This window comes from Tabrizicola sp. T46 (assembly GCF_057219895.1).
In genome coordinates this window covers 715,312-1,490,145 of the sequence record NZ_JBXVVV010000001.1, presented here as the reverse complement: position 1 = coordinate 1,490,145, position 774,834 = coordinate 715,312, and the positions used below count along the sequence as shown (strand labels likewise).

The window sequence follows — 774,834 nt, the reverse complement described above, 5'->3', positions numbered from 1 at the left end:
TCGTTCTCGCGAACAACGTGACCCACAAGTAGTGAAGCTGACACTCACATCATCGGGTTTCCCCTAGTGAGCCGATATGCAAACATCCAGACGCCGATGCGCCCAAACCGCCCGCATATCCCTTCTCTTCCAAACCTGTCAAAGAGCGATCTTCAGACAAAAAACGTGCGATCCGCCAACTTCCTGGCGTATCCCCTCGCGCCTTGTCTTCAGATTTTCCGAAACTTTCCTTTGACTTTCGCCTAGGGCCCGCTTCGTCACCGTCGCGTCTCCGCTTCGGTGAAGGGGTATTTACGGACCCGACGCAGCACCTGCAAGAGGGAAAAGAACGTTCTTTGCAAAAATTTTGCTCGGATCAGAAACTGCCGCAAAATCTGGGGGTTGGCGCAAGAAATGGCACAAGTCAGCGTTGCGGGCAGCAATAATCTTGCCGCCTTTCGGCGTCCAAAGGGAGTTCAGGCGGCCACCGGCCTGCGTCGTCCGGACTTTGGCAGAAGCCGGACTGCCAGAAGGGCCATGGCAAGGCCCGCATAGACCAAGACTTCCGTCGTCCAGACCTTGGAGAGAAGGACAAAGTGCAGGATCCCGGCCAGAATCGCCACATAGGCCAACTTGTGCAGCCTTCCCCAGGCCTGCGGGCCCATCCGTCGGATCGCAGCATTCGTCGAGGTCAGGGCCAGCGGCAACAGTGCTGCGAAGCCGACCATTCCCGCGATGATGTAGGGCCGTTTCCAGAGGTCGGCCGCCATCTCTGACCAGCGGAGGCCCATGTCCAGCCAGACCCAAGCCACAAGGTGCAAGGCGACATAGGCAAAGGCGAGAAGGCCAAGCGCCCTGCGAAAGCGGATCAGGTTCAGGCCCAGACGCCGAAGCGGCGTGATCGCCAGCGACGCGAGAAGGAACTGAAGCCCGAGGATGCCCAACTGATGCTCGATCGCCTTGACCGGATCGGCACCGAGTTCATTGCTGACCGCCCCCCACACCAGGAGGGCCAGCGGGACCGCGCCAAGGGTGTAGATCACCCAGGTGGGCACCCGCCGGGCGAAGGCGTTCAGGCGATCCATCAGTAATCGACCGACAGGTCCTGCCCGGTGTAAAGCGAGGCGACCTCTTCTTCATAGCCGTTGAACATCAGCGTATCGATCCGTCCGCCGAAAAGACCCGAACCGACGCGCCGTTCGGAGGCCTGGCTCCAGCGCGGGTGATCCACGTTCGGGTTTACGTTCGAATAGAACCCGTACTCCTGCGGCTGCAGCATGTTCCAGGTCGTGGGGGGCATCGTGTCGGTAAGGCTGATCCGCACGATCGACTTGATCGACTTGAAGCCGTATTTCCACGGCACGACAAGACGGATCGGCGCGCCATTCTGGTTTGGCATCGGCTCGCCATAGAGCCCGTTGGCGAGAATCGTCAGCGGGTGCATCGCCTCGTCCAGCCGCAGCCCCTCGCGGTAGGGCCACTCGATGAAGGGCGAGGACACGCCTGGCATCTCCTCGGGGCGGACCAGCGTTTCGAAGGCCACGAACTTCGCCCCCGGCTGCACGCCGACACGGTCAAGCAGGCCGGCAAGCTCGAACCCGATCCAGGGAATGACCATCGACCAGGCCTCGACACAGCGGAAGCGGTAGATGCGTTCCTCCAGCGGCTGGTTGCGCATCACGTCGGCGAGGTCATAGGTGCCGGGCTTGTCCACCAGCCCGTCGATCACGATCGACCATGGGTCGGTCGTCAGCGCGCCCGCGTAGCGCGCGGGGTCCTCCTTGCCCGTCCCGAACTCGTAGAAATTGTTGTAGCTGGTGATGTCCTCAAGACTCGTCGGCGGCTCGTCGGTCGAAAACCGGCTGGCCGGAGCCTGCGCGTGGACGGGTCCCGGCACTGCCGAAGCGGCCGCCAAAGCCGCGCCGCCGGTGATGATCTCGCGCCGGTTCAGCCAAAGGGACTTCGGCGTCACGTCCGACCAGGAGAGTTTGCGCATCGTTTCCTCCGTGTTCATCCCCCCAAACCTGCGCTTGTGTCGCCGAAAGGCAAAGCAAGCCGCCTCACATCTTGGGCAAGGATTGAAACATGCTGACCATTCGTCGGCTTGGCTGAAACATTACATCACCGTCGCTGAACTTTCTTCACATCGATTTGACTTGATCAGCGGAACCCCGCGGGCTTAGCGCGCGACATTTGGCGGTCAAGCGCAACTCACGGATTTGTTTGGGTGATCCGATGCCGCAGGTGCACCATATACCGCCCTGCCAATCACGGCACACCGATCAAACGGGAGTGACACCAAATGATCCGCAGAACCTTTCTGGCGCTGAGCGCCGCCACCGCCTTCGCGATGCCCGCCTTCGCGCAGGATGCCGACATCGTCGACACCGCTGTCGCCGCTGGCTCGTTCACCACGCTGGCCGCTGCCCTCGAAGCCGCTGGCCTGGTCGAGACGCTGAAGGGCGAAGGCCCGTTCACCGTCTTCGCGCCGACCGACGCCGCCTTCGCAGCCCTGCCGGCCGGCACCGTCGAGGACCTGCTGAAGCCCGAGAACAAGGACCAGCTCGTTGCCGTCCTGACCTATCACGTCGTTCCGGGCAAGGTCATGTCGACCGACCTCAGCGAAGGTCTGAAGGCTGCCACCGTTCAGGGCAGCGAAGTGACCATCACCCTCGAAGGTGGCCCGAAAGTGAACGGCGCGGTCATCTCGACCCCGGACGTCGCTGCCTCGAACGGCGTGATCCACGTCATCGACAGCGTCATCCTGCCGCCCGGCTGATCCGGTTGTTCCGGTCAGGAAAGGGGCGGGATTTCCCGCCCCTTTTCTTTTGGCGGCCGATTGATGAAGCTGGTTGCCATGCGCTTCGCATCCTGAAAGGGACGCCCAGAATGACAGACCGGCTTATCAAGGCGCTTGCGCTGATCGACGCAGCCAATGCCGCGGACCCGACGCAGGAAGACGGCCAGCCGGCAGCCCTGCTTTATGGCCATCGCATGACGGCCGAACTTGACCGTCTGTTCCCCGCCGCTTCAGAGGTCCTGCAGATCGCTGCGCGCGGCCAGCACGTCGAACGCTGGCTGCTGCCGCGCAGCGACTACCCGTCCGGCAAGGCGGGATATCTTGACTGGCGCCGGGAACAGGCCCGCCGTCACGCCTCACGCGTGGGTGGCATGATGGCCGAAGCGGGCTACCCCCCGGCCGAATGTGACCGCGTGGGCATCCTTCTGCGGAAAGAGGGGCTGAAACGCGATCCCGAGGTCCAGGCGCTGGAGGATGTGATCTGCTTCACCTTCCTGCGCTGGTACTTCCAGGCCTTCGCCGCGACGCGCGACCCGGCAGAAGTGGCCGATATCGTGGTCAAGACCGCGCGGAAGATGTCAGCCGACGGCCGCGCCCGCGTTCTGGACGAGTTCCCACTACCCGCACCGTTGGCCGCCGCCTTCCGCGCCTGAGGCGACGGACCGGAAAGAAAAAGGGCCGCCAATGGCAGCCCTTTTCAGTTTCAGTGCACCACCGCTTCCGGCGGCCGCTCGCGGCGGCTTGGCACCACCCGGTCGCCGATGATCAGGCCCTCGGGACCCGAAGTCACCGATACGACCGATCCGTCCAGCACATCGCCAGCCAGCAGCATCTCGGCCAAGGGGTCCTGCAGCTGGCGTTGGATCACCCGCTTCAGGGGCCGCGCACCGAAGACAGGGTCATAGCCCTCGTCGGCCAGCCACGCTTTCGCTGCATCGTCCAGCTCCAGCGTGATCTTCCGCGCCGCAAGCCGCGCCTCCAGCCGCTTGAGCTGGATCTCGACGATGCCAGACATATCCGCCCGGTTCAGCCGGTCGAAGATGATCTGCTCGTCCAGCCGGTTCAGGAACTCGGGCCGGAAATGCTGGCGCACCGCCTCCATCACCTCGGCCTTCGCACGCGAGGCATCCGCGCCCTCCGGCAACTCGCTCAACGCCCGCGCCCCAAGATTCGAGGTCAGGATGATCAGCGTCTGCTTGAAGTCGACCACGCGGCCCTGGCCATCGGTCAGCCGGCCATCGTCCAGGACCTGCAGCAGCACGTTGAAGACGTCGGGATGCGCCTTTTCGACCTCGTCGAAAAGGATGACCTGATAGGGCCTGCGGCGGACCGCTTCGGTCAGAACCCCGCCCTCGTCATAGCCGACATAGCCGGGCGGCGCGCCGATCAGGCGGCTGACCGAATGCTTCTCCATGAACTCGCTCATGTCGATCCGGACCATCGCGCTGTCGTCATCGAACAGATACTCGGCCAGCGCCTTGGTCAGCTCGGTCTTGCCGACGCCGGTCGGGCCAAGGAACAGGAAGCTGCCCAGCGGCCGGTTCTCGTCCGAGAGCCCCGCGCGCGACCGCCGCACGGCGCGGCTGACGGCTTCCACCGCTGCCCGCTGGCCGACCACGCGCTTGCCCAGCTCCTCCTCCATCTTGAGGAGCTTCTCCTTCTCGCCTTCCAGCATCTTGGTCGTGGGAATGCCGGTCCAGCGTTCCACCACCTCGGCAATCTGCTCGGGCCGCACGGCTTCAGCGACCAGTGCCTCGCCCTCGCGTCCCTCGGCTTCGCCCAGCTTCTTCTCAAGCTCCGGGATACGGCCATATTGCAGCTCACCGGCCTTGGCGAAGTTGCCCTCGCGCTTGGCCTGCTCCAGCTCCGCACGCGCCACGTCCAGCTGTTCCTTCAGGCCGCGCGCCGTCTCAAGGCTGTCGCGCTCGGCCTGCCACTTGGCCGTCAGTTCCGACGACTTCTGCTGCAGGTCGGCAAGCTCCTTCTCCAGCTTCTCCAGCCGGTCCTTCGACGCCGCGTCGTCTTCCTTCTTCAGGGCCTCGGCCTCGATCTGGAACTGCAGGATCTGCCGGTCCAGCGCATCCAGCTCTTCGGGCTTCGAATCCACCTCCATCCGCAGGCGGCTGGCGGCTTCGTCCACAAGGTCGATCGCCTTGTCCGGCAGGAACCGGTCGGTGATGTAGCGATGGCTCAGCGTCGCCGCCGCGACCAGCGCTGCGTCGGCGATCTTCACCCCGTGGTGAAGCTCGTACTTCTCCTTGATCCCACGCAGGATCGAAATCGTATCCTCGACCGTGGGTTCGTTCACGAAGACCGGCTGGAAGCGACGGGCCAGGGCCGCGTCCTTCTCCACATGCTTGCGGTACTCATCCAGCGTGGTCGCTCCGATGCAGTGGAGCTCACCACGTGCCAGCGCCGGCTTGATCAGGTTGGCCGCATCCATTGCGCCTTCCGATTTGCCCGCGCCGACCAGGGTGTGCATCTCGTCGATGAAGAGGATGACCTCGCCCGCCGCAGCCTCGATCTCTTTCAGGATCGCCTTCAGGCGCTCCTCGAATTCACCACGGTATTTGGCCCCCGCGATCAGCGCACCCATGTCCAGCGCCATCAGCTTCTTGTTGCGCAGGGATTCCGGAACGTCACCATTGACGATGCGCAGCGCAAGGCCCTCGGCGATCGCCGTCTTGCCGACACCGGGTTCACCGATCAGGACAGGGTTGTTCTTTGTCCGGCGGGACAGGACCTGCATCGCGCGGCGGATTTCCTCGTCGCGCCCGATGATCGGGTCGATCTTGCCGTCGCGTGCCTGTTCCGTCAGGTCGCGGGCATATTTCTTCAGGGCCTCCATCGTGTCTTCGCTCGAGGCACTGTCAGCCGTCCGACCCTTGCGCACCTCGTTGATGGCCGCGTTCAGACCCTGGGCCGTCACCGCCCCCGCCGTCAGCGCATCCTTCGCGCGTGTGTTTACCAGTGCCAGCGCCGTCAGCAGACGCTCGACGGGAACGAAACTGTCACCGGCCTTCTTCGCGACCGTCTCCGCCTCGTCCAGCACCCGCACAAGGCTTGGGTCGATGTAGGTCTGACCGTCGCCGCCCGAAACCTTCGGCAGCTTCGCGATCGAGGCATTGATCGCCGCATTGACCTGTTCCGGCGCACCACCCGCCTTGCGGATCAGGTTCGCGGCCAAGCCCTGGTCGTCATCCATAAGCGCCTTCAGCAGGTGATCGGGCAGCACGCGCTGGTGGCTTTCCCGCATCGCGATGGTCTGTGCGGCCTGAAGGAAACCACGTGACCGTTCCGTGAATTTCTCCAAATTCATCGGGCATTCTCCTCTTGTGAAGCACCCCCGAAAGCGCCGCCCGGAATTCCAGCACGGTCGCAAGGGGCCTTGCCCAAGATTTGGGCGTGCTGCCCCGTCTTTGCAATCCCTTCCCGGGACAGATTCCGCATCGGCGCGATCCCGCCCGCCGATGCGCGTGACCCTTTCTCCGCCGACCCGGCCCGCCGGCATCGGCGGCGGAAGGCACCAGCCCCGGCCCTCGCCCCATTCAGGCTTGCCATGACCTGCCCGACGTTCCCAAGTCGAAAGACCGCCAAGGATATCCGCCTAATGACCGACACGAAGCTTCCCCTGATCCACAAGGCCCCGGTCGAAGGGCTGACCCTGCATGTCGCCCGCGCGCGGCTTGCGATCGGGGAACACGCATGGCTGGAGCGGCTGAGCGACGGCAAGATCGGCGTCTTCGCCACGGTCCGCCAGCTTGTCCTTGGGTTCGTTCCGCGCTGGCGCCCCGCCCTTCTCGGCCATCTCGGCCCCGTGGCCGAAGAGATCGTCGCCCCCTCGCTGGCCCATGGCGATCCGCTGCGCGTCAGGATCATCGACCTCGTGCCCGAGCATCTCTCGAACGGCTACCCGCCCGAGGTCTACATCTCGGTCTGGGGCGATCCCCGCCACATCACGCCGGTTCTCGAAGCCGCCGGTCTTCTTCCCGAGGTCGAACCGAAGCCGCCAAAGCGCCCCGGTCCCCTTCGCACCATTCAGGGCTCGTAGCGCACATAGGCAAAGGCGCTGCTGTCCGGGGCCCAGCTTGGCACGTTGATCGTCCCCTGCCCGCCAGTGAACTCCCGCACGCGCCGCCGATCCTGCCCCTCCGGGTCGCACAAGACCAGCGCCACCTCCAGGTCCGCCGGATGCCCTTCCGTCCCCGGAGGATAGGCAAGGTAGACCAGGTGCCTCCCGTCAGGCGACGGATGCGGGAACCAGTTCACGAAGCCATCCTCGAAAAGCTGCCGCTGCCCCGACCCGTCCGCCGCCATCACCCAGATCTGCGCATGCCCGCCCCGGTCGCAATTGTAGTAGATCCGCGCGCCGTCCGGCGAAAACTCCGGCCCGTCGCAATGCCCCTCGCCCCAGGTCAACCGCTTCTCAGCCTCGCCCGGCACCAGCGTGTAGACGTCGATCACCCGGCTACCGCCCCGCGCCGCGACGTAAGTCAGCACCTTCCCGTCCGGCGACACCCCGTGCCACCAGCTTGGTGCAGCGGTCGACACCTTAACCAGCTGGCCACCCGAGAGCGGCATAAGATAGACCTGCGACCCCTCCCCCTCATGATGCGACGAGAGGAAGATCGTCCCCCCATCCGGACTTATCCCGTGGTCATTGTTGCAGCGGATCGCCGGTCCGGTATCAACCTCCAGCAAGGCCGGCTTCTCCAGCGGCACCCGGAAAAGCCGCCCCTCGCCGTTCACCAGCAGCCAGTCGCCGGAAGGTGCCCAGTTCGGCGCCTCGATCCGCCCGTCAACCGCCAGCACCTCGCGCACCCGGCCCGTCGCCACCTCATAGGTCTCGATGATGCTCCGCATGCCCGCTACTCCCGCGCCTTGGGCACAAGCAGCTTCTTCGGACGCATCGCCTCGGCCGCCTTGAACAGGCTGAACGTCTGGTTGACGTAATTCACCACCCCCGACAGCTTCTCAAGATAGGCGGTCAACTCCGCCGTCTTCTCCGCCTCGACCAGCTGCACCGGGCGGGCCGGGTCCATCCCCTCGAACTGCAGGTAGAACAGGGGATCGCCCCGCCGCAGCACCAGGTCCTTCCCCGTGTCATGCCATTCGAAGGCCCACATGATGGGCCGCGGCCAGACCGAAACCGGGAACCGCCCGCCGAAGATCGTCCCGGGCAGAGGCACCGGCCGGTAATGCGCGAAGGCGTCAAGCTGGCTCATGTAGACCGGCTCGTCGGCGATGAAGCAGTAGGGCAGGTGCAGCTGCACCGTCGGGCGGTCGGGAAACCGCCACTCGGCCTCGTTCACCAGCGTCAGAACCTCGTTCAGCTTGTTCGAACGGATCGGGCTTGCCGCCCCCGCGCGGTTCACCAGAACGGGCTTCCCTTTCTCGTCACGCTGAAAACCGATGGTCAGGTCGAAGGGGCACTTCACCACGAAGTACCGGCTTTCCAGCTGGATCACCGCCGGGCAGCGGCTGGCCGACTTGGCATGCGCCTTGTTCGGGGGGCGGATCGCCACCCGCTCAGGCGGATCGTAAAGGACCGCGCCCTTGTCACTGGCCAGGAACCAGCCCACTGACAGCGGCCCCGATCCCGGCCCCTCCTCGGGGCGGTCAAACGTGACGTTGATCTCCAACCGCATCCTCCATCGCCTGCCTGACGGCCCGGACCGTCGCTGCATCGGTCTGCCGGACCGCCGCCGGCCCGAACCCCAGCGCCACTTCTGGCCCATCAGCATGAACAGTTACTGAACATGATCCATGCAACTCGCGCGTGCCAAGCCCCAGAAGCCGCGCCGCATTCCCGGCACTGACCCCGGCCCCCGGCATGATCACGATCCTCCCGGTCGCCTGCCGGGTCAGTTCCGCGATCCGTGCGGCCCCCGCCTCGGCCGTCTCCGCCCCGCCCGAGGTCAGGATGCGTCGGAACCCCAGCCCTACCGACTGTTCCAGCGCCGCCCCCATGTCCGGAACCAGGTCAAAGCATCGGTGCAGCGTCAGGTCCATGCCCTGCGACGCCGCGACCAGCCGTTCAAGCACGGGCACATCCAGCCGTCCGTCCGGCAGACTGGCCCCAAGGACAACACCCGCAAGCCCCACCTCGCGCGCGGCGGCGATATCCGCCTCCATCACCGCGACCTCCGCCTCCGACCAGACGAAATCCCCCGCCCGGGGCCGGATCATCGCCATGACCGGCAGACCGCAAGCCGCCGCTTCCGCCATAAAGCCGGCCGAAGGCGTCAGCCCGCCCAGCGCCAGCGCCGAACACAGCTCGATCCGGTCCGCGCCGCCCGCAACGGCGGCGTCCAGCCCCGCCACCGTGTCGACACAGACCTCAAGGATCAGCCCCACGCCGCCTGCCCCGCCATCGCCGCGCCCAGAAGCCCCGCGTCCGGCCCGCATTCCGCAGGCACCAGCAGGGGTGCCACCGTCCGCCGCAGGATGCGGACCCGCACGGCCTCGTCCAGGTAACGGACAAGGCCCGGCGCCCGGCTCAGGCCGCCGCCCACCGGCAGGACATCCGCCCCGACCACGTTGACCACCATCGCCAGCGGCCCCGCCACCAGATCACGCCATAGCGCCATGGTTTCGCCCGCCGCTGCCTCGCCGGCCATCCAGGCCGCGACGATCTCTTCCGCCGTGGCCGCCTCTCCGGTCCGGGTGCGGTGCAGCCGTTCCAGTCCCCGTGCCCCGCCCACGGTATCGACGCAGCCGACCTGTCCGCAACCGCAGGGAAAAGCGAAGTCTCCCCGGATCACAGGGCCGTGCCCCCATTCCCCGGCATAGCCACCCGCGCCGGTCACGACATTGCCGTGGATCACCAGCCCGCCGCCCACGCCTGTCCCAAGGATCACGCCGAAGACCGTTCCATGCCCGCGCCCGGCACCATGGCTCGCCTCGGCCAGCGCAAAGCAATCGGCATCGTTCACCACCATGACCGGCAAGCCCGTCACCCGTTCCAGCTCCGGCCCCAGTGCCAGCCCGTCGATCGCCGGGATGTTCGCCACCTTGCCGACCCCGGTGGCCGGGTCCACCACCCCGGCGATCGAGATCGCGATGCCCTTGACGTTCCGGACCGCGAAGCCGCGGATCGCCTCGGCAAAGCTGCGCAGATCGCCCACAGGTGTCGCCACTTCGCCAAGGGCGTGCAGCCCCGCCCCGCCCCATACCGCAGCGCGGATACGGCTGCCGCCGATGTCGAATGCCAGGATCATCGCGCCTCCCTTGCCCGCAGTCTTGACAGGCCCGCCCGCCCCCGTCAAACCGCCGCGACGCCCGCCGCCGGAGGCTCCATGCCCGCAGATGACCGCCTGATCGTCGCCCTTGATGTCCCGAACGTGGTGCAAGGCCTCGACCTCGTCGCCCGGATCGGCGATGCCGCCAGTTTCTACAAGATCGGCCTCGGCATGCTGACGGGCGGGGGGCTTGCCCTGGCGAACGAGCTCAAGCACGAGCAAGGCAAGCGCGTCTTTCTCGACATGAAGCTCTTCGACATCGGCGCCACGATCGAGGCCGCCGTGCGGGGCCTTGCTCAGTACGACCTCGATTTCCTCACCGTCCATGGCGACCCGCAGGTCGTCGCCGCCGCCGCCACCGGCAAGGGCGGCAGCGGCCTGAAGATCCTCGCAGTAACGATCCTGACGTCCCTCGACCGCGACGACCTCGACGCAAACCTGATCCGTCCCGGCGACATTCACGAGATTACACTTGAACGCGCCGCCCGCGCGCTCCGGGCAGGGGCGGACGGGGTCATCGCCTCGCCGCAAGAGGCCGCGATGATCCGCGCCCTGCCCGAAGCTGCCGGCAAGCTGATCGTCACCCCCGGCGTGCGGCCTGCGGGGGCGGCGACGGGCGACCAGAAGCGCATCGCAACGCCGCATCAGGCGATCCTGGATGGCGCGGATCACATCGTCGTCGGTCGTCCGATCTGGCAGGCAATTGACCCCGCTGCCGCCGCCCGCGCCGTCACGGGCGAGCTGCCTGCACGGTAAGCCATAGATTTTCCGCAGAAGAATCGTTTCCTTGTGAAGCGGCGATTCCCAACAAAAAGAATCGGTCTTTACAAGGCCGACTGAATTTGTCAGACATTTGGAAATCCTGACTGAAAAGGTTTCCGATGCGTCGCTTCGCTGCACTGGCCCTCTCGACAGCCCTCGCCGCCCCCGCCCTCGCCGCCACGCCCGAAGAGGTGACCCGGACCTACGCCGACCTCGCCCTCGCGACCTACCAGGACAGCCTGACCACCGCCCAGGGGCTGCAGGCGGCCGTCGCTACCCTGATCGCCACCCCGTCCGAGGCAACCCTGCAGGCCGCCCGCCAGGCCTGGCTCTCCGCCCGCGTCCCCTATCAGCAGACCGAGGCCTTCCGCTTCGGCAACCCCATCGTCGATGACTGGGAAGGCCGGGTGAACGCCTGGCCCCTCGATGAGGGGCTCATCGACTACACCGCCGCCGACTACGGGAACGAGGAAAACGCGCTGGCCAGCCTGAACGTGATCGCCACGCCCACCTTCACTCTCTCGGGGACCGAGATCGACGCCAGAACCATCACCCCCGCCCTGATCCGCGACGCCCTGCACGAGGCCGACGGGATCGAGGCGAACGTTGCCTCAGGCTACCACGCCATCGAATTCCTTCTTTGGGGTCAGGATCTTAACGGCACCGGCCCCGGGGCCGGCGCGCGGCCGTGGACCGACTTCGCCACCGGGGAGGCTTGCACCGGCGGCAACTGCGATCGCCGCGCGGCCTATCTTCAGGCCGCGACCGACCTTCTGGTGACGGATCTGGAAGAGATGCTCGCCAACTGGTCCGAAACCGGCCCCGCCCGCGCGGCGGTCACCACCGACCCGCAGTCCGGGCTTCTGGCCATGCTCACCGGGATGGGCAGCCTTTCCTACGGCGAGCTTGCCGGGGAACGGATGAAGCTGGGCCTGATGCTGAACGACCCCGAGGAAGAGCATGACTGCTTCTCCGACAACACCCACAACAGCCACTACTACGACGGGCTCGGCATCCGGAATGTCTACCTTGGCTCCTACACCCGCGTCGATGGATCCGTCCTCGAAGGCCCCTCGCTGTCCGACCTCGTCGCCGCCGCGGACCCGGCCGTTGACAGCCAACTCAAGGCGGAACTCGACGCCTCGGTTGCCGCCCTTGGCGCAGTGAAGACCGCGGCAGAGGCAGGCTTTGCGTACGACCAGATGCTCGCCCCCGGCGATGCGCAGGGTGAGGCGCTGATCATGGCGGCCGTCGACGCGCTGGTGACCCAGACCGCATCGATCGAGCGGGCGGTCACCGTGCTCAACCTCTCGCAGGTCACCTTCGAAGGCTCGGACAGCCTCGACAACCCCAACGCCGTCTTCCAGTGATGCCCTGAGATGATCGTCTGCCACTGCCAGTCCATCACCGACCACGACATCCGAGCCGCGGTCACCTGGATGCGCGCCTCTGACCCCGACACGGTCATCACCTCGGGCCGGATCTACCGGGCACTTGGCAAGCGGGCTGACTGCGGGGGGTGCATGCCGCTCTTTCTCGAGACCATGCGCACCACTGCGGCCTTCCGCGTTCCCGACGCTTCCCAGCCCCCGATCCTGCGCACGAGTATTCCCGCCGAGTAACCTAAACCCAGCCCGGGCTGGACAGGAGGCAGGCAAGTCCTACCGTTCCTGAAAGCCCCATCAGCACGGAAGGACCCGCCATGAAAGGCGACGCCAAGGTCATCGAATATCTCAATGCAGCGCTCCGGTCGGAACTGACCGCCGTCAGCCAGTACTGGCTGCATTACCGCCTGCAGGAGGACTGGGGGTTCGGCCATCTAGCCGACAAATCCCGCGCGGAATCGATCGAAGAGATGCATCACGCCGACAAACTGATCGCCCGGATCATCTTTCTGGAAGGCCACCCGAACCTGCAGAAGCTGGATCCCCTTCGCATCGGCCAGTCGATCCGGGAGACGCTGGAGGCCGACCTTGCCGCCGAGCATGAGGCCCGCACCCTTTATATCGAGGCGCGCCGGCACTGCGACGCCGTGGGGGACTACGTCACCCGGTCCCTTTTCGATGAGCTGATCGCGGACGAAGAGGGGCACATCGATTTCCTTGAAACCCAGATCGGCCTTTACGAGAAGCTCGGCCCCGAGAAATACGGTCTTCTGAACGCAAAACCGGCCAGCAAGGCCGAGTAGGCCAGAGACTGACCACAGTGGTCAAAATTGGATTTCCTTGCTTTTTCAAGGATATGCTTGTGGACGTTAGGGATTTGGCAAGGATCTCCCGAGGGCCTTTCGGGGAGTCTGGCTGATGCCCGACCTGCGGGGTGTTGCAGGGCAGGTGACCGCAACCAAGCGGCACCTGCCATTTTCCGATTGAAATAGTCAACATCCTGGGAGTATGCCATCGGCAAAGGAGGCCGCCATGCGCCTTGCCCTTGCACTCCTGACCCTGACGACCCCCGCCCTTGCGCAAAGCCTGGACGACCGGCACCTGCCGGTGATCCCGCGCACGGCCGAGGAAGCGGCAAAGATCGCCGCCGTTCTGGCACCCCCGACTGACTTTTCGAAGCCCGAGCCCTTCGAAGCGAAATCGGCGGGGGCGGCAACCGTGCGTGCCACCATGACCGCCGATGCCTTCAGCCTGCATTCCGGCAACATGCCCTTCGAGCGCGAGATGGATTTCAAGCTTGGGAATGCGCTTTTCCGCAAGCTTTGGGTCGCGGCACCGGCCTCGACCAAGGCCTCGGACGGATTGGGGCCGCTTTACAACGCGCGGGCCTGTCAGGACTGCCACCTGAAGGACGGGCGCGGGCATCCCCCCGAAGACGGGGAGGACAGCCGCGTGTCGATGTTCTTGCGCCTGTCGATGCCGGGCGGGCCGGTGCCGGAGGGGATTGAAGGCTGGATCGCTACCCAGCCCGACCCGACCTATGGCGGACAGTTGCAGGACCTTGCCGCCCCAGGCCATGCCGCCGAAGGGCAGATGGAGATCACCTGGACGGAAACGCCGGTGACGCTGGCGGACGGCACGGTGGTTTCCCTGCGGGCACCCGCATATGCCTTCGCTGACCCGGCCTATGGCCCGCCCGGCGAAGGGCTGATGCTGTCACCGCGCGTCGCGCCGCAGATGATAGGCCTTGGGCTTCTGGAGGCGATCCCGGCGGCGGATATCCTGGCGCGGGTTGACGAGGATGACGCGGACGGCGACGGCATATCCGGCCGGGCGCAGATCGTGCCGTCAGTGGAATTCGGCGTGCCGATGCTGGGGCGGTTCGGGCTGAAGGCCGGGGCGCCGACGGTGAAGGAGCAGTCGGCGGGCGCCTTCGCGGGCGACATGGGGCTGTCGACGCCCCTGCATCCCGACCCTGCAGGTGATTGCACGGCCGGGCAAGCCGAGTGCCGGGCCGCGCCTGCGGGGCAGGAAGACGGCGTGCGCGACGGGCTGGAGGTGGACGGCGAAAGCCTGGACCTTGTGACCTTCTACAGCCGGAACCTTGGCGTGCCCGAGCGGCGGGACGTGGACGACCCGACCGTGCTGCGCGGCAAGGAGATATTCCACGACCTGAACTGCACGGGCTGCCACACGCCGAAACACGTGACCCACCGGCTCGACGGGCAGCCCGAGCAGAGTTTCCAGCTGATCTGGCCCTATACCGACCTCCTCCTCCACGACATGGGGCCGGGTCTGGCGGATGGCCGGCCCGAGGGTCGGGCGTCGGGTACGGAATGGCGGACGCCGCCGCTGTGGGGGCTGGGGCTGACCGAGACTGTTTCGGGCCATACGCAGCTTCTGCATGACGGGCGGGCGCGGTCGGTGCTGGAAGCCATTCTCTGGCATGGCGGCGAAGCGCAGGCCCAGCGCGATGCGGTGGTGGCGATGTCGGCTGAGGACCGCGCGGCACTGCTGGCCTTCCTGGGGAGTCTGTGATGCGGGTGTTTCTTCTGTCGTTGGCCCTTGCCGCCCCGGCTGCCGCCGACACAAGCGAGGTGGTGCGCGACCATATCCGCCCAGGATTTACAGCTTTTGCCGGCGCCGCCGAGGCTTTGGCCGCGGTCGAGAGTTGTGACCCGGAGGTGCTGCGCCCGGCGTTCCAGTCGGCCTGGGATGCCTGGATGGGGGTGGCGCATCTGGCGCTTGGACCTGCCGAGGAAGAAGGGCGGGGGCTGGCGGTCCTTTACTGGCCCGACCCTAAGGCCTTGGGGTGGAAGGCGCAGAAGGCGCTTATGTCCGCCGATGCGACGGCGCTGGAGCCCGGTGTCTTTGCCCAGCAATCCGTGGCCGCGCGTGGCCTTCCGGCACTGGAGCGGCTGCTTTACCCGGCGGAGGCTTTGCCCGCCGACCCCTGCCCGCTGATCCATGCCACCGCCGACGACATGGCGCGCACGGCGGCCACGCTGGAGGCCGGTTGGGGGCCCTATGGTGAGCTTCTCCTGACCCCCGGCCAGCCGAGCAACACGGCCTACCTTTCCGAAGCCGAAGCGCGGCAGGCGCTTTTCACCCAGCTTGCGACCGGGCTGGAAGGGCTGGCCGACAAGCGCCTGGGCCGCCCGCTGGGCACCTTCGAGAAGCCGAGGCCGGAGTTGGCGGAAGCCCGCGCCTCAGCCCGGTCGTTGCGGAACGTGATCCTGTCCTTGCAGGCCCTGCGCGGGCTGACGGACGCGCTGGAGCCGGGGGCAGTGGAGACTCTGGCCGCCTTCGACCATGCGCTTGGACTGGCCGAGGGGCTGGACGATCCAGTCTTCGCCGGGGTGGCAGAGCCGCAGGGGCGGCTGAAGGTGGAGATCCTGCAGCAGGCGACCCGCAGCATCCGCGAGACGGCAATTGCCGAGATGGCGCCTGCGCTGGGGGTGACGGTCGGCTTCAACTCCGCGGACGGGGACTGAAGATGCAGCGCCGCGCATTCCTCGCCACTCTGGCAGCAGCCTGTGCCCCGAGGCTTACCTGGGCCGAGGTGGGCAGCCCCGCCTTCCTTGCCGCCGGGAAGGCGGGCGAGGGATTCGTGCTGCACGGGCTGACCGCAGAAGGCCGGTCGCTCTTCGGACTCGCGCTGCCGGGGCGGGGCCATGCGGCGGCGGCGCATCCGGTGCGGGCCGAGGCGGTGGCCTTCGCACGGCGACCGGGGACCTTTGCGCTGGTGATCGACTGCGGGACGGGAGCCGTCCGCGCGCGGCTGACCCCGCCCGAGGGGATGCAGTTCAACGGGCATGGTGCGTTCTCGGCCGACGGGTCGGTGCTGATGACGTCGGAGGTGGTGGCCGAGACGTCGGAGGGGCGGATCGGGTTGTGGGAGACGGGCGGATATACGCGGCTGGGGGACTGGCCCAGCCACGGGATCGGGCCGCATGAGATCAGGCTTTTGCCGGACGGGCGGCTGGCGGTGGCGAATGGCGGGATCCGGACTGATCCGGTGGACCGCACGAAGCTGAACATTCCCGAGATGCGGCCGAACCTTGCGCTTCTGGATAAAGGGGGCGCGCTGCTGGAGATGGTGGAACTGCCGGAGCTGCGGCAGAACTCCATCCGCCACCTGGCGCTGTGTGGGGAAGCGATTGCCTTTGCGATGCAGTGGGAGGGTGAGCCGGCCGAGGCGGTGCCGCAGCTGGGGCTGTGGGTGCCGGGGCAGGCGCCGGTGCTGTGCGAGGCGCCGGAGGGGGATGCCTTTGCGATGCAGGGCTATGCCGGGTCGGTGGCGGCGACGGGGGAGAGGGTGATCGTGACCTCGCCCAAGGGGGGTGTCGCGATGATCTTTGTGGCGGATGGTGCTCATGTCGCGACGCACCGCCGGGCGGACCTTTGCGGCGCGGCGGTGGCGGCGGGCGGGTTTGTCGTGACCGACGGCCTGGGCGCGGTCTGGGCAGCGGATGACGCGGGGCTTTCGCCTTTGTCGCAGGGCGGCGTGCAGTGGGACAATCACCTCGTCGCGCTGGGGGCTTAAGGTCGGGGGCCGAGGTCGGCCCAGGCGAGGCCCGTCCGGCGCTGCATTTCCGGGACGGCGGCGGGATGGGCGATGAACTCCGCGATGTCCATGAGGCGCCAGTCCTGCCCTTCGTCGCCGAAGCGGACCTGGGAGACCTCCTGCTCCGAGAGCCAGCCACCGAAGAAGACCGAAGCTTCGGAGGTCCGGGTGATCGAGGGCAGGACGCTGCGCCAGATAAGGCGCGACGGGGGAAGGCAGAGGCCGAATTCCTCGTCAAGTTCGCGGAGGAGGCAATCCTCGGGCGTCTCATCGCCTTCGCGGCCGCCTCCGGGGATGTCCCAGAGACCCGGCCAGGGCAGGCCGGGGTGGGTGTCGCGCAGGTAGGTCAGGACCTGCCCGCCGCAGAAGAGGGCCGCCTTCGCGCCGACGAAGGTCACGCTACTTGGTGTCGTTGATGTCGCGGTCCCAGATCTTCACCTGCCCCTCGCGCACCCCCATGGTCCGGCGCAGCGCCAGCCAGGCGACGACCGACAGGACGGCGAAGACGAGGATCAGGAAGGTCAGGCCCGCCGGCGCGAGGCCCGTGCCGACGAGGATGCCGGTCAGGACCGCGCCGATCGCGAAGCCGAGGAAGATGTAGCCCGGCGCGAGGATTTCCAGCACGCCCAGCGCAAAGCCGAGCACGATCCACGTCCACCAAGTATCCGCCAGTGATTGCAGCATCCTAGACCCGCCCTTTCAGCATCTTGAAGGCATCCCCGAAGGCTTCGGCAAGGTTCGCGGGCAGGATAATCGTCTGCTTGCCCTGGCCGGTGGCGATCAACTGCATCGCCTCGACCTGCTTCAGCGCGACCTGATACTGCGCGGCCTCGAGCCCGCTTTCCTTGATCGTGCCGGCGATGACGCCGGTGGCATAGGCCTCGGCATCCGCGGTCACCCGCTTGGCCTTGGCGGCCTGTTCTGCGGCGTAGAGGTCGGCGTCGGCGGCGAGTTCCACCGCGCGCTTCTTGCCTTCGGCCTCCATCACCTGCGCGCGCCGCGCCCGTTCGGCGTTCAGCTGCTGAAGCATAGCGGCGCGTGTCGCCTCATCAAGGTTGACGTCAAGGATCTCGGCCCTCGTCACCTCGACCCCCCATTCGTCGACCATTGCCGTCACCTGCTCGCGCACACGTTCGATGAGCTGGGCGCGGTTGGATTGGACCTGGTCAAGCTCGATCTTGCCGATCTCGCTGCGGACGATACCCGCCACGGTCGTAGCGATGGCACCGTCGATGTCGCGGATCCGGTAGACTGTCTTTTCCGGCTCGGTCACGCGGTAGAAGACCGAAGTCTCGACCTTCACCAGCACGTTGTCGGCGGTGATTGCATCCTGATGGGCGTTTGGCAGCTGGCGTTCCAGAACCGAGACCCGGTGCGCAATCCGGTCAAGGAAAGGCACGACGAAGTTGATCCCCGGCCCAAGGACCGAACGCAGGCGACCGAAGCGTTCGACGACATGCTTTTCCGACTGCGGAACGATCCGCACGCCGAGAAAGATGCTGAGGATAATGAAGACGGCAATCGCAAGGTAGACGCCGTTCCAGCCAAGAAAATCCTCGATGGTCATCAAATGCTCTCCTGTTCGATCGCCGCGCGGGCGGCTTTGCCGGTGAATGTGGCCCGTCATGCCCCCTTACGCAAGGTCCGGCCACAAGAACCCGGCCTTTCCCCCGAAAGGGAACGGTTGTAGGTTGCCCCCGTCACGAAACCAAGCACCGGAATGCCATGCCACAGCGCCTGCATCTTGTCTTTGGCGGCGAGCTTGTCTCGCCCGACAAGACCATCTTCAAGGACCCCTCGCAAATCCATGTCGTCGGCATGTTTCCGGACTATGCCAGCGCCCATGCCGCCTGGAAGGCCGAAGCGCAACGCACGGTCGACAACGCGCATATGCGTTATTTCATCGCCCATATTCACCGCCTGCGCGATGAGGCAGAGGCTGCATCGCCGACCGAGGAGCTTGGCAGCTAGACCATGGCTTCGCCACTGGGTCTGAAGCTTTACAACCTCGGGAACCGGCGCGAGGGACCGGCGAAGATCGGTGAGCGCCCGCCCCGGCCGCAGGGGTCGCTTATTTGGCTGCATGCACCGAATGCGGGACAGACAAGCCCGATGCTGGCGCTGGCCCGCAGGCTGATCGAGGAGGACGGGATGGCAGTGGTCCTGACCAGCCCGGTCGATCTGCCGCCGCGGGCCGGGACGATCCCGCAGCCACCGCCGGATGACACGCCGCTGGACGTGCGCGAGTTTTTGGATCACTGGCGGCCGGAGCTTGCCGTCTTTGCCGAAGGGGAATTGCGCCCGGCTGCCCTGCACGAATGCGGTGACCGGCGTATCCCGATGATCCTTGCCAACGGACGGGCGCCAGCTTTCCTGCGCGAGCGCGACAGCTGGTATCCTGGCCTGATGCGGTCGGCGCTTGGCCGGATCGCGACAGTCTATGCGGTGGACGAAGCCGCCGCCCGGGCCTTCCGCAAGGCGGGGGCGGCTCTGACCAGCGTGGCGGTGATCGGGCGGATGGAGGAGGAAAGCGTCGTCCTGCCCTGCCTTGAGGCGGAGCGTTCGGCTCTGGCCAAGCTTCTGGCCGCGCGGCCCGTCTGGTTTGCCGCCGGCCTGACCGAGGCCGAGGAAGACGCCGTCTTGCACGCCCACCGGGTGGCAGCACAGCAGTCGCACCGTCTGCTTCTGATCCTTCTGCCCGAGACGGTGGAACGCACTGAGGCCTTGGCCGCGAAGCTGGAGGAGGAGGGCTTGTCTGTCGCCCGGCGCCAGCAGGAAGAGGAGCCGGACCAGGGGGTCGAGGTCTTCGTCGTCGACAACCCTGCGGAATACGGGCTTTGGTACCGGCTGGCGCCGATCACATTCCTTGGTGGCAGCCTGAACGGGCGCGGTCCGACCCGAAACCCGATGGAGGCGGCGGCGCTTGGCTCGGCAATCATTCACGGGCCGCGGGTTGACCCCTATGGCCCGATCTTCAGCCGCCTCGCTGCGGCACGGGCGGCGCGCGCCGTCGCTTCGGCCGGCGATCTGGCGGATGCGCTGGGGGACCTTCTCTTTCCCGACCGGGCCGCGCGGCTGGCGCAGGCCGCCTGGGCCGTGGCCAGCGACGGGGCCGAGGTCACCGACCGGCTGTTGCACCGGATCCGCGCGCTGATCGACGGTGAAGGCTGATGCAGGCGCCGCGCCACTGGTTCCTGCCGCCGGACCGTCCCGGCCTTCTGGCCAGGCTGCTGGCGCCCCTGGGCTGGCTTTATGCCGCCGGGACGGCACGGCGGCTGCGCGCGCCTAGCTATGCGCCGAAGGTGCCGGTGATCTGCGTCGGGAACCTCGTGGCCGGTGGCGCGGGCAAGACGCCGACGACGCTGGCTTTGGCCCAGCGGCTGACGGCTCGGGGTCGCGCGGTCCATATCGTCAGCCGGGGTCATGGCGGGAGGCTGCAAGGGCCGGTCAGGGTGGATGAGAGGGCGCATGCGGCCGGAGACGTCGGGGACGAGCCCCTTCTGCTGTCGGCCTTCGCGCCGGTCTGGGTGGCGAAGGACCGCGCCGCCGGGGTCCGGGCGGCCGAGGCGGCGGGGGCCGACGTGATCCTGATGGACGACGGCTTCCAGAGCCCTGCCGTCAAGGCCTCGCTGGCGTTGGTCGTGGTGGATGCGGGGCGGGGCTTCGGCAACGGGCGTTGCATCCCGGCGGGTCCGTTGCGTGAGCCGGTGGCGGTGGGGTTGAAGCGCTCCGATCTGGTCCTGTCGATCGGGGACGATGCCGCGCAGGAAAGGTTCGGCGAAACCTGGGGGGCGATGATCCCGGTGCCCCGGCTGGTGGGTCGGCTTGCTCCGCTTGCGATGGGCATGGATTGGCAGGGTGCCCCTGTGATTGCCTTCGCAGGGATCGCCGACCCGGAGCGCTTCTTCGGCACGTTGCGCGCGCTTGGGGCCAAGGTAGTGCGGGGTGAGGCGCTTGCCGACCATGCCCCGCTGTCGGACACGCTGCTGCGTCGGCTGGAAGCCGAGGCTGATGCTGCGGGCGCCCAGCTTGTCACGACGGAAAAGGACGCGGCCCGACTGTCGCCGGACTGGCGGACAAAGGTGCTGACGCTGGTGGTGCGGCTGGAGGTGGAGGACTGGGGGCCGCTGGACGCTGCTTTCATCCGGCTGGGCGTCTAAGATTTTTCGTCTAAAATCTTAGGCTTGGCTTTTCCCAAGCACTTCGTCCTGGTGCTGCCCCAGGCGCGGGGCTGGCCGGTCGAGCGCAAGTTCGGCGCCCGAGAAGGTCATCGGGCTGCGGACGCCGGGCAGGCCCTCGGGCGCGATCTGGAGCTTGCGGGCGATGACCTGGGGGTCGGCGAAGACCTCGGCCATGTTGTTGATCGGGCCGGCGGGGACGCCTTCCGCCTCACATGCGGCGAGGAGGTCGGCCTTGGTCCAGCGCTTCGTCGCCTCGGTCAGGCGGAGGGTCAGCGCGGCGCGGTTCGTCACGCGGTCGGCGTTGGTCAGGTATTCGGGCGCGGTCGCCATGTCCTGCAGCCCGAGGATGCCGCAGAGCCGCTGGTACTGCCCGTCGTTGCCAGTGGCGAGGATCAGCCAGCCATCCGCGCAGTCGAAGACCGCGTAGGGGGCGAGGTTCGGGTGCGCGTTACCCATCAGGCCCGGCGCCTTGCCCGAGGCGAGGTAGTTCATCGCCTGGTTCGCCATGATCGAGGTCGCCACGTCGAGAAGCGCCATGTCGATGTGCTGCCCCTCGCCCGTCCGCCCGCGCTGGACGATGGCGGCAAGGATCGCCGTCGCGGCATAGACGCCGGTGAAGACATCGGTCACGGCAACCCCCACCTTCTGCGGCTGGCCGTCGGCAGGTCCGGTCACGCTCATCAGCCCGGACATGCCCTGGATGATGAAGTCATAGCCGGCGCGGTGGGCATAGGGGCCGTCCTGGCCGAAGCCGGTGATCGAGCAGTAGACGAGGCGCGGGTTGAGCTTGCGGAGGGAGTCGTAGTCCAGCCCGTATTTCACGAGGCCGCCGACCTTGAAGTTCTCGATCACCACGTCGGCATCGGCGACAAGGCGGCGGACGACCTCCTGCCCCTCTGCAGTGCGGAAGTCGCAGGTGATGGACCGCTTGCCCCGGTTCGTCGCGTGGAAGTAGGCGGCCGAGGTCTCACCCCCCGCCTCGATGAACGGGGGCCCCCAGCGGCGGGTATCGTCGCCTTCGGGCGCCTCGACCTTGATGACGTCGGCCCCAAGGTCGGCCAGCATCTGGCCTGCCCAGGGCCCGGCGAGGATCCGCGCCAGTTCGATGACGCGGATGCCCTCCAAGGGTGCGGTCACGTCAGCCTGCCAGCTTGGCGTCGATCAGCGCCTTGAGGTCGGCCCAGGCCATGTTCGAATGCATCTCGCCATTGATGAAGATCGTCGGCGTGCCCTTGACCCCGTCGGCGGCCATGTTCGCCTCGAACTGCTTGATCAGCGCCTCGGCCTTGGCCTGGTCATTCAGGCAGGCGTCGAGCGATGCCTGGTCCAGCCCGGCGGCAAGACCGATAGCCTTGAGGTTGTTCACGACTTCCATCGGGTCCTGCGAGGCGGCCCATTCCTTCTGCTTGTCGAACAGCATGTCGTGGATGCCGAAATACCGCATCTCGCCGCCGCAGCGCGCGACCATCGCGGCCCAGAGACCATAGCGATCGAAGTAGACCTCGCGCAGGGTGAAGTGGACCTTGCCGGTGTCGATGTATTCGGCCTTCAGGTTCTTGAAGACGTTCGCGTGGAAGTCCGCGCAATGCGGGCAGGTGTAGCTTGCGTATTCGACGATCTTCACCGGCGCATCGGGCGAGCCCAGCGAGAAGTCGCCCGGACCTTCGCCCGTGGTGGTGGCCTCTTGTGCCAGCGCGGGCGTCATCGCGGCGGTGGCCGCAGCGGCAAGGGCGATCATCGCGCGGCGGTTCAGTTTCAGCATCGTCAGTTGTCCTTTTTCATGCGCGGGCGAGTTAAGATGTTTTGCGCCAGTTGTTCAAGCGCGGTTCTGAGAGCCGGGTCGGCGACAGCGCTTGCTGCCTTCGCTGCCTTGGCCTGCACCGCAGGATCGGGTTCGGGGGCGGCTTTCGGGGCCGGCGTGAATTCGGCCTGGCCTTCGGCAAAGCCAAGGGGTGCGGTCTGGGTCAGGTGGATATGGCTGATCGCGGCATAGCCGTAAACGGCGTTGACCCGTTCCTTCAGCACCGGCAGCGCCATCTGCACCATCGGCGCTTCGGCGGCCTTCACGAGCAGGGTCAGGGTGGCCCCCATGCCGCCCTTGCCATAGCCGATCTTCACCGGGCGGGTCTTCTGCGCCATCTCCGCCCCCGCAACCTCGGCCCAGTGGGTCAGGAGGCGCGCCACGGCAAAGCCGCGCGATTCACCGGCAACGCGCACCGCATCCTTCATCAGCCCGAACGCCGGTTCAAAGCCACGGCGGCGGTGTTCGGGATTCGGAGTGGAAAGGCCCTTGGGTGCCATGGCGCCATTCTATCGCAGGCGTGCGGCGTCGCCAGTACCGTTGCGTTTCAGGGCCATAAAGATTGCGTGACGCTGGATCGCGCTGAAATGACTTGCCTGCGACCTATGGCAGTCTTTGGGTCAGCCGCTATCTTCGCCCGGATGCAAGAGGCCGACATCCTGAACCGCCAGCTTCTCGACTGGTACGACCGCCACGCCCGCGTGATGCCCTGGCGCGTCCCGCCGGCCGACCGCGCCGCCGGAGTGCGACCGGACCCCTACCGTGTCTGGCTGTCCGAGGTGATGCTGCAACAGACCACGGTGGCCGCGGTGAAGGACTACTTTCACCGCTTCACGACCCGATGGCCGACCGTTACGGCGCTGGCCGCCGCCGAGGATGCGGCGGTCATGGGGGAATGGGCGGGGCTTGGGTACTATGCCCGAGCGCGAAACCTTCTGAAATGCGCGCGCGCGGTGGTGGCTGACCACGGGGGGCGGTTCCCGGAAACGCGGGAAGCGCTTCTGTCGCTGCCGGGGATCGGGCCCTATACCGCCAGCGCCATCGCTGCGATTGCCTATGACGAACCTGCGACCGTGGTCGACGGCAATGTCGAACGGGTGATGTCGCGGCTTTTCCACGTGGAAACCCCGCTTCCGGCGGCCAAGGCGGAACTGACCGCCCTTGCCGCACGGCTGACCCCGATATTGCGGGCGGGTGACTACGCGCAGGCGGTGATGGACCTGGGGGCCACGATCTGCACCCCAAGGTCACCGGCCTGCGGCATCTGCCCCTGGGTCAATGCCTGCGCGGCGCGGGAGGCGGGAGTGCAGGGGGACCTTCCAAGAAAGCTCGCCAAGGCGGGTAAGCCCCTGCGCCGGGGGACGGTCTGGCTGGGCCACCGCGACGGTGCGATCCTGCTGGAGCGTCGCCCGGAGAGGGGCCTTCTGGGCGGGATGCTGGGCCTGCCCGGCGACGCATGGGACGGCGTGGGCGGCCCTGCCCCGGCCGAGGCTGACTGGCAGGAGGTGGGCGAGGTGCGCCATACCTTCACCCATTTCCACCTGATCCTGCGGGTCATGGTGGCGAAAGTTTCCGGCCCTGCCACGCGAGGCGAATGGCTGGACCGCGCGGCGTTCCGCCCCGCCGACTTGCCAACGGTGATGCGCAAGGCCTGGGACCTCGGACGGGGCAACTTGCCGGGATAGGTTCGCGTTTTCGCAGAAAACTCATGTTGTCGTTGCGTCGGCGGCGTTTCGTCCCCTTTTCCCCGCCGCTGTCACGCCATAGCTTCAACGCATGAGCAAGCTTCCGAACGCGCTTCCCTTCTGGCTCTCGATGGCCCTGCCCCCGATTGCGATCCTGGGCATGGTGCAAGGGGGATGGACCATCGCCCTCCTGCCGCTGGCGACCTGGGGGCTTTTCTCGCTGCTGGATGCACTGACGGGGCTGAACACCGACAACCCCGACCCGCAGACGCCTGACTCGGCGATGTCCTGGCATCGGGCGGTAACGCTGGTCTGGTTCCCGGTGCAGTTCGCGCTGCTTGTCGTGATGCTGTGGTACGTGCCCCGGGCCGCGCATCTGGATACTGGCGAGCGTATCGGGCTCTTTTTCGGGATGGGCGTCCTCGCCGGGACGATCGGGATCAACTACAGCCATGAGCTCATGCACCAGAAATCGAAGCTGGAGCGGTGGCTGGCGGACCTTTTGCTCGCCTCGGTCCTGTATTCGCATTTCCGGTCGGAACACCTGCGGGTCCACCACATCCATGTCGGCACCCCGCGCGACCCGGTGACGGCGCGCTACAACGAGGGATTCCACCGCTTCTTCCCCCGCGTGCTGCGGCAATGCCCGCCCTCAGCCTGGAAAGCTGAAGTTGCGATGCTGAAGCGGAAGGACCTGCCGTGGCACCACCGGTCGAACCCGTTCTGGCGTTACGCCTTGCTGCAGGCAGGGTTCCTGTCGCTCGCGGTCGTACTGGGCGGGTGGAGCGGGCTGGGGTTGTTCCTGGTGCAGGCCGCCACCGCGATCTGGCAGCTGGAGCTGGTGAACTACATCGAACACTACGGGCTGACCCGGCGGCATCTGGGGAACGGGCGGTATGAGCATGTCCTGCCCCGCCACAGCTGGAACGCCGAGCATCGGGCGTCGAACTGGCTGCTCATCAACCTCCAACGGCATTCGGACCACCATTACAAGCCGGACCGCCGGTTTCCGGTCTTGCAGACCTATCCGAAGGGGCAGGCGCCGCAGCTGCCCTATGGCTATCCGGTGATGTCGATGGCCGCGCTGGTCCCGCCGATCTGGCGACGGATGATGAACAAGCGGGTGAAGGCCTGGCGCAAGCGGCACTACCCGGACATCACCGACTGGCACCCCTACAACAAGGCGCTGAACCCGGTGGCGGGATGATCGGGCCGCTCCTCGTCGCATTCCTTGCGCTCGTCGCTGGAACCACCCCGGCGAGGAGAAACGAAGTGCACGACGAGCGGTCCGTCAGCAGACCACCTCGATCAGCCTTGGCCCGCGCTGCTCCATCGCGTCTGCGAACGCCGCATTGAAGCCTGCCATATCGGTGACGCGGACGCCTTCGACACCGTGACCCTTGGCGAGGGCGACCCAGTCCAGTTCCGGCCCCTCGACGTCGAACATGCGGGTGATGTTGCGCCCGACCTCGCGCACGCCCACCGCAGCCAGTTCGTCGCGCAGGATCTGGTAGCCGCGGTTGGCGAAGATCACGACGGTGACGTCCAGCCCTTCGCGCGCCATCGTCCACAGGGATTGCAGCGTGTACATCCCCGACCCGTCGCCTTCCAGCACCACGACCTTGCGGTCCGGGCAGGCCACCGCCGCGCCCACGGCATTCGGCAGGCCAAAGCCGATCGAGCCGCCGGTGATGGTAAGAGCGTCATGCCCGCGCGCCCGTTTCAGGCCGGGCGCGAGGAAGTACGAGGCGGAGATGCCTTCGTCGACCACCACCGCATTGTCGGGCATGAGGTTCCCGATTGCCTCGCCCACCTTGGTCACGGTCAGCGGGCCCTCGGGCAGGGCGGGAGGGTCGAGGGGCACGAAATCCTCGGGGCCAAGCGGGGCCTCGCCGATCTCGTCGGCGAGGGCGCGCAGGGTCCAGGCGATGTCCATGTCGCGGCTGCAAAGCTCGATCAGCCGGGTTTCGGGATCGTCGGGGGTGGAAGGGAGGCCCGGATAGGCGAAGAACCCGGCAGGGCGGGTGGTGCCGCAGAGGACAAGGGCGGGCGCGCCTTTCAGAAGCTGGAGGTTGTCCTCGATCCGGTAGGCCATCCGTTCGATCTTCACGGCCCCCGCCCCGCGCCGGAAACGGCTGACGAAGAAGGGCTGCATCAGGCGGGCACCGGCGGCCTTGGTCAGGCGCTTCGCCAGGTGGCCAAGGTCGGACCAGAGGGCGGGGCCATCGACCAGAAGCACCGCGCCGGGCTGGCGAAGGGCGCGGGCGGCGGCCCTCACCTCATCCACCGAGGGGCGGCGGAGCGGGGGCGGGGCCGGGGCCACGGCATGACCTTCAGCCGGGTCCCAGGCCATGTTCGCGGGCAGGATCAGGGTGGCCACCTGGCCATTCTTCGCCCGGGCGGCCTGGATAGCATCGGCTGCATCGGTGGCGACCCGGCCGGGTTCGGATGTCACGCGCGTCCAGTGCGAGACCGATTGGGACACGCCAGTGACATCGCCCTTGAGCGGCGCCTCGAAGCGCAGGTGATAATCGGCGTGGTCACCAACGATGTTCAGGACCCCGCTTTGCGCCTTCCGCGCATTGTGGAGGTTGGCAAAGGCATTGCCGAAGCCCGGGGCAAGGTGAAGGAGCGTCGCCGCCACCTCGCCCGACATGCGGAAGTAGCCGTCGGCGGCACCCGAGACCCCGCCTTCGAACAAGGACAGTATGCAGCGCATGTCGGGGTGGCGATCGAGGGCCGCGACGAAGTGCATTTCGGAGGTACCGGGATTGGCGAAGCAGACCCGCACCCCGCTTGCCAGGAGGGTCCGCACCAGGGTTTCTGCGCCGTTCATTCGTTCCATCCCTGATCAGGTTTCCTGCCATAAGGCGATGGATCGAAGGGAAAGGCAAACCGGTCTTGCAATTGCCTGCCAGCTGGCTTGCACGTCGAATTTCTTTCAATCACCTCCGACCTGCCATATTTTTGCCGTCCGGGAAACGCTCCACTGGCGTAGAACAGGATCGGGCAACAGGGCGCCACAATGAATAGCACAGCCGAGATCGTGCAGTTTGACCTGAACCAGAGTGACGCGATGCGCCTGCCCCGGATCACGCTGATCATCCCGGTCCTGAACGAAGAGGACAGCATCGGCATCTTCCTGGACCGGGCGACCGAGATGATGCGGGCAAATGCCGACCGGGCGACCTTTGACATTCTTTTCGTGAACGACGGCAGCACTGACCGGACCGAGCGGGTGATCCTTGCCGCGGCCGAGGGGCGGGACGACATCTCGCTGATCAACCTGTCGCGGAACTTCGGCAAGGAGGCGGCGCTGATTGCTGGCATGGCGCACGCGACCGGCGACGCGGTGATCCCGCTCGACGTCGACCTGCAGGACCCACCGGAAGTGATCACCGAAATGATTGCCAAGTGGCAGGCCGGTGCGCGGATCGTGAACGCCCGCCGGGTGAAGCGGGACAGCGACAGCTGGTTGAAGGCGCGGTCTGCGGCGGCTTTCTACAAGCTGTTCAACGCGCTGTCGGAACAGCCGATTCCGCGCGACGTGGGCGATTTCCGCCTGATGGACCGCGAGGTCGTGTGGATCATCACCCAGCTGGGCGAACGGTCGCGGTGCAACAAGTCGCTCTTTTCCTGGGTGGGCTTCGAGACGGACGAGGTCACCTACGAACGCCCGCCGCGCGCCGTGGGGGAAAGCCGCTGGAACTACTGGAAGCTGACGAAGCTGGCCCTGGACGCGATCTTTTCGTCCTCGACGGTGCCGCTGCGGATCTGGACCTATTTCGGGATCGGGATGGCGGTCCTGTCACTGGTCTATTCGGCCGTCCTCTTCGTGCGCACCCTTGCCTTCGGGATCGACGTGCCCGGCTATGCCTCGACCGTGATCCTGATCCTTGTCTTCGGCGGGCTGAACATGTTCGCGCTGGGGATCATCGGCGAATACATCGGGCGGATCTATACCGAGGTGCGCCAAAGACCGCTGTACATCGTGCGGTCGCATCATGCCTCGGAAAAGTCCGGGGGCTGAGGTGGCGCAAAGCCAGGATCTGGACCGCCGGGGGGCCGACCCCTTGCGAATGGGTGGCAGGGACAGGCCCGGTCCGCCCAGAGTCGCGGTCCGGTGGGCGTGGTTCATCCCGGCGATCGCGACGGGCGTTGCCCTGATCGTGCTGGTCCTGTTCTGGGATCGGCCGATCACCGACGATGTCGCCTGGTATCTGATGGGCACGCGTGACTGGCTGAACGGCGCGGTGCTTTACGAGATGGTGGTCGAGGTCAATCCGCCGCTGAACTTCTACTTCACCGTGCCCGCCATCCTGATCGCGGACAACCTTGGCGTCAGCGATACCAACGGCCAGTACATCCTGACCGCGCTGATGCTCTTCTGCTCGCTTCTCTGGTGCGGCACGATCATCCGGAACGAGTTCGGACTTTCCCCCTCACGGCAGGCGCTTCTGCTTATCGGGATCGGGGCGGCCATGGTCATCCCGGCGCTGGACAGCATCGGCCAGCGTGAGCAAAGCCTGGTGATCCTGATGATGCCCTGGCTTCTGGGGCAGGTTACAGGCACGCAGCCAAGTGCCCGCGTGGATGTGCCGCGCGCCATGGTGGCGGCGCTGGGCGTCTGTCTGAAGCCGCATTTCGTGCTTTATCCCATCGCGGTCACGCTGGTCTGGATCGTGCGGACGCGGTCCTTGAGGCCGATCCTGTCGCCCGCGAACCTGGTCTTCCTAGGCGTTGGGCTGGCCTATGTCGCTTACGTGGCGGTCGTCCATCCGGCCTATCTTTTCGACATCGTCCCGATGGCCAGCCAGGTCTATGGCGCATACAAGACGGACGCCGGAATGCTGGTTGCGGCGGTTTATCCGCGGGTGCTCCTCTTGCTTTTCCCGGTTCTCTTTGCGCTCCGGGACCGGGAGGTCTGGGTGGCCCCGGGGCCGGCGGTCTTTGGGGCGGTGACCCTTGCGGCGCTGGCCAGCTTCTGGGTGCAGGGGACGGCCTTTCCCTATCACCTGATCCCGGTGTCGGTCTTCGGGATGGTGGCTTGCGCGATCGTGCTGGCGAAGGCGAGGAGCTTTGCGCCGGTCTATGCGGCCGTGGCGATTGCCTTTGTCGGGCTGGCGACGCTGGGCCTGCGGCAGGGATTTCCCAAGCATCCGGTGATCAACCACCTTGATGCCGTGGCCGATCAGGTAGGTGAGTTCGACAGTTTCATCTCGCTTTCAAGCTCGCTCTTCGCAGGCCCGCCCGTCCATATGGCGACCGGCGCGGAATGGGTCAGCCGATATCCTGCGAACTGGCTGGTGCCGGGCGCGGTTGAAGAGCTGGGCAAGACCGACTGCGTGGCCGACCCCGACCGGTGTGCTGCCCTACGTGCGATCGGTGCGAAGAACCGGAGCGACAATATCGCGGACATGATGCGGACCGAACCGGACCTCTTGATCGTCGAGCTTGACCCAGGGTTCTTCCCCGAGCCGCGGTTCGACTGGCTGGCCTATATGGCAGAGGATCCGGCCTGGGCAGAAGTATTCCAAAACTACAAGGAAGTGGCCCGGACGGCGGGGTTCCGGTTCTTCAAGCGGGACGGATGATAAAAAAAACCCCGCCGTGACATCACGGCGGGGAAGGTGTCCCCCAGGCGGACCAGGGGACAGGCGTGTTCCGGTTCGCAGGACGGGCAGCAATGCCCGTCCTACCTATTCAATGCGCGGGGCGATCCTCAGCCTCCATTTCAGCGCGGATCTGCTGGCGCAGGATATCGATCGGGACCATCTTTCCGTCCCGCTTGAAGTGCCAGTAAGTCCAGCCGTTGCAGCTTGGCGCACCTTCGAGGGCGGCGCCGACCTGGTGGATGGACCCCTTGACGTCGTTTCCGATCAGCGTGCCGTCGGCACGGACCTTGGCCTTGTGACGGTTGCCGAGGCTGAAGAGTTCCTCGCCCGGCCGCAGCATGCCGCGTTCGACCACCTGGCCGAACGGCACACGGGGTTCGGCGCGTTTCGAGCCGGTGATCTCCATAGCCGAGGCATCGAAACGGCGGACGCGGTCGATGCGGGCCTGGGCTGCCTTGCGATAGGCCTCCTCGCGCTCGATGCCGATGAAATCGCGGCCGAGCATCTTGGCGACAGCACCGGTGGTTCCGGTGCCGAAGAAAGGATCAAGGATCACGTCGCCGGGGTTCGTGGTGGCCACGATCACGCGGTGCAAGAGCGCCTCGGGCTTCTGGGTCGGGTGGGCCTTGTCGCCCTTGTCGTCCTTCAGCCGTTCGTGCCCGGTGCAAAGCGGGATGACCCAGTCGGACCGCATCTGGATGCCGTCGTTCAGCGCCTTCAGCGCCTCGTAGTTGAAGGTGTACTTCGCTGCCTCGTCCCGGCTGGCCCAGATCAGCGTCTCATGCGCGTTGGTCAGTCGCTTGCCGCGGAAGTTCGGCATCGGGTTCGACTTGCGCCAGATGACATCGTTCAGAAGCCAGAAGCCCTGATCCTGTAGGATCGCGCCCAGGCGGAAGATGTTGTGATAGCTGCCGATCACCCAGATCGCGCCGTTCGGCTTCAGGAGCCGTCGGGCGGCAGCAAGCCAGTCACGGGTGAAAGTGTCATAGGCGGCGAAGCTGGAGAACTGGTCCCAGTGGTCGTCCACCGCGTCGACAAGGCTGTTGTCCGGGCGGTGGAGATCGCCGCGAAGCTGGAGGTTGTAGGGCGGGTCGGCGAAGATCAGGTCGACGGACCCGGCAGGCAGCCGGTTCATCACGTCGATGCAGTCCCCTGCAAGGATCTGGTTCAGCGGCAGCAAGCCATTTGCCGCGGTATTCCTGGTCGTCATCTCTGCCTCTGCCCCGGCATCTTCTGTGTGCCGATGTTGTGCAAAGCATGATTCAGAGGCGATTCGTCGTCAAATTCTTTATTGAATCAAGAGGTTACAGAAAACTCTTGATACAATATGTTGTGGACCGGCTGGAACGAACGTCTATGCCAAGGGGTAACACCAAGGTTTTGCAACGCAGCCAGATGTGCCTTCGTCGGGTATCCGGCATTTGTCTCCCAGCCGTAGCCGGGGTGCTGTTGCGCCAAATCCACCATGATCCTGTCCCGCGTGACCTTGGCCACGATCGAGGCGGCGGCGATCGAAAGGCTGAGGGCGTCCCCACCGACGATGGCGGTGGCGTTGCAGGTCAGGCCGCGGGGAAGGAGGTTGCCGTCGATCAGCGCGTGGTCGGCGGAAAGGGCCGCGAGGGCGCGTTCCATGGCAAGGTGGCTGGCCCGCAGGATGTTCAGGGCATCGATTTCCTCGACCGTGGCATGGGCGATGCTGACTTCGGCGACGTCCATGATCTGGACGAAAAGCTCTTCGCGCCGGGCCGCGGTGAGGGTCTTTGAGTCGTTGAGGCCTTCAGGGATGCGCGCGGGGTCGAGGACAACGGCGCAGGCGGTGACGGGGCCGGCAAGGGGGCCGCGCCCGACCTCATCCACCCCCGCCACGCGCAGCGCGCCGAGCGAACGGACCCGGGTCTCGTGCGTGAAATTGGGAGCGGTGCATGCCATTCCATCCGAGTAGCGCGGAACGGCGATCCACGGAAGAGCGAAGAAGGCGGGGTGGAGGCTGCTCACCCCTCCACCCCTCAGGAGCGGGCGGGGTCAAAGGGCACCCCCGCCCGACAGCGCGTCTCTCCTCATCGGCCGGAGACGCGGAACCCGGCATCGCGCAGGCATTGCGCGGAATATACCTTGTCATCGCGCCCGAAGACGCTGGCCTGGTTGGCACAGCTGCGCGGCAGACGGCGGTCAAAGCCTTCGCGGCGGAGGCAGCTTTCGGGGTAAAGCGTCACCGACTGCTGCGCCCCGTCGATGGTGATCGCGCAGACGGCGGGAACGCGGTTCGTCCGCACCGGTTCGGGCGGCACGACGACCGGTGCCGGCGGTGTGGGCTTCGGCCTGTCGTTCAGCTCGTTCACGATGACGCCGACGACCAGCGCACCGAGAAGCGCCTTCGCGAGATCGTCCTTCCTGTCGGCCTTCGCCGGCAGGGCCGTCCCCAGCGCGATTGCAAGGGCGACGGCACCGGCGGTCACCATGCCGGCAAGCCTGCGTCCTGACATCGTGGTCTCGGCGATCCCCCGCGAGGCGATGTGGCGGGGCTTTTTCCTGAGTTCGAGGCTCATGCGGTCCTCCTGACCTTGTGCGCTTTTCCGTTGCGGACCCGTGAACCGGCGAGGTCAGGCCCGTGATGAGAAAAGGCTGGGGGTGGACGGCCGGTGTAAGCAATAACGCCGGGTTGCTATGGGATAGCAGGGCGGGGATCCGGGTAGGCATTGCCCCAACAGACGCCTCCCTTGCGCTGTGATATTGAATATCAGCGCGGCCTTGCCCATTCTTGCCCCGATACGAGGGCACGGCCCTTCCGGAGCGACATCATGAAACGACTCATCCTTGCAGCACTTCTTGGGCTGGCCTTTGCTGCCCCGGCTGCGGCGGAGTGTTATGCCGACTACAAGGTCAAACGTGACGATCCCCTGACGCTGCGCTACGGTGTGTCGCAGGTGTCGGACGCGAACTGTTCGCCCGACGCGGCGGCAGGCGAATTGGCGCCACGACTGGCAGGCGACGGCTGGACGCTTCTGAACGTTCTGTCCACATTCGGGCCAGAAGGTCTGGAAGAAAGGAAAGCGAGTGCCGGAGAATTCTTCCTCCGTTACTGAAAGCCTGAAGGCCGGCAACCGCGTGGTTGCCTTTGGAATTGCCGCCATCGTCCTGATCCTTCTGGCGGCGGCGCTGTTCCTGTTCCTGAACCTGCCGGACGCGAACGCCTTCAACGCCAAGGTCACGCAGATCTTCGTGGAAAACGACGACCTGACGACCGGGGCGGAGATCAAGCTCTTGGAGATCCTCGCCCAGTCGGGAACCGCGTTCTCCGAGGTGCTGGTCAGCTACCGGAGCGTGATCTTCGTGCTGCTGGTCTTTTCGACCGCGATGCTGATCGCAGCGCTGGTCTTCCTGGTGATGATCATCGCGCTGAACCGGAGGATCTCGGCGATCCAGCGGTCGGGGATCCAGGTATCGAGCCTGATGATCAGCCGCGAGGCGCGGGCGGTCTACATCAACGATCTGGAATTCGCCCTGACCGAAGCGGCGCTGGAGACTCTGTCCGTGCTGGCCGAAGCGCGGATGGACGACGAGGTGCTGACCGGCGCGCAGATCGAGGCGGTGATCTCTGGCCGGAACGAGGCGGACTGCGACGAGGCGGCTGGCGCGACGCGGGTCAAGCGGTTGCGCGATGCCTTGGGCAACCAGCTGGTCAGCGAACTTCTGGTCAAGACGGTCGCCCGGCGCGGCTACATGCTGGCGGTGGGCAAGGACACGATCCGCATGATCTGAGATTTCGCCAGAAAGCCTGGCAGCGCTTTGCAACAAATGTTGCAATCGCAATGCCTCAGCGTGTTAGCCTGCTCCGGAGTAAGTGATCCTGACCAGAAGGTGAGTGGACCCGCCATGCTGACAAAGCGATTCCTTCCGATTGCCGTCGCCCTGCTTGTTGGCCTTCCTGCCGCAGCACAGGACGTGGCGGACCGCATCTTCATCGGCGGCCCGGTCCTGACGATGAACGATGCCCAGCCCCGCGCCGAGGCAGTGGCGGTCAGGGATGGCGAGATCATCGCGGTCGGCACGGTCGAGGAGATCATGGCGCTGAAGGGCGAGGGCACGGAAGTGACCGAGCTTGAAGGTCGCGCGCTGATCCCGGGGTTCGTCGATGCGCACGGACATATTTTTGCGGGCGGCGTTCAGGCGATTTCGGCGAACCTCCTGGCCCCGCCGGACGGCGAGGTCACCGACATCGCCAGCCTGCAAAAGACCCTGCGCGACTGGATCGCCGAGAACGGAGCGGTGATCGAGAAGGCCGGCATCATCATCGGTTTCGGTTATGACAATTCGCAGCTTGCCGAACTGCGTCATCCGACCCGGCAGGAGCTTGACGCGATCTCGACCGACATCCCGATCTACATCGTGCACCAGTCGGCCCACCTTGGCACCGCGAACACCAAGGCGCTGGAAGTTGCCGGGATCACCGCCGACACGCCGAACCCCCCGGGCGGGGTCATCGTGCGCGATGCCAATGGCGATGCGACGGGCGTGATGGAAGAGAACGCGCATTACGCTGTCCTGATCAAGCTCCTGGGCTCGATCGACACGGAAAGTATGAAGACGATCATGAAGGCCGGGTCCGAGCTTTGGGCGCGCTACGGCTATACCACGGCAACCGAAGGCCGATCGACCAAGGGAACGGCCGAGATCATGAAGGCCGTCGCCGCGGAAGGCGGGTTCAGGATCGATGTCATCTCGCACATGGAGGTGATGGACGACCGCGACTACATCATCGCCAATGTTTCGCGCGAGTATGTCAACCGCTACCGGCTGGGCGGGGCGAAGCTTTCCATCGACGGCTCGCCGCAGGGGTTCACCGCGCTGCGGGACCGGCCCTATCACGACCCGGTGGGGAACTACCCGCCCGGCTATCTTGGCTATGCCGCGCAGCCAATGGAGAAGGTCACCGATGCCATCGACTGGGCCTATGCCAACAACATCCAGCTTCTGACCCATTCGAACGGCGAGGGCGCATCGGACATGCTGATCGCGGCCTCGGCGGCGGCTGAGGCGAAGCATGGCCCGGCCGACCGGCGCCCGGTGCTGATCCACGGGCAGTTCCTGCGCGAGGACCAGATCGACCCGATCCGCCGCCTTAGCATCTTCCCGTCCCTGTTCCCGATGCACACCTTCTACTGGGGCGACTGGCACCGCGACCATACCGTCGGGCCAGTCGTGTCGAACGACATCTCGCCCACCGGCTGGATGGTCGAGCGCGGGATGATGTTCTCATCGCACCACGACGCTCCGGTCGCCTTCCCCGATTCGCTTCGGGTCCTCGATGCGACCGTGACCCGCCGGTCGCGGTCGGGCGATATCATCGGGCCGGACCAGCGGGTGGATGTGATCACCGCGCTGAAGTCGATGACACTCTGGCCTGCCTATCAGTACTTCGAGGAGGACCGGAAAGGCTCGATCGAGGTGGGCAAACTGGCTGACCTCGTGATCCTGTCAGGCGATCCGACCGCCATCGACCCTGAAACGCTGGACAGCCTGACCATTGCCCAGACGATCAAGGAGGGCGTGACGGTCTATGAGGCCGGGCAGAAGGAAGGCCGGCTGCAATACCGCCCGCCGGCGGACGGATCCAACCCCTATGGCGACTTCCTGCGGCAGGCAACGCTGCGCTTCGAGGGGGCAGGCGCGCTGACGGGTCGTGGGATCGCTCTGTCGGACCGGATGGCGGCGCAACACTCCGGGGCCTGCGTGTCGCGGTTCATGACCTCGGTGATCGGTGCGGACATTGCCGCCTCGGAAGTGAACTGAAGGACCCCGCGGACCGGGAAATCACAAAGGCCCGGACCTTGCGGTCCGGGCCTTTGCTTGTGAGTGGTGAGCCGGACAGGATTCGAACCTGTGACCCGCTGATTAAAAGTCAGCTGCTCTACCAACTGAGCTACCGGCCCCACGAAGCGGCTGATTAGGCATGGCGGCCTTGGGGGTCAAGGGCAAAAACGAAGCGTGTCTTTCAAAAGCGGGCGGGCGGGCGTATATGCCGGGGCATGAAGGATTTCAGCCGCCAGACCGGCCTGCCGTTCATGAAGATGCATGGCGCGGGCAACGACTTTGTGGTGATCGACCGGCGTAGGGGTGGGCCGGCGATGACGGCTGCGCTGGCGCGGGCGATCGGCGACCGGAATCGCGGTGTGGGATTTGACCAGCTGGCCGAGATCACGGCCTCGGACAGCGCGGACTTCAGATTGGTCTTCTGGAACAGCGACGGCAGCCAGGCCGGGGCCTGCGGCAATGCCACGCGCTGCGTGTCGGATTTCATGATGCAGGAGCTGGGCACCGACCGGGTGACCCTGACCACTGCGCGGGGTGAACTGGTCGCCCAGCGTGCCGAGGATGGCCGGGTCTGGGTGAACATGGGGCAGCCGCAGCTTGACTGGCGGCAGGTTCCGCTTGCGCGCGAGGTGGACCACCTGCACCTTCCCCTTCCCGGAGACCCGGTGGCGGTCGGCATGGGCAACCCGCATGCCGTGCATTTCGTCGAGGACGCCGGGGCCGTGGACCTTGCGGGCATTGGTCCGCAGATCGAGCATGACCCGCTTTTCCCGCAGCGAACGAACGTGGAGTTCGCCAGCCTGATCTCGCCCTGTCGCCTGCGGTTGCGGGTGTGGGAGCGGGGGACGGGCATCACGCTCGCCTGCGGCTCGGGTGCCTGCGCCACGGCGGTGGCCGCCCATCTGCGGGGCATGATCGGGCCGCGGGTTGTGCTTGAGGTAGATGGCGGCATGCTGGAGGTCGACTGGCGCGACGATGGCGTCTGGCTGACCGGGCCGGTGGCGCGCGTCTTCGACGGGGTGCTGTCGCCCGACTACATCGCTGCGCACGCATGAACGCCCCGCAGCGCCCTCCGGTCTTTGCGACCCTTGGTTGCCGCCTGAACGCCTATGAGACCGAGGCGATGCGCGAGCTTGCCGCCGCCGCCGGCGTTGAGGGTGCAGTGGTGGTGAACACCTGTGCCGTGACGGCCGAGGCGGTCAGGAAGGCAAAGCAGGAGATCCGTCGGCTTGCCCGGGAAAACCCCGGCGCTCCGGTCATCGTCACCGGCTGTGCCGCGCAGACCGAACCCGCGACCTTTGCGGCCATGCCCGAAGTCACGCGCGTCGTCGGCAACCACGAGAAGATGCAGGCCGAGACCTGGGCCGGCCTTGCCGCGCCGGACCTGATCGGCACGACCGAACGGGTGCAGGTCGACGACATCATGTCGGTGCGCGAGACCGCAGGCCACCTGATCGACGGGTTCGGGCGGCACCGCGCCTATGTGCAGGTGCAGAACGGCTGCGATCACCGGTGCACGTTCTGCATTATTCCCTATGGCCGCGGCAACTCGCGGTCTGTCCCTGCCGGGGTGGTGGTGGACCAGATCAGCCGGCTGGTCGACAAGGGCTTCAACGAGGTGGTGCTGACCGGGGTGGACCTGACCTCCTGGGGTGCGGACCTGCCAGCCACCCCTCGTCTCGGTGACCTGGTGCGGCGCATCCTGAAGCTGACCTCGGTGCCGCGCCTGCGGATCAGTTCCATCGACAGCATCGAGGCCGACCCCGCGCTGATCGAGGCCATCGCGACCGAGCCGCGCCTGATGCCGCATCTGCACCTCAGCCTGCAGGCCGGGGACGACATGATCCTGAAGCGGATGAAGCGGCGGCACCTTCGGGACGACGCGATCCGCTTCTGCCATGAGGTTCGGGCGCTTCGCCCGGACATGATCTTCGGGGCAGACATCATCGCGGGCTTTCCGACCGAGACGGAGGCGATGTTCCGGCAATCGCTGGCGCTGGTCGAGGATTGCGGGCTGACCTTTCTGCACGTCTTTCCGTTCAGCCCGCGCAAGGGCACCCCGGCGGCGCGGATGCCACAGGTGAAGGGGCCGGAGATCAAGGAGCGCGCCGCCCGGCTGCGCGCCCTGGGCGATCAGGCCCTTGCCCGGCATCTGGAGGCTCAGGTCGGACGCACCCACCGCGTTCTGACCGAAGGCCCGCGTCTTGGCCGGACCGAGCAGTTCACCGAGGTCGCTTTCACCGCCGACCAGCCCGAGGGAACGATTCTTGAGGTGGTGATCAAGGGCCGGGACAGCAGCAGCCTGCTGGTCTGACGTCCAGGCTGTCCGGCATATCCGGCACAGCTTCTCATGCAAATCTATCCTCAGCTTTCAATCTAATGACCTGAGTCAAGGCATTCTGACGCGGTGAAGCGTAAAGTTTCAGCGTTGAAACACTTCAATAGGAGTATTGAAGATGAGATCGACTTACCTGCTGATGACTGCACTTTTCTCTGGCCTGACAGCAACCGGCGTCGCCTTGGCGCAAGAGGCTGATCCCGGGCAGATGCTCTACATGGACTACTGTGCAGCCTGCCACGGTGCATCGGGGATGGGTGACGGCGACATGGCCAACGTCGTGAACATCCCGTCACCAAACCTCAAGCTTCTGGCCAAGAACAACGGCGGCGTCTTTCCGATGCTGAACGTGCTGCAAGTGATCGATGGCCGTTCCGGTGTCCGGGCGCATGGAGGCGTGATGCCGCTCTGGGGGCAGGTCTTCTCTGACGAGATTGGCGACTCGGAAGGCGCCTATGGCAGCGTTCTGGAGGTCAGGGGGCGTGTGCTTTCGCTGGCCAAGTACCTGGAATCGATCCAGGAGCAATAGAAGCAGCGCCTGTCGGATGTTCGCGTCCGGCAGGCACCTTTCTTCATGGAAGTTTCGCTTGCGGGACTAGGGCTTCGTGCGATCCTCTCCCACCAGTTGCGGGCGAATCCCCCGCACCCAAACACCCGGAGGAGGAACCCCATGGCCAACGCAAGCCAGCATCTCGACGTTGCCTCAGCAGAGAAATACCTCATGCGCTACCTCGCCATCGACGGCGTCACCGGCGAGGAAGAGGCGATCGCCAACGCGATCCGCGATGACCTGATCGCGATTGGCGTTCCCGCCAGTGCCATCCGGTTCGACAACGTTGCCGCAAAGATCCCGCTGCCGACCCAGACGGGGAACCTGATCGTCGACCTGCCGGGTACAAGGCCCGGCCCGCGCCTTCTGTTCTCCACCCACCTCGACACGGTGCCGCTCTGTGCCGGGGCAAAACCGCGAATCGAAGGCGACCGGATCGTCGGCGACGGCACGACCGCGCTTGGTGGCGACAACCGCACCGGCTGCGCGCTTCTCGTCGTGCTGGTCGAGACCCTTCTGAAGCACAACCTCCCGCACCCGCCGATCACGCTTCTCTTCACCGTGCGCGAGGAAAGCGGGCTACACGGCGCGCGTGAACTGGATCCCAAGGACCTGAACGGCGCGGTCATGTGCTTCAACGTGGATGGCAAGCTTGCCTCCGAACTCATCATCGGCGCGGTAGGGCAGGAGAACTGGGAGGTCGCGATCACCGGCAAGGCGTCCCATGCAGGCGTGGCGCCGGACAAGGGCATTTCGGCCACGATGGTTGGCGCCCTCGGCCTGGCCGAGACAAAGGCGGCCGGCTGGTTCGGCAAGATCGTGAAGCCTGACGGGCACGGGACCTCGAACGTCGGCATCTTCGGCGGCAAGGACATGAAGGCGGCGGGCGATGCCACGAACGTGGTCACCGACTACGCCTGGCTGCGCGGCGAGGCGCGGAGCCCGAAGGAAGAATTCACAGCCGCGATCACCGCCGGCATCCGCGCTGCCTTCGAGAAAGCCCGCACCCAGGTGACAGATACCGAGGGCGAGATGGCGGGGATGGAGTTCACGAACGTCAAGGCCTACCCGCCCTTCAACCTGGGCGAGGATGCCCCGGTGGTCCGCCATGCGGTGAAGGCGGTGGAGGCCCTCGGCATGAAGCCGGTCTACATCTTCTCGAACGGCGGCCTTGACGCCAACTGGCTGGACAAGGCCGGGGTGCCCACCGTCACCATCGGCGCGGGGCAGTACGAGATCCACACGATCAAGGAATACGTCCACCTGCCGGAATACGCCCAAGGCTGCCGGCTGGCGGTGGAACTGGCGACGCTGTGATGGGGGCCGGGGTAAGGGCCAAGCCTTCACCCCGGCACGTTCCTTCGCTAGCCTGCCCCCCAAGACAAGGGGGACTGCATGGCCTGGGAATTCTGGATCGACCGTGGCGGCACCTTCACCGATATCGTCGGGCGCAGCCCTGATGGTCGGCTGGTGACGGCAAAGCTTCTGTCCGAGAACCCCGAACGCTACCCCGACGCCGCCGTGCAGGGCATCCGCGACTGCCTGAGCCTTGCGCCGGGTGAGCTGATCCCCGAAAGAGCCATCTCTGCGGTCAAGATGGGCACCACGGTCGCCACCAACGCCCTTCTGGAGCGGAAGGGAGAGCGGGTTCTTCTCCTGATCACCGAGGGCTTTGCCGACCTCCTCTGCATTGGCACCCAGGCCCGCCCGCAGCTTTTCGAACTGAACATCCGCCGCCCGGATCTGCTTTACGAAACCGTGGCCGAGGTCCCCGGCCGCCTTGACGCCGAGGGGCGCGAGGTGCGCCCGCTGGACGAGGACGCCGTCCGCGCGGCACTGGCCAAGGCGCAGGCCGAGGGCATCACCGCCGTCGCCGTCGCCCTGATGCACGGACACGTCAACCCCGATCACGAGGCGCGCGTCGGTCGCCTTGCCGAAGAGGCCGGGTTCACCCAGGTGTCGCTCTCGCACCGCGTCTCTCGGCTGGCCAAGTTGGTGCCGCGCGGGGACACGACGGTGGTCGATGCCTACCTCTCCCCCCTCCTCCGCCGTTACGTGGCGCAGGTCGAAGGGGCGCTGGACATGGGCCGCGCGACCGGGCGGCTTCTCTTCATGCAGTCGAGTGGCGGGCTGACCGAGGCAGGGCGCTTCCAGGGCAAGGATGCGGTCCTGTCCGGCCCGGCGGGTGGCATCGTCGGCATGGCGCGGACGGCCGTGGCTGCAGGGTTCGACCGGCTTATCGGCTTTGACATGGGCGGGACCTCGACCGATGTCAGCCACTTCGCGGGGGATTATGAACGGTCGTTCGAGACGGAGGTCGCTGGCGTCCGGATGCGCGCGCCGATGATGGACATCCACACGGTCGCAGCCGGCGGCGGGTCGATCTGTTCCTTCCGCGACGGGCGCTTTCAGGTCGGCCCGGAAAGTGCCGGGGCGAATCCCGGTCCTGCCAGCTATCGCCGGGGCGGGCCGCTGACGATCACCGACTGTAACGTGATGCTGGGGCGGCTGTCGCCGGATCATTTCCCCGCCGTCTTTGGCCCGAATGGCGACGAACGGCTGGACCCGGGCATCGTGCGCGTAAAGTTCATGGCCCTGGCGCAGGAGATTGCGGCGGTCACCGGACGGCTGCACCCACCCGAGGTGGTGGCCGAGGGATTCCTGCGCATCGCCATCGACAACATGGCCAATGCGATCAAGAAGATATCCGTCCAGCGCGGGCATGACGTGACGGGCTACACGCTGCAGTGCTTTGGCGGGGCGGGCGGGCAGCATGCCTGCGGGGTCGCCGATACCTTGGGCATGCGGCGGGTGTTCCTGCATCCCTTCGCCGGGGTGCTTTCGGCCTTCGGGATGGGCCTTGCCGACCTGCGGAGCTTGCGTGAGGCGCAGTTCGACGCACCCCTGTCGGCCTTGACGAAGGCTGAAACCCGGATCGCGGCGCTGGCTGGTGAGGCGGTGGCCGAACTTTGGGCGCAGGGCATTCCGTCACCCCAGACCACACTGACCGCGCATTTGCGCTATGACGGGTCTCACCAGTCGCTTCCGGTGCCCTTCGGCACCGAGGCGGCGATGCGCGAGGCCTTCGCCGCCGCCCATCAGGCCCGCTTCGGCTTTACCTCGCCCGAACGCGCGGTACTCTTCGAGATGCTTGCCGCAGAGGCCGCCGGCGGTGGATCCGCGCCGCCTCCAATCGACCCCGGAGCGCAGGCGGGCCCCCCGGCTGCGACCCTGACCCTCTGGGCGGAGGGGCGCTGGCAGGATGTGCCGCTTTACCGGCGCGAGGATTGCGGGACAGCTACCCGGATCGACGGGCCAGCCGTCATTGCCGAGGCGACTGGGACGGTGATTGTCGAGCCCGGGTGGACCGCGCGGGTCGACGCGCAGGCGAACCTGATCCTGACCCGAGAGACTGCCATCACCCGGCTTGCGGCCGCAGGCACCAAGGCCGACCCGGTCCTTCTGGAGGTCTTCAACAACCTCTTCATGTCGATCGCCGACCAGATGGGTGCGACGCTGGCGAACACGGCATGGTCGGTTAACATCAAGGAACGGTTGGATTTTTCCTGCGCGATCTTCGATGCGGCGGGCGATCTCGTGGCCAATGCTCCGCATGTGCCGGTGCACCTCGGTTCCATGTCACACGCGGTGAAGACGGTGATCGCGGCGGTGGGGGCAACGGCGCGCGAAGGTGATGCCTGGATGCTGAACTCACCCTGGAACGGCGGGACGCACTTGCCGGACGTGACTGTCATCACGCCGGTCTTCGTGGACGGAAAGCCCGCCTTCTGGCTGAGTTCACGCGGGCACCATGCCGACATAGGCGGCCGTACCCCGGGGTCCGGGCCACCGGACAGCACCCGGATCGAGGAAGAGGGCGTCGTGATCGACCTCTTTTTGCTCGTCGCCGAGGGCCGCCTGCGTGAGGCCGAGACGCGGGCGCTTCTCGCCTCTGGCCCTTGGCCCTGCCGGTCGCCGGACCAGAACCTCGCCGATCTCAAGGCGCAGATCGCCGCAAATGAAACGGGGCGACGGGAACTCCTTCGCATCGTCTCGCTCCACGGCGCTCGGGTGGTGGCCGCCTACATGGGCCATGTGCAGCGGAATGCCGAGGAATGCGTGCGTGCAGTGATCGACCGGCTGCAGGACGGGGCCTTCAGCTATCCGATGGATATCGGAACGACCATTCAGGTGCGGGTGACGGTGGACCGGCCCGGCCGCAGGGCCACCATCGACTTCACCGGCACCAGCCCGCAGCATTCCGGCAACTACAACGCCCCGCAGGCGGTGACGCGGGCGGTGGTCCTCTACGTGTTCCGCACGCTGGTGGGAAAGCCGATCCCGCTGAACGAAGGGTGCCTCGCCCCCCTGACCATCATCGTGCCGGAGGGGACGTTGTTGAACCCGCGCGCGCCTGCGGCGGTGATCGCGGGGAATACCGAGGTCAGCCAGTCCGCCTGCAATGCTCTGTACGGCGCACTTGGAGTAGTCGCGGCAGCGCAGGGCACGATGAACAACTTCATCTGGGGCAACGAGGCCTTCCAGAATTACGAGACTATCTGCGGCGGCACCGGGGCCGGGCCGGGGTTCGATGGCTGCAGCGCGGTGCAAAGCCACATGACCAACACAAGGATGACCGATCCCGAGGTGCTGGAGAAGCGCTTCCCCGTGCGGCTGGAGGAACTGTCGATCCGCCACGGCTCGGGCGGGGAAGGCCGCTGGCGGGGTGGCGACGGTGCCGTGCGACGGTTGCGCTTCCTTGCCCCAGTCACGGTGACCACGCTCTGCGGCAGCCGCAAAGTCGCGCCCTTCGGCGCTGCGGGTGGCAAGCCCGGAGCGGTCGGCGAGAACCGTGTTCACTGGCCGGACGGCCGGGTGCAGGCGCTTGCCGGCAACGACGAATGCGACCTGCCACCCGGCGCCGTATTCGAGATGCGTACCCCCGGGGGCGGGGGATGGGGGTGAAAACTGTCATTGCAGGGTGATCCCGGCATGGCCATATCTGCGGGACAAGAACAGGAGGTCACGATGCTGAACGCGAAATCCCTTCTCGACAGCCTGATCGGCGGGCTGAACCAGGCGACCGGCGGCCAGGGCGCGAAGGGCCTTGCCGAAAAGGCGAAAGGGGCCTGGGACAGCCAGTCCACCATGGGCAAGGGCGCGATTGCCGGCGGGCTTCTGGCTGTGCTGATGACGCAAGGCGGGCGGCGGATGCTGGGCACCGGTGTCAAGGTCGGCGGCATGGCCGCAATCGGCGCGCTGGCCTTCAAGGCCTATGAGGACTGGAAGGCCGGACAAGGCGGCAGCGATCCCACCGCCCTGCCCCCGCCGGGATCAGGATTTCAGCCAGAAGGCGCGGATGCCGACCGGCTGGCCACCAGCCTGCTCCGTGCGATGATCGCGGCGGCCAAAGCCGATGGCCATGTGACCTCCGACGAGCGCGCCCGGATCGACGGGCAGCTGGCGAACCTCGGGCTTGAGGATGAGGCGGCAGAATTGATCGCCGCCGAGCTTGACACGCCGCTGGACGTCGACCGGATCGCCGCGCTGGCGGGGTCCGACGCCGAGGCAACGCAGATTTACGCCGTGTCGCTCCTGGCGATCGACCCCGACAACGCCGAGGAAAAGGCCTATCTCGCCGCGCTGGCCCGCCGTCTGAATCTTGACCCGGCGCTGGTCGACAGCCTGCACGCCCAGGCCGCCAAGCTGGCCTGACGGAACCCCTCATCAAGCCTGACGGCCTTCTTCGGTTGCGTCCCGCCAGCGAAGAGAGCCGGATGGCTCGATGAGCGTCCCTTCAGGGCCTGACCCCACCCGTCGCTTCGGTCACGCGATCAGCGGCGGCGCGGACGAGCGCCCCGATCCGGGCGGCGTCCGACAACCCCACGCGGAACGCAGGGCCCGAGACCGACAATCCCGCCACCGGCTCGGCATAGGCATTGAAGATCGGGGCCGCGATGCAGCGCATCCCCTCGGCCCGTTCCTGATCGTCAATGGCAAAGCCACGCTCGCGGGTTCGGGAGAGGTCACGCATCAGCGCCGTGTCGCTGGTGATCGTCAGTGAGGTGAACTTCTCCAGCCCCTGCCGCGCGATGATCCCGGCCACCCTCTCCTCCGGGTACCAGGCCAGAAGTGCCTTCCCGATCCCGCTGGAATGCATCGGCCCCTTGGTCCCCGGCGGAAAGAAGGCGCGGATCGCCTCGCTCGTCTCGACCTGAGCCAGGAACAGCACCTCGCCCCGCACTTCCACCCCAAGGTTCGCCGTCTCGCCCGTGTCGCGCATCAACTGATCCATCGGCTGCCGCGCCCGCTCCACCACCTTGGTCCGGCGCAGGAAGGCCGTCCCGATCCGGAACGCCCCGGCCCCGATGTGCCAAAGCTGTCCCGGTTCCTCCACCTCCACCATCCCATGCGCCTGCAGGGTCTGAAGCGCCCGGAAGGTCGTGGCGACGGCCTGTCCCGTCTCTTCCGCCAGCTCCGAAAGCGTGCGCCCCGGCCCTTGCGCCAGATGCTCCAGAAGGTGCAGCGCCCGGTCCAGGGCCTGAACCGTGTTCTGGTCGGTCTTGTCATGAAACGCCTTCGGCCGCCCGCGCGGTTTCTGTGCCATCGTGACGCTCCCCTTCAGCCTGAAAAAGCGCAAGCCCTTGTTCAAATGGCAGAATAGCATCCCTCATACGAAATGAAAAATCTTTTCGAAAAAATTGTGCCACGGGTGCACCGGGCCTAGATTGATCCCATCGCTCCAGGGAGGATTCGCGATGTCGTTCCAGAACCCCGTCTTCATTCCCGGCCCCACAAACATCCCAGAGAGCGTGCGCAAGGCCTGTGACATGCCCACGCTCGACCACCGCAGCCCCGCCTTCGCGCGGATCTTCAAGCCGGCGGTCGACGGCGTGCGGCGCGTCCTGAAGATGGACGCGGGCGAGGTCATCCTCCTCCCCTCCACCGGCACCGGCGGGTGGGAAGCGGCGGTCTCCAACACCCTCTCCCCAGGCGACACCGTCCTTGCCGCCCGCTTCGGCATGTTCAGCCACCGCTGGATCGACCTTTGCCAGCGCCATGGTCTGAACGTCCGGATCATCGAGACCCCCTGGGGCCAGGGCGCGCCCCTCGGCCAGATCGAGGCCGCACTGAAGGCCGACAGGACCGGCACGATCAAGGCCGTCCTCGCCACCCATAACGAAACCGCCACCGGCGTGAAATCCGACATCGCCGGCATCCGCCGCGCGATGGATGCGGCCGGGCACAAGGCGATGCTTTTCGTCGACGGCGTCTCCTCCATCGGCTCCATGCCGTTCGAGTTCACCGCCTGGGGCGTCGACATCGCCGTGGCCGGCAGCCAGAAGGGCTTCATGCTGCCTGCGGGCCTCGCGATCCTCGGCGTCTCGCCCAAGGCCATCGCCGCGATGGAGACGGCCACCCTGCCCCGCACCTTCTTCGACTTTCGTGACATGCTGACAAGTTATGCCCGCGGCGGCTTTCCCTATACGCCCCCGGTCGGCCTGATCGCGGGCCTTGCCCATGCCATCGACCTGCTTGAAACTGAGGGGCTGGAGAATGTCTACGCCCGTCATCACCGCCTTGCCGAAGGTGTGCGCCGGGCGATCAGCGCCTGGGGCATGACGCCCTATGCGGCCAGCCCTGACCTTTACTCCGACACCGTGACGGCGGTGAAGGTCCCGCCCGGCTGCGACGGCACCGCGCTCGTCCAGCTTGCCGCAAGCAAATACGGCGTCGCCTTTGGCGTCGGCCTCGGTGAAGTCGCCGGGAAGGTCTTCCGCATCGGCCACCTTGGCATGCTGACCGACGTGATGGTCCTCTCCGGCCTCGCCACGGCCGAGATGTGCATGGCCGACCTCGGCTGGCCGATCAAGCTCGGCTCAGGGGTCGCAGCGGCGCAGGATTACTATCGCGGCACAGTGCCCGCAATGGCGCTGGCAGCGGAGTGAGACGATGAAGGACATGAACGGACTGATGATCCCCACCTATGACGACATGCTGGCCGCGCATGACCGCATCCGCCCGCATATCCGCCAGACCCCGGTCCGCACCTCGGACTATCTGAACGAACTCGCCGGCTGCGAGCTTTTCTTCAAATGCGAGAACTTCCAGGAACCCGGCGCCTTCAAGGTGCGGGGGGCCACGAACGCGGTCTTCGGCCTCAGCGATGACCAGGCAAGGCTCGGCGTCGCCACCCATTCCAGCGGCAACCACGCCTCTTGCCTCTCCTACGCCGCCATGTTGCGCGGCATCCCCTGCAACGTGGTCATGCCCCGCACCGCGCCGCAGGCGAAGAAGGACACCGTCCGCCGCTACGGCGGCGTCATCACAGAATGCGAACCCTCGACCACCAGCCGGGAGGCGACCTTTGCCGAAGTGCAGGCCTGCACCGGGGGCGACTTTGTCCACCCCTACAACGACCCCCGCGTGATCGCAGGCCAAGGCACCTGCTCGCGTGAGTTCATGGAACAGACCGGCGGCCTTGACATGGTGGTCGCGCCCATCGGCGGGGGCGGCATGATCTCGGGCACCTGCCTGACGCTTTCCACGCTGGCACCGGAAACGAAGATCATCGCGGCGGAACCCGAACAGGCCGACGATGCCTACCGCAGCTTCAAGGCCGGGCACATCATCGCCGATGACGCGCCGAAGACCATCGCCGACGGCCTCCTCGTCCCGCTGAAGGACCTGACCTGGCACTTCGTGTCGAACCACGTCTCCGAAATCTACACCGCGTCGGAACAAGAGATCATCGATGCGATGAAGCTCACCTGGAAGCACCTGCGCGTGGTCATGGAACCCTCCAGCGCCGTTCCGCTGGCCGTGGTCCTGAAGAACCGCGCGGCCTTCATGGCCAAGCGCGTCGGCATCATCATCACCGGCGGCAACGTCGATCTGGACAAACTCCCCTGGATGAAAGGGTAACACCATGAACAAGCACGCAGATTTCAAGAGCTATGATGTCGGCTACGACATCCCCGCCCTCCCCGGCATGACCGAGGCCGAGATCCAGACGCCCTGCCTGGTCCTCGACCTCGACGCGCTGGAGCGGAACATCATCAAGATGGGCGACTACGCCAAGGCCCACGGCATGCGCCACCGCGTGCATGGCAAGATGCACAAGTCGGTGGATGTGGCAAAGCTTCAGGAACGCCTTGGCGGGGCCTGCGGCGTCTGCTGCCAGAAGGTCTCCGAAGCCGAGGTCTTCGCCCGCGGCGGCATCAAGGACGTGCTGGTGTCGAACCAGGTCCGCGACCCGGCGAAGATCGACCGCCTGGCGCGCCTGCCGAAACTCGGCGCGCGGACGATTGTCTGCGTCGACATGCTCGACAACGTGGCCGACCTTTCGGCGGCGGCGGTGAAACATGGCACGACCATCGAATGCCTCGTGGAAATCGACTGCGGTGCCGGGCGCTGTGGGGTGAAGACCACGTCCGAAGTGGTGGCACTGGCCAAGGCCATCGACGCAGCACCTGGGATGAAGTTCGCGGGGATCCAGGCCTATCAGGGCGCGATGCAGCACATGGACAGTTACGCCGACCGCAAGGCCAAGATCGACGTGGCCGTCGCCATGGTGAAGGATGCGGTGGATACCTTGAAGGCCGAAGGGCTGGACTGCGACATCGTCGGCGGCGGCGGCACCGGCAGCTACTACTTTGAGTCCACCTCAGGCGTCTACAACGAGCTTCAGTGCGGCTCTTACGCCTTCATGGATGCCGACTATGGCCGCATCCTCGACCAGGACGGCAAGCGGATCGACCAGGGCGAATGGGAGAATGCGCTCTTCATCCTGACGAGCGTTATGTCCCACGCGAAGGCCGACAAGGCCATCGTCGACGCGGGCCTGAAGGCGCAGTCGGTGGATAGCGGCCTGCCCGTGGTCTACGGCCGGACCGACGTGAAATACGTCAAATGCAGCGACGAACATGGCGTGGTCGAAGACCCGCAGGGCGTGCTCAAGGTCAACGACAAGCTGAAGCTCGTCCCCGGCCACTGCGACCCGACCTGCAACGTGCATGACTGGTATGTCGGGGTGCGGAACGGCGTCGTCGAATCCGTCTGGCCGGTCTCGGCCCGGGGCAAGGCTTATTAGGCCTCATTCTTCGTCCACAAATATCCCACGGGGGTCCGGGGGTGTGAAACCCCCGGTCCTCGGCCCGTCCCAAAGGACCGACCCATGCTCATCATCCCCGAAAGCCTGATCGCCGGGCTCGTCTCGCCCGAAGACGCCTTCACCGCGGTCGAGGCCACCTTCTCTGCCATGGCGCGGGGTGAGGCCTACAACTTCCCCGTCGTCCGTGAGGCGCTGGGGGAAGGCCGGCAGTACGGCTTCAAGTCGGGGCTCGACCGCGCCGGGGGTATGCTGGGGGTGAAGGCGGGCGGGTACTTCCCCGGCAACGCAGCCAGGGGGATCATCAACCACCAGTCCACCGTTTTCCTCTTCGACCCCGATACCGGGCGACCCACCGCGATGGTCGGCGGGGGGCTTCTGACCGCGCTTCGGACAGCGGCGGCCTCGGCGATTTCCATCGACCGGCTGGCCAGCAAGGATGCCAAGGTGCTGGGCATGGTCGGGGCCGGGCATCAGGCGGGGTTCCAGTTGCGCGCCGCGGCGCGGGTGCGGCGGTTCGAAAGGGTCATCGCCTGGAACCTCCACCCCGAGATGCTGCCGAAGCTGGGCGAAGTCGCCGCCGAACTGGGCCTGCCCTTCGAAGCCGTGACGCTGGAGCGGCTGGTCGAGGCGGACGTGATCATCACCATCACCTCCTCGCCTGCCGCCAGCCTGATGTCGGCCCATGTCAAGGATGGCACGCATCTCGCCTGCATGGGCACCGACACCAAGGGTAAGCAGGAGGTGGAACCCGCCCTCCTTGGCCGGGCCTCGGTCTTTGCCGATGAACTGGCCCAGTCCGTCACCATCGGCGAGGCCCAGCATGCGGTGGCGGCGGGGCTTCTGGACGCGACCGCGATCACGCCCATCGGCGATGTCCTGATCGGGCGACATCCCGGTCGGCGGACGGCATCGGAGGTCACGCTCTTCGACGGCACCGGCGTCGGGCTGCAGGACCTTGCCGTCGCGGCAGTCGCGGTGCTGCGCGCGCGGGAGCGGGGGATGGGGACCGAGGTCGAGGTCTGAGACCAGTATTGTGACGGGCACAAGAACCCCCGTTGAAGCCGCGCCCCGCCCGTGCTGAGACTGCGGCGTCGCTTCGGGGAGGGCGGGATGCGGGTCTTCATCAACGGGTTCGGTCGGATTGGGCGGTCGGTTCTGCGGGCGTATCTGCAGGCACCGGACCGCTGGCCGGGCCTCACGATCGCCGGGATCAACGACATCGCCACCCCCGAGATGTGCGCCTACCTTTTCGAATATGACTCGGTCTTCGGACCCTGGCGCGGCATGGTCGCGCTGGAGAACGGCGCGCTGGTCGTGGACGGGCGGGCCATTCCGCTACACCGGACGGCGGACCTTTCCACCCTCAACCTCACCGGCGTCGACCTTGTCATGGAATGCACCGGGCGGGCCGAGACGCGCGAGGTGGCCGAACGGGGGCTGAAAGCGGGGGCGGCGCGGGTGTTGATCTCGGGGCCGTCCACGGCGGCGGAAGTGACGGTGGTCCTTGGGGCCAATGATGACCGGTTGGGGGATCAGCGGATCGTCTCGAACGCGTCCTGCACGACGAATTCCCTGGCCCCGCTGGCGCGGCTGATCCACCGGAACTGGGGGATCGTGACCGGGTCGATGACGACGGTCCACTGCTATACCGGCAGCCAGCCAACGGTGGATGCCCCCGCTGCCGACTACCCCCGCAGCCGGGCGGCGGCGCTGTCGATGGTGCCGACCACGACCTCGGCTGCCCGCCTTCTGGACGGGGTGCTGCCCGACCTTGCCGGGCGGATCACGGCGCAGGCGGTGCGGGTTCCGGTTGCCAGCGTCTCATGCGTCGACTTTCATCTGGTGACCGAAAAGCGGCCTTCGGTCGAAGAGGTCAACGCAGCCTTCCGGGCGGAAACCGGGGTCATCGGCGCGACGGACCGGCCCCTTGTTTCGACCGACCTTCGGGCCGACCCACGGTCTGTCGTGATGGCCTGCCCGGAGACGAAGGTGACCGCGGGGGGCATGCTGCGGGTCTTCGGCTGGTACGACAACGAATGGGGCTTTTCCAACCGGATGCTGGACATGGCCCTTCGAATGGCGTGAGTGACCACAGTGGTCAAATTGGCTTCGTCTTTCTAATTCAATGACTTGCTTGTGGGCATTAGGGATTTGGAAAGGTTTGCCCACACCCTTTCACATGGACCATGCTGCCACCTAGGGCCAGACCGGCGTCGCGTTCGCAGGCTGTCCGGCGGCGGTGAAGAGCGGCGTGAGGTTCTTCGGCGCATAGGCCTGCCGCTTGCGGGTGGTGATCTTGTCCTGCGGCGAGATCAGGGCATCGCGGCCATAACGCGCAACCACGCTGGGGTGGACCATTTCGTTGATTGTCCTGAGGGTCTTGCCGGCCCGGTCGCGCGGACGGTAGAGCTTTTCAAAGAGTTCGACCGGGACGTTCTGTTCGCAGACCGAGCGGATCGTGGGCGTCAGGCGATCCTTGACCGACCAGCCCTGTCGGGAGTCATGCGTCGGGCCAAGCACGTTCAGCGCACCCGGATCGGGCAAGAGGCCCGGCGTCGTCTCATCGACCTGAAGGCCTGCCGCCTTGGCGCGGTCGATCATCCAGAGGAGGGGGATGTCGGCCAGTTCCCGGTCGGCGTAGCCGCCGCCGACATCGGAATGGCTGCCTGCGAACCAGACCTGCTCGATGGTCGAGCCGGGGGGCGCCTTGCCGGTCCAGAGGGTCGGCACGAATTCGTCGCGCTGTTCGTCGATGGCCAATGCCTGCACGCCGTGCCGCACGATGCGCGAGGGCGTGGTGTCGTGAAACCCGTGAACCTCATCCGAGATCGCGCCGAGAATTCCGACCGGGATGCCCAGCGCGCCGACGGTATCCCAGACACCGAGGAAGTCGATCATCACATCGGCATGGGTTTCGATCCCTTTCCGGGCATTGCGGTCAAGGAAATCCGCCGGCGAGCGGGTCTTGAAGGTGCGGTAGTATTTCCAGGCGGCATGCAGATGCGGCAGGCTTTGCCGCTTGAGAAGCCCGACCGATCCCATCAGCCCCGAGAGCGAGCGCGCGGCGAAGGCCCCGCGTGAGAAACCGAAAAGGAAGATCTCGTCGGCGGGGACGTCCTTGCCATCCGGCCCCTTGTGGGCGGGCACGTAATTCTGGGCAAGGAACATGTAGCCGGAACGGATGATGTCTTCGGTCCCTGCCCCGGTCGCGCCGGCCACCAGCCGGTCCAGGGCCGTGCCGCTGGTCCCCACCCCGCGCATGTAGAGGCAGAACTGCGGTACCCCGTCGCTGCCGGAATTGGCGCGGATGGCGCGGGACAGACGGGCGACATTGGTTTCGGATCGTTCGCTATCGGCGGCATTCCAGGTGCCATCAAAGCAGACGACAAGGCGCTTGTGCATGGCGGAGCAATCCTTCTGCAGAAAATGAAGCCCGAAGGGGCCGGATCAAATGTCAGGCCGGAATCTGGCCGAAATGCTGCAGCCGGCAACCGGCGGTTGTCAATCCACCCCGTCGTCCGGGATGTTCAGGATCGTGCCGCAGGCCTTGCAATGGACGGCGTCATGGTCATGCCGGCGAAGGCCGCAGGTCGGGCAGGGGAAATGCGCCTTGGCCGGGCGCAGGATCACCTGCACCAAGCGCAGGAAGAGGCTGATCCCGACGATCATGATCGCGACCGACAGAAGCTTTCCCGAGGTACCTTCCAGCGTGATGTCGCCGAAGCCGGTCGTCGTCAGTGTGGCGACGGTGAAGTAAAGCGCGTCAGCGTAGTTCGTGATCTTGTCATTGACGCCGGCCTGCGTCTGGTAGACCAGCGCGGTCGTCCCGAAGAGGAAGATCAGAAGATTCCATGCGGCGCGAAGCGGCATTTCGTGCCGGCGAAAGCCGGGAATGTCGTCGCGCAGTTGCACCAGCGTCCGGGGCGAATGGAAGACGCGGTAAAGGCGCAGGACGCGCAGAAAGGCAAGTCCCTCGCCCCAGATCGGGACGAGAAGCGAGAAGATCACCAAGAGGTCGGCAACACCGTAGAGGCTGAAGAGTTCATCCCGCGCGCGGCGGGCGATCCAGAGCCGGACGAGGAGATCGGCGAGAAAGACGAGGCCGATTGCGATGTCGATCCAGACATGCTGCGGCCCGCGCGGCAGGAAGGACGAGGCGACAAGCCAGGCGACCGTCATGAGGTCGAAGGCAAGGAGCGCGTAGCGGAACCGGTCCGAGGCCGGTGTGGAGCCTTCGTAAAGCTCGCGAAGGCGGGAACGGAGGGTCGCGTCGGCCATGCCCCGACTGTCGGGTCTGCGGGCCGGCTGCGTCAAGAGGGGCGCTGTACTGTGCGTAGGGTGGGTGAAACCCACCGCTGGCCCGATTGGCAATGCTGCGGTGGGTTTCACCCACCCTACGCGTTGAAGACCCGGCTGGGGTGCAACTCGCCGCCCTGGTAAATGCCGATGGCGATGGCTTTTCCGCCGAGGCTGGCCCAGCCCTCGGTGCCCCAGTCGGCATGGGCGATGACCTGGCCGGGGTTACCGTTCTTCAGGCGCGTGGCACCTTCGGGGGTGGCGGGGAATTCGGGCAGGTCCCGGAGCGCCACTTCGAGGGGCAGGAGGCGGGCGTCGAGGGCATCGGTCCCTGCTTCGGCATCGATCTGCTCAAGCGTCACGCCCCGGTCGGCGCGGAAGGGGCCGGACCATTCGCGGCGAAGCCATGCGACATGGCCAAGGCAGCCAAGGGCCGCCCCAAGGTCACGCGCGATGGAGCGGACATAGCCGCCCTTGCCGCAGACCATTTCCAGGTCGAGATGGTCGGCATCCGGGCGGCCGATGACGGTGATGCTTTCCACCCAGAGCGGGCGGGGGGCGAGGTCCATCGCCTCGCCTTCGCGGGCAAGGTCGTAGGCACGTTCGCCATCGACCTTGACGGCGGAGTATTGCGGGGGGACCTGCATGATCTGGCCACGGAAGGCGGGAAGGGCGGCCTCGATCTCCAGATCGGTGGGGCGCCGGGTGCTGGTGGCGATCACGGCGCCAGAGGCGTCGTCAGTATCGGTCGCAGCACCGAAGGTCACGCGGAAGCGGTAGCACTTCAGCGCGTCTGAGATGAAGGGAATGGTCTTCGTCGCCTCGCCCAGCGCCACGGCAAGGACGCCGGTAGCGTCGGGGTCAAGCGTGCCGGCATGGCCCGCCTTCTGCGCGGAAAGCGCCCATTTCACCTTGTTGACCACGGCGGTCGAGGTCAGGCCCGCGGGCTTGTCGACCACCAGCCAGCCGGTGACGGGGCGGCCCTTCTTGGTACGTCCCATCGGTCAGCCCTGCGGGATCACGGTGCCGACGATCGGGCCCATCGGGAAACCGGCATCGTGGCGCGAAAGCTCGGGCGCGTAGAGGCGCGAGATGTTGCCGTCGAAGTAAAGCGCGTTCGGCAGGCCGAGGTCGTCGCGGAAGAGGCGGGCGAAGGCGTGGAAGTTCACCGGGTCGTTCGAGATGGCGAAGACCGCCCGGGTGCCGTCGGCGCTGACGCCCACACCGTTGCGGATATAGGTGCTGTCGCTTGCGGGCAGGAACCTGGGGTGGAGTTCACCGTCGATCACCAGCATCGGGCCGGACTGGGTGGCAAAGCGGCAGGCGGGCCCTTCGGCCTTGAAGGCGCGGCTTTCGATGACGCGGAAGCTGTCGCCCCAGCAGAAGACCCCGTTCGGCAGGAGGCCGAAGTTGCCAGGACCGTCGCGGGTGACGAGGCCGGCGGTTTCGACGCCGTTCTCGATGTACAGGCCAACCGGGTCAAGGTCGCGATGGTACATGCCGGCGTTCATCGCAAAGCCAAGCGCCTTGCCTTCGGCGGTCAGGGCGGTGTTCAGGGCGCGAAAGCTGCCATAGGCGCCGTCGGGGCCGGAGTGGAAGAGGCGGAGGTCGTCCGCCAGCGTCACTTCGCAGAGGGTGTAGGAGACCCCGTCGAAGGTCGTGTCCCGGCAGGTGGCGGCGGTGGCGGCAACGGGCAGAAGCGTCAGCGCAAGAGCAAGACGGATCATGCGTCGTCGTCCGAAGTGTCGATGTCGCGGCGGACGGCGGGGTCGGAAAAGAGGCGGCGCGTCTCGTCCAGACGGTCGAAGGTCTCGTCGGGGCGGAAGCGCAGGTCGGGGGCGTATTTCAGCGTCATGTCCTGCGCGACGCGGTGGCGCAGTTCGGCCTTGTTGCGCGCAAGGGCGGCAATCGCGGCTTCAACCGGGACGGAGCCCATCAGCGGCATGACATAGACCGTGGCGACCTTGAGGTCGGGGGAACAGGAGACCTCGCCCACCGTGATCGACATGGCGTTGAGGTCGGGATCATGGATCTCGTGCCGGTTCAGCACGTCGGAAAGGGTGCGGCGGATCAGTTCGCCGACGCGCAGCTGGCGCTGCGACGGGCCAGAGCCGGAAGGGGAGCGTTTGGACATTGCGCCCGTTTAGGCCGTTTCGGGTTCCGCTGCAACGCCGGGCTTCTCACGCTTGCGGGAAGCGGCTAGGGAGGGGGGCAAAGCGGGGGCATGAGATGAGCGATCTTCCGGGGCTGGTGGTCACAGGCGCATCGGGGCGGATGGGGCAGACGCTGATCCGTCTGGCCGGGGTGTCCGAGAAGCTGCGGCTGGTCGGCTGCGTGGAGCGTGCGGGCCACCCCTGGATCGGCCAGGACGTAGGCGAGGCGATGGGCGGACCGGCGGTCGGGGTGCGGGTGACGGATGATCCGCTGGAGGCCTTCGCGAAGGCGCAGGCGGTGGTGGACTTCACCGCTCCGGCGGCTACGGTTGAGTTCGCCGCACTCGCCGCGCAGGCGCGGGCGGTGCATGTGATCGGGACGACGGGGCTGGAGCCGGCGCATCTGGAGAAGATCGCCGCGGCTGCGCGGCATGCGGTGATCGTCAGGGCGGGGAACATGTCGCTGGGCGTCAACCTTCTGGTGCGGCTGACCCAGAAGGTCGCCGCGGCGCTGGACGCCGACTGGGATGTCGAGATCGTCGAGGCGCATCACCGGATGAAGGTGGATGCCCCTTCAGGCACCGCGCTGATGCTGGGCGCTGCTGCGGCGGCGGGGCGGGGCGTCCATCTTGAAGAGACCAGGGTCAGCGGCCGCGACGGGATCACCGGGGCGCGCGAGCGGGGCACGATCGGGTTCAGCGCCATCCGGGGCGGCGACGTGGTGGGCGAGCATGACGTGATCTTCGCGGGTGACGGTGAGCGGATCGTCCTGCGCCATCTTGCGACGGATCGGGCGATCTTTGCGCGCGGCGCATTGCGGGCGGCGGTCTGGGGGCAAGGGCGGAAACCCGGGGAATACGACATGATGGACGTCCTCGGGATTTGAGCGACTCATCCGAATCGTGGCATGACGCGTAACGTATGCGTCTGTCCCCGGAGGGGTGTCATGTTGCGCGCTTTTGTGACCGTTCTTCTCATGTCGACGCCAGTGCTTGCGGCGGCCAACGACTTTCAGCCGGTCAAGGACAAGGATGCGTTCCTGTCCCTGGTCAAGGACCGCGAACTGCGGATCACGCTTTACAACCTGTCGCTCAATGTCCTGCCCGACGGCCGGATCAAGGGCAGTGCCCTGGGCTGGGACATCACCGGGAAGTGGTCCTGGCAGGATGGCTATTTCTGCCGCGAGATGGACTGGAGCGGCATGCCCATCGACTTCAACTGCCAGCTCGTCGAAGCAAACGGCGCCGAGCGCCTGCGCTTTACCGTCGACCGGGGCGCGGGAGATTCGGCGACCTTCCGGCTGCGCTAGGGCTTGCGCGCCCGCTCGTCGACGACTTCGTCACTCCTCGCTCTGTCAGCGCCCGACGAGAAGACGAAGTCGCACGAGGCGGTGTGGTCAGAAGTCGACCGCCAGCCCCTTCTTTTCCCAATCGCCATAGCGCACGGGTTCCGGGCCGTCGCGCCCGCCGAGTTCGGGGGGCAGCGGGGCCTTGGCTGCGGCGGCCTTGCGGCGTTCTTCCGCCTCGGCCAGCGCGCGGCGGGCGGCGGGGGGAAGATCGGGGCGGTCGTCGCTGTCGGCCATGATGGGTTTCCTCTGCGTCCCCTTTGATATACGGCGCGGGAAGGCGGCAGCAAGGGGACAGGCATGGCCGAAGGGGTGGTCGCGCGGGCGACGGCGGTGGCGATCCTTGACGGGGTGCTGGGCGAAGGGCGGATGCTGTCCGACTTCGACGGCACCGGGCTTGCGCCTGCCGACCGCGCGCGGGCGCTGCGGCTGGCCGGGGCGGTGCTGCGGCATCTGGAACCCGCCGACCGCGTGCTTGATCGGCATCTCCGGAAGACCCCGCCCCTGACCGCGCGGAACGTGCTGCGGCTTGCGGTGGTCGAGCGGGCGCAAGGTGCGCCGGCGCATGGCGTGGTCAATGCAGCGGTCGAGATTCTGCGGAAGGGCAAGCGGACGGAGCATCTGGCGGGGCTGGCGAATGCGGTGCTGCGCGCTTTGCCGGAGGGCGATCTCTTTGCCGGGCTGCCGCCGCAGCGGATGCCCCGCTGGCTGCGCCAGCCGATGGTGCATGCTTATGGGCGGGACGCCGTGACCGCGATCGAGGCGGTGCAAGCGGCCGAACCTCCCTTGGACCTGACGCTTCGAGCGGGCTTTCCTCTACCAGAGGGCGAGGCGTTGCCGACCGGCAGCCTGCGCCTGCGGTCTTTCGGGCAGGTCTCGGCCCTGCCGGGCTATGCCGAGGGGGGCTGGTGGGTACAAGACGCCGCCGCCGCCTTGCCCGCGCGGCTTCTGGACCCGCGCCCGGGTGAGCGTATGCTGGACCTGTGCGCGGCACCGGGCGGCAAGACGCTGCAACTGGCCGCCGCTGGGGCAGAGGTGACGGCACTCGACATCTCGGCCCCCCGCATGGCGCGGGTCGCGGCGAACCTGGCGCGCACGGGACTGACGGCGCGGACGGTCGTGGCCGACGCGCTGGAGTGGGAGCCGGAGGTGGCGTTCGACGCGATCCTTCTCGATGCGCCCTGTTCGGCGACCGGGACGATCCGGCGGCATCCCGACCTGCCCTTCGTGAAGGACGGGTCAGAGGTTCCGGGGCTGGTTGCCTTGCAGGCCCGGCTTCTGGACCGGGCGCTCGGCTGGCTGAAGCCCGGCGGGCGGTTGGTCTTTGCGACCTGCTCGGTACTGCCGGAGGAAGGCGAGGCGCAGTTGGCCGGGGCGCTTGCGCGCCATCCGGGTCTGGCGGTGGAGCGAATTGAGGTCGCGGGGGTGGAGCCCGGCTGGTTGACCGACGGCGGGGGCATGCGTCTGCGGCCGGACTACTGGGCCGACCGGGGCGGGATGGACGGGTTTTTCATGGTACGACTGCGGGTGCCGGGCTGAAGCGGCCTGCGCGTCACTTCGGCGGGAACATCCGGTAGTAGAGCCAATCCGGCAGGAACTGCCCGCCGCGAAAGAGCCAGCTGAAAAGCGTCGGGAAGCTGATCTTGAAGCGGTCCGATTGCATGTGGCGGTACATGATCTCCGCTGCCTGTTCGGGCTCCATGATGAAGGGCATGGAGAAATCGTTCTTCGCGGTCAGCCTGGTGCGGATGAAGCCGGGATTGGCCAGCTGCACCGCGATGCCGGTTTTGCGGAGGTCGGCGTAAAGGCTTTCAGCCAGCACCATCGTCCCGGCCTTGGAGGCGGCGTAACCGATGGCTCCGGGCAGGCCGCGGAAGCCCGAGAGGGAACCTGTGATCACGACATGCCCCCTGCCCCGGGCCACCATGCCGGGCAGAACCGCCCCCACGGCGCGGACGCAGCCGGTGAAGTTGATGTCGGCCATCGCCTCGGCGCCCTTCGCGTCCCAGTCCTGGGCCCGCATCGGCCAGTAGACGCCGGCCAGGAAGACCATCCCGTCGACCTCGCCCAGCTGCGCGGCGGCGGCATTTACGCTGTCGGAGGATCCGACATCGACCGGGAGCGCGGTGGCCTTGCCGGGGAGCGAGGCGACGGCGGCAGCCAGCGTCTCGGGGTTCCGGGCCGAGAGGATCAGCTCGGCCCCCGCAGCCGAAAGCTTCTGCGCGAGTGCGAGGCCAAGCCCTTCGGACGCGCCGACGAGCCAGTAGCGTTTACCCTGGAAGGATCTCATTCGGCGGCCATGTCTGACCTGAGCTCGCCCGACTGGGCGGCCGGAGCCGGGCGCATCGTGGCGACAAGTTCAGCCACCTTGAAGCCGAACTTGCGGAACTCGGACCGGTTCATGATGGTGCCGTTGTCCATCAGGTACATCCAGTCGGTCACGTTCAGCACATGGCCTCCGGCCTCGGGCGTCAGGCGGATGCGGTAGCGCAGAAGGACGCCCGACCCCTCGACCCGGCCCGACCCTTCGCCCACCACGTCGGGGGCTGTGGCGACGATGCGGCCGCCGTCATGGAGCGCAAGCGTCCAGGCGCGGTGCTGGATGGAGCCGCTGTCGTAGTGGAAGACCTCGGCCAGGGTGCCGGTGGTGCCGTCCCATGTGCCTTCCATCCGCGCGACGAAGCGCGAGGCGACGCGGCCGGTGGGGCCGAAGATCACGCCTTCGCACTGGATCGGGCCCGCAAGGTGACGGCGGATGTCGAAGGCGGGGCCCTTCCCAGCATAGTCCGCCGGCGTCTGGGCGCGGAACGATGCATAGCGGCTGCGCAGCCAGACAAGCGCCAGCACGGCAAGCGCGCCCAGAAGGGCGGAAAGAATGGGGCTCACGTCGTGGCCTCCTTGGTCGGGCCCGGCAGGCGGGTCATGGCAAGCAGCAGGATTGCTATGACCTTCAATACGCAAGGCAGGGCCGCATAGATCAATGTCAGCGTCCAGAGCGCCTCTGGCGTGTTCCCGGAGCCGCTTTCAAAGCCCGCGGCATCAAGGGCGGGGAGGATGAAGAGGGCCGCCAGCGCCAGCGACAGCTTCGAGACGAAGGACCAGAGGCCGAAGGCGGCGGGTTCCGAGGTGCCAAGCCGGGAAAGGTGCTGCGCGAAGATCGCGGGGAGAAGGGTGAGGTCCGCGCCGAGGGCCGCGCCGGATGCAAGGCAGATCAGGGCAAAGGCGATGCCGTCGCCCGCCCCGAGCGTCAGGGTCCAGAGGAAGGCGAGGATGGCCAGCGTCATCGCCCAAAGCAGCACCGGGCGTGGCCCATGGCGGCGGGCGAGAAGGGTCCAGACCGGGGTGGAGGCGGCAGCGGCGAGGAAGAAGAGGAGGAGGAGCGGGCCTTCCCAGCCCGGGAGCATCAGGCGGCTTTCGACGAAGAAGAGAAAGAGGGTCGAGGTGACCGCGACGGGGGCCGCGTTAAGGAGCGCGATGAGGAGAAGGCGACGGGCCAAGGGATCCGCAAGGATCGGGCGGAAGATGGCGGCAAGGCCGGGCGTCGGCGCGGCGGCGCGGCCCTGCCACTGGCTCTTCATCGCCAGCGTCGCGGCGACGGCGAGGATGGCAAATAGGACCGCGAAAAGCGTGAAGGGCTGGTCAGTCAGCGGGGCAAGGGCGACCGGGGCCACCGCCGCAAGGCAGACGCCAAGAAGCGAGCCCGCCTCGCGCCAGCCGGCAAGGCGGATGTGCCCCTCCGGACCCAGAGTCTCGGCCTTTCCCACCCCTTCGGCGTAAAAGCAGATGGTCAGGAAGGAAAAGCCGCTGAAAAGCGCGGTGAGACACAGCGCGAACCACCAGATCGGCGCGACGGGCGGGGTGACGGCGAAAAGGGCAGCCAGCGCGATCACCATGACCAGCACCGCCAGCGCCACGCCAAGACGGCGGCGCGGGCGCGTCGCCTCGGCCAGCCAGCCAAGGGCAGGGTCTTGTACCACGTCGATCAGCCGCAGCGCGGCCAGCATGAACCCCATCGACGCAAGGCTGACGCCGTAGGTGTCGACGTAGAACTTCGGCGCGTGGATGTAGATCGGCAGGCCGGCCGTCGCGATCAGCGCCGCGAACAGCGACCATGCGGGGAGACGGTGAGTCATCGCAGGCACTGACCGGCGAGGAAGGGCGCTCCCCTCCTTATGCGTGGAGTCTTGCGGGGTGCCATCAGGACACGTCGTTGGCAGGCGGCAGCGGCCGGTTGTTGAAGCGGACCTTTTTCAGCCAAAGCTTCAGCGCCTGCCAGTGGATCAGCGCCAGCACGCGCCGCGATCCGAAGGGGCGGCGAAAGGCCGAGGCCAAGATACCACCGCTGGTCAGGGCCTCGCGTGGGCCGATCAGGTTGGTGAAAAGACCGCCGCCGGGTGTGGTGTAGTCGATCCAGATGCCGATCCGGTCGGGGCGGATGTCGAAGCGGAAGTCATAGCGCCCCTCGACCGGCTGGAACGGCGAGACATGGAAGATCTTCTGCGCCGTGATCGTATCCTCGCGCGAGATCGGCGCGCGGTCAGGCCGGTGGCAAAGGTAGGAATGCCGGTCGCCATAGGTATTGGTCACCTCGGCGATCACGGCACGGAGGTGGCCAAGATGGTCATAGGCCAGCCAGAAGGCGACCGGGTTGAAGACATGGCCCAGAAGGCGCGGCTGGGCCAGCAGAAGCACCCGGTCCGGCGGCAGTGCGTGCGCCTCCAGCACCTCGCGCGCCCAAAGGACACCGCTGCCCTGCCCCGGCGCGCCGCCATGGTCGGCATCGTGAAGCGACATCAGGCCAGCCCGGTTGCGGCCGAAAAGGCGCGGCGCCTCGACATGATCGGGGTCGAGAAGGATGTAGTCCACCGTATAGCGGAAGGCGTTCTTCACCGGGCCCTTGCGGCCGTGGAAGGTCTCGGCCCGGATCCGCTGGACCTGCATCAGGCAGCCAGGCGAAGGCTGTGGCGTTCGGCCATGGCCTGCACGACATCAACCGCCGAGGCGAAGCCGTCTTCGTGAAAGCCGTTGCGCATCCAGGCACCGCAGAACCAGGTGTTCATCGTGCCGTTCATCAGCCGGATCCGGTCCTGCGCGGCGAAGGCGGCCACGTCGAACACCGGATGATGGAAAGTCGTGACGTCATGGATCAGCTCGTCCCGGATCGGGCGCGAGCTGTTCAGCGTGACGAAGAGGGGGTCATCCTCCGGGATCGGCTGGAGCGAGTTCATCCAGTAAGTCAGGTCGATCCGCGTACCGGGGCCGGTCTTCGGCTCGACATAGGACCAGGACGACCAGACCTTGCGCGACTTCGGCATCAGCGAGGCGTCGGCATGCAGCACAGCCTCGTTCGGCTGGTAGCGGATGGCTGAAAGGGACTGGGTTTCGTGCGCGGACGCGTCGGACAGAAGGCGGAGCGCCTGGTCGGAATGGCAGGCAAAGACCACGTCGTCGAAAAGCTCTGCCTCCGCCTCCTCAGCCCGGATCAGGACACCGCCCGCAACGCGGCTGACGCCGGCGATGGGGCTGCCGGTCCGGATGTCCACGCCCTGCGCGGTCATCGCCGCTTCAAGCCGCCGGACATATTCGATGGAACCCCCCTGGACCGTGTACCACTGGTGCTGGCCTTCGTAGTTGAGCAGGGCATGATTGCGGAAGAAGCGCACCAGCGCCTGCGCGGGAAACTCAAGGATGCCAGAGGTCGGCGTCGACCAGATCGCCCCCGAGAAGGGCGTGATGTAATGATCGCGGAACCACGCCCCGGTGCGGAGGCGGCGCAGAAGTTCGGCAATCGTCATCGCCGGATCGGTCGCGACCGCCTCGGCGTTGCGGTTGAAGTGGACGATGTCGGACAGCATCCTCAGGAAGCGCGGGTCGAGGGCGTTCTTCCGCTGGGCAAAGATGGCATCGACCGACGCAAGGCCATATTCCAGCCGTCCGCCCTTGATCGAGGCACCAAAGCTCATGTTGCTCGGCGTGGTCGGAACCCCGAGACGCTCGAACAGGTTGACGAGGTTGGGGTAGTTCACACGGTTGAAGACGATGAACCCGGTATCGACCGGCTGGTCCTTGCGCTTGCCCGCGATGATGGTCCGGGCGTGGCCGCCAAGGCGTGGCTCGGCCTCGTAAAGGACGACGGAGTTGGACTTTGCCAGCATATGCGCTGCCGCCATCCCCGATATCCCCCCCCCGATGACAGCGATGCGGCGGGGGGTGTAGCCCGGGGTCTCGAACGGCATAAAGTGACTTCCCTTGTCTGCTTTTCTGAGTTTACGCAGGCCTCAATCTGCCGGATCACCCTGACAGTCAGAATTCCAACATGTCAAATGATGTTGACACATCGCCCTTGACAGTTTGCCAGTGTGATCCAGTTGGTTCCGGGAAAGTGATCCGTCCGGCATGAGGGTGCGTAAAAGTGCCATGATGCTAGACGCTTCAAGACCCGGTATGACGGAGCAATCCGGTCCGCCGCGCACTGCGGACCGGTCGGGATTGCCCCGGCAGAAGGAACGGGTCTTGGGCCAGGCGACGGACGGAACGGATTGGGCGGGCCTGATGATCCAGGTGCGCGACCGTCAGGACAGGGCGGCCTTTGCGGCGCTCTTTCGCCATTTCGCCCCCCGGGTGAAGGCGTTCCTGATGAAGTCGGGCGCGGGTGCCAGTCTTGCCGAGGAATGCGCGCAGGAGGTCATGGCGACGCTGTGGCAGAAAGCGCATCTATTCGACCCCGCGCGGGCATCGGTGGCGACCTGGGTCTTCACCATCGCGCGGAACAAGCGGATCGACGCGTTGCGGAAAGCACGCCGCGCCGAACCGGAGGAACTGGATTGGGGACCGGAGCCCGAGCCTGACCAGGCCGAGGCGATGGAAACCCAGGAAGAGACGGACCGTCTGGGACGCGCCTTGGCGGCCCTGCCGGAGAAACAGCGTGCCTTGATCGAAAGGGCCTTCTACGGCGACCTCTCGCACAGCGAGATTGCTGCCGAAACCGGCCTTCCCCTGGGGACAATCAAGTCGCGGATACGGTTGGCGCTGGACAAGCTGCGCCACCACATGACGTGAAGGACAAGACGGCTATGACGATACGCCACCACCTTTCGGACCAGCTGCTGATGGCCTACTCGGCCGGTCAGCTGCCCGAGGCGTTCAACCTGATCGTGGCGACCCATGTGTCGATGTGCGACGAGTGCCGTGCCCGGCTTGGCAGCTATGACGCGCTCGGCGGGGCCGTGATCGAGGATATCGAAGAGGTCGCGATGGGCGAAGCGGCGCTGGAAGCCGCGCTGGCCCGAATCGACAGTCTGCCGCAGGCAACCCAGCGCGCACCGCTGAAGGCTGCCGGCATCCTGCCCGCACCGCTGGCCGATTATGTCGGCGGCGATCTTTCCGCCGTGCGCTGGAAGCGGGTCGGCGGCGGGGTCAAGCAGGCGATCCTGCCCACCGGACGGGACGCCTCGGCGCGGCTTCTCTACATTCCGGCCGGGGTGGCGGTTCCCGACCACGGGCACAAGGGCACCGAACTGACGCTGGTCCTGCAAGGCGCCTTCGCCGACGAGAATGACCGTTTCGGCCCGGGCGACATCGAGATCGCCGACGAGGAGGTGGAACACACCCCTGTTGCGTTGGCGGGAGAGGATTGCATCTGCCTAGCCGTCACCGATGCACCCCTGCGCTTCCGCGGCGTGATCCCGCGCCTCGCCCAGCCGCTTTTCCGCATCTGATCCGGCGTCCTCAGGAATTTTCGTCGAAAATTCTTGAGGTCGCATCCGGCGGCAGGCCCGCCAGCCGCACCGCGATCACCGGCCAGTCGCCGGACAGCGTGACCTCGTCCTCGGTCAACACCAGATCGTCCCGGTCAACGCCATGCCCGTTCACCCGGCACGGCCCAAGCGCATAAAGCGCCAGCAGCCCGCCGGCCGGCAGATGATCGTTCTGCGCCACCAGAACCTCGGGCTGGGGCAGCGCCCGCGCGGTCATCACGTTGAAATCGTCGGACTGCATGCCCAGCGTTTCTGTCGCGGTCAGGGCCACGTCGCCCGGAAAGGCCACGGGCACCAGGGGCTCGCAGCGGAAATCGTAGCCTTCTCCTGACAGCCGGAAGCCCGGGCCGGAGAGGACCGTCAGGTTGCGCTCGATACCGGGAAAGACCGAGAACGGCCCGTCTTCCACCACCGCGGCCCGGCTCAGCCGCACCAGAAGCTGGCCGTCCCGCTCCAGCCGCCAAAGCTCGGTTGTGGTGCCGCGCCCGTTCTTCCAGGGCTGGCGGGTATAGTCGGCGGGAGTGAGGTGGATCATTCGGCAGCCGTGGGTCCGATGACGCGGGCCGGCGAGTCCGGTGCCAGTTCCTCAAAGTCGAAATTGTCCAGCCGCCGCGCGCGCTTCGTCGCCTTGTCGGACGAAATCTTGATCTCTTCGATATCCTTTGCCGCCTGGCCGAAGTGGCGGTCAAGGTTTTCCACCCGCGCGCCAAGGCGTTCGACGTCGGTGTAGAGGAGCGAAAGCTCACGGCGGATCGCCCCGGCCTGTTCGCGCATCCGTGCGTCCTTCAGCACCGCGCGCATCGTGTTCAGCGTGGCCATGCAGGTGGTCGGCGACACGATCCAGACCTTCGCCGCAAAGCCTTCGCGCACGAGGTCGGGGAAGTTTGCGTGAAGTTCGGCATAGACGGCTTCGGACGGCAGGAACATCAGCGCGCCATCCGCCGTCTCGCCCTCGAGGATGTACTTCTCGCTTATCGCCCGGATATGCGCGCGGACGGCACCGCGCATCAGTTGCGCGGCCTCTTGCTGCAGGCGCGGGCTGTCGGCCCGGCGCAGCGCCTCATAAGCCTCAAGCGGGAACTTCGCGTCGATGACGATGGGTCCGGGCGGGTTCGGCAGGTGGATCAGGCAGTCCGCGCGCCGCCCGTTCGAAAGCGTGGCCTGCATCGAATAGGCGTCCTTGGGCAGCGCCTTCTGCACGATGTCATTAAGCTGGATTTCCCCGAAAGCGCCCCGCGTCTGCTTGTTCGACAGGATGTCCTGCAGGGACAGGACATTGCCCGAAAGCTTCTCGATATTCGCCTGCGCCTTGTCGATCGTCTCGAGCCGCTGCTGAAGCTCTCCCAACGACCGCGCGGTGCGGGTGGAGGTGCCGTGCAAGGCCTCGGTCATCTGTCGCTGTACCTCCGCCAGCCGCTGTTCCATCACCTGCAGCATCGCCGTCTGGCTGACAGCCTGCGCTTCGGACACATGGTGCAGCCCGCCCGCAAGACGCTCCTGCCCGTCGCCAAGCTGCTGAAGGCGCGAGGCAAGCCACGAAACCTCGCGCATCAGGGGCTCTGCCGTCGCTGCCGACCGGCCCGCTGCCCGCAGGATCAGGACGAGGAAGCCGAGGAGCACGGCGACGAGGCCGCCGAGGACCAGAACCTCGGGGTCGTTCCACGCATAGGTCTGACCGAAAAGCGTGATCATCGGCGCCCGAAAAGCCGTTCGATGTCGTGAAGGCTAAGCTCCACGTAAGTGGGCCGCCCGTGATTGCACTGGCCGGACAGCGGCGTCGCCTCCATCTCGCGCAGAAGCGCGTTCATTTCCTCGGGCCGCATCTGGCGGCCGGAGCGGACCGAACCGTGGCAGGCCATGCGCGACAGGATCGCGTCGACCTTCGCACGAAGAAGCTGGCTGTCGCCGCTGTCGGCGAGTTCGTCGAGGATGTCGCGCAGCAGCGCGGCGCCGTTGACCGGGCCAAGGACGGCGGGCATTTCGCGGATGGCGACCGCTGACCCGCCGAAGGGTTCAATGGTCAGGCCCACCTCGGCCAAGGCCGGGGCCGCGTCCAGGATGCGGGCGGCATCCGCAGGCGAAAGGTCGACGATCTCGGGAATGAGGAGCGCCTGCGCTCGGACGCCGGTCTCGGCCAGTTGCCGCTTCAGCCGCTCGTAGACCAGCCGTTCGTGCGCGGCATGCTGGTCGACGATCACGATGCCGGTCGCCGTCTGGGCGACGATGTAGTTTTCATGCAGCTGCGCGCGGGCCGCACCCAGTGGGTGCTCCTCGTGCGCCTCCGCCTTCTCGTCGCCGGGTGACGTAAAAGCGGGGGCCATTGGCGCTTCGGCAAAGCCGGGGGATTGGAAGGCGAAGGCGCGGGCGATGGCCGGCTGGCTTGGCCTGTCCATCTGGTAGACGCGCGCCGGTTCGGGGCGGAAGGCCTCCAGCGTCGCCGTCCCGACGGTTGACGAGGCGCGGTGCCCTGCCCCGGTCAGCGCGGATTTGAGCGCAGTGATGATCAGGGACCGGGCGGCATCGGGCTCCCGAAAGCGCACCTCGGCCTTGGCGGGGTGCACGTTCACATCCACCCGCTGCGGATCGGCGATCAGATTCAGGACCGCGGCAGGGTGCCGGTCGCGCGAAAGGACGTCAAAATAGGCCGCGCGGAGGGCACCATGGAGCATCCGGTCAAGGACCGGGCGGCCGTTCACGAAGAGGTATTGCTGGGCCGAGGAGCCGCGCGAATAGGTGGGAAGGGCGGCATAGCCCTGCAGCCGCAGCCCCTCGCGTTCGGCGTCTATCCGAAGGGCGTTTTCGGTGAAGTCGCGGCCGATGACCGTGGCAAGGCGCGCTTGCAGCGCATCGAAAAGGTCGCCGCTCGCCGGGTCGGCGCGAAAGAGAGTGCGCGCCTCGCCCCCCGACACGTCGCGCAAGGTGAAGCCCACCAGCGGCTCGGCCATCGCAAGGCGGCGGATGACTTCGGTCACCGCCTGCATCTCGGCCCGGTCCGAGCGGAGGAATTTCAGGCGGGCGGGGGTGGCGAAGAAAAGGTCCTTCAGTTCCACCACCGTGCCGCGCGTCAGGGCGGCGGGGCGGACGGGCGACAGGCGGCTTCCTTCGCAGGTGATCTGCGCCGCCTCGCCCATCGCGCGCGAGGTGATGGTAAGGCGGCCGACCGCGCCAAGGCTGGGCAAAGCTTCTCCGCGAAAGCCGAAGCTGCGGATATCCAGCAGGTCCGACCCGTCGATCTTCGAGGTGGCATGCCGCGAAAGGGCCAGCGGCAGGTCCTCCGCCGTCATGCCGCAGCCGTCATCGGTCACCCGGATCAGCGTCTTGCCGCCGTCCGCGATATCCACCTGGATGCGGCCGGCGCCCGCGTCGAGCGCGTTTTCGACCAGCTCCTTCACAGCGCTGGCCGGACGTTCCACCACCTCGCCCGCGGCGATTCGGTTGACCGCGGCCTCATCCAGTTGGCGGATCACCGGACGCCCTTCGGCGCCCGTTATCTTGGGGGTGTGCACGGTCATGCCGCTATCTGTAGCAGTCACCCGTGAGTCGGGAAAGAACGAAACAGGACCCGCGCGGTTTCGGCTTGCCCTTTTCGGGGGGTGCGTCATATCGGGCCAAAACGGGGCCTCGGCCCGGCGACAAAGGGGACAGTGATGCAGGACATGCTGGCGCTGGCGGGCGCCAATTTGCTGACGCCGATGATCCTCTGCTTTGCCCTGGGTCTCTTCGCGGCCCTGGCCCGCAGTGAGCTGACGATCCCCGAGGCGGTGGCGAAGGGGATGTCGATCTACCTTCTGTTCTCGATCGGCTTCAAGGGCGGGGTCTCGGTCGCCGATCATGGCCTCGACGGGCGGCTGGTCGCGGCGCTGCTGGCGGGGGTGGTGCTGTCCTTCGTCATCCCCTTCGCGGCCTTTGCCCTGCTGAAAGTGATGACCCGGCTTTCTGCCACCGATGCCGCCGCCGTGGCCGCGCATTACGGGTCGATCTCGATCGTGACCTTCGTGACCGGGACATCGGTCGTCCAGGGCGCCGGGTTGACCCCCGAGGGCTACATGGTCGCCGTTGCAGCGGCGATGGAGGCGCCGGCGATCATCTCGGCGCTCTACCTCGCCTCGCGCGGCGGCGCGCGGGCAGAGAAGATGGATGCCGACCTCTGGCGCGAGATCCTCTTGAACGGGTCCATCGTCCTTCTGGTCGGGTCGTTCCTGATCGGGATGGTGACCGGGCAGGGCGGGATGGCGCGGATCGAGGCCTTCATCGTGGCGCCCTTCCAGGGGGTGCTTTGCCTGTTCCTCCTCGACATGGGGCTGGTCGCGGGGCGGGGGATGCGGAATGCAAAGGGGGTGCTGACGGGGGGTGTGCTGGCCTTTGGCCTTGTCATGCCGGTCGTCGGGGCCGCGTTCGGGCTGGCGGCGGGGCTGCTTCTGGGCCTGTCGACCGGGGGGGTCGCGCTGATGATGGTGCTGGCCGGGTCGGCATCCTATATCGCTGTCCCCGCCGCAATGCGGGTGGCCTTGCCGGACGCCAACCCGTCGGTCTACCTGACGCTGTCGTTGGGGGTGACCTTTCCGTTCAATCTGGTGATCGGTATTCCGGCCTGGGTGGCCGTGGCGACGGCTGTGGGGGGCTGAGGCGATGCAGACATACAAGGCGAAGCGGGTGGAGATCATCATCGAGGCGCCGATGGAGGGGCGGCTGACCTCGGCCCTCGAAAAGGCGGGGGTGACGGGGTTCACGGTGCTGCCGGTCCTTGGCGGCTCGGGCCGGTCGGGACGGTGGACGCGGGAGGGGCAGGTCGGGCGGGCCGGGATGGTCTCGGTCGTCTGCCTCGTCCGGCCGGAGCGGCTGGATACGCTCCTCGAGGCGGCCTTCACGGTGGTGGAGCGGCATATCGGGGTGATCGGGGTCACCGATGCCGAGGTCCTGCGGGCGGAGCGGTTCTGAGGGGCTGACCACAGTGGTCAAAATGGGATTTTTGTTTATTATCAATATTATGATCGTGGGCGTTAGGGGTTTGTTAAGAGGTTGATTTCCGGCAGCCCCCACCCCATCCCCTTCCCACGAGGCGGACGGGAGACGACCGGCTGTCACCCCGCGCGAAAGGTCTGGCGGTGCGCTGCGCTGTAGCGCACCCTACGGGGCGTCAGAGGGGCGGGGGGTGCCGGGCTGAAGCCCGGCCTACGGGGGTTATGGAAACGGCGATGACGGGTGAGGTTCTGCTGCTGGGTGCGACGGGGACCATCGGGCGGGCCACGGCGGGGGCTTTGCGGGAGGCGGGGTTCGACGTGGTGGCGCTGGTGCGTCCGGGGAGTGCCGTGCCGCCCGGGTGCCGGGCGGTCGAAGGGCGGGTGACCAAGCCTGCGGATGTGGCGGCGGTGATGCGGGCGGTGCTGCCTGCGGCGGTCCTCTCTTGCCTGGCCAGCCGGACGGGGGCACCTGCGGATGCCTGGGCGGTGGATCATGCGGCGCATTCGCTGGTGCTGCGCGAGGCGGTGGCGACCGGTGTGGGACGGTTCGTCCTTTTGTCGGCGATCTGCGTGCAGAAGCCGGTGCTCGAGTTCCAGAAGGCGAAGCTGGCCTTCGAGGCGGAACTGACGGCGAGCGGCCTGACGTGGTCGATCGTGCGGCCGACGGCTTACTTCAAGTCGCTATCGGGTCAGGTGAAGCGGGTGCAAGAGGGGCGGTCTTTCCTGGTCTTCGGCGACGGGCGGATGACGGCCTGCAAGCCGATTTCGGACCGGGACCTCGGGCGGTATCTGGCCCTCTGCCTTACCGACGCGGACAAGGCCAACCGCATCCTGCCCATCGGGGGGCCGGGGCCTGCGATCACCAACCTGGATCAGGCTGCGATGCTGGAGCGGCTTCTGGAGCGGACGGTGCCGATCCGGCGGGTGCCGGTGGCGATGATGGATGCGATCATCGGCGGGCTGTCGCTGGCGGGGAAGGTGTCACCCAAACTGGCGGCGAAGGCGCAGCTTGCGCGGATCGGGCGATACTATGCGACCGAGTCGATGCTGGTCTGGGATGGAACGCGCTACAGCGCCGAGGCGACGCCGGAGTTCGGGAACGACCGGCTGGAGGATCATTACGCCGCGATGCTGCGGGGCGAGGTGGGCGACGACCTTGGCGCGCATTCGATGTTCTGACGCGCCGGTCGACGAATTTTCTGCGAAAATTCGGGGGTTCGAGTTTTCGCAGAAAACTCGTGGGGCGGGCGGGTCAGAGACCTGTAGGCTGACCCACGACCACGAAATGCAGCGCGTCCGGCTGGTAGAGGCGTTTCGCCACGCGGCGGATATCCTCCATCGTGACCGCCTCGATCTTCGCGTTGCGCGTGACCGGATAGTCGATCGGCAGGTCGTCCATCTGCATGCCGACGAGGATGCTCGCGATGTTCGCGTTGCTGTCGAAGCGCAGGGGGTAGGAGCCGGTGAGGTAGGTCTTGGTCGTCGCCAATTCTTCCTCGGTCAGCCCTTCGGCGGCGATCTTCGCCCATTCGGCCCGCAGGACCGCAATCGCCTCGGCCACCTTGTCGTTCGAGGCGGAGAACTGGCCAAGATACATCTCGGCATGGTCGAGGGTGACAAGGTAGCTGCCGATGCCGTAGGTGAGGCCCCGCTTTTCGCGGATCTCCGACATCAGCCGCGCGGTGAAGCGGCCTCCGCCCAGGGCTTCGTTCAGGATGAAGGCGGCGAAGAAATCCGGGTCGTCGCGCGCGATGCCGACATGACCGAAGAGGACCGTGGATTGCGGCGTCGGGAAGTCGATGACATTGACGCCGGGTTCCAAGGCCCAGGGCGCACGGTCCGGCATCGGCGTGCCGGTGGCGGGGAGGTCGCCGAAAAGCTGGTCGAGAAGGGTGCCGAGGTCCTCGGCGGTGATGTCCCCGGCGGCGGCGACATAGATCCGGTCGCGGGCGAGAGCGCCTTCATGGGCGGCGATGATGTCGTCGCGGGTGAGCGCGGTGACAGTCTCGATCGTGCCGTCGCCGGTGGAGCCATAGGGGTGATCCCCGAAGGCGAGCTGGTAGAACGAGCGCGACGCGAGCGTGTCGGGGTCCTTTTCATCGGACCGCAGGTTCGAGAGCACCTGTTCGCGCACCCGGTCGATGGCGGACTGGTCAAAGCGGGGGTTGACCAGCGCCTCACGCAGGAGGGTGATGGCCTGATCGCGGTTTTCGGTCAGGAAACGGGCGGAGACGCTGACGGCATCGGCATTGGCATCAAAGCCGAACTCGGCAGCCAGCCCGTCGCGCGCCTCGGCGAAGGCGCGGCTGTCCATGTCGCCGGCCCCCTCCTCGATCAGCGCGGTCATCAGGTTGACCGCGCCACGCTTGCCCGGGGCATCAAGCGCGGTGCCGCCGCGGAAGCGGATTTCAAGGGCGGTGAAGGGGATGTTGTGATCCTCGACCAGCCAGGCGGTGATGCCGCCGGGCGAGGTGACTTCCTTGATCTGCATGTCGGCATTGGCCGGCAGCGCCAGGGAGATTGTGGCGAAGAAGGTGATGAAAAGGGCGCGGAGCATCAGTTGCCTTCTTCCTGAAGCGCAGGTTCGACGGTGGCGGCGGGATCGGCGGCAGAGGCTGCAACGGGTTCGGCATCGGGGCGCACCAGCCAGCCGGTCACGGCATTGCGGCGGTCGAAGACCATTTTGGCGGCGGCCATCACATCAGCCTCGGTCACGGCGGCAAGCGCCTCGTCCCAGCTTTCGATGTCTTCCAGCGTCAGGCCGATGGAGAGGCCTTCGCCGTAGCGGCGGGCGAGGGCGTTCACGTCGTCGCGGGAATAGATATCGCCGGCGCGGACCTGGGTGCGGATGCGTTCCAGCGCGGCCGGGTCGGGGCCGGTTTCAAGGAATTCGGCGATGACGCGGTCCATCTCGGCCTCGGCGGTTTCGAGGGAGACGCCGGGCGAGGGGACGACGATCAGGCCGAAGGTTGCGTCGTCGATCGAGGTCCCGTCGTAGAAGGCGGCCGAGTAGACGGCGGTCTGGCTGTCGAACTGAAGCGCGCGGGGCAGGACAGAGGTCTGGCCCGAACCGCCCAGAAGTTCGGCCAGCACAGTCAGGGCAGCCGCGTCCTTCTGGTTGCCGGGATCACGTTCGGGGGCAAGGTAGGTGCGGAAGATATAGGGCTCCGAGACGCGTTCGTCGGCCAGCGTGATGCGGCGTTCGGCGAGCTGCGGGGGTTCCTGGGGCCGTTCGCGGGGGACGATGCCTTCGGAGGGTTCGATCTGGCCATAGTGTTCCTGAGCGAGCGCCTTCACCTCTTCGGGGTCGACATCGCCGGCGATGACCAGCGTGGCGTTGTTCGGGGCGTAGAAGCGTTCGTAGTATTCCAGCGCGTCTTCTCGGCTGAGCTGTTCCATCTCGTGCCGCCAGCCGATGATCGGGATGCCGTAGGGATGGTTCTGGAACTGGGCGGCGCGCATCTGTTCGCTGAGGAGCGCGCCGGGGTTGGAATCGGTGCGCTGATAGCGTTCCTCGATGATGACCTGGCGTTCGGTGTCCACGTCATCCTGCAGGAGGCGCAGGTTGCGCATCCGGTCGGCCTCCATCTCCATCACCAGCGGCAAGCGGTCGGCGGCGACGCGCTGGAAATAGGCGGTGTAGTCCCAGGAGGTGAAGGCGTTATCATCGCCGCCCTGCGCCTCGACGATGGCGGAGAACTGGTTCGGGCCGATGGTGTCGGTGCCCTTGAACATCAGGTGTTCGAGGAAATGCGCGATGCCGGAATGGCCGGGGGGTTCATCGGCGGCGCCGACGCGGTACCAGATCATCTGGACGACCACGGGCGCGCGGTTGTCTTCGATCACCACGACCTCAAGGCCGTTGTCGAGGGTGAAGCTGGTCACCGGCTCGGCGGCGGCGGGCAGGGCGGCGGTCAGGGCCAGCGCGAAGACGGCGCCGGGGCCGAAATGTCCGGACATCGGGATCTCCCAGGTTTCTCGGGGATAAGTGCAGAGCCCGGCGCCGCATTCAAGCGGGGGCCACGGGGATGTTACTCTTCGCCTTCCTGGCGCGGCGGGGCGGAAGGGGTGCGAAGGCCAGCGGCGCGCCAGCGGGCGAGTTCGGACTGCTGGTCAAGGCGCTGGTCGGCGTAGGCCTTGTAGTAGACGTTCACGTTGAACCAGCGTTCGAGGACGCGGCCGTTGTTGTCGCGGCGCCACTGAAGGTCTTCGGCGGCGAGGGTGCTGCGGATGCCCTGGTCGACGCCGTAGCGGGCGGCATGGGCGTAAAGCGCGGAATCGCCCGAGGGGATGCCGTTCGAGGCCCCGGGCTTGCCGCCGAGCGCGAGAATGGCGTCGGCCTCGGGGTTGGGGTCCGCGAGGTTCACGCCGCCGGGCGTCGGCTGGGGAAGCTCGGCCAGGTTTTCCGGCATGGCGAGCGGCTTCGGCGGGACGATGCCGAATTCGTCCGGGCCTTCGCCGGAGGAGAGGTTCATCAGCTCGGGCTCGCCGCTGGCGCAGGCGGACAGCACAAGCATCGCCGCAAACGCGATGACTGCCGTGCCCTTAGCCGATTGCATGCCTACCTCCGAAGCCGTCTTTCGCCCCCTCTTAGCCTAAAGCGCCCCGGTCGTCACGGGTATTCAACGCCGCGGCGGGGTGGGTTTTCCGGTCTTCGGCGGGTTTCCCGCAAAGAGCACCAGACCGACCGCGCCGATGAAGATCGAGATGTCCGCGACGTTGAAAGCATAGGGATTTTCGATCCCGCAGCAGGACATGTTGAGGAAATCCGCCACCGCGCCATAGACGATCCGGTCGATCACGTTTCCGAGTGCGCCGCCGACCAGAAGTCCGCCCGAAACCTCGGCCTTCCAGTTGCCGCGTTCGCTGCGCATCCACCAGACGACCCAGGCCGAGATGACAAGCGCGATCGTGATCAGGACCCAGCGGGTGATGTCGCTGTCGCCGGAGAATAGGCCGAAGTTGATGCCCCGGTTCCATGCCATGCGGAAGACGAGGAACGGGGGAAAGACGTCGATCTCACCCTTTTCGATCAGGTTCAGGGCATGGACCACGACGAATTTCAGCGCCTGGTCCAGGACGAAGATGATGGCTGCGGTGATCCAGAAGCGGCGCATGGGGATCAGTGCCGGAAATGGCGCATGCCGGTGAAGAGCATCGCAAGGCCCCGTTCGTCGGCGGCGGCGATCACCTCGTCGTCCCGCATCGAGCCGCCGGGCTGGATGATCGCGGTCGCCCCGGCCGCGGCCGCGGCGATCAGGCCGTCGGCGAAGGGAAAGAAGGCGTCGGAGGCCACGACCGACCCTTGGGTCAGGGGGGCAGGCAGGCCCAGCGCCTCGGCCATGTCCTGCGCCTTGCGGGCGGCGATGCGGGTACTGTCGATGCGGCTCATCTGGCCGGCACCCACCCCGACCGTCGCGCCGTCCTTCGCATAGATGATGGCGTTCGACTTCACGTGCTTGGCGACCGTCCATGCAAAGCGGAGGTCGTGGAGCTCCGCCTCGGACGGTGCGCGTTTGGTGACGACCTTGAGGTCGGTGGGCGAGATCTGGCCGGAATCGCGGTCCTGCACGAGGAAGCCGCCCGCCACCTGCCGGAAGGCAAGTCCCCGGGCGCGCGAGTCCGGGAGCGCGCCTGTGGTCAGGAGACGGAGGTTCTTTTTCGCCGCAAAGATCGCCTTCGCCTCATCGGTCGCGTCGGGGGCGATCACGACCTCGGTGAAGATCTTCACGATCTCTTCCGCCGTCGCGGCATCAAGGGTCTGGTTCAGGGCGACAATCCCGCCGAAGGCCGAGGTCTGGTCGCAGTTGTAGGCGCGGACATAGGCCTCGGTCAGCGAGGCGGCGCTGGCCACGCCGCAGGGGTTGGCATGCTTGATGATCGCGCAGGCGGGGCCGTGGCCGAGTTCGGCGACCAACTCGAAGGCGGCGTCGGTGTCGTTGATGTTGTTGTAGCTGAGCTCCTTGCCCTGCCATTGCCGTGCGGTCGCGACCCCGGGGCGGCGGCTGCCGTCGGTGTAAAAGGCTGCGGACTGGTGGGGGTTCTCGCCATAGCGCAGGGGCTGCATGAGCTTGCCGGCGAAACTGCGGTAGCGGGGGGTCGCTTCGCCGATCTCGCCTGCAAGCCAGGTGCTGACGGCGGTGTCATAGGCGGCGGTGCGGGAATAGGCGGTCAGCGCAAGGCTTTGGCGGAAGGCAAGCGTGGTCGCCCCGTCATGGGCGCGCATCTGGTCCAAAAGGGCGGCATAGTCGACGGGATCGGTGACCACGGTGACGAAGCGGTGGTTCTTCGAGGCTGCCCGGATCATCGCGGGGCCGCCGATGTCGATATTCTCGATGCAGGTGGCGTGGTCGGCGCCTTTCGCGACCGTCTCTTCAAACGGGTAGAGGTTCACGATCAGCAGGTCGATCGGCTGGATGCCGTGGGCGGCCATGGCCAGCAGGTGTTCGTCATCATCGCGCAGCGCCAGCAGCCCGCCATGCACATTGGGGTGCAGGGTCTTGACGCGGCCGTCCATCATCTCGGGGAACCCCGTCACATCCGACACGTCGCGGACGGCAAGGCCCGCCGCGCGCAGCATTCCGCTCGTGCCGCCGGTCGAGATCAGTTCCACCCCATAGCCGGCCAGGGCGCGGGCAAGGTCCAGAAGGCCGGTCTTGTCCGAGACCGAGATCAGCGCGCGGCCGATGGGAACGAGGTTGGTCATGGGGCGGGTCCTGTCGCTTCGGGCCTGACGTTCCGGGACCGGTCACTCGTCGGCATCCATGCCTTTAAGGTCCCGGATGGCCAGCGGAGTATCCTTTGCCTTCGCCAAGGTCCAGCCTATCCGGGTTTCGGGGCCACGCGCTTCGCCCTTGAGCACAATCTGCAGGCAGGGGCGCGGGTTCGGGCGGCCCTTTTCCAGGTAGGCAGAGGGTTCGAGGGACAGCGTCGCCGGGCCGCTGAAGCGCAAGACCCAGATTTCACCGCTGCGCAGTACCATCGATACGGCGGTTTCGGCCATGTCCAGGGTTGCGTCGACCTCGGGGTGCAGATGGAAGCGGATCGAGAAGGCCGCCCCTTCCATCCGGGTGAGGGTCATCATGTCATCGAACCGGCGGCGTGCGTCGGTGGTGAGGGCGGTCAGCGTCTCGACCCCGGAAAGGCGCCGACCGTCGTGGGACAGGGTCAGACTGCGCCCGGCGGTAAGGCCGTGGCTGACCTCCCAGCCGTCGTGGGCCAGGTAAAGGTCGGTGCCCTCGCTTCCGGGGACCAGCCGCGTCGCGGTTACCCTGGCCCGATGCTCGAGCGCCTCGCCCTGCTGCCCGAGGCGGGAGGAGGAGGCGGAATCAAGCGTGAGCACCGAATGCGAGGGCGTCGCGCGGGCGGCGCGGTGCCAGTTCGGCCCGAAGGTCGCGCCCGAGCCGCAGCTGACGATCAGCTCGCGGCGGCCCGAGGTCAGTTCGAAGGCGGCAGTCGAGGCATGGGCGGTCAGCGCCGCCGGGCCGCCGGGCGGGGGCGATGAATCCACGATGACACTGGTGCGCCGGCCGGAGAGGCGGACATATCCCATCGCCACGGATTGGGGCAGGCCGGGCCGCGACCCGGCAGCGGCGAGGGCCTGGTCCAGCCGCCCGTCCAATCCCTTGCCGCCGCCATGGAAGCGCGCAAGTTCGCCATCGGCATGGCGGAGGGTGCGCAAAGCCGGGGCGATCCGGGTGATGGCCGAGGATAGTGTTGCGGGAACTGCATGGCCGCCCTCGGCAAGGCATTGGGCCGACCACGCCAGCAGGGTCAGCACGTCGAGAAGTTCTTCGGGGTTTCGGCTTGGGATCCCGCCCTCGGGGTCAATATCGGTGTCGCAGGCCTGGGCAAGACCCGTGACGGCCGGAGCGACCAGACGCTCCAGCCCGATCAGCGAGGTGCCGGCGTAGATCACGCCGGTCAGCGCCTCGAACCGCGGGAGGCCCGGTGCCGCGGCCTTCCAGCGGCGTGACAGGTAGACCGCCTGCCGGGTGAGGGCGCGGTAGAAGGCCTCGGACAGGGCGCGGTCCCGGGACGACAGCAGGAGCGTGGCGTGATGGATCCAGCGGATGATGCGGCGGCCGGTCAGGTCGGGTGTCCAGCCGGGACCGGTGCCCATGCCGTGCCGCGCGATCCAGTCCCAGGTCCAGTCCTGTGCCAGCCGGATCGCTTGGGGCGTGCCGTAGGCGGCAAGGTCATCCAGCCAGGCGAAGCCATGGGCCTCGGTGACGAAGCCACCGTCCTCGGTGAGGTCCCAGAGCGAAACCCCGGGCGCTTCGGCAAGGTGTCCGGCCAGAAGGATGTTCCCGGCGGTCAGCTGCTTGCCCCGGGCGTAAAGTCCGATCGACCGGGGTTCAGGCTGCGACCGGAAGCCGGTCGCGGGCTTGGCGCGGCCTGCAGCAATGGCCGCATAGCGGTCGGCCAGCTGCCCGGTTCCTATCGGTGGAATACGCCTGCCCGCCACGCCCTGCCCTTCTGCCCGACCGCGTCCGGTTCGCCCGGCTCATCCGCGAATCATAGCGTCAGGTGTGCCACGCTGTCACGACAAAGGCGTCCCCTCCGGCGGCGGCCGGCCATGTCAGCCGAGGTGGTCGATCCGGTTGAGGTATTGCGCGAGATGGCCGACCTCGTCCAGCCAGCGGTTGAGGAGACGCGGATCGTGCGGTGCGCCGTGGACGCCGGCCGGGATCTCGCGGCTGAGGACGGCCTCGATCGCCAGCGAGACCGGGACCGACACCAGCCGCCCCATCGCCGTGCCGCGCACGTCGCCCCAGGCGTCCATCGCCCAGGTTTCGTGGAACACGGGTTTGCCGTCACGCTCGGCCTTGAGTGAGACGAAAAGGACCACGCGGTCAGGCTCGCCCTCGGCGTAGGAGTTGTCCTTCAGAAGGGCGGCGGCACGGGCCTCGAGGGCGGCGTTGATTTCCTCGATGGGCTTGCCTTCCAGGCTTTCGATCTCGCGGAAGATCGGGGCCCAGGCGTCGGCCCAGCCGTTGAGACGGATCGTTCCACGCACGAAGTCGCGCACCTTCCAGTGCGGCTCGAAGCGGTATTCCTCCATGAAGGGATAGCTGTCGCGGTTGGGATAGACCTCGAAGCTTTCCGGCTGCGGCAGGGGCGCGTCATAGCGGCTGATCGCATCCCATGGTCGCGCGATGCGGAGTTCGGTGAAGTGGCGAAGGCTGCGCGAGGGTGAGCGGAGCGCCTTCAAGACGCCGGCCGGGGCCCAGCTGAACTTGTAGCGGAAAGCGTTGGCGTGCTTCGGCACCCCGCCGCAGTAGGAGGTAAACGAAAGGACGTTGTCGTTGTGGTAGGCTTTCGAGGCGCGGTAGCGGGCCACGAGGTCATGCGCCATCAGGTGGTCGATGCCAGGGTCAAGGCCGACCTCGTTGATCGAGACGAGCCCCGCCTCGCGGAAGCCGTCGTCGAGCGCGCGCATCTCGGGCGCGATGTAGGAGGAGGAACAGAAGTTCGCCCCTTTCGCGAGGCAGAGTTTCGCGATTCCGACATGCTGGTCGGCGGGCAGCATCGACACGGCGATGTCACCGGGTTTCAGCGCCTCGCCCAGAGCCTCAAGGCTGTAGGGGCGGATGTCCTGCGTCAGGTCGCCGACCTCGGCCCGTGCCTTCTCGACCGTGCGGTTCCAGACGGTGACGGGATGGCCCGCCTCGATCAGCCGCCGCAGCCCAGGTATCGACGACAGCCCCGTGCCGCACCAGTGGATGGTCATGTTTTCTCTCCCGTTTCCCCAGGACCCAAAAATCTTGAGCAAGATTTTTGACAGATTCCTTCCTCAAGGAATTTGGGTCCTCGATTAACCCTTTGCTCACACGCCGGCGACGTGCCGGTCGAATTCGGCCTTTGCCCGGCCCCAGACACCTGCATCGAGCGCGTTCAGCGTCAGAAGCGACGGCAGCAACTGCGCCGCATAGTCCTGCGAGGATTCCACCGGCATCAGGCTGGGCAGGTTGTCGATGGCGGTCACGTCAAGGGGTGGATTGTCATGCACGCGCAGGGCCGGGGCGTCCCAGTCGGTGGCGCGGTCATAGACCTTGATCGGCGAAAAGTCCGAGGTCGGGTCGCAGGCGATATCGCCGATCACGGTCAGCTTGCGGGGGTCAGTCTTCGCGCTGGCGGGGACAAAGACCGGGCAGCCGGGTCGGGCGAGGATGCAGTTGAGGAAGATCTCGTGCTGCAAAACCTGGGGGAAAGGTCCGCCGCTGGCGGTTTCGGCTATGTCCCATTTCGTGACGGCGACGCCCATCGCGGTGCAAAGGTCGGCCGCACCCGTGCCGACGCGGCCCAAGGCACCGATGATGATGGCGCGGGGGCGCGTCAGGCCCGCAAGTTCGGATGCCAGTTTTGCAAGTAGCGCATCCTTCGATGCCACTTTCCTCACCGGCCCGGCGATGCTGCCACGCTGTTGCGCCGCCCAGCACTTCAACGAAACGGCTGCCCCGGCATAGCCGGCCCAATAGCCGAAAGCGGCGACGCGGCGGCCGTCTTCGTTCACCAGGTATTCAAGATCGTACAGCGTCCCGCCCCCGGCCTTGAAGCGTTGCAGAAGCACGCGGCCAGCCGGCTGGCCTTTGTAGGCATGGCCGAACATGATGTGGCGGTGGGTCAGGGGGGTGCCGTCCTCGGGCAGTTCCTTCAGGCCGAAGATGATCGCATCGGCGGGGGCCCTCGGCCAGAGGTTCTCGGCCGCGATCTCGCAGCCTGCGGCGCGGTAGCCGTCGATCGGGATGGCGCGGACGGACGAGGCCTCGACCGTCACGCGGATGCCCGCCCTGACCAGCGCTGCGGCGCCTTCGGGCGTGATTCCGACACGTTCCTCATGTGGCCGCTGTTCGGCCCGCACCCAGAGATGGGTCATCGGTCGTCTCCCCCCGCTTTGGCGCAGGAATAGCAGAACCGGGGCGAAGGAACAGGGGGCGCTGTTCCGTGCGATTCGGCACAATGGGCGTGCACGATGCCGGGGTTCTTATTTCTGCGCACAACCCCATCTTGCGTGGCAAGCGGCGCGCCCTGATGCGCCCGAGTGCCTTATGGAGGAAACCATGACCACCCGTATCCCCGGCCTGCACCACGTGACCGCGATTTCAGGTCCCGCGCAGGCGAATGTCGCCTTCTACACCGGCCCCCTGAAACAGCGGCTGGTCAAGAAGACGGTGAACTTCGACGATCCCGGCACCTATCACCTGTATTACGGTGATCCGAAGGGCAGCCCCGGCACGATCCTGACCTTCTTCCCCTTTGCCGATGCAGGCCCCGGGCGGGCCGGCCCCGGCATGGCCAGTGCCTATGCCTATGCCGTGCCGAAGGCCGGGTTCGACGCCACCATCGACCGGCTGACGGAAGCCGGGATCACCGTGCCGCGCCTGACCGAGCGCTTCGGCGCCCGGGTGGCGACTGTGCGCGATCCGGACGGTGCGCCGGTCGAGATGATCGAGGATGCGGGGGCGACCGATGCGCACGGGTTCCATTCGGTAACGCTGTGGGAGCGCGACCCGGACCGCACCGCGCGGCTGATCACCGATGTCTTTGGCTATGAGGCCCTGGGCACCGAGACCACGGGCGGCGTCGAACGGCTGCGGCTGAAAGCGCCGGGCGATGCTCGGGCGAACATCATCGACATCATCCGTTCGGATGCGGAAACCACGGCGCGGCCGGGGGCGGGGACGATCCACCACATCGCCTTCCGCGCCCGGTCGCAGGATGAGCAGGACGGCTGGATCGAGACGCTGACCCGGGCCGGGCACCGGACGACCCCGGTGATCGACCGGCAGTATTTCAACGCGATCTACTTCCGCGAGCCCGGTGGGGTGCTGTTCGAAATCGCCACGGACCCGCCGGGCTTTGCCGTCGATGAACCGGTGGAGACGATGGGACAGAAGCTGATGCTCCCGCCGCGCTATGAGGCGATGCGTGAGCGGATCGAAAGCGTGCTGCCGCCGCTGAAGGTGGCATCATGAAGCGCGCGGGTCCGTTGACGGGTGCCCGGACAGGGATCGTCCTGGCACATGGGCGGGGCAGTAGTTCCGAGGATATCCTCGGGCTTCTGCCCCATGCCGGGTTGCCGGACGTGGCGGCGATTGCGCCTGAGGCAGCGGGGGCAAGCTGGTGGCCGACCTCGTTCCTTGCGCCCACGGCGGTGGTCGGCCCCCATGCCGAGCGCGCCGTGGCGGCAATGGCCGAGGCGGTCGCCCGGCTTGAGGCCGAGGGCATCCCGCGCGGGGCGATCTGGCTCGGCGGCTTCAGCCAGGGCGCGGTGCTGGCGCTGGAGACCTTTGCCCGGGAGGGCGAGGGGTTGGCCGGGGTGTTCGCGCTGTCGGGTGGGCTGATCGGCACCGGCGACGCCGGGGGTCCAGCCGATGACGCGCTTTACGGCCATGCGCCGAAGCGGTTCGACTATCCGGGCCGTCGTGACGGGGCGAAGGTCTGGATCTCGGTCCACGAACGCGATCCGCATATTCCGCTGGCGCGCGTGCGCGAGAGTGCGACGGTGCTGACCGCGATGGGGGCAGAGGTGGTCACGCAGATCTATCCCGGAGCAGGCCATGCGGTGCTTCGCGACGACATCGAAGGGCTGCGGATGTGGCTGAACCGCTGATTCGACAGGAAAGGGCTGGGACGCCGGGCGATCCTGCGCTAAGGCAATGCGGCGAAGTGATTTTATCGGTGCCTTATGCAGATCGAACCGACCGCCCTTCATGGAGTGCTGATCCTGACCCCGCGCCGTTTCGGCGATGCGCGGGGCTGGTTCATGGAGACCTGGAACGCCTCGCGCATGGCCGAGGCCGGACTTGATCTTCCTTTCGTGCAGGACAACCACTCCTTCTCGGCGGCGAAGGGCACGTTGCGGGGCCTGCATTTCCAAAGGCCGCCGCGCGCGCAGGACAAGCTGGTGCGCTGTTCGCGCGGTGCGATCCTGGACGTGGCGGTGGATATCCGCGCGGGCTCGCCCACCTGGGGCAAGTGGGTGGGGGTGGAGCTTTCCGCCGAGAACGGGCGGCAGCTTCTGGTGCCGAAGGGGTTCCTGCATGGCTTCGTCACCCTGACCGACGACTGCGAGGTGCAGTACAAGTGCACCGACCTCTACAGCCCTGACCATGACGGCGCGGTGCGCTGGGACGATCCGGCGATCGGGATCGACTGGGGTGTGGCGGCGCCCATCCTGTCGGACAAGGACGCGAAGGCCCCGCTTCTGGCCGAGATTGGCCAGCCGTTCCCGATGGAGGGTCGCGCATGAAGATTCTGGTGACCGGGGGCGCCGGGTTCATCGGCAGTGCCGTGGTGCGGGCGGCGGTGGCGCGCGGGCACATGGTGGTGAACGTCGACGCGCTGACCTATGCGTCCAGCCTCGACAGTCTTGCCCCGGTGGCAGGATCGAACCACTACAGCTTTGAGCACGCCGATATCCGCGACCGTGAGGCGCTGGACCGGGTCTTTGCGACGCATAAACCGGACGCGGTGATGCATCTGGCCGCCGAAAGCCATGTCGACCGGTCGATCGACGGGCCGGGCGATTTCATCCAGACGAACATCACCGGCACCTTCAACATGCTGGAGGCGACGCGCGCCTTCTGGACCGCGCAAGGCAGGCCGGAAGGGTTCCGCTTCCACCATATCTCGACCGATGAGGTCTTCGGTGCCTTGGGGCCGGAGGGGATGTTCGACGAGGACACGCCCTACGACCCGCGCAGCCCCTATTCCGCCTCGAAGGCCGCGTCCGACCATCTGGTCCGGGCCTGGCATGAGACCTATGGTTTGCCGGTTCTGGTCACCAACTGCTCGAACAACTACGGGCCCTATCACTTCCCCGAAAAGCTGATCCCGGTGGTGATCCTGAACGCGCTCCATGGCCGGCCGATTCCGGTCTATGGCGCGGGCGAGAATGTGCGCGACTGGCTTTATGTCGAGGATCACGCCGAGGCGCTGCTCACCGTGGTCGAACGCGGCACGGTGGGGAGGACCTATTGCATCGGCGGGCGGGCCGAGGCGAAGAACATCGACATCGTGCGGGCGATCTGCGCGCTGATGGACGAGATGCACCCCGCTGGCGCGCCGCATGACCGGCTGATCACCTTCGTTGCCGACCGTCCCGGCCATGACGCGCGCTATGCCATCGACCCCAGCCGCATCCATGCGGAACTGGGCTGGGCCCCGTCGCTTACGCTGGAGGATGGGCTGCGCCGCACGGTGCGCTGGTTCCTCGACAATGAGGCCTGGTGGAGGCCGCTTCTGTCCCGCAAGGGCGTGGGCGAGAGGCTGGGGAAGGCATGAGGCTTCTTGTCTTCGGCAAGACCGGCCAGGTCGCGCGGGAACTTCAGCGGATCGCGCCCGAAGCCCGCTATCTGGGGCGCGAGGAGGCAGACCTGATGGACCCCGCCGCCTGCGCGGCGGCGGTGGCGGCGAGCGACGCAGAAGCGATTATCAACGCCGCCGCATGGACGGCCGTGGACAAGGCCGAGGCGGAAGAGGCCGCCGCGACCGTGGTGAACGGCGACGCGCCTGCCGCGATGGCCCGGGCTGCTGCAGCGAAAGGCATTCCCTTCCTGCATGTCTCGACCGACTATGTCTTTGACGGTGCTGGTGACCAGCCCTTCACGCCGGATCATCCGACCGCCCCGCTGGGGGCCTATGGCCGGTCCAAGCTGAAAGGCGAGGCCGGTGTCCGCGCGGCGGGCGGGACGCATGTGATCCTGCGGACGTCGTGGGTCGTGTCGGCGCATGGGTCGAACTTCGTCAAGACCATGCTGCGGCTGGCGGAAACGCGCGAGACGATCAACGTCGTCGCCGACCAGATCGGTGGGCCGACCCCTGCCGCTGCCATTGCCGCCGCGCTTGTCGACACGGCAGGCCAACTGGTTGCTGACCCGGCGAGGTCCGACACCTACCATTTCTCGGGCGCGCCCGATACAAGCTGGGCCGGTTTCGCGCGCGAAATCTTCAGGCAGGCCGGGATTGCGACGCGGGTGGAGGATATCCCCACCACTGCCTACCCCACCCCGGCCCGCCGCCCGCTCAATTCGCGCCTTGACTGCACCGCATTGCAAGACCGCTTCGGCATCGCCCGCCCCGACTGGCGGCAGGGCCTGGCCGACATCCTGAAGGAGCTTCGCCCATGACCCGCAAAGGCATTCTTCTGGCCGGGGGCACCGGATCGCGGCTCTGGCCGATCACGCTGGGCACCTCGAAGCAGCTTCTGCCGATCTATGACAAGCCGATGATCTATTATCCGCTGTCGGTCCTGATGCTGGCCGGGATCCGCGAGATTGCGATCATCACCACGCCGGAGGACCAGCCGCAGTTCCAGCGCCTGCTCGGCGACGGCAGCCAGTGGGGGCTGAGCTTTACCTGGATCATCCAGATGAAGCCCGAGGGTCTGGCGCAGGCCTATCTTCTGACCCGCGACTTCCTGGCCGGGGCGCCGTCGGCCATGGTGCTGGGCGACAACATCTTCTTCGGCCACGGCCTGCCGCAGATCCTGGCCCGCGCCGGCGCACAGGACGAAGGCGGCACCGTTTTCGGCTACCACGTCTCGGACCCGGAACGCTATGGCGTGGCGGCCTTCGATGCCGATGGCAGGGTGACCGCGATCATCGAGAAACCGAAGGATCCGCCGTCGAGCTTTGCGATCACCGGGCTGTATTTTCTGGATGGCAAGGCCCCCGAGCGGGCCGCGGGCATCCGCCCGAGTGCGCGGGGGGAGCTTGAGATCGTCGACCTTCTGGAGATCTATCGCGCCGAAGGGTCGCTTCAGGTCGAACGGATGGGCCGTGGCTTTGCCTGGCTGGACACCGGCACGCCGGGCAGCCTGCTGGATGCGGGGAACTTCGTCCGCACGCTGGAGGACCGGCAGGGGATGCAGGTCGGCTCGCCCGACGAGATCGCCTTCCAGCAAGGCTGGATCGACCGCAAGGGCCTGGCCGCAAGGGCGGCGGTCTTTGCGAAAAGCAGCTACGGCGCGCATCTGAAGGGCATGCTGGACGACTGAGCGGCGAGGGCCCGTCTTGCGGGCCGGGCTGATCCGCGCCAAGCTTTGGCTGTCATGCCCAACGCACAAACCCAAGGGTCCGAACCCCGGCTGATCCCGCTGGATGCTGCCCGCACGGCAGCGCTGGTGGCGATGGTGATCTTCCATTTCACCTTCGACCTCGCACTCTTCGGCCATATCCCCGGCGAGACGATGTTCCAGCCGTTCTGGTACTATTTCGCCCGCATGATCGCCGGGAGTTTCCTGTTCCTGGCCGGGGTCAGCCTGTGGCTGGCGCATGGGCAGGGCATCTACTGGCCGGCCTTCTGGAAGCGCTTCGCCAAGATCGCGGCCGCCGCCGTGCTGGTCACGCTCGCCAGCATCTGGTTCGTGCCGGGCGGGACGATCCTCTTCGGCATCCTGCATGCCATCGCCGCGATGAGCCTGGTCGGCCTTCTGTTCCTGCGCCTGCCCTGGCCGGTGACGCTGGCCATCGCCGCCGTGATCTTCGCCGCCGCATGGGGCCCGCGCAGCCCGGTGTTCGACCCGCTGTGGCTGGTCTGGACCGGGCTGGCCGAGACGCGGCCGAACATGGGCGACTACACCCCCCTGATCCCCTGGGCCGCCCCGGCGCTGGCGGGGATCGCCTTTGCCAAGGCGCTGAAGGTCGAGACCTGGGAGAGGACCACCCCGTCCCGTGCCGTGGACATCCTGACCTTTCCCGGCCGCCACAGCCTGGTGATCTACCTGGTCCACCAGCCGATCCTGATCGGGCTCTTCAACCTGCATCTCTGGGCGACGTCGGGCTGAGGCCGCTTCCCCTTGCCCGCCCTTTGCGCTAATCCCCATCCCGCACCGAACTGGGACGCTGACCGATGAAATTCACCCTTGCCTGGCTGAAAGACCACCTTGAGACCACGGCCACCGTCGACGCCATCACCGAGGCGCTGACCGACCTTGGGCTGGAGGTGGAGGGGGTCGAGGATCCTTCCGCCGCGCTGGGGGCCTTCCGCATCGCCCGGGTGATCGAGGCGGTGCAGCACCCGAATGCCGACCGCCTGCGCGTCTGCCGGGTAGAGACCTATCCCGACGGTCCGGGCGGCCGCATGGAAGAGGTGCAGGTCGTCTGCGGTGCCCCGAATGCGAAGACCGGGCTGGTGGGCGTCTTCGCGCCCCCCGGTACGCATGTTCCGGGAACGGGCGTCGACCTGAAACCCGGCGTGATCCGGGGGGTCGAATCGAACGGGATGCTCTGTTCCGAACGGGAGCTGATGCTGTCCGAGGATCATGACGGCATCATCGAACTGCCCGCCGATGCGCCCCTGGGCGCGCGCTACGTCGACTGGCGCGGCGCGAATGATCCGGTGATCGAGATCAAGGTCACCCCGAACCGTCCCGACGCGCTGGGGGTGCATGGCATCGCCCGCGATCTGGCCGCCCGGGGCCTCGGCAGGCTGAAGCCGGTGGTGGCCACCCCGGTCGCGGGCACGTTCCCGACGCCGATCAAGGTGACCATCGATGCCGGCCTCAAGGCCAAGGGCTGCCCGCATTTCGCCGGTCGCCTGATCCGTGGCGTGAAGAACGGCCCCTCGCCCGACTGGCTGGCCGCGCGGCTGAAGGCCATCGGCCTCCGGCCCATCTCGGCGCTGGTCGATATCACGAACTACTTCACCTTCGGGCTGAACCGCCCATTGCACGTCTTCGACGCGGCGAAGGTGAAGGGTGATCTTGTCATCCGCCCCGCGCGTGAGGGCGAGACGCTGCTGGCGCTGGACGGCAAGACCTATGCGCTGGCCGCTGGTCAGATGGTCATTGCGGACGATCACGGCCCGGAGTCGCTGGCCGGGATCATGGGTGGCGAGGCTTCGGGCTGCACGCCCGAGACGACCGATGTGTTCCTCGAAAGCGCCTTCTGGGACCCGATCACCATCGCCGCGACGGGCCGTGCGCTGAAGATCAACTCGGACGCCCGATACCGCTTTGAACGCGGGGTGGACCCGGCCTTCACCCTGCCGGGGTTGGAGCTTGCGACGCAGATGATCCTTGACCTCTGCGGTGGCGAGGCGGGGACGGTGGTGCAGGACGGCGCGCCGATCGACACCACCCGCCACTACCAGCTGAACCCCGCCCGCGTGGTCAGCCTGGTGGGGATGGAGATCCCCGAGGCCACCCAGCGCGCGACGCTGGAGGCCCTGGGCTTCACCCTGAACGGTAATGCGGTGACGCCGCCCAGCTGGCGACCGGATATCCTGGGCGACGCCGACCTTGTGGAAGAAGTCGCCCGGATCGCGAGCCTGACGAAGCTTCAGGGCGCGCCGATGGCCCGCACGCAGCCCGGTGTGCCGCGCCCTGTGCTGACGCCCCTGCAGGTCCGCGAACGCATCGCCCGGCGGACGCTGGCGGCGCTTGGCTACAACGAGGCGGTGACCTACAGCTTCATCGACGCGAAGGCGGCGGCGCTCTTCGGTGGAGGCACGGATGCGGTGCGGGTGGAGAACCCGATCTCCTCCGAGATGACGCACCTGCGCCCGGACCTTCTGCCGGGTCTGCTCGCGGCCGCCGCCCGGAACCAGGCGCGCGGGTTCATGGACCTTGCCCTTTTCGAGATCGGCCCCGCTTTCCACGGCGGTGAGCCCGGGGACCAGCACCTGCAGGCCGCAGGCCTTCTGGTCGGCGCAGCGGCGGCGCGCGATCCGCACGGGAGCCGCCGGATGGTCGACGTCTTCGACGCCAAGGCCGATGCCGAGGCCGTGCTGGCGACCCTTGGCGCGCCGGCGCGGATGCAGATCACCCGCAAGGTCGCCGGCTGGTGGCACCCCGGGCGGTCCGGCGTGATCGGTCTGGGGCCGACCGTGCTTGCCACCTTCGGCGAGGTTCACCCGCGCGTGCTGCAGGCGATGGACGTGAAGGGCCCTGCGGTGGCCTTCACCATCCTGGTCGCGAACGTCCCCGCACCTAAGGTCAAGACGCCAACCCGTCCGGCGCAGGCGATCAGTGACCTGCAAGCGGTGGAACGCGACTTCGCCTTCGTCGTCGACGCGCAGGTCGAGGCGTTGACCGCGGTCAACGCCGCTCAAGGCGCGGACAAGGCGCTGATCGACAGCGTCCGCGTCTTCGACCAGTTCACCGGCGCAAAGGCCGAGGCGCAGATGGGCGCGGGCAAGAAGTCGATCGCCCTGACCGTCCGGCTGCAACCGACCGCCGCGACCCTGACCGAGGCCGAGATCGAGGCGGTTTCGGCGAAGATCATCGAGAAGGTCACGAAGGCGACCGGCGGGACCCTGCGGGCCTGAGGCTGGTCGCCTGCCTGACGTCCGGGGCGCACCCCATCGTGACTGGAAAGCCGAGCCGGGGTTGCTATCTTCCCCGGCACGCCCTGCGAAGGATGCTACCATGACCACGCTCTCTCGCCGCCAGTTCATCGCCGTCACTGCGGCCCTTGCCGCCGCCGGGCCGCTTCGGGCCGAGACGCTGCCGAAAGTGCATGTGGTCAAGGACCCCGGCTGCGGCTGCTGCAATGACTGGATCGGCCATATCCGCGATGCGGGCTTTCCCGTCAGCTTCGAGGATATGGAGCCTGGCGCGCTGGCCGACCTCAAGGCCTCGCTGGGGCTGCAGGCCGGTCAGGTCTCATGCCACACGGCGCAGGTCGAAGGTTACGTAATCGAGGGGCACGTGCCGGCCTCGGACGTGAAGCGCCTACTGGCCGAAAGGCCGGATGCGATCGGCCTTGCCGTGCCCGGCATGCCTTTCGGGTCGCCCGGCATGGGCCCGGAAAGCGAACGCGAGCCCTATGACGTGCTTCTGATTGCGCGGGACGGCACGGCCAGCATCTTTGCCCGCTACGAATAGACGGCCAGCGCGTACCAGCCGCTCATCGCTCGCCTTCGGCGCTCTTCGCTAGCGCAGGGACGCGAGAAGGCCTTCGTACCACTCGGCGTGGCTGCCGGTATTGTTGGCCATCCCGGGTTTCGTCAGGCAGCCCTTAGGCGCGATGTAGCTGGAAATCCGTCGCGCGGGCTCTTCGCGCCAGGTGATGTTGAAGGCCGCCCGGTTGGGGAAGAAGTAAAGTGCCGAATAGTGCAGGTGGTCGTGGATCCACCAGGCCAGCGCGCGCCAGTCCGTCCCTTTCTCGTAAAGGTCCGCGAAGGACGGCACCACGATGCAGGCGGTCGCCCCCATTCTGCCTTCGGCGTCGCGGCGGTCCCAGATGTGGCCGGCATGATTGGCCTCGTTTGAAGCACAGTTGTATCCGGCCTTGCCCGCCTTCTGCTGGGCATTGCCGAAGCCGTTCACCGCCGGGCTGCGATAGGCGGAGCGGATCGCGATCCGGCCGAACACGTCCTGCAACGGCTCGAGCAGCTCGGAGCAAAGGCGCGTTCCGGCCGCGATGGCAAGGTCCGGGTCGTCGGGGATGTTCGGGATGCCGTGGAGGTTCGCGATCTCGCTGTAGAGGAACTCGCGTACGAAGAAGGATTTCGACAGGCGGATGCGGCCGAAGTCATCCAGGGCTGCAACCGATGCCGGTGCCTTCATGCTGTCCCGCCCGAACTGCTCATCGCTTGCCTTCGGCGCTCTTCGCTGCGGGCTGGCCGCAGCGAGGAGCGGCGATCACTTCTTCGCCCGCCAGGTGTTCAGCCAGGCCCCAATCCGCCCGAAAAATCCGCGCGCCTCCTTCTTCGCGGCTTCCACCCGCTGGCCGGCGGCATCGAAGCTCTCGCCCACCTCGACCAGCGCCGGATCAACCATCCGCTCGCGGAACTGCAGCCACATCTTGCGGACCATGAAGATCAGGAAGGCCAGAGTCGTCAGGATGATGATGTTGACCCACGGGATCAGCGTCACGTCCGGCCCTTCAACCGGCCGGATGCTGACCGCGTTCGGAAAGGCCGAAAAGATCGGCAGCCGCCAGCCGTAATGCGTGATCGCCACCCATTGTCCGGGTTGCCGCGAGGCATTCGTCGCCTCGGCCTGCAGGGTGCTGGAGTTCCACTTGAAGTAGGGCGGCCATAGCCAGCCCGTATCCTCGTTGCGGTAGGTGATGGTGCCCCCGCCGTCAAAGACTGCCTCGATAAACCGAATATCGCGCGAGGTCGTCGTGGTCTCGGCCCCGGTCCCGGTGTCCTCGATCGCATAGAACATCCAGTTGCCGCCGATCTGGGTGACACGGTTATAGGTTCCGATCACTTGTACGATGTCACGCTGCGGCAGGGTGTAGTGCAGGAACAGGGCCGCAGTCACCACGGCCAGGATCGCGAGGCCCCACTTGATCTTCTTCCACATGGCCTCAGCTCCAGTTGATGAAATAGACCGTGGCGGCAAAGCCGATGGTCGGGATCACATAGATAAGCCAGAGAAGCCGCCGTTTCAGCCCCTTTTCATAGGCCTGCATGCCTGCCTCGATGAAGACCTCGCGCTGCGTAGCGGGCAGGCCCTCCTTGGCAGGGTCGGTGTCCCATTCCTTTTCCAGCTTCTCGCGCCGGACCGACCGGGAATAGAGCGAGGTGAAAAAGTAGATGATCGTCAGCACGACGTACATCATGAAGGCAAGTCGCAACCATCCCATCAGCGTCTTCCTCCCCACGGGCCGACGACCGGCCTGTCCAGCGTCCGGCGCACCGGTTTCGGCCCCTCCACCATCTGCGGCCGCTGCAACTCATCCATCCCTGGCTCGGGCCCGAAAAGGGTGGTCCGTGCCCCTTCCTTGTCCACCTGATACTCCCGCGCGAGGAAATCGGCGACATAGGTCTTCTTCCGCTCCGACCACGTCGCATACTGCGCGTAGAAAAGCTCCTTGTGGACGATGAACATCTGCCGCACGTCCATCGGTGCCAGTTCCGACAGAAGCATGTTCACAAGGTCCCGGTCGCGCCCCGCCTTGGCCCGCAGCGTGTAGAAATAGGCCGGGTGCTCGGATGTGATCTTCGGCCAGGGCCCACCCGCCTCGACCCAGCGGAGAAGGGCGGCAAGGCCCATGAACTCGTCGGGAAGCGCGGTGCCGATCCGGTAGGCGATCTTGCGAAGCTCGGTCCGCCGCGCATCGCCGATCTCGATCCCCAGCCGGTCGGCGGCATCGACGAGGATGAAGTCCATCTTCTGCCGCAGGATCGCCGCCCCGTCGGTGCCGCGCGCCTGTACGATGGGCTCGACCAGGTTGTTCCGCTCCATCCAGTCGGCGATCTGGTTCCTGTGCGTCAGGTCCATCACCTGCGCCACCGGCACCTCGCCCAGGGACCGCCAGTCGAGGGAAGAGATAGCGGCGGGAAACCGCACGTCGCGGAAGATGTAGACCCCGCCGAAATGGCTGGTCCAGAAGTTCTGCTGCTCGAAGGTCATCGCGGGGAGGTGGATCGGCACCCGCGTCACGTCGCCCGTCTTCTTGGCGAGGGTGATCATCTCGGCCACCAGCACGTCATCGCGCCAGCCATCGGGTTCCTGCCGGAACCGCTCGATCAGCTTGGCAAGCTTCCCCGCATCCGCCACATGCCCGCCGATGGTATCCGCCTCGATGGTCACCTGCCTGATGTCGAAGAGCTTCGCCGGGCTATCGAAGGCGTAGACCGAGTTCTGCAGCTCCCCCGCCACCGCATCCCGCGCGGTCAGGGCAAAAAGCTGCGCCTCGTTCTTCTCGATGAACTGCGTCAGGATCCCCCGGCTGGTGGAGAACTTGATGTTCAGAAGCGGCGCATCCTTCTGCGCCGTGGTGAGGAGGATGAACTGCCGGTTCGCCCCGTTGGGGTTGAGGTAGAGGTCGTCGCCCAGCTCATCGCCGATCTCCGGGGAGTAGCCGGACAGGTCAATGTGGAAATCGTCGAGCTTCGTCGTCTTGCCGGTCAGATGTTTGAGCGCGCGGTTGTAGCGTTCGACAAGGGCGGGGGAGGAGACCTCGATCAGGTTCCCGAACATGAGACCGCGTTGAATGAGGCGTTTCATGACTTATCCCTCTTGCCGTCCTCATCATCCACCATCTTCATCCCAATACGGCGGTTCATTTCTTGAGATTTCACGACCCAGACATAAGCCAGCAGCGGTCCCCAAAGCATGGCCATCAGTGCCGAACGGCTGAGGAAATAGTTGGCTCGCTCAATCGGATCCAACACAAACTGCCTGTAAACGCCCTCGTTGATTGCTCCATAAAGCAAGGCCATGATCACTGCCCCGACCGCATAGGCCACGACCGCAGTCTTGAATACCGCCCAGCCAAGGGCGCGGTGCGACTCGTTCTCTTTCCCGGCAAACCATCCGGGCAAGATAGCCACAAGAAGGCACATGCAAACGATCGGCAGAAGAAAGTTCCAGATGTCTGCGTGCAGCCCCTCGCTCACCCCTTCCCCTCCAGATACCGCCGCTTCGCCTCTTCCGTCCGCCCGAAATCCCGCACCATCGCTTCGATGGCCACCTCGTCCGACTTGTCGGCATAGCGGAACTCGCTGTCGGCGTAGCGGTTGATCTCCTGGATCACCATGTCCACCGTGATCGGCGTCATCAGCCCCCGGATCATCGCCAGCTTCTCGTCATAGGGCTTGAAGAGGAAGAGGTCCGGCTCGGCCATCCATTCGTCCGGCAGTTCAAAGTCCATCGCCCGGACCTTCACCGCATCGGTGATGTTCTTGATCGCGCGGCCCGTGAACCGCTCATCCGCCTGCTGGATGGCCTTCAGATAGGCCCCCATCTTGGCGAGGGTATCGAGCTTGCCGATCTCACCCGAGACCCGGTCCCAGACCTTCAAGAGCCCCTCCTCATGCGGCTTCGAATGGCCCTCGAAGCTGGCCGCCACGGCCTTCCTGATCTCCTGCGCCGCAAAGAGGTCATGCTCGCCCACCGGGATCGCATGGTTCTTCCCCAGCAAGAGCGAGAGGATGTCGATGTAATCCTCCTTTGTCTGCGGCCCATCCACCAGGAACCGCGCGCCCGCCCTTTGCCGCAAGGCGTCGTCCACATTCTCCGGGAAGTTACTGAACATCCCGAAGGTGCAGTTTCCCCGCACCACCGTTCCCGCCCCGGCGAAGGCCTGCATGAAGACCGCCGTCACCTCTTGCTGGCCCGCGCTTGACTGCCGGTCGCCCCGTTTCCCCGCCACCTGGTCGATGTCGTCGATGGTGCCGAAGCCGATCACCGAAGGGTCCAACACGGCATCGATGAAGGCCTTGGCGTTCTGGCCTGACTTCCCCTGATAGCTGTCGATCTGGTCGATACTGAAGTTCTGATAGCGGAACGGATACCCCGCCACCTTGCAGTAATCGTTCAGAAGTCCCGCCATCATCTGGATCAGCGTGGTCTTGCCCGTCCCCGGCTTCCCATCCCCCATGAAGGTGAAGATGAATCCTCCCAGTTCCGCAAACGGGTTCAGCCGCCGCTCGAAATCATAGGCCATCAGCATCTTTGCTAGACGCAGGGACTGGTACTTGGCGATGTGGTTCCCCACCACCTCATGCGGCTTCTTGAAGGCCATGGCGATCATGCCGCCCTTCGCCGCCTTGGCCGGTTTGAACCCCGCGATGGTCAGCCCGTCCGCCTCCACCTTCCACGAGGCCCCCGTGAACACGGACACCCGCGCGGCCCCAGAACTACCGGCTTCCGCCCGGATCTGCACCTTCTTCATCAAGGCCTCGGCAAAGGCCGAGACCACCGCGACCAGCTTCACATCATCCGTGGCCAGCGCGCCGATGTCCTGGTCCAGCTCCCAAAGCGCCCCCTGCAACGCGAGTGGAGCATTGTCGGTCAGCACTTCCTCCACCTCGCCCAACTCGACGGTCGAAGGCCCCACATGCGGCGCGATCAGGTAGGCGAGCGCATTGGCAAAGGTGAACAAGACCACCATCGCCTCGCCCTGCAAGAGCTCGCCGAACTCCGCCCGCTTCGGCTCGGGTACCCGCCCCTCAAGGTTCGCCTTCTTCAACTCGGCAAGCCCGGACTGCGCCGAAAACGTCTCGCCCATCGCAAGCGCAATCGCGAGCGACCGCCGCAGCGCATTCAGCACCGCCGCCTGCACCGGGGTCACCAAGCCGTCGCCCAACCCCTCCACCCGCTCCGCCAGCCTTACGCCTCCCGGCCGAGCCGTCGACCGCGTCGCCATCCCCGGCACTGTTGAGCGAAACGTTGGCCGCGCCCCGATCCCCGGCGACCGTTCCGCCACCGGGGCCGCGACCAGAGGCTTCGCCAGCCGCGGCGCATGATCGAAGCCAAGGACCATGCCCAGCGCCGCCTCGTACTGCGCCCGGATCGTCTCTTCCTTCAGCTCCATCGTGTCGCGCGTACTCATGGAAAAGGCCCTCTCATTCTTCGTCCACAAATATCCCGGGGCCCGGGGCAGCGCCCCGGAGGCATCCACAATTCACAACGTCGGAATAAGCCGCCCTCCGGCCCCCACGACGAACTTCCGGTAGCCGCGCAGTCCTGCCGGGTTCTGCTCGACCAGCACCTGATAAGGGCGCTCCGGAAGGATGATCATCCGGTCCTGCCGCGTCGCCCCGATATCCGCCCCCGCCACCGGATCAAGCTTGTAGACCTGCCGGATCGCGCTGGAGAACCAGCCGTCCTTAACCTCTTCCTCGCGGTCCGCGACCAGGTCTTCCACCGTCCAGACCAATGCCCAGTCTTCGCCCTCCGGCGCCTTCGCGCCCTCCAGCACCTTGGAAATCGGCCCCGATTGCAGGGTGAAGCTGGCCGAATACATCGGCCCCAGGATGATCCGCCGCAGGCGTTTGGGGTGCAGGTCCTCGAAATCCTTGTCGAATCCGGTGGCGATGGTCAGAAGCTTCAGCCCGCCTACCGACTGCGCCATCAGCGCCGCCTGCGCCTGCGGCCAGCGCGCGGCGTCGGTCGGCAGGGGCTTCTTGCCGCTGTCCTCCAGGTCCATCAGGTAGACCACCGGCAGGTTCGCTTGCGTGTCCCAGACCGCCCAGTGCACCAGGAAATGCCGCCGGTTTCCCAGATCCTGGATCCACTGCGCGTCCGGATCATTCCGCGCCCAGAAGATGCCGCCGGCCATCAGCGCCTCGTAGTAGTACCGCTGCGACAGCGCGAATTGCAGCGCGGTCGGGATCATCAGGTCCCCCACGATCTGCCGCACCATCCGGTCCTTCAGCTCGGCTTCCGAGGGCATCCCGGCCAGATGCTTCTCCGCCTGGCTCGCATCCACGGCCATGGTCATCAGCTCCTGGGCCACCGGAAACCCGCTCTCATGCCGGTCGATGGTCAGGCGTGGAGCCGCCTCTCCCCGCCCGGTCATCAGGTACTTGTTCGATAGCGCCCGGAACGTCCCCGCCACGGCCGTCAGATAGCGCCCCAGAATCCGCGCCTCGGTCCGGCTCAGCTTTCCCTCCGCCTCCACCTCGGCCGCCACCCGGCCAAGATGCCCGGTGATCCGGACGAACTTGGCAAAGTAGCGCCGGGCGACAAGCGTGTCGTAAAGTTCGGCGTGGTCTGAGGTGAGGGCGTCCTTGACGGTCGGGTCAGGCATCGCGATCCTTGCCGTTCCGGTCTACCCAGAAGTACCAACGGTTGATCGGACCCACAGTTGCAGTGGGATGCACCACGCCTTTCCCTTGCGCACTCAATTGCCCACGCTTTGAAACCGCTCTGAACAACGTCTGGATCAGCAGGTACAGGCCCCCGATCACTAGCGCCCAGGAAATGGTGATAAACCAGCTATCGCTCGCTACGCCGGTGGCCTGCGAACCCATCCAAACCACCATGCCCAAGCCGAATGCCCCCCAGCCAACCAGGGCCATCCATGCGATCTGGTCCCTAAACCTCATTCCCCATACGCGTTCTTGTCGTGCTTCTCGACAATCGCCGCGAACCGCCGGGCGAACCGTTCATCCGCCTTCGCCTTCTGCTCCAGGATCTGGCGGGCAAAGACCATGTGCCCCTCATGCGCTTCCAGCATGTCGGCCATCTTGTCGTTGGTCGCCGCCCCGATCGCCGCCATCGCGGTCTGGGCCTCCTGGTCGGTCTTCACCCCGATCTCGTTGATCCGGTGCGCCACGTCTTGCTGCTGGGCGGTCTTCAACGACGAAGTCAGCGCATCATAAAGCACGACCCGCTGCTTCGTGTCCGTCTGCAGCTTGTTGATCAGCACCAGCTGCGTCGCCGCCTGGTTCTGAAGGGAGTCGACCCAGGTCTTGCCCTTCTCGATATAGCGCTCCAGCGTCTGGGACTTCGCAAGTTTCACCTGCTCGTCCTGCACCAGCGCGTTGTGCTGGGCGTTCAGCGTCGCCAGTTCCGTCTCCAGCTTCGTCCGCGCCGCCGCGTCGGTCTCGACCGCAATCTTGTTCTCCAACTCGATCAGCCGGGGGTCGAGCGCCGCAACCTCGGCCCGCACCGCCTCCAGCGCCGCCACCGTTTCCTCGCGCTCGGTCAGGGTCGAGGCAAGGTTCCCCTCCACCCGCGTCTTCTGCGTGTTCAGAAGGTCCAGCTGCCCCTGCAACAGCTTCACGATCACGTCCGACTTGGAAATCAGGTCCTGCAGCTTGTCGTCGATGGTCGCCGCCCGCATCCGCTCCTGCCGCATCGATTCGGCCTTGGCCGAGGAGAAGATGCCGATGAACGACTCCATCCCGGTCTTCGTCCGCATCTCGTTGAACTCGGCCGAGAAGCCGGCGGTCACATCGTCCAGCCCCATGATAAGTTCCGCGATGTTCGCGTTCATCAGGTCGGTGTGCTTCGACACATCCTCAAGCGTGGCGTTCTCCACGTCCAGTTGCACGCCCTGATCCAGCTTTGACCGCGCCTCCTCGATCCGGCTGGTGATGGCGGAAATCTTCGCCTGCGCCTCGGCGACCTGCGCCTGGCTTTCCTTGATCTGCGTCTCGAAATCGGCCATCCGACCCTCCGTTGAACCTTGTTTGCATCACATAGTGATGTAACAGCGAATTACATCGGCCCGGCGAGTGGAAATCGGACGTCGGGACCCGGCAAAGCTTGCCGCAACTCCCGCCACCCGCCAAGAGCCGAATCCCGTATCTTCCTTTCTGCTGAAATATCCTGGGGGTTTGGGGGTGAAACCCCCATCAACCGAGGAGAAGCGCGCAAGCGCGCCGACGAGACAAAAGTCTTGCGCGTCAGCGCTCAATTCGAAAACCGCCCATCAAACCGGGATGTTGTCGATCAGCCGCACCCCGTCGATCCAGGCCGCCGCCAGCATCCGGCGCGGGCGGCGGGGGTCGTCGGACGGCATCAGGGTTTCGGCATCGCGAAGCTCGATATACTCCACCCGCTCGAAGCCGGCCTTGCGCATGGTTTCCGCCGCCTCGCGGATCGCCATCCGGTCGGCGTGGCCCGCGCGGATGTCATCCGCCGCACGGGTGATCGCCGCATAAAGGATCGGCGCCTTGGCCCGCCCCTCAACCGTCAGCCGCACGTTGCGTGAGGACATCGCCAGCCCGTCCGCCTCACGAATCGTCTCGCAGCCCACCACCTCGACCGGAATGTTCAGGTCGCGCACCAGCCTCAGCACCACCTGCAACTGCTGCCAGTCCTTCTGGCCAAAATAGCCCCGGTCGGCGAGCGTCATGCCGAAAAGCTTGGTCACCACCGTCGCCACACCGTCGAAATGGCCAGGGCGCATGTAACCCTCCAGCGGCTGAGCGACCCCCTGCATCGTCACGTTGGTGATGAAGCCCTCGGGATAGACCTCCTCGACCGGCGGGGCGAAGATCGCGTCGACCGGGACCGTGGCCAGAAGCGCCGCATCCGCCTCTTCGCTGCGGGGGTATTTCTTCAGGTCCTCGGGGTTGTTGAACTGCTTTGGGTTCACGAAGATGGTGGTGATCACCCGGTCGCATTCCGCCCGTGCCCGCCGCGCCAGTGACAGATGCCCGTCATGCAGCGCGCCCATCGTCGGGACCACACCCACCGCGTCGCCCTTCACCTTCCAGCCACGCGCCAGCGCACGCAGGTCGGCCACGGTCCGGACAATCGGGATCATTTCTTCACCGGCAGCTCGTCAGGGAAACTGTGGTCGGCTGCAGGGAAAGTGCCTGCACGCACCTCGGCGGCATAGGCGGCGATCGCCTCATCCGCCGCCTTCCCCAGTTCGGCATAGCGCTTGACGAACTTCGGTCGGAAGTCGGTGAAAAGACCCAGCATGTCATCGACCACCAGCACCTGCCCGTCGCAGTCCACCCCTGCCCCGATCCCGATGGTCGGGATCGACAGTGCCGCCGTGATCCGGCCCGCCAGCCCCATCGGCACCTTCTCCACCACCACCGAGAAGGCCCCTGCCGCCTCGATGGCCTTGGCGTCGGCCATCACCTTCTCGGCTTCCTCGGCCCTGCCCACGACCTTGTAGCCGCCCAGCGTGTTCACCGCCTGCGGGGTCAGGCCGACATGGGCCATCACCGGCACGCCGCGGGCGGTCAGAAAGGCGATCGTCTCGGCCATGTGAACGCCGCCCTCCAGCTTCACCGCCGGGGCGCCGGTCTCGGCCATCAGGCGACTTGCATTGCGGAACGCTTGCTGCGGGGATTCCTCGTACGACCCGAAGGGCATGTCGATCACCGGCATCGCCTTCTGACACCCCCGCACGACAGCGCGACCGTGCAGGATCATCATCTCCAGCGTCACGCCAAGGGTCGAGGGCAGGCCGTGGATCACCATGCCCACGCTGTCGCCCACCAGCGCGATGTCGCAATGCGCATCGACCAGTCGCGCCACCGGCGTCGAATAGGCGGTCAGCACCACCAGCGGCGCACCGCCCTTGCGGGCGCGGATGTCGGGGGGAAGCACCGGCCTGACGGGGGACGTCGCACTCATCAAGGGCCTCGCCAAGCGGTTCGCATACTGCCTGACATATGGGCACAAGCGCCAAGCCGTCGCAACAGCTTTGCGCCGCAGCGCAGCGCAGTTGCCCGCCCATGCCGCCCGGCCGGGGTTGACCCTTCCCGCCGTCTGGCCTTTCCTCTGCCGCAACGAAGGAGCGACCCATGAGCCTGATCCAGCGCGTCACCCGCATCGGCACCCAGCCGGAAGTCACCCGCCCCGACGCCGCCAAGGTCATCAGTGGCGACCCGGTCCACACGACCTGGAGCCTGGAAGAGACCGACGGCCTTTATGCCGGCCTCTGGCAGAGCACCCCCGGAAAGTGGCGCGTCAGCTATTCGGAATGGGAATACCTCCGTATCCTCAGCGGCTATTCGATCCTGACCGGCGATGACGGCAGCGTCACCCAACTCCACGCGGGTGACAGCCTGATCCTGCGGCCCGGCTTTACCGGAGTCTGGGAGGCGGTCGAGACCACCCTCAAGGACTACGTGATCAGAACGTAGACGTCTCCGACGTCCCCACCGTCACGACCGAGGCGGGAAGTTCGGGACGCGGGCAATCGTCCGGCTCGATCCCGCGGCGTTCGCAGGCGGCAAGGCGCTTGGTCTCGGCCTTCTCGGCGGCGGCACGATCCTTCTCGGCCTGTTTCTCGATCGCGATCAGGTCCTTTTCCTTCTGCGCGATGTTCTCGGGCGTTGCCGGAACGATGCGACCAAAGGCATCGCTCATCTGCGGGCCTTCCAGCGCCAGGCTTTCTGCCTCGGTCCGAACTTTCACGCGGGTGCCGTTCGGCACGCGGTTGTAAAGATCGATGATGTCCTGGTTGAACAGGCGGATGCAGCCTGCGCTGGTCGCGTGGCCGATGGATGCGGAATCGGCGGTGCCGTGGATGCGGAACATCGAATCCTTGCCGCCCCGGTAGAGATACAGCGCCCGCGCGCCCAGGGGGTTCTCAAGACCACCGGGAAGACCGGCGGCATAGGCCGCGTAAAGGTCGGGCCGGGTGCGGACCATGTTTGCGGTCGGCTGCCAGTAGGGCCATTCCGCCTTGCGCCCGATCACGCCCGAACCGCGGAACGACAGCCCCTCACGGCCGACGGCAATGGGATAACGCGTGGCCATCCCGCCCTCTTCCACAAGGTAAAGCTTCCGCGTGTGGGTATCGACGACGATTGTCCCGGGCGCCTCGTCCCCCGCGTAGGCCACGACCTCTCGCCGGTTGCCGTCGTAAAGATACTGGGCCGGCACCGGCTGGATGAAGAACTCGCCGTCCTGGATGCCTTCATAGCCCGGCACCACCGGAGGCTCCTTGGTCGTGGGCGACCCGCCACAGGCGGCAAGCAAAGGAAGGGCAAGGACCGCAACGATCCGGGCAAGGGAATACGACACTTGGCAGACTCAAGGTTAGGGCAGCTTTGCCAAGCTTCGGCCACGCGCCCCGAGTCGCGTCAAGCGAAAAGTTCAAGGAAAATCCGAATCTTCGCGGGCAAAGTTGCCCCGGAACCCGATTCAGGTCCGATTCCGGGGCAGATGTTCGCTTATGTCAGGTCCAAGCCTCAGTTCACCGCGCCGATCGACCAGAAGAGGGTCTCGCCGCTGCTGTCGTTGGTCCCGTCATTGTCGGTGACCAGCCAGCCGGTCCCGGCAGCATCGACGGCAAAGCCCTCGATCTTCTCGGCCGCGAAGCCGCCAGTGACGCCGAGGTCCGGCAGAAGGTCACGCACCAGTTCCTTGGTCACGACCGGAAGGGCACCGCCAAGTTCCGCCGGTTGAAGGCCGGACAGGGCCACGCGGTTCAGTTTCTTGACTGCGGCATTGCCGGCGATCTGGTTGTCGCGCTCGATGAGGTAGAGGTGGTCGCCATGCGCCGTGATCTCGGACAGGCCGACCCAGGCCCCTTCGGCCCCCGAGGCGGCGTCCAGCGGGTAATGCACCGCGCCCCAGGTCTCTTCCGCCGTATTGTAGGCCAGAAGCTTCACCATCCCGGCCGGATCGTCCTGCCATTCGCGCTGGACGGCCAGCCAGAGCACATCGCCAACCTTGGTGATGCCTTCGAAGCCGAAGCGGATTTCGTTGTCGAGAAGCGCCTCGGGCAGCGGGATCTCCTTCACGATCGCGCCCTCGGCGTCGACGTGAAGGATCGCATGCGGGACCAGCCGGTCGCTTCGGCCTTCGCTGGCCAGCCAGAACCCGCCTTCGCCATCGCCGACGATGCCTTCAAGGTCCAGCTTCTGCGCGGCATCTCCGCCGCGCGTCACCGTCAGCGCCGCCGTGATCTTCGCCGGGGCCTGCGTGGTGTCGATGGTGTAGATCGTCGGTGCCGCAGAGAGGACCGAGTCGCTGACGGCATAAAGCGTGCCTTCCGGCCCGGCCGTCAGGCCCGACAGCGCCGCCCAGCCGATCAGCGGGTCGCTCCCGGCGCTGGTGATCATCGGATAGGCCGGGGTGCCCTCGGCACGCTCGTAGACCATGACATGCGCGGGGGCGAGGCCATCACCGCGCAGGTCCACCTCGTTCGCCGTCGCGAACAGGTTCCGCGCCGGGATCGCCACCATGCCTTCCGGGCTGATGCCCGATGGCAGGATCTGCTTCAGCACCGGGGCAGCCGGGTTCGTCAGGTCATAGACCGCGACCAGCGAGGCGCGTTCCGAGGCAACGAAGAGGTGCGGCACGCCGTCGAAGGATGCGACCTCGACCGATTCCAGTTCCACGCCCTTGGAGCTGCGGTGGTCCGGGTAATGCCCCATCGCCACCATCTCGCGCTCAAGGCTCGCGCCGCTTTCGAACACGACCGTCCCGTCGCGCTTGAACATGGTGAACCCGCGCGACCCGCCTTCGTAGTCGCCCTCGTTCGCCACCACGAAATGGTCCGCGTCGACCCATTTCACCGCATCCGGCTCGCGCAGCGCAGTCTTCTCGCCGGTGAAATCCATCCGGCCGTCACGCTTGGTGTCGATGCCGGTCAGCGCGACCTCACCGGCGCTGAAGTGGCTGCTGACAGCCCCATCGGCACCGATCACCGCGATATGGTTGTTCTCCTGCAGCGTCACGACGATCTCGCCCGCTGCGTTGATGTCGAGGAATTCCGGCTCGGGGTCATCCCCCGCCACCGCCGCCAGCCCGGTCAGCTCGATCCGCTGCAGCCCGCCGCAGTCGACCGCACCATCCACGATCGGCAGCTTGACGACGAAGCCCGCCGGCATCTGCGGGATCGCGCCGTCGTTCACATCCTCATCGCGCTCGTTCTCGATGGCGATCGCCAGGAACGACCCGTCCGGCGCCTTGGCCACCGCATCCGGCTGCCCGCCGATGTCACATTCCGCGACCACCGCCTTCGTCGCCGGATCGACCGTCACCAGCTTGCCCGAGGGTGCGGTAAAGCTTTCCGAGGTGTTCACCCCGGCGAAGATCAGGTTGCCGACATAGACCGCCGTCGTCGGCTCGCCGCCCACTTCAATGTTGCCCAGCGGCTTCGGCGCCCTGGGGTCGGTGATGTCGACCAGCCCGATCACGCCAAGCGGGCTGTCGGTGTAGACCAGCGTATTGCCGTCCTCGCTTGCCGAGATGATCTCGGCACTCGTCTCGCGCGCCGTGTCCTCGCCCGCCGCCATGTTCGAGGGCGTCGCGAAGGGCGACACGCGATTGAACACCATCTCCGCGCTCGCGGGCAGCGCGGTGGCAAGGGCAAGGGCCGAAGTCAGGCAGAGTCTGGAAGGCATCATCGGGGCGGTCCTTTCGCTGAAAAGTCTCGCCCCGAGTGGCTGCCTTCGATTTCATCCCGATGACGAGATCATGACAGTTCGGTTACGCCACCACGTTGAACGCCGGGCCGTAGGGGTAATGCGTGATGTCCTCCGGCTCATCGTCGGTGACGACGAAGATGTCATGCTCGCGGTAGCCTCCCGCCCCCGGCATCCCTTCCGGGATCGTCAGCATCGGTTCCATGCTGATCACCATCCCCGGTTCCAGCACCGTGTCGATATCCTCTCGCAGCTCCAGCGCGGCCTCGCGGCCGTAGTAGTGGCTGAGGATGCCGAAGGAATGGCCATAGCCGAAGGTCCGGTATTGCAGCATCTGCCGCTCGGCCAGGAACTCGTTGATCTTCATGGTGATCTCGGCACAGCTTGCCCCGGGCTTAAGCAGTTTCATCCCGTATTCATGGCTGTCGATGTTGGTCTGCCAGACCTTCATGCTGGCATCATCCACCTCGCCCACGAAGAGCGTCCGCTCCAGCGCGGTGTAGTAGCCGCTGATCATCGGGAAGCAGTTGAGCGACAGGATATCCCCGTGCTTGAGCTTGCGGTTGGTCACCGGGTTATGCGCGCCGTCGGTGTTGATGCCGGACTGGAACCAGACCCAGGTGTCGCGATACTCGGCATCCGGGAAGCGCTTCGCGATCTCGCGCTCCATCGCATCCCGCCCGGCGATGGAGATCTCAAGCTCCGTCGCACCGACCTTGATCGCCTCACGGATCGCATAGCCGCCCACGTCGGCGACGTTCGCGCCATGCTTGATCAGTGCGATCTCCGCCGCCGATTTCCGCATCCGCTGCTGCATCGTGGCCGGGGCGATATCCACCCCCCGCTTGGGCTTCAGGAAGGTGTTGAACTTCTCGGCCCGCTCCATCGTCAGATGGTCGGCCTCGCAGCCCACGGCCTTCCCCGCCCCTACGACCGAGGCCACCGCCCGCCACATGTTGTCGCGCGCCCAGTCGGTGTAGGTGATGTTGTCGCCGATACTGCGCCGCCACGGCTGGCCCGCATCGATCCCGGCGCTGATCGTGACACATTCGGCATGCGTCACAACGCAGGCGTAAGGCCGCCCGAAACTGCAATAGAGGAAGCCCGAGTAATAGGCCACGTTGTGCATGCTCGTCAGCACCACGGCATCAAGCTGATGCATCTCCATGATGTCGCGAAGGCCGGCCAGCCGGTCGTGATACTCCTGATCGGCAAAGGGCAAGGTGTCTTTCTTGCCGCCATTGTGAAAGCGGTACATCTCGGGGCGGTTCAGGGACATGTCAGACCTCCGTCACGGGGTGCGCTATGGGACCCCGAAAGGTCCCGGCGTACAGGACGGACGCAAGCCTCTGGCCTGCAAGCGGCGGGGGAACCCCTGCGGCGACGCCATCGCCACGGCTCACCCTTTCTTTGAGGTCTCGCGACAATTCGCGCAAGTGTCTTTGCGACCCTTGCAGGCCGCATTTGCGACCCCATGTAACGCGGGACCTGAAAGATGGAGACTGCGATGCGCTGCCCGGTGGACAACGAAACCCTTGTGATGGCCGATCGTGGCGGGGTCGAGATCGACTATTGCCCTAAATGCCGCGGCGTCTGGCTGGACCGGGGCGAGTTGGACAAGATCATCGAACGCTCGATGGGCAGTGCCCCCGCGCCTGCCGCCGCACCCGTTGCTCCCCCGCCCCCGCCGCAGCAGCACGCCGCCCCGGTCTATCAGCCGGAACCCCGCGCCCCGCAGGGCTACCGCGAGGATGACCGCCGCCGCTACCGCGACGATGACAACGACGATTACAAGTACGGCTACAAGAAGAAGCGGAAGGAAAGCTTCCTGAAGGATATCTTCGACTTCTGACCCCCGCTCCTCGTCGGCTTCGTCGCTCGTCGCCTTGCCGCGAGGAGAAGACGAAGTCGCACGACGAGCAGCCCGTCAGACCGACCGGGTGATCCCCCCATCCACCCGCAGGTTCTGCCCGGTGATGTAGCCCGCGCCGTCCGAGACAAGGAAGGCGACCGTCGCCGCAATCTCCTCGACCCTGCCATAGCGCCCCATCGGGATGCGGGCGCGGAAGGCCTCTTTCTCCGGCAGGCTGTCGATGAAGCCCGGCAGTACGTTGTTGATCCGGATCCCCTTCGACGCATAGGCGTCGGCGTAAAGCTTGACGAAGGCCGCGAGCCCCGCCCGTGCGACGCCGCTGGTCGGGAATGCCGGGTCAGGCTCGAAGGTGGCGAAGGTGGTGATGTTCACGATCGCGCCCCCGCCTTGCGCTTCCATGATCGGCGTCACCGCACGGATCGGGCGGACGGCGGAGAGGAAGTAGATGTCGATTCCCTGGTGCCAGCCTTCATCCGTGATCTCGATCAGCGGCGCGCGCGGGCCGTGGCCGGCGGAGTTCACCAGAACGTCGATCCGCCCCCACTTCACCATCACCGCATCGACCAGCTGCTGCACGTCGTCGTTGGACTGGTTCGACCCGGTCACGCCCACGCCGCCCAAAGCCTCGGCCAGCGCCTGACCCTTGCCGGACGAGGAGAGGATGCCCACCGCATAGCCCTCGGCCGCCAGCTTCCGCGCCACGCCCGCGCCCATGCCGGAGCCACCAGCCGTGATGACTGCCACCTTCTGCATCGCTTTTCCTTTCCAGCCAGTTCAGCGAAACTCGCATCATGCTCCCAATACCGCAAGGAAAGCCGATGACGCCGATAAACCTCAGCCAGAAGCTCTCGACCTTTACCCAGCACTGGTCGCCCCGGATCGTCGGTTCCTTCAACGGCCATGACCTCATGGTCGTCAAGGTGTTGGGGGAGTTCGTTTGGCATGACCACCCCGAGACCGATGACTTCTTCCTTGTCCTGCAGGGCGAGCTCACCATCGACCTTCCCGACGGCGCGGTGGTGCTCGGACCGGGCGAGGTCTTCGTCGTCCCGAAAGGCGTGCAACACCGACCGCGCGCCACGGTGGAAACCCATGTCCTCCTGATCGAGCCCGCGGGCACCCCAAACACGGGGGACCCGGCCACCGCGGCCACCAAGGTCCGCATCTGATGCGCCCCGGACCGCTGAACCTCATCACCGATGTCACGGGCCTGCGGGTCGGGAACGCGGATGACGGTGCCTTGCGCTCCGGCGTCACCGTCCTGACCGCAGACAGCCCCTTCACCGCCGCCGTCCATGTGATGGGCGGCGCGCCCGGGACCCGCGAGACGGACCTCCTCGCCCCGGACAAGCTGGTGCAGGAGGTGGACGCCCTCTTCCTCTCCGGCGGCTCGGCCTTCGGCCTTGATGCCGGAACCGGGGTGATGGCGGGCCTCCGCGCCATGGGCCGGGGTTTCCCGGTCGGCCCGGTACGGGTCCCGATCGTGCCGGGGGCGATCCTCTTCGACCTCCTGAACGGCGGAGAGAAAGCCTGGGACGAAAGCCCCTATCCGGCCCTTGGCCGTGCCGCGCTCGAAAGCGCAGGACCGGACTTTGCCCTCGGCACCGCCGGGGCGGGGTTCGGCGCGCTGACGGGCACGCTGAAGGGTGGCCTTGGCTCGGCCTCGGCCGTCCTGCCCTCGGGCATCACCGTGGGCGCCTTGGTTGCCGTCAACGCGCTCGGCTCCGCCACCGTGGGCGGGACGCCCCATTTCTGGGCCGCCCCATGGGAGGAAGAGTCCGAGTTCGGCGGCCTCGGGCCTGCACCAATGGTCCCGCAGGACGCACCGCTGCCACGCAAGCGCATGGGCGAGGCGACGACCATCGCCATCGTCGCGACCGATGCGGCGCTGACCAAACCGCAGGCCCAGCGCATGGCGGTGGCGGCGCATGACGGCATGGCCCGGGCGCTGGTGCCGTCGCATACGCCGCTGGACGGTGATCTCGTGTTCGGTGTCGCGACCGGGGCGCGGACCTTGCAGGACCCGCTGACCGACGCCTTTCAGATCGGACACGCCGCCGCGACCTGCCTTGCCCGCGCCATCGCACGGGCGGTTTTTCAGGCGCAGGCGATGCCCGGGGACCTTCAGCCAAGCTGGCAGTCGCGCTTCGGGCCAGGGATTAAGAAACGGTAAACGCCCGCAGACAAATCATTGAAAAATATGATTTTTCAGAAGTTGACCACTGTGGTCACCTACCAGCGTTTCAGGGCGTCCTCGTCCGCTTCCTTCGCCGCCACCCAGGTTTCACCCCCATCCCGGCTTTCCTTCTTCCAGAACGGCGCGCGGGATTTGAGGTAGTCCATCAGGAACTCCGCCGCCGCAAAGGCGTCCCCCCGGTGGGGGGCGGCGGTGGCGACCATCATGATCGCCTCCCCCGGTTTCAGGGGCCCGTAGCGGTGGATCACGAGCGCGTCGGCCAGTGTCCAGCGGGTGACAGCCTCTTCCACGATGCCCCGGATCGCCTTTTCGGTCATGCCCGGGTAATGCTCGATCTCCATCCCCGTCAGCCCGCCATCCGGCCGCACGATCCCGGTGAAGGTCACCACCGCCCCGGCCCCGGCCACCCCGGCAGTGAAGGCCGCGACCTCGGCCCCGAGGTCGAAGGGGGCGGGCTGGACGAGGACCCGCATCGGGGTCAGCCCCCGGTCATCGGCGGGAAGAAGGCCACCTCGCGGACGCCTTTCAGTGGCGCGTCGAAGCCGGTCAGTTCCTGATCGAGCGCCACCCGGAGCGAGGAAACATCGGCGAAAGCGGCTGCATAGCGTTCTTCCCGCGCACGCAGTTCATCCACCAGCTCCGCCACCGTCGCAGCCTTCGTCTCCAGCCGTTCCTTCGGCAGGCCGATCCGTTCGCGGACCCAGGCGAAATATAGGACGTCGATCATTTCTCGTCCCTTAAGTAGGGGAGCGATTTCGAGAAGTACTCCCAGCCGGTGATCAGCGTCAAAAGCGCCGCCACCCACAACAAGCCGATCCCCACAAGGTTCGCGTAAGAGGCGCAGTCGCGGTTGCCGCAGGTGCGGATCGCTTCGGCCTGGCCCGCTGCGACGGCGGCCTGGTGCTGTTCGGGGGTCATGCCTTCAAGGGCGAGGGCGTTCAGGTAATCAAGCCCGGTGCCAAGGAAAAGCACTGCGATCGCAATCATTTGCGCGGTCGTCTTCCATTTCGCGAGCTTAGTGACCTTGAGAAGACCAGCCTTTGCCCCAAGGAATTCCCGCAGGCCGGAAACGAAGACCTCGCGGAACAGGATGATCGTAGCGGGCAGGATCAGCCAAGGGTTCATCCCGTTGTAGCCGGTGATGACCATGAGCGCGATCACGACCATCGCCTTGTCGGCGATCGGGTCCATCATCGCGCCGAATTTTGACTCTTGTTTCCAAAGCCTTGCGAGGTAGCCGTCGAACCAGTCGGTCAGCGCCGCGCTGACGAAGAGGGCCAGCGCGAACCAGTCGGCCCAGGGGCGGTGGAAGTAGAGGAACATGACCGCCACGCCGGGGGCCGCAAAGAGGCGGAGGACGGTGAGGGTGTTCGGAAGGTTCCACTGCATGGGGGAATTGGTAGACGATGGGGCGGTGCGGCGGAAGGGGGATCGTCGGGGGCGGACCGGCGGGTTCCGGATGGAGAATGGGGTCGATGACGGAAAAATCGGTGCAACGCCGGGGTGCGCGGGAGATCGGTGTGTTGGAACAAGGGGTTGTTGGGTAGTCGGGTGTCTTCTTTCCGTCTTTCCCGCGTCTTCCTTCCGTCTCTACGCGCGGTGGGGTTCGGGGGCGTTAACCATGCGGGCGAATCGGTGGAGGCCGGGTGCCCCCCACCCCCGGCCCCTCCCCACGGAGGAGGAGGGGGGCGCTTGGGGCTTCTGGTGTGCTGGGTTTGTGGGAGGAGCGCCTGGGGTGGGCGTTGGGTGCTCCGGCGGGGATATTTGGGGACATGAAATGGGGAGAGGTTTTGGCGCATGCGCGTGTATGCGGTGTGGTAGCGTAAGGCGGTGACCTTTCGGACGGGTGGAGCGGGATGAGGGCGGTTTGGGTTGTCGGGGTGATTGCGCTGGTCGCGTTCCTGTCGCTCCGGGGGTGTTTCGGCGGATGGACCACAAGCTGGAACCAGCGGCTGACGCTGGTGATCGAAACGCCGCAGGGCGAAGTGCGAGGGGCGGCGGTGACGCGGGTCACCAAGACGGAGACGAGCGGGTCGCTTGTTCTGCCGGAGGCGCGAGGGGTGCGGTCGAAGGTTCAGGGCGAGGCGGTGGTTGTCGAAGTCGCGCCCGGGAAATTCCTGTTTGCGCTCTTGAGTGGGTCCGGTGAAGAGAAGCGTGACGCCAGTCATTGGGTCTATCCGGCCTATGATCTTGGCTCAGCAGTTGGGGTTGACAGCAGGCCGAGCTATGGAGCGGCAATGATGAAGCTGCGGGCGCAGCCTTACGACACGCCGGTTCTGATGCCGCCTGAAGCATGGCCGATGCTGGTGACGTTTGATGACATCACCAGGCCCGAGACGGTGCGACGGGTAAACCCGGAGGACCTTGCGGCGGTGTTTGGCGAGGGGGTGCGGTTGAAGACGGTGACGCTGGAAATCACGCGGGAGGCGGTGACGGAGGGGCAGGTTGAGGGGGTGTTGGAGTGGTGGTGCAAGAACCGAACCGCAGGTTCATTGAACGACCATCCGAAGTACTTTGGAGTGAATGCCCTGTTTCGAAACATTTCGCCCGGAGATTTTCGAATTGGGGAGTGCGAGTGATCTTGTCACTCCCGCGAAAGCGGGGCTCACAGGCCAAACGCATGGATCCCCGCCTTCGCGGGGATGACAGGTGCGGGGGGTCGGGGTAAACCCCGACCTACGGGTCACCCCTTCGCCGAGAAGTAATCCGCGATGGTTTTGGCCATGGCCTGGGAAATGCCGTCGACGGCTTGCAGGTCTTCGACCCCCGCCCGGGCCACGGCCTTGGCTGACCCGAAATGCTGGAGGAGGGCGCGTTTGCGGGTGGCTCCGATGCCGGGGATGTCGTCGAGGGGGGTCAGGCTCACGGCCTTCGCCCTCTTCGCCCGGTGGGCGCCGATGGCCCAGCGGTGGGCCTCGTCGCGGAGGCGCTGGATGAAGTAGAGGACGGGGTCGTTCCGTTGGAGCGCGAAGGGGCGTTCGCCGGGGCGGTGGAATTCCTCTTTCCCGGCGTCGCGGTCGATGCCCTTGGCGACGCCGACCATCGCGATGTCCTCCACCCCCAGTTCGGACATGATCTCGGCCACGGCTGAGACCTGCCCTGCCCCTCCGTCGATCAGGAGGAGGTCGGGCCACATGTCGGTCTTGCGGTCGGGGTCTTCCTTCAGGAGGCGCTCGAACCGGCGGGTCAGGACTTCCTTCATCATGCCGAAGTCGTCGGAGTTGGCCCCGGCTGCGGTGCGGATGTTGAACTTGCGGTATTGCGATTTCAAGAAGCCTTCGGGCCCGGCGACGATCATGCCGCCGACGGCGTTGGTGCCCTGGATGTGCGAGTTGTCGTAGACCTCGATCCGTTTGGGCGGAGCGTCGAGGTCGAAGGCCTCGGCGAGGCCGGTGAGGAGCTTGTTCTGCGTGGTCGCCTCGGCCATGCGGCGGGCGAGGCTTTCGCGGGCGTTCCGGACCGCGTTTTCCACCAGCTCGGCCTTTTCGCCGCGCTGGGGGACTGTCAGTTCGACCTTTCGGCCGGCGCGGGCGGAGAGCGCCTCGGTCACCAGGTCGGGGTTGTCGACGGGGTGCGACAGGAGGATCAGGCGGGGCGGGTCCTTGTCGTCGTAGAACTGGGTGAGGAAGGCCTCCATGATCTCGGGCTCTTCCGCCCCGGCGCCGGTCTTGGGGTAGAAGTCGCGGTTGCCCCAGCTTTGGTTGGCGCGGATGAAGAAGACCTGCACGCAGGCCTGGCCATGTTCGAGGTGGAGGGCGACGATGTCAGCCTCGGTCACGCCCTGCGGGTTGATGCCCTGGCTTTGCTGGACCTGGGTCAGGGCCTTGATCCGGTCGCGAAGGGCGGCGGCGCGTTCGAACTCCATCGCTTCGGAGGCGGCGGCCATGTCACGGGCGAGGTCGGCCTGGACCGAGGTTGTCTTGCCTTCGAGGAAACGCTTGGCGTCATCGACAAGGCCCGCGTAGCCTTCGGCACTGATCTTGCCGACGCAGGGGGCCGAGCAGCGCTTGATCTGGTATTGCAGGCAGGGGCGGGTGCGGCTGTCGAACATCGCATCCGAGCAGTTCCGCAGAAGAAAGACCTTCTGGAGCTGGTTGAGCGTGCGGTTGACCGCGCCGGCAGAGGCGAAGGGGCCGAAGTAGGCGCCCTTTTCCGACTTCTTGCCGCGGTGCTTCTTGATCTGCGGGAAGGGGTGTTCGGCCGAGATCAGGATGTTCGGGAAGGACTTGTCGTCACGCAGAAGGACGTTGTAGCGCGGCTTCAGCTGCTTGATGAGGTTCTGTTCAAGCAGCAGCGCCTCGAGTTCCGTCCGCGTGGTCAGGAACATCATTGATGCCGTTTCGTGGATCATCCGGGCGATACGACCGGAATGTCCCGAAGGACGCGCATAATTGGAAACGCGGGCCTTCAGGTTCCGCGCCTTGCCGACATAGAGCACCTCGGACGCCGCGTTCAGCATCCGGTAGACGCCGGGCGAGCCGTCCAGCGTGCGGAGGTAATCCTGGATCACCTCATGTCCGGTGCGGGGTTTTTCGTCCATGGGTGTCGATCGGTCGATTCTTGGTCAGGGCTGCACCGAAGTGAGGACGGAGGCAAGGGGAAAGCTGTCCACGGTTTCTGGGGATAACTCTGCGGAGAAGATTTCGGGAAGGCAGAATTTCCGTGGAATCCTGCCAGTTTCGTGAGGTTGCACAAAATTTGGGCGATTTATCAACCTATTGAATTCAAAAGAAAGATTCTCTTGACCGCGGCAAATCCCTGAAATTGCAGATGTTTTATGACGGGTTCGTGACGGGGATGCCGGAAGTGGACAACTTCAAGAGAGCGACGCACCAGGGCTATTCCACGCCGAGGACATCGGGCGTCTGCCAGGCCAGGTGCTGGCCGCCGTCGATGGCGAGGAACTGGCCCGTCACGGCGGGGCTGTCGAGGAAGAACCCAAGCGCGGCGGTGATGTCGGAAGGTCCTGCGCCGCGGCCGAGGACCGTGGCTGCGCGCTGGCGGGCGAAGTGCTGGGCTGACTGGCGCGCGCCCTGAAGGGTGGGGCCAGGTCCGATCGCGTTGACGCGGACATGGGGGGCCAGCCCCTGGGCGGCGGTGCGGGTCAGCGCCCAGAGGCCCATCTTGGCGATGGTGTAGGTCGAGAATTCGGGGGTCAGCTTCAGGATGCGCTGGTCGATCATGTTGACGACAAGGCCCTGGGCGAGGGGCTCTCCGGCTTCGTCGGTCAGGGCCGGGGGGCATTGACGGGCAAAGGCCTGGGTCAGGACGTAAGGCGCGCGGAGGTTGGATTCGATGTGGCGGTCCCAGCTCTCACGGGTGGAAGTGTCGATCCGGTCGTATTCGAAGATCGAGGCACTGTTGACGAGGACGGTGAGCGGGCCCATTGCCGCGGTGACGGCGGGGATCAGGGCCTGCGTCTCGGCCTCGACCAGAAGGTCGGCGCGGAAGGCCTGGGCGCGGCGGCCCATGGCGCGGATCTCGGCCACCACACCCTCGGCCTCATCAGTGGAAGAGGCGTAGTGGACCGCGACGTCGTGGCCCCTCTGCGCTAGGTAAAGCGCCATGGCGCGCCCCAGCCGCTTGCCTGCCCCGGTCACCAGTGCCGTCATTTCCGCTTGCCCCCGCAGTCGCATGTCGAACGACCGATCAGGTAGCGCCCGCATTTGGCGCAGACAGGGGGGGATGCCTTCTTTCGCAGCACCTTGGGCATCGCGCCCGGGAAGAGTGCGCGGCCGATGAGGGCGATCAGCACCATCGCACCGAGGAAGACGATGATGGTCTTCAGAAGCATGTCAGAGGCCGTAGCGCGCCCAGAGCGCCCGATCCTCGACCGCGCCGAGGGTTTCATCGACGAGGGAAAGGCCGAGGCGCTGGAAAAGGCTGCGCCGGCGGCCGAGGGGGACGAGCTTAACCTTCTCGCCGTAAACCGACTTCAGCTGGGGCACCAGATGCGCCACTCCGTCGGCAAGGCCGAGGTCGACCGCCTGCTGGCCGACCCAGATGTCGGCGTTGAAGAGATCGGCGTCTTCCTTCAGCCGCTTGCCGCGGGCGTGTTTCACATGGTCGATGAAGGCCTGATGGATCGGGGTCTGCAGGGCCTTGAGACGTTCCACGTCCTCCGGCTTTTGCGGCAGGAAGGGGTCGGCAAAGCTTTTCGACCGGCCGGCGGTGACGACGCGGCGTTCGACACCCTGGCGGGCCATGAGTTCGGGGAAACCGAAGGAGGCGAAGATCACGCCGATCGACCCGACGATGCTGCTCTGGTCCACCCAGATGTCATCCGCCGCGCAGGCAAGCCAGTAGCCGCCGGAGGCCGCGACATCCTCGACAAACGCGTGGACGGGCACCTTCTTTTCATCCGCCAGCCGCCGGATGCGGGCGGCGATGAGCGAGGATTGCACCGCTGACCCGCCGGGAGAGTTGATCTGAAGCGCCACGGCGGCGGGCTTCAGCTTGAACGCCTTTTCAATGAGGGGTGCCAGCGCCTCATCATTCAGGGAGCGGGTGCCGGTGCCGATGGTGCCGCCAAGGCGGATCACGGGGACCAGGGGGGGCTTGGGCAGGAAGGGGAGGAAGCGTCGCATTGCGAAGAGGTAAGGCGTGCGGGGCTTGCGGGCAAGGGCGGGGCGCGGCAGGCTGCGGTAATGATCGACAAGCTGGAAATGTTCATCGCGCTGGCGAAGGAACGGCATTTCGGCCGGGCGGCCGAGGTTTGCGGGGTGACGCAGCCTTCGCTATCCAGCGCGATCCGGCAGCTGGAGGATCAGCTGGGCGTGCAGCTGGTGTTCCGGGGCAGCCGGTTCCAGGGGCTGACGCCGGAGGGTCAGAGGGTGCTTGACCGGGCCTTGGGCATCGTGGGCGACGTCCGCGCGCTGAAGGACGAGATGCGGGTGGTCCGCTCAGGCCTGTCGGGCAACCTGCGGCTGGGGGTGATCCCAACGGCGCTGCCGATGGTGGCCGACCTGACGGGGCCTTTCACACAGCGCCACCCGAATGTGCGGGTGTCGATCCTTTCGCGGACGAGTGTGGAGATCCTGACCGGGATCGAGGCGCTGGATCTGGAGGCGGGGATCACCTACCTGGACAACGAACCGCTGGGCCGGGTGGCGCAGGTGCCGCTTTATACCGAGTTCTACCGGCTTCTGATCGCGCCGGGCTCGGAACTGGCGGGGCGGCGGCAGGTGAGTTGGGGGGAACTGGCCAGCGTGCCCCTGTGCCTTCTGACCTCGGACATGCAGAACCGGCGGATCGTGAACCAGCACCTGGGCGAGGCCGGTGTTTCTGCCGCGCCGATGATCGAGTCGAACTCGACCATGGCGCTGGTGGCGCATGTGCTGACCGGGCGGTGGGCCAGCGTGGTGCCAAAAAAGCTGGCCGACATGTTCGTTGCGGACGGGCGGCTGCATTCTATCCCCATCGTCGAGCCGGAGGCGGAGCATACGGTCGGCCTGATCGCGGCGCGGCGCGACCCGCAGACTCCGGTCTTGCAGGCGCTGGTGGATGAGGCGGTGCGGCTGTTTCGATAGATGGTGTCTATCGTCTGACGATATATCGACATTGATCCGTCTATCAATCGGCGTATACCAAGGCATGCCAGCCAGAGGTTGCCCGCATGCTCGATTCCCATACCCAATCCGACCGGATCGCCGAGATCCTTGAAGCCCATCAGGGGCTGGAGGGTCCGCTGCTGCCGATCCTGCATGCGGTGCAGCACGCCTTCGGATACATCCCGCAAGAGGCCATCCCGCAGATCGCCAAGGCGCTGATGCTGTCGAAGGCCGAAGTGCATGGGGTAGTCAGCTTCTACCACGACTTCCGCGAAAAGCCCGCGGGGCGGCATGTGCTGAAGCTATGCCGGGCCGAGGCCTGCCAGACGATGGGCGGCGACCGGGTGGCCGATGCGGTGAAGGCGGCGCTGGGGATCGACTGGCACGAGACGACGCCGGATGGCCGCGTGACGCTGGAGCCGGTGTTCTGCCTGGGGCTGTGCGCCTGCGGACCGGCGGCGATGGTCGACGGGCGGCTTGTGGGTCGCTGCGATGCCTCGGTGGTGGCGGAGGTGGCGAAATGAAGGTTTTCGTTCCGCTGGATTCGGTTGCTGTTGCGCTTGGGGCTGACGGGCTGGTTGCGGCCATTCAGGCCGAGGCGTCGCGCCGCGGTGTTGCGGTTGAGGTCGTGCGGAATGGGTCGCGCGGGATGGTCTGGCTGGAGCCGCTGGTCGAGGTGGTGACGGACGCGGGCCGGGTGGGGTTCGGGCCGATGACCATGGCCGATGTGCCGGGGCTGTTCGGTGACCTCGTGTCGCATCCCAAGGCGCTGGGGCTGGTCGAGGAACTGCCCTGGATGAAGGGGCAGACGCGGCTGACCTTCGCCCGCGTCGGGGTGATCGATCCCCTGTCGCTGGAGGATTACCGCGCGCATGGCGGCCTGGTCGGGCTGGAGCGGGCCAAGGGCATGTCAAAAGCCGAGATCGTGGCCGAGGTGACCGAGTCCGGGCTACGCGGCCGTGGCGGCGCGGGCTTTCCGACGGGCATCAAGTGGAAGACCGTCTCGGAAGCGCCGGGCGAGCAGAAGTACATCGTCTGCAACGCGGACGAGGGCGACAGCGCCACCTTTGCCGACCGGATGCTGATGGAGGGCGATCCCTTCACGCTGATCGAAGGCATGGCGATTGCCGGTTTGGCCTGCGGGGCGACCAAGGGGTATGTGTATATCCGTTCGGAATACCCTGTGGCGATCCGGGTGATGGACACCGCTGTGCGGATTGCGCGGGAAGCGGGCGTGCTGGGGCCGCAGTTCGACATGGAAATCCGCGTTGGTGCGGGGGCCTATGTCTGCGGCGAAGAGACGTCGCTGCTGAACAGCCTGGAAGGCAAACGCGGCGTGGTGCGTGCCAAGCCGCCGCTGCCCGCGCTGCAGGGGTTCATGGGCCGGCCGACGGTGGTGAACAACGTGATCTCGCTGGCCTCGGTGCCGGTGATCATGGCCAGGGGCGCGGCGTTCTATAAGGACTTCGGGCTGGGGCGGTCTCGCGGGACGATCCCGCTGCAGATCGCCGGGAACGTGAAGTACGGCGGGCTTTACGAGGTGGCCTTCGGGCTGACGCTGGGCCAGATCGTGAATGAAATCGGCGGGGGCACCGCCTCGGGCCGGCCGGTGAAGGCGGTGCAGGTGGGGGGGCCGCTGGGGGCCTGGTTCCCGCCGTCGCTGTTCGATACGCCCTTCGGGTATGAGGAGTTCGGCGCGAAAGAGGGCCTGATCGGCCACGCCGGCCTGACCATTGCCGACGACACGGTGGACATGCTGCAGATGGCCCGCTTCGCGATGGAGTTCTGTGCGATCGAGTCCTGCGGGAAGTGCACGCCCTGCCGGATCGGCTCCACCCGTGGGGTTGAGACCATCGACCGGCTGGCGCGGGGCGATGCTTCTGCGATGCCGATCCTGACCGACCTCTGCAACACGATGAAATTCGGCTCGCTCTGCGCGCTGGGCGGGTTCACGCCCTATCCGGTGATGTCGGCGATCACCCATTTCCCGGATGACTTCGCCCGCGCGAAGGAGGCTGCGGAATGACCGACGTCAAAGGCCCGGCTTCATACTTCCCGTCCATCGAGAAGAAATACGGTCAGCCGATGAGCCATTGGTTCGACCAGATCAGGGACAAACTTGACCTGCCGCACATGCAGATCGTCGCTTTCCTGAAAGACACCCACGCGATGGGCCATGGCCACGCCAACGCCATCGTCGCCCACCAGCTTGCCGCCAAGAAAGGGAACTAGGATGAAGGACTTCAAGGATTTCATCATCCCCGACCGCGACTTCGGCACCCCGGCCGCAAAGTCGAAGACGATGGTCACGCTGACCATCGACGGTTTCGATGTGACGGTTCCGGAAGGGACCAGCATCATGCGGGCGGCGGCGGAGATCGGGATTTCGGTGCCGAAGCTTTGCGCGACCGACAGCGTGGATGCCTTCGGGTCCTGCCGCCTCTGCCTGGTGGAGATCGAGGGGCGGAACGGGACGCCTGCAAGCTGCACCACGCCGGTCGCGCCGGGGATCAAGGTTCACACCCAGAACGCCAAGCTGAAGCAGCTGCGGCGCGGGGTGATGGAGCTTTACATCTCGGACCATCCGCTGGACTGCCTGACCTGTTCTGCGAACGGCGACTGTGAGTTGCAGGACATGGCGGGGGCCGTGGGGCTGCGCGATGTGCGGTATGAGGCAGTGGAGACCCATTTCAAGCCGCGCAACACTTCCGGCGAGGCGAACCCGCTTTACATCCCGCGCGACGATTCCAACCCGTACTTCAGCTATGACCCGCAGAAATGCATCGTCTGCTCGCGCTGCGTGCGGGCCTGCGAGGAAGTGCAGGGGACCTTCGCGCTGACCATCGAGGGGCGCGGGTTTGACAGCCGGGTGTCGTTCGGGGCGAAGACGGACAATGCGCTGGCCTCGGACTGCGTCAGCTGCGGTGCCTGCGTGCAGGCCTGCCCGACGGCGACGCTGCAGGAGAAGTCGGTGATCGAGATCGGGACTCCAGACCGCAGCATCATCACCACCTGCGCCTATTGCGGGGTGGGCTGTTCGTTCAAAGCGGAAATGCGCGGCGATGAGCTGGTGCGGATGACGCCCTACAAGCACGGCAAGGCCAACCGGGGCCATTCCTGCGTCAAGGGCCGCTTCGCCTATGGCTACGCGACGCACCAGGACCGCATCCTGAAGCCGATGATCCGCGAGACGATTTCGGAGCCGTGGCGGGAAGTGTCTTGGGCCGAGGCGATGGAGTTCGCCGCCGCCAAGATGAAGGGCATCCAGGCCAAGTACGGGCGGAATTCGGTGGGGGTCATCACCTCGTCGCGCTGCACGAACGAAGAGGCCTACCTTGTCCAGAAGCTGACCCGTGCGGTGTTCATGAACAACAACACCGACACCTGCGCGCGGGTGTGCCATTCGCCCACCGGCTATGGGCTGGGGCAGACCTTTGGCACCAGTGCCGGGACGCAGGACTTCGATTCGGTCGAAGAAGCCGACGTCATCATGGTGATCGGCGCTAACCCACATGCGGGGCACCCGGTGTTCGCCTCCCGCATGAAGAAGCGGCTGCGCAAGGGGGCGAAGCTGATCGTCGTCGACCCGCGTCGCACGGAAACCGTGGAAGGCCCGCACTACAAGGCCGCGCATCACCTGGCGCTGACACCGGGGACGAACGTGGCGGTGGTTTCGGCCATCGCGCATGTGATCGTGACCGAGAAGCTGTACAACGAAGAGTTCATCCGCAGCCGCTGCGACTGGGACGAGTTCCAGGACTATGCGGAGTTCATCAGCGCGCCCAACCACTCGCCCGAAGCGGTGGAACTGGTGACGGGCGTCCCGGCCGAGGAAATCCGTCAGGCGGCGCGGCTGTACGCGACCGGCGGCAATGCGGCGATCTACTATGGGCTGGGCGTGACCGAGCATTCGCAGGGGTCCACCACCGTCATCGGCATCGCCAACCTTGCGATGCTGACCGGCAACATCGGGCGGCGCGGCGTAGGGGTGAACCCGCTGCGGGGGCAGAACAACGTGCAGGGGTCCTGCGACATGGGGTCCTTCCCGCATGAGCTGCCGGGCTACCGCCACGTGAAGAACCCCGAGGTCCGCGCGATCTATGAAAAGGCCTGGGGCGTCACGCTGGACCCGGAGCCGGGCCTGCGCATCCCGAACATGCTGGACGCGGCGGTCGAAGGCACCTTCAAGGGCCTTTACTGCCAGGGTGAGGACATCCTGCAATCCGACCCCGACACCCACCACGTCGCGGCGGGTCTGGCGGCGATGGAATGCGTGATCGTCCACGACCTCTTCCTGAACGAAACCGCGAACTACGCCCACGTGTTCTTCCCAGGCTCCAGCTTCCTGGAGAAGGACGGCACCTTCACCAACGCCGAGCGTCGGATCAACATGGTCCGCAAGGTGATGGCACCGAAGCAGGGTTACGCCGACTGGGAAGTGACCCAGATGTTCGCCAACGCGATGGGCGCGAACTGGGGCTACACCCACCCCAGCCAGATCATGGACGAGATCGCGATGACCACCCCGTCCTTCGCGGGCGTGACCTATGAGAAGATCGAGACGATGGGCTCAATCCAGTGGCCCTGCAACGAGAAGGCGCCGGAAGGCACGCCGCTGATGCACATCGACGGCTTCGTGCGCGGCAAGGGCAAGTTCATCCGCACCGAATATGTGGCGACGGATGAGAAGACCGGGCCGCGCTTCCCGCTGCTGCTGACCACTGGGCGCATCCTGAGCCAGTACAACGTCGGCGCGCAGACGCGGCGGACGGCGAACGTGGTCTGGCATGACGAGGACGTGCTGGAGATCCACCCGCATGATGCCGAGAACCGGGGCATCCGGGAAGGTGACTATGTGCGGCTGGCCAGCCGGTCGGGGGAAACGACGTTGCGGGCGACGATCACCGACAAGGTCAGCCCCGGCGTGGTCTACACGACCTTCCACTTCCCAGGGACGCAGGCGAACGTCATCACGACGGACTTCAGCGACTGGGCGACGAACTGCCCGGAGTACAAGGTGACGGCGGTGCAGGTCAGCCCGTCCAACGGGCCGACCGAGTGGCAGAAGGAATACGAGGCCCAGGCCGCCCTGTCGCGCCGGATCCTGGCCGCGGAATGAAAGGCGCGCGGCCAACCCCTCGGCTGGTGTTCGGGTCTTCGGTTGCCGCCGGAGAACGGGTGCTGCCCGAGGAAGTGGCCATCGCGCTGTCGTTCAACGGGACGACGCAGGCGGTGATGATGGCAACACCGGCGGACCTGGAGGATTTCGGGGTCGGCTTTGCTCTGACCGAGGGGATCGCCCGGCCGGATGAGATCCTGTCGGTCGAGGTGGTCGAGGTCCCCCGGGGCCGCGACGTGCAGGTCTGGCTGACGCCAGAGGCCGAGGCGAGGCTGGCCGCGCGGCGGCGGGTGATGGCGGGGCCGGTGGGTTGCGGCCTCTGCGGGATCGATTCCATCGATCAGGCGCTGCGCGACGTGCCGGCGGTTGCGCCCAACGGCTTTCGGATGACGCCGTCGCAGGTCCTGCAGGCGGTGGCAGAGCTTCCCGGAGAGCAGCGGCTGCATGATGCGACCCGGGCGGTGCATGGCGCGGCGTTCTGGAATGGCCACGTGCTTCTGGCACGCGAGGATGTGGGGCGGCACAACGCGCTCGACAAGCTGGTCGGGGCGATGGCGCTCGCAGGCAATCGGCCGGTCGGGGCCGTGGTGCTGACCTCTCGCGTTTCGACCGACATGGTGCAGAAGGTCGCCATGCTGGGGGCGCCGATGATCATTGCCGTTTCGGCCCCGACCGTGGCGGCGGTGGAACTGGCCGAGGCGGCGGGGATCACCCTGGTCGCCCTGGCGAAGGGCGAGAGGTTCGAAGTCTTCTCGCATACGGATCGGATCGTGACGGAGGTGGCCCATGTCGGCTGAAAAGATCACGCGCATGGCGAACGACATCGCGAAGTTCATGGAATCGAAACCCCATGACGAGGGCGTTACGCTGTTCGCCGCCCATATCAACGACTTCTGGGACCCGCGGATGCGGCGGCAGCTGTTCGAGATCGTCGATGCCGGGGGTGCGGGCCTGCGGCCGCTGGTCTTGGACGCAGCCGCAAGCATCCGCCGGCCCGTTGCGGCCTGATACCGTACCGGACTTGATCCGGGACCTCTCTGGGCGGGCAGAGGCCCCGGATCAGGTCCGGGGCGCACATCCCAGCCGCTTCAGAACAGCTGCAAGAGACGCTTGAGGTAGTCGAGTTCCTCGCTGGGCCGGGCCAGTTCGCCCGAGCGGCGGCGGATTTCGTCCAGAAGCTCCTGCGCGCGCAGGTTCGGATCGTTCTGGACCATGTTCTCGTCTGACCCGATCCGCGCCGCATCCCCCGGCTCACGCCCCAGGGGATCGCGGCCGTTCGGGTCGGCACTGCCAAATTCCTGATTGCCCTGCCCGTCGCGGTTTTCGCGCTGTTCTTGGGCCAAGGCCTCGCCGAAGTCCTGCAGACCGTCGCGCATCGCCTCCATCGCCTCGGCCTGGCGGTCGAGCGCACCGTCAAGGTCACCCCGGCGCAGCGCCTCTTCGGCCTCTTCCATCGCGCGGCCGGCGCGGTCGAGGTTGCGGCGGCCTTCCTCGCCCTGCTCGGTACCGTCGCCGGGAAGCTGGCCCCGCTGGAGGTCATCCAGCCGCTCGCGCAGGTCGCGCTGCCGATCGGTCAGGCTGCCTTGCTCCTGCCCGCCCTGCCCTTCCTGATCGCCCTCCTGGCCCTGGCCCGGCTGGTCCTGGCCCGGTTCCTGGCCGTTCTCGCCGAATTCCTCACCCGGCTGACCGCCGCCCTGCTGCATCTCGCGGAAGGAATCGTCGGAAAGCTCCTGCTGGTCACGCAGGGCATCGCCCAGCTGGCGCATGCCTTCCTGGCCGGGGCTGCCCTGTCCCTGGCCCTGGCCTTGGCCCTGACCCTGGACGATCTCCATGTTCTCCATCAGCTGGCGAAGCTGTTCCATCAGCTCGGCAGCTTCGGCTGTGCGGCCCTCTTCCATCAGGCGCTGAAGTTCGTCCAGCATCTGCTGCAACTGGTCGCCCGACATCATCTGGCCCTGCATCTGGCCTTGCTGCTGCTGGTCGCCGGGGTTGCGCTGCGCTTCTTCGGCAAGCTCGCGCATGTATTCGTTCAGCGCCTGCTGCATCTCGCGCATTAGCTCTTCGATCTCTTCCGGCGAGGCGCCGTTGCGGATCGCCTCGTCCAGCCGGTCCTGGGCGCGTTGCAGGCGTTCGAAGGCGTCCTGGAGGTTCCCCTCCTCGACCATCAGGGCGATGTTCCACAGGTCTTCGGCCAGCCGGTCGCGGTCTTCGACGGAAAGGCTGGCCTCTTTCGCCTCAAGGTCACGGATGACCACGCGCAGGTACATGAAGGCGCGTTCGTGGCGGATGAAGCCGTCAGGCCGGTGGGTCATCGCTTTCAGAAGCTGGACGGCGCGCGGGGCGTTCACCCGGTTCCACAGGATATCGCGCCGCATCTCGATCAGCGCAGCGGCGAAGGGATCGAAGAAGCGCTTGCCCGGCAGGGTGACGGCATGGGGGGCCGAAGTCGCCTCCTGCCCTGCGGCGTCGACGGCGGCGAAGACCATGGTCACGGGCAGGTTGGCGAAGACATGCTTCGACAGGTCGTCGACCAGCGTCTCTTCGACCTCGGTCCGGTCGCCGGAAAGGGGCATCGGCAGGTCGAGCACCACGGGCTCCACCGGCTCGGGGTCGACGGTCAGGCCGTGGCGGCGGGTGACGGCCGCGAGGTCGAGGGTGATCGTCACCCGGCCCGCGACGACGCCGTAATCATCGGTGGCGCTGAAGGGCTGCTTGAAGCGGCCATCGGCCTCGCGCCCCATCTCACCGGTGACGCTGATCGAAGGGGCAAGGTCGGGCACCGCGGCGATGTTCCATTCACGTCCGCCGCGACCTTCGATCGAAAGTTGCCCGGAGCGCATCACCGTCAGGTCATGGACCCCGGGGATGGCGGCCGGGACAGCGGCGGCGGGGGTCGTCCCCGGCACGGTCGCCGGGTCCGCCGGCGCGGCGGTGACGGGTGGCAGGTCGGCAATCGTCTGGGCAACGGTCAGCTCGCCCTCGGGGCCATAGAGGCGGATCTGCACACGGGTTCCCGTGGGCAGTTCCAGCGTGCCGGCGGTGATCTCGTTGAGGTAAAGTGAGGGCTTCCCGGTATAGGCGGGCGGCTGGGCCCAGCCTTCCCAAGTCGGACCGCCCGGCATCGCCTCGGCCGCGCCGGGGGCGAGGCCCGAGACGGTGGCCACGCGCCAGAAAGACCCGAAGATCATCGCCATCACGAAGGCGGTCAGCGCGACATAGCGGAGCGAGAACGGATCGCGCGACGAAAGCCGCAGGTCCGGGGCCACGGGCTGGGCCTGGGCGGCGCGGGCGGCCATGCGGTCCTGATGCGCCTGCCAGACGGCAAGCGAGGCGGGATCATCGGTGCCGATCGCCTGGGTGTCGCGGAGGGCGGCGATGGGACGACCGGGCATGGCCGAATCAAGCCGGTTCAGCGCGTCATCCAGCGTGGGTTTGCGGAACCGCCGGTAGCCAAGGACGAAAAGGCCCAGCGCTGCCAGGGCCGCAGCCACACCGCCCCATTGCGCCCAGGCCAGGGGGCCAAGGTCCTGCAGGCCGAAAGCCAGGGCGGCAAGCACTGCAAGGATCAGCGACCAGAGCGGCCAGAACGCGCGGGCCAGTCGTTCCGCCCAAAGCCCGACGAACGTCAGCCGCATGGGCCAGACGAGCGATTTCAGCGGCGCTTCTGCGGGTTTCCCGGTCATCTCACCTGCCACCGGCCGGACGGGACGTCACAGCCACGCAGGGATGGTATCGCGGTTCAGGATTTCGTCAAAGGTCGGCCTTGCCCGTATGACGGCGAAGTGATCCCCGTGGACCAGCACCTCGGGGATCAGCGGCCGGGTGTTGTATTCCGAGGCCATCACCGCGCCATAGGCACCTGCACTGCGGAAGGCGACAAGGTCCCCTTCGGCCACCAGCGGCAGGTCGCGGCCCTTGGCGAAGGTGTCGCCGGTTTCGCAGACCGGGCCGACCACGTCGAACTCCTGCGTCGGTGCGGCGACCGGGGGTTCGGCCACCGGGACGATGTCGTGATGCGCGCCGTACATCGAGGGGCGGACGAGGTCATTCATTGCGGCGTCGAGGATCAGGAAGTCCCGCCCCTCGCCGTTCTTCACATAGATCACCTTCGCCACGAGAATGCCGGCGTTGCCGGAAATCAGCCGGCCCGGCTCGATCTCGATCTCGCAGCCGAGGTCGCCGACAGTGCGCTTGATAAGTGCGCCGTAGTCGGTGGGCAGGGGCGGCGCCTCGTTCGACCGGGTGTAGGGGATGCCAAGGCCCCCGCCGAGGTCGAGGCGAGTGATCGTATGGCCTTCTGACCGCAGGCGGCGGGTCAGGTCGGCGACCTTGAGATAGGCCTGCTCGAACGGCTCCAGCTCGGTCAGCTGGCTGCCGATGTGGACGTCGATCCCGATGACCTGAAGCCCCGGCAGGCGGGCGGCCTCGGCATAGACCTCGGAGGCGCGGGCGATGGGGATGCCGAACTTGTTTTCCTTCTTGCCGGTGGCGATCTTCTCATGCGTCCGGGCGTCGACGTCGGGGTTCACGCGAACGGTGATCGGGGCGGTCAGCCCGAGACTTGTGGCAACATCAGAGAGGGCCCGCATCTCGGGCTCGCTTTCCACGTTGAACTGCCGGATGCCGCCGGTCAGGGCAAGCCGCATCTCCTCGCGCGTCTTGCCGACTCCGGAAAAGACGATCCGGTCGCCCGGCACGCCCGCCGCCTTGGCCCGCAGGTATTCCCCGCCCGAAACCACGTCCATCCCGGCCCCAAGATTGCCGAGCGTCTTCAGGACCGCCACGTTGGAGAGGGACTTGATCGCAAAGCAGACAAGGTGGGGCAGTGGCGACAGCGCCTCGGTGAACAGGCGGTAGTGCCGGGTCAGCGTGGCGGTCGAATAGACGTAGAACGGCGTTCCGACCGCGGCGGCGATATCGGGGATCGCCACGTCCTCGGCGTGAAGCGTGCCGTTCTTGTAAAGGAAATGGTCCAATCGTCGCCCCCGGTCTGACGGTGCCGTCATAGCGAAGCGCCGCACGGGTGCAAAGCGCCGATTTCTTCGAAGAAATCGAAACGGAAATCGCGGATTTCCGGTGCGGAGTTTTCGAAAACTCTGCGCCCCGGCTGGTCAAGCGGCGGTGGCAGGCTAGGATGGCGCGAAAGAGGGGGACCGCCATGTCACGCACCGTCATCATCGAGGCCACCGGCGGCCCGGAGGTCCTGAAACTGGTCGACCGCCCGGTGGGGGACCCCGGACCGGGCGAGATCAGGATCGCGCAGCGGGCCTGCGGGCTGAACTTCATTGACGTCTATCAGCGGTCCGGGCTCTATCCCCTGCCCTTGCCGGCCGCACTTGGGATGGAGGCGTCCGGCGTGGTCGAGGCGGTGGGGGACGGCGTCACCCATCTGAAACCGGGCGACAGGGTCGCCTATGCCGCGAACCCGCCAGGAGCCTATGCGGAAGCGCGCGTGATGCCCGCCGCGCAGGTCTGCCCCCTGCCCGACGCGATCGGTTTCGACGAAGGCGCGGCGATGATGCTGAAGGGGATGACTGTCCAGTACCTTTTCCGCCGCACGACGCCGCTCAAGGCCGGGGACACGGTGCTCTTCCACGCCGCCGCCGGGGGTGTCGGCCTGATCGCCTGCCAATGGGCGCGGGCCGAGGGCATCCGCCTGATTGCCACGGCCGGGTCGGACGAGAAGTGCCGCCTTGCGCTCGACCACGGCGCAGAGGCAGCGATCAACTACCGGACCGAGGATTTCACCGCCCGCGTCAGGGAACTAACGGGGGGCAAGGGTGTGGACGTGGTGATGGATTCGGTCGGCAAGGACACGTTCGAAGGGTCGCTCAACTGCCTGAAACCCTTCGGGATGATGATTTCCTTCGGCAACGCCAGCGGCAAGGTGCCGCCCTTCGACATCCTGACACTTGGCGCCAAGGGATCGCTCAAGATCACCCGGCAGACGCTCTTCACCCATATCGCCGACCATGCCACCTGCCAGCAAATGGCGCGCGAGCTATTCGGGATGGTCACTTCGGGCAAGGTGAAGATCCGGATCGACCAGCGCTTCCCGCTGGAGGCCGTGGCCGAGGCCAACCGCGCGCTCGAGGCGCGGGCCACGACCGGCCAGACGATCCTGACGCTCTGATCAGGCCGTCTGGCGCCCCGAGCGCAGGAAAAGGTAGAGCGGCAGACCGCAGCTGACGCCGATGCAGAAGGTCGCGGGGATCGCGACAAGGTGCCACCATGCGCGGCGGCTGATCGCCTCGGCCAGGATCCAGACGGTCAGGGCGATGGCGGCGATCGTCAGATCCCAGGTCAGGCCGGTGGTCGAGGCGTTGACGTACCAGGCGTCGATCAGGCCGCCAAGGCCGGTTCCGGTCTCGCGCATGTACTTCAGGAACCAGTACATCGGATGCACCGCGCCCCAGATGGCAAGCGCCAAGAAGGCAAGGCGCAGCGGCGTCATTCCGAGACGACCCCGATCTGCGCGTCACCCGAGATGGTGATCCCCGGCTTGGCGGGGGGCTGCGGCGCGCCGTCGGCTCCGCAGGCGGCAAGGAGGGCAAGCGCGGGAAGGGCAAGAAGGCGGGTCATCGGGTCCTCGTGTCTGCGGTGCGGGGAGCTTTCCGCCTTTCGGGCTTACGAATAGCCCGGCCAGGCGGATCATCAGGGAAGTCTTTGCAAGGGGTCGGTTATGGTGATGCCAAGAACCGGTTCCTTGGCGCGAAGGTCGGTACCCAAAGTCGTGCGCTCACCCACAGGGACGGTCAAGTCCGGCAGGCGGGTGTCCTTGCACGCGGCAAGCGCAGGAAGGGCGATGAGGATCAAGCCCACCGCGGGAAACCCCGCGCGCTCTGGGAATGATCCGGTGGCGACGGCGGTCATCCCTCAGCCCATCCGCGCTTTCCAGGCGGCGATCTGGGCCCGCACCTGATCGGGCGCGGTGCCGCCATAGGACGTGCGGCTGCGGACCGAGTTTTCCACGCCGAGCACGGCAAACACCGCCGCCGTGATGCCGGGATGCACCGACTGCATGTCGGCGAGCGTCAGGTCCGGCAGGTCAACGCCCCGCTGTTCGGCCATGGCAACCAGCGTGCCGGTCACGTGATGCGCCTCGCGGAAAGGCAGGCCGAGTTCGCGCACCAGCCAGTCGGCAAGGTCGGTCGCAGTGGAGAAACCGCTTGCCGCCGCCGCCGCCAGCGCCGCGCGGTTAGCGGTCATGTCGCCGACCATGCCGGTCATCGCGGCAAGTCCCAGCATCAGGCTGTCGGCGGCGTCGAAGACCTGTTCCTTGTCTTCCTGCATGTCCTTGGAATAGGTCAGCGCCAGGCCCTTCATCACGGTGAAAAGCGCCACCGTTGCCCCAAGGATGCGGCCCAGCTTGGCCCGCAGAAGCTCGGCCGCGTCGGGGTTCTTCTTCTGCGGCATGATCGAGGACCCGGTGGTCCAACGGTCCGACAGGCGGACAAAGCGGAACTGGGCCGAGGACCAGATCACCAGCTCTTCGGCAAAGCGCGAAAGGTGCATGGCACAGATCGACGCAGCGGACAGGAACTCCAGCGCAAAGTCGCGGTCGCTGACGGAATCGAGGCTGTTCGCCGTCGGCCGGTCGAACCCCAGCGCCTTCGCGGTCATGTGCCGGTCGATGGGAAAGCTGGTTCCCGCCAGTGCCGCCGCGCCCAGCGGGCATTCGTTCATCCTGCGGCGGGCGTCTTCGAACCGCGAGCGGTCGCGGGCGAACATCTCGACATAGGCCATCATGTGGTGGCCCCAAGTCACCGGCTGGGCAGTCTGAAGATGGGTAAAGCCGGGCATGATCCAGTCGGCCCCGGCCTCGGCCTGCGCAAGGAAGGCCGCGATCAGCCCGGTCAGCCCGGCGATGGCCTGGTCGCACTGGTCGCGGACCCAAAGCCGGAAGTCGACCGCCACCTGGTCGTTCCGGCTGCGGGCGGTGTGCAGGCGCTTGCCGGCCTCGCCCACGATCTCGGTCAGCCGGGCCTCGACGTTGAGGTGGATGTCCTCAAGCTCGACCCGGAAAGGGAACTTTCCCCCTTCGATCTCTGACAAGACCGTGAGAAGCCCTTCCCCGATAGCCTTGGCGTCATTATCACTCAGGATGCCTGTCGCTGCCAGCATGGCGGCATGGGCCCGGCTGCCCGCGATATCCTGCGCGTAGAGCCGCTGGTCGAACCCGATCGAGGCGTTGATCGCCTGCATGATCGCGTCCGGCCCGGTGGCAAAGCGCCCGCCCCACATCTGGTTGGCGGCAGGGGATTTCGGGGAAACGGTCATGGGGAACGGCCTTGCGAGGGGTGATGCTGCGGAAAACTCTCACGGTCGTTTATACGGCCTTCCTGCTTGGTGCAAACGCGGCTCTGGCGGACGTCGCGGCGCTGCGTGACGGCGACATGAAGAAGCTTGCCCTGCACGAGGCGCCCGCGCCGGTGCCCGAGGTCGGGCTGGTCGATGCCGATGACGCCCCCCGATCGCTGGCCGAGTATCGCGGCAAGTGGGTGGTGCTGAACTTCTGGGCCACTTGGTGCGCGCCCTGCCGGCACGAAATGCCCTCGCTCGATCGGCTGCAGGCTTCGATGCCCGAGATTGCCGTGGTTCCGGTGGCGACGGGGCGGAACTCGGTCACCGGGATAGAGAAGTTCTTTGCCGAAGAATCGATCGTCAACCTGCCCATCCTGCGCGACCCGACGTCCGAACTGGCGCGCGGGATGAGCGTGATGGGCCTGCCGGTCACGGTGATCCTGAACCCCGAGGGGCAGGAGGTTGCCCGCCTCATCGGCGATGCCGAATGGGACAGCGACAGCGCCAAGGCGATCATGTCGGCCTTCGTCGCCGGGCAGTAACGGCTCCTCGTGCGCCTTCGTCTTCTCGTCGCTGTCGCGCGGATCGCCTAAAGATCGAACGTCGCGAAAACCGGCACATGGTCTGACGGCTGCTCCCAGCCGCGCACGGCGCGGGGGATGCGGCTGCTGTGCGCTGCGCCGACGATATCGGGCGTCGCCCAGACATGGTCCAGACGGCGGCCCTTGTCGGCTGCGTCCCAGTCGGCCGAGCGGTAGCTCCACCAGCTGTAAAGCCGCCCGTCGGGAATGTCCTTGCGGGTCACGTCCTGCCATTTCCCGGCATCCATGACCTCTGCGAAATGCTCCACCTCCACCGGCGTGTGGCTGACGATCTTCAGCAGTGCCTTGTGGTTCCAGACGTCGTCCTCACGCGGGGCGATGTTGAGGTCGCCCACCAGGATCGCGCGGTCGGGGCAGTCCTGGTGGAAATGGTCGCGCATCTCGGTCAGGAAATCGAGCTTCTGGCCGAACTTCACGTTCTCTTCGCGGTCCGGGATATCGCCGCCTGCCGGGACATAGCAGTTGTGGATCGTCACCCCGTTTTCCAGCCGCGCCGCAACGTGGCGCGCATGACCAAGCTGGGCGAAATCCCGGTCGCCGGCATCGGTGATCGGCAGCTTCGACAGGATCGCCACACCGTTGTAGCCCTTCTGCCCGCGCGCGACGAGGTAGCGGTAGCCAAGCGCCTGGAACTGGGCCAGGGGAATGTTTTCCACCGGGCTTTTGCATTCCTGCAGGCAGAGGATGTCCGGGGAATCCTCAGCCAGCAGCCGGGCGACCAGCCCCTCGCGCAGGCGGACCGAGTTGATGTTCCAGGTGGCAAGGGTGAAGGGCATGGGTCCTCAGCGTGTCATGTCGGCCAGGGCTGCGATCAGTGCGGCCTGAAACGCGGCCGGCGCCTCGATCAGGGGTATATGGCCCACATCGGGCAGAATGGAAAGCGGCGCGCCGGTCAGGTTGGCAAGGGCTTGGGCTTCTTCCAGCGGCGTGGCGCTGTCCCGGTCGCCGCAGATCAGGGCCAGCGGCAGGGTAAGCTTGGCCCATGCCTCAGCGCTGGTCGACAGTGCCCCGGCGGGCGCGATGATCTGGCTTGGCATCCATGCGGCCAGGGCCGCGGTCGTTCCCGCGCGCCGATTGGGTCGGTTCAGCATTTCGATCAGCGCAGGGGTCGCGGCGTCCTGCTGATGCAGGAAGCGCCGGACGATCGCGCCGGTGGCAATGGGATTGGTCAGCGTTGCCGAGATCACCAGTTCGCGCATCACCGGATACCCTAGCGGCCAGGGCGGGGTCTGGCCCGTCCCGTCGCGGCCAAGGCCGATCTGTCCCGAAACCACGACCAGCCCGGCAATCGCCTCGGGCTCCATCATCGCCGCCTCTGCCGCCGGGCCCGCGCCGATGGAATGGGCGACGAGGATCGGCCTGACCCCAAGGGCTTCGACCAGCGCCAGAAGGCGCCTCGCTTGCGCCTGTCGGCTGTAATCGCCGCCAGGATCGCGGAAGGACCAGCCCATCGGCGGCATGTCGAAGGCGATGGCGCGATAACCCGCGGCCGCCAGCGCCTCAACCGTCGGGCGCCAGATCCGCGACCAGCCGATCGAGCCGTGCACCAGAAGAACCGGCGTGCCGGCTTCAGGGCCAAGCTCTTCGACATAGATCGGGCCAAGCGCCGTTTCGACCATCCGCCCCTCTTCCGGGATGCGGACGGGAAGGACGCCAACCTCGCGAATCATCGACGCAAGACGCAGCCCGCCCAGAAGGATTGCAGCCAGACTGACCAGAATGACCAACAGGGCGACAAGCGTGCGCATCGCCCTCGGCTAGCAGCCTTGGCCCCTTCCTGCAATCACGACAAAAAAAGGCCGGGCAAACGGCCCGGCCAGGTCCAACAGGGAGGATGCCGCGCCATAACCCCGACGCGACCAGGGGAACTTGCTGCACAACCGGTGCATGCGAGAAAGGTAGCAAGCAATTCCGGCAACAATAAGCCCTGATGCGCAAGATTTCGGGGCTGTTGCAAGGCAGACGCAGCACAGAGTTGCCGCGCCGCCACAGTACTGCCGCTACGTCAGGCCACCAGCCGGTAACCCCCGCTTTCGGTCACCAGAAGGCGCGCGTTCGAGGGATCGGGCTCGATCTTCTGGCGCAGGCGGTAGATGTGGGTTTCCAGCGTATGGGTGGTGACCCCGGCGTTGTACCCCCAGACCTCGTGCAGAAGGACATCCCGTGCCACCACGCCGGACTGCGCGCGGTAGAGGTATTTCAGGATATTCGTCTCTTTCTCGGTCAGACGGATCTTCTTTTCCTTCTCGTCCAGCAGCATCTTCTGCGCCGGCTTGAAGGTGTAGGGGCCCATCTGGAAGACCGCATCCTCGGATTGTTCATGCGTGCGAAGCTGCGCGCGGATGCGGGCCAGAAGCACCGGGAACTTGAAGGGCTTCGTCACATAGTCATTTGCCCCGGCATCAAGGCCTAGGATCGTGTCGCTGTCGGTATCATGGCCGGTCAGCATCAGGATCGGGCATTTGACGCCCTGCTTGCGCATCCGGCGGCAGAGCTCGCGCCCGTCGGTGTCGGGCAGGCCGACATCCAGGATCACGAGGTCGAAAAGGCCGGCCTTGACCTTCTCCATCCCCTCGGCGCCGGTACCGGCTTCGAAGACGTCGAAGTCTTCGGTCATCACCAGCTGCTCGCTCAGCGCCTCACGCAGGTCTTCGTCGTCATCAACCAGCAGGATTTTCCGCAGTTGGGCCATCTGGTGCGTCCTTCGCCTGTTCAGGAGCCTTTCGGGGTGAAATGCGTGCCGTTCACGGACCCTGCAAGATATGCGACGAAAACCTCACGCGGTCGTGTGAGCAGGCCGCGCAATGTTTCAATTTCACAGGCCGGACGGTATGGAGGGACGCATGAGCCTGACGCTTTCCCCGACCGAACGCTTGAGCCGCGCCAAGGGTGACCTTCGCATGGGGGTTCCCGTCCTTCTGGCGGGACCGTCGGGGGCTGCGCTGGTGGCGGCGGTGGAGGCGCTGGACACGGCCCGGCTGGCAGAGCTTCGCGCAATGGGGCCGCTGGAGCTGGCGATCACCGCACGGCGGGCCGAGACGCTGAAGGCGCGGGCCTATGACGGTGACCTGGCGCGGATCCGGCCGCCGGCGGATGCCGGGCTTGACTGGCTGCGGTCGCTGGCCGATCCGGCGGATGACATGCGGACGCCGATGAAAGGGCCGCTCGTCACGCTGCGCGAGGGGTCGGCCGATCTGCACCGCGCGGCCCTTTCGCTGGCCAAGGCCGCGCATCTTCTGCCGGCCGCCCTTGTCGTGCCGGTCACTGACGCGCTGATGCTTGCCGGGCGGCATGGCCTGACGCTTCTGACGCTGGACGAGATTGCCCCCGCCCTTGCGGCGATGCCCCCCTTGGCCGAGGTCGTCTCGGCCCGGGTGCCGCTGGTCGCGAGCGAGGCGGGGCGTGTCCATGTCTTCCGCCCCGACGAAGGCGGGGACGAACACTACGCGATCGAGATCGGCCGCCCTGACCGGTCGAAGCCGGTGCTGGCCCGCGTCCATTCGGCCTGCTTCACCGGCGATGTGCTGGGCAGCCTGAAATGCGACTGCGGCCCCCAGCTTCGCGCCGCGCTGGCGCAGATGGGGGCGGAAGGGGCCGGGGTGCTCCTGTACCTCAACCAGGAAGGCCGCGGGATCGGCCTTGCCAACAAGATGCGCGCCTATTCCCTGCAGGATCAGGGGTTCGACACGGTCGAGGCGAACCACCGGCTCGGGTTCGAGGATGACGAGCGCGACTTCCGCATCGGCGCGCAGATCCTGCGGAAGCTGGGCTTCTCGGCCGTGCGGCTGATGACAAACAACCCCAGGAAACTGGCGATGATGGAATCCTGCGGCCTGGCGGTGACCGAACGCGTGCCGCTGCATGTCGGCCAGACGGTCGAGAACCGGGGCTACCTTGCGACGAAGGCGGCAAAGTCGGGCCACCTGCCGTGACGCCGGAAGACCTTGTCGTCACCCCGATGAGCCTGCGCTTTCTGGGGCGGCGGTTCCCCTGTGCCCTCGGCCGGGGTGGGATCGTCCCGCCGGGGGCGAAACGCGAAGGGGATGGCGCGACGCCGGCGGGGGTTCATCGGCTTGTGGGGATGCTCTACCGCCCGGATCGCCTGCCCCGCCCTGCGGACTGGGCGCTGCCGATCGGGCCCTCCGACCTTTGGTCCGACGATCCACGGGACGAGGATTACAACCTGATGGTCCGCGCGCCGCACGGGTTCAGCCATGAACGCCTGCGCCGGGCCGACCCGATGTATGACCTGGTGATCCTGACCGACTGGAACTGGCCCCATGCCGAACCCGGGCGCGGGTCGGCGATCTTCATCCACCAGTGGCGCCGCCCCGGCGCGCCCACGGCAGGCTGCGTCGCCCTGCCCCGCCGCGCCCTGCACTGGATCGCCCCGAGGATCACCTACCAGACGCGCCTGATTGTCCGTCCTCGGACCTGAACCGGCGCTCATCCCTTCCTTCGGTCGGTCTTCGCCTGACGCTTGACGAAGACCGACCGAAGGGGAGGGATGAGTGGGCCGAAGACCTCTTCCCAAACCGCTTTGGATTTCCTAGTCTCCCGCGCCAAAGGGGAGGACCGACATGGCCAGAACGCCGTCCGGCACGGATGACGACATCTTCGACTTGCGGCTGGCCCGCTCCGCACCCGATCTCTTCCCGATGCTCGAGGCGCTTTACGGCGCGCGAGGGGATTATCCGGACTTCCGCGACAGGCTGGTCAAGGCGCTGCGCAAGGGCTGGAAGGACCGCCCGACGGACCTGAAGCGGCTGGACCTGGCCCGCGACCTTGAACCCGACTGGTTCCAGCGGCCCGGTATGGCGGGCTATGTCTTCTACATCGACCGCTTCGCGGGCAACCTTCAGGGGGTGCTGGAGAAGCTCGACTACCTGCAGGACCTCGGGATCACCTACGTCCACCTGATGCCCTGCCTGAAGCCCCGTCCGGGTGACAGCGACGGCGGCTATTCGGTGATGGACTACCGTCAGATCAACCCCGCCTTCGGGACGATGGCCGACTTCGAGGCCGTCAGCGCCGCCCTGCGGGAACGGGGGATGTCGCTCTGTGTCGACCTTGTCCTGAACCACACGGCGAAGGAACATGCCTGGGCGAAAAAGGCGGCGAAGGGCGACCCGGTCTATCAGGACTACTACCTGATGTTCGACAGCCCCGACCTGCCGGACCAGTACGAACGCACGCTGGTCGAGGTCTTTCCCGACAACGCGCCCGGCAACTTCACCCATTACCCCGAGATCGGGAAATGGGTCTGGACCACCTTCAATGAACACCAGTGGGACCTGAACTGGGCCAATCCGGCGGTGTTCCTTGAGATCGTCGAGGTGATGCTGTTCCTGGCGAACAAGGGCGTCGATGTCCTGCGCCTGGATGCCGTGGCCTTCATGTGGAAGCGGATGGGCACCCGCTGCCAGTCCGAGCCCGAGGTTCACATGCTTCTTCAGGCGCTGCGGGCCTGTTCCCGGATCGCGAGCGCGGCGGTGATTCACCTGGAAGAGGCGATCGTCGCACCGGCGGAGATGCTGCCCTATCTTGGCCGGGGCAAGCATGACGGGAGGGAGGGGAACCTCGCCTACCACAACTCGCTGATGGTGCAGTTCTGGTCGGCGCTGGCCACGCGGGACACCCGTTTGATGACGCATGTCCTGGCCACCCATTTCCCCGACCGGCTGACCAACGCCACCTACGCGACCTATATCCGCTGCCACGACGACATCGGCTGGGCGGTGACGGATGAGGATGCGGCGGCCGTGGGGCTGTCGGGGCAGGGGCACCGCAGCTTTCTGTCGGACTTCTACGAGGGCAGCTTTCCCGGCACCTTCGCGAAGGGTGCCCTCTTCCAGGTCAACGAGGCGACGGGGGACAAGCGGATCTCGGGGTCGTTCGCCAGCCTTGCGGGACTGGAGCGGGCGGAGGCCGATGGCGACCTTGCCGGGATCGAGATGGCGGTGCAGCGCGTCCTGATGGGGCACGCCCTGATCGCGGCCTGGGGCGGCATCCCGCTGATCTACATGGGCGACGAGCTGGCGCTGAAGAACGACTACGGCTACCTTGACGATCCCCACCACGCCCATGACAGCCGGTGGGTCCACCGTCCCCGGATGGACTGGGGGCTGGCCGGGGCGCGGCATTCGGGCGATACCCCGGCGGCGCGGGTGTTCTGGGGGACGAAGACGATCCTTGCCCGCCGCGCGGCGACCCCGGCGCTGCATGGGGCGGTGCCGGTCCGGGTCGTGTCGGCCGGGAACGATGCCGTGCTGGCCTTCCAGCGGCTGGCCCCGACGGGCACCCTTCTGGGCCTTTTCAACTTCACCGAGGCCTGGCAGGAGGTGGGCGAGGCGCAGGTTCGGGCCCTGGGGGTCGTGGGCATGCATGACGCCCTGTCGGACCAGCGGGTCGAGACGCATGGCGGCAAGGTCGTCCTGCCGCCCTATGCGCGGGTCTGGCTGACCTGACCACAGCCTGACCACAGTGGTCAAATTGCGATTATGTCTTGATTACAGTGATTTACGCGTGGGCGTTAGGGGATTCTTAACCCGTGGCCCGAGGGCCGGAACCGGGGTCGGTGCGCTGTAGCGCACCCTACGCCGTGTAGGAGCGCGCGCCGAAGATCGCGCTGCCGACGCGGACATAGGTGGCGCCGTGGGCGATGGCGGCTTCGAAATCGCTGCTCATCCCCATCGAGAGGCCGGAAAGCCCGTGGTCGGCGGCCATGCGGGCCAGCATCGCGAAATGCGGGGTGCTGTCCTGATCCTCGGGCGGGATGCACATGAGGCCGACCGGGGCAAGGTCGAGCGACCGGCAATCGCGCAGGAAGGCGGGCAGATCGGCGGGCAGGACGCCGGCCTTCTGCGGCTCTTCGCCGGTGTTCACCTGCACGAAAAGCTGCGGCAAGCTTCCCCGTGCCTGCTGGAGACCCGCCAGCTTCTGCGCCAGCGACGGCCGGTCAAGGGTGTGGATGGCATCGAAAAGCTCTACCGCGACCTTTGCCTTGTTCGATTGCAGGGGGCCGATCATGTGGAGTTCCAAGGGACCGAAGCGATCCCGCCAGGCGGGCCATTTCGCCGCCGCCTCCTGCACGTAATTCTCGCCGAAGACGCGGTGCCCGGCCTGAAGCACGGCTTCGACCCGTTCGGGCGGCTGCACCTTGGAGACGGCGATCAGCCGGACCGCGCCTTCGGGGCGTCCGGCGGCACGTTCAGCGGCGTGGATGCGTTGGGTGATCTGGTCGAGCGACATGGTTTCCCCCGTTTGCGCCATACCTAGCGCGAGGGGGCAAGAAAGGAAAACCCGTCCCGGACGGCCCCCCACCCTCTCCCACGGGGGGAGGGAAGCGCCTGAAGACCCAAGCGTGGAAACCGGACCCGGCGGCGCAAAAGGAAAGGGCGGGCCCGAAGGCCCGCCCCCTGTCTGTTTCCAATCCCGAGGGATTAGAACGAGAAGCTAACACCGAAGTCGAAGGCGGTGTCGGAGACCGAAGCGTCCGAACCGTCCGTCAGCTCGGAGTCGACGATACCGCCGACAACCTTGGCGCCGCCGCCGAGGTCGTAGGACGCGCCGAGGCCCAGCGATTCACGCGACAGGACGTTCGCGCCGGTTGCCGAGTCTTCGAACGCCTTGTCAGCGTAGAAGCCGGTGACCGAGATCGCGTCCATCGCGTAGGTGCCCGAGATCGACCACTGGTCGAAATCGATGTCGCCCGAGTTGGCAGGGTCAGAGCCGGTAACCGAAAGATCAGCCGTGCCCCAACGCACTTTACCGGTGAAGGCACCGAAGGTGGCGTCCGCGCCGAGGTAGAGGTGGTCGCCGGAGATGTTGCCCGGGCCAGAAGCCGCGTCAACGTCCAGGTCTTCGTAGCCGATACCGAACATGTAGGCGTCAGTCTTGTAGTTCGCACCGAGCGACCATGCAACGCCATCGGTGGTTTCGGTGCCGTCGGTTGCGACAGAGCCATCCAGGTTGAAGTCGTAGGACGACTCAAAGCCCGGGTTGGTGACGCCGACGAAGAGGCCGATGTTGCCGGTGGTGTATTCGTACAGAACCGACGGGTCGCCGGTCAGGCCGAAGGTGGACGCGTTGGTCGAGAGCGAGTCAAGGTCGGTCAGGTCGTCATCCGAGAGACCGCCGTTGCCGAGGAAGGCCGATTCGTTCAGGTCCGACAGGCCGGTGAGGCCGACGCCATCAACGTGGCCGACAGCAGCGACGGCAGCGCCGTCAACGTCGCCCATCGAGATCTTGCCGAAAGCGCCCGACAGGAAGACCGAGCCGGCCTTGCCGTTGGCAGCGTTCGACGAGTTGTCAGCGCGGAAGCCGGCGCCGAACGAGAGGCCGCCATCGGTTTCGCCCGAGAAGGTGAAGGCGACGCGGGCACGGCTGGTGAAGCCGATATCATCATCAGCGTCAGCGTCGTAAACGAAGTCGTCCAGGAAGCCCATGCGGGCGTCGCCCGACAGGGTGATCTCAGCGGCGGCAAGACCGGCGGTGCCCGCCAGGATGCTCGTCGCAAGAAGAAGCTTTTTCATGTTTTTCCCTCTTTCTTCAAGGTAAGCCCTCCGCAGGGGAATCCGCAGCGGGAATGGAGTGTTTTTCAACCGACCCGCCCCGATTTGCAACGCCAAGCGGCGGCCCCGCGAAAAACGGCGCAAAGCTGGTGCAGCAAAGCCACAGGTCCGGGAGGGGCCGATCAGCGCGGGCGGGCGGCGGCCTGCGCATGGCGCGCGGGCGGCTTGAAAGGCCTTGGAAAGGCTGGGGCGCTAAGCTAGACAGCGGGACATGAGGTTTCGGGGTATCCGGATGCAGTCTTACAACGTCACGCGCCTTGTCCTGGCCCTGGGCCTGACAGCGGCCCTGTCCGGCTGCGGCGGGGGCGGATGGTTCGGCGGGCCTGCAGTGGATGCGACCGGGGCGCAGCTGACGCAGAAGCAGCGGGCCGACGCCCAGCGCGCGCGGATCGAGGAAGTCAGCAACGCGGACGACGAGTTCGACCTGAACGAGGGCGATTCCAGTGTCTTCGACCTTTTCGACGGCGGGGACGATCCGAACACCACGGTCGAGGTGAACAAGTACATCTGGCAGGCGAGCCTCGAGGTGCTGAACTTCCTGCCCATCGAATCGGTGGACCCGTTCACCGGGGTGATCGTCACCGGCTATGGCCGCCCCCCCGGCGGCGGGCGGGCCTATCGCGCGACGGTCTATGTGCAGGACCCCGCGCTGGATGCCCGCAGCCTGAAGATCGCGATGCAGGCCCAGGGCGGCGGCACCGTCAGCCAGGACACGGTGCGCGCGGTCGAGGATGCGATCCTGACCCGGGCGCGGCAGCTGCGGGTGCGCGACAGCAATCTCTAGGGCTGGCCGCGGGGGGTGGACCTTTCCTGCCGCGCATGTGTAATTCCGCCCCGAAATTCGCCCGGAATTCCGCATGAGGCCCGAAGATGTCGCGCTATGACCCCGCCCTGATCGAACCCAAGTGGCAGAAGGCCTGGGACGAGGCCGGGGCCTTCCTAGCGCGGCGGGACCCCGCGAAGCCCAAATACTATGTGCTGGAGATGTTCCCCTACCCCTCGGGGCGCATCCACATGGGGCATGTGCGCAACTACACGATGGGCGACGTGGTGGCGCGGTTCAAATCCGCCTGCGGTTTCAGCGTGCTGCACCCGATGGGCTGGGACGCCTTCGGGATGCCGGCCGAGAATGCGGCGATGGAGCGGGGCGGTCATCCGAAGGACTGGACCTACGGCAACATCGCCGACATGAAGGCGCAGATGAAACCCCTGGGCCTGTCGATCGATTGGTCGCGCGAGCTTGCGACCTGCGATCCGGAGTATTACGGCCAGCAGCAGGCGATGTTCATCGACATGATGGAGGCGGGCCTCGTCTACCGGAAGGCTGCGGTGGTGAACTGGGACCCGGTGGACATGACGGTTCTGGCCAACGAGCAGGTGATCGACGGAAAGGGCTGGCGGTCGGGCGCGGCGGTGGAGCGGCGTGAGCTGACGCAGTGGTTCTTCAAGATTTCGGATTACTCGGAAGAGCTGCTGAGCGCGCTGGACGGGCTGACGAACTGGCCGGAAAAGGTGCGCCTGATGCAGGCGAACTGGATCGGGAAGTCTCGTGGCTTGCAGTTTGCGTTCGAGACGGTGGGGGCTCCGGCGGGGTTCGAGACGCTGGAGGTCTACACGACCCGGCCGGACACGCTGATGGGGGCTTCGTTTGCGGCGATCTCCCCGGATCATCCGCTGGCCAAGGCGCTGGAGGCGGACCCGGAGGTGGCAGCGTTCGTGGCGGAATGCCGGAAGGGCGGGACCTCTGCCGAAGAGATCGAGACGGCCGAGAAGATCGGCTATGACACCGGGATCAGGGTGAAGCATCCCCTTGATCCGGCGTGGGAATTGCCGGTCTGGATCGCCAATTTCATCCTGATGGATTACGGCACCGGGGCGATCTTCGGCTGCCCGGCGCATGACCAGCGCGACTTCGACTTTGCGACGAAGTACGGCTTGCCGATCAAGGCGGTGTTCACGGCGGACGGCAGCGATGCGGCGCTGGCCGAAGCCTTCGTGCCGATGAAGTCCGAGAAGGTGCATTACATCCGCGGCTTCGCCGGGGAGGCGGTGCAGACCGGCGACGAGGGGGTGGCAACGGCCATCGCCCATGCGGAATCGAACGGCTATGGCAAGGGCGTGACCAAGTTCCGCCTGCGCGACTGGGGGGTTTCGCGGCAACGCTATTGGGGCTGTCCGATCCCGGTCATCCATTGCGCGACCTGCGGCGTGGTGCCGGAGGACAAGAAGAACCTGCCGATCGAACTTCCCTACGACGTCAGCTTCGACATTCCCGGCAACCCGCTCGACCGCCACCCCACCTGGCGCGACTGCACCTGCCCGAAATGCGGGGCCAAGGCACGGCGCGAGACGGACACGATGGACACTTTCGTGGATTCGTCCTGGTACTTCGCCCGTTTCACCGCCCCGCGCGCGACGACGCCGACGGTGCTGGAGGATGCGGAATACTGGATGAACGTCGACCAGTATATCGGGGGGATCGAACACGCGATCCTGCACCTCCTTTACTCGCGCTTCTTCGCCCGGGCGATGCAGAAGACCGGTCACCTGCCGGCAAAAGCGATCGAGCCCTTCAATGCGCTTTTCACCCAAGGCATGGTGACGCACGAGATCTACAAGACGACTGATGCAGCCGGCCGCCCGGTCTATCATCTGCCCGAGGACGTGATCCGCACCGAAGGCGGAGCCACGCTCAAAGATGGGACGAAGGTCGAGGTCATCCCTTCGGCCAAGATGTCGAAGTCGAAGAAGAACGTCGTCGATCCGATGAACATCATCGCCTCTTTCGGAGCGGACACGGCGCGGTGGTTCGTGATGTCGGACTCTCCACCCGAGCGCGACGTGGAATGGACCAGCGCCGGGGCCGAGGCGGCGTTCAAGCACCTTTCCCGCGTCTGGGCGCTGTGCGACCGGATCGGCCAGATGCCCGCGGATCACAAGGGCGAGGGCGACGGGGACTTGGCAAAGGCCACCGCCAAAGCAATCGACGAAGTGACCAAGGGCATCGAGGGCTTTGCCTTCAACAAGGCCATCGCCAGCCTTTACGCCTTTACCAACACCATCGCCAAGGCCAATGCCTCGACCCCCGTGATGAAAGAGGCGATCCGGACGCTGGCGAAGCTCATGTCGCCGATGACGCCGCATATCGCGGAATCGATCTGGGCCTATCAGGGCGGCGCGGGACTTTGTGCGCAGGCGGCGTGGCCCAAGGCGGACCCGGCGCTTCTGGTCGACGACACGGTGACCCTGCCGATCCAGATCAACGGCAAGCGGCGGGCGGAAATCAGCGTGCCGAAGGAGATGGCGGCGGGCGAGGTTGAAAAGATCGCGCTGGCGAACGAGGATGTGGTCAGGTTCCTTGCCGGGCAGCCGGTGAAGAAGATCATCGTCGTCCCGGGGCGCATCATCAATGTGGTCATCTAGGCGAAGCGTCCCTCACCCCGTCCTTCTCCCTCGGGGGGAGAGCGACCCTGTTTCTCCCTCTGCATATCCTGACGCCCCGGCAGCGCGCCGGGATGAGGGGACCATGCCCCGCCGCTTGGTGCTGCTGCTGCCTCTTGCCCTTGCTGCCTGCGGGTTCACGCCGGCCTATGCGCCGGGCGGCGCGGCGACGGCGCTTGTCGGTGCCGTCCGGGTGCAGGACCCGTCCGACAAGAACGGCTTCGACCTTGTCGAGCGGCTGGAAGAGCGGCTCGGGCGGCCCGAGGCGGAGCGCTATGACCTGAGCTTCACAATCATCACCGAATCTGTCGGTGTCGGCATCACGACCGCGAGTGAGGTCAGCCGTTTCAACCTGAAGGGCGTAGTGGACTATACCCTGACCGAGCGGGCCACCGGGGCGCGGGTCACCGGCGGCAGGGTGCAAAGCTTCACCGCCTATTTCACCACCGGGTCGACCGTGGCCGTGCTCGCAGCCGAAGAAGACGCGGCGACCCGGCTGATGCGTATCCTTGCCGACCAGATCGTCGCGCGGCTGGTGGCGGCGACGGCCGCCAAGCCATGATCCTGAAAGGCGCCGAAGCCGCCCGCTACTGCGCCCGGCCCGATCCGGCACGCGCGGGCCTTCTGATCTTCGGCGCGGATCCGATGCGCGTGGCGCTGAAGCGGCAGGAGGCGATTGCCGCCCTTGTCGGTCCGGATGGCGAGGCCGAGATGCGGCTGACGCGCATGTCCGGGGGCGATCTGCGGAAGGATGCGAGCCTGCTTCTGGATGCGATCAAGGCGGTCGGGTTCTTCCCCGGTCCGCGCGTGGCCTTTGTCGAGGACGCGACCGACACGCTGGCGGAAACGATTTCCACGGCGCTGCAGGAATGGAAGCCGGGGGATGCGGTGATCGTGGTCACGGCAGGCGGGCTGACGGGGAAATCGGCGCTGAAGGTGCTGTTCGAGAAGCACCCGAGCGCCGTCTCGATCGGGCTTTACGACGACCCACCGGGGCGGGAAGAGATCGAGGCGGCGCTGAAGGCGGCGGGGCTGGCCGACATCGACCGTGAGGCGATGGCCGACCTGACCTCGCTGGCCCGGGCGCTGGACCCCGGCGACTTCCGCCAGACGCTGGAGAAGATCGCGCTGTACAAGTTCGGCGATCCCTCGCCCCTGACCCCGGCGGATGTGGCGGTGATGGCCCCGGCGACCATCGAGGCCGAGGTTGACGACCTGATCGACGCGGTAGCCGAGGCGCGCGCCCCGGCGATCGGCCCCCTTGTCCGGCGGCTGGAGGGCCAGGGCGTGCTGCCGGTGACGATCTGCATCGGGGCGCTGCGACACTTCCGCATCCTGCATGCGGCAGCGACCGACCCTGCCGGGCCGGGCGTGGGCATCCAGAAGGCGCGGGTCAACTTCAAGCAGAAGGACGCGATGGGCCGGCAGGCCGGGCAATGGGGCGTGCGGATGCTTGAGCAGGCGATCTCGGTCCTCCTCGAAACCGACCTAACCCTGCGCTCGACCAGCAAGGCGCCCGGCATGGCGCTGATGGAACGCGCGCTGATCCGGATCGCGATGACGCGGCGCTAGGCGCGCCGGATCGTTCCGGTCATCGGCACCGCCCCTGCCAGCGTGTTGGAAATCGTTCCGTATTTCAGGATGTTGCGGTGCAGAAGGTCCAGCCGCTGATCGCTTTCATCGGTGGTCACAACAATCTCGTAGCGGATCGAGACGAGCTTTGGCGGGGCATCCTGACGGATCGCTTCGAGCCGAAGGTCGATGCCATCAAGCTGGAACTTCAAGGCGGGGGAAACCCGCTGCACCCCCTTGATCATGCAGGCCGCAAGGGCCGAGAGAAGAAGCTCGACCGGGTTCATTGCGTCCGCCCCCCCGGCCAGGTCGGTTCCAAGCGCAACTTCCGCTCCATGGGCAATCGCAAGACTTCGGGTTTCATCCAGCCGACGCGCTGTAACCGCGTATTCCATGACCCCTCCGGATTGACAGTCACCGCCGCAAACGGACAATGCCCTGATCAAAGGAGTCCCGCCTTGACCCAGCGCAAGCCCGAGCCGAGCCCAATCGAGGCCTTCCTGGCCCCGCTGGCGCTGATCACCCGAAGGCATCCGGGAATCGAGGGCATGGTCTTCTGGGGCGGGCCCGGGGGCTGGGACACGGCCCCGACCGAGGCACTGGAGGCCGAGGAGATCGCCTTCTACGCCGAAGGGCTGCTCCTGGACGGGTTCCGGATGCGCTGGTGGCTGCTGGCGCTGGCCGCCGAACCGGGCGTGCCGGACCATCTTCGCCTAGCCTTCTGGCAGGACGACAGCCCCGTGCCCGAAGCGCCTCCCGGTTGGCTCGTGCTGGACGAGGGCCTCTGGACCGGCGCCTGAGCCCCTTGCCCGGCGCGCCCTGCCGCACCTAGGGTGCGCGCGACCTGCCGCAGGATCCCGACCATGCATGTGCTTTACGACCCCGCCCCCCGTTCCACCGACGAAATCTTCGCACCCGACGCACTGGCCGAGTTTCGGCGCCGCCACCACGTGACGGAATGGCAGGGTGAGGACCGCGATGCGTTCTATTCCCGGGAACTGCCACGCACCGACATCCTGATCTCGCAGCAGCCGATGGGCGAGGACCGGCTGGCGCTGGCGCCCGGGCTGAAGGCGATCTTCAACGTCGAGACGAACTTCCTGCCGAACATCGATTACGAGGAATGCTTCCGGCGCGGCATCCACGTCCTGGCCCCCGCGCAGGTCTTTGCCGCGCCGGTCGCCGAGATGGCGCTGGGCATGGCGCTTTCGCTGGCGCGCAACATCCACGGCGAGCACGCGGCCTTCCTGCACGGCACCGAGCGCTGGCTGTTCGAGGGCAACCGCGAGGCGGAACTCCTTGCGGGATCGACCGTCGGCATCATCGGCTTCGGCGATCTTGGCCGGGCGCTCTACCGGCTGCTTGCGCCCTTCGGCTGCCGGGTGCAGGTCTTCGACCCCTGGCTTCCGGACGGCCACCTGCGGCGTCTGGGGGTGGAGCCGGCGGGGTTCGACGCGCTGATGGCGGGAAACCGCTTCGTCTTCTTGATGGCGGCGATCACCACCGCGAACCGGGGGATGATCGACGCGCGGGCGCTGGGCCTGATGCAGCCGGGAGCGATGCTGCTTTTGATGTCGCGCGCGGCGGCGGCGGACTTTCCGGCGCTGGTGGCGGCGGCAGCCTCGGGCCGGGTGCGCGTGGCGACGGACGTGTTCCCGGTCGAGCCGGTGCCGCCGGACGACCCGGTGCGCGCGGTGCCGAACATGCTGTTCTCGCCGCACCGGGCCGGGGCGCTAACCCTTGCGCTGCGCGAGATCGGGACGCGGGTCCTGGAGGACATGGACCTTATTGCCCGCGGCTTGCCGCCGGTCGCCTGTCGCAGGGCGGAACGCGAGACGGTGGCGATGCTGCGGTCGAAGCCGGTCGACCGGTCCTGACACGCCGCTTGCGCCGGCCGGGCAAATCAGCAGACTTCCGGACATGGCCTTCACCCTGCGCCAGCTTCAGTTCTTTGTCGCCGCGGCCGAGGCTGGATCGGTCTCGGGCGCGGCGCGGGCGCTGTCGATCAGCCAGTCTTCGGTCACCGAGGCGATCCTTAGCCTTGAGGGCGACCTGGGCGTTGCCCTTTTCGACCGGCAGGCGCGGGGACTGCTGATCACCCACAAGGGCTCGGCCTTCCTGCGCCATGCACGGAAGATCCTCGCCGATGTCGCCACCGCCCGCTCGGCGTTTCAAAGCGAGGCCGAGGCTGCCACGGGCCGGCTGTCGCTGGGGGTGACGAGCCTGGTTGCGGGCTATGTGCTGTCAGACATCCTGGCCCGCTACCGCCGCGCCTTTCCGCAGATCGAGCTGAACGTGGTCGAGGATAATGGTGATTATCTTCAACACCTTCTGATCGGGGGCGAGCTGGACGTGGCGGTGCTGCTGACCTCGTCGGTCAGGGACCGCCTGGCACTGAACGTCGAGACGCTGCTGGTCTCGCCCTACCGGCTGTGGATGCCGCTGGGCCATCCCCTGGCGCAGCAGGAGACGATCACGCTGGAGGAACTGGCGGGGCAGCCCCTGATCCAGCTCATGGTCGACGAGATCGAGGGCGAGACGCGGCGGCTGACGGCGGCGATGCCGGTCAAGCCGGAGATGGCCTTCCGCACCCGCAGCGTCGAGGCGGTGCGGTCGCTGGTGGCCACGGGGGCGGGCCTTGCGATCCTGCCAAGCCTCGTCTACCGGCCCTGGTCGCTGGAAGGCGACCGGATCGAGACCCGGGACGTGTCCGGCGACCTGCCTTCGGTGCAGGTGGGCCTTGCCTGGCGCAAGGGGGCGCCGCTTTCCGCCCCGGCGCACAACTTCGTCCGCTCGGCGCAGACCGCGATCACCGCGCTCTGACCCATCGGTTTATCCGATAGTGTGCATCAAGTTTTTGCATTTGCGATTTCTTTGAACTTGCCTAGGGTCGAGGACATGACCGGAAGACCGGCGTTCCGCAGTGTTTTGCGGCCCAAACAACAGGGAGAGTGTTATGAAGACATTGAAACTGACGGCGACCACGGCCCTTGCGCTTTTGACGGGGCTGAGCCCGGCACTTGCCCAGATCACCGAGATCGGCGCGCCGGAGGGGCAAGTGAACATCGTCGCATGGGCCGGTTACATCGAGCGCGGCGAAACGATGAAGGAATTCGACTGGGTCACCAAGTTCGAGGCCGCGACCGGCTGCAAGGTGAACGTCAAGACCGCCAACACCTCGGACGAGATGGTGGCCCTGATGAACGAAGGCGGGTTCGACCTTGTGACGGCGTCGGGTGACGCCAGCCTGCGCCTGATCGCCGGCGACCGGGTCCAGCCGATCAACATCGACCTGATCCCGTCGTGGTCGACCGTGGACGAGCGCCTGAAGAACGCGCCCTGGCACACGGTTGACGGCGTTCACTACGGCGTCCCCTACATGTGGGGCCCGAACGTCCTGATGTACAACACCGAGGCCTTCAAGGACGCCCCTCCGACCTCGTGGAACGTGGTGTTCGAAGAGATGACTCTGCCCGACGGCCAGTCGAACAAGGGCCGCGTGCAGGCCTATGACGGCCCGATCCACATCGCCGACGCCGCGCAATACCTGATGTTCCACAAGCCGGAACTCGGGATCACCAGCCCGTACGAGCTGAACGAGGACCAGTACAAGGCCGCGCTGGACCTACTGCGCCAGCAGCGCGATCTCGTCAGCCGCTACTGGCACGACGCCTTCATCCAGATCGACGACTTCAAGAACGAAGGCGTGGTCGCATCGGGCTCGTGGCCCTTCCAGCGCAACCTTCTGCAGTCCGAAGGCCTGCCGATCTCCAGCGTCATCCCGCAAGAGGGTGCGACGGGCTGGGCCGACACGACGATGATGCATGTCGATTCGGCCAACCCGAACTGCAGCTATCTCTGGATGGAGCATTCGCTGGCCTCCAACCTGCAGGCCGACCTTGCGGTCTGGTTCGGCGCGAACCCGGCGGTTCCGGCGGCCTGCACCGACGGGCGCGGCATGTCGACCGCCGAAAGCTGCAAGGCGAATGGGATGGACGATTTCGAGAAGATCCGCTTCTGGACCACTCCGGTCGCCAACTGCAGCCAGGGCGAGGGCATGTGCGTGCCCTACTATCGCTGGGTCAGCGACTACATCGGCGTGATCGGCGGGCGCTGATCGCAACACCTGAGGTGCGCCTCCGGGCGCACCTTCCTTCAGCATGTGGTGCGCAACGGATGCGCACCCTACGGATATCCCATGACCGTTGCCGTCGAATTCCAGAACGTGTCCCGCCATTTCGGGTCGGCCTCCAGCCTTGTGCGGGCTGTCGACGGCGTCGACCTGACCATTGCCGAGGGGTCGTTCTTCGCCATGCTCGGGCCGTCAGGGTCCGGCAAGACCACCTGCCTGCGGCTGATCTCGGGGTTCGAGAAGCCGACGGCGGGGCATATCCGCATTTTCGGCGAGGACGTGTCGAACACGCCGCCGCATCTGCGCAACGTGAACACTGTCTTTCAGGATTATGCCCTCTTCCCGCATCTGAACGTGCGCGACAACGTGGCCTACGGGCTGATGGTCAAGGGCGTGGGCAAGACCCAGCGCCATGCAGAAGCCGAAGAGATGCTGGCGCTGGTCAAGCTGGAGGGCTACGGCGACCGCAAACCCGCGCAGCTTTCGGGCGGCCAGCGGCAGCGCGTGGCGCTGGCCCGGGCGCTGGTGAACAAGCCGCGGGTCCTGCTTCTGGACGAACCGCTTGGCGCCCTTGACCTGAAGCTGCGCGAGGCGATGCAGGACGAGCTGAAGGCGCTGCAGCACCGGCTGGGGCTGACCTTCGTCTTCGTGACCCATGACCAGCACGAGGCGCTGTCGATGGCCGATAGCCTTGCCGTCTTCAATGAAGGCAAGATCGCCCAGATCGGCACTCCGCAGGACATCTACGACCGCCCCGCCACCCGTTTCGTCGCGGATTTCGTCGGGTCGTCGAACGTGCTTCCGCCGGCGCTGACCCGCGCCCTGGGCGGGCCGGAAAGCTGGGCCTCGCTTCGCCCCGAAGCCACCCGCCTTGCCGCCACCGGTCCGGTCCAGGGCCGGGTGACCGCCCTGCGCTACTTGGGATCGGGAACCCGCGTTGTCATCGACGCGAACGGCACCGAACTTGCGGCCCTTGTCCCCGCCGGCCAACCCGTCCCGGCCGAACGCGAGGTGACGGCGATCACCTTTGATCCGTCTGCGCTGCACCTGATGGGGCCGGGCTGATGCAGACCTCCCCCGCGATCCTTCCCGAAAGAGGGCCCGCCGACCGGGTGACCGGCCTTCTGTGGCGGCGGCCGAAGCTGCTGCTTCTCTTACTCCTGACCCCGCCGCTGCTGTGGCTGGGCGTCGTTTATCTGGGTTCGCTTTTCGCGCTTCTTCTTCAGTCCTTCTACTCGATCGACGAATTCTCGGGCGTGGTGAATGAAGAATTCACGCTGAAGACCTATGCCGAGCTCTTCCGGGCGCAGAACCTGGACATCATCCTACGGACCGTGGTGATGGCGACGCTGGTCACGCTGGCCTGTGCGATCCTTGCTTTCCCGATCGCCTACTATGCCGCGAGATACGCCAGGGGCCACTGGAAGGCGGCCTTCTACCTGGGCGTGATGCTGCCCCTCTGGTCGTCCTACCTGGTGAAAGTCTACGCTTGGAAGCTGATCCTTGCGAAGGAAGGCATCATCGGCTGGGCGGCGGAAGGGACCGGCACCAGCTTCCTGATCGACGGCCTCCTGTCGATCCCCGGGCTTGAGGGATCGTCGCTTTCGACCTCGCCCTTCGGGACCTTCCTTGTCTTCGTCTACATCTGGCTTCCCTACATGATCCTGCCGATGCAGGCGGCGCTGGAGCGGGTGCCGAATTCGATGCTGGAGGCCTCGGCCGACCTTGGGGCCACGCGCAGTCAGACCTTCCGCACGGTGATCCTGCCCCTGGCGCTGCCGGGAGTGATCGCCGGGTCGATCTTCACCTTCTCGCTGACCCTGGGCGACTACATCATCCCGCAGATCATCGGCGACAGTTCGCGCTTCATCGGCCTGACGGTCTACCAGTTGCAGGGCACCGCCGGGAACACGCCGCTGGCCGCCGCGTTTGCCGTGGTGCCGATCGTGATCATGGTGATCTACCTGACGCTTGCCAAACGCGCGGGGGCTTTCGATGCGCTCTGAAGCCTCATGGGGTCTTAAGGCTGCGGCGCTGGGGGGGCTTCTCTTCCTGCACCTGCCGATTCTCCTCATCTTCCTTTACGCCTTCACCACCGAAGAGCGGACCTACCAGTTCCCGCCGCCGGGCCTGACCCTGGAATGGTTCGGCGTCGCCTGGAACCGCGAGGATATCTGGCCGCCACTCTATCTGTCGCTGAAGGTCGCGGCGATCTCGACTGCGCTGGCGATGATCCTGGGCACGCTGGTGGCTGCCGCGATGGCGCGGGCAAGCTTTTTCGGACGTGACCAGATCAGCCTCCTGATCCTGCTGCCCATCGCGCTGCCCGGTGTGATTACCGGCATGTCGCTGCGGTCGGCGTTCGGGATCATGGACATCCCGTTTTCCACATGGACCATCGTGCTGGGTCACGCGACCTTCTGCATCGTCATTGTCTACAACAACGCCGTCGCCCGGATGCGCCGCCTGTCGGGCGGGATCATGGAGGCCTCGGCCGACCTTGGCGCGAACAGCTTCCAGACCTTCCGCTATGTGCTTTTGCCGAACCTGGGCTCGGCGCTGCTGGCGGGCGGGATGCTGGCCTTTGCGCTCTCGTTCGACGAGGTCATCGTCACCACCTTCACTGCCGGGCAGCAGAGCACCCTGCCGATCTGGATGCTGAACGAACTGGTGCGTCCGCGCCAGCGCCCGGTCACCAACGTTGTCGCCATCGTGGTCTTCGCGGCCACGTTCTTCCCCATCCTCATCGCCTATTACCTCACCCGCGGCGGGTCCGAGACCGCCGGCATGGGCAAATAAGGAGTTCCGCCATGGACACCCTCACCACCATCGACACAGCTCTTCTGATCGGCTCCGCCTTCGAGACCGGGCAGGAGGCGAAGGAGCAGATCCTGAACCCGCGCACCGGCGGGCTGATCCTCGAGGTGCCGGAGGCCTCGACCGCGCAGGTCGACCGGGCCGTCGCCGCGGCGCGCAAGGCCTTTGACAGCTGGTCGCGCACCACCCCTGCCGAACGGTCAGCCGCCCTTCTGCGCATCGCCGACCGGATCGAGGCCGAGGCCGACAGTTTTGCCGCACTCGAGGCGCTGAACTGCGGCAAGCCGATCAACGCCGCCCGGAATGACGAGATTCCCGCGATCGTCGATTGCTACCGCTACTTCGCCGGCGCTGTGCGCTGCATGCACGGAACCGTGGCGGGCGAATACCTTTCCGGCCATACCAGCATGATCCGCCGCGATCCGGTGGGGGTCGTGGCGTCGATTGCGCCCTGGAACTATCCGCTGATGATGATGGCCTGGAAGCTGGGGCCGGCCATCGGCGGCGGCAATACCGTGGTCTTCAAGCCCAGCGAACAGACGCCGCTCACCGCGCTGAAGATGGCCCGGATCCTTGCCGACGAATTGCCCGAGGGCGTGGTCAGCATCGTCACCGGGCGCGGGCAGACGGTTGGAAACTACCTGATCAACCATCCGGAAGTGGACATGATCAGCCTGACGGGCGATGTGGCCACCGGCAAGAAGATGCTGGATGCTGCCGCGAAGACCGTGAAGCGCACCCACCTTGAACTCGGGGGCAAGGCGCCGGTCATCGTGTTTGACGACGCCGACATCGCCTCGGTCGTCGAAGGCCTGCGCGCCTTCAGCTTCTACAACGCCGGGCAGGACTGCACCGCTGCCTGCCGCGTCTACGCCGGGAAGAAGGTCTATGACAACCTGGTGGCCGAACTGACCCAGGCCGCGGCCTCGATCACCCTTGGGGCCGAGGATGACACGACGAACGAGATCGGCCCCCTGATCAGTCAGCGCCAGCGCGACCGGGTGGCAAGCTTCGTCAACCGCGCGCGCGAGCTGAACCATGTCGAGGTGACGACAGGCGGCGAGGCGATGGCGGACGGCTTCTACTACCGCCCGACCGTCGTCGCCGGTGCCAAGCAGGATGACGAGATCGTCCGGCGCGAGGTCTTTGGCCCGGTGGTGTCGGTCACCCCGTTCTCGGACGTGGATGACGCGGTGGCCTGGGCCAATGACAGCGACTACGGCCTTGCCTCATCGGTCTGGACCCGCGACGTGGGCCGGGCGATGGCAACGGCGGCGCGCCTGCGCTATGGCTGCACCTGGATCAATACCCACTTCATGCTGACGAACGAGATGCCGCACGGCGGGCTGAAGCAGTCCGGATACGGCAAGGACATGTCGGCTTACGCGCTGGAGGACTACACGGTCGTGCGGCACGTGATGGTGAAGCACGGATAGGTCAGCGGGCGCGGATAACGTGGTGTAGCAGCACACGGATTGTCCGGCGCTGACCGGATGTCCGGGCCGGTTTCGGTCTGACATCCCCGCCCTCTCTGGGGAAGAGGGCGACGGTGGGGAGCGGCTGTAGCAGCCTGCGCCCCACCTGTCATTTCAAGGGATGTCTCGCAAAGAAAAACCCCGGTCGCAGCGACCGGGGTTCATATCCAATGGCCGTAGGCCAGCCTTAGCGACGGCGGCCCTTTTCATCTTCCTCGTCGTCTTCTTCGTCATGCCCGCCTGCCGGCAGGTTGAAGAAGCTGTCCGCATCCGAGAAATCGCCGGCGGCTTCCTTTTCCTCGTCACCGAAGACTTCCAGCCCCGTCAGTCCACCGGGCATCTTCGGCGCCGGGTCCATGCCCAGGGACTGCTCGGTTGAGACAAGCTTGCGCCGCTCGTCGTCCGACATCACCACGCCCTCGGCGGCCTTCTTGCGGGCGGCGGCCTGCACGGCGGCGTCAAGTTCCGACTGCTTGCAGAGGCCAAGGGCAACCGGGTCGATCGGCTGGATCTGGCTGATGTTCCAGTGCGTGCGTTCACGGATCGACTGGATCGTGGGCTTCGTAGTCCCGACCAACTTTCCGATGGCGCCATCCGAAAGCTCGGGGTGGAACTTCACCAGCCAGTAGATCGCTGCCGGGCGGTCCTGGCGCTTGGAGAGTGGGGTATAGCGCGGGCCGCGCCGCTTTTCCTCGCCCACCGCGGCGGCGTTGAACTTGAGCTTCATCCGGTACAGGGGATCAGCCTGGGCGCGGTCGATCTCGACCGGGTCAAGCTGGTTGTTGGCGATGGGATCGAAGCCCTTCACCCCGCCGGCCACGTCGCCGTCGGCGATGCCCTGAACCTCAAGCTCGTGCATCCCGCAGAAATCGGCGATCTGGGCAAAGCTCAGCGTCGTGTTGTCCACCAGCCAGACGGCGGTCGCCTTGGCCATCAACGGTTTCGACATCGGATCTCTCCTTTACAAACCTGTCCCGTGCCGGGAAAACGGCTGCGGGCGGGGCCCGCGAGTTCCACGATTTCGGGGAATTCAGGCGTCCATATAGGCCCGAATTGTCGGAAGGGGAAGCGGAAATGCGCCACCTTATCGCGGTGATCGCAGCTTTGTGCTGGGCCGGGGCCGCGCGCGCCGAGGGCGAGCGGGCGGGCGATTTCGACTACTATGTCATGTCGCTGTCCTGGTCCGCCGCCTGGTGCGCGCTGGAAGGGGATGCCCGCGACGATCCGCAATGCGATGCGGGGCGGGGGCTGACCTTCATCCTGCACGGTCTCTGGCCGCAGTACGAGGACGGCTGGCCGTCCTTCTGCCGGACGGGTGAGCGTGACCCCTCGCGCTCCCAGACGGCGGCTATGGACGATATCATGGGTGGCGCGGGGCTTGCCTTCTACCAGTGGAAGAAGCACGGGCGCTGCTCGGGCCTTTCGGCCGACGGCTATTTCCGGACGGCGCGCGAGGCCTTCGGCAGCATCGCGATCCCGGAACTTTTCGCCGGCGTCGACCGCCCCCTGACCCTTCCGGCAAGCGTCATCGAAGAGGCGTTCCTAGAAGCCAACCCCGGCCTTGCGCGGGATCAGATCACCATCACCTGCAAGGACGGGCTGATCCAGGAAGCCCGCATCTGCCTGACCCGCGACCTTGCCCCGCGTCGCTGCGGACAGGACGTGATCCGCGACTGCCGGCTGACGGATGCCGTCCTGGAACCGGTGCGCTAGCGAAGGTGGGATGGGGTGGCGGGATCGGATACTTGAAAAGGTCGTTCTCTGGGGAAGCTAAAGAAATTCTTACAAAATACCTGTTGCCCGTGTGGCGACTGGGGATAACGCCGGGGGCCAATGTCTGGATCGAAACTTTCCGATCCCGCCTGAAGTGTGTCTAACAAAGGCCCATACCGGGTGCGCGTGAAAGAACCGTCAATTCGTTAACGTAACGTCAATTCGGATCAGTCCCCGACCTTCAGGACGATCTTTCCGACATGTGCCCCGGATTCCAGCCGCCAGTGCGCGGCGGCGGCCTCGGCCAGCGGGAACTCGCTGTCCATCACGACCTTCACCGCCCCGCGCGCGATCATCGGCCAGACATGCGCCTCGACCTCCCGGGCGATCCGGGCCTTGGAAAGGTCGGATTGCGGGCGCAGCGTCGATCCGGTCAGCGTCAGCCGGCGCATCATCAGCTCGGCAAAGTTCAACGTGACCTTCGGGCCTTGGAGGAACGCGATCTGCACCAGCCGGCCATCGTCGGCGAGCGACTTGATGTTCCGTTCGATGTAGGGGCCGCCGACCATGTCGAGGATCAGGTTCGCGCCGCCGACCGCGCGGAGGGCGGCGACGAAGTCCTCGGTCCGGTGGTTGATCGCCTGCTCGGCACCAAGGTCGCGGCAGACGCGGGCTTTCTCGTCACTGCCGGCGGTAGCGAAGACCCGGGCGCCCAGCGCGCTGGCGATCTGGATGGCCGTTGTCCCGATTCCACTGGTTCCGCCGTGGACAAGAAAGCGTTCGCCAGCCTTGAGGCCCCCGCGCATGACCACGTTCGACCAGACCGTAAAGCAGGTCTCCGGCAGGCAGGCGGCCTCACGCAGGGTCATCCCAGGGGGAATCGGCAAGGCATGGGCTTCATGTGTGGCGGCATATTCGGCATAGCCCCCGCCGGGCAGAAGCGCGCAGACCTTATCGCCGATCTGCCAGCGGGTCACGCCCGGCCCGACCTCGACCACCGTGCCGGAACATTCCAGCCCCGGCAGCGGCGAGGCCGAGGGGGGCGGCGCATAGGCCCCCGTGCGCTGCAGCGCGTCGGGGCGGTTCACACCGGCAAAGGCTACGCGGATGATGATCTGCCCGTGCCCCGGCACAGGAACCGGCACCGACGCGGGGTGCAGGACATCGGGCCCGCCGGGGGCCGAGATCTCGACGGCGAGCATGCTGTGCGACAGGGTCATCATCTTGTCTTTCAGATCAGGTCAGCGCGGGAAGCGTCCGGGCAGGTTATCCGGCAGCTTAGGCGCCCGAAAGGTTGAGAATACCTTGCCAGGACCGGCCATCACCGCCTTGCCAAGCGGATTTTCCCGCATGGTCGCCTTCAGCTTTTCGACCTGCATCACGTTGTCGATGCGGCGGTCAAGGAATTCCCAGGTTGCCTGATGGTCGGGCGAGGTGTCGCCCAGCCAGTAGAGCACCGTCGCGCCATAGACCGCCGACAGCGTCGCGCGCTTGGTGTACCAGTTCAGGTCCTGCGAAGTGTCGCCCAGCGCGGTCCATATCCTATCTGCCGTGCCCCAGATCGCCCGGGCCCCGTCGGCGGAATGCATCGGGAGGGAAAAGAGCGTGCTGCCACGGCGGACAAGTTCCTGATCCGCGTCCTCAAGCCGGGCACGGACGGCGGCGGCGATCCGGTCGCGGAAGCGCATGGCGGAGAGGTCCATGTCCTTCAGCCGCGCGGCCATCCGGTCATCCCCGCGCGCGTGATAGGCCAGCGCGAGATCGACCCCGCCGCGCGGAAAAAGGGCGCGGACCAGCCCGGGATCGACGCCGGCATCAGCCGTCGCTGCGCGCAAGGTGCGGTCGGACCAGCCATCGAAGGGCACATGCACCAGCGCTGCCTCAAGCACCCGGTCTTTCGTGTCGTCAGTCATCATCGCCCCCTTCAGCCGCCGGTGGACAAGCCACCCGCCCTTTGTTATAGGGCGCGGGCCTGCACAAGTCAGTGCAACTTTAACCTAGGAAGGTGGTGACAACCACATGCAGGTCAGCGTCCGCGACAACAACGTCGAACAGGCTCTCCGTGCCCTGAAGAAGAAACTTCAGCGCGAAGGGGTGTTTCGGGAAATGAAGCTCAAGCAGCATTTCGAGAAGCCCTCGGTCAAGAAGGCACGCGAACAGGCCGAAGCCGTGCGCCGCGCAAGGAAACTTGCCCGCAAGAAGCTTCAGCGTGAAGGCGGTCTGTAATACACCGCGAAAGCTGGGGTAGCGATACCCGCCCGATCAACCCCCGTCCGTCAGGCCGGGGGTTTTTCATTGGTCGCTTGACTTATCCGGGCCGGATGCGAAGGGAAGAGGATGCGCACCGTCCTGATCACCGGAACCGCGGGGTTCATCGGCTTTCACCTCGCCCGGCTGCTACTGGCCGAAGGGTTCCGGGTGGTTGGCTACGACGGGATGACGCCCTACTACGACCTTTCCCTCAAGCGGGCGCGCCACCAGATCCTGCTGCAATCGCCCGGCTTCACCTGCGAAGAGGGGATGCTGGAGGACATGCCTCGTCTTAAGGCGCTGTGCGACAGGGAACGGCCCGAGATCATCGTCCACCTCGCCGCGCAGGCGGGCGTGCGGTATTCGCTGGAAAACCCGCGCGCCTATGTCGAGGCGAACCTTGTGGGCGCCTTCAACGTGCTGGAATGCGCGCGCGAATTGCGGGTGGCGCATCTTCTGATGGCCTCGACCTCATCCGCCTATGGCGCGAACACCGAAATGCCCTTTACCGAGACGCAAAGGACCGCCCATCCCCTGACGCTTTATGCCGCGACCAAGCAGGCGAACGAGGCGATGGCGCATTCCTATGCCCATCTGTGGAAGATCCCCACGACGCTGTTCCGCTTCTTCACCGTCTACGGGCCCTGGGGAAGGCCCGACATGGCGCCGATGCTCTTCGTCAAGGCGGCGCTGGAGGGCGAGGCGATCAGGATCTACAACCACGGCCAGATGGCGCGGGATTTCACCTATGTGACCGATCTGGTGCGCGGCATCCGGCTTCTGATCGATACGCCGCCGGTCGAACCCGCTACGCCAGACGAGATCGCGCCCGGCGACAGCCTGAGCCCGGCGGCCCCTTGGCGGATCGTCAACATCGGCAACAGCACGAAGGTGCCGCTGATGGACTTTGTCTTCGAGATTGAGCATGCGCTGGGGGTCGAGGTCAGGAAGACGTTCCTCGAGATGCAGAAGGGCGATGTGCCCGAAACTTGGGCCGATTGCAGCCTGCTGATGCGGCTGACCGGCTATCGGCCAGAGACGGACCTTCGTGAGGGCGTGACCGAGTTCGTCGCGTGGTATCGCGATTTCTACCAGGTCTAGAGCACGAGTTTTCTGCGAAAACTCGATTCCACCAGAATTTTCGCAGAAAATTCGTGGTTAGACCGACAGCGCCGTCGTGCGCACCACCGTCCGCAAGGCAAAGGACGACTGCATCTGCCGCACGCCCGGCAGGCGGGACAGGTGCTGGCGGTGGATGCGGGCGAAATCCTCGGTATCCTCGGCCATGATCTTCAAGAGGTAATCCGCCGTTCCTGCCATGAGGTGACATTCCAATAGGTCCGGCACCCGGGCCACTTCGCGCTCGAAGGCATCAAGAAGATCGTCGGCCTGGCTTTGCAGGGTGATCTCGACGAAGACGGTGGTCATCCGCCCCATCTTGCGCGCGTCAAGAAGGGCGACATAGGCGGCGATGTAGCCCTCCTCCTCCAGCCTTTGCACGCGGCGGTGACATGCGGAGGGAGACAGGTTCACGATCTCGGAAAGCTCGGCGTTGGTGATCCGGCCCTGTTTCTGCAGCACCGTCAGGATGCGGCGGTCTGTGGCGTCGAGGTCCATGTTTGCGCAAGATCCTTCGGTCAGTGGGCCCTATCGCGCAGAATTCTACTGAGACAGGCGGCCTGCGTCATCCAGAATTCAAAGCATTGCCGTCGGAATGGGCAAAAACTGATGCCGGAAAGAGGCCGGACCAGGCCCGACAGGGAGAAAGACATGAAAATCGGTTGCCCGAAGGAAATCAAGCCGCAGGAATTCCGCGTCGGCATGACGCCGGATGCAGCGCGCGAGGCCGTGGCGCATGGCCACAAGGTCATGGTCGAGACCGGCGCGGGACTTGGCGCGGGCTTTTCCGACGCCGACTACAAGGCGGCGGGTGCCAAGATCCTCGATACCGCCGACGAGGTGTTCGAGAAGGCCGACATGATCGTCAAGGTGAAGGAGCCGCAGGCGGTCGAGCGCAAGCGACTGCGCGAGGGGCAGGTGCTTTTCACCTACCTGCACCTTGCGCCCGATCCGGCACAGACGAAGGACCTTCTGAAATCGGGGGCGACCTGCATCGCCTATGAGACGGTGACGGACGACCGGGGCGGCCTGCCCCTGCTCGCGCCGATGTCCGAGGTGGCCGGGCGGCTGGCCCCGCAGGTTGGCGCCTGGACGCTGCAGAAGGCCAATGGCGGGCGCGGCGTCCTTCTGGGCGGCGTGCCGGGCGTGTCGCCGGCCAAGGTGCTGGTGATCGGCGGCGGCGTCGTCGGCACCCATGCGGCCAAGGTCGCGGCGGGGATGGGCGCGGATGTGACCGTCCTTGACCGTTCGATCAACCGGCTGCGTTACCTGGACGACGTCTTTGGCGGGCAGTTCAAGAACGCCTATGCCAGCGCCGGCAACACCATTGCGCTGGCGCGTGAGGCTGACCTCATCATTGGCGCGGTGCTGATCCCGGGGGCGGCGGCGCCGAAGTTGATCTCGAAGGCGCAGCTCAAGGAACTGAAGCCAGGGGCGGCGCTGGTGGACGTGGCGATCGACCAGGGCGGATGCTTCGAGACCAGCCGGGCCACCACCCACCAGGACCCGATCTACGAGGTGGACGGGATCATGCATTATTGCGTAGCGAACATGCCGGGGGCAGTCGCCCGCACCTCGACCCAGGCGCTTGGCAATGCGACGATGCCCTTCATGCTGGCGCTTGCGGACAAGGGCTGGAAGAAGGCCTGCGCCGAGGACAAGCACCTGTTGAATGGCCTCAACGTGCACGCCGGCAAGCTGACATATGAGGCTGTAGGTGTCGCCCTGGGCCTGCCGACGATCACGGCCGCCGAGGCGCTGAACATCTGATCTGGATCACGACGGAAACCTGAATGTCGTGCGTTTATGGGGCACCTAGTCAAAGGTGCCCCATGACATTTCTCGGCCAGAAGCCGTCGACCCTGATCCTCTGGATCGTTCTTTCCCTTCCCGCCCTGCCAATGATCGGCCCCCTTTTCGGGGATGATGCGCAGGCCTTTCACCGTCTTCTTCACCCGACCGGCGAATGGGCGGCGCGGTTCATGATCGTGGGCATGATGGCATCCGGCCTGATGCTCCTATTCAAGGGCCAAAGCTGGCCGCGCTGGCTGGTGCATCACCGGCGCGACATCGAGGTGGCGGCCTTCGTCTATGCCGCCCTGCACACGGTGATCTATGTCATCGACCGCGGCACGCTGGACCGGATCATCGCGGCGCTGCCGCATACCGAGATCTGGACCGGCTGGCTGGCGATGCTGATCTTCGTACCGCTGGCGATCACCTCGAACAACGCGTCGCAACGCTGGCTGCATGCGGGGTGGAAGACCGTGCAGCGGGCGGCCTATCCGGCGGCGGTGCTGGTGCTGATCCACTGGGCCGCCCTGCACAACTGGGGCAGCTGGCCGCCCGCAGCCGTGCATTTCGGCCCGCTCATCGCCCTTTGGGCCTATCGCCTGTGGTACTGGAACCTGCGGCCAAGGCCGACCGCTGCAACCTGACCCGGGTGCCTGCGGACGGGTGCCGCAGGCGCCGTTATCCCTCAAGGGGCAGAACGCTGCTGCTTCAGCTCGGCGAGGATTTCCTTCAGAAGGTCATTGTCCGACGGACCGGCCGGAGGCGCCTCTTCCTTCTTCGGCATCACCTTGTTCACCGCCTTGACGATCAGGAACACCACCCAGGCGATGATCAGAAACTTGATGACCGCGTTGATGAAAGTTCCAATGGCGAAGCGGGCATCGCCGACCGAGAAGCCCCAGGCGGAAAAGTCGATGCCGCCGACGATCATGCCGATCAAGGGGTTGATGAGGCTTTCGACCAGCGAGGTCACGATGGCGGTGAAAGCCGCCCCGATCACCACACCTACGGCAAGGTCAAGCACGTTGCCGCGTGCGATGAAGGTCTTGAATTCATTAAGCATTCGACGGTTCCCTCTTGCTGCCCGTCCTTCTGGCGGGCAATTCGTGGTTGCAAGGGCGCACAGGCCCGGGGAAACTATCGCACAGCTTGACAGGGTTCCGCACTGTCAATTTGCGCCTATGTTGGCGCTATCAGGCATGAAGGAGCCCATCCGTGGCACAACTTGGCGATTTTCCGATCACGCACCGCTGGCCCCCGCGCAACGCGGGCGCGATCCAGGTTTACTCGCTGCCCACCCCGAACGGGGTGAAGGTCTCGATCGCGCTGGAAGAACTGGGCCTGCCCTATGACGCGCATCTGGTGGACTTCGCGAAGAATGACCAGACGAGCCCGGAATTCCTTAGCCTGAACCCCAACAACAAGATTCCCGCGATCATCGACCCAAAGGGGCCGGGGGGCGAGGCGCTGGCGCTTTTCGAAAGCGGGGCGATCCTTCTGTACCTTGCCGACAAGACCGGCGGGCTGATCCCGGCGGGCAAGCGCTGGGAGGTGACGCAGTGGCTGATGTTCCAGATGGGCGGCATCGGGCCGATGTTCGGGCAGTTGGGCTATTTCCACACCTTCGCGGGCAAGGAGATCGAGGATCCGCGTCCCAAGGAACGCTACCGCGCCGAGGTGGAGCGCCTGTTGAAGGTGCTTGATGGTGCGCTGGCCGGGAAGGACTGGATCGCGGGCGAATACTCGCTGGCCGACATCGCGATCTGCCCCTGGCTGCGGACGCTGCGTGATTTCTACAAGGCCGCCGACCTGGTGGGCTGGCACCAGCTGAAACATGTCCCGGCCTATCTGGACCGCTTCCTTGCCCGGCCTGCCGTGCAGCGCGGGCTGGTGCAGCCGCCGCGCGGCTAGGGACGGGGGGCCGCCGCCCGGCGCAGGCGGTCGTTGATCGCGCGGCCAAGGCCTGCCTCGGGCACCGGGGCAAAGGCGATGCCGCCACCGGGGCCGGCCAGACGGTCGGCCTCGCGCAGGATGTGGAAGAGCCGCGCCGCAGCTTCGACCAGATCGCCGCTGTCGGACAGCGTCAGCGCCCCCTTGACCGGACCGAAGCCGACAAGCACCTCGCCCGACCCCACCGTGGTCGCATCCAGCCGGACCCGCGCGGCGGGCGCGTAATGTGAGGCAAGCTGGCCCGGAGCGGTCGGCTTCGTGCCGTCAACTCCCGTCGCCAGCGGCCGGCCCAAGGCTGCCTCCAGCGCCTCGGCCGGAAGGCCGCCGGGTCGGAGCATCACGGGATCCGGATCGGCGATGACGATCGTCGATTCGAGCCCGACGGCGCAGGGGCCGCCGTCCAGAACGGCGGCGATGCGCCCGGTCAGTCCCTCAAGCACATGATCGGCCCGCGTCGGCGAGACCCGGCCCGAGGGGTTGGCCGAAGGGGCCGCGACCGGCCCCCCGAACGCCCGTAGCAGCGCCTGCGCCAACGGGTGCGCCGGCACCCGAACGGCAACTGTCGGCAATCCGGCCGTCACCAAGGGCGAGACGGCCCCGTCGATCACCGGCAGCACCAGCGTCAGGGGGCCGGGCCAGAAGGCACGGGCAAGATCTCGCGCCTTTGGCCCGACATGTGCCACCCGCTCCACCGCCGCAAGATCCGGCAGGTGCACGATCAGCGGGTTGAAGCTGGGCCGCCCCTTCGCCTCGAAGATCCGGGCCACGGCGGCATCCGAACGGGCATCACCGCCAAGGCCATAGACCGTCTCGGTCGGGAAGGCGACAAGCTCTCCCGTTGCCAGAAGCCGCGCGGCTTCGGCGATCCCGGCATCATCGGCGGCAAGGGTGCGGGTCATCTGACGTAGCGTCCGGCTTGAAGGGCGGCGTGAAAGGAATAGCCTTCGCCCGGTGCCGTCCATAGGGCAGGCACCGTGCCTTGCCAAGTCGTCGAAGGAAGCCGTGTCATGCCGTATCGTGCCCCGGTCAGGGATATCCGCTTCATCCTTGATCATGTTGCGGGCTTTCCTGCGCTGGCCGCCACCCCGCGTTTTGCCGATGCCACCCCCGACATGGCCGAGGCGATCCTGACCGAAGCGGGCCGTATCGCGACCGACATCCTTGCCCCCCTGAACCGGGCGGGCGACCTGCACCCGGCCCGGCTGGAGAATGGCGCGGTGGTCGCCTCCCCCGGCTTTGCCGAAGGGTATCGCGCGCTGACGGCGGGTGGCTGGATCGGGATGGCGGCACATCCTGACAATGGTGGAATGGGCCTGCCGATGGCGCTGGCCACGGCGGTGGACGACATGGTCTCGGGCGCCTGCCTGTCGCTGCAGATCAAGATGGTGCTGACCAAGGGCCAGATCGAGGCGCTGGAGCATCATGCCTCGGACGCGATCAAGGCGATCTACCTGCCACGGCTCACCTCGGGTGAATGGTCCGGCACGATGAACCTGACCGAACCGCAGGCCGGGTCGGACGTGGGCGCCCTGCGGACGACGGCCAAGCCGAACGGCGACGGGACCTATGCGGTCACCGGGCAGAAGATTTACATCTCGTGGGGCGACAGCGACATCGTGTCGAATGTCTGCCACCTGGTCCTTGCCCGGCTGCCGGGTGCCGCCGAAGGGACGAAGGGCATCAGCCTTTTCATGGTGCCGAAGTTCATTCCCGACGCGGATGGCAACCTTGGCGCGCGGAACAGCCTGCGTGTGATCAGCCTTGAACACAAGCTGGGCATCCACGGCAGCCCGACCTGCGTGATGCAGTATGACGGCGCGACCGGCTGGCTGGTGGGCGAGCCGCACAAGGGCATGGCGGCGATGTTCACCATGATGAACAATGCCCGGCTGTCGGTCGCGGTGCAGGGTGTGGGCGTAGCCGAAGCGGCACTTCAGCACGCGCTGGCCTATGCCGCAGACCGCCGGCAGGGCGCGACGCCCCTGTCGTCGGATGGCGCGATCATCGAACATGCCGATGTGCGGCGGATGCTGGCGACGATGCGGGCCGAGGTCTTTGCCGCCCGGTCGATCGCTCTGTCCTGCGCTGTCGCCATGGACATGGCCACTGCGACCGGCAGCGACGACTGGCACGCCCGTGCCGCACTGCTGACCCCGATCGCAAAGGCCTATGGCACCGATACCGGCTGCGACGTGGCAAGCCTTGGCGTCCAGATCCACGGCGGGATGGGCTTTGTCGAGGAAACGGGTGCCGCCCAGTTCCTGCGCGACGTGCGGATCACCACGATCTACGAAGGCACCAACGGCATCCAGGCGATGGACCTTGTGGGCCGCAAGCTTGCCGACGGCGGCGAGGCCGCCTTCCGCCTGATCGACGAGGTCCAGCGCGCGGCCGAGGCGGCGCGGGCCAGCCTGCCCGACCTTGCGGGTGAGGTCTGGCAGGCCTCCGAGGCCCTGCGCGAGACGACCGAGGTTCTGCTTGCACGGCCGCTGAACGACCGTTTTGCCGGGGCCGTGCCCTACCTGCGCGGGTTTGCCCGGGTGCTTGGCGGGCATGCCCACCTTGCTGCCGCGCTTGCCGATCCGGGGCGCCTGCCGCTGGCCCGCGTGATGATCCGCCGATTGCTTCCCGAGCACCTGTCGCTGTTCGCCACTGCGCGCGAAGGGGTGGACGGGCTTTACGCCGTGACGCCGGAAGACCTTGCCGCGTGAGCGACGGGGTCAGGCATCCCTTCGAAACGCCCCCGCCCGAAGGCGGGGTGACCGAGGTCGCGCCGGGGATCTTCTGGCTGCGTCTGCCGCTGCCGATGGCGCTGGACCATGTGAACATCTACGCGCTGGATGACGGTGACGGCTGGACCATCGTGGACGCGGGCCTGTCCTCGCGCCGGTCGAAGGCGATCTGGGACGGGTTGCTTGCCGGCCCCCTTGGCGGCAGGCCCGTGACGCGGGTGATCCTGACCCATCACCATCCCGACCACGTGGGCCTTGTCGGCTGGTTCCAGGCGCGCGGGGCCGAGCTTCTGGCCACCCGCACGGCCTGGCTTTACGCCCGGATGCTGACCCTTGACGTGCAGGACCGGCCTACAGCCGAGGCCCTGGCTACCTACCGCCGCGCCGGGGTGACCGGGGCCGAGCTTGATCGCCGCGCGGCCGAGCGTCCCTTCAACTTTGCCGATATCGTCGACCCGATGCCGCTTGGCTTTACCCGGCTGACCGAGGGCGGGCGGCTGCGCGCGGCGGGCCGGGACTGGACCGTCCGGCTGGGCCAGGGCCATGCCCCCGACCACGCGACGCTTTGGTCCGATGACGGGATCGTCCTGGGCGGAGACCAGCTTCTGCCCGGCATCTCGGCCAATATCGGCGTCTACCCGACCGAGCCCGAGGCCGACCCGCTGACGGAATGGCTGGAAAGCTGCCGCGCCTTCCTGCCGCTGGCCCAAGATGACCTGCTGATCCTACCCGGTCACAAGCTGCCGTTCACCGGCCTGCCCTTCCGGCTGGGCCAGATGATCGAAAACCACGAATCCGCGCTGGCCCGCCTGCTGGACCATCTTGCCCAACCCCGCGTCGCCACGGGGTGTTTCCTTCCCCTATTCAAGCGCGAGATCGGGTCCGCCGAATTCGGCCTGGCGCTGGTCGAGGCGGTGGCGCATCTGAACTGCCTCTTGCAGCGGGGCCTCGTTTCCCGTTCCCTTGGTCAGGACGGTGCCTGGGAATGGGAACGGCTGGGATGACGAAATCGCCGACGAAGACAGCCGAAAAGCCGAAAAGCCCGGCCGAATGGGCGCATGACCGGCTGGTGATGTACATCCAGAACTTCGAAAAGCAGCTGGACGCGGCGCAAGAGATTGCCATGGGCTTTGCCGGCGACGAGACCGGCGTCCTGCGGATCGAAGGGATCGGCTATTTCGACCCCGACATCATCACCTTCTACGGCCGCGACGACAGCGGGGCCCGGACGCAGCTGATCCAGCATGTCAGCCAGCTTTCCGTCACGCTGCGCGCCGTGCCCAAGGAAGGCGACAGCGATCCCCCGCGCCGGATCGGGTTCCAGCTGACCTCGGGCTGGATGGGCGGCGATTCGGGCGACGCTTCGGCCTGACCACCTTCCCCCTGCGACGCCTCACCCCGTGACAGGACCGGGCGAATAGGCTATTGGGCGGGGAAACGGCCAACGACAAGGACATGGGAACCATGGCGGACCACCACCAGAACGAACACAAGCACGGCACGATGGACATCCGCGAGCACGAAAAGACCTTTGCCGGCTTCATCCGCATGTCGATCTGGGTGGTCATCGCCTCGATTGCCGTTCTGGTCATCGCGGCCCTTCTCAACGCCTGAGCGACTGGCTGAAAGGGTTTCGGGATGCGGTTCCGTTCGCTTGCCATCGTGGCGCTGATGGGCCTTTCGGCCTGTGCCCAGCCGACCTGGGCCCCGCAGGAGGACGTGGACGCCGCGCGGTTCGTGGCCGGCCCGCCGACCTCGGTCACGCTCTACACCGTGGTGAACAAGCGGTCCGGGTCAGGCGCGCATTCCGCGCTTCTGGTCAACGCCTCGGAACGGGTGATCTTCGACCCGGCGGGTACCTGGCGGCATCCCCGGGTGCCGGAACGCAACGACGTGCATTTCGGGATGACCGACAAGGCGGTGGCCTTCTACATCGACTACCACGCCCGCGAAACCTATGACGTGGTCGAACAGACGGTCGAGGTTTCGCCGGAAGTGGCCGAACTCCTGCTGGAGAAGGTCAAGGCCAATGGGGCGGTGGGCAATGCGCTGTGCACCTCGGCCACCTCGTCGATCCTGAAATCGACGCCCGGGTTCGAATCGGTTCCCCAGACGCTCTTCCCGAACCAGTTGTCCAAGGGCTTTGCCGAGATACCGGGCGCAACCAAGCGTGTCATCACCGACGACGATGACGACAGCAACCACGGCGTCCTCCTTGTGCAGTGGAACGGCGATCCGGTCGAAGGCTGACCGCCAGGGCTTGCACCAAAGCCGCGTTTGACTACCGTCCTGCCGCCGGGACCATGGAAAGGCCATCGCTTGCGCATCTTCGGGGTCATCCTTGCCGGGGGGCAGGGGCGCCGCATGGGTGGCGCTGACAAGGCCTTCCTGCCGCTGGGGGGCAAGCCGCTGATCTGCCATGTCCTTGACCGCCTGCGCCCGCAGGTCGAGTCCGTGATCATTTCAGCCAACGGCGATCCGTCGCGCTTTGCCGGTCTTGGCTGCATGGTCATAGCCGACGATGTGCCGCAGGGCCCACTCTCAGGTATTCTCGCTGCCCTGCGCCAAGCCGGGGCGATAGGGGCCAGCCACCTTGTCTCCACCCCCGTCGACACGCCCTTCCTGCCGCTGGACCTTGTCACCCGCCTGGCGGACGCGGCCTCCCATGCGCCGGAAGGCCTCGCCTGTGCCCGCACCGCTGAGGGCTACCACCCCGCCACCGCGCTGTGGCCCGTGGCCCTCGCCCCAGCCCTCGCCGCCTATCTGGCCGCAGGCGGCGCCAAGGTCACCGCCTTCGCCGACACCCATCATGCCGCCCGGGCCGTTTTCCCGCACGAGGCGGCGTTCCAGAATCTGAACACCCCCGAAGACCTTGCCGCGGCCGAAGCCCGCCTGGGACGAAAACCATGAACATCTACGGCGTCATCGGCTGGAAGAATTCGGGCAAGACCAGCCTGATGGAGCGCCTGGTGGCCGAGATCACCGGGCGCGGGTTCAGCGTCTCGACCGTCAAGCATGTCCACCACGCCGTGGACCTTGACCAGCCTGGCAAGGACACCTTCCGCCACCGCGCCGCCGGCGCGCGCGAGGTCGTGCTCGCCTCGGCCGACCGCTTCGCGCTGATGGTGGAACACCGGGGGCCGGAGCCGGACCTGAAGGCGGTCCTTGCGCGCCTTGCCCCGGTCGATCTTGTGCTCGTTGAAGGCTACAAGCGCGACGCCCACCCGAAGGTCGAGGTCTGGCGGGCCGAAACCGGCCATCCCCTGATCCAGCCCGGCGACCCGCTTGTCCGCGCCGTGGCGACCGATGCCAGCCTCTCCTTGCCCGTGCCGGTCTTGGACCTGAACGACACCGGCGCCGTCGCCGATTTTATCCTGCGCGAGACCGGCCTTGCGGTTTGACCGCGTCATCGTGGTCGACTGGTCGGGGCGGGGTGCGCCCAGTCCGGCGCGCGAAAGCAAGGATGCGATCTGGATCGGCACCTGCGACGGCGCGGGGGAAACCCAGACCTACCACCGCACCCGGCACGCGGCGATGGAGCGGGTCCACGCGCTTCTCTCCGAGGGTGGCCGGCAACTGGCGGGCTTCGACTTTCCGATGGGCTATCCCGCAGGTCTTGCCCACAGGCTGACGGGCCGTAATGACGCGCGGACGCTGCATGACTGGCTCGCCGACCGGGTGACCGACGCCCCGGACAACTCCAACAACCGGTTCGAGATTGCCGCCGGGATCAACCGTCTTCTCGGCGGACAGGGCCCATTCTGGGGCTGCCCGAAGCAGAGGCCAAGACCCGGCCTCCCCTCGCTCAAGACCGTCGACTACGCTGCCCTTGGCCTTGAGGAAAAGCGCCGGGTCGAGCGTGAGAACCCCCCGGCCAAGCCCGTCTGGCAATTGCTTGGCGCGGGCTCCGTCGGCTCGCAGGCCCTGCTTGGTATTCCGGCCGTCCACCGCCTTGCCGCACTGACGGGTGCGGCGGTCTGGCCGTTCGAACCGCCCCGCAACCTGACCCTCGCCGAGGTCTACCCCTCCCTCCTTGCCAGGGCCGTGACCGCCGCGGGCGACCCGATCCCCGACCGCGCGCAGGTCCGGCTTCTGGCCCGAGCGCTTTACAACCTTTCCCGGCACGACCGACTTGCCCCACTATTCGACACCCCCCCGGATGCGCTAGAAGAAGGCTGGATCCTGGGTGCCGGTCATGGTGCCCGTCTTGCCGAGGCGCTGGCATGGGCGTGACGATCTTTTCGGGCCTGCATGCCCATCTCCTTCCCGACGCCGCGCGCCTTTACTGGGAGGCGTTTGGCGGCAAACTGGGCCGGGTTCTTGGCCCCGACCCAAAGGCGCTTGCCTTCTTCGAACGGGTGATCCGCACCGACCACTGCCTTGCCGCGCTGGACGAAACAGGCAGGCTCGTCGGCGTAGCCGGGTTCAAGACGCCATCCGGCAGCTTCGCCGGCGGCAGCTGGGACGACCTGATCGCCATCTACGGACATATCGGCGGGCGCTGGCGGGGGTGCATCCTCTGGGCGCTGAACCGCGAGACCGACAATGACCGCTTCCTCGTCGATGGAATCTGCGTCGCACGCAACCAGCGCGGCCAGGGAATCGGCAGCCTTCTCCTCTCTGGGCTGTATGACGAGGCGGCACGGCGTGGCTATCGCTCGATCCGGCTGGATGTGATCGACGCGAACTGGCGGGCGCGGGCGCTTTACGAACGGCAGGGGTTCACCGCCACGCGCACCGAAAGCCTTGGCCCGCTGCGGCATGTCTTCGGTTTTGCCAGTGCAACCACGATGGTCCGGCCCCTTGCCGCGCAAAAGAAGGGATGACCCTTGCCCCGGCGGCCCGGGCCTGTCAGAATATGATCAAATTCCTCAGGGAGGGTTCCTCGATGATCACCAAGCGCGAATTCTACATCAACGGGGCATGGGTCGCACCTCTGGTTGCCCGCGATTGCCCGGTCATCGACCCCTCGACCGAGGATGTCTGCGCGGTGATCTCGCTGGGCAGCGAGGCTGACACCGATGCCGCCGTCGCTGCCGCCAAGGCCGCTTTCCCGGCCTGGGCCGCCACGTCGCCGGCCGAACGTCGCAAAGTTGTCGAGGGCATCCTGGAGCAGTATTACCTCCGCAAGGAAGAAATGGCCCATGCGATCAGCCTGGAAATGGGCGCGCCCATCGACATGAGCCGCGGCGACCAGGCCGAATGCCTGCCCTGGCACCTGAAGAACTTCCTCAAGGCCTTCGACCATATCGAATGGATCAGGCCGCTTGGCCCCCATGCGCCGGACACCCGCATCGCGCTGGAACCGATCGGCGTCGTGGGCCTGATCACGCCGTGGAACTGGCCGATGAACCAGGTCACGCTGAAGGTGATCCCTGCCCTTCTGGCCGGCTGCACCTGCGTGCTGAAACCGTCCGAAGAGTCGCCCCTGTCCTCGATGCTCTTCGCCGAGTTCTGCCATGACGCGGGCGTTCCGCCGGGCGTCTTCAACCTGGTAAACGGCGACGGTGCCGGGGTCGGCACCCGGCTTTCCAGCCACCCGGATGTCGAGATGATCAGCTTCACGGGCTCGACCCGCGCCGGTCGTGCGATCTCGAAGGCCGCTGCCGAGACGCTGAAGCGTGTGACGCTGGAACTGGGCGGCAAGGGCGCGAACCTCGTCTTCGCCGATGCCGATGCCAAGGCGGTAGAGCGTGGCGTGCGCCACATGATGAACAACTCGGGCCAGTCCTGCAACGCGCCCAGCCGGATGCTGGTGGAGCGCAGCTACTATGACCGCGCGGTGGAAATCGCCGCCGAAGTGGCAAGCTCGATCAAGGTCGGCCCCGCCAGCGAGCCGGGGCCGCATATCGGCCCGGTGGTGAACAAGCGGCAGTGGGACCAGATCCAGGGCTACATCCAGAAGGGCATCGACGAAGGTGCGCGCCTTGTCGCGGGCGGCCTTGGCTTGCCGGAAGGGATGAACAAGGGCTTCTACGTCCGTCCGACGATCTTTGCCGACGTGAAGCCCGGCATGACCATCGAGCGCGAGGAAATCTTCGGCCCGGTCATGTGCATGATCCCCTTCGACACCGAGGCCGAGGCTGTCCATATCGCCAACGACACGCCCTATGGCCTGACGAACTACGTCCAGTCACAGGACGGCGCGCGGCGCAATCGCCTTGCCCGGGTCCTGAAGGCGGGGATGGTCGAAATGAATGGCCGCTCGCGCGGGGCCGGTTCGCCCTTTGGCGGGGTCAAAGCCTCGGGCCGTGCGCGTGAAGGTGGTATCTGGGGGATCGAGGAATTCCTCGAGGTCAAGGCGATCTCGGGCTGGGACGTCAGCCAGGACATGGCCGCCGAATAGGCATCTTCGCCAAGGATCCGGAGCCGGAGCCGTCAATGGCTCCGGCCTCTGCATTGCGACGGGTCGGCGATGACCGCTGGCCAGTAACGACTGACCACACTCGACCTCAGGCTCGGCTGACCAGAGCAAGTTGACAAAGTCGTAATCCGAAAATGCAAGTATATGATTTAGCTTATATTTTGCATTTTGACCACTGTGGTCAAGGTCAGCCGTCGAGGCAGGTTCGAAGCCTTTCAAAGCTCGCTTCCGGGCCTCCCGGCGGGGCGGGCTCGGCAAGATAGGCGTCCAGCGCGGGCCAAAGCAGGATCGCACGGTCGACAACGGGGTCAGAGCCTGCCGCATAAAGCCCGGCCTGGATCATCAGTTCGGCCCGGTCATAGGCCCCGAGCAGCCGCCGCGCCTCGGCGATCAGCGCGTTCTCGGCCTCGCTGGCCGCCTCGGGCAGGGACCGGCTGACCGACCGCAGAAGGTCGATCGCCGGAAACCGCCCCCGCTCCGCGATCCGGCGGTCCATCACCACATGGCCGTCAAGCACCCCCCGCAGGATATCGGCCACCGGCTCGTCCATGTCGGACCCCGCGACCAGCACCGAAAAGACCGCCGTGATGTCGCCCATCCCCTCAGGCCCCGGACCGGCCCGCTCGGCCAGCCCCATGATCACCTGCGACAACGAGGGCGGGTAGCCGCGAAGGCTCGCCTCCTCCCCCCCGGCCAGGGCGACCTCGCGATGGGCCTCGGCAAAGCGGGTGATGGAGTCGACCAGAAGCAGAACATGCTGCCCCTGGTCGCGGAAGTGCTCGGCCACCGCCATGGCCGTCGGCACGCACATCCGCCGCAACAGAGGGGACTGGTCCGACGTTGCCGTCACCACCACGCTGCGCGCCAGGCCCCGGGGACCAAGGACGCGCTCGGTGAACTCCCGCAGCTCCCGCCCCCGTTCCCCCACGAGGGCGATCACGACGACATCCGCCTCGACCCCCTGGGCGAAACGGGCGAGGAGCGATGATTTCCCGACGCCCGAGCCTGCGAAAAGACCGATCCGCTGGCCACGGACCAGCGGAAGGAGCGTGTCGAATACCGCAACCCCGGTCGACAGCCTCTGACCCAGTCGGCGACGGGTCGCTGCGGCAGGGGCCGGGGCGCGCAGGGCGCGAGGGAGCGGCCCGCGGAGCAGCGGACGACCGTCCAGCGGGCGGCCCGTCGGGTCAATGATCCGGCCGACCCAGCTGTTCGCGGGGGCAATCTCGGCCCGGCCAAGGAGTTCGACCCGATCGCCGATCGCCATCCCGTCGCCCGGAGAATCGGGCAGGACGAAGGACAGCCCCGGCGTCAGGCGCAGCACCTCTCCCTCCGCCGCCGAGTCGCGGCTTTGGATCAGCACACGGTCCCCGATCGCCGCCGAGGTCAGACCTGCCACCTGCACAAGGCCGCGGCGCGTTTCGACCACCCGACCCATGCGGCGGACCGGGGTACTTCCAGCGATCTCGGCCAGCAGCCCATCGAAGAGACCGGTCACGGGATTCTCCCTTTGTTCGCCCTCAACCGTTTCTAAAGGAATCACCCTTAAGCCTTGGTGAAGCGGTCGAGGGAGAAGCCCACGATGTTCGAGAAGCTGGAATTGACACGGATGGCGCAGGCCCTGGCGGCCCATTCCGGGGCGCGCATGGCGGTGATCGCGCAGAACGTCGCGCATGCCGACACGCCCGGCTACAAGGCGCAGGACGTGCCTGACTTCGAGAGTGTTTTCGCGGCCGAAAGCGGCGAAATGCGGGCCACGCGGCCGGGTCACCTCGGCGGGTCGTCGGGCGGCCCCGACCTCGTCGCCGAGCGCGCGCCGGGGCGGGAAGCGCCGAACGGCAACACCGTCTCGCTGGAGGGCGAGATGGTGAAATCGGTCGAGGCGCGGCAGGCGCATGAGATGGCGCTCGCGATCTACCGGGCAACGTCGGATGTCGTCCGCGCCAGCCTTGGCCGGTCGCGGTAGGGGGCGTGAATGGGCAACGACCTGACCACCTCGCTTTCCTTTGCCGCCGCCGGAATGGAGACGCAGGCCATGCGCCTGCGCCATGTGTCGGAGAACATCGCCAACGCCGACACCCCCGGCTACCACCGCAAGGTCATGACCTTCGCCGAGGCGATGGACACGGGACTGGTCGAGCCGGGCAAGGTCCGGCTGGACCGGTCAGATCTTGTGAAGGTCTACGATCCCGGCCACCCGCTGGCCGATGAAACCGGTCACTACGACGGCTCGAATGTCGATCTGGTGATTGAAATCGCTGACGCGCGCGAAGCGCAGCGCAGCTATGAGGCGAACCTCAGGATGTTCGACCAGACGCGTCAGATGACGCAAAGCCTGTTCGACCTTCTGCGCCGATAGGGGGATCCATAATGGATGTGAAAGCCTCTTTCGTTTCCCAGGCCTACGCGAATGCCCGCAGCGCAGCCGCTCCGCAACCCGCGGGTGGAGGGGTGGGCGAAGGCTTTGCCCGCCTTGCCGGGAACTTCATGGAAAGCCTGCAGGAGCACGAAACTGTGGCCCGCTCCGCCATGACCGGTGGGGCCGACCCGCATGCCCTGGTTGAGGCACTTGCCTCGTCCAGGATGGCAGTCGAGACGGTGGCAACGGTGCGCGACCGGGTGGTCGAGGCCTACCAGGAGATCCTGAGGATGCCGGTATGAGCGAAGAGCTTATCTACGACATCCTTCGGCAGGGCCTTTGGGTTTCGGTCCTGATCTCGGCACCGCTGCTGACCGTTGCACTCGTCGCGGGCGTTGTGGTCGGCCTGTTCCAGGCCCTGACCTCGATCCAGGAGATGACGCTGACTTTCGTGCCGAAGGCCGCGATCATGGTGGCGGTCTTCTGGGCCTCGATGAGCTTCATGACCACAACGCTGGTTGCCTTCTTCCAGGGCACGATCATCCCCCAGATCGCAGGGGGCTGAGATGGACGCCGCCGGATATGCCACGCTGAACCGCCAGTCGGGCCTGATGCGCGAGATGGCCGTTGTCGCGAACAACATCGCCAACATCTCCACCGCCGGATTCCGGCGTGAGGGCGTGGTGTTCTCGGAATACGTCGCCGGGATGGACGAGGATCCGTCGCTCTCGATGGCCCATGCCAGCGGCCGGATGGTCGACCTCACCCAGGCGACCGTGACACAGACCGGCGGCAGTTTCGACTTTGCCATTCAGGGCGACGGCTTCTTCCTGATCGAGACACCGGAGGGTGAGCGGCTGACGCGGGCCGGGGCCTTTACCCCAAATGCCGAGGGCGAGTTGGTGACGCCGGACGGTTACCGCCTCTTGGACGCGGGCGGCGCGCCGGTCTTTGTGCCGCCGGATGCAAAGGCCGTCGGGCTTTCGCAGGACGGCACGCTGTCCGTCCAGGGGCAGCCTGTTGCCCAGATCGGGCTTTGGCGGCCTGCCGATCCGCTGGCGCTGCGCCATCAGGCCGGCACGCTGTTCGACGGGGGCGAGATCGAGCCGGTCGAGAACGGCACGGTGCTGCAGGGGATGCTGGAAGAGAGCAACGTCCAGCCGGTGTCCGAGATCGCCCGGATGATCGAGGTCCAGCGCGCCTATGAGCTGGGCCAGAAGTTCCTTGACGCCGAGGATGACCGCGTGCGCGGCGTCATCCAGGCACTTGGCCGATAGGGGGCTCTCGATGAAGGCTTTGCACATTGCCGCAACCGGCATGGCTGCCCAGCAGATGAAGGTCGACGTGGTTTCGAACAACCTCGCGAACATGTCGACCACCGGCTACAACCCCCGCCGCGCCGACTTTGCCGACCTTCACTACCAGCAGATGGCGCGACCGGGCAGCATCTCGGCGGCAGACGGATCGATGCTGCCGACGGGCATCCAGATCGGCCTTGGCGTTCGCCCTGCCGCCGTGTCGGTGGTGCTTGGGCAGGGGTCGCTTGATGCCACCGGAGGTGACCTCGACCTTGCGATCGAGGGCAATGGCTATATCGAGGTGCAGATGCCTTCGGGGCAGACCGGATATACCCGCGACGGCGCGCTGAAGCGGTCGGCGGACGGGTTGATCGTCACCTCGGACGGGTTTCCGGTGGTGCCGGGGATCACCATCCCCAGCGATGCGCGCGGCCTGACGATCAGCCCTTCGGGAGAGGTCTGGGCCGACTTTGCCGACCGAGTCGAGCCTGAGCTTCTGGGCCAACTGACGCTATCGAGCTTTCCGAACGAAAAGGGGCTGGAGGCGATCGGGTCGAACCTTTTCCTTGAAAGCCCGGCCTCGGGCCAGGCCTTCTCGGGCCCCCCGGGTGAGGATGGGCTTGGAACGCTGCGGCAGGGGTATCTGGAGTCGAGCTCGGTCGACGCAGTGCGCGAGGTGACCGAGCTGATCAAGGCCCAGCGCGGCTATGAGCTGAACGCCAAGGTCATCACCGCCGCCGACCAGATGCTTGGCGCAACGACACAGGTGCGCTGATGCGGGTGCTGGCGCTATGGCTTTTGCTGACCGGACCGGCCCCTGCCGAGAACGTGGTGGCGACGCGCACGATCCCCGCCGGGTCGATCATCGGGCCCGAGGATGTGACGCTGGTCGAGGCCGTCCTTCCCGGTGCGCTCGCGGACCTTTCGCTCGCCCTGGGGCAGGAGACGCGGACGGCGATCTATGCCGGTCGCCCCGTGCGCGCATCGGACCTTGGCCCGCCGACGCTGGTGCAGCGCAACCAGCTGGTCCCGCTGATCTATCGTTCGGGCGGCCTTGCCATAACGACCGAGGGGCGCGCCCTTGCGCGCGGGTCGGTGGGCGAGGTGATCCGGATCATGAACCTTGGCTCTCGCACCACTGTCAGCGGCCGGATCGGCGCGGACGGGGCGGTCTACGTTGGATGGGAAGACTGACATGAAGCTGCCTTTCGCACTTCTCGGGGCGCTGGCCCTGTCCGGCTGCGGCAAGCTGGGCGACGTCGGCCGGGCGCCGGATTTCACCGGGCTCGAGGGGAGCGGCCAGCACTATGCCATGTATTCCGCGACGCTGCCCGAGGATCTGGCCGCAGCCACGCCGTCGGATGCCTCTTCGCTCTGGACGGCCGGGACGGATTCGCTGTTCGGGGATCGGCGCGCCGCCCAGCGCGGCGATATCCTGACCGTGGTGATCGAGATCGACGACAGCGCGTCGATCTCGAACTCATCCGACCGCGACCGGAGCGGGTCGCAGGAAGGGGGCCTGCCCCAGATGTTCGGCATTCCGCAGCGGCTGGACGAAAAGCTGCCGCCGGGGGCAAGCATGGCGGATGCCTTCGAGATGGAGTCCTCGTCGACCTTCAGCGGCTCGGGCAGCGTGAGGCGGCAGGAAGAGCTGACCCTGCGCATCGCGGCCACGGTGGTCGAGGAACTGCCGAACGGCGTTCTGCGGATCGAAGGGCAGCAGGAGGTGAGGGTGAACTATGAACTGCGCGAGCTGATCGTGACCGGCTTCGTCCGCCCGATCGACATCAGCCGGCAGAACGAGATCACCTATGACAAGATCGCGGGGGCGCGGGTCTCCTATGGCGGACGGGGCCAGATCTCGGATTTCCAGCAGCCCACCTACGGCCAGCAGGTCGCCGACATCGTGCTGCCGTTCTGATGCGCCGGCTGCTTCTTCCCCTGTTCCTCGCCCTTGGCGGACTTGGTGCCGGGGTGAGCGCCGGGCTCTTCCTCCGGCCGGAAGAGGTGGCGGAAGGGCATGCGACCGGCGAAGATGCGGCAACCGATGACCATGGGGCTGCGGCCCCCTCGGGCGAGGAAGCCGAGGCGCAGGAAGACGGCGCCGGGCCGGAATATGTCAAGCTGAACAACCAGTTCGTGGTGCCGGTCGTGCAGGAGGGGCGGGTCGCGGCGATGGTGGTCCTGTCGCTTTCGCTTGAGGTTGAACCCGGAAACACCGAAGCCGTCTACCAGCGCGAACCGAAGCTGCGTGACGTGTTCCTGCAGGTGTTGTTCGATCACGCCAATGTCGGCGGCTTCAGCGGGTCGTTCACCGATGGGTCCAACCTTGTGGTCCTGCGCACAAGCCTGAGGGAGGCGGCGGCGCTGGTCCTTGGCACGACGGTGCGGGATGTCCTGATCACCGATATTGCCCGTCAGGACAGCTGAACACTCAGTCTCGCCCCTTCATGCGACCAGCAATGCCGCGTAGGGCCTCGGCCCGGCCGAAAGCGTGACGGGCGTCTTCGCGGGCGGCCAGCCATTCCACAGTCTGCCGGGCGAGGACTGTGTTCAGCTCACTCCGTCGGACGTCCGCCCAATACTGATAGCGCAAGGACACCTGCGCCGATGGGGCAAGCCCCAGCCCGTCTGGCTCTGCCCGCCGGTCCAGCGCAGCGATCTGCATGCGGCTTTGGTCGCACCGGTCGGCTGCCTGGCGAAGCTGCGACAGCCGGTGGTCCAGAAGCATCCGGGCCAATCCCTGCAGGGCTGCGAGATCACGGGGCCGCGTCATCCTTTCCGAGCCTTCCGCCGCATCGCATCGGCAAAGCGGATCGCGGCGGCGACCGCCCGGTAGTGTTCGGCCCGGACTTCCTGGCCAAGCTCGACCGTCGCATAGAGCGTCCGGGCTGTCGGCGGGTCGCTGTGGATCGGGACTCCGTGTTCGGCGGCGCGTTCGCGGATCACCCTGGCGATCTCGTCCACACCTTTGGCCACGCAGATCGGCGCGCCGCCCTTGCCACGCTCCCAGCGCAGGGCAACTGCGTAGTGCGTCGGGTTCACTACCACCACATCGGCCCGGGCAACATCCGCCAGCATCCGGTTCGTCGCCACCTCTTGTGCGCGCTGGCGGCGGGCTGCCCGGAAATGCGGATCCCCCTCGCTTTCCTTGAATTCATCCATCATTTCCTTGCGCGACATCCGGTTGCGCTGCCGGTGTAGGTGGACCTGCCAGAGGTAATCGACCCCGCCGAGCGCGATGCCGGCAAGAAGGACCAGAAGCAGGAAATCGATCGTCAGCCGCGCCAGAAGTGCGGTCGACATCGCCGGGGTCAGGTAGACGGCGGCCATCACCTCTTCGAACCGGGCGGCAAGAAACGCGTAGAGGATCGCCGAGACCAACGCGAGCTTCACCGCGCTCTTGGCGAACTCGACGAGCCCTTCGGCACCGAACTTGTGTTTTGCTGTGGCAACCGGCGAGACCCGCGACAGCTTCGGCTGGATCCGTTCAGGCGTGACGAGAAAACTGCGGGTCGCGATCACCAGCGCCAGCACGACAACCGGCGGCAGCAAGAGCAGGGCCAGGGGCGGCCCGGCGAAAGCGAGGATGATCCCGCCCAGCGGCGCGGGCGCGGCTTCGGTCATCAACCGGGACAGCCTGTCGGACTGATCCAGAAGTACCATTCCGGCGGTACCTGACTCTGTTACCGCCCAGCTGCCGAAGGCGAAGAGGGCCAGCACAAAACCGGCCGTGCTTGCCGCTGTCAGAAGATCAGCCGACCGCGGAATGTCACCCTTCTTCCGCGCCTCGATCAGCTTTTGCGGCGAGGCTTCGTGTTCCTTGTCTTCCTGTTCGTCGTCTTCCTCGCTCATCGCGGGGGTCCGAACGGATCGGCAAGAAAGGTCTCGAACGCCTGCAGCCAGACGGCCAGCAGGACCGGTGTGGCAATTGCCAGAAGGGCCAGTGCCCCAAGGGTCAGCGCTGGTGCCCCGACCATCGACACCATCAGCTGCGGCATCGCCCGGTTGATCGCGCCGAGGGCGAGATTGTAGATCATCGAGGCGATGACGAAGGGGGCCGCAAGCGAGAAGGCCAGGCTGAAGGTCTGGCTGACCAATCCAAGGCTCCAGTCGGCGGCAGCGGCCGCGTCCGGGATGCCACCGGCGGGCAGGATGTCATAGGACAGAAGGACAAGACCGACCGCCTGCAGGTGGAGGTCCGCAGCAAGCGCAAGGGCGATGCCGGCAATGACGAAAAGATTGCCGATCGCGGGCTGCGGGTCGGGCGTTGCCCCGGCGAAAAGCTGCGAGAGGGTGGTGGCCTGGGCCACGATCACCGCGGCAGTCTGCAGAGCCAGGAGAAAGAGCCGCATGCCGATGCCCAGGATCAGACCGGCCAGCGCCTCACCCAGAAGGGCGGTCAGCGCCGGGGGCGGCAGCTCCGGGCTGTCGGCAAGTATGGGGGCGATGACCAGCGTGAAGGCGATGACTAGGGCCAGCTTGATGCGTTGGGGGACCGCCTGTTCGCCGAAACCCGGCATCAGCGCCACCATCGCCCCGACCCGCAGAAAGACCAGGACCGCCGCCCAGGCCAGCCCTTCAGCCACGGCGAGCAGGTCAGCGAGACCGGTGATCAGAGCGTTCATGCCGGCACCTGGCCGAGGAGTGCCGGGCGCGCATCCGTCCCGATCTCTTCATAGGACAGGACCGGCATCTGCAGACCCTTGGCCTGGACGACCGTACGCAGGAAGCGGCGGCGAAGGACCGAGGTGATCAGCGCGGGATAGACCCCGGTTTCCGCCGCGCGGTTGACCCGGTCAGTCAATCCATTCGCCAGCTTCGCAAAGATCTCAGGTGGCAGGGCCACGTCACGATGGCCCCGGTCGCCGTCGATCTGGTAGGTGGTGAAGGTCCGTTCCCATTCGGGTGCAAGCTGGATCAGGGGGACCGAGCCGTCGGGACGCTTGAGTTCGGCCACGATCTGAAAGCCAAGGCGCTGGCGCACATGTTCGCAGATCGCCTCCGGCGTGCCGAGGTGCCGGCCCTCAGCGACGGCCTCAAGGATCAGGGGCAGGTTCCGGATCGAGACCTTCTCGTCCAGAAGAAGACGCAGCACGGCATGCAGAAGATCGACCGGAACCTTTTCGGGAATGAGTTCGTCAAGAAGGCGCCGGTTCGCCTCGGCGCGGGCAGGGTCGGACAGACGGACGAACTCATCCAGCAGCCGGCGCAGCCCCCGCAGGGTCAGCAACCGCGAGAGATTCGATTTCAGCATCTCCAGAAGATGGGTGGCAAGCACTTCGGTCGACGACACCACGGTCAGCCCGGCAAGCGCGGCATCTTCCTGCTGATCGCGCGGGATCCAGCGGGCGGGAGCGCCGTAGACAGGCTCTTTCACATCGATCCCGTCGGGGGCCACAACACCGTCCGTCAGAAGTACAAGGACCTTGTCGGCATAAAGGCGGTCCGACACCCGTTCGACCCCCTGCAAGCGGATGCGATACTGCCCGGGGGAAAGCGACACTTCATCGGTCATGCGAATCTCGGGAAGGATGAGACCGAATGCCGAGGCCACATGATTGCGCATGTTGGCGACGCGGCTATCCAGCCCGGTTGCCGGATCCAGCACCATGGCAACAAGGTTCGGCGCGAACTCGATGTGGATGTCATCGAAATCCAGCACGTCCCCGATGGAACGCTGGCGCGGCGGCTCGACCATTGTGGTGGGGCCGTCGCTCGTTTTCTCCGTGTCGCGCGCCTTCAGGAGCGCAAGACCGCCCAGGGTAAGCCCTGCAAGAATAAAGGGCAGGAATGGCATTCCCGGCACCAGCGCAAACAGCACCATCAGGCCGGCAACCGTGCCAAGCGCGCCGGGGTAACGACCAAGCTGGGCGAAGAAGGACACGTCGGTCGCGCCCTTCTGGCTTCCCTTGGCCAGGAGGAGGGCCGCCGCCACGGAAATGATGACCGCGGGGATCTGGCTGACCAGCCCGTCGCCGACGGTCAGGATCGTGTAGGTGCGAAAGGCGGTGGCGGCGTCAAGGTCATGCACAAATAGGCCGACGCAGAGACCGACAACGATGTTCAGAAGCGTGATCAGAAGCCCGGCGATCGCATCACCCTTCACGAACTTCGATGCCCCGTCGAGCGAGCCGAAAAAGGTGGTCTCAGCCAGTTCCTGCTCGCGCCGGCGCTTGGCCTCGGCATGGTCGATGGCACCGGCGGAAAGGTCAGCGTCGATGGCAAGCTGCCGCCCCGGCATCCCGTCCAGCGCAAAGCGGGCGCCAACCTCGGCCATCCGGCCGGCCCCCTTGGTGATGACGATGAAGTTGACGATCAGGAGGACGACGAAGATCACCAGGCCGAGGATGAGGTCTCCGCCCATGATGAATTCGGCAAAGCCCTCGATCACATGGCCCGCGGCATCGGTGCCGGTATGACCCTCGCTGATGATCAGCTTGGTCGAGGACACGTTGAGCGCCAGACGCAGCAGAAGCGAGGCCAGAAGGATCGTCGGGAAGGCCGAGAAATCCAGCGGGCGATCGATGAAGAGCGTGACCGTCAGCATCAGGATCGCCAGTGCAAAGGATACGGCGAGGCCGATGTCGAGAAGCCAGGCGGGGATCGGCAGGATCATCATCATGATGACCGCCATCAGGCCCAGCGCCAGAAGGACAGTCGGTTTCAGGAAAAGCGCGGCAACCCCGGTGGGCATCCTATGGCCCCCCGAGCAGCCGGTGACCGCTTGAAGTTGCGGGAACCAACGAGCCGTTCCGGCCTGCCGTGCCGGCAATCAGAAGCGGGAAGCCGTTGCTCCGTGGTGCCTGATCCGTGCCGAGATCGGCTGAACCGCCGCCCAGTCCGGCGAAGGTGGCGTCATACCGCGCCTTGTATCGGTCGGCGTGTTCGGGCGTGGCAGAGTGGTAGGCTGCCGCTGCGCGCGCCCAGTCGCCTGTCCGGGAGTATTGGTGTTCAAGGTACTTGGCCGCGTAAATGGCGTTCGCTTCGGGGTCGAGCATGGCTGCGAGTGACGGGAACTCCGCCGCGTGCCAGCGGTAGTTCAACTGGAAGCACCCGATGTCGATGTTCGTCCTGCCCTGATCCAGAGCCTGTTGCACGAGAGCTTCGGCCTCTGCCGGGCTATCGAGCCAGTAACCGGCGCCGCCAAGATTGACCGTCCAGGGCCAGGGCTGCATCTGGCGGCCTGTTTCCACAATCGAGATTGCAAGAAGGGTATCAAAGGGAACTCCGGTCAGGTCAGCGGCCGAGCGGGCTGCGTCGACGCAGAGCGCCGAAGGGTCGCCGCCGGAGGCCGCAGCTGACGCCGGAGACCCCAGAAGCAGCAGACAAAGCAAGGTTCTGCGGACGGCGATCCTGAAGAGCATTTCCAACTCAAACGGCGGCTTTCTGCCTTGGTGACAAAAGGCTAGAGCCCGAATCTTTCGATCCGGTTAGCGGCATCAGGGCGCAGGCACTTCCGCGAGAAGCGCCTCGATCGCCGACCTTGCCGCCGCGCTGTCCTCCAGCGCCGCGCGACCTTCGGCAAGTGGTCCAGCCGCCCCTGTCTGCGCGGGTTCGACAAGGGCGGATGCCTCAGCCCAGACCGATGGGCCTTCGGCCTTCAGGACCTCCCAGTCCCCGCCCCAGGACGCCGTTCGGGTGCCTTCCTCGGCCCGGCCGGCCCCGACAAGTGCCTGCCGTGCCGCGCCAAAGGCACCCAGTTGCAGGAATGCCTCTGCTTTCAGCGCCGCCGCTTCGGCATCCGTCAGGCCGGAAAGAAGCTGAAGCGTGGCGCGTGCGTTTCCCAGCGCCAGTTGCGACCTTGCCGCAACCATGAGCCTTTCGATTGGCGCTTTGTCCCCGACATCGCCCAGCCACAGAAGGGCCGAGTCGTGGAAACCGCTGTCGGACAGGCGTCTGGCGATCGCAAGACTTACAGTGTCTGGGACGGCAGGAACAGAGGTATCGGCAGACAGAACCGCCCGGGCAAGAAAGGCATCGTCGTCGGCACGCTTCACGACTGCCTGCCACAGGTCAGGCAGAACAGTGCTGTCGGTTCCGGCCATGCCAAAGGCCTCTTCAACCTCTCCGGACATTGCAAGGGCCAGGATCACGGCACGTTCGTGCCTGGATCGGTCCTCACCGGAGATATCGCGCAGCGCCATCAGCGATCCGGTCACCTCAGGCGAAAGGGGCTTGCCGGACTGGAAGTGCGCCTCGACGAGCGCCACCAGAGCGTCCAGCCCGGAGCCATCAGCCAGAACCGCGCTTTCGGCGTGGCCGAGGGCAGCCTGTGGGCGCGCAGCCTGCAGTTCGGCCTTCGCATCCAGCAGCGCAACAGTGCCGGGAGCGATCTCAGGCGTGCGCTCGTAGGCGTCGCGGATCATCCGGGCCGCTTCGGGATAACGCTCCAGCAACAGTCCAGCCAGCCTTGGCCCACGGTGGCGGCGCAGATGCGGCGGCAGGGCGTGGAAACTGCGAACCACCGCATCCGTGTTGACATCCGCTCCGGCCTCTGGGCCGGACTGTGCGAGGACCGCCCAAAGCGCGGCTGCCCCGTCGCAGCCCGTCATCGGCGCAAAGGCTGAAGCCGGATCTGTTTCGCCGTCGATCAGGCGGGCGAGCGAGAGAAGGGGTGACATCACCGGGTCGCTCGCGGCCCCGTCCATCAGCATCGCATACTGCGCCGCCTCGGCACCGAACCCAAGGTAGAGGTGAAGCTGAACCGCGTGGACCAGCGCCTTGGCCGACAGGACATCAAATTCCTCGAAAAGTCCGCCCCGCGCTTCGGCCAGAAGGTCAAGGGGTTCGCGGCCTTCGCCCCAACTGGCCAGATCAAGCACCTCGTCGGGAATGCAGACCTCGTTGTCGTCGACCGCCGGACCGGCGCCCTGGCCGATGTCGAGACCGGGCAACTCGCCGATCCGGATGAGGGCACCCGAAAGATCGCCCATGCCCTGCACCTCGGACGACACAGGCTTTCCCGGCAGGACCATGTCGACGATTCCATTGGCCGCACCTCTGCTCAACTGCACGAGAAGCTCTTCCCGCAAGGGGCCCAGTGAAGTGGTCCTGCCAACTGAAGAGAGGCCGAAGGGACCTTCGGACACCCCGTCCGGCATCGTTCTTCCTGGCAGACCCAGCCAATCGTAGACCGGTTTCCTGGCTGCCCGCGGCGCACGGGTGCCCGGCTGGCGGCCAAAGCCCGGATCCAGCGCAGCCTCGAAGACCGACCCGGGCGGCGCGGGGCCTTCGCGGATGTCCAGCACCACCATCCCCGGCTGATATTCGAAGGGAAAGACGTGACAATCGCAGGCCAGCGTCATCAGGAGCGCCCTGCTTTCCGGATCAACGCGCAGCCCCTGCAGGCGCGTGCGCGGAATGCGGTCCCAGACCCGCGAAAGGTCGTAACCCGGCTGAACCGGGGCCAGGGTCAGGAAGCCGTAGCCCATCGCTCTGCGCCCGACCGTCCAGTCCGCAGCTTCGGGAAGTTCGATCACCAGACGGGTGAAATCGGCATGCTCACCCGAGATCACCCGGGCGGTTTCGGCAGATGCCATGCCGGACAAGGCCGCAAGCACCATCACCAGCCAGCGGATCATGCCGCGTCCTGCCTGAGGTTTCGCATCGCCTCTTCCAGGCTGGAGAAGGCAGGACGGACGTGGTGCGGCGTGTTCTGCCGACCGACCTCGATGCAGATGTTCGGCGGATGCCGGTGCAGATTGGCCACCAGCACCTCGCGGATCAGGTGGTAGAAGTGGATGTCCTCCTCCACCACCGACTTCACCCGGGCGGCGAAAGGCCCCATCAGGCCATAGGCCAGGAACACGCCCAGGAAAGTGCCGACCAGCGCACCGCCGATCATCTTGCCCAGCACTTCCGGCGGCTGGTCGATCGAGCCCATCGTCTTGATCACACCCAGAACGGCCGCAACGATCCCCAGCGCCGGCAGCCCGTCGGCCACAGTCTGCAGCGCGTGGCTGGAGTGCATCGCATGGTGCAGCGTCGCTTCCATCCGCTTGTCCAGCACCTCTTCCACCTGATGAGGGTCGTCGTAGTTCATCGAGGCGGCGCGCAGCGTGTCGCAGATCAGCTCGATCGCCTCATGATCCGCTTGAATCCGCGGATAGCGGCTGAAGATGCCCGAGGTCTGGGGCGATTCGATGTGTTCCTCCAGCGCGACCGGATTGGCCCGGGCGAGGCGGATCAGTTCGAAGAGAAGACACAGCAGATCCCGGTAGTCGTCCGGCTTCCAGCGGGCCCCCTTGAAGACCTTGCCGATGTCCTTCAGCGTCTGCTTGACCGCCGCCATGTCGTTCGAGATCAGGAAGGCCCCGACCGCCGCCCCGCCGATCATGATCATCTCGAACGGCAGCGCCTTCAGGATGATCCCGAGCTTGCCGCCGGCCAGCATGTAGCCGCCGAAGACCATCACCAGAATGACGGCTATGCCAACAAAACCAAGCATCGGGACCCTTGAGTTGCTGGTGGCCGACTATGCGACCGCCGGGTTAAGGACTCGTCACCGGTTCATTCCGTCGGGGCGCGGGCGTTACGGCCGGCGACGATGACGCTGATCCCGTAGGCGGCCTCGGCGCTCATCCCCGAAAGGATCGCGGCGGCGGAGTCAGGGGCCATCCGGCCAAGGAACCCGGCAGCGAATTCAGGCGACATCGTCTCGAACAGGGCCGCCGCATCCTTCGGCTTCATCGCCTGATAGACGGCAGTCAGCCGCTCGATGTCCGCCTCGGCGGCCCCGTCGGCCAGGGCCAGCGTCTCGCGCAGCCGCGCCTCCATCGCCTCGAGTGCCGCCAGACGTTCGGTGATTGCCTGATCCGCAAGCGCCAATGCGGCCTGCCGGTCGTTCAGCGCCGCCTCGCGCACCAGGAGGCGGTCTTCCCGCAAGGACAGTGCCTCGGCCAGCGCGGCCGGTTGCTCGCAGGACATGGTTTGCGCCTGCGCCTCGGTCGCCGGTGCTTCTTCGGCCCGGGCAAGTGCGGTGCCGACCCCCGATCCCAGCCGCAGGGCGCCAGAGGTTGCGAAAAGCATCGCCACGATGAAAAGCGCGCCATGTCCTGCCCGGCGGCTCATTCCGCGGCCTCCAGCGTGTCCCGCGGCGCGCGGCGGCGGACGAAACGCAGGCGCCTGCTCTCGTCGGCTTCCTCCTTCTGCGGAGAGGGCGCGGGCGCAGCCTTCGGCTCGGGCAGGTCATGCAGCGATGCCACCAGCAGTTCCAGCCGGCGGGCAACCGCCTCACCCCGCGCGGTCAGGGCCTCCAGACTCTCGGCCGAGCCGTTCGCCGCACCCCGGGCCTTTTCCAGCGCCACGGTCATTTCGTCGACCTGCGCCGACAGGACGGCGATCGCCCCGCCCATGCCGCTTTCCAGGGTCGTGAACCGCTTCAGCCGGGTGGACAGGACGGAACAGTAGACCGCCGCCCCGAAGGACCCGGCGACCAGAAGGATATCGGCGATAAGCTCCATCTTCGACCTGCCTAGTTCAGCACGAATTCGGTGATGAGAAGATCGCGCACGCGGCCCTCCCCGGTGACGATCTGAACCCGCCGCAGCATCTGGGCGCGCAACCGGGCCATCGCCTGCGGGTCCTCGATCGAGGCGGTGTCGATCGCCCGCAGGTAGCTGTTCAGGACATCCAGGATCCGCGGCTTCAACAGGGTCACATCGGCGACGGCGCCCTCCACCACCTCGACCTGTGCCGTGAACCGCAGATGCTCGCTGCCCGAATCGGCGCCAAGCGAAACCACCATCGTCTCCAGCGGCACGAAGGCGATGCCCTGCAGCGCGGGCGGCGCAGCCCCCTCGTCCCCGTGACCCCTGCTGCCGAAAATCAGCCCGGACCAGGTTGCGTAGAAACCGCCGCCAGCAAGAACAAGGGCGAGAAGAACCCCGATCAGCAGAGGTTTCTTCGACCGTTTCTTCGGCTCGTCCTCCAGCGTCGCTTCAGCAGTGGCCACGTCCAACTCCCGCTTCCTGATCGGCAGAAGATAGGCCAAAGGTCACTAACTGATTGTTAAGTCGGGATCGGCAAACCTTCCGCCACGGCAGAAACGCCGGTGCGGAGATTCGACTTGCAGAACGTGATTGCCCTCTGGTCCTCGCTGGACCTGCGCCGCCGGATCATCATCATCGGCGCCACGATCGCGATGTTCGCAGCCATTCTTGCCCTCGGCCGCATTGCCGGACGCCCCGACATGGTTCTCCTCTATGCGGGGCTGGAGCCTGCTGCGGCGGGTGAGGTTGTGGCGGCGCTGGAACAGCGCGGCGTCCTGCACGAGGTGCGGGGCGATTCGATCCTGGTCGACGCCTCGCAGCGCGACAGCCTGCGCATGGCACTTGCCTCCGAAGGGCTGCCCGCGGCGGGCGGCGGCGGTTATGAACTTCTGGATACGCTTTCCGGCTTCGGCACTACGTCGCAGATGTTCGACGCCGCCTATTGGCGCGCCAAAGAGGGGGAGCTTGCCCGCACCCTTCTGGCCATGCCGCAGGTCAAGGCCGCTCGCGTCCACATTGCCAGCGCGCCGACCCGCGCCTTCCAGCAGGACGCAACGGCGACCGCCTCGGTCACCCTGACCACGACCGGCGGCAGCCTGTCGGAAGAACAGGCCCGCGCCATCCGGCATCTCGTCGCCAGCGCGGTGTCGGGGATGACCCCGGACGCCGTGCAGATCATCGATACCGTGGCCGGTCTCATCGGCGGTCCGGACGACGGCGAACGCGCGGGCACCGACGCCGCCGAACGGGCGGCGGCGATCCGCGGCAATGTCGAACGCCTGCTTGCGGCGCGGGTCGGACCCGGAAAGGCCGTGGTCGAAGTTTCAGTCGACCTGGTGCAAGACCGCGAATCGATCACCGAACGTACCTTCGACCCCCAGGGCCGCGTCGCGATCTCGTCCGAGACCGAGGAAAGGTCCGACTCCGCCACCGAGCCCGGGGGTGAGGTCACGGTCGCCTCGAACTTGCCGGAAGGCGATGCCCAGAACGGCGCGCAGGGACAAAGCCAGTCGTCCGAAACGCGGGAGCGGGTGAACTACGAGGTGTCCGAGACCCAGCGCGAGATCCTGCGCGCCCCGGGCGGGATCCGGCGGATGACCGTTGCGGTCATGGTCGATGGCGTCGTCACCGTCGCGGAGGACGGCACGCGCAGCTGGTCCCCCCGCCCGGATGAGGAACTTGCCGTCCTGAGGGAGCTTGTCGCCTCCGCCGTAGGGCTGGACGAGGCGCGGGGTGATGTCCTGACTTTGAAATCGCTGGAATTTCAGGAACTTCCCACCCCGGATGGTGAGATGGTCACAGCCGGCCTCCTGCCCGAGATGTCCAGCCTTGATGTCATGGCCCTGATCCAGACGGCGGTCCTTGCCCTGGTAGCCCTGGTTCTCGGCCTGTTCGTGATCCGCCCGATCCTGACCTCGGCCAACCGTCCCGCCCTCGCATCGCCGACGCCCGCCCTTGCCCTGCCGCCGACCACCGGCTTCGCCAACCCCCCGCTTGAGGGTGAGGTCGACGGCGCCTTTGTCTACGACGGTTACGGATCTGGCGGTGTCGCGGAAGGGGCGGCCGAGGATGACCCCGCCACGCGCCTGCGCAAGCTGATCGAAAAGCGGCAGGCGGAATCGATCGAGATTCTGCGCGGCTGGATGGAACATGAAGAGGAGCGCGCCTGATGCCTGCCCTGCGGCTTGAGGTCTTCGATACCGTCACCGCAGGCGACGGCGCGCCGCGCCCGCTGGTCGAGGCGAGCGCGCTTGACGAGGCCAAGGTCGCCTCGTTCGAACAGGGTTACTCCGCCGGGTGGGAGGATGCCGCCGCCGCTCAGGAAGGCGACCAGACCCGGATCCGGGCCGATCTGGCGCGCAACCTCCAGTCGCTTGCCTTCACCTTCCAGGACGCGCGCAGCCATGTCCTGCAGGCGATCCGCCCGCTGATCCTGGAAATGACCACCCGCCTGCTGCCCGAGGTCGCGCGCGAGGCGCTGGGACCGGCGGTGCTTCAGGCCTTGATGCCCATGGCCGAAAAGCTGGCCGACGCGCCCCTGACCCTGGTCCTGAACCCCGCCGCAAGGGACCGGGTGGAAACGCTGGTCGCCCAGGCCACCGGCCTGCCGATGGAGATCGAGGAAGAGCCGTCCCTTGGCGAAGGTCAGGTCTATATCCGCCTCGGCCCGACCGAGGCCAAGGTCGACCTGACCCAGGCCACCGAAGACATCGCGACCGCCGTCCGCGGCTTTTTCAACCAGTCCACCTGAGGGCCCCCGCCATGGATGACCTGACCGATGCCAACCCCTTCAGCCAGGTACCCATCGAGGTGACGATCTCGGTCGGCCGCGCGCGGCCCCTGGTGCGTGACCTGCTACGACTGTCCAAGGATGCAGTCCTCCAGCTGGACCGCCGGGTGGATGACCCGGTGGAGCTTTACGTCGGCGACCGGCTGATCGCACGGGGGGAACTCACCGAGCTTGAGGGCGACAATGCCGGCCAGCTGGCCGTCCGCCTGACCGAGGTCGCCAACCTGCGTGGCGGGCTGTGAGGCTGACCTCCGGCTCTACCTTCGCCTTCGCGTTGGTCCTGGGCCTTCTGGCCGGCCCGGCACTGGCGCAGGACCTGTCGATCAGCCTTGGCGGCGACCCCGGTGATGGGGGGTCGCTGTCGCTGCGGTCGGTTCAGCTTCTCCTCCTCATCACCGTCCTCAGCATCGTGCCGGGGCTGGCGGTGATGGTGACCTGCTTTCCCTTCATCGTCACCGTACTGTCGATCCTGCGGCAGGCCATCGGACTGCAGCAGGCGCCGCCGAACATGCTGATCATCAGCCTTGCGCTGTTCCTGACCTGGTACGTGATGGACCCGGTCTTCACCGAGGCCTGGGTGACCGGGATCGAACCGATGACGACCGGCGAGATGGAGGTGACCCCGGCGCTTCAGGCGGCGATCCTGCCCTTTCGCGACTTCATGGCGCTGCGGGTCGACCCCGAAACCTTCCTGTCAATGGCCGACCTGCGCCCGGCGACGGCGGGGGCGACACCGGCCACGGCCCCCCTGTCGCTGCTGGTGCCGTCCTTCCTCTTGTCGGAAATCCAGCGCGCCTTCGAGATCGGCTTCATGATCTTCCTGCCGTTCCTGATCATCGATCTGGTCGTCGCGGCGATCCTGATGTCGTTGGGGATGATGATGGTCCCCCCGGCCGTCGTTTCGATGCCGTTCAAGCTGGCGTTCTTCGTCGTGGCTGACGGCTGGGCGCTTGTGACCGGGGCCCTGGTGCGGAGCTATTTCTAGCGGGTGACCACAGTGGTCAAAATCTCTTTCTCATTACACATCAATATGTTACATATATCCATTTACCAATCATCAACACTTTGACCACGGGCTTTGCCGGCCAGCGTCAGCCGGTCAGAACCGGGGCGGCCTCGACCCACCAGCCGGGGTGTGCAAGCGTGAGAGACCTGGCCGCTGCCCTGGCCTGGGCGTCAGAAACGAAAAGCCCGAAATGCGTGCCGCCTGATCCCGACATCCGCGCCAGAAGGCAGCCGGGCACCCCTGCCAGAGCCGTGTGGACCTGTTCCAGCACCGGAGCGATCTGCCGCGCCGGGGCCGCAAGATCGTTGTGGGTGTGGGCTGATAGCCAGGCCGCCAGATCGGCAGCCAAGGCAAGGGCCGCAGCGGGCATGGGCGGGACGGGCGGATTTTCCCGCCGGGAAAGTGCCGCAAAGACCTGCGGCGTGGCCACCGGCACCCGGGGATTGACCAGGACCATCCAGAGAGGCGGCAGCGGCGGGAGCGGTTGAAGCGCCTCGCCCACCCCCTGCATCCGGACCGGGTGGCCCTGAAGGCAGACCGGCACATCGGCGCCAAGGGCCAGAACGGCAGCGGGACCGGGCAGCGCACGCCCGGTCAGGCGGGCGACCGCCCGCAAGGTCGCCGCCGCATCTGCCGACCCGCCGCCGATGCCCGAGGCAACCGGAAGCGCCTTCCAGAGGGTCAGCGCTGCGCTTGCCCCCATGAGGCGGGCCGCCCGCAGCACGAGGTTGTCGGGATCGGACGAAAGAGCGGCACCTTCCGGCCCATCAATCGCCAGCGAAAGCCCCAGCGCAGGGGTAGCGGTGACCCTGTCCCCGACCCCGGCAAACACCACGAGACTGTCCAGAAGGTGATAGCCGTCTGCCCGACGGCCGGTGACATGCAGGCAAAGATTGATCTTCGCCGGGGCGAATTCGCTGACCGGTGTCGCGCTGGCGGTCAATCGCCGGTTCCGGCGGCTTCGACCGGCGCGGCCCCGGCGGCGGCCTCTTCCTGCATGACCACGTCGAGCCCCACTTCAAGCTTGCGGCGGATGCGTTCGGCGTCCTTTTCGGTAGGCTCGAAGGACAGGGCGCGGCGCCACTGGAACCGGGCCTCGAGCTTGCGGTCGTTCATCCAGTAGACGTCGCCGAGGTGGTCGGTGACGATCGGGTCGACCGGCTCGAGCAACGAGGCGCGCTCCATCGGCTCCAGCGCCTCAGCATACCTGCCAAGCTTGAAATAGGCCCAAGCCAGGCTGTCGATGATATAGCCCTGTTTCGGGTCACCGGCGACGGCCTTCTTGATCATGCCAAGCGCCTCTTCCAGCTTTTCGCCGCGGTCGACCAGACCATAGCCGAGGTAGTTCAGCACCTGCGGCTGGGTGGGGTTCAGGTCAAGCGCGCGCCGGAAATCGGCCTCGGCGGCAGCCCAGTCCTTCGACTGTTCATGGGCGATCCCGCGGTAGAAGAAGAGCACCCAGTCGTTGTCGTTCACTTCAGGCAGAAGGTCGATCGCGGCGGTATAGGCCACTTCGGCCTCGTCAAAGCGGTCTTCCATCCGAAGCATGTCGCCCAGAGAGAACTGTACCTGGAGGATGTCGCCATGCGAACGGGCAAGGGCCTGCAGCGCCTCGATCGCCGCCTCGGGGTTGCCCTGCGCCCGCAGCGCACCGGCCCGCCCGATTTCGGCGGCGACGTAGTTCGGGTCATCGGGGCCGAAGGTCGCGTAGGTCTCGGCGGCCAGACGATGCTGATCCAGCCGCTGCAGCACATCCGCCGTCAGCAGGGTTGCGTCCGAATGGTCCGGGCGGAGGTACGAGGCGATGCGGAGATGGAGGAGCGTGTAAACCGGATCGGCCTCTTGGTTCAGGGCGGTGCCGACGGAATAGAAGACTTCGGCGATCCCGTCGCGGGCGGTTCGGACGGTTTCGAAGGGAATGGGCTCGCCCGCCTCAAGCCGGAGGCGCAGGGCATCGACCAGCGGGTCGGGTTCGGTGCCGAAGGAGCGGTCCAGAAGCTGAAGCGCGTCGGCGTTCCGTTCCAGCTGGCTGAGAATCTCGACATGGGCAAAGACACCGCGCCGCATCACGAAAATCGGGCCTGCGGCACGACCGGAGAGGATTTCATCCGCCCCCTCGAAGTCACCGACCGAGGCGAGGGCAAGGGCCTTGTGGAAATGCCCGAAGGCCTCCATCCCGTCGATCCTGGTGATCTCGTCGAAAAGGGCAAGCGCGTCGGACATCCGGCCTTCGCCAACTTCGGCCCAGGCGCCGACAAGCTTGCTGACAAGGTCACTGATCGGGGTTCCGGCCTTGATGTCGGCGAGGACTGCCGCGTAATCCTCACGCTTCGCCTGATCGGCCAGAATGGCAACGGCGGCCAGCTGGTTCTGCTCTCCGCCCAGCGCCTGAAGGCGTTCGGCGGCCTCTACCGCAAGGGCGAAGTCGCCGGTACCGAGCTCGGCGAGGATGGCCCCTTCGAGGAGCAGGGGATTACCGGAATCGGCAATGATCGCGCGGCCATACCAGGCCGTGGCCGACTGGAAGTCATTCTGTGCCTCGGCCACCCGGGCGGCGAGATAGGCGCCAGCGTCGATGTCATCCGCCCGAATCGGCGCGCCGGTTGCGGCGGCAAGCGCAAGCGCGGTCAGAAGGCGGTGGGCAAATGGCATGGTGTCACTCCGAAACCTTGGGCAAAGCTAGCGGTCCGGCGGGCCCAAGGCAATGCGGGCGGCCCCGACCGGGACCGCCCGCAGCGTCACGGCAAACACTCTTGCGTGAGGCGTCACATGTTGGGGTAGTTCGGCCCGCCGCCGCCCATCGGCGTCGTCCAGACGATGTTCTGGCTGGGGTCCTTGATGTCGCAGGTTTTGCAGTGGACGCAGTTCTGGAAGTTGATCCGGAAGGTGGCATCCGCGCCTTCGCCCAGCACTTCGTAGACACCGGCCGGGCAATAGCGCTGCGCGGGTTCGGCGTAGACCGGAAGGTTGACCTGGATCGGCACCGCCGGGTCCTTCAGGACAAGGTGGGCCGGCTGGCCCTCGTCGTGGTTGGTGAAGCTGAAGGCCACGTTGGTCAGCCGATCGAAGGACAGCTTGCCATCGGGCTTCGGGTAGTCGATCGGCTTGAAATCCTTGGCCTTTCCGGTGGCCGCAGCGTCCGACTTGCCGTGTTTCAGCGTGCCGAAGGCGGTGAGGCCCACGGTGTTCAGCCACATGTCGAGGCCACCGCCCAGAAGGCTGGCGACAAGGCCGTAGCGCGACCAGAGGGGCTTGACGTTGCGAACCTTCTTCAGGTCCTTCCCGATGGCGCCGGTGCGGACCTCGGTCTCATAGGTGGTCAATTCATCGCCCTGACGCCCAGCCTTGATCGCGGCATGGGCGGCCTCGGCTGCGGCCTTGCCGGAGAGCATCGCGTTGTGGTTGCCCTTGATGCGCGGCACGTTCACGAGGCCGGCCGAGCAGCCCAGAAGGGCGACGCCGGGTGCGACCATCTTCGGGATCGACTGCCAGCCGCCCTCGCTGATCGCGCGGGCGCCGTAAGCCACGCGTTTCCCGCCCTTCAGAAGCTCGGCCACCATCGGGTGGTGCTTGAAGCGCTGGAACTCCATGTAGGGATAGAGGTGGGGGTTTTCGTAGTTCAGATGGACCACGAAGCCCACATAGACCTGATTGTTCTCAAGGTGATAGATGAAGCTGCCGCCCCCGGCGTTGCCACCCAGCGGCCAGCCCATCGTGTGGGTTACCGTGCCCTCGCGGTGCTTCGCGGGGTCGATCTCCCAGATTTCCTTCATGCCAAGGCCGTATTTCTGCGGGCAGTGGCCTTTCGAGAGCTGGTATTTCTCGATCACCTGCTTCGACAGGCTGCCGCGCACGCCTTCCGACAGGAAGACATACTTGCCGCGGAGTTCCATGCCGGGTTCATAGGCCGGGCCGGGTTCGCGGGTCTCGGGGTCGCGGCCGAATTCGCCGGCGACGACGCCGACCACGGTATCGCCCTCGAACACCAGTTCCGAACAGGCCATGCCGGGGAAGATCTCGACGCCCAGCCCTTCCGCCACACCGGCCATCCAGCGGCAGACGTTGGCCATGCTGACGATGTAGTTGCCGTGGTTCGACATCAGGCCCGGCATCGGCCAGTTCGGGATGCGAAGCTGCCCCGCCTCGCCCAGCATGTAGAAGTTGTCCTCGCGCACCGGGACCTTGATCGGCGCGTCCATCGACCGCCAGTCGGGCAGCAGCGCGTCCAGCCCCGAAGGGTCAAGAACCGCACCCGAAAGGATATGCGCGCCGACCTCGGAGCCTTTCTCCAGCACGACGACCGACAGATCGGCATCCAGCTGCTTCAGCCGGATCGCCGCCGACAGCCCCGCGGGGCCGGCCCCGACGATCACCACGTCATAGTCCATCTTTTCGCGCTGGATCGTGGTCATGGTCTGTCCTTTCCGGGCTGAAGCGGCCCGCCGTCAAAGCCCTTGCCTGTCGCGGGTGCCCTGTTGCCGTAACGCGGCCGCAAGGTCAACCGTGACGCAACATCACGGCCAGACAGACCCGCCCCGGGGCAACTTTCTGTCGTCTGCGCGACAGCTTGCCGACCGCCTGCGGCATTCCCCTTGCATTTGCGGGGCCTATCGGGTGAGGTGCGGTGAAGACGTTGGAAGTCATGGGCCGCGACCCGGCCCGTGACTTCTTCTTTTGAAGTGGAAGGCCGATGGACAAGATCCCGATGACCCGCCGCGGTTTTGACGCGCTGGACAACGAGTTGAAGCAGCTGAAGACCGTCGATCGCCCCGCGATCATCCGAGACATCGCCGAAGCGCGCGAACATGGTGACCTGTCGGAGAATGCCGAATATCACGCGGCGCGCGAGAAACAGGGCTTCATCGAAGGTCGGATCAAGGAGCTGGAGGGTCTTCTCTCCAAAGCCGATGTCATCGACCCCAGCCGCCTCAGCGGGCCGATCAAGTTCGGCGCGACGGTCACGCTGGCCGATGAGGACAACGGCGACGAGAAGACCTACCAGATCGTTGGCGAGACCGAGGCCGATATCGAGAACGGCCTTCTGAACATCCGCTCGCCGCTCGCCCGTGCGCTGATCGGCAAGGATGACGGCGACAGCGTCGAGGTGAAGACCCCCGGCGGGACCCGGTCATACGAGATCCTGTCGGTCCGCTATGTCTGATCAGGGGATGCCCTGATGAAGCCTGCCCTGCCGCCGCAGCGGAAAGACCCCGGAACCGGCTTTGCGCCGCTGCCGCCCGCCGAAGGCACCGGGCGCGGGCTGGAAATTGCTGGCGTGGTCCTGAGCCTGCTGTGGGTCATCCTGATCCTCGCCTATGTTCTGATGGCGCCTGCCGGCAGCGATGCGCGGACATTCGGGCTTCTGCTGACGCTGCTGATGGTCTTCCTGCCACTGGCCCTGATCTGGGTCGTCGTCACCACCCTGCGGTCGGTGCGCGAGCTGCGGGCCGAGGCGGCACGCCTCCAGGCTTCGGTTGACGCGATGCGCGCAAGCTATGTCCAGACCCAGGGGCAGGCCCAGCCGGCGGCGACGCTGAAGCCATCGGTAGAACGCAAGATCGACGAGATTGCCGCCGTCTCGCGGCAGGCCGAAACGGTGCTGGCGACCTTCACCTCGCGCCGCGACGCCGCGCTGACCGTGCCTTCGGCCGACCGAAAGGCCGCCCTTGTGAAGGCCCAGCCCGAGCCTTCGGCCGAGCAACCCGCATTGGCCTTGGGTGCACCCGCTGACGAGGGCCGCCCGCCGCTGTCGGTCGCCGATTTCATCCGGGCGCTGCAATTCCCGGAATCACCCGAGGACAAGGACGGCTTCCGCGCCCTGCGCCTTGCGCTTGAGGACCGGTCGGTGGCCAAGCTGATCCGAGCGGCGCAGGACGTGCTGACCCTGCTCAGCCAGGATGGCATCTACATGGACGACCTGAAGCCGGACATGTCGCGCCCCGATCTCTGGCGCCGCTTTGCCGCCGGGGAACGGGGCCGGTCGATCGCTGGCTTGGGTGGCATCCGCGACCGCACCTCGCTGGCCCTGACCGCCGGGCGGATGAAGGCCGACCCGGTGTTCCGCGACGCGGCCCACCATTTCCTGCGCAGCTTCGACAAGACCGTTGCCGCCTTCGAGCCGAACGCGACGGATGCCGAACTGGCCGATCTGGGCGATACGCGCACGGCGCGTGCCTTCATGCTTCTGGGCCGCGTGACCGGAACCTTCGACTGAACAAGGCCACTGTCGCAGGGCATGGAAAGAGGACCGCATCGCGGTTTCACATGCCTCGTTGGAACCGTGTTCCTTTTTGACCGCAGATCATGGCAGGGGGATGAAACTTTGTTCCTGATCCAATATGTTTCAGGGTGACCAAACCATGATCAGCGAGGTTTCCATGGCCATCCGCATCAACGACATTGCCCCCGATTTCACCGCCGAAAGCACCGCCGGCACCATCCGGTTCCATGACTGGCTGGGCGACAGCTATGGCATTATTTTCAGCCATCCCCGCGACTTCACGCCGGTCTGCACGACCGAGTTTGCCGCCGTCGCGCAGCTGGCCGCCGAATGGAAGAAGCGCAACACGAAGGTGATCGGCGTCTCGGTCGATTCGGTCGAGGATCACGGCAAGTGGAAGCGCGACATCGAGGCCTTCGGCGGCGCCCCGGCCGATTTCCCGATCATCGACGACACCAGCCTGACCGTGGCCAAGGCCTATGACATGCTGCCGGCGGATTACTACCTGCCGACCGAGGGGCGGACCCCGGCCAACTCGGCCACGGTGCGGACGGTCTACATCGTCGGGCCGGACAAGAAGATCCGCCTGTCGATGACTTACCCCATGTCGATCGGCCGGAACTTCGCCGAAATCCTGCGCGCGCTGGATGCAGTGCAGAAGACCGACGGCGTGCCGCTGGCGACGCCTGCCAACTGGGTGCCGGGTCAGGACGTGATCGTGGCGCTGGCGCTGAACAACGACCAGGCCAAGGAACGGTTCGGCGAACTGGACATCAAGCTCCCCTACCTGCGCTTCGCCAAGGCCTGATCCGGATAGGACGCCCCCCAGACCCTCGCCGCTTCGCGCGCGAGGGTCTTTGCTTCGGCCCGGGCCATAAGGTCGCGTGCGGCCCTGACGCAGCCGGTTTTCCCAAGTGCCCGCTGCCAGAGGCGCAGGGCTGACGGCGCGCTCCACGGCAGGGCCGCCTCGGCCAGCCACAGCCGCAGGTCGCGCGGCAGCCGGTCATAGGCGGACATGGGGTCAGATGCGCGCCAACGCGCCCGGGGAGAGCGAAGGTTGCTCATGCCGCCTTGCGCCGCCAGCTTGGGAAGGGGTCGGAAAAACCGGTCCAGGCCTCGGGCGTGAACTTGGTCGCCGGGATCAGGGCCGCGTCAAGGCGCGCGCGGATCGCCGCTTCGTCCATCCCGTGACCGATGAACACGATCTCCTGCCGCCGGTCGCCCCAAGGCTCTTGCCATTTCGAGGCGACTTCCTTCAGGGCGTCGGGGTGGGTCGGCCAACGTTCCTTTGGCACAGAGGCCCACCATCCACCCAGCGGGCTGACGGACGAAACGGCCCCCGCCAGCGAGAACTCCGCCACCCAGTTCGGCCGGGTCGCCAGCCAGAAATGCCCCTTGGCCCGGATCACGCCCGGAAGATCGCCGTTCAGCACGGCATGGATGCGCCCGGGGTGAAACGGCGCGCGGGCGCGGTAGACGAAGGAGGCGATCCCGTATTCCTCGGTTTCCGGGGTGTGGTGGGCGAAACCATAAAGCTCCTTGGCCCAGAGCGGATGTTCGGCGGCACGGTCAAAGTCGAAGAGGCCGGTGTCGAAGATGGCTGCAGGGTCCACGCGGGAATGGTCGGTCTCGATCAGCCGGGCATCGGGGTTCAGCGCCTTGATGATCTTGCGGGCGGCATCGGCACGGTCCGGCCCGGCATCGCCGACCTTGTTCAGGATGACCACATTGGCGAATTCGATCTGGTCGGTCAGAAGGTTGACGAGCGTGCGCTCATCCCCCTCGCCAAGGCTCTCGCCACGGTCGGCCAGGAAATCGTGGCTTGAGAAGTCCTGAAGCAGGTTGATCGCGTCAACCACCGTGACCATCGTGTCCAGCCGGGCGACGTCGGACAGGCTTTCCCCCGCCTCATCCCGGAAATCGAAGGTCGCGGCGACGGGCATCGGCTCGGCAATCCCGGTGCTTTCGATCAGGAGGTGGTCGAAGCGCCCTTCGCCCGCCAGGCGGCGCACCTCGGTCAGCAGGTCCTCACGCAGGGTGCAGCAGATGCAGCCGTTGGTCATCTCGACCAGCTTTTCCTCGGCGTGGCTGAGGTTCGCCCCTTCGCGGATGAGGTCGGCGTCGATGTTGACCTCGGACATGTCGTTGACGATGACGGCGACCCGTCGGCCGTCGCGGTTGTTCAGGACATGATTCAAAAGGGTTGTCTTCCCGGCCCCGAGAAAGCCGGAAAGGACGGTGACGGGCAGGCGGGAGTCGGGCATGCTGGGCTCGCTTGATATGTTATACTATTACATTATCAGCCCAGCGATGCACCTTCAACCCTCGCCCACCGAGTGGATAAGCCCTTGCAGAAAAGAAAGCCCCACGGTTTCCCGCAGGGCCTTCGATGTCGCGATAAAGGAAGCCTCAGCCCTCGGCGGGCTCTTCCTTCTTCTCGGTGATCTCGGCGCCCGTCTCCTGGTCGACCATCTTCATGCCAAGGCGGACCTTGCCACGATCGTCGAAGCCCAGAAGCTTGACCTTGACCTCTTGCCCTTCCTTTAACAGTTCGTTCGGATGGTTCAGGCGCTTGTTGGCGATCTGGGACACATGCACCAGCCCGTCGCGCTTGCCGAAGAAGTTCACGAAGGCACCGAAATCGACCAGTTTCACCACCTTGCCGGTGTAGATCTGGCCTTCTTCCGGTTCGGCCACGATCGACCAGATCATGTCATAGGCCTTCTTGATGGCCTTCTGGTCGTTCGAGGCGATCTTGATCACGCCGTCGTCGTTGATGTCGACCTTGGCGCCAGAGGTTTCCACGATCTCGCGGATGACCTTGCCGCCCGAGCCGATCACTTCGCGGATCTTGTCGGTCGGGATCTGCATCGTCTCGATCTTCGGGGCGTATTCGCTGAAGCCCTGCGGTGCGCTGATGGCCTTGGCCATTTCGCCAAGTATATGAAGACGCCCGTCTTTTGCCTGGGCAAGCGCCTGTTTCATGATCTCGGGCGTGATGCCCGCGACCTTGATGTCCATCTGCAGCGAGGTGATGCCGGCAGCGGTTCCGGCGACCTTGAAGTCCATGTCGCCGAGGTGATCCTCGTCGCCAAGGATGTCGGTCAGGACCGCCCAGTCACCGTCTTCTTCCAGCACCAGACCCATGGCCACGCCGGCCACGGGGGCCTTCAGCGGGACGCCTGCGTCCATCATCGACAGCGAGCCACCGCAGACCGAGGCCATCGAGGACGAGCCGTTCGATTCGGTGATCTCGGACACGACGCGGATCGTGTAGGGGAAGTCGGTCGGCGCCGGGAGCACCGCCTGCAGCGCGCGCCAGGCGAGCTTGCCGTGGCCGATCTCACGACGGCCGGGCGAGCCCACGCGGCCCACTTCGCCGACCGAGTAGGGCGGGAAGTTGTAGTGCAGGAGGAAGTTCGAACGGTAGTTGCCGTTCAGCGCGTCGATGATCTGTTCATCTTCACCGGTCCCGAGGGTGGTGACGACGAGGCCCTGGGTTTCACCCCGGGTGAACAGCGCCGAGCCGTGGGCGCGCGGCAGGACGCCGGTTTCGCAGACGATCGGGCGGACGGTCTTGGTGTCGCGGCCATCGATCCGGGCGCCTTTCTTGACCACGTCACCGCGCAGAACCGCCGATTCCAGCTGCTTGATAGCCGGGTAGAGGTTCGGGTTGGCCTGGTCTTCTTCGCTCATCTTCGCCTTGATCGCGGCCACGGCAGCCTCGATCGCGGTGGTGCGTTCCTGCTTGTCGCGCAGCGCGAAAGCGGCGCGCATCAGGCTTTCGCCGGCCTTCTTCACCTTGGCATAGAGGTCCGAGAAATCGGGCGGGGTGAAGTCGAAGGGTTCCTTGGCCGAGCTTTCGGCGAAGTCGATGATCAGGTCGATCACCGGCTGCATCTGCTGATGGCCGAAGACGACGGCGCCGAGCATTTCCTCTTCGGTCAGCTCGTAAGCCTCGGATTCCACCATCATCACGGCGTCCTTGGTGCCGGCGACGACGAGGTCAAGGCGCTGTTCGGGCTTCATGCGCAGTTGCGTCATGTCGTCCATGGCCGGGTTCAGCACATACTGACCGTCGACAAAGCCGACACGCGCCGCGCCTATCGGGCCCATGAACGGGACGCCCGAGACGGTCAGCGCCGCCGAGGCCGCGATCATCGCCACGATGTCGGGGTCATTCACGAGGTCGCAGGACAGCACGGTCGCCATGACCAGCACTTCGTTGCGGAAGCCGTCGACGAACAGCGGGCGGATCGGACGGTCGATCAGGCGGGAAACCAGCGTTTCCTTTTCCGAAGGCCGCGCCTCGCGCTTGAAGAAGCCGCCGGGGATCTTGCCGGCTGCATAGTACTTTTCCTGATAGTGAACGGTCAGGGGGAAGAAGTCCTGCCCTTCCTTCGCCGATTTCGCGAAGGTCACGTTGGCCATAACCTGGGTTTCGCCCAGCGTCGCGATCACCGACCCATCGGCCTGGCGCGCAACTTTCCCCGTTTCCAGAGTGAGCGTTTCGTTGCCCCACTGGATCGATTTCTTGGTCACATTGAACATGTATCGTTTCCTCTGAGGACCCGGCCCCTGCCGGTGTCCCCGATATCTGGCGGCCCCATTGCCGCCCTTCCCCCGTATCCTTTGCATGTGCCCCGGGGGCGGGCCTCACGTCGCAGATGGCGGGGCGCATACAGGAAAAAGGGCGGGATGGAAAGCGGGAGGAGGTTGGGGCGGTCGGACCGGCCGCGGGGGGCAAGGTTGACGAAAGGTTGGGGAAGGTGCGCGGCGGATTTCGGCAGGGGCGGGACGGGACAGGCAAGTGCTTGAGCTCGCAGGGTTTACCGGTGAGGTTTCGGTGCTGGCTTACGTCTTTCTTCCGTCTTCCTGGCGTCTTCCCTGCGTCTCTACGCCCTGGGGAGTTCCGTTGCGTTAAGGACGATTGGCGAATCGGATTTCAGCCGGGAGTGGTGCGCTGTAGCGCACACTACGCGGGCGTTGGCGGCGGCAATGAAAAACCCGGCCGTGGCGGGCACGACCGGGTTTCGATGCGAAAAGGAATGGATCAGATCGCGGACTTGATCCAGGTTTCCAGCGCGGCCTTCGGGGCGGCGCCGACCTTGTTCGACACGACCTGGCCGTCCTTGAACATGAAGAGGGCCGGGATGCCGCGGACGCCAAGGACCGCCGGGCTTTCCGGGTTTTCGTCCACGTTCACCTTCACGATCTTGACCTTGCCGGCATACTGGCTGGCAAGTTCTTCCAGCGCCGGGCCGATCTGGCGGCAGGGGCCGCACCATTCGGCCCAGAAATCGACGACGACCGGTATCGGCGACTTGCGGACCTCGGCGTCGAAGGTGGCGTCCGAAACGGCGACAGTGGCTGCGCCCATGATCGTTCTCCTGATGGGAAAGGGTCGGCTAACAAAGCTAAGAACCCGGGCAGGGAACGTCAAGGGATCGTGGTTCGGGCCAGGGCTGTCCTCACGATATCGGGACCTATGGGCATGAGGCGGGGTTCCCTGGTCCAGAGGACGGCGGTTTCGATCCGGTGGTCCGGGTAGACCTGGCCCAGCACATGGGCATAGGCGCCAAGCTGGCGGAGGATGCCATCGGGAACCTCGGCCACCGTGGCGGGGACAAGGGCGTTCGACTTGTAGTCCACGACCAGCACATGGTCGGCCCCGATGACCAGCCGGTCGATGGAGCCGGTCAGACGGAGCCCGTTCCAGTCACCGCTGATGCCCACCTCGGCCAGTGTGCCGGGGGCGAAGAGGGGGGCAAGCGAAGGATCGTCTAGAACCGCCTGCGCCTCATCCAGAAGGGCGGGGGCGAGCGTAGGGTCACCGACGAGGCCTGCGGCGTGCAGGGGCCAATCGGGCCGGGGCAAGAGCGGCAGGCGTTCGAGGAGGAGATGGAGGAGGGTGCCGCGCCGTTTGGCGGTTTCGGAATCGAGCGCCGTCTCGCCCGGCAGGGCCTTGGCGCCGCCGAGATCGGAGGGGGAGAGGGCCCTTGTTGCGGGCAGCGGCACCGGGGCCGGACGCGTCAGCCAGTCTGGCAGCGCGGCACGGTTGACGGTCGCTTCCGGTCGCGTCGCCGGCATGGGCCAGTCGCCAAAGCTGTGCCGGCGGATGCCGTCGCCCGCGTCGACCGCATAGGCCGCCTCCACGCCACCCGCGATGAGCGCGTACCAGCAGTCTTCCTGCTTTACGCTGCCCGCCGCCGCCGCGATCAGCCATGAGCGCGCGCGGGTCATGGCAACGTAAAGGAGGCGCAGGTTTTCTGCCGCGGCCCGTTCCCGCCGGGCGGCGCGTTCGGCGGCGATCATGGCGGGGCTTTCGTCGTTGGCCACCTTCCAGACGGCGGTTCCTTCCGGCAGGCGGTAAAGCTCGTCCTTATCCTGCGGCCGGCGGTCGGCAGTGTCGGGCAGGATGACGATCTCGGCCTCGAGCCCCTTGGCGCCGTGGACGGTCATCACCCGGATCCGGCTTCCTTCGCCGTCAAGCTGGCGCTTCACCTCGACATCGTCGGTCTGCATCCAGACGAGAAAGCCGGTCAGGCTGGGCACCTCGGCGGCCTCATAGGCGAGGGCCTGGCCGAGAAGCTCGTCGATCCCGTCCTCTGCCTCAGGCCCCAGGCGGTCGAGAAGCTTGCGGCGGCCGTCATGGCGGGTGAGCACGCGTTCGATGAGGTCATAAGGGCGGAGGAAATCGGCGTTGTCGCGCAGGTCGGTCAGGAAGGCGCGGGTGCCCTCGTGGCCTGGATGGGTGCGCAGCGCCTCCCACAGGTAGCCTTTGCGGGGGTTGGCGAGGGCGAAGAGGTCATCCTCGGACCAGCCGCAGAGGGGCGAGCGGAGGACTGCCGCCAGCGACAGGTCATCCTCGGGCGTGTCGAGGAAAGCGAGGAGGGCGGCGAGGTCCTTTACTGCGAGTTCGCCCCCGAGCTTCAGGCGGTCGGCCCCGGCGATGGGCAGGCCCTCTGCCTTGCAGGCGCGGATGATCTCGTGAAAGAGGGCAGAGCGGCGCTGCACGAGGATCAGGAAATCGCCGTAGTGGACGGGGCGCTGGGGCGGTTTGTCCTTGCCCGCCTGCGGGATCTGCACGCCAGCGGCGACGGTGTCCCGGATCCAGCGCGCGATCCGGCCGGCGAGGACGACCTGCGGGTCTTCGGGGTGGGGCGTATCCACCGGCTGATACCAGGGGCCGGGGTCTTCGCCTTCGGCCTTTTCGACCACCGGCCAGAGATCGACCCGCCCCGGCAAGCCTTCATGAAAGGCAAGGTGCTTTGACCCGCCGCCGAGGGCTGCGTTGATCGGGCCGAGAAAGGTGTGGTCGACCACGTTCAGGATGGCCCAGGAGGACCGGAAGGAATGTTCCAGCGACCGCGGCACGAGGGGGTTGCCGCCGGCGAGTTGGGCCGAGAAATGGCCCTGCATCCGGTCGAAGGCCGCGACATCGGCACCCTGGAAGGAATAGATCGACTGCTTCTTGTCGCCGACGACGAAGAGCGTGCGCTCACGCGGGCTGGCACCGATGCCGGCGGTCAGTTCGGCGGCGAGGCTTTCGATCAGCCGCCACTGGTCGGGGCTGGTGTCCTGCGCCTCGTCGACAAGGATATGGTCGATGCCTCCATCCAGCCGATACAGCACCCAGGCGGCAAGCGAGGGGTCGGTCAGAAGCGCCCGGGCGCGGCCGATGAGGTCGTCGAAGTCAAGCTGGCCTCGCGCGGCCTTTCGGGCGTCGTAGATCGGCAGGAAGGCGGCGGCGAAGCGGTGGAGGGCCAGCGTCTTCTCGGCAGCCAGAAGGGCGCAGCGCTGCGGGCGGGCGGCTTCGACGCGGAGCATCAGGGCGTCGAGTTGGTCCATGAGCGGGGAGAGCGACAGGCGGGTGTCCTTGGTCGGGAAGTTGCCGGTCTTGGCGGCGAAGGGCGCGGCGGCGGTGGCCCCGAAGAGGAAGATATCCTCAAGCGTCGCAAGGGTGGGCAGGGTTGGCGTGGCAAGGTCCAGCACGCGGAGGCGTTCGGCGGCCCTGATGTCGGTGGACTTGCCTGTCGCCAGACCGGCCAGGAGGGTGGGCATCCATGCCGGTTCGTCGCCAAGGAAGACCGCCGACAGAAGGTCGGCCGCCGCGAAACCGGGCGGCAGGCCGAAGCAGGCCCAGACGCCCCCTTCGTCCAGCGGTGGGTCGAAGCTGGTGCGGTGGCGGGTGATCTGGTCGACGAACTGGGTGAAATCCTCGCCGCTATGGACGGCGGTCAGGCCGCGGACGGCTTCGGGGGCCAAGGTATCGGCCATCTCTTCCAGGATTTCGGCGCGGAGGAGCCGGGCCGAGCGGTCGTCCATCTCGGTGAACCCCGGGGCGACGCCAGCCTCAAGCGGGAAGCGGCGGAGAAGGGCGGCGCAGAAGCTGTGGATCGTCTGGATCCGGAGGCCCCCTGGCGTTTCGATGGCCCGGGCGAAAAGCTGGCGGGCGCGGGCGAGGCGGGGGGCGGAAAGCTCGGTCTCGCCAAGGTCGAGAAGCGCGGCACGCAGGGCGGCATCGGGCTTCATCGCCCATTCGCCGAGGCGCCGGAAAAGCCGGTTCTGCATCTCGGACGCCGCTGCCTTGGTATAGGTGAGGCACAGGACCCGCTGCGGCTCGACCCCCTGAAGAAGCAGGCGCGCCACGCGGTCGGTCAGGACGCGGGTCTTGCCCGAGCCCGCGTTGGCCGCAAGCCAGGTGTTGGCGGTAGGATCGGCGGCGGCGATCTGGGCAAGGGCGGCGGGGGTGATGGTCATGCCCCGCCCCCGGTGGTGGTCATGTCCCATTCGCCGAAGCGGGAGAGGTGGTCATAGTCCGAGACGTCGCGTTCGGACTTCAGCGCGCGGCGGGCGGTGTAGCCCTGCGCGGGCTGGGCGTAAGACGTAATCAGGCGGGCAAACTCGTCCCAGACCTGGGCGACGTCGCCGGGCTGTAGAACGGTGTCGACGATCTTCAGATCGGCCTTGAGGCCGACGAAGACAAGCCGCGCAACCTCGGCCGGTCCGAGGTCAGCGAAAGCGCCGTTTTCGGCCATGGCGGCGGTGAGGAGAAGCTGCTTGTCGAAATGTTTTTGCTCGTCCTTGGATGGCGGGTTGCCGGTCTTGTAGTCGATCAGCATGAGCCGCCCATCCTCCAGCCGGTCGATCCGGTCGGGCTTGCCCGTAAGGGTGAAGTCGAGGCCCGGCAGGGTTACCGCGCCCTTCCGTTCCATCAGGACAGGCGTACCGCCGGTTGCGGCGGAAAAGGCGATGAAGGCGTCAGCCGCCTTGGCGATCCTTGCGCGCCAGACCGCCCGCGCGAGGGGCCAAGCGACGCGGTCGGCAAGGACCGTGTCGGCGATGGCAAGGAGGTCTGCGGTTGCGGTGCCCCCTTGGCGGACGAAGCGTTCGAGGATGTCGTGCAGCACGGTGCCGCGCAGGCGGGGGTCGGCCTCGGGGCGAAGGGGGTCGAGCGGGTTCAGGCGGAGGACGTGGCGGGCGTAGATCGCGTAGGGGTCGCGGATCAGGGTCTTGATCTCGGTCACCGAAAGCCGTTTCGGACGCGCGGCGACCGGCGGGCGGGGCGAGGGGCGGGGTTCGGGCTGCGCAAGGCCCGGCGGGGTGTCGAAAGCGGCGGCCATCGCCAGCCAGCGGTCGCCCCGGTCCTTCATCGCGGCCAGGGCGGCGGGCCCCTGCCGGTCGGGCAGGCCCGCCATCAGGTTCACCAGACGGTTCAGCCAGCGTGAGGGCACAGCCTCGGCCTCGGCCCCGCGGAGGGCGCGGGAGAGGATGACGCGGGGCGCGGCCACGGCCTGCTGGTAATCATGCGCCGAAAGGCCGATCTGGCGTTCTGGCAGAAGGAGCCCCGCCGCCTTGCGCATCGCCCGGTTCAGCCAGGGGTCGGGGCTGGACGCCGCTGGCCAGATTCCGTCGTTCAGGCCGCCAAGGACCACGAGTTCCGCCCCCTGAACCCGCGCCTCGAGCGTCCCTTGGATCGCGATCAGGGGATGGACGGAGTCCGTCTCGCGCACCTCGCCGGCAAGGACCGTGCGCAGAAGGTTTACGTAGTCGATTGCGAGCACGTCGGTTCCCGCGCCCGCCTCTGCCACAAGGCCATCCACCGCTTCCTTCGCCTTGCGGCCCGCCTCTTTCTGCCAAAGCTCGCCCGTGCCGTCGGGGGCGAACCCCCGGGCAAGGCGCTCGACGGTTTGCAGGTGCCGGGCAACAGCTTGCTGCAGGGGTTGGGGGGCGGTGACGACCGGGCCGCAGAGGGCATCGGCAAGGATGGCGGCCCAGTCCCCGGCCCCCGGCAGGCGCGAGCCTGCGGCCCAGGCGGCAAGGCTTTCGGCGGTGGGAAAGACCGGGCCGTGGCGGCGGGCGTGAAGCTCGAACTCGCGCGTCAGCATAAGGTGCGCGCCACGCCCCAGCGGCCCGCCTTCGCCGGAGAAGACGAGGGGGTGCTTCAGGATCGCCAGCAGGGCGTCGACCGTGAGGCGCTGGCCGGTCAGGCTGGCGACCTGCCGGAGGAGCCGTCCGGGGGGCGACAGCGCAAGCGGCCGCCCGGCGGAATCGTCGGGGCGGATGCCCCAGCGGTCGAGCGAGGCGGTCACCCGGCGGGCAAGGTTGCGGTCCGGGGTGATCAGGGTCGCGCGGGTGCCGGTCTCCGCCGCCTCTCGCAGGATGAGGGCGATGGCCAGCGCCTCGACCCGCTCACTGGGCGCCTCGAGAAGGGTCATGCCTTCGGTGGCGGGGATCAGGTCGGGGAGGTGCTTGCCGTCTTGCAGCCACTGGTCGGTCACCGGAGCGGGGCGAAGGGAAAGCGAGATCAGCCGGTTGCGGTCAGGGGCCGGAGCAGGGGCCGCGGTCCAGGGCCGGATCGCGGTGGGGGGGCAGTCCAGAAGGTCCATCAACCGGCGGAAGCGGAACTGGGGATGGTCCTCGGCGGTCAGGGGATCATCCATCCCGTCCCAGACCGAGGGCGGCAGGTCGAAGTCGAACCCCGGCAGGACGACGGCGCAGCCGGGAAGACGCGCCACGGCCTGCATCAGAAGCGCGGTCGTGCCGCGTGACCCGGTGGAGCCTGCGACGATCACCGGATGGGCGGGTGGGGTCAGCGCCCAAGCCCGGCCCAGGGCAAGGATCGCCTCTCTCTGGCGGGCGGCGGTGTCCATCCCTTCGCCGTCCAGCCGGGTGACGATGCCGAGGAACGCCTGCGTCCGCGCCCAGTGGGCCGAGTGGTTCCCGACATCGAGGGCGGCGATCCGGTCGGGGCTGACGCCTTCGCCCTGCATCTCATCGAGAAGCGCGGCGAGGCTTTCGGCGAGGTCGTAAAGCGCGGAGCGGGGAAAAGGCGTGGAGCCGGTGCGAAGGAGGCTGTCGAGAAGGACCGAAAGCTGAAGGCGGAGGCGCAGGGGGGGCACCACCGGCGGGAGCGGCAGGGGCGAGAGCGCGGAGGCGACCTCCTCGACAAGGAGGAGCCGGGGCAGGAGCCGCGCGCCGGAGGCGGTGAGGCAGTCGTTCACCCGCGTCCGCATCCGGGAGGTGTTGAGGATCAGCGTGACGCGGGCAAGGTCTTCGGGCCGGCCGGGATGGCGTTGCAGAAGGCCCGCGACCAGTTCGGCCGGAAAGTCCGCGCCGGGCGGCAGGGCGTAAAGGTTCGGGGCCTCAGTCACGCTCGCCCTCTGCCAGCAGGCGTTCCGCCGCGAGGATGCCGTCCGGATGGCCGACGTCGCACCAGCCGCCACGGTGGACAAGGCCGAAGGCGGTGTCGGCGGCAATCATCCGGTCCCAGACCCGGTTGAGCGAGAAGGCCCGGGCGTCGATGTCGGAAAGCCGGGTGGGATCGATAATCGAGGCGCCGATGTAGACGTGGTCCTCACCCCCCTCTCCGCGCGAGATTCGGCCGCCCTCCAGCCGGAAGTCGCCTTTCGGGCCGTGGCCTTCTGCGTCCGCCGCGGGGAGGAGGAGAAGGAGGGTTTCCATCCGGCTTCTGTCCCAGGCGGCGGCAAGCTGGGCCAGGGGGTTGGCGCCAGTCCAGATCCCGTCGCTGTTCAGGATCGCGACGGGACCGGGGCCAAGAAGCGGGAGCGCGTGCCGAAGGCCGCCGCCGGTTTCGAGGATCTCGGGCGTCTCGTGGCTGATGCGGACGCCGGTGCCCGCCAGATGCGCGGCCATCTGGTCGGCCCGGTAGTGGGTATTGGCGACGATCCGCCCCGCGCCGGCCCCTTTGGCGATGTCAAGGGCGTGGTCGATCAGGGGCTTGCCCGCCACCGGGATCAAGGGCTTCGGCCGGTCGGCGGTCAGCGTCCCCATCCGCGTGCCGAAGCCGGCGGCGAAGATCATCAGCGGGAAGGGGAAGTCTGGCACTGGTGTTCAATCCGCTGAAGAGTGTCCGCTGTCGGCGGTGGCAGGATAGCGTTGCACACCCGTGCCAGATCGGCCAGTGCGGGATGCGCGAGGTTCTGCTGCAGCTGGCCCCAGACGCGGGGCATGAGGCGCAGGTAACCCGGCTTGCCCGCGACAAGGCAGAGCCGGGTAAAGACGCCGAGGATCCGCAGCGCCCGTTGTGCACCAAGGGTGGCGTAATGCGCGGCGAAGGCGTCGGGTGGCTGGCCGGTTGCGGCAGCGAAGCGGGCGATCATCGCGGCTTCGGTTTCGGGGGCGACGTCGCGGCGGGCGTCCTGGAGCAGCGACACGAGGTCGTATCCGGGCTGGCCCATCTGGCCGAGCTGGAAGTCAAGGAGGCCGACCCGTGCCAGCCCCACGCGTCCGGGCAGCCAGAGCAGGTTCTCGGCATGGAAATCGCGCAGGATCAGTACCCTTGGCCCGTCGGCATGGGCGCGCATGGCATTGGTCATGGCGTGCAGGAATTCGGCAGGGTCAGGGCGGGTGCCGGTGGCGGCGAAGGCGTACCAGTCGAGCGCAAAGCCCGCCGCAGCCGCCCAGTCCGCTGCGGAAATGTTCGGCAAGCCCGCCGGGGCGGGGCTGGCCTGAATGTGGAGCAGGCAATCAGTGGCGGCGGCGTAAAGCCCGGCTTCTCGGGCCGGGTCTGTGGCGAGAAGGCGGGCGAAGAGGTCATCGCCGAGGTCTTCGAGGAGGAGGAAGCCGTGGGCGAGGTCTTCGGCAAGGATATCCGGCGCGGAGAGGCCGAGGTGGCAGAGGTGTCGTGCCATCGCGACGAAGGCCGCCGGATCGTCGGCCCCGCCGGGAGGGTTGTCCATCAGGACTGTCGTCGTCGTGCCTAGGCGGAGGCGTTCGTAGCGCCGGTCCGAGGCATCGCCCGCGAGATGCCGCCGTTCGGCAGCGCCCCAGCCTGCGGCGGCGAGGAAGCGGGTCAAGTGGTCTTGCCGGTCAGTCATCGGCAAGGTCCTGGATAAGGCCGTCCCGCCCGCCCGAAAGCACCGCGCGCCGCCCGTCGCCAAGGGGCTCCAGCCGGATGCGAAGGGCCCCATCGGGCAGGTGCGCCCCCAGCCGGTCTGGCCATTCCACCAAAGTGATCGCCTGGGTGAAGGCGTCATCGAGGCCAAGCTCCCAGACCTCGTCAGGGTGGGTCAGGCGGTAGAGGTCGGCATGCCAGATCTCGACCCCGTCCGCGGGATAGACCTGGACAAGGGTGAAGGTGGGCGAGGGCACCTCTTCCATCCGGCCAAGCCGCGCACGGATGAAGGACCGGGCAAGGTGGCTTTTGCCGGCGCCGATCGGACCTTCCAGCAGGATGCAGTCACCCGGCCGGGCCAGTTCTGCCAGCTTTGCACCAAGCCGGGTGGTATCCGCCTCGGACGGCAGGGGGATCACCGTTTCGGCTGGGGCGTCGGGCTGGGTCATCGCCGATGAGTCTACCGGCCCGGACCGCCGCTGCAAGGGTCACGCATGCCAGGTCGGATCTTTCCGTGACGATGGAGGCGTCAGGCGCGCAGGCGGTCCCTGACCGGGTTTTCCAGCCGCAAGGGGGGTATCCTGACCACGGCGAGAGAGAAGGTGATCAGCGTCGCGCCACCGGCCAGGGGCCGGAAACGGCAGGTCACCATGCGACCGTCGAGCAGACGGATCTCTCCCTCCCACGGGGTGCGGTCACCGAAGGCCGTCACGTAGCCGATGGCATCATCCCAGAGAAGGCTGGGGGCAGAGTGTTCACGCCACCATGCGGCCAGCGTGCCAATCCCGGCGTCCGATAGAAGGACCGCGGGGTCGTGGTTCCAGAGCTGCGCATAGGCGCGGTTCGACATGACAAGCTGCCCGGCCTGCGAAAACACCGCCACCGCGTCATCGACCGCATCGATCACCGATTGCCCCAGCTCGAGGTCCGCCCGGTAACGCCGGGTGCGGGTCATCTCGGTCGAGATATCCTCGAACATGAAGGCAAGCGCGCCATTCGGATGCGGGCGGCCGATGACGCGGTAGGTCTGGCCGCCCGGCAGGCTCCAGGTTTCCTCGAAATGGCCGGAGGAGGCCTCTTCCTCCACCCGCATGATCTGCTTGCGCCAGCTGCGGTAGTCCTTGGGTTCCGGGATCATCGCCTTGGCGCGCATCGCGTCGAGCACCGCGCTGAGCGTGGGGCGCGAGATCAGGAACTCGGGCTGCAGGGCGGTAAGCTCGGCCAGGGCGGGGTTGAAGAGTTGCAGCACGCGGGACCGGTCGAAGATCGCGAGGCCAATGGGCAGATCGGCGAAGGTCTTGGTCAGCGTCTGCATGAATTCGCGCAGCGCCGTTTCCGCCGCGACGGCGGAATTGGCGGCGACGGCGTAGTTCAGCACCTCGTCCCCGACGGTCGCGCTGGAAAGGTCGAACCATTCGGCGCCCCCGCGCATGACCAGCTTGACGCGGCCGGGCCGGCGATCCGCGACGGGCGGCAGGGTGAAGAGGTGCGGCAGCGGCCAGGAAAGGTCTTCACCATCGGGCAGAAGCTCGGCCGCGCGGATGAGGTAGGCGTGATTCGCCCAGATCACCGTGCTGTCCGGCCCTTCCTTCCACATCAGGACCGGCGCGCGGGCAAGCAGGGCGCGCTGGGTCTGGAGTTCCAAAAGAAGGGCCGCATGCGCCGCGACATCGCCGCCTTCGCCATCGGCGGACCTGCGGGCGGGTTCCAGCGTCAGGCGGGTCAGGCCCTTCATCCTTTCGCCGCGCAGGACGAGGGGCGGGCGGATATCTGCGGCCGACGCGAAGCTGAGGGTGCTGCCTTCCGGAAGGTCTGCGATACCGTCGGGCAAATCGGGGAACATCGGCGCGAGCCTGCCAAGCAGCTGGGGCCAGGCCCGCCCCCTTTCGCCATCCGGCAGAAGCGCCAGCGCCTCTGCCGTGGCATCCAGAAGGCGGTCGCCGTGAAAGAGAAACGCCGTGCCGGGCCGATCCTCGGCAAGAATGGTGCCGGCACGCTGGGGTCGGCGCAGCTGCCAGGCCGCCACCAGCGCCAGTGAGGTCAGCGCCAGCAGGGCGGCGCTAAGGACCAGTCCAAGAGCCGGGATCAAGGTTGCAATCACTGCGGGCCACCAGCGTTGACATTCCGGTAACCCTAGGTCCGAACTCGTTAATCAAGCGTTAAGGAAGGAACCGGGCAGCAGGTGTCAGGTCTCGATCCTGCGGTTCTGACCCAGCGCCGTGCCGGGAGCGGCTACCAGATCGGCAAGATCCCAGACGGCTTCGACGACGGCTCCGCAGCGTTCGGGCCGGTCCTCGGGGGCAAGGAAAGGATCGGTCGCATTGGCAAAGGTCAGTTCAGCGCCCGTGCGTTCAAGGAGCGTCTTCGCAATGAAAAGGCCAAGGCCCATGCTTTCGTACTCGGGCCGCGTCGAGCCGGACTGCTCTGTGCGGTGAAAGCGGATGAAGGGATCACCGATCCGCCCGATCGAGTTAGGGGGAAAGCCCTCGCCGTCGTCGACAATGCGGACGATCAGCCGCCGGTCCGTCCATTCCCCTTCGATCCAGACGGTGGTGCGGGCGAAGTCGACGGCGTTCTGAACAAGGTTGCGCAGGCCGTGGATGATCTCGGGGCGGCGCAGGATCGTCGGCTGGCGGTCGGGGCTGCCCTCGACCGGGCCAAGGATGAATTCCACCCGCTTGCCGCGCGCCATGTGGGGCTCGGCGGCCTCGCGCAGGGCGGCGGAAAGGGGGGCTTGGCGGAGGTGGAGGTCATCCTTTCCGGCCCGGCCCATGTCGCGGAGGATGTCGCGGCAGCGGTCGGCCTGGTCGCGGATCAGCTTTGCGTCGTCCAGAAGGTCCGGCCGGTCCTCCAGTTCCTGCATCAGCTCGGCGCTGACCAGCTTGATCGTGGCAAGGGGTGTGCCCAGTTCATGCGCCGCAGCGGCGACCACGCCGCCGAGGTCGGTCAGCTTCTGCTCCCGGGCGAGGGCCATCTGCGTGGCCAGCAGCGCCCGCGACATGGCGCGCATCTCGGTGGCGACACGGCGCGAGTAGAGGCCAAGGAAGAGGATCCCGATCACGATCGACAGCCAGAAGCCGAATTCGAAGATGCGGGGGACCGAAAGCTCGCTGCCGTCGGCAAAGCGGAGCGGCATGTTCCAGAAAGCGGCAATCGAGATCAGGAAAATCGCCGCGGCCCCCAGAAGCACCGTCGACCGCAGCCGCAGCGCGCTGGCCGAGATCGTGACAGGAACGAGGACAAGAAGGGCAAACGGGTTTGTCAGCCCGCCGGTCAGGATGATCAGGAAGGAAAGCTGTGTGAGGTCGAAGAGGAGCGTGAGGAATGCCTCGCTCTCGCTCAGCCGCTTGTTCTCGGGAAAAAGCGTGACCGAGAAGATGTTGGCGACGATGGCGACGCCGACGGCCATGTAGCACAGGCCGAGGGGCACCTGCATTCCGTAGACCCGGTCGGCCACGGCGATCGCGGCCAGCTGTCCGGCGATTGCCATCCAGCGCAACAGGATCAGCGTGCGCAGGCGCAGCCAGTCGCTTTGCGACTCGCGTTCGGGAAGCATGCTGCCTGCCGTAACCATGTCGTGACCAATTGTCCCTGAAGGCGCCTTGGGCATTGTTAAGGACTGGCGGTTCTGGGATCAATGCGGCCAGATCGCATATCCGGGTGGTGGAGGGATTAGATGACGAGGCTGTATGCCGGACTTGCCGCGCTGGTGGCCGTGCTCGGCCTTGGCGTCATGGGGTGGATAGCCCTGCGTGACCGTCCCGACGATGCCTTTGCGCAGTGCCGCCAGGGGCAGGTTGCGGGGGGCGACATTGGCGGTCCCTTCACCCTTGTCAACACTGCAGGGCAGACGGTGACCGATGCCGAGGTCCTTGCCAAACCGGCGCTGGTCTATTTCGGTTACACCTTTTGCCCGGATATCTGCCCCTTTGACATGGCCCGCAATGTCGAGGCCGTCGACATTCTGACCGAACGCGGAGTGGAGGTGACGCCGGTCTTCATCTCGATCGACCCCGAGCGCGATACGCCCGAGGTGCTGGCCGATTACGCCGAGAACATGCACCCTGACCTGGTGGCGCTGACCGGATCGGCCGAACAGGTCCGGGCGGCAAGTCAGGCTTACAGGACCTTCTATCGCAAGCAGGACTCGGAAGACGAATTCTACCTCGTCGATCATTCGACCTTCACTTACTTGATGCTTCCGGGCACGGGCTTTGTGGATTTCTTCCGGCGCGAGATTACTTCCGAAGCGATGGCTGACAGCGTTGCCTGCTTCCTTGAGGCAGATGCCGCGTCCGGCTGAGAAGACCAGAGGAAGACAGGACTTGAAGAATGGCCAATGATACGGGAGCCGACCTGGGACCGGACCGCACGCTGCTGCTGGTCGATGATGACGAACCCTTTGTGAAACGCCTGGCCAAGGCGATGGAAAAGCGGGGCTTTGTGCCCGATACCGCGCAAAGCGTGGCCGAGGGCCGGGCAAAGGCGCAGGCCAATCCGCCGGCCTATGCCGTCGTCGATCTAAGGCTTGAGGACGGCAATGGACTTGACGTGATCGAAACCCTGCGCGAGCGCCGTCCGGATTGCCGGATTGTCGTGCTTACCGGTTACGGCGCAATTGCCACGGCCGTTGCAGCGGTAAAGATCGGGGCAATCGATTATCTTTCGAAACCTGCCGATGCCGATGATGTCACGAATGCCCTGCTGGCAAAGGGTGAGGTCATGCCATTGCCCCCGGAAAACCCGATGTCGGCTGACCGTGTGCGCTGGGAGCATATCCAGCGCGTATATGAGATGTGCGACCGGAATGTCAGCGAAACCGCACGACGTCTTTCGATGCACAGACGGACTCTGCAAAGAATTCTGGCCAAGCGCAGTCCGAAATAGAATTGCAATTGCCAATTCAATCTTCGGGGCCTAATGCTGTTCCACTCAGGACGGCATCGGGGGGCAATAATGAATATCGACCTGAATACTCTTTCCTTGAAAGAGCTGAAGGATCTGCAATCGCAGGTAGTCAAGGCAATTGCCGGCTATGAAGAACGCCGCAAACGCGAAGCCATTGCAGAATTGGAAGAAATCGCGCGGGCCAAGGGTTTTTCGCTGTCGGAACTGACGGGTGCGGCACCAATGCGCAAACGGTCGCCTGCGGTGCCGAAATATGCCAACCCGGCGAACAAGTCCGATACCTGGTCGGGCCGCGGACGCAAGCCGCGCTGGTTCTCGGAGGCGCTGGCCAAGGGCAAGAAGCCCGAGTCGATGGCCATCTAGGGCCTTCAGGCCTCGGTCTTCAGCCATTTCAGAAAGGCCCGGGCGGCGGCGCGCTGCGGCCCGGGCAGGGTGACGATGAAATAGGCTGGCAGCTTTTCCCGGCTTTCATGCACCACGCGCAGACGGCCGTCCTCCACATCGGATTCGATCAGCGCCAGGCTTTCCACCGCCAGACCCAGCCCCTGCCGGGCCGCCGCGATGACCAGTTCCTCACCGCTGAGATCGGTGCGGCTTAACGTCTCGGGTTCCAGCCCCAGCTGCCGCAGGTAAGCGTCCTGTTCGGGCCAGTTGCGCTGGAGGATCCAGTCCATCTCGCGCATCTCGTCGGGCGTCAGCTCTGTCCGGTCGCCCAGAAGGGACGGTGCTGCTGCGATCACCAGGCGGGCCGAGGCAAGATAGGTCGCCTCCACCCCGGGCCAGTCGCCATTGCCGTAGCGGATCCCAAGGTCCATCCGTTCCCGGTGCATGTCGACGACGCGCGCATCGGGGTGCAGCGACAGGCCGATGTCCGGGTGCTTCTCCCAGAAATCCTTGAGCCTGGGCATCAGCCACTGCGCGGCAAAGCTGGCCGTCAGGGTCACGCGCACCGGGCGGTCCGCCTCGCCCGCTCGCAGGGCCTCGACCCCCCGGATCAGGGTGGCGAAGCCTTCGATCAGCGCCTCGGCCAGCTGTTCGCCATCCGTGGTCAGGCTGACCCCGCGCCCGTCCCGCTGCACCAGCGCGCGGCCCAGCTGATCCTCCAGCGCCCGGACCTGCTGGGCCACCGCCGCCGGGGTCACGTTCAGGACCCGTGCGGCCTGAGAAAAGCTGCGCAGTTCGGCCGTCGCGGCGAAAGCGCGCAGTGCGGTCAGCGGGGGAAGTGTGCGCCATTCGGTCGGCATATGATACCTGAGCTAATAATTGGACAGGCGAAGTGAGTCGAGTGTTCGTTTGTTTTGTGGCAGTAATGGCCCATCAACTCAAGGAAAGGAGCAAGCCAGTGTTGAATATCGTGATCACCGGGCGTGGTTCGCTTTCCGCGCTTGCGCACCGGGCCGGTACCGGACTCCGCGCGTTTCGGAGAGGCCGGGCAGACCGGATCGCCCTTCGCCGCCTGATCGGCGAGGACGACCACCTGCTGAAAGACATCGGCCTCACCCGGGACGATGTAGCGGCAATGCTGGCCGGACAGACCGCCCGGCGCTGACGCATCAGACCTTCACCCTTCAGTCAAAGGAGCACCAGAATGCTTTCCATCTTCGCCGAGGCAATGCTGATCGCCGCCCGCATGGGCCGGCTGCCGGACGATGCCTATCATGACCGTCGCCGTCACGCGCGCGAGTTTCAGGACATTGACGCCCTGAAGGTTGCCGACCGCCAGCGGAACCAGGGCCGCTGATCTTGCGGGGCTGTCACCACCCTGCAACGCCGCGCACCACGCGCCAAACGACCTGATCCGCCCGCAGCATCCTGCGGGCGGACCCTTTTCCGGCACCCCGTGCCGCGGTCAGATACGCAGCACCACCCGGCCGTCGATCTGCCCCGCCTTCATCCGGTCGAAGATCGCGTTGATGTTTTCCAGACTGTCCCAGCTGAAATGCGACGCCACCTTGCCCTCGCCGGCGAAGGCCAGCGCCTCGGTCAGGTCGTTGCGGGTTCCGACGATGGACCCGCGAACGGTGATCCGCTTCAGCACGATCTCGAAGATCGGCAGGGGGAAGTCCCCAGGCGGCAGGCCGACCAGCGACATGAAGCCCCCGCGCCGCAGCATCCCCACGGCCTGGCTGAAGGCGCTGTTCGACACCGCCGTCACCAGCACGCCGTGAACGCCGCCCATCTGGCTCTGCAACTCCTTCGCCGGGTCTGTTTCGACCGCGTTGAGCGTGACATCGGCGCCAAGCTCGCGGGCGAGCTTCAGCTTATCCTCGGCCACGTCCACCGCCACGACATGCAGGCCCATAGCCTTGGCGTACTGCACCGCCATATGGCCCAGGCCCCCGATCCCGCTGATCGCGACCCATTGGCCGGGCTTCGCCTCGGTCTCCTTCAGGCCCTTGTAGACAGTCACCCCGGCACAGAGGACCGGGGCCGCCGGACCCCAGTCGAGGTTGCCGGGCAGCGCACCCACATAGTTCGCCTCGGCCGAGACATATTCGGCATAGCCCCCATCCACGGTGTAACCGGTCATCTGCTGGCTTTCGCACAGCGTCTCCCAGCCGCCCACGCAATGCGGGCAGCGGCCGCAGGCGTTGTGCAGCCAGGGAACGCCCACCCGGTCGCCTTCCTTCAGATGGGTGACGCCGGGGCCGACGGCGGCAACCTCGCCCACGCCCTCGTGGCCGGGGATGAAGGGCGGGTTCGGCTTGACCGGCCAGTCGCCCATCGCGGCGTGAAGGTCGGTATGGCAGACGCCCGAGGCGCGCACCCGGATCAGCGCCTGGCCCGGCCCGATCTTCGGCACGGCGACCTCGCGGATCTCCAGCGGCTTGCCCAGCCCGGTGACGACGGCGGCCTTCATGGTCTTCGGCAGTGACATGGCCTTCTCCCTTCGGTTGGTTCGACGGGAAGAATGCCGGGAAAGTGTAAGGCTACCTTGACATGGCGCAATGCGGGGTCAGTCGCAGGCGTCCAGCAACCGTGCAACCCGGGCCACGTAGTCGGCGCGCACCTCGGCAGGCGGGCGCAAGCGGATCTCCAGCCGGTGGATCACCTCGGGCGCGGGCCTGCCGAAAAGCTTGTCGGCCTCTTCCTCACGGAAACCGGCGATCCGCACCGCCTCGAGCCAGGCCGAGACGCGGTCGGCCGCCTTGATCGCTTTCTTCACCGGCTGGGGCAGCACGGCGGGCAGGCCGAAGCGCAAGTGGATCGCCGCCGTCAAGCGTTCGTCCAGCGCGCCATAGCCCGGCCCGACCGCCGCCTTCACCGGGCTGATCATGTCGCCGATCACGTATTCCGGCGCGTCGTGCAGGACCGCCGCCAGCCGCCAGCGCGGGGCAAGGGACGGATCCATCCGCACGAGGATGTCTTCGACGAGAAGCGAATGTTCCGCCACCGAATAGGGCCAGTCGCCCCGCGTCTGGCCATTCCATCGCGCCACGAAGGCAAGGCCATGGGCGATATCCTCGACCTCGATATCCATCGGGGTCGGGTCCAGAAGATCAAGCCGCCGCCCCGACAGCATGCGCTGCCAGGCCCGGGGTTGCTTGCTCGATGCGCGCGCCATTCGGGGTCCTCCGTTCCCCCAATGGCTAGCCAAGCGGTGGGGCCGCGACAAGCCCAGGCCTCGGCTGCAACCGATTGCCATCCGGACGGCGCATTGCCAGAGTGCAATTTGACCGCAGGCCTTGCCACGCGGTCGGGAGCAAGGATGGGCGAAGAGATCACATCGGCACGGCGTGCAGCCCCGGTGACCCTGCGCGAGGTCGCGCTGCGCGCGGGCGTCTCGACCTCTGCCGTGTCGCGCGCCTTCACGCCGGGGGCTTCGGTTTCGGCCAAGAAGCGCGCCGTGATCGAAGCGGCAGCGGCAGAGCTTGGCTATAGCCCCTCGGTCCTGGCCTCGGCGCTGACGACCGGGCGGACGCAGATGATCGGCCTCGTGTCGAACAACTTCCGCAACCCGGTGTTCCTTGAGGTCTTCGACCAGTTCACCCGCGGCCTGCAGGACCGGGGACTGCGGCCGCTTCTCGTCAACCTGTCGGGCGGCATGGCGGTGGAGGATGCCGTCCTGATGCTGCGGCGCTATTCGGTCGACGGGGTGATCCTGGCCAGTTCCACGGTGCCGACGAGTTATGCGGGCAAGTTCCTTGGGGCGGGGCTGCCGATCGTGCATTGCTTTGGCCGCTGGTCGCCCGCGCCCGAGGTCAACATCATCGGGATCGACAACCGCGCCGCCGGTCGGCTTGCCGCACGGACGCTGCTGGATCGCGGTTACCGGCGCATCGCGTTCCTGGGCGGGCCGGAAAGCGCCACCTCGACGCAGGATCGCCTGGCCGGGTTTCTGGAGGTGGCAGAGGCAGCGAGGGGCGTCACGGTTTCAACCAGCTTTGCCGCGGCCTATTCCTTTGACGCGGGACGGGCAGAGATGCAGCGCCTGGTGTCGCTGGGGCCGGTCGCAGAGGCCTATTTCTGCGGCGATGACGTCCTTTCGATCGGTGCGCTGAGCGCCCTGGCCGATGCCGGGCTGGACGTGCCGGGCGACGTTGGCATCCTGGGATTCAACGACATGGACATGGCGCGCTGGCCGAACATCAACCTGACCACGGTGCGCCAGCCGATTGCCGAGATCATCGCCGCCAGCATCGACCTTGTGGTCGCCTCGCTGAACGACCCAAACCTGCCGCCCCGGGCACGGGTTTTCGACTGCAGCATCGTCGAGCGCGGGACGCTTCGGGCGCGTTCCTGACTGTCGCTCATCCAGCCTTTCAGGCTGTCTTCGTTGGGGTCACACAAGCGAAGACAGCCCGAAGGGCATGATGAGCATGCCTTAACGGAACATCGGCGGGCGTGCTTCGACCCAGGCGCCGCCTGCCTTGGCCGAGGCGACAGCCGCGTGGATCGCAGCGATCGACCGGACCCCTGCCGAAGCGGTGGGCAATCCGTCCCGGACGGTGCCGCGGATCGTGTCGGCGAGATCGCAGTAGATGTTCGCCACCGCCAGCGGGAAGCCTTCGGGATGCGCTATCGCCACGCGGCTCAGCCGCTTCGCCTCGTCATGCAGCCCGCCTTCGCCCTTTTCCATGATCTGCGTCCGCCCGCCGACGGGGGTGTAGATCAGCTGGTTCGGCTGTTCCGAGGCCCAGCGGAAGCCGCCGGTTTCGCCGAAGACCTGGATGTCGAACCCATGCTGCCGCCCGATGGCGACGGATGAGGTCCAGAGGCGGCCCACGGTGCCGCGACCCATCCGAAAGTTCACCATCGCGTCGTCCTCAAGCATCCGGGAGGAGATGGTCGAGGCGAAGTCGGCGCTGAGGCGTTCGACCTCGTCATCGCAGATGAAGCTGGCCATGTGCAGGGCATGGATGCCGCAGTCGGCGAACTGGCCGGACACGCCCGCGAGCGCCGGGTCATACCGCCAGCGGACGCGGGGGTTATCGGCGTCGGTCGCGTCGCCGTGGTGGCCGTGGCTGAAGTTCGTCACCACAAGGCGCACCTTGCCGATCTCGCCCGCCCGCACCATCGCGCGGGCCTGACGGATCATCGGATAGGCGGAGTAGCAGTAGTTCACCGCGCAGACCTTGCCGGTCTTGGCGGCGATGCGGACAAGCTCTTCCCCCTCTTCGACCGTCACGGTCATAGGCTTTTCGCAAAGGACGTTGAACCCAGCCTCGAGAAAGGCCTTCGAGATCTCGAAATGGGTGGAATTCGGGGTGGCCACCGTCACCAGATCAACCCGGTCCGCCCGGCCCCTTTCGCCCGCCAGCATCTCCCGCCAGTCGCCATAGGCGCGGTCGGCGGCGATGCCGAGGCGTTGAGCATAGTCGCGCCCCGCCTCGGGCCGGTGGTCAAGGGCGCCCGCGACCATCTCGAAATGCCCGTCGGCAAGTGCGCCAAGGCGATGCGCCGGGCCGATCTGGCTGCCCTCGCCCCCGCCGATCATGCCCCATTTCAGCTTTGCCATGCGTCCAGTCCCTTACTTGAAGCCGATCGATTCGAGGTATTCCCGGTTCGCGCGTGCGTCGTCCATTGGCCGCACGTCCAGCGTCGGGTCGCAGTCCTGCTCGACCGTGCACCAGCCCTTGAAGCCCGCGTCCAGAAGGATCTGCCGCACCGCCGGAAAGTCCACGTCGCCCTTCCCGAGGTTGCAGAAGATGCCCTGCCCGCAGGCGTCATAGAACCCGGTCCGGTTGGCCACCGCGCGGGCCTTCACCACCGGGTCGATGTCCTTGAAGTGCATATAGCTGATGCGCCCGATGTGACGGCGCATGAAGGCCACGGGGTCGAAGCCCGCGTAGGAATGGTGCCCGGTGTCGAAGCAGATCTTCAGGATCTTCTCGTCCACCTCGTCCAGAAGCCGCTCCAGTTCCGGCTCGAAGTCGATGAAGCCTGCCGCATGGGCGTGGATGCCGACGGTCAGCCCGTATTCCTCGGCCCCCATCTTCGCCACGGTTGCGATCCGGTCACGGAACGCCGCCCATTCAGCCGGGCCCATTTGCTCGGCTTCCGACGCCCGCCCGGCGGTCGGTGCCCGGCGGGGCGAGATGGAATCGATCAGCACGAGGTGCTGCGCGCCATGGGCGACCAGCGCCCGGCAGGTGCGGATCGCGGCATCCATGACCTCGCCCCAGGCGGCGGGATCGTGGAAGGGCCGGAACACCACGCCGCCGATCAGCGTCAGGTCATGCCGCGCCAAGGCCTCTCCCAGAACGCCCGGGTCCTCGGGCATGAAGCCGATGGGGCCAAGTTCGATCCCCTTGTAGCCCGCCCCGGCGCATTCCTTCAGCACCGTCTCCCATGTCGGGTTGCGCGGGTCGCCCGCGAATTCCACGCCCCAGGAACAGGGCGCATTGCCGATGCGGATCGTCATGCCGTTACTCCTTCAACGTCTACCCAGCTTCCGCTGGCCGAGGCGCGCAATGTCGCGTCCACCACTTCCCAGACCGCCAGCCCATCGCGGAAGGTGGGCCATGCGGGTTCTCCGGAGTGGATGGCGGTCAGGAAGTCCTTCGCCTCGATGATGATCTGGTCCTGATAGCCGGTGCCATGCCCCGGACCCTGGCAGAAGGGCAGGTAATCCGGATGCGCCGGGCCGGTCAGGATGCGGCGGAAGCCCCGTTCCGCCTCGGGCCCCTCGGCGCGGTAAAGCTGAAGCGCATTCTGGTCCTCACCGTCAAAGCGGATCGCGCCTTCGGTGCCATGCACCTCGTAGGCATAGCCCATCTTACGCCCCGTCGCGACACGGCTGACGTAGATGTGGCCAAGGACGCCGTTCGCAAAGCGGCACATGATCTGGGCGTGGTCATCGTTCGTGACCGCCACCGGGCCATCCGGGCCGGGGCGCGTGGCATGGACCGTCTCGACCACTGCCGAAACCTTGGCGATCGGCCCCATGATCGCCAGCGCGCAGTTGATCGGATGGGGTGCAAGGTCGCCCATCGTTCCGGTGGCCATGCCTTCCGTCCGCCAGTTCCCCGGCAAGCCGGGGTCGGCCAGGAAATCCTCGGTATGCTCTCCCCGGAACCAGGTGACGCGGCCGATCGCGCCTTCGGCCACCAGCTTGCGGGCGAACTGCGTGGCCGGGGTGCGGACATAGTTGAAGCCGGTCATGTGGATGACACCGGCCGTTTCTGCCGCCGCAACCATGGCGCGTGCATCCTCCAGCGAGGCGCCCAGCGGCTTTTCGCAGAAGACGGGCTTGCCCAGCTTGAGCGCCGCCTCGGCAATCGGGCGGTGCAGGGCCTGCGGCGTCGCGATCACCACCGCCTCGACCTTGGGATCTGCCACCAGTTCCTGCCAGTCCCGCGCCGCGCGCTGAAAGCCATAGGCCGCCCGGTAGCGTTCTGCCGAGGCGGGGCTGCCCGCCGCGATCATCTCCAGCCGGGGACGCAGGGGGGTGTCGAAAACCGCCCCCACCGCCGACAGCGCCACTGCATGGGCCTTGCCCATGTAGCCGCCGCCGACCACGCCGATCCCGATTTCCTTCATGTGCACCCCCCGCGCAACCGATGCGTTGCAACCGGTTGCAGATTCCTATACGCCCTGATCTGTGTCCACAATCGCATTTCTTCCGGTAAAGGGGAAAGACGGGGATGCCGACGACCACAGCCAGCGCGCCTGCCGATCCGCTGCCGACCCTGTCGCGCAGTCGCTTCCTTGTCCTTGGCCGCGCCGGGATGGACCTCTACGCCGATCCGCCGGGCACAAGGATCGAAGCGGCGACGGGCTTTGCCGCGCATCTGGGTGGATCGGCTGCCAACATCGCGGTGGCGCTGGCCCGGCAGGGGGCAGAGACTGACCTCCTGACCCGGGTATCGGATGACGCCGTGGGCCGGTTCTGCCTTGCCCAGCTTGACCATTACGGCGTGGGGCGTGCCCATGTCGGCCTGACCCGAGGGGAACACCGCACCTCGCTTGCCGTGGTCGAGACGCGGGCCGAGGATTGCCAGTCGATCATTTACCGGAACGGCGCGGCGGACTTTGCGCTGAGCGAAGGCGATGTCGCCAAGGTCAACTTTGCCCGCTATGGCGCGCTGGTCATCACCGGAACGGCGCTGGCGCAGGAAGGCTCACGCGTGGCGACACTGGCGGCCCTGCGCGCGGCCATCGCGGCGGGGATCACCACCGTGATGGACATCGACTACCGGCCCTATTCCTGGCCGACCCGCGACGAGGCGAGCGTTGCCAACCTCATGGCCGCGCGCCTTTGTGACATCGTCGTCGGCAATGACGAGGAGTTCGGCCTTCTCGCCGGGCGCATCGAGGACAGGCTTGCCATGGCGCGTGAGCTGGTCGCCGACAGCCGGAAGATCGCGGTCTACAAGATGGGCGAACGCGGGGCGGTGACCCTGACCGCGACCGATGAAATCACCACCGGGATCTACCGCACCAAGGCGCTGAAGCCGACCGGCGCGGGCGACAGCTTCATGGGCGGGTTCCTTGCCGCCCTCGCCACCGGACGCCCCCTGCGTGAGGCCGTCCTGCGCGGCTCGGCCGCCGCCGCGATGGTCGTCGCCCGCGTCGGCTGTGCCCCCGCCATGCCCACGGGCGAGGAGCTTGAAGCCTTCCTCACCGCCCACCCCGATCCTGCCTGAGAGGCCCCGATGCACATTCCCCCGCATGACAACCGGAATCGCCCAATCGTGGACGTGGACCACCCGCTGGTGCCGCTGAACTATTTCAACATCGTCAAGCTGAAACGCGGGGAGGATTTCGCCTACGCCGTCCCCGGTTATGAGTCCTGCATCGTCCCCGCCACCGGCACGATCCGGGTTCAGGTCGGCGGGCAGGTCCACGACAAACTCGGCCAGCGCGAGGTGGATGTCTGGGATGGCGAACCCGAAGGCGTCTATGTCCCGACCGGGATGGAGGCGCGCTTCACCTGCCTTTCCGACAGTGCCGAGGTCTTCATCGCCGGGGCGAAGTTCGACCAGGTGCTGGAGCCCTTCGCCGTCCGTTCCGACGAGATCGACAAGGTCCAGTATGGCAGCGACGACACCAAGACCCACCGCAAGATCAAGCACATCCTCGGCACCAAGTATCACGGTCGCGTTGGCCGCCTGCTGGTCAGCGAGCTTTTTACCGTCGGCGCCGGCGGCTGGTCGGGTTTCCCCAGCCACAAGCACGACACCGACCGGCGGGATGACAAAGGTGAGCTGATCGAGACCCGCCACGACGAGACCTACAACTTTCGCTTCAAGCCGAACCATGGGTCCGGCCTGCAGATGCTGCAGCGCGTGGATAACGAACCCGGCGACGCCTATCACATCATGGATCGCTCGACCGTCGTTCTGGACAAGGGCTACCACCCGGTCTGCGTGCTGCCGGGGTATGAGATGTACTACTTCACCATCCTTGGCGGCCTTTCCCAGCGCAGCCTGAAGCAGTACTTCCAACCCACCCACGCTGATCAGCTGCACACGATCCCCGGCATCATGGACATGGTCGCCAAGTTCAAATGACCCGCGCAACGCTTGCCCAGGTCCTGCTGCCTGCCCTTCGCGACGGATATGCGGTCGCGGGCTTTGTCTGCCTGGGGTGGGAGGACGCCCGCGCCTTCACCCTGGCGGCGGAGGCAGAGGGCAAGCCCGTGATCCTGCAGGCCGGGCCGGGCTGCCGCGCGCATACGCCGCTGCCCGTCATTGGCGCGATGTTCCGCACGCTTGCCGACTCTGTCTCGGTCCCAGTTGTCCTCCACCTCGACCATGGGCGGTCGCTGGACGAGGTGCGGGCAGCCATCGGCGAAGGCTTCACCTCGGTGATGTTCGACGGCTCGGCCCTGCCGCTGGAGGAAAACATCCGCCAGACGGCAGCGGTCGCGGCCCTTGCCCATGCCAACGGCATCTCCTGCGAAGGCGAGATCGGCTTTGTCGGCTATGCCGGCGGGGCCACCTCCTCCCTGACCGACCCTGACGCCGCAGCCCGCTTTGCCCGTGAAGCGGGTGTGGATGCAGTGGCCATCGCCGTCGGTAACGTCCACCTGCAACAAGACCATGTCGACGGGATCGACGAGGCTGCGCTTGCAGCGATCGCCACGGCGACTGGCGGCACCGTCCCTCTGGTGATCCACGGCGGCTCTGGCGTCCCGCCCGACCAGCGCACGCGCCTCGCCCGCACCACCCCGATCTGCAAATTCAACATCGGCACCGAACTCCGCCAGTCCTTCGGCGCCGCCCTCCGCCAGACCCTGCGCGACCACCCCGAGGAATTCGACCGGCTGAAGATTCTGTCAGCCACCGAAGCCCCGATGACCGCCCATGCCCGCGCCATTCTGCGCAGCCTCGGCTGATTGCCGTAGCGGTCCTTCTCTGCTATCTGCCCACGCGAAACCAAGGATCAGGAGAGCGCCGCATGGCCGCCGACTACATCGTCAAGGACATCGCCCTGGCCGACTTCGGCCGCAAGGAACTGACCATCGCGGAAACCGAAATGCCGGGCCTGATGGCCTGCCGCGAGGAATTCGGGGCCTCGCAGCCCCTGAAGGGCGCGAAGATCGCGGGTTCCCTCCACATGACGATCCAGACCGGCGTCCTGATTGAGACGCTGAAGGCCCTTGGCGCCGATGTGCGCTGGGCGTCGTGCAACATCTTCTCGACCCAGGACCACGCCGCCGCCGCCATAGCGGCAAGCGGAACCCCGGTCTTCGCGATCAAAGGCGAGACGCTTGAGCAGTACTGGGACTACACCGACCGCATCTTCCAGTTCGGCGGCGAGGGCGGCACCTGCAACATGATCCTCGACGACGGCGGGGATGCGACGCTGTACATCCTCCTTGGCGCGCGGGTGGAGGCCGGTGAGACCGACCTCATCGCCGTCCCGACCAGCGATGAGGAAGTCTGCCTCTTCAACCAGATCAAGAAGCGCCTCGCTGCCTCGCCCGGCTGGTTCACCAAGCAGCGCGCCGCGATCCAGGGCGTTTCGGAAGAAACCACCACCGGCGTTCACCGCCTGTACGAACTCCACAAGAAGGGCCTCCTCCCCTTCCCGGCGATCAACGTCAACGACAGCGTCACCAAGTCGAAGTTCGACAACAAGTACGGCTGCAAGGAATCGCTCGTCGACGGTATCCGCCGCGCCACCGACACCATGATGGCCGGCAAGGTCGCCGTCGTCTGCGGTTATGGCGACGTGGGCAAGGGCTCGGCCGCGTCCCTGCGTGGCGCGGGTGCGCGCGTGAAGGTCACCGAGGTCGACCCGATCTGTGCGCTGCAGGCGGCGATGGACGGCTACGAGGTCACGCTTCTGGAAGACGAAGTCGCCACCGCCGACATCTTCATCACCACCACCGGCAACAAGGACGTCATCCGCATCGAGCATATGCGCGAGATGAAGGACATGGCCATCGTCGGCAACATCGGCCACTTCGACAACGAGATCCAGGTGGCCTCGCTGCGGAACCACAAGTGGACCAACATCAAGGACCAGGTGGACATGATCGAGATGCCCTCGGGCAACCGGATCATCCTTCTTTCCGAAGGCCGCCTTCTGAACCTTGGCAACGCAACGGGCCACCCGTCCTTCGTGATGTCGGCCTCCTTCACCAACCAGGTACTGGCGCAGATCGAGCTCTGGACCAAGGGCAAGGACTATGCTCCCGGCGTCTACATCCTGCCCAAGGCGCTGGACGAAAAGGTCGCCCGCCTGCACCTGAAGAAGATCGGCGTGAAACTGACCGAGCTTCGCAAGGATCAGGCCGACTATATCGGCGTGAAGGTGGAAGGCCCGTTCAAGTCGGACCACTACCGGTACTGACCGAACGCAAATGACAGTCGCACTGATCAGGAACAGCACGCTTCTGCGCTTCCTGATCGTCGGGGGCGCGATGACGGCGCTGTATTCCGTCCTCGCCGCCCTTGCGACGACCTACCTGCCGCTGCCACACGCCCTGTCCGCCGCCGGGGTCTGGATGCTGTGCATCCCGCTTGGCTTCTGGTGCCAGCGCCGCTTTACCTTTATCGCCAGCGCGCCGCATCGCCATGCGATCTGGCTTTACGCGGCAACGCAGGTGATGGGCATCTGCATCGCCGCCACGGCCAGCTACCTGCTGGCGCGCGGGTCCTTCTGGCCTGACCTGATCGTCCACCTTGGTGCCGCCGCACTTGCCGCAGTCCTGAGCTTTCTGATCAACCGCTGGATCATCTTTCCTGCCGACCCACGGGCCTGAGCAGAAGCGCTTGGGGGCAGCTGTGCGAAATTCTGCTTCCCCAACCGATTTTCGCCGACTACCGTCTTCCGGCACACGTTCGCCGTACCAGTCAGGGAGACATCAAGGATGGGCAAGAGGGACGAACTGATCGCGAAATATGCCGACGATCTGAAGAACAAATGCAAGGTGACGCCGGACATGGCGCTGCTCACCAAGGTCACCATCGGCTGCGGCCCGGCGATCTATGACAACGACGCCCAGACCGTCGCTGCCTCGGACAGCGCCGAGCTGGAGCGGATCAAGTCCAACTTCCTGATCAAGAAGCTTGGCCTCAAGGACGGCCCGGCGCTGATGGACGGCATCAATGCCGCCGTCGACACCTATGGCAAGTCCGAGCGCAACAAGTTCCGCGCGGTGTTCTACTATCTCCTCGTCAAGCATTTCGGCAAGGAAGCCGCCTACAAGTAGGCCGCCTGACGGCGGTCGTCCGGGCGGGGTGGCGAGGGCCGCCCCGCCCGTTGCATTTGAACAAAAGCCTCAGCATTCGCACCTTGCCGGGTGCCGGGGATTCGGGGCATCACCAGTCTGTCAGGGCAGGACGCCCGGGACCCTATCATGATCACGTGCGGTGCTTGGGGTGTGCGCGTGGGGTGGATGAGGGGTCCCACAGGGGTGCGGGGCCCCTCATTCCCGTTTTTGACAAAGAACGTTCTGAGCACCTGCCCTCATCCCGCAATGGTCCGACGAATACGCTTGCACGGTCGCCAGACTAGGCTGACGATCAGGGTCTGAAGCGACAGCACGTCCAAGATTCGCCATGGATCCGATTGTCAGGCCAGCGCGCCACGCCGACATGGAGGCCGCCTACGGGGTGTTCCGACGCTCGATCTTCGCCTATTTGCACCGTACCGGCCAGGCGACGGCGGAAGAGGCCGCCAACCCGCCCATTGAATCAGCCTGGAAGCGGCAGGCGGCATGGATCCGCCATTTCTGGGAAAGCGCCGCCGAGAACTGGGTGGCCACCGACGACGGCGGGACGGTCCTTGGCTGGGCGCTCAGCATCGAGCGTGGCGGCCATCTGGAGCTTGCGTTCTTCTTTGTCGATCCGGCAGCCAACGCACGAGGCCTGGGCACCCGGCTTCTTGACAAGGCCTTTGCCTCACGGCCCGAAACGGCGCGGACGATCATGGCAACGCAGGATCCGGCCGCACTGTCCCTTTACCTGCGGTGCGGGCTGTCCTGGGTCGCAACTTCCGTCGACATCTGCGTTCGCAGCCGAAGCCTGCCCAATGACACCGACCTTGACCTCCGGCCAATGACCCTGGATCCGTCGGACATCGCTGCGTTGGTCCGGATTGAACGCGACATCCTCGGTTTCAGCCGAGAGGCCGACCTGCGGTTCTTGGTCCGGAACCGCCCAGGATGGCTTGCCTTCCGGGACGGCGCACCCGTTGCCTATGCCTTTGGCGCCCAGCCTCAGCCCCACGGAGTGACTGACTTCCCCCCGACCGTCGGACCATTGTCAGCGTTGAACGAGGCCGACCTGCCGGTCCTGATTGATCTCGTCATCAGCGCGGCTCCTGCAGATACCGACCTCTGTTTTGGCGTCCCGCTTTGCAACGACCGCGCAGTATCCCACCTGCTTGGGATGGGGGGAAAGGTCGATCCGTTCTATCTCGCCGTCCTGTCCAACGGCGGGCCAATGCGCCTTGACCGCTACATCCATACCTCGCCCTCCTTCATCATCTGAGACGGCTCGCCATAGCGTCCAGACCACGATACTGCCAGAATGAGGCCGATCATTGGCAACGACGTGGGCCTCCTGATAGATCCGGTCCTTCCCCTTCCTTGGTCCCCACATGCACCCGAACCCCGCCTTCCGCCAGACCCCGGCCGACCGCAACATCGCCTTCGCCCGTGCCCGCGGGTTTGGCGTCCTGTCCGTCAACGGCCCCGAAGGCCCGCTTGCGGCGCATGTGCCCTTCCTTCTGGACGACGCCGCCAGCTATGCCGACCTGCACCTTGCCCGGTCGAACCCGATCGTCCGTGCTGGCCTGCCCGCGCCCGCGCTCCTCGCCGTTTCGGGACCGGACGCCTATGTCTCGCCGGACTGGTATGGCCCGCTCGACCAGGTGCCGGATCAGGTTCCGACCTGGAACTACGTCGCCGTCCATCTGCGCGGCGTGCTAGAGGCGCTGCCCGAAGATGCGCTTCGCCCGCATGTCGATGCGCTCTCGGCCGAACATGAAGGGCGGATTGCGGGCAAGCGGCCCTGGACCAGCGCAAAGATGAGCGATGGCGCGATGCCCCGGATGATGCGGATGATCCTGCCATTCCGGTTCCGGGTGGTGTCGGTAGAAGGGACTTGGAAGCTGAACCAGAACAAGCCACCGGAGGTGCGTGCCCGCGCCGCCGATGCCTTGGCGCAGGGCGATGCCGGAGCGCAGGCCATCGCCGCCTTGATGCGTGACCAATCGCTGGCGGGCCGAGATTAAGAATCCCCTAACGCCCACAAGCAAGGTGTTGAAATAAAATCAGAAACCGATTCTGACCACTGTGGTCAGCCGTCGCTCACGCCGCCTGCGGCGCCCGGCTTTCCGTCAGGATCGCGTGCAGCTTCGCCGGGTCCGAGTTCGCCCGCAGCTTCGCGACCACATTCGGGTCACGCATCGTTCGGCTGACCAGGGCCAGCGCCTTCAGGTGGTCCACCCCGGAATCCTTCGGAGCAAAAAGGCCGAAGACAAGGTCGACCGGCTGGCGGTCGACGCTGTCGTAGTCCAGGGGCTTTTCCAGCCGTACGAAGACGCCGATGATCCCCTTCAGGTCCTCAAGCCGGGCATGCGGCAGGGCGATGCCATGCCCCACTCCGGTCGGCCCCAGCGTCTCGCGTTCCTGCAGCCCGTCGATGGCCAGCGCCGAAGAGAGCCCGTAGGCCTGCGCCGCGATCTCGCCCAGTTCCTGGAACAGCCGCTTTTTCGAGGTCAGTTGACCCAGCACGCGGACGGCGTTGGGCGTCAGTAGCTTGGAAAGTTCCATGGACGGGCGTTGTTCCTGCGCCGGCATCGGTGCCGGTTACTTGCTGTTGCGGGGGTCGATCCAGCCGATGTTCCCGTCATCCCGACGATACACCACGTTCACGCCCCCATGGCCTTCGTTCCGGAACACAAGCATGCGCTGTCCTGCAAGTTCCAGCTGCATCACCGCCTCGCCTACGGTGATCGAAGGAATCTTCGTCTCCATCTCGGCAATCACGATCGGCTGGAGCGTTTCGGGCTCCGCATCCTCGACATCCTCGGACGCGGCGAGGATATACGAGGACGCCCCGCCGAATTCAACCGGGGTCGCGCGGTTCGAATGGTGGTTGCGGATCCGCCGCTTGTAGCGCCGAAGCTGCTTGTCCATCTTCTCGCGGCAGGATTCGAAGGCGGCGTAGATCTCGGGTGCGTGGCCCTTTGCCTGGGCGGTCAGGCCGGTGGACAGATGGATCGTCGCCTCGCAGACAAATTCATGCGCCATGCGGGAAAACACCACCACGCATTCGGTCGGACGCTGGGCGTATTTCTCGACCACCTCGCCCATTTCGGCCTTTACATGGGTCTGCAAAGCCTCGCCGACGTCGATCTGTTTTCCACTGATCTGGTAGCGCATGGCCTCTCCTCTTGCATGCTTGGCCTTGGGGCAGGATCAGCCTGCGCCGTCCGGCGCCTTCGAAAGACGTGGGAAGAAACGTTGCGTCACGCAAGGGCCGGCGAGGGGATTCGCCTTGGCGAAACGGGTCAGGGATGGGGCGGATGACGCACGCATTCCGGGTATTTGGCGTCAGCCCCAGCCGTCTTGTCAACCGAGTCGATTCTACCCGGCGGAAGCCCGGCCTCAGATGATGCGGAAGTTCTCGCCCAGGTAGACCCGGCGCACCGTCTCATCCCTCACGACCTCGTCCGTCGTGCCGGACATCAGGACCTTGCCATCGTGCAGGATATAGGCGCGATCGACGATCTCGAGCGTCTCGCGCACGTTGTGATCGGTGATGAGAACCCCGATGCCGCGGCTTTTCAGGTCATGCACAAGGTGCCGGATCTCGCCCACGGCAATCGGGTCGACCCCGGCAAAGGGTTCGTCGAGGAGCAGATACTTCGGATCGGCCGCCAGGCAGCGCGCGATCTCAACCCGCCGGCGCTCCCCGCCCGAAAGGGCAAGGGCGGGCGTGCGCCGCAGGTGGGTGATGGAAAACTCGCTGAGAAGCTCTTCCAGCCGCTCGCGCCGCTTGTGACGGTCGCTTTCGACGATTTCCAGCACGGCAAGGATATTGTCCTCGACACTCAGGCCCCGGAAGATCGACACTTCCTGCGGCAGATAGCCGATGCCAAGCCGTGCCCGGCGGTACATCGGCAGGGCGGTCACATCCTTGCCGTCGATCAGCACCTGCCCGCCTTCCGGCATGACGAGGCCGGCGATGGAGTAAAAGCAGGTCGTCTTGCCCGACCCGTTCGGGCCCAAAAGCGCCACCACCTCGCCCCGCCGCAGTTCCATGCTGACATCGCGGATCACCGGGCGCTTCTTGTAGCTCTTGCGCAGACTGCGGACCTGCAATCCGCCGCCGCCTTCGGTCAGGGTGAGGTCCGGCTTTTGCGCCATCAGTTGCCACCCGGCACGAAGGTCGTAGTGACCCCGCCTTCCATCAGCCCGGTGCCGTCCTTGAGGTTCACGGTCAGCTTTTGCCCCGCCATTGCCGTCGGGCCCTGGGTCAGGGCAACATCACCGGTCAGGACGATGACGCCGGTTTCGATTTCGTAGTCCGCCTCGCGTGCCTTGGCGGTATCGGCCAGGTTGACGATCGTCACCCCGCCGCTGGCCAGAAGCCGGTCAATGGCGGTGCGGTCCTGGTTGTAGACGACGCGCACCTCGGCAGCGGACAGGGTCATCTGGCCCTGCGTCACGACGACATTGCCGGTGAAAACTGCGGTTCCATCAGTATTGTCGACGGTAAGGGTCTCGGAGGTCACGTTGACGGGCTGGCTGGTGTCCTGCGCCAGGTCACCGAAGGCGATGCGCGCCTCTTGCGCCGTGGCGGGGAGGGCGAGGGTCAGAAACCCGGCCAGAAGTGCAAATGAACAAAGCCGCAAAAGCATGCGTCAAACCCCTCGGCCCCTAGCCGCCTGGCCGGTATACCAGCCGGACGCCTTGGTTGAAAACCAGAACATAGGAACCGGGGCTTTGCAGGTCTTGCGTCAGCACCATCCCGCCGGCCTCAAGATCACCCACAGGACCGGTCGCGGTCACCGCGCCCCGGCTTTCGAGGCCCGACCGGTCCAGCCGCGCCAGCACCTCGGGCGTATCCAGGCGATATCCCGTCTGGGTCGTGACCGTCACGCCGCCGGACAGGACAAGCTGTTGCGCCGCGCGGTCGATCTCGGCCGTCCGGGCACGAAGGTCGGTCCGGCTGCCGTCGGGCGTATCCAGTTCAAGAACCACCGCCGCGACCGTTGCCGGGCTTTCGGCCGTTGCGGGCCGCGCCTCGTCGGCTGTCAGAGTCAGCGAGGCCCCGTCCGTCGTGGTGCCGGCATAGGTGGGCGCGGTCATCCGAGGCTCACGCGCGCGGTCGACGACATCGACCTCGGCATAGGGCAGGGCCTCATCTGGGTTGATCTGGTCCGACAGAAGGAAGAGCGTTGCAAGGATGCCCAGCGCTAGAAGCGGCAGGGCCACCTTCAGCCAGCCCACGACCCGCGTATGCCGGTCCGCCGCCATCCGCGTCAGACCACACCGGCGCGCAGGCAGTCATGCACGTGAAGGATGCCGGTCGCCTCCCGGTCGCCTTCCGTCACGAGAAGGCAGGTGATCTTGCGGTCGTTCATCAGGGCGAGCGCCTCGCCCGCCAGCGCCTCGGGGGCGATGGTCCGGGGTGAGCGCGTCATCACGTCGCCGGCCCGGCGCGCGAGGAGGCCGTCCATGTGACGGCGCAGGTCGCCATCGGTGATGATCCCCGCCAGCCGTCCCTCTGCATCCGTGACCCCCACGACGCCAAAGCCGCTGCGCGTGATCGCAAGCAGGACCTCGGGCATCTCCAGGCCTTCACCGACGAGCGGCGGGTTCCGGTGCATCAGGTCCCGCACCTTCAGAAGCCTCGCGCCCAGCTTGCCGCCCGGGTGGAACATGCGGAAATGTTCGGGCGTGAAGGCGCGGTGTTCCATCAGCGCGATCGCCAGCGCATCGCCAAGGGCCAGCGTCATCGTGGTCGAGGTGGTCGGAACAATCCCCGTCTCGCAGGCCTCGGGCACCTCTGGCAGCAGGATCGCCACATCCGCCTGCCGCATGAGGGTGGACCCCGCCCGCCCCGCGACGCCGATCAGCGGGATGCCGAAACGTTTGGCATGGGCCAGGATGTCGGCCAGTTCCGGTGTCTCGCCCGAGTTGGACAGCACGATCAGCACATCGCCTTCGGCCACCATGCCAAGGTCGCCATGGCTCGCCTCCGCCGGATGGACGAAATGTGCGGGCGTGCCGGTCGAGGCAAAGGTCGCCGCGATCTTGCGGGCGATATGGCCGGACTTGCCCATGCCCGAGACGATCACGCGCCCCTTTGCCTCCAAAAGCAGGCCGACCGCGTCCGAAAAACTGCCGCCAAGCGCCGCGGCGAGGACGCCCAGAGCCTCCGCCTCGCGGCGGATGACGCGCTGTCCGGTGGCCACAAGATCAGTGCTGGAAGATGTCATGCGCATCGTCCCAGCCCAGAAGGTCCAACTCGGCCCGGACCGGCAGGAAGGCGAAGCACCGCTGCGCGAGGTCCATCCGGCCTTCGCGCAGAAGGCGCGCCTCAAGCTCGGCCTTCAGCCGGTGCAGGTAAAGCACATCCGAGGCCGCGTATTCCTTCTGCGCCTCGGTCAGTTCCTCCGACCCCCAGTCGCTGGTCTGCTGCTGCTTCGAGACATCGACGCCAACGAGGTCGGCGAGAAGATACTTCAGCCCGTGGCGGTCGGTGAAGGTGCGGATCAGCTTGGACGCGATCTTGGTGCACCAGACCGGCGCCGTGGTCACCCCGAAGGCCTGTTTCAGGACCGCGATGTCGAACCGCCCGAAGTGGAAAAGCTTCAGCACCGCCGGGTCCGCCAGCAGCCGCTCCAGGTTCGGTGCCCGGGTCTGCCCCTTGCCGATCTGCACCAGGTGCGCGTCGCCCGATCCGTCCGACAGCTGCACCACGCAAAGCCGGTCGCGCCGTGGGTCAAGGCCCATCGTCTCGGTGTCGATGGCGACGACGGGTCCAAGGGTCAGCCCATCAGGCAGGTCAGTCAGGTGAAGGTGGATGGCCAAGGCATGCTCGCTTTTCCGGGGTGCGATTTTCCGATTACGCCCCGCTTCCGGTCGGGTCAACTGCGCCCCGTGGCCTTGCGCGGACATGCGGCGGGGGCTGTGCCCGTTACGCTCCCTGCCGGAACGCGCGAGCGACTGTTCGCAGGCGCGCCTTGCACCTTTGGGCCCGGAGGATCACGTTCAGGGCGCACCACCGAAGGGATGCTACCATGTCGACCGCCTCTGCCCCGCTTGAGATTGCCCGCGTAGCCCTTGTCGTCCACGATCTGCCCGCGGTCGCCGCATTCTACCAGCAACTCCTCGGCCTTGGCACCCTCTCGCAAAGCGCGGATCGCGTGGCCCTTGGCGCGGGCGGCCGCACGCTTCTGGAGCTGATCGGCAACCCCGCCGCCCGCCGCGCTACTCCACTGGAGGCAGGCCTCTTCCACACCGCGTTCCTGATGCCCTCGCGCGCCGCGCTTGGCCGCTGGCTGATCCATGCCGCGAACAGCGGGGTGCAGCTGCAGGGTGCCTCGGACCACCTCGTCAGCGAGGCGATCTACCTTGCCGACCCCGAAGGCAACGGGATCGAGGTCTATGCCGACCGCCCCCGCGATGCCTGGCACGGGCCGGACGGGTCGATCCGGATGGCGACCGAGCGGCTGGACCTGAACGCCCTGGCCCGCGCGGCGGATGCGCCCTGGTCGGGGGCACCGGAAGGACTGGTCGTGGGCCATGTGCACCTGCAGGTCGGCGCGGTCCCCGAGGCCGAGGCCTTTTATGCCGGGCAACTGGGCCTTCCCGTCATGGCCCGCTATCCGGGTGCAGCCTTCTATGGGTCGGGCGGGTACCACCATCATATCGCGACGAACGTCTGGAACAGCCGGGGCGCAGGCCAGCGGCAGGGGCCCGCAACCGGGCTGGCCGAACTGGTGCTGGCGGCGGACGCAGGCGAACTGGCCGCGCTGCGGGAACGGGCCGGGTCCGATCATCTGCGCGACCCCTGGGGGACCGTGGTCACGGTGGAACCGAAGGCGGCCTGAGAATCTGCACACCGGGGCTCTTCGCATCCCTTCGGTCGCTCATCGCTTGCGAAGACCGCAGCGCAGCAAGGGATGAGCGCCCGCCGCTCAGTTCACCAGGAATTCCGCATGCAGCGCCCCGGCGGCGTTGATGCTTTTCAGGATGTCGATCATGTCATGCGGGGCCACGCCCAGCGCGTTCAGCCCGGCCACAACCTCGGCGAGGTCCGTCCCCCCGCGCACTTCGGCAAGGCCCGTCCCGGTCGTCGCGATATCCGCCCGGCTGCGGGGAACCACCACCGTCTCACCATCGCTGAAGGGGTTCGGCTGCACCACCAGCGGGCTTTCCTCGACCCGCAGCGTCAGGTTGCCCTGAGCCACCGCCACGCGACTGATCCGCACATCAGCCCCCATCACGATCGTCCCCGACCGCTGGTCCACCACCACTCGTGCCCGGGTCTGGGGTTCCACCAGGATCCCCTCGATCCGGCTGAGCACATGGGCCGGTGACCGCATCCTTGCGGCGGCGATATCGACCGATACGGTCCCCGAATCCTGCATCAGCGCGATCCCGCGCCCGAATTCGGCGTTGATCGCGCGTTCGATCCGTTCCGCCGTGGTGAAATCCGCCGCTTTCAGCGCCAGCCGCAGCACCGGCAGGCTGGCGAAATCGAACTCCACCTCGCGTTCCACCCGCGCGCCCGAAGGGATACCGCCCGAGGTTGGCACCCCCTGAACCACCCGTGCCGCATCGCCTTCGGCCGAAACGCCGCCGGCGATGATCGTGCCTTGCGCCACGGCGTAGATCTGCCCGTCCGCCCCGTTCAGCGGCGTCATGATCAGCGTGCCGCCCAGAAGGCTCGAGGCGTCGCCGATGGCCGACACGGTGACGTCGATCCGGGTGCCGGCCCGTGCAAAGGCCGGAAGCTGCGCCGTCACGAAGACAGCCGCCACGTTCTTCGGCCGGAACTCCTCGCCCGTGACATTCGCGCCGAGGCGTTCCAGGAGGTTGGCCATGATCTCTTCGGTGAAGGGCGCGTTCCGGATGCCGTCGCCGGTGCCGTTCAGCCCGACGACAAGGCCGTAGCCTACCAGATCGTTGCCGCGCACGCCGTCGAACTCCACCAGGTCCTTGATGCGGACGGGTTCGGCGGCGGCCATGCCGGCCGAAAGGACAAGCGCAAGAAGAAAGCGGATCATCGCAGGAACTCCACAAGGCTGAGGCGCGAGACGCGGGCAGTGACGAGGTAGAGCGATTCAAGCTGTGAGCGGGCGGCCTCCAGCCGCGTTGCCGCCTCATAAGGATCGACCGAGCCCATGTCGGACCGCAGGATGCCCAGCGCGGTTTCCTCGGCCCCGTTGCGGGTGCGCGCGGCCTCGACCTGCGCCTCGACCGAACCGATCCGGGCCGCCAGCGTGATCCTCGCATCCTCCGTGGTCAGTAGAACCTGGCCCGAGCGCTGCGCCAGAAGCGCGCGTTCTTCGCCGTTTCCGGCCAGCATGCCGCGGTCCATGAGCGCCCCAAGCGCAAAACCCATCAACGTGTCGCGGATCGCCGGATCCATCGCGGTGGTCTCAAGCTCGGCCCGTTCACCCGGCGCGATCTCGACCGGGGAAAGGGGCGCGCCACCCCGATAGAAGGCGCCATAACCAAGCGGGTCGGAAAACCAGCCGGACACCGCCGCAGCCACCGCTCCCGCAGTCGTGGCGGCCGTGGCTGCCGTCTCGAGCGCGGTGAGAAGCTCATCCGCCGACCCGAGCGGCGTCGCGTTCGTCATGGTGCCGGAAAAGACCGCCCGTCCCGCCGCCTGCGCGTTCAGCAGCCCGAGCGCGCTTTCCAGCCGCCTGCGCATATCGGCGGCGACCGTGCTGACCTGCGCCTGGGTCTGGAATTCGGTCACCCCGACAAGCGTGGTCGTGATCCCCCGGGCAAGATCGGACAATCCGGCCATAGCGGCCTGCTGCGCCGCCGTGTGCAATGCGGCATCCTGCGTCGTCGTGCGGAAGGCCTCGATACGCGTGAGGCTCGCGTCGATGGCGAGAAGCGGTGAGACATCGCCGCGCAGGGCTTTCGGCAGGTCGGTATGGCGACCGGTCGTCACCTCTTGCGAGGCGCGGCTGACGGTGGCGCGCAGTTCTGCCCCCTGCCGGGCAAGGATGTTGGTCAGGCTGGCGTCACCGACGGAAATCCGGGTCATCCGCCCAACCTGATCAGGATGTCGATCATCTCGTTCACAGTCTGGATCACCTTGGCATTGGCCGCATAGTTCTTTTCGATGACCAGAAGCGCTTGCATCTCCTGGTCGGTGTCGATGCCGTTCTGCGCCTCAAGGTCGGTCAGCCCGGTCAGCCTTGCGCTGGCGTAGGACTGGTCAGCCTCGGCCGAAAGGCGCAGGGCAGAGGCGTCGGACATCACGTCCCCGGCCAGCGCCGCAAGGCTGCGGGTGCCGGGGGTGAACCCGGCAGAGGACAGGGGCCGCGCCGCGCCCAGCGCCCCGCTCAGCGCCGAGAGTTGCGCCCCGTTCCCCGGCGGTGCTTCGACGGTCGCGCCAAGGCCGTCGCGCAGCCGGTAAAGCGCGCCGCCCTGCGCCGGGTCGGCAGCCGCGTTCAGCCGCAGCCGTCCGGCGAGCCCGGTCTCATCGGTAGGCAGGAAGGAGGTACCCAGGTCGGTGAACAGTCCCGGCGCGCCAGGCAGGAGGGTGGGGTCGAGGCCGGGGGCGGAGAACCGCTCCACCAGGTCGCGGGCGACGGCGTCGAGCTTGCCCTGCGCGGTGACCGCAAGCTCATCCCTGAGGGCGAAAAGCGCGCCGAGGGTCCCACCGAGGATCGGGCTTGCAGGGCCGGAGGTGGCATAGGGTTCGCCGTTGATGGTGATGCCGGAAAGGCCGCCCAGCGCCTGCGTCATCTCGGGCGTGATGGTATGGGTCGGTGTAAAGCCGAAAACCGCCGCGGAGCCTTCCAGCAGCGTGGCGCCCCCGGTGGTGAAGAGCGCGATCTGGTCGCGGTCGCGCCGCACCTCGCGCACCGGCAGGATGGTCGAGATCGTGTCCACCAGCCGCTGGCGTTCGTCCAGAAGCGCAGAGATATCCCGTCCCGTCCCCGAGAAGGACCGGAGCTCGACGTTCAGCCCCTGCAGTCGGGCAAGGGTCGTGTTCAGCGTACCCACCTCCTCGGCAATCCGGCGGTCGGCGGTGGCGCGGGCCGCCTGGATATCGTCCGTCGCGGCGGCTAGGCCGTCGGTCAGGCTGCGGGCTGTGCTGACGATGGCCTGCAACCGCGCAGGCTGCTCCGGCCGACCGGAGGCTTCCAGAAGCGCCTGGCCGAAAGCCGCGATCCGCGCGGCAAGCGAGCCCGGGCTGTCGGGCGTGCCAAGCGCCTGTTCCACCCGTGCCAGGAACCCGGCGCGGATGCCCCGGTCGCCGTCCCCCGCCGCGGCAAGGCGGCGTTCGCCCAGAAGGGCGGCATCGACATTGCGGCTGATCCCCGCAACCGCCACCCCCTGACCCGTACCGCCAAGGATCGCGGCCTGCAGGTTCACCTCGCGCCGGGCATAGCCGGGGGTGGTCGCATTGGCGACGTTCGACGACAGGATCTCGGCCTGCCGCGAGGTCGCCGACAGCCCCGTCAGCGCCGCGCCAAGGGCAGAGGTGATGCTCATGGCCTATCAGCGCTTGATGTTGGTGGTTTCCTGCAGCATCTCGTCCACGGTCTGGATGACCTTGGCATTCGACGAATAGGCCCTCTGGGTCTGGATCAGGTTCGTCAGTTCGGCCGCGACATCGGTCTTCGATCCTTCGCGGGAAAAGCCCTGCACCGATCCGACCGCCCCCGTCCCCGCATCCCAGAGGAAGAACGACCCCGACTCGGGCGATACCTGGTAGGACTGGTTCGACAGCGAGGCGAGGCCATTGGGATTGGGCACATCGACGATGGGCACCTGATAAAGCCGGCGCGTGAAGCCCGTGTCATAGGTCGCGTTGACATAGCCGGACTCGTCGATCTCCACCGTGGTCAGGTTCCCGACGGGCGAGCCGTTCTTGCTGATCGACACCGGGGCGAAGTTGTCGGAAAGCTGCGTCAGTCCGTTCGGGTCGCCCAGCCGGCCGATGCCGATGGTCAAGGGTCCGCCCGCCACGTTGACCGACACGGTACCGTCGCCCGCGTTGTAGGCACCGCCCGAGACCACGGCGACCGAGGCCAGCGTGCCACCCGCGCCGCGCGTGGCGTCGAAGGTCAGGGTGTATTCCCCAATCAGCGCATTGCCCGAGGCCGAATCGCGCAGCTGCATCGTCCACTGGTTCGATGATCCCGTGGCGGGCACGACCGGAACGAAAGTTACCTGCAGCGCCTCGGAGGTGCCAAGGTTGCCGAAATACTCCACCGACAGGGGCGGCGGCACGGCGGTCGATCCGGCGTCCGTATAGGTCGCGGGCAGGTTCACCCCCAGTGTCATCGTGGTGGTGGGGTCGGCCGCCGTCTGGTTGGGGCTGATCACCACCGGTACGAGGCCGGCGAGCGTGTCACGCGGAAAGGGGGGGATCGTGCCGTCCGCCTCCGCCGGCCAGCCCAGCAGGACCAGCCCGGATTCAGTTCGCAGGATACCGTCGGCGTCGGTGCGGAAACTGCCGGTCCGCGTCATCGTCATCGGCATGTCGGTGATCGCGTTGCCCATCGACACAAGCGGCACGACCGGAAGCATCCCCCGCCCCGCGATGGCGATGTCCAGCGCGTTGCCGGTGCCGATCAGGTCGCCCCGTTCCTCGATCAGCCGGATGGTCGAGGCCCGCACCCCGCCGGCCGAATAGGTCGCTGCGCCGCGGGTGTTGCCGACCACGACGCTGGTGAAATCGGTCAGGGCCCGCTTGTAGCCGAAGGTCGAGGAGTTCGCGATATTGTCCGAGATCGTGGCCAGTCGTGTCGCATTGGCGTTCAGGCCGGCCACACCCGCCGAAAGCGAGGAGGAAATCGTCATGGGAAAGCGCCTTTCTGCTGCTTCGGACCCTGATATGGCCCGAACCTGCACGCCGGGGCTTAACATCGGCCTAATGACTAAAATGCGATCCGGATTCCTGCGCTTTCACCGGTCGCGGCGCAGCAGAATCACCTCGATCCGGTTGTTGCGCGGCGCGGTCGGGTCGTCCGTGGCGGGCTTCCGGTCGGCAAAGCCAGCGATGCGCTGCACCCGCTCGGTCGGGGTTCCGGCGGCTTCAAGCAGGGTCCGCACGGATTGTGCCCGTTCCGCCGACAGGTCCCAGACCGGATTGTCGATCAGCGTCACCGGATAGGCGCGCAGGTGACCGTTCACCGCGATCTCGTTCGTGGTCAGGCCCAGGACTTCGGCCAGAAGGCCCGCCACGGCCCGCATCACATCTGTCGGTTCGGCGGTTTCCTCCCGGAAAAGCGGGGCATCGGGAAGATCGAAGACCTCGATCACCAGCCCTTCGTCGGTCACCTTCGTCACCACATGGCGCAAAAGCTGTTCCATCGTATTGCTTTCGCCGCCCCGTGCCAGCAGGGCCCTTTCCACATCCTCAAGCTCGGACTGCGCCTTGCCGGTCCCGGCTTCGCCCTGACCGGCCGGGTCGCCCGCCGTATCCGCAGCGCTGGGTGAGGTCTTGCGGTCCATCGCCCCGGTTCCGGTATGGGCCATCGTCTCTTGCGCAAAAACACTGTTGCCGCCAAAGGCGCCATCGCCGCCGCCCGAGATGCGGTTCACCGGGATCGTCGGATTGAAGTAGTCCGAAATCCCCTTGCGCTGCTTTTCCGTTGTCGCATTCAGAAGCCACATCAAGAGGAAGAAGGCCATCATCGCGGTCACGAAGTCGGCGTAAGCCACCTTCCAGGCCCCGCCATGGTGCCCGCCGCCCTGAACAACCTTCTTGCGCTTGATGATGACTGGAGCATTTGCCTGCCCGGCCATCCCGCACCACCCGTGTCACACCCGGGATCACCTATCGCAGATCGGCCTTTACGCCCGCTTAACCGGTTGCATTTGAACGAAAGGCCGCTGTCCTGCCGCAGTCAGGCGATCCTCTGGCCCGCCCGCCAGACCGCCCGCAGCGTTCCGTCGGCCCCAAGATGCACCATGTCCGCCGTGCGGCCCGGTTGCAGGCTGCCCAACTGATCCCTACGCCGCATACAGGCTGCGGGCCGCGATGTCGCCATGGCAAGCGCGGTTTCAATGGGCGTGCCAAGGCCGACCATCACGGCGACGGCTTGCGGCAAGGTCAGGTCGGCCCCGGCAAGGGTGCCGTCCTCCAGCCGCAGGCTTCCGTCACGGCGCAGGATGCGGCGCCCGTTCAGGGTGAACTCCGACAGGTCGCTTCCCGCTGCCGCCATCGCATCGCTGACAAGGAAGATCCGGTCGCTTGCCGCCATGGCGATGCGGATCGCCTCGGGTGCCACGTGGATCCCGTCGGCGATCAGACCCGCGTGGACCGGACCGGTCAGCGCCGCACCCACAAGCCCGGGCTCGCGGTTGCCAAGCTGGCTCATCGCGTTGAACAGATGGGTCACGCAGCCGGCACCCGCCGCCATCGCCGCCTTTGCCGCGGCAGCCGTGCAGTCGCTGTGCCCAAGGCTGACGATGACCCCGTCGGCGGCAAGCCGTCCGATCTGTTCGGGCGTCACGCTTTCTGGTGCGACCGTCAGCAAAAGCGAGGGCAGCCGCGCCGCTGCGTCCAAGAGGCGCACGAGGTCATCCTCGGTCATCGGCCGGATCAGCGCAGGGTCATGCGCGCCCTTCCGGCGCGGGTCGAGGTGCGGGCCTTCCAGGTGCAGACCCAGAAAGCCGGGGGTCTGCCGCCGCGCGGCCTCGGTCCCGGCGGCGATCACGCGGGCGGTCGCCTCAGGCGTGTCGGTGATCAGCGTCGGCAGGATGCCGGTGGCCCCCAGCCGGGCATGGATGTCGCACATCTCGGCCAGCCAGTCGGCGGTCGTGGTGCCGTCTACCATTCGCCCGCCCGCGCCGTTGACCTGAAGGTCCAGGAATCCCGGTGCCAGGATGCCGCCATCCAGCCGGACCTCCTCACCCGCGCCGGGGCCGGTCACGCGGCCATCCGCCACGCGCAGCGTCCCGCCGGGATGCAGGCGCGTCCCGTCGAAAACCGCCGCTCCGGTAAAGACCTGCGCGCTCATACCGTCTTCGTCACCTTTCGCAGATGGGGCGGGACGTCGGGGTCGAACCCCCGGCGGCGGGCCAGACCCTCGACCATGGCATAGAAGCTGACCGCGAGGACCAGCGGTGCACAGAGAGGATGGAGGTCGGGCAGCGAGGGCAGGCGGACCGCCCCCGGCACGTCGGCCCCGGTCAGGAAGACATCGGCCCCCTGCGCGGCAAGGCGTGCCGCCGTCTCTTTCAGGCGCGGCAGGGCGGCATCCTCGACCCCCAGCGCCAGCACCGGGAACTGCGCCTGCACGATCGCCGCCGGACCATGCAGCACCTCGGCGGCCGAAAAGCTTTCGGCATGCAGGCCGCAGGTCTCCTTGAACTTCAGCGCCGCCTCGTTCGCGATGGCAAAGGCCGGACCGCGTCCCAGCACATAGAGCGACTGTGCCCGGCTCAGCCGGTCCGACAGGGGCGACCAGTCCAGCGCCAGCGCACGCTGGAACGCGTCTGGCAACTCCGCAACTGCCCGGCGCAGCGCGGCATCCTCCTGCCACTCGGCCAAAAGCGCCAACCCTGCCAGCACCGAGGCGACAAAGGTCTTGGTCGCCGCCACACTTTGCTCCGGCCCCGATTGCAGCGCCAGCGTATGCGCCGACGCCCGGGCCAGCGGGCTTTCCGCATGGTTCGTCACCGCCACCGTCAGCGCCCCGCCCGCCGCCGCGCTTTGCATCATCTCCACGATGTCCGGGCTTTCCCCCGACTGCGAGATGCCCACACAGACCGCCCGCCCCAGCCGCAGGGGCCGCCGGTAGATCGACGCCACCGAAGGCCCGACGCTTGCCACCGGCACCCCGGCCATCAGCTCCACCGCATATTTTAGATAGGTCGCCGCATGGTCCGACGACCCCCGCGCCACCGTCACGACCAGCGCCGGGTCGGCCGCACGCATCGCCCGCGCCGCCTCGGCCATCGCCCCCGCCGACTGGGTCAGGAACCGCCGCGCGGCCTCCGGTATCTCGGCAACCTCCCGCGCCATGTGGCTTGTCATCCGTTCGTCCTTTCGCTGCCGGGTGTCAGGGTCAGCTCGACCGCAAAGTCATAGGCGTCGCCCCGGTAAAGCGAGCGTGTGAACTCCACGACCTTGCCGTTTGCGAGATACCCGATCCGCTCGATCCGCAGCCCCGCCGCACCGGGAGTGACACCCAGAAGCTCCGCATCCCGTGGCCCCAGGTTCGCCGCAGAAATCCGCTGCACCGCCCGCACCGGGCGCTGTCCATATGTCTCTAACAAGGCATAAAGCGAGGTTTCGACCGCCTCCGGGTCCGGCAGCACCTGCGTCGGCAGGCTGGCCCTCTCGATCGCCAGCGGCACGCCATCCGACCGGCGCACGCGCTCCAGTCGCGCCACACGGTCGCCCGCGCCAAGGCCCAGCGCCATCACCTCTTCCGGCGTCGGCGGCTGTACCGACCGGCTGATCCAGGTGGACTCCACCGACTTCCCGCGCCGCGCCATGTCCTCGGTGAAGCTTGTGAGCAGCGACAGCGCCTGCTCCAGCCGCTCGACCTTCGGCGCAACGAAAGTCCCCGACCCCCGCCGCTGCACCAGCTGCCCCTGCGCCACCAGCGCCTCAATCGCCTTCCGCACCGTCACGCGGGAAAGCCCCGTCATCGCCGCGATATCCCGTTCCGCCGGCAGGCTTGCCCCCGGCGGCAGCACGCCCCGCAGCATCGCATCCGCGATCCGCCGCTGAAGCTGAAGGTACAAAGGCCCCGCGCCGCCTGCGAACCCTTCCGGAGAGAACAGCCCCTCCATCACGCCGCCTCCCGCGCCAGCGTCAACGCCCCGTCCAGCGCCGAGCCTGCGGCCGGAATGATCGGCCACCGCCCCGCCAGCCGCGCGGCATAGGCATCCCCCAGTCCGCCGATGAAACACACCGGCAGCGACCCGTCGCCCTGCAACACTGCGATCGACGCCGTGACATCCTCGACCGCCGCCGACACCACTGCCTGCGCCGCCGGGTCGTCCGCAGACAGGATCCGTGGCGCCAGCACCGCGAAATCCGCCGGCCGCGCCGCCAGCGAAAAGGCGATCACCCCCTCGGTTCCGCCATGTTCGTCAAGAATCGTGCGCAACAGGGGCGTCATCGGCCGGAACCCGTCCACCGCTCCCAGGGCCGCCGCCAGCAGGGTCCGCCCCAGCCGCGCACCGCTGCCCTCATCCCCCAGCACCAGCCCCCAGCCACCGATCTGCCGGATCACGCCCGCCCGCTGGCTGGCAAAGACCGAGCCCGTGCCGATGGCTGCAACGATCCCGTCCCGCGCGCCCAGCGCCCCCTTCACCGCAGCGATGGCATCCGTCTCGATCCGCAGGCGCGCAAAGGGCAGCGCCCGGCGCAAAGCCTCGGACGCGCCGGCAGCATTCGCCCCGGCAAGGCCAAGACCTGCCGCGAGCCCTGACAGGTCCGCATCCGATCCCGCCGCCACAAGGGCCTCACGCGCGGCAACAAGGATGTTGTCCCGCGCCCCCATCACATCGCTTGCGATATTCGCCGGACCCGCCCGCCCCTGGCCAAGGATACGGCCAGATCCATCCGCCACCGCCGCGCGGCAGCCGGTCCCCCCACCGTCGATCCCGAGGTACAGCGGCATCCGAATCCTCCCGCCCAACACAATACCAAAACAAGACCATTTGAAAAGTGGTATCATCCGATAGCTGACAAACACCTGAAAAACGCCAGTTTCAACAAGGCTCTTTACAAGTGGTATTATTTTGGCATTGTCTTGTCACAGGGGGGGAATCAGATGGCAGACCGCTCGACCGAGGCTTTGCATCCACTGTCCGATGGGCTTCACACCCTGCCGGCCGGTCAGGTGCTGGCCCGTGCGCTTTCGGCCCAGGAACAGGCGCTTGCTGCGCTGCACCCCGCCCTACCCGCGCTGGAAAGTGCCGCCACCCTCGCCGCGCAGGCGCTGCAGTCGGGCGGCAAGCTGGCCTATGCCGGCGCCGGATCGTCCGGCCTCATGGCACTGGCCGACTGCCTTGAGCTTCTTGGCACCTTCGGCATTCCGGTCGACCGCACGCCGATGCTCTTCGCGGGTGGCGCAGATGCGCTTCTGAAGATGACCGGCGGGGTCGAGGATGACCCGTCCCTCGCCGCTGCCGATCTTGCCCGTGCGGGCCTTGGCAAGGGCGATGTGCTGATTGCCATCTCGGCCTCCGGCTCCACGCCCTACACGCTGGCTGTCTGCGACATGGCGGCAAAGGCCGGGGTCCACATCGTAGGCATTGCCAACGTAAGGGACTCCGCACTCCTTCAGGCCGCCGAGGTTCCGGTCCTCTTGGACACGGGGGCCGAGATCGTGGCCGGTTCCACCCGCCTCGGGGCCGCGACGGCGCAGAAGGTGGCGCTGAACCTCATGTCGGTAACACTTGGCGTCATGCTCGGTCATGTCCATGATGGGATGATGGTCAACGTGATCGCCGACAATGCCAAGCTTCGTGACCGCGCCGCGCGGATCGTGGCCCGTGTTGCCGGCGTTGATACCGGCGTGGCCCGCGTGGCGCTGAACCGCACGAACGGCGCGGTGAAGCCCGCAGTCCTCGTGGCGCGCGGGGCAACGCCCGAAGCCGCACTTGCCAAACTTGGCCACAGCGGCGGGCATCTGGCCGAGGCGATGAAGACCTGACGTGAACCAACCGGGCCAACGCGCCCAAACAGGGAGAAAGACATGACAAGAAACTTCAAGATCGCACTTCTGACCAGCACCCTGCTGGCCGGTCCGGCCCTGGCCGAGACCACGCTGACCATCGAAAGCTGGCGCAATGACGACCTGACCATCTGGCAGGACACGATCATCCCCGCCTTCGAGGCGCAGCACCCCGACATCAAGGTCACCTTCGCGCCGACGGCCCCGGCGGAATACAACGCCGCGCTGAACTCCAAGCTACAGGCGGGCTCGGCCGGTGACCTGATCACCTGCCGTCCGTTCGACGCCAGCCTGGAACTCTACAACCAGGGCCACCTTGCCGACCTTTCGGGCCTTGCCGCGATGGCGAACTTCTCGCCGGTCGCCAAGTCGGCCTGGCAGACCGATGACGGCGCAGCCACCTTCTGCGTGCCGATGGCCTCGGTGATCCACGGCTTCATCTACAACGCCGACGCATTCGAACAGCTTGGTCTGTCGGTCCCAACGACGCGCGACGAATTCTTCGCCGTGCTGGACGCGATCAAGGCCGATGGCACCTATATCCCGATGGCGATGGGCACCAACGACCAGTGGGAAGCCGCCACGATGGGGTACAACAACATCGGGCCGAACTACTGGAAGGGCGAAGAGGGCCGCCTCGCCCTGATCGCCGGAACCCAGAAGCTGACGGATGAGCCCTGGGTTGCCCCCTTCACCGAGCTTGCCCGCTGGAAGGACTATCTGGGCGACGGGTTCGAGGCGCAGACCTATCCTGACAGCCAGAACCTCTTCACCCTTGGCCGCGCCGCGATCTATCCCGCCGGATCGTGGGAAATCTCGGGCTTCAACGCCCAGGCCGGGTTCAAGATGGGCGCCTTCCCGCCGCCGGTCGCCGCTGCCGGGGATACCTGCTACATCTCCGACCACACCGACATCGCCATCGGCCTGAACGCGGCCTCGCCGAATGCCGAGGCGGCCAAGGTCTTCCTGGAATGGGTCGGCTCGCCCGAATTCGCGACGCTCTACGCGAACGCCCTGCCCGGCTTCTTCAGCCTGAACTCCACCCCGGTGGAAATGGCGGACCCGCTGGCGCAGGAATTCGTCTCCTGGCGCGGCAAGTGCCAGTCGACGATCCGGTCGACCTACCAGATCCTGTCGCGCGGCACGCCGAACCTGGAGAACGAGACGTGGAACGCCTCGGCCAATGTGATCCGCGGGTCCGAAACGCCCGAAGCCGCGGCCGAGCGTCTGCAGACCGGCCTCGCCTCTTGGTTCGAACCGCAGAAGTGACGGCCCTTCCGTCCTCCCGGACCTGATCCGGGACCGCGAAACGGGCCGGGGGACGCCTCCCGGCCCGCCCAGCCACGGGTTAACACCGGGTAAATGCCCACGCTCAACCTGTTGATTTCCTGTAATTTTCCGAATTTGACCACTGTGGTCAACCACCCAGAAAGGGGGAAGGACATGGCCGCCCGCAAGCCCGTCCGCTGGCACATCGCCGTCTTTCTTGCCCCTGCGGTGCTGGTCTACACCGCCCTGATGATCATCCCCCTCTTCGGCACGCTCGCCCAGTCGATGATGAATGTGACCGAGGCCGGGGAGAGGGTCTTCGTCGGCTTCCAGAACTTCGCCACCCTCTTCGGCGACGCCCTCTGGTCCGACGCCTTCTGGAACGCGCTGGGAAACAACACCTGGTTCTTCGTGATCCATATGCTGGTCCAGAACCCCATCGGCATCGCCCTCGCCGCGATCCTTTCCACCCCCCGGCTGCGGATGGCCGCCTTCTACCGGACCGCGATCTTCATCCCCACGATCCTGAGTTTCGTGATCGTCGGCTTCGTCTGGAAACTGATCCTCTCCCCCATCTGGGGCATCGCCCCCGGCATGTTGGACGCGGTGGGCCTGAAATTCCTCTTCGCCCCCTGGCTGGGGAAAGAGGAATACGCCCTCACCACCCTCGCCCTGATCTCGGTCTGGCAGTTCGTCGGCATCCCGATGATGCTGATCTACGCCGCCCTCCTGTCGATCCCCGACGAGGTGATCGAGGCCGCCGAGATGGATGGCATCACCGGCTGGTCGCAGTTCTGGAAGATCAAGCTGCCCCTGATCCTGCCGGCGATCGGGATCATCTCGATCCTGACCTTCGTCGGCAACTTCAACGCCTTCGACCTGATCTACGTGGCGCAGGGCGCGCTGGCGGGGCCTGATTTCAGTACCGACATCCTCGGCACATTCCTTTATCGCACCTTCTTCGGCTTCCAGCTGCAACTGGGCGACCCCTACATGGGGTCCGCCATCGCGGGGGCGATGTTCGGAATCATCCTGATCGGGGTCTGCATCTACCTCTGGGGGATCCAGACCCGCCTGCGGAGGTATCAGTTCTGATGGCCAGCGCCCGCATTTCCACCGGCCGGACGATCGCCGCACATGCGGTCCTCCTGACCTACACCCTGATCGCCCTGTTCCCGGTCTTCGTGATCGTCATCAACAGCTTCAAGAGCCGGAAGGCCATCTTCGCCGACCCCCTTGCCCTGCCCCTGCCCGGCAACTTCGATCTCGTGGGGTATGAAACGGTCCTGAAGCAGGGGGATTTCTTCCTGTACTTCCAGAACAGCCTGATCGTCACCGTGGCATCCCTTTTCTTCGTCCTCCTCTTCGGCGCAATGGCGGCCTTTGCCCTGTCCGAGTACCGGTTCAAGGGCAACACGCTGATGGGTCTCTACCTTGCCCTCGGCATCATGATCCCGATCCGCCTCGGCACCGTCGCGATTCTGGAGATGATGGTGGCCTCCGGCCTCGTGAACACCCTGACCGCGCTGATCCTCGTCTATACGGCACAGGGCCTGCCACTCGCGGTCTTCATCCTGGCGGAGTTCATGAAGTCCGTCTCGGACGACCTGAAGAACGCCGGGCGCATCGACGGATTGTCGGAGTACCGGATCTTCTTCTCGCTCGTCCTCCCCCTCGTCCGGCCTGCCATGGCGACCGTCGCGGTCTTCACGATGATCCCGATCTGGAATGACCTCTGGTTCCCGCTGATCCTTGCCCCGGCAGAGGAGACGAAGACCGTCACCCTGGGCGCGCAGGTCTTCATCGGGCAGTTCGTCACCAACTGGAACGCCGTCCTTGCCGCCCTTTCGCTGGCCATCGTGCCGGTCCTGATCCTTTACCTGATCTTCTCGCGCCAACTGATCCGCGGGATCACTGCTGGAGCAGTCAAATGAATAACGGGCAAACGATCCGTACTCTGGTCGCCGGCTTGGGCACTATGGGCCGGTCTCACGCGCTGGCTTATCACCGCAATCCGGCCTTCGATCTGGTCGGGCTGGTCAACCGGTCAACGCCGAAGCTGGACCCGGAGCTGGCGGGATATGCCGTCGAGCCGGACTTCAAACAGGCTCTGACACGGCTGAAACCGGACCTTGTGAACATCTCTACCTACTCCGACAGCCATGCTGACTATGCCTGCATGGCGATGGAGGCGGGGGCGCATGTGTTCGTGGAAAAGCCCCTTGCGACGACCGTTGCCGATGCCCGCCGCGTGGTGGATTGCGCGAAGGCGAACGGGAAGAAGGTCGTGATCGGTTATATCCTGCGCCACCATCCAAGCTGGATGCGGCTGATCGCAGAGGCGCGGGCGCTGGGCGGGCCATATGTCTTCCGGCTGAACCTGAACCAGCAATCCAGTGGCCCGACATGGGAGGTGCACAAGACCCTCATGCAGACGACAAGCCCCATCGTCGATTGCGGGGTCCATTACGTCGACGTCATGTGCCAGATCACCGACGCGAAGCCGGTGGAGGTCCGCGGGATGGGCGTCCGGCTGTCCGACGAGATCGCCAAGGACATGTACAACTACGGCCATTTCCAGGTGCTGTTCGCGGATGGCAGCGTCGGCTGGTACGAGGCTGGCTGGGGGCCGATGATGTCGGACACGGCATTTTTCGTGAAGGACGTGGTCAGCCCCAAGGGCGCCGTCTCGATCCGGATGCCCGAAAGCGCGAAATCCGACGATCACGACACGCATACCAAGACCAGCACCATCCGCGTCCACCGCGTGGGCCAGCCGGATGAGGACCTGTCGATGGCCGACGAGCCGGGCCATCAGGAGCTGTGCGAGCGCGAGCAGGCCTATATGGCGCGCGCGATCCTGGAAGACATCGACCTGACCCGGCACATGGAAGATGCCGTGCAGTCACTGGCCATCTGCCTTGCCGCCGACGAAAGCGTCCGGTCCGGCCAACCTGTGAGGCTGTGACATGGGCGCGCTTGAACTGAAAGGCATCACCAAGGCCTTCGGGCAGACCGAGGTGATCAAGGGCGTCGACCTGACCGTGAACGATGGCGAGTTCTGCGTTTTCGTCGGCCCATCGGGCTGCGGGAAATCCACGCTTTTGCGGATCATCGCTGGGCTGGAGGACGCGACGGGTGGCGATATCCTGCTGGACGGAAAGCGGGTGAACGACGTGGCCCCGGCGAAGCGCGAGCTGGCGATGGTGTTCCAGTCCTACGCGCTTTACCCGCACCTGACCGTGCGCGACAACATGGGGCTGGCGCTGAAACAGGCCGGCCAGCCGAAGGCCGAGATTACCGCCGCGACCGACAAGGCGGCGGCGATGCTGTCACTTGGCCCCCTGATGGAGCGCCGCCCGGCCGAGCTTTCCGGCGGCCAGCGCCAGCGTGTCGCCATCGGGCGGGCCATCGTGCGGACGCCGAAGCTGTTCCTCTTCGACGAACCGCTTTCCAACCTGGACGCCGCCTTGCGCGTGGCGACGCGGATCGAGATCGCCAAGCTGCACCGCGACCTGAAGGCGACGATGATCTATGTGACGCATGACCAGGTCGAGGCGATGACGCTGGCCGACCGGATCGTCGTCCTGCGCGCGGGCAAGGTCGAACAGGTCGGCAGCCCGATGGAGCTTTACAACAACCCGGCGAACACCTTTGTCGCGGGTTTCATCGGCAGTCCGCAGATGAACTTCCTTGATGCCGCCAGTCTAGGGCTTGCGCCCGGGCAGGCGGGGATCAGGCCCGAACACCTGTCGATCTCACGCGATGCGGGCGAGTTGCCGGCCGAAGTCAGCCATATCGAGAAGCTGGGCGGCGAAACGCTGGTCTATGCGCGCCACGACACGCATGGGCTGCTGACCGTCCGGCTGTTCGGCGAGCATGATTACAGCGTGTCGGAACGGGTTTTCCTGACCCCGCAACGCGAGCGCATGTTCCAGTTCGACCCCGAGGGGCAGCGCCGCTGATCAGCCCCGTGCGTCCGTCCAGGCCTTGATCAGCACAAGGGACGGGGTGCCTTCGAAAAGCGCGAGCAGAAGCGCGTCGCCCGACCTTGCGCAAAGAACGCCCTGACCTTCGATCAGGGCAGTTCCAAGAACTGCGCAGGCAGCCCCGCCCGGATCGCCTGTCATCAGGTCAAGCTGCCGGTGCAGCGAGTCCGTATCGTCGTCGAGGAAGCCCTGGAGGTGAGTAACCATTTCCTCGGGGCCTTCGGTTGCTCCGTCGTCGGGTCCGCCACGGAGAACCCATGCCATGAGCGTGGAGCCAAGGGACTGGGCGAAGCCGACGAGATTTCTGCCGGAGGGCTGGGCCTCGGGTTCCGGCTCGGCCGCTGGCGCGGGTGAGGCCGTGTCGTCGGGGGTTTGCCCACCAGTGGGATCGTTCAGCTCGACCAGCATGAGATCGGCCAGAAGCGCCACCGGCAGGCCGACGCTGACGCCTTCGCCCGCGACAGTGCGCGCAGAGATCGACAAGCGCAGGTCATGCCCCGGCACGGCGAGCGCCTGCACCAGCTTGATCACGTCGTCCTTGTGTTCGTCTTCCAGAACCTCGGCCGCAAGGCAGGCCTCGGCCCCCGGCAGGCCCCGCGCCTCGGTCACGCGCAGCACCCGACGTCCCGAGACCTCCAGCGTCAGGCTGACATCGCCGCCGCGGTCAAAGCGGAGAGCCCGGCCAAGGATGGTCTCGTTGAGTTCGCGCATCAGCGCGGTCGCAGGCGCCCTGCTGGTGCCGTCGGCGATCAGCCGGCCCCCGTCCGCCGCAAACACCGCCGGGGTCTGCAGGGCATTCAGGCGCGCGATGATCGGTATGGTTGCCTTGTTCAAGCCTTGTCCGTTCCTGGTTCCCGGGCAGCGGTCAGGCGCCGGAGATGCTGTCGAGCGTTTCCTGTAGCTTTTCGACGAAGCCGCCAAGATCAATGCCATGTCCGCAGATGCAGCACAACGCATCCGCTGGCTCTACCTCGGAGCGCAGGAAAACCCTGACGTCAGTCTCGCCCAGAATGACCGCCGCGCGCGGTTCGCTGAAGGCTTCGAGCGTCAGCGAGAACAGCGGATCGTCAAAGCTGCGCCGCGCTTCGCCACAGAGGTGTTCGAGGTATTCCTGGGTGACCATCTGGGTCCCCTGACTTGCAAGGATCATCTGCGACGAGAGATCGGCGAATGCGACGACACGGGCCTGCGGATAGGCCTTTACCACCGCAGCAAGGGTGTCGATCACGCCCAAGGCTTACTCCCGGTCAGTTGCTTTGCGATCGTCCGCCGGCCATCTTGTTGCCGGAGTCGAAGATCACGTCATCCGAAAAGGATACGACCGCCGGTCCGGCCTCGGCCGTTGGCCGTTCGGTCCTGAGCAATCTTTCTCCCGCAGCCACGCGGCGGGGCAGGACCTTGATCACCGGGGTGTTGCGGATCACCGTCAGGCGTTCGAATGAGCGGGCGATCAGGCTCTGGCCAACCTCGGCGGTATCGGAACTGTCGGGAGTGATCGCCGGCTGGTCCTCTTGCCCAGGTTCGGGCGCGCCTTCGTCGATCAGGCGGTGGATGATCTCGAACAGGGCATTGGTGAAAGCCTGCGCGCCGCTGTCGATCCACATCGCCTCATTGTCGCCGGCTTTCATGGCCTTGAGCAGCGACACGGGGAACACCTCGGCAAAAAGCCCGTCAACCTCTTGCGTGACGCGCTTGACGACCTTGGACTTGTCGGAATCGTTCAGGATCTTGTCGAAGCGGGTGATCAGAAGCAGGCTGTTGCGCCGCATTTCCTCGGGGAAGCTGTTCCAGACGCCGCTTTCCGACTGCCGCCAGGCCTGGGTCGCATGGGTGCACCACAGGACGCCGTCGGCCAGGTGGGCCATACGCTCCCAGACCTCGGGCGACATCGAGGGGTCAGAGATCCCGGGCATGTCGATCAGGTCGCAGTAGCGCAGGATGTCGCTTTTCATATGGATGCGGACATGTTCCGTCGTTTCCAGCGACACCTGTTCAAGATCGCGGAGGTCAAGGTCATAGGCGATGCCGTCCAGACCCATTGTGTAGGCGTCATCCGGGCCATATGACAGCCAGACAGGAGGCAACTGGGTGGCGGTAACCTTCTCCAGAAGCGGCCGAGCCCCCATCAGCACGTTGCACAGCGTGCTTTTTCCCGAACTGAACTCGCCCATGATGGCGATACGGGGTTTGCGGGTCATCGGCATAAGTTAGGTCCTTTCCTGCGCTGTCCGGGCCTATTCGGCATAGACCGCAAGTTCGTCCATGATCGACGCCAGGCATTCCTGGCGGTCTTCCCACGCGTTCACGCCGAAGAGCTCCTTCATCTCTTCCATCGAGATTTCCGAGCTGGCCAGCGCGCTCATCAGAAGCTCGCGCTGTTCCTGCAGGAAGTCGCGCAGGGTGGTTTGCGTGCGTTCGCGGAAAAGGCCGATCTGGATGGTCTTCAGGTCATTGATGATCGGGTCGGTTTCGGCCCGGATCAGCTTGTAGAAATCCTGCGCAAAGGCCTTGTAGCCGCGCCGGCGCTGCCACCAGCCCTTCCACCAGCTGACCTGGAGGTCAAGCGCGATGGTCTGGCCAAGGTTGATCGGCGGCGGGATGTAGCTGACGACCGGCGTCTCGATCTTGAAACCCTCGACCACGATCGAGAAGGTCTTGCCGTAAAGGTCGGCGATCTTGATCGCGGTCTCGTTGTTCACCTCGGCGGCGATGCCGTGCATCTTCTTCAGCACGACCTGATAGCTGGAGCTGAGAAGCATCCGCAGGCCAAGCGGGCTGTAGTGCCAGGTCGCGTCCTCACCGTTCGCCTGCAGGTGTTCGATCAGGCTGTTGGTCGCGCGTTCAAGGAAACGCTCGTAGCTTTGATCGATCCGGTTGGTGAAATCCTTGCAGACGTTGTTCGTGAGATGCGTCAGCTTTTCGACCGCGGCCGTCTCGATCTGGCGAAGTTCCGCATCCAGTTGCTGCGGCGTCATCGTCCGGTTCAGCTGGCCGTCAGATTCAAGAATACGGACCTGATCCACCACATCCAGCGACTGCGCGAGGTTCAGCGCCTGACGTGCGGACTTCTGCAGCGCCTCGTGCACCGGGCCTTCGTACATGCGCTGACCCAGCGCCTCGAGCAGCGCCGGGACGCCCGAGGCGTGCCAGACCAGCTGTTCGGCAGACCAGGCATTCATCTTGTCAGCGAAGGCGGCGCGGGTCCAGTTGATCGCCGACTCGGTCGAGTCGTCGGTCATGTCGTCGATCTTGCCTTCGAGGACGGCGTTCGCCCAATGGGCAGACCCGTAGATGATATCGATGTCCTGCGGCGCGTTGTTCTTTTCCAGCGTCTCCAGGATCGCGCGATGGATTTCGGGCACCTGGCTGGCCGGGTCGGGCAGTTCGTCGATCCGGTTGACGAAAATGATGATCTCGCGGCTTTGGCGATGCGCGATCAGGCGGATAAGCGCCATGTCCATCGTCGTCAGAGCCTGATGGGCAGAAAGCACGACGATACAGGACCGGCTGTCGCGCACGGCGTTGATCGTGATCTGCTCACGCATCATGAACGTGTCGTTCACGCCGGGCGTGTCGCGCACGCACATCATGATCGGGAAGTCCGACCGCTCGATGTAGAGGTCGGCCGACTTGGTGATATCGGTGAAGCGGCCCTGGTCGGCACCGCCAAGCTCTTCGTCGCCGACACAGACATAGCGGCGCAGAAGCGCATCATCGACCGTGCCGTAGCGGTGTTCGGTGCCGAGCAGCAGTTCGAACTTCCGGCCAAGGCGGGCTTGCGCCTTTTCGCGCATCTGCACGACCTGCAGGCGCAACTTCTCAAGCTCTTCATCCGCGCCGGCGCGGGCCGCAAGCTGGCCGATCCTGCCGCCGTTCGAGACCAGCTTGTCCCATTCGGCACTGTCAAAGAACTTGAACTTTGCGCGCACGTTCAGTTCAGGGCTGGGCGTGTTGATGTGCAGCGAGGTGACAACAGAAGTCCACGGATTCACATCCGTCGGGAGAAGACCCGGTTCGCCGATCATCGCGTTGATGAGGGACGTCTTGCCCGCCTTGATCTGCCCGATGACGGTGACCGAAGGTTCGACTTCGCGGACTTGCTGAAGGATGCGGGTCACCTTCTTCGAGGTGTCCCCATCGGACATGGTCACAAAATCGCGCAGCACGTCCTCGAACTGCTTGATCGAATCGGCAATGCGCCCGAGCCCGGGGAAGTTCCGCTTCAGCGCGGGTTCAGGAATGGACTGAACGGCCTGGCCGGTTTCGGCCGCCGGATCATCGTCCTGAATTATGGCACCAAGTCCCATGCTTACCCCTCAAAACGATGCCTCGAACCACTGTATGCCAGATACAAAGGCGCAAGTCCCCGCAATCATGACATAAGTTTGGAAAGTGGTCCGAATTGGGCAGGTTTCTGACGATTCTTCGGTCAATAATCGCATCACGCGGCGTGCAATGTTTCCAAATCACGGCGAATCTGCAAGAGCAAGGTCAGCGCATCGTCGGCGGGAGCGTGCCCCTTTTCCAACTGCATCAGCATGATGATGTCCTGAATTTCGCCAAGATCGGCAAGGATTCGCCTCAGGCCAGTTGATCTGGCAGGCCCCAGAAGGGCGATCACCTCGTCGACCGTCTCGCGGCTATGGTCCAGGATCATGTCGACCGGAACCTTTTCATCAGGATCGACTGCCTCAGCCAGACGGGCCGATCGCTCCATGATCTTCCGGATGGCGCTTTCGACAAGGTCCTGCTCAGCCGCGGATGCCGGGGCGGCGGCTTCGGCTGCAGCCGGCACGGCTGCCGGGAGAACACGCGCAATACGCGGACGCTCGCGTCGTTCGGTCCGCTGCGGTTCCCCGGCATCGTTCTGCGCCTGCGGGCGCTCGCGCTGCGGCAGGATGCGAGGCATTGCCAGTTCTTCGGGCGACGGAGACACCGGACGGGCAGGCTCCGCCGGGCGGGGGGCGGGCGCGCGGACCCGGGTAACGGGCTCGGTCGGTCGGGCGACACGCTCGGAGGTTCGCTGAGCCGGGCCTGGCGCAGGCGGCGGAACCGGCTTGCGCGATCCGAATAGTGAGGGGCGGGGTGCGCGCTCAGCACTCGCATCGGTTTCAACAGGTCTCAGCCGCTCGGCCCAGCGCGGCAAATCGTCTTCGACCGGGCCGCCGGCATCAGCCTCGGTGCCCTCTTCGGCACCCGTGTCTTCTTCCGGTTCCGGGTTGGGTTCTGGGACGTCTGCTGATGAGACGGGCTCGGGCTCGCGGCCCTCGGGTTCCGGGCTGGCAACCGATGCAAGCATGCGGGCCAGCGTTTCGTCATCTTCCTGCGGATCCGGTTCTTTTGCGACGGCCTGGCGCGGCCGCGGTTCCTGGCGACGCTCCGGCCTTGGGCTTTCGGGTTGCGGCATTTCCGGCGCTGGCGGCGCGGTCCGGGCCGCAGCCGTGTCAGCCTTGGATTTCCAGGTGGACCTCAAGGGAACGGTTGGCGCAACATCCGGCACCGGCATCTGCTTTATTCGGTCAGAGAAGCGCTTTCGTCCTTCCGCAAGTTGCGGCTCGGGATCAGGATCAGGCTGTCGGCTGAATGCGACAGAGCGAACGGGTTCCGGCTCAGGTTCTGGTTCGGGTTCTGCAGATGCCTGGGGTTCCGGCTCTGCGGCGGGCTCCGGTTCAGGTCCGGGTTCCGGGGCCGCTTCGGGCTCTGGCGTCGCCTCTATCGCGGGTGCCGCGGCTACAGGTTCAAGCGCCTCTGCGGCACCCCCCGCGGTGGTCGGCGTTTCCGGGGATGCCTCCGGCGGCGGTGTCCAGGCCGGTGCAGCCTCGGGAACATTAGGCTTGCCCTCGCCGGGTCCGGCGAACCGGCGAGCGACGATCCCGCCGGCTTCGACGTGCCGGGCGAGCAGAAGTTCAGCCATGTCCGTGTCGGCCCGGCGCGCAGCCTGCACCCGGCTCTTGATCGTGGTGATCACCGCTGCGGCACCGCTGTCACGGAAGAGGTCGCGGTTCACAGGTTCGCCCGGCGGCATCGCGGCGCGCGCCTGCTTGGCCGAAATCGCGAGAACCTGGCGGAACTCTTCCCCGGCCCGCGCCTCGACCCGTTCAAGCATTCCGTCGGCGGCTTCGCGACTGCCGAGGAGGTCAACCTTGGTCAGAAACAGGAACCCGTTGTCCTTGACGACATCGGGCATCCCTTCCCAGACCTGCTGTTCTTTCGGCAGGTAGGACGTCGAGCACCAGATCACGATGTCAGCCCGTTTGCTTGCCCAGATCGCAGCGCGGCGCTGTTCGGCCTCCATCGGTCCGGCGGACACTTCCAGGAGGCTGATCACCTTCAGTGACGGCAGATCCATTTCCACCGTCACAAGGGCGGGGTTCAGGGCGAGGACATCGTTCAGATCGCTTCCGGACACGGTCTCTGTCCGGCCATCCGGCAGAGTGCAGAGCATCCGGGGCTCGCTGCCATGCTGGACGATGATCGTCGGCAGCCGCAGCGTCTCGGGGACCACGACAGCCCCGGTCAGAAGGTTGAGGATGGCGGATTTTCCCGCCCCTGGAAGGCCAAGAAGCGCCACCCTGGCAGGCCGCTCAAGTCGCTCGATCAGTCGCTCAGCCGCCTCGGCGGGGCCGCCCGCGGGAAGCAGACCCCGGTCCAGTAGCTGGCCAAGCCGCTGCGCGACCGTCAGTTCTGCGTCCGGTTCTGCCATGGATTACTTTATGACGATCACGCGACGTGGCCGCAAGCGCGCGCGACTGAGATCCTCGACACCGGCAGTTTCCGGCGCCTGGGGCTCCTGCACGGCAACGACACGGCGGCTGGGGAGCACCGGCTCGCTGGGCGCGGCGTCTTCTGCAGCGGGTTCTTCGCGCGGTTCGGCCCAGCGATAGGGCGCGGGGCGTTCAGTCTGCTTTGCCGCGGCAGGCACCGGAACAAGAGCCGCCGGGGCCTGAAGCGGCGCCGGCGCCGGCGTGTTCATGGGGATAAGCTGCGGGTCTACGACGACGGTGGTGAGGCGCTTGGGCCGTGCGATGGCGACCGAGGGGCGGGGCGGGCGGGTTTCCTTCGGCCGCACGCTTGCGTCGTTCACCTTGATGATGGTGAAGCTGATGTTGTCCTGGTCGGGATCGTCGAGCTTCTGCAGCTCTTCCAGCAGCCGCTCGGCGATCTCGGTCGAGCGCTTCTTCGAGTAGCGCCGCACCACCCATTCGATCTCTTCGTTGGTCAGGAACTGCAGCCCGTCCGACGAGCAGATCACGATGTCACCCGCCTTCAGCTCCACCGGCTTCACCGGGCAGTCCACCTTCGGGATCCGCGTCCCCATCAAGACCGAGATCAGGCAGTTCCGGTCCGGGTGGTTCGCCCCGGTCTCGGCATCCATCAGCCCCGACTTCACCATGAAGTCGATCTGCGGCGCCATCGAATGGTCCTCGTTCAGCTGCACAAGCTTGCCGCCGCGATACAGGAACAGCGGGCTGTCCCCGACCGAAATCCACCACAGCCGGTTCTCGATCAGGCAGGGCACCACCAGCGTCGCCCCCATGCCTTCGGTCTCGGGGTGCGACCGCGTGTGCTGGCGCAGCGTGTCATTCGCCAGGTTCGCCACCCCGCGCAGGATCTCGGGCGCCTTCGTCTCGAAGGCCTCGACATCGGCAAAGTGGAACTTGAGTTCCGAATAGACCTCGGTCAGCACGATCTTCGAGGCGACATCGCCCGCCGCATGACCGCCCATCCCGTCCGCGAGCACCACGAACCCCGCCTCGGCCCCCACCGGGAAATCGGCGGTGATCGCGTCCTCCTGATAGTCCCGTGCGCCCTGGCTTATCCCCGAGGCGACATCATAGCGCGGCTCACGCGATCGCCACATCATGGCCATCCCCCCCCGCGTCTGAGGCCGACCAGTTGAACGACGGCGTGCACAGAACCTTCAGCAGAAGCGTCGTCTCGCCGATCTGGATCTCGTCCCCGTCGCGCATCACCTCGACCGACAGAAGGGGCTTGCCGTTCAGCCGCACCAGGTTCGACTTGCCGCCATGCCCGATGTGAAACTGATGCGTGCCTGCGTCATAGGCGATCGCCGCATGGTTCTGACGGCTGATCGCCATGTCGCCGAAATCCAGCGCAACCGTCTGGTCCGACCCCCGGCCAATCTGCGATACGCCCTGCGACAAAGCGAAGGCGGCACCCCGTCCGGCACCTTCCTTCACGATCAGCCAGCCAGTCGGGAACTGGACGACACTGGCCTTGTCGCCACTGTCGGCGAGCCCATCCATCCTGCCTTCGTCGAACAACGGCACGACTGCGGCAGGCTGCGGCTCGAATCCAAGGACCCGGGTCTTCGTACGGGTCGACCGACGGCGCGGACTTGCCTCGGCGCCCGGCGCAGATTGAGGCGCCGTGGCGAGAAGATCGCCGCTTGGATCCTCAAGATCCCAGATGTTCTTTGCAGGTTGCGGCCCGTCCTTGGCAACCGTGGCGCTGTTCGGCGTCTGCGTCAGAACCTCGGGCGAGCTGTCGGACAACTTCGGAAAGCGACCGGCCGCCGGCCCGTCACCCGACGCAACCGTGCTTATCGCCGCCTTGGTGGCAACGATCTTTTCTGCTTCGGACCCGCGAAACGCCGCACTCTTGCGACGTCCCTTCGGCTTTCGGCGAAAAAGCCAATCGAAGAACCGCATTCCGCCCCACTCCCTCTCCGCTCTGACCTGCGGAGCAATATCTCACGCCTTTGAGAACCGACCCACGCCTTTCGGGGCGGTTTCGGTAGTCCGACCTCAACCTGGGCCTTGTCCGGTGCACGTCCGGATCATTTATGGGCACCGGGTCCTGGCCATTCAAGCCTTCGGGTCCGGGCTGCCCTTTTCAGGTCGGCCACACTGACAACAATAGTGACAACTTTGGCTAAAACATGATGCCAATTCGGTCATTTCGCGGTCCGGACGCCTTGAATCCGTTCACAAAACGCGTTCTACCACAAAATCCACAAGTTCAAGAAGCATTTCGCGCACAGGATGCGCGGGCAGGTTGTCAAGGGCATGACGCGCCTTTCCGGCCCAGGCCAAAGACTCCTGCCGGGCAGCCGCGATTGCCTCATGTCGAGACAGAATCGCCAGCGCCTCGCCCAGATCACCCTCGCGCTGGTCACCCTTTTCGATCACGCGCTCCCAGAAGGCCCGCTCGGCCGGCGTCGCCTTTGCGACTGCCTTGATCACCGGAAGGGTCAACTTGCGTTCGCGGAAGTCGTCTCCGGTGTTCTTGCCGATCACGACATCCTGGCCGCCGTAGTCAAGGATATCGTCGACGATCTGGAAGGCGATCCCAAGCGCATCGCCATAATCGAACAGCGCACGCACCTTAGCCTCGGGCGCACCGGCAATCACGGCGCCGACTTCTGTCGCGGCCGAGAAGAGAGCGGCCGTCTTGCCGCGGATCACCTGGAGATAGACGGCCTCGGTCGTGCCCAGGTCCTGCGCCGCGGTCAGCTGCAGAACCTCTCCCTCGGCTATCGTCGCGCTGGCATTGGCCAGGATATCGAGGACCCTAAGATTGCCGGTCTCGACCATCAGCTGGAAGCTGCGGGAAAAGAGGTAGTCCCCGACAAGGACCGAGGACTTGTTGTCCCACAAGAGGTTGGCGGTCGGTCGCCCGCGCCTGCGGTGGCTTTCATCCACGACATCGTCATGCAGTAGCGTGGCTGTGTGGATGAATTCAACCGTTGCGGCAAGCTTGACGTGGTCCGACCCGCCGTAGCCCAGCATTCGTGCCGCTGCCAGCGTCAGCAGCGGACGTAGCCGCTTGCCTCCGGCCTCGACCAGGTGCGCCGTGACCTCCGGGATCCGGGGTGCATGCCGGCTGGCCATCCGCTCGCGGATCAGGGCGTTCACTTGCGCCATGTCTTCGGCCAGCCAGTCGGCCAGCCGGTCCTGCGGTGCCTTCGCCTTTGCCTCGCCTGCCCCGTCCATGTCCTGCCCTTGCCCCCGCACCATTGGCGAGGTTAACTCTTTCGGATGAAGGAACTTCTGCGAACGAACGACCCTACCTTGATCGCCTTCGCCACCCACCTTCTGACGGGCGAGGGTATACCCACCTTTCCTCTCGACGTCCACATGAGCATCCTTGACGGCAGCATCGGAATCCTCCCGCAGCGACTGATGGTCGCGGACCGTGATCATTTCCGCGCGGTCGCCATCCTGCGCGACAACGACATCCTTCCCAAAGACTGATGTTCGCCCCGGACGAGCTTTCGGATGACAAGTTCCTGTGCGGCAGGCTGCGGCTTCTTCAGCCGCTAAAGGGCTATCGGGCGGCGACCGACCCTGTCCTTCTGGCCGCCGCCTGCCCGGCCAGGCCCGGGGACAGCGTGCTTGATCTGGGCTGCGGAGCGGGTGCCGCAGCGCTGTGCCTTGGGCTTCGGGTGCCGGGCCTGGTTCTGAAAGGCCTTGAGCTGCAGCCCGCCTACGCCGAACTTGCGCGCCAGAACGCCGGCCGCAACCGGATTGCGCTTGAGGTGCACGAGGGGGACCTGACCCGGATGCCCAAGGCGTTGCGTCACGACTTCGATCACGTGATCGCCAACCCGCCCTACTATCCGGCGGGCGGCAGCCCTTCACCCGACGCGGGGCGCGCCAAGGCGATGCAGGTGCAGACCCCGCTGGCCGATTGGGTGGCCGCCGCAGCCCGCCGCTTGCGTCCCGGTGGCTGGCTGACGCTTGTCTGCCTTGCCGATGGCCTCCCGGAAGTGTTGTCGACCACGGGAAATAAGCTTGGATCGGTCGAGTTGCTGCCCCTTGCACCGCGCAGCGGCAAACCAGCGCTGCGGGTGCTGCTGCGGGCGCGAAAGGGCGGACGCGCGCCCTTCCGGCTTCTCGCCCCCCTCGTCATCCACCGCGGGGCAAGCCATGACGGCGACCGCGAGAGCTATACCCCGGAAGCCAACGCCGTGTTGCGTGACGGCGCCGACCTTCTGGCACGGTTCAGCTAATGCGATGCATTCCGTGGTCACATCACCGTAACAAGAGGTGACACGACTCGGGTTTCGTGCTGCACTCCTCCTATGGGTAGCTTTGACAGGAGGACAGCCATGACGGTCGCTTCGCATCTGGTGGAACTGCGCAAGAAGCACGAAACCCTCTCCGAACAGGTGGAACAGGCCCAGCGCAATCCAGGTTCGGATGCCCTGAAGATCGCCGAGATGAAGAAGCAGAAACTGCGGCTGAAGGAAGAGATCACCCGTCTCAGCCACTAGCGTCGTTTGCGCTGGCCCGCGCGGCCAGCGCTGCCCCGCCTGCGATCAGAACCGCCGCCAGGGCGACGTTCCATGTCGGCTGGGCCAATCCAGCCGCGATCAATGCCAGCGTCGACAATAGCGGAGCGGCGTAGGACGCGACGCCAAGCATCTGGATGTTGCCACGCTTCATCCCGATGTCCCAGGTGAAGAAGGCCGCACCGACCGGTCCGAGTCCAAGAAGGATCAGCGCAGCCCAGCCAGTGGGTGCGTCTGGCCAGACGGTTTCCTCCAGCGCCAGATGCGCCGCGAATGACAGCACCGCCGTCGCAAGGCAGAAGACTGTAACGCTCTCGGTCGGCACCGTGCCGAGCCTGCGCGACAGGACCGAATAGCCGGCCCAGACAAGCGCGCAGAGGAAGGCAAGCCCCATCCCCGCCAATGAACCGGCACCCCCATCGGCGCGCCCCAGCACGATCAGACCGGCCCCGGCAAAGGCAATCAGCGCCCCCACTACATGCGCGGGCCGCAGCCGTTCGCCTGGCAGAAACCCTGAGAAAAGCACGATGAAGAGCGGCCAGAGGTAGGCGATCAGCCCGGTCTCGGCCGTTGGCGAAAGCCGGAAGGCGCTGAAGTAAAGCACGTGATAGCCGAAAAGGCCGGCCGTGCCGAAAGCATAGACCTTCCAGCCGACGTTCCGCAGAACGCCGAGGCCAGATCTCGCGGTCCATGCCAGCCCGATCAGCCCACCGATGGCAAAGCAGACGGCATTCAGCTGCAAAGGCGGCACGGGTGCGCTGGCGATGGTCAGAAGCGCCAGCAGTGACCACATCAGCACGGCGGTGAAGCCGATCAGCGTTGCCTGCGACCGTGTCATTTCCTTCCCAAGATCGCGGCTTGCCCGAACCCCGGCGCCACTTCCATGATTCGTCCCGTTTATGGCAGGGGACACAGGTTCGGACGAGGGGTTACCGCAAGAAACCGATGCCTGACAGCGCGAAACCTTGGCAGGAACTCCTCATTCAGAACCCCGCGGGCATTGGCGATCTGGTAAGCGGAGTGTCCCGGGTTGAGATTGACCTCGTTCAGCAAAGGTCCCCGTTCCGAGATCAGGATGTCGGACCCGATGATGCCCCGGTCCCCGATCGCGCTGTGCCCCCGGATGGCCATGTCCAGGGCCTCGGCGAAATGCGGCACGGATGATCCCGCGACCATCGCACCCGTCACGGGGAACCGTTCAAGGTCCGTTCCACCAAGCTGGCGGCGATCCTGCAGGCGCAGGATGCGCCCGCTTTGGGTGTCTACCGCCGCGTACCCCCCCAAGGGGCCAGCGAAGGTGTCGACCATCGCATTCGCCGCCGGGGCTTTGGCCCCTGCATACAGCACCTCCGGCCCGTCTCCGGCATCTAGGGTCACCACGCGCAATGTCCCGATCACCGGCCCGATCAGCGCCTTGAGGGCCGGATGCGGACGCACAAGCTCTTGAAACAGGTACCCGTTGGCAAAATCCGTCCAGATCTCTTCGGCAAGATCGTTCAGCCTTACGACGGCACCGGACCCAAGCCTGATGTGATCGTCGTCCGCAAGCGCCTCGAACGAAGCTGCACCAAGGCCGGCGCGACCCCAGACAGGCTTGCCAAAGCAGGGCAGGACGTCCGCTTCGCAGAGATACGCCCTGATTGCCTCGGGACCATCGAGCCAGCGATGGCCGCCCATCGGCTGGGTGTTGGTTGCGACAGCCCGGATAACCGGTTGCGACAGGCCCGCCTCCGCACAGATGGATGCCGCCAGCAGCTTGTTGTCGGTGCGGTGTCGTTCACTGTCCGAAAGCGGCGGCGTCAGGGCCTGGTTCAGCGCAACGACGGCGGGTGTGCTGAGGAATGACAGCCGCTCGGACCAGGTCAATCCAGGCTGCCAGGCCCCCAGAAGAAAGTAGTCGTCATGGGTCAGACAGCCCTGTCCGCGTGACAGACGCAGCATCTCCAGCCCGATGCGAAGAACCGATGTCTTGCGCTTCTTGGCAACATAGCGCGCGGCACCGGATGTATCGACCCTGCGTCCCTCCGGTTCATGCGACAAGATCTTCGGCACAACCAACCTCTCTTCGGCAACCGGGCAACACACGCATCCCTATCCTGCAGCCGCTTCGCTTTGTCATGCAACCCGCCACGGAAGCGGAAACGCACGCGTCGGGCGATGACAGCCGGCCTCGGCCAAGGCCGCAGTCAGGAATGGCGCGATGTCCGGATTCCAAAGTCCGCGGGCCTGGGTCTTCTGGTAGAATGACATTCCCGGACGGCTGTTCAGCTCGACGATTGCCGGGCCGTCCCGTGCCATGCCGAAATCGCCGCCCAGGATCGGCTGGTCGGGAAATGCCTCATGCACAGCGATGGCAAGGGCCTTGACCGCTTCCCAATCCGGCACCTCCCGCCCGGGCAGCAGTGCATCGGTGACGGGGTTTCGATCAAGCGAGTGCCCGCCAAGGCGACCGGGGTCCTGCACCCGGATGACCTTTCCGGACAAGGGATCCACGCTTGCCTCGATGCTGCTAAGCGACGCCGGACCGTCAACCATAGCGCCCTTGCCCGGCCACTTCACACCGCCATAAAGCACGGAAACCCGGCTCTGCACCCGCAGCGTCACGATCCTGGCAGTGGCAAGGACCGGGCCGGTCAGCGGTACGATCAGCGGATTTGGCAACAGCATGTCCTGGAAGACATAGCCGCTGGCGTAATGGGTGAAGACGTCTTCGACGAACTTTGCAGAAGACACGTTGCGGCCGTCACCAAGGACCAGTCGTCCGACTTCCGGCCGGCCCACGATCGAGACGGCACCAAGGCTCATCGACCCGGCGAAGGGCTTGCCGAAGACCGGCAGCTCGGCTTCATGATCAAGGAACGTCTTCAGTGCCGCCTTGGTCTGAAGTACCGGGTAGGGCAGCGGTCCCCTCGGCGGACCGGCAAAGGCCTGCATCCGGGGAATCCGGAAGCCAAGGCTGCGAAGGACAAGGTCGCAAAGGACCTTGTCCAGAAAAACACCGGCAAAGCGAAGTCCCTTGGCGCCAAGCTCGGCGCTGATCTTGAAGCCCAGCTCGTCGCCGATGAACATGTCGCGTTCTGCGTTGGTCAGTTCCGCGCGATGCGCACCGTGCAGGAAGTATTCCTGCGGGGTCAGCTGCTGGCGGCCATGCTGTCGCCGCCAGAGTTCAACGCCGAGACGAAAGGTCGAAAGCCCCCGGGCGGCTGCGGCGACCTGCACGGCGCGGCGCAGGTCGAAGGACCGCTCCGGCAGTCTTGTGACCAGTACCGGTTCTTCGGCCATGCTGTGGTCAGACGAAGAACTGGCCCCCGTTGGCGCTGATGGTCGAACCGGTGATGAAGCCAGCCTCGTCGCTGGCCAGGAAGACCACGATCCGCGCGATTTCCTCGGGCTCGCCCAGGCGGCCAACGGGGATTTGCGGGATGATCCGTTCAGCCAGGACCTTTTCGTCGATGGCCTTCACCATCTCGGTCGCGATGTAGCCCGGGCAGATCGCGTTTACGGTGATCCCTGCCCGCGCGCCTTCCTGCGCCAAGGCCTTGGTAAAGCCAAGGTCGCCCGACTTGGCGGCCGAATAGTTTGCCTGGCCCGCCTGGCCCTTCTGCCCGTTGATCGAGCTGATGTTGATCACGCGGCCGAACTTGCGGTCACGCATGCCTGACCACAGCGGATGGGTCATGTTGAACAGGCCGGTGAGGTTGGTGTCGATCACCTCTTTCCACTGCTGCGGGGTCATCTTGTGGAACATGGCGTCGCGGGTGATCCCGGCGTTGTTGACCAGCACGTCGATCGGTCCGACCTCGGCCTCGACCTTTGCAATTCCGGCGGCGCAGGCGTCATATTCGGCGACCGACCACTTGTAGGTCGGGATGCCGGTCTCCTTGGTGAAGGCCGCCGCCGCCTCGTCGTTGCCGGCATAGTTCGCCGCCACCTTGTAGCCCGCCGCCTTCAGCGCAACCGAAATCGCGGCCCCGATTCCGCGCGACCCGCCAGTCACCAGTGCAACCTTCGCCATCCGTCCACTCCTCCACGTATGCAGTTGTATGCCGTTGAAATCCTGTTACCGAAAAGGCAAAGGGCGCGCAACATTATTGCGCGCCCTTTGCATGCTTTTCCAAGCGGGCCGCTCAGCCGCGTTCCAGGCACATGGCGACACCCATGCCGCCCCCGATGCACAGCGTGGCCAGGCCCTTCTTCGCGTCCCGGCGCCCCATCTCGAACAGAAGCGTGTTCAGGATGCGCGCACCGCTGGCCCCGATCGGGTGGCCGATGGCGATCGCGCCGCCGTTCACGTTCACGATCGACGGATCCCAGCCCATGTCCTTGTTCACAGCACAGGCCTGGGCGGCGAAAGCCTCGTTCGCCTCGACGAGGTCCAGGTCGCCGACCTTCCAACCCGCTTTCGCAAGGGCCTTGCGGCTGGCATGGATCGGGCCGACGCCCATGATCGACGGGTCAAGCCCCGCTGTCGCGTAGGATGCGATCCGCGCCAGCGGGGTCAGCCCCCGGCGCGCGGCTTCCTCGGCGGTCATCAGCACCACCGCTGCCGCACCGTCATTGATCCCCGACGCATTCGCCGCAGTGACCGAGCCCTCCTTGGTGAAGGCGGGCTTCAGCTTCTGCATCGCCTCCATCGTCGCGCCGTGACGGATGTACTCGTCCTGGTCCACCACGGTGTCGCCCTTCCGCGACTTCACGGTGAAGGGCACGATCTCGTCCTTGAACTTCCCGGCCTTCTGCGCGGCTTCGGCCTTGTTCTGGCTGGCCAGCGCGAATTCGTCCTGCATGTCGCGGCTGATCTGCCACTGGTTTGCAACGTTCTCGGCCGTCTGACCCATGTGGTAGCCATTGAAGGCATCCCAGAGACCGTCCTTGATCATCGAGTCGATGAAGTTCAGGTCGCCCATCTTCTGACCCGCGCGCAGATGCGCGACATGAGGGGAAAGCGACATCGATTCCTGCCCGCCCGCGACGACGATCTTCGCATCGCCCAGCTGCACATGCTGTGCGCCCAGCGCCACCGCACGCAGGCCCGAGCCGCAGACCTGGTTCAGCGACCAGGCGCTCGATTCCTTCGGCAGGCCAGCCTTGATATGCGCCTGCCGCGCCGGGTTCTGGCCCTGGCCGGCCGTCAGCACCTGGCCCAGGATGGTTTCCTCGACCTCGGCCTTGTCGATGCCCGCGCGGGCGACGACGGCCTCGATCACTGCAGCGCCAAGGTCATGTGCCGCCGTGTTCGCGAACGAGCCATTGAAGCTTCCGACAGCGGTGCGGCCCGCGGCCACGATTACGACATTGGTCATCTGGATCCTCTCTCGTTGCACCAGCGCATTCGACCGGATGGCGCAAGATGGCCCTTACGCCGAGTCATCCCTGCCCTACGCACATATCGCGACAATCGCAAGAATGTTGGCGCAAACGCTCCGCTCAAACCTGCGGCACGCGCAAGAGGTCACCCGCTGACCTAGTGGCTGGGCACGCGCAATTGACAGTTCTGCGGATTGTCTCCCCGACCGCAGCGGGGGGCTCCGCCTGCACTACCGGCCCTCAGCCCGCGCTTCCCGGCCCGTTCGGGTTCGGTCGCCCGTGCCGGAACGCGCGGAAATCCGGCGTGACGGTCGGAGGGCCGAAGTAATAGCCCTGCATGCAACCCACGCCCGCCGAGCGCAGCCAGTTCGCCTCACCCTCGGTTTCCACGGCCTCGGCCGAGACATACATGCCCAGCTCTGTCGCCAGCGCGATGGCCGCGCGCACCACGGCCTGCCCTTCGGGTGAGGTATCGACATTCCGGACCAGACCGCCATCGATCTTCGCGATCTCGAACCGCAGCTCGGCCAGAAGCCGTAGCGACATCATGCCCGATCCGAAGTCATCCAGCGCAAAGACGATGCCATGGCTGCGCATCTCGTCCATGAAGGGGCGCAGCACATCCGGCACCTGCATGGCCGACGTCTCGTTGATCTCGAGGATCAGGTTCTGCCCCAGCCCCGGCCGGTCGCGCAGCGCCTTGCGCAGGATCATCGCCCAGGGCCGGTATCCCACCGACCGGGCCGACATGTTGATCGATACCCGGATCTGCGGGTTCCGTTGCAGCGCCATCAGGCCCATCTGCAAGGCGGCACAGTCGATCTCGCGCCCGAGTTCGTGCTGTTCGACCGCGGCCATGAAGTCGCGCGCGGGGATCACCATGTCGCGCCGGTTCAGAAGCCGGATGAAGCCTTCGAAGAACCCGATGATCGAGGGATCGGCCGCGTACACCGCCGGCTGGAACGCCAGCCGCATGCGCCGTTCCTTCAGGGCCGAGGCGACCTGGGCAATGGTTTCGCGTTCCTGCGACGACACCGCGACGTCCAGCGCGCTGGCAAGGCCCGGGTCCCGGTCGAACTTCGACACCCTCTGTTCCTTCATGAAGCTCATGCGCGCACCCCGGACCGGACTTCTTTCCTGTCGACAGCCTACGCTGCCAACGGTAAACCCAAACCTAAGATTCCCATTTTGTTCTAATTCTTCGCATCTCGGCAGTCAGGCACGGAAAATGCAAGGAACCCACGGCCAAGACCGGTGTCCCTGGTGCGGGACCGACCCCCTTTACGTCGCCTACCACGACCATGAATGGGGGCGGCCAGAACGTGACCCGAAGCGGCTTTTCGAACTCCTGATCCTTGAAGGCTTCCAGGCCGGCCTTTCGTGGATCACGATCCTCCGCAAGCGTGACGCCTTCCGGTCCGCCTTTGCCGGCTTCGACCCGGACACGCTTGCCTCCTGGGGCGAACCGGACGTCCAGCGCCTGCTCGCCGACCCCGGCATCGTGCGCCATCGCGGCAAGATCGAAGGCACGCTTCGCGGCGCGCGGGCCTACCTTCGGATCGAAGCGGCGCAGGGGTTTTCGCCTTTTCTCTGGTCTTTCGTCGGCGGGCAGCCGATCGTGAACCGCCCTGTCAGCCTTGGGGACGTTCCCGCCCAGACCGCGCAATCGCAGGCCATGTCCAAGGCGCTGAAGGCGGAAGGTTTCAACTTTGTCGGCCCGACAATCACCTACGCCCTCATGCAGGCCGCCGGCATGGTGAACGACCACCTCGCCTCCTGCCCCTTCGGCCCCGACCGGCACCAGGCTGACTGACGCGGCCTCTTGGCGTTTCTCCAGGGAACGCTCATATAAGCCGCAGAGAAACCGGAAGAGGGCGCGCGAATGCTTGGACTTGGCGAAAAACCTCAGGCCGCGACCGACCTGATCAAGGATGCAACCGAAGCCACCTTCATGGCCGACGTGATCGAGGCCAGCCGCGAGGTGCCGGTCATCGTCGATTTCTGGGCCACCTGGTGCGGCCCGTGCAAGACGCTTGGCCCGATGCTCGAGGCTGCGGTGACAGCCGCCAAGGGCAAGGTCCGCATGGTCAAGGTCGATGTCGACCAGAACCAGCGCATCGCCGCGCAATTGCGGATCCAGTCGATCCCCACGGTCTACGCCTTCTACCAGGGTCAGCCGGTCGATGGCTTTCAGGGTGCGGTGCCTGCCTCTGAACTGAAGGCCTTCATCGACCGCGTCTCTGCCCTTGGCGGTGACGGCGGGCTGGCCGATGCGATCCAGGCCGCCGAAGAGATGCTTGCCGAAGGTGCTGCCGTAGATGCCGCCGAGACCTTCGCGGCCATCCTGGGCGAAGAGCCCGAGAATGCCGCCGCCTATGCCGGTCTCGTCCGCGCACACCTCGCGCTTGGCAACCTTGACCAGGCCGAAGGCTTCCTGGCTGCCGCCCCCGGTGCGATCGCGAAGTCGAAAGACCTCGACGCCGCCCGCGCGCAGCTGGAACTCGCCCGGCAGGCCGCCAACGCTGGCCCCGAGGTCGAACTGCGCGCCGCAGTCGAGGCAAACCCGAACGACCATCAGGCCCGCTTCGACCTTGCCGCCGCCCTTCTTGCCGCGGGCAACCCCGCCGAGGCGGTTGACCAGCTCTTGGAACTTTTCCGCCGCGACCGCGAATGGAATGGTGGGGCGGCCAAGACCCAGCTCTTCACGATCTTCGATGCGCTGAAACCGCAGGATCCCATTGTCCTGACCGGTCGGCGCCGCCTGTCGTCGATGATATTTGCCTGAGGCCCTCTCCGGGCTAATTCAATGCCCATGATAAGCGCCGCCGACCTGCCCGACGTCATCCCGGTCTTCCCGCTTCCGGGCGCCCTCATGCTGCCGCGCGCGCGGTTGCCGCTGCATATCTTCGAACCGCGCTACCTGGCGATGATCGAGGATTGCATGAAGACCAAGCATCGCCTGATCGGCATGATCCAGCCCCGTGAAACACCCGCTGCGGGCGGGCGGCCCGCCGAAAAGCGGCTGCAGGCCATCGGCTGTGCCGGACGCCTGACCGGGTTCTCAGAAACCGAAGACGGCCGCTACATGATCACCCTATCCGGTGCCTCGCGCTTTCGGGTCAAGGAAGAGATCCAGGGGTTCACGCCCTACCGGCGATGCGCGGTCGACTGGACGCCCTTCACACGGGACCTTGGCCCCGCCGAGGAAGACAAGGGCTTTCGCCGGGGTGAGTTTCTGGTCCTCCTCGGCCGCTACTTCGCCCAGATGAAGCTTTCCACCGACTGGGACAGTCTGAAAGAGGCCGAACCCGAGCTTCTGATCAACTCGCTTTCCATGCTTTGCCCCTTCACGCCCGAGGACAAGCAGGCGCTTCTGGAAGCCCCCACCCTCGACACCCGGCGTGAAACGCTGGTGACCCTGATCGAGTTTGCCCTGCGCGGCGGGGCGGACGAGGAAATCCTGCAATGACCGATCCCGCCGACCGCCGGATGCTCGAGGCGCTGGTCTGCCCGGTCACGCACGCCATTCTGACCTATGACGCGGAACGGCAGGAACTTGTCTCCAAGGCCGCGCACCTTGCTTTCCCGATCCGCGACGGCATCCCGGTGATGCTGGTCAGCGAAGCGCGGGAAGTGGAATAGGCCGCGCCTCCCCGGCGCTCTGCTCATCAAGCCCTTGCGGGCTTTCCTCGCTTGCCGCACAGTCGCGTCAGACCAGCGAAGAAGGCCCGCAAGGGCCTGATGAGCGGCCCCTCAATGCCACCCCGTAGGTCGGGCTTCAGCCCGACTCTTCCACAGGAAGCCAGCCATGACCGAAGAAGTCGTCAAGGGCCGTGACGTCACTATCCGCTTCGACTCCAGCCGGTGCATCCACTCGCGCACATGCGTCCTTGGTCACCCGGAGGTCTATGTCCCGAACGTAAAGGGTGAATGGATATACCCCGACGCCGCCAGCGCCGAGGTGGTGATGCACACCGCGCTCGCTTGCCCCTCCGGCGCGATCCGGGTTGCACACAATGACGGAAGCGCCACGTCTGACACGCCTCCGGTGGTGAACACGGTCCGGGTCCGCGAAAACGGCCCCCTCGCTTTCGAGGCAGAACTTCAGATCAAGGGCGAGGCGCAGGCCACCCCACGCGCCACGCTCTGCCGCTGCGGCCAATCGAAGAACAAGCCCTTCTGCGACGGCGCCCATTCTGCCGCTGGCTTCACCGCCACCGGCGAACCCGCCGGCAAGGAGTTCGCTGCCCTCGAGGTCCGCAATGGCCCCCTCAACGTCCAGCCCCTGCCGAACGGCTCGCTCATGGTCACCGGGAACCTCGAGATCGTTTCGGGGACGGGTCGCACGACCGACAAGGTCACCAAGGTCTGGCTCTGCCGCTGCGGCCATTCGAAGAACAAGCCCTACTGCGACGGCAGCCACAAGGCCGCCGGTTTCGTGGCGGACTGACCCCGTAGGTCGGGCTTCAGCCCAACGCCCCGCTGTCCGACCGCCGCCACCATTACTGCCGGTCCGACCCCGTCAAGATCCGCCCAGCTTCGGCTTTGGACGACAGTGCCCTCGGGTAAAGAAACCCTTAACGCCCACAGCCAACATATTGAAAGTAAAATGTTTTCCGATTTTGACCACTGTGGTCACGGTTTCAGATCGGCTTTCCTGCCAGCAGCTTCGGCAGCTCTCCCGTCAGCCCCGCCGCCTGCCGGATGAAGCCCCTCCGCAGGCCGGGCATGGCCGAGACGAGGCCCATCCCCAGGTCGCGCCCCAGCCGCAGGACCGGGTTGTCGGTCGAAAAGACCCGGTTCACCGCATCCATTCCCAGGGCCAGGGCCGTCGCATCGAACCGCCGCCAGCGCTGATACTCCTCCAGCGCGCCCGAGTCACCCACCTCCAGCCCTCGCCGCCGCGCAAGGATAAGAACCTCGGCCAGCGCCGCCACGTCGCGCAGGCCAAGGTTCAGCCCCTGACCGGCAATCGGATGCACCCCATGCGCCGCATCTCCCACCAGTGCGACCCGGGGTGCGACAAACCTCTCGGCCAGCGACAGCGACAGGGGGTAGGTGAACCGCGCGCCAGCCAGCGCGATCTCGCCCAGGAAATCGCCGAACCGGGGCCGGAGCACCTCAAGATAATCGGCATCCGGCAGCGCCTGGATCGCCTCGGCCACCTCGGTCCGCTCGCTCCAGACGATGCTGGAATGATGCCCGCCTTTCAGGGGCAGGATCGCCAGAGGGCCCGAGGGCATGAAGAACTGCTGCGCCACCCCGCCGTGGTCCCGCTCATGCCGGACCGCCGTGACCAGCGCGGTCTGATCGTAGCCCCAGCCGACGCGCCTGATCCCCGCCCGCGTCGCCACGCCCGATCCCCGCCCGTCGCAGCCGACCAGAAGCCCCGCCGTCAGTCTCTTCCCCGAGCCAAGGGTCACCGTCACCCCCGACCCGGCAACCTCCTGCCCCACCACCGTCTCGCCCGAGATCAGCGTGACCCCCGGCGCGGCCTGCATCGCGTCAAGGAAGGCCGCATAGAGGAAGCGGTCCTCCAGCATGTGGCCCATCGGGCCTTCCTCGATCTCCGCCGCGTCGAAATGCAGGAAGAAGGGTGCTGCCCCTTCGCCGGCGCGCCCGTCGCTCGCCTTGATCTCAAGGATCGGCTGGGCCTTGTCCCGCACCGCGCCCCAGACCCCGATCGCCGTCAGAAGCCGGACCGAGGCCACCGCCAGCGCATAGGCCCGCCCATCGAACCCGGCCTCGGCCCGGGCGGGGGCTGGCCGGGCATCCACGACCGTTACCCGGAACCCGCCCTGCGCCAGGGCCAGCGCCAGGGCCGGGCCGTTCAGGCCCCCACCCGCGATAAGAACATCGGCATCCCAAGTCATGTGCCCACAGATACCCCTCCCGTCCGGATTGTCCATGCGTCTGCAAGCCGCTACCCTTCCCGCAAATGGAGAGACGCAGATGACCGGCACCTGGGGACACATGACCGCCTGCGAGTTGGGGCGCGAGATCGAGAAGGGCCGCATCCACCCGGTCGAACTGACCGAGGCCTTCCTCGACACCATCGAATCCCATCCCCTTGCCCCACGTATCTACGCCCGGGCCACCCCCGCCCGCGCGCGGGGAGAGGCGATGGCCGCAGCTGCGCGCGCCAAGGCCGGCCTTCGCCGGGGCCTTCTGGACGGCGTGCCGATCAGCTGGAAGGACCTGTTCGACACCGCAGGCATCGCGACCGAAGCCGGGTCGGCCCTTCTGAAGCACCGCACCCCTGCCAGGGATGCGGCGGTGCTTGAGGTCGCGACCCTGGAAGGCCTGGTCTGCCTGGGGAAGACCCATATGTCCGAGCTTGCCTTTTCCGGCCTTGGCCTGAACCCGGTGACCGCGACCCCGCCCTGCCTGAATGACGAGCGTGCGGTGGCGGGGGGCTCGTCATCCGGGGCGGCGGCGTCGATTGCCTTCGGCCTTGCCCCCGCCGCCATCGGGTCCGATACCTTTGGATCGGTGCGGATTCCGTCGGCCTGGAATGACCTTGTCGGGCTCAAGACCACGGCGGGAAGCCTTCCGCTGGCAGGGACCGTTCCCCTGTGCGAGAAGTTTGACACCATCGGCCCCCTCGCCCATTCGGTCGAGGATTGCGCCCATCTTCATGCCGCACTGTCCGGCAGCCGTCCGGTTGACCTGACCGGCGCGAGCCTTGCAGGCCTTCGCCTTGCGATTCTGGAAACCGTCGCGCTGGACGATCTGCGGGAGCGGCCGGCGCAGGGGTTCGAGGATGCCGTTGCCCGGCTGGGCCGTGCCGGTGCCCGGATCGAAAGGTTAACGGCCTCCGAAGTGACCGAGGCCCTCGGCCTTGCCGCGATCCTGTCGGCCGCCGAAGCCTATGGGATCTGGCGCGAGACGATCGAAGCCGCGCCCGAAAAGATGTTTCCCCGCATTCTGGACCGCTTCCGGTCGGGCGCGCAGTTTTCGGCTACCGAATACGTGGCCGCCTGGCGCAAGCTGACCACACTCCGGGCCATCTGGGCGGATCGGGTGGCAGAGTTCGATGCGGTTCTCTTGCCGACCGCGCCCATCCTGCCGCCCGATGCGAACCGGCTTATGACGGATGACGCCTACTACGTCACCGAGAACCTGCTGGCGCTAAGAAACACCCGGATCGGCAGCCTGATGGGTGTCTGCGCCCTGACCCTGCCAACCTCTCAACCTTCTTGCGGGATCAGCCTGATGGCTGGCGCCGGCGACGAGGGGCGGCTTCTGCGGCTTGGCGCGGCTGCGGAGATTGCGCTGCGCTAGGCTGCCACCGGCCAAAGCCGAAACCCGCATAATCGCGCGCATAGGCCACCGCCGCGGCCGCTTCCACCTCGTCGTCATGGATGGCGGCCAGACCCACTGGCACTGGCTCCTCTGCTGGCGGCGCTGCGGGTGACGCACCCACCTCGGCTTCCAGATAGGCGAGGGCCTGCGGCAGCCGATCCTCCCGGATGATCAGGTCAAGCGGATGGAACCCGGCAAAGCCCTGGACGATCGCCGTCTGGCTGGCCCAGTTGGGGTCGACATTCTGTCCGGCCTGGCCCGCCACGGCCAGTTGGGCATAGCGAAGGAAGACCAGGAAGGCCGCCCGTTCCGCCTTGGCATCGGGAAACTGTTGTCCCGCCTCTGGCAGGTTCGCGCGATAGTCCCGGATCAGGACACGCCGGTGCTCCGCCTGCCTGCCCGAGACGATCTGTCCGTGAAACGCCACATAGGCCCGCACAAGCGGATGCCGGATCACGGTAAAGGCGCGATGGCCGGGGTTCTCCAGTTTCCAAATCCGGAGGGTCTTGCGTTCGAACCCCTCTATCTGCCCTCCATGACCATCAAGCCAGTTTCGGACCGCAGCATCCGGGCCAGAGCGAACGGGAAAGAAGAGAAGCGGGGCCGTGCGGGCAGCGACCACATTCGGGATCGCCGCGGACCGGCGGGGCTCGAACACCGGCGAACGGGAAAGACCAAAAAGATCGGCACGCGCCAGCGCGGGGGCCAGATCTTCGGGGTTTTCAAGCTTGGCTTCCACAGGCCCCGGGTTCTGCTTTTTCAGCGTGTCGTCGACGGCCTTCAACCGGCCGGGCACCCCAAGGAAAGCAGCAAGCCCGTTCAGGACATCGACCGAGGCGATATCGTCGTAATCCAAAAAGAACGCGGTCTGCCCGCTGACCTGCAGGGCGCTGAGAACCCGGTGGCGAAAATCCTGCGCCTGCGCCAGGTATTCCTGGAACTCGGCCTCGTCGAACCTTGCCCTGGCCGTACGAAGCCGCTTGGCGTCGGTCAGTTCCCACTGGTTGGTGGCGCGGGCGATCTTCCAGCTGACAAAGCTGTCCAGCGGATTGCGGCTGAGGACGATCTTCGCGCAGGACCGGTCCTTCATCACCAGCTCATGCACGCGTGCGTCATGGTCATGGAACAGGCGAAACCCCGCAAGCCCCTCGGTCGACGCCTTTATTCGGCGGAGCATGCGCTTCGGGTTCGCATCCCGTGCGGCAAGGTCGATCCCGAACAGCTCGGTCACGTTCTTCTTGCCGATGAACCCCGGATTGAACACTTCGCCATAACCGGTGACACCAGGAAGCGCGTTGAGGTTCGCCTCAAGAAAGTTCGACCCGGTCCGCATGCCGGCAAGGATCACGAAGCTGTCGAAGGGGCCCGCTGTCATGCCGTCACTTCACAAGCTTTGGCCGGACGAACGTCTCGTCGTTTGCGGCAAGGTCGAAATCCTTGGGGAAATCCCCCATCAGCACCGGCTGCATCCCCTGGTTCCGCAGCTCTTGCAGGAAGGCGCCGAAACCGATCATCGGCACCGGTTTCGGCAATTCGGTCGTCGGGTGCCGCCCGTGGGGGTCGAGGTCGCTCATCAGCGACAACAAGGGCTCGGCCGGGTTCTCGACGAATTCGGCAAGTGTCCAGCGATGCACGCGGGCCTTCGTTTCGGGCAGGTCCAGGAGGGCGAGAAGGTCAGCTTCGATCTTCTGCAACCGCGCCGCTTCGGGGCGGATTTCGGCAACCGGGCGACCTGACCGCCAAAGGCGCACGGCAAATGCCCCCGAGACGATGAAGATCCTTGCCTGCGGGTCATTGGCCATGAACTCGGCCACGTCCTGAACATCTCCCGGACCGAACATGAAGCACTGGGTCTCGCCCCGGGTGTTCCAGATCAGGTTGGTCAGAAAGCTGCGCGGATCATAGTCCCTGAGGGAAGCGCTGTCGGAAAGACCGCCCTTGAAGACCGCTTCACCCCCGGCAAACTGCACCCGGTCCGGTGCGAAGATGTGGCCATGCACGCGCGCATCGATCGCGCGGGCCAGCCAGGACGGGAAGTCCTCGAAAAGATCGGCAAGGCCTTCGATCACGCCATAGGGCGCGGCCGATTGCGTGCCGCCGCGATGCCTGGTCGGAAACCGGCTTTGCATGTAAAGCCCAGGGCGTCCCTTGACCCGCCGCTCGGTCGCCTTGGCGAATAGCCGGTCGATCTTGCCGGGGTTCGGCGTCGGCAGAACGGGTGGCTGGTCGGACAGGAAGGTGCGGTACAGAAGGTCAGCCTCGGGCCAGATCTTCCGTGCGACGAACGCTTCGGACTGGCGCAGGAGGTGCAGGTGATCATCGTAGAAAAGGTGCGGGCGGCCCTGGAAGTCGAACTTCGAAAGGGTCAGAGACCGGCTTTCGACCCTGGTTGAAACCTGCCGGATCAAGGTCTGGAAGTAGCTTTCGTCAGGGATCCAGACCCGGCGGAAATACCGGTCGTGCACCTGCCGGTCAGGGTGGGACAGAATCTGCTCCAGCGAGCGGCGCGTCAGGCACCACCATTGGCTGCCAAGATGAGGCACAATTCCCTTCGGTATCCGGCGCTCGAACCCGACCTTGCGCTGGAGGCGGACATATCCGTCAAAAAGCGCCCGCTGACGCTTCCACGAGAAGGGAAAGCGCAGGGTGAAGCGTTCCTTGTTCAGGCCGCCCACCGTCCAGCCGACATCGGCGGTGGTGACACTTTCAATGAAATCGGTGTCGGGATGGGCCGCGAGGAATTCCTGCAAGTGCTTGACCGGCCGGATGGGCACGCAAGAGCCGGAGGCAAGGTAGACGTGCCGGACCTCGGGAAACTCGGCGAGCATCAGGCTCGCGGCGTTGATGGTGGCCTGGACAAGGCTGAAGGTGCCCCATTCGCAGGCGACGCGGGCCGAGAACCGGACCGTCGGCAGATCCGCGAGGGCGGCGGCAAGCCCTACGCGGTCCACTTCCGCCACGCGCCGGTCCAGGTGGATGACCACGGGGCAGCCGGCCGCAGACCAGTGCCGCACGACCTGTGCCGCCCGGTCCAGCGCCGTGTGGCACAGAAGGACCACCCCCAGCTTCACGTCCAGTTTCCCTTCGACATCAGCCCCAGGATCTCCAGCTGGCGCCAGTTGATGTACTTTTCGCTCCAATTGCACCACAGATCGCGTTCCTTCGCGATGCCCTCGCGGTAGGCCCGGTATTCGTGGCTTTCGGCATAGTGCTGGCCGCGCTTCAGCTCTTCCTCGGCCTTCAGCGCGAAGGTGTCGAGGAACTTGGCGTGCAGCAGGCAGCCCGACGGCTTCTCGCCCCCCGCCGCATCGTAGACAAGGTTCAGCCCGCGCGGCAGAAGCATGTGGGTCGAACTGACATAGGCATAGGACGGGTGCCACTTCACCAGCGGAATCTTGTTCATCGCCGGGGCCTTCCGCGGCTGATCGCCGAAAAACAGCCGGGCCCGCGGTCCGCCCTGGATCCACAGGTTCTGGTAGGGCCAGTTGCGCCGGATCGTGTAGTTGCCGCTGTCGAAGTACTGGGCGATCTCGAACGGGTTCTGCCCCTCGTGGTAGGGCTGCCCGTGCATGGGTCCCTTGGGATACATGTCCAGCATCATCGCGCCGAAACTGCGCACCCCGCCGTTGTCCAGCCAGTCCGTCAGCGCGCGAAGGGGGCGGGTTTCACAGAAGGGAAAGATCAGGAACTCGTCCACATCGACCGTCAGGCACCATTTGCCGGACCCGTGCCGACGCAAGAGATGCATCAGCCAATCCATCCCGTAGCGGGCCTGCCTGTAGCCTGCGCTTGTCGTCCACAACGACACGTCCGTTTGCGCGGCAAGATACCCGTGGCTGCCGTCCTCGGAGCCGTTGTCGACGATCAGGAAGTGGTCCACCCCGAGCTTGCGGTAATAGTCGAGAAAGTAGGGCAGTCGCACCCGTTCATTGCGGACCGTGGCAAAGAGCAGGACCGGGTTCGGTCGGAGACCCCCGATCCGGAACGCCACGCGTTCAAGCTGTCCCTGTTTCCGGTAAGCGCGCAGCAGCAGCCGTTTGCGGTGCAGCATCAGCCGCGACATATGGATCAGGCGCATGATGGATCGCCGCTCATGCCCATCCGCCACGTGACATCAGACCCAGCGCCTCAAGCTGCCGCCACCCTGTGTAGCGGATGGATGCAGACGAATACAGGACCGGGTCTGCCGTCAACCGGTCATAGTAGCTGGCATACTGCTCACCGTCGGCAAAGTGTTCGCCCCGCGCTTTCTCTTCCCGGGAACGGTCGACGATGCCGGGCAGAAACTTCGTATGAAGAAGGGCACCCGAGGTCAGCATCCCCCCATCAGTCGCGTAGACGCGGTTCAGCCGGGGCGGGAGAAGCGCGTGGGTCGAGTTTGCATAGGCATAGCGCCAGTGCCACCGGACCAGAGGAATCTTGTTCAGGGTTGGTGCCTTCCGGGGGGTTCCGGAAAAGAATGCACGGGCCCGCGCGCCACCCTGGATCCAGAGGTTCTGCATCTTCGGCTGGACCCTGACCTGATAGTTCCCGGCATCGAACCAGCACAGAAGGCCAAGCGGGTCGTCTCCGGGACGATAGGTTCCCTGGGACACCGCACCTTCCGGATAAAGGTCGATCGTAAGGGCACCCATCGCCTCCTGGCCCTGACGCTCCAGCCAGTCGGTCAGCGCGGGCAGCGGCCGGGTCTGCCAGTGCGGATAGATCAGGATCTCGTCGGCATCCAGTGTCAGGCACCAGTGGCCGTGGCCGTGGCGCAGCATCAGCCAGACGAGCCAGTCCATCCCGAAGCGCGATGCCTTGTAACTTGCCCGCGTGTGCCAGAGCGAGACATCCGTCTGGCCTGCCAGGAACTCACCGCTTCCATCCGTGCTGTCGTTGTCTACGATCATGAACTGCCGGATGCCCAGCCTGCGATGGTGCTCAAGGACAAAGGGCAGACGCGCCGCCTCGTTGCGTATCGTCATCAGGCACAGGATGTCGCCGGATCGAATCCGGCTTGTACGGTCGTTGACGACGGCCAGCTCATGCCTGCGTCGGATCGCCCGCCAAAGCAGTTTGCGGCGGCGCATCCGTTGCCGGTAGGCCATGATCAGCCCTGACATGCTCCGGGCGGGCAGGTCCGGCAAGGTTCCGACCGGGTAAGCATGCGGCAGGGGACTCAAGTGTTACTGCGCGGCCTTCTGCATGGCGAAAAGTGCGTGCAGGAACGCTTCGAACTCGCCACCCAGATCGGGCCGCGACAGCCCGAAGGCCACGGTTGCCTGCAGGAAGCCGATCTTCGAGCCACAGTCATACCGCTGGCCACGGAACCGCAGGGCATGCACGCCTTCCTTGCCATCGACTTCTTCCGCGATGGCATCGGTCAACTGGATCTCACCGCCGGCGCCCTGCTTCATCCGGTTCAGGTTGGTCAGCACCTTCGGCGTCAGGATATAGCGCCCGATGACAGCAAGGTTCGACGGCGCATCCTGCGGCGCGGGCTTCTCCACGAGGCCCGAGGCACGCACAAGCGCGCCGCGGTCTTCGGCGATGTCGACGATGCCGTAGCTGCCGGTCTTCTGCGGCGCCACTTCCATCGCGGCGACCATGCAGCCACCGGTTTCCTCGTAGGCTTCGACCATCTGCTGCAGGCAGGGCCGTTCGGCCGCGATCACGTCGTCCGGCAGAAGGACGGCAAAAGGTTCGTTCCCGATCAGCCGACGCGCGCACCAGACTGCATGACCAAGCCCCATCGGGCGGTTCTGCCGGACATAGGCGATGGCGCCTGAATCCATGTTGGTGTCCTTCAGGACCTCCAGCAGATCAGTCTTGCCCTTCTTGCGCAGTTCGCTTTCCAGTTCGGGCGCCTGGTCGAAGTAATCCTCCAGCGCAGACTTGCCGCGGCTGGTGACGAAGATGAATTCCCTGATTCCGGCGGCCCGCGCCTCATCGATCGCATACTGGATCAAGGGGCGGTCGACCAAAGTCAGGATCTCTTTAGGGATTGATTTCGTTGCCGGAAGAAAGCGCGTGCCAAGCCCTGCCACGGGAAAGACGGCCTTGGTAATCTTCTTCTTGCGCATTGCTCGGTCCACTTCTGACATCGAAACCACTTCCTTGGCACGATGTCCTTCGCAGCAAATTCTGGCCATATCCGGGCACGGCCGGGGCAATCTTGGTAGTATGCACGCAAATCATCTATCTGCACTGAAAAAGTGTCAGCACCATGAACAACCATGGGTGATCCGCATCATATGCTGCGGATCATGCCTTTGAAAGCATCGCTTCGATCACCGCCACGTCCGAAGGATTGTTCAATTCCCAGAACTGCCGACCGCGGGCCTGCACCTCGACACACAGGACCATTCGGCCTTGCTCCAGAAACCGCAACTGCTCCAGCCCTTCAAGTGTTTCCAGCGGGCCCACGGGCCAGGCCGGATAGGCCGCAAGTGCCGCCGGCCGGTAGGCATAGACGCCGACGTGATGAAAGACGGGCGTCGTCTCTTCCGGGGCATAGGTGCGGCCGGTGAAGGGAATGACTTCCTTCGAGAAGTAAAGAGCCCGCCCGCCAGCCCCGAAAACGGCCGTCGTCCCGCCGACGCGCCCGGCGCGGCGGTCTGCCAGAAAGCCCTCGACCGCCCGGCCGTCGCAGCGCAGAACCGGGGTGGCGATATCGGCTGCCGGGTCGGCGACAAGACCAGCAACCAGGTCTTCGACGAACCATGCGGGCGTCAGCGGTGCGTCACCCTGCAGGTTCACCACGACGTCATAGCCGGGCAGCTGCTCCACCACCTCGGCACAACGCTCGGTGCCATTGCGGGCATTGGACGAGGTCATCACCACCTCTGCGCCAAAGCCGCGGGCGTGATCCGCGATCCGGTCATCGTCGGTCGCAACCACCACCCGGTCGATGCCCTTGACCGACGTTGCAGCCTCCCAGCTGCGGCGGATCAGGGTCTTCTCCCCATCAGGTCCACGCAGGGTGACAAGCGGCTTGCCAGGATACCGCGTGCTAGCATAGCGGGCGGGAATGGCGATCAGGGTCTTCATTTCAGCACCACGCCCGGTGCATAGGCGATGAAGAACGGGTTGTCCCAGCCGGGTTTGCCGTAGGTTAGGCTGGTATGATCGTCAAACCGGACGACAAGACCACCGGCCCCGCGCAGCACGGCATCCCCTGCCGCCGTATCCCATTCCATCGTCCGGCCTAGCCGGGGATAGAGGTCGGCCTCCCCTGTAGCGACCAGGCAGAACTTCAGGCTCGACCCGGCCGAGGTCATGTCGCGCACCGCATAGCGCGCGATGTAGTCATCCGTTGCCTGATCACGGTGCGATTTCGAGGCAACCACCATCAGGGCCGCATTGTCCGGCCGCGAAACGCGAAGTTCGCGGTAGGGGCCGGGAGTTTCCCGGTCAAGGACCCCCGTCTCCTCGACCGAGGTGCCATCCGCGAGCGTGTAGAACAGGCGGCGTTTCGCCGGGGCATAGACCACGCCGCGGCTCGGTACTCCGTCCTGGACAAAGGCGATGTTCACCGTGAAATCGCCCCTCCTCTGGACGAACTCCTTGGTCCCGTCCAGGGGGTCGACGATCAGGAACGTCCGCGCGGTCTGGGCATGGCTGGCCGCCTGCTCTTCGGTGATCAGGGGCAAGCCGGGAAACGCCGCCCGCAGCCCGGCAGAGATCACCGCATCCGCCGCCTCGTCTGCTTCGGTGACGGGACTTGCATCGCCCTTGGCGCGCACCTCGAAATCCGGGCGTCCGTAGACCGCCATGATCCGGTCACCGGCCTCCAGGGCAAGTCGGCGCATCAGGCGCACCATGTGGTCAAGATCCATCAGTCTCTCCAGCGCCGTTCCCGCGGCGATTGATCATCGGTTCGCCTGTCCTTATCCTTTTCCGCTAACGGAACGGCAAGGTTTCCCTGAGAAGAACGCCTTGCCTTCGGAGTGACCTGCGTGTTTCGCCACAAGCCGATCCAGAAGACCCCGCTTGGCACGGCGTTCGAGACGCTGGAGCTGATCTTTCACATCGCGATCCGCAACCTGCGAAAGTCGCACTCCAATGCCGCGCTCGGCCTTGTGATGACGATCCTGCAGTCGCTGCTCCTCGTCCTCATCATGTATGTGACCTTCAGCCTCCTCGGCCTCCGGCGCGTCGCTGTGCGGGGCGATTTCATGCTCTACGTCATGTCCGGCGTCTTTATGTTCATGACCCATATCAAGACGATCGGCGCCGTCGCCGCGGCCGAAGGGCCGACCTCACCGATGATGATGCATGCGCCGATGAACCCGATCATCTCGATCTGCGGCGCCGCGCTCTCGACGCTTTACCAGCAGGTCCTGTCCGCCTCGGTGATCCTGTTCGCCTACCATGCGCTCTGGAACCCGATCACCATCGATCAGCCGGTCGGAATGGTCGGCATGCTTCTGGTCGCCTGGTTCTGCGGCATCGGCATCGGCATGATTTTCATGGCCGCCACGCCATGGCAGCCGGAAACCGTCAGCATCATCCGGACGGTCTACCAGCGGGCCAATATCGTCGCCTCCGGCAAGATGCTTCTGGCCAACAACACGCGCCCCGACCTGCGGGCGCTCTTCGACTGGAACCCGCTGTTTCACGTCATCGATCAGGCGCGCGGCTTCATCTTCCTGAACTACACCCCGCGCTACACATCCATCGAATATGCCGTGGGCGTCGGCATGGCCTGCCTGATGATCGGCCTGATGGCCGAGTTCTTCACCCGCCAATACGCATCCGCCAGCTGGAGCGCCCGAAGGTGAGCCGCCCCCGTTTCGAAGATTCCGCCCTGTCGACGCATCGCAGGCGTTGCAGGCCCTGACCTGCCTGCCTATATACGGCGGGCACAGCGGCAGGCAGCCAGACCTGTCGCCTCACCCGTGGCGGGGATGCCGATTTCACCGGGTCCTCGCCGGAACATCGCCTGAAGTAAAGGGATACGCACATGGCCAAAGTCATCGGTATTGACCTCGGAACCACGAACTCCTGCGTTGCCATCATGGACGGCTCGCAGCCCCGTGTGATCGAGAACTCGGAAGGCGCGCGCACGACGCCCTCCATCGTCGGCTTCACGGAAAGCGAACGTCTGGTCGGACAGGCCGCCAAGCGGCAGGCCGTCACCAACGCCTCGAACACCATCTTCGCGGTCAAGCGCCTGATCGGGCGCCGCTATGACGATCCGGTGATCGTCAAGGACCAGAAGAACATGCCCTACAAGATCGTCAACGGCGGCAACGGCGACGCCTGGGTCGAAGCCCGGGGCGAGAAGTATTCGCCCAGCCAGGTCTCGGCATTCATCCTGCAGAAGATGAAGGAAACCGCGGAAAGCTACCTTGGCGAATCCGTCACCCAGGCCGTGATCACCGTCCCCGCCTACTTCAACGACGCCCAGCGTCAGGCGACGAAGGACGCGGGCAAGATCGCCGGCCTCGAGGTGCTGCGTATCATCAACGAACCGACGGCCGCCGCGCTTGCCTACGGCCTCGACAAGAAGGAATCGAAGACCATCGCCGTCTATGACCTTGGCGGCGGTACCTTCGACATCACTATCCTGGAAATCGACGACGGCCTCTTCGAGGTGAAGTCGACGAACGGCGACACCTTCCTTGGCGGTGAAGACTTCGACATGCGGATCGTCACCTACCTGGCGGACGAGTTCAAGAAAGAGCATGGCGTCGACCTTTCCCTCGACAAGATGGCGCTCCAGCGCCTGAAGGAAGCGGCCGAAAAGGCGAAGATCGAGCTTTCGTCGTCCCAGCAGACCGAGATCAACCAGCCGTTCATCAGCATGGACAAGAACACCGGGCAGCCGCTGCACCTGGTGGTCAAGCTGACGCGCTCGAAGCTCGAAAGCCTGGTCGAAGACCTGATCAAGAAGTCGATCAAGCCCTGCCAGGCCGCGCTGAAGGATGCCGGCGTGTCCAAGGAAGACATCGACGAGGTCGTGCTGGTCGGCGGTATGACCCGCATGCCGCGCGTGGTCGAGGAAGTGACCAAGTTCTTCGGCAAGGAGCCCCACAAGGGCGTTAACCCTGACGAAGTCGTGGCTCTGGGCGCCGCCATCCAGGCCGGCGTGCTGCAGGGCGACGTTAAGGACGTTGTGCTTCTGGACGTGACCCCGCTGTCGCTCGGGATCGAAACGCTCGGCGGCGTCTTTACCCGTCTGATCGACCGCAACACGACGATCCCGACCAAGAAGTCCCAGGTCTTCTCGACCGCCGAGGACAACCAGAATGCCGTGACCATCCGCGTCTTCCAGGGCGAACGGGAAATGGCCGCGGACAACAAGATGCTGGGCCAGTTCAACCTGGAACAGATCCCGCCCGCCCCACGTGGCGTACCCCAGATCGAGGTGACCTTCGACATCGACGCCAACGGCATCGTGTCGGTGAAAGCCAAGGACAAGGGCACCAACAAGGAACAGGCGATCACCATCCAGGCCTCGGGCGGCCTCTCGGACGACGACATCGAGAAGATGATCAAGGACGCCGAGGCGAATGCCGAGGCTGACAAGGAACGGCGCGAACTGGTCGAAACCAAGAACCAGGGCGAATCGCTCCTGCATTCGACGAAGAAGTCGCTCTCCGAACATGGCGACAAGGTGGACCCGTCCACGGTCGAGGCGATCGAACTGGCGATGAGCCCGCTCGAAGACGCGCTGAAGGGCGAGGATGCAGGCAAGATCAAGTCGGCGATCCAGAACCTGACCGAGGCCGCGATGAAGCTTGGCGAAGCGATCTACAAGGCCAGTCAGGCCGAAGGGTCGGATGGGGATGATCCGCGCCCGGTTGATGAGGACGATATCGTCGACGCCGACTTCGAGGATCTCGGCGACAACAAGAAGCGGAAGTAACACCGCTGATCGGAATTGGGGGGCGGTCTGGAAACAGGCCGCCCTTCTCCGGTCGGAATTGGGGATAGCGGCGTGGCAAAGCGTGACTATTACGAGGTCCTGGGGGCCAAGAAGGGTGCTTCGGCGGAGGAGCTGAAGAAGGCCTATCGGCAGAAGGCCAAGGAACTGCACCCGGACCGCAACTCGGACAACCCGCAGGCCGAGGCGCAGTTCAAGGAAGTGAACGAAGCCTACGAGGTCCTGAAGGACGAACAGAAGAAGGCGGCCTATGACCGCTTCGGCCATGCAGCCTTCGAAGGCGGCATGGGCGGTGGTCCGCGCCCCGGGAACGGCTATGGCCAGCAGGGCGACTTCGCCTCTGCCTTCTCGGACGTGTTCGAAGACCTCTTCGGCGACTTCATGGGTCGCGGCGGCGGGGGTGGCGGCGGCAGAAGCCGCGCCCAGCGCGGGTCAGACCTGCGCTACAACCTGCGTGTGTCGCTGGAAGAAGCCTATGCCGGGCTTCAGAAGACGATCACGGTGCCGACCTCGGTCACCTGCGACGTCTGCAACGGCTCCGGCGCCGAAGGCGGTGCCGAACCTGTGTCCTGCCCGACCTGCGGCGGCATGGGCAAGGTGCGCGCCCAGCAAGGCTTCTTCACCGTCGAACGGACCTGCCCCACCTGCAACGGCATGGGGCAGATCATCAAGAACCCCTGCCGGAACTGTTCGGGCCACGGCCGGGTACAGAAGGACCGCACGCTATCGGTCAACATCCCGCAAGGCGTCGAAACCGGCACCCGCATCCGTCTGGCGGGCGAGGGCGAGGCCGGCCTCCGCGGCGGGCCGAACGGCGATCTCTACATCTTCATCGAGGTGAAGGACCACCCGATCTTCCAGCGCGAAGGCGTTCACCTTTTCTGCCGCGTGCCGGTCTCGATGCCGACCGCCGCCTTGGGTGGCGAGGTCGAAGTGCCGACGATCGACGGCGGCAAGGCCCGGGTGAAAGTGCCCGCCGGTGCCCAGACCGGTAAGCAGATGCGGCTGCGGTCGAAGGGGATGCCCGCGCTCCGGTCTCCGAACACGGGCGACATGGTGATCGAGCTTGCCGTGGAAACCCCGGTGAACCTGACCGCCCGCCAGCGTGAGCTTCTGCGGGAATTCGAAGAACTGTCGGAAGAGAACAACCCCGAAGGGAAGTCGTTCTTTTCCAAGGTGAGGGGGTTCTGGGACGGAATGAAGGGCTGAGAGTCCTTGTCGAGCACTCTACGTCGCCAAACTAGCGAGGAGTGCACGAAGTGCTCGACGAGCCCGCCTCCTGGCGTGGGTTAACCCTTTGTAAACCAAGCCAGCGGCATTCTTTCCGCATGGCGAACTCCTTCAGCGAGCCCCTCCTGCCGCTTGATAGCGACGAGGCGACGCCGGTCACCCTGACCGGGCGCCTGCCCTCCTACATCGCCGACCACCGCCAGCGCCTGCGCGACCGGTTCATGCAGGCCGGCGGCACGGCGCTCCCAGATTACGAACTCCTCGAACTCGTCCTCTTCCGCGCCATCCCGCGCCAGGACGTGAAGCCGCTGGCGCGCCTTCTCCTCGACACCTTCGGGGATTTCAACCGCGTCATCAGCGCCGCGCCCGCCCGCCTTGCCATGGTCAAAGGCGCCGGGCCGGCCGTCATATTGGAACTGAAACTGATCGAAGCCGCCGCGCAGCGCCTGATGCGCGCCCGGGTGATCCACAAGCCCGTCCTGTCGTCCTGGGATGCGCTTCTCGACTACTGCCACACCACCATGGCGCACCGGGAAACCGAACAGTTCCGCGTCCTCTATCTTGACCGCAAGAATGTCCTCATCGCCGATGAGGAACAGGCCCGCGGCACCGTCGACCATGTCCCCGCCTACCCGCGCGAGATCGTCAAGCGCGCGCTCGAACTCAACGCCAGCGCCCTGATCCTGGTGCACAACCACCCCTCGGGCGACCCCACGCCGTCCGAGGCTGACATCCACATGACCGGCCAGGTGAAGGACGCCTGCCACGCCCTTGGCCTGACGCTGCACGACCACCTGATCATCGGCAAGGAACGCGAGCTCAGCTTCAGGGCCCAGCGCCTGCTCTGACCTCAGGGATCCTGACCTTCCACCTCTGGCTTACCGGGAAAGTCCGGCAACACCCACAGCTCCACCCGCCGGTTCAGCTGCCGCCCCACCGCCGTCTCGTCGCAGGCCATCGGCAGCGCCTCGCCAAAACCCTCGACCCTTGGCAGCACCTCCGGCGACAGGTCCGGCGCTGCGATCGCCAGTTCCTGCGCCACCCGGCTTGCCCGCTCGACCGACAGGGCACGGTTGGCCTCGGCATCGCCCGACCCGTCCGAAAACCCGGCAAGCAGCAGCTTTTCGCCCCGGAACTGGCCCGATGCAATCAGCTGGGCAAGGTCCACTAGGTTGTCGCGCGAATGCGCGTCCAGCGTCGAGGACCCGTCCTCGAACCTGAAGGTCAGAGAAAGCCGGTCCGCCCCGTCCATCAGCCCGACCAGCCCCTTGAGGTCAGCCAGCGTCACATCCTCGCCCGCGCCCTGAATGGCGTTGATCAGCCGCAACCCGTCGCTGGTCATGGGCTGGCGCGAGGCGGAACGGTCCACATACCCCGCCGCCGCGATCACCTCCTGCGCCTGCGGCGTGCGCAGGAAATCCAGGAACTCGCGCGTCATCAGCGGCAGCCGGCGCTTGGCGGAAAGGAACATCAGCGGAATCGCCAGCGGATAATCCTCGGCCTTCACCGCCAGCGGCGTCGGCAGAAGCGGAAAGCCGCAGCTGTCCGTCAGGGTCAGCCCCCGGGCCGGCTGCACCCCCGACCGCCCAGTCACCGCAATGGCCCAGGGATCGCGGGCCACAGCCATCGCGAGGCTCTGCTGGTCGCCATGGAGGACCCCAGCCGCAACCGGCGCGCCCAACCGGTCGGTCAGCGCCTGCTGCAAGTCGGTTTCCGGACGCAGCGCATGCAGAACCAGCGGCATGTCCGGCCCGCCGATCTCGGCCCAGTTGGTCACCTCGCCGGTCAGCACCCGGTTAAGGTCAGCCGTCGAGATTTCGGGCGTCGGGTTGTCCGGTGCAACGATCACCACAAGCGCGTCCAGTGCGACGCTGTGGGTCGAAAATCCCTCTTCCCGCCGAAAGCCCAGCTTCAGGTCCGCCACCCCGGTTTCCAGGGCGGCACTTGCGGTCGCCGGGGTCATCGGGCGAAAGGTGATCGACGCCAGTTCTTCGCGGCTCTCCGGCTCAAGGATCACGGCCGAAAACGCTTCGCCTTCCGTCATCTCGAAGACCAGACCGCGCTGTTCCGCAAAAGCCTGGAAGAGCCCGGGTATCAACATCGGCTCGGCATCTTGCGCACCCACAATGGTAATTTTTGCCCGGGGCGCAACCAGATCGGGGCAGGCGGGACCTTCGCAAATGACGCCCTGTCCGTCCACGGTGAGCAGACCATAGGACGTCTCGATCCGGTAGAACTCGCCATCGTATCCCTGCAGGCTGCCGGTCAGGACGATGCCGCCCTCGCGCGCGATCAGGGCCACGTCCTGCGCGATCACCGGCTGCACACAGAAGATGGCGGTCGACACCGCCGCCGCCAATGCCTTGACCTTCATACCCTGCCGTTCCGGCCCCTAGTTCGGAGCGGCGAGTGTCGGTTCCGGCAGCAGATTTTTCAACAGCAGAATGTCGCCCGAGGTGCCGCAGATTGGCAACGCAAAGGGCAGGGCCCGGTCGGTGAAACCGCCGCCCTGCGAAATCCAGGTCCCCGCAACGAAACTGCGGCTGCAGGTCTGGTCGGTTATCCTTACCTCGACCGAAAGTTCGGTAGATCCAAGGTCTATGCCGGGAAAGGTGTAGACTTGCGCCACAAGCGGTTGGGGCACGTCCTCTGACCCCAAGGTCACGATCCGCGCCGATGCGCTTTGCCCGGAAAGGCCGGACCTGCTGGCATGGATCGCATCGCCTTCCTTCGCCCGAAGCTCGAATGAAACGGGGAATGGGGCCTGGAATGCAAAGCGCGACCGCTCCGCTATATCGGGAACCGTCACCGTCGCAAATGCCGCTGACGACCCTTCAAAGTAGGCTGCGACCAGGGCTTCGCTGCTCAGAGCCGGAAAGCTCAGCGACAGGTTACCATCCAGCCCCATTCGGCTGGTGAAGGAAATGCCTGCGTGGCGTATGACGATCCGCTCGCCTGCGTTGCAGGGGGCATGAAGTGAAAGATCCACCATCGCACCTTCGGCAGCGGCAAGCGAAAGCTCAGGTGCGCAGCCATCCGCGTTGCGCTTGGTGCTTGTGGCCGTAACCGGGGTAATCCCCATCAGTTCCGGCAGCGCTTCGGTGCCAGCATGATAAAGCGACGCCGCGCTTGGCAGATGCTGGTTCTGCGCCGCAAGGGTCCCGGTCGCTGCCCCATCTGCCTCATCAGCCAGAGCAGAGGACCGCACGTTCTCGACTGTCTGTCCGGTGGCGATTGCCACCGAAAGCACAGCAATCACCCGCACGAGCCGCTTCCGGCCAACCATATCTGCCCCCCCAGGCACGAATCGTTGCTGTCAGACCTAAGTTGCAAACGAGGCGCGGACGTGGCCATTCTGCGGGCAGAGTCCATGAAATTGCCGCATTTGCCCAGGGTCCGGCTCAGGCAAACCGACCGTGGCAGTGCTTGAACTTCTCGCCCGATCCGCAGGGGCAGGGATCATTGCGCCCGGGATTGCCCCATGTCGACGGGTCAGCCTCGTCGAAACCGGCCAGGATCGGGACCCGCGCGTTCTCCGGCGCTGTAGCCGCTGCAGGCTTGGCTGGTGCCGCCACCGGCGTGGCAGCCGATGGGGCGCGTGCCGCCTGCTGCGCCAGCATCTGCCGCATCATTTCCTCTTGCTCTTCCTTGGTCACCGGACGGATACGCGACAACTGCTGGGTCACCTGCTCACGCAGCGAATTCAGCAGGCCCTCGAACAGCTGGAAAGCTTCGGTCTTGTACTCGTTCAGCGGGTCACGCTGGGCATAGCCGCGGAAGCTGACGACAGACCGCAGATGCTCCAGCCGCAACAGGTGCTCGCGCCACTTGCTGTCGATCGCCTGCAGAAGAACCTGCTTCTCGATCGTTGCCATGGTCTCGGCGCCGAAGGCCTCGGCCTTGTCGGCCATCATCTTGTCCGAAGCCGCGACGATACGTTCCATGACGCCGGCCTGGTCCACGCCCTCTTCCGCTGCCCAGTCGGCGATCGGCAGATCAAGGTTCAGCATCTCGCGGCACGAATCGCGCAGTCCGTCCGTGTCCCACTGGTCGGGGTAGGACTTCGGCGGCATGTTCAGGTCGACCAGATCCGAGATCAGCTGGTGCCGCATGTCCGCCGCAACATCCGCGACCTGATCGGCCTGCATGATCTCCATCCGCTGCCCGAAGATGGCGCGGCGCTGGTCGTTCATCACGTCGTCAAAGCGCAAGAGCTGCTTGCGGATGTCGAAGTTCCGGCCTTCCACCTTGGCCTGCGCCTTCTCCAGGCTCTTGTTGACCCAAGGGTGAACGATGGCCTCGCCTTCCTTCATCCCCAGCGTTGACAGAACCTTGTCCAGCCGCTCGGACCCGAAGATGCGCATCAGATCGTCTTCCAGGCTCAGGAAGAACGACGACCGCCCCGGGTCGCCCTGACGGCCCGACCGGCCGCGCAGCTGGTTGTCGATCCGGCGGCTTTCGTGGCGTTCGGTCGCCAGCACGTAAAGGCCCCCGGCGGCCTTCACCGCCTCTTCCTCGCCCTTGTGCTCGGCCTCAATGCGCTCGCGGATCGCGACATGGTCGCCCTCGGGATCGGCGGCAATCGCCTCCATCACCTTGAACTCGACATTGCCGCCCAGCTTGATGTCGGTGCCCCGGCCCGCCATGTTCGTCGCGATCGTCACCGCGCCCAGCTTGCCGGCATCGGCGACGATCTTCGCCTCCTGCTCATGCTGGCGGGCGTTCAGCACCGAATGCGGGATGCCTTCCTTCTTCAGAAGCGCAGACAGCTGTTCCGACTTCTCGATCGAGGTCGTCCCGACCAGGATCGGCTGGCCCTTGGCATTCGCCTCCTTGATCGAGGCGAGGATGCCATCATACTTCTCGCGCGCCGTGCGGTAGACCTGGTCATGCTCGTCCACCCGCGCCACAGGGCGGTTCGTCGGCACCTCGACCACGCCCAACCCGTAGATCTCGCGGAACTCCTCGGCCTCGGTCGAGGCGGTACCGGTCATGCCCGCCAGCTTGTCGTAAAGCCGGAAGTAGTTCTGGAACGTCACGCTCGCGTAGGTCACGTTCTCCGGCTGGATCGCCACATGCTCTTTCGCCTCGATCGCCTGGTGCAAACCGTCCGAAAGGCGGCGGCCCTTCATCATGCGACCAGTAAATTCGTCGATCAGCATCACCTCGCCGTCGCGGACGATGTACTGCTGATCCCTGTGAAAGAGCTTGTGCGCCTTAAGGGCCTGGTTCACGTGGTGGACGATCGTCGTGCTTTCCGGGGTGTAAAGGCCCTGCCCCTCCGGCAGGATCCCTGCGGCCCGCAGGATATCTTCGATCGCCTCGTTCCCCTCTTCGGTGAAGGTCACGTTGCGCGCCTTTTCGTCCACCTTGTAGTGGTCCTCGGCCAGCTGCGGGATCACCGCATCCACCGCCTGATACAGCGTACCCCGGTCCTGGCTCGGCCCCGAGATGATCAGCGGCGTCCGCGCCTCGTCGATCAGGATGCTGTCCACCTCGTCGACGATGGCAAAGTTGTGCCCGCGCTGCGCCATCTCTTCCAGCGACGCCTTCATGTTGTCGCGCAGATAGTCGAAGCCCAGCTCGTTGTTCGTCGCATAGGTCACGTCAGCCCGGTAGGCGGCCTTTTTCTCGGCGTCCGGCTGGTGGGCATAGACCACACCCGTCGTCATCCCAAGCTTGGCAAAGACCTTGCCCATCCATTCCGCGTCGCGCTTGGCCAGGTAGTCGTTCACCGTGACGACATGCACACCCTTGCCAGTCAGCGCATTCAGATAGGCCGGGAAGACCGCGACCAGCGTCTTGCCCTCGCCCGTCTTCATCTCGGCGATATTGGCGTCATGCAGGAAGATGCCGCCCATCAGCTGCACGTCGAAGGCCCGCAGGCCCAGCGCCCGCCGCGCGCCTTCGCGGCAGTTGGCAAAGGCCTCCGGCAGCACGGCGTCCAGGCTTTCGCCGCCCTCCTGCACCCGCTTCTGCAGATCGCGCGTGCGGGCGATGATCTCATCGTCGCCCAGCGCCTGGAACTCCGGCTCCAGCGCATTGATCTTCGCCACGATCGGCCGGACGGATTTCACCTTGCGGTCGTTCGGCGTGCCGAACACTTTCCGCGCTATGCTTCCCAATCCCAGCATGTTTTCTCCGTGCGACGACCGACCCATGCGGCCTATTCTGACGGCAACGTGTGGCACCCGGGCTTGTCCGCCCTCAACGCCTTCCATAGAAGAGCCAAGTAGCAGGCCGGACGGCCCCGTTTCACGCGCCCGTCACTTTCGACTGTCGCGATGTAAGGGGTAGGTCCGCCATAGTCAACGTGGCAGGGTCATCCTGCCGGATCAGGAGACGGTGAAATGATGAAACGATTTGGCCTTGCCCCGGCAGTCGCGCTGGCGCTCGCACTGGCCGCACCGGCCTGGGCCGAGGGCGAGACGGCAGACACCGTCGTCGCCACAGTGAACGGCACCCAGATCACCCTTGGCCAGATGATCGCGCTGCGCGAAACCCTGCCCGAGCAGTACCAGTCCCTGCCCGACGACGTGCTGTTCAAAGGCATCATGGACCAGCTCGTCCAGCAGGAAGTGCTCCGCCAGTCGGTCACTGACCTTTCGCCCCGCGACACCGCCGCGATCGAGAACGACCAGCGCGGCTATGTCTCTGGCGTGGCAATCCAGGCGATCATCCGCGACGCGGTGACCGACGAGGCCCTTCAGGCCGCCTACGACGCCCGCTTCAAGGACGCCGCCCCGGTGACCGAATACAACGCCGCCCATATCCTCGTCGCCACACAGGAAGAGGCCGACAAGCTCAAGGCCGATCTCGCCGCGGGTGCCGACTTCGCCGAACTGGCCAAGGCCAACTCCACCGACACCGGGTCAGGCGCGAACGGCGGCGATCTTGGCTGGTTCGGCCCCGGCATGATGGTCAAGCCTTTCGAAGACGCCGTCGTCGCCGCCACCGTCGGCGAAGTCGCCGGCCCGGTACAGACCGATTTCGGCTGGCACCTGATTCTGGTCAGGGAAACCCGCCAGGCCGCGAACCCGACGCTCGACCAAATGCGCGAAGAGCTCGCCGCCGAGATCGAGAATGCCGCGATCGAAGCGAAGATCGCCGAACTTCAGTCTGCCGCCACGATCACCCGCGAAGGTGAAGGGATCGACCCGGCTATCCTGAAGAACTCGGCACTGATCGATTAAGCCGACAAGGGGGACAGGCACATGGCAAAGACCGACTGGAAGGCCGAGGCAAAGGCACTGAAGAAGAAGGTCCGCAAGTTGAAAGACATGGCCAGCGCCGCCGCTGCCCCCGTTGCGGAAAAGGTCTCGGATGCGGTGGGCGATGCCATCGCCGCCGCGAAGAAGGCGCTGAAGCCGGTCTCGCCCCTGGCCCCCGCCAGCTTCCCGGCGCTTCCGGCCATCAAGGGGGCCGCTTTTGCAGCCGTCGAGGCCGGGGTCCGCTACCAGAACCGCAAGGACGTGATGCTCGTTCAACTCGCGCCCGGCACGGTCATGGCCGGCGCCTTCACCCGGTCTTCGACCCGTTCAGCCTGCGTGCGCGACTGCCAGGCGAAACTCGCTCTGAAGGTTCCCGCCGGGGCGGGCGCCGCGATCATCGTGAACTCCGGCAACTCCAACGCCTTTACCGGCAAGATCGGCGAAAAGGCGGTGGCTGCCGTCACCGGCGCGGTCGCTGACACGCTCGGCATCCCGGCCGACCGCGTCTTTTCCTCGTCCACCGGCGTGATCGGCGAACCCCTGCCGTTCGAGAAGATCACCGCCGCCGTCCCGGACCTCGCCGCCGCACTGACCGAAGATGCCGTCGAAATGGCCGCCCAGGCGATCATGACGACCGACACTTTCCCGAAAGGTGCCGGCGCGACCGTGCAGGGCGACGGCGGGACGATCCACATTTCCGGCATCGCCAAGGGCTCGGGGATGATCGCCCCAGACATGGCCACGATGCTGGTCTACATCTTCACCGATGCGAAGATCAGCCAGACCGCGCTGCAGAAGATGGTCTCGCGCGGGGTCGGCCCGACCTTCAACTCGATCACGGTGGACAGCGACACCTCCACCTCCGACACGCTCCTCGTCGCCGCCACCGGCCAGTCGGATGCCGCGCCCGTCGCAGGTGCCGTTGCCAAGGCCTTCGAGGCCGCACTTCACGGCGTGATGCGCGACCTTGCCCTGCAGGTCGTCCGCGACGGCGAAGGCGCCACCAAACTGGTCGAGGTGCGCGTGACCGGCGCGGCAACGGATGAAGACGCCGCAAAGGTCGCTTTCGCGATCGCGAACTCGCCTCTGGTGAAAACCGCCGTGGCCGGCCAGGACCCGAACTGGGGCCGCATCGTCGCCGCCGTCGGCAAGTCCGGGGCCGAGGCTGACCGTGATCGCCTCACCATCCGCTTCGGTGACATCCTGGTGGCCGAGAAAGGCTGGCGGAACCCCGGTTACAAGGAAGAGGATGGCGCCGCCTATATGCAGGGGGACGAGCTTCTCTTCCACGTCGACCTAGGCCTCGGGCGCGCGAAACGCAGCGTCTGGACCTGCGACCTCACCGACCGTTACGTCGAGATCAACGCCGACTACCGCTCCTGATCATTCTTCGTCTGCAAATATCCCGGGGGGTCCGGGGGGCTGGCCCCCCGGCGGTTCCCGCCAAGGTCCACGCATGAAGATCGTCCTCGTCTCCGCCGTCGCCCTCATCGACCCCGATGGCCGCGTGCTTCTGGCCCAGCGCCCCGAGGGCAAGTCTCTTGCCGGACTCTGGGAATTTCCCGGCGGCAAGGTCGAACCCGGCGAGACGCCCGAAGCCGCGCTGATCCGCGAGCTGAAGGAAGAACTCGACATCGACACCTGGGCGTCCTGCCTCGCGCCTCTGACCTTCGCCAGCCACAGCTACCCCGAATTTCACCTCCTGATGCCGCTTTTCGCCTGCCGCAAATGGCAAGGCACGGTCAGGTCGCTCGAAGGTCAGGCCCTCGCCTGGGTCGCCCCCAACCGCCTGCGCGATTACCCGATGCCCCCCGCCGACCTGCCCCTGATCCCGATCCTGCGCGACTGGCTCTGACCCGCCACTCGTCGTGGCCCTCCGGGCCCTCCTCGCTCATCAAGCGAGGAGAAGCCGAAGGCGCACGACGAGCAACCCAGGAAAAGAAAGACGCCGGACCCGAAGGTCCGGCGCAAACCTTAAGCAATCCCTAACGCCCACGCGTAAGGCACTGGAAACGCTGAATAAACCGGATCTGACCACTGTGGTCAGATCCGGCTTCCCTCAGGCCAGCGTCCGCTGGATCTCTTCCCGTTCGAAGATCTCGATGACATCGCCCTGCCGGATGTCCTCGTAATTTTCGAAGGCCATGCCGCATTCCTGGCCCGAGATGACTTCCTTCACCTCATCCTTGAACCGCTTCAGGGTCTTCAGCGTGCCTTCGTGGATCACCACGTCGTCCCGCAAGAGGCGAACCCCCGCAGACCGCCGCGCAACCCCCTCGGTGACGAGGCACCCGGCGACCTTGCCGACACCCGAAACCTTGAAGACCTCGAGGATCTTTGCATAGCCGATGAAGTTCTCGCGCACCTCGGCCTTGAGCAGGCCCGAGGCGGCCGCCTTGATGTCGTCCACCAGGTCGTAGATGATCGAGTAGTACCGGATCTCCACGCCCTTCTGGGTCGCCGAGGCCCGCGCCGTCGCGTTGGCCCGGACGTTGAAGCCGATGATCGGCGCCTTCGACGCCTCGGCCAGCGCCACGTCGGTGTCGGTGATGGCCCCGACGCCCGAATGCAGCACCCGGACGCGGACCTCGTCGTTCCCGATCTTCTCCATCGCCTGCACGATCGCCTCGGCAGAACCCTGGACGTCGGCCTTGATCAGGATCGGCAGTTCCGCGACCGACTGGTCCGCCTTGGCCTTGGCCATCAGCTGTTCCAACGTGGTGGCAGCCCCTGCGGCAGCCCGCTTGTCCTTGGCCGTCTTGATCCGGTAGTCCGCGATCTCGCGCGCCTGGGCCTCGGTCTCGACGACGTTCAGCGTGTCGCCTGCGGACGGCGTGCCCGAAAGACCCAGCACCTCGACCGCAGCCGAAGGCCCGGCCTCGGCGACGGTGTCGCCCTTGTCGTTCAGAAGCGCGCGGACCTTGCCCCACTGCTCGCCGACGACGAAGATGTCGCCTTTCCGCAGGGTCCCGTTCTGGACCAGCACGGTCGCGACCGGACCGCGGCCCACGTCAAGCTTGGCTTCGATCACGGCACCCGAGGCCGCCCGGTTCGGGTTGGCCTTCAGTTCCAGAACCTCGGCCTGCAGCGCGATGGCCTCCAGGAGGTCATCAAGCCCCAGCCCGGTCTTGGCGGAAACCTCGACATCCTGCACGTCGCCGGACATGGCTTCCACCACGACCTCGTGCTGGAGAAGGTCGGTCCGTACCTTCTGAGGGTTCGCCTCGTGCTTGTCGATCTTGTTGATCGCCACGATCATCGGCACCTTCGCCGCCTTGGCGTGGTTGATCGCCTCGACCGTCTGCGGCATCACGGCGTCATCCGCCGCGACCACCAGCACCACGATGTCCGTCACCTGCGCCCCGCGAGAGCGCATCGAGGTGAAGGCCGCGTGGCCGGGGGTGTCGAGGAAGGTTACAAGCTGCCCGTTCGGGGTCTTCACCTGATAGGCGCCGATATGCTGGGTGATCCCGCCAGCCTCGCCCGAGACGACGTTGGTGCGACGGATCGCGTCCAGAAGGCTGGTCTTGCCGTGGTCGACATGGCCCATGATCGTGACGATCGGCGGGCGGGGCAGAAGGTCGTCTGCCTTGTCCTTGACGGTGTCGATGGCCTGTTCGACATCGGCGTCGGTCACCCGCACCGCCTTGTGGCCGAATTCCTCGATCACGAGTTCCGCGGTGTCGGCGTCGATGGCCTGGTTCATCGTGACCATCATGCCCATTTTCATGAGCGACTTGACCACGTCGGCGGCACGTTCGGCCATGCGGTTGGCTAGTTCAGACACCACGATGGTTTCCGGCAGTTGCACGTCGCGCACCTGCTTTTCCGCCTTGTGGCCGAGGCCAAGCGCTTTGGCGCGGGCCTTTTCCTGCTTGCGCTTCATCGCGGCAAGGCTGCGCTGGCGACCGCTTTCATCCGAGATCGCGTCCGACAGCGTCAGCTTGCCCGAGCGGCGGCCTTCGTCGCCGCGCTTGGCGCCGCGGTCGCGCTCGGTCGCACGATCATCCTTTTCGCGGTCGGTCTTGCGCGGGGAAAGCCCGGGCTTGGCCGAAGCCGGTCCGCGCGCGTCTTCCGCAGCGGCAGGGGCCGCAGGTACGGCGCGGTCAGCCGGCTTTGCCGCGGGGGCCTGGATGGTGGAGCGGGCGCGGGTGCCCAGAACTTCGGCCCGTCGCGCCTCGGCGGCGGCGAGCTTGGCGGCAGCTTCCGCCTTGGCGGCGCGCTCTTCCTCTTCGGCTTTCAGACGCAGCGCCTCGGCGCGTTCGCGGTCTTCGCGGTCCTTTGCCTCTATCTCTTCGCGGCGGCGGGCGCGGTCTTCCTCGCGGGCGCGGTCCTCTTCGGCGCGGCGCGCGGCATCTTCGGCCTCACGGGCCTTGGCGGCACGCAGCGCCGCCATGCGACGCTCCATCTCGGCGTCGGAAATCCCGGCGGGGCGCTTGGAGGGATCGCCGAGGCTGGCCGATGGCACAGAGGTGCCAGCACCCGGAGTGCCGGGTTTCGTCACTGTAGGAACCACAACGCGCTTGCGCTTGGTTTCGACCACGACGCTTTTCGTCCGGCCGTGGCTGAAGCTTTGCTTCACCTGTCCGGAACGGGGCACGCCCCCAAGGCCAAGAGGTTTCTTGCCGTCTGTATCGCTCATGCGTCCTACGTATCCTTCATGGCGGTTGAACCGCCCATCTGCCCAGCCGCCTGCACACGCAGGCCAGCGAGCCTTGCCGCTTCCACTACAACACGGGTCCTGAGTCCACCAGCCGCAAGCGCGGCGTGTATCGCACGTTCGCGCCCGAAGGACAAACCCATTTCCCCGGCCGTCAGAACCCCGATGAATCCACCCTCACCTTCGGGTGCATGGAGTTTCGTCTTGCCGCGTTCGGACCCGTCGCTGGCCTGGATCAGCGTTGCCGCCTGCCCCTTGGCCAGCCAATCCTTAACCTTTTCGTAACCCATGACCGCATCGCCAGCCTTGCGCGCCATGCTGAGAAGGTCGACCACCCGCTGGGCGAGCAGCTGTTCCACCAGATCGGCGAGGCCGTCCGGCACCTTGACCGGGTGGCGCGCCGCCCGGGCAAATAGGCCCTTCTTCGCCGCCTTGTCGATCAGCGCCCGGTCAGCCGAGACGTAGATGCCCCGGCCCGGCAGCCGGCCCAGGATATCCGGGACGATCTGCCCATCAGGCCCGACGCAAAAGCGGACCAGTCCCGCCTTCGGCTGGCTTTCCCCGGACGCAATGCATTTGCGTTCCGGATCGTCTTGGTCCTTTTCCCGGCCGCCGCGCGTCAACGCGTGTCCCCGAGGCCTGAAATCAGGCCCCGGCCTCCTCGTCTTCGGCTGCTTCGTCAGCAGGCTGTTCCAGTTCGGCCGGGTCGACCCAGCCCAGCATGACGCGGGCGGTCATGATCAGGTTCTGCGCTTCCTCAAGCGACATATCGAACTTTTCCAGGACCCCTTCGTCCTTCTTTCGGACGCCATTCTCGGTCGTCCAGCCGCCGGCGAGTTCCCAGTCGGCGCAGGTGGCGAAGTCTTCCAGCGTCTTGATGCCGTCCTGGCCAAGCGCCTCCAGCATCTGGGGGGTCAGGCCTTCGAATTCAACCAGGCTGTCCTCGACGCCAAGGGCACGGGCGTTTTCCATCGCCTTGGCGTTGGCGGCCTCAAGGAAATCGCGCGCCCGGGCCTGAAGTTCAGCAGCGGTGTCTTCGTCGAAGCCGTCGATCGACAGAAGTTCGTCAAGGTCGACGTAGGCCACTTCTTCAAGGTTGGTGAAGCCTTCGGCGACCAGAAGCTGGGCCATCATCTCGTCCACGTCGAGCGTGTCCATGAAGAGCTTGGTCCGTTCGGCGAATTCGGCCTGACGGCGGGCCGATTCCTCGGCCTCGGTCATGATGTCGATATCAAGACCCGTCAGCTGCGATGCCAGACGCACGTTCTGGCCACGACGGCCGATGGCGAGCGAAAGCTGTTCATCCGGGACCACGACCTCGATCTTGCCGGCCTCTTCGTCGATCACGACCTTGGAGACTTCGGCCGGCTGGAGCGCGTTCACAAGGAACGTCGCCTGGTCCTGGTTCCAAGGAATGATGTCGATCTTTTCGCCCTGGAGTTCGTTCACCACGGCCTGCACGCGGCTGCCGCGCATACCGACACAGGCACCGACCGGGTCGATGGAGTTGTCGTAGCTGATCACGGCGATCTTGGCGCGCGAACCCGGGTCACGGGCGACGGCCTTGATCTCGATGATGCCGTCGTAGATTTCCGGCACTTCCATCTTGAAGAGCTCGGCCATGAACTGCGGGTCGGTGCGGCTGAGGAAGACCTGCGGCCCGCGCGGTTCGCGGCGGACGTCCTTGATGTAGCAGCGGATGCGGTCGCCGATGCGGTAGGCTTCGCGGCCGATCTTCTCGTTCCGGCGCAGGATGCCTTCGCCACGGCCGATGTCGACGATGACGTTGCCGTATTCCTCGCGTTTGACGGCGCCGTTGATGATGGTGCCCTTGCGGTCCTTGAATTCCTCGAACTGGCGGTCGCGTTCGGCCTCACGAACCTTCTGCAGGATCACCTGCTTGGCGGATTGCGCGGCGATACGGCCAAGGTCGACGGGCGGGACTTCGTCGATAACTTCATCCCCGATCTGCGGGTCGGCGAGGTAGGACTTCGCCTGCTTCACCGTGATCTGGGCGTGGTGGTTTTCGATCAGGTCATCTTCGGTGACGGTGCGGACGCGGGTGAAGGACGCGCGCCCGGTCTTGCGGTCGATCTTCACGCGGATGTCCATCTCGGCGCCGTAACGCGACTTGGCGGCGCGGGCGAGGCTGTCCTCCATAGCCTGGATCACCAGGTCCGGGTCGATCATCTTTTCGCGCGCAACGGCTTCGGCGGTCTGCAGAAGCTCCAGCTGGTTGGCAGAGGTGATTGCCATGGGTCCTACTCCCTAGTGTTTGGTTTCCGGGGTCGGGTCTTCATCCTCGTCCCCGTCAATTTCTTCGATCTCGTCGAACTGGCCTTGCGCGGGCTCGGCCACCTTCTTCTGGCGCAGCATTTCGGTGATCAGCGCGTCCGAGAGGATAAGCTTGGCATCCGAGAGCCAGTCGAACTTGAGGCCGATGGTGACCTCTTCGCCGCCTTCGTCGAGCGTGATCAGCACTTCGTCACCTTCGATCCCGGCAAGGTCGCCCTTGAAGCGGCGGCGGCCGTCGATCAGTTCGGTCGTCTCGACCCGCGCTTCCCAGCCCTTCCAGGTCTCGAAATCCTTCAGCCGGGTCAGCGGACGGTCGATCCCGGGGGAAGACACCTCAAGCACGTAGTTGTCCTCAAGCGGGTCTTCCACGTCGAGAATGGCCGAGACGGCGGTGGAAATGTCGCCGCATTCATCCACGCCGATCCCGCCATCGGGGCGGTCGGCCATAATCTGCAGGACACGCGTCTTGCCGCCCATCAGCCGCAGGCGGATGAGTTCAAAGCCCATACCTTCGATCACCGGCTGGACGATGTCCGCTAGGCGGCGGTCGATGGCGGTCTTGGCGACGAGATCGGTCATGCGTTTCCGGAAACAAAAAAGCGGACCCAGCGGCCCGCCCGTGACATTCGGTAGCTTCAGGTTTGGACCCGGAAGCAGCTGTTGCAGGTCATATACGTGCGGGGACCTGAGTCTGCAAGCCCGCTTTGCAGGTCAGGCCCGGGTGATGACGTAAAGCTTCCGGACCGTCTCGATCACCCGCCATTCGCCCGTCCAGCCCAGGGGCAGGTTGATGGCGTCGCCCGGCCCAAGCAGTTGCTGCCGCCCGTCGGCATGGGTCATCTCGACGCGACCCGCGATGAAATGGCAAAACTCGGCGCTGGTGCTGCGGTCGGCGGTGAACCGGCCCGGCGTGCATTCCCAGACCCCGATCTCGACCTTGCCGCCGGCGTGTTCGGCAAGGGTCAGCGCCGCCTCCATCTGGTTGCCTTCGATGCTGGTGGGTTTCGGCGCCATTGGGCCAAGGTCCAGTCCTGCCAGCGCGACAAAGCTTGAAAGGTCGATCATGGCGGCTCCTGGCGCTGGCTTTCGCCACAGCCTAAAGCTTCCGGAACACCATCACCAGCCCTCGGTCGTCCTTGTGCGGGTGATCGGCGCCCTCGTAGATCGGGATGTCATGCCAGGTGACAGGGGTGATCCGCCCATGTGCGACCATGCGGGCAAGCTCCGAGCCGAAGCCCGCCCCGTCCAGAACCGGGCCGATCGTGCCGCAGGCAAAGACCGCGCCGGGACGGGTGATGCGGAGAAGCTCGGGAAAGCACTCGGGCCCGACATGGCCGTGGGTGAAGGTGCCGCAGCTGACCACGGCGCCATAGCTTCCGTCAGGGATGTCCAGTGCCCCGGTCAGGTCGCCCAGGATCAGGTGGCGGTAAAGGCCCTTGGGGCGCGCGATCTCCAGCATCTCGGGGGTGATGTCCAGCGCATCTACGGTCAGGCCAAGCAGATGCTCGGCGACCAGTCCGGTGCCGGCGCCGATGTCGAGAATTTCGGCGCCTTGGGGGATTTCCGCGCGCAGGATCGCCGCGATCTCACGCGGGGCGATGTAGCCCCAGTTCAGGGCAAAGCTGGTCTCATAGGTCGGGGCCCAGTCGCCGTACATACGGCGCGCGTCGTCGGGACCGTCGATTTCATAAGCCTTGTCAAGATCATAGGATCTATCGGACATCTTTTGCCCCTCCTGCATCAGGCAGGCAGGCTGCCCTGCCGGGATCACAGTTCGATGAAGGGCTTGTGGACCTTTTTCGACGGTCAGGGGTTTCACTCTGTGGACAACACCCAGAAAGCGAGGCGGCTTGGATTGCCCCTCCTTCGGCAACCTGCAATAGTCCCATAAGGTGAGGAACAGAGGGCCCCTCGGATGCACGGCGGACACGGAAAGACCCGGTGCCTCGCGGCTGTGATCGCGGGGTTTCTGGGCACTTTCGGCGGCCCGCTGGCAGCGCTGGACCGGTTGGACATCCAGGTTCGCGGTGACGACAAGGACCTGACCCGTCTGGTGAATTCAGCCTCGCTCCTGAACTCCCTCGCCGAGCAGGGACAGACCGAACCGCAGGACCTCGTCTCGGCCGCGCGGGCCGATTACGGGCGCATCCTGGGGGCGCTTTACGCGCGCGGATACTATTCGGTGGTGATCCGGATCGGGATCGACGGGCGCGAGGCGGCTTCGATCCGGGCCCTTGAGGTGCCGTCATCCATTTCGGTCATCACGGTGGTGGTTGATCCCGGTCCAGCCTTCACGTTGCGCCAGACGCGGATCGCCCCCCTGGCCCCGGAGACTACCCTGCCGCCGGCGTTTTCCGAGGGACGCTCAGCGGAAAGCGGCGTGGTCTCGGATGCGGTGGCAGCGTCGATCCGGGCCTGGCGCGATGCCGGAAACGCGAAGGCTGCGGTTGCCCGACAGCAGGTGACGGCAGACCACAGGGCGGCAAGACTTGATGTCGATGTGGCGCTCGACCCCGGACCCAAGCTGCGCTTCGGCACCCTGGCCGTTGACGGGGCCGAGCGGATGCGCGTGGCGCGGATCATCAAGATCGCCGGGCTTCCTTCGGGCAAGGCCTTCAGCGAAACCGAACTGCGCAAGGCCGAAACGCGTCTCCGGCGGACGGGCATCTTCAGCGCGGTGACCATGGAGGAAGACGAAGAGGTCACCGCCCCGGACCTTCTGGGCATCACCGCGCGGATCGTCGAACAGAAGCCCCGCCGGTATTCGCTGGGGGCGGAGCTGTCATCGATCGACGGGGCAACGCTGACCGGGTCGTGGCTGCACCGCAACCTTCTGGGCGGAGGTGAGCGGCTGGAGTTCGAGGCCGGGGTCACCAACATCGGCTCGCAGATCAGTGGGGTCGACTACGGGTTCGGCGTCACGCTGGACCGGCCAGCGACCCTGACCCCCGACACCACGGCCGGGCTTGTGTTCAGCTTCGCCCATGCCGACGAAGTCGATTACGAGCTTGACGGTGTCGAGTTCGGGCTGACCTTCTCGCATATCTTCTCGGAGCAGCTTTCGGCGCGGGCTGGTCTGACCTATGCCTATGTCAAGGGCTCCGACCCGCAGGGCGATTTCGAATACCAAAGCATCGCGCTGCCCATAGGCGTGACCTGGGACAAGCGTGACGTCGCCGTCAACGCGACGCGGGGGTTCTTCATCGACTCGGAGGTGAAGCCCTTCCTTGGTCTGAACGATACCAAGTCGGGTGTACGGGCAACCTTCGACGGCCGTGTCTATCGTGGCTTCGGAGAGGAGTCACGCTTTGTGGTGGCCGCCCGACTACAAGGTGGTCTGGTCGCAGGGCCGGACATCTTGGACGTGCCGCGCGACCAGCTGTTTTACTCCGGCGGCGGCGGAACCGTGCGGGGTCAGCCCTACCGGTCTTTGGGCGTGCTTGTGCCGGACGGCACCGGGTCTGACTTTCTGATCGGCGGCCGGTACTTCGTGGGCGGCTCGCTGGAGCTGCGGTCCAAGATCACCGAAAAGATCGGCGTCGTCGGGTTTGTCGATGCGGGCAGCGTCGGGATCGACGGCTTCTTCGACGACACTGCCAATTCCCATTCCGGCGCCGGCCTAGGGGTGCGCTACGACACCACCATCGGCCCCATCCGGGTGGATGTGGCAACGCCGGTGGGCGGCGATACCGGGGATGGCGTCCAGTTCTATATCGGCCTGGGGCAGGCCTTCTGATGCGGCGCGCGGCAGTCCTTGCCCTTGCCCTCTCCGCGACGCCCCTTTCGGCGCAGGAGGATGACCGCGACTTCCTGACCGCGTTCCTTGAGGACAACCTGTCCGGCGCCGGACGCGAGGTGACGATCACCGGCTTTGCCGGCGCGCTATCCGCCCGCGCCACCATCGAACAGCTGACGATCGCCGATGACCAGGGCATCTGGCTGACGATCAACGGCGCCACCTTGGACTGGAGCCGTTCGGCCATCCTGTCGGGCGAGGTCCGGGTCACCGAGCTTTCGGCTGAAGAGCTCATCGTCGCGCGCCTGCCGTCGGTAGCCGAAGGCGAGGAGGACCTGCCTGATCCCGAGGCGACGGCGTTCAGCCTGCCCGAACTTCCGGTTTCGATCGATGTCGACCGCATCGCCGCCGACCGGATCGAACTGGGCGAAACGATCCTGGGCCAACCCTTCGAAGGAACGCTGTCAGCCTCGCTGTCGCTGGTCGGCGGGGATGGTGAGGCCGCGCTTGACTTTCAGCGGACCGACGACGGACCGGATGCAAGCATTTCCCTTGCCGCCAGCTACTCCAACGCGACGCGCGACCTTGTCCTGTCTCTCGACGCCGTGGAAGAGGCGGGGGGGATCGTCGTTGGCCTTCTGGGCATTCCCGGTGCGCCTTCGGCCGAATTCCGGCTGTCCGGCACGGGGCCGCTTGAGGATCACCGCGCGACGATCAGCCTTGCGACGGACGGTGAGGAGCGGCTTTCCGGCACGGTGATCCTCGGCCAGCAGACTGACGGGGGCTACCGGCTGCAGGCGGATGTCGGTGGCAACATCGCCCCGATCCTCGTGCCGGACCACGTGGATTTCTTCGGCCCCGACATCAGCCTTTCCGTTGATGCCCGGCGAACCACAGCGGGGCGCACGGTGCTTGACCGCCTCTCCGTCAAGGCAAGGTCGGTTGAGCTTGACGGAAGTGCCACCCTTGCCGCTGACGGCCTGCCCGAGGCGCTGGACATCACCGGCCGTCTGGCCGATCCCGATGGAACCCCGGTGCTTCTGCCCTTCGGGGATACGCCGACCCGCGTCGATCGGGCCGAGTTCCGGCTTACCGGTGGCTTTGCAGGGGACGAAGGCTGGCGGGGTGAGGTCTCGCTCTCCGGCCTCCAGCACGACATGATCGACATCTCAAGACTGTCGCTCTCCGGCTCCGGCCGGCTGGGGCGCGCGGATGACCGCAGCACCGTGGGCGGCACCCTTCAGTTCGAGGCCGTGGGCCTGACCCCGACCGAGCAAGCCCTTGCCGAAGCGCTTGGGGCCGACCTGCGGGGCGGTTTTCGCTTTCACTGGCTGGAAGGCAGCGGGACGCTTGATCTCAACAGCATCGAACTTGCCGGCGAAGGCCTGGCGGCAACCGGGAACCTCGAGGTCGCCGGGTTGGAAAGCGGCCTTCGGACCTTCGGCTCTGTCCGGGTGGAAACGGCCGACCTTTCGCGCTTCTCTGGCCTGGCCGGGCGTCCGCTTGATGGAAGTGCCACGATTGCGCTGCAAGGCTCCGTATCCCCGCTGTCGGGAGCGATCGACGCGGTTGCCGAGGTTCAGGGAGCCGGTCTGGCTGTCGGGGTGGCCGAGGCTGACAACCTGTTGCGGGGCCAGTCGACCGTTCGGATGTCGGTCCTCAGGGACGAAACCGGCACCAACCTGCGGTCCGTTGACCTGACCGCCGGCACCCTGACCGCAACGGCAAGCGGCAAGCTGGCAAGTTCCGGGTCCACACTGACCGCAGAGGTATCGCTGGGGGACCTGTCGGCGCTTGGCAACACCTATGGCGGCAGCGCAAGGCTTGCGGCCGAGTTTTCGGGCACGCCCGAAGATGGCAGGCTTTCGGTCGACGGAACCGGGCGGAACCTGCGTGTGGGGACACCGGCCGCGGACCGCATCCTGGCTGGCAATAGCACCCTCTCTGCCCGGATTGGCCTTCGTGAGGGGCGGATCGAGGTTGACCAGGCAAGTTTTTCGAATCCGCAGGCGTCTTTGTCCGCCTCGGGACGGCTGGAAGGCACCGTGCGCCGGTTGGCGATCGACGCCCGCCTTGCCAACCTTGGCCTCGTCCTCCCCGAAATCCAGGGGCCGCTGTCGCTGACCGGGTCGGTCGGACAGGACGCCTCCGGCTATGCAGTCGATCTTGGCTATTCCGGCCCGGTCGGGATCAACGGCAGGGTGCGGGGCACGGTGGCTCCCAACTTTTCGCGCGCCAACCTGTCGCTGAACGGGGTCGGGCGGGCGACGCTGACGAACCTCTTCATCTCGCCCCGTGCGCTGGATGGTCAGGTCGGCTACGACCTGACCCTGAACGGGCCCCTGCGTGCGTCATCGGTCGCCGGACGGGTGACACTGACAGGCGGGCGGTATTCCGACCCAAGCCTTGGCGCGTCCCTAGAGGGGATCGAGGCCATGGCCCAGGTGCAGGGCGGACAGGCCCGGGTCTCGGCGACGGCGAGGCTGTCGACGGGTGGCCTTATCCGCGTGGATGGGCCGGTCGGGCTCGACCCGCCGTTCCAGGCGCGGCTGTCGATCACCCTCGACCGGCTTCGTCTCGTTGATCCCGAACTTTACGAAGTCATCCTGGGCGGGGCGATCACCGTCGACGGGCCACTGACGGGCGGCGCGCTGATTGCCGGGGCGGTGCAAGTGGAACAGGCCGAGCTACGGGTGCCGGATTCAGGTTTCGCCAGTGCCTCGGACCTGCGGGATCTTGTCCATGTCAACGAACCGCAGCCCGTCCGGGACACAAGGGTCAAGGCCGGACTGCTGGACAGCAACGGAGAACGGTCCTCGCAAGCGGGGGCCACCCGGCCGTTCAGGCTTGATCTCACCGTAGCAGCACCCAGCCGCATCTTCGTGCGCGGGCGCGGCATCGACGCTGAACTCGGGGGCCAGATCCGCCTCGCGGGGACGACCGAGGCTGTCATCCCCTCGGGCCAGTTCGACCTGATCCGGGGCCGCCTTGATATCCTTGGCAAGCGGCTGGTCCTGACCGAGGCAAGGCTGGATCTGGCGGGCCGCCTGGTCCCGAACCTGCGTTTCGTGGCGGAGAACCAGGGGCGCGAGGTGACCAGCCGGGTCACCGTGGAAGGCCCGGCAGACGACCCGAAGGTGACCTTCTCGTCCAGCCCCGAGCTTCCCCAGGAAGAGGTGCTGGCCCAGCTTCTGTTCGGGCGCGACCTCGGGCGGCTTTCCGCACTGCAGGCGGCCCAGCTTGCCAATGCTGTCGCGGTCCTTGCAGGCCGCGGGGGGGAAGGGATCGTTTCGCGCCTGCGCCGGAACTTCGGGCTGGATGACTTTGACGTGACCACGACCGCCGATGGCGAAACTGCACTGACCGCCGGTCGCTACCTGACCGAAAACCTCTACACCGAGGTCGACATCGGCCAGAACGGCCAAAGCAGCGTCAGCCTGAACTTCGATCTCAGGGATGGGGTCACCGTCCGCGGGCGGCTGGAAGAAGATGGCGACAGCGGTATCGGGATCTTCGTCCAGCGCGATTACTGACCGCAGTGGACCTGCCGCCTGACGGTCAGAAGGTCAGTCGACCACTCGCTCGAATTCCACAAAGCCGGTCAGGGCGCTGGCCCATTGTCTGGACTTCCTGACGCTCTGTCCTTCGATCCAGAACTCATTGGTGATCTTGCCGCTTTGCGCCCGGACGCAATCCTCGGTGACATGGGTCACGTTATGGGCCCGCTCGAAGATCACGATTTCTTCGGTGCCAATGATGGTAACCGAACACTCGTAGGTGCGGCGGGTGGGCTGATCGTTCGGACCAAGGAAGAAGTACTGCCGCTGATGGGTACCCCCCGCCTGCAAAAGCTGCCCGACGGCCGGCACGTTCGACGACATGAGGTCCGGTCCGAGGCCCCTGGTCTGGATCAGGACACCATCGCGCAGCGCGAAGGTCGTGCCATCCCTTGTCTTCCACGTCACCACGTCGTCGCGGCTGTCGAGCACGGTGAGGAAGCTGTTCAGCCCCCTGCTGGCAATCGACACACGCAGAAGCGGCACGCCCGCCTCTTCCAGTTGCGCTCGCGTTGGTGCCGCAGCGGCGGCGGGGGCCGCACCCGACCGCCGGGCGCGCATCTCGGCAACCGACGAAGCCGCCATCACGCCCACCGTCGCGATCAGCGGACGCCCCTCGCGTTTCTCGCTGCCGCATCCCGCCAGAACTGCCAAGGAAAGAAGGCCAGCGGTCAGTCTTGCCGCAAGCGTCAACGCCACACCCGTCCCCATTCGGGATCAAGCGCCCCGGTGTGGTATGCGCGGATCGAGTTGTAAAGACGCCCGTCCACATCCAGCTTTGCACCACCGTCACCGGTGTTCGGACGCAGGGTGGCTGCCAGATTGCCCGTGCCTTCGTTCCCAAGAGCCCAGTTCAGCGGGATTGAGAAGCGGATGCCCTTGTCGAAGGCCCCATCCCCGAATTCTTCGGCGCTGGCGTCGGTGACGGTCGCAAAGGCACCGACCCGCCAACCGTTGACGAAGACGCGGTCGATCGACACCGTCGCACCCACATCGCCCGCCAGATACTTGCCGACGTCCAACTGCCCGACATAGCCGTTGCCGAACTCGTAATAGGCCGAGACATAGCCCGTCACGACATCGTAATCGTATTCGTCAAAGCCAAGCCCGCCATCCGTATCGCGCTGCTTGGAGTAGTTGAGCTCCAGCCCCAGGGCCAGCGGGCTGTCGACCGGCTTCCACAGCACCTCGCCCGAAACCCCGGCATGCATCCGCTCAAGATAGCCCAGCGTCAGGCGCGAATAGACCTCGGGCGCCGGCCGCGCGTACCAGGCAAGGGTCAGCGTTTCCAGGGCCGGGTCGCCAAGTTCGATGTACCGGTCGCGGTCAGACCGCACCGGCTGCAGAAGCGAGGTCGAGGGCGTGATGTCGCGGTCCGAGTTGCTTGCGATCCGCTTGAAGATCGATCCTGACACGACAAAGCCCGGACCGAAATCGTAGGAGGCACCCACCGTAAAGCCGAAGTCGCCCTTCAGAAGCTCGGACATCCGCAGCGCGGGCTGCAGCTGCCAGCGGAACTTCGGATAAAGCCCCTCGTCCCCGATCGCATTGGCCGGGACCGGCCCGGCATCGGTGATGGCCGTCCGCTCGCGCAACAGCGTGGCGTTGTCCCCCGCGAACTCAAGGTCCTCAAGGTCGCTGCGGCGGATCGTGACCTTGGACACACCCATTCCCCGCGACACCGGCACGATCTCGAACACCTCTACCGAGGCAGGCATCACATGGCTCATCGCGCGCGCGGTGCGGCCGATGGCCTGCGCCCCGGCGTCGATCCGGTTGTTCCGGATGCGGACCTGCGCCGTCGTTGCGGTCAGCGCAAGGTTCTCTATCACGATGCCGTCCATCGCCAGCCGCTTGGCCAGGTTCTCTCGCAGGATCGGGCCAGCATCCGCCTGCGACACCCAGTCGCTCTCGAAAGCATCGGGGTCGGCCGAACGCGGCGGACGCGCCTTCACCGGCGATGGCGCGGGGCCCATCACGCCCCCTGTCAGCCGGTTCTTGGGGTCAAGGATCACGTGGAACGCCAGCCCGACCTTGTCGCCATACATCGAATACATGCCATAGCGGAACAACGGCCCGCGCTGGTATTCGACGCCGAAGTTGAACGGACTGTCACGCTCGATCAGGCCGCGGCCTTCTTCCAGCACGTAGTCGTCGGTCGAGTATTCCGCCTTGAACGTCCAGCGGTCGTTGATCTGGTACTCGATCCCCGCGAAGGGCGACACGTCACCGCGGAACCACTGGTCGACGTTCGGCTTGCCCTTCTCGTCATCCGCCACCGGCGGACGGTCACCGAAGGTCGACCCGATCGACCCCGCCGTCCCCAGCCGTCCCCAGCCAAGACCCGCCGTCACCTTCAGCTTCTCGCCAAAGGTCTTCGTCGCGGCAAGGTATTCGGAGGAAAACAGCCCCTCGCCGGTAAAGTCGATCAGACCCACCGTCAGCGACGGCATATACTCGCTTTCCTGCAGTATCTGGTAGCGGATATCGATGCTGCGGTCGCGGAACGTGCCCACGTCTTCCGGGAAAAGCTCGTTCCAGTCACGCCAGGTCTGGAACCGGAACGATGCCGAGATCCGCTCGCTGAACTGGAAGGTCACCGTTCCCCGCGCCACCGACCCGATGACCGAACCGCTGAAGGTGAACTTGCCGTCGGTCTGCGCCTCGCCCGATGGCAACTCGATAAGGCCGGTCGCACCGTTGATGTTCAGGGACGGCCTGATCTCGGCGACCGAAGGGGCAGCACACAGGACGGTCGTCACCGCAAGAGATGCCAGAACCCGACGGTGCAGATAACGCATGATGATCAGTGCCCGGAACGTTTGATTACTCTATGCGTGGATCAGGAAGGCAGGGCAAGACCTATCGATTGCATCGGCGGACTATCCACAACATCTATCCCTTTGCCCGCCCAGCAACGGATTACGGAACGTCATCCTCAAGCCGCACCCGCAACTCGCGCAGCACCGACAGAAGCGACCGCACGCGGTCCGGGCCCAGCGAAGTCACGACCTCGGCGATCAGTGGAACAACCGTCGCCACGGCAGCGTCGCGCGCCGCCCGGCCGGAAGGGCTTATCGCCACGAACTTCTGCCGGGCATCCTCCCAATCGGGGCGGATGTGGATATGCCCGGCCCATTCCAGCCGCGACAGAGTATTCGTCATCGCCCCCCGCGTGACATGGAAGGCCCGGGCCAGTTGAGCCGGGGTGCGTTCCTCGCTGATCCGCGCCAGATGGTTCAGGACCGAGAAGTGCGAAAGCTCCATGCCCTTGGGCAACCTTTTCGAGATGCGGTTCCGTGCCAGCTGGTCGGCCATGAAAAGCTCGCCGAACAGGGCAACCGCGATGTCGTCGGTCTTTTCGCCCGTCATGGCCCGTCGAACGCCCTGTCGTGGCCCAGCGAGGGGACGCGGTGCCGTGCTTCGTCCACCCGCGCAAGGTCAAGCTCGACAAGCGTGACACCCGCGTCTGTACCACCATCGGCCAGCACCTCACCCCAAGGGGCCACCGCCAGGGAATACCCATGTGTCCGGCGTCCCTTGCCTTCGCGCTCGGGGTGAAAGCCCGTCTGCGCCGGGGCAAGGACAAAGCACCCGGTCTCGATCGCGCGGGCGCGCAGCAGCACCTCCCAATGCGCGGCGCCCGTGATGTGGTTGAAGGCGGCCGGAACCGTCAGGATCTGCGCCCCCGCCTGCGCCAGACGGCGATACAGGGCCGGGAACCGCAGGTCATAGCAGACGCTCATCCCGATCCTGGCAAAGGGCGTCTCGGCGAGCACGGCCCGGTCGCCCGGGCGATAGCCTTCGCTTTCGCGGTAAACCTCGGTCGCCGTCACGTTCACGTCGAACATGTGGATCTTGTCGTAGCGCGCGACGATCCCGCCATCGGGGCCGATCAGGAAGCTGCGGTTTGCGAACCGCCCGTCCGCGTCGCCTGTCAGAAGGCCCAGCGAACCCACCAGAAGCCAGATGCCCGCCGACCGCGCCTCGTCCCGTAGCTCGGCCAGCGTCGGGTCTTCGCCCTCATGCCGGAAAAGCGCACGTTGCCGGGCGCGGCTGGAGGAAAGGCCGTTCGTCAGTTCCGGCGTCAGTACAAAGCCTGCACCGCCAGCCACTGCCTTGCGGACAAGACCAATCGTCACGGGCAGGTTCTCGCCCGGGTCGTCGCTGACCGTCAGCTGGACAAGCGCGGCCCGCATCACCCGGCCAGAAGCGGGTCAAGCTTGCCCGCATGGTCAAGGGCATGAAGATCGTCCGATCCGCCGACATGGGTCTCGCCGATGAAGATCTGCGGTACCGTCCGCCGGCCGTGCGCCCGCAGGGTCATCGCAGCACGCAACTCCGGGTCGCGGCTGACGTCGATTTCGCTGTAGGCCACGCCCTTGCGGTCCAAGAGCCGCTTGGCGGCATGGCAATAGGGGCAGAACGGGGTCGTGTAGATTTCAACCGGGCGCATGAAGAACCTCGCTTCGCGCCCCAGACTATAGGGTTTCAGGCGTCTTTCGCAACGCGCGCCAGGGCCACGACGTCGACTGACCTCGCTCCTGCCGCAAAAAGCGCCTCGGTTGCCGCGGCAAAGGTCGCGCCCGAGGTCATCACGTCATCGACAAGCAGGATCTCCCGGTCCTCCACCAGCCTTGCGCGGGTTGGCGGCACTCGGAAAGCATCGGCCATGTTGGCGAACCTTCCGTCGCGTGTCCGTCCCTCCTGCGTGCCGGTCGTGCGTCGTCTGACCAGCGCGTCCGGGCAATGCTCCAGCCCCGCAAGCCCTGCCAGCGCCTTCGACAACAGGGCCGCCTGGTTGTACTTGCGCCTCAAGAGTCGGAACCAGTGCAGCGGGACCGGGACGATCAGCATCCCCGGCCGGAGAATCGGCCGCGTCGCCTGGAGCAGCCAACCCGCTGCCGGTCGGGCAAGGTCCATCCGGTCGCCGTGCTTCAGCGCCAGCACCAGGCTTCGTGCATTGTCGCGGTAGACCAGCGCAGATCGACCCTGACCCCAGGGTCGTGCAATGACCATGCAGTCGTCGCAGACGGCGATCTCTCCCGCGTCTCCGCCCGGCAAGGGGACGCCGCAGCGGTCACAGACCAGCCCGGCGATGAACGGCGTCTCGCGCCAGCAGTCGCCGCACAGCCCGAAGTCCGACGTGACCAGCGCCCCGCAGCTGATGCACTGCGGCGGGTAAAGGACATGCAGCGCGGCTTGCAATCCCACCTTGTCCTCCTAATGTCGCGGCGATGAACCCCGCCTCACCCCTGACCGACCGTACTGCCCTTGCCCTGCACCGCAAGCGGGCACGACGTCTTTCAAGCCATGACGAAGCGCTCTTCCTGCACCGCATTGCCCGCGCCGATATCGAGGAAAGACTGATCGAGGTTAACAGAACCTTTACGGCACCCGCGATCGTGACCGGCCTCCCCGATTTCTGGGCCGATCTCCGCCCCGATGCGGTGGTCGTGCCTGATGATGACCTTCTGGACCTGCAGCCCCGGGGGCATGATCTCGTCATCCACGCCATGGCTCTGCACTGGGCGAACGACCCGGTCGGGCAGCTGATCCAATCCCTCCGGGCGCTGCGGCCGGACGGTCTTTTCATCGCGGTTCTGCCCGGCGGCGAGACGCTGAGCGAGCTTCGCACCTCCCTTGCCGAGGGTGAGGTCCAGGTCTCCGGCGGGATTTCGCCGAGGGTCGTTCCAATGGCCGAGATCCGCGACCTCGGTGCCCTGATGCAGCGGGCCGGCTTTGCCCTGCCAGTCGCCGACGGTACCCGGCAGGTTGTCGAGTATCGGTCGCTCTCAGCCCTCTTCCGCGACCTCCGCGGGATGGGAGAGACGAATGCCCTTGCCGGCCGCCTTCGGCGGTTCACCTCGCGCCGCCTTTTCGACACCACCGCGGCGATCTATGCGGCCAGTTTCAAGACCGGCGAGGGGCACCTCAGGGCGACGTTCGAGCTGCAGTTCCTGACCGGCTGGGCCCCGCATGAAAGCCAGCAGACCCCCCTTCGGCCCGGCAGCGCGAAGGCCCGGCTGGCCGATGCGCTGCGGGTTCCCGAGCGGCCTTTGCCCAAGGGCGGTTGACCCTGCGCTGCAAGCGGTTATGTCCCGCAGGGTAATTCGGGAAGAATGATCCATGCTAGACTCGAAGTCCGCAGCGGACGCCATGCTTGTTGGCCCGGGCCAGGGGCGTCTGGCCCATGCCCCTGCCGACCATCCGCCGGTCCGCAAACCGAAGATCGGGGTCCTGCTGGCAAACCTCGGGACGCCGGACAACTACGACTACTGGTCGATGCGGCGGTACCTGAACGAGTTCCTGTCGGACAAGCGGGTGGTCGACTACTCCAGCTGGCTCTGGCAGCCCCTTCTTCAGCTGGTCATCCTGACCAAGCGACCGTTTTCGTCCGGGGCGAACTACAAGCTGATCTGGAACGAAGAGCTGAACGAAAGCCCGCTCCTCACGATCACCAAGGCCCAAACCGCCGCCATCGCGAAGACGGTCGCCGACCGGCACGGGGCGGAGGTGATGGTCGACTTCTGCATGCGCTATGGGAACCCTTCGACTGAAAGCCGGGTCCGGGCGATGGTCGAGGCGGGGTGCGAGAAGATCCTCTTCTTCCCGCTCTACCCCCACTATGCCGGCGCCACCTCGGCCACCGCGAACGACCAGTTCTTCCGCGCCCTGATGAAGGAAAAGCGGCAGCCGTCGGTCCGGACAGTGCCGGAATACTTCGAGCACCCCCTCTACATCGACGCCCTCGCCCGGTCGGTCGAGGCGGCCTATGCGAAGCTGGAGACGAAGCCGGACGTGCTGGTCGCCTCCTACCACGGGATGCCGAAGCGCTACCTGATGGAAGGCGACCCCTACCACTGCCAGTGCGCAAAGACTTCGCGGTTGCTGAGGGAGCGGCTGGGCTGGGAGAAGGGGGCAATCGATACCACCTTCCAGTCGGTCTTCGGGCCCGAGGAATGGCTGCGGCCCTACACGTTCGAGCATGTGGCCGAGCTGGCCAAGGCCGGGAAAAAGCGGATCGCGGTGATCGCGCCCGCTTTCAGTGCGGACTGCATCGAGACGCTGGAAGAGATCAACGGCGAGATCCGGGAGGCCTTCGAACATGCCGGGGGCGAGGAGTTCACCTACATCCCCTGCCTGAACGACGAGCCGGCCCATATCGAGGCGCTGGTTGCGGTGATCGAGGAAAATCTGGCGGGATGGCTGCCCAAGGCCTGATCTGACCACAGTGGTCAAATTCGGATTATATTGTGAAATCATTAGTTTGATCGTGGGCATTAGGGGTTTCTTAACCCCTGACCACAGCGGAAGCGCGGGGCGTTCCATTGCGATGCGGATTGCCACGTTCAACGTCAACGGCATCAACGGACGGTTGCCGGTGCTGCTGCGCTGGCTGGAGGAGACGGCCCCGGATGTCGTTTGCCTGCAGGAGCTGAAGACCGACCGGTTTCCCGCCAAGGCCATCGGGGCCGCAGGCTATGGCGCGATCTGGCAGGGGCAGAAAAGCTGGAAAGGGGTCGCGATTCTGGCGAAGGGGCGCGAGCCGGTGGAGACGTTTCGTGGACTGCCGGGGATCGTAGACGGGCAGAGCCGGTATATAGAGGCGGCGGTGGGGGGCGTGCTGGTCGGTGGGCTGTACCTGCCGAACGGCAATCCGGCGCCGGGGCCGAAGTTCGATGCGAAGCTGGAGTGGTTCCGGCGCTTCCGCGACCATGCGGCAGTACTGTTACGGCACGGAGTCCCCGTGGTGCTGGCGGGTGACTACAACGTGATGCCGACCGAGCTGGATGTCTACAAGCCGGAACGCTGGCGGAAGGATGCGCTGTTTCGGCCCGAGGTGCGGGCGGAGTTCGCAGCCCTGCTGGAGCAGGGCTGGACTGACTGTATCCGTCATCTTCACCCCGGCCTGCGCGTTTTCACGTTCTGGGACTATTTCCGCAACGCGTGGGGACGCGATGCGGGGTTGCGGCTGGACCATCTGCTGATTTCGCCTGACCTGCGACCGCGCCTGAGATCGGCAGGCGTGGACCGGCATGTGCGCGGCTGGGAAAAGGCCAGTGACCATGCCCCAGCCTGGATCGAGCTGAAGCCCGGGCGCGGGAAGTTGCCCCGCTGAATCTTTTTGCGGGCCCTGTCGAAATGACGGAAGGTCGCGGGTCACTCCTTTGCCCGGAACTGGTCCGGCTTACATATGGAGCACAGGATGACCGCCCTTCCCCTTCCCAAACCGGCAACGCGCCCGCTTTGGCTGATTGTTCCAGCGACCGCTGCGCTTGCCTGGAATGTCTTCGGCCTCTGGCAGTTCGGCGGGTTCCTGACCCAGACGAACGACAGCCTGATGGCCCAAGGCATGACCGAGGCACAGGCGCTGGCCTACAAAAGCCTGCCGGCCTGGATGACGCTGGTCTTTGCCGTTGGCGTGATCGGCGGCACGATCGGGACGGGGCTTCTGTTGATGCAGCGGCGGTCGGCGGTGCCCGCGCTGGTCGTGTCGCTGGCGGGTTACATCGCGCTTTTCGCAGGCGACTGGGCGCACGGGCTGTTCGACATCCTGCCGATGCAGCTGGCGATCCTGACGACAGTGGTGGCGATCGCGGCAGGAAGCCTGGGGCTTTCGCTTTTCGCGGCCAAACGTGACATGCTGCGCTGAGCCCGGGGGAGAGAACCGATGCAATACATGCTGATGCTGAACGAGACCGCCGCCGAGTTCGCCCGCCGGACCGACCCGGCCGAGACGGAGGCCTATTGGGGCGGGTGGAACGCCTTTATCGGCGCGATGGCGCAGGCGGGGGTGATCGTGAAGGGCGACGGGCTGCAAGGGCCGATGCTGGCGACGACCCTGCGGGTGATCGACGGCAAGCGCCACGTGCAGGACGGCCCCTTCGCCGACACGAAGGAGCAGCTGGGCGGCTATTTCGTGATCGAGGTGCCGGATCTGGATGCGGCACTTGATTGGGCCGCCAAGGCACCCTGCGCCTTGACCGGATCGGTCGAGGTTCGGCCCGTCCTGCCGCCGATGGGCTGAGACATGGGTGCGCCGTCTGCCGCCGACGTGGCCGAGCGGACGGCGCGCCTGTCCTATGGCCGGCTTCTGGCGGTCCTGGCTGCCGGGACGCGCGACCTGGCCCTGGCCGAAGAGGCGCTGGCCGAGGCCTTTGCCCGGGCGCTGGAGCTTTGGCCGCGGCAGGGGGTCCCGGAAAACCCGGAGGGCTGGCTTCTGACGGTGGCGCGGAACGGGGTGTCGAACCTTTACCGCCGTGACCGGACCCGGGCGGCGGCGACGGAAGAGCTTATCCTGCGCGCGGAAGAACGCGCGGACCACGTCGCCCAGGCGGACGAGCGGCTATCGTTGATGTTCGTCTGCGCCCATCCGGCGATCGACCCGGCGGCGCGGACGCCGCTGATGTTGCAGACCGTGCTGGGGTTGGATGCGGCGCGGATCGCGGCAGCCTTTCTGGTGCCTCCGGCAACAATGGGCCAGCGGCTGGTCCGGGCCAAGGCGCGGATCAAGGAGTTGCGCCTGCGCTTTGCCCTGCCCGAGGCCGACGATCTGCCGGGGCGGCTGGCCGACGTGCTGGAGGCGGTCTATGGCGCTTTCGGTTCCGATTGGGATGGCGCGGAAAGGTCGGGCCTGCCGGAGGAGGCGATCCATCTGGCGCGGGTCCTGTTGCTGCTGATGCCGGAGGAGCCCGAGGTAAAGGGCCTGCTGGCGCTGATGCTTTACATCCACGCGCGGCGGGCGGCGCGGGAGGGGGCGGTCTTCGTGCCCCTGTCCGAGCAGGATGCGGGCCTCTGGGACCGTGACCAGGTGATCGAGGCCGAGGGGCTGTTGACGCAGGCCTCCCGCGCCGGGCGGTTCGGGCGGTTCCAATGCGAGGCGGCGATCCAGTCGGTACATGCGCAGCGGGCGATCACCGGTCGGCTGAACCTTGAGGCGCTGGATACGCTGCACGACCTGCTGGCGCGGTATCACCCGACGGTGGGCGGAACGGTCTCCCATGCTGCGGTGCGCCGGATGACAGGTGACACGGCAGGTGCGCTGGCGATGCTGGACCTTCTGCCCGAGGGCGCCCGGGCAAGCTATCAGCCGGCGCTGGTCCTGCGGGCGCATTGCCTGCGCGATCTGGGCGATGCGGGTGCGGCCCGAGCTGCCGCCGATGCGGTGGCGGCCACGGGGGACGCCAGGGTGCGCGACCATCTGCGGCAGGTCTTCGGGCTGGTCCCGGAGACATGAAAAGGCCGCGCCCCTTGCGGTGGCGCGGCCCGGAATGATGCGAGGGACGACAGGTCAGATCAGGAGAACCTGCGTGCCGACCTTGGCGTATTCGAAGAGTTCCTCGATATGTTCGTTGTAAAGGCCGACACAGCCGTTCGACGACTTGCGTCCGATCTTGCGGGTGTCATGCGTGCCGTGGATCCGGTAGTAGGTCCAGCCGAGATAGAGCGCGCGGGTGCCGAGCGGGTTATCCTTGGCGCCGCCTTCGACCATCTCGGGCCATTCGGGGTTACGCTCACGCATGGCGGGGGTCGGGCGCCATGTCGGGTTCACCACCTTCTGGATGACATCGGTCTTGCCGCGCCGGGTCAGGTCTTCCGACAGGGGAACCGAAGTCGGGTAAAGCCGGTAGATCGACTGGTCCTCGGACCAGTAGTGCAGCGCGCGCGAGGTCAGGTCGACAAGGATCGCGCCGTTGCGGGTGTTGTCGAAGTAGTCCTGCCACTGCAGCATGCGGAAGCTGGAGATGTTGTTGCGTACGGTGGAGGAGACCGCAGGCGTGAACTCGGTCGTGCCGTCCTGTGCCAGGGCCGGAAGAGCCGCCAGGCCGGCGACGCCCGCAGCGCCCTGAAGAACCGCCCGACGGCTGATGATGCCTTTCGCCATGGCTCGCATGCTCCTTTTTTCTTGTCTTCGTTTCCCGGGCATATAGTCACCTTTGCCAAAAGCCGCAATTCAAACGCGCGTCATCGGGCGCCCATTCGGCAGAACCGGGTTTGAACCCGGCGAGAGGTTTCTATAAGAGGGCGCGACGGGCCGTGCGGACGCGGCCGGAAACCGGTGGACAGAATGAACCGACGCTTGCTTCTTCTTCAGGGTGCAGCCCTTGCACTTGCGGCCTGCGCGCCGACGGCTCCGACGCTTGGGCCGGACGGGCGGCCCTTGCCGCGGGTCTACAAGATCAAGCCTGGCGACGTGGACGAGATCAAGTTCCGGCTCCTGGATTCGGTCAACACGCTGCGGGGCGCGCAGTCGCTGCAACCGCTGAGCTTCGATGCCAGCCTGCAAGCCGCGGCGGCTACCCACGCGCGCGACATGTCGGTGCAGAACCGGCCTTGGCACTTCGGGTCGGACGGGTCTTCGCCGCTGACGCGGGTCCAGCGGGCGGGATTCAGCGGACGGCTGGTGGGCGAGCTGATCTCGGAAACCTATGAGACCGAGCTTGAGACGCTGGCAGCCTGGATGGCGCAGCCTGACACGCGGGCAGTCATCATGGACCCGACGGCGCGCTATATCGGCTTTGACTGGTTCCAGGAGCCGGCGGGCAAGATCTGGTGGACGATGGTGACGGGCGCCTGAGGCACGATTTTTCTGCGAAAAATCGGGAGCTTGCGGCCGAGGTCAGGGCAGGATGAAGATCGGCGTGCCCGGCTCGACCATTGAATAGATGACTTCCATCTCCCGGTCGGTCACGGCGACGCAGCCCCATGTCCAGTCGCGGCGCGTGACGCGTTCGTTCGGGCCGCCGTGGATGAAGATGTCGCCGCCCGGGCTTTTTCCGGCCGCCTCGGCGAAGGCGATATCGGCCTCGTTCGGGTATGAGATTCCGAGCGACAGGTGATACTTGGAGTTCGGGTTCTTGTGGCTGATGTAGTAGAGGCCCTCGGGCGTCTTGCCATCGCCTTCGAACTGCTTGTGACCTTCGGGCGCGAAGCCAAGTGCGATGTCGTAGGACTTCAGCGTCGTTCCGTTATGCAGAAGGTACATCTTGCGGGACGACTTGTGGACCTGCACCTCGGTGACCTCGGGGCCGTTGTACTTGCGGAACTTCGAGCTTCCGCAACCTGCCAGAGTGAGCGTCATCACCAAGATGACAAGTGCACCGATCAGCCGCATTCCGTTCCGCCTGCCCCTTTTTTGCAAAGCATTACAGGAAATTGCCACGCATGCCTAGCACGGCGTTCCGGCTGCGACATCACGGAACCGTCAGCGGGCGAAGGTGAGGCGGGCGACAAGCTCGATGTGGGTGGACCAGCGGAACTGGTCGACGACCTGCACCCAGTCCAGCCGGTAGCCTGCGGCAACAAGGGTCTTCGCATCGCGGGCGAAAGTCACGGGGTTGCAGGAGACGGCGGCGATCACCGGGACCTGCGCGGCGGCAAGGCGGTCGGTCTGCGCCTCGGCCCCGGCGCGCGGGGGGTCGATCACGGCAGCGGTGAAGGCCCGAAGCTCGTCGGGTTCCAGCGGGCGACGGAAGAGATCGCGGGTTTCTACGGACACGCGGTGAAGATTGGCCGCATTGCGGGCGGCAAGATCCAGCGCCTTTGTCATCGCTGCATCGCCTTCGACGGCGTGAACCTCCATCGCCTCGGCAAGGGGCAGGGTAAAGGTGCCGACGCCGGAGAAGAGGTCGACCACGCGTTTCTGCGGTCCGAGAGCCTGTTTCACCCCGGCGAGAAGGGCGGCTTCGCCTTCGGCGGTGGCTTGCAGGAAGGCCCCGGCGGGCGGAACGACGGATGCGTGGCCCATCGTCAGCGCGGGGCGATCCCGTAGGGCGACCGTCTCGCCATCCCAGGTGAGGCGCGAGAAGCCGTGGGTTTCGACCAGCCGCGCAAGGTCAAGCCGTAGGGCTGCGTCCAGAGGCTTGCCGCCGGTGACGACGACATCCGGGCCGCCACGGGTCAGGGTCACCTGCAGCGAAAGCTCGGTCGTGCGAGAGCCACCGGCCAGCACCAGCGCCTGAAGACCGGGGAAGGCGGCGAGGATGCCGGGGTGCAGAAGCTGGCAGTCGGGAATCTCGGCGATCGTGTCGGAGGCTCGGGCATGAAAGCCCATGAGCACACCGCCCTTGGTGCGGCGGGCCGAAAGGGTGGCGCGGCGGCGGGAGCGGGCGGGAGAGGTGATGAGGGGCAGGAAGGGGGCTGTCAGGCCCTGCGCGGCGAGGGCCTTTGCCACGACCTCCTGCTTCCAGTGGGCAACGAAGGGCTCGGCCGCGTGCTGGAGCTGACAGCCGCCACAGGCGCGGGCGTGGCGGCAGGGGGGTTTCACCCGGTCAACCGAGGGCGTGATGATCTTGGGATCAGCCAGCCGGTCGCCTTGGGGCGTGCCTTCCACCACTTCGCCGGGAAGGGTGCCAGGCACGTAAAGCGGGCCGCCCTCCGGGTTGGCGGCGATGCCATGGCCAAGGTGCCCCAGCCGTTCGATGGTGACGATCACTCTGCCGCTTCCGCCTGGTCTTCGATACCGATGAACCCGCCCGACTGGCGCTTCCAGTAGCGGGCGTAAAGGCCATCCTTTTCCAGAAGGGCCTCATGGCTGCCTTCTTCGACTATGCGGCCGCGGTCAAGCACGATGATCCGATCCATCGCGGCGATTGTGGACAGGCGGTGGGCGATGGCGAGAACGGTCTTGCCCTGCATCACCCGGGAGAGGGAATCCTGGATCGAGGCCTCGACCTCCGAGTCCAGGGCAGAGGTGGCTTCGTCGAGGACAAGGATCGGGGCATCCTTGAGGAAGGCGCGGGCCAGGGCGATGCGCTGGCGCTGGCCGCCCGAAAGCTTCACCCCGCGTTCGCCAAGGTAAGCGTCATAGGCCTTGCGGCCCTGATGATCGACGAGGGCGGAGATGAACTCATCCGCCTCGGCAGCTTTTGCGGCGGCGATGATCTCGGCCTCGGACGCGTCAGGGCGGCCATAGGCGATGTTGTCGCGGGCAGACCGGTTGAACATGGCCGTTTCCTGCGTGACCATGCCGATCTGACGGCGCAGGGATTCCTGCGTCACCCCGCGCAGGTCGTGGCCGTCAATGGTGATCCGGCCTTCTTCGGGGTCGTATAGCCGGAGGAGGAGCGAGACGAGCGAGGATTTCCCTGCCCCGGAGGCACCGACGATCCCCAGCTTTTCCCCGGCCTTCACGGTCAGGTCGATCCCCGAGACCCCGCCGCGTTCGCGGCCATAGGCGAAGGTGACACCGTCAAAGTGGATATCGCCCTTGATGCGCGGCAGGGCTTCGGCCCCTTCGGCATCGCTGAGCGTATGGGGGGCGGAAAGGGTGCGCATCCCATCTTCGACCTCGCCGACCGAGGTATAGATCGACATCAGCGTAAAGCTGACCCAGCCCGACATCTGCGCGATCCGCATGGCAATGGCGCCCGAGGCGGCGATGGCGCCGGCGGTGGCCTGACCCTGTTGCCAGAGAAGGACCGTGCCGCCGATCAGGAGGACGGGCAGCACCCCGGCCAGCGTCATCAGCGACAGGCGGAACCAGGTGGAGATCTCGCCGAATTCCAGGCTGCGCTCGCGGAAGACCTGCATGGATTCAAGGGCCACGCGGTCCTCGAAGGCGGCAGTGGCGAAAAGCTTGACCGTCTTGATGTTGGTGATCGCGTCCACCGTCTGGCCCGAGACCATGGCGCGGGCGGCGGCGCGGGCGGCCGAGTTCACCCGGACGCGCGGCATGAAGAAGCGAATGAGAAGAAGGTAGACCACCAGCCAGGCCGCGAGGGCGAGTGCGATCCAGACGTCGATGACCAGAAGGAAGACGATCGAGCCGATGACCGAGGCCAGCGCGAAGAAGACGGTGTTGATGATCTCGGTCGCGACATCGGTGACGGCGCGGGCGGCCTGCATCTGCTTGGCGGCGATGCGCCCGGCGAAGTCGTTCTCGAAGAAGGTGACGGACTGACCGAGGGTCCAGCGATGCAGGCGGCTGAGGACGAGGGGCAGGACGTTCGGCCCGACGATGACCGAGTTTGACGCGGATGAAAGTCCGAAGGAGAGGGGCCGCAGCACGAGATAGAAGACGAGGAACCACAGGATCAGCGTGCCGTGGTCGGCGAAGAACGTATCGGGGCTGGAGGAGACCGCCGCGTCCACCACCCAGCCGAGGATCAGGGCCGAGACCACCTCGGTCGCGCCGGCGATGCCGGACAGGATGCCTGCGACCCAGAGCATGGGCCAGGACCCCTTCAGCGCCCAGCGCATGAACGGCCAAAGCCGCTGCGGCGGCGGACCGTCGGCGGGGCGGAAGGCATCGATCAGGGAGCCGAGGCTTTGCAGGGCGCTCATGCGGGAGAGGTAGGCCTATGGGGCCGAAAGGGCAAGTCGCTCGGCGGGGGAATGCTCGTCGGCGACTTCGTCCCTCCTCGCGATGGTCCGAGGAGAAGACGAAGTTGCACGACGAGGGTTACTCGGCCGCCTCTTCCTCCAGCCCGATGAAGCCGCCGGACTGGCGCGCCCAGAAGCGGGCGTAAAGGCCGTTCCGGCGCAGGAGCTCGGCGTGGGGGCCGTCCTCGACCACCGCGCCGTCTTCCAGCACCACGATCCGGTCCATCGCGGCGATGGTGGAGAGGCGGTGGGCGATGGCGATGACCGTCTTGCCTTCCATCACCCCGTAAAGCGCGCCCTGGATGGCGGCTTCGGCCTCGGAGTCGAGGGCGCTGGTCGCTTCGTCCAGGATCAGGATCGGCGCGTCCTTCAGGATCACGCGGGCGATGGCGACGCGCTGGCGCTGGCCGCCGGACAGCTTGACGCCGCGTTCGCCGACATGGGCGTCATAGCCCCGGCGGCCCTGCGGATCCTCGAGCGTGAGGATGAAATCATGCGCCTCGGCTTTCTTCGCGGCGGCGATCATCATCTCTTCGGTCGCGTCGGGGCGGCCGTAGAGGATGTTGTCGCGGACGGAACGGTGGAGGAGCGACGAGTCCTGCTGGACCATCCCGATCTGACGGCGGAGCGATTCCTGCGTGACGTCGGCGATGTTCTGCCCGTCGATCAGGATCGCGCCGCTTTCAGTGTCGTAGAAGCGCAGCATCAGCTTCACCAGCGTGGATTTCCCCGCGCCGGAGCGGCCGACGACGCCGATCTTTTCGCCCGGTCGGATGGTCAGGGAAACGTCCCGAAGCCCGCCGAAACCGCGGCCGTAGTGGTGGCTGACGCCCTTCAGCTCGATCAGGCCCTCACGGAAGGCCAGCGCGGGTGCGCCGGGCTTGTCGACCAGGGTGACCGGCTGGGCGATCGTCTCCATCCCTTCGGCAAGGGTGCCGAGGTTCTGGACGAGGTTCGTGGAGGCCCACATGATCCAGTAGGTCATGGAATGGATGCGCAGGACGAGTGCCACGGCAGCGGCAACCACGCCGACGGTGGCGGACCCCTGCACCCAGAACAGCATGGCAAGGCCGCCGACGCCCAGGATCATGAGACCGTTCAGGAAGGTCAGCGCCATGTCCATCTTGGTGACGATGCGCATTTCGGTCTGGAAGGTCTGGCGTGATTTCTCGATCGCTTCCTTCGCGTAGTCGAGTTCGGCGTTCTGGTGCGCGAAAAGCTTGACCGAGTGGATGTTGGTGTAGCTGTCGACCACCCGGCCGGTCACGGCAGAGCGCGCCTCGGAGGAGGCCTGCGAGGCGGGGCCGGCGCGGCGGATCGTCCAGCGCATGAGCGCGAGGTAGCCGATGACCCAGAGGAGAAGCGGCACCATCAGGCGCGGGTCGGCGTCGGCCAGCATCAGAAGCGCGCCGATGAAGGTAGCGGCGGCGAAAGCGGCCATGTCGAAAACCTGGAACACCGCCTCGCCCGCCGCCGGGGGTGCCTGCATGATGCGGTTTGCGATGCGGCCAGCGAAATCGCTTTCGAACCAGCCGACGGGCTGGCGCAGGACATGCCGGTGCGCCCGCCAGCGCATCATGGTGCCGAAGTTCGTGAGGATCGTGTTGTGCAAAAGCCCGACCGAGCCGCCGGCGACCAGGGGCCGGACGACCAGAATCACGAAGGCGACGAGCAGGATCTCGGCCCAATGCGCGGCGAGGAAGTCGGCAGGGGTCTGCCCGGACATCAGGTCGACGAGGCGGCCCAGATACCAGATCATGCCGACGTCGAGGACGGCATTGCCGACCGAGAAGAGAGCCGTCCAAGCGAAGACGCCTTTGAACGGGCGGACGTAATCCTTCAGGAACGGCCAGAGCCTTGTGGGTGGCGTATCCGACTCGGCATAGGGCTGATAGGGATCGACGAGGTTTTCGAAGAAGCGGAACATTGGGGAAACCCTGAAAGGTGTCAGCGATGGCAGGCGGCGGATGAGCGACCGCCACGACGGGACCGGTCAACTCAGGTGAGTCGAGGCGAAATCCCGTTTTCCATGCTGGTCTCCTTCTTGGGTGGGCGATTGGTAGCGCAAGCGCAGGCGATTGTCACGCCTCTTTCAAAAGCGCCTCGCGGCCAAGCGTCAGGTCCGAGGCGAGCCAGCGGGCCTGCAGGGTCTTGAGATGCGCGCCCAGCGCCTCGCCCGTCAGACCGGGCATCAGGTCAGCGGCGGTGACCGGGAAGGGTGTACCGGCACCGCGACGCACCTGTGCCTGCCAGTCGGGCGGGGGCGGCGAGCCAAGGCTGGCAGCGCGGGCGAGAGTGGCATCAGCGCCAAGGTCACGGCCAAGCCGCCAGCCGAGGGCGGCGGGGGTATCGGGCGTGCCGAGGGCCGAACGGAGGGCGGCAATATCGCGCGCCTCGGCCTTTGAAAGGCGCAAGGCTTCAGTCTCACCCCCAAGGACCGCAAGGCGGCGAAGCCAGCGGGGGTCTTCGGTCGCCTCAAGGTGGACAAGCGGGGCCAGCGCCCGGGTGTCTGCGCCGGGAAGGATGTGGTGCAGGACGCCTGACTGCGCCATCGCGGCGACGGCAGGGGCGGGGTCGCGTGCCGAAAGTAGCTTTCGGAGTTCGGCGGTGATCCGTTCGCGGGAAATCGTCTCTAACCCGGCAGAAAGTGCGGCGCAGGCGGCAAGGCCATCAGGATCAAGTCCGCCTGACGGGTCGCCATAGGCCGCGTGAAAGCGGAAGAAGCGAAGGATTCGGAGATAGTCCTCACGGATGCGTGTTTCGGCATCACCGACAAAGCGGACACGGCGGGCGAGAAGATCGGGAAGGCTGTCAAGCGGGTCGATCACCTGGCCCATGCGGTCAGCATAAAGCGCGTTCATCGTGAAGTCGCGGCGCTGGGCGTCTTCCTCGATCCGGGTGGAAAAGGCCACCACCGCGCGGCGGCCATCCGTTTCAACATCGCGGCGGAAGGTCGTAACCTCATGCGGCTTGCCTTCGGCGATCACAGTGACGGTGCCATGCTCGATCCCGGTCGGTACGGGCTTGAATCCTGCGGATTCGGCAATGTCAGAGACTGTTTCGGGGCTTGCGTCGGTGGCGATGTCGATATCGCCGACGGGAACACCCAGCAGCGCATTCCGCACGCAGCCGCCGACGAAAAGCGCGCGGTGACCCGCAGCCTCCAGCGCCTGCATCAACCCTTGCGTGCCGGGATGGTCCAGCCAGTTGCCTGCGATCTTCATTGCCCCACCCGGTCCGCCAACCCCCGCAGGATACGCGCGGTGGCGCCCCAGATGTAATAGGGGCCGTAGGGCACGGTGTAATAGCGGCGCCAGACGCCCATCCAGCGCCGACGCTCGATGGCGAAGCGGGCGGGGGTAAGGACATGGGACAAGGGGACAGTGAAGACCTCTTCGACCTCTCCCGCCTCGGGAACAGGGTCGAAAGTGCCGCGGATCAGGCCGACGAAGGGCGTGACAGCGAATCCGGTGACGGTTTCATGGACCGGCAGGGTGCCGAGGATTTCGACCCTGGACGGAGGAAGCCCGATTTCCTCCTGCGCTTCCCGCAGGGCGGCGGCTTCGGCACTCGCGTCAGACGCGTCGACCTTGCCGCCGGGAAAGGCGATCTGGCCGGGATGGTGCTTGAGGTGCGAGGACCGCTTCGTCAGGATCAGCCGCGCCCCTTCGGGGCGAAGCCAGACCGGGACCAGCACCGCAGCGGGACGAAGCGGCTTGTCCGCCGGGGGCCGGATGCCTGGGTTGAGGTCGAAATCCGAGGACGGCCCGGCGGGGCGGGAAAGCGCCGCGCGCAGGGCCGCCTCGGCATCGGTCATTCGCTCCGGACCCCTTCGAAGCCGAGTGTCTTCGGATCAAGCTCGTAATGCGCGCCGCAGAACTGGCAGTCGGCGGTGACGATCCCGGCGTCGGTCGTCATCTTGGCGATGTCCTTCTGGCTGTAGATCGACATCGTGTTACGGACTTTCTCTTCCGAGCAGGAGCAGCCAAAGCGCACCGGCTGGGGATCAAAGACCCGCGGGCCTTCTTCGTGGAAAAGCCGCACCAGAAGCTCGGTCTGCGAGACGGACGGGCCGATCATTTCCAGCGTCTCGACCGTGTCGAGGAGCATGTTGGCCCGGTTCCAGTTGTCGGAGTCGGCACCGGAGAGGATGTCGGCATGGGTCAGGAGGCCGCCCTCGCCGCTGCCGCCTTCGGCCGCGACACCGCCGACCGCGGGCATGTGCTGCAGCATCACGCCGCCCGCCCGCCAATGCGCGGGGCGGCCCGGCTCCGCGCTTTGCCCGAAGGCAAGGTGGAAGCGCGTCGGTATCTGTTCGGACTGGGCGAAGTAGCTTTCGGCGCAGGCCGAGAGCGACCCGCCGGCAATGGGCGTGAAGCCCTGGTAAGGGACGGAGCCTTCGCCCTGGTCCAGCATCACGGCGAAGTAGCCTTCGCCGATCTGGCTGAAGGGGTCTGCGTTATGGTCCAGACGGTCGGCATCGTAGCTGGCATAGGCACGGACACGCGCAGGCTCACCCTCTGCCGTGGGGCCGTAGTAATCGGTCGCAATCAGCCGGGCGGGGCCCTTGCCGCGCACCTGCAACGACAGTTTCCAGCGCAGCTTGACGGTCTGGCCAATCATCGCGGTCAGAAGTGCGGTTTCGGCCACCAGCGCCTCGATCACCGGGGGGTAGGCGTGCTGCTTCAGCACCTGGTCAAGCACGCCGTCCAGCCGCGCCACGCGGCCGCGGATGCCCGAGGCGTCCAGTTGGAATGGCAGGACGGTATCGTCCCATGCGATTTGCGTACCGGTGGTCATTTGGGATTTCCTGAAACTGCCAGTGCTGGCATACCGCGCCTATATAGGCAGGGCAACGCCTGGTCCAAGGGGGGCAGTGATGATCCGACGCTACGGCGAGGCGGTGAAGGCCGGGAAGCGCTATACCCGCCGTCCCGGTGTCTATGCGGTGCTTCTGCAGGGCGACCACATCCTTGCGACGCATCAGGCCGAGCCGGTGCCGGAGTTCCAGCTGCCCGGGGGTGGGATCGATCGTGGGGAGCACCCGATCGCGGCGCTGCACCGTGAGGTTTACGAGGAAACCGGGTGGAAGATCGCCGTGACGCGCCATGTCGGGGCCTTCCGGCGCTTCACCTACATGCCGGAATACGATCTTTGGGCCGAGAAGGTGTGCACGATCTACCTGTGCCGCCCCGTCCGCCGCCTGGGGCCGCCGTCGGAGGCCGGTCACAAGGCGGTCTGGCTGCCGGCGGTGGATGCGCTGCACCTTCTGGGCAATGCCGGCGACCGGGCGATGCTTGCCTCAGTCCTTTAAGAGATCAAGGACGACGCCCGAGACATCATCCGGAAACGACGGTGTGCCTGCCGCCTGGCCAAGGTCCCAGACCAGCGCCTCAAGCAGGTCGGTTCCGGCCAGATGGGCCGAGCGGGTGATGCTGTCGACAAGTCCGTCCTCGCCGAAATCGGCGCCGGAGGGACAGGGGCATTCGGTGATTCCATCGGACACGAGCACCAGCCGGTCGCCAGGCGCGATCGGAATGGAGCAAATCTCATAGGTCGCGTCAGGCAAGAGGCCCACCGGAAGGCCGCCCTGGCCAAGCCGGATGACCCGACCTGAAGACCGGAGCAACACAGGATGGGGATGGCCTGCCTGCACGAGGCTGAGCGTCCCCGCAACCCGGTCAGCCACGGCGAAGACCATGGTGAAGTATTGTTCGGCCTGGATCTCCTCCAGCATCAGGCGGTTAAAGCGTTCGGCGACCTCATGCGGCGGAAGAAGCGCCTGGCTGCCGTCCGGCCCCTTCTGGAAGGCGAGGTTCTGGTCGGGCGAGGCGCCGGTCAGGAAGCCCGCAAGCCGGGCCGTCATCATCGCCGACGCGACGCCGTGGCCCGAGACGTCGATGGCATAAACGGCCACCCGATCCTCATCCACCCGGAAGCTGCCGACAAGATCGCCGCCGACACGACCCGAATTCCGCAATAACAGAGACGCTTTTGCCCAGCCGTAGTCACGCTGCCGATCGCGGACGAGGGTCTGCTGAAGTTTGCGCGCCTCGATCAGGTCGCGGTCGAGCGAATCGTAAAGCTCCTGCAGTTCCGCGAGCGTGCGCGCCACGATCCGGTTCTTTGCCAGAAGCTCGGCCTGCATGGCGAGCATCCGCTCCCCGGCCCGCAGGCGGGCGCGGAGTTCGCTGCCCGAGACGGGCTTGGCCAGGAAATCATCGGCCCCCGCCTCAAGCCCGTCGGCGATTTCGGTCTTTTCCGACTTGGAGGTCAGGAGGATGAAGTAGCCATAGCGTTCCCGCCCGAGGTCCCTGAATCTGCGGCAGAATTCGAGGCCAGTCAGGCCGGGCATCATCCAGTCGCTGATGATGATGTCGACATCCTGTGCAGCGCAGATCTCCAGCGCTGAAAGGGCAGATTCGCTGTCGCTGACCCGATAGCCCCAACGGCGAAGCTGCATGGTCAGCATGTGCCGCTGGGCCCGGCTGTCGTCCACGACCAGCACATGAGGTGCAGCCTGCAGGGGCGCCGCTACCGCGATTTCCATCTGCATGCTGACCAGCAACGTCAAGGTCCTCTCTCTGCCGTTCGCGACAGGGTGGCAGCGTCCGGCTTAACGGAGGGTGAAACCTAAAATTGCCAACGATTGCCCAAAGCCTGCCCGCCTTGGCCCATCAATTGTTAACGGCATTCAGGGCAGAGTGCGGGTTCGGGTGTTCAGGGGGACGCGATGCCATGATTGACTGGAAAAGGGTTGAGGAATTGCGAACAGAGATCGGCGCCGACGGCTTTGCCGAGGTGGCCGAAATGTTCCTGGAAGAGGCCGAGGCGACGGTGCAGACGCTTATCTCAGGCCCCGCGCCGGATGAGGTGGAAGGACAGCTGCATTTTCTGAAGGGCAGTGCGCTGAACCTTGGCCTCAGCGACCTTGCCGCCATCTGCCAAAGCGGCGAACGGAAGGCAGCCACGGGTTTCGCGGCCGAGGTCGACACGGCTGCTGTCGCGGCGGTCTATCGGGTCTCGCGTGCGGCGCTGTTGGACGGGCTGCTCTTGGGCCGTTTCGCGAAGGATACCGCTGCCTGAAGCGCCTAGATCAGGAATTCGGCCAGCGCCTCATCCGACGTGATGTCACGGAATGCCAACCCCGCCGCGTCCATCCTGTCGGTGAACTGGCGGAACCCGTCGGCTTGCTTGGTCTCGATCCCGATCAGCACGGACCCGAAGTTGCGCGCGGATTTCTTCAGGTATTCGAAGCGGGTGATGTCGTCGTTCGGCCCCAGAAGGTTCAGGAATTCCCGCAGCGCCCCGGGCCGCTGTGGCATGCGCAGGATGAAGTACTTCTTCAGTCCCGCATAACGCTGGGCGCGTTCCTTCACCTCGGGCAGGCGTTCGAAATCGAAGTTCCCGCCCGACGTGACGCAGACCACGGTCTTGCCCCGGATCTCGTCCGCCAGCTCCGGCAAGGCATCGACCGCGAGCGCCCCGGCGGGTTCCAGCACGATGCCTTCGACGTTCAGCATCTCCAGCATGGTCACGCAGATGCGGTCTTCCGGTGCCAGGAGCACATGGTCGCGCGGCACCCATGACAGGCGGTCATAGTTCGCGGCCCCGATCTGCGCGACAGCGGCACCGTCGACGAAACTGTTCACCCGGGGCAGGCGAACCGGGCCACCTTCACGAAGGGCCGCCGTCAGGCTGGCACCGCCGAGGGGTTCGACGAAACGGAAGCCGGTCTTTGGAGCCACCTCGCGCAGATAGCCCGTCACGCCCGAGGAAAGCCCGCCACCCCCGACCGGCAGGATCACGAGGTCCGGCGCGCGGCCAAGCTGATCGAGCATCTCGACGGCGACGCTGGCCTGACCCTCGATCACGTCGGGATCATCAAAGGGTGACAGGAAATGCGCGCCCTTTTCCGTGCAGAAGGTTTGAGCCGCGGCAAGGGTCTGGTCGAAATAGTCGCCCGTCAGTTCGATGGTGATCTGGTCCCCGCCGAACATGCGGGTCTTGTCGATCTTCTGCTGCGGCGTGGTGACGGGCATGAAGATCGTGCCATGGACGCCAAAGTGGCGGCAGGCGAAGGCCACACCCTGGGCATGGTTGCCGGCGCTGGCGCAGACGAATTCGCGCTGGTCGGGCCGCCGGGCCCGGACCTTGCGCATCGCGTTGAAGGCCCCGCGCAGCTTGTAGCTGCGGACGGGGGAAAGATCCTCGCGCTTCAGGAAGATCTCGGCGCCGTAGCGGGCCGACAGGTGATCGTTCCGCTGCAGCGGCGTTTCAGGGAAAAGCGCGCGCAGGGCAGCGGTGGTTTGGCGGGCAGCGTCAGAGAACCGTGTCATCCCTTCCAGATGCCGGAGGATGCCTTCCGTGGCAAGGAATGCCTTTGCATGCCGTGATTGTAGCGGGCACAGGGCATTGCTTGCCCTTGCGGCGGTTTCCCATTAATCGCCTGCCAAACGCCGCTGGAGACCGCCATGCTGAAGCCGAAGAAAGTCGTCCTCGCCTATTCGGGCGGTCTTGATACCTCGATCATCCTGAAATGGCTGCAGACCGAATACGGCTGCGAGGTGGTGACCTTCACCGCCGATCTCGGCCAGGGGGAAGAGCTGGAACCGGCGCGTCAGAAGGCGCTTCTGATGGGGATCAAGCCGGAGAACATCCATATCGTCGATGTCCGGGAAGAGTTCGTGCGGGACTTCGTCTTCCCGATGTTCCGGGCCAATGCGCTGTATGAGGGGCTGTATCTTCTGGGCACCTCGATCGCCCGGCCGCTGATTTCGCAGCACCTTGTCCGGATCGCGCATGAAACGGGCGCCGATGCGGTGGCGCATGGGGCGACGGGCAAGGGGAATGACCAGGTCCGGTTCGAGCTGTCGGCGGCGGCTTTGGACCCCGCAATCAAGGTGATTGCGCCCTGGCGGCTGTGGGACCTGACCAGCCGGACAAAGCTTCTGGAGTTTGCCGAGGCGAACCAGATCCCGATCGCGAAGGACAAGCGGGGCGAGGCGCCGTTCAGCGTCGATGCGAACCTGCTGCACACCTCGTCCGAGGGCCGCGTGCTGGAGAACCCGGGCGAGGAGTTCCCGGATTACGTCCTGCAGCGGGTGGTTCCGGTGGAAGAGGCCCCGGATCAGGCCGAAATGGTGGAGATCACCTTCGAGAAGGGCGATGCCGTTGCGATCAACGGTGAGCGGCTGAGCCCCGCAACGATCCTGACCCAGCTGAACGAGATCGGCGGCAAGCATGGCGTGGGCGTGCTGGACCTGGTGGAGAACCGCTTTGTCGGCATGAAGAGCCGCGGGGTCTATGAGACGCCCGGCGGGACGATCCTGATGGAGGCGCACCGGGGGATCGAGCAGATCACGCTGGACGCGGGTGCCGGGCACCTGAAGGATTCGATCATGCCGCGCTATGCGGAACTGATCTACAACGGCTTCTGGTTCAGCCCGGAGCGGGAGGCGCTGCAGGCGCTGATCGACAAGACGCAGGAGCATGTGACCGGGACGGTGCGGGTCAAGCTTTACAAGGGCCGCGCCGCCACTGTTGCACGCTGGTCGGACCACAGCCTTTACAGCGAAAAGCACGTCACCTTCGAGGAAGATGCCGGCGCCTATGACCAGAAGGATGCCGAGGGCTTCATCCGGTTGAACGCGCTGCGGCTGAAGCTGATCGCGACCCGGAACGCGCGCGTGGCCAAGCGGTAAGTCCTTACAGTTCGCTGCGCGACAGCGCCGCGGGCCGACCATCCCAATTGCCTTCTATGCTCCATGCCCCGTTGGGTATGCTCAAGCTGTAGACGATGTCACCCGAATGCCGGCCGGTGGCCTGGAGGGACAGGACCATACGGTCTGTAGAATCCCCCAGATTTCGTTCGACGCCGGTACCGCTGATGACAAGGTCGGCCCAGAGACGGCAGCCTGAGAAGGTATAGTTGGTGGAGCCGTCGTCAGCGACTTCGGCCCTTATGGTGCCGCCGAAATCGCAGCCGACGGTGAGCGGTTCAACCATATCCCAGCCGGATAGGGGGATGTTCTGGTAAAGCTCGGTATCGACTGCGCGCGCAACCTGAACCGGGTCCGCCATCTCTGAGGGATCGGTCAGCTGCAACGGGGTGTAATCGCCGAGGAAATCCTGTTCGCACTGCAATTCACGCGCTGGCGGTGAAATGCCGTCGATGATCAGGTCATAGACGAGGCCATCCGGACAATTTAGGCCGCGCCCCCAGATTACGTGAGGACCATTGATCATCGTCACCGACCAGGCGTTCCGCGCTGAATCGAAGACGGAATATGCCATCGAGGCCGGCGTGATCGGATCGGCGATCCCATTGAGCACCAGTGTCGGCCAGTCACCGCCCGCATAGGGTGCGGGGCGGCTGGACGGCCCCTGGTGCGGCCAGAATGCACAGGCCAGACGCTCGATGTAGTAGGACCGCAGGAGCCGTGGCGCTTGCGGGGCAAGGGAGCGGGCTTCGGCGATGATCGCATCCGCACGCTCGTCTGGGCTTCCGGGTCCGCTGGAATAGTCGGTGCAGGTGATGGCGTAGTACGCGGCAGCGAACCAGCCCGGGTCCTGAAGCCCGACCTCGGTTTCCGGATCAATGTACATGTTTGAATAGCCAAGGTGCAGCATCGGCACGAGATTGCCGCGGTTGGCCGCTGCCAGGCCCCGAAGAAAGCCTGCCCGGCCTTCTTGCGAATAGAGGGCGTAGAAGGCGTTCGCCTCCAGAAGCGCCAGCGTCAGTTCGCGCTCTGCGGTTGATCCGTCGGACAGCGTCAGCGCAACCGTTATCGCAGCGTCTTCAAGGCGGGCGGCCAGACGATCATAGGCAGCAGCCGCGTCTTCTCCCATGTCGGCGGCGCATTCCGCAAGTCTGTTGCAGGCGACGAACGTGTCAGCCAGCAATCGTTCGGAAGCGAGTACATAGCGGCGGTAGAAGCCCTCTGAATCGAGGTTGAGATCTACCACCCCATCAATCACGACGCCCTTCACGGCTTCGGGGTACTGGGTGGAGTAAGCCTGGACGAATTGCGTGCCGTAGCTTTCACCGTAGAGCCACACCTTGGGTCCGCCGATGGCCTGACGGAAAGCTTCAACATCACGTATCGCCTGGTCGGAATTCACGACTGGCAAGAGATCATCGCGCCCAAGCTCGGCCACACAATCGAAAGCGTAGGCCCGAGCAGCAGCCTTTGCTGCCTCGGCGTCGGCAAGATTTACTGTCAGTGTATCGAAAGCCGCCTGGGCGACCGGGCAGGCCAGTCCATGGACAGGACCGGTGCCGCGCTGATCCACGAAGACGACGTCCATGTACTGGGTGAGCCGTTCGTCAAACGAGGACAGGTAGCTTTCTGCGGAGGCGAGGCCTGAACCGCCCGGACCGCCAACGAAATAGAACAGTATCCCCTTGCTTTCGACGGTAGCGAAGGACAACGCGAAGGTTATGTCGATCGTTCTGGTCGGATCGTTCGCCTGATGGTCAAGCGGCATCGTCAAGGTAGTGCAGCTGAGCGAGGACTGTTCGCAGGGAAAGAACTCCAGTCCTGCCGTCGCATCAAAGAGCGAGGGCTGGGCCACAGCCGGTGCGGAAAGGACTACCAGGGCGAGAGCGAGATGACGCATGGGTACCGATCAGATGGCTAGGGCTGCAAGCCTGGTATAGGCCGGCCAGGCGGCCTCGACGAGGCGCTGACCGTCGGCATCAAGGGCCGGCAAGGGGCCTTCGGGATCGCCAAAGCCGGTTGAGGCATGAACGGCGTTGTACCAATGCGGTGCCCAGACCCCGTCGTAGGGTTTGGGTCCGGGCGGCCAGCCCAGCATGGCATCGGTGAAGGGGATGTTTAGGGCAGCGCAAAGCCGCGACAAAGCCCTGCGCGGATCGTGGCGGATGGATTCGGCGGACACGACGGGCGGTGCCGAACCAGTCATGTCGGCGACCTGATCGAAAAGCTCGGCCTGCTGAAGAAAGCCAAGGTCGGCCAGGGAAGGCGATTCCCGCTTTTTCGAGTAGCTTTCGACAACGCGGGCGGGGTGCCTGATCAGGAAGGCGTTCGTCAGGTGACGCAGGAACCCGCGGTCGAAGGACGGCACCATATGCATGGTCATGTGCTTTTGGTACCAGAGTGGCTTTGCGTCGGGATTGCTGCCGATGCAGTGGGCCGCGACCTTGGCGGGATCGGAAATCCCGGCCGCGATGACTTCTTCCCGCATCGGGTGGTCGATGCCGGTTTCAGCCAGATAAGCTGCGTAGAAGGGTTCATCCCAGACGGCACAGTCTGGGCGGGCGGCGAAGCTGTACATCATTGCTGTCGACAGGTTTCGGGGGCCGGACCACATGGCAATCTTCATGGCAGTCGTTTCGCTTCCTGGGCATCGAGCGCAGCGTTCAGGGCTTCCGGCGTCCAGCGTGCAGCCAGCGCCTCGTGGACCAGTGCGGCCTGGGTCTTCGGAGCAAGGCCGCCAAGCGGCGGGTCGCTGTCGAGGTTGGTGGGAAAGCTGTATCCCTCGGCCGTGGCAGCGATGGCGTTGGCACCCTGGCGGTCGCTCAGGTTCAGCGACAGGAGCGCGGGATAAAGCGCCTTGACCATGCGGGTGCGGTTGATCGATTCCATCGCCCGGCCATAGGCGGAGGAGACCTGGAAGAGGTTGACCATCCGCCTGACGTCCTTGGTGCGGTTCGTCCCGGCGGCGTGGAAAAGCGCGGGGGAGAAGAAGAGCATATCGCCCTTCTTCAGGGGCAATTGCACGGCGCGGGCGAGGAAGTAGTCACGGAAATCCGGGCGCGAGGTGGCTAGGTAGCCCGCCGGGTACTTCTGGCTATGCGGAAGAAGGAGTGTCGGCCCGGCCTCGATGCTTGCGTCGACATGGGCGACGGCGCCCTGAAGCGTGAGCATAGGCGAAAAGAGATGGATATGCCGAGGGTAGCGGGCGACCGCTTCGGCCGATTGGAAGCCGAGGTGGTAGTCGCGGTGCGGGCTTTGTGCCGCCCCCCCTGGGTTCACGACATTCAACTGCGCGGTCATCTGGTAGTAGGGGCCGAGCCAGGCCTGACTGACCAGCGCAAGGAACGGGTTCGCGTAGTAGCGGGCGAAGTTTTCCGGGTCGGCGATGCAGTGCTTTTCGAGCGAGTTCCAGAGGCGGTCATTCGCGCCGGGTTTCGCGAAATGATCACCACCCCCGGTGCCTTCGCGGTTCTGGCGGTCGATCAGGTCGCGGAAGAGGTCAGAGGCGCGGTCGATCATCGCGTGATCCGGTTCCGCACCAGAAAGGACGAGAACTCCGGGGCCATTCGCCAGAGCTTCGGCCCATTCCGCCATCAGCGTGTCCGCAAAGGCGGGGTCATCGAGACGAGGCAGAAGGGCCGGGCAGTCGTAGATCAGTACGCCCTTCTCGACCCGGTCGGCGAGTGGCCAGTCAGCGGGGTCGGTCGGCGCTTCGCACAGGGCGGCGAGATCGGAAAGATCGCAGTCCTCTGCGCGGAAAAAGGTGCTTCGCGTCAAATGAAGGGAGCGGTCAAGCTTCTGCATGGCTCAGGCCCCTACCAGCTGTTTGTAAAGTCCGCGCAGGCGTTCGGTTATGGGCCCCATCTGTCCGGTCCCGATGGTGCGCCCGTCGATGACACCAACGGGCGTCTGCGCGCCGAAGGTGCCGGTGAGGAAGGCCTCATCGGCGGAGTAGGTGTCGACGAGAGAGAAGTTGCGTTCAAAAACCTGGATGCCGTTCGTGCGGCAGAGGTCGATGACCTTCTGGCGGGTGATCCCGTTCATGCAGTAGTCACCTGTACTGGTCCATACCTGCCCCTTGCGGACGATGAAGAAGTTGCAGGCGTTGGTGGTGTTCACGAAGCCATGGACATCCAGCATCAGCGCCTCGTCCGCGCCGGCCTTTTGCGCGGCGATGCAGGCGAGGATACAGTTCAGCTTGGAGTGGCTATTGAGCTTGGGGTCCTGCGTCATCGGCAGACCGCGCAGGTGCGGGACGGTCGCCAGCGTGATCGGGCGGGGCAGGTTGGGGCGCGAGTGCTCCATGATGATCACCATGGTCGGGCCCTGCTGGCTGAGGCGCGGGTTCTGGAAGGGCCGGGTCTTGACCCCCCGCGTCACCATCAGGCGGCAATGGGCATCGGTGGTCATGCCGTTGGCCTTCTGTGTCTCTAACACGGCGGAAATGATCTGATCCTTGGTCCGCGCGATATCGAGGTCGATGGCCTTTGCCGCCTCGAACAGCCGGTCGATGTGTTCATCGATGAAAGCCCAGCGGCCGTTGTAGAGGCGGATGCCCTCCCAGACCCCATCCCCAAGCATGAAGCCTGAATCGTAGACACTGACCACCGCCTGCGCCTTGGGTTTCAACGCGCCGTCGACCCAGATCAGGATGCTGTCGTTGCGGACGTCCTCTTCCGCCTGATGCGTGGAGACGTGGTCGTTCATCGCGGGGGGCCTTTCGCTTTGACCGTCAGGCTAGGGGGATGGGTGGCGGGTGGCAACAGGCAGTTGGGCCGAAGGACGGGGCCTTCGGCGGGGATGCTTGCACGGAACGGAGGGCCTAGGCGTCGTGGAGGGCGTCCAGCCAGGGGAGCGCGCGGGTGGCGAGGAGGTCGAGCGCCAGGGCAAGCGTTTCGGGGTTCTCGAGCACATCGACGAAGGCGAGAGTTCCCGGCTCATACGGAAGATCGGCTGCAAAGTGCCAGAGTGTGAGATCTTCGTCCTTCGGCCAGTCGGGGTGGTTCGACGCGTCTCCGTCGGGCGTGACGAAGCGCAGGACTATCTGCGCGTCCCAGCCGTAGCGGCTGCGCTGGAGGTGAACGGCGGACTTCCCACCGGGGGTGGTGCGGCTGAAGGTGCTGCCCTTCAGCGCATATCCTTCGGGTTCCAGGACGCTACGGAGTGCGGAGAGGATGGCAGAGTAGGCTTCCTCGCGCCGGGCGGGAAAGGCAGGGTCGTGCGCGGCGGTGTGCTTACGGGCGGCGAGGTCTTCGTCGTGTGGATCGGACATCGCCCGGGCCCTTACGACGACAGACCGCCCGCGAGGTCCGGCACGTCCAGGGCGGAGAAGCCGTAGTGGCGCAGCCAGCGGAGATCAGCCTCGAAGAAGGCGCGCAGGTCCGGGATGCCGTATTTCAGCATGGCGATGCGGTCGATGCCCATGCCGAAGGCAAAGCCCTGCCATTGGGTCGGGTCAACGCCCGCCGCTTGCAGCACCTTGGGGTGCACCATGCCCGAGCCGAGGATTTCCATCCACTTGTCGCCTTCGCCAATCTTCAGCTGACCACCGACGTTCGAGTAGCGGATGTCGACCTCGGCAGAGGGTTCGGTGAAGGGGAAATGGCTGGCGCGGAAGCGGAGTTCGACCGAAGGCACCTCGAAGAAGGCGCGGCAGAATTCCTCGAGGCACCATTTCAGGTTGGCCATGCTGATGTTGCGGTCGATCGCCAGACCTTCGACCTGGTGGAACATCGGCGTATGGGTCTGGTCCATGTCCATCCGGTAGACCCTGCCCGGGGCGATGACGCGGATCGGCGCGCCCTGTTCCATCATCGCGCGGATCTGGACCGGGCTGGTATGGGTGCGCAGGACATGCGGCGGGCGGTTGTCGCCCGGGGCGCGGTGCATGAAGAAGGTGTCATGTTCCTGCCGGGCAGGGTGTTCCGGCGGGATGTTCAGGGCGTCGAAGTTGTACCAGTCGCTTTCGACCTGCGGGCCTTCGGCGACTGCAAAGCCCATGTCGGCGAAGATGGCCGTGAGTTCCTCCATCACCTGGGAGACGGGATGGATGGTGCCGCGCGGGCGCGGGCGGCCGGGAAGGGTAACGTCGAGCCATTCGGACTTCAGCCGTTCGTCAAGGGCGGCATCGGCGAGGCCGGCCTTGCGGGCGCGGAGGGCGGCGTCAATCTCGTCCTTAAGCGCGTTCAGGCTGGCACCGGCGGCCTTGCGCGCCTCGGGCTCCATCTTGCCGAGGGTGGCCATCAGGGCGCTGATCTCGCCCTTCTTGCCAAGCGCGGCAACGCGGACTTCTTCCAAGGCGGATTCATCGGTGGCACCGGCCACGGCGGCCAGATATTTGCCCTTGAGCGTGTCGATCCCGTCCATCACCGTCTCCTGGAAGTCGCGCGCCCGTGCTAGCGGGGAAGGAGGCGCGATGCAAGGATGCGGGCAGGGAGCGGGGATGATCAGGAAAGGTTTCACCAAGGGTGACGCGGTGTCCGAGGCGGCTTATTCCGACTGCGAACGCTATCGCTATCTCTTGACGCGGGTCTGGGCGCCGGGGCCGAAGGCGCTGTTCGTGATGCTGAACCCATCGACGGCGACCGAGGTGCAGAACGACCCAACGGTCGAGCGGTGTGAGAGGCGGGCGCGGGCGCTGGGGTTCGGGGCTTTCCGGGTGACGAACATCTTCGCCTTTCGTGCGACGGACCCGCGGGTGATGCGCGCCGCGGCTGACCCGATCGGGCCTGACAACGATGCGGCGATCCTGACCAGTGTGCCTTGGGCCGATACGGTGGTCTGCGCCTGGGGCAATCATGGGCTGTACATGGACCGGGGCGAGGCGGTGCACGAAATGCTGCGAAAGGCAGGCGCGCGGCTAACGCACCTGGGGCTTACGGGGCAGGGACAGCCGCGCCACCCGCTTTACGTGGGTTATGACCAACAGCCGGTTGCCTGGTAGGGTCAGGCGGCGCGCAGCTCGATATCCGCAAGATCGACGATGTCGCCGCGCACGGTTGCCAGGGGCGTGCCGTCGAGAAGAAGTGTGCTTTCTGCACCGTCGGGTGTGACTTCGAGCGACAGGATGGGGTCTGGGTGGACAGCGGGGTCATAGATCACGACCAGCTTGTCGAGGGCGGAGTCATAGTCTGACACATGGGCGACCCCCCCTTCACGCAGCCAGTCATGGATGATGAAATCATCCTCTCCCGCGTCGCCGAAAGCATGGTCGCCTGAACCCGGAACCAGCGTGTCATTCCCCGTTCCCCCATTCAGGAAGTCGGGGCTGGAGTCATCGGTCGTGCCGTCGATGTCGGAAAGCAAATCATCACCGGCATTGCCATCCAGCGTATCAGCACCCGCACCCCCTGAAAGACTGTCGTCTCCCTCACCGCCGGCCAGCCAATCGTCACCTTCATCGCCGGCAAGCGAGTCCTGTCCCGCGCCGCCAAGAAGGGTGTCGTTCCCCGCTTCACCGAATAACGTGTCGTCGTCCGCGTGGCCAAGGAGGTTGTCGTCACCCTCCCCCCCGACAAGAAGATCGTTCCCATCCTGACCCTGGAGGCTGTCGTCGCCCAGGCCGCCGAGGAGAGTGTCGTCACCTTCGCCGCCCCAGGCCGCGTCGTTCCCGGTATCGGCATCGACAAGGTCGTCCCCGGCGCGGCCGTCGATCAGGTCATCGCCGCCTTCGGCAAGGATGCTGTCGTTGCCGTTTTCACCCGAAAGATGCTCGGCCGTGTCGCTTCCCTTAATCCGGACATCTTCGGGTGCCGGATCGTCACTGTCGTCTGAATGGGGAAGCCCTTCCAACGGATCATGCTTCAGGAGGTCGCCGTTTGCGAAATCCTTGTCTTGGTCACCTTCGGGCGTGGGGTCATCATCCTCAGTGGAGGTATCGCGGGCCGACAGGATTGCATCTGCAGCGACGCCGGCAGCGAAGACGCCGAACAGACCTAGAAGTGCAAGCACGCCTGACCCCCTCCGGCGGACCGCCGTTAACCAAATCTTGACCTAAGTGTCTGAGCCGACAGGGAAAAGACCGCGACACCCTAGCATGATCCGACCCCATCAAGAAGCAGCCGCTGAGGCTGCGGCAGGGGAATCTGCAAAGTTGGTTAACGGTGTCTTGCGCGTCTAACGCGCCGGAGGCGTGCCGCGTTCGGCCATAACCCCTTTCCTTTTCAGGCGAATCCCCGTATGAGCCGCCATCCGCAAGAAGCGGACCACTCCAAGGGCCTTGCTGGACGACATCCCGGCCTGTGCCATGACCCTTTTGAACAGGAGATCCCGATGTCGATCACGGTTGAAGAAAAGGCGAAGCTGATCAAGGAATACGCGACCAAGGAGAACGACACCGGCTCGCCGGAAGTTCAGGTTGCGATCCTGTCTTCGCGTATCGCCACGCTGACCGAGCACTTCAAGGGCCACAAGAACGACAACCATTCGCGTCGTGGCCTGCTGATGTTGGTCGCCCAGCGCCGCAAGCTTCTGGACTACCTCAAGAAGACGGACGAAGCGCGGTATACCACGCTGATCACCCGTCTGGGCCTGCGCCGCTAATCCCGGCCAAAGGTTACCCGAACGCCCGCGCCGCAAGGCTGCGGGCGTTTTCATTTGCGGGCTTCGGACGGCGTCGCCATATAGGGGCAAACGGAGGTCCCGATGGCTGACGACAAATTCCCTGGCTGGCATGGCACAACGATCCTTGCGGTGCGCCGGGGCGGCGAGGTTGTGGTGGCAGGCGATGGGCAGGTGTCGCTGGGCCAGACGGTGATCAAGGGCACGGCGCGGAAGGTGCGGAGGCTTTCCCCGGGCGGCAAGGACGTGGTCTGCGGCTTTGCCGGGTCGACTGCGGACGCGTTCACCCTTCTGGAACGGCTGGAAAAGAAGCTGGAGGCCGCGCCGGGCCAGTTGGCGCGCGCATGTGTCGACCTCGCCAAGGACTGGCGCATGGACAAGTACTTGCGGAACCTCGAGGCGATGCTGATCGTCACCGACGGCGAGGCGCTTTTCGTCATCACCGGTGCGGGCGACGTGCTGGAGCCGGAGCATGACGTGGCCGCCATCGGGTCGGGCGGGAACTTCGCGCTGGCTGCAGCGCGCGGGTTGATGGCGACCGACCTGCCGGCGGAAGTGATCGCCCGCCGCGCGATGGCGATCGCAGCCGACATCTGTGTGTATACCAACGGCAACCTGACCGTGGAGACGATCCGGAAATGACCCCCGATGACCTTCGCGCCGCCGTTGCCGCCGGGATCGTGACAGAAGCGCAGGCGGCGTCGCTGAATGCGCTTGCCAACAGCCGTGCGGGCAAGCGCGCCGGCCTTCCGGCAGAAGACGAACCTTTCGAGTTCTTCCGCGGCTTCTCGGAAATCTTCATTTCCATCGGACTTGTCATCCTGCTGACGGGCGCCACCGCGCTGCTGACGGTCTTCGGGGGATTTGCCCTTCTGACACTGGTTCCACTGGCAACAGCGGGGATCGCCTGGTGGTGGGCCGGATACTTCACGTTGCAGCGCCGCATGACCCTTCCATCCATGGTCCTTGCCACCGCATACGGTGCGGGAATTGTGGTGTTCGCCTTCACTCTTGTCACGCGCTCCGGGCTTGACGAGCGCCTCACCCTCGTTGCGGGCTTTGGTCTGTCAGCGCTTGCGATGATCCTGTGGTATCGGCATTTCCGCCTGCCCTTTTCGGCGTTTCTTGCCGGTGCTGCGATCCTTGGTGTCATCTACTCGCTGACCGCCTCGGCCGCGACTCTTGCTCCGGCCTTCACCGGAAACTTCCAGCTTCTGTTCGACATGACCGAAAGCCCCGCCTTCGCTGGCGCCACGCTTGTTTTCGGAATCGGGGCCTTTCTTGTCGGGATGTGGTTCGATACGCGGGACCCCCATCGGCTGGGACGCCATGCTGCCACTGCCTTCTGGTGCCACCTCCTTGCTGCACCGGCGCTGGTGAATACTGTAGCCGTCACCCTGATGAATGGCGGCGGGACAGGCCTTCTGGCGATCGCCCTGGTGTTGATTACCGTTCTTGCGCTGGTGATCGATCGTCGCAGCTTCCTGACCGCTGCCATTGCCTATATCGCGATCGTCATCGCTTGGGTGATGGGCGATGGCGACGGTACGCAGTGGATTTTCATTCTGCTCCTGCTCGGCGCATTCATTACCGCCATCGGCACCTGGTGGGTGCAGCTGCGCGGCTGGCTGATGGGTGTACTCCCGAGCTTCCCAGGCAAGGACCGCCTTCCCCCGTACGGATCGACCGAATGACCGACCTTACCCCCCGCGAGATTGTCTCGGAACTTGACCGTTTCATCATTGGCCAGCGCGATGCCAAGCGGGCCGTGGCAGTGGCGCTGCGCAATCGCTGGCGGCGCAAGCGCCTGGGCGATGACCTGCGTGAGGAGGTTTATCCGAAGAACATCCTCATGATCGGGCCCACCGGCGTTGGGAAGACCGAGATCAGCCGCCGTCTGGCGAAACTGGCGAAGGCGCCATTTCTCAAGGTCGAGGCGACGAAGTTCACCGAGGTCGGCTATGTCGGGCGCGATGTCGACAGCATCATCCGTGATCTGGTGGACGTGGCGATCAACGACACCCGCGCCCGGATGCGGGAAGAGGTGCGCGACAAGGCCCGCCGCGGGGCGGAAGACCGGGTGGTCGACGCGCTGGCCGGAAAGGACGCGCGGGAACAGACGCGCGAACTGTTCCGCGGCAAACTGCGACGGGGCGAGCTTGACGACACGATGATCGAGATCGATGTCGCCGAGACCGCACCGATGCCGATGGGCTTTGGCATGCCCGGGATGGAACAGCAGATGCAGGGGCTGCAGGACCTGTTCAAAGCCTTCGGCGGCCGCACCAGCCGCAAGCGGATGACGGTGGCCCAAAGCTATGACGTGCTGATCGGGCAGGAGGCCGACAAGCTGCTTGACGATGAGGCAGTGAAGGCCGCGGCGCTGGAAGCGGTGCAGGAGAACGGGATCGTCTTTCTGGACGAGATCGACAAGATCTGCGCCCGGAGCGAGGCGCGAGGGGCCGATGTCAGCCGCGAAGGCGTGCAGCGCGACCTCTTGCCCCTGATCGAGGGCACCACGGTTTCCACCAAACATGGGCCGGTCAAGACCGACCATATCCTCTTCATCGCATCGGGGGCGTTCCACATCGCCAAACCTTCGGACCTGTTACCCGAGCTACAGGGGCGCTTGCCGATCCGGGTGGAACTCGCGCCCCTGTCGGAAGAGGATTTCGTGCGCATCCTGACTGAGACGGAGAACGCTCTGACACGGCAATATGCCGGCTTGATGGCGACAGAGGATGTCAAGGTAACCTTCACCCCGGACGGGATCACAGCCCTTGCGCGGATCGCGGCCGAGGTGAACCGTGCGGTGGAGAACATCGGGGCAAGGCGTCTGTACACGGTCATGGAACGGGTGTTCGAAGAGCTTTCCTTTAGCGCACCAGACCGAGGCGGGCAGTCGGTGACCGTGGATTCGGCCTTTGTAGAGACGAATCTGGGGGCGCTGGCGCGGTCTGCCGATATCTCGCGGTACGTGCTGTGACGGTCGTCGCGCCCCCTGCCCCACGGTTTCCGGAAGCCTGGCCGCGCTTTGGCATGGGCACGGCGTCGCTGGGCAACATCTTCGCGCTCTACTCCGAGACCGAGGCACAGGAGACTTTTGCCGCCGCATGGGCCGCCGGAGTCCGCTACTTCGACACCGCGCCCTGGTATGGCCACGGGCTGGCCGAGCATCGGCTGGGCAGTGCACTGCGCGACTGGCCGCGGGATCAGGTGGTGATCTCGACCAAGGTAGGTCGGGTCTATGACCCGGCGCCACGGGGACAGGACGGGCGCGTCAACTGGAAGGGCGGGCTGAACTTCTCTGTCCGCTACGACTATTCGGCCGAAGGATTCGCGGCGTCGCTGGCGCAAAGCCGGTTGCGGCTTGGGCAGCCGGTGGTTGACGCGCTGATCATCCATGACCTTGATCGCGACTATCACGGGGCAGCCTTTGGCGGGCACATGAATGCCTTGACCGGATCTGGCCTTGCGTGGCTTCACCGGATGAAGGCCGAAGGCGAGATTTCGGCTGTGGGCATGGGGATGAACACCCTTGCCGACTTCACGGCACTTGCGCCGTGGATCGACGTGGATTTCTTCCTGGTCGCCCTGCCCTACACGCTGGCGGATCAGGCCGCGCTGCATGGTCCGATGGCGGATTGCCTGCGGCGCGGGATCAAGGTGGTGATCGGTGCGCCCTTCGCATCGGGTCTCCTCGCCAACCCTTCGGCGCCGGGGGTGATGTATGCCTACCGACCCGCCGAGCCTGAGATGGTCGGGAAGGCGAAAGCGATTGAGGCCGCCTGCCAGCGCCATGGCGTGACGCTGGCGGCAGCGGCGCTCCAGTTTCCGCTGCTGCATCCGGCGGTGGTCTCGGTTATCCCCGGCGCGGTTTCGGCAGCACAGGTAACACAGAATGCCGCGAACATGGCGCTGCCGATTCCCGGCGCGCTGTGGCATGAGCTCAAGATGCAGGGGTTGATTGACCCCGAGGCCCCTACCGGTTGAAAGGCCCCATGTCTGCAGTGTAGGCTTCTGCCAGCCTTGGGGGACAGCCGTGACCGACGACGCCGTGACGCCGATGATGGCGCAGTATCTGGAGATCAAGGCGCAGAATCCCGGTGCGCTTCTGTTCTACCGGATGGGCGATTTCTACGAGATGTTCTTCGACGACGCGGTCGCCGCCGCCGCCGCGCTCGACATCGCGCTGACCAAGCGGGGCTTTCACCTTGGCGAGCCCATCGCGATGTGCGGCGTGCCGGTCCATGCGGCCGAAGGTTACCTCCTGACGTTAATCCGCAAGGGTTTCCGCGTCGCGATTGCCGAGCAGCTGGAGGATCCGGCCGAGGCAAAGAAACGGGGGTCGAAGTCGGTCGTCCGCCGTGACGTGGTGCGTCTGGTCACGCCAGGCACACTGACCGAGGATTCACTCCTTGAGGCACGCCGGCACAACTTCCTGGCGGCTTATGCCGAAGTGCGCGAGGCCGCGGCAATCGCCTGGGTCGACATCTCAACCGGAGAGTTTCGGGTGATGCCGTCCGGCCCCGTCCGCCTTGGCCCGGACCTTGCCCGGATTGCCCCTCGTGAACTGTTGCTGAGCGAGGCCCGGGAGTATGAAATCGTCTCTAACATTGCCGAAACCGGGGTTTCGATCACACCGCTGGCGCGTGGCAGCTTTGATTCCACCAACGCGGAAAAGCGCCTGTGCGAGATGTTCGGTGTCGCCTCACTGGACGGGTTTGGCGCCTTTGACCGCGCCGAGGTTTCGGCGATGGGGGCGCTGGTTGACTATCTGCACCTGACGCAAAGGGGCAAGCTGCCCCGCCTGTCCGCCCCGGTGCGTGAGGCGCTTGGCGGGGTCATGCAGATCGACGCAGCCACGCGGCGAAACCTGGAGCTGACGCAGGCGCTGTCGGGTGGGCGCGAGGGGTCACTTCTTGCAGCGATCGACCGCACGGTGACGGCCGGCGGGGCGCGACTGCTGGAACGGCGGTTGTCTTCGCCCTCGTTGGACCTCGCGGTGATCCATGCGCGGCAAGCGGCGTTGGGCTATCTCCTTGAGGCTCCGTCGCTGCGTGACCGGCTGCGGGATGCCTTGCGGCGGGTACCCGACATCGATCGTGCGCTGTCCCGGCTTGCCCTTGACCGCGACGGCCCGCGGGACATGGCGGCGATCCGCGCAGGGCTGGAACAGGCGGGCCGGATTGCCGAGATGCTGGAGGGGGCGCCACCGCTGCTGGCCGACGCAGGGCAGGCCCTGCTGGGTCATGGCCATCTTGTCAGTCTTCTCACAGCGGCGCTGGTGGCAGAACCGCCGCTTCTGGCACGTGACGGCGGTTACATCGCGCCAGGCTATGACCCGGAACTCGATGAGACGCGCAGTCTGCGCGACGAAGGTCGAGGGGTCATCGCCCGGATGCAGGCGGAGTATATCGAAGCGACGGGCATCCAGAGCGTGAAGATCAAGCACAACAACGTGCTGGGTTACTTCATCGAGACGACGACGACGCATGAAGACCGCATGCGGGGAATGCCGGAGCTTTTCATCCACCGACAGACCACCGCCGGACAGGTTCGCTTTACCACCCTTGCCCTGTCGGATCTGGAAACGCGGATCCTGAACTCGGCCAACCATGCGCTTGAGATCGAAAAACGTCACTATTCAAGCCTGAAAGCCCGAATTCTGGACGAATCCGCTCCCATTTCGCTGGCGGCGCGCGCCTTGGCCGAAATCGACCTTGCCGCCGCTTTTGCAGATCTTTCGGCTGAGGAAAACTGGTGCGCACCCGTGGTGGACGACAGCCGGGCATTCGAGATCACGGCTGGCCGTCACCCAGTTGTCGAACGGGCACTTCGGCGCGAGGGCCAGCCTTTCGTAGCCAACGACTGCACGCTTTCGACCAAGGATACCTCTGCCATCTGGCTTCTGACCGGCCCGAACATGGCGGGGAAATCGACATTCCTTCGCCAGAACGCACTGATTGCGCTGCTTGCGCAAACCGGGTCCCACGTCCCGGCGACCAGCGCCCGGATCGGCCTTGTCTCGCAGCTTTTCAGCCGGGTCGGTGCTTCGGACGATCTTGCACGCGGGCGGTCGACCTTCATGGTCGAAATGGTGGAGACGGCGGCGATCCTGAACCAGGCCGACGACCGCGCGCTTGTGATCCTGGACGAAATCGGGCGGGGCACCGCGACCTATGACGGGCTGTCCATCGCCTGGGCCACGCTGGAGCACCTGCACGAGGTGAACCGGTGCCGGGCCCTCTTCGCCACGCATTATCACGAGATGACGGCGCTTGCAGGAAAGCTGCCGGGGGTGAAGAACGCGACGGTTGCAGTCAAGGAATGGGACGGCGAGGTCATCTTCCTGCACGAGGTGCGCGAAGGGGCGGCGGACCGAAGCTACGGCGTGCAAGTGGCCAAGTTGGCCGGCCTGCCGCAAAGCGTCATCGAGCGGGCCAAGGTGGTGCTGGATGCGCTGGAAAAGGGGGATCGCGAAGGGGGCAAGCAGGCCACGCTGATCGATGACCTACCGCTCTTCCGCGCTGCGCCGACAGCGCCCGCCGCGGCACCGTCCCGGTCTTCTGCGGTGGAGGCACGCCTCAAGGGCGTTCACCCGGACGAGTTGACTCCGATGGAGGCACTAAGACTTGTCTACGAACTCAAGGGTTTGTCGTCAGGTGCGCTGTAGCGCACCCTACGCATTAGCCCACGGTCGATGAGACCCCCACCTGTGCCGGGCGCAGCAGGCGGTCATGCAGCAGGAAGCCTTCGGTCATCACCTGGATGATCTGCCCCGCCTTGGTGCCCGGAAGCGGAGCCTCGAACATCGCCTGGTGAAGTTGCGGGTCGAAGGCATCGCCAATGGCCGGCGAGATCGGGGTGACCCCGTGCTTGGTCATCACGTTGGACAGCTCGCGCAGGGTAAGCTCGACGCCTTCGATCAGCGCGGCGCTGGCGGCGCGGCTTTCTTCCGGGATCGCCTGGATCGCGCGGTTCAGGTTGTCGTAGACCGGCAGCAAATCGCGCGCGAGACGCGTGCCGCCGTACATTTCGGCCTCTTTACGGTCACGCTCGGCCCGCTTGCGCGAATTCTCTGCCTCGGCCAGCACGCGCATGAACTTGTCGCGAAGCTCATCGCGCTCGGCCCTCAGGACCTCAAGCTCATCGACTTCGAGGGTATCAAGCTCTTCAAGCTCCACCTGTGCGGTGGTGGTTTCTTCCTGCGACATCCACGCTTCCTTTTCAGCCCTTGCCGCGGTCACTGACCAGGCGGCCCACCAGCTGGGCGGTGTAATCGACGATCGGCACGATGCGGCCATAGTTCAGCCGGGTCGGACCGATGACGCCCACCGCGCCGATGATCTTTCGATCAGCGTTCATATAGGGAGAAACCACCAGACTTGAACCGGAAAGTGAGAAAAGCTTGTTCTCCGAGCCAATAAAAATCCGAACGCCTTCGCCCTCCTCGGTCAGGTTCAGGAACTCGGCAATATCCCGCTTGCGCTCGAGGTCATCGAAGAGCACCCGGATTCGGTCGATCTCGGCTTGATCCGCGACGCCATCAATCAGATTTGAGCGGCCGCGGACGATCAGTCGCTCTGAAGGCTCACCAGCATTTTCCCATAATGCGAGGCCGCTTTCGACCAGTTCTCCTGCCAGCGTGTCGATCTCTTGCCGCCGCTTCGCGATTTCAGACACGATGCGCGCCCGCAATTCCGACAGCGTCAGCCCTTCTGCGAGAGCATTGAGAAAATTGGCCGCTTCACGCATCGACGAGGGTGTCTGCCCCGGAGGTGGCACGAAGACCCGATTCTCCACTTGGCCGTCGGCAAAAACCAGCACCACCAGTGCACGGTCAGCACCCAGGCTTACGAATTCGATGTGCCGGATCGCCGCCTCGCGCTTTGGAGCCAGCACGACGCTAGCTCCCCGAGTAATCACCGAAAGCGCCGCGCCCACCTCATCCAGAAGCGTCGTGACGTCGTGGTCGTTAACGCCCAGAGTTGCATCGATCTTTTCCTGATCCTCGGGCGCGACCTGCCCCACTTCCAGCAAGCTGTCCACGAACATGCGCAGCCCCATCTGCGTGGGTATACGTCCCGCCGACACATGCGGGCTGTCCAGCAAACCAAGATATTCCAGGTCCTGCATGACATTCCGCACCGTTGCGGCGGAAACCTTTTCGGACAAGGTCCGTGTAAGCGTCCGGGACCCAATTGGCTCGCCTGAAGTCAGATAGCCTTCAACAACGCGACGAAACACTTCACGCGTTCGGTCGTTCATGTCGGAAAGAATTGGCTGCGGGGTTGTCATGGTAATCGGGGTTGCATCCCAAGCCAGTGGTTGCATATGTGGCCGCATTCCAGCGAAAGGTCCGGTAATGCGCCCGTCAGGCAGAAAGTTAAGCGATCTTCGGGCGGTTTCAATCGAAACCGGTGTGATGAAGCATGCTGAGGGATCGTGTCTTATCCGAATGGGCGAGACACATGTGCTGTGTTCTGCCACCATTGAGGACAAGGCCCCGCCATTCCTGAAGAACACTGGCCAGGGCTGGGTCACCGCGGAATATGGAATGCTGCCGCGCGCCACGAACTCGCGCACCCGGCGTGAGGCGGCGGCAGGAAAGCAGTCCGGGCGCACTCAGGAGATTCAAAGGCTTATCGGCCGTGCCCTGCGCGCGGGAGTGGACAGGCAGGCGCTGGGTGAGCGGCAGATCGTCATTGATTGCGACGTGATCCAGGCTGATGGTGGGACGCGCTGTGCGTCGATCACCGGCGGCTGGGTCGCGTTGCGTCTGGCAGCGAACAAGCTTCTGGCTTCGGGTTTGGTGACAAGCGACCCTATCCTTGATCATGTCTCCGCCGTGTCTTGCGGTGTTTATGCAGGTCAGCCAGTGCTGGACCTGGACTATCTTGAGGATTCGGCGGCGGGAACGGACGGAAACTTCGTGATGACTGGCGGCGGGCGGCTGATTGAGGTGCAAATGTCAGCTGAGGGCTCTGCCTTTAGCCAGGATGAACTTTTGCAGCTTCTCGACCTTGCACGCGCCGGAAATGCAGCCCTTGTCGCCGCGCAGCGCGAGGCGCTTGGCGGCTGATGCTGAAGCGCGGGGATCGCCTTCTGGTCGCGACGCACAATCGCGGCAAGCTGGAAGAGATTGCTGATCTTCTTGGCCCGTTTGACGTGGAGGTCGTCGGCGCGGCCGATCTGGGCTTGCCTGAGCCGAACGAGACGGAAACCACCTTTGTCGGCAATGCAAGGCTGAAGGCCCATGCGGCCGCGAAGGCGACCGGGCTTGTCGCGCTGGCAGACGACTCGGGGCTTGCGGTCGATGCCCTTGGCGGTGCGCCGGGCGTCTTTACTGCAGACTGGGCGACAACCTCGAAGGGTCGGGACTTCCATGTCGGGATGGAACGCGTCTGGCGTGAGCTTGAGGCGATCAAGGCACCCGAGCCTCGCCGCGCGCAGTTCTGCTGTACGCTGGTACTGGCCGCACCGGATGGTCAAGATACTGTTTTTGAAGGAAAAGTAAGCGGCCGATTGGTCTGGCCGGGGCGGGGTAGCCAGGGCCACGGCTTTGATCCGATCTTCCTGCCCGACGGGTATTCCCAGACATTTGGCGAGATGGATCGTTGGGAAAAGAACCGCCTTTCGCATCGCGCGATGGCGTTCTCCCAGATGGTGGCGGCCCTGTTCCCTGATGGATGACTGGCGGCACGCTGGCTTTGGCCTGTATCTTCACTGGCCATTCTGCCAGTCGAAATGCCCTTACTGCGACTTCAACAGCCATGTCGCGGCGAAGATCGACCAGTCCAAATGGTTGTCCGCGTTCGAGGCCGAGATCGACCGTGTCGGTGCCCTGACAGAAGGCCGAGTCCTCAACACCGTGTTCTTCGGCGGCGGAACACCTTCCTTGATGGAGGCAACCACGGTTCAGGGTATCCTGGACCGGGTGCGGGCCACGTGGACGCTGGCCAATGATGTCGAGATCACGCTGGAAGCGAACCCCGGTTCGGTTGAAGCTTTCCGGTTCGAGGGTTACGCGCGCGCCGGGGTGAACCGGGTTTCCCTTGGAATTCAATCCCTTGATGCAGGTGATTTGCGCCGCCTTGGACGGATGCATTCGGTCGAAGAGGCACGGGCGGCGATTGACATGGCCAAGTCTGTGTTCGACCGGGTTTCGTTTGACCTTATCTACGCGCGGCAGGACCAGACCCTCTCTGCCTGGCGGGACGAGTTGCGCCGGGCACTGGACCTTGGGACCTCGCACCTGTCCCTTTACCAACTGACAATCGAGGACGGCACGGTTTTCGGTCAGATGCACGCGAGAAACCTCCTCCACGGCTTGCCTGAAGAAGACCTAGCTGCCGACATGTTCGAACTGACGCAGGAAGTGACGGCTGAGGCAGGGTTGCCATCCTACGAGGTTTCGAATCACGCAAGACCGGGTGACGAATCACGGCATAACCTGATCTACTGGAGGATGGGTGACTATGCCGGGATCGGTCCTGGCGCACACGGCAGGCTGACTCTCGAATCTGTTCGATTCGCGACCGAGGCGGAGCGGACTCCGGGAAAGTGGCTGGAGCGCACCTTGTCACGACCTGGCGCAGCCGAGACGGTCGAGCGTCTTGCGGCGGGGGACCGGGCCATCGAATACCTCATGTTCGCCATGCGTCTGCGCGAGGGCGCTTCGCTTTCTCGTTTTGCCGGACTGGCAGGAGAATCGCTGTCAATTACCGCCATTACGGATCTCGTCCAGCTTGGTTTTCTGGAACACGAGAATGATCTCATCCGAGCGACCAACAGCGGTGTAATCATGCTAAACGCGATCCTGGGCAGGCTTCTTGCAGATCGCAATTGCGCTTAATCGTCATCCTTGTCTGCCAGATCAGGTAGGCGAGAAAGCAGGCGGCACAACATGTCGAGATCATCAAGTGTCGCATAGCTGATCGACAACTGTCCGCTTTCCTTTCCGGCCTCGTGGTCGATCCGGACTCCCATCCGAAGGTTGGCGGATAGATCCGCCTCCAGTGCGCGGGTGTCAGCATCCTTTTCCGCTGCCCTGGTCCTCTTCGTGACGGGCGGCCTGAGCGTAGCCGTTACTTTCACCAAGCGTTCGGTTTCGCGTACGGACAGGCCTTTTGCCACGACCTGGCGGGCGAGGTCTGCCGCATTCGTGCTTCCGATCAGTGCACGGGCATGTCCTGCCGACAGCGTTCCATTCCGGACCATATCTTGCACTTCAGTGGGCAAAGTCAGCAGGCGAAGAAGATTCGCAACATGGCTGCGACTGCGGCTGAGCGCTTCAGCCAGCTTTTCCTGCGTATGACCGAATCGCGTCATCAATTGGCGGAAGCCCAGCGCCTCTTCGATCGCATTCAGATCGGCCCGCTGAATGTTTTCGATGATTGCAACCTCCAGCACCTCCGAATCGCTGAGGTCCCGCACGATGACAGGGACTTCGTGCAATTGTGCAAGCTGCGCAGCCCGCCACCTTCGTTCGCCGGCGACAATCTCATAAACATCTCGCCCGGGTTTGCGGCGAACGATCAAGGGTTGGATCACGCCTTTCTGGCGAATCGAATCGGCCAAGCTTTCGAGGTCTGCCTTCTGGAAGTCGAGACGAGGTTGTTGCGGGTTCGGCTCAAGCCGATCCACAGGAACCTGCAGTTCCGCGCGGCGCAGCGACGGAACCTGGTCCGGCCCTGCAAGATGGACATCTGCCATCAAGGCCGACAGGCCGCGACCGAGACCCCGCTTATCGATTTTGCCGGTCATCGATCAAGCCTCTGCCGCAGCGTGGATTTTCCGCCGGTCAGCGACCTCCTTCGCAAGAGCCCGATACGCCGCTGCCCCGCGAGAGGATGGATCATATTGCAGCACGGAAAGGGCGTGCGAAGGCGCCTCGCTGATCCGCACGTTGCGCGGAATTGTCGTCTGCATCACGAGATCTCCCATATTCGCACGTGCGTCAGCTTCGACCTGGGCCGTAAGCCTGTTGCGACGATCATGCATTGTAAGGACCACGCCCTCGATCCGCAGCTGCGGGTTTGCCGATCGACGTACGTCGCGAATCGTAAGCATCAGCTGCGACAGGCCCTCAAGTGCGAAAAACTCGCACTGGAGCGGAACAAGCACCGAATCGCAAGCAACAAGTGCATTGACTGTCAACAGACTCAGGGCAGGCGGACAGTCGATGAGGATGTAATCAAAGCCGAACTCATCCACCGCCGGTTGCCGCAATGCGTCATGTAGCAGGTAACTCCGCTTTTCGTTCGACACGATATCCAGATCCGCCGAGGAAAGATCCGCATTTGCCGGGATGATCATCACCTCAGGCAGGGCGGTGTCGATCACAACATCTTGTAGGGGCGCGCCATCAACAATCAGATCGTAGCTTGTCTTCTTGCGCTCACCTGGGCGAATGCCAAGCCCCGTCGATGTGTTTCCCTGCGGATCGATGTCCACAAGAAGCACCTTGTGTCCCATCTCAGCCAGTCCGGCGGCCAGGTTGATGGCTGTGGTTGTCTTGCCCACACCGCCTTTCTGATTCGCCAGGGCGATGATGCGCGTTCTTTCAGTTGGCCTTTGCACGATTGATCTTTCTGATGATCAGGATTGCAGCTTGGGGATCGGATGCGCTGGGAAGAGTGTCGACCAAGAAAGTCCACGACCGTCTCGCCTCGGATACCTCTTCGGCATGGCGCGCACCCTTCGGAAAGATGGCGACGCCATCACTCTTGAGGTGCGGCTCCGCAAGGCCAAGCAAGTCGACAAGCGGGGCAAGCGCACGCGCCGACAAGACATCTGCCATTTGTGGAGGCAATAGCTCAGCCCGCCCAGCTAGCACACCGACCTTAAGTCCCAGCTTTCCTGCCGTCTGTGTCAGAAAAGCAGCTTTGCGCCGATCTGATTCAACAAGCGTAACGCCCAGATCCGGCTTAAGCTCCCGAGCAAGGATTGCGATCACGAGGCCCGGAAATCCGCCACCAGAACCAAGGTCAAGCCAGCGCTTGGCATTTGGGGGACAGGCCCGAAAGACCTGCGCGGAATCAATGATATGTCGCTCCCAGAAGTGATCCAGGGTATTCCGCGAAACAAGGTTCACTGTCGGAGTCCAGCGCCGCACTTCGGCTTCCAGGTCCTGCAAGGCGCAAAATGTTTCACGTGAAACACTCTGCCCGCCAACCACTTCACTCACGAGGCCCATCATCCCGCAATCGCCACCCTCGCCTTGCGAAGGTAAGCGAGGATGAGAAGCAGTGCGGCTGGCGTAACCCCCTCGATTCGTGAGGCATGAAGGATGCTTTCCGGCCGAAGCGCAATCATCTTGGCCTTCAGTTCATTCGACAGTCCCTGGATCTCGTTATAGTCAAGGTCAGGCGGAATCCTCTGTGTTTCCTGTCGCCGAAGTTCAGTCACCTCACGTGATTGACGATCTGCATACTGCGCATACGTAGAATCGATCTGCAGCTGCTCCAAGACTTGATCAGAGAGCGAATCCAGGCCGCGAATCGCAGTTCTTACTCTCTTGAGATCCACGTCTGGAAAGGAAAGAGCACTGAACAAGGAGCGTTTTCCCGCGTCGGCGCTGACGGCAATCCCGGCAGCGGAGAGTGCTTTGGGTCCGAGCAAGATGGATTCGGTCAGATCGCGACCGATGGCCAGGTCTTCCCGCTTCCGCTCGAAGGCGCGGCGCCGGATTTCACCTATACATCCACATGAAAGCCCAATCGGGGTCAGCCTGCGATCGGCGTTATCGGCACGAACCGTAAGCCGGAATTCGGCCCGCGATGTGAACATACGGTAAGGCTCGGTCACTCCCCGCGACGTCAGGTCGTCAATCATCACGCCGATGTAGCTTTCAGCGCGACTAAACAGAATGGGCGCCGTACCCCTAGATGCTGCTGCAGCGTTCAGCCCGGCAACCAAACCCTGTGCTGCTGCCTCCTCATAGCCAGTGGTGCCATTAATCTGACCGGCAAAGTAGAGACCGCGAACTGCCTTCGTCTCGAGTGTGCCAATTAGGCCACGGGGATCGAAGTAATCGTACTCGATGGCATAGCCCGGCTGCAGGATCACAGTCGATTCCAGTCCGGGAATAGAGCGGATGTAGTCGTGCTGAACCTCTTCTGGCAACGAGGTTGAGAGGCCGTTCGGGTAAACCGTATGGTTCTCGAGACCTTCCGGCTCAAGAAACACCTGGTGCGAGTCCTTCTCGGAAAACCGGACGATCTTGTCCTCGATGGACGGACAGTAGCGCGGGCCAATGCCTTCGATATGCCCACCATACATGGCGGATTTCGAAAGGTTATCCCGCACGATCTTGTGGGTCTTTTCCGTTGTATGCGTGATCGCGCACGAAATCTGGCGCGCCTCCGGCGCGCTGTTCAGGAAGGAAAACATTGACGGTTCATCATCGCCGGGCTGGCTCTCCAGGCGAGACCAATCGATCGTTCTTCCGTCAAGACGCGGCGGCGTTCCGGTTTTCAACCTCCCAACGGGCAACGCCAATTCGGCAAGCTGCGAAGCCAGCCGTTGTGACGGCGAATCGCCCATTCGCCCGCCCCGCATCCGACGGTCACCAATGTGAATCACTCCGTTGAGGAAGGTTCCGGCCGTCAGAACAACCCGAGAGCCGTTCAATACGCGGCCATCCGCAAGCTCTACGCCGCGAACAATGTCACCCCCCAGACGCAACGCGCTGACCTCGCCCTCGACAATGTAAAGGCCACATTGACGCGATAACTCTGCCTGCACGGCCTCGCGATACAGCCGACGGTCGATCTGCGCGCGCGGACCCTGGACGGCAGGCCCCTTTCGGCGGTTCAACAGGCGGAACTGAATTCCGGCTCGGTCGGCCATTCGGCCTATTACGCCATCAAGAGCATCGATTTCCCGTACGAGGTGCCCCTTGCCCAGACCGCCTATCGCGGGATTGCAGGACATGGCACCGATTGCTTCTGCGCGCAGCGTGATCAAGGCAGTTTCCGCGCCCATGCGTGCAGCTGCTGCGGCTGCTTCTGTCCCGGCGTGGCCACCCCCGATCACGATGACGTCATACTGTTTCACGTGGAACATTCCTTCAGAACATCTTTCACTTGCCGATGCAGAAGCTGGCGAAAATCTCGCCTAGCAGATCGTCCACATCCACCCGGCCGATGAGCGCATCAAGCGCGGTGACGGCCTGTCGCAGATGTTCAGCCGCCAGCTCGACGCGCGAGTCATCTCTTAGCACCTCTGCCCGTGACTCGGCCAGAGCAGCGATCGCTGCGGTCACCGCAATGCGATGCCTTTCACGCACCAAAACGCCAGGCGAACCCACCCGCGTCTGCAGCATTTCGCCGATCCGCTCCACAAGCTCCGCCACCCCGTCCCCCGTTAGGCCAGAAACTGCCAGACCTGAGAACCCAGATATTGTGTCTGACTTTCCCCTGACAACCATATCATCGGACCTGGGCTCCAGACCGCTAAACTCCTCCCCGTCCGTCAGAAACAATCGCAGGTCGGCCGCTTCGGCTCGCGCGATGGCCCGGTCGATACCGGCTTGCTCCAGAATATCGTCAGTTTTTCGCAATCCCGCGGTGTCCAGAAAGGTGACGGGAAGTCCCGCAATTTCCATACGCACCTCGATCACGTCACGGGTTGTGCCGGCGATCTCTGAGGTGATTGCCGCCTCGCGACCGGCCAGCCTGTTCAGAAGTGTGGACTTACCCGCGTTCGGGGCCCCGACAATTGCGACCTCGAAACCATCCCGGATCCGTTCTGCGGCCAAGACCCCGTCAGCCTCTCGGGCAAGATCGGCCATCAACCGGTCGATCAACCCAAGGACCTCGGGAGATACATTGACGGGTACCTCTTCGTCTGCAAAGTCGATGGTGGCTTCCAGAAGGGCGCCGGCGCGGATCAGGTCGTGGCGCCAACCCTCAACCCTTCGGCCGACCGAGCCCGACAGAACCTTCACCGCTTGCCGACGTTGAGCCTCCGTCTCGGCATCGATAAGGTCGGCGAGACCCTCGACCTGCGCGAGATCAAGAACGCCATTTTCCAATGCACGACGAGTGAATTCGCCCGGCTCAGCGAGACGCAGTCCCTGCTGTGCTGCCAAAGCGCGCAGCACCGCTCCCACAACGGCAGGGCCACCATGCAAATGGAGCTCTACAACATCCTCTCCGGTAAAGCTGGCACCCTTGGCGAAGGCAAGGACGATTGCCTCGTCCAAAATCTCGCCATCCCATCTCAGACGTCGAAGGCCCGCAGTTCGAAAAGGTGGGAGCTGGCCCGCAAGCGCCTGGCTTGCGGCAAGCGCAAGCGGTCCCGAAATCCGCAATATGGCAAGTCCCGAACGCCCCCGCGCTGTGGCGGTGGCATAAATCGTGTCCATACCCGCCCCGACGTCAGCTGTTCATCGAATCAAAGAATTCGCTGTTCGTTTTGGTCTGTTTCAGCTTGCCGATCAGGAACTCGATGGCGTCGGTGGTGCCCATCGGGTTCAGGATGCGGCGCAGGACATAGGTCTTCTGCAAATCCGCCTTGTCGACCAGAAGGTCCTCTTTCCGGGTGCCGGACTTGAGGATGTCCATCGCAGGGAAAACACGTTTGTCCGCGACCTTGCGGTCGAGCACGATTTCGCTGTTACCCGTGCCCTTGAATTCTTCAAAGATCACCTCGTCCATCCGGCTGCCGGTGTCGATCAGCGCGGTGGCGATAATGGTGAGCGACCCGCCTTCCTCGATGTTCCGGGCCGCGCCGAAGAACCGCTTCGGACGCTGCAGGGCGTTCGCGTCGACCCCGCCGGTCAGCACCTTGCCAGAGGACGGAACGACCGTGTTGAAGGCGCGGCCAAGGCGGGTGATCGAATCGAGCAGGATCACCACGTCGCGCTTGTGTTCGACCAGACGCTTTGCCTTTTCGATCACCATCTCCGCCACGGCAACGTGCCGGGTTGCCGGTTCGTCGAAGGTGGAGGACACAACCTCGCCCTTTACCGAACGCTGCATGTCGGTCACTTCCTCGGGGCGTTCGTCGATCAGAAGGACGATCAGGTAGCACTCGGGGTGGTTGGTCGCGATGGAATGCGCGATGTTCTGCAAAAGCACGGTCTTGCCGGTCCGCGGCGGTGCGACGATCAGGCCGCGCTGGCCTTTCCCGATCGGGGCAACCAAGTCGATGATCCGGGCAGAGCGGTCCTTGATCGTCGGATCCTCGACCTCCATCTTCAGCCGCTCATCCGGATAAAGCGGTGTCAGGTTGTCAAAGTGAACCTTGTGCTTGGCCTTCTCCGGGTCATCGAAGTTGATCTTCGTGGCCTTGGTCAGGCTGAAGTACCGCTCGTTCTCCGATGGGGCTTTGATCACGCCTTCAATCGTGTCGCCGGTGCGAAGGGAAAACTGGCGTATCATCTCTGGCGAGACGTAGATGTCGTCCGGGCCGGGCAGATAGTTCGCCTCGGGGCTGCGAAGGAAGCCGAAGCCATCCTGAAGGACCTCGAGCACACCATTGCCGCCAATCTCCCAGCCCTCTTCGGCATGCTCTTTCAGGATCGAGAACATCATTTCGCCCTTACGCATCGAAGGGGCGTTCTCGATCTCCCACTCTTCGGCCATCGCCAGAAGATCAGCGGGGGTCTTCGCCTTGAGGTCCCAGAGGTTCAAGCGTTCAACGGTCATGTAATACCTTCGGTCGATCGGCCCAGGTCAGGGCGGATCTTCATGCAACTGGATCGGGAAGCGCAGTGGACCGGACGGTCCCGCGACCTGCCCGATACGCCGGGCAAGGTCCAAAGTCAACCGGATCACTGACTGGAAGGTCAGAAACGGGTAATGACGGCAAAGACGACGATCACCATCAGGACCGTCGGAACCTCGTTCATCATCCGGTAGGTGCGACCGCTGCGCGTGTTCTGGCCGCTGGCAAATTCCTTGCGACGCCGGGACAGCCAGTGATGAAACCAGGTCATCGTCAGGACGCTACCAGCCTTGGCCCAGGACCAGGGGGCCGACCAGTCGACCACCCCCGGCGTGAAGACCAGCGCCAGCCCGAAAATCCAAGCGGCGATCATCGCGGGGTTCATGATCGCCCGGATCAAGCGCCGCTCCATAGTCTGAAACATCACGTCAACATGACTACCGGCCTGCACCTGCTCGGCATGGTAGACGAACAGGCGGGGAAGGTAGAAAAGGCCTGCCATCCAGGCAATGATCGAGATCACATGCAGCGCCTTGATCACCAGGTACCAATCAGACAGAAACCCCGTGATCATCGTCTTATTCCTTCACAAGCGGCCTATGCTTCTCTTCTATTAAGAAGAAAGAAAAGAAGGAATGAGGATGATGTTGGCCCTGTGCAGAACGGGATTGCGGCGCTTATCCCCAGTGCCGCGCACAACGCGGCAGCCTGTGGACAAACGGTGGAAAAAGGCGGCTACCGTTAAGGATTTCTCATGAAGTCCCACCATTTCAATATGATAGATAACCTTGTCGAACGCTGTTTTCCACAACCTACGGCTTGCGATGCTTCGGAAGAAGGGCTTACCCCAAAACACGTGACAACGTGGTGCACAGCGGGATATCTGTCGGCAGCCGGTCTTAAGACGGTGGTGAAGGGCGTGTAATGGGGCCTTGGTCGCCAACCGCCGCAAACGACCCAAGAGAACAAACCGCGGATATGCACAGGCTTTCTCCATGCCGTTCGTCCTTGCTTCGACCTCACCCATACGATTGCAGCTGCTTCACGCAGCGGGCGTGGAAGTCGAAGCCATCGCGCCCCGGGTCGATGAAGAGACGGCGCGTGTGGCACTGCTGGCTGAAGGCGCGCGGCCACGGGAGATCGCCGATACACTGGCCGAGCTGAAGGCCAGAAAGGTGGCGGACAAACGCCCCAGGGACGTTGTGATTGGCTGCGACCAGATCCTGGAGTTCGAGGGGGCTGTATTCTCCAAACCCGCCAGCCGGGACGAGGCGCGTGACCACTTGCGCCAGCTGAGAGGCAAGACGCACCGTCTTCTTTCGGCGATCGTCGCATACGAGAATGCCGAACCTGTCTGGCGCCACGTGGCCGAGGCGCGTTTGACGATGCATCAGCTCTCGGATGCCTACCTTGACGACTACCTGGCCCGGAACTGGGACAGCGTTCGCCATTCCGTCGGCGCCTACAAGATCGAGGAAGAGGGGGTCCGGCTGTTTTCCGCCGTCACCGGCGACCATTTCACCATTCTTGGCCTGCCGCTTCTGCCCCTGTTGGCTTGGATGGGAACTCGGGGCATGATCGCCCGATGACTGACCATCCCCGCATCCCCCTCGCCGGCGTCATCGGCCACCCTGTCGCCCACAGCCGCAGTCCCGCGCTGCATGGCTACTGGCTGAAACGCTATGGTCTGAAAGGGCACTACATCCCGATCGACATTGCGCCGCTGGACCTGCCGGAACTGATCCGCACCTTGCCCCGCCTGGGCTTTGTCGGGTTGAATGTGACGATTCCGCACAAGGAAGCGATTCTTCAGATCGCGGATATTGTCACTGACCGGGCGGCTCTGATCGGTGCGGCGAATACGCTGATCTTTCGTAAGGATGGGAAGATTCACGCTGACAACACCGACGGGTCCGGCTTCATCTCCAATCTCCGTCAGAATGCGCCACATTGGAACCCATCGTCCGGCCCGGCTGTCGTTCTGGGAGCTGGCGGTGCCGCACGAGCCGTCGTCGCTGCCCTGATTGAAGTGGGCGTTCCGGAAGTGCGGCTGGCCAACCGCACCCGCGCGCGGGCCGACGCCATGCGTTCAGATTTCGGTGCGAAAGTGCATGTCCACGAATGGGTTCAGGCCGGGACTATCCTTGACGACGCGGTTACAGTCGTGAACACCACCGCACTCGGCATGACAGGAAAACCTGACTTCCGGGTTCCCCTCGATAGACTGAACCCCCGGGCTCTGGTTACCGACCTTGTTTACACACCCTTGAAAACCCAACTCCTCATCGATGCAGAGGCACGCGGCTGTGTGGTTGTCGACGGGCTTGGCATGTTGCTGCACCAGGCCGCACCCGGATTTGAACGCTGGTTTGGGGTTCGCCCGGATGTGGATGAGGCCACCCGCAGGGCCGTGCTTTCCTCATGACGTTTCGACTTGGTCTCACCGGGTCGATCGGTATGGGTAAATCCACGACTGCAGCGATGTTCGCCGATGAAGGGATCCCGGTATGGGATGCAGACGCGACGGTCCACAGGCTGTACGAACCCGGACAACCGGCGGCACGGGCAATTGCAGCAATGTTTCCCTCCGTCATCGATGCCGAGGGGAGAGTGAACCGCCCAGCCCTTCGCACCATGATCGCGCAGGACCCGTCGGCTCTTGACCGATTGAACGCCACAGTCCACCCGTTGGTGCGGAAGGATCGAGCAACCTTCCTTGCTGACCACGCGGAAAGCCCGATCGTGATCCTGGATATTCCACTGCTGTATGAGTCCGGACTTTCCGATGCCTGTGACGCGGTAGTTGTTGTTTCTGCTCCAGCTGACTTGCAGCGCGAGCGCGTGCTGGCCCGCGGGATGAGTGAGGCCGAGTTCGCCCTGATCCTGTCGCGCCAGATGCCCGACGTCGAGAAGCGCGCCCGCGCTGACTATGTGATTCCGACGACCAGCCTTGAAGCTGCCCGCGCCGCGGTCAAGGATGTGCTGGCACACATTCGCCTCCGGATAGCCAAAGATGCGTGAGATCGTCCTTGACACCGAAACCACCGGCCTGGACCCGACAGAGGGTGACCGCATTGTTGAGATTGGCGCAGTCGAACTGATGAACCACTTGCCAACCGGCAGGACGTGGCACCAGTACATCAACCCGGAGCGCACAATGCCCCGTGCCGCTTTCGAAGTTCACGGTATCGGCCACGATATTCTCGAGGTGCCCGGCCCGCCGGTTCCAGGCGGTGTCACTTTGCGCGACAAGCCGGTTTTCTCACGAATAGCAAAGGCATTTCTCGACTTCATCGGCGAAGCGCAACTTGTGATTCACAACGCTGCATTCGACATGAGGTTCCTGAATGCGGAGCTGGAACGCGCGGGACACCCCAGCCTGCCTGCGACCCGGGCGACAGATACGCTTACCATCGCGCGGATGCGGTTTCCCGGTTCGCCGGCCTCCCTCGATGCGCTGTGCCGTCGTTTCGGTATCGACAATTCGATGCGCGAAAAGCACGGCGCGCTCCTTGACAGCGAAATACTGGCAGAGGTCTACCTTGAACTGATCGGCGGACGACAGCCCGACCTTGTCCTTGGCGGCAGTTCCGAGTTACCAGCCCAAGGCACCACCGAAGCGCCCTCTTGGCGTCCACGCCCCCGTGCCGTTCCCTTGCCGCCACGCATTACGCCCGCCGAAAGAGATGCCCATGCGGCGCTGATTGCGGCGATGGGTGACGCCGCAATCTGGAAACGCGCACTCTAGGCTTCAGTTCGGCTTTTCTGCAGGGACCGGCTGTTGAGCCTGTGCGCGACGTGCCAGCTCTTGGCGATACAGCGACAGGAAATCGACGGTATCGATAACCACAGGGGCAAATCCCCCCTCTCGCGTGATGTCGGCCATCAAGCGGCGCACAAACGGGAAAAGGATCCGCGGACACTCGATCAGAAGGAACGGGTGCAGCTGATCGTCAGCGATGCCCTCGATTAGGAACGATCCGGCATATTCCAGCTCCAACAGAAACAGGGTATCGCCGTTGGCCTTGTTGCGCGAAGACAGTTTGTACTTCGAGATTACTTCATACTGGTTGGGCAGCGAACGCTTGCGTGCGTCAAGACTTACCCCCAGCTGGACCTCGGGCTGGATGTCGCTTCCCGACAGGCCCTTCTGTACCGCCACGTTCTCGAAAGACATATCGCGAATGTATTGAGACAACACCTGCATCCGCATCTGTTGCGGCGCTGCGCTGGCTCCGTTCTCGGCCTGGTTTTCGTCAGCCATCTAGGACACTCCAGAAATCATCTGGGCGTGTTCCTAGCAGGTCAGGACCGCCGCCTCAATGCCGTGTCCAGCCCGACGGGGGCTGTTCACCGCCTGGGCCGGTGGCGCGGTTCCCGGCCCCAGGGGAAACCTCTGTCCAGTCACCTTCGATGGTCACGCTTGCTGTGCGCATGGCCTCGGCTTCGCGAAACCGGCGGGAAAACACCCCGACAAGGATGTTTTGCACCGGCGGGAGCAAGAGCAGGAGGCCGAGGAAGTCGGTAAAGAAACCGGGAAGGATAAGGAAGGCCGCACCCAGGATCGTCAGCGCCCGACCGGCGATGGGCGACAACGGGTCACGGAGGGCCTTGACGTCGCGGTCAAAGGAAATCGGCCCCAGTCGCGCCACCCGCTTCAGGACCAGCACCCCCAGCACAGCCGACAGCACGACCCACGCCAGCGTCGGCCAAAGGCCGATCGCTCCGCCGATCACCACGAACAAGGCAATTTCGATCAGCGGAAGTGCCAGAAATGCAAGCATAAGCCACATGTCGATTCCTCAGGGCTTTCCTGCCCCGCCTCTGGTAGACTTCACAGCAACAGCACCCTACATAAGGCCAACGGCGACGATCGCCAATCGGAACTCGAACCTTTCAGAGGCGCGCATGAACGGATCCCTGATCCAGCTCTTGGTCCTAGCCGGGATCGCCATTTTCCTTATCCTCAAGCTGAGATCCGTTCTTGGCACCCGCGAAGGTTTCGAAAAGCCGCCGATCCCGCTTGAGGACGTGCGCCCGCGCGTCCGCCGGGACTTCGAAGTGATCGAGGGTGGCCCTGATCGCGACATCACCGACCATGTGGCCGAAGGCTCGGATGCCGCCAAGGCTTTGGCCGCGATGAAACAGGCCGAACCGTCCTTCCAGGTTTCCCCTTTCCTCGAAGGTGCGCGCCAGGCCTACGAGATGATCCTCATGGCGTTCGAGAAAGGTGAACTGGACCGCATCCGCCCGTTCCTGTCCGATGAAGTTGAGGCCAGCTTCGGCGAAGCCATCGCTGCGCGCGAACGCGAAGGGCTGACGATCGAGGCCAGCTTCGTCGGAATGAAGGAACTTGCTCTGCAGGATGCGACTTTCAACAAGGAAAGCCGGATGGCAGAAATCTCCGTGCGATTCGTTGGCGAGCAAACCTACATCGTGCGCAACAAGGCCGGAGAGATCGTCGAGGGCAGCCCACGCGAGATCAAGAAGTCGCGCGACACCTGGACCTTCGCCCGAGCGATGGGCTCGGATGATCCGAACTGGCAGCTTGTCGCCACGGGCGATTGACGGCACCGTGGCATGGGCAGGGGCCTGCGCATCCTGGCGGTGGTTGCAGCGATGACGGCAGGTCCCGCCAAGGCCGAGCTGCTGGATTTCGAGGCGCTTGACGGCTGGCGTGAAGACCGCCACGCCGAGGCTCTGGTCGCATTCCTGAAGACCTGCGACCTGATCGACCAGCCCGACTGGGCTCCGCTATGCGCCGTTGCCGCCGACGTGCCGCAAGACGATGTCTCGGCCCGCAGCTTCTTTGAGCTTTTCTTCAAGCCGGTCGTTGTCGGCAAACCACCCGCCCTTTTCACCGGCTATTTCGAGCCCGAGCTTGAAGGCTCGCCGGTGCGGATCGGGCGCTTCCAATATCCGATTTACCGCCGCCCCCCCGAACTGCGCGACGGAACGCTTTACCATTCCCGCGAAGCGATCGAGAACGGCGCGATCTCAGGTCGCGGGCTGGAACTTGCCTGGCTTGATGATCCCGTGGATGTCTATTTCCTGCAGGTGCAGGGATCGGGGCGGATCAGGATGACCGACGGCACGGTGGTCCGTGTTGGCTATGCCGGGGCGAACGGGCATTCCTACCGGTCTGTCGGGCAAGAGATGGTCCGGCGCGGGACCCACAGCCTTGACCAGGTCTCGGCCCCCGAGATCGCGTCTTACGTTCGGTCCAACCCCGGAGAGGGAAGGGCCCTTCTCCACACCAACCCGTCCTATGTCTTTTTCCGAAAGATTGGGACGCTCGAGCCGAAGGATGGGCCAATCGGCGCGATGGGCCGGTCGATCACCACGATGCGCTCGGTTGCGATCGATCCGAAGTTCACGACCCTCGGCGCCCCCGTCTGGATCGAGAAAGATGGCCGCGAGCCGATCCGCAGCCTGATGATCGCCCAGGATACCGGCGGGGCGATCAAGGGCATGCAGCGGGCAGACATCTTCTTTGGTACCGGCGCCGGTGCGGGCCAAGCGGCAGGGACCATCAAGGATCCCGGGCGGATGGTGCTGCTTCTGCCCATCGACCGCGCTTTCGCCATGCTGGACGCCGACTGAGGGATGGCCCGCCGTCGTCGCCTTTCGTCAGAGGAAGAAGACCTCTGGCACGCGGTCGCCCGGACGGCGCGCGCCCTTCACCCCCCGCGCCCGCGCCCGCCGGAAGCTGACCCTCCGCCCCAGCCGCCCGCCTTTCACCACGCCAAGCCGCGGATTTCGCCTTTCATCCTAGGCGAAAAGACACGGATCGTCGAACGCAGGGACCTCGCCCCCGGACCAGCCGAGGTTCTGGGGAAGGCACCCTTGCAGATGGACGCCAAGACCCACGGAAAGATGACGCGCGGCAAGCTTCAGCCCGAGGCGCGGATCGACCTTCATGGCATGACGCTGGCCGAGGCGCACCCCGAACTGATCCGCTTCATCCTGAACGCCCATTCCGACGGCCTTCGGCTGGTCCTGGTCATCACCGGCAAGGGCAAGCGGCGCGACGATGGCGGCCCGATACCGCAGCGTGTCGGGGCCTTGCGTCATCAGGTACCGGGTTGGCTTCACCTGCCGCCCTTGGGTCCAGCCGTCCTGCAGGTGACCGAAGCCCACCAGAAACACGGCGGATCGGGCGCCTACTACGTGTACCTGCGTCGGCGCTGAGGCCGCCTATTCCGAAAGCTCGTCCCCGATCGCGACGACCGGAGCCAAGACCACCTCCGTAGCGCCACGCACAGTCAGGACGATACCGGGGAACAATCCGACACGCCCCTTTTGGTCCGAGGTAAAGGCTTCGTCGATATCCTCGATACCGCCGAAAAGGCTTATCAGCGCCGGGCTCGTGGCCAGGTTCATATGACCGGAGCCCGCGCTGAAGTTCTTTGTGTCCACATAGGTCACATCAAGATCGGCGATCCGGCTGACCTCCGACAGGTTGCCCAGACGCTCTGGCGCCCCTGAGATCCGCGCCGACAGGTTCAGGATCTGGTCGGCCGAGCTTCCGAAGATGACGAAGGGCTGCGGCAAGGTCCCGATGTCGCGGGCCTGCGACCGGAATACGTCGACATCGATGTCGGGTTGGATCAGCACGACGCTGCGCACGCGTTCGAGGCCCCGGTTGTCACGACTAAGGGCCATCTGGCGCAGCGTTTCCATGGTCAGGGCCGCCCCCAGCGAATGGGATACGATGATGATCTCCCTGAACCCCGCGGCCACCACCTCATCCAGCAACTCTTCCAGCCCGCGCCGGGCAAAGGTAGCGGAGTCGCGATCGTGGATGTAGCCCAGCGCCGAACCCCGCGACGGCCATGAATAATGCACGGCAACGGCCGGCACTTGCAGGTCGTGATGCATCTGGACGAAGCGGTAAACCCCTTCGGCCATGTTCACGTTGAAGCCGTGCACATAAACGACAGCTGTGGTCTGCCCTTCGCCTCGGACCTCCTGCGCAAGTGCGCTCCGGAAGGAGTCGGATGATGGGAACAGGACCTCTTTCGCAGTCAGAAAGTCCCGGGACGGGTCAGGCGCACGGGTCCGAGGTGGCCAGCTCAACTCGCCCGGTTCGCGATTCTCCGGGATCGAGATGTCATATTGCAGGAAGCTGAGTTGATCCGACCTCCCGAACCCGAACTCGCTGTTGTCCGGCGTGCGTGTGGTGCCGACAAAGATCGACGCATCAACTGCATTCGCACGATCCGGAGGGGCAGGGGTGAAACTGCCGCGCGGCGAACAGGCGGCCAGCAGCAGGAAAGCCAGGGCGAACAGGCTTCGCGAAACGGTCATTCTCGCCTCCACTCGGCCGCGGAACATCACGTCGCGAGGGGTCAAGGTCAAGTGGATCATTGGCCACGACCGGGCCTTCCACCGCGTCACGAACCCATCTCGGCATTTGGCCTATACAGCCTGTCCGGTTTCGGATACTGCGCCCGGACGGCCGAGGGTTCGGAGTCGTGGGCGAGGAGGCCCGGGACCAGGGGACGAGTGGCCGATCTGGCTTACCGGGTGCAGGACGCACCCCCCTTTGGGAAGACATCCATGACGACGATGAACGTGGCCGCGCCGTTGGCGCAGGCTTTGGCGGACAAGGGCTATGAAAGCCTGACCGCCGTGCAGGACGCCGTGCTGGTCGATGGCCTGGCAGGACGTGACCTTCTGGTTTCGGCGCAGACCGGCTCCGGCAAGACCGTGGCCTTCGGGCTTGCGATCGCGCCCGAGATCCTTGCCGGACAGGACGTGCTTCTGTTCGCAGACAAGCCCATCGCCCTTGCCATCGCGCCGACGCGCGAGCTTGCCCTTCAGGTCGCGCGCGAACTGGAATGGCTTTACGCCGGCGCACAGGCCAAGCTCGCCACCTGCGTGGGCGGCATGGACTATCGCACCGAACGCCGGGCACTGGAACGCGGCGCGCATATCGTCGTCGGCACCCCTGGCCGTCTCCGCGACCATATCGAACGCGGATCGCTGGACCTTTCCGGCATTCGCGCCGTCGTGCTGGACGAGGCGGACGAGATGCTGGACCTCGGCTTTGCCGAAGACTTGGAATTCATCCTCGCCGCCGCCCCGCCGGAACGCCGCACGCTCATGTTCTCGGCCACCGTGCCGAAGGAAATCGAAAAGCTCGCGGGCGAATTCCAGAAGGACGCCCTGCGCATCGTCGCCCAAGGCGAGGCGAAGCAGCATGTCGACATAGAATACCGCGCGATCTCCGTCGCCGTGCGCGACCGCGAACATGCGATCTTCAACGTCCTTCGCTATTACGAGGCGCGCACCGCAATCGTCTTCTGCAAGACGCGGGTGAACGTGAACCATCTTCTGGCCCGCATGGGCAACCGCGGCTTCCAGGTCGTGGCGTTGTCCGGTGAGCTCAGCCAGCAGGAACGCACCCATGCCCTGCAGGCCCTGCGCGACGGCCGCGCCCGGGTCTGCATTGCAACCGACGTTGCCGCCCGCGGGATCGACTTGCCGGGCCTGGAACTCGTAATCCACGCCGACCTGCCTTCGAACTCGGAAACCCTTCTCCACCGTTCGGGCCGCACCGGCCGGGCCGGGAAGAAGGGCGTCTCGGCGCTGATCGTCACCCCGGCGGAATACAAGAAGGCCCAGCGCCTTCTGGCTGGCGCAAAGGTCGTTGCCGAATGGGGCGCCGCCCCCGGTGCCGACGATGTGCAGGCGAAAGATGACCTGCGGATCCTGGAACATCCCGCGCTGACCGCGCCCATCGGTGACGATGTCGGCATCGCCGGCGAACTTCTGGAGCAGTTCGGCCCCGAGGCACTCGCCGCCGCCTTCGTCCGGCTCTGGCGCGAAGGGCGTTCGGCCCCCGAGGTCCTGTCCACCGACCTGCCCGTCCCGCCGCCATCGGCCCCGCGCGAACGCGGGGAGTTCGGGCCTTCGGTTTGGTTCCGCATTTCGGTCGGCCGCTCCGGCCGGGCCGAGGCGCGCTGGCTTCTCCCGAAGATCTGCGATGCGGGAAGCATCGCCAAGGACGGCATCGGCGCCATCCGCGTCCGCGAGGAAGAGACCTTCGTTCAGATCGCCGAGGCCCTCGCCCCGCGCTTTGGCGACCAGGTCGAACTCGACAAGGGTCTGACGATGGAGCGGATCGCGGGTGAGCCGGATTTCGACGCCCCGCGCAGCTTCCCCCGCCCCGAACGGCGTGATCGTCCAGAACGCCCCGAACGCCGCGAGCGGAGCGAAAAGCCCGCCTATACGCCGAAGCCGCCCCGGGTGGTCGAGGATGCCGTGGCCGAGGCACCGGCCCGCGAATATGCGCCGAAGCCCAAGGCGAAATACGAAGAACGTCCGCGCGTTGCTCCGGTCGAGGCGCGGCCCGACTGGAAGGAAAAGCGTGAGGACCGCCCCGCGCCCAAGCCATATGCCGAACGGGCCCCGCGCCCCGAAGGCGACGCCCAGGATCGCCCGAAAAAACCGCGCTGGACGCCGGACCAGAAGGCCGCCCCGCGTTCCGCAGGCTTCAAGAGCCACGGCGGGTCGCCCGACAAGCCGGGCCGTGCCGCGGGGTACAAGAGCCACGCTGCGGAAGGCACCGGCTACAAGCGTCGCGAGGATGGCGATCGCAAGCCTTATGCCCCGAAATCCGAGGGCTACAAGCCGCGCAGCGAAGGCTACAAACCGCGCGAAGACGGCGATCGCCCCCGCAAACCCTATGCCGCCAAGGGCGAAGGTTACACGCCCCGCGCCCCGCGCGAGGATGGTGACCGCCCGGCCCGCAAGCCCTACGCCCCGAAAGGCGAAGGCTTCAAGCCGCGTGAGGACGGGGATCGGCCCAGAAAGACCTACGCCCCCAGGGGCGATGACGCCCGTCCCTTCGTGAAGCGCGACGGTCCGGCCAAGCCGGGCGGGTTCAAGAAGCCCTTCGACAAGGGTGCCGCCCCGGCACGCCCGGCAAAGCCGAAACCTGACGCTAGGGACACCTCCAAGCGTTTCGTACCGCCGAAGGGACCGAAGCGCTAAAGGTCCGCTCCGGATCAGGTCCGGGGCGGGGTCAACCGCCGCAGCGCCTCTGCATGCGGCGCGGAGGGTAGCGCCAGGACCCCCTCGGCAAAGGCACGCTCAGAGTTGAACCGCAGGTCCGAGCCGTGCCGGTCGGTCACGGCCAACCCGGCCTTCTCAGCAATCAGGCTTCCTGCCGCGATGTCCCATTCCCAGGCATCACGCAGCGTCAGCATTCCGTCGAACCGCCCTTCCGCCGCCAGACACAGCCGATAGGCCAGCGAGGCGCGGAAGTGCCGCTCGATCCCGGGCACCCCGCCGGGCCATTTCTCGGGTGCAAGGTTTGCCTTGGTGGTCAGCACATGCGCCCCCTCCAGCCGGTCGCGCCTGCTGGAGGTGATCGGCTGCCCGTCCTTAAGGGGCCCCGATGTTTCCGCGGCCACATAGATCCGGTCCAGCGCCGGCAGGAACACGACCCCCGCCGTCACCTTGCCTTGCCGCGCCACGGCCAGCGAATGGGCAAAGGTCTCTTCCCCCGCAATGAAGGCGCGGGTGCCGTCGATCGGGTCGACGATGAAAACGCAGTCACGCGCCAGCCGCGTGGGATCGTCCGGGGTCTCCTCGGACAGCCAGCCATAATCGGGCCGCGCCGCCAGAAGCCGGGCTTTCAGCATGTCGTTCACTGCAAGGTCGGCCTCGGTCACCGGGCCGTGCTCGCCCCCCTTGTCCCAGACCTGCGGGTTCCGCCGCCAGTAGCGCAGCGCGATGCGCCCCGCCTCGCGCGCGGCGTCGGTCAAAAGCGCGAGGTCACGCTCCGGCAAGGGTCATCCCGTCGACCAGCAGCGACGGCACCCGGGTGGACAGATGCGCCCGGGCATCGTTCGCCGGGATGATCCGGAGCAGCATGTCGCGCAGGTTGCCGGCGATGGTGCACTCATGCACCGGGTGCGAGATGCGCCCGTTCTCGACCCAGAAGCCAGAGGCACCGCGCGAATAGTCCCCGGTCGTTGGGTTGATCGTCGACCCGATCATCGAGGTCACCCAAAGCCCGGTCCCCATCTGCGCCAGAAGGTCATTGCGGCTGTCTGACCCCTGGGTCAGGTCGATGTTCGTCGTCGCGGGCGAAGGCGGCGCCCCGGTCCCACGGGATGCGTTGGCGGTGGACGCCATCCCCAGCTTTCGCGCGGTAGCAAGGTCCAGCACCCAGCCGGTCAGGACGCCCCCTTCGACAATGGCCCGGCGCCCGGTCGGCAGCCCCTCGCCATCGAAGGGCCGGGACGCCGCGATGCGCGGGCGGTGCGGGTCCTCGATCAGCGACAGGTTTGCCGGCAGCACCGGCTTGCCCAGAAGATCACGGGCCCAGCTCGACCCCCGCGCGATCGAGCTTCCGTTGATCGCCGACAGCAGGTGGCCGATCAGCGAACTTGCGACCCTTTCGTCGTAAAGCACCGGGTAGGTGCCGGTGCGTGGCTTGACCGAGCCTATGCGTTGCAGGGTCCGCTGGGCGGCAAGGGTCCCGATCCCCTGCGCGTCCGGCATGTCGTCTGCGTAGACCCGGGACTCCCCCGCATAGTCGCGCTGCATCTCGGTGCCTTGACCAGCGAAAGCCACGGCTGACAGCGAGGTCGAGGTCCGGCCATAGCCACCGGAGAACCCGTTGCTGGCGGCAAGATGCAACTGGCGGCGGCTGTAGGCAGCGGCGGTCTCGACCTGGGTGATCCCCTTCTCCTCAAGGGCCGCAGCTTCGACCGCGCGGGCCGAAGCCTCCAGCCGGTCCGGCTCCGGTTCCGCCGCCGGGTCGGCAAGGTCAAGCGTCGCCAGATCCCAGTCCCGCGCCAGCTGGGACGGGTCGGCCAGACCGGCATGCGGATCCTCGGGCGCCTCGCGCGCCATTGCGACAGCGCGCTCGGCCAAGGCCTGGATCGTGGCCGCCGAGGTGTCCGAGGCCGAAACGCAGGCCTGCCGACGACCCATCAGCACGCGCAATCCGATTTCGATGTTCTCCGACCGCTCAGCCTGTTCCAAGGCACCCTTGCGGATCTCGATCGACAGGGCGGTGCCGGACACCGCCAGCGCATCCGCACTGTCTGCCCCGGCGCGGCGCGCGGCATCAAGCAGGGCAGAGGTCAGGTCTTGCAGGCTGGCGGTCATGGTGCGGTCCTCGGTGACATCGGCTGACGTAGTCCCGCCCACGTCCTGGCGCAAGCCCGCAGCGCCCGCTCTTGCCCCTACTGCAGCTGCTGCCCGTTCGCGAAAAGCCCGCCATCCTTGAACTCGATGACCGAGGTCACCTGATCGGGCTCGGTACCGGGACGGGTGAACACGCCCAGCATCATCCGCGCGCCCATCGCCTGGTCTTCCGGCAGGATGCCCATCGCGATCAGGTTGTCGATCAGCTTGTTCACACCCCTGATGTCCACGTTGATCGTGCCAGTCGGGGCTGGCATCCCCTGAAATGTCGTCGCCCCCGAATTGTCGACCTCAAGCGCCCCGCTTGCGGCCACCTCGGCCCCTGCCGCCTTCACCCGGACCTCCGTCAGGTCGATCGTGTCGATCTGGCCCGGAGGCTCCATCCCGTCCATTTCCGCTTCCGGGTCCATGATGTCCTGGAACCAACGACCGGTGCCCTTGACGTCAACAACAATCGTCGCAGGATCGCGCGACAGGACGGCCGCCGGGTCGAAAAGACCCCAGACGTCGTCCGAGATCGTCAGGTCGACTACCTTGGTCAGATACGCAAAATCCTGCGGCATGTCGGACTTCGAGGCGGGCACCAGCACGTTGAACGCGGATTCAGCAAAGCCGACGACCACTTCCGGGAACGGGATCTCAGCGCCCGAGATGGAAAAATTCGCCCCGCTTAAGGATGAGCCGTAGTTCACCCGCTCCTTGTCCAGCGCCAGGACAAAGCCGCCACCCGTGGCCGCCCCCTTGATGACTGTCGGCCCCGCGGCCTCGGTGATGTTGGCGTCCAGTGCCATGGCCCCGAAGGACATGTTCGTATCCGTGGCAAAACCGCTGTTCAGCGCCGTCGACATGTTGGCCATCAGCTCGGCGCCAAGCAGGTTGCCCTTGGTCGCGCCCTTCAGGTCGGCCAACGACAGGGTCATGGTCCCGCTGCCCGAGTCATCCGGGCTTGCCCCCGAAAGGTTCAGCGTGAAGGCGTCTGAGGCAAAGCTGCTGTCGACCCTCGTCGCGTCTCCCTCGGACGCAACAAGGTAGCGGGCGGAGGTCCCCGTCAGCGTGACATCCGCCTTGGTATCCAGCACTGTTCCCGCCTGATCCTTCACCTCGTCCAGAACCACCGACACGGTTGGTGCGGTGAAATCATAGCTGGTTTCGGTCGCAGATCCGCCGGCGATGATCGACAGGCCCGGCTGGTTCACCGTCAGCTTCATCGCTGACGGCCCTTCGCTGTCCGCCGGGAAGGCCAGCTTCATCGGATAGCTGTCCGATATGGTCACCGTCACCGTGCCGTCGCCGTTGTCGGCAAAGACGATGCTATCGATACTCGCTGAAAAGCTGCCGCCAAGGTCGTCGGTGTAGGTCAGCACGGCACCGGTCACCTCGACCGACCCGTCGGTTTCCGCCACGTTGTCGACCGTCAGTTCCTGACCCGCCGAGGTGACAAGCGCCTGCCAGTTGCCCCACACCTCTGCCGGCGTCACGTCGGCAGATGCGGCTTGTGCCAGAAGGACAAGCGAAAGCGCCGTGGTGCTGGTCAACATCCGGGACATTGTTGTCGCCTTTCCGGTTGAAGGGTGTGCCTCATCCTTTCTATCACCTGCCAAAGCGTCAAGTCAGTCCCCTCGGGCCAGGATCAGCGGAAAGCAAACCAAGATGATCAGCATCGACCGCGAAGACGGCATCACGATCCTGCGGCTGGCCCGCAGCCAGAAGGCCAACGCATTGACCGAAGAGATGCTGGTCGACCTCAGTACCGCCGTGTCAGAAGCAGACACCCCGGCGCTGATCCTGACCGGCGAGGGCAAGGTCTTTTCCGCCGGCGCCGATCTTGACGGCATGAAGGCCGGCCTCGGGGGAAGCCCCGCATGGGAGGCGCTTTCGTCAGCGATCGCGGACTATCCTGGCCTGACCATCGCTGCGCTCAACGGCACGCTGGCCGGTGGGGCCATGGGCATGGCGCTTGCCTGTGACCTTCGGATCGCCGTCCCCGCCGCGCAGTTCTTCTACCCAGTCATGCGCCTTGGCTACCGTCCGCAGCCCTCCGACCCCGCTCGGCTTGCCGCCCTCGTCGGCCCTTCCCGGGCGCGCATGATCCTTCTGGCCGGCCAGCGCATCGGGGCGGAAGAGGCGCTGGCCTGGGGTCTGATCGACCGGATCGTTGCCCCCGATACGCTGATCGACAGCGCAAGGGCCCTTGCCGTCGATGCCGTTGCCGCCGATCAAGGGCATCTCCACGCGCTGAAACGGATGACGAAAGGGGAAAGGCCATGAGCCACGGATACGAAAGCGGGCGGCTGAACCTGCCCTTTGTCGGCATTTCGACCTTCGGGAAGAACCCCTACCAGCCGGACTGGTCGAAGATCGACGCCGACTTCGCCATCCTTGGCGCCCCCTTCGACTTCGGCACCCAGTGGCGGGCAGGGGCGCGTTTCGGGCCGCGCGGCATCCGCGAGGCCTCGACCCTCTTTTCCTTCGGCCACGCCGGGGCCTACGACCATGAGGATGACGTGACCTACCTCGAAGGGGTCCGCATCGTCGATATCGGCGACGCCGACATCGTCCATACCGACACCGAAACCAGTCACGCCAACATCGAAAAGGGCGTGCGCGCCATCCTCGCCGCGGGGGCGGTGCCGGTTGTCCTAGGCGGCGACCATTCGATCAACATCCCCTGCATCCGCGCCTTTTCCGGCCGGCCGATCCACATCGTCCAGATCGACGCGCATCTCGATTTCGTCGATGTCCGCCACGGTGTCCGCCACGGCCACGGCAACCCCATGCGCCGCGCGGCCGAGCAGGACCATGTCACCGGCCTGTCGCAGCTAGGCATCCGCAATGTCAGCTCGACCGCGAAAGAAGGGTATGAGGCCGCCCGCGCCATGGGGTCCGACATCCTGTCAGTCCGCCAGGTCCGCAAGCTGGGGGTCGAGGCCGTGCTGGCCCGGATCCCCAAAGGCGTCGATTACTACCTGACCCTCGACATCGACGGCTTCGACCCCTCCATCGCCCCCGGCACCGGCACGCCCTCGCACGGCGGGTTCCTCTATTATGAGGTTCTGGAGCTGATCGACGGCCTGACGAAACAGGGCCGGATCGTGGGCATCGACCTGGTCGAGGTCGCGCCCGACTATGACCACACCGGCACGACCACCATCCTTGCCGCGCAGATCCTTCTGAACACCATCGGCCGGATCGCCCACCGGACAAAGGGCTAGGACTTGGACGCGCTCGTCATCGGGGCTGGGCCTGCCGGTCTGATGGCGGCGGAAGAAATGGCCCGCGCCGGTATCCCGGTGGTGGTCTGCGAGGCCAAACCATCGATCGGGCGGAAGTTCCTGATGGCCGGGAAATCCGGGCTGAACGTCACCAAGGACGAGGACCCGGGCGTTTTCGCCACCCGCTACGATTCCCCTCACCTCCGCCCGATGCTAAAGGCTTTCGGCCCGGCCGAGGTGCAGGCCTGGTGCCGCGCTCTGGGGCAGGAGGTCTTCACCGGTTCATCGGGACGGGTCTTTCCGGTGGCAATGAAGGCCTCGCCTCTCCTCCGCGCCTGGGCCGAACGGCTGTCGTCACAGGGGGTAGAAATCCGCACCCGCTGGCGCTGGGCTGGGTTTCACGGTGAAGGCTTCCGGTTCGAGACTTCCACCGGGACGCAGGTCCTGCGCCCGAGGGTCACCGTGCTCGCCCTCGGCGGGGCCAGCTGGCAGCGCCTCGGGTCGGACGCCGCCTGGGTTCCGTGGCTTGCTGGGCGCGGTGTCGGCATTGCGCCGTGGAAACCCGCGAATATGGGCTTTCACGTCAACTGGTCAGCGAAGATGGCCCCGCATTTCGGCAAGCCGGCGAAGGGAGTATCCCTAAAGGCCTGCTCGTCGAGCCCGTCAGGCACGCACGAAGTGCTCGAGGAGCATCGCGGTGAGTTCGTCATCTCGGCCCGTGGGATCGAAGGGGGCGGCATCTATGCAGTCTCCCGCCACCTGCGCGACGGTGGCGAGCTTGCCCTTGATCTCTTCCCGGATCTGTCCGACCACCAGATCGCCGAACGACTTGCCCGCCGGAAATCGGGCGAAAGCGTCACCAATCAGCTGCGCAAGCTGGGCCTCGACGCGGCGCAGGTGGCCCTGGTGATGGAGTTCTCCCGTGACGCCCCCTTTGCCCGGCTGAAACACCTGCCCATCCCCCTCGCCGGTCCCCGCCCGCTGGACGAGGCGATTTCGGTTGCCGGCGGTGTGAAATGGTCTGCGCTGACCGAAGACCTGGAGTTGAAGGCCCTTCCGGGTGTCTTTGCCTGCGGCGAGATGCTGGACTGGGAGGCCCCGACCGGCGGCTATCTTCTGACCGCCTCTTGGGCGACAGGGCGCTGGGCCGGGCAGGCAGCTGCAAGATCACTGGTGCGTGACGTCACGGCAGGGTGAGTGGACGTAACGCGACCTCTGACCCAAGCCTTGCCATGGCAGGAACGGAGTGGATCATGTGGAAACTTGCAGCGGCCCTGACGCTTGGCCTGACTGGGGCAGCTTCGGCCGAGGTGCAGAAGGCGGTGGTCGCCGGCGGCTGCTTCTGGTGTGTGGAGTCCGATTTTGAGGACTTGCCGGGCGTGCTGGATGCCGTCTCGGGCTATACCGGCGGCACCTCCGAAAACCCGACCTACAAGGACCACGACGGGCACTACGAGGCGGTTGAGATTACCTTCGACAGCGCGGTCATCTCCTACGAGGACCTGATCGCCAAGTTCCTGCGCTCGGTCGACGTGCTGGATGACGGCGGGCAGTTCTGCGACCGCGGGGACAGCTACCGGACCGCGATCTTCGTCCTTGACGAAACGCAACGTCAGTCGGCGGAAGCCGAGGTCGCGCGGGCCGAGGCCACCCTTGGTCAGGCGATCGTGACACCGGTGCTGGATGCAAGCCGCTTCTGGATCGCCGAGGACTATCACCAGGATTATGCCAAAGGCACCGGCATCGTCCTGACCCGTGCCGGCCCGAAGTCGCAGGCGAATGCCTACAAGTTCTATCGCAAGGCCTGTGGCCGCGATGAACGGGTCAGGGAGCTATGGGGGGCCCAGGCCTTTCCCGGGTGACACGGGCGGGTGCGGGAAAAAAGGCTCCCGAAGGAGCCGCATTTCAGGATGTCCCACCCCGTGTTGCGGGTAGGAATGGTGCCCAGAAGAGGACTCGAACCTCCACGCCTTGCAGCGCTGGTACCTGAAACCAGTGCGTCTACCAATTCCGCCATCTGGGCACTGATGGGCGATGTAACGACCCCCCTTGGCAGAGTCAACGGCCCCGCCTGCAAATTTCGCCGCAGCCGATTGGCCTTGCCCGGTGGGGGCGCCGGGGGTATTCATCCGGCCAGTTTCAGGCATGAGGTCGGCCCATGGGCAAGCTTGTCACCATCTTCGGCGGGTCGGGTTTCGTCGGTCGTTACATCGCTCGTCGCATGGCGAAAGAGGGCTGGCGCGTCCGCGTTGCCGTCCGCCGCCCGAACGAGGCGCTGTTCATGCGGCCCTATGGCGTTGTCGGCCAGGTCGAGCCGGTGGCCTGCAACATCCGCGATGATGCTTCGGTCCGCGCCGCGCTGCAGGGCGCCGATGCGGTGGTGAACTGCGTGGGCATCCTGAACCGGTCGGGAAAGAACACGTTCGACGCCGTCCAGGCCGAGGGCCCCGGCCGGATCGCCCGGATCGCCGCAGCCGAGGGGGTGTCGACGCTGGTCCATGTCTCGGCCATCGGGGCGGATGCGCAGTCGGACAGCAACTATTCGCGCACCAAGGCGGAAGGCGAGGCGGCGGTGCTGGCCGGGTTTCCGTCCGCGGTCATCCTCCGCCCCTCGATCATCTTCGGGACCGAGGACGGGTTCTTCAACCGTTTCGCCTCGATGTCCCGCCTTGGTCCGATCCTGCCGGTCGTCGGGGCGAACACGAAGTTCCAGCCGGTCTATGTCGATGACGTCGCGCAGGCCGCCGTTAAGGGCGTTCTGGGTCAGGCGGCGCCGGGGATCTACGAGCTTGGCGGGCCCGAGGTTGACACCTTCCGTGGGCTCATGGGCCGGATGCTGGATGTCATCAAGCGCCGCCGCGCGGTCGTGAACGTGCCGTTCTGGGTGGCAAACCTCATGGGATTTGTCTTCGATATGGTGCAAGCGGTGACGCTGGGGCTGATCGAGAACAAGATGATCACCCGCGACCAGGTGCGGAACCTGCGGCGCGACAATGTCGTCTCGGCAGGCGCGAAGGGGCTGGCCGACCTTGGCATCCAGCCCACCGCGATGGAAGCGGTTCTCCCCGATTACCTCTGGCGTTTCCGCCCCTCGGGCCAGTTCGCGGCGATCAAGGAATCGGCAAAGAACCTGAAGAAGGCCTGAGCGGTTGGACACAACCCTGACCGCCGCCTTCCTTGGCCTTCTGGAAGGATTGACCGAGTTCCTGCCGGTCTCATCGACCGGGCACCTGCTGCTTGCCGGGCACTTCCTTGGCTTCGAGTCGAAGGGCAAGACGTTCGAGGTGGTGATCCAGTTGGGCGCGATCCTTGCGCTTGCCTCGGTCTATGCGGCGACGGTGCTGCGGATCCTTGTCCGTGCCCCGCATGACGACGCGGCGCGGCGGTCCATCGTGTCGATCCTGCTGGCCTTCTTTCCGGCGGTGATCGTGGGCCTTCTGGCGCATGACTTCATCAAGAATGTCCTTTTCGAGACCCCGATGCTGATCGCAGTCATGCTGATCCTTGGCGGTTTCGTCCTTCTGGTCATCGACCGCATCGCCCCTGCGCCGGTCCATCACGATGCGCTGGCGCTGCCGTTCGGGAAATCCCTGGCGATCGGCTTCTGCCAGTGCCTTGCGATGATCCCGGGCGTCAGCCGGTCGGGTGCGACGATCGTGGGGGCGCTGATGATGGGGGTCGAAAAGCGCGCGGCGGCGGAGTTTTCGTTTCTGCTGTCCCTGCCCACGATGGGTGCGGCGGTGGCCTATGACCTGTTCAAAAACCGCGATGTGCTTGATTTCGGGGCCATTTGGGAAATCGCTGTCGGCTTTGCGGTGGCCTTCGTGACGGCCCTTTGCGTGGTGCGCTGGGTGCTGAGCTACATCAGCCGGAACGGCTATGCGCTGTTCGGTTGGTGGCGAATCATTGTGGGAAGTGCCGCACTGCTGGCACTTTCGCTGGGGTTCTAGGTAGATTTGGAACGTGTGCTGACCTAATTTCAGATCGATACGTCAGTTTTTCTGCCTCATCCCGAAAGAAACCCGCAATTAGGTAAACTATACTGACTTTTATGTTGCGCGGAACGCCTGTATGAGGGCGGTCCGAAGTCGATTTCCATGAGGCGCAGCGATGGCCACGCAGAAGATGCTGAAATTCGTCACCGTCGGGAAGGAAATGCCCGAAAAGCGTGACGCATCCTCGCGTGCGCAGGATTTCCACGAGATTTACCGCGAGTACGCGGACCAGAAGGCTGCCGAGCAGGCCGGGCGCTGCAGCCAGTGTGGCGTGCCTTACTGCCAGTCGCATTGCCCCCTGCACAACAACATCCCCGACTGGCTGAAGCTGACCGCCGAGGGGCGGCTGCAAGAGGCCTACGAGATCAGTCAGGCCACCAACACCTTCCCGGAAATCTGCGGCCGCATCTGCCCGCAGGACCGCCTCTGCGAAGGAAACTGCGTGATCGAGCAATCGGGCCACGGCACGGTGACCATCGGCAGCGTCGAGAAGTACATCACCGACACCGCCTGGGAGGAAGGCTGGGTCAAGCCGATCCGCCCGCATGCCGAACGCCCCGAAAGCGTGGGCATCATCGGTGCGGGTCCGGGCGGCCTTGCGGCGGCGGACATGCTGCGGCGGCAGGGCGTGCAGGTCACGGTCTATGACCGCTACGACCGCGCGGGCGGGCTGATGACCTATGGCATCCCCGGCTTCAAGCTGGAGAAGGACGTGGTCGAGCGCCGCAACGCCCAGCTAGCGGACGGGGGCGTGAACTTCGTCCTGAACTGCAACGTGGGCGAGGACATCACCTTCGACGCGATCCGGGGACAGCATGACGCGGTGCTGATCGCGACAGGCGTCTACAAGGCGCGGGACATCGAAGCGCCGGGCGTGGGCGCCAAGGGCATTGTCAAGGCGCTGGACTATCTGACGGTGTCAAACCGCAAGGGATTTGGCGACGATGTTCCAGCCTTCGAGAACGGCGAGCTGAACGCCAGCGGCAAGCGTGTTGTCGTCATCGGCGGTGGTGACACCGCGATGGACTGCGTGCGCACCGCGGTACGTCAGGGGGCGCTTAGTGTGAAGTGCCTGTACCGCCGCGACCGGGCGAACATGCCGGGCAGCCAGCGCGAAGTGCAGAACGCTGAAGAGGAAGGCGTTGAATTCGTGTGGCTTTCCGCGCCGAAGGGCTTCACCGGCGGCACCGAGGTGGATGGCGTGATGGTCCAGAAGATGCGCCTTGGCGCACCGGATGCGACGGGTCGTCAGACCCCGGAGGTGATCGAGGGCGCGGACTATGTCGAGCCCGCCGACCTTGTGATTCAGGCGCTGGGGTTCGAGCCCGAAGACCTGCCGACGCTCTGGGGTGTGCCGGAGTTGAAGGTCACCCGCTGGGGCACGATCAAGGCCGATTTCCGCACGCACGAGACCAATCTGCCGGGCGTCTATGCGGCGGGCGACATCGTGCGGGGCGCCTCGCTGGTCGTCTGGGCGATCCGCGACGGGCGCGAGGCGGCGGAAGCGATCCTTGGCTACCTGGCGCAGACCGAAGCCGGGGCCGGGGCGGTGGCGGCGGAATAGTGAATGAAAGCCTAAGCGTCTTCCTTGTGTCTTCCACGCGTCTTCCTTCTGTCTCTACGCAAGGGCGACATCCGAAACTAGAAACGTCAGAAGTTTTGACCTGATCCGAAGCAAAACGACAATGCGGACCTGCCTGATCCTTGCCAGCCTGACCCTGACGGCCGCCCCCGCGCTGGCCGGCAACTGGGCCGTGCCGGAAGGGTGCGAGGCCTTCATGACGGTTCAGTCGAAGGCTTGCCGGGTGTCGCACTACTACAAATGCGTGGCCGACGCCCCCGGCGACCAGTGGCGCGTCGACATGGATCAGGAAGGGCCGTTCTTCCTTTCGCGCATCGATGTCGAAGCGCAGTGGGTGGAAAGCTACGGCCCCGAGCGGCAGGTCCTTGACCCGTCGCCTGCCGACCCCGCCAATTTCTCGGAACTTCTATCCAGCGGCATCGACACCTGGGATTTCACCCAGACGCGGGACGACGGAACCGGGATCAGGGCCGTAGGCTATGACCGTCTGACCGGCCGGACCATGACGATCGACGGCATCACCCTGAGCGAGACAGAAGTCGACTTCACCGAATACGACCTGTCCGGAACCGTCCTGCGCCGGTCGCGCGGGAACGAATACCTCCACCCGGAGTGGCGGATGTTCTTTGCCGGACCGGGCGAGACGGACCTTGGCGATGGCCGGTGGCTGCCGATCGACGGCAGCCCGGTGGAGTTCATTTTCCCCGGGGAAGAAGGGTTCCTTGCGTCCCAGCCGAAGTATGATTGCGACGCGCTGACGGCGGAACTTCCGGTCTGGAGGGTAAGCCATGAGCCTTGAGCGTGACGGCGGCTGCCTTTGCGGTGCCGTGCGATTCAAGGCGCGGCTGACGGGCACGAACTTCGGTGTCTGCCATTGCCCGATGTGCCGGAAATGGACCGGCTCGGCCCTGCTGGGGATCACGGTTCCGGCGGGGAACGTAGACTGGACGGGCCTTGATCATGTGGCCAAGCGCCAGTCCAGCGCCTGGGGCGAGCGGGCGTGGTGCGCCGACTGCGGCTCGCACCTCTGGTTCCGGGTGACGGTGGATGGTCCCTATGCGGGCAACCTGGAGCTGCCGGTCGGCACGTTTGACGATGCGAACGGGCTGACCATGACGAACGAGATCTACATCGACCACAAACCCGACAGCTACGCCTTCGCAGGCAGCGGTCGGCAGGTTTTGACGCGAGCGCAGTGCGTGGAAAAATTCCCGCTTCTGGCCAGTGAATGAAGGAGAGGCCCATGACCACGTTTGACGCCGCCTGGGTGAAGGCCGAAGAGGAAAAGCGCGCCTGGCTGGACGCGAACGGGCTTTACAAGACCGAGGATGAACATTCGTCCTGCGGCGTGGGGCTGGTCGTGTCGATCTCTGGCAAGCCCTCCCGCAAGGTCGTGGAAAACGGCATCAACGCTTTGAAGGCGGTCTGGCACCGGGGCGCGGTGGATGCGGATGGCAAGACCGGCGACGGCGCGGGGATCCATGTGCAGATCCCGGTCAAGTTCTTCTACGACCAGGTGCGCCGCACGGGGCATGAGCCGGACATGTCGAAGCTGATCGCCGTGGGCCAGGTCTTCCTGCCGCGGACGGATTTCGGCGCGCAGGAACGCTGCCGGACGATCGTGGAGACCGAGGTCCTGCGGATGGGGCATTACATCTACGGCTGGCGGCATGTGCCGGTGGATGTCAGCGTCCTGGGCGACAAGGCCAATGCGACGCGGCCCGAGATCGAGCAGATCCTGATCCGCTGCGAGAAGGACATCGACCAGGAGCAGTTCGAGCGCGAGCTCTACATCATTCGTCGCCGGATCGAGAAGGCAGCGACGGCGGCGGGCATCCAGGGGATGTATCTGTGTTCGCTGTCCTGCCGGTCGATCATCTACAAAGGGATGATGCTGGCCGAGCAGGTGTCGACCTTCTACCCGGACCTGCTGGATGAGCGGTTCGAGAGCGCCTTCGCGATCTACCACCAGCGTTACAGCACGAACACCTTCCCGCAGTGGTGGCTCGCCCAGCCGTTCCGGATGCTGGCGCACAACGGCGAGATCAACACGCTGAAGGGCAACGTCAACTGGATGAAGAGCCACGAAATCCGGATGGCCAGCGCCAACTTCGGCGAGGCGGCCGAGGACATCAAGCCGATCATTCCGGGGGGGACTTCGGACAGTGGCGCGCTGGATGCGGTGTTCGAGGTGCTGGTGCGCTCGGGGCGTTCCGCCCCCATGGCGAAGACGATGCTGGTGCCGGAGGCCTGGTCAAAGCAGACGGTGAACATGCCCAAGGCCTGGGCGGACATGTATTCCTACTGCAACTCGGTGATCGAGCCGTGGGATGGCCCGGCGGCGCTGGCCATGACCGACGGGCGCTGGGTCTGCGGGGGCCTGGACCGGAATGGCCTTCGGCCGATGCGCTATGTCATCACGGGCGACGGGATGCTGATCGCGGGGTCGGAAGCCGGGATGGTGCCGGTGGATGAAAGCACCGTCCGCGAGAAGGGCGCGCTTGGGCCGGGGCAGATGATCGCGGTCGATATGGTGGAGGGGAAGCTCTACCACGACGTCCAGATGAAGGACAAACTCGCCGCCGCCCAGCCCTATGGCGAGTGGATCGAGAAGGTTGTCGATCTCAACAGCCTCTTGCGGGATATCCCCGAGACGCAGACCTTCACCGGTGGCGAGCTGCGGAAGCGCCAGATCGCGGCAGGGTTCACGGTGGAGGAGCTGGAGCAGGTCCTGGCGCCGATGGCCGAGGACGGGAAGGAAATGGTCGCCTCGATGGGCGATGACACGCCGCCGGCGGTGCTGTCGTCGGTTTACCGGCCCCTCAGCCATTACTTCCGCCAGAACTTCAGCCAGGTGACGAACCCGCCCATCGACTCGCTTCGCGAAGGTCGGGTGATGTCCCTCAAGACCCGCTTCGGCAACCTGCGGAACGTGCTGGACGAAAACTCCAGCCAGTCGGAAATCCTCGTCCTCGAAAGCCCCTTCATCGCGAACCGCGAGTTCGAGGTGATGGTGGAGCGGTTCGGCGATCAGGTGGCCTTCATCGACTGCACTTTCCCTGTGGGCGAGGGGCTGGATGACCTGCGGCAGGGGCTGGAGCGGATCCGGGCCGAGGCCGAGGATGCGGTGCGGTCGGGCGCCGGCCAGCTGGTTCTGACGGATGAGCATCAGGGGCCGGAAAAGGTGGGGATGCCGATGATCCTTGCCACGTCAGCGGTGCATAGCTGGCTGACTCGCAAGGGGCTGCGGACCTTCTGTTCGATCAACGTGCGGTCGGCGGAATGCATGGACCCGCATTACTTCGCCGTGCTGATCGGTTGCGGGGCGACGACGGTGAACCCGTACCTTGCGCAGGATTCGATTGCCGACCGGATCGAGCGGGGGCTGCTGGAAGGCTCGCTGACCGACGCAATGCGCCGGTATCGGGATGCCATCGACGCAGGGCTCTTGAAGATCATGTCGAAGATGGGGATTTCGGTGATCTCCAGCTATCGAGGCGGTCTGAACTTCGAGGCGGTGGGTCTGTCCCGCGCCATGGTGGCCGAGTACTTCCCGGGCATGCAGAGCCGCATCTCGGGGATTGGTCTCACGGGTGTCGAGCAGAAGCTGGAAGAGGTGCACAAGCGCGGCTGGCTGGGCGGCGCGGATGTGCTGCCCATCGGCGGCTTCTACAAGGCGCGGCGGTCGGGCGAAAAGCACGCCTGGGAAGCGCAGACGATGCATATGCTGCAATCGGCCTGCGACCGGGCGAGTTACGACCTCTGGAAGCAATACTCCGCCGCGATGCGGGCGAATCCGCCGATCCACCTGCGCGATCTTCTGGACATCAAGACGCTTGGCAAGCCGGTGCCGATCGAGGAGGTGGAATCCATCACCTCGATCCGCAAGCGGTTTGTCACGCCGGGCATGTCGCTCGGGGCGCTGTCGCCCGAGGCGCACAAGACGCTGAACGTGGCGATGAACCGGATCGGCGCGAAGTCGGACTCGGGCGAGGGCGGCGAGGACCCGGCGCATTTCACGCCGGAACCGAACGGGGACAACCCGTCCGCCAAGATCAAGCAGGTGGCGTCCGGGCGCTTTGGCGTGACGGCGGAATACCTGAACGCCTGCGAGGAGCTTGAGATCAAGGTCGCGCAAGGGGCCAAGCCGGGTGAGGGCGGTCAGCTGCCGGGGATGAAGGTCACGGCGCTGATCGCGCGGCTGAGGCATTCGACGCCGGGCGTGACGCTGATCTCGCCCCCGCCGCACCACGATATCTACTCGATCGAGGACCTGGCGCAGCTGATCTACGACCTGAAGCAGATCAACCCACGCGCCAAGGTGACGGTGAAGCTGGTGTCTTCCAGCGGTGTGGGCACGATTGCGGCGGGCGTGGCGAAGGCCAAGGCCGACGTGATCCTGATCTCGGGCCACAACGGCGGGACGGGCGCTTCGCCTGCCACGTCGATCAAATACGCGGGCCTGCCATGGGAAATGGGCCTGACCGAGGCGCATCAGGTGCTGGCAATGAACAACCTGCGTGAGCGGGTGACGCTGCGGACCGACGGCGGCCTGCGGACGGGGCGTGACATCGTCATGGCGGCGATGATGGGGGCCGAGGAGTACGGCATCGGCACCGCGGCGCTGATCGCGATGGGCTGCATCATGGTGCGCCAGTGCCAGTCGAATACCTGCCCGGTGGGCGTCTGCACGCAGGATGAACGCCTGCGGGCCAAGTTCACCGGGTCGGCGGACAAGGTGGTGAACCTGATCACCTTCTACGCCCAGGAAGTGCGGGAGATCCTCGCCTCGATCGGCGCGCGGTCCATGGATGAGATCATCGGGCGGGCCGACCTGCTGACGCAGGTGTCGCGCGGGGCCGCGAACCTTGACGACCTGGACCTCAACCCGCTTCTGATCACCGTCGATGGCAGCCGGTCGATCACCTATGACCGGTCGAAGCCCCGGAACGCCGTGCCGGACACGCTGGACGCCGAGATCATCAAGGACGGCCACCGCTTCTTCGAGGATGGCGAGAAGATGCAGCTGAGCTACGCGGTGCGGAACACGCTGCGGACCATCGGCACGCGGGCGTCGAGCCATATCGTGAAGAAGTTCGGGATGCGCAACGCGCTGCAGCCGGACCATCTGACCGTGAAGCTGACCGGGTCCTGCGGGCAGTCCCTGGGCGCGTTCAGCGTCCGCGGCCTGAAGCTGGAAGTGCAGGGCGATGCCAACGACTATGTCGGCAAGGGCCTGTCGGGCGGCACGATCACCGTGCGGCCGCTCATGTCCTCGCCGCTGAAGGCGGAGGAGAACACGATCATCGGGAATACTGTCCTCTACGGGGCGACCGACGGGTTCCTCTTCGCCTCTGGCCGCGCCGGGGAGCGGTTCGCGGTGCGGAACTCGGGCGCGCATGTCGTGGTCGAAGGCTGCGGGTCGAACGGCTGCGAGTACATGACCGGCGGTGTTGCGGTGATCCTTGGCCGGATCGGCGCGAACTTCGGGGCGGGGATGACGGGCGGGATGGCCTATGTCTACGATCCCGACGGCGTGGCCGAGGATTTCATGAACCTCGAGTCGATCATCACCTGCGCGGTCGCGCATCCGCACTGGGAATTGCAGTTGAAGGGACTGATCACCCGGCACCACGAGGAAACCGGCAGCCGGATCGCCGAGCGCATCCTGGCGAACTGGGACCGCGAGCGGCTGAACTTCCTGCAGGTCTGCCCGAAAGAGATGGTCAGCCGCCTGCCCTATCCCTTGTCGGACGAGGTGGCGAAGGTGCCGGCTGAATAGGAATCGTCTGCCCAAACCGCTTTGGATGTGCTAAAGACGGGCCGCAGCCGCTGGGTTGCGGCCCGTTTCACCTGGAGAACCCCATGTCCGACCTGATCATCGTGGCCTTCCCGGACGAGGCAACGGCCTTCGCGGCAGGCGAGGCGCTGGTGCTTCTGCAGAAGAAATACCTGATCGAGATGGAGGATGTGGTCGTCGTCACCCGCGACCACGGCGGCAAGGTCAAGCTGAACCAGTCGGTGAACCTGGTCACCGGCGGGGCCATCGGTGGCGGCCTTTGGGGCACGCTGATCGGCCTTCTGTTCCTGAACCCCATCGTCGGGGCCGCTGTCGGGGCGGGGGCGGGGGCGATTGCGGGCAAGTTCAGCGACATGGGGATCGACGATGATTTCCTGCGCGATGTCGGTCACAGCCTGGACAAGGGCGGGGCGGCGGTGGGTGTGTTGGTCCGCAAGATGACGCCCGACAAGGTGCTGGCCGAGCTGGAGCAGTTCCGCGAGAAGGGCCGGGTGATCCACACCTCGCTGAGCCACGAGGCCGAGGCGAAGCTGAAGAAGTTCCTCGAGCAGGTGCCGCCCCTCCACATGCCGCATGACCAGCTTGGCGGTGGGCGGAAGTAACCGGGGCCGGGTCCTCTTGACGGGCTGGCCCGGGCGGCGTCTAACCTCGCGCCCATGACCGAGAAAAGCGCAGAGAAACCGGCCGAAAAGCCAGCCCCGGCCGCACGCAAGCGCAAGCCGAAGGTCGAAGAGGCCCCGCCGCCGAAGCCGCGCCTCTGGCGGGTCGTGGCGAAATGGGTCCTGCGGGGGCTTGGCGGGATCGCGGCGGTCTATGCCGTGCTGATCCTTCTGTTCAGCTTCCTGCCGCCCCGGACCAACCTGTACCAGATGAGCGAAAGCTGGCGTCTGGGCGGGATTGAGAAGGACTGGGTGTCCTTCGAGGATATGGCGCCCGTGATGGGGCGGTCGGCGGTCGCGGCCGAGGATGCGAATTTCTGCAACCACTGGGGCTTCGACATGGCCGCAATCCGGCAGGCCATTGATGAGGGCAGCAACCGGGGGGCGTCCACGATCAGCCAGCAGGTGGTGAAGAACGTCTTCCTCTGGCACGGACGCAGCTATCTGCGGAAGGCGATGGAGGCGGTGCTGACCCCGGTGGTCGAGCTGGTGTGGTCAAAGCAGCGGGTGCTGGAGGTCTATCTCAACGTCGCCGAGTTCGACGAGGGCGTCTTCGGCGTGCAGGCGGCGGCGCAGCACTACTTCGGCGTCGATGCGAAGGACCTGAGCGCCCTGCAGGCGGCGCGGCTGGCGGCGGTGCTGCCCGATCCGAAGGGGCGCAGCGCGTCCGAGCCGTCGAGCTTTGTCCGCAGCCGGACGCGCAGCATCATTTCAGGCGCCGAGACCATCGCGGCGGACGGTCGTTCCGCCTGTTTCGAGGGTTGAGGGGCGGCAGGGATTGAAATCGGCCCCACCAAGCGGCAATGAAGGAAGAAGACCGGAGGCCGTCCTGTAATGAACCGTTTGTACCATGTTCCCCTCTCTCCCTTCTGCCGCAAGGTGCGCCTGACCCTGGCGGAGAAGAAGATCGAGGTGGAGCTGGTCGAGGAACGCTATTGGGAACCCTCGCCCGATTTCCTGCGCAGGAACCCGGCGGGGAAGGTGCCGATCCTGAAGATGGGCCCGCGGACGATGAGCGAAAGCCAGGCGATCTGCGAATACCTGGACGAGATCTCACCCGAGCCGCCGCTGATGCCAAAGACCGCAGAGGGGCGGTATGAGGTGCGGCGGCTGTGCGCTTGGTTCGACGACAAGTTCCAGGACGAGGTGACGTCGAAGCTTCTCTATGAGCGGGTGAACAAGAAGGTTACCGGGCAGGGCTATCCGGATTCGAAGAACGTCAAGCTGGGCTCGACCCGGATCAAGTACCACCTCGACTACATGGCCTGGCTGCTGGACCAGCGGCGCTGGCTGGCGGGGAACGAGATGACGCTGGCCGATTTCACCGCGGCGGCGCATCTGAGTTGCCTGGACTACATCAGCGATGTGGACTGGAACCGGCATGCGGTGCTGAAGGACTGGTATGCGAAGATCAAGTCGCGCCCGTCGTTCCGGCCTTTGCTGGCCGACCAGATTTCGGGCTTTCCGCCGGCCCAGCATTATGCCGACCTGGATTTCTGAGGCCCACCCCCGGGGCGCTGCCGCCGCGTCCACGGTTTCTCGAACCAGTGGCGCAACCGTGAACGCACCCGAGATATTTGTGGACGAAGAATGAGCCTGAAGGAGCGTCTTCGCGCACAGGCGCTGGAAGAGGGCTTTGCAGGCATCGGTATCTGCCGTCCGGACGCGATCCCCGAGGCGGCGGGGCAGCTGCGCGCCTTTCTGCTGGACGGGCGGCACGGCCAGATGGGCTGGATGGCCGAGCGCGAGGGCTGGCGGGGGAACCCGGCGGCGCTTTGGCCCGAGGCGCGGTCGGTGATCATGCTGGCGGAGGCCTATACGCCTGAAGTGGACCCGATGGCAGGGCTCGCGGCGCGGGACCGGGGGGTGGTGTCGGTCTATGCGCAGGGGAAGGATTACCATGACCTTGTGAAGCGACGGCTGAAGCGGTTGGGGCGCTGGCTGATCGAGGAGGCGGCCCGGTCGTCCGAGGCTTGCGAGATCAAGGTTTTCGTCGATACCGCGCCGGTGATGGAAAAGCCCTTGGCGCAGGCGGCGGGGCTGGGGTGGCAGGGCAAGCACACGAACCTTCTGGGGCGTGACCTGGGGAACTGGGTGTTCCTGGGCGCGATCTTCACCACGCTGGAGCTGGAGGCGGACGCACCAGAGGTTTCCCATTGCGGGACCTGCACGGCCTGTCTGGACATCTGCCCGACGCGGGCCTTTCCTGCGCCCTACCAGCTGGATGCGCGGCGCTGCATTTCCTACCTGACGATCGAGCATGCAGGGCCGGTGGACCCCGAGCTGCGCCCGCTGATGGGCAACCGGATCTATGGCTGCGACGACTGCCTGGCCGTCTGCCCCTGGAATAAGTTCGCCGTGGCGGCGCGGGAGATCGGGTATCAGCCACGGGTCGGTCTGCCCGAGTTGGCCGAGCTTGCGATGCTGGACGATGCAGGCTTCCGGGAGCGGTTTGCGGGGAGCCCGATCAAGCGGATCGGGCGCGGCAGGTTCGTCAGGAACGTCCTTTATGCGATCGGGAATTCGGGGGTCTCGGGGTTGGGGGCGACAGCAGCCGCGCTGCGGGACGATCCTGATCCGGCCGTGGCAGACGCGGCGCGCTGGGCGGTGGAACGGCTGCAAGCGGTTTGACGCGCGCCCGGCAGAAGGTGGTGGCGCGGCAGGCGATTCGGGAGCATTCTACCGCTCCTGCGCAACCATGGAGGAAGACATGAGCCGTCATCTTGCGGATCATCGGAAGGCCACCACCGGCAGCCGGACGAAGCATTTCCTGCGCCTTGCCCGCACCCCGCGCGAGACCTGGCACCGGACGAGGGCGGGGGCAGGCGTAACGCGGATCAGGCAGTTCCTGCGGATCGAGCGGGGGCGGACCGCCTGACTGACCACAGTGGTCAAAACTGAAGAATGCAGCGAAATCAAACGCTTGTCTGTGGGCGTTTACCATTTGTAAAGGTCTGGTGACCACCGGCCTCTCGGTCCTACGGACAGTTGACAATGCCCGGGCTTCGGGCCTCCATCCGGGGTGGAAACCCATCCGAGGAGGCTTTCGATGACCGTGGACGTGAAGTACTGGACCGAGGCGAAGGCGACCGGCGGTGGCAGGAACGGCGTTTCCGGGCTGGTGAACGGGCAGCTGACCGTGACCCATGCCAGCCCCAGGGAGCTGGGCGGGTCGGGCCTTGGGCACAACCCGGAAGAGCTGTTCGCGATCGGCTACAGCGCCTGCTACCTGGGTGCGATGCGCTATGCCGCCTCGACCGAGAAGCTGGGCACGGTGCCCGAGAATGCCACGGTGAACGCGCATGTCGGGATCGGCGGGCGGTCGGATGGCGGGTTCGGGCTGAAGGTGCGGCTGGTCGTCAGCATGCCGGGCGTGGACCGCGCGGTGGCCGAGAAGATCGCCGAACGCGGACACCACATCTGCCCGTATTCCAATGCGACGAAGGGCAATATCGAGGTGGTGACCGAGGTCGTCTGATCCAACGGCGGCGCCCCGGACGAGGCTTGCGAAAGGGGTGAAAACCGACTCTGTTGGCGGGGCGCCGGGCAGGCGCTGCGGGCAGGGGCGGACGTGCTGGACGGTAAGGATCAGGGCGATGGTCAGGCGGGGGGCGGAAAGCCGCTGCTGACGGTGATCTACATCGTCGAGCCGCCGGAATTCCAGCGCATGGCCTGCTATCTTCTGGCCTCGCTTCGCGCTCAGTTTCCGCCCGATGTCCGGGCCATCGGCTATTGCCCCGAGCACCGGATGGCCGAGATCGAGCCGGGCGTGATCCGCGCGCATGAGCTGATGGGCGCCGAAATCCGGCCGATGCGAACCGAAGGGCGCTGGGACCCGGCCTATCCGCATGGCAACAAGATCCTGGCGGCGCTGGAGCCGCGCGACAGCCAGTATTCGGCCTTTGTCGACAGTGATGTGCTGTTCCTGCGACCGAATACTCCCGAGGCGCTGATCAGCCCTGGCAAGGTCAGCTGTTCGGTTGCGGCCTCGATGCAGTGGGGCGAGCAGTCGGTGTGGGACGAGATCTACGGCGTCTTCGGGATGCCCGTCCCGACGGAGCGGGTGCGGCTGATGCGACGGTCGCGGGCCGAGGTGGTGCCTTACTTCAGCTCGGGCCTCGTGGTCTTTCCGGAAGGGCCGGTGAACGGACGGCGCTTCGCCGACGTCTGGTACGAGACTGCGACCGAGATCGACAAGACCGACCTGCCGGCGCGGCGGCCCTATCTGGACCAGATGTCGCTGCCGCTGGCGATCCGCCGGGCGGGGCTGGAGTGGAACCAGTTGCCCGAAGAGCAGCATTTCATCCTGGGCGGTGTCCTGCGGGGCAAGCCGCTGCCCGAGGACCGCGAGATCTTCACCATCCATTACCGGGACGTGAAAATCCTGAAGGAAATCGGGCTGATGAAGACCGCGCGGGCGATGTTGCGGCAGAAGACCGGGTCGGGTTGGATCGGCAACCTGGGCGGGACAGAGCCGGCATCCGGGATGGCCGATGACTGAGGGCGGGGAGATGGGCCGGCAGCGTCTGGCAGAGGCGCCGCTGGTCGTGGTGACGCGGTTTTCGTTCCTGGGCCGGTCGGGGTGGAAGAGCGATGCGTCGCGGGATGCGGCGCTGCTCTTCGACCCCGGGCGGTTGCGTCTGCGGACCGAGCTGTTCCGGACGGTGACCTTGCCGTCGCTTGTGGCGCAGACCGACCGGGATTTCACCCATGTCATCCTGACCAGCGCCCAGCTTCCCCCCTGGGCGATGGCCGAGCTGAATGAGGCCTGTGCCTCGGCCTATGGGGTGGGCGGGCGCTTTGTGATCCTGGCCCGGCGGCCCGCGCCCTCGGCTGTCCACCTGCGGCGGTATCTGCAGACGCTGGTGCCCGCGGACGGGCTGGTCGCACAGGCGGTGCTGGATGACGATGACGGGTTGGCGGTGGATTTCGTCGCGGACCTGCGGCGCGAACTGGCGGCGCTGGACGCGGCGGGGCGGGTGCTGGGGCCGGGGCAGCTTGCCTTTGTGTCCTTCCCGTCGGGCTATGGGTTCGAGATCGGGCTGGATGCGGAAGGGCGCACGGCGGCGGGCGTCTATGCGCACCGCTACCCGTTCATCAATCTGGGCCTGACGCTGGTCGGCGCGCCGGGGGATGCGAACATCCTGGGCATCCAGCACCGGAAGACGCCCTTGCTGCATGAGCCGGTCGTGGTACCGGGAAAGCGGATGTTCCTGCGGAGCGTCCACGGGATGAATGACAGCCGCGTGGCGCGGACCGACCGGTGGAAGCCTGTCGATCCGTGGCGCGAGGATGCGGACATCAGGGCGCGGTTCCCCTGGCTTCTGAACGAAGGGGCGTTCTGGAACCAGGGGTAGCTGCCTGCCGGAACGGGCTCGCGGCTGGCGGGACGGCAGCGGGGCTGGTCGATCGCCTAACTGCAAGGGGCGGGCGGAGTTTTCGAAAACTCCGCATCGGAGCCTTCAAAGGCTCCGGTCCGATTTCTTTGAAGAAATCGGTTCCCGGCCGTGGGGAATGTCAGGCGCGGACGAGGCGTTCGTATTCGGTCGCCACGCGCTTGCAGAGATCGCCGACCTCGAAGTTGTAGTCGCCGATCTGGCCCACGGGGGTGACTTCGGCGGCGGTGCCGGTCAGCCAGCACTGTTCGAAGCTTTCCAGTTCTTCCGGCATGATGTGGCGTTCGTGGACCTTGATCTGCATGTCTTTCAGCATCTGGATCACGGTCTGCCGGGTCAGGCCGTTCAGGAAGCAGTCGGCCTTCGGGGTGTGCACTTCGCCGTCCTTGACGAAGAAGATGTTGGCGCCGGTCGCCTCGGCGACGTAGCCGCGGTAGTCGAACATCATCGCGTCCGAGCAGCCCTTGGCCTGGGCGGCGTGCTTGGACATGGTGCAGATCATGTAAAGGCCGGCGGCCTTGGCCTCGGACGGGATCGTCTCCGGGCTGGGGCGCTTCCACTTGGCGATGTCGAGCTTCGCCCCTTTGAACTTGGCGTCGCCGTAGTAGCTGCCCCAGGTCCAGGTGGCCACGGCAAGGCGGACGGGGTTCTGGAGCGAGGCGACGCCCATGTCGGAGCCAGCACCACGCCAGGCGATGGCGCGGATATAGGCGTCGGTCAGGCCGTTGGCTTTCAGGGTGGCCTCTTTCGCCGCGTCAATCTGGTCCGCCGTGTAGGGGATCGGCATGTCGAGAAGCTCACCCGATTTCAGGAGGCGGAGCGAATGTTCGTGGCCCTTGAAGATCTTGCCGTTGTAGCAACGCTCACCCTCGAAGACGGCGGAGGCGTAGTGGAGCGCGTGGGTCAGGATGTGGACGTTCGCAGAACGCCATTCCACCAGCTTGCCATCCATCCAGATGAACCCGTCGCGATCGTCGTAGCCTGACATTCCACCCTCCAGTTTTTCGAATGTTGCGCCGGAAAGGTCCGGATCGGACAGATTCTTGCGCGAAATCGGGGCAGAGTTATGGGTTCGTGCTTGGAAAGTCAACAAGGCTGACGTAAATTCGCCGGAAAGCGGAGGTGGGGATGGCCGAGACGCCAGGCGGGGAGAGCCTGCTGTTCCTGACGGACGAGCAGGTGCGGAAGGGAATCGAGGCGATGTTCTTCGCCTATCGCGGCTTCACCGCCGACCCGGACCGGATCCTGGAGGGGATGGACTATGGCCGCGCGCATCACCGGGCGATCCATTTCATCCATCGCAGCCCGGGGACGACGGTGACCAACCTGCTGTCGATCCTTGGTGTTACAAAGCAGTCGCTGAATCGCGTCTTGCGCAGTCTGATCGACGATGGTCTGGTTCGCAGCGAGAAGGGCAAGGCGGATGCGCGGGAACGGCATCTTTACCTGACGGACAAGGGGCAGATGCTGGAACGCGAGCTTTCGGATGCACAGCGGGCGCGGATGCGGGCGGCCTACCGGGCGGCTGGGCCGGCGGCGGTGGCGGGATTCCGGCAGGTGCTGGAGGCGATGATGGATCCCGAGATGCGGCGCCACTACAACCGGCTGAAGGAGGGTGGCTGATGTCGCAGCCCGATGCGCATCTTCTGATCGTCGATGACGACGAACGCATCCGGGGCCTGTTGCAGAAGTTCCTGATGCGGAACGGCTATCTGGTTTCGACCGCCCGCGACGCGGCGCAGGCCCGGCGGGTGCTGGCGGGGCTGGAGTTCGACCTTCTGGTCCTTGACGTGATGATGCCTGGCGAGGACGGGATCAGCCTGACGCGCGACCTGAGGAAGCGGATGACGACGCCGATCCTGCTGCTGACGGCCAAGGGCGAGACGGCGAACCGGATCGAGGGGCTGGAGGCGGGGGCGGACGATTACCTCGTGAAGCCCTTCGAGCCAAAGGAGCTGCTGCTCCGGATCAACGCGATCCTGCGCCGGGTGCCGCAGGTCAAGGCGGCCGAGCCGGTACGGCAGGTGATCCACATGGGGGCGGTGCGCTATGACCTCGACCGGGGCGAGATGTGGCGCGGGGACACCCCGGTACGGCTGACGGCGACCGAGGTGGCACTGATGCGCATCTTCGCGGCCCAGCCGGGCAGGCCTATCCCGCGCGACAAGCTTGTGGCCGAGGGCGCCAGCAGCGACGCCGCGCAGGAGCGGGCGGTGGACGTGCAGATCACGCGCCTTCGCCGCAAGATCGAGGACGACCCGAAGGCGCCGCGCTACCTGCAGACGGTGCGCGGCGAGGGGTATATGCTGCAGCCGGACTGAGGTCCGGAGCGACGCCGGGCGTCAGAGCGGGAAACGCAGTCCCACCGAGAACACCTGGTTCGTAACGTCAAAGTTCAGCGGCTCTCTTGGGGTGCTTGACCCGCTGCCCTCAAGTGGCGCGGCAGAGCCTGACACGGACCCAAGATCGAAGTAGCGCCATGCCAGTTCCAGCTTTGCCGGACCCGAACCGCCGATGGACCCGACATCCCATGCGACACCCGCGCCGATGTTCCAGGCAAACCCGCTGTCGCTGCTTCCGGCAAAGCTGCGCGTGGTGCGTTCTGCATCGGGGTTGATCCGCGTCCAGTCGTCCATCGAGTTGCGCGCCATGCCGAGTCCTGCGGTGAGGAATGGGGTAAAGTCACCCTCCACCGGGACGTCGTAATACCCGTTTGCGAAGAATGCGACCGATTTGACCGACCCTTCCATGCTGGCATGCGGCCCGGGGTCAGCGGGGACAGTATAGCTCCAGTTGCCAGAGAAATCCGAGCTGGCGAAGCTGTTGAATGCCACTTCACCCCGCCAGCCCTCGCCAAAGCTGCGGCCGAAGGCGATCGCACCCGTCGCTGCGCTGTCGAGATCGAGGTCGAAGTATACCCGCGGGTCACTTGGACCGGGAGGGAGCCAGCTGGCGTCGCCGGCATCGGGCTGGACCACCCCAAGTTCGATCCGCAGGTAGGATTCCTCTGGAAGCGTTTCGCCAGTGTCTTGCGCCAGAGCAGCGGGACCGAGTCCGATAACCCCCGCCGCAATAATGAGCCGCGCTGAGGCAGCCGTTTTCCTATCCCGACTCATCCTGATCCCTCTCCACTATAGACTTGCAAATCTGTGCAGATCATCCTGCATAAGCGACCCCGGCTGCAAGCACAGCCGGGGCCGATTGATCTTCGCTGTTGCAATTGCGCCAATCAGCCGTGCCCTGCCAGGATGGCGATCCGGATCCTTTCAGCCCTATCGGCCAGATCTTCGGCCGCCTCGAGGGAGATCGGCGTGCCGAGGATGGTCGTTATCGCAACGACGGTACTGGTCGAGATCGGAACGGTCTTGTCCGACGCCGCCCCGAGCAGCATGGCCGCAAGCACGGAGTCCCCCGTAGTGACCCCGGCGTCTTCCAACTTGGTGCCGCCGCTTAGCACGTCCTCGAGCAGGGCGAGGTTCTGCAGCGGCGAGTCGATGAAGGCGACCTCGTCGAAGTTCAGGGACAGTTCTTCAATCGCCTCGTTCAGCGACAGGTTGTAGTAGGCGATCATTTCGGGCGTGAGTGAGGCAACGGCCTCGTCCAGTGCGCGTTCAAGCACCTGGTCCGGTGAGCGCGCCACGTTCAGGCGACCGAGTTCAACCTCCGGAATGCCTTCCTGCGCCCAGGCGGGCTTGCCACCCTCGGACCCACCGCTGCCGGCTCTGGGGCCTTGGCCGTCGGAATCCTCACCCGGACCGCCCTGACCCGCGCCGTCCTCGCCGTGGCCACCTTTGCCTTGGCCGCCCTCACCGTGGCCGCCTTCGCCCTGACCACCTTTACCCTTGCCGCCTTTGTCGCCACCATCTTCGTGACCGCCATCTTCGTGACCGCCGTCACTATGCCCTCCATCCTCTTGCGCCACTGCGGCCGAAGTGAACGAAAAGACGGGCACGAGCCCACCAAGGGCCAGTCCGAAAACCCCGGCTGCAAGAAGGAGGCGCGCTGACGCAACCTTAGTCTGTTCCTTGTTCATCTTGATCCTCAAATCGCTAAAGCCTGCAAGCCTGCGCAGGCATGATCGCAAACCGGACCCCGGCAGCGCATCGCTGCCGGGAAGCCCCTTATTGCTGTTGCTGAGCGCCGATCAGCCGTGACCGGCCAGAATGGCCACACGGATTGCTTCGGCCCTTTCCGCCAGGTCTTCGGCCGCCTCGAGGGAGATCGGCGTGCCGAGGATGGTCGTGACAGCGATGACGGTATCCGTCGAGATCGGAACCGTCTTGTCCGACGCCGCCCCAAGCAGCATGGCCGCAAGCACGGAGTCCCCGGTGGTGACCCCCGCGTCTGCCAGCGCTGTGCCGCCGCTAAGCACGTCCTCGAGAAGAGCAAGGTTCTGCAGCGGCGAGTCGATGAAGGCGACCTCGTCGAAGTTCAGGGACAGCTCTTCGATCGCTTCGTTCAGCGAAAGGTTGTAGTAGGCGATCATTTCGGGCGTCAGCGAGGCAACGGCCTCGTCCAGTGCGCGTTCAAGCACCTGGTCCGGTGAGCGCGCCACGCTCAGGCGGCCGAGTTCAACCTCGGGGATGCCTTCCTGTGCCCAGACCGGCTTGCCGCCGCCGTCTTCGGCCGGACCACCGGCCTGCGGGCCTTTGCCGTCAGAGTCCTCACCCGGACCGCCCTGACCCTGGCCTTGGCCCGCGTTTTCCTGACCCTTCTGGCCTTCGCCCTGGTTGCCCTTGTCCGCAGGCTTTCCGCCCTGACCGGTGCCGTCGCCGTCATCTTCGGCCCAGGCGGCCGGAGCAAAGCTGGAGATGCCGTTCGGCCCGCCAAGTACGAAGCCTGCGACCAATGCCAGAGTGGCAACCCCCAAAGTGTAACGTCCGATTCCCATAGTCTTCCGTGCCGGCATTTCTGTTCTCCGATAAAGTGGTTCGGGACGATCCCGGTCAGTCAATCTGACAGGTAGCAATATATCAACCTTATAATCTTTGTGCTTTGACGTATATCAAGCGCCCAAAAAATACTCAGACTGCGAACAGGCTATGGACCGCTTCGCCACTCGCGTGAGACTGTGCGGAAGGAGGATCCCGATGCCCTGTCAGGTCTATACCCACCCGGATTGCCAGACCCACGTGACCCCACCCGGTCACCCGGAGCGGGTGGATCGGCTGGCTGCTGTCGAGCGCGGGCTCAACGGGCTTGCCGTTGATCGGCGGGCGTGTCCGATGGGCGAGGAGGCGGAGGTGCTGCGGTGCCATCCGGTCTCGTATCTTCAGCGGGTGAAGGCGGCGGTGCCGGAGGCTGGCTGGGCGCAGCTGGATGCGGATACTTTTCTGTCGCCTGGGTCAAATGAGGCCGCGATGCGGGCGGTGGGGGGCATCTGCGCCGCAGTCGACGCGGTGGTGACGGGGGAGGCGAAGACGGCCTTTGTTGCGGGCAGGCCGCCGGGGCACCATGCCGAGCGGGATGTCGCGATGGGGTTCTGCCTGTTCGGGACGGTGGCGATCGGGGCGAAGCGGGCGCTGGATCATCATGGCCTGAAGCGCGTCGCCATCGTGGACTTCGACGTGCATCACGGCAACGGGACGCAGGACCTGCTGTGGGACGAGGGACGGTGCCTGTTCATCTCCAGCCACCAGATGCCGCTTTATCCAGGCTCGGGGAAGCCGGAGGAGCGGGGCGCGCATGGGCAGGTGATGAACCTGCCGCTACGGGGCGGGTCGGGCGGCAGGGAGATGCGGGCGCTTTACGAGCGGGTGGTGTTCCCGGCGCTGGAGGAGTGGAAGCCGGAGCTTCTGCTGATCTCGGCCGGGTTCGATGCGCATGCGGATGATCCCCTCGCTGGGCTGGAATGGCAGGCCGAGGATTATGCCTGGCTGACCCGGGCCTTGTGCGATTTCGCGGACGGGCGGGTGGTCTCGACACTGGAGGGCGGCTATGATCTGGATGCGCTGGCGGCAAGCGTCGCCGCGCATGTGGGTGTGCTGGAGGAGCGGGGCCGATGATGGACAAACCTGTCGAGGCGATGAGTTTCGAAGAGGCGATGGCCGCGCTGGAGCAGGTTGTCGGCGCGCTTGAGCGCGGCGAGGTGCCGCTGGAGGAATCGATCAAGCTTTACGAACGCGGGGCGCTTTTGAAGGCGCATTGCGCGAAGAAGCTGGCCGAGGCGGAAGAGAAGGTGGAACTGATCCGGGCGCAGGAAGGCCGGGCGGTGGGCACAACCCCGGCGGAGGGGATGTGAGGTTTCCCGAGCGGCTGGCGGCGGATGCGGCCCTGGTCGAGGCGCGGCTTCTGGCGGCGCTGGAGGCGCGTGCGGACCAGCCGGTGACCGAGGCGATGCGCTATGCCGTGCGCGGCGGCAAGCGGCTGCGCGGGTTCCTGGTCCTGGAAGGCGCGCGGATGCTGGGGGTGCCGGAGGCGCGTGCGGTGAGTGCGGCGGCAGCGATCGAGGCGCTGCATGCCTATAGCCTCGTGCATGACGACCTTCCCTGCATGGACGATGACGACCTGCGGCGGGGGCAGCCTACGGTGCACCGGAAATGGGACGAGGCGACGGCGGTCTTGGCGGGGGATGCCTTGCAGACGCTGGCCTTCGAGCTTTTGTGCGATCCGGCGCTGGGGTCGGCCGAGGTACGGCTGGAACTGGTGCGGGGTCTGGCAGTTGCCTCGGGGATCGACGGGATGGTGCTTGGGCAGGCGCTGGACATCGCGGCCGAGACGGCGGGGCGCAGCCTGACGCTGGACGAGATCACCGCGTTGCAGGCGGGCAAGACCGGGGCGCTGATCGGCTTTGCCGCCGAGGCGGGGGCGGTGATTGCCGGGGCGGACCCTTCGCCCCTGCGCCGCTATGCCGCTGCGCTGGGGCTGGCCTTCCAGATTGCCGACGACATCCTGGACGTGACCGGCGACGAGGCGAAGACGGGCAAGCGGCTGCACAAGGATGCCGAGGCAGGCAAGGCGACCTTCGTCTCGCTTCTGGGGCTGGACGCCGCTGCAAGGCGCGCCCGCGAGCTGGTTGCCGAGGCTGAAGCGGCCCTCGAACCCTATGGCGCAGGGGCGATCAACCTCAAGGCTGCCGCCCGGTTCGTTGTCGAGCGGCAGTCCTGATCTTGCGGTCCGCCCGGGCTAGATTGACGCGGCCTGGCCGTTAAGCGTGCCGAGAAGCTGCGTCACCAGTGCCGGATCGAAGGACACCGGCGCCTTGGCATTCGGGTCGGGGGCGAAGAGGATCACGTCGTCAAAAGCCAGTGCCATGCCGGACGCGGCAGACTTGATCGCCGGGTCCGAGCTTGACGCCAGGACGTCCAGCTGGCTGCGCGCCACCATCAGAAGGCCCCAGGCCTCCTGATAGGCGATGACCTCGGTCGTACCGGAAGGGTCCAGGATGGCGGCGGCGGCCTCGACCGTCTGGATGATGGCGCCCATGACATCCTGCTCGGTCGGTTGCAGGGCCGTCTTGGCCTGTTGCAACCCGGACAGCACGCCCTTGTAGGCCTCGTTGACCGCGTCCTTCTCGCTCGCCTGTTCCAGTGCGATCAGCAGGGGTTCAAGATCCGGGGCCCCGGCCTTGGCAAGGCCATCCTTAATGGCAGGGAAGTTGTCATGCCGCGGGTGGGTGAAATGAGACCCTTCGGCGCTGACGAGGCCATCCTGGAGAAAGAGCTGGCCCAGCAGCAAGTCGCGTTCGATGCCGATCAAGCCGGCGATCAGGGTGACGGTCTCGTCGCCGACCGGCACGACAGCGGCCGGAGCTTCAACCGGGGAAAGAGCTCGAAACGGCGTGGTCGGTCCGGCCTGGATGGCGGCTGGCAAGGCAGCGAGGCTGACAGTCAGACCGACCGTCAGGCGCAGGGAGCGGGAGGGAACGCGCAGGTAATGGCTCATGTCATCCTCATCAGGGTTTCAGGCCCAATCCGGCCGGGAAAGGAAGGGTGCGACGGCGCGAGCGCCGAATTTGACCGCAAGACCGGAACCTACAATCAAGGCGAGAGTTTGATGCCGTCGGGGCCGAAACCTGACGGTTGACCCCTCCGTGCGTGCCTGCGACCAAAGGGCAGTCGCCGGTCGAGGCACATTGCCCGTATCAGGAATTCCGGCTAGACCAACGCCCAATTTGTCCAGGTTTCCCCATGCCCGATCACCCCCGCTTTCCCATGCTTGACCGGGTGCGCCTGCCCTCGGACCTCAAGTCTCTATCCGACCGCGAGTTGCACCAGCTGGCGGACGAGCTGCGGGCAGAGACCATCAGCGCGGTCAGCGTGACCGGCGGGCATCTGGGCGCGGGGCTTGGCGTGGTGGAGCTGACGGTGGCGATCCACGCCGTGTTCGACACGCCACGCGACAAGCTGATCTGGGACGTGGGCCACCAGTGCTATCCGCACAAGATCCTGACCGGGCGGCGCGACCGCATCCGCACCCTGCGGATGGAGGGGGGCCTCAGCGGGTTCACCAAGCGCAGCGAGTCGCCCTATGATCCGTTCGGGGCGGCGCATTCCAGTACCTCGATCTCTGCGGCGCTGGGCTTTGCCATGGCGGCGGACCTTGGCGGCGACCCGGGCGATGCGATTGCCGTGATCGGCGACGGGGCGATGAGCGCGGGCATGGCCTTCGAGGCGATGAACAACGCCGGGCATCTGAAGAAGCGGCTTTTCGTGATCCTGAACGACAACGAGATGTCGATTGCCCCGCCGGTGGGGGCGCTGTCTTCTTACCTCAGCGGGCTATACGCGGCCGAGCCGATGCAGGACCTGAAGCAGGTGGCGAAGGGCTTCGTCAGCCTGCTGCCGGGGCCGCTGCAGGAGGGGGCGAAGCGGGCGAAGGACATGCTGAAGGGCATGGCGGTGGGGGGAACCCTCTTTGAATCGCTCGGGTTCGACTATGTCGGGCCGATCGACGGGCATGACCTTGACCAGCTTCTGCCGGTCCTGCGGACGGTGAAGGCGCGGGCGACGGGGCCGGTCCTGATCCATGTGCTGACGAAGAAGGGCAAGGGCTATGCCCCGGCCGAGACGGCGCGCGACAAGGGCCATGCGACGGGCAAGTTCGATGTGCTGACGGGGGTGCAGGCGAAGGCGGCGTCGAATGCGCCGTCCTACACCAAGGTCTTTGCGCAAAGTCTCGTGGCCGAGGCGGAGCGGGATGAGAAGATCGTGGCCGTCACGGCGGCGATGCCGGACGGGACGGGGTTGGACCTGTTCGCGGGCCGCTTCCCGAAGCGGTGCTTTGACGTCGGCATCGCGGAGCAGCACGCGGTGACGTTCTCGGCCGGGCTGGCGGCGGGGGGAATGAAACCCTTCTGCGCGATCTATTCCACCTTCCTGCAGCGCGGCTATGACCAGGTGGTGCATGACGTGGCGATCCAGCGGCTGCCGGTGCGCTTTGCCATCGACCGTGCGGGCCTTGTCGGCGCGGACGGGGCGACGCATGCCGGGGCCTTCGACATCGGCTTCCTTGCGAACCTGCCGGGCATGGTGGTGATGGCCGCGGCGGACGAGGCGGAGCTGGTCCACATGGTCGCGACGGCGGCGGCGCATGATGCCGGCCCGATTGCCTTCCGCTATCCGCGCGGCGAAGGCGTGGGGGTCGAGATGCCGGTCCGGGGCGTGCCGCTGGAGATCGGCAAGGGCCGGGTAGTACGCGAGGGGAGCCGGGTGGCGATCCTGTCGTTCGGGACGCGCCTCGGCGAAAGCCTGAAGGCGGCGGAGGCGCTGTCGGCGCGGGGCGTGTCGGTCACGGTGGCGGACGCGCGGTTCGCGAAGCCCCTGGACCTCGACCTCGTGCTGCGGCTGGCCGCTGGGCATGAGGCGCTGGTGACGGTGGAAGAGGGCGCCATCGGCGGCTTCGGGTCGCACGTGGCACAGGCGCTGGCCGAGGCGGGGGTCTTCGACCGGGGCCTGAAGTTCCGCAGCCTGGTGCTGCCGGATATCTTCATCGACCAGGCCAGCCCCGAGGCGATGTACCGGGTGGCCGGCCTCGACGCCGCGCATATCGAGGCGAAGGTGCTGGAAGCGCTGGGCGTGGCGGTGGTGGGGAAGCGGGCGTGAGGGATCGTCGCCGCCGGCCTGCTACAGGGTAGGTTGCGCTACAACGCACCGGCGGATGGTGCGCTGTAGCGCACCCTACGCAGCGCGATCCCCCCGACCGCTTGTAATGTCCCGGCGCGCATAGTAGGAGCAGCGCGTGAAAAGGATGCCGGTGTAGCTCAGCTGGTAGAGCACGTCATTCGTAAGTAGCGGGTCCGCTCGTGAAAGATGTGTGAAGCCAACGGGTTAGGCTGGGGGTTGAATTGTTAGTAGGGCCATAGTAGGGCCTAGGCCGAGAAGGATGCCGCTGTAGCTCAGCTGGTAGAGCACGTCATTCGTAATGATGGGGTCGGGGGTTCGAGTCCCTTCAGCGGCACCATCCTTCTCAAGCAAGGTTTATTCCAAGCGCTTAGTGGCTAAGCCTCACCTTTCAAGGGAACAGCTTTATGCCGCGTCGACTTGGATGTGGTGTGCAACTTGCGCGATAAGCCATTCAGAAGTTTTGGTTTCCAATTCCGGTTTCGCAAGTGCGCCTTTAAGCATTTTGAATACTTCTACTTTCAAGAACGCGCGGTCTGATAATCCTTCACCTTGCGATGCATCAATGTACTGATCCACCTCCAATAGGAGCTCCTCCTTATTTGGTATGTGGCCTAGCTTAAGAGCGCACCATCTCCCGAAGCTCTCAATCCAAAATCGGAACTCAGGGTTTAACACGTCTCGAGGATATCGCTCAGAAATTCTAAAGACTCTATTCCATGTGTTTGACTCATCGACCGGACCGACAAACTCCAGAACCCAACGTGGCAAAACGATGCCACCCCTGGTTTCACCTTCAAACGGCGCGCTATTCAGTAAGGAAACAGATACCGTAGGCCCAAGATAAGGGTCAGAAGCCTTTGTTGGCAGCCCAGTCTCATCGTCCCAAATCACGTCGAGATTCTTCTTATAGGCTTTGTTGCAACGCCCACACATAGGCGACAAATTCCGTAGATTTGCTCCGCAGAATGGGTAGCGAGATATCTGGAGATAGTGGTCGAGGTCTTCTCGGGGCGCTCCGGGTGCATCCAATGTGCTCAGTCCACAGAATGGACAAACGCCGCGATAGAGTGCTGCGTAGACAACGTCATAGTGCCTGTCTCGAGTTTCAAGCTCAGTCAATTGGCCAAACGCATATTCAAATAGAGCCACTATCGGGGCGCGGGCTGCCGCTGGTAGGGCATCAATCCTTGTGCAAGCCAGTCCGGCCTGCAGAACAGCGGGAAAGTCGTTTTGGGTAATCAAGGCAGATCGACAAGCAGCAAGTTCGGCTGGCGATAATGTCGCAAGAACGTCGCGCAGTGCCTGAACTTTGTCTCTCAAGCCCCATTTGCCTTGAAGAGTCGGTCGAAGTGCGACCGGAAGCCATTCAGGCCATCCTACCGGCTCAGCGCCGCTCTGCAAAGCCGTGATGCTGGCCAACAACTCATCATAAACTACCTCATGAATCCAGTTATGTTCCATCGAAGAAATCGGCAGGCATGTCAGCAATTTAGCGACCGCCTCGCTTTAACTTCTGCAGCCTTTCCGCGACGAAAGTCTTTTCAACTGACGAAGCAAGTCGATCCATTGCTTCTTCCAGTGCCGCAATGTCGTCCGATTCCATTAGTTTGTTTATATCGTCGCGAGCTACCTGTGAGATCGGCGGGCTGATATTGAAGCAGTGCTCAAGTATGCGGTCAAAGCTTGCTCCATAAGTTTCAATCTCTGGCGGCTTTACTGTAATGGACGCATCCTGTCGCCTAAATATAAGGACTTGGCTCCGTGGCATGTCCGAGGCAACAAAAGGTGCATGTGAGGTCAACAAGATGTCTTGATCGCCTCGACCAGATGAAAGCTCCATTAGACGCTTTACAAACTGAACTCTCCACTGCGGATTAAAGTGAGACTCTGGCTCGTCTAAAAGAAATAAAGCGTTATGCCCCGAAATCATACTGAATAGCCCGAGGACAAGTGCCTGCTGGTGCTCCCCATCGGACAATGAAACGTAGTCTACGGGCTCGTTTGATTTTGAAAGTGGCCAGAACCTGACCTCTTCAAAACTGAATACCATTTCTTCTACTTGCGGCTCAGGGAGTCGTGCGGCAAAACGCCGGTCACGGACGGCTCGTTTGACTCTCTCACGAGCAGCTTTGGGTATCGCCAGATCGTTGAGAAGGGCAAGCTTGTGCAGCGATCTGTAAAGCTCAAGCGCATTTGGCCAAAAGTAACAAAAGGCTTGTCGAGTTGCGTCATTTACCCAGAAGTCGAACTTGTACGTCTCAGTAGCCGTGTCCTCTGACCAACATGTTGAACACCGCTTCAGGTTCTCCAAGATTGCTTCCAGCTCGGCAGTCAGCTGGATTCCCTTTCGGTTAGAGCCCGTTGCGTTCTTTGCGGCAATCTTGTTTCGTGATCCATGCGCCAAGCGAACGAGAACCCGGCATGACGCTATGTCACTCAATCGCGCATGATCAAGAACGGCCTTGCGGGATCCAGCCTCTCCGAGCATCAGGCTGGCAAATAGCACTTCCAAATTTGTTCCGTAGTCCACGAGCATCAGTTTGTTGTCGAGCGGCTCTTGAGCGCCCTTCAAGGCAGCCCTTGTCACCTCGTCGGCGTAGCCTGCACGGCTAACCAAGAAGGGCAGGCTGAGAGTTTCGTTCTCGCCGGAGGTATAGCCGACTACCAACGATGGCAGGTGCTTACCGAAAGTCGCTAATGATGCTGGTACCTCGTCATCCTGCCCCTTGAGCCGCATCCGGATAGGGCCAAGGCGTCGGCCTTCCTTCTTGCGGCTGAGGGTTACTTCCCTTAGCTCCTGATCCTTGCTTGGCCTGATCAGGTAGGTCAGTTCAAACTCGGCGTCGGGATTGGCGCTGTCACGTTCTATGGCTGGATTGTGAGCGTTCCATGCGGCTTGGAACACCTCCGCAAGGAGCTGCAAGAACTGTGACTTGCCCGATCCATTGGGGCCTATCAGACACAGAGGGGCAATCGGTTCGTTTATTCGGCCATCCCGGTCTCGTCCGAACCAGATGTCCACCCCATCCAGCAGTCCGCCACCAGCAGCCGACTTCGTGATTCTCAGTCGCCGCAATCTCATGGCTTGGCCCGTCTCAAGCGCATGGTGCGGCTCTCTGCGTCGAAGGCTTGCACCAGGTCCGGCTCTTCGCCTCCAAGCGCAGAGAACACGGCTTCCTTCAATTGCTCGTACGGCAGCGAAAGCCGCTTTGATATCGCATCAAAGGTGAGGCCCTTGGCTGGCCAGCTCAGGCTGTCTGTCAACAGATCGGGTTTCGATTCGCTTGCCATGGTGGCAGTCTCCGTGCGTTTGCGGCGGACTTTTCTGGGTGCTTCCGGAGTCTGCGTTGCAATCAGCTCCAGCAACACGCTTGCTGGTTCATCAGTTGGATCTTGAGCAACCAACTCGCCTCGGAAAGCTTTGGTCAGAATGGCAGCATCAAGCTTGGGGACGAGTTTGGAGGCAGCAGCATGATCAGCGGCCATGCGGTCCAGCCAGTTGAAGGCCAACTCAATTAGGCGGACGATTTCGGCTTGTTCATGCTCAGGGGCGATAGGGATCGGCATTTCACTCATCGCGCCTACGTTAAAGTGCTGTTGAGCCACTCCAACTTGCATCCCGCGAACGGCAGATTTCGCAAACTCGCTATTCATATAGTAGGCCGCGTAGTGAGGGTTCACAGCGGGTACCAAGCGCGCAATGACAAGGTCAGAGCAATTCGCCCGTCCGAGGGACTCCGGGACCACGGCAGCAGTTCCTGGCGCGCCGGTCCTAACAACAATCAACTCGCCTGCGCGGATTTCCGATTTCTTGAGTTCACCATGAAACTTTTCGTCGATGTAGACTACGTTTCGTAGGTCAACAAAGTTCTCACGAACATTTAAAGATCTGAGAAAAGGAATGCCTTCTGGAACATAGCGTTCTTTCATGGGGCCAACGTGGCCAACAGTCAGATCCCACGCGCAGTCATTGAATGTGGACCAGCCCCATGAACCCGGCAAATCAGGTAGGTCCGGCGACTGAACAGAGAAGCTACGGTTTCGCCCAGCATTGCGTAGCCCACGTTCGAGGCGGATTTCTTGTCTTAGCTGAGCAATTGTGCGCAGCATTGCTGCCCCACTGTCTGGCTTTTCTCCACAGTTATCCCGCCAACCCGCCGTCAGCTCTCCCGAGAACGCGAGGGCGAGAAGGCGTTGTTTGTAGCGGGCGACAAGGGAGGGGATGCGGGCAAGGTCGGCGCGGGCGCGAGCGGTGCGGGCGGTCAACCCATCCACCTTTGCTACTATTCTTTTTTGTTCGGGGAGCGGTGCAATGGGTATTTCAATCTTTGAAACTGCCTCTGGCCGTGCCCGGGTCAGTGATCCGCCAACACCAGACGACGTCGCCAAGAATTGATCTCGGAAGCTCTCTGCAGTCAGGCAGTATCTCAGATAGTGCGGCTCACAGAAGTGGTTGCGATATACAATCCATTCTCCCGAACCTATTTGGCGAAGCTTTCCGACCGGGGGAACAACCCAAACACGATTGATATGAGGCACGATCTTGCACAGTAGAATATCGTCAGGCTCTACTTCTTGTTTGGTCGAACCAATTTCAGCGCCCTTCAGATATTCGGGCGCACCTATAGCGAATGATGGGACGCTAAACAGCTCGAACAACTCTTCAGGATGCTTCGAAGGGTCGACGTTCTTCGTTCGAGTGGCGATTGTACCGAGCGGCATCATGGCCCACCCCTCCGGCAACCCACTCATGCGCCCACCCCGTCGATCGCGATCCGTGTTTGCTGCCAGTCATGGTAGCTTTGCCTTGATCCCTGCACCTTCCACTCGGTCCGCCCGTTGCTGTTGCGGTCCAGTACGACTGCCGCCGCTGCCGAGGGGCTATTGAATGCGTGGGGCTTGGCAAACACCAGCATGTTCGGCGCGGATGGCACAAGGATGCCCTGATCGACCAGGGTTTTCTTCAGCCTGCCATAGCTTTGCTGAACATGGCCGGTGTTGATTAGGGCCTGCGATCCTTCCAGCACGATGAACTCACCTTCCTCCTCCACAGCCCTGGCCTGCACGCCAGTCTTGTGCCTTATCTCAAACTTGACCTCTCCAGATGTACGAAGTTCTACTGGCGTAGCGACCTGTGTTGCGGCGCGAGGTTGCGGCTTTAGCAAATCCAATCCGATCACGGGCAGCATGATCTTCAGATTGGCGAGGAACTGTTCCATGTTGGCCTGATCGGCCTCTGGCAACCGTCTGCGCTGGCTGGCAGGGTTGTTGCCATTGTCTAGTGCGACGCGCTGGGCCTGCGCGGCCAGTTCGATCAGCCGCGCCTCGAGGTATTCGACGTGGCCTTTCGACAGATCATCATCACTGGTGGTAACGGCGATAGCAATCTCCCAAAAGTCGCGCTGAACCGCGCTTTGCTTGATCCGTTCCTGTACACTGTTTGCCGACCCGATGTAGGCCCGCGTGCCGCCCTCTTGCTCCGGGTCTGGCCCGGCCAGCAAGTAGATGCCGGTCCGATCCAATTCCTTGCGAGAGGTGAGCGCGCCAAAGGTGGAGGTTGTCGCAACGAAGATTAGACCAGTCCAACCATGGATGGTTGCCTTACGGAGCCCATTAGGGGTGCCGTCGACAAGGAAAAGCTGGATCGTGCGGCCAAAGGTTTCAGCGGTCGTCATTCGTTAGCCTCGGCCACTTCGGCTAGCTCATCGGCCACGGCTTCGATCTCCTCGAGCGCAGCGCGGAGATGCCCAATGATCGCAGCGGCGATGTCGTCGGGTTCGGTCAGCCCTTCTTCAACGTCTTCGACATCATCGCGCAGCCATGTGATGTCGAGGTTGTCGTTGCGCTTGGCGATGTCGTCGCGGGTGAACTTGCGGAAACGTCCGGCCTCACCCTCATCGAGTCGAGGAGCTTTTCCATGGGGATCATCCCCGTAGGCGGCAATGAACGGTTCGAAATCAGCGGTCGTAAGGGTCCGGGTCTTACCGAAATTTGGCATCTGGGCGCGCAGATCGTAGAACCAGACCGCCTTAGTTGCCCCGACTCGTTCCACTGACTTCTTGGTCAGAAAGATTACGTTCGTCTTGACGCCCTGGGCGTAGAAAATGCCAGTAGGCAAGCGCAGGATGGTATGAAGATCGCACAGGTCCATCATCCAGTTGCGCAGATCGCGGCCCATGTTGTCTTCGAACAAAGTGTTGTCGGGCACAACAATGGCGGCGCGACCGCCCACTTTAAGGCCGCGGACAACATGCTCGACGAAAGGCAGCGGGCCCTTGGCTGCTCCAGCTGTGATGACGAAGTCACTTCGCGAGACCCGCTCCGGGAACTTGTTGAAGGGCGGGTTGGTAAGGATCAAATCGGCCTTGGCGAACTTCTCCGCGTCCGAGGTCAACGCGTCGATGCAATCGATGGGCGTGTCGATACCATGGAGCAGTAGGTTCATGGTGTTCAGCCGGTGAGTACCGGTGATCAGCTCCGCGCCCTGATATGCGCCATTGCGTTGAAAGTGCGCAGCTTCGGGAGTGACTGAGGGTGAAAACAGGTCATCCGTTTCACGCATGATGGCGCGGTGCGCGGCAATCAGAAAGCCGCCTGTGCCGGCCGCAGGGTCCTGGATAACTTCACCGACCTTGGGCTTCATCAGATGGATGATGGTTTCGATCAGCGGGCGCGGCGTGAAGTACTGTCCTGCCTTTGACTTGCGCTCGGACGTGGTCCGTTCGAGCAAGCCTTCATACAAGTCCCCTAGGCCATCTTCCTCCGCCGCGTACCAGTCGACGGCATCAATTGCGGTGATAAGGGACGTCAGAGCAGTCGCTTTGGTGAGCGAAGTCTTCGCGTCGGTGTAGACCTGCTTGACCAGGGGAAAATCAATCCGATCTGAAGTGCCGAGCTGCAGCAGGAGCTCACGATAGCGGATCAAACGCTGCTCGCCTTCCAGCTTCTTGAGGGCATCCCAGCGGAACTCCTGTGGCAGGCGCTCCTCCAGCTTGACCCCGTTGCGCTTCACCTCAGACAGCATCTTCAAGAGCAGGAGGTACGTAAGCTCGGTCACATACTCGTAGTAGCTGACCCCGCCGCCCTGCAGGCTTTTCGAGGCGTTCCATAGCTTCTGGACGGTTTCTCTTGCGCGTTGTCCGTTCATTACCCGGCTTCTTTCCAAATGTTTTCAGTGATGTCGCGCATCACCTGTTCCAGTTCGCCGTTAAACACCTTGTCGATGCGTGACCAGCCGCCTTGGGAGGCAAACGGCTCATCGTCAAAGGCCGCACGGTCGATGACGTCTTGTTTCTCGATCTGTTGCCCGATGCGTTCAATCCACTTCCGCTGGACATCAGTCCAAGGCCGCTTGCGCAGCAGGCCATCGACCGCCTGTCGTACGCGGGAGGAGTACGGCACCAAGGCGTCGCCCAGTGCCGCCTGGCGGATGAAACCGATGATGGATGCTGCGATGTCCTCGTTCTTAGCATCAGCCCAGGCACGCTTGATCTTCACGTCCGTAAAGCCGGCCGCATCGAGCTCAAGGCGCAGCTGACGCAGCTCTTCCCGCGTTAGTTGCTGGGGCCGCTGAACGACGATCTTCAAGGCAGCTATCGTGTTGACGTTGGCCCGCACGAATTGAGCGAAGGCGTCGAGGAAGTCCTCGGGCCGGGTACCCGTGCCGTAGCCACGCGTTACAGTGGTCACCTGATCGTCGTGCTCTGAAATCGGCACATAGCGCGGCGTGCCGTCTTCGTTGGTCCAGTCCAGGATTGCACCAAGACCGGGGCGGGCAGCCAACCAGGCGCTTAGGCCTGTCGGTTCGCCGTTGACGAAGCGTTGAAGGCTGGCTTCTGGTGTTTCGCCCGCCTCTTTTTCGTAGCGGGCCCGAGCTTCGACGGGCAGCTTGGCCAGGCGGCGCCGGAGACGCACGATGATCTGCTCGCGGACGCGCGCTTTATGTGCGTCATCGGCAGGGCCCGCCATTTCTGCGAAGAGCTTCTCGAGGGTAAAGGTGGGGTCGGCCGCCACAGGCCGCATGTCGGTTAGGTTTTGCAGATGGGCATACAGATCGACAGCATCGAAGATGCGGAATGCTGTCTTGCCAATCTCGGGACATAGGCGCGTCGCGCGCCCCAACATCTGTTCGTACAGAATTCGGCTGTTGACCCGCCGCATAAACACCAGGTTCGTGATGCGTGGAACGTCGATGCCGGTGGTCAGCAGGTCGACGGTGACCGCAATCTTGGGCAAGGGGTCGTTGCGGTACGACAGTATGAGCTTGCCAACCTGGTCAACCTTTCCGGTGATCTTGCGGATGGTGTCGTCCGGTAGGGGGCCATAAGCCTCGCGGAAAGCGATGCGCAGCTCGTTCACCAAGATGTCCGCATGTGCGTCCGATACGGCAAAGACCAAGGTCTTGTCGGCTTCGCCGGGGTCGATGTAGTTGGTCAGTTCCTCCGCAATGACGCGGTTGAACGGGACGGTGATGACACTCTTGTTGAACTGCTCGACCTCGAAGTCGATGTCATCGGGCAGCGTGGCGCGTTCAACCTCGCCGCTGGCAACATGAACGACGTCTACCTCGTCGTCCCGATGGAAATGTATGCCATGCTCTGACAGCAGGGTGCCGATGCGGATAGGAGGTTCATGGTCGACGAGATAGTCGTCGATCACCGCTTCACGGTAGGAATAGGTAAAGACAGGCAGCCCGAAAATGTCAGTCGTATGCAGGGCTGGCGTAGCCGTCAGACCGATCTTGACCGCATCGAAGTGCTCAAGCACGCGCCGGTACTTCGAAATGTAGTCTTCCTGATTGCGGAAGGCAAAATCCCCTTCAGACATCTCGCGATCAAGCAAGTAACCACGGTGGCACTCATCTACGACCATCAGGTCGTACTGATCGATCGGCGGGGCATCTTCGGCACTTTCCGAGTACAGCACGCGCCGCACCAGACCTTGAATGGTACAGATATGGATGCGGGTATCCTCGTCCGGCCTGACATCATCAAGACCCTTCAGCCCGAAGATGTCAGCAAAGGTCTTCCCGCTGATGACCTTGGTTGTCGAAAACTCACGCGCCGTCTGCTCGCCCAGCGCGCTGCGGTCCACAACGAAACAGACCCGCCGAAAGCGCCGCGCGGCGACGAGGCGGTACAGCATGGCAATCGCGAGCTTCGTCTTGCCGGTTCCCGTCGCCATAGCCACCAGCATAGAGCCCCGGTTCTCGCGTAGGGCCGCTTCAACGGCCTGGATCGCGCGCTGCTGGTAGGTGCGAAGTGGGAAGCCGAAGTCAAAGGGTTGGGTGGCCAGTGCTTTATGCGCGGCGTCGCGGTCGACGGTCAGGCGCTCCAAGATGCCTTGTGGTGTGGGCCAGCCAGCCAGCACTTCGGCTGGGTTGTTCGGATCGCGCAAGTCGCGGCGCCAAATCCCGGACAGAGTCTCAACCTGGCGAAGGTAGGGGCGGCCATTCGTGGAGAACGCGAAGGGCGCATGGTGCGTGCCCCAGGGGGCGCCATCTGCTCTCTCGGCGTCAACAAACTTGAAGCCGGCCGCATAGCGTTCAGCCTGGCGCAGCACGTCCATGACGTTCCGGTTCTTGCGCTTCGCCTCGACCGTGCCAACCAATGTCAGCCCACAGAATAACGCGTAGTCAGCCGGCCCGCTATCAGTGGGCCATTCCGCAATCGCACGGTTCCTGCCCTTGATCGGGCGCGCACCGGAAGCGAACCGTAGGATTCGGGTGTCAGCTTCCCAGCCGGCGTCCCGCAGCTGCTGGTCGATCAGAGTGCGTGTCTCTGCTTCGTCGAGATTGATCTTTTCGGCGGCCGATCGTGCCAATTCGAGGCGCGTGTTCCGGGTGGCGGCAGCTTCGGGTGCTGAAGCTTCGGCCAGTTGCCGCAGACGTTCCGCCAAGAATGCCTTATCCCGTTCGGCCTCCTCGGCCAGCTTTTCCCAGACCTCACGTTCTTCGCGTTCTCGTACCGCCCGTTCCTCTGCCGTCTGATGTTGCTTCGTCAGCTCGTCAGCGTTTGCACGTGCACGCTCGGCGTCCGATAGGGCCGCTGCAAGGGAAGCCCGCAGGGATTCGAGTTCTTCACGCAATCCGGCTTCTGCGAGTTGCGGGGCTGCGGGCGGCACAAAGGGGCCGAGCTTCAGCGCCGCATCATGAAAGGTCCGCACGTACCATGCCGTAAGCTGGCGCGCGAGCTTGAGGGCATGAAGTGCATCGCCGTGCCCGCCCATTCCATCGTGTGCCGCTTGGTTGCCGACTACGCGCAAGCCATGGAAAAGGTCTCCCACTTCCCGCGGCAGGGAACATTCAAAGCGGAGGCGACGCAGCACATCGGAAAAGCCGTCGGCCGGAGTGACGGTAAGGCCAAAGCGTCCCGCGGCCAGCTTGGCAGCTAGCTCAGCCAACTGTCGAAGCTTGATTAAGCAAGTGTTGGGATCGTCGCGGAAATACTTCTCGGCGAGCATGCCGAGCCGGTAAAGCTGCCCATCGTGGGCTTCAACAAAATGAAAATTCGACTCAATCGCGGGCATAAGGCTCCCGATGAACTGTACCACCGATGGGTGTCACTCGACCGGCCCGAACTCTATCACTGGCGATGGCGCAAAACACGATGGTTAAACCCTGAAGAGGAATGGGAAAACTTGGGTCAAGGTGGCCGCCCAGCCTCGCTGAAGGTTAGGCGGGCCGCCGCAACATTTCAATCATTGCGTTTGTCATCGACTTCTGAGTCGCGCGGCCCTCGCGGGTGCGGGGACCCACTAACCAAGTTGCGCTTTTTGCCCCATCAGCGGCCCGTACAGGCGGTCCTCCGGCAAACCTAGTAAGGGGGGGGTAGGCGCGAAGGTCAGCTCCCATCCTGCGGAAGCCCTGCCACGCACCGCAGCCAAGCCTGGTTTAGCTGCTTTGCCGGGTTGTTGCCGCCCGGTGTGTTTGCCGCAGCCGTAACAAACCCCGCATACCCCCAAAACCAGTGGGGCCGGCAAATGCCGACCCCACAGCGATCCTCTTGATTCCCGCACAATCAGAAGGGACTGTCCAGGGGCGGTGGCGCGTTCGCCAGCTCTACCCTGTACCGCTTGACGCCCGACGGATCGTCGATGCATCGCAGCACCCGGCCGCCGACCAGGCGGTCCTTGTGTCGCGCGAGATAGTGCCCAACACTTCGGGTGTTGAAGACTACCTTCGACGTGCGCTCTGTAAGTGCTTGATGAAGTTCCTGGATCTTCCCGCGCCCCTCCTTCGAGGCCTTTTCGGCGATTTCGGAAAGTGTCACCGCTTGGCCGCCGAGGGCTTCGCGCCAGAGCTCCAGAAGCTCTAAGACTTCCCCCTTTCGCGGATCATCGGATATCACGCGTTCACGGGTGACGGTTGGGTCATCTTCGCCAAGCCACACCAGCGCTTCGCGCACTTGATTCCAGTCCTCGAATGAGCCGATCGGCGGCAGCCGGCCGGGACGCCCCGCGACAACGTAGGCACGCAGCACTGTCAACGCCGCCACGACCAAGGCCGGACGGTCCCGCATCGCTTCCTCGGTCGGGCTGAATCCGTGCTCCAGTTGGTCTGGTCGTTCCGCACCGGTATCGATCCGACAGACAAGGGTTCGTCGGCCTAGGTCACCGACGACTTGAAGGTTGTTTCCCGTCGCCATGACCAGCGCATTCGTCGGCATCCGCTTTACTTCCGATTTGCCGAGGACCCGTGAAGCGATGATTTCCTGGGTCAGCATTGAACAGAGAGTATCCCCGCCCAGGGGGCGGTCGCAGTTGTCAATAACTAGGACGGCATCCCCGGCCATCAGAACGCTGGAGAGTCGCTTTTCGTCTTCCTCGGGCGTCTTGCCCTGCGAAATGATCGTGGGCTTGTAACCCGAAGCGATGATGCCGACGGTCTCGCAAAGCAGGCTCTTGCCTGACCCTGCAGTTGGCGCATCGACCGCGAACAGCGGTGCCGCCGGCAGGATGCGGCGGATGACGGCCGTCAAACATGCCGCTAGCACGACCGCACGGTCACCGTTTGTTGCAAAGCGATACTCCCGAAACGGTGTTGCCAAGACCTGAAGCGCAGCGGCGGCCTCTTCTTTCGTCGGGCTTTCTGGAACAACCGGAAATGCGGTTGAGCCGGGGTCGTAGAGTAAACCCGACGCCCTGTCATATCCTGGCACCTGCAGAATTGATCCGTCCGTGCGCATGGTCGGGCAGGAAACCACCCCGACAAGGACAGGTGCCTTCCATTCCCCCACGCGAGCGAGCAAGGCCGTCGCGTGACCGATCGGGGGATTGATGGGGATGTGGGCATCGTCTCCTGGCCTGAGCCAATCGGCCGCAAGGGCAAACTTCTCCCTAAGCCATGGTGGAGTAATCGCAAGGATCAGCAGGGCACCGCTTGGCCGCTTAACGCCGTCATCCGCATCGCTTTGAGCCAGCCTGGCCACGCGAACGAGACTTTCGCCACGCTGGTAGACACCAAGGTTTGCCTTGAGCAGTGCCTCCTCTGCTTGGTCCACCTCTGCCGGGAGCTGACCACCTCGAATGAAGATTGCCGGTCGGCCTGTCGTCTTCGGGGCTGCAAGAGGGCCCTTTTGCCCCAGCCAACCGCGGAACGTCTTCTCCATATCTTCCAGCTTCAGGCGTTCACACAACTGCGGTAGGCCCCAGACCGGTTCATTCGCTTCGATCTTGGCGCGGGTCGCTTCGGCCTTGCCAGTGCGCTTGGACGCTTCCTCATCACCTGCCAGAGTTGCCACCATTTCCGTAAGGCTATCGACTCTTTCGTCGTCCAGTCCCGACCTCACGAGCACGCCCGCCAGCGTCATGCAGATTTCATCTCGTTGCCCAGCCCCTTGGGGATAGAAAGCGACCACTGTGCAGAGCAAGGCGATCAGTCCGCACTTACTCTTCAACTCATCAGCAGTGACAGTGGGAATTGAAGCCGGGTCACCAATCCAGGTCACCCTTTCCCCGGATGGATGAACGGACGGCGGAAACATGGTCTGGTGCCCGTTGCCTCGTATTTCTAATAGAACCGCGCGCACCAAGTGGGCGCGCTTTGCAACTTCGTCCGGGAGCTGAAACACGTACCTGTTCTTGTCCAAGGCGCCCTTGGCGACCCGATGGCTTTCGGGTGCGCTAGGTCTGCCAAATGCTGGTAGACCGGAAAGAAGGACCCGACCGAACGATGCCGCTTCACGGCAGTCGAAGTCGATGTCGACTACCCCTTGCGATCGATCGCCCAAGGCGATCCCAATGTTTGCGTTGCCGGAAAATGCATCATCGAGTTCCGCGTTGGTCCATTTGCGCGGCTCCTTCCATGAACCCTTCGGGCGCTTTTCTCGGGCCGGAAGCGGAATTGGTTCCAGCCCTAGGTTCACATATTCTTGTGCCGCCTGGGCGACGTTACCGAAGCGAATCCTTGGGCGCTCAATGGTCATGGCGAGCTCCCATTGTGTTGGCCGCACCTTGTTCTGAGAAGGCATCGAGGTCCGAACGATGGTACCGAATGGCCTTGCTACCCAGGCGGCGCGCCTTGGGCCCGCCACCGTAGACCCGCCATTTTTCGAGCGTCGACGGGTGTAGGTTGAGGTAAGCTGCGGCCTCCTTGGTGTTCAGTAAATCAGTTGTTTGCTTGGGCATAGAAGCCTCCTTGATGACAGAGGCTTCCTATTGATCGCAGGCTTGGCGGCCTGTCAGCGTTTTTAATTCATTGAATTTGCGTCGCGGCTCGGGATTACCGGCAGCGCGAAGGGGATCCCGAGCACGGCAAGCAGTTGCTGCACGTCGCCCAGCGCCTGACCGACGATACCATCATGGGCGAGCGTGCCCCATCCGACGACAAGGCGCAGTAAGCCGTCCCGATGCAGAGTGAATTTCTGTTCAAGGTTTCTGATCTTATGCTGCTCATCGTAGATGTACACTCCTGGGTCAGCGGCGCGGCGTGCTGCAAGAGCTAGCTTTGCGAGTGCCGTTTTGGAGCGGAACTTGCTGTCGTCTGCATTTGGCCAGCAAGGAACATAATCCCCGCCAAGATCTGGTGAACCACGGTCTCGAGCATATTCTTTGGCCATGAATAGGAGTTCAGGTAGGTCGTGATCCGTGGGCTTGCCGCGCGGCGGATCAATCCCAAACAGGGCCTTCTTGGCGGCACGCAGTCGCGCGCCCTCTGTCTCCCCACCGCCATGGGCGCGGATGACACCTAACAAAGCCGCTTCGACTATGACCATGATCGCTGGGTTGTCGCGCCAGTCGTTGTTCATGCAGCATCCACCTTGTTGTTCGCCAGGGCAATGATCCTCGCTGCTACCGCCGCCACAGGCGCTCGCAGCCGCTCGATGTCGCTGACAATGTACCCCGCCGTCACGTCCCCGGAATTCTTGTGGTTCAACATGCGCTTGAGGGCATAGTGCGGGATGTCCAGGCTTTCGGCGATGGTGATGAAGGTACGGCGCAAGTCGTGCAGGGTGAACTCGACCCCGCTGCGCGCCGTTACCCGATCGGTGAACTTCTTCGTCTCCACGATGTGGCAGCAGGCGCTCGAGCTGGGAAACACCCATGGGGACTTCCCCGCGGCCGCCTTACGTTCGGTCAGAAGGTCCACGAGATAACCGGAAAGTGGCAGGTCGAGTGGGTCGCCATTCTTTGTTCTGGGTAGGTGAAGGGTCTGGTTCTTCAGATCGATATTCTCCCAGCGCAAGCGAGCAATCTCATTGCGCCGCATGCCCGTGAACAGCGCGACAAGGAGGAAGTCCCGCGCATACTCGGGTTCTTCCATTACAGCGATCCACCACGCCGGTAGGTCGGATGACGAAATGAGAGTGCGACGCCGGCGCTCGGGAAACCAGGCACGTGCCTGGGTCAGGATGTTCACCGGGTTAGGCGGAAAGACGTCAAAACCTGCCGCTGTCACGTTATAGACTGACCGGAAATGGCGCATCACGTTGTTGGCTGTAACCTCGCCATGTTCCTTGGCGATCTTCTGATGTCGCTTCAGAACCGCCTGCTTAGAAATCGTTGTAATGGAGGTCTTCGCCCAGTCCTTTAGGTACAAGCTGGCCGTGCGCTGGTAGGCGTCCACTGTGCCGGGGGCCAGGCCCGTGCGGGTTTCAAAGAAGGCCTTGAATGCACCCGAGACGGTGATCGCTTCGAGTGCCTTCTTCCGCTTCTCCTCGGTTGGATCGAGGCCCAGCGCCATCTCGGAGAGGATGTGCATTGCCCGCTTGCGAGCAGTATCTACAGACATGATGTCCGCCCGTCCAATCGTGACGCGCCGGCTCCTGCCCGCGACTTGTCCCTCGACAACGTAGACCTTGCTGTTCGACCCGACCCTCAGGCCGAAGCCACGTAGCAATGTGTCCCGGTAAAGCACTTGCCCCGATTTGGGGTTGCTGATCGCGTCAATTTTCTGCTTCGTGAACTGCAGTGTAGGCATTGAGACCTCCTTTGGCCTCACCTCACTGTTTCTCGATGCGTCCGAAAAAGCAATCAAAATCAGATGTTTATCTGGATGCTGCTGTGTCTTCCAGCATCCTCCAAGATAGTCAGGCGTGCGCGCGCAAAGGCTGATCCCTTGGATCTCCCCTTAAGGAGATATCCCCACTCTTCCCCAGCAGACCGGAGGGATTAAGATCGATGCGCTCCGCAATGCGGCGCAGCTGCTCCACAATGGCAGGGGTAGCAGCATGGAGATCCACGGTCATGAATCTGAGCTTGTGCCCTTGGATCGAAACCGTCTCATCGACCATTCCCCCGACCGCGGGGTGAAGGAGGATGCCCTCACAGGATGACGACAGGTGGTCCTCGGAACGGACTTGGCTTCGCACGTAAGCGTAGAGCTGGTAGAGGTATCCGCTCTTCAGAACAGCTGTCTTCCAAACTGACTGCGTGAAGATCGACGTGAACTTTGTGTCAATGACGATACGCCGACCATAAGTAGGGTGTTCCAAGAAGACGTCTGTCTGCATGCCCGGCAAGACCGCCATGACACCTGGGGTTCCGGCATCGATCTGCCATTTCAGTTTCTTGCCGGACTCAACTTTCCAACCCTGACCCTTCAGCTCGGCGGCCAAGAAAGTCCCCACCGCCTTCTCAAAGATTTGCCGCACGAGGAACTCGTCCTTTGCCGCTCCACTCATCGAGGTCTGACCCATTTCCTCGCTTGGAAGGACCAGATCGAAGACGAGCCGGGCCAATGACACCATGAGAGCATCGCTGGCATCGTTCCGACCCAAACGATCCAAGGATGTCTCCGCGCGTGTGGGCACTTGGCCCGAGACGCCGAGGCGGCCCAAATCCCCTGCAAGCTGCCGGCATGCGTGTGACAAGCCACGGTCGGACACCCAAGGGGCAAGTCGATCCAGCGCCGCCCGCACCAACCGATTTCGTGGGGTGTTTACAGTCAGCTCTTCATAGCGGCATGCGACTTCACCACGAAGGAGAAGCGAATGTGCCTCAGTCTTGAGGGTATCGATGCGGCCGCGAACGCGTGTCAGTATTTCAGCCCTAGCCCGATACCCTCGGCTCAGATTACGACGCAACCGGCGCTCAACTGTCTCAACCAGAAGCCGCCCAACAAGGTCAGGCAACTCAGGTGACTCTTCTACTTCGACCGCAAATTGGCCCTGAAACTTGGCAAGCCCGGAAGCGTAGAGAAGAAGGAACCAGATGTTCCGTAAGGGAATTCGGCCGACGTATCTGATGTCAGTTTCGTCGAGCATCACAGGGGTTCGCGCAGTGCCGCCGCTGCCTCTGACAGCTTCTCAGGTGAGTCGTACCAATACTCTTCAAGCAAGGGCACGATCTCGCTGTCCACCACATCGCGGAACCATTCTGCAGGGTTCGAGACTGTGCCTGGTCGCGGCGTGACATAGCTGTGTCCGACGCAGAACTGTGTGCCCAGAGACCGGTCTTCTGAAATGCGCTTGTTAAGTTCTGCCATCCGCTCCGCCACCTTCCCAACAAGGTCGCCAGGGAAGCCGCAAGTGACCTCGCACCAGGTCCGCCATTGTTCGTTGAGACTTGGCTCCAACGAGACAAACGCAAAGCGACGCCTCAAGGCCAGATCAACCAAGGCCAGCGACCGGTCAGCCACGTTCATGGTCCCGATAACGTAGAGGTTTTCGGGCAAATAGACCCGTTCGCTCTCGTGTCGCCGGTATGCGAGCTCCAGCGCCTCGCTTGGGTGCCGCTTACTATCTTCAAGAAGCGTCAGCATCTCACCGAACAGCTGCGCTGGGTTGCCGCGGTTTATCTCTTCAATCACCAGGACGTGAGGAGCATCGGGTTGGGCCTTGGCCGAGTCGATGATTTCCAGAAACACGCCGTCCGTCAGTGCGAGTTTTCCCTCAGCCGACGGCCGCCAACCGCGGACGAAATCCTCATAGGCCAGCGAAGGATGGAACTGAACTGACCTTATCTGTCCCGGCAGGGGCTTGGCAGAGCCGATAAGGGCTTTTGCCAGCCGTTTCGCCAACCATGTCTTGCCCGTGCCTGGCGGACCCTGAAGGACCAGGTTCTTCTTGGCCGTCAAGCGGGCCAAGATCGCATCAAGAGTAGACCCGGGCAGAAAGCACCCCTCTTTGACGATGTCGGACGTGTCGTAGCTTGGGGATGCGATATCTTCGACAACTTGCGGCAAGTCGTCGGCGATGTCTTCAGAAACATCTTCGTCAGCAGCTGCGCTATCTCCATACTGCTTTGCCCAGTAGGGGTGCTTCAAAAAGGTTGGGAAGTCTTGCTCTCCACCCCCAAACGCAAAGCGGATCAAGCGGCGTCCATGATCGTCCTCCGCGTTAACGCGGGCCAGTGTGTTGCGGTAAGTGTAAAAGTACCACTCTCGCGGCTCACTTAGCCGTCGCCATTCGACATCGACGGTCACCCCGTCACCACGATTTCCCGTAACTGTACCAACGGCTTTGATTTTCATTGCGGAGACAGGCTTCCCCTTGTTGTCGAAGGGCAACCCGTACTTCCGAACGAATGACGACTTGATGGCGATTTTGTCGCCGGGCCGCATGGAGAGAACCAGGGTTGAAAACTTATCCTTCGTACGGTTCTGCCAGATCCCCTCCGTCAAGAATCTCTCTGTTTGGTCTTCGTTGCCATTCCAAACGGCACCCCCAAACCAAAACTGCCGCTCCGGATCGGAGAACAGATCACGCTCAGCTGGTGAGGCATCGTCCGGCGGAGCCTCGTCGTCCACGACCGTGCCGTAACCCTCTTTGCGCCGCACTTCCTTGAAGAGTTCCAGCGAACCCGCCGGACCAAGGACGGCATCTTGCCCAGCCTCTGTCAGTGCCCAAGTACCGCGGCCTCTGTTCTCCAGAAGCCCCGCCTTTGTCAGGTAGAAGCGCGCCCAGCCAACCCTATTCCCAAAGCTTGACTGTCCCGACTTCGTCAACCGATCGGCTTCGCCTTCGGGCGCTCGTCCTTCGGCCTTTATCCATTCGCCAACGACTTTTGGACTTGCGCTGCCGCCATGAGCCCGTAGTGCATCAAGGACCGGGTCGAACAGCTGGATGAACTTCGGGCCGGCAAGCTCCCCGACCAAGGAATCCGGGGCATCTGGCGCCCAGTCAAACACCCGCTTCTGCTCACCTTCCAAGAATGCTTGTGGGTCCCCTACAGTGACGCCATGCCGCTTCACGTCATTGATAAACCCGGTGAGCGCTGCTCCTTCGAGGCGGCCATCGTCCAGGTGAGCCTGATTCACTACGATGGCAGAGAGGAGTGGCCAGTTCCTCTCATGTGCTTGGGCGAGCAGTTTCCCAAGCTGAGCGAAGATCTGATTGCGGTTTGCTCCCCACTCTACGCCCTGAGCTTTCGCCAGCTCTCCGTAAGCCAAGAACTTCTTCTGGCGCGCGGCTGCGAGAATAGTTTTGTAAGCAACTTCAAGGTCTAGAGCCATACTTTGCCTTCATAAAATGGACCCACAAACGTTGGTCTAGCGTGTTCCTTTAGTGTGGTACAAAGATCCTCGGCAGTGCAACGCCAAGCTTTCAGATGTCGCATATTCAGCACGGCAGAAGCTATTTCCCGACCATCACTCTGCAGCCTGGTTAGGAGACTGCCGGCCAGTGGCGGATACGGAGTACGGTTGAGTGGACAATCCGCAACTCCGCAGGAAGTCAAACGTACCGTCATAGTATCGGCGCGGCCGGGTTGGGTCGTTATCGTCGCCATGGGGTACAAAGATGACCAGGCCTTGCCGCGCCCTGGTGAGCAAGACGCGATACGCATTGACCAGGTACAACTGCCGCTCCGATGCATTGACCGACTGCCACACCGTCCCACGGAAGGCTTGGCACTCCCAGCCTTGTTTTCCATACCGAAGGTTCGCGTCCCAGCAAACGCCGGCCCAGTCCAGTTCAAGCCCCTGGACGTCAAACTCTGTGGCGACTTCCTCGAGGTAGAAGGCAGACCGCACGTCCTCGCGATCATTCAGGAACCAGGTTGGAGGATCGATGGCCGCCTTTATGTGGATGCCTTCTGGCCGCAGGCGGTGCGCGCCAGACGACGCTACGAGCCCAAACCTCTCTGACCCTCGCGCGATGCTGCGCAGCCATGATCTTGCTTCCGAAAGATCGCGAGTAACCCAAATCGGGTACCGCTCCTTCACTCGGCCAAACAGTGTCGATGCGGATGCAGCATCACCCTCGAGGACCGCGCCGACAAAGCTGGAAAGGATCTCGGCCCGGAATGATCGCATCGAGACAGAAAGGTGCAGATCGGGGTGCTTGTGAACGCTGGGAGATTGCAGGCGGCGCTTGGCGTCTTGATCAACCGTGTAGTGCGGATCATCCAGCAGGGCAGATGCGTGCACATCCCAGTGCGGGAAACGGGTTTGCAGCGCCTTCAGCCACTCGGAAATGCCAGCTTCGCCAGTGTTGATTTCTTGGCCGCCACCGATCAGGCACACAACCGTGCACCAATCGGTGTGCCGATCCATGACGCTGACCAAGAACTCAGGTTCGGACTGCTCGAAGCCCTCTTGCCCGCGCTTGCGCTGCATGAAGCTTGACGCTTGCTCTTGTGTCCAGGCGCGCTGGGCCTCGTCAAAGACCACCACCTTTTCGGCCGGTGCCGAGGTGTCGCGCAGGTATTCATCGCGGAAGTGATGGATGTTCTGGACGAAGCTACGCACCTTGCGCTGCGCATCGGATTTCTTGATGCCTTCGCGCTCGGCCTGGTCACGCGCCAGCGCTTCCCGGAGCACATCGACGAGGGGTCCGTTGCCGGACAGAAATACGGCATGCTCGTCCGTGTGCTCCATCGCGCGCAGGGTGGCGATGTTCAGACCGGCCAAGGTCTTTCCGGCGCCCGGCACCCCAGTTATGAAGCAGATGGACTTTCGCCCGGCCGCTTTTGACCGCTCGATGATGTCGGCGATCCGGCCGCTGGTCGCTTGAAGGTTCTTCGCACCGGCATCCGACCGGGAAATCTCCAGCACATTGTGGTTCTGGTAGAGTGCCTGGGCGGCTTCGATGATCGTCGGCGTTGGCTGATAACCGCTCGCCTCCCACGCGTCTGGATCGATGGCGGGTGCCGCGAGGCTGGCATCACCTGCTGAAATCACCTGCGCAAGACCGCTCGGGCCAAGGCAGATCGGCGCAGCGACGAGGTCAGGCGCGAAGGTTACTGCTGCTGGCCGGGCAATCGCAGCGGTAGCAATGAGGACCGGCACGATAGGTGCGGCATGGCTCCCCCGATGGAAATTCTTCAGGTCCAGTGCGTAGTCATGCACCTGGTCAATCGCATGACGATCGAAACTGTGCGACCCAACCTTGAACTCGACAACAAAGATCGTGCCGCCGATCAGCAACACGCAGTCTGTACGCTTGCCCATGCGGGGGATGCTGAGTTCGAAGTAAATGCTGCCAGCCAGGTGCCCTGTGAGCTCTGCCTTTAGCAATCTGATCTGCGCGATCCAGGCCCGCTTTTGTTCTTGCTCTAAGTCGTGCCGGTGGTTGCGCGACAACTGACCGAGGATCAAGTCTTCCGGCTCGCGGAGGAAGGATGGCAACGGCGCCGCGTAGTAAGCAAATGACATGTATGAGTTTCCTGTGTCAGCACACGGCCCAGACAACTGCACATATAGCCTCATTGCAACAGCACAGCCGACGGTCCCACATGGTCCAGACTGGCTAGTGTCACGACCTTCCCCGACGAAGTGGCGCGGAAAGCAGTCGTCGGCCTGGGATGAGAGTCCCGGATCCTCAAAATTTGTGATATTCTTGAAAAGTGCCACGTCAACTGAGGTACATTAAATGCTTCTAAAAACGCTGATTGGCTTCCTATTTTCGCTGCTGACGATCCTAGAATCTGCTCAATCACAAAGCCTAGAGCAGCTTGACCAGCGGATCATGTTCTGGGAGAGCAAGGCTTACTACTGTCCCTCCGAACTTGGCGCATTCCCCGCGAAGGACATTGGAATAGAGGGTATGCCGGTATGCGATGATGGCGACTCCATCATTTTCAATTCCCTTCTGTGCAGGTCCGGCGACCAGCGGGGTTGCGAAGCTGTAAAGGCCTCGCAAGATGAGAGTGGTCGCTTCTGGCGCTCTCCAAATAAGCGACTTCTGCAGCCGGACGAACCGCTCGACATGAAAACTGGACAGACAACTTTCAGTGGAGACCAGGCAAAGGGGCTCTTCGTGTACTTTGCCCGAACCAAAGACTCGGAGGCCTTCCGCCGCTGGATCTCTTGGATAGACTCCAATGAGAGGTGCCTTACTGCATCAGAGTGTTTTCCAAGGGGAACCCCAAGATACTGCAAGAACAATCGCTGTGCACTTAGAGTTGGTGACTGTTGGATCATGAGCCTCCTTGGCCGTCGCCTAGGTGTCGGAGTTCCCTTCTGCACAATTGACCCGCTGCAACCTGTGCCCACAGTCTCAAATAGCGCTCAGACACTTAAGAACCTCTATGACGAGACCTTAAGAAAGCTTCCATTCGAACATCCGGCCCTAAAATACTTGCGCGATAACTTCGATGAGGCACTTCGCATTTATGAGGAAGCAGTTGCTCCAATAGAAGCGTTGAGAACTCATGTAACAGCACTCCAAATTGAACTGCTTTACCTAAGTCAGATTGAAGCCACACTGTCGGCAATTGTTAACAATCCGGGATTTTCGCGGCACAATGCAGTTCTTCAGATAATGCTATTGGAAGATCTTGGTTACGGAACAAAATGGATGCACGATCAGGCAGTCAGAATTTCAGAATTCGAGCCAGAGAATCCGTTCTTCCAGTATGTTGCGCACAGACGCAAAAGCAAAGCGTCTATGTTGCCTCTGATACTCAATCAATGCCCAGATCCTGCGAACAGCGGTTTCTTCAAACGGCACCAATGGGCCTGGGAAAGAGAGGCAAAGGAGGAGGCGTGGCGAGAATCGATGCTATGGGACTGTTTGTTCATTGCGTCCCTTTATAGGGAAACGGAGGTACCGCCGGACGGCCCCTCCGACGATGATCTATCCCAGGCATTGAGTAAACTCAACGCAGCCATCGAACTGGCAAGTAGTGCTCGATCGGGTGCCGAAAGATACATTTCTGATCTTGAGCGGCTTCAAAGTATCGATAATCCAGTCAATCAATTTTCAACCTTTAATGATCTAGTGGTTGCTGCGGGCGGGAACCCAGTTGAAGAGCTTAAAATCGGCACAACTGTATACGTTCTTGTGGCCGGTGAGATAATTGAGAAGATTCCATTGCCAGAGCTACCAGATTTGCCAGAGCTACCGGATTTGCCAGAGCTTCCTGAGTTACCGGATTTGCCGGATATGCCAGAGCTACCGGATTTGCCCGAGATCAAAGTCCCGAAACTGCCGAAATTCTGAGTTACTTTGAAAAACGTATGCAGTCTCCTCGGTCAGTGCTCGCCCGCTCCGCCTGAGAAGAACACTACCGAAACCCGACGCCCAATCTCCGGCACATGATCCCGTGACAAGAGCTCAGCCTCAGAGATGACCTTGGCCATCGACTCGTAAACTTGCTCTGAGTGACTGCGGTCGTCTTCGAGCTTCTGCAAGATGGCTTGTATAGCAATGTAGCCCTTCGGAAGGTCCTCATACGCGAAGCTCTCCCGTACTTCGTGCTTGGCCTGCTCCCAGAAGGGGTCGAGCAGTCTGCTCCAAGCTTCGCAGATCATTTCAACGGCGGGCAGAGATAGGTGCCCGAACATTTCTTGATCGTCTTGGGTGCTGCCTGAACGCTGACTGACAAACTCGGCGCAGGCCTTCATCAGGCTTTCGACGCGCGCTGGGCGCAGGTCCCATTCGGTCAGTTGACCAAGCTGCGCTGAGACGGTTTCGAGCGCAGTAGCAAGCTCCATGTCGGTCATCTGGCTCTTGGCCATGCCAAGACTCTTGGTCCGTTCGTAGGCTGAGTCCAAGGTCTTCGCACAGCTCAGCTGACCCCGCTCGACAACTAGGCCTTCCGCAGACCGGCGGAGCATCAACAGTCGAGGCGGGAGGAAGCTGTTCGGCTTTTCGAGGCCCTTCAGGTGCAGAGTGGTGAACATCTCTCTTGAGGAGAGCAGGGCCAACTCCGCGCCCCAGGTGCCATCAATTCTCGCCTTTCTGATGAGTTCGTATCGATCAGACGAGATGTGCTGTCTGGTGCGCGCCAGCACATCGTGGAAATTGTTGTCCCGCAAGCGCCTGGTCGATCCGAGGTAGCGTATGACGCTTTCGAGGATCACTTCGGTGTCGTCCGAGCCATCCTCCTGCACCGCGTCGACCAGCTCCTCGCCCGCGAGCGTTCGGTAGTTTTCAATACGGTTTGCCACCTTCTCGTCAGAGGCAAACTGACCGACCGGAACGTCGACCAGGTGGTAGTTCACAATCCCAAACTGGCTGTCGATTCGATCGATGCGGCCTAGGCCCTGGATGAGCTCCTTAAGGTTGGAAGTAACCCCCAGAAGAACCAGCGTGTCTGCGGATTGGAGGTTGATGCCCTCAGCCATCTTGTAGGTGAGAAACACCGATGCCGGGCCATCAGGTGCGTTCCTGCCCCCAGGTCGGAAGTAGGACTCGATGGTCTTGCCGACCTTGATTCGCCGGAAACCATCCGGTCCGCTTCCGAAGATTGCCTTGACGGCTCTGTCGTCGCCCTTGGTCTGGTTGCCAACGACAAAGTTTGTGTGGTTGCCACGGCGAGAAAGCGCCTCTGCAAAGATCTCAAGCGTATCGGTGCGTTCCGCTAGAAAGACTACGCGGTCCTTTTGCTGCTGAATGCGGAGGCAGGCTTCGTAACGCTTTTCGTCTAGGTCTCGGAGCGGCTGCGAATTCAGCTTGCGCGCGAGCGTGTCACACTTTTCGGCAACCGCCACCAAGTCCAGGCCGAGCATTGCAAACATGTTGGCCTGATCAGGGTGGGACGACCTGCGGCCGCGCTTTGAGCCTTGCTCAAACTCACGCAGCCATTTTCCGATGACCCCATGGGACATTTCCCAGGCAGCTTGTGCCGAGTTCACCCTAAGGATGTTCAGCAGGTTGCGGATGTGCAGCTGATCTTGTGTGCTTTGCTGGGTCTTCACGTGGCCGAAGCGGCTTTTCTCGACGGCGGTGACCTTTCCGCCTGGCGCAAGTTCATTGCAGAGCGCCACTATCTCGTCGAGGCGGGCCTTTTGCGGTTTGGTAAGCTCGAGTGTTTTGGAACGACCGAAGTTCGCTAGCTTCGGGTAGCTGTGCTTGGCTCGGTCTTCGCTCTCGCCTATGCAACGTCGCTGGCGCCGGGTCAGGAAAGGCGAAAGCAGCTCGGAAAGCTCTGAGCGAGCCTGGCGAGAGAGCGCCGTCTCGGGTTCGGCTAGTACCGCAAGGGCGGCCTTGTGGTCGAAGATATCGGGCAACCGCTTCATTTCTCGGTCGAACAGTTCACCCATGGCCTGGATGTAGTCAGGCGTCATGAAGATGGAGGCGCGCTTTTCCTGCATGTGGGCAAGCCAGTCGACATCCCGATTGCCAAGTAGGGTCGCGGATAGGCAGACATTCCAGCTTGGCGGTGCAAGCTCGATGGCCGCTGCCATCTGGGAGGCGTGTTCGAAGCCCGGCGTGACGGTGTGGCTTTCATCTATGATCAACACGCCGAACTGATCGAGCCTCAGACCCGTTGTCTTGTCATCACCAGCACCGCGCAGGTGGTTCTTCGCCAGGCTGGTATTCGCTATAGCAACCAGAGAATTCGTAGAGTGCTTTTCCCAGCTGGGTATGACCTTAGGCGGCGCAACCACGGCGGCATTCTTGCGGGCGACACCATGTATTGGCGACCTGGGGACAACGCGCGAAAAGGTCTCCGAAAGCGCCTCCGCAAGGTGGCAGCCGATTTCCGTCTTTCCAGACCCCGTGGGGGCTTCCACAAAGGCGATGCCGTGATCGTAAGTGATGGAGCACGCTTCGTAGACCAGTTCCTGCTGATACTCGTACAGCGTGTGACCGGTGATGTCGTGGCGACCGCCCGTCAGCCAAGGCTCAAAGCCCTTCTGCTCGGCGATCATACGGGCCATGGCGTCTTCGGCAGTTGTGGGCTTGATCAGCCTGTTGAGGATCTCAAGCGCCTCGTTGGTCCAGTCGGCTGACACGTCCCAGATCTGTTCGGCCGCACGGCGCCGCTCCTCTTGCAGCTCGTGCGATCCCACATCCAGGCCGTCCGCATATTCGATATTGCTGTAGAGGCCCGAACGGGAGAAGTTCGCTGACCCCGCCACCGCGCCAATCCTGGAGCTGACAATCTTGGAGTGCATCCGGCGATCTCCGGCGATCCCAAGTTTGGATTGAGCCAATAGTGGATCAAAGACGCGAAGCTCTATCTTTTGCATTTCGATGGCGCGCTTGGCCAGCACAGCCAAGAGGTCGTCATCGTCTTCGACTTGCAGTCCCGATTTCTCGAGCCAGTAGAGTTTCATCTCTTCGGTGACTGGACGTGGTTTGGCCAGCCGGCGAGAGTTTCCTGTATCGATTCCAAAGGAAATCCGAATGCGAACGTCTGGGTTCGCTTCTGGGTCCTTCAGCTCCTTGACCTCTCGCATCAGCACAGCAAGCGACGACAAGAAATCCTGGTACCCCGTCACGATCAAGCAGTCGCCTGAAGTGATGTGTGGTCGGTAGAGCTCGATGACAGGACGGTCGATGTTTGTTCCGACCTTTGGCTTTGCCGCAAGGTCAGGCTGAGCCACCGCCGTGGTCTCAGTTCGGCGAATGCTCTGCGGCTTTGAGCGAAGCCAATTTGGAAGCGAAAACAATGGCTAATACCAAGCGCTGGAGTTCAGACTAGTATGGCGGTTGAATCTCATTCAGAGCAATGAATCTTTTGGCCCAGACCATAAAGCCCAGCGCCTTCTGAGCGCCCATAAAGGATCAAATTAGCTCGCAAAGTGGGGTGGACCTGGAGCGGCCCTCCGCTTGGAAGGCGCAGTTGCCGTGCCTGGGGTGGGGTGGCCCTGGGTTTGACCGGTTTTTGGGGTTTGCTTGGGCTGTGGCCAGCCCGCAGGCGGGCTTGCAGGGGCACCGTTGGCACCGGCCCGGTGGCCGGCAGCTTGCTTCCGTCTGTAGTCCCTACTAGTAGGGGATTAGTAGGGTTTGTTCTTCTAAGGTTCTACTAGGTCGTCAAAGGTAGTCCAAGCGACCATCAAGAAACTTCCTTTTGGGAACAGAGCGTTAGCGTACCCGTTACACTTTGCGCCAGCTCAGTCCAACGAAGGTAGCACAAAATTCGTAATGATGGGGTCGGGGGTTCGAGTCCCTTCACCGGCACCATCCTTTTCGCAAGACTCCCACAAATGAGGACGATCCGGCGGGGCTTGCGCGGCCCGGGGCTTTGCGTCACGCAAGGCTGGCGGGGACCGGGAGGGGAGTCATGGACAGCACGGGCGGGTTGCGCGCGATCTGGGCGGAAGGGCGGGCCAGCCTGAACGGGTGGTGTTCCATCGGGAACGCCTTCACGGCCGAGATCATGGCGGCGGGAGGGTTCGATTCGGTCACCGTCGACATGCAGCACGGAGCGCTGGATTACACGGACCTTCTGCCGATGCTGCAGGCGATGCGGGCCAGCGGGGCGGCGCTTCTGGCACGGGTGGCGTGGCTGGATCCCGCACAGGTCATGAAGGCGCTGGATGCCGGCTGCGAAGGGGTGATCTGCCCGATGATCGGCACGGCTGAGGAGGCCGCGCGTCTGGTCAGCTATACGCGCTATCCACCCGAGGGCGTGCGAAGCTACGGGCCGACGCGGGCAGCCTTTGCGCATGGTGCCAACTATATGGCCGGGGCGAACGACAGGATCCTGGCCTTTGCGATGATCGAGACCGCCGAAGGACTGGCGAACCTTGAGGAGATCGTGGCGACCCCGGGCCTCGCGGGCCTCTATGTCGGTCCGAACGACCTTGCGCTGTCGGTCAGCGCGGGGCGGCTGCCGAGTGGCCTGGACCGGGAGGAACCCGAGATGCAGGAGCATCTGCGGGCGATTGCGGCAGCCTGTGCGCGGCATGGGCGGATCGCGGCAATCCATTGCGGGACGGCGGACTATGCGCTGAAGGCAATCGGCTGGGGCTACCGGATGACGACCGTGGGCGGGGACGTGCGGTTCCTTGCGGCAGGCGCGGCGGAGGCAGTGGCCGCATTCCGGCGGCTGACCGGGGGCAAGGCTGCGGTGGCGGGGCCGAAGGGGTACTGACAGCCCCTCAGGAATGCTCGTCGAGCACTTCGTGCTCTCCTCGCGCGGGTCACCGACGAGGACACGGGTGAACGAGGAGGGTCAGCCGATCACGCCCCGGACGCCGCCGGTCTGGCCGCGGTCGAGGAGCAGGTGGTCGAGGATCACGCAGGCCATCATCGCTTCGCCCACCGGGACGGCGCGGATGCCGACGCAGGGGTCGTGGCGGCCCTTGGTGATGAGGTCGGTTTCCTGACCGGCGGTGGTGATGGTCTGGCGCGGGGTCAGGATCGAGGACGTCGGCTTCACCGCAAAGCGGCAGACGATGGGCTGGCCTGTGGAAATGCCGCCGAGGATGCCGCCGGCGTGGTTCGACTGGTAGACCGGCCCGTCGGGCCCCATGCGGATCTCGTCGGCGTTCTCGACCCCGGTCAGGGCGGCGGCGGCCATGCCTTCGCCGATCTCGACCCCCTTGACCGCGTTGATCGACATCATCGCCGCGGCGAGGTCGCTGTCGAGCTTGCCGTAGATCGGCGCGCCAAGGCCCGGGGGGACGCCTTCGGCCACCACCTCGATCACCGCGCCGACGGAATTGTGTGACAGGCGCAGGTCGTCAAGGTAGGCGGCCCATTCCGAAGCCGCTACCGGATCTGGGACCCAGAAGGGGTTGCGCTCGATCTCGGCGGCGTCAAAGCGGCTGCGATCGATGTGCCTGGTGCCCATCTGGACCATGTAGCCGGTGATCCTCAGACCCGGCACCAGTGCGGCGAGCACCTGCCGGGCGACGCCACCGGCGGCGACGCGGCTGGCAGTTTCGCGGGCGCTGGAGCGGCCGCCGCCGCGCGGATCGCGGAGCCCGTATTTCTGGTGATAGGTGATGTCGGCATGGCCGGGGCGGAAGGATTGCGCGATCTCGCTGTAATCCTTCGACCGCTGGTCGGTGTTTTCGATCATCAGCTGGATCGGGGTGCCGGTTGTCCGCCCCTCATAGACGCCGGAGAGGATGCGGACCTCGTCCGGCTCTTTCCGCTGGGTCGTGAACTTGTTCTGCCCCGGCTTTCGGCGGTCGAGCCACGGCTGGATGTCGGCCTCGGAGAGCGCCACGCCGGGGGGGCAGCCGTCGACGGTGCAGCCGATGGCCGGCCCGTGGCTTTCGCCCCAGGTGGTGACCCGGAAGAAATGTCCGAAGGTGTTGAGGCTCATGATCCGCTCTCCGACTGCCTGCCGGGCATACCCGTCCCATTGTCCCCGCTGCAAGTCCCGCGCGTGGGCCAGCCGTGGGAAAAACGCCACTGGGGCGCCGTCTGATCACGGCAGCGTGAGTTTTCTGACGCGTTCGGGGTTGACTATGCGGCCCGATAGGAGGATTGAACGCGGGCGGACCGGGCCCCTCTGACGCCCCCCATCGGGCGTGATGTCGGACCGCATCGAAACCGTTCGATGTCAGGCCCGCCGCCGTTTCTTCCGACCGGGGCCATCCTGCGACCTTTGGAAAGGACCGAGACTTGGATTTCCTGTTCTACGAGTTCGTGAACAAGCCGCTGTGGCTGTGGCTGATGTTCCTTTCGATCGTCATCGGCCTGATGATCTTTGACCTTGGCGTGCTGCACAAGGACGACCACGAGCTGGGCGTCGCGGAAAGCCTGAAGCTGTCGGCCTTCTACATCTGTATCGCCATCCTGTTCGGCGGCTACATCTGGTGGGCCTGGCAGAACGGCACGCTGGTGACCAGCGACGGGACCAATCCGGTCGCGAGTTACTTCCAAGGCTACATCATCGAGAAGGTGCTCTCGATAGACAACGTCTTCGTCATCTCGCTGATCTTCGGATATTTCGCCATTCCGCGGAAATACCAGTACCGGGCGCTGGTCTGGGGGATCATCGGGGTGATCATCCTGCGCGGCATCATGATCGCGATCGGGGCCGAGCTGATCTCGAACTACAACTGGATCACGCTGGTCTTTGCGGCTTTCCTGGCCTTTACGGGCATCAAGATGCTGGTGGTGCCGGAAGGCGACATGGACGTGTCGCAGAACCCGGTGGTGAAGCTGACGGCGAAATACATGAACGTGACCAAGGACCTGCACGGGCAGAAGTTCTTTGTCCGCCAGCCGCACCCGGTGACGGGCAAGCTTGTGCTGTTCGCGACGCCGCTGTTCGTCGCGCTGATCGTGATCAACGTCGCCGACCTGATCTTCGCCGTGGACTCGGTGCCCGCGATCTTCCTGATCACGACGGACACGTTCATCGTCTACACCGCGAATATCATGGCGATCCTGGGCCTTCGCGCACTTTACTTCGCGCTGGCGGCGCTGGTGCACCGGTTCCACTACCTGAAGTATGCGCTGGCCGTGGTGCTGATCTTCATCGGCCTGAAGGGGTTCTACAGCTACTTCTTCGGCAAGTTCGATCCCTACCTGTCACTTAGTATCACCGTGGGCATCATTGCGGCAGGCATCTTCTATTCGCTGTGGAAGACCCGCAACGGGGCCGAGGGGTCTACACCTGGCCACTAGGGCAGGCGTCGAGGGCAGGTCTGAGCGTCCCGGTTGACGTGGATCATGGCCGGGAAACCCCGCGCCCCGCAGACTTGATAGGGCGACCCGGCCGATCCTGACTGGCCGGGTCGTGCCGATACATGACAGTGCCAGAAAGGAACCCGTTTCATGTCCGACCGCGTCGCTTACATGCCGCTCGACACCCAGGCCGATCCGCTTCCGGACGCGGCGATCCTGGGCGCTTTGGCCGTCGCGGCCGGGTTCGGCTGCAAGGTTCATGCCGTGAACCTTGCGATGAATGTTCCGCCGGTCGCGTCGCCGTTGGGCGGGTACATGATCAATGTCGAAGGAATGGCCCGCGCGGTGGAAGAGCGCAGCCGCGCTGCCTGCCAGCGGCAGACGGCGCTGATCGAAGGTGCACCGACGGCGGGAAGCGTCGTTGCGGTGACGACGCGTGAGGTCGGCATGGGCGGGGCGATGTCCGCCGCGGCTGCGGAGTCGCGGCTTTTCGATCTGTCGCTGGTTCCGGTGGCGGCAGGCAGCACTTCGCCCCAGGACATGGCGCAGGCGCTGGTGTTCGATTCCGGCTTGCCGGTCCTTCTGGTGCCGGAAGGGTCGGTGCCCGCGCCGTTGGACCATGTGGCCATCGCCTGGGATGGCAGCCGCGTTGCGGCGAGGGCCTTGCAGGATGCGCTGCGTCTGCTTCAGCCGGGCGGGCGCATCAGCGTGCTGACGGTGAAGGGCGAGAAGGCGCTGGCCGGTGCCGACCCAGCGGGGACCCTGGCTGCGGCGCTGCGTTCGCGTGGGCATGATGCGGTGGCCGTTTCCGTGACTTTGGACGGCAGGAAGATCGCCGAGGCGCTGCAGGCCGGTGCCAAGGATGCGGGCGCGAAGCTTCTGGCGATGGGGGGCTTTGGCCATTCGCGGCTGCGGGATTTCATCCTGGGCGGCGCCACGCTGGGGGTCCTGTCGCACCTGAAGATGCCGGTGCTTCTGTCGCACTGACCCTGATGCAACGGGTCGGGCTTGCCCGCCCGGCCCCTGCTTAACATCGGCCTGTCCGGCTGTTAGGTTCGCCCCCGCAGCGGCAGCAGGGGCGGTGGATGCGCGTCTTCGGGTACATGCGGTTCTCTTACGCCGGACAAAGCGATGCGCGCGCCTCGCGTCTTGGCCAGCCTATAGAGGACCTTGCCAGGACGCTTTATGAGCCCCGCCGGATGGAGCGGCGGTTCTTCCTGTTCGAGAACCTGTGCCTGCCGTCGATCCAGGCGCAGACGAACCAGAACTTCAAGCTGGTGATCCTCGCATCGAAGATCATGCCGGATGTCTACAAGGAGCGGCTGGCCGAGGTCACCGCGCCGGTGCCGCAGATCGAGATCCTCTATGGCGACGGGCAGCATGTGACCGACGTCTTCAACCCGCGCATCGCCGAGATGGTGGACGGGATCGAGGGGCCGACGGCGCATTTCAGGCTGGATGATGACGATGCCATCGGCCGGAACATGACTGCGCGGCTGGAGGCGGCGACAGCTCTGGCACCGCTGGTCAGGATCGTGACCTATCCCAGCGGGCTTTATCTGTCGCACCAGGATGGCGAGTCCTACCTGCTGCGCGAATACTTCCCGAATATCGGGATCGGCATGGCCTTCCTGAACATGCCGGGGCAGATCCAGAACCCTTACCAGTGCCAGCACGTGGCGGTCAGCCGGTCGAACCCGACCTTCTCGGACCCGGTGCCGATGGCCTATATCCACACCGCGCATGCCAGCAGCGATACCGTGGGGCGACAGGCGCTGAAGTTCCGCAAGATGCTTGCAGCCGCCGAGGACCGGGATGCGCCGGCCACGATCAAGCGCATCCGGATGGGCCTGCGGCAGGAATTCCCCGGCGTGACGATCGAGGCCTTGAAGGCGCTGATCGCGCAGGCCAGCGCCATCTGATGCCACCCCATACCCCGGACAAAGGCCACGCCATGACCCTGAATCGCCGCCCTGTCGCCTCGCTCTGGATCGGGACGAGCCTGCATTACATCAACCAGCTCTGCCTTAAGTCGCACCTCGACATGGGGCATCCGGTCACCCTTTATTGCACCGACAAGGTCACGAACGCCCCCGAGGGGGTGGAAATCCGCCCTGCCAGCGAGATCATGGACATCGACATGGAAGTCGTCGCCGAAACCTCGGCCTCGTTCCTGTCGAACGTGTTCCGCTACAAGATGATCGCAGCGACGGGGGCGATCTGGGTGGATTGCGACGCCTACTGCCACCGGCCCTTTCCCGAGGGGCAGGAGTATATCTTTGCCGGGCACGGGATGCGGGGGGCATTGAACTGTGGGGTGGTGGGCCTGCCGCAGTCCTGCCGGCTGATGGACGAGCTTCTGGGCTATTACGACGATCTGCCCGCATATCCGGCCTGGTGGGGCAACCGGCAGAAGAAAAAGATGGACAAGCTTCCCGCCTCGCTTCCCCATGCGGTCAGGATCTACCAGACCGAGCGCACGGCCTTTGGCCCGCAGGCCTTTACGCATTTCGCGCAGGTGACAGGCGATATCGACAAGGCGATGACGCCGGACACGCTCTATCCGGTGCCGTTCCAGTTGAATGACGTCTTCTACGACCCGCATTGCAACGTGGAAGGACACTTCACCGAGGCCACGCTGTCGGTCCACATCTATACCAACGGCACCCGGCCCTGGTGGCGCAAGAACGTGCCGCTGGCCGGAAGCTACATGGACCGGATGTGCTTGAAGCACGGGATCGACCCTTCGGCGGCGCTGGAGGAATGACGCCGCGATGACGCTTGTCCGGCAGACCAGTCCGCACGGGACGCTGGTGGCGGTCTCGACCATGAAGGACGAGGCGCCTTACGTGCTGGAATGGGTGGCGCATCACCTGGCGGTGGGGTTCACCGATGTGCTGGTCTATACCAACGACTGCACCGACGACACCGACACGCTGCTGAAGCACCTGGAGACGCTGGGCATCGGTGTGCATCACCGCGAGAACGAGGTGCCCGAGGGGATCAAGCCGCAACCTTCGATGCTGAAGCGTGCGGCGGTGGAGCCTTTCCTCCATGCCGCCGACTGGATCCTGATCCTAGATGCGGATGAGTTCCTGTGCATCAACCATCCGTCGGGCACGCTGGACGGGATGGTCGGTGCCCTGAACGCGATGGAGGCGCAGGCGATGGTCCTGACCTGGCGCATCTTCGGGTCATCCGGCATCCGCGACTGGTCGGCGGCGCCAGTGACCGACCAGTTCACCCGCGCGGCGCCGGAGTTCTGGAACAAGGGCTGGGGGACGAAGACCCTGTTCCGCTACGACCCAAAGCACATGCGGCCCGGCGTGCACCGCCCGATCATCCGTGAACGGTTCCGCGACGGCGATTATCCCGACTCGGTCCTCTGGGTGAACGGGTCAGGCCGCCCCCTGGAAAGCTGGTTCAAGCTGCGCGGCTGGCGGTCAATACGGCGGACGGTCGGCTATGACTGGGCTCAGGTGAACCATTACGCGGTGAAGTCGATGGACGCCTATGCGCTGCGGAAGCTGCGCGGGAACGTGAACCTGAAGGCGAACAAGTACAACACCGACTACTGGGCGCTGCAGGACCGTAACGAGGTGGAGGATACCCGCATCAGCCGCCACCGCGCCCGGCGGGACGAGATCATCGCGGCCCTTCTGGCAGACCCGACGGTGCGTCGGCTGCATGAGACCGCCGTGGCAAGGGTCGAGGCACGGCTGGCCAGCCACAAGGAGACCGAGGCCTACCGCGAGCTGGTGGAAAGCCTTGTCGCCGCCTCGGCCGTGCCGATCACGCAGGTCGTGGCGAACCCCCCCAAAGCCCGTGACCGCGAGGCCGCGCGCGAGGTGCAGACGAAGCTCGACAAGCGCCGGGCCGAGACGGCGAAGGCCGACCGCCGCTCCCCGCCGCCGCCGGGCTGGGGGTCACCCTTCGCCTCGCCATATGTCGCCGGGCTGGACGAGCTTGGCCCCGAGATCCCGCTGGACTGGGCTGACAATTCTGGCCTGAAGGTTGCGCTGGACCCGCGCGTCTTTACCGCAGCAAGCCTTGAGGTGCTGAAGGTCGGCAAGTTCGACCGTCGCCACGCCCGCACAATCGGGGGGATGCTGGCTGACTGCACCTCGCTTCTGGATCTCGACAGCGGCTTCGGCTTTGTCGCGCTGCGCGCCAGGCAGGCCATGCCGGGGTTGCGGGTCACGATTCACGACGAACGCCCGGCCCTGCTCCAGTTTTCCAGTCGCGTGGCGCGGGCGAACTTTGGCGATACGGCGGGCATCCGCTGGAGTGTCCTTTGGCTGGACCGCGATTCCTCGTGGTCCGGGCTGGCGAAGCTGGTCGCCATCGACCGGCCGGATGCGCTGCGGCTGTCGGACACGCGGCTTCCGGCCGAGGCGTTTCCGCCTTCGGTGCTGGCCGGTATCCGGCGTGTGCTTGTACCGTTCCTTGATCCGTCCGAGGTTCCCGCGATCCGGCTTCGGCTGTCAGGTGCCTTTGCCGCAGGGGGCCTGACCGAAGACCCGTTGGGCGAGGCGGCGGGAACGCTGATTTTCCGCCGGGATTGAGGTGATGGCGGCACCCTCTTGCAGCCGCCGCCGGTTGGCTTATCTTTCATCTCACCTCGGGGTGCCCGTCTGACGGGCTGAGATGCGCAAGCGAACCCGTCGAACCTGAACCGGATCATACCGGCGGAGGGAAGGTGCATGGGTTTCTCCATCCCCGACCGTTCCGTCGCATCATGGAGAGACTGATGAATACCAAACTCCTTGCTGCGGGCCTTGTGACCATCGCGCTTCCGGCGCTGGCGGAAACACCCGTCCTGACTGTGCTGACCTATGACAGCTTCACCTCGGAATGGGGCCCCGGCCCGGCGATCGAGAAGGCCTTCGAGGCGGACTGCGGCTGCGACCTGAAGTTCGTTCCTGCCGGCGATGGCGCGGCGCTGCTGGCGCGGGTGCGGCTGGAAGGCGCGGCGTCAGAGGCGGATGTGGTGCTGGGCCTGGATACCGGCCTGACCGCCGCAGCCGCCGCGACAGGGCTTTTCGCGCCGCACGGGCAGGCAGCGGCGAAGGACCTGCCCGTGGCATTTGACGACCCCCTGTTCCTGCCCTTTGACTGGGGCTGGTTCGCCTTTGTCCATGACCGGACGAAACTGGCCGAAGCGCCGAAGTCCTTTGCCGAACTGGCGGCGTCTGACCTGAAGATCGTGATCCAGGACCCCCGGTCCTCGACCCCGGGGTTGGGGCTTCTTCTGTGGGTCAAGGCGGCGCATGGCGACGGGGCGGCGGCGGTCTGGGAGGCGCTGGCCGACAACATCGTGACGGTGACGCCCGGCTGGTCCGAGGCCTATGGCCTTTTCCTGGAAGGCGAGGCGGATATGGTGCTGAGCTACACCACCTCGCCCGCCTATCACCTGATTGCAGAAAGCGACGACACGAAGGCCGCGGCGCTGTTCAAGGAAGGGCATTACCTGCAGGTCGAGGTGGCGGGGAAACTGGCCGCGACCGACCAGCCGGAGCTTGCGGATCGTTTCCTGGCCTTCATCGGCAGCGAGGCGTTCCAGTCGGTGATCCCGACGACGAACTGGATGTATCCGGCCGTGACCCCGGCAGCGGGTCTGCCCGAAGGGTTCGACCGGTTCCGTCCGACGAAGTCGCTGCTGATGTCGCCGGAGGAGGCTGAGGCTGCGCGGGACGCGGCGCTGGCTGAGTGGCAGGCGGCGTTGGCGAAGTAGGGCGATGGCTGTTGTAACCAGTTCCTTGCGGGGGTGCCCCACCACCCCATCCCTCCCCCTCGATGGGGGAGGGAGGTTCCCGGGTCGGGCGTTGCGACCGGTCAGGCATCCGGCGTCTCCCCTCCCCCCTGTGGGGAGGCATTGGGGGTGGGGGGCGGCGGGAAGATGATCCGCCTGCTCGCCCTTGCCCTGCTGGCCCTGATCCTTTTGCCGATGGCGGTGGTTGCCTGGCGGGGGGCGGGGCTGGCGCTTGGGCCTGCTGACTGGGCTGCGGTGCGGTTTACGGTGACGCAGGCCATGCTGTCGGCGCTGTTGTCGACGGCGCTGGCCATCCCGGTTGCCCGCGCGCTGGCGCGGCGACAGTTTCCGGGGCGGCAGGCGCTGGTCACGCTGATGGGCGCGCCGTTCCTGTTGCCGGCGGTGGTGGCAGTGCTCGGGCTGCTGGCGGTCTTCGGGCGGTCGGGCTGGGCGAACGAGGGATTGCAGGCGCTGGGCTTGCCGGCGGTGTCGCTGTTCGGCTTGCAGGGGGTGCTCCTGGCGCATGTCTTCCTGAACCTGCCCCTCGCAGTGCGGATGATCCTGCAGGGCTGGCAGGCGATTCCTGCGGAACGCTTCCGGCTGGCGCGGTCGCTGGGGTTCGGGCCGTGGGAGACGTTCCGGCATCTGGAACTCCCGATGCTGCGCGAGGTGCTGCCGGGGGTGCTGACCGTGATCCTTCTGGTCTGCCTGACAAGCTTTGCCGTGGTCCTGACCCTTGGCGGAGGTCCGGCGGCGACGACGATTGAACTGGCGATCTGGCAGGCGGTGCGGTTCGACTTTGACCTCGCCCGGGCGGCGGGGCTTGCCGGGGTGCAGGTGGTGATCTCGGGCGTGGTTGCTTTCCTGGCCTGGCGTATCCTGCGGAGCACCGGCTTCGGCGCGGGGCTGGACCGGGTGGGCGCTCCGGAAGCGCCCGGGGGATGGCGGCGCGGAATGGACATGCTGGTGCTGGTGTCGGCGGCGCTGTTCCTGATCGCACCGCTGCTGGCCGTGGCGGTGCGGGGGGTGCCGGGACTGGCCGACCTTCCGGCCAGTGTGCTGCCTGCCGCTGCGCGGTCGCTGGGCGTGGCGCTGGTCTCGGCGACGCTCTGTACGGTGCTGGCGCTTGCCCTGGCACTGGCCGCCGCGACGCGCCCGCGCCCCCTGGTCGAGGCGGCGGCAACGCTGCCGCTGGCGGCCTCGGGGCTTGTGTTGGGGACGGGGCTGTTCCTGATCGTCCAGCCATTCGTTGCTCCAATGACCGTGGCGCTGCCGGTGACGATACTGGTCAACACCGCTCTGACCTTGCCGTTCCTGTACCGCATCCTTCTGCCCGAGGCGCGCGCAATGGTCGCCGGCTACGGGCGGCTGGCCGACAGTCTGGCGATGACCGGCTGGGCGCGGCTGCGCTGGTTGGTCCTGCCGCGCCTTGCCCGCCCGTTGGGCTTCGGTGCGGGAATTGCCGCCGCGCTGTCGATGGGCGACCTTGGTGCCATCGCGCTTTTCGCCGGGGAAAGGCAAGCCACCCTGCCGCTGGTCATCCAGCAACTGACTGGCGCCTACCGGATCGAGGCGGCCGCAGCGGCATCGCTGATCCTTGTCGGACTGTCCTTCGCCCTTTTCTGGGCCTGCGATGCAGGAGGCCGCCGTGCTGCAGCTTGACCGTCTGATCCTGAAGCAGGGCGATTTCAGCCTGACCGCCGACTGGAGCGCCGCTGTGGGCGCGCGAATCGCGGTAATGGGGCCGTCAGGGGCAGGCAAGTCCACGCTTCTGTCGGCGATTGCCGGGTTCCTGACCCCGGCCGAAGGCGCGGTGAGGTGGCAGGGCCAGGACCTTGGGCCGGTTCCGCCGGGACAGCGCCCGGTGACGATCCTGTTCCAGGACCAGAACCTGTTTCCGCATTTGAGCGTAGGGCAGAATCTGGGGCTTGGCTTGCGACCGGACCTGCGGCTTTCGCCCGAAGAGCGGCGTCGCGTCGATATGGCGCTGGAGCGGACCGGACTCGCCGGGTTGGGAGCGCGGCGTCCAAGCCAGCTTTCCGGCGGACAGGCCAGTCGGGCGGCCCTGGCGCGGGCACTGCTGCGCGCCCGGCCGATCCTCCTGCTGGACGAGCCCTTCGCCGCGCTGGGCCCGGCCTTGCGGGCCGAGATGCTGGCGCTGGTGAAGGACGTGGCAGACGAGACAGGAGCGCTTGTCCTGATGGTCACGCATGATCCGCAGGACGCGCGTGCGTTGGGCGGGCTGACCTCGTTCGTGGCGGCAGGCGTCGTGCAGCCGCCGGTCGGAACCGAGGTGCTGCTGGCCGATCCCCCTCCTGCGCTGCGCGACTATCTGGGCCGGAACTGAAAAGCCCCGCCGTTGCGGGCGGGGCTTGGCAGAGGGAATGTCCCCCTGATCAGGCGGTCTGCTTCTTGCCCTTGACCCCGGCCCAGATGCGCTTGTTCGTCAGGTAGAGCAGGGTCGCGAGGAAGGCGAGGAAGATCACCGCGACGAAGCCCGCGTTGCGGCGGTCCATCAGCTTCGGTTCGGCGGCCCACATCAGGAAGGACGAGACGTCCATCGACATCTGGTCGACCGTGGCAGGAGTGCCGTCGGCAAAGGTGACCAGATCGTCGCTCAGCGGAGGCGGCATCGCGATCCAGCTGCCTTCGATCGTCGAATGGCCTTCCTCGTCCTTGCATGCGTCCGGAATGGCGCCCTTCGAGAAGTAGCGGTTGTAATAGCCATCCGATTCGAAGTCAGCCGCGCAGGCTGGAGGCTCTTCGTAGCCGACAAGGATGGCGTGGATGTATTCCGCCCCGCCCATGCCCCGGAAGAACTGGTTGATGCCGAGGTTTAAGGGCCCCGAGAACCCGGCGCGGGCCTTGGCCATCAGGCTGAGGTCGGGCGCGTTCTCCATAGCCGAGTGCGGGAAGTGGTCGGTCGGCAGGCCGGGGCGATCCTCGCCGGTTTCGCGGTCGGTGATCGTGAACTGCTCGGCATACGCGCGGACCTGGTCTTCCGGCAGGCCGGGGCCGCCTGCGTCCGACAGCGTGCGGATCGGCACGAACTTGAGCCCGTGGCAGGAGGCGCAGACCTCGGTGTAGACCTGAAGGCCGCGCTGGAGCTGGAACTGGTCGAACCGGCCGAACGGGCCTTCATGGGCGAAGGTCACGTCCGGGATCTTGGCCGTCTCCCCGGCGGCGAGCGCAGCGCCCGCCGTCAGGGTAAGGGCCGACACTGCGGCGAGTGCGAGTTTCGTGAACATGCGTCGTATCCTTCTCACTCGGCCGGCTGGGCGACGGCAGAGCCGTTGCCGCCAGGCTTGCCGTAGTGGGCGTTGAAGTCTTCCTCGATCGTCGCCGGCTGCGGCAGCGGCTTTTCGATCACGCCAAGAAGCGGCAGGATGACCAGGAAGTAGCCGAACCAGTAGGCAGTAAAGATCAGGCTGATCGCCGGGACCCAGCCGCCAAGGGCATCGGCCGAAAGGCTGCCGACCCACATCAGGACGATGAAGGTGACGACCAGAAGCGCGAACCACCACTTGAACATCGGCCGGTAGCGACCCGACCGCACCGAGGAGGTGTCAAGCCAGGGCGCCAGCGCCATCACCGCGATCGAGGCGAACATGGCCAGCACGCCGACAAGCGCCGCGTCGATGATGCCGAAGCTGATCCAGTTCAGCGCGATCACGAACCAGACGTCGGCGGTGAAGGCCTTCAGGATCGCGTAGAACGGTAGGAAGTACCATTCCGGTACGATGTGGGCCGGGGTCACCAGCGGGTTCGCCTCGATGTAGTTGTCGGGGTGGCCGAGGTAGTTCGGCATGAAGCCGACGATCGCGAAGAAGACCGCCAGGATCACCGCAAGGGCGAAAAGGTCCTTGATCACGTAGTAGGGCCAGAAGGGAACCGTGTCGCGGGCAGCCTCTTCCTTCGAACCACGGCGCACCTCGACCCCGGTGGGGTTGTTGTTGCCGGTGGTGTGGAAGGCCCAGACGTGAAGTATGGCAAGGCCAAGGATCACGAAGGGAAGGAGGTAGTGCAGGCTGAAGAAGCGGTTCAGCGTGGCATTGTCCACGGCGAAGCCGCCCAGAAGCCAGGTCTGGATGTCGGGCCCGATGCCGGGGATGACGCTGAAGAAGCCGGTGATAACGGTGGCGCCCCAGAAGGACATCTGGCCCCAGGGCAGGACGTAGCCCATGAAGGCGGTCGCCATCATCAGGAGGTAGATCAGCATGCCGATGATCCAGGTCACCTCGCGCGGGGCCTTGTAGGAGCCGTAGTAGAGGCCGCGGAAGATGTGCAGGTAGACCGCGAAGAAGAACAGCGACGCCCCGTTCTGGTGCAGGTAGCGGATCATGTAGCCGCCGTTCACGTTCCGCATGATGTGTTCGACCGATGCGAAGGCCAGGTCGACATGCGGGGTGTAGTGCATCACGAGCACGATGCCGGTGACGATCTGCAGCGCAAGACAGAAGAAGAGGACGATGCCCCAGATCCACATCCAGTTCAGGTTCTTGGGCGTGGGGATCATGAGGGTGTCGTAAAGCAACCCGACGATGGGCAGCCGCTTGTGCAGCCAGCGCTCGCCACCGGTCTTGGGTTCGTAATGGTCGTGCGGAATTCCGGCCATGTGTCTGGTCCTTATCCGAGCTGAATGGTGGTTTCGTCGGTGAAGGCCGCGGTCGGGACCGGCAGGTTCCGGGGCGCGGGCCCTTTGCGGATGCGGCCTGCGGTGTCGTAGTGCGACCCGTGGCAGGGGCAGAACCAGCCGCCGAATTCGCCGGCCCCGTCGCCCAGCGGCACGCAGCCGAGGTGGGTGCAGACGCCCATCATCACCAGCCACTCGCCCGCTTCGTCCAGCGTGCGGTTTTGGTCGCTGGCATCGGTGCCCGGACGGTTCGCGTTTTCGGACAGCGGGTCGACCAGATCGGTCAGCGGCACGGCGCGACCAGCCTCGATCTCTTCCGGCGTGCGACGACGAATGAAGACCGGCTTGCCGCGCCATTTCACGGTCAGCTGCGTGCCGGGTTCGACCGCCGAGACATCGACGAGGATCGACGCCAGCGCCCGCGTGTCAGCCGAAGGGTTCATCTGGTTGATCAGCGGCCAGACGGCGGCGCCGGTGGCAACCGCGCCGGCACCTGCCGTTGCATAGTACAGGAAATCCCGCCGAGTGCCTTCGCCGGTGCCTGCGTGATCGTCTGCGTGGGACACGAGACCTTCTCCCCTAACGGACCGGACCGCGCCGGTCGCTACAATCCGAAGGGGCTGAATGACATATCAACCCCTTTGCGCGCGCTATGTAGCCTTGCCGTTCGGGGACGTCCAGCGGACAAAGGCGCGCAGCGGGTGATTCCGGAGGGGCACGGGCATTTTCGTGGCTTCGCAGCCGCGCGGCTTACGGCTTGGGCGCGTTCTCCTGCATCGATGGCCGGGCGTTGAACCTGTCGAACCAGGCCGTGAGTCCCGGACGGACCTTGCGCCATTCCCGCTCGGCATGCCGGAAGTCCAGGTAGGCCAGTGCACAGCCAAGCGCGATCTGGCCCATGTCCAGCGGTCCGGCAAGGTGGCTGGTCCAGCGGTCCTCAAGGGCGGAGAGGGATCGGTCCACCTTCGACCATTGGGCCTCCAGCCACGCAGGAGAGCGGGCTTCGGCGGGGCGGACATGTGATTCATAGCGCATCAGCACCGCGGCATCGGTCATGCCATCGGCGGTTGCCTCAAGGACCAGGGTGTCCCAGAGCCGGGGTGCAGCGGGATAGAACCCGGCCCCGAGGAGGTCGTCGAGATAGCGGCAGATGACCCGGCTGTCGTACAGCGTGGGGCCGTCGGGGCGTTCCAGGGCCGGAACCTTGCCGAGAGGGTTGCGGTCGACCGGGAGGGTCCCGGGGTCGATCGGCGTGCCCATGGCATTGACCAGCGAGACCCTGTCCACGGCCCTGGCTTCGTGCAGAAGCACCATGACCTTGCGAACAAAGGGCGAGGTCGGGGAGTGATAAAGCCTCATTCCGCGCGCGGCCTCAGCCGGACGCGGGCCACAAGGCCGGCGTCGAACTCCCACGACCGGCCGCCAACCCGGATCACCCGGACCACGCGCGCGGTCGCATTGGTCTGGCTGACGTCGCCTTCTGCGCGGTCGGCGGGGCGATGCATGGAAAGACCTTCGCCAAGGGCGTCCAGCGCATCTTCGGCGCGCTGGTCGGTGCGGCCAGGAAAGCTCGTGCGCCGCGCCCAGGACCGGACGGCGAGGCCGACGGCAGTGACCGCCCCAAGCTGCAGCGCAAGCGGCAGAAGCGGGGCCAAGGGAAGGGGCATGGCAACCTCCGGGATTAATGTCGGAAGAAGAGTAGGGGCGGGGGCCGGGGCTGTAAACGAAAACCGGACCCTGAACAGCGAACGGCCGTCAGCTGCGCCGAAGACCGTCCATCACCTTGACCAGCGCCTCGCTGATCCCGGGTTCCGAAAGCGCATGTCCGGCCAGCGCCACCATCCGCAGCTCGCAGCGCGACCAGCCATCCGCCAGTTTCCAGGCCGAGATGGGCGGGCAGATCATGTCGTAGCGGCCCTGTACGATGGTGGCGCCGATATGCTCGATTCGGTGGCGTTCCTGCAGGATCCAGCCGTCACACTGCAGGAAGCCGCCATTCTGGAAATAGTGGTTCTCCAGCCGGGCGAAGGCGCGGGCATAGTCCGACGGGCTTTCGCCAAGCGGTCCTTCGTGGTGGATTGAGGCCAGCGCGTTTTCCCAGTTCGCCCAGATGCGGCCGAAGCGGCCCTCCTCCATCAGGTTGCCCGAGAAGAGGCGACGGTTGTAGGCGGCGATCAGGTTTGACCGTTCATTGGCTGGAACGGCCGCCGCGAACCGGCCCCAGATCTCGGGGAAGAAGGCCCCGGCCCCGCCGCCGTAGAACCACTTCAGCTCGTCCTTCGTCATCAGGAAGACGCCGCGCAGGACAAGGTGGCGGACCGATTCGGGGTGGGTGATCGCGTAGACGAGGGCCAGCGTGGCGCCCCAGCTGCCGCCGAAGGCAATGAAGCTGTCGATGCCCAGCGTCTTGCGGATCGTCTCGACATCATCGACGAGGTGCCAGGTGGTATTGGCGATCACCGAGGCATGGGGCCGCGACCGTCCGCAGCCGCGCTGATCGAACAGGATGATGCGGTAGACCGTCGGGTCGAAATAGCGCCGCATCGCGGGCGAGCATCCGCCGCCTGGGCCGCCGTGGAAGACCATGACGGGGATGCCGTCGGGCCGGCCGCATTGTTCCACATAGATGCGATGCCCGTCGCCCACGTCGAGAACCCGCTGATCGAAGGGATCGATCGGCGGATAGAGGAACTCGACTGCGCGCTTTTGCCCTGATCTTTGGTCCATCGCCGTCCTATATAGCGCCGGGAAAGCCGGGAGTCGAAGGACATTCGGGCAGGAATTGGTGGAGGGCGCAATGGGCGCGACAACGGTCGATCCGGCGGAAGTGGCCAAGTTCGAAGCGATGGCCGCCGAATGGTGGAACCCCGAAGGCAAGTTCAAGCCGCTGCACATGCTGAACCCGTGCCGGCTGGACTATATCACCAGCCAGATCGCGGCCGAGTTCGGGCGCGACCTCAACGCCCCCGCGCCGTTCAAGGGGCTGCGGATCCTGGATATCGGCTGCGGCGGCGGGCTTCTGAGCGAGCCGATGGCGCGGTTGGGGGCCGATGTCGTCGGCGCTGATGCAGCGGCGCGCAACATCCCCGTGGCGCAGGTCCATGCGGCGCAGTCGGGTCTGTCGATCGACTACCGCCACACGACCGCCGAGGATATGGCGGCTGCGGGCGAACGCTTTGACGTGGTCCTGAACATGGAGGTGGTCGAGCATGTCGCCGACCCCCAGGCCTACCTGACCGCGTGCCAGGAGCTCTTGAAGCCGGGCGGGCTGATGATCTGCTCGACCCTGAACCGCAATCCGAAAAGCTTCGTAATGGCGATCGTCGGCGCGGAATGGGTGATGCGCTGGTTGCCGAAAGGCACACATGACTGGTCAAAGTTCATCACGCCGGACGAGCTTTACGACCTTATTCGCAAGGCCGGGCTGAACCCGGTCGACCGCAAAGGGATGGTATTCAACCCGGTCACCTGGCGCTGGGGCCTTTCGGACCGCGATCTATCCTGCAACTACGTGACCGCCTCGGTGAAGCCGGCGTAAGCGCTGACGCCCGCCTTGGCGGGACTGAAAGCCCGTTAATTCGGCGTGAAATCCGCCAAATGCGGGTCCGCGCCAGGCGAAATGCGCGGCGCACTGTGCCATGCTGGCCTGGTTCGGTAGCGGGCGGGGACGGGAAGATGACGGAATGGCAGCGGATCACCGAGGGTCTGGACCACGGCGGCTATGTCGCCTGGGAGACCGCCATCGCCGCAGCAACCGGGTCGGCGGACGATTTCCTGCCGATCTTCGCCGTACTGCAGCCGGTGGACGGGATGAGCCTTGCCGAGGCCATCGATGCCTCACTTGCCCTGCCGGACGTGCACTTCAGCCGTCACGAACGCGACCTTCTGACTACCGAGCGCGCGCAGGCCACGGGCGGGGGCTGGCCGCATGAGGTGCGGCTGGTCGCCATCTGCCCACGGGCGATGCTGGACCGGCTGCCGCGCTTCTGGCGCGTGGTCAAGGTCGGGCCGCCGCTGCGCCTCCCCGATCTTGGCGCTGCGAAGCCCGGAGAGGACCTGCGGGCCACGCAAGGAGACCTTGACCCGCGGGTGCCGGTTGCGGCGGTGATCGACGACGGGATCGCCTTTCTGAACGCACGGTTCCGCGCGGGTCCTGGCCATACTCGCATCCGGGCGGTGTGGTTGCAGGCTGCGGATTCCCTTGTTGCAGGCGATGTCGTCTGCGGGCAGGTGCTGACCGGGCGGGAGATCGACGAGCATCTGGCAACGGCCGCCCCTGAGGCCGAGGTCTATGCCCAGGTCAACCGTGCGCTTCATCCAGTCACCGCCGCCGCCCTGACCAACCGGCGCGTTGCGCATGGGACGCATGTCCTTGACCTTGCGGCGGGCGCGGCGCCCCAGGGCAGCAGCCCGCTCCGGCAGGTGCCGATCCTGGCGGTGCAGCTTCCGCCGCAGGCCGTGCGCGAGACGGCCGGGCGGCGGATGGAGACCTATCTGCTCCAGGGACTGCGCTGGCTTCTGGCCGAGGTGCTGCGGCAGGCCCAAGGTACCGACGTGCCGCCGCTTGTGGTCAACATCAGCCTTGGCTCGCTTGCGGGGTCGGGCGACCGGCATGCCTTCCTGGCCGACTGGATGCGGCATGAAGTGGCCCGGCACGACCGGATCTGCGGCAAGGGAAAGCTGCGGCTGGTCATTGCCTATGGCAACGCGCGCCTTTCGAGGTTGGTGGCGCGGGACGAGTTGCGCCTGTCGCACCCGATGGAGCTGATCTGGCGGGTCCAGCCGGACGACCACACCTCAAGCCACCTGGAGCTGCGGACCGATGCCGCGATGACCCCTGGCCTGCAGGTCTCGCTGGTGCCGCCCCAGGGGTCCGGCCTGCCCGCGCTGGAGATTGCCTGGCCCGTGCCGGGCACGGGATGGTCACTGGCCGGTCCGGTTGCTGCTCTGTCTGCCGTTGCCGATTCGACGCCGGGGACATCGCTTCTGCATATCGCGCTCGCCCCGACCGTCGGCCTGTCCGGTCTGCCAGCCTGTCCGCCGGGCGCCTGGCGCGTCTCGGTAAGGACTACCGAAGCCGAGCCGGTCCGGCTGACGGCCCGCGTTCAGCGCGACGACACTCCCCAGGGATACCGCAGCCTGGGACGGCAAAGCTGGCTGGATCATCCGCAGGGCTGGGACTGGGACGAGGACCTGCGCGGCTATCTTGCCCCGCGGTCGTCGGCCGATGCTCCGGGCTGTCCGGTCACGCGCGAGGGGTCATGCGTGGCCTATGCCGGGGCGGACGACCCGGCGATCCTCTTCGTCGGGGCGGCCCGTCCGGTGACGGGAGAGCCGGGCCGATTCCGCCCGTCACCTTATTCGTCCGAGGGTGTCCTTGCCCCTGTCCCAACGGGTGAATCGCAGGGGCCGACCTTGGCGGCACGGGGCGATGACGGGGTGATACTGGCGGGCCGCCGCGCCGCTGGCGTTCTGACCGGCAGCGTGGCGCGGCTGTCGGGGACAAGCGTTGCCGCTCCGGACGTGGCCCGCGCGCTTCTTCACTATTTCATGGCGACCACGCCGTCTGAACAGTCCGAAACCGCCGAACGGATCGCGTTGACCGGGCAGTCGGACTGGGCGCAGCCGGACCCGCGCATGGGGCACGGGGCGCTGCGGGCCTGACCGCTCAGCCGACCGGGGGGTCTGCTGCCGGTGTCGTCCATTCCGCCACGGCGGCGCGCCAGAGCATCGGCAGGACCTGCCAGGGTTCGGCCCGCGCCACGGTCGTGTTGCCCGACCGCCAGCCCTGATGGCTGCCACCGCCCAAAGCCGCGCACCACTTGCGCAGGGTGAAATCCCCGGACCAGTTCTGCGCATCGGCGACCCATTCCGGCACCGGGCGCTCTGGCCCGCCGCCAAGGCAATGACCGATGAAGGCAAGCGTGACCCCGAAACCAAGAAGCGCGCCATGCGCTGAATCGACGGGGTAATGCACCCCCGCGACCGTCCGGTTGTCGGCGATCCGTGCGGCAAGGCGGAACAGCAACACCTCCGGTTCGGTCACCGGTGCGGCCTCGGCCGCTGGCGAAAGCTTGGCAAGGATCGCATCGATCAGTCCCTCATCCGGCACCCGCGCCCCGGACAGGCGCAGCGCGGCAAGGATCGTGGCATGGGCAAACGCCTCGGTTGCGTGGCCCGACGGATAGGCCGAATGTCCGGGCGTGGTGATCACCGGCTGAACCTGCGGCGAAAGGTCGACCGGGCGGGGCACCGAGCAAAGGTGCTTCATCCGCTGTTCGACCCCGATGACGGTGTCATAAAGCGCGCCGATCAGGTGGACGGTATAGGGCCGGCGGTTCAGGCCATAGGGCATCTGCGCGGCGAAGAAGGCGGAAAAGCCCTCTGACTGGCTGAGGATCTCGGGCAGTCGGTCGGCGCGCAGGTCCATCGCGCTGCGCACCTCGGCCATCTGCTCGGCGATCTTTTCGCTTTCCGGCGGGGTCAGCGTCACCAGATCGCCCTCGGTCCGGACCAGAAGGGTCGGTCGGGCACCCGGACGGGTTTCAAAAAGATCGGCGCCTTCGGTGGCAAGGACGGAGATCCGGGGATAGGGATCAAGCCGCATGAGGCGGGTCAGTTCGTCGGCACCGTTCGGGGCGGGAACCGGAACCGTCCCGTCCCAGAAACCCATCAGGGCCTCAGCGGTCTGGCCAAGGGCCGCGGCAAGCATGGGCGAGCCTCCGCCACCGCCCCCGCCTGCGCCGTGGACCCCATGGACCCCATGAACCCCATGCACGCCATGGACACCGTGCACGCCGTGGACCCCATGGACCCCGTGGACGCCGTGAACCCCGTGCACACCATGGACCCCGTGGACGCCATGGACCCCATGGACGCCATGCACCCCGTGAACGCCGAATACCGCCATCCAATCCTCCCGTCGCAATTGGCCCAACCTGCACCGAAAACCCGGATCGGCAAAGCCGACATATCCTGGCCCGAACGGGTTTGACGCAGAATTCACGGTGATTGCACCCACGCAAGCTAGCACTTAACGTCCGGTCACCTTTTCTTGGGGAACCGCATGTTCGTCCGCCTGGTAGGCGTCTTTGAGGTGCGCGATGCACAGGGGCGCGACTGCACGCCGCGCGGTGCGAAGGCACGGGCGATCCTTGCCATGCTGTGCCAGACACCGGACCGGCGGCGCGCGCGGCGCTGGCTTGAGGCGCGGCTGTGGTCGGACCGGGGGGCCGAGCAGGCCAGTGGCAGCCTGCGCCAGGCCCTGATGGAAATCCGCAAGTCACTGGGCGCCGAGGCCGATTGCCTTGAGGCCGACCGGGATACGGTTCGGTTGTCCGGCGTGACCACCGACCTGGAAGAGACCCATGCGGCCGCAGTCGCGGCGCTGCAATCCGGCCGCGAGTTCCTGGAAGGCATCGACATCATCGACCAGGCCTTCGAGGACTGGCTTCGCGAAGAACGGGCCCGGGTCGAGCAAAGCCTTGGCGTCCTGCGCCCGGCGCAGTCGCGGCAACCGGTCGAGCAATCGGCCCAGTTGCCATTCGTGCTGCGCCGGGGTTCGCTGCCCGAGGGCGTCGGGGCCTTTGTGGGAAAGTCGGTTTCCGACGCCATCGCGCGGCTTCTGTCCGAGTTCGTCCATATCGACGTTTTCGGATCAGGTGGCAGCGCCATCCCGGACGGATTGCCGAAGGAGGGCCTGGAGCTTCACGTCGAGGCGGCGGAAATCCAGGGCCGGGTGCATATCCTTGTCAGCCTGACCTCGATCCTCAACGGCCAGACGATCTGGAACCAGCGCGCGACCGTCCCCGTGGTCGAGGCTGACCTTACCTGGGCCGGTGACCTGCCGCCGCTGGTCTTCCAGGCGGCGGATGCGGCACTGTCGCATCTGCCCCGGCTGCGTGAATGCCAGGATGGGCCGCGGCGCGCCAACGCCCTGATCGCGACCGCGGTCAACGAGATGTTCACCTATGACGGTGACCGCCTGCGTCAGGCTGATCTTCTGCTTGCCGAAGCGGGCGAGATCGCAGCGTCCGCCCGGGTTCTGGCCTGGCGCTGCCTTGTGCGGCAGATCATGTATGTCGAGCGGACGGAACCCGACCCGACGCGGCTGATGGACCAGATCGACGAATACGCCCGCAAGGCGCTGGAGCGGTCGAAAGCCAACCCCCTTGTCCTGTCGCTGGTCGGGATGGCGCGGGTGATGGTGGATGAAAACCCCGATGCCGGTTCAATCCTGGCCCGCGATGCGCTGGCGCTCAGCCCTTACAACGCCCATTCCCACGCCGCCCAGGCCGGGGCGCTGATGCGGCTTGGCGACAATCTCGGCGCGCTGGAGGCGGCGCGGCGCGGGACTGAAATTGCCGCGCGCACGGCCCATGTCCACTGGTGGGAAGCGACGTCCGGACTTGCCGCGCTGCGCAGTGGCAATCTCGTCGCGGCGCTCGCGCATTTCGAGGCCGCGCATTACCGCGCCCCCGGGTTCCGCGCGGCGATGCGCAACCTTCTTTTCCTCTACCTTGCAGCGGGTGAACGCGAGAAGGCGGCCCGCGTCTACCGCGACCTGATGCGATCCGAGCCGGACTTCACGCTGGAGCGGATCATGCACGAGCCGCTTTATCCGGCAGTCACCCTGCGCAAGAGCGGTCTTCTCGAGCGCCACGGGGACGAGTTGGCGACCCTCTAGGCCGGCAGGTTTCGCAGTACTGCAACGGTCCCGTCATCCTGCTGGCACCGTTGTCACCCAGACCAGACGCCCGAAACACTTTCTGGAGCGTTCTGCCATGAGTCCATTCCGCCCCGTGCTTCTGTCTGCGGCCATGTTTGCTCTTGTCTGCCCGGCCCATGCCGAAGAGACCTTTCCCGCGACACTTGCAGGCCATGCCCTGATCCCTGCTGCCACCTTCATCGACCCTCCGGCGGATGCCCCCAGGGACGCGGCGATCAGCGGCAAGTTCACCGGCGCGGCCCGCGTGATGGAGCCGGAATCCGTGATGGGCGACACGGGCGCGTTGCACGGAAAGCGATCGACAGGGATCATGCTGCCCTTCCGGGGCCAGCCCCTTCAGGGATTGTCCGGATTTGCGATGGCCACGGGCGCGGACGGCTCCGTCTACGTCCTGACGGACAACGGGTTCGGCTCGAAGGCCAACAGTCCGGATGCGCTGTTGTTCTTCCACCGGATGATGCCTGACTTTGAAAGCGGCGCGGTCGACGTGGAGGAAACCGTCTTCCTGCGCGACCCCGATTTCAAGGTGCCGTTCCGGATCGCCTATGAAGGCACCGAGGGCCGTTACCTTACCGGTGCCGACTTCGACACCGAAAGCATCCAGGTGCTGAACGGCGAGGTCTGGATCGGCGATGAGTTCGGACCGTATCTCATTCGCGCGGGTCTGGATGGACGGGTGATTGACGTCTACCCGACAAGGCTGGGAGACACCGTGCTCAAGGGGCCCGACACCCCCGGCATCAATGCGATGTCGGTGATGGGCAAGGACTGGACGGTGCAGCGCTCGGGTGGCTACGAAGGGATGGCGCTGCAGCCCGGGTCGAACCTTCTTTGGGGTATGCTGGAAAAACCGCTCCTCGGCGAGGATGGCAAGCCGGAGGGCACCTACCTGCGCGCGCTGGCCTTCGACCCGGACAAGGGTGACTGGACGGGGGCATCCTTCAAGTTCGCGCTGGCCGATGGGGCAACCGCGATCGGAGACTTCAACTTCATTGACGAAACCCGCGCCCTCGTGATCGAGCGGGACAATGGCGAGGGACTGCCTGCCCTGAAATGCGCAGGCGATCCGATGCCGGACTGCTTTCCTGCCCCGGCGATCTTGAAGCGGGTCGTTCTCATCGACACGGCCGGCCTTGATGCCGACGGCTTCGTCCGCCGGATCGGACATGTCGACCTGATGGACATCGCAGACCCCGAGGGCAAAGCCCGCCTTGAAACGGCGGGCGGTGTCGCCGGCACTTTCACCTTCCCGTTCTTCACCATCGAGGACGTCATGAGGGTGGATGACCGCCACATCATGGTGGCGGTGGACAACAACCTGCCTTATTCCAGCGGACGCGCGCTGGACAAGGCAGCTGACAACGAGTTCATTCTCCTGTCGGTGCCAGAGCTGCTTGCGGCAAGGTAATGCCGAGCAAACGAACCGGCAGAACCTTGGCCCGCTTGGAATAGTTTTGGCCCTGCCGGTTCAGTCGGACGAGGATTTGGCCCAAAGGTTCACGTCCTTCTCCTCCGAGATCGCGTCAATCCGCGCCAGCTCATCGGCCGTGAAGTGCAGGTTGCGGATCGCCCCCGCACAGTCTTCCACCTGTTCGGGCCGCGACGCCCCGATCAGGGCACTGGTAATTCCGCCACCACGCAGGACCCAGGCCAGCGCCATTTGCGCCAGCGTCTGGCCGCGCGCGGCAGCCATGTCGTTCAGCTTGCCGACCGAGGCAAGGGCCTTCTGCACGACAGCCGGATCGAGCGACTTGTCCTGCGTGGCCCGGCTCCCCGTCGGAATGCCCTTCAGGTACTTGTTCGTGAGGATCCCCTGCGCCAGTGGCACGAAGGCGATCGAACCCACGCCAAGCTCGGCCAGAGTGTCCTTCAGACCGTCGGTTTCGACCCAGCGGTTCAGGATGTTGTAGCTGGGCTGATGGATCACCAGAGGAGTGCCGAGGTCTTTCAGGATTGCCGCCGCCTCGCGCGTGCGCTGGCTGTTGTAGCTTGAAATGCCGACATATAGCGCGCGACCCGACCGGACGATGTGGTCAAGCGCGCCCATCGTTTCCTCCAGCGGCGTGTCCGGATCGAAGCGGTGCGAATAGAAGATGTCGACATAGTCGAGGCCCATCCGCTTCAGGCTCTGGTCGCAGGAGGCGATCAGGTACTTGCGGCTGCCCCATTCGCCATAGGGGCCGTCCCACATGTGGTAGCCCGCCTTGGACGAGATGATGAGCTCGTCCCGATGCGACCGGAAGTCAGTGCGAAGAATCTCGCCGAACGCCTCTTCTGCGCTGCCGGCCGGGGGGCCGTAGTTGTTGGCAAGATCGAAATGGGTGATTCCGTGATCAAAGGCGGTGCGGCAGATCGCCTGTTTCGTCGCGTGAGGCGTGTCGTGGCCGAAGTTGTGCCAAAGCCCAAGGCTGATCGCGGGCAGCTTCAGACCCGACCGGCCACAACGGTTGTAGATCATCCGGTCATACCGGTCGTCGCGGGGCGCGTAGGTCATGGTGTCCTCCTGTTGGCGCTACCATTCCATGAGGAGGACGCCGCTTCAAGTTGCGCCGGGACCGGTTCCGGAGGATGCTGCGCCGCATGAGATGGATCGGACAGTTCTGGCATTTCCTGGTCGCTGTCTCCGCGCGGGTCAGCGAGGGACATTTCGGGCTGCTTGCCGCAGGTGTGGCCTTCTACGCAATGTTCGCCGTCTTTCCCGGCCTCGCTGCGGCAGTTGCTGTCTGGGGCATGTTCGCCGACCCCAATGTGATCGCGGGCTATCTGGAAGTGGCCGAGCGTTTCCTGCCGCCCGAGGCGGGGCAACTGATCCATGACCAGGTCATCGGTCTGATCACCGCACCGCGGACCGCCCTCCAGTGGACGACGGTCCTGTCGCTTGGGATCGCGCTTTACTCGGCAAGGGCGGGCGTCTCGGCCCTGATCCAGGGGCTGGACGTCGTGCACCGGGCTACGCCGCGGGGCTGGATCAGGCACTATGCCGTCGATTTCCTGCTGACGCTGGCCCTGATCGGGGCGCTTTTCGTGGCACTGGTCACGGTCGTGGTGGTGCCGATCATGCTGAACTACATCCGGTTCGACACGTTCGAGGCCTGGCTGACTAAGGTCCTGCCCTTCGGGGCGATGTTCCTCTTGGTGATCACCTGCCTTTCGATCCTTTACCGGTTTGGTCCGAATGTCGAAGGCGGCTTCCGGTCACCCTGGATCACGGTCGGTGTTCTGGTGGCGGCGCTGGGCTGGGCCGGGGTGTCGATCGGCTTTTCGGTCTATCTGGCGAACTTCAATGCCTACAACGCGATCTACGGGTCGATCGGTGCGGTCATCATCCTGATGATGTGGCTTTATCTGAGCGTCTGGTCGGTTCTTCTGGGCGGCGCGATCAATGCCGAGCTTGACGAACGGATGCAGGTCCGGCTGTTCCGGCGTCGTCAGTAGCGCGCGTCGGGAAGGCTGCAGAACGGGTCGACCGGATTCTTGCCCTGGAATGGCGCGCGGCCCAGAAGGCAGTCAAGCGTCGCCCGCTGCATCGTGTCCATCGTGGCATAGGCATTGACGACGCAGGGCATCCGGGGCGCATCATAAAGATAGTAGGGATAGCCGAACGAGATCAGCGCCGTCGGCACCTCGTGCCAGTGCCTTTGCATCGCGCCATGCATTCCGCCGGTCAGGCGGTTCCAGTCCAGGAAGATGCGCCCCCGGGTCAGAAGCGTTTCTTCGCCCATCACGAATAGAACAAGGTCGAAGTCGCGCTGGTCCAGCCGGTCACCGGGAGCGGCCACCGTCACCTCGAACCCCTCGGCCCGCAGCATGTCGGGGAAGGCCATCGGCATGCCTTCGCCGTGGAGCGGCGTGACGATCCCGGTGGTGTAGACAAGGACCCGGCGGTGCCGGTCGGGCGACAGCGGCAGAATGCCCCTCACATCCTTCACCAGCGTCGGCGCTCGGGCTGTGATGGCTTTCGCGAGCGTTGCGCTTGCCGCGTTGAACAGCTTGCTTCGGTCGGCGTTCGCCCGGTCCCGGTGCAGGCCGAGCGCCGCCTTCAGGCCGAGCACACGCACCAGCGCCTCGTCCAGCCGGGCCGGGGTGATGCGGCCATCCTCCAGCGCGGTCTCGATCCTTGCAATGTCCGCTTCTGGCTCGTCGGAAAAAAGGATCACGTCGCAGCCCGACGAGATTACCTCGGGCAGCATTTCGTCCCGGTGTGCCCAGGCGCCGAACCCGGCCATCGGTGTTGCATCCGACACGATGACTCCGTTGAAGCCCAACTCGCCGCGCAGGAGCGTCTGATTGAGAAGCGGCGAGACCGAGGCGGGGCGGTAAGCTTCCAGCCCCGCGTCGGGGTCATGCGCGTGGACATAGGCGGGAAAGGCGATGTGGGCGGACATCACCGCCATCACTCCGGCGTCGATGGCAGCGCGATAGAGGGCGCCGTGGGTGGCGTTCCACTCCTCCATCGACAAGGGGTTGATCGTCGTGACCAGGTGCTGGTCGCGGTCGTCGTGCCCTTCGCCCGGCCAGTGCTTGACCGTTGCCGCCACGCCGTGGGCCTGCAGCCCGCGGATATGCGCCAGGGCATGCGCCCGGATGCGGTCGGGGTCGGACCCAAGGCCCCGCGTCGCCACGATGGGCGACCGGAAGAGGGCGTTGATGTCGATGACCGGGGTGAAGGACCAGTTGACCCCCGCGGCGCGCGCCTCTTCCGCCATGATCCGCGCGACGGTGCCCGAGGCCTGCACGTCATCCACCGCCGCCAGCGCCAGCGGGTTCGGCACCTCGGTCCCGAAGGGCGGGCTCATCCGGCTGCCCTCAAGGTCGGCGCTGACCAGGTAGGGGATCGCCGCCGCCCCGCGCAGGGCGTCGAGTGTATCAAGCTCGGCTTCGGCATCCGGCCCGAAGAACTTGGTGATCCCGGCGGGGGCCAGGGCGGTCATCCGCTCGACCACCTCGGGTCCGGTGCCGAAGCAGAGGTGAACGAAAAGCTGCCGCACCTTCGCGGCCCGTTCCATGCCTGAAAGCGTGGACCGCACCCAGTCGCGCCCCGTGCCGTCAAGATTGAAGGGCGGGGCGGAAAGGATACGGTCGATCTGGTCCAAGGGCGGCTCCTGCGGTTTCTGGCGCCGGAGTTTCCGAAAACTCCGGACCGGAGCCTTCAAATGCTCCGGCGCGATTTCTTCGAAGAAATCGCCTCGCCTGCCTCAGACGAAGCGGTTCCAGAGGTTCTCCAGCCGCTCCTGCCGCCCGGACCGGGGCTGCGGTTCCAGCTTTTCGGCGATGACGCGGGCGGCGGCGTCTTCGAGCGATCCCTTGAGCATCGCTTGCGCAGCAGGCGACTTCCAGCCAGCATAGCGGGCGGCCTTGGCAGCCTCCATCTCGCCCGATTCCAGCAGCGCGGCGGCAGCCTTCAGCGCGCGGGCGCAGGTGTCCATGCCGCCGACATGGGCCAGGATCAGGTCCTCGGGGTCGAGGCTCTGACGGCGGATCTTGGCGTCGAAGTTGACGCCGCCAGTGGTGAATCCGCCGGCCTTCAGAATCTCGTAGAAGGCCACGGCCTTTTCGGCATGGTTGTTCGGGAACTGGTCGGTGTCCCAGCCGGACTGGTAGTCGTTCCGGTTCATGTCGATCGAGCCGAAGATGCCAAGCGAGGCCGCCAGCGCGATCTCGTGCTCGAAGCTGTGACCCGCCAGGATCGCATGGCCCTGCTCGATGTTGGTCTTGACCTCTTTCTCCAGCCCGAACTCCTTGAGGAAGCCGTAGACCGTGGCGACGTCATAGTCGTACTGGTGCTTCGACGGCTCCTGCGGCTTAGGTTCGATCAGGATCGTGCCCTTGAAGCCGATCTTGTGCTTGTATTCCACCACCTGCTGCAGGAAGCGGCCGGCATGGGCCCGTTCGGCCGCAAGGTCGGTGTTGAGCAGGGTCTCATACCCCTCGCGCCCGCCCCAGAGCACATAGTTCTGCCCGCCAAGGCGGTGCGTGACGTCCATGTTCGCCTTCACCGTGGCGGCGGCATAGGCGTAGACGTCCGGATCGGGGTTGGTCGCCGCGCCGGCCATCCAGCGGCGGTGGCTGAAAAGGTTCGAGGTGCCCCACAATAGCTTCGCCTTGTGGCGGGTCTGCTTCTCGCCGATGTAATCGGCCATCTCGTTCAGGTTCTTCAGGCTTTCCGCAAAGGTCCCCCCTTCGGGCCGCATGTCGGCGTCGTGGAAGCAGTAGAAGGGCTGGCCGAGGATATCGAACATCTCGAAGGCCACATCGGCCTTCAGCTTGGCAAGCTGCATCGTGTCGCCGAACCAGGGCCGGTCGAAGGTCTGCCCGCCGAAGGGGTCGCCGCCGGGCCATGCGAAGCTGTGCCAGTAGGCGACCGCAAAGCGAAGGTGATCCTCCATCCGCTTGCCCATGACGATCTCGTCGGGGTTGTAGTGGCGGAAGGCGAACTCGATGGTCGAATTCGGGCCTTCGTACTTGATCTGGGGGATACCCTTGAAGAAATCGGTCATGATAGGTCCTTAGGACGTGAGGCTGCGGATAGCGGATTGGGCGGCGCGGAAACGGGCATGTCCCGCATCGAAGGCGTCGGCAAGGGCGGGATCGGGCTCGATCACCCGGGCGATCCGTGGCAGGGTCGCAATCTCGGCACCAGCGCCGGTGGCGGCCATCAGGCCCAGCCGCGCAGCCCCGAAGGCCCCACCGAAATCACCGGCGACGGGCACCTGCAGCGGCACGCCCAGCGCCGTGGCGATGGCCGACAGCCAGTAGTCCGACCGCGACCCACCACCAACGGCCAGGAGCGTGTTCAGCTTCGTGCCGGTCGCAGCCAGCACATCCCTGCAATCGCGGAAGGCGAAGGCCACACCCTCCAGCACGGCGCGGGTGGCGGCATCGCGGTCGGTCACATGCTCCAGCCCGGTAAAGGCGCCGCGCATGGCGGGTGCGTTGATGGGCGTGCGTTCGCCGCCTAGATACGGCAGGAACACCGTCTTCCTCGGCGCCTGCAACGGGCCAAGATCGGAGGTCAGCGTGGCCGCGTCCTGACCGACCAGCCGGGCATACCAGTTCAGCGCATCGGTGGCCGCAAGGATCACGCCCATCTGGTGCCAGGTATCGGGAACGGCATGGCAGAAGGTATGGACGGCCGAGGCCGGGTCGGGCTGGTAGCCGGCGTTCACCGCGAAAAGCACGCCCGACGTGCCAAGCGAGACGAACGCCTCGCCGGGGCGCACCACGCCGACACCGACGCCCGAGGCCGCGTTGTCGCCGCCGCCTCCGGCGACGATCACGCCCTTCGGCAAGCCCCAGCGGGCTGCCAGCGCATCACGCATCTGCCCAGAAGGCGCCGAGCCTTCGACCAGCCGGGGCATGTTGGCCCGGCTGAAGCCGGTCGCCGCCAGAAGGTCATCTGACCAGTCCCGCCGGCCCGTATCGAACCATGCGGTGCCCGAGGCATCCGACATGTCGCCGACATAGTCGCCGGTCAGCCAAAGCCGCAGATAATCCTTTGGCAAAAGGATTTTGGCAATCCTGCCCCAGATCGCAGGCTCGTGCCTTTGCACCCAGGCCACCTTCGGCGCCGTGAAGCCCGGAAAGACGATGTTGCCGATGATCCGCCGGTACATCGGGTCATCGTCCATCTCTGCGGCTTCGGCATGGGCGCGGGTGTCGTTCCACAGCATGCAGGGCCGCAACACCTCGTCGCGGGCGTCAAGCAGGGTCGCCCCATGCATCTGGCCCGACAGACCGATAGCGCGGACCGACCCCAGACCCCGTGCCGCCAGACGGTCCAGCACGTCTTCCGCCGCCGAAATCCAGTCTGACGGGGCTTGCTCGCTCCACCCTTCGGCAGGACGGCTTACCGTCAGCGGAGAGGTGGCTTCGGCCAAAACCGTCTGGTTCTCGTCGATGAGGATGCCCTTCAGGCCCGAGGTGCCAAGGTCCAGGCCGATGAACATGTCAGGCCGCCAGAGCCGGCTTCTTGCCCAGGATGATCATGCCGAGGATGTCCTCGTCGGTCACCTTGTCGACCTCAACCGTCCCGACCAGCTGGCCGTTCTTCATCACGCTCGCCCGGTCGCACAGCTTCATCACGTTGTGGATGTCATGCTCGATCAGGAAGATGCCGATGCCTTGCGCCTTCAGCTCCTGGATCAGTTCCGACACCATCTGCGTCTCGTGCGGCCCGAGTGCGGCGGTCGGTTCGTCCATGATCAGGATCTTGGCGTTGAAGTAGACCGCGCGGGCGATGGCGACCGACTGGCGCTGACCGCCCGAAAGCGCGCTGACCGGCACGTTGAACTTGCGGAAGTTCGGGTTGAGACGACCCATGATCTTGCGGGTCTCGGCTTCCATCGCCGTCTCGTCGACAAAGCCGAAGCTGTTCACCAGCTCGCGCCCGAGGAAGAGGTTCGAGGCGGCATCAAGGTTGTCCGCCAGCGCGAGCGTCTGATAGATCGTCTCGATGTTCAGCGCGCGGGCGTCGCGGGGATCGTTGATCTCGACTTCCTCGCCGTTGATCAGGATCTGGCCACTGTCCTTCTTGTAGGCGCCCGACAGGCACTTGATCAGCGTCGACTTGCCCGCGCCGTTGTGGCCCAGAAGGCCGACCACTTCGCCCGGGTACAGGTCGACCGTAACGTGGTCCACGGCCCTGATCCCGCCGAAAGCGATCGAGATGTCGCGCAGTTCGACAAGCGGGGTTCCGGTTCTGTTTACCATGATATCAGCCCCTTACTTGATGCGTTTGCGGTAAACGATGTCCAGCCAGACGGCCAACACCAGTGCGATGCCGATCACGATCCGCTGGTAGGACCCATCGCCGAAGCCGATCAGGACCATGCCGGTCTGCAAGGACGTGAGGATCAGGGCGCCGATGATCGCACCATAGATCGTGCCGACGCCCCCGGCCAGCGAGGTGCCACCGACGACGGCGGCGGCGATGACATAGAGTTCGTCAAGGTTGCCCATCGCGTTGGTCGCGCTGTTCTGGCGGGCGGCACCGATCACGGCGGCCACACCGGCGAGTGCGCCCATCAGGGTGAAGATCTTCACCGTCATGGCGCGGGTGTTGATGCCGGACAAGGCCGCCGCCTCGGGGTTGCCGCCGATGGCAAAGACATAGCGGCCGAACCGGGTGCGGGTCATCAGGATCGTCATGGCGATGGCGACGAAGATCATGATGAGGACGGGATAGGCAAAACCGTGGCCGAAGCTGGCGCAGACATCAGAGTAGATGTCGCCGCCCTTCTGGGCACAGGCCGGAACCTCCTGCCCGATCGAGGCATAGTATTTCTGGATGTTGCCGAGCGGCCAGATGTAGGAGTTGACGACGGTTGTCGCGCCCAGGATGACGGCGCAGACCAGACCGATCACGAAGGTTTCGGCCCAGACCGGGCGCAGGGCGAAGCCGTGCTTTTGGCGGGACTTCCGGCCGTTGACGAAGGCCCAGACAACGAAGACGCAGGCGATGACCGCGAAGATCCAGCTTCCAGTCTTGCCCAGCGCGCCGAAGGACCCGCCCCCGATCAGGGCGAAGGTGTCGTCAAGCGGCGCGATGGTCTTGCCGCCGGCGACAAGGAAGGCCGCGCCCCGCCAGACCAGAAGGCCGCCCAGTGTGACAATGAAGGACGGGATGCCCAGGAACGCGATCAGCGTGCCCTGGAAGGCCCCGATCAGCGCCCCCATCGCGATGCCGAAGATCACCGTGATGATCCAGATCGAAGGATGGCCAAGACCAAGGGCCGGCGTCAGGTACTCGACCTGCAGAAGGCCCATGTACATGCCGACCATGCCCATGATCGACCCCACCGAGAGGTCGATGTTGCGGGTGATGATGACCAGCACCATCCCCGTTGCCATGATGCCGATATAGGCGGTCTGGACCGAAAGGTTCCAAAGGTTGCGCGGGGTCAGGAAGCCGTTCGCCTCGGCCTGGCTGGCCCCCAGAAGCAGCGAGGGGCGGCCCAGCACGATGGTGGAGTAGGCTTCGAAAGCCACCCAGATCAGAAGAAGGGCACCGACCATCCCCAGAAGCCGGGGGTCGATCTCGGTCGCGCGCAGAAAGCGGGTGAACCCACCTTCATGCGGGATCTGCGGAGAATGGGTCTGGGGTGTATCGGTCATGTCCTCGTCCACACAGCGGAGGGGGGCAGGTCGGATGCAAATCGGCCTTCGCGTCGATGCGCGACAGCCTTGCCCCGCTCACCGGGGAGGTTCGACCTGTAAGAAAGGAAGAAACCGGCGCCACCGGTGGGCGGCGCCGGTCTTCAAGTCAGGATTACTGGCAGGCAGCGACGCCTTCCATGGCGCCTTCGCAAGCCTGTTCCTTGGTGATGTGGCCCGCGTCGATCGCCAGGTTCAGCGTGTCCTTGGTGATCGGGGTCGGGTCCAGAAGGATCGCGTTCATTTCAACGCCCTTCTCGCCGCCCGAGAACTTGGTAGCGCCCGGGATCGCGTCGACGGCGGTGCCGTCGGCCATCAGGCTGGCGATCTCGCCGGCCTTGGTGCCAAGGTCACGCGCGTTCTTCCAGACCGACACGGTCTGGGTGCCGCGGGCAACCCGGTTGATGGCGGCAAGGTCGCCGTCCTGGCCGCCAAGAGCGACGTTCAGGCCCTGCGCTGCCAGCGCGGCAGCAGCACCGCCTGCCATGCCGTCGTTCTGCGACAGAACGGCGTCAACGGCGTTGTTGTTGGCGGTCAGGATCTGCTCCATGTTCTTCTGGGCATTCTCGGGCTTCCAGCCGTCGGTGTTGACTTCGCCGACGATGACGATGTCGCCCGAAGCCACGGCAGCGCCGATCACTTCTTCCATGCCCTGACGCAGGAAGCCGGTGTTCGGGTCACCCGGGTCGCCCTTGATGATCGCGTAGTTGCCCTTCGGCACCACGTCGAACACCGACTGCGCGATGATCCGGCCGACGCCGACGTTGTCGAAGGTCAGATAGAAGGTGCGGGCGTCTTCGATCAGGCGGTCATAGCCAAGAACCGGGATGCCTTCCGCTGCGGCCTTCTCGATGGCCGGGGCGATCGCGTCCTTGTCCCATGCGTTGATGATCAGGGCGTCCACGCCCTGCGCGATCAGCGCATCGATGTCCGACAGCTGCTTTTCGGCCGAAGCCTGGGCGTCTGCCGAGATGTACTCGTTGCCGGCAGCTTCGATCGCGGCCTTCATCGCCGCTTCGTCGATCTTCCAGCGCTCTTCCTGGAACTGGGCCCAGGAAACACCGATCTTCTTGCCTTCTGCCAGCGCAGCCGACGAGAAACCGGTCACCGCCAGAACGGCGACGAGAATTGCGTTACGCATTGGTATCCTCCCTAGTGTGTCGGCCAGCAAATGGCCGGCCCGGCAGATTCGCCGGAACGTGCGGAAAAGTGCCGCCAATAATTTCAGTTGTCAAAATAAAAATACTGCTCAATGCTGGAGTCGCCTACAGATTGTGCAAACTGACGCTGCGTCGCAGAATTCTGCAGGCGCGAAATGGCCGAAATCGCCTGTTTTTTCTTCGGAGATCAAAGAAATGGCGCCGCGGACGATCCGGCAGGGGGAGATGGGGGGGCAAAACGGCGTCGGTCCCCTGATTCCACCGCTTCTGGATTCGCAGCGGCCCCTGCGCCAGCAGGTCTTCGAACGGGTCCGGGCGGCCGGGCTGATTCCCCGGGTGCAGGTTGCGAAGGACCTGGGCATCAGCCCCGCCTCGGTCACCACCCTGACGCTGGAACTGATCGAGGCCGGGCTGATCGAAGAGGTCGCAGCCCCGCGCGAGGGTGAGGCCGGCCGCGGCCGCCCCGCCGTCGCCCTGGGCGTGCGCGCAACGGCGCATTTCGTCGCCGGAATGAAGCTGTCGGACCGCGAACACACCGCAGTCATCGTGGATTTTGCCGGCAATCTGATCGCCGACGATGCGATCCCGCGCACCCCGGGGCCGATGGCCGTCGAGACGATCCTTGCCGCAATCGAGACGCTTCTGGCGCGGGTCTGCGCCAAGGCCGGGATGTCGCCCTCCCAGCTGTCCGGGGTCGGCATCGGGGTGCCGGGCTTTGTCGACAGCGCCGAGGGTATGGTGCTCTGGTCCTCGGTCCTTCTGGACCGCGATGTGCCGCTGGCCGCCGCCGCCGGGCGGCAACTCGGCCTCCCGGTGACCATCGACAACGACGCGAACCTGGTGGCACTGGCCGAACTCTGGTTCGGCAACGGGCGCGGTCTCTCCGACTTCGCCGTGGTCACCATCGAACATGGTGTCGGCATGGGGCTGGTCCTCAACCACCGCATCTATCGCGGCGCCCAGCGCGTGGGGCTGGAGCTTGGCCATACCAAGGTGCAGCTGGACGGTGCCCTTTGCCGCTGCGGCCAGCGCGGGTGCCTCGAGGCCTATATCGCCGACTACGCTCTGGCGCGTGAGGCGACGACGGCGCTGAACTGGGTCCACAAGGAAAGCCAGCCGATCAACGTGCTTCTGGAAAGCCTGTACGACCACGCCAAGGCCGGGAACGCGACCGCAAAGTCGATCTTCCGCCGCGCCGGGCGCTATCTGGCCGTGGGCCTGTCGAACGTCATCAACCTCTTCGACCCGGCGCTGATCATCCTTTCGGGCGAGCGGATGCGCTACGACTATCTCTACGCCGCCGAGACCCTGGCCGAGATGGACAACCTTGTCATCAACACCGGCCGCCCCCGCCCGCCGATCGAGATCCATGCCTGGGGCGACCTTCTCTGGGCGCATGGGGCCGCAGCCTTGGCGCTGTCAGCGTTGAGTGAGACCATCCTTGCCCCGCAATCACGCGAGATTGCAGCGCAGTAGCACCTTCATGCGGGCCGGGTGTCAGCTGGTCTCGTCTTCCAGCAAGGCAGCAAGCCCTGCGGGATAGTCAGGATACAAAAGCCTGACCCCCAGCTCATCCTTGATCCGGGTGTTCCGCGTGCGTTTCGACTCGCTGTAAAAGCTCAGCGCCATCGGCCCCATCGTGCCAGCGACGTCCTCGAAGGCCACTTCCGGCGGCTCCGGCAGCCCCAGCAGCCGCGCGGCATGGGCGATCACGTCCTGCGGCGGACAGGGGTTGTCGTCGCAGACATTGTAGGCGGCCCCGGGGTTCGGACGGCGGATCGACGCCTCCAGCACCTGGGCGATGTCGTCCACATGGATGCGCCCGAACACCTGGCCCGGCTTGATGATCCTCCGGGCCGTGCCATCGCGCACCTTCTCGAACGGGCCGCGACCGGGGCCATAGATGCCGGCCAGCCGGAAGATGTGAACCGGCAGGCCGGTGTCCAGCCACTGACGTTCGGCCACTACCCGCTGACGCCCCCGGTCCGACTGCGGGGTCAGGGGTGTCGTCTCGTCCACCCAGCCGCCCTGATGGTCGCCATAGACGCCGGTGGTGGACAGATAGCCGACCCATCTCGCCTTCGCCGCAGCGATCCCGGGCGCCGCCCGCAGGAACGGGTCGCCCGCCGCATCCGGCGCGGCGGAACACAGGATATGCGTCGCTTCGGCCAGCGCGGCACCAAGGTCTCCGGGCCAGATCAGCGGCTCCACCCCCTCGGCGCGGAACGCCTCGGCTTTTTCGGCGCTGCGGGTGGTGCCGATGACCCGCCAGCCCTGCGGGATCAGGCGGCGGGCAAGGGCCTGGGCGGAATAGCCGTGGCCAAGGGAAAGCAGCGTGGACATGGCCGGGACTATCGCGGCGGGCGCGGACCGGCGCAAGGGCTTGCGGCACCGGGCCTGCGGGTTCATCATCCTATCGCACGGAGGGTTGCCACATGGACACTGCCCTGACAGGTGCCTTGACACTGGCCGGACCTGACGCCTGCCTTGCCTACTACCGTGACTGGGCGGCCAGCTATGACAGCGGCTTTGCCAGTGAAATGCAGTATCTTCTGCCCGCGCATGTGGCCGCGGCCTTCATCGGCACTGGCGCGGCGGGGCCGGTCCTCGACGTCGGCGCCGGCACCGGGCTTCTGGCCGAACGCCTGCGCGACATGGGGTTCAAGGGCGAGATCGACGCGGTAGACTTCTCACCCGAAATGCTGGCGCGCGCAGCAGAAAAGCGGCTCTATACCGGCCTTTTCCGCGCCGACATCACCCAGCCGCTGGACCTTCCGCGCCGGTACGCGGGCATCGTCAGTTCCGGTACCTTCACCGCCGGCCATGTCGGGCCCGAGGCGCTCCCGATCCTTCTCGACGTGGCCCTGCCGGGCGCGCAGCTTGCCCTGTCGATCAACCGGCGCGTCTGGTCTGGGGCAGGCTTCGACCGCGCCTTGAACGCCCTTGCAAAAAGCGGACGGATCACCGGCCTGCAACTGATCGAGGTCGAGATCTACGGAGCGGCTGCCGCCAGCCTAGACCCCGAACACGCCGGCGATCGCGGGCTGATCGCCCTTTGCCGTGCGGCCTGATCGCGCTGCGGGACCGGGCCGTCACAATCGCTTCACTTGCGGTCAGCCAGCGGTTCCGGTCTATATGTCGGATCATTTGCAGGACCACCGATGCAGGACGATCTTCAGTTCGACACCCTGACCCCCGCCGCGCACGAGGCCGAAAGCTTCACGGATGCCGCCGCCGCCGTCGACCGGCTCGAAGAGCTTTACGCCCAGGCGACCGGCTTTCTGGTCGCGCAGTTTCAGGCCACCATCGCCAAGGGCAATCCGGGCCGCCGGATCCGCGCCTTCTATCCGGAAATCCGGCTGACCGTCGCCAGTTTCGACAAGGTCGACTCGCGGCTTTCCTTCGGCCATGTCTCAAGTCCCGGCACCTATGCCACCACGGTGACCCGGCCCGATCTCTTCCGCAACTATCTGATCCAGCAGATCGAGCTTCTGGTGCGGAACCACGGCGTCACCGTTCAGGTCGGCCCCTCGGACACGCCGATCCCCATCCATTTCGCCGTGACCGCCAGCGTCGGCGTCGCCGTGCCGCAGGACGGGGCGCTGGACTTCTCGCTGCGCGACGTCTTCGACGTGCCGGACCTTTCCACGACGAACGACGACATCGTGAACGGCACCCTCACCCGCTATGCCGACGGGTCCGCCCCGCTTGCGCCCTTCACCGCGCAGCGCGTGGATTACAGCCTGGCGCGCCTGTCGCATTACACCGCGACCGACCCGGTGCATTTCCAGAACCACGTCCTTTTCACCAACTACCAGTTCTACGTCGACGAGTTCGAAGCCTTCGCCCGGGATGCCCTCTCGAATCCCGCAAGCGGCTACACCGCCTTTGTGACGACGGGGAACCAGGAGATCACCACCCCGGACGGCGTGATCCAGCCGGTGGCCAAGCTGCCGCAGATGCCGACCTATCACCTGAAACGGCCCGACGGGCAGGGGATCACCCTCGTCAACATCGGCGTCGGTCCGTCGAACGCCAAGACCGCGACTGACCATATCGCCGTTCTGCGCCCCCATGCCTGGCTGATGGTCGGCCATTGCGCAGGCCTGCGGAACTCGCAGTCCCTGGGCGACTTCGTCCTGGCGCACGCGTACCTGCGCGATGACCACGTGCTGGATGACGACCTGCCGGTCTGGGTGCCGATCCCCGCGCTGGCCGAAATCCAGATCGCGCTGGAACGGGCGGTGGCCGATGTCACGCAGCTTGACGGGTATGAACTGAAGCGGATCATGCGCACCGGCACCGTCGCCACCATCGACAACCGCAACTGGGAACTGCGCGACCAGTCCGGCCCCGTGCGCCGCCTGTCGCAATCTCGCGCCGTGGCACTCGACATGGAGTCTGCGACAATCGCCGCCAACGGGTTCCGCTTCCGGGTGCCCTATGGCACGCTTCTGTGCGTTTCCGACAAGCCGCTGCATGGCGAGCTGAAGCTGCCCGGCATGGCATCCGAGTTCTACAAGACGCAAGTCAGCCGCCATCTCCAGATCGGTATCCGCGCGATGGAACGCCTGCGCGAGACGCCGCTGGCGCGCCTCCACAGCCGGAAACTGCGGTCTTTCGAGGAGACTGCCTTCCTCTGACCCTGCGAAAAAGCCGTCAAAACCTGCCGAACGCACGTTCCGGGGTTGATTTCGGACACGAAACTGTGTGTTTGGGCAAAGGCCCCGGTTGCGGGGGACGCATGTGCCGCAGGGACACCGACACCACGACACGTCAAGTCAACTAACAAAGGATGAAACAATGTCCAAACCGATGACCAAGACCCAACTCGTTGCCGCCGTCGCCGAGGCGATGGGGGGTGACAAGAAGACCGCCAATGCCGCGCTGGATGCGATCGCTGCCGTTGTCGCCCGTGAAGTCGCCGCCGGCGGCACCGTGACGCTGCCGGGTCTGGGCAAGGTTGCCTGCAAGGCCCGCCCCGAGCGTATGGTCCGCAACCCGGCCACCGGCGAGCAGATGAAGAAGCCCGCCGACAAGCAGGTCAAGTTCGCCATCGCCAAGTCTCTGAAGGACGTGGTGAACGGCTGAGGCTTCCTCCGCTTTCGAATTCATGAGAGGGTCGCCATAAGGCGGCCCTTTTCATTTGCGGGGGATCATCATGGCCAAGGTCACCGGCATCGGCGGTATCTTCTTTCGCGCCCGCGACCCTGCGGCACTGAATGACTGGTATCGGACGCATCTCGGGATCACCCAGCCCGATGTCGCCGTCTGGATGCAGGAAGCCGGGCCGACCGTCTTTTCCCCCTTCGCCGCCACGACCGACTACTTTGCCGCCGACAGGCAATGGATGCTGAACCTGCGGGTCGATGACCTGAAGGGCCTCATGGCGCAGTTGCAGGCGGCCGGCATCGCGGTCGAGACCCGCGCAGACTGGGACGGCGACGGCAGCTACGGCACCTTCGCCCGCATCCACGATCCCGAAGGCACCCCGATCGAGCTTTGGCAGCCGCCCGCCTGACCCTGCCTTGACCTTCCCGTCCCCGCCGGGCACCACGCCCTGATGGACATCCGCGCCCTTCTCCTCGGCATCGCCTTTGCGGCCATGTGGTCCTCGGCCTTCGCGACCGCGCGGGTGATCGTGGCCCATGCGCCACCTCTGGCGTCGCTGTCGCTCCGCTTCCTGATCTCGGGCCTGATCGCCGTGCTTATCGCCCGCGCGCTGGGCCAGACCTGGCGCCTGGCCCCGCAGCAGGCCCGGGCGGTGATCCTATTTGGCCTATGCCAGAATGCCCTCTATCTCGGCCTCAATTTCATCGCGATGCAATGGGTCGAGGCCTCGCTTGCCGCCATCATCGCCGCGTCGATGCCGCTGATCGCCGCCACGCTTGCGTGGCTCGTCTTCCGCGAAAAGGTCGCGCCCCTCGGCGTCCTTGGCCTTGTCATGGGCTTCGCAGGGGTCGGCCTCATCATGGGCACCCGGCTTTCCGGTGGGGCCGATCCGTTGGGCGTGGCACTCTGCCTTCTCGGCGCGGTCGCGTTGGCCGTGGCGACGCTGACCGTGCGCGGCGCGTCCTCGGGCGGCAACCTCCTCATGGTCGTCGGCCTGCAGATGCTGGTCGGATCGGTCACGCTGGGCGCGGTTTCCGCCTTGTTCGAGACGATTTCAGTGACCATCACCCCCGCCTTCCTTGCCGCCTTCGCCTATCAGATCGCCGTGCCGGGCCTTGCCGCCACGCTGATCTGGTTCGCCCTCGTCGGCCGGATCGGCAGCACCAAGGCCTCGACCTTCCACTTCCTGAACCCGTTCTTCGGCGTGGCCATCGCCGCCGCCCTTCTGGGCGAGGCGGTGCGCCCGCTCGACATCCTCGGCGTCCTGATCGCCATGGCCGGCATCCTGGCGGTGCAGGTTTCCCGGTCCGGACCCGCCGGCCAGCCAAGGGGTGCAGCGGACTAGTCAGGGCCGTGTTCCCAGGGGAACAGCCCGGCTTGCCGCGCTCTCCTATGCATCTTCGCACCCGGTGCCGCGTCGCCCTGCGGCCAGGTGCGGAGATCTTGTCATGCAAAGCGGCTCTGGGATTGCAAATGCCGAAGGCGTTGCGCTTGTCGTCATCGCCGCGTCGCTTTGGGCCACAGTCGGCGTTGCGGTCAACCTGGTGCCGGCGGCGGCCGCCCTTCCGCCAGAGGTTCTTGGCCTCGCCCGCACACTTCTTGCCGGACCCCTGGTCCTTCTCGCGGCCGGACGCAGTCTCGGCGGGCTTGGCAGGGTGATACGGACCTGTGACCCCCGCATGCTTCTGACCTTCGCCTTGTCGGGAGTGGTCTTCCAGGTTTCGCTTTTCCGCTGTTTTGATCTTCTTGGGGTTACGCTCGCTGTCGTTCTCACCGTCTGCCTGCCCCCGATCATCGCCCTTGTCTGGTCCGTGGTGCGCGGCGTTGCCTTTGGCGCTGGCACCTTTGCGGCCCTGGCCCTGGCGAGTGGCGGCCTCGGCCTCTGCGCCCTTGCGCGGGGCGTCGGCACTCCCGATGACGAGCGGATGCTCGGGCTGCTGCTGGCCCTTGTCGCCTCGCTCGCCTTCGTGCTGATGACCAGCATGGCCCGCAGCCTGTCACAGAAGGCACCGCCAAAGCTGGTCGCAGGCCTCGGGCTGACCCTGTCAGGTCTGATCTTCTGCGTGATCCTGCCGTTCCTGCCCGGGGTCGACGTTGCGGAACTCCTGCCGTTAAGCCGGGACCCGCAGGTCATTCTGCTGGTGATCTACCTCGCCGTTTTCCCGACCGCGCTGGCTTATGTCTGCTATTGCGCCGGAATGGCGCGGTGCGACACGACAGTCGGGGGCCTGACGGCCTCGATGATCGAACCGGCCGTCGCCGCCGGCCTCGCCGTGTGGCTCTTGCGGGAAGCCCCCGTCGCTGGAGAGATCATTGGGTCGCTGCTGCTTATCCTTGCAATCGTCGTGCTCGTTAAGGCCGGGACAGAGAGACAGAAACGTCGCGAAGGGTCTGGCAATGCCGGAATGATAGGGTAAACCTGTCAAGGCAAGCGACGCGGGACAACACAATGGCCCCAGGCGACAGCGATATCCTTCGCAAGGACCGCGCGATGTGGCGGTCTTTTCCGATCTTCCGCTCGGTCGGCGATGCCGTTCTGGACCTGCTTCCGGGTCTTGCCCAGCGTCGGACCTGGGCGCCTGGCGAGGTGATCTTCCAGAAAGGTGACGAGGGGAGCTTCCTCCTCGCCCAGTTGACCGGACGGATCAAGCTGTCGAACCTGTCGCAGAACGGACGCGAGCTGCTCATCCGTTTCGCCGAAGCCGGTGACCTGGTCGGCGAGATTGCCTGTCTTGACGGAGGCGAAAGGACCAGTACCGCGACCGCTGTCACGAAGGTCGAGGCGCTGGTCCTTTCGCGCCGCGACTTCCGTGCCATTGGCGAGCGCTTCCCGATCCTGCACGAAGCCGCAACCACGCATCTCGCCGCGCTCTTGCGCGGGACAAATGACCGGCTTGAATCAATATCGCTCTATCAGCTGCATGCCCGCTTTGCGCGGTTTGTCCTACTGACTCTGCACCAGATCAACGGCGAGGATCTCGCACCCTTCGAGATGCTGGCCCTCAAGGTGAATCAGACCGACCTCGGCCTGCTTGTCGGCGCAAGCCGCCCCAAGCTGAATCGGATGCTGCAGGATTTCCGCGAACAGGGGGTGATCGAGCAGGATGGCCCGGTCTGGCGCTGCAACGTCGTCGCCCTGCGCCAGATTGCAGAGGAATAGAAACGATTTCAGTACCTTGATTGCGTGTAACCTCGGGAACAGCGAAAGTTACATGGTGCCTGCATAGTGATCTCATCAAGCCGGGAAGCTCCGGCGCACCCCAGATGGAGATCACACCATGTCCATGTTCATCAACCGCGCCACCGCCGCCGTCCTCTTTGCGGCAGACGAGCCCCAGAAGACCGAAATGCAGATCGAAGAGGAACTCTTCGTCGGCCGCAGCGAAGAGCTCGCACGGCAGGCCCGCCGCCAGCGCTTTGCCCGCATCGCCAGCTCTGTCACTGCCGTCTGGACCCTGGCGCTGAACCGCCTGACAGAAAAGTCACGCAAGGCGCAGGCTCACAAGGACCTGATGGATCGGCTGGAAAACATGCCGGCCTACATGCTGCAAGACATCGGGGTCTCCCGCAGCAACAAGGGTCGCCTCTGCTACTACAACGACTTCGGGGTCCAGGTTGAATTTGCCCCGGAGCTGGATGCTTTCCCGTCGAACGAACCGACGAAAGAAAAGGCCGACATGGAACCGGCCCATGCCTCTGCCTATGCCCGGTAGTGATGCCGATCCCCGCGGATCCTGCTGCGGCAGCGGCCCGGCCCTGGTGGCCGGGCCGCTCACGTTGGATCGAAACCGGTCAGACTCGGCCTCCGCAACGGGTAAGGCAGAGCACTGACCAGATGCGCTTCTGCTGACAGGCTGCTACCCTTACCGGATGCCCAGCCTGTGCCGCGATTGCCTGACCCTCACAGACCCGCCCGCCGTGCGGTGCCCGTCCTGCCGGTCGCCGCGCGTCGTCACGCATGCGGAACTGACGCAGCTTTCCATCGCCCATATGGACTGCGACGCCTTCTATGCCTCGGTGGAAAAGCGTGACAACCCGGCGCTCCGCGATCAGGCCGTCATCGTCGGCGGCGGGCAGCGCGGTGTCGTCTCCACCTGCTGCTACATCGCCCGGATCAAGGGCGTCCGATCGGCCATGCCGATGTTCCAGGCGCTGAAGCTGTGCCCCGAGGCCGTCGTGGTGAAACCCCGATTCTCGGCCTACACCGAGGCTTCCCGCGCCATCCGCGCGATGATGGAGGAGCTGACACCTTCCATCGAACCCCTCTCGCTTGACGAGGCGTTCATGGACCTGACCGGCACCGCCCGCCTGCACGGTGCGCCGCCCGCCGTCCTCCTCGCTCGCCTCACGAAACGGATGGAGGACGAGCTTGGGCTGACCGGCTCCATCGGCCTTTCCCACAACAAGTTCCTGGCCAAGATCGCCTCCGACCTCGACAAGCCGCGCGGATTCTCGGTGATTGGCCGGGCGGAAACCGAAGCGTTTCTCAAGCCCCGGCCGGTCCGCATCATCTGGGGTGTAGGACAGGCCACCCAGACCGCGCTCGAGGCTGCGGGCATCCGTACCATCGCCGACCTTCTGCGCTGGGACCGCGCCGACCTGGGGGCAAGGTTCGGCCAGATGGGCGACCGGCTCTGGCACCTGGCGCGCGGGCTGGACACCCGTCGGGTGAACCGGGACGAAAAGCTGAAGTCGATCTCGAAAGAGACAACGTTCTTCGAGGATACCTCCGACCTCGATCTTCTCGATGGTCACATCTGGCGGCTCTCGGAACAGGTCGCAGACCGCGCCAAGGCAAAGGGGCTGGCGGGCCGCACGGTGACGCTGAAGCTGAAGAAGGGCGATTTCCAGCTTGTCACCCGGCGCCACGCCTTGCCGGACCCGACCCAGCTGACCGATCGCATCTACCGCGCCGCGCGTGACCTTTTCGACCACGCGGGCACCACGGGCCCCTTCCGCCTCATCGGCGTCGGCATCTCCGACCTCGCGCCCGAGGACCAGGCCGACCTTTCCGCCGATCTCCTCGACCCGAACGCCGGGAAGCGCGCCGCCGCCGAACGTGCGACCGACGCGATCCGCGCCCGGTTCGGCGCCGAGGCGATCATCAAGGGCCGCGCCCTGCGCTAGTGCCCGCCGCCCAGAACCAGCGCGCGGACCGGCATAAGAAGCGCCTGGCTGCGCAGAAGGATCGCATGCACGACCCCGACCGTGTCGACCATGTGCAGCCAGATCCGCGTTCCGGTACCCAGATCCTCGTCCGAATGCAGCCGCTCGTGGTTCGAGGTATAGGCATTGACAATGCAGCTTGATCCGGGCGGCACACCGTCGAACCCGCCTTCAAACATCGGTTCAAGGAACGTCAGAACCGACCCCGGAGGCGGCGCCGCGGCGGGATCGACCAGCCGGTCGGTCGCCTGGAACTGTCCGGTCGCGATGACCGACTGCACGCCTGTTACCACCATCGGAATGATCGTGAAGGGCTGCGAATAGCACAGCGCCTCGGCCGTCATGCCAGGCTTCAGCACCTGCGCCTCGATCTGGCTGAATCCGGCCTGCAGATAGCCCCGGCCCGCATTCTTCGGGATCAGCACGCCCGCGGTGCGGATCATCGGGTTCAGGATGTCGCCCGGCCGCAGCGTGAACTGGGTCAGCGTGCCATCGATGCTGGCCACCACGGTCCGGTGATCCAGAAGCACCTGCGCCTCCGCCACGCTCGCCTCGGCCGCCGCCTGTTGGGCCGGCAGAAGGACGTTGATCTGCGCCTCAAGCGACTGCTTCTGCGCCCGCGCCGCGTCCAGCGCCGCCTGACGCCCGTCGACGGTGCTTTGCAGCGTGTCGATCTGCCGCTGCGTCACGACGCCCGGGTCCCGCTCACGCAGCGTCAACTGCCGGGTCAGTTCGTCATTCGCCTGCTTCAGCGCCGCCTCGGCCTGCGCGATCTGGGCATCGGCGGTGACAAGTTCGGTCTTCGCGACCTCGATCTGCGCCACGACCTCGGCCACCCGCTGCCTGGCCGCGGCAAGGGCCGCCTCCTCCCGGTCGGTGTCCAGCTTGAACAGGGGCTGGCCCGCGACGACATCCTCGTTCAGCCCGACATAGACCTCTTCCACCCGGCCCATGCTGTCCGGCATGACCGAGACGGTGCGGAAATAGGACACCGCCGCCGAGGTCGCCGGGTGGAAATAGAAGACCACCGTGATGAGCGATATGGTCAGAAGCAGACACAGCGTGATGCCATAGCGCAGCTCGTACCAGACCGAGAACAGCGTGATCTCGCGCCCCAGCCGCTTGCCCTGGGCAAAACGGCGGTACAGAAAATCCGGCAGAACGGTCAGCGTCGCGCAGAACAGAAGCTCAAGCATGTCTCAGCCCTCGCGCCGGACTTTGGCGCTGTCCGGCAGCGGTTCGGGAGGCTCGATCCACTCGGTTGGCGCGGGTTGCGGCTCCGACGGTGCCGCCCCGGTCCCGCCTGCCACCGTAAGGGCGGCGTCCGGGTCCGGCGCAATGCGCTTGAGACTGTCCGAGATCGATTGCAGCGGGGTCTCGAAGTCCGGAACCCGGATGAAGGCCAGAAGGATCGCGATGATCCAGAAGATGTGCTGATGGGTGAACAGCGCGATCAGGCACAGAAGCGCGATCACCCCCGACTGCACATGGTTCGCCTTGTGCGCCATCCGCTCGGGCAGGGAATGCAGGGAAAAGTACAGCGCGCCGACCGATATGATGATCGCGACCAGGAAGATGCCGGTGACCACCATCATGCGGTCGGTCTCGCCCGGGGCGGTAATGAAGAATGGCAGGTCGTGTGATGCCAGGGGGTGCAGAACCGGTTCCAAGCGTCTCTCCGGAAGTGGCGACTTTGAACAGGGATGCCAGCATCGGGCGATCCTTGCAATCCCGACGCTTCGGAGACCAGGCTATTCCGCGGCCAGCGCCATTCCAGACGGCCGTATGAGCCCCGCCACCACCCCCGAGATCATCTCTCGGAAAGCCGGGAATCCCGGCAGCGGCTCGACCCTCGCCTCGTCCATGTAGAGCGCCCGGTCGATCTCGACCTGAACCACATGCACGCCCCGTGACGGACGGCCATAGGCCTGCGCCACATAGGCCCCGGCGAAGGGGGCGTTGCGGACCACCCGCAGGCCCGACGCCTCGAAGGCCGCCTGCACCCGGTCCATGACCTCCTGTCCCGCCGTCACGCCATAGCGGTCCCCCAGCACCACTTCGGGCTTCGGCTGGCCGGGGCGGGAGTGCGCCTCGATCGCCTCATGCGGCATGGAATGGCAATCGATCAGGATCGCCGACCCGAAAACGTCGCGGGTCTCGTCGATCAGTTGCGCCAGCGCCCTATGGTAGGGATGCCAGAACCGGCTGATCCGGTGCTCGGCCTCGGCAAGTGACAGCTTGCCGCGATAGATCGCCTTCCCGCCGGCCACAACCCGGGGAATCACCCCCAGCCCGGACGAGACGCGGGGATTGTGCGCGATCCGCTGGATGCCTTCGATCACTGCCGGATCAAGCTCGTCCGCCGCCCGGTTCAGGTCGATGAAGGCGCGGGGCGCCCGGGCGGCCAGAAGCGGCGCGCCGTGGCCGGGGGCCGAATCGAACAGCCGGTCGACAAAGGCATCCTCCGACGACCGGATCGCCTGCCGGTCAAGCACCGCCCGCGCAAGGAAATCCGCCGGATAGTCCCGCCCGGAATGCGGCGAGGCAAAGATCACCGGCCCGGCCTGCCGGACCGGGCGCTTCAGGACAAAGGCGGGGGTGATGGTGTCGGGCAAGACTTCATCCTTCGATCCCCTTGTTATAGTCTGAGATTTCGGAAAGCCAAAACCCATTGCGGGTGCCAATACCCCTTGCAGGCCCCTTTTCTTGTCAGTATAGACCCGGCCTGACCGACGCGGTTCGCCCCGCGTCCTTTTCGTTTCACCGGAAGGGGCAGGCGGACAGTGAAGGGCACGTGGGCGGTTAGCTCAGCGGTAGAGCACTACGTTGACATCGTAGTGGCCACTGGTTCGATCCCAGTACCGCCCACCATTCGCCGCCCCCTTCGGGGGCATGGGTTCAATCTGGCGCATCTCGCGCCGCGAAGAAGGAGGGCCGACCATGAAAGTCGCCAACTCGCTCCGCTCGCTGAAGACGCGTCACCGCGATTGCCAGGTCGTGCGCCGCAAGGGCCGGGTCTACGTGATCAACAAGACGCAGAAGCGTTACAAGGCCCGTCAGGGCTGAGGCTGCTTCCGGCTGATCGGAATCAGGGCCGCCACGGGGAAACCCGGGCGGCCTTTTCCTTTGCCCCCGCTCGTCGATGACAATCACACTCCTCGCCCGTGCATCGGCGAACTGGTTCCGTCGGGCAACGCGCCGACGGTGAACCGCCAGCGCGGAACCATGATCTGGAAAAGCTTCGTTGATTGCTGAAGATCTTGCCACACATGGTCGCAGGACCGCGGTGGGAAGCCGAGCTGTCATTTCGCAAAACGGATAGTGCCTCCGACGAACGTCTTCTAGCTTCGGCACGCGGAAGAAGCCGCAAGTGATGCCCGTCCGCCAGCAAGAGGGCAATTCGATGGACTATCAACACATCCTCACGTTCATTGCGGCTCTTTCGGGGGGTCCCGGCACTGACTTTGCCAGCTTCAAGGCAAGCGGTGCGGCCCCGGGCGCGTCGGTCGGGCACATCATGTGTCCTCGCCCGATGCCGGCGAACGAGATCGAAGGTCAGACCGTGTTCTGCGGCACGGTCGAGGTGCCGGAGGACCATGCCAATCCCTATGGCAGGAAGATCACGCTCGACTTTGCGGTTCTGAAATCCTGGTCCCAGTACCCCGAGCCCGATCCGGTGGTCTTTCTGCAGGGCGGACCGGGCGGAAGCGCGATCAGCCAGATCCCGCTTTATGCAGGCGCGTTCGACGCCTTCCGTGCGACGCGGGACGTCGTGTTGTGGGACCAGCGGTCGGCCGGGCTGTCCGGCGGTTCGGTGAAGTGCTTCGGCGCGCTGTCCCGGAACGCGGCACTCATCGCGACAACACCCATGGCCGCGGTCGATCCCGGCAGCCCGACCAGCATCGTCAGCGAGTGCCTGGCGGAGATCAAGGCGGCCGGCATCGACATCGGCAAGTACAACACCACCGAGAACGCCCGCGACCTGAGCACCCTCACCAGGGCGCTCGGCTACGAGACCTACAACATCTACGGCATTTCCTATGGCACCAAGCTCGCGCTGGAGGCGATGCGCGTCGTGCCCGACGGGATCCGCTCGGTCGTCATCGACGGCGTGGCGCCCTCCTGGATGCCGCTTTACGAAAGCCTCGCCCTCAAGTTCAGCGAGCCGATCGATCACCTGGTCGAACAGTGCAAGGCCGATCCCGTCTGCGACACGACCTTCCCGCGTCTGGACGAAGTCTTCATTGACGTCCTGAACAGGGCCAAGGCGGGCGAGATCCTTCACCAGGGCAAGCCGATCACGGTCGAGCTCATCTACACCTTGATCGACGCGCGGAACGGGAAGTACGGCAACCAGTCCATGACACCTTACATCCCCGCGTTCATCTACGAATTGAACCGGGGCCAGGAGATGCCCACAGTCGATCGGCTCGTCGGGCGGGGGTTCGTGATGCCGATGGCCGGTGACGAGGAAGTCGCCGCGGCCGCGGCCGGCCTGCCCCAAAGGCAGCGCGACCTCCTTGCGGCGCTGGCCGACAACGCCGCCATTGCGGAAAGGGTCGAGCGTTCGAACACAACACTCGTGGAGGAACTGCGCGACGAGATCGCCGCGACCGGAACCTACGGGCCCGTCGCCGTCCTGTTCGATACCGAACTGGAGAAGGCGCTGATTGCGGCCACGACAGGCGATCCGGCCAAGGCCGAAAGTGCCGTTTCCGATTACGTGGCGCTGCAAAACACTGCACCATCGAAGGACAGCCTGCGGGCCTTCGTGACGGCGCATACTTCGGGCGAGGCCAGCACTCGTCTTGCGGACCTGATCGACACGATGTCCGAGGCGGAACTGGCGGGTTCGTTCACGATCATCCGGCGCGACGCGGAGAAGTCCGAGACCGGGCTGTTCGACAACCTCTACCTCTTCAACTATGCCTGCCAGGAAGACGTGCCCTTCAATACGCTCGAAGGCTACCGGGCCTTCACCGCAAGCCAGAAGTACCCCCACATCGGCGACGTACTTGATCCGCTGGCCGAGATGGTCTTCGGCGCCTGCGCTGCCTTCACACCGCAGCAGCGTGACAACTGGCAGGTGCCGGTGGAAAGCGATATTCCGACCCTGTCCATCGGGGGGCTTTTCGATACCCAGACACCCGCCAGCTGGTCGGAGCGGGCAGTCGAGAAACTGTCGAACGCGCAGGTCTTCATGATCCCCGAGGCCGGGCATGGCTCGATCCTCTATCAGCCCTGCGTCTCGGACATGGGTGTCGCCTTCATCAACGATCCGCAGCGCAAGCTCACAGATGCCTGCCCCCGAAGCATCACCTTCGAATGGCATATCCCGGACTGGGCCAGGACGGCGCAGTAAGGCGGTTGCTTCAGCCTTAGGAGTATCATGGCCGGCCCTGACCCACGCGGTTCTGCCCGCGTCGTATCTCGCTCCGCGAAGAAGGAGGGTCGACCATGAAAGTCGCCAACTCGCTCCGCTCGCTGAAGACGCGTCACCGCGATTGCCAGGTCGTGCGCCGCAAGGGCCGGGTCTACGTGATCAACAAGACGCAGAAGCGCTACAAGGCCCGCCAGGGCTGAGATCGCCAGGGCTGATCGCCGACCGCGAGACGGATTTCAGGGCCGCCAGGGGGAAACCCGGGCGGCTTTTTGCCGCCGCTCTTCGATGAATGCGCCACTCCCCGCCAGTGCGTTGAGCGAACCATGTCCCGATCCAGCTTTGAGCTCTTAGCGGACGTTGTTGATAGCTTCATCACAAGCTACGGTTGGCCGGTATCGACGGAGAACGGTTTGCCCAAGATCGAGAAGCGCGTTTGGACCGAAGACCCGGGTGGCCCAAATCCGTTGTCGGGGCAGGACGACGGTCCATCAGCAATGATCCCACTTGGCGACCAGGTGGGCCTTCAACAGTTTGGTGTCCATCTTGAACGATTGCCTCCTCGCTCAAGGTCATCGCATCGACATTGGCACGAAACAGAAGACGAGTTTGTCTACATACTGTCCGGCGAACTTGTCTTGATCGAGGAGACCGAGACAATTCTGCGCACTGGCGATGCGGCAGGTTGGCGCGCAGGGTCGGCGATTGCTCACTGCTTAGAGAACAGATCATCGGCTGATGCGGTGATGTTGGTGATGGGCAGCCGTGCTGTGTCGGGAGCAGTTCATTATCCGGACCACGACGTGATCATGTATCACGACCCATCGGGCCGCCGCTTTACGCGGCTGGATGGAACGCCAATCTAGGACGGGCGCCTGTTTGAACGACCGCTTCGTCCGCGTACCGGACGCCCAGTGCCTGGCCCAAGAGATCAGCCCTAGAACAGGTTCAGCACCGCGCCCATGATCGTGCAGCCAACGACCGAGTTCACCCCGTCGATCACCGTCAGCGCGGGTTTCCGCATGCCGAAGGCATAGTTCATCGCGACCCAGGGCGTGATCAGGAAGGCCCCGATCCCGAAGCCCGCAATCGCGCCGCCGCCGACTCCGGTCACGCCGGAGGTGCCCAGAAGGTGCCGCATCATCCCCGCCACCAGCACCATCGCCAGCAGGCCCACGACAAAGGGCATCGGCCCGCCGGCCCTTTGCTGCTCTTCGGTGATGCCCGAGGCCGCCATCCACGGCTTCGACATCGCGATGTACCAGACCGCGCCAAAAGCAAAGGCCGCCACCGCAGCGGCGATCACGTTCAGAAATTCCATTCCCGGTCCCTCCCGTTGTTTTCGCGGAGTCTGCCGGTTTTCAGCCGGAAGGCATAGGGAAATCTCTGACCGTGGCAATCCTTGCCAAATGGCAAACGCCCACAGACAAGATATTGCAAAACAACGATTTTCCGATTTTGACCACTGTGGTCAGTCAGGGCTCCACGCCCCCGAGGGCGCAGATGATCCGCCATTCGTCGGGGCTGACGGGCTGCACCGAAAGCCGGGTGTTGTTGACCAGCACCATCTTCTCCAGCCCCGGCGTCACCTTGCATTCCTCAAGGCTGATCGCCCGTTTCAGGGGCTTCACCGCCTTGATCCAGACGCAGTCCCAGCGCGGGTCGTCGGTCGTCGAATCGGGCGTGCTTTCGCGGCAGACCTCGACGATCCCGACGATCTCCTTCCCGATGTTGGAGTGATAGAAGAACCCCCGGTCCCCGACCTTCATCGCCCGCATGTTGTTGCGGGCCTGATAGTTGCGGACCCCGTGCCACTCCTCGCCCGCGTCACCCTTCGCGACCTGGTGGTCCCAGCCCCAGACATCGGGTTCCGACTTGAACAGCCAGAAGCTCATCCGATCACCCGCTTCCATTCCTGGATCATCACCGAGGCGAAAAGCCCCGCCTTCGCGTAAGGATCCGCCGCCGCCCAGGCCTCAGCCTCGGCCTTGGACCCGACGTTCAGGATGATCAGGCTGCCGCACATCTGCCCCGCTGCGTCGATGAAGGGGCCGGCCTGCTCGACCACCCCGGTCGAGTTGAGGTGCTCCAGATGGGCGGGGCGGTTCTCGACCCGGGTTTGCAGGGCATTGGGCTTGTCAAGGCAGATCAGGGCGTAGCGCATCTTCATTCCTGTTTCAGGGGCCGCCGCATCAGCTGGCCCACGGCATCATTCAGCGAGGTCCGGCCCGAGGCAAGGGCATCCACCATCGCGGTGACCGGCATCTCGATCCCCTTCTCCCCCGCCAGCCGGACGACGGCGCGGGCGGTGGCCACACCTTCGACGGTGATCTTCGGGTCGAACCCCTCACCCCGCCCGAGGGAGAGGCCGAAGCGGAAGTTCCGGGACTGAGAGGAGGTGCAGGTCAGCACAAGGTCGCCAAAGCCCGAGAGGCCCGCGAGGGTCTCGGCCCGCGCGCCCAGGGATAGGGCCAGCCGCACCATCTCGGCATAGCCCCGGGTCATCAGCGCCGCCCGGGCGCTGTCCCCGAGCCCCGCGCCGATCACCACCCCCGAGGCGATGGCGATCACGTTCTTCAGGGCCCCACCCAGTTCCGCCCCCCGCACATCATCGGTCCGATAGATGCGGAGAGTCGGGGTGGACAGCACCTCTTGCAGCGCCTCGCCTTCGCCGGTCGTGGCAAGGGTCAGGGCGGTGGGGAGACCACCCGCGATGTCGGCGGCAAAGCTGGGGCCGGTCAGGATCGCCGCTTCTGCCCCCGGGCGGCGCGACAGGATCAGCGCGACGGGGCCGCGCAGGGTTTCAAGGTCCACCCCCTTGCAGCAGGCGACCAATGGCTGGCCGGTTCCGATCGCGGGCCAGCGGTCCAGAAGCCCGCCAAGGGCCTGCATGGGGACGGCGAGGAGGAGGGCCTGGCCGCCACAGATATCCGCGATTTCGGCGTGAATAGAGACGTTTTCTGGCAGCGCGACCCCTGGCAGCGCGCCCTCGTTCCGCCGGGTCGCCTGCATCGCCGCCACCTGGTCCGCGTCCCGCGCCCAGAGGCGCACCTCGCGCCCGGTCCGGCCAAGGGCAACCGCCAGCGCCGTCCCGAATGCGCCGGCTCCGGCGATGCCGATCATGCCTTGGCTCCCTTCTTCCCCGACCCCAGCAGGGCAGGGGCGGTTTCATCCAAAGGCCAGCGCGGGCGGGCGGTGAACTCTGGCGACGGGGTCACCCCGGCCCGAAGCTGCTCGATCCCGGCCCAGGCGATCATTGCCGCGTTGTCGGTGCAAAGCCGGAGCGGCGGGGCGAGGAAGGGGACACCCACCCTGGCCGAAACAGTCTCTAACATGGCCCGAATGGCCTTGTTTGCCGCGACACCCCCGGCGACGCAAAGAGCAGTCGGCCGATCTTCGCACATCGCCAGCGCCCTTTCCGTCTTGACCGCCAGCACCTCGGCCACGGCCGTCTGAAACCCGGCGCAAAGGTCGCGGCGGTCCTGCACGGTGATGCCGCCCTGCGCCGCGACGAGCGCGTCGCGGGCCCGCAGGAGCGCGGTCTTGAGGCCCGAGAAGGACATGTCGCAGCCTTCGCGGTCCAGAAGCGGGCGGGGGAACTTGAACCGGGATGCATCACCATGCGCCGCCTCGGCCTCCACCACCGGTCCGCCGGGCTGCGGCAGGCCCAGAAGTTTGGCGGTCTTGTCGAAGGCCTCGCCCGGGGCGTCGTCGATCGTGCCGCCAAGGCGGCGGAAGCGGTCGACGCCTTCGACCAGAAGAAACTGGCAATGCCCGCCCGAAACGAGGAGCATCAGGTAGGGAAACCCGATCCCATCCGTCAGGCGCGGGGTCAGGGCATGGCCCGCAAGGTGGTTTACCGGCACCAGGGGCAGGCCCTTTGCTGCCGACAGTCCCCGCGCCAGCATCACGCCCGAGAGCACCCCGCCGATCAGCCCCGGCCCGGCGGTCACCGCAATGGCGTCGATGTCGTCCAGCGTGACGCCCGCCCGCTCCAGCGCGGCCTCGACAACCCCATCCAGCCGCTCGGCATGGGCGCGGGCGGCGATTTCCGGCACCACGCCGCCGAAGTCGGCATGAAGGGCGGTCTGGCCCAGCACTTCGGATGACAGGATCACCGGCGTCTCGCAGTCGGCCACGCGAACCACGGCGGCGGCGGTGTCGTCGCAGCTCGATTCGATGCCCAGAAGGGTGAGGGTCCGGTCCATGGCCGCCGTTGCGTGACTGCTGCCCGGCAGGTAACACCGTGGACATGGACAGACAATCCGCCTCGGTGCCCGTGCCTGTGCTTGTGACCCGGCCCATGGCCGAAGCGCGCAGCTTTGCCGAAGCGTTGACCGGCCGCCTTGGCCCCCGCGTGCAGCCCGTGATCGCCCCGCTGATGGCGATGGAACCCCTTGCCCATAGCCTGCCACCGCACCCCTTTGCCGGGGTCATCTTCACCTCGGTCGCCGGGGTCGAAGCGGCCCTGCCGTCGCTGCCCAAGCTGCCGCGCCTGGCCTGGTGCGTGGGCCGCAAGACGGCGGAACGGGCCGCTGCCGCCGGCTTCCTCGCCCGCTCTGCCGATGGCGATGCCAGCGCGCTGGTGGCGGCGATCGTGGCCGATCCGCCGGGGGGCAGGCTTTTGCACCTGCGGGGTGAGGATGCGGTGGGTGAGGTGGCGGAAAGGCTGATTTCCGCAGGAATAGAGACTGAATCGCTGGTGATCTACCGCCAGCAGGCGCAGCCCCTGACGCCCGAGGCCGATACGCTTCTGGCCTCCGATGGTCCGGTGATCCTGCCCCTTTTCTCGCCCCGGAGCGCGCAGCTTTTCCGGGCAGCCCTGCCTGATGGGGCCAAGGCCACGCTCTGGCTGGTCGCGATGAGTGCGGCGGTGGCCGGGGCCGCGCGGCCGATCCCGCATCGGGCGCTGGTCACCGCGCGGCAGCCGACCGCTGCGGCGATGCTTGAGGCCTGCGAAGAGGCGCTTCTGCGGGCCGCCCAGCCTTGAACCTCCGGGCGGCGAGTGCTTAGGTGAGGCAGGGTCAGAATCCGGAGGGCCACTGCCATGGCAAGACGCAAGAACCCGGAGACCGAAGCCCCGGCGGACCTGTCAGAGGCCCAGCCTTCAGAGGCCCTGCCCGAGGTGACACCAGAGGTTGAGGCGCTGGATGAGCCGGTAACCGAGGCCCTGCGGGACCCCGAGCCTGCCGTGGCTCCCCCTCCGCCCCCTCCGCCGCCGGTTCATTCTACAGCCCAGGGGCCCAGTTTCCTTGGCCCGGTTCTCGGCGGCGCACTGGCTGCGGCGGCGGGCTTTGCCCTGTCGCATTTCAACGCCTTCGGGATTGCGGCGCAGGACAACGGGGCCGAGCTTGGTGCGCTTGCCAGTCGCATTTCGGCGCTGGAGGCCGCCCCGGCACCCGCAGCCGCGGACCTTTCAGGCCTGGAGACCAGCCTTGCCGACCTTCAGGCCCGGATCGCGGCGCTTGAAGACGCCCCGGCCCAACCCGCGCCCGATCTTTCGGCATTGGAAACACTGGACCAGCGCCTTGCCGCGATCGAGGCGATGCCGGCCGCGGGTGGCGAGGCCTCGACCGCGGCTCTTGCGGCAAAGCTGGCGGACCTGGAACGGCGGCTGGCCACGCTGCCGACCGAAGCCGTGGACACGACCGAGGTTGACGCAGCCCTTGCCCGGCTGGAAGCGGCCGAGGCTGAAGCGACCGCCCGCGCCACCGCCGCCGCCGAGGCTGCCGCTGCCGCCGAACGCGCCCTGGCGCTGGACCGTCTGCGCGCCGCCACGGCGACGGATGCCCCTTTCGATGCCGAGCTTCAGGCCTTGGGCGACGCCGACCTGACCGCCGCCCTTGCCCCCCATGCCGCCGGCGTGGCCACGGTTGCCGAGCTTCAGGCCGCGTTCCCCGATCTGGTCCGCACCGCGCTTGACGTGGCCCGCGCCGCCGAGGGTGACACCGGCTGGACCGCACGGGTGACGGATTTCCTTGCGGCACAGACCGGCGCGCGCCCGCTGTCGCCGCAAGAGGGCACCACGCCCGCCGCCATCCTGTCGCGCGCCGATTTCGCGGTGACGGAAGGGCGGCTTGCCGACGCTTTGGCCGAAATCGGCACCCTGCAGCCTGACGTGCAGGCCGTCTTTGCTGACTGGTCCGCCCGCGCCACCGCGCGGCTGGCCGTCGACACGGCACTGGAGGGCGAGTGATGCTCCGGTCCCTTACCAAGGTCATCCTCTTCGTCGCGGTGATCGCGGCCCTGGCCTATGGGCTTGGCGTGCTCGAGGCAACCGGCGGGGCGATGCGGATCATCGTCGCAGGGTGGGAGTTCACCATCGGTCCGGTGCAGGCGGTGGTGCTGGGGCTGATCCTGATCGTCCTTGTCTGGCTGGCGCTGAAGGTGCTTGGCCTTCTGGGCGCGGTGATCCGCTTTCTCAACGGCGATGAAACCGCGATCTCGCGTTATTTCGACCGGAACCGTGAGCGGAAGGGGTATCGCGCCCTGTCCGAAGGCATGATGGCACTGGCTTCGGGCGAAGCGCGGCTTGCCCTGAACCGGGCACAGGTGGCCGAGAACCTCTTGAAGAAGCCGGAACTGACGACGCTTCTGATCGCCCAGGCCGCCGAGGCGGCTGGCGACACGAAAAGGGCGACCGAGGCCTACAAGGCGCTCTTGGCCGACGACAAGACGCGGTTCGTCGGGGTGCGGGGCCTGATGCAGCAGAAGCTGGCGGAAGGCGATCGGGAAACCGCGCTGAAGCTGGCGGAAAAGGCGTTCCAGTTGCGTCCCAAGCATGCCGAGACGCAGGATGTGCTTCTGAAGCTCCAGTCCGACGCGGGCGACTGGTCCGGTGCGCGCCAGACGCTGGGGGCGAAGCTCAAGGCCGGGACACTGCCGAAGGACGTCTACCGCCGCCGAGATGCGGTGCTGGCCCTGCAGCAGGCGCGTGCGGTGATCGACGAAGGCTCCAGCATCGAGGCGCGCGAGGCGGCGATCGAGGCGAACAGGCTTTCGCCCGACCTTATCCCCGCCGCTGCCATGGCTGCGCGCGGCTACACCGAAAAGGGCGACTGGCGCAGCGCGATCCGCGTCCTGAAGAAGGCATGGGAGGTGCAGCCCCACCCCGACCTCGCCGCCGCCTTCGCTGCCATTGAACCCGATGAGACACCCACCGAACGCCTCAAGCGGTTCCGCACGCTCACGACGCTTCGGACCGACAGCGACGAGACGAAGATGCTTTTGGCCGAGCTTCTGGTTGCCGCCGAGGATTTTCCGGCCGCCCGTCGTGCCCTGGGCGACCTGCCGACCGAACGCCCGACCCAGCGGTCGCTGGCGATCCTGGCCGCCATCGCGCGGGGCGAAGGGGCCGAGGATGCCGTGGTCCGCGATCTTGTGGCCAAGGCCCTGTCGGCGCCGCGCGGGCCGCAATGGGTCTGCGACAAGTGCCACGCGATCCACCCCGCCTGGGCCCCGGTCTGCGAAAACTGCGGGAGTTTCGATACCCTGTCGTGGCGCCAGCCCCCCACTGCCGGCACCCCCAGCCGCAGCCTCGCCGAGCTTCTGCCGCTCATCGAACGCCCCGCCGAAGCGGAAGACCCCGCCCCCGAAGCGCCCGTCCAGGACGAGGCCTCACCCGACGACATCGCCCGCCGCGCGACCTGAGGGCCGTTCCCTCTTCCCCGGGGTGCCACACGGGCAGCCAAAAAGCCACATCCGGCCCCCTCTAACCCCCGGGTCCGAAGGGTTTTTCTGGACCAACGCCCTTCGACTGGCTATCGTCACGGGAAATGGGGCGATCAGACCCCGTGCTTGAGGCAGTAATGGCGTTTCCCGAGCGGTTTTCAAACCTGCCGGACTATGCGTTTCCGCGTCTGCGGAAGCTTCTGGACGCGCACGCCCCCGGCGGCGAACCCATTGCCATGACGATCGGCGAACCCCGCCACCCGATGCCCGATTTTGTCGGCCCGATCCTGGCCGCCAACCTCGCGGGCTTCGGCGTCTACCCCCCGAACGACGGCACGCCGGAACTTCTGGCCGCCATCGCCGCCTGGGTTTCCCGGCGTTACGGCGTCACCCTGACCGAGGACCGCCTGATGGTCCTCAATGGCACGCGCGAGGGCCTCTTCAACGCCGCCATCGCGCTTTGCCCGGAAACCAAGGGCGGCAAGAAGCCCGTCGTCCTGATGCCGAACCCCTTCTACCAGGTCTATGCCGTGGCCGCGCTGACCGTGGGGGCCGAACCCGTCTATGTCCCGGCCACCGCCGCCACCGGCTTTCTTCCCGACTACGGCAGCCTGCCGCAGGACGTGCTGGACCGCGTGGCACTTGCCTACATCTGCTCGCCCGCGAACCCGCAAGGGGCGGTTGCCTCGAAGGACTACCTTGCCGACCTTCTGACGCTGGCCGAGAAGCACGACTTCACCGTCCTTGCGGACGAATGCTATTCCGAGATCTGGCGCGACACACCGCCCCCTGGCCTGTTGCAGGTCGCCGCCATTGAAGGGGCCGACCCGGAACGCGCGGTCGTGTTCCACTCGCTTTCGAAACGCTCCAACCTTCCGGGCCTCCGCTCGGGCTTCGTCGCCGCAGGCCCGCAATCGATGCTCCGCCTCCGCCAGCTCCGCGCCTTCGCCGGGGCACCGCTGCCTTTGCCACTGCAACGGGTGGCCGAGGCCTGCTGGCAGGATGAGGCCCACGTCACCGCATCCCGCGCGATGTATCAGGAAAAGTTCGCCGCCGCCGACCGCATCTTTGCCGGTGTGCAGGGCTACCAGCCCCCGGGCGGTGGCTTCTTCCTCTGGATGCCAGTGGATGACGGTGAATCCGCGGCATTGAAACTGTGGACAAAGACAGGGGTCCGGGTGCTGCCCGGCAGCTACCTGTCACGCGATGTCGGGGGCGACAACCCCGGCAAGGGCTATATCCGGGTCGCCCTTGTGGCCCCGGCGGAAGAAACGCAGCGCGGGCTGACAAAGCTTCGCGACTGTCTTTACGGGTGAGGGACTGATGGCATCCTTTCAGGCACGGCAACGCGATCCGCTTCTGGACCAGGGCACGCAGGCGATGCTGGAACGCCGGGGGCGCGAGCTTCTTGGCCTCGCGCTTCTGCTTCTGGCACTTGGCTTTGCGCTGACGCTCGGCAGCTACTCGCCCGAGGATCCGGGCTGGATGGTCGCAACCGAAGAACCGGCGCGGAACCTGATGGGCCGCTTTGGGGCCGCCGTCGCCTCGACCCTCACCATTCTCATCGGCCTCGGGGCCTGGGCGATCCCGGTGATTCTGGGTGTCTGGGGCATCCGCTTCATGACCCACCGGGGCGGTGAGCGTGCGGTCGGCCGCGTGGTCTTCGCCGTGATCGCCGTGGCCTTCGCCGCCGTCCACTGCGCCACGCTGGTGCCGGGCGATGGCTGGACCCATACGTTTGGGCTTGGTGGCCTTTTCGGGGATACCGTCCTTGGTTCGCTGATCGGCGTCATGCCAGGCAGCGCGGGCTTCGGGCTGAAACTTCTGTCGCTCCTGACCTTCGCCGGGCTTCTGGTGATGATGCTTTACGTCACCGGCTTTGACATGGCCGAGCTGCGCGCGATCCGCCGCTTCCTCTTCCTTGGTACGCTGCTTGGGTACAACGCGCTTGCCTCGGCCCTTGGCCATGGCGCGCGCGGCGCGGTGCAGGGGGCGATGTCACTGCAGGACCGTGCCCGCGCCCGTGCCACAGCTTCGCCCGTCGGCCGCGATATCCCGGGCGTCCGCCGATCTGTCCCGCCGGTGACCGGGGCCGCGCTTGCGCCCGAGCCGCTGCGTGCCGGCGCGGCGAGGGCCATGCCCCCGGCCGCCCGCCACGACCATGTCGCGATGGCCGAGCCGGTGCGCGAGAAGACATCCTTCCTCTCGCGCCTCCGCCGTCAGCCCGCGCCCGAGCCCGAACTGGTGGAACCCGAGGCCGATATGCATTGGGATGCCGCCCCGCCCAGCGAAGACCGCATCCGCGCCCGCATCTCGGATGTGATCCGCTCTCGCGTGCAGCGCGTGGCCGATCCGATGGCGGCGGCACCCGCGTTGCGGGCCGAGCCACCCGTCATGCGCCCGCGCGGCCCCGTGCCGCTGATGGCCGACACCCGCCCCCTGCCGCGCACTGCGCCGCCCGTCACGGTCCCGGCTGTCATGCCCGAAGCGGATGCCGAACCGGCGAATATCTTTGCCGATGATGTCGCCTGGGGGGACGACGGCCTTGACGACATGATGCTGGACGAACCCCCCGTCGTCCGTCAGCAGGGCTTTGTCGCCGACCGTCGCGCCGTGGTGCAGCATGCCGCGAAAAAGCCTGCCCCGTCGCGCCAGGCGCTGGCCGAGACGCAGCCGGGCCTGCGCTTCGACGATGCCGCCCCGGCCTATGAACTGCCGCCGCTCTCGCTCCTCTCCGCCCCCGTCGCGATCCAGCGCAGCCAGCTCTCTGACGAGGCGCTGGAAGAAAACGCGCGGATGCTGGAGTCCGTCCTCGACGATTATGGCGTAAAGGGCGAAATCACTGCCGTCCGCCCCGGCCCCGTTGTCACCATGTACGAGCTGGAACCCGCGCCGGGTCTGAAAGCCTCCCGCGTGATCGGCCTTGCCGATGACATCGCGCGCAGCATGTCCGCCCTGTCCGCCCGCGTCTCCACCGTCCCGGGCCGGTCGGTCATCGGCATCGAGCTTCCCAACGCCCACCGCGAAAAGGTGGTGCTGCGCGAAATCCTCTCCGCCCGCGACTTTGGCGACAGCCAGATGCGCCTGCCGCTCGCGCTGGGCAAGGACATCGGCGGCGATCCGATCGTCGCGAACCTTGCGAAGATGCCCCACCTTCTGATCGCGGGGACCACCGGTTCGGGCAAGTCCGTCGCGATCAACACCATGATCCTCTCGCTCCTCTACAAGCTCTCGCCCGAGGAATGCCGGATGATCATGATCGACCCGAAGATGCTGGAACTCAGCGTCTATGACGGCATCCCGCATCTCCTCTCTCCCGTCGTGACCGACCCGAAGAAGGCCGTCGTCGCCCTGAAATGGGTCGTCTCCGAGATGGAGGAACGCTACCGCAAGATGTCCAAGATGGGCGTCCGCAACATCGAGGGCTACAACGGCCGTGTCCGCGAGGCGCTGTCGAAGAACGAGATGTTCAAGCGCACGATCCAGACCGGGTTCGATGACGAAACCGGCGATCCGGTGTTCGAGACCGAGGAATTCCAGCCCGTCCCGATCCCCTACATCGTGGTCATCGTGGACGAGATGGCCGACCTGATGATGGTCGCGGGGAAAGAGATCGAGGCCTGCATCCAGCGCCTTGCCCAGATGGCCCGCGCCTCCGGCATCCACCTGATCATGGCCACCCAGCGGCCGTCGGTGGACGTCATCACCGGCACGATCAAGGCCAACTTCCCGACCCGGATCAGCTTCCAGGTCACCTCGAAGATCGACAGCCGCACGATCCTTGGCGAACAGGGGGCCGAGCAGCTCCTCGGCATGGGCGACATGCTCTATATGGGCAACGGCGCGCGCATCACCCGCATCCACGGCCCCTTCGTTTCGGACGAAGAGGTCGAAGAGATCGTGAACCACCTGAAAAGCTTCGGCCCGCCGGTCTACATGTCCGGTGTCGTCGAAGGGCCGGAGGACGAGGTGGCGTCGGACATCGACATGGTCCTTGGCCTCGGCTCGGGCGAGGCGTCTGACGACGCGCTTTACGACCAGGCCGTCGCCATCGTGGCGCGCGACCGCAAGTGTTCCACTTCCTACATCCAGCGCAAGCTGGGCATCGGCTACAACAAGGCCGCCCGGCTGGTGGAGCAGATGGAAGAGGAAGGCGTCGTCACCCGCGCCAACCACGTCGGCAAGCGCGAGATCCTGGTGCCCGAGGCATAAGGGAAGGGCCGGGGTCTTCCCGGCCCCGGTCTAGAAGCTGAAGGTCGCGCTCAGCCAGAGCGAGTTGTTCTCGAACATCCGCCTCGCCCCGAATTCGTAGACGTATTTCGCCTTGAACGACACCGTCGTATCCCCGACCTCGGTCGAGTAGCTGACCAGCGGCGCCAGCGAATACACCTCGGCCTGCAGGCTGTCCGATCCGCTGGTGAAGCGCAGCCTGTCGGCCCCGGCCCCGCTGTCTTCGCCAAGCTGCTTGTAGGCATAGCCGGTGACACCGAAGCCCAGCTTGCTGGGCAGGTATTGCATCACCGTCGCCTCGACATGGGCTTCCGGGGCCGACTGGTAATCCGTCGCATCGTTGCGCGATGAAAAGGTGACGCCCCCCGCGATGCTGTATTCGCGGCCCTTCTCAAGGTCGATGTAGCTGTAGGCCACCACCGGATCGACCGCGAAACGGTTCCGCCCGAAGTTCAGCACCTGCACCCCGGTTGCGGCGCTGACGGTGCCAAGCTCGTATTGCCCGGTCGGCAGGAAGAAAGACGCGGCAACCAGCTAGTGCGACTTGCCCTCGGACCAGCCGATCATCGGCGTCACGGGCAGGTCGCCGAACCCAGTGTTCTCGTCGGTGAAGCCGCCCGAGAAGGGGCCGAGCGTCACGGTAGAGCTGACTTCACCCGACACCGCCGGCAGGGTGAAGGAAATCGCCGGGCGGCCACCCATGACATCGCCTTCGAACACCTGCGTGCCGATGAGTTCGAAGATGTTGGTCGAGGTTTCCAGATCGACCAGCGGCCGTCCGCCCAGCGCGGCAAAGGACACGTCGCCTTCGATGTGGACGTATTGCAACGTCACATAGGTTCCCGGGGGCGGCACGACGCCCGCAAGGGAATCGCGCGATCCCAGAAGGTAGGTGCTCGTCCCCCCTTCGATCGCCAGCGCCGGGCCGGCCTGTACGGCCCCGAGCAGGATCGGCGCCAGCATGGCAATGCCTGATCTGCGCGTCACGGCCGCTTTCCCTATACGGGGAAACCACCCCGTGATGCAGCGACCCTCTGCAGGATGCCTTTTCATTTTCCCTCTCCACGATCGTCAGGGCCTGCACGAGGCGGACTGCTTCTGGTTCGGCCAAGACCTCTCCTGATCGCAAGGATTGTGTCAACGATTTACTGAGGGGCGACGCGGCACGGTTTCCGGCGGCGAAACAGTCCGGGCAGCCCAGGTTTGGGCCGGCACCGTGGCTGCTGCAGGGTCTCTCGGGCCCATTCCCGTCATGACAACCTTGGGTTGATATTGCCCGAGTCCGGGCATCAGACTCTTCAAGAACGAATCGATTCGTCGTCTTTCCGGTCGAACCGGGCCTACTGTTCCCGACTGGATGGAAAATGCAGCACATTGTTCAACTTGCGTTAATCCTGGGAACCCTGTTGTTAAACTAGCGTTCATGTTGAAGTCGTTTCCGGGGCATTTTCTGGAATGAATCGGTCCGCAGGGACGGAGTCAGCCCGAAATATGTTGCAATCGACGGTTGCCAATTCATATTAAACTTTGTCCAGATCGCGTCGCACAGGCCAGGGGCTGGACCGTCCTTTATGACTGGGGGGTCAGGGAACGAAATGGCATTTGATCGGTATTCAGGGTCTGCACAGGAAACAGACTGCATCGCCGAGCTTGTGCCCGGAACGCAGCTTCAGAACGGTCATTACCGGATTTCGCGCTTCCTGAACGCCGGTGGGTTCGGAATCACCTACATCGCCCGCGATAGCCTGAACCGGGACGTCGTGCTGAAGGAATGCTTCGTCGAGGCATTCTGCCGCCGGGAGGCTACAGCCGTTCTGCCCCGGTCCGACAACGCCCGTCCGCACCTGCAACGCGCCCTTGCCAGCTTCGACGAAGAAGCCCGGATCCTGGCGATGATGAACCATCCGAACATCGTGCGGATCCATCAGCTCTTTGCCGAGAACGGCACCTCCTACATGGCGCTCGACTATGTGAACGGTCATGATCTCGTGGAGATCGTGGACGAAAGAAAGGGCATGCTCACGCCCGGCCAGATCGTCCGGATGGCCGAGCGTCTGATCTCGGCGCTCAGCCATATCCATGACCGGGGACTCATCCATTGCGACGTGTCGCCCGACAACATCTGCGTCACCCCGGCCGGTGAGCCGGTGCTGATCGATTTCGGCGCTGCGCGGCATGTCGTTGACGGTGTGGTGCAGCGGCACAGCGGGTTCAGCCTCGTCAAGGACGGCTATTCCCCGCCCGAACTTTATCAGACGAATGGCGTCTGCGCCGCGCAAAGCGACATCTACTCGCTGGCCGCTTCCCTGTATTACGCGATCACCGGACGCGCCCCGCTTGACGGGGAAACCCGGCTCCGCGCAGTGATCGCCGACCGTCCTGATCCGCTCATCACGCTTGCAGGGGCGGTCCCGGGCTATCCGCCGGGTTTCCTTGCCACCATCGACAAGGCGATGTCTGTCGAACCGGACGAACGCTTCACGACGGCGAAGGCCTGGCTCCGCGCCATGGCGACCCCGCCGGTCGCCCCGGCAAAGCCGCTTCGGCAGCAGCTCTTCCCGGCTGCGCCCGTTCAGGTCCCCGAAGCCGGCGACCGCAATGTCGTCCTGATGCGCCGCGCCACGCTCACCCCAGAGGTCGAGCAGCCCGAACCCGCGCCAAAGGCGATCTACAGCGGTATCTGACCCGCTGGTCCGCGCGGCATTTTGCCTGTCAGCGACTGCGCCGTGGGCAAGACGTAAACGAATCCTGAATGACCACGCCTAACCCTTTGATACAAAGGGAAGACGCGATTTTGACCACTGTGGTCACTCACACCGGAACCGGCACGCCCCCACCCTGGCGCTGGCCTTTGCGGCCTTCCTTCAGGTAGCGGGCATAGCCCAGGTCCGCCGCTTCGATCTCGGCGCGCTTGCCGGACATCAGGTCCGCCAGCACCCGGCCCGAGCCTGCGGCCATCGTCCAGCCCAGCGTCCCGTGGCCCGTGTTGAGGTAAAGGTTCTGGATCGGCGACCGCCCGACCACCGGCGTTCCGTCCGGCGTCATCGGGCGCAGGCCGCACCAGAACTTCGCCTGCGACTGGTCACCTGCGCCGCCGAACAGGTCCTCGACCGAATGGGTCAGCGTCGCCTGCCGCTTGGCCTTCAGGCTCATGTCGAACCCGGCCAGCTCGGCCATCCCGCCCACGCGGATGCGGTCGCCCAGGCGGGTGATCGCGACCTTGTGGGTCTCGTCCATGACGGTAGACACCGGCGCGCGCGCCTCGTTGACGATCGGCAGGGTGATCGAATAGCCCTTCACCGGATAGACCGGCAGCCTGATCCCGAACTCGGAAACCAGCATCGGCGAATAGGACCCCAGCGCCAGGACAAAGCTGTCCGCCGTCACCCGGCCTTCCGAGGTCTGGACCGCGACGATCCGGCCCCGGTCGGCCTCCAGCCGGTTGATCCCGACGCCATAGCGGAAGGTCACGCCAAGGGCTTCGGCCATCTTCGACAGGCTCTGGGTGAACTTGAAGCAATCGCCCGTCTCGTCCCCCGGCAGCCGCAGGCCACCGGCGATCTTGCCGCGCGATGCCGCAAGGCCCGGCTCAGCCGCCACGCACTGATCCGCGTCCAGCACCACGAACGGAACACCATCGGCCTTCAGGACCGCGATGTCCTTTTCCGCCGCCGCCACCTGCTTATCCGTGCGGAACAGTTGCAGGGTCCCTTGCGTGCGTTCGTCGTACGAAATCCCGGTCTCGGCGCGCAGCTCGATCAGGCAGTCGCGGCTGTATTCGGCCAGCCGCACCATGCGCGATTTGTTCACCGCATAGGCCTCGGCCGTGCAGTTCATCAGCATCCGCGCCATCCAAGAAAGCTTGGTCCAGTCCATCTTCGGCTGGATGATCAGCGGCGCATGTTCCTGGAACATCCACTTCAGCGCCTTCACCGGCACGCCGGGCGCGGCCCAGGGCGAGGCATAGCCGGGGCTGATCTCGCCTGCGTTCGCGAACGAGGTCTCCAGCGCCGGGGCGGGCTGGCGGTCGATCACCGTCACCTCATGCCCGGCCTTGGCCAGATACCAGGCTGAGGTCACCCCGATCACGCCCGCGCCAAGCACAACGACTTTCATCTCACCCATCCTGAACGACTGTCCGTTGCCTGGCAGATAGCGCGAGCGCAGCGAGATTTCTTGGTGATTTCAGCGACGTCTACGGTCAAGATTGAAAGAAACGTGCTTCACAGTCAACAAAAGTCGAAGAAATCACCACGCACCAATTCCCATCTCGTAGAATCCCCCGCCCTCACGCCGCTTCACGCCATCGGCACGTCCTTGCGAAACCGCCGCCCCGGGGATGCATCCCGCGTGCTTCCCCGCTATATCTGCCGCATGAACCGTCGTTTCGCCCTTCTGGCCCCGCTTGCCCTTCTCGTTCCGCTTCCCGCGCTGGCCGAGAAGATTCCCCTGTCCACGCTGTCGGATTACCTCAACAGCCTGACGACGGTGGAAAGCGCGTTCACCCAGATCAACTCCGACGGGTCGATCTCGACCGGGCGGATCTACATCAAGCGCCCGGGCCGGGTGCGGTTCGAATATGACCCGCCCGACCGCAGCCTTGTGATCGCCGGGGGCCAGCAGGTCGCGATCTTCGACGCCAAATCTAACCAGCCGCCCGAGCAGTACCCCCTGAAGCGCACGCCCTTGAACCTGATCCTGGCCGAACGGATCGACCTTGCCCGCGCCAGCATGGTGGTCGGGCATACCGCTGACGGCACCTCCACTCGCGTCCGCGCGCAGGACCCCGAGCACCCGGAATACGGCTCGATCGAGCTTGTCTTCACCGCAAACCCGGTGGAGCTGCGGCAATGGGCCATCACCGATGACCTCGGCGCCGAGACGACGGTGATCCTCGGCGAATTGCAGAAGGGCGGCCAGATGGGCGCGCGGCTCTTCGACATAACCGCCGAAACGGCAGCCCGCAGGAACTGACCGGGCGCACGCGTTTTCTGCGAAAACCCGCACTCAGACCGAGTTTTCGCAGAAAACGCGTGGCCCCCGCAGCAACTCAGCGGCAGTAGGCCAGCTGTTCCTCGTACATGTCCGCGCGCGACTGCACCCGCGCCGCCACCTCGACCAGCCAGGGCTTGCCCAGGTAGGACTGGTTGGCATAGCCGGTCCGTCCTTCGTGATAGGCAAGATACTGCGCCTCGGCGTCCGACTTCGAGATCCCCAGGCTGCGGCTCGACTCGTCCATGTACCAGCCCATGAAATCGGTCGCGTCGGCGATATCGTCGCGCTTCGACCGCCGGCCGCCCTCGGCCCGCTGGTACTCCTCCCAGGTCCCGTTCAGCGCCTGGCTGTAGCCGTAGGCCGTGCTCTGCCGCCCCATCGGGATCACGCCCAGCGTATAGGTATAGGGCGTGCGCGCATTGCCGATGAACTTCGACTCCTGGTGGATCGTCGCCATCTGGACATGCACCGGAATACCCCAGCGCCGCTCGGTCCGTTCCATCGCCCGCAGATACTGCGGCCGTTCGCGGATAATCGCACAAGCGTCGTCCAGCTGCCGCGGCGCCGAGTAGCTGCCGCCCCCTCCGCAAGAGGCAAGCAACAGCAACAGCATCGCCGCACGGAGAAACCTGCTCATCTGCCCCTCGTGCCTTTTTTCTTGGCGCGACAATACCGCAAAGCCCGGTCCCGGGAAATGGGGAACTCTGGGGCAAAGGATCAGAAAAACGCGAGTTCCTCTGCACTGTCGGACACAGGTTCACAGACTGTTTCCCTTGCGCCTGACCTCACAGGTGGACATCTGACGCCAGTCAGTTCTTAATGGTGGCAACGGGGACCGGTCCGATGCAGACAACCCATGCCAAATACCATCTCGGTCAGGTGCTCCGCCATCGGAAGCACCCGTTCCGTGGCGTGGTCTTCGATGTAGACGCGATGTTCTCCAATACCGACGACTGGTATGAGAACATTCCCGAAGACAGCCGCCCCTCGAAGGACCAGCCGTTCTACCACCTCCTCGCGGAAAACGACCAAAGCTACTATGTGGCCTATGTGTCCGAGCAGAACCTGGTGCCCGATGACACGGGGCAGCCGGTCGATCATCCCGACCTGGGCGATCTCTTCGGGGATTTCGAGGATGGGCGCTATCCGCTGACCTTCCAGCTCAACTGACGCTTACGGCTTGCTAACGCTTTGTTGCGAACCTTCTGCGGAACGCAAAGCGAAAGGGGCCCAAGATGCAGCTGACAACCCAGAGCCGACCAAAGGTGCTTTCGGTCCTTGTCCTTGAAGACCGGATCGACGCCGCCTCTGCCATCCAGTTCAAGGAACGGATGCGCGATCTGACCGGCACGACGCACCCGCGCGTGGTGCTTGATCTTGAACGGGTCAAGTTTCTGGATTCCAGTGGTCTTGGTGCCATCGTCGCGGTGAAGAAACTTCTCGGTCCCGACCGGGTGCTGGAACTGTCCAGCCTGACCCCGACGGTCGAAAAGGTGTTCCGGCTGACGCGGATGGACACGATCTTCACCATCCATTCCTCGCATGAGGTGGCGGTCGCCAATGCCTCCGCAGCCTGACAGCGGCCGGGACGCGCCAGCGCTTTCCTTCACCGCCGACCCGGCAGAGGTGCGGGTGGCGCTGGCCCGGCTGATCGCCGCCCCGCCGGTGCAGGACCTGCCCGAAGAGGATCGCGGAACGGTTGAGCTTGTCCTGGCAGAGGTGCTGAACAACGTGGCCGAACATGCCTATGCCGGCGGCAGAGGGCCGGTCGAGGTCGGCCTTTCGATCACGTCGCGCGGCATCGCCTGCCGGATCGTCGACCGTGGTCTTGCCATGCCGGAAGGTCAGCTTCCCCAGGGCCGTCTGCCCCCGGTCAACCCGGACGACATGCCCGAAGGTGGCTTTGGCTGGCATCTCATCCGCAGCCTGACCGCAGACCTCACCTATGCCCGCAGCGCCGGGCAGAACCGGCTCAGTTTCCTGATTCCCCTCGGCGCGGCCGACCGCGCCTGAACCTGCCGCATCGACACGCGCGGGATATTGGCTTTCCCATTCCCGCGGCCTAGCTTCGGGCAAGTTCGGGGGGTTCCATGCGCGATCTACATCTTCCCGGCCGCTCGGCCGTCTATGCGACCAATGGCATCTGTGCGACCTCGCACCCGATCGGGGCGGAAGTCGCGATCGAAGTCCTGAAGGCTGGCGGCAACGCCGTCGATGCCGCCATTGCTGGGGCCCTCGTCCTTGGAATCGCGGAACCGCAGATGACCGGCATCGGCGGCGACTGCTTTGTTCTCGTCAAGCCTGCCGGGTCCGAGGATATCATCGCCCTCAACGGGTCCGGACGCGCCCCGGCGGGTCTTGATGCCGCGGCGCTTCGTACCCGTGGCCTGACCTCGATTCCTGTGCAGGGGATCGAGGCCGTCACCCTCCCCGGTGCGATCGACGCCTTCTGCCAGCTCAACGCCGATTACGGCATGATGTCCCTTGCCGATACGCTGGCCCCCGCCATCCGCTACGCCGAGGAAGGCATCCCCGTCGCCCCCCGCGTCGCCTTCGACTGGGTGGATGACCTGCCCTGCCTCAAGGGCGCCGCGCGCGACTTCTACAGCTTCGGCGGCAAGGCGCCGAAGGTCGGGCAGGTCTTCCGCGCCCCCGGCCAGGCCGAGGTGCTGCGCCGCATCGCCCGCGAAGGCCGCGCCGGGTTCTACGAAGGCGAAGTCGCCGAAGACATGATCGCCTCGCTGCGGGCGCTTGGCGGCACCCACACGCTGGACGACCTTGCCGCCACGCGCTGCGATTACACGACGCCCGTCAGCGGGCCCTACGGCGGCATCGATCTGGTCGAGCATCCGCCGAACGGGCAGGGGGCGACGGCAATCCTGCTTCTGAACATCCTGAAGCACTTCGATCTTCAGGCGATGGATCCCTTCGGCACCCAGCGCGCCCATGTCGAGGCCGAGGCCGCGAAGCTTGCCTACGACGCCCGCAACCGCTTCATCGCCGACCCGGACCATACCGCGCGCCTCCAGCACATGCTCTCGGCGGAGACGGCCGCAAAGCTTGCCGCGCTGATCGACCCCAGGCGCGCGATGCCCGCCGCCGCCCCCCTGACCGAGGCGGTGCACCGCGACACGATCTACATCACCGTCGTCGACCGCGACCGCATGGCGGTGTCGCTGATCTATTCGATCTTCTGGGGTTTCGGGTCGGGCTTTGCCTCGTCGAAGTTCGGGATCAACTTCCAGAACCGCGGCGCGGGCTTCACCCTGGCCGAGGGCCACCCGAACGAGGCCGGCGGCGGCAAGCGCCCGATGCACACGATCATTCCCGGCATGATCCAGAAGGACGGGCGGGTGCTGATGCCCTTCGGCGTGATGGGCGGGGCCTACCAGCCCTGCGGCCATGCCCGTTTCGTCACCAACCTCGTCGACTACGGGATGGACCTGCAGGACGCGATCGATGCGCCGCGCTGCTTCTCGGGCGCCGAAGGGATGGAGGTCGAACGCGGCTATTCCGACACCGTCCGGGCCGAGCTTGCGGCGATGGGCCATGCCGTCACGATCCCCGCTACACCCCTCGGCGGCGCGCAGGCGATCCAGATCGAGGGCGACATCCTGATCGGCGCCTCCGATCCCCGGAAGGACGGGTGCGCCCTTGGCTACTGATCCCGCCCAAACCCTCGACCGCCCCGTCGACTATGCGGCCATCACCGCAGTGATCCGCGCCCTGACCCATGGCGAGACGGACACCGTCGCACTCATGGCCACCGTTGTCTGCGAAATCCACCACGCCCATCCCTATTGCGACTGGACGGGTTTCTACCGCGTCACGGCCCCCGAGCTTCTCAAGATCGGCCCCTACCAGGGCGGCCACGGCTGCCTTGTCATCCCCTTCTCGCGCGGGGTCTGCGGCGCCGCCGCCCGCACCGGCCAGGTCCAGAACGTCCCGGATGTCGAGGCTTTCCCGGGCCACATCGCCTGCTCATCCTCCACCCGGTCCGAACTCGTCCTCCCGGTCTGGAACGGTCAGGGCACTCTCCTAGGTGTCCTCGACCTCGACAGCGACACTCCCGCCGCCTTCACGAAAGCCGATGAGGAGTGGCTCGTCCCGCTTCTCGCGGAAGTCTTCCACAACGCCAACTGATCATTCTTCGTCCACAAATATCCTCCGGGGGTTTGGGGGTGGAAACCCCCAATCCGACGGCAGCCCCGGGGCGGAACGATCGCGTCAGATCCTCAGGCTCGGCACGAAAGCATAGCCCGAGGGTGACAGGATCACCGCCTCCCGCAGCCCATGCGCCGCCTTGTCCGTCGGCCCCTGCAACACCACGCCCCCCGCCCCCTCCGCCCGCTCCGCCGCAAGGTCCGGGTCCGCCTCGTGCAGCCGGATCTCGATCCCCGCCCCGCGCGGTCCGCTTTCCGGCAGAAGCCCGGGCAGGGGATGGCTGGCATAGGTCGCGTCCGCATGCAGCTGCAACGGCTGACCCGCATGCAGAAGGATCGCGAAATCCCGGCTCGCCCGGTGCGCCGTCATTCCGAACACCGCCACCAGGAACGCCACCTCCGCCAGCACATCCCGGCACAGAAGGTTGACCGAGATCGCCCGCAGGGCATGCCCGAACTCCGGCGGCGGCACCGTCTCGTAATCCATCCGTCCCCCTCCCGAACCTCCCTTGATCTTCCGCTGCCCCCGGCGGAATGTCACCCCCGGACGCAAAGGAGGCACGCATGACCGACATCACCCTGCTTGACGGCGGCATGGGCCAGGAACTCCTCGCCCGCTCCGGCGATGACCCGACGCCGCTCTGGGCCACCCGGGTGATGCTCGATCACCCGGGGCTCGTCCGCGACATCCACACCGACTATTTCGCCGCCGGCGCCACGATCGCGACCACCAACACCTACGCCATCCACCACGACCGGCTCGCCCGCTTCGGCCTTGACCCGATGTTCCACGCCCTCCACCTCCGCGCGCTCGCGGAGGCGCATGAGGCCCGCGCGAACCATCCCGGCACCCGCATCGCGGGGTCCCTCGGCCCCCTCCAGGCCAGCTACCGCCCTGACCTCACCGAACCCGTCGCCGAGGCCGCCCCGAAATATGCCGAGATCGCCCGCATCCTCGGCCCGCATGTCGACCTGATCCTGATCGAGACGGCGGCCTCCATCGAAGCCGCCGAAGGCGCTGTCATCGGCGCCCAAGAGGCAGGGAAACCCGTCTGGCTCTCCGTCTCGGTCGATGACCGCGACGGCGCCAAACTCCGCTCCGGCGAACCTGTCGCCGACCTCGCCCGCCTCCTCCGGCACCCCATCGCCGCCCTTCTCGCCAATTGCTCGGTGCCCGAGGCAATGGCCGACGCGCTCTCTGCCCTGAAACCCATGGGCAAACCCTTCGGTGCCTATGCCAACGGCTTCACCCATATCTCCGGCAACTTCCTGAAAGACGCGCCGACGGTGAAGGAACTCACCCACCGCCACGACCTGACGCCCGAGAAATACACCGATTTTGCCATGGCCTGGGTGAACATGGGCGCCACCATCGTCGGCGGCTGCTGCGAGGTTGGCCCCGCCCATATCCGCCACCTCAAGAACCGCCTCGTCGCCGAAGGCAACCGGATCGTCTGACGGGCCGATGACCGAACCCTCGCTGATCCCGGATTTCGATTATGACCCGCCGTCGACGCCGCTTTCGATCCTGCACGAGGACGCGCAGATCCTCGTCCTCGACAAGCCCGCGGGCCTTCTGACCGTTCCCGGCAAGCTGGAGGGCCGGCAGGACTGCCTCCTCACCCGCCTCCAGGCCGCGCGCTGGGATGCGCTCCTCGTCCACCGGCTCGACTGCGACACGAGCGGAGTCATCATCTTCGCCCGCACCAAACAGGCCCAGGGCTTCCTTGGGCAGGAATTCGAACAGCGCCGGGCCGAGAAGACCTACATCGCCCGCCTCAAGGGCCATCTGGAGCCGGACAGCGGTACCGTCGATCTCCCCCTCGGCAGCGACTGGGAATACCGGCCGCGTCAGAAGGTCGATCCGATCCACGGCCGCCCCGCGCAGACCGACTGGCAGGTCATCGACCGCACGCCCGGCGAAACCCGCGTCCGCCTCACCCCGCATACGGGCCGCAGCCACCAGTTGCGCGTCCACATGCTGGCCCTCGGCCACCCGATCCTCGGCGACCAGATCTATGCGCCGGAAACCCGGGCCGACCATTCGCGCCTGATGCTTCACGCCGAAACGCTCTCGCTCCACCACCCGGCAACCGGCCAGCGCGTCACCTTTTCCGCCCCCGTCCCCTTCTGAATTTTGCATATCTGTTGAGGAATCGGTGCTTAACTGCCGGCGACCACCGATGAGGCCGCCATGCTCTCCACCGCCTTCAACCTCCGCTACGCGCTGATCACCTGGCCCGCGATCCTTGTCGTGGTGCTCGCCGCGCTCATGGCGGCCTTTCCCGGCCAGATCTGGTGGCTCCTGCCGGTCGCAGTTCTCTGCGTCGCCTCGGTCGCGGTCGGGTTCCACGACCTGACCCAGACCCGCCACGCCGTCCTGCGGAACTACCCCGTCGCCGCGCACCTGCGCTTCCTGCTGGAATCGATCCGGCCCGAGATGCGGCAGTATTTCTTCGAAGGCGACAAGGACGGCACGCCCTTCCCCCGCGACAAGCGCGCCATCGTCTACCAGCGCGCCAAGCGCGATCTCGACAAGCGGCCCTTCGGCACGCAGTACGACGTCTACGAAGAACAGTACGAATGGCTGCACCATTCCATCGCCCCGAAACCGGCCCTTGCGACCGATGCGATGCGCACGCTGGTCGGATCGGCGACGGCCCAACCCTATTCCGCCAGCCTCCTCAACATCTCGGCGATGAGCTACGGCTCGCTCTCGGCCAACGCGATCCGCGCCCTGAACAAGGGGGCGAAGCTCGGCGGCTTCTTCCATGACACCGGCGAAGGCGGGGTTTCGCCCTACCACCGCGAATTCGGCGGTGACCTCGTCTGGGAAATCGGCTCGGGGTATTTCGGCGCGCGGGCGGCGGATGGCAGCTTCGATCCGGCCCGCTTTGCCGACACCGCCGCCGATCCGCAGATCAGGATGGTGGAGCTGAAGCTGTCCCAGGGGGCCAAGCCCGGCCACGGCGGCGTCCTGCCCGCTGCCAAGGTGACGCAGGAAATTTCTGAAATCCGTGGCGTACCGATGGGGCAGGACTGCAACTCGCCTGCTCACCATTCCTGCTTTTCCACGCCCGCCGGGCTTCTGGAACACATCGCCCTGATGCGCGATCTCTCGGGTGGCAAGCCTGCTGGCTTCAAGCTCTGCATCGGCCACCCGTGGGAGTTCATGGCAATCTGCAAGGCGATGCTCGCCACCGGCATCACCCCGGATTTCATCGTCGTCGACGGGAAAGAGGGCGGCACCGGGGCCGCCCCCTTGGAGTTCATGGACCATGTTGGGATGCCGCTCCGCGACGGGCTTTCCTTCGTCCACAACGCGCTCGTCGGCATCGGCGTCCGTGACCGCGTGCGGATCGGGGCCTCCGGCAAGATCACCTCGGCCTTCGACATGGCCCGGGTGATGGCTTTGGGGGCCGACTGGTGCAATGCGGCGCGCGGCTTCATGTTCGCGGTCGGCTGTATCCAGGCGCAGTCCTGCCACACCGGTGCCTGTCCGACCGGGGTTGCCACGCAAGACCCCCTCCGCCAGCGCGCCATCGTCGTCCCCGACAAGGCCGAACGGGTGGCCAGCTACCAGAGGAACACGCTCCACGCGCTATCGGAACTGGTGGCGGCGGCGGGCCTTTCCCACCCGTCCGAGCTTCGCCCCCACCACTTCCTCCGCCGCGCCTCGTCCGACAAGGTGATCTCGCTGGCCGAGCAATACGAACAGCTTGCCCCCGGGCAGCTTGCCGCCGACCCCAAATCCTCCCCCCGCTTCGCTGAGGCCTGGGCGCTCTCGACGCCAGACAGTTTCGCAAGGGTGGGGTGATCGCCATCCCGACGCAGACAATCACGATTGTCCGCAAGTCGGGTGTCGGATCAGGTCACGAAAAGTATGAGGCAGGCCATGAACCAGATGACTGAGATCGCGCCCTTGAGAAGAAACACCCACTGCGCGTCTTCGGTCGCCCGCTTGTTGGTCATGTAACGGAAGTAATAGCCGAGGATTCCATTCCCCGTCCCGTAGTGCCGACGCCAGCGGTGATAGCCGATCGCAGTAAACAGAACGAAAGGGACGATTCCAAGCAGAAGCCCCGCCAACTGTGATGCGCCGAGACCAAGTGCCATCGCTCTCCCTGCATCCCAACCGAGTTCTGATCTTGCACTCGCAGACGGCGGAAGCAATCCTCGCCTCTCTGCGAGAGAGTCCAGCGATTCGCCTGCATGGTTAACGCTAGTTTCGTCTTGCGGGCGTAGAGACGGAAGGAAGACACAAAGAAGACGGGAAAAAGACAGCGGGAGTTGCCGCTAACTCCTTGAATTAACGATCAGACCGCCATCCCGGCCTTCCGCCCTTCGTGGAACGCATAGGCCCCCAGCCGCGGCGCCGCGCAGTCGCCGATCCGGTGCAGGACCTTGCCGGGGATCGTCTCGGGGAACGGGTCGAAGGCCCGGTTCGTCGTCGCCATCACAAGGGCCGAGGCGGGGATCACCTCCTCTTCCCCCGTCAGGAAGGACCGCACCGTCACCCCGTTCCCATGCCACCGCACAAGCCTGTGCTCGGCCAGCATCCGCACCCCCAAGGCACCCAGCCTCCGCCGCACCACACCATCCGCAGCGGTGCGGGAAAGTTCTTTGCCGACAAAGGGTTCCGGGGTGACGATGGTCACGCGCTTCCCCTGTTCCGCCAGCGCCCAGGCCGTCCCGACCCCCCGCCAGTTGCCCCCCTCGTCATAGACGACAACCGCATCCCCCAGCCGCGCCTCGCGCCTGAGGACCGCCTCGGGCGACCAGACGCCCCCCGCCTCGATCCCCGGCAAACTGGCCTCCTGCGGCACCCAGCGCTGGAACCCGGTGTCGTCCGGCAGGGATCCCGTGGCCAGGATCACGACCGAGGCCGGATGGCCCGTAAGCTCTTGTTCTTCAAGGAAAGTGTTCAGTCGCAACCGCACGCCCAGCTTCTGGAACTGCCGCTCATACCAGTCTATCAACTCCAGGATCTGCCCCCGCCGCGGCTGCATGCCCGCCAGCCGGAACTGCCCACCAACCACCGGCAAAGCCTCGACAATTTCCACCCGATGCCCGCGCTCCGCCGCCACCCGCGCGGCTTCCAGTCCTGCCGGTCCCGCGCCGACAACCAGCACATCCTTCGCCTCCGTGGCAGGCGAAAACCGGTCCCCGCCCCACTCGAACTCCCGCCCCGCCGAGGGGTTGATCAGGCAGGAAATCCAGTAGTCCCGGGACCGCCGTCCCCAGCACATCTGGTTGCAGGAAATGCAGCCCCTTATGTCCTCCGCCCGCCCCTCCGCCACCTTCCGGGCAAGATGCGGATCGGCGATCTGGCCCCGCACGATGCTGACCAGATCGGCCAGCCCCGAGGCGATGATCGCTTCGCCATTCTCTGGCGTCCGGACTCCAGCCTCAGACGTCACAACCGCATGTTTCAGAACGCTTTTCAGCTGCGTAGTCAGGGGCGTCGTCAGCTTTTCGGCATGGGTGAAGGGAGGGATGATCGACTCGAATTCAAGGTAGCTTCCCGCGCCGACCGTGACGTAGTCGACATGCCCCGTGCGGTCATGGAGGTCGAGGATCTCGCACAGCGCTTCGGCCCCCAGCGTCACCTCGTAGGCCGTCGAATAGCTGACCGCGAGGCCGACGATAAACCCCTCGCCGCAGGCCCGCCGGATGCGTTCGATCAGCTCCCGCGAAAACCGCGTCCGGTTCTCCAGTGACCCGCCCCACTGGTCGGTCCGCTGGTTCGACCAGGGGGTCCAGAACTGGTCGAGAAGCGAGTGGTAGGCCGCCCAGACCTCCACCCCCTGAAACCCCGCCGCCTTGGCCCGGACGGCGGCGGCGACATGGGCTTGCAGAAGCTCCTCGACCTCGGCCGCGGTCATCGCGTGCGATCCGTCAGAGTCATGATAGGACGGCCCGCCCGAAGGCGACCAGTGCGGCGCGAAGCTCAGGTCGGAATCTCCATGCGCGCCAATATGATAAAGCTGCTGGAGGATCACCGCGCCCGCCGCCTTCACCTCATCCGTGATCGCGCTGAAGGCGGGGATCACCCGGTCGTCGGAATGGAGGAAATTGCCCCGCGTCAGCACGCCCGTCCGATGCACCGGCACGGGTTCGGCCACCACCATCGCGGCTCCTCCGAGGGCACGCTCCAGAAGGTACTTGCCAAAGCGCGGACCGGGCATCCCCTGATCCGACATGTTCGCCGTATGGGCACCAAAGACAATGCGGTTGCGAAGCGTATGGTCCCGCAGCTTCAGCGGCGACATCAGGCGGGGGTGCTGGGTCATCGGGGCCTCCGTTTGGCCCGATGCCAACAAATCACGACATATGTGTCAAGTTTCGCCGGCGACCTGAGTTGGAAAGGACGGCACAGAGGACGTGACTGACGCCCAGCCTACCTCCGCAGAAGAGTAAGGGCTATTGCGGCAGGGCCGGAGGCGGACGTCTGTTCGCCAATCTCGGTGCGGATGTGGAAGCGGCGGATCAGCGCCTCCATCCGGACGGGATCGGTGAACTGGCTGACCGTCGGCGCCCCGAAGGCGGCCTCCGCCCGGGCGCGCATCACCGAAACCTGCTGGTCAAGGTCGATCGCCGCAAAGCTTTTCGGCAGGCCGAGCGCGGTCTGCATCACCTCGCGCAGCGGCGCGCTGCCAAGGAGCGTATACCACTTCGCAGTTTCGCTGATCTGGCGACCGGCGAGGGCCGGGATCTCGCGTTCGGCATTCAGGGCCAGCCGGTAACTGTTGTTCTGCGCGCCGACCGCCGTCTCGAAGCTGCGGGCGCGGAACTGGGCAAGGATCTCGTCGGCGAAGGTCGAAAGCCTTGTGCGGGGAACCGCAAAGTCGCCGAAACCGAAGGCGGCCGAGAACTTCTGGTACTGCTTGTCGGCGAGCCGGTTGGCAAGGCTGCCCTCCTTCAGCGTGCCGCCTTCCAGGATCTTCTGAATGAAGGCGCGGCTGTTCACATCCGCCTCAAGCCCGAAGGCAGTCAGAGAGATTCGCAGGAGGCGCTTGTCCGCAACGAGTTGTTCTGCGGTCTGAATCCTGCCGATCCGGTCGCGGAAATAGGCCTCGTCCCGCTGCATGACGGGCGAGGCCTGTTGGACTGCCTGCTGGCGGTCCATCGTCCGTTTGAGGAAGGTCCAGCCGGTAAAGCCGGACAGGGGCAATACCGGCTGGAAGGTCATGCACGGCCCGCAGCGGCCAGAAGCCGCTCTTCCCTGGGCAGAAGGCTGCGCAGCGCCTTCAGCGCCTGGTAATGCTGATCTTCCAGCACCGCGCGGCTGGCGATGGCAAGCTGCGTGCGGCTGTCATGGTCGGTCAGCGCCTGGCTGAGCTGTTCGATCCCGCGCAAAAGCTGCATCCGGACATCGCCCGTCTCCGCATCGCCGGAAAGAACCAGCTGGGCGATGTAGCAGACGCGGCGCACGGGGGTATTCGCCTCTTCCGGGTGGATCGCGTCGCGCAGGCGCAGGATGTTGGCGTTGGGTGTCATGATGGCAAGGCGCGAACGCTTGTCGCCATTCTCGATCACGGCGCCGTTGATCAGCACACGTTCGTGCGGCCCGAGTTTCAGGACAAGTCCGCTCATGCCCTGCCGCCTTCGCCGCGAAGGCCGCGCATCACGGCGGTGTTGATGTCGGCCAGAACCTCGACACTGCCCTTGCCGTCCCGGACGGCGCGGCTGTGGTGCGCGGTGAACTCGTAAAGGTAGAAAAGGCGCGCGCGCAGGGGCGCGGGCAGGCTGTTGCCCGGCAGGGCCACATCGGCTGCGAGCGTTGACCAGAGCTGTTCGTTGTCGGCAAGCGCGCGCACGAGGCCGGGGAAATCCGAGTCGCGGTTGGCCCAGGCCGACCGCAGGCGGCGCGTGATCTGGGCAAGAAGATCGTATTCGATCGAGCGGAAGGTCCGGGTTGGCGCTTCCTTCTGGGCGTAGGCGATGGGGGCTTGGAATGACATGGGGTTTCCGTCCTTGCGAGGCCAAAGGGGTGAAGCGGGCCGCGAAGCTTTCTTCGCGGCCCGTCAGGCTTAGCGGAACAGGGACAGCAAACCCTGCGGCTGCTGGTTCGCGATCGACAGCGCCTGGGTGGCCAGCTGCTGCTGGACCTGCAGCGCCTGAAGGCGGGCCGAGGCCTCTTCCATGTCGGTATCGACCATCGCGCCGATGCCGGTTTTCAGCGAGTCGGTCAGCTTGCCCACGAAGTCCGACTGGATGTCGATCCGCTTTTGCGACGAGCCGAAGCTTGCTGCCGCGTCGATCGAGGCCTGGAGCATGCCTTCGATCGCACCGAGTGCCGCCTGCGGATCGGTGGTGACGTCGATGGCGTTCAGCCCGGCAAGCGCACCAGCCCCGCGCGACCCGGCGACCGAAACGGCGGTCGGGTTGTTGGTGTTGTTCGTCAGCGTCAGGACGCCGGCAGACGCGGAGAGCGAGAAGTTGCTGGTAGACAGGCCGCGCTGGATCAATGCAGCGCCAAGACCCGCGGCCAGTTCGGTGGCGGTGTCGCCCTCCTGCACGACGTAGCGGCCGGTTGTCCCCCCCAGCGTCAGTTCGACCGCGTCGCCGGCGATGAGGCCGGTGGCCGTGGCGGGGTTGGCCGTCGGGGCGTTTGCGGCCAGCGCCCCGGCGCCGCCCTGGAAGGTGAAGGTGCCAAGCGTGACCGGCGTGCCGTTCACGACCGAGGCGGCGGACAGTGTACCGAGCGCACCACCCGAAAGCGCCGTGCCCGCCGTGGTCGACAGGTTCTGCGCCTGGACGGTGATGTTCGACGAGGCGACGCCCGTATCGCTGCGGTCCAGCGACGACAGCACGTTCACCGCGGTCTGCGAGCCGTCGACCAGGTTCAGGCCGTTGAACTGGGCTGCGCCCGTCACCGATTCGATCTGCCCGCGCAGGGCGACGATATCGGTCTGCAGCTTGGCGCGATCCACATTCTCGGCCTGGGCGGCCACGATCTTGCCCTTCATCTCGGTCAGAAGCTTCGTCACCGATTCGGCGGCGTTGCGGGCGACGGTCAGCGTGGCGTTGCCGACGGCGAGGCTGTCGGAAATGCCCCTGAAGCCTTCCACGTCCGATTCCATCACCTTGGAGATCGCCCAGACGGCGGCATTGTCCTTGGCCGAGGCGACGCTTTTGCCGGTGGAGATATCGGCCTGGGTCTTGTTGAGGCTGGCGTTGATGCCCTTCATCGTCTGAAGGGCCACCATCGCGCTCGTATTGGTCAGGATCGACGACATCGTTGGTTCCTTGCGTTTGGCCGCTGGTTTCACGGCCGGGAAAGCCACCTTGCGTGGCCGGACTGGCGTTCTGTCCGATGCCGCCGGGCAGTCCCGCGGCGCCGCCCCGTCATGGGGCGCGACCCCGATCAAGCCCCTGAAGCTCTAACCAATCCCTAACTTCCGGGCGCTTGTTGCGGGGCATTTGAGACAAGTCAGAACCGTCCCAGCGCGTGCGCCGGTCCGGCCAGCGCGGATTTGCGCCCTTTTGCGTCATAGGTGGCAAGCCCGGGGCCCGCGAGGATTTCGGCCATCCGGTCGCGCGCGGCACGAAGCCCGCGCCCGGCTGCCTGCAAGAGCCTTTCGTTGCGCTGGGCCTTCAACCGCAGCCGGCGTGCCGCCCCCTGTTCGAGCGCGGGAAGGGTGCTCACAGCGGCCGCGATCCGGGTGTCGAGGCCGGAGAGGGCGGCGATGTCCCCGGCCAGGAGGGCGGCGAAGGCCTCGTCGAGAAGGTCTTCAAGCGGTGTCATGCGGACGCTCCGTCATTGTGCGGAAGATGAGTTCGGCCAGGCCGATGCCGCCTTTTTCCACCATCAGGCGCGCCTGTTCATGGCGGAGGAAAGAGGTGAACTGCGTCTCTCCCGCGCCGCCGCTGAAGGGACCCTCAGAGGCGTCCAGCCCGGAATGGGCCAGCATCTCGGCCAGGAAGGCGGCCTCCATCTCCTGCGCCTTCTGCATCAGCGCATCGGCGCGGTCGGGCGGAAGCGGGGGAGGGGCGGCAAGCGGGGAGAGGTTCATGGCAGGCGTCCGATCGGTTGGATTTTCAGCAACGATCCCCGGCGCGGGTAAAGAATCGGTAATCCGTGTCGGCGAGAACAGGGCATCGGCGGCAGAAGACGCAGGACCATGTGGACAGAAACCGGATTGACGCAGGCGGCAGGCCCGATCCCACCGAAGGGCGCAGGGGCAGAACGGCCAAGGGAAGCGGAGGATGAAAGCTTCGGGGCGGTGTTCGACCAGCCGATGACGGATCTACGGCAGGACCTTAGGTCTCCTGCCTCTGGCGAGGCTTTCACCGCGTCGTGGCAAATCCGGGCTCCGGTTCCTTCGGTTCCGGCGGCGCTGTCGCCTGATGCCGGGGCAGCTGTGTCGGCCGGTGACGGCGGGCTGCGGATCCCGGACAGAACGGTGGTGCTGCCGACCGGTAGAAGGGAAGACCTGTCGGCGCCGTTCGTCTCGCAGGAAGGGGGTGAGCGCGCGGCCGCCCCTGCTGCCGCGATGTCTGTCCTAGGCGAGGGCGCTGCCCGGGCCGCGGACTGGTTCCCTGAATCGGGCTTGGCCGAAGGCAATGCGTCCGGGCGGCAAGGCAGGGACAGGCTTGAGCCCGTTCTGCCCGCTGGAGAGCGAGACGCTGGCCTTCACTTGGCCGAAGGCCGGTTGAACGAAGCTGAGTCCCCAGCTTTGCCAGGACGAGTTTCGGGGGCAGCGGAGATGCATGTCGCAGGCCCGGCGCTGGCAATGCCGGGTAAGGCGGTAGGGGCATCACCTGGTGGGACGGAAGTGTCCGGTCCCACGCAGGCACGGGATTCCGGTCCCACGCAGGCACGGGATTCACCGACGCCGGAGGGGGCAGGACCCGGACTTTCCACTCAGCCGGGTGGGGAGGGGCACGTCGTCTTCCAGCACGCCGAAGCTCTTGCGTCGGCTGATCCGGGTCCGCCTCCGACGGCTGACGGTGCTCGGGCCGGCAAGGTCGTGGTGGATGCGTACGGGAACCCTCCCGCCGGGGCGGCGGTCCTGCAGATACGGCAGGAGGTGACGCCTCGTCGGAGCGCAGAGACTGCCCCTGAGGCACCGGTCCCGACCGTGGCGATGGCCCCGGCGTTCCCTGCAGCCGTAGATGCGCCGTCGCGCGCAACGGCCCTTGCAGCCCCCGATACCGTCCTTGCGACGGACGGGTCACCGTCTTTCAGTCAGGGCAGTCCAATTGATGCAGAGGCTCGACCGGGCACCGACGCCGGTCCCGACCGGGCCCAGGCCGCAGCCGAGGCCGAACGGATCTGGCTTGGTCGGTTGTTGCAGGAGGACGTTTCCGACACTGGCCGGGCAGACCGGCGCGAGACCGGAGCGACGATGCCGACGACAGCGGGCAACGGCCCGAACCCGTACAGCCTTACGGCTCCCTCGCGGATGCAGCCCGGCTGGCTGGTGCTTGCCGGGGTCCCTGCCGGTCTGTCATTGCGCGATATGGTCGAGCGCTCTCCTGGCGACGGCGACCTTGTTCCCTTTGCCATCTCGACCTCGGCCCAACCCGCCTTTGCTGTCCCGCCGACGGCTGGCGCACTGCCGGCTGGCACGGTGGCTCATCTTGGCTCCGCGATCGTGGCGAGCCTGCAGAGGCGAAGCGATGGCCAGACCGAGATCGCCCTTTCGCCGCAGGAACTCGGCAGCGTCCGGCTGCGGCTGGAGCCGGACGCGCAAGACCCGGATCGGATGATCGTGCATCTGGCCTTCGACCGGCCTGAGACGATGGATCTTTTCCGCCGCCATGCCGACCAGCTGAGCGAAGCGATCCGCGCGGCCGGATATGCCGAGGCGCGGCTGGACTTCGGCCAGCACGGGGCGGGCGGAGAGACCGGAGCCGGACAGGACGCGGCGCATCGGCGCGGAGTCGCGTCTGGTGAGGCAGAAACGGGTCCTCCCGCGTCCCAGGCAGTGCCCAACCCCGGTTCACCCCTTCGGTCGGGTTCTCCGACCGGACTTGATCTTCGACTGTGAGGACAGAATGAACGTCACCCCCACGACGAACACGCCGCCCACCCCAACCCCGGCCTCGCGCCAAAGTGGCAAGATCACCTCGGACTTCGACACCTTCCTGCGGATGCTAACGGTGCAGATGAAGAACCAGGATCCGCTGAACCCGATCGATTCGACCGACTATGCCGTCCAGCTGGCGACTTTTTCCGGCGTGGAGCAGCAGGTCCGCACCAACACACTCCTGTCCGACTTGCAGTCGCGCTTCCAGCAGTCCGGCATGGCCGAGATGGCGGGCTGGATCGGAAAGGAGGCGCGGTCGCCGGCTGCTGTCAGGTTCGACGGCACCCCGGTCACCGTGTATCCGGTGCCGGCAACCGGTGCGACGGCCGTCGACCTTGTGGTGCGCGACATCCAGGGCCGCCTTGTCGCGCGCGAGACGATGCCGGTCAGCACGGCGCCCTACAGCTGGCTTGGCGCGGATGCGACCGGGTCACCACTGCCTCCGGGCAACTACCAGCTTTCGCTGGAAAGCCGGAAAGGAGAGGCGGTCCTCTCGACCGTGAGCGTGGAACACTATTCCCGCGTGATCGAGGTGAAAAGCACGCCCGACGGTGCCCGACTGGTTCTGGAAGGCGGTGTCGAGGTGCCTGCCGCACAGGTAACAGCGCTGCGGGACGGCAATGGCTGACGGCCTTTCGCCCGGCCGAAGCGCAGCGGCCTCGCCGGATGCGAAAGGTCGATGGGCCTAGATGATCTGCCCGATCACAATCCCGATCGCGAAAGCCGCCACCGCCAAGCCGGTCGGCATCAGCCACCGCTTCGGTGGCCGCGTCTGGCGGACGGGGTCGGCGGGGTTTCCAGTCCGGATCAGCTGCGCCTCGACCAGGGCAGGCAGCTTCGGCCCGAAACGTGCAAGCACGCGGGCGGTCTTGACCAGATCGCGCAGCACGGCCTTGGGCCCGATGGTTTCGCGGATGTAGCGTTCAACGATAGGGCTCGCGACTTCCCAGATGTTGATATGGGGGTCAAGGCTGCGCGCGACGCCTTCGACCACCACCATCGTGCGCTGAAGAAGGATGAGCTCGGTCCGTGTCTCCATCCCGAAGCGTTCGGTCACCTCGAAGAGGTAGGCGAGGAGGCGCGCCATCGAGATGCGGCTTGCGTCCATGCCGAAGATCGGTTCACCCACGGCACGCAGGGCGCGGGCGAATTCGTCGATGTCGCGGTCGGGCGGGACGTAGCCTGCCTCGAAATGTACCTCGGCGACGCGGCGGTAATCCTTGCGGATGAACCCCATCAGGATCTCGGCATAGACCCGGCGAGTGTATTCGTCGATCCGGCCCATGATCCCGAAGTCATAGGCGATGATGTCGCCGTTCGCCGCGATCTTCAGGTTTCCCTGGTGCATGTCGGCGTGGAAGAAGCCGTCGCGCAGCGCATGGTTGAGGAAAAGCTGCAGCACCCGCGCGCCAAGGACCCGGCGGTCGTGGCCGGCGCCGTCGATCAGGGCAAGGTCGTTCAGCCCGATGCCCTCGGCCCAGCCAAGGGTCATCACGTTACGGCTGGACAGGAACCAGTGCGGCTTTGGCACCTGGAAGCCTTCGTCCTTTTCGGTATTGGCCGCGAATTCGGCGGCGGCCGAGGATTCAAGGCGGAGGTCAAGCTCGCCCATCACCACACCTTCGAAGTGGCGGATCACCTCGACCGGGCGCAAACGGCGCGAGAAGGGGGCAAGACGTTCGATCCAGCGGGCCGCAAGGTAGAAGGCGTCAATGTCGGTGCGGAAGGCGCGTTCGATGTTCGGCCGCAGGACCTTGACGGCAACCTCTTCGCCGGTGTCGGCCAGCCGCGCCCGGTGGACCTGCGCGATCGAGGCTGCGGCGACGGGTTCGGAGAACTCCGAGAAGAGCGTCGAGACGGGAAGCTCCAGCTCGGCCTCGATCATCTTCTTCGCCGTCTCGGTCGGGAAGGGCGGCAGCTTGTCCTGCAGGTACTTGAGCTGCTCGGACAGTTCTTCGCCGACGATGTCGGGGCGGGTGGAGAGGACCTGGCCGAACTTGATGTAGGCGGGGCCAAGTGCAGTCAGCGCGCGGGTGGCGGGGGGAAGCGCGGGGTCGCCCTTCAGGCCAAGCCACTTGAAGGGCCAGCCCAGCATACGGGCGGCAAAGCGCAGGCGGGGCGGGGCGCGGAAGGCCTCGAGCACCACGTCCATGGCGCCCGTCCGCTCCAGCGTGGCGCCGGTGCGGATCAGGCGGATGATGTTGTGCGGGCCCTTCATGCGCTCTTCGCTCCCGTTCGGTCGCTCATCGCAGCGGTGGCCACCGAAGAGGGACCAAAGGGAACCGATGAGGCGCGGGTCATCAGACCTTCCACCCGGAATGCAGGGCCGCGATGCCCATCGTCAGGTTGCGGTACTTCACCTGGCCGAAGCCCACGTCGCGGATCATGCCGGCGAAGGTGTCCTGGTCGGGGAACTTGCGGATCGATTCCACGAGGTACTGGTAGCTGGCGCGGTCATTTGCAACGACCTGGCCCATGACCGGGATCACGTTGAACGAGTAGATGTCATAGGCCTTCTGCATCAGGTCATTCGGAATCCGGCTGAACTCGAGCACCATCAGCCGCCCGCCGGGTTTCAGGACGCGGTAGGCCTCGGCCAGCGCGTCGGGGATGCGGGTGACGTTCCGGATGCCGAACGAGATCGTGTAGACGTCAAAGGAATTGTCCGGGAACGGGAGAGCCATCGCGTCGCCGACCACCCAGTCGAGGCTTTGCGCCAACTGCTCAGCCTCAGCGCGCTTGCGGCCCTCGATCAGCATGGGCTCGGTCATGTCGCAGACGACGGCGGTCGCACCGGGTGCGCGTTTCAGGAAGCGGAAGGCGACGTCGCCGGTGCCGCCGGCCACGTCGAGGAGGCGCTGGCCGGGCCTTGGGGCCAGCCAGTCCATCATCGCGTCCTTCCAGAGCCGGTGGATGCCCATCGACATGAGGTCGTTCATCACGTCATAGCGCGAGGCGACGCGGGAGAAGACACCGTGGACCATGCCGGCCTTTTCGGCCTCGGGCACATCCTGAAAGCCGAAATGGGTTGTCTTCTCGTCGGTCATCGGTCTGGCAGTCCTTCAGGGGCTTGCGATCCTGCGCCTTGCCCCTCCTTATAGTCTGCCACCCGGCGCCCGCAATGCGCCGAACTGTCCGGAAAGACGACGATGCCAGAACTGCCCGAGGTTGAAACCGTGCGCCGTGGCCTCCTGCCCGTGCTTGAAGGTGCCGTGATCGCGCGGGCCGAGGTGAACCGCCCCGACCTGCGCTGGCCCTTGCCCGTGGGGATGGCCGACCGGCTGACCGGCCGGCGGGTCATCGCCTTGCGGCGGCGGTCGAAGTACATTCTGGCTGATCTCGACAGCGGCGAGACGCTGCTGATCCACCTTGGCATGTCGGGGCGGATGCTCATTTCCGGCGTGAAGCTGGGACAGTTCCATCATGAGCATCCCGCGCCGCAGAAGCATGACCACGTCGTGCTGCACATGGCGGGCGGGGCGCGGATCACCTTCAACGATGCCCGGCGCTTTGGGGCGATGGACCTGATGCCGACGGACCGGGCGCTGGAGCATCCGCTGCTGGCGGGGCTGGGGCCCGAGCCCTTCGGCAATGATTTCAATGAACCCTACCTCGCCCAGCGACTGAAGGGCCGACGCACGCCGATCAAGGCAGCACTTCTGGACCAGCGGATCGTGGCGGGGCTTGGCAACATCTATGTCGCCGAAACGCTTTACCGCGCCCACATCAGCCCGCTGCGGCTGGCGGGGGACCTCAAGCCAAAGGCCGTCACGTCCCTGGTGCCCACGATCCGCGAGGTCCTGGCCGAAGCGATCGAGGCGGGGGGATCCTCTTTGCGCGACTTCCGGCAGGCGAATGGGGAGCTTGGGTATTTTTCCAAGCATTTTCAGGTCTATGACCGTGAAGGCCAGCCCTGCGAGACCCCCGGCTGCAAAGGCTCGGTGACCCGCACGGTACAGTCGGGCCGGTCCTCCTTCTGGTGTCCCCGCTGCCAGAGGTGACTTGCCATCCCGGCGTTTGGTGCTAGGAGTCTCGGCGACTGCCACAGCGGAGCCTCCCATGGCCTATGACACGCTGATCGTCGAGATTGAGGACTATGTCTCCCTGATCCGGCTGAATCGCCCCGATGCCATGAACGCGTTGAACCTGACCCTGATGCGCGAGCTTGCGGCGGCGGTCACGGCGGCCGAACAGAACGACAAGGTGCGCTGCATCGTCATCACCGGGTCGGAAAAGGCCTTCGCCGCCGGGGCGGATGTGCGCGAGATGGCCGAGAAGTCGTTCATCGACGTCTTTTTCGATGACCTTTTCGCCCCCGAGGCCGCCACCATCGCCCGGGCGCGAAAGCCGATCATCGCGGCGGTCGCGGGCTATTGCCTGGGCGGCGGGTGCGAGCTGGCGATGCTGGCCGATTTCATCATAGCCGCCGATACGGCCAAGTTCGGCCAGCCCGAGATCAACCTTGGCATCGTCGCCGGCATGGGTGGCACCCAGCGCCTGACGCGGGCGGTGGGCAAGTCGAAGTCGATGGACATGCACCTGACCGGGCGGTTCATGGACGCCGCCGAAGCCGAGCGTTGTGGCCTCGTCAGCCGGGTCGTGCCGGCGAAGTCGCTGATCGAAGAGGCGATGAAGGCCGCGCAGAAGGTGGTCGAGAAATCGATGGTCACCGCGATGGTGGTCAAGGAATGCGTGAACCGAGCACAGGAAGTGCCGCTGGCCGAGGGGCTTCTTTTCGAGCGCCGCATGTTCCACGCGATGTTCGCGACCGAAGACCAGAAGGAAGGCATGGCCGCCTTCCTGGAAAAGCGCCAGCCGCAATTCCGCGACCGCTGAAGCCTCCTCGTCCGGCTTCGCCGTCTCGTCGGTTGCGCGCAAGGAGGCACCTTTGCGCAGGGGCTTTTCTTTCCCGCCCGCTTGCCCTATAGCCCGCCGTCACATGCGCGTGGGCCCGCCTAGGCAAGAATCATTCCCGACCGATGGGTCGGGGCCTTTGGTCTTTCGTGCAACCTGAAACCTGAAAGACCTGAAGGACCGCCACGATGGCCAATACCGAACAGTCCAAGAAACGCGCCCGCCAGTCCGAGGCGCGCTATGCCGTGAACAAGGCGCGCCGCTCGCGCATCCGCACCTTCCTCCGCAAGGTCGAAGAAGCGATCGCCTCGGGCGATGCCGCTGCCGCCGAAGCCGCACTGAAGGCCGCCCAGCCGGAGCTGGCCCGTGGCGTGTCGAAGGGCGTGCTGCACAAGAACACCGTTGCCCGCAAGATGTCGCGCCTCTCGTCGCGCGTGAAGGGCGTCGCCAAGGCCTGACACCTGAAGGGGTGTCAATTCCTGCCTTTTCGATTCTATTCCGGTCCTCGGGCGCACCCGCAAGGGTTGCGCCCGATGTCATTTCTGCGCCCGTCCCGAGCTCCGGTTTCGGCACCTCGTTGCCGATTTGCCAGAGCTTTCGGATTCGGTTTCGCCGAACCTCTGTCAAGCGCGTTGTTCGGTTGCAGTGCGCGCGGACGGCTTGCTAGCGTCACCCTGCGATTCACTTCGTCTTGGGGGACATAAGCGGATCGCAGGTGAAATGCTGCTGCACGGAATCGGGTCCTGCCACCCGGAATCCTGGTGTTTCATTTGCGATCGATGACCGTGTGCGGCAGTCCTGCCGCCGTGTCATGCAAGGGCCTGCCGCTGTCTGCAGCGGTGTGACCTTGCGTTTCTGTTCCCTGATGGACCGGTTGAAGGGCGCCCCGTTGCGGCTGGCGCCTGGGCCTGTCTGTCGATGTGGATCGCCAAGGCGAGCGAGACATAATGCCGGCGGGGTATTTGCCGGTGGGGGAAAGTGACAGGCAACCGGGATGACGAACGAAACTTGGGGACTGGTTCGGGAAGAGCTGATCAAGCGTGTTGGCAGGAACAACTATGTCACGTGGATCGAGCCGCTGAAGCTTTCGGTTCTGAAGAATGGCGTCGCCCGGTTCGAGGTTCCGACGATCTTTTTCGGGGACTGGGTCCAGCGCAACTACGCCGACCATATCCGCACCCAGCTGGCCAGTGCCGGCCAGCCGGTTGACCGGGTGGAGTTTGCCGTCGGGTCCGAAGTCGCCCCGCGAAACGGTGCCGTGCCTGCCGCAGCAAAGCCGGCGGCAAAGGCCGCCCGCGCCCGCCCGGCGGACGAGGACCTTCCCGGCGCGCCGCTGGATGCGCGCTTTACCTTCGACAGCTTCGTCGTCGGCAAGCCGAACGAGCTGGCCCATGCTGCGGCCCGGCGGGTTGCCGAAGGCGGAACAGTCACCTTCAATCCCCTGTTCCTGTATGGCGGTGTGGGCCTTGGCAAGACGCACCTGATGCACGCGATCGCGCATGAGCTGCAGCTGCGCCGCCCCGACCTTCGGGTGCTTTACCTGTCGGCCGAGCAGTTCATGTACCGCTTCGTCCAGGCCCTGCGCGAACGCCAGATCATGGACTTCAAGGAACTCTTCCGTTCGGTCGACGTGCTCATGGTTGACGATGTCCAGTTCATCGCCGGCAAAGATTCGACGCAGGAGGAATTCTTCCACACGTTCAACGCGCTTGTGGATGCCAACAAGCAGATCGTCATCTCGGCCGACCGCGCGCCGGGCGAGATCAAGGATCTCGAGGAACGCATCCGCTCACGACTGCAATGCGGGCTGGTGGTCGACTTGCACCCGACGGATTACGAGCTTCGGCTGGGCATCCTGCAGCAGAAGGTCGAGTATTACCGCAGCCAGTATCGCGGGCTGGTGCTGGCGGACGGCGTGCTGGAATTCCTGGCGCACCGGATCACCACCAACGTCCGCGTGCTGGAAGGCGCGCTGACCCGTCTTTTCGCCTTTGCCAGCCTCGTCGGGCGCGAGATCACGCTGGACCTCGCGCAGGATTGCCTTGCCGACATCCTGCGGTCGTCGGACCGCAAGCTCACCATCGAGGAAATCCAGCGCAAAGTGGCGGAACATTACAACATCCGCCTCTCCGACATGATCGGGCCCAAACGGCTGCGCAACATTGCGCGCCCCCGGCAGGTGGCGATGTACCTGGCCAAGCAACTCACCCCCCGCAGCCTGCCCGAGATCGGCCGCCGCTTCGGGGGGCGCGACCACACCACGATCATGCACGGGGTCCGCAAGATCGAAGAGCTGATGGCCACCGACAGCCAGCTTGCCGACGACCTGCAGCTTCTGCGGCGTCTGTTGCAGGGCTGAATTGAGGGTGCGGCCGGGCCGCCCTTGACGGGGCCTGCAATCCTACGCACAGTCCGTCGCAACACTTGTGAACCGGTGGAAACCGGCTAGATTTGGCGTCCCTTCGGGGGAGGCAGGGGGAAGTCAGATGAAGCTCTCGATCGAACGCGCCACGCTTCTGAAGGCGCTGGCGCAGGCCCAGTCGGTGGTCGAACGGCGCAACACGATTCCGATCCTCGCCAACGTGCTGATCGAGGCCGAGGGGGCGCAAGTCAGCTTCCGTGCGACCGATCTTGATATCGAGGTTGTGGACCGCGCCCCGGCAATGGTCGAACGCGCGGGGGCCACGACAGTGTCCGCCGTGATGCTCCACGAGATCGTGCGGAAGCTGCCGGATGGCGCCCTGGTGAACCTGACCGAGGACGCCGCCGCCGGGCGGCTGACGATCACCGCCGGCCGGTCGACCTTCAGCCTTGCCACGCTGCCGAAGGAAGACTTCCCGGTGATGGCCACCAGCGAATATGCCACCAACTTTGCCGCCCCTGCCGCCGTTCTGCGGCGGCTTTTCGACAAGGCGAAGTTCGCGATCTCGACCGAGGAAACGCGCTATTATCTGAACGGCGTCTACATGCATGTCGCGACGGGCGAGGGCGGGAAGGTCCTCCGCTGCGTGGCGACCGACGGGCACCGCCTGGCACGGATCGACGCGCCCCTGCCCGATGGGGCTGACGGCATGGCGGGCGTGATCGTGCCGCGCAAGACCGTGGGCGAGCTTCGCAAGCTTCTGGAGGATGACGACACGACCATCGCCGTCTCGGTCTCGGAAACCAAGGTTCGCTTCGCGACGCCCGCGATCACGCTGACCTCAAAGGTGATCGACGGGACCTTCCCGGACTACACCCGCGTTATCCCGACCGGCAACGCCAAGCGGCTGGAGGTCGACGCGGGCGAGTTTGCCAAGGCGGTCGACCGCGTGGCCACCGTCTCGTCCGAACGGTCGCGCGCGGTGAAGCTGTCGCTGGATGAGGACCGGCTGGTCCTGTCGGTCAATTCACCAGATTCCGGTGCCGCCGAAGAAGAGCTTGCCGTCGCCTATGGGGACGAGCGGCTGGAGATCGGCTTCAACGCCAAGTACCTCCTGGAAATCGCCAGCCAGGTCGACCGCGAGAATGCCGTGTTCCTGTTCAACTCGGCGGTCGACCCCACGCTGATGCGCGAAGGCAACGATACCTCGGCAGTCTACGTCGTCATGCCGATGCGGGTCTGACCCGGTTCCCGAACGATTGTTCAGAAAGGGATGTCGGTTGGGCGGTCTGGTGATCGAAACCCTGGCACTGTCGCATTTCCGCAGTCACCGTGCGACCCGCCTTGCGCTTGACGGCCGCCCGGTCGCGCTGATCGGGTCGAACGGGGCGGGCAAGACCAACGTGCTTGAGGCGATGTCGCTTCTGTCGGCGGGCCGGGGCCTGCGCCGTGCCGCAGCCGAAGACCTTTCGCGCCGTCCCGAAGGTCTCGGCTGGAAGATCATGTCCGCGATCGACGGGCTTTCCGGTCGGCATGAGGTAGAGACCTGGGCCGAACCGGGCGAGGCGCGGCAGCTGCGGATCGACGGCAAGACCGCGACCCAGGCCAGCCTTGGCCGGGTGCTGCGCATCCTGTGGCTGGTGCCGGCAATGGACCGGCTGTGGATCGAGGCCGCCGAGGGGCGCCGCCGGTTTCTCGACCGCCTGACGCTCAGCTTTGCGCCGGACCATGCCGAGCATTCCTTGGCATATGACAAGGCCATGCGCGACCGGAACCGCCTGATCAGGGACCAGGTGACGGATCCGCATTGGTATGCGGCACTTGAGGCGCAGATGGCCAGCGCCGGGCGCCAGATCACGCTGAACCGCCGCGCGGCGATCCAGCGCGTGGCCAGCGCCTACGATGCCTCCAGCGCCTTTCCGGCGGCGGGGCTGACGCTGACCGGGCCTGATGGGACGGACGAGCCCGAGGACCTTGCCGCCGCGCTTGCCGAGGGTCGCCGCCGTGACATAGCGGCGGGCCGCACGCTGGTCGGACCGCACCGGGCCGATCTTCTGGCCCGCTACCTCGCCAAGGACATGGCCGCCGACCAGTGTTCAACCGGTGAGCAGAAGGCCCTTCTCATCAGCCTGATCCTTGCCAATGCCCGTGCACTTGCCGAGGACCTTGGCCGTGCCCCGGTCATCCTTCTGGACGAGATCGCCGCCCATCTGGACGAAGGCAGGCGTGCAGCCCTTTATGACGAAATCTGCGCTCTGGGCGCGCAGGCAGTGATGACGGGGACGGACGCGGCCCTTTTCGAAGCGATGGGCGACCGCTGCCAGCGGTTTGCCGTTCAGGACGATGGCACGGGTTCGTGCATCGTGACAGGATAAGCGAATGACTGTTTCATTTCATCAGCTCCTCATCTACGCGCTTGGAATGGCCGGTCTCTGGGCCGTGCCGGGGCCGGTCTGGGTGGCCCTGACCGCGCGCGCCCTGTCAGGCGGGTTCGCCGCCGCATGGCCCCTGGCGGTGGGCGTGGCGCTGGGTGATCTGGTCTGGCCGCTGGCGGCGATCCTAGGGCTCAGCTGGATCGAAAGCAGCTATGGCGACATCCTGTCGGTCCTGCGCTGGGTCGCTGCGGCGATCTTCCTTGTCATGGGGATCCTCCTGATCCGCAAGCCCGCGACGCCGCCCGGCACCGACAGCCGGATGACACGGCCGGGGCTTTGGGCCGGGTTCTCGGTCGGTCTTGCGGCGGTGATCGGCAACCCGAAGGCGATCCTCTTCTACATGGGCGCGCTACCCGGATTCTTCACGCTTGGCACTCTGACCGGCGTCGATATCGCGCTGATCATCCTGATCTCGGCCCTGATCCCGATGGCTGGCAACCTTGGCCTCGCGCTCTTCCTTGACCGGGCGCGGCAGCTGCTTTCCAGCCCGGAAAGCCTGCGGAAACTGAACGTCACCTCCGGCATCCTGCTGATCGGTGTCGGGCTGGCGATCCCATTCCTCTGACCACCAAATATTGTGTCGAAGGGGTGACATTCCGCCCCCAAACCGCTATAAATCGCGGGCAATTATCAGGGTTCCCCACCTATGGCTGACCAGCCCAAGAAGCCGGCCGAATACGGCGCCGATTCCATCAAGGTTCTCAAAGGGTTGGAGGCGGTTCGCAAGCGCCCCGGCATGTATATCGGCGACACCGACGATGGCTCGGGCCTGCACCACATGGTGTACGAGGTCGTCGACAACGGGATCGACGAGGCACTGGCCGGTCATGCCACCGAAGTCGTGGTGAAGATTCACGCCGATGACTCGGTTTCCGTCCGTGACAACGGCCGCGGCATTCCGGTCGACATGCACCCGGAAGAGGGCGTCTCGGCGGCCGAGGTCATCATGACTCAGCTGCATGCCGGCGGGAAATTCAACAACACCGACGACAGCGGGAACGCCTACAAGGTCTCGGGCGGCCTGCATGGCGTGGGCGTGTCCGTGGTGAACGCGCTCAGCGAATGGCTGGAGCTGACGGTCTGGCGGAACGACACCGAATACCGCGCCCGGTTCGAGGATGGTGACTGCACCATCCACGTGCATGAGGCGGGCCCCGCCCCTGGACGGCGCGGGACCGAGGTGCGCTTCCTTGCCAGCGCCAAGGTCAACCGCCCGGACGGGACGTTCTCGAACCTCGATTACAGCTTCAAGACGCTGGAAACCCGTTTGCGTGAACTCGCGTTCCTGAATTCCGGCGTGCGGATCATTCTTGAGGATGAACGCCACGCCGAACCGCAGCGGGTGGAACTTTTCTACGAAGGCGGCGTGCGGGAATTCGTCAAATACATCGACCGGTCGAAGACCAGCGTGATGCCAGAGCCGATCTACATGGTCGGCGAAAAGAACGGGATCGGTGTCGAGGTGGCGATGTGGTGGAACGACAGCTACCACGAAACCGTACTCCCGTTCACAAACAACATTCCGCAGCGTGACGGCGGCACGCACCTTGCCGGTTTCCGCGGTGCATTGACCCGCACCATCACCGGCTACGCTCAATCCTCGGGCATCGCCAAGCGCGAAAAGGTGGATTTCACCGGCGACGATGCGCGCGAAGGGCTGACCTGCGTCCTGTCCGTCAAGGTGCCGGACCCGAAGTTCTCGTCCCAGACCAAGGACAAGCTCGTCTCCTCCGAGGTCCGCCCGGCTGTCGAGAACCTGGTCAATGAAAAGCTGGCCGAATGGTTCGAGGAAAATCCCGGCCCCGCGAAAACCATCGTCGGCAAGATTATCGAGGCCGCCCTTGCTCGTGAGGCCGCGCGGAAGGCCCGCGAGCTGACCCGCCGGAAGACCGCGCTTGATGTCGCCTCGCTTCCCGGCAAGCTCGCCGACTGCCAGGAACGCGATCCCTCGAAGTCCGAGCTTTTCCTGGTCGAGGGTGACTCGGCCGGCGGGTCCGCCAAGCAGGGCCGGAGCCGTGCCAACCAGGCTGTCCTGCCCCTGCGCGGCAAGATCCTGAACGTCGAACGCGCCCGCTTTGACCGGATGCTCTCCAGCCAGGAGATCGGCACCCTGATCACTGCGCTGGGCACCGGGATCGGGCGGGATGAGTTCGACATCGGCAAGCTGCGCTACCACAAGGTCGTCATCATGACCGACGCCGACGTCGACGGCGCGCATATCCGGACGCTCCTCTTGACGTTCTTCTTCCGCCAGATGCCGGCGTTGATCGAAGGCGGCTACCTCTACATCGCCCAGCCCCCGCTCTACAAAGTCGCACGCGGGAAGTCCGAGGTCTACCTCAAGGACCAGGCCGCCCTTGACGACTACCTAATCGAGATGGGCACCGAGGGCGCGGTCCTGCGCCTGCTAGACGGCCAGGAAATCGCCGGCAACGACCTTGCCCGCGTGATCGAAGGCGCGCGCCAGTTCCGCCGCGTGCTTGATGCCTTCCCGACGCATTACCCGCGCCCGATCCTCGAACAGGCTGCGCTTGCGGGTGCCTTCGACCCGGGCCGCGCGGACGAAGACCTTCAGCTTGTCGCCGACACCGTGGCCAAACGGCTGAACCTGATCGCGCCGGAGTTCGAGCGTGGTTGGCAGGGCCGGATCACGCAGGACCACGGCATCCGCCTGTCCCGCATCCTGCGCGGGGTCGAGGAGCTTCGCACCCTCGACGGCGCGGTCCTGCGCTCGGGTGAGGCGCGCAAGCTGTCCCAGATCGCGGGCCAGCACCGCGACATCTACCGCGACCCTGCCCGCCTGATCCGCAAGGACCGCGAGCAGCTGATCCACGGGCCGATCGACCTTCTGAAGTCCATCCTGGCCGAAGGCGAAAAGGGCCTCACCCTCCAGCGTTACAAGGGCCTGGGTGAGATGAACCCCGACCAGTTGTGGGAAACCACGCTCGACCCCGAGGCGCGGACACTCTTGCAGGTCAAAGTCGACGATTTGGCCGAAGCGGACGACATCTTCTCGAAGCTGATGGGCGATGTCGTGGAACCCCGGCGTGAGTTCATCCAGGCCAACGCGCTGTCGGTCGAGAACCTGGATTTCTGAAACGACTTCTCGTCAGTGCAGGGCCATGGCAAAATGACTGGCATTCGTGCTGAAGGGGTTTGATCATGGCTTCGGGACGGCGGGACTTTCTGGGCATCCTCGGCGCGGCGGCTGCCGCTGCGGCGGCGATCATCTACTTCGGCCTGAACGGTGATGTAACCAATCTGATCCCAAGCGCTTCAACCGGTGAAGCGGTTGAGGTCAGGATCGCCTCCTCCGTGACCAAACGGGCCTGGTTGCAGTCGGCGGTCGAAAGTTTTGCCGCGACCGAACCGGAAACCGCTTCGGGCCAGCCGATCAAGATCTCTGTCAGTTCGGTCCTCTCTGGCGAGTCGATGCTGCAGATTGCCGAAGGCACGCTGCAGCCCACAGTCTGGAGCCCCGGCGAGGCAGCCTGGGTGGACCAGCTGACGCAGAAATGGGGGCTGAAGAACCCGGCCCCGATCATGACCGCTGCCTGCGCGCCTACGGTCCACACACCCGTCGGTCTGGCCATGTGGCAACCGATGGCCGAGGCACTGGGCTGGCCGGACAAGCCGATCCGCATGGCACAGCTGATTGATCTGGCAAATAACCCTGAAGGCTGGGCCAGCCTTGGCCATCCGGAATGGGGCCGCCTGCGGCTTGGACATACCCACCCGCAGTATTCCAGCGCAGGTCTCCTGTTTCTCGCGCAGGTGATCTATGCGGTCACGGGCAAGACGCAAGGCATCACGGCGACCGACATCTACGCGCCCGAGGTGCAGACCGCGCTGGAAACCCTTGCCGGGAATACCTCGAAATACGGGATGATCACGACCGACCTGCTGAATTCCATGGCGCAGCAGGGCCCTGCCTTCCTGCATGTCGCTTCGGCTTTCGAGGAAGGGACGATGCGGATGAACGCCGAAAAGGCCGCGCAACTGCGCTGGCCGCTGGCCTTCATCTTCCCCGAGGAAGGCACGTTCTGGAGCGAACATCCCTATTGCATCCTCGACGGCTCTGGCTGGGTGAAGCCGGAAGAGGCCGAGGCGGCGCGGATGTTCCTGGCCCACCTCACCTCGCCCGCCGTACAGGCCGAGGCGGCGAACAACTTCGTCCGCCCGCTGAATGGTGCCATCCCCGCCGACTCAGCACTGGCGCGGGTGGGCATGACTGACCTTGCCGCGTCCCCAGCCACGATCCCGGCCCTGTCGATCCCGTCTCCAGAAGTGTCCGAGGCGATCATCGACCAGTTCTACAACACCAAGCGCAAGGCGACCGTGATCCTGGCGCTGGACGTTTCCGGCTCAATGTCCGGCGAGGCGATCCGCGCTGCGACCGAATCCACCGCCGAATTCCTGGAACGGCTGCATCCAAGGGACCGCGTGGGGTTGATCGCCTTCAATCAGACTGTGCAAGAGCTTGTGCCAATCTCGCCTGTGTCCGATGTGGTAGAGGATCTGAAGCGCAAGGTGCTTGCCCTGCCAGCGGATGGCGGAACCAACCTCCACGAGGCGGTCTGCCGCGCTGCACTGCTTCTTCGCAACGAAAGGGACGCAGACTTGGCCGCAGGTGAGAACCGGCTTTACGGCATCGTCGTTCTTTCGGACGGCAAGGACACTGCAGGCGTGATGTCGGCGAACATGATGATGACGACCTGCCTGCGGGCCGGCAGCGAGGACGGAGACGGCATCCGCGCCTTTGTCCTTGCCTTCGGCTCTGACGTCGACGGTCCCCTGATGGACCGGCTTGCCCGGGAAACCGGAGGCATGCGGTTTGATGCGGCCGCCGGGTCGGTTGGCAACGCCTATCTCAAGATTTCTGCAGAACAGTAAGGCATGACCGACAGACCGGAAAGCCTGCCGTTCCGCCGCCGCCTCTTTCGCCGACGCGTCGAGGCGGCGTTGACCGACCGGGGCAGCGGGCTTGCCCTTGGCGCGGTGATCCTGGTGACGGCGACGGCCTATGTCCTTGGCGTGCGCGGCCTGCTCGCGCCAGCGGCGTGGCAAGCCGGACTTGTCGCGGGCGGGGCCTTCGTCCTTCTGCGTTCGATCCTTCGCCTGTTCATTCGCAGGGAGGACCCTGCCCTGCTGCGCGAGGTGCTCACGCAGCAATTCGGCGAGGACATCCGAAACGATCCGGAGGTCAGCCGCCTGTCACGGCAGGCGATCGAGCAGCGCCTGCAACTCGCCACGGCACTGGCCGAGGCCCCGCCGGCGCTGGCACGGGCGGGCGAGGCCCTGTTGCCCCCTCTTGATCAACGCCTTGACCGGATCGTCGACGAGGCCCGCAGCGCCGCGATCCGGCGCGCGGGTGCCCGCTTTCAGGCCGGGATGGGCCAGATGGCCCGGCAAAGGCTGGCCGAGGTTGCCCGGATCGCGGATGGCGCCGATCCCGGACGCCTCGAAACCGCGCGCAGGGCCGCCGACGGGCTTTCCGCACAGGTGGAGGCCACGGGCGGACTGGTGGCCCATGCCGAGGACCGCCTGCTAGCGCTGGATCATGCGGTGGCAGAGTTCGGAACCACCGTGGCCCAGGCGCTGCTTGCCCTGTCCAAGGGCGACCGTGCCGCGCTTGACGCCCTAGCCAGAAACGCCGCTGCGTCGGCGCCCGGCTGACCGGCTGGTGACCCCGGATGGATTCGAACCATCGACCTGCCGCTTAGGAGGCGGCCGCTCTATCCCCTGAGCTACGGGGCCACTTGAGGTCACCTCATGCTTCGAAATGCGCGGCAAAGCAACCTTTGGAAAAGAAAAGGGGAGGCAAGTCTTGGCCCACTACCTCCCCCTTGGTCCGTCGCATCCGGGATGAGAGCTTGGCTGGATGCGCAGGATATGGCCAGCACTATCGGCTGTTAGCGCTAGCACTAACAGATCACAGCACCTTGGACAAGCCCGCCCTTTGGCGCTAACAAGAGTTATCGTAGTGCCATTGCCGGACGTTCAGCCTGATGCCTCCCCCCGCCGACCCGCGCCATGCCCTTACCCTCCGGGACGTTTCTGATGCATCGGGCGTGTCCGAGATGACGGTCAGCCGGGTCTTGCGGAACCGGGGTGACGTGTCGGCGGCAACGCGGGAAAAGGTGCTGGAGGCGGCACGGGCGCTGGGCTACGTGCCGAACAAGATCGCGGGCGCTCTGGCCTCGCAGCGGGTTAACCTTGTGGGCGTGGTGATCCCGTCCCTGTCGAACATGGTTTTCCCCGAGGTGATGACCGGGATTTCCGCCGTGCTTGACGGCACCGGACTGCAACCCGTGGTCGGGGTGACGAACTACCTGCCAGACCGCGAAGAGGCGGTGATCTACGAGATGCTGTCCTGGCGTCCCTCGGGCATGATCATCGCGGGGCTGGAACACACCGAAGCCTCCCGCGCCATGCTGGCCCGCGCCGGCATCCCGATCGTCGAGATCATGGACATCGATGGTGATCCGGTAGACCACGCCGTCGGCATCTCGCACCAGCGCGCCGGTCGGCAGATGGCCGAGGAGATCATCGCGGCAGGCTACCGCCGTATCGCCTTCCTTGGCACTCAGATGCCAAATGACTTTCGCGCGAAAAAGCGGCTGCAGGGGTTTGAACAGGCGCTGGCCACGGCCGGGCTGTCGCTGGTCGACCGCGAGTACTACTCCGGTGGCTCGGCCCTCCTGAAGGGGCGGGAAATGACGGCGGCAGTCCTGAACCGCACACCGGATGTCGATTTCCTCTACTATTCCAACGACATGATCGGGGCCGGGGGCCTTCTCTACTGTCTCGACCAGGGCCTTGATGTCCCCGGCCGCATCGGCCTGGCCGGGTTCAACGGGGTGGAGCTTCTGGATGGCCTGCCTCGCAAGCTTGCCACAATGGACGCCTGCCGGCTGGAGATCGGCCGTAAGGCGGCCGAGATCATCGCCGGCAAAGCCACCCCGGGCGAGAAAGTGGAGCTGTTCCCGACCCTGCAACGCGGCGACACGATCCGCTAGGCGCCTGCCGGTTACATCTCTTCGACCGCTACAACGCCGCGCATGGCCTTGATCGCGCCCTTGATCTGCGGGGTCACCGGGTATTGCTCTGGCAGGTCGATGTCGATCTCGCGGCCATCGGGGGAAGTCACGCACAGTGTGACCTGCGCGCGGGTCCGGCCTTCGACCTTTGCCAGAAGCGAAGCCAGCGACGGCACCGCCTCGGTCCCCGACAGATGCACGCGGATCGGCCGGGCCCCGGCCTGCGAGGCAACCGTGTCGATCGGCGTGACGGCCTGGGCCAGCAGCTTCAGGCTCTCGCCTTCCAGTTCCGCCTTGACCGTCAGAACAACGTTGCGTCCCGGCTCCAGATGCTCGCGCGAGGTTTCGAGAACCTCGGAAAAGCAGGTGACCTCGTAAAGCCCGGTCGGGTCCGACAGCTGGACGAAGGCAAAGCGGTTCCCCCGCGCCGACTTCCGCTCCTGCCGGGCCGAGACCGAGCCTGCCAGCCTGGCGATGCACGGTCCGCGTTCCGCCCGGGCGGTCACCTGCGCCAGCGTCTCCACGTCCTTGCGGCGCAGTGCGGCCATGTAGTCGTCCAGCGGATGGCCCGACAGGTAGAAGCCCACTGCCTGGTGTTCCTGGGCAAGGCGTTCCACGGGAAGCCAGTCGTCGCGGAACGGCAGGCGCGGTTCCGGGATGTCGGCTCCACTTGCCCCGAATAGCGAATTCTGGGCCGAGGCGGCAGCCTCATGCAGCGCGGCGGACCATGCGACCAGTGGATCCAGCGCCTCGAACACCCGGGCGCGGTTGGGCTCAAGCGCATCGAAGGCCCCGGCACGGGCCAGCATCTCCAGCGGGCGCTTGCCGATCCGCTTCAGGTCCACACGGCGCGCGAAGTCGAAAAGCGAGGCGAAGGGTCTGTCAGCCCCGTCCTTCTGCCGGGCCTGAACGATCATCTGCATCGCATCGACGCCGACGTTCTTCAGCGCCCCCAGACCATAGACGATGGCCCCGTCGCGCACCGTGAACGTCGCAAGCGAGGCGTTGACGCAAGGGGCGATCGTCTGCAGGTCCAGCTTGTCCACCTCGCGCTTGTAGACCGCCAGCTTGTCGGTCAGGTGGATATCGCAGTTCATCACCGCGGCCATGAACTCGGCCGGGTAGTTGGCCTTCAGGTAGGCCGTCTGGTAGCTGACCACCGCATAGGCCGCCGCGTGCGACTTGTTGAAGCCGTAGTTGGCGAACTTTTCCAGCAGGTCGAAAACCTCGCCTGCCTTGGCCGCTGGAATGCCGTGGGTCGCCTTGGCGCCTTCGATGAACTTCGGGCGTTCGCGGGCCATCTCTTCGGGGTTCTTCTTCCCCATCGCGCGGCGCAGAAGGTCGGCCCCGCCAAGGCTGTAGCCCGCCATGACCTGGGCGATCTGCATCACCTGTTCCTGATAGACAATGATGCCTTGAGTCTCGGCCAGGATGTGGTCGATCGTCGGATGGATCGACTCCCGCTCACGCAGGCCGTTCTTCACCTCGCAATAAGCCGGGATGTTCTCCATCGGGCCGGGGCGGTAGAGCGCCACAAGTGCCACGATATCCTCGATGCAGGTCGGCTTCATCCGGCGAAGCGCGTCCATCATCCCCGAACTTTCGACCTGGAAGACCGCGACCGTCTTGGCGCTGGCGTAAAGGTCGTAGGACGGCTTGTCGTCAAGGGGGATCAGGTTGATGTCGAAGGCTATGCCCCGCAACTTCAGAAGGTCCATCGCGTTCTGGATCACGGTCAGGGTCTTCAGGCCCAGGAAGTCGAATTTCACCAGCCCCGCGGCTTCAACCCACTTCATGTTGAACTGCGTGGCTGGCATGTCCGACCGCGGGTCGCGGTAGAGAGGGACCAGCTGGTCGAGGGGGCGGTCGCCGATCACCACCCCGGCCGCGTGGGTGGACGCGTTGCGATAAAGCCCCTCGATCTCTTTGGCATAGTCAAGAAGGCGGCCCACGACCTCTTCCTTCGCGGCCTCGCGCAGGCGTGGCTCGTCTGCCAGTGCCTTGGTGATGCTGACCGGTTTCACCCCCTCGACCGGGATCATCTTCGACAGCTTGTCTACCTGGCCGTAAGACAGCTGCAACACGCGACCGACGTCGCGCACGGCGGCCTTCGAAAGCAGCGCGCCGAAGGTGATGATCTGCGCCACCCGATCCCGGCCATAGCGGTCCTGCACGTAGGAAATCACCTCTTCCCGGCGGTCCATGCAGAAGTCGATGTCGAAGTCCGGCATCGAGACCCGTTCGGGGTTCAGGAACCGTTCGAAGAGGAGCGCATAGCGCAGGGGGTCAAGATCAGTGATCGTCAGCGCATAGGCGACAAGTGACCCAGCCCCCGACCCGCGCCCCGGCCCAACGGGGATACCATGTTCCTTCGCCCATTTGATGAAATCGGCCACAATCAGGAAATAGCCGGGGAACCCCATCTTCTCGATCACGTCCAGCTCGAAATCCAGCCGCGCCTGGTATTCCTCTGGCGTCGCGGAATGCGGGATGACCTTCAGCCGCGCCTGCAGGCCTTCGTTCGCCTGCCTGCGCAGCTCCTGCACCTCGTCATCGGCAAACCGCGGCAGGATCGGCTTGCGCTTCGTCGCGGCAAAAGCGCAGCGCCGGGCGATTTCCACAGTATTCTCCAAAGCCTCTGGCAGGTCGGCAAAAAGGGCCGCCATCTCGGCTTCGGACTTGAAATAGTGCTGCGGCGTCAGGCGGCGGCGGGGCTGGCTCTGGTCGACATAGGCGCCCTCGGCGATGCAGATTAGGGCGTCATGGGCCTCGTACATCTCGGCCTTGGGAAAGTAGACGTCATTCGTCGCGACCAGCGGCAGGGCCATGTCATAAGCCAGCTTCACCGCGCCACGCTCGGCCAGCGCCTCGGTTTCCGAAAGCTGCCCGCCCGGACCGGGATGGCGCTGCAACTCGACATATAGCCGCTGGGGATAGATCGCCGCCAGCCGCTCAAGGATCGCGCAGGCCTTCGCGTGCTGGCCCGCGGCATGGAACCGGCCCAGCGGGCCTTCGGGGCCGCCGGTCAGGCAGATCAGCCCATCGGCATGGCGTGCAAGTTCGTCCAGCGTCACCTGCGGCAGGTTGGCGGTCCCGGTCATCGCCCCATCGATGTAAAGCCGCGTGTTCAGCTCCATCAGGTTGCGGTAGCCAGCCTCGTTCTGCGCCAGCAGCACGATCGGCGCGGGAACCCGGGGGCGCTCGCCAGGTTGTGCCGGATCATGCGCCAGCGCGATCTGACACCCGATGATCGGCTGCACCCCGGCGTCCTTGGCCAGGACCGAGAACTCCAGCGCCGCGAACATGTTGTTGGTATCGGTCACCGCCACTGCCGGCATGCCGGAGGACTTGCACAGCTCGACCAGCTTCTTCACCGGCACCGCGCCTTCCAGAAGCGAGTGTTCGGTATGGGTGCGCAGGTGGATGAATCGGGGATCGGCGCCGGGCATGGCACCCAGACTAGTGGCGCCGCGCGCCGGATTCCAGCGGCTTCGGGCGGCCGGTTCCCCTGCCGATCAATCGCCCTGTTTTTCGGCAAAACACGAAACTGCTTCCTGCTTTTTGAAGAAGGTAGGTCTTGCCATGTGGCAAAGCCCGGCGCTTCATGGTTTGCAGAAAAGAAGGGCAAGAAGCCCAGGGGCGCGTGGCCCGCTTTACGCCGCATCGGGCGGCCACGTAAGGTGCCTCGAACGGGGAGAAGGCGGCGGGTTTTGGAATGGCCGAGGTTGCGTTTCTCTTGAACGGAACGCCGGTCCGTGTCGCGGGGGAAAGCCCGACACGGACCCTTCTCGACTGGCTGCGCGAAACGCGCGGGCTTTCGGGCACCAAGGAAGGATGCAACGAGGGTGACTGCGGCGCCTGCACCGTCATGGTCACTGATGAAAGCGGCAGCCGAGCGCTGAACGCCTGCATCCTTTTCCTGCCCCAGCTCCACGGCAAGGCGGTCCGGACGGTCGAGGGGATCTCCGGTCCCGATGGCAGCCTGCACCCGGTGCAGGAGGCGATGGTCGCCCATCATGGCTCGCAATGCGGTTTCTGCACGCCGGGTTTCGTCGTTTCGATGGCCGTGGCGCATCTGAATGGTGCAACCGACCATGACGACCAGCTTGCGGGCAATCTCTGCCGCTGCACCGGATATGCCCCCATCGTGCGGGCAGCCAAGGCGGCGGAAAGCGCGCCCGTTCCGGACTGGATGACTACGGACAGGGACTTCCTTTCTGCACAAATATCCTCTGGGGGTCCGGGGGGCGAAGCGCCCCCGGCTCCCAGCGTCTTCAGCCCGCGCGACAGCGATGAACTGGCGGACTGGTATCTCGCCAACCCCGACGCCACCCTGATCGCCGGGGCAACCGACGTGGGCCTCTGGGTGACAAAGCAGCTGCGCGACCTCAAGCCTGTCGCCTTCCTGAATGGCGTTTCGGACCTGAAAAGGATCGAGGCGCGCGGCGGCCAGCTGCATGTCGGCGCCTGCGTCACCATCGCCGCCCTGCGCGCGGCGATGACCGACCGCCTGCCCTCGTTCGCCGAGCTTCTGCGCCGCTACGCCTCGGAACAGGTGCGCAACGCCGCGACCATCGGTGGCAACATCGCCAACGGCTCGCCCATCGGCGACGGCCCGCCCGCGCTGATAGCGCTTGGCGCGACCCTGCACCTCCGGCGCGGCGATGAGATGCGGTCGCTGCCGTTGGAAGACTTCTTCCTCGACTACCGCAAGCAGGACCGCCGTCCGGGCGAGTTCGTCGCAGGCATCTCCTTCCCCGATACCGCCCCCGCCTTGCGCTGCTACAAGATCTCCAAGCGCTTCGACCAGGATATCTCGGCGGTCTGCGGCTGTTTCAACGTGACGGTCGAGGATGGCCGCGTGACAGCAGCCCGCATCGCCTTCGGCGGCATGGCCGGGGTGCCGAAACGGGCCACCAAGGCCGAGGCGGCGCTGGTCGGGCAAGACTGGACCCTGGCAACAGTCGAGGCGGCGGCAGAGGCCATGGCCGGGGATTTCACCCCCCTCAGCGACATGCGCGCCTCGGCCGGATACCGGATGCAGGTCGCGCAAAACCTCCTCCGCCGCTACTTCCACGACCTGCAGAGCACTGCCGTCTCGGTCCTCGAGGTTCAGCCATGAGCATCGGCAAGCCCCTGCCGCATGACGCGGCCCCGCTGCATGTGACCGGCCAGGCCCGCTACATTGACGATCTGCCCCTGCCGGCGGATGCCCTGCACCTTGCCTTCGGCCTGTCCTCCGTCGCGCATGGCGAGATCACGGCGCTCGACCTTTCCGCCGTCCGTGCCGCCCCCGGCGTAGTCGCGGTCCTGTCGGCCGAAGACCTGCCCGACATGCCCGATTGCAGCCCGTCCGCGCATGACGAACCCCTCCTCGCGGTGGGCAAGGTTCACTATGTCGGCCAGCCCGTCTTCCTCGTCATCGCCGAAAGCCACCTCGCCGCCCGCAAGGCCTCGCGCTTGGGCAAAGTGACCTACCGTGAGCTTCCTGCGCTCCTGACCGTCGACGATGCGCTCGCCGCGAACAGCCGGTTCGAACAGGGTCCGGTCGTCTGGCAGAAGGGCGATGCCTCCGGGGCCATCGCCAAGGCGCCACAGGTGGTCGAGGGGACGTTCGAGGTTGGCGGGCAGGAGCACTTCTACCTTGAAGGGCAGGTCGCGGCGGCGATCCCGCAGGAAGGCGGCGACATGATCGTCCATTCCTCGACCCAGCACCCGACCGAAGTCCAGCACAAGGTCGCCCACGCGCTTCACACGGCCATGAGTGCCGTCCGCGTCGAGGTGCGCCGGATGGGCGGCGGCTTCGGCGGCAAGGAAAGCCAGGGGAACGCGCTCGCCATCGCCTGCGCCATAGCGGCCCGGCGGCTGGGCCGGCCGGCCCGCATGCGCTATGACCGCGACGATGACATGATGATCACCGGCAAGCGGCATGACCTGCGCATCCGCTACCGCGCCGGGGTGGATGCCGAGGGTCGCATCCTGGGGCTTGAGTTCACCCATCTCTTCCGCTGCGGCTGGAGCCAGGACCTCTCGCTGCCCGTCGCCGACCGAGCGATGCTCCATGCCGACAACTGCTATCACCTGCCGAACATCCGCATCGAAAGCCACCGGCTCAAGACAAACACCCAAAGCGCCACTGCCTTCCGGGGCTTCGGCGGACCGCAGGGCATGGTCGGGGTCGAGCGGGTGATGGACCATGTGGCCTTTGCGCTTGGTCGCGATCCGCTTGAGGTGCGCAAGGTCAACTTCTACGCCCCGGCCGGGTCCAGGCCTGCGCAGTCGACACCTTACCACATGCCGGTCGAGGATTTCATCGGGCAGGACCTAGTGGCCGAGCTGGAGCGGTCCAGCGACTTCGCAGCCCGTAAGGCAGAGATTGCCGACTGGAACGCGAAAAGTCCGATCCTCAAGCGCGGGATTGCCCTGACGCCGGTGAAGTTCGGGATCAGCTTCACCCTCACCTGGCTGAACCAGGCGGGTGCTCTGGTGCACGTCTACCAGGACGGTTCCATCGCGCTGAACCACGGCGGGACCGAGATGGGGCAGGGCCTCTTCCAGAAGGTCGCGCAGGTGACGGCCTCGGTCTTCGGGCTTGATGCCGGGATGGTCAAGATCACTGCCACGGACACGGCGAAAGTCCCGAACACCAGCGCCACGGCAGCCTCCTCCGGGTCGGACCTGAACGGCATGGCGGCGAAGGCGGCGGCCGAAACGATCAAGGCACGCCTGGCCGACTTCATTGCCGAAAAGCACCAGGTGAAACCGTCGGCGGTGAAATTCGCCGATGGCACGGTGCGCGTGGCGGGCGAGGTCTACCCTTGGGACAAGGTCGTCGCCTGGGCCTACCAGGCGCGGGTCTCGCTCTCCTCGACCGGCTTCTACGCGACGCCGAAGATCGTCTGGGACCGGGTGCGCGGCACCGGGCGGCCGTTCTACTACTTCGCCTATGGCGCTGCGGTGACCGAGGTGGTGATCGACCGGCTGACCGGCGAGAACCGCATCCTTCGCGCAGACATCCTGCACGACACGGGAACCAGCCTGAACCCGGCCATCGACATCGGCCAGGTCGAGGGCGCCTATGTCCAGGGTGCAGGCTGGCTCACGACCGAGGAACTGGTCTGGGACGGCAAGGGGCGCCTCGCGACCCACGCGCCCTCGACCTACAAGATTCCGGCCTGTTCGGATCGCCCGCCGGTCTTCAACGTGGCGCTGTGGGGGAAGCCCAACCGCGAGGATGCGGTTGGCAAGTCGAAGGCGGTGGGAGAACCCCCCTTCATGCTGGGAATCTCCGCTTTCATGGCGTTGTCGAATGCCATCGCGGCCTGTGGGGATGGGTCGGTCTACCCCGCACTCGATGCGCCCGCGACGGCCGAGCGGGTGCTGGCCGCCGTGCGCCGCGTTGAAGCCGGGCACGATTTGTCGGCGAATAACCGGGGGTTTGGCGATGCTTGACCTTCAGGCGCTTTCGCTTGCCCTTGCGACCCATGGCCGGGTCGCCCGCGTCGTGATCGCCGGGGTCGAAGGGTCCTCCCCGCGTGAGATCGGGGCCTCGATGCTCGTCTGGGCCGAAGGCCAATCCGGCACCATCGGCGGCGGTGCCCTGGAGTTCGAGGCAGCGGCGAAGGCGCGGGCGCTGCTTGCTTCAGGTGGCAGGTCGGTCGACCGCATCGCCCTTGGCCCCTCGCTCGGCCAGTGCTGCGGCGGAGCGGTGACGCTCTGGACCGAAGTGCATGACGTCCTCCCGGAAGCGAGCGACGGCATGGTCGCGCGGGGTCCGGGCGAGGTGCCGCTCGCCGTCAAGCGCATCCTCGCGGCAGCTCGCGGGCAGGGGCAGCGGCCCGCAACCGCCCTCGTGCAGGGCTGGCTGGTGGAACCCGTCGCGGAACCGACGCGGCAGGTCTGGATCTGGGGCGCGGGGCATGTCGGGCGGGCGCTGGTCTCGGTCCTTGCCCCCCTGCCCGGCATCGCGCTGACCTGGGTCGACGTGGCGCCTGACCGCTTCCCCGCCGAGGTTCCGCAAGGCGTAACAGCGGTGCCAGCCGCGGACCCGGCCCTTCTTGCCGACCACGCCCCGCTTGAGGCGGAGCATCTGATCCTCACCTTCAGCCACGCCCTGGACCTCGCGCTGTGCCATCGGCTTCTCACCCATGGCTTCCGGTCCTGCGGGTTGATCGGCTCGGCGACCAAGTGGGCGCGCTTCCGGTCGCGGCTGAAGGCCTTGGGCCATGACCCGGCATCGGTCGGACGCATCCGCTGCCCGATAGGCGACCCGGCCCTGGGCAAGCACCCGCAGGCCATCGCGGTTGGAGTGGCGGCAGAACTGTTGAAGGCGCCAAAGGCGGCGGCACGGGAGAAACGGGCATGACCACCACGCGGCCGGAACTGCTACGCGTCGAGGGGATCACCAAGGCCTATCCCGGCGTGGTGGCGAATTCCGACGTCAGCTTCGCGATCTCGGCGGGCGAGATTCACGCCCTTCTGGGGGAAAACGGTGCCGGCAAGTCGACCATGGTCAAGATGATCTACGGCCTCGTCCGTCCCGACAGCGGCACTATGACGTTTCGCGGCACCCCCTACCAGCCGGCGAAACCGGCCGAGGCGCGGCGGTCGGGCGTCGCCATGGTCTTCCAGCACTTCAGCCTTTTCGAGGCACTGAACGTGGCCGAGAACGTGGCCCTCGGCATGGAAAACCCGCCCCCGATGCGCGAACTTGCAGCCCGCATCCGGGCGGTCAGCGAGGAATACGGCCTGCCGCTCGACCCCTCCCGAATGGTCGGCGATCTTTCCGCAGGGGAACGGCAAAGGGTCGAGATCATCCGCTGCCTCCTGCAGGACCCGAAGCTTCTCATCATGGACGAGCCGACCTCGGTTCTGACCCCGCAAGAGGTCGAAATCCTGTTCAAGACGCTGCGGCAGCTTTCGGCCGAGGGCACCGCGATCCTCTACATCAGCCACAAGCTGGAAGAGATCCGGGCGCTCTGCGACGAGGCGACGATCCTGCGGCGCGGCAAAGTCGTCGCGACCTGCACCCCCCGTGACCGCACCGCGCGCGAGATGGCGGAACTGATGGTCGGCGCCAGCCTCAAGACGCCCGAGCGGCGGCAGGGCCAGAAGGGCGAGGTCGCCCTTGGAGTCAGTGACCTGTCGGTCGCCTCGCCAATTCCCTTCGGAACCGCGCTGAAGAACGTCAGCTTCACCGTGGCAAGGGGCGAAGTGCTGGGGATCGCCGGGGTCGCAGGGAATGGACAGGACGAACTTCTGCTTGCACTGTCAGGAGAGTTGCGGGCCCATGCGGACAAGGTGCGGATTGCCGGCCAGCCGGTGGGCGATCTTGGTCCCGTGGACCGGCGCAAGGCGGGGCTGGTGGCGGCACCCGAGGATCGCTACGGCCATGCCGCTGCCCCGGACATGAGCCTTGTCGAGAACGCATTCCTCACGGCGGGCGTCCGCAAGGGCCTGACGAAGAACGGGTTCGTCGACTGGGCGGGCACCAAGCGCTTCGCCGAAGAGATCATCAAGGCCTATGACGTCCGCACCCCCGGCCCCGACGTGGCGGCCCGCGCGCTTTCGGGCGGCAACCTGCAGAAGTTCCTGATGGGCCGAGAACTGATGCAGGGGGCATCGGTCATCGTCATCAACCAGCCGACCTGGGGCGTCGATGCGGCGGCGGCGGCAGCGATCCGGCAGCAGATCCTCGACCGCGCGGGCGAAGGTGCGGCGGTGGTGGTGATCAGCCAGGACCTCGACGAACTTCTGGAAGTGGCCGACAGCTTTGCCGTGCTGAACGAGGGGCGCCTGACCAGGCCCCGCCCGACCGAGGGGCTGACGATGGACGAGATCGGGCTGATGATGGGCGGCGCCCATGGCATGGAGGTCGCGCATCATGCAGGCTGATCGCGCACGATTTTTCTGCGAAAAATCAGATCCTTCGCAGAAGGATCATGCAACGGGGATGTCCCATGCTGAGGCTTGAGAAACGCCCCACCCCAAGCCGCTTCTGGCTCTACGCCACGCCGCCGGTTGCCGTGATCCTGACCATGATCGCTGGCGGCATCCTTTTTGCCGCGATGGGCAAGAACCCGGTCGAGGTGATCCGCACCATCTTCTGGGACCCCCTCTTCGGCGAGTTCGCCTTCTACCTGCGCGGCCAGCTTCTGGTGAAGGCGGGGCCGCTGATCCTTATCGCCATCGGCCTTGCCCTCGGCTTCCGCGCGGGGATCTGGAACATCGGCGCCGAAGGCCAGTACATCATGGGCGCGGTGATCGGCGCGGCCGTGGGCCTAGCGGTCTTTCCGACCGAAAGCCGCTGGATCTTCCCCGCCATGGTCATCGCCGGGGCATTCGGCGGCTGGGCCTGGGCGATGATCCCGGCGATCCTGAAGACCCGCTTCAACACCAACGAGATCCTCGTCTCGCTGATGCTCGTCTATGTAGCCGAGACGATCCTCGCCAAGGCCGCGACCGGGTTCCTCAAGAACCCCGAAGGCATGGGTTTCCCCGGCAGCCGCAACTTCTCCAGCTACCCTGCCGCGCAGAACGCGTTCCTCTACGAACCCCTCGGCCTGCATTGGGGCGGCGTCGCGGCTTTCGTGACCGCCATCCTCGCCTACATCCTGCTTACCCGCCACCAGGCAGGCTTCCAGATCAAGCTGGCCGGTCAGGCCCCCCGCGCCGCCCGGTTCCACGGCGTGTCGCCCGCGCGTCTGGTGGTCCTGTGCATGGGCCTCTCCGGGGCGCTGGCCGGGATGGCCGGCCTCTTCGAGGTCACAGGCCCCGCAGGCCAGATCACCATCGACTTTAACACCGGCTACGGCTTCACCGCGATCATCGTCGCCTTCCTCGGCCGGCTGAACCCCCTGGGCATCGTGCTTGCGGGCTTCATCATGGCGCTGACCTATGTGGGGGGCGAGATGGCCTCGACCCAGCTTGGCCTCCCCGATGCGGCGATCCAGGTCTTCCAGGGGATGCTCCTTTTCTTCCTCCTCGCGGTGGACGTGCTGACGAACTACCGTTTCCGGCTGGCTGTGGGGGCGCACTGACATGGATCTTGGCGGCATCAACCCGGTCATCTTGATCGCCACGCTCATGGCCTCGGCCGTGCCGATCCTTCTTGCGGCACTGGGCGAGACTGTGGTCGAACGTGCGGGGGTCCTGAACCTGGGCGTCGAGGGGATGATGGTCGTGGGCGCGCTGGGTGGCTTCGTCGTCGCGGTCGCGACCGGAAGCCCTGTCCTCGGCTTTATGGGAGGCATCGTGGCGGGGGCGCTTCTCAGCCTGGTCTTCGCTCTGCTGACTCAGGTGTTCCTTGCGAACCAGGTCGCCACCGGCCTTGCGCTCACGCTCTTCGGCCTTGGCCTCTCCAGCCTCGGCGGGCAGGGCTATAACGGGGTCAAGCCACCCGCGACCGGGCAGCTTCTGCCCGATGCGCTGGCCGACCTGCCTGTGGTAGGGCCGATCCTCTTCGGGCATGACTGGGTGGTCTACTTCAGCCTTGTGATGGTCGCGGTCATCTGGTGGGTGCTGAAATCCACCCGCATCGGCCTCATCATCCGGGCCGTCGGCGAAAGCCACGATGCGGCCCACGCCCTTGGCTACAAGGTCAACCGAATCCGCCTCCTGTGCATTGCCTTCGGCGGCGCTATGGCCGGAATGGGCGGGGCTTACCTCAGCCTTGTCCGGGTGCCGCAATGGGTGGATGGGATCACCGCCGGGGCCGGGTGGATCGCCCTTGCCATCGTGGTCTTCGCCAGCTGGAAGCCCTGGCGCGTCCTGATCGGTGCCTACCTTTTCGGCGGCATCACCGTCCTGCAGCTGAACCTGCAGGTGGCCGGCTCGGCCATTCCGGTCGAGTACTTGTCCATGGCACCCTATCTGATAACGATCATCGTGCTGGTCATCATCTCGGCGGGCAAGTCGGGCAGGGCCAATGGGGCCCCGGCTTCGCTGGGTCAGAACTTTCATGCCTCACGCTAGGGGCGCAAAACCGCAGGGCGGAACGCGCCCTGCCACCACGGGGAGAAGTGAAATGAAACGCAGAAATCTGCTGGCAACCGCCGCGATGGGGCTGATGCTCGCCAGCGGCGGCGCCTTCGCGCAGGGCATGGACAAGGTGAAGGCCTGCTTCGTCTACGTCGGCCCGATCGGCGACGGCGGTTGGACCTACCAGCACCACCAGGGCGCGCTGGCCGTGCAGGAACAGTTCGGCGACAAGGTCGAGATTCAGTATCAGGAAAACGTGCCGGAGGGTGCTGACGCCGAACGCGTGCTGACCCAGATGGCACTGGGCGGCTGCAACATCATCTTCACCACCTCCTTCGGCTACATGGATGCGACCAACGCCGTCGCCGCCAAGTTCCCCGACGTGAAGTTCGAACACGCCACCGGCTACAAGCGCGAGCATCCGAACGTCTCGACCTACAACGCCCGCTTCTATGAAGGCCGCGCAGTGCAGGGCCATATCGCGGGCAAGATGACGAAGTCGAACAAGATCGGCTACATCGCGTCCTTCCCGATCCCTGAGGTGGTGATGGGGATCAACAGCTACTACCTGCACGCCAAGAAGGCGAACCCGGACGTCGAACTCAGCGTCGTCTGGGCCTTCACCTGGTTCGACCCGGCGAAAGAGGCTGATGCCGCCAAGGCGCTGATCGACCAGGGCGTCGACGTGATCGCCTCGCATACCGACTCGACCGCTCCTCTCGCCGAGGCTGCCAAGACCAACGGCGCGGTGATCGGTTTCGGCCAGGCATCCGACATGGCGGCCTACAAACCCTCGCCCCGCGTCTCGTCGATCATCGACAACTGGGCGCCCTACTACGTGAAGCGCGTTCAGGCGCTGATGGACGGCTCCTACGCCCAGGCCGACGCCTGGGAAGGCATCGCCGGCGGTGAGGTCGAAATCGGCGAAATCACCGAGGCGGTTCCCGCCGAGGTGAAGGCCGAGGCCGAAGCGATGCGTGACGCGATCGCGGCGGGCACCTACCACCCGTTCACCGGCCCGATCAACAAGCAGGACGGCAGCCCCTGGCTCGCCGACGGCGCAGTGGCGCCCGATGGCGATCTTCTGGGCATGAACTTCTACGTCGAAGGCATTGTCGGCGACATTCCGAAGTAAGCCTGCCCGTCCGTGGCGATCCATCGCCCCGGCTGAAACCGGCAAGAAAGATGACGCGGCGATCGGACCCCCGGTCGCCGCGTTTGCCCAACCGGGCCCGGCAAAGAGGATGATGCATGACCGACGCCACCCTGGTCGATCTCAGAACGCTCCGGACAGGGGTCATCAACCTCGCCTTCCAGAACCGCCGCCGGCACCGCGCCCGGAACGCCCTGACCGCGCTTGGCCTCGACTTCAGCTTCATCGACGGAATCGCCGACAAGCCGCGCCACCTCGGCTGCAGCCAAAGCCACCTGAAGGCCATCGAGACGATGCGCGCGGGCGGCACCCCCTTCATGGTGCTGGAGGATGACGCCATCCCCACCCCCTTCTACACGTCGCAAGTCGAAATCCCCGCCGGCGTGGACCTCCTCTACCTCGGCCACTCACCCTATGGCTGGTCGCGCGCTCTGAACGGCACGCCCGAGATCACCGGGCACCTCTCGGACAAGCACCTGCGCGTGCATTCCATGCTTGCCGCCCATGCGATCATCTATGTGACCGAGGCAGGCGTCGATGCGGTCGCCGCCTCTATCCGAAGGTCGATCTCCGGCGACCGGCCAGAGCGGCACGATATCGGCCTGTGCGATCTCCAGCAGACATTGGACGTGCAGGCGACGATCCGGCCCTACTTCTGCCAGTCGAGCGAAGTGCAGGGCGCGGCCAAGCGCGACCTCCGGAAGGACCTTGAGGATTTTGTCTCGACCCCCCGCGCCGTGGGCGACGTTGTGCAATTGGCCGACCGGCGGCTTCTGGTGGCAGAGACCCCTGCTGGCCGACTGGAGTTCAGGCAGGACTAGCGGTTTCCTGAAGATGCACGGCGTTGTCCGCGCTGTCGCCCCCGCACCTTGCGGCGTGCCCGTTTCCGCCCCGCCCAAGGCCCCCCTTTCCCCTCCGCGAACCGCATGGCACTAATCGCCCCATGATGCATGATTTCCTGATCGTCGGCGGCGGGATCGCCGGAATATCTGCCGCAGCGCGGCTCTCCGAACTGGGCTCGGTCGTCCTCCTCGAGGCCGAAGATACGCTGGCCCACCACGCCTCAAGCCGCTCTGCCGCGCTTTATGAACCGCGCTATGGCGCGCCGGCGGTTGTCGGGCTGTCGATGGCCTCGGGCGACTACTTCCGGTCGGTGCCCGGTGTCCTGTCCCCGCGCGGGCTGATGCTGGTGGCCAAGGCCGACGCGGGCGAAGCCTTCGAGCATGACCTTCACGCGATGGAATTCGACCAGATCAGCGTCGACGAGGCCCGCACCATCGTGCCGATCCTGAACCCAGAGACAATTGCGATGGCGGGCTATGCCTCGCATGCGGAAGATGTGGATACCGACCTCCTGATCCAGGGTTTCGCGCGTGAAGCGCGGGGCCGTGGCGCGCAGATCGTGACGAAGGCAAAGGTCACCGCCATCCGCAAGGACGGCGCGGGCTGGCAGGTGTCATCCTCCGCCGGGGAATTCACCGCCCGCCAGATCGTGAACGCCGCCGGCCCCTGGGTCGACCAGGTGGCCGCCATGGCAGGCGTCCGGCCCCTCGGCTTCACGCCCTACCGCCGCTCGATGGCACGGATCCCCGCACCGGGCGGGCATGACGTCGGCCGCTGGCCGATGATGTTCGGCCCGGGCGAGGACTGGTACGCCAAACCCGACGCCGGCGCACTGATCGTTAGCCCCGCCGAAGAAGACCTGATGGAGCCGCATGACGCCTGGGCCGATGACATGGTTCTGGCCGAGGGCCTCGCGCGCTATGAAGAGATGGTCACCGAACCCGTGACCCGCCTTATCTCAAGCTGGGCGGGCCTGCGCACCTTCTCGCCCGACCGCGTGCTCGTCATCGGGCGCGACTTGCGCGAGCCTTCCTTTTTCTGGCTGGCGGGGCAGGGCGGCTATGGCTTTCAGACCTGCCCGGCGGCCAGCCGGCTTGCTGCAGACCTGATCGGCGAACGGACGCCCGAACTCAATGCCGGTCTGGTGGCCGCGCTGTCGCCCGCACGCTTCGGTTGACCTGGGTCAAGGCCCGGCAAGGGGGCGGGTGGCATCAGGGGGGCAGCGATGGGAGAACCCGATGTCCGACACGCCCTACACCGACAAGATCGCCGAAATGCGCCGCGAGTTGCGCGGCCTGAACGCCCTGGTCCCCGAAACCGCCAAAGGCTTCGGTGCGCTGTCCAAGGGCGTCAAGGACCACGGGCCCCTTGGCCTGAAGGAAAAGGAATTCATCGCCCTCGGCATGTCTGTAGTCCTCCGCTGTGAGCCTTGCATCAACTTTCATGTCGAGGCGCTGATGAAGGCCGGCGCCAGTCGCGAGGAACTGGGGGACGTGCTGGCCATGGCGGTCCAGATGGGCGGCGGACCGGGGCTGATGTATGCCGGCCACGCGCTCGCCTGCTGGGACGAACTCGCCGCCCGCGCCGGATAGTCGGGTCTCCGCTCAAGCCTGCACTTCGCGCGTGACAGGCACCCGGACTCGCGGCAGCATCGCGCCCATGATCCGGCTTTTGCCTCTCGCGCTTGTCATGGCTCTCACCGCCTGCGGCGGTGCCCCGCGTGACGCGGCCTCCCCCGGCCCTGCCGATACCGTCACCGTCACCACCTCGAACTTCACCGATGCTGACCCGACCGACTGGCCCGGTCACTCGCCCGACCGCTACCCGGTGCACGGGATCGACCTCTCCCGCTTCCAGACCGCGGTCGACTGGCCGACCGCCCGCGCCAACGGCGTGAACTTCGCCTTCATCAAGGCCACCGAAGGCGGCGACATGGTTGACCCGATGTTCAAGGATCACTGGCGCGGGGCCGGTGCTGCGGGCGTGAAACGCGGTGCGTACCACTTCTTCTACCACTGCCGCCCGGCGGCAGAACAGGCACGCTGGTTCATCCGCCATGTGCCGAAGGTCCGGGGCGAACTCCCCCCGGTACTCGACATGGAATGGACTCCCTTCAGCCCCACCTGCACCATCCGCCGCGACGGTGCGACCATCCGGGATGAGGCGCGCATCTTCATGGACATCGTCGGCCGCCACTACGGCCAAGCGCCCATCATCTACACGACCGTAGACTTCTTTGAGGATACCGAGCTTTGGCGGCTTCAGGGGGTCGAGTTCTGGCTGCGCGCGGTCGCCGACCACCCGCACAGCGTCTATGACGGCAAGCCGTGGCGGTTCTGGCAATACACTTCGACGGGGCTGATCCCCGGGATCGACGGCAAGGTCGACATCAACGTCTTCGGCGGGTCCAAGGCCGCCTGGGCCGACTGGTTGAACGCACGGTCGCTCTAGCGCCCGCGCCATTCGCGCCAGCGCCGCAGCCAGCGTTGCCCGGTGCGGCGGCTGCGGATCATCGCACCCGAGATCGGACCCCGCAGATGCGGCAGGTCGATTGCCAGCAAGAGTAGCCCCGCAGGCAGCATCCAAAGGCCGAACAGGGGCAGGAACCACAGCAAACCGCCCGCCGTAAGCAGCAGCGCCAGCGGAAAGCGGACCGGAAACCAGCTCCCCCGCCGCAGATGCGAGATCGGCCCCCGCAGCGGCGGGACAAGACGCTCAAGCGCCAGGAACTGACGGTGAAACCTGCGCTCGCGCCGTGTCATGCCCATCCCCTCTCAGCCGAGAGGATCGCGCAACGATGCTACAGGATCACGACGGGTCTGGCCTATTCCTGCTTGCGCGACTTGCGCCACCGACGGACCAGCCGGCGGATGGCGACACGGACGCGGATGACAAAGGCCGAGATTGGCCCGCGCAGGAACGGAAGGTCAACCGCCAGAAGAAGCAGACCGAGCGGCAGCATCCAGGCGCCCAGGACCGGCAGGAACGAGAACACCCCACCCGCGATCAAAAGCAAGGCCAGGGGCAATCGCACCGGCAGCCAGCGGTTGCTCTGCAGCCGAGCGAACACACCTTTCGAGCCCGGGACCATCCGCTCCAAAGCGTCAAACTGTCGTCGAAACCTACGCTCGCGCCGTGTCATTTCGTCCCATCCATCGGTGACAGATGGCAATGGCTCGGCACCGGGTCAAGCGGGCCGTGCAGACCCGGCCCGGTTTCGCGGAAGAACGCCGACCCGGTGACCGTCCTGACTGATCAGCCGTCCACGCGAATGCGGGCGTTCGTGGGGTCGAAGGGGCTGTCTTCGGTCACCACGGCGTCCCATTCCTTCAGCTGGATTTTCACCTTCAGCTTCTGGCCCGGCTCGGCCAGCGCGGCGGGAACATAACCCATGCCGATCTGCTTGCCGAAGGCGACCGAATAGCCGCCCGAGGTCAGGCGCCCGACCTTGATGCCGTCATGGAGGATGGCCTCCTTCCCCCAGGGGTCGGTGTCCGACGGCCCGTCGATCAGGAGCGTGACGCATTTTGCCCGGATGCCGGTCTCCAGCATCTTCGCCTTGCCCCGGAAGTCCTTCGTGAGGTCCACGAAGCGATCCAACGCTGCCTCCAGCGGCGTCGCGTCGCGGCCAAGCTCGCTGCCGAAAGCGCGGTAGCTCTTTTCCTGCCGCAGCCAGTTCTGGGCCCGCGCCCCGACGCCTTTCAGCCCGTGCTTCTCGCCCACCGACCAGATCAGGTCCCAGAGGTAGCGGCCGAACTCGATGGGATAATGCAGTTCCCAGCCAAGTTCTCCGGTATAGGCCACACGGACGGCCCGGACGGGGCACATCCCCAGTTCGATGTCGCGGTAGCTGAGCCACGGGAAGCGCTTGTTGCCAAAGACCGTGTCCGGGTCGGCGTCCTTCACGATGTCTTTCAGCAGCGCGCGGGAGTTCGGGCCGGCCAGCGCATAGACGCCCCATTGGGTGGTGACGTCATGGATGTCGATGTAACCCTTGCCTTCGGCCATCCAGTCATCCGCGCATTTCTGCAGGAAATCATAGTCATAGGCCGTCCAGGCCCCGGCGGAGATCAGGTAGTATTCGTCCTGCTTCAGCCGGACGATGGTGTATTCGGTCCGCGTCGTGCCGTGGTCGGTGAGCGCGTAGGTCAGGTTGATCCGCCCCACGTTAGGCAGCTTGTTGCAGGTAAAGTGGTCAAGGAAAGCCGTGGCTCCCGGCCCGCGCACCAGGTGCTTGGTGAAGGCGCTTGCGTCGATGATGCCCACGGTGTTGCGCACCGCTTCGGCCTCGGCCTTGGCATAGGGCCACCAGGTGCCACGGCGGAAGCTGCGGCCGTTGTGGTCGAAGTCGGCGGGCGCATCCTTCGGACCATAGTAGTTCGGGCGTTCCCAGCCGTTCACCTGCCCGAACTGCGCCCCCATTTCCTTCTGCCGGTCAAAGGCGGGCGCGGTGCGCAGGGGGCGGCAGGCTTCGCGTTCCTCATCCGGGTGGTGCAGGATGAAGACGTGGTCATAGCATTCCTCGTTCTTCCGGGAGGCGTATTCCGTCGTCATCCAGCCACCGAAGCGCTTGGGGTCGAGGGAGGCCATGTCGATCTCGGCCTCGCCTTCGGTCATCATCTGGGCGAGGTAGTAACCCGTGCCGCCCGCTGCCGTGATGCCGAACGAAAAGCCTTCCGCCAGCCACATGTTCCGCAGCCCCGGCGCGGGACCGACCAGCGGGTTCCCGTCCGGCGTATAGCAGATCGGGCCGTTGTAGTCGTCCTTCAGGCCCACAGTTTCCGAAGACGGAATCCGGTGGATGAAGGACATGTATTCCTGCTCGATCCGTTCGAGGTCGAGCGGGAAGAGGTCGGCGCGGAAGCTGTCGGGGACGCCGTACTGGAAGCGGGCCGGGGCGCCCTTCTCATATGGGCCAAGGATCCAACCGCCGCGTTCCTCGCGGACGTACCACTTCGCGTCGGCGTCGCGGAGGACAGGGTGCTGCGGGTTGGTCTTGCGCCATTCGACAAGGGCCGGGTCGGGCTCGGTCACGATGTATTGGTGCTCGACGACGACGGCGGGGGTCTTGATGCCCAGAAGCTTCGCGGTGCGCTGGGCGTGGTTGCCGGTGGCGGTGACGACGTGTTCGGCGGTGATGTCGAACTTGTCGTCCGTGGCGATCAGCATCCCGCCCTTGTCCTCAAGCCGGGTGCAAGAGACGATCCATTCGCTCCCCGTCCAGCGGTACCCGTCGACCTGGATCTTCCGCTCGATCGTCGCGCCCAGCTGCCGGGCACCCTTGGCCATCGCCTGCGTCACGTCCGCCGGATTGATGTAGCCGTCCTGCGGGTGGTAAAGCGCGCCGATCAGGTCCTCGGTCCGCACCAGCGGCCAGCGGTCCTTGATCTCTTTCGGCGTCAGGAACTCATGGTAGACCCCGGCCGTTTCGGCGACCGACGAATACAGCATGTATTCGTCCATCCGGTCCTGCTTCTGCGCCATCCGCAGGTTGCCGACGACGTAGAAGCCGGGGTTCAGCCCCGTCTCGGCCTCCAGCCCCTTGTAGAAATCGACCGAATACTTGTGGATATGGGTCGTCGCGTAGCTCATGTTGAACAGGGGGAGCAGCCCCGCCGCGTGCCAGGTCGACCCTGCGGTCAACTCGTCCCGCTCGACCAGCATAGTGTCCCAGCCGGCCTTCGTCAGATGATAGGCGATCCCGGTCCCAACCGCGCCGCCACCGACGACAAGGGCTTTCACATGGGTCTTCATCGCGGGGCCTCCGGGAAATGGTTTGCCCCTATCTGCCAGAGGCGCGCAAATGCGGACAAGTCCACCCGACCTTTGGCGTCAGAAAACGACATGGGGCCGTGTCGCTGAGAGATTCCGGCCCGGCCGGCGAGACGGGGTCCCGACGAGGAGACGAAGTTGCACGAGGAGGCGATCGATCAAGGCTTGCCGCGGTCATCGAACTGCGCAAGCTTCCGCCAGCAGAAACGGGAGGCACCACATGACCTTCAACCAACCCCTCGGCGGCAACGACATGCCCCGCTTCGGCGGTCCGGCCACGATGATGCGCTTGCCCGCTGCCACCAGTGCCGAAGGGCTGGACGTGGCCTTCATCGGCATCCCGATGGACCACGGCACCTCGAACCGCCCCGGAACCCGGCTCGGTCCGCGCCAGATCCGCGACGAATCGCGCATGCTCCGCCCCTACAACATGGCGACGGGCGCTGCGCCCTTCGACCACCTTCAGGTGGCAGACCTGGGCGATGTGGCGATCAACACCTTCGATCTGAAAAAGACCGTCGACATCATCACCGCGCATTACCGCCAGGTCCTGTCGCATGGGGTCATTCCCCTCACCCTCGGCGGCGACCATACGCTCACCTGGCCGATCCTGCGGGCGATCAAGGAACGCCACGGGCCGGTTGCCCTTATCCACATCGACGCCCATGCCGATATCAACGAGACGATGTTCGGCGAAACCGTCGCCCACGGCTGCCCCTTCCGCCGCGCTTGGGAGGACGGCTGCCTCACCAATGACAAGGTGTTCCAGATCGGCCTCCGCGGCACCGGCTACAGTCCCGAGGATTTCAACTGGGCGCGCGGGCAGGGCTGGACAGTCGTCCAGGCCGAGGAATGCTGGCACAAGTCGCTGACCGGCCTGATGCAGATCGTCCGCGACAAGATCGGCGATGCCCCGGTCTACATCAGCTATGACATCGACAGCCTCGATTCGGCCTTCGCGCCCGGCACCGGTACGGTGGAACCTGGCGGCCTCACCACCTGGCAGGCGCTCGAGATCGTCCGGGGCTGCGCGGGCCTGAACATCGTCGGCGGCGACCTGGTCGAGGTCTCGCCGCCCTTCGATCCCAGTGGCAACACTGCGCTGATCGGGGCGAACCTGCTTTACGAGATGCTCTGCGTCCTGCCGGGCGTGCCGCAGAACCCGTCGCGCTTTTCCGGCCTGACCTTTTGACCTGTTTATGGGTCCCGCTGGGCGGGCCTCAACCCCCGGTGCCGATGCTGCAGCGCTTGATGCCGCCCGCTTCGGTCTTGCATTCGGTCGTCAGGGGCCGCGCCTGTCCTTCCGGCGCAGCTTCGACCTCCGCCGCGGCCGCGAGCTCGGCCTTGGCGATTGCCCTCGCCTCGTCTGCCCGGGCGATGGCGTCGGCTCCCCGCGCGGCACGGTCGGCCTCGAAAGCGGCCCGGTCGTCATCGCTCAGCGCCGAGCCGACCACCATCACCGCGATCTCGCCCAGCCCGGGCTGGCGGTCAACGACGGCGGCGTTCATCGCCTGCACCGGCAGGGCCGCGAAGAAGGGCACAAGGTCTTCATCCGTCAACCGGCGCGAGGCCAGGACACGGATCCCGATCTGCGCGCCGACGCTGGCAGTGAAATAGCGGGCCCGCAACCCTTCGCCCAGGAACTCCTCGGTCACGTCCATTCCCCGCACGCTCAGGAACGGGCGCCCGCGCAACTCGGCCGCCTTGACCTGTGCCTCGTGGCGAAGGTCGGCCGCCGCCGGATCGGTGAAGATGCTATCGGGCAGTCGGACAATCTGGATGACGACCCGCCGTTCCCCGCGTTCGTAGGTCTGGATGGCCACCGTGGCCCCGGCCTCGGATTTTCCGCCCGCGACCGCCTTCACAAGCTCGATCCCGGCTGCGTCGCCCTCGCTGCCCGACCGCGGCAGGAAGCCGTCGACATCGCCCTCGGCCAGAGGTCGCGCCGTCCACCCTGTGGGTGCGGGCGGCAGCATCTTGCCGACGCCCGCGGCACGGGGTTCCGTCCGAAGCGATTCCGTCAGGTCTGCCAGCTTGTCTGGCACGGTTTCAAGATAGTCCCGGAAGCTTGGCGGTTCGGCCTCGGCGGCACTGGCTTCCTGAACCAACCTGTTGAAATCAAGAAACAAGATGCCTCCGGCGCCGATCAGCACCAGCACGAGGAACCCGAAAAGACGCAGCACGAACCACTCCTTTCATGCAACTTCAGAACAGGATATCGCGCAAGATTGGGGCAAGGTTCGGGCAAAGCGCGAAAAATCCGCTGCGCCCTATCCCCGCCTTGCCAGCATGCTTGCGGCAAAGATCGCGGCGGCCACCACGATGATCGACGGCCCGGTCGGCGTGTCCTGCCAAAGCGACAGCGCCAGTCCGCCCAGGGCCGACAGGGCACCGATGACCACCCCGAGGCCCGCCATCACTTCTGGCGTCCGCGCAAGGCTCCGTGCAGCGGCGGCCGGGATGATCAGCATCGCCGCGATCAGAAGCGCGCCCACGATCTTCAGCGCGACCGCCACCACCACCGCCAGCGCCACGACCAGCACCAGCCGCTCGCGGTCAGGGTTCAGCCCGGCGGCATGGGCCAGGTCCTCGCTCAGCGTCGTGGTCAGAAGCGCCTGCCAGCGCCAGGCCAAGAGGCCGAGCACCAGAAGCGACCCCAGCCAGACAAGCCCAAGCTCGGCCCGGCTGACCGCCAGAATGTCGCCGAAGAGATACGCCGACAGGTCCGTCCTGACCGTGGGAAAGAAGCTCACCGCCACCAGCCCGAAGGCCAGCGCCGAATGGGCGAGCACCCCAAGCGTCGTGTCCATCGCCCAGCCGCGCGCCGAAAGCCCGGCCACCGTGACTGCCATCGCCAGCGCCACGACCAGAGTGCCAAGACCGATCGGCAAGTCGGTCGCCAGCGCCAGCGCCACGCCAAGCACCGCGGCATGGGCCGTCGCATCCCCGAAATAGGCCATCCGCCGCCAGACCACGAAGGCCCCCAGCGGCCCGGTCGCAAGGCTGAGGCCGACCCCGGCAAGCCCCGCACGCACAAGGAAATCGTCAAGCATGGTCATGCTCGTGACGATGCCCATGCGCATGGCCGTGGTCATGTCCATGATGCAGATGGCCCTCGTCGCCCGTATGCTCGTGGTCATGCTCGTGCCGGTACAGCGCCAGCGCGCCTTGCGTGCCCAGCCCGAAGAGCGCCCGGTATTCCGGCGCGTTCGACACCACGCGCGGGGTGCCCTCGCAGCAGATATGCCCGTTCAGGCAGATCACCCGGTCGCTGGCCGCCATCACCACATGGAGGTCATGGCTTACCATCAGGATCGCCGCCCCGGTGTCGCGGCGGACGTCCTCGATCAGCCGGTAGAAGGCGGCCTCGCCCGGCTGGTCCAACCCTTGCGTCGGCTCGTCCAGCATCAGGACCTGCGGCTCGCCCAGAAGCGCCCGCGCCAGCAGGACGCGCTGCAATTGCCCGCCCGACAGCGCGATCATCTGGTCCTGCCCATGCCCCGCCATGCCGACACGCTCCAGCACCTCGGTCGCGGCCTTGTCCGTCACCCGCACCGGCAAGGACAGGAACCGGCGCACCGTGATCGGCATGGTCCGGTCCAGCTGCAGCCGCTGCGGCACATAGCCCAGCCGCAGGCCGGGCTGCCGCAGGATGCGCCCCTCGGCCAGCGGCAGGATGCCCAGAAGCGCTCGCACCAGTGTTGACTTCCCCGACCCGTTCGGCCCGAGGATCGTCACGATCTCACCGGCCGAAAGGCTCATGCTCACGTCATGCAGCACTTCGTTGCCGTCGAATCGGACGCAGATATGTTCGGCGGAAATCAGGCTCATGCTGCGGCCGCCTGGCAGGCCGGGCAGAGGCCGACCGCCTCGATGGTCGACCGCTCGACGATGAAGCCCACCTTTTCGGCTCCCGCTTCCAGCGCCTGCCTTGCAGGACCGGCATCTGCCTCGGCCACAGTCGAACAGACCCGGCAGATCAGGAAGGCCGGGGCATGGGCCTCTCCGGCATGGGTGCAGGCGGTAAAGGCGTTCAGCCGCTGGATGCGATGCGCAAGCCCATGCTCTACAAGGAATTCCAGCGCGCGATAGGCCACCGGCGGCTGATTGCCAAAACCTTCCGCCGCCAGCCGGCCAAGCACGTCATAGGCGCCAAGGGCCCGGTGGTCCTCCAGCAAAATCTCCAGCACCCGGCGCCGCACCGGCGTCAGCCGAGCCCCCGCCGCAGCAACCACCGCTTCGGCACGGGACAGCGCGTCAGACGCGCAATGGGCATGGTCATGCGTGGCAAAGGCCGGGTCGGCAGGGGAATGCACGGCGGACATGATCGGTCTTGACCTGTTATGATATCACATTCATATCCCTCTCCGAACTCAGAAGAGGTCCAAGCAATGCGTTATATCATCACTCTTGCCCTGACCACCACCCCGGCCCTCGCCGAAGTCCCCGAGGTCGTGACAGACATTCCGCCGGTGCAGGCGCTGGTGGCCGAAGTGATGGGCGATCTGGGCCAGCCGGTCCTCCTTCTGGAACGCGGCGCGGATGAACACGACTTCCAGCTTCGTCCAAGCCAGGCCGCTGTCGTCGCAGGGTCTGACCTTGTGGTCTGGATCGGGCCTGAGCTGACCCCTTGGCTGGAAGGCGCGCTCGAGACCCGCCCCGAGGGTTCCAGCGCCCTCGCTCTCCTTACCGCCGAGGGCACGATCACCCGCGACTATGCCGAAGGCGGCCATAATCACGCGCATGGCGACGAAGGCCACGACCATGACCACGGGCACGACCATGATCATGCCGAAGAAGGCCATGACCACGCCGAAAAGGGCCACGACCACGACCACGCGCATGACGGGACCGACCCCCATGCCTGGCTTGATCCTGGCAATGGGCGCATCTGGCTCGGCCTGATCGCCGACGAGCTTTCGCGGCTCGATCCCGCCAACGCCGCCACCTACGCCGCCAACGCGGCAGCCGCAGGCGAACGGATCGACGCGCTGGATGCCGAACTGACCGCGCTTCTGGCACCCGTGCAGGGCAAGCCCCTCGTCACCTTCCACGATGCCTATGGCTATTTCGGCGACCATTACGGGCTGACCTTCGCCGGCAGCATCACGCTCGGCGACGCCTCCTCGCCCGGCGCCAAGCGCCTTGCCGAACTGCGCGCCACGATGGAATCGGGTGAAGTCCTCTGCATCTTCCCCGAGGCCCAGCACGACACGGCCCTCGTCACCCAGATGGCCGATGGCACCGGGGCCCGGATCGGCGGCACGCTCGACCCGGTCGGCTCGACGCTGGAGCCCGGACCGGGCGCCTATGCGGCCCTCCTGCGCGGGATGGCGACCACGCTGGCCGATTGCGTTGCCGGCTGACGCCGGTCAGCGCAGGAGGTCCAGCACCTCAAGGCTCGGATAACCATCCGGCACCAGCCCGCGCGCCTTCTGGAAGGCCTTGACGGCGGCCACGGTCTTCGGACCCATCCGCCCGTCAACGCCCCCGGGATCGAACCCGGCCTTGCCCAGCCGGTCCTGCAATTCGCGCCGTTCCTCCAGCGTCAGCGCGCGCAGCTCTCTCGGCCAGCCCGACTGGATCGCCGGGCCGCCGCCCAGCCGGTCCGACAGGCTGCCGATCGCCACGACATAGGCATCCGCCGTGTTGTACTTCTCGATCACCTGGAAATTCGGCCAGATCAGGAAGGCCGCCCCCCGGTGACCGCCCGGCAACAGGATCGACCCCGGGCCATGGCCCGGCAGGTCCGCGCCGAAGACGGTCCGCACCCCCATCGCCTGCCACTCCGCGACCGGCTTCACCACCCGCTCGGTCGTCTGGTCGTAATCGAACCCCTCCGGCAGCCGCACCTCCACGCCCCAGGGCTGCCCCTTCGTCCAGCCCCAGTGCCGCAGGTAGTTCGCGGCCGAGGCCAGCGCGTCCGCCGGATCATCCCCCCAGAGGTTCCGCTTACCGTCGCCATCGAAATCGACAGCGAACCTTTCCCAGCTCGACGGCATGAACTGCGTATGCCCGCTCGCCCCGGCCCAACTGCCGACAAACCGCTCCACATGCCCGCCCTCGACGATCCGCAGCGCGGCAATCAGCTCAGCCTCGAAGAACGCCCCCCGCCGCCCCTCATAGGCCAGCGTGGCCAGCGACCCAAGCACCGGCAGGTCGCCCCGATAGCTGCCATAGGCGCTTTCCAGCCCCCAGACCGCCGCGACGACCTCCTTCTCGACGCCGTATTCGGCCTCGATCCGTTCCAGAAGGTCGCGGTGCCCCTCGATCGCCTTCAGCCCCAGTGCCACCCTGTCCTCAGACACCGCCGTGTCGAGGTAAGCCCAGATCGTCTTCGAAAACTCGTTCTGGTTCCGGTCGCGCTCCACGACCTTCGGGTTGAACTCCACGCCGCGCAACGCCGCATCGAAGGTTGCTGCCGGGATGCCCGCCTCCAGCGCCCGGGCGCGGAACCCGGCAAGCCATTCCTCCAACCCGGCCTGAGAGCCCATCTTCTCCTCCACTCCCGCCACAGGATCGGGCAGGATCGTCTGCGCCTGTCCCGCACCGGCCAACAACACCATCAGCAGACCGGCAAACGCCCGCAGTTGACTCAAATCTGCGCTTCCTTTCTGCACAAATATCCCACGGGGGGTCCGGGGGGTGTGAACCCCCCCGGTCCGTCATCTCCGCTTGCGCACCAGCCGCCGCTTCGCCGCTGCCTGCGCCGGTTTCCGGGGCTGGTACTTCCCACCCTTGCGTCTCGCGGGCTTCATCACCGCGCCTTCGACTGACAGTAGGTCCAGGATCAGCCCGCCCGTGACCGGCACTGCCTCGGTCAGCCGCACCATTACCTTCTGTCCGATCCCCAGCGTCAGGCCCGTCTCGGACCCCATCAGCGTCTGTGTGCCTTCGTCATAGTGGAAGAACTCCCGCCCCAAGGCGCGCACCGGGATCAGCCCGTCCGCCCCGGTCTCGTCCAGCCGGACGAACACCCCGAACCGCTGCACGCCCGAGATGCGCCCGGCAAACTCTGCCCCGACCCGGTCGGCCAGATAGGCCGCAAGATAGCGGTCCGTCGTGTCCCGCTCTGCCGCCATGCTCCGCCGCTCTGCTTCCGAGATCAGCTTCCCCGTCTCCTCGAGGTTCTCGATGTCCCACTGGCTGAGACCATCCTTGCCCCAGCCATTCCCCGCGATCAGCGCGCGATGGACGATCAGGTCGGAATAGCGCCGGATGGGGCTGGTGAAATGGGCATAGTTCCGCAATGCCAGTCCGAAATGCCCGAAGTTCTCCGGGTGGTAATAGGCCTGCGTCATCGACCGCAGGGTCGAAAGGTTGATCAGTTCGTCGAACTCCGTCCCCTCGGCCTGCGCCAAGAGCCGGTTGAGGTGCTTGGTCTGCAACACCTGCCCCTTGGCCAGCGTCAGCCCCGCGCCCTCCGCCACCTCGCGCAACCCTTCCAGCTTCAGCGGCGACGGCTCCTCATGCACCCGGAAGAGAAGCGGCCGCTTCAGCCGGATCAGCTCTTCCGCCGCCGCGACATTGGCGAGGATCATCATCTCTTCGATCAGCTTGTGCGCCTCAAGCCGCTCCTTGAACGCGACCGAGGTCACGCGGCCCTGATCGTCGATCTCGATCTTCCGCTCGGGAAGTTCCAGGTCCAGGGGCTGACGCGCCTCCCGCGCCCGCTTCAGCGCAGCATAGGCGGCGTAAAGGGGCTTCAGTACCGGCTCCACCAGCGGTGCGGTCTTTTCGTCCGGGTTTCCATCCACCGCCGCCTGCACCTGCGCGTAATGCAGCGACCCGGCCGACCGCATCAGCCCCCGCACGAACCGGTGGCTGCGCTTGTGCCCCTCGGCGTCGATCACCATCCGCACCGCAAGGCAGGCCCGGTCCACACCCTCGTGCAGGCTGCACAGGTCACCCGACAGGATGTCCGGCAGCATCGGCACCACGCGGTCAGGGAAATAGGTCGAATTCCCCCGCTTCCGTGCCTCGCGGTCCAGCGCCGATCCCGGGGTCACGTAATGCGCCACATCGGCGATGGCGACCCAGACGATGAAGCCGCCGATATTGCCAAGGTCGGTATCCGCTTCAGCAAGAACCGCATCATCCCGGTCGCGGGCGTCCACCGGGTCGATCGTCACCAGTGGCAGCCCCCGCAGGTCCTCGCGCCCCTCCAGCCCCACGGGTTCCGCCCGGTCCGCCTCGGCGATCACCGCATCGGGGAACTGGTCCGGGATCCCGTGCTGGTGAATCGCGATCAGGCTGGCCGCGCGCGGCCCCGCCGGATCGCCCAACCGCGCCACCACCCGTGCCGCCGGCAGCCCCAGCCGCCGCGCACCGACCGCCTCGGCCTCCACCAGCTCTCCATCCTTCGCGCCCATCGTCATGTCCGACGAAACGCGCCATTCCTTGTCCGATCCCTTGTCGACCGGCTGGATCCGCCCGCCTTCCGCATTTACCCGGAAGACGCCCAAGACCTTCGCCGGGTTCGACCCCAGCTTCCGGATCAGCCGCGCCTCGTAGGCGTAATCGTCCAGGTCCACCTTCGCCAGCCGCGCGAGGATTCGGTCCCCGCCGCCCAGCGCAGGGTCGCCCTTCCTGGGGATGATCAGGATGCGAGGGGTCTCGTCCACCCCTTCTTCCAGCGGCTTCGCGTAAAGGTCGCCGTTGCTGTCCGGTGGTAGCACCTGCAGCACGGCAACCGGCGGCAGCACGCCCTTTTCATGGAAGCGGCGCGATGTTCTTTCGACCACTCCCTCGCCTTCCAGCTCGCGCAGGATTCGCTTCAACTCGATCCGCCCATCGCCCTTGACGCCGAAGGCCTTGGCGATGTCGCGCTTGGCCGAAAGGCCAGGGTTCTCGGCGATCCACTGGCGGATCTGGTCTTTTGTGGGAAGGGGCTTCATGCCCAAGGGACTACCACGGGAACGCGGCAAAGCCTATCCCTCCGGTCTCCTCAGGCGGGGATCAGCGACAGGATGATCCCGGCAAAGGCCATGCCGATCAGGATCAGGATCGCGAAGAACTGCGCCCCGAAGGCCGGCCCGCGCGACGCCGGGTTCGACATGTACATCGTCAGATAGGCCACCCGCGCCAGAACCCAGACCAGCCCGACCGCCGCCGCCCAGATATCGCTCAACCACAGGGCTGCCAGCCACAGCGCCGGCAGGATCGCAGGCGCAGTCTCGACCGCGTTCATCTGGACGCGGATCGCCCGCTCCAGAAGCGGGTCGCCACTGACCGCCGGGGCCGGGATCCTCACCTTCCCGCGCACCATGCTGACGTGGATCGCGACCCAAAGGTAGTAAAGCACGATCAGAAGCGTGACGAGCGAGGTATAGATCGGCAGTTCCATGTCAGGTCCTTCTGCGTTAACTGCTTGCGACAGATAGCGGCCCGCCCGCGCCGGAACAGGGGTCGCGCAGCCCTTTGCTTGCCGCAGGTCCTTTCGGGGGCGTCACAGGTCCAGCACCATCTCGCGATGCTCGATCCCGGCGTCCATGAACGGCTCGCCCACGACCCGGAAACCGAGGGCTTCGTAGAACCCGGTGGCGTGGCTTTGCGCCCCCAGCTTCACCTTCACGATCCCCGGCATGGCCCGGAACTCGCTCACCGCCGCGCGCATCAACGCAGCACCAAGGCCCGTCCCCCGCGCTTCCCGCAGCACGCAGACCCGGCCGACCTTGCCGGCGCTCCCGTTGACGAGAAGCCGCGCGGTGCCGACTGGCTTACCATCCTGAAATGCCAGCAGATGGATCGCCTCGCCGTCCAGGTCGTCGACCTCATCGGCCTCGCTGACGCCCTGCTCTTCGATGAAGACCACCCGGCGCAGGGCCCGGCAGGTGGCGACATCCCGCGTCACCTCGATCCGCACGACGTCAGACCCCGTCACGCGAAGTATTCCCGCAGGATGCGCCCGTAGATCGCCTTCAGCTGGTGGATATGCGCCACCTCCACCCGCTCGTCGACCTGATGCATGGTCTTGCCCACCAGTCCGAACTCGATCACCGGGCAGTGGTCCTTCACGAACCGCGCATCCGACGTCCCCCCGCTGGTCGAGGCGACCGGCTTCCGTCCCGTCTCGGCCTCGACCGCCCGCGCCACCAGCGCCGACAATTCGCCCGGCGGCGTCAGGAAGCTTTCGCCCGAGACCGCGATCGTCAGGTCGATCTCCACCCCCGTCGCCTCGGCAACCGCCGCCGCCTCGCCGCGCAGCCATTCCGAGAGGGACGCGCCCGTGTGCATGTCGTTGAACCGGATGTTCACCGCCGCCGTTGCCCGGGCCGGAATGACGTTTGAGGCCGTGTTGCCGGTGTCGATCGTGGTGATCGCCAGCGTCGAGGGGTCGAAATGCGGTGTCCCCCGGTCCAGCGGTTGGGCCTCAAGCCCTGCCAGGAGTTTCACCAGCGCCGACAGGGGGTTCCGCGCACGGTGCGGATAGGCCGAATGGCCCTGCACACCCACCGCCGTGATCTGCGCCGTCATGCTGCCCCGGCGGCCGATCTTCATCATCTCGCCCATCTCGGTCGGGCAGGTCGGCTCGCCCACCAGGCAATGCGTCATCCGCTCGCCGTTGAAGGCCATCCAGTCCAGGATCGCGACGGTGCCGTCCTTGCCTTCACCCTCCTCGTCGCCGGTGATCGCCAGGATCACTGCGCCGTCCGGCGGCGTCTCGCGCACGAAATCCACGGCTGCGGCGACAAAGGCCGCAACGCCCGACTTCATGTCGCAGGCCCCCCGGCCAAACATCACGCCGTCGACGATCTCGGCCCCGAACGGGTCATGCTTCCAGGCCGCCGCATCGCCCACCGGCACCACGTCGGTGTGCCCATTGAACCCGAAGGCCCGGTTTGCCCCGGCCTTGCCCCAGCGTGCGTAAAGATTGGCGATCCCACCGCGGTCCACCCGCGTGCAGCGGAATCCCCCGGCGGTCAGGACCTCGGCCAGCAGGGTGATCGCCCCGCCGTCCTCGGGCGTGACGGACGGGCAGCGGATCAGGCGGGCGGTCAGGTCCACGGGGTCAAGCGGCAGGTTGGACATGCGGTCTTCCAATGGTCGGCAGGCCGACCCTGACTAGCCGTTTGCGCGCCACGCCGCAACGTCCGGTAGAGCGGGTTCGCTCAGTCGAAGAACGGCGTCATCTCGGCCACGATCACCGAGTTCTCCGCCAGCGCCCGCCGCATCAGCGCCTGCTCTTCCTCCGGGATCTCCTCGCCCGCCTTCAGCCGCTCTTCCAGCGTGCCGTGGCCGATCACCTCCAGCGGCGCCAGGTCCGCCTCCTTCAGGATCGCCACCGTCTCGCGCACCGCCTCGGCCTCATCGACCCCGCTGGCATAGATCACCAGCCCTGCGCCAGTCGCCTTCTCCGGCAGCCCGTCCCCCGCCTTGCGGCCGACCTCGACCACCAACGTGTAGACCAGTTGCGGACGCTTGGGCTTCTCCGGTCCCTCGGCCATCCCTCAGTCCCTGAGCAGTTCGTTGATGCTGGTCTTGGCGCGGGTCTGGGCGTCGACCTTCTTCACGATCACAGCGCAGTACAGGTTGATCCCGCCTTTCGACGGCATCGACCCCGCCACGACGACCGATCCCGCCGGCACCTCGCCATACATCACCTCGCCGGTCTCCCGGTCGACGATCTTGGTCGATTTGCCGATGAAGACGCCCATCCCAAGGACCGAACCCTCGCGCACGATGCAGCCCTCCACCACCTCGGACCGCGCGCCGATGAAGCAGTCGTCCTCGATGATCGTGGGCCCCGCCTGCATCGGCTCCAGCACGCCGCCGATCCCCACGCCGCCCGACAGGTGCACGTTCTTCCCGATCTGCGCGCAGGACCCCACCGTGGCCCAGCCGTCGACCATGCTGCCCTCGTCGACATAGGCCCCGATGTTCACGAAGCTGGGCATCAGCACCACGTTCTTCGCGATATAGGCCGACCGCCGCACGATGCTGCCGGGAACCGCGCGGAACCCGGCCTTGCGCCAGTCATCCGCCGTCCAGCCCTGCCATTTCGACGGCACCTTGTCCCACCAGTTCGACCCGCCGTTCGAGCCGGAAATCTCGTACATGTCGGTCAGCCGGAACGACAGCAGGACCGCCTTCTTGGCCCACTGGTTCACATGCCACTCGGTCCCGCGCTTCTCGGCCACCCGCAAGGAACCGCTGTCCAGCGCGCTCAGCGTCGCCTCGATCGCATCCCTTGCCTCGCCCCTGGTCGCGGGCGAGATCCCGTCGCGCGCGTCCCACGCGGCTTCGATGGCGGCTTCAAGGGCGGCATGCGACATGGGGTCTTCCCTTTTCGGTTGGTCACGGGCGTGCCGACCCTATAAGGCTGATGCAGGACCCACGCAATCCGAGTGCCCGCATGAAAGACGAACCCCGCAGCCATCCCTTCCGCGACAGTGTCGAGGACATTGCGGCCGCCAGGCGCATTCCCGACACGCCGCAGACCCGGGCACCTGCCTACCGGCTCGCCTTCACAGATGAAGACTTCATGAAGCGCGAAGAGCTGCGGCCCGTGCGCCTGCAGCTCGAACTTCTGAAGCCGCAGCTCATCATGGACGAACGCGGGATTGAATCGACGATCGTCATGTTCGGTGGGGCGCGTATCCCGGCTCCTGAACATCGTGACTCGGCAAAGACGCAGACGCTCGCCAGCCTCTCGCATTACTACGAAGAAGCCCGCCGCTTTGCCCGCCTCATGACCGAGCGGTCCCTGTCCTCCTACGGGCGGGAGAACGTGATCGTCACCGGCGGCGGGCCCGGGGTGATGGAGGCCGGGAACCGTGGCGCGGATGAGGCCGGGGGCCAGTCGATCGGCCTGAACATCGTGCTTCCGCACGAACAGGCGCCCAACGCCTATGTGACCCCCGACCTCAGCTTCAACTTCCACTACTTCGCCATCCGCAAGATGCATTTCCTGATGCGGGCCAAGGCCGTCTGCGTCTTTCCCGGGGGCTTCGGCACGATGGACGAGCTCTTCGAAAGCCTGACGCTGATCCAGACCAGGCGGATGAAGTCGATCCCCTTCCTCCTCTTCGGCCGCGACTGGTGGGAGAAGGTGGTGAACTGGAACCACCTCGCCGAGGCCGGCGTGATCTCGCCCGAAGACCTCAGCCTTTTCGCCATGGTGGAAACGGCGGAAGAGGCGGTCGCTGTGATCGACGGCTGGACGGCGTAGGGTGCGCTACAGCGCACCACCCCGATTCGCGCCGCAAGGTTAACGCCCGCCTCTTATGGCGCGCGTAGAGACACAAGGAAGACCGAAGGAAGACCGCTTCTTCCACCCGAATTCCGGCAGTTAAGCCTGCGTTCTCAAAGGGTTGCGACTCGCCCTCACCGCACCGTCAAATGCGGCGTCCCTTCCGTGACCTCCCCGATCACCGCCGCCTCGTGCCCGGCCTCCCGCAGCGCCTTGACCAGCCCCTCTGCCGCATCGCCCGGGACGGCGGCGAGGAGACCCCCACAGGTCTGCGGATCGGTCAGAAGCAGCGCACGTGGGTCCTCCGGCGCGGTCATCTGCCAGCTGACGGCGGCAAGATTGGCCGGTTGCAGCGACGATCCATGCCCCGCAGCAGCAAGCTCTGCGGCACCGGACATGAGCGGAATATCGGCCAGCCGAAGGTTTGCAGCGGTCGCGGAGTCCTTCAGCATCTCCAGAAGATGTCCGGCCAGGCCAAAGCCCGTCACATCCGTCATCGCATGAGCATGAGGGGCAAGGATTGTGGCCGCGCTCCCCTGTTCCCGCAACATCTGGTCGATGCAGCCCGCCCAGATTTCCCCCAGCATCGTGCCCGGAAGGCGCGCCAGCGCCATTTCGGCGGCAAGGATCGTGCCGGACCCGAGCGGCTTCGTGAGGATCAGGGCATCGCCCACTCGCGCCCCGCCCTTCGCGACGACACGCGGCGCAGTGCCGGTGACCGTGAAGCCGATGGTCAGTTCCGCCCCTTCCGTCGAATGCCCGCCCACCACATCGGCCCCTGCCGCTCGGAAGGTGGTGGAGGCCGCCTCCATGATCTCGGCCAGCGCGCGGCTTTGCAATTCCGGCCCCAGCGGCGGCAGCGTGACCTGCGCCAGCGCCACCTGCGGTCGGGCCCCCATCGCCCAGATATCCCCCAGCGCGTGCAAGGCAGTCAGGCGCGCCATCAGGCTGAAATCATTGCAGAAACTGCGAAGGTGATCGGTGGTCAGAACCTGCACCCCGGCCCCCGATGCCAGCACCGCCGCATCATCGCCCGGCCCGGAAAGCACCTCGGAACGCGCAGGCAAAGGCAGCCCTGCAATCGCCCCGGCCAGCGTTCCCGGCCCAAGCTTCGCGCCACATCCGCCGCAAAGCGGGCGGCGGGACAGGTATTCGGCCAACCCCTCGGTCGCCGTCGCCGGCGGGACAGGGCGGCGCATCGCGGGCAGGTCCGAAAGCCGGTCCATGAAGGCCCGGTCGATCCGGTCCTTCAGCGTCCAAAGGCGCGGTCCCTGAACCGAAAGCCCCCATTTGTCCGCCACTGCCGCCTTGCCGCCAAGGGCAACCAGCTTCAGGTAATCGCGCTGCGGGCGAAAGGCGCGCAAGGCTTTGCCAGACAGCGCGGCACGGAGGTTATCGTGCAGGACCGGTGCGGCGCGCACGGCGAAGACACCGGCCTTTGGCCTATCTAACCCCTTGATTTCAGAACAGTCTCCGCTGGCGAAAATCAAGGGGTCAGAGGTGCGAAGCATGGCATCCGTGACAAGAAACCTCCGGTTCGTTTCAAGCCCTGTCTCTGCCAGCCAGCCCTGTGGGCGGGCCCCTGTCACCGTCAGCGTGAAGTCCGACCCGATCTCTTCCCCCGACGCCAGCGTGACCGCAGCCGGGCCGATGGCCCCCACCTCCACCCCGGTCCGCAGGACGATCCCATCCGCCTTCAGCCGCCCCAGAACTGCCTTCCGGGCCGACGCGCCGAGCCCCGGCAACAGCGTCTCGGATCGGTCAAGAAGGTGCACCGTGGGCCTTGTCCCCTGCGCCTTCAGCCGGTGCAGCGTGGCCAGCGCCAGCTCTACCCCGCCTAGCCCCGCGCCAAGGATGACCACGCGCGGAAAGGCAAGGCCCCGGGCAAGGAACGCCTCCCAGGCCCCGGCATAGGCGGCCAGCGGCTTTGCCGCGACGGCATGTTCTGCCCCCGGCAGACCGGGGAGGTCCGAGATGATCCCGATGTCGATCGCCGCAAGGTCATAGGGCAAAGGCCCCCGCCCGGCGAGGTGAAGACGCCGCTGGTCACGGTCAATCCCCGTGACGCGGTCCAGAATCAGCCGCGCTCCGGCAAAGCGCGCCAGCCGGACGAGGTCGATCATCAGATCCTCGCGCCGGTAGTGACCGGCGATCAGGCCGGGGAGCATGCCGGTATAGGGCGTTACCGGATCGGGTGTGACCAGCGTCAGCCGCGTTCCGGGCAAGGGGTCCATCGCCCACATCCGCAGCACCAGCGCATGGGCATGCCCGCCCCCGACAAGGACAAGATCGCGCAGCGCGGGAAAGGCAGGGGTCATCGGGGCCGAAGGTGCTGAAGGGACGTACCGCCAATCCTTGGGGCATTTGTGGCTTCGGACACAAGCCTTGCCTTCAAGGCTCCGGGGTGTGGGCAACATCTTGCGGCATCGCACGCGCCGTGGTCAGCTTGGCGTCGGGAGGCCGGATGAAGTCCAGAAACCGCATCACCATTCAGCAGACCCAGCGGCTGACGCTGACGACGTCCCTTGCCACCTCGATGAAGATCCTGCGGTCCGATGCCGGCGGGCTGACCCGATATCTCGAGGAACAGGCTGCCGATAATCCCAGCCTTGTCCTGTCGCGGCCCGGCGCAGCCGACTGGACGCCCCGCTGGATTTCCGCGTTTTCTCTTGGCGGCGCGACGACCGATCAGGCCGCCGCCGGGCCAAGCCTTGCGGCGCATGCGATGGCGCTGGTCGAACGCCTGCGCCTGCAGGGACGCCGCGCGAAGATTGCCGAAAGCATGGTCGAGGCGCTGGAACCCTCGGGCTGGCTCGGCCGGCCAGTCACAGCCCTTGCGCAGGCCATCGGCGCCAGTGTGGCCGAGGCCGAGGCTGTCCTGCGCCAGCTTCAGGAGGAGGCCGACCCGACCGGTCTTTTCGCCCGGTCGCTTGCCGAATGCCTGCGGCTGCAGGCGGCAGAACAGGGCGAGCTGGACACGGCGATGGCCGCCGTCCTTGACCGGCTGGAGCTTGTGGGGCGCGGCGAGATCGACCGGCTGGCGCGCGAGGCGTCGCTGGAGGTCGCCACAGTCCGCGCGCGGATCGGGATGCTGCGCGGGTATGACCCGAAACCCGGCGCGCGCTTTCAACCCTTCGCGGCCCCGGTGCGCGAGCCGGACCTGATTGCTGTCCTTGGCCCGCAGGGATGGACCCTTGCCCTGAACCGCTCAGCCCTGCCGACACTGTCGTTGGCCGAGGGCAAGGGCAAGAACCGCACCGCCGCGCGCGAGCTGATCCGGCTGGTCGAGAACCGGAACGCCACGCTTCTGACCGTGGCGCAGGAGATACTCTCGCGGCAGGAGGCGGCGCTGAACACCGGGCCGGGGGCCCTTGTTCCGATGACGATGGCAGACGTCGCCACCGCCGTCGGGCTTCACGAAAGCACGGTCAGCCGGGTGGTGGCGGGGACGTCGGTCGACACGCCGCAAGGGACGTGGTGGCTGCGGGCTCTGTTCACCGGGGCGGTCCGCAAGGGTGGCCCGGCGGCAGGGGCGCTGAAGGATCGGCTGGCCCGTCTGGTGGCAGAGGAAGACTCCGCAGCCCCCCTGTCGGATGAGGCCCTGGCCGAGGCGCTTGCCGCCGGCGGGGCGCCGATCGCGCGGCGGACAGTGGCCAAGTACCGCGCCGCGCTGAACCTGCCCCCCGCCCATCGCCGCCGCCAGCGCCGGTGATGTCGCTTTTCGGGGATGACAGCCTTTGCCGGCTGCTCTAGCTGGCATTGACGGAAAGCAAAGCGGGGCGGGGGATGTCGTATTTTCTGGGGGTCGATACCGGCGGCACCTACACCGACGCGGTGATCCTGGACGAGGCCGAGAACCGCATCCTTGGCAAGGCGAAGGCCCTGACCTCGCGCCATGACCTGGCGGTGGGGATCGGGCAGGCGGTGGACGCGGCCCTGTCGGCTGCCAATGTTGCCCCGGCGGATGTGGCGCTGGTGTCCTTGTCCACGACGCTTGCGACGAATGCGCTTGTGGAAGGGCAGGGCGCGCGCGTGGCGCTGGTCTTCATCGGTTTCGATGCCGGCGACCTTGGCCGCGGCGGCCTGACCGAGGCGCTGAAGGGTGATCCGGTCCTGCATCTGGCGGGCGGCCACACCCATGCGGGGACCGAGGCGGCGGCTCTGGACCTTGCCGCGCTGGAAACCGGGGTGCGCGCCCTGGGCGAAGAGGTGTCAGGCTTTGCCGTCGCCGCAAGCTTTGCGACCCGCAACCCCGCCCACGAGATCGCCGCGCGTGACCTGATACGCCGGGTGACGGGACGTCCGGTGACTTGCAGCCATGAGCTGTCAGCCAACCTGAACGGACCGAAGCGGGCGCTGACGGCGGTGCTGAACGCGCGGCTGATAGGGATGATCGACCGGCTGGTCGCGGCCTGCGAACGGCACCTTTTGGCGATCGGGATCGATGCGCCGCTGATGGTGGTCCGGGGCGACGGGGCGCTGATTTCGGCGGCCATGGTGCGCGAACGGCCGATCGAGACCATCCTCTCCGGTCCCGCCGCCAGCATCGTCGGCGCGCGCTGGCTGACGGGGGCGTCGGACGCCCTGGTCAGCGACATCGGTGGGACGACCACGGACGTGGCGCTCCTGCGCGATGGGCTGCCCGAGATCGACCCTGAAGGTGCCCGCGTCGGCGGGTTCCGCACGATGGTCGAGGCGGTGGCGATGCGGACGACCGGCCTTGGTGGCGACAGCGAGCTGCATCTTGTGACCGAAGGGCTCAAGGGTGGTCTGCGGCTGGGGCCGCGGCGGTTGATGCCAGTGTCCCTCCTTGCTGTCGACAATGGCGAGATGGTGCATGCGGCGCTGGACCGCTGGCTTTCCAACGATGCGGTGGGCGAGATGGACGGGCGCTTCGTCGTGCCGATGTCGGGCCAGCGCGGCGGGCTGAACGCCCGCGACCTTGCGGTGCTGGACCGGATCGACCGGCCCATGCCGATGGCGGCGGCGCTGACCTCGCGGCTGGAGGTTGCGGCGCTGGAACGGCTGGTGGCCCGTGGGTTGGTGATGATTTCCGGGGTGACGCCATCGGATGCGTCGCATGTGCTCGGCCGCATGGACGCTTGGGACACCGAGGCTGCCGTCAAGGCGCTGCGGCTGATCGCGCGGCGGCGGAACGGGGCGGGCGAGCGCTTTGCCCCGGGGCCTGCCGAACTTGCCTCCGCCGTGGTGAACCAGCTGACTGCCCAGACCGTTGACTGCCTGCTGGAAGCCGCCTTCGGCGAGGACCCCGCCTTTGCCGGCGACCCGCCCGAGGCGCTGGCGCGCCACCGGCTGGCGCAGGCGGGTCTGGACCAGCACCGCGGGGTGGTCGAGGTCGGCCTGCGACTTGGCGTGCCGGTCATCGGGTTGGGCGCCTCGGCCCCGTCCTACTACGGCGCGGTGGGCGACCGGCTGGGGTGCCGGATGATCCTGCCGGATCATGCCGGGGTGGCGAACGCGATCGGCGCGGTGGCCGGGCAGGTGACGCAGCGGGTCACGGCGCTGGTCTCCTCGCCCGCCGAAGGGCGGTACGTGGCGCATCTGGCGGCGGGGCTGGAAGTCTTTCCGTCGTCCGAGGCGGCGCTTCGGGCCGTGGAAGCGGCCCTGCTGGAAGAAGCCTCGGCCCGCGCGCGCGAGGCCGGGGCGGTTGACTTGCGTCTTTCGGTCGACCGCGCGGTGAAAGAGGTGGAGATCGAGGGCCGCCTGATGTTCATCGAGGCGCGGGTGACCGCAACCGCATCCGGCCGCCCCCGCGTCGCCCATTGACCGGACGGCCCGGCCGGGTGGGCCAAGTGCGGCGCGGACAGCGATTGGCCCTTGACCTCGGGCCGCCGCGCCCTTACTTCGCCAACCCGTGGCTAGGTAGCTCAGCTGGTTAGAGCGCGCGACTCATAATCGCGAGGTCGAGGGTTCGAGTCCCTCCCTCGCCACCACTTCCCCAGTACAGACATCCGAGGTACCGGGCGACCCCGGGGCTGGCGACCTGCGGACCCTTTACCCAAAACGGGCATGCCATCGGTCGCCGTCAGCTGGGTGAAGCCCTATGGTCGCTCCAACCGCAACGGGAGGAGGCTCACATGGAACGGCGCGACGTATTGAAGGCGGCGGCCCTGACCGCGACGACGGCGGCAACGCTGGGTGCCATGGGAGGCGGTGGGGTCACCCCGGCCTCGGCGCAGGAGACGAAGGGGATCGGCGTGGTCGACATCCCGCCGCTGGACCCGGCCTATTTCGTTCCGGGCCGCTTTGCCGGCAAGACGATGATCGTCACCGGCTCGGCGCGCGGGATGGGTGCGGCGGCTGCGATCCGGGCCGCGCGCGAGGGGGCGAATGTCGTCGGCGTCGATATCCTGGGTGACCTTGGTCAGGCGGTGGTCGATGCCATCGTGGCCGAGGGCGGAAAGGCGGTGTTCGTCGCGGGCGACATCGCCGAGGAAGAGACCTCGACCCGCATGATCGCGGCGGCGGTCGACAATTTCGGCGGGCTTGATCTTGCGATCAACAATGCCGGGGTCATGGACGGGGTCCATCCTGGTGAGCCACCGGACTATGCCAGCCAGAAGGACCTGGTTTTCGCAAGGCTGCATGAAAGCACTGACGCCTACTGGGAAAACGTGATCCGTACGAACGTCACCGGAACCTGGCGGAACCTCAGAGCTGAACTGCGGCAGATGGTTGCCCAGGGACGTGGCGGTGCGATCGTCAACGTCGGCTCGATCGCCGGACTGACAGGGCTGGCTGGCAACCCCGCCTATGTGGCGACGAAGCATGCGCTGAACGGCATGACCCGCAATGCCGCCGTCGACTACGCGCCCTATGGCATCCGGGTGAACTCGGTCAACATGGCCGCGACCGACACGCCGATGGTCGCCCGCGCCGGGGCGATGGTGGCTGCCTCGATGGCCGACGTTCAGGGGCCCACGATGGGCCGGGTCAAGACGCAAAGCCTGTTGGCCTATGCCGACTCCGCCCATCGTCCGGCGACCGTCGCCGAACAGGTTGCCATGATGCTGTTTCTGCTGTCTCCTGAAGCCTCCAACTTCACGGGGGCGCTTTATGCCACGGACGGCGGCTGGACAGCCTACTGACGCTACTTCCGACGCCTCCATCCCGGCGGCGCCGGAGTCCCTGCGCAGTGCCGTTACTGCGTCACTTCTTGAGCACTACCAGACGGTTCAATATCACTACGTCCAGTTCCTGGCCGAGCATCTGACGGATTGCCGCAAGACGCTGGGGGGCGACTTCGACGACCTCATGATGCTCGCCGTACTGGGCCAGCGCTTTCTTCAGGCCCGGCAGGCCCACGCCTCCGGCGATGGCGGGGCTGAGGACCGGGTGTGGATGTCGGCGCTCCGGCTGTCCGACGTGACGGGCGTCCCGCGCGAGTCCGTGCGGCGCAAACTGAACCGGCTGGCCTTGCGGGGCTGGGTGACACATGACCCCGCACGAGGCTGGCGACTTGCGGGCTCGTTCGAAGTGGCGAAGGCGCGCATCGATCTGGCGGATCTTGACCGGCGCGGACTTGATCGGCTGGGCAGGTTGATGGCCGCACTCCTGCCGCTGCTGCCCGGTCAAAGGCATCCTGAAACCGGATCGGCCGTGGGTCAGCCGGACCAGTCGCCCTAGAAAATCGTAAACCCGCCGTCGGTGTTATAGGTGGATCCGGTGATGTTCGAGGCTTCCTGCGAGATCAGAAACAGCATGATGGCCACCTGCTCGGCCGAGGTGGAGCCCTTGTTGTTCTGGTCGCTCAGTTCGAGCAGGCTGCGGCTCTTGTAAAGGCTGATTCCGGTATCGACGAAATCCGGCTGAGCGCGGCGCTGCCTGATGATCTCGAAGGCGCGTTCGTACATTGGGGTCAGGGTCGTGCCCATGCCAACCGAGTTCACGCGAATGCCGAAGGGCGCAAAGTCGATCGCTGCGTTCTTCGTCAGCGCCTGAACGGCGTGCTTCGATGCGGTGTAGGGTGCGGTCCCGCCGAAGCCCCGGATACCGGTGACCGAGGCAACGTTGACGATTGCCCCGCCGGTGCCCTGCTTCATCATCTGCCGCAGTTCGTGGCGCAGCGAATACATCGTGCCGGTGGCGTTCACCTCCATCACGCGGTGCCAGTATTCGTCGCCCAGCATGTCAAGCCGCGCCATCAGCCGGTCACGCTGGTTGACGTAGTCGATCGGCTCGTCGGGGTGCAGCGCGTCCATCACACCGGCGTTGTTGATTGCGGCATCCAGGCCGCCGTAGGTGTCGACGCAGACCTTGACCATCTCGGCGCAGGTGGCGTCCTTCGAGATGTCGCCGCCGACGAAAGTGGCGTTCAGCCCCTCGGCCTTGATGCTTTCAACGACGCTGGCGCCAAGCTCCTCAAGGATGTCGACACCGACCACATTCGCACCTTCGCGCGCCAGACGGCGAAGGGCGACCTCGCCCATGCCGCGGGCCGAGCCGGTGACGATCACGTTCTTGCCGGCGAAGCGGCCGGGGATGAAGTAATCGTCGGACAGGCGAACAAGGTTCATCCGGCCAGCCACCTTTTCGTCCGCCGGATCCCACGGCGTGGCATAGGGACCGAGCGGTTCAGAGGCCTGCGCCTTTGCCTCTTCCGTGGTTGCGGCGACGGTGGCGCCTGCGGCAGCGGCTACACCGATGCCCTTTAGGATCTCGCGACGTTCGACCATGGAAACTCTCCCTTAAGCTGCTGAACCGGGTGTATCGTTCTTGGCAATCAGAAGGCGTAGCGGACAAAGACCATCGCGCTCAGCCAGTCTTTCTCGGTGCCGCCAAGGGCGTCGGTCACGGCCTGCCCGGGAACGGTGTAGGCGATGTGGCCATGCACGTAGACCTTGGGGCTGGCGAACCATTTCACCGTCACGTTCGCCTCGAAGCCGTATTCGTCGTCCTTCATGAATGTCAGCGCCGGATTGCCGCCGATGTTGTTCGTCTGGTCGGCGTAGAAGGCCCAGAGCTGCGGCACCAGCTCGACCTTGGGCGCAACGCGAAGCCGGCCCTGGATTCGGTGCGCGATCACGTTGGAATCCTGCACCACCTTGAAATGGTTTGCCCCCTGCACCCATTGCTCACCGTTGCCGCCCGACAGAAGCGGATCCCAACGCTCATAAGTCGTCGTCGCCGGATCATCGCCCGAGAAGTAGGACAGCCGGTAGCTAACCGCCGGGGTCCACTTGGCCTCGGCGAAGGAATATCCGATCTCGGCATAGCCAGCGCGGGCATCCATCGCGAAGTTGTCGTTGGTCTGTCGCGCCATCTCGGCCCCGCCGAAGAAGCCCGAAGTCCCGCCCGGCTGCGTATAGGTGAAGCGGAGGTCCCAGAGGTTCAGCCCTTCGCGCGTGCCTGCGATCCCGCCGGTGGGGCTGAAGTAGTTCTGGGTCGATTCCGGCACGGTCAGATAGCTTGCCCCCAGCAGGAGGCCCGGTCGCACGACAGACTCCACGTTCACCCCGGTAATGACCGTTTCGGTGTCAAGGATCGGCAGTTCGTCGGGATCGACGTAGAAGGCCTCGACCCGGGTGTTGTTCCAGCCAAGCTGGCCGAGGACCAGCAGGTCGGATGACCAGCGCGCATTGGCCTGAAGGGCGGCGCGTTCCTGCCCGTTGGCGGCGGTGTTGGCGATCAGGAAGGCGTTCGCAAGCGTGAACTTCTGGCGACCGGCGCTGAGGTTGAAGGTCAGGCGATTGCCGGAGGCATCGGTGGTACCGGTCACGAAGCCGACATAGGCATCCTCGACGCCGGTGAATGTCCGGGCATCATCCGTGAACAGTTCCTGCCCGCGCGAGGTCGAGGTGATCGCGCTGAGGCCGCCGTAAAGGTAGAGGCTGTCGGTCAGCGCGGTGATGCCGTAGAGGCCGTAATGCAGATAAGCCTCGCCCCACTGATCCCAGCCCGCCCCGGCAGGAGTGCCCGAGACCAGAGGGTTGCCCGCCAGCATCAGGTCGGGGCGACCGTACCAGGCGTTGTCGTTGGCGTAGTAAAGCGTCAGGACGTCAAGCTTGTAGCGAAGCACCGTGCCGTTCCGGTCGTAAAGCACCGGCAGATCGCCGCGATCGCCCGTCAGGAAGAAGCCCCGCTCGGTCTTCTGGTTGGCGTCGTCGGTCAGGGTGACGGTAACGGCAACGTCGATCCCCCCCGCGCTGCCGGGCGAAAGGTCATAGGTGACGTCGGCGATGGCCGGATTGCGCCGGGCGACGCCAATGGCCGCGTCGGCACGGTTGCGCGAAAAGGTCGAGCCGGGGAAGAGGGCGAGCGACCGGCGCACCGCATCGGCCACGCGGCTGTTCAGGGCTTCGTCAGGAGAAGGGTTGGCAATCGTGACGGTGACGGTGCCGACCGGTCGCTCATCGAAGGGGTTGCTGGCATAGGACTGTGCAAGGGCAGGCAGCGCCGTGGCAAGGAAAAGGGAGACCACGGCAGCCCAAAGGCGACCATGCGAGGCTCCACGCTTTCCGGCAGGACTCTGGTCAAGAGACTGGAGACGCATCTTTGTAACCCGGTGACGAAACTCACGCGGAAACAATGCGCCTTCCCAGGGCGGTCCTACAACGCAGAACCGGGCACGTCCGCCCAAGGCATTGCCCAAAATGGGCGCGAGGGGTTTGCGCCTCTGTGCGCCTAGACCGACACGGCGGCCTGCAGGGCGGCCTTGTCCATGGAACCGGCCTCACCCGCCAGCGACACGGTGCCCCGCTTGAACACATGCACCCGGTCGGCCAGCCGCCAGGCGAAGTCGAAGTATTGCTCGACCAGCACGATCGCCATGCCGCCCTGCGCCTTCAGGGCAGCCAGAACCTCGCCGATCTGCTGGATGATGTTGGGCTGGATGCCTTCGGTCGGCTCGTCCAGAAGCAGGACCTTCGGCCGCATGATCAATGCCCGGGCGATCGCCAGCTGCTGCTGTTGGCCGCCGGAAAGGTCACCGCCGCGCCGGTGCAGGAACTCCTTCAGGATCGGGAAGTAGGCATAGACCTCGTCCGGGATCCGGTGTTCGGATTTCGGCAGGACCGCGAAGGCGGTTTCCAGGTTTTCGCGCACCGACAGCAGCGGAAAGATCATCCGCCCCTGCGGCACGACGGAAAGGCCGCGCCGCGCCATTTCCTGCGCGGGCAGGACAGGCAGCACCTCACCGTCCAGCGTGACTGTCCCGCCTGAACGCGGATGGGTCCCGGCCAGCGCCTTCAGGAACGAGGTCTTGCCCACGCCGTTCGGCCCCATGATGCAGGTCACCTCACCCGCCTTCGCGGTGAAGTCGATGCCGTGCAGGATCTGGCTGCCGCCGTAGTGCAGGGTCAGTGCTTCCGTCGTCAGCATCAGCCGCGCCCCAGATAGACCGCGATCACTTGCGGATCGCGGGTGACGTGATCCAGCGAGCCCTCCGCCAGGACCGAGCCTTCGTGCAGGACCGTGACGCGGCAATTCAGGCGGCGGATGAACTCCATGTCATGCTCCACCACGACGACGGCGCGGGTCCTGGCAAGGTTCACCAGAAGCGTCGTCGTCAGTTCGCGCTCTGCCGGGGTCATCCCGGCAGCGGGTTCGTCGACAAGGAGAAGTCGCGGTTCCTGCGCCAGAAGCATGGCGATCTCCAGCCATTGCTTCTGGCCGTGGGAAAGCTCTCCCGACTTGCGGTGCAGGTGATCGGCAAGGCCAACTTCTTCGGCCAGTGCGCGCACGCGGGCCATGTCGGCGGGCTTCGGGCGCCAGAAGAGGACGGCCCAGGGGCTGCGGTTGGCCTTCAGCGCAAGGATCAGGTTCGCCTCGACCGTCTGGTCCTCGAACACCGTGGGGCGCTGGAACTTGCGGCCGATGCCTTCGCGGGCGATCCGCGCCTCGTTCATACCGATCAGCGGGACGGACCGTTCGCCAAAGGTGACCGTGCCCGTGTCGGGGCGGGTCTTGCCGGTGACGATGTCCATGAATGTGGTCTTGCCGGCACCGTTCGGCCCGATGATGGCACGGAGTTCCGCCGGGCCGATCTCGAAGGACAGGTTGTTGATCGCGCGGAAGCCGTCGAAGGTGACGGAGATGCCGGAAACTTCCAGAAGGGCGCTCATTTCCGCGCCTCCTGTTCCTGCAGGCTGCCGTCATCGGGGCCAAGTGGCGCGCCCTTGCGGTCGGGGGTGCCAATGCGCTGGAACCGGTCGAAGAGGCCGCCGATGCCCTTGGGCGCCAGCAGGGTGACGGCGACGAAGGCAAGGCCCAGGATCACCAGCCACCAGTCGACCCAGTTGAGGGAAACGGGGCCAAGGGGAATGTCCGGCAGGCGACCCGAGGTGAAAAGCGAGGAGAGAAGCGAGACGAAGGCCGCGCCGATGACCGCGCCGTAAAGCCGGCCGCGCCCGCCGATTGCGACCCAGACGGCCAGATAGATCGAGGCGATGGGGGCGAGTTCCGCCGGGTTGATGATTCCGGCCTGCGGGTAGTAGAGGACCCCGGCAAGCGCCGCGATCAGCGCGGTCAGGGTGAAGACGAACAGCTTGTAGACCTCGACCGGATAGCCAAGGAACCGCACCCGCGCCTCGTCATCGCGGATCGCGCGGATGACCGACCCGAACTTGCCCGAGACAACCCAGTTCAGCGCGAGGTAGCCAAGGGCGAGGGCAAGAGCCGAGGCCCAGAAGAACCAGATCGAGATCAGGTCCTGCGAAACCTCGCCCAGCCCGGGCAGGTTCTGCAGGCCGGAAAGCCCGTTGTTGCCGCGCAGCCCGCTGTCGTTCTGGAACAGGTAGAGGGCAAGGGCGAGGGTCATCGCTTGTGTCAGGATCGAAAGGTAGACGCCGGTGACACGGCTGCGGAAGGCAAGCCAGCCGAAGATGAGCGCAAGGAGGCCCGGCACAGCCAGCGCGAGGATCAGTTGCAGCGGCAGCGAATGGGCGAAGGACCAGATCACCGGCAGGTCGGATGACCCGACCACCCCGAATATCTGCGTGGCGATCCCGTTCTGGATCTCCTCAGGCGTCGGCGGCAGACCGCCCTGCGCCAGCGCCGCGACCACGATCTCTTCGGTCCGGGCATACATCAGCCACATCCCGATCATGTAGCCGCCAAGCGCGAAGAAGGCCATGTGACCCAGGCTCAGGATGCCCGCATAACCCCAGATCAGGTCCATCGCGAGGGCAACAAGGCATAGGCAGAGGGTCTTCCCCAGCGTCTTGACGAAGGAGGTGGAGATAAGGCCGGGGCCGTAAGCCTCTGACAGCAAGGTGACGACCAGCGTGAAGACCGCAAGGCAGGCGATGAAAATCAGCGCCGAGGGGTTCCGGGCAAAGAAGCTGCGGGTCATGTCAATCTCCCGCCGCGCGGCCACGCAGGGCGATGATCCCCCGCGGGCGGAACTGGATGAAGAGGATGATGAAGAGGATCATGTAGGTCTGCGCGGCAAGGGTGTTCGAAGGGTTCAGGAACTCGATCACCTTCTGCAGCGAGCCGATCATCGTGGCCCCGGCCAGCGTGCCCCAGACGTTGCCCACGCCGCCGACCACGACGGTCATGAAGGATTGGACGATGTAGTCCGCGCCCATCTCGGACGTGACCTTTGCATAAAGGCCGATGGCGACCCCCGCGATGCCCGCGATGCCGGACCCGAGGCCGAAGGTGAGCATGTTGATGCGGTCGGGGTTGATCCCCATGCTCGCCGCCATGGCCGGGTTCTGCGTGACGGCGCGGACCTCAAGGCCAAGGCGGGTTCGCTTCATCAGCCAGAGGAAGAAGCCAAGGAAGATCAGCGCCAGAACGAAGATCGCGATCCGGATGTAGCTGATCGAAACGACATCATTGAAGACCAGCGCCCCGTCCAGCCAGGACGGAGCGGTCAGCGGACGGGCCTGCGTGCCGAAGACGTTTTTCAGGATCTGCTGCAGCGCGATCGAGATGCCGAAGGTGGCGAGGAGGGTCTCAAGCGGGCGCTTGTATAGGTGGCGGATCACCAGACGCTCCATCGCCACGCCCGCGCCGAAAGTGACGGCGAAGGCCAGGGGCAGCGCAATCAGGATCGACAGCGTGTAATCCGGCACGAAAAGCTGGACGACAAAGCCGGTGTAGGCGCCCATGGTGATGAATTCGCCATGCGCCATGTTGATGACGCCCATGACCCCGAAGGTGATGGCAAGGCCGATGGCGGCCAGAAAGAAGATCGCGGCCAGCGACAGGGCATCAAGGCCAAGGTCGGCGGCCTGCATCAGGGCGACGTTGCGGTCGATCCTGGTTAGCGCGGCGCGGGCGGCGGATGTGACCGTGGGGTCAGCCTCGGTATACACCTCGTAGAAGCCATGGGCGGCGAGGGCGGCGGCTACCTCGTCGTCGGTGGCGGCGGTCGGCACGGTTCCGGCAACCTCAAGCGCCGTATAGGCCCGGTCGCGCGCTTCTTGCGAACTCAGCTCGGCCAGGGGAACCCCGCCGACCGTGCCGTTGACGACGTTGGCCACCAGGGCCGCGCGTTGCTCTTCCAGCGTCAGCCGGGCAGGCGCAAGGTTGGCGGCGACAAGAAGATCATAGGCCTCGGTTTCGGTCAGATCCTCGCCGGGAACCAGCGCGCGCGCGACATTGCCAGAAGGTTCCCCTGCAACGGCGATGCGGGTTGTTGCGACCAGGGGGTTCAGGGCCGCGCGGACATCAAGCGAGGTGTCGGACCCAAGGCTTTCAATGGCCGCGACGCGGGCGGCGGGGTCGGGATCGAAGCGCAGGGTCAGGAAACGCTCCAGCCGCTCCTTCTGTGCCTTAAGGGCCGGGTCAGCCTCGGTTTCAAGCGAGGCGCGCAGGGGTTCCAGGGCATCGGTGGTCGGGTCACGGGCGATGGTGGCCACCGCCTCGGCCCGCACGGCAGGGTCGGGGTCAGACAGGGTAAACTGCACAAGAGCCGTGGCAATCAGCCCGCGCACGCCGGCATTGGGCTTGAGTTCGGTCAGGTCGCCCTTTGCGGCAGTTCCGGCGACGGTGCCGTCGAGGTTGGTCAGGGCAAAGCCGTCGCCTTCGGGCTGGGCAAGAAACATCGCGCCATCCGCCTTGCGGATCACGAGGCGCTTGTCGGCCCAGGCGGCAAGAATGTCGTCGGCCATCGCATCGCCGCTGGCGGCCAGGGCGTCGATGACCGGGCCGATCGTCTGGCGCGAAGGTTTCTCGATCTGGGCGCGGTTTTCCTCGACGATCCGGGCTGCTTCCTGCGCGGCGGCCGGAAGCGGCAGAAGGCAAAGGGCCGCAAGCAGAAGGGCGGTCAGGCGCATTGGGCTTCCGGAAATGAAGGGAGATGAGGTGCCGGGCACGGGCGGGGGTCTTGCCCCCGCCCCCGCCCCCGATGAAAAGGGGCGGTGCCTGGTTGGTTGACCTAGTAGTTCGAGGTCAGCTGCACGCAGGTGTTGGTCTGCGTGTTGAACATGCCGCACTGCAGGTCGCGCCAGTTCGATTCCAGCACCGCCGATTCCGGCAGGAAGTCGGTCCAGGCGTCGCCGGGAACCGGCTCGGTCTGGCTGATGATGTCGAACTGGCCGTCGGCGCGGATTTCGCCGATCAGCACGGGCTTGGTGAGGTGGTGGTTCGGCAGCATCTCGGCGATGCCCCCGGTCAGGTTCGGGAACTTCTGGCCCCACATCTTTTCGCGCACGGCGTCGACATCGGTGGTCCCGGCCTCGGTCACCGCGTTCACCCACATGTTGAAGCCGATGTAATGGGCTTCCATCGGGTCGTTGGTGACGCGCGCGTCGTCCTTGATGAAGGCCTTCCAGGCCGCGATGAAGGCCGCGTTCTCCGGTGTGTCGGCCGACATGAAGTAGTTCCAGGCCGCAAGGTGACCGGCGAGGTTGGTGGTATCGAGGCCCGAAAGCTCTTCCTCGCCGACCGAGAAGGCGACGACAGGCAGCGTGTCGGCGGTGACACCGGCGGCGGCCAGTTCCTTGTAGAAACCGATGTTCGCATCGCCGTTGATCGTCGAGATCACGCCGACCTTCTTGCCGTCAGCACCAAGGGCCACCACGTCGGCCACGATCTTCGACCAGTCCGAATGGCCGAAGGGCGTGTAGTTGACGAAGATGTCTTCCTTGGCGATCCCCTTCTGCTGCAGATAGGCCTCAAGGATGTTGTTCGTGGTGCGCGGATAGACGTAGTCGGTCCCCAGAAGCGCGAACTTCTCGATCCCAAGCTCGTTGAGGTAATAGTCCACCGCCGGGATCGCCTGCTGGTTCGGCGCTGCCCCGGTGTAGAACACGTTCTTCGACGATTCCTCGCCCTCGTACTGGACGGGGTAGAAGAGCAGGCCGTTCAGTTCCTCGATCACCGGCAGCACCGACTTGCGGGACACGGAGGTCCAGCAGCCGAACATCACGTCGACGTTCGACACGGTCAGAAGCTCGCGCGCCTTTTCGGCGAAGAGCGGCCAGTCCGAGGCCGGGTCGACGACCACCGCCTCAAGCTGCTTGCCCAGAAGACCGCCCTTGGCGTTCTGCGCCTCGATCAGCATGAGCATGGTGTCTTTCAGGGTCGTCTCGGAAATCGCCATCGTGCCCGACAGCGAATGGAGCACACCGACCTTGATCGTTTCGGCCTGCGCAAAGGTTGCGCGGGGAAGGGCAAGGGCAGCCATGCCGGAAGCCAGAAGCGTGCGCCGTGACAGTCTCATCTTCACTCTCCTATAGGTCCCCCTGTGGCCGCCCGCACATGGCAGAGCAACCGGCCGCAGAGCAGCACGTTGTTGTTGGTTCGGGTGCAGGGGCGGCGGGCCTCTGCCTGCCTTGGGGCGGCACGCGCCGTGCAAGACACCGTTAGCTGAGCAGATTCGTCTCCCCGATCAACCCGATCGGGACCTGAAGACCTGCCAGTCCGAATTTCGGCGCGACTTGCACATATCTTCTGCGGTCTGACTTGCCGCAGCGCAGAAATGCAGCGCCCAGCGAACGGATATCTGGCCCCGCGAATGCCACGGCACGCCCCTGCTGACCAGGTTCCGATACGCGTGGCGGGTCAGGCAGGCGTAAAGTCCAGCCGCATCCGGTGAAGATAGCGGTCCCCGGGCGCCAGGCGTGGCGATGGAAAATGCGGCTTGTTGGGAGAATCGGGAAACCGCTGGGTTTCGACTGCGAAGCCCGCAAAGCGCCGGTATGTGGCACCGGCCTTGCCCGGTGCGCCCGCGAAATGCACGCCCGTGTAAAGCTGAACCCCGGGCTCGCTGGTGCTCAGCCGCAGGCAGCGGCCCGAGACGGGATCGGACGCGACGAGGCAGGGCCTGAGACCGTCCTTGCCCAACGGCTCCGAGAGGCAGAAGTTGTGGTCGAAAGCCCCGGCTCCGGGAAGCCTGTCACCGATGAGGCGCGGCTGGCGGAAGTCGAACGCCGTGCCCGCAACGCCCAGAACCTCGCCCGTCGGGATCTGCTCGGAATCCACTGGCAGGTAAAAGTCGGCCCCGATCTGCAGGCAGTGCCCCATCACATCCCCGCTGCCCTGTCCGGCAAGGTTGAAATACGCGTGGTTCACCATGTTGACGACCGTCGGCGCGTCGGTTGTCGCATCCATCTCGATCTCCATCCCGTCGTCGGTGATCTGGTAGGTCGCCCGCGCGCCAAGCGTGCCGGGATATCCCATCTCGCCATCCGGCGAGGTGGTCACGAAGGTTACATGGCGGTCGGAGTGGCTTTCGATCCGCCAGACTTTCAGGTCGAACCCCTCTGCCCCTCCGTGCAGGTGATTTGCGCCCTCGTTCCGGTCGACCTGCACCTGGCGCCCGTCCAGTATGAATCTGCCGCCCCCGATGCGGTTCGCATAGCGTCCGCAGACAGCGCCGACATACCGGCCATGCGCTTGCCAATCCGCCAGACTGTCGTGCCCCAGCACCACATCGGCCAAAACGCCGTTGCGGTCGGGAACCCAAAGCTCGGCCACCCGAGCGCCCCAGGTCAGAAGTGACAGATGGAGGCCCCGTGGGCCGGACAACGTGACCCGATGCACGTCCGCCCCGCCGATCTGTCCGATGCCGGCGACAGTCGCCATGCTTTTCTCCTCCGGCGGTTACCCGGCCCAGTCCCGCGGCAGCAGGGCGTCCGGCATGTTCTGGTAGGCAACCGGGCGCAGCCAGCGGCGGATCGACATCGTCCCGACCGAGGTCGCCCCGAAGTTGGTCGAAGCCGGATATGGCCCGCCATGGACCTGCGCATCCACCACCTCGACCCCGGTCGGAAAACCGTTGGCCAGCACCCGGCCCGCCTTGCGCTCCAGGACCGGCATCAGCGATCGGGCAAGGTCCATGTCAGGCTCGTCAAGGTGAAGAGTGCAGGTCAGCTGGCCCTGCAGGCTGCGGGCGATGTCCTGCATCTCGGCAGCATGGCGGACGCGGACAATCAGGCCCAGCGGGCCAAAGACCTCTTCGGCCAGCATGTGGTCGGCCAGCCAGTCAACGCCGGAGACTTCGAACAGATAGGGCGTCGCATTCCGCATATCGCAGGTGGTGGTCAGGACCGCGCGCACGCCCGTCCCGGCCGCAACCCGGTCTCGACCGGTGCGGAAGGCCTCGGCAATGCCATCGGTCAGCATGGTCTGCGCCCCGACCGCCCCGACCGCATCCTTTGCTGCGGCGACAAATGCGTCGGCGTCTGGGCCATCGATCACCACGGCGATCCCCGGATTGGTGCAGAACTGGCCCGCGCCAAGGGTCAGTGACCCGGCCCACCCTTTGGCGATGGCCTCCCCGCGCGCGGCAAGGGCTGCGGGCAGAAGGAACATCGGGTTGACCGAGCCAAGCTCGCCAAAGAAGGGGATCGGCTCGGGCCGCGCGGCACACAGGTCGAACAGTGCCCGGCCACCGGCAAGCGATCCGGTGAACCCCACAGCCCTGATGTGCGGATGCTGAACCAGCGCTTCGCCGACGTCGCGCTTGCCGCCCTGCACCAGCGAGAAGGTGCCCGCCGGCATGCTGGTAGCCCTGATCGCCGCGTCGATGGCCTGGGCCACGATCTCGCCGGTCCCCGGATGGGCCGAGTGACCCTTCACCACGACCGGACACCCGGCGGCAAGCGCGCTGGCCGTGTCGCCCCCGGCGGTGGAGAAGGCCAGCGGAAAGTTGGAGGCACCAAAGACGGCAACCGGGCCGATGGGGCGCTGGATCAACTTCAGGTCCGGGCGGGGCAGGGGCTGGCGGTCGGGCATGGCTGGGTCGTGCCGACGGTCAAGCCAGTCGTTCTTCAGGATATGGGCCGCGAAAAGACGCAGCTGCATCGTGGTGCGGCCGCGTTCGCCTTCCAGACGGGCGACGGGAAGGCCGGTTTCCTGCGTGCCGACCTCGGTAATCTCCGGCCCCCGCGCCTCGATCTCCTGGGCGATACGGATCAGGAAGGCCGCACGCTCGGCACGGGTCTTCGCGGCATAGGCCGGAAAGGCGGCCTCGGCGGCCTCGCAGGCGGCTGCGACATGCGCCGGCGTGCCGACCGGAAAGCGGTGCGAGGGTCCGTGGGCCGGGGAAGAGGCGAAGGTCTGATCGCTCTCGATCCAGTCCCCCGCGATCAGGTGCTTGCCGGTCAGCATGGAGGTCTCCCTGTCAGAAATCGAAGGCGTCCGTGATCACCCGCTCGCCCAGCGTCAGGGCATCTGCGACATGGACCATGGGGGCAAGGTCCACCTCCGATGCGCCGCTGCGGACCAGTTCGGCCATCCTCGCGTAAAGGGCAGGGTATTCGCCCATTATCGTATTCTCACCGCCTTGAGGCTTGCCGTCGATTTCCAGAAGGTTGCCCCCCATCCGAAGGGCCAGCGCGCCCCGGTCGGTGCTGACCTCGATATCCCAGGTCTGCGGCCCCTCCTGACGCCAGTCGAAGTCTGCTGTGACCTGGCCCGAGAAGGTCAGTTGCGCGGCGATGGGTGTCTGACGGTTCGCCGGAAACTCCAGCCGCGCCTTGGTCAGGTGCACGGACCGGGGCAGGATCTCGGTCAGGATGGAAAGCGCGTTGATGCCCGGATCGAAGACACCCATCCCGCCGGGCTCGAACACCCAGTCCTGGCCGGGGTGCCATTTCCGGACATCCTCGCGCCAGGTAATGTGTGCCTTCTTTACGGTCTTGTCCTTCAGCCAGGCTTTCGCCGGCGCTACAGAGTGGGCCATGCGGCTGTGCCAGGTTGCGTAAAGGCTCAGCCCCCTTTCGCGCGCCAGGGCTTCAAGGGCATGCACCTCGGCCAGCGTAGCGCCTGGCGGCTTTTCCAGCATCACATGCCGCCCGGCCACTAGTGCCGCCTCGGCATAATCGAAGCGCGGCACCGGCGGCAGGCAAAGCGAAACGACGGGGACGTCGGGCCGCTCGGCGAGGAAGGCGGCGAAGTCGGTGAAGGCGGGCACGCCCGGCACCTGTCCCTTGCGGCTGACCGTCGCGGCCAGTTCCCAGTCGGCCGAGGCGGCCAGCGCGGGGACATGCTGGTCGAGGGCGATCTTCCCGATCCCGACCAGCGCCACCTTCGTCTTCGTGGCCATCAGTGACTCTCCCGGCCGACCGCATTGCCACGGCAGCCGACGAGAAAGTCCATGTCCGCCCCCTTGTCCGCACCTTGCACATGGTCATGGTAAAGCTTGGCATAGCCGGACCCCGGCGGTTCCACCGCAGGTTTCCAGGCGGCAAGCCGGGCCTTCAGCTCCTCGTCCGGGATGTCCAGGTGCAGGCGGCGGTTCGGCACGTCAAGCTCGATTATGTCACCGTTCTTCACCACCGCCAGCGGCCCGCCGCGCGCAGCTTCGGGGCTGGTATGCAGGACCACCGTGCCATAGGCGGTGCCCGACATCCGCGCGTCACTGATACGGACCATGTCGGTGATCCCCTTGCGCAGGACCTTGGGCGGCAGACCCATGTTGCCGACCTCGGCCATTCCCGGATAGCCGCGCGGGCCGCAGTTCTTCAGGACCATCACGCAGGTCTCGTCGATATCCAGATCCTCGTCGTTGATCTTCGCCTTGTAGTCGTCGATGTCCTCGAACACCACCGCACGCCCCCGGTGCGTCATCAGCGCGGGCGTTGCGGCCGAGGGTTTCAGGACCGCCCCGTCGGGCGCGAGGTTGCCCTTGATCACCACGATCCCGCCCGACTGGGTCAACGCCTTTTCGGCAGGAAGGATGACGTCGTCGTTGTCGATGCGGGCGTCCTTCACCTCGTCCCAGATCGGCCCGCCCGACACGGTCAGCGCGTCCTTGTTCAGTAGCCCCGCCTCGCCGAGCCGCTTGAGGACAGCGGGCAGCCCGCCGGCATAGAAGAACTCTTCCATCAGGTATTTGCCCGAGGGCATCAGGTTGACGATGGTCGGCACGTTCCGTCCCCATTCGTCCCAGTCGTTGAGCGTGAGGTCGATCCCGCAGCGCCCCGCGATGGCAAGGATGTGGATCACCGCGTTGGTCGACCCGCCGATCGCCGCATTGGTGCGGATTGCGTTCTGAAAGGCTTCACGGGTCAGGATGTCGGACGGTTTCAGGTCGTCCTTCACCATCTGGACGATCCGTCGTCCCGTCAGCTGCGCCATTACGCGTCGGCGGCTATCCACCGCCGGGATCGCGGCATTGCCCGAAAGCGTCATCCCCAGCGCCTCGGCCATGCTTGCCATCGTCGAAGCCGTGCCCATGGTGTTGCACGACCCGGGGGAACGGGACATCGACGCTTCCGCCTCGACGAACTCTTCCGCCGTCATCTTGCCGGCCTTCACCGCTTCGCTGAACTTCCACAGATGCGTGCCCGACCCGACGCGCTCGCCCCGGAAATAGCCGTTCAGCATCGGCCCGCCAGAGACCATGATCGTCGGCAGGTCGACCGAGGCAGCCCCCATCAGAAGCGACGGTGTGGTCTTGTCGCAACCCACGATGCAGACGACGCCATCCATCTGCTGGCCGCGGATGGTTTCCTCGACCGCCATCGCGGCAAGGTTCCGGAACATCATTGCGGTGGGCCGGAAGCCGGACTCGCTGACGGAAAACACCGGAACGATGACCGGAAAGCCGCCAGCCTCGTAGACGCCGTGCTTCACCCTCTCGGCCAGGTCGCGGGAATGGGCGTTGCAGGGGTTGAGTTCCGAGAAGGTGTCCAGGATGCCGATCACCGGGCGCCCGTCGAAGAGGTCGGCGGGGAGGCCCTGGTTCTTCATCCAGCCGCGATGGTAGATGGCGTCCTTCGACATGCCACCGAACCATTCCTGCGACCTTAGCTTGCGGGGCCAGGGGGCGGGCTTGAACTTGGTCATCACTGGCTCCTTACAATGCGTGAACGCGGGTCGCGCCGGAAGACCTTGGCGCAAAGGTCAGGGTGTTGCGAAGCGGCTGGCCGAAATCCGGCACCTCGATCTCGAACATGTCGCCCTCTTCGGTCTTGATGCCGTCGGCGAAGGACAGCGTGGCGGTGCCGAAGTAGTGCACGTGCAGGTCGCCGGGCTGCCGGAAGATCGCATACTTGAAATGGTGATGCTCCAGGTTCGCCAGCGTGTGGGACATGTTGGCCTCGCCAGAGAGGAAGGGTTTCTCCCACAGCACCTTTCCTCCCCGCAGGATGCGGCTTTGGCCGCGCAGGTCCGATGGAAGGTCACCCACAAGGATCTCGGGCCCGAAGGATGCAACCCGCAGCTTTGAATGGGCGAGCCAAAGATAGTTCACCCGTTCCGTCACATGGTCCGAAAACTCGTTGCCCAGGGCCCAGCCGATCCGGTGCGGACTGCCGTCGGGCCCGATAAGGTAGATGCCCGCGATCTCCGGCTCTTCGCCGCCATCCTCGGCAAAACCGGGCGCCTCGAGGGCATCACCCGGGGCGACGGCGGCATGACCATTGCCCTTGTAGAACCATTCGGGCTGTGCACCGACCTCGCCTGCAGCGGGACGCCCGCCGTCAAGACCCATTCGGAACATCTTCATGCTGTCGGTCAGGGTCTCTGCACCAGCAAGCTTCGCATGCATCGCGTCGCGGGCGGAGGCCGACCCGAGATGGGTCAGACCGGTTCCCGTCAGGTGAAGATGCGCCGGGTCGGGGTGGCTTACGGGGAGATCGAAGGTCGCACGGGCAAGGTCGACAGTCTCGCCAAGCCCGCGCTTCTCGATCTCGGCCGCCAGGCCATGCCCCGCACGGATCGCCTCAGCGGCAAGGTCGTAGACTGAAGCGGTATTGCGCAGCGCCCGGGCTTCCGTCCCCATGCGTACGACCGGGCCGACGCCCTTGACGGTGGATAGGTGCATCGATTGTCTCACTTGTTCTTGTTGTAGACGTCGAAGATCACGGCAGCGAGAAGCACCAGCCCCTTGATCATCTGCTGGTAGTCGATGCCGATCCCCAGGATCGACATCCCCATGTTCATCACCCCCATGATCAGCGCGCCGATCACCACCCCGATGATCGTTCCGGACCCGCCCGCCATCGCCGCCCCGCCGATGAAGACGGCGGCGATCGCGTCCAGCTCGAATCCCGTCCCCGCCTTCGGGGTGGCTGAATTCAGGCGCGCCGTCACCATCATTCCGGCCAGCGCTGCCAGGACGCCCATGTTGACAAAGCAGAAGAATACCAGCCGCTCCGTCCGGATGCCGGACAGCTTGGCGGCCTTCTCGTTGCCGCCGACAGCATAAATCCGGCGGCCCTGTACGGTGTTCTCGGTGAAGAAGGCGTAGAGGATGATCAGGACGGCAAGGACGACCAGTACGTTCGGAAGTCCCCGGAAGCTTGCCAACTGCCAGCCGACGAAAGCCATCGCTGCCGAGATGATCAGTGTGCGGCCCCAGAAAAGGCCCGCAGGTTCGGGCGCGATGCCGAACTCGGCATCCCTTGCGCGGGACCGCAGGCCGATCCAGATCACCACGCCGATGGCGATGGCGGTGACGATCAGCGTCAGGCCGTGGGGTTTTTCCAGACCGGTAAGATCGGGAATGAAGCCCGAGGACATCGCCTGGAATTCCTTTGGGAAGGGGCCGATGTTCTGCCCGCCCAGCAGCCACAAAGTCGCTCCGCGGAAGACCAGCATCCCGGCCAGGGTGACGATGAATGACGGAATGCGCCAATAGGCGACCCAGTAGCCCTGCGCTGCCCCGATCAGCCCGCCGACGATGAGCGTCAGGGGTATCACGACCGCGATTGGCAACTCGAGTTCCACAGTCAGATAGGCGGCGACGGCCCCGGTGAAGGCGGCGACCGAGCCCACCGAAAGGTCGATGTGCCCAGCGACGATGATCAACAGCATCCCGAGTGCGAGGATGATCACGTGGCCGTTCTGCAGGAAGATGTTGGTGATGTTCGGGGCCTGCAGGAACATCGGTTTGCCTTGCAGGCCCACCAGCAGCGAAAACAGCGCCACGATTGCGACCAGCGCAAGCAACATGCCGTTCTCGCGCAGATGGTTGCCGAGGGAATTCTTCTTGTCAGCCATTCACGCCACCTTCCCCGTGGTCTTGCCGCCGCTCTTGTTGTTGTCCTTGACGATCAGGGCCATGATCCTCTCCTGGCTCGCCTCCGCCCGGGACAGCTCGCCCACGATCCGGCCCTCGTTCATCACGTAGATGCGGTCGCACATGCCCAGAAGCTCGGGCATTTCCGACGAGATCATCAGGACGCCGCGGCCCTGCTCGGCCAGGTCCTTCATGATCGTGTAGATTTCGAACTTCGCGCCCACGTCGATGCCGCGGGTGGGTTCGTCCAGGATCAGAAGTTCGGGGTCGGTGAACAGCCACTTCGACAGGACGACCTTCTGCTGGTTCCCGCCCGACAGGTTGACCACCTTCTGCTGGACGCCAGGGGTGCGGATCGCAAGCTGCTTGCGGTAGCTTTCTGCCACCTGAGCCTCGCGCCGCTTGTCGAGGATCGAGTTCTTCGCGATCCCGAAAAGGTTCGCCAGGCTGATGTTCTTCAGGATCGGCTCTTCCAGGATCAGGCCCAGCACCTTGCGGTCCTCGGTCACGTAGGAAATCCCGGCGTCGATCGCCTTCGTCACGGTTGAGACGTCGACGGCTTTGCCGTGCATTTTCACCGTGCCCGAATGGCCCTTGCCATAGCTGCGTCCGAAGACTGACATGGCAAGCTCGGTCCGCCCCGTGCCCATCAGCCCCGCGATCCCGACGATCTCGCCTTTGCGGACGTTCAGGGAAACGCCCTTGATCATCTGCCGCCCGGCCTGTTCCGGGTGCCAGCAGGACCAGTCCTCCAGTTCGAAAAGCAATTCGCCCGGATTGGGGACACGGTCCGGATAACGGTGCTCCATGTCCCGGCCCACCATGTCGCGGATGATCCGGTCCTCGGAAATCTCGGACTTCGACAGCGTCGAGACCGAGGTGCCGTCGCGGATCACCGTGATCCGGTCGGCAACGCGGGAAATCTCGTTCAGCTTGTGGCTGATGATGATCTGCGTGACGCCCTTGGCCTTCAGTTCCAGCATCAGGTCCAGAAGGCGGTCGGCGTCTGCTTCCTGCAAGGCAGCGGTGGGTTCGTCGAGGATCAAGAGGCGCACGTTCTTCGACAGCGCCTTGGCGATCTCGATCAACTGCTGCTTGCCGACGCCCAGCTTTCCGACGACGGCGCTGGGGGGTTCGTTCAGGCCGACCTGGCGCAGAAGCGTGCCCGTCTTCTGCATCGCCAGCGGCCAGGAGATGACCCCGTTGGTCGCAACCTCGTTGCCCATGAACAGGTTCTCGGCGATCGACAACAGCGGGATCAGCGCAAGTTCCTGATGGATGATGATGATGCCCTTTGCCTCACTGTCGCGGATCGACCGGTTCTGCAGGGGCTGGCCGTCATAGACGATTTCGCCCTCATAGCTGCCATGTGGATAGACGCCGGACAGAACCTTCATCAGCGTGGATTTGCCTGCGCCATTTTCGCCGCAGATGGCATGGATTTCGCCGGCCTCGACCGTCAGGCTGACACGGTCAAGCGCCTTCACGCCGGGGAAGACCTTGGTGATCTCCCGCATTTCCAGAAGTGTCGACATGTCCCCTCCCGAAGGGCGACCGGCCCGCGCGGCATCGCACGGGCCGGTGCTTCGGATCAGCTTACTTCAGCTGGTCGGCGGTGTAGTAGCCCGAACCGACAAGGATCTCCTCGTAGTTCGAGATGTTCACCGAGACGGGCTCCAGCAGGTAGGACGGAACCACCTTCACGCCATTGTCGTAGGTGGTGGTGTCGTTGATCTCCGGCTCGGCACCCGACAGTACCGCGTCGACCATGGCCACGGTGACCTTGGCCAGCTCGCGGGTGTCCTTGAAGATGGTCGAATACTGCTCGCCCGCGATCATCGACTTGACGCTGGGGATTTCCGCGTCCTGGCCGGTGACGATCGGCATCTTCAGGTCGCCCGAGCCGTAGCCGACTCCCTTCAGCGACGACAGGATGCCGATGGAGAGGCCATCATAGGGCGACAGCGCGCCGTGCAGCTGCTTGTCGCCGTAGTTCGAGGACAGAAGGTTGTCCATCCGGGCCTGCGCCACCGCGCCGTCCCAGCGCAGCGTGCCGACCACGTCCATCCCCATCTGGCCCGACGGAATGGCGATGTCGCCCGCGTCGATCAGCGGCTGCAGGACGCTCATCGCGCCGTTGTAAAAGAAGAAGGCGTTGTTGTCGTCGGGCGAGCCGCCGAAGAGCTCGACGTTCCACGGCTTCACATCCGGGAAACGCTCCTTCAGGCCCGCAACCAGCGATTCCGCCTGCTGCACGCCAACCTTGAAGTTGTCGAAGGTGGCATAATAGTCGACCGAGCCCGAGTCACGGATCAGCCGGTCATAGGCGATGATCTTGATGCCTTGAGCGGCAGCGTTGTCCAGCGCGTTCGACAGCGTGGTCCCGTCGATGGCCGCGATCACCAGCGCCTTGACGCCCGAGGTGATCATGTTCTCGATCTGGTTCAGCTGGGTAGGGATATCGTCCTCGGCATACTGCAGGTCGGTGGCATAGCCGGCCGCCTGGAAGGCCGCGACCATCGATTCACCGTCCGAAATCCAGCGCGACGAGGATTTGGTCGGCATTGCGATACCGATCGTGCCCTTGTCCTGGGCAAAAAGCGGCATGGCCGAAAGCGCAGCAGTCGAGCCGGCAAGGGCCATGAGGCCGCGGCGGGTTAAGATCATCTGTTTCCTCCCGATGACTTATTTGCATCCGGCCTGCGCAGGACATCCTGGTGCCTGCCAGCGGACCGACCGGACATTGATTGCGGATGACATATCTGTCAAATATCCATTTGGAAGAAAATCATACCCAAAATGAAATGAGTTCGCACCCTTCCGGCATCGCCGCCGTCCTCCGCAAGCTGAAGCCAATGCACCTGCGCCTGGTGGCCGAGCTTGGCGATGCCGGCGGGCTTGGGCTTGGAGCCGACCGCCTGGGGATTTCCCAGCCTGCTGCCTCACGCCTTCTTGCAGAAATGGAAGAGTTGCTTGGCTTTCGCCTCCATGAACGGCAGGGAAGGGGGCTTCGCCTCACTCCGGCCGGTGAGGCCCTCGCCCGCAGGGCAGCCCGGATCCAGATCGAACTCGCCGACGCCGCGCGGGAACTGGCCGAAGCGGCGACCGGCCGGACCGGGACGATCCGGGTCGGCGCGGTGACCGGACCTGCCCTCAGCCTCCTCATGCCCGCAATCATCGAGCTGCAGGAGGCCCACCCCGGCATCCGCGTCGAAGTGACGGTGGCGACCTCTGCCATCCTCTGCAACCAGCTTCGTGAAGGCAGCCTCGACTTCGCGCTCGCCAGGCTTCCCGCCAGCGAGACCTTGCTTGAGGCGCGCCTTGTCGCCGCCGAACCCCTGTCCCTCGCGGTGCGGCGAGGGCACCCTCTGCTCTTGAAGCCTAAGGTCGCACCACATGACCTGCTTCACTACGAATGGATCATGGGGACCGACGACACCCTTCTGACCCAGACGGTCCTTGCGCGGCTCACCGACCTGCGGTTGCCCGTCCCAAGGCGGCGCATTGCGACCTCGTCTTTCCTGTTCACGCTTGCGGTTCTGAACCAGACCGACAGCATCGCCCCATTGGCGACCCCGGTCGTGGACAGCTTCTCAGGCAGTCCATCCATGCCCTTCGTCGCTCTGCCCGTCGATCTTGCGCTGGCCGTCGCTCCGTTCAGCATCGTCACCCGGGCAGGTACGCAACTCACACCCTCGGCCCAATCACTGGCCGACTCCATCATCACCAGAAGCGGGATATGACGCCTGCGGTAGTCGGCGCACTGGAATCGTCTTGACGGAAATGGAACGTTCCAATATCACTAGGAACGTTCCATAAACGGGGGATGCGCCAGATGCGGTGGGGCCTGATCGGGGCAAGCACGATTGCAGCGCAGCATGTGATCGGCGCAATCCGGGCCACCGGCGGGCAGGTCGCTGCCGTCGCCAGCACCCGGCAGGCAAGGGCCAAGGAGTTCGCTCAAGCGCATGGCATCGACGTGGCCCTTAGCCAGCTTGAAGACCTTCTCAGCCTTCCGGGGATCGGGGCCGTCTACATCTCGTCCACCAACGAAAAGCACTATGTCCAGACGATGTCGGCGCTGAAGGCCGGCAAGCACGTCCTGTGTGAAAAACCCCTCGCCATGACCACCGCTGAAGCGGCAGAGATGGTGGCGCTTGCCGAAAGCCGGGGTCTCGTCCTTGCCACCAACCACCACCTGCGCTGCTCGGGCAGCCACCGTGTGATCCGCGACCTCGTCGCCGATGGCAGCATCGGCAAGGTGCTATCGATGCGCATCTTCCACGCCGTGCATCTGCCGCAGTCGCTGCAGGGTTGGCGGATCAACGACGCCTCGGCCGGGGGCGGCGTCATCCCCGACATCACCGTGCATGACGCCGATGTGGCCCGCTTCATCCTGGGCGAAGACCCGGTTACAGTGGTGGCGCAGGCCGGCACCTCGGGCCTCGGCCAGGGCGTCGAGGACAGCGCGATTTCGGTCTGGATCATGCCCTCGGGCGCCATGGTGCAAAGCCATGAAAGCTTCACCCACCCCTTCGCGGGCAGCGGACTGGAGGTTCACGGCACCCTTGGCTCCATCTTCGCCCGTGGCGTCATGACCCAGGCCCCGGTCGGCGAGATCGAACTCGTGACCGCAGCAGGGCGCGAAACGATCCCATTCCCAGCGCACGACCTTTACGCCCAGGGCCTGCAGGATTTCCTCGGCGCGGTTGCCGGACGGGGCCACCCGGCAGCAACCGGGCGCGATGGCGTCGCCTCCCTCGCCGTCGCCCTTGCCGTGCGCGAGGCCGCCCGCACCGGCATCCGCCAGACCGTTGATTACGGGAGGGCCGCATGACCAAGCTCGTCACTCCGGAAGAAGCCGTCGCGCGCATCGGGGATGGTGCGGTCGTGACGGTCTCGTCCTCCTCGGCACTGGGCTGCCCCGACCTGGTGCTCAAGGCGCTGGGCGACCGCTTCCGTGCAGAAGGTCACCCCCGCCGGATCACCACGCTTCATCCCATCGCTGCCGGGGACATGTATGGCGTCAAGGGCATGGACTGGATCGCGCAGGACGGTCTTCTCGACCGTGTCCTCGCCGGATCCTATCCGTCGGGTTCCTCGAACCTGCCGATGCCCGAGATCTGGAAGATGATCGTCGAGGACCGCGTCGCCGCCTACAACGTCCCCTCCGGCATCCTCTTCGACATGCACCGCGAGGTCGCCGCCCGCCGTCCCGGTGTTCTGACCAAGGTCGGCATGGACACCTTTGCCGACCCGATCCGCGAAGGCTGCGCGATGAACGCGCGCGGCATGGCAGCGCCCATCGTCAAGCGGGTGGAGTTCGGCGGGGTTACCTGGCTTCACTTCCCGAACATCGCGCCCGATGTCTGCATCCTCCGTGCCACCACGGCGGATGAAAACGGAAACCTGACCTATGAACACGAAGGCGCCTACCTGGGCGGGCTGGAACAGGCCATCGCCGCGCGCAACAACGGCGGGCTGGTCATCGCGCAGGTGTCCCGCGTGACCGCGAAGGGCTCGCTCCGGCCCCATGACGTCCGCGTTCCCGGCCACCTCGTCGACCTGATCGTGGTCGACCCCGACCAGAAGCAGACCTGCGAAACCCCCTATGATCCGGCCATCTCGGGCCAGATCATGCGGCCCTGGTCCTCCTTTACCCTGGCCGAGCATGGCGTGGAAAAGGTCATCGCCCGCCGCGCCGCGATGGAACTGAAGGGCGGCCAGACCGCCAACCTCGGCTTCGGCATCAGCGCCATGGTGCCCCGCATCCTCCTCGAGGAAGGCCATCCCGAAGCGGTGACCTGGGCCATCGAACAGGGTGCCGTGGGCGGAATGCCCCTGACCGGCTTTGCCTTCGGCTGCGCCTCGAACGCCTGGGGCTACGTGCCTTCGCCACAGCAGTTCATCTACTTCCAGGGGGCAGGCTTCGACGTCTCGTTCCTGTCGTTCCTCGAGATCGACGTGGAGGGCAACGTCAACGTCTCCAAACTCGGCAAGAAACCCTACCTCACTGCCGGCTGCGGTGGCTTTGTCGACATCACCTCGCATGCCCGCAAGATCGTCTTCTCCGGCTGGTTCGAGGCTGCGGCCCAGATCGCGCTGTCCCCGACCGGACTTTCCGTGACCCAACCCGGCAAATTCGCCAAACTCGTCGACAAGGTCGAACACGTCACCTTCTCGGGCAACCGCGCCCGCGCGCAGGGGCAAGAGGTCCTGTACATCACCGAACGCTGCGTCATCCGCCTGACCGAAACGGGCCTCGTCGCGACCGAGGTCATGCCCGGCATCGACCCCGCACGCGACATTGTCGCCGCCTCAGGCGGCCGGGTGGCGCTTGCCGAAAACGCCACCGTCATGCCGCTCTCGCTCCTGGGCGAGGGCCCGATGGGGTGGCAGCCATGAGCGGCTTACGCCTTCACATGGCAGACGGCCTGGCCGAATTGCGTCTGGACAACCCGGCCAAGCTGAACTGTTTCACCGTCGACATGCTCGGCCAACTGGCCGGCCATCTCGAGGTCATCGAGGGCCGCCCTGAGGTGCGCGCGGTGATCGTGACCGGGGAAGGCGAAAAGGCCTTCTGCTCGGGGGCCGATATCAACGCCTGGGGCGGGCTATCCCCCGCCGACTTCGCCCGCACCTGGGTGCGCGGCGGGCATCGCCTGTTCGACCGCCTGGCGCGGCTCGCAAAGCCGACCATCGCCGCGCTGAACGGCCACGCCTTCGGTGGCGGGCTGGAGCTTGCCGCCGCCTGCGATATCCGCGTGATCGCCCCCGGTGCCACAGTTGCCCTGCCCGAGGCGGCGGTCGGGATCGTCCCCGGCTGGTCCGGCACCCAGCGCCTCGCCCGGCTTCTGCCGGAAGGGATGCTCAAGGAAATGTCGCTCTTCGGCCGCCGTATCGGCGCGGATCGCCTCTATGCCGCCGGTTTCGTCGCCGAGATTGCCGCCGATCCCCGCGCCGCCGCGCGCGAGATTGCACGTGCGGCCACCCTATCGCCCCGCGCGACCGAGATTGCCAAGGCGATGATCCACGCCGGGGCAGGTGAAGACACCGCCGCGATGATCGAGGCGCTCGGCTCGGCCGCCATCGCCGCCACTGCCGACCGGGAAGAGGGCGTCGCCGCCTTCCGGGCCAAGCGCAAACCAGAATTTCCGGGGACCTGAGATGACCGAATTCACCCTGATCCCCGCCTCCGGCACTGCCCTTCCGGCCAGCCCCTTCCATGCCCGCCACCTGATCGACGGCAACTGGCAGGACAGCGCCGACGGCGCGGTCACCGAACGCCTCTCGCCGTCCCACGGCATCGTCGCCAGCCGCGCCGCCAGGGGCGGCAAGGCCGAGGCCGAGGCCGCGATCGCCGCCGCCCGCACAGCCTTTGACGACGGGCGCTGGAGCCGCCTTTCCGGAAAGGCCCGCGCGACCGTGCTGCTGAAGGTCGCCGACCTGATCGAGGCCAATGTCGACCGCATGGCGCTGCTTGAGACCCTCGAATCCGGCAAACCCATCACCCAGGCGCAGGGCGAGATCGGCGGGGCGGCAGATCTCTGGCGCTATGCGGCATCGCTGGCCCGCACCCTGCACGGGGACAGCCACAACTCGCTGGGCGAGGACATGCTGGCGGTCGTCCTGAAGGAACCTATCGGCGTTGTCTCCATCATCACGCCCTGGAACTTCCCGTTCTGGATCCTGTCGCAGAAGCTCCCCTTCGCGCTCGCTGCGGGCTGCACCTGCGTGGTGAAGCCGTCCGAACTGACCCCCTCGACCACCGTGATCCTTGGCGAGCTTCTTGCCGAGGCAGGGCTTCCCGCCGGCGTCGTCAACATCGTCCTCGGCCACGGACAGCCGGTCGGCGCTACCCTTGCTTCCGACCCGCGCGTGGACATGGTGACCTTCACCGGCTCCACCGCCGTCGGGCGCGGCATTGCGGCGGCGGCAAGTGCCACGCTGAAGAAGGTTGCGCTGGAGCTTGGCGGCAAGAACCCGCAGGTGATCTTTCCGGACGCCGACCTTGAAAGCGCCGCCGATGCTGTGGTCTTCGGCGTCTATTTCAACGTCGGCCAGTGCTGCAACTCCGGTAGCCGAATAATCGTTCATGAAGACATCGCGGAGGCTTTCACGGCCCGCGTAGTGGAGCTGTCGAAGCAGGTGGCCTTCGGCGATCCCCTCGACCCCGCAACGCAGGTCGGGGCCATCGTCACGCCCGAGCATGGCGCGAAGATCGACGGCTACGTCGCCGCCGCCCGCGCCGCCGGGGCGCGGGTTGCGCTTGGCGGCGCGGCGCTGCAAGTCCCCGGCCTCGGGCCCCAGTTCTACCAGCCGACCGTCGTGACCAACGTCACCCCCGACATGGCCATCGCGAGGGACGAAGTCTTCGGCCCGGTCCTGACCGTCCTCACCTTCCGCACCCTCGACGAGGCCCTCGCCCTCGTGAACGACGCCGACTACGGCCTCTCCGCCGGGGTCTGGAGCGAAAATGTCCATACCTGCCTCGCTTTCGCCCGCGGAGCTCAGGCCGGCACGGTCTGGACCAACACCTGGATGGACGGCTTCCCGGAGGTTACTTTCGGCGGCGTCAAGCAATCGGGCTTGGGGCGCGAGATCGGCCGCTTCGGCCTGGACGAATTCATGGAGATCAAGTCGCTGGTGATGCGGATCGGCCGCACGCGGGCGCCTTGGGTAAGACCCCACTGACCGGGAACCGGCAGCGGGCAAGCAATGCGCATCAAACGGGAGGAACCAAAATGCGCCTTTTCGGAAAGACGATGACGGCAGCAGCCGTTCTGGCTCTGACAACCTCGGTGACCCTCGCCGAGGATGTCGAGGTCCTGCACTGGTGGACCAGCGGAGGCGAAGCCGCCGCACTTAACGTCCTGAAAGACAACCTTGGCGGCCAGAGCATCGGCTGGGTTGACATGCCCGTCGCCGGCGGCGGCGGTGAAGCGGCGATGACCGCGCTCCGCGCCCGCGTCACGGCAGGCGACGCGCCGACCGCCGTGCAGATGCTCGGCTTCGACATCCTCGACTGGGCGAACGAAGGTGCGCTGGCCGACCTCACCGCCACCGCGACCGCCGAAGGCTGGGACAAGGTGGTGCCGGCGGCGCTGCAAGGCTTCTCGACCTCTGACGGCAAGTGGATCGCCGCCCCGGTCAACGTCCACTCGACCAACTGGGTCTGGATCAACAAGGCCGCCCTTGATGCCGCGGGCGGCAAGGCCCCGGAAACCTGGGAAGAACTGGTCACCGTCCTTGACGCGATGAAGGCCAACGGCATCACGCCGCTGGGTCACGGCGGTCAGGCGTGGCAGGACGCGACTGTGTTCGACGGCATCGTCCTCGGCATGGGGGCCGACTTCTACAAGGCCGCCTTCATCGACCTCGACCCCGCAGCACTGGGTGGCGAGCAGATGGCCGAAGCCTTCAACCGCCTGATCAAGCTGCGCTCCTACGTCGATGACAACTTCTCGGGCCGCGACTGGAACCTCGCCTCGGCCATGGTCATCAACGGCGAGGCCGGGATGCAGATGATGGGCGACTGGGCCAAGGGCGAGTTCCTGAAGGCCGGCAAGGTCCCGGGCACCGACTTCGTCTGCATCCGCTTCCCCGGCACCCAAGGTCTGGTGACCTTCAACTCCGACCAGTTCGCGATGTTCAACCAGACCGACGCTGCCGCTCAGGAAGCGCAAGTGGCGATGGCCAAGGCGATCATGGACCCGGCCTTCCAGTCGGCCTTCAACGTGGTCAAGGGCTCGGTCCCCGCACGGACCGACGTGCCGGACACCGACTTCGACGACTGTGGCAAGAAGGGTATGAAGGACCTGGCCGAGGCGAACGCGAACGGAGGCCTCTTCGGCTCGATGGCGCATGGGCACGCGGCCCCGGCTGCGGTGAAGAACGCGGTCTATGACGTGGTGACGGCGGCCTTCAACGGCGAATACGCCGACGGTGCCGCTGCCGCTGCCGCGCTGGCCGAAGCCGTAGCCGCCGCGCAGTGACACCGGACCGGGGGGCGGCCACGGCTGCCCCCCGACCCAAATTCCTTGAGCAAGGAATTTGTCAAAATCCTTACTCAAGGATTTTGGCCGCCAACGACAACGGGAGGGACCGATGGCCACGACCGAGGCCGATTTCCGCACACGCCTGCAGGACTGGCTGCCAAAGCTCGTCCTCGCCCCCTCCTTCGCCGTGACGCTACTCTTCGTCTACGGGTTCATCCTCTTCACCATCGCCCTCAGCTTTACCCGATCGAAAATGCTTCCGCGCTGGGACTGGGCCGGCCTTGCCAATTATGAACGACTGTTCTCATTGCCTGCCTGGCATACTGCGACGGTCAACATCGCGATCTTCGCCACGCTCTACATCGTCATCTGCACGGTGATCGGCCTGATGCTGGCAATCTTCCTTGACCAGAAGATCCGGGGCGAGGGGATGCTGCGCCCGATCTACCTTTACCCGATGGCACTCTCGTTCATCGTCACCGGCACCGCCTGGAAATGGTTCCTCGACCCCGGCATCGGGCTTGAACGGATCGTCCAGCAATGGGGCTGGGAAAGCTTCACCTTCAACTGGATCAAGGACGGTGACATGGCGATCTACACCATCGTCATCGCCGCCGTCTGGCAGACCTCTGGCTTCGTGATGGCGATGTTCCTCGCCGGCCTCCGCGGCATCGACAACGAAATCCTCAAGGCCGCGCAGATCGACGGCGCCTCCAACTGGCAGCTTTACCGGCGGATCGTGATCCCGCTCCTCCGTCCCGCCTTCCTGTCGGCCTTCGTGATCCTCAGCCACCTCGCGATCAAGTCCTACGACCTGATCAAGGCGATGACCGACGGCGGCCCCGGCCGTGCGACCGAGATGCCAGCGACCTTCATGTATTCCTACACCTTCACGAGGAACGAGATGGGCGTCGGCGCCTCCTCGGCGGTGATCATGCTGATGACCATCGCCGCCATCATGGTCCCCTACCTTTACGCCGAGCTGAAGGAGAAGAAGGCATGAGCGCCGTCGCCCAGGACACCGCCGTCTCCACCGGCCGCATCACGCGCACCTTCATCTACCTGGTACTCGTCCTCTTCTCCCTCTTCTACCTCCTGCCGCTCTACGTCATGGGCATCAACTCGGTGAAGCCGCTCGATGAGATCACGGGGGGCAACATGATGGCCCTTCCGCAAACCTGGACCTTTGCCCCCTGGGCCAGCGCATGGTCCACCGCCCAGATCGGGGTCGAGCCGACGGGCCTGAAACCCTACTTCATGAACTCGATCCTGATGGTCGTCCCGGCCGTCGCGATCTCCACCATCGTCGGCGCGCTGAACGGCTACGTCCTGACCAAGTGGCGCTTCCGTGGCGATACCTGGGTTTTCGGGCTGATGCTCTTCTCCTGCTTCATCCCGTTCCAGATTGTGCTCATCCCGATGGCCATGGTCCTCGGCACGCTTGGCCTTGCCGGGTCGGTCCCGGGTCTGATCCTTGTCCATGTCGTCTACGGGATCGGCTTCACGACCCTCTACTTCCGCAACTACTACGCCTCTTTCCCGACCGAACTGATCCGCGCCGCGCAGATCGACGGGGCCGGGTTCTTCCGCATCTTCTGGCGCATCCTTTTGCCCGTCTCCGGCCCGATCGCGGTGGTCTCCGTCATCTGGCAGTTCACCAACATCTGGAACGATTTCCTGTTCGGCGCCTCCTTCGGCGGCACTTCGCAGCCGATGACCGTGGCCCTGAACAACCTCGTCCAATCCTCGACGGGCGTGAAGGAATACAACGTCCACTTCGCCGGCGCGATCCTTGCCGCACTCCCCACCCTCCTCGTATACATCGTCGCAGGCCGCTACTTCGTGCGCGGTCTGATGGCGGGCTCTGTGAAAGGCTGATCCGATGGGCTTTCTCGACATCCGCAACGTGACCAAGTCCTACGGGCAGGTCGAAGTCCTGCACCGCGTCGACATCGCGGTCGAAGAGGGGGAATTCCTCGTCCTCGTCGGCCCTTCGGGCTGCGGCAAGTCCACGCTTCTGAACATGATCGCGGGGCTGGAAGCGATCACCGGGGGCGAGATCGCGATCAAGGGGCGCGTCGTGAACGGCGTTCATCCGTCCAAGCGCAACATCGCGATGGTCTTCCAGTCCTACGCGCTCTACCCCAACATGACCGTGGGCCAGAACATGACCTTCGGGCTTGAAATGCACGGGGTGCCGAAGCCTGACCGTGACAAGGCGCTGGCCGAGGTGGCGAAGCTTCTCCAGATCGACCACCTCCTTGACCGCAAGCCCGGCCAGCTCTCCGGCGGCCAGCGCCAGCGCGTCGCGATGGGGCGGGCGCTGGTCCGGAACCCCGACGTCTTCCTTTTCGACGAGCCGCTCTCGAACCTCGACGCGAAACTCCGCGTCGACATGCGGACCGAGATCAAGAAGCTTCACCAGAAGCTCAAGACCACCATCGTCTACGTCACCCATGACCAGATCGAGGCGATGACGCTGTCCACCCGCATCGCCGTGATGAACAAGGGCCATGTCCAGCAGCTCGGCACGCCGAAAGAGATCTACGACACGCCCGCAAACGTCTTCGTCGCAACCTTCATGGGCTCGCCTGCCATGAACATCGTCCCCGCGACCGTGGTGGTGCAGAACGGGGCGGCCCATGTCGCCGTCTCCGATGCCGAGGGGCAGGTTCAGCACCTCCGCTTCTCCCAGGACCTCCGCGCCTGGGAAGGAAAGTCCATCCTCCTCGGCATCCGCCCTGAGGCGATCACCGACCCGGAAGGCGCCGACCGCAAGTCCGGGAACATCCAAAGCCTGAAGAACCGCGTCACCGTCACCGAACCCGCCGGGGCGGATACCTTCGTCACCATGACCCTCTCCGGCAAAGACGCCATTGCCCGGATGCGCGCCGATGCCAATGTCACCGCCGGGCAAAGCTTCGACTTCGCCGTGAACATGGAAAAGGCGGTGGCCTTCGACCCGAAGACCGAGGAACGGATTGCCTGAATGGGGCCGGATGTCATCATCATCGGCTCTGGCATGGGTGGCGCGACCCTCGCGGCCGCGCTTGCCCCCACGGGCCGGAAGGTGCTGATCCTCGAACGCGGCGACCACCTCAAGGACAGCCCCGAGGCGCGCGATCCCGCCGCCATCTTCCAGCACGCGTATTTCAAACCGAACGAGACCTGGCGCGACATCTCCGGCGCGCCCCTTCACCCCGGCAATTACGCCTATGTCGGCGGCAACACCAAATTCTACGGCGCTGTCCTCCTCCGCTACCGGGCCGAGGACTTTGCGCCGCTGCGCCACATCGAAGGCACCACCCCCGGCTGGCCGATCGCTTACGAAGACCTCGAACCCTGGTACTCCAAGGCCGAAAGCCTTTACCGCGTCCGGGGCGATGTGGCGAACGACCCCACGGAGCCGCCGCACTCCGCCCCCTATCCCTTCCCTCCCGTGCCTGACGAACCCGACATCGCCGCCCTTCGCGCCGCGTTCCAAGCCCAGGGCCTCCACGTCTCAGCCCTCCCGCTGGGTGTGGACATCGACGCTTGGCTCGAACGCGCAAGGACCGGCTGGGATGCCTTCCCCTGCACCACCGGCGCGAAATCCGATGCCGAAAGCTGCGCCCTGGCCGAGGCGCTAAAGCACCCCAACGTGACCCTTCAGACCAACACGAGAGTCACCCGCATCCTCGCCGCAGGCCGCAAGGTCACGGGAGTCGAGGTCGAACGGCCAGGGCGGAAGGAAACCCTGACCGCCCCCCTCGTCGTCCTTTCCGCCGGGGCGATCCTTTCCTCCGCCCTCCTCCTCGCCAGCGCCAACGACGACCACCCGATGGGCCTCGCCAACCGCTCCGACCAGGTCGGCCGCAACTTCATGAACCACAACCTTACCGGCATGGTCGCCTGGAACCCCTTCCGCCGGAACCGCACGACCTACGAAAAGACCATCCAGATCAACGACTTCTACCTGACCGGCGGTCCGAACGACGAACCCCTGGGCAACATCCAGATGCTCGGCCGCATCACCGGCCCGATCCTTGCCGGTGAATCCGGCCTCCCCCTCTGGCTTTCGCACCTGATCGCGGAACACTCGATCCACATCATGGCCATGTCCGAAGACCTGCCCGACCCCAACTCCCGCGTCCTCTGGCGGAACGGCGAGGTTGTGCTCGACTGGCGCAAGACGAACACCAAGGCCCACGACCTCCTCGTCCAACGTCTGAAACAGGCGATGAAGAAAGCCGGCTGGCCCATCACCCTGTCCCGAGGCTTCCCGAAATCCAAACCCAGCCACCAATGCGGCACCAACCGCATGGGCGCGGACCCGTCCACTTCCGTTGTGGATGTGAACCTCAAGGCCCACGACCTCGACAACCTCTATATCTGCGACGCCTCGGTCCTGCCCACCTCCGCCGCCGTGAATCCATCGCTCACCATCGCCGCGCTTGCCCTCCGCGCAGGCGACCACATCGCGAGGGTTGCATGAAACCCCTCGCGCTTGTCACCGGCGGCCAGCAAGGCATCGGCCTCGGCATCGCCCAGGCCCTTCACGCCCAGGGCTTCCGCCTCGCCATCGCGTCGCTCCCGCTCGAAGCCGAGGCAGCCGAAGCCCTCGCAGAGCTTGGCCCAGACACCCGCTACCACCAGCACGACCTCGCCGACCTTGCCGCCATCCCCGCGCTCCTTGACCGGGTCGAGGCCGCACAGGGCCCCGTCACCGCCCTGATCCTGAACGCCGGAGTAGCCGCGAAAATCCGGGGCGACATGCTGGACCTGACGCCCGAGAACCTCGACTGGATCCTGGGGATCAACCTCAAGGGCAGCCTCTTCCTCGCCCAACAAGTGGCGAAACGGATGCTCGCCACGACCAGCGCCCACTACCGCTCGATCACCTTCGTCACCTCGGTCTCGGCCCGCATGGCAAGCCCGGAACGTGCCGACTACTGCATCTCCAAGGCCGCCGCGTCGATGGCCGCCCAGACCCTCGCCCTTCGTCTTGCCCCGCACGGGATCGGCGTCTTCGAGTTGCGCCCCGGCATCATCGAAACCGGCATGACAGCTGCCGTGAAGGACAAGTACGACGCCCGCATCGCCGGCGGCCTTGTCCCCACCGGCCGCTGGGGCCAGCCCTCCGACATCGGCCAGGCCGTGATCCCCCTTGTCACTGGCCAGCTCGCCTTCGCCACCGGCGCGGTGATCCCCGTCGACGGCGGGCTTTCCATCGAAAGACTGTAAGATGACCGAAGGTTACGACTACATCATCATCGGCGGTGGCTCGGCAGGCTGCGTCCTCGCCGCCCGCCTGACCGAGAACCCCGCCGCGAAGGTCCTCCTCCTCGAAGCCGGGGGCAGCGACCGCCATCCGTTCTACCACCTCCCCGCCGGCTTCGCGAAGATGACCAAGGGCATCGGTTCCTGGGGCTGGCAGACCGTGCCGCAACGCCACATGAAGGGCATGCAGATCCGCTACACCCAGGCCAAGGTGATCGGCGGCGGCTCCTCGATCAACGCCCAGCTCTACACGCGCGGCAACGCGCAGGACTATGACGACTGGCGTCAGATGGGCTGCCACGGCTGGGGGTATGAGGACGTGCTGCCCTACTTCCGCAAGTCCGAACACAACGACAGCTTCGAGAACCGCTACCACGGGAAAGACGGGCCGTTGGGCGTCAGCCAACCCCGCGCGCCCCTGCCGATCTGCGAGGCCTTCTTCGCCGCCGGGGCCGAAATCGGCATCCCGCGCAACCGCGACTTCACCGGTGAAACACAGGACGGCTTGGGCTACTACCAGCTGACCCAACGCTGGTATCGCCGCTCCTCGACCGCCACCGCCTTCCTGAAACCCGCGCTGAACCGCCCGAACCTGACGGTCAAAACGGGCCAGCAGGTCCTGCGGATCGTGGTCGAAAAGGGCAGGGCGGTCGGCGTCCAGACCAGCGAGACCACCCACCGCGCCGCGACCGAGGTCATCCTCTCCTCCGGCGCCATCGGCTCTCCCCGCCTGTTGCAACTCTCCGGCATCGGCCCGGCGGATGACCTTCAACGCCTCGGCATCCCCGTCATCCTCGACCGCCCGCAGGTCGGCAGCAACCTGCAGGACCACCTCGACCTCTTCGTCATCGCCGAATGCACCGGCCCCCATACCTACGACCGCTACGCCAAGCCGCATTGGTCCGCCCTCGCGGGCCTCCAATACCTCCTAACGAGGAAAGGCCCCGTCGCCTCCTCGCTCTTCGAAACGGGGGGCTTCTGGTACGCCGACTCCTCCGCCCGCAGCCCCGACATCCAGTTCCACCTCGGCCTCGGCTCGGGGATCGAGGCCGGCGTCGCCGCCATGCCGAACGGAGGCGTCACCCTCAACTCCGCCTTCCTCCGCCCGCGCAGCCGGGGCACCGTCCGCCTTGCCAGTTCAGACCCAAGGGCCGCCCCCCTGATCGACCCGAACTACTGGGAAGACTTTTACGACCGCGACATGTCGATCAAGGGCCTGAAACTCGCGCAGGAGATCATGCGCCAACCCGCGCTGAAACCCTTTGTCCTCGCCGAACGCCTCCCCGGCCCCGAGGTGAGAACCGATCAGGACTACTTCAACTACGCGGTGAAGAACGCCAAGACCGACCACCACCCCGCCGGCACTTGCCGTATGGGCGCGGACCCCGAGGCTGTCGTCGATCCCACCCTCCGCTTCAACGGCATTGAGGCGCTGCGCGTCGTCGACGCCTCGATCATGCCCACCGTCGTCTCCTCCAACACCAATGCCGCCACCATCATGATCGCCGAAAAAGCCGCCGACCTGATCAAGGGTGCCGCATGATCCGCCACATCGTCCTTCTCAAGGCCCGCCCCGAAGTCACCGAGGCCCGGATCGCAGCCATCTTCGCCGACCTCCACTCCTTTAAGCTCCCCGGTATCCTCGCCATCCACTCCGGCCGCTCGGAAAGCCCCGAAAAGATCGAACGCGGCTATCTCCACGGCTTCACCGTCGACTTCGCCGACTGGGACGCCCTCGCCGCCTACCAGGCCCACCCCGACCACAAGCGCGTCGGAGCCGCCCTCGTCGCCGCGGCCCAAGGCGGCCTCGACGGCATCCTCGTCTTCGATCTTCCCTGCTGAGGCCCCGCCATGCTGACCCTCCCCACCGAAGACGCCCGCCTCGAATCCTATCGCCTTACCGGCACCCCCCTCATCCCGCGCGCGCCCCGCACACCCCTCACCAGAACCGCCTTCGCCGCCGCCCATGTCGTCAGCGACGCCTTGCGCGAACGGAACCCCTGGGACACCCGCCCCGCCGTCGACTGGGAGGCGACCCTGAACTTCCGGATCCAGCTCTGGGACCAGGGCCTCCACCTTGCCGAGGCGATGGACACTGCCCAACGCGGCATGGGAGTCGACTGGCCGACTGCCCTGGAGCTGATCCAACGCACGATGCTGGCCGCGAAAGCACATCCGTTGCGTCCGCGCGTCGCCTGCGGTGCAGGCACCGACCATCGCGACCCCGCCGAGCTTTCCACCCCCGACGCCATCCTGTCCGCGTACACTGAACAGGCCGAGGCGATCGAGGCCGCGGGTGGGCAGCTGATCCTCATGGCCTCCCGCGCCTTCCCGGCGATCAGCGCCACCGAGGACACCTACCGCCACGTCTACCGAAAGCTCATCGATGGCGCCAAGGACCCGGTTATCCTCCACTGGCTCGGCGACATGTTCGACCCGGCGCTCAAGGGCTACTGGGGGACGGGCGATGTGGCAAAAGCCTCCGCCTTTGTCCTGAACCTCATCACCGACAACCCCGGCAAAGTGGACGGCATCAAGATCTCGCTCCTCGACCAGGCCCATGAGGAACAGTTCCGCGCCCGCCTCCCCGCAGGGGTCCGCCTCTACACCGGGGACGATTTCAACTACGCCCCCCTGATCGAAGGCGACGGCACCCGCCACTCCCACGCCCTTCTCGGCATCTTCGCCGCCATCGCCCCCGCCGCCTCGCAGGCGCTCGAGGCGCTGGCGCTGGGCGACAGCACCACCTATCACCGGCTGTTCGCCCCGACCGTCCCGCTCAGCCGCGAAATCTTCCGCGCCCCCACCCGCTTCTACAAGGCCGGGATCGCCTTTCTTGCGTGGCTGAACGGCCACCAGTCGCATTTCGTCATGCCGGCGGGCTTCCAGTCCAGCCGCGACATCACGCATTATGCCGCCGTGTTCCGGCTGGCGGACGCGGCAGGGCTTCTGGCCCGGCCTGACCTCGCCGAGCGCCGGATGCGCACCCTTCTCGACCTCCATGGGATCGACCAGGACTGATGGACAAACGGCCGACGATCATCGACGTGGCAACGCTTGCGGGCGTCTCCAAATCGACCGTCAGCCTGGTCCTGCAGCAAAGCCCCCTCGTGCGCGAGGAAACCCGCGAGGACGTTCGCCGCGCCATGGCCGAGCTCGGCTATGTCTACAACCGCGCCGCAGCCAACCTCCGCTCAGCCAAGGTCGGCCTGATCGGTGTCGTCATCAACGACCTCCGGAACCCCTTCTTCACCGAATTCGCGACCTCCTTGCAGATGGCCCTTTCGGCCCGCGGTTACGCAACCGTACTTGCCAACACCGACGAAGACCCGGCCCTTCAGTCCCAGGTTGTCAGCGCCATGCTGGAACATGGCGTTTCGGCCCTCATCGTCTCGCCAACCTATGGCGACGAGACTGCCTTTGACGCCATCGCCCGCGCAAATGTCCCGGCGCTACAGGTCCTGCGCCAGGTTGTCGGCACGGACCGTTTCCCTTTTGCCGCGCCGGACTACCCGACCGGCAGCCGCCTCGCGGCCGAGCACCTCCTCGCCCAAGGCGCCAAGCACATCGCCTTCGTCGGTGGCCTCGAAGGCCGCGCCGTCACGCAACTTCGGATGTCCGGCTACCTCGACACGCTCGCCGCGCAGGGCCTCACCCCCCTCCACCTCCCCGGTCGCCCGGGCCGCGCCTTCGGACGCGAGACCGCCCGCCGCTTGGCCGAGGAACATCCCACCGTGGACGCCGTCCTCTGCTTCAACGACCTCACCGCGCTGGGCCTGCTCACCGGCTGCACCGAACAGGGCCGCGCCATCGGCCAAAGCCTGAAGATCGTCGGCTTCGACGACATCGAGGATTGCGCCCAGGTTTACCCCGCGCTCTCCTCCGTCCGCTGCGACATCGCGGGGTTCGGGCGAAGAATGGCGGAAACGGTGCTCGATTGGCTGGAAAATGATCATCGCCCGCCGCCCGAAACCGTTACACCGGTCACATTGATCCCGCGCGCGTCGAGCCTGTGATGACCCTTCCGCGCCGTTCACGAATTTTCTGCGAAAATTCAGTCCGGTGGACAACCGGCAGTCCAATGGGCCACCGGCAGTTTCCGGCCGCGAGTTTCCGCAGAAAACTCGTCCCTTGCTGAGGTCGCCCGATGATCCCCGATCCCGCCACCTTTCTCCGCCAGCTTTTCGACCGCGCCGTGGAAGTGGCCGACCCCATGCGCTCGCTCTCCCGCTTCCTGCCGGAAAAGCCTCCGGGCCGGGTCCTGGTGATCGGTGCCGGCAAGGCCTCGGCCCGGATGGCCGAAGCGGTCGAGGCCGCCTGGGGCCCCTGCGACGGGCTGGTCATCACCCGCTACGGCTATGCCCGGCCCTGCCAGGGAATCGAGATCGTCGAGGCCGCCCATCCCGTGCCGGACCAGGCCGGGGTGGACGCCACCGCCCGGATGCTCGCGCTTCTCGGGGGCGTCGGCGAGGATGACTTCGTGCTCGCGCTCATCTCGGGTGGGGCCTCGGCGCTGCTCTGCGCGCCGAGCGAAGGGGTCACTCTGGCCAAAAAGCAGGCGCTGAACGCGGCCCTCCTAGCCAGCGGCGCACCGATCTCGGCGATGAACACGGTCAGAAAGCACTTCTCGCGCGTCAAGGGCGGCCAGCTTGCCGCCGCCGCCTTCCCTGCCCGGATGCTTGCGCTGATGATCTCGGACGTGCCGGGGGACGACCCCGCCTTCATCGGCTCCGGCCCAACGGTCGGTGACGCCACCACGCCTGACGAGGCTGCCGCGATCCTTGACCGCTGGCAGGTCCCGGTGCCTCCGGCAGTACGGGCGGCGCTGGCCCGGTCGGGCGTGGTCCCGCCGGGCGATCCGCGCCTCGCGCGAACTGAAAACGTGATCTATGCCGCCCCCGCCCAGTCCCTCTCTGCCGCGGCCGCGCTGGCCGGGGATGCTTGCGAGGTCCGCCTCCTCGGCGATCGGCTGGAGGGCGAGGCGCGCGCCGTCGCCCGCGACCAGGCCGGGATGGCCCTTTCCATCGCGGCTACCTTGCGCCCGGGAGACCGGCCCGTCCTCCTCCTCTCCGGCGGCGAGCTGACCGTGACCCGCACCGGCGACGGCATCGGCGGCCCGAATGCGGAATTCTGCCTTGCCCTTGCCATCGCGCTGGGTGGCCATCCGCGCATCCACGCCCTCGCCTGCGATACCGACGGTGTCGACGGCGCGGCCGAGGTGGCCGGGGCGATCATCGGGCCGGACACCCTCTCGGCGGCGCAAAGGGCCGGGCGCGACCCGGCGGCAAGCCTCAACCGGAACGATGCTCACGGCTTCTTCTCGGCGATCGGAGGGCAGATCGTCACCGGGCCGACGCTGACGAATGTGAACGACTTCCGCGCGGTCATGATCCTGCCGCCCGGCGACTGACACCGACACTGACGGCGCGGGGCGACCCTGACGCCAGGGCAGCCTTCAAGCCGCGTCCTCCGCCGCCACCACAGGCGGGCGCGCCTCGCGCGGGCGGTGCTCGACCAGCGCGCCTTCGATGGCGGTCTTCCGCAAAGGTTTCGTCAGGTAGCGGTCGATTCCGGAGGCAAGGATCGCCTCGGCGTCCCCGTCCATCGCATGCGCCGTCAGCGCGACGATCGGCACCTTTGCCCCGTCCCCTCCCAGGGCGCGGATGGTCCGCGCGGCCTCCTTGCCGTCCATCTCGGGCATCGAGATATCCATGAAGATCAGATCGGGCCGGAAGCTCTGGAACAAGTCCACCGCGATGCGGCCGTTGTCGGCGAAGACGAGCTCGATGTCCATGTCGCGCACCATCTTCTGGAAGACCAGCTGGTTGGTCCGGTTGTCCTCTGCCGCCAGGACCCGCATCTGCCGCAGCTCGCTGTCCGGGACATCGGGCACTTCCTCAACAGCCGGCGCAGGCGGCGCTATCAGGCCTTGCAGGTGGCGGTAAAGGTCCGAGCGCAGGATCGGCTTTTGCAGCACGGCGGCAAAGTCGCGCGTCGCCTCGCCAAGGCCCATCGGGTGCGAGCTCAGAAGCATGACCGGCACCGGATTGCCCGTGGCGCGGATCTGCTGGAGAAGGCTTGGCCCGTCCATCTCGGGCATGTCATGGTCGGTCAGCACCACGTCATAGGGCGCGTCCACCGCCAGCCGCTCCAGCACCTCGGCCCCCGAACGGCAAAGGGTGACCGCGATCCCCCAGGGCGCAAGCTGGCGTTCCAGGATCGTGCGGTTGATGAACTGGTCATCCACCGCCAGCACCCGTCGTACCGCGACCGGCACCTGGATCGGCCCCGTATCCTCGGCCACCGGCAGGGTGACGCGGAAGCCGAAGCTCGACCCCTCGCCCAGCGTGCTGTCCACCCAGACCGCGCCCCCCATGTACTCGATCAGCCGCCGCGTGATCGCCAGGCCAAGTCCGGTGCCTTCGAACTTGCGGTTCCGCTCGTCCTCGACCTGGTTGAACTCTCCGAAGATGTGGTCAAGATATTCGGGCGCGATGCCGATCCCGGTATCCTCCACCGTGACATGCAGGGTCTGGCGGCCACCCTCGGCTTCGACCCCCACCACGCGGGTCAGGACATGGCCCGTCTCGGTGAACTTGACCGCATTGCCGATCAGGTTCGTCAGCACCTGCCGCAACCGCCCCGGATCGCCGACGAACCGGGTCGGCAGGAACATGTCGAAGTCGATCATCAGGTCGATGCCCTTTTCCCGCGCCCGCGGTTGAAGCAGCATCGTCACCTCGTGGATCGTGCGTTCGAGGTCAAAGGGCTCGGGCCGCAGGGTCAGCCGCTCCGCCTCGATCTTCGAATAGTCGAGGATGTCGTTGATGATCACCAGCAGCGCCTCGCCCGACGACCGGATCGTCTCGGCGAACAGGCGCTGCTCCTCAGTCAGCGCTGTGTCGCACAGAAGCTCGGCCATGCCGACGACACCGTTCATCGGCGTCCGGATCTCGTGGGACATGTTGGCCAGGAAGGCCGATTTCGCCCGGTTCGCCGCCTCGGCCGCCTTCCGCGCCATGTCCAGCGCCGCCTGCTGCTCGCGCAGTTCGGTGATGTCCCGCCGCAGGCCGACGCGGCCGCCGTCCGGGGTGACATGGTCGGATTCCAGCACCACCCGCCCGGAGGCAAGGGTGTTCTCGGCCACCGACTCCGCCGCCCGGAACTCCCGCATCCGGTCGGCCAGCCAGTCCTCCTCGCGCCCTTCCGCGCCCGGGACATGGCCGTTCCGCAGGCCGTGGCGCAGAAGGTCCTCGAAGGGCGTCCCCGGCTGCATATAGGGGGCCGAATCCGGGAACATCTCGCGATAGCGCTTGTTGCAGGTCAAAAGCCGTTCCTCCCGGTCAAACAGCACGAACCCATCCGGCAGCACGTCGATCGCGGCCCAGATCCGCATCTGTTCGGTGATGTCGATCGCCAGCGACACGAGGTCCCCGTCCGCCGCCCGCCGGTCCTGCAGCTTGATCCAGGTGCCGTTCGTCAGCTTCAGCGTCTCCGGCTCGATCGGATCGAGGTCGATCCGCGCCCGCATCCGCTGCACGAACCCCGCCGGATCCTCCTCCCCCAGGTCCACGATCCCCGAGCCCGCCAGAAGCTCCAGCACATCCTCGTAAGGGATCCCCGGAGCCACGGGGCGACCCCGGAACCACGAGAGCCAGGCGCTGTTCGCCGTCGCGAGTTTCAGCGAGGTGTCGAAGACCGCGAACCCATCGCGCACCGTGTTGATCGCATCCCACAGCCGCCGCTCGGCCATCACCGCGGCGGTATGGGCGCGGTCAAGGTCCTCGACAAACCGGTGGTTCTGGGTCTTCAGAACCTCGGCCTCGCTCAACACGCTGCGCACCACCTGGCGCTGCTCGACGATCTGGTCCGACAGCGACCGGGCATGGATCGCCAGCTTCTCGTTCGCGGCAAAAAGCTCGCGGCTTTTCTGCTCCAGCAGCCGCTCGGCCGCCAGCCGCGCCCGCCGTTCCCTGACCAGTCGCTCCGAAAGATCCATCACCCGCTGCCGACGTCCTGCCTGCCCACCGGTCCCTTGCCCGGTTTCCGTCCTCACCCTGCAACGTCAAAGTGAACCAAGGCTTAACGACGTCCGGTGGCTCCGGCCTTGCCAGCAAAAGGCCCGCCATGCGACACTTCCGGCGGTTACCCGAAGAAGGGATTTTCAGACATGCGCGGGTTCTTCAAATCGCTTGGTGCGGCTGCATTTCTGGGGGCTCTCCTCGCCGCTTCCGGCCCCCTTACGGCGCAGGACCTGATTCCCGAACGCCGCGTCGTCGTCACCCAGGACCAGGACCTGCCGGGGGGTGACATTGCCTCGGTCTTCGACACCACGATCGAGGCCTGCGAGCGTGCCGCGCTGACCAATCCGCGCAGCACCGCCTATGTCTACAACACCCGGAACGGGTCCTGCTTCGTGAAGAACAACCCCGGTTCGGGGGCCTTCTTCCAGGGCGCCATGTCCGCCTTCGTGATCGAGGGCGACGCAACCGTCCGCGCCGCCGCCAAGGACCGCCGCAAGGAGCTGGGCTTCATCCCCGACTGGGACATCCAGGCCGCGCATGACCAGGCCACAGGCCTTGGCCGCCAGCACTGGACCGGCCCCTGGACCGCCGAGGAACACCTGGCCGAGGCCGCCGCCGCCGAAGGCCGGGGAGATTGGGCGGGGGCCGCCGCCTTCACCGGCGCCGCGCTAAACCTCACCGACGATCCCGCCACCTGGGATGACTTCGCCCGCCGCCAGCTTCAGGCCGGCAGGGCCGATGCCAACCAGCAGTGGTACTTCTTCACGCAGGCGCAGAACTCCGCCATCAACGGCTACCTGCGCGCCGAAAACCCGGCCCTGCGCCACACGATCCTTGTCACACTCGCCTCGGTTTTCGAGGCGAACGGGCGCGGCCGCGATACCGTGCAGGCGCTCCGCCTTGCCCAGTCCCTCCAGGAACGCACCGACACGGCGGCCCTTCTGGATGATGCCATCGGCAAATACGGCTTCCGCATCACCGAAACCCTGGTGCAGTCCGACCTCGCGCGCCCCCGCATCTGTGCGACCTTCTCGGAAGACCTCGTGGCCGCCGGCGTAGATTACTCCACCTTCGTCGAGCTGACCGAACCCGGCATGGTGGTGGAAAACGGCGGCTGGCGGCAGCTCTGCGTCGGCGGTCTGGAACACGGCAAGCGCTATTCGCTCACCTTCCGCGACGGGCTCCCGGCCGCCGACGGCCAGAGCCTGGCAAAGTCGGTCGAGATCACCCAATACGTCCGTGACCGCGCCCCCGGCCTGCGCTTCCCGGGCCGGGGCTATGTCCTGCCCAAGGCCGGCGAGGCCGCCCTTCCGGTCGAAACGGTGAACACCGAAGCGCTCGACCTAACCCTCTTCCGCGTGACCGACCGCAACCTTCTGCGCTCGATCCAAGACTACTACTTCGGCGCCCCGATCCAAGTCTATTCCGAGTTTCTCTTCACCGAAAGGGTGGGCGAAGAGATCTGGTCCGGCACCGCCACCGTCGCGCAAGAGGTGAACCGCGACGTCACCACCCGCCTCCCGATGACCGCGGCCCTGGCCGGCATGCCCGCCGGCATCTATGCGCTCAAGGCCGCCGTGCCGGGGGTCGATCCCTATGCGAACGCCCCCGCCTGGCAATGGTTCGTGGTCTCCGACCTTGGGCTGACCACGATGTCGGGCGTCGACGGCCTGCATGTCTTCGTCCGCTCCCTCGGCACAGCCGGGGCCCGGCCCGGCGTGACGGTAGAGCTTCTGAACCGCGCCAACACCATCCTTGGCACCGCGACGACCGACGACATGGGCCACGCCGTCTTCGACGCTGGCCTCACCCGCGGTACCGGCGGCAGCGCCCCGGCCATGGTCGTGGTGCGCGACGGCGAGGCCGACATCGCCTTCCTCTCCCTCACCGACCCCGAATTCGACCTTTCCGACCGTGGGGTCGAGGGGCGTGAGGCCGCCCCGCCGGTCGATGTCTTCGTGACCACCGACCGCGGCGCCTACCGCGCGGGCGAGACGGTCTATGTCACCGCGCTCGCCCGCGATGCCACGCATGAAGCGATCGAGGGCCTGCCCCTGACGGCCATCGTCCGCCGTCCGGACGGGGTGGAATACGCCCGCTCGGTCCAGAACGACTGGGGCGGCGGCTATGTCTTCAGCCAGCCCATCGCCGGATCGGCCCCGCGCGGCATCTGGCGGCTGGAGCTTTTCGCCGATCTCGAAGCCCCCGCGCTCGCCGCGAAGACCTTCCTCGTCGAAGATTTCCTTCCCGAACGCATCGACTTTGACCTTGCCCTCGCCGACGCTCCCCTGTCGCTCGGAAGCCCACCGGTCGACCTGACCGTCGCCGCCCGCTATCTCTTCGGCGCGCCCGGTGCCGGGCTTGCTATCGAAGGCGAAGTTCTCCTCCGCGCGAGCGAGGGGCTCGAGGCCTTCCCCGGCTACAGCTTCGGTCGCCACGATCGGCCCTTCTCGGCGCAGATGACCTCGCTTGAGGGCGGCGAGACGGACGAGGCAGGCACCGCCCTGATCCCGGTCGCCCTCCCGGACATCGACGATCCCCTCCGCCCGCTCGAGGCGCGGGTAACAGTGCGCATCGCCGAAGGCTCGGGCCGTCCGGTGGAACGGTCGGTGACACGGAAGCTCGCCCCCTCCGACACGCTGATCGGCGTGAAACCCATGTTCAACGGGGTGGCAGCCGAAGGCAGCGACGCCCGCTTCAACCTGATCGCCGTCGGCCCCGATGGCGCGCTAGCGCCCCTGCCGGTCAGCTGGAAGGTCGTCCGCGTGAACTACGACTACCAGTGGTATCAGTCCTTCGGGAACTGGAGCTGGGAGCCGGTCATCACCCGCACCCCCGTGGCCGAAGGGACCGCGACGCTCGGGCCCCAGCCGGTCGAAATCGCCGCCCGTGTAGACTGGGGTACCTACGAAATCCTTGTCGAACGCACCGACGGCGGGCCATCCGCCACCTCGATGGAATTCTACGCCGGCTGGTATGCCCCGGCCGATGCCAGTGCCACGCCCGACACGCTGGAACTGTCGCTCGACAAGCCCGCCTATGCGCCGGGTGAGACCGCAACACTCCGCATCGTGCCCCGTGCCGCAGGGACGGCGCTGGTCACGGTGCTCTCGAACCGCGTCATCGCGATGCAGGCGGTCGAGGTCACCGAAGGCGAAAACCTCGTCACGCTGCCGGTCACCGACGACTGGGGAACCGGCGTCTACGTCACCGCCTCGGTCCTCCGCCCGATGGACGTGGCCGCAGGCCGCAACCCCGCCCGCGCGCTCGGGCTCACCCACGCCAGCATCGACCCCGGTCCCCGCGCCCTTGCCGCGACGGTCGAGGTCGCCGCCGAAGCAGCCCCGCGCGGTCCCTTGGACGTGGCCGTCAAGGTCGACGGCGTGACGGCGGGTGAAAAGGCCTATGTCACCATCGCCGCCGTCGATGTCGGCATCCTGAACCTCACCGCCTTCAAGGCCCCCGATCCGCAGGCGCATTACTTCGGCCAGCGGCGCCTCGGCGTCGGCATCCGCGACATCTACGGTCGCCTGATCGACGGCATGTCGGGCGCGATGGGCGAAGTACGCTCGGGCGGCGACGCAGGCGCACAGGCTCGCCTGCAAGCGCCCCCTCCCACCGAGGAACTCGTCGCCTACTTCACCGGCCCGGTCGAGGTCGGCGCCGACGGCTACGCCCGCGCCTCCTTCGACCTGCCGTCGTTCAACGGCACCGTGAAGGTGATGGCCGTCGCATGGTCGAAGACCGGCGTCGGTCAGGCCTCCGCCGATGTCCTCGTCCGCGACCCGGTCGTCGTCACCGCCAGCCTCCCCCGCTTCCTCTCGCCCGGCGACGAAAGCCGCCTCCTCCTGGAGATCGTCCATGCCACCGGCCCCTCCGGCCGGATGGGTCTCGACGTCTCCGCCGCGGGCGTCACCCTCGGCACTGTCCCCTCGGGTTTCGAGCTTGCCGACAAGGCCAAGGCGGTCTTCGAGGTCCCGGTCACGGCGGGCGCGGTCGGTGTCCACACCATCGACGTCTCGCTCACCACGCCTGACGGCAAGGTCCTGAAGAAGACCCTCTCCCTTCCCGTGCAGGTAAACGACCCCGAGGTCGCCCGCATCTCGCGCCTTGACCTCGCTTCCGGCCAAAGCTTCACCTTCGACAGCAATGTCTTCGCCGGCCTCGTCGAAGGCTCCGGCAAGGCGACCATGGCCATCGGCCCCATCGCCCGCCTGAACGCCCCCGGCCTCTTGGCCTCCCTCGACCGCTACCCCTTCGGCTGCACCGAGCAGATCACCAGCCGCGCCCTGCCGCTCCTCTACTTCGACGAAATGGCGCAGGTGATGGACCTCAAGGGTGCCGACAATCTCCAGCAGCGGATCAACGAAGCACTGGTCGAAATCCTCGCCAACCAGTCCGCCACCGGTGGCTTCGGCCTCTGGGGGCCGGGCGAGGGCGACTTCTGGCTCGATGCCTTCGTCACCGACTTCCTCAGCCGCGCCCGCGCCCAGGGCTACGCGGTTCCCGATCTCGCCTTCAAGAACGCGCTTGCGAACCTGCGGAACCAGGTGAACTACGCCCCCGACTTCAGCGCCGAGACGAACGGCGGGGGTGAGGCGCTGGCCTACGCCCTCATGGTCCTTGCCCGCGAAGGGGCCGCCGCCATCGGCGACCTGCGCTACTACGCCGACGTGAAGGGCGACGACTTCGCCACCCCGCTCGCCCAGGCCCAGCTTGGCGCGGCGCTGGCAAGCTACGGCGACCAGGCCCGCGCGGACGCCATGTTCCGCAAGGCCGGCGCGAAGCTGGAGGCGCTTTCGGGCCCGGAGACCGAACAGCTCTGGCGCGCCGACTACGGCACCCGCTTCCGCGACGCGGCGGCGGTCCTGACCCTCGCCGTCGAGGCCGGCTCGAACGCCGTGGACCGCGAGGCGCTGACCGACCGCATCGCCGTGCAGGGCGGCACCCTCTCCACGCAAGAGGCGACCTGGGCGCTCCTCGCCGCGAACGCCCTGATCGACCGGCCCGGCGCCGACGGCATCACCATCGACGGCCAGCCCGCCGACGGCCCGTTGGTCCGTGTCCTGAACGCAGGGGCCGTGACCCCGGTTGTGGTCAGGAACGACGGCGCGGACACGACCCTGACCGTCACCACTTTCGGCGTGCCTTCCGAACCCGAACCCGCCGGCGGCAACGGCTATGCCATCAAGCGCACCTACTACACGATGGACGGACAGGAGGTCGGCCTTCAGGAAGGCATCGCCGCCGGCACCCGCCTTGTCACGGTGCTCGAGGTCACGCCCTTCGCCTATGGCGAGGCGCGGCTGATGGTCAGCGATCCCCTGCCCGCCGGGTTCGAGATCGACAACCCGAACCTGATGTCCGCCGGGTCGACCTCTGAGCTTGCCTGGCTCGACACGCTCCAGGACGTCCGGCACTCCGAATTCCGGCAGGACCGGTTCCTCACGGCGGTCGACTGGTCCTCGGACGCGCCCTTCCGGCTCGCCTACATCGTCCGCGCCGTCAGCCCCGGCACCTTCCACCACGCCGCGCCTTCGGTCGAGGACATGTACCGCCCCGACTTCCGCGCGCGCGGGGAGACGGGCAGCATCACCATCGCGCCGTAGGAATGGCTTTGCACCACGCATATGCGCCTCCCCTCCCCCCCGTGGGGAGGGGATGGGGGTGGGGGGTGTCCGGAAGCCTCGCGCCCGGAACCCCTCCTCGAGCATTTCATGCACTCGTCGGATACGATAGCGAGGAGTGCACGAACTGCTCGACGAGCGGACCCCGCTGATGCGCGCCCGTTGGCTCATCGCCCTCGCCCTGTGCCTCTGGCTCGCCGCCCTCGGCCGCGACCGCTACGATCAATGGGTCGACGCCACCATCCTGCCCCCCCTCATGGTTGAAACCTCGGTCGAAGTCCTTGACCGCGACGGCATGCTCCTCCGCGCCTACACCGTCGCCGACGGCCGCTGGCGCCTGTCGCTCCCGCCCGACAAGGTCGACCCCGTCTACCTCCGGATGCTCATCGCCTATGAGGACCGCCGCTTCCGCGACCATCCCGGCGTCGATGCCCGCTCCATGCTGCGCGCCGTCCTCCAGGCCGCCTGGAACGGCCGCGTCGTCTCGGGCGGCTCCACGCTGACCATGCAGGTCGCGCGCCTACTGGAAGAAGGCACGACGGGTGAGGTTGCAGGCAAGCTCCGCCAGATGCGCGTCGCCCTGGCACTGGAGCGGCGTCTGACCAAGGACCAGATCCTCCAGCTTTACCTCCACCTCGCCCCCTTCGGCGGCAACCTCGAAGGCGTCCGCGCCGCCTCGATCAGCTATTTCGGCAAGGAACCGGCGCGCCTTACCCCCGCCGAAGCCGCCCTTCTGGTCGCCATCCCGCAAAGCCCCGAAACCCGGCGCCCCGACCGCGCCGCCGACCGGGCCGAGGCCGCCCGGAACCGCGTGCTTTCCCGCGCGAAGGGCGAAGGCGTGATCGATGCCGATACCGTCGCCGCCGCCCTGCGCGAAGAAGTGCCGGGCCTCCGCAAGCCCTTCCCGGCGCTCGCCCCGCACCTTGCCGACCGCGCGCGGGATGAAGAACCCCAGACCCTCGCCCATACCCTCACCCTCGACGGCACGCTTCAGCGCAAGCTCGAAACCCTCGCCGCCGAGGCGGTCGAAGGGCGCGGCGAGGCCCTGCAGGTGGCGATACTCGTCGCCGACCACGCCTCGGGCGAAATCCTCGCCAGCGTCGGCTCCGCCGGCTATCAGGCCGACCTCCGGCAGGGCTTCGTCGACATGACCCGGGCGCTCCGGTCCCCCGGCTCGACGCTGAAGCCGCTGGTCTACGCGCTCGCCTTCGACGAAGGCCTCGGCCACCCGGAAACCATGATCGACGACCGGCCGATGACCTTCGGTGCCTACGCGCCGCAGAACTTCGACCGTCTATACCTCGGCACCATCCGGATGCGAGAGGCGCTGCAGCTTTCCCGCAACATCCCCGTCGTGGAACTGACCGAGGCGCTGGGTCCTGCGCGCCTCATCTCGGCGATGGAAAAGGCCGGGATGCAGCCGGTCTTCCCGGGCGACCAGCCGGGCCTTGCCATCGCGCTCGGCGGGGTCGGGGTGTCGCTCTCCGACATGGTCCAGCTTTACGCCACGCTCGCGCGGGGCGGCGTCGCGCGGCCGCTCACCTACCGGCTGGACGGTCCGGGGGCCGAGGGGCAGCGCGTGGTCTCCGAGGTCGCGGCGTGGCAGGTAGGCGACATTCTCGCCGGCCTCGCCCCGCCACCCGGCGCGCCCGCGAACCGGCTCGCCTACAAGACCGGCACCTCCTATGGCCACCGCGACGCCTGGGCCATCGGCTATGACGGCACCCATGTGATCGGCGTCTGGATGGGCCGGGCCGACGGCACGCCGGTGCCGGGGGCCTTCGGTGCCGACGTGGCCGCCCCGGTCCTCTTCCAGGCCTTCAACCGTTTGAAGCCGAAACTCGACCCGCAACCCCCTGCGCCCGCCTCGACCCTTCTCGTCGCGAACGCCGAACTGCCGCAGCCCCTGCAACGCTTCCGCTCCCGCTCCGCCGCCTTCGAGGCCGCCGCGGACGCGCCCGCCGTCGCCTTCCCCCCCGACGGGGCCGAGGTGGAGCTTCTGCCCGCCGGCCTCAAGGTCCGCGTGACCGGCGGTACCGCGCCCTTCACCTGGCTGGCCGACGGCGTGCCGATGGTCGTGGCCCTCGACGAGCGCGAAACGATGCTCGCCCTGCCCGGTGCAGGCTTCGTCACCCTCAGCGTGATCGACGCCAAGGGGCGGTCGGCCCGGGCCAAGGTGCAGGTCAGGTAGCGCCAACCGGTTTTCTGCGAAAACCGCGCAGGAACAAGCTTTCTGCGAAAGCTTGACGGGGTAGCCTTTGATTTTTCGCAGAAAAATCGTTCGCAAAGGGCCGTTACGCCGCATCCAGCCAGGGCCGGAGCAGCGCCATCGGATGCGCCCGCAGCGTCAGCCGCATCGCCAGGTAATCCTCCACCACCGCCTCGCCCAGCGTCATCGCGCGGAACTGGACGGCGGGCTCCACGATCCCCTCGCCCTCCATGTCCCCGGCGAAGAGGGGCAGCGCGGGGCCGGGGGCCAGCGCCTCGGCGGCCCAGAGGGCATCGCGGCGGGACAGGCCCAGGGCGGCGAAGGCATCCGCCTCGGCCAGCCGCGCCAGCGTGGCGGGGCCCACGCCCGCGCGGCGCCAGACATCCTCGACCGCCTGATAGCCGTTCCCCCGCGCGGCGGTGATCCAGCGCGCCTCCTCCTCGGCGATCCCCTTGATCTGCCGGAACCCCAGGCGCAGCGCCAGTTCCGGCGGCTGCCCCGCGCGGTCAAGCCATTCCATCCGGTTGTCCCAGTGGCTGGCATTGATGCAAGGCGGCAGCACCGTCACCCCATGCTCCCGCGCATCCCGCACGATCTGTGCGGGTGCATAGAACCCCATCGGCTGGCTGTTGAGCAAAGCGCAGGCGAAGATCCCCGGATGATGCCGCTTGATCCAGGCGCTGGCATAGACCAGCAGGGCAAAGCTGGCGGCATGGCTTTCGGGAAAGCCGTAGCTGCCGAAACCCTCGATCTGGGCAAAGCAGCGCTTGGCGAAGTCTTCGTCATAGCCCCGCGCCAGCATGCCCCCGATGAAACGGTCGTGGAACTCGCTGACTGACCCGTGCTTCTTGAAGGTCGCCAGCGACCGCCGCAGCCGGTCCGCTTCTTCCGGCGTGAAGCCCGCGCCGACGATGGCGATCTGCATCGCCTGCTCCTGGAAGAGGGGCACCCCCAGCGTCTTGGCCAGCACTCGACCCAGATCGTCCGAGGGGAAACTCACCTGCTCCTGCCCGTTCCGCCGCCGCAGGAACGGATGCACCATGTCGCCCTGGATCGGTCCCGGCCGGATGATCGCGACCTGGATCACCAGGTCGTAGAAGCACCGCGGCCGCATCCGGGGCAGGAAGTTCATCTGCGCCCGGCTTTCGACCTGAAAGACGCCAAGCGAGTCCGCCCGGCAAAGCATCCGGTAGGTCTCCGGGTCCTCGGGCGGCAGGGTGGCCAGCGTGAACTGCTGGTGATGGTGCTTTTCCAGAAGGTCAAAGGCCTTGCGGATGCAGCTCAGCATCCCCAGCGCCAGGATATCGACCTTCAGGATCTTCAGCGTGTCGATGTCGTCCTTGTCCCAGGGAATGACCGTCCGGTCCTCCATCGTGGCGTTCTCGACCGGGCAAAGCTCATCCAGCCGGCCTTCGGTGATGATGAAGCCGCCGACGTGCTGGCTGAGGTGGCGGGGAAAGCCCTGGATCTCGTCAATCAGCGCCATGGTCTGCACCAGCCGCGCATCCGTCGGGTCCAGCCCGATCTCCTTCAGCCGCGTTTCCGTTACCGCCCCCGGCCCGCCCCAGCCCCAGATCTGGCTCGACATCGCGGCCAGCGTATCCTCCGACAACCCCATCGCCCGCCCCACCTCGCGCACCGCGCGCTTGCCGCGGTAGTGGATCACCGTGGCGCAGAGGCCCGCCCGGTGCCGGCCATAGCGTTCGTAGATGTGCTGGATCACCTCTTCCCGCCGCTCATGCTCGAAATCCACGTCGATGTCGGGGGGTTCGTTCCGCGCCTCGCTGATGAAGCGTTCAAAGACCATCGTCCCGATCTCGGGCGAAACCGAGGTCACCCCCAGCGCATAGCAGACCACCGAATTCGCCGCCGATCCCCGCCCCTGACACAGGATGCCGCGCCCCCGGGCGAAGGCCACGATGTCATGGACGGTCAGGAAATAGGGCTCGTAACGCAGCTTCGCGATCAAGGCGAGTTCATGCGCCATCTGCGCCCGCACGCGGTCAGGCACCCCCTCGGGGTAACGCCACTCCAGCCCCGCCTCGGCCAGCCGGACCAGGCGCTGGACGGCACTTTCGCCCGGCGAATTCTCGGACGGGTATTCGTAGCTCAGCTCATCCAGCGAAAAGGCCGCTCGCGCCGCCACCTCGCCTGCCCGCCGCACCGCCGCCTCATGCCCCCGGAAGATCCGCAGCATCTCGGCTTCCGACCGCAGCCGCCCCTCGTTGTTCGGCAAGGCCCGGCGGCCCAGCCGGTCCACCGTCACCCCCAGCCGGATCGCCGTCAGCACGTCGCAAAGCCGCCGGCGCGACCCGTGGTGCAGGAACGGGAGCGCCGAGGCGACGGTCGGCACCTTCATCTCCTCGGCCAGCTTGGCAAGATGGCGGAACCGCTCGGGGTCCTGCCCGTCGTAAGAGGGCGCCAGCACCAGGTGGACCTGCCCCGGAAAACGGCCCCGCAGCGCCCGGACATGCGCGCGCCAACGCGGGCCTTCCGCCATCGGCACCGGCGGGGCTTCGGCCAGCGTCAGCCGCCGCCCAGGCGGCAGGACCAGCATCTCCAGCCCTTCGCCCCACTCCAGAAGGTCCTCGATATGCAGCGTGCAGTCGCCCTTCACCGCCCGAAGCCGCCCAAGGCTCAGCAACCGCGAAAGCCGCCCCCAGGCCGCCCGGTCGCGCGGCAGGCAGGTCAGGCCGAAGCGATCCGCCAGCACCACCCGCGCCGCCGGGATCAGCCGCACCTTCGGCCCCCCATCTGGCCCGGCATCCCGCGCAAGTTCCCGCGCCCGCGTATGCGCCCTGACGATCCCGGCGACCGAGTTCACATCCGCCACCGCAATCGCCTCCATCCCCATCCCGGCGGCGCGCGTGATCAGCTCCTCGGGGTGCGAGGCCCCGACAAGGAAGGTGAAGTTCGACAGCGCGGAAAGCTCGACAAAAGCCAAGGGCGACTCACCGGAACAGGAACAAAGGCAGAACATGATGCCATGTTCCGCCCCCCGGTTCCAGCGCCCCCGCTATTCCGTCAGGGATTTAAGCCGTGCCGCCTGATCCGCCCCGATCCGGTAATGCCCGGTCATCGGATAGGCGAAAAGGATGTCCTCCTCCTGCGCGCCCTCGCCGATATTGTGCAGGATGAGCGGAGCCCCGTCCGGCCCCAGCCGGTCCGAGACGATGCCCATATGGGCATGGTTGCCCGGCAGCGTCCAGGTGACGATATCGCCCGGCAGGAACGGCGTCGGCCCCTCGGACAAGGGCACCTCTGCCCCGATCCGGGAAAGCAGCGTCCGAAGGTTCGGCACCCGGCGATGGTCGATGTTGCGGTCCGGCGCGCTCAGTCCCCAGAAGGCGGGATAGGCCGCGAAATCCGCCGTCATGTCGCGGTTGACCGCAAGCTGCAGGTCGATCCCCCAGCCATCGCGCAGCGCGCGGATCACCACATCGGTGCAGACCCCCCGGTCACGCGGCAGATCGCCGCCCGGAAACTCCAGCCGCGTATAGGACGGGTCATAGATGACCGTGACGCCCACCTGCTCCCGCGCCGCCTCGGTCAGGCGCGACGGGACGGCACCGGCATGCAGAGCACCCGCAAGCAGGGGAACAACAATCAGGACAAGACCGGACAGAACCTTACGCATGGTCAGGATCATGCCTCCAACCGCCCCGTCTGACGAGTGGGGATTTTCCCCGCGCGGCCCGGACTGGCACCTTTCCGCCGGGATTGGTAATAGCTTCGTGATGGCCCTCACGCTCACCTCCCTTGCCGATCTGGCGAAGCCCGGGTTCGATGACATCATCGACGTCCGCTCCCCGGCCGAATATGCCGAGGATCACCTGCCCGGTGCGATCTCGCTCCCCGTCCTCGACAATGACGAACGCGCCCGCGTCGGCACGATCTACAAGCAGGTCTCGCCCTTCACCGCACGCAAGCTTGGCGCGGCGCTGGTGGCCCGGAACGCGGCCCACCACCTTGAAACCGTGCTGGCCGACCGTCCGGGCGGCTGGCGGCCCCTCGTCTACTGCTGGCGCGGCGGGCAGCGGTCCGGGTCGTTCGCGACGATCCTTGGCCAGATCGGCTGGCGGGTCGAAACCCTGGTCGGCGGCTACCAGTCCTGGCGGCGGCTCGTCGTGCAGGCGGTCTATGACACGCCGGTCGCGTCGCCCGTCGTCGTCCTTGACGGCAACACCGGCTCGGCCAAGACCGAGGTGCTGAATCTCCTCCCCGGTTTCGGGGTGCAGGTCATCGACCTTGAAGGTCTCGCCCGGCATCGCGGTTCGCTCTTCGGGTCAACCGGGCCGCAGCCCTCGCAAAAGGCCTTCGAAGGCGCGCTGGCCCTCGCCCTCGCCGCGCTCGACCCCACCCGCCCCGTGGTGGTCGAGGCGGAAAGCTCCAAGATCGGCAATTGCCGCATCCCGCCCGAGCTCTGGAAGGCCATGGTCGCCGCCCCCCGCGTCACCATCGCTGCCCCCCGCGCCGCCCGCGCCGCTTACCTGACCCGCGCCTATGCCGACCTCACCTCCGACAAGTCTCGTCTCGCGGCAACGGTGGACCTCCTGCGCCCGATGCACCCGCGCGACCGGATCGCCGACTGGCAGGCGATGGCCGCCGCCGGTGACTTCGCCGCGCTTGCCGACAGCCTGATGGAACTCCACTACGACCAGCGCTACGCCAAGCACCGCGCCCGGATGCCCGACCCGAAGGCCGAGGTCACCGCCGCACGGCTAGAGGTGGCCGACCTCCCCAACGTCGCCGCCCGCATCGCCCGTGCCGTGCGGGAAATCGCGCGCCAGCCCTGAACCGATTTCTTCGAAGAAATCGCACCGGAGCCTTCAAAGGCTCCGACGCGGAGTTTTCGAAAACTCCGCTTCTCCTACGCCCGAGTCGCAATCAAGGTTAACGCCCCGCCCGCCTGCCTCGCGTAGAGACGGATGCAAGACGCATGGAAGACAGAAGGAAGACCGTTCATCTTTCGGTAACTTGACGATTTAACAGAGCGATCTCAGGGGCTTGGCTGCCGCACCGTCTCCCGCTCCCACCCCTCCAGGAATTCCACCCTCTCGCACCCCGAGAACACCGCCAGTCGCTCGAGTTCGGCCTCCAGCTTCCCCCGCCGTTCCTTCGTCAGCCGGACCCCGACCTCGGGCCAGAACGCCCTGACCCGCAGCGCACCCGCATCCCGGTAGGCCTTGGCATCGATCCTCCCGACCAGCCGGTCGCCTTCTAGGACAGGAAAGACATAGTAGCCGAAAATCCGTTTGGCTTCAGGCACAAAGACCTCGATCCGGTAGCGGAAGCCGAACAGGAACTCGGCCCGATCGCGGTCGCGCAGGGCGGGATCGAAGGGCGAAAGGATGCGCAGGCGCCGGGTCGGTTCGGGCGGCGGGGTCAGCAGCGTTTCGGGCCGGATCAGGACCTTCCGCCGCTGGCCGAGCGCACCCTCGACCTCAACCTCGATGATCGCACCGCGCGCGATTTCCCTTTTGCACCAATGCTTTGCCTCATCCGGGGAAATCGCGTTCCAATAGGCCGCAATCTCGCCCGACGTGGCAAACCCCAGATGGTCCAGCGCGGTTTCGCAGGCCCAGTCGACCACAGTCTCCCCCGGAACGGTGCGGCGGTGTTCTTCCGGGATCACCCGCTCGGTCAGGTCATAGATCTTGCGGAACCCGTCCCGCCGCGTCACCGCGACCTGCCCGGTCCGCCACAGCCATTCCAGCGCGGTCTTCGACGGATGCCAGTCCCACCAGCCCCCCTTGCCCCGCACCTCGCCTTCGCCGACATCGGCGGTGCCGACCGGGCCGTCCTTGGCTATCCGATTGAGAATGTTATCGAATTGCGCCTCATATCCCTCGCGGAACCATGACCTCCAGTTCGCCTCCAGCCGCACGGCGTCGCGCCGGAACCGATGCTGCCAGACCCCATGTAGCCGCGTGGGCAGGATCGAGGCATCATGCGTCCAGTGCTCCCAGAGGCTCCGGTCCCGTTCGAGCAGCCGCTTCATAGCCACAGGTTGATAGCTCTGCCGCCGCGACCACAAGATCATGTCATGCGCCCGGGCGACCGTGTTGATGCTGTCCACCTGCACGAACCCGATCCGTTCGATCAGACCATGCAGCGCCTGCCCAAAGGCCCGGCCAACGGGGGCCTCTGCAAGAGCATGGCGATCAAGGAAAATGCGGCGGGCGGTGGCGTTGGACAACACTTGGGACATTCGCAGTGCGTATCATTGCAAATGGTTTCAGCAAATGCGGGAATTGTGACCAGCAAAGGTCGCAGCAAGGTTGGACAAAGTCCCGCAATTGCCTACTATCCCCTTGTCTCCTGACAGAATTTCCCGAAGCGCACCATGGCCGCATGCCCATTCCGGGGCACCGGCCAGAAAGGACAGTACCTATTGCCCCACGAGACGCCCCTCATCACCACCCTTGTCATGGGCTTCGGCCTTGCCTTCCTGTTCGGCCTTCTGGCGCAACGGCTGAAACTGCCGTTGATCGCCGGTTATCTGCTGGCTGGCGTGGTTATCGGACCGTTTACGCCGGGCTACGTGGCCGACATGGCGTTGGCTACCGAACTGGCGGAACTTGGGGTGATCCTCCTGATGTTCGGGGTGGGCCTCCACTTTTCCCCGCGCGACCTGATGGCGGTCAAGGCGATCGCCGTGCCGGGTGCCATCGGGCAGATCGCGGTCGCCACCAGTTTCGGCACGGCGATGGGCTGGATGATGGGGTGGAGCCTTGGCGCAGGGCTGATCTTCGGCCTTGCGCTTTCGGTCGCCTCGACCGTGGTCCTTTTGCGGGCACTGCAAGAGCGTGACCTGATCACGACCGAAAAAGGCCGGGTCGCCGTGGGCTGGCTGATCGTGGAGGACCTGGTGATGGTCCTGTCGCTGGTCCTGATCCCGCCGCTTGCGGGTCTTCTGGGCGGGGTTTCGCTTCCCGTCGGCGAAGAGGCCGAGATCGTGTCAGAGGTCGGCAGCGGTATCGGGATCGGCATCGGGCCGATCGCGGCCACAGTCGTGGTGACCCTGGTCAAGGCCGCAGCCTTCGTTGCCCTGATGCTGATCATCGGCCGCCGGGTCATCCCCTGGGTCCTGCATTTCGTGTCCCACACCAAATCGCGTGAGCTTTTCCGGCTGTCGGTCCTGGCCATCGCGCTTGGCGTCGCCTACGGGGCCACGCATTTCTTCGGCGTGTCCTTCGCACTGGGGGCCTTCTTCGCCGGCATGGTGATGTCGTCCTCCACTCTCTCCTCGCAGGCGATGCGCGAGACGCTGCCCCTGCGGGATGCTTTCGCCGTCCTTTTCTTCGTGTCGGTCGGGATGCTGTTCAACCCTGCCATCATCCTCACAGCACCGCTCGCATTGCTGGGAACGGTGCTGATCATCGTGGGGATCAAGTCGGTCGCGGCCTACTACATCGTCAGGGCCTTCGGGCATGACCGTGACAAGGGCCTGACCATCGCGGCAAGCCTCGCGCAGATCGGCGAGTTCTCGTTCATCCTGATCACCATGGGGGTTAAACTGGCCATCGTCCCGACCGAGGCGCGCGATCTTGTCGTGGCCGGGGCGATGATCTCGATCCTTCTCAACCCGCTGCTCTTCCACCTTCTGGACCGGCGGTCCATCCGGCGCGCATCGGCGGCTGCAGAACCCGCCGAAACGGATCCTGCCGCCACCGAGATCGATCGCCCCGACAGCCCGGAGCCCGCGCGTTAGGTATCGGTCTCGGCCAGCGGCTTGACCTCTTGCAGGTGCTGTTGCAGTGCCGGCAGGGTATCGGTCGCGAAGGTCCGAAGCGGCCCCTCCGCGCCCCGATTGGCGTAGCCTTCGAAAAGCATCACGGCCTCGTTATGGGCCGCCAGCTGCGCCCCGAGATAGGCTCCGTCAAAATCCTCGGCCGCGGCAGCGGCAAGGTTGTCCAGCTGCGCCTGATGGTCGGACATCAGCTGCTTTGCCGGCGTAAGGCCCTCGGAACTGGCGGCAACGACCAACTTCTCGCCGGCGGCCTGATGGTCCGCGATCATGCGCTCGGCAAAGGCGATCACATCCTGGGACTGGGACCGTTCAAGCGCCATCTGGCTTGACTGGATCTCGAATTCGTTGGCCGACGCGGCACGTTCGGCAAAGGCCTGGGGCGTCGTCATCGCCGCCTGCATTTCCTCTTGCGACGGCGGTGAGACGTCCTGTCCGGTCGCGGTCTGGGCCGACACGCCGCCCGCCGAGGCGACACCAAGGACAAAGGTGAGTAGCTTGGCATTCATGGAACGCACTCCTTGATTGGGGAGTGGTCCAACCGGACCGGCAAGGGATTGTTCCTGCACCGGGACGCCCGGAGGCGGGGTCTTACAGCCCCGCTTCGGCGGCGATCTCGGCCTTCGATTTCCGGGCGCGTTCGGTCGCGGATTTCAGCTGACCGCAAGCGGCCATGATATCCTCGCCGCGCGGGGTACGGATCGGGGTGGCAAAGCCGGCATGGTAGAGGATGTCAGCAAAGGCGTGGATCCGGTTGCCGGAGGACCGCTTGTAGGGCGCACCGGGCCATTCGTTGAAGGGGATCAGGTTCACCTTCGCCGGGATACCTTCCAGAAGCTTCACCAGCCGGTGAGCGTCTTCCTTGGTGTCGTTCACGCCGTCCAGCATCACGTATTCAAACGTGATCCGCTCCGAGTTCGACAGGTTCGGGTAGCTTTTCAGCGCCTCCAGGAGCGTCGCGATTTTCCAGCGCTTGTTGATCGGGACCAGCACATCGCGGACCTCATCCGTCGTCGCGTGGAAGCTGACGGCAAGCTGGCAGCCGATCTCGGTCGCAGTGCGGGCAATCTCTGGCACCACGCCGCTGGTCGACAGCGTGATCCGACGGCGGCCAAGCGCAATCCCTTCGCCATCCATCACGATCCGCATCGCGTCGCGGACGTTCTCGAAGTTGTAAAGCGGCTCGCCCATCCCCATCAGGACGATGTTCGAGATCAGCCGCACCTCTTCCTTCGGCGCGCCCGGAACCGGCCATTCGTCAAGATCGTCGCGGGCCATCATCACCTGGCCGACGATCTCGGCTGCCGTCAGGTTCCGGACCAGCTTTTGCGTGCCGGTATGGCAGAAGGAACAGGTCAGCGTGCAGCCGACCTGGGAGGAGATGCAGAGCGTGCCCCGGTCGGTTTCGGGGATGTAGACGACCTCGACCTCATGCCCACCGGCGATGCGGACCAGGTACTTGCGGGTGCCATCCTCGGAAATCTGCCGGGTGACGACCTCGGGGATCTCGATGGTGAAGTTCTCGGCCAGCAGGGCGCGATAGTCCTTGGCGAGGTTCGTCATCAGCGCAAAGTCGCGGACGCCCCAGTGATAGACCCATTGCCAGACCTGCCCGACCCGCATCTTCGCCTGCTTTTCCGGCGTGCCGGCGGCGATCAGCGCGTCACGCAGGGCGTCGCGGGTCAGGCCGACGATATTGGTCTTTCCCCCCGCGGGAAGCTTGCGGGGCAAGGTCAGCACGTCTTGCGTGATGGGGGCGGTCATTTGGCAGATCCTTTCACGGGGCCTTGTCACAGGCGATCTGATTGTCGGGCGGATATAGGCGAGGCGGCACCAAAAGAAAAGCGCCCCGCGAAGGGGCGCCTGTCTGCCGGGACTGCGGCCTTACTGGCAGCGCTTTTCGGCGTCTTCCATCGCCGCGGTGAACCCGCGAAGCGAGAAGGTGTCGGCCGTCTGCGTGCCGCGGCCCGAGCGGGCGGTCAGCGTTGCCGAGGTCCCCGCCTTCAGCGCCGCCAGCAGCTTGGCGTCATCCTCGGCGCTGCCCGGCCAGGCCCATTCGCCATCGGTGAAAAGCTGGTAGGGCTGGCCGTCGATCGAAACCTCGACCGTCGACCCGCCCGCAAAGGGATAGCCGCCGGTAAAGCTGATCTCGCCCGGCTTGCCGGGACGGAAGGTCACGAACAAGAGGATGTCGCCGCGCCGCACGCTGACCGGCTGGCCGTCGCGGGTGTTCACCGACTCCTTCGGTTTCGAGACACCCCAGCATTCCTTCGGGTCTTCCTCGGTAAAGACGTTCCAGTCGGTCATCGTGGCGACCCGGTTCGTCGATTCCTGTGCGTTGGCGACCGTTGCCGTCAGCCCAACCGCTGCTACGGCAAGCGCGCGACCGATAAGGGAAGTCATGTCTTTCGCAGCCTCCAAGCTGTCTTTCTCTACCCCGGCCTGCCAAGCCTCGGTGGCCCTTTTGGCTGGCGCTCGGCGGTTCTACCCGATATCGAAGCCATAATCAAAAGCACCCAACCGCGAAAGCCCCATGGGCGACAATTCGCGCATATGTTACGGGGATTTCCCATGTCTTCACAGCCGATGGTCGAGCTTTGGCGCGGCGGTCTTCTGGAAAGCGCGCATGCCGGCCATGCCGTGATCTGGGGGCCGGGCGGGATCGAGGCGGCCTGGGGTGACCCGGCCACGGTGATCTTCCCGCGGTCCTCCTGCAAGATGATCCAGGCCTTGCCGCTGGTCGAGACCGGCGCCGCCGATGCAGCCGGGCTGACCGAGGCGCATCTTGCCTTCGCCTGCGCCAGCCACCAGGGCGAGGCGCGGCATGTGGGCATGGCGCGCGACTGGCTGGCCTCGCTCGGCCTGTCTGAGCCTGACCTCCGCTGCGGCGCGCATGAACCCTATGACCACGTGGAGCGTGACCGCCTGATCAAGACCGACGAAAGCCCCTGCCAGCTGCACAACAACTGCTCGGGCAAGCATTGCGGCTTCCTGACCGTGACGAAGCACCTTGGCGCGGGACCGGAATATGTCGAGATCGACCACCCCCTCCAGCGCGCCATCCGGGCCGCGACCGAAGAGACGACGGGCGAAACCATCGCCGGCTCGGGCGTCGACGGCTGCTCGGCCCCGAACTTTGCTGTCACGGTCGCGGGGCTGGCCCGGGCGATGCAGTCCTTCGCGGCGGCAACCGGGTCGGGCGGGGTGCGCGACCGGGCGATGCACCGCCTCGTCCGGGCGATGGCCACCTACCCCGAGCTTGTCGCCGGCGAGGGACGGTCCTGCACCGAGCTGATGCGGGCGATGGGCCACAAGGTCGCGATCAAGACCGGGGCCGAGGCGGTGTTCGTCGCCATCATCCCCGAACAGAAGCGGGGCATCGCGTTGAAGATCACCGACGGCAACAGCCGCGGCTCCGAAGGCGCGATCACCGCCCTTCTGGTGCGGCTGGGCGTCCTTGACCCCGCGCATCCGGCGGCGCTGAAGCGGCTGGGCGGCCCGATCCGCAACTGGCGCGGGCTGGAAACCGGCCTTGTCCGGCTCGCCCCCGGGTTTCCCGACTGACCCGGTGCCATCTGGATGGTTGATTTGAAGACCGAAGCGCGTAAGCTTTCGGGATGAATGCCGAAGCGCCGATCCCCTTTCCGCAGTCCGACCGGGTCCAGGATCAGGTCAGCTTCGACCGCAAGGAGCTTGGGCTGATCCTGCGCGTCTACGGGCGGATGGTGGCGGCGGGCGAATGGCGCGATTACGCGATCACCGCGATGCGCGACCTTGCGGTCTTCAGCGTCTTCCGCCGGACGGCTGAAACCCCGCTCTACCGGATCGAAAAGCGCCCGAAGCTGCGGGCGCGCCAGGGGCTTTACGCCGTCGTCGGCATGGACGGCCAGGTCCTCCGCCGGGGGCATGACCTTGACCAGGTGCTGAAGGTGCTGGAACGGCGGCTGATCGGCCCGGTCTGAGCCCCTCTTCACCTCCTCGTGCGACTTCGTCTTCTCGTCGGTCCGGCCCTGCGAGGGGTGCCGAAGGCATCGACGAGCCGCCCCTGTCAGACCCTCTGGCGCGCCTGTACCAGCCCGCCGCCCCCGGATGAGATCCGGCTGACCGCATCGCGGATGCCTTCATAAGCGACCGACATCGTGCTGCCGTTGGCGTGGATCAGCACATCCGGGTTCACCACCATCGCGACATGGCCCTTCCAGAAGATCAGGTCACCGCGCCGCAGCGCCTCTTCCGGTGCAAGACCGCGCCCCATTTCCATCTGCATGTCGCTGTCGCCGGGGCATTCGCGCCCGCAGGCATGCATTGCCACTTGGACCAGCCCGGAACAGTCGATCCCGAAGCGCGAGTTGCCGCCCCAGAGGTAGGGCGTGCCCAGAAGGCTCTCTGCGACCGTCACCGGGTCCGGCGCCCATTGGTCCACCGGGCGGATATGGGTCAGGGGCACATAGCCGTGCGGCGTGCTGGCCCAGGCCCCCCATGACCCGGTGACCGCCAGCCGCGTGCCGATGCTCAGCGCGGCAAGGTCCTTTGCCTGCACCACCGGCTCGGCATAAAGATGCGACCCCGGTGCCACGACCCAGTGGGTGGGTTCCGGACCCCGCCCGATCGCCTCTTCCGCGATCCAGCCGCAATATCCGTCGCGCCGGGCCTGCACGAAGACATGGCCCCGGTCGCGGTCGATGACCGTGACCGCGCTGCCCAGAAGCAGTTGCCGCTGCCGCGCGCCGCCGGGGCTGTCCAGAAGGTCGGCGACCGGCCGCATGACCTGCGCCGGCTCGCCTTCCGTGTAGGGAGCGACAAGCTCGCCTTTGAGACTGGCGAGGGCGACCCGCCCCGAGAACGGCTTCAGCCTGCGATCCATCAGCATTCCTTCCATCCCAACATGTCTGGCAGTGCTCCAAGCAAGGCCCGCGCGCCCTGACCGACACCACCCTTGGGGCGGGCCGGCATGTCGCTTGGGGTATGACCATAGATATCGAAGTGAACGTAGCGGGGCACGCTCACAAAGCGCCGCAGGAACAGGGCGGCGGTGATCGACCCGGCAAAGCCGAAGCCGGGCGCGTTGTCGAGATCGGCAATCCCCGGTTCGATCACGTGCTCATAGGGGGTGTGGAACGGCATGCGCCAGACTGGATCGAACCCGGCGGCGGCTCCCGCCTCAAGGGCCGCCGCGATCCCAGGATCGTCGGTGTAGTAGGGCGCAAGGTCGGGGCCGACGGCCACCCGGGCGGCACCCGTCAGCGTGGCCATGCTGACAAGCACATCCGGCGGGTCCTCGCAGGCCAGCGCCAGCGCATCGGCCAGCACCAGCCGGCCTTCGGCGTCGGTGTCGTTCACCTCGACCGTAAGGCCCTTGCGGCTGGTCAGGATGTCCTTCGGTTTCAGGGCATTGCCGGAAATCACGTTCTCGACCGCCGGGATCAGCACCCGAAGGCGCAGGGGCAGGTTCAGCGCCATGATCATCTGCGCAAGGCCCAGCACGGTGGCCGCGCCCCCCATGTCCTTCTTCATCAGCGCCATGCCTGAGGATGGCTTGATGTTCAGGCCCCCGGTATCGAAGCAGACCCCCTTGCCGACCAGCGTCAGCTTCGGCCCCGTGCTGCCCCAGTGCAGGTCGATCAGCCGTGGCGCACGCGGGCTGGCGCGACCAACGGCGTGGATCATCGGAAAATTTGCCGCGAGAAGCTCGTCGCCTGCCGTGACGGCGACCGAGGCACCGAAGCGGATGCCTAGATCGCGCGCGGCTTGCTCAAGTTCGGCCGGACCCATGTCCTGCGCGGGCGTGTTGATCAGGTCGCGGGTCAGGGCCTCGCCTTCCGCCATGGCCAGAAGGGTGGCCGCATCAAGGCCAGCCGGACAGATCAGCTCCGCCCGCTCGCTTGTCTTCCGGTCGGGGCGGTAGCGGTCGAAGCGGTAGCCGGACAGCAGCCAGCCAAGGGCGCATTCCGTCCGCTCGGCGGGCGACAGTGCCCCCGACAGGCGCCACGCCCCGGGGGGCAGGCGGTCGACCACCTTCGCCAGAATGAACCGCTGCCGCCGCCCGGCATCGACCGTCCCGATCCCCGCCACCGCCGCTGCGATCCCGCCATCGGTGCCGGGCAGAAGGCAAAGCTCACCCGGCTGCGCCTTGAACCCGGTCGCTGCCAGCCAAGAGGCCCAGAGGCTGCCCTCATTGTCGCTGAACGCCGCCACCTCGTCCGGGCGCAGCACATGCAGCGGACGCGAGGGGGCGGAGGGGTCGGCAAAGCTGAAGGGCATGTCTGATTGCCTGGCTGGACTGGGCTGACGCCTAGTTGGATGATTTTCCTGACACCTTGCAAGGTGTTACGCGCGCACCCGCAGGCATTTGGCCGGCCCGCGGGATTAATCCCCGAACGGACTTGCGGACTGTCAAGCGGGCCGCATCACCCGTTTGGACTTCGAATTGCATCCGGCCCTCGACAGAACAACCTCACCGTGCATTGCCCGGGATGGACGAATCTTCAGCCGGAGCTGTCTGCCATCCCGGAATGGGGCGAAAGTGACCGTTCCGCGACCCGGACAAGGCGGGCCCAGACCGCCGCAAAGGCAGTGCTGTCCGCCCGTTCCAGGCAGATCCGGGAATCCCGGGCCACCGCAGAGAGGCTGCAGAGGCCAAGGTCGTCGGCCAGCCGGCCAAGCCGGACCAGGTGATCCGACACATCCCGCAGGTCCTGCGACCGGACCGTTTCGGCCAGCCGGGCCATGGTGAGGGCAAGCTCGGCCAGGGATCGCGCCACGATCTTCTCCGCCGTCGGCGCGCCGAGGTTGCGATAGATCGCGGCGATCGCCTCGACATCCTGACGCACCACCTCTCTGGGGATGAGAGCCGTCACCCTTGCCATCTGAACACCCGATTTCCCACACCGACCCGGACCCGATGCTGCAAGGCGATGCTGAAGAATTGGTTGCCCGACTACGGTCGGGGATGGCTTTTACCTCTCGAATTCTCGGCAAATGCCGCATAGGGAAGGGGGTGCGACCGTCAGAAGGTGGCCCATGACCCCGATCCGCCCCTTGCCCGCCTACCTCGTCCAGCGCTTCCAGGGCTGGCGCGCGACGACCTATACCGAGAACCGGGCCTGGTACCGCCGTCTTGCGGCCTCGGGGCAGCATCCGCGGGCGATGGTGATCTCGTGCTGCGACAGCCGCGTGCATGTGACCAGTATCTTCGGGGCGGATGAGGGGGAGTTCTTCATCCACCGCAACGTCGCCAACCTGGTGCCGCCCTACAACCCGGACGGCGATTATCACGGGACCTCGGCAGCGGTGGAATATGCCGTCACCGGCCTTGGGGTCGCGCATATCGTCGTCCTCGGACATTCCAACTGCGGCGGGGTGAAGGGGTGCCACGACATGTGCCGCGGCCTTGCCCCCGAACTGGAAGAAAAGACCAGCTTCGTCGGGCGCTGGATGGACATCCTGCGCCCCGGGTTCGAGAAGGTCGCTGGCCTGCCGCCCGAGACGATCCTGCCCGCGCTGGAAAAGCAGGCGGTGCTGACCAGCCTTGAGAACCTCCTGACCTTCCCCTTCGTGCGCGCGGCGGTCGAGGACGACCGGCTGACCCTGCATGGCCTTTGGACCGACACCGGCGAGGGCGGGCTGGAACAGTACGATCCGGCCCGCGAAGGCTTTGTCCCGGTCTAGTGACCACAGTGGTCAAATTTGGATAATTCCATCGTATCAAGGACTTGTCTGTGGGCATTTACCAAAACTTAGGACCTGTCCACGCCTGCCGGACTTGCCGCCCCACCCTGCCGGGCCTAGGTTCGGCGCAGAATGTGCGGGGGCGGCGATGGGGCTGATCGAGGATCTTCAGGCGGCGGTGGGCAAGGCCAACGTGCTGACCGGGGCGGACACGGGACGCCACGCACGGGACTGGATGGGCAAGTATGAGGGCGCTCCGCTTGCCGTGGTCCGTCCGGGCGATACCGCCGAAGTCTCGGCCTGCGTGAAGATCGCCGCCGCCCACGGCCTTCCCATCGTCCCGATCGGCGGCAATACCGGGCTTGTCGGCGGCACGATGACCAAGGGCGGGCTGATGCTGAGCCTGGAGCGGATGAACCGCATCCGCGCCCTGAAGCCCGAGGCCCGGCTGGTGGTGGCCGAGGCGGGCACGGTGCTGACCCGGCTGCATGAGGCGGCAGAGGCGGAGGGCCTTTACTTCCCGCTGTGGTTCGGGGCTCGCGGGTCGGCGATGCTGGGCGGGGTCCTGTCCACCAATGCCGGTGGCTCGAATGTGCTGCGCTACGGGTCCACGCGCGCCCTGTGCCTGGGGCTCGAGGTGGTGCTGGCCGACGGGCGCGTCCTGAACCTGATGAGCGAGCTTCATAAGGACAATTCCGGCTATGACCTGAAGCAGATGTTCATCGGCGCGGAAGGCACTCTGGGCATCATCACGGCAGCGGTGATGAAGCTGGTTCCCGCCCCCCGCGCCCATGCGACGGCGACAGTGGCCGCGCGGTCGCTGCCCGAGGCGCTGGTGCTTCTGAACCGGATGCAGGAGGCGACCGGCGGCCGGGTCGAGGCCTTCGAGTTCATGCCCCGCACCTATTCCGACCGCCTCAAGGTTGCGCGGCCCGATCTTGGCTTGCCCTTCGACACCATTCCCGAGGTGACCATCCTGATCGAGGCCGCGACCACCGCCCCGGCCGAGGCGGAACCGGATGCCGAAGGCGTGGTGCCGCTGGTCGGCGTGCTGGAGCGGGTACTGGCCGACATGCTGGAGGCTGGCCTCATCCAGGACGCCGTCGTCGCCCGCAGCGAACAGCAGCGCCGAGCGATGTGGGCGCGGCGCGAGGCGGCGGCAGAGATCACGGTGGGCCTCGTCCCGGCAGTCGATACCGATGTCTGCCTGCCCCTGGACCGGGTGGACTCCTTCGTGACCGAGGCATTGCGGCGGCTGGAGGCGCTGGACCCCGGCCTCCGCAGCCTGACGGTGGCGCATCTGGGCGACGGGAACCTGCATTTCACCGCCTTCCCGACCCGGGATGACCCCCTGCTGAAGGACCGGGTGATGGAGGTGGTCGAGGACGTGGTTGGCGAGCTCGGCGGCAGTTTCTCGGCCGAACACGGGGTGGGACTGTCCAAGCTGAACTCGATGGCACGGCGCAAGAACCCGGTGGCGCTGGATGTCATGCGCGCGGTCAAGCAGGCGCTGGACCCCGAAGGGCGGATGAACCCGGGGAAGGTCATTCCGGGGTAGGCAAAGCGCACGAGCCTTGAGGAAGGTCACGATTTGTCGACGAAAAATCGTGTTGGTCCGCTGGGCGATGCCGCGTATTGACTGCCTTGCGCCGAAGATCGGGGCAGGCTAGCCCTGCGCCCATGTCCGCGATCCGCCTCTGCCTGACCGACCCCGCGCTGCGTGCGGCGGGGCTGGTGATTGCCCTGCAAGGCGCCATCGTCTGCAGTTTCGGGCCCTATTTCAGCACACTGGCGGTCAAGACCTACGGCTTTGGCGATGCGGGCTTTGCGGTTCTACTGGCCATCGCCTCGCTGGTGTCGGTCGGGGCCTCGGTCGTGGGCGGAATCCGGGCCGACCAGACGGCGAAGCGGCGACAGGTGACGCTGATCTCGGTCCTGTCGCTGACGCTTGGGATGGTCCTCATGACGCTGGTCCCCGGGCCTTGGGTCTTTGCACTGTCTTTCGCGGTTCTGTTCCCGGTGGGCGCGCTGACCTTTGGCCAGGTCTTCGCGCTGGCGCGGCTGGCCGCCTCTCGCCACTCGGAGGCAGAGCGCGACGGGATCATGGCGGTGATCCGGGCGCTTTTCGCGGCACCCTTCGTGGTGGTCCTGCCGGTCTGGTCGCTGGTCTTTGCCCAAGGGCTGGAGGTGACGGCGGTCTTTCCGGTCGGGCTGGTCCTGTCACTTCTGATGCTGGGCGTCGTTCTGCGGCAGTGGCCCAAGGACGGGATTGCGGCCTGGGAGGACGGGCCGAGCGGCCTCAGCTTTCGCGCCTCGCTGGGCGAGATCGGGCAGCCGGGGCTGGCCTTGCGGGTGGTGGCGCTAGGGGCGGTGCTGTCGGCGGCGGCGCTTTACATCGCGCTTGTGTCGCTGGTCATGGTGCCAGAGGTCGGGCGCGGGACGGCGGATGTGGCGCTTTACGTGGGGCTGGTCGCGGGGCTTGAGGTGCCCTTCATGCTGATGCTTTCCCGCCTGACCCGGGGGTGGGACCGGACCCGTCTGATCATGATCGGGGCGGCGCTTTACGGCGTTCACGTGGCGCTGCTGCCGGTACTGGCGGGGTCCTGGGCGGTCTGGCTGCTGGTGCTGCCGGCGGCGATCGGCGGGGCGGTGACGCTGACGGTGCCGATCGCCTATCTGCAGGACCTTCTGGCCGACCGGCCGGGGGCGGGGGCGAGCCTGATGGCCGTGCAGCGGCTGGCAGGCGACGTGATCGCGGCGATCTGCTTTGCGCTGGGCACGCTTGTGGCCGGCTATGGCACGGTGGCGCTGCTGGGCGTTGTCGTCTCGCTTGCCGCGGCGGTCGCGCTATGGGCGGCGGACCGGCGCGCCTGAGTCAGGTCTGGTCGCGGCGGTGGTCAAGCTGCGCAAGGCGGACCTGGCGCAGCGCCTCGACCATCAGCGCGGTCAGAAGGCCGAAGCTGAGGAAGCCGTTCACCGACGCCATGACGCTGAGGATGCGCCATTCCTGCGGGGCGACGACATCGCCGAGGCCGAGCGTGGTGAAGGCCACGAGCGAGAAGTAGACCGCCTCTTCCACCGACGGAAAGGCACCCAGCGCCCAGAGCGACAGGGCCCAGGTCCAGACGCAGACGGTGACGACGCCCAGCACCCAGATGCCGACGAAGACCAGCATCAGAAGAAGCTTCGGCCGCTGTGGCGCGCTGAGAAGCCAGTGGTGCCCCCGGCGGAAGGCAACCTCCAACAGGAAGGCGGCGATTGCGGCGACCATGGTATTCACCAGAAGGATCAGCGTGCCGATGGCAATCTGGAGCAGCATTGTCAGCCTTCTGGACTAAGCCCGTGCCAGACCTTATCTGACAGCGATCATGGTGGCAAAGTCCGATCCCAATTCCAAGCTGATCGCCGAAAACCGGCGGGCGCGGTTCGATTATCACATCGAGGCCGACCTCGAGGCCGGCATCATGCTTCTGGGCTCCGAGGTGAAAAGCCTGCGCCAGGGCGGGGCGAACATCGCGGAGAGCTATGCATCCGTCGAGGGGGGCGAGCTTTGGCTGATCAACAGCTATGTGGCACCCTACCTGCAGGCCAAGACCTTCGGGCATGACGAGCGGCGGCGGCGCAAGCTTCTGGTTTCGCGCAAGGAACTGGGCCGGCTGTGGTCTGCGGTGGGCCGCGAGGGCATGACCATCGTGCCGATGAAGATGTATTTCAACGACCGCGGGATCGTCAAGCTGAAGCTTGGCATCGCCAAGGGCAAGAAGCTGGCCGACAAGCGCGAAACCTCGGCCAAGCGCGACTGGGAACGCGACAAGGCCCGGCTTATGAAGCAGAACAGCCGGGGCTGACTTTCCCCGGCGTGAGGCATTTGTTGTCTGAAACCCCCACAGATGGTAGTGTTAACGCTACCGGACACCAAGTCCGGGGGAAATGCCGGACGACCTTCGGGCGGAATCGGCGCGAAGAGGGAAGGGAATGTTATGGGTATGGAACTGATCATCCAGATCATTGCAGGTCTGGTGGGTGGCAATGCCGCAGGCGCGGGCCTGAAGAACCTCAGCCTCGGGACGACGGGGAACTCAATCGTCGGTGCGCTGGGGGGCGGGCTTGGCGGGCTGCTCCTTGGCGGGCTCGGTGGCGATGCGGGTGCGGTGGCGGATGCGGCGGCCGGTCTTGATATCGGGTCGATCATCCAGTCGGTCGCTGGTGGCGGCATCGGCGGCGCGGTGCTGACCGCGATCGTCGGCATGATCAAGAAGGCGATGGCCAAGTAAGGACCACCCAGGAAAACAAGGCGCGGACCTCGTGTTCCGCGCCTTGCGCAGACCCGGAGGGCGCGGCTATATCCCGGTGATCCCGGGAGAGCCGCCATGACCCCTTCGCCGCAGGACGACCCCAAGACGCTGGTCTCGACCGACTGGCTGGCACGCCACCTGCGCGACCCGGACCTTCGGGTGCTGGACGCAAGCTGGTATCTGCCGGACGCGGGACGCGATCCGAAGGCGGAATATGATGCCGCCCATATCCCAGGCGCGCGGTTCTTCGACATCGACGAGATTTCCGACCAGCGGTCCAGCCTGCCGCACATGGCCCCGCCGCCCGAGAAGTTCATCAGCCGGATGCGGGCGATGGGTGTGGGCGACGGGCATCAGGTGGTGGTCTACGATGGTGCCGGCATCTTCAGCGCGGCGCGGGTCTGGTGGACCTTCCGGCTGATGGGCAAGACGGATGTGGCCGTGCTGGACGGCGGCTTTCCGAAATGGCGGGCCGAGGGGCGCGAGATCGAGGACCTGCCCCCGATGATCCGCGACCGGCACATGACGATCAGCCGGCAGCACCACCTGGTGAAGGACGTCACGCAAGTCGCCCATGCCGCCAAGCTGGGCGAGGCCGAGATCATCGACGCCCGTCCGGCCGCCCGCTTCCGGGGCGAAGCGCCGGAACCGCGGCCGGGCCTGCGGTCCGGCCATATCCCGGGATCGAAAAGCCTGCCCTTCGCCGAGCTTCTGAACGCGGACGGCACGATGAAGGCCCCGGCTGCGCTGCGTGAGGCCTTTACGGCGGCGGGCGTGGACCTTGCAAAACCCGCGATCACCACCTGCGGGTCGGGGGTTACGGCGGCGGTCCTTTCGCTGGCGCTGGAACGGCTCGGCCATCGCAACCATGCGCTCTACGACGGGTCTTGGGCCGAATGGGGCATGTATGACGACCTGCGGGTCGCCACTGGCCCCTGAGTGCGTCTTATTGCGCTCAAGCTCCTGCTCACGGCGGGCGTCTGCGGCCTGATCGGCTGGAGCCTTGCGCGGCCCGACAAGGGATTTCTGGCGGAACTCGCGCTTCTTGGTCCCTGGGGCTCGGCGGTGCTTGTCCTGGGCTTCCTGCTGGCCGTGGCGCTTTATGCCCGCGACCTGCAACGGGCTCTGGAAGCGATCCCGGCACCCTTCCGCGCGGCACGCCCGAAATCGGTCTGGCTGATGTTCCTTCTGCCCTACAATTTCGTCGAGGACTTCTGGATCATCGGCAATGTCGCGGCCTCGCTGAAGGCCGAGGCCGCAGCCCGCGGTGTCACCAGGGGGACCTTCGGCCTGATCTCGGGCCTTGGCTGGTGCGCCTTGCAGATCCTTGCGCTGGTGCCGCATGAGGTGGGAAGCGTCGCGGGCCTTCTTGCCGTGCCGCTCTGGCTGTGGCACTGGGCCTATGTCCGTCGGGCAAGGGCCGTGATCATGGCCGGTGCCTGACCAACCCTTGGAAACCGCCATGCTTGAGACCCTGAACCCCCAGCCGCAGGACAAGATCCTGCAACTCATTGCCATGTTCCGGGAAGATCCCCGGACCGCGAAGATCGACCTTGGCGTCGGCGTCTACAAGGACGCGACCGGCCTGACCCCGGTCATGCGCGCGGTCAAGGCGGCCGAGAAGAAGCTTTGGGAGGTGGAGACGACCAAGACCTACACCGGTCTGGCCGGGGAGCCCGCCTACAACGCCGCCCTGGTCGAGATGATCCTGGGCAAGGGTTACGCCGACCGCGCCGCGTCCGTCGCCACACCGGGCGGGACCGGGGCGATCCGCCAGGCGCTGGAGCTGATCCGGATGGCCAACCCCAAGGCACGCGTCTGGATGTCCGCGCCGACCTGGCCGAACCACCCTTCGATCGTGAAGTATCTTGGCATGACGGGGGTGGAGTATCGCTACTTCGACGTTGCCACCTCTGGCATCGACTTTGCCGGGCTGCTGGCGGACCTTGAAGGGGTCGCGGCGGGCGATGCCGTCCTGTTGCACGGCTGCTGCCACAACCCGACCGGGGCGAACCTTGATGCCGGTCAGTGGGACCAGGTGGTCGCCCTTCTGCAGATGAAGGGCGCCGTCCCCTTCGTCGACCTCGCCTACCAGGGCTTCGGCGACGGGCTGGAAGAAGATGCCGCCGCCACCCGCAAGATCGCGGCGGCCTTCCCGGAGGTGCTGATTGCTGCGTCGTGTTCGAAGAACTTCGGCATCTACCGCGAGCGCACCGGCATCCTGGTCGCCCTGACCAGCCCGGACCGCAAGGCCGTGGTGCAGGGCAATCTCAACTTCCTGAACCGGCAGAACTACAGCTTCCCCCCCGACCACGGCGCGCGGCTGGTGACCATGATCCTTGAGGATCAGGCGCTGACCGCCGAATGGAAGACGGAACTGGAAGAGGTGCGGCAGAACATGCTGGGCCTCCGGAAGCAGCTGGCCGATGAGCTGCGCCGTGCGACGAACAGCGACCGCTTCGACTTTGTCGCGCATCACCGCGGCATGTTCAGCCGTCTGGGCCTGACCGAAGCCCAGGTGAACCGGCTGCGGGAGGAGCATGGCATCTACATGGTCGGCGACAGCCGGATCAACATCGCCGGGCTGAATACCAGGACCGTGCCGGTGCTGGCTGCTGCGATCGCGCAGGTGATCTGACCGAACATGCTGGCCGTCGCGCTTTCCCTTGCGGCGGCGGCCACTTTCGCGCTGTCGGCGATGCAGATCGACAGCGTGACGGGCCGCGTTACGGCGCTGCAACTCGCGCGTTGGCAGATGGCGCTTGCCTTCGGGATGACCGCTGCCGCCTCGCTGGTCCTTGGCGGCTGGCGGACGGTCGGGGCAAATGAGTTCCTGTGGCTGGCCGGGTCCTCGGCGGCGGGCATCATGCTGGCGACCTCGACCTATGTCGCGACGATCCAGCTGCTGGGGCCGCGCCTGAACGCGCTGGTCTTCACCCTGTCGGCGCCTTTCGCGCTGGCCTTGGGCTATGCCTTCCGGGGCGAGACGGTGAACCTCATGCAAGGCGCAGGCGTGGGGCTGATCCTTGCAGGGATCGTGCTGGCAATCATGGGTCCGGGCGGGCGCGAAGGGATGCGCGGGCCGCAGGCGCTGGGCATTGGCCTTGCGCTGGGGGTGGTGACGGCGCTGGGGCAGGCGACCGGCAGCCTGCTGGCGCGCCCGGCGATGCTGGCGGGGGTGGAACCCTTCACGGCCATGGCGATCCGGTCCGGGCTCGGGGCGCTCTTCTTCGTCGCATTGCTGGCGGTCCCGGCCCGGCGACCTGTGTCCCGGCCTGTGCCGCAGGACATCCTGCGGATCGGCGGCTCGGCACTGTCGGGCATCTTCCTCGGGATGACGCTGCTTATGGCGGCGCTTGCGGTCGGGGACGTGGGGATCGTGACCACTCTATCCTCGACCACGCCGATCCTGATCCTGCCGATGGTCTGGTGGGTGACCCGCCGCGCGCCTGCTCCGGTGGCGTGGGTCGGTGCCGCGCTTGCCGTGGCGGGGACGGCCCTGATCACTCTGGCAACGGCGTAGGCCGGCTGGCGCGCCATGCGGCCAGAAGGCCGGAAACCGCGATCAGCGCCATCCCGGCAAAGCCGAGCGCATCCGGGATCTGGGCAAATACCAGCCAGCCCAGCAGTGTGGCAAAGGCGATGTGCATGTAGTTGACCGGCGCGAGGGTCGCGGCCGGCGCCTCGCGGTAGGCCGAGGTCAGAAGAAGATGGCCCACGGTCGCGGCGGTGCCGTAGGCCAGGATCATCAGCCAGTCGAACGAGGTAGGCAGCGCCTCGACCCCGAGGAACAGCGTCAGGGCGACCGACAGGACGGTGCCGACCAGCGCGGTCTGAAACAGAAGCGCCATGGTCGTCTCGGTCCGGGTCAGGATGCGGGTCAGAAGGTGGTAGCCGGTGCCAAGGACCGCGTTCAGCAGGCACAGGGCCACCCCCAAGGGGTCAAGCCCGCTCCCCGGCCGCGCGATCAGCAGGACACCGGCAAAGCCGAGCGCGGCGCAGATCCAGCCGATGACCGGGACCTTCTCTCCCAGGATGGGGCCCGAGACGAGCATCAGAAGGACCGGGGTGATGTAGATGATCGCCACCGTCTCGGCCACCGGCATCACGCGCAGGGCCAGAAGCATTGTGATCGTGGCGCAGGCAAGGAAGAGCCCACGCAGTAGGACAAGGCCGGTGCGCTGCGTCTTCCAGACCGCACTCCGGTGGCGCGGCCACATGGTCAGAAGGACGAGGGCAAGGTTGATCCCATAGCGGGCCGACAGGATCAGCGTCGCGGCATAAAGCATCGAAAGATGCTTGCCCAGCGTGTCCCCGGCCGCAAAGAGCAGCGTCGCGGCGACGACCAGCGCCACGCCTTTCAGGGGATTGCCTTCGGGATACATGGCGGGAACCTAGCTGCGCCCTGGTGCGGAGGGAAGGGCCGGGGGCGGCTCGTCGTCGACTTCGTCGCTCCTCGCTGGGACACCGACGAGAAGACGAAGTCGCACGAGGAGGGGCCGGATGGAGTACGGCCCGCGGGGGGAGGATCCCGCGGGCCGACGCTTCAGGTGACAGGCCGGGAGGAGGAGGCCTGTCGCCGGGTCTTACGAGTGGTAGGCCTGTTCGCCGTGGGTGGTAAGGTCCAGGCCCTGACGCTCGGTATCCGCATCGACGCGCAGGCCGATGGTCATGTCGATCGCCTTGAACAGGACATAGGACACGACACCCGACCAGACGATGGTGATCAGCACGCCCTCGATCTGGATCCAGAGCTGCGCCAGCATCGCATAGTCGTCGCCCTTCACGCCGCCGAACGCTGCTGCCGAGAACACACCCGTCAGGATCGCGCCGACGATACCGCCGATGCCGTGGATGCCGAAGACGTCCAGGCTGTCGTCGTACTTCATCTTCAGCTTCACAACCGTGACGAAGAAGTAGCTGGCCAGCGTCGCGATCACGCCAAGGAGGATGGCACCCATTGGGCCGATCGTGCCGCAGGCTGGGGTTACTGCAACAAGGCCGGTCACCATGCCCGAGGCAGCGCCCAGCATCGAGGCCTTGCCGCGCTGCAGACCTTCCAGCGCGCACCAAGCCAGGGTGGCCGCGGCGGTGGCGATGAAGGTGTTGATCATCGCCAGCGTCGCGCCGCCATTGGCCTCAAGGTTCGAGCCGACGTTGAAGCCGAACCAGCCGACCCACAGCATCGATGCACCGATCATGGTCATGACCATCGAGTGCGGCGCCATGTTGTCCTTGCCGTAGCCGACCCGCTGGCCGATCACGATGCAGCCGACCAGCGCCGCGATACCGGCGTTGATGTGAACGACCGTGCCGCCGGCAAAGTCGATTGCCCCCTTGGCAAAAAGGTAGCCATTGGCATCCCAGACCATGTGGGCGATCGGGAAGTACGAGAAGGTGCCCCAGAGGACCGAGAAGACCAACACGGCCTTGAACTTCACCCGTTCGGCGAAGGCACCGATGATCAGCGCGGGCGTGATCGCCGCGAAGGTCATCTGGAAGGCGATGAACAGGTATTCCGGGATCACGTAGCCGGCGCTGAAGGTCGCGGACATGCTGTCGGCAGTGACCCCCGAGAGGAACAGTTTGCCTGTGCCGCCCCACCAGGGCGAGGTCGAACCGCCGAAGGCGAAGGAATAGCCGTAGATCACCCAGACGATCATCATCACGCAGGCAATGACCGTGGTCTGCATCAGGATCGACAGCATGTTCTTGGCGCGCACGAGGCCGCCGTAGAAGAGCGCAAGGCCGGGGATCGTCATGAAGAGGACGAGGACGGTCGAGACCATCATCCAGCTCACGTCGCCCTTGTCCATGACGGGCACGACTTCCTCGACCACTTCAGCCGCCGCCTCGGTGGCTTCGGCCGTGGCCTCCTGTGCCCAGGCGGGCAGGCTGGCAAACAGGATCGCGCCAAGCGCGCCAAGGCCAGAGTATTTCATCAGATTGCTCATTTCGGTGAGTTCCCCTTCCCCGGTTGCGTCAGAGCGCATCGTCATCGGTTTCGCCGGTGCGGACCCGCACGGCATGTTCCACGTCGACGACGAAAATCTTTCCGTCCCCGATCTTGTCCGTCTTCGCTGTCTTGGCGATGGTGGCGACCACCTGGTCGCTCAGCGCGTCCGACACGACGATCTCCAGCCGCACCTTCGGCACGAAGTTCACCGCGTATTCGGCACCGCGATATATTTCGGTGTGGCCCGACTGGCTGCCGAACCCTTTGATCTCGGTCACCATCATTCCGCGCACGCCGATGGCAGTCAGCGCCTCGCGGACCTCCTCGAGCTTGAACGGCTTGATTGCTGCAATGATGAGCTTCACATCTTTCCCCTTCTGTCTTTTTCGTCGCGACAGGGCACGGGACCCTCGACAGACATGAGGGAGGTCATTGCTGCAGCAGCACAAGGAAGTGGCCCCGCTTTGGTGACCCGCTGCGGGATGATTTGCACAATTTTTGCACTTATCGTCTGGAAAGCCGAAATTTTAGGCGCGTGTTGAACGCGAATCGATGGCGGCACTGCTTCGCTTTCATGACGATCCGGTCTATTCTGGCTGAAACAGGCCGGTAAACCGGCCGGCGTCACAATGGCGGGCAGCGGGCATGGCAGCAGGAAACGGGGGCAAGCGCCCCCTCGTGGCAGACAAGCGGTATTCCCGGGCAGCGCGCCCGGCGACGTCAGGCGGCGGGCCGAAGAAGCCTGCACCGGCAAAGCCGCGCCGCGCGCCTCGGGCCCGGACGCAGCGCCGCCAGCATGGCCTGATTGCCGGGTTCTTCATCGCGATCTGGCGAATCTTCTGGGGCATCGCCTGGCGCGGGGCGGTCATCGGCGGCCTCGTCCTCGGCGGGGTGGTCTGGTATTTCTACGCCCAACTTCCCCCGGTGGCCGATCTGATCGACGGGCGTGCGCGGGGATCTGTTACCCTGCAGGACCGCAACGGCGAGGTCTTCGCCTGGCGGGGCGAGACCTTCGGCATGATCACCGCCGACAGTGTCAGCCCCTATCTCCACGACGCTGTGGTCGCCACCGAGGACCGGCGCTTCTACTGGCATGTCGGCATCAGTCCGCGCGGCATCGCTTCGGCCATCCGCATCAACCTTTCCGAGGGCCGGGGCGCATTCGAGGGCAACGGCGGGTCGACCATTACCCAGCAGACGGCAAAGCTTCTGTGTCTTGGCGTCGCCTGGGATCCGGCGTTGTGGAAGTCCGAAGCTGATTACGAACGGGACTGCCGGCAAGGCGGCATGTGGCGCAAGATCAAGGAAGTGCCCTTCTCGCTGGCGATGGAGGTGAAGTATTCCAAGGAAGAGATCCTGACGATCTACCTCAACCGCGCCTATCTTGGCGCGGGCGCGCGCGGGTTCGAGGCGGCGGCCCAGCGCTATTTCGGCAAGTCGGCGCGGGATGTCACCCCGGCCGAGGCGGCGATGCTGGCCGGGCTTCTGAAGGCGCCCTCCACCTTTGCCCCGACCTCCAGCATGGAACGGGCGCGCAACCGGGCGAACGTGGTCATCGGCCTGATGGAAGAGCAGGGTTACCTCACGGCGGCAGAGGCCGAGGAGGCCCGCCAGAACCCCGCCCGCCTCTCCGAGGCCGCCAAGCAGAAATCCGGCGGCTATTTCGCCGACTGGGTGATGGAGACCACCCCGGATTACCTGGCACGCGACACGACCGAGGACGTGACGATCCAGACGACGCTGGATCAGGACATGCAGCGCAAGGCCGAAGAGGCGCTGGCCTGGGTCTTCGAGAACAAGGTCAAGGCAGGCTCCAAGGCGCAGGCCGCGATCGTGGTGATGAGCGCGGATGGCGCGGTCCGCGCGATGGTCGGCGGGCGCGACATCCCGAATGCGGGCGACTTCAACCGCGCGACGCAGGCCCTGCGGCAGACGGGTTCGACCTTCAAGCCCTTCATCTATGCCGTGGCGATGGACCTTGGCTACAGCCCGCTCGACTATGTCTCGGACACGCCCCTGTGCATCTACACGCCCGGGTCCGGCGACTGGTGTCCGCAGAACTATGACAAGGAATTCAAGGGCGAGATCACGCTGACCCAGGCTCTGGCCGAAAGCCGCAACATCCCGGCGGTGCGGCTGTCCGAGGCGGTGGGGCGCGATCTTGTCAGGAAGGTCGCGGCCGATTTCGGCGTGGCGCAGAACATGCCGGACGGACCGGCGCTGGCGCTGGGCGTGTCGGAATCGACGCTGATCGAGATGACGGGGGCCTTCGCCGGGATCCTGAACGGTGGCTCGTCGGTGACGCCCTACGGCCTGCAGGCGCTGACGCTGAAGGGGATGGACGAACCCCTCTTCGGCGCGGGCGGCGGCATTGGCGAGCGGGTGATCAGCGAAGGTGCTGCGCGGGCGCTGACCTACATGATGGAGCAGGTCCTGGTCTCCGGCACCGGGGGCCGCGCGCGGCTGGACGACCGCCCGGCGGCTGGCAAGACCGGCACCACGCAAAGCGCGCGGGACGCCTGGTTCGTGGGCTTCACCGCCGACTACGTCGTGGGCGTCTGGATGGGCTATGACGACAACAGCCCCCTCACCGGCGTCACCGGCGGCGGCCTGCCGGCCGAGATCTGGCACGAGGTGATGAGCCGGATCAACGAAGGCGTGGACGCAAGCCCGCTTCTGACCGAGATCCCGGATTCGACCTATGTGCCGATCGACCCCTCCACCACCGAAGGGGCGATCACGGCCGAGGAGGTTCCCTACTTCGATGGCTCGAACGCTCCCGTCTACGACGGCGGCTCCGCCGGGCAGCAGCCGGATCTAGCCGAGCAGATCATCGAGGAAGTGCTGGGGACGGCGGGGAACTGACCGGCGGCCCGACGCCTAGCTCCGCGGCACGTCCTGTTCCGGGCGCGTCCCGAGAGGCTGTACGAAGCGCAAGAGATAGCCATCCGGGTCCTGCACCAGGAACTGCCGCTGGCCGTGCTCGACATCGTCCTGCCGATACCATTCGGTTGCGACGGGCCGGTAAAGCGACAGCCCCGCTGCCTCAAGCCGCGCTGCAAGGTCTGCAACGTCTTCAACCTCGATCTGCAGGTTCAGGCCACGCCCGAATGGCGCATCCAGAGCGCCGGTCAGCCAGGACCCTTCATCCAGCTCTTCCAGCATGAGCTGGGCCTGACCAAGCTCAAGGTAGGCAAAGCCGTCTTCCGGTCGCCCGTAGCGCACCCGAAAGCCGCAGAGGTCGCGGTAGAAGCCGAGGGCCCTGTCAAGGTCGGTCACCAGAAGCTCTGGAACCAGAGCGGCCCAGTGCTCGTCCCCGCTGCCGGTCATCCCTGCACGCTAGAGCGTCGCCATGTCCGCGATCAGCCGGTCAAGATCGCCGCCGCGCTGGTCGAGAAGGGCGCCGATCTCGGTCCGTTCGGAGGCGAGCATATTCACGCCCTCGATGATGATGTTGAAGAACAGGCTCTTGCCCGCCTTGTCGCTGACGTGCCAGCGCACCTCGAACGGGGCCTCGCCCTGCAGGTAGGCGGTCGAGATCACCTCGACATAGCTTTTCACCGTGCGCGCGTCGGAAACCTCGATCCGGCCGCCGATGAACTCGCGGAAGCGGCGGCCGTACTTGCGGCTGAGATAGCCCTGGAAGGCCTTGGTGAAGGCGGAAAGCTGCGCCTTCGAAGCTGTGCGCGCCGCCGGGCCAAGGGCCGAGCGGGCGATGGTCGGCACATCGGCATTGCGGGCGAAGAGCTTTTCAAAGTCGCGCAGCATGGCGCTTTCCGACTTGCCCGAACTGATGATCGCGTTGATCTGGGCCACTGTATCGTCGACCAGCACGCGGGCCTGGTCGACCGTCAGGGCCGCAGCCGCGCGGGGAAGGCCGGCAAGAACCAGACCGGAGGCCAGCGCCAGCCCGAAGGCGCGGCGGGTCAGGGGAAGGTCATTCGGCATAGGGGTCCTCGTAGGGGTCGATAAAGTCGGAATCCGGGTCTTCGGTGGCTGCCGCCTCGGCGTCTTGACCAAGCTGGAAGCGGCGGCTCTGCAATCTCAAGAGCCGGCTTTGCGCATAGCTGTCTGCACTGTCGTATAGCAGAGAGTCGAAGGTCGCGGCGAACCGGTCGCGGTCACGAACGCGTGACACAAGCTTCACGAAGTTGGCGGCCCGCCCTTCACGCGTCGGCAGCGCATTGCTGACCGGGTTCGTGGCAAGGTCGACCAGCGTACCGAAACCGTCACGCAGGGTTGTCGGCCCGGTAAACGGCACCTCGAGGAACGGGCCTTCGCCGACGCCCCAGACGAACAGCGTCTCGCCGAAATCGGTCGTCGCCACCGGAAGCCCAAGCGCCGTCGCCGCGTCAAACACGCCGCCGACCCCCATCGTGAGGTTCGTCGCCAGCCGCAGCGTGTTCGTTGCCGCATCTTCGATGTTCAGCTGCAGGACGTCGTTTACGATGTCGCCCGGCAGGTCCAGCGTGTCGGCAAGGTTCGAGACCACCTGCTTCACCGGCTCGGGCGTGACGGCGCCAAAGCCTTGGGCCACCGGCCTCAGGACGTTGCGGTCCACTTCCTTGTTGAAGGCGTGAATCCTGCGGTTCGTGTTCTCGAAGGGATCGTTGATCTCGTCCGGGGCGGGGTTGGTCCCGGCGCAGGCACCCAGGGCGCAAAGCGCCAGAACCGCCAGCGCGACCCTTGCCACGCCGGTGGCTGCCGTTGACCCTTGGTGTTCCATGCCCGTTTTGTCCGTGCGCCTCGTCCGGGCGCCTGCCCCCTTAGGATAGTCTTGCACCACGATTGGCAAGGCTTAAGTCCCGGGCCGGACCAAGGCAACGCGGAAACGTGACCGGGAAGCCGCGCCCGGCGGGAACGCGCCCAACCGGGGCTCAGCGGCGGACGTGCGGCTTCACCCGCGGCTCGGTCGACCGGATCTGGCTGCCCGCGCCATGGTCGGTGAAAAGCTCGATCAGGCAGGCGTTGGGAATCCGTCCGTCCAGGATCGTCACCGCGCGCGTGCCCTTTTCCAGCGCCATCAGCGCGGTCTCGGTCTTGGGGATCATCCCGCCCGAGATCACGCCATCCGCCGTCATCTGCCGGATCTCGTCCGGCGTGATCTGTGTCATCACCTCGCCCGCCGCGTTCTTCACGCCCGGCACGTCGGTCAGAAGGAGCAGCCGGTCCGCCTGCAGCGCCCCGGCAATTGCGCCGGCTGCCGTATCGCCGTTGACGTTGAAGGTCTCGTTGTCCTTCATCCCGGTCCCGACGGGGGCGATCACCGGGATGATCCCGGCATTGTAAAGATCGCGCAGCACCTGCACGTTCATCTCGATGGGTCTGCCGACGAAGCCAAGCTCCGGATCGTCCGCCTCACACACCATCAGGTCGTCGTCCTTGCCCGAGATGCCGACCGCCCGGCCCCCGGCATCCATGATCGCCTGCACGATCCGCTTGTTCACGAGGCCCGAGAGGATCATCTCCACCACCTCGACGGTGGCCTTGTCGGTCACGCGCTTGCCGCGCACGAAGTCGGACTTGATCCCCAGCTTCGTCAGCATGTCGTTGATCATCGGCCCGCCGCCGTGCACGACCACCGGGTTTACGCCGACCTGCCGCATCAGCACGATGTCACGCGCGAACTCCGCCATCGCGGCATCGTCGCCCATGGCATTGCCGCCGAACTTCACCACCACCACCGCGCCGGTGAAGCGCTGGAGGTAGGGCAGGGCTTCCGACAGCATCTTTGCGGTGTTCCTGGCGTCTTGCATGGTGAGGGTCTGCTGTTTCATGGGCGGCCTCCGGATCATGCGCCGCATAAGGCTTTTGCATCGGCCTGCCAAGCCTTGCCTTCCCCCCGCGAAGGCGTAGCCTTGCGGACAAAGGAGCACCCCCGATGTCCGAACAGAAAACCCTTGTGCTGACAGGCGCCAGCCGCGGCATCGGCCATGCGACGGTCAAGCGCTTTTCTGCCGAGGGGTGGCGGGTCCTGACCTGCTCGCGCCAGCCCTTCGATCCGCGCTGCCCCTGGCCGGGTGGTGAGGACAACCATATCGAGATCGACCTTGCCGATCCGAACAAGACCATCGCCGCGATCGAGACGATCAAGGGCAAGGTGGGCGGCCGCATCCACGCGCTCGTAAACAATGCCGGGATCAGCCCCAAGGGGCCGGGTGGCGCGCGGCTGAACACCATGACCACGGACCTTCGGACCTGGGGCCATGTCTTCCACGTGAACTTCTTCGCCCCGGTGATCCTTGCCCGCGGCCTGAAAGACGAACTGACCGCGACCCAAGGCAGCATCGTGAACGTCACCTCTATCGCCGGGGTCAGGGTGCATCCCTTCGCCGGCGCGGCCTATGCGACCTCGAAGGCCGCGCTTGCCGCGCTCACGCGCGAGATGGCGCATGACTTCGGGCCTTACGGCGTGCGGGTGAACGCCATTGCCCCGGGCGAGGTGGAAACCTCGATCCTGTCGCCGGGCACTGACAAGATCGTGGAAAAGCTGCCGATGCAGCGGCTGGGCCAGCCGAAGGAAGTGGCCGATGTGATCTGGTTCCTGTGCTCGGACCAGTCGAGCTACATTTCCGGCGCCGAGATAGAGGTGAACGGCGCGCAGCACGTCTGACAGCGGCCCGGGAAGGCTGTGGGGAGCGGTCAGGCGACGACGATGCAGGGACGGAGCGTCAGCCCTGACGCGCGGACACCTGCAGGCTGTAGCGCCGACTTCAGTCGGTCAGACAGGAAGATCCGGCCAAGTATCTGCAGGTCAATCCACAGGTCGGCGCCTTCCGCTGAAGATGCGCGTGCCGCGAGTACATCCTCTTCAATGTGCGACCGCCAAAGCCTTTCGGACGTCCCTCGCAGTTCTAGTCCTGTTGATTGTTCGGCCACCAGCGTCTCTTTCGTCTCGCAGATGTGGAAAATGAACCAGCGGCCCGGCCGCAGGGTCTTCTGATCAAACTCGTAAAGCGGCACCTCGAAAAGTTGGCTGGACCCAAGGCCAAAGCCGGACAGGAAATCACGGAATTTCGCAGAGATCACGTGAAGTCCGCCGCCGATTCTAAACCAATCCGGTAAGCCGGACCGATAGGCCTCGGTCAGGTCGGACTTGGTGAAGAACATATAGTCGGGAACCAAGTCCGCTTTTAGCGGATTTCCGTCCGGGTAGAGTGCTGAATTGGACAATGCAACTCTCTTCTGCAGGTCATTATCCGGAAGGTGAAAGTCAATCTTTCTCACATTGCTCATCTCGCTCAGGAACGTCGTATTCCATATCTTCGGAATATCAGCGGTCATCGTCATTCCCAGTTACTTGCAGAGGGGCTGAAGCGTGAGAGGGCAATGCAGCGCACGGGGAGGTCAGGACTGAACCACGGGTAGGCTTTGCCCGTCAATCAGGGGCTGATCTTTCGCCTCACAAGCACCTGTGCACCCGAGATCGAGGGGGATTGCGGGTGGCATGTCTGACGGGCCGCTCATCAAGCCCTTGCGGGCTTTCTTCGCTTTGGTCTGGCGCGCGGGTCAGCGAAGAAAGCCCGCAAGGGCTTGATGAGTGTCTGGTCACCGGCGCTTCTCGAACGAGATGATGACGTCGCCGATATCAAGGCCGAAGCGCTTCATGTAGGCCCGGTTCAGCACCCGGTCTTTCGACATGAGCCACATCCAGTCGTCAAAGGTCACGCGGACCGTATCCACCGTCCCATCCGCCGCCGGGACCGGCAAGTCGATGGTGTAGCGCCAGTTGAACCGGTCGCCATCCTCGCGCCCCGTAGCCTTGCCGATCACGCCGGGGGCGGTGCCCTCCCAGGTCTGGTCGGCGGTCACCGGCCCGGTCTTGACCAGCGTCCAGATGCGCTGCTCGGTCGACCCGTCCTCGTAGACGAAATCCTCGACCAGCTTCAGCCGCTCGCCGTCCCAGTCGCCCTGCACCGTCACGTCGAACCGGCGCCGGGCCTTGCCGAAGACGTCCTGGAACTGGCCCTGCGCGACGACGGTGCCGTCGAAGAACTCTTCCAGATTCAGCTCGCGGTCGCTGAGGGCGGGGTCGTCGAAGGACGGCTTGCCAGTGCAGGCGGCCAGAAAGAGGGGGAGCGAAAGGAGAAGAAGGCGCATCGACAGACCTCGCGTTTGCACGTGATACGCGCGGGGCGGGGAACCGGATGACCGCCGGGCTTTGCCTTGGGCTGGCGGATCGGGCATAAGGACGCCAATCCCGCGAGGCCTGCCCATGCTTGACGACAGCGACGACGATATCCACCCGCTCTTCCACGGGGCGCCGAAGAGCCTTGAGTTCCGCAAGCTGAGGAAGCGCCTTGTGCAACAGGTGCGTGAGGCGATCGACACCTATGGCATGGCAAAGGCGGGCGACCGCTGGCTCGTCTGCCTTTCGGGCGGCAAGGACAGCTACACACTTCTGGCGGTGCTCACCGAACTCAAGTGGCGTGGCCTTCTGCCGGTGGACCTTCTGGCCTGCAACCTGGACCAGGGGCAGCCGAACTTTCCGGCGACCGTCCTGCCGGACTTCCTGACCCGGATGGGCGTACCCCACCGGATCGAATACCAGGACACCTATTCCGTCGTCATCGACAAGATCAAGCCGGGGGGCACGATGTGCAGCCTCTGCTCGCGCCTCAGGCGGGGGAACCTCTACCGCATCGCGCGCGAAGAGGGGTGCTCGACCGTCGTCCTCGGCCATCACCGCGACGACATCCTCGAGACCTTCTTCATGAACCTCTTCCATGGCGGCCGGCTTGCCTCCATGCCGCCGCGCCTTCTGAACGAGGACGGCGATCTTTACCTCGCCCGCCCGCTGGCCTTCGTCGCCGAGGCGGACTGCGACCGTTTCGCAAAGGGCATGGGCTATCCGATCATTCCTTGCGACCTTTGCGGCAGCCAGGAAGGGTTGCAGCGGGCGCAGGTGAAGAAGCTGCTGGATGACTGGGAGGCGCGGACCCCCGGCCGCCGGCAGATCATGTTCCGAGCGCTGATGAACGTGCGCCCGTCGCACCTTGCCGACCCCGCGCTTTTCGACTTTGCCGGGCTTGCTGCCGCTCTGGCTGATGCAGACAATTCTCTGCAACTTTCGGCTGAGCATTAAGGAACTGATCAGGAACATCCGTGCAAGCTGACCCCGATGCCGGGCTTTGCCTGGCCTTTCCGGGGGATGTCGTGATGACACTTGCCGTCAGGGGATGGGTGCGTGGGATCAGATGGCCGGACCTTGGCCTTCTCCTGCCGGTGCTGGCGCTGCCGGCGTACCTTCTCCTTGGCTGGGTGGAAATCCTGGTCCTCGCCGTGGGGCTGCCGCTTCTGGCGGCCCTCCTGCGCCGTGTCTTGCCCCGGGGGGTAACCCCGGCCGTCGCCGATCAGGCGATCGCTGCGCTGGATTCGGGCCTTGCAGCGGGTCAGGGGCGACAGACGGGCTGCCTTGTCCTCCAGTTCGATACGCTGCAGGCCGTCTGTGACCGGCTGGGCCGCGCCCGCCAGTCCGAGATTCTGGCCGCCTCGGTCGCCCGCATCCGGGGGGCGCTGAGGCCGGGGGACTTGCTCTTCGCGCTTGAGGACGGGTGCCTTGTCATCGTCCTTGGCCCGACCGAACGGCTGGACCTCGAAAGCATGGTGCGCATCGCCGGTCGGCTGCAGCTGGTGGCCCAGCAGCCGATGCAGCTTGGGCCGGACATGGTGCAGCTGACCTGTTGCATCGGCTTCTGCCACGCCCGCCAGATCGAAGGGGCGACTGGTCGCGGGCTCCTTGAGGCCGCACAGGTCGCAACCGACGCGGCCCTTGGCCACGCGCCGGGCGCGATCCGGGCCTATACGGCCGATCTGGCCCAGGCCCGTACCGACCGTGACGCGCTCCGCGCCGCATTCGCCGGGGCTGTCGCCGCGGGCGAGGTCCGCGCCCATTTCCAGCCGCAGGTCAGCACCGACACGGGCGATGTCTCGGGGATGGAGGCTTTGGCGCGCTGGCACCACCCAGAACGCGGGCTTCTTTCGCCCGGCGTGTTCCTGCCGGCGATCGAGGGCACGGACCTCATGAATCTTCTGGGCGAGGCGATGCTGAACCAGTCCCTCCAAGCGCTGGCGGGCTGGGATCAGGCCGGTCTGCGGGTCCCCACGGTTTCGGTCAACTTCTCCGCGCGTGAGCTTTCCGATCCCGAACTTCCCGAACGCCTGACCTGGGCGCTGGACGGTCTTGGCCTTCGCCCGGAACGCCTGACGGTCGAGGTGCTGGAATCGGTCGTGGCCAAGGACGGCGATGACATCATTGCCCGCAACATCGGACGGATCGCGAAAATGGGCTGCGGCGTCGACATGGACGACTTCGGCACCGGCAATGCCTCGATCACCTCGATCCGGCGCTTTGCACTGCGGCGGCTGAAGATCGACCGCAGCTTCGTCCGGTCGGTCGACGGCAACCGCGACCAGCAGCAACTGGTCACCGCGATCCTTTCCCTGGCCGAGCGTCTGGGCCTCGAGACTCTGGCCGAGGGGGTCGAAACCCAAGGCGAACATGCCATGCTGGCGCAGCTTGGCTGCGGCCATGTGCAGGGCTTCGTGGTCGCGCGTCCGATGCCACTGGAAGACGTCACACCATGGCTGGTCGATCACCGCACCCGCCTTGCCCAGGCACTGCGGATCGGGGTCCGCGCGCCATAACTTTCATTGTACAGGCGGCGCATCCCTGAAACGACCTTCAGGCAGGGCCCGTTGGTCCGGTCCGGGCACCCGATGGACCGGCCCGGACGCCGGGAAGGGACGCTCAGGCACAAACCCGCCGCAAGAGCTTAGTCACCGCCGCCCGCGGATTTGATCGGCATCCCGGCCCGATCCGGGCAAAACCGCTTGACCTTTCCCTGCCCCTGTCGTTGAAGCACCGCTGATCAAGCTTCGGTCGCATGGTGGCGGGCAGATGGAACAAGAGAACAACAAGAACCTGATCCTGGCGATGGTCCTGTCCGCCGCGGTCATGATCGTCTGGTTCGTCCTCTTCCCACCGCCCGAGCCGCCGGCCGACCTTGCCGCCCCGACCGCCGGGCAGACCGTGACCGACGGCACCGCGCCCGCCGTCGCCCCCGCCGATCCTGCCGCCGCCAGCGCCGGGGCCACCCCCGATGCGGTGCTCGAGGCACCTCGCCTGACGATCGATACGCCCAAGCTCGCCGGCACGATCTCGCTGCTGGGCGGGCGTGTCGACGACCTCTCGCTGAAGAAGTACCGCGAGACGATCGAACCCGACTCGGACATCGTGCACCTTCTGGAACCGGTGGGAGAGGCCTTGCCCTACTACTCGGTCTTCGGCTGGCTGCCGGGCACCGGCCTCCAGCCGGGCGAAGTTCCCGATGCGATGACCCAGTGGACGCTGGTCGGCAACCAGACCCTCACGCCCGAGGCCCCCGTCACCCTGGAATGGAACAACGGCAAGGGCCTCACTTTCCAGCGCAGCGTCGAGATCGACGAACACTACATGTTCACCGTGACCGACACGGTCCGGAACAGCTCCGGCGCCCCGGTCACCCTTCAGCCCTATGGCATCATCGCACGCCACGGCCTGCCTCAGCTTCAGAACATCTTCGTCGTCCACGAAGGCGCCATCCAGCGCGTCGATGGTGAGCTGACCGAAACCAACTATGCCGATTTCACAGAGTTCGAGGTCGACCCGAACGAGGGCCTTCCTGCCGTCGTGTCGAACGGCACCGTGGACGGCTGGGTCGGCTTTACGGACCACTACTGGATGACCACCCTCGTCCCCGAGCAGGGCACGCCCTACAAGCAGGTCCTGAAGTTCGTCCCCAGTGCCGAGATCTACCAGGCCGAAGTGCGCCCGCCGGCGATCACGCTTGCGGCCGGGGAAGAAACCGTCTCGTCGCTGCGCTTCTTCGCCGGGGCGAAGGAATGGGCGACCATCCGCAACTATCAAAACAATGAAGGCATCGCGGGCTTCCTCGATTCCATCGACTGGGGCTGGTTCTACTTCCTGACGAAGCCCATCTTCGCCGTCCTGCACTGGCTGAACCTGCAGATCGGCAACATGGGCCTTGCCATCATCGCCCTGACCTTCTTCCTCAAGTTCCTCGTCCTGCCCCTGGCCTACAAGTCCTACGTCTCGATGGCGCGGATGAAGGAGCTCCAGCCGGAAATGGAGGCGATCAAGGAACGTGCCGGCGAAGACCGCCAGCGCATGCAGCGCGAGATGATGCAGCTTTACAAGGACAAGAAGGTCAACCCGGCCGCGGGCTGCCTGCCGATCCTGATCCAGATCCCGATCTTCTTTGCGCTTTACAAGGTGATCTTCGTCACCATCGAACTGCGCCACGCCCCCTTCGTCGGCTGGCTGCGCGACCTCTCCGCGCCCGACCCTTCGTCGATCTTCAACGCCTTCGGGCTTCTGCCCTGGGACGCGCCCGTTACAGGCTCGCTTCTGCACCTGATCTTCATCGGGCTCCTGCCGATCCTCCTCGGCATCTCGATGTGGCTCCAGCAGAAGCTGAACCCGGCACCGACCGATCCGATCCAGCAGCAGATCTTCGCCTGGATGCCCTGGGTCTTCATGTTCATGCTGGGCGGCTTCGCCAGCGGCCTTGTGGTCTACTGGATCACCAACAACACGATCACCTTCATCCAGCAGTACCTGATCATGTGGAGCCACGGAAACCGGCCCGACATCTTCGGAAACATCAAGGCGGCCAAGGCGGCACGGGTTGCGGCCAAGACACCGCAACCGCCCGCGACCCCGCCGAAAAAGGGCAAGAAGTGACAGCCCCGGGCGTTGGCCACGTCGCACACCTGGTCCGGCACCCGGTCAAGTCTGCCGGATACGAACGGGTTGATGAGGCCGCGCTGGTCCCCGGCGCGGCCTTTCCATTCGACCGCGTCTGGGCCGTGGCCCATGCCGCCGCGCGCCTGACCGATCCGCCGGCCTGGGCCCCGAAGCTGCAATTCCTGCGGGGCTGGGGCTCGCCTGCGCTGATGGCGATCAGCTGCCGTTCCGCCCCCGAAGCGGGCGAGATCACGCTCAGCCACCCAGCCCGCCCGACCGCCACCTTCCGCCCCGATGATCCCGCCGATGCCGCGCGGCTGATCGACTGGCTGCGCCCGCTCTGGCCCGAAAACCGCCCCGAACCTGCGCGGGTGATCCGCGTGCCCGGGCAGGCGCTGACCGATCAGGACCAGCCGCTCGTCTCGATCAACTCCACCGCTTCGCTGGCCGACCTTTCGGCGCGGATGGGACAGGACCTGTCGATCCACCGCTTCCGGGGCAACATCTGGGTCGAAGGCTGGACCCCCTGGGCCGAGCTTGACCTTGTGGGCAAGGACATCACCATCGGCGGGGCCCGCCTGCGCGTCGAAGAGCCGATTGGCCGCTGCCGCGCAACGGGCGCCAACCCCGAAACCGGGGCGCAGGACGCCGACACGATGCGCGCGCTCGAGTCTGGCTATGGCCACACCGACTTCGGCGTCTTTGCCCGGGTGATCGCAGGCGGCACCCTGCGGCTGGGTGATGAGGTCCGGGCATGAGCATGGTCTTCACCCTTGCCCCCGAACCCGACGAAGACGCGCGCGAAACCGGGCGGCTGATGTTCGCCGGACCGGTCACCTTCGTGAAGGGCGTCGTCGCCATGCCCGGCCTGCCCCCGGCGGACCGGCTGGAGGTCTGTTTTGCCGGCCGCTCGAACGTCGGCAAGTCCAGCCTCATCAACGCGCTGACCGGCCGCAAGGACCTTGCACGCGCCTCGAACACGCCCGGCCGGACGCAGGAGATCAACTATTTCGCTTTGGGCGAGTCGCGCTACCTCGTCGACCTACCGGGCTATGGTTATGCCGAGGCCCCGGTGGCCATCGTCGCCAAGTGGCAGGCGCTTCTGAAGCAGTATCTCGCAGGTCGCCAGACCCTGCGGCGGGCCTTCGTGCTGATCGACGCCCGGCACGGGATCAAGGCCGTCGATGCCGAGATCCTGACCCTCCTCGACCGTTCGGCGGTGACCTTCCAGGTGGTCCTGACCAAGGTCGACAAGATCAGCCGGGCGGCACGCGAAGCGGTGATCGAACAGGTGAAGGGCGCCCTTGCAAAGCATCCGGCGGCCTACCCCGAGATCGTGGTGACCAGCTCGGAAAAGGGCGAGGGGATCGAGACCCTGCGCGCGATCATCGCGACGCTGGAATAGGGCGAAGACACGGACGCCGCGGCTTACCGCGACGCCCAAAGGTGTCTCCGGAAGATCAGGCCGTAGCGCCGGGTTTGTCGATCGCGGCGCGCAGGGCGGCTTCCTGTTCATCCGACAGCGAGGTTTGGATCACCCGGCCCTTGGCATGGAACTCGGACAGTCCGGCAAGGACCTTGTCCCCGGTCATCCGCCGCACCAGGACGCAGACGGCGGCACCGCCCGCGGTCAGCGACGCGCCGATATCCTTCATCTTCTGGTCGTTGATCCCGATGTCCGAGAACTTGCCCGAAAGCGCCCCGGCCCCGGCCCCGACCGCCGCACCCAGCAGCGGGTTCAGGAACAGAAGCCCGATCAGGGCACCCCAGAGGCCGCCGCCCGCAGCGCCCGCCGCCGTCAGGTTGACCGGCTGGTGCAGCACCACATTGCCGTCCGCCGACTTCGACACGACGACGATGTCCTCCAGCTGCAGAAGATAGTCGCCCTGCATCTTGACCAGTGCCGCGCGCATCTCGAAAGCGGTGGCTTCGTCATCGAAGGCAACAACGATCAGGTCCGACATTCTTTCCCCTCCAGGATTTGCAGGGCCGATGGGTCCGGCCCCCGGTCAGCATGAAAGGAGATCGTCACAGGCGCAAGACGCGCGTCGGCATCCGGTGGCGAAGAGGTCCGTGTGTCAGCCCCGCAGCTCCTCGCTTATGCGGACCGGCCCGACCTCGCCCTTCAGTTTCGCCCGGTAGATCACCACGCCTTCGGCGACCCGCATCACATAGGTCCGGGTCTCGGCGAAGGGGATCGTCTCGACCCAGTCCACCACATCCACGTCCGGGCTACGCGGGTCGCCGAATTCACCGATCCACCGGCGTGGGCGGCCCGGACCGGCGTTGTAGCCGGCGGCGATCAGGGCGATCGAGGGGCCGAACTCCTCGATCATCTCGGCCAGATAGGCGGCCCCCATCGCGACGTTGTAGGCCGGGTCGCTGGTCAGCCTGCCAGCGTCGAACGGCTTGCCCAGTTTCTCGGCCATCAGCTTCGCGGTCCCGGGCAGGACCTGCATCAGCCCGCGAGCATCCGCCGAAGACCGCGCCGCCGGGTCGAACTCGCTTTCCCGCCGCGCGATCGCCAGGGCCAGGGCGCGGCTGACCGACAGGCCATCGGGCACCATGTCTGGCACGGGATAATAGACGCCCGGCAGGATCAGCCCCCGCTCGGCCGCGGCCTTGCCCAACAGCACCTGCAGATGCGGCTGGCCCCAGTCCGAAACCATGTCGGCGATCTGGGCCAACCCGGTCTCGTCCTGGCTTTCGGCGAGATGCAAGAGGAACCGCTTGGCCAGCGTCAGGTCTCCCGCCGCAAGCAGAAGCTCGGTCGCCGCCATCACCGAGGACTGCCGGAACCCCGCGCCCTGCCAGTCCGGCACCGGGCTTTCGGCCAGAAGGCCCGCGTCCAGCGTCAGGCCCAGCCGTTCTGCCGCCAAGAGCCCATAGAAGGCGGTCTGATGCTTCGCCGCCGCCTGAAAACTCGCCGTGCCGTCCTGCCCCGCCGCCTCTTCCGCCCGGCCGATCCAGTAATTCGCCCGTGCAAGGCTGATCGGAGTCGAGACGGCGGCCAAGAGGTTCCGGAAATGCGGCAGCGCCGCCGCCGGGTCGTCCAGCCGGCGCAGGGCGATGAACCCGGCGAGAAACTCAAGGTCGGCATAGTCCGAAGCCCCACCCCCGCCCGGCGGGATGAAATGGCTTGCGGCAACGCGGTAGGCTTCAGCCGGCCGGCCCTGCCGCATCAGCCAGCGCGCCAGGATCGCACGGCGGTCGGCCCAGGCCTCGGGACGGCCAAGGGCCGCGGCACTGGTTGACCGCGCCAGGATCATCTCCAGCGCGTCGTCATAGGCATCGCGCTTCATCCGCCAGATGAACCGGTCATGGGCCAGCCCGGCATCGTCGGCACGCGCTTCGGGCACCGCCTCGATCAGCGCGGTCACCCCCTTCGCCTCGCCCTGCAGCGCAAGCCGCGCCTTGGCCAAGGCCTGCAGGTCGGGGGCCACGCGCGGCAGAAGGCGCGTCGCCTCGGCCCGGCGGCCCTCCCACAGAAGGGTGTCGAGCCTCAGGTCATGCACCAGCTCCAGCGCCTCGGGCTTGAGCGCCACCAGCGCAGCCTCTTCCTCGGCGGAAAACGAAAGACTTGCCCAGGCCTGCATCGCCACGGTCTCGGCCTCGGCCACCTGGCCCGCCGCGAGAAGCGCCCGCACATAGGCGACAGCGCCCGCTCCGGTCCGGGGCGGACCCGCCTTGAACCAGGCAATGACCCGCGCGGGATCATCCGAACGCGCCACCGCCTCTTCGCCCTTCTCGCGCAGAAGGGTCAGGCCAGGCCAATCCGGGTTCCGGGCCAGAAAATCCTCGTACTCCCCCAGCCGCCCTTCGCCCGCCCGCAGCCGCTGCCATTCGATGACATCCCGCCCCGCCCCTGATGGCGCCACGGCAAGCGCGCCGTCCCAGTCGCGCCCCGCCGAAAGCTGAAGCGCCGTGCGCATGGCCTGCGCGGTATCGGCCGATCCCGGGCCGCTGGCGACGAAAGCGGCGAGAAGCGCCGCACCGAGGAGTGTTCTGACTGTCATGGCGCGGAATCTGCCAAAGCCCAGCGGCGGCCACAACCCACAGTTCCGTCAGTATGCCCCCGAACTTGCACGTCTTGGCTTTGCAGGGCCTTGGCGCTAAGAGAGGCGCGGTCCGCGGCAATCATGCCATGAAAAGGAGAAGCGTCATGATCAGAGGGTCCCTTCCTGCCCTGGTGACGCCGTTCAAGAACGGTGAGCTGGATCTGGTGATGCTGAAGAAACTTGTCGACTGGCACATCGCCGAAGGCAGCCACGGTCTGGTGCCGGTCGGCACCACCGGCGAAAGCCCGACCCTCAGCCATGCCGAGCATCAGCGCGTGATCGAGGAAGTCGTCGCCATCGCCGCCGGCCGCGTGCCGGTGATCGCGGGCGCGGGCTCGAACAACACGGTCGAAGGAATTTCCCTCATCCGCCATGCCGAAAAGGTCGGGGCGACGGCGGCCCTTGTCGTGACACCCTATTACAACAAGCCCACGCAGGCCGGCCTTGTCGCGCATTACACCGCGCTGCATGACTGCTGCACGCTGCCGATCGTCGTCTACAACATCCCCGGGCGCAGCGTCGTCGACATGACGCCCGAGACGATGGGCACTCTCGCGAAACTGCCCCGGATCATCGGGGTCAAGGACGCCACCGGGAAGATCGAGCGGGTAAGCCAGCAGCGCGCCACCTGCGGCGCCGATTTCATCCAGCTTTCGGGTGAGGACGCCACTGCCCTTGGCTTCAACGCGCATGGCGGGGTGGGCTGCATCTCGGTCACCGCGAACGTCGCCCCCCGCCTCTGCGCGGAATTCCAGGAGGCCACCCTGCGCGGCGATTACGCCAAGGCGCTGGAGTATCAAGACCGTCTGATGCCGCTGCATGAGGCGATCTTCATCGAACCGGGCCTCGTCGGCGCGAAATACGGCCTGTCGCTCCTTGGCCTTTGCAGCGAAGAGGTTCGCCTGCCGCTCGTGGGCCTGACCGACGGGACCAAGGCCAGGATCAAGGCCGCGATGAAGCACGCCGGGCTGATCTGAAGCACCCAAAATTCTTGAGCAAGAATTTTGACAAATCCTTTGCTTAAAGGATTTGGGTCCTCTGCATTGCCGGGGTCCTTGTCATTTACGCCCGGCCCGATCATGGTCCGCCCATGCGTAGCACCAAGACCATTCATGTCATCTCTGCCCATGCCGAGGGCGAGGTTGGCGACGTAATCGTCGGTGGCGTCGCGCCGCCGCCCGGCGCGACCCTCTGGGAGATGCGCGAGACGCTCTGGCGTGACCAGACCCTGCGGAATTTCGTCCTGAACGAACCGCGTGGCGGAGTGTTCCGGCATGTGAACCTCCTCGTTCCGCCGAAGGACCCCCACGCGCAGATGGGCTTCATCATCATGGAGCCCGAGGACAACCCGCCGATGTCGGGGTCGAACTCGATCTGCGTGGCGACCGTGCTTCTGGACAGCGGCATTCTGCCGATGACCGGGCCGGTGACCGAACTGGTGCTCGAGGCCCCGGGGGGCCTTGTCACCGTCCGCGCCGACTGCCGGGGCGGCAAGGCCGAACGCATCCATGTGCGGAATCTTCCCTCCTTCGCCGACCGGCTGGGCGTGCCCCTGGATGTGCCTGGGATCGGGCGGTTGATGGTGGACACGGCCTACGGGGCAGACAGCTTCGTCGTGGTCGATGCCGAAGCCCTGGGCTTCACCCACGCGCCGGAAGAGGCGCATGCGATGGCAACGCTCGGCGTGCAAATCACCAAGGCCGCCGATGAGCAGCTGGGCTTCAGCCACCCCGAAAATCCCGATTGGCGGCATTTCTCCTTCTGCCTCTTCGCCGGGCCGCTGACCCGTGTCGCCGACGGGTGGGACACGCAACACGCCGTCGCGATCCGGCCTGGCAAGATCGACCGTTCGCCCACCGGCACCGCCGTCTCGGCCCGCCTCGCGATCCTCGCGGCGCGGGGCCAGATCGCCCCGGGCGAGGTCTTGCGCGCGCATTCGCTGATCGGTGGCACGTTCGAGGGCCGCATCGTAGGGGCGAGCCGCGTCGGCGACCTTCCCGCGATCCTGCCGGAAATCTCGGGCCGGGCCTGGATCACCGGCATGCATCAGCACATGCTCGACCCCGACGATCCCTGGCCGACCGGCTATCGCCTGTCGGACACCTGGGGCGCGCGTTGACGCTGACCGAGAACCAGCGCGGCGCTCTCTTCATGACGGCATCGATGGCGGGCTTCGCTGTCGAGGATGTCTTCGTGAAGGCCGCCGCGCAAAGCCTTCCCCTCGGCCAGGTCCTTCTGACCATCGGCCTTGCCGGAATGCTGGTCTTCGCGGCCATGGCTCTCCGGCAGGGCGAGGCGCTGTTGCCGCCCGCCTTCCTGTCGCGCGCCATGCTGGTCCGCTCCGGTTTCGAGATCGTGGGCCGGCTCTTCTATGGCCTGGCGATCACGCTGACCGCCTTGTCGACCACGTCGGCGATCCTGCAGGCGACGCCGCTGGTCGTGGTGGCGGGTGCCGCCCTGATCTTCGGCGAAAGGGTAAGCTGGCAGCGCTGGCTTGCGGTTCTGGTGGGCTTTGTTGGGGTGCTGGTGATCCTGCGCCCGGGGGCGGATTTCTCGGCCCTCTCCCTCCTCGCGGTTATCGGCCTCTTGGGCTTTGCCGGGCGGGACCTCGCCACGCGGGCGGCACCGAAGGGGCTGTCGAACCGCCAGCTTGGCGCCCTGGGCTTTGCGATGCTGGCGATCGCCGGGACGATCCTTCTGGTAATCTCGGGCGGGGCAAGGGTGCCGGACGCCATGACGGCGGCGCAGCTTCTTGGCGGCGCAGTCTTCGGGATGGCGGGTTATCACGCCCTGACCTATGCCATGCGGACAGGCGAGGTTTCGGCAGTCACACCCTTCCGCTACACGCGCCTCGTCTTTGCGATGGTGCTGGCGATGGTCCTTTTCGCCGAGCGTCCCGATCTTGCGACATGGGCAGGCGCGGCGCTGGTGGTGGGGTCGGGTATCTTCGCGCTGACCCGCCGCTAGGGCGGTTTTCCGTCGCGGTTAACGCTTCATGCGTCTTCCGCGCGTAGAGACGCGAGGAAGACAGAAGGAAGACGGAAAGAAGACGCACAAAATCGCTTGAAATCAGCAGGTTAACGCCCCGTCGCGCGGGCTGCGCTCAAGCCCTGTGATAAGGCGACCCGGCAAGGATCGTCGCCGCACGGTACAGCTGCTCGACCAGCATGACCCGCACCAGCATATGCGGCCAGACCATCCGCCCGAAGCTGATCGACACGTCCGCCCGCTCCCGCAGCGACGGCGCAATCCCGTCCGCCCCGCCGATGACGAAGGCCACGTCCTGCCGCCCCCCATCCCGCCATTTCGCGAGTTCCGCCGCAAATTCCGGCGAGGACATCAGCTTCCCACGCTCATCCATGGTCACCAGCAGGGCCCCCGCCGGAACCGCCCTTGCCAGAAGCTCGGCCTCGGCCTCCATGCCCCCGCCCTTGCGGTCCTCGACCTCGATCTCGTAAAGCGGGCCAAGCGCCAGCGGCTTTCCCGTGCGGTTGAACCGCATGTGGTAATCTTCAAGAAGCGCACGCTCGGGCTGATCCGCGCGGATCCGGCCCACGGCACAAAGATGCAGCCGCATCAGACCTTTGCGGCGCGGGGTGCCCCCGCCGGAAGCCACATCTTCTCCAGCTGGTAGAACTCGCGCACTTCCGGGCGGAAGACGTGGACGATCACGTCGCCCGCGTCGATCAGCACCCAGTCGCCGGTTTCCTTGCCTTCCATCCGGACCGAGATCCGCATGTCCTGCTTCAGCCGGTCCGCCAGCTTTTCCGAGATCGACGCGACCTGCCGCGAGGACCGGCCCGAGCAAATGACCATGTAATCGGCCACATCGGACCGCCCGCGCAGGTCAATCTGCACGATGTCCTCGGCCTTGTCGTCATCGACGGATTTCAGGACCAGGGCAAGGACAGCCTCGGAGGTCTGCCCCTCGGCCGGGGTGGCGGCAGCGGGCTTGGGGCGCGGGCCGACCGGCAGGCCGGTGGCGGGATCGGAATGCGACAGGACAGGGTCCTCCAATGCGCGCGCGGCAAGCGGCCCCCGCGCCGGGCCATGGAAGAAGACTAACACCGGAAGGGGGCAATCTCAACCAAAGCCCGGGCGACTACGCCTTAATCCGCAGCTTTGCAAGGCGGGATCGCGGCAAGGGCGAAAGGCCGGCTAGCGGATGGTGAAGGCAACCTCGTTGCGCCGGTTCCACGGCAGGGTCATCGGCGCATCGTAGAAGTAGTAATGCGGGCCGCCGGTGATGGTCAGGCCCTCGGCTTCAGCCCAGGCGCGCAGGGCCTCGGCCCGCTCGGCAAGGTTGGCGGTCCCGGGCAGGCCAGAGAACCGTTCGACCACCTGCCGGGAGGGGCCGGCCTTGATGAACCTGATCGCGTCGGTGCGGGGGGCGGGAAGCGTTTCGGTCGTGTAGCGGGCGGGCATCATGAAGCTGACGGTCCAGCCTTCGCCTTCGGGGCTCTGGGCCACGGGCACGGTCATCGCGATCTTCTCGCCGCTGGCATTGCCGCCGAAGATGTATCCGGCCAGCACCCGGAACCCCGCCTGGATCGCGCCCTGGCGGGAGCCGGAGACCTTCACCTCGGCCAGAAGATGCGGGCCGTAACTGCGTATCTCGCGCGCGCCGTCGGTGCGCTCGACGGTATAGGGCGGCATCTCGTAGCCCTTGTGGGTGCTCTCCTGCGTGCCCTCGGCCCCGACTGAACCTGCCATCGCCATCCCCATCGCCAGCACCGCCATGAACCGTCGCATCCGCCGTCCTCCTGCACCATCCACCTAGCTTGCCTGACAGCGAATTCGAGCGTATATCGCCCGCATGTCCGGCTTCATCTACTTTGACATCACCGATCATGCGCGGCTTCCCGCCCGTTTCTTCGGCATGACCCGCTCGGTCCTCGCCCGCGCCTGACGCGTGCGCCCTGACCTGACCACCCGCATCCAAGCCATCCCGAACCGAAGGTGAGAGCCATGTCCGCTCCGCGTACGCTTTACGACAAGATCTGGGACGACCACGTTGTCCATCAGGCCGATGACGGCACCTGCCTCCTCTACATCGACCGCCACCTCGTGCACGAAGTGACCAGCCCCCAGGCCTTTGAGGGGCTGCGGATGACCGGCCGAAAGGTGCGCGCGCCGGAAAAGACCATCGCCGTGCCGGACCACAACGTGCCGACGACGCTGGACCGCGCCAATGCCGCGACGATGACCGAGGACAGCCGCATCCAGGTGGCGGCACTCGACAAGAACGCCAAGGACTTCGGGATCAACTACTACCCGGTGTCCGACGTGCGGCAGGGGATCGTGCACATCGTCGGGCCGGAACAGGGCTGGACCCTGCCCGGGATGACGGTCGTCTGCGGTGACAGCCACACCGCGACGCATGGGGCCTTCGGGGCCCTCGCGCACGGGATCGGGACCTCGGAGGTGGAGCATGTGCTGGCCACCCAGACGCTGATCCAGCGGAAAGCAAAGAACATGAAGGTCGAGATCACCGGGTCCCTGCGCCCCGGTGTCACGGCCAAGGACATCACCCTTTCCGTCATCGGTCACACCGGCACCGCCGGCGGCACCGGCCATGTGATCGAATACTGCGGCCAGGCGATCCGCGAGCTTTCCATGGAAGGCCGGATGACCGTCTGCAACATGGCGATCGAGGGCGGCGCCCGCGCCGGCCTGATCGCGCCGGACGAAAAGACCTTTGCTTACTGCTTGGGCCGCCCGCACGCGCCGAAGGGTGCCAAGTGGGAGGCGGCGCTGGCCTACTGGAAGACCCTCTTCACCGATGAGGGCGCGCATTTCGACAAGGTCGTGACCATCAGGGGCGAAGATATCGCCCCCGTCGTCACCTGGGGCACCAGCCCCGAGGACGTGCTGCCGATCACCGGCGTCGTGCCGTCGCCCGACCAGTTCACCGGCGGCAAGGTCGAGGCGGCGCAGCGTTCGCTTGACTACATGGGCCTCAAGCCCGGCCAGAAGCTGGACGAGATCGCGATCGACACGGTCTTCATCGGCTCCTGCACCAACGGCCGGATCGAGGACCTGCGGGCTGCCGCCGCCATCCTGAAGGGCAAGAAGATCGCCGTGAAGCGCGCGATGGTCGTCCCCGGCTCGGGCCTCGTTCGCGCGCAGGCCGAGGAAGAGGGCCTGGCCCAGATATTCATCGACGCGGGCTTCGAATGGCGGCTTGCCGGCTGCTCCATGTGCCTGGCGATGAACCCGGACCAGTTGGCCCCCGGCGAACGCTGTGCCGCGACCTCGAACCGCAACTTCGAGGGCCGGCAGGGCCGCGGCGGCCGCACGCACCTGATGTCGCCCGCCATGGCGGCAGCGGCGGCGATCACCGGGCGGCTGACGGACGTGCGCGAGATGATGTGATTCGTTTTCTGCTGTTGCAGCTATCGCGACAATGGACTCGCATCAGATTAACTGGTCAGCGACGGGCGCAGGCACTTGCCTTGCGGTCCGCGCCTGACTCGCCTCAGGATTGCAAAATGCGGCAAACTTTGGGCAATAGTGTGTAAATGCAAAGAAAGACTGGAATGTGTCCGGCCGCTACGGTAACTGTTCTGAGAGCTGGTAGTCGGTGCATCCGTTTCTTGATTGGCTGAATTTGTGAGGGAAAGATCATGAAGGTTCTATTCATTGCCGCGGCATTGCTGTGCGCACCGATGGCGGCCGGGGCGACGACGATTTTCAGCGACGATTTCGAAAGCCCGGAGATCGCAGCGAACAAGACATGGCAGGTCTTCCAGACCTTTTCCGATTGGGAACGCACATCCGGTTCCGGAATCGAGATCCAGCGGACTGGGGCCGTCGGGGGCATTTCCGCGAACAGCGGCGACCAGTACGTGGAACTCGACAGCGACAACCAGGAGGGTGGCCTTCCGAACCAGCCCAAGAACTCGTCGATGACGACCAAGCTGAACCTTGCCGGCGGCAGCTACCGTCTTGACTGGTACTACCGGCCACGGACGAATACGGCCAACGACAACATCATCAGCGTGTATCTTGCGGGTGCCGGTGAAGGCCTCTTTACCAAGCTCCTTGGCACGATGAACAAGAAAACCTCCCAGAGCAATGTCTGGGAAAAGGTCAGCTACGTCTTCTTCGTCGATGGGACGAAGAACAAGTACGCGCTGACCTTCCGCGCCGAAGGGCTGGACAACGAACTTGGCGGCCTCATCGACGACGTTTCCGTCGCGGCCGTTCCGGTTCCTGCTGCGGGCTTCCTGTTGCTTGGGGCACTGGGCGGGCTTGTCGCGCTTCGCCGCCGCAAGGTGGCTGCCTGATCGCTTTCCTTTCGGAAGAAACGGAACGCCGCGCCGTCCGGGCGCGGCGTTTCGCATTTCCGGGGGGCTTGGATCAGCAGCGCGGGTTTGCTAGGGCAGCAGGCAAAGCGCACGACTCCCTTTTTCAAGGACCGCACACATGACCCCTTTCACCACCCTGACCGGCATCGCGGCCCCCATGCCGCTGGTCAACATCGACACCGACATGATCATCCCTAAGCAGTTCCTGAAGACGATCCAGCGGTCGGGATTGGGGAAGAACCTGTTCGACGAGATGCGCTATACGCCGGACGGGGCCGAAATCCCCGACTTCGTGCTGAACCAGCCCGCCTGGCGCAAGGCCGAGATTCTTGTGGCAGGCGACAACTTCGGCTGCGGTTCCAGCCGCGAGCACGCGCCCTGGGCGCTCCTTGACTTCGGCATCCGCTGCGTGATCTCGACCTCGTTTGCTGACATCTTCTACAACAACTGCTTCAAGAACGGCATCCTGCCGGTCGTCCTGCCGCAAGCGGCGGTCGATCACCTGATGGACGATGCGAAGAAGGGTGCCAACGCCAGGATCAGCGTGGACCTGGCCGAACAGACCGTCACCGCTTCGGACGGCAGGGTCTTCGCCTTCGAGATCGACGCCTTCAAGAAACATTGCCTTCTGAACGGCCTCGACGACATCGGCCTGACGATGGAAAAGGGTGCGGCGATCGACGCGTTTGAGGCGAAAGCGGCCACCCTTCGCCCCTGGGCCTGACCTCGGTCGGCGGGCCGCCGCTTGAGGTGCGGCCCGATCCGGCAAAACCTTTGCCACTGACCGTGAAATGGCCACAAAGCTCTGGTTTCATGCTGCAATGATCCCGTGAGTCGGCCAAAGCGGTGTGGAATTGGGCAGGATTGAGGCGCTTCGGAACAACATGAAGGGCATGTTGGGCGGCAAGTTGCAGCTTCGGGTCGTCTCGTCCATCGAGGGCGCGGCGCGGACCTGGCTGAACCGGGCGACCGGGGCGGCGGTGCGTGCCTTCCTCGTCATGGTCCTGATCGTCCTCCCGTCGGTGATCCTGCCCGGCATCGGCACCGATACGAAGCAGATCGTCGCACTGATCGCGCTGTTCGCCGGAACGCTCGTCTTTGTCGAATACAACGCCGTCTATCCCAGCCTTGTGGAATTCCGGGACGGCGCGCCGTTCAACCGCATCCGCTATCTGATGCTGCTTGCGATCGTGCTGTCGCTGTCGGTGATCGTTGCGGACAACTCGAACCCGACCGCCGTCTCAGGCCTGTTCCACGCGCTGGGCATCGTGGTGGGCGAGGCGATGGATTTCCCGTATTCGCCGGTGCGGCTCGCGACCTACATGCTGTCCGACAGCGCGACCGCCGAGCAGATCGCTGCCGTCCGCACCACGGCAGGCACCGCCTATCTGATCTCGCTGCTTTCTCTGGCCGTCTTCGTCATCGTGCTCAAGATGGCCGGCTGGCCCTCGACGAAAAGCGCCTTCAACGTCTGGGTGAACCTCCCCACGTTCGAGCCGACGGCCGGCGGTGACGTGGTGGACCGTCTGGAACGCGACGCAAGGGTCAATCTTGCCGTGGGGTTCCTTTTGCCCTTCGTGGTGCCGGCGCTGGTGACGCTCTTCACTGCGGGCCTGCCGACCAACATCATCTCCTCCCCGCAGACCCTGATCTGGTCGATGGCGGCCTGGGCCTTCCTGCCGGCAAGCCTTCTGATGCGCGGCGTCGCGATGGCGCGCGTCGCCGACATGATCCGCACCAAGCGCGACCTCAAGATCGCGGCCGAGGCCGAGGCCGCCCGTGCCGAAGCTGAAGAGGACGACAGCTGATCCACAACGCCTCGATCCTTGGGTTGGCGCTTGCGCTGGGGGCCACGACCGGCTGCGCAGATCCTCTGCGGATCGCCACCTGGAATGTAGGGCTGGACCGCACCGGTCCCGGCCTTCTGGTGGCCGAGCTTGCCAGGGGCGATACCCCCCAGGTCGCCGCCGTTGTTCGGATTCTGACCGCGCTTGACGCCGACGTCGTCCTGCTGACGTCGCTTGACTATGACCGGGGCGGCGTCGCGCTGGGCCTGCTGGCAGAGCATCTTTCCGCAGCGGGCATCGATTATCCGCATCGTTTTGCCCTGCGGCCCAACACCGGAATGCAGACCGGCTTCGATGTCGATGGCAACGGGCGCATCGGCGACCCGCAGGATGCGCAGGGCTGGGGGCTTTTTTCCGGGCAGGGCGGGATGGCCATCCTCTCGCGCCTGCCACTGGACGCTGGGGCGGCAGAGGACCATTCCGCCTTCTTCTGGCGAGACCTGCCGGATGCCCTTATCCCCGAAGGCATGCCGCCGGGCCTGAAGGAGGTCCAGCGGCTGGCCACGACCGGCTTCTGGGTGGTTCCGGTCCTGACCGACAGCGGCCCCCTGCACCTCCTGGCCTGGCACGCCACCCCGCCGGTCTTTGACGGACCCGAGGATCGGAACGGCCGCCGCAACCATGACGAGGCGACCTTCTGGCGTCTCCTCCTCGATGGTGCCCTGCCGATGACCCCACCCCGCGGCCCATTCGTGCTTCTGGGCGACGCAAACCTTGACCCTGCCGACGGCGACGGGCTTGCCGAAGGGATTACCGCACTTTTGGCCCATCCCGCTTTGCAGGACCCCGGCCCGCGCGGCGCACATGGGCGGACCGAGCCCGCGCATCAGGGTGACCCTGCGCTGGACACAGCACTTTACGAAGGCATTGGCGGGCTCAGACTTGACTATGTCCTGCCCTCTGCCGGGCTGACGGTCACGGCTTCGGGTGTGCTGTGGCCCGGCCCCGCCGATCCGCTGGCCGCCGACCTTACGGCCGCGTCGCGGCACTTTCCGGTCTGGGTCGATCTGCAATCGGACGCCGCGGAACCTTGACCCCGCACGGCCCTTTGGCTAGGCCAGCCGCGACCCTTGTTCCGGAGACCGTCATGGCCAATCCTTCCCTCCTCATCCTTGCCGGAGACGGCATCGGCCCCGAAGTCATGGCCGAGGTGAAGCGGATCATCGGCTGGATGGGCGCAAAGCGTGGCGTCCGCTTCGATGTCAGCGAAGACCTGGTCGGTGGTGCGGCCTATGACGTGCACGGGGTGCCGCTGGCCGATGCCACGATGGCCAAGGCGCAGGCGGCGGATGCCGTGCTGCTGGGCGCGGTCGGCGGGCCGAAATACGACAAGCTCGATTTCAGCGTGAAGCCCGAGCGTGGCCTTCTGCGCCTGCGGAAGGAGATGGACCTCTTCTCGAACCTCCGCCCTGCGCAATGCTTCGACGCGCTGGCTGACTTCTCGTCGCTGAAGCGCGACGTGGTGGCGGGTCTCGACATCGTCATCGTGCGCGAGCTGACTTCCGGCGTCTACTTCGGCGAACCCCGCGGGATCTTCAAAGAAGGCAATGAACGCGTTGGCATCAACACCCAGCGCTACACCGAAAGCGAAATCGCCCGGGTGGCAAAGTCGGCGTTTGAATTGGCACGCAAGCGGTCGAACAAGGTCTGCTCGATGGAGAAGGCCAATGTGATGGAATCGGGCATCCTCTGGCGCGACGTGGTGCAGGAAGTGCATGACCGCGACTACCCGGATGTCGAGCTTTCCCACATGTACGCCGACAACGGCGCGATGCAGCTCGTCCGCTGGCCCAAGCAGTTCGATGTCATCGTGACCGACAACCTTTTCGGCGACGTGCTGTCGGACTGCGCTGCGATGCTGACCGGGTCGCTTGGCATGCTGCCCTCCGCCAGCCTCGGCGCACCGATGGCGAATGGCCGCCCGAAGGCGCTTTACGAACCCGTACATGGCTCGGCGCCGGACATCGCGGGGCAGGGCAAGGCTAATCCGATTGCCTGCATCCTGTCGTTCGCCATGGCGCTGCGCTACAGCTTCGACCTTGGGGATGAGGCGACGCGCGTCGAAAAGGCGGTCGAAAAGGTGCTCGCCGACGGCGTCCGCACCGCCGACCTGATGGGCCCCGAGGGCGGCACGCCGGTCACGACCACCCAGATGGGTGACGCGATCCTCGCGGCGCTTGACGCGAGCCTCTGATCCTGCCTCCGGGGGCAGCCTCGGGGTCCTTTCTGACCGGAGCGGTTGATGTCGCCTGCCCTGAAAGGTGCGCTTTACGGGCTGACGGGCTTCGGCCTCTTTTCGCTTTGCGATGCAACGATCAAGTTCCTCGGGTCAAGCTATGGCCCGGTGCAGATCGTGGCCTTCATGTGCCTCTTCACCCTGCCGATGATCGGGTGCCTTTGGCTGGTCCGGCCGGTGTCGATCCGGCCGGTCCATCCCGTCCTGATGGCAATCCGGACGGCGGCGATCATCGGCAACGGGCTTCTCGTCACCTATGCTTTCACCACGCTGCACCTCGCGCAGGCCTATGCGATCTTCTTTACCCTGCCGCTGATCCTGACGCTGATGGCATGGCCCCTGCTTGGTGACCGGGTGGACCCGGTTGGCGGTCTGGCCGTTGTGATCGGTCTGGCCGGTGTTCTCGTTGCATTGAACCCGGGGCGGGTTGAATTCGACATCGGCCATCTTGCGGCTGTGGGCGGCGTGGTGCTGGCGGCGGTCCATTACCTGATCATCCGCAAGACCGGCGGCGCCGAGGCGACGGTGACCATGCTGTTATACCCTGTCCTCGGCCAGACGGTGGTGGCTTTCCTGATCCTCCCGTCAAGCTATGCGCCGATGCCATTGGGGGATGTTGCCATCTTCGTCCTTCTCGCCGCAGGGGGATTTGCCGGCACGATGATGATGATCGCGGCCTACCGAGTCGCCGCGCCTGTGATCGTCGCCCCGACGCAGTATTCGCAGATCGCCTGGGCCGCCCTTCTTGGTGCGCTGGTCTTTGACGAACCGATGACCTTCGACACGGTGATCGGAATGGTCATCATCGCGGTATCCGGAATGATCGTCGTCATCCGGCAGAACCGGCCCGGGATTGCCTGAGGATTCCGCCCACCTGCCCGGGTCCCGCCCTTGTGGCCGGGGGCAATTTCCGCGATGATGTTTGCGCAACCAGCGGTGGCCGCCCGGGCCGCCTGCCAGCGCGGACCAGACCCATGTCATCCACCCTTCGCGGGGCGCTTCTGTCGCTGGCCGCCTTCGGATTTTACGCGACCCACGACGTCGTGGTGAAGCTTCTCGGCGAAAGCTACACCGCGTTCCAGATCATGTTCTTCTCGGGCCTGATGGGCTTTCCCCTGGTCATGATGATGCTGATGGGCGACCGCCGCGACGGGACGCTGATCCCGCGGCATTCCTGGTGGTCGGCGCTCCGGTCCGTCTCGGCGGTGGCGACTGGGGTCATGGGGTTCTTCGCCTTCTCGCAGCTTCCCATGGCCATCTGCTATGCGATCTTCTTTGCAATGCCTTTGCTCATCACCCTGATGGCGATCCCTTTGCTGGGCGAAAAGGTCGGCATCCGCCGCGGCATCGCGGTGATCGTCGGCCTTGTCGGGGTCATCATCGTCCTCAGGCCCGGCGGCGGCGACGGCTTCTCCATCGGCCACCTCGCCGCGATCGGTGCGGCGGTGACCGGCGCGCTGACCAGCGTCATCGTGCGCAAGATCGGGCAGGATGAGCGGTCCGTGGTCCTGATGCTTTATCCGATGATGCTGACCTTCTTCGCCATGGGCGCGATCATGCCCTTCGTCTATGTCCCGATGCCGGTCGAACACCTTGGGCTGACGGCGGTCATGGCCTTCCTCGGTATGCTGGGGGCCCTCGGCATCATCGCCGCCTACCGCTCGGCCCCGGCGGTGATCGTCGCGCCGATGCAGTATTCCCAGATCATCTGGGCCGCGCTTTACGGCTGGCTCTTCTTTGGCGAGACGGTGGACCTCTACACCGCCCTCGGCTCGGCAGTCATCATCGCCAGCGGCATCTACATCGTCCTGCGTGAAGGCACGCCCCGCGTCAGCCAGAACACCCCGGTCCTCGAAAGCCGCACCCGGATGGACATCGGCACCCAGCCCCGCATCTCAAGCTGGCTGAAACGGTTCGAGCGGACGGGCGATCAGACATGACGCCCCTTGCCAAAGCCGAGGCAACGGGGTAACCCCCCCGCCACGGTCGGAGCGTAGCGCAGTCTGGTAGCGCACCTGCTTCGGGAGCAGGGGGTCGGAGGTTCGAATCCTCTCGCTCCGACCATTTCCCGCCTTTCTTCCTCGACCTCAGACCCACCGGGTCCGTCCTTTCGCTTGACGAAGGCAGCCTTGCCGACGTCTCTGGGCCTGCGACGCCAATGCAAGGTGGAGGAAGGGCGCGATGGCAGAACTCCGGGGTTTGCGTTTCGCCGCAGTCATGCTGATCCTGCCTGTGCTGGCAGGCGGTCTGGCCCTTCCGGCAACCGCCGAGCCGGTCGCAGCCGGCACCTGCGCCACCCCGGGCAACGCCCCCGAGGGCCTTGCCCGCGCGCTTGACCCGCTTCTCGACAGCGTGGTCACCGGCACCGAGTTCGGCGCCGCCCCGGGCGCGGTCCTGTCGGTGATGGGGCCGGGCTGGCGCTATGTCCGCGCGGTCGGGATGGCCGATCCCGAGGCAGGCCTGCCGATCGACTGCGACATGGCCTTCCAGATCGGCAGCAACACCAAGATCCTGACCGCCACCGTCCTGATGCAGCTGCACGAGGAGGGCCGGCTTTCCGTCGACGACCCCCTCTCCCGCCACCTGCCCGACATCGCCGCCCGCCTGCCGAGCGGCGACCGGATCACCCTGCGCCAGCTTCTCCAGCACACCTCGGGCGTCTTCAGCTATACCGACACCGCGCCGGACGGCACGCCCGGTATCGCGGTGGCCAGCATGGGCGATCCCGCCGCCCTCCGCCGGGCCATCACCCCGGACGAGATGGTCGAATTCACCATAACCCACGGCCAGCCCCTCTTTGCCCCGGGCGAGCCGGGCAAATGGGCCTACAGCAACACCGGCTATGCCCTCCTCGGCCTGGTGATCGAGGCGGTCGAGCGCCTGCCGCTCGACAAGGTCTACCAGAACCGGATCTTCGGCCCCCTCGGCATGACCCGCAGCTACCTCTGGGACGGCATCCCGCGTCCGGCCTTCGGGCTGCCGCGATCCTGGCTGATGCCGCCCTACGACGTCGAGACGACGGACTGGAACGTCTCGCAAAGCTGGGCCGGCGGTGGCGTGATCTCGACTGTCGGGGACATGCACCTGTTCCTCTCCGGCCTGATCGAGGGGCGGCTCTTCCAGAACCCCGGGACGCTGGCCCTGATGCAGGACACCGTGCCCTCGCCCATCCCCGGAACCGAAGGCTACGGCCTCGGCCTCATCCGCATAGCGGGCGAGGTCTGGGGCCACGGCGGCCAGACGCTGGGCTACATTTCTTCGGTCGGGGCATCGGCCGGGGACGGGGTGACCTTTGTCGCCTGGGGCAACTCCGCCGGCAACCCGGTGGTGATGATCGCGCCTGCGGTCATCGCCGCATTGCAAGAGGCGGGCGCGCTCGCACCTTAGGCCCGCGCCGCCCAGGCCTTGGCGATATAGGTGGCCGTCATCAGGTCCAGATGAGCGCCACCGCCGTTCTTGGCGATGGTGATCTCATCCGCTGACCGGCGGGTGAAGTGAGCCTATTGCGGATTGTCCTCCCAGGCCCGTCACGCAAATGCTTCGGGAAACGTCGGCCGTTGTGGCTCTTTGCAGTTCATGTTACACCAAATGCTCGCGATCAACTAGTCTCGCACTATGGAGATTAGACGGTCAATCAGTTGAGGCGTAAAGCACGAAGCCTTTGCAAGTCTCGTCGAGCTCATCTGTGCGGGCCGGATACTCTGAGTAATGGAATGCCTCGATCCATATACATTGATTTCATAAGTCGAGTACCCGACGAGATCAAAAGCAATGTCCGAGACATTTGCGCCAGGCTGGGCATTGCGCCGACAGAACAACACCCTTACGCGGAACAGTTCTTGCCTGCAATGGATTGCCCCAAAAGGGAGTGGGCAGAGCGCTTTATCTTGATCGCTTCTACACCCCGGTGCGGCAGTCATTTCCTGGGGCATATGCTGCTCGAGACCGGAAAATGTGGGGTGCCATTCGAGTACTTCAACGAGGGGAACAAGCAATACTGGGCGCGTCGATTTGGAAGACTCCAAATGGATGATCTGTTTTCAGAAATTGTTCAGCATCGGACTAGCGCAAATGGAACTTTTGCCATTAAGTCACACTGGGACCAATACTTCCCGCACATTGCCTCGATGGATCGTCTGACTCGAGGCGTTGGAATTGAAAAAATTGTCTGGATTTCGCGGCGTAGTCAACTGAAGCAGGCAATTTCCATGGTTATCGCTTTGCAGACTGGTGTGTGGATTTCTGGAGCTAAACCAAAGGCCGAGGCCCGCTACGACTATGATGAGATCGTCCGTAGCGCGACATCAATTCGTCACTCAAATCTTTGTTGGCTTGAACATGTCAGCACTCTCCCGCCCGAACGCAGTCTTTCCGTCATTTACGAGGATCTATTGTCTGACAAAGGTGTTCGCGACACGATCAGTCAATTTCTGGATATCGATGCAAAGCTTGAGCCATCGGACCGTACCAGAAAACAGAGCGAAGATCTCAGTGCATCCTGGGAAAAACGCTTCATTGATCAGGTACGTAACGAAGACAGATGGATTCTTGATTTGCCATCGTGGATCCTCAACTAGGACACTGCGGGACCAACCGGTGGTCAAAATCGAACGGGATTGGTCATCACCAACGCTGCTCGACCCAAGAATCTTCGCCGAAAACGCTTGTGCCCCCTAGGCCCGCGCCGCCCACGCCGTTGCGATATAGGTCGCCGTCATCAGGTCCAGATGCGCGCCGCCGCCGTTCTTGGCGATGGTGATCTCATCAGCTGACCGGCGGGTGAAGAGCGCGGGGTCGTCGTAGAAATCGGCGATGACGTCAGCCTCGGCCATCACCCCATGGGCGATGGGATCCATGATCTCGCCGATATGGTGGACCGTGGTGGCGCGGGAATCGACGAAAACCCGGGCGCGGGCCATCGCCGTATCGTCCACCTCCCGCATCGCGGGCGTATAGGCGCCGATCAGGTCAAGATGTTGGCCGGGTTGCAGCCAGTCGCCCCGGATCAGGGGTTCGGTTGCCAGCGTCGCGGTGCAAATGATGTCGGCCGCGCGCACGGCGGCCTCAAGATCATCGGCCACCGGCAGGCCCATGCCCTCGGCAGTGGTGCGGGTCCGGCTCCAGACGGTGAACTCCGCCCCCGGAAAGGCGCTGGAATAGGCCTGAACCATGCTGCGCGCGACGACGCCGGCCCCGACCAGCAGGATCTTCCGGCTCTCCTTCCGCGCCAGACGCTTGGCCGACAGTAGGCTGTCGCCCGCCGTCTTCCACTTGGTCACCAGGTGGAAATCGAGCAGCGCCGTCAGCTCGCCCGTCACGTCGTCGAAGACGTTGACGATGCCGTTGACCGTGGGCTTGCCCCGCGCCGCATTGCCCGGAACGATGGTGCCCACCTTGACCAGCGCGCCCAGGCCGCTGATCCATGCGGCCCGGTCCAGCATGGTATCTGCGCCGCGATAGAGAAAGAGATCGGCAATCTCGGCCCGGGGCAGGCGGTGACCGGCCTCGAGCGCGGCGGTCAGTCCGTCCCAGCTCAGGTGCTTCTCGGCCTCGAAAGGAATCATCGCGATGGTCACAGCCCGGCCTCCCGTTCCGTCAGCAGGCCCTCGGCGACCAGCCGTCGCGCCCAGCCCTGCCAGCTTTCGAATTGGTGCGTCCGCCAGCCCCTCCGGGCGGCGGCGGTGATGTTGTCGGCCCGGTCGTCGGTGAAGATCAGCCGGTCCGGCGGGATGCCGCTGTCCTCCTCCACGATCTGGTAGATGCGGGGTTCCGGTTTCGACACGAAAAGCCGGCCCGAGACATATTCCCGGTCGAACTCGCCCAGGAAGTCCAGCTTGTCCCGCGCTTCCTCGTAGGAGTAACTCCCGAAATTGGTCAGGCAGAACACCGGCACGCCCTTGGCCCGCAGCGCGCGCAGAAGGGCGATGGAGCCTTCGATGCGGGGGCTCGCCAGCTCGATCCAGCGATCATACCACATGCGGATCTCGGGCGCCCAGTCCGGGTGACGCTCGGCCCAGTCATAGATCGTCTCGCGGAACAGGGCCCCGTCATCCACCAGCGCGTTCATGTGGTGCAGGTCGACCGCATCGAACAGCGCCCGGCGCCGCTCTTCCCCGATCACCCGGTCATAGAAGGCCTCAGGCTGCCATGTCGTCAGCACGTTGCCTATGTCGAAGACCACTGCCTCAGGCTGCATCCGTCCTCCGCCGCACCACCGTCTCGCGGTAAAGGACATAAAGGCCCGATCCGCAGATCAGAGCAATCCCGACCCATGCCACCGCATCGGGGAAGGTGCCGAAGATCAGAAGACCCCAGAGGATCGCCATCGGCATGCCGACATATTCGAAGGGCGCGATCAGCCCCGCTTCGGTCGTGCGGTAGGCCTGCGTCACCATCAGCCCGCCGATCCCGACCGATAGCCCGGTGGCAAGAAAGATCGGCCAGTCGGCCAGGGGCGGCCAGATCCAGGGCCTGAACAGGAAGGCCCACAAGGGATCATCGGTCTGCAGGTGCCCGTCCCCGGCCCAAAGGCCCATCGCCAGGCTCACGACGATGAACCCCGACTGCACGTAGAACGACAGGGTCATGGCGCTTTCGGTGCCGCCCATGTGGCGCGCGAGAAGGTTGCCGCTCGCGTAAAGGATGGCCGAGATCAGTACCAGAAGGGCCGCCGGCTGGATCACCCCGGCCCCCGGCCGCAGCATGATGATAACCCCCACCATGCCGACGATTACCGCGGCCCAACGGCGCGGACCGACCTTCTCGCCCAGAAAGAGGATGGACAGCAGCGTCACGACCAGTGGGCTGACATAGGCGACCGCCACCGCATCGGCGAGCGGCATCGCGGCAAGCCCGACGAAGAAGGTGACGTTCGACACCATCACGATGATGACCCGCAGAAGGTGTGTGCCGGGTCGGCTGGTGGCGACCTGCGACCACCCCCGCTCGGAGACATGGATGACGCAGAGGATGAAGGCCATCGCTACGAAGGCGCGGATCAGGATCACCTGGTGCAGCGCATAGCCGCCCGACAGGAACTTGATCGCCACGTCGTTGATCGAGAAGATGAGCGTGCCGCCAATGGCGAACAGGATGCCCGTCAGGGCTGGTGAGCGTGCCATGACCGGCAGATGATCCGCACGCCCCGGGGTCGTCTATCCCGCCCGCGACAGGCAAGGTCGGGAAGTGAAGCTGCGCTGCCATGGGCAAACCTTTCCAGATCGTTAATGCCCACAAGCATGACTTTGTTTCTAAAGGAATTTCCGATTTTGACCACTGTGGTCACCTTCGGTCGGCACCCAGCTTTCCCGTCGCGCGGGCCTACCTCTGCACGCCGAAGACCTGCACCCAGTAGTAACGCAGGGGCATCGACTGCCCCCGCAGCGGGCGATCGTCGGGCTGGTAGACCATCGCGATCCCAGTCTCACGGAACTTGCAGTTCATGATGTTCCTCCGATGCCCGGGGCTGTCGAGCCACGCCTGCACCGCCTGTTCGGGCGTCTTCTGCCCGGCGGCAATATTCTCGGCCGCGAGCGACAGGCGGTAACCCTGCGCGCGGACACGGGCAGGAAAGCCCTTGCCGCTCCTGTCCCGGTGGCCGAAGAAATCATCCTCGGCCATGTTGCGGGCATGGGCCTCGGCCGTGGCCATCAGCGCCCCGTTCAGCTTCAACGGCCCGCAGCCCGCCTTTTCCCGCACCGCGTTGACGCCGGCCAGAACCGACCGGACGGCATCCGCCGTGGCAGGCACTGGCGCAGCCAGCCCAAGGGCCAGCGCGATCAGCAGGACCTCAGGCCGCAAGCGCCGCAGCATGGAACGCAACATGGTCCTCCATGAAGGTCGAGACGAAGAAATAGCTGTGGTCATAGCCTTTCTGCATTCGGAACGTGCCCCCCTGCCGCGCGGCCGTCATCGCCTCGGCCAGGGTTTCGGGGCGCAGCTTGTCAAGGAACGGGTCGGCGGTCCCCTGGTCCACCAGCATCGGCCCGTCAAACCCCCGCCGCCGCATCAGCAGGCTCGCATCATGCGCCGCCCATGTCGCCTGGTCGGGGCCGAGATAGGCGGAAAACTGCGGGCGGCCCCAGTCGCTGGCCACCGGATTGCAGATCGGCGCGAAGGCCGAGACGCTGGCGAAGCGTCCGGGAAAACTCATCGCGATCGTCAGGGCCCCGTGGCCGCCCATCGAATGCCCAGTGATCGCCTGCGCCTCCTCGGCCAGCGGGAAGGCGTTGAAAAGAAGGCGGGGAAGCTCGTCCGTCACATAGTCCCACATCCGGAAATGCGGCGCCCAGGGCGACTGCGTGGCGTTCACATAGAACCCCGCGCCCTGCCCAAGGTCGTTGGCGGGGTCGTTGGCCACACCCTCGCCGCGCGGGGAGGTGTCGGGGAAGCACAGGGCAATCCCATGCTCGGCCGCCCAACGCTGCGCGCCGGCCTTGATCATCGCGTTTTCATGCGTGCAGGTCAGCCCGGACAGGAACCACAGGACCGGCACCGGACCCTCCTCGGCCTCGGCCGGCAGGAACAGGCCGAAGGTCATGTCGCAGGCGCAGGCGGCCGAGGCGTGGCTGTAGACCCCCTGGACCCCGCCGAAGGTGCGGCTTTCCGATACGGTTCTCATGGACTGGCCCCCTGACTGACAAGCGCGATCACCCCCGTCACCGTCAGCACCGAGGCCGCCGTAGACAGAAGGATCGCGGTAGAAACACGTTGCGGCGCGACACCGTAGTGCTGCGCGAGGATGAAGACATTGCCCGCGACCGGCAAGGCCGCGGCGGCGATCATGACGCCCGCCGCATAGCCGGTGACTCCGAAAAGCCAGCAGCCAGCGGCCACCGCCAGCGGATGCAGCACCAGTTTGGCGAATGACAACCAGGCCGCGACCTCGACCCGTTCCGCATTGCGCCCGGCGAGCGAGGCTCCGATCGCAAAGAGGGCGCAGGGCGTTGCGGCTGCACCGAGAAGCGTGAGGAATTCGTTCACCGGAACCGGCAGCTCCAGCCCGGTCGAACCCCAGAGGATGCCAAGGACGACCGAAACGATCATCGGGTTCCGCGCGAGGCCCGACCCGAGGATACCGAAGGTCCGAGCGCTGATCCGGCCCGCGCGCAGGCCCGTGACCAGCATTGTCAGAAGCGAAGAGAAGACGATCAGGTCGACGGCCAGCACCAGAAGCACCGGCCCTACCGCGGCGGGGCCAAGCAGCAGGGCAAGCATCGGGATGCCCAGAAAGCCCACGTTGCCGATCACGCCGGTATGCGCCTCGAACACCGCTTCTTCAGCACTTGTACGGCGCCACAGCGCAACCGTGGCAACAAGAAGCCAGATCGCGGCCGTCCCCAGAAGATAGGCAAAGAGGAACGGCCAGGAAAAGATCGCCGCGATGTCCAGATTGGCGGCAAAACCGAACAGCATCGCCGACAGCGCGAAGTAGAAGACGAAACGCGTCAGGTAGGCGGTCGCTTCGGACGTGAAGAACCCCACCCTGACCGAGACATAGCCAAGCCCGATCACGGCAAAGAAGGGCAGGGTTTTCAGCAGGATTTCGACCATGCGCCCGTCGTGTCACGCAAGAACGGAAAGGGCAAGGCCGCGCCCGGACAGAATCGGATGCGCCGGCAGGCCCGATTCTGCCCGGCTGTCGATCTACCTCTGCTTGTTCCGGGCCGCCCGAATGCGCCTTCTTGTGGCAAAAGCTGGGCAAGGGCTGGCCCGCGACTTCGCCCGTGGCTTTGCCAAATCTGCCCGATTCAAGCGGTCTGTCGCCGCAGAGTTAATAAATGCTGATCCTTGCAGGCGTTGCCGCCTTTGATCCCGTCGCTGCAGGCGTGGGTGATTGTGGCGGAAAAGGAACGAATTCGGATCACGATTTGGCCCAACTCGCCACCTATCACCGAAGGTCGGAGCCGGTCCGTTCGGGATGGGAAAGCGACAGTCAGGGTGCAGACATGAACTCGCCTGCCGAAAGATACGAAGAGACCGGCATCGGGTCCATGACCGACGAGCTCAAGGCGGGAACCCGCCTGCTGGGCGGTCAGTACACCATCGAAAGCTTCCTGAACGCAGGTGGTTTCGGGATCACCTATCTCGCGCGGGATTCGCTGGATCGCCGGGTCGTGATCAAGGAATGCTTCCCCAGTTCGTTCTGCCGCCGGTCGGGCACGACCGTGGCGCCACGCACCCGACAGCGGGAGGAAGATTTCCGTTCGGTCGTACGGCTTTTCGTGCAGGAAGCCCAGACACTCTCGCGGCTGGAGCATGAGAACATCGTCCGGGTCAGTCAGGTCTTCGAGGACAATGAGACCGCCTACATGGCGATGGAGCATATTGATGGGCCGGATCTTCTGCAGACGGTCGAGGGCACCGCGCCGGCGCTTCCGCCCGAGGACATCCGCGCCATACTTGACCAGATGCTGGACGCGATTGGGTACATTCACCAGCAGGGAGTCCTGCATCGCGACATTTCCCCGGACAACATTCTTGTGCAGCGCAGCACGGGCCGTCCGGTGCTGATCGACTTCGGCGCCGCGCGCAAGGACGTCACCCGCAAGAGCCGCGCGCTGTCGGGCCTGCGGGTCGTGAAAGACGGCTACTCGCCGCAGGAATTCTACATCGGTGGCAGCCTTCAGGGCCCGAACAGCGATCTTTATGCGCTTGCGGCGTCGTTCTGTCATCTTGTGTCCGGCGTCACGCCGAAGACCTCGCAGGAACGCCTGTCAGCGATCGCAAGCCGGCAGGGTGACCCCCAGCCGCCCGTGGCCGGCCGTGTCAAGGGCTACCCGATCGAGTTCCTGAAGGCGATCGACAAGGGCATGTCGATCTTCCCGCGCGACAGGTTCCAGTCGGTCGCCGAATGGCAGGCTGCGCTCCGGAGCGAGGTGAAACGGCCTGCCCTTGCCCCGGTTCCCGGCCCCAGGCATCAGCCGATCCTGACGCCATCGATGGTTCCGGGCGGGACCCCGATTGCTGCCCCCGCGGCGACGTTTTCGTCCGCACCAGGCCAACCTTCCCCAACCTCGGCCCCGGCACGGCTGGTAGCAGTTCCTGACCCGACAGAGGCGATCAAGGCCACGCTGGCTGCGGCGGCGCTTGAGGCAAGCACCGAAGCGGCCCAGCCCGCCGTCCGTCCGACCACTCGCACCGCCCCCGTACCCGCGCGCACTGCTCCGGCGTCCGCGCGCCCGGCCCATGTTCCGGCCGCCGAGGCTGAAGAACCCGCAGCGGTCCCGGTGACGCGCGCGGAGGTTGCCCCCGCCCGTCGCGCGAGGCTTCCGCTCCGTGCCGCAGCAGCCGTGGCGATTTTGCTTGTCGCGGGGTCGCTTGTGCTTCCCGAAGGTCCGGACGCCGTTTCCCCTGCGGCTCTCCTTACCGCAGGGCCCGTCGGGAACACCGGAGCACAGGTCAGGTTGTCCAACGGGTTCGGCCTGACGACGATCGAGACCGGCAGTGGCACAAGGGCCATGGTGACCGTCCTTCCCGAAGGCGTGCCGACGGATCTGAAGATCGGCGACGTGCTGCTGGTCTACGCCGCGACCGGTGAACTGATCGACAGCGCGGAAGGTGCGAGCGCTCTTCTTGAGCGCGAGATTGCCCGGGGTGTTGCAACTTTTGGTTTTGCCGTCCAACGTGAGGGCAAGATGGCGGTCGGGTACATGGGCCTACCCGTTTTGGGCAAAATGGATTTCGACAGGAAAGATCAGCTTCTGGAGGAAAAGACGTGAAGTTCCTTCGCTCGTTCTTCGGCAGGAAAGCTGCCGAGCCGGTGATGCCACCCGTGCCGGCCGATGCCGCGCCGGATCCTGTTCTGGCCGCGCTGGCCGAACTTGAAGTGAAGCGCCTGCGCGAGGCTCTGGCCGCGACGGCCGCTGCCTCCACCACGAAAGAGCCGCAGCCCGAGGTGGAGCAGCCGGCGGCGCGACCAAGCCGTGTGGTCAAGGCCAAGGCGCCGTTGCCGGACCGTAGCGGCGGACCCGCGGTCAGCATCTGGGATGTCGAGGCCAGTGTCGAGGCGAAGACTTCGGTCGAGCCAGAGCGGCGGCGGCCGACCCGGTCAAAGACCCGCATCCTGGGCTTCGATCTCCAGCCCTCATCGGTGGTGCCGCTGTTCGATGACATGGAGAAGCCCGACCTTCCGGCTGCTCCTGCGGCGCGTAGTCAGGGGCATGTGATGTTCCCGGCCGGCTGGCTGATCGTGAAGACCGGCCCGGGGCGCGGCACGGCCTTCGCTTTGTCGCAAGGTGTTTCGCAGATTGGCCGGGGGTCGGACCAGACGGTTGCGCTGGATTTCGGCGATATGGCGATCAGCCGTCAGAACCATGCGGCGATCGCCTATGACGCGGGCACGCATCAGTTCCACATCGGGCATGGCGGCAAGTCGAACCTGGTGCGGCTGAACGGCAAGCCCCTTCTGTCGACCGAGGTGATGCGCGACGGGGACGAGATCCAGATCGGCGAGACGACGCTTCTGCTGAAGGTTCTGTGCACGCCGTCGTTCAACTGGTCGGCCTCAGACGCGGGGGGGGATGGCCATGATGTGGCGATCGCGTGAGCCGCGCTATGATGTCGCCTCGGGGATAAGCCAGGGCGCACGGGACTATCAGGAGGACGCGATCACCGCCGATTTCCCGGTGGGGGCCGAGGCGGGGTTCGTGGTGCTCGCGGACGGGATGGGCGGTCATGCGGCGGGGGATGTCGCCTCGAAGATCGTGCTGACCGAGGTCTATTCGGAACTCAAGTTCCACTTTGCCGATGTCGAGGCCTTCGAGACGAAGGCGCCTGAGATCCTGCGCGGGGTGGCGAACCTGGCGAATGACACGCTGCGCCAGCACACGCGGTCGCACCCCGAGACCGAAGGCATGGGGGCGACGCTGGTGGTGCCCTGCCTGATCGAGAACCGGCTGTGGTGGATTTCGGTCGGGGACAGCCCGCTGTTCCTGTATCGCGGCGGCAAGCTTGTGCAGCTGAACGAGGACCATTCGATGGCGCCGCAGATCGACTTCATGGTGAAGTCGGGTCTGATGGATGCCGAGACCGGGGCGAACCACCCGGACCGGAACTGCCTGATCTCGGTCTTGATGGGGACGCGGATCCCGAAGGTGGACTGCCCGGCAAAGCCGGTGGAGCTGAAGGCGGGTGACATCGTGATCTGCTCGTCGGACGGGCTGCAGTTCCTGACCAACGAAGAGATCGAATGGGTGGTGCGGCGCTACTCGAAGAAGCGCTCGACCGAGATCGCCGAGCGGCTGCTGGAAGAGCTGCAGAAGCTCGACGATCCCGACCAGGACAACATCAGCTTCACCATCATCAAGGTGAACGACGCAAGCGTGCGGCCGAAGGAAACCCGCCCGCCCCGCCCCTCGGTCGCCATCGCACGGCCCAAACGCCTCACCACCGTCGTCGTCGACCCGCAGCTGATGCCGATCCCGGTCCAGCCCTCTGACCCCGACACGCCGGACGCGATACCTGATGCAGCCCAGGCCGAAATCCCGCTGGCACTGGGCGAGGACATGCTTGTCGAGCCCGCCGAGACCGATGAGGCAGGAGACCAGGTCACCCCGGTTCCGCGGCGCGTCGTCGGCAGCCGCTGACGGGGCTCAGCCCCGGAAGACCGAAAGGATCGCGTCCAGCGGCTTCTTCCGCTTGGCCACCGCCGGCACGGTGGCTTGGTCGGCCGGATAGCCGACCGGCAGGATCATCACCGGCTTTTCATGCTCGGGCCGACCGCAGAGCGGCCCGAGGAACTTCATCGGGTTCGGCGTGTGTTCAAGGCAGACGAGGCCCGCGTGGTGCAGGGCGGTGATCAGGATGCCCGTGGCAATGCCCACGCTTTCCGGCACGTAGTAGTTCTTGTAGCGTGTCCCGTCCTCGGTCACTCCGTAGCGCTGGGCGAAGACCACGATCAGCCAGGGTGCATCGGTCAGGTGCGGCTTCGACACCCCGGTCCCGATCGGTTCCAGCGCAGCCAGCCATTCATCGCCCGCGCCGCCGGAATAGAAGGCGCGCTCTTCCTCTTCGGCCCCGTCCCGGATGCGGGCCTTCATCGCGGGGTCCGAGATCGCCACGAAATGCCACGGCTGGTGATTTGCTCCGGATGGCGCGGTTCCGGCCGCAGCGATGCAGGCTGAAATGATCGCTTCGGGCACCGGGCGGGCAGAGTAGTCGCGGACGGAATGACGCCTGCGCATGTAGGCAAGGAACCGTTCCGACGCCGCCAGGGCCTCGGGCTCGTCCATCTGAACGCGGTCGGGCAGCGGAAGCGCCTCGTAGCGGACTTCCCCTTTGCGATACATCTAGCCGCCCCCGATCAGCACCCCTGCGGCAAAGACCAGAGCACCGCCAAGGACGACCTGCAAGGCCGCCCGGAAGAACGGCGTCTCCATGTAGCGGTTCTGGATCCAGGCGATCGCCCAGAGCTCGACGAAGACGACGGCGACGGCGATCGTGGTAGCGGTCCAGAAATCCGGGATCAGGTAGGGCAGGGCGTGGCCCATCCCTCCGATCGTGGTCATCACGCCCGAGGCGATGCCCCGCTTCAGCGGCGAACCGCGACCGGAAAGGACGCCGTCGTCATGGGCCGCTTCGGTGAAGCCCATCGAGATCCCCGCCCCGACCGAAGCTGCCGAGCCGACGAGGAAGGTCGTCCAGGTATCCTGCGTGGCAAAAGCGGTCGCGAAGATCGGCGCCAGGGTCGAGACCGAACCGTCCATCAGCCCCGCAAGGCCCGGCTGCACCCAGGTCAGGACGAACTGGCGCTTGGCGCTTGCATCCTCATCGGCGCGGGCATCCTCGGGCAGGTGCCTGGCCTCAAGACCTTCGGCATGACGCTCATGTCCCGCCTCGGCGGCGGCGAGGTCGCCCAGAAGCTTGCGGGTCGCGGCGTCCGGGGTGCGGGCGGCGGCACGGGTGTAGAAATCCTGCGCGGCCTGCTCCATCGCCCGCGCCTCGCCCCGGATGGTGTCCAGGGACAGGTTCGCCGCCAGCCAGACCGGGCGTCGGGCGTAGAACCCGGCGACATGCTCGCGCCGGATCAGGGGAATGACCTCGCCAAAGCGGGATTGATGCAGGTCGATCAGGCGGCGGCGATGGCCGTCCTCTTCCAGCGCCATGCCGTCGAAAACCGCCGCCGAAGACGGATAGTCCTTCCGCAACCGCTCGGCGAAACTGCGGTAGATGCGCGCGTCGTCCTCTTCGGACGAAATGGCCAGCGCCAGCACCTCCTGCTCGCTCAGGTCGGCAAAGCGGCGGCGGTTGGTCAGGGCGGAGAGCATGGCGACTGGCCTTTCTTTAGAATGATTCCAATCTAATGCGGTGCATCGGCGACGCAACTGGGAAAAGTGAACTTACGAGTTCAAGCACTGCTTGACAGTTCTGAACCCGCGAGTTCACTTATTCAGGTGAACTCAACAGTTCAGAAAGGGAATCTGCCATGAAACGCCTCGTCATCCTTGTCGTCACCGCAGCCCTGCTTGCCGCGCCCGTCGCCGCCCAGTCGCTCTCGGTTCTCCTGCCGTCGCTTACCTTCCCGGAACCCGTGACCACCCCGTCGACGATGGATTGTGTTCCCGGCGCCACCGTCATCTGCGCCCCCGGACAGTGACGTCACTTTCCGCGCCGCTTGCCGCGCCGGACCGCGATGCCCTATGGTCCCTTGGTGGGGGTCTGATGAGCATCGTTTCCGATCAAGGTGTCCGGCGCGGCCGGAAGTTCGACCAGGTGCTGGACGGTGCGCGCAAGGTCTTCCTGCGCGACGGGTTCGAGCGTGCGGCGGTGGATGACATCGCCCGCGAGGCGGGGGTGTCCAAGGCGACGATCTATGCCTACTTCCCCGACAAGCAGCGGATGTTCCTGGAAGTGGCAAGGGCCGAATGCCTGCGCCAGACCGAGGCGGCCGAAGCGGCGATTGACCCTGCCCTGCCGGTCCGGGCGGCGATGACGATCGTTGCAGAACGGATCGCCGCGTTCCAGATGTCGGACTTTGGTCAGCAGATGTTCCGCATCGTTGTGGGCGAAGGCCAGCAGTTCCCAGGGCTTGGCCAGCAGTTCTATGAAACCGGACCGGGTCTCGTCCAGTCGCGGCTGGTGCACCACCTGCGGCACTACGTGACCGAGGGACGGCTGAAGATCGAGGATGTGGACCTGGCCGCCGAACAGTTCATCCAGCTGTGCAAGGCCGGGGTGCAGGAGCGACTGTTGTTCGGCATGGCCGAGACGATCACCCCGGAGGCGGTCAGCCGAAGTGTCGGAGGGGCGGTGGACATCTTCATGGCGCGCTACGGGGCAGAGGTCTGACACCTCCTCGTGCGACTTCGTCTTCTCGTCGGGTGGGCGAGGAGTGACGCAGTCAACGACGCGCGTAACCGTCAGCCGTTTTCGCGCAGGATCGTTCCGGCGAGGTAAAGCGAGCCGCAGATCAGGACGCGCGCCTCGGGCGATGTCGCGGTGATCGCGGCCAGCGCATCGGCCACCGACCTGGCCGTAACCGCCTCCATGCCTGCAGACCGGGCGGCGTCCTGTGTGACCTCGGCGGGCAGCGTGTTCTTCTCGCCTGGGATCGACACCGCATGCAGCCGCCGGACGTGGGGCGCAAGCGGGACCATGTAGCCCCGGACGTCCTTGGTGTTCAGCATCCCGCAGATCAGATGCGTCTCGCGTTCGGGCATCCGGGCCAGCGTCGCGGCAATCGCCTCGCCGCCCGCCGGGTTGTGCCCGCCGTCGAGCCAGAGCTCGACCTTCGGGGCCATGCCGACCAGCGGCCCCCGGCGCAGGCGCTGCATCCGGGCGGGCCATTCTGCGCGGGTCACCGCCGCCTCGCAGGCGGCCTCGTCCCGGCCCAGATGGCGCAGGGCGGCAATTGCTGCCCCGGCGTTCTGGATCTGGTGCGGCCCGGGCAGGTTCGGCAGCGGCAGGTCCAGAAGGCCCCGTTCGTCCTGAAAGACCAGCCGCCCCCGATCCTCGCCCACATGCCAGTGCTGCCCGAAAGCGAGGACCGGTGCACCCATCCGTGCGGCCTTGGCCTCGATCACCGCCAGCCCCTCGTCGGTCTGGGGGCCGACAATCACCGGCACCCCGCGCTTGATGATCCCGGCCTTCTCGCCGGCAATCGCGCCCACTGTGTCGCCCAGGAAGGCCTGATGGTCCAGGCTGACCGGCGTGATGATCGTCAGGCGCGGGTGATCGACCACGTTCGTCGCGTCAAGCCGCCCGCCAAGCCCCACTTCAAGCAATGTCCAGTCCGCAGGGACGCGGGCGAAGGCCAGGAAGGCCGCGCAGGTGGTGATCTCGAAGAAGGTGATCTCCTCTCCCCCGTTCGCCGTCACGCACTCGTCCAGAAGCCGCGTGAGCAGGTCTTCCGAGATCAGCTCTCCCGCAAGGCGGATCCGTTCATGGAACCGCGCAAGATGGGGCGAGGTATAGGCGTGAACCTGGTCCCCGCCTGCCTCCAGACCCGCACGGATCATCGCCTGCGTGCTGCCCTTGCCGTTCGTTCCGGCGATATGGATGATCGGCGGGATCTGCCGCTCGGGGTTCCCAAGGGCCGCCAGCAGCCGTTCGACGCGCCCCAGGGTCAGGTCGATGACCTTCGGGTGCAGCGTCATCATCCGTTCCAGGATGACGTCGGACGAGGGGCTCACGCCTTGGCGCCCGCTGGTTCCGGGGCCTTCTCGACCGGGGGCGGAAGGTCACCCTTGATCGCCGGTGGCTGTCCGGTCAGCATGCGGATCAGCGTGACAAGTTCGTCCTTCATCGCCTTCCGGTGCACCACGCGGTCCAGCATCCCGTGATCCAGAAGGTATTCCGCGCGCTGGAAGCCTTCGGGCAGCTTCTCGCGGATCGTCTGTTCGATCACCCGGGCCCCGGCAAAGCCGATCTGGGCGTTTGGTTCCGCGATCTGCACGTCGCCCAGCATGGCATAGCTTGCCGTCACCCCGCCGGTCGTCGGATGGGTCAGGACGACGATATAGGGCAGGCCCGCTTCCTTCAGCATCTGCACCGCCACGGTGGTGCGGGGCATCTGCATCAGGGACAGCATCCCCTCCTGCATCCGTGCCCCGCCCGAGGCGGAGAAAAGCACCAGCGGACGCTTCAGCTTCACCGCCCGCTCGGCCGCCGCGATGATCGCGTTGCCGACATACATGCCCATCGACCCGGCCATGAACGAAAAGTCCTGCGCGGCGGCAACGATGGGCGTGCGCGACACTTCGCCCTCGGCCACAAGCATTGCGTCCTTCTCGCCCGACGCCTTCTGTGCGGCCTTGATCCGCTCGGGGTATTTCTTCTGGTCGCGGAAATGCAGCGGGTCGGCCACCGGCTCGGGCACTTTCACCTCGGTGAAGATGCCGCCGTCGAACAGGGCCTCGAACCGTTCGCGCGGGCTGATCGCCATGTGGTGATCACAGTTCGAGCAGACGTTGAGGTTCCCAGAAAGCTCGCGGTGGAAAAGCATGGTCCCGCATTCCGGGCACTTCGTCCACAGGTTCTCGGGCACTTCGCGCCGCGAGAACAGCGAGTTGATCTTCGGGCGGACGTAGTTGGTGATCCAGTTCATCAGGGGCGCCTGTTCAGCCTCTTCCGGTCGGTGATCCGAGATAAGCCGCCGGGGGGTGAAATGCAATCAGGCGAGTTTGGCACCGCTCGGTGAAACTTCCGTTTCGGCGGTCCGTTGCTTCGGCAACAGGAAGGGATCGCCCATGCCGAATGGACCGCTCATCTACCGCCAGCGACTGATAACCCGGATCACCCATTGGGTCTGGGCATTCAGCATTTCTGTGCTGATGCTCACCGGCCTGCAGATCTTCAACGCCTTTCCCAGCCTGCACATCGGGCAGGAATCAGGGTTCGACTACGAAAACGCGATCCTTGAAATCGGCGCGGTCGAGGTCGGGGATGAAACTCGCGGCGTTACCAGGGTTTTCGGTAACACGTTCGACACGACCGGCTTCCTCGGCGTCTCGAATGGAGATGCACGCGCCTTTCCGGCGGCCCTGACGATCCCGTCGAAGACGAGCCTTGCGACCGGACGGATCATCCATTTCTTCTTCGCCTGGGTGCTGGTCATCACGCTTGGCGTCTGGCTCATCGCTTCAGCCCTGAACGGGCATCTGCGCCAATTGGTGCCCACCCTTGCCGACCTTCGCGCCCTGCCGCGCGATGTTGCCGACCATGCTCGCCTGCGCTTTCACCACGGCAAGGACTATTCCGTCCTCCAAAAGCTCGCCTATGCCGGGGTCCTTTTCGTGGCGCTACCGCTGATGATCCTCACCGGGCTTTCCATGTCCCCCGGTTTCAACGCCGCAGCACCCTGGCTTCTGGACCTCTTCGGCGGGCGGCAGTCCGCGCGGACGATCCATTTCCTGACCATGGTCGCGCTGGTCGGCTTCTTCGCCGTCCACATGGCGATGATCCTGCTGGCCGGCCCCCTGAACGAGATGCGGTCGATCCTGACCGGCTGGTATCGCACCGATGGGGATGACCATGCTTGACCGACGCAGACTGCTTCTCGGCGGGGCCGCGCTGGCGCTTTCCGGCTGCAAGGTCTTCGACAGTGCGACCGATCGCGACAGCACCCTGCGCGCACTCTTCGCCAGCCATGAGGGCCTGACCAAAGCTGTCCAGCGCGCCGTGATCGGTGACCGCCTCGCGCCCGAATTCTCGGAAGCAGAGATCCGCCAGGGGATGCGCCCGAACGGTTCGACCGACCCCTCCAGCACCGAGTATCGCCGGATGGCCGAAACCGCCTTCGCCGACTATCGGCTGACGGTAACCGGCCTTGTCGAGATGTCGCTCACCCTCTCCCTCGCCGACCTGACCGACATGCCCTCGCGCACCCAGATCACCCGCCACGACTGCGTCGAGGGCTGGAGCTGCATCGCCAAATGGCAGGGCGTGCCGCTTGGCACTGTCCTTGCCCTGGCAAAGCCGAAACTCACCGCCCGCTATGCCGTCTTCCATTGCTTCGACGCGATTGAGCGCAGCCTGTCGGGCGAGGTCTTCTACTACGAAAGCATCGACCTTCAGGACGCCTTCCATGCCCAGACTATCCTCGCCTATGCGATGAACGGGTCACCCTTGCCGGTCGCGAATGGTGCACCGCTGCGGCTTCGGGTCGAACGGCAGCTCGGCTACAAGATGGCGAAGTACGTCCACACCGTGGAGCTGACCGACAGCTTCGCCGGCCTTGGCTTCGGTCGCGGCAGCTACTGGGCCGACCGCGGCTACGAATGGTATGCGGGGATATAAGTGCCTCCCCGTCTTCTTATCTGAAGGAAGTATCCCAGGGGAGTGCGAGGGGTGTGACACCCTCGAAACTAGGTTAAAGCTTCCGCCGCGCCCTGAGCGCCGCACCGATGGTGCCGTCGTCCAGATAGTCGAGCTCGCCCCCGATCGGCACGCCCTGAGCGAGCGTGGTGACCTGCGCCGCCGTCGCGGCCAGCGCGTCGGCAATGTAATGCGCGGTCGTCTGACCATCGACGGTGGCATTGAGCGCCAGGATCACCTCACGGACCCCTTCTTCGCCCACCCGGGCCACCAGCCGCGGGATGCCAAGTTCATCCGGCCCCATCCCGTCCAGCGCCGAGAGGGTGCCGCCGAGCACGTGATACCGTCCGCGAAAGACCCGCCCCCGCTCCATCGCCCAAAGGTCGGCCACATCCTCGACCACGCAGATCTCGCCTGTCGCACGGGCGGGGTCAGCGCAGATCGGGCAGATATCCCCGGTCGAGATGTTGCCGCAGAGCTGGCAATCCTTCGCCGCCAGCGCCACCTCGGCCAAGGCCTGCGCAAGGGGGGCCATCAACTGCGCGCGCTTCTTCAGAAGGACCAGCACCGCCCGCCGCGCTGAGCGGGGGCCAAGGCCGGGCAGCCTCGCCATCAGCTCGATCAGCGCCTCGATGCCGGTCTCGTCTGAAGGTCCCGGTGCCATCCTAGAACGGCAGCTTCATGCCGGGGGGCACGCCCATCTCCTCGGCCAGCTTCGTCATCTCCTGCTCGGTCCGGGCGCGGGCCTTGGCCTGGGCATCGTGGATCGCCGCAAGGATCAGGTCCTCGACCAATTCCTTCTCGGACGGAACCAGGATCGACGGGTCGATGTCGAGGCCCGTCACCTCTCCCTTCGCCGTGGCCCGGGCCTTCACCAGCCCCGCCCCGGATTCGCCGACCACCACCATGCGGGCCAGTTCGCCCTGCAGCTCGGCATATTTCGTCTGCATCTCCTGCGCGGCCTTCATCATCTTGGCCATGTCGCCAAGCCCGCCCAGTCCGCCGAGACCTTTCAGCATGTCGTTCTCCGTCCGTTTCTTCTCAGATACGGGCGGAAGGCCGGTCGTGCAAGGTCAGGGGGTGGCGCGAAAGAGCATCCTGCGCGGAAGAAAGCCCGCCGCGCGGAAGAAGGCATGGGCCTCGGTATTGGCCTCCCAGGTGTCCAGCAGGACCTCGTCGACCTCAAGATCGCGGCCCAGATCCCGCGCGGCCATCAGAAGCGCGCGCCCGTGCCCCTGGCGGCGCGTCTCGGGGGCGACGGCGATGTGGTCGATCAGGAGGCGGCGGACGGCAGGCGAGAAGAGCGAAGACTCCCGCGTCTGAAGCTGGCAGAGGGCGTAGCCAAGGGCCGGTTCGCCGATCAGGAAGGCGGTGGTCGCGGGGTCGGCCAGGCGGTCGCGGAACCAGTCGGTAAGGGCGACCAGATCAGGCGCGGGGTAGAAGGCCTCGGGGTAATGCTGGGCGTGCCATGACTGGACATGGCCGTTCAACCGCGCAAGCGTCGCCGCATCATCGTCTGTCGCGCGGCGGGGGGTCATTCCTCGAAGGGGTCCCAGTCTTCGTCGGCCTCGGGTTCGGCAATCGGCAGCGCCGCGGCGGCGGCCTCGGCTGTCAGCGCCTCGGGGCTGCGGACGTCCGAGATGCGCGCGCCCGGAAAGGCCGCAAGGATCGCCTGCACCAGGGGGTTCCCGGCGGCATCGGCCCGCAGCTCGGCAAGCGCTGCATCGCGGGACTCGGCAATCGTCGGGGCCCCGCCAGAGGACACGACCGACACCGCCCACCGTGCGCCGGTCCAGCCCTGCAGGCGCTGACCCAGCCGCGCGGCAAGGTCCGCCCGTGCGGCAGGCGCGGGTTCGAACTCGATCCGGCCCGGCGCGTAGCGGGCAAGGCGCAGCCCAGTCTCGACCTCGTTCAGAAGCAGCATGTCGCGCTTCTGGCGGATCAGTTCGACCACCGAGTCGAAGGTCGCATAGACCTGCAACTGCCCCTCGGCCAGGGCCGGGGCAGCCGCAGTCATCGTCGGGCCGCGGACCGGTGCGGCATGGACCGGGGCGAGGCGCGGCGCATGGACCGTGCCGCCACCCCCGGCCGGAGCACCCCCCGTCGTCATCCCGCCGGAGGTGGCCGGGGGACGCGAGCTCTCAGAGAGCTTCTTCACCAGTGTCTCGGGATCGGGGAGGTCGGCCACATGGGTCAGGCGGATCACCGCCATCTCGGCGGCCATCATCGCGTTCGGCGCCAGCGCAACCTCTTCGATCGCCTTCAGCAGCATCTGCCACATCCGCGTCAGCGCGCGCATCGGCAGGCGGGCGGCCATGTCGCGGCCACGGGACTGTTCGTCCGGCGGCGTGGTTGGATCCTCGGCCGAGGCCGGGTTGATCTTGATGACGGAAATCCAGTGCGTGATCTCGGCGAGGTCACGCAGGACGGCCATCGGGTCCGCCCCGTCGGCATATTGCGCGGAAAGCTCTGCCAGCGCCGCTGCGGCGTCACCCTTCATCACCAGATCGAAAAGGTCCAGCGTCCGGCCCCTGTCAGCCAGACCCAGCATGGCGCGGATATGATCGCCCGTGGTCTCGCCCGCGCCATGGGCGATGGCCTGGTCCATCAGGCTCATCGCGTCGCGGACCGAGCCTTCGGCGGCGCGGGTGATGAGGGCAAGGGCATCGGGAGCCAGCTTTGCGCCTTCAAGGTCGGCCACGCGGGCGAGATGTTCCATCATCACCTCGGGCTCGATCCGCTTCAGGTCGAACCGCTGGCAGCGCGACAGGACCGTGACGGGGACCTTGCGGATCTCGGTGGTGGCGAAGATGAATTTCACATGGGCGGGCGGCTCTTCGAGCGTCTTCAGCAGCGCGTTGAAGGCCGCGGTCGACAGCATGTGGACTTCGTCGATGATGTAGACCTTGAACCGCGCCGAAGCCGCCCGGTAGTGCACGGAATCGATGATCTCGCGGATATCGCCAACCCCGGTTCGGGACGCCGCGTCCATCTCCATCACGTCGACGTGGCGGCCTTCGGCGATCGCGCGGCAGGGCTCGCAGACACCGCAGGGTTCGGTCGTCGGACCGCCAGAGCCATCGTGGCCCACGCAGTTCAGCCCCTTGGCGATGATCCGCGCCGTCGTGGTCTTGCCCACCCCCCGGACGCCGGTCATCACGAAGGCATGCGCGATCCGGTCGGCCGCGAAGGCGTTCTTCAGGGTGCGGACCATCGCCTCCTGGCCGATGAGATCGGCGAAGGTCTGGGGGCGGTACTTGCGGGCGAGGACCTGATAGGCGGGCTGGTCGGACATGAGGCTCCCCTGTTCGCGTGATCCTAGACCGGGGCGATGGGGGGAACAAGGTGAGAGGCTGGACAACGACCCAAGCGGGGCTCGTTACGGCTGCTTCCTTCCGGACCTGACCGGGTTGGCGAGGCGCTTACCCGCGCCAACCTCTCATGGGGCGATATAGGGGATGCAGAGCCATCGTGCAAGCAGGTGGCCCGATTGCGGCCGACCGGCTAAGCTGCCCTGAAAGGACCGAAGCCATGACCCGACTCATCCGCATCGACTGGCCCGACCACGGCACTCCTGACACCCCTCCGGCCCTTTCGGTCAAGGAATGCGAGGCCCGGCTGCAGGCGTTGCGGGTGGCTGCGGCGAGGGCGGGATATGATGCGGTCGTCGTCTACGGCGACCGCGAGCATGCGGCGAACCTGCACTGGCTGACCGGCTTCGACCCCCGCTTCGAAGAGGCGGTGCTGGTGGTGACGCCGGGGGATGCGCTGCTTCTGGCCGGGAACGAGTGCCTTGCCTACACCGAAGTCTCGCCGCTGGTGCGGGCGGGGGTCGTGCGGACTGGGCATTGCTCCAGCCTGTCGCTGCCCTCGCAGCCCCGGGGCGGGCGGCGGCTGATCGACTGGCTGGCCGAGATGCTGGCGCTGGACGACACCGTGGGGGCGGTGGGGTGGAAATGGTACGGGCCGGACGAGGTGGACGATCCCGCGACGGCGCTGGACATCCCCGCCTTCCTGGCCGACCCGCTGCGGCGGCTGGCGGCACGGGTGGAGAATGCGACGGCCCTGATGATGCACCCCACCCACGGCCTCCGCGCCCGGGTGGACGCTGCCGAGATCGCGCGGCTGGAGTTCGCCAATCACATGGCCGCGGCGGCGCTGAAGCGGCTGGTCTATGCCTTCCGTGAAGGGATCACCGACTTCCAGGCGGTTGAGGCGGCGCGGATCGGCGGCTTGCCGTGGGGCTGTCACATGACCTTTGCGGTCGGAGAGGTGCCGGGGCTTTGCGGACCGGCGGGGCGGCACCTGTCGGCGGGCCTGCCGGTCAGCTTCAACGTCTGCCACTGGGGGGCCAACATCTGCCGGGCGGGCTGGCTCGCGCGCGGGCCGGGGGACCTGCCGATGGCGGCGCAGGACTATCTGGAGGCCTTTGTCGAACCCTATGTCTCGGCCATGTCGGACTGGTGCGCGATGATGCGGCCGGGGGTATCCGGAGGCTACGTCTGGGCCCACATGATGGCCGCCTTGCCGCCCGACCGGTTCGGCGTGACCCTGAACCCCGGCCACCTGATCGGGCTGGATGAGTGGATTTCGTCCCCCATCCGGGAAGGGTCGACCGATCCGATCGCGAGCGGCATGGCGATGCAGATGGATGTGATCCCTTCGCATCCCGTCTATGGCTCGACCCGGATGGAGGACGGCTATGTCATCGCCGACGCCGCCCTGCGGGCTGACCTGGAGCGGGATTTCCCGAATGTGGCCCGGCGCTGTGCGGCACGGGCGCGGTTCATGCGGGAGGTGATCGGGATGGAGGTACCGGAGAGCCTGCTTCCTCTGGCGGACACCTGCGGGATCGTCGCGCCCTTCCTGTTTGACCCGGCGCAGGTCATGGTTTGCTAGGGTGACCACAGTGGTCAAAATGAGATAATATATCTGAATCAATCAGTTACGTGTTTTCATTCAGGATTTCTTAATCTTTGACAGCGCCGCTGCGGGCGTCAGATCAGCCCGGCCATCCGCGCCCCGGTCATGAGGTCGGGCGCAAGGTGGTGGGCCCAGCGGCCTGCGCTGGGAACGACGTCCGGCACCTGCACCACAACGCAGCCAGCCCGGTGCGCGGCCTCGGCACCGGTTTCGCTGTCCTCGAAAACAAGACAGCGGCTCGTGGCGAACCCGAAGAGGGATGCGGCCAGAAGGTAGGGGTCGGGCGCGGGCTTGGGCATTGTCACGTCGTCCAGCGTGACGACATGGGTGAAGGATCCGGCAATCCCGGCGATGGCAAGCTTGCGATGCGCCCCTTGCCGCCCTGTCGAAGTGACGATGGCGAGGGGCTGGCGCGCAAGGGACAGAAGCTCGGCCGCGCCGGGTTTCAGCGGCAGGCCCCGTTCCACGCCTTCGGCAAAGGCGGCGCGCCAGCTGCGGTTGATGGCGTCAAGGTCCGCCGCAGGAAGTGCGGCACGGATGATCGATGCGGCGGTCGGTTCGTCCCGCCCGACAAGACGGTGCATGAAGTCTTCATCCACCGGGTGACCGGCGGCGGCAAAGGCGGCCAGCCCGGTTTCCAGAGCAATGCTTTCGGTATCGATCAGGGTGCCATCAAGATCGAACAGCAGCGCATCATACATTCCGGCCTCCAGCAATTGCCGGGGCTATAGCCGATCAGAGATGCAGCCGGTAGAGGCGAAAGCCCTCGGCGTCGGTGCCCAGAGGCTCGGGCCGGTAGGGCGAAAGGTCGCCGAGATGGGGCAGCGATCCCGGGCCGCTGCGCAGGGTCACGGTCGTTCCGGGCATCGGCAAGAAGCTCCAGCATGGCCGTGGCGGCGCGCCAACCGGGCTTGCCGCGCGGACATAGTCCGCGAGAACGTCCTGCGTTCGGGTGCCTTCGGACAGTGCGATGGTCAGCGGGTTCCCCTCGCGCGCCGCATTGGCCAGGCTGGCGCGATGGTTGTTGGTTACAAGGATCAGGCGCCGCTCCGGGTCAAGCGGTTCCCCGTCGAGGCTGAGCCCTATGACACGTTGGGCCCCTGGGTTCAGTATTCGCCCCGACATGTCGAACCGGGGCGGCTGGCTGAGGTCTACCGCATAAGCCACGCCTGGGACGACGTCGAACGAGAAGGCCGGCCTTGCCGTGTCGTGCAGCGGGGCGTCGACCGAGCCCGGCATGATCCGCAGGAAGAGCGAGGCGGACTGTTCCAGCCACTCGCCAAGCTCGGCCCCGGTCAGGGCAAGCGCCACCAGCGTATTCGGAAAGCAGTAAAGGTCCGAAATGTTGCGCAGCCGGATCGGACCCGCCGGGATGTCGGTGAAATTGTCCGGTCCGCCGCGGCCGCCGGACCGGAAGGGCGAGGCCGTGGCAAGGACAGGAAGATCGGCCCATTCCGTGCCGGCCAGCCGGGACCGGACATGGGCCGCCTTCGCCTCGGCGATCAGGTCGAGCGCCGCGCTGGGGGCGGCGGTTGCGAAATAGGTGTGCAGCGGCACGCGCGAGGTGCCAAGCTGCTGGCGCGACCATGCCAGCGCGGCCCGGTGGTCAGGCCCCACGGTCTGGCGGAGGTTGCGGCTTCGCACCTCGGCCTGGTCGGACCTTGCGCGCAGGGAAGACCGAAAGGCCTCGACCGTCCAGCGCCGACGGCCCGGCCCGCCACGGGCCAGGATAAGATCGATGATCCCGATATGGCTGCCCGAATGCCCCGGCATGACTGCCGGTTTGCCGGCCAGAAGGCCGAGCGCGGGATCGACCCCGGCGGCGGCCGCGATTTCGGGCCCCGGGAAGATCATGTGCGAATGTCCGGCGATCACAGCGTCGATCTCGGGCAGGGCGGCAAGGGCTGCGGCGGCGTTTTCGGTTCCATGCTCGGCCTCGATCTCGCCGATGCCGGAATGGGCGAGGGCAACGATGATGTCGGCCCCGCGCGCCCTGATCCGTGGCAGCCAGGCCCGGGCGGCGGTTACGATGTCGCGGGTCCAGATGCGACCGCTGAGCTGATCCTGGTCCCAGACCTCGATCTGCGGCGGCGCGAAGCCGATCACCCCGATCCGCACCCAATGCGCCCTGCCCGTTCCGTCGAGAAACTGGCGCTTGAGCAGGGCGAAGGGCGGCACAAGGGTCTTGTCGCGCAGTGGGCTTTTGCCGAGACGGGTGGCGATATTGGCCGAGACCACCGGGAATTGGGCCCGCGCGAGGGCGGTGGACAGGAAGTGGACGCCGTAGTTGAATTCATGATTGCCAAGCGTGGCAGCGTCATAGCCGAGGGAATTGAAGGCCGCGATCACCGGATGGGTCCGGCGGCGCCGCGGGGCGCGGGCGATGTATTCGGCAAGAGGATTGCCCTGGAGGAAGTCACCGTTGTCGAACAGCAGGCTGTTGGGCACCTCGGACCGTGCCTGGGCGATCTGGTTGACGATCGTGCTGAGACTTCGTCCGGCGACGGGGCGGTTTGAGTGATAGTCGTAGGGCAGAAGGCTGGCGTGCAGATCGGTTGTGGCGATCAGGCGCAGCTTCAGCGCACTTGGCGGGGCTACAAGACCCGGGGCAAGGATCGAGGTCCCGTCGGATTGGTCGATCGGGGTCGCGCTGGCGGTCACATCCGAGGCGGAACCTGACGCTGGCACTCTTCCCGAACCTTCCACGTTCGTCCCGAACCTGGCGATAGGCGGCGGGCCGGATTTCTAAACCTGTGGCGCAATTACTTCAGAATGTTTAGCGTAAAAGTTGTGGGAAGCCTATGGCAAATCGAATGTTTTCAGACTGTTTCGCCAGTCGCCCCCAATCCGGCCGGGGACACCGCTGTCATGCCCGTCAACCATGCATCAGGCTGGTCTTCCGGGCCGTGAACTGGCATTCCGCAGCGAAAGCGGGTGGGAAAGGGGTGACAGAGTGCGGAATGCCGAAACAGTGACCTTCGGCGGTTCGGGCCTGAACCGGGCGGCCGAGCTTCGCAAGGACGCGGGGCGCCTGGCCGAGGCCTATCGGCAGGGCTGGGTCCTGCCCCTGTGGCGCGGCAAGGTGCTGGCCAGAGAGGACGGCTGTCTGGCCTGGCTTCGGCCAGGCGATCCGGCCCTTGCCCAGGCGCGTCAGGCCGTCTTCCTCGGGCTGGACGGCGACCTGCCGCGCTTTGCGACCGATCTGTCGGACTGGATGCCGGAAACCGGGGCGGATGCGGTCCTGTCGGGGTTCAGCGATGTCACGGCACAGCATCATCCGGCGCTGGGCCGGGACGTCGGGTTCCACGAATTGCGGAGCCTGATGACGCAATTGACCGCGCGCGAGGCGGAACTGGCGGCAACGGGCAAGGCGCTGGTCCAGTGGCACCGCAGCCACGGGTTCTGCGCGGCCTGCGGAGCAGCTTCGGAGATGACGGCAGGCGGCTGGCAGCGGAGCTGCGAGGCCTGCGGTGCCCAGCATTTCCCACGCACCGACCCGGTGGTCATCATGCTGGTTACGCGGGGCAACTCGGTTCTGCTGGGGCGCAGCCCGGGCTGGCCCGAGGGGATGTATTCGGTGCTGGCCGGATTTGTCGAACCCGGAGAGACGCTGGAAGCCGCTGTCCGGCGCGAGGTCTTTGAGGAGGCGGGCATCACCTGCGGCGCGGTCGGGTATCTTGCGAGCCAGCCCTGGCCCTTCCCGGCCTCGCTGATGATCGGGATGCGGACCGAGGCGACGAGCAGTGCCATCACGCTGGACCCGGACGAGCTGGAGGCGGCGGTCTGGGTCACGCGGGACGAGCTGGTGCAGGTGCTGGCGGGCCGGCACCCGGCGATCCGGCCGCCGCGCCGGGGGGCGATTGCCGAGTTCCTCTTGCGCAACTGGCTTGCCGACCGGCTGGATTGAGGCAATCTTGCCCCGGCTGTTTTCCAGGAAGGACCGGACCCACGGATGAAACTGACGGTGAAGACCGACATCGACGCTCCGGTGGCGTTCGTTCATGCCTATCTTTGCGACAGCGCGACCTGGGAGCACGAGGCGGTCCGCCGCGGGATCGAGGTGCAGCGTCCCGCCGACATGCCGCTGACCGGTGTCGGGGCCGGGTGGCGAATCAAGCTCCGGTTCCGCGGACGGACGCGCAACGTGCTGATCCGCATCGACGAGATCGTGCAGGACGAGATCATCGGCTATTCCTTCGAGGGGCAGGCACTTTACGGCACCACGCAGATGGAGACGAAGGCCCTGTCGCCGCGCCGCAGCCGCCTGAAGGTGTCGGTCGAGGCAAAGCCCAAGACGCTGGCGGCGCGGCTGTTCCTGAACACGCTGCGGCTGGCCAGGCGCAAGGTGGAAGAGCGCATGGAAAAGCGGGTGGACCAGCTGGGCGAGCGGATCGAGGACCGCTATGCCCGCGAGCGCCGCTGAAGGTCAGCCCCGTTCGCGGTCGGCGGGATAGACCCCGACGATGCGGTGTTCCGAGGTGAAGTAGCGCAACTCCTCGAGCGCCAGTGCCACGTTCGGATCTTCGGGATGGCCTTCGATGTCGGCGTAGAACTCGGTCGCGGTGAAGGTGCCGCCGACCATGTAGCTTTCCAGCTTGGTCATGTTCACGCCATTGGTCGCGAACCCCCCCAGAGCCTTGTAAAGCGCAGCCGGGATGTTGCGGACGCGGAAGGTGAAGGTGGTGATCATCTTGCCCGTGCCGCGGCGGCGGTGGTCCGGGTCCCGCGACATCACGAGGAAACGGGTCGTGTTGTTCGCCTGATCCTCGATCTGCGCGGCCAGCACCTCAAGCCCGTAGATCGAGGCGGCAAGCGTACTGGCAAGTGCTGCGCGGGACTTGTCGCCGGCCTCGGCCACCTCGCGCGCGGCGCGGGCGTTATCGCTGCTGACGCGACCCTGTATCCCATGCGCCTTCAGGAAGCCCGCGCATTGCGGCAGGATCACCACGTGCCCGAAGGCTTCGCGCACGTCCGAAAGCTTTGCCCCCGGCACGCCAAGAAGGTTGACATGCACGCGGACGAAAGCCTCGTCCACGATATGCAGGCCCGACTTCGGCAAAAGGGAATGGACGTCGGCAACGCGGCCATAGGTCGAGTTCTCGACCGCAAGCATACCAAGATCGACTTCGCCCCGCACAACCTTGTCCACGACATCCTCGAAGGTCGTCGAGGGGACAGCCTCCATATCGGGGCGCGATTGCTGGCAGGCCTGGTGGGAATAGGCCCCCAACTCTCCCTGAAAGGCGATGCGTCCGGTCATTCGTGGCGTCCCTGTCCCAAAAAACCTGCCATGAGAGGCGTTTCGTCGCGCGTCTACACCTTGAAACCCGGCAACGGAAGCATGTAGATACCGCGCGAAACCTGACGGGACGTAGGCAGCATGTTCGACACGATGACGATGACCAAGGCGGTGGGGGCGGTCTGCGGATCGCTTCTGGTGTTCCTGCTTCTGGGCTGGGCGGGCAACTCGCTCTTCACCGTGGGCGGTGCGAAGCATGGCGGGCATGGCGGCGAGGAAATCGCACAGGCCTATTCGATCGATACCGGAGCGGAAGAAGCCGCGGCAGAAGGCGCCGAGGCAGGCCCGGACTTTGCAACCCTGCTGGCCTCGGCCGATCCGGCCGCGGGCGAAACGGTCTTCCGGAAGTGCGCGTCCTGCCACAAGCTGGACGGAAGCGATGGCGTCGGCCCGCATCTGAATGGCGTGGTCGGGCGGATGCATGCGGCTGTTGCCGGCTTTGCCTACTCCGAGGCAATGGCTGCGCTGGCGGCCGAACCCTGGACCCCGGAGGCGCTGAATGCCTTCCTCGAGAACCCAAAGAAGAACATGCCGGGCACCAAGATGGCCTTCGCGGGTCTGCCCAAGGCCGAGGATCGCGCAAACGTCATCGCCTACATGGCGACGACACAGCCCTGACCACGAGATAGGCACCAGTTGGAAAAGCCGCCCGACGTGGGCGGCTTTTTTGCATTTCAGCGCGCTCACGCAAACGCACGTGCCAATCGCAACTTTGTTGCCTCGACAAAGCGTGATTTAGCATAAATGAAGTGGTTGGGGCATATCGGCAGAGGTGATCCGATGACGAATGGGGCAAGCGCGTCCATGGGGGCGGTCAGGGACAGTCGGGCAATGGTGCGCGGGTTGCTTCTGGCGACCGGCACGCTGATCCTTGCGCTGGCGGCACAGACCTTGTCGGTGCGCGCGCAAGAAGCGGATCAGAAGGTCATCGTGTCGCACGGCATCTCGACCTTCGGCGATCTCGCCCTGCCTGCCGATTTCACCCACTTGCCCTACGTGAACCCGGATGCCCCCAAGGGCGGCGAGATGAGCCAGTGGGCCCCCGGCAGCTTCGATTCGTTCAATCCCTATGCCATCGCGGGCAACGCGGCGGCGCTGTCCTCGATCTTCTACGAATCCATCCTGTCAGGCACGCTGGACGATGTCAGCGCTGCCTACTGCCTTCTGTGCGAGACGATGGAATACCCCGAGGACCGGTCCTGGGTGATCTTCAACCTGCGGAAGGATGTGACATTCTCGGACGGCACGCCGATGACGGCAGAGGATGTGCTCTTCAGCCACAACCTTTTCATGGAGAAGGGTATTCCGGAATACCGCGCAGTGGCGGGCGGCAAGTTCGAGTCGGTGGAGGTGCTGGACCCCTACCGCATCAAGTTCACCTTCACCCCCGGCACACCCTTCCGCGACATGCCGGCGCAGGCCGGCGGGACGATCATCTTTTCCAAGAAGCACTACGAAGAGAACAACCGCGACCTCGAGAAGTCGAGCCTCGAGCCGTTCCTTGGGACCGGGGCCTATGTGCTGGAAAGCTTCAAGCCCGGCCAGCAGGTGATCTATGCCCGCGACCCGGACTACTGGGGCGAGAAGCACCCCCTGAACGTCGGCCAGAACAACTTTGACCGCATTCGCATCGAATACTTCGGCGACGACAACGCGGCGATGGAGGCGTTCAAGGCCGGGGTCTACACCTTCCGCCCCGAAAGCGACCCCAAGCGCTGGGCCAACAACTACCAGTTCCCGGCCGTCGCGGCCGGCGACGTGGTGACCGAGGTGATCCCGTCAGGCAACATTGCCGGGGGGCAGTCGATCATCTTCAACCTGCGCCGGGAACAGTTCCAGGACCCGCGCGTGCGGGAAGCGCTGGGGCTGATGTACAACTTCGAATGGTCGAACAAGGCGCTGTTCTACGGGCTTTTGACCCGGATCAACTCGATCTGGGAGAACTCGGAGATGGCGGCGACGGGGGTGCCGACGCCGGGCGAGGTGGCGCTTCTCCAGCCGCTGGTGGACGAGGGCCTGCTGCCTGCGAACATCCTGACGGATGAGGTGAAGATGGCCTCGGTCTCGTCCGAGGACCGGGCGCTGGACCGTGGGAACCTGCGCCGCGCCTCGGCCCTGCTGGACGAGGCCGGCTGGACGGTGGGTGACGACGGGATGCGCCGGAATGCCAAGGGCGAGACGCTCAAGATGGCGATGGTCCATGCCCGGACCGACCTTCTGCCGGTGATGAACGCCTATGTGGAAAACCTCCGCGCGCTGGGCGTGGATGCCAGCTTTGACATCATCGACGACCCGCAGCTGCAGGAACGGGCAAGCCCGCCGAACTTCGACTTTGACGCCCTGCCGACCACGGTGGTCAATGGCGGGCTGGAGCCTGGCGGTGTGCTGAAGCAAGCCTGGGCAAGCGTGTCCAAGGACAATTCCAGCCGCAACCGCATGGGCTATGCGAACCCGGCGGTGGACAAGCTTCTGGACGCGGCCGAGGCGGCGACCAGCCGGGAAGAGCTGACGACCGCGATCCGGGCCATCGACCGGGTGCTCCGGTCCGAGTTCGTGATCGTGCCGCGCCAGTTCAAGCGCGACAACTGGGTGGCCTACTACAACATGTATGAGCGGCCAGAGATCGTCCCCCCCTATGCTCTGGGCGAACTCAGCATCTGGTGGTACAACGCCGAAAAGGCAGCGGCGCTGAAGGCCAAGGGCGCGCTCTGAAGAACAAGATCGGGCAGGGACTTTGGGCGCCTATATCCTTCGGCGGTTGCTTCTTGTGATCCCCACGCTGTTCGGCGTGATGGTCATCAACTTCGCCCTCACGCAATTCGTCCCCGGCGGCCCGGTCGAGCAGGTGCTGGCCCGGCTGGAAGGCGGGGGCGATGCGATCGAAAACCTTGCCGGCACCGAAGGCGGCGGGGTTCAGGAAGAAGCGGCGGGGGGCACCTATGTCGGTGCGCGGGGTCTGCCGCCCGAGTTTCTGGCCAAGCTGGAAGTGCAGTTCGGCTTTGCCCGCATCGTCTGCGACGAGGGCTTCACCGGCACTCCTTCGGTGACCGCGCCCGAGTGCCGGAAAGAGGCGATCCCGGCGATGGAGCGCTTCTTCATCATGATGGGCAACTACCTGACCTTCGACTTCGGTGAGAGCTATTTCCGGTCGATCAGCGTCGTCGATCTGGTGCTGGAGAAGATGCCGGTGTCGATTACGCTGGGCCTATGGTCCACGCTGATAGCCTATCTGATCTCGATCCCGCTTGGCATCAGGAAGGCGGTGCGGGACGGGTCGAGTTTCGACACCTGGACCTCCGGCATCATCATCGCGGCCTATGCGATCCCGGGGTTCCTGTTCGCGATCCTGTTGATGGTGGTCTTCGCAGGTGGGAGCTATTTTCAGTGGTTCCCGCTGCGCGGCCTGACCAGCGACAACTGGGAAGAGCTGAGCCTCTGGGGCAAGGTGGTGGACTACCTCTGGCACATCACGCTGCCGGTGACGGCGCAGCTGATCGGGGCCTTCGCGACGCTGACCTTGCTGACGAAGAACAGCTTTCTGGACGAGATCAAGAAGCAGTATGTGATGACCGCGCGGGCCAAGGGGCTGTCGGAGGCGCGGGTGCTCTACGGCCACGTCTTCCGCAACGCCATGCTGATTGTCATCGCAGGCTTCCCGGCGCTTTTCCTTGGCATCTTCTTCGGCTCCTCCCTCATCATCGAGTTCATCTTCTCGCTGGATGGTCTTGGCCAGCTTGGCTACCGCGCGGCGGTGGAGCGGGATTATCCGGTGATCTTCGGCACGCTGTTCGCCTTTGGCCTCATCGGGCTGGTGGTCGGCATCATCTCGGACCTGATGTATGTGCTGGTCGATCCGCGCATCGACTTTGAAAGGCGGGGGTGATGGCGCTTTCGCCCCTGAACCAGCGGCGCTGGCGGAACTTCAAGGCGAACCGGCGGGCCTACTGGTCGCTGTGGATTTTCCTTGTCCTCTACGGCCTGTCGCTCTTCGCCGAGTTCATCGCCAACGACCGGCCAATCCTCGTGCGGCACAACGATGCCTTCTACATGCCGGTCTTCAGCTTCCATTCCGAACAGGCCTTCGGCGGCGACCTTCGGACCGAGGCAGAGTACGGGGCGGTCGAGGTGCAGTGCCTGATCATCGCGGCCGGGTCGCTGGACTGCTGGGATGACCCGGAAGGGATCATCGCCGAGGTCGAGGCGTCGGGCACCGCGGCGGGGCAGCCGGTGAGCAAAGGCTGGATCCTCTGGCCGCCGATCCCCTACAGCTACAACACCATCGTTGACACCGGCGGGGTCGCGCCGGGGCCGCCCACAAGCCAGAACCTGTTGGGCACCGACGACACCAGCCGCGATGTCCTGGCGCGGATCATCTACGGCTTCCGCCTGTCGGTGACCTTCGCGCTGATCGTGACCTTCCTGACCTCGGTCATCGGCATCGCCGCCGGGGCGGTGCAGGGCTATTTCGGGGGCCGGACCGACCTTTTCTTCCAGCGGTTCATCGAGCTTTGGTCCTCGATCCCCACGCTTTACGTCATCATAATCCTGACGGCGGTCTGGTCGAAAAGCTTCTGGCTGATGGTCGGCCTACTGGTCCTGTTCGGCTGGACCGCTCTGGTGGGCGTCGTCCGGGCCGAGTTCCTGCGGGCGCGGAACTTCGAATACGTCCGCGCAGCCCGCGCGCTCGGGGTGCCGGACATCCTCATCATGTTCCGCCATGTCCTGCCGAACGCGATGGTCGCCACGCTGACGATGCTCCCATTCATCATCACCGGCACGATCGCTACGCTGGCCACGCTGGACTACCTTGGCTTCGGCTTGCCGACGAGCCTGCCGTCCCTGGGTCAGCTTACCCGGCAGGCGCAGCAGAACCTGCAGGCGCCCTGGCTGGGCTTCACCGCCTTCTTCACCTTCGCGATCATGCTGTCGCTTCTGGTCTTCATCTTCGAAGGCGTGCGCGATGCCTTCGATCCGCGAAAGACGTTCAGATGAGGGCCGAGGGATGAGCCTTCTTGACGTCAGGGACCTGCGCGTGACCTTCCTGCAGGATGGGCGCCGGATTGAGGCGGTGAAGGGCGTTTCCTTCACCGTCGGGAAGGGCGAGACGGTGGCGCTGGTCGGAGAAAGCGGGTCGGGCAAGTCGGTCACCGCGCTCTCCACCGTTGGCCTCCTAGGCGACAATGCCGAGGTGTCCGGGGCAATTACCTATGGCGGCCGGCAGATGGTCGGCGTCTCCGAGGCCGAGCTGCGCCGCGTACGCGGCAACGAGATCAGCTTCATCTTCCAGGAGCCGATGACCTCGCTCAACCCGCTCCACACCATCGAGAAGCAGCTGGGCGAAAGCCTTGCGCTGCACCAGGCGCTGACTGGCAAGGCCGCGCGGGACCGGATCGTGGAGCTTCTGACCAAGGTCGGCATCCGCGACCCGGGAAGCCGTCTGGGCGCCTATCCGCACCAGCTTTCGGGCGGGCAGCGCCAGCGGGTGATGATCGCCATGGCCTTGGCCAACGGACCCGATCTTCTGGTCGCCGATGAACCCACCACCGCGCTTGACGTGACCATCCAGGCGCAAATCCTTGACCTTCTGGCCGATCTCAAGCGGTCCGAGGGGCTGAGCCTTCTGTTCATCACCCATGACCTTGGCATCGTCCGCCGCATCGCCGACCGGGTCTGCGTGATGCAGGGCGGCGAGATCGTGGAACAGGGCCCCACGGCCGGGATTTTCGCCAACCCCCAGCATCCCTATACCCAGAAGCTTCTGGCTGCCGAGGCGAAGGGCGTGCCCGACCCCGTGCCCGATGGCGCGAAAGAGATCGTCCGGACCGAGAATCTGCGAGTCTGGTTCCCGATCCAGCGTGGCCTGCTGCGCCGGACCGTCGGGCATGTGAAGGCGGTGAACGACGCCACCCTTTCCGTCCGCACGGGCGAGACCCTTGGCATCGTCGGCGAAAGCGGGTCAGGCAAGACCACGCTGGCGCTGGCGATCCTGCGCCTGACCCATAGCGAAGGGCCGGTCCTGTTCCTTGGCAATGACCTGCGCGGGCGCCGCGGCGCGGACCTTCGTGCCCTGCGCCGTGAGATGCAGGTCGTGTTCCAGGACCCCTACGGCAGCTTGTCGCCCCGGATGACGGTCGAGCAGATCATTTCGGAAGGGCTGGGCGTCCACGGGGTCGAACCCGGCCGCAACCGCACGGATATGGTGGCCGAGATCATGCGTGAGGTCGGCCTCGACCCCGCGACGATGGCGCGCTACCCGCATGAATTCAGCGGCGGCCAGCGCCAGCGCATCGCGATCGCCCGCGCCATGATCCTGCGCCCGACGCTGGTCGTGCTGGACGAACCGACCTCGGCGCTGGACATGACGGTGCAGGTCCAGATCGTCGACCTTCTGCGCAGCCTCCAGCAGAAATGGGGCCTGGCCTACATCTTCATCAGCCATGACCTTCGGGTGATCCGCGCCATGGCGCACAAGGTGATGGTGATGCAGAACGGCGATGTCGTGGAAAGCGGCCCTTGTCAGGATGTGTTTACCGATCCGAAATCCGATTATACCAAGGCTCTGATGGCGGCCGCCTTCGGACCAAGGACTTGAAGCTTCTCTTCGTTCACCAGAACTTTCCCGGCCAGTTCCTGCACCTCGCCCCCGAAATGCAGCGTCGCGGCCATGACGTGCGCGCGATCGCCGATGCCGCGAACGGCAGCGCCGACCTGCTGGTGCCGACCCGGCGCTATACCTTCAAGCCCGAAGCGGTAGACCCCAAGGCAACGCGGCTTGGCCGGAACTACACGGCGATGAGCGACCGGGGCGTGGTGACGGCGCGGCTCGCCCGCCAGATGCGCGCCGAGGGTTACGTGCCCGATGTCATCTTCGGCCACTCCGGCTGGGGCGAGACGCTGTTCCTGAAGGAAATCTGGCCCGAGGCGAAGCTTCTGGTCTATGCCGAGTTCTACTACCGGGGAAAGGGTGCAGACAGCGGCTTCGACCCGGAATTCCAGAAACGCGGCCTTGACCAGGCGATGATCGCGCAAGGCAGGGCGGCCTACCTGGCGCAGGCGCTGGTCCATGCCGACATGGGCCTATCGCCGACCGAATGGCAGGCGAGTACGCATCCCCCCGCCCTGCGCCGGGACATCGAGGTGCTGTTTGACGGGGTCGACTGCGACCGGCTGGCCCCGAACCCCGCCGCGCGCTTTGCCTTGCCGGATGGCCGCAGCTTCCGCCCGGGCGACGAGGTGCTGACCTTCGTCAACCGCAATCTCGAACCCTATCGCGGCTACCACATCTTCATGCGGGCCTTGCCCGAGGTGCTCGCCGCGCGGCCCGACGCGCAGGTCGTGATCGTCGGCGGCGATGGGAACAGTTACGGCTCTGCGCCCGCGCAGGGCGGTACATGGAAGGATGTGTTCCTGGCCGAGGTTCGGGATAGGCTCGACCTAGGGCGTGTGCATTTCGTTGGAAAGCTGCCGCATGACCGGCTGGTCGACCTTTATCACGTCACCCGGGCCCATGCTTACCTTACCTATCCCTTCGTCCTCAGCTGGTCGATGGTCGAGGCGATGGCGGCGGGGGCGCTGGTCGTGGGCTCGCGGACCGCGCCGGTCGAAGAGGTGATCCAGGATGGCGTTACCGGACGGCTGGTCGATTTCTTCGACGTGAAGGCATGGTCGGCGGGGCTGACCGATGCGCTTGCGAACCCCGACCGTCACCAGCCGATGCGCGATGCCGGCCGAAAGCTGGTGCGGGCGCGCTATGATTTGCGGTCGGTCTGCCTGCCAAGGCAGGTAGAGCTTCTGACGCGCCTCTCCCGAAGCTGACTTGGCTACCTCAGATGGCCGAGGAATGCTGCGCCCGGGCGCTGTCGTAGGCGTCGAAGGCGCGGGCGATCATCCGCGTCAGGGGCTTGGCGCGGTCCGGGATGGCAAAGCCCTCTTCGCTGACCCTGACCATGCTGCCGAACTCGACCGCCGCCCTCTGAAACAGGCTCTCCAGACGCTGGGGCGTCACGTCGAAGCTTCGCAGAATCTCGGCCCGGGACACGGTGAAGTCGCACATCAGCGCCTCGATGATCCGGGCACGCAAGGTGTCCTCGCCGACAAAGCGGTGGCCGCGATGGGTTGAAAACTGCCCCGCACGGATCGCCTTGGTATGGTCCGCCGTGCCCGAGGCGTTCTGGGCATAGCCCTGCGGAAAGCGGCTGATCGACGAGGCGCCAAGCCCGATCAGGACGGGGGCGGGGTCGTCGGTATAGCCCTGGAAGTTCCGCTTCAGCCTGCCCTCGCGCTGGGCGCGGGCCATGCCGTCATCGGGCCGTGCAAAGTGGTCGATGCCGACCTCCTGGTAGCCGTCCCAGGTGAAAAGCTTCCGCGCCATCTCGAAGAGGTCCAGCCGTTCTTCTGGCGTGGGCATCGCGTCAGACGGGATCATCTGCTGCCGCCGGCTCATCCACGGGACATGGGCATAGCCGTAAAGCGCCACCCGGTCCGGCGAAAGGGTCAAAAGCTTCTGCACCGAATCCGCGATGCGGGGGCCGTTCTGATGCGGCAGGCCATACAGGATGTCGGCGTTCAGGCTGGCGACGCCCCGGGCGCGGATGCGTTCGGCCACGTTGCGGGTCAGGGCATAGCCCTGCTCGCGCCCGATGGACTTCTGGATCAGCGGATCGAAGTCCTGAACCCCGATCGAGGCACGGTTCATCCCGGCGTCGGCCAGGGCATCGAGGCGCGCATCGTCGATCTCATTCGGGTCGATCTCGACCGAGAACTCGCCGCCCGGGGCCATCGGCGCCACGGCAAAGATCGCCTCGGCCAGGGACAGCATCCGGTCGGCGGAGAGAAGCGTCGGCGTGCCGCCGCCCCAGTGCAGCCGGCTGAGGGTGATGCCCCGCGGCAGGTGCTGACCAAGGATCGCAAGCTCGGTCTTCAGGGTCTCGACATAGGCGTTGACCGGATCGTCCGAGGTGGTGCCCTGCGTCCGGCAGGCGCAGAACCAGCAGAGCCGGCGGCAGAACGGGACGTGAAGGTAAAGCGAAACCTCGCTGCCTTCGGGGATCGCCTCGATCCAGCCCGTGAAATCGTCCGGCCCGATCCCGGCGCCGAAATGCGGCGCGGTGGGATAGGAGGTGTAGCGCGGAACACGCGCGTCAAAAAGCCCGAGCCGGGCGAGTTGCGGGTCGTGGGTCATCAGGTTAGGCTATGTCAACCAAACGTGACGCTCCTTGACCCAGATCAATTAGACGAGGACGCCCATATGCAGGACCACTTCGTTCACGTGCAGTGTTCGGACTGCCCGATCCGCCACCGCGCCGTCTGCGCGCGTTGCGAAACGGACGAACTGGGGCGGCTGGAGCAGATCAAGTACTACCGCAGCTTCCAGGCCGGCCAGACGATCATCTGGTCCGGCGACCGGATGGAATTCGTGGGGTCCGTCGTATCGGGCATCGCCACGCTGACCCAGACGATGGAGGACGGGCGGCGGCAGATGGTCGGGCTGCTCTTGCCATCGGATTTCGTCGGGCGGCCGGGGCGGCCGGTGGCGGCTTTCGACGTGGTGGCGACCACCGACCTCGTGATGTGCTGCTTCCGCAAGAAGCCCTTCGAGGACATGATGGCGTCCACCCCCCATATCGCCCAGCGGCTTCTCGAGATGACGCTGGACGAGCTGGATGCGGCGCGGGAGTGGATGCTCCTGCTGGGCCGCAAGACGGCGCGGGAGAAGATCGCCTCGCTGATCTCGATCATCGCGCGTCGGGAGGCGTCGCTGCACCAGAAGCGGGCGAAGGGGATGCTGACGGTGGACCTGCCCCTGACCCGGGAAGAGATGGCCGACTACCTGGGCCTGACGCTCGAGACGGTCAGCCGGCAGATTTCTGCCCTGAAGAAGGACGGGGTGATCACCCTGGAAGGCAACCGTCACGTCCAGATTCCCAGCATCGACCGGCTTCTGGAAGAGGCCGGGGATGACAGTGACGGCGGTATGCTGGTCTGATCAGTTCGGAGTGGGTAGCTTGAACGCAACTCTCGATCAACGGCTTGCGACGGATTGGCTGTGGCGCGAGCAAGAGAACCAACCATGAGCCGCCGGATCATGGCGTCAATCCCCACAGGCAGCTTGTCTCGACATTGAATGACTTGCCAAGGTAGTGATCCCCGTTAATCCTCCAGATGCGGTCAGGATCATGGAAGGTGGCGCAAACGAAGAAATATCCGTCGTCCTGCAGGCCATAAACATACGGCTGTCCGGTTTCGTCGTCGGTCAGGGCGTCTTTGCTAATGAATTCGTTACCGTTGCAATGCGCACGCAGCTTTTCCAGCGTCAACTCGGTCGGCATACCGCTGTCATGCCGATAATCGTTCCCTGTACATTCCAGACCAACAACAAGAGCGACCAACTCGTCCCAACGCTTGTCGTCGAACTTCTCATTCCGAGCCTGCCGAGGCCCCCCGACCATCAGAAGCCCTCCGGTGACTGCCGCAAGCACGGCTGATATGGCCAGCCACAGAAAGAACCTATGGTTCATTGGCGCCTTCCTCGATATCGCGCAGGTACACTAGAAAGATGGACCCGCTAACGACGGCGATGGTCAGGGCCTTCAGCAGAAACCGCAACGTGGCCTCGCCGGTAAGGAAGCTATAGATCACGTAGACGATATCGCCCAAGAACACCAAGGCGGCGCCAAACAGGGCCAGGTAAGTCAGCCATTTTCGTGCTGAGGATCTTCGATGTCCAGTGTCCCGCCGGGCCTGACGCCGAATGTACAGCGTCATCCATGTGTAGAGCGGCGTCGCAACTACCAGCGCCGCAATCGACCAGCGGATGCTGCTGGTTCTGTATTCCTCGGCCCAACTGCTTTCAGTCGGATCCGGCAAGGCAAGGTCCAGCATTCCGTGCACCAAGCTTACCATATTGAATGCGACGAAGCCGAGACTTGAGAACAGGAGAAGATAGATGAAAGTGTCGCGCGCGGTCAGATAGGTGCGAGGACGCGGCACTGGCGGAGTAAAATCAGTGTTTGCAAATGAATCGAGTGCGGTCACGACTTCTTTGCCGGACCAGCCAGCTTCGATCAGAGCCTTGCTTATCGTGTCTCGTGATCGTCCGGCGACTAAGGCGTCGTGTACAAACTGTGTGACAGGGTCGGCTGCGGCCATCGCGTTATCCTCTACATCTTTGTGATGACGGCTTCTGGGGCGCGAAGGCGGACCCCGGTGGCAATTCACGCCACCGGGGCCGTTCCCCTCAATGCGCCAGGAACACCGGCACTTCGGCCTTTTCCAGCATGTCGCGGGTAGCACCGCCCAGGATCGCCTCGCGGAAGCGGCTGTGGCCGTAGGCACCCATGACCAGAAGGTCGGCGTTGGCATCGCGGATATGGCGGGCCAGCACGTCCGAGACGCGGGGCAGGGCCTTGGCCAGGACCACGACCTCGGCCCTGACACCGTGGCGGACAAGGAACTGGCACAGAAGGCCGCCGGGGTCAGACCGTTCCGGCCCGTAGGCGGGCGGGTCGATGACGACGATCTGCACGGCTTCCGCCCGGCGCAGGAAGGGCAGCGACCGGCGGGCGGCGACAAGCGCCTCGCGGCTCTGGTTCCAGGCGACGACGACATTGCGCGGCTCGGCTGCAGCCATGCCCTTTTCGGGGATGATCAGCACCGGGGCCATGCCTTCGAACAGAGCAGCCTCGGTCAGAGCCTCGTCCTCGACGCCGCGGTTGGCGCCATAAGGCAGGGGCAGGACGACCAGGTCGGCGTAACGGGCGCGGGCGGCGACCAGATCGGTCAGCGCCCCAAGCTGGGTGACCGAGGTCTCGACGGCATAGCGCAGGTCAGGACCTTGGGCGGCAATGGCCGCGTTCAGCGCCTTTTCGGCGGCGCGGGCGTCTTCTTCCGCCCGCTCCATCGCGGCGGCGATCATCACTGCGCCGGTGCCGACATAGGAGTAACCGATCTGGGTGCGATCAACCCCAAGTGCCAGCGCATCAAGATGCGCGTCGGACTGGGTGGCGATCTTTGCGGCGGCCGTCACCACCGGGAGGAGGCCCTCGGCTGAAGCCGCGATGGTCAGCAGGGATTTGTAAGCCATGGTTGTCTCTCCGATGCTTCGATGGGCCGAGCCTTGCAGATGGCGGCCTACCCCGCCTTGACCCGTGTCAAAGCGCTGGGACGCCCTGGTTGACGCAGATCAAGGAAACGTGAGCCGGGGCAAGGCAGAGATCACCCTGTCGAAGTGTCGGCACGGCCCCGATTCCCATGCGGGCGAACAGCCGGACGGACAGACGAAGGGACGCGAAACATGTGGGATTATCTGAAACTGGCCGGGTTGGGCGTCGTCGCGGTGCTGGCCGCGATTGCCGCCAACTACGGCCACGACCTGGCCTACCAGGTCAATGCGATCACGGTGATGCTGGCAGCCGGCATCGCCTTTCTGTTCGTTCTGCGCAAGGCGGGCGATCCGAAGCCGAACCTGCAGCATGAATACTTCGACGACGTGATCCGCGCCGGGGCCATCGCCACCGCCTTCTGGGGCGTGGTCGGGTTTCTGGTGGGCGTGGTCATCGCAACCCAGCTGGCCTTTCCGCAGCTCAACTTCGAATGGGCGCAGGGCTACCTGAACTTCGGACGGTTGCGGCCCCTTCACACCAGCGCGGTGATCTTCGCCTTCGGTGGCAACGCGCTGATCATGTCCTCGTTCTACATCGTCCAGCGCACCAGTGCTGCACGGCTTTTCGGCGGGAACCTTGGCTGGTTCGTGTTCTGGGGCTGGCAGCTGGTGATCGTGCTGGCCGCCACCGGCTATGTGCTTGGGGCGACGCAGGGCAAGGAATATGCCGAGCCGGTCTGGTACGTCGACATCCTGATCACGGTTGTCTGGGTCGCCTTCCTGATCGCCTTCATGGGCACGCTCATGAAGCGCAAGGAGCCCCACATCTACGTGGCGAACTGGTTCCTTCTGTCGATGATCCTGACGGTCGCGATGCTGCACCTCGTCAACAACGCGGCGATCCCGGTGTCGATCTTCGGTTCGGCGCAGGTGCAGGTCTATTCCGGCGTGCAGGACGCGATGGTGCAGTGGTGGTATGGCCACAACGCTGTGGGCTTCTTCCTGACCGCGGGCTTCCTTGGCATGATGTACTACTTCGTGCCGAAACAGGCTGAACGCCCGATCTACAGCTACAAGCTGTCGATCATCCACTTCTGGGCGCTGATCTTCCTGTACATCTGGGCCGGTCCGCACCACCTGCACTATACCGCACTGCCGGACTGGGCCTCGACCCTTGGCATGGTCTTCTCGGTGATCCTGTGGATGCCCTCGTGGGGCGGCATGATCAACGGGCTGATGACGCTGTCGGGCGCCTGGGACAAGCTGCGGACCGACCCGATCATCCGGATGATGGTGGTCAGCATCGGCTTTTACGGCATGTCGACCTTCGAAGGCCCGATGATGTCGATCAAGGCCGTGAACAGCCTGAGCCACTACACCGACTGGACCATCGGCCATGTGCATTCCGGTGCGCTTGGCTGGAACGGGATGATCACCTTCGGCGTCCTGTACTTCCTGGTGCCGCGGCTCTGGAACCGGCAGGGGCTGTACAGCCTGAAGCTGGTCAGCTGGCACTTCTGGCTCGCCACCATCGGGATCGTGCTTTACGCGTCCTCGATGTGGGTCACGGGCATCATGGAAGGCCTGATGTGGCGTGAGGTCGATGCGAACGGGTTCCTCGTGAACGCCTTCGCCGACACGGTGGCCGCGAAGTTCCCGATGTATGTCGTGCGGGCGCTGGGCGGCGGGCTCTTCCTCGTGGGGGCCGTGATCATGTGCTGGAACCTGTGGATGACGGTGCGCGCGCAGCCTGTGCGCGAAAGCCGCCATGCCATGGTCCCGGCGGAATAAGGGGACGAGACATGGCTTTTCTTGACAAGCACAAGGCAATCGAAACCCACGCCACGCTGCTGATGGTCCTGAGCCTTCTGGTCGTGACCATCGGGGGGATCGTGCAGATCGTCCCTCTGTTCTACCTCGAGAACACGATCGAGGAAGTCGAAGGCGTGCGTCCCTACACGCCTCTCGAACTCGCCGGAAAGCAGATCTACATCCGCGAGGGCTGCTATGGCTGCCACAGCCAGATGATCCGCCCGATGCGGGACGAGCACGAACGCTACGGCCACTACAGCCTGGCGGCGGAATCGATGTACGATCATCCGTTCCAGTGGGGCTCGAAGCGCACCGGGCCGGACCTTGCACGGGTGGGTGGCCGCTACTCGGACGAATGGCACCAGGACCACTTCGAGAACGCGAAGTCGGTGGTGCCGGAATCGGTCATGCCGCCCTATGGCTTCCTGGCCGACAACGTCATCGACGGGCGCTACATCCAGGACGTCGTGCTGACCAACCGGATGGTAGGCGTGCCCTACAGCGACGAGATGGTCGAGAATGCGCTGGCCGACTTCAGGGCTCAGGTCGACCCCTTGGGCGACAGCTCGGGCCTGGAAGAGCGCTATGGTGACGCGGCCTTCGGCACTCCGGTCAACGTCCGCAACTTCGACGGGCGGCCAGAGTTGACCGAGATGGACGCGCTGATCGCTTACATCCAGGTGCTGGGCACCATGGTCGACTTCTCGACCTACACCCCTGTGGCGAACCGCTAAGGGAGGGGGACGAGATGGAAACCTATACTTTCCTGCGCCACATGGCGGACAGCTGGTTCCTTCTGGCGATGACCCTTGGCTTCCTGGGTCTGTGCCTCTGGGCCTTCCGCCCCGGCAGCCGCGCCCTGCACCAGGACGTCGCCAATTCGATCTTCCGCAATGACGACCGTCCTGCGGAAGCCACCCCTGCCAATAAGGAGGGCTAAGGCCATGTGCGCCAAGCCAATCAAGCACGAACCCCGGCAGGTGGAGACGACCGGCCACCAGTGGGACGGTATCGAGGAACTGAATAACCCCCTGCCGCGCTGGTGGGTCTGGGTGTTCTACGCCACCATCGTCTGGGGCATCGGCTACACGATCCTCTACCCTGCCTGGCCGCTCATCACCCAGGCGACGCCGGGTGTGCTGGGCCATTCGACCCGCGCCAATGCGGCGGCCGAGATCGCGATGTGGGACGAACGCACCGCCGAGACGCGGGCCCTGCTTGCCTCGACCGACCTGAACGCCATCGGCGCTGATCCGAACCTTGCGGCCTTTGCCGAACGGGCAGGGGCGGCAGTTTTCCGCACCAATTGCACGACCTGCCACGGGTCGGGCGCGGCGGGATTCGAGGGCAAGGGCTATCCGAATCTTCTGGACGACGACTGGCTTTGGGGCGGGACGATGGAGGACATCTATCTGACCATCGCCCACGGCATACGCAACACGACCGATCCTGATGCCCGCTATTCGCAGATGCCGGCTTTCGGCGTGGACCAGATCCTTGATGCCGAGCAGATCGACCAAGTTGTCGAGCATGTGCTTGCGATCTCGGGGCAGGAACATGACGCGGCGCTGGCGGCGGCCGGTGCCACGGTCTGGACGGACTCCGGCTGCAACGGCTGCCACATGGACGACGGCAGCGGCGACCGCACCCAGGGCGCGCCGAACCTGTCTGATGCGATCTGGCTTTACGGCGGTTCGCGCGAACAGATCCGCGAGTCGGTCTACTATGCCCGTTTCGGGGTCATGCCGAACTGGAACACGCGCCTCAGCGAGGACGAGATCCGAGCGGTGGCGTTCTATGTCCACAGCCGGGGCGGCGGCGAGTGATGCTGTCCGAGTAAGTGGTATGGAGGGGGCCTCTGGGCCCCCTTCGGTGTTCCGGCGATTGCGCCGCAATGCCGCATCCGGCGGGCAGGGTTTCCGGCCCTTTCTTGATGCAGGTCAAGGCTGCAGCGCCCATCATGCGGGATGGCAGGTCAGGACGCGACCTGCGTCAGGAGAAGAACCTTGTCGACGACCGAAGACCCGCCCAGCCTTTATGCCGCCCGCGAACCGGTATTCCCGCGCCGTGTGAAGGGCAGTTTCCGCACGATGAAGTGGTGGATCATGGCGGTCACGCTGGGCATCTACTACATCACGCCGTGGATCCGCTGGGACCGGGGGCCGAACCTGCCGGATCAGGCGGTTCTGGTCGACCTTGCAAACCGGCGCTTCTTCTTCTTCATGATCGAGATCTGGCCGCACGAGTTCTATTTCGTCGCGGGGCTTCTGATCATGGCGGGCCTTGGCCTTTTCCTTTTCACCTCGGCCGCCGGCCGCGTTTGGTGCGGCTATGCCTGCCCGCAGACGGTCTGGACCGACCTTTTCATCCTGGTCGAGCGCTGGGTCGAAGGCGACCGAAATGCCCGCATCCGCCTTCACCGCCAGCCCTGGAACTGGGAAAAGCTGATCAAGAACGGGATCAAGTGGTGGATCTGGCTGTTCATCGGGTTGGCCACCGGCGGGGCCTGGGTCTTCTACTTCACCGATGCGCCGACGCTTCTGCGCGACCTGCTGACCTTCCAGGCGCACCCTGTCGCCTATTTCACCATCCTGATCCTGACCTTCACCACCTTCTTCTTCGGGGGGTTCGCACGCGAGCAGATCTGCATCTACGCCTGCCCCTGGCCGCGCATCCAGGCCGCGATGATGGACGAGGATACGCTGACCATTGCCTACCGCGAATGGCGGGGCGAGCCGCGCGGCAAGCAGACTGTGGAAGGCAATGGCGACTGCATCGACTGCATGGCCTGCGTGAACGTCTGTCCGATGGGGATCGACATCCGCAACGGCCAGCAGCTGGCCTGCATCACCTGCGGGCTCTGCATCGATGCCTGCAACGACATCATGGACAAGATCGGCAAGCCGCGCGACCTGATCGGCTACATGGCGCTGACCGATGAGGTGCGCGAACGTGCGGGCGAGAAGCCGAAGTCGGTCTGGAGCCACGTGTTCCGCCCCCGGACCGTGCTTTATACCGTGCTTTGGGCCGGGGTCGGCATCGGCCTTGTGGTGGCGCTGTTCCTGCGCCAGCCCATCGACGTAAGCGTGACGCCGGTGCGGAACCCGACCTTCGTGACCCTGTCCGACGGCAGCATCCGCAACGCCTACGACCTGCGCCTGCGCAACATGCAGGGAACGGATGCCGAGTTTACCATCAACGTGACTTCGGCCGCCCGGCTTGAAACCTCGCTGGAAGGGGTGAAAGGCCTGACCGTCACGGTACCAGCGAACGAGACGATGCAGCAGCGCGTCTACCTGACGGCAGCCGCGGGCAGCGAGGCTGCGGCGGCAGACCGGACCGAGGTGCGCCTCTGGATCGCCGAAGAGGGGACGACGAACCGCGTCCACCATGATACGATCTTCAACGGGAAGGAGAACTGACATGCGCGAACTGACGGGACGCCATGTTCTGGTGATTACGGTCAGCGCCTTTGCGGTGATCATCGCGGTGAACCTGACGCTTGCCTGGCAGGCGGTCGCGACCTTCCCCGGGCTTGAGGTCAAGAACTCCTATGTCGCGAGCCAGGGCTTCAACAAGCGCAAGGCCGCGCAGGAGGCGCTGGGCTGGACGCTGGAACCGACCTACAGGGACGGGCGGATCGACCTTGCCTTTACCAATCGCGACGGACTGCCGGTCCGGGTGCAGAAGCTTGAAGTGCTGGTAGGCCGCACGACGACCACCGCGCAGGATGCCTGGCCCGAGTTTGCCGAGATGGGCGATGTCTATTCCGCTCCCCTGGTGCTGGAACGGGGCAAGTGGATGGTGAAGGTCACCGCCGAGGCCCCCGACGGGACGCTGTTCGAGCAGCGGACCGAGCTTTTCGTGCAGGGATAAGGGATGACCGTCGTCGAGGATTTCGCGCGCGCACCGGTCTCGGCCTGCCCGGCCTGCGCCGTGGTGCCGGCGGCCGAGCGGATCGCGGCGTTGCGGGCGGAACGCGACGGGCGGATCATGCTCTCGCTGCCGCTGGCGCATTGCGCGGCCTGCATCTCGACGGTCGAAGGCGCGCTGGCGCGGGTGCCGGGTGTCAGGTCATCCAGGGTGAACCTGACCCTGAAGCGGGTCAGCATCGAGGCGGCGCCCGAGGTGACGGCGGCCGATCTCATCCGCGTGCTGGAAGCCGAGGGGCAGGAGGCGCATGAGCTTGACCCCGGCCTCCTCAGCGCGACCGAGACCGACAAGCAGGGCCGCGACCTTCTGATGCGGCTGGGCGTGGCCTTCTTCAGTATGATGAACGTCATGCTCCTGTCGGTCGCCGTCTGGTCAGGCGCCGAAGATGCAACGCGCGACCTTTTCCACTGGATTTCCGCCGCCATTGCCCTGCCCACGGTGATCTTCGCCGGGCAGCCCTTCTTCAAGTCGGCCTGGGCCTCCCTGCGTGTGGGCAAGCTGGGGATGGACGTCCCGATCAGCCTTGCCCTGATCCTGGCAAGCTCGATCTCGGTCTACGAGACCTGGATGTCGGGGCACCACGCCTATTTCGACGCAGCCGTGATGCTCGCCTTCTTCCTGCTCCTTGGCCGCTACCTCGACCACCGTACGCGTGCCATCGCCCGGTCGGCGGCCGAGGAACTGGCCGCGCTCGAGGTGCCGCGGGCGATCCTTCTGGTCGAGGGGGCAGAGGTGGAAACGCCGATCTCGGCCGTGGTGGCGGGGGATCTGGTGCTGGTCCGCCCCGGTGCCCGCATGCCCGTCGACGGCGTGGTGATCCATGGCGCATCCGAGCTGGACCGCAGCCTTCTGACCGGGGAAAGCCTTCCGGTGCAGGCCAGCGAAGGCACGCTGGTCAGCGCTGGCGAGGTGAACCTGACCGGGCCGCTGACGGTACGGGTCACGGCGGCGGGCAAGGAGTCGAGCCTCCACCGGATGGCCGACCTTGTGGCGGTCGCCGAGGGGGCGAAGACGCGCTACACCAGCCTGGCAGACCGGGCGGCCAAGGCCTATTCGCCCCTGGTGCATATCCTGTCGTTCAGCGCCTTCGGCTACTGGATGTGGGCGACGGGAGGCGATCTGCGGTATGCGATCAACATCTCGGCGGCGGTCCTGATCATCACCTGTCCCTGCGCGCTGGGCCTCGCCGTGCCTGCGGTGATCACTTCGGCCAGCGGCAAGCTGTTCCGCAAGGGGTTGCTGATCAAGCACGGCACGGCGCTGGAGCGGTTGGCCGAAGTGGATACGGTGGTCTTCGACAAGACCGGCACGCTGACCATGGGTGTCCCTGATCCGGTGGCGCTGGAGAGCCACGCGCCCCAGGCCGTGGCCGTCGCGGCGGCACTGGCGGCGGGGTCTTCCCACCCCCTTGCCCGGGCGCTGGCCGATGGCGCGCGGGCGCTGGGGATTGCGCCGGCTGACGTCACCGACCTGCGCGAGGTGCCGGGTCAGGGTGTCGAGGGTCTCTGGAACGGCGCACGCGTGCGGCTGGGACGGGCTGACTGGTGCGGGGCCGAGGCGGTCGCGTCCACGGCGACGTACCTTGCCCTTGCCGGCCGGACCCATGCCTTCGCCTTCACCGACCGCCCCCGTCCGGGCGCGGCCGAGGCTGTCGCGGCCTTCCTCTCGGCGGGAATGCAGGTGGAACTTCTCTCTGGCGACAGCGAGGCCCCGGTGCGCGAGCTTGCCGACCGGCTGGGCATCGTCCGGTGGCGCGCGGGCGTCCTGCCGGCGGAGAAAGCCGCCCGCATTGCCGAGCTGACGCGGGAAGGCCGCAAGGTCCTGATGGTCGGCGACGGGCTGAACGACACGGCGGCGCTGACCTCGGCGCATGTCTCGATCAGCCCGGCCACGGCACTGGATGCGGCGCGGGTGGCGTCGGACATCGTGCTGCTGGGGCAGGACATGGCCCCCATCGCCGATGCGGTCCGGATCGGAAAGCAGTCGGCGCGGCGGATGGTCGAGAACTTCCTGATCTCGGGCGGCTACAACGTCATCGCGGTGCCGCTGGCGCTGGTCGGGGCGGCAACGCCGCTGGCAGCGGCGCTGGCGATGTCGCTGTCGTCGATCACCGTCTCCCTGAATGCGATGCGGTTGAAGTAGATGGAGATCCTGACGATCCTCATCCCGGTATCCCTGCTTCTGGGCGGCGTGGGTCTCGTGGCCTTCTTCTGGGCGATGAAGACGAAGCAGTTCGATGATCCTGACGGCGATGCCCACCGCATCCTGACCAAGGACTGGGACGACCGGCCGAAACCCTGAGCTGCGGCTCCTCGTGCGACTTCGTCTTCTCGTCGCCAGCGGCAGCGAGGAGTGACGAAGTCATCGACAAACGGATATCAGGCGATGGTGACGCTTGCCGACTGGAGGCCGTCGATCTCGACCTTGCAGGTGTCGCCCCGGTTCAGGGGGCCGACGCCGGCAGGTGTGCCGGTGAAGATCAGGTCACCGGGCGAAAGGCTGACCATCCGCGACAGCGCAGCGATGATCGCGGCGGGTGTCCAGATCATGTCGGACAGCCGCGCCTCCTGCCGCTGCGCACCGTTGACCGAGCAGCGCAGGGTCGCGTTGGGAAGAGGACCCGGGCGGATCGGACCGACCACGGCAGACTTGTCGAAGCCCTTCGCCATGTCCCACGGACGACGACTGGCCTTGGCCTCGGCCTGCAGGTCGCGGCGTGTGAGGTCATTGCCGGCGGCATGGCCCCAGATCATCGCGGTCGCGTCCGCCTCGGCCACCATCGCACCAGCCTTGCCGATCGCGACCACCAGTTCCCCCTCGTGATGCAGGTTCGCGGTGGCGGGCGGGTATGGGATGCGGCTGCCGGTTTCGACCACCGCATCGGCGGGCTTGGTGAAGAAGAACGGGGCTTCGCGTTCATCCGCTCCCATCTCTCGCGCGTGTTCGGCATAGTTCCGGCCGACGCAGAAGATACGGCGCACGGGAAAGCGTTCGGGGCGACCGGTCACCGGCAGGGTCACCGTCGGCAGTGCCGGGAAAACGAGTGCAACCATCTCTCAGCCTCCTACGGTTTCACAAGGAACGGCACGGGCACGAAGGCGGCGGCAGGCAAGCTCGGCCTGGTTCTCGGTCAGGCCCATGAAGCTTGCACGCCAGGCTCCATTGGCCTGTGTGGGTTTGCGCAGGCTTTCGTTCAGGGTCGCGCTTTCGGCGAGCGCAGTTTTCAGGAGGGCGCGCTCAGCCTCGTAGCGCGACGGGTAATCGCCCACCATCACACCGAAATGGCGACCGCCCGACGTGGACATGACCACCACTTCCTGCACGTCTTCTGCTGCCTCTTCCGGGGCGGCGGCGACCTCGACCGTGTCGAAGATGGGCGCTCTGCGGACCGGAACCACCGACGCGGCGAGCGGAGCGGGCTGGGCAACGGACGCGGGCGCAACCGCTGCGGCGGACACGGTCTCGACGGCGGTGACTTCTTCAAGGACAAGGCCATCCGCTTCCGATCCGGGGTCGGTGACGACGAGTTCGGGCATGGCTTCAGCTGCGGCCACCTGGGTCGCGGTGGCGGCTTCGGGCTGCGAGACGTCCGTCGACAGAGATGAATTCTCCGCCGGGGCCGAAGCTGCGGCGGCAAGCGTTTCCGGCCGGCGCGTGGGTCTCAGGTCGGCAAGCTCGGGGTCGGTCGCCGTAGGAAGGGCGGCCACGGCCATCTCGCCGGCCAGCTCGGCTGAAGACGGGTTTTCCGATAGCGCAGCCGCCTGAGCTTCAAGCGTTCCGGGCGGAAGCGGGGCCTCAATCGCTGCCGCGACTTCGGTTTCCGCCGGGGCGGCTGGCTGCGTCTCGGCACCGGTCGCAGCGGCAAGCGCGGCTGCGACGGCGGCATCCGTGTCGGGTTCGGGCAGCGCGGCAAGGGCCACGGGCGCGATGTCGGCTGACGGCTCGCCCGAGGCGATCGCTTCGGCCTGGAAGTCCAGCGTTCCGGGCGGCGGTGGCGGAGTGGTGGCTTCCGCAAGCGCGCCGCTGATGCCCTCGGCCATTGCGATGGCGACGTCCGACGGCACATCGGGCGCTGTCGGGCGCGGCTTCGGACGAGGTGAGCTCTTGACCTCACCCGAGACGCGAATGGTCTTGCCGGCGCCGCCTTCCTCGTCGATCTCGTCGATCTGCGGCTCGGCCGAGGCGACAAGGGCGGCATCCGGATCAGGCGCCGTAGGCGGCTGTTCGCGCACCCGGTTCCGGGACTTGTCGAAACCGATGTCCATCAGTTCGGCCATCCTCGCATTGCGGTTGGCCGTCGAGGTTCCACCAAAGACGGTGGCAATGATGTGCTTGCTGCCACGCCGGGCCGAGGCTGTCAGGTTGAAGCCGGCGGGCGAAGTGTAGCCGGTCTTGATCCCGTCAGCACCTTCATAGTTGTCCAGAAAGCGCGTGTTGGTGTTGCGGACCGTCGCAATACCGGCATCGGCGGTGCGGCGGGAGAAGATGTTGTAGTACTGCGGGAAGTCATAGAAGAGGTGCCGCCCCAGGACGTTCATGTCATAGGCGGTCGAAAGGTGCCCCTCGGCGGTCAGGCCGTGGGCATTCTTGAATGTTGTATCGTTCATGCCAAGCTGGCGTGCGGTGCGCGTCATCCGCTTGGCGAAGGCCACATGGTCGCCCGAGACCGCATCACCCAGGGCTGCCGCCGCATCGTTTGCCGACTTGATCGCTGCGGCCCGGATCAGATGCCGGACCGAGATCTTCTGGCCCTGCTTCAGCCCGAGCCGCGAGGGCGGTTGCGAGGCCGCGTATTTCGACACGGTGACGCGGCTGTCCAGAGTCAGCCGACCGGCCTGAAGCTCCTGAAAGACGATGTAGAGCGTCATCATCTTGGTCAGCGAGGCCGGGTGCAGCCGCGTCCGAGCGTTCTTTTCGTAAAGAATCTCGCCGGTACGACCGTCCATCACGATCGCGGCGAAGGGTGCCGCCTGCACCGGGGCTGTCACCACCACGGCGGAGACGAGGAAAATCAAGAAGAATGCGTGAAGAATCCGCCCGAGAAGCGATGCCACGTCGCCAATCCCTTTGCCTGCTGGCCCGGTTTTCCGGTGCCGTTGTTCTGCCTCAGCTCAGAGGCTAGCACAGCGTTTGCGATCCGAAAACTTAAAAATACCAATGGGTTTCAGGCGATATCTCATGTAGTTGCAGGGAAGCAGCACCACTGCCGGCGAGAAGCCATATCTTGCGTGGCCAAGAAGGTGTGGATGCTACTTGTTGCGTCAGGGTCGCAGGCTGTCGACAAGGGCGGGCAACTGCCCCATGTCGTCGATCACGTGAAACCGCCGGTGTCCGACCGGCGGATCCGCAGCTTCCAGCGCCCAGGTCATGCCATGCGGAACATGAACACCCCACGACCCGGACTGAAGGGCAGGAATGACGTCGGATTTCAGCGAGTTGCCCACCATCATCGCCTGATCCGAGCCGGTTCCGTGACGGCTGAAAGCGGCGCGATAGGTGGTTTCGGTCTTGTCGCTGACGATCTCGACCGCCTGGAAAAGGTCGCCAAGGCCAGATTGTGCAAGCTTGCGTTCCTGGTCCAAGAGGTCGCCCTTGGTGATGAGGATCACGCGGTATTCGGCGGCCAGCGCAGTCACCGTTGCCCGGGCATGCGGCAGAAGCTCGATCGGGTGTTCCAGCATCTCGCGCCCGGCGGCGATGATCTCGGCGATCACGCTGGCGGGGACGCGGCCTTCGGTCACCTCGATCGCGGTTTCGATCATCGACAGGGTGAAGCCCTTCACGCCAAAGCCATAGTGGCCAAGGTTGCGCCGTTCGGCGGCTTCCAGCCGCGCGGCCAGGTGGTGGGGGGCGGCATGGTCGGCCAGAAGGGCGACGAAGCGGTCCTGGGTCAGGCGGAAGAAGGCCTCGTTCTGCCAAAGTGTGTCGTCGGCATCGAACCCAATCGTGGTCAGCATGTCCCCTCCGTCGCCTGTTCCGAACGCTGCCCCTTTTCGCCCCGCCAAAAAAGGCTATATTTCACTAATCCGTTGCAACCCCCGAATCCAAGGAGCCGAGAAGCCCGTGTCGATGCGCCCGTTGACCATGTCCGACAAGACGGGTGGGCCGGGGAACGACACCTCGCTCCTGACCAAGACGAAGACCAAGACCGAGCGGCCGCCGCTTTACAAGGTCCTCCTTCTGAACGACGACTACACCCCGATGGAGTTTGTCGTCCATGTGCTGGAGCGGTTCTTCGGTCTGAACCACGCCCAGGCCTTCGACATCATGCTGACGGTGCACAAGAAGGGGCTGGCGGTCGTCGGCGTGTTCAGCTTCGAGGTGGCCGAGACCAAGGTGGCGCAGGTGATGGATTTCTCGCGGCGCCACCAGCACCCGCTGCAATGCACGATGGAAAAGGAATGATCGTGCATCTTCCCGGCAGAAGGTCCTAGGGGGTCTGTCCCCCGCCCATGCGATCGCAAAGACTGTCCCTGGCACTGGAGACCGGTGCGCTCACCCTGCCCTCGACCGGGCAGATCGCGGTTTACCGCCCGCGGATCGGCGACGATCTTGCGGACCTGCCGCAGAACCGGACCGTGGTGCTGACCGGGTTCAAGCCGGACCACGACCATTTCGCGCAAGGCCGGTCGGTGACCCCGGCGTCACCCTATGCGGCGGCGCTGGTCTGTCTGCCCCGTTCGCGAGAGGCGGGGCGGGCGCTGATCGCCCGGGCCGCGGCGGAGGTGGCGCCCGGCGGCGTGATCGCCGTGGACGGGCAGAAGACCGACGGGATCGACACAGCGCTGAAGGACCTGCGCGCCCGGGTGCCGCTGTCGGAAAGTCTGTCGAAGTCGCATGGCAAGCTGGCGACTTTCGTCGCCGGGCCGGACCTTTCGGACTGGCTGGCACGCCCTGCGGTGGTGGACGGGTTCCAGACCCTGCCCGGCATCTTTTCGGCGGACGGGCCGGACCGTGGGTCGGTCCTTCTGGCCGAGGCGCTGCCGGCAAAGCTTTCGGGCAAGGTCGCCGACCTTGGCGCGGGCTGGGGGTTCCTTGCCGCCGAAATCCTGAAGCGCCCGGGCGTCAAGCGTCTGGACCTTGTCGAGGCCGAAGCCGATGCGCTTGACTGCGCGCGGGTCAACGTGACCGATCCCCGCGCGCGGTTTCACTGGGCGGATGCCACGACCTGGCGGGCTGAAAGCCTGCTTGACGCCGTGGTGATGAACCCGCCCTTCCATGCCGGGCGCGATGCCGACCCGGCCCTGGGTGCCGGCTTCATCCGTGCCGCCCGCAGGATGCTGGCCCCTGATGGCGGCCTCTGGCTGGTCCAGAACCGTCATCTTCCCTATGATGCGGTCCTGGCCGAAAGCTTCCTGCATCATGAAGAGGTCGCCGGAAACGCCAGCTTCCGCGTGATCCATGCCACCAAGCCCAGACGGGCAAAACCCTGACAGACCCGGAGCAATCCCCATGTCCTTTTCCGTTTCCGGCAAGACTGCCATCGTGACCGGCGCTGCGACGGGCATCGGCCTCGCCATCGCACGGCATCTGGTGGACAAGGGTGCGAACGTGGTCTTCGCCGATAGTGACGAAGAGCGGCTTGAGGCCGAGGTGGGCGAGGAAGCCCGGAGCGAAGGCCCGATCCGCATGTTCGCCGGTGACCTCTGTGAGAAACTGACCATCGCCAACCTGCTGTCGGCCACTGTCGACGCCTTCGACCGTGTCGACATCCTGGTGAATGCCAACCGCCGGATGGCCGTGTCGAACGCGCTGCATCCCGACGAGGACGCGGTAGACGAACTTTGGCGGCAGAACGTGCTCGCGGCGCTGCGGATGTCGCAGATGACCGCCAAGCGGATGATCCAGCACGGGCAGCGCGCCGAGCTGGAGCCGGGCACCATGCTGGGTTCGATCGTCAGCATCTCCTCGATCACCGCACAGGTGACGCGGCCGGAACTCCTGGGCTATTCGATGGCCGCGGCGGCTCTGGACCAGATGACGAGGTCGCTGGCGCTGGCGCTGGCGCCGAAGGGGATCCGCGTGAACGCCGTCGCCTTCGGCAGCGTGATGAGCGCAAGCCTGAAGGTGCGGCTGAAGGAACAGCCGGACTACCGTGACCAGATCATTGCCGGCACGCCGCTGAACCGGATCGCTGCCGCTTCCGAAGTGGCAGAGGCCGTCCAGTTCCTCGCGTCGGACGCAGCGGGGTTCATCACCGGGCAGGTTCTGGCGGTGGACGGCGGGCGGAGCCTGCTGGACGCCGTGGAAGCGCCCGCCCACTGATGCTGGCCGGCACCTATTCCGGGTAGTCGACCTTGCACTGGGCGATCAGCGGTGCCGCAGCCTTGGCAAGTTCGCTGCGCTTTGCCTTCAGGCCGTCCAGCTTCTGCGCCTCGGCCTTCAGGTCGATCGCCTTAGGCCGCTGCTCGGTGTAGGATACCTCGCGCCGGCACATCCTCGGCACGATTGTGGTCTGTCCGTTGACCACTGCCGGCTCGAAACAGGTGTCCCAGAAGTCCTCATAGCGCGTCACGGTCTCCAGAGCGTAGCCGCGCTTCAGGTTGCCTTCGGTTTCCACGATCAGCCTGTCGACGGTGCGAAGGTCGCGCGTGCTGCGGCTGATGCATTGTTCCTGCGGTGTGCCGCAGGCCGCAAGTGCTGCAAGCGCAAGGACGGAAAGGCGTTTCATCATGGCCCCGTTCCTTCGGGTGGAAAGCGCCGCGCCGGGGTGCTAGGCATGGCGATGTCAGAAGCTGGAGACATAAGGATGACCGATCCGTTTGACAGTCGCAAGGTCCGCGCGGCCGAGTGGTTCCACACCCTGCGCGACCGGATCGTCGCAGCCTTCGAGGCGCTGGAGGATCGCGTGGCCGGTCCCGGTGCGCCCGGGCGGTTCGAGGTGACGCCGACCACGCGCGCCGATGGCGGCGGCGGGATCATGAGCGTGATGCGCGGCGGGCGGGCCTTCGAGAAGGTGGGGGTCAATTGGTCCGAGGTGCATGGGGTTCTGGGCGAGCGGGCGCAGAAGGCTATGGCCGCGCGGGGCGTGCCGGGGATGGACCGCGACCCGCGCTTCTGGGCCAGCGGGATCAGCCTTGTCGCCCATATGCAGAACCCCCATGCGCCGGCGGTCCACATGAACACACGGATGTTCTGGACGCCGGGGGCCGCCTGGTTCGGCGGCGGGTCCGACCTCAACCCCGCGATCGAATACGCCGACGATACCGCGCATTTTCATGGCGCAATGCAGGGCGCCTGCGATGCGCATTCCCCTGACTATTACACCCGCTTCAAGGCCTGGGCCGATGAATACTTCTTCGTCCCGCATCGGGGCCGGGCGCGGGGCGTAGGCGGCATCTTCTATGACGACCTTGCGACCGGCGACTGGGAAGCGGACTTCGCCTTCACTCAATCGGTGGGCGAGGCGTTCCTGCCGGCCTTCCTGCCTCTTGCGGAAAAGCGCGCCGACACGCCCTTTACCGACGAGGACCGCGAGGCGCAGCTGCGCCACCGCGGGCTTTATGCCGAGTACAACCTTGTCTACGACCGGGGCACCAAGTTCGGGCTGGAAACCGGGCATGATGCGAATGCCGTGCTCATGAGCCTCCCGCCCGTGGCCAAGTGGTACTGACCTGATGGCCGACATCACCATCCAAGCGGCCTACGGGTCGGTCGTTGAGGACGAGGGCCAGCTCTTCATCGGCTTCGCCGAGGGCGAGGATGAAGAGGAAGGCTACGTCCTTTTCCGCCAGCCGGTCGGCGGCGGGCCGGTCTGGTTCGAGGTGAACGACGAAGGCTTCGGGGCCGAGGATGGCATCCAGGATGTCACCTCGGGACCGAAGGGGATCGAGATCACGCTGAAGCCCGAGATGGCCAGCACCTTCGGCTGGGCACAGACGGTTGCGGTCCGGATCGGGCCGGAGTGTGAGGATGCCGCCCTGGCGCTGGAGGCGTTGCAGGCGATGCTGGGTGCGATCTGGCGCGCGGAGACCTAAGAATTTTCGTCGAAAATTCTCGGGCTTCCGGTCAGGACAGCTTTGCCAGTTCCTGCACCGCCGTCTCACGCAGGGCGCGAAGGTCGGCAAGCGAGGCCTCCAGTTCATCCCGCTGGCGCTGCAGTTCGACAAGCTGGCGGTCGGCCAGCTGCAGCCAGGATTCAAGCTGCGGGCGTTCGCCCTTCTTGCCGTAGATCAGCAGCCACTGGCGGATCTCCTCCAGCGAAAAGCCGAAGCGGCGACCGCGCAGGATCAGCTTCATCCGCGCCACCTCGCGCGGGCCGTAGAACCGGGCGCGGCCTTCCTTTTCGGGGGCCAGAAGCTCGATGTATTCGTAATAGCGCAGGGTGCGAGGTGTCACGTCGAACATCGCGCACATCTCTTTGAAGCTGAGCCGAGTTTCGGTCATGCGCGGTCCTCCCGGTGGATTAGCCTAGGGTGACACGGGCTTTGGTGCAACGGTTTCGGCGGGGTCTTGCCTTCGCCCGGTCCCGGGGGTTTGATGAAAGTCCCATGACCGATATCACCCGCATTGCCCGACAGTTCATCGAAGCCCTGCCGCATGCACAGGCGCTGGGGATGCAGCTTGACGAGATTTCCGAAGGCATCGCGGTCATCTCGATGCCCTATGACGCGCGGCTGATCGGTGATCCAGAGACGGGCGTCATCCATGGGGGCGCGGTTTCGGCGCTGATGGACACCGCGTCAGGCGCGGCGGTGATGTGTCATCCTGCGGGGGGCATCTCGACCGCGACGCTTGATCTCCGCATCGACTACATGCGACCGGCGACGCCCGGCCAGACGATCCGGACGCGGGCCGAGTGCCACCATGTCACCCGGAGCGTGGCCTTCGTGCGCGCCGTTGCAACTGATGACGACGCCGACCGCCCGGTGGCGATGGCAACCGGGGCGTTCACGGTGGAACGGGGGGCGCGATGAAGCGGCCCGAGCCGGTGGCGGTCATCAAGCAGCGGCGCGAGGCGCTGTTGCGGACGCTGGTCGATGGGGTGCCCTACATCCGCTTTCTCGGCATCCAGTTCGACCGGCGCGGGGACGAGCTGACCGCCGTCCTGCCCTTTCGCGATGATCTGATCGGCAACCCGATGCTGCCAGCCCTTCACGGCGGGGCGACGGCGGGGTTCCTTGAAGTCGCGGCGATGATCGAACTCGCGTGGAGCACGCTTTGGGACGGGGTCGAGGCCGATGGCGTTTTGCCCGAAGGCCCCCTGCGGCTGCCGAAGACCATCGACTTCACCATCGACTACCTGCGCGCCGGCCTTCCGCGCGACGCCTATGCCCGCGCCCGGGTGAACCGGTCGGGGCGGCGCTATGCAAGCGTTCATGTCGAGGCATGGCAGGACAACCGCGCCCGGCTTTTTGCACAGGGCACCGGCCATTTCCTGATGCCCCCGGTCAAGGGGGAATGACCGAGGTTACCCACGGGCGGATGTGGCGGATCGCGGGGCCGATCGTCCTGTCAAACGCCACGGTGCCGCTTCTGGGTGCGGTCGACACGGGCGTCGTGGGCCAGTTGGGTCAGGCGGCCCCGATCGGCGCGGTGGGCCTTGGGGCGGTGATCCTTGCGACGCTTTACTGGGTCTTCGGATTCCTTCGGATGGGAACCAGCGGGCTTGCCGCCCAGGCGCAGGGCGCGGGGGACGGGGCCGAGCGGGCGGCGGTGCTGATGCGGGCGCTGATCGTCGGGCTTGGTGCGGGGCTTGGGCTGATACTGCTGCAGGTGGCGCTGGTTGCGGGGGCCTTTACGCTGGCCCCGGCGAGTGCCGAAGTCGAGGCGCTGACGCGGCAATACCTGGCGATCCGCATCTGGGGGGCGCCCGCGACCATCGCGCTTTACGCGGTGACGGGCTGGCTGGTCGGCGTCGAACGGACCCGGGCGGTGTTCCTTCTGCAGCTCTGGATCAACGGGCTGAACATCTGCCTCGACCTGTGGTTCGTGCTGGGCCTTGGCTGGGGCGTGCCGGGGGTGGCGGCGGCGACGCTGATCGCGGAATGGACGGGGCTGGCGCTGGGCCTTTGGTTCTGCCGCGACGCCTTCGGCCCGGTCCTTGCGGCGGCATGGTCCCGGCTCGGGGACCGCGCGGCGCTGCTGACGATGTTCGCGGTCAACCGGGACATCATGATCCGGTCCGTCGCGTTGCAGCTTTGCTTCACGCTGTTCGTCTTCCTTGGTGCCAGGCACGGCGATGTGACGCTGGCGGCAAACCAGGTGCTGCTGCAGTTCCTGGGGATCCTGTCCTATGCGCTGGACGGCTTTGCCTTCGCCGCTGAGACGCTGGTCGGCCAGGCGATCGGGGCAAGGGCCGCGCGTGAGGTCCGGCAGGCCATTCGGCTGGCGCTTGCCTGGACATTCTGGAGCGGGGTGATCCTGGGGCTGGGCTTCTGGCTGGCCGGGCCCTGGCTGATCGACCTGATGACGACTTCGCCCGAGGTGCGGGCCGAGGCGCGGCATTACCTGCCCTGGATCGTGGCGGCCCCACTGATGGGGGCCCTCGCCTGGGCCTATGACGGCATCTACATCGGCGCGCTTCTGACGCAGGAGATGCGCCGCCTGATGCTGATCGCTGCCGCTGCCTATGTCGTGGCGCTTGGGGTCTTCTGGCCTTTGGGCAACCACGGGCTCTGGGCGGCGATGATGATTCTCTTTGCAGTCCGCAGCGGGCTGATGCACCGCAGCAGCCCCAAGGTCGTGGCACTCGCGTAAGGCTTGCCTTCGCCCGCCTGCCCGGGCCATGATCGTCCGAAGCTCTTGGGGAGAGACATGCGGAAGTTCCTGGTCGTGCTGGACGACAGCCGCGAATGCCTGAATGCAATGCGCTTTGCCGCACTTCGGGCCGCGCATACGGGGGGCGGCGTCACGATCCTGTCGATCGTCCCGCCGGACGAGTTCCAGACCTGGGTCGGCGTGGCCGACCTGATGCGGGCCGAAGCGCGCGAGCGGATCGAGGCACATTTCGAGGTCTTCGCCAAGTGGATGCGCGACAAGCAGGGGGTGAACCCGGAACTCGTGATCCGTGAGGGGGACCCGGTGGCCGAGATCCTGGCACAGGTGAAGGATGATCCCGAAATCGGTGTCCTTGTCCTTGGTGCCGGCACCGAAAAGGCCGGGCCCGGCCCCCTCGTCACCGCGATGAGCCGGAATTCGGGGAACCTGCCGATCCCGATCACCATCGTGCCGGGCGACATGTCGAAGGAACGTCTGGAAGAGATTACCTGAGCGCGCCTGGCGTCGCACGCTGGGGCTGAGGGCTTTCAGCTTAAGCGTCCGCTTACAGCCTTTGGCGGCGCGGGGTGGTAGGAGAATTGGGCCGGGCGGCTTGGTCCGGTGCCACCCGGATTCCCCTCAGCATGAACGTTGCACCGCAGGACCTGGCGCCTGACCGTCGCCCTTCCGTCTCACCCCTTGTCCTGAACGTGATCGTGGCCAGCTACCTCATGGCGCTGACCAACGCGACCTTCTGGGGGCATCTCTTCCGCATCTTCGAAAGCCAGACCATTGCGGCGCTGGTCTTCGCTGGGGCGGTCTGGTCGCTGATGCTGCTGGTGATCCAGCTATTGGCCTTGCGTCGGTTGCAGAAGCCCGTGCTTGTCGCCCTGCTGCTGATCGCTGGGGTCACGTCCTACTACGTCGACGTGTTGGGCGTGGTCGTGGACCGCGACATGATCCAGAACGCCATGACCACGACCTTCGCCGAATCGAAGCACCTGATCACCCTGCAATTCATTGGGCATGTGGTGGTTTACGGCGTGATCCCTGCCGCCGTTGTCCTCTGGCTGCCGGTCCGCCGTGCGACCATGTGGCGGGGCCTCGGGTCCTGGGTCCTTCTGACCGCCGGGTCGGCGGCATTGGTCGTCGGGCTTCTCTTCACCAACCTCAAGGGCTATTCGACGGTGCTCAGGGCCGACAAGGAACTGATGGGCTCGGTCCAGCCGCTGGCGCCGCTCGGCGGGGCGCTGCGCTATGCCAGGATGATGCTGAAGTCGACGCAGATCGTGGTGCAGCCGACAGGCAGCGATGCTGCGCCGGGGCCACATCTGGCCCTTGCCGAAAAGCCCGTGCTGATGGTCATCGTCGCCGGCGAGACGGGGCGGGCGGCGAACTGGGCCCTCGGCGGCTACGGGCGCGACACAAACCCCAAACTTTCGCAGCGTGACATCGTCTACTTCCAGAATGCCACCAGTTGCGGCACGGCGACGGCAACCTCCTTGCCTTGCATGTTCTCGCCCCTGACGCAGGACGCTTATTCCTACGAAGGCGGGCTTTCGACCGAAAACCTCCTAGACGTTCTCGTCCATGCAGGCTTTGCCGTCGAATGGTGGGACAACAACACCGGCGACAAGGATGTGGCCGCGCGCGTCCCTTCCCGGATGATGACCGCTGCGGACGGAGCGGAGTTCTGCCAGCCGGAATGCATCGACGGGGTGTTCCTGAAACACCTGGAGGACAAGGCCCGGACGATCACCGGGAACACCGTCATCGTCCTGCACCAGATCGGCAGCCACGGCCCAAGCTACTGGCTGCGCTATCCGAAGGATGGCGAATCCTTCGCCCCGGCCTGCCAGACACCGGAACTGACCGAATGTTCCAGCGAAGAGATCGTCAACGCCTATGACAACACGATCGCCTACACCGACCGCTTCCTGGCCGAAGTAATCGACCTTCTGGACCGCCAGACCGGCGTGATCCCGGCGATGTTCTATGTCAGCGACCATGGCGAAAGCCTTGGCGAAGGCGGGCTCTACCTGCATGGCACGCCCTATTTCATGGCGCCGGATTACCAGACCCATGTGCCAATGGTGCTCTGGATGTCGGGACGGTTCCGTGACACGCTGGCGATTGAAGAGGCCTGCCTGGCCTTCGGTGCGGGAAATGAAGTGAGCCACGACAACATGTTCTCGACCATCCTCGGGTTGCTCGATGTCACGACAACGGCGCGTGATCCGGAGCTTGACCTTGCCAGTCCCTGCCGCAGGGCTGGCAGCTCATGACCGTCGGTGAAAAGCCGCCGCGGAAGACCGGCGTCGCCCATTTCTTCGCGGCCGCAGGCTATTCGATGGCCGGGGCCCAAAGGCTTTGGCGCGAGTCTTCCTTCCGTCAGGAAGTGGTGGCGCTCGTGGTGCTGTTGCTCTTGTTCCTGGCCTTTGGTGTCACGGCGGGGGAGATGCTAGGGCTTGTCCTCCTGGGCCTGCTGGTGCTTCTGGTCGAGGCATTGAACACAGCGCTGGAAGAGGTGGTCGACCATCTTTCCCCCGGCTGGTCGGTCTTCGCCAAGAATGCCAAGGACCTGGGCTCGTTCGCCGTAGCCTGTGCCTTGGCGGCGACGGGGCTTTATGCGGGCTGGGTCCTGATCTTCTGATCCCGTCAGGTTTAGAATCGTTCCAAACCTTGACACCCGGCCCCGGCGGGCGCATATCCGACAGGAACAGTCGGAGACCCAGGATGTTCATCCAGACCGAATCCACCCCGAACCCCGCGACGCTGAAATTCCTGCCCGGCCAGACCGTGCTGGAGCTTGGCACCGCCGATTTCCCCAGCGCCGAAGCGGCCGCGAAATCGCCGCTTGCGCGCCGGGTCTTTGCTGCGGGGGGCGTCACCGGCGTCTTCTTCGGCAATGACTTCGTGACCGTCACCAAGGCCGAGGGCGTGGAGTGGCAGCACATCAAGCCCGCGATCCTTGGCGCGATCATGGAGCATTTCCAGTCCGGCGCCCCGGTGATGGAAGGCGAGGCCGCCCCCTCGGGCGGGCATGCCGAACACACGGGCGAGGATGGCGACATCGTCCGCCAGATCAAGGAACTCCTCGACACCCGCGTGCGTCCGGCAGTGGCGCAGGATGGCGGCGACATCACCTTCCACGGCTTTGACCGCGGCGTGGTCTACCTGCACATGCAGGGCGCCTGCGCGGGCTGCCCGTCCTCGACGCTCACGCTGAAGATGGGGATCGAGAACCTCTTGCGGCATTACATCCCCGAAGTCGTGGAAGTGCGGCCCGTCGCGGCCTGATTTCCGTGGCGGCTCATCGCTCCCCTTCGGTCGCTCTTCGCGGGACTTTGCGCGACGAGAAGCCGAAGGCGCACGAGGAGCTTCCCATTCTCGCCTTCGACACATCGGCTGCGCATTGCGCGGCCGCTTTGCTGTGGCAAGGCGGTCTGATCCTGCGCGACGAGCCGATGGAGAAAGGCCAGGCCGAACGTCTGATGCCGTTGCTGGAAGAGGTGCTGGCGGAGGCGGGCCTTGGCTGGGGTGACCTAAGGGCATTGGCCGTGGGCACCGGCCCGGGGAACTTCACCGGCGTGCGGATCGCTGTCGCCGCCGCACGGGGCCTGTCCCTTGGCCTCGGTATCCCGGCCGTCGGGGTAACACGGCTCGAAGCGCTGGCGTACGGCCTGCCGCGTCCGATCACCGTCGTCGAGGATGCTCGGCGAGGCGAACTCTACGTTCAGGACTTCGGTCCCGAAGGCTCTGAAGCCGCACGGCTGTCAGACATCTCCGACCTGTTGGTGCTGTGCGCGCCCGGTCAGGCGCTGGTCGGGTCGGCGGCGCTTGAGATCACGCGTCGCTGGGGTGTCGAGCCGCGTCAGCCCCGTTACCCCCTGGCCGAGGCGATCGCCCGGATCGGCGCGGTCCGGGCCGCGATCCCACAGCCGCGCCCCGCTCCGTTCTACCTGCGCGGGGCCGATGCCGCGCCGCCCGCCGATCCTCCCCCGGTGATCCTGCCGTGACCGAAGTGGTCCACCCCTCACATTTGACCGGTCTGACGGTGTCGCCGTGACGCCCGAACAGCTTGCCGCCCTTCATTCACGCTGCTTCTCCACGCCGCGCCCCTGGACCAGGACGGAATTCGCCGGATTCCTCGCTGACCCGCTGGCTTTCCTGCTTGTCGAGGGCGATGCCGCCTTCCTTTTGGGCCGCGCCGTGGCAGGGGAAGCCGAGCTTCTGACGCTGGCCGTAGCGCCCGAGGCACGTCGGCGGGGTCTTGGCCTGCGGCTCGTCAGCCGATTTCTCTATCAGGCGCGGCTGCGACAGGCCGAAGAGGCTTTTCTCGAAGTCGCGGCGGACAATGCCACCGCCCGGGCGCTTTATGCCCGCTCCGGGTTCGTCGAAGCCGGGCTGCGGCGCGGCTATTACCCGACGCCCGACGGGCGCGCCGTCGATGCGCTTGTCATGCGGCGGGCGCTGGCGGAACAGGCTTTGCGCGGCCTAACCTGACCGGACGGTCAAATTCACGCGCACTTCAGCCGAATAGCCCTTGACCGGGTGAAGCGACTGACCTCACTTTCGGTTCAAGTGCCGCAAGCGACTCCCCCCTTTCTGCGGGACGCGGAAGCGCAGGCAGGCATGAGCGACAACAACAACGACCGGGAGCATCCGATGACCTTCATGAAATCCTTCTTGGGCGCCTCTGCCATCGCCCTGACCGCCGGCGCCGCACTGGCCGAGCCTGCGATCATCTTCGACCTTGGCGGCAAGTTCGACAAATCCTTCAACGAGGCCGCCTTCAACGGTGCCGAGCGTTGGGCCAAGGAAACCGGCGGCACCTACAAGGAACTTGAGATGCAGTCCGAGGCCCAGCGCGAACAGGCGCTGCGCCGTCTGGCGGAATCGGGCGCGAACCCTGTCGTCATGACCGGCTTTGCCTTCGGTGACGTGCTGAACACCGTCGCCCCGGATTTCCCGGACACCAAATTCGCGATCATCGACATGGTCGTCGATCAGCCGAACGTGAAATCGGTGGTCTTCACCGAACATGAAGGTTCCTACCTCGTCGGAATGATGGCGGCACTCGCCTCCAAGACCGGCACCGTCGGCTTCATCGGCGGCATGGACATCCCGCTGATCCGCCGCTTTGGCTGCGGCTATGCCCAGGGTGTCAAGGCGGTGAACCCGGATGCGACGGTTGTCCTGAACATGACCGGGACCACCCCGGCCGCCTGGAATGACCCGGTGAAGGGTGCCGAACTTGCCAAGGGCCAGAAAGCCCAGGGTGCGGACGTGATCTACGCGGCGGCCGGCGGCACCGGTGTGGGCGTCCTGCAGGCTGCGGCGGACGAGGGCATCCTCTCCATCGGCGTCGACTCGAACCAGAACCACCTGCACCCGGGCAAGGTTCTGACCTCGATGCTGAAGCGCGTCGACAACGCCGTCTACAACGCCTTCATGGAAGGCGAGAACCTGACCCCCGGCATCAACGTGATGAGCCTTGCCAACGACGGCGTGGGCTACGCGATGGACGAGAACAATGCTCCTCTCGTCACCCCCGAGATGCAGGCGGCGGTCGACGAAGCCGCGGCCAAGATCAAGTCGGGCGAACTCGTGGTCCATGACTACATGTCGGACAACACCTGCCCGGCGGCCTCTTTCTGATCCGCTGAGGACCGACTGACAGTGCCGCGCCGGGTCTCTGGCGCGGCACTTTTGCAAGACGAAGCCGCGGGTACACGCGGACCGAACCCGGGGGGTTGATATGGCCGACAGCAGCATGGCCATCGAACTGAAGGGCATATCCAAGGCCTTCGGTCCGGTGCAGGCCAACAAGGACATCAACATCGCTGTGCCCAGGGGCACCATCCACGGGATCATCGGCGAAAACGGCGCCGGCAAGTCCACGCTGATGTCCATTCTCTACGGCTTCTACAAGGCCGACGCAGGCGAGATCTTCGTCAACGGCAAGCTGACCCCGATCCCCGACAGCCAAAGTGCCATTCGCGCCGGGATCGGCATGGTCTTCCAGCATTTCAAGCTGGTGCAGAACTTCACCGTGCTGGAAAACGTCGTGCTGGGGGCCGAGGAAGGGGCGCTGCTCAACAGCAGCCTCGCGAAGGCGCGAAAGGTGCTGGAAACGCTCAGCCGCGACTACGAACTCGACGTCAACCCCGACGCGCTGATCGAGGACCTGTCCGTCGGCCACCAGCAGCGGGTGGAGATTCTCAAGGCGCTTTTCCGTCAGGCCGACATCCTCATCCTCGACGAACCCACGGGCGTCCTCACCCCCGCCGAGGCGGACCACCTTTTCCGCATCCTGAAAGGGCTGAAGGACCAGGGCAAGACGATCATCCTGATCACCCACAAGCTGCGCGAGATCATGGAGGCGACCGACAACGTTTCAGTCATGCGGCGCGGCACGATGGTGGCCACCGTCAAGACCGCCGAGACCAGCCCCGAGCAACTCGCCGAGCTGATGGTCGGCCGCAAGGTCCTTCTGGAAGTCGAGAAGAAGCCCGCAACCCCGGGCGATGTGGTCCTGAAGGTCGAGGATCTGCGCGTCCGCGACGAACACAAGGTCGAACGCCTGAAGGGCGTCAGCTTCGAGATCCGTGCGGGTGAGATCCTCGGCATCGCCGGGGTGGCAGGCAACGGCCAGTCCGAACTCCTTGCCGCGCTTGGCGGCATGATGCGCGCCACGGGTCGCGTCACGCTGAAGGGTGCAGACCTCCCTCTCTCCGGCCCCGGCTCCGACGGGCAAAGCCGCCGCCGCGCCGGGATCGCCCATGTGCCCGAGGACCGGCACCACCACGGCCTGATCCTTGACTTCACCGCCTGGGAAAACGTGGCCTTCGGCTATTTCAACGAACCCGAGTACCAGAAGAACCGCCTCTTCATGGACAACGAGGCATTGCGCGAGGACACGCGGCGCAAGATGGAAAAGTTCGACGTCCGCCCGCCGATCCCCGGCCTAGCCGCAAAAAGCTTTTCCGGCGGCAACCAGCAGAAGATCGTCGTTGCCCGCGAGATCGAGCAGAACCCCGAGCTTCTCCTGATCGGCCAGCCCACCCGCGGGGTCGACATCGGCGCGATCGAGTTCATCCACAAGCAGATCGTGGCCCTGCGCGACGCGGGCAAGGCGATCCTTCTTGTCAGCGTGGAACTGGACGAGATCATGTCGCTCTCCGACCGGATCGCCGTGATGTTCGATGGCCGCCTGATGGGCTTCCGCGACCCCGAGAAGACGGACGAGCGCGAGCTTGGGATGCTGATGGCCGGAATGACCGGGAAGGGAGAAGCCGCCTGATGGACCGCTTGCCGCGCTGGGCCGATGTGGTCCTTGTCCCCCTCGTCTCGCTGACGCTTGCCGCCATCATCTCGGCCCTCGTCCTTCTCTCCATTGGCCAAAGCCCGGTCGAGGCGTTCAATGTCATGGTCGAGGGCGCGCTCGGCTCGGCCTATGGCTGGGGCTACACGCTTTACTATACGACCAGCTTCATCTTCACCGGCCTTGCGGTGACCGTTGCCTTCCACGCGGGTCTCTTCAACATCGGCGGCGAGGGGCAGGCGCAGCTCGGCGGCCTTGGGGTCGCACTTGTCCTTCTCTATACCATCCCCTGGCCGCACTGGACCGTTGCCCTCGCTGCCGCAGCTCTGGGGGCAGCCCTTTTCGGCGCTGCCTGGGCCGCGATCCCGGCCTATCTTCAGGCCAAGCGCGGCAGCCATATCGTCATCACGACGATCATGTTCAACTACATCGGTGCTGCCCTTCTGGTCTACCTCCTCGTCGACGTTCTGCGCCCGGCGGGCCAGATGGATCCGGCCTCGGCGCGCTTCCCCGAGGCAGCAAACCTGCCCACCCTCAATGAAATCCCGGTCATCCAGCAGTTCTATGCGGTCATCGGGGCCGACGGGCTTCAGCGCGTGAACTCGAAGGGCGAACTGATGTTCACCGGTGTGCCCGCCAACGTCACCCTCTTTCTCGCTCTCGCAATGGCCGTCGTCGTCTGGGCTCTTCTTTGGCGCACGCGGCTTGGCTACCAGATCCGGGCCTTCGGAAAGTCCGAGGCGGCGGCCCGCTATGCCGGGATCAGCCCGGTTTACATCATCATGGTCGCCATGCTGATCTCTGGCGCGTTGGCCGGGATGATGAGCGTCAACAATGTGATGGGCGAGGCGGGACGTCTTCTGCAGAATTCGTCCGAAGGCGCAGGCTTCATCGGTATCGCGGTGGCGCTGATGGGGCGCAACCACCCTCTTGGGGTGGTGCTGGCGGCACTCCTCTTCGGCTTCCTCTACCAGGGCGGGGCCGAGCTTGGCCTGATCCTGCAAATCCCGCCGGAAATGCGGATCGTCGTCCAGGGTCTGGTGATCCTTTTCACCGGGGCGCTCGACATGATGGTCCGGATGCTCCTGACCCGCATCTTCGGCCTCTTCCGCAGCCAGAAACTGGGGGCCGCGTGATGGATTACGCAACGCTGCTGCAGATCCTCGACTCCACCCTTCGCCTCGCGACGCCGCTCCTGCTTGCCTGCCTCGCAGGGCTGTTCTCGGAGCGCTCGGGCATCTTCGACATCGGGCTTGAGGGCAAGATGCTTGCCGCCGCCATGTCCTCGGGCGCGGTTGCCTTCCTTACCGGATCGGTCTGGGCAGGTCTTCTCGCCGGTATCGCCGCTTCGATGCTCTTCGCGCTGATCCACGGGATCGCCTCCATCACCTTCCGCGGCAACCAGCTCATCTCGGGCGTGGCGCTCAACTTCCTGGCCTCGGGGCTGACGGTGCTGATCGCGCAGGCCCTGTTTGCACAAGGCGGCCGCACCCCGCCGCTCGAAGGTGCTGCGCGCTTCAACCCGATCACGCTCCCCTTCGCCGAGGCGCTGCAAGGCGTCCCGATCCTCGGCCCGCTCTATTACGAGGTCATCTCCGGCCACTCGCTCCTCGTCTACGTGGCGCTCGCGATGGTGCCGCTGTCGTGGTGGGTCCTGAACCGCACCCGCTTCGGCCTCCGCCTCCGTGCGGTGGGCGAGAACCCGGCGGCGGTCGATACCGCCGGCATCTCGGTCGTGGGCCTGCGCTTTGCCGCCGTGGCAATCACCGGCGTCCTCTGCGGCCTTGCCGGGGCCTATATGGCGACAGCCCTTCAGGCCGGCTTCGGGCGTGAGATGACGGCGGGTCGCGGCTACATCGCCCTAGCCGCGCTCATCTTCGCCAAGTGGCGTCCGGTTGCAGCGCTTTACGCCTGCCTCCTCTTCGGCTTCTTCCAGGCTCTCGCGCTCCGTCCTGACGTGGTTGAGGCGGTGGTTCAGGTCAAGGTCCCGGTACCCCTACTTGATGCGCTGCCCTACATCCTCACGGTCATCGTTCTTGCGGGCTTCATCGGCAAGGCTATCCCGCCCCGCGCGGGGGGTGAGCCCTACGTCAAGGAACGCTGACAATTCGACTAGAATTGTGCTTCCTTTCTGACCAAATATCCTACGGGGGTGCGGGGGTGTGAAACCCCCGCTTCCCGGCCAGCCAGAGGCGCACCCGATGACCGATGCCGCATCCCTCGCCAGCCTGATCCGCGCCCGTGCCGGGGATGCACCGGTCCGCTTGGGGCTCATCCTCGGCTCCGGCCTTGGTCATATCGCGCAGCAGGTGCAAGGCACGGCGATCCCCTATGCCGACCTGCCCGGCTTTCCCCATGTCGGCGTCTCGGGCCACAACCCGAACCTGCATGTGGGCACGCTGGAGGGCGTCCGCGTCGCCGTCTTCGGCGCGCGCGAACACTACTACGAAAATGGCAATCCCCGGGCCATGCTCCTGCCGCTGCAGGTCCTGAAGGTCCTCGGCGCGACCGACCTGATCCTGACCAACGCCGCGGGCTCGCTTCGTCCCGACATCCCGCCGGGCAATGTGATGCTCCTTTCGGATCACATCAACTACTCCGGCCTCAATCCGCTGATCGGTGAGAAGACCGACGCGCGATTCGTCCCGATGACCGACGCGCATGACCCGGGGCTGCGCGCCGCGCTGAAGGCCGCCGCCGTGCGCGAAGGGGTGGAGCTTCCCGAAGGCGTCTACTGCTGGTACTCCGGCCCGTCCTTCGAGACCCCGGCCGAGATCCGCATGCTGAAGATCCTGGGCGGCGATGCGGTGGGCATGTCCACGGTGCCCGAAGTGATCCTCGCCCGGTTCCTCGGCCTGAAGGTCGCAGCCATTTCCACCATCACGAACATGGCCGCCGGCATGTCGGACGAAAAGATCAGCCACGAGCATACCAAGGCCATGGCCCCCCTGGGTGCGGCAAAACTGGAACGGATTCTCCGGGAATACTTACGTTCTCTCCGATGAGGCGACTGGGCGTTTGACTTGGAGACCAAAGGCGCGCAAGCCTTTGAACATACCGCCGCTTTTGCCCCGAACGGGCCCCGCTTCATGCAGCTTTACCTCCCCATCGCCGAGGTTTCGGTCAACGCCTTCCTCCTTCTGGGGCTGGGCGGGATCGTGGGCTTTCTTTCGGGGATGTTCGGCGTCGGCGGCGGCTTTCTGATCACGCCGCTTCTTTTCTTCATCGGCGTCCCGCCCGCGGTAGCGGTCGCGACCGGGGCGAACCAGGTCGTCGCCTCCTCCATCTCGGGGGTCCTTGCCCAGGTCAGACGCAAGGGGGTGGATTTCACCATGGGCGGAGTGCTCCTTGGCGGCGGCTTGATTGGCTCAGCCGTTGGGGTCTGGGTCTTCGCGCTGATGACCGAGCTTGGACAGATCGACCTTTTTGTCCAGCTCTCCTACGTCGTCTTCCTCGGCCTGATCGGCGCGATGATGTTCCAGGAAAGCCTGCGGGCGCTCCTCAAGTCGCGCAAGGCGGGCGGGGCACCCATCAGACGTTCGCATGTCCATTCCTGGGTGCACGGGCTGCCCCTGAAGATGAAGTTCCGCGCCAGCGGCCTCTACATCAGCGTCATCCCGCCCCTGATGATCGGCGCAGCCGTTGGTTTCCTGTCGGCGATCATGGGGGTCGGCGGCGGGTTCATTATGGTGCCCGCGATGATCTACCTTCTCGGCATGCCGACCAAGGTCGTGATCGGCACCTCGCTGTTCCAGATCATCTTCGTCACCGCCTTCACCACCGTGATGCATGCGGTCACCAGCCAGACCGTCGACATGCTGCTGGCGCTCCTCTTGATCCTGGGCGGGGTCGTCGGCGCGCAGATCGGCACCCGGGTCGGTGTCCGGCTCAAGGCCGAGCAGCTGCGCATCCTTCTGTCGCTCCTGGTCCTGGCGGTCTCGATCCGTATCGCTCTCGACCTCCTGCTCACCCCGGACGAGCTTTTCTCCGTTGCGCCCGGAGTGCTGCCATGATCCGTGCGCTGGCCCTGGCCCTCCTCTTCGCCCTGCCCGCAGCGGCCGAAGAATCCATCGTCGCCGGGATGAGCCAGAACCGCGTCTCGATCACTGCCGATTTCGACGGCTCCGAAATCCTGATCTACGGCGCGGTCAAGCGCGAGACGCCGGCACCCACCGACCGCGGTGCGCTCGAAGTCATCATCACCGTCGAAGGCCCCGCCACCCCCGTCACGGTCCGCCGCAAGGCGCGCGTCGCGGGCATCTGGGTCAACACCTCGTCGGTCCTTGTCGATTCCGCGCCCAGCTTCTTCGCCATTGCGACGACGGGGCCACTGAGCCACATCCTCTCGGACACCGACAACCTGCGCTACGGCATCACCATCGAACGGGTGATCCGCGCGGTCGGGATCACCGCCGAGGCCGAGAAGGCCGAAGAGTTCACCGAAGCGCTTTTGCGCGTGCGGACGAACGAAGGCCGGTTCCGTGTGCTGCAGGGCAAGGTCGAGCTGACCGAAGAGACCCTCTTCCGAACCGATGTCGTCCTGCCCGCGAACCTGACCGAAGGCGAATACAAGGTGCGGCTCTTTCTTCTGCGCGACAAACGGGTCATCGCCACGCAGGAACGGGTGATCGGCGTGCGAAAGGAGGGGCTGGAGCGGTTCATCTTCAACCTCGCCCAGGACCAGCCGCTGATCTACGGGCTGATCTCGCTTGCGCTTGCCGCCATCGCCGGCTGGGGTGCCTCGGCCGCCTTCCGCTTCGTTCGCGCCTGACCCCGCCCTCCTCGTGCGAACGAGGCGTGCCGAAGGCATCGACGGGTGGCGAAAGAGGGTCAGCCCTTCTTCTTCGCCAGGGCCGCCTCCAGCACCGCGATCCGGGCCTCCAAGGCCGCGTTCTCCTCGCGCGCTTTCTGCGCCATCGCGCGGGCGGCGTCGAACTCTTCGCGCGTCACGAAATCGCGGTCGGCCATCCAGCGGTCGATGAAGCTTTTCATCGCCGTCTCGGCCTCGGTCTTGGCACCCTGAGCCACGCCCATCGCATTGGTCATGAGCTGGCTCATGTCATCGAAGAACTTGTTGCGGCTTTGCATGGGTGCCTCCTGCATCTGGCGTTCCCCCTATATGGCCCCGCGCACGGGGCGGGGCAAGGCGTCGGATCGCCGCCGGTTGACTTCGCACGCCCACCCCGCGACAAGCGGGCAAATCCCTGAAGGCGCCCGCATGATCCCCTTTCCCGACATCTCGCCGTTCCTCTTCTCGATCGAGATCAACGGCAGCGAATACGGCATCCGCTGGTACGCGCTGGCCTATATCGTCGGCATCCTCTTCGGCTGGTGGATCATGCTGCGCGCGATCCGCAATCCCGCGCTCTGGGCCGGTGAGCCACCCATCACCGCCCCGCAGGTCGAGCGTTTCTTCACCTGGGCGGTCCTTGGCATCATCATCGGCGGGCGGCTCGGCTATGTGATCTTCTACGACCCCGCGACCTACATCGCCGAGCCCTGGCGCATCCCGCTGGTGACCGAAGGCGGCATGGCCTTCCACGGCGGCTTCGCCGGGGTGGTCGTCGCCGGCATCTGGTTCTGCCGGCGCGAGAAGATCCCGATGCTCTCGATGGGCGACCTTCTGGCGCTTGCCGTGCCGGTGGGTCTCATGCTCGGCCGCCTTGCCAACTTCATCAATGCCGAGCTTTGGGGCCGTCCTACCACCCTCCCCTGGGGCGTGATCTTCCCGGGCGAGGCGGCACAGGCCTGCGAGGGCGTCGTCGGCCTTTGCGCCCGCCACCCCAGCCAGCTCTACCAGGCGGCGCTTGAGGGGCTGCTCCTTGCTATCGTTCTGAGCTACCTCGCTTTCCGGCGCGGCTGGCTGAAGCGGCCGGGAGCGCTGATGGGCCTCTTCCTTCTCGGCTACGGCATCGCGCGCTTCCTGGTCGAATTCGTCCGACAGCCCGACGCGCAGTTCGTCAGCCCGGGCAACCCGGTCGGCTGGGCCGTGCAAATGGGCGACGTCGGGCTGACGATGGGCCAGCTTCTGACCCTGCCGATGATCGCTGCGGGTCTCTGGTTCCTTCTCCGCGCAAAGGCGCGGTGACGGACCCCGCATGACGCCCCTGGGTCAGCTTTTGATCGAGCGCATCCGCGAAGGCGGGCCGATCACGGTGGCCGACTACATGGCCGAATGCCTCCTCCACCCGGTCCACGGCTACTACACCACCCGCGATCCCTTCGGCACGGCGGGCGATTTCACTACTGCCCCCGAGATCAGCCAGATGTTCGGCGAGATGATCGGCCTCCTTCTCGCCCAGTCCTGGATCGACCAGGGCGCGCCCGATCCCTTCACGCTGGCCGAGCTTGGGCCGGGCCGCGGCACCCTGATGGCCGACATCCTCCGGGCGACGCGGGCCGTCCCGGGCTTTCAGGCTGCCGCAAGGCTGGTGCTTGTCGAAGCCTCGCCCCGCCTGCGCGCCCTGCAGGACGGGACGCTTGCAACCTTCACGCCCGTATGGCTTGACCGGGCCGAGGACCTGCCCGACCGGCCGACCTTCCTCGTCGCCAACGAATTCCTCGACGCTCTCCCGATTCGCCAGTTCCTCCGAGCGCCCGAAGGCTGGCGCGAAAGGCTGGTCGGCCAGTCCGAAGGCAGGCTGACCTTCGGCCTCTCCCCCATCCTGCCGCAGGTGCCGGACACACCCGCCTTCCGCGCGGCCCGCCCCGGCGATCTGGTCGAACACGGCGCCCCGGCGCAGGCGGCGGTCACCGCCGCCCTGCGCCCGATCCGCGCCCATGGGGGACTTGCTCTCTTCATCGACTATGGCGGCTGGCGGTCCCTGGGCGACACGCTGCAGGCGCTGCGTCGGCACAGCTTTGACGACCCCCTTGCCCACCCGGGCGAGGCCGACCTGACCGCGCATGTCGATTTCGAACCCCTCGCCGCGCTGGCTTCGGCCCATGCCTATGACACGCAAGGCAACGTCCTTCGGCGCCTCGGCATTGACCAGCGCGCCAACCGGCTTGCCGCTGGCCTCACCGGGACAGCCCTTGGGAACCACCTGACCGCGCTTCGCCGCTTGACCGATCCTTCGGAAATGGGTTCGTTGTTCAAGGTGCTGGCGCTGACCCGCGCCGGTGCCCCCTTGCCACCGGGATTCGCCTGATGCACGCGACACTGGAGATCCTGACGTCAGACGCGCTGGCAACGCCGCACGGGTTCTTCACCCGGAAAGGCGGGGCCTCGTCAGGCATCTTCGCGGGCCTGAACTGCGGCACCGGCTCGACCGACCAGGCCGAGATCGTGGCGATCAATCGCACAAGGGTGGCCGAGGCGATGGGGGTCGCACCCGAGGCGCTGGTCACCGTCCATCAGGTCCATTCCGCCCGCGCGCTGCCGGTGACCGGCCCGCTTTCCGTCCGGCCCGAGGCCGACGCGATGGTCACCGCCACGCCGGGGCTTCTGCTCGGCGTCCTGACCGCCGACTGCCAGCCGATCCTGTTTCACGATTCGACCGCCGGGGTGATCGGTGCCGCCCATGCCGGCTGGCGCGGTGCGGTTGACGGGGTGCTTGAAGCGACGATCGAGGCGATGGAAGGGCTTGGCGCGCAGCGCCGCGGCATCCACGCGGTGATCGGCCCGACGATCAGCCAGAAGGCCTACGAGGTCGGCCCCGAATTCTTCGATCGCTTCCGCAGCGAAGACCCCGACAGCCTGCGGTTCTTTGCCAATGGCAACGGCGACCGGATGCATTTCGACCTGCCCGGCTATGGCCTGCACCGCCTGCGCGCGGCCGGTGTTGGCCATGCCGAATGGACCGGCCATTGCACCTATTCCGACCCGTCCCGCTTCTATTCCTACCGCCGCACCACCCATGCGGGCGAGGCCGACTACGGGCGGCTCATCTCGACAATAAGGCTGTAACGTGGCGGCAAGGGGCATGAAAATGCACCGTTTGCAGCATGACTTTTCCCAACGCCCGCCGCATTCGGCAGGCAGCTTCCATCCTAAGGGAAGCCATATCGCCGGGACCTGCCATGCTGATCGAAATGAAAACCAAGCGCCGCTGGATCGTATCGGTGCTCGAGGCCGTGGCCGACGGTTCCGCTGACCGGATCGACACCCGCCCCACCATGCGGCAGCAAACTGCGCGCAAGCTGAACCCCGGCCAGAAGGGTTTCGCGATGCGCCTGAAGGCGGTCACCCGCCCGCTTGCTGACGCAGCCCGCTAGGCCTGCTTCGCCAGCCGGGCCTCCAGCACGTCGAAGGGCAGGCCCGGTTCGTCCTTGGCGCAGCGAATGACCAGCGAGGTCTTCACGTTCGCCACATGATCGGCCTTGAGCAGTTGCTCGGTCAGGAAACTCTGAAAACTCGACAGGTCCGGTGCGACGCACTTCAGGATGAAGTCGATCTCGCCGTTCAGCATGTGGCACTCACGGACCAGCGGCCATGCCCGGCAGCGCGCCTCGAAGGCGGCAAGGTCGGCCTCGGCCTGGCTCGACAGCCGCACCATGGCGAAGACCTGCACTTCAAAGCCCAGCTCACGCGCGTCGATGTCGGCGTGGTAGCCCTTGATGTAACCTGCTTCCTCCAGCACCCGGACCCGGCGCAGGCAGGGCGGGGCAGAGATGCCCACGCGGCTGGCAAGCTCCACGTTGGTCATTCGTCCATCAGCCTGAAGCTCGGCCAGAATCTGGCGGTCGATGGGGTCAAGCTTGTGTGCCGGCATGGGGCCTCCCGTTCGTTGCCCTACTTAAGCGCGGCTCGGGGATTGCGCAATAATATTTCAATCATACGCAAGAAAACGCATGGCCCTGTCGTGCTTGCGCCGGCTGCATGGCCGCCATGCAGGGGCTTTCCGGTCCCGCCCGGCACAGCTATATCAGCAGCCGGACAGTCAGGGGGCGATGATGGGCGAGACGCGGCATACCAGGGTTCTGATCATCGGCTCCGGCCCGGCGGGCTACACGGCCGCCGTCTATTCCGCCCGCGCGATGCTGAACCCGATCCTGATCCAGGGCCTCCAGCCCGGCGGGCAGCTGACGATCACCACCGAAGTCGAGAACTGGCCCGGCGATACCCATGTCATGGGCCCCGACCTGATGGTCCGGATGCAGTCTCATGCCGAGGCGATGGGGGCCGAGGTGATCAGCGACTACATCACCACCCTTGACCTCTCGAAACGCCCCTTCACGGCCCATGCCGACAGCGGGACCACCTACACCGCCGACGCGGTGATCCTTGCGACCGGGGCGCAGGCGAAGTGGCTGGGGTTGCCGTCGGAGGAGCATTTCAAGGGTTTCGGGGTCTCGGCCTGCGCCACCTGCGACGGGTTCTTCTACCGGGGCAAGGAGGTCGTGGTCGTCGGCGGCGGCAACACGGCGGTGGAAGAGGCGCTGTTCCTGACGAACTTCGCCTCGAAGGTGACCCTCATTCACCGGCGCGACTCGCTCCGCGCCGAGAAGATCATGCAGGACCGCCTGTTCAAGCATCCGAAGATCGAGGTTCTCTGGAACCACGAGATCGCCGAGGTCGTGGGAGCCCACGAACCCCGGGGGGTCGAAGGCGTAAAGGTCCGGCATGTCCAGACCGGGGCCGAGCAGGTGATCCCCTGCGCGGGCTTCTTCGTCGCGATCGGGCACGCCCCGGCGTCGGAACTGGTCAAGGACCAGCTTCCCCTCCACAGCGGCGGCTATGTGGTGGTCGAGCCGGGCAGCACCCGGACGGCGATTCCGGGGGTCTTCGCGGCGGGGGACCTGACCGACCACATCTACCGGCAGGCCGTCACCAGCGCCGGGATGGGCTGCATGGCGGCGCTGGATGCCGAGAAGTTCCTGGCCGGGCACTGAAGCTGACCACAGTGGTCAAAATCGGATAGCTTCGCGATTACAATGGGTTGTCCGTGGTCATTTACGGTTTCTTAACCCGCGGCTCCTCGTGCGACTTCGTCTTCTCGTCGCTTCCGAACCGGGGCCTGCCCCTGTTCTGACCAGCTAGCGGCGCACCCTTTCGACCACGAAGTCGGCAAGGGCCCTGACGGCGGGACTGGCGCGCGGCGGAACCACAAGGGCAATCTCAGCCTCGGCCAGCGCGGGCCACTCGCTGTGGACCTGCAACCCCGGCGGCACCATCGTTTCGGGCATCACCATCGCACCAAGGCCCGCACGCACCGCCGCGACCGAGCCGGCAAAGGATGGTGAGGTATAGACCCCGTTCCAGCCCCAGCCCCCGGCTTCAAGCGCACCGATGGCGCGGGCCCGGTAGACGCAAGGCGCCGGGCTGAGCACCAGGGGCACGGGACGCCCGTCCGCCTTCAGCCCCGGCAGAGAGACCCAGACCAGCCGCTCGCGCCAAAGCGTCTGCGCCCCAGGATAGGGTCGGCCCGGGTCCTGCTTGACCACGACAAGATCCTGTTCGCCGGCCTCGAACTCGGCCAATAGCGGAAGCGTCAACTGGCAGGTCACGTGAAGTTCGACCTCCGGGTGTGCCGCGGCAAAGACGCCAAGGATGTCGGGCAGATAGGCGCTTGCGAAATCCTCGGGGCTGCCGAACCTGACGATCCCCGCGATCTTCGGCCCGCGGAACCGGGCCAGCAGTGCATCCGCCTGAGCCAGAATGGAGCGCGCCTCGGGCAGAAGCTGTTCGCCATCCGGGGTCAGCGCGACATTCCGCGTGTCGCGTGCCAGCAGGCGGATTCCGAGGGCATCCTCGAGCCTCGCAAGCTGCCCAGAGACGGCAGACTGCGACCGCCCGATCAGCGCGCCGGTCCGGCTGAAGCTGGCAGTCTCGGCCAGCGTGACGAAGGTCCGCAAGAGCTGGATGTCGAGGTCGCGCATCGGCCACCAATCAGATTTTCCGATAAGTCATATCTGAACTTGGCGTTTCTCTTTTCAATAGCCGCGCTGCAGAAACCCCCGGCACTTCGGAGGACTTTCTCATGGACACCGCCATCCTGATCGAAAACCTGATCTCGCCCATCACGCTTGCCTTCCTTCTGGGCGCCATCGCCACGCTTATCCGGTCCGACCTGGAAATCCCCGAGCCGGTGATCCGCATCTTCGCGATCTTCCTTCTGTTCTCCATCGGGTTGCAGGGCGGACGGGAACTGGCCACCTCCGACCTGACGAACATTGGGCCCGCCTTGGTCGTGACCGGGGCGCTGATCCTGGGCGTTCCGGCCCTTGCCTTTGCCGTCGCCCGCTATGCGCTGAAGCTGGATATCCGCAACGCTGCGGGCGTGGCTGCGCTGTACGGGTCGGTATCGTCAGTCACCTTCGTCGTCTCGCGGAGCTATGCCGAGGGCATGGGCACGCCGATGGAGGGCTACATCACCGGCCTTGTCGCCCTGATGGAACTGGGAATCCTGGTGGCGCTTTTCTACGGTCGGCTGGCGCTGGCCCGGTCGGAAGGGGAAAAGGGTGCCGCCCTGTCAGCGATCTTGATGGAAACCCTGCGCGGGCGGGGGCTTTTGCTTCTGGGCGGCGGCCTGATCATCGGCGCGGCGATCGGCGAGAAGAACTTTGCCCGGATCGAGCCGTTCTTTGTCGACCTGTTCCGGGGTGTGCTTGTGCTTTTCATCCTGGAAATGGGCATGACGGCGGCGCGGCAGTTGCGCGAATTCGCCAAGGTCGGCCCGAAGATGGCGGCCTACGGGCTGGCGATACCAATGGTCCATGCCTTTGTCGCGACCGGGCTGGCGACGGCGGCCGGACTGCCTGTCGGATCGGCCTTCGTCCTGGGCGCGGTGGCGGCATCGGCCAGTTATATCGACGCCCCCGCCGCCGTGCGCGCGACATTCCCCGAGGCGAACCCGGGGATCTACCTGACGGCCTCGCTCGGGATCACCTTTCCCTTCATGCTGATCCTCGGGATCCCGATCGTCTACCAGATGGCGCTTTTCTGGTCCTGACCGGGGAGGGCCGGGCCCGGCGGGTTTGCCGCCGGGCAGCGGGCCTAGCGCAGCCTGAGCCCGTCCTTGTCGAAGAACATCGCGTCTTTTGCGTCGTAGCTGACGCCCACCTTCGCACCCGGCTCAAGGCTCACCTGGTCGTGGCGTTCCACGATCAGCTTTTCGCCCGAGGGCGCGGTGAGGTGGACGTAAGAGACGCCACCCAGCGCCTCGGTCAGTTCGACCCGGTGCGTGTCGCCGGGACCGACCTTCAGGTGCTGCGGACGAAGGCCTACGGTCACCTCAGCCCCCTTGGCGGGCAGTCCGACCGTCGCCGGCACCGACCCGGCCAGCCCCTTCGCGGCGACGGCCCCCGCCTCGGCCACCCCGGCGACGAAGTTCATCGAGGGTGAGCCGATGAAGCCCGCGACGAAGCGGTTGTCGGGATCGTTGTAAAGGTCCAAGGGCTTGCCCACCTGCTCGATCCGGCCGGAGCGGAGGACGACGATCTTGTCGGCCAGCGTCATCGCCTCGACCTGGTCATGGGTGACATAGATCATCGTCGCGCCGATCTCGCGGTGAAGGCGGGCGATTTCCACCCGCATCTCGACCCTGAGTTCGGCATCAAGGTTCGAGAGCGGTTCGTCGAAGAGGAACACCTCGGGACCCCGCACGATGGCGCGGCCGATGGCGACGCGCTGGCGCTGGCCGCCGGAGAGGGCCTTGGGCTTGCGCGCCAGAAGCGGCTCCAGCTTCAGGATGCGGGCGGCTTCGGCGACTTTCTTCTCGATCTCGGCCTTCGGGTGGCCTGTCATCTTCAGGCCGAAGCCCATGTTTTCGGCCACCGTCATGTGCGGGTAAAGCGCATAGGTCTGGAACACCATCGCCACGCCGCGTTCGGCCGGGTCGGCCCCGGTCACGTCGCGCTTGCCGATGTGGATCGTGCCGGCTGACGTTTCTTCCAGCCCCGCGACCATGCGCAGCAGCGTGGACTTGCCGCAGCCCGAGGGGCCGACGAAGACGCAGAACTCCCCGTCCTCGATGGCAAGGTCGACCCCGTGGATCACCTGCACGTCGCCGAATCGCTTGGTTACCTTGTTCAGCGTCACACCCGTCATTCGTCGTCCTCCCCCTAATTCTGTTCCGGAAAGCGCCAGCTTTCCGCTTCTGCGGCAATCTTGGCCGCGATGTCCTTGGTCAGTCCCGATTGCGCCTCAAGCGCCTGAAGCGTGGTGCGTGCGGTGGTCGAGGTGACCGAAAGCGCCCCCAGCACCCGGCCCGAGCGGGATAGAATCGGCACCGCGCAGCAGATGATTCCCTTCTCATGCTCCTCACGGTCGAAGGCATGGCCCCGGGCGCGAATCGCTTGTAGCTCGGCCATCAGCTTCTCCGGCGTGTCGAGCGTCTGGTCGGTGTGGCGGTGAAAGGACTGACGCGCGAGGGCCGCATCCAGCGCCTCGGGCGAAAGCCAGGCCAGCATCGCCTTGCCCACCCCGGTGCAATAGGCCGGGCCGACCTTTCCGGCCTGGGCGAACATCTCCACGGGCCGCGCCGCATTGCGCTTGTCGACGTAGAGCACCTGGCCCATGTCAAGCTGGGCAAGGTGAATCGTCTCGCCGGTTTTCTCGGCTAGTTCATCAAGATAGGGCCGCGCGATCGGGGCCAGCGAGGACTGTGCCCAGGCGGCATGGGCCAGGCGCACCAGCCGCACGCCAAGGGCATAGGTCCCCTGGTCGGGATCCAAGACCAGCATCCCCTGATGGGTCAGCGTCTGGAGGAGCCGATAGAGCGTCGCCTTGGGATAGTCGGACTGCTGGAGAAGGTCGGAAAACCGCACCGGGCGGCCATGGCTGGCGACCATGTCAAGGACGTCGAGCGCCTTGCCGACCGTGCCGTCCGCATGTCCTTCCGCGCCCATGATCCTCCCCACCACGTGCATGTTGACAGGGTAAAGGATAGCGGACATAGTTTTCAATATTCAAGACAAAGTTTCACATAATGGAACCAAACGGGAGGAAACCATGGTCCATAAGAAAACGGGCGCCCTGGCCCTTGTGGCGGCATTGCTGCTGTCCACCTCGGCGATCGCCCAAGACAAGCGCGTCGTCACCTGGAATGCGGACTACGATCCGATTCCGCTGGCTGCCACCGAAGCCCTGATCGCCGATTTCGAGGCTGCGAACCCCGACATCGACGTGGTGCTCACCAACTTCGACCACGAGGGCTACAAGACCTCGATCCGCAACTTCCTGACCGCCGATCCGCCGGACCTGGCCAACTGGTACGCCGCGAACCGGATGAAGCCCTTCGTCGAGGCGGGCCTCTTCGCCGACATCTCGGACGTCTGGGCTGCCAACGGGCTGAACGAGTCGCTGGCCTCGTCCGTGCCGTCGGCCTCGATCGACGGCAAGTTCTACGCGATCCCCTATACCTACTACCAGTGGGGCATCTACTATAACCGCGACGCCTATGCCGCCGCCGGTGTCACCCCTCCCGGCCCGGAAGGCGTGAGCTGGGCTGACTTCCTCGCCAACTGCGAGAAGTTCAAGGCCGCCGGCATCGACTGCGTGACCACCGGCTCTTCGGCCCTGTGGCCGGTCGCGGGGATCTTCGACTACCTGTCGCTCCGCACCAACGGCTACCAGTTCCACAGCGACCTTGCCGCCGGCAAGATCTCCTGGACCTCGCCGGAAGCCCGTGCGGTGTTCGCCGAATTCGCCAAGCTCCAGCCCTTCGTCACCGAAAACCATGCTGCCATCGACTGGCAGGATGCGGCGGCGATCTTCGTGCAGGGCAAGGCGGCGCACTACGTCATGGGCAACTTCGCCGTCGGCGTCTTCAAGGAAGGCGGGATGACGAATGACAACCTCGGCTTCATGATCTTCCCGGAAATCACCCCCGGCATCGCCCGGGCCGAGGAAGCACCGACCGACACCGTCCACCTGACGAGCGGAGCGAAGAACCCCGAGGATGCGAAGAAGCTTCTGGCCTATATCGCCAGCGCCGAAGCGCAGACCAAGTGGAACGCGGCCGTGGGCCAGCTGCCGACCAACTCGGGCGCAACCGTCGATCCGGCGGATCCGTTCCTGTCGGCAGGCTTCCAGTCGCTGTCGACGGCAACCGGCGGCATCGCCCAGTTCTGGGACCGTGACGCCGAGGCCGAATACGCCAAGGCCGGCATGGAAGGCTTCCAGCGTTTCCTCGTGCAGCCCGAAGCTCTCGAAGAGATCCTGGCGAACCTCGAGGCAACCCGCCTGCGCCTTTACCCGCAGTGATCTGACCATCTCGGGCGCCCCTTCGCAAAGGGGGCGCCCGTTTTCTCTTTTCCGGGGGGCGAGGCATGGCACAGGCATCGGACGTGAGTGTGGCGGTCCCGGTTCATCGACCCAAGGGACGGTGGAACCAGCGGACCATGGCACCCTGGCTATTCCTCGCCCCCGGGCTTTTCATGTTCGCCGTCTATGTGCTTTGGCCGATCGTGCAAAGTATCACGCTGTCGTTCTACGACTGGGACGGGCTTTACGGGCCGAACGGAGAGTTCAAGGGCACCTTCGTCGGCATGGGCAACTACGCCGAGCTGATGACCGACCCGGCCTTCGAGGTCAGCCTCTGGAACAACCTGAAATGGCTGGTCCTTTACATGGCGGCCCTGCCCATCGGGCTGTTCATCGCCATCTTCCTGAACCAGACTGTTCGCGGCATCCGCCTCTACAAGTCCCTGTTCTTCTTTCCTTTCGTGATCAGCCAGGTCGTCGTCGGCCTGATGTTTGCCTGGTTCTACGCGCCGAACTTCGGCCTGTTCTACCTGCTGACCGAATGGGTCCGGGCCGGCCCTATCCGTAGCGGAATCGTGGCTTTCGTCGTCTTCGTGCTTGTTCTCGTCTTGATCGCAGGCCTTGTGGCAGGCCTGGTCCTGCTCGCCGGGCGCCTCGAGCGCGAAGGACTTGGACGGCCCGTTGCTGTGACCCTCGCGGTAGGCATCGCGGTGCTGTTTCTCTGGTGGCACGGTGCCGCGTCGGCAGTCGCCGCCAATCCGCTCCTGATCGTGACCTGGCCCTGGGAGCTTTGGCTTTGGGTGCTGGCGGGGATTAAGGGGAACGGCAACGGCATCGCCATCCTCGCCGACCCCGACCTTGTCACCTACGGCATCATCGCGGCGGGCCTCTGGCCGCAGATCGCCTATGTGATGATCCTGTACCTGACCGGCCTCAACAACGTCGCCCCCGACCAGATCGAGGCGGCACGGCTGGACGGCGCAAAAGGCTGGCGGATGCTGTGGTATGTCGTGCTGCCGCAACTGCGCCCGGCGACCTTCATCGCGGTGATCGTCACGGTCATCGGTGCCTTGCGCAGCTTTGACCTCGTGTCGATCATGACCTCCGGCGGCCCCTTCGGATCGTCGCGCGTCCTGTCCTACTACATGTATGAAAAGGCGCTGAGCGAATACGGCTTCCGCATGGGCTACGGCGCGGCCATCGCCGTGGTGCTGTTCCTCATCATGATGGTCTTCATCTCGGGCTTCATCTGGAAGATGTGGCGCGACGAGAAGGAGCGCTGAGATGTTCCCCCGTCCCATCCAGCAGGCCAGCGCACCCGCGCAGTGGCTGTACACCATCGCCCTGCCCATCGCGCTGGTGATCTGGCTTTTCCCGCTTCTCGGCGTCGCCCTAACCTCGCTTCGCCCTGCCTCGGACCTCGCGCAAGGCAACTACTTCGGCATGCCCTCAGGTATTGCTTGGGAGAATTACGTCTTCATCTTCACCGAAACGCCCATCGGGCAGTACATGATCAACTCGCTTTGGGTCACGATCCCCACCGTGATCGGCGCGGTCAGCCTGTCGCTGATGACCGGCTTCGCGCTGGCGGTCTACGGGTTCCGAGCGAACATCCTGGTGTTCTTCATGTTCGTCGCGGGCAACTTCGTGCCCTTCCAGATCCTGATGGTCCCTGTCCGCGACATGACGCTGCAACTGGGCATGTATGACACCTGGTATGGCCTTGCCCTCTTCCACATCGCTTTCCAGACCGGATTCTGCACACTCTTCATGCGCAACTTCATCAAGGCGCTGCCCTATGAACTGATTGAGGCCGCCCGGGTGGAGGGCGTCACCGAATGGCGCATCTTCTGGTACATCGTGCTGCCCCTGATGCGCCCGGCCATCGCCGCGCTGTCCGTGCTGGTCTTCACCTTCATCTGGAACGATTTCTTCTGGGCCACCGTGCTGACCCAGGGCGTCGACAGCCAGCCGATCACGGCGGGCCTCTCGTCCCTCAACGGCCAGTGGATCGCGCAGTGGCACCTTGTCAGCGCCGGTTCGATCCTGGCCGCCCTTCCCCCCGTCGCGATGTTCTTCCTGATGCAGAAGCACTTCATCGCCGGCCTCACTCTTGGAGCTGTCAAATGACCAAAATTGCCTTCATCGGGGCGGGTTCGACCGTCTTCATGAAGAACCTCATCGGCGATGCCCTGTCGATGCCGGCGCTGGCCGGCGCGAAGATCGCGCTGATGGACATCGACAAGAAGCGGCTTGAGGAATCCGAGCTGGTGGCGCGCAAGATGATCGCCTCCCTCGGCGTCCCCGCGACGGTCGAGACGCACATGGACCAGCGCCGCGCGATTGACGGCGCCGATTTCGTGATCGTCGCCTTCCAGATCGGCGGCTACAAGCCCTGCACCGTCACTGACTTCGACCTGCCGAAGAAGGTGGGCCTGCGCCAGACCATCGCCGACACGCTGGGCATCGGCGGCATCATGCGCGGCCTGCGCACCGTGCCGCACCTGTGGAAGCTGGCCGAAGACATGCGCGCCGTCTGCCCGCAGGCGATCATGCTGCAATACGTCAACCCGATGGCGATCAACACCTGGGCCTTGGGGGCGAAGTATCCCGACATCAAGCAGGTTGGCCTTTGCCATTCCGTCCAAGGCACCGCCGAGGAACTGGCCCGTGACCTTGATATCCCGGTTGAAAACCTGCGCTACCGCGCGGCGGGCATCAACCACATGGCGTTCTATCTGAACTTCGAGGCCCGCCAGCCCGACGGCACCTACCGCGACCTCTACCCCGCGCTTCATGACGGCTACCGCAAGGGCGCGATCCCGAAGCCAAGCCACTGGAACGCCCGTTGCCCGAACAAGGTGCGCTACGAGGTGATGACCCACCTTGGCCATTTCGTCACCGAGTCGAGCGAGCATTTCGCCGAATATGTGCCTTGGTTCATCAAGACCCACCGCCCAGACCTGATCGAGACCTTCGGCATCCCCTTGGACGAATACCCGATCCGTTGCGAAGAACAGATCGCGCGCTGGGCCGCCCAGGCCGAAGAGTATCGCAAGGCAGACAAGATCATCGTGAAGCCGACCCACGAATATGCCGCGACGATCATGAACTCGGTGGTGACGGGTGCGCCTTCGGTGATCTACGGCAACGTGCCGAACCGGGGCTTCATCCCGCAACTGCCGCAGGGCGCGGCGGTCGAGGTTCCAACACTGGTTGACGCGAACGGATTGCAGCCGACGACTGTAAATGACATCCCGCCGCAACTCATCGCGCTGATGCGGACCAACGTGAACGTGCAGGAACTGACCGTCGCCGCGCTGATGGAAGAGAACCGCGAGCATGTGTATCACGCCGCGATGCTTGATCCGCACACCGCCGCCGAACTTGACCTCCGCCAGATCCGCACGCTGGTCGATGACCTGATCGCGGCCCATGGCGACTGGATGCCTGCCTGGTTGCAGACCCGCCGCGCCGCCTGACCCTGCCCCGAACGGAAGACGATGATGACCGCTCAGGCCACCTTTCCCGACCTTCAAGGCCGCTCGGTCTTCATCACCGGCGGCGGCTCCGGCATCGGTGCTGCCTTGACCGAAGCCTTCCTCCGCCAGGGCGCGAAGGTGGCCTTCTGCCAGCGTTCGGATGCGACCGCCTTTTGCGACGCGATGGAGGCGGCGACCGGCAACCGCCCGCTGTTTCTGCCCTGCGACATCTCGGTCACCGATCAGCTGCAACTCACGCTGGATACGGCGGCCAAAGTGCATGGTCCGATCACTGTCTTGGTGAACAACGCCGCGAACGACAAGCGGCATGACACGCTGGCCACGGACGATGCGCTGTGGGACTGGTCGATGGCGGTGAACCTGCGGTCCTATTTCTTCGCCTGCCAGAAGGTCATTCCCGGCATGAAGGCGGCGGGTGGGGGCAGCATCATCAACTTCTCCTCGATCAGCTTCATGATGGCCGATACCGGCTATGCCAGCTACATCACCGCGAATGCCGGGATCGTCGGTCTGACGCGGACGCTGGCGCGCGAATTCGGACCGGACAGGATCCGGGTGAATGCTGTCGCGCCCGGCTGGGTGCTGACGGAGAAGCAGAAGGAAATGTGGGTCACCCCCGAAAGCCTGGCGCGCCACCTTGAACGCCAGTGCCTGCCGGACCCGATCCAGCCGGAGGATATGGCGGGTGTGGTGCTGTTCCTGGCTTCGGAATCCTCACGCATGATGACCTCGCAGACGCTGATCCTGGACGGGGGTTACATCTCGTCATGAACGACCGTTCGCAAATGACGCCTGACTGGATCGCCGTCGACTGGGGCACCTCGAACCTGCGGGTCTGGGCGATGGACGCCGAGGGCAGGGTGCTGGCCCATGCCGAATCCCACGACGGGATGGGCAAGCTGGCCCGGCAGGATTTCGAACCGGCGCTGCTGCGGCTGATCGGGACTTGGCTGGGGGTTGGCGGCGTCCCGGTTGTCGCCTGTGGCATGGTCGGCAGCCGACAGGGCTGGTGCGAGGCACCCTATCGGCAAGTCCCCTGCACGCCGCTTGACCCGAAGGCCCAGGTGCTGGCGCCGACCAGCGATCCCCGCCTTCAGGTCCATATCGCTCCGGGGCTGAAACAAATCTCCCCGGCCGACGTGATGCGGGGGGAAGAGACGCAGATCGCCGGCGCGTTGCGCCTGGACCCGGGCTATGACGGGATCCTCTGCCTGCCGGGCACTCATTCCAAATGGGCGCAGATCTCGGCGGGCGAGGTGGTCAGCTTCCAGACCTTCATGACCGGCGAGATGTTCGCGCTCATGTCGGAACAGTCGGTCCTGCGGCATGGTATGCAAGGCGAGGGCTGGGACGACGCAGCCTTCGACGCCGGAGTTGCCGACGCGCTTTCGCGGCCCGAGCGGATTGCCGCGCGCCTTTTCTCGCTGCGTGCGGAGGGGCTTTTGTCCGGCCTTGGCCCGGCCACGGCGCGGGCGCGGCTATCCGGCCTGTTGATCGGCATAGAACTGGCAGCATCCCGGCCCTACTGGCTTGGCCAGAGGGTCACGCTGATCGGAGCGGAAAAGCTTTCGGCGGCCTATGCCCGCGCGCTCCTCGCCCAAGGCGTCGAGGCAAAGACCCTGCCCGCCACCGCCTGCACCCTTGCCGGGCTCGCCTCGCTTGCCCCCCTGACCGAGGCCGCGCCCCGATGACCCACCGCAACCTCATCGCAATCCTGCGCGGGATCACCCCGGACGAGGCCCTGCCGATCGCCGAGGCGCTGGTCGCGGCAGGCATCACCCGGATCGAGGTGCCATTGAATTCGCCGGACCCGTTCCGGTCGATCGCGCTGATGGCGGCAGGGCTTGGTTCGGATGTCGAGGTCGGCGCAGGCACGGTCCTGACCGTGGACGAAGTGGCCGCCGTGCAGGCGGCGGGGGGCACCCTGATCGTCTCGCCGAACTGCAACCCGACCGTCATCACGGCCACGCGGGCGCGGGGCATGGCCTCGTGGCCGGGGGTGATGACCCCGACGGAATGCTTCGCGGCCATCACGGCCGGGGCGACGGGGCTGAAGATCTTCCCGGCCAGCCTGATCGGCCCTGACGGGCTGAAGGCGATCCGCGCTGTCCTGCCGAAGGACCTGTCCGTCTATGCCGTCGGTGGGGCAGGGCCCTCGAACTTTGCGGAATGGATGCGCGCCGGGGCGTCGGGTTTCGGCATCGGCACGGCTCTTTACACGCCGGGCACGACGGCGGCCGAGATCACCACCCGCGCCGCTGCCATCGTCGCGGCGCATGACGCGGCCTTCGCATGATCTTCGATCCGCGTCCCTGCGAGCTTGGCGAAGGGCCGCTCTGGCACCCGGTTCGTGAACAGTTGTTCTGGTTCGACATCCTGAACCGCAGGCTCCATTCGCGGGACGGGGATGAGCCCCTGTACTGGGCGTTTCCCGAGATGGCTTCCGCCGCAGGCTGGGTCTCGGAGACCACACTGATCCTCGCCTCTGAAACCGGCCTCGGGCAGTTCGACATCGCCAGCGGCGCGCGCAGCCCCATCGCCGCGATGGACAATCCGGCCACGCGGTCGAACGACGGGCGCGCCGACCGGCAGGGCGGGTTCTGGTTCGGCACCATGGGCAAACTGGCCGAAAAGGGCGCGGGCGCAATCTGGCGCTGGTACCGGGGCGAGTTGCGTCAGCTTTTCCCCGGGATCACGATCCCGAACGCGATCTCTTTCACCCCCGACGGCCGCGCTGCGCATTTTGCGGATACGGTGACCGGCAAGGTGATGAAGGTCGCGCTCGATGCCGCCGGCTGGCCCATCGGCGCGCCGCAGGTCTGGCTGGACCTTACGTCCGAGGGGCTGAACCCCGACGGCGCGGTGATCGACGCCGAAGGCCGGTTCTGGAACGCGCAATGGGGCGCGGGCAGGGTCGCGGCCTATGCGCCGGACGGCAGCTTCGTGACCGCCGTGGAGACGCCCGGTGCGCCGCACTCATCCTGCCCGGCCTTCGGCGGGCCGGATATGAAAACGCTTTTCATCACCACCGCCCTGGAGCATCTGGACGCCGCCGCCCGCGCGGCGCACCCGGCCTCGGGCCAGGTCTTCGCCTTCCCCGGCATCGCCCGGGGCCTTCCCGAACCGCAGGTCATCCTTCCATGAGCACCAAGCTGAAACGGACGCTGGGCGTCTGTTACTACCCCGAACACTGGGACGAGGCGCAATGGGAAAAGGACGCGGCCCGCATGGCGGCGCTTGGCCTGACCTGGGTCCGCATCGGCGAATTCGCGTGGAGCCGGATGGAACCCGAGCCCGGGCGGCTTGACCTTGACTGGCTGGACCGCGCCATCGAAACGCTCGGGTCGCATGGGCTGAAGGTCGTCCTTGGCACGCCAACCGCCACCCCGCCGCGCTGGATGGCCGACCGCCACCCCGACATGTTTGCCTTGGACAAGGATGGCAAACCCCGCGGCTTCGGCTCGCGCCGGCATTACTGCTTTTCGCATCAGGGCTATCGCACCGAATGCGCCCGGATCGTCACCCTTCTCGCGCAGCGCTACGGGAAGAACCCCCATGTCGCCGCCTGGCAGACCGACAACGAATACGCCTGCCACGCGACGACCCTTAGCTACTCCAACGCCGCGAAGACGGCCTTCCAGGACTGGCTGGCGCAGAAGTACCAGTCGCCCGATGCCCTGAACCGCGCCTGGGGCAACGTCTTCTGGTCGATGGAATACCGCGACTTCCGCGAGGTCGGCCTGCCGAACCTGACGGTGACCGAACCGAACCCCAGCCACGTCATGGACTTCCGCCGTTTTGCCAGCGACGAGGTGGTCAGCTTCAACCGCCTGCAGACCGACATCATCCGCAGGCATTCCGCCTATCCCATCGCCCACAACTACATGGGCGCGGTGACCGAGTTCGACCATTACGCCGTGGGCGCCGACCTTGATATCGCCTCCTGGGACAGCTACCCGCTCGGCTTCCTCTCCGACCGCATCCCCGCCGACGCCGAGCACAAGCGCCGCTTCGTCCGCCAGGGCGACCCGGACTTCCAGGCCTTCCACCATGACCTATACCGCGCCGTGGGAAGGGGCCGCTGGTGGATCATGGAACAGCAGCCCGGCCCGGTGAACTGGGCACCCTACAACCCCGATCCCCTGCCCGGCATGGCCCGCCTCTGGGCCTGGGAGGCCTTTGCCCACGGGGCCGAGGCGGTGTGCTACTTCCGCTGGCGGCAGGCGCCCTTTGCCCAGGAACAGATGCATGCGGGCCTTCTCCGCCCCGACTCGGCCCCCGCCCAGGCCTTTGGTGAGGCCGGGCAGGTGGCCAAGGAACTGGCCGGGATGCCGGAGGCCGGAACGGCCAAGGCCGATGTCGGGCTGATCTTCGACTATGCCTCGGACTGGGCCTGGGAGACGCAGCCTCAGGGCCGGGGCTTCAGCCATTTCTGGCTGGTGTTCCACGTCTACAAGGGCCTGCGGCGCCTCGGCCTGAACGTCGACATCCTGCCGCCCGATACGGCGGACCTTTCGGCCCATCCGCTGGTGCTGGCGCCGGGCCTCTTCACCCTGTCCGACCCGTTGAAAGCCGCCCTCGCGGCGCATCAGGGCACGGCGATCCTGGGCCCGCGGACCAATTCCAAGACCCCGAACTTCGCGATTCCCGTGCCACTGCCCCCAGCTCTGCCGGGGCTCGACGCGGCGATCGCCCGCGTCGAAAGCCTGCCGCCGGACGTGCCGGTGCCGCTGGCCGAGGGCGGGGCGTTCCGGCACTGGCGCGAAAAGCTTGAAGGGGGCGCTACGGTCGTCGAAGCAACCGAGGACAGCTGGCCCGCGCTCATCTCAGGCGGTCGGCTGCACTACCTTGCGGGCTGGCCGGACGAGGTGGCGCTGAACCGCATCCTGCTGCGCGCCTGCGCGGCGGAGGGGATCACGACCGACCCGCTGCCCGAGGGCCTGCGGCGGCGCGATACGGATACGCACCGGTTCCTCTTCAACTACAACCCGGTTCCGGTGGAATGGGGCGGCGTCACGATCCCGCCAGCGGGCGTGCATTGGACGAAGCTCTAGTCCCAAGGCGGGCGACCCCCTTGTATCCGTCACAAATCTCCATTTGACCCTGCCCGCCGAGGCGCGCACCTTCCGCGCCTGACGGCTGGAGCACGTGATGACCAAGACCCCGATCATGACCCCGGTGCTGATCGCTGGCTGCATCATCCTGATGTTCTCCTTCGCGATCCGCGCCAGCTTTGGCGTCTTCCAGATTCCCATTGCCGAGGAGTTCGGCTGGCTCCGTGCCGATTTCTCGCTGGCGATCGCGATCCAGAACCTGGCCTGGGGCATCGGGCAGCCGCTCTTTGGCGCGCTGGCCGAACGGTTCGGCGACCGCAAGGCCATCGTGGCGGGGGCGCTTCTCTATGCGGCGGGACTGGTGCTGTCATCTCTGGCGGTCACGCCCGGGCAGCACCAGTTTCTGGCGATCATGGTCGGCTTCGGCATCGCGGGTACCGGCTTTGGCGTGATCCTTGCCATCGTCGGGCGGGCGACGAGCCCGGAGAACCGCTCGATGTCCCTTGGCATCGCCACCGCTGCAGGGTCCGCCGGGCAGGTCTTCGGCGCACCGACGGCCGAGCTTCTGCTCCAGTCCTACAGCTGGCAGACCGTCTTCGTGATCTTCGCCGTGGTGATCCTTGCCACGCTTTTCGCGCTTCCCTTCCTGCGCAGCCCGAAGCTTGCCTCGCGCCAGGAGCTTGAGGAAAGCCTCGGCACCGTTCTTGTCCGAGCTTTCAGGGACCCGAGCTATACGCTGATCTTCCTGGGTTTCTTCTCTTGCGGCTACCAGCTGGCCTTCATCACCGCGCATTTCCCCGCCTTCGTGACCGAGCTTTGCGGCCCGATCGACCCGAACGGGATGCTTGCCGGGATCGGGGTCACCACGACCTCGGCGCTCGGGGCGGTCAGCATCGCGGTGATCGGCTTCTTTAACATCGCCGGCACGCTTTACGCGGGCTGGCTGGGCAAGCGATATACGAAGAAATACCTCCTGTTCGGGATCTATGTCGGGCGGACGATCGCGGCGGCGGTGTTCATCCTGCTGCCGATCACGCCGACTTCCGTTCTGGTCTTCTCGGCGGTGATGGGGGCTCTGTGGCTTGCGACGGTGCCGCTGACCAGCGGGCTTGTCGCGCATATCTACGGCATCCGCTACATGGGGACGCTGTACGGCTTCGTCTTCCTGTCCCACCAGATCGGCGGGTTCCTAGGCGTCTGGCTGGGCGGGAAGATGTACGACCTCCACGGCGACTACACGCTGGTCTGGTGGATCGGCGTCGGGGTGGGGGCGTTCAGCGCGCTGGTGCACCTGCCGATCCGGGAACGGCCGATGATGGTGCAGGCGGCTTGAGCGCCTGGGCGGCTATCGCCGTGTTGGGATGCCCGGGAAATCCGGCGCCGAACCGCCGGGCAAGCGCAAGGTAAGCCGGGCCGACCTGGCTCGCCTTTGCCAGCGGCTTGCCCGTCGCCGCATCGACCAGGTTCAGACCACCGCCTGCTGGCTCGTACCTCAGCCCGCGCCGTCGAAGCGCGGCCTGCAGAGTTGGCCAATCACCAGCCTCAACCAGCGCCTCAGCGACGAGAAGCCGAAGGCGCACGAGGAGCCGCTCGTCGATGCCTTCGGCACTCCTCGCTTTGCGTTGCTCACAGCGCTGCACCTCAAGCCGCACGAGGTCACGCAACGCGGAACCGGGCGTTTCGTCGCGTTCCCGGCAAAGCGCCACCAACCGCCGCCACAACGCATCATCGCAATGAAAAAGGGTCTCGGCCATAGGCCAAGACCCTCCGTCATCAGGGTTAAGAAACCCTTAGCCCTTCTTGAGGACCTTCTGCCCCAGAAGCTCCGCGATCTGCACCGCGTTCAGGGCGGCACCCTTGCGGAGGTTGTCCGAAACGCACCACAGGCTCAGCCCGTTGTCGATCGTCGAATCCTGCCGCACGCGGCTGACATAGGTCGCGAACTCGCCCACGCATTCGATCGGGGTGATGTAGCCACCAGGCTCGCGCTTATCCACCAGCATGACACCGGGCGACTCGCGCAGTATGTCCTGGGCTTCCTGCCAGTCGAGGAACTCTTCGGTCTCGATGTTGATCGCCTCGGAATGGCCGACGAAGACCGGCACGCGGACGCAGGTCGCGGTGACCTTGATCGAAGGGTCGAGGATCTTCTTCGTCTCGGCCACCATCTTCCACTCTTCCTTGGTCTCGCCCGAGTCCAGGAAGACGTCGATATGCGGGATCACGTTGAAGGCGATCTGCTTGGAAAACTTCTTCGGCGGCACGTCGTCGGTCGGGTTGTAGACGGCCTTGGTCTGGTTCCAAAGCTCGTCCATCCCTTCCTTTCCGGCCCCCGACACGGACTGGTAGGTCGCCACGACCACGCGCTTGATCTTCGCCCGGTCATGCAGCGGCTTCAGCGCCACCACCATCTGCGCGGTCGAGCAGTTGGGGTTCGCGATGATGTTCTTGTTCTTCACCATGTGGATCGCGTCGGCATTCACCTCCGGCACGATCAGCGGGATCTCGGGGTCGTAGCGATAGAGCGACGAGTTGTCGATCACGATGCAGCCCGCAGCGGCGGCCTTGGGCGCGTATTCCTTGGTCGGGCCCGACCCCACGGCGAACAGCGCGATGTCCCAGCCGGTGAAATCGAAAGTGTCCAGGTCCTTGGTCTTGATAGTCTTGTCGCCAAAGCTGACTTCGGTGCCCAGAGATTTACGCGACGCAAGTGCCGCGATCTCGTCCACCGGGAACTCGCGCTCGGCGAGGATGTTCAGCATTTCGCGGCCCACGTTGCCCGTGGCACCCGCGACGACGACCTTGTAGCCCATCGGGGTTCTCCTTTGACCGTCCCAAAGGCGGGACGCGGGGCTGTTAGCCTAAGGCCGGTGCGGGGAAAAGCGGATTCGTCTGCCGCAGCGTCAGTGGGGCCGGTCCTGTGACAGAAGATAGACGGCAAGGCCGATGGCCGTGGCGACGGCGAAGAACAGGAACACCGCCTCGAAGGGTGCAGAGGGCGGTGTCGGCGGGGTTGCGGCATGAAGGCGCCCGGTGACGATCTGCGCGATGCCGATGGGCGCGATGCCGAAGAGGTTCAGAAGCGTGACCCCCCGGCCCGTCAGATGCGGCGGCACGAAGGACCGGCCATGTGCAAGGACGATCGGGAAGGTCGCCCCGAAGAACCCCGCCGCGACCAGCAGCAGCGTCGCCACCACCGGCGGTGCCGCGGCGAACCACCAAAGGCCGACAAGGCATAGAAGTGTCATCGCATTCCCCACGACGACCAGCGCCTTCCGCCGCTGAAGCCGCCGGTCCAGCGGCCCGTAGGCGAAGTTTCCGGCCACCATCGCCAGCCCGATCCAAAGGCTGATCTGACCGATCTCCAGCGCCGTCGCACCATGCACATCGGCGAAATACGGCCCGATCCACAGCCCGCGCAGGCCCGCGATCGGGGCATAGCAGACCATCATCATGATAAGGATCGGCCAGAGGACCGGCATCTTCAGAAGGTCGAGAAGCGAGCCTTGCCCGGCCCCTTCCAGCCGCGCCGGATCGCGCACCAGGAACAGGATCCCCAGCGCCACCGCACCGGTGATCGCCGCCAGCCCCATGACCGTCTCGCGCCAGCCAAAGGCCGCCACCGCCCAGGACAGCGGCAGCGACGCGGCGACATTGCCCAGCGTGCCGATCCCTAGCGTCAGGGCCGCCAGCGTGCCGAAGACCGCCGGAGAATACTCGCGCGCGAAGATGAAGTAGCTGGCCATCAGCACTGGGGCACAGCCGACCCCGATCAGCGCCATCGCCAGCTTGATTTCCAGCGCCCCGGTCGCCCGCGCAAAGACCACCGCGCCGAGGGCGCCCACCGCCATCAGAAGCCCCGCCGTCAGCCGTGGCCCCACCCGGTCCAGCGCCGCGCCGATCGGGATCTGCATCGCGGCGAAGGCCAGGAACCACCAGCCCGAGGCCGAGGCGAGCTCGGCCGCCGTCACCCCAAGCTCGGCCGTCAGGACGGGCGACAGCACGGCAAGGAAGGCGCGGTAGAACTGGCTGAGCACATAGGCGAGGATGAGCGCCAGAAGTCCGATGCGCATGGGCGCTCCTTTCAGGGTCGCCCCCTTCTGGCAAGCGCCCGGGCGGGGTGCAAGGCCTGAACAGCCACGCCCGGTCCAAAGGCCCTCCGCAGGTTCCCACGGCTGACTTCACGTCAAATATTTCATGACGCCACGTCATAGTGACGTAAACGTCAACTGGTCTGGTAAACGAACTGACGGGTTCGCATTTGGCCGCGAAGATGCAACCCGACAAGTGAGACCTCCAATGATTACTGACGAAACCAAGGACCTCATGACCATCCGAGAGATGTGCGACGCCTACGACGTGACGCCCCGGACCCTGCGCTTCTATGAGGCGAAGGAGCTTCTGTCGCCCGTGCGCGAAGGCACCCGTCGGCTCTTCACCCGGCGTGACCGGGCGCGGCTCAAGCTGATCCTGCGCGGCAAGCGGTTCGGCTTCAGCCTCGAGGACATCCGCCAGACGCTGGACCTTTACGGCCGCGACGGGTCGGATGCCGCGCAGCGTCAGCACGCCTACAACCTAGCCGTCCAGCGGCTTGCGGTCATGCAGGCCCAGAGGGCCGAGCTTGACGTCGCCATCGCCGAACTGACCGCCGAACTCTCGGAAGCCGAAGCCCGCGGCCTGATCTCTGCCCGCGCGGCCTGACGACACTACCCTGCGCGGGTTCTGCGCAGGGCCGGACCACGAAAAGAAGGACCAACAGGATGCCCAGCTACACCGCCCCCGTGAAAGACATGCAGTTCCTGCTGCACGACGTCCTGAAGATCTCCGAGGCCGACATTCCCGGCTACGGCGACCTTGAAAGAAGCTTTACCGAGGCGGTGTTCGACGAGGCGGCGAAGGTCGCCTCCGAAATCCTGGCACCCCTGAACGCCGTGGGCGACCGCGAGGGCTGTGTCCTGGAAAACGGCGTCGTCCGTACGCCCGCAGGCTTCCGTGCCGCGTTCGAAACCCTGCGCAATGGCGGCTGGATGTCGCTTGATGCCGCGCCGGAATACGGCGGGCAGGGGCTGCCGTACCTGATGCATACGGCGGTGAACGAAACCTTCGTGTCCGCCAATATGGCCTTCAACATGTACCAGGGCCTGACCCACGGTGCCTATTCGGCGATCCTCGTGCACGGGACCGAGGAGCAGAAGTCCAAGTGGCTGCCAAAACTCGTCACCTGCGAGTGGACCGGCACCATGAACCTGACCGAACCGCATTGTGGCACCGACCTCGGGCTTCTGCGCACCAAGGCCGAGCCGCAGGCGGACGGCAGCTACAGGATCACCGGCCAGAAGATCTTCATCTCGGCCGGTGACCACGACATGGCGTCGAACATTGTGCACCTTGTCCTGGCCAAGGCCCCGGGCGGCGGCGAAGGGACGAAGGGGATCAGCCTTTTCATCGTGCCGAAGTTCCTGGTGAACGACGATGGCAGCCTCGGTGCCCGCAACGCCGTCTCGGTCGGCAAGATCGAAGAGAAGATGGGCATCCACGGCAACGCCACCTGCGTGATGAACTATGACGGCGCGACGGGCTGGCTGCTCGGTGACCTGCACAAGGGCATGAAGGCCATGTTCACGATGATGAACGAGGCCCGGCTTGGCGTGGCGTTGCAGGGCTATGCGGTGGCCGAGGCCGCCTACCAGAACGCGCTCGCCTATGCCAAGGACCGCCTGCAGGGCCGCGACGTGACCGGCGTGAAGAACCCCAACGGCCCAGCCGATCCGCTGATCGTCCACCCCGACATCCGCCGGAACCTGATGGAGCAGAAAAGCTTCGTCGAAGGCGCCCGCGCGCTGACCTATTGGGGCGCCACGCTGATCGACCGGGCGCATGCCGGGGACGAGGCGGCGGATGGCCTCATCGGCCTCCTGACGCCCGTCCTCAAGGGCTTCCAGACCGACAAGGGCTTCGAGATGGCGGTCGCCGCACAGCAGGTCTATGGCGGGCATGGCTATATCGAGGAATGGGGCATGTCGCAGTTCGCCCGCGACGCCCGGATCGCGATGATCTACGAAGGGGCCAACGGCGTGCAGGCGCTGGACCTCGTGGGCCGCAAGCTTGCGACCGATGGCGGCAAGCATGTGATGGCCTTCTTCGAGATGGTAAAGGCCGAAGTGAAGGCGCATGACGGCGACGACCGGATGAAGGGCTTCGTCGAACCCCTGAAAGCCGCATCGAAGCAGCTTCAGCAGGCCGGCATGTTCTTCATGGCGCAGGGCATGAAGAACCCCAATGCCGCCCTCGCCGGGTCCTATGACTTCATGCACATGATGGGCCATGTCTGCCTCGGCCTCATGTGGACCCGGATGGCAAAAGCCGCCTATCTTGCACTGGATGCCGGTGCCGCCGACCGCGACTTCTACGAGGCCAAGATCGCCACCGGCCGCTTCTACATGGCCCGCCAGCTTCCTGCCTGCGGGATGCACCTTGCAAGGATCGAAAGCGGGGCTGACACCGTCATGGCGCTTGCCGCCGAGGCGTTCTAGGCTTTGGCCTTTCGGACGGGCCATCCGGCCCGTCCATGTCTGACCCGGGGGGAGCGATGAAACTCTACTGTTTCGGCGAAAGCGGCAATGCCTACAAATGCGCGCTCGCCCTGGAAATGGCCGGCCTCGACTGGGAGCCCGTCTTCGTCGACTTCTTCAAGGGCGAGGCCCGCAGCCCGGAGTTCCGGGCGATCAACGAGATGGGCGAGGTGCCGGTGCTGGTGGACGGCGACACAACGCTGACGCAGTCGGGCGTGATCCTCGACTACATCTCCTCCAAGACCGGCAAGCTCGGTGGCCGCTCGGCCGCCGAACGGCGCGAGGTGCTGCGCTGGCTCTTCTGGGACAACCACAAGCTTTCCACCCAGATCGGCACGACTCGCTTCCTGATGAACTTCCTCGCGCCAGAAAAGCGGCCCGAGGCGGTGATCCCCTTCCTGCAAGGCCGCCTCAAGGCCGCCTACACCATCCTGAACGACCATCTGGCAGACCGTGAGTGGGTCGTGGGCGACGCCCCCACAATCGCCGACCTGTCGCTGTGCGGCTATCTCTACTACCCCGAGCCCTACGGTTTCGACCGCGCCGACTGGCCGCAGATCGACGCCTGGCTGAACCGCATTTCCGCCCTTCCGGGCTGGCAGCACCCCTATGACCTGATGCAGCGGGCCTTTACCCCCGTCACCTGAGGAGACGACCGATGTCTGACGCCTTCATCTACGACGCCGTCCGCAGCCCGCGCGGCAAGGGCCGCCCCGACGGGTCCCTGCACGAACTCACCTCGGTCGCGCTGTCGGCCAAGGTCCTGAACGCCGTCAAGGAACGCAACGGCCTTGAAGGCCACGCGGTCGAGGATGTGATCTGGGGCAACGTCACCCAGGTCGGCGAACAGGGCGGCTGCCTTGCGCGGTCGGCCGTTCTTGCCTCGGACCTTGACGAACGCATCCCGGGCCTCGCGATCAACCGCTTCTGCGCATCCGGAATGGAGGCGGTGAACCTTGCCGCGAACCAGGTGAAGGGCGGGGCAGGGCATGCCTATATCGCCGGCGGGGTCGAGATGATGGGGCGTGTCCCCATGGGCTCAGACGGCGCGGCGATCGCCGTCGACCCTAGCCTCGCGATGAAGACCTACTTCGTCCCGCAGGGCATTTCCGCCGACATCATCGCCACCGAATACGGCTTTACCCGCGACCAGGCCGATGCTCTGGCGATGGAATCCCAGCGCCGGGCCGCTCAGGCCTGGGCCGAGGGGCGGTTCGAGAAGTCGGTGCTGACGATCCGCGACCAGAACGGCCTGCCCATCCTTGCCACCGACGAATACATGCGCCCCGGCACCGACATGCAGGCCCTTGGTGCCCTGAAACCCGCCTTCAAGGACATGGGCGAGGCGATGCCCGGCTTCGACAAGATCGCGCTGATGAAGTATCCGCATCTGGAGCGGATCAACCACATCCACCACGCCGGGAACTCCTCCGGCATCGTCGACGGCGCGGCGGCGGTCCTGATCGGCGACGCCGCCTTCGGCAAGGCGCACGGCCTGAAACCCCGCGCCCGCATCCGCGCCACGGCCAAGGTCGGCACCGATCCCACGATCATGCTGACCGGCCCGGTGCCGGCCACCCAGAAGATCCTGGCCGACTCGGGCCTGACCATCGGCGACATCGACCTTTTCGAGGTGAACGAGGCTTTCGCCTCTGTCGTCCTGCGCTTCCAGCAGGCCTTCGATGTCGACCCCGCCATTGTCAACGTCAACGGCGGCTCCATCGCGATGGGCCATCCGCTGGGTGCAACGGGCGCGATTATCATCGGCACGCTTCTGGACGAGCTTGAGCGGCAGGATAAGGCACTCGGCCTTGCAACGCTCTGCATTGCCTCAGGAATGGGCGCTGCCACCATCATCGAACGGGTCTGATCAATGATGTCGGCCCATCAACGGCCATTGCGGCAAGTTGGCCATAAATTGGTCCAAATGGCGGCGCTCCTTTTGCCTTGCAATGCGACGTTTGATGATTCCAACCCCGTAACGCGGCGTGAAGGGCCAGCAGGTCATGTTTTCAGAGGTTACATCGCAACTGCGCAATCGGGCTGCATGGCTGATGTCCGAAGATTACGACCTGATTGTGGCCGACTACTGTTTCCCGCTGCCGGTCCATATCAATGCCAGCCGCATGGTTGTCCGCAACGCGGACGAGGCCATCGCAATGCTGCGTCAGCAGCGCAGCGTCTTTCTGGAACGCGGCCTGGGTGCCCTGATGCCTTCCGTCACTGCCATGGACCTGCCGCGCGGGGGCCGTTTCCGGATCTGGGTCGACTGGCACGAAGGCTCGGTCACCGGAATGGGCACGCTTCAGTCCCAGGTGATCTACTACTGTCACCAGACACCGGGCGGCTTCCGGATCGAGATGGTCGACTACACCCGGCTCGCGATGCCAGAGATGCAGCCGCGCCTTGCGGGGCTCGCCCTGTCGGCCTGACGACAGTCCGGCTTCGGCGCGGGTCACCCGCCGCTGAAGGAGGACGCCCATGCCCGTGATCGACCCCGCCAAGGTCCCGGTCAAGACCGGCTCGATCTACCCCGATCCCTTTGCCGCGATGATGCAGGGCCGATCCTCGCTGCGGCTGGGCGAGGCCGGGGGCCTGACGCAGTTCGGCGTCAACCTCGTGATGCTTGAACCCGGCGCGATGTCCTCCTTGCGCCACTGGCACCACAACGAAGACGAATTTGTCATGGTGACAGAAGGCGAATGCACCCTGGTCCAGGACGAAGGCGAAACCGTCATGCGCCCGGGCGATTGCGCCGCCTTCCCGGCGGGGAACCCGGATGGCCACCATTTCATCAACCGGACCGACCGGATCGCGAAGTTCCTCGTCGTCGGAACGAAGGCCCCCAGCGAAACCGCCGTCTATTCCGACGTCGACCTGATGGTGCAGATCGGCGGCGGTCAGGCCGTGTTCACCTACAAGGACGGCTCGCCATACAAGGGGCCGCGCTGATGCCCAAGGTCACCCTTCCGCCCTGGGTGGACGAGACCGCCTATGTCCACCCGGTCATCGGCCAGCATCCCGGCCCCTACCGGTATCAGCTGATGTCCGACCTGGGCGGCCTCACGCAGTTCGGGGCCTTCCTTGAAGAGCTGCCCCCCGGCAGCCGCTCGGGGCACCGCCACTGGCACGAGGCCGAGGACGAGATGATCTGGATGATCTCGGGCGAGGTCGTGCTGGTCGAAGAGACCGAGACGATCCTGCGCGCCGGTGACGTCGCCACCTGGCCCGCCGGCCACCCCGTTGGCCACCGGCTCGACAACCGCTCGGACGCGCCGGCACGTTACCTCGTGATCGGCACCCGGGCCGAGCGCGACCGGATCCATTACGAGGACCATGATCTCGTCACCGAAAAGGACGGCGCCACGCGCCGCTACCTGCGCCGTGACGGCACGCCCCATGACCTTCCGAAGGGAAAAGGCGCATGATCTTGCAGGCAACACCAGGCCCGGCCAGTGGCCAGCTAACCCTGCGCTTGTATTCTGTAAGTAGCCCTAATCGCTTGAGTTGTTTGTCGAATCGTGGTCTCCTGAAACCAATGGTTCGCAGGACGGTCGGCCCCATTCACCGCCCTGGTCTGCGCGCCTTCCCCTCCAGCAAGAGAGAGAAGGCCATGGGTCCCGCAGACATTCTTCAATCCTACCTCGACGATATCGCCCAGACGGTGATGAAAGAGCAGTTCGATGCCTATGCCGCGCGCATCCAACTGCCGCTGCGCATCCTCACCTCGCAGGCCAGCCTGAAGGTCGCGACGACGGAAGACCTCAAGGACGGCTTCGAATCCTTCATCGAGATGATCCAAAGCCACGGCGTGACCGATTATCTCCGCTTCGTCCACGCCGCCAACTTCCAGGGCAACGATCACATCGTCGGCGTCTATGAGACGCGGATGCTGAACGCGGGCCGCCTCGTCCTGCCGGTCTTTCATTCCAAGATCTGGATCGGCCAGTACGGGGGCGCCTGGAAGGCGATCAAGATTCACAACACCACCAAGGAGACGCGCTGGCCTATGCTGCTGTCGCGCCTCGAAGACCATGCGTCCAAGGAAAACTGACATGACCGATTTCACCATGACCACCGATGCCGACGGCATCGCCACCATCACCTGGGACGTCGCCCAGAAGTCGATGAACGTGATGTCGACCGAGGCGTTCGCGCTTCTCAGCACGCAGGTCGACCAGGCGCTTGCCGACCCTGCGGTGAAGGGGATCATCCTGACCAGCGGCAAGAAGGATTTCGCTGGCGGCATGGACCTGAACGTCATCGCCAGGATGCGGGCCGGTGGCGCGCAGGCGATCTTCGATGGCGTCATGGGCATGCACCAGGTGCTGCGCAAGATCGAACGCGCCGGGATGGACCCGAAGACCCTGAAGGGCGGGAAGCCCATCGTCGCGGCCCTTCCCGGCACCGCACTCGGGATCGGCCTTGAACTCCCGCTCTCCTGCCACCGGATCATCGCCGCCGACAACCCCAAGGCCAAGATCGGCTTGCCCGAGATCATGGTCGGCATCTTCCCTGGCGCCGGTGGCACCACCCGCCTGATCCGCAAGCTTGGCGCGATGATGGCCGCACCCTTCCTTCTTGAAGGCAAGCTCTCCTCGCCGAAAGAGGCAAAGATGGCCGGGATCATTGATGAAGTCGTGGCCCCCGAAGACCTTCTCAAGCGCGCGAAGGAGTGGGTCCTCTCCGCCACCGACGCCGACCTCGTGAAGCCCTGGGACCAGAAGGGCTACAAGATGCCCGGCGGCGCGCCTTATCACCCCGCAGGCTTCCAGACCTATGTCGGAGCGTCGGCCATGGTCCTTGGCAAGACCATGGGCGTCTATCCTGCGGCCAAGGCGCTCCTCGCCGCGGCCTATGAAGGCGCGCTCGTCCCCTTCGACACCGCGCTGAAGATCGAGGCGCGGCATTTCACGTCGGTCCTGATGAACCCCTCGTCCTCGGCGATGATCCGCAGTCTCTTCATCAACAAGGAGGCGCTTGAGAAAGGTGCCAACCGGCCCAAGGTCGCCGATCAGGCGGTGAAGAAGCTTGGCGTCATCGGCGCCGGCATGATGGGGGCGGGCATCGCCTATGTCAGCGCCAATGCCGGGATCGAGGTCGTCCTGATCGACGCCACGCAAGAAGCGGCCGATCGCGGCAAGGCGCATTCGGAAGGTCTTCTCGACAAGGGCATGAAGCGCGGCAAGGTCACCGCCGAAAAGAAGGCCGAAGTCCTCTCCCGCATCACCGCCACCACCGACTATGAGGCCCTTGCGGGCACCGACCTGATCGTCGAGGCCGTGTTCGAAGACCCGAAGATCAAAGCAGAGGTCACCGCGAAGGTCGAGGCCGCGACCGATGCGATCTATGCCACCAACACCTCCACCCTGCCGATCACCGGGCTTGCCGGGGCGTCGAAGCGGCCCGACCAGTTCATCGGCATTCACTTCTTCAGCCCCGTCGACAAGATGAACCTGGTGGAGATCATCCGCGGCAAGGAAACCGGCGACGTCGCCGTCGCCAAGGCGCTGGATTTCGTCCGTCAGATCAGGAAGACCCCGATCGTCGTCAACGACGCCCGCTTCTTCTACGCCAACCGCTGCATCATCCCCTATATCAACGAGGGCATCCGCATGGTCGCCGAAGGGGTGGAACCGGCGCTGGTCGAGAATGCGGCGAAGCTTGTCGGCATGCCCTTGGGCCCCCTGCAACTGGTCGACGAGACCTCGATCGACCTTGGGGTGAAGATCGCCAAGGCGACGAAGCAGGCCATGGGTGCGGACTACCCGGATGAGGCGGTGGATCACGTCCTCTTCTGGATGGCCGACCAGGGCCGCCTTGGCAAAAAGGCCAACGCGGGCTTCTACGCCTATTCCGACAAGGGCGAACGGCTGGGTCTGTGGGAAGGACTCGAGGCGAAGTATCCGCTCGACAAGGCGCAGCCCTCGCTCATCGACGTGCAGCACCGCCTGCTCTTCGCACAGGTGCTGGAGGCCGTCCGCGCGCTGGAAGAGGGTGTCCTGACCGACATCCGCGAGGGCGACGTCGGCGCGATCCTGGGCTGGGGCTTCGCGCCCTGGTCGGGCGGGCCGTTCTCGTGGCTCGACATGATCGGTGCCCCCCGCGCGGTCGAAATTTGCCGCGGCCTCAGCGCCCAGTTCGGCCCGCGCTTCCACGCCCCGGCCCTCCTGCGCGAGATGGCCGAGAAGGGCGAGACCTTCTACGGCCGCTTCGGCGGCGAAAAGCAGGCGGCCTGACCCGTCGCTCATCGGTCCTTTCGGTCCCTCTTCGCCAATATCCTGCGCCAGGCGAAGAGGGACCGAAGGGACCGATGAGCCGTGTTCCGGGCATAGGTTAACAAGATCTCGTCTCTCCGCGCGTAGAGACGCAAGGAAGACGCTTGGAAGACGGAAGGAAGACGCCGGAAACCCGGCCCGAGCCTCA

Annotated in this window: 743 protein-coding genes, 7 tRNA genes, 1 other RNA gene, 1 pseudogene and 1 riboswitch (1 of these 753 only partly in view); of the genes and pseudogenes, 402 read left to right on the top strand and 350 right to left on the bottom strand. The window is 65.6% G+C overall.

Annotated elements, in window-relative coordinates; all coding sequences use genetic code 11:
- Window positions 1-455: 455 nt before the first annotated feature.
- Together msrQ and msrP are read right to left on the bottom strand one after the other, a co-directional pair.
- Window positions 456-1,064 carry a protein-methionine-sulfoxide reductase heme-binding subunit MsrQ gene (gene msrQ, locus AC2D9V_RS07405; RefSeq protein WP_484713385.1) on the bottom strand — a complete coding sequence of 203 codons (609 nt, stop codon included), beginning with the start codon at window positions 1,062-1,064 and terminating at the stop codon, window positions 456-458.
- Window positions 1,064-1,975, bottom strand: a complete 912-nt coding sequence (msrP, locus tag AC2D9V_RS07400) for a protein-methionine-sulfoxide reductase catalytic subunit MsrP (protein WP_484713384.1) — start codon at window positions 1,973-1,975, stop codon at window positions 1,064-1,066. Before msrP ends, msrQ begins: the two co-directional genes overlap by 1 nt.
- A gap of 306 nt (window positions 1,976-2,281) precedes the next feature.
- Here msrP and AC2D9V_RS07395 point away from each other — a divergent pair, with 306 nt between their 5' ends.
- Entirely contained in the window at window positions 2,282-2,758 is a 477-nt protein-coding gene (locus tag AC2D9V_RS07395; protein ID WP_484713383.1) for a fasciclin domain-containing protein, read from the top strand.
- 110 nt (window positions 2,759-2,868) lie between these two features.
- Window positions 2,869-3,432 (top strand): DUF4202 domain-containing protein, encoded by a 564-nt coding sequence (locus tag AC2D9V_RS07390; protein ID WP_484713382.1) that lies wholly within the window; start codon window positions 2,869-2,871, stop codon window positions 3,430-3,432.
- Between the two features lie 50 nt (window positions 3,433-3,482).
- Here AC2D9V_RS07390 and clpB read toward each other — a convergent pair whose 3' ends face one another.
- Complete coding sequence (gene clpB / locus AC2D9V_RS07385) at window positions 3,483-6,098, bottom strand: ATP-dependent chaperone ClpB (RefSeq protein WP_484713381.1); 2,616 nt, start codon at window positions 6,096-6,098, stop codon at window positions 3,483-3,485.
- A gap of 291 nt (window positions 6,099-6,389) precedes the next feature.
- Here clpB and AC2D9V_RS07380 point away from each other — a divergent pair, with 291 nt between their 5' ends.
- Window positions 6,390-6,830 (top strand): hypothetical protein, encoded by a 441-nt coding sequence (locus AC2D9V_RS07380; protein ID WP_484713380.1) that lies wholly within the window; start codon window positions 6,390-6,392, stop codon window positions 6,828-6,830.
- Here the strand turns inward: AC2D9V_RS07380 and AC2D9V_RS07375 are convergent.
- From AC2D9V_RS07375 to AC2D9V_RS07360, 4 genes are read right to left on the bottom strand one after another with little or no spacing between them, the layout of a single operon-like run.
- The gene (locus tag AC2D9V_RS07375; RefSeq protein ID WP_484713379.1) at window positions 6,818-7,642 is read right to left on the bottom strand and encodes a TolB family protein; all 825 of its coding nucleotides are present in this window, start codon (window positions 7,640-7,642) and stop codon (window positions 6,818-6,820) included. The genes AC2D9V_RS07380 and AC2D9V_RS07375 overlap by 13 nt on opposite strands.
- A gap of 5 nt (window positions 7,643-7,647) precedes the next feature.
- Complete coding sequence (locus tag AC2D9V_RS07370) at window positions 7,648-8,421, bottom strand: hypothetical protein (RefSeq protein WP_484713424.1); 774 nt, start codon at window positions 8,419-8,421, stop codon at window positions 7,648-7,650.
- Window positions 8,399-9,136 (bottom strand): copper homeostasis protein CutC, encoded by a 738-nt coding sequence (locus AC2D9V_RS07365; RefSeq protein ID WP_484713378.1) that lies wholly within the window; start codon window positions 9,134-9,136, stop codon window positions 8,399-8,401. The genes AC2D9V_RS07370 and AC2D9V_RS07365 overlap by 23 nt, the downstream gene beginning before the upstream one ends.
- Complete coding sequence (locus AC2D9V_RS07360) at window positions 9,127-9,999, bottom strand: ROK family protein (RefSeq protein WP_484713377.1); 873 nt, start codon at window positions 9,997-9,999, stop codon at window positions 9,127-9,129. The genes AC2D9V_RS07365 and AC2D9V_RS07360 overlap by 10 nt, the downstream gene beginning before the upstream one ends.
- Window positions 10,000-10,077: 78 nt before the next feature.
- Between AC2D9V_RS07360 and pyrF the strand changes: the two genes are divergently transcribed.
- The 7 genes from pyrF (at window position 10,078) to AC2D9V_RS07325 (ending at window position 16,713) form a co-directional block, all read left to right on the top strand.
- Window positions 10,078-10,776, top strand: coding sequence for an orotidine-5'-phosphate decarboxylase (gene pyrF, locus AC2D9V_RS07355; RefSeq protein ID WP_484713376.1), 699 nt, complete (start codon window positions 10,078-10,080; stop codon window positions 10,774-10,776).
- A 125-nt stretch (window positions 10,777-10,901) separates the two neighbouring features.
- Window positions 10,902-12,152 carry an imelysin family protein gene (locus AC2D9V_RS07350; protein WP_484713375.1) on the top strand — a complete coding sequence of 417 codons (1,251 nt, stop codon included), beginning with the start codon at window positions 10,902-10,904 and terminating at the stop codon, window positions 12,150-12,152.
- A 9-nt stretch (window positions 12,153-12,161) separates the two neighbouring features.
- On the top strand, window positions 12,162-12,404 hold the full coding sequence (locus AC2D9V_RS07345; protein ID WP_484713374.1) for a (2Fe-2S)-binding protein: 243 nt from the start codon (window positions 12,162-12,164) through the stop codon (window positions 12,402-12,404).
- A gap of 80 nt (window positions 12,405-12,484) precedes the next feature.
- The gene (bfr, locus tag AC2D9V_RS07340) at window positions 12,485-12,970 is read left to right on the top strand and encodes a bacterioferritin (RefSeq protein ID WP_484713373.1); all 486 of its coding nucleotides are present in this window, start codon (window positions 12,485-12,487) and stop codon (window positions 12,968-12,970) included.
- Window positions 12,971-13,199: 229 nt separating this feature from the next.
- A complete protein-coding gene (locus AC2D9V_RS07335; protein ID WP_484713372.1) occupies window positions 13,200-14,705 on the top strand; it encodes a di-heme oxidoreductase family protein in 1,506 nt (501 codons plus the stop codon).
- Window positions 14,705-15,661 carry an imelysin family protein gene (locus tag AC2D9V_RS07330; protein ID WP_484713371.1) on the top strand — a complete coding sequence of 319 codons (957 nt, stop codon included), beginning with the start codon at window positions 14,705-14,707 and terminating at the stop codon, window positions 15,659-15,661. Before AC2D9V_RS07335 ends, AC2D9V_RS07330 begins: the two co-directional genes overlap by 1 nt.
- Before the next feature lie 2 nt (window positions 15,662-15,663).
- On the top strand, window positions 15,664-16,713 hold the full coding sequence (locus AC2D9V_RS07325) for a DUF1513 domain-containing protein (protein ID WP_484713370.1): 1,050 nt from the start codon (window positions 15,664-15,666) through the stop codon (window positions 16,711-16,713).
- Here the strand turns inward: AC2D9V_RS07325 and AC2D9V_RS07320 are convergent.
- Genes AC2D9V_RS07320 through AC2D9V_RS07310 form a run of 3 tightly spaced genes read right to left on the bottom strand, consistent with a single transcriptional unit; the run spans window position 16,710 to window position 18,301 of the window.
- Entirely contained in the window at window positions 16,710-17,132 is a 423-nt protein-coding gene (locus AC2D9V_RS07320) for an NUDIX hydrolase (protein WP_484713369.1), read from the bottom strand. The genes AC2D9V_RS07325 and AC2D9V_RS07320 overlap by 4 nt on opposite strands.
- A gap of 1 nt (window position 17,133) precedes the next feature.
- Window positions 17,134-17,418 carry an NfeD family protein gene (locus tag AC2D9V_RS07315; RefSeq protein ID WP_484713368.1) on the bottom strand — a complete coding sequence of 95 codons (285 nt, stop codon included), beginning with the start codon at window positions 17,416-17,418 and terminating at the stop codon, window positions 17,134-17,136.
- Between the two features lies 1 nt (window position 17,419).
- Window positions 17,420-18,301 (bottom strand): SPFH domain-containing protein, encoded by an 882-nt coding sequence (locus AC2D9V_RS07310; RefSeq protein ID WP_484713367.1) that lies wholly within the window; start codon window positions 18,299-18,301, stop codon window positions 17,420-17,422.
- A 158-nt stretch (window positions 18,302-18,459) separates the two neighbouring features.
- Here AC2D9V_RS07310 and AC2D9V_RS07305 point away from each other — a divergent pair, with 158 nt between their 5' ends.
- Genes AC2D9V_RS07305 through lpxK form a run of 3 tightly spaced genes read left to right on the top strand, consistent with a single transcriptional unit; the run spans window position 18,460 to window position 20,894 of the window.
- A complete protein-coding gene (locus tag AC2D9V_RS07305) occupies window positions 18,460-18,705 on the top strand; it encodes a DUF4170 domain-containing protein (RefSeq protein ID WP_484713366.1) in 246 nt (81 codons plus the stop codon).
- A 3-nt stretch (window positions 18,706-18,708) separates the two neighbouring features.
- Complete coding sequence (locus AC2D9V_RS07300; RefSeq protein ID WP_484713365.1) at window positions 18,709-19,905, top strand: 3-deoxy-D-manno-octulosonic acid transferase; 1,197 nt, start codon at window positions 18,709-18,711, stop codon at window positions 19,903-19,905.
- Window positions 19,905-20,894: a tetraacyldisaccharide 4'-kinase gene (gene lpxK, locus AC2D9V_RS07295; protein WP_484713364.1), complete on the top strand. Its 990-nt coding sequence runs from the start codon at window positions 19,905-19,907 to the stop codon at window positions 20,892-20,894. Before AC2D9V_RS07300 ends, lpxK begins: the two co-directional genes overlap by 1 nt.
- Window positions 20,895-20,912: 18 nt before the next feature.
- On the opposite strand, the gene AC2D9V_RS07290 is transcribed toward lpxK, so the two are convergent.
- The 3 genes from AC2D9V_RS07290 to AC2D9V_RS07280 are packed head-to-tail and all read right to left on the bottom strand — an operon-like array spanning window position 20,913 to window position 23,216.
- Entirely contained in the window at window positions 20,913-22,052 is a 1,140-nt protein-coding gene (locus AC2D9V_RS07290) for a CaiB/BaiF CoA transferase family protein (protein WP_484713363.1), read from the bottom strand.
- 1 nt (window position 22,053) lies between these two features.
- Window positions 22,054-22,677: a DsbA family protein gene (locus AC2D9V_RS07285; RefSeq protein WP_484713362.1), complete on the bottom strand. Its 624-nt coding sequence runs from the start codon at window positions 22,675-22,677 to the stop codon at window positions 22,054-22,056.
- A 2-nt stretch (window positions 22,678-22,679) separates the two neighbouring features.
- Window positions 22,680-23,216, bottom strand: coding sequence for a DUF721 domain-containing protein (locus AC2D9V_RS07280; RefSeq protein ID WP_484713361.1), 537 nt, complete (start codon window positions 23,214-23,216; stop codon window positions 22,680-22,682).
- 141 nt (window positions 23,217-23,357) lie between these two features.
- Between AC2D9V_RS07280 and mutY the strand changes: the two genes are divergently transcribed.
- Together mutY and AC2D9V_RS07270 are read left to right on the top strand one after the other, a co-directional pair.
- Window positions 23,358-24,401, top strand: coding sequence for an A/G-specific adenine glycosylase (gene mutY / locus AC2D9V_RS07275; protein WP_484713360.1), 1,044 nt, complete (start codon window positions 23,358-23,360; stop codon window positions 24,399-24,401).
- A gap of 91 nt (window positions 24,402-24,492) precedes the next feature.
- On the top strand, window positions 24,493-25,608 hold the full coding sequence (locus AC2D9V_RS07270; RefSeq protein WP_484713359.1) for an alkane 1-monooxygenase: 1,116 nt from the start codon (window positions 24,493-24,495) through the stop codon (window positions 25,606-25,608).
- Window positions 25,609-25,692: 84 nt separating this feature from the next.
- On the opposite strand, the gene AC2D9V_RS07265 is transcribed toward AC2D9V_RS07270, so the two are convergent.
- Entirely contained in the window at window positions 25,693-27,237 is a 1,545-nt protein-coding gene (locus AC2D9V_RS07265; RefSeq protein ID WP_484713358.1) for an acetolactate synthase large subunit, read from the bottom strand.
- A 189-nt stretch (window positions 27,238-27,426) separates the two neighbouring features.
- On the opposite strand from AC2D9V_RS07265, the gene AC2D9V_RS07260 reads away from it, so the two are divergent.
- Together AC2D9V_RS07260 and AC2D9V_RS07255 are read left to right on the top strand one after the other, a co-directional pair.
- Window positions 27,427-28,431 (top strand): glycosyltransferase family 2 protein, encoded by a 1,005-nt coding sequence (locus AC2D9V_RS07260; RefSeq protein ID WP_484713357.1) that lies wholly within the window; start codon window positions 27,427-27,429, stop codon window positions 28,429-28,431.
- A gap of 49 nt (window positions 28,432-28,480) precedes the next feature.
- Window positions 28,481-29,995 carry a hypothetical protein gene (locus AC2D9V_RS07255; protein ID WP_484713356.1) on the top strand — a complete coding sequence of 505 codons (1,515 nt, stop codon included), beginning with the start codon at window positions 28,481-28,483 and terminating at the stop codon, window positions 29,993-29,995.
- Window positions 29,996-30,104: 109 nt separating this feature from the next.
- Here AC2D9V_RS07255 and AC2D9V_RS07250 read toward each other — a convergent pair whose 3' ends face one another.
- From AC2D9V_RS07250 to AC2D9V_RS07240, 3 genes are all read right to left on the bottom strand, one after another.
- Entirely contained in the window at window positions 30,105-31,226 is a 1,122-nt protein-coding gene (locus AC2D9V_RS07250; protein ID WP_484713355.1) for a DNA methyltransferase, read from the bottom strand.
- An 86-nt stretch (window positions 31,227-31,312) separates the two neighbouring features.
- A complete protein-coding gene (locus AC2D9V_RS07245; protein WP_484713423.1) occupies window positions 31,313-31,945 on the bottom strand; it encodes a ribonuclease HII in 633 nt (210 codons plus the stop codon).
- Between the two features lie 128 nt (window positions 31,946-32,073).
- Entirely contained in the window at window positions 32,074-32,562 is a 489-nt protein-coding gene (locus AC2D9V_RS07240; RefSeq protein WP_484713354.1) for a hypothetical protein, read from the bottom strand.
- Window positions 32,563-32,814: 252 nt separating this feature from the next.
- Here AC2D9V_RS07240 and AC2D9V_RS07235 point away from each other — a divergent pair, with 252 nt between their 5' ends.
- The 3 genes from AC2D9V_RS07235 (at window position 32,815) to AC2D9V_RS07225 (ending at window position 35,806) form a co-directional block, all read left to right on the top strand.
- On the top strand, window positions 32,815-33,099 hold the full coding sequence (locus AC2D9V_RS07235) for a hypothetical protein (protein WP_484713353.1): 285 nt from the start codon (window positions 32,815-32,817) through the stop codon (window positions 33,097-33,099).
- A complete protein-coding gene (locus tag AC2D9V_RS07230; protein WP_484713352.1) occupies window positions 33,071-33,775 on the top strand; it encodes a winged helix-turn-helix domain-containing protein in 705 nt (234 codons plus the stop codon). Before AC2D9V_RS07235 ends, AC2D9V_RS07230 begins: the two co-directional genes overlap by 29 nt.
- Before the next feature lie 114 nt (window positions 33,776-33,889).
- Window positions 33,890-35,806, top strand: coding sequence for an amidohydrolase (locus AC2D9V_RS07225; protein ID WP_484713351.1), 1,917 nt, complete (start codon window positions 33,890-33,892; stop codon window positions 35,804-35,806).
- A gap of 64 nt (window positions 35,807-35,870) precedes the next feature.
- Here AC2D9V_RS07225 and AC2D9V_RS07220 read toward each other — a convergent pair.
- Window positions 35,871-35,946 (bottom strand) — tRNA-Lys (locus AC2D9V_RS07220).
- A gap of 96 nt (window positions 35,947-36,042) precedes the next feature.
- Here AC2D9V_RS07220 and dapF point away from each other — a divergent pair.
- The 6 genes from dapF to AC2D9V_RS07190 all read left to right on the top strand — a co-directional run bounded on the left by dapF (window position 36,043) and on the right by AC2D9V_RS07190 (window position 44,430).
- The gene (gene dapF, locus AC2D9V_RS07215; protein WP_484713350.1) at window positions 36,043-36,882 is read left to right on the top strand and encodes a diaminopimelate epimerase; all 840 of its coding nucleotides are present in this window, start codon (window positions 36,043-36,045) and stop codon (window positions 36,880-36,882) included.
- Window positions 36,879-38,141 carry a tRNA (N(6)-L-threonylcarbamoyladenosine(37)-C(2))-methylthiotransferase MtaB gene (gene mtaB, locus AC2D9V_RS07210; RefSeq protein ID WP_484713349.1) on the top strand — a complete coding sequence of 421 codons (1,263 nt, stop codon included), beginning with the start codon at window positions 36,879-36,881 and terminating at the stop codon, window positions 38,139-38,141. Before dapF ends, mtaB begins: the two co-directional genes overlap by 4 nt.
- Window positions 38,142-38,283: 142 nt before the next feature.
- Entirely contained in the window at window positions 38,284-38,694 is a 411-nt protein-coding gene (locus AC2D9V_RS07205; protein ID WP_484713348.1) for a c-type cytochrome, read from the top strand.
- A gap of 141 nt (window positions 38,695-38,835) precedes the next feature.
- Window positions 38,836-40,032: a M20/M25/M40 family metallo-hydrolase gene (locus AC2D9V_RS07200; RefSeq protein WP_484713347.1), complete on the top strand. Its 1,197-nt coding sequence runs from the start codon at window positions 38,836-38,838 to the stop codon at window positions 40,030-40,032.
- A gap of 78 nt (window positions 40,033-40,110) precedes the next feature.
- Complete coding sequence (locus tag AC2D9V_RS07195) at window positions 40,111-43,680, top strand: hydantoinase B/oxoprolinase family protein (protein ID WP_484713346.1); 3,570 nt, start codon at window positions 40,111-40,113, stop codon at window positions 43,678-43,680.
- A 63-nt stretch (window positions 43,681-43,743) separates the two neighbouring features.
- A complete protein-coding gene (locus tag AC2D9V_RS07190; protein WP_484713345.1) occupies window positions 43,744-44,430 on the top strand; it encodes a tellurite resistance TerB family protein in 687 nt (228 codons plus the stop codon).
- An 82-nt stretch (window positions 44,431-44,512) separates the two neighbouring features.
- Here the strand turns inward: AC2D9V_RS07190 and bhcR are convergent, their stop codons facing one another.
- The gene (gene bhcR, locus AC2D9V_RS07185; protein WP_484713344.1) at window positions 44,513-45,322 is read right to left on the bottom strand and encodes an HTH-type transcriptional regulator BhcR; all 810 of its coding nucleotides are present in this window, start codon (window positions 45,320-45,322) and stop codon (window positions 44,513-44,515) included.
- Between the two features lie 151 nt (window positions 45,323-45,473).
- On the opposite strand from bhcR, the gene bhcA reads away from it, so the two are divergent.
- The 5 genes from bhcA (at window position 45,474) to AC2D9V_RS07160 (ending at window position 50,914) form a co-directional block, all read left to right on the top strand.
- Window positions 45,474-46,664, top strand: a complete 1,191-nt coding sequence (bhcA, locus tag AC2D9V_RS07180; RefSeq protein ID WP_484713343.1) for an L-aspartate--glyoxylate aminotransferase BhcA — start codon at window positions 45,474-45,476, stop codon at window positions 46,662-46,664.
- 4 nt (window positions 46,665-46,668) lie between these two features.
- Entirely contained in the window at window positions 46,669-47,640 is a 972-nt protein-coding gene (bhcB, locus tag AC2D9V_RS07175; RefSeq protein WP_484713342.1) for a beta-hydroxyaspartate dehydratase BhcB, read from the top strand.
- Between the two features lie 4 nt (window positions 47,641-47,644).
- Window positions 47,645-48,808, top strand: coding sequence for a 3-hydroxy-D-aspartate aldolase BhcC (bhcC, locus tag AC2D9V_RS07170; protein WP_484713341.1), 1,164 nt, complete (start codon window positions 47,645-47,647; stop codon window positions 48,806-48,808).
- Between the two features lie 84 nt (window positions 48,809-48,892).
- The gene (bhcD, locus tag AC2D9V_RS07165; protein WP_484713340.1) at window positions 48,893-49,852 is read left to right on the top strand and encodes an iminosuccinate reductase BhcD; all 960 of its coding nucleotides are present in this window, start codon (window positions 48,893-48,895) and stop codon (window positions 49,850-49,852) included.
- Between the two features lie 87 nt (window positions 49,853-49,939).
- A complete protein-coding gene (locus AC2D9V_RS07160; protein WP_484713339.1) occupies window positions 49,940-50,914 on the top strand; it encodes a type I glyceraldehyde-3-phosphate dehydrogenase in 975 nt (324 codons plus the stop codon).
- Window positions 50,915-51,025: 111 nt separating this feature from the next.
- Here the strand turns inward: AC2D9V_RS07160 and AC2D9V_RS07155 are convergent, their stop codons facing one another.
- From AC2D9V_RS07155 to rbfA, 5 genes are all read right to left on the bottom strand, one after another.
- On the bottom strand, window positions 51,026-52,231 hold the full coding sequence (locus AC2D9V_RS07155; protein WP_484713338.1) for a DUF2235 domain-containing protein: 1,206 nt from the start codon (window positions 52,229-52,231) through the stop codon (window positions 51,026-51,028).
- Window positions 52,232-52,330: 99 nt separating this feature from the next.
- Window positions 52,331-53,107, bottom strand: a complete 777-nt coding sequence (locus AC2D9V_RS07150; RefSeq protein WP_484713337.1) for a potassium channel family protein — start codon at window positions 53,105-53,107, stop codon at window positions 52,331-52,333.
- A 116-nt stretch (window positions 53,108-53,223) separates the two neighbouring features.
- Entirely contained in the window at window positions 53,224-54,126 is a 903-nt protein-coding gene (gene truB, locus AC2D9V_RS07145; RefSeq protein ID WP_484713336.1) for a tRNA pseudouridine(55) synthase TruB, read from the bottom strand.
- A 3-nt stretch (window positions 54,127-54,129) separates the two neighbouring features.
- On the bottom strand, window positions 54,130-54,852 hold the full coding sequence (locus AC2D9V_RS07140; RefSeq protein WP_484713335.1) for a phosphodiester glycosidase family protein: 723 nt from the start codon (window positions 54,850-54,852) through the stop codon (window positions 54,130-54,132).
- On the bottom strand, window positions 54,849-55,259 hold the full coding sequence (gene rbfA, locus AC2D9V_RS07135; protein ID WP_484713334.1) for a 30S ribosome-binding factor RbfA: 411 nt from the start codon (window positions 55,257-55,259) through the stop codon (window positions 54,849-54,851). The genes AC2D9V_RS07140 and rbfA overlap by 4 nt, the downstream gene beginning before the upstream one ends.
- Window positions 55,260-55,354: 95 nt before the next feature.
- On the opposite strand from rbfA, the gene dapB reads away from it, so the two are divergent.
- Both dapB and AC2D9V_RS07125 read left to right on the top strand, forming a co-directional pair.
- Window positions 55,355-56,164, top strand: coding sequence for a 4-hydroxy-tetrahydrodipicolinate reductase (gene dapB, locus AC2D9V_RS07130; RefSeq protein ID WP_484713333.1), 810 nt, complete (start codon window positions 55,355-55,357; stop codon window positions 56,162-56,164).
- A gap of 60 nt (window positions 56,165-56,224) precedes the next feature.
- The gene (locus tag AC2D9V_RS07125; protein WP_484713332.1) at window positions 56,225-56,587 is read left to right on the top strand and encodes a dihydrodipicolinate reductase; all 363 of its coding nucleotides are present in this window, start codon (window positions 56,225-56,227) and stop codon (window positions 56,585-56,587) included.
- Between the two features lie 87 nt (window positions 56,588-56,674).
- Here AC2D9V_RS07125 and AC2D9V_RS07120 read toward each other — a convergent pair whose 3' ends face one another.
- Window positions 56,675-56,860 carry a DUF1674 domain-containing protein gene (locus AC2D9V_RS07120; protein ID WP_484713331.1) on the bottom strand — a complete coding sequence of 62 codons (186 nt, stop codon included), beginning with the start codon at window positions 56,858-56,860 and terminating at the stop codon, window positions 56,675-56,677.
- Between the two features lie 63 nt (window positions 56,861-56,923).
- On the opposite strand from AC2D9V_RS07120, the gene AC2D9V_RS07115 reads away from it, so the two are divergent.
- Window positions 56,924-58,162 carry an RsmB/NOP family class I SAM-dependent RNA methyltransferase gene (locus AC2D9V_RS07115; RefSeq protein WP_484713330.1) on the top strand — a complete coding sequence of 413 codons (1,239 nt, stop codon included), beginning with the start codon at window positions 56,924-56,926 and terminating at the stop codon, window positions 58,160-58,162.
- 13 nt (window positions 58,163-58,175) lie between these two features.
- Here the strand turns inward: AC2D9V_RS07115 and AC2D9V_RS07110 are convergent, their stop codons facing one another.
- The 5 genes from AC2D9V_RS07110 to AC2D9V_RS07090 all read right to left on the bottom strand — a co-directional run bounded on the left by AC2D9V_RS07110 (window position 58,176) and on the right by AC2D9V_RS07090 (window position 62,859).
- A complete protein-coding gene (locus tag AC2D9V_RS07110; protein ID WP_484713329.1) occupies window positions 58,176-58,913 on the bottom strand; it encodes an SDR family NAD(P)-dependent oxidoreductase in 738 nt (245 codons plus the stop codon).
- Window positions 58,910-59,509: a DUF3833 domain-containing protein gene (locus AC2D9V_RS07105; RefSeq protein WP_484713328.1), complete on the bottom strand. Its 600-nt coding sequence runs from the start codon at window positions 59,507-59,509 to the stop codon at window positions 58,910-58,912. The genes AC2D9V_RS07110 and AC2D9V_RS07105 overlap by 4 nt, the downstream gene beginning before the upstream one ends.
- On the bottom strand, window positions 59,506-60,756 hold the full coding sequence (locus AC2D9V_RS07100) for an MFS transporter (RefSeq protein WP_484713327.1): 1,251 nt from the start codon (window positions 60,754-60,756) through the stop codon (window positions 59,506-59,508). Before AC2D9V_RS07100 ends, AC2D9V_RS07105 begins: the two co-directional genes overlap by 4 nt.
- 64 nt (window positions 60,757-60,820) lie before the next feature.
- A complete protein-coding gene (locus tag AC2D9V_RS07095) occupies window positions 60,821-61,564 on the bottom strand; it encodes a DUF1365 domain-containing protein (protein WP_484713326.1) in 744 nt (247 codons plus the stop codon).
- Entirely contained in the window at window positions 61,564-62,859 is a 1,296-nt protein-coding gene (locus AC2D9V_RS07090; protein ID WP_484713325.1) for an NAD(P)/FAD-dependent oxidoreductase, read from the bottom strand. The genes AC2D9V_RS07095 and AC2D9V_RS07090 overlap by 1 nt, the downstream gene beginning before the upstream one ends.
- A gap of 277 nt (window positions 62,860-63,136) precedes the next feature.
- Between AC2D9V_RS07090 and AC2D9V_RS07085 the strand changes: the two genes are divergently transcribed.
- Together AC2D9V_RS07085 and AC2D9V_RS07080 are read left to right on the top strand one after the other, a co-directional pair.
- Complete coding sequence (locus tag AC2D9V_RS07085; RefSeq protein WP_484713324.1) at window positions 63,137-63,682, top strand: sigma-70 family RNA polymerase sigma factor; 546 nt, start codon at window positions 63,137-63,139, stop codon at window positions 63,680-63,682.
- A gap of 14 nt (window positions 63,683-63,696) precedes the next feature.
- Window positions 63,697-64,341 carry a ChrR family anti-sigma-E factor gene (locus AC2D9V_RS07080; protein ID WP_484713323.1) on the top strand — a complete coding sequence of 215 codons (645 nt, stop codon included), beginning with the start codon at window positions 63,697-63,699 and terminating at the stop codon, window positions 64,339-64,341.
- A 10-nt stretch (window positions 64,342-64,351) separates the two neighbouring features.
- Here AC2D9V_RS07080 and AC2D9V_RS07075 read toward each other — a convergent pair whose 3' ends face one another.
- The 3 genes from AC2D9V_RS07075 to mutL are packed head-to-tail and all read right to left on the bottom strand — an operon-like array spanning window position 64,352 to window position 67,892.
- Window positions 64,352-64,915 carry a HutD/Ves family protein gene (locus AC2D9V_RS07075; protein ID WP_484713322.1) on the bottom strand — a complete coding sequence of 188 codons (564 nt, stop codon included), beginning with the start codon at window positions 64,913-64,915 and terminating at the stop codon, window positions 64,352-64,354.
- Window positions 64,912-66,072 (bottom strand): DNA recombination protein RmuC, encoded by a 1,161-nt coding sequence (locus AC2D9V_RS07070; protein ID WP_484713321.1) that lies wholly within the window; start codon window positions 66,070-66,072, stop codon window positions 64,912-64,914. Before AC2D9V_RS07070 ends, AC2D9V_RS07075 begins: the two co-directional genes overlap by 4 nt.
- Complete coding sequence (gene mutL, locus AC2D9V_RS07065) at window positions 66,069-67,892, bottom strand: DNA mismatch repair endonuclease MutL (protein WP_484713320.1); 1,824 nt, start codon at window positions 67,890-67,892, stop codon at window positions 66,069-66,071. Before mutL ends, AC2D9V_RS07070 begins: the two co-directional genes overlap by 4 nt.
- A 135-nt stretch (window positions 67,893-68,027) precedes the next feature.
- Between mutL and AC2D9V_RS07060 the strand changes: the two genes are divergently transcribed.
- From AC2D9V_RS07060 to AC2D9V_RS07050, 3 genes are all read left to right on the top strand, one after another.
- The gene (locus AC2D9V_RS07060) at window positions 68,028-69,005 is read left to right on the top strand and encodes a sodium-dependent bicarbonate transport family permease (protein ID WP_484713319.1); all 978 of its coding nucleotides are present in this window, start codon (window positions 68,028-68,030) and stop codon (window positions 69,003-69,005) included.
- Window positions 69,006-69,009: 4 nt separating this feature from the next.
- Entirely contained in the window at window positions 69,010-69,318 is a 309-nt protein-coding gene (locus AC2D9V_RS07055) for a P-II family nitrogen regulator (RefSeq protein WP_484713318.1), read from the top strand.
- A gap of 257 nt (window positions 69,319-69,575) precedes the next feature.
- Window positions 69,576-70,520, top strand: a complete 945-nt coding sequence (locus AC2D9V_RS07050) for an NAD(P)H-binding protein (RefSeq protein WP_484713317.1) — start codon at window positions 69,576-69,578, stop codon at window positions 70,518-70,520.
- A gap of 73 nt (window positions 70,521-70,593) precedes the next feature.
- Here the strand turns inward: AC2D9V_RS07050 and AC2D9V_RS07045 are convergent, their stop codons facing one another.
- The 8 genes from AC2D9V_RS07045 to AC2D9V_RS07010 form a co-directional block, all read right to left on the bottom strand.
- Window positions 70,594-71,898: a M16 family metallopeptidase gene (locus tag AC2D9V_RS07045; protein WP_484713316.1), complete on the bottom strand. Its 1,305-nt coding sequence runs from the start codon at window positions 71,896-71,898 to the stop codon at window positions 70,594-70,596.
- A complete protein-coding gene (locus tag AC2D9V_RS07040) occupies window positions 71,898-73,301 on the bottom strand; it encodes a M16 family metallopeptidase (protein WP_484713315.1) in 1,404 nt (467 codons plus the stop codon). Before AC2D9V_RS07040 ends, AC2D9V_RS07045 begins: the two co-directional genes overlap by 1 nt.
- A 71-nt stretch (window positions 73,302-73,372) precedes the next feature.
- Window positions 73,373-73,900, bottom strand: coding sequence for a DUF3035 domain-containing protein (locus AC2D9V_RS07035; RefSeq protein ID WP_484713314.1), 528 nt, complete (start codon window positions 73,898-73,900; stop codon window positions 73,373-73,375).
- A 63-nt stretch (window positions 73,901-73,963) separates the two neighbouring features.
- A complete protein-coding gene (lspA, locus tag AC2D9V_RS07030; protein ID WP_484713313.1) occupies window positions 73,964-74,458 on the bottom strand; it encodes a signal peptidase II in 495 nt (164 codons plus the stop codon).
- A 5-nt stretch (window positions 74,459-74,463) separates the two neighbouring features.
- Window positions 74,464-76,047 carry a bifunctional phosphoribosylaminoimidazolecarboxamide formyltransferase/IMP cyclohydrolase gene (gene purH, locus AC2D9V_RS07025; protein WP_484713312.1) on the bottom strand — a complete coding sequence of 528 codons (1,584 nt, stop codon included), beginning with the start codon at window positions 76,045-76,047 and terminating at the stop codon, window positions 74,464-74,466.
- A 42-nt stretch (window positions 76,048-76,089) separates the two neighbouring features.
- The gene (locus tag AC2D9V_RS07020; protein WP_484713311.1) at window positions 76,090-77,808 is read right to left on the bottom strand and encodes a heparinase II/III family protein; all 1,719 of its coding nucleotides are present in this window, start codon (window positions 77,806-77,808) and stop codon (window positions 76,090-76,092) included.
- A gap of 114 nt (window positions 77,809-77,922) precedes the next feature.
- Window positions 77,923-79,074 carry a saccharopine dehydrogenase family protein gene (locus AC2D9V_RS07015; RefSeq protein ID WP_484713310.1) on the bottom strand — a complete coding sequence of 384 codons (1,152 nt, stop codon included), beginning with the start codon at window positions 79,072-79,074 and terminating at the stop codon, window positions 77,923-77,925.
- Between the two features lie 96 nt (window positions 79,075-79,170).
- A complete protein-coding gene (locus AC2D9V_RS07010) occupies window positions 79,171-80,220 on the bottom strand; it encodes a saccharopine dehydrogenase (RefSeq protein ID WP_484713309.1) in 1,050 nt (349 codons plus the stop codon).
- Between the two features lie 184 nt (window positions 80,221-80,404).
- Here AC2D9V_RS07010 and AC2D9V_RS07005 point away from each other — a divergent pair, with 184 nt between their 5' ends.
- The 9 genes from AC2D9V_RS07005 to AC2D9V_RS06965 all read left to right on the top strand — a co-directional run bounded on the left by AC2D9V_RS07005 (window position 80,405) and on the right by AC2D9V_RS06965 (window position 89,175).
- Window positions 80,405-81,319, top strand: coding sequence for a ring-cleaving dioxygenase (locus AC2D9V_RS07005; protein WP_484713308.1), 915 nt, complete (start codon window positions 80,405-80,407; stop codon window positions 81,317-81,319).
- Window positions 81,316-81,957 carry an alpha/beta hydrolase gene (locus AC2D9V_RS07000; protein WP_484713307.1) on the top strand — a complete coding sequence of 214 codons (642 nt, stop codon included), beginning with the start codon at window positions 81,316-81,318 and terminating at the stop codon, window positions 81,955-81,957. Before AC2D9V_RS07005 ends, AC2D9V_RS07000 begins: the two co-directional genes overlap by 4 nt.
- Window positions 81,958-82,032: 75 nt before the next feature.
- Window positions 82,033-82,596, top strand: a complete 564-nt coding sequence (gene rfbC / locus AC2D9V_RS06995) for a dTDP-4-dehydrorhamnose 3,5-epimerase (protein WP_484713306.1) — start codon at window positions 82,033-82,035, stop codon at window positions 82,594-82,596.
- The gene (rfbB, locus tag AC2D9V_RS06990; RefSeq protein ID WP_484713305.1) at window positions 82,593-83,630 is read left to right on the top strand and encodes a dTDP-glucose 4,6-dehydratase; all 1,038 of its coding nucleotides are present in this window, start codon (window positions 82,593-82,595) and stop codon (window positions 83,628-83,630) included. Before rfbC ends, rfbB begins: the two co-directional genes overlap by 4 nt.
- Complete coding sequence (gene rfbD, locus AC2D9V_RS06985) at window positions 83,627-84,475, top strand: dTDP-4-dehydrorhamnose reductase (protein WP_484713304.1); 849 nt, start codon at window positions 83,627-83,629, stop codon at window positions 84,473-84,475. The genes rfbB and rfbD overlap by 4 nt, the downstream gene beginning before the upstream one ends.
- A complete protein-coding gene (gene rfbA, locus AC2D9V_RS06980; protein ID WP_484713303.1) occupies window positions 84,472-85,344 on the top strand; it encodes a glucose-1-phosphate thymidylyltransferase RfbA in 873 nt (290 codons plus the stop codon). The genes rfbD and rfbA overlap by 4 nt, the downstream gene beginning before the upstream one ends.
- Before the next feature lie 54 nt (window positions 85,345-85,398).
- A complete protein-coding gene (locus AC2D9V_RS06975; RefSeq protein WP_484713302.1) occupies window positions 85,399-86,133 on the top strand; it encodes a heparan-alpha-glucosaminide N-acetyltransferase in 735 nt (244 codons plus the stop codon).
- 65 nt (window positions 86,134-86,198) lie between these two features.
- Complete coding sequence (gene pheT / locus AC2D9V_RS06970) at window positions 86,199-88,616, top strand: phenylalanine--tRNA ligase subunit beta (protein ID WP_484713301.1); 2,418 nt, start codon at window positions 86,199-86,201, stop codon at window positions 88,614-88,616.
- 100 nt (window positions 88,617-88,716) lie between these two features.
- Window positions 88,717-89,175: a DUF411 domain-containing protein gene (locus AC2D9V_RS06965; RefSeq protein ID WP_484713300.1), complete on the top strand. Its 459-nt coding sequence runs from the start codon at window positions 88,717-88,719 to the stop codon at window positions 89,173-89,175.
- 48 nt (window positions 89,176-89,223) lie between these two features.
- Here AC2D9V_RS06965 and AC2D9V_RS06960 read toward each other — a convergent pair whose 3' ends face one another.
- The 11 genes from AC2D9V_RS06960 to panB all read right to left on the bottom strand — a co-directional run bounded on the left by AC2D9V_RS06960 (window position 89,224) and on the right by panB (window position 99,081).
- Window positions 89,224-89,859: a hypothetical protein gene (locus AC2D9V_RS06960; protein ID WP_484713299.1), complete on the bottom strand. Its 636-nt coding sequence runs from the start codon at window positions 89,857-89,859 to the stop codon at window positions 89,224-89,226.
- Window positions 89,860-89,934: 75 nt separating this feature from the next.
- Window positions 89,935-90,606, bottom strand: a complete 672-nt coding sequence (locus AC2D9V_RS06955; RefSeq protein WP_484713298.1) for a DUF1523 family protein — start codon at window positions 90,604-90,606, stop codon at window positions 89,935-89,937.
- Window positions 90,607-90,610: 4 nt separating this feature from the next.
- Entirely contained in the window at window positions 90,611-90,889 is a 279-nt protein-coding gene (locus AC2D9V_RS06950; RefSeq protein WP_484713297.1) for a hypothetical protein, read from the bottom strand.
- A complete protein-coding gene (locus AC2D9V_RS06945; RefSeq protein ID WP_484713296.1) occupies window positions 90,889-92,256 on the bottom strand; it encodes a DUF6638 family protein in 1,368 nt (455 codons plus the stop codon). The genes AC2D9V_RS06950 and AC2D9V_RS06945 overlap by 1 nt, the downstream gene beginning before the upstream one ends.
- A complete protein-coding gene (locus tag AC2D9V_RS06940) occupies window positions 92,253-92,648 on the bottom strand; it encodes a hypothetical protein (RefSeq protein WP_484713295.1) in 396 nt (131 codons plus the stop codon). Before AC2D9V_RS06940 ends, AC2D9V_RS06945 begins: the two co-directional genes overlap by 4 nt.
- Window positions 92,645-94,585 carry an AAA family ATPase gene (locus AC2D9V_RS06935; protein WP_484713294.1) on the bottom strand — a complete coding sequence of 647 codons (1,941 nt, stop codon included), beginning with the start codon at window positions 94,583-94,585 and terminating at the stop codon, window positions 92,645-92,647. The genes AC2D9V_RS06940 and AC2D9V_RS06935 overlap by 4 nt, the downstream gene beginning before the upstream one ends.
- A gap of 72 nt (window positions 94,586-94,657) precedes the next feature.
- Window positions 94,658-95,785, bottom strand: a complete 1,128-nt coding sequence (locus tag AC2D9V_RS06930; protein WP_484713293.1) for a hypothetical protein — start codon at window positions 95,783-95,785, stop codon at window positions 94,658-94,660.
- Window positions 95,778-96,056, bottom strand: coding sequence for a hypothetical protein (locus AC2D9V_RS06925; protein ID WP_484713292.1), 279 nt, complete (start codon window positions 96,054-96,056; stop codon window positions 95,778-95,780). The genes AC2D9V_RS06930 and AC2D9V_RS06925 overlap by 8 nt, the downstream gene beginning before the upstream one ends.
- Before the next feature lie 23 nt (window positions 96,057-96,079).
- A complete protein-coding gene (locus AC2D9V_RS06920) occupies window positions 96,080-97,150 on the bottom strand; it encodes a hypothetical protein (RefSeq protein ID WP_484713291.1) in 1,071 nt (356 codons plus the stop codon).
- A 264-nt stretch (window positions 97,151-97,414) separates the two neighbouring features.
- Entirely contained in the window at window positions 97,415-98,254 is an 840-nt protein-coding gene (gene panC, locus AC2D9V_RS06915; protein ID WP_484713290.1) for a pantoate--beta-alanine ligase, read from the bottom strand.
- Window positions 98,251-99,081: a 3-methyl-2-oxobutanoate hydroxymethyltransferase gene (gene panB / locus AC2D9V_RS06910; protein WP_484713289.1), complete on the bottom strand. Its 831-nt coding sequence runs from the start codon at window positions 99,079-99,081 to the stop codon at window positions 98,251-98,253. The genes panC and panB overlap by 4 nt, the downstream gene beginning before the upstream one ends.
- Before the next feature lie 170 nt (window positions 99,082-99,251).
- Between panB and AC2D9V_RS06905 the strand changes: the two genes are divergently transcribed.
- Window positions 99,252-99,593, top strand: a complete 342-nt coding sequence (locus AC2D9V_RS06905) for a cupin domain-containing protein (RefSeq protein WP_484713288.1) — start codon at window positions 99,252-99,254, stop codon at window positions 99,591-99,593.
- Here AC2D9V_RS06905 and AC2D9V_RS06900 read toward each other — a convergent pair.
- From AC2D9V_RS06900 to AC2D9V_RS06890, 3 genes are all read right to left on the bottom strand, one after another.
- Window positions 99,583-100,479 (bottom strand): L,D-transpeptidase, encoded by an 897-nt coding sequence (locus AC2D9V_RS06900; protein ID WP_484713287.1) that lies wholly within the window; start codon window positions 100,477-100,479, stop codon window positions 99,583-99,585. The two genes, AC2D9V_RS06905 and AC2D9V_RS06900, sit on opposite strands and share 11 nt — an antisense overlap.
- A gap of 167 nt (window positions 100,480-100,646) precedes the next feature.
- Window positions 100,647-102,812, bottom strand: coding sequence for an esterase-like activity of phytase family protein (locus AC2D9V_RS06895; RefSeq protein WP_484713286.1), 2,166 nt, complete (start codon window positions 102,810-102,812; stop codon window positions 100,647-100,649).
- A gap of 82 nt (window positions 102,813-102,894) precedes the next feature.
- Window positions 102,895-104,103, bottom strand: coding sequence for an aminopeptidase P family protein (locus tag AC2D9V_RS06890; RefSeq protein WP_484713422.1), 1,209 nt, complete (start codon window positions 104,101-104,103; stop codon window positions 102,895-102,897).
- Between the two features lie 234 nt (window positions 104,104-104,337).
- On the opposite strand from AC2D9V_RS06890, the gene AC2D9V_RS06885 reads away from it, so the two are divergent.
- On the top strand, window positions 104,338-104,682 hold the full coding sequence (locus tag AC2D9V_RS06885; RefSeq protein WP_484713421.1) for a TFIIB-type zinc ribbon-containing protein: 345 nt from the start codon (window positions 104,338-104,340) through the stop codon (window positions 104,680-104,682).
- A 75-nt stretch (window positions 104,683-104,757) separates the two neighbouring features.
- Here the strand turns inward: AC2D9V_RS06885 and AC2D9V_RS06880 are convergent, their stop codons facing one another.
- Complete coding sequence (locus AC2D9V_RS06880) at window positions 104,758-105,456, bottom strand: SDR family oxidoreductase (protein WP_484713285.1); 699 nt, start codon at window positions 105,454-105,456, stop codon at window positions 104,758-104,760.
- 65 nt (window positions 105,457-105,521) lie between these two features.
- Between AC2D9V_RS06880 and AC2D9V_RS06875 the strand changes: the two genes are divergently transcribed.
- Together AC2D9V_RS06875 and AC2D9V_RS06870 are read left to right on the top strand one after the other, a co-directional pair.
- A complete protein-coding gene (locus AC2D9V_RS06875; protein ID WP_484713284.1) occupies window positions 105,522-105,872 on the top strand; it encodes a cupin domain-containing protein in 351 nt (116 codons plus the stop codon).
- Window positions 105,872-106,876: a P1 family peptidase gene (locus tag AC2D9V_RS06870; RefSeq protein ID WP_484713283.1), complete on the top strand. Its 1,005-nt coding sequence runs from the start codon at window positions 105,872-105,874 to the stop codon at window positions 106,874-106,876. Before AC2D9V_RS06875 ends, AC2D9V_RS06870 begins: the two co-directional genes overlap by 1 nt.
- 59 nt (window positions 106,877-106,935) lie before the next feature.
- Here the strand turns inward: AC2D9V_RS06870 and AC2D9V_RS06865 are convergent, their stop codons facing one another.
- Genes AC2D9V_RS06865 through pgsA form a run of 3 tightly spaced genes read right to left on the bottom strand, consistent with a single transcriptional unit; the run spans window position 106,936 to window position 108,289 of the window.
- Window positions 106,936-107,373, bottom strand: a complete 438-nt coding sequence (locus AC2D9V_RS06865; RefSeq protein ID WP_484713282.1) for a molybdenum cofactor biosynthesis protein MoaE — start codon at window positions 107,371-107,373, stop codon at window positions 106,936-106,938.
- 5 nt (window positions 107,374-107,378) lie between these two features.
- The gene (moaD, locus tag AC2D9V_RS06860; protein WP_484713281.1) at window positions 107,379-107,627 is read right to left on the bottom strand and encodes a molybdopterin converting factor subunit 1; all 249 of its coding nucleotides are present in this window, start codon (window positions 107,625-107,627) and stop codon (window positions 107,379-107,381) included.
- Window positions 107,624-108,289: a CDP-diacylglycerol--glycerol-3-phosphate 3-phosphatidyltransferase gene (gene pgsA, locus AC2D9V_RS06855; protein WP_484713280.1), complete on the bottom strand. Its 666-nt coding sequence runs from the start codon at window positions 108,287-108,289 to the stop codon at window positions 107,624-107,626. Before pgsA ends, moaD begins: the two co-directional genes overlap by 4 nt.
- Before the next feature lie 491 nt (window positions 108,290-108,780).
- On the opposite strand from pgsA, the gene AC2D9V_RS06850 reads away from it, so the two are divergent.
- Window positions 108,781-109,479, top strand: coding sequence for a hypothetical protein (locus AC2D9V_RS06850; RefSeq protein ID WP_484713279.1), 699 nt, complete (start codon window positions 108,781-108,783; stop codon window positions 109,477-109,479).
- A 104-nt stretch (window positions 109,480-109,583) separates the two neighbouring features.
- Here AC2D9V_RS06850 and uvrC read toward each other — a convergent pair whose 3' ends face one another.
- From uvrC to AC2D9V_RS06830, 4 genes are all read right to left on the bottom strand, one after another.
- On the bottom strand, window positions 109,584-111,440 hold the full coding sequence (gene uvrC, locus AC2D9V_RS06845; RefSeq protein WP_484713278.1) for an excinuclease ABC subunit UvrC: 1,857 nt from the start codon (window positions 111,438-111,440) through the stop codon (window positions 109,584-109,586).
- A gap of 298 nt (window positions 111,441-111,738) precedes the next feature.
- Window positions 111,739-112,512: an SDR family oxidoreductase gene (locus tag AC2D9V_RS06840; protein ID WP_484713277.1), complete on the bottom strand. Its 774-nt coding sequence runs from the start codon at window positions 112,510-112,512 to the stop codon at window positions 111,739-111,741.
- Window positions 112,509-112,694, bottom strand: a complete 186-nt coding sequence (locus tag AC2D9V_RS06835) for a hypothetical protein (protein WP_484713276.1) — start codon at window positions 112,692-112,694, stop codon at window positions 112,509-112,511. Before AC2D9V_RS06835 ends, AC2D9V_RS06840 begins: the two co-directional genes overlap by 4 nt.
- 1 nt (window position 112,695) lies before the next feature.
- Window positions 112,696-113,487, bottom strand: a complete 792-nt coding sequence (locus AC2D9V_RS06830) for a S49 family peptidase (protein WP_484713275.1) — start codon at window positions 113,485-113,487, stop codon at window positions 112,696-112,698.
- 60 nt (window positions 113,488-113,547) lie between these two features.
- Between AC2D9V_RS06830 and AC2D9V_RS06825 the strand changes: the two genes are divergently transcribed.
- The 7 genes from AC2D9V_RS06825 to AC2D9V_RS06795 all read left to right on the top strand — a co-directional run bounded on the left by AC2D9V_RS06825 (window position 113,548) and on the right by AC2D9V_RS06795 (window position 120,577).
- Complete coding sequence (locus AC2D9V_RS06825; protein ID WP_484713274.1) at window positions 113,548-114,429, top strand: LysR family transcriptional regulator; 882 nt, start codon at window positions 113,548-113,550, stop codon at window positions 114,427-114,429.
- 86 nt (window positions 114,430-114,515) lie between these two features.
- Entirely contained in the window at window positions 114,516-114,974 is a 459-nt protein-coding gene (locus AC2D9V_RS06820; RefSeq protein WP_484713273.1) for a formate dehydrogenase subunit gamma, read from the top strand.
- Window positions 114,971-116,476, top strand: coding sequence for a formate dehydrogenase beta subunit (locus tag AC2D9V_RS06815; RefSeq protein WP_484713272.1), 1,506 nt, complete (start codon window positions 114,971-114,973; stop codon window positions 116,474-116,476). Before AC2D9V_RS06820 ends, AC2D9V_RS06815 begins: the two co-directional genes overlap by 4 nt.
- Window positions 116,473-116,682: a DUF4287 domain-containing protein gene (locus AC2D9V_RS06810; protein ID WP_484713271.1), complete on the top strand. Its 210-nt coding sequence runs from the start codon at window positions 116,473-116,475 to the stop codon at window positions 116,680-116,682. Before AC2D9V_RS06815 ends, AC2D9V_RS06810 begins: the two co-directional genes overlap by 4 nt.
- Window position 116,683: 1 nt before the next feature.
- Window positions 116,684-119,569: a formate dehydrogenase subunit alpha gene (gene fdhF / locus AC2D9V_RS06805; RefSeq protein WP_484713270.1), complete on the top strand. Its 2,886-nt coding sequence runs from the start codon at window positions 116,684-116,686 to the stop codon at window positions 119,567-119,569.
- Entirely contained in the window at window positions 119,566-120,366 is an 801-nt protein-coding gene (gene fdhD, locus AC2D9V_RS06800) for a formate dehydrogenase accessory sulfurtransferase FdhD (RefSeq protein WP_484713269.1), read from the top strand. Before fdhF ends, fdhD begins: the two co-directional genes overlap by 4 nt.
- Complete coding sequence (locus tag AC2D9V_RS06795) at window positions 120,356-120,577, top strand: formate dehydrogenase subunit delta (protein ID WP_484713268.1); 222 nt, start codon at window positions 120,356-120,358, stop codon at window positions 120,575-120,577. The genes fdhD and AC2D9V_RS06795 overlap by 11 nt, the downstream gene beginning before the upstream one ends.
- A gap of 80 nt (window positions 120,578-120,657) precedes the next feature.
- On the opposite strand, the gene AC2D9V_RS06790 is transcribed toward AC2D9V_RS06795, so the two are convergent.
- Window positions 120,658-123,252, bottom strand: coding sequence for a TIGR02302 family protein (locus AC2D9V_RS06790; RefSeq protein WP_484713267.1), 2,595 nt, complete (start codon window positions 123,250-123,252; stop codon window positions 120,658-120,660).
- Between the two features lie 27 nt (window positions 123,253-123,279).
- Entirely contained in the window at window positions 123,280-124,545 is a 1,266-nt protein-coding gene (gene lysA / locus AC2D9V_RS06785; RefSeq protein ID WP_484713266.1) for a diaminopimelate decarboxylase, read from the bottom strand.
- A gap of 182 nt (window positions 124,546-124,727) precedes the next feature.
- On the opposite strand from lysA, the gene AC2D9V_RS06780 reads away from it, so the two are divergent.
- The gene (locus AC2D9V_RS06780) at window positions 124,728-125,702 is read left to right on the top strand and encodes a quinone oxidoreductase family protein (protein WP_484713265.1); all 975 of its coding nucleotides are present in this window, start codon (window positions 124,728-124,730) and stop codon (window positions 125,700-125,702) included.
- Here the strand turns inward: AC2D9V_RS06780 and AC2D9V_RS06775 are convergent, their stop codons facing one another.
- From AC2D9V_RS06775 to argH, 4 genes are all read right to left on the bottom strand, one after another.
- Window positions 125,703-126,023, bottom strand: coding sequence for a DUF2834 domain-containing protein (locus AC2D9V_RS06775; RefSeq protein WP_484713264.1), 321 nt, complete (start codon window positions 126,021-126,023; stop codon window positions 125,703-125,705).
- Entirely contained in the window at window positions 126,020-126,151 is a 132-nt protein-coding gene (locus tag AC2D9V_RS06770; protein ID WP_484713263.1) for a hypothetical protein, read from the bottom strand. Before AC2D9V_RS06770 ends, AC2D9V_RS06775 begins: the two co-directional genes overlap by 4 nt.
- A 72-nt stretch (window positions 126,152-126,223) precedes the next feature.
- Window positions 126,224-126,442 (bottom strand): hypothetical protein, encoded by a 219-nt coding sequence (locus tag AC2D9V_RS06765; RefSeq protein ID WP_484713262.1) that lies wholly within the window; start codon window positions 126,440-126,442, stop codon window positions 126,224-126,226.
- 3 nt (window positions 126,443-126,445) lie between these two features.
- Complete coding sequence (argH, locus tag AC2D9V_RS06760; protein ID WP_484713261.1) at window positions 126,446-127,849, bottom strand: argininosuccinate lyase; 1,404 nt, start codon at window positions 127,847-127,849, stop codon at window positions 126,446-126,448.
- Window positions 127,850-127,872: 23 nt separating this feature from the next.
- Here argH and AC2D9V_RS06755 point away from each other — a divergent pair, with 23 nt between their 5' ends.
- A complete protein-coding gene (locus AC2D9V_RS06755; RefSeq protein WP_484713260.1) occupies window positions 127,873-128,415 on the top strand; it encodes a TlpA family protein disulfide reductase in 543 nt (180 codons plus the stop codon).
- Window positions 128,416-128,462: 47 nt separating this feature from the next.
- Here the strand turns inward: AC2D9V_RS06755 and AC2D9V_RS06750 are convergent, their stop codons facing one another.
- The 3 genes from AC2D9V_RS06750 to AC2D9V_RS06740 form a co-directional block, all read right to left on the bottom strand.
- Window positions 128,463-129,251, bottom strand: coding sequence for an exodeoxyribonuclease III (locus AC2D9V_RS06750; RefSeq protein ID WP_484713259.1), 789 nt, complete (start codon window positions 129,249-129,251; stop codon window positions 128,463-128,465).
- 6 nt (window positions 129,252-129,257) lie between these two features.
- Window positions 129,258-130,223, bottom strand: a complete 966-nt coding sequence (locus tag AC2D9V_RS06745) for an alpha/beta fold hydrolase (RefSeq protein ID WP_484713258.1) — start codon at window positions 130,221-130,223, stop codon at window positions 129,258-129,260.
- A gap of 257 nt (window positions 130,224-130,480) precedes the next feature.
- Window positions 130,481-131,167, bottom strand: a complete 687-nt coding sequence (locus AC2D9V_RS06740; RefSeq protein WP_484713257.1) for a response regulator transcription factor — start codon at window positions 131,165-131,167, stop codon at window positions 130,481-130,483.
- A 151-nt stretch (window positions 131,168-131,318) separates the two neighbouring features.
- Here AC2D9V_RS06740 and ribA point away from each other — a divergent pair, with 151 nt between their 5' ends.
- The 3 genes from ribA to AC2D9V_RS06725 all read left to right on the top strand — a co-directional run bounded on the left by ribA (window position 131,319) and on the right by AC2D9V_RS06725 (window position 134,942).
- Window positions 131,319-132,407 carry a GTP cyclohydrolase II gene (gene ribA, locus AC2D9V_RS06735; protein WP_484713256.1) on the top strand — a complete coding sequence of 363 codons (1,089 nt, stop codon included), beginning with the start codon at window positions 131,319-131,321 and terminating at the stop codon, window positions 132,405-132,407.
- Window positions 132,404-132,913 (top strand): L,D-transpeptidase family protein, encoded by a 510-nt coding sequence (locus tag AC2D9V_RS06730; RefSeq protein ID WP_484713255.1) that lies wholly within the window; start codon window positions 132,404-132,406, stop codon window positions 132,911-132,913. The genes ribA and AC2D9V_RS06730 overlap by 4 nt, the downstream gene beginning before the upstream one ends.
- A gap of 142 nt (window positions 132,914-133,055) precedes the next feature.
- The gene (locus AC2D9V_RS06725) at window positions 133,056-134,942 is read left to right on the top strand and encodes an amylosucrase (RefSeq protein ID WP_484713254.1); all 1,887 of its coding nucleotides are present in this window, start codon (window positions 133,056-133,058) and stop codon (window positions 134,940-134,942) included.
- Window positions 134,943-135,069: 127 nt separating this feature from the next.
- On the opposite strand, the gene AC2D9V_RS06720 is transcribed toward AC2D9V_RS06725, so the two are convergent.
- Window positions 135,070-135,726, bottom strand: coding sequence for a YggS family pyridoxal phosphate-dependent enzyme (locus AC2D9V_RS06720; RefSeq protein ID WP_484713253.1), 657 nt, complete (start codon window positions 135,724-135,726; stop codon window positions 135,070-135,072).
- Between the two features lie 191 nt (window positions 135,727-135,917).
- Window positions 135,918-137,009: a porin gene (locus AC2D9V_RS06715; protein WP_484713252.1), complete on the bottom strand. Its 1,092-nt coding sequence runs from the start codon at window positions 137,007-137,009 to the stop codon at window positions 135,918-135,920.
- Window positions 137,010-137,259: 250 nt separating this feature from the next.
- On the opposite strand from AC2D9V_RS06715, the gene AC2D9V_RS06710 reads away from it, so the two are divergent.
- The 4 genes from AC2D9V_RS06710 (at window position 137,260) to holA (ending at window position 142,061) form a co-directional block, all read left to right on the top strand.
- Window positions 137,260-137,832, top strand: coding sequence for a DUF3576 domain-containing protein (locus AC2D9V_RS06710; protein WP_484713251.1), 573 nt, complete (start codon window positions 137,260-137,262; stop codon window positions 137,830-137,832).
- Window positions 137,833-137,918: 86 nt separating this feature from the next.
- Window positions 137,919-140,471: a leucine--tRNA ligase gene (gene leuS / locus AC2D9V_RS06705; RefSeq protein ID WP_484713250.1), complete on the top strand. Its 2,553-nt coding sequence runs from the start codon at window positions 137,919-137,921 to the stop codon at window positions 140,469-140,471.
- Between the two features lie 103 nt (window positions 140,472-140,574).
- Window positions 140,575-141,051 carry an LPS assembly lipoprotein LptE gene (lptE, locus tag AC2D9V_RS06700; RefSeq protein WP_484713249.1) on the top strand — a complete coding sequence of 159 codons (477 nt, stop codon included), beginning with the start codon at window positions 140,575-140,577 and terminating at the stop codon, window positions 141,049-141,051.
- A complete protein-coding gene (holA, locus tag AC2D9V_RS06695) occupies window positions 141,048-142,061 on the top strand; it encodes a DNA polymerase III subunit delta (protein ID WP_484713248.1) in 1,014 nt (337 codons plus the stop codon). The genes lptE and holA overlap by 4 nt, the downstream gene beginning before the upstream one ends.
- Here holA and AC2D9V_RS06690 read toward each other — a convergent pair.
- Window positions 142,058-142,456: an OsmC family protein gene (locus AC2D9V_RS06690; RefSeq protein WP_484713247.1), complete on the bottom strand. Its 399-nt coding sequence runs from the start codon at window positions 142,454-142,456 to the stop codon at window positions 142,058-142,060. The genes holA and AC2D9V_RS06690 overlap by 4 nt on opposite strands.
- Before the next feature lie 63 nt (window positions 142,457-142,519).
- On the opposite strand from AC2D9V_RS06690, the gene AC2D9V_RS06685 reads away from it, so the two are divergent.
- The 8 genes from AC2D9V_RS06685 to AC2D9V_RS06650 all read left to right on the top strand — a co-directional run bounded on the left by AC2D9V_RS06685 (window position 142,520) and on the right by AC2D9V_RS06650 (window position 150,446).
- Window positions 142,520-142,861 carry a hypothetical protein gene (locus AC2D9V_RS06685; RefSeq protein ID WP_484713246.1) on the top strand — a complete coding sequence of 114 codons (342 nt, stop codon included), beginning with the start codon at window positions 142,520-142,522 and terminating at the stop codon, window positions 142,859-142,861.
- Window positions 142,862-142,924: 63 nt separating this feature from the next.
- The gene (locus AC2D9V_RS06680) at window positions 142,925-143,938 is read left to right on the top strand and encodes an NAD(P)-dependent oxidoreductase (RefSeq protein ID WP_484713245.1); all 1,014 of its coding nucleotides are present in this window, start codon (window positions 142,925-142,927) and stop codon (window positions 143,936-143,938) included.
- A 43-nt stretch (window positions 143,939-143,981) separates the two neighbouring features.
- Entirely contained in the window at window positions 143,982-144,884 is a 903-nt protein-coding gene (locus AC2D9V_RS06675) for a LysR family transcriptional regulator (protein WP_484713244.1), read from the top strand.
- A 133-nt stretch (window positions 144,885-145,017) separates the two neighbouring features.
- Window positions 145,018-146,178: an ABC transporter substrate-binding protein gene (locus AC2D9V_RS06670; protein ID WP_484713243.1), complete on the top strand. Its 1,161-nt coding sequence runs from the start codon at window positions 145,018-145,020 to the stop codon at window positions 146,176-146,178.
- Window positions 146,179-146,259: 81 nt separating this feature from the next.
- Complete coding sequence (locus AC2D9V_RS06665; RefSeq protein ID WP_484713242.1) at window positions 146,260-147,258, top strand: ABC transporter ATP-binding protein; 999 nt, start codon at window positions 146,260-146,262, stop codon at window positions 147,256-147,258.
- Window positions 147,258-148,199, top strand: coding sequence for an ABC transporter permease (locus AC2D9V_RS06660; RefSeq protein ID WP_484713241.1), 942 nt, complete (start codon window positions 147,258-147,260; stop codon window positions 148,197-148,199). The genes AC2D9V_RS06665 and AC2D9V_RS06660 overlap by 1 nt, the downstream gene beginning before the upstream one ends.
- A complete protein-coding gene (locus AC2D9V_RS06655) occupies window positions 148,189-148,992 on the top strand; it encodes an ABC transporter permease (RefSeq protein ID WP_484713240.1) in 804 nt (267 codons plus the stop codon). Before AC2D9V_RS06660 ends, AC2D9V_RS06655 begins: the two co-directional genes overlap by 11 nt.
- Before the next feature lie 29 nt (window positions 148,993-149,021).
- The gene (locus AC2D9V_RS06650) at window positions 149,022-150,446 is read left to right on the top strand and encodes a gamma-aminobutyraldehyde dehydrogenase (RefSeq protein ID WP_484713420.1); all 1,425 of its coding nucleotides are present in this window, start codon (window positions 149,022-149,024) and stop codon (window positions 150,444-150,446) included.
- Between the two features lie 226 nt (window positions 150,447-150,672).
- Here the strand turns inward: AC2D9V_RS06650 and AC2D9V_RS06645 are convergent, their stop codons facing one another.
- Window positions 150,673-151,434 (bottom strand): DUF1013 domain-containing protein, encoded by a 762-nt coding sequence (locus tag AC2D9V_RS06645; RefSeq protein ID WP_484713239.1) that lies wholly within the window; start codon window positions 151,432-151,434, stop codon window positions 150,673-150,675.
- Window positions 151,435-151,559: 125 nt separating this feature from the next.
- Between AC2D9V_RS06645 and AC2D9V_RS06640 the strand changes: the two genes are divergently transcribed.
- A complete protein-coding gene (locus tag AC2D9V_RS06640; RefSeq protein ID WP_484713238.1) occupies window positions 151,560-152,198 on the top strand; it encodes a ribonuclease T2 family protein in 639 nt (212 codons plus the stop codon).
- A 227-nt stretch (window positions 152,199-152,425) separates the two neighbouring features.
- On the opposite strand, the gene AC2D9V_RS06635 is transcribed toward AC2D9V_RS06640, so the two are convergent.
- Entirely contained in the window at window positions 152,426-153,418 is a 993-nt protein-coding gene (locus AC2D9V_RS06635) for an NAD(P)H-quinone oxidoreductase (protein WP_484713237.1), read from the bottom strand.
- Window positions 153,419-153,439: 21 nt separating this feature from the next.
- Entirely contained in the window at window positions 153,440-154,114 is a 675-nt protein-coding gene (locus AC2D9V_RS06630) for a COQ9 family protein (protein WP_484713236.1), read from the bottom strand.
- A 103-nt stretch (window positions 154,115-154,217) separates the two neighbouring features.
- Between AC2D9V_RS06630 and rpsU the strand changes: the two genes are divergently transcribed.
- Together rpsU and AC2D9V_RS06620 are read left to right on the top strand one after the other, a co-directional pair.
- The gene (gene rpsU / locus AC2D9V_RS06625; RefSeq protein WP_008027119.1) at window positions 154,218-154,424 is read left to right on the top strand and encodes a 30S ribosomal protein S21; all 207 of its coding nucleotides are present in this window, start codon (window positions 154,218-154,220) and stop codon (window positions 154,422-154,424) included.
- Window positions 154,425-154,535: 111 nt separating this feature from the next.
- The gene (locus AC2D9V_RS06620) at window positions 154,536-155,549 is read left to right on the top strand and encodes an NAD-dependent epimerase/dehydratase family protein (RefSeq protein WP_484713235.1); all 1,014 of its coding nucleotides are present in this window, start codon (window positions 154,536-154,538) and stop codon (window positions 155,547-155,549) included.
- 57 nt (window positions 155,550-155,606) lie between these two features.
- Here AC2D9V_RS06620 and AC2D9V_RS06615 read toward each other — a convergent pair whose 3' ends face one another.
- The gene (locus tag AC2D9V_RS06615; RefSeq protein WP_484713234.1) at window positions 155,607-156,065 is read right to left on the bottom strand and encodes an Lrp/AsnC family transcriptional regulator; all 459 of its coding nucleotides are present in this window, start codon (window positions 156,063-156,065) and stop codon (window positions 155,607-155,609) included.
- A 153-nt stretch (window positions 156,066-156,218) separates the two neighbouring features.
- Between AC2D9V_RS06615 and ald the strand changes: the two genes are divergently transcribed.
- Together ald and AC2D9V_RS06605 are read left to right on the top strand one after the other, a co-directional pair.
- Complete coding sequence (gene ald / locus AC2D9V_RS06610) at window positions 156,219-157,337, top strand: alanine dehydrogenase (RefSeq protein ID WP_484713233.1); 1,119 nt, start codon at window positions 156,219-156,221, stop codon at window positions 157,335-157,337.
- A 62-nt stretch (window positions 157,338-157,399) separates the two neighbouring features.
- On the top strand, window positions 157,400-158,005 hold the full coding sequence (locus tag AC2D9V_RS06605) for a protein-methionine-sulfoxide reductase heme-binding subunit MsrQ (protein ID WP_484713232.1): 606 nt from the start codon (window positions 157,400-157,402) through the stop codon (window positions 158,003-158,005).
- Window positions 158,006-158,046: 41 nt separating this feature from the next.
- On the opposite strand, the gene mscL is transcribed toward AC2D9V_RS06605, so the two are convergent.
- Window positions 158,047-158,424 (bottom strand): large-conductance mechanosensitive channel protein MscL, encoded by a 378-nt coding sequence (gene mscL, locus AC2D9V_RS06600; RefSeq protein WP_484713231.1) that lies wholly within the window; start codon window positions 158,422-158,424, stop codon window positions 158,047-158,049.
- A 152-nt stretch (window positions 158,425-158,576) separates the two neighbouring features.
- Between mscL and AC2D9V_RS06595 the strand changes: the two genes are divergently transcribed.
- Window positions 158,577-159,272 (top strand): glutathione S-transferase family protein, encoded by a 696-nt coding sequence (locus tag AC2D9V_RS06595; RefSeq protein ID WP_484713230.1) that lies wholly within the window; start codon window positions 158,577-158,579, stop codon window positions 159,270-159,272.
- On the opposite strand, the gene AC2D9V_RS06590 is transcribed toward AC2D9V_RS06595, so the two are convergent.
- Window positions 159,269-160,210, bottom strand: coding sequence for an L-threonylcarbamoyladenylate synthase (locus AC2D9V_RS06590; protein ID WP_484713229.1), 942 nt, complete (start codon window positions 160,208-160,210; stop codon window positions 159,269-159,271). The genes AC2D9V_RS06595 and AC2D9V_RS06590 overlap by 4 nt on opposite strands.
- 108 nt (window positions 160,211-160,318) lie before the next feature.
- Between AC2D9V_RS06590 and AC2D9V_RS06585 the strand changes: the two genes are divergently transcribed.
- The 10 genes from AC2D9V_RS06585 to AC2D9V_RS06540 all read left to right on the top strand — a co-directional run bounded on the left by AC2D9V_RS06585 (window position 160,319) and on the right by AC2D9V_RS06540 (window position 168,389).
- Complete coding sequence (locus tag AC2D9V_RS06585; protein ID WP_484713228.1) at window positions 160,319-162,022, top strand: acyl-CoA dehydrogenase family protein; 1,704 nt, start codon at window positions 160,319-160,321, stop codon at window positions 162,020-162,022.
- Window positions 162,019-163,047: an MBL fold metallo-hydrolase gene (locus AC2D9V_RS06580; protein WP_484713227.1), complete on the top strand. Its 1,029-nt coding sequence runs from the start codon at window positions 162,019-162,021 to the stop codon at window positions 163,045-163,047. The genes AC2D9V_RS06585 and AC2D9V_RS06580 overlap by 4 nt, the downstream gene beginning before the upstream one ends.
- Entirely contained in the window at window positions 163,044-163,415 is a 372-nt protein-coding gene (locus tag AC2D9V_RS06575) for a DUF6173 family protein (RefSeq protein WP_484713226.1), read from the top strand. The genes AC2D9V_RS06580 and AC2D9V_RS06575 overlap by 4 nt, the downstream gene beginning before the upstream one ends.
- Before the next feature lie 92 nt (window positions 163,416-163,507).
- The gene (locus AC2D9V_RS06570) at window positions 163,508-163,657 is read left to right on the top strand and encodes an aa3-type cytochrome c oxidase subunit IV (protein WP_484713225.1); all 150 of its coding nucleotides are present in this window, start codon (window positions 163,508-163,510) and stop codon (window positions 163,655-163,657) included.
- 24 nt (window positions 163,658-163,681) lie between these two features.
- Window positions 163,682-164,293 carry a hypothetical protein gene (locus AC2D9V_RS06565; protein ID WP_484713224.1) on the top strand — a complete coding sequence of 204 codons (612 nt, stop codon included), beginning with the start codon at window positions 163,682-163,684 and terminating at the stop codon, window positions 164,291-164,293.
- A gap of 69 nt (window positions 164,294-164,362) precedes the next feature.
- A complete protein-coding gene (mobA, locus tag AC2D9V_RS06560) occupies window positions 164,363-164,953 on the top strand; it encodes a molybdenum cofactor guanylyltransferase MobA (protein WP_484713223.1) in 591 nt (196 codons plus the stop codon).
- Window positions 164,950-165,444, top strand: a complete 495-nt coding sequence (gene mobB / locus AC2D9V_RS06555) for a molybdopterin-guanine dinucleotide biosynthesis protein B (RefSeq protein ID WP_484713222.1) — start codon at window positions 164,950-164,952, stop codon at window positions 165,442-165,444. The genes mobA and mobB overlap by 4 nt, the downstream gene beginning before the upstream one ends.
- Entirely contained in the window at window positions 165,434-166,276 is an 843-nt protein-coding gene (locus AC2D9V_RS06550) for a hypothetical protein (RefSeq protein WP_484713221.1), read from the top strand. Before mobB ends, AC2D9V_RS06550 begins: the two co-directional genes overlap by 11 nt.
- A complete protein-coding gene (locus tag AC2D9V_RS06545; protein ID WP_484713220.1) occupies window positions 166,267-166,869 on the top strand; it encodes a GNAT family N-acetyltransferase in 603 nt (200 codons plus the stop codon). Before AC2D9V_RS06550 ends, AC2D9V_RS06545 begins: the two co-directional genes overlap by 10 nt.
- A gap of 62 nt (window positions 166,870-166,931) precedes the next feature.
- Window positions 166,932-168,389, top strand: a complete 1,458-nt coding sequence (locus AC2D9V_RS06540) for an aldehyde dehydrogenase family protein (RefSeq protein ID WP_484713219.1) — start codon at window positions 166,932-166,934, stop codon at window positions 168,387-168,389.
- A gap of 205 nt (window positions 168,390-168,594) precedes the next feature.
- On the opposite strand, the gene AC2D9V_RS06535 is transcribed toward AC2D9V_RS06540, so the two are convergent.
- Window positions 168,595-169,905 (bottom strand): FliI/YscN family ATPase, encoded by a 1,311-nt coding sequence (locus AC2D9V_RS06535; protein ID WP_484713218.1) that lies wholly within the window; start codon window positions 169,903-169,905, stop codon window positions 168,595-168,597.
- Window positions 169,906-169,989: 84 nt separating this feature from the next.
- On the opposite strand from AC2D9V_RS06535, the gene AC2D9V_RS06530 reads away from it, so the two are divergent.
- The 9 genes from AC2D9V_RS06530 to AC2D9V_RS06490 are packed head-to-tail and all read left to right on the top strand — an operon-like array spanning window position 169,990 to window position 174,494.
- Entirely contained in the window at window positions 169,990-170,373 is a 384-nt protein-coding gene (locus tag AC2D9V_RS06530; protein WP_484713217.1) for a FlgB family protein, read from the top strand.
- Between the two features lie 9 nt (window positions 170,374-170,382).
- Window positions 170,383-170,766, top strand: coding sequence for a flagellar basal body rod protein FlgC (flgC, locus tag AC2D9V_RS06525; RefSeq protein WP_484713216.1), 384 nt, complete (start codon window positions 170,383-170,385; stop codon window positions 170,764-170,766).
- 11 nt (window positions 170,767-170,777) lie between these two features.
- The gene (gene fliE / locus AC2D9V_RS06520) at window positions 170,778-171,068 is read left to right on the top strand and encodes a flagellar hook-basal body complex protein FliE (RefSeq protein WP_484713215.1); all 291 of its coding nucleotides are present in this window, start codon (window positions 170,778-170,780) and stop codon (window positions 171,066-171,068) included.
- Window positions 171,065-171,331 carry a flagellar biosynthetic protein FliQ gene (locus tag AC2D9V_RS06515; RefSeq protein WP_484713214.1) on the top strand — a complete coding sequence of 89 codons (267 nt, stop codon included), beginning with the start codon at window positions 171,065-171,067 and terminating at the stop codon, window positions 171,329-171,331. Before fliE ends, AC2D9V_RS06515 begins: the two co-directional genes overlap by 4 nt.
- A 1-nt stretch (window position 171,332) precedes the next feature.
- On the top strand, window positions 171,333-172,043 hold the full coding sequence (locus AC2D9V_RS06510) for a flagellar hook-basal body complex protein (protein ID WP_484713213.1): 711 nt from the start codon (window positions 171,333-171,335) through the stop codon (window positions 172,041-172,043).
- A gap of 10 nt (window positions 172,044-172,053) precedes the next feature.
- The gene (gene flgG / locus AC2D9V_RS06505) at window positions 172,054-172,839 is read left to right on the top strand and encodes a flagellar basal-body rod protein FlgG (protein ID WP_484713212.1); all 786 of its coding nucleotides are present in this window, start codon (window positions 172,054-172,056) and stop codon (window positions 172,837-172,839) included.
- On the top strand, window positions 172,839-173,258 hold the full coding sequence (gene flgA, locus AC2D9V_RS06500) for a flagellar basal body P-ring formation chaperone FlgA (RefSeq protein ID WP_484713211.1): 420 nt from the start codon (window positions 172,839-172,841) through the stop codon (window positions 173,256-173,258). Before flgG ends, flgA begins: the two co-directional genes overlap by 1 nt.
- A gap of 1 nt (window position 173,259) precedes the next feature.
- On the top strand, window positions 173,260-173,985 hold the full coding sequence (flgH, locus tag AC2D9V_RS06495) for a flagellar basal body L-ring protein FlgH (protein ID WP_484713210.1): 726 nt from the start codon (window positions 173,260-173,262) through the stop codon (window positions 173,983-173,985).
- On the top strand, window positions 173,985-174,494 hold the full coding sequence (locus AC2D9V_RS06490) for a flagellar basal body-associated FliL family protein (protein WP_484713209.1): 510 nt from the start codon (window positions 173,985-173,987) through the stop codon (window positions 174,492-174,494). Before flgH ends, AC2D9V_RS06490 begins: the two co-directional genes overlap by 1 nt.
- A gap of 4 nt (window positions 174,495-174,498) precedes the next feature.
- On the opposite strand, the gene AC2D9V_RS06485 is transcribed toward AC2D9V_RS06490, so the two are convergent.
- The 10 genes from AC2D9V_RS06485 to AC2D9V_RS06440 all read right to left on the bottom strand — a co-directional run bounded on the left by AC2D9V_RS06485 (window position 174,499) and on the right by AC2D9V_RS06440 (window position 184,020).
- A complete protein-coding gene (locus AC2D9V_RS06485; RefSeq protein ID WP_484713208.1) occupies window positions 174,499-174,840 on the bottom strand; it encodes a hypothetical protein in 342 nt (113 codons plus the stop codon).
- A complete protein-coding gene (flhB, locus tag AC2D9V_RS06480; protein ID WP_484713207.1) occupies window positions 174,837-175,919 on the bottom strand; it encodes a flagellar type III secretion system protein FlhB in 1,083 nt (360 codons plus the stop codon). Before flhB ends, AC2D9V_RS06485 begins: the two co-directional genes overlap by 4 nt.
- On the bottom strand, window positions 175,916-176,692 hold the full coding sequence (locus AC2D9V_RS06475) for a flagellar biosynthetic protein FliR (protein ID WP_484713206.1): 777 nt from the start codon (window positions 176,690-176,692) through the stop codon (window positions 175,916-175,918). Before AC2D9V_RS06475 ends, flhB begins: the two co-directional genes overlap by 4 nt.
- The gene (gene flhA, locus AC2D9V_RS06470) at window positions 176,689-178,761 is read right to left on the bottom strand and encodes a flagellar biosynthesis protein FlhA (protein ID WP_484713205.1); all 2,073 of its coding nucleotides are present in this window, start codon (window positions 178,759-178,761) and stop codon (window positions 176,689-176,691) included. The genes AC2D9V_RS06475 and flhA overlap by 4 nt, the downstream gene beginning before the upstream one ends.
- A 1-nt stretch (window position 178,762) precedes the next feature.
- Window positions 178,763-179,401: a transglycosylase SLT domain-containing protein gene (locus AC2D9V_RS06465; RefSeq protein ID WP_484713204.1), complete on the bottom strand. Its 639-nt coding sequence runs from the start codon at window positions 179,399-179,401 to the stop codon at window positions 178,763-178,765.
- A gap of 105 nt (window positions 179,402-179,506) precedes the next feature.
- A complete protein-coding gene (locus AC2D9V_RS06460) occupies window positions 179,507-181,648 on the bottom strand; it encodes a hypothetical protein (protein WP_484713203.1) in 2,142 nt (713 codons plus the stop codon).
- Window positions 181,645-182,514 (bottom strand): flagellar motor stator protein MotA, encoded by an 870-nt coding sequence (gene motA, locus AC2D9V_RS06455; RefSeq protein ID WP_484713202.1) that lies wholly within the window; start codon window positions 182,512-182,514, stop codon window positions 181,645-181,647. Before motA ends, AC2D9V_RS06460 begins: the two co-directional genes overlap by 4 nt.
- Window positions 182,515-182,576: 62 nt before the next feature.
- A complete protein-coding gene (locus AC2D9V_RS06450) occupies window positions 182,577-183,137 on the bottom strand; it encodes a MotE family protein (RefSeq protein ID WP_484713201.1) in 561 nt (186 codons plus the stop codon).
- Complete coding sequence (locus AC2D9V_RS06445; RefSeq protein ID WP_484713200.1) at window positions 183,134-183,529, bottom strand: hypothetical protein; 396 nt, start codon at window positions 183,527-183,529, stop codon at window positions 183,134-183,136. Before AC2D9V_RS06445 ends, AC2D9V_RS06450 begins: the two co-directional genes overlap by 4 nt.
- Window positions 183,530-183,540: 11 nt before the next feature.
- A complete protein-coding gene (locus AC2D9V_RS06440) occupies window positions 183,541-184,020 on the bottom strand; it encodes a flagellar basal body-associated FliL family protein (protein WP_484713419.1) in 480 nt (159 codons plus the stop codon).
- Between the two features lie 114 nt (window positions 184,021-184,134).
- Here AC2D9V_RS06440 and fliF point away from each other — a divergent pair, with 114 nt between their 5' ends.
- The 4 genes from fliF to fliP are packed head-to-tail and all read left to right on the top strand — an operon-like array spanning window position 184,135 to window position 187,332.
- Window positions 184,135-185,727 carry a flagellar basal-body MS-ring/collar protein FliF gene (gene fliF / locus AC2D9V_RS06435; protein WP_484713199.1) on the top strand — a complete coding sequence of 531 codons (1,593 nt, stop codon included), beginning with the start codon at window positions 184,135-184,137 and terminating at the stop codon, window positions 185,725-185,727.
- On the top strand, window positions 185,727-186,308 hold the full coding sequence (locus AC2D9V_RS06430; protein ID WP_484713198.1) for a FliH/SctL family protein: 582 nt from the start codon (window positions 185,727-185,729) through the stop codon (window positions 186,306-186,308). The genes fliF and AC2D9V_RS06430 overlap by 1 nt, the downstream gene beginning before the upstream one ends.
- Window positions 186,309-186,319: 11 nt before the next feature.
- Complete coding sequence (locus tag AC2D9V_RS06425) at window positions 186,320-186,589, top strand: FliM/FliN family flagellar motor switch protein (RefSeq protein ID WP_484713197.1); 270 nt, start codon at window positions 186,320-186,322, stop codon at window positions 186,587-186,589.
- A 2-nt stretch (window positions 186,590-186,591) separates the two neighbouring features.
- Entirely contained in the window at window positions 186,592-187,332 is a 741-nt protein-coding gene (fliP, locus tag AC2D9V_RS06420) for a flagellar type III secretion system pore protein FliP (RefSeq protein ID WP_484713418.1), read from the top strand.
- Between the two features lie 106 nt (window positions 187,333-187,438).
- Here fliP and AC2D9V_RS06415 read toward each other — a convergent pair whose 3' ends face one another.
- The 3 genes from AC2D9V_RS06415 to AC2D9V_RS06405 form a co-directional block, all read right to left on the bottom strand.
- Window positions 187,439-188,296, bottom strand: a complete 858-nt coding sequence (locus AC2D9V_RS06415) for a 4-(cytidine 5'-diphospho)-2-C-methyl-D-erythritol kinase (RefSeq protein WP_484713196.1) — start codon at window positions 188,294-188,296, stop codon at window positions 187,439-187,441.
- Complete coding sequence (locus tag AC2D9V_RS06410; protein WP_484713195.1) at window positions 188,293-190,005, bottom strand: tetratricopeptide repeat protein; 1,713 nt, start codon at window positions 190,003-190,005, stop codon at window positions 188,293-188,295. Before AC2D9V_RS06410 ends, AC2D9V_RS06415 begins: the two co-directional genes overlap by 4 nt.
- Window positions 190,006-190,118: 113 nt before the next feature.
- Window positions 190,119-191,765 (bottom strand): electron transfer flavoprotein-ubiquinone oxidoreductase, encoded by a 1,647-nt coding sequence (locus AC2D9V_RS06405; RefSeq protein WP_484713194.1) that lies wholly within the window; start codon window positions 191,763-191,765, stop codon window positions 190,119-190,121.
- A gap of 278 nt (window positions 191,766-192,043) precedes the next feature.
- Between AC2D9V_RS06405 and greA the strand changes: the two genes are divergently transcribed.
- From greA to AC2D9V_RS06390, 3 genes are all read left to right on the top strand, one after another.
- Window positions 192,044-192,514 (top strand): transcription elongation factor GreA, encoded by a 471-nt coding sequence (gene greA, locus AC2D9V_RS06400; protein ID WP_484713193.1) that lies wholly within the window; start codon window positions 192,044-192,046, stop codon window positions 192,512-192,514.
- 15 nt (window positions 192,515-192,529) lie between these two features.
- The gene (locus tag AC2D9V_RS06395; RefSeq protein WP_484713192.1) at window positions 192,530-193,567 is read left to right on the top strand and encodes a hypothetical protein; all 1,038 of its coding nucleotides are present in this window, start codon (window positions 192,530-192,532) and stop codon (window positions 193,565-193,567) included.
- A gap of 163 nt (window positions 193,568-193,730) precedes the next feature.
- Window positions 193,731-194,381, top strand: coding sequence for a peroxiredoxin (locus tag AC2D9V_RS06390; protein WP_484713417.1), 651 nt, complete (start codon window positions 193,731-193,733; stop codon window positions 194,379-194,381).
- Here the strand turns inward: AC2D9V_RS06390 and AC2D9V_RS06385 are convergent.
- The 11 genes from AC2D9V_RS06385 to regB form a co-directional block, all read right to left on the bottom strand.
- Window positions 194,357-194,638, bottom strand: coding sequence for a DUF6525 family protein (locus tag AC2D9V_RS06385; RefSeq protein ID WP_484713191.1), 282 nt, complete (start codon window positions 194,636-194,638; stop codon window positions 194,357-194,359). The two genes, AC2D9V_RS06390 and AC2D9V_RS06385, sit on opposite strands and share 25 nt — an antisense overlap.
- Window positions 194,635-195,837: a GTP-binding protein gene (locus tag AC2D9V_RS06380; protein ID WP_484713190.1), complete on the bottom strand. Its 1,203-nt coding sequence runs from the start codon at window positions 195,835-195,837 to the stop codon at window positions 194,635-194,637. The genes AC2D9V_RS06385 and AC2D9V_RS06380 overlap by 4 nt, the downstream gene beginning before the upstream one ends.
- Before the next feature lie 145 nt (window positions 195,838-195,982).
- A complete protein-coding gene (gene pnp / locus AC2D9V_RS06375) occupies window positions 195,983-198,124 on the bottom strand; it encodes a polyribonucleotide nucleotidyltransferase (RefSeq protein ID WP_484713189.1) in 2,142 nt (713 codons plus the stop codon).
- A 502-nt stretch (window positions 198,125-198,626) separates the two neighbouring features.
- Entirely contained in the window at window positions 198,627-198,953 is a 327-nt protein-coding gene (gene trxA, locus AC2D9V_RS06370; protein ID WP_484713188.1) for a thioredoxin, read from the bottom strand.
- A gap of 59 nt (window positions 198,954-199,012) precedes the next feature.
- Window positions 199,013-202,336, bottom strand: coding sequence for a double-strand break repair helicase AddA (addA, locus tag AC2D9V_RS06365; protein WP_484713187.1), 3,324 nt, complete (start codon window positions 202,334-202,336; stop codon window positions 199,013-199,015).
- Window positions 202,333-205,230 (bottom strand): double-strand break repair protein AddB, encoded by a 2,898-nt coding sequence (addB, locus tag AC2D9V_RS06360; RefSeq protein WP_484713186.1) that lies wholly within the window; start codon window positions 205,228-205,230, stop codon window positions 202,333-202,335. The genes addA and addB overlap by 4 nt, the downstream gene beginning before the upstream one ends.
- Window positions 205,223-205,900: a nucleotidyltransferase family protein gene (locus AC2D9V_RS06355; RefSeq protein ID WP_484713185.1), complete on the bottom strand. Its 678-nt coding sequence runs from the start codon at window positions 205,898-205,900 to the stop codon at window positions 205,223-205,225. The genes addB and AC2D9V_RS06355 overlap by 8 nt, the downstream gene beginning before the upstream one ends.
- A complete protein-coding gene (locus tag AC2D9V_RS06350) occupies window positions 205,900-206,916 on the bottom strand; it encodes an aminoglycoside phosphotransferase family protein (protein WP_484713184.1) in 1,017 nt (338 codons plus the stop codon). Before AC2D9V_RS06350 ends, AC2D9V_RS06355 begins: the two co-directional genes overlap by 1 nt.
- Window positions 206,909-207,382, bottom strand: a complete 474-nt coding sequence (gene tsaE / locus AC2D9V_RS06345; RefSeq protein WP_484713183.1) for a tRNA (adenosine(37)-N6)-threonylcarbamoyltransferase complex ATPase subunit type 1 TsaE — start codon at window positions 207,380-207,382, stop codon at window positions 206,909-206,911. Before tsaE ends, AC2D9V_RS06350 begins: the two co-directional genes overlap by 8 nt.
- An 80-nt stretch (window positions 207,383-207,462) precedes the next feature.
- Window positions 207,463-209,022: a PAS-domain containing protein gene (locus AC2D9V_RS06340; RefSeq protein ID WP_484713182.1), complete on the bottom strand. Its 1,560-nt coding sequence runs from the start codon at window positions 209,020-209,022 to the stop codon at window positions 207,463-207,465.
- Between the two features lie 96 nt (window positions 209,023-209,118).
- Complete coding sequence (gene regB, locus AC2D9V_RS06335) at window positions 209,119-210,507, bottom strand: sensor histidine kinase RegB (protein ID WP_484713181.1); 1,389 nt, start codon at window positions 210,505-210,507, stop codon at window positions 209,119-209,121.
- A 102-nt stretch (window positions 210,508-210,609) separates the two neighbouring features.
- On the opposite strand from regB, the gene AC2D9V_RS06330 reads away from it, so the two are divergent.
- The 3 genes from AC2D9V_RS06330 to AC2D9V_RS06320 all read left to right on the top strand — a co-directional run bounded on the left by AC2D9V_RS06330 (window position 210,610) and on the right by AC2D9V_RS06320 (window position 212,204).
- Window positions 210,610-211,236 (top strand): SCO family protein, encoded by a 627-nt coding sequence (locus AC2D9V_RS06330; RefSeq protein ID WP_484713180.1) that lies wholly within the window; start codon window positions 210,610-210,612, stop codon window positions 211,234-211,236.
- 29 nt (window positions 211,237-211,265) lie between these two features.
- Entirely contained in the window at window positions 211,266-211,820 is a 555-nt protein-coding gene (locus AC2D9V_RS06325) for an ActR/PrrA/RegA family redox response regulator transcription factor (RefSeq protein WP_484713179.1), read from the top strand.
- Window positions 211,821-211,889: 69 nt separating this feature from the next.
- On the top strand, window positions 211,890-212,204 hold the full coding sequence (locus AC2D9V_RS06320) for an H-NS histone family protein (protein ID WP_484713178.1): 315 nt from the start codon (window positions 211,890-211,892) through the stop codon (window positions 212,202-212,204).
- A 5-nt stretch (window positions 212,205-212,209) separates the two neighbouring features.
- Here AC2D9V_RS06320 and AC2D9V_RS06315 read toward each other — a convergent pair whose 3' ends face one another.
- Window positions 212,210-213,085 (bottom strand): LysR family transcriptional regulator, encoded by an 876-nt coding sequence (locus tag AC2D9V_RS06315; RefSeq protein ID WP_484713177.1) that lies wholly within the window; start codon window positions 213,083-213,085, stop codon window positions 212,210-212,212.
- Window positions 213,086-213,183: 98 nt separating this feature from the next.
- On the opposite strand from AC2D9V_RS06315, the gene AC2D9V_RS06310 reads away from it, so the two are divergent.
- A complete protein-coding gene (locus tag AC2D9V_RS06310) occupies window positions 213,184-213,390 on the top strand; it encodes a DUF1127 domain-containing protein (protein WP_484713176.1) in 207 nt (68 codons plus the stop codon).
- A 39-nt stretch (window positions 213,391-213,429) separates the two neighbouring features.
- On the top strand, window positions 213,430-213,582 hold the full coding sequence (locus AC2D9V_RS06305) for a hypothetical protein (protein WP_484713175.1): 153 nt from the start codon (window positions 213,430-213,432) through the stop codon (window positions 213,580-213,582).
- Window positions 213,583-213,690: 108 nt separating this feature from the next.
- Here AC2D9V_RS06305 and adhP read toward each other — a convergent pair whose 3' ends face one another.
- Both adhP and AC2D9V_RS06295 read right to left on the bottom strand, forming a co-directional pair.
- Window positions 213,691-214,719, bottom strand: a complete 1,029-nt coding sequence (adhP, locus tag AC2D9V_RS06300; RefSeq protein WP_484713174.1) for an alcohol dehydrogenase AdhP — start codon at window positions 214,717-214,719, stop codon at window positions 213,691-213,693.
- A 78-nt stretch (window positions 214,720-214,797) separates the two neighbouring features.
- The gene (locus AC2D9V_RS06295) at window positions 214,798-215,406 is read right to left on the bottom strand and encodes an HD domain-containing protein (RefSeq protein WP_484713173.1); all 609 of its coding nucleotides are present in this window, start codon (window positions 215,404-215,406) and stop codon (window positions 214,798-214,800) included.
- A gap of 144 nt (window positions 215,407-215,550) precedes the next feature.
- Here AC2D9V_RS06295 and AC2D9V_RS06290 point away from each other — a divergent pair, with 144 nt between their 5' ends.
- On the top strand, window positions 215,551-216,585 hold the full coding sequence (locus AC2D9V_RS06290) for a LacI family DNA-binding transcriptional regulator (protein ID WP_484713172.1): 1,035 nt from the start codon (window positions 215,551-215,553) through the stop codon (window positions 216,583-216,585).
- 81 nt (window positions 216,586-216,666) lie between these two features.
- Here the strand turns inward: AC2D9V_RS06290 and AC2D9V_RS06285 are convergent, their stop codons facing one another.
- From AC2D9V_RS06285 to AC2D9V_RS06275, 3 genes are read right to left on the bottom strand one after another with little or no spacing between them, the layout of a single operon-like run.
- Entirely contained in the window at window positions 216,667-217,800 is a 1,134-nt protein-coding gene (locus tag AC2D9V_RS06285; protein WP_484713171.1) for a Gfo/Idh/MocA family protein, read from the bottom strand.
- 12 nt (window positions 217,801-217,812) lie between these two features.
- On the bottom strand, window positions 217,813-218,706 hold the full coding sequence (locus AC2D9V_RS06280) for a sugar phosphate isomerase/epimerase family protein (protein WP_484713170.1): 894 nt from the start codon (window positions 218,704-218,706) through the stop codon (window positions 217,813-217,815).
- A complete protein-coding gene (locus AC2D9V_RS06275; RefSeq protein WP_484713169.1) occupies window positions 218,703-219,824 on the bottom strand; it encodes a Gfo/Idh/MocA family protein in 1,122 nt (373 codons plus the stop codon). The genes AC2D9V_RS06280 and AC2D9V_RS06275 overlap by 4 nt, the downstream gene beginning before the upstream one ends.
- Window positions 219,825-219,928: 104 nt before the next feature.
- Here AC2D9V_RS06275 and iolC point away from each other — a divergent pair, with 104 nt between their 5' ends.
- The 8 genes from iolC (at window position 219,929) to AC2D9V_RS06235 (ending at window position 226,976) form a co-directional block, all read left to right on the top strand.
- Window positions 219,929-220,930 (top strand): 5-dehydro-2-deoxygluconokinase, encoded by a 1,002-nt coding sequence (gene iolC / locus AC2D9V_RS06270; protein ID WP_484713168.1) that lies wholly within the window; start codon window positions 219,929-219,931, stop codon window positions 220,928-220,930.
- 9 nt (window positions 220,931-220,939) lie between these two features.
- Window positions 220,940-221,797, top strand: a complete 858-nt coding sequence (locus tag AC2D9V_RS06265) for a 5-deoxy-glucuronate isomerase (RefSeq protein ID WP_484713167.1) — start codon at window positions 220,940-220,942, stop codon at window positions 221,795-221,797.
- Window positions 221,794-222,624, top strand: a complete 831-nt coding sequence (locus AC2D9V_RS06260; RefSeq protein WP_484713166.1) for a class II fructose-bisphosphate aldolase — start codon at window positions 221,794-221,796, stop codon at window positions 222,622-222,624. The genes AC2D9V_RS06265 and AC2D9V_RS06260 overlap by 4 nt, the downstream gene beginning before the upstream one ends.
- Before the next feature lie 62 nt (window positions 222,625-222,686).
- A complete protein-coding gene (gene ahcY, locus AC2D9V_RS06255; RefSeq protein ID WP_484713165.1) occupies window positions 222,687-224,087 on the top strand; it encodes an adenosylhomocysteinase in 1,401 nt (466 codons plus the stop codon).
- Window positions 224,088-224,097: 10 nt separating this feature from the next.
- Window positions 224,098-224,499, top strand: a complete 402-nt coding sequence (locus AC2D9V_RS06250) for a GtrA family protein (RefSeq protein ID WP_484713164.1) — start codon at window positions 224,098-224,100, stop codon at window positions 224,497-224,499.
- A 108-nt stretch (window positions 224,500-224,607) separates the two neighbouring features.
- A complete protein-coding gene (locus AC2D9V_RS06245) occupies window positions 224,608-224,949 on the top strand; it encodes a DUF2853 family protein (RefSeq protein WP_484713163.1) in 342 nt (113 codons plus the stop codon).
- A gap of 349 nt (window positions 224,950-225,298) precedes the next feature.
- On the top strand, window positions 225,299-226,231 hold the full coding sequence (locus tag AC2D9V_RS06240; protein ID WP_484713162.1) for a GNAT family N-acetyltransferase: 933 nt from the start codon (window positions 225,299-225,301) through the stop codon (window positions 226,229-226,231).
- 109 nt (window positions 226,232-226,340) lie between these two features.
- The gene (locus AC2D9V_RS06235) at window positions 226,341-226,976 is read left to right on the top strand and encodes an FMN-binding negative transcriptional regulator (RefSeq protein WP_484713161.1); all 636 of its coding nucleotides are present in this window, start codon (window positions 226,341-226,343) and stop codon (window positions 226,974-226,976) included.
- A gap of 76 nt (window positions 226,977-227,052) precedes the next feature.
- Here AC2D9V_RS06235 and AC2D9V_RS06230 read toward each other — a convergent pair whose 3' ends face one another.
- The 7 genes from AC2D9V_RS06230 to AC2D9V_RS06200 form a co-directional block, all read right to left on the bottom strand.
- Window positions 227,053-227,517 (bottom strand): PTS sugar transporter subunit IIA, encoded by a 465-nt coding sequence (locus tag AC2D9V_RS06230; protein ID WP_484713160.1) that lies wholly within the window; start codon window positions 227,515-227,517, stop codon window positions 227,053-227,055.
- A 36-nt stretch (window positions 227,518-227,553) separates the two neighbouring features.
- Window positions 227,554-228,129: a ribosome hibernation-promoting factor, HPF/YfiA family gene (hpf, locus tag AC2D9V_RS06225; RefSeq protein WP_484713159.1), complete on the bottom strand. Its 576-nt coding sequence runs from the start codon at window positions 228,127-228,129 to the stop codon at window positions 227,554-227,556.
- Between the two features lie 225 nt (window positions 228,130-228,354).
- On the bottom strand, window positions 228,355-229,116 hold the full coding sequence (lptB, locus tag AC2D9V_RS06220; RefSeq protein WP_484713158.1) for an LPS export ABC transporter ATP-binding protein: 762 nt from the start codon (window positions 229,114-229,116) through the stop codon (window positions 228,355-228,357).
- Window positions 229,116-229,610 carry an LptA/OstA family protein gene (locus AC2D9V_RS06215; protein ID WP_484713157.1) on the bottom strand — a complete coding sequence of 165 codons (495 nt, stop codon included), beginning with the start codon at window positions 229,608-229,610 and terminating at the stop codon, window positions 229,116-229,118. Before AC2D9V_RS06215 ends, lptB begins: the two co-directional genes overlap by 1 nt.
- Window positions 229,611-229,629: 19 nt before the next feature.
- Window positions 229,630-230,229 (bottom strand): LPS export ABC transporter periplasmic protein LptC, encoded by a 600-nt coding sequence (lptC, locus tag AC2D9V_RS06210; RefSeq protein WP_484713156.1) that lies wholly within the window; start codon window positions 230,227-230,229, stop codon window positions 229,630-229,632.
- Between the two features lie 5 nt (window positions 230,230-230,234).
- Window positions 230,235-231,194, bottom strand: a complete 960-nt coding sequence (locus AC2D9V_RS06205) for a KpsF/GutQ family sugar-phosphate isomerase (RefSeq protein ID WP_484713155.1) — start codon at window positions 231,192-231,194, stop codon at window positions 230,235-230,237.
- The gene (locus AC2D9V_RS06200; RefSeq protein WP_484713154.1) at window positions 231,175-231,789 is read right to left on the bottom strand and encodes a ribonuclease D; all 615 of its coding nucleotides are present in this window, start codon (window positions 231,787-231,789) and stop codon (window positions 231,175-231,177) included. The genes AC2D9V_RS06205 and AC2D9V_RS06200 overlap by 20 nt, the downstream gene beginning before the upstream one ends.
- A gap of 209 nt (window positions 231,790-231,998) precedes the next feature.
- On the opposite strand from AC2D9V_RS06200, the gene AC2D9V_RS06195 reads away from it, so the two are divergent.
- Window positions 231,999-232,811 (top strand): VOC family protein, encoded by an 813-nt coding sequence (locus tag AC2D9V_RS06195; RefSeq protein WP_484713153.1) that lies wholly within the window; start codon window positions 231,999-232,001, stop codon window positions 232,809-232,811.
- A gap of 87 nt (window positions 232,812-232,898) precedes the next feature.
- On the opposite strand, the gene AC2D9V_RS06190 is transcribed toward AC2D9V_RS06195, so the two are convergent.
- The 9 genes from AC2D9V_RS06190 to AC2D9V_RS06150 form a co-directional block, all read right to left on the bottom strand.
- The gene (locus AC2D9V_RS06190; RefSeq protein ID WP_484713152.1) at window positions 232,899-233,990 is read right to left on the bottom strand and encodes a flagellar basal body P-ring protein FlgI; all 1,092 of its coding nucleotides are present in this window, start codon (window positions 233,988-233,990) and stop codon (window positions 232,899-232,901) included.
- Window positions 233,987-234,988 carry a flagellin gene (locus tag AC2D9V_RS06185; RefSeq protein ID WP_484713151.1) on the bottom strand — a complete coding sequence of 334 codons (1,002 nt, stop codon included), beginning with the start codon at window positions 234,986-234,988 and terminating at the stop codon, window positions 233,987-233,989. The genes AC2D9V_RS06190 and AC2D9V_RS06185 overlap by 4 nt, the downstream gene beginning before the upstream one ends.
- A complete protein-coding gene (flgK, locus tag AC2D9V_RS06180) occupies window positions 234,985-236,448 on the bottom strand; it encodes a flagellar hook-associated protein FlgK (RefSeq protein ID WP_484713150.1) in 1,464 nt (487 codons plus the stop codon). The genes AC2D9V_RS06185 and flgK overlap by 4 nt, the downstream gene beginning before the upstream one ends.
- 6 nt (window positions 236,449-236,454) lie before the next feature.
- Window positions 236,455-237,762 carry a flagellar hook protein FlgE gene (locus tag AC2D9V_RS06175; RefSeq protein WP_484713149.1) on the bottom strand — a complete coding sequence of 436 codons (1,308 nt, stop codon included), beginning with the start codon at window positions 237,760-237,762 and terminating at the stop codon, window positions 236,455-236,457.
- A gap of 105 nt (window positions 237,763-237,867) precedes the next feature.
- A complete protein-coding gene (locus tag AC2D9V_RS06170; RefSeq protein WP_484713148.1) occupies window positions 237,868-238,710 on the bottom strand; it encodes a flagellar motor protein MotB in 843 nt (280 codons plus the stop codon).
- Window positions 238,711-238,811: 101 nt separating this feature from the next.
- Complete coding sequence (nagA, locus tag AC2D9V_RS06165) at window positions 238,812-239,927, bottom strand: N-acetylglucosamine-6-phosphate deacetylase (RefSeq protein ID WP_484713147.1); 1,116 nt, start codon at window positions 239,925-239,927, stop codon at window positions 238,812-238,814.
- Window positions 239,924-240,946, bottom strand: coding sequence for an SIS domain-containing protein (locus AC2D9V_RS06160; RefSeq protein WP_484713146.1), 1,023 nt, complete (start codon window positions 240,944-240,946; stop codon window positions 239,924-239,926). The genes nagA and AC2D9V_RS06160 overlap by 4 nt, the downstream gene beginning before the upstream one ends.
- Window positions 240,943-241,710 carry a GntR family transcriptional regulator gene (locus tag AC2D9V_RS06155; RefSeq protein WP_484713145.1) on the bottom strand — a complete coding sequence of 256 codons (768 nt, stop codon included), beginning with the start codon at window positions 241,708-241,710 and terminating at the stop codon, window positions 240,943-240,945. Before AC2D9V_RS06155 ends, AC2D9V_RS06160 begins: the two co-directional genes overlap by 4 nt.
- Window positions 241,710-242,546, bottom strand: a complete 837-nt coding sequence (locus tag AC2D9V_RS06150; RefSeq protein ID WP_484713144.1) for a glucosamine kinase nucleotide-binding domain-containing protein — start codon at window positions 242,544-242,546, stop codon at window positions 241,710-241,712. Before AC2D9V_RS06150 ends, AC2D9V_RS06155 begins: the two co-directional genes overlap by 1 nt.
- A 153-nt stretch (window positions 242,547-242,699) precedes the next feature.
- On the opposite strand from AC2D9V_RS06150, the gene AC2D9V_RS06145 reads away from it, so the two are divergent.
- The 6 genes from AC2D9V_RS06145 to AC2D9V_RS06120 all read left to right on the top strand — a co-directional run bounded on the left by AC2D9V_RS06145 (window position 242,700) and on the right by AC2D9V_RS06120 (window position 248,839).
- Window positions 242,700-243,584, top strand: a complete 885-nt coding sequence (locus AC2D9V_RS06145) for an N-acetylmuramic acid 6-phosphate etherase (protein ID WP_484713143.1) — start codon at window positions 242,700-242,702, stop codon at window positions 243,582-243,584.
- A gap of 42 nt (window positions 243,585-243,626) precedes the next feature.
- On the top strand, window positions 243,627-244,874 hold the full coding sequence (locus AC2D9V_RS06140) for an ABC transporter substrate-binding protein (RefSeq protein WP_484713142.1): 1,248 nt from the start codon (window positions 243,627-243,629) through the stop codon (window positions 244,872-244,874).
- Between the two features lie 174 nt (window positions 244,875-245,048).
- Entirely contained in the window at window positions 245,049-245,969 is a 921-nt protein-coding gene (locus AC2D9V_RS06135; RefSeq protein WP_484713141.1) for a carbohydrate ABC transporter permease, read from the top strand.
- Window positions 245,969-246,808: a carbohydrate ABC transporter permease gene (locus tag AC2D9V_RS06130; RefSeq protein WP_484713140.1), complete on the top strand. Its 840-nt coding sequence runs from the start codon at window positions 245,969-245,971 to the stop codon at window positions 246,806-246,808. Before AC2D9V_RS06135 ends, AC2D9V_RS06130 begins: the two co-directional genes overlap by 1 nt.
- On the top strand, window positions 246,805-247,842 hold the full coding sequence (locus AC2D9V_RS06125; protein WP_484713139.1) for a Gfo/Idh/MocA family protein: 1,038 nt from the start codon (window positions 246,805-246,807) through the stop codon (window positions 247,840-247,842). The genes AC2D9V_RS06130 and AC2D9V_RS06125 overlap by 4 nt, the downstream gene beginning before the upstream one ends.
- Before the next feature lies 1 nt (window position 247,843).
- Window positions 247,844-248,839 (top strand): ABC transporter ATP-binding protein, encoded by a 996-nt coding sequence (locus AC2D9V_RS06120; RefSeq protein ID WP_484713138.1) that lies wholly within the window; start codon window positions 247,844-247,846, stop codon window positions 248,837-248,839.
- Here AC2D9V_RS06120 and AC2D9V_RS06115 read toward each other — a convergent pair whose 3' ends face one another.
- From AC2D9V_RS06115 to AC2D9V_RS06080, 8 genes are all read right to left on the bottom strand, one after another.
- Window positions 248,840-249,697 (bottom strand): hypothetical protein, encoded by an 858-nt coding sequence (locus AC2D9V_RS06115; protein ID WP_484713137.1) that lies wholly within the window; start codon window positions 249,695-249,697, stop codon window positions 248,840-248,842.
- A 31-nt stretch (window positions 249,698-249,728) separates the two neighbouring features.
- Window positions 249,729-250,097: a hypothetical protein gene (locus tag AC2D9V_RS06110; protein WP_484713136.1), complete on the bottom strand. Its 369-nt coding sequence runs from the start codon at window positions 250,095-250,097 to the stop codon at window positions 249,729-249,731.
- A gap of 13 nt (window positions 250,098-250,110) precedes the next feature.
- Window positions 250,111-251,061, bottom strand: a complete 951-nt coding sequence (locus AC2D9V_RS06105; RefSeq protein WP_484713135.1) for a dynamin family protein — start codon at window positions 251,059-251,061, stop codon at window positions 250,111-250,113.
- A 36-nt stretch (window positions 251,062-251,097) separates the two neighbouring features.
- A complete protein-coding gene (locus AC2D9V_RS06100; RefSeq protein ID WP_484713134.1) occupies window positions 251,098-253,170 on the bottom strand; it encodes a dynamin family protein in 2,073 nt (690 codons plus the stop codon).
- 134 nt (window positions 253,171-253,304) lie between these two features.
- Window positions 253,305-255,566, bottom strand: a complete 2,262-nt coding sequence (locus tag AC2D9V_RS06095) for a hypothetical protein (protein WP_484713133.1) — start codon at window positions 255,564-255,566, stop codon at window positions 253,305-253,307.
- Window positions 255,567-255,569: 3 nt separating this feature from the next.
- On the bottom strand, window positions 255,570-256,724 hold the full coding sequence (locus AC2D9V_RS06090; RefSeq protein WP_484713132.1) for a PP2C family protein-serine/threonine phosphatase: 1,155 nt from the start codon (window positions 256,722-256,724) through the stop codon (window positions 255,570-255,572).
- A complete protein-coding gene (locus AC2D9V_RS06085; protein WP_484713131.1) occupies window positions 256,708-257,535 on the bottom strand; it encodes an FHA domain-containing protein in 828 nt (275 codons plus the stop codon). Before AC2D9V_RS06085 ends, AC2D9V_RS06090 begins: the two co-directional genes overlap by 17 nt.
- A gap of 276 nt (window positions 257,536-257,811) precedes the next feature.
- Window positions 257,812-258,819, bottom strand: coding sequence for a polyprenyl synthetase family protein (locus AC2D9V_RS06080; RefSeq protein ID WP_484713130.1), 1,008 nt, complete (start codon window positions 258,817-258,819; stop codon window positions 257,812-257,814).
- A 45-nt stretch (window positions 258,820-258,864) separates the two neighbouring features.
- Here AC2D9V_RS06080 and AC2D9V_RS06075 point away from each other — a divergent pair, with 45 nt between their 5' ends.
- From AC2D9V_RS06075 to AC2D9V_RS06065, 3 genes are all read left to right on the top strand, one after another.
- Window positions 258,865-259,080, top strand: a complete 216-nt coding sequence (locus AC2D9V_RS06075) for a putative signal transducing protein (RefSeq protein WP_484713129.1) — start codon at window positions 258,865-258,867, stop codon at window positions 259,078-259,080.
- Window positions 259,080-259,838 carry a tRNA1(Val) (adenine(37)-N6)-methyltransferase gene (locus tag AC2D9V_RS06070; protein WP_484713128.1) on the top strand — a complete coding sequence of 253 codons (759 nt, stop codon included), beginning with the start codon at window positions 259,080-259,082 and terminating at the stop codon, window positions 259,836-259,838. The genes AC2D9V_RS06075 and AC2D9V_RS06070 overlap by 1 nt, the downstream gene beginning before the upstream one ends.
- Window positions 259,839-259,937: 99 nt before the next feature.
- Window positions 259,938-260,102, top strand: a complete 165-nt coding sequence (locus tag AC2D9V_RS06065) for a YdcH family protein (protein ID WP_484713127.1) — start codon at window positions 259,938-259,940, stop codon at window positions 260,100-260,102.
- Here the strand turns inward: AC2D9V_RS06065 and yddG are convergent.
- The 6 genes from yddG to AC2D9V_RS06035 all read right to left on the bottom strand — a co-directional run bounded on the left by yddG (window position 260,092) and on the right by AC2D9V_RS06035 (window position 266,537).
- Window positions 260,092-260,958: an aromatic amino acid exporter YddG gene (gene yddG, locus AC2D9V_RS06060; RefSeq protein WP_484713126.1), complete on the bottom strand. Its 867-nt coding sequence runs from the start codon at window positions 260,956-260,958 to the stop codon at window positions 260,092-260,094. The two genes, AC2D9V_RS06065 and yddG, sit on opposite strands and share 11 nt — an antisense overlap.
- Window positions 260,959-261,017: 59 nt before the next feature.
- Window positions 261,018-262,160, bottom strand: a complete 1,143-nt coding sequence (locus AC2D9V_RS06055) for a sugar-transfer associated ATP-grasp domain-containing protein (protein ID WP_484713125.1) — start codon at window positions 262,158-262,160, stop codon at window positions 261,018-261,020.
- A 75-nt stretch (window positions 262,161-262,235) separates the two neighbouring features.
- On the bottom strand, window positions 262,236-263,402 hold the full coding sequence (locus AC2D9V_RS06050) for a sugar-transfer associated ATP-grasp domain-containing protein (protein ID WP_484713124.1): 1,167 nt from the start codon (window positions 263,400-263,402) through the stop codon (window positions 262,236-262,238).
- A 7-nt stretch (window positions 263,403-263,409) separates the two neighbouring features.
- Complete coding sequence (gene phbB / locus AC2D9V_RS06045) at window positions 263,410-264,135, bottom strand: acetoacetyl-CoA reductase (RefSeq protein WP_484713123.1); 726 nt, start codon at window positions 264,133-264,135, stop codon at window positions 263,410-263,412.
- A gap of 112 nt (window positions 264,136-264,247) precedes the next feature.
- Window positions 264,248-265,423, bottom strand: a complete 1,176-nt coding sequence (locus AC2D9V_RS06040) for an acetyl-CoA C-acetyltransferase (protein ID WP_484713122.1) — start codon at window positions 265,421-265,423, stop codon at window positions 264,248-264,250.
- Window positions 265,424-265,667: 244 nt separating this feature from the next.
- Window positions 265,668-266,537 carry an EAL domain-containing protein gene (locus AC2D9V_RS06035; protein WP_484713121.1) on the bottom strand — a complete coding sequence of 290 codons (870 nt, stop codon included), beginning with the start codon at window positions 266,535-266,537 and terminating at the stop codon, window positions 265,668-265,670.
- A 118-nt stretch (window positions 266,538-266,655) separates the two neighbouring features.
- Here AC2D9V_RS06035 and AC2D9V_RS06030 point away from each other — a divergent pair, with 118 nt between their 5' ends.
- From AC2D9V_RS06030 to AC2D9V_RS06010, 5 genes are all read left to right on the top strand, one after another.
- On the top strand, window positions 266,656-267,240 hold the full coding sequence (locus AC2D9V_RS06030; protein WP_484713120.1) for a DNA-3-methyladenine glycosylase I: 585 nt from the start codon (window positions 266,656-266,658) through the stop codon (window positions 267,238-267,240).
- A gap of 69 nt (window positions 267,241-267,309) precedes the next feature.
- The gene (gene trxA / locus AC2D9V_RS06025) at window positions 267,310-268,212 is read left to right on the top strand and encodes a thioredoxin (protein ID WP_484713119.1); all 903 of its coding nucleotides are present in this window, start codon (window positions 267,310-267,312) and stop codon (window positions 268,210-268,212) included.
- Window positions 268,213-268,239: 27 nt separating this feature from the next.
- Window positions 268,240-268,896 carry an LON peptidase substrate-binding domain-containing protein gene (locus AC2D9V_RS06020; RefSeq protein ID WP_484713118.1) on the top strand — a complete coding sequence of 219 codons (657 nt, stop codon included), beginning with the start codon at window positions 268,240-268,242 and terminating at the stop codon, window positions 268,894-268,896.
- Complete coding sequence (locus tag AC2D9V_RS06015) at window positions 268,893-269,069, top strand: Trm112 family protein (protein WP_484713117.1); 177 nt, start codon at window positions 268,893-268,895, stop codon at window positions 269,067-269,069. Before AC2D9V_RS06020 ends, AC2D9V_RS06015 begins: the two co-directional genes overlap by 4 nt.
- A gap of 166 nt (window positions 269,070-269,235) precedes the next feature.
- The gene (locus tag AC2D9V_RS06010) at window positions 269,236-269,877 is read left to right on the top strand and encodes a CDGSH iron-sulfur domain-containing protein (protein ID WP_484713116.1); all 642 of its coding nucleotides are present in this window, start codon (window positions 269,236-269,238) and stop codon (window positions 269,875-269,877) included.
- Between the two features lie 193 nt (window positions 269,878-270,070).
- Here the strand turns inward: AC2D9V_RS06010 and AC2D9V_RS06005 are convergent, their stop codons facing one another.
- Complete coding sequence (locus tag AC2D9V_RS06005) at window positions 270,071-271,300, bottom strand: FAD-dependent monooxygenase (RefSeq protein WP_484713115.1); 1,230 nt, start codon at window positions 271,298-271,300, stop codon at window positions 270,071-270,073.
- A 79-nt stretch (window positions 271,301-271,379) separates the two neighbouring features.
- Here AC2D9V_RS06005 and AC2D9V_RS06000 point away from each other — a divergent pair, with 79 nt between their 5' ends.
- Window positions 271,380-272,711, top strand: a complete 1,332-nt coding sequence (locus AC2D9V_RS06000) for an amidase (protein ID WP_484713114.1) — start codon at window positions 271,380-271,382, stop codon at window positions 272,709-272,711.
- Here the strand turns inward: AC2D9V_RS06000 and AC2D9V_RS05995 are convergent.
- The 7 genes from AC2D9V_RS05995 to cysQ all read right to left on the bottom strand — a co-directional run bounded on the left by AC2D9V_RS05995 (window position 272,635) and on the right by cysQ (window position 280,552).
- On the bottom strand, window positions 272,635-274,107 hold the full coding sequence (locus AC2D9V_RS05995; RefSeq protein ID WP_484713113.1) for a nodulation protein NodH: 1,473 nt from the start codon (window positions 274,105-274,107) through the stop codon (window positions 272,635-272,637). The genes AC2D9V_RS06000 and AC2D9V_RS05995 overlap by 77 nt on opposite strands.
- A 4-nt stretch (window positions 274,108-274,111) precedes the next feature.
- Window positions 274,112-275,803: a DUF5927 domain-containing protein gene (locus AC2D9V_RS05990; protein WP_484713112.1), complete on the bottom strand. Its 1,692-nt coding sequence runs from the start codon at window positions 275,801-275,803 to the stop codon at window positions 274,112-274,114.
- A complete protein-coding gene (locus tag AC2D9V_RS05985; protein ID WP_484713111.1) occupies window positions 275,800-276,810 on the bottom strand; it encodes a glycosyltransferase family 2 protein in 1,011 nt (336 codons plus the stop codon). The genes AC2D9V_RS05990 and AC2D9V_RS05985 overlap by 4 nt, the downstream gene beginning before the upstream one ends.
- 13 nt (window positions 276,811-276,823) lie before the next feature.
- On the bottom strand, window positions 276,824-277,837 hold the full coding sequence (locus AC2D9V_RS05980) for a glycosyltransferase family 2 protein (protein WP_484713110.1): 1,014 nt from the start codon (window positions 277,835-277,837) through the stop codon (window positions 276,824-276,826).
- A gap of 63 nt (window positions 277,838-277,900) precedes the next feature.
- Window positions 277,901-278,797 carry a UTP--glucose-1-phosphate uridylyltransferase GalU gene (gene galU / locus AC2D9V_RS05975; protein WP_484713109.1) on the bottom strand — a complete coding sequence of 299 codons (897 nt, stop codon included), beginning with the start codon at window positions 278,795-278,797 and terminating at the stop codon, window positions 277,901-277,903.
- A gap of 181 nt (window positions 278,798-278,978) precedes the next feature.
- A complete protein-coding gene (locus AC2D9V_RS05970) occupies window positions 278,979-279,764 on the bottom strand; it encodes a 3-deoxy-manno-octulosonate cytidylyltransferase (RefSeq protein ID WP_484713108.1) in 786 nt (261 codons plus the stop codon).
- Window positions 279,761-280,552, bottom strand: coding sequence for a 3'(2'),5'-bisphosphate nucleotidase CysQ (gene cysQ, locus AC2D9V_RS05965; protein WP_484713107.1), 792 nt, complete (start codon window positions 280,550-280,552; stop codon window positions 279,761-279,763). Before cysQ ends, AC2D9V_RS05970 begins: the two co-directional genes overlap by 4 nt.
- Before the next feature lie 120 nt (window positions 280,553-280,672).
- On the opposite strand from cysQ, the gene AC2D9V_RS05960 reads away from it, so the two are divergent.
- The 4 genes from AC2D9V_RS05960 (at window position 280,673) to radC (ending at window position 285,683) form a co-directional block, all read left to right on the top strand.
- Window positions 280,673-281,497 (top strand): ABC transporter permease, encoded by an 825-nt coding sequence (locus tag AC2D9V_RS05960; RefSeq protein WP_484713106.1) that lies wholly within the window; start codon window positions 280,673-280,675, stop codon window positions 281,495-281,497.
- 182 nt (window positions 281,498-281,679) lie between these two features.
- The gene (gene dnaK / locus AC2D9V_RS05955) at window positions 281,680-283,587 is read left to right on the top strand and encodes a molecular chaperone DnaK (RefSeq protein WP_484713105.1); all 1,908 of its coding nucleotides are present in this window, start codon (window positions 281,680-281,682) and stop codon (window positions 283,585-283,587) included.
- Window positions 283,588-283,659: 72 nt separating this feature from the next.
- Entirely contained in the window at window positions 283,660-284,814 is a 1,155-nt protein-coding gene (gene dnaJ, locus AC2D9V_RS05950) for a molecular chaperone DnaJ (protein ID WP_484713104.1), read from the top strand.
- A 119-nt stretch (window positions 284,815-284,933) separates the two neighbouring features.
- Window positions 284,934-285,683, top strand: a complete 750-nt coding sequence (gene radC / locus AC2D9V_RS05945) for a RadC family protein (RefSeq protein WP_484713103.1) — start codon at window positions 284,934-284,936, stop codon at window positions 285,681-285,683.
- Window positions 285,684-285,685: 2 nt separating this feature from the next.
- On the opposite strand, the gene AC2D9V_RS05940 is transcribed toward radC, so the two are convergent.
- From AC2D9V_RS05940 to secA, 3 genes are all read right to left on the bottom strand, one after another.
- Window positions 285,686-287,209, bottom strand: a complete 1,524-nt coding sequence (locus AC2D9V_RS05940; protein WP_484713102.1) for an OmpA family protein — start codon at window positions 287,207-287,209, stop codon at window positions 285,686-285,688.
- An 18-nt stretch (window positions 287,210-287,227) separates the two neighbouring features.
- Window positions 287,228-288,121: a hypothetical protein gene (locus AC2D9V_RS05935; RefSeq protein ID WP_484713101.1), complete on the bottom strand. Its 894-nt coding sequence runs from the start codon at window positions 288,119-288,121 to the stop codon at window positions 287,228-287,230.
- Between the two features lie 115 nt (window positions 288,122-288,236).
- Window positions 288,237-290,969: a preprotein translocase subunit SecA gene (gene secA, locus AC2D9V_RS05930; protein ID WP_484713100.1), complete on the bottom strand. Its 2,733-nt coding sequence runs from the start codon at window positions 290,967-290,969 to the stop codon at window positions 288,237-288,239.
- A 216-nt stretch (window positions 290,970-291,185) separates the two neighbouring features.
- Here secA and AC2D9V_RS05925 point away from each other — a divergent pair, with 216 nt between their 5' ends.
- The 3 genes from AC2D9V_RS05925 to AC2D9V_RS05915 all read left to right on the top strand — a co-directional run bounded on the left by AC2D9V_RS05925 (window position 291,186) and on the right by AC2D9V_RS05915 (window position 293,901).
- Window positions 291,186-292,028 carry a peptidylprolyl isomerase gene (locus tag AC2D9V_RS05925; protein WP_484713099.1) on the top strand — a complete coding sequence of 281 codons (843 nt, stop codon included), beginning with the start codon at window positions 291,186-291,188 and terminating at the stop codon, window positions 292,026-292,028.
- A gap of 21 nt (window positions 292,029-292,049) precedes the next feature.
- Window positions 292,050-293,429: a bifunctional glutamate N-acetyltransferase/amino-acid acetyltransferase ArgJ gene (argJ, locus tag AC2D9V_RS05920; protein WP_484713098.1), complete on the top strand. Its 1,380-nt coding sequence runs from the start codon at window positions 292,050-292,052 to the stop codon at window positions 293,427-293,429.
- A gap of 73 nt (window positions 293,430-293,502) precedes the next feature.
- Window positions 293,503-293,901 (top strand): (deoxy)nucleoside triphosphate pyrophosphohydrolase, encoded by a 399-nt coding sequence (locus AC2D9V_RS05915; RefSeq protein ID WP_484713097.1) that lies wholly within the window; start codon window positions 293,503-293,505, stop codon window positions 293,899-293,901.
- Between the two features lie 204 nt (window positions 293,902-294,105).
- On the opposite strand, the gene infB is transcribed toward AC2D9V_RS05915, so the two are convergent.
- From infB to AC2D9V_RS05885, 6 genes are all read right to left on the bottom strand, one after another.
- Window positions 294,106-296,688: a translation initiation factor IF-2 gene (gene infB, locus AC2D9V_RS05910; protein ID WP_484713096.1), complete on the bottom strand. Its 2,583-nt coding sequence runs from the start codon at window positions 296,686-296,688 to the stop codon at window positions 294,106-294,108.
- A 5-nt stretch (window positions 296,689-296,693) separates the two neighbouring features.
- Window positions 296,694-297,329 (bottom strand): RNA-binding protein, encoded by a 636-nt coding sequence (locus AC2D9V_RS05905; protein WP_484713095.1) that lies wholly within the window; start codon window positions 297,327-297,329, stop codon window positions 296,694-296,696.
- Window positions 297,330-297,351: 22 nt separating this feature from the next.
- Window positions 297,352-298,962 (bottom strand): transcription termination factor NusA, encoded by a 1,611-nt coding sequence (gene nusA / locus AC2D9V_RS05900; RefSeq protein ID WP_484713094.1) that lies wholly within the window; start codon window positions 298,960-298,962, stop codon window positions 297,352-297,354.
- Between the two features lie 12 nt (window positions 298,963-298,974).
- Window positions 298,975-299,580 (bottom strand): ribosome maturation factor RimP, encoded by a 606-nt coding sequence (rimP, locus tag AC2D9V_RS05895; protein WP_484713093.1) that lies wholly within the window; start codon window positions 299,578-299,580, stop codon window positions 298,975-298,977.
- A 132-nt stretch (window positions 299,581-299,712) separates the two neighbouring features.
- The gene (locus AC2D9V_RS05890) at window positions 299,713-300,066 is read right to left on the bottom strand and encodes a cupin domain-containing protein (protein WP_484713092.1); all 354 of its coding nucleotides are present in this window, start codon (window positions 300,064-300,066) and stop codon (window positions 299,713-299,715) included.
- A 31-nt stretch (window positions 300,067-300,097) separates the two neighbouring features.
- Window positions 300,098-300,724, bottom strand: coding sequence for a class I SAM-dependent DNA methyltransferase (locus tag AC2D9V_RS05885; protein WP_484713091.1), 627 nt, complete (start codon window positions 300,722-300,724; stop codon window positions 300,098-300,100).
- A 192-nt stretch (window positions 300,725-300,916) separates the two neighbouring features.
- On the opposite strand from AC2D9V_RS05885, the gene AC2D9V_RS05880 reads away from it, so the two are divergent.
- Together AC2D9V_RS05880 and AC2D9V_RS05875 are read left to right on the top strand one after the other, a co-directional pair.
- Window positions 300,917-302,737 carry an autotransporter assembly complex protein TamA gene (locus AC2D9V_RS05880; protein ID WP_484713090.1) on the top strand — a complete coding sequence of 607 codons (1,821 nt, stop codon included), beginning with the start codon at window positions 300,917-300,919 and terminating at the stop codon, window positions 302,735-302,737.
- Complete coding sequence (locus AC2D9V_RS05875) at window positions 302,737-306,270, top strand: translocation/assembly module TamB domain-containing protein (RefSeq protein WP_484713089.1); 3,534 nt, start codon at window positions 302,737-302,739, stop codon at window positions 306,268-306,270. The genes AC2D9V_RS05880 and AC2D9V_RS05875 overlap by 1 nt, the downstream gene beginning before the upstream one ends.
- A 33-nt stretch (window positions 306,271-306,303) precedes the next feature.
- Here AC2D9V_RS05875 and AC2D9V_RS05870 read toward each other — a convergent pair whose 3' ends face one another.
- From AC2D9V_RS05870 to AC2D9V_RS05845, 6 genes are all read right to left on the bottom strand, one after another.
- Complete coding sequence (locus AC2D9V_RS05870; protein WP_484713088.1) at window positions 306,304-306,993, bottom strand: YjbF family lipoprotein; 690 nt, start codon at window positions 306,991-306,993, stop codon at window positions 306,304-306,306.
- The gene (locus tag AC2D9V_RS05865) at window positions 306,984-309,095 is read right to left on the bottom strand and encodes a YjbH domain-containing protein (protein WP_484713087.1); all 2,112 of its coding nucleotides are present in this window, start codon (window positions 309,093-309,095) and stop codon (window positions 306,984-306,986) included. Before AC2D9V_RS05865 ends, AC2D9V_RS05870 begins: the two co-directional genes overlap by 10 nt.
- Before the next feature lie 121 nt (window positions 309,096-309,216).
- Window positions 309,217-309,666: a MarR family winged helix-turn-helix transcriptional regulator gene (locus tag AC2D9V_RS05860; RefSeq protein WP_484713086.1), complete on the bottom strand. Its 450-nt coding sequence runs from the start codon at window positions 309,664-309,666 to the stop codon at window positions 309,217-309,219.
- On the bottom strand, window positions 309,663-310,493 hold the full coding sequence (locus AC2D9V_RS05855; RefSeq protein WP_484713085.1) for a carbon-nitrogen hydrolase family protein: 831 nt from the start codon (window positions 310,491-310,493) through the stop codon (window positions 309,663-309,665). The genes AC2D9V_RS05860 and AC2D9V_RS05855 overlap by 4 nt, the downstream gene beginning before the upstream one ends.
- Window positions 310,493-310,750, bottom strand: coding sequence for a glutaredoxin 3 (gene grxC, locus AC2D9V_RS05850; RefSeq protein ID WP_484713084.1), 258 nt, complete (start codon window positions 310,748-310,750; stop codon window positions 310,493-310,495). Before grxC ends, AC2D9V_RS05855 begins: the two co-directional genes overlap by 1 nt.
- Window positions 310,751-310,785: 35 nt before the next feature.
- Window positions 310,786-311,508, bottom strand: a complete 723-nt coding sequence (locus AC2D9V_RS05845; RefSeq protein WP_484713083.1) for a ComF family protein — start codon at window positions 311,506-311,508, stop codon at window positions 310,786-310,788.
- Between the two features lie 23 nt (window positions 311,509-311,531).
- On the opposite strand from AC2D9V_RS05845, the gene AC2D9V_RS05840 reads away from it, so the two are divergent.
- The 6 genes from AC2D9V_RS05840 (at window position 311,532) to AC2D9V_RS05815 (ending at window position 316,534) form a co-directional block, all read left to right on the top strand.
- Window positions 311,532-312,371, top strand: coding sequence for a methyltransferase domain-containing protein (locus tag AC2D9V_RS05840; protein WP_484713082.1), 840 nt, complete (start codon window positions 311,532-311,534; stop codon window positions 312,369-312,371).
- 82 nt (window positions 312,372-312,453) lie between these two features.
- A complete protein-coding gene (gene hemH, locus AC2D9V_RS05835; RefSeq protein WP_484713081.1) occupies window positions 312,454-313,518 on the top strand; it encodes a ferrochelatase in 1,065 nt (354 codons plus the stop codon).
- 112 nt (window positions 313,519-313,630) lie between these two features.
- On the top strand, window positions 313,631-314,416 hold the full coding sequence (gene xth / locus AC2D9V_RS05830; RefSeq protein ID WP_484713080.1) for an exodeoxyribonuclease III: 786 nt from the start codon (window positions 313,631-313,633) through the stop codon (window positions 314,414-314,416).
- An 87-nt stretch (window positions 314,417-314,503) separates the two neighbouring features.
- The gene (locus AC2D9V_RS05825; protein WP_484713079.1) at window positions 314,504-314,950 is read left to right on the top strand and encodes a hypothetical protein; all 447 of its coding nucleotides are present in this window, start codon (window positions 314,504-314,506) and stop codon (window positions 314,948-314,950) included.
- An 18-nt stretch (window positions 314,951-314,968) separates the two neighbouring features.
- Window positions 314,969-315,325: a YciI family protein gene (locus tag AC2D9V_RS05820; RefSeq protein ID WP_484713078.1), complete on the top strand. Its 357-nt coding sequence runs from the start codon at window positions 314,969-314,971 to the stop codon at window positions 315,323-315,325.
- 3 nt (window positions 315,326-315,328) lie between these two features.
- Complete coding sequence (locus tag AC2D9V_RS05815; protein WP_484713077.1) at window positions 315,329-316,534, top strand: RNA polymerase sigma factor; 1,206 nt, start codon at window positions 315,329-315,331, stop codon at window positions 316,532-316,534.
- Window positions 316,535-316,588: 54 nt separating this feature from the next.
- On the opposite strand, the gene AC2D9V_RS05810 is transcribed toward AC2D9V_RS05815, so the two are convergent.
- Entirely contained in the window at window positions 316,589-317,182 is a 594-nt protein-coding gene (locus AC2D9V_RS05810) for a L,D-transpeptidase (RefSeq protein WP_484713076.1), read from the bottom strand.
- 183 nt (window positions 317,183-317,365) lie between these two features.
- Here AC2D9V_RS05810 and dalA point away from each other — a divergent pair, with 183 nt between their 5' ends.
- Window positions 317,366-317,875 (top strand): divisome-associated lipoprotein DalA, encoded by a 510-nt coding sequence (gene dalA / locus AC2D9V_RS05805; RefSeq protein ID WP_484713075.1) that lies wholly within the window; start codon window positions 317,366-317,368, stop codon window positions 317,873-317,875.
- Between the two features lie 42 nt (window positions 317,876-317,917).
- Here dalA and AC2D9V_RS05800 read toward each other — a convergent pair whose 3' ends face one another.
- The 7 genes from AC2D9V_RS05800 to hslO form a co-directional block, all read right to left on the bottom strand.
- A complete protein-coding gene (locus tag AC2D9V_RS05800) occupies window positions 317,918-318,412 on the bottom strand; it encodes a L,D-transpeptidase family protein (protein WP_484713074.1) in 495 nt (164 codons plus the stop codon).
- A gap of 90 nt (window positions 318,413-318,502) precedes the next feature.
- Entirely contained in the window at window positions 318,503-319,732 is a 1,230-nt protein-coding gene (locus AC2D9V_RS05795; protein WP_484713073.1) for a class I SAM-dependent RNA methyltransferase, read from the bottom strand.
- Complete coding sequence (locus tag AC2D9V_RS05790; RefSeq protein ID WP_484713072.1) at window positions 319,729-321,582, bottom strand: ABC transporter ATP-binding protein; 1,854 nt, start codon at window positions 321,580-321,582, stop codon at window positions 319,729-319,731. The genes AC2D9V_RS05795 and AC2D9V_RS05790 overlap by 4 nt, the downstream gene beginning before the upstream one ends.
- Before the next feature lie 118 nt (window positions 321,583-321,700).
- Window positions 321,701-323,548, bottom strand: a complete 1,848-nt coding sequence (locus AC2D9V_RS05785) for an ABC transporter ATP-binding protein (protein WP_484713071.1) — start codon at window positions 323,546-323,548, stop codon at window positions 321,701-321,703.
- 154 nt (window positions 323,549-323,702) lie between these two features.
- Window positions 323,703-324,845, bottom strand: coding sequence for a CCA tRNA nucleotidyltransferase (locus tag AC2D9V_RS05780; protein WP_484713070.1), 1,143 nt, complete (start codon window positions 324,843-324,845; stop codon window positions 323,703-323,705).
- A complete protein-coding gene (locus AC2D9V_RS05775; protein WP_484713069.1) occupies window positions 324,842-325,438 on the bottom strand; it encodes a CoA pyrophosphatase in 597 nt (198 codons plus the stop codon). Before AC2D9V_RS05775 ends, AC2D9V_RS05780 begins: the two co-directional genes overlap by 4 nt.
- On the bottom strand, window positions 325,435-326,421 hold the full coding sequence (gene hslO / locus AC2D9V_RS05770) for an Hsp33 family molecular chaperone HslO (protein WP_484713068.1): 987 nt from the start codon (window positions 326,419-326,421) through the stop codon (window positions 325,435-325,437). The genes AC2D9V_RS05775 and hslO overlap by 4 nt, the downstream gene beginning before the upstream one ends.
- Window positions 326,422-326,500: 79 nt before the next feature.
- Between hslO and AC2D9V_RS05765 the strand changes: the two genes are divergently transcribed.
- Complete coding sequence (locus AC2D9V_RS05765) at window positions 326,501-326,935, top strand: NUDIX domain-containing protein (protein ID WP_484713067.1); 435 nt, start codon at window positions 326,501-326,503, stop codon at window positions 326,933-326,935.
- On the opposite strand, the gene AC2D9V_RS05760 is transcribed toward AC2D9V_RS05765, so the two are convergent.
- Window positions 326,924-328,189: a PP2C family protein-serine/threonine phosphatase gene (locus tag AC2D9V_RS05760; RefSeq protein WP_484713066.1), complete on the bottom strand. Its 1,266-nt coding sequence runs from the start codon at window positions 328,187-328,189 to the stop codon at window positions 326,924-326,926. The two genes, AC2D9V_RS05765 and AC2D9V_RS05760, sit on opposite strands and share 12 nt — an antisense overlap.
- Before the next feature lie 170 nt (window positions 328,190-328,359).
- On the opposite strand from AC2D9V_RS05760, the gene AC2D9V_RS05755 reads away from it, so the two are divergent.
- A complete protein-coding gene (locus AC2D9V_RS05755; RefSeq protein ID WP_484713065.1) occupies window positions 328,360-328,707 on the top strand; it encodes an Hpt domain-containing protein in 348 nt (115 codons plus the stop codon).
- Between the two features lie 5 nt (window positions 328,708-328,712).
- Here AC2D9V_RS05755 and ilvA read toward each other — a convergent pair whose 3' ends face one another.
- Window positions 328,713-329,960 (bottom strand): threonine ammonia-lyase IlvA, encoded by a 1,248-nt coding sequence (ilvA, locus tag AC2D9V_RS05750; protein ID WP_484713064.1) that lies wholly within the window; start codon window positions 329,958-329,960, stop codon window positions 328,713-328,715.
- 135 nt (window positions 329,961-330,095) lie between these two features.
- On the opposite strand from ilvA, the gene AC2D9V_RS05745 reads away from it, so the two are divergent.
- Window positions 330,096-331,325 carry an argininosuccinate synthase gene (locus tag AC2D9V_RS05745; RefSeq protein ID WP_484713063.1) on the top strand — a complete coding sequence of 410 codons (1,230 nt, stop codon included), beginning with the start codon at window positions 330,096-330,098 and terminating at the stop codon, window positions 331,323-331,325.
- Between the two features lie 4 nt (window positions 331,326-331,329).
- Here the strand turns inward: AC2D9V_RS05745 and AC2D9V_RS05740 are convergent, their stop codons facing one another.
- The 6 genes from AC2D9V_RS05740 to pheS form a co-directional block, all read right to left on the bottom strand.
- Window positions 331,330-333,243 (bottom strand): alpha/beta fold hydrolase, encoded by a 1,914-nt coding sequence (locus AC2D9V_RS05740; protein WP_484713062.1) that lies wholly within the window; start codon window positions 333,241-333,243, stop codon window positions 331,330-331,332.
- Window positions 333,244-333,252: 9 nt separating this feature from the next.
- Window positions 333,253-333,969 carry a sulfotransferase-like domain-containing protein gene (locus AC2D9V_RS05735; RefSeq protein WP_484713061.1) on the bottom strand — a complete coding sequence of 239 codons (717 nt, stop codon included), beginning with the start codon at window positions 333,967-333,969 and terminating at the stop codon, window positions 333,253-333,255.
- Window positions 333,966-335,120: a phytanoyl-CoA dioxygenase family protein gene (locus tag AC2D9V_RS05730; protein ID WP_484713060.1), complete on the bottom strand. Its 1,155-nt coding sequence runs from the start codon at window positions 335,118-335,120 to the stop codon at window positions 333,966-333,968. Before AC2D9V_RS05730 ends, AC2D9V_RS05735 begins: the two co-directional genes overlap by 4 nt.
- Window positions 335,121-335,150: 30 nt before the next feature.
- Complete coding sequence (locus AC2D9V_RS05725) at window positions 335,151-336,050, bottom strand: D-amino acid aminotransferase (protein ID WP_484713059.1); 900 nt, start codon at window positions 336,048-336,050, stop codon at window positions 335,151-335,153.
- Window positions 336,051-336,165: 115 nt separating this feature from the next.
- A complete protein-coding gene (locus AC2D9V_RS05720; RefSeq protein WP_484713058.1) occupies window positions 336,166-336,615 on the bottom strand; it encodes a hypothetical protein in 450 nt (149 codons plus the stop codon).
- An 11-nt stretch (window positions 336,616-336,626) separates the two neighbouring features.
- Entirely contained in the window at window positions 336,627-337,700 is a 1,074-nt protein-coding gene (pheS, locus tag AC2D9V_RS05715; protein ID WP_484713416.1) for a phenylalanine--tRNA ligase subunit alpha, read from the bottom strand.
- An 85-nt stretch (window positions 337,701-337,785) separates the two neighbouring features.
- On the opposite strand from pheS, the gene AC2D9V_RS05710 reads away from it, so the two are divergent.
- Window positions 337,786-338,286: a DUF1643 domain-containing protein gene (locus AC2D9V_RS05710; protein WP_484713057.1), complete on the top strand. Its 501-nt coding sequence runs from the start codon at window positions 337,786-337,788 to the stop codon at window positions 338,284-338,286.
- 2 nt (window positions 338,287-338,288) lie between these two features.
- Here AC2D9V_RS05710 and AC2D9V_RS05705 read toward each other — a convergent pair whose 3' ends face one another.
- Window positions 338,289-339,293 (bottom strand): calcium-binding protein, encoded by a 1,005-nt coding sequence (locus tag AC2D9V_RS05705; protein ID WP_484713056.1) that lies wholly within the window; start codon window positions 339,291-339,293, stop codon window positions 338,289-338,291.
- 321 nt (window positions 339,294-339,614) lie between these two features.
- On the opposite strand from AC2D9V_RS05705, the gene rpsO reads away from it, so the two are divergent.
- The 6 genes from rpsO (at window position 339,615) to mutS (ending at window position 346,578) form a co-directional block, all read left to right on the top strand.
- Window positions 339,615-339,884: a 30S ribosomal protein S15 gene (gene rpsO, locus AC2D9V_RS05700; RefSeq protein ID WP_484713415.1), complete on the top strand. Its 270-nt coding sequence runs from the start codon at window positions 339,615-339,617 to the stop codon at window positions 339,882-339,884.
- Between the two features lie 102 nt (window positions 339,885-339,986).
- A complete protein-coding gene (gene hslV / locus AC2D9V_RS05695) occupies window positions 339,987-340,544 on the top strand; it encodes an ATP-dependent protease subunit HslV (RefSeq protein ID WP_484713055.1) in 558 nt (185 codons plus the stop codon).
- Window positions 340,541-341,596 carry a hypothetical protein gene (locus tag AC2D9V_RS05690; RefSeq protein WP_484713054.1) on the top strand — a complete coding sequence of 352 codons (1,056 nt, stop codon included), beginning with the start codon at window positions 340,541-340,543 and terminating at the stop codon, window positions 341,594-341,596. Before hslV ends, AC2D9V_RS05690 begins: the two co-directional genes overlap by 4 nt.
- Window positions 341,593-342,888, top strand: coding sequence for an ATP-dependent protease ATPase subunit HslU (gene hslU / locus AC2D9V_RS05685; RefSeq protein WP_484713053.1), 1,296 nt, complete (start codon window positions 341,593-341,595; stop codon window positions 342,886-342,888). Before AC2D9V_RS05690 ends, hslU begins: the two co-directional genes overlap by 4 nt.
- A gap of 53 nt (window positions 342,889-342,941) precedes the next feature.
- Complete coding sequence (locus AC2D9V_RS05680) at window positions 342,942-343,895, top strand: aldo/keto reductase (RefSeq protein WP_484713052.1); 954 nt, start codon at window positions 342,942-342,944, stop codon at window positions 343,893-343,895.
- A gap of 49 nt (window positions 343,896-343,944) precedes the next feature.
- Window positions 343,945-346,578: a DNA mismatch repair protein MutS gene (gene mutS, locus AC2D9V_RS05675; RefSeq protein ID WP_484713051.1), complete on the top strand. Its 2,634-nt coding sequence runs from the start codon at window positions 343,945-343,947 to the stop codon at window positions 346,576-346,578.
- Window positions 346,579-346,591: 13 nt separating this feature from the next.
- Here mutS and AC2D9V_RS05670 read toward each other — a convergent pair whose 3' ends face one another.
- Together AC2D9V_RS05670 and hrcA are read right to left on the bottom strand one after the other, a co-directional pair.
- Window positions 346,592-347,119 (bottom strand): nucleotide exchange factor GrpE, encoded by a 528-nt coding sequence (locus tag AC2D9V_RS05670; protein ID WP_484713050.1) that lies wholly within the window; start codon window positions 347,117-347,119, stop codon window positions 346,592-346,594.
- 13 nt (window positions 347,120-347,132) lie between these two features.
- Window positions 347,133-348,203 (bottom strand): heat-inducible transcriptional repressor HrcA, encoded by a 1,071-nt coding sequence (hrcA, locus tag AC2D9V_RS05665; RefSeq protein WP_484713049.1) that lies wholly within the window; start codon window positions 348,201-348,203, stop codon window positions 347,133-347,135.
- Between the two features lie 67 nt (window positions 348,204-348,270).
- Between hrcA and rph the strand changes: the two genes are divergently transcribed.
- Genes rph through hemW form a run of 3 tightly spaced genes read left to right on the top strand, consistent with a single transcriptional unit; the run spans window position 348,271 to window position 350,760 of the window.
- Window positions 348,271-348,987, top strand: a complete 717-nt coding sequence (gene rph, locus AC2D9V_RS05660) for a ribonuclease PH (RefSeq protein ID WP_484713048.1) — start codon at window positions 348,271-348,273, stop codon at window positions 348,985-348,987.
- A complete protein-coding gene (rdgB, locus tag AC2D9V_RS05655; RefSeq protein ID WP_484713047.1) occupies window positions 348,987-349,598 on the top strand; it encodes an RdgB/HAM1 family non-canonical purine NTP pyrophosphatase in 612 nt (203 codons plus the stop codon). The genes rph and rdgB overlap by 1 nt, the downstream gene beginning before the upstream one ends.
- Complete coding sequence (hemW, locus tag AC2D9V_RS05650) at window positions 349,591-350,760, top strand: radical SAM family heme chaperone HemW (protein WP_484713046.1); 1,170 nt, start codon at window positions 349,591-349,593, stop codon at window positions 350,758-350,760. Before rdgB ends, hemW begins: the two co-directional genes overlap by 8 nt.
- Here the strand turns inward: hemW and AC2D9V_RS05645 are convergent.
- From AC2D9V_RS05645 to hemJ, 7 genes are all read right to left on the bottom strand, one after another.
- Window positions 350,757-351,671, bottom strand: a complete 915-nt coding sequence (locus AC2D9V_RS05645; RefSeq protein ID WP_484713045.1) for a ParB/RepB/Spo0J family partition protein — start codon at window positions 351,669-351,671, stop codon at window positions 350,757-350,759. The two genes, hemW and AC2D9V_RS05645, sit on opposite strands and share 4 nt — an antisense overlap.
- Before the next feature lie 3 nt (window positions 351,672-351,674).
- Window positions 351,675-352,487 (bottom strand): ParA family protein, encoded by an 813-nt coding sequence (locus tag AC2D9V_RS05640; RefSeq protein ID WP_484713044.1) that lies wholly within the window; start codon window positions 352,485-352,487, stop codon window positions 351,675-351,677.
- Window positions 352,471-353,106, bottom strand: a complete 636-nt coding sequence (gene rsmG, locus AC2D9V_RS05635) for a 16S rRNA (guanine(527)-N(7))-methyltransferase RsmG (RefSeq protein ID WP_484713043.1) — start codon at window positions 353,104-353,106, stop codon at window positions 352,471-352,473. Before rsmG ends, AC2D9V_RS05640 begins: the two co-directional genes overlap by 17 nt.
- Window positions 353,103-354,965: a tRNA uridine-5-carboxymethylaminomethyl(34) synthesis enzyme MnmG gene (gene mnmG, locus AC2D9V_RS05630; RefSeq protein ID WP_484713042.1), complete on the bottom strand. Its 1,863-nt coding sequence runs from the start codon at window positions 354,963-354,965 to the stop codon at window positions 353,103-353,105. The genes rsmG and mnmG overlap by 4 nt, the downstream gene beginning before the upstream one ends.
- Window positions 354,966-354,990: 25 nt before the next feature.
- Window positions 354,991-356,277 (bottom strand): tRNA uridine-5-carboxymethylaminomethyl(34) synthesis GTPase MnmE, encoded by a 1,287-nt coding sequence (gene mnmE, locus AC2D9V_RS05625; protein WP_484713041.1) that lies wholly within the window; start codon window positions 356,275-356,277, stop codon window positions 354,991-354,993.
- A gap of 13 nt (window positions 356,278-356,290) precedes the next feature.
- Window positions 356,291-357,562 carry a transcription termination factor Rho gene (gene rho, locus AC2D9V_RS05620; protein WP_484713040.1) on the bottom strand — a complete coding sequence of 424 codons (1,272 nt, stop codon included), beginning with the start codon at window positions 357,560-357,562 and terminating at the stop codon, window positions 356,291-356,293.
- 140 nt (window positions 357,563-357,702) lie between these two features.
- On the bottom strand, window positions 357,703-358,155 hold the full coding sequence (hemJ, locus tag AC2D9V_RS05615) for a protoporphyrinogen oxidase HemJ (RefSeq protein WP_484713039.1): 453 nt from the start codon (window positions 358,153-358,155) through the stop codon (window positions 357,703-357,705).
- A 421-nt stretch (window positions 358,156-358,576) separates the two neighbouring features.
- Here hemJ and AC2D9V_RS05610 point away from each other — a divergent pair, with 421 nt between their 5' ends.
- From AC2D9V_RS05610 to dnaQ, 4 genes are read left to right on the top strand one after another with little or no spacing between them, the layout of a single operon-like run.
- Window positions 358,577-359,170, top strand: a complete 594-nt coding sequence (locus AC2D9V_RS05610) for a Maf family protein (protein WP_484713038.1) — start codon at window positions 358,577-358,579, stop codon at window positions 359,168-359,170.
- Window positions 359,167-360,006 (top strand): shikimate dehydrogenase, encoded by an 840-nt coding sequence (locus tag AC2D9V_RS05605; protein WP_484713037.1) that lies wholly within the window; start codon window positions 359,167-359,169, stop codon window positions 360,004-360,006. The genes AC2D9V_RS05610 and AC2D9V_RS05605 overlap by 4 nt, the downstream gene beginning before the upstream one ends.
- Entirely contained in the window at window positions 360,003-360,602 is a 600-nt protein-coding gene (gene coaE / locus AC2D9V_RS05600) for a dephospho-CoA kinase (RefSeq protein ID WP_484713036.1), read from the top strand. The genes AC2D9V_RS05605 and coaE overlap by 4 nt, the downstream gene beginning before the upstream one ends.
- Window positions 360,595-361,329: a DNA polymerase III subunit epsilon gene (gene dnaQ / locus AC2D9V_RS05595; RefSeq protein ID WP_484713035.1), complete on the top strand. Its 735-nt coding sequence runs from the start codon at window positions 360,595-360,597 to the stop codon at window positions 361,327-361,329. Before coaE ends, dnaQ begins: the two co-directional genes overlap by 8 nt.
- 3 nt (window positions 361,330-361,332) lie before the next feature.
- Here dnaQ and secB read toward each other — a convergent pair whose 3' ends face one another.
- Together secB and AC2D9V_RS05585 are read right to left on the bottom strand one after the other, a co-directional pair.
- On the bottom strand, window positions 361,333-361,845 hold the full coding sequence (gene secB / locus AC2D9V_RS05590; protein WP_484713034.1) for a protein-export chaperone SecB: 513 nt from the start codon (window positions 361,843-361,845) through the stop codon (window positions 361,333-361,335).
- 55 nt (window positions 361,846-361,900) lie between these two features.
- Window positions 361,901-362,374, bottom strand: a complete 474-nt coding sequence (locus tag AC2D9V_RS05585) for an FxsA family protein (RefSeq protein WP_484713033.1) — start codon at window positions 362,372-362,374, stop codon at window positions 361,901-361,903.
- 115 nt (window positions 362,375-362,489) lie between these two features.
- Here AC2D9V_RS05585 and AC2D9V_RS05580 point away from each other — a divergent pair, with 115 nt between their 5' ends.
- Genes AC2D9V_RS05580 through AC2D9V_RS05570 form a run of 3 tightly spaced genes read left to right on the top strand, consistent with a single transcriptional unit; the run spans window position 362,490 to window position 364,772 of the window.
- Complete coding sequence (locus AC2D9V_RS05580; RefSeq protein ID WP_484713032.1) at window positions 362,490-363,149, top strand: Tim44/TimA family putative adaptor protein; 660 nt, start codon at window positions 362,490-362,492, stop codon at window positions 363,147-363,149.
- A 12-nt stretch (window positions 363,150-363,161) separates the two neighbouring features.
- Complete coding sequence (gene mltA, locus AC2D9V_RS05575) at window positions 363,162-364,184, top strand: murein transglycosylase A (RefSeq protein WP_484713031.1); 1,023 nt, start codon at window positions 363,162-363,164, stop codon at window positions 364,182-364,184.
- Between the two features lie 3 nt (window positions 364,185-364,187).
- Window positions 364,188-364,772 (top strand): Smr/MutS family protein, encoded by a 585-nt coding sequence (locus AC2D9V_RS05570; protein ID WP_484713030.1) that lies wholly within the window; start codon window positions 364,188-364,190, stop codon window positions 364,770-364,772.
- A gap of 6 nt (window positions 364,773-364,778) precedes the next feature.
- Here AC2D9V_RS05570 and AC2D9V_RS05565 read toward each other — a convergent pair whose 3' ends face one another.
- On the bottom strand, window positions 364,779-365,951 hold the full coding sequence (locus tag AC2D9V_RS05565; protein ID WP_484713029.1) for an alpha/beta hydrolase: 1,173 nt from the start codon (window positions 365,949-365,951) through the stop codon (window positions 364,779-364,781).
- Window positions 365,952-366,143: 192 nt separating this feature from the next.
- Here AC2D9V_RS05565 and AC2D9V_RS05560 point away from each other — a divergent pair, with 192 nt between their 5' ends.
- Window positions 366,144-368,582 carry a DEAD/DEAH box helicase gene (locus AC2D9V_RS05560; protein WP_484713028.1) on the top strand — a complete coding sequence of 813 codons (2,439 nt, stop codon included), beginning with the start codon at window positions 366,144-366,146 and terminating at the stop codon, window positions 368,580-368,582.
- Window positions 368,583-368,596: 14 nt separating this feature from the next.
- On the opposite strand, the gene AC2D9V_RS05555 is transcribed toward AC2D9V_RS05560, so the two are convergent.
- The 3 genes from AC2D9V_RS05555 to AC2D9V_RS05545 all read right to left on the bottom strand — a co-directional run bounded on the left by AC2D9V_RS05555 (window position 368,597) and on the right by AC2D9V_RS05545 (window position 372,298).
- The gene (locus AC2D9V_RS05555) at window positions 368,597-369,382 is read right to left on the bottom strand and encodes a 3'(2'),5'-bisphosphate nucleotidase CysQ (RefSeq protein WP_484713027.1); all 786 of its coding nucleotides are present in this window, start codon (window positions 369,380-369,382) and stop codon (window positions 368,597-368,599) included.
- Window positions 369,369-370,712 (bottom strand): TldD/PmbA family protein, encoded by a 1,344-nt coding sequence (locus tag AC2D9V_RS05550; RefSeq protein ID WP_484713026.1) that lies wholly within the window; start codon window positions 370,710-370,712, stop codon window positions 369,369-369,371. Before AC2D9V_RS05550 ends, AC2D9V_RS05555 begins: the two co-directional genes overlap by 14 nt.
- A 77-nt stretch (window positions 370,713-370,789) precedes the next feature.
- The gene (locus AC2D9V_RS05545; protein ID WP_484713025.1) at window positions 370,790-372,298 is read right to left on the bottom strand and encodes a DUF2125 domain-containing protein; all 1,509 of its coding nucleotides are present in this window, start codon (window positions 372,296-372,298) and stop codon (window positions 370,790-370,792) included.
- A gap of 103 nt (window positions 372,299-372,401) precedes the next feature.
- Here AC2D9V_RS05545 and AC2D9V_RS05540 point away from each other — a divergent pair, with 103 nt between their 5' ends.
- Genes AC2D9V_RS05540 through msrA form a run of 4 tightly spaced genes read left to right on the top strand, consistent with a single transcriptional unit; the run spans window position 372,402 to window position 375,825 of the window.
- Window positions 372,402-373,019, top strand: coding sequence for an enoyl-CoA hydratase/isomerase family protein (locus tag AC2D9V_RS05540; protein WP_484713024.1), 618 nt, complete (start codon window positions 372,402-372,404; stop codon window positions 373,017-373,019).
- Window positions 373,016-373,963: an agmatinase gene (gene speB, locus AC2D9V_RS05535; protein WP_484713023.1), complete on the top strand. Its 948-nt coding sequence runs from the start codon at window positions 373,016-373,018 to the stop codon at window positions 373,961-373,963. Before AC2D9V_RS05540 ends, speB (AC2D9V_RS05535) begins: the two co-directional genes overlap by 4 nt.
- A 3-nt stretch (window positions 373,964-373,966) precedes the next feature.
- Entirely contained in the window at window positions 373,967-375,160 is a 1,194-nt protein-coding gene (locus tag AC2D9V_RS05530; protein WP_484713022.1) for a BaiN/RdsA family NAD(P)/FAD-dependent oxidoreductase, read from the top strand.
- Between the two features lie 56 nt (window positions 375,161-375,216).
- Window positions 375,217-375,825 carry a peptide-methionine (S)-S-oxide reductase MsrA gene (gene msrA, locus AC2D9V_RS05525; protein ID WP_484713021.1) on the top strand — a complete coding sequence of 203 codons (609 nt, stop codon included), beginning with the start codon at window positions 375,217-375,219 and terminating at the stop codon, window positions 375,823-375,825.
- 76 nt (window positions 375,826-375,901) lie between these two features.
- Here msrA and AC2D9V_RS05520 read toward each other — a convergent pair.
- A tRNA-Leu gene (locus tag AC2D9V_RS05520) sits at window positions 375,902-375,986 on the bottom strand.
- A gap of 135 nt (window positions 375,987-376,121) precedes the next feature.
- Here AC2D9V_RS05520 and AC2D9V_RS05515 point away from each other — a divergent pair.
- The 14 genes from AC2D9V_RS05515 (at window position 376,122) to AC2D9V_RS05450 (ending at window position 391,356) form a co-directional block, all read left to right on the top strand.
- Window positions 376,122-377,108 (top strand): complex I NDUFA9 subunit family protein, encoded by a 987-nt coding sequence (locus AC2D9V_RS05515; RefSeq protein WP_484713020.1) that lies wholly within the window; start codon window positions 376,122-376,124, stop codon window positions 377,106-377,108.
- A gap of 4 nt (window positions 377,109-377,112) precedes the next feature.
- Window positions 377,113-377,913: an undecaprenyl-diphosphate phosphatase gene (locus AC2D9V_RS05510; protein ID WP_484713019.1), complete on the top strand. Its 801-nt coding sequence runs from the start codon at window positions 377,113-377,115 to the stop codon at window positions 377,911-377,913.
- 160 nt (window positions 377,914-378,073) lie between these two features.
- Complete coding sequence (locus tag AC2D9V_RS05505; RefSeq protein WP_484713018.1) at window positions 378,074-379,522, top strand: NAD(P)-dependent oxidoreductase; 1,449 nt, start codon at window positions 378,074-378,076, stop codon at window positions 379,520-379,522.
- A 121-nt stretch (window positions 379,523-379,643) separates the two neighbouring features.
- Window positions 379,644-380,339, top strand: coding sequence for a hypothetical protein (locus AC2D9V_RS05500; protein ID WP_484713017.1), 696 nt, complete (start codon window positions 379,644-379,646; stop codon window positions 380,337-380,339).
- Complete coding sequence (locus AC2D9V_RS05495; RefSeq protein WP_484713016.1) at window positions 380,329-380,772, top strand: GFA family protein; 444 nt, start codon at window positions 380,329-380,331, stop codon at window positions 380,770-380,772. The genes AC2D9V_RS05500 and AC2D9V_RS05495 overlap by 11 nt, the downstream gene beginning before the upstream one ends.
- Before the next feature lie 11 nt (window positions 380,773-380,783).
- The gene (gltB, locus tag AC2D9V_RS05490; RefSeq protein WP_484713015.1) at window positions 380,784-385,322 is read left to right on the top strand and encodes a glutamate synthase large subunit; all 4,539 of its coding nucleotides are present in this window, start codon (window positions 380,784-380,786) and stop codon (window positions 385,320-385,322) included.
- Between the two features lie 83 nt (window positions 385,323-385,405).
- Window positions 385,406-385,942 carry a DUF1269 domain-containing protein gene (locus AC2D9V_RS05485; RefSeq protein ID WP_484713014.1) on the top strand — a complete coding sequence of 179 codons (537 nt, stop codon included), beginning with the start codon at window positions 385,406-385,408 and terminating at the stop codon, window positions 385,940-385,942.
- Between the two features lie 54 nt (window positions 385,943-385,996).
- On the top strand, window positions 385,997-386,764 hold the full coding sequence (mtgA, locus tag AC2D9V_RS05480) for a monofunctional biosynthetic peptidoglycan transglycosylase (protein ID WP_484713013.1): 768 nt from the start codon (window positions 385,997-385,999) through the stop codon (window positions 386,762-386,764).
- Between the two features lie 69 nt (window positions 386,765-386,833).
- Entirely contained in the window at window positions 386,834-387,499 is a 666-nt protein-coding gene (gene fzlA, locus AC2D9V_RS05475; RefSeq protein WP_484713012.1) for an FtsZ-binding protein FzlA, read from the top strand.
- 90 nt (window positions 387,500-387,589) lie between these two features.
- Entirely contained in the window at window positions 387,590-388,630 is a 1,041-nt protein-coding gene (queG, locus tag AC2D9V_RS05470) for a tRNA epoxyqueuosine(34) reductase QueG (protein ID WP_484713011.1), read from the top strand.
- Between the two features lie 79 nt (window positions 388,631-388,709).
- Entirely contained in the window at window positions 388,710-388,877 is a 168-nt protein-coding gene (locus AC2D9V_RS05465) for a hypothetical protein (protein ID WP_484713010.1), read from the top strand.
- A 171-nt stretch (window positions 388,878-389,048) separates the two neighbouring features.
- Window positions 389,049-389,477, top strand: coding sequence for an organic hydroperoxide resistance protein (locus tag AC2D9V_RS05460; protein WP_484713009.1), 429 nt, complete (start codon window positions 389,049-389,051; stop codon window positions 389,475-389,477).
- Between the two features lie 93 nt (window positions 389,478-389,570).
- Window positions 389,571-390,500 (top strand): hypothetical protein, encoded by a 930-nt coding sequence (locus AC2D9V_RS05455; protein WP_484713008.1) that lies wholly within the window; start codon window positions 389,571-389,573, stop codon window positions 390,498-390,500.
- Window positions 390,493-391,356 (top strand): glycosyltransferase, encoded by an 864-nt coding sequence (locus AC2D9V_RS05450; RefSeq protein WP_484713007.1) that lies wholly within the window; start codon window positions 390,493-390,495, stop codon window positions 391,354-391,356. The genes AC2D9V_RS05455 and AC2D9V_RS05450 overlap by 8 nt, the downstream gene beginning before the upstream one ends.
- A gap of 160 nt (window positions 391,357-391,516) precedes the next feature.
- Here AC2D9V_RS05450 and AC2D9V_RS05445 read toward each other — a convergent pair whose 3' ends face one another.
- Window positions 391,517-392,383, bottom strand: a complete 867-nt coding sequence (locus tag AC2D9V_RS05445; RefSeq protein WP_484713006.1) for a branched-chain amino acid aminotransferase — start codon at window positions 392,381-392,383, stop codon at window positions 391,517-391,519.
- A gap of 140 nt (window positions 392,384-392,523) precedes the next feature.
- Between AC2D9V_RS05445 and AC2D9V_RS05440 the strand changes: the two genes are divergently transcribed.
- Together AC2D9V_RS05440 and AC2D9V_RS05435 are read left to right on the top strand one after the other, a co-directional pair.
- Window positions 392,524-393,018 (top strand): MarR family winged helix-turn-helix transcriptional regulator, encoded by a 495-nt coding sequence (locus tag AC2D9V_RS05440; RefSeq protein ID WP_484713005.1) that lies wholly within the window; start codon window positions 392,524-392,526, stop codon window positions 393,016-393,018.
- On the top strand, window positions 393,018-393,716 hold the full coding sequence (locus AC2D9V_RS05435; RefSeq protein ID WP_484713004.1) for a response regulator: 699 nt from the start codon (window positions 393,018-393,020) through the stop codon (window positions 393,714-393,716). Before AC2D9V_RS05440 ends, AC2D9V_RS05435 begins: the two co-directional genes overlap by 1 nt.
- Window positions 393,717-393,737: 21 nt before the next feature.
- Here AC2D9V_RS05435 and AC2D9V_RS05430 read toward each other — a convergent pair whose 3' ends face one another.
- Together AC2D9V_RS05430 and AC2D9V_RS05425 are read right to left on the bottom strand one after the other, a co-directional pair.
- Window positions 393,738-394,511, bottom strand: a complete 774-nt coding sequence (locus AC2D9V_RS05430) for an outer membrane protein (protein WP_484713003.1) — start codon at window positions 394,509-394,511, stop codon at window positions 393,738-393,740.
- A gap of 113 nt (window positions 394,512-394,624) precedes the next feature.
- Complete coding sequence (locus tag AC2D9V_RS05425; RefSeq protein WP_484713002.1) at window positions 394,625-395,035, bottom strand: hypothetical protein; 411 nt, start codon at window positions 395,033-395,035, stop codon at window positions 394,625-394,627.
- Window positions 395,036-395,125: 90 nt separating this feature from the next.
- Here AC2D9V_RS05425 and AC2D9V_RS05420 point away from each other — a divergent pair, with 90 nt between their 5' ends.
- Window positions 395,126-395,401, top strand: a complete 276-nt coding sequence (locus AC2D9V_RS05420; RefSeq protein WP_484713001.1) for a hypothetical protein — start codon at window positions 395,126-395,128, stop codon at window positions 395,399-395,401.
- Between the two features lie 138 nt (window positions 395,402-395,539).
- Here the strand turns inward: AC2D9V_RS05420 and AC2D9V_RS05415 are convergent, their stop codons facing one another.
- Entirely contained in the window at window positions 395,540-396,286 is a 747-nt protein-coding gene (locus AC2D9V_RS05415; protein ID WP_484713000.1) for a hypothetical protein, read from the bottom strand.
- A gap of 199 nt (window positions 396,287-396,485) precedes the next feature.
- On the opposite strand from AC2D9V_RS05415, the gene AC2D9V_RS05410 reads away from it, so the two are divergent.
- Genes AC2D9V_RS05410 through AC2D9V_RS05400 form a run of 3 tightly spaced genes read left to right on the top strand, consistent with a single transcriptional unit; the run spans window position 396,486 to window position 398,502 of the window.
- Window positions 396,486-397,400, top strand: coding sequence for a histone deacetylase family protein (locus AC2D9V_RS05410; protein WP_484712999.1), 915 nt, complete (start codon window positions 396,486-396,488; stop codon window positions 397,398-397,400).
- On the top strand, window positions 397,397-397,636 hold the full coding sequence (locus AC2D9V_RS05405) for an exodeoxyribonuclease VII small subunit (protein ID WP_484712998.1): 240 nt from the start codon (window positions 397,397-397,399) through the stop codon (window positions 397,634-397,636). Before AC2D9V_RS05410 ends, AC2D9V_RS05405 begins: the two co-directional genes overlap by 4 nt.
- On the top strand, window positions 397,633-398,502 hold the full coding sequence (locus AC2D9V_RS05400; protein WP_484712997.1) for a polyprenyl synthetase family protein: 870 nt from the start codon (window positions 397,633-397,635) through the stop codon (window positions 398,500-398,502). The genes AC2D9V_RS05405 and AC2D9V_RS05400 overlap by 4 nt, the downstream gene beginning before the upstream one ends.
- A gap of 18 nt (window positions 398,503-398,520) precedes the next feature.
- On the opposite strand, the gene AC2D9V_RS05395 is transcribed toward AC2D9V_RS05400, so the two are convergent.
- Window positions 398,521-399,279, bottom strand: coding sequence for a hypothetical protein (locus AC2D9V_RS05395; RefSeq protein WP_484712996.1), 759 nt, complete (start codon window positions 399,277-399,279; stop codon window positions 398,521-398,523).
- Window positions 399,280-399,524: 245 nt separating this feature from the next.
- Between AC2D9V_RS05395 and dxs the strand changes: the two genes are divergently transcribed.
- Both dxs and AC2D9V_RS05385 read left to right on the top strand, forming a co-directional pair.
- Window positions 399,525-401,438, top strand: coding sequence for a 1-deoxy-D-xylulose-5-phosphate synthase (gene dxs / locus AC2D9V_RS05390; RefSeq protein ID WP_484712995.1), 1,914 nt, complete (start codon window positions 399,525-399,527; stop codon window positions 401,436-401,438).
- A gap of 282 nt (window positions 401,439-401,720) precedes the next feature.
- Window positions 401,721-401,796 (top strand) — tRNA-Thr (locus AC2D9V_RS05385).
- Between the two features lie 65 nt (window positions 401,797-401,861).
- Here AC2D9V_RS05385 and AC2D9V_RS05380 read toward each other — a convergent pair.
- The 13 genes from AC2D9V_RS05380 to AC2D9V_RS05320 all read right to left on the bottom strand — a co-directional run bounded on the left by AC2D9V_RS05380 (window position 401,862) and on the right by AC2D9V_RS05320 (window position 422,493).
- Window positions 401,862-402,920: a hypothetical protein gene (locus tag AC2D9V_RS05380; RefSeq protein WP_484712994.1), complete on the bottom strand. Its 1,059-nt coding sequence runs from the start codon at window positions 402,918-402,920 to the stop codon at window positions 401,862-401,864.
- A 28-nt stretch (window positions 402,921-402,948) separates the two neighbouring features.
- Window positions 402,949-404,541 carry a restriction system-associated AAA family ATPase gene (locus AC2D9V_RS05375; protein ID WP_484712993.1) on the bottom strand — a complete coding sequence of 531 codons (1,593 nt, stop codon included), beginning with the start codon at window positions 404,539-404,541 and terminating at the stop codon, window positions 402,949-402,951.
- On the bottom strand, window positions 404,538-406,184 hold the full coding sequence (locus tag AC2D9V_RS05370; protein WP_484712992.1) for a restriction endonuclease subunit S: 1,647 nt from the start codon (window positions 406,182-406,184) through the stop codon (window positions 404,538-404,540). The genes AC2D9V_RS05375 and AC2D9V_RS05370 overlap by 4 nt, the downstream gene beginning before the upstream one ends.
- A 23-nt stretch (window positions 406,185-406,207) precedes the next feature.
- Entirely contained in the window at window positions 406,208-407,134 is a 927-nt protein-coding gene (locus AC2D9V_RS05365; protein WP_484712991.1) for a GIY-YIG nuclease family protein, read from the bottom strand.
- Window positions 407,131-408,606 carry an HsdM family class I SAM-dependent methyltransferase gene (locus AC2D9V_RS05360; protein WP_484712990.1) on the bottom strand — a complete coding sequence of 492 codons (1,476 nt, stop codon included), beginning with the start codon at window positions 408,604-408,606 and terminating at the stop codon, window positions 407,131-407,133. Before AC2D9V_RS05360 ends, AC2D9V_RS05365 begins: the two co-directional genes overlap by 4 nt.
- Window positions 408,606-411,986: a type I restriction-modification system endonuclease gene (gene hsdR / locus AC2D9V_RS05355; RefSeq protein WP_484712989.1), complete on the bottom strand. Its 3,381-nt coding sequence runs from the start codon at window positions 411,984-411,986 to the stop codon at window positions 408,606-408,608. The genes AC2D9V_RS05360 and hsdR overlap by 1 nt, the downstream gene beginning before the upstream one ends.
- Before the next feature lie 491 nt (window positions 411,987-412,477).
- Complete coding sequence (locus tag AC2D9V_RS05350) at window positions 412,478-414,883, bottom strand: bifunctional DNA primase/polymerase (RefSeq protein WP_484712988.1); 2,406 nt, start codon at window positions 414,881-414,883, stop codon at window positions 412,478-412,480.
- A complete protein-coding gene (locus tag AC2D9V_RS05345; RefSeq protein ID WP_484712987.1) occupies window positions 414,873-415,085 on the bottom strand; it encodes a helix-turn-helix transcriptional regulator in 213 nt (70 codons plus the stop codon). The genes AC2D9V_RS05350 and AC2D9V_RS05345 overlap by 11 nt, the downstream gene beginning before the upstream one ends.
- Before the next feature lie 62 nt (window positions 415,086-415,147).
- Window positions 415,148-415,705 (bottom strand): hypothetical protein, encoded by a 558-nt coding sequence (locus AC2D9V_RS05340; RefSeq protein ID WP_484712986.1) that lies wholly within the window; start codon window positions 415,703-415,705, stop codon window positions 415,148-415,150.
- On the bottom strand, window positions 415,702-416,877 hold the full coding sequence (locus tag AC2D9V_RS05335; RefSeq protein ID WP_484712985.1) for a tyrosine-type recombinase/integrase: 1,176 nt from the start codon (window positions 416,875-416,877) through the stop codon (window positions 415,702-415,704). The genes AC2D9V_RS05340 and AC2D9V_RS05335 overlap by 4 nt, the downstream gene beginning before the upstream one ends.
- Before the next feature lie 109 nt (window positions 416,878-416,986).
- Window positions 416,987-418,162 (bottom strand): 5-methylcytosine-specific restriction endonuclease system specificity protein McrC, encoded by a 1,176-nt coding sequence (mcrC, locus tag AC2D9V_RS05330; RefSeq protein ID WP_484712984.1) that lies wholly within the window; start codon window positions 418,160-418,162, stop codon window positions 416,987-416,989.
- Window positions 418,162-420,351 carry an AAA family ATPase gene (locus AC2D9V_RS05325; protein ID WP_484712983.1) on the bottom strand — a complete coding sequence of 730 codons (2,190 nt, stop codon included), beginning with the start codon at window positions 420,349-420,351 and terminating at the stop codon, window positions 418,162-418,164. The genes mcrC and AC2D9V_RS05325 overlap by 1 nt, the downstream gene beginning before the upstream one ends.
- 135 nt (window positions 420,352-420,486) lie before the next feature.
- On the bottom strand, window positions 420,487-422,493 hold the full coding sequence (locus tag AC2D9V_RS05320; RefSeq protein ID WP_484712982.1) for a DUF2075 domain-containing protein: 2,007 nt from the start codon (window positions 422,491-422,493) through the stop codon (window positions 420,487-420,489).
- Window positions 422,494-422,710: 217 nt separating this feature from the next.
- Here AC2D9V_RS05320 and AC2D9V_RS05315 point away from each other — a divergent pair, with 217 nt between their 5' ends.
- Window positions 422,711-424,282 carry a hypothetical protein gene (locus AC2D9V_RS05315; RefSeq protein ID WP_484712981.1) on the top strand — a complete coding sequence of 524 codons (1,572 nt, stop codon included), beginning with the start codon at window positions 422,711-422,713 and terminating at the stop codon, window positions 424,280-424,282.
- 32 nt (window positions 424,283-424,314) lie between these two features.
- On the opposite strand, the gene AC2D9V_RS05310 is transcribed toward AC2D9V_RS05315, so the two are convergent.
- Complete coding sequence (locus AC2D9V_RS05310) at window positions 424,315-427,617, bottom strand: DEAD/DEAH box helicase family protein (protein WP_484712980.1); 3,303 nt, start codon at window positions 427,615-427,617, stop codon at window positions 424,315-424,317.
- A gap of 680 nt (window positions 427,618-428,297) precedes the next feature.
- Between AC2D9V_RS05310 and AC2D9V_RS05305 the strand changes: the two genes are divergently transcribed.
- Entirely contained in the window at window positions 428,298-429,110 is an 813-nt protein-coding gene (locus tag AC2D9V_RS05305) for an HpcH/HpaI aldolase family protein (RefSeq protein ID WP_484712979.1), read from the top strand.
- An 81-nt stretch (window positions 429,111-429,191) separates the two neighbouring features.
- Here the strand turns inward: AC2D9V_RS05305 and aroC are convergent, their stop codons facing one another.
- Complete coding sequence (gene aroC, locus AC2D9V_RS05300) at window positions 429,192-430,292, bottom strand: chorismate synthase (protein ID WP_484712978.1); 1,101 nt, start codon at window positions 430,290-430,292, stop codon at window positions 429,192-429,194.
- Window positions 430,293-430,594: 302 nt separating this feature from the next.
- Here aroC and AC2D9V_RS05295 point away from each other — a divergent pair, with 302 nt between their 5' ends.
- From AC2D9V_RS05295 to AC2D9V_RS05260, 8 genes are all read left to right on the top strand, one after another.
- Window positions 430,595-431,605, top strand: a complete 1,011-nt coding sequence (locus tag AC2D9V_RS05295; protein WP_484712977.1) for a TerC family protein — start codon at window positions 430,595-430,597, stop codon at window positions 431,603-431,605.
- 150 nt (window positions 431,606-431,755) lie between these two features.
- Window positions 431,756-432,592, top strand: a complete 837-nt coding sequence (locus tag AC2D9V_RS05290) for a universal stress protein (RefSeq protein ID WP_484712976.1) — start codon at window positions 431,756-431,758, stop codon at window positions 432,590-432,592.
- A gap of 98 nt (window positions 432,593-432,690) precedes the next feature.
- On the top strand, window positions 432,691-433,527 hold the full coding sequence (locus AC2D9V_RS05285) for a glycosyltransferase (protein ID WP_484712975.1): 837 nt from the start codon (window positions 432,691-432,693) through the stop codon (window positions 433,525-433,527).
- A gap of 32 nt (window positions 433,528-433,559) precedes the next feature.
- Window positions 433,560-434,372: a hypothetical protein gene (locus tag AC2D9V_RS05280; protein ID WP_484712974.1), complete on the top strand. Its 813-nt coding sequence runs from the start codon at window positions 433,560-433,562 to the stop codon at window positions 434,370-434,372.
- Between the two features lie 7 nt (window positions 434,373-434,379).
- Entirely contained in the window at window positions 434,380-436,170 is a 1,791-nt protein-coding gene (locus tag AC2D9V_RS05275; protein ID WP_484712973.1) for a glycosyltransferase family 2 protein, read from the top strand.
- A gap of 47 nt (window positions 436,171-436,217) precedes the next feature.
- Window positions 436,218-436,319: riboswitch (TPP riboswitch) on the top strand.
- Window positions 436,320-436,355: 36 nt separating this feature from the next.
- A complete protein-coding gene (thiB, locus tag AC2D9V_RS05270) occupies window positions 436,356-437,339 on the top strand; it encodes a thiamine ABC transporter substrate binding subunit (RefSeq protein ID WP_484712972.1) in 984 nt (327 codons plus the stop codon).
- A 165-nt stretch (window positions 437,340-437,504) separates the two neighbouring features.
- Window positions 437,505-439,019: a thiamine/thiamine pyrophosphate ABC transporter permease ThiP gene (locus AC2D9V_RS05265; RefSeq protein WP_484712971.1), complete on the top strand. Its 1,515-nt coding sequence runs from the start codon at window positions 437,505-437,507 to the stop codon at window positions 439,017-439,019.
- A complete protein-coding gene (locus AC2D9V_RS05260) occupies window positions 439,006-439,704 on the top strand; it encodes a thiamine ABC transporter ATP-binding protein (protein ID WP_484713414.1) in 699 nt (232 codons plus the stop codon). Before AC2D9V_RS05265 ends, AC2D9V_RS05260 begins: the two co-directional genes overlap by 14 nt.
- A 49-nt stretch (window positions 439,705-439,753) precedes the next feature.
- On the opposite strand, the gene AC2D9V_RS05255 is transcribed toward AC2D9V_RS05260, so the two are convergent.
- From AC2D9V_RS05255 to pip, 6 genes are all read right to left on the bottom strand, one after another.
- Complete coding sequence (locus AC2D9V_RS05255; protein ID WP_484712970.1) at window positions 439,754-440,605, bottom strand: cytochrome c1; 852 nt, start codon at window positions 440,603-440,605, stop codon at window positions 439,754-439,756.
- 14 nt (window positions 440,606-440,619) lie between these two features.
- Window positions 440,620-441,972, bottom strand: a complete 1,353-nt coding sequence (locus tag AC2D9V_RS05250; protein WP_484712969.1) for a cytochrome b — start codon at window positions 441,970-441,972, stop codon at window positions 440,620-440,622.
- A gap of 11 nt (window positions 441,973-441,983) precedes the next feature.
- On the bottom strand, window positions 441,984-442,556 hold the full coding sequence (gene petA / locus AC2D9V_RS05245) for a ubiquinol-cytochrome c reductase iron-sulfur subunit (RefSeq protein ID WP_484712968.1): 573 nt from the start codon (window positions 442,554-442,556) through the stop codon (window positions 441,984-441,986).
- Between the two features lie 184 nt (window positions 442,557-442,740).
- Window positions 442,741-443,349, bottom strand: coding sequence for a glutathione S-transferase (locus AC2D9V_RS05240; RefSeq protein WP_484712967.1), 609 nt, complete (start codon window positions 443,347-443,349; stop codon window positions 442,741-442,743).
- A complete protein-coding gene (locus tag AC2D9V_RS05235) occupies window positions 443,346-443,657 on the bottom strand; it encodes a hypothetical protein (protein ID WP_484712966.1) in 312 nt (103 codons plus the stop codon). The genes AC2D9V_RS05240 and AC2D9V_RS05235 overlap by 4 nt, the downstream gene beginning before the upstream one ends.
- A gap of 88 nt (window positions 443,658-443,745) precedes the next feature.
- Complete coding sequence (gene pip, locus AC2D9V_RS05230; RefSeq protein WP_484712965.1) at window positions 443,746-444,717, bottom strand: prolyl aminopeptidase; 972 nt, start codon at window positions 444,715-444,717, stop codon at window positions 443,746-443,748.
- 70 nt (window positions 444,718-444,787) lie between these two features.
- Here pip and ubiG point away from each other — a divergent pair, with 70 nt between their 5' ends.
- Both ubiG and AC2D9V_RS05220 read left to right on the top strand, forming a co-directional pair.
- The gene (ubiG, locus tag AC2D9V_RS05225) at window positions 444,788-445,528 is read left to right on the top strand and encodes a bifunctional 2-polyprenyl-6-hydroxyphenol methylase/3-demethylubiquinol 3-O-methyltransferase UbiG (protein ID WP_484712964.1); all 741 of its coding nucleotides are present in this window, start codon (window positions 444,788-444,790) and stop codon (window positions 445,526-445,528) included.
- A 137-nt stretch (window positions 445,529-445,665) separates the two neighbouring features.
- A complete protein-coding gene (locus AC2D9V_RS05220) occupies window positions 445,666-447,654 on the top strand; it encodes a hypothetical protein (RefSeq protein ID WP_484712963.1) in 1,989 nt (662 codons plus the stop codon).
- Window positions 447,655-447,658: 4 nt separating this feature from the next.
- On the opposite strand, the gene AC2D9V_RS05215 is transcribed toward AC2D9V_RS05220, so the two are convergent.
- Window positions 447,659-448,900, bottom strand: a complete 1,242-nt coding sequence (locus AC2D9V_RS05215) for a phosphatase PAP2 family protein (protein WP_484712962.1) — start codon at window positions 448,898-448,900, stop codon at window positions 447,659-447,661.
- A gap of 156 nt (window positions 448,901-449,056) precedes the next feature.
- Here AC2D9V_RS05215 and AC2D9V_RS05210 point away from each other — a divergent pair, with 156 nt between their 5' ends.
- Window positions 449,057-450,676, top strand: a complete 1,620-nt coding sequence (locus AC2D9V_RS05210) for an AfsR/SARP family transcriptional regulator (protein WP_484712961.1) — start codon at window positions 449,057-449,059, stop codon at window positions 450,674-450,676.
- A 97-nt stretch (window positions 450,677-450,773) separates the two neighbouring features.
- Window positions 450,774-452,126 (top strand): esterase-like activity of phytase family protein, encoded by a 1,353-nt coding sequence (locus AC2D9V_RS05205; RefSeq protein ID WP_484712960.1) that lies wholly within the window; start codon window positions 450,774-450,776, stop codon window positions 452,124-452,126.
- A gap of 60 nt (window positions 452,127-452,186) precedes the next feature.
- Here AC2D9V_RS05205 and mgrA read toward each other — a convergent pair whose 3' ends face one another.
- Complete coding sequence (gene mgrA / locus AC2D9V_RS05200; protein WP_484712959.1) at window positions 452,187-453,212, bottom strand: L-glyceraldehyde 3-phosphate reductase; 1,026 nt, start codon at window positions 453,210-453,212, stop codon at window positions 452,187-452,189.
- Between the two features lie 86 nt (window positions 453,213-453,298).
- Here mgrA and AC2D9V_RS05195 point away from each other — a divergent pair, with 86 nt between their 5' ends.
- A complete protein-coding gene (locus tag AC2D9V_RS05195) occupies window positions 453,299-454,153 on the top strand; it encodes a YihY/virulence factor BrkB family protein (RefSeq protein ID WP_484712958.1) in 855 nt (284 codons plus the stop codon).
- On the opposite strand, the gene AC2D9V_RS05190 is transcribed toward AC2D9V_RS05195, so the two are convergent.
- The 6 genes from AC2D9V_RS05190 to AC2D9V_RS05165 all read right to left on the bottom strand — a co-directional run bounded on the left by AC2D9V_RS05190 (window position 454,147) and on the right by AC2D9V_RS05165 (window position 462,011).
- On the bottom strand, window positions 454,147-455,811 hold the full coding sequence (locus AC2D9V_RS05190; RefSeq protein ID WP_484712957.1) for a glycoside hydrolase family 3 protein: 1,665 nt from the start codon (window positions 455,809-455,811) through the stop codon (window positions 454,147-454,149). The genes AC2D9V_RS05195 and AC2D9V_RS05190 overlap by 7 nt on opposite strands.
- Before the next feature lie 102 nt (window positions 455,812-455,913).
- Window positions 455,914-457,215, bottom strand: a complete 1,302-nt coding sequence (gene xylA, locus AC2D9V_RS05185) for a xylose isomerase (protein WP_484712956.1) — start codon at window positions 457,213-457,215, stop codon at window positions 455,914-455,916.
- 9 nt (window positions 457,216-457,224) lie between these two features.
- A complete protein-coding gene (gene xylB / locus AC2D9V_RS05180; RefSeq protein WP_484712955.1) occupies window positions 457,225-458,664 on the bottom strand; it encodes a xylulokinase in 1,440 nt (479 codons plus the stop codon).
- Between the two features lies 1 nt (window position 458,665).
- Window positions 458,666-459,427, bottom strand: a complete 762-nt coding sequence (locus AC2D9V_RS05175) for an ATP-binding cassette domain-containing protein (RefSeq protein WP_484712954.1) — start codon at window positions 459,425-459,427, stop codon at window positions 458,666-458,668.
- Between the two features lie 12 nt (window positions 459,428-459,439).
- Complete coding sequence (locus tag AC2D9V_RS05170; protein ID WP_484712953.1) at window positions 459,440-460,831, bottom strand: sugar ABC transporter permease; 1,392 nt, start codon at window positions 460,829-460,831, stop codon at window positions 459,440-459,442.
- Between the two features lie 154 nt (window positions 460,832-460,985).
- Window positions 460,986-462,011 carry a substrate-binding domain-containing protein gene (locus AC2D9V_RS05165; protein WP_484712952.1) on the bottom strand — a complete coding sequence of 342 codons (1,026 nt, stop codon included), beginning with the start codon at window positions 462,009-462,011 and terminating at the stop codon, window positions 460,986-460,988.
- Between the two features lie 214 nt (window positions 462,012-462,225).
- On the opposite strand from AC2D9V_RS05165, the gene AC2D9V_RS05160 reads away from it, so the two are divergent.
- A complete protein-coding gene (locus tag AC2D9V_RS05160) occupies window positions 462,226-463,506 on the top strand; it encodes an ROK family transcriptional regulator (RefSeq protein WP_484712951.1) in 1,281 nt (426 codons plus the stop codon).
- 21 nt (window positions 463,507-463,527) lie between these two features.
- On the opposite strand, the gene AC2D9V_RS05155 is transcribed toward AC2D9V_RS05160, so the two are convergent.
- Window positions 463,528-464,373, bottom strand: a complete 846-nt coding sequence (locus AC2D9V_RS05155) for an SDR family oxidoreductase (RefSeq protein WP_484712950.1) — start codon at window positions 464,371-464,373, stop codon at window positions 463,528-463,530.
- A 92-nt stretch (window positions 464,374-464,465) separates the two neighbouring features.
- Here AC2D9V_RS05155 and AC2D9V_RS05150 point away from each other — a divergent pair, with 92 nt between their 5' ends.
- The 9 genes from AC2D9V_RS05150 to AC2D9V_RS05110 all read left to right on the top strand — a co-directional run bounded on the left by AC2D9V_RS05150 (window position 464,466) and on the right by AC2D9V_RS05110 (window position 472,269).
- Window positions 464,466-465,101, top strand: a complete 636-nt coding sequence (locus tag AC2D9V_RS05150) for a class I SAM-dependent DNA methyltransferase (protein WP_484712949.1) — start codon at window positions 464,466-464,468, stop codon at window positions 465,099-465,101.
- 90 nt (window positions 465,102-465,191) lie between these two features.
- On the top strand, window positions 465,192-466,673 hold the full coding sequence (locus AC2D9V_RS05145) for an AMP nucleosidase (protein ID WP_484712948.1): 1,482 nt from the start codon (window positions 465,192-465,194) through the stop codon (window positions 466,671-466,673).
- A 160-nt stretch (window positions 466,674-466,833) separates the two neighbouring features.
- Window positions 466,834-467,121 carry an HU family DNA-binding protein gene (locus AC2D9V_RS05140; RefSeq protein ID WP_484712947.1) on the top strand — a complete coding sequence of 96 codons (288 nt, stop codon included), beginning with the start codon at window positions 466,834-466,836 and terminating at the stop codon, window positions 467,119-467,121.
- Window positions 467,122-467,191: 70 nt separating this feature from the next.
- Entirely contained in the window at window positions 467,192-467,551 is a 360-nt protein-coding gene (locus AC2D9V_RS05135; protein WP_484712946.1) for a VOC family protein, read from the top strand.
- 42 nt (window positions 467,552-467,593) lie between these two features.
- Window positions 467,594-468,487 (top strand): DMT family transporter, encoded by an 894-nt coding sequence (locus AC2D9V_RS05130; RefSeq protein WP_484712945.1) that lies wholly within the window; start codon window positions 467,594-467,596, stop codon window positions 468,485-468,487.
- Window positions 468,488-468,590: 103 nt separating this feature from the next.
- Window positions 468,591-469,559: a DMT family transporter gene (locus AC2D9V_RS05125; RefSeq protein ID WP_484712944.1), complete on the top strand. Its 969-nt coding sequence runs from the start codon at window positions 468,591-468,593 to the stop codon at window positions 469,557-469,559.
- Window positions 469,560-469,591: 32 nt separating this feature from the next.
- The gene (locus tag AC2D9V_RS05120) at window positions 469,592-470,302 is read left to right on the top strand and encodes a Crp/Fnr family transcriptional regulator (protein WP_484712943.1); all 711 of its coding nucleotides are present in this window, start codon (window positions 469,592-469,594) and stop codon (window positions 470,300-470,302) included.
- A gap of 118 nt (window positions 470,303-470,420) precedes the next feature.
- Entirely contained in the window at window positions 470,421-470,855 is a 435-nt protein-coding gene (locus tag AC2D9V_RS05115; protein WP_484712942.1) for a hypothetical protein, read from the top strand.
- A 157-nt stretch (window positions 470,856-471,012) separates the two neighbouring features.
- Window positions 471,013-472,269 carry a DNA polymerase IV gene (locus AC2D9V_RS05110; protein WP_484712941.1) on the top strand — a complete coding sequence of 419 codons (1,257 nt, stop codon included), beginning with the start codon at window positions 471,013-471,015 and terminating at the stop codon, window positions 472,267-472,269.
- On the opposite strand, the gene AC2D9V_RS05105 is transcribed toward AC2D9V_RS05110, so the two are convergent.
- The 3 genes from AC2D9V_RS05105 to AC2D9V_RS05095 form a co-directional block, all read right to left on the bottom strand.
- On the bottom strand, window positions 472,266-473,504 hold the full coding sequence (locus AC2D9V_RS05105) for an HlyD family secretion protein (protein WP_484712940.1): 1,239 nt from the start codon (window positions 473,502-473,504) through the stop codon (window positions 472,266-472,268). The genes AC2D9V_RS05110 and AC2D9V_RS05105 overlap by 4 nt on opposite strands.
- Window positions 473,505-473,507: 3 nt before the next feature.
- Complete coding sequence (locus AC2D9V_RS05100; RefSeq protein WP_484712939.1) at window positions 473,508-473,978, bottom strand: hypothetical protein; 471 nt, start codon at window positions 473,976-473,978, stop codon at window positions 473,508-473,510.
- An 81-nt stretch (window positions 473,979-474,059) separates the two neighbouring features.
- On the bottom strand, window positions 474,060-474,911 hold the full coding sequence (locus tag AC2D9V_RS05095; protein WP_484713413.1) for an N-formylglutamate amidohydrolase: 852 nt from the start codon (window positions 474,909-474,911) through the stop codon (window positions 474,060-474,062).
- A 193-nt stretch (window positions 474,912-475,104) separates the two neighbouring features.
- On the opposite strand from AC2D9V_RS05095, the gene AC2D9V_RS05090 reads away from it, so the two are divergent.
- The 5 genes from AC2D9V_RS05090 to AC2D9V_RS05070 all read left to right on the top strand — a co-directional run bounded on the left by AC2D9V_RS05090 (window position 475,105) and on the right by AC2D9V_RS05070 (window position 478,554).
- Window positions 475,105-475,179: transfer RNA gene (locus AC2D9V_RS05090), tRNA-Val, on the top strand.
- A 69-nt stretch (window positions 475,180-475,248) separates the two neighbouring features.
- Window positions 475,249-475,374: a type B 50S ribosomal protein L36 gene (gene ykgO / locus AC2D9V_RS05085; RefSeq protein ID WP_023666132.1), complete on the top strand. Its 126-nt coding sequence runs from the start codon at window positions 475,249-475,251 to the stop codon at window positions 475,372-475,374.
- A gap of 337 nt (window positions 475,375-475,711) precedes the next feature.
- Window positions 475,712-477,670 (top strand): alpha/beta hydrolase, encoded by a 1,959-nt coding sequence (locus tag AC2D9V_RS05080; RefSeq protein WP_484712938.1) that lies wholly within the window; start codon window positions 475,712-475,714, stop codon window positions 477,668-477,670.
- Window positions 477,671-477,765: 95 nt separating this feature from the next.
- Window positions 477,766-477,891: a type B 50S ribosomal protein L36 gene (ykgO, locus tag AC2D9V_RS05075; RefSeq protein WP_023666132.1), complete on the top strand. Its 126-nt coding sequence runs from the start codon at window positions 477,766-477,768 to the stop codon at window positions 477,889-477,891.
- Window positions 477,892-478,014: 123 nt separating this feature from the next.
- On the top strand, window positions 478,015-478,554 hold the full coding sequence (locus AC2D9V_RS05070; protein WP_484712937.1) for a cupin domain-containing protein: 540 nt from the start codon (window positions 478,015-478,017) through the stop codon (window positions 478,552-478,554).
- Window positions 478,555-478,625: 71 nt separating this feature from the next.
- Here the strand turns inward: AC2D9V_RS05070 and AC2D9V_RS05065 are convergent, their stop codons facing one another.
- The 5 genes from AC2D9V_RS05065 to tsaD all read right to left on the bottom strand — a co-directional run bounded on the left by AC2D9V_RS05065 (window position 478,626) and on the right by tsaD (window position 481,896).
- Window positions 478,626-479,009: a DUF1761 domain-containing protein gene (locus AC2D9V_RS05065; protein ID WP_484712936.1), complete on the bottom strand. Its 384-nt coding sequence runs from the start codon at window positions 479,007-479,009 to the stop codon at window positions 478,626-478,628.
- A gap of 154 nt (window positions 479,010-479,163) precedes the next feature.
- On the bottom strand, window positions 479,164-479,583 hold the full coding sequence (locus AC2D9V_RS05060; RefSeq protein WP_484712935.1) for an EVE domain-containing protein: 420 nt from the start codon (window positions 479,581-479,583) through the stop codon (window positions 479,164-479,166).
- The gene (locus AC2D9V_RS05055) at window positions 479,580-479,852 is read right to left on the bottom strand and encodes a YciI family protein (protein ID WP_484712934.1); all 273 of its coding nucleotides are present in this window, start codon (window positions 479,850-479,852) and stop codon (window positions 479,580-479,582) included. Before AC2D9V_RS05055 ends, AC2D9V_RS05060 begins: the two co-directional genes overlap by 4 nt.
- 2 nt (window positions 479,853-479,854) lie before the next feature.
- Window positions 479,855-480,811 (bottom strand): NAD(P)H-dependent glycerol-3-phosphate dehydrogenase, encoded by a 957-nt coding sequence (locus AC2D9V_RS05050; protein ID WP_484712933.1) that lies wholly within the window; start codon window positions 480,809-480,811, stop codon window positions 479,855-479,857.
- On the bottom strand, window positions 480,808-481,896 hold the full coding sequence (gene tsaD / locus AC2D9V_RS05045) for a tRNA (adenosine(37)-N6)-threonylcarbamoyltransferase complex transferase subunit TsaD (protein ID WP_484712932.1): 1,089 nt from the start codon (window positions 481,894-481,896) through the stop codon (window positions 480,808-480,810). The genes AC2D9V_RS05050 and tsaD overlap by 4 nt, the downstream gene beginning before the upstream one ends.
- Before the next feature lie 44 nt (window positions 481,897-481,940).
- Between tsaD and AC2D9V_RS05040 the strand changes: the two genes are divergently transcribed.
- From AC2D9V_RS05040 to AC2D9V_RS05020, 5 genes are all read left to right on the top strand, one after another.
- Window positions 481,941-482,678, top strand: coding sequence for a uroporphyrinogen-III synthase (locus AC2D9V_RS05040; RefSeq protein WP_484712931.1), 738 nt, complete (start codon window positions 481,941-481,943; stop codon window positions 482,676-482,678).
- 57 nt (window positions 482,679-482,735) lie between these two features.
- A complete protein-coding gene (locus AC2D9V_RS05035) occupies window positions 482,736-483,884 on the top strand; it encodes a COG4223 family protein (RefSeq protein WP_484712930.1) in 1,149 nt (382 codons plus the stop codon).
- Window positions 483,884-485,338, top strand: a complete 1,455-nt coding sequence (locus AC2D9V_RS05030; protein ID WP_484712929.1) for a heme biosynthesis HemY N-terminal domain-containing protein — start codon at window positions 483,884-483,886, stop codon at window positions 485,336-485,338. The genes AC2D9V_RS05035 and AC2D9V_RS05030 overlap by 1 nt, the downstream gene beginning before the upstream one ends.
- 158 nt (window positions 485,339-485,496) lie before the next feature.
- Window positions 485,497-486,675 (top strand): aminotransferase class I/II-fold pyridoxal phosphate-dependent enzyme, encoded by a 1,179-nt coding sequence (locus AC2D9V_RS05025; protein ID WP_484712928.1) that lies wholly within the window; start codon window positions 485,497-485,499, stop codon window positions 486,673-486,675.
- 7 nt (window positions 486,676-486,682) lie between these two features.
- Entirely contained in the window at window positions 486,683-489,571 is a 2,889-nt protein-coding gene (locus tag AC2D9V_RS05020; protein WP_484712927.1) for a DNA translocase FtsK, read from the top strand.
- 30 nt (window positions 489,572-489,601) lie between these two features.
- Here the strand turns inward: AC2D9V_RS05020 and AC2D9V_RS05015 are convergent, their stop codons facing one another.
- Both AC2D9V_RS05015 and AC2D9V_RS05010 read right to left on the bottom strand, forming a co-directional pair.
- On the bottom strand, window positions 489,602-490,123 hold the full coding sequence (locus AC2D9V_RS05015; protein WP_484713412.1) for a SphA family protein: 522 nt from the start codon (window positions 490,121-490,123) through the stop codon (window positions 489,602-489,604).
- Window positions 490,124-490,576, bottom strand: coding sequence for a transporter family protein (locus AC2D9V_RS05010; protein WP_484712926.1), 453 nt, complete (start codon window positions 490,574-490,576; stop codon window positions 490,124-490,126).
- A gap of 608 nt (window positions 490,577-491,184) precedes the next feature.
- On the opposite strand from AC2D9V_RS05010, the gene AC2D9V_RS05005 reads away from it, so the two are divergent.
- Window positions 491,185-492,273 carry a serine/threonine-protein kinase gene (locus tag AC2D9V_RS05005; RefSeq protein WP_484712925.1) on the top strand — a complete coding sequence of 363 codons (1,089 nt, stop codon included), beginning with the start codon at window positions 491,185-491,187 and terminating at the stop codon, window positions 492,271-492,273.
- A 127-nt stretch (window positions 492,274-492,400) separates the two neighbouring features.
- Here AC2D9V_RS05005 and AC2D9V_RS05000 read toward each other — a convergent pair whose 3' ends face one another.
- A complete protein-coding gene (locus tag AC2D9V_RS05000; RefSeq protein WP_484712924.1) occupies window positions 492,401-493,705 on the bottom strand; it encodes a D-amino acid dehydrogenase in 1,305 nt (434 codons plus the stop codon).
- Window positions 493,706-493,963: 258 nt separating this feature from the next.
- Here AC2D9V_RS05000 and AC2D9V_RS04995 point away from each other — a divergent pair, with 258 nt between their 5' ends.
- Window positions 493,964-494,563, top strand: a complete 600-nt coding sequence (locus AC2D9V_RS04995) for a LolA family protein (protein ID WP_484712923.1) — start codon at window positions 493,964-493,966, stop codon at window positions 494,561-494,563.
- A gap of 76 nt (window positions 494,564-494,639) precedes the next feature.
- Here the strand turns inward: AC2D9V_RS04995 and AC2D9V_RS04990 are convergent, their stop codons facing one another.
- Window positions 494,640-495,221 (bottom strand): transglycosylase SLT domain-containing protein, encoded by a 582-nt coding sequence (locus tag AC2D9V_RS04990; protein WP_484712922.1) that lies wholly within the window; start codon window positions 495,219-495,221, stop codon window positions 494,640-494,642.
- 206 nt (window positions 495,222-495,427) lie between these two features.
- On the opposite strand from AC2D9V_RS04990, the gene hspQ reads away from it, so the two are divergent.
- The 5 genes from hspQ to AC2D9V_RS04965 all read left to right on the top strand — a co-directional run bounded on the left by hspQ (window position 495,428) and on the right by AC2D9V_RS04965 (window position 498,727).
- A complete protein-coding gene (gene hspQ, locus AC2D9V_RS04985) occupies window positions 495,428-495,754 on the top strand; it encodes a heat shock protein HspQ (protein ID WP_484712921.1) in 327 nt (108 codons plus the stop codon).
- A 65-nt stretch (window positions 495,755-495,819) separates the two neighbouring features.
- The gene (locus AC2D9V_RS04980) at window positions 495,820-496,161 is read left to right on the top strand and encodes an STAS domain-containing protein (RefSeq protein WP_484712920.1); all 342 of its coding nucleotides are present in this window, start codon (window positions 495,820-495,822) and stop codon (window positions 496,159-496,161) included.
- The gene (locus tag AC2D9V_RS04975) at window positions 496,145-496,597 is read left to right on the top strand and encodes an ATP-binding protein (protein ID WP_484712919.1); all 453 of its coding nucleotides are present in this window, start codon (window positions 496,145-496,147) and stop codon (window positions 496,595-496,597) included. Before AC2D9V_RS04980 ends, AC2D9V_RS04975 begins: the two co-directional genes overlap by 17 nt.
- A 77-nt stretch (window positions 496,598-496,674) precedes the next feature.
- Entirely contained in the window at window positions 496,675-498,249 is a 1,575-nt protein-coding gene (locus AC2D9V_RS04970) for a gamma-glutamyltransferase family protein (protein ID WP_484712918.1), read from the top strand.
- A 40-nt stretch (window positions 498,250-498,289) separates the two neighbouring features.
- A complete protein-coding gene (locus tag AC2D9V_RS04965; protein ID WP_484713411.1) occupies window positions 498,290-498,727 on the top strand; it encodes a GAF domain-containing protein in 438 nt (145 codons plus the stop codon).
- 84 nt (window positions 498,728-498,811) lie between these two features.
- Here the strand turns inward: AC2D9V_RS04965 and AC2D9V_RS04960 are convergent, their stop codons facing one another.
- The gene (locus tag AC2D9V_RS04960) at window positions 498,812-499,234 is read right to left on the bottom strand and encodes a VOC family protein (RefSeq protein WP_484712917.1); all 423 of its coding nucleotides are present in this window, start codon (window positions 499,232-499,234) and stop codon (window positions 498,812-498,814) included.
- A gap of 77 nt (window positions 499,235-499,311) precedes the next feature.
- On the opposite strand from AC2D9V_RS04960, the gene AC2D9V_RS04955 reads away from it, so the two are divergent.
- The 3 genes from AC2D9V_RS04955 to AC2D9V_RS04945 are packed head-to-tail and all read left to right on the top strand — an operon-like array spanning window position 499,312 to window position 502,564.
- A complete protein-coding gene (locus tag AC2D9V_RS04955) occupies window positions 499,312-500,205 on the top strand; it encodes a homocysteine S-methyltransferase family protein (RefSeq protein WP_484712916.1) in 894 nt (297 codons plus the stop codon).
- A 7-nt stretch (window positions 500,206-500,212) separates the two neighbouring features.
- Window positions 500,213-500,881, top strand: coding sequence for an RluA family pseudouridine synthase (locus tag AC2D9V_RS04950; RefSeq protein ID WP_484712915.1), 669 nt, complete (start codon window positions 500,213-500,215; stop codon window positions 500,879-500,881).
- Window positions 500,882-500,941: 60 nt separating this feature from the next.
- Window positions 500,942-502,564 carry an FMN-binding glutamate synthase family protein gene (locus tag AC2D9V_RS04945; protein WP_484712914.1) on the top strand — a complete coding sequence of 541 codons (1,623 nt, stop codon included), beginning with the start codon at window positions 500,942-500,944 and terminating at the stop codon, window positions 502,562-502,564.
- Between the two features lie 50 nt (window positions 502,565-502,614).
- On the opposite strand, the gene AC2D9V_RS04940 is transcribed toward AC2D9V_RS04945, so the two are convergent.
- The 8 genes from AC2D9V_RS04940 to AC2D9V_RS04905 form a co-directional block, all read right to left on the bottom strand.
- Entirely contained in the window at window positions 502,615-502,863 is a 249-nt protein-coding gene (locus AC2D9V_RS04940; protein ID WP_484712913.1) for a hypothetical protein, read from the bottom strand.
- 200 nt (window positions 502,864-503,063) lie between these two features.
- A complete protein-coding gene (locus tag AC2D9V_RS04935; RefSeq protein ID WP_484712912.1) occupies window positions 503,064-505,040 on the bottom strand; it encodes an oxidoreductase in 1,977 nt (658 codons plus the stop codon).
- A 107-nt stretch (window positions 505,041-505,147) separates the two neighbouring features.
- Complete coding sequence (locus tag AC2D9V_RS04930; protein ID WP_484712911.1) at window positions 505,148-505,939, bottom strand: DUF1217 domain-containing protein; 792 nt, start codon at window positions 505,937-505,939, stop codon at window positions 505,148-505,150.
- Window positions 505,936-506,343, bottom strand: coding sequence for a flagellar biosynthesis repressor FlbT (flbT, locus tag AC2D9V_RS04925; protein WP_484712910.1), 408 nt, complete (start codon window positions 506,341-506,343; stop codon window positions 505,936-505,938). The genes AC2D9V_RS04930 and flbT overlap by 4 nt, the downstream gene beginning before the upstream one ends.
- Window positions 506,340-506,711, bottom strand: a complete 372-nt coding sequence (gene flaF, locus AC2D9V_RS04920; protein WP_484712909.1) for a flagellar biosynthesis regulator FlaF — start codon at window positions 506,709-506,711, stop codon at window positions 506,340-506,342. Before flaF ends, flbT begins: the two co-directional genes overlap by 4 nt.
- Before the next feature lie 69 nt (window positions 506,712-506,780).
- Window positions 506,781-507,989 carry a flagellin N-terminal helical domain-containing protein gene (locus AC2D9V_RS04915; protein WP_484712908.1) on the bottom strand — a complete coding sequence of 403 codons (1,209 nt, stop codon included), beginning with the start codon at window positions 507,987-507,989 and terminating at the stop codon, window positions 506,781-506,783.
- A gap of 194 nt (window positions 507,990-508,183) precedes the next feature.
- Window positions 508,184-508,498: a hypothetical protein gene (locus tag AC2D9V_RS04910; RefSeq protein ID WP_484712907.1), complete on the bottom strand. Its 315-nt coding sequence runs from the start codon at window positions 508,496-508,498 to the stop codon at window positions 508,184-508,186.
- Entirely contained in the window at window positions 508,485-508,766 is a 282-nt protein-coding gene (locus AC2D9V_RS04905) for a rod-binding protein (RefSeq protein ID WP_484712906.1), read from the bottom strand. The genes AC2D9V_RS04910 and AC2D9V_RS04905 overlap by 14 nt, the downstream gene beginning before the upstream one ends.
- A 1,074-nt stretch (window positions 508,767-509,840) precedes the next feature.
- Here AC2D9V_RS04905 and fliK point away from each other — a divergent pair.
- On the top strand, window positions 509,841-510,746 hold the full coding sequence (gene fliK / locus AC2D9V_RS04900; RefSeq protein WP_484712905.1) for a flagellar hook-length control protein FliK: 906 nt from the start codon (window positions 509,841-509,843) through the stop codon (window positions 510,744-510,746).
- A gap of 7 nt (window positions 510,747-510,753) precedes the next feature.
- A complete protein-coding gene (locus tag AC2D9V_RS04895) occupies window positions 510,754-511,413 on the top strand; it encodes a flagellar hook capping FlgD N-terminal domain-containing protein (protein WP_484712904.1) in 660 nt (219 codons plus the stop codon).
- A 57-nt stretch (window positions 511,414-511,470) separates the two neighbouring features.
- Here AC2D9V_RS04895 and ubiB read toward each other — a convergent pair whose 3' ends face one another.
- Both ubiB and ubiE read right to left on the bottom strand, forming a co-directional pair.
- Complete coding sequence (gene ubiB, locus AC2D9V_RS04890; protein WP_484712903.1) at window positions 511,471-513,003, bottom strand: 2-polyprenylphenol 6-hydroxylase; 1,533 nt, start codon at window positions 513,001-513,003, stop codon at window positions 511,471-511,473.
- A gap of 82 nt (window positions 513,004-513,085) precedes the next feature.
- Window positions 513,086-513,832 carry a bifunctional demethylmenaquinone methyltransferase/2-methoxy-6-polyprenyl-1,4-benzoquinol methylase UbiE gene (gene ubiE, locus AC2D9V_RS04885; protein ID WP_484712902.1) on the bottom strand — a complete coding sequence of 249 codons (747 nt, stop codon included), beginning with the start codon at window positions 513,830-513,832 and terminating at the stop codon, window positions 513,086-513,088.
- A gap of 102 nt (window positions 513,833-513,934) precedes the next feature.
- Between ubiE and mutM the strand changes: the two genes are divergently transcribed.
- The 10 genes from mutM (at window position 513,935) to AC2D9V_RS04835 (ending at window position 526,112) form a co-directional block, all read left to right on the top strand.
- On the top strand, window positions 513,935-514,786 hold the full coding sequence (gene mutM / locus AC2D9V_RS04880; RefSeq protein WP_484712901.1) for a bifunctional DNA-formamidopyrimidine glycosylase/DNA-(apurinic or apyrimidinic site) lyase: 852 nt from the start codon (window positions 513,935-513,937) through the stop codon (window positions 514,784-514,786).
- 58 nt (window positions 514,787-514,844) lie between these two features.
- Window positions 514,845-515,621 carry an enoyl-CoA hydratase gene (locus tag AC2D9V_RS04875; protein WP_484712900.1) on the top strand — a complete coding sequence of 259 codons (777 nt, stop codon included), beginning with the start codon at window positions 514,845-514,847 and terminating at the stop codon, window positions 515,619-515,621.
- A 206-nt stretch (window positions 515,622-515,827) separates the two neighbouring features.
- Complete coding sequence (gene rpsT, locus AC2D9V_RS04870) at window positions 515,828-516,097, top strand: 30S ribosomal protein S20 (protein ID WP_484712899.1); 270 nt, start codon at window positions 515,828-515,830, stop codon at window positions 516,095-516,097.
- A 536-nt stretch (window positions 516,098-516,633) separates the two neighbouring features.
- Window positions 516,634-517,998, top strand: a complete 1,365-nt coding sequence (dnaA, locus tag AC2D9V_RS04865; protein ID WP_484712898.1) for a chromosomal replication initiator protein DnaA — start codon at window positions 516,634-516,636, stop codon at window positions 517,996-517,998.
- A 127-nt stretch (window positions 517,999-518,125) separates the two neighbouring features.
- Window positions 518,126-519,244 (top strand): DNA polymerase III subunit beta, encoded by a 1,119-nt coding sequence (gene dnaN, locus AC2D9V_RS04860; RefSeq protein WP_484712897.1) that lies wholly within the window; start codon window positions 518,126-518,128, stop codon window positions 519,242-519,244.
- Between the two features lie 37 nt (window positions 519,245-519,281).
- Entirely contained in the window at window positions 519,282-520,376 is a 1,095-nt protein-coding gene (gene recF / locus AC2D9V_RS04855) for a DNA replication/repair protein RecF (protein WP_484712896.1), read from the top strand.
- Window positions 520,377-520,380: 4 nt separating this feature from the next.
- Entirely contained in the window at window positions 520,381-521,001 is a 621-nt protein-coding gene (locus tag AC2D9V_RS04850) for a LysE family translocator (protein WP_484712895.1), read from the top strand.
- An 81-nt stretch (window positions 521,002-521,082) separates the two neighbouring features.
- Window positions 521,083-523,533: a DNA topoisomerase (ATP-hydrolyzing) subunit B gene (gene gyrB / locus AC2D9V_RS04845; protein ID WP_484712894.1), complete on the top strand. Its 2,451-nt coding sequence runs from the start codon at window positions 521,083-521,085 to the stop codon at window positions 523,531-523,533.
- Window positions 523,534-523,598: 65 nt separating this feature from the next.
- Window positions 523,599-525,329, top strand: a complete 1,731-nt coding sequence (locus tag AC2D9V_RS04840) for a VWA domain-containing protein (RefSeq protein ID WP_484712893.1) — start codon at window positions 523,599-523,601, stop codon at window positions 525,327-525,329.
- A 3-nt stretch (window positions 525,330-525,332) separates the two neighbouring features.
- Window positions 525,333-526,112, top strand: coding sequence for a hypothetical protein (locus tag AC2D9V_RS04835; RefSeq protein ID WP_484712892.1), 780 nt, complete (start codon window positions 525,333-525,335; stop codon window positions 526,110-526,112).
- 5 nt (window positions 526,113-526,117) lie between these two features.
- Here AC2D9V_RS04835 and AC2D9V_RS04830 read toward each other — a convergent pair.
- A tRNA-Arg gene (locus tag AC2D9V_RS04830) sits at window positions 526,118-526,193 on the bottom strand.
- Window positions 526,194-526,444: 251 nt separating this feature from the next.
- On the opposite strand from AC2D9V_RS04830, the gene AC2D9V_RS04825 reads away from it, so the two are divergent.
- Window positions 526,445-527,455 carry a LacI family DNA-binding transcriptional regulator gene (locus AC2D9V_RS04825; protein ID WP_484712891.1) on the top strand — a complete coding sequence of 337 codons (1,011 nt, stop codon included), beginning with the start codon at window positions 526,445-526,447 and terminating at the stop codon, window positions 527,453-527,455.
- 11 nt (window positions 527,456-527,466) lie between these two features.
- On the opposite strand, the gene dnaE is transcribed toward AC2D9V_RS04825, so the two are convergent.
- The gene (gene dnaE, locus AC2D9V_RS04820; RefSeq protein ID WP_484712890.1) at window positions 527,467-530,925 is read right to left on the bottom strand and encodes a DNA polymerase III subunit alpha; all 3,459 of its coding nucleotides are present in this window, start codon (window positions 530,923-530,925) and stop codon (window positions 527,467-527,469) included.
- Between the two features lie 266 nt (window positions 530,926-531,191).
- Here dnaE and xdhA point away from each other — a divergent pair, with 266 nt between their 5' ends.
- The 11 genes from xdhA (at window position 531,192) to AC2D9V_RS04765 (ending at window position 543,902) form a co-directional block, all read left to right on the top strand.
- Window positions 531,192-532,598 (top strand): xanthine dehydrogenase small subunit, encoded by a 1,407-nt coding sequence (xdhA, locus tag AC2D9V_RS04815; protein WP_484712889.1) that lies wholly within the window; start codon window positions 531,192-531,194, stop codon window positions 532,596-532,598.
- Window positions 532,595-534,928 carry a xanthine dehydrogenase molybdopterin binding subunit gene (gene xdhB / locus AC2D9V_RS04810; RefSeq protein WP_484712888.1) on the top strand — a complete coding sequence of 778 codons (2,334 nt, stop codon included), beginning with the start codon at window positions 532,595-532,597 and terminating at the stop codon, window positions 534,926-534,928. The genes xdhA and xdhB overlap by 4 nt, the downstream gene beginning before the upstream one ends.
- A complete protein-coding gene (gene xdhC, locus AC2D9V_RS04805) occupies window positions 534,921-535,841 on the top strand; it encodes a xanthine dehydrogenase accessory protein XdhC (protein ID WP_484712887.1) in 921 nt (306 codons plus the stop codon). Before xdhB ends, xdhC begins: the two co-directional genes overlap by 8 nt.
- Window positions 535,838-537,370 carry an ABC transporter ATP-binding protein gene (locus AC2D9V_RS04800; RefSeq protein ID WP_484712886.1) on the top strand — a complete coding sequence of 511 codons (1,533 nt, stop codon included), beginning with the start codon at window positions 535,838-535,840 and terminating at the stop codon, window positions 537,368-537,370. The genes xdhC and AC2D9V_RS04800 overlap by 4 nt, the downstream gene beginning before the upstream one ends.
- Before the next feature lie 65 nt (window positions 537,371-537,435).
- Complete coding sequence (locus AC2D9V_RS04795) at window positions 537,436-538,515, top strand: ABC transporter permease (protein WP_484712885.1); 1,080 nt, start codon at window positions 537,436-537,438, stop codon at window positions 538,513-538,515.
- Between the two features lies 1 nt (window position 538,516).
- Entirely contained in the window at window positions 538,517-539,449 is a 933-nt protein-coding gene (locus AC2D9V_RS04790) for an ABC transporter permease (protein WP_484712884.1), read from the top strand.
- 52 nt (window positions 539,450-539,501) lie between these two features.
- On the top strand, window positions 539,502-540,590 hold the full coding sequence (locus tag AC2D9V_RS04785; RefSeq protein ID WP_484712883.1) for a BMP family ABC transporter substrate-binding protein: 1,089 nt from the start codon (window positions 539,502-539,504) through the stop codon (window positions 540,588-540,590).
- 116 nt (window positions 540,591-540,706) lie between these two features.
- Window positions 540,707-541,429, top strand: a complete 723-nt coding sequence (locus tag AC2D9V_RS04780) for a hypothetical protein (RefSeq protein ID WP_484712882.1) — start codon at window positions 540,707-540,709, stop codon at window positions 541,427-541,429.
- A gap of 122 nt (window positions 541,430-541,551) precedes the next feature.
- Complete coding sequence (locus tag AC2D9V_RS04775; protein ID WP_484712881.1) at window positions 541,552-542,628, top strand: NAD(P)/FAD-dependent oxidoreductase; 1,077 nt, start codon at window positions 541,552-541,554, stop codon at window positions 542,626-542,628.
- 61 nt (window positions 542,629-542,689) lie between these two features.
- Entirely contained in the window at window positions 542,690-543,043 is a 354-nt protein-coding gene (locus AC2D9V_RS04770) for a carboxymuconolactone decarboxylase family protein (RefSeq protein WP_484712880.1), read from the top strand.
- A gap of 67 nt (window positions 543,044-543,110) precedes the next feature.
- The gene (locus tag AC2D9V_RS04765) at window positions 543,111-543,902 is read left to right on the top strand and encodes a glycoside hydrolase family 25 protein (protein WP_484712879.1); all 792 of its coding nucleotides are present in this window, start codon (window positions 543,111-543,113) and stop codon (window positions 543,900-543,902) included.
- On the opposite strand, the gene AC2D9V_RS04760 is transcribed toward AC2D9V_RS04765, so the two are convergent.
- The 3 genes from AC2D9V_RS04760 to AC2D9V_RS04750 form a co-directional block, all read right to left on the bottom strand.
- A complete protein-coding gene (locus AC2D9V_RS04760; RefSeq protein WP_484712878.1) occupies window positions 543,899-544,213 on the bottom strand; it encodes a hypothetical protein in 315 nt (104 codons plus the stop codon). The genes AC2D9V_RS04765 and AC2D9V_RS04760 overlap by 4 nt on opposite strands.
- A gap of 62 nt (window positions 544,214-544,275) precedes the next feature.
- Window positions 544,276-544,467 carry a hypothetical protein gene (locus AC2D9V_RS04755; RefSeq protein WP_484712877.1) on the bottom strand — a complete coding sequence of 64 codons (192 nt, stop codon included), beginning with the start codon at window positions 544,465-544,467 and terminating at the stop codon, window positions 544,276-544,278.
- 239 nt (window positions 544,468-544,706) lie between these two features.
- On the bottom strand, window positions 544,707-547,205 hold the full coding sequence (locus AC2D9V_RS04750; RefSeq protein WP_484712876.1) for a GcvT family protein: 2,499 nt from the start codon (window positions 547,203-547,205) through the stop codon (window positions 544,707-544,709).
- A gap of 238 nt (window positions 547,206-547,443) precedes the next feature.
- On the opposite strand from AC2D9V_RS04750, the gene speB (AC2D9V_RS04745) reads away from it, so the two are divergent.
- The gene (gene speB, locus AC2D9V_RS04745; protein ID WP_484712875.1) at window positions 547,444-548,415 is read left to right on the top strand and encodes an agmatinase; all 972 of its coding nucleotides are present in this window, start codon (window positions 547,444-547,446) and stop codon (window positions 548,413-548,415) included.
- Window positions 548,416-548,443: 28 nt separating this feature from the next.
- Here speB (AC2D9V_RS04745) and AC2D9V_RS04740 read toward each other — a convergent pair whose 3' ends face one another.
- The 4 genes from AC2D9V_RS04740 to AC2D9V_RS04725 all read right to left on the bottom strand — a co-directional run bounded on the left by AC2D9V_RS04740 (window position 548,444) and on the right by AC2D9V_RS04725 (window position 551,548).
- Window positions 548,444-549,406, bottom strand: coding sequence for a hypothetical protein (locus AC2D9V_RS04740; protein ID WP_484712874.1), 963 nt, complete (start codon window positions 549,404-549,406; stop codon window positions 548,444-548,446).
- 87 nt (window positions 549,407-549,493) lie between these two features.
- Window positions 549,494-550,276, bottom strand: a complete 783-nt coding sequence (locus tag AC2D9V_RS04735) for a metal ABC transporter permease (protein WP_484713410.1) — start codon at window positions 550,274-550,276, stop codon at window positions 549,494-549,496.
- Window positions 550,269-551,054, bottom strand: coding sequence for an ATP-binding cassette domain-containing protein (locus AC2D9V_RS04730; protein WP_484712873.1), 786 nt, complete (start codon window positions 551,052-551,054; stop codon window positions 550,269-550,271). Before AC2D9V_RS04730 ends, AC2D9V_RS04735 begins: the two co-directional genes overlap by 8 nt.
- The gene (locus AC2D9V_RS04725) at window positions 551,051-551,548 is read right to left on the bottom strand and encodes a Fur family transcriptional regulator (RefSeq protein ID WP_484712872.1); all 498 of its coding nucleotides are present in this window, start codon (window positions 551,546-551,548) and stop codon (window positions 551,051-551,053) included. Before AC2D9V_RS04725 ends, AC2D9V_RS04730 begins: the two co-directional genes overlap by 4 nt.
- A 66-nt stretch (window positions 551,549-551,614) precedes the next feature.
- On the opposite strand from AC2D9V_RS04725, the gene AC2D9V_RS04720 reads away from it, so the two are divergent.
- Window positions 551,615-552,589, top strand: coding sequence for a zinc ABC transporter substrate-binding protein (locus AC2D9V_RS04720; RefSeq protein ID WP_484712871.1), 975 nt, complete (start codon window positions 551,615-551,617; stop codon window positions 552,587-552,589).
- Between the two features lie 6 nt (window positions 552,590-552,595).
- On the opposite strand, the gene AC2D9V_RS04715 is transcribed toward AC2D9V_RS04720, so the two are convergent.
- The 7 genes from AC2D9V_RS04715 to dapD form a co-directional block, all read right to left on the bottom strand.
- Window positions 552,596-553,789: a lytic murein transglycosylase gene (locus AC2D9V_RS04715; protein ID WP_484712870.1), complete on the bottom strand. Its 1,194-nt coding sequence runs from the start codon at window positions 553,787-553,789 to the stop codon at window positions 552,596-552,598.
- A gap of 99 nt (window positions 553,790-553,888) precedes the next feature.
- Window positions 553,889-556,120 (bottom strand): ribonuclease R, encoded by a 2,232-nt coding sequence (gene rnr, locus AC2D9V_RS04710; protein WP_484712869.1) that lies wholly within the window; start codon window positions 556,118-556,120, stop codon window positions 553,889-553,891.
- A gap of 50 nt (window positions 556,121-556,170) precedes the next feature.
- Window positions 556,171-556,569, bottom strand: coding sequence for an MAPEG family protein (locus tag AC2D9V_RS04705; protein WP_484712868.1), 399 nt, complete (start codon window positions 556,567-556,569; stop codon window positions 556,171-556,173).
- Window positions 556,570-556,671: 102 nt separating this feature from the next.
- Window positions 556,672-557,088, bottom strand: a complete 417-nt coding sequence (locus AC2D9V_RS04700) for a GNAT family N-acetyltransferase (protein ID WP_484713409.1) — start codon at window positions 557,086-557,088, stop codon at window positions 556,672-556,674.
- Between the two features lie 14 nt (window positions 557,089-557,102).
- Entirely contained in the window at window positions 557,103-558,245 is a 1,143-nt protein-coding gene (gene dapE / locus AC2D9V_RS04695; protein WP_484713408.1) for a succinyl-diaminopimelate desuccinylase, read from the bottom strand.
- A gap of 89 nt (window positions 558,246-558,334) precedes the next feature.
- Window positions 558,335-558,670 (bottom strand): hypothetical protein, encoded by a 336-nt coding sequence (locus AC2D9V_RS04690; RefSeq protein ID WP_484712867.1) that lies wholly within the window; start codon window positions 558,668-558,670, stop codon window positions 558,335-558,337.
- A gap of 3 nt (window positions 558,671-558,673) precedes the next feature.
- On the bottom strand, window positions 558,674-559,498 hold the full coding sequence (dapD, locus tag AC2D9V_RS04685) for a 2,3,4,5-tetrahydropyridine-2,6-dicarboxylate N-succinyltransferase (protein WP_484712866.1): 825 nt from the start codon (window positions 559,496-559,498) through the stop codon (window positions 558,674-558,676).
- An 80-nt stretch (window positions 559,499-559,578) separates the two neighbouring features.
- Here dapD and AC2D9V_RS04680 point away from each other — a divergent pair, with 80 nt between their 5' ends.
- The gene (locus AC2D9V_RS04680; RefSeq protein ID WP_484712865.1) at window positions 559,579-560,394 is read left to right on the top strand and encodes an LOG family protein; all 816 of its coding nucleotides are present in this window, start codon (window positions 559,579-559,581) and stop codon (window positions 560,392-560,394) included.
- 155 nt (window positions 560,395-560,549) lie between these two features.
- Here the strand turns inward: AC2D9V_RS04680 and selD are convergent, their stop codons facing one another.
- Window positions 560,550-562,733 (bottom strand): selenide, water dikinase SelD, encoded by a 2,184-nt coding sequence (gene selD, locus AC2D9V_RS04675; protein WP_484712864.1) that lies wholly within the window; start codon window positions 562,731-562,733, stop codon window positions 560,550-560,552.
- Between the two features lie 146 nt (window positions 562,734-562,879).
- Between selD and AC2D9V_RS04670 the strand changes: the two genes are divergently transcribed.
- The 5 genes from AC2D9V_RS04670 to AC2D9V_RS04650 all read left to right on the top strand — a co-directional run bounded on the left by AC2D9V_RS04670 (window position 562,880) and on the right by AC2D9V_RS04650 (window position 568,062).
- Entirely contained in the window at window positions 562,880-564,127 is a 1,248-nt protein-coding gene (locus AC2D9V_RS04670; protein WP_484712863.1) for an RNA polymerase factor sigma-54, read from the top strand.
- 74 nt (window positions 564,128-564,201) lie between these two features.
- Window positions 564,202-566,202 (top strand): hydantoinase/oxoprolinase N-terminal domain-containing protein, encoded by a 2,001-nt coding sequence (locus AC2D9V_RS04665; protein ID WP_484712862.1) that lies wholly within the window; start codon window positions 564,202-564,204, stop codon window positions 566,200-566,202.
- Window positions 566,203-566,292: 90 nt separating this feature from the next.
- Window positions 566,293-566,369: transfer RNA gene (locus tag AC2D9V_RS04660), tRNA-Met, on the top strand.
- Between the two features lie 144 nt (window positions 566,370-566,513).
- Window positions 566,514-567,524 (top strand): SDR family NAD(P)-dependent oxidoreductase, encoded by a 1,011-nt coding sequence (locus AC2D9V_RS04655; protein WP_484712861.1) that lies wholly within the window; start codon window positions 566,514-566,516, stop codon window positions 567,522-567,524.
- Entirely contained in the window at window positions 567,493-568,062 is a 570-nt protein-coding gene (locus tag AC2D9V_RS04650) for a hypothetical protein (RefSeq protein ID WP_484712860.1), read from the top strand. The genes AC2D9V_RS04655 and AC2D9V_RS04650 overlap by 32 nt, the downstream gene beginning before the upstream one ends.
- Here the strand turns inward: AC2D9V_RS04650 and AC2D9V_RS04645 are convergent.
- The 15 genes from AC2D9V_RS04645 to chvE form a co-directional block, all read right to left on the bottom strand.
- The gene (locus AC2D9V_RS04645) at window positions 568,059-569,111 is read right to left on the bottom strand and encodes an SDR family NAD(P)-dependent oxidoreductase (RefSeq protein ID WP_484712859.1); all 1,053 of its coding nucleotides are present in this window, start codon (window positions 569,109-569,111) and stop codon (window positions 568,059-568,061) included. The genes AC2D9V_RS04650 and AC2D9V_RS04645 overlap by 4 nt on opposite strands.
- A 47-nt stretch (window positions 569,112-569,158) precedes the next feature.
- Window positions 569,159-570,856 (bottom strand): hypothetical protein, encoded by a 1,698-nt coding sequence (locus AC2D9V_RS04640; protein ID WP_484712858.1) that lies wholly within the window; start codon window positions 570,854-570,856, stop codon window positions 569,159-569,161.
- A 203-nt stretch (window positions 570,857-571,059) separates the two neighbouring features.
- Window positions 571,060-571,755, bottom strand: coding sequence for an urea ABC transporter ATP-binding subunit UrtE (urtE, locus tag AC2D9V_RS04635; RefSeq protein ID WP_484712857.1), 696 nt, complete (start codon window positions 571,753-571,755; stop codon window positions 571,060-571,062).
- On the bottom strand, window positions 571,755-572,498 hold the full coding sequence (urtD, locus tag AC2D9V_RS04630) for an urea ABC transporter ATP-binding protein UrtD (protein WP_484712856.1): 744 nt from the start codon (window positions 572,496-572,498) through the stop codon (window positions 571,755-571,757). Before urtD ends, urtE begins: the two co-directional genes overlap by 1 nt.
- Complete coding sequence (urtC, locus tag AC2D9V_RS04625) at window positions 572,495-573,727, bottom strand: urea ABC transporter permease subunit UrtC (RefSeq protein ID WP_484712855.1); 1,233 nt, start codon at window positions 573,725-573,727, stop codon at window positions 572,495-572,497. The genes urtD and urtC overlap by 4 nt, the downstream gene beginning before the upstream one ends.
- A 1-nt stretch (window position 573,728) precedes the next feature.
- The gene (urtB, locus tag AC2D9V_RS04620; RefSeq protein WP_484712854.1) at window positions 573,729-575,663 is read right to left on the bottom strand and encodes an urea ABC transporter permease subunit UrtB; all 1,935 of its coding nucleotides are present in this window, start codon (window positions 575,661-575,663) and stop codon (window positions 573,729-573,731) included.
- 101 nt (window positions 575,664-575,764) lie between these two features.
- Entirely contained in the window at window positions 575,765-577,015 is a 1,251-nt protein-coding gene (gene urtA / locus AC2D9V_RS04615) for an urea ABC transporter substrate-binding protein (protein ID WP_484713407.1), read from the bottom strand.
- Between the two features lie 377 nt (window positions 577,016-577,392).
- Window positions 577,393-578,415 (bottom strand): aldose epimerase family protein, encoded by a 1,023-nt coding sequence (locus AC2D9V_RS04610; protein ID WP_484712853.1) that lies wholly within the window; start codon window positions 578,413-578,415, stop codon window positions 577,393-577,395.
- An 18-nt stretch (window positions 578,416-578,433) separates the two neighbouring features.
- Window positions 578,434-579,942: an aldehyde dehydrogenase (NADP(+)) gene (locus AC2D9V_RS04605; RefSeq protein ID WP_484712852.1), complete on the bottom strand. Its 1,509-nt coding sequence runs from the start codon at window positions 579,940-579,942 to the stop codon at window positions 578,434-578,436.
- A 13-nt stretch (window positions 579,943-579,955) separates the two neighbouring features.
- On the bottom strand, window positions 579,956-580,879 hold the full coding sequence (locus tag AC2D9V_RS04600; protein WP_484712851.1) for a Gfo/Idh/MocA family protein: 924 nt from the start codon (window positions 580,877-580,879) through the stop codon (window positions 579,956-579,958).
- Window positions 580,879-582,624, bottom strand: a complete 1,746-nt coding sequence (gene araD, locus AC2D9V_RS04595) for an L-arabinonate dehydratase (protein ID WP_484712850.1) — start codon at window positions 582,622-582,624, stop codon at window positions 580,879-580,881. The genes AC2D9V_RS04600 and araD overlap by 1 nt, the downstream gene beginning before the upstream one ends.
- A 10-nt stretch (window positions 582,625-582,634) precedes the next feature.
- Window positions 582,635-583,603 (bottom strand): AraD1 family protein, encoded by a 969-nt coding sequence (araD1, locus tag AC2D9V_RS04590; protein WP_484712849.1) that lies wholly within the window; start codon window positions 583,601-583,603, stop codon window positions 582,635-582,637.
- Window positions 583,604-583,611: 8 nt separating this feature from the next.
- Window positions 583,612-584,781 carry a multiple monosaccharide ABC transporter permease gene (mmsB, locus tag AC2D9V_RS04585; protein ID WP_484712848.1) on the bottom strand — a complete coding sequence of 390 codons (1,170 nt, stop codon included), beginning with the start codon at window positions 584,779-584,781 and terminating at the stop codon, window positions 583,612-583,614.
- Window positions 584,782-586,335, bottom strand: coding sequence for a multiple monosaccharide ABC transporter ATP-binding protein (gene mmsA, locus AC2D9V_RS04580; RefSeq protein ID WP_484712847.1), 1,554 nt, complete (start codon window positions 586,333-586,335; stop codon window positions 584,782-584,784).
- A gap of 61 nt (window positions 586,336-586,396) precedes the next feature.
- Window positions 586,397-587,443 carry a multiple monosaccharide ABC transporter substrate-binding protein gene (gene chvE / locus AC2D9V_RS04575; RefSeq protein ID WP_484713406.1) on the bottom strand — a complete coding sequence of 349 codons (1,047 nt, stop codon included), beginning with the start codon at window positions 587,441-587,443 and terminating at the stop codon, window positions 586,397-586,399.
- Window positions 587,444-587,604: 161 nt separating this feature from the next.
- On the opposite strand from chvE, the gene AC2D9V_RS04570 reads away from it, so the two are divergent.
- From AC2D9V_RS04570 to AC2D9V_RS04495, 16 genes are all read left to right on the top strand, one after another.
- Window positions 587,605-588,543: a LysR family transcriptional regulator gene (locus AC2D9V_RS04570; RefSeq protein WP_484712846.1), complete on the top strand. Its 939-nt coding sequence runs from the start codon at window positions 587,605-587,607 to the stop codon at window positions 588,541-588,543.
- A gap of 83 nt (window positions 588,544-588,626) precedes the next feature.
- A complete protein-coding gene (locus tag AC2D9V_RS04565) occupies window positions 588,627-589,637 on the top strand; it encodes a Gfo/Idh/MocA family protein (protein WP_484712845.1) in 1,011 nt (336 codons plus the stop codon).
- Window positions 589,634-591,205, top strand: coding sequence for an acyl CoA:acetate/3-ketoacid CoA transferase (locus AC2D9V_RS04560; protein WP_484712844.1), 1,572 nt, complete (start codon window positions 589,634-589,636; stop codon window positions 591,203-591,205). Before AC2D9V_RS04565 ends, AC2D9V_RS04560 begins: the two co-directional genes overlap by 4 nt.
- Window positions 591,202-591,966, top strand: a complete 765-nt coding sequence (locus tag AC2D9V_RS04555; RefSeq protein WP_484712843.1) for an enoyl-CoA hydratase/isomerase family protein — start codon at window positions 591,202-591,204, stop codon at window positions 591,964-591,966. Before AC2D9V_RS04560 ends, AC2D9V_RS04555 begins: the two co-directional genes overlap by 4 nt.
- A gap of 1 nt (window position 591,967) precedes the next feature.
- The gene (locus tag AC2D9V_RS04550) at window positions 591,968-593,494 is read left to right on the top strand and encodes an aldehyde dehydrogenase family protein (protein WP_484712842.1); all 1,527 of its coding nucleotides are present in this window, start codon (window positions 591,968-591,970) and stop codon (window positions 593,492-593,494) included.
- 50 nt (window positions 593,495-593,544) lie between these two features.
- Entirely contained in the window at window positions 593,545-594,795 is a 1,251-nt protein-coding gene (locus tag AC2D9V_RS04545; protein WP_484712841.1) for an ABC transporter substrate-binding protein, read from the top strand.
- Window positions 594,796-594,907: 112 nt separating this feature from the next.
- Complete coding sequence (locus AC2D9V_RS04540; protein ID WP_484712840.1) at window positions 594,908-595,801, top strand: carbohydrate ABC transporter permease; 894 nt, start codon at window positions 594,908-594,910, stop codon at window positions 595,799-595,801.
- Entirely contained in the window at window positions 595,798-596,676 is an 879-nt protein-coding gene (locus tag AC2D9V_RS04535; protein ID WP_484712839.1) for a carbohydrate ABC transporter permease, read from the top strand. The genes AC2D9V_RS04540 and AC2D9V_RS04535 overlap by 4 nt, the downstream gene beginning before the upstream one ends.
- 4 nt (window positions 596,677-596,680) lie before the next feature.
- Entirely contained in the window at window positions 596,681-597,787 is a 1,107-nt protein-coding gene (locus AC2D9V_RS04530) for an ABC transporter ATP-binding protein (RefSeq protein ID WP_484712838.1), read from the top strand.
- On the top strand, window positions 597,788-599,272 hold the full coding sequence (locus AC2D9V_RS04525) for a GMC oxidoreductase (protein ID WP_484712837.1): 1,485 nt from the start codon (window positions 597,788-597,790) through the stop codon (window positions 599,270-599,272). It abuts the gene before it with no gap.
- A complete protein-coding gene (locus AC2D9V_RS04520) occupies window positions 599,269-600,021 on the top strand; it encodes a 3-ketoacyl-ACP reductase (RefSeq protein WP_484712836.1) in 753 nt (250 codons plus the stop codon). Before AC2D9V_RS04525 ends, AC2D9V_RS04520 begins: the two co-directional genes overlap by 4 nt.
- Before the next feature lies 1 nt (window position 600,022).
- The gene (locus tag AC2D9V_RS04515) at window positions 600,023-601,600 is read left to right on the top strand and encodes a GMC family oxidoreductase (protein WP_484712835.1); all 1,578 of its coding nucleotides are present in this window, start codon (window positions 600,023-600,025) and stop codon (window positions 601,598-601,600) included.
- The gene (locus tag AC2D9V_RS04510; RefSeq protein ID WP_484712834.1) at window positions 601,597-601,899 is read left to right on the top strand and encodes a Dabb family protein; all 303 of its coding nucleotides are present in this window, start codon (window positions 601,597-601,599) and stop codon (window positions 601,897-601,899) included. The genes AC2D9V_RS04515 and AC2D9V_RS04510 overlap by 4 nt, the downstream gene beginning before the upstream one ends.
- A gap of 9 nt (window positions 601,900-601,908) precedes the next feature.
- Window positions 601,909-603,078: a dihydrodipicolinate synthase family protein gene (locus AC2D9V_RS04505; protein WP_484712833.1), complete on the top strand. Its 1,170-nt coding sequence runs from the start codon at window positions 601,909-601,911 to the stop codon at window positions 603,076-603,078.
- Window positions 603,078-604,073: a LacI family DNA-binding transcriptional regulator gene (locus AC2D9V_RS04500; protein ID WP_484712832.1), complete on the top strand. Its 996-nt coding sequence runs from the start codon at window positions 603,078-603,080 to the stop codon at window positions 604,071-604,073. The genes AC2D9V_RS04505 and AC2D9V_RS04500 overlap by 1 nt, the downstream gene beginning before the upstream one ends.
- 131 nt (window positions 604,074-604,204) lie before the next feature.
- Window positions 604,205-605,467, top strand: coding sequence for a glycerate kinase type-2 family protein (locus tag AC2D9V_RS04495; protein ID WP_484712831.1), 1,263 nt, complete (start codon window positions 604,205-604,207; stop codon window positions 605,465-605,467).
- A gap of 45 nt (window positions 605,468-605,512) precedes the next feature.
- On the opposite strand, the gene AC2D9V_RS04490 is transcribed toward AC2D9V_RS04495, so the two are convergent.
- Window positions 605,513-608,056, bottom strand: a complete 2,544-nt coding sequence (locus AC2D9V_RS04490) for a response regulator (RefSeq protein ID WP_484712830.1) — start codon at window positions 608,054-608,056, stop codon at window positions 605,513-605,515.
- 171 nt (window positions 608,057-608,227) lie between these two features.
- On the opposite strand from AC2D9V_RS04490, the gene AC2D9V_RS04485 reads away from it, so the two are divergent.
- Both AC2D9V_RS04485 and pbpC read left to right on the top strand, forming a co-directional pair.
- Window positions 608,228-613,690 carry an alpha-2-macroglobulin family protein gene (locus AC2D9V_RS04485; RefSeq protein ID WP_484712829.1) on the top strand — a complete coding sequence of 1,821 codons (5,463 nt, stop codon included), beginning with the start codon at window positions 608,228-608,230 and terminating at the stop codon, window positions 613,688-613,690.
- A gap of 166 nt (window positions 613,691-613,856) precedes the next feature.
- A complete protein-coding gene (pbpC, locus tag AC2D9V_RS04480; protein WP_484713405.1) occupies window positions 613,857-615,899 on the top strand; it encodes a penicillin-binding protein 1C in 2,043 nt (680 codons plus the stop codon).
- Window positions 615,900-616,002: 103 nt separating this feature from the next.
- Here the strand turns inward: pbpC and AC2D9V_RS04475 are convergent, their stop codons facing one another.
- Both AC2D9V_RS04475 and AC2D9V_RS04470 read right to left on the bottom strand, forming a co-directional pair.
- Complete coding sequence (locus AC2D9V_RS04475) at window positions 616,003-618,861, bottom strand: error-prone DNA polymerase (RefSeq protein WP_484712828.1); 2,859 nt, start codon at window positions 618,859-618,861, stop codon at window positions 616,003-616,005.
- A 72-nt stretch (window positions 618,862-618,933) separates the two neighbouring features.
- Window positions 618,934-619,566, bottom strand: coding sequence for a DUF1287 domain-containing protein (locus AC2D9V_RS04470; protein ID WP_484712827.1), 633 nt, complete (start codon window positions 619,564-619,566; stop codon window positions 618,934-618,936).
- Between the two features lie 88 nt (window positions 619,567-619,654).
- Between AC2D9V_RS04470 and mnmH the strand changes: the two genes are divergently transcribed.
- Complete coding sequence (mnmH, locus tag AC2D9V_RS04465; protein ID WP_484712826.1) at window positions 619,655-620,713, top strand: tRNA 2-selenouridine(34) synthase MnmH; 1,059 nt, start codon at window positions 619,655-619,657, stop codon at window positions 620,711-620,713.
- A gap of 203 nt (window positions 620,714-620,916) precedes the next feature.
- On the opposite strand, the gene AC2D9V_RS04460 is transcribed toward mnmH, so the two are convergent.
- Window positions 620,917-622,128, bottom strand: a complete 1,212-nt coding sequence (locus AC2D9V_RS04460; protein ID WP_484712825.1) for a winged helix-turn-helix domain-containing protein — start codon at window positions 622,126-622,128, stop codon at window positions 620,917-620,919.
- A gap of 183 nt (window positions 622,129-622,311) precedes the next feature.
- Here AC2D9V_RS04460 and AC2D9V_RS04455 point away from each other — a divergent pair, with 183 nt between their 5' ends.
- Window positions 622,312-623,631, top strand: a complete 1,320-nt coding sequence (locus tag AC2D9V_RS04455) for a cation:proton antiporter domain-containing protein (RefSeq protein WP_484712824.1) — start codon at window positions 622,312-622,314, stop codon at window positions 623,629-623,631.
- Here the strand turns inward: AC2D9V_RS04455 and AC2D9V_RS04450 are convergent.
- The 3 genes from AC2D9V_RS04450 to AC2D9V_RS04440 all read right to left on the bottom strand — a co-directional run bounded on the left by AC2D9V_RS04450 (window position 623,628) and on the right by AC2D9V_RS04440 (window position 626,070).
- The gene (locus tag AC2D9V_RS04450; RefSeq protein WP_484712823.1) at window positions 623,628-624,176 is read right to left on the bottom strand and encodes a DUF4142 domain-containing protein; all 549 of its coding nucleotides are present in this window, start codon (window positions 624,174-624,176) and stop codon (window positions 623,628-623,630) included. The genes AC2D9V_RS04455 and AC2D9V_RS04450 overlap by 4 nt on opposite strands.
- Window positions 624,177-624,258: 82 nt before the next feature.
- Entirely contained in the window at window positions 624,259-625,431 is a 1,173-nt protein-coding gene (rlmN, locus tag AC2D9V_RS04445; RefSeq protein ID WP_484712822.1) for a dual-specificity RNA methyltransferase RlmN, read from the bottom strand.
- A gap of 120 nt (window positions 625,432-625,551) precedes the next feature.
- Window positions 625,552-626,070 (bottom strand): invasion associated locus B family protein, encoded by a 519-nt coding sequence (locus AC2D9V_RS04440; RefSeq protein WP_484712821.1) that lies wholly within the window; start codon window positions 626,068-626,070, stop codon window positions 625,552-625,554.
- Between the two features lie 168 nt (window positions 626,071-626,238).
- Here AC2D9V_RS04440 and AC2D9V_RS04435 point away from each other — a divergent pair, with 168 nt between their 5' ends.
- Together AC2D9V_RS04435 and AC2D9V_RS04430 are read left to right on the top strand one after the other, a co-directional pair.
- Complete coding sequence (locus AC2D9V_RS04435; RefSeq protein ID WP_484712820.1) at window positions 626,239-627,231, top strand: asparaginase; 993 nt, start codon at window positions 626,239-626,241, stop codon at window positions 627,229-627,231.
- Window positions 627,232-627,284: 53 nt separating this feature from the next.
- Window positions 627,285-627,629 (top strand): DUF2794 domain-containing protein, encoded by a 345-nt coding sequence (locus AC2D9V_RS04430; protein ID WP_484712819.1) that lies wholly within the window; start codon window positions 627,285-627,287, stop codon window positions 627,627-627,629.
- A gap of 86 nt (window positions 627,630-627,715) precedes the next feature.
- Here the strand turns inward: AC2D9V_RS04430 and AC2D9V_RS04425 are convergent, their stop codons facing one another.
- The 3 genes from AC2D9V_RS04425 to AC2D9V_RS04415 all read right to left on the bottom strand — a co-directional run bounded on the left by AC2D9V_RS04425 (window position 627,716) and on the right by AC2D9V_RS04415 (window position 630,533).
- Window positions 627,716-628,531 carry a C40 family peptidase gene (locus tag AC2D9V_RS04425; RefSeq protein ID WP_484712818.1) on the bottom strand — a complete coding sequence of 272 codons (816 nt, stop codon included), beginning with the start codon at window positions 628,529-628,531 and terminating at the stop codon, window positions 627,716-627,718.
- The gene (locus tag AC2D9V_RS04420; protein ID WP_484712817.1) at window positions 628,531-629,928 is read right to left on the bottom strand and encodes a leucyl aminopeptidase family protein; all 1,398 of its coding nucleotides are present in this window, start codon (window positions 629,926-629,928) and stop codon (window positions 628,531-628,533) included. The genes AC2D9V_RS04425 and AC2D9V_RS04420 overlap by 1 nt, the downstream gene beginning before the upstream one ends.
- A gap of 224 nt (window positions 629,929-630,152) precedes the next feature.
- Window positions 630,153-630,533, bottom strand: a complete 381-nt coding sequence (locus AC2D9V_RS04415; RefSeq protein WP_484712816.1) for a hypothetical protein — start codon at window positions 630,531-630,533, stop codon at window positions 630,153-630,155.
- Window positions 630,534-630,687: 154 nt separating this feature from the next.
- Here AC2D9V_RS04415 and AC2D9V_RS04410 point away from each other — a divergent pair, with 154 nt between their 5' ends.
- The 3 genes from AC2D9V_RS04410 (at window position 630,688) to AC2D9V_RS04400 (ending at window position 634,209) form a co-directional block, all read left to right on the top strand.
- The gene (locus AC2D9V_RS04410; RefSeq protein WP_484712815.1) at window positions 630,688-631,335 is read left to right on the top strand and encodes a carbonic anhydrase; all 648 of its coding nucleotides are present in this window, start codon (window positions 630,688-630,690) and stop codon (window positions 631,333-631,335) included.
- Window positions 631,336-631,483: 148 nt separating this feature from the next.
- Window positions 631,484-632,893 (top strand): FAD-binding oxidoreductase, encoded by a 1,410-nt coding sequence (locus tag AC2D9V_RS04405; RefSeq protein WP_484712814.1) that lies wholly within the window; start codon window positions 631,484-631,486, stop codon window positions 632,891-632,893.
- 122 nt (window positions 632,894-633,015) lie between these two features.
- The gene (locus AC2D9V_RS04400) at window positions 633,016-634,209 is read left to right on the top strand and encodes an MFS transporter (protein WP_484712813.1); all 1,194 of its coding nucleotides are present in this window, start codon (window positions 633,016-633,018) and stop codon (window positions 634,207-634,209) included.
- 1 nt (window position 634,210) lies between these two features.
- Here AC2D9V_RS04400 and AC2D9V_RS04395 read toward each other — a convergent pair whose 3' ends face one another.
- Window positions 634,211-634,654 carry an ion channel gene (locus AC2D9V_RS04395; protein ID WP_484712812.1) on the bottom strand — a complete coding sequence of 148 codons (444 nt, stop codon included), beginning with the start codon at window positions 634,652-634,654 and terminating at the stop codon, window positions 634,211-634,213.
- A 49-nt stretch (window positions 634,655-634,703) separates the two neighbouring features.
- Between AC2D9V_RS04395 and smpB the strand changes: the two genes are divergently transcribed.
- The 6 genes from smpB (at window position 634,704) to AC2D9V_RS04365 (ending at window position 639,153) form a co-directional block, all read left to right on the top strand.
- Complete coding sequence (smpB, locus tag AC2D9V_RS04390; RefSeq protein ID WP_484712811.1) at window positions 634,704-635,183, top strand: SsrA-binding protein SmpB; 480 nt, start codon at window positions 634,704-634,706, stop codon at window positions 635,181-635,183.
- A 138-nt stretch (window positions 635,184-635,321) separates the two neighbouring features.
- Window positions 635,322-635,609, top strand: coding sequence for a hypothetical protein (locus tag AC2D9V_RS04385; protein WP_484712810.1), 288 nt, complete (start codon window positions 635,322-635,324; stop codon window positions 635,607-635,609).
- A 96-nt stretch (window positions 635,610-635,705) separates the two neighbouring features.
- On the top strand, window positions 635,706-636,569 hold the full coding sequence (sseA, locus tag AC2D9V_RS04380; protein WP_484712809.1) for a 3-mercaptopyruvate sulfurtransferase: 864 nt from the start codon (window positions 635,706-635,708) through the stop codon (window positions 636,567-636,569).
- Window positions 636,570-637,073, top strand: coding sequence for a hypothetical protein (locus tag AC2D9V_RS04375; protein ID WP_484712808.1), 504 nt, complete (start codon window positions 636,570-636,572; stop codon window positions 637,071-637,073). It abuts the gene before it with no gap.
- A gap of 19 nt (window positions 637,074-637,092) precedes the next feature.
- Window positions 637,093-638,268 carry an amino acid aminotransferase gene (locus AC2D9V_RS04370; RefSeq protein ID WP_484712807.1) on the top strand — a complete coding sequence of 392 codons (1,176 nt, stop codon included), beginning with the start codon at window positions 637,093-637,095 and terminating at the stop codon, window positions 638,266-638,268.
- Window positions 638,269-638,274: 6 nt separating this feature from the next.
- Window positions 638,275-639,153, top strand: a complete 879-nt coding sequence (locus AC2D9V_RS04365) for a DMT family transporter (RefSeq protein WP_484712806.1) — start codon at window positions 638,275-638,277, stop codon at window positions 639,151-639,153.
- On the opposite strand, the gene AC2D9V_RS04360 is transcribed toward AC2D9V_RS04365, so the two are convergent.
- From AC2D9V_RS04360 to AC2D9V_RS04350, 3 genes are all read right to left on the bottom strand, one after another.
- Window positions 639,134-640,015, bottom strand: coding sequence for a DMT family transporter (locus AC2D9V_RS04360; protein ID WP_484712805.1), 882 nt, complete (start codon window positions 640,013-640,015; stop codon window positions 639,134-639,136). The genes AC2D9V_RS04365 and AC2D9V_RS04360 overlap by 20 nt on opposite strands.
- A gap of 201 nt (window positions 640,016-640,216) precedes the next feature.
- The gene (locus tag AC2D9V_RS04355; RefSeq protein ID WP_484712804.1) at window positions 640,217-641,584 is read right to left on the bottom strand and encodes an ammonium transporter; all 1,368 of its coding nucleotides are present in this window, start codon (window positions 641,582-641,584) and stop codon (window positions 640,217-640,219) included.
- 28 nt (window positions 641,585-641,612) lie between these two features.
- Window positions 641,613-641,951, bottom strand: coding sequence for a P-II family nitrogen regulator (locus AC2D9V_RS04350; RefSeq protein WP_484712803.1), 339 nt, complete (start codon window positions 641,949-641,951; stop codon window positions 641,613-641,615).
- 280 nt (window positions 641,952-642,231) lie between these two features.
- On the opposite strand from AC2D9V_RS04350, the gene AC2D9V_RS04345 reads away from it, so the two are divergent.
- A complete protein-coding gene (locus AC2D9V_RS04345; RefSeq protein WP_484712802.1) occupies window positions 642,232-644,451 on the top strand; it encodes a transglycosylase domain-containing protein in 2,220 nt (739 codons plus the stop codon).
- A gap of 15 nt (window positions 644,452-644,466) precedes the next feature.
- Here AC2D9V_RS04345 and AC2D9V_RS04340 read toward each other — a convergent pair whose 3' ends face one another.
- The 4 genes from AC2D9V_RS04340 to argB all read right to left on the bottom strand — a co-directional run bounded on the left by AC2D9V_RS04340 (window position 644,467) and on the right by argB (window position 647,342).
- Window positions 644,467-644,916 (bottom strand): bleomycin resistance protein, encoded by a 450-nt coding sequence (locus tag AC2D9V_RS04340; protein ID WP_484712801.1) that lies wholly within the window; start codon window positions 644,914-644,916, stop codon window positions 644,467-644,469.
- 9 nt (window positions 644,917-644,925) lie between these two features.
- A complete protein-coding gene (locus AC2D9V_RS04335) occupies window positions 644,926-645,534 on the bottom strand; it encodes an MlaC/ttg2D family ABC transporter substrate-binding protein (protein ID WP_484712800.1) in 609 nt (202 codons plus the stop codon).
- The gene (locus AC2D9V_RS04330; RefSeq protein WP_484712799.1) at window positions 645,524-646,312 is read right to left on the bottom strand and encodes an MlaA family lipoprotein; all 789 of its coding nucleotides are present in this window, start codon (window positions 646,310-646,312) and stop codon (window positions 645,524-645,526) included. The genes AC2D9V_RS04335 and AC2D9V_RS04330 overlap by 11 nt, the downstream gene beginning before the upstream one ends.
- Window positions 646,313-646,463: 151 nt before the next feature.
- Window positions 646,464-647,342, bottom strand: a complete 879-nt coding sequence (gene argB / locus AC2D9V_RS04325) for an acetylglutamate kinase (protein ID WP_484713404.1) — start codon at window positions 647,340-647,342, stop codon at window positions 646,464-646,466.
- A 125-nt stretch (window positions 647,343-647,467) separates the two neighbouring features.
- On the opposite strand from argB, the gene AC2D9V_RS04320 reads away from it, so the two are divergent.
- Window positions 647,468-648,199 (top strand): SDR family oxidoreductase, encoded by a 732-nt coding sequence (locus AC2D9V_RS04320; protein WP_484712798.1) that lies wholly within the window; start codon window positions 647,468-647,470, stop codon window positions 648,197-648,199.
- 29 nt (window positions 648,200-648,228) lie between these two features.
- On the opposite strand, the gene AC2D9V_RS04315 is transcribed toward AC2D9V_RS04320, so the two are convergent.
- Window positions 648,229-648,876, bottom strand: coding sequence for a hypothetical protein (locus AC2D9V_RS04315; RefSeq protein ID WP_484712797.1), 648 nt, complete (start codon window positions 648,874-648,876; stop codon window positions 648,229-648,231).
- 258 nt (window positions 648,877-649,134) lie between these two features.
- The gene (locus tag AC2D9V_RS04310) at window positions 649,135-649,686 is read right to left on the bottom strand and encodes a DUF3833 family protein (protein ID WP_484712796.1); all 552 of its coding nucleotides are present in this window, start codon (window positions 649,684-649,686) and stop codon (window positions 649,135-649,137) included.
- 115 nt (window positions 649,687-649,801) lie between these two features.
- Here AC2D9V_RS04310 and ttcA point away from each other — a divergent pair, with 115 nt between their 5' ends.
- The 5 genes from ttcA to yihA all read left to right on the top strand — a co-directional run bounded on the left by ttcA (window position 649,802) and on the right by yihA (window position 655,739).
- On the top strand, window positions 649,802-650,671 hold the full coding sequence (gene ttcA / locus AC2D9V_RS04305; protein WP_484712795.1) for a tRNA 2-thiocytidine(32) synthetase TtcA: 870 nt from the start codon (window positions 649,802-649,804) through the stop codon (window positions 650,669-650,671).
- 20 nt (window positions 650,672-650,691) lie between these two features.
- A complete protein-coding gene (locus AC2D9V_RS04300) occupies window positions 650,692-652,233 on the top strand; it encodes an EAL domain-containing protein (RefSeq protein WP_484712794.1) in 1,542 nt (513 codons plus the stop codon).
- Between the two features lie 253 nt (window positions 652,234-652,486).
- The gene (gene yidC, locus AC2D9V_RS04295) at window positions 652,487-654,331 is read left to right on the top strand and encodes a membrane protein insertase YidC (protein ID WP_484712793.1); all 1,845 of its coding nucleotides are present in this window, start codon (window positions 652,487-652,489) and stop codon (window positions 654,329-654,331) included.
- Window positions 654,328-655,092 (top strand): MOSC domain-containing protein, encoded by a 765-nt coding sequence (locus AC2D9V_RS04290; RefSeq protein ID WP_484712792.1) that lies wholly within the window; start codon window positions 654,328-654,330, stop codon window positions 655,090-655,092. Before yidC ends, AC2D9V_RS04290 begins: the two co-directional genes overlap by 4 nt.
- Window positions 655,089-655,739, top strand: coding sequence for a ribosome biogenesis GTP-binding protein YihA/YsxC (yihA, locus tag AC2D9V_RS04285; protein WP_484712791.1), 651 nt, complete (start codon window positions 655,089-655,091; stop codon window positions 655,737-655,739). The genes AC2D9V_RS04290 and yihA overlap by 4 nt, the downstream gene beginning before the upstream one ends.
- A 55-nt stretch (window positions 655,740-655,794) precedes the next feature.
- On the opposite strand, the gene AC2D9V_RS04280 is transcribed toward yihA, so the two are convergent.
- Window positions 655,795-656,298 carry a DUF1269 domain-containing protein gene (locus tag AC2D9V_RS04280; protein WP_484712790.1) on the bottom strand — a complete coding sequence of 168 codons (504 nt, stop codon included), beginning with the start codon at window positions 656,296-656,298 and terminating at the stop codon, window positions 655,795-655,797.
- Window positions 656,299-656,412: 114 nt separating this feature from the next.
- Window positions 656,413-658,350: a lytic transglycosylase domain-containing protein gene (locus tag AC2D9V_RS04275; RefSeq protein ID WP_484712789.1), complete on the bottom strand. Its 1,938-nt coding sequence runs from the start codon at window positions 658,348-658,350 to the stop codon at window positions 656,413-656,415.
- A gap of 146 nt (window positions 658,351-658,496) precedes the next feature.
- On the opposite strand from AC2D9V_RS04275, the gene dapA reads away from it, so the two are divergent.
- From dapA to AC2D9V_RS04260, 3 genes are all read left to right on the top strand, one after another.
- Window positions 658,497-659,369: a 4-hydroxy-tetrahydrodipicolinate synthase gene (gene dapA, locus AC2D9V_RS04270; RefSeq protein WP_484712788.1), complete on the top strand. Its 873-nt coding sequence runs from the start codon at window positions 658,497-658,499 to the stop codon at window positions 659,367-659,369.
- Between the two features lie 113 nt (window positions 659,370-659,482).
- Window positions 659,483-660,511, top strand: a complete 1,029-nt coding sequence (locus AC2D9V_RS04265) for a trans-3-hydroxy-L-proline dehydratase (RefSeq protein ID WP_484712787.1) — start codon at window positions 659,483-659,485, stop codon at window positions 660,509-660,511.
- Complete coding sequence (locus AC2D9V_RS04260; RefSeq protein WP_484712786.1) at window positions 660,508-661,359, top strand: DMT family transporter; 852 nt, start codon at window positions 660,508-660,510, stop codon at window positions 661,357-661,359. The genes AC2D9V_RS04265 and AC2D9V_RS04260 overlap by 4 nt, the downstream gene beginning before the upstream one ends.
- 136 nt (window positions 661,360-661,495) lie before the next feature.
- Here AC2D9V_RS04260 and rlmH read toward each other — a convergent pair whose 3' ends face one another.
- The 3 genes from rlmH to AC2D9V_RS04245 all read right to left on the bottom strand — a co-directional run bounded on the left by rlmH (window position 661,496) and on the right by AC2D9V_RS04245 (window position 663,144).
- A complete protein-coding gene (rlmH, locus tag AC2D9V_RS04255; RefSeq protein WP_484712785.1) occupies window positions 661,496-661,969 on the bottom strand; it encodes a 23S rRNA (pseudouridine(1915)-N(3))-methyltransferase RlmH in 474 nt (157 codons plus the stop codon).
- Window positions 661,969-662,292 carry a ribosome silencing factor gene (rsfS, locus tag AC2D9V_RS04250; protein WP_484713403.1) on the bottom strand — a complete coding sequence of 108 codons (324 nt, stop codon included), beginning with the start codon at window positions 662,290-662,292 and terminating at the stop codon, window positions 661,969-661,971. Before rsfS ends, rlmH begins: the two co-directional genes overlap by 1 nt.
- A gap of 258 nt (window positions 662,293-662,550) precedes the next feature.
- Window positions 662,551-663,144, bottom strand: coding sequence for an SOUL family heme-binding protein (locus tag AC2D9V_RS04245; protein ID WP_484712784.1), 594 nt, complete (start codon window positions 663,142-663,144; stop codon window positions 662,551-662,553).
- A gap of 216 nt (window positions 663,145-663,360) precedes the next feature.
- Here AC2D9V_RS04245 and leuC point away from each other — a divergent pair, with 216 nt between their 5' ends.
- The 10 genes from leuC (at window position 663,361) to AC2D9V_RS04195 (ending at window position 673,172) form a co-directional block, all read left to right on the top strand.
- Window positions 663,361-664,767 (top strand): 3-isopropylmalate dehydratase large subunit, encoded by a 1,407-nt coding sequence (gene leuC / locus AC2D9V_RS04240; RefSeq protein WP_484712783.1) that lies wholly within the window; start codon window positions 663,361-663,363, stop codon window positions 664,765-664,767.
- A gap of 251 nt (window positions 664,768-665,018) precedes the next feature.
- A complete protein-coding gene (locus AC2D9V_RS04235; protein WP_484712782.1) occupies window positions 665,019-665,681 on the top strand; it encodes a VPLPA-CTERM sorting domain-containing protein in 663 nt (220 codons plus the stop codon).
- A 139-nt stretch (window positions 665,682-665,820) separates the two neighbouring features.
- Complete coding sequence (gene leuD, locus AC2D9V_RS04230; RefSeq protein WP_484712781.1) at window positions 665,821-666,426, top strand: 3-isopropylmalate dehydratase small subunit; 606 nt, start codon at window positions 665,821-665,823, stop codon at window positions 666,424-666,426.
- Window positions 666,427-666,700: 274 nt separating this feature from the next.
- Window positions 666,701-667,510, top strand: a complete 810-nt coding sequence (locus AC2D9V_RS04225) for a hypothetical protein (protein WP_484713402.1) — start codon at window positions 666,701-666,703, stop codon at window positions 667,508-667,510.
- 71 nt (window positions 667,511-667,581) lie between these two features.
- Window positions 667,582-668,583 (top strand): endonuclease/exonuclease/phosphatase family protein, encoded by a 1,002-nt coding sequence (locus tag AC2D9V_RS04220; protein ID WP_484713401.1) that lies wholly within the window; start codon window positions 667,582-667,584, stop codon window positions 668,581-668,583.
- Window positions 668,584-668,636: 53 nt separating this feature from the next.
- Window positions 668,637-669,743, top strand: a complete 1,107-nt coding sequence (gene leuB / locus AC2D9V_RS04215) for a 3-isopropylmalate dehydrogenase (RefSeq protein WP_484712780.1) — start codon at window positions 668,637-668,639, stop codon at window positions 669,741-669,743.
- Window positions 669,744-669,791: 48 nt separating this feature from the next.
- On the top strand, window positions 669,792-670,646 hold the full coding sequence (locus tag AC2D9V_RS04210) for a DMT family transporter (RefSeq protein ID WP_484712779.1): 855 nt from the start codon (window positions 669,792-669,794) through the stop codon (window positions 670,644-670,646).
- A gap of 113 nt (window positions 670,647-670,759) precedes the next feature.
- Window positions 670,760-671,725: a DMT family transporter gene (locus AC2D9V_RS04205; protein ID WP_484712778.1), complete on the top strand. Its 966-nt coding sequence runs from the start codon at window positions 670,760-670,762 to the stop codon at window positions 671,723-671,725.
- Window positions 671,726-671,772: 47 nt separating this feature from the next.
- Window positions 671,773-671,849: transfer RNA gene (locus tag AC2D9V_RS04200), tRNA-Pro, on the top strand.
- Between the two features lie 117 nt (window positions 671,850-671,966).
- Window positions 671,967-673,172 (top strand): serine hydrolase domain-containing protein, encoded by a 1,206-nt coding sequence (locus AC2D9V_RS04195; RefSeq protein WP_484712777.1) that lies wholly within the window; start codon window positions 671,967-671,969, stop codon window positions 673,170-673,172.
- Here the strand turns inward: AC2D9V_RS04195 and AC2D9V_RS04190 are convergent.
- Window positions 673,169-673,279 (bottom strand): annotated as a pseudogene (locus AC2D9V_RS04190) (ornithine cyclodeaminase); the annotation flags it as partial. The gene AC2D9V_RS04195 and the pseudogene AC2D9V_RS04190 overlap by 4 nt on opposite strands.
- Before the next feature lie 219 nt (window positions 673,280-673,498).
- Here AC2D9V_RS04190 and AC2D9V_RS04185 point away from each other — a divergent pair.
- Window positions 673,499-674,362 carry a Stf0 family sulfotransferase gene (locus tag AC2D9V_RS04185; protein ID WP_484712776.1) on the top strand — a complete coding sequence of 288 codons (864 nt, stop codon included), beginning with the start codon at window positions 673,499-673,501 and terminating at the stop codon, window positions 674,360-674,362.
- Window positions 674,363-674,458: 96 nt separating this feature from the next.
- On the opposite strand, the gene AC2D9V_RS04180 is transcribed toward AC2D9V_RS04185, so the two are convergent.
- From AC2D9V_RS04180 to AC2D9V_RS04155, 6 genes are all read right to left on the bottom strand, one after another.
- On the bottom strand, window positions 674,459-675,361 hold the full coding sequence (locus AC2D9V_RS04180) for an ornithine cyclodeaminase family protein (protein ID WP_484712775.1): 903 nt from the start codon (window positions 675,359-675,361) through the stop codon (window positions 674,459-674,461).
- Window positions 675,358-675,981: an HAD family hydrolase gene (locus tag AC2D9V_RS04175; RefSeq protein WP_484712774.1), complete on the bottom strand. Its 624-nt coding sequence runs from the start codon at window positions 675,979-675,981 to the stop codon at window positions 675,358-675,360. The genes AC2D9V_RS04180 and AC2D9V_RS04175 overlap by 4 nt, the downstream gene beginning before the upstream one ends.
- Window positions 675,971-676,906 carry a DMT family transporter gene (locus AC2D9V_RS04170; protein ID WP_484712773.1) on the bottom strand — a complete coding sequence of 312 codons (936 nt, stop codon included), beginning with the start codon at window positions 676,904-676,906 and terminating at the stop codon, window positions 675,971-675,973. The genes AC2D9V_RS04175 and AC2D9V_RS04170 overlap by 11 nt, the downstream gene beginning before the upstream one ends.
- Window positions 676,907-677,105: 199 nt before the next feature.
- Complete coding sequence (locus tag AC2D9V_RS04165) at window positions 677,106-677,597, bottom strand: CAP domain-containing protein (RefSeq protein ID WP_484712772.1); 492 nt, start codon at window positions 677,595-677,597, stop codon at window positions 677,106-677,108.
- Window positions 677,575-678,405 carry an S-formylglutathione hydrolase gene (gene fghA / locus AC2D9V_RS04160; protein ID WP_484712771.1) on the bottom strand — a complete coding sequence of 277 codons (831 nt, stop codon included), beginning with the start codon at window positions 678,403-678,405 and terminating at the stop codon, window positions 677,575-677,577. The genes AC2D9V_RS04165 and fghA overlap by 23 nt, the downstream gene beginning before the upstream one ends.
- Window positions 678,402-679,337, bottom strand: coding sequence for an AEC family transporter (locus AC2D9V_RS04155; protein WP_484712770.1), 936 nt, complete (start codon window positions 679,335-679,337; stop codon window positions 678,402-678,404). Before AC2D9V_RS04155 ends, fghA begins: the two co-directional genes overlap by 4 nt.
- A 440-nt stretch (window positions 679,338-679,777) precedes the next feature.
- On the opposite strand from AC2D9V_RS04155, the gene AC2D9V_RS04150 reads away from it, so the two are divergent.
- The 3 genes from AC2D9V_RS04150 to AC2D9V_RS04140 are packed head-to-tail and all read left to right on the top strand — an operon-like array spanning window position 679,778 to window position 683,371.
- Window positions 679,778-681,505: a serine/threonine protein kinase gene (locus AC2D9V_RS04150; protein WP_484712769.1), complete on the top strand. Its 1,728-nt coding sequence runs from the start codon at window positions 679,778-679,780 to the stop codon at window positions 681,503-681,505.
- Window positions 681,502-682,332, top strand: coding sequence for an FHA domain-containing protein (locus tag AC2D9V_RS04145; protein WP_484712768.1), 831 nt, complete (start codon window positions 681,502-681,504; stop codon window positions 682,330-682,332). The genes AC2D9V_RS04150 and AC2D9V_RS04145 overlap by 4 nt, the downstream gene beginning before the upstream one ends.
- Window positions 682,316-683,371 (top strand): PP2C family protein-serine/threonine phosphatase, encoded by a 1,056-nt coding sequence (locus AC2D9V_RS04140; RefSeq protein WP_484712767.1) that lies wholly within the window; start codon window positions 682,316-682,318, stop codon window positions 683,369-683,371. The genes AC2D9V_RS04145 and AC2D9V_RS04140 overlap by 17 nt, the downstream gene beginning before the upstream one ends.
- A gap of 6 nt (window positions 683,372-683,377) precedes the next feature.
- On the opposite strand, the gene AC2D9V_RS04135 is transcribed toward AC2D9V_RS04140, so the two are convergent.
- Complete coding sequence (locus AC2D9V_RS04135) at window positions 683,378-684,073, bottom strand: nitroreductase family protein (RefSeq protein WP_484712766.1); 696 nt, start codon at window positions 684,071-684,073, stop codon at window positions 683,378-683,380.
- A complete protein-coding gene (gene mbfA, locus AC2D9V_RS04130) occupies window positions 684,074-685,051 on the bottom strand; it encodes an iron exporter MbfA (RefSeq protein ID WP_484712765.1) in 978 nt (325 codons plus the stop codon).
- Window positions 685,052-685,209: 158 nt separating this feature from the next.
- Here mbfA and AC2D9V_RS04125 point away from each other — a divergent pair, with 158 nt between their 5' ends.
- Together AC2D9V_RS04125 and AC2D9V_RS04120 are read left to right on the top strand one after the other, a co-directional pair.
- A complete protein-coding gene (locus AC2D9V_RS04125; RefSeq protein WP_484712764.1) occupies window positions 685,210-685,380 on the top strand; it encodes a hypothetical protein in 171 nt (56 codons plus the stop codon).
- Window positions 685,381-685,445: 65 nt separating this feature from the next.
- Complete coding sequence (locus tag AC2D9V_RS04120; RefSeq protein ID WP_484712763.1) at window positions 685,446-686,072, top strand: TetR/AcrR family transcriptional regulator; 627 nt, start codon at window positions 685,446-685,448, stop codon at window positions 686,070-686,072.
- Window positions 686,073-686,143: 71 nt separating this feature from the next.
- Here the strand turns inward: AC2D9V_RS04120 and AC2D9V_RS04115 are convergent, their stop codons facing one another.
- The gene (locus tag AC2D9V_RS04115) at window positions 686,144-687,382 is read right to left on the bottom strand and encodes a bifunctional folylpolyglutamate synthase/dihydrofolate synthase (protein ID WP_484713400.1); all 1,239 of its coding nucleotides are present in this window, start codon (window positions 687,380-687,382) and stop codon (window positions 686,144-686,146) included.
- Between the two features lie 29 nt (window positions 687,383-687,411).
- On the bottom strand, window positions 687,412-688,329 hold the full coding sequence (gene accD / locus AC2D9V_RS04110; protein WP_484713399.1) for an acetyl-CoA carboxylase, carboxyltransferase subunit beta: 918 nt from the start codon (window positions 688,327-688,329) through the stop codon (window positions 687,412-687,414).
- A gap of 142 nt (window positions 688,330-688,471) precedes the next feature.
- Between accD and AC2D9V_RS04105 the strand changes: the two genes are divergently transcribed.
- Both AC2D9V_RS04105 and AC2D9V_RS04100 read left to right on the top strand, forming a co-directional pair.
- Entirely contained in the window at window positions 688,472-689,263 is a 792-nt protein-coding gene (locus AC2D9V_RS04105; protein ID WP_484712762.1) for a cytochrome b/b6 domain-containing protein, read from the top strand.
- Entirely contained in the window at window positions 689,256-690,020 is a 765-nt protein-coding gene (locus tag AC2D9V_RS04100; RefSeq protein WP_484712761.1) for a molybdopterin-dependent oxidoreductase, read from the top strand. Before AC2D9V_RS04105 ends, AC2D9V_RS04100 begins: the two co-directional genes overlap by 8 nt.
- 73 nt (window positions 690,021-690,093) lie before the next feature.
- On the opposite strand, the gene recR is transcribed toward AC2D9V_RS04100, so the two are convergent.
- From recR to ffs, 5 genes are all read right to left on the bottom strand, one after another.
- Window positions 690,094-690,702 (bottom strand): recombination mediator RecR, encoded by a 609-nt coding sequence (gene recR, locus AC2D9V_RS04095; RefSeq protein ID WP_484712760.1) that lies wholly within the window; start codon window positions 690,700-690,702, stop codon window positions 690,094-690,096.
- A 1-nt stretch (window position 690,703) separates the two neighbouring features.
- Window positions 690,704-691,057 carry a YbaB/EbfC family nucleoid-associated protein gene (locus AC2D9V_RS04090; RefSeq protein WP_484712759.1) on the bottom strand — a complete coding sequence of 118 codons (354 nt, stop codon included), beginning with the start codon at window positions 691,055-691,057 and terminating at the stop codon, window positions 690,704-690,706.
- A 54-nt stretch (window positions 691,058-691,111) separates the two neighbouring features.
- Complete coding sequence (locus AC2D9V_RS04085) at window positions 691,112-691,576, bottom strand: GNAT family N-acetyltransferase (protein WP_484712758.1); 465 nt, start codon at window positions 691,574-691,576, stop codon at window positions 691,112-691,114.
- Complete coding sequence (locus AC2D9V_RS04080) at window positions 691,573-693,333, bottom strand: DNA polymerase III subunit gamma/tau (protein WP_484712757.1); 1,761 nt, start codon at window positions 693,331-693,333, stop codon at window positions 691,573-691,575. Before AC2D9V_RS04080 ends, AC2D9V_RS04085 begins: the two co-directional genes overlap by 4 nt.
- Window positions 693,334-693,381: 48 nt before the next feature.
- An RNA gene (ffs, locus tag AC2D9V_RS04075) (signal recognition particle sRNA small type) lies at window positions 693,382-693,480 on the bottom strand.
- Between the two features lie 89 nt (window positions 693,481-693,569).
- Here ffs and AC2D9V_RS04070 point away from each other — a divergent pair.
- Complete coding sequence (locus AC2D9V_RS04070; RefSeq protein ID WP_484712756.1) at window positions 693,570-694,937, top strand: aminopeptidase P family N-terminal domain-containing protein; 1,368 nt, start codon at window positions 693,570-693,572, stop codon at window positions 694,935-694,937.
- Window positions 694,938-695,035: 98 nt separating this feature from the next.
- On the opposite strand, the gene AC2D9V_RS04065 is transcribed toward AC2D9V_RS04070, so the two are convergent.
- Complete coding sequence (locus AC2D9V_RS04065) at window positions 695,036-695,662, bottom strand: HAD family hydrolase (RefSeq protein ID WP_484712755.1); 627 nt, start codon at window positions 695,660-695,662, stop codon at window positions 695,036-695,038.
- A 34-nt stretch (window positions 695,663-695,696) separates the two neighbouring features.
- The gene (locus tag AC2D9V_RS04060) at window positions 695,697-697,649 is read right to left on the bottom strand and encodes a bifunctional 2',3'-cyclic-nucleotide 2'-phosphodiesterase/3'-nucleotidase (RefSeq protein ID WP_484712754.1); all 1,953 of its coding nucleotides are present in this window, start codon (window positions 697,647-697,649) and stop codon (window positions 695,697-695,699) included.
- Window positions 697,650-697,914: 265 nt separating this feature from the next.
- On the opposite strand from AC2D9V_RS04060, the gene nudC reads away from it, so the two are divergent.
- The gene (nudC, locus tag AC2D9V_RS04055) at window positions 697,915-698,868 is read left to right on the top strand and encodes an NAD(+) diphosphatase (protein ID WP_484712753.1); all 954 of its coding nucleotides are present in this window, start codon (window positions 697,915-697,917) and stop codon (window positions 698,866-698,868) included.
- Between the two features lie 45 nt (window positions 698,869-698,913).
- Window positions 698,914-699,384, top strand: a complete 471-nt coding sequence (locus AC2D9V_RS04050) for an SRPBCC family protein (RefSeq protein WP_484712752.1) — start codon at window positions 698,914-698,916, stop codon at window positions 699,382-699,384.
- 3 nt (window positions 699,385-699,387) lie between these two features.
- Here the strand turns inward: AC2D9V_RS04050 and AC2D9V_RS04045 are convergent, their stop codons facing one another.
- Window positions 699,388-700,221, bottom strand: a complete 834-nt coding sequence (locus tag AC2D9V_RS04045) for a prephenate dehydratase (RefSeq protein ID WP_484712751.1) — start codon at window positions 700,219-700,221, stop codon at window positions 699,388-699,390.
- 120 nt (window positions 700,222-700,341) lie between these two features.
- Here AC2D9V_RS04045 and AC2D9V_RS04040 point away from each other — a divergent pair, with 120 nt between their 5' ends.
- The 6 genes from AC2D9V_RS04040 (at window position 700,342) to AC2D9V_RS04015 (ending at window position 708,075) form a co-directional block, all read left to right on the top strand.
- The gene (locus AC2D9V_RS04040) at window positions 700,342-700,878 is read left to right on the top strand and encodes a c-type cytochrome (RefSeq protein ID WP_484712750.1); all 537 of its coding nucleotides are present in this window, start codon (window positions 700,342-700,344) and stop codon (window positions 700,876-700,878) included.
- 162 nt (window positions 700,879-701,040) lie between these two features.
- Entirely contained in the window at window positions 701,041-702,972 is a 1,932-nt protein-coding gene (locus AC2D9V_RS04035) for an extracellular solute-binding protein (protein WP_484712749.1), read from the top strand.
- A gap of 22 nt (window positions 702,973-702,994) precedes the next feature.
- Entirely contained in the window at window positions 702,995-704,143 is a 1,149-nt protein-coding gene (locus AC2D9V_RS04030) for a microcin C ABC transporter permease YejB (RefSeq protein ID WP_484712748.1), read from the top strand.
- Complete coding sequence (locus AC2D9V_RS04025; protein WP_484712747.1) at window positions 704,143-705,252, top strand: ABC transporter permease; 1,110 nt, start codon at window positions 704,143-704,145, stop codon at window positions 705,250-705,252. Before AC2D9V_RS04030 ends, AC2D9V_RS04025 begins: the two co-directional genes overlap by 1 nt.
- 10 nt (window positions 705,253-705,262) lie before the next feature.
- On the top strand, window positions 705,263-706,852 hold the full coding sequence (locus AC2D9V_RS04020) for an ABC transporter ATP-binding protein (RefSeq protein ID WP_484712746.1): 1,590 nt from the start codon (window positions 705,263-705,265) through the stop codon (window positions 706,850-706,852).
- Window positions 706,849-708,075, top strand: coding sequence for a glycosyltransferase (locus AC2D9V_RS04015; protein ID WP_484712745.1), 1,227 nt, complete (start codon window positions 706,849-706,851; stop codon window positions 708,073-708,075). The genes AC2D9V_RS04020 and AC2D9V_RS04015 overlap by 4 nt, the downstream gene beginning before the upstream one ends.
- 10 nt (window positions 708,076-708,085) lie before the next feature.
- Here AC2D9V_RS04015 and hemN read toward each other — a convergent pair whose 3' ends face one another.
- Entirely contained in the window at window positions 708,086-709,441 is a 1,356-nt protein-coding gene (hemN, locus tag AC2D9V_RS04010; RefSeq protein ID WP_484712744.1) for an oxygen-independent coproporphyrinogen III oxidase, read from the bottom strand.
- Between the two features lie 66 nt (window positions 709,442-709,507).
- On the opposite strand from hemN, the gene fnrL reads away from it, so the two are divergent.
- On the top strand, window positions 709,508-710,245 hold the full coding sequence (gene fnrL, locus AC2D9V_RS04005) for a transcriptional regulator FnrL (protein WP_484712743.1): 738 nt from the start codon (window positions 709,508-709,510) through the stop codon (window positions 710,243-710,245).
- A gap of 97 nt (window positions 710,246-710,342) precedes the next feature.
- Here fnrL and AC2D9V_RS04000 read toward each other — a convergent pair whose 3' ends face one another.
- The 3 genes from AC2D9V_RS04000 to AC2D9V_RS03990 form a co-directional block, all read right to left on the bottom strand.
- A complete protein-coding gene (locus AC2D9V_RS04000; protein ID WP_484712742.1) occupies window positions 710,343-710,777 on the bottom strand; it encodes a hypothetical protein in 435 nt (144 codons plus the stop codon).
- Window positions 710,767-711,408, bottom strand: coding sequence for a DUF5671 domain-containing protein (locus AC2D9V_RS03995; RefSeq protein WP_484712741.1), 642 nt, complete (start codon window positions 711,406-711,408; stop codon window positions 710,767-710,769). The genes AC2D9V_RS04000 and AC2D9V_RS03995 overlap by 11 nt, the downstream gene beginning before the upstream one ends.
- An 88-nt stretch (window positions 711,409-711,496) precedes the next feature.
- Window positions 711,497-712,342 carry a universal stress protein gene (locus AC2D9V_RS03990; RefSeq protein WP_484712740.1) on the bottom strand — a complete coding sequence of 282 codons (846 nt, stop codon included), beginning with the start codon at window positions 712,340-712,342 and terminating at the stop codon, window positions 711,497-711,499.
- 210 nt (window positions 712,343-712,552) lie between these two features.
- Between AC2D9V_RS03990 and ccoN the strand changes: the two genes are divergently transcribed.
- From ccoN to ccoS, 8 genes are all read left to right on the top strand, one after another.
- Window positions 712,553-714,151: a cytochrome-c oxidase, cbb3-type subunit I gene (gene ccoN / locus AC2D9V_RS03985; RefSeq protein WP_484712739.1), complete on the top strand. Its 1,599-nt coding sequence runs from the start codon at window positions 712,553-712,555 to the stop codon at window positions 714,149-714,151.
- Window positions 714,152-714,162: 11 nt separating this feature from the next.
- Complete coding sequence (ccoO, locus tag AC2D9V_RS03980; RefSeq protein ID WP_484712738.1) at window positions 714,163-714,906, top strand: cytochrome-c oxidase, cbb3-type subunit II; 744 nt, start codon at window positions 714,163-714,165, stop codon at window positions 714,904-714,906.
- 14 nt (window positions 714,907-714,920) lie between these two features.
- Window positions 714,921-715,112, top strand: a complete 192-nt coding sequence (locus tag AC2D9V_RS03975; RefSeq protein WP_484712737.1) for a cbb3-type cytochrome c oxidase subunit 3 — start codon at window positions 714,921-714,923, stop codon at window positions 715,110-715,112.
- A gap of 4 nt (window positions 715,113-715,116) precedes the next feature.
- Window positions 715,117-715,998 carry a cytochrome-c oxidase, cbb3-type subunit III gene (gene ccoP / locus AC2D9V_RS03970; RefSeq protein WP_484712736.1) on the top strand — a complete coding sequence of 294 codons (882 nt, stop codon included), beginning with the start codon at window positions 715,117-715,119 and terminating at the stop codon, window positions 715,996-715,998.
- Window positions 715,999-716,178: 180 nt separating this feature from the next.
- Window positions 716,179-717,594 carry a cytochrome c oxidase accessory protein CcoG gene (gene ccoG / locus AC2D9V_RS03965; RefSeq protein ID WP_484712735.1) on the top strand — a complete coding sequence of 472 codons (1,416 nt, stop codon included), beginning with the start codon at window positions 716,179-716,181 and terminating at the stop codon, window positions 717,592-717,594.
- A gap of 1 nt (window position 717,595) precedes the next feature.
- Window positions 717,596-718,048, top strand: coding sequence for a FixH family protein (locus tag AC2D9V_RS03960; RefSeq protein ID WP_484712734.1), 453 nt, complete (start codon window positions 717,596-717,598; stop codon window positions 718,046-718,048).
- Between the two features lie 3 nt (window positions 718,049-718,051).
- Window positions 718,052-720,247 (top strand): heavy metal translocating P-type ATPase, encoded by a 2,196-nt coding sequence (locus AC2D9V_RS03955; RefSeq protein ID WP_484712733.1) that lies wholly within the window; start codon window positions 718,052-718,054, stop codon window positions 720,245-720,247.
- Window positions 720,248-720,406 (top strand): cbb3-type cytochrome oxidase assembly protein CcoS, encoded by a 159-nt coding sequence (gene ccoS, locus AC2D9V_RS03950; RefSeq protein WP_484712732.1) that lies wholly within the window; start codon window positions 720,248-720,250, stop codon window positions 720,404-720,406.
- 77 nt (window positions 720,407-720,483) lie between these two features.
- Here ccoS and AC2D9V_RS03945 read toward each other — a convergent pair whose 3' ends face one another.
- The 3 genes from AC2D9V_RS03945 to AC2D9V_RS03935 all read right to left on the bottom strand — a co-directional run bounded on the left by AC2D9V_RS03945 (window position 720,484) and on the right by AC2D9V_RS03935 (window position 724,062).
- Complete coding sequence (locus AC2D9V_RS03945; protein ID WP_484712731.1) at window positions 720,484-721,158, bottom strand: fumarylacetoacetate hydrolase family protein; 675 nt, start codon at window positions 721,156-721,158, stop codon at window positions 720,484-720,486.
- A gap of 3 nt (window positions 721,159-721,161) precedes the next feature.
- A complete protein-coding gene (locus tag AC2D9V_RS03940; protein WP_484712730.1) occupies window positions 721,162-723,159 on the bottom strand; it encodes a D-alanyl-D-alanine carboxypeptidase family protein in 1,998 nt (665 codons plus the stop codon).
- 207 nt (window positions 723,160-723,366) lie between these two features.
- Window positions 723,367-724,062 (bottom strand): HAD family hydrolase, encoded by a 696-nt coding sequence (locus tag AC2D9V_RS03935; protein WP_484712729.1) that lies wholly within the window; start codon window positions 724,060-724,062, stop codon window positions 723,367-723,369.
- A 127-nt stretch (window positions 724,063-724,189) separates the two neighbouring features.
- On the opposite strand from AC2D9V_RS03935, the gene clpS reads away from it, so the two are divergent.
- The 3 genes from clpS to AC2D9V_RS03920 are packed head-to-tail and all read left to right on the top strand — an operon-like array spanning window position 724,190 to window position 726,370.
- Complete coding sequence (gene clpS / locus AC2D9V_RS03930) at window positions 724,190-724,510, top strand: ATP-dependent Clp protease adapter ClpS (RefSeq protein WP_484713398.1); 321 nt, start codon at window positions 724,190-724,192, stop codon at window positions 724,508-724,510.
- 47 nt (window positions 724,511-724,557) lie between these two features.
- Complete coding sequence (locus AC2D9V_RS03925) at window positions 724,558-725,538, top strand: class I SAM-dependent methyltransferase (RefSeq protein WP_484712728.1); 981 nt, start codon at window positions 724,558-724,560, stop codon at window positions 725,536-725,538.
- 19 nt (window positions 725,539-725,557) lie between these two features.
- Complete coding sequence (locus tag AC2D9V_RS03920; protein WP_484712727.1) at window positions 725,558-726,370, top strand: SDR family NAD(P)-dependent oxidoreductase; 813 nt, start codon at window positions 725,558-725,560, stop codon at window positions 726,368-726,370.
- Between the two features lie 13 nt (window positions 726,371-726,383).
- Here the strand turns inward: AC2D9V_RS03920 and AC2D9V_RS03915 are convergent, their stop codons facing one another.
- On the bottom strand, window positions 726,384-726,779 hold the full coding sequence (locus AC2D9V_RS03915; protein ID WP_484712726.1) for a hypothetical protein: 396 nt from the start codon (window positions 726,777-726,779) through the stop codon (window positions 726,384-726,386).
- 75 nt (window positions 726,780-726,854) lie between these two features.
- Between AC2D9V_RS03915 and hemF the strand changes: the two genes are divergently transcribed.
- Entirely contained in the window at window positions 726,855-727,718 is an 864-nt protein-coding gene (hemF, locus tag AC2D9V_RS03910; RefSeq protein ID WP_484712725.1) for an oxygen-dependent coproporphyrinogen oxidase, read from the top strand.
- Between the two features lie 4 nt (window positions 727,719-727,722).
- A complete protein-coding gene (locus AC2D9V_RS03905; protein WP_484712724.1) occupies window positions 727,723-728,082 on the top strand; it encodes a hypothetical protein in 360 nt (119 codons plus the stop codon).
- A gap of 31 nt (window positions 728,083-728,113) precedes the next feature.
- On the opposite strand, the gene AC2D9V_RS03900 is transcribed toward AC2D9V_RS03905, so the two are convergent.
- Complete coding sequence (locus AC2D9V_RS03900; RefSeq protein ID WP_484712723.1) at window positions 728,114-728,491, bottom strand: MerR family transcriptional regulator; 378 nt, start codon at window positions 728,489-728,491, stop codon at window positions 728,114-728,116.
- Window positions 728,492-728,595: 104 nt separating this feature from the next.
- Between AC2D9V_RS03900 and AC2D9V_RS03895 the strand changes: the two genes are divergently transcribed.
- The 16 genes from AC2D9V_RS03895 to AC2D9V_RS03820 all read left to right on the top strand — a co-directional run bounded on the left by AC2D9V_RS03895 (window position 728,596) and on the right by AC2D9V_RS03820 (window position 742,902).
- A complete protein-coding gene (locus AC2D9V_RS03895; RefSeq protein WP_484712722.1) occupies window positions 728,596-729,021 on the top strand; it encodes a PaaI family thioesterase in 426 nt (141 codons plus the stop codon).
- Window positions 729,018-729,509, top strand: coding sequence for a PaaI family thioesterase (locus tag AC2D9V_RS03890; RefSeq protein WP_484712721.1), 492 nt, complete (start codon window positions 729,018-729,020; stop codon window positions 729,507-729,509). The genes AC2D9V_RS03895 and AC2D9V_RS03890 overlap by 4 nt, the downstream gene beginning before the upstream one ends.
- Window positions 729,506-730,804 carry an MATE family efflux transporter gene (locus AC2D9V_RS03885; RefSeq protein ID WP_484712720.1) on the top strand — a complete coding sequence of 433 codons (1,299 nt, stop codon included), beginning with the start codon at window positions 729,506-729,508 and terminating at the stop codon, window positions 730,802-730,804. Before AC2D9V_RS03890 ends, AC2D9V_RS03885 begins: the two co-directional genes overlap by 4 nt.
- Window positions 730,805-730,861: 57 nt before the next feature.
- On the top strand, window positions 730,862-731,317 hold the full coding sequence (locus AC2D9V_RS03880; RefSeq protein WP_484712719.1) for a universal stress protein: 456 nt from the start codon (window positions 730,862-730,864) through the stop codon (window positions 731,315-731,317).
- Window positions 731,318-731,448: 131 nt separating this feature from the next.
- Complete coding sequence (locus AC2D9V_RS03875; RefSeq protein ID WP_484712718.1) at window positions 731,449-733,089, top strand: phosphoethanolamine transferase; 1,641 nt, start codon at window positions 731,449-731,451, stop codon at window positions 733,087-733,089.
- A complete protein-coding gene (locus AC2D9V_RS03870; protein ID WP_484712717.1) occupies window positions 733,086-733,457 on the top strand; it encodes a diacylglycerol kinase in 372 nt (123 codons plus the stop codon). Before AC2D9V_RS03875 ends, AC2D9V_RS03870 begins: the two co-directional genes overlap by 4 nt.
- Before the next feature lie 83 nt (window positions 733,458-733,540).
- On the top strand, window positions 733,541-734,104 hold the full coding sequence (locus AC2D9V_RS03865) for a NifU family protein (protein ID WP_484712716.1): 564 nt from the start codon (window positions 733,541-733,543) through the stop codon (window positions 734,102-734,104).
- A 47-nt stretch (window positions 734,105-734,151) separates the two neighbouring features.
- On the top strand, window positions 734,152-734,823 hold the full coding sequence (tsaB, locus tag AC2D9V_RS03860) for a tRNA (adenosine(37)-N6)-threonylcarbamoyltransferase complex dimerization subunit type 1 TsaB (RefSeq protein ID WP_484712715.1): 672 nt from the start codon (window positions 734,152-734,154) through the stop codon (window positions 734,821-734,823).
- Between the two features lie 46 nt (window positions 734,824-734,869).
- A complete protein-coding gene (rimI, locus tag AC2D9V_RS03855; protein ID WP_484712714.1) occupies window positions 734,870-735,310 on the top strand; it encodes a ribosomal protein S18-alanine N-acetyltransferase in 441 nt (146 codons plus the stop codon).
- Between the two features lie 162 nt (window positions 735,311-735,472).
- On the top strand, window positions 735,473-736,465 hold the full coding sequence (locus tag AC2D9V_RS03850) for a BMP family lipoprotein (RefSeq protein ID WP_484713397.1): 993 nt from the start codon (window positions 735,473-735,475) through the stop codon (window positions 736,463-736,465).
- Window positions 736,466-736,565: 100 nt separating this feature from the next.
- On the top strand, window positions 736,566-738,110 hold the full coding sequence (locus AC2D9V_RS03845) for an ABC transporter ATP-binding protein (protein WP_484712713.1): 1,545 nt from the start codon (window positions 736,566-736,568) through the stop codon (window positions 738,108-738,110).
- Window positions 738,110-739,267, top strand: a complete 1,158-nt coding sequence (locus AC2D9V_RS03840) for an ABC transporter permease (protein WP_484712712.1) — start codon at window positions 738,110-738,112, stop codon at window positions 739,265-739,267. Before AC2D9V_RS03845 ends, AC2D9V_RS03840 begins: the two co-directional genes overlap by 1 nt.
- Window positions 739,267-740,235, top strand: a complete 969-nt coding sequence (locus AC2D9V_RS03835; protein WP_484712711.1) for an ABC transporter permease — start codon at window positions 739,267-739,269, stop codon at window positions 740,233-740,235. The genes AC2D9V_RS03840 and AC2D9V_RS03835 overlap by 1 nt, the downstream gene beginning before the upstream one ends.
- A 97-nt stretch (window positions 740,236-740,332) precedes the next feature.
- Window positions 740,333-741,136 (top strand): purine-nucleoside phosphorylase, encoded by an 804-nt coding sequence (locus AC2D9V_RS03830; protein ID WP_484712710.1) that lies wholly within the window; start codon window positions 740,333-740,335, stop codon window positions 741,134-741,136.
- A gap of 84 nt (window positions 741,137-741,220) precedes the next feature.
- A complete protein-coding gene (locus tag AC2D9V_RS03825) occupies window positions 741,221-742,144 on the top strand; it encodes a sulfite exporter TauE/SafE family protein (protein ID WP_484712709.1) in 924 nt (307 codons plus the stop codon).
- The gene (locus tag AC2D9V_RS03820; RefSeq protein WP_484712708.1) at window positions 742,141-742,902 is read left to right on the top strand and encodes a TIGR02186 family protein; all 762 of its coding nucleotides are present in this window, start codon (window positions 742,141-742,143) and stop codon (window positions 742,900-742,902) included. The genes AC2D9V_RS03825 and AC2D9V_RS03820 overlap by 4 nt, the downstream gene beginning before the upstream one ends.
- A gap of 59 nt (window positions 742,903-742,961) precedes the next feature.
- On the opposite strand, the gene AC2D9V_RS03815 is transcribed toward AC2D9V_RS03820, so the two are convergent.
- A complete protein-coding gene (locus tag AC2D9V_RS03815) occupies window positions 742,962-743,219 on the bottom strand; it encodes an accessory factor UbiK family protein (RefSeq protein WP_484712707.1) in 258 nt (85 codons plus the stop codon).
- A 130-nt stretch (window positions 743,220-743,349) separates the two neighbouring features.
- Here AC2D9V_RS03815 and lgt point away from each other — a divergent pair, with 130 nt between their 5' ends.
- The 4 genes from lgt (at window position 743,350) to AC2D9V_RS03795 (ending at window position 746,348) form a co-directional block, all read left to right on the top strand.
- Entirely contained in the window at window positions 743,350-744,219 is an 870-nt protein-coding gene (gene lgt / locus AC2D9V_RS03810) for a prolipoprotein diacylglyceryl transferase (protein WP_484712706.1), read from the top strand.
- Between the two features lie 10 nt (window positions 744,220-744,229).
- Window positions 744,230-745,282, top strand: a complete 1,053-nt coding sequence (locus AC2D9V_RS03805) for a class I SAM-dependent methyltransferase (protein WP_484712705.1) — start codon at window positions 744,230-744,232, stop codon at window positions 745,280-745,282.
- On the top strand, window positions 745,282-746,040 hold the full coding sequence (gene pgeF, locus AC2D9V_RS03800) for a peptidoglycan editing factor PgeF (protein WP_484712704.1): 759 nt from the start codon (window positions 745,282-745,284) through the stop codon (window positions 746,038-746,040). Before AC2D9V_RS03805 ends, pgeF begins: the two co-directional genes overlap by 1 nt.
- Window positions 746,041-746,153: 113 nt before the next feature.
- On the top strand, window positions 746,154-746,348 hold the full coding sequence (locus AC2D9V_RS03795; RefSeq protein ID WP_484712703.1) for a hypothetical protein: 195 nt from the start codon (window positions 746,154-746,156) through the stop codon (window positions 746,346-746,348).
- Here the strand turns inward: AC2D9V_RS03795 and AC2D9V_RS03790 are convergent.
- Window positions 746,345-746,845 carry an Lrp/AsnC family transcriptional regulator gene (locus AC2D9V_RS03790; RefSeq protein ID WP_484712702.1) on the bottom strand — a complete coding sequence of 167 codons (501 nt, stop codon included), beginning with the start codon at window positions 746,843-746,845 and terminating at the stop codon, window positions 746,345-746,347. The genes AC2D9V_RS03795 and AC2D9V_RS03790 overlap by 4 nt on opposite strands.
- Window positions 746,846-747,026: 181 nt before the next feature.
- Here AC2D9V_RS03790 and trxB point away from each other — a divergent pair, with 181 nt between their 5' ends.
- The gene (gene trxB / locus AC2D9V_RS03785) at window positions 747,027-747,965 is read left to right on the top strand and encodes a thioredoxin-disulfide reductase (RefSeq protein WP_484712701.1); all 939 of its coding nucleotides are present in this window, start codon (window positions 747,027-747,029) and stop codon (window positions 747,963-747,965) included.
- A 144-nt stretch (window positions 747,966-748,109) separates the two neighbouring features.
- Here trxB and AC2D9V_RS03780 read toward each other — a convergent pair whose 3' ends face one another.
- The gene (locus AC2D9V_RS03780) at window positions 748,110-748,952 is read right to left on the bottom strand and encodes a LysR family transcriptional regulator (protein WP_484712700.1); all 843 of its coding nucleotides are present in this window, start codon (window positions 748,950-748,952) and stop codon (window positions 748,110-748,112) included.
- Window positions 748,953-749,053: 101 nt separating this feature from the next.
- Here AC2D9V_RS03780 and AC2D9V_RS03775 point away from each other — a divergent pair, with 101 nt between their 5' ends.
- Window positions 749,054-750,025: a sodium-dependent bicarbonate transport family permease gene (locus AC2D9V_RS03775; RefSeq protein ID WP_484712699.1), complete on the top strand. Its 972-nt coding sequence runs from the start codon at window positions 749,054-749,056 to the stop codon at window positions 750,023-750,025.
- 44 nt (window positions 750,026-750,069) lie between these two features.
- Here the strand turns inward: AC2D9V_RS03775 and AC2D9V_RS03770 are convergent, their stop codons facing one another.
- Both AC2D9V_RS03770 and AC2D9V_RS03765 read right to left on the bottom strand, forming a co-directional pair.
- On the bottom strand, window positions 750,070-751,122 hold the full coding sequence (locus AC2D9V_RS03770; protein ID WP_484712698.1) for an ABC transporter ATP-binding protein: 1,053 nt from the start codon (window positions 751,120-751,122) through the stop codon (window positions 750,070-750,072).
- Window positions 751,123-751,136: 14 nt separating this feature from the next.
- Window positions 751,137-751,943 (bottom strand): IclR family transcriptional regulator, encoded by an 807-nt coding sequence (locus tag AC2D9V_RS03765; RefSeq protein ID WP_484712697.1) that lies wholly within the window; start codon window positions 751,941-751,943, stop codon window positions 751,137-751,139.
- Between the two features lie 82 nt (window positions 751,944-752,025).
- Here AC2D9V_RS03765 and AC2D9V_RS03760 point away from each other — a divergent pair, with 82 nt between their 5' ends.
- The 10 genes from AC2D9V_RS03760 to AC2D9V_RS03715 all read left to right on the top strand — a co-directional run bounded on the left by AC2D9V_RS03760 (window position 752,026) and on the right by AC2D9V_RS03715 (window position 763,169).
- On the top strand, window positions 752,026-753,279 hold the full coding sequence (locus tag AC2D9V_RS03760) for an ABC transporter substrate-binding protein (RefSeq protein WP_484712696.1): 1,254 nt from the start codon (window positions 752,026-752,028) through the stop codon (window positions 753,277-753,279).
- A gap of 137 nt (window positions 753,280-753,416) precedes the next feature.
- Window positions 753,417-754,562 (top strand): carbohydrate ABC transporter permease, encoded by a 1,146-nt coding sequence (locus AC2D9V_RS03755; RefSeq protein ID WP_484712695.1) that lies wholly within the window; start codon window positions 753,417-753,419, stop codon window positions 754,560-754,562.
- Between the two features lies 1 nt (window position 754,563).
- Entirely contained in the window at window positions 754,564-755,409 is an 846-nt protein-coding gene (locus tag AC2D9V_RS03750; RefSeq protein ID WP_484712694.1) for a carbohydrate ABC transporter permease, read from the top strand.
- Window positions 755,406-756,761: an alpha-galactosidase gene (melA, locus tag AC2D9V_RS03745; protein WP_484712693.1), complete on the top strand. Its 1,356-nt coding sequence runs from the start codon at window positions 755,406-755,408 to the stop codon at window positions 756,759-756,761. The genes AC2D9V_RS03750 and melA overlap by 4 nt, the downstream gene beginning before the upstream one ends.
- Window positions 756,762-756,785: 24 nt before the next feature.
- Window positions 756,786-757,553, top strand: a complete 768-nt coding sequence (locus AC2D9V_RS03740) for an SDR family NAD(P)-dependent oxidoreductase (RefSeq protein WP_484712692.1) — start codon at window positions 756,786-756,788, stop codon at window positions 757,551-757,553.
- Window positions 757,554-757,567: 14 nt separating this feature from the next.
- Window positions 757,568-758,473, top strand: coding sequence for a 2-dehydro-3-deoxygalactonokinase (locus tag AC2D9V_RS03735; RefSeq protein ID WP_484713396.1), 906 nt, complete (start codon window positions 757,568-757,570; stop codon window positions 758,471-758,473).
- Complete coding sequence (locus AC2D9V_RS03730) at window positions 758,470-759,078, top strand: 2-dehydro-3-deoxy-6-phosphogalactonate aldolase (RefSeq protein ID WP_484712691.1); 609 nt, start codon at window positions 758,470-758,472, stop codon at window positions 759,076-759,078. The genes AC2D9V_RS03735 and AC2D9V_RS03730 overlap by 4 nt, the downstream gene beginning before the upstream one ends.
- Complete coding sequence (locus AC2D9V_RS03725; RefSeq protein WP_484712690.1) at window positions 759,075-759,926, top strand: SMP-30/gluconolactonase/LRE family protein; 852 nt, start codon at window positions 759,075-759,077, stop codon at window positions 759,924-759,926. The genes AC2D9V_RS03730 and AC2D9V_RS03725 overlap by 4 nt, the downstream gene beginning before the upstream one ends.
- A complete protein-coding gene (locus tag AC2D9V_RS03720) occupies window positions 759,923-761,836 on the top strand; it encodes a beta-galactosidase (protein WP_484712689.1) in 1,914 nt (637 codons plus the stop codon). Before AC2D9V_RS03725 ends, AC2D9V_RS03720 begins: the two co-directional genes overlap by 4 nt.
- Window positions 761,837-761,933: 97 nt before the next feature.
- Entirely contained in the window at window positions 761,934-763,169 is a 1,236-nt protein-coding gene (locus AC2D9V_RS03715) for an MFS transporter (protein WP_484712688.1), read from the top strand.
- Here AC2D9V_RS03715 and AC2D9V_RS03710 read toward each other — a convergent pair.
- The 3 genes from AC2D9V_RS03710 to AC2D9V_RS03700 form a co-directional block, all read right to left on the bottom strand.
- Entirely contained in the window at window positions 763,111-763,590 is a 480-nt protein-coding gene (locus tag AC2D9V_RS03710) for a hypothetical protein (RefSeq protein WP_484712687.1), read from the bottom strand. The genes AC2D9V_RS03715 and AC2D9V_RS03710 overlap by 59 nt on opposite strands.
- A 36-nt stretch (window positions 763,591-763,626) precedes the next feature.
- Window positions 763,627-764,649, bottom strand: coding sequence for an aspartate-semialdehyde dehydrogenase (locus tag AC2D9V_RS03705; protein WP_484712686.1), 1,023 nt, complete (start codon window positions 764,647-764,649; stop codon window positions 763,627-763,629).
- Window positions 764,650-764,739: 90 nt separating this feature from the next.
- Window positions 764,740-765,909 (bottom strand): MFS transporter, encoded by a 1,170-nt coding sequence (locus tag AC2D9V_RS03700; RefSeq protein ID WP_484712685.1) that lies wholly within the window; start codon window positions 765,907-765,909, stop codon window positions 764,740-764,742.
- 226 nt (window positions 765,910-766,135) lie between these two features.
- On the opposite strand from AC2D9V_RS03700, the gene AC2D9V_RS03695 reads away from it, so the two are divergent.
- From AC2D9V_RS03695 to AC2D9V_RS03655, 9 genes are all read left to right on the top strand, one after another.
- A complete protein-coding gene (locus tag AC2D9V_RS03695; protein WP_484712684.1) occupies window positions 766,136-766,537 on the top strand; it encodes a MerR family transcriptional regulator in 402 nt (133 codons plus the stop codon).
- A gap of 59 nt (window positions 766,538-766,596) precedes the next feature.
- Window positions 766,597-768,369 carry an acyl-CoA dehydrogenase C-terminal domain-containing protein gene (locus tag AC2D9V_RS03690; protein WP_484712683.1) on the top strand — a complete coding sequence of 591 codons (1,773 nt, stop codon included), beginning with the start codon at window positions 766,597-766,599 and terminating at the stop codon, window positions 768,367-768,369.
- 56 nt (window positions 768,370-768,425) lie between these two features.
- Window positions 768,426-769,055 carry a glutathione S-transferase family protein gene (locus AC2D9V_RS03685; RefSeq protein WP_484712682.1) on the top strand — a complete coding sequence of 210 codons (630 nt, stop codon included), beginning with the start codon at window positions 768,426-768,428 and terminating at the stop codon, window positions 769,053-769,055.
- Window positions 769,056-769,066: 11 nt separating this feature from the next.
- Window positions 769,067-770,278 carry an acetyl-CoA C-acetyltransferase gene (locus tag AC2D9V_RS03680; protein WP_484712681.1) on the top strand — a complete coding sequence of 404 codons (1,212 nt, stop codon included), beginning with the start codon at window positions 769,067-769,069 and terminating at the stop codon, window positions 770,276-770,278.
- A 184-nt stretch (window positions 770,279-770,462) separates the two neighbouring features.
- On the top strand, window positions 770,463-770,840 hold the full coding sequence (locus AC2D9V_RS03675; protein ID WP_484712680.1) for a hypothetical protein: 378 nt from the start codon (window positions 770,463-770,465) through the stop codon (window positions 770,838-770,840).
- Window positions 770,841-770,889: 49 nt separating this feature from the next.
- Window positions 770,890-771,360, top strand: coding sequence for a cupin domain-containing protein (locus tag AC2D9V_RS03670; protein ID WP_484712679.1), 471 nt, complete (start codon window positions 770,890-770,892; stop codon window positions 771,358-771,360).
- Window positions 771,360-771,836, top strand: a complete 477-nt coding sequence (locus AC2D9V_RS03665; protein ID WP_484712678.1) for a cupin domain-containing protein — start codon at window positions 771,360-771,362, stop codon at window positions 771,834-771,836. Before AC2D9V_RS03670 ends, AC2D9V_RS03665 begins: the two co-directional genes overlap by 1 nt.
- A 185-nt stretch (window positions 771,837-772,021) precedes the next feature.
- A complete protein-coding gene (locus AC2D9V_RS03660) occupies window positions 772,022-772,462 on the top strand; it encodes a hypothetical protein (protein ID WP_484712677.1) in 441 nt (146 codons plus the stop codon).
- Window position 772,463: 1 nt separating this feature from the next.
- Entirely contained in the window at window positions 772,464-774,647 is a 2,184-nt protein-coding gene (locus AC2D9V_RS03655) for a 3-hydroxyacyl-CoA dehydrogenase NAD-binding domain-containing protein (protein WP_484712676.1), read from the top strand.
- A 184-nt stretch (window positions 774,648-774,831) separates the two neighbouring features.
- On the opposite strand, the gene AC2D9V_RS03650 is transcribed toward AC2D9V_RS03655, so the two are convergent.
- On the bottom strand, window positions 774,832-774,834 hold the final stretch of the coding sequence (locus AC2D9V_RS03650; protein WP_484712675.1) for a 2-hydroxyacid dehydrogenase. It continues 957 nt past the right edge of the window; 3 of the gene's 960 nt are visible here — the last part of the coding sequence; its start codon lies off the right edge, out of view — the gene reads right to left on this strand; it ends in the stop codon at window positions 774,832-774,834.

Bases quoted from the DNA above. Each gene is read 5' to 3' on its own strand.
- AC2D9V_RS05785 (WP_484713071.1), bottom strand. From the start codon at position 323,548: ATGTTCCGCTTCTTCGAAAACCTCGTCGATCCCTATCAGCCCTATGCC.
- AC2D9V_RS05020 (WP_484712927.1), top strand. From the start codon at position 486,683: ATGGCATCCTTTCAGGCACGGCAACGCGATCCGCTTCTGGACCAGGGC.
- pgsA (WP_484713280.1), bottom strand. From the start codon at position 108,289: ATGCAGTGGAACCTTCCGAACACCCTCACCGTCCTCCGCCTCTTTGCG.
- AC2D9V_RS04330 (WP_484712799.1), bottom strand. From the start codon at position 646,312: ATGGAACACCAAGGGTCAACGGCAGCCACCGGCGTGGCAAGGGTCGCG.
- AC2D9V_RS06230 (WP_484713160.1), bottom strand. From the start codon at position 227,517: ATGGAACTTTCCAAGCTACTGACGCCCAACGCCGTCCGCGTGCTGGGT.
- ribA (WP_484713256.1), top strand. From the start codon at position 131,319: ATGAGCCTGACGCTTTCCCCGACCGAACGCTTGAGCCGCGCCAAGGGT.
- AC2D9V_RS06000 (WP_484713114.1), top strand. From the start codon at position 271,380: ATGACCGGCACCTGGGGACACATGACCGCCTGCGAGTTGGGGCGCGAG.
- AC2D9V_RS06410 (WP_484713195.1), bottom strand. From the start codon at position 190,005: ATGCCATTTGCCCACCGCCTTCTGACCGCGCTTGCGCTTGCCGCCGCA.
- rfbA (WP_484713303.1), top strand. From the start codon at position 84,472: ATGACCCGCAAAGGCATTCTTCTGGCCGGGGGCACCGGATCGCGGCTC.
- AC2D9V_RS06280 (WP_484713170.1), bottom strand. From the start codon at position 218,706: ATGACGATCCGCATCGGCAATGCGCCCTGTTCCTGGGGCGTGGAATTC.
- AC2D9V_RS06085 (WP_484713131.1), bottom strand. From the start codon at position 257,535: ATGCGGTTCTTCGATTGGCTTTTTCGCCGAAAGCCGAAGGGACGTCGC.
- AC2D9V_RS07055 (WP_484713318.1), top strand. From the start codon at position 69,010: ATGCAGACATACAAGGCGAAGCGGGTGGAGATCATCATCGAGGCGCCG.
- AC2D9V_RS06460 (WP_484713203.1), bottom strand. From the start codon at position 181,648: ATGATCCGCTGGCTGGTGATGGTGCTTGCGGCCTTGTCCGGCATGGCA.
- AC2D9V_RS05995 (WP_484713113.1), bottom strand. From the start codon at position 274,107: ATGACAGCGGGCCCCTTCGACAGCTTCGTGATCCTTGCCGGCATGCGG.
- AC2D9V_RS05000 (WP_484712924.1), bottom strand. From the start codon at position 493,705: ATGAAAGTCGTTGTGCTTGGCGCGGGCGTGATCGGGGTGACCTCAGCC.
- AC2D9V_RS03805 (WP_484712705.1), top strand. From the start codon at position 744,230: ATGACGCCCCTGGGTCAGCTTTTGATCGAGCGCATCCGCGAAGGCGGG.
- AC2D9V_RS07045 (WP_484713316.1), bottom strand. From the start codon at position 71,898: ATGCTCCGCGCCCTTTTCATCACCTTCTTCGCCACAATCTCCCTGGCG.
- AC2D9V_RS04385 (WP_484712810.1), top strand. From the start codon at position 635,322: ATGGAACTGATCATCCAGATCATTGCAGGTCTGGTGGGTGGCAATGCC.
- AC2D9V_RS06385 (WP_484713191.1), bottom strand. From the start codon at position 194,638: ATGAGCAACCTTCGCTCTCCCCGGGCGCGTTGGCGCGCATCTGACCCC.
- yidC (WP_484712793.1), top strand. From the start codon at position 652,487: ATGGAACAAGAGAACAACAAGAACCTGATCCTGGCGATGGTCCTGTCC.
- AC2D9V_RS04730 (WP_484712873.1), bottom strand. From the start codon at position 551,054: ATGAGCCTGATTTCCGCCGAACATATCTGCGTCCGATTCGACGGCAAC.
- AC2D9V_RS04045 (WP_484712751.1), bottom strand. From the start codon at position 700,221: ATGACCGGACGCATCGCCTTTCAGGGAGAGTTGGGGGCCTATTCCCAC.
- AC2D9V_RS05070 (WP_484712937.1), top strand. From the start codon at position 478,015: ATGTCCCGATCCAGCTTTGAGCTCTTAGCGGACGTTGTTGATAGCTTC.
- AC2D9V_RS03665 (WP_484712678.1), top strand. From the start codon at position 771,360: ATGCCCAAGGTCACCCTTCCGCCCTGGGTGGACGAGACCGCCTATGTC.
- AC2D9V_RS04515 (WP_484712835.1), top strand. From the start codon at position 600,023: ATGACCGAAGGTTACGACTACATCATCATCGGCGGTGGCTCGGCAGGC.
- clpS (WP_484713398.1), top strand. From the start codon at position 724,190: ATGTCCGACAAGACGGGTGGGCCGGGGAACGACACCTCGCTCCTGACC.
- AC2D9V_RS07280 (WP_484713361.1), bottom strand. From the start codon at position 23,216: ATGGCACCCAAGGGCCTTTCCACTCCGAATCCCGAACACCGCCGCCGT.
- AC2D9V_RS07005 (WP_484713308.1), top strand. From the start codon at position 80,405: ATGACCACCCGTATCCCCGGCCTGCACCACGTGACCGCGATTTCAGGT.
- rho (WP_484713040.1), bottom strand. From the start codon at position 357,562: ATGACCGTTGAACGCTTGAACCTCTGGGACCTCAAGGCGAAGACCCCC.
- mltA (WP_484713031.1), top strand. From the start codon at position 363,162: ATGGGCAGGGGCCTGCGCATCCTGGCGGTGGTTGCAGCGATGACGGCA.
- AC2D9V_RS07190 (WP_484713345.1), top strand. From the start codon at position 43,744: ATGCTGAACGCGAAATCCCTTCTCGACAGCCTGATCGGCGGGCTGAAC.
- AC2D9V_RS07265 (WP_484713358.1), bottom strand. From the start codon at position 27,237: ATGAACGGCGCAGAAACCCTGGTGCGGACCCTCCTGGCAAGCGGGGTG.
- AC2D9V_RS06105 (WP_484713135.1), bottom strand. From the start codon at position 251,061: ATGACCCGCAAACCCCGTATCGCCATCATGGGCGAGTTCAGTTCGGGA.
- AC2D9V_RS05515 (WP_484713020.1), top strand. From the start codon at position 376,122: ATGGGCAAGCTTGTCACCATCTTCGGCGGGTCGGGTTTCGTCGGTCGT.
- flgA (WP_484713211.1), top strand. From the start codon at position 172,839: ATGCGGGTGCTGGCGCTATGGCTTTTGCTGACCGGACCGGCCCCTGCC.
- AC2D9V_RS05210 (WP_484712961.1), top strand. From the start codon at position 449,057: ATGTTCGTCCGCCTGGTAGGCGTCTTTGAGGTGCGCGATGCACAGGGG.
- nusA (WP_484713094.1), bottom strand. From the start codon at position 298,962: ATGGCAATCACCTCTGCCAACCAGCTGGAGCTTCTGCAGACCGCCGAA.
- AC2D9V_RS04440 (WP_484712821.1), bottom strand. From the start codon at position 626,070: ATGACTTCCCTTATCGGTCGCGCGCTTGCCGTAGCAGCGGTTGGGCTG.
- AC2D9V_RS04765 (WP_484712879.1), top strand. From the start codon at position 543,111: ATGATCCGGCTTTTGCCTCTCGCGCTTGTCATGGCTCTCACCGCCTGC.
- AC2D9V_RS06565 (WP_484713224.1), top strand. From the start codon at position 163,682: ATGCGGTTCCGTTCGCTTGCCATCGTGGCGCTGATGGGCCTTTCGGCC.
- AC2D9V_RS06545 (WP_484713220.1), top strand. From the start codon at position 166,267: ATGGGCGTGACGATCTTTTCGGGCCTGCATGCCCATCTCCTTCCCGAC.
- AC2D9V_RS07345 (WP_484713374.1), top strand. From the start codon at position 12,162: ATGATCGTCTGCCACTGCCAGTCCATCACCGACCACGACATCCGAGCC.
- AC2D9V_RS05140 (WP_484712947.1), top strand. From the start codon at position 466,834: ATGTCCAAACCGATGACCAAGACCCAACTCGTTGCCGCCGTCGCCGAG.
- AC2D9V_RS03960 (WP_484712734.1), top strand. From the start codon at position 717,596: ATGCGCGAACTGACGGGACGCCATGTTCTGGTGATTACGGTCAGCGCC.
- phbB (WP_484713123.1), bottom strand. From the start codon at position 264,135: ATGGCGAAGGTTGCACTGGTGACTGGCGGGTCGCGCGGAATCGGGGCC.
- cysQ (WP_484713107.1), bottom strand. From the start codon at position 280,552: ATGGATCTTGACCACATGGTGCGCCTGATGCGCCGACTTGCCCTGGAG.
- AC2D9V_RS06150 (WP_484713144.1), bottom strand. From the start codon at position 242,546: ATGCCGCTGTACCTCGGGATCGACGGTGGGGGGACCGGCTGCCGCGCG.
- AC2D9V_RS07325 (WP_484713370.1), top strand. From the start codon at position 15,664: ATGCAGCGCCGCGCATTCCTCGCCACTCTGGCAGCAGCCTGTGCCCCG.
- mmsA (WP_484712847.1), bottom strand. From the start codon at position 586,335: ATGTCGACACTTCTGGAAATGCGGGAGATCACCAAGGTCTTCCCCGGC.
- AC2D9V_RS05030 (WP_484712929.1), top strand. From the start codon at position 483,884: ATGCTCCGGTCCCTTACCAAGGTCATCCTCTTCGTCGCGGTGATCGCG.
- AC2D9V_RS05145 (WP_484712948.1), top strand. From the start codon at position 465,192: ATGCAGGACGATCTTCAGTTCGACACCCTGACCCCCGCCGCGCACGAG.
- AC2D9V_RS06160 (WP_484713146.1), bottom strand. From the start codon at position 240,946: ATGACAAGCCACATGGCGCGGGAGGTTGCCGAGATACCGGAGGCCGCG.
- bhcC (WP_484713341.1), top strand. From the start codon at position 47,645: ATGAACAAGCACGCAGATTTCAAGAGCTATGATGTCGGCTACGACATC.
- AC2D9V_RS04370 (WP_484712807.1), top strand. From the start codon at position 637,093: ATGCTTGAGACCCTGAACCCCCAGCCGCAGGACAAGATCCTGCAACTC.
- AC2D9V_RS04795 (WP_484712885.1), top strand. From the start codon at position 537,436: ATGCTGAGGCTTGAGAAACGCCCCACCCCAAGCCGCTTCTGGCTCTAC.
- AC2D9V_RS04550 (WP_484712842.1), top strand. From the start codon at position 591,968: ATGACCGAATTCACCCTGATCCCCGCCTCCGGCACTGCCCTTCCGGCC.
- flbT (WP_484712910.1), bottom strand. From the start codon at position 506,343: ATGAGCGGACTTGTCCTGAAACTCGGGCCGCACGAACGTGTGCTGATC.
- AC2D9V_RS06975 (WP_484713302.1), top strand. From the start codon at position 85,399: ATGCCCAACGCACAAACCCAAGGGTCCGAACCCCGGCTGATCCCGCTG.
- AC2D9V_RS03675 (WP_484712680.1), top strand. From the start codon at position 770,463: ATGTCCGAAGATTACGACCTGATTGTGGCCGACTACTGTTTCCCGCTG.
- AC2D9V_RS06660 (WP_484713241.1), top strand. From the start codon at position 147,258: ATGCAGACCTCCCCCGCGATCCTTCCCGAAAGAGGGCCCGCCGACCGG.
- AC2D9V_RS05040 (WP_484712931.1), top strand. From the start codon at position 481,941: ATGGACAGACAATCCGCCTCGGTGCCCGTGCCTGTGCTTGTGACCCGG.
- AC2D9V_RS06140 (WP_484713142.1), top strand. From the start codon at position 243,627: ATGACAAGAAACTTCAAGATCGCACTTCTGACCAGCACCCTGCTGGCC.
- AC2D9V_RS05740 (WP_484713062.1), bottom strand. From the start codon at position 333,243: ATGCGTCATCTCGCTCTCGCCCTGGTAGTCCTTTCCGCACCGGCTGTG.
- AC2D9V_RS06835 (WP_484713276.1), bottom strand. From the start codon at position 112,694: ATGCTTCTGAAGACCATCATCGTCTTCCTCGGTGCGATGGTGCTGATC.
- AC2D9V_RS05445 (WP_484713006.1), bottom strand. From the start codon at position 392,383: ATGTCAGGCTACGACGATCGCGACGGGTTCATCTGGATGGATGGCAAG.
- AC2D9V_RS04935 (WP_484712912.1), bottom strand. From the start codon at position 505,040: ATGACCCAGCACCCCCGCCTGATGTCGCCGCTGAAGCTGCGGGACCAT.
- AC2D9V_RS03990 (WP_484712740.1), bottom strand. From the start codon at position 712,342: ATGGCTTACAAATCCCTGCTGACCATCGCGGCTTCAGCCGAGGGCCTC.
- AC2D9V_RS03885 (WP_484712720.1), top strand. From the start codon at position 729,506: ATGACCGAGGTTACCCACGGGCGGATGTGGCGGATCGCGGGGCCGATC.
- AC2D9V_RS06955 (WP_484713298.1), bottom strand. From the start codon at position 90,606: ATGTGGAAGAAGATCAAGTGGGGCCTCGCGATCCTGGCCGTGGTGACT.
- AC2D9V_RS04135 (WP_484712766.1), bottom strand. From the start codon at position 684,073: ATGTATCGCAAAGGGGAAGTCCGCTACGAGGCGCTTCCGCTGCCCGAC.
- AC2D9V_RS04690 (WP_484712867.1), bottom strand. From the start codon at position 558,670: ATGGCCGAGGGACCGGAGAAGCCCAAGCGTCCGCAACTGGTCTACACG.
- AC2D9V_RS06325 (WP_484713179.1), top strand. From the start codon at position 211,266: ATGGCCAATGATACGGGAGCCGACCTGGGACCGGACCGCACGCTGCTG.
- AC2D9V_RS05175 (WP_484712954.1), bottom strand. From the start codon at position 459,427: ATGGTAAACAGAACCGGAACCCCGCTTGTCGAACTGCGCGACATCTCG.
- AC2D9V_RS04100 (WP_484712761.1), top strand. From the start codon at position 689,256: ATGCTTGACCGACGCAGACTGCTTCTCGGCGGGGCCGCGCTGGCGCTT.
- AC2D9V_RS04555 (WP_484712843.1), top strand. From the start codon at position 591,202: ATGAGCGGCTTACGCCTTCACATGGCAGACGGCCTGGCCGAATTGCGT.
- AC2D9V_RS05280 (WP_484712974.1), top strand. From the start codon at position 433,560: ATGACCCTGAATCGCCGCCCTGTCGCCTCGCTCTGGATCGGGACGAGC.
- AC2D9V_RS06355 (WP_484713185.1), bottom strand. From the start codon at position 205,900: ATGATCTTCGCCGCCGGCTTCGGCACGCGGATGGGGACGCTGACCGCC.
- ccoS (WP_484712732.1), top strand. From the start codon at position 720,248: ATGGAGATCCTGACGATCCTCATCCCGGTATCCCTGCTTCTGGGCGGC.
- AC2D9V_RS05540 (WP_484713024.1), top strand. From the start codon at position 372,402: ATGATCAGCATCGACCGCGAAGACGGCATCACGATCCTGCGGCTGGCC.
- dnaN (WP_484712897.1), top strand. From the start codon at position 518,126: ATGAAGCTCTCGATCGAACGCGCCACGCTTCTGAAGGCGCTGGCGCAG.
- urtA (WP_484713407.1), bottom strand. From the start codon at position 577,015: ATGGCTGCCCTTGCCCTTCCCCGCGCAACCTTTGCGCAGGCCGAAACG.
- AC2D9V_RS04050 (WP_484712752.1), top strand. From the start codon at position 698,914: ATGAAACTGACGGTGAAGACCGACATCGACGCTCCGGTGGCGTTCGTT.
- AC2D9V_RS06875 (WP_484713284.1), top strand. From the start codon at position 105,522: ATGACGCCGATAAACCTCAGCCAGAAGCTCTCGACCTTTACCCAGCAC.
- AC2D9V_RS06635 (WP_484713237.1), bottom strand. From the start codon at position 153,418: ATGACCCTGTCGCACAGCATGCTCGCCGTCGAGATCTCGGCCCCCGGC.
- AC2D9V_RS06195 (WP_484713153.1), top strand. From the start codon at position 231,999: ATGTCGACCGCCTCTGCCCCGCTTGAGATTGCCCGCGTAGCCCTTGTC.
- AC2D9V_RS04360 (WP_484712805.1), bottom strand. From the start codon at position 640,015: ATGTATCCCGAAGGCAATCCCCTGAAAGGCGTGGCGCTGGTCGTCGCC.
- AC2D9V_RS05855 (WP_484713085.1), bottom strand. From the start codon at position 310,493: ATGCGGGCCGCGCTTGTCCAGCTGACGGTCAGCGACGACCCGGGCGAG.
- AC2D9V_RS04940 (WP_484712913.1), bottom strand. From the start codon at position 502,863: ATGGCACTTGGTCTCGGCGCATCACAGTTGGCGGGGCTTCTGCTTGGA.
- AC2D9V_RS04720 (WP_484712871.1), top strand. From the start codon at position 551,615: ATGCGTTATATCATCACTCTTGCCCTGACCACCACCCCGGCCCTCGCC.
- rpsU (WP_008027119.1), top strand. From the start codon at position 154,218: ATGCAGGTCAGCGTCCGCGACAACAACGTCGAACAGGCTCTCCGTGCC.
- AC2D9V_RS04535 (WP_484712839.1), top strand. From the start codon at position 595,798: ATGAGCGCCGTCGCCCAGGACACCGCCGTCTCCACCGGCCGCATCACG.
- mobB (WP_484713222.1), top strand. From the start codon at position 164,950: ATGAACATCTACGGCGTCATCGGCTGGAAGAATTCGGGCAAGACCAGC.
- AC2D9V_RS03765 (WP_484712697.1), bottom strand. From the start codon at position 751,943: ATGCACGTGGTGGGGAGGATCATGGGCGCGGAAGGACATGCGGACGGC.
- AC2D9V_RS04500 (WP_484712832.1), top strand. From the start codon at position 603,078: ATGGACAAACGGCCGACGATCATCGACGTGGCAACGCTTGCGGGCGTC.
- AC2D9V_RS06065 (WP_484713127.1), top strand. From the start codon at position 259,938: ATGACGGTCGCTTCGCATCTGGTGGAACTGCGCAAGAAGCACGAAACC.
- AC2D9V_RS05720 (WP_484713058.1), bottom strand. From the start codon at position 336,615: ATGTCCGATCCACACGACGAAGACCTCGCCGCCCGTAAGCACACCGCC.
- iolC (WP_484713168.1), top strand. From the start codon at position 219,929: ATGCCGACGACCACAGCCAGCGCGCCTGCCGATCCGCTGCCGACCCTG.
- AC2D9V_RS05645 (WP_484713045.1), bottom strand. From the start codon at position 351,671: ATGACCGGCAAAATCGATAAGCGGGGTCTCGGTCGCGGCCTGTCGGCC.
- AC2D9V_RS04570 (WP_484712846.1), top strand. From the start codon at position 587,605: ATGAGTTCGCACCCTTCCGGCATCGCCGCCGTCCTCCGCAAGCTGAAG.
- AC2D9V_RS04400 (WP_484712813.1), top strand. From the start codon at position 633,016: ATGTCCGCGATCCGCCTCTGCCTGACCGACCCCGCGCTGCGTGCGGCG.
- AC2D9V_RS03735 (WP_484713396.1), top strand. From the start codon at position 757,568: ATGACGCCTGACTGGATCGCCGTCGACTGGGGCACCTCGAACCTGCGG.
- AC2D9V_RS05790 (WP_484713072.1), bottom strand. From the start codon at position 321,582: ATGAGCGCCCTGCAAAGCCTCGGCTCCCTGATCGATGCCTTCCGCCCC.
- AC2D9V_RS04105 (WP_484712762.1), top strand. From the start codon at position 688,472: ATGCCGAATGGACCGCTCATCTACCGCCAGCGACTGATAACCCGGATC.
- AC2D9V_RS03875 (WP_484712718.1), top strand. From the start codon at position 731,449: ATGAACGTTGCACCGCAGGACCTGGCGCCTGACCGTCGCCCTTCCGTC.
- AC2D9V_RS04065 (WP_484712755.1), bottom strand. From the start codon at position 695,662: ATGTATGATGCGCTGCTGTTCGATCTTGATGGCACCCTGATCGATACC.
- AC2D9V_RS06670 (WP_484713243.1), top strand. From the start codon at position 145,018: ATGAAGACATTGAAACTGACGGCGACCACGGCCCTTGCGCTTTTGACG.
- AC2D9V_RS04140 (WP_484712767.1), top strand. From the start codon at position 682,316: ATGTGGCGATCGCGTGAGCCGCGCTATGATGTCGCCTCGGGGATAAGC.
- AC2D9V_RS03975 (WP_484712737.1), top strand. From the start codon at position 714,921: ATGGAAACCTATACTTTCCTGCGCCACATGGCGGACAGCTGGTTCCTT.
- AC2D9V_RS06745 (WP_484713258.1), bottom strand. From the start codon at position 130,223: ATGCGCACGCTTGTCGCCCTGTTGGTCATTCTGGTCAGTCTGGCTGCA.
- AC2D9V_RS04185 (WP_484712776.1), top strand. From the start codon at position 673,499: ATGCCTCGATCCATATACATTGATTTCATAAGTCGAGTACCCGACGAG.
- AC2D9V_RS06935 (WP_484713294.1), bottom strand. From the start codon at position 94,585: ATGAGTACGCGCGACACGATGGAGCTGAAGGAAGAGACGATCCGGGCG.
- AC2D9V_RS04265 (WP_484712787.1), top strand. From the start codon at position 659,483: ATGCGTAGCACCAAGACCATTCATGTCATCTCTGCCCATGCCGAGGGC.
- AC2D9V_RS06235 (WP_484713161.1), top strand. From the start codon at position 226,341: ATGCACCCGAACCCCGCCTTCCGCCAGACCCCGGCCGACCGCAACATC.
- AC2D9V_RS07000 (WP_484713307.1), top strand. From the start codon at position 81,316: ATGAAGCGCGCGGGTCCGTTGACGGGTGCCCGGACAGGGATCGTCCTG.
- AC2D9V_RS03955 (WP_484712733.1), top strand. From the start codon at position 718,052: ATGACCGTCGTCGAGGATTTCGCGCGCGCACCGGTCTCGGCCTGCCCG.
- AC2D9V_RS05680 (WP_484713052.1), top strand. From the start codon at position 342,942: ATGGGCACGGCGTCGCTGGGCAACATCTTCGCGCTCTACTCCGAGACC.
- AC2D9V_RS03880 (WP_484712719.1), top strand. From the start codon at position 730,862: ATGCGGAAGTTCCTGGTCGTGCTGGACGACAGCCGCGAATGCCTGAAT.
- leuB (WP_484712780.1), top strand. From the start codon at position 668,637: ATGGCCAATCCTTCCCTCCTCATCCTTGCCGGAGACGGCATCGGCCCC.
- AC2D9V_RS05450 (WP_484713007.1), top strand. From the start codon at position 390,493: ATGACTGAGGGCGGGGAGATGGGCCGGCAGCGTCTGGCAGAGGCGCCG.
- bfr (WP_484713373.1), top strand. From the start codon at position 12,485: ATGAAAGGCGACGCCAAGGTCATCGAATATCTCAATGCAGCGCTCCGG.
- fdhF (WP_484713270.1), top strand. From the start codon at position 116,684: ATGAAGGACTTCAAGGATTTCATCATCCCCGACCGCGACTTCGGCACC.
- AC2D9V_RS05825 (WP_484713079.1), top strand. From the start codon at position 314,504: ATGACCGCCCTTCCCCTTCCCAAACCGGCAACGCGCCCGCTTTGGCTG.
- AC2D9V_RS06125 (WP_484713139.1), top strand. From the start codon at position 246,805: ATGAATAACGGGCAAACGATCCGTACTCTGGTCGCCGGCTTGGGCACT.
- flhB (WP_484713207.1), bottom strand. From the start codon at position 175,919: ATGAGCGAGGAAGACGACGAACAGGAAGACAAGGAACACGAAGCCTCG.
- lgt (WP_484712706.1), top strand. From the start codon at position 743,350: ATGATCCCCTTTCCCGACATCTCGCCGTTCCTCTTCTCGATCGAGATC.
- AC2D9V_RS04715 (WP_484712870.1), bottom strand. From the start codon at position 553,789: ATGGTGTTGTTGGCCGGTGCGGGACAGGCGCAGACGATCCTGCCCGAT.
- AC2D9V_RS07305 (WP_484713366.1), top strand. From the start codon at position 18,460: ATGCCACAGCGCCTGCATCTTGTCTTTGGCGGCGAGCTTGTCTCGCCC.
- hslU (WP_484713053.1), top strand. From the start codon at position 341,593: ATGACCGACCTTACCCCCCGCGAGATTGTCTCGGAACTTGACCGTTTC.
- flhA (WP_484713205.1), bottom strand. From the start codon at position 178,761: ATGCCCACCGGGGTTGCCGCGCTTTTCCTGAAACCGACTGTCCTTCTG.
- AC2D9V_RS04510 (WP_484712834.1), top strand. From the start codon at position 601,597: ATGATCCGCCACATCGTCCTTCTCAAGGCCCGCCCCGAAGTCACCGAG.
- pip (WP_484712965.1), bottom strand. From the start codon at position 444,717: ATGGACCAAAGATCAGGGCAAAAGCGCGCAGTCGAGTTCCTCTATCCG.
- AC2D9V_RS05380 (WP_484712994.1), bottom strand. From the start codon at position 402,920: ATGGAACATAACTGGATTCATGAGGTAGTTTATGATGAGTTGTTGGCC.
- AC2D9V_RS04425 (WP_484712818.1), bottom strand. From the start codon at position 628,531: ATGGATCGCAGGCTGAAGCCGTTCTCGGGGCGGGTCGCCCTCGCCAGT.
- AC2D9V_RS05240 (WP_484712967.1), bottom strand. From the start codon at position 443,349: ATGAGGCTTTATCACTCCCCGACCTCGCCCTTTGTTCGCAAGGTCATG.
- AC2D9V_RS03865 (WP_484712716.1), top strand. From the start codon at position 733,541: ATGTTCATCCAGACCGAATCCACCCCGAACCCCGCGACGCTGAAATTC.
- greA (WP_484713193.1), top strand. From the start codon at position 192,044: ATGGACAAGATCCCGATGACCCGCCGCGGTTTTGACGCGCTGGACAAC.
- AC2D9V_RS04435 (WP_484712820.1), top strand. From the start codon at position 626,239: ATGTCTTCACAGCCGATGGTCGAGCTTTGGCGCGGCGGTCTTCTGGAA.
- AC2D9V_RS06830 (WP_484713275.1), bottom strand. From the start codon at position 113,487: ATGCGACGCTTCCTCCCCTTCCTGCCCAAGCCCCCCCTGGTCCCCGTG.
- AC2D9V_RS03995 (WP_484712741.1), bottom strand. From the start codon at position 711,408: ATGGCCGCAGCCGACCCTGTCACACAGTTTGTACACGACGCCTTAGTC.
- AC2D9V_RS04020 (WP_484712746.1), top strand. From the start codon at position 705,263: ATGAGCCTTCTTGACGTCAGGGACCTGCGCGTGACCTTCCTGCAGGAT.
- pyrF (WP_484713376.1), top strand. From the start codon at position 10,078: ATGCCCGCAGATGACCGCCTGATCGTCGCCCTTGATGTCCCGAACGTG.
- leuD (WP_484712781.1), top strand. From the start codon at position 665,821: ATGACCCCTTTCACCACCCTGACCGGCATCGCGGCCCCCATGCCGCTG.
- AC2D9V_RS04035 (WP_484712749.1), top strand. From the start codon at position 701,041: ATGACGAATGGGGCAAGCGCGTCCATGGGGGCGGTCAGGGACAGTCGG.
- AC2D9V_RS07115 (WP_484713330.1), top strand. From the start codon at position 56,924: ATGGCCGAAGGGGTGGTCGCGCGGGCGACGGCGGTGGCGATCCTTGAC.
- xylA (WP_484712956.1), bottom strand. From the start codon at position 457,215: ATGACCGATTTCTTCAAGGGTATCCCCCAGATCAAGTACGAAGGCCCG.
- AC2D9V_RS05430 (WP_484713003.1), bottom strand. From the start codon at position 394,511: ATGAGTCGGGATAGGAAAACGGCTGCCTCAGCGCGGCTCATTATTGCG.
- rfbC (WP_484713306.1), top strand. From the start codon at position 82,033: ATGCAGATCGAACCGACCGCCCTTCATGGAGTGCTGATCCTGACCCCG.
- AC2D9V_RS06620 (WP_484713235.1), top strand. From the start codon at position 154,536: ATGCGCACCGTCCTGATCACCGGAACCGCGGGGTTCATCGGCTTTCAC.
- AC2D9V_RS06080 (WP_484713130.1), bottom strand. From the start codon at position 258,819: ATGGACGGGGCAGGCGAGGCAAAGGCGAAGGCACCGCAGGACCGGCTG.
- AC2D9V_RS06775 (WP_484713264.1), bottom strand. From the start codon at position 126,023: ATGACGCCGCTGCGCCTTGCCTTCTTGGCGCTTGCCATCTGGGGCGCG.
- AC2D9V_RS04955 (WP_484712916.1), top strand. From the start codon at position 499,312: ATGACCGACATCACCCTGCTTGACGGCGGCATGGGCCAGGAACTCCTC.
- AC2D9V_RS05885 (WP_484713091.1), bottom strand. From the start codon at position 300,724: ATGTCCGATAGATCCTATGATCTTGACAAGGCTTATGAAATCGACGGT.
- AC2D9V_RS04335 (WP_484712800.1), bottom strand. From the start codon at position 645,534: ATGCCGAATGACCTTCCCCTGACCCGCCGCGCCTTCGGGCTGGCGCTG.
- AC2D9V_RS04125 (WP_484712764.1), top strand. From the start codon at position 685,210: ATGAAACGCCTCGTCATCCTTGTCGTCACCGCAGCCCTGCTTGCCGCG.
- AC2D9V_RS05110 (WP_484712941.1), top strand. From the start codon at position 471,013: ATGCCCAGCCTGTGCCGCGATTGCCTGACCCTCACAGACCCGCCCGCC.
- ubiG (WP_484712964.1), top strand. From the start codon at position 444,788: ATGGGCGCGACAACGGTCGATCCGGCGGAAGTGGCCAAGTTCGAAGCG.
- ykgO (WP_023666132.1), top strand. From the start codon at position 475,249: ATGAAAGTCGCCAACTCGCTCCGCTCGCTGAAGACGCGTCACCGCGAT.
- AC2D9V_RS07110 (WP_484713329.1), bottom strand. From the start codon at position 58,913: ATGAGATCCTTCCAGGGTAAACGCTACTGGCTCGTCGGCGCGTCCGAA.
- AC2D9V_RS06870 (WP_484713283.1), top strand. From the start codon at position 105,872: ATGCGCCCCGGACCGCTGAACCTCATCACCGATGTCACGGGCCTGCGG.
- AC2D9V_RS05465 (WP_484713010.1), top strand. From the start codon at position 388,710: ATGAGCCGTCATCTTGCGGATCATCGGAAGGCCACCACCGGCAGCCGG.
- AC2D9V_RS06035 (WP_484713121.1), bottom strand. From the start codon at position 266,537: ATGAGCTTCATGAAGGAACAGAGGGTGTCGAAGTTCGACCGGGACCCG.
- AC2D9V_RS05105 (WP_484712940.1), bottom strand. From the start codon at position 473,504: ATGCTTGAGCTTCTGTTCTGCGCGACGCTGACCGTTCTGCCGGATTTT.
- AC2D9V_RS07150 (WP_484713337.1), bottom strand. From the start codon at position 53,107: ATGGCCGACGCGACCCTCCGTTCCCGCCTTCGCGAGCTTTACGAAGGC.
- AC2D9V_RS05765 (WP_484713067.1), top strand. From the start codon at position 326,501: ATGATCCGACGCTACGGCGAGGCGGTGAAGGCCGGGAAGCGCTATACC.
- AC2D9V_RS04485 (WP_484712829.1), top strand. From the start codon at position 608,228: ATGCGCGGGTTCTTCAAATCGCTTGGTGCGGCTGCATTTCTGGGGGCT.
- AC2D9V_RS04565 (WP_484712845.1), top strand. From the start codon at position 588,627: ATGCGCCAGATGCGGTGGGGCCTGATCGGGGCAAGCACGATTGCAGCG.
- flgH (WP_484713210.1), top strand. From the start codon at position 173,260: ATGAAGCTGCCTTTCGCACTTCTCGGGGCGCTGGCCCTGTCCGGCTGC.
- AC2D9V_RS06135 (WP_484713141.1), top strand. From the start codon at position 245,049: ATGGCCGCCCGCAAGCCCGTCCGCTGGCACATCGCCGTCTTTCTTGCC.
- pnp (WP_484713189.1), bottom strand. From the start codon at position 198,124: ATGTTCAATGTGACCAAGAAATCGATCCAGTGGGGCAACGAAACGCTC.
- AC2D9V_RS04600 (WP_484712851.1), bottom strand. From the start codon at position 580,879: ATGGCCACGAAGACGAAGGTGGCGCTGGTCGGGATCGGGAAGATCGCC.
- AC2D9V_RS05505 (WP_484713018.1), top strand. From the start codon at position 378,074: ATGGCCACGCAGAAGATGCTGAAATTCGTCACCGTCGGGAAGGAAATG.
- bhcA (WP_484713343.1), top strand. From the start codon at position 45,474: ATGTCGTTCCAGAACCCCGTCTTCATTCCCGGCCCCACAAACATCCCA.
- AC2D9V_RS04405 (WP_484712814.1), top strand. From the start codon at position 631,484: ATGGGGCTGATCGAGGATCTTCAGGCGGCGGTGGGCAAGGCCAACGTG.
- AC2D9V_RS06840 (WP_484713277.1), bottom strand. From the start codon at position 112,512: ATGACGGCACTGGTGACCGGGGCAGGCAAGCGGCTGGGGCGCGCCATG.
- AC2D9V_RS05570 (WP_484713030.1), top strand. From the start codon at position 364,188: ATGGCCCGCCGTCGTCGCCTTTCGTCAGAGGAAGAAGACCTCTGGCAC.
- AC2D9V_RS06715 (WP_484713252.1), bottom strand. From the start codon at position 137,009: ATGAAAAAGCTTCTTCTTGCGACGAGCATCCTGGCGGGCACCGCCGGT.
- AC2D9V_RS06615 (WP_484713234.1), bottom strand. From the start codon at position 156,065: ATGGACCTCGACGCCACAGACCGCCGCATCCTGACGGTGCTGCAGAAA.
- AC2D9V_RS05495 (WP_484713016.1), top strand. From the start codon at position 380,329: ATGAGCCTTGAGCGTGACGGCGGCTGCCTTTGCGGTGCCGTGCGATTC.
- AC2D9V_RS05985 (WP_484713111.1), bottom strand. From the start codon at position 276,810: ATGCGCCTGATCCATATGTCGCGGCTGATGCTGCACCGCAAACGGCTG.
- AC2D9V_RS04085 (WP_484712758.1), bottom strand. From the start codon at position 691,576: ATGACCCCCCGCCGCGCGACAGACGATGATGCGGCGACGCTTGCGCGG.
- addA (WP_484713187.1), bottom strand. From the start codon at position 202,336: ATGACCATCACCCCCGCCGCCCTTGCCCAGATCGCCGCCGCCGATCCT.
- mutM (WP_484712901.1), top strand. From the start codon at position 513,935: ATGCCAGAACTGCCCGAGGTTGAAACCGTGCGCCGTGGCCTCCTGCCC.
- radC (WP_484713103.1), top strand. From the start codon at position 284,934: ATGGCGAACTCCTTCAGCGAGCCCCTCCTGCCGCTTGATAGCGACGAG.
- AC2D9V_RS06315 (WP_484713177.1), bottom strand. From the start codon at position 213,085: ATGCCGACCGAATGGCGCACACTTCCCCCGCTGACCGCACTGCGCGCT.
- AC2D9V_RS07380 (WP_484713380.1), top strand. From the start codon at position 6,390: ATGACCGACACGAAGCTTCCCCTGATCCACAAGGCCCCGGTCGAAGGG.
- gyrB (WP_484712894.1), top strand. From the start codon at position 521,083: ATGGCTGACCAGCCCAAGAAGCCGGCCGAATACGGCGCCGATTCCATC.
- clpB (WP_484713381.1), bottom strand. From the start codon at position 6,098: ATGAATTTGGAGAAATTCACGGAACGGTCACGTGGTTTCCTTCAGGCC.
- AC2D9V_RS06780 (WP_484713265.1), top strand. From the start codon at position 124,728: ATGTCACGCACCGTCATCATCGAGGCCACCGGCGGCCCGGAGGTCCTG.
- AC2D9V_RS04895 (WP_484712904.1), top strand. From the start codon at position 510,754: ATGAACGTCACCCCCACGACGAACACGCCGCCCACCCCAACCCCGGCC.
- AC2D9V_RS05035 (WP_484712930.1), top strand. From the start codon at position 482,736: ATGGCAAGACGCAAGAACCCGGAGACCGAAGCCCCGGCGGACCTGTCA.
- hrcA (WP_484713049.1), bottom strand. From the start codon at position 348,203: ATGACAACCCCGCAGCCAATTCTTTCCGACATGAACGACCGAACGCGT.
- AC2D9V_RS05235 (WP_484712966.1), bottom strand. From the start codon at position 443,657: ATGCCCCTTCCCTTGGCCCCGCTTCTGCCGCTTGCGCTGCAGCTTGGG.
- AC2D9V_RS03925 (WP_484712728.1), top strand. From the start codon at position 724,558: ATGCGATCGCAAAGACTGTCCCTGGCACTGGAGACCGGTGCGCTCACC.
- AC2D9V_RS07245 (WP_484713423.1), bottom strand. From the start codon at position 31,945: ATGGCATGCACCGCTCCCAATTTCACGCACGAGACCCGGGTCCGTTCG.
- AC2D9V_RS05275 (WP_484712973.1), top strand. From the start codon at position 434,380: ATGACGCTTGTCCGGCAGACCAGTCCGCACGGGACGCTGGTGGCGGTC.
- AC2D9V_RS06795 (WP_484713268.1), top strand. From the start codon at position 120,356: ATGTCGGCTGAAAAGATCACGCGCATGGCGAACGACATCGCGAAGTTC.
- AC2D9V_RS03760 (WP_484712696.1), top strand. From the start codon at position 752,026: ATGGTCCATAAGAAAACGGGCGCCCTGGCCCTTGTGGCGGCATTGCTG.
- AC2D9V_RS04195 (WP_484712777.1), top strand. From the start codon at position 671,967: ATGGCAGAACTCCGGGGTTTGCGTTTCGCCGCAGTCATGCTGATCCTG.
- AC2D9V_RS04520 (WP_484712836.1), top strand. From the start codon at position 599,269: ATGAAACCCCTCGCGCTTGTCACCGGCGGCCAGCAAGGCATCGGCCTC.
- AC2D9V_RS05820 (WP_484713078.1), top strand. From the start codon at position 314,969: ATGCAATACATGCTGATGCTGAACGAGACCGCCGCCGAGTTCGCCCGC.
- AC2D9V_RS06725 (WP_484713254.1), top strand. From the start codon at position 133,056: ATGGCCAGAACGCCGTCCGGCACGGATGACGACATCTTCGACTTGCGG.
- aroC (WP_484712978.1), bottom strand. From the start codon at position 430,292: ATGAGCCTCAACACCTTCGGACATTTCTTCCGGGTCACCACCTGGGGC.
- AC2D9V_RS07270 (WP_484713359.1), top strand. From the start codon at position 24,493: ATGAGCAAGCTTCCGAACGCGCTTCCCTTCTGGCTCTCGATGGCCCTG.
- dapF (WP_484713350.1), top strand. From the start codon at position 36,043: ATGAAGGATTTCAGCCGCCAGACCGGCCTGCCGTTCATGAAGATGCAT.
- AC2D9V_RS07335 (WP_484713372.1), top strand. From the start codon at position 13,200: ATGCGCCTTGCCCTTGCACTCCTGACCCTGACGACCCCCGCCCTTGCG.
- AC2D9V_RS04070 (WP_484712756.1), top strand. From the start codon at position 693,570: ATGACCCGACTCATCCGCATCGACTGGCCCGACCACGGCACTCCTGAC.
- AC2D9V_RS06390 (WP_484713417.1), top strand. From the start codon at position 193,731: ATGGCCATCCGCATCAACGACATTGCCCCCGATTTCACCGCCGAAAGC.
- dxs (WP_484712995.1), top strand. From the start codon at position 399,525: ATGCCCGATCACCCCCGCTTTCCCATGCTTGACCGGGTGCGCCTGCCC.
- AC2D9V_RS04825 (WP_484712891.1), top strand. From the start codon at position 526,445: ATGCCTCCCCCCGCCGACCCGCGCCATGCCCTTACCCTCCGGGACGTT.
- lpxK (WP_484713364.1), top strand. From the start codon at position 19,905: ATGCAGGCGCCGCGCCACTGGTTCCTGCCGCCGGACCGTCCCGGCCTT.
- AC2D9V_RS06430 (WP_484713198.1), top strand. From the start codon at position 185,727: ATGCCTGCCCTGCGGCTTGAGGTCTTCGATACCGTCACCGCAGGCGAC.
- AC2D9V_RS04680 (WP_484712865.1), top strand. From the start codon at position 559,579: ATGAAAGACGAACCCCGCAGCCATCCCTTCCGCGACAGTGTCGAGGAC.
- hemH (WP_484713081.1), top strand. From the start codon at position 312,454: ATGCTTGTTGGCCCGGGCCAGGGGCGTCTGGCCCATGCCCCTGCCGAC.
- AC2D9V_RS04980 (WP_484712920.1), top strand. From the start codon at position 495,820: ATGCAGCTGACAACCCAGAGCCGACCAAAGGTGCTTTCGGTCCTTGTC.
- queG (WP_484713011.1), top strand. From the start codon at position 387,590: ATGAGCCTGAAGGAGCGTCTTCGCGCACAGGCGCTGGAAGAGGGCTTT.
- AC2D9V_RS05815 (WP_484713077.1), top strand. From the start codon at position 315,329: ATGGGTGCGCCGTCTGCCGCCGACGTGGCCGAGCGGACGGCGCGCCTG.
- leuS (WP_484713250.1), top strand. From the start codon at position 137,919: ATGTCGCGCTATGACCCCGCCCTGATCGAACCCAAGTGGCAGAAGGCC.
- AC2D9V_RS04705 (WP_484712868.1), bottom strand. From the start codon at position 556,569: ATGGAACTGCCGATCTATACCTCGCTCGTCACGCTTCTGATCGTGCTT.
- ccoN (WP_484712739.1), top strand. From the start codon at position 712,553: ATGTGGGATTATCTGAAACTGGCCGGGTTGGGCGTCGTCGCGGTGCTG.
- bhcB (WP_484713342.1), top strand. From the start codon at position 46,669: ATGAAGGACATGAACGGACTGATGATCCCCACCTATGACGACATGCTG.
- AC2D9V_RS04225 (WP_484713402.1), top strand. From the start codon at position 666,701: ATGGTCCTGATCGTCCTCCCGTCGGTGATCCTGCCCGGCATCGGCACC.
- pheT (WP_484713301.1), top strand. From the start codon at position 86,199: ATGAAATTCACCCTTGCCTGGCTGAAAGACCACCTTGAGACCACGGCC.
- argJ (WP_484713098.1), top strand. From the start codon at position 292,050: ATGGCAAAGACCGACTGGAAGGCCGAGGCAAAGGCACTGAAGAAGAAG.
- AC2D9V_RS03835 (WP_484712711.1), top strand. From the start codon at position 739,267: ATGGATTACGCAACGCTGCTGCAGATCCTCGACTCCACCCTTCGCCTC.
- holA (WP_484713248.1), top strand. From the start codon at position 141,048: ATGATCCTGAAAGGCGCCGAAGCCGCCCGCTACTGCGCCCGGCCCGAT.
- AC2D9V_RS06740 (WP_484713257.1), bottom strand. From the start codon at position 131,167: ATGGCCCAACTGCGGAAAATCCTGCTGGTTGATGACGACGAAGACCTG.
- AC2D9V_RS06960 (WP_484713299.1), bottom strand. From the start codon at position 89,859: ATGAAGGCACCGGCATCGGTTGCAGCCCTGGATGACTTCGGCCGCATC.
- flaF (WP_484712909.1), bottom strand. From the start codon at position 506,711: ATGTCATTCCAAGCCCCCATCGCCTACGCCCAGAAGGAAGCGCCAACC.
- AC2D9V_RS05860 (WP_484713086.1), bottom strand. From the start codon at position 309,666: ATGACGGGCGAAAAGACCGACGACATCGCGGTTGCCCTGTTCGGCGAG.
- AC2D9V_RS07205 (WP_484713348.1), top strand. From the start codon at position 38,284: ATGAGATCGACTTACCTGCTGATGACTGCACTTTTCTCTGGCCTGACA.
- AC2D9V_RS04490 (WP_484712830.1), bottom strand. From the start codon at position 608,056: ATGGATCTTTCGGAGCGACTGGTCAGGGAACGGCGGGCGCGGCTGGCG.
- AC2D9V_RS06305 (WP_484713175.1), top strand. From the start codon at position 213,430: ATGCTTTCCATCTTCGCCGAGGCAATGCTGATCGCCGCCCGCATGGGC.
- AC2D9V_RS05810 (WP_484713076.1), bottom strand. From the start codon at position 317,182: ATGGCGAAAGGCATCATCAGCCGTCGGGCGGTTCTTCAGGGCGCTGCG.
- AC2D9V_RS03825 (WP_484712709.1), top strand. From the start codon at position 741,221: ATGCAGCTTTACCTCCCCATCGCCGAGGTTTCGGTCAACGCCTTCCTC.
- AC2D9V_RS04655 (WP_484712861.1), top strand. From the start codon at position 566,514: ATGGAACGGCGCGACGTATTGAAGGCGGCGGCCCTGACCGCGACGACG.
- urtE (WP_484712857.1), bottom strand. From the start codon at position 571,755: ATGCTGACGACGGAAGCACTGACCCTGCACTACGGCGGCAGCCAGATC.
- AC2D9V_RS06170 (WP_484713148.1), bottom strand. From the start codon at position 238,710: ATGGCCGGGCAGGCAAATGCTCCAGTCATCATCAAGCGCAAGAAGGTT.
- xdhA (WP_484712889.1), top strand. From the start codon at position 531,192: ATGGCCGAGGTTGCGTTTCTCTTGAACGGAACGCCGGTCCGTGTCGCG.
- mcrC (WP_484712984.1), bottom strand. From the start codon at position 418,162: ATGCTCGACGAAACTGACATCAGATACGTCGGCCGAATTCCCTTACGG.
- AC2D9V_RS05605 (WP_484713037.1), top strand. From the start codon at position 359,167: ATGACTGACCATCCCCGCATCCCCCTCGCCGGCGTCATCGGCCACCCT.
- AC2D9V_RS05725 (WP_484713059.1), bottom strand. From the start codon at position 336,050: ATGAACGACCACGTCTCCACGCATCAGGCGGAAGAGGACGTCCGCAAC.
- melA (WP_484712693.1), top strand. From the start codon at position 755,406: ATGACCAAAATTGCCTTCATCGGGGCGGGTTCGACCGTCTTCATGAAG.
- AC2D9V_RS05585 (WP_484713033.1), bottom strand. From the start codon at position 362,374: ATGTGGCTTATGCTTGCATTTCTGGCACTTCCGCTGATCGAAATTGCC.
- ykgO (WP_023666132.1), top strand. From the start codon at position 477,766: ATGAAAGTCGCCAACTCGCTCCGCTCGCTGAAGACGCGTCACCGCGAT.
- AC2D9V_RS03790 (WP_484712702.1), bottom strand. From the start codon at position 746,845: ATGCCGGCACACAAGCTTGACCCCATCGACCGCCAGATTCTGGCCGAG.
- flgK (WP_484713150.1), bottom strand. From the start codon at position 236,448: ATGAGCATCACCTCTGCCCTTGGCGCGGCGCTGACGGGGCTGTCGGCG.
- AC2D9V_RS03780 (WP_484712700.1), bottom strand. From the start codon at position 748,952: ATGCGCGACCTCGACATCCAGCTCTTGCGGACCTTCGTCACGCTGGCC.
- AC2D9V_RS05115 (WP_484712942.1), top strand. From the start codon at position 470,421: ATGTCCATGTTCATCAACCGCGCCACCGCCGCCGTCCTCTTTGCGGCA.
- AC2D9V_RS05360 (WP_484712990.1), bottom strand. From the start codon at position 408,606: ATGAACGGACAACGCGCAAGAGAAACCGTCCAGAAGCTATGGAACGCC.
- AC2D9V_RS04115 (WP_484713400.1), bottom strand. From the start codon at position 687,382: ATGATGACGCTGCACCCGAAGGTCATCGACCTGACCCTGGGGCGCGTC.
- ttcA (WP_484712795.1), top strand. From the start codon at position 649,802: ATGCTTGACGACAGCGACGACGATATCCACCCGCTCTTCCACGGGGCG.
- AC2D9V_RS07225 (WP_484713351.1), top strand. From the start codon at position 33,890: ATGCTGACAAAGCGATTCCTTCCGATTGCCGTCGCCCTGCTTGTTGGC.
- AC2D9V_RS05150 (WP_484712949.1), top strand. From the start codon at position 464,466: ATGGACACTGCCCTGACAGGTGCCTTGACACTGGCCGGACCTGACGCC.
- AC2D9V_RS04275 (WP_484712789.1), bottom strand. From the start codon at position 658,350: ATGACAGTCAGAACACTCCTCGGTGCGGCGCTTCTCGCCGCTTTCGTC.
- AC2D9V_RS04735 (WP_484713410.1), bottom strand. From the start codon at position 550,276: ATGCTTGACGATTTCCTTGTGCGTGCGGGGCTTGCCGGGGTCGGCCTC.
- AC2D9V_RS05890 (WP_484713092.1), bottom strand. From the start codon at position 300,066: ATGATCGACCTTTCAAGCTTTGTCGCGCTGGCAGGACTGGACCTTGGC.
- coaE (WP_484713036.1), top strand. From the start codon at position 360,003: ATGACGTTTCGACTTGGTCTCACCGGGTCGATCGGTATGGGTAAATCC.
- AC2D9V_RS06510 (WP_484713213.1), top strand. From the start codon at position 171,333: ATGGACGCCGCCGGATATGCCACGCTGAACCGCCAGTCGGGCCTGATG.
- xdhB (WP_484712888.1), top strand. From the start codon at position 532,595: ATGAGCATCGGCAAGCCCCTGCCGCATGACGCGGCCCCGCTGCATGTG.
- gltB (WP_484713015.1), top strand. From the start codon at position 380,784: ATGACCACGTTTGACGCCGCCTGGGTGAAGGCCGAAGAGGAAAAGCGC.
- AC2D9V_RS05025 (WP_484712928.1), top strand. From the start codon at position 485,497: ATGGCGTTTCCCGAGCGGTTTTCAAACCTGCCGGACTATGCGTTTCCG.
- motA (WP_484713202.1), bottom strand. From the start codon at position 182,514: ATGCTTGGTTTTGTTGGCATAGCCGTCATTCTGGTGATGGTCTTCGGC.
- AC2D9V_RS06250 (WP_484713164.1), top strand. From the start codon at position 224,098: ATGACAGTCGCACTGATCAGGAACAGCACGCTTCTGCGCTTCCTGATC.
- AC2D9V_RS06950 (WP_484713297.1), bottom strand. From the start codon at position 90,889: ATGGGATGGTTGCGACTTGCCTTCATGATGTACGTCGTGCTGACGATC.
- AC2D9V_RS04540 (WP_484712840.1), top strand. From the start codon at position 594,908: ATGGCCACGACCGAGGCCGATTTCCGCACACGCCTGCAGGACTGGCTG.
- AC2D9V_RS06395 (WP_484713192.1), top strand. From the start codon at position 192,530: ATGAAGCCTGCCCTGCCGCCGCAGCGGAAAGACCCCGGAACCGGCTTT.
- fzlA (WP_484713012.1), top strand. From the start codon at position 386,834: ATGAACCGTTTGTACCATGTTCCCCTCTCTCCCTTCTGCCGCAAGGTG.
- AC2D9V_RS06675 (WP_484713244.1), top strand. From the start codon at position 143,982: ATGGCCTTCACCCTGCGCCAGCTTCAGTTCTTTGTCGCCGCGGCCGAG.
- AC2D9V_RS05285 (WP_484712975.1), top strand. From the start codon at position 432,691: ATGCGCGTCTTCGGGTACATGCGGTTCTCTTACGCCGGACAAAGCGAT.
- xdhC (WP_484712887.1), top strand. From the start codon at position 534,921: ATGCTTGACCTTCAGGCGCTTTCGCTTGCCCTTGCGACCCATGGCCGG.
- AC2D9V_RS06005 (WP_484713115.1), bottom strand. From the start codon at position 271,300: ATGACTTGGGATGCCGATGTTCTTATCGCGGGTGGGGGCCTGAACGGC.
- rfbD (WP_484713304.1), top strand. From the start codon at position 83,627: ATGAGGCTTCTTGTCTTCGGCAAGACCGGCCAGGTCGCGCGGGAACTT.
- adhP (WP_484713174.1), bottom strand. From the start codon at position 214,719: ATGTCACTGCCGAAGACCATGAAGGCCGCCGTCGTCACCGGGCTGGGC.
- hemF (WP_484712725.1), top strand. From the start codon at position 726,855: ATGACCGATCCGTTTGACAGTCGCAAGGTCCGCGCGGCCGAGTGGTTC.
- mnmH (WP_484712826.1), top strand. From the start codon at position 619,655: ATGGCCCTCACGCTCACCTCCCTTGCCGATCTGGCGAAGCCCGGGTTC.
- rdgB (WP_484713047.1), top strand. From the start codon at position 348,987: ATGCTGAAGCGCGGGGATCGCCTTCTGGTCGCGACGCACAATCGCGGC.
- AC2D9V_RS06895 (WP_484713286.1), bottom strand. From the start codon at position 102,812: ATGATGCCTTCCAGACTCTGCCTGACTTCGGCCCTTGCCCTTGCCACC.
- AC2D9V_RS06765 (WP_484713262.1), bottom strand. From the start codon at position 126,442: ATGACCGCCGTCGCCACCGGATCATTCCCAGAGCGCGCGGGGTTTCCC.
- ubiB (WP_484712903.1), bottom strand. From the start codon at position 513,003: ATGAAGGGCCCGCACAACATCATCCGCCTGATCCGCACCGGCGCCACG.
- AC2D9V_RS04205 (WP_484712778.1), top strand. From the start codon at position 670,760: ATGTCATCCACCCTTCGCGGGGCGCTTCTGTCGCTGGCCGCCTTCGGA.
- AC2D9V_RS05865 (WP_484713087.1), bottom strand. From the start codon at position 309,095: ATGCGTTATCTGCACCGTCGGGTTCTGGCATCTCTTGCGGTGACGACC.
- AC2D9V_RS06750 (WP_484713259.1), bottom strand. From the start codon at position 129,251: ATGCCCTTCACCCTTGCCACCTGGAACATCAACTCGGTCCGCCTGCGC.
- AC2D9V_RS03720 (WP_484712689.1), top strand. From the start codon at position 759,923: ATGAGCACCAAGCTGAAACGGACGCTGGGCGTCTGTTACTACCCCGAA.
- secA (WP_484713100.1), bottom strand. From the start codon at position 290,969: ATGCTGGGATTGGGAAGCATAGCGCGGAAAGTGTTCGGCACGCCGAAC.
- AC2D9V_RS03895 (WP_484712722.1), top strand. From the start codon at position 728,596: ATGACCGATATCACCCGCATTGCCCGACAGTTCATCGAAGCCCTGCCG.
- AC2D9V_RS04605 (WP_484712852.1), bottom strand. From the start codon at position 579,942: ATGCTGACCGGCAAGCACCTGATCGCGGGGGACTGGATCGAGAGCGAT.
- AC2D9V_RS06965 (WP_484713300.1), top strand. From the start codon at position 88,717: ATGACCACGCTCTCTCGCCGCCAGTTCATCGCCGTCACTGCGGCCCTT.
- AC2D9V_RS04945 (WP_484712914.1), top strand. From the start codon at position 500,942: ATGCTCTCCACCGCCTTCAACCTCCGCTACGCGCTGATCACCTGGCCC.
- hspQ (WP_484712921.1), top strand. From the start codon at position 495,428: ATGCAGACAACCCATGCCAAATACCATCTCGGTCAGGTGCTCCGCCAT.
- AC2D9V_RS04645 (WP_484712859.1), bottom strand. From the start codon at position 569,111: ATGGTCGAACGTCGCGAGATCCTAAAGGGCATCGGTGTAGCCGCTGCC.
- AC2D9V_RS06755 (WP_484713260.1), top strand. From the start codon at position 127,873: ATGCTGCGGAAAACTCTCACGGTCGTTTATACGGCCTTCCTGCTTGGT.
- flgG (WP_484713212.1), top strand. From the start codon at position 172,054: ATGAAGGCTTTGCACATTGCCGCAACCGGCATGGCTGCCCAGCAGATG.
- AC2D9V_RS05415 (WP_484713000.1), bottom strand. From the start codon at position 396,286: ATGGGAATCGGACGTTACACTTTGGGGGTTGCCACTCTGGCATTGGTC.
- AC2D9V_RS06920 (WP_484713291.1), bottom strand. From the start codon at position 97,150: ATGGCCGATTTCGAGACGCAGATCAAGGAAAGCCAGGCGCAGGTCGCC.
- ahcY (WP_484713165.1), top strand. From the start codon at position 222,687: ATGGCCGCCGACTACATCGTCAAGGACATCGCCCTGGCCGACTTCGGC.
- AC2D9V_RS05325 (WP_484712983.1), bottom strand. From the start codon at position 420,351: ATGGCTCTAGACCTTGAAGTTGCTTACAAAACTATTCTCGCAGCCGCG.
- AC2D9V_RS07010 (WP_484713309.1), bottom strand. From the start codon at position 80,220: ATGACCCATCTCTGGGTGCGGGCCGAACAGCGGCCACATGAGGAACGT.
- rbfA (WP_484713334.1), bottom strand. From the start codon at position 55,259: ATGTCCAAACGCTCCCCTTCCGGCTCTGGCCCGTCGCAGCGCCAGCTG.
- AC2D9V_RS06905 (WP_484713288.1), top strand. From the start codon at position 99,252: ATGAGCCTGATCCAGCGCGTCACCCGCATCGGCACCCAGCCGGAAGTC.
- galU (WP_484713109.1), bottom strand. From the start codon at position 278,797: ATGCGCAAGAAGAAGATTACCAAGGCCGTCTTTCCCGTGGCAGGGCTT.
- AC2D9V_RS04150 (WP_484712769.1), top strand. From the start codon at position 679,778: ATGACCGACGAGCTCAAGGCGGGAACCCGCCTGCTGGGCGGTCAGTAC.
- AC2D9V_RS07160 (WP_484713339.1), top strand. From the start codon at position 49,940: ATGCGGGTCTTCATCAACGGGTTCGGTCGGATTGGGCGGTCGGTTCTG.
- dapB (WP_484713333.1), top strand. From the start codon at position 55,355: ATGAGCGATCTTCCGGGGCTGGTGGTCACAGGCGCATCGGGGCGGATG.
- rlmN (WP_484712822.1), bottom strand. From the start codon at position 625,431: ATGACCGCCCCCATCACGCAAGACGTGCTGACCTTGCCCCGCAAGCTT.
- AC2D9V_RS05305 (WP_484712979.1), top strand. From the start codon at position 428,298: ATGGACAGCACGGGCGGGTTGCGCGCGATCTGGGCGGAAGGGCGGGCC.
- AC2D9V_RS05375 (WP_484712993.1), bottom strand. From the start codon at position 404,541: ATGAGATTGCGGCGACTGAGAATCACGAAGTCGGCTGCTGGTGGCGGA.
- AC2D9V_RS04975 (WP_484712919.1), top strand. From the start codon at position 496,145: ATGCCTCCGCAGCCTGACAGCGGCCGGGACGCGCCAGCGCTTTCCTTC.
- smpB (WP_484712811.1), top strand. From the start codon at position 634,704: ATGGTGGCAAAGTCCGATCCCAATTCCAAGCTGATCGCCGAAAACCGG.
- AC2D9V_RS03695 (WP_484712684.1), top strand. From the start codon at position 766,136: ATGATTACTGACGAAACCAAGGACCTCATGACCATCCGAGAGATGTGC.
- rnr (WP_484712869.1), bottom strand. From the start codon at position 556,120: ATGAAGCCCCTTCCCACAAAAGACCAGATCCGCCAGTGGATCGCCGAG.
- AC2D9V_RS05915 (WP_484713097.1), top strand. From the start codon at position 293,503: ATGAAGATCGTCCTCGTCTCCGCCGTCGCCCTCATCGACCCCGATGGC.
- AC2D9V_RS05500 (WP_484713017.1), top strand. From the start codon at position 379,644: ATGCGGACCTGCCTGATCCTTGCCAGCCTGACCCTGACGGCCGCCCCC.
- recR (WP_484712760.1), bottom strand. From the start codon at position 690,702: ATGGCACCGGGACCTTCAGACGAGACCGGCATCGAGGCGCTGATCGAG.
- AC2D9V_RS06530 (WP_484713217.1), top strand. From the start codon at position 169,990: ATGTTCGAGAAGCTGGAATTGACACGGATGGCGCAGGCCCTGGCGGCC.
- AC2D9V_RS03750 (WP_484712694.1), top strand. From the start codon at position 754,564: ATGTTCCCCCGTCCCATCCAGCAGGCCAGCGCACCCGCGCAGTGGCTG.
- rfbB (WP_484713305.1), top strand. From the start codon at position 82,593: ATGAAGATTCTGGTGACCGGGGGCGCCGGGTTCATCGGCAGTGCCGTG.
- AC2D9V_RS07015 (WP_484713310.1), bottom strand. From the start codon at position 79,074: ATGACCATCCACTGGTGCGGCACGGGGCTGTCGTCGATACCTGGGCTG.
- mutL (WP_484713320.1), bottom strand. From the start codon at position 67,892: ATGACCGTGCACACCCCCAAGATAACGGGCGCCGAAGGGCGTCCGGTG.
- AC2D9V_RS06020 (WP_484713118.1), top strand. From the start codon at position 268,240: ATGATAAGCGCCGCCGACCTGCCCGACGTCATCCCGGTCTTCCCGCTT.
- AC2D9V_RS06285 (WP_484713171.1), bottom strand. From the start codon at position 217,800: ATGGCAAAGCTGAAATGGGGCATGATCGGCGGGGGCGAGGGCAGCCAG.
- AC2D9V_RS07075 (WP_484713322.1), bottom strand. From the start codon at position 64,915: ATGATCCACCTCACTCCCGCCGACTATACCCGCCAGCCCTGGAAGAAC.
- AC2D9V_RS06240 (WP_484713162.1), top strand. From the start codon at position 225,299: ATGGATCCGATTGTCAGGCCAGCGCGCCACGCCGACATGGAGGCCGCC.
- AC2D9V_RS04315 (WP_484712797.1), bottom strand. From the start codon at position 648,876: ATGACGATGACCGCTGATATTCCGAAGATATGGAATACGACGTTCCTG.
- AC2D9V_RS05065 (WP_484712936.1), bottom strand. From the start codon at position 479,009: ATGGAATTTCTGAACGTGATCGCCGCTGCGGTGGCGGCCTTTGCTTTT.
- yihA (WP_484712791.1), top strand. From the start codon at position 655,089: ATGAGCATGGTCTTCACCCTTGCCCCCGAACCCGACGAAGACGCGCGC.
- AC2D9V_RS06015 (WP_484713117.1), top strand. From the start codon at position 268,893: ATGACCGATCCCGCCGACCGCCGGATGCTCGAGGCGCTGGTCTGCCCG.
- AC2D9V_RS04000 (WP_484712742.1), bottom strand. From the start codon at position 710,777: ATGAACCATAGGTTCTTTCTGTGGCTGGCCATATCAGCCGTGCTTGCG.
- AC2D9V_RS03920 (WP_484712727.1), top strand. From the start codon at position 725,558: ATGTCCTTTTCCGTTTCCGGCAAGACTGCCATCGTGACCGGCGCTGCG.
- AC2D9V_RS03710 (WP_484712687.1), bottom strand. From the start codon at position 763,590: ATGGCCGAGACCCTTTTTCATTGCGATGATGCGTTGTGGCGGCGGTTG.
- AC2D9V_RS06570 (WP_484713225.1), top strand. From the start codon at position 163,508: ATGGCGGACCACCACCAGAACGAACACAAGCACGGCACGATGGACATC.
- AC2D9V_RS06680 (WP_484713245.1), top strand. From the start codon at position 142,925: ATGCATGTGCTTTACGACCCCGCCCCCCGTTCCACCGACGAAATCTTC.
- AC2D9V_RS04155 (WP_484712770.1), bottom strand. From the start codon at position 679,337: ATGGTCGAAATCCTGCTGAAAACCCTGCCCTTCTTTGCCGTGATCGGG.
- fdhD (WP_484713269.1), top strand. From the start codon at position 119,566: ATGAAAGGCGCGCGGCCAACCCCTCGGCTGGTGTTCGGGTCTTCGGTT.
- AC2D9V_RS03690 (WP_484712683.1), top strand. From the start codon at position 766,597: ATGCCCAGCTACACCGCCCCCGTGAAAGACATGCAGTTCCTGCTGCAC.
- AC2D9V_RS05410 (WP_484712999.1), top strand. From the start codon at position 396,486: ATGCCCTGTCAGGTCTATACCCACCCGGATTGCCAGACCCACGTGACC.
- AC2D9V_RS05560 (WP_484713028.1), top strand. From the start codon at position 366,144: ATGACGACGATGAACGTGGCCGCGCCGTTGGCGCAGGCTTTGGCGGAC.
- AC2D9V_RS03935 (WP_484712729.1), bottom strand. From the start codon at position 724,062: ATGCTGACCACGATTGGGTTCGATGCCGACGACACACTTTGGCAGAAC.
- trxB (WP_484712701.1), top strand. From the start codon at position 747,027: ATGGGCGAGACGCGGCATACCAGGGTTCTGATCATCGGCTCCGGCCCG.
- mtgA (WP_484713013.1), top strand. From the start codon at position 385,997: ATGACCGAGAAAAGCGCAGAGAAACCGGCCGAAAAGCCAGCCCCGGCC.
- pgeF (WP_484712704.1), top strand. From the start codon at position 745,282: ATGCACGCGACACTGGAGATCCTGACGTCAGACGCGCTGGCAACGCCG.
- AC2D9V_RS05880 (WP_484713090.1), top strand. From the start codon at position 300,917: ATGCACGGCGGACACGGAAAGACCCGGTGCCTCGCGGCTGTGATCGCG.
- AC2D9V_RS06100 (WP_484713134.1), bottom strand. From the start codon at position 253,170: ATGGGACTTGGTGCCATAATTCAGGACGATGATCCGGCGGCCGAAACC.
- AC2D9V_RS04410 (WP_484712815.1), top strand. From the start codon at position 630,688: ATGACCCCGATCCGCCCCTTGCCCGCCTACCTCGTCCAGCGCTTCCAG.
- AC2D9V_RS05315 (WP_484712981.1), top strand. From the start codon at position 422,711: ATGCTTCTAAAAACGCTGATTGGCTTCCTATTTTCGCTGCTGACGATC.
- AC2D9V_RS05120 (WP_484712943.1), top strand. From the start codon at position 469,592: ATGGCCCCAGGCGACAGCGATATCCTTCGCAAGGACCGCGCGATGTGG.
- AC2D9V_RS05875 (WP_484713089.1), top strand. From the start codon at position 302,737: ATGCGGCGCGCGGCAGTCCTTGCCCTTGCCCTCTCCGCGACGCCCCTT.
- AC2D9V_RS04995 (WP_484712923.1), top strand. From the start codon at position 493,964: ATGAACCGTCGTTTCGCCCTTCTGGCCCCGCTTGCCCTTCTCGTTCCG.
- hemJ (WP_484713039.1), bottom strand. From the start codon at position 358,155: ATGATCACGGGGTTTCTGTCTGATTGGTACCTGGTGATCAAGGCGCTG.
- AC2D9V_RS06275 (WP_484713169.1), bottom strand. From the start codon at position 219,824: ATGAAGGAAATCGGGATCGGCGTGGTCGGCGGCGGCTACATGGGCAAG.
- AC2D9V_RS05125 (WP_484712944.1), top strand. From the start codon at position 468,591: ATGCAAAGCGGCTCTGGGATTGCAAATGCCGAAGGCGTTGCGCTTGTC.
- rph (WP_484713048.1), top strand. From the start codon at position 348,271: ATGCGCCCGTCAGGCAGAAAGTTAAGCGATCTTCGGGCGGTTTCAATC.
- AC2D9V_RS03840 (WP_484712712.1), top strand. From the start codon at position 738,110: ATGGACCGCTTGCCGCGCTGGGCCGATGTGGTCCTTGTCCCCCTCGTC.
- argH (WP_484713261.1), bottom strand. From the start codon at position 127,849: ATGACCGTTTCCCCGAAATCCCCTGCCGCCAACCAGATGTGGGGCGGG.
- msrA (WP_484713021.1), top strand. From the start codon at position 375,217: ATGTGGAAACTTGCAGCGGCCCTGACGCTTGGCCTGACTGGGGCAGCT.
- dapD (WP_484712866.1), bottom strand. From the start codon at position 559,498: ATGTCGCATGCCGCCCTTGAAGCCGCCATCGAAGCCGCGTGGGACGCG.
- AC2D9V_RS04450 (WP_484712823.1), bottom strand. From the start codon at position 624,176: ATGAATGCCAAGCTACTCACCTTTGTCCTTGGTGTCGCCTCGGCGGGC.
- dapA (WP_484712788.1), top strand. From the start codon at position 658,497: ATGATCAGAGGGTCCCTTCCTGCCCTGGTGACGCCGTTCAAGAACGGT.
- AC2D9V_RS05485 (WP_484713014.1), top strand. From the start codon at position 385,406: ATGTCCGACCTGATCATCGTGGCCTTCCCGGACGAGGCAACGGCCTTC.
- thiB (WP_484712972.1), top strand. From the start codon at position 436,356: ATGAATACCAAACTCCTTGCTGCGGGCCTTGTGACCATCGCGCTTCCG.
- AC2D9V_RS05165 (WP_484712952.1), bottom strand. From the start codon at position 462,011: ATGCGTAACGCAATTCTCGTCGCCGTTCTGGCGGTGACCGGTTTCTCG.
- AC2D9V_RS04850 (WP_484712895.1), top strand. From the start codon at position 520,381: ATGACTGTTTCATTTCATCAGCTCCTCATCTACGCGCTTGGAATGGCC.
- AC2D9V_RS05395 (WP_484712996.1), bottom strand. From the start codon at position 399,279: ATGAGCCATTACCTGCGCGTTCCCTCCCGCTCCCTGCGCCTGACGGTC.
- AC2D9V_RS05135 (WP_484712946.1), top strand. From the start codon at position 467,192: ATGGCCAAGGTCACCGGCATCGGCGGTATCTTCTTTCGCGCCCGCGAC.
- AC2D9V_RS07350 (WP_484713375.1), top strand. From the start codon at position 10,902: ATGCGTCGCTTCGCTGCACTGGCCCTCTCGACAGCCCTCGCCGCCCCC.
- AC2D9V_RS06885 (WP_484713421.1), top strand. From the start codon at position 104,338: ATGCGCTGCCCGGTGGACAACGAAACCCTTGTGATGGCCGATCGTGGC.
- AC2D9V_RS05925 (WP_484713099.1), top strand. From the start codon at position 291,186: ATGATGAAACGATTTGGCCTTGCCCCGGCAGTCGCGCTGGCGCTCGCA.
- AC2D9V_RS06880 (WP_484713285.1), bottom strand. From the start codon at position 105,456: ATGCAGAAGGTGGCAGTCATCACGGCTGGTGGCTCCGGCATGGGCGCG.
- AC2D9V_RS04505 (WP_484712833.1), top strand. From the start codon at position 601,909: ATGCTGACCCTCCCCACCGAAGACGCCCGCCTCGAATCCTATCGCCTT.
- ccoO (WP_484712738.1), top strand. From the start codon at position 714,163: ATGGCTTTTCTTGACAAGCACAAGGCAATCGAAACCCACGCCACGCTG.
- AC2D9V_RS04280 (WP_484712790.1), bottom strand. From the start codon at position 656,298: ATGTCGGACCTGATCGTTGTTGCCTTCGATGACGAAGCCACCGCTTTC.
- AC2D9V_RS03680 (WP_484712681.1), top strand. From the start codon at position 769,067: ATGTCTGACGCCTTCATCTACGACGCCGTCCGCAGCCCGCGCGGCAAG.
- AC2D9V_RS05350 (WP_484712988.1), bottom strand. From the start codon at position 414,883: ATGACCATTGAGCGCCCAAGGATTCGCTTCGGTAACGTCGCCCAGGCG.
- AC2D9V_RS04875 (WP_484712900.1), top strand. From the start codon at position 514,845: ATGGCCTATGACACGCTGATCGTCGAGATTGAGGACTATGTCTCCCTG.
- AC2D9V_RS06810 (WP_484713271.1), top strand. From the start codon at position 116,473: ATGACCGACGTCAAAGGCCCGGCTTCATACTTCCCGTCCATCGAGAAG.
- hemN (WP_484712744.1), bottom strand. From the start codon at position 709,441: ATGACCCACGACCCGCAACTCGCCCGGCTCGGGCTTTTTGACGCGCGT.
- AC2D9V_RS07070 (WP_484713321.1), bottom strand. From the start codon at position 66,072: ATGATCACGCTTTTCGGTCAGACCTATGCGTGGAACGACCCCGAGGTT.
- AC2D9V_RS07155 (WP_484713338.1), bottom strand. From the start codon at position 52,231: ATGCACAAGCGCCTTGTCGTCTGCTTTGATGGCACCTGGAATGCCGCC.
- AC2D9V_RS03795 (WP_484712703.1), top strand. From the start codon at position 746,154: ATGCTGATCGAAATGAAAACCAAGCGCCGCTGGATCGTATCGGTGCTC.
- AC2D9V_RS06655 (WP_484713240.1), top strand. From the start codon at position 148,189: ATGCGCTCTGAAGCCTCATGGGGTCTTAAGGCTGCGGCGCTGGGGGGG.
- AC2D9V_RS06405 (WP_484713194.1), bottom strand. From the start codon at position 191,765: ATGACCACGATCCAGCGCGAAAAGATGGACTATGACGTGGTGATCGTC.
- AC2D9V_RS05405 (WP_484712998.1), top strand. From the start codon at position 397,397: ATGATGGACAAACCTGTCGAGGCGATGAGTTTCGAAGAGGCGATGGCC.
- mgrA (WP_484712959.1), bottom strand. From the start codon at position 453,212: ATGACCTACGCGCCCCGCGACGACCGGTATGACCGGATGATCTACAAC.
- AC2D9V_RS05460 (WP_484713009.1), top strand. From the start codon at position 389,049: ATGACCGTGGACGTGAAGTACTGGACCGAGGCGAAGGCGACCGGCGGT.
- AC2D9V_RS05050 (WP_484712933.1), bottom strand. From the start codon at position 480,811: ATGATCGGCATCGCCGGAGCCGGCGCATTCGGGACGGCGCTGGCGGTT.
- hsdR (WP_484712989.1), bottom strand. From the start codon at position 411,986: ATGCCCGCGATTGAGTCGAATTTTCATTTTGTTGAAGCCCACGATGGG.
- rsmG (WP_484713043.1), bottom strand. From the start codon at position 353,106: ATGATGGGCCTCGTGAGTGAAGTGGTTGGCGGGCAGAGTGTTTCACGT.
- AC2D9V_RS03755 (WP_484712695.1), top strand. From the start codon at position 753,417: ATGGCACCCTGGCTATTCCTCGCCCCCGGGCTTTTCATGTTCGCCGTC.
- selD (WP_484712864.1), bottom strand. From the start codon at position 562,733: ATGACCCCTGCCTTTCCCGCGCTGCGCGATCTTGTCCTTGTCGGGGGC.
- AC2D9V_RS07315 (WP_484713368.1), bottom strand. From the start codon at position 17,418: ATGCTGCAATCACTGGCGGATACTTGGTGGACGTGGATCGTGCTCGGC.
- AC2D9V_RS04560 (WP_484712844.1), top strand. From the start codon at position 589,634: ATGACCAAGCTCGTCACTCCGGAAGAAGCCGTCGCGCGCATCGGGGAT.
- xylB (WP_484712955.1), bottom strand. From the start codon at position 458,664: ATGTTCATCGGCCTGGACCTTGGCACCTCGGGCCTGAAGGGCATCCTC.
- AC2D9V_RS04760 (WP_484712878.1), bottom strand. From the start codon at position 544,213: ATGACACGGCGCGAGCGCAGGTTTCACCGTCAGTTCCTGGCGCTTGAG.
- rpsO (WP_484713415.1), top strand. From the start codon at position 339,615: ATGTCGATCACGGTTGAAGAAAAGGCGAAGCTGATCAAGGAATACGCG.
- tsaD (WP_484712932.1), bottom strand. From the start codon at position 481,896: ATGGACCGGACCCTCACCCTTCTGGGCATCGAATCGAGCTGCGACGAC.
- AC2D9V_RS03725 (WP_484712690.1), top strand. From the start codon at position 759,075: ATGATCTTCGATCCGCGTCCCTGCGAGCTTGGCGAAGGGCCGCTCTGG.
- AC2D9V_RS06770 (WP_484713263.1), bottom strand. From the start codon at position 126,151: ATGACCCGCCTTCTTGCCCTTCCCGCGCTTGCCCTCCTTGCCGCCTGC.
- AC2D9V_RS05160 (WP_484712951.1), top strand. From the start codon at position 462,226: ATGGCGCCGCGGACGATCCGGCAGGGGGAGATGGGGGGGCAAAACGGC.
- AC2D9V_RS03915 (WP_484712726.1), bottom strand. From the start codon at position 726,779: ATGATGAAACGCCTTTCCGTCCTTGCGCTTGCAGCACTTGCGGCCTGC.
- AC2D9V_RS03775 (WP_484712699.1), top strand. From the start codon at position 749,054: ATGGACACCGCCATCCTGATCGAAAACCTGATCTCGCCCATCACGCTT.
- AC2D9V_RS06040 (WP_484713122.1), bottom strand. From the start codon at position 265,423: ATGACCAATGTCGTAATCGTGGCCGCGGGCCGCACCGCTGTCGGAAGC.
- AC2D9V_RS05080 (WP_484712938.1), top strand. From the start codon at position 475,712: ATGGACTATCAACACATCCTCACGTTCATTGCGGCTCTTTCGGGGGGT.
- AC2D9V_RS04930 (WP_484712911.1), bottom strand. From the start codon at position 505,939: ATGACCTTCCAGCCGGTATTGCCCCTGTCCGGCTTTACCGGCTGGACC.
- AC2D9V_RS07235 (WP_484713353.1), top strand. From the start codon at position 32,815: ATGAAACGACTCATCCTTGCAGCACTTCTTGGGCTGGCCTTTGCTGCC.
- AC2D9V_RS04610 (WP_484712853.1), bottom strand. From the start codon at position 578,415: ATGGCGACTGTCGCCGGCATCGGACAGATCGGCGGGGCGGACGTGCAT.
- AC2D9V_RS06490 (WP_484713209.1), top strand. From the start codon at position 173,985: ATGCGCCGGCTGCTTCTTCCCCTGTTCCTCGCCCTTGGCGGACTTGGT.
- AC2D9V_RS05290 (WP_484712976.1), top strand. From the start codon at position 431,756: ATGTCCGACCGCGTCGCTTACATGCCGCTCGACACCCAGGCCGATCCG.
- AC2D9V_RS06425 (WP_484713197.1), top strand. From the start codon at position 186,320: ATGGATGACCTGACCGATGCCAACCCCTTCAGCCAGGTACCCATCGAG.
- AC2D9V_RS06815 (WP_484713272.1), top strand. From the start codon at position 114,971: ATGAAGGTTTTCGTTCCGCTGGATTCGGTTGCTGTTGCGCTTGGGGCT.
- AC2D9V_RS05840 (WP_484713082.1), top strand. From the start codon at position 311,532: ATGAACCCCGCCTCACCCCTGACCGACCGTACTGCCCTTGCCCTGCAC.
- trxA (WP_484713119.1), top strand. From the start codon at position 267,310: ATGCTTGGACTTGGCGAAAAACCTCAGGCCGCGACCGACCTGATCAAG.
- AC2D9V_RS07060 (WP_484713319.1), top strand. From the start codon at position 68,028: ATGCAGGACATGCTGGCGCTGGCGGGCGCCAATTTGCTGACGCCGATG.
- AC2D9V_RS03905 (WP_484712724.1), top strand. From the start codon at position 727,723: ATGGCCGACATCACCATCCAAGCGGCCTACGGGTCGGTCGTTGAGGAC.
- AC2D9V_RS06540 (WP_484713219.1), top strand. From the start codon at position 166,932: ATGATCACCAAGCGCGAATTCTACATCAACGGGGCATGGGTCGCACCT.
- AC2D9V_RS03945 (WP_484712731.1), bottom strand. From the start codon at position 721,158: ATGGTTGCACTCGTTTTCCCGGCACTGCCGACGGTGACCCTGCCGGTG.
- AC2D9V_RS05440 (WP_484713005.1), top strand. From the start codon at position 392,524: ATGGCCGAGACGCCAGGCGGGGAGAGCCTGCTGTTCCTGACGGACGAG.
- AC2D9V_RS03845 (WP_484712713.1), top strand. From the start codon at position 736,566: ATGGCCGACAGCAGCATGGCCATCGAACTGAAGGGCATATCCAAGGCC.
- AC2D9V_RS05320 (WP_484712982.1), bottom strand. From the start codon at position 422,493: ATGTCATTTGCTTACTACGCGGCGCCGTTGCCATCCTTCCTCCGCGAG.
- AC2D9V_RS06120 (WP_484713138.1), top strand. From the start codon at position 247,844: ATGGGCGCGCTTGAACTGAAAGGCATCACCAAGGCCTTCGGGCAGACC.
- AC2D9V_RS03715 (WP_484712688.1), top strand. From the start codon at position 761,934: ATGACCAAGACCCCGATCATGACCCCGGTGCTGATCGCTGGCTGCATC.
- AC2D9V_RS06265 (WP_484713167.1), top strand. From the start codon at position 220,940: ATGCACATTCCCCCGCATGACAACCGGAATCGCCCAATCGTGGACGTG.
- AC2D9V_RS05940 (WP_484713102.1), bottom strand. From the start codon at position 287,209: ATGAAGGTCAAGGCATTGGCGGCGGCGGTGTCGACCGCCATCTTCTGT.
- AC2D9V_RS05335 (WP_484712985.1), bottom strand. From the start codon at position 416,877: ATGCCTACACTGCAGTTCACGAAGCAGAAAATTGACGCGATCAGCAAC.
- AC2D9V_RS06175 (WP_484713149.1), bottom strand. From the start codon at position 237,762: ATGACGATTTCCTCCTCGCTTTCGGCGGGTGTGGCCGGCCTGAACGCC.
- AC2D9V_RS06090 (WP_484713132.1), bottom strand. From the start codon at position 256,724: ATGTGGCGATCGCGTGAGCCGCGCTATGATGTCGCCTCGGGGATAAGC.
- AC2D9V_RS07285 (WP_484713362.1), bottom strand. From the start codon at position 22,677: ATGCTGAAACTGAACCGCCGCGCGATGATCGCCCTTGCCGCTGCGGCC.
- AC2D9V_RS05565 (WP_484713029.1), bottom strand. From the start codon at position 365,951: ATGATCCACTTGACCTTGACCCCTCGCGACGTGATGTTCCGCGGCCGA.
- AC2D9V_RS05745 (WP_484713063.1), top strand. From the start codon at position 330,096: ATGCTGAAGCCGAAGAAAGTCGTCCTCGCCTATTCGGGCGGTCTTGAT.
- AC2D9V_RS03700 (WP_484712685.1), bottom strand. From the start codon at position 765,909: ATGCGCATCGGACTTCTGGCGCTCATCCTCGCCTATGTGCTCAGCCAG.
- AC2D9V_RS04800 (WP_484712886.1), top strand. From the start codon at position 535,838: ATGACCACCACGCGGCCGGAACTGCTACGCGTCGAGGGGATCACCAAG.
- AC2D9V_RS06380 (WP_484713190.1), bottom strand. From the start codon at position 195,837: ATGCCCGACTCCCGCCTGCCCGTCACCGTCCTTTCCGGCTTTCTCGGG.
- AC2D9V_RS07120 (WP_484713331.1), bottom strand. From the start codon at position 56,860: ATGGCCGACAGCGACGACCGCCCCGATCTTCCCCCCGCCGCCCGCCGC.
- AC2D9V_RS05435 (WP_484713004.1), top strand. From the start codon at position 393,018: ATGTCGCAGCCCGATGCGCATCTTCTGATCGTCGATGACGACGAACGC.
- AC2D9V_RS04775 (WP_484712881.1), top strand. From the start codon at position 541,552: ATGATGCATGATTTCCTGATCGTCGGCGGCGGGATCGCCGGAATATCT.
- flgC (WP_484713216.1), top strand. From the start codon at position 170,383: ATGGGCAACGACCTGACCACCTCGCTTTCCTTTGCCGCCGCCGGAATG.
- AC2D9V_RS07050 (WP_484713317.1), top strand. From the start codon at position 69,576: ATGACGGGTGAGGTTCTGCTGCTGGGTGCGACGGGGACCATCGGGCGG.
- AC2D9V_RS07395 (WP_484713383.1), top strand. From the start codon at position 2,282: ATGATCCGCAGAACCTTTCTGGCGCTGAGCGCCGCCACCGCCTTCGCG.
- AC2D9V_RS04320 (WP_484712798.1), top strand. From the start codon at position 647,468: ATGTCCGAACAGAAAACCCTTGTGCTGACAGGCGCCAGCCGCGGCATC.
- AC2D9V_RS07195 (WP_484713346.1), top strand. From the start codon at position 40,111: ATGGCCTGGGAATTCTGGATCGACCGTGGCGGCACCTTCACCGATATC.
- rimP (WP_484713093.1), bottom strand. From the start codon at position 299,580: ATGACCGATCTCGTCGCCAAGACCGCCATCGACCGCCGCCTAGCGGAC.
- AC2D9V_RS06630 (WP_484713236.1), bottom strand. From the start codon at position 154,114: ATGATGACTGACGACACGAAAGACCGGGTGCTTGAGGCAGCGCTGGTG.
- AC2D9V_RS03670 (WP_484712679.1), top strand. From the start codon at position 770,890: ATGCCCGTGATCGACCCCGCCAAGGTCCCGGTCAAGACCGGCTCGATC.
- moaD (WP_484713281.1), bottom strand. From the start codon at position 107,627: ATGATCGACGTCCTATATTTCGCCTGGGTCCGCGAACGGATCGGCCTG.
- AC2D9V_RS04245 (WP_484712784.1), bottom strand. From the start codon at position 663,144: ATGCGACGGTTCATGGCGGTGCTGGCGATGGGGATGGCGATGGCAGGT.
- AC2D9V_RS05670 (WP_484713050.1), bottom strand. From the start codon at position 347,119: ATGTCGCAGGAAGAAACCACCACCGCACAGGTGGAGCTTGAAGAGCTT.
- AC2D9V_RS04950 (WP_484712915.1), top strand. From the start codon at position 500,213: ATGACCGAACCCTCGCTGATCCCGGATTTCGATTATGACCCGCCGTCG.
- ald (WP_484713233.1), top strand. From the start codon at position 156,219: ATGAAAATCGGTTGCCCGAAGGAAATCAAGCCGCAGGAATTCCGCGTC.
- AC2D9V_RS07300 (WP_484713365.1), top strand. From the start codon at position 18,709: ATGGCTTCGCCACTGGGTCTGAAGCTTTACAACCTCGGGAACCGGCGC.
- AC2D9V_RS07375 (WP_484713379.1), bottom strand. From the start codon at position 7,642: ATGCGGAGCATCATCGAGACCTATGAGGTGGCGACGGGCCGGGTGCGC.
- AC2D9V_RS06930 (WP_484713293.1), bottom strand. From the start codon at position 95,785: ATGCCTGACCCGACCGTCAAGGACGCCCTCACCTCAGACCACGCCGAA.
- AC2D9V_RS06640 (WP_484713238.1), top strand. From the start codon at position 151,560: ATGCGCCACCTTATCGCGGTGATCGCAGCTTTGTGCTGGGCCGGGGCC.
- AC2D9V_RS06070 (WP_484713128.1), top strand. From the start codon at position 259,080: ATGTTCGCCCCGGACGAGCTTTCGGATGACAAGTTCCTGTGCGGCAGG.
- AC2D9V_RS07095 (WP_484713326.1), bottom strand. From the start codon at position 61,564: ATGCAGGTCCAGCGGATCCGGGCCGAGACCTTCCACGGCCGCAAGGGC.
- AC2D9V_RS06145 (WP_484713143.1), top strand. From the start codon at position 242,700: ATGGCAGACCGCTCGACCGAGGCTTTGCATCCACTGTCCGATGGGCTT.
- AC2D9V_RS04525 (WP_484712837.1), top strand. From the start codon at position 597,788: ATGGGGCCGGATGTCATCATCATCGGCTCTGGCATGGGTGGCGCGACC.
- speB (WP_484712875.1), top strand. From the start codon at position 547,444: ATGACCTTCAACCAACCCCTCGGCGGCAACGACATGCCCCGCTTCGGC.
- AC2D9V_RS06260 (WP_484713166.1), top strand. From the start codon at position 221,794: ATGACCCGCGCAACGCTTGCCCAGGTCCTGCTGCCTGCCCTTCGCGAC.
- AC2D9V_RS06585 (WP_484713228.1), top strand. From the start codon at position 160,319: ATGCCGTATCGTGCCCCGGTCAGGGATATCCGCTTCATCCTTGATCAT.
- grxC (WP_484713084.1), bottom strand. From the start codon at position 310,750: ATGCGCCCGGTTGAAATCTACACGACCCCGTTCTGCCCCTATTGCCAT.
- AC2D9V_RS06190 (WP_484713152.1), bottom strand. From the start codon at position 233,990: ATGATCCGCTTTCTTCTTGCGCTTGTCCTTTCGGCCGGCATGGCCGCC.
- AC2D9V_RS06330 (WP_484713180.1), top strand. From the start codon at position 210,610: ATGACGAGGCTGTATGCCGGACTTGCCGCGCTGGTGGCCGTGCTCGGC.
- AC2D9V_RS06215 (WP_484713157.1), bottom strand. From the start codon at position 229,610: ATGCTTTTGCGGCTTTGTTCATTTGCACTTCTGGCCGGGTTTCTGACC.
- AC2D9V_RS05780 (WP_484713070.1), bottom strand. From the start codon at position 324,845: ATGAAGATCGCAGGCAACTGGCTGGACCATCCCGGCACGCAAGGGTTG.
- AC2D9V_RS03900 (WP_484712723.1), bottom strand. From the start codon at position 728,491: ATGACCGAAACTCGGCTCAGCTTCAAAGAGATGTGCGCGATGTTCGAC.
- AC2D9V_RS05055 (WP_484712934.1), bottom strand. From the start codon at position 479,852: ATGCGCTACGCCCTGATCTGCCTTGACAAGCCCAATGCCCTGCAAACC.
- speB (WP_484713023.1), top strand. From the start codon at position 373,016: ATGAGCCACGGATACGAAAGCGGGCGGCTGAACCTGCCCTTTGTCGGC.
- AC2D9V_RS03850 (WP_484713397.1), top strand. From the start codon at position 735,473: ATGACCTTCATGAAATCCTTCTTGGGCGCCTCTGCCATCGCCCTGACC.
- AC2D9V_RS05250 (WP_484712969.1), bottom strand. From the start codon at position 441,972: ATGGCCGGAATTCCGCACGACCATTACGAACCCAAGACCGGTGGCGAG.
- hslO (WP_484713068.1), bottom strand. From the start codon at position 326,421: ATGACCACCGGTACGCAAATCGCATGGGACGATACCGTCCTGCCATTC.
- AC2D9V_RS04120 (WP_484712763.1), top strand. From the start codon at position 685,446: ATGAGCATCGTTTCCGATCAAGGTGTCCGGCGCGGCCGGAAGTTCGAC.
- araD1 (WP_484712849.1), bottom strand. From the start codon at position 583,603: ATGCACCTATCCACCGTCAAGGGCGTCGGCCCGGTCGTACGCATGGGG.
- dnaA (WP_484712898.1), top strand. From the start codon at position 516,634: ATGACGAACGAAACTTGGGGACTGGTTCGGGAAGAGCTGATCAAGCGT.
- AC2D9V_RS06350 (WP_484713184.1), bottom strand. From the start codon at position 206,916: ATGACTGACCGGCAAGACCACTTGACCCGCTTCCTCGCCGCCGCAGGC.
- AC2D9V_RS06475 (WP_484713206.1), bottom strand. From the start codon at position 176,692: ATGAACGCTCTGATCACCGGTCTCGCTGACCTGCTCGCCGTGGCTGAA.
- panB (WP_484713289.1), bottom strand. From the start codon at position 99,081: ATGAGTGCGACGTCCCCCGTCAGGCCGGTGCTTCCCCCCGACATCCGC.
- dnaE (WP_484712890.1), bottom strand. From the start codon at position 530,925: ATGCCCGGCGCCGATCCCCGATTCATCCACCTGCGCACCCATACCGAA.
- AC2D9V_RS03655 (WP_484712676.1), top strand. From the start codon at position 772,464: ATGACCGATTTCACCATGACCACCGATGCCGACGGCATCGCCACCATC.
- AC2D9V_RS05550 (WP_484713026.1), bottom strand. From the start codon at position 370,712: ATGACCGCCAGCCTGCAAGACCTGACCTCTGCCCTGCTTGATGCCGCG.
- AC2D9V_RS06155 (WP_484713145.1), bottom strand. From the start codon at position 241,710: ATGGAGGGGCTGTTCTCTCCGGAAGGGTTCGCAGGCGGCGCGGGGCCT.
- AC2D9V_RS06945 (WP_484713296.1), bottom strand. From the start codon at position 92,256: ATGAAACGCCTCATTCAACGCGGTCTCATGTTCGGGAACCTGATCGAG.
- AC2D9V_RS07250 (WP_484713355.1), bottom strand. From the start codon at position 31,226: ATGACGACCAGGAATACCGCGGCAAATGGCTTGCTGCCGCTGAACCAG.
- AC2D9V_RS04470 (WP_484712827.1), bottom strand. From the start codon at position 619,566: ATGATCCTGACCATGCGTAAGGTTCTGTCCGGTCTTGTCCTGATTGTT.
- AC2D9V_RS06290 (WP_484713172.1), top strand. From the start codon at position 215,551: ATGGGCGAAGAGATCACATCGGCACGGCGTGCAGCCCCGGTGACCCTG.
- urtD (WP_484712856.1), bottom strand. From the start codon at position 572,498: ATGAGCGCCCTTCTGGAAGTTTCCGGCATCTCCGTCACCTTCGACGGC.
- AC2D9V_RS06185 (WP_484713151.1), bottom strand. From the start codon at position 234,988: ATGACCCGGATTTCCGTCGGTGACGCCAGCCTGACCAACATCCTTGCC.
- AC2D9V_RS05130 (WP_484712945.1), top strand. From the start codon at position 467,594: ATGGACATCCGCGCCCTTCTCCTCGGCATCGCCTTTGCGGCCATGTGG.
- AC2D9V_RS06825 (WP_484713274.1), top strand. From the start codon at position 113,548: ATGATCGACAAGCTGGAAATGTTCATCGCGCTGGCGAAGGAACGGCAT.
- uvrC (WP_484713278.1), bottom strand. From the start codon at position 111,440: ATGGACGAAAAACCCCGCACCGGACATGAGGTGATCCAGGATTACCTC.
- AC2D9V_RS05265 (WP_484712971.1), top strand. From the start codon at position 437,505: ATGATCCGCCTGCTCGCCCTTGCCCTGCTGGCCCTGATCCTTTTGCCG.
- AC2D9V_RS04970 (WP_484712918.1), top strand. From the start codon at position 496,675: ATGCGCGATCTACATCTTCCCGGCCGCTCGGCCGTCTATGCGACCAAT.
- AC2D9V_RS03740 (WP_484712692.1), top strand. From the start codon at position 756,786: ATGACCGCTCAGGCCACCTTTCCCGACCTTCAAGGCCGCTCGGTCTTC.
- AC2D9V_RS04960 (WP_484712917.1), bottom strand. From the start codon at position 499,234: ATGGATTACGAGACGGTGCCGCCGCCGGAGTTCGGGCATGCCCTGCGG.
- panC (WP_484713290.1), bottom strand. From the start codon at position 98,254: ATGATCCCGATTGTCCGGACCGTGGCCGACCTGCGTGCGCTGGCGCGT.
- AC2D9V_RS06720 (WP_484713253.1), bottom strand. From the start codon at position 135,726: ATGTCGCTCGACCAGATCACCCAACGCATCCACGCCGCTGAACGTGCC.
- AC2D9V_RS05370 (WP_484712992.1), bottom strand. From the start codon at position 406,184: ATGATGCCGCTCGGTACAATCGCCACTCGAACGAAGAACGTCGACCCT.
- lptC (WP_484713156.1), bottom strand. From the start codon at position 230,229: ATGGCGGCGGACCGGCATACGCGGGTCGTGGGCTGGCTGAAGGTGGCC.
- ccoP (WP_484712736.1), top strand. From the start codon at position 715,117: ATGTGCGCCAAGCCAATCAAGCACGAACCCCGGCAGGTGGAGACGACC.
- tsaE (WP_484713183.1), bottom strand. From the start codon at position 207,382: ATGACCCAGCCCGACGCCCCAGCCGAAACGGTGATCCCCCTGCCGTCC.
- AC2D9V_RS03770 (WP_484712698.1), bottom strand. From the start codon at position 751,122: ATGACGGGTGTGACGCTGAACAAGGTAACCAAGCGATTCGGCGACGTG.
- AC2D9V_RS07040 (WP_484713315.1), bottom strand. From the start codon at position 73,301: ATGTCCGGACATTTCGGCCCCGGCGCCGTCTTCGCGCTGGCCCTGACC.
- rlmH (WP_484712785.1), bottom strand. From the start codon at position 661,969: ATGCGGCTGCATCTTTGTGCCGTGGGCCGGATCCGCGCGGATCAGCCC.
- AC2D9V_RS05215 (WP_484712962.1), bottom strand. From the start codon at position 448,900: ATGGCGGTATTCGGCGTTCACGGGGTGCATGGCGTCCATGGGGTCCAT.
- AC2D9V_RS04905 (WP_484712906.1), bottom strand. From the start codon at position 508,766: ATGAACCTCTCCCCGCTTGCCGCCCCTCCCCCGCTTCCGCCCGACCGC.
- bhcD (WP_484713340.1), top strand. From the start codon at position 48,893: ATGCTCATCATCCCCGAAAGCCTGATCGCCGGGCTCGTCTCGCCCGAA.
- fnrL (WP_484712743.1), top strand. From the start codon at position 709,508: ATGCAGGACCACTTCGTTCACGTGCAGTGTTCGGACTGCCCGATCCGC.
- AC2D9V_RS06575 (WP_484713226.1), top strand. From the start codon at position 163,044: ATGACGAAATCGCCGACGAAGACAGCCGAAAAGCCGAAAAGCCCGGCC.
- AC2D9V_RS06590 (WP_484713229.1), bottom strand. From the start codon at position 160,210: ATGACCCGCACCCTTGCCGCCGATGATGCCGGGATCGCCGAAGCCGCG.
- mnmE (WP_484713041.1), bottom strand. From the start codon at position 356,277: ATGGACACGATTTATGCCACCGCCACAGCGCGGGGGCGTTCGGGACTT.
- AC2D9V_RS04365 (WP_484712806.1), top strand. From the start codon at position 638,275: ATGCTGGCCGTCGCGCTTTCCCTTGCGGCGGCGGCCACTTTCGCGCTG.
- leuC (WP_484712783.1), top strand. From the start codon at position 663,361: ATGTCCGCTCCGCGTACGCTTTACGACAAGATCTGGGACGACCACGTT.
- purH (WP_484713312.1), bottom strand. From the start codon at position 76,047: ATGACCAACCTCGTTCCCATCGGCCGCGCGCTGATCTCGGTCTCGGAC.
- msrQ (WP_484713385.1), bottom strand. From the start codon at position 1,064: ATGGATCGCCTGAACGCCTTCGCCCGGCGGGTGCCCACCTGGGTGATC.
- AC2D9V_RS04170 (WP_484712773.1), bottom strand. From the start codon at position 676,906: ATGGCACGCTCACCAGCCCTGACGGGCATCCTGTTCGCCATTGGCGGC.
- AC2D9V_RS06205 (WP_484713155.1), bottom strand. From the start codon at position 231,194: ATGACATCTTCCAGCACTGATCTTGTGGCCACCGGACAGCGCGTCATC.
- secB (WP_484713034.1), bottom strand. From the start codon at position 361,845: ATGGCTGACGAAAACCAGGCCGAGAACGGAGCCAGCGCAGCGCCGCAA.
- AC2D9V_RS06095 (WP_484713133.1), bottom strand. From the start codon at position 255,566: ATGGCAGAACCGGACGCAGAACTGACGGTCGCGCAGCGGCTTGGCCAG.
- AC2D9V_RS07100 (WP_484713327.1), bottom strand. From the start codon at position 60,756: ATGACTCACCGTCTCCCCGCATGGTCGCTGTTCGCGGCGCTGATCGCG.
- AC2D9V_RS07090 (WP_484713325.1), bottom strand. From the start codon at position 62,859: ATGCCGTTCGAGACCCCGGGCTACACCCCCCGCCGCATCGCTGTCATC.
- accD (WP_484713399.1), bottom strand. From the start codon at position 688,329: ATGAACTGGATCACCAACTACGTCCGCCCGAAGATCAACTCGCTGTTC.
- infB (WP_484713096.1), bottom strand. From the start codon at position 296,688: ATGAGCGATACAGACGGCAAGAAACCTCTTGGCCTTGGGGGCGTGCCC.
- bhcR (WP_484713344.1), bottom strand. From the start codon at position 45,322: ATGGCACAGAAACCGCGCGGGCGGCCGAAGGCGTTTCATGACAAGACC.
- regB (WP_484713181.1), bottom strand. From the start codon at position 210,507: ATGGTTACGGCAGGCAGCATGCTTCCCGAACGCGAGTCGCAAAGCGAC.
- AC2D9V_RS04990 (WP_484712922.1), bottom strand. From the start codon at position 495,221: ATGAGCAGGTTTCTCCGTGCGGCGATGCTGTTGCTGTTGCTTGCCTCT.
- AC2D9V_RS03830 (WP_484712710.1), top strand. From the start codon at position 740,333: ATGACCGATGCCGCATCCCTCGCCAGCCTGATCCGCGCCCGTGCCGGG.
- AC2D9V_RS04415 (WP_484712816.1), bottom strand. From the start codon at position 630,533: ATGGCAAGGGTGACGGCTCTCATCCCCAGAGAGGTGGTGCGTCAGGAT.
- AC2D9V_RS06295 (WP_484713173.1), bottom strand. From the start codon at position 215,406: ATGGCGCGCGCATCGAGCAAGCAACCCCGGGCCTGGCAGCGCATGCTG.
- AC2D9V_RS04545 (WP_484712841.1), top strand. From the start codon at position 593,545: ATGCGCCTTTTCGGAAAGACGATGACGGCAGCAGCCGTTCTGGCTCTG.
- AC2D9V_RS05365 (WP_484712991.1), bottom strand. From the start codon at position 407,134: ATGACGACCGCTGAAACCTTTGGCCGCACGATCCAGCTTTTCCTTGTC.
- AC2D9V_RS03820 (WP_484712708.1), top strand. From the start codon at position 742,141: ATGATCCGTGCGCTGGCCCTGGCCCTCCTCTTCGCCCTGCCCGCAGCG.
- hslV (WP_484713055.1), top strand. From the start codon at position 339,987: ATGGCTGACGACAAATTCCCTGGCTGGCATGGCACAACGATCCTTGCG.
- AC2D9V_RS05170 (WP_484712953.1), bottom strand. From the start codon at position 460,831: ATGACCGATACACCCCAGACCCATTCTCCGCAGATCCCGCATGAAGGT.
- AC2D9V_RS06925 (WP_484713292.1), bottom strand. From the start codon at position 96,056: ATGGCCCTGGTTGGCTGGGGGGCATTCGGCTTGGGCATGGTGGTTTGG.
- AC2D9V_RS07330 (WP_484713371.1), top strand. From the start codon at position 14,705: ATGCGGGTGTTTCTTCTGTCGTTGGCCCTTGCCGCCCCGGCTGCCGCC.
- trxA (WP_484713188.1), bottom strand. From the start codon at position 198,953: ATGGGCGCAGCCACTGTCGCCGTTTCGGACGCCACCTTCGACGCCGAG.
- AC2D9V_RS04340 (WP_484712801.1), bottom strand. From the start codon at position 644,916: ATGACCGGCAGCGGGGACGAGCACTGGGCCGCTCTGGTTCCAGAGCTT.
- AC2D9V_RS05610 (WP_484713038.1), top strand. From the start codon at position 358,577: ATGCCGTTCGTCCTTGCTTCGACCTCACCCATACGATTGCAGCTGCTT.
- AC2D9V_RS04785 (WP_484712883.1), top strand. From the start codon at position 539,502: ATGAAACGCAGAAATCTGCTGGCAACCGCCGCGATGGGGCTGATGCTC.
- AC2D9V_RS05345 (WP_484712987.1), bottom strand. From the start codon at position 415,085: ATGCCCAAGCAAACAACTGATTTACTGAACACCAAGGAGGCCGCAGCT.
- AC2D9V_RS07260 (WP_484713357.1), top strand. From the start codon at position 27,427: ATGAATAGCACAGCCGAGATCGTGCAGTTTGACCTGAACCAGAGTGAC.
- rpsT (WP_484712899.1), top strand. From the start codon at position 515,828: ATGGCCAATACCGAACAGTCCAAGAAACGCGCCCGCCAGTCCGAGGCG.
- AC2D9V_RS06865 (WP_484713282.1), bottom strand. From the start codon at position 107,373: ATGCGGGTCCTCGTCCAGCCCGCCCCCTTCGACCTCGGGGCCGAGGTC.
- lptE (WP_484713249.1), top strand. From the start codon at position 140,575: ATGCCCCGCCGCTTGGTGCTGCTGCTGCCTCTTGCCCTTGCTGCCTGC.
- AC2D9V_RS05220 (WP_484712963.1), top strand. From the start codon at position 445,666: ATGACGGAATGGCAGCGGATCACCGAGGGTCTGGACCACGGCGGCTAT.
- AC2D9V_RS04235 (WP_484712782.1), top strand. From the start codon at position 665,019: ATGAAGGTTCTATTCATTGCCGCGGCATTGCTGTGCGCACCGATGGCG.
- AC2D9V_RS05580 (WP_484713032.1), top strand. From the start codon at position 362,490: ATGAACGGATCCCTGATCCAGCTCTTGGTCCTAGCCGGGATCGCCATT.
- AC2D9V_RS04910 (WP_484712907.1), bottom strand. From the start codon at position 508,498: ATGACACCGCTTGAAGACCTTCTCGACGAGGCCTTCGCCGCCCTCCTG.
- dalA (WP_484713075.1), top strand. From the start codon at position 317,366: ATGAACCGACGCTTGCTTCTTCTTCAGGGTGCAGCCCTTGCACTTGCG.
- AC2D9V_RS06710 (WP_484713251.1), top strand. From the start codon at position 137,260: ATGAGGTTTCGGGGTATCCGGATGCAGTCTTACAACGTCACGCGCCTT.
- AC2D9V_RS04750 (WP_484712876.1), bottom strand. From the start codon at position 547,205: ATGAAGACCCATGTGAAAGCCCTTGTCGTCGGTGGCGGCGCGGTTGGG.
- AC2D9V_RS07035 (WP_484713314.1), bottom strand. From the start codon at position 73,900: ATGCAATCGGCTAAGGGCACGGCAGTCATCGCGTTTGCGGCGATGCTT.
- AC2D9V_RS04430 (WP_484712819.1), top strand. From the start codon at position 627,285: ATGAATGCCGAAGCGCCGATCCCCTTTCCGCAGTCCGACCGGGTCCAG.
- AC2D9V_RS06605 (WP_484713232.1), top strand. From the start codon at position 157,400: ATGACATTTCTCGGCCAGAAGCCGTCGACCCTGATCCTCTGGATCGTT.
- AC2D9V_RS04395 (WP_484712812.1), bottom strand. From the start codon at position 634,654: ATGCTGCTCCAGATTGCCATCGGCACGCTGATCCTTCTGGTGAATACC.
- AC2D9V_RS06485 (WP_484713208.1), bottom strand. From the start codon at position 174,840: ATGACGCGGCCCCGTGATCTCGCAGCCCTGCAGGGATTGGCCCGGATG.
- mbfA (WP_484712765.1), bottom strand. From the start codon at position 685,051: ATGCTCTCCGCCCTGACCAACCGCCGCCGCTTTGCCGACCTGAGCGAG.
- AC2D9V_RS05775 (WP_484713069.1), bottom strand. From the start codon at position 325,438: ATGACCGATGCCGAGGCGGCCCTGCGCGCGGCGCTTTCCCGCCCCGCC.
- AC2D9V_RS03890 (WP_484712721.1), top strand. From the start codon at position 729,018: ATGAAGCGGCCCGAGCCGGTGGCGGTCATCAAGCAGCGGCGCGAGGCG.
- araD (WP_484712850.1), bottom strand. From the start codon at position 582,624: ATGACCAAGTTCAAGCCCGCCCCCTGGCCCCGCAAGCTAAGGTCGCAG.
- chvE (WP_484713406.1), bottom strand. From the start codon at position 587,443: ATGGCCCTTGCCGGCTCGACTGCTGCGCTTTCGGCCATGCCGCTTTTT.
- AC2D9V_RS04310 (WP_484712796.1), bottom strand. From the start codon at position 649,686: ATGCGCCTTCTTCTCCTTTCGCTCCCCCTCTTTCTGGCCGCCTGCACT.
- hpf (WP_484713159.1), bottom strand. From the start codon at position 228,129: ATGCGCTACCAGATCAGTGGAAAACAGATCGACGTCGGCGAGGCTTTG.
- AC2D9V_RS03685 (WP_484712682.1), top strand. From the start codon at position 768,426: ATGAAACTCTACTGTTTCGGCGAAAGCGGCAATGCCTACAAATGCGCG.
- AC2D9V_RS06245 (WP_484713163.1), top strand. From the start codon at position 224,608: ATGGGCAAGAGGGACGAACTGATCGCGAAATATGCCGACGATCTGAAG.
- AC2D9V_RS03815 (WP_484712707.1), bottom strand. From the start codon at position 743,219: ATGCAAAGCCGCAACAAGTTCTTCGATGACATGAGCCAGCTCATGACC.
- AC2D9V_RS04650 (WP_484712860.1), top strand. From the start codon at position 567,493: ATGCCACGGACGGCGGCTGGACAGCCTACTGACGCTACTTCCGACGCC.
- mutY (WP_484713360.1), top strand. From the start codon at position 23,358: ATGCAAGAGGCCGACATCCTGAACCGCCAGCTTCTCGACTGGTACGAC.
- AC2D9V_RS03705 (WP_484712686.1), bottom strand. From the start codon at position 764,649: ATGGGCTACAAGGTCGTCGTCGCGGGTGCCACGGGCAACGTGGGCCGC.
- AC2D9V_RS04495 (WP_484712831.1), top strand. From the start codon at position 604,205: ATGATCCCCGATCCCGCCACCTTTCTCCGCCAGCTTTTCGACCGCGCC.
- mscL (WP_484713231.1), bottom strand. From the start codon at position 158,424: ATGCTTAATGAATTCAAGACCTTCATCGCACGCGGCAACGTGCTTGAC.
- dnaK (WP_484713105.1), top strand. From the start codon at position 281,680: ATGGCCAAAGTCATCGGTATTGACCTCGGAACCACGAACTCCTGCGTT.
- AC2D9V_RS07255 (WP_484713356.1), top strand. From the start codon at position 28,481: ATGGGTGGCAGGGACAGGCCCGGTCCGCCCAGAGTCGCGGTCCGGTGG.
- AC2D9V_RS06075 (WP_484713129.1), top strand. From the start codon at position 258,865: ATGAAGGAACTTCTGCGAACGAACGACCCTACCTTGATCGCCTTCGCC.
- AC2D9V_RS05195 (WP_484712958.1), top strand. From the start codon at position 453,299: ATGAGATGGATCGGACAGTTCTGGCATTTCCTGGTCGCTGTCTCCGCG.
- AC2D9V_RS06030 (WP_484713120.1), top strand. From the start codon at position 266,656: ATGCAAGGAACCCACGGCCAAGACCGGTGTCCCTGGTGCGGGACCGAC.
- fliK (WP_484712905.1), top strand. From the start codon at position 509,841: ATGGCCCCGGCGTTCCCTGCAGCCGTAGATGCGCCGTCGCGCGCAACG.
- nagA (WP_484713147.1), bottom strand. From the start codon at position 239,927: ATGAGCGCGCAGGTCTTTACCGGAGCGGCGGTTTTCGACGGGACGCGC.
- AC2D9V_RS05935 (WP_484713101.1), bottom strand. From the start codon at position 288,121: ATGGTTGGCCGGAAGCGGCTCGTGCGGGTGATTGCTGTGCTTTCGGTG.
- AC2D9V_RS04530 (WP_484712838.1), top strand. From the start codon at position 596,681: ATGGGCTTTCTCGACATCCGCAACGTGACCAAGTCCTACGGGCAGGTC.
- argB (WP_484713404.1), bottom strand. From the start codon at position 647,342: ATGCAAGACGCCAGGAACACCGCAAAGATGCTGTCGGAAGCCCTGCCC.
- AC2D9V_RS06645 (WP_484713239.1), bottom strand. From the start codon at position 151,434: ATGTCGAAACCGTTGATGGCCAAGGCGACCGCCGTCTGGCTGGTGGAC.
- AC2D9V_RS05710 (WP_484713057.1), top strand. From the start codon at position 337,786: ATGATCAGGAAAGGTTTCACCAAGGGTGACGCGGTGTCCGAGGCGGCT.
- AC2D9V_RS04025 (WP_484712747.1), top strand. From the start codon at position 704,143: ATGGCGCTTTCGCCCCTGAACCAGCGGCGCTGGCGGAACTTCAAGGCG.
- AC2D9V_RS05690 (WP_484713054.1), top strand. From the start codon at position 340,541: ATGACCCCCGATGACCTTCGCGCCGCCGTTGCCGCCGGGATCGTGACA.
- AC2D9V_RS07125 (WP_484713332.1), top strand. From the start codon at position 56,225: ATGTTGCGCGCTTTTGTGACCGTTCTTCTCATGTCGACGCCAGTGCTT.
- AC2D9V_RS07310 (WP_484713367.1), bottom strand. From the start codon at position 18,301: ATGACCATCGAGGATTTTCTTGGCTGGAACGGCGTCTACCTTGCGATT.
- AC2D9V_RS04040 (WP_484712750.1), top strand. From the start codon at position 700,342: ATGTTCGACACGATGACGATGACCAAGGCGGTGGGGGCGGTCTGCGGA.
- xth (WP_484713080.1), top strand. From the start codon at position 313,631: ATGCGGATTGCCACGTTCAACGTCAACGGCATCAACGGACGGTTGCCG.
- lspA (WP_484713313.1), bottom strand. From the start codon at position 74,458: ATGCGCCGCTTCTGGATCACCGCAGCCATCATCTTCGTCCTGGACCAG.
- sseA (WP_484712809.1), top strand. From the start codon at position 635,706: ATGACCCCTTCGCCGCAGGACGACCCCAAGACGCTGGTCTCGACCGAC.
- AC2D9V_RS04165 (WP_484712772.1), bottom strand. From the start codon at position 677,597: ATGCTGCGGCGCTTGCGGCCTGAGGTCCTGCTGATCGCGCTGGCCCTT.
- AC2D9V_RS06665 (WP_484713242.1), top strand. From the start codon at position 146,260: ATGACCGTTGCCGTCGAATTCCAGAACGTGTCCCGCCATTTCGGGTCG.
- lptB (WP_484713158.1), bottom strand. From the start codon at position 229,116: ATGGCGCAAAAGCCGGACCTCACCCTGACCGAAGGCGGCGGCGGATTG.
- AC2D9V_RS03730 (WP_484712691.1), top strand. From the start codon at position 758,470: ATGACCCACCGCAACCTCATCGCAATCCTGCGCGGGATCACCCCGGAC.
- AC2D9V_RS04840 (WP_484712893.1), top strand. From the start codon at position 523,599: ATGGCTTCGGGACGGCGGGACTTTCTGGGCATCCTCGGCGCGGCGGCT.
- AC2D9V_RS06515 (WP_484713214.1), top strand. From the start codon at position 171,065: ATGAGCGAAGAGCTTATCTACGACATCCTTCGGCAGGGCCTTTGGGTT.
- AC2D9V_RS04080 (WP_484712757.1), bottom strand. From the start codon at position 693,333: ATGTCCGACCAGCCCGCCTATCAGGTCCTCGCCCGCAAGTACCGCCCC.
- AC2D9V_RS04355 (WP_484712804.1), bottom strand. From the start codon at position 641,584: ATGAGCAATCTGATGAAATACTCTGGCCTTGGCGCGCTTGGCGCGATC.
- AC2D9V_RS03870 (WP_484712717.1), top strand. From the start codon at position 733,086: ATGACCGTCGGTGAAAAGCCGCCGCGGAAGACCGGCGTCGCCCATTTC.
- AC2D9V_RS04460 (WP_484712825.1), bottom strand. From the start codon at position 622,128: ATGTCCCAAGTGTTGTCCAACGCCACCGCCCGCCGCATTTTCCTTGAT.
- AC2D9V_RS06445 (WP_484713200.1), bottom strand. From the start codon at position 183,529: ATGGAGCTTATCGCCGATATCCTTCTGGTCGCCGGGTCCTTCGGGGCG.
- AC2D9V_RS04420 (WP_484712817.1), bottom strand. From the start codon at position 629,928: ATGCCCTTCAGCTTTGCCGACCCCTCCGCCCCCTCGCGTCCGCTGCAT.
- AC2D9V_RS07360 (WP_484713377.1), bottom strand. From the start codon at position 9,999: ATGATCCTGGCATTCGACATCGGCGGCAGCCGTATCCGCGCTGCGGTA.
- AC2D9V_RS04090 (WP_484712759.1), bottom strand. From the start codon at position 691,057: ATGCTGAAAGGTCTCGGCGGACTGGGCGGGCTTGGCGACATGGCCAAG.
- AC2D9V_RS04210 (WP_484712779.1), top strand. From the start codon at position 669,792: ATGTCGCCTGCCCTGAAAGGTGCGCTTTACGGGCTGACGGGCTTCGGC.
- AC2D9V_RS05545 (WP_484713025.1), bottom strand. From the start codon at position 372,298: ATGTCCCGGATGTTGACCAGCACCACGGCGCTTTCGCTTGTCCTTCTG.
- urtC (WP_484712855.1), bottom strand. From the start codon at position 573,727: ATGACCCGCAGCTTCTTTGCCCGGAACCCCTCGGCGCTGATTTTCATC.
- AC2D9V_RS04175 (WP_484712774.1), bottom strand. From the start codon at position 675,981: ATGCAGCCTGAGGCAGTGGTCTTCGACATAGGCAACGTGCTGACGACA.
- AC2D9V_RS07080 (WP_484713323.1), top strand. From the start codon at position 63,697: ATGACGATACGCCACCACCTTTCGGACCAGCTGCTGATGGCCTACTCG.
- fliE (WP_484713215.1), top strand. From the start codon at position 170,778: ATGGATGTGAAAGCCTCTTTCGTTTCCCAGGCCTACGCGAATGCCCGC.
- AC2D9V_RS06130 (WP_484713140.1), top strand. From the start codon at position 245,969: ATGGCCAGCGCCCGCATTTCCACCGGCCGGACGATCGCCGCACATGCG.
- AC2D9V_RS06790 (WP_484713267.1), bottom strand. From the start codon at position 123,252: ATGACCGGGAAACCCGCAGAAGCGCCGCTGAAATCGCTCGTCTGGCCC.
- AC2D9V_RS05205 (WP_484712960.1), top strand. From the start codon at position 450,774: ATGAGTCCATTCCGCCCCGTGCTTCTGTCTGCGGCCATGTTTGCTCTT.
- AC2D9V_RS05755 (WP_484713065.1), top strand. From the start codon at position 328,360: ATGATTGACTGGAAAAGGGTTGAGGAATTGCGAACAGAGATCGGCGCC.
- AC2D9V_RS03660 (WP_484712677.1), top strand. From the start codon at position 772,022: ATGGGTCCCGCAGACATTCTTCAATCCTACCTCGACGATATCGCCCAG.
- AC2D9V_RS05255 (WP_484712970.1), bottom strand. From the start codon at position 440,605: ATGTTCACGAAACTCGCACTCGCCGCAGTGTCGGCCCTTACCCTGACG.
- urtB (WP_484712854.1), bottom strand. From the start codon at position 575,663: ATGCGCCTGACCGCCCTTCTGCTTGCGGCCCTTTGCCTTCTGCCGCTT.
- ilvA (WP_484713064.1), bottom strand. From the start codon at position 329,960: ATGACACGGTTCTCTGACGCTGCCCGCCAAACCACCGCTGCCCTGCGC.
- AC2D9V_RS04670 (WP_484712863.1), top strand. From the start codon at position 562,880: ATGAAGTCCAGAAACCGCATCACCATTCAGCAGACCCAGCGGCTGACG.
- AC2D9V_RS06050 (WP_484713124.1), bottom strand. From the start codon at position 263,402: ATGGCCGAAGAACCGGTACTGGTCACAAGACTGCCGGAGCGGTCCTTC.
- dnaQ (WP_484713035.1), top strand. From the start codon at position 360,595: ATGCGTGAGATCGTCCTTGACACCGAAACCACCGGCCTGGACCCGACA.
- AC2D9V_RS04770 (WP_484712880.1), top strand. From the start codon at position 542,690: ATGTCCGACACGCCCTACACCGACAAGATCGCCGAAATGCGCCGCGAG.
- AC2D9V_RS06690 (WP_484713247.1), bottom strand. From the start codon at position 142,456: ATGGAATACGCGGTTACAGCGCGTCGGCTGGATGAAACCCGAAGTCTT.
- AC2D9V_RS04725 (WP_484712872.1), bottom strand. From the start codon at position 551,548: ATGTCCGCCGTGCATTCCCCTGCCGACCCGGCCTTTGCCACGCATGAC.
- AC2D9V_RS06450 (WP_484713201.1), bottom strand. From the start codon at position 183,137: ATGAGCCGCCGGGCAGGACATGGCGCGCTTTTCATCGTGGCGATGCTT.
- AC2D9V_RS07200 (WP_484713347.1), top strand. From the start codon at position 38,836: ATGGCCAACGCAAGCCAGCATCTCGACGTTGCCTCAGCAGAGAAATAC.
- AC2D9V_RS04665 (WP_484712862.1), top strand. From the start codon at position 564,202: ATGTCGTATTTTCTGGGGGTCGATACCGGCGGCACCTACACCGACGCG.
- mmsB (WP_484712848.1), bottom strand. From the start codon at position 584,781: ATGGCTGACAAGAAGAATTCCCTCGGCAACCATCTGCGCGAGAACGGC.
- msrP (WP_484713384.1), bottom strand. From the start codon at position 1,975: ATGCGCAAACTCTCCTGGTCGGACGTGACGCCGAAGTCCCTTTGGCTG.
- AC2D9V_RS05800 (WP_484713074.1), bottom strand. From the start codon at position 318,412: ATGCGGCTGATCGGTGCACTTGTCATCTTGGTGATGACGCTCACTCTG.
- mtaB (WP_484713349.1), top strand. From the start codon at position 36,879: ATGAACGCCCCGCAGCGCCCTCCGGTCTTTGCGACCCTTGGTTGCCGC.
- fghA (WP_484712771.1), bottom strand. From the start codon at position 678,405: ATGAGAACCGTATCGGAAAGCCGCACCTTCGGCGGGGTCCAGGGGGTC.
- AC2D9V_RS04780 (WP_484712882.1), top strand. From the start codon at position 540,707: ATGACCGACGCCACCCTGGTCGATCTCAGAACGCTCCGGACAGGGGTC.
- AC2D9V_RS05155 (WP_484712950.1), bottom strand. From the start codon at position 464,373: ATGTCCACGCTGCTTTCCCTTGGCCACGGCTATTCCGCCCAGGCCCTT.
- AC2D9V_RS07140 (WP_484713335.1), bottom strand. From the start codon at position 54,852: ATGATCCGTCTTGCTCTTGCGCTGACGCTTCTGCCCGTTGCCGCCACC.
- ubiE (WP_484712902.1), bottom strand. From the start codon at position 513,832: ATGACCGACGAGAAGACAACCCATTTCGGCTTTCAGGATGTGCCCGAG.
- AC2D9V_RS05340 (WP_484712986.1), bottom strand. From the start codon at position 415,705: ATGAACAACGACTGGCGCGACAACCCAGCGATCATGGTCATAGTCGAA.
- AC2D9V_RS07390 (WP_484713382.1), top strand. From the start codon at position 2,869: ATGACAGACCGGCTTATCAAGGCGCTTGCGCTGATCGACGCAGCCAAT.
- AC2D9V_RS05970 (WP_484713108.1), bottom strand. From the start codon at position 279,764: ATGAAGACCCTGATCGCCATTCCCGCCCGCTATGCTAGCACGCGGTAT.
- AC2D9V_RS06820 (WP_484713273.1), top strand. From the start codon at position 114,516: ATGCTCGATTCCCATACCCAATCCGACCGGATCGCCGAGATCCTTGAA.
- AC2D9V_RS04790 (WP_484712884.1), top strand. From the start codon at position 538,517: ATGGATCTTGGCGGCATCAACCCGGTCATCTTGATCGCCACGCTCATG.
- AC2D9V_RS04835 (WP_484712892.1), top strand. From the start codon at position 525,333: ATGACCGACAGACCGGAAAGCCTGCCGTTCCGCCGCCGCCTCTTTCGC.
- AC2D9V_RS05005 (WP_484712925.1), top strand. From the start codon at position 491,185: ATGGCATTTGATCGGTATTCAGGGTCTGCACAGGAAACAGACTGCATC.
- AC2D9V_RS06320 (WP_484713178.1), top strand. From the start codon at position 211,890: ATGAATATCGACCTGAATACTCTTTCCTTGAAAGAGCTGAAGGATCTG.
- hemW (WP_484713046.1), top strand. From the start codon at position 349,591: ATGGATGACTGGCGGCACGCTGGCTTTGGCCTGTATCTTCACTGGCCA.
- AC2D9V_RS04915 (WP_484712908.1), bottom strand. From the start codon at position 507,989: ATGTCGTCGATCCTGACCAATACGAGCGCGATGGTGGCCCTTCAGACG.
- truB (WP_484713336.1), bottom strand. From the start codon at position 54,126: ATGGGACGTACCAAGAAGGGCCGCCCCGTCACCGGCTGGCTGGTGGTC.
- AC2D9V_RS06010 (WP_484713116.1), top strand. From the start codon at position 269,236: ATGACCGAAGAAGTCGTCAAGGGCCGTGACGTCACTATCCGCTTCGAC.
- yddG (WP_484713126.1), bottom strand. From the start codon at position 260,958: ATGACACGGTCGCAGGCAACGCTGATCGGCTTCACCGCCGTGCTGATG.
- AC2D9V_RS05060 (WP_484712935.1), bottom strand. From the start codon at position 479,583: ATGAGCTTCTGGCTGTTCAAGTCGGAACCCGATGTCTGGGGCTGGGAC.
- AC2D9V_RS04345 (WP_484712802.1), top strand. From the start codon at position 642,232: ATGGCAGCAGGAAACGGGGGCAAGCGCCCCCTCGTGGCAGACAAGCGG.
- AC2D9V_RS05980 (WP_484713110.1), bottom strand. From the start codon at position 277,837: ATGTCAGGGCTGATCATGGCCTACCGGCAACGGATGCGCCGCCGCAAA.
- AC2D9V_RS05735 (WP_484713061.1), bottom strand. From the start codon at position 333,969: ATGAAGATTGCCATGTGGTCCGGCCCCCGAAACCTGTCGACAGCAATG.
- AC2D9V_RS07240 (WP_484713354.1), bottom strand. From the start codon at position 32,562: ATGAGCCTCGAACTCAGGAAAAAGCCCCGCCACATCGCCTCGCGGGGG.